General features: G+C 51.7%; 866 protein-coding genes, 4 tRNA genes, 12 pseudogenes and 2 riboswitches (2 of these 884 running past the window's edge). Of the genes and pseudogenes, 469 read left to right on the plus strand and 413 right to left on the minus strand.

Annotation, left to right across the window (positions count from 1 at the left end; all coding sequences use genetic code 11):
* From secA to trmL, 3 genes are all read left to right on the plus strand, one after another.
* A protein-coding gene (gene secA / locus ACH5Y9_RS04630; protein WP_445368686.1) for a preprotein translocase subunit SecA crosses the window boundary here: on the plus strand, positions 1 to 2,506 show its 3' portion. The gene continues 242 nt to the left of window position 1, outside the view; the window shows 2,506 of its 2,748 coding nt (coding positions 243–2,748); its start codon lies beyond the left edge, outside the window; the stop codon is at positions 2,504 to 2,506.
* Positions 2,507 to 2,643: 137 nt separating this feature from the next.
* A complete protein-coding gene (locus ACH5Y9_RS04635; RefSeq protein WP_171695783.1) occupies positions 2,644 to 5,148 on the plus strand; it encodes a glycogen/starch/alpha-glucan phosphorylase in 2,505 nt (834 codons plus the stop codon).
* 4 nt (positions 5,149 to 5,152) lie between these two features.
* Complete coding sequence (trmL, locus tag ACH5Y9_RS04640; protein WP_445368687.1) at positions 5,153 to 5,620, plus strand: tRNA (uridine(34)/cytosine(34)/5-carboxymethylaminomethyluridine(34)-2'-O)-methyltransferase TrmL; 468 nt, start codon at positions 5,153 to 5,155, stop codon at positions 5,618 to 5,620.
* Positions 5,621 to 5,646: 26 nt separating this feature from the next.
* On the opposite strand, the gene ACH5Y9_RS04645 is transcribed toward trmL, so the two are convergent.
* The gene (locus ACH5Y9_RS04645) at positions 5,647 to 6,141 is read right to left on the minus strand and encodes a YchJ family protein (RefSeq protein WP_445368688.1); all 495 of its coding nucleotides are present in this window, start codon (positions 6,139 to 6,141) and stop codon (positions 5,647 to 5,649) included.
* Positions 6,142 to 6,307: 166 nt separating this feature from the next.
* Here ACH5Y9_RS04645 and ACH5Y9_RS04650 point away from each other — a divergent pair, with 166 nt between their 5' ends.
* A complete protein-coding gene (locus ACH5Y9_RS04650) occupies positions 6,308 to 7,537 on the plus strand; it encodes a dicarboxylate/amino acid:cation symporter (RefSeq protein ID WP_445368689.1) in 1,230 nt (409 codons plus the stop codon).
* 13 nt (positions 7,538 to 7,550) lie between these two features.
* Here the strand turns inward: ACH5Y9_RS04650 and ACH5Y9_RS04655 are convergent, their stop codons facing one another.
* Positions 7,551 to 8,588, minus strand: a complete 1,038-nt coding sequence (locus tag ACH5Y9_RS04655) for a GGDEF domain-containing protein (protein WP_033155185.1) — start codon at positions 8,586 to 8,588, stop codon at positions 7,551 to 7,553.
* 476 nt (positions 8,589 to 9,064) lie between these two features.
* Between ACH5Y9_RS04655 and ACH5Y9_RS04660 the strand changes: the two genes are divergently transcribed.
* The 9 genes from ACH5Y9_RS04660 to ACH5Y9_RS04700 all read left to right on the plus strand — a co-directional run bounded on the left by ACH5Y9_RS04660 (position 9,065) and on the right by ACH5Y9_RS04700 (position 17,630).
* Positions 9,065 to 9,141: transfer RNA gene (locus tag ACH5Y9_RS04660), tRNA-Val, on the plus strand.
* A 657-nt stretch (positions 9,142 to 9,798) separates the two neighbouring features.
* The gene (locus tag ACH5Y9_RS04665; protein ID WP_445368690.1) at positions 9,799 to 11,949 is read left to right on the plus strand and encodes an adenosylcobalamin-dependent ribonucleoside-diphosphate reductase; all 2,151 of its coding nucleotides are present in this window, start codon (positions 9,799 to 9,801) and stop codon (positions 11,947 to 11,949) included.
* A gap of 146 nt (positions 11,950 to 12,095) precedes the next feature.
* Positions 12,096 to 12,785, plus strand: coding sequence for a TSCPD domain-containing protein (locus ACH5Y9_RS04670; protein ID WP_171695778.1), 690 nt, complete (start codon positions 12,096 to 12,098; stop codon positions 12,783 to 12,785).
* A gap of 1 nt (position 12,786) precedes the next feature.
* Positions 12,787 to 13,059 (plus strand): DUF4258 domain-containing protein, encoded by a 273-nt coding sequence (locus ACH5Y9_RS04675; RefSeq protein ID WP_445368691.1) that lies wholly within the window; start codon positions 12,787 to 12,789, stop codon positions 13,057 to 13,059.
* Positions 13,056 to 13,283, plus strand: a complete 228-nt coding sequence (locus ACH5Y9_RS04680; protein WP_445368692.1) for a type II toxin-antitoxin system MqsA family antitoxin — start codon at positions 13,056 to 13,058, stop codon at positions 13,281 to 13,283. The genes ACH5Y9_RS04675 and ACH5Y9_RS04680 overlap by 4 nt, the downstream gene beginning before the upstream one ends.
* Before the next feature lie 446 nt (positions 13,284 to 13,729).
* Positions 13,730 to 14,215 carry a toll/interleukin-1 receptor domain-containing protein gene (locus tag ACH5Y9_RS04685; RefSeq protein ID WP_445368693.1) on the plus strand — a complete coding sequence of 162 codons (486 nt, stop codon included), beginning with the start codon at positions 13,730 to 13,732 and terminating at the stop codon, positions 14,213 to 14,215.
* A gap of 1,040 nt (positions 14,216 to 15,255) precedes the next feature.
* Positions 15,256 to 15,519, plus strand: a complete 264-nt coding sequence (locus ACH5Y9_RS04690) for a DUF167 domain-containing protein (RefSeq protein WP_445368694.1) — start codon at positions 15,256 to 15,258, stop codon at positions 15,517 to 15,519.
* A 132-nt stretch (positions 15,520 to 15,651) separates the two neighbouring features.
* Positions 15,652 to 16,158: a DUF4410 domain-containing protein gene (locus tag ACH5Y9_RS04695; protein WP_445368695.1), complete on the plus strand. Its 507-nt coding sequence runs from the start codon at positions 15,652 to 15,654 to the stop codon at positions 16,156 to 16,158.
* A gap of 293 nt (positions 16,159 to 16,451) precedes the next feature.
* Positions 16,452 to 17,630, plus strand: a complete 1,179-nt coding sequence (locus ACH5Y9_RS04700) for a tyrosine-type recombinase/integrase (RefSeq protein WP_445368696.1) — start codon at positions 16,452 to 16,454, stop codon at positions 17,628 to 17,630.
* 3 nt (positions 17,631 to 17,633) lie between these two features.
* On the opposite strand, the gene ACH5Y9_RS04705 is transcribed toward ACH5Y9_RS04700, so the two are convergent.
* The 3 genes from ACH5Y9_RS04705 to ACH5Y9_RS04715 form a co-directional block, all read right to left on the minus strand.
* Positions 17,634 to 18,749: a Fic family protein gene (locus ACH5Y9_RS04705; RefSeq protein ID WP_445368697.1), complete on the minus strand. Its 1,116-nt coding sequence runs from the start codon at positions 18,747 to 18,749 to the stop codon at positions 17,634 to 17,636.
* 333 nt (positions 18,750 to 19,082) lie between these two features.
* Positions 19,083 to 19,568: a hypothetical protein gene (locus tag ACH5Y9_RS04710; RefSeq protein ID WP_445368698.1), complete on the minus strand. Its 486-nt coding sequence runs from the start codon at positions 19,566 to 19,568 to the stop codon at positions 19,083 to 19,085.
* 162 nt (positions 19,569 to 19,730) lie between these two features.
* Positions 19,731 to 20,393 carry a hypothetical protein gene (locus ACH5Y9_RS04715; RefSeq protein WP_445368699.1) on the minus strand — a complete coding sequence of 221 codons (663 nt, stop codon included), beginning with the start codon at positions 20,391 to 20,393 and terminating at the stop codon, positions 19,731 to 19,733.
* Positions 20,394 to 20,558: 165 nt separating this feature from the next.
* Here ACH5Y9_RS04715 and ACH5Y9_RS04720 point away from each other — a divergent pair, with 165 nt between their 5' ends.
* The gene (locus ACH5Y9_RS04720) at positions 20,559 to 20,933 is read left to right on the plus strand and encodes a hypothetical protein (protein WP_445368700.1); all 375 of its coding nucleotides are present in this window, start codon (positions 20,559 to 20,561) and stop codon (positions 20,931 to 20,933) included.
* Here the strand turns inward: ACH5Y9_RS04720 and ACH5Y9_RS04725 are convergent.
* Complete coding sequence (locus tag ACH5Y9_RS04725; protein WP_445368701.1) at positions 20,911 to 21,444, minus strand: hypothetical protein; 534 nt, start codon at positions 21,442 to 21,444, stop codon at positions 20,911 to 20,913. The two genes, ACH5Y9_RS04720 and ACH5Y9_RS04725, sit on opposite strands and share 23 nt — an antisense overlap.
* A gap of 332 nt (positions 21,445 to 21,776) precedes the next feature.
* On the opposite strand from ACH5Y9_RS04725, the gene ACH5Y9_RS04730 reads away from it, so the two are divergent.
* Entirely contained in the window at positions 21,777 to 22,034 is a 258-nt protein-coding gene (locus ACH5Y9_RS04730; RefSeq protein ID WP_445368702.1) for an AbrB/MazE/SpoVT family DNA-binding domain-containing protein, read from the plus strand.
* Positions 22,031 to 22,357, plus strand: coding sequence for a type II toxin-antitoxin system PemK/MazF family toxin (locus tag ACH5Y9_RS04735; protein WP_445368703.1), 327 nt, complete (start codon positions 22,031 to 22,033; stop codon positions 22,355 to 22,357). Before ACH5Y9_RS04730 ends, ACH5Y9_RS04735 begins: the two co-directional genes overlap by 4 nt.
* Before the next feature lie 19 nt (positions 22,358 to 22,376).
* Here ACH5Y9_RS04735 and ACH5Y9_RS04740 read toward each other — a convergent pair whose 3' ends face one another.
* The 9 genes from ACH5Y9_RS04740 to ssb all read right to left on the minus strand — a co-directional run bounded on the left by ACH5Y9_RS04740 (position 22,377) and on the right by ssb (position 31,191).
* Positions 22,377 to 24,200: a VWA domain-containing protein gene (locus ACH5Y9_RS04740; protein ID WP_445368704.1), complete on the minus strand. Its 1,824-nt coding sequence runs from the start codon at positions 24,198 to 24,200 to the stop codon at positions 22,377 to 22,379.
* 84 nt (positions 24,201 to 24,284) lie between these two features.
* Positions 24,285 to 25,490, minus strand: coding sequence for a DUF3150 domain-containing protein (locus tag ACH5Y9_RS04745; RefSeq protein ID WP_445368705.1), 1,206 nt, complete (start codon positions 25,488 to 25,490; stop codon positions 24,285 to 24,287).
* Between the two features lie 120 nt (positions 25,491 to 25,610).
* Positions 25,611 to 26,372, minus strand: a complete 762-nt coding sequence (locus ACH5Y9_RS04750; protein WP_445368706.1) for a hypothetical protein — start codon at positions 26,370 to 26,372, stop codon at positions 25,611 to 25,613.
* 2 nt (positions 26,373 to 26,374) lie between these two features.
* Positions 26,375 to 27,316 carry an AAA family ATPase gene (locus ACH5Y9_RS04755; RefSeq protein WP_445368707.1) on the minus strand — a complete coding sequence of 314 codons (942 nt, stop codon included), beginning with the start codon at positions 27,314 to 27,316 and terminating at the stop codon, positions 26,375 to 26,377.
* Positions 27,317 to 27,425: 109 nt separating this feature from the next.
* On the minus strand, positions 27,426 to 27,638 hold the full coding sequence (locus ACH5Y9_RS04760; RefSeq protein ID WP_445368708.1) for a hypothetical protein: 213 nt from the start codon (positions 27,636 to 27,638) through the stop codon (positions 27,426 to 27,428).
* 351 nt (positions 27,639 to 27,989) lie between these two features.
* Entirely contained in the window at positions 27,990 to 28,991 is a 1,002-nt protein-coding gene (locus tag ACH5Y9_RS04765; RefSeq protein WP_445368709.1) for a YqaJ viral recombinase family nuclease, read from the minus strand.
* A complete protein-coding gene (locus ACH5Y9_RS04770; protein ID WP_445368710.1) occupies positions 28,988 to 29,323 on the minus strand; it encodes a hypothetical protein in 336 nt (111 codons plus the stop codon). Before ACH5Y9_RS04770 ends, ACH5Y9_RS04765 begins: the two co-directional genes overlap by 4 nt.
* A gap of 175 nt (positions 29,324 to 29,498) precedes the next feature.
* Positions 29,499 to 30,548, minus strand: a complete 1,050-nt coding sequence (gene bet, locus ACH5Y9_RS04775; RefSeq protein WP_445368711.1) for a phage recombination protein Bet — start codon at positions 30,546 to 30,548, stop codon at positions 29,499 to 29,501.
* Between the two features lie 142 nt (positions 30,549 to 30,690).
* On the minus strand, positions 30,691 to 31,191 hold the full coding sequence (gene ssb, locus ACH5Y9_RS04780; protein WP_445369872.1) for a single-stranded DNA-binding protein: 501 nt from the start codon (positions 31,189 to 31,191) through the stop codon (positions 30,691 to 30,693).
* Positions 31,192 to 31,496: 305 nt separating this feature from the next.
* Between ssb and ACH5Y9_RS04785 the strand changes: the two genes are divergently transcribed.
* On the plus strand, positions 31,497 to 32,162 hold the full coding sequence (locus ACH5Y9_RS04785; protein ID WP_445368712.1) for a hypothetical protein: 666 nt from the start codon (positions 31,497 to 31,499) through the stop codon (positions 32,160 to 32,162).
* Between the two features lie 336 nt (positions 32,163 to 32,498).
* On the opposite strand, the gene ACH5Y9_RS04790 is transcribed toward ACH5Y9_RS04785, so the two are convergent.
* From ACH5Y9_RS04790 to ACH5Y9_RS04910, 25 genes are all read right to left on the minus strand, one after another.
* Positions 32,499 to 34,742, minus strand: coding sequence for a hypothetical protein (locus ACH5Y9_RS04790; protein WP_445368713.1), 2,244 nt, complete (start codon positions 34,740 to 34,742; stop codon positions 32,499 to 32,501).
* A gap of 54 nt (positions 34,743 to 34,796) precedes the next feature.
* Complete coding sequence (locus tag ACH5Y9_RS04795; RefSeq protein ID WP_445368714.1) at positions 34,797 to 36,122, minus strand: McrC family protein; 1,326 nt, start codon at positions 36,120 to 36,122, stop codon at positions 34,797 to 34,799.
* Positions 36,122 to 38,503, minus strand: coding sequence for an McrB family protein (locus ACH5Y9_RS04800; RefSeq protein WP_445368715.1), 2,382 nt, complete (start codon positions 38,501 to 38,503; stop codon positions 36,122 to 36,124). Before ACH5Y9_RS04800 ends, ACH5Y9_RS04795 begins: the two co-directional genes overlap by 1 nt.
* 5 nt (positions 38,504 to 38,508) lie before the next feature.
* A complete protein-coding gene (locus ACH5Y9_RS04805; RefSeq protein WP_445368716.1) occupies positions 38,509 to 39,141 on the minus strand; it encodes a M48 family metallopeptidase in 633 nt (210 codons plus the stop codon).
* 124 nt (positions 39,142 to 39,265) lie between these two features.
* Positions 39,266 to 42,583 (minus strand): type I restriction endonuclease subunit R, encoded by a 3,318-nt coding sequence (locus ACH5Y9_RS04810; protein WP_445368717.1) that lies wholly within the window; start codon positions 42,581 to 42,583, stop codon positions 39,266 to 39,268.
* Positions 42,583 to 43,641 (minus strand): PDDEXK nuclease domain-containing protein, encoded by a 1,059-nt coding sequence (locus ACH5Y9_RS04815; RefSeq protein ID WP_445368718.1) that lies wholly within the window; start codon positions 43,639 to 43,641, stop codon positions 42,583 to 42,585. The genes ACH5Y9_RS04810 and ACH5Y9_RS04815 overlap by 1 nt, the downstream gene beginning before the upstream one ends.
* Positions 43,638 to 44,951, minus strand: a complete 1,314-nt coding sequence (locus tag ACH5Y9_RS04820; protein ID WP_445368719.1) for a restriction endonuclease subunit S — start codon at positions 44,949 to 44,951, stop codon at positions 43,638 to 43,640. Before ACH5Y9_RS04820 ends, ACH5Y9_RS04815 begins: the two co-directional genes overlap by 4 nt.
* Positions 44,944 to 47,454 carry an N-6 DNA methylase gene (locus ACH5Y9_RS04825; protein ID WP_445368720.1) on the minus strand — a complete coding sequence of 837 codons (2,511 nt, stop codon included), beginning with the start codon at positions 47,452 to 47,454 and terminating at the stop codon, positions 44,944 to 44,946. Before ACH5Y9_RS04825 ends, ACH5Y9_RS04820 begins: the two co-directional genes overlap by 8 nt.
* Positions 47,455 to 47,542: 88 nt before the next feature.
* The gene (locus ACH5Y9_RS04830; RefSeq protein WP_445368721.1) at positions 47,543 to 49,696 is read right to left on the minus strand and encodes a helix-turn-helix domain-containing protein; all 2,154 of its coding nucleotides are present in this window, start codon (positions 49,694 to 49,696) and stop codon (positions 47,543 to 47,545) included.
* A 368-nt stretch (positions 49,697 to 50,064) separates the two neighbouring features.
* Entirely contained in the window at positions 50,065 to 52,848 is a 2,784-nt protein-coding gene (traN, locus tag ACH5Y9_RS04835) for a conjugal transfer mating pair stabilization protein TraN (protein WP_445368722.1), read from the minus strand.
* On the minus strand, positions 52,848 to 53,879 hold the full coding sequence (locus ACH5Y9_RS04840; RefSeq protein ID WP_445368723.1) for a TraU family protein: 1,032 nt from the start codon (positions 53,877 to 53,879) through the stop codon (positions 52,848 to 52,850). Before ACH5Y9_RS04840 ends, traN (ACH5Y9_RS04835) begins: the two co-directional genes overlap by 1 nt.
* Positions 53,876 to 55,075 (minus strand): TrbC family F-type conjugative pilus assembly protein, encoded by a 1,200-nt coding sequence (locus ACH5Y9_RS04845; protein WP_445368724.1) that lies wholly within the window; start codon positions 55,073 to 55,075, stop codon positions 53,876 to 53,878. Before ACH5Y9_RS04845 ends, ACH5Y9_RS04840 begins: the two co-directional genes overlap by 4 nt.
* A complete protein-coding gene (lepB, locus tag ACH5Y9_RS04850; RefSeq protein ID WP_445368725.1) occupies positions 55,062 to 55,532 on the minus strand; it encodes a signal peptidase I in 471 nt (156 codons plus the stop codon). The genes ACH5Y9_RS04845 and lepB overlap by 14 nt, the downstream gene beginning before the upstream one ends.
* Positions 55,533 to 55,629: 97 nt before the next feature.
* On the minus strand, positions 55,630 to 55,947 hold the full coding sequence (locus ACH5Y9_RS04855; RefSeq protein ID WP_445368726.1) for a hypothetical protein: 318 nt from the start codon (positions 55,945 to 55,947) through the stop codon (positions 55,630 to 55,632).
* Positions 55,937 to 58,351 (minus strand): type IV secretion system protein TraC, encoded by a 2,415-nt coding sequence (traC, locus tag ACH5Y9_RS04860; RefSeq protein WP_445368727.1) that lies wholly within the window; start codon positions 58,349 to 58,351, stop codon positions 55,937 to 55,939. The genes ACH5Y9_RS04855 and traC (ACH5Y9_RS04860) overlap by 11 nt, the downstream gene beginning before the upstream one ends.
* Positions 58,348 to 58,605 (minus strand): RRXRR domain-containing protein, encoded by a 258-nt coding sequence (locus ACH5Y9_RS04865; protein WP_445368728.1) that lies wholly within the window; start codon positions 58,603 to 58,605, stop codon positions 58,348 to 58,350. Before ACH5Y9_RS04865 ends, traC (ACH5Y9_RS04860) begins: the two co-directional genes overlap by 4 nt.
* Before the next feature lie 13 nt (positions 58,606 to 58,618).
* Positions 58,619 to 58,918, minus strand: coding sequence for a TraA family conjugative transfer protein (gene traA / locus ACH5Y9_RS04870; RefSeq protein WP_445368729.1), 300 nt, complete (start codon positions 58,916 to 58,918; stop codon positions 58,619 to 58,621).
* A gap of 126 nt (positions 58,919 to 59,044) precedes the next feature.
* The gene (locus ACH5Y9_RS04875) at positions 59,045 to 59,560 is read right to left on the minus strand and encodes a TraV family lipoprotein (RefSeq protein WP_445368730.1); all 516 of its coding nucleotides are present in this window, start codon (positions 59,558 to 59,560) and stop codon (positions 59,045 to 59,047) included.
* Entirely contained in the window at positions 59,557 to 60,381 is an 825-nt protein-coding gene (locus ACH5Y9_RS04880) for a DsbC family protein (RefSeq protein WP_445368731.1), read from the minus strand. The genes ACH5Y9_RS04875 and ACH5Y9_RS04880 overlap by 4 nt, the downstream gene beginning before the upstream one ends.
* 27 nt (positions 60,382 to 60,408) lie before the next feature.
* The gene (locus tag ACH5Y9_RS04885; RefSeq protein WP_445368732.1) at positions 60,409 to 61,782 is read right to left on the minus strand and encodes a TraB/VirB10 family protein; all 1,374 of its coding nucleotides are present in this window, start codon (positions 61,780 to 61,782) and stop codon (positions 60,409 to 60,411) included.
* On the minus strand, positions 61,782 to 62,756 hold the full coding sequence (locus tag ACH5Y9_RS04890; RefSeq protein WP_445368733.1) for a TraK protein: 975 nt from the start codon (positions 62,754 to 62,756) through the stop codon (positions 61,782 to 61,784). Before ACH5Y9_RS04890 ends, ACH5Y9_RS04885 begins: the two co-directional genes overlap by 1 nt.
* On the minus strand, positions 62,753 to 63,364 hold the full coding sequence (locus ACH5Y9_RS04895) for a TraE/TraK family type IV conjugative transfer system protein (protein WP_445368734.1): 612 nt from the start codon (positions 63,362 to 63,364) through the stop codon (positions 62,753 to 62,755). The genes ACH5Y9_RS04890 and ACH5Y9_RS04895 overlap by 4 nt, the downstream gene beginning before the upstream one ends.
* Positions 63,361 to 63,642, minus strand: coding sequence for a type IV conjugative transfer system protein TraL (gene traL, locus ACH5Y9_RS04900; RefSeq protein WP_064028648.1), 282 nt, complete (start codon positions 63,640 to 63,642; stop codon positions 63,361 to 63,363). Before traL (ACH5Y9_RS04900) ends, ACH5Y9_RS04895 begins: the two co-directional genes overlap by 4 nt.
* A 192-nt stretch (positions 63,643 to 63,834) precedes the next feature.
* Positions 63,835 to 64,143 (minus strand): integration host factor subunit beta, encoded by a 309-nt coding sequence (locus tag ACH5Y9_RS04905; RefSeq protein ID WP_445368735.1) that lies wholly within the window; start codon positions 64,141 to 64,143, stop codon positions 63,835 to 63,837.
* The gene (locus tag ACH5Y9_RS04910; protein WP_445368736.1) at positions 64,143 to 64,541 is read right to left on the minus strand and encodes a hypothetical protein; all 399 of its coding nucleotides are present in this window, start codon (positions 64,539 to 64,541) and stop codon (positions 64,143 to 64,145) included. The genes ACH5Y9_RS04905 and ACH5Y9_RS04910 overlap by 1 nt, the downstream gene beginning before the upstream one ends.
* A gap of 651 nt (positions 64,542 to 65,192) precedes the next feature.
* Here ACH5Y9_RS04910 and ACH5Y9_RS04915 point away from each other — a divergent pair.
* The 8 genes from ACH5Y9_RS04915 (at position 65,193) to ACH5Y9_RS04950 (ending at position 76,382) form a co-directional block, all read left to right on the plus strand.
* Positions 65,193 to 66,356, plus strand: a complete 1,164-nt coding sequence (locus tag ACH5Y9_RS04915; protein WP_445368737.1) for an AAA family ATPase — start codon at positions 65,193 to 65,195, stop codon at positions 66,354 to 66,356.
* On the plus strand, positions 66,353 to 68,572 hold the full coding sequence (locus ACH5Y9_RS04920) for a S8 family peptidase (protein ID WP_445368738.1): 2,220 nt from the start codon (positions 66,353 to 66,355) through the stop codon (positions 68,570 to 68,572). The genes ACH5Y9_RS04915 and ACH5Y9_RS04920 overlap by 4 nt, the downstream gene beginning before the upstream one ends.
* Before the next feature lie 62 nt (positions 68,573 to 68,634).
* Positions 68,635 to 69,420, plus strand: a complete 786-nt coding sequence (locus ACH5Y9_RS04925; RefSeq protein ID WP_445368739.1) for a hypothetical protein — start codon at positions 68,635 to 68,637, stop codon at positions 69,418 to 69,420.
* A complete protein-coding gene (locus ACH5Y9_RS04930; protein WP_445368740.1) occupies positions 69,417 to 70,010 on the plus strand; it encodes a hypothetical protein in 594 nt (197 codons plus the stop codon). The genes ACH5Y9_RS04925 and ACH5Y9_RS04930 overlap by 4 nt, the downstream gene beginning before the upstream one ends.
* Before the next feature lie 2 nt (positions 70,011 to 70,012).
* A complete protein-coding gene (locus tag ACH5Y9_RS04935) occupies positions 70,013 to 73,435 on the plus strand; it encodes a UvrD-helicase domain-containing protein (RefSeq protein WP_445368741.1) in 3,423 nt (1,140 codons plus the stop codon).
* Positions 73,436 to 73,522: 87 nt separating this feature from the next.
* On the plus strand, positions 73,523 to 74,656 hold the full coding sequence (locus tag ACH5Y9_RS04940) for a multiubiquitin domain-containing protein (protein WP_445368742.1): 1,134 nt from the start codon (positions 73,523 to 73,525) through the stop codon (positions 74,654 to 74,656).
* Positions 74,653 to 76,044, plus strand: a complete 1,392-nt coding sequence (locus ACH5Y9_RS04945; protein WP_445368743.1) for a ThiF family adenylyltransferase — start codon at positions 74,653 to 74,655, stop codon at positions 76,042 to 76,044. Before ACH5Y9_RS04940 ends, ACH5Y9_RS04945 begins: the two co-directional genes overlap by 4 nt.
* Positions 76,045 to 76,202: 158 nt before the next feature.
* A complete protein-coding gene (locus tag ACH5Y9_RS04950; protein ID WP_445369873.1) occupies positions 76,203 to 76,382 on the plus strand; it encodes a DUF6527 family protein in 180 nt (59 codons plus the stop codon).
* Positions 76,383 to 76,695: 313 nt separating this feature from the next.
* Here the strand turns inward: ACH5Y9_RS04950 and ACH5Y9_RS04955 are convergent, their stop codons facing one another.
* Positions 76,696 to 77,115 (minus strand): DUF4400 domain-containing protein, encoded by a 420-nt coding sequence (locus ACH5Y9_RS04955; protein WP_445368744.1) that lies wholly within the window; start codon positions 77,113 to 77,115, stop codon positions 76,696 to 76,698.
* On the opposite strand from ACH5Y9_RS04955, the gene ACH5Y9_RS04960 reads away from it, so the two are divergent.
* The gene (locus ACH5Y9_RS04960; RefSeq protein WP_445368745.1) at positions 77,114 to 77,344 is read left to right on the plus strand and encodes a hypothetical protein; all 231 of its coding nucleotides are present in this window, start codon (positions 77,114 to 77,116) and stop codon (positions 77,342 to 77,344) included. The two genes, ACH5Y9_RS04955 and ACH5Y9_RS04960, sit on opposite strands and share 2 nt — an antisense overlap.
* On the opposite strand, the gene ACH5Y9_RS04965 is transcribed toward ACH5Y9_RS04960, so the two are convergent.
* A complete protein-coding gene (locus ACH5Y9_RS04965; protein WP_445368746.1) occupies positions 77,326 to 77,649 on the minus strand; it encodes a hypothetical protein in 324 nt (107 codons plus the stop codon). The two genes, ACH5Y9_RS04960 and ACH5Y9_RS04965, sit on opposite strands and share 19 nt — an antisense overlap.
* A 48-nt stretch (positions 77,650 to 77,697) precedes the next feature.
* Positions 77,698 to 79,110, minus strand: coding sequence for an aminotransferase-like domain-containing protein (locus ACH5Y9_RS04970; RefSeq protein WP_445368747.1), 1,413 nt, complete (start codon positions 79,108 to 79,110; stop codon positions 77,698 to 77,700).
* A 148-nt stretch (positions 79,111 to 79,258) separates the two neighbouring features.
* On the opposite strand from ACH5Y9_RS04970, the gene ACH5Y9_RS04975 reads away from it, so the two are divergent.
* The 11 genes and pseudogenes from ACH5Y9_RS04975 to ACH5Y9_RS05025 form a co-directional block, all read left to right on the plus strand.
* Positions 79,259 to 80,197, plus strand: coding sequence for a DMT family transporter (locus ACH5Y9_RS04975; RefSeq protein WP_445368748.1), 939 nt, complete (start codon positions 79,259 to 79,261; stop codon positions 80,195 to 80,197).
* Positions 80,198 to 80,212: 15 nt separating this feature from the next.
* Positions 80,213 to 81,091 (plus strand): branched-chain-amino-acid transaminase, encoded by an 879-nt coding sequence (ilvE, locus tag ACH5Y9_RS04980; protein WP_445368749.1) that lies wholly within the window; start codon positions 80,213 to 80,215, stop codon positions 81,089 to 81,091.
* Positions 81,088 to 81,615, plus strand: coding sequence for a DinB family protein (locus tag ACH5Y9_RS04985; protein WP_445368750.1), 528 nt, complete (start codon positions 81,088 to 81,090; stop codon positions 81,613 to 81,615). Before ilvE ends, ACH5Y9_RS04985 begins: the two co-directional genes overlap by 4 nt.
* Positions 81,612 to 82,421 (plus strand): sulfite exporter TauE/SafE family protein, encoded by an 810-nt coding sequence (locus ACH5Y9_RS04990; RefSeq protein WP_445368751.1) that lies wholly within the window; start codon positions 81,612 to 81,614, stop codon positions 82,419 to 82,421. Before ACH5Y9_RS04985 ends, ACH5Y9_RS04990 begins: the two co-directional genes overlap by 4 nt.
* Positions 82,422 to 82,612: 191 nt before the next feature.
* Complete coding sequence (gene murI / locus ACH5Y9_RS04995; protein WP_445368752.1) at positions 82,613 to 83,425, plus strand: glutamate racemase; 813 nt, start codon at positions 82,613 to 82,615, stop codon at positions 83,423 to 83,425.
* 94 nt (positions 83,426 to 83,519) lie between these two features.
* Positions 83,520 to 84,266 carry an SAM-dependent methyltransferase gene (locus tag ACH5Y9_RS05000; RefSeq protein WP_445368753.1) on the plus strand — a complete coding sequence of 249 codons (747 nt, stop codon included), beginning with the start codon at positions 83,520 to 83,522 and terminating at the stop codon, positions 84,264 to 84,266.
* Between the two features lie 354 nt (positions 84,267 to 84,620).
* Positions 84,621 to 84,935, plus strand: a complete 315-nt coding sequence (gene tnpA / locus ACH5Y9_RS05005; protein WP_445368754.1) for an IS66 family insertion sequence element accessory protein TnpA — start codon at positions 84,621 to 84,623, stop codon at positions 84,933 to 84,935.
* Positions 84,923 to 85,273, plus strand: coding sequence for an IS66 family insertion sequence element accessory protein TnpB (tnpB, locus tag ACH5Y9_RS05010; RefSeq protein ID WP_445368755.1), 351 nt, complete (start codon positions 84,923 to 84,925; stop codon positions 85,271 to 85,273). Before tnpA (ACH5Y9_RS05005) ends, tnpB begins: the two co-directional genes overlap by 13 nt.
* Before the next feature lie 86 nt (positions 85,274 to 85,359).
* A pseudogene (gene tnpC / locus ACH5Y9_RS05015) lies at positions 85,360 to 86,832 on the plus strand (IS66 family transposase); the annotation flags it as partial.
* Between the two features lie 476 nt (positions 86,833 to 87,308).
* A complete protein-coding gene (ltrA, locus tag ACH5Y9_RS05020; protein ID WP_445368756.1) occupies positions 87,309 to 88,502 on the plus strand; it encodes a group II intron reverse transcriptase/maturase in 1,194 nt (397 codons plus the stop codon).
* Between the two features lie 125 nt (positions 88,503 to 88,627).
* A pseudogene (locus tag ACH5Y9_RS05025) lies at positions 88,628 to 88,798 on the plus strand (transposase domain-containing protein); the annotation flags it as partial.
* Here ACH5Y9_RS05025 and ACH5Y9_RS05030 read toward each other — a convergent pair.
* Positions 88,795 to 89,499, minus strand: coding sequence for a class I SAM-dependent methyltransferase (locus tag ACH5Y9_RS05030; protein ID WP_445368757.1), 705 nt, complete (start codon positions 89,497 to 89,499; stop codon positions 88,795 to 88,797). The pseudogene ACH5Y9_RS05025 and the gene ACH5Y9_RS05030 overlap by 4 nt on opposite strands.
* Entirely contained in the window at positions 89,496 to 90,278 is a 783-nt protein-coding gene (locus ACH5Y9_RS05035) for a class I SAM-dependent methyltransferase (RefSeq protein ID WP_064041232.1), read from the minus strand. Before ACH5Y9_RS05035 ends, ACH5Y9_RS05030 begins: the two co-directional genes overlap by 4 nt.
* 93 nt (positions 90,279 to 90,371) lie before the next feature.
* Between ACH5Y9_RS05035 and ACH5Y9_RS05040 the strand changes: the two genes are divergently transcribed.
* From ACH5Y9_RS05040 to ACH5Y9_RS05050, 3 genes are all read left to right on the plus strand, one after another.
* Positions 90,372 to 91,145, plus strand: coding sequence for a helix-turn-helix transcriptional regulator (locus ACH5Y9_RS05040; RefSeq protein WP_445368758.1), 774 nt, complete (start codon positions 90,372 to 90,374; stop codon positions 91,143 to 91,145).
* Positions 91,146 to 91,307: 162 nt separating this feature from the next.
* A riboswitch (FMN riboswitch) is annotated at positions 91,308 to 91,467 on the plus strand.
* A gap of 109 nt (positions 91,468 to 91,576) precedes the next feature.
* Complete coding sequence (gene ribB / locus ACH5Y9_RS05045) at positions 91,577 to 92,263, plus strand: 3,4-dihydroxy-2-butanone-4-phosphate synthase (RefSeq protein WP_445368759.1); 687 nt, start codon at positions 91,577 to 91,579, stop codon at positions 92,261 to 92,263.
* 459 nt (positions 92,264 to 92,722) lie between these two features.
* Positions 92,723 to 93,643 carry an EamA family transporter gene (locus ACH5Y9_RS05050; RefSeq protein WP_445368760.1) on the plus strand — a complete coding sequence of 307 codons (921 nt, stop codon included), beginning with the start codon at positions 92,723 to 92,725 and terminating at the stop codon, positions 93,641 to 93,643.
* A 156-nt stretch (positions 93,644 to 93,799) separates the two neighbouring features.
* Here the strand turns inward: ACH5Y9_RS05050 and ACH5Y9_RS05055 are convergent, their stop codons facing one another.
* Entirely contained in the window at positions 93,800 to 94,510 is a 711-nt protein-coding gene (locus ACH5Y9_RS05055) for an autoinducer binding domain-containing protein (protein ID WP_445368761.1), read from the minus strand.
* 236 nt (positions 94,511 to 94,746) lie between these two features.
* Between ACH5Y9_RS05055 and ACH5Y9_RS05060 the strand changes: the two genes are divergently transcribed.
* From ACH5Y9_RS05060 to ACH5Y9_RS05245, 38 genes and pseudogenes are all read left to right on the plus strand, one after another.
* On the plus strand, positions 94,747 to 95,070 hold the full coding sequence (locus tag ACH5Y9_RS05060) for a GNAT family N-acetyltransferase (RefSeq protein WP_445368762.1): 324 nt from the start codon (positions 94,747 to 94,749) through the stop codon (positions 95,068 to 95,070).
* A gap of 115 nt (positions 95,071 to 95,185) precedes the next feature.
* Positions 95,186 to 96,283: an NAD(P)H-dependent oxidoreductase gene (locus tag ACH5Y9_RS05065; protein ID WP_445368763.1), complete on the plus strand. Its 1,098-nt coding sequence runs from the start codon at positions 95,186 to 95,188 to the stop codon at positions 96,281 to 96,283.
* A 19-nt stretch (positions 96,284 to 96,302) separates the two neighbouring features.
* Entirely contained in the window at positions 96,303 to 96,884 is a 582-nt protein-coding gene (locus ACH5Y9_RS05070; RefSeq protein ID WP_445368764.1) for an LOG family protein, read from the plus strand.
* 85 nt (positions 96,885 to 96,969) lie between these two features.
* Positions 96,970 to 97,488 carry a class IV adenylate cyclase gene (locus ACH5Y9_RS05075; RefSeq protein ID WP_445368765.1) on the plus strand — a complete coding sequence of 173 codons (519 nt, stop codon included), beginning with the start codon at positions 96,970 to 96,972 and terminating at the stop codon, positions 97,486 to 97,488.
* A 48-nt stretch (positions 97,489 to 97,536) separates the two neighbouring features.
* A complete protein-coding gene (locus ACH5Y9_RS05080) occupies positions 97,537 to 97,968 on the plus strand; it encodes a PaaI family thioesterase (RefSeq protein WP_445368766.1) in 432 nt (143 codons plus the stop codon).
* A gap of 15 nt (positions 97,969 to 97,983) precedes the next feature.
* Positions 97,984 to 98,289 (plus strand): NIPSNAP family protein, encoded by a 306-nt coding sequence (locus ACH5Y9_RS05085; RefSeq protein ID WP_445368767.1) that lies wholly within the window; start codon positions 97,984 to 97,986, stop codon positions 98,287 to 98,289.
* Between the two features lie 66 nt (positions 98,290 to 98,355).
* Positions 98,356 to 98,697: a cupin domain-containing protein gene (locus ACH5Y9_RS05090; RefSeq protein ID WP_445368768.1), complete on the plus strand. Its 342-nt coding sequence runs from the start codon at positions 98,356 to 98,358 to the stop codon at positions 98,695 to 98,697.
* 70 nt (positions 98,698 to 98,767) lie between these two features.
* Positions 98,768 to 99,376 carry a GyrI-like domain-containing protein gene (locus ACH5Y9_RS05095; protein WP_445368769.1) on the plus strand — a complete coding sequence of 203 codons (609 nt, stop codon included), beginning with the start codon at positions 98,768 to 98,770 and terminating at the stop codon, positions 99,374 to 99,376.
* A 34-nt stretch (positions 99,377 to 99,410) separates the two neighbouring features.
* Complete coding sequence (locus ACH5Y9_RS05100; RefSeq protein WP_445368770.1) at positions 99,411 to 99,881, plus strand: histidine phosphatase family protein; 471 nt, start codon at positions 99,411 to 99,413, stop codon at positions 99,879 to 99,881.
* Positions 99,882 to 99,946: 65 nt separating this feature from the next.
* Positions 99,947 to 100,378, plus strand: a complete 432-nt coding sequence (gene tnpA / locus ACH5Y9_RS05105; RefSeq protein WP_445368771.1) for an IS200/IS605 family transposase — start codon at positions 99,947 to 99,949, stop codon at positions 100,376 to 100,378.
* A 402-nt stretch (positions 100,379 to 100,780) separates the two neighbouring features.
* A complete protein-coding gene (locus tag ACH5Y9_RS05110) occupies positions 100,781 to 101,191 on the plus strand; it encodes a DUF4260 domain-containing protein (protein ID WP_445368772.1) in 411 nt (136 codons plus the stop codon).
* A 216-nt stretch (positions 101,192 to 101,407) separates the two neighbouring features.
* The gene (locus ACH5Y9_RS05115; protein ID WP_445368773.1) at positions 101,408 to 101,689 is read left to right on the plus strand and encodes a GNAT family N-acetyltransferase; all 282 of its coding nucleotides are present in this window, start codon (positions 101,408 to 101,410) and stop codon (positions 101,687 to 101,689) included.
* 41 nt (positions 101,690 to 101,730) lie between these two features.
* The gene (locus ACH5Y9_RS05120) at positions 101,731 to 102,297 is read left to right on the plus strand and encodes a hypothetical protein (protein WP_445368774.1); all 567 of its coding nucleotides are present in this window, start codon (positions 101,731 to 101,733) and stop codon (positions 102,295 to 102,297) included.
* A 106-nt stretch (positions 102,298 to 102,403) separates the two neighbouring features.
* Entirely contained in the window at positions 102,404 to 103,084 is a 681-nt protein-coding gene (locus tag ACH5Y9_RS05125) for an HAD family hydrolase (protein ID WP_445368775.1), read from the plus strand.
* A 90-nt stretch (positions 103,085 to 103,174) separates the two neighbouring features.
* On the plus strand, positions 103,175 to 103,834 hold the full coding sequence (locus ACH5Y9_RS05130; protein WP_445368776.1) for an HAD-IA family hydrolase: 660 nt from the start codon (positions 103,175 to 103,177) through the stop codon (positions 103,832 to 103,834).
* A gap of 120 nt (positions 103,835 to 103,954) precedes the next feature.
* A complete protein-coding gene (locus tag ACH5Y9_RS05135) occupies positions 103,955 to 104,176 on the plus strand; it encodes a GFA family protein (RefSeq protein ID WP_445368777.1) in 222 nt (73 codons plus the stop codon).
* Positions 104,164 to 105,009, plus strand: coding sequence for an alpha/beta fold hydrolase (locus ACH5Y9_RS05140; RefSeq protein WP_445368778.1), 846 nt, complete (start codon positions 104,164 to 104,166; stop codon positions 105,007 to 105,009). Before ACH5Y9_RS05135 ends, ACH5Y9_RS05140 begins: the two co-directional genes overlap by 13 nt.
* Complete coding sequence (locus ACH5Y9_RS05145) at positions 105,006 to 105,695, plus strand: CTP synthase C-terminal region-related (seleno)protein (protein ID WP_445368779.1); 690 nt, start codon at positions 105,006 to 105,008, stop codon at positions 105,693 to 105,695. Before ACH5Y9_RS05140 ends, ACH5Y9_RS05145 begins: the two co-directional genes overlap by 4 nt.
* Positions 105,692 to 105,982 (plus strand): DUF1330 domain-containing protein, encoded by a 291-nt coding sequence (locus tag ACH5Y9_RS05150; RefSeq protein WP_445368780.1) that lies wholly within the window; start codon positions 105,692 to 105,694, stop codon positions 105,980 to 105,982. Before ACH5Y9_RS05145 ends, ACH5Y9_RS05150 begins: the two co-directional genes overlap by 4 nt.
* 42 nt (positions 105,983 to 106,024) lie before the next feature.
* Positions 106,025 to 106,414 carry a tautomerase family protein gene (locus ACH5Y9_RS05155; RefSeq protein WP_445368781.1) on the plus strand — a complete coding sequence of 130 codons (390 nt, stop codon included), beginning with the start codon at positions 106,025 to 106,027 and terminating at the stop codon, positions 106,412 to 106,414.
* A 30-nt stretch (positions 106,415 to 106,444) separates the two neighbouring features.
* Positions 106,445 to 107,077, plus strand: coding sequence for an FMN-binding negative transcriptional regulator (locus tag ACH5Y9_RS05160; protein WP_445368782.1), 633 nt, complete (start codon positions 106,445 to 106,447; stop codon positions 107,075 to 107,077).
* An 81-nt stretch (positions 107,078 to 107,158) separates the two neighbouring features.
* Entirely contained in the window at positions 107,159 to 107,764 is a 606-nt protein-coding gene (locus ACH5Y9_RS05165; protein ID WP_445368783.1) for a DUF6624 domain-containing protein, read from the plus strand.
* A gap of 65 nt (positions 107,765 to 107,829) precedes the next feature.
* Positions 107,830 to 107,961, plus strand: coding sequence for a hypothetical protein (locus ACH5Y9_RS05170; protein WP_445368784.1), 132 nt, complete (start codon positions 107,830 to 107,832; stop codon positions 107,959 to 107,961).
* A 23-nt stretch (positions 107,962 to 107,984) separates the two neighbouring features.
* On the plus strand, positions 107,985 to 108,674 hold the full coding sequence (locus ACH5Y9_RS05175; RefSeq protein ID WP_445368785.1) for a glutathione S-transferase family protein: 690 nt from the start codon (positions 107,985 to 107,987) through the stop codon (positions 108,672 to 108,674).
* Positions 108,675 to 108,767: 93 nt separating this feature from the next.
* The gene (locus tag ACH5Y9_RS05180; protein WP_445368786.1) at positions 108,768 to 109,169 is read left to right on the plus strand and encodes a GFA family protein; all 402 of its coding nucleotides are present in this window, start codon (positions 108,768 to 108,770) and stop codon (positions 109,167 to 109,169) included.
* A gap of 107 nt (positions 109,170 to 109,276) precedes the next feature.
* Positions 109,277 to 109,453 (plus strand): hypothetical protein, encoded by a 177-nt coding sequence (locus ACH5Y9_RS05185; RefSeq protein ID WP_445368787.1) that lies wholly within the window; start codon positions 109,277 to 109,279, stop codon positions 109,451 to 109,453.
* A 109-nt stretch (positions 109,454 to 109,562) separates the two neighbouring features.
* Positions 109,563 to 109,958: a tautomerase family protein gene (locus ACH5Y9_RS05190; protein ID WP_445368788.1), complete on the plus strand. Its 396-nt coding sequence runs from the start codon at positions 109,563 to 109,565 to the stop codon at positions 109,956 to 109,958.
* 83 nt (positions 109,959 to 110,041) lie between these two features.
* Positions 110,042 to 110,503: a protein tyrosine phosphatase family protein gene (locus tag ACH5Y9_RS05195; RefSeq protein WP_445368789.1), complete on the plus strand. Its 462-nt coding sequence runs from the start codon at positions 110,042 to 110,044 to the stop codon at positions 110,501 to 110,503.
* Positions 110,496 to 111,140, plus strand: coding sequence for a glutathione S-transferase family protein (locus ACH5Y9_RS05200; protein WP_445368790.1), 645 nt, complete (start codon positions 110,496 to 110,498; stop codon positions 111,138 to 111,140). The genes ACH5Y9_RS05195 and ACH5Y9_RS05200 overlap by 8 nt, the downstream gene beginning before the upstream one ends.
* 23 nt (positions 111,141 to 111,163) lie before the next feature.
* Complete coding sequence (locus ACH5Y9_RS05205; protein WP_445368791.1) at positions 111,164 to 111,454, plus strand: antibiotic biosynthesis monooxygenase family protein; 291 nt, start codon at positions 111,164 to 111,166, stop codon at positions 111,452 to 111,454.
* Between the two features lie 69 nt (positions 111,455 to 111,523).
* Positions 111,524 to 111,892 (plus strand): hypothetical protein, encoded by a 369-nt coding sequence (locus tag ACH5Y9_RS05210; RefSeq protein WP_445368792.1) that lies wholly within the window; start codon positions 111,524 to 111,526, stop codon positions 111,890 to 111,892.
* A gap of 4 nt (positions 111,893 to 111,896) precedes the next feature.
* Complete coding sequence (locus ACH5Y9_RS05215; protein WP_445368793.1) at positions 111,897 to 112,511, plus strand: hypothetical protein; 615 nt, start codon at positions 111,897 to 111,899, stop codon at positions 112,509 to 112,511.
* 205 nt (positions 112,512 to 112,716) lie between these two features.
* Positions 112,717 to 113,241 (plus strand): annotated as a pseudogene (locus ACH5Y9_RS05220) (TetR/AcrR family transcriptional regulator); the annotation flags it as partial.
* Positions 113,238 to 114,254: a methyltransferase gene (locus ACH5Y9_RS05225; RefSeq protein WP_445368794.1), complete on the plus strand. Its 1,017-nt coding sequence runs from the start codon at positions 113,238 to 113,240 to the stop codon at positions 114,252 to 114,254. The pseudogene ACH5Y9_RS05220 and the gene ACH5Y9_RS05225, both read left to right, overlap by 4 nt.
* Positions 114,255 to 115,039: 785 nt before the next feature.
* On the plus strand, positions 115,040 to 116,203 hold the full coding sequence (locus tag ACH5Y9_RS05230; protein ID WP_445368795.1) for a helix-turn-helix transcriptional regulator: 1,164 nt from the start codon (positions 115,040 to 115,042) through the stop codon (positions 116,201 to 116,203).
* Positions 116,204 to 116,408: 205 nt separating this feature from the next.
* Positions 116,409 to 117,731 (plus strand): efflux RND transporter periplasmic adaptor subunit, encoded by a 1,323-nt coding sequence (locus ACH5Y9_RS05235; RefSeq protein WP_445368796.1) that lies wholly within the window; start codon positions 116,409 to 116,411, stop codon positions 117,729 to 117,731.
* Positions 117,728 to 120,799 carry an efflux RND transporter permease subunit gene (locus ACH5Y9_RS05240; protein ID WP_445368797.1) on the plus strand — a complete coding sequence of 1,024 codons (3,072 nt, stop codon included), beginning with the start codon at positions 117,728 to 117,730 and terminating at the stop codon, positions 120,797 to 120,799. Before ACH5Y9_RS05235 ends, ACH5Y9_RS05240 begins: the two co-directional genes overlap by 4 nt.
* Positions 120,800 to 120,984: 185 nt before the next feature.
* Positions 120,985 to 122,397: an efflux transporter outer membrane subunit gene (locus ACH5Y9_RS05245; RefSeq protein WP_445368798.1), complete on the plus strand. Its 1,413-nt coding sequence runs from the start codon at positions 120,985 to 120,987 to the stop codon at positions 122,395 to 122,397.
* A 142-nt stretch (positions 122,398 to 122,539) separates the two neighbouring features.
* Here the strand turns inward: ACH5Y9_RS05245 and ACH5Y9_RS05250 are convergent, their stop codons facing one another.
* Genes ACH5Y9_RS05250 through mobH form a run of 3 tightly spaced genes read right to left on the minus strand, consistent with a single transcriptional unit; the run spans position 122,540 to position 127,436 of the window.
* Positions 122,540 to 123,172, minus strand: coding sequence for a DUF4400 domain-containing protein (locus tag ACH5Y9_RS05250; protein ID WP_445368799.1), 633 nt, complete (start codon positions 123,170 to 123,172; stop codon positions 122,540 to 122,542).
* Positions 123,169 to 125,001, minus strand: coding sequence for a conjugative transfer system coupling protein TraD (traD, locus tag ACH5Y9_RS05255; protein WP_445368800.1), 1,833 nt, complete (start codon positions 124,999 to 125,001; stop codon positions 123,169 to 123,171). Before traD ends, ACH5Y9_RS05250 begins: the two co-directional genes overlap by 4 nt.
* The gene (gene mobH, locus ACH5Y9_RS05260; RefSeq protein ID WP_445368801.1) at positions 124,998 to 127,436 is read right to left on the minus strand and encodes a MobH family relaxase; all 2,439 of its coding nucleotides are present in this window, start codon (positions 127,434 to 127,436) and stop codon (positions 124,998 to 125,000) included. Before mobH ends, traD begins: the two co-directional genes overlap by 4 nt.
* 128 nt (positions 127,437 to 127,564) lie before the next feature.
* Between mobH and ACH5Y9_RS05265 the strand changes: the two genes are divergently transcribed.
* Together ACH5Y9_RS05265 and trfA are read left to right on the plus strand one after the other, a co-directional pair.
* Positions 127,565 to 128,008: a hypothetical protein gene (locus ACH5Y9_RS05265; protein ID WP_445368802.1), complete on the plus strand. Its 444-nt coding sequence runs from the start codon at positions 127,565 to 127,567 to the stop codon at positions 128,006 to 128,008.
* Positions 128,009 to 128,015: 7 nt separating this feature from the next.
* Entirely contained in the window at positions 128,016 to 128,882 is an 867-nt protein-coding gene (gene trfA / locus ACH5Y9_RS05270) for a plasmid replication initiator TrfA (RefSeq protein WP_445368803.1), read from the plus strand.
* A gap of 373 nt (positions 128,883 to 129,255) precedes the next feature.
* On the opposite strand, the gene mobI is transcribed toward trfA, so the two are convergent.
* From mobI to ACH5Y9_RS05465, 39 genes are all read right to left on the minus strand, one after another.
* On the minus strand, positions 129,256 to 129,696 hold the full coding sequence (gene mobI, locus ACH5Y9_RS05275; protein ID WP_445368804.1) for a conjugative transfer protein MobI(A/C): 441 nt from the start codon (positions 129,694 to 129,696) through the stop codon (positions 129,256 to 129,258).
* Between the two features lie 68 nt (positions 129,697 to 129,764).
* Positions 129,765 to 130,526: a DNA adenine methylase gene (locus ACH5Y9_RS05280; protein ID WP_445368805.1), complete on the minus strand. Its 762-nt coding sequence runs from the start codon at positions 130,524 to 130,526 to the stop codon at positions 129,765 to 129,767.
* The gene (locus ACH5Y9_RS05285; RefSeq protein WP_081733727.1) at positions 130,477 to 130,683 is read right to left on the minus strand and encodes a Com family DNA-binding transcriptional regulator; all 207 of its coding nucleotides are present in this window, start codon (positions 130,681 to 130,683) and stop codon (positions 130,477 to 130,479) included. The genes ACH5Y9_RS05280 and ACH5Y9_RS05285 overlap by 50 nt, the downstream gene beginning before the upstream one ends.
* A gap of 127 nt (positions 130,684 to 130,810) precedes the next feature.
* Positions 130,811 to 131,221 carry a DUF4376 domain-containing protein gene (locus ACH5Y9_RS05290; RefSeq protein WP_445368806.1) on the minus strand — a complete coding sequence of 137 codons (411 nt, stop codon included), beginning with the start codon at positions 131,219 to 131,221 and terminating at the stop codon, positions 130,811 to 130,813.
* A 143-nt stretch (positions 131,222 to 131,364) separates the two neighbouring features.
* Entirely contained in the window at positions 131,365 to 132,204 is an 840-nt protein-coding gene (locus tag ACH5Y9_RS05295; RefSeq protein ID WP_445368807.1) for a hypothetical protein, read from the minus strand.
* Positions 132,197 to 132,772: a hypothetical protein gene (locus ACH5Y9_RS05300; RefSeq protein ID WP_205454333.1), complete on the minus strand. Its 576-nt coding sequence runs from the start codon at positions 132,770 to 132,772 to the stop codon at positions 132,197 to 132,199. The genes ACH5Y9_RS05295 and ACH5Y9_RS05300 overlap by 8 nt, the downstream gene beginning before the upstream one ends.
* Positions 132,772 to 133,818, minus strand: coding sequence for a baseplate J/gp47 family protein (locus ACH5Y9_RS05305; protein WP_205454332.1), 1,047 nt, complete (start codon positions 133,816 to 133,818; stop codon positions 132,772 to 132,774). The genes ACH5Y9_RS05300 and ACH5Y9_RS05305 overlap by 1 nt, the downstream gene beginning before the upstream one ends.
* A complete protein-coding gene (locus ACH5Y9_RS05310; protein WP_205454331.1) occupies positions 133,815 to 134,210 on the minus strand; it encodes a phage GP46 family protein in 396 nt (131 codons plus the stop codon). The genes ACH5Y9_RS05305 and ACH5Y9_RS05310 overlap by 4 nt, the downstream gene beginning before the upstream one ends.
* Positions 134,204 to 134,392: a hypothetical protein gene (locus ACH5Y9_RS05315; RefSeq protein ID WP_205454330.1), complete on the minus strand. Its 189-nt coding sequence runs from the start codon at positions 134,390 to 134,392 to the stop codon at positions 134,204 to 134,206. Before ACH5Y9_RS05315 ends, ACH5Y9_RS05310 begins: the two co-directional genes overlap by 7 nt.
* A 1-nt stretch (position 134,393) precedes the next feature.
* Entirely contained in the window at positions 134,394 to 134,894 is a 501-nt protein-coding gene (locus tag ACH5Y9_RS05320) for a phage baseplate assembly protein domain-containing protein (RefSeq protein ID WP_205454329.1), read from the minus strand.
* A 13-nt stretch (positions 134,895 to 134,907) separates the two neighbouring features.
* Entirely contained in the window at positions 134,908 to 135,924 is a 1,017-nt protein-coding gene (locus ACH5Y9_RS05325; RefSeq protein WP_445368808.1) for a phage baseplate assembly protein, read from the minus strand.
* Positions 135,917 to 137,083 (minus strand): DNA circularization N-terminal domain-containing protein, encoded by a 1,167-nt coding sequence (locus ACH5Y9_RS05330; protein WP_205454327.1) that lies wholly within the window; start codon positions 137,081 to 137,083, stop codon positions 135,917 to 135,919. Before ACH5Y9_RS05330 ends, ACH5Y9_RS05325 begins: the two co-directional genes overlap by 8 nt.
* Positions 137,083 to 139,062 carry a phage tail tape measure protein gene (locus tag ACH5Y9_RS05335; RefSeq protein ID WP_445368809.1) on the minus strand — a complete coding sequence of 660 codons (1,980 nt, stop codon included), beginning with the start codon at positions 139,060 to 139,062 and terminating at the stop codon, positions 137,083 to 137,085. Before ACH5Y9_RS05335 ends, ACH5Y9_RS05330 begins: the two co-directional genes overlap by 1 nt.
* 96 nt (positions 139,063 to 139,158) lie before the next feature.
* On the minus strand, positions 139,159 to 139,875 hold the full coding sequence (locus ACH5Y9_RS05340; protein WP_445368810.1) for a hypothetical protein: 717 nt from the start codon (positions 139,873 to 139,875) through the stop codon (positions 139,159 to 139,161).
* A gap of 266 nt (positions 139,876 to 140,141) precedes the next feature.
* Positions 140,142 to 140,447 carry a hypothetical protein gene (locus ACH5Y9_RS05345; protein WP_445368811.1) on the minus strand — a complete coding sequence of 102 codons (306 nt, stop codon included), beginning with the start codon at positions 140,445 to 140,447 and terminating at the stop codon, positions 140,142 to 140,144.
* Between the two features lies 1 nt (position 140,448).
* Positions 140,449 to 141,798, minus strand: coding sequence for a hypothetical protein (locus ACH5Y9_RS05350; RefSeq protein WP_445368812.1), 1,350 nt, complete (start codon positions 141,796 to 141,798; stop codon positions 140,449 to 140,451).
* 8 nt (positions 141,799 to 141,806) lie between these two features.
* Entirely contained in the window at positions 141,807 to 142,172 is a 366-nt protein-coding gene (locus ACH5Y9_RS05355) for a phage tail tube protein (RefSeq protein WP_445368813.1), read from the minus strand.
* 111 nt (positions 142,173 to 142,283) lie between these two features.
* Positions 142,284 to 143,747: a hypothetical protein gene (locus ACH5Y9_RS05360; RefSeq protein WP_445368814.1), complete on the minus strand. Its 1,464-nt coding sequence runs from the start codon at positions 143,745 to 143,747 to the stop codon at positions 142,284 to 142,286.
* Complete coding sequence (locus tag ACH5Y9_RS05365) at positions 143,744 to 144,232, minus strand: phage tail terminator protein (protein WP_445368815.1); 489 nt, start codon at positions 144,230 to 144,232, stop codon at positions 143,744 to 143,746. The genes ACH5Y9_RS05360 and ACH5Y9_RS05365 overlap by 4 nt, the downstream gene beginning before the upstream one ends.
* Positions 144,232 to 144,735, minus strand: coding sequence for a phage protein Gp36 family protein (locus tag ACH5Y9_RS05370; protein ID WP_445368816.1), 504 nt, complete (start codon positions 144,733 to 144,735; stop codon positions 144,232 to 144,234). The genes ACH5Y9_RS05365 and ACH5Y9_RS05370 overlap by 1 nt, the downstream gene beginning before the upstream one ends.
* A complete protein-coding gene (locus tag ACH5Y9_RS05375; protein ID WP_445368817.1) occupies positions 144,735 to 145,469 on the minus strand; it encodes a hypothetical protein in 735 nt (244 codons plus the stop codon). The genes ACH5Y9_RS05370 and ACH5Y9_RS05375 overlap by 1 nt, the downstream gene beginning before the upstream one ends.
* A gap of 29 nt (positions 145,470 to 145,498) precedes the next feature.
* Positions 145,499 to 146,416: a Mu-like prophage major head subunit gpT family protein gene (locus tag ACH5Y9_RS05380; protein WP_445368818.1), complete on the minus strand. Its 918-nt coding sequence runs from the start codon at positions 146,414 to 146,416 to the stop codon at positions 145,499 to 145,501.
* A 17-nt stretch (positions 146,417 to 146,433) separates the two neighbouring features.
* Positions 146,434 to 147,447, minus strand: coding sequence for a phage protease (locus ACH5Y9_RS05385; RefSeq protein ID WP_445368819.1), 1,014 nt, complete (start codon positions 147,445 to 147,447; stop codon positions 146,434 to 146,436).
* Between the two features lie 227 nt (positions 147,448 to 147,674).
* Positions 147,675 to 147,932, minus strand: coding sequence for a DUF3850 domain-containing protein (locus ACH5Y9_RS05390; RefSeq protein ID WP_445368820.1), 258 nt, complete (start codon positions 147,930 to 147,932; stop codon positions 147,675 to 147,677).
* 144 nt (positions 147,933 to 148,076) lie between these two features.
* Positions 148,077 to 148,793 carry a hypothetical protein gene (locus tag ACH5Y9_RS05395; protein WP_445368821.1) on the minus strand — a complete coding sequence of 239 codons (717 nt, stop codon included), beginning with the start codon at positions 148,791 to 148,793 and terminating at the stop codon, positions 148,077 to 148,079.
* 9 nt (positions 148,794 to 148,802) lie between these two features.
* Positions 148,803 to 149,255: a regulatory protein GemA gene (locus ACH5Y9_RS05400; RefSeq protein WP_445368822.1), complete on the minus strand. Its 453-nt coding sequence runs from the start codon at positions 149,253 to 149,255 to the stop codon at positions 148,803 to 148,805.
* A complete protein-coding gene (locus tag ACH5Y9_RS05405; protein WP_445368823.1) occupies positions 149,252 to 149,440 on the minus strand; it encodes a hypothetical protein in 189 nt (62 codons plus the stop codon). Before ACH5Y9_RS05405 ends, ACH5Y9_RS05400 begins: the two co-directional genes overlap by 4 nt.
* Positions 149,440 to 149,952, minus strand: coding sequence for a host-nuclease inhibitor Gam family protein (locus ACH5Y9_RS05410; RefSeq protein ID WP_445368824.1), 513 nt, complete (start codon positions 149,950 to 149,952; stop codon positions 149,440 to 149,442). The genes ACH5Y9_RS05405 and ACH5Y9_RS05410 overlap by 1 nt, the downstream gene beginning before the upstream one ends.
* 57 nt (positions 149,953 to 150,009) lie before the next feature.
* On the minus strand, positions 150,010 to 150,564 hold the full coding sequence (locus tag ACH5Y9_RS05415; RefSeq protein WP_445368825.1) for a hypothetical protein: 555 nt from the start codon (positions 150,562 to 150,564) through the stop codon (positions 150,010 to 150,012).
* Positions 150,564 to 150,821, minus strand: a complete 258-nt coding sequence (locus ACH5Y9_RS05420; RefSeq protein WP_445368826.1) for a hypothetical protein — start codon at positions 150,819 to 150,821, stop codon at positions 150,564 to 150,566. Before ACH5Y9_RS05420 ends, ACH5Y9_RS05415 begins: the two co-directional genes overlap by 1 nt.
* Positions 150,822 to 150,830: 9 nt before the next feature.
* A complete protein-coding gene (locus tag ACH5Y9_RS05425; protein ID WP_445368827.1) occupies positions 150,831 to 150,986 on the minus strand; it encodes a hypothetical protein in 156 nt (51 codons plus the stop codon).
* A gap of 9 nt (positions 150,987 to 150,995) precedes the next feature.
* Entirely contained in the window at positions 150,996 to 151,196 is a 201-nt protein-coding gene (locus ACH5Y9_RS05430; protein WP_445368828.1) for a hypothetical protein, read from the minus strand.
* Positions 151,193 to 151,408, minus strand: a complete 216-nt coding sequence (locus ACH5Y9_RS05435; RefSeq protein WP_445368829.1) for a DUF551 domain-containing protein — start codon at positions 151,406 to 151,408, stop codon at positions 151,193 to 151,195. Before ACH5Y9_RS05435 ends, ACH5Y9_RS05430 begins: the two co-directional genes overlap by 4 nt.
* A gap of 2 nt (positions 151,409 to 151,410) precedes the next feature.
* Complete coding sequence (locus ACH5Y9_RS05440) at positions 151,411 to 152,349, minus strand: AAA family ATPase (protein ID WP_445368830.1); 939 nt, start codon at positions 152,347 to 152,349, stop codon at positions 151,411 to 151,413.
* Positions 152,346 to 152,684: a hypothetical protein gene (locus ACH5Y9_RS05445; protein ID WP_445368831.1), complete on the minus strand. Its 339-nt coding sequence runs from the start codon at positions 152,682 to 152,684 to the stop codon at positions 152,346 to 152,348. Before ACH5Y9_RS05445 ends, ACH5Y9_RS05440 begins: the two co-directional genes overlap by 4 nt.
* Before the next feature lie 8 nt (positions 152,685 to 152,692).
* A complete protein-coding gene (locus ACH5Y9_RS05450) occupies positions 152,693 to 154,351 on the minus strand; it encodes a Mu transposase C-terminal domain-containing protein (RefSeq protein WP_445368832.1) in 1,659 nt (552 codons plus the stop codon).
* A gap of 12 nt (positions 154,352 to 154,363) precedes the next feature.
* The gene (locus ACH5Y9_RS05455; RefSeq protein WP_445368833.1) at positions 154,364 to 155,440 is read right to left on the minus strand and encodes a hypothetical protein; all 1,077 of its coding nucleotides are present in this window, start codon (positions 155,438 to 155,440) and stop codon (positions 154,364 to 154,366) included.
* Positions 155,433 to 155,672 (minus strand): hypothetical protein, encoded by a 240-nt coding sequence (locus ACH5Y9_RS05460; RefSeq protein WP_445368834.1) that lies wholly within the window; start codon positions 155,670 to 155,672, stop codon positions 155,433 to 155,435. The genes ACH5Y9_RS05455 and ACH5Y9_RS05460 overlap by 8 nt, the downstream gene beginning before the upstream one ends.
* Positions 155,669 to 155,851, minus strand: coding sequence for a DNA-binding protein (locus tag ACH5Y9_RS05465; protein WP_445368835.1), 183 nt, complete (start codon positions 155,849 to 155,851; stop codon positions 155,669 to 155,671). Before ACH5Y9_RS05465 ends, ACH5Y9_RS05460 begins: the two co-directional genes overlap by 4 nt.
* Positions 155,852 to 155,939: 88 nt before the next feature.
* Between ACH5Y9_RS05465 and ACH5Y9_RS05470 the strand changes: the two genes are divergently transcribed.
* The 3 genes from ACH5Y9_RS05470 to ACH5Y9_RS05480 are packed head-to-tail and all read left to right on the plus strand — an operon-like array spanning position 155,940 to position 157,248.
* A complete protein-coding gene (locus tag ACH5Y9_RS05470; protein ID WP_445368836.1) occupies positions 155,940 to 156,344 on the plus strand; it encodes a helix-turn-helix domain-containing protein in 405 nt (134 codons plus the stop codon).
* Complete coding sequence (locus ACH5Y9_RS05475) at positions 156,341 to 157,129, plus strand: hypothetical protein (RefSeq protein WP_445368837.1); 789 nt, start codon at positions 156,341 to 156,343, stop codon at positions 157,127 to 157,129. The genes ACH5Y9_RS05470 and ACH5Y9_RS05475 overlap by 4 nt, the downstream gene beginning before the upstream one ends.
* Complete coding sequence (locus ACH5Y9_RS05480) at positions 157,129 to 157,248, plus strand: DUF1660 family phage protein (RefSeq protein WP_445368838.1); 120 nt, start codon at positions 157,129 to 157,131, stop codon at positions 157,246 to 157,248. The genes ACH5Y9_RS05475 and ACH5Y9_RS05480 overlap by 1 nt, the downstream gene beginning before the upstream one ends.
* Before the next feature lie 2 nt (positions 157,249 to 157,250).
* Here the strand turns inward: ACH5Y9_RS05480 and ACH5Y9_RS05485 are convergent, their stop codons facing one another.
* The 9 genes from ACH5Y9_RS05485 to ACH5Y9_RS05525 all read right to left on the minus strand — a co-directional run bounded on the left by ACH5Y9_RS05485 (position 157,251) and on the right by ACH5Y9_RS05525 (position 160,127).
* Positions 157,251 to 157,778 (minus strand): phage virion morphogenesis protein, encoded by a 528-nt coding sequence (locus ACH5Y9_RS05485; protein WP_445368839.1) that lies wholly within the window; start codon positions 157,776 to 157,778, stop codon positions 157,251 to 157,253.
* Positions 157,779 to 157,863: 85 nt separating this feature from the next.
* The gene (locus ACH5Y9_RS05490; protein WP_445368840.1) at positions 157,864 to 158,031 is read right to left on the minus strand and encodes a hypothetical protein; all 168 of its coding nucleotides are present in this window, start codon (positions 158,029 to 158,031) and stop codon (positions 157,864 to 157,866) included.
* A gap of 21 nt (positions 158,032 to 158,052) precedes the next feature.
* Positions 158,053 to 158,454 (minus strand): single-stranded DNA-binding protein, encoded by a 402-nt coding sequence (locus tag ACH5Y9_RS05495; RefSeq protein ID WP_445368841.1) that lies wholly within the window; start codon positions 158,452 to 158,454, stop codon positions 158,053 to 158,055.
* The gene (locus tag ACH5Y9_RS05500) at positions 158,444 to 158,569 is read right to left on the minus strand and encodes a hypothetical protein (RefSeq protein WP_445368842.1); all 126 of its coding nucleotides are present in this window, start codon (positions 158,567 to 158,569) and stop codon (positions 158,444 to 158,446) included. The genes ACH5Y9_RS05495 and ACH5Y9_RS05500 overlap by 11 nt, the downstream gene beginning before the upstream one ends.
* The gene (locus ACH5Y9_RS05505) at positions 158,566 to 158,745 is read right to left on the minus strand and encodes a hypothetical protein (RefSeq protein ID WP_445368843.1); all 180 of its coding nucleotides are present in this window, start codon (positions 158,743 to 158,745) and stop codon (positions 158,566 to 158,568) included. Before ACH5Y9_RS05505 ends, ACH5Y9_RS05500 begins: the two co-directional genes overlap by 4 nt.
* Positions 158,738 to 158,932 carry a hypothetical protein gene (locus ACH5Y9_RS05510; RefSeq protein ID WP_445368844.1) on the minus strand — a complete coding sequence of 65 codons (195 nt, stop codon included), beginning with the start codon at positions 158,930 to 158,932 and terminating at the stop codon, positions 158,738 to 158,740. The genes ACH5Y9_RS05505 and ACH5Y9_RS05510 overlap by 8 nt, the downstream gene beginning before the upstream one ends.
* Entirely contained in the window at positions 158,929 to 159,225 is a 297-nt protein-coding gene (locus ACH5Y9_RS05515) for a hypothetical protein (protein ID WP_445368845.1), read from the minus strand. The genes ACH5Y9_RS05510 and ACH5Y9_RS05515 overlap by 4 nt, the downstream gene beginning before the upstream one ends.
* Positions 159,226 to 159,230: 5 nt before the next feature.
* Positions 159,231 to 159,488, minus strand: coding sequence for a hypothetical protein (locus ACH5Y9_RS05520; RefSeq protein ID WP_445368846.1), 258 nt, complete (start codon positions 159,486 to 159,488; stop codon positions 159,231 to 159,233).
* A gap of 3 nt (positions 159,489 to 159,491) precedes the next feature.
* A complete protein-coding gene (locus ACH5Y9_RS05525) occupies positions 159,492 to 160,127 on the minus strand; it encodes a DUF7338 family protein (RefSeq protein ID WP_445368847.1) in 636 nt (211 codons plus the stop codon).
* 148 nt (positions 160,128 to 160,275) lie between these two features.
* Here ACH5Y9_RS05525 and ACH5Y9_RS05530 point away from each other — a divergent pair, with 148 nt between their 5' ends.
* The 15 genes and pseudogenes from ACH5Y9_RS05530 (at position 160,276) to ACH5Y9_RS05600 (ending at position 174,613) form a co-directional block, all read left to right on the plus strand.
* The gene (locus tag ACH5Y9_RS05530) at positions 160,276 to 160,623 is read left to right on the plus strand and encodes a putative holin (protein ID WP_445368848.1); all 348 of its coding nucleotides are present in this window, start codon (positions 160,276 to 160,278) and stop codon (positions 160,621 to 160,623) included.
* A gap of 1 nt (position 160,624) precedes the next feature.
* Positions 160,625 to 160,951, plus strand: coding sequence for a DUF4406 domain-containing protein (locus tag ACH5Y9_RS05535; RefSeq protein WP_445368849.1), 327 nt, complete (start codon positions 160,625 to 160,627; stop codon positions 160,949 to 160,951).
* A complete protein-coding gene (locus ACH5Y9_RS05540; protein ID WP_445368850.1) occupies positions 160,948 to 161,283 on the plus strand; it encodes a hypothetical protein in 336 nt (111 codons plus the stop codon). Before ACH5Y9_RS05535 ends, ACH5Y9_RS05540 begins: the two co-directional genes overlap by 4 nt.
* A gap of 11 nt (positions 161,284 to 161,294) precedes the next feature.
* Positions 161,295 to 161,789 carry a DUF1804 family protein gene (locus ACH5Y9_RS05545; protein ID WP_445368851.1) on the plus strand — a complete coding sequence of 165 codons (495 nt, stop codon included), beginning with the start codon at positions 161,295 to 161,297 and terminating at the stop codon, positions 161,787 to 161,789.
* A gap of 68 nt (positions 161,790 to 161,857) precedes the next feature.
* Entirely contained in the window at positions 161,858 to 162,079 is a 222-nt protein-coding gene (locus ACH5Y9_RS05550) for a hypothetical protein (RefSeq protein ID WP_445368852.1), read from the plus strand.
* 3 nt (positions 162,080 to 162,082) lie between these two features.
* Entirely contained in the window at positions 162,083 to 163,777 is a 1,695-nt protein-coding gene (gene terL / locus ACH5Y9_RS05555) for a phage terminase large subunit (RefSeq protein WP_445368853.1), read from the plus strand.
* Complete coding sequence (locus ACH5Y9_RS05560; protein WP_445368854.1) at positions 163,767 to 164,150, plus strand: hypothetical protein; 384 nt, start codon at positions 163,767 to 163,769, stop codon at positions 164,148 to 164,150. The genes terL and ACH5Y9_RS05560 overlap by 11 nt, the downstream gene beginning before the upstream one ends.
* Positions 164,151 to 164,243: 93 nt before the next feature.
* Positions 164,244 to 165,830 (plus strand): DUF935 domain-containing protein, encoded by a 1,587-nt coding sequence (locus ACH5Y9_RS05565; RefSeq protein ID WP_445368855.1) that lies wholly within the window; start codon positions 164,244 to 164,246, stop codon positions 165,828 to 165,830.
* Positions 165,827 to 166,147, plus strand: coding sequence for a hypothetical protein (locus ACH5Y9_RS05570; protein WP_205454298.1), 321 nt, complete (start codon positions 165,827 to 165,829; stop codon positions 166,145 to 166,147). Before ACH5Y9_RS05565 ends, ACH5Y9_RS05570 begins: the two co-directional genes overlap by 4 nt.
* Positions 166,144 to 167,424: a PBECR2 nuclease fold domain-containing protein gene (locus ACH5Y9_RS05575; RefSeq protein WP_445368856.1), complete on the plus strand. Its 1,281-nt coding sequence runs from the start codon at positions 166,144 to 166,146 to the stop codon at positions 167,422 to 167,424. Before ACH5Y9_RS05570 ends, ACH5Y9_RS05575 begins: the two co-directional genes overlap by 4 nt.
* A gap of 107 nt (positions 167,425 to 167,531) precedes the next feature.
* A complete protein-coding gene (locus tag ACH5Y9_RS05580) occupies positions 167,532 to 168,125 on the plus strand; it encodes a phage virion morphogenesis protein (protein ID WP_445368857.1) in 594 nt (197 codons plus the stop codon).
* Positions 168,126 to 168,893: 768 nt separating this feature from the next.
* Positions 168,894 to 169,904, plus strand: coding sequence for a conjugal transfer protein TraF (gene traF / locus ACH5Y9_RS05585; RefSeq protein ID WP_445368858.1), 1,011 nt, complete (start codon positions 168,894 to 168,896; stop codon positions 169,902 to 169,904).
* 116 nt (positions 169,905 to 170,020) lie between these two features.
* Positions 170,021 to 170,098 (plus strand): annotated as a pseudogene (locus ACH5Y9_RS05590) (conjugal transfer protein TraH); the annotation flags it as partial.
* A gap of 1 nt (position 170,099) precedes the next feature.
* Positions 170,100 to 171,353, plus strand: a complete 1,254-nt coding sequence (locus tag ACH5Y9_RS05595) for a conjugal transfer protein TraH (protein WP_445368859.1) — start codon at positions 170,100 to 170,102, stop codon at positions 171,351 to 171,353.
* 62 nt (positions 171,354 to 171,415) lie between these two features.
* On the plus strand, positions 171,416 to 174,613 hold the full coding sequence (locus ACH5Y9_RS05600; protein WP_445368860.1) for a conjugal transfer protein TraG N-terminal domain-containing protein: 3,198 nt from the start codon (positions 171,416 to 171,418) through the stop codon (positions 174,611 to 174,613).
* Here ACH5Y9_RS05600 and ACH5Y9_RS05605 read toward each other — a convergent pair.
* From ACH5Y9_RS05605 to ACH5Y9_RS05635, 7 genes are all read right to left on the minus strand, one after another.
* Positions 174,603 to 175,223: a hypothetical protein gene (locus ACH5Y9_RS05605; RefSeq protein ID WP_445368861.1), complete on the minus strand. Its 621-nt coding sequence runs from the start codon at positions 175,221 to 175,223 to the stop codon at positions 174,603 to 174,605. The genes ACH5Y9_RS05600 and ACH5Y9_RS05605 overlap by 11 nt on opposite strands.
* Positions 175,224 to 175,533: 310 nt before the next feature.
* A complete protein-coding gene (locus ACH5Y9_RS05610; RefSeq protein ID WP_367156197.1) occupies positions 175,534 to 175,965 on the minus strand; it encodes a putative iron-sulfur cluster-binding metallochaperone in 432 nt (143 codons plus the stop codon).
* Positions 175,966 to 175,982: 17 nt separating this feature from the next.
* On the minus strand, positions 175,983 to 176,690 hold the full coding sequence (locus ACH5Y9_RS05615; protein ID WP_331725247.1) for a MerT/CopZ fusion-like heavy metal transport selenoprotein: 708 nt from the start codon (positions 176,688 to 176,690) through the stop codon (positions 175,983 to 175,985).
* A gap of 88 nt (positions 176,691 to 176,778) precedes the next feature.
* Positions 176,779 to 177,186 carry a MerR family transcriptional regulator gene (locus ACH5Y9_RS05620; protein WP_367156198.1) on the minus strand — a complete coding sequence of 136 codons (408 nt, stop codon included), beginning with the start codon at positions 177,184 to 177,186 and terminating at the stop codon, positions 176,779 to 176,781.
* A gap of 286 nt (positions 177,187 to 177,472) precedes the next feature.
* Entirely contained in the window at positions 177,473 to 178,039 is a 567-nt protein-coding gene (locus ACH5Y9_RS05625; RefSeq protein ID WP_445368862.1) for a FlhC family transcriptional regulator, read from the minus strand.
* On the minus strand, positions 178,036 to 178,350 hold the full coding sequence (locus tag ACH5Y9_RS05630; protein WP_445368863.1) for a flagellar transcriptional regulator FlhD: 315 nt from the start codon (positions 178,348 to 178,350) through the stop codon (positions 178,036 to 178,038). The genes ACH5Y9_RS05625 and ACH5Y9_RS05630 overlap by 4 nt, the downstream gene beginning before the upstream one ends.
* 1 nt (position 178,351) lies before the next feature.
* Positions 178,352 to 178,981 carry a transglycosylase SLT domain-containing protein gene (locus tag ACH5Y9_RS05635; RefSeq protein WP_445368864.1) on the minus strand — a complete coding sequence of 210 codons (630 nt, stop codon included), beginning with the start codon at positions 178,979 to 178,981 and terminating at the stop codon, positions 178,352 to 178,354.
* Positions 178,982 to 179,290: 309 nt separating this feature from the next.
* Here ACH5Y9_RS05635 and ACH5Y9_RS05640 point away from each other — a divergent pair, with 309 nt between their 5' ends.
* The 6 genes from ACH5Y9_RS05640 to ACH5Y9_RS05665 all read left to right on the plus strand — a co-directional run bounded on the left by ACH5Y9_RS05640 (position 179,291) and on the right by ACH5Y9_RS05665 (position 181,918).
* On the plus strand, positions 179,291 to 179,575 hold the full coding sequence (locus tag ACH5Y9_RS05640; RefSeq protein ID WP_445368865.1) for a hypothetical protein: 285 nt from the start codon (positions 179,291 to 179,293) through the stop codon (positions 179,573 to 179,575).
* A 40-nt stretch (positions 179,576 to 179,615) separates the two neighbouring features.
* Entirely contained in the window at positions 179,616 to 180,179 is a 564-nt protein-coding gene (locus tag ACH5Y9_RS05645) for a FlhC family transcriptional regulator (RefSeq protein ID WP_445369874.1), read from the plus strand.
* A 33-nt stretch (positions 180,180 to 180,212) separates the two neighbouring features.
* On the plus strand, positions 180,213 to 180,803 hold the full coding sequence (locus ACH5Y9_RS05650; protein ID WP_445368866.1) for an STAS-like domain-containing protein: 591 nt from the start codon (positions 180,213 to 180,215) through the stop codon (positions 180,801 to 180,803).
* Positions 180,804 to 180,816: 13 nt separating this feature from the next.
* Positions 180,817 to 181,299 (plus strand): FlhC family transcriptional regulator, encoded by a 483-nt coding sequence (locus ACH5Y9_RS05655; protein ID WP_445368867.1) that lies wholly within the window; start codon positions 180,817 to 180,819, stop codon positions 181,297 to 181,299.
* Positions 181,300 to 181,428: 129 nt separating this feature from the next.
* Complete coding sequence (locus ACH5Y9_RS05660) at positions 181,429 to 181,671, plus strand: helix-turn-helix transcriptional regulator (protein WP_196436582.1); 243 nt, start codon at positions 181,429 to 181,431, stop codon at positions 181,669 to 181,671.
* Positions 181,664 to 181,918, plus strand: a complete 255-nt coding sequence (locus tag ACH5Y9_RS05665) for a hypothetical protein (protein ID WP_445368868.1) — start codon at positions 181,664 to 181,666, stop codon at positions 181,916 to 181,918. Before ACH5Y9_RS05660 ends, ACH5Y9_RS05665 begins: the two co-directional genes overlap by 8 nt.
* A gap of 698 nt (positions 181,919 to 182,616) precedes the next feature.
* On the opposite strand, the gene ACH5Y9_RS05670 is transcribed toward ACH5Y9_RS05665, so the two are convergent.
* Together ACH5Y9_RS05670 and ACH5Y9_RS05675 are read right to left on the minus strand one after the other, a co-directional pair.
* Positions 182,617 to 183,051 (minus strand): hypothetical protein, encoded by a 435-nt coding sequence (locus tag ACH5Y9_RS05670; RefSeq protein ID WP_445368869.1) that lies wholly within the window; start codon positions 183,049 to 183,051, stop codon positions 182,617 to 182,619.
* A gap of 313 nt (positions 183,052 to 183,364) precedes the next feature.
* A tRNA-Ser gene (locus ACH5Y9_RS05675) sits at positions 183,365 to 183,454 on the minus strand.
* 108 nt (positions 183,455 to 183,562) lie between these two features.
* Between ACH5Y9_RS05675 and ACH5Y9_RS05680 the strand changes: the two genes are divergently transcribed.
* From ACH5Y9_RS05680 to fae, 5 genes are all read left to right on the plus strand, one after another.
* A complete protein-coding gene (locus ACH5Y9_RS05680) occupies positions 183,563 to 184,630 on the plus strand; it encodes an ATP-grasp domain-containing protein (RefSeq protein ID WP_445368870.1) in 1,068 nt (355 codons plus the stop codon).
* Positions 184,631 to 184,635: 5 nt separating this feature from the next.
* Positions 184,636 to 185,619: a methenyltetrahydromethanopterin cyclohydrolase gene (mch, locus tag ACH5Y9_RS05685; protein WP_415880528.1), complete on the plus strand. Its 984-nt coding sequence runs from the start codon at positions 184,636 to 184,638 to the stop codon at positions 185,617 to 185,619.
* A gap of 87 nt (positions 185,620 to 185,706) precedes the next feature.
* Positions 185,707 to 186,609, plus strand: coding sequence for an ATP-grasp domain-containing protein (locus ACH5Y9_RS05690; RefSeq protein ID WP_445368871.1), 903 nt, complete (start codon positions 185,707 to 185,709; stop codon positions 186,607 to 186,609).
* Positions 186,603 to 187,469 carry a triphosphoribosyl-dephospho-CoA synthase gene (locus ACH5Y9_RS05695; RefSeq protein WP_445368872.1) on the plus strand — a complete coding sequence of 289 codons (867 nt, stop codon included), beginning with the start codon at positions 186,603 to 186,605 and terminating at the stop codon, positions 187,467 to 187,469. Before ACH5Y9_RS05690 ends, ACH5Y9_RS05695 begins: the two co-directional genes overlap by 7 nt.
* Positions 187,470 to 187,554: 85 nt before the next feature.
* Positions 187,555 to 188,070, plus strand: coding sequence for a formaldehyde-activating enzyme (gene fae / locus ACH5Y9_RS05700; protein ID WP_033158126.1), 516 nt, complete (start codon positions 187,555 to 187,557; stop codon positions 188,068 to 188,070).
* Positions 188,071 to 188,126: 56 nt separating this feature from the next.
* On the opposite strand, the gene ACH5Y9_RS05705 is transcribed toward fae, so the two are convergent.
* Complete coding sequence (locus ACH5Y9_RS05705; RefSeq protein ID WP_445368873.1) at positions 188,127 to 188,810, minus strand: HisA/HisF-related TIM barrel protein; 684 nt, start codon at positions 188,808 to 188,810, stop codon at positions 188,127 to 188,129.
* Positions 188,811 to 188,830: 20 nt separating this feature from the next.
* Here ACH5Y9_RS05705 and ACH5Y9_RS05710 point away from each other — a divergent pair, with 20 nt between their 5' ends.
* The 5 genes from ACH5Y9_RS05710 to ACH5Y9_RS05730 all read left to right on the plus strand — a co-directional run bounded on the left by ACH5Y9_RS05710 (position 188,831) and on the right by ACH5Y9_RS05730 (position 193,550).
* Positions 188,831 to 189,826 (plus strand): ATP-grasp domain-containing protein, encoded by a 996-nt coding sequence (locus ACH5Y9_RS05710; protein WP_445368874.1) that lies wholly within the window; start codon positions 188,831 to 188,833, stop codon positions 189,824 to 189,826.
* Between the two features lie 9 nt (positions 189,827 to 189,835).
* On the plus strand, positions 189,836 to 190,882 hold the full coding sequence (locus ACH5Y9_RS05715) for a hydantoinase/oxoprolinase family protein (RefSeq protein ID WP_445368875.1): 1,047 nt from the start codon (positions 189,836 to 189,838) through the stop codon (positions 190,880 to 190,882).
* Positions 190,883 to 190,961: 79 nt separating this feature from the next.
* Positions 190,962 to 192,335, plus strand: coding sequence for an aminodeoxychorismate synthase component I (gene pabB, locus ACH5Y9_RS05720; protein WP_445368876.1), 1,374 nt, complete (start codon positions 190,962 to 190,964; stop codon positions 192,333 to 192,335).
* Positions 192,332 to 192,898 carry an amino acid kinase family protein gene (locus ACH5Y9_RS05725; protein WP_445368877.1) on the plus strand — a complete coding sequence of 189 codons (567 nt, stop codon included), beginning with the start codon at positions 192,332 to 192,334 and terminating at the stop codon, positions 192,896 to 192,898. Before pabB ends, ACH5Y9_RS05725 begins: the two co-directional genes overlap by 4 nt.
* A complete protein-coding gene (locus ACH5Y9_RS05730; protein WP_445368878.1) occupies positions 192,891 to 193,550 on the plus strand; it encodes a DUF2959 domain-containing protein in 660 nt (219 codons plus the stop codon). The genes ACH5Y9_RS05725 and ACH5Y9_RS05730 overlap by 8 nt, the downstream gene beginning before the upstream one ends.
* Position 193,551: 1 nt before the next feature.
* Here ACH5Y9_RS05730 and ACH5Y9_RS05735 read toward each other — a convergent pair whose 3' ends face one another.
* Positions 193,552 to 193,986: a DUF6694 family lipoprotein gene (locus ACH5Y9_RS05735; RefSeq protein ID WP_033158119.1), complete on the minus strand. Its 435-nt coding sequence runs from the start codon at positions 193,984 to 193,986 to the stop codon at positions 193,552 to 193,554.
* A gap of 115 nt (positions 193,987 to 194,101) precedes the next feature.
* Between ACH5Y9_RS05735 and ACH5Y9_RS05740 the strand changes: the two genes are divergently transcribed.
* Together ACH5Y9_RS05740 and ACH5Y9_RS05745 are read left to right on the plus strand one after the other, a co-directional pair.
* Complete coding sequence (locus ACH5Y9_RS05740) at positions 194,102 to 195,841, plus strand: GTPase (RefSeq protein ID WP_445368879.1); 1,740 nt, start codon at positions 194,102 to 194,104, stop codon at positions 195,839 to 195,841.
* Positions 195,822 to 197,405, plus strand: coding sequence for a GTPase (locus ACH5Y9_RS05745; protein ID WP_445368880.1), 1,584 nt, complete (start codon positions 195,822 to 195,824; stop codon positions 197,403 to 197,405). The genes ACH5Y9_RS05740 and ACH5Y9_RS05745 overlap by 20 nt, the downstream gene beginning before the upstream one ends.
* Positions 197,406 to 197,517: 112 nt before the next feature.
* Here the strand turns inward: ACH5Y9_RS05745 and ACH5Y9_RS05750 are convergent, their stop codons facing one another.
* Positions 197,518 to 199,134, minus strand: coding sequence for a methyl-accepting chemotaxis protein (locus ACH5Y9_RS05750; RefSeq protein ID WP_445368881.1), 1,617 nt, complete (start codon positions 199,132 to 199,134; stop codon positions 197,518 to 197,520).
* A 448-nt stretch (positions 199,135 to 199,582) separates the two neighbouring features.
* On the opposite strand from ACH5Y9_RS05750, the gene ACH5Y9_RS05755 reads away from it, so the two are divergent.
* A complete protein-coding gene (locus ACH5Y9_RS05755) occupies positions 199,583 to 199,777 on the plus strand; it encodes a hypothetical protein (RefSeq protein ID WP_033156621.1) in 195 nt (64 codons plus the stop codon).
* Positions 199,778 to 199,868: 91 nt separating this feature from the next.
* On the opposite strand, the gene ACH5Y9_RS05760 is transcribed toward ACH5Y9_RS05755, so the two are convergent.
* Genes ACH5Y9_RS05760 through ACH5Y9_RS05770 form a run of 3 tightly spaced genes read right to left on the minus strand, consistent with a single transcriptional unit; the run spans position 199,869 to position 202,311 of the window.
* Positions 199,869 to 201,374, minus strand: coding sequence for a cbb3-type cytochrome c oxidase subunit I (locus ACH5Y9_RS05760; protein ID WP_445368882.1), 1,506 nt, complete (start codon positions 201,372 to 201,374; stop codon positions 199,869 to 199,871).
* Positions 201,375 to 201,980, minus strand: a complete 606-nt coding sequence (locus tag ACH5Y9_RS05765) for a c-type cytochrome (protein ID WP_319962420.1) — start codon at positions 201,978 to 201,980, stop codon at positions 201,375 to 201,377.
* Positions 201,973 to 202,311, minus strand: coding sequence for a hypothetical protein (locus ACH5Y9_RS05770; protein WP_051669963.1), 339 nt, complete (start codon positions 202,309 to 202,311; stop codon positions 201,973 to 201,975). Before ACH5Y9_RS05770 ends, ACH5Y9_RS05765 begins: the two co-directional genes overlap by 8 nt.
* A gap of 111 nt (positions 202,312 to 202,422) precedes the next feature.
* On the opposite strand from ACH5Y9_RS05770, the gene ACH5Y9_RS05775 reads away from it, so the two are divergent.
* A complete protein-coding gene (locus tag ACH5Y9_RS05775) occupies positions 202,423 to 202,869 on the plus strand; it encodes an Rrf2 family transcriptional regulator (protein ID WP_445368883.1) in 447 nt (148 codons plus the stop codon).
* Positions 202,870 to 202,916: 47 nt separating this feature from the next.
* Here ACH5Y9_RS05775 and ACH5Y9_RS05780 read toward each other — a convergent pair whose 3' ends face one another.
* The 3 genes from ACH5Y9_RS05780 to ACH5Y9_RS05790 are packed head-to-tail and all read right to left on the minus strand — an operon-like array spanning position 202,917 to position 207,638.
* Complete coding sequence (locus ACH5Y9_RS05780) at positions 202,917 to 203,654, minus strand: MBL fold metallo-hydrolase (RefSeq protein WP_445368884.1); 738 nt, start codon at positions 203,652 to 203,654, stop codon at positions 202,917 to 202,919.
* Positions 203,615 to 204,805, minus strand: coding sequence for a 2-oxoglutarate dehydrogenase complex dihydrolipoyllysine-residue succinyltransferase (odhB, locus tag ACH5Y9_RS05785; RefSeq protein ID WP_445368885.1), 1,191 nt, complete (start codon positions 204,803 to 204,805; stop codon positions 203,615 to 203,617). Before odhB ends, ACH5Y9_RS05780 begins: the two co-directional genes overlap by 40 nt.
* On the minus strand, positions 204,795 to 207,638 hold the full coding sequence (locus ACH5Y9_RS05790) for a 2-oxoglutarate dehydrogenase E1 component (RefSeq protein WP_445368886.1): 2,844 nt from the start codon (positions 207,636 to 207,638) through the stop codon (positions 204,795 to 204,797). Before ACH5Y9_RS05790 ends, odhB begins: the two co-directional genes overlap by 11 nt.
* 139 nt (positions 207,639 to 207,777) lie before the next feature.
* On the opposite strand from ACH5Y9_RS05790, the gene ACH5Y9_RS05795 reads away from it, so the two are divergent.
* Together ACH5Y9_RS05795 and ACH5Y9_RS05800 are read left to right on the plus strand one after the other, a co-directional pair.
* A complete protein-coding gene (locus tag ACH5Y9_RS05795; protein ID WP_445368887.1) occupies positions 207,778 to 208,473 on the plus strand; it encodes a DUF2914 domain-containing protein in 696 nt (231 codons plus the stop codon).
* 62 nt (positions 208,474 to 208,535) lie between these two features.
* Positions 208,536 to 208,853 (plus strand): H-NS histone family protein, encoded by a 318-nt coding sequence (locus tag ACH5Y9_RS05800; protein ID WP_033156614.1) that lies wholly within the window; start codon positions 208,536 to 208,538, stop codon positions 208,851 to 208,853.
* A 9-nt stretch (positions 208,854 to 208,862) separates the two neighbouring features.
* On the opposite strand, the gene ACH5Y9_RS05805 is transcribed toward ACH5Y9_RS05800, so the two are convergent.
* The 4 genes from ACH5Y9_RS05805 to nadB all read right to left on the minus strand — a co-directional run bounded on the left by ACH5Y9_RS05805 (position 208,863) and on the right by nadB (position 214,228).
* Positions 208,863 to 209,639, minus strand: coding sequence for an alpha/beta fold hydrolase (locus ACH5Y9_RS05805; protein ID WP_445368888.1), 777 nt, complete (start codon positions 209,637 to 209,639; stop codon positions 208,863 to 208,865).
* Entirely contained in the window at positions 209,632 to 210,648 is a 1,017-nt protein-coding gene (locus ACH5Y9_RS05810; protein WP_445368889.1) for a M14 family zinc carboxypeptidase, read from the minus strand. Before ACH5Y9_RS05810 ends, ACH5Y9_RS05805 begins: the two co-directional genes overlap by 8 nt.
* 14 nt (positions 210,649 to 210,662) lie before the next feature.
* Positions 210,663 to 212,384: a lysophospholipid acyltransferase family protein gene (locus tag ACH5Y9_RS05815; RefSeq protein ID WP_445368890.1), complete on the minus strand. Its 1,722-nt coding sequence runs from the start codon at positions 212,382 to 212,384 to the stop codon at positions 210,663 to 210,665.
* A 188-nt stretch (positions 212,385 to 212,572) separates the two neighbouring features.
* Positions 212,573 to 214,228, minus strand: coding sequence for an L-aspartate oxidase (nadB, locus tag ACH5Y9_RS05820; protein ID WP_445368891.1), 1,656 nt, complete (start codon positions 214,226 to 214,228; stop codon positions 212,573 to 212,575).
* 127 nt (positions 214,229 to 214,355) lie between these two features.
* On the opposite strand from nadB, the gene rpoE reads away from it, so the two are divergent.
* From rpoE to ACH5Y9_RS05875, 11 genes are all read left to right on the plus strand, one after another.
* A complete protein-coding gene (rpoE, locus tag ACH5Y9_RS05825) occupies positions 214,356 to 214,946 on the plus strand; it encodes an RNA polymerase sigma factor RpoE (RefSeq protein WP_445368892.1) in 591 nt (196 codons plus the stop codon).
* Between the two features lie 10 nt (positions 214,947 to 214,956).
* On the plus strand, positions 214,957 to 215,463 hold the full coding sequence (locus ACH5Y9_RS05830; protein ID WP_445368893.1) for a sigma-E factor negative regulatory protein: 507 nt from the start codon (positions 214,957 to 214,959) through the stop codon (positions 215,461 to 215,463).
* 4 nt (positions 215,464 to 215,467) lie between these two features.
* Positions 215,468 to 216,412, plus strand: coding sequence for a MucB/RseB C-terminal domain-containing protein (locus tag ACH5Y9_RS05835; RefSeq protein ID WP_445368894.1), 945 nt, complete (start codon positions 215,468 to 215,470; stop codon positions 216,410 to 216,412).
* Between the two features lie 43 nt (positions 216,413 to 216,455).
* The gene (locus ACH5Y9_RS05840; protein ID WP_171695728.1) at positions 216,456 to 217,862 is read left to right on the plus strand and encodes a DegQ family serine endoprotease; all 1,407 of its coding nucleotides are present in this window, start codon (positions 216,456 to 216,458) and stop codon (positions 217,860 to 217,862) included.
* A gap of 13 nt (positions 217,863 to 217,875) precedes the next feature.
* Positions 217,876 to 218,013 (plus strand): hypothetical protein, encoded by a 138-nt coding sequence (locus ACH5Y9_RS05845; protein ID WP_445368895.1) that lies wholly within the window; start codon positions 217,876 to 217,878, stop codon positions 218,011 to 218,013.
* Positions 218,014 to 218,328: 315 nt separating this feature from the next.
* Complete coding sequence (locus tag ACH5Y9_RS05850; protein ID WP_445368896.1) at positions 218,329 to 219,582, plus strand: hypothetical protein; 1,254 nt, start codon at positions 218,329 to 218,331, stop codon at positions 219,580 to 219,582.
* Positions 219,575 to 220,639 carry a hypothetical protein gene (locus ACH5Y9_RS05855; RefSeq protein WP_445368897.1) on the plus strand — a complete coding sequence of 355 codons (1,065 nt, stop codon included), beginning with the start codon at positions 219,575 to 219,577 and terminating at the stop codon, positions 220,637 to 220,639. Before ACH5Y9_RS05850 ends, ACH5Y9_RS05855 begins: the two co-directional genes overlap by 8 nt.
* On the plus strand, positions 220,626 to 221,360 hold the full coding sequence (locus ACH5Y9_RS05860) for a hypothetical protein (protein ID WP_171695725.1): 735 nt from the start codon (positions 220,626 to 220,628) through the stop codon (positions 221,358 to 221,360). The genes ACH5Y9_RS05855 and ACH5Y9_RS05860 overlap by 14 nt, the downstream gene beginning before the upstream one ends.
* A 185-nt stretch (positions 221,361 to 221,545) precedes the next feature.
* Positions 221,546 to 222,073, plus strand: coding sequence for a hypothetical protein (locus ACH5Y9_RS05865; RefSeq protein ID WP_240617966.1), 528 nt, complete (start codon positions 221,546 to 221,548; stop codon positions 222,071 to 222,073).
* A gap of 359 nt (positions 222,074 to 222,432) precedes the next feature.
* The gene (locus tag ACH5Y9_RS05870) at positions 222,433 to 223,704 is read left to right on the plus strand and encodes an HD-GYP domain-containing protein (protein WP_171695724.1); all 1,272 of its coding nucleotides are present in this window, start codon (positions 222,433 to 222,435) and stop codon (positions 223,702 to 223,704) included.
* Positions 223,701 to 225,353: an ATP-binding protein gene (locus ACH5Y9_RS05875; protein WP_445368898.1), complete on the plus strand. Its 1,653-nt coding sequence runs from the start codon at positions 223,701 to 223,703 to the stop codon at positions 225,351 to 225,353. Before ACH5Y9_RS05870 ends, ACH5Y9_RS05875 begins: the two co-directional genes overlap by 4 nt.
* A gap of 192 nt (positions 225,354 to 225,545) precedes the next feature.
* Here ACH5Y9_RS05875 and ACH5Y9_RS05880 read toward each other — a convergent pair whose 3' ends face one another.
* The gene (locus ACH5Y9_RS05880; RefSeq protein WP_445368899.1) at positions 225,546 to 225,998 is read right to left on the minus strand and encodes a hypothetical protein; all 453 of its coding nucleotides are present in this window, start codon (positions 225,996 to 225,998) and stop codon (positions 225,546 to 225,548) included.
* 9 nt (positions 225,999 to 226,007) lie between these two features.
* Positions 226,008 to 226,193: a hypothetical protein gene (locus ACH5Y9_RS05885; protein ID WP_445368900.1), complete on the minus strand. Its 186-nt coding sequence runs from the start codon at positions 226,191 to 226,193 to the stop codon at positions 226,008 to 226,010.
* 295 nt (positions 226,194 to 226,488) lie between these two features.
* Between ACH5Y9_RS05885 and ACH5Y9_RS05890 the strand changes: the two genes are divergently transcribed.
* Positions 226,489 to 226,839 (plus strand): hypothetical protein, encoded by a 351-nt coding sequence (locus ACH5Y9_RS05890; RefSeq protein WP_445368901.1) that lies wholly within the window; start codon positions 226,489 to 226,491, stop codon positions 226,837 to 226,839.
* Here ACH5Y9_RS05890 and ACH5Y9_RS05895 read toward each other — a convergent pair.
* Positions 226,820 to 227,569, minus strand: coding sequence for an IS5 family transposase (locus tag ACH5Y9_RS05895; protein WP_445366335.1), 750 nt, complete (start codon positions 227,567 to 227,569; stop codon positions 226,820 to 226,822). The genes ACH5Y9_RS05890 and ACH5Y9_RS05895 overlap by 20 nt on opposite strands.
* Before the next feature lie 73 nt (positions 227,570 to 227,642).
* Between ACH5Y9_RS05895 and ACH5Y9_RS05900 the strand changes: the two genes are divergently transcribed.
* On the plus strand, positions 227,643 to 227,966 hold the full coding sequence (locus ACH5Y9_RS05900; RefSeq protein WP_445368902.1) for a PEP-CTERM sorting domain-containing protein: 324 nt from the start codon (positions 227,643 to 227,645) through the stop codon (positions 227,964 to 227,966).
* Positions 227,967 to 228,051: 85 nt separating this feature from the next.
* On the opposite strand, the gene pntB is transcribed toward ACH5Y9_RS05900, so the two are convergent.
* Positions 228,052 to 229,440, minus strand: a complete 1,389-nt coding sequence (gene pntB / locus ACH5Y9_RS05905; RefSeq protein ID WP_445368903.1) for a Re/Si-specific NAD(P)(+) transhydrogenase subunit beta — start codon at positions 229,438 to 229,440, stop codon at positions 228,052 to 228,054.
* A 10-nt stretch (positions 229,441 to 229,450) separates the two neighbouring features.
* Positions 229,451 to 231,004: a Re/Si-specific NAD(P)(+) transhydrogenase subunit alpha gene (locus ACH5Y9_RS05910; protein ID WP_445368904.1), complete on the minus strand. Its 1,554-nt coding sequence runs from the start codon at positions 231,002 to 231,004 to the stop codon at positions 229,451 to 229,453.
* A 158-nt stretch (positions 231,005 to 231,162) separates the two neighbouring features.
* Between ACH5Y9_RS05910 and ACH5Y9_RS05915 the strand changes: the two genes are divergently transcribed.
* Genes ACH5Y9_RS05915 through ACH5Y9_RS05930 form a run of 4 tightly spaced genes read left to right on the plus strand, consistent with a single transcriptional unit; the run spans position 231,163 to position 234,688 of the window.
* Positions 231,163 to 232,089 carry a GGDEF domain-containing response regulator gene (locus tag ACH5Y9_RS05915; protein WP_205450444.1) on the plus strand — a complete coding sequence of 309 codons (927 nt, stop codon included), beginning with the start codon at positions 231,163 to 231,165 and terminating at the stop codon, positions 232,087 to 232,089.
* 4 nt (positions 232,090 to 232,093) lie between these two features.
* Complete coding sequence (locus tag ACH5Y9_RS05920) at positions 232,094 to 233,020, plus strand: hypothetical protein (RefSeq protein WP_445368905.1); 927 nt, start codon at positions 232,094 to 232,096, stop codon at positions 233,018 to 233,020.
* Positions 233,017 to 233,694, plus strand: coding sequence for an HAD family hydrolase (locus ACH5Y9_RS05925; protein WP_445368906.1), 678 nt, complete (start codon positions 233,017 to 233,019; stop codon positions 233,692 to 233,694). Before ACH5Y9_RS05920 ends, ACH5Y9_RS05925 begins: the two co-directional genes overlap by 4 nt.
* A gap of 55 nt (positions 233,695 to 233,749) precedes the next feature.
* Positions 233,750 to 234,688 (plus strand): beta-ribofuranosylaminobenzene 5'-phosphate synthase family protein, encoded by a 939-nt coding sequence (locus tag ACH5Y9_RS05930; RefSeq protein ID WP_445368907.1) that lies wholly within the window; start codon positions 233,750 to 233,752, stop codon positions 234,686 to 234,688.
* Positions 234,689 to 234,696: 8 nt separating this feature from the next.
* Here ACH5Y9_RS05930 and soxZ read toward each other — a convergent pair whose 3' ends face one another.
* Both soxZ and ACH5Y9_RS05940 read right to left on the minus strand, forming a co-directional pair.
* A complete protein-coding gene (gene soxZ / locus ACH5Y9_RS05935; RefSeq protein ID WP_445368908.1) occupies positions 234,697 to 235,005 on the minus strand; it encodes a thiosulfate oxidation carrier complex protein SoxZ in 309 nt (102 codons plus the stop codon).
* A 1-nt stretch (position 235,006) separates the two neighbouring features.
* A complete protein-coding gene (locus ACH5Y9_RS05940) occupies positions 235,007 to 235,468 on the minus strand; it encodes a thiosulfate oxidation carrier protein SoxY (protein WP_445368909.1) in 462 nt (153 codons plus the stop codon).
* Between the two features lie 122 nt (positions 235,469 to 235,590).
* Between ACH5Y9_RS05940 and ACH5Y9_RS05945 the strand changes: the two genes are divergently transcribed.
* Entirely contained in the window at positions 235,591 to 235,785 is a 195-nt protein-coding gene (locus ACH5Y9_RS05945; RefSeq protein WP_033156590.1) for a hypothetical protein, read from the plus strand.
* Between the two features lie 94 nt (positions 235,786 to 235,879).
* Here ACH5Y9_RS05945 and ACH5Y9_RS05950 read toward each other — a convergent pair whose 3' ends face one another.
* From ACH5Y9_RS05950 to nagZ, 3 genes are read right to left on the minus strand one after another with little or no spacing between them, the layout of a single operon-like run.
* A complete protein-coding gene (locus tag ACH5Y9_RS05950) occupies positions 235,880 to 236,623 on the minus strand; it encodes an S-methyl-5'-thioinosine phosphorylase (protein ID WP_445368910.1) in 744 nt (247 codons plus the stop codon).
* The gene (locus ACH5Y9_RS05955; protein WP_174843470.1) at positions 236,620 to 237,165 is read right to left on the minus strand and encodes a hypoxanthine-guanine phosphoribosyltransferase; all 546 of its coding nucleotides are present in this window, start codon (positions 237,163 to 237,165) and stop codon (positions 236,620 to 236,622) included. Before ACH5Y9_RS05955 ends, ACH5Y9_RS05950 begins: the two co-directional genes overlap by 4 nt.
* Positions 237,158 to 238,174, minus strand: coding sequence for a beta-N-acetylhexosaminidase (nagZ, locus tag ACH5Y9_RS05960; protein ID WP_445368911.1), 1,017 nt, complete (start codon positions 238,172 to 238,174; stop codon positions 237,158 to 237,160). Before nagZ ends, ACH5Y9_RS05955 begins: the two co-directional genes overlap by 8 nt.
* 62 nt (positions 238,175 to 238,236) lie before the next feature.
* On the opposite strand from nagZ, the gene ACH5Y9_RS05965 reads away from it, so the two are divergent.
* Both ACH5Y9_RS05965 and ACH5Y9_RS05970 read left to right on the plus strand, forming a co-directional pair.
* Entirely contained in the window at positions 238,237 to 238,644 is a 408-nt protein-coding gene (locus tag ACH5Y9_RS05965; protein WP_033156742.1) for a flagellar basal body-associated FliL family protein, read from the plus strand.
* A 450-nt stretch (positions 238,645 to 239,094) separates the two neighbouring features.
* Complete coding sequence (locus ACH5Y9_RS05970; RefSeq protein WP_445368912.1) at positions 239,095 to 240,171, plus strand: PA0069 family radical SAM protein; 1,077 nt, start codon at positions 239,095 to 239,097, stop codon at positions 240,169 to 240,171.
* Between the two features lie 7 nt (positions 240,172 to 240,178).
* On the opposite strand, the gene ACH5Y9_RS05975 is transcribed toward ACH5Y9_RS05970, so the two are convergent.
* The 4 genes from ACH5Y9_RS05975 to ACH5Y9_RS05990 form a co-directional block, all read right to left on the minus strand.
* Entirely contained in the window at positions 240,179 to 240,550 is a 372-nt protein-coding gene (locus tag ACH5Y9_RS05975) for a hypothetical protein (RefSeq protein ID WP_445368913.1), read from the minus strand.
* Positions 240,547 to 240,909, minus strand: coding sequence for a NifB/NifX family molybdenum-iron cluster-binding protein (locus ACH5Y9_RS05980; protein ID WP_033156585.1), 363 nt, complete (start codon positions 240,907 to 240,909; stop codon positions 240,547 to 240,549). The genes ACH5Y9_RS05975 and ACH5Y9_RS05980 overlap by 4 nt, the downstream gene beginning before the upstream one ends.
* Before the next feature lie 157 nt (positions 240,910 to 241,066).
* A complete protein-coding gene (locus ACH5Y9_RS05985; RefSeq protein WP_445368914.1) occupies positions 241,067 to 242,461 on the minus strand; it encodes a DUF6513 domain-containing protein in 1,395 nt (464 codons plus the stop codon).
* Entirely contained in the window at positions 242,458 to 242,994 is a 537-nt protein-coding gene (locus ACH5Y9_RS05990) for a flavoprotein (RefSeq protein WP_445368915.1), read from the minus strand. Before ACH5Y9_RS05990 ends, ACH5Y9_RS05985 begins: the two co-directional genes overlap by 4 nt.
* Before the next feature lie 226 nt (positions 242,995 to 243,220).
* Between ACH5Y9_RS05990 and ACH5Y9_RS05995 the strand changes: the two genes are divergently transcribed.
* Complete coding sequence (locus ACH5Y9_RS05995; protein WP_445368916.1) at positions 243,221 to 244,822, plus strand: AAA family ATPase; 1,602 nt, start codon at positions 243,221 to 243,223, stop codon at positions 244,820 to 244,822.
* A gap of 9 nt (positions 244,823 to 244,831) precedes the next feature.
* Here the strand turns inward: ACH5Y9_RS05995 and ACH5Y9_RS06000 are convergent, their stop codons facing one another.
* Positions 244,832 to 245,533 carry a ComF family protein gene (locus tag ACH5Y9_RS06000; protein WP_445368917.1) on the minus strand — a complete coding sequence of 234 codons (702 nt, stop codon included), beginning with the start codon at positions 245,531 to 245,533 and terminating at the stop codon, positions 244,832 to 244,834.
* Between the two features lie 70 nt (positions 245,534 to 245,603).
* On the opposite strand from ACH5Y9_RS06000, the gene bioB reads away from it, so the two are divergent.
* The 10 genes from bioB (at position 245,604) to ACH5Y9_RS06050 (ending at position 255,077) form a co-directional block, all read left to right on the plus strand.
* The gene (gene bioB, locus ACH5Y9_RS06005; protein WP_445368918.1) at positions 245,604 to 246,593 is read left to right on the plus strand and encodes a biotin synthase BioB; all 990 of its coding nucleotides are present in this window, start codon (positions 245,604 to 245,606) and stop codon (positions 246,591 to 246,593) included.
* Entirely contained in the window at positions 246,593 to 247,753 is a 1,161-nt protein-coding gene (gene bioF / locus ACH5Y9_RS06010; protein WP_445368919.1) for an 8-amino-7-oxononanoate synthase, read from the plus strand. The genes bioB and bioF overlap by 1 nt, the downstream gene beginning before the upstream one ends.
* Positions 247,750 to 248,511, plus strand: a complete 762-nt coding sequence (gene bioH, locus ACH5Y9_RS06015) for a pimeloyl-ACP methyl ester esterase BioH (protein ID WP_445368920.1) — start codon at positions 247,750 to 247,752, stop codon at positions 248,509 to 248,511. The genes bioF and bioH overlap by 4 nt, the downstream gene beginning before the upstream one ends.
* Positions 248,508 to 249,296 carry a malonyl-ACP O-methyltransferase BioC gene (gene bioC / locus ACH5Y9_RS06020; RefSeq protein ID WP_445368921.1) on the plus strand — a complete coding sequence of 263 codons (789 nt, stop codon included), beginning with the start codon at positions 248,508 to 248,510 and terminating at the stop codon, positions 249,294 to 249,296. Before bioH ends, bioC begins: the two co-directional genes overlap by 4 nt.
* Positions 249,293 to 249,988, plus strand: coding sequence for a dethiobiotin synthase (gene bioD / locus ACH5Y9_RS06025; RefSeq protein ID WP_445368922.1), 696 nt, complete (start codon positions 249,293 to 249,295; stop codon positions 249,986 to 249,988). The genes bioC and bioD overlap by 4 nt, the downstream gene beginning before the upstream one ends.
* A gap of 54 nt (positions 249,989 to 250,042) precedes the next feature.
* Positions 250,043 to 250,438, plus strand: coding sequence for a bacteriohemerythrin (locus ACH5Y9_RS06030; protein ID WP_033156576.1), 396 nt, complete (start codon positions 250,043 to 250,045; stop codon positions 250,436 to 250,438).
* Positions 250,439 to 250,691: 253 nt separating this feature from the next.
* On the plus strand, positions 250,692 to 251,822 hold the full coding sequence (gene coxB, locus ACH5Y9_RS06035; RefSeq protein ID WP_445368923.1) for a cytochrome c oxidase subunit II: 1,131 nt from the start codon (positions 250,692 to 250,694) through the stop codon (positions 251,820 to 251,822).
* Positions 251,823 to 251,875: 53 nt separating this feature from the next.
* Positions 251,876 to 253,492, plus strand: a complete 1,617-nt coding sequence (gene ctaD, locus ACH5Y9_RS06040) for a cytochrome c oxidase subunit I (RefSeq protein ID WP_033156574.1) — start codon at positions 251,876 to 251,878, stop codon at positions 253,490 to 253,492.
* Positions 253,493 to 253,647: 155 nt separating this feature from the next.
* The gene (locus ACH5Y9_RS06045) at positions 253,648 to 254,190 is read left to right on the plus strand and encodes a cytochrome c oxidase assembly protein (RefSeq protein WP_205450427.1); all 543 of its coding nucleotides are present in this window, start codon (positions 253,648 to 253,650) and stop codon (positions 254,188 to 254,190) included.
* Between the two features lie 11 nt (positions 254,191 to 254,201).
* Positions 254,202 to 255,077 (plus strand): cytochrome c oxidase subunit 3, encoded by an 876-nt coding sequence (locus ACH5Y9_RS06050; protein WP_319962453.1) that lies wholly within the window; start codon positions 254,202 to 254,204, stop codon positions 255,075 to 255,077.
* Between the two features lie 63 nt (positions 255,078 to 255,140).
* Here ACH5Y9_RS06050 and ACH5Y9_RS06055 read toward each other — a convergent pair whose 3' ends face one another.
* The gene (locus tag ACH5Y9_RS06055) at positions 255,141 to 255,494 is read right to left on the minus strand and encodes a twin transmembrane helix small protein (RefSeq protein WP_445368924.1); all 354 of its coding nucleotides are present in this window, start codon (positions 255,492 to 255,494) and stop codon (positions 255,141 to 255,143) included.
* On the opposite strand from ACH5Y9_RS06055, the gene ACH5Y9_RS06060 reads away from it, so the two are divergent.
* From ACH5Y9_RS06060 to ACH5Y9_RS06085, 6 genes are read left to right on the plus strand one after another with little or no spacing between them, the layout of a single operon-like run.
* Positions 255,487 to 256,230 (plus strand): SURF1 family protein, encoded by a 744-nt coding sequence (locus tag ACH5Y9_RS06060; protein WP_319962455.1) that lies wholly within the window; start codon positions 255,487 to 255,489, stop codon positions 256,228 to 256,230. The genes ACH5Y9_RS06055 and ACH5Y9_RS06060 overlap by 8 nt on opposite strands.
* Positions 256,223 to 256,810, plus strand: a complete 588-nt coding sequence (locus ACH5Y9_RS06065; protein WP_033156570.1) for a hypothetical protein — start codon at positions 256,223 to 256,225, stop codon at positions 256,808 to 256,810. Before ACH5Y9_RS06060 ends, ACH5Y9_RS06065 begins: the two co-directional genes overlap by 8 nt.
* A gap of 4 nt (positions 256,811 to 256,814) precedes the next feature.
* Positions 256,815 to 258,782 (plus strand): signal recognition particle-docking protein FtsY, encoded by a 1,968-nt coding sequence (gene ftsY / locus ACH5Y9_RS06070; protein ID WP_445368925.1) that lies wholly within the window; start codon positions 256,815 to 256,817, stop codon positions 258,780 to 258,782.
* Positions 258,783 to 258,801: 19 nt separating this feature from the next.
* The gene (gene ftsE, locus ACH5Y9_RS06075; RefSeq protein ID WP_445368926.1) at positions 258,802 to 259,458 is read left to right on the plus strand and encodes a cell division ATP-binding protein FtsE; all 657 of its coding nucleotides are present in this window, start codon (positions 258,802 to 258,804) and stop codon (positions 259,456 to 259,458) included.
* Between the two features lie 2 nt (positions 259,459 to 259,460).
* A complete protein-coding gene (gene ftsX, locus ACH5Y9_RS06080; RefSeq protein ID WP_445368927.1) occupies positions 259,461 to 260,423 on the plus strand; it encodes a permease-like cell division protein FtsX in 963 nt (320 codons plus the stop codon).
* A gap of 4 nt (positions 260,424 to 260,427) precedes the next feature.
* Positions 260,428 to 260,859, plus strand: a complete 432-nt coding sequence (locus ACH5Y9_RS06085) for a YcgN family cysteine cluster protein (RefSeq protein WP_445368928.1) — start codon at positions 260,428 to 260,430, stop codon at positions 260,857 to 260,859.
* A gap of 93 nt (positions 260,860 to 260,952) precedes the next feature.
* Here ACH5Y9_RS06085 and ACH5Y9_RS06090 read toward each other — a convergent pair whose 3' ends face one another.
* The 3 genes from ACH5Y9_RS06090 to ACH5Y9_RS06100 are packed head-to-tail and all read right to left on the minus strand — an operon-like array spanning position 260,953 to position 261,804.
* Positions 260,953 to 261,312 carry a hypothetical protein gene (locus tag ACH5Y9_RS06090; protein ID WP_445368929.1) on the minus strand — a complete coding sequence of 120 codons (360 nt, stop codon included), beginning with the start codon at positions 261,310 to 261,312 and terminating at the stop codon, positions 260,953 to 260,955.
* A 1-nt stretch (position 261,313) separates the two neighbouring features.
* Complete coding sequence (locus tag ACH5Y9_RS06095) at positions 261,314 to 261,499, minus strand: hypothetical protein (protein WP_033156565.1); 186 nt, start codon at positions 261,497 to 261,499, stop codon at positions 261,314 to 261,316.
* Positions 261,500 to 261,510: 11 nt separating this feature from the next.
* Positions 261,511 to 261,804, minus strand: a complete 294-nt coding sequence (locus ACH5Y9_RS06100; RefSeq protein WP_445368930.1) for a hypothetical protein — start codon at positions 261,802 to 261,804, stop codon at positions 261,511 to 261,513.
* Positions 261,805 to 262,075: 271 nt separating this feature from the next.
* On the opposite strand from ACH5Y9_RS06100, the gene ACH5Y9_RS06105 reads away from it, so the two are divergent.
* Positions 262,076 to 262,615, plus strand: a complete 540-nt coding sequence (locus tag ACH5Y9_RS06105) for a copper resistance protein NlpE (protein WP_033156563.1) — start codon at positions 262,076 to 262,078, stop codon at positions 262,613 to 262,615.
* A gap of 100 nt (positions 262,616 to 262,715) precedes the next feature.
* On the opposite strand, the gene ACH5Y9_RS06110 is transcribed toward ACH5Y9_RS06105, so the two are convergent.
* Positions 262,716 to 263,252: a gamma carbonic anhydrase family protein gene (locus ACH5Y9_RS06110; RefSeq protein WP_445368931.1), complete on the minus strand. Its 537-nt coding sequence runs from the start codon at positions 263,250 to 263,252 to the stop codon at positions 262,716 to 262,718.
* A gap of 80 nt (positions 263,253 to 263,332) precedes the next feature.
* Between ACH5Y9_RS06110 and ACH5Y9_RS06115 the strand changes: the two genes are divergently transcribed.
* From ACH5Y9_RS06115 to ACH5Y9_RS06130, 4 genes are all read left to right on the plus strand, one after another.
* Positions 263,333 to 264,343 carry an SPFH domain-containing protein gene (locus tag ACH5Y9_RS06115; RefSeq protein WP_445368932.1) on the plus strand — a complete coding sequence of 337 codons (1,011 nt, stop codon included), beginning with the start codon at positions 263,333 to 263,335 and terminating at the stop codon, positions 264,341 to 264,343.
* A 1-nt stretch (position 264,344) separates the two neighbouring features.
* Complete coding sequence (locus ACH5Y9_RS06120) at positions 264,345 to 265,016, plus strand: zf-TFIIB domain-containing protein (protein ID WP_445368933.1); 672 nt, start codon at positions 264,345 to 264,347, stop codon at positions 265,014 to 265,016.
* A gap of 297 nt (positions 265,017 to 265,313) precedes the next feature.
* On the plus strand, positions 265,314 to 266,264 hold the full coding sequence (locus ACH5Y9_RS06125; protein ID WP_051669954.1) for a glycosyltransferase: 951 nt from the start codon (positions 265,314 to 265,316) through the stop codon (positions 266,262 to 266,264).
* A gap of 12 nt (positions 266,265 to 266,276) precedes the next feature.
* On the plus strand, positions 266,277 to 268,316 hold the full coding sequence (locus tag ACH5Y9_RS06130) for a GtrA family protein (protein WP_445368934.1): 2,040 nt from the start codon (positions 266,277 to 266,279) through the stop codon (positions 268,314 to 268,316).
* Positions 268,317 to 268,352: 36 nt separating this feature from the next.
* Here the strand turns inward: ACH5Y9_RS06130 and ACH5Y9_RS06135 are convergent, their stop codons facing one another.
* The 6 genes from ACH5Y9_RS06135 to ACH5Y9_RS06160 all read right to left on the minus strand — a co-directional run bounded on the left by ACH5Y9_RS06135 (position 268,353) and on the right by ACH5Y9_RS06160 (position 275,797).
* Positions 268,353 to 268,913 (minus strand): chorismate--pyruvate lyase family protein, encoded by a 561-nt coding sequence (locus ACH5Y9_RS06135; RefSeq protein ID WP_171695701.1) that lies wholly within the window; start codon positions 268,911 to 268,913, stop codon positions 268,353 to 268,355.
* Positions 268,914 to 268,916: 3 nt separating this feature from the next.
* The gene (gene recG, locus ACH5Y9_RS06140) at positions 268,917 to 271,004 is read right to left on the minus strand and encodes an ATP-dependent DNA helicase RecG (RefSeq protein ID WP_445368935.1); all 2,088 of its coding nucleotides are present in this window, start codon (positions 271,002 to 271,004) and stop codon (positions 268,917 to 268,919) included.
* A gap of 40 nt (positions 271,005 to 271,044) precedes the next feature.
* A complete protein-coding gene (locus ACH5Y9_RS06145; RefSeq protein ID WP_020482115.1) occupies positions 271,045 to 271,440 on the minus strand; it encodes a RidA family protein in 396 nt (131 codons plus the stop codon).
* Between the two features lies 1 nt (position 271,441).
* Complete coding sequence (locus tag ACH5Y9_RS06150; protein ID WP_319962465.1) at positions 271,442 to 273,625, minus strand: RelA/SpoT family protein; 2,184 nt, start codon at positions 273,623 to 273,625, stop codon at positions 271,442 to 271,444.
* A gap of 5 nt (positions 273,626 to 273,630) precedes the next feature.
* On the minus strand, positions 273,631 to 273,870 hold the full coding sequence (rpoZ, locus tag ACH5Y9_RS06155; protein ID WP_033156558.1) for a DNA-directed RNA polymerase subunit omega: 240 nt from the start codon (positions 273,868 to 273,870) through the stop codon (positions 273,631 to 273,633).
* Between the two features lie 475 nt (positions 273,871 to 274,345).
* Complete coding sequence (locus tag ACH5Y9_RS06160; RefSeq protein ID WP_445368936.1) at positions 274,346 to 275,797, minus strand: M48 family metalloprotease; 1,452 nt, start codon at positions 275,795 to 275,797, stop codon at positions 274,346 to 274,348.
* 127 nt (positions 275,798 to 275,924) lie between these two features.
* Here ACH5Y9_RS06160 and tusD point away from each other — a divergent pair, with 127 nt between their 5' ends.
* The 7 genes from tusD (at position 275,925) to ACH5Y9_RS06195 (ending at position 280,777) form a co-directional block, all read left to right on the plus strand.
* A complete protein-coding gene (gene tusD / locus ACH5Y9_RS06165) occupies positions 275,925 to 276,314 on the plus strand; it encodes a sulfurtransferase complex subunit TusD (RefSeq protein ID WP_319962467.1) in 390 nt (129 codons plus the stop codon).
* A 7-nt stretch (positions 276,315 to 276,321) separates the two neighbouring features.
* On the plus strand, positions 276,322 to 276,678 hold the full coding sequence (gene tusC / locus ACH5Y9_RS06170; protein ID WP_445368937.1) for a sulfurtransferase complex subunit TusC: 357 nt from the start codon (positions 276,322 to 276,324) through the stop codon (positions 276,676 to 276,678).
* A 91-nt stretch (positions 276,679 to 276,769) separates the two neighbouring features.
* Complete coding sequence (locus tag ACH5Y9_RS06175) at positions 276,770 to 277,354, plus strand: PilZ domain-containing protein (RefSeq protein ID WP_033156554.1); 585 nt, start codon at positions 276,770 to 276,772, stop codon at positions 277,352 to 277,354.
* Between the two features lie 41 nt (positions 277,355 to 277,395).
* Complete coding sequence (gene birA, locus ACH5Y9_RS06180) at positions 277,396 to 278,385, plus strand: bifunctional biotin--[acetyl-CoA-carboxylase] ligase/biotin operon repressor BirA (RefSeq protein ID WP_445368938.1); 990 nt, start codon at positions 277,396 to 277,398, stop codon at positions 278,383 to 278,385.
* Positions 278,382 to 279,122, plus strand: coding sequence for a type III pantothenate kinase (locus tag ACH5Y9_RS06185; protein WP_445368939.1), 741 nt, complete (start codon positions 278,382 to 278,384; stop codon positions 279,120 to 279,122). Before birA ends, ACH5Y9_RS06185 begins: the two co-directional genes overlap by 4 nt.
* Positions 279,119 to 279,874 carry a hypothetical protein gene (locus ACH5Y9_RS06190; RefSeq protein WP_445368940.1) on the plus strand — a complete coding sequence of 252 codons (756 nt, stop codon included), beginning with the start codon at positions 279,119 to 279,121 and terminating at the stop codon, positions 279,872 to 279,874. Before ACH5Y9_RS06185 ends, ACH5Y9_RS06190 begins: the two co-directional genes overlap by 4 nt.
* Positions 279,875 to 280,264: 390 nt before the next feature.
* Complete coding sequence (locus tag ACH5Y9_RS06195; protein WP_033156550.1) at positions 280,265 to 280,777, plus strand: hypothetical protein; 513 nt, start codon at positions 280,265 to 280,267, stop codon at positions 280,775 to 280,777.
* A 180-nt stretch (positions 280,778 to 280,957) separates the two neighbouring features.
* Here ACH5Y9_RS06195 and ACH5Y9_RS06200 read toward each other — a convergent pair whose 3' ends face one another.
* The 5 genes from ACH5Y9_RS06200 to ACH5Y9_RS06220 form a co-directional block, all read right to left on the minus strand.
* Positions 280,958 to 281,593 (minus strand): hypothetical protein, encoded by a 636-nt coding sequence (locus tag ACH5Y9_RS06200; protein WP_445368941.1) that lies wholly within the window; start codon positions 281,591 to 281,593, stop codon positions 280,958 to 280,960.
* Positions 281,594 to 281,831: 238 nt separating this feature from the next.
* Positions 281,832 to 283,979, minus strand: coding sequence for a hypothetical protein (locus tag ACH5Y9_RS06205; protein WP_445368942.1), 2,148 nt, complete (start codon positions 283,977 to 283,979; stop codon positions 281,832 to 281,834).
* Positions 283,980 to 284,666: 687 nt separating this feature from the next.
* Complete coding sequence (locus tag ACH5Y9_RS06210; protein ID WP_445368943.1) at positions 284,667 to 286,196, minus strand: tetratricopeptide repeat-containing sulfotransferase family protein; 1,530 nt, start codon at positions 286,194 to 286,196, stop codon at positions 284,667 to 284,669.
* Between the two features lie 219 nt (positions 286,197 to 286,415).
* Positions 286,416 to 287,231: a VPLPA-CTERM sorting domain-containing protein gene (locus ACH5Y9_RS06215; protein ID WP_445368944.1), complete on the minus strand. Its 816-nt coding sequence runs from the start codon at positions 287,229 to 287,231 to the stop codon at positions 286,416 to 286,418.
* A 62-nt stretch (positions 287,232 to 287,293) separates the two neighbouring features.
* Positions 287,294 to 288,151: a hypothetical protein gene (locus ACH5Y9_RS06220; RefSeq protein ID WP_445368945.1), complete on the minus strand. Its 858-nt coding sequence runs from the start codon at positions 288,149 to 288,151 to the stop codon at positions 287,294 to 287,296.
* 974 nt (positions 288,152 to 289,125) lie between these two features.
* Between ACH5Y9_RS06220 and ACH5Y9_RS06225 the strand changes: the two genes are divergently transcribed.
* The 9 genes from ACH5Y9_RS06225 (at position 289,126) to ACH5Y9_RS06265 (ending at position 301,640) form a co-directional block, all read left to right on the plus strand.
* Complete coding sequence (locus ACH5Y9_RS06225; protein WP_445369875.1) at positions 289,126 to 289,569, plus strand: TlpA family protein disulfide reductase; 444 nt, start codon at positions 289,126 to 289,128, stop codon at positions 289,567 to 289,569.
* A 127-nt stretch (positions 289,570 to 289,696) separates the two neighbouring features.
* Positions 289,697 to 289,810, plus strand: a complete 114-nt coding sequence (locus tag ACH5Y9_RS06230; RefSeq protein WP_230410270.1) for a DUF4266 domain-containing protein — start codon at positions 289,697 to 289,699, stop codon at positions 289,808 to 289,810.
* On the plus strand, positions 289,797 to 293,132 hold the full coding sequence (locus ACH5Y9_RS06235; protein WP_445369876.1) for a DUF3570 domain-containing protein: 3,336 nt from the start codon (positions 289,797 to 289,799) through the stop codon (positions 293,130 to 293,132). Before ACH5Y9_RS06230 ends, ACH5Y9_RS06235 begins: the two co-directional genes overlap by 14 nt.
* A gap of 421 nt (positions 293,133 to 293,553) precedes the next feature.
* Complete coding sequence (locus ACH5Y9_RS06240; protein WP_445368946.1) at positions 293,554 to 294,351, plus strand: hypothetical protein; 798 nt, start codon at positions 293,554 to 293,556, stop codon at positions 294,349 to 294,351.
* Between the two features lie 623 nt (positions 294,352 to 294,974).
* Positions 294,975 to 295,892, plus strand: coding sequence for a hypothetical protein (locus ACH5Y9_RS06245; RefSeq protein ID WP_192395884.1), 918 nt, complete (start codon positions 294,975 to 294,977; stop codon positions 295,890 to 295,892).
* 129 nt (positions 295,893 to 296,021) lie between these two features.
* Positions 296,022 to 298,280 carry a cytochrome c peroxidase gene (locus ACH5Y9_RS06250; protein WP_445368947.1) on the plus strand — a complete coding sequence of 753 codons (2,259 nt, stop codon included), beginning with the start codon at positions 296,022 to 296,024 and terminating at the stop codon, positions 298,278 to 298,280.
* Positions 298,281 to 298,376: 96 nt separating this feature from the next.
* A complete protein-coding gene (locus ACH5Y9_RS06255; RefSeq protein WP_445368948.1) occupies positions 298,377 to 299,099 on the plus strand; it encodes a hypothetical protein in 723 nt (240 codons plus the stop codon).
* Between the two features lie 490 nt (positions 299,100 to 299,589).
* Positions 299,590 to 299,787 (plus strand): hypothetical protein, encoded by a 198-nt coding sequence (locus tag ACH5Y9_RS06260; RefSeq protein WP_445368949.1) that lies wholly within the window; start codon positions 299,590 to 299,592, stop codon positions 299,785 to 299,787.
* Between the two features lie 743 nt (positions 299,788 to 300,530).
* Positions 300,531 to 301,640, plus strand: a complete 1,110-nt coding sequence (locus ACH5Y9_RS06265; protein ID WP_445368950.1) for a hypothetical protein — start codon at positions 300,531 to 300,533, stop codon at positions 301,638 to 301,640.
* 117 nt (positions 301,641 to 301,757) lie between these two features.
* Here the strand turns inward: ACH5Y9_RS06265 and ACH5Y9_RS06270 are convergent, their stop codons facing one another.
* The 4 genes from ACH5Y9_RS06270 to ACH5Y9_RS06285 form a co-directional block, all read right to left on the minus strand.
* Positions 301,758 to 302,729: a 2-hydroxyacid dehydrogenase gene (locus ACH5Y9_RS06270; protein ID WP_445368951.1), complete on the minus strand. Its 972-nt coding sequence runs from the start codon at positions 302,727 to 302,729 to the stop codon at positions 301,758 to 301,760.
* Between the two features lie 57 nt (positions 302,730 to 302,786).
* Entirely contained in the window at positions 302,787 to 303,635 is an 849-nt protein-coding gene (locus ACH5Y9_RS06275) for a hypothetical protein (RefSeq protein ID WP_445368952.1), read from the minus strand.
* 138 nt (positions 303,636 to 303,773) lie between these two features.
* A complete protein-coding gene (locus tag ACH5Y9_RS06280) occupies positions 303,774 to 304,310 on the minus strand; it encodes a hypothetical protein (RefSeq protein WP_445368953.1) in 537 nt (178 codons plus the stop codon).
* 338 nt (positions 304,311 to 304,648) lie between these two features.
* Positions 304,649 to 305,815, minus strand: coding sequence for an aminotransferase class V-fold PLP-dependent enzyme (locus tag ACH5Y9_RS06285; protein WP_445368954.1), 1,167 nt, complete (start codon positions 305,813 to 305,815; stop codon positions 304,649 to 304,651).
* A 207-nt stretch (positions 305,816 to 306,022) separates the two neighbouring features.
* Here ACH5Y9_RS06285 and ACH5Y9_RS06290 point away from each other — a divergent pair, with 207 nt between their 5' ends.
* From ACH5Y9_RS06290 to ACH5Y9_RS06305, 4 genes are all read left to right on the plus strand, one after another.
* Complete coding sequence (locus ACH5Y9_RS06290) at positions 306,023 to 306,976, plus strand: HpcH/HpaI aldolase/citrate lyase family protein (RefSeq protein WP_445368955.1); 954 nt, start codon at positions 306,023 to 306,025, stop codon at positions 306,974 to 306,976.
* Positions 306,977 to 307,086: 110 nt separating this feature from the next.
* Positions 307,087 to 308,268: a malate--CoA ligase subunit beta gene (locus ACH5Y9_RS06295; protein WP_033156533.1), complete on the plus strand. Its 1,182-nt coding sequence runs from the start codon at positions 307,087 to 307,089 to the stop codon at positions 308,266 to 308,268.
* A gap of 9 nt (positions 308,269 to 308,277) precedes the next feature.
* The gene (sucD, locus tag ACH5Y9_RS06300; protein ID WP_205450404.1) at positions 308,278 to 309,165 is read left to right on the plus strand and encodes a succinate--CoA ligase subunit alpha; all 888 of its coding nucleotides are present in this window, start codon (positions 308,278 to 308,280) and stop codon (positions 309,163 to 309,165) included.
* A gap of 189 nt (positions 309,166 to 309,354) precedes the next feature.
* Complete coding sequence (locus ACH5Y9_RS06305) at positions 309,355 to 313,506, plus strand: DEAD/DEAH box helicase (protein ID WP_445368956.1); 4,152 nt, start codon at positions 309,355 to 309,357, stop codon at positions 313,504 to 313,506.
* 142 nt (positions 313,507 to 313,648) lie between these two features.
* Here the strand turns inward: ACH5Y9_RS06305 and ACH5Y9_RS06310 are convergent, their stop codons facing one another.
* Both ACH5Y9_RS06310 and ACH5Y9_RS06315 read right to left on the minus strand, forming a co-directional pair.
* Positions 313,649 to 313,978 (minus strand): hypothetical protein, encoded by a 330-nt coding sequence (locus tag ACH5Y9_RS06310; RefSeq protein WP_445368957.1) that lies wholly within the window; start codon positions 313,976 to 313,978, stop codon positions 313,649 to 313,651.
* Between the two features lie 173 nt (positions 313,979 to 314,151).
* A complete protein-coding gene (locus ACH5Y9_RS06315) occupies positions 314,152 to 315,432 on the minus strand; it encodes an NAD(P)/FAD-dependent oxidoreductase (protein ID WP_445368958.1) in 1,281 nt (426 codons plus the stop codon).
* A 154-nt stretch (positions 315,433 to 315,586) separates the two neighbouring features.
* On the opposite strand from ACH5Y9_RS06315, the gene ACH5Y9_RS06320 reads away from it, so the two are divergent.
* Entirely contained in the window at positions 315,587 to 316,786 is a 1,200-nt protein-coding gene (locus ACH5Y9_RS06320; RefSeq protein WP_205450401.1) for a cation:proton antiporter, read from the plus strand.
* Positions 316,787 to 316,799: 13 nt separating this feature from the next.
* On the opposite strand, the gene ACH5Y9_RS06325 is transcribed toward ACH5Y9_RS06320, so the two are convergent.
* Positions 316,800 to 318,353: a phytoene desaturase family protein gene (locus ACH5Y9_RS06325; protein WP_445368959.1), complete on the minus strand. Its 1,554-nt coding sequence runs from the start codon at positions 318,351 to 318,353 to the stop codon at positions 316,800 to 316,802.
* Positions 318,354 to 318,655: 302 nt separating this feature from the next.
* Positions 318,656 to 319,189, minus strand: a complete 534-nt coding sequence (locus ACH5Y9_RS06330) for an REP-associated tyrosine transposase (protein WP_445368960.1) — start codon at positions 319,187 to 319,189, stop codon at positions 318,656 to 318,658.
* A gap of 467 nt (positions 319,190 to 319,656) precedes the next feature.
* Here ACH5Y9_RS06330 and ACH5Y9_RS06335 point away from each other — a divergent pair, with 467 nt between their 5' ends.
* Positions 319,657 to 320,034, plus strand: coding sequence for a hypothetical protein (locus tag ACH5Y9_RS06335; RefSeq protein WP_064041797.1), 378 nt, complete (start codon positions 319,657 to 319,659; stop codon positions 320,032 to 320,034).
* A 12-nt stretch (positions 320,035 to 320,046) separates the two neighbouring features.
* Complete coding sequence (locus tag ACH5Y9_RS06340) at positions 320,047 to 321,324, plus strand: phosphoribosyltransferase-like protein (protein ID WP_445368961.1); 1,278 nt, start codon at positions 320,047 to 320,049, stop codon at positions 321,322 to 321,324.
* A 147-nt stretch (positions 321,325 to 321,471) separates the two neighbouring features.
* Here ACH5Y9_RS06340 and ACH5Y9_RS06345 read toward each other — a convergent pair whose 3' ends face one another.
* The 6 genes and pseudogenes from ACH5Y9_RS06345 to ACH5Y9_RS06370 form a co-directional block, all read right to left on the minus strand.
* Complete coding sequence (locus tag ACH5Y9_RS06345) at positions 321,472 to 321,768, minus strand: type II toxin-antitoxin system RelE/ParE family toxin (RefSeq protein ID WP_445368962.1); 297 nt, start codon at positions 321,766 to 321,768, stop codon at positions 321,472 to 321,474.
* Positions 321,704 to 321,952: pseudogene (locus ACH5Y9_RS06350) on the minus strand (type II toxin-antitoxin system ParD family antitoxin); the annotation flags it as partial. The gene ACH5Y9_RS06345 and the pseudogene ACH5Y9_RS06350, both read right to left, overlap by 65 nt.
* A 340-nt stretch (positions 321,953 to 322,292) precedes the next feature.
* Positions 322,293 to 322,682, minus strand: coding sequence for a type II toxin-antitoxin system PemK/MazF family toxin (locus ACH5Y9_RS06355; RefSeq protein WP_445368963.1), 390 nt, complete (start codon positions 322,680 to 322,682; stop codon positions 322,293 to 322,295).
* Positions 322,676 to 322,930: an AbrB/MazE/SpoVT family DNA-binding domain-containing protein gene (locus ACH5Y9_RS06360; protein ID WP_064041794.1), complete on the minus strand. Its 255-nt coding sequence runs from the start codon at positions 322,928 to 322,930 to the stop codon at positions 322,676 to 322,678. Before ACH5Y9_RS06360 ends, ACH5Y9_RS06355 begins: the two co-directional genes overlap by 7 nt.
* A 132-nt stretch (positions 322,931 to 323,062) precedes the next feature.
* Complete coding sequence (locus ACH5Y9_RS06365; RefSeq protein WP_445368964.1) at positions 323,063 to 324,346, minus strand: DUF2130 domain-containing protein; 1,284 nt, start codon at positions 324,344 to 324,346, stop codon at positions 323,063 to 323,065.
* A gap of 127 nt (positions 324,347 to 324,473) precedes the next feature.
* Positions 324,474 to 326,066: a SulP family inorganic anion transporter gene (locus ACH5Y9_RS06370; protein WP_445368965.1), complete on the minus strand. Its 1,593-nt coding sequence runs from the start codon at positions 326,064 to 326,066 to the stop codon at positions 324,474 to 324,476.
* A 336-nt stretch (positions 326,067 to 326,402) separates the two neighbouring features.
* Between ACH5Y9_RS06370 and pgaB the strand changes: the two genes are divergently transcribed.
* The 10 genes from pgaB (at position 326,403) to ACH5Y9_RS06420 (ending at position 336,964) form a co-directional block, all read left to right on the plus strand.
* On the plus strand, positions 326,403 to 328,322 hold the full coding sequence (gene pgaB / locus ACH5Y9_RS06375) for a poly-beta-1,6-N-acetyl-D-glucosamine N-deacetylase PgaB (protein WP_445368966.1): 1,920 nt from the start codon (positions 326,403 to 326,405) through the stop codon (positions 328,320 to 328,322).
* Positions 328,323 to 328,329: 7 nt separating this feature from the next.
* Positions 328,330 to 329,676 carry a poly-beta-1,6-N-acetyl-D-glucosamine synthase gene (gene pgaC, locus ACH5Y9_RS06380; protein ID WP_445368967.1) on the plus strand — a complete coding sequence of 449 codons (1,347 nt, stop codon included), beginning with the start codon at positions 328,330 to 328,332 and terminating at the stop codon, positions 329,674 to 329,676.
* Positions 329,673 to 330,110 carry a poly-beta-1,6-N-acetyl-D-glucosamine biosynthesis protein PgaD gene (pgaD, locus tag ACH5Y9_RS06385; protein WP_445368968.1) on the plus strand — a complete coding sequence of 146 codons (438 nt, stop codon included), beginning with the start codon at positions 329,673 to 329,675 and terminating at the stop codon, positions 330,108 to 330,110. The genes pgaC and pgaD overlap by 4 nt, the downstream gene beginning before the upstream one ends.
* A gap of 78 nt (positions 330,111 to 330,188) precedes the next feature.
* Positions 330,189 to 330,713 (plus strand): glycine cleavage system protein R, encoded by a 525-nt coding sequence (locus ACH5Y9_RS06390; RefSeq protein ID WP_020482067.1) that lies wholly within the window; start codon positions 330,189 to 330,191, stop codon positions 330,711 to 330,713.
* A gap of 4 nt (positions 330,714 to 330,717) precedes the next feature.
* Positions 330,718 to 331,188: a peroxiredoxin gene (locus ACH5Y9_RS06395; RefSeq protein ID WP_445368969.1), complete on the plus strand. Its 471-nt coding sequence runs from the start codon at positions 330,718 to 330,720 to the stop codon at positions 331,186 to 331,188.
* A gap of 190 nt (positions 331,189 to 331,378) precedes the next feature.
* A complete protein-coding gene (locus ACH5Y9_RS06400) occupies positions 331,379 to 331,618 on the plus strand; it encodes an OadG family protein (RefSeq protein WP_445368970.1) in 240 nt (79 codons plus the stop codon).
* Between the two features lie 53 nt (positions 331,619 to 331,671).
* Positions 331,672 to 333,477, plus strand: a complete 1,806-nt coding sequence (gene oadA / locus ACH5Y9_RS06405) for a sodium-extruding oxaloacetate decarboxylase subunit alpha (protein ID WP_445368971.1) — start codon at positions 331,672 to 331,674, stop codon at positions 333,475 to 333,477.
* 144 nt (positions 333,478 to 333,621) lie between these two features.
* Complete coding sequence (locus ACH5Y9_RS06410) at positions 333,622 to 334,749, plus strand: sodium ion-translocating decarboxylase subunit beta (RefSeq protein WP_026604452.1); 1,128 nt, start codon at positions 333,622 to 333,624, stop codon at positions 334,747 to 334,749.
* Between the two features lie 14 nt (positions 334,750 to 334,763).
* A complete protein-coding gene (locus ACH5Y9_RS06415) occupies positions 334,764 to 336,005 on the plus strand; it encodes a glycosyltransferase family 4 protein (protein WP_445368972.1) in 1,242 nt (413 codons plus the stop codon).
* A complete protein-coding gene (locus ACH5Y9_RS06420) occupies positions 336,002 to 336,964 on the plus strand; it encodes a glycosyltransferase family 2 protein (RefSeq protein ID WP_445368973.1) in 963 nt (320 codons plus the stop codon). Before ACH5Y9_RS06415 ends, ACH5Y9_RS06420 begins: the two co-directional genes overlap by 4 nt.
* Before the next feature lie 44 nt (positions 336,965 to 337,008).
* Here the strand turns inward: ACH5Y9_RS06420 and ACH5Y9_RS06425 are convergent, their stop codons facing one another.
* From ACH5Y9_RS06425 to ACH5Y9_RS06485, 13 genes are all read right to left on the minus strand, one after another.
* On the minus strand, positions 337,009 to 337,899 hold the full coding sequence (locus ACH5Y9_RS06425) for a methyltransferase domain-containing protein (protein WP_445368974.1): 891 nt from the start codon (positions 337,897 to 337,899) through the stop codon (positions 337,009 to 337,011).
* A gap of 572 nt (positions 337,900 to 338,471) precedes the next feature.
* Positions 338,472 to 339,632, minus strand: coding sequence for a glycosyltransferase family 1 protein (locus tag ACH5Y9_RS06430; RefSeq protein ID WP_026604457.1), 1,161 nt, complete (start codon positions 339,630 to 339,632; stop codon positions 338,472 to 338,474).
* 271 nt (positions 339,633 to 339,903) lie between these two features.
* Positions 339,904 to 340,797 carry a hypothetical protein gene (locus ACH5Y9_RS06435; protein WP_026604458.1) on the minus strand — a complete coding sequence of 298 codons (894 nt, stop codon included), beginning with the start codon at positions 340,795 to 340,797 and terminating at the stop codon, positions 339,904 to 339,906.
* Entirely contained in the window at positions 340,787 to 342,256 is a 1,470-nt protein-coding gene (locus ACH5Y9_RS06440) for a lipopolysaccharide biosynthesis protein (protein WP_445368975.1), read from the minus strand. Before ACH5Y9_RS06440 ends, ACH5Y9_RS06435 begins: the two co-directional genes overlap by 11 nt.
* 187 nt (positions 342,257 to 342,443) lie before the next feature.
* Entirely contained in the window at positions 342,444 to 343,124 is a 681-nt protein-coding gene (locus ACH5Y9_RS06445) for a formyltransferase family protein (RefSeq protein ID WP_445368976.1), read from the minus strand.
* A complete protein-coding gene (locus ACH5Y9_RS06450; protein WP_445368977.1) occupies positions 343,121 to 343,843 on the minus strand; it encodes a WbqC family protein in 723 nt (240 codons plus the stop codon). The genes ACH5Y9_RS06445 and ACH5Y9_RS06450 overlap by 4 nt, the downstream gene beginning before the upstream one ends.
* Positions 343,840 to 344,952 (minus strand): DegT/DnrJ/EryC1/StrS family aminotransferase, encoded by a 1,113-nt coding sequence (locus ACH5Y9_RS06455; RefSeq protein ID WP_445368978.1) that lies wholly within the window; start codon positions 344,950 to 344,952, stop codon positions 343,840 to 343,842. The genes ACH5Y9_RS06450 and ACH5Y9_RS06455 overlap by 4 nt, the downstream gene beginning before the upstream one ends.
* Before the next feature lie 96 nt (positions 344,953 to 345,048).
* On the minus strand, positions 345,049 to 347,130 hold the full coding sequence (locus ACH5Y9_RS06460) for a YgiQ family radical SAM protein (protein WP_445368979.1): 2,082 nt from the start codon (positions 347,128 to 347,130) through the stop codon (positions 345,049 to 345,051).
* Positions 347,127 to 347,930 carry a spermine/spermidine synthase domain-containing protein gene (locus ACH5Y9_RS06465; RefSeq protein WP_445368980.1) on the minus strand — a complete coding sequence of 268 codons (804 nt, stop codon included), beginning with the start codon at positions 347,928 to 347,930 and terminating at the stop codon, positions 347,127 to 347,129. The genes ACH5Y9_RS06460 and ACH5Y9_RS06465 overlap by 4 nt, the downstream gene beginning before the upstream one ends.
* Before the next feature lie 209 nt (positions 347,931 to 348,139).
* A complete protein-coding gene (locus ACH5Y9_RS06470) occupies positions 348,140 to 348,760 on the minus strand; it encodes a glutathione S-transferase family protein (protein WP_445368981.1) in 621 nt (206 codons plus the stop codon).
* 26 nt (positions 348,761 to 348,786) lie between these two features.
* Entirely contained in the window at positions 348,787 to 349,248 is a 462-nt protein-coding gene (locus ACH5Y9_RS06475; RefSeq protein WP_445368982.1) for an amine oxidase, read from the minus strand.
* A gap of 16 nt (positions 349,249 to 349,264) precedes the next feature.
* The gene (locus tag ACH5Y9_RS06480; protein WP_445368983.1) at positions 349,265 to 350,377 is read right to left on the minus strand and encodes a flavin monoamine oxidase family protein; all 1,113 of its coding nucleotides are present in this window, start codon (positions 350,375 to 350,377) and stop codon (positions 349,265 to 349,267) included.
* The gene (locus ACH5Y9_RS06485; protein ID WP_445368984.1) at positions 350,353 to 351,288 is read right to left on the minus strand and encodes a hypothetical protein; all 936 of its coding nucleotides are present in this window, start codon (positions 351,286 to 351,288) and stop codon (positions 350,353 to 350,355) included. The genes ACH5Y9_RS06480 and ACH5Y9_RS06485 overlap by 25 nt, the downstream gene beginning before the upstream one ends.
* Positions 351,289 to 351,543: 255 nt before the next feature.
* Here ACH5Y9_RS06485 and ACH5Y9_RS06490 point away from each other — a divergent pair, with 255 nt between their 5' ends.
* The gene (locus ACH5Y9_RS06490) at positions 351,544 to 351,942 is read left to right on the plus strand and encodes a hypothetical protein (RefSeq protein ID WP_445368985.1); all 399 of its coding nucleotides are present in this window, start codon (positions 351,544 to 351,546) and stop codon (positions 351,940 to 351,942) included.
* A 3-nt stretch (positions 351,943 to 351,945) separates the two neighbouring features.
* On the opposite strand, the gene ACH5Y9_RS06495 is transcribed toward ACH5Y9_RS06490, so the two are convergent.
* The gene (locus tag ACH5Y9_RS06495) at positions 351,946 to 352,275 is read right to left on the minus strand and encodes a hypothetical protein (RefSeq protein WP_445368986.1); all 330 of its coding nucleotides are present in this window, start codon (positions 352,273 to 352,275) and stop codon (positions 351,946 to 351,948) included.
* On the opposite strand from ACH5Y9_RS06495, the gene ACH5Y9_RS06500 reads away from it, so the two are divergent.
* The 3 genes from ACH5Y9_RS06500 (at position 352,251) to ACH5Y9_RS06510 (ending at position 355,233) form a co-directional block, all read left to right on the plus strand.
* On the plus strand, positions 352,251 to 352,637 hold the full coding sequence (locus ACH5Y9_RS06500) for a hypothetical protein (protein ID WP_033156500.1): 387 nt from the start codon (positions 352,251 to 352,253) through the stop codon (positions 352,635 to 352,637). The genes ACH5Y9_RS06495 and ACH5Y9_RS06500 overlap by 25 nt on opposite strands.
* Positions 352,638 to 352,750: 113 nt before the next feature.
* Entirely contained in the window at positions 352,751 to 353,401 is a 651-nt protein-coding gene (locus ACH5Y9_RS06505) for a DUF2760 domain-containing protein (protein ID WP_445368987.1), read from the plus strand.
* Entirely contained in the window at positions 353,398 to 355,233 is a 1,836-nt protein-coding gene (locus tag ACH5Y9_RS06510) for an Hsp70 family protein (protein WP_445368988.1), read from the plus strand. The genes ACH5Y9_RS06505 and ACH5Y9_RS06510 overlap by 4 nt, the downstream gene beginning before the upstream one ends.
* 115 nt (positions 355,234 to 355,348) lie before the next feature.
* On the opposite strand, the gene ACH5Y9_RS06515 is transcribed toward ACH5Y9_RS06510, so the two are convergent.
* The 5 genes from ACH5Y9_RS06515 to ACH5Y9_RS06535 all read right to left on the minus strand — a co-directional run bounded on the left by ACH5Y9_RS06515 (position 355,349) and on the right by ACH5Y9_RS06535 (position 362,228).
* The gene (locus ACH5Y9_RS06515; RefSeq protein ID WP_445368989.1) at positions 355,349 to 356,299 is read right to left on the minus strand and encodes an OmpA family protein; all 951 of its coding nucleotides are present in this window, start codon (positions 356,297 to 356,299) and stop codon (positions 355,349 to 355,351) included.
* A 269-nt stretch (positions 356,300 to 356,568) separates the two neighbouring features.
* On the minus strand, positions 356,569 to 357,858 hold the full coding sequence (locus ACH5Y9_RS06520) for a PepSY-associated TM helix domain-containing protein (protein ID WP_445368990.1): 1,290 nt from the start codon (positions 357,856 to 357,858) through the stop codon (positions 356,569 to 356,571).
* 114 nt (positions 357,859 to 357,972) lie between these two features.
* Complete coding sequence (locus ACH5Y9_RS06525) at positions 357,973 to 360,366, minus strand: TonB-dependent siderophore receptor (protein ID WP_445368991.1); 2,394 nt, start codon at positions 360,364 to 360,366, stop codon at positions 357,973 to 357,975.
* 280 nt (positions 360,367 to 360,646) lie between these two features.
* The gene (locus tag ACH5Y9_RS06530) at positions 360,647 to 361,642 is read right to left on the minus strand and encodes a FecR family protein (RefSeq protein ID WP_445368992.1); all 996 of its coding nucleotides are present in this window, start codon (positions 361,640 to 361,642) and stop codon (positions 360,647 to 360,649) included.
* Positions 361,643 to 361,682: 40 nt separating this feature from the next.
* Positions 361,683 to 362,228: an RNA polymerase sigma factor gene (locus ACH5Y9_RS06535; protein ID WP_445368993.1), complete on the minus strand. Its 546-nt coding sequence runs from the start codon at positions 362,226 to 362,228 to the stop codon at positions 361,683 to 361,685.
* On the opposite strand from ACH5Y9_RS06535, the gene ACH5Y9_RS06540 reads away from it, so the two are divergent.
* Positions 362,222 to 362,437 carry a hypothetical protein gene (locus ACH5Y9_RS06540; protein ID WP_445368994.1) on the plus strand — a complete coding sequence of 72 codons (216 nt, stop codon included), beginning with the start codon at positions 362,222 to 362,224 and terminating at the stop codon, positions 362,435 to 362,437. The genes ACH5Y9_RS06535 and ACH5Y9_RS06540 overlap by 7 nt on opposite strands.
* On the opposite strand, the gene ACH5Y9_RS06545 is transcribed toward ACH5Y9_RS06540, so the two are convergent.
* The 4 genes from ACH5Y9_RS06545 to ACH5Y9_RS06560 form a co-directional block, all read right to left on the minus strand.
* A complete protein-coding gene (locus tag ACH5Y9_RS06545) occupies positions 362,421 to 363,659 on the minus strand; it encodes a PepSY-associated TM helix domain-containing protein (RefSeq protein WP_445368995.1) in 1,239 nt (412 codons plus the stop codon). The two genes, ACH5Y9_RS06540 and ACH5Y9_RS06545, sit on opposite strands and share 17 nt — an antisense overlap.
* Positions 363,660 to 363,738: 79 nt before the next feature.
* Positions 363,739 to 366,153: a TonB-dependent siderophore receptor gene (locus ACH5Y9_RS06550; protein WP_445368996.1), complete on the minus strand. Its 2,415-nt coding sequence runs from the start codon at positions 366,151 to 366,153 to the stop codon at positions 363,739 to 363,741.
* 164 nt (positions 366,154 to 366,317) lie between these two features.
* Positions 366,318 to 367,280 carry a FecR family protein gene (locus ACH5Y9_RS06555; protein WP_445368997.1) on the minus strand — a complete coding sequence of 321 codons (963 nt, stop codon included), beginning with the start codon at positions 367,278 to 367,280 and terminating at the stop codon, positions 366,318 to 366,320.
* A gap of 84 nt (positions 367,281 to 367,364) precedes the next feature.
* Positions 367,365 to 367,892, minus strand: a complete 528-nt coding sequence (locus ACH5Y9_RS06560; protein WP_445368998.1) for an RNA polymerase sigma factor — start codon at positions 367,890 to 367,892, stop codon at positions 367,365 to 367,367.
* 267 nt (positions 367,893 to 368,159) lie between these two features.
* On the opposite strand from ACH5Y9_RS06560, the gene ACH5Y9_RS06565 reads away from it, so the two are divergent.
* Complete coding sequence (locus tag ACH5Y9_RS06565) at positions 368,160 to 369,281, plus strand: DUF484 family protein (protein WP_445368999.1); 1,122 nt, start codon at positions 368,160 to 368,162, stop codon at positions 369,279 to 369,281.
* Here the strand turns inward: ACH5Y9_RS06565 and galE are convergent.
* The 5 genes from galE to ACH5Y9_RS06590 form a co-directional block, all read right to left on the minus strand.
* Positions 369,278 to 370,324 (minus strand): UDP-glucose 4-epimerase GalE, encoded by a 1,047-nt coding sequence (galE, locus tag ACH5Y9_RS06570; protein WP_445369000.1) that lies wholly within the window; start codon positions 370,322 to 370,324, stop codon positions 369,278 to 369,280. The two genes, ACH5Y9_RS06565 and galE, sit on opposite strands and share 4 nt — an antisense overlap.
* A gap of 14 nt (positions 370,325 to 370,338) precedes the next feature.
* Complete coding sequence (gene ttcA, locus ACH5Y9_RS06575; RefSeq protein ID WP_445369001.1) at positions 370,339 to 371,196, minus strand: tRNA 2-thiocytidine(32) synthetase TtcA; 858 nt, start codon at positions 371,194 to 371,196, stop codon at positions 370,339 to 370,341.
* A 45-nt stretch (positions 371,197 to 371,241) separates the two neighbouring features.
* Positions 371,242 to 372,462, minus strand: a complete 1,221-nt coding sequence (fabB, locus tag ACH5Y9_RS06580; protein ID WP_445369002.1) for a beta-ketoacyl-ACP synthase I — start codon at positions 372,460 to 372,462, stop codon at positions 371,242 to 371,244.
* A gap of 10 nt (positions 372,463 to 372,472) precedes the next feature.
* A complete protein-coding gene (gene fabA / locus ACH5Y9_RS06585) occupies positions 372,473 to 372,988 on the minus strand; it encodes a 3-hydroxyacyl-[acyl-carrier-protein] dehydratase FabA (protein WP_033156420.1) in 516 nt (171 codons plus the stop codon).
* Positions 372,989 to 373,064: 76 nt separating this feature from the next.
* The gene (locus tag ACH5Y9_RS06590) at positions 373,065 to 374,981 is read right to left on the minus strand and encodes a transglycosylase SLT domain-containing protein (RefSeq protein ID WP_445369003.1); all 1,917 of its coding nucleotides are present in this window, start codon (positions 374,979 to 374,981) and stop codon (positions 373,065 to 373,067) included.
* 103 nt (positions 374,982 to 375,084) lie between these two features.
* On the opposite strand from ACH5Y9_RS06590, the gene ACH5Y9_RS06595 reads away from it, so the two are divergent.
* Both ACH5Y9_RS06595 and ACH5Y9_RS06600 read left to right on the plus strand, forming a co-directional pair.
* Positions 375,085 to 376,881: an ABC transporter ATP-binding protein gene (locus ACH5Y9_RS06595; RefSeq protein ID WP_445369004.1), complete on the plus strand. Its 1,797-nt coding sequence runs from the start codon at positions 375,085 to 375,087 to the stop codon at positions 376,879 to 376,881.
* The gene (locus ACH5Y9_RS06600) at positions 376,881 to 377,711 is read left to right on the plus strand and encodes a PHP domain-containing protein (RefSeq protein WP_445369005.1); all 831 of its coding nucleotides are present in this window, start codon (positions 376,881 to 376,883) and stop codon (positions 377,709 to 377,711) included. The genes ACH5Y9_RS06595 and ACH5Y9_RS06600 overlap by 1 nt, the downstream gene beginning before the upstream one ends.
* Here ACH5Y9_RS06600 and ACH5Y9_RS06605 read toward each other — a convergent pair.
* The 8 genes from ACH5Y9_RS06605 to leuA all read right to left on the minus strand — a co-directional run bounded on the left by ACH5Y9_RS06605 (position 377,708) and on the right by leuA (position 393,281).
* On the minus strand, positions 377,708 to 380,548 hold the full coding sequence (locus tag ACH5Y9_RS06605) for an EAL domain-containing protein (protein WP_445369006.1): 2,841 nt from the start codon (positions 380,546 to 380,548) through the stop codon (positions 377,708 to 377,710). The two genes, ACH5Y9_RS06600 and ACH5Y9_RS06605, sit on opposite strands and share 4 nt — an antisense overlap.
* A gap of 1 nt (position 380,549) precedes the next feature.
* Positions 380,550 to 382,694, minus strand: coding sequence for a two-component system response regulator (locus ACH5Y9_RS06610; protein ID WP_445369007.1), 2,145 nt, complete (start codon positions 382,692 to 382,694; stop codon positions 380,550 to 380,552).
* Positions 382,694 to 385,438 (minus strand): response regulator, encoded by a 2,745-nt coding sequence (locus ACH5Y9_RS06615; protein WP_445369008.1) that lies wholly within the window; start codon positions 385,436 to 385,438, stop codon positions 382,694 to 382,696. The genes ACH5Y9_RS06610 and ACH5Y9_RS06615 overlap by 1 nt, the downstream gene beginning before the upstream one ends.
* A gap of 32 nt (positions 385,439 to 385,470) precedes the next feature.
* Positions 385,471 to 386,091 carry a YfiR family protein gene (locus tag ACH5Y9_RS06620; protein WP_445369009.1) on the minus strand — a complete coding sequence of 207 codons (621 nt, stop codon included), beginning with the start codon at positions 386,089 to 386,091 and terminating at the stop codon, positions 385,471 to 385,473.
* 42 nt (positions 386,092 to 386,133) lie between these two features.
* A complete protein-coding gene (locus ACH5Y9_RS06625) occupies positions 386,134 to 388,203 on the minus strand; it encodes a TonB-dependent receptor plug domain-containing protein (RefSeq protein WP_445369010.1) in 2,070 nt (689 codons plus the stop codon).
* A 15-nt stretch (positions 388,204 to 388,218) separates the two neighbouring features.
* On the minus strand, positions 388,219 to 390,186 hold the full coding sequence (locus ACH5Y9_RS06630; RefSeq protein ID WP_445369011.1) for a TonB-dependent receptor plug domain-containing protein: 1,968 nt from the start codon (positions 390,184 to 390,186) through the stop codon (positions 388,219 to 388,221).
* A 382-nt stretch (positions 390,187 to 390,568) separates the two neighbouring features.
* Positions 390,569 to 390,829 (minus strand): DUF2024 family protein, encoded by a 261-nt coding sequence (locus ACH5Y9_RS06635; RefSeq protein WP_033156411.1) that lies wholly within the window; start codon positions 390,827 to 390,829, stop codon positions 390,569 to 390,571.
* Positions 390,830 to 391,559: 730 nt separating this feature from the next.
* Entirely contained in the window at positions 391,560 to 393,281 is a 1,722-nt protein-coding gene (gene leuA, locus ACH5Y9_RS06640; RefSeq protein ID WP_445369012.1) for a 2-isopropylmalate synthase, read from the minus strand.
* 160 nt (positions 393,282 to 393,441) lie between these two features.
* Between leuA and ACH5Y9_RS06645 the strand changes: the two genes are divergently transcribed.
* Positions 393,442 to 393,915 (plus strand): Lrp/AsnC family transcriptional regulator, encoded by a 474-nt coding sequence (locus ACH5Y9_RS06645; protein WP_445369013.1) that lies wholly within the window; start codon positions 393,442 to 393,444, stop codon positions 393,913 to 393,915.
* A gap of 345 nt (positions 393,916 to 394,260) precedes the next feature.
* On the plus strand, positions 394,261 to 394,692 hold the full coding sequence (gene tnpA / locus ACH5Y9_RS06650) for an IS200/IS605 family transposase (RefSeq protein ID WP_445369014.1): 432 nt from the start codon (positions 394,261 to 394,263) through the stop codon (positions 394,690 to 394,692).
* Between the two features lie 50 nt (positions 394,693 to 394,742).
* On the opposite strand, the gene vapC (ACH5Y9_RS06655) is transcribed toward tnpA (ACH5Y9_RS06650), so the two are convergent.
* The 6 genes from vapC (ACH5Y9_RS06655) to ACH5Y9_RS06680 form a co-directional block, all read right to left on the minus strand.
* A complete protein-coding gene (vapC, locus tag ACH5Y9_RS06655; RefSeq protein WP_319960729.1) occupies positions 394,743 to 395,204 on the minus strand; it encodes a type II toxin-antitoxin system tRNA(fMet)-specific endonuclease VapC in 462 nt (153 codons plus the stop codon).
* Positions 395,204 to 395,434 carry an antitoxin gene (locus ACH5Y9_RS06660; RefSeq protein ID WP_445369015.1) on the minus strand — a complete coding sequence of 77 codons (231 nt, stop codon included), beginning with the start codon at positions 395,432 to 395,434 and terminating at the stop codon, positions 395,204 to 395,206. Before ACH5Y9_RS06660 ends, vapC (ACH5Y9_RS06655) begins: the two co-directional genes overlap by 1 nt.
* Before the next feature lie 225 nt (positions 395,435 to 395,659).
* Positions 395,660 to 396,253 (minus strand): Uma2 family endonuclease, encoded by a 594-nt coding sequence (locus ACH5Y9_RS06665; protein WP_319960731.1) that lies wholly within the window; start codon positions 396,251 to 396,253, stop codon positions 395,660 to 395,662.
* Between the two features lie 66 nt (positions 396,254 to 396,319).
* Positions 396,320 to 399,136, minus strand: coding sequence for an excinuclease ABC subunit UvrA (gene uvrA / locus ACH5Y9_RS06670; RefSeq protein WP_445369016.1), 2,817 nt, complete (start codon positions 399,134 to 399,136; stop codon positions 396,320 to 396,322).
* A gap of 101 nt (positions 399,137 to 399,237) precedes the next feature.
* On the minus strand, positions 399,238 to 399,735 hold the full coding sequence (locus ACH5Y9_RS06675) for a hypothetical protein (protein WP_445369017.1): 498 nt from the start codon (positions 399,733 to 399,735) through the stop codon (positions 399,238 to 399,240).
* A 92-nt stretch (positions 399,736 to 399,827) separates the two neighbouring features.
* Entirely contained in the window at positions 399,828 to 400,169 is a 342-nt protein-coding gene (locus ACH5Y9_RS06680; protein ID WP_445369018.1) for a coiled-coil domain-containing protein, read from the minus strand.
* Between the two features lie 152 nt (positions 400,170 to 400,321).
* On the opposite strand from ACH5Y9_RS06680, the gene ACH5Y9_RS06685 reads away from it, so the two are divergent.
* The 8 genes from ACH5Y9_RS06685 (at position 400,322) to ACH5Y9_RS06720 (ending at position 411,341) form a co-directional block, all read left to right on the plus strand.
* Entirely contained in the window at positions 400,322 to 401,707 is a 1,386-nt protein-coding gene (locus ACH5Y9_RS06685) for an MFS transporter (RefSeq protein ID WP_445369019.1), read from the plus strand.
* 36 nt (positions 401,708 to 401,743) lie between these two features.
* Positions 401,744 to 402,205 carry a single-stranded DNA-binding protein gene (locus tag ACH5Y9_RS06690; protein WP_033158801.1) on the plus strand — a complete coding sequence of 154 codons (462 nt, stop codon included), beginning with the start codon at positions 401,744 to 401,746 and terminating at the stop codon, positions 402,203 to 402,205.
* Between the two features lie 462 nt (positions 402,206 to 402,667).
* Positions 402,668 to 406,597 carry a response regulator gene (locus tag ACH5Y9_RS06695; protein WP_445369020.1) on the plus strand — a complete coding sequence of 1,310 codons (3,930 nt, stop codon included), beginning with the start codon at positions 402,668 to 402,670 and terminating at the stop codon, positions 406,595 to 406,597.
* Between the two features lie 7 nt (positions 406,598 to 406,604).
* The gene (locus ACH5Y9_RS06700; protein ID WP_445369021.1) at positions 406,605 to 407,600 is read left to right on the plus strand and encodes a response regulator; all 996 of its coding nucleotides are present in this window, start codon (positions 406,605 to 406,607) and stop codon (positions 407,598 to 407,600) included.
* Between the two features lie 171 nt (positions 407,601 to 407,771).
* The gene (locus ACH5Y9_RS06705; RefSeq protein ID WP_445369022.1) at positions 407,772 to 408,935 is read left to right on the plus strand and encodes an MlaE family ABC transporter permease; all 1,164 of its coding nucleotides are present in this window, start codon (positions 407,772 to 407,774) and stop codon (positions 408,933 to 408,935) included.
* A gap of 2 nt (positions 408,936 to 408,937) precedes the next feature.
* The gene (locus tag ACH5Y9_RS06710) at positions 408,938 to 409,729 is read left to right on the plus strand and encodes an ABC transporter ATP-binding protein (protein ID WP_445369023.1); all 792 of its coding nucleotides are present in this window, start codon (positions 408,938 to 408,940) and stop codon (positions 409,727 to 409,729) included.
* A complete protein-coding gene (locus ACH5Y9_RS06715; protein WP_445369024.1) occupies positions 409,726 to 410,718 on the plus strand; it encodes an MlaD family protein in 993 nt (330 codons plus the stop codon). The genes ACH5Y9_RS06710 and ACH5Y9_RS06715 overlap by 4 nt, the downstream gene beginning before the upstream one ends.
* 32 nt (positions 410,719 to 410,750) lie before the next feature.
* A complete protein-coding gene (locus ACH5Y9_RS06720; RefSeq protein WP_445369025.1) occupies positions 410,751 to 411,341 on the plus strand; it encodes a PqiC family protein in 591 nt (196 codons plus the stop codon).
* Between the two features lie 63 nt (positions 411,342 to 411,404).
* Here the strand turns inward: ACH5Y9_RS06720 and ACH5Y9_RS06725 are convergent, their stop codons facing one another.
* The 11 genes from ACH5Y9_RS06725 to ACH5Y9_RS06775 form a co-directional block, all read right to left on the minus strand.
* On the minus strand, positions 411,405 to 413,564 hold the full coding sequence (locus tag ACH5Y9_RS06725) for a CHASE2 domain-containing protein (RefSeq protein WP_445369026.1): 2,160 nt from the start codon (positions 413,562 to 413,564) through the stop codon (positions 411,405 to 411,407).
* A gap of 85 nt (positions 413,565 to 413,649) precedes the next feature.
* On the minus strand, positions 413,650 to 414,087 hold the full coding sequence (locus tag ACH5Y9_RS06730) for a hypothetical protein (RefSeq protein ID WP_445369027.1): 438 nt from the start codon (positions 414,085 to 414,087) through the stop codon (positions 413,650 to 413,652).
* 200 nt (positions 414,088 to 414,287) lie between these two features.
* On the minus strand, positions 414,288 to 414,725 hold the full coding sequence (locus ACH5Y9_RS06735) for a hypothetical protein (protein WP_445369028.1): 438 nt from the start codon (positions 414,723 to 414,725) through the stop codon (positions 414,288 to 414,290).
* 54 nt (positions 414,726 to 414,779) lie between these two features.
* Positions 414,780 to 415,058, minus strand: a complete 279-nt coding sequence (locus ACH5Y9_RS06740) for a hypothetical protein (protein ID WP_445369029.1) — start codon at positions 415,056 to 415,058, stop codon at positions 414,780 to 414,782.
* Between the two features lie 294 nt (positions 415,059 to 415,352).
* Entirely contained in the window at positions 415,353 to 415,790 is a 438-nt protein-coding gene (locus ACH5Y9_RS06745) for a hypothetical protein (RefSeq protein ID WP_445369030.1), read from the minus strand.
* Positions 415,791 to 415,843: 53 nt separating this feature from the next.
* On the minus strand, positions 415,844 to 416,245 hold the full coding sequence (locus ACH5Y9_RS06750; RefSeq protein WP_445369031.1) for a hypothetical protein: 402 nt from the start codon (positions 416,243 to 416,245) through the stop codon (positions 415,844 to 415,846).
* 53 nt (positions 416,246 to 416,298) lie between these two features.
* Positions 416,299 to 416,700: a hypothetical protein gene (locus tag ACH5Y9_RS06755; protein ID WP_445369032.1), complete on the minus strand. Its 402-nt coding sequence runs from the start codon at positions 416,698 to 416,700 to the stop codon at positions 416,299 to 416,301.
* A gap of 311 nt (positions 416,701 to 417,011) precedes the next feature.
* Positions 417,012 to 417,482: a hypothetical protein gene (locus ACH5Y9_RS06760; protein WP_101053309.1), complete on the minus strand. Its 471-nt coding sequence runs from the start codon at positions 417,480 to 417,482 to the stop codon at positions 417,012 to 417,014.
* Positions 417,483 to 417,521: 39 nt separating this feature from the next.
* Positions 417,522 to 420,995, minus strand: coding sequence for a FecR domain-containing protein (locus ACH5Y9_RS06765; protein WP_445369033.1), 3,474 nt, complete (start codon positions 420,993 to 420,995; stop codon positions 417,522 to 417,524).
* A gap of 154 nt (positions 420,996 to 421,149) precedes the next feature.
* A complete protein-coding gene (locus ACH5Y9_RS06770) occupies positions 421,150 to 421,815 on the minus strand; it encodes a Crp/Fnr family transcriptional regulator (protein WP_415878363.1) in 666 nt (221 codons plus the stop codon).
* 225 nt (positions 421,816 to 422,040) lie between these two features.
* Complete coding sequence (locus ACH5Y9_RS06775) at positions 422,041 to 425,358, minus strand: EAL domain-containing protein (RefSeq protein ID WP_445369034.1); 3,318 nt, start codon at positions 425,356 to 425,358, stop codon at positions 422,041 to 422,043.
* 620 nt (positions 425,359 to 425,978) lie between these two features.
* On the opposite strand from ACH5Y9_RS06775, the gene ACH5Y9_RS06780 reads away from it, so the two are divergent.
* From ACH5Y9_RS06780 to ACH5Y9_RS06805, 6 genes are all read left to right on the plus strand, one after another.
* A complete protein-coding gene (locus ACH5Y9_RS06780; RefSeq protein ID WP_171695166.1) occupies positions 425,979 to 426,161 on the plus strand; it encodes a hypothetical protein in 183 nt (60 codons plus the stop codon).
* Positions 426,162 to 426,203: 42 nt separating this feature from the next.
* Positions 426,204 to 426,497, plus strand: a complete 294-nt coding sequence (locus ACH5Y9_RS06785; protein ID WP_445369035.1) for a hypothetical protein — start codon at positions 426,204 to 426,206, stop codon at positions 426,495 to 426,497.
* A gap of 7 nt (positions 426,498 to 426,504) precedes the next feature.
* Complete coding sequence (locus tag ACH5Y9_RS06790; protein ID WP_205454196.1) at positions 426,505 to 426,939, plus strand: nitrogen fixation protein; 435 nt, start codon at positions 426,505 to 426,507, stop codon at positions 426,937 to 426,939.
* Positions 426,940 to 426,984: 45 nt separating this feature from the next.
* A complete protein-coding gene (locus tag ACH5Y9_RS06795; RefSeq protein WP_445369036.1) occupies positions 426,985 to 428,232 on the plus strand; it encodes an HlyD family secretion protein in 1,248 nt (415 codons plus the stop codon).
* Positions 428,233 to 428,234: 2 nt separating this feature from the next.
* Positions 428,235 to 430,364: a peptidase domain-containing ABC transporter gene (locus tag ACH5Y9_RS06800; protein WP_445369037.1), complete on the plus strand. Its 2,130-nt coding sequence runs from the start codon at positions 428,235 to 428,237 to the stop codon at positions 430,362 to 430,364.
* Positions 430,365 to 430,448: 84 nt separating this feature from the next.
* The gene (locus ACH5Y9_RS06805; RefSeq protein ID WP_445369038.1) at positions 430,449 to 430,793 is read left to right on the plus strand and encodes an FUN14 domain-containing protein; all 345 of its coding nucleotides are present in this window, start codon (positions 430,449 to 430,451) and stop codon (positions 430,791 to 430,793) included.
* A gap of 163 nt (positions 430,794 to 430,956) precedes the next feature.
* Here the strand turns inward: ACH5Y9_RS06805 and ACH5Y9_RS06810 are convergent, their stop codons facing one another.
* The 4 genes from ACH5Y9_RS06810 to ACH5Y9_RS06825 all read right to left on the minus strand — a co-directional run bounded on the left by ACH5Y9_RS06810 (position 430,957) and on the right by ACH5Y9_RS06825 (position 434,447).
* Complete coding sequence (locus ACH5Y9_RS06810) at positions 430,957 to 431,622, minus strand: phage tail protein (RefSeq protein WP_445369039.1); 666 nt, start codon at positions 431,620 to 431,622, stop codon at positions 430,957 to 430,959.
* Between the two features lie 27 nt (positions 431,623 to 431,649).
* On the minus strand, positions 431,650 to 432,582 hold the full coding sequence (locus ACH5Y9_RS06815) for a PEP-CTERM sorting domain-containing protein (RefSeq protein ID WP_445369040.1): 933 nt from the start codon (positions 432,580 to 432,582) through the stop codon (positions 431,650 to 431,652).
* A 635-nt stretch (positions 432,583 to 433,217) separates the two neighbouring features.
* Positions 433,218 to 434,045 (minus strand): MOSC domain-containing protein, encoded by an 828-nt coding sequence (locus ACH5Y9_RS06820; RefSeq protein WP_445369041.1) that lies wholly within the window; start codon positions 434,043 to 434,045, stop codon positions 433,218 to 433,220.
* A 12-nt stretch (positions 434,046 to 434,057) separates the two neighbouring features.
* Positions 434,058 to 434,447 carry a PilZ domain-containing protein gene (locus ACH5Y9_RS06825; protein ID WP_020481875.1) on the minus strand — a complete coding sequence of 130 codons (390 nt, stop codon included), beginning with the start codon at positions 434,445 to 434,447 and terminating at the stop codon, positions 434,058 to 434,060.
* A gap of 138 nt (positions 434,448 to 434,585) precedes the next feature.
* Between ACH5Y9_RS06825 and ACH5Y9_RS06830 the strand changes: the two genes are divergently transcribed.
* From ACH5Y9_RS06830 to ACH5Y9_RS06845, 4 genes are all read left to right on the plus strand, one after another.
* Complete coding sequence (locus tag ACH5Y9_RS06830; protein WP_445369042.1) at positions 434,586 to 435,809, plus strand: ABC transporter substrate-binding protein; 1,224 nt, start codon at positions 434,586 to 434,588, stop codon at positions 435,807 to 435,809.
* 33 nt (positions 435,810 to 435,842) lie between these two features.
* The gene (gene uvrB, locus ACH5Y9_RS06835) at positions 435,843 to 437,939 is read left to right on the plus strand and encodes an excinuclease ABC subunit UvrB (RefSeq protein ID WP_445369043.1); all 2,097 of its coding nucleotides are present in this window, start codon (positions 435,843 to 435,845) and stop codon (positions 437,937 to 437,939) included.
* A gap of 133 nt (positions 437,940 to 438,072) precedes the next feature.
* A complete protein-coding gene (locus ACH5Y9_RS06840; RefSeq protein ID WP_445369044.1) occupies positions 438,073 to 439,692 on the plus strand; it encodes a putative bifunctional diguanylate cyclase/phosphodiesterase in 1,620 nt (539 codons plus the stop codon).
* A 32-nt stretch (positions 439,693 to 439,724) separates the two neighbouring features.
* Complete coding sequence (locus tag ACH5Y9_RS06845; RefSeq protein WP_445369045.1) at positions 439,725 to 439,937, plus strand: TraR/DksA C4-type zinc finger protein; 213 nt, start codon at positions 439,725 to 439,727, stop codon at positions 439,935 to 439,937.
* A 12-nt stretch (positions 439,938 to 439,949) separates the two neighbouring features.
* On the opposite strand, the gene ACH5Y9_RS06850 is transcribed toward ACH5Y9_RS06845, so the two are convergent.
* Positions 439,950 to 441,086, minus strand: a complete 1,137-nt coding sequence (locus ACH5Y9_RS06850) for a GNAT family N-acetyltransferase (RefSeq protein WP_445369046.1) — start codon at positions 441,084 to 441,086, stop codon at positions 439,950 to 439,952.
* A gap of 50 nt (positions 441,087 to 441,136) precedes the next feature.
* On the opposite strand from ACH5Y9_RS06850, the gene ACH5Y9_RS06855 reads away from it, so the two are divergent.
* The 6 genes and pseudogenes from ACH5Y9_RS06855 to ACH5Y9_RS06880 all read left to right on the plus strand — a co-directional run bounded on the left by ACH5Y9_RS06855 (position 441,137) and on the right by ACH5Y9_RS06880 (position 445,695).
* Positions 441,137 to 441,739, plus strand: a complete 603-nt coding sequence (locus tag ACH5Y9_RS06855) for a DUF938 domain-containing protein (RefSeq protein WP_445369047.1) — start codon at positions 441,137 to 441,139, stop codon at positions 441,737 to 441,739.
* Positions 441,740 to 441,871: 132 nt separating this feature from the next.
* Positions 441,872 to 442,419: pseudogene (locus ACH5Y9_RS06860) on the plus strand (LemA family protein).
* A gap of 1 nt (position 442,420) precedes the next feature.
* Positions 442,421 to 443,281, plus strand: a complete 861-nt coding sequence (locus ACH5Y9_RS06865) for a TPM domain-containing protein (RefSeq protein ID WP_445369048.1) — start codon at positions 442,421 to 442,423, stop codon at positions 443,279 to 443,281.
* A gap of 9 nt (positions 443,282 to 443,290) precedes the next feature.
* Complete coding sequence (locus ACH5Y9_RS06870; RefSeq protein ID WP_445369049.1) at positions 443,291 to 443,788, plus strand: TPM domain-containing protein; 498 nt, start codon at positions 443,291 to 443,293, stop codon at positions 443,786 to 443,788.
* 81 nt (positions 443,789 to 443,869) lie between these two features.
* Positions 443,870 to 444,967 (plus strand): IS5 family transposase, encoded by a 1,098-nt coding sequence (locus tag ACH5Y9_RS06875; RefSeq protein WP_445369050.1) that lies wholly within the window; start codon positions 443,870 to 443,872, stop codon positions 444,965 to 444,967.
* 299 nt (positions 444,968 to 445,266) lie between these two features.
* Positions 445,267 to 445,695 carry an Hsp20/alpha crystallin family protein gene (locus ACH5Y9_RS06880; protein ID WP_101052961.1) on the plus strand — a complete coding sequence of 143 codons (429 nt, stop codon included), beginning with the start codon at positions 445,267 to 445,269 and terminating at the stop codon, positions 445,693 to 445,695.
* Between the two features lie 165 nt (positions 445,696 to 445,860).
* On the opposite strand, the gene ACH5Y9_RS06885 is transcribed toward ACH5Y9_RS06880, so the two are convergent.
* The 3 genes from ACH5Y9_RS06885 to ACH5Y9_RS06895 all read right to left on the minus strand — a co-directional run bounded on the left by ACH5Y9_RS06885 (position 445,861) and on the right by ACH5Y9_RS06895 (position 453,787).
* Complete coding sequence (locus ACH5Y9_RS06885; RefSeq protein WP_445369051.1) at positions 445,861 to 446,388, minus strand: metal-dependent hydrolase; 528 nt, start codon at positions 446,386 to 446,388, stop codon at positions 445,861 to 445,863.
* A 79-nt stretch (positions 446,389 to 446,467) separates the two neighbouring features.
* Positions 446,468 to 448,207, minus strand: coding sequence for a sulfite reductase subunit alpha (locus ACH5Y9_RS06890; RefSeq protein WP_445369052.1), 1,740 nt, complete (start codon positions 448,205 to 448,207; stop codon positions 446,468 to 446,470).
* A gap of 96 nt (positions 448,208 to 448,303) precedes the next feature.
* A complete protein-coding gene (locus ACH5Y9_RS06895) occupies positions 448,304 to 453,787 on the minus strand; it encodes a glutamate synthase-related protein (protein WP_445369053.1) in 5,484 nt (1,827 codons plus the stop codon).
* A gap of 252 nt (positions 453,788 to 454,039) precedes the next feature.
* Here ACH5Y9_RS06895 and ACH5Y9_RS06900 point away from each other — a divergent pair, with 252 nt between their 5' ends.
* Positions 454,040 to 455,260 carry an FAD-dependent monooxygenase gene (locus ACH5Y9_RS06900; protein WP_445369054.1) on the plus strand — a complete coding sequence of 407 codons (1,221 nt, stop codon included), beginning with the start codon at positions 454,040 to 454,042 and terminating at the stop codon, positions 455,258 to 455,260.
* Positions 455,261 to 455,265: 5 nt separating this feature from the next.
* Here ACH5Y9_RS06900 and glnD read toward each other — a convergent pair whose 3' ends face one another.
* Both glnD and map read right to left on the minus strand, forming a co-directional pair.
* Positions 455,266 to 457,911, minus strand: coding sequence for a [protein-PII] uridylyltransferase (glnD, locus tag ACH5Y9_RS06905; protein WP_445369055.1), 2,646 nt, complete (start codon positions 457,909 to 457,911; stop codon positions 455,266 to 455,268).
* Entirely contained in the window at positions 457,908 to 458,672 is a 765-nt protein-coding gene (map, locus tag ACH5Y9_RS06910) for a type I methionyl aminopeptidase (protein WP_033158773.1), read from the minus strand. The genes glnD and map overlap by 4 nt, the downstream gene beginning before the upstream one ends.
* 280 nt (positions 458,673 to 458,952) lie before the next feature.
* Here map and rpsB point away from each other — a divergent pair, with 280 nt between their 5' ends.
* From rpsB to ACH5Y9_RS06955, 9 genes are all read left to right on the plus strand, one after another.
* Positions 458,953 to 459,696: a 30S ribosomal protein S2 gene (gene rpsB / locus ACH5Y9_RS06915; RefSeq protein WP_020481858.1), complete on the plus strand. Its 744-nt coding sequence runs from the start codon at positions 458,953 to 458,955 to the stop codon at positions 459,694 to 459,696.
* 122 nt (positions 459,697 to 459,818) lie between these two features.
* Complete coding sequence (gene tsf / locus ACH5Y9_RS06920; protein ID WP_205454211.1) at positions 459,819 to 460,697, plus strand: translation elongation factor Ts; 879 nt, start codon at positions 459,819 to 459,821, stop codon at positions 460,695 to 460,697.
* An 83-nt stretch (positions 460,698 to 460,780) separates the two neighbouring features.
* Positions 460,781 to 461,500 carry a UMP kinase gene (gene pyrH / locus ACH5Y9_RS06925; RefSeq protein ID WP_020481856.1) on the plus strand — a complete coding sequence of 240 codons (720 nt, stop codon included), beginning with the start codon at positions 460,781 to 460,783 and terminating at the stop codon, positions 461,498 to 461,500.
* Between the two features lie 4 nt (positions 461,501 to 461,504).
* Positions 461,505 to 462,062: a ribosome recycling factor gene (gene frr, locus ACH5Y9_RS06930; protein ID WP_020481855.1), complete on the plus strand. Its 558-nt coding sequence runs from the start codon at positions 461,505 to 461,507 to the stop codon at positions 462,060 to 462,062.
* Between the two features lie 12 nt (positions 462,063 to 462,074).
* On the plus strand, positions 462,075 to 462,839 hold the full coding sequence (locus tag ACH5Y9_RS06935; RefSeq protein WP_445369056.1) for an isoprenyl transferase: 765 nt from the start codon (positions 462,075 to 462,077) through the stop codon (positions 462,837 to 462,839).
* Positions 462,840 to 462,879: 40 nt separating this feature from the next.
* Positions 462,880 to 463,803 carry a phosphatidate cytidylyltransferase gene (locus ACH5Y9_RS06940; protein WP_033158770.1) on the plus strand — a complete coding sequence of 308 codons (924 nt, stop codon included), beginning with the start codon at positions 462,880 to 462,882 and terminating at the stop codon, positions 463,801 to 463,803.
* Positions 463,800 to 464,984 carry a 1-deoxy-D-xylulose-5-phosphate reductoisomerase gene (gene ispC, locus ACH5Y9_RS06945; RefSeq protein WP_445369057.1) on the plus strand — a complete coding sequence of 395 codons (1,185 nt, stop codon included), beginning with the start codon at positions 463,800 to 463,802 and terminating at the stop codon, positions 464,982 to 464,984. The genes ACH5Y9_RS06940 and ispC overlap by 4 nt, the downstream gene beginning before the upstream one ends.
* A 4-nt stretch (positions 464,985 to 464,988) precedes the next feature.
* The gene (rseP, locus tag ACH5Y9_RS06950) at positions 464,989 to 466,353 is read left to right on the plus strand and encodes an RIP metalloprotease RseP (protein WP_445369058.1); all 1,365 of its coding nucleotides are present in this window, start codon (positions 464,989 to 464,991) and stop codon (positions 466,351 to 466,353) included.
* A 63-nt stretch (positions 466,354 to 466,416) separates the two neighbouring features.
* Positions 466,417 to 467,127, plus strand: a complete 711-nt coding sequence (locus ACH5Y9_RS06955) for a DsbC family protein (RefSeq protein WP_445369059.1) — start codon at positions 466,417 to 466,419, stop codon at positions 467,125 to 467,127.
* Positions 467,128 to 467,182: 55 nt separating this feature from the next.
* Here the strand turns inward: ACH5Y9_RS06955 and ACH5Y9_RS06960 are convergent, their stop codons facing one another.
* The 4 genes from ACH5Y9_RS06960 to mutS form a co-directional block, all read right to left on the minus strand.
* Entirely contained in the window at positions 467,183 to 467,773 is a 591-nt protein-coding gene (locus ACH5Y9_RS06960) for an OmpA family protein (protein ID WP_051670395.1), read from the minus strand.
* 14 nt (positions 467,774 to 467,787) lie between these two features.
* Complete coding sequence (locus ACH5Y9_RS06965) at positions 467,788 to 468,234, minus strand: FecR family protein (RefSeq protein ID WP_225892855.1); 447 nt, start codon at positions 468,232 to 468,234, stop codon at positions 467,788 to 467,790.
* Between the two features lie 280 nt (positions 468,235 to 468,514).
* Positions 468,515 to 470,776 carry a CHASE2 domain-containing protein gene (locus ACH5Y9_RS06970; RefSeq protein ID WP_445369060.1) on the minus strand — a complete coding sequence of 754 codons (2,262 nt, stop codon included), beginning with the start codon at positions 470,774 to 470,776 and terminating at the stop codon, positions 468,515 to 468,517.
* A 139-nt stretch (positions 470,777 to 470,915) separates the two neighbouring features.
* Positions 470,916 to 473,516 carry a DNA mismatch repair protein MutS gene (gene mutS / locus ACH5Y9_RS06975; RefSeq protein ID WP_445369061.1) on the minus strand — a complete coding sequence of 867 codons (2,601 nt, stop codon included), beginning with the start codon at positions 473,514 to 473,516 and terminating at the stop codon, positions 470,916 to 470,918.
* 448 nt (positions 473,517 to 473,964) lie between these two features.
* Between mutS and ACH5Y9_RS06980 the strand changes: the two genes are divergently transcribed.
* Positions 473,965 to 474,972, plus strand: a complete 1,008-nt coding sequence (locus tag ACH5Y9_RS06980) for a tyrosine-type recombinase/integrase (RefSeq protein ID WP_445369062.1) — start codon at positions 473,965 to 473,967, stop codon at positions 474,970 to 474,972.
* Here the strand turns inward: ACH5Y9_RS06980 and ACH5Y9_RS06985 are convergent.
* Positions 474,932 to 475,192: a helix-turn-helix transcriptional regulator gene (locus ACH5Y9_RS06985; RefSeq protein ID WP_203531396.1), complete on the minus strand. Its 261-nt coding sequence runs from the start codon at positions 475,190 to 475,192 to the stop codon at positions 474,932 to 474,934. The two genes, ACH5Y9_RS06980 and ACH5Y9_RS06985, sit on opposite strands and share 41 nt — an antisense overlap.
* A 134-nt stretch (positions 475,193 to 475,326) precedes the next feature.
* Here ACH5Y9_RS06985 and ACH5Y9_RS06990 point away from each other — a divergent pair, with 134 nt between their 5' ends.
* Positions 475,327 to 476,367, plus strand: a complete 1,041-nt coding sequence (locus ACH5Y9_RS06990) for an IS481 family transposase (RefSeq protein ID WP_445369063.1) — start codon at positions 475,327 to 475,329, stop codon at positions 476,365 to 476,367.
* Between the two features lie 112 nt (positions 476,368 to 476,479).
* Here ACH5Y9_RS06990 and ACH5Y9_RS06995 read toward each other — a convergent pair whose 3' ends face one another.
* Genes ACH5Y9_RS06995 through ACH5Y9_RS07010 form a run of 4 tightly spaced genes read right to left on the minus strand, consistent with a single transcriptional unit; the run spans position 476,480 to position 478,813 of the window.
* Positions 476,480 to 476,947, minus strand: coding sequence for a FlhC family transcriptional regulator (locus ACH5Y9_RS06995; RefSeq protein ID WP_026600434.1), 468 nt, complete (start codon positions 476,945 to 476,947; stop codon positions 476,480 to 476,482).
* A 12-nt stretch (positions 476,948 to 476,959) separates the two neighbouring features.
* The gene (locus ACH5Y9_RS07000) at positions 476,960 to 477,553 is read right to left on the minus strand and encodes an STAS-like domain-containing protein (RefSeq protein ID WP_445369064.1); all 594 of its coding nucleotides are present in this window, start codon (positions 477,551 to 477,553) and stop codon (positions 476,960 to 476,962) included.
* A 32-nt stretch (positions 477,554 to 477,585) separates the two neighbouring features.
* A complete protein-coding gene (locus tag ACH5Y9_RS07005; protein WP_445369065.1) occupies positions 477,586 to 478,152 on the minus strand; it encodes a FlhC family transcriptional regulator in 567 nt (188 codons plus the stop codon).
* 31 nt (positions 478,153 to 478,183) lie between these two features.
* Positions 478,184 to 478,813, minus strand: coding sequence for a hypothetical protein (locus tag ACH5Y9_RS07010; protein WP_445369066.1), 630 nt, complete (start codon positions 478,811 to 478,813; stop codon positions 478,184 to 478,186).
* 122 nt (positions 478,814 to 478,935) lie between these two features.
* Between ACH5Y9_RS07010 and ACH5Y9_RS07015 the strand changes: the two genes are divergently transcribed.
* From ACH5Y9_RS07015 to cysG, 16 genes are all read left to right on the plus strand, one after another.
* Positions 478,936 to 479,898 carry a hypothetical protein gene (locus ACH5Y9_RS07015; protein ID WP_445366713.1) on the plus strand — a complete coding sequence of 321 codons (963 nt, stop codon included), beginning with the start codon at positions 478,936 to 478,938 and terminating at the stop codon, positions 479,896 to 479,898.
* Positions 479,899 to 479,978: 80 nt separating this feature from the next.
* A riboswitch (cobalamin riboswitch) is annotated at positions 479,979 to 480,108 on the plus strand.
* A gap of 89 nt (positions 480,109 to 480,197) precedes the next feature.
* Positions 480,198 to 480,374 carry a CbtB domain-containing protein gene (locus ACH5Y9_RS07020; protein WP_081733726.1) on the plus strand — a complete coding sequence of 59 codons (177 nt, stop codon included), beginning with the start codon at positions 480,198 to 480,200 and terminating at the stop codon, positions 480,372 to 480,374.
* A 1-nt stretch (position 480,375) separates the two neighbouring features.
* Positions 480,376 to 481,023, plus strand: coding sequence for a CbtA family protein (locus ACH5Y9_RS07025; protein WP_445366712.1), 648 nt, complete (start codon positions 480,376 to 480,378; stop codon positions 481,021 to 481,023).
* 2 nt (positions 481,024 to 481,025) lie between these two features.
* Positions 481,026 to 482,324 carry a cobyrinate a,c-diamide synthase gene (locus ACH5Y9_RS07030; RefSeq protein WP_445369067.1) on the plus strand — a complete coding sequence of 433 codons (1,299 nt, stop codon included), beginning with the start codon at positions 481,026 to 481,028 and terminating at the stop codon, positions 482,322 to 482,324.
* Entirely contained in the window at positions 482,321 to 483,121 is an 801-nt protein-coding gene (cobM, locus tag ACH5Y9_RS07035; RefSeq protein ID WP_445366710.1) for a precorrin-4 C(11)-methyltransferase, read from the plus strand. Before ACH5Y9_RS07030 ends, cobM begins: the two co-directional genes overlap by 4 nt.
* A gap of 2 nt (positions 483,122 to 483,123) precedes the next feature.
* Positions 483,124 to 483,945 carry a sirohydrochlorin chelatase gene (locus ACH5Y9_RS07040; protein WP_020481835.1) on the plus strand — a complete coding sequence of 274 codons (822 nt, stop codon included), beginning with the start codon at positions 483,124 to 483,126 and terminating at the stop codon, positions 483,943 to 483,945.
* Between the two features lie 6 nt (positions 483,946 to 483,951).
* Positions 483,952 to 484,620: a precorrin-8X methylmutase gene (locus tag ACH5Y9_RS07045; RefSeq protein WP_445366709.1), complete on the plus strand. Its 669-nt coding sequence runs from the start codon at positions 483,952 to 483,954 to the stop codon at positions 484,618 to 484,620.
* Between the two features lie 4 nt (positions 484,621 to 484,624).
* A complete protein-coding gene (locus ACH5Y9_RS07050) occupies positions 484,625 to 485,728 on the plus strand; it encodes a cobalt-precorrin-5B (C(1))-methyltransferase (RefSeq protein WP_445369068.1) in 1,104 nt (367 codons plus the stop codon).
* A gap of 2 nt (positions 485,729 to 485,730) precedes the next feature.
* Positions 485,731 to 487,038, plus strand: coding sequence for a precorrin-6y C5,15-methyltransferase (decarboxylating) subunit CbiE (cbiE, locus tag ACH5Y9_RS07055; protein ID WP_171695201.1), 1,308 nt, complete (start codon positions 485,731 to 485,733; stop codon positions 487,036 to 487,038).
* The gene (cobI, locus tag ACH5Y9_RS07060; protein WP_033158752.1) at positions 487,028 to 487,804 is read left to right on the plus strand and encodes a precorrin-2 C(20)-methyltransferase; all 777 of its coding nucleotides are present in this window, start codon (positions 487,028 to 487,030) and stop codon (positions 487,802 to 487,804) included. The genes cbiE and cobI overlap by 11 nt, the downstream gene beginning before the upstream one ends.
* Positions 487,797 to 488,057 (plus strand): hypothetical protein, encoded by a 261-nt coding sequence (locus ACH5Y9_RS07065; protein WP_445369069.1) that lies wholly within the window; start codon positions 487,797 to 487,799, stop codon positions 488,055 to 488,057. Before cobI ends, ACH5Y9_RS07065 begins: the two co-directional genes overlap by 8 nt.
* Complete coding sequence (locus tag ACH5Y9_RS07070) at positions 488,023 to 488,535, plus strand: cobalamin biosynthesis central domain-containing protein (protein WP_445369070.1); 513 nt, start codon at positions 488,023 to 488,025, stop codon at positions 488,533 to 488,535. Before ACH5Y9_RS07065 ends, ACH5Y9_RS07070 begins: the two co-directional genes overlap by 35 nt.
* Positions 488,536 to 488,539: 4 nt before the next feature.
* A complete protein-coding gene (locus ACH5Y9_RS07075; RefSeq protein WP_171695203.1) occupies positions 488,540 to 488,932 on the plus strand; it encodes a cobalamin biosynthesis protein in 393 nt (130 codons plus the stop codon).
* The gene (gene cobJ, locus ACH5Y9_RS07080; RefSeq protein WP_445369071.1) at positions 488,929 to 490,290 is read left to right on the plus strand and encodes a precorrin-3B C(17)-methyltransferase; all 1,362 of its coding nucleotides are present in this window, start codon (positions 488,929 to 488,931) and stop codon (positions 490,288 to 490,290) included. The genes ACH5Y9_RS07075 and cobJ overlap by 4 nt, the downstream gene beginning before the upstream one ends.
* Positions 490,283 to 490,642, plus strand: coding sequence for a (2Fe-2S) ferredoxin domain-containing protein (locus ACH5Y9_RS07085; RefSeq protein WP_020481827.1), 360 nt, complete (start codon positions 490,283 to 490,285; stop codon positions 490,640 to 490,642). The genes cobJ and ACH5Y9_RS07085 overlap by 8 nt, the downstream gene beginning before the upstream one ends.
* 17 nt (positions 490,643 to 490,659) lie before the next feature.
* Positions 490,660 to 492,048: a siroheme synthase CysG gene (gene cysG / locus ACH5Y9_RS07090; RefSeq protein ID WP_445369072.1), complete on the plus strand. Its 1,389-nt coding sequence runs from the start codon at positions 490,660 to 490,662 to the stop codon at positions 492,046 to 492,048.
* Positions 492,049 to 492,252: 204 nt separating this feature from the next.
* Here cysG and ACH5Y9_RS07095 read toward each other — a convergent pair.
* Positions 492,253 to 493,065, minus strand: a pseudogene (locus tag ACH5Y9_RS07095) (IS4 family transposase); the annotation flags it as partial.
* Positions 493,066 to 493,157: 92 nt separating this feature from the next.
* On the opposite strand from ACH5Y9_RS07095, the gene ACH5Y9_RS07100 reads away from it, so the two are divergent.
* Positions 493,158 to 494,198 (plus strand): IS481 family transposase, encoded by a 1,041-nt coding sequence (locus ACH5Y9_RS07100; RefSeq protein WP_445366359.1) that lies wholly within the window; start codon positions 493,158 to 493,160, stop codon positions 494,196 to 494,198.
* 48 nt (positions 494,199 to 494,246) lie between these two features.
* Here the strand turns inward: ACH5Y9_RS07100 and ACH5Y9_RS07105 are convergent.
* The 4 genes and pseudogenes from ACH5Y9_RS07105 to ACH5Y9_RS07120 all read right to left on the minus strand — a co-directional run.
* Positions 494,247 to 494,657, minus strand: a pseudogene (locus tag ACH5Y9_RS07105) (helix-turn-helix domain-containing protein); the annotation flags it as partial.
* A gap of 106 nt (positions 494,658 to 494,763) precedes the next feature.
* Positions 494,764 to 495,399 carry a hypothetical protein gene (locus tag ACH5Y9_RS07110; protein ID WP_415878307.1) on the minus strand — a complete coding sequence of 212 codons (636 nt, stop codon included), beginning with the start codon at positions 495,397 to 495,399 and terminating at the stop codon, positions 494,764 to 494,766.
* 11 nt (positions 495,400 to 495,410) lie between these two features.
* The gene (locus ACH5Y9_RS07115; protein ID WP_445369073.1) at positions 495,411 to 497,735 is read right to left on the minus strand and encodes a Mov34/MPN/PAD-1 family protein; all 2,325 of its coding nucleotides are present in this window, start codon (positions 497,733 to 497,735) and stop codon (positions 495,411 to 495,413) included.
* Positions 497,692 to 498,867 carry a hypothetical protein gene (locus tag ACH5Y9_RS07120; protein ID WP_445369074.1) on the minus strand — a complete coding sequence of 392 codons (1,176 nt, stop codon included), beginning with the start codon at positions 498,865 to 498,867 and terminating at the stop codon, positions 497,692 to 497,694. The genes ACH5Y9_RS07115 and ACH5Y9_RS07120 overlap by 44 nt, the downstream gene beginning before the upstream one ends.
* Positions 498,868 to 499,134: 267 nt before the next feature.
* Here ACH5Y9_RS07120 and ACH5Y9_RS07125 point away from each other — a divergent pair, with 267 nt between their 5' ends.
* From ACH5Y9_RS07125 to ACH5Y9_RS07165, 9 genes are read left to right on the plus strand one after another with little or no spacing between them, the layout of a single operon-like run.
* Positions 499,135 to 499,710, plus strand: a complete 576-nt coding sequence (locus tag ACH5Y9_RS07125; protein ID WP_415878304.1) for a restriction endonuclease subunit S — start codon at positions 499,135 to 499,137, stop codon at positions 499,708 to 499,710.
* Between the two features lie 19 nt (positions 499,711 to 499,729).
* Positions 499,730 to 501,253, plus strand: a complete 1,524-nt coding sequence (locus tag ACH5Y9_RS07130) for a type I restriction-modification system subunit M (protein ID WP_445369075.1) — start codon at positions 499,730 to 499,732, stop codon at positions 501,251 to 501,253.
* Positions 501,243 to 502,307: a PDDEXK nuclease domain-containing protein gene (locus tag ACH5Y9_RS07135; protein WP_445369076.1), complete on the plus strand. Its 1,065-nt coding sequence runs from the start codon at positions 501,243 to 501,245 to the stop codon at positions 502,305 to 502,307. Before ACH5Y9_RS07130 ends, ACH5Y9_RS07135 begins: the two co-directional genes overlap by 11 nt.
* Positions 502,304 to 503,461 carry a restriction endonuclease subunit S gene (locus ACH5Y9_RS07140; RefSeq protein ID WP_445369077.1) on the plus strand — a complete coding sequence of 386 codons (1,158 nt, stop codon included), beginning with the start codon at positions 502,304 to 502,306 and terminating at the stop codon, positions 503,459 to 503,461. Before ACH5Y9_RS07135 ends, ACH5Y9_RS07140 begins: the two co-directional genes overlap by 4 nt.
* On the plus strand, positions 503,458 to 504,285 hold the full coding sequence (locus ACH5Y9_RS07145; RefSeq protein ID WP_445369078.1) for a Fic family protein: 828 nt from the start codon (positions 503,458 to 503,460) through the stop codon (positions 504,283 to 504,285). The genes ACH5Y9_RS07140 and ACH5Y9_RS07145 overlap by 4 nt, the downstream gene beginning before the upstream one ends.
* Positions 504,286 to 504,295: 10 nt before the next feature.
* Positions 504,296 to 504,667, plus strand: a complete 372-nt coding sequence (locus tag ACH5Y9_RS07150; protein WP_415878299.1) for an endonuclease domain-containing protein — start codon at positions 504,296 to 504,298, stop codon at positions 504,665 to 504,667.
* Entirely contained in the window at positions 504,664 to 507,933 is a 3,270-nt protein-coding gene (locus ACH5Y9_RS07155; protein WP_445369079.1) for a type I restriction endonuclease subunit R, read from the plus strand. The genes ACH5Y9_RS07150 and ACH5Y9_RS07155 overlap by 4 nt, the downstream gene beginning before the upstream one ends.
* On the plus strand, positions 507,930 to 508,664 hold the full coding sequence (locus ACH5Y9_RS07160) for a M48 family metallopeptidase (protein ID WP_445369080.1): 735 nt from the start codon (positions 507,930 to 507,932) through the stop codon (positions 508,662 to 508,664). The genes ACH5Y9_RS07155 and ACH5Y9_RS07160 overlap by 4 nt, the downstream gene beginning before the upstream one ends.
* 54 nt (positions 508,665 to 508,718) lie before the next feature.
* A complete protein-coding gene (locus ACH5Y9_RS07165) occupies positions 508,719 to 508,991 on the plus strand; it encodes an HU family DNA-binding protein (protein ID WP_445369081.1) in 273 nt (90 codons plus the stop codon).
* Between the two features lie 14 nt (positions 508,992 to 509,005).
* On the opposite strand, the gene traN (ACH5Y9_RS07170) is transcribed toward ACH5Y9_RS07165, so the two are convergent.
* The 16 genes from traN (ACH5Y9_RS07170) to traL (ACH5Y9_RS07245) form a co-directional block, all read right to left on the minus strand.
* The gene (gene traN, locus ACH5Y9_RS07170) at positions 509,006 to 510,895 is read right to left on the minus strand and encodes a conjugal transfer protein TraN (RefSeq protein WP_445369082.1); all 1,890 of its coding nucleotides are present in this window, start codon (positions 510,893 to 510,895) and stop codon (positions 509,006 to 509,008) included.
* On the minus strand, positions 510,888 to 511,784 hold the full coding sequence (locus ACH5Y9_RS07175; RefSeq protein WP_445369083.1) for a hypothetical protein: 897 nt from the start codon (positions 511,782 to 511,784) through the stop codon (positions 510,888 to 510,890). Before ACH5Y9_RS07175 ends, traN (ACH5Y9_RS07170) begins: the two co-directional genes overlap by 8 nt.
* A 4-nt stretch (positions 511,785 to 511,788) precedes the next feature.
* Complete coding sequence (locus tag ACH5Y9_RS07180) at positions 511,789 to 512,832, minus strand: TraU family protein (protein ID WP_445369084.1); 1,044 nt, start codon at positions 512,830 to 512,832, stop codon at positions 511,789 to 511,791.
* Entirely contained in the window at positions 512,829 to 514,061 is a 1,233-nt protein-coding gene (locus ACH5Y9_RS07185; RefSeq protein WP_445369085.1) for a TrbC family F-type conjugative pilus assembly protein, read from the minus strand. The genes ACH5Y9_RS07180 and ACH5Y9_RS07185 overlap by 4 nt, the downstream gene beginning before the upstream one ends.
* Positions 514,048 to 514,338, minus strand: coding sequence for a S26 family signal peptidase (locus tag ACH5Y9_RS07190; RefSeq protein ID WP_445369086.1), 291 nt, complete (start codon positions 514,336 to 514,338; stop codon positions 514,048 to 514,050). The genes ACH5Y9_RS07185 and ACH5Y9_RS07190 overlap by 14 nt, the downstream gene beginning before the upstream one ends.
* 3 nt (positions 514,339 to 514,341) lie before the next feature.
* Positions 514,342 to 514,596: a hypothetical protein gene (locus ACH5Y9_RS07195; RefSeq protein ID WP_445369087.1), complete on the minus strand. Its 255-nt coding sequence runs from the start codon at positions 514,594 to 514,596 to the stop codon at positions 514,342 to 514,344.
* A 4-nt stretch (positions 514,597 to 514,600) separates the two neighbouring features.
* Positions 514,601 to 514,918 (minus strand): hypothetical protein, encoded by a 318-nt coding sequence (locus ACH5Y9_RS07200; protein WP_445369088.1) that lies wholly within the window; start codon positions 514,916 to 514,918, stop codon positions 514,601 to 514,603.
* Complete coding sequence (traC, locus tag ACH5Y9_RS07205) at positions 514,908 to 517,322, minus strand: type IV secretion system protein TraC (protein ID WP_445369089.1); 2,415 nt, start codon at positions 517,320 to 517,322, stop codon at positions 514,908 to 514,910. The genes ACH5Y9_RS07200 and traC (ACH5Y9_RS07205) overlap by 11 nt, the downstream gene beginning before the upstream one ends.
* The gene (locus tag ACH5Y9_RS07210; RefSeq protein ID WP_445369090.1) at positions 517,319 to 517,576 is read right to left on the minus strand and encodes an RRXRR domain-containing protein; all 258 of its coding nucleotides are present in this window, start codon (positions 517,574 to 517,576) and stop codon (positions 517,319 to 517,321) included. The genes traC (ACH5Y9_RS07205) and ACH5Y9_RS07210 overlap by 4 nt, the downstream gene beginning before the upstream one ends.
* 13 nt (positions 517,577 to 517,589) lie before the next feature.
* A complete protein-coding gene (gene traA, locus ACH5Y9_RS07215) occupies positions 517,590 to 517,889 on the minus strand; it encodes a TraA family conjugative transfer protein (protein ID WP_064007116.1) in 300 nt (99 codons plus the stop codon).
* A gap of 130 nt (positions 517,890 to 518,019) precedes the next feature.
* The gene (locus ACH5Y9_RS07220; RefSeq protein ID WP_445369091.1) at positions 518,020 to 518,439 is read right to left on the minus strand and encodes a TraV family lipoprotein; all 420 of its coding nucleotides are present in this window, start codon (positions 518,437 to 518,439) and stop codon (positions 518,020 to 518,022) included.
* Positions 518,440 to 518,529: 90 nt separating this feature from the next.
* Positions 518,530 to 519,354 carry a DsbC family protein gene (locus ACH5Y9_RS07225; RefSeq protein WP_445369092.1) on the minus strand — a complete coding sequence of 275 codons (825 nt, stop codon included), beginning with the start codon at positions 519,352 to 519,354 and terminating at the stop codon, positions 518,530 to 518,532.
* 27 nt (positions 519,355 to 519,381) lie between these two features.
* Positions 519,382 to 520,761 carry a TraB/VirB10 family protein gene (locus tag ACH5Y9_RS07230; protein ID WP_445369093.1) on the minus strand — a complete coding sequence of 460 codons (1,380 nt, stop codon included), beginning with the start codon at positions 520,759 to 520,761 and terminating at the stop codon, positions 519,382 to 519,384.
* Positions 520,761 to 521,726 carry a TraK protein gene (locus tag ACH5Y9_RS07235; protein WP_445369094.1) on the minus strand — a complete coding sequence of 322 codons (966 nt, stop codon included), beginning with the start codon at positions 521,724 to 521,726 and terminating at the stop codon, positions 520,761 to 520,763. Before ACH5Y9_RS07235 ends, ACH5Y9_RS07230 begins: the two co-directional genes overlap by 1 nt.
* Entirely contained in the window at positions 521,723 to 522,334 is a 612-nt protein-coding gene (locus ACH5Y9_RS07240) for a TraE/TraK family type IV conjugative transfer system protein (RefSeq protein ID WP_445369095.1), read from the minus strand. The genes ACH5Y9_RS07235 and ACH5Y9_RS07240 overlap by 4 nt, the downstream gene beginning before the upstream one ends.
* Positions 522,331 to 522,612, minus strand: a complete 282-nt coding sequence (gene traL / locus ACH5Y9_RS07245; protein ID WP_445369096.1) for a type IV conjugative transfer system protein TraL — start codon at positions 522,610 to 522,612, stop codon at positions 522,331 to 522,333. Before traL (ACH5Y9_RS07245) ends, ACH5Y9_RS07240 begins: the two co-directional genes overlap by 4 nt.
* A 366-nt stretch (positions 522,613 to 522,978) precedes the next feature.
* On the opposite strand from traL (ACH5Y9_RS07245), the gene ACH5Y9_RS07250 reads away from it, so the two are divergent.
* The 7 genes from ACH5Y9_RS07250 to ACH5Y9_RS07280 all read left to right on the plus strand — a co-directional run bounded on the left by ACH5Y9_RS07250 (position 522,979) and on the right by ACH5Y9_RS07280 (position 545,677).
* Complete coding sequence (locus ACH5Y9_RS07250; protein WP_445369097.1) at positions 522,979 to 528,294, plus strand: amino acid adenylation domain-containing protein; 5,316 nt, start codon at positions 522,979 to 522,981, stop codon at positions 528,292 to 528,294.
* A gap of 82 nt (positions 528,295 to 528,376) precedes the next feature.
* Positions 528,377 to 529,975, plus strand: a complete 1,599-nt coding sequence (locus ACH5Y9_RS07255; RefSeq protein ID WP_445369098.1) for an MBL fold metallo-hydrolase — start codon at positions 528,377 to 528,379, stop codon at positions 529,973 to 529,975.
* Positions 529,976 to 530,164: 189 nt separating this feature from the next.
* Positions 530,165 to 530,731 carry an ankyrin repeat domain-containing protein gene (locus ACH5Y9_RS07260; protein WP_445369099.1) on the plus strand — a complete coding sequence of 189 codons (567 nt, stop codon included), beginning with the start codon at positions 530,165 to 530,167 and terminating at the stop codon, positions 530,729 to 530,731.
* A gap of 208 nt (positions 530,732 to 530,939) precedes the next feature.
* Positions 530,940 to 534,272 carry a non-ribosomal peptide synthetase gene (locus tag ACH5Y9_RS07265; protein WP_445369100.1) on the plus strand — a complete coding sequence of 1,111 codons (3,333 nt, stop codon included), beginning with the start codon at positions 530,940 to 530,942 and terminating at the stop codon, positions 534,270 to 534,272.
* A 91-nt stretch (positions 534,273 to 534,363) separates the two neighbouring features.
* Positions 534,364 to 537,699, plus strand: a complete 3,336-nt coding sequence (locus tag ACH5Y9_RS07270) for a non-ribosomal peptide synthetase (protein WP_445369101.1) — start codon at positions 534,364 to 534,366, stop codon at positions 537,697 to 537,699.
* Complete coding sequence (locus ACH5Y9_RS07275) at positions 537,696 to 541,118, plus strand: amino acid adenylation domain-containing protein (protein ID WP_445369102.1); 3,423 nt, start codon at positions 537,696 to 537,698, stop codon at positions 541,116 to 541,118. Before ACH5Y9_RS07270 ends, ACH5Y9_RS07275 begins: the two co-directional genes overlap by 4 nt.
* Positions 541,115 to 545,677, plus strand: coding sequence for an amino acid adenylation domain-containing protein (locus ACH5Y9_RS07280; RefSeq protein ID WP_445369103.1), 4,563 nt, complete (start codon positions 541,115 to 541,117; stop codon positions 545,675 to 545,677). Before ACH5Y9_RS07275 ends, ACH5Y9_RS07280 begins: the two co-directional genes overlap by 4 nt.
* 320 nt (positions 545,678 to 545,997) lie before the next feature.
* On the opposite strand, the pseudogene ACH5Y9_RS07285 reads toward ACH5Y9_RS07280, so the two are convergent.
* Positions 545,998 to 547,291, minus strand: a pseudogene (locus ACH5Y9_RS07285) (IS5 family transposase); the annotation flags it as partial.
* A gap of 581 nt (positions 547,292 to 547,872) precedes the next feature.
* On the opposite strand from ACH5Y9_RS07285, the gene ACH5Y9_RS07290 reads away from it, so the two are divergent.
* The 7 genes from ACH5Y9_RS07290 (at position 547,873) to ACH5Y9_RS07320 (ending at position 558,552) form a co-directional block, all read left to right on the plus strand.
* Positions 547,873 to 550,314, plus strand: coding sequence for a TonB-dependent siderophore receptor (locus ACH5Y9_RS07290; protein WP_445369104.1), 2,442 nt, complete (start codon positions 547,873 to 547,875; stop codon positions 550,312 to 550,314).
* 73 nt (positions 550,315 to 550,387) lie between these two features.
* On the plus strand, positions 550,388 to 551,563 hold the full coding sequence (locus ACH5Y9_RS07295) for a PepSY-associated TM helix domain-containing protein (RefSeq protein WP_445369105.1): 1,176 nt from the start codon (positions 550,388 to 550,390) through the stop codon (positions 551,561 to 551,563).
* Positions 551,564 to 551,633: 70 nt separating this feature from the next.
* The gene (locus ACH5Y9_RS07300; protein WP_445369106.1) at positions 551,634 to 552,974 is read left to right on the plus strand and encodes a nucleotide disphospho-sugar-binding domain-containing protein; all 1,341 of its coding nucleotides are present in this window, start codon (positions 551,634 to 551,636) and stop codon (positions 552,972 to 552,974) included.
* Between the two features lie 287 nt (positions 552,975 to 553,261).
* Positions 553,262 to 554,605, plus strand: coding sequence for a glycosyltransferase (locus tag ACH5Y9_RS07305; protein ID WP_445369107.1), 1,344 nt, complete (start codon positions 553,262 to 553,264; stop codon positions 554,603 to 554,605).
* 104 nt (positions 554,606 to 554,709) lie between these two features.
* Entirely contained in the window at positions 554,710 to 556,713 is a 2,004-nt protein-coding gene (locus tag ACH5Y9_RS07310) for a carbamoyltransferase family protein (protein ID WP_445369108.1), read from the plus strand.
* A gap of 2 nt (positions 556,714 to 556,715) precedes the next feature.
* Positions 556,716 to 557,402 (plus strand): 4'-phosphopantetheinyl transferase family protein, encoded by a 687-nt coding sequence (locus tag ACH5Y9_RS07315; RefSeq protein WP_445369109.1) that lies wholly within the window; start codon positions 556,716 to 556,718, stop codon positions 557,400 to 557,402.
* Between the two features lie 109 nt (positions 557,403 to 557,511).
* Positions 557,512 to 558,552 carry an IS481 family transposase gene (locus ACH5Y9_RS07320; RefSeq protein WP_445367679.1) on the plus strand — a complete coding sequence of 347 codons (1,041 nt, stop codon included), beginning with the start codon at positions 557,512 to 557,514 and terminating at the stop codon, positions 558,550 to 558,552.
* A 113-nt stretch (positions 558,553 to 558,665) separates the two neighbouring features.
* On the opposite strand, the gene ACH5Y9_RS07325 is transcribed toward ACH5Y9_RS07320, so the two are convergent.
* Positions 558,666 to 558,884, minus strand: a complete 219-nt coding sequence (locus ACH5Y9_RS07325) for an MbtH family protein (RefSeq protein WP_445369110.1) — start codon at positions 558,882 to 558,884, stop codon at positions 558,666 to 558,668.
* A gap of 94 nt (positions 558,885 to 558,978) precedes the next feature.
* A complete protein-coding gene (locus ACH5Y9_RS07330) occupies positions 558,979 to 559,491 on the minus strand; it encodes an RNA polymerase sigma factor (RefSeq protein ID WP_445369111.1) in 513 nt (170 codons plus the stop codon).
* A gap of 784 nt (positions 559,492 to 560,275) precedes the next feature.
* On the opposite strand from ACH5Y9_RS07330, the gene ACH5Y9_RS07335 reads away from it, so the two are divergent.
* The 4 genes from ACH5Y9_RS07335 (at position 560,276) to ACH5Y9_RS07350 (ending at position 565,401) form a co-directional block, all read left to right on the plus strand.
* On the plus strand, positions 560,276 to 561,961 hold the full coding sequence (locus ACH5Y9_RS07335) for a cyclic peptide export ABC transporter (protein ID WP_445369112.1): 1,686 nt from the start codon (positions 560,276 to 560,278) through the stop codon (positions 561,959 to 561,961).
* Between the two features lie 15 nt (positions 561,962 to 561,976).
* Positions 561,977 to 564,358 carry a penicillin acylase family protein gene (locus ACH5Y9_RS07340; RefSeq protein ID WP_445369113.1) on the plus strand — a complete coding sequence of 794 codons (2,382 nt, stop codon included), beginning with the start codon at positions 561,977 to 561,979 and terminating at the stop codon, positions 564,356 to 564,358.
* A gap of 127 nt (positions 564,359 to 564,485) precedes the next feature.
* The gene (locus ACH5Y9_RS07345; protein WP_445369877.1) at positions 564,486 to 564,572 is read left to right on the plus strand and encodes a DUF4880 domain-containing protein; all 87 of its coding nucleotides are present in this window, start codon (positions 564,486 to 564,488) and stop codon (positions 564,570 to 564,572) included.
* A 31-nt stretch (positions 564,573 to 564,603) separates the two neighbouring features.
* Positions 564,604 to 565,401 carry a FecR family protein gene (locus tag ACH5Y9_RS07350; protein ID WP_445369114.1) on the plus strand — a complete coding sequence of 266 codons (798 nt, stop codon included), beginning with the start codon at positions 564,604 to 564,606 and terminating at the stop codon, positions 565,399 to 565,401.
* 140 nt (positions 565,402 to 565,541) lie between these two features.
* On the opposite strand, the gene cysC is transcribed toward ACH5Y9_RS07350, so the two are convergent.
* Positions 565,542 to 566,165 carry an adenylyl-sulfate kinase gene (gene cysC, locus ACH5Y9_RS07355; RefSeq protein WP_445369115.1) on the minus strand — a complete coding sequence of 208 codons (624 nt, stop codon included), beginning with the start codon at positions 566,163 to 566,165 and terminating at the stop codon, positions 565,542 to 565,544.
* A 197-nt stretch (positions 566,166 to 566,362) separates the two neighbouring features.
* Here cysC and ACH5Y9_RS07360 point away from each other — a divergent pair, with 197 nt between their 5' ends.
* The 11 genes from ACH5Y9_RS07360 (at position 566,363) to ACH5Y9_RS07410 (ending at position 580,892) form a co-directional block, all read left to right on the plus strand.
* Positions 566,363 to 567,556 carry a PepSY-associated TM helix domain-containing protein gene (locus ACH5Y9_RS07360; protein WP_445369116.1) on the plus strand — a complete coding sequence of 398 codons (1,194 nt, stop codon included), beginning with the start codon at positions 566,363 to 566,365 and terminating at the stop codon, positions 567,554 to 567,556.
* A 107-nt stretch (positions 567,557 to 567,663) separates the two neighbouring features.
* Entirely contained in the window at positions 567,664 to 569,043 is a 1,380-nt protein-coding gene (locus tag ACH5Y9_RS07365) for an efflux transporter outer membrane subunit (RefSeq protein WP_445369117.1), read from the plus strand.
* 205 nt (positions 569,044 to 569,248) lie between these two features.
* A complete protein-coding gene (locus tag ACH5Y9_RS07370; RefSeq protein WP_445369118.1) occupies positions 569,249 to 570,412 on the plus strand; it encodes an efflux RND transporter periplasmic adaptor subunit in 1,164 nt (387 codons plus the stop codon).
* A complete protein-coding gene (locus ACH5Y9_RS07375; RefSeq protein ID WP_445369119.1) occupies positions 570,405 to 573,626 on the plus strand; it encodes an efflux RND transporter permease subunit in 3,222 nt (1,073 codons plus the stop codon). Before ACH5Y9_RS07370 ends, ACH5Y9_RS07375 begins: the two co-directional genes overlap by 8 nt.
* A 15-nt stretch (positions 573,627 to 573,641) precedes the next feature.
* Positions 573,642 to 573,959: a hypothetical protein gene (locus tag ACH5Y9_RS07380; protein ID WP_445369120.1), complete on the plus strand. Its 318-nt coding sequence runs from the start codon at positions 573,642 to 573,644 to the stop codon at positions 573,957 to 573,959.
* Entirely contained in the window at positions 573,956 to 574,792 is an 837-nt protein-coding gene (locus tag ACH5Y9_RS07385; RefSeq protein ID WP_445369121.1) for an energy transducer TonB, read from the plus strand. Before ACH5Y9_RS07380 ends, ACH5Y9_RS07385 begins: the two co-directional genes overlap by 4 nt.
* 186 nt (positions 574,793 to 574,978) lie before the next feature.
* Entirely contained in the window at positions 574,979 to 575,674 is a 696-nt protein-coding gene (locus tag ACH5Y9_RS07390) for a MotA/TolQ/ExbB proton channel family protein (protein WP_445369122.1), read from the plus strand.
* 2 nt (positions 575,675 to 575,676) lie between these two features.
* Positions 575,677 to 576,084, plus strand: a complete 408-nt coding sequence (locus ACH5Y9_RS07395) for an ExbD/TolR family protein (RefSeq protein WP_445369123.1) — start codon at positions 575,677 to 575,679, stop codon at positions 576,082 to 576,084.
* A 197-nt stretch (positions 576,085 to 576,281) separates the two neighbouring features.
* Positions 576,282 to 577,322: an IS481 family transposase gene (locus tag ACH5Y9_RS07400; protein ID WP_445366359.1), complete on the plus strand. Its 1,041-nt coding sequence runs from the start codon at positions 576,282 to 576,284 to the stop codon at positions 577,320 to 577,322.
* A 96-nt stretch (positions 577,323 to 577,418) separates the two neighbouring features.
* Positions 577,419 to 577,631: a hypothetical protein gene (locus ACH5Y9_RS07405; protein WP_445369124.1), complete on the plus strand. Its 213-nt coding sequence runs from the start codon at positions 577,419 to 577,421 to the stop codon at positions 577,629 to 577,631.
* A gap of 63 nt (positions 577,632 to 577,694) precedes the next feature.
* A complete protein-coding gene (locus ACH5Y9_RS07410) occupies positions 577,695 to 580,892 on the plus strand; it encodes a conjugal transfer protein TraG N-terminal domain-containing protein (RefSeq protein ID WP_445369125.1) in 3,198 nt (1,065 codons plus the stop codon).
* Between the two features lie 6 nt (positions 580,893 to 580,898).
* Here the strand turns inward: ACH5Y9_RS07410 and ACH5Y9_RS07415 are convergent, their stop codons facing one another.
* From ACH5Y9_RS07415 to ACH5Y9_RS07440, 6 genes are all read right to left on the minus strand, one after another.
* Positions 580,899 to 581,423 carry a hypothetical protein gene (locus ACH5Y9_RS07415; RefSeq protein ID WP_445369126.1) on the minus strand — a complete coding sequence of 175 codons (525 nt, stop codon included), beginning with the start codon at positions 581,421 to 581,423 and terminating at the stop codon, positions 580,899 to 580,901.
* A gap of 197 nt (positions 581,424 to 581,620) precedes the next feature.
* Positions 581,621 to 582,109 carry a DUF3368 domain-containing protein gene (locus tag ACH5Y9_RS07420; protein ID WP_445369127.1) on the minus strand — a complete coding sequence of 163 codons (489 nt, stop codon included), beginning with the start codon at positions 582,107 to 582,109 and terminating at the stop codon, positions 581,621 to 581,623.
* Positions 582,110 to 582,115: 6 nt separating this feature from the next.
* The gene (locus ACH5Y9_RS07425; RefSeq protein ID WP_415878242.1) at positions 582,116 to 582,460 is read right to left on the minus strand and encodes a UPF0175 family protein; all 345 of its coding nucleotides are present in this window, start codon (positions 582,458 to 582,460) and stop codon (positions 582,116 to 582,118) included.
* A 148-nt stretch (positions 582,461 to 582,608) separates the two neighbouring features.
* Entirely contained in the window at positions 582,609 to 583,157 is a 549-nt protein-coding gene (locus tag ACH5Y9_RS07430) for a FlhC family transcriptional regulator (protein WP_415878241.1), read from the minus strand.
* Positions 583,154 to 583,465, minus strand: a complete 312-nt coding sequence (locus ACH5Y9_RS07435) for a flagellar transcriptional regulator FlhD (protein ID WP_415878240.1) — start codon at positions 583,463 to 583,465, stop codon at positions 583,154 to 583,156. Before ACH5Y9_RS07435 ends, ACH5Y9_RS07430 begins: the two co-directional genes overlap by 4 nt.
* Before the next feature lie 18 nt (positions 583,466 to 583,483).
* Positions 583,484 to 584,140 (minus strand): transglycosylase SLT domain-containing protein, encoded by a 657-nt coding sequence (locus tag ACH5Y9_RS07440; RefSeq protein ID WP_415878239.1) that lies wholly within the window; start codon positions 584,138 to 584,140, stop codon positions 583,484 to 583,486.
* Between the two features lie 756 nt (positions 584,141 to 584,896).
* On the opposite strand from ACH5Y9_RS07440, the gene ACH5Y9_RS07445 reads away from it, so the two are divergent.
* The 4 genes from ACH5Y9_RS07445 to ACH5Y9_RS07460 all read left to right on the plus strand — a co-directional run bounded on the left by ACH5Y9_RS07445 (position 584,897) and on the right by ACH5Y9_RS07460 (position 591,642).
* Positions 584,897 to 588,229 carry an AAA domain-containing protein gene (locus ACH5Y9_RS07445; RefSeq protein WP_445369128.1) on the plus strand — a complete coding sequence of 1,111 codons (3,333 nt, stop codon included), beginning with the start codon at positions 584,897 to 584,899 and terminating at the stop codon, positions 588,227 to 588,229.
* 530 nt (positions 588,230 to 588,759) lie between these two features.
* Complete coding sequence (locus ACH5Y9_RS07450) at positions 588,760 to 589,116, plus strand: Lrp/AsnC family transcriptional regulator (protein WP_445369129.1); 357 nt, start codon at positions 588,760 to 588,762, stop codon at positions 589,114 to 589,116.
* Positions 589,117 to 589,406: 290 nt separating this feature from the next.
* Complete coding sequence (locus ACH5Y9_RS07455) at positions 589,407 to 591,182, plus strand: serine hydrolase domain-containing protein (protein WP_445369130.1); 1,776 nt, start codon at positions 589,407 to 589,409, stop codon at positions 591,180 to 591,182.
* Positions 591,183 to 591,270: 88 nt separating this feature from the next.
* Entirely contained in the window at positions 591,271 to 591,642 is a 372-nt protein-coding gene (locus ACH5Y9_RS07460) for a TfoX/Sxy family protein (RefSeq protein WP_445369131.1), read from the plus strand.
* Positions 591,643 to 591,652: 10 nt separating this feature from the next.
* Here ACH5Y9_RS07460 and ACH5Y9_RS07465 read toward each other — a convergent pair whose 3' ends face one another.
* Complete coding sequence (locus ACH5Y9_RS07465; protein ID WP_445369132.1) at positions 591,653 to 592,138, minus strand: AAA family ATPase; 486 nt, start codon at positions 592,136 to 592,138, stop codon at positions 591,653 to 591,655.
* A gap of 1 nt (position 592,139) precedes the next feature.
* The gene (locus ACH5Y9_RS07470; protein ID WP_445369133.1) at positions 592,140 to 592,538 is read right to left on the minus strand and encodes a YybH family protein; all 399 of its coding nucleotides are present in this window, start codon (positions 592,536 to 592,538) and stop codon (positions 592,140 to 592,142) included.
* Positions 592,539 to 592,796: 258 nt separating this feature from the next.
* Between ACH5Y9_RS07470 and ACH5Y9_RS07475 the strand changes: the two genes are divergently transcribed.
* The 5 genes from ACH5Y9_RS07475 to ACH5Y9_RS07495 all read left to right on the plus strand — a co-directional run bounded on the left by ACH5Y9_RS07475 (position 592,797) and on the right by ACH5Y9_RS07495 (position 597,760).
* Complete coding sequence (locus ACH5Y9_RS07475; protein ID WP_445369134.1) at positions 592,797 to 593,138, plus strand: DUF1697 domain-containing protein; 342 nt, start codon at positions 592,797 to 592,799, stop codon at positions 593,136 to 593,138.
* Positions 593,139 to 593,347: 209 nt separating this feature from the next.
* Positions 593,348 to 594,070 (plus strand): response regulator transcription factor, encoded by a 723-nt coding sequence (locus tag ACH5Y9_RS07480; protein ID WP_445369135.1) that lies wholly within the window; start codon positions 593,348 to 593,350, stop codon positions 594,068 to 594,070.
* Positions 594,067 to 595,824 (plus strand): ATP-binding protein, encoded by a 1,758-nt coding sequence (locus tag ACH5Y9_RS07485; protein WP_445369136.1) that lies wholly within the window; start codon positions 594,067 to 594,069, stop codon positions 595,822 to 595,824. Before ACH5Y9_RS07480 ends, ACH5Y9_RS07485 begins: the two co-directional genes overlap by 4 nt.
* Positions 595,825 to 595,907: 83 nt before the next feature.
* A complete protein-coding gene (locus ACH5Y9_RS07490) occupies positions 595,908 to 597,143 on the plus strand; it encodes a hypothetical protein (protein ID WP_445369137.1) in 1,236 nt (411 codons plus the stop codon).
* The gene (locus ACH5Y9_RS07495) at positions 597,113 to 597,760 is read left to right on the plus strand and encodes a methylamine utilization protein (RefSeq protein WP_445369138.1); all 648 of its coding nucleotides are present in this window, start codon (positions 597,113 to 597,115) and stop codon (positions 597,758 to 597,760) included. The genes ACH5Y9_RS07490 and ACH5Y9_RS07495 overlap by 31 nt, the downstream gene beginning before the upstream one ends.
* Positions 597,761 to 598,061: 301 nt before the next feature.
* On the opposite strand, the gene ACH5Y9_RS07500 is transcribed toward ACH5Y9_RS07495, so the two are convergent.
* Positions 598,062 to 598,889, minus strand: coding sequence for a spondin domain-containing protein (locus ACH5Y9_RS07500; RefSeq protein WP_445369139.1), 828 nt, complete (start codon positions 598,887 to 598,889; stop codon positions 598,062 to 598,064).
* A gap of 288 nt (positions 598,890 to 599,177) precedes the next feature.
* Positions 599,178 to 599,594 (minus strand): winged helix-turn-helix transcriptional regulator, encoded by a 417-nt coding sequence (locus tag ACH5Y9_RS07505; protein WP_445369140.1) that lies wholly within the window; start codon positions 599,592 to 599,594, stop codon positions 599,178 to 599,180.
* Positions 599,595 to 599,702: 108 nt separating this feature from the next.
* Between ACH5Y9_RS07505 and ACH5Y9_RS07510 the strand changes: the two genes are divergently transcribed.
* The gene (locus ACH5Y9_RS07510; RefSeq protein WP_445369141.1) at positions 599,703 to 600,251 is read left to right on the plus strand and encodes an MAPEG family protein; all 549 of its coding nucleotides are present in this window, start codon (positions 599,703 to 599,705) and stop codon (positions 600,249 to 600,251) included.
* Between the two features lie 28 nt (positions 600,252 to 600,279).
* On the opposite strand, the gene ACH5Y9_RS07515 is transcribed toward ACH5Y9_RS07510, so the two are convergent.
* Positions 600,280 to 600,990, minus strand: a complete 711-nt coding sequence (locus ACH5Y9_RS07515; RefSeq protein ID WP_101052365.1) for an autoinducer binding domain-containing protein — start codon at positions 600,988 to 600,990, stop codon at positions 600,280 to 600,282.
* Positions 600,991 to 601,227: 237 nt separating this feature from the next.
* Between ACH5Y9_RS07515 and ACH5Y9_RS07520 the strand changes: the two genes are divergently transcribed.
* The 23 genes and pseudogenes from ACH5Y9_RS07520 to ACH5Y9_RS07630 all read left to right on the plus strand — a co-directional run bounded on the left by ACH5Y9_RS07520 (position 601,228) and on the right by ACH5Y9_RS07630 (position 616,721).
* Positions 601,228 to 601,659, plus strand: a complete 432-nt coding sequence (locus ACH5Y9_RS07520; RefSeq protein WP_445369142.1) for a GNAT family N-acetyltransferase — start codon at positions 601,228 to 601,230, stop codon at positions 601,657 to 601,659.
* Positions 601,660 to 601,666: 7 nt separating this feature from the next.
* Positions 601,667 to 602,776 carry an NAD(P)H-dependent oxidoreductase gene (locus tag ACH5Y9_RS07525; RefSeq protein ID WP_445369143.1) on the plus strand — a complete coding sequence of 370 codons (1,110 nt, stop codon included), beginning with the start codon at positions 601,667 to 601,669 and terminating at the stop codon, positions 602,774 to 602,776.
* Entirely contained in the window at positions 602,773 to 603,267 is a 495-nt protein-coding gene (locus ACH5Y9_RS07530) for a GNAT family N-acetyltransferase (RefSeq protein ID WP_445369144.1), read from the plus strand. The genes ACH5Y9_RS07525 and ACH5Y9_RS07530 overlap by 4 nt, the downstream gene beginning before the upstream one ends.
* Before the next feature lie 13 nt (positions 603,268 to 603,280).
* On the plus strand, positions 603,281 to 603,841 hold the full coding sequence (locus tag ACH5Y9_RS07535; RefSeq protein ID WP_171695260.1) for a histidine phosphatase family protein: 561 nt from the start codon (positions 603,281 to 603,283) through the stop codon (positions 603,839 to 603,841).
* 36 nt (positions 603,842 to 603,877) lie between these two features.
* On the plus strand, positions 603,878 to 604,681 hold the full coding sequence (locus ACH5Y9_RS07540) for a shikimate dehydrogenase family protein (RefSeq protein ID WP_445369145.1): 804 nt from the start codon (positions 603,878 to 603,880) through the stop codon (positions 604,679 to 604,681).
* A 205-nt stretch (positions 604,682 to 604,886) separates the two neighbouring features.
* On the plus strand, positions 604,887 to 605,288 hold the full coding sequence (locus ACH5Y9_RS07545) for a DUF4260 domain-containing protein (protein WP_445369146.1): 402 nt from the start codon (positions 604,887 to 604,889) through the stop codon (positions 605,286 to 605,288).
* Between the two features lie 36 nt (positions 605,289 to 605,324).
* Positions 605,325 to 606,008 (plus strand): SAM-dependent methyltransferase, encoded by a 684-nt coding sequence (locus ACH5Y9_RS07550; RefSeq protein WP_445369147.1) that lies wholly within the window; start codon positions 605,325 to 605,327, stop codon positions 606,006 to 606,008.
* Positions 606,009 to 606,079: 71 nt separating this feature from the next.
* Positions 606,080 to 606,646 (plus strand): hypothetical protein, encoded by a 567-nt coding sequence (locus tag ACH5Y9_RS07555; RefSeq protein WP_171695264.1) that lies wholly within the window; start codon positions 606,080 to 606,082, stop codon positions 606,644 to 606,646.
* The gene (locus tag ACH5Y9_RS07560) at positions 606,647 to 607,690 is read left to right on the plus strand and encodes an alpha/beta hydrolase (protein WP_445369148.1); all 1,044 of its coding nucleotides are present in this window, start codon (positions 606,647 to 606,649) and stop codon (positions 607,688 to 607,690) included.
* Positions 607,691 to 607,771: 81 nt separating this feature from the next.
* The gene (locus ACH5Y9_RS07565; protein ID WP_445369149.1) at positions 607,772 to 608,173 is read left to right on the plus strand and encodes a GFA family protein; all 402 of its coding nucleotides are present in this window, start codon (positions 607,772 to 607,774) and stop codon (positions 608,171 to 608,173) included.
* Positions 608,174 to 608,190: 17 nt separating this feature from the next.
* The gene (lspA, locus tag ACH5Y9_RS07570; RefSeq protein ID WP_445369150.1) at positions 608,191 to 608,691 is read left to right on the plus strand and encodes a signal peptidase II; all 501 of its coding nucleotides are present in this window, start codon (positions 608,191 to 608,193) and stop codon (positions 608,689 to 608,691) included.
* Positions 608,688 to 610,184: an amidase gene (locus ACH5Y9_RS07575; protein ID WP_445369151.1), complete on the plus strand. Its 1,497-nt coding sequence runs from the start codon at positions 608,688 to 608,690 to the stop codon at positions 610,182 to 610,184. The genes lspA and ACH5Y9_RS07575 overlap by 4 nt, the downstream gene beginning before the upstream one ends.
* Complete coding sequence (locus ACH5Y9_RS07580) at positions 610,172 to 610,996, plus strand: alpha/beta fold hydrolase (RefSeq protein ID WP_445369152.1); 825 nt, start codon at positions 610,172 to 610,174, stop codon at positions 610,994 to 610,996. The genes ACH5Y9_RS07575 and ACH5Y9_RS07580 overlap by 13 nt, the downstream gene beginning before the upstream one ends.
* Positions 610,997 to 611,015: 19 nt before the next feature.
* Entirely contained in the window at positions 611,016 to 611,705 is a 690-nt protein-coding gene (locus tag ACH5Y9_RS07585; protein ID WP_445369153.1) for a CTP synthase C-terminal region-related (seleno)protein, read from the plus strand.
* 33 nt (positions 611,706 to 611,738) lie between these two features.
* Positions 611,739 to 612,128 (plus strand): tautomerase family protein, encoded by a 390-nt coding sequence (locus ACH5Y9_RS07590; RefSeq protein WP_445369154.1) that lies wholly within the window; start codon positions 611,739 to 611,741, stop codon positions 612,126 to 612,128.
* Positions 612,129 to 612,157: 29 nt separating this feature from the next.
* On the plus strand, positions 612,158 to 612,790 hold the full coding sequence (locus ACH5Y9_RS07595; RefSeq protein ID WP_445369155.1) for an FMN-binding negative transcriptional regulator: 633 nt from the start codon (positions 612,158 to 612,160) through the stop codon (positions 612,788 to 612,790).
* A gap of 24 nt (positions 612,791 to 612,814) precedes the next feature.
* Positions 612,815 to 613,288 carry a GNAT family N-acetyltransferase gene (locus ACH5Y9_RS07600; RefSeq protein WP_445369156.1) on the plus strand — a complete coding sequence of 158 codons (474 nt, stop codon included), beginning with the start codon at positions 612,815 to 612,817 and terminating at the stop codon, positions 613,286 to 613,288.
* Positions 613,289 to 613,454: 166 nt separating this feature from the next.
* The gene (locus tag ACH5Y9_RS07605) at positions 613,455 to 613,610 is read left to right on the plus strand and encodes a hypothetical protein (protein WP_171695277.1); all 156 of its coding nucleotides are present in this window, start codon (positions 613,455 to 613,457) and stop codon (positions 613,608 to 613,610) included.
* A 154-nt stretch (positions 613,611 to 613,764) separates the two neighbouring features.
* Positions 613,765 to 613,989 (plus strand): annotated as a pseudogene (locus ACH5Y9_RS07610) (hypothetical protein); the annotation flags it as partial.
* 5 nt (positions 613,990 to 613,994) lie between these two features.
* On the plus strand, positions 613,995 to 614,438 hold the full coding sequence (locus tag ACH5Y9_RS07615) for a hypothetical protein (RefSeq protein WP_445369933.1): 444 nt from the start codon (positions 613,995 to 613,997) through the stop codon (positions 614,436 to 614,438).
* 57 nt (positions 614,439 to 614,495) lie between these two features.
* The gene (locus ACH5Y9_RS07620; RefSeq protein ID WP_445369157.1) at positions 614,496 to 615,107 is read left to right on the plus strand and encodes a TetR/AcrR family transcriptional regulator; all 612 of its coding nucleotides are present in this window, start codon (positions 614,496 to 614,498) and stop codon (positions 615,105 to 615,107) included.
* Position 615,108: 1 nt separating this feature from the next.
* Positions 615,109 to 615,648 (plus strand): methyltransferase family protein, encoded by a 540-nt coding sequence (locus ACH5Y9_RS07625; protein ID WP_445369158.1) that lies wholly within the window; start codon positions 615,109 to 615,111, stop codon positions 615,646 to 615,648.
* A gap of 197 nt (positions 615,649 to 615,845) precedes the next feature.
* Positions 615,846 to 616,721 (plus strand): AraC family transcriptional regulator, encoded by an 876-nt coding sequence (locus ACH5Y9_RS07630; protein ID WP_445369159.1) that lies wholly within the window; start codon positions 615,846 to 615,848, stop codon positions 616,719 to 616,721.
* A gap of 218 nt (positions 616,722 to 616,939) precedes the next feature.
* Here ACH5Y9_RS07630 and ACH5Y9_RS07635 read toward each other — a convergent pair whose 3' ends face one another.
* Positions 616,940 to 617,086, minus strand: a complete 147-nt coding sequence (locus ACH5Y9_RS07635; RefSeq protein WP_165385956.1) for a hypothetical protein — start codon at positions 617,084 to 617,086, stop codon at positions 616,940 to 616,942.
* 550 nt (positions 617,087 to 617,636) lie between these two features.
* Positions 617,637 to 618,734 carry an IS5 family transposase gene (locus ACH5Y9_RS07640; protein WP_445369160.1) on the minus strand — a complete coding sequence of 366 codons (1,098 nt, stop codon included), beginning with the start codon at positions 618,732 to 618,734 and terminating at the stop codon, positions 617,637 to 617,639.
* A gap of 603 nt (positions 618,735 to 619,337) precedes the next feature.
* Here ACH5Y9_RS07640 and ACH5Y9_RS07645 point away from each other — a divergent pair.
* The gene (locus tag ACH5Y9_RS07645; protein ID WP_445369161.1) at positions 619,338 to 619,637 is read left to right on the plus strand and encodes a hypothetical protein; all 300 of its coding nucleotides are present in this window, start codon (positions 619,338 to 619,340) and stop codon (positions 619,635 to 619,637) included.
* 122 nt (positions 619,638 to 619,759) lie between these two features.
* Here the strand turns inward: ACH5Y9_RS07645 and ACH5Y9_RS07650 are convergent, their stop codons facing one another.
* The 8 genes from ACH5Y9_RS07650 to chrA form a co-directional block, all read right to left on the minus strand.
* Positions 619,760 to 620,608 (minus strand): EAL domain-containing protein, encoded by an 849-nt coding sequence (locus tag ACH5Y9_RS07650; RefSeq protein WP_445369162.1) that lies wholly within the window; start codon positions 620,606 to 620,608, stop codon positions 619,760 to 619,762.
* Between the two features lie 322 nt (positions 620,609 to 620,930).
* A complete protein-coding gene (locus ACH5Y9_RS07655) occupies positions 620,931 to 621,392 on the minus strand; it encodes a cytochrome c (RefSeq protein WP_445369163.1) in 462 nt (153 codons plus the stop codon).
* A gap of 37 nt (positions 621,393 to 621,429) precedes the next feature.
* On the minus strand, positions 621,430 to 622,140 hold the full coding sequence (locus tag ACH5Y9_RS07660; protein ID WP_445369164.1) for a cytochrome b/b6 domain-containing protein: 711 nt from the start codon (positions 622,138 to 622,140) through the stop codon (positions 621,430 to 621,432).
* An 18-nt stretch (positions 622,141 to 622,158) separates the two neighbouring features.
* Positions 622,159 to 623,052 carry a dienelactone hydrolase family protein gene (locus ACH5Y9_RS07665; RefSeq protein WP_445369165.1) on the minus strand — a complete coding sequence of 298 codons (894 nt, stop codon included), beginning with the start codon at positions 623,050 to 623,052 and terminating at the stop codon, positions 622,159 to 622,161.
* 158 nt (positions 623,053 to 623,210) lie between these two features.
* Entirely contained in the window at positions 623,211 to 623,621 is a 411-nt protein-coding gene (locus ACH5Y9_RS07670) for an ExbD/TolR family protein (protein WP_445369166.1), read from the minus strand.
* Entirely contained in the window at positions 623,621 to 624,397 is a 777-nt protein-coding gene (locus tag ACH5Y9_RS07675; protein ID WP_445369167.1) for a MotA/TolQ/ExbB proton channel family protein, read from the minus strand. The genes ACH5Y9_RS07670 and ACH5Y9_RS07675 overlap by 1 nt, the downstream gene beginning before the upstream one ends.
* Before the next feature lie 19 nt (positions 624,398 to 624,416).
* Complete coding sequence (locus ACH5Y9_RS07680; protein WP_445369168.1) at positions 624,417 to 625,220, minus strand: energy transducer TonB; 804 nt, start codon at positions 625,218 to 625,220, stop codon at positions 624,417 to 624,419.
* A gap of 609 nt (positions 625,221 to 625,829) precedes the next feature.
* Complete coding sequence (gene chrA, locus ACH5Y9_RS07685; protein WP_445369169.1) at positions 625,830 to 627,206, minus strand: chromate efflux transporter; 1,377 nt, start codon at positions 627,204 to 627,206, stop codon at positions 625,830 to 625,832.
* Between the two features lie 467 nt (positions 627,207 to 627,673).
* Between chrA and ACH5Y9_RS07690 the strand changes: the two genes are divergently transcribed.
* Positions 627,674 to 628,033: a hypothetical protein gene (locus ACH5Y9_RS07690; protein ID WP_445369170.1), complete on the plus strand. Its 360-nt coding sequence runs from the start codon at positions 627,674 to 627,676 to the stop codon at positions 628,031 to 628,033.
* A gap of 46 nt (positions 628,034 to 628,079) precedes the next feature.
* On the opposite strand, the gene ACH5Y9_RS07695 is transcribed toward ACH5Y9_RS07690, so the two are convergent.
* Positions 628,080 to 628,679 carry a hypothetical protein gene (locus ACH5Y9_RS07695; protein WP_033158672.1) on the minus strand — a complete coding sequence of 200 codons (600 nt, stop codon included), beginning with the start codon at positions 628,677 to 628,679 and terminating at the stop codon, positions 628,080 to 628,082.
* Positions 628,680 to 629,322: 643 nt separating this feature from the next.
* Between ACH5Y9_RS07695 and ACH5Y9_RS07700 the strand changes: the two genes are divergently transcribed.
* The 5 genes from ACH5Y9_RS07700 (at position 629,323) to ACH5Y9_RS07720 (ending at position 634,421) form a co-directional block, all read left to right on the plus strand.
* Positions 629,323 to 631,224, plus strand: coding sequence for an AAA family ATPase (locus ACH5Y9_RS07700; RefSeq protein ID WP_445369171.1), 1,902 nt, complete (start codon positions 629,323 to 629,325; stop codon positions 631,222 to 631,224).
* 169 nt (positions 631,225 to 631,393) lie between these two features.
* On the plus strand, positions 631,394 to 632,137 hold the full coding sequence (locus tag ACH5Y9_RS07705) for a hypothetical protein (RefSeq protein WP_445369172.1): 744 nt from the start codon (positions 631,394 to 631,396) through the stop codon (positions 632,135 to 632,137).
* 30 nt (positions 632,138 to 632,167) lie between these two features.
* Positions 632,168 to 633,160, plus strand: coding sequence for a helix-turn-helix transcriptional regulator (locus ACH5Y9_RS07710; protein WP_445369173.1), 993 nt, complete (start codon positions 632,168 to 632,170; stop codon positions 633,158 to 633,160).
* 47 nt (positions 633,161 to 633,207) lie between these two features.
* On the plus strand, positions 633,208 to 633,360 hold the full coding sequence (locus ACH5Y9_RS07715; RefSeq protein WP_084153422.1) for a DnaA ATPase domain-containing protein: 153 nt from the start codon (positions 633,208 to 633,210) through the stop codon (positions 633,358 to 633,360).
* A 209-nt stretch (positions 633,361 to 633,569) separates the two neighbouring features.
* The gene (locus ACH5Y9_RS07720) at positions 633,570 to 634,421 is read left to right on the plus strand and encodes an SIR2 family NAD-dependent protein deacylase (RefSeq protein ID WP_445369174.1); all 852 of its coding nucleotides are present in this window, start codon (positions 633,570 to 633,572) and stop codon (positions 634,419 to 634,421) included.
* Between the two features lie 36 nt (positions 634,422 to 634,457).
* Here the strand turns inward: ACH5Y9_RS07720 and ACH5Y9_RS07725 are convergent, their stop codons facing one another.
* From ACH5Y9_RS07725 to ACH5Y9_RS07735, 3 genes are all read right to left on the minus strand, one after another.
* Positions 634,458 to 635,318 (minus strand): carbon-nitrogen hydrolase family protein, encoded by an 861-nt coding sequence (locus ACH5Y9_RS07725; protein WP_445369175.1) that lies wholly within the window; start codon positions 635,316 to 635,318, stop codon positions 634,458 to 634,460.
* The gene (locus tag ACH5Y9_RS07730; RefSeq protein WP_445369176.1) at positions 635,311 to 635,913 is read right to left on the minus strand and encodes a GNAT family N-acetyltransferase; all 603 of its coding nucleotides are present in this window, start codon (positions 635,911 to 635,913) and stop codon (positions 635,311 to 635,313) included. The genes ACH5Y9_RS07725 and ACH5Y9_RS07730 overlap by 8 nt, the downstream gene beginning before the upstream one ends.
* A 116-nt stretch (positions 635,914 to 636,029) precedes the next feature.
* Positions 636,030 to 636,338: a DUF6156 family protein gene (locus ACH5Y9_RS07735; protein ID WP_033158667.1), complete on the minus strand. Its 309-nt coding sequence runs from the start codon at positions 636,336 to 636,338 to the stop codon at positions 636,030 to 636,032.
* 269 nt (positions 636,339 to 636,607) lie between these two features.
* Here ACH5Y9_RS07735 and ACH5Y9_RS07740 point away from each other — a divergent pair, with 269 nt between their 5' ends.
* From ACH5Y9_RS07740 to ACH5Y9_RS07750, 3 genes are all read left to right on the plus strand, one after another.
* Positions 636,608 to 637,963 carry a (Fe-S)-binding protein gene (locus ACH5Y9_RS07740; protein ID WP_445369177.1) on the plus strand — a complete coding sequence of 452 codons (1,356 nt, stop codon included), beginning with the start codon at positions 636,608 to 636,610 and terminating at the stop codon, positions 637,961 to 637,963.
* Positions 637,964 to 637,967: 4 nt separating this feature from the next.
* Positions 637,968 to 639,674 carry an AAA family ATPase gene (locus ACH5Y9_RS07745; protein ID WP_445369178.1) on the plus strand — a complete coding sequence of 569 codons (1,707 nt, stop codon included), beginning with the start codon at positions 637,968 to 637,970 and terminating at the stop codon, positions 639,672 to 639,674.
* 178 nt (positions 639,675 to 639,852) lie between these two features.
* Positions 639,853 to 640,044, plus strand: coding sequence for a hypothetical protein (locus ACH5Y9_RS07750; RefSeq protein ID WP_033158664.1), 192 nt, complete (start codon positions 639,853 to 639,855; stop codon positions 640,042 to 640,044).
* Positions 640,045 to 640,195: 151 nt separating this feature from the next.
* Here ACH5Y9_RS07750 and ACH5Y9_RS07755 read toward each other — a convergent pair whose 3' ends face one another.
* Entirely contained in the window at positions 640,196 to 640,708 is a 513-nt protein-coding gene (locus ACH5Y9_RS07755) for a GNAT family N-acetyltransferase (protein ID WP_445369179.1), read from the minus strand.
* A 288-nt stretch (positions 640,709 to 640,996) separates the two neighbouring features.
* On the opposite strand from ACH5Y9_RS07755, the gene ACH5Y9_RS07760 reads away from it, so the two are divergent.
* Positions 640,997 to 642,037: an IS481 family transposase gene (locus ACH5Y9_RS07760; protein WP_445366359.1), complete on the plus strand. Its 1,041-nt coding sequence runs from the start codon at positions 640,997 to 640,999 to the stop codon at positions 642,035 to 642,037.
* Between the two features lie 31 nt (positions 642,038 to 642,068).
* Here the strand turns inward: ACH5Y9_RS07760 and ACH5Y9_RS07765 are convergent, their stop codons facing one another.
* The 4 genes from ACH5Y9_RS07765 to ACH5Y9_RS07780 form a co-directional block, all read right to left on the minus strand.
* A complete protein-coding gene (locus ACH5Y9_RS07765; protein WP_445369180.1) occupies positions 642,069 to 642,857 on the minus strand; it encodes a hypothetical protein in 789 nt (262 codons plus the stop codon).
* 162 nt (positions 642,858 to 643,019) lie between these two features.
* Positions 643,020 to 643,301: an RnfH family protein gene (locus ACH5Y9_RS07770; RefSeq protein ID WP_445369181.1), complete on the minus strand. Its 282-nt coding sequence runs from the start codon at positions 643,299 to 643,301 to the stop codon at positions 643,020 to 643,022.
* A complete protein-coding gene (locus ACH5Y9_RS07775) occupies positions 643,291 to 643,728 on the minus strand; it encodes a type II toxin-antitoxin system RatA family toxin (protein ID WP_201798987.1) in 438 nt (145 codons plus the stop codon). Before ACH5Y9_RS07775 ends, ACH5Y9_RS07770 begins: the two co-directional genes overlap by 11 nt.
* Positions 643,729 to 645,087 carry a sodium-dependent transporter gene (locus tag ACH5Y9_RS07780; RefSeq protein WP_445369182.1) on the minus strand — a complete coding sequence of 453 codons (1,359 nt, stop codon included), beginning with the start codon at positions 645,085 to 645,087 and terminating at the stop codon, positions 643,729 to 643,731.
* A gap of 100 nt (positions 645,088 to 645,187) precedes the next feature.
* Here ACH5Y9_RS07780 and smpB point away from each other — a divergent pair, with 100 nt between their 5' ends.
* The 14 genes from smpB to ACH5Y9_RS07850 all read left to right on the plus strand — a co-directional run bounded on the left by smpB (position 645,188) and on the right by ACH5Y9_RS07850 (position 657,879).
* A complete protein-coding gene (gene smpB, locus ACH5Y9_RS07785) occupies positions 645,188 to 645,673 on the plus strand; it encodes an SsrA-binding protein SmpB (RefSeq protein WP_020481594.1) in 486 nt (161 codons plus the stop codon).
* A 5-nt stretch (positions 645,674 to 645,678) separates the two neighbouring features.
* Positions 645,679 to 646,245: a hydrolase gene (locus ACH5Y9_RS07790; protein ID WP_445369183.1), complete on the plus strand. Its 567-nt coding sequence runs from the start codon at positions 645,679 to 645,681 to the stop codon at positions 646,243 to 646,245.
* A gap of 15 nt (positions 646,246 to 646,260) precedes the next feature.
* Positions 646,261 to 647,286 carry an FAD:protein FMN transferase gene (locus ACH5Y9_RS07795; protein WP_445369184.1) on the plus strand — a complete coding sequence of 342 codons (1,026 nt, stop codon included), beginning with the start codon at positions 646,261 to 646,263 and terminating at the stop codon, positions 647,284 to 647,286.
* Between the two features lie 52 nt (positions 647,287 to 647,338).
* Complete coding sequence (locus tag ACH5Y9_RS07800) at positions 647,339 to 648,097, plus strand: DUF2231 domain-containing protein (RefSeq protein ID WP_445369185.1); 759 nt, start codon at positions 647,339 to 647,341, stop codon at positions 648,095 to 648,097.
* A 119-nt stretch (positions 648,098 to 648,216) separates the two neighbouring features.
* Positions 648,217 to 648,837 carry a phosphoribosylanthranilate isomerase gene (locus ACH5Y9_RS07805; protein ID WP_445369186.1) on the plus strand — a complete coding sequence of 207 codons (621 nt, stop codon included), beginning with the start codon at positions 648,217 to 648,219 and terminating at the stop codon, positions 648,835 to 648,837.
* A gap of 5 nt (positions 648,838 to 648,842) precedes the next feature.
* Positions 648,843 to 650,045 (plus strand): tryptophan synthase subunit beta, encoded by a 1,203-nt coding sequence (trpB, locus tag ACH5Y9_RS07810; protein WP_445369187.1) that lies wholly within the window; start codon positions 648,843 to 648,845, stop codon positions 650,043 to 650,045.
* Positions 650,042 to 650,845, plus strand: a complete 804-nt coding sequence (gene trpA, locus ACH5Y9_RS07815) for a tryptophan synthase subunit alpha (RefSeq protein WP_445369188.1) — start codon at positions 650,042 to 650,044, stop codon at positions 650,843 to 650,845. Before trpB ends, trpA begins: the two co-directional genes overlap by 4 nt.
* A 24-nt stretch (positions 650,846 to 650,869) precedes the next feature.
* On the plus strand, positions 650,870 to 651,808 hold the full coding sequence (gene accD, locus ACH5Y9_RS07820) for an acetyl-CoA carboxylase, carboxyltransferase subunit beta (protein WP_445369189.1): 939 nt from the start codon (positions 650,870 to 650,872) through the stop codon (positions 651,806 to 651,808).
* 11 nt (positions 651,809 to 651,819) lie between these two features.
* The gene (gene folC, locus ACH5Y9_RS07825) at positions 651,820 to 653,085 is read left to right on the plus strand and encodes a bifunctional tetrahydrofolate synthase/dihydrofolate synthase (protein ID WP_445369190.1); all 1,266 of its coding nucleotides are present in this window, start codon (positions 651,820 to 651,822) and stop codon (positions 653,083 to 653,085) included.
* Positions 653,086 to 653,096: 11 nt separating this feature from the next.
* On the plus strand, positions 653,097 to 653,930 hold the full coding sequence (locus tag ACH5Y9_RS07830) for an SPOR domain-containing protein (protein WP_445369191.1): 834 nt from the start codon (positions 653,097 to 653,099) through the stop codon (positions 653,928 to 653,930).
* Positions 653,931 to 653,972: 42 nt separating this feature from the next.
* Positions 653,973 to 654,491, plus strand: coding sequence for a CvpA family protein (locus tag ACH5Y9_RS07835; RefSeq protein WP_171695309.1), 519 nt, complete (start codon positions 653,973 to 653,975; stop codon positions 654,489 to 654,491).
* 12 nt (positions 654,492 to 654,503) lie between these two features.
* On the plus strand, positions 654,504 to 656,012 hold the full coding sequence (purF, locus tag ACH5Y9_RS07840) for an amidophosphoribosyltransferase (RefSeq protein WP_101052408.1): 1,509 nt from the start codon (positions 654,504 to 654,506) through the stop codon (positions 656,010 to 656,012).
* Positions 656,013 to 656,023: 11 nt separating this feature from the next.
* Complete coding sequence (locus ACH5Y9_RS07845; protein WP_445369192.1) at positions 656,024 to 657,214, plus strand: O-succinylhomoserine sulfhydrylase; 1,191 nt, start codon at positions 656,024 to 656,026, stop codon at positions 657,212 to 657,214.
* A gap of 86 nt (positions 657,215 to 657,300) precedes the next feature.
* Positions 657,301 to 657,879, plus strand: a complete 579-nt coding sequence (locus ACH5Y9_RS07850) for a PilZ domain-containing protein (protein ID WP_319960781.1) — start codon at positions 657,301 to 657,303, stop codon at positions 657,877 to 657,879.
* A gap of 150 nt (positions 657,880 to 658,029) precedes the next feature.
* Here the strand turns inward: ACH5Y9_RS07850 and grxC are convergent, their stop codons facing one another.
* Positions 658,030 to 658,284 (minus strand): glutaredoxin 3, encoded by a 255-nt coding sequence (gene grxC / locus ACH5Y9_RS07855; RefSeq protein WP_033158647.1) that lies wholly within the window; start codon positions 658,282 to 658,284, stop codon positions 658,030 to 658,032.
* Between the two features lie 37 nt (positions 658,285 to 658,321).
* Complete coding sequence (locus tag ACH5Y9_RS07860) at positions 658,322 to 658,972, minus strand: class II aldolase/adducin family protein (RefSeq protein WP_445369193.1); 651 nt, start codon at positions 658,970 to 658,972, stop codon at positions 658,322 to 658,324.
* 54 nt (positions 658,973 to 659,026) lie between these two features.
* Here ACH5Y9_RS07860 and ACH5Y9_RS07865 point away from each other — a divergent pair, with 54 nt between their 5' ends.
* The 37 genes from ACH5Y9_RS07865 to ACH5Y9_RS08045 all read left to right on the plus strand — a co-directional run bounded on the left by ACH5Y9_RS07865 (position 659,027) and on the right by ACH5Y9_RS08045 (position 692,322).
* Positions 659,027 to 662,398: a mechanosensitive ion channel domain-containing protein gene (locus tag ACH5Y9_RS07865; protein WP_445369194.1), complete on the plus strand. Its 3,372-nt coding sequence runs from the start codon at positions 659,027 to 659,029 to the stop codon at positions 662,396 to 662,398.
* An 84-nt stretch (positions 662,399 to 662,482) separates the two neighbouring features.
* Positions 662,483 to 662,941, plus strand: coding sequence for a transcriptional regulator NrdR (gene nrdR / locus ACH5Y9_RS07870; RefSeq protein WP_064037024.1), 459 nt, complete (start codon positions 662,483 to 662,485; stop codon positions 662,939 to 662,941).
* Complete coding sequence (ribD, locus tag ACH5Y9_RS07875; RefSeq protein ID WP_445369195.1) at positions 662,931 to 664,022, plus strand: bifunctional diaminohydroxyphosphoribosylaminopyrimidine deaminase/5-amino-6-(5-phosphoribosylamino)uracil reductase RibD; 1,092 nt, start codon at positions 662,931 to 662,933, stop codon at positions 664,020 to 664,022. The genes nrdR and ribD overlap by 11 nt, the downstream gene beginning before the upstream one ends.
* Positions 664,023 to 664,044: 22 nt before the next feature.
* Complete coding sequence (locus tag ACH5Y9_RS07880; protein ID WP_205454290.1) at positions 664,045 to 664,287, plus strand: hypothetical protein; 243 nt, start codon at positions 664,045 to 664,047, stop codon at positions 664,285 to 664,287.
* Positions 664,288 to 664,323: 36 nt separating this feature from the next.
* Positions 664,324 to 664,980, plus strand: a complete 657-nt coding sequence (locus ACH5Y9_RS07885) for a riboflavin synthase (protein ID WP_445369196.1) — start codon at positions 664,324 to 664,326, stop codon at positions 664,978 to 664,980.
* Positions 664,977 to 666,089, plus strand: coding sequence for a bifunctional 3,4-dihydroxy-2-butanone-4-phosphate synthase/GTP cyclohydrolase II (ribBA, locus tag ACH5Y9_RS07890; RefSeq protein WP_445369197.1), 1,113 nt, complete (start codon positions 664,977 to 664,979; stop codon positions 666,087 to 666,089). The genes ACH5Y9_RS07885 and ribBA overlap by 4 nt, the downstream gene beginning before the upstream one ends.
* 62 nt (positions 666,090 to 666,151) lie before the next feature.
* Positions 666,152 to 666,628 (plus strand): 6,7-dimethyl-8-ribityllumazine synthase, encoded by a 477-nt coding sequence (gene ribH / locus ACH5Y9_RS07895; protein WP_033158641.1) that lies wholly within the window; start codon positions 666,152 to 666,154, stop codon positions 666,626 to 666,628.
* The gene (nusB, locus tag ACH5Y9_RS07900; protein ID WP_033158640.1) at positions 666,628 to 667,071 is read left to right on the plus strand and encodes a transcription antitermination factor NusB; all 444 of its coding nucleotides are present in this window, start codon (positions 666,628 to 666,630) and stop codon (positions 667,069 to 667,071) included. The genes ribH and nusB overlap by 1 nt, the downstream gene beginning before the upstream one ends.
* Positions 667,071 to 668,003 carry a thiamine-phosphate kinase gene (gene thiL / locus ACH5Y9_RS07905; protein WP_445369198.1) on the plus strand — a complete coding sequence of 311 codons (933 nt, stop codon included), beginning with the start codon at positions 667,071 to 667,073 and terminating at the stop codon, positions 668,001 to 668,003. The genes nusB and thiL overlap by 1 nt, the downstream gene beginning before the upstream one ends.
* Positions 667,987 to 668,499 carry a phosphatidylglycerophosphatase A family protein gene (locus ACH5Y9_RS07910; RefSeq protein ID WP_445369199.1) on the plus strand — a complete coding sequence of 171 codons (513 nt, stop codon included), beginning with the start codon at positions 667,987 to 667,989 and terminating at the stop codon, positions 668,497 to 668,499. Before thiL ends, ACH5Y9_RS07910 begins: the two co-directional genes overlap by 17 nt.
* Before the next feature lie 176 nt (positions 668,500 to 668,675).
* A complete protein-coding gene (locus ACH5Y9_RS07915; protein ID WP_445369200.1) occupies positions 668,676 to 669,506 on the plus strand; it encodes a hypothetical protein in 831 nt (276 codons plus the stop codon).
* 119 nt (positions 669,507 to 669,625) lie between these two features.
* Positions 669,626 to 669,702: transfer RNA gene (locus ACH5Y9_RS07920), tRNA-Met, on the plus strand.
* Positions 669,703 to 669,847: 145 nt separating this feature from the next.
* The gene (locus ACH5Y9_RS07925) at positions 669,848 to 670,204 is read left to right on the plus strand and encodes a hypothetical protein (protein WP_084153419.1); all 357 of its coding nucleotides are present in this window, start codon (positions 669,848 to 669,850) and stop codon (positions 670,202 to 670,204) included.
* Between the two features lies 1 nt (position 670,205).
* The gene (locus ACH5Y9_RS07930; protein WP_084153417.1) at positions 670,206 to 670,748 is read left to right on the plus strand and encodes a hypothetical protein; all 543 of its coding nucleotides are present in this window, start codon (positions 670,206 to 670,208) and stop codon (positions 670,746 to 670,748) included.
* Positions 670,748 to 671,821 carry a tyrosine-type recombinase/integrase gene (locus ACH5Y9_RS07935; protein ID WP_033158635.1) on the plus strand — a complete coding sequence of 358 codons (1,074 nt, stop codon included), beginning with the start codon at positions 670,748 to 670,750 and terminating at the stop codon, positions 671,819 to 671,821. Before ACH5Y9_RS07930 ends, ACH5Y9_RS07935 begins: the two co-directional genes overlap by 1 nt.
* A gap of 2 nt (positions 671,822 to 671,823) precedes the next feature.
* On the plus strand, positions 671,824 to 672,276 hold the full coding sequence (locus tag ACH5Y9_RS07940) for a hypothetical protein (protein WP_033158634.1): 453 nt from the start codon (positions 671,824 to 671,826) through the stop codon (positions 672,274 to 672,276).
* A gap of 44 nt (positions 672,277 to 672,320) precedes the next feature.
* The gene (locus ACH5Y9_RS07945) at positions 672,321 to 672,650 is read left to right on the plus strand and encodes a type II toxin-antitoxin system RelE/ParE family toxin (protein WP_033158633.1); all 330 of its coding nucleotides are present in this window, start codon (positions 672,321 to 672,323) and stop codon (positions 672,648 to 672,650) included.
* On the plus strand, positions 672,643 to 672,957 hold the full coding sequence (locus ACH5Y9_RS07950; protein WP_033158632.1) for an addiction module antidote protein: 315 nt from the start codon (positions 672,643 to 672,645) through the stop codon (positions 672,955 to 672,957). Before ACH5Y9_RS07945 ends, ACH5Y9_RS07950 begins: the two co-directional genes overlap by 8 nt.
* A complete protein-coding gene (locus ACH5Y9_RS07955) occupies positions 672,954 to 673,253 on the plus strand; it encodes a HigA family addiction module antitoxin (RefSeq protein ID WP_033158631.1) in 300 nt (99 codons plus the stop codon). The genes ACH5Y9_RS07950 and ACH5Y9_RS07955 overlap by 4 nt, the downstream gene beginning before the upstream one ends.
* Before the next feature lie 112 nt (positions 673,254 to 673,365).
* Positions 673,366 to 674,415: a hypothetical protein gene (locus tag ACH5Y9_RS07960; RefSeq protein WP_033158630.1), complete on the plus strand. Its 1,050-nt coding sequence runs from the start codon at positions 673,366 to 673,368 to the stop codon at positions 674,413 to 674,415.
* A gap of 277 nt (positions 674,416 to 674,692) precedes the next feature.
* Complete coding sequence (locus ACH5Y9_RS07965) at positions 674,693 to 674,944, plus strand: hypothetical protein (RefSeq protein ID WP_033158629.1); 252 nt, start codon at positions 674,693 to 674,695, stop codon at positions 674,942 to 674,944.
* An 82-nt stretch (positions 674,945 to 675,026) separates the two neighbouring features.
* Complete coding sequence (locus ACH5Y9_RS07970; RefSeq protein ID WP_020485748.1) at positions 675,027 to 675,203, plus strand: hypothetical protein; 177 nt, start codon at positions 675,027 to 675,029, stop codon at positions 675,201 to 675,203.
* The gene (locus ACH5Y9_RS07975; protein ID WP_101052417.1) at positions 675,190 to 677,424 is read left to right on the plus strand and encodes a bifunctional DNA primase/polymerase; all 2,235 of its coding nucleotides are present in this window, start codon (positions 675,190 to 675,192) and stop codon (positions 677,422 to 677,424) included. The genes ACH5Y9_RS07970 and ACH5Y9_RS07975 overlap by 14 nt, the downstream gene beginning before the upstream one ends.
* Positions 677,425 to 678,167: 743 nt before the next feature.
* Positions 678,168 to 678,953, plus strand: a complete 786-nt coding sequence (locus tag ACH5Y9_RS07980; RefSeq protein ID WP_051670363.1) for a head maturation protease, ClpP-related — start codon at positions 678,168 to 678,170, stop codon at positions 678,951 to 678,953.
* Between the two features lie 26 nt (positions 678,954 to 678,979).
* Complete coding sequence (locus ACH5Y9_RS07985) at positions 678,980 to 680,326, plus strand: phage major capsid protein (protein ID WP_033158627.1); 1,347 nt, start codon at positions 678,980 to 678,982, stop codon at positions 680,324 to 680,326.
* 62 nt (positions 680,327 to 680,388) lie between these two features.
* Positions 680,389 to 680,886, plus strand: a complete 498-nt coding sequence (locus tag ACH5Y9_RS07990) for a hypothetical protein (RefSeq protein WP_033158626.1) — start codon at positions 680,389 to 680,391, stop codon at positions 680,884 to 680,886.
* Between the two features lie 213 nt (positions 680,887 to 681,099).
* The gene (locus ACH5Y9_RS07995; RefSeq protein ID WP_033158621.1) at positions 681,100 to 681,417 is read left to right on the plus strand and encodes a hypothetical protein; all 318 of its coding nucleotides are present in this window, start codon (positions 681,100 to 681,102) and stop codon (positions 681,415 to 681,417) included.
* Between the two features lie 17 nt (positions 681,418 to 681,434).
* Positions 681,435 to 683,084, plus strand: a complete 1,650-nt coding sequence (locus tag ACH5Y9_RS08000) for a phage tail tape measure protein (protein ID WP_445369201.1) — start codon at positions 681,435 to 681,437, stop codon at positions 683,082 to 683,084.
* A gap of 407 nt (positions 683,085 to 683,491) precedes the next feature.
* On the plus strand, positions 683,492 to 683,971 hold the full coding sequence (locus ACH5Y9_RS08005; RefSeq protein ID WP_445369202.1) for a flavodoxin domain-containing protein: 480 nt from the start codon (positions 683,492 to 683,494) through the stop codon (positions 683,969 to 683,971).
* 40 nt (positions 683,972 to 684,011) lie between these two features.
* Complete coding sequence (locus ACH5Y9_RS08010; protein ID WP_445369203.1) at positions 684,012 to 685,052, plus strand: alpha/beta fold hydrolase; 1,041 nt, start codon at positions 684,012 to 684,014, stop codon at positions 685,050 to 685,052.
* Positions 685,053 to 685,118: 66 nt separating this feature from the next.
* Positions 685,119 to 685,988, plus strand: a complete 870-nt coding sequence (locus ACH5Y9_RS08015; protein WP_445369204.1) for an AraC family transcriptional regulator — start codon at positions 685,119 to 685,121, stop codon at positions 685,986 to 685,988.
* A gap of 397 nt (positions 685,989 to 686,385) precedes the next feature.
* Entirely contained in the window at positions 686,386 to 687,726 is a 1,341-nt protein-coding gene (locus ACH5Y9_RS08020; RefSeq protein ID WP_445369205.1) for a DUF262 domain-containing protein, read from the plus strand.
* Positions 687,723 to 688,880, plus strand: coding sequence for an AAA family ATPase (locus ACH5Y9_RS08025; RefSeq protein ID WP_445369206.1), 1,158 nt, complete (start codon positions 687,723 to 687,725; stop codon positions 688,878 to 688,880). The genes ACH5Y9_RS08020 and ACH5Y9_RS08025 overlap by 4 nt, the downstream gene beginning before the upstream one ends.
* A gap of 12 nt (positions 688,881 to 688,892) precedes the next feature.
* Positions 688,893 to 689,657: a hypothetical protein gene (locus ACH5Y9_RS08030; protein WP_445369207.1), complete on the plus strand. Its 765-nt coding sequence runs from the start codon at positions 688,893 to 688,895 to the stop codon at positions 689,655 to 689,657.
* Between the two features lie 211 nt (positions 689,658 to 689,868).
* Positions 689,869 to 690,444 carry a hypothetical protein gene (locus tag ACH5Y9_RS08035; RefSeq protein WP_445369208.1) on the plus strand — a complete coding sequence of 192 codons (576 nt, stop codon included), beginning with the start codon at positions 689,869 to 689,871 and terminating at the stop codon, positions 690,442 to 690,444.
* Between the two features lie 113 nt (positions 690,445 to 690,557).
* Entirely contained in the window at positions 690,558 to 691,187 is a 630-nt protein-coding gene (locus tag ACH5Y9_RS08040) for a TetR/AcrR family transcriptional regulator (RefSeq protein WP_445369209.1), read from the plus strand.
* A gap of 1 nt (position 691,188) precedes the next feature.
* Entirely contained in the window at positions 691,189 to 692,322 is a 1,134-nt protein-coding gene (locus ACH5Y9_RS08045; protein ID WP_445369210.1) for a methyltransferase, read from the plus strand.
* A 193-nt stretch (positions 692,323 to 692,515) separates the two neighbouring features.
* Here the strand turns inward: ACH5Y9_RS08045 and ACH5Y9_RS08050 are convergent, their stop codons facing one another.
* Positions 692,516 to 692,836 (minus strand): hypothetical protein, encoded by a 321-nt coding sequence (locus ACH5Y9_RS08050; protein WP_445369211.1) that lies wholly within the window; start codon positions 692,834 to 692,836, stop codon positions 692,516 to 692,518.
* A gap of 230 nt (positions 692,837 to 693,066) precedes the next feature.
* On the opposite strand from ACH5Y9_RS08050, the gene ACH5Y9_RS08055 reads away from it, so the two are divergent.
* Entirely contained in the window at positions 693,067 to 693,351 is a 285-nt protein-coding gene (locus ACH5Y9_RS08055) for a hypothetical protein (protein ID WP_133120677.1), read from the plus strand.
* A gap of 94 nt (positions 693,352 to 693,445) precedes the next feature.
* On the opposite strand, the gene ACH5Y9_RS08060 is transcribed toward ACH5Y9_RS08055, so the two are convergent.
* On the minus strand, positions 693,446 to 693,685 hold the full coding sequence (locus ACH5Y9_RS08060) for a hypothetical protein (protein ID WP_033156179.1): 240 nt from the start codon (positions 693,683 to 693,685) through the stop codon (positions 693,446 to 693,448).
* A gap of 238 nt (positions 693,686 to 693,923) precedes the next feature.
* Here ACH5Y9_RS08060 and ACH5Y9_RS08065 point away from each other — a divergent pair, with 238 nt between their 5' ends.
* Entirely contained in the window at positions 693,924 to 695,315 is a 1,392-nt protein-coding gene (locus tag ACH5Y9_RS08065) for a glycoside hydrolase family 30 protein (RefSeq protein WP_445369212.1), read from the plus strand.
* 6 nt (positions 695,316 to 695,321) lie between these two features.
* Here the strand turns inward: ACH5Y9_RS08065 and ACH5Y9_RS08070 are convergent, their stop codons facing one another.
* Positions 695,322 to 698,489 (minus strand): hypothetical protein, encoded by a 3,168-nt coding sequence (locus tag ACH5Y9_RS08070; RefSeq protein ID WP_445369213.1) that lies wholly within the window; start codon positions 698,487 to 698,489, stop codon positions 695,322 to 695,324.
* Positions 698,490 to 699,003: 514 nt separating this feature from the next.
* Between ACH5Y9_RS08070 and ACH5Y9_RS08075 the strand changes: the two genes are divergently transcribed.
* Together ACH5Y9_RS08075 and ACH5Y9_RS08080 are read left to right on the plus strand one after the other, a co-directional pair.
* Positions 699,004 to 699,507 carry a sigma-70 family RNA polymerase sigma factor gene (locus ACH5Y9_RS08075; RefSeq protein ID WP_319960803.1) on the plus strand — a complete coding sequence of 168 codons (504 nt, stop codon included), beginning with the start codon at positions 699,004 to 699,006 and terminating at the stop codon, positions 699,505 to 699,507.
* A 6-nt stretch (positions 699,508 to 699,513) separates the two neighbouring features.
* The gene (locus ACH5Y9_RS08080) at positions 699,514 to 700,479 is read left to right on the plus strand and encodes a FecR domain-containing protein (protein WP_319960804.1); all 966 of its coding nucleotides are present in this window, start codon (positions 699,514 to 699,516) and stop codon (positions 700,477 to 700,479) included.
* 27 nt (positions 700,480 to 700,506) lie between these two features.
* Here ACH5Y9_RS08080 and vapC (ACH5Y9_RS08085) read toward each other — a convergent pair whose 3' ends face one another.
* The 3 genes from vapC (ACH5Y9_RS08085) to ACH5Y9_RS08095 all read right to left on the minus strand — a co-directional run bounded on the left by vapC (ACH5Y9_RS08085) (position 700,507) and on the right by ACH5Y9_RS08095 (position 701,921).
* Positions 700,507 to 700,896, minus strand: a complete 390-nt coding sequence (gene vapC, locus ACH5Y9_RS08085; RefSeq protein WP_319960805.1) for a type II toxin-antitoxin system VapC family toxin — start codon at positions 700,894 to 700,896, stop codon at positions 700,507 to 700,509.
* Complete coding sequence (locus tag ACH5Y9_RS08090; RefSeq protein ID WP_033156185.1) at positions 700,893 to 701,087, minus strand: type II toxin-antitoxin system VapB family antitoxin; 195 nt, start codon at positions 701,085 to 701,087, stop codon at positions 700,893 to 700,895. The genes vapC (ACH5Y9_RS08085) and ACH5Y9_RS08090 overlap by 4 nt, the downstream gene beginning before the upstream one ends.
* 84 nt (positions 701,088 to 701,171) lie before the next feature.
* Positions 701,172 to 701,921 (minus strand): IS5 family transposase, encoded by a 750-nt coding sequence (locus ACH5Y9_RS08095; protein ID WP_445366335.1) that lies wholly within the window; start codon positions 701,919 to 701,921, stop codon positions 701,172 to 701,174.
* 285 nt (positions 701,922 to 702,206) lie between these two features.
* On the opposite strand from ACH5Y9_RS08095, the gene ACH5Y9_RS08100 reads away from it, so the two are divergent.
* Entirely contained in the window at positions 702,207 to 704,633 is a 2,427-nt protein-coding gene (locus tag ACH5Y9_RS08100; RefSeq protein WP_445369214.1) for a TonB-dependent siderophore receptor, read from the plus strand.
* A 13-nt stretch (positions 704,634 to 704,646) separates the two neighbouring features.
* Positions 704,647 to 705,861, plus strand: a complete 1,215-nt coding sequence (locus ACH5Y9_RS08105; protein ID WP_445369215.1) for a PepSY-associated TM helix domain-containing protein — start codon at positions 704,647 to 704,649, stop codon at positions 705,859 to 705,861.
* Positions 705,862 to 706,226: 365 nt separating this feature from the next.
* Here the strand turns inward: ACH5Y9_RS08105 and ACH5Y9_RS08110 are convergent, their stop codons facing one another.
* Genes ACH5Y9_RS08110 through ACH5Y9_RS08120 form a run of 3 tightly spaced genes read right to left on the minus strand, consistent with a single transcriptional unit; the run spans position 706,227 to position 712,135 of the window.
* Entirely contained in the window at positions 706,227 to 707,696 is a 1,470-nt protein-coding gene (locus tag ACH5Y9_RS08110; protein ID WP_445369216.1) for an efflux transporter outer membrane subunit, read from the minus strand.
* A complete protein-coding gene (locus ACH5Y9_RS08115; RefSeq protein ID WP_445369217.1) occupies positions 707,693 to 710,884 on the minus strand; it encodes an efflux RND transporter permease subunit in 3,192 nt (1,063 codons plus the stop codon). Before ACH5Y9_RS08115 ends, ACH5Y9_RS08110 begins: the two co-directional genes overlap by 4 nt.
* Positions 710,885 to 710,887: 3 nt before the next feature.
* Positions 710,888 to 712,135 (minus strand): efflux RND transporter periplasmic adaptor subunit, encoded by a 1,248-nt coding sequence (locus tag ACH5Y9_RS08120; protein ID WP_445369218.1) that lies wholly within the window; start codon positions 712,133 to 712,135, stop codon positions 710,888 to 710,890.
* 107 nt (positions 712,136 to 712,242) lie between these two features.
* On the opposite strand from ACH5Y9_RS08120, the gene ACH5Y9_RS08125 reads away from it, so the two are divergent.
* On the plus strand, positions 712,243 to 712,860 hold the full coding sequence (locus ACH5Y9_RS08125) for a TetR/AcrR family transcriptional regulator (RefSeq protein ID WP_445369219.1): 618 nt from the start codon (positions 712,243 to 712,245) through the stop codon (positions 712,858 to 712,860).
* Positions 712,861 to 713,045: 185 nt separating this feature from the next.
* Here ACH5Y9_RS08125 and ACH5Y9_RS08130 read toward each other — a convergent pair.
* Positions 713,046 to 713,392 (minus strand): annotated as a pseudogene (locus ACH5Y9_RS08130) (DDE-type integrase/transposase/recombinase); the annotation flags it as partial.
* Between the two features lie 269 nt (positions 713,393 to 713,661).
* Between ACH5Y9_RS08130 and ACH5Y9_RS08135 the strand changes: the two are divergent.
* From ACH5Y9_RS08135 to ACH5Y9_RS08150, 4 genes are all read left to right on the plus strand, one after another.
* Positions 713,662 to 715,383, plus strand: a complete 1,722-nt coding sequence (locus tag ACH5Y9_RS08135; RefSeq protein WP_445369220.1) for a ShlB/FhaC/HecB family hemolysin secretion/activation protein — start codon at positions 713,662 to 713,664, stop codon at positions 715,381 to 715,383.
* Between the two features lie 47 nt (positions 715,384 to 715,430).
* Positions 715,431 to 716,159: a SapC family protein gene (locus ACH5Y9_RS08140; protein ID WP_445369221.1), complete on the plus strand. Its 729-nt coding sequence runs from the start codon at positions 715,431 to 715,433 to the stop codon at positions 716,157 to 716,159.
* A 26-nt stretch (positions 716,160 to 716,185) separates the two neighbouring features.
* On the plus strand, positions 716,186 to 726,595 hold the full coding sequence (locus ACH5Y9_RS08145; RefSeq protein ID WP_445369222.1) for a YDG domain-containing protein: 10,410 nt from the start codon (positions 716,186 to 716,188) through the stop codon (positions 726,593 to 726,595).
* A gap of 211 nt (positions 726,596 to 726,806) precedes the next feature.
* Complete coding sequence (locus tag ACH5Y9_RS08150) at positions 726,807 to 727,334, plus strand: SRPBCC family protein (RefSeq protein ID WP_033156194.1); 528 nt, start codon at positions 726,807 to 726,809, stop codon at positions 727,332 to 727,334.
* A 139-nt stretch (positions 727,335 to 727,473) separates the two neighbouring features.
* Here the strand turns inward: ACH5Y9_RS08150 and ACH5Y9_RS08155 are convergent, their stop codons facing one another.
* Both ACH5Y9_RS08155 and ACH5Y9_RS08160 read right to left on the minus strand, forming a co-directional pair.
* The gene (locus ACH5Y9_RS08155) at positions 727,474 to 729,675 is read right to left on the minus strand and encodes an Ig-like domain-containing protein (protein ID WP_445369223.1); all 2,202 of its coding nucleotides are present in this window, start codon (positions 729,673 to 729,675) and stop codon (positions 727,474 to 727,476) included.
* 439 nt (positions 729,676 to 730,114) lie between these two features.
* The gene (locus ACH5Y9_RS08160) at positions 730,115 to 730,786 is read right to left on the minus strand and encodes a response regulator (RefSeq protein ID WP_033156196.1); all 672 of its coding nucleotides are present in this window, start codon (positions 730,784 to 730,786) and stop codon (positions 730,115 to 730,117) included.
* 506 nt (positions 730,787 to 731,292) lie between these two features.
* On the opposite strand from ACH5Y9_RS08160, the gene ACH5Y9_RS08165 reads away from it, so the two are divergent.
* The 12 genes from ACH5Y9_RS08165 to ACH5Y9_RS08220 all read left to right on the plus strand — a co-directional run bounded on the left by ACH5Y9_RS08165 (position 731,293) and on the right by ACH5Y9_RS08220 (position 741,862).
* A complete protein-coding gene (locus ACH5Y9_RS08165; protein ID WP_033156197.1) occupies positions 731,293 to 733,101 on the plus strand; it encodes a methanol/ethanol family PQQ-dependent dehydrogenase in 1,809 nt (602 codons plus the stop codon).
* Positions 733,102 to 733,247: 146 nt separating this feature from the next.
* Positions 733,248 to 734,090, plus strand: a complete 843-nt coding sequence (gene moxJ / locus ACH5Y9_RS08170) for a methanol oxidation system protein MoxJ (RefSeq protein ID WP_445369224.1) — start codon at positions 733,248 to 733,250, stop codon at positions 734,088 to 734,090.
* A 14-nt stretch (positions 734,091 to 734,104) separates the two neighbouring features.
* The gene (gene moxG / locus ACH5Y9_RS08175; protein ID WP_445369225.1) at positions 734,105 to 734,581 is read left to right on the plus strand and encodes a cytochrome c(L), periplasmic; all 477 of its coding nucleotides are present in this window, start codon (positions 734,105 to 734,107) and stop codon (positions 734,579 to 734,581) included.
* Positions 734,582 to 734,739: 158 nt separating this feature from the next.
* Complete coding sequence (locus tag ACH5Y9_RS08180; protein ID WP_101052345.1) at positions 734,740 to 735,021, plus strand: methanol dehydrogenase [cytochrome c] subunit; 282 nt, start codon at positions 734,740 to 734,742, stop codon at positions 735,019 to 735,021.
* Positions 735,022 to 735,392: 371 nt separating this feature from the next.
* The gene (locus ACH5Y9_RS08185; RefSeq protein WP_445369226.1) at positions 735,393 to 736,412 is read left to right on the plus strand and encodes an AAA family ATPase; all 1,020 of its coding nucleotides are present in this window, start codon (positions 735,393 to 735,395) and stop codon (positions 736,410 to 736,412) included.
* 5 nt (positions 736,413 to 736,417) lie between these two features.
* Positions 736,418 to 737,044: an MxaP protein gene (locus tag ACH5Y9_RS08190; protein ID WP_445369227.1), complete on the plus strand. Its 627-nt coding sequence runs from the start codon at positions 736,418 to 736,420 to the stop codon at positions 737,042 to 737,044.
* 16 nt (positions 737,045 to 737,060) lie between these two features.
* Positions 737,061 to 737,915 (plus strand): DUF58 domain-containing protein, encoded by an 855-nt coding sequence (locus ACH5Y9_RS08195; RefSeq protein ID WP_445369228.1) that lies wholly within the window; start codon positions 737,061 to 737,063, stop codon positions 737,913 to 737,915.
* Complete coding sequence (locus tag ACH5Y9_RS08200) at positions 737,912 to 738,829, plus strand: nonribosomal peptide synthetase MxaA (RefSeq protein WP_445369229.1); 918 nt, start codon at positions 737,912 to 737,914, stop codon at positions 738,827 to 738,829. The genes ACH5Y9_RS08195 and ACH5Y9_RS08200 overlap by 4 nt, the downstream gene beginning before the upstream one ends.
* Entirely contained in the window at positions 738,826 to 739,809 is a 984-nt protein-coding gene (locus tag ACH5Y9_RS08205; protein ID WP_445369230.1) for a vWA domain-containing protein, read from the plus strand. Before ACH5Y9_RS08200 ends, ACH5Y9_RS08205 begins: the two co-directional genes overlap by 4 nt.
* The gene (locus tag ACH5Y9_RS08210) at positions 739,806 to 740,369 is read left to right on the plus strand and encodes an MxaK protein (RefSeq protein WP_445369231.1); all 564 of its coding nucleotides are present in this window, start codon (positions 739,806 to 739,808) and stop codon (positions 740,367 to 740,369) included. The genes ACH5Y9_RS08205 and ACH5Y9_RS08210 overlap by 4 nt, the downstream gene beginning before the upstream one ends.
* A gap of 36 nt (positions 740,370 to 740,405) precedes the next feature.
* Complete coding sequence (locus ACH5Y9_RS08215; RefSeq protein WP_445369232.1) at positions 740,406 to 741,341, plus strand: vWA domain-containing protein; 936 nt, start codon at positions 740,406 to 740,408, stop codon at positions 741,339 to 741,341.
* A 293-nt stretch (positions 741,342 to 741,634) separates the two neighbouring features.
* Positions 741,635 to 741,862: an IS110 family transposase gene (locus ACH5Y9_RS08220; protein ID WP_445369233.1), complete on the plus strand. Its 228-nt coding sequence runs from the start codon at positions 741,635 to 741,637 to the stop codon at positions 741,860 to 741,862.
* Between the two features lie 57 nt (positions 741,863 to 741,919).
* On the opposite strand, the gene ACH5Y9_RS08225 is transcribed toward ACH5Y9_RS08220, so the two are convergent.
* The 9 genes from ACH5Y9_RS08225 to ACH5Y9_RS08265 all read right to left on the minus strand — a co-directional run bounded on the left by ACH5Y9_RS08225 (position 741,920) and on the right by ACH5Y9_RS08265 (position 746,968).
* Positions 741,920 to 742,318 carry a hypothetical protein gene (locus ACH5Y9_RS08225; RefSeq protein WP_445369234.1) on the minus strand — a complete coding sequence of 133 codons (399 nt, stop codon included), beginning with the start codon at positions 742,316 to 742,318 and terminating at the stop codon, positions 741,920 to 741,922.
* Between the two features lie 1,066 nt (positions 742,319 to 743,384).
* A complete protein-coding gene (locus tag ACH5Y9_RS08230) occupies positions 743,385 to 743,858 on the minus strand; it encodes a hypothetical protein (protein WP_445369235.1) in 474 nt (157 codons plus the stop codon).
* Between the two features lie 84 nt (positions 743,859 to 743,942).
* Positions 743,943 to 744,224: a hypothetical protein gene (locus tag ACH5Y9_RS08235; RefSeq protein WP_445369236.1), complete on the minus strand. Its 282-nt coding sequence runs from the start codon at positions 744,222 to 744,224 to the stop codon at positions 743,943 to 743,945.
* 94 nt (positions 744,225 to 744,318) lie between these two features.
* Complete coding sequence (locus ACH5Y9_RS08240) at positions 744,319 to 744,567, minus strand: hypothetical protein (RefSeq protein ID WP_415878138.1); 249 nt, start codon at positions 744,565 to 744,567, stop codon at positions 744,319 to 744,321.
* Positions 744,564 to 744,800 carry a T6SS effector amidase Tae4 family protein gene (locus ACH5Y9_RS08245; protein ID WP_445369237.1) on the minus strand — a complete coding sequence of 79 codons (237 nt, stop codon included), beginning with the start codon at positions 744,798 to 744,800 and terminating at the stop codon, positions 744,564 to 744,566. Before ACH5Y9_RS08245 ends, ACH5Y9_RS08240 begins: the two co-directional genes overlap by 4 nt.
* Positions 744,721 to 745,071 (minus strand): T6SS effector amidase Tae4 family protein, encoded by a 351-nt coding sequence (locus ACH5Y9_RS08250; protein WP_445369238.1) that lies wholly within the window; start codon positions 745,069 to 745,071, stop codon positions 744,721 to 744,723. The genes ACH5Y9_RS08245 and ACH5Y9_RS08250 overlap by 80 nt, the downstream gene beginning before the upstream one ends.
* A gap of 161 nt (positions 745,072 to 745,232) precedes the next feature.
* The gene (locus tag ACH5Y9_RS08255) at positions 745,233 to 745,697 is read right to left on the minus strand and encodes a DUF2199 domain-containing protein (RefSeq protein WP_445369239.1); all 465 of its coding nucleotides are present in this window, start codon (positions 745,695 to 745,697) and stop codon (positions 745,233 to 745,235) included.
* Positions 745,698 to 745,813: 116 nt separating this feature from the next.
* Complete coding sequence (locus tag ACH5Y9_RS08260; protein ID WP_445369240.1) at positions 745,814 to 745,963, minus strand: hypothetical protein; 150 nt, start codon at positions 745,961 to 745,963, stop codon at positions 745,814 to 745,816.
* Between the two features lie 474 nt (positions 745,964 to 746,437).
* The gene (locus ACH5Y9_RS08265) at positions 746,438 to 746,968 is read right to left on the minus strand and encodes an SMI1/KNR4 family protein (protein WP_445369241.1); all 531 of its coding nucleotides are present in this window, start codon (positions 746,966 to 746,968) and stop codon (positions 746,438 to 746,440) included.
* A gap of 109 nt (positions 746,969 to 747,077) precedes the next feature.
* Between ACH5Y9_RS08265 and ACH5Y9_RS08270 the strand changes: the two genes are divergently transcribed.
* Positions 747,078 to 748,175 (plus strand): IS5 family transposase, encoded by a 1,098-nt coding sequence (locus tag ACH5Y9_RS08270; RefSeq protein ID WP_445369242.1) that lies wholly within the window; start codon positions 747,078 to 747,080, stop codon positions 748,173 to 748,175.
* 250 nt (positions 748,176 to 748,425) lie between these two features.
* Here ACH5Y9_RS08270 and ACH5Y9_RS08275 read toward each other — a convergent pair whose 3' ends face one another.
* The 4 genes from ACH5Y9_RS08275 to ACH5Y9_RS08290 all read right to left on the minus strand — a co-directional run bounded on the left by ACH5Y9_RS08275 (position 748,426) and on the right by ACH5Y9_RS08290 (position 751,147).
* Positions 748,426 to 748,911, minus strand: a complete 486-nt coding sequence (locus ACH5Y9_RS08275) for a hypothetical protein (protein WP_445369243.1) — start codon at positions 748,909 to 748,911, stop codon at positions 748,426 to 748,428.
* Between the two features lie 93 nt (positions 748,912 to 749,004).
* A complete protein-coding gene (locus ACH5Y9_RS08280; protein WP_445369244.1) occupies positions 749,005 to 749,331 on the minus strand; it encodes a hypothetical protein in 327 nt (108 codons plus the stop codon).
* 993 nt (positions 749,332 to 750,324) lie between these two features.
* Complete coding sequence (locus ACH5Y9_RS08285) at positions 750,325 to 750,732, minus strand: hypothetical protein (RefSeq protein WP_445369245.1); 408 nt, start codon at positions 750,730 to 750,732, stop codon at positions 750,325 to 750,327.
* Between the two features lie 70 nt (positions 750,733 to 750,802).
* Complete coding sequence (locus ACH5Y9_RS08290) at positions 750,803 to 751,147, minus strand: hypothetical protein (RefSeq protein WP_445369246.1); 345 nt, start codon at positions 751,145 to 751,147, stop codon at positions 750,803 to 750,805.
* Between the two features lie 199 nt (positions 751,148 to 751,346).
* Between ACH5Y9_RS08290 and ACH5Y9_RS08295 the strand changes: the two genes are divergently transcribed.
* Both ACH5Y9_RS08295 and ACH5Y9_RS08300 read left to right on the plus strand, forming a co-directional pair.
* Positions 751,347 to 751,808, plus strand: a complete 462-nt coding sequence (locus ACH5Y9_RS08295; protein ID WP_445369247.1) for a phage integrase N-terminal SAM-like domain-containing protein — start codon at positions 751,347 to 751,349, stop codon at positions 751,806 to 751,808.
* Positions 751,762 to 752,319: a tyrosine-type recombinase/integrase gene (locus ACH5Y9_RS08300; protein ID WP_445369248.1), complete on the plus strand. Its 558-nt coding sequence runs from the start codon at positions 751,762 to 751,764 to the stop codon at positions 752,317 to 752,319. Before ACH5Y9_RS08295 ends, ACH5Y9_RS08300 begins: the two co-directional genes overlap by 47 nt.
* A gap of 258 nt (positions 752,320 to 752,577) precedes the next feature.
* Here ACH5Y9_RS08300 and ACH5Y9_RS08305 read toward each other — a convergent pair whose 3' ends face one another.
* The 8 genes from ACH5Y9_RS08305 to ACH5Y9_RS08340 form a co-directional block, all read right to left on the minus strand.
* Positions 752,578 to 753,750, minus strand: coding sequence for an EAL domain-containing protein (locus tag ACH5Y9_RS08305; RefSeq protein WP_445369249.1), 1,173 nt, complete (start codon positions 753,748 to 753,750; stop codon positions 752,578 to 752,580).
* A 19-nt stretch (positions 753,751 to 753,769) separates the two neighbouring features.
* Positions 753,770 to 755,086 carry a molybdopterin dinucleotide binding domain-containing protein gene (locus tag ACH5Y9_RS08310; protein WP_445369878.1) on the minus strand — a complete coding sequence of 439 codons (1,317 nt, stop codon included), beginning with the start codon at positions 755,084 to 755,086 and terminating at the stop codon, positions 753,770 to 753,772.
* The gene (locus ACH5Y9_RS08315; protein WP_445369250.1) at positions 754,983 to 756,449 is read right to left on the minus strand and encodes a molybdopterin-dependent oxidoreductase; all 1,467 of its coding nucleotides are present in this window, start codon (positions 756,447 to 756,449) and stop codon (positions 754,983 to 754,985) included. The genes ACH5Y9_RS08310 and ACH5Y9_RS08315 overlap by 104 nt, the downstream gene beginning before the upstream one ends.
* Positions 756,450 to 756,461: 12 nt before the next feature.
* A complete protein-coding gene (locus tag ACH5Y9_RS08320; RefSeq protein ID WP_051669854.1) occupies positions 756,462 to 757,685 on the minus strand; it encodes an NAD(P)/FAD-dependent oxidoreductase in 1,224 nt (407 codons plus the stop codon).
* Between the two features lie 77 nt (positions 757,686 to 757,762).
* On the minus strand, positions 757,763 to 759,055 hold the full coding sequence (locus tag ACH5Y9_RS08325) for an alginate export family protein (RefSeq protein ID WP_445369251.1): 1,293 nt from the start codon (positions 759,053 to 759,055) through the stop codon (positions 757,763 to 757,765).
* A gap of 31 nt (positions 759,056 to 759,086) precedes the next feature.
* On the minus strand, positions 759,087 to 760,847 hold the full coding sequence (locus ACH5Y9_RS08330) for an ABC transporter ATP-binding protein (RefSeq protein ID WP_033156209.1): 1,761 nt from the start codon (positions 760,845 to 760,847) through the stop codon (positions 759,087 to 759,089).
* Between the two features lie 10 nt (positions 760,848 to 760,857).
* Entirely contained in the window at positions 760,858 to 761,871 is a 1,014-nt protein-coding gene (locus tag ACH5Y9_RS08335) for an ABC transporter permease (RefSeq protein ID WP_445369252.1), read from the minus strand.
* Positions 761,872 to 761,962: 91 nt separating this feature from the next.
* A complete protein-coding gene (locus ACH5Y9_RS08340) occupies positions 761,963 to 763,357 on the minus strand; it encodes a CmpA/NrtA family ABC transporter substrate-binding protein (protein ID WP_445369253.1) in 1,395 nt (464 codons plus the stop codon).
* A gap of 621 nt (positions 763,358 to 763,978) precedes the next feature.
* On the opposite strand from ACH5Y9_RS08340, the gene ACH5Y9_RS08345 reads away from it, so the two are divergent.
* A complete protein-coding gene (locus tag ACH5Y9_RS08345; RefSeq protein WP_445369254.1) occupies positions 763,979 to 764,521 on the plus strand; it encodes a hypothetical protein in 543 nt (180 codons plus the stop codon).
* Positions 764,522 to 764,849: 328 nt separating this feature from the next.
* Here ACH5Y9_RS08345 and ACH5Y9_RS08350 read toward each other — a convergent pair whose 3' ends face one another.
* From ACH5Y9_RS08350 to ACH5Y9_RS08365, 4 genes are all read right to left on the minus strand, one after another.
* A complete protein-coding gene (locus ACH5Y9_RS08350) occupies positions 764,850 to 765,026 on the minus strand; it encodes a hypothetical protein (protein WP_445369255.1) in 177 nt (58 codons plus the stop codon).
* 207 nt (positions 765,027 to 765,233) lie between these two features.
* Positions 765,234 to 766,214 carry a response regulator gene (locus tag ACH5Y9_RS08355; RefSeq protein ID WP_445369256.1) on the minus strand — a complete coding sequence of 327 codons (981 nt, stop codon included), beginning with the start codon at positions 766,212 to 766,214 and terminating at the stop codon, positions 765,234 to 765,236.
* A 3-nt stretch (positions 766,215 to 766,217) separates the two neighbouring features.
* Entirely contained in the window at positions 766,218 to 769,907 is a 3,690-nt protein-coding gene (locus ACH5Y9_RS08360; RefSeq protein WP_445369257.1) for a PAS domain S-box protein, read from the minus strand.
* 464 nt (positions 769,908 to 770,371) lie between these two features.
* Complete coding sequence (locus ACH5Y9_RS08365) at positions 770,372 to 771,073, minus strand: hypothetical protein (RefSeq protein ID WP_445369258.1); 702 nt, start codon at positions 771,071 to 771,073, stop codon at positions 770,372 to 770,374.
* Between the two features lie 464 nt (positions 771,074 to 771,537).
* Here ACH5Y9_RS08365 and ftsH point away from each other — a divergent pair.
* Positions 771,538 to 773,468, plus strand: a pseudogene (gene ftsH, locus ACH5Y9_RS08370) (ATP-dependent zinc metalloprotease FtsH).
* Positions 773,469 to 773,593: 125 nt separating this feature from the next.
* Here ftsH and ACH5Y9_RS08375 read toward each other — a convergent pair.
* The 8 genes from ACH5Y9_RS08375 to ACH5Y9_RS08410 form a co-directional block, all read right to left on the minus strand.
* Positions 773,594 to 774,958, minus strand: coding sequence for a lipase family protein (locus tag ACH5Y9_RS08375; protein WP_445369259.1), 1,365 nt, complete (start codon positions 774,956 to 774,958; stop codon positions 773,594 to 773,596).
* Between the two features lie 2 nt (positions 774,959 to 774,960).
* Entirely contained in the window at positions 774,961 to 776,145 is a 1,185-nt protein-coding gene (locus ACH5Y9_RS08380) for a hypothetical protein (protein WP_445369260.1), read from the minus strand.
* A 373-nt stretch (positions 776,146 to 776,518) separates the two neighbouring features.
* Positions 776,519 to 777,151 carry a glycoside hydrolase family 19 protein gene (locus ACH5Y9_RS08385; protein WP_445369261.1) on the minus strand — a complete coding sequence of 211 codons (633 nt, stop codon included), beginning with the start codon at positions 777,149 to 777,151 and terminating at the stop codon, positions 776,519 to 776,521.
* A gap of 35 nt (positions 777,152 to 777,186) precedes the next feature.
* Positions 777,187 to 778,812 (minus strand): DUF2235 domain-containing protein, encoded by a 1,626-nt coding sequence (locus ACH5Y9_RS08390; RefSeq protein ID WP_445369262.1) that lies wholly within the window; start codon positions 778,810 to 778,812, stop codon positions 777,187 to 777,189.
* 354 nt (positions 778,813 to 779,166) lie between these two features.
* A complete protein-coding gene (locus ACH5Y9_RS08395) occupies positions 779,167 to 780,033 on the minus strand; it encodes a lipase family protein (protein WP_445369263.1) in 867 nt (288 codons plus the stop codon).
* A complete protein-coding gene (locus ACH5Y9_RS08400; protein ID WP_445369264.1) occupies positions 780,033 to 780,431 on the minus strand; it encodes a hypothetical protein in 399 nt (132 codons plus the stop codon). The genes ACH5Y9_RS08395 and ACH5Y9_RS08400 overlap by 1 nt, the downstream gene beginning before the upstream one ends.
* A 71-nt stretch (positions 780,432 to 780,502) precedes the next feature.
* The gene (locus ACH5Y9_RS08405) at positions 780,503 to 780,970 is read right to left on the minus strand and encodes a M15 family metallopeptidase (protein ID WP_445369265.1); all 468 of its coding nucleotides are present in this window, start codon (positions 780,968 to 780,970) and stop codon (positions 780,503 to 780,505) included.
* Between the two features lie 32 nt (positions 780,971 to 781,002).
* Entirely contained in the window at positions 781,003 to 782,757 is a 1,755-nt protein-coding gene (locus ACH5Y9_RS08410; RefSeq protein WP_445369266.1) for a patatin-like phospholipase family protein, read from the minus strand.
* A gap of 493 nt (positions 782,758 to 783,250) precedes the next feature.
* Here ACH5Y9_RS08410 and ACH5Y9_RS08415 point away from each other — a divergent pair, with 493 nt between their 5' ends.
* The gene (locus tag ACH5Y9_RS08415) at positions 783,251 to 783,925 is read left to right on the plus strand and encodes a response regulator transcription factor (protein WP_319960843.1); all 675 of its coding nucleotides are present in this window, start codon (positions 783,251 to 783,253) and stop codon (positions 783,923 to 783,925) included.
* Between the two features lie 89 nt (positions 783,926 to 784,014).
* Here the strand turns inward: ACH5Y9_RS08415 and ACH5Y9_RS08420 are convergent, their stop codons facing one another.
* The 3 genes from ACH5Y9_RS08420 to ACH5Y9_RS08430 form a co-directional block, all read right to left on the minus strand.
* The gene (locus ACH5Y9_RS08420) at positions 784,015 to 785,862 is read right to left on the minus strand and encodes an ATP-binding response regulator (RefSeq protein WP_445369267.1); all 1,848 of its coding nucleotides are present in this window, start codon (positions 785,860 to 785,862) and stop codon (positions 784,015 to 784,017) included.
* 165 nt (positions 785,863 to 786,027) lie between these two features.
* On the minus strand, positions 786,028 to 787,323 hold the full coding sequence (locus ACH5Y9_RS08425; RefSeq protein WP_033156223.1) for an ABC transporter permease: 1,296 nt from the start codon (positions 787,321 to 787,323) through the stop codon (positions 786,028 to 786,030).
* Positions 787,320 to 788,234, minus strand: coding sequence for an ABC transporter ATP-binding protein (locus ACH5Y9_RS08430; RefSeq protein WP_033156224.1), 915 nt, complete (start codon positions 788,232 to 788,234; stop codon positions 787,320 to 787,322). Before ACH5Y9_RS08430 ends, ACH5Y9_RS08425 begins: the two co-directional genes overlap by 4 nt.
* 323 nt (positions 788,235 to 788,557) lie before the next feature.
* Here ACH5Y9_RS08430 and ACH5Y9_RS08435 point away from each other — a divergent pair, with 323 nt between their 5' ends.
* Genes ACH5Y9_RS08435 through acnB form a run of 3 tightly spaced genes read left to right on the plus strand, consistent with a single transcriptional unit; the run spans position 788,558 to position 792,782 of the window.
* Positions 788,558 to 789,568: an isocitrate/isopropylmalate dehydrogenase family protein gene (locus tag ACH5Y9_RS08435; RefSeq protein WP_033156225.1), complete on the plus strand. Its 1,011-nt coding sequence runs from the start codon at positions 788,558 to 788,560 to the stop codon at positions 789,566 to 789,568.
* Between the two features lie 22 nt (positions 789,569 to 789,590).
* Positions 789,591 to 790,205: a Uma2 family endonuclease gene (locus tag ACH5Y9_RS08440; RefSeq protein WP_033156226.1), complete on the plus strand. Its 615-nt coding sequence runs from the start codon at positions 789,591 to 789,593 to the stop codon at positions 790,203 to 790,205.
* A gap of 18 nt (positions 790,206 to 790,223) precedes the next feature.
* On the plus strand, positions 790,224 to 792,782 hold the full coding sequence (gene acnB / locus ACH5Y9_RS08445) for a bifunctional aconitate hydratase 2/2-methylisocitrate dehydratase (RefSeq protein ID WP_445369268.1): 2,559 nt from the start codon (positions 790,224 to 790,226) through the stop codon (positions 792,780 to 792,782).
* A 115-nt stretch (positions 792,783 to 792,897) separates the two neighbouring features.
* On the opposite strand, the gene ACH5Y9_RS08450 is transcribed toward acnB, so the two are convergent.
* The 5 genes from ACH5Y9_RS08450 to dbpA all read right to left on the minus strand — a co-directional run bounded on the left by ACH5Y9_RS08450 (position 792,898) and on the right by dbpA (position 797,797).
* Positions 792,898 to 793,272 (minus strand): hypothetical protein, encoded by a 375-nt coding sequence (locus ACH5Y9_RS08450; RefSeq protein ID WP_225587603.1) that lies wholly within the window; start codon positions 793,270 to 793,272, stop codon positions 792,898 to 792,900.
* 412 nt (positions 793,273 to 793,684) lie between these two features.
* Entirely contained in the window at positions 793,685 to 794,107 is a 423-nt protein-coding gene (locus tag ACH5Y9_RS08455) for an HIT domain-containing protein (protein ID WP_445369269.1), read from the minus strand.
* Positions 794,108 to 794,174: 67 nt separating this feature from the next.
* Complete coding sequence (mepA, locus tag ACH5Y9_RS08460; protein ID WP_445369270.1) at positions 794,175 to 795,032, minus strand: penicillin-insensitive murein endopeptidase; 858 nt, start codon at positions 795,030 to 795,032, stop codon at positions 794,175 to 794,177.
* A 36-nt stretch (positions 795,033 to 795,068) separates the two neighbouring features.
* Positions 795,069 to 796,205: an acyltransferase family protein gene (locus tag ACH5Y9_RS08465; RefSeq protein ID WP_445369271.1), complete on the minus strand. Its 1,137-nt coding sequence runs from the start codon at positions 796,203 to 796,205 to the stop codon at positions 795,069 to 795,071.
* Between the two features lie 203 nt (positions 796,206 to 796,408).
* Positions 796,409 to 797,797, minus strand: coding sequence for an ATP-dependent RNA helicase DbpA (dbpA, locus tag ACH5Y9_RS08470; protein WP_445369272.1), 1,389 nt, complete (start codon positions 797,795 to 797,797; stop codon positions 796,409 to 796,411).
* Between the two features lie 472 nt (positions 797,798 to 798,269).
* On the opposite strand from dbpA, the gene ACH5Y9_RS08475 reads away from it, so the two are divergent.
* Positions 798,270 to 798,479: a type II toxin-antitoxin system VapB family antitoxin gene (locus ACH5Y9_RS08475; protein WP_064041454.1), complete on the plus strand. Its 210-nt coding sequence runs from the start codon at positions 798,270 to 798,272 to the stop codon at positions 798,477 to 798,479.
* A gap of 55 nt (positions 798,480 to 798,534) precedes the next feature.
* On the plus strand, positions 798,535 to 798,858 hold the full coding sequence (locus tag ACH5Y9_RS08480) for a VapC toxin family PIN domain ribonuclease (protein WP_445369273.1): 324 nt from the start codon (positions 798,535 to 798,537) through the stop codon (positions 798,856 to 798,858).
* A 163-nt stretch (positions 798,859 to 799,021) separates the two neighbouring features.
* Here the strand turns inward: ACH5Y9_RS08480 and drt3b are convergent, their stop codons facing one another.
* The 5 genes from drt3b to ACH5Y9_RS08505 form a co-directional block, all read right to left on the minus strand.
* The gene (gene drt3b, locus ACH5Y9_RS08485) at positions 799,022 to 801,016 is read right to left on the minus strand and encodes an antiviral reverse transcriptase Drt3b (protein WP_445369274.1); all 1,995 of its coding nucleotides are present in this window, start codon (positions 801,014 to 801,016) and stop codon (positions 799,022 to 799,024) included.
* A 501-nt stretch (positions 801,017 to 801,517) separates the two neighbouring features.
* On the minus strand, positions 801,518 to 802,339 hold the full coding sequence (drt3a, locus tag ACH5Y9_RS08490; RefSeq protein ID WP_445369275.1) for an antiviral reverse transcriptase Drt3a: 822 nt from the start codon (positions 802,337 to 802,339) through the stop codon (positions 801,518 to 801,520).
* Positions 802,340 to 802,525: 186 nt separating this feature from the next.
* Positions 802,526 to 803,107: a hypothetical protein gene (locus ACH5Y9_RS08495; RefSeq protein ID WP_445369276.1), complete on the minus strand. Its 582-nt coding sequence runs from the start codon at positions 803,105 to 803,107 to the stop codon at positions 802,526 to 802,528.
* A gap of 71 nt (positions 803,108 to 803,178) precedes the next feature.
* Positions 803,179 to 805,194 (minus strand): UvrD-helicase domain-containing protein, encoded by a 2,016-nt coding sequence (locus ACH5Y9_RS08500; RefSeq protein WP_445369277.1) that lies wholly within the window; start codon positions 805,192 to 805,194, stop codon positions 803,179 to 803,181.
* 44 nt (positions 805,195 to 805,238) lie between these two features.
* Entirely contained in the window at positions 805,239 to 806,114 is an 876-nt protein-coding gene (locus tag ACH5Y9_RS08505) for a UvrD-helicase domain-containing protein (protein WP_445369278.1), read from the minus strand.
* Between the two features lie 308 nt (positions 806,115 to 806,422).
* Here ACH5Y9_RS08505 and ACH5Y9_RS08510 point away from each other — a divergent pair, with 308 nt between their 5' ends.
* Both ACH5Y9_RS08510 and ACH5Y9_RS08515 read left to right on the plus strand, forming a co-directional pair.
* Positions 806,423 to 806,596: a hypothetical protein gene (locus tag ACH5Y9_RS08510; RefSeq protein WP_445369279.1), complete on the plus strand. Its 174-nt coding sequence runs from the start codon at positions 806,423 to 806,425 to the stop codon at positions 806,594 to 806,596.
* 338 nt (positions 806,597 to 806,934) lie between these two features.
* Complete coding sequence (locus ACH5Y9_RS08515) at positions 806,935 to 807,975, plus strand: IS481 family transposase (RefSeq protein ID WP_205450216.1); 1,041 nt, start codon at positions 806,935 to 806,937, stop codon at positions 807,973 to 807,975.
* 60 nt (positions 807,976 to 808,035) lie between these two features.
* On the opposite strand, the gene ACH5Y9_RS08520 is transcribed toward ACH5Y9_RS08515, so the two are convergent.
* Entirely contained in the window at positions 808,036 to 808,587 is a 552-nt protein-coding gene (locus ACH5Y9_RS08520; RefSeq protein ID WP_445369280.1) for a hypothetical protein, read from the minus strand.
* Positions 808,588 to 808,828: 241 nt separating this feature from the next.
* On the opposite strand from ACH5Y9_RS08520, the gene ACH5Y9_RS08525 reads away from it, so the two are divergent.
* Together ACH5Y9_RS08525 and ACH5Y9_RS08530 are read left to right on the plus strand one after the other, a co-directional pair.
* Positions 808,829 to 809,062 carry a helix-turn-helix transcriptional regulator gene (locus tag ACH5Y9_RS08525; RefSeq protein ID WP_445369281.1) on the plus strand — a complete coding sequence of 78 codons (234 nt, stop codon included), beginning with the start codon at positions 808,829 to 808,831 and terminating at the stop codon, positions 809,060 to 809,062.
* Complete coding sequence (locus ACH5Y9_RS08530) at positions 809,059 to 810,321, plus strand: type II toxin-antitoxin system HipA family toxin (RefSeq protein WP_445369282.1); 1,263 nt, start codon at positions 809,059 to 809,061, stop codon at positions 810,319 to 810,321. Before ACH5Y9_RS08525 ends, ACH5Y9_RS08530 begins: the two co-directional genes overlap by 4 nt.
* 420 nt (positions 810,322 to 810,741) lie before the next feature.
* On the opposite strand, the gene ACH5Y9_RS08535 is transcribed toward ACH5Y9_RS08530, so the two are convergent.
* From ACH5Y9_RS08535 to sbcB, 3 genes are all read right to left on the minus strand, one after another.
* Positions 810,742 to 810,828, minus strand: a tRNA-Leu gene (locus ACH5Y9_RS08535).
* Positions 810,829 to 810,945: 117 nt separating this feature from the next.
* Entirely contained in the window at positions 810,946 to 812,127 is a 1,182-nt protein-coding gene (locus ACH5Y9_RS08540; protein WP_445369283.1) for a pyridoxal phosphate-dependent aminotransferase, read from the minus strand.
* A gap of 104 nt (positions 812,128 to 812,231) precedes the next feature.
* On the minus strand, positions 812,232 to 813,671 hold the full coding sequence (sbcB, locus tag ACH5Y9_RS08545) for an exodeoxyribonuclease I (RefSeq protein WP_445369284.1): 1,440 nt from the start codon (positions 813,669 to 813,671) through the stop codon (positions 812,232 to 812,234).
* Between the two features lie 127 nt (positions 813,672 to 813,798).
* Here sbcB and ACH5Y9_RS08550 point away from each other — a divergent pair, with 127 nt between their 5' ends.
* The 3 genes from ACH5Y9_RS08550 (at position 813,799) to ACH5Y9_RS08560 (ending at position 815,776) form a co-directional block, all read left to right on the plus strand.
* Positions 813,799 to 814,392 carry an SRPBCC family protein gene (locus ACH5Y9_RS08550; protein WP_445369285.1) on the plus strand — a complete coding sequence of 198 codons (594 nt, stop codon included), beginning with the start codon at positions 813,799 to 813,801 and terminating at the stop codon, positions 814,390 to 814,392.
* A 68-nt stretch (positions 814,393 to 814,460) separates the two neighbouring features.
* The gene (locus tag ACH5Y9_RS08555) at positions 814,461 to 815,414 is read left to right on the plus strand and encodes a YVTN family beta-propeller repeat protein (RefSeq protein WP_445369286.1); all 954 of its coding nucleotides are present in this window, start codon (positions 814,461 to 814,463) and stop codon (positions 815,412 to 815,414) included.
* Between the two features lie 71 nt (positions 815,415 to 815,485).
* On the plus strand, positions 815,486 to 815,776 hold the full coding sequence (locus ACH5Y9_RS08560; RefSeq protein ID WP_101052361.1) for a hypothetical protein: 291 nt from the start codon (positions 815,486 to 815,488) through the stop codon (positions 815,774 to 815,776).
* A 45-nt stretch (positions 815,777 to 815,821) separates the two neighbouring features.
* On the opposite strand, the gene ACH5Y9_RS08565 is transcribed toward ACH5Y9_RS08560, so the two are convergent.
* Genes ACH5Y9_RS08565 through ACH5Y9_RS08575 form a run of 3 tightly spaced genes read right to left on the minus strand, consistent with a single transcriptional unit; the run spans position 815,822 to position 818,585 of the window.
* Positions 815,822 to 816,043 (minus strand): FeoC-like transcriptional regulator, encoded by a 222-nt coding sequence (locus ACH5Y9_RS08565; RefSeq protein ID WP_033156247.1) that lies wholly within the window; start codon positions 816,041 to 816,043, stop codon positions 815,822 to 815,824.
* Positions 816,040 to 818,355, minus strand: a complete 2,316-nt coding sequence (gene feoB / locus ACH5Y9_RS08570; RefSeq protein ID WP_445369287.1) for a Fe(2+) transporter permease subunit FeoB — start codon at positions 818,353 to 818,355, stop codon at positions 816,040 to 816,042. Before feoB ends, ACH5Y9_RS08565 begins: the two co-directional genes overlap by 4 nt.
* A complete protein-coding gene (locus ACH5Y9_RS08575) occupies positions 818,352 to 818,585 on the minus strand; it encodes a FeoA family protein (RefSeq protein ID WP_033156249.1) in 234 nt (77 codons plus the stop codon). Before ACH5Y9_RS08575 ends, feoB begins: the two co-directional genes overlap by 4 nt.
* A 330-nt stretch (positions 818,586 to 818,915) precedes the next feature.
* On the opposite strand from ACH5Y9_RS08575, the gene ACH5Y9_RS08580 reads away from it, so the two are divergent.
* Positions 818,916 to 821,309 (plus strand): phosphoketolase family protein, encoded by a 2,394-nt coding sequence (locus tag ACH5Y9_RS08580; RefSeq protein ID WP_445369288.1) that lies wholly within the window; start codon positions 818,916 to 818,918, stop codon positions 821,307 to 821,309.
* Here the strand turns inward: ACH5Y9_RS08580 and ACH5Y9_RS08585 are convergent.
* From ACH5Y9_RS08585 to ACH5Y9_RS08640, 12 genes are all read right to left on the minus strand, one after another.
* Positions 821,306 to 822,679: a DUF4129 domain-containing protein gene (locus ACH5Y9_RS08585; RefSeq protein WP_445369289.1), complete on the minus strand. Its 1,374-nt coding sequence runs from the start codon at positions 822,677 to 822,679 to the stop codon at positions 821,306 to 821,308. The genes ACH5Y9_RS08580 and ACH5Y9_RS08585 overlap by 4 nt on opposite strands.
* Positions 822,676 to 823,932: a DUF58 domain-containing protein gene (locus ACH5Y9_RS08590; RefSeq protein WP_445369290.1), complete on the minus strand. Its 1,257-nt coding sequence runs from the start codon at positions 823,930 to 823,932 to the stop codon at positions 822,676 to 822,678. Before ACH5Y9_RS08590 ends, ACH5Y9_RS08585 begins: the two co-directional genes overlap by 4 nt.
* Before the next feature lie 13 nt (positions 823,933 to 823,945).
* A complete protein-coding gene (locus ACH5Y9_RS08595; RefSeq protein ID WP_319963065.1) occupies positions 823,946 to 824,863 on the minus strand; it encodes an AAA family ATPase in 918 nt (305 codons plus the stop codon).
* Between the two features lie 92 nt (positions 824,864 to 824,955).
* The gene (locus ACH5Y9_RS08600) at positions 824,956 to 825,801 is read right to left on the minus strand and encodes a S26 family signal peptidase (protein WP_033156254.1); all 846 of its coding nucleotides are present in this window, start codon (positions 825,799 to 825,801) and stop codon (positions 824,956 to 824,958) included.
* Positions 825,802 to 826,020: 219 nt separating this feature from the next.
* Positions 826,021 to 827,229, minus strand: a complete 1,209-nt coding sequence (locus ACH5Y9_RS08605; RefSeq protein ID WP_445369291.1) for an NAD(P)/FAD-dependent oxidoreductase — start codon at positions 827,227 to 827,229, stop codon at positions 826,021 to 826,023.
* A 15-nt stretch (positions 827,230 to 827,244) separates the two neighbouring features.
* Complete coding sequence (bamE, locus tag ACH5Y9_RS08610) at positions 827,245 to 827,655, minus strand: outer membrane protein assembly factor BamE domain-containing protein (protein ID WP_033156255.1); 411 nt, start codon at positions 827,653 to 827,655, stop codon at positions 827,245 to 827,247.
* A 46-nt stretch (positions 827,656 to 827,701) separates the two neighbouring features.
* Positions 827,702 to 828,487 (minus strand): beta-ketoacyl synthase chain length factor, encoded by a 786-nt coding sequence (locus tag ACH5Y9_RS08615; RefSeq protein ID WP_051669860.1) that lies wholly within the window; start codon positions 828,485 to 828,487, stop codon positions 827,702 to 827,704.
* A complete protein-coding gene (locus ACH5Y9_RS08620; protein WP_445369292.1) occupies positions 828,487 to 829,689 on the minus strand; it encodes a beta-ketoacyl-ACP synthase in 1,203 nt (400 codons plus the stop codon). The genes ACH5Y9_RS08615 and ACH5Y9_RS08620 overlap by 1 nt, the downstream gene beginning before the upstream one ends.
* On the minus strand, positions 829,689 to 832,019 hold the full coding sequence (locus ACH5Y9_RS08625) for an MMPL family transporter (protein ID WP_445369293.1): 2,331 nt from the start codon (positions 832,017 to 832,019) through the stop codon (positions 829,689 to 829,691). Before ACH5Y9_RS08625 ends, ACH5Y9_RS08620 begins: the two co-directional genes overlap by 1 nt.
* A gap of 3 nt (positions 832,020 to 832,022) precedes the next feature.
* A complete protein-coding gene (locus ACH5Y9_RS08630; protein ID WP_225893099.1) occupies positions 832,023 to 832,655 on the minus strand; it encodes a LolA family protein in 633 nt (210 codons plus the stop codon).
* Positions 832,652 to 833,263 carry a hypothetical protein gene (locus tag ACH5Y9_RS08635; protein ID WP_445369294.1) on the minus strand — a complete coding sequence of 204 codons (612 nt, stop codon included), beginning with the start codon at positions 833,261 to 833,263 and terminating at the stop codon, positions 832,652 to 832,654. Before ACH5Y9_RS08635 ends, ACH5Y9_RS08630 begins: the two co-directional genes overlap by 4 nt.
* A gap of 2 nt (positions 833,264 to 833,265) precedes the next feature.
* On the minus strand, positions 833,266 to 833,529 hold the full coding sequence (locus tag ACH5Y9_RS08640) for a phosphopantetheine-binding protein (RefSeq protein ID WP_101052310.1): 264 nt from the start codon (positions 833,527 to 833,529) through the stop codon (positions 833,266 to 833,268).
* Between the two features lie 142 nt (positions 833,530 to 833,671).
* Here ACH5Y9_RS08640 and ACH5Y9_RS08645 point away from each other — a divergent pair, with 142 nt between their 5' ends.
* From ACH5Y9_RS08645 to ACH5Y9_RS08675, 7 genes are all read left to right on the plus strand, one after another.
* Positions 833,672 to 834,178 (plus strand): methyltransferase family protein, encoded by a 507-nt coding sequence (locus ACH5Y9_RS08645; protein WP_445369295.1) that lies wholly within the window; start codon positions 833,672 to 833,674, stop codon positions 834,176 to 834,178.
* Between the two features lie 56 nt (positions 834,179 to 834,234).
* On the plus strand, positions 834,235 to 834,477 hold the full coding sequence (locus tag ACH5Y9_RS08650; RefSeq protein WP_192395483.1) for an acyl carrier protein: 243 nt from the start codon (positions 834,235 to 834,237) through the stop codon (positions 834,475 to 834,477).
* Positions 834,474 to 835,760 carry a hypothetical protein gene (locus tag ACH5Y9_RS08655; protein WP_445369296.1) on the plus strand — a complete coding sequence of 429 codons (1,287 nt, stop codon included), beginning with the start codon at positions 834,474 to 834,476 and terminating at the stop codon, positions 835,758 to 835,760. The genes ACH5Y9_RS08650 and ACH5Y9_RS08655 overlap by 4 nt, the downstream gene beginning before the upstream one ends.
* A 155-nt stretch (positions 835,761 to 835,915) precedes the next feature.
* Positions 835,916 to 837,343: an amino acid adenylation domain-containing protein gene (locus tag ACH5Y9_RS08660; protein ID WP_445369297.1), complete on the plus strand. Its 1,428-nt coding sequence runs from the start codon at positions 835,916 to 835,918 to the stop codon at positions 837,341 to 837,343.
* 251 nt (positions 837,344 to 837,594) lie between these two features.
* A complete protein-coding gene (locus ACH5Y9_RS08665; protein WP_445369298.1) occupies positions 837,595 to 838,248 on the plus strand; it encodes a hypothetical protein in 654 nt (217 codons plus the stop codon).
* A gap of 206 nt (positions 838,249 to 838,454) precedes the next feature.
* The gene (locus ACH5Y9_RS08670) at positions 838,455 to 838,985 is read left to right on the plus strand and encodes an REP-associated tyrosine transposase (RefSeq protein WP_445369299.1); all 531 of its coding nucleotides are present in this window, start codon (positions 838,455 to 838,457) and stop codon (positions 838,983 to 838,985) included.
* A gap of 75 nt (positions 838,986 to 839,060) precedes the next feature.
* Positions 839,061 to 839,495, plus strand: a complete 435-nt coding sequence (locus ACH5Y9_RS08675) for a GNAT family N-acetyltransferase (RefSeq protein WP_445369300.1) — start codon at positions 839,061 to 839,063, stop codon at positions 839,493 to 839,495.
* A gap of 137 nt (positions 839,496 to 839,632) precedes the next feature.
* Here ACH5Y9_RS08675 and ACH5Y9_RS08680 read toward each other — a convergent pair whose 3' ends face one another.
* The gene (locus ACH5Y9_RS08680; protein ID WP_445369301.1) at positions 839,633 to 840,376 is read right to left on the minus strand and encodes a YkgJ family cysteine cluster protein; all 744 of its coding nucleotides are present in this window, start codon (positions 840,374 to 840,376) and stop codon (positions 839,633 to 839,635) included.
* A 229-nt stretch (positions 840,377 to 840,605) separates the two neighbouring features.
* On the opposite strand from ACH5Y9_RS08680, the gene ACH5Y9_RS08685 reads away from it, so the two are divergent.
* Genes ACH5Y9_RS08685 through ACH5Y9_RS08695 form a run of 3 tightly spaced genes read left to right on the plus strand, consistent with a single transcriptional unit; the run spans position 840,606 to position 842,959 of the window.
* Positions 840,606 to 841,724: an acyl-CoA dehydrogenase family protein gene (locus ACH5Y9_RS08685; protein ID WP_445369302.1), complete on the plus strand. Its 1,119-nt coding sequence runs from the start codon at positions 840,606 to 840,608 to the stop codon at positions 841,722 to 841,724.
* Positions 841,721 to 842,551: a polysaccharide deacetylase family protein gene (locus tag ACH5Y9_RS08690; protein ID WP_445369303.1), complete on the plus strand. Its 831-nt coding sequence runs from the start codon at positions 841,721 to 841,723 to the stop codon at positions 842,549 to 842,551. The genes ACH5Y9_RS08685 and ACH5Y9_RS08690 overlap by 4 nt, the downstream gene beginning before the upstream one ends.
* A 30-nt stretch (positions 842,552 to 842,581) precedes the next feature.
* Positions 842,582 to 842,959, plus strand: a complete 378-nt coding sequence (locus ACH5Y9_RS08695; RefSeq protein ID WP_445369304.1) for a rhodanese-like domain-containing protein — start codon at positions 842,582 to 842,584, stop codon at positions 842,957 to 842,959.
* 65 nt (positions 842,960 to 843,024) lie between these two features.
* Here ACH5Y9_RS08695 and ACH5Y9_RS08700 read toward each other — a convergent pair whose 3' ends face one another.
* The 13 genes from ACH5Y9_RS08700 to ACH5Y9_RS08760 form a co-directional block, all read right to left on the minus strand.
* On the minus strand, positions 843,025 to 843,591 hold the full coding sequence (locus tag ACH5Y9_RS08700; RefSeq protein WP_445369305.1) for a hypothetical protein: 567 nt from the start codon (positions 843,589 to 843,591) through the stop codon (positions 843,025 to 843,027).
* Between the two features lie 123 nt (positions 843,592 to 843,714).
* Positions 843,715 to 844,131 (minus strand): acyl-CoA thioesterase, encoded by a 417-nt coding sequence (locus ACH5Y9_RS08705; RefSeq protein WP_415880797.1) that lies wholly within the window; start codon positions 844,129 to 844,131, stop codon positions 843,715 to 843,717.
* Position 844,132: 1 nt separating this feature from the next.
* Complete coding sequence (locus ACH5Y9_RS08710) at positions 844,133 to 845,110, minus strand: LpxL/LpxP family acyltransferase (RefSeq protein WP_445369306.1); 978 nt, start codon at positions 845,108 to 845,110, stop codon at positions 844,133 to 844,135.
* A complete protein-coding gene (locus ACH5Y9_RS08715; protein ID WP_445369307.1) occupies positions 845,107 to 845,850 on the minus strand; it encodes a glycosyltransferase family 2 protein in 744 nt (247 codons plus the stop codon). Before ACH5Y9_RS08715 ends, ACH5Y9_RS08710 begins: the two co-directional genes overlap by 4 nt.
* The gene (locus ACH5Y9_RS08720) at positions 845,834 to 846,211 is read right to left on the minus strand and encodes an ApeI family dehydratase (RefSeq protein WP_445369308.1); all 378 of its coding nucleotides are present in this window, start codon (positions 846,209 to 846,211) and stop codon (positions 845,834 to 845,836) included. Before ACH5Y9_RS08720 ends, ACH5Y9_RS08715 begins: the two co-directional genes overlap by 17 nt.
* A 2-nt stretch (positions 846,212 to 846,213) precedes the next feature.
* Positions 846,214 to 846,861 carry a hypothetical protein gene (locus ACH5Y9_RS08725; RefSeq protein WP_445369309.1) on the minus strand — a complete coding sequence of 216 codons (648 nt, stop codon included), beginning with the start codon at positions 846,859 to 846,861 and terminating at the stop codon, positions 846,214 to 846,216.
* A gap of 6 nt (positions 846,862 to 846,867) precedes the next feature.
* Complete coding sequence (locus ACH5Y9_RS08730; protein ID WP_033156272.1) at positions 846,868 to 847,116, minus strand: acyl carrier protein; 249 nt, start codon at positions 847,114 to 847,116, stop codon at positions 846,868 to 846,870.
* Positions 847,117 to 847,300: 184 nt separating this feature from the next.
* The gene (locus ACH5Y9_RS08735) at positions 847,301 to 848,089 is read right to left on the minus strand and encodes a beta-ketoacyl synthase chain length factor (RefSeq protein WP_445369310.1); all 789 of its coding nucleotides are present in this window, start codon (positions 848,087 to 848,089) and stop codon (positions 847,301 to 847,303) included.
* Position 848,090: 1 nt separating this feature from the next.
* The gene (locus tag ACH5Y9_RS08740) at positions 848,091 to 849,326 is read right to left on the minus strand and encodes a beta-ketoacyl-ACP synthase (protein WP_445369311.1); all 1,236 of its coding nucleotides are present in this window, start codon (positions 849,324 to 849,326) and stop codon (positions 848,091 to 848,093) included.
* Positions 849,320 to 850,048: a 3-oxoacyl-ACP reductase FabG gene (gene fabG, locus ACH5Y9_RS08745; protein WP_445369312.1), complete on the minus strand. Its 729-nt coding sequence runs from the start codon at positions 850,046 to 850,048 to the stop codon at positions 849,320 to 849,322. The genes ACH5Y9_RS08740 and fabG overlap by 7 nt, the downstream gene beginning before the upstream one ends.
* The gene (locus ACH5Y9_RS08750; RefSeq protein WP_445369313.1) at positions 850,045 to 850,536 is read right to left on the minus strand and encodes an ApeP family dehydratase; all 492 of its coding nucleotides are present in this window, start codon (positions 850,534 to 850,536) and stop codon (positions 850,045 to 850,047) included. Before ACH5Y9_RS08750 ends, fabG begins: the two co-directional genes overlap by 4 nt.
* On the minus strand, positions 850,508 to 851,677 hold the full coding sequence (locus ACH5Y9_RS08755; protein ID WP_445369314.1) for a beta-ketoacyl-ACP synthase: 1,170 nt from the start codon (positions 851,675 to 851,677) through the stop codon (positions 850,508 to 850,510). The genes ACH5Y9_RS08750 and ACH5Y9_RS08755 overlap by 29 nt, the downstream gene beginning before the upstream one ends.
* Before the next feature lie 10 nt (positions 851,678 to 851,687).
* Complete coding sequence (locus ACH5Y9_RS08760; protein WP_445369315.1) at positions 851,688 to 852,914, minus strand: NAD(P)/FAD-dependent oxidoreductase; 1,227 nt, start codon at positions 852,912 to 852,914, stop codon at positions 851,688 to 851,690.
* A 234-nt stretch (positions 852,915 to 853,148) separates the two neighbouring features.
* On the opposite strand from ACH5Y9_RS08760, the gene ACH5Y9_RS08765 reads away from it, so the two are divergent.
* Entirely contained in the window at positions 853,149 to 854,468 is a 1,320-nt protein-coding gene (locus ACH5Y9_RS08765) for an AMP-binding protein (RefSeq protein WP_445369316.1), read from the plus strand.
* Positions 854,469 to 854,500: 32 nt separating this feature from the next.
* Here ACH5Y9_RS08765 and truA read toward each other — a convergent pair whose 3' ends face one another.
* From truA to cysM, 4 genes are read right to left on the minus strand one after another with little or no spacing between them, the layout of a single operon-like run.
* A complete protein-coding gene (gene truA / locus ACH5Y9_RS08770) occupies positions 854,501 to 855,304 on the minus strand; it encodes a tRNA pseudouridine(38-40) synthase TruA (protein ID WP_445369317.1) in 804 nt (267 codons plus the stop codon).
* Positions 855,305 to 855,316: 12 nt separating this feature from the next.
* Complete coding sequence (locus ACH5Y9_RS08775) at positions 855,317 to 855,838, minus strand: L,D-transpeptidase family protein (RefSeq protein WP_445369318.1); 522 nt, start codon at positions 855,836 to 855,838, stop codon at positions 855,317 to 855,319.
* Positions 855,835 to 857,157 carry a 23S rRNA (uracil(1939)-C(5))-methyltransferase RlmD gene (gene rlmD, locus ACH5Y9_RS08780; RefSeq protein WP_445369319.1) on the minus strand — a complete coding sequence of 441 codons (1,323 nt, stop codon included), beginning with the start codon at positions 857,155 to 857,157 and terminating at the stop codon, positions 855,835 to 855,837. Before rlmD ends, ACH5Y9_RS08775 begins: the two co-directional genes overlap by 4 nt.
* A 58-nt stretch (positions 857,158 to 857,215) precedes the next feature.
* Entirely contained in the window at positions 857,216 to 858,106 is an 891-nt protein-coding gene (gene cysM, locus ACH5Y9_RS08785; protein WP_445369320.1) for a cysteine synthase CysM, read from the minus strand.
* A gap of 126 nt (positions 858,107 to 858,232) precedes the next feature.
* Here cysM and ppk1 point away from each other — a divergent pair, with 126 nt between their 5' ends.
* The gene (gene ppk1, locus ACH5Y9_RS08790; RefSeq protein WP_445369321.1) at positions 858,233 to 860,302 is read left to right on the plus strand and encodes a polyphosphate kinase 1; all 2,070 of its coding nucleotides are present in this window, start codon (positions 858,233 to 858,235) and stop codon (positions 860,300 to 860,302) included.
* Between the two features lie 8 nt (positions 860,303 to 860,310).
* Entirely contained in the window at positions 860,311 to 861,030 is a 720-nt protein-coding gene (gene dnaQ / locus ACH5Y9_RS08795) for a DNA polymerase III subunit epsilon (protein ID WP_319962824.1), read from the plus strand.
* Positions 861,031 to 861,058: 28 nt separating this feature from the next.
* On the opposite strand, the gene ACH5Y9_RS08800 is transcribed toward dnaQ, so the two are convergent.
* Complete coding sequence (locus tag ACH5Y9_RS08800; RefSeq protein ID WP_445369322.1) at positions 861,059 to 864,874, minus strand: DUF1631 family protein; 3,816 nt, start codon at positions 864,872 to 864,874, stop codon at positions 861,059 to 861,061.
* A 415-nt stretch (positions 864,875 to 865,289) separates the two neighbouring features.
* On the opposite strand from ACH5Y9_RS08800, the gene ACH5Y9_RS08805 reads away from it, so the two are divergent.
* On the plus strand, positions 865,290 to 865,748 hold the full coding sequence (locus ACH5Y9_RS08805; protein WP_319962822.1) for an EVE domain-containing protein: 459 nt from the start codon (positions 865,290 to 865,292) through the stop codon (positions 865,746 to 865,748).
* Positions 865,749 to 865,750: 2 nt separating this feature from the next.
* Here ACH5Y9_RS08805 and ACH5Y9_RS08810 read toward each other — a convergent pair whose 3' ends face one another.
* The 10 genes from ACH5Y9_RS08810 to prmB all read right to left on the minus strand — a co-directional run bounded on the left by ACH5Y9_RS08810 (position 865,751) and on the right by prmB (position 874,215).
* Positions 865,751 to 866,224: a GNAT family N-acetyltransferase gene (locus ACH5Y9_RS08810; protein WP_445369323.1), complete on the minus strand. Its 474-nt coding sequence runs from the start codon at positions 866,222 to 866,224 to the stop codon at positions 865,751 to 865,753.
* 776 nt (positions 866,225 to 867,000) lie between these two features.
* On the minus strand, positions 867,001 to 867,996 hold the full coding sequence (locus ACH5Y9_RS08815) for a hypothetical protein (RefSeq protein ID WP_445369324.1): 996 nt from the start codon (positions 867,994 to 867,996) through the stop codon (positions 867,001 to 867,003).
* A 20-nt stretch (positions 867,997 to 868,016) separates the two neighbouring features.
* Positions 868,017 to 868,778: a 3-deoxy-manno-octulosonate cytidylyltransferase gene (gene kdsB, locus ACH5Y9_RS08820; protein ID WP_445369325.1), complete on the minus strand. Its 762-nt coding sequence runs from the start codon at positions 868,776 to 868,778 to the stop codon at positions 868,017 to 868,019.
* Complete coding sequence (locus tag ACH5Y9_RS08825) at positions 868,775 to 868,966, minus strand: Trm112 family protein (RefSeq protein ID WP_033156289.1); 192 nt, start codon at positions 868,964 to 868,966, stop codon at positions 868,775 to 868,777. The genes kdsB and ACH5Y9_RS08825 overlap by 4 nt, the downstream gene beginning before the upstream one ends.
* Positions 868,959 to 869,960, minus strand: a complete 1,002-nt coding sequence (gene lpxK / locus ACH5Y9_RS08830; protein WP_445369326.1) for a tetraacyldisaccharide 4'-kinase — start codon at positions 869,958 to 869,960, stop codon at positions 868,959 to 868,961. Before lpxK ends, ACH5Y9_RS08825 begins: the two co-directional genes overlap by 8 nt.
* Positions 869,960 to 870,391: an ExbD/TolR family protein gene (locus ACH5Y9_RS08835; RefSeq protein WP_033156291.1), complete on the minus strand. Its 432-nt coding sequence runs from the start codon at positions 870,389 to 870,391 to the stop codon at positions 869,960 to 869,962. Before ACH5Y9_RS08835 ends, lpxK begins: the two co-directional genes overlap by 1 nt.
* Positions 870,391 to 871,005: a MotA/TolQ/ExbB proton channel family protein gene (locus tag ACH5Y9_RS08840; RefSeq protein ID WP_020481246.1), complete on the minus strand. Its 615-nt coding sequence runs from the start codon at positions 871,003 to 871,005 to the stop codon at positions 870,391 to 870,393. The genes ACH5Y9_RS08835 and ACH5Y9_RS08840 overlap by 1 nt, the downstream gene beginning before the upstream one ends.
* Positions 871,006 to 871,039: 34 nt before the next feature.
* Positions 871,040 to 872,194: an MFS transporter gene (locus ACH5Y9_RS08845; RefSeq protein WP_445369327.1), complete on the minus strand. Its 1,155-nt coding sequence runs from the start codon at positions 872,192 to 872,194 to the stop codon at positions 871,040 to 871,042.
* Positions 872,195 to 873,283: a chorismate synthase gene (aroC, locus tag ACH5Y9_RS08850; RefSeq protein WP_445369328.1), complete on the minus strand. Its 1,089-nt coding sequence runs from the start codon at positions 873,281 to 873,283 to the stop codon at positions 872,195 to 872,197. It abuts the gene before it with no gap.
* A gap of 2 nt (positions 873,284 to 873,285) precedes the next feature.
* Positions 873,286 to 874,215 carry a 50S ribosomal protein L3 N(5)-glutamine methyltransferase gene (gene prmB, locus ACH5Y9_RS08855; RefSeq protein WP_445369329.1) on the minus strand — a complete coding sequence of 310 codons (930 nt, stop codon included), beginning with the start codon at positions 874,213 to 874,215 and terminating at the stop codon, positions 873,286 to 873,288.
* Between the two features lie 88 nt (positions 874,216 to 874,303).
* On the opposite strand from prmB, the gene ACH5Y9_RS08860 reads away from it, so the two are divergent.
* The 5 genes from ACH5Y9_RS08860 to ACH5Y9_RS08880 all read left to right on the plus strand — a co-directional run bounded on the left by ACH5Y9_RS08860 (position 874,304) and on the right by ACH5Y9_RS08880 (position 879,207).
* Positions 874,304 to 875,182, plus strand: a complete 879-nt coding sequence (locus ACH5Y9_RS08860) for an HDOD domain-containing protein (protein WP_445369330.1) — start codon at positions 874,304 to 874,306, stop codon at positions 875,180 to 875,182.
* 127 nt (positions 875,183 to 875,309) lie between these two features.
* Positions 875,310 to 875,657: a hypothetical protein gene (locus tag ACH5Y9_RS08865; protein ID WP_445369331.1), complete on the plus strand. Its 348-nt coding sequence runs from the start codon at positions 875,310 to 875,312 to the stop codon at positions 875,655 to 875,657.
* A gap of 199 nt (positions 875,658 to 875,856) precedes the next feature.
* Positions 875,857 to 877,104 carry a hypothetical protein gene (locus tag ACH5Y9_RS08870; RefSeq protein WP_033156297.1) on the plus strand — a complete coding sequence of 416 codons (1,248 nt, stop codon included), beginning with the start codon at positions 875,857 to 875,859 and terminating at the stop codon, positions 877,102 to 877,104.
* 161 nt (positions 877,105 to 877,265) lie between these two features.
* Positions 877,266 to 878,630, plus strand: coding sequence for a cell envelope integrity protein CreD (gene creD / locus ACH5Y9_RS08875; RefSeq protein WP_445369332.1), 1,365 nt, complete (start codon positions 877,266 to 877,268; stop codon positions 878,628 to 878,630).
* Positions 878,631 to 878,691: 61 nt separating this feature from the next.
* A complete protein-coding gene (locus tag ACH5Y9_RS08880) occupies positions 878,692 to 879,207 on the plus strand; it encodes a metal-dependent hydrolase (protein WP_445369333.1) in 516 nt (171 codons plus the stop codon).
* A 3-nt stretch (positions 879,208 to 879,210) separates the two neighbouring features.
* On the opposite strand, the gene ACH5Y9_RS08885 is transcribed toward ACH5Y9_RS08880, so the two are convergent.
* From ACH5Y9_RS08885 to nirB, 3 genes are read right to left on the minus strand one after another with little or no spacing between them, the layout of a single operon-like run.
* The gene (locus tag ACH5Y9_RS08885) at positions 879,211 to 880,128 is read right to left on the minus strand and encodes a PhzF family phenazine biosynthesis protein (RefSeq protein ID WP_445369334.1); all 918 of its coding nucleotides are present in this window, start codon (positions 880,126 to 880,128) and stop codon (positions 879,211 to 879,213) included.
* 3 nt (positions 880,129 to 880,131) lie between these two features.
* On the minus strand, positions 880,132 to 880,512 hold the full coding sequence (gene nirD, locus ACH5Y9_RS08890; RefSeq protein WP_171695470.1) for a nitrite reductase small subunit NirD: 381 nt from the start codon (positions 880,510 to 880,512) through the stop codon (positions 880,132 to 880,134).
* Positions 880,512 to 883,052: a nitrite reductase large subunit NirB gene (nirB, locus tag ACH5Y9_RS08895; protein ID WP_445369335.1), complete on the minus strand. Its 2,541-nt coding sequence runs from the start codon at positions 883,050 to 883,052 to the stop codon at positions 880,512 to 880,514. The genes nirD and nirB overlap by 1 nt, the downstream gene beginning before the upstream one ends.
* Before the next feature lie 431 nt (positions 883,053 to 883,483).
* On the opposite strand from nirB, the gene ACH5Y9_RS08900 reads away from it, so the two are divergent.
* Together ACH5Y9_RS08900 and ACH5Y9_RS08905 are read left to right on the plus strand one after the other, a co-directional pair.
* Entirely contained in the window at positions 883,484 to 884,962 is a 1,479-nt protein-coding gene (locus ACH5Y9_RS08900; RefSeq protein WP_313734634.1) for an MFS transporter, read from the plus strand.
* Between the two features lie 2 nt (positions 884,963 to 884,964).
* The gene (locus ACH5Y9_RS08905; protein WP_026600805.1) at positions 884,965 to 885,546 is read left to right on the plus strand and encodes an ANTAR domain-containing response regulator; all 582 of its coding nucleotides are present in this window, start codon (positions 884,965 to 884,967) and stop codon (positions 885,544 to 885,546) included.
* Between the two features lie 281 nt (positions 885,547 to 885,827).
* Here the strand turns inward: ACH5Y9_RS08905 and ACH5Y9_RS08910 are convergent, their stop codons facing one another.
* Positions 885,828 to 887,762, minus strand: a complete 1,935-nt coding sequence (locus ACH5Y9_RS08910) for a hypothetical protein (RefSeq protein ID WP_445369336.1) — start codon at positions 887,760 to 887,762, stop codon at positions 885,828 to 885,830.
* Between the two features lie 293 nt (positions 887,763 to 888,055).
* Here ACH5Y9_RS08910 and fliK point away from each other — a divergent pair, with 293 nt between their 5' ends.
* The 3 genes from fliK (at position 888,056) to ACH5Y9_RS08925 (ending at position 891,516) form a co-directional block, all read left to right on the plus strand.
* Entirely contained in the window at positions 888,056 to 889,561 is a 1,506-nt protein-coding gene (fliK, locus tag ACH5Y9_RS08915; protein WP_445369337.1) for a flagellar hook-length control protein FliK, read from the plus strand.
* Between the two features lie 153 nt (positions 889,562 to 889,714).
* Positions 889,715 to 890,719 carry a class 1 fructose-bisphosphatase gene (locus ACH5Y9_RS08920; protein WP_445369338.1) on the plus strand — a complete coding sequence of 335 codons (1,005 nt, stop codon included), beginning with the start codon at positions 889,715 to 889,717 and terminating at the stop codon, positions 890,717 to 890,719.
* Between the two features lie 62 nt (positions 890,720 to 890,781).
* Positions 890,782 to 891,516, plus strand: coding sequence for a helix-turn-helix domain-containing protein (locus ACH5Y9_RS08925; protein ID WP_445369339.1), 735 nt, complete (start codon positions 890,782 to 890,784; stop codon positions 891,514 to 891,516).
* 4 nt (positions 891,517 to 891,520) lie between these two features.
* On the opposite strand, the gene ACH5Y9_RS08930 is transcribed toward ACH5Y9_RS08925, so the two are convergent.
* Together ACH5Y9_RS08930 and ACH5Y9_RS08935 are read right to left on the minus strand one after the other, a co-directional pair.
* Positions 891,521 to 892,285 carry an ABC transporter permease gene (locus ACH5Y9_RS08930; protein ID WP_020481271.1) on the minus strand — a complete coding sequence of 255 codons (765 nt, stop codon included), beginning with the start codon at positions 892,283 to 892,285 and terminating at the stop codon, positions 891,521 to 891,523.
* The gene (locus tag ACH5Y9_RS08935) at positions 892,282 to 893,187 is read right to left on the minus strand and encodes an ABC transporter ATP-binding protein (RefSeq protein ID WP_445369340.1); all 906 of its coding nucleotides are present in this window, start codon (positions 893,185 to 893,187) and stop codon (positions 892,282 to 892,284) included. Before ACH5Y9_RS08935 ends, ACH5Y9_RS08930 begins: the two co-directional genes overlap by 4 nt.
* Positions 893,188 to 893,305: 118 nt before the next feature.
* Here ACH5Y9_RS08935 and ppx point away from each other — a divergent pair, with 118 nt between their 5' ends.
* Together ppx and ACH5Y9_RS08945 are read left to right on the plus strand one after the other, a co-directional pair.
* Positions 893,306 to 894,808: an exopolyphosphatase gene (ppx, locus tag ACH5Y9_RS08940; protein WP_445369341.1), complete on the plus strand. Its 1,503-nt coding sequence runs from the start codon at positions 893,306 to 893,308 to the stop codon at positions 894,806 to 894,808.
* Positions 894,802 to 896,037, plus strand: coding sequence for a hypothetical protein (locus ACH5Y9_RS08945; protein WP_445369342.1), 1,236 nt, complete (start codon positions 894,802 to 894,804; stop codon positions 896,035 to 896,037). Before ppx ends, ACH5Y9_RS08945 begins: the two co-directional genes overlap by 7 nt.
* A 75-nt stretch (positions 896,038 to 896,112) precedes the next feature.
* Here the strand turns inward: ACH5Y9_RS08945 and rpoS are convergent, their stop codons facing one another.
* Entirely contained in the window at positions 896,113 to 897,093 is a 981-nt protein-coding gene (rpoS, locus tag ACH5Y9_RS08950) for an RNA polymerase sigma factor RpoS (RefSeq protein WP_033156312.1), read from the minus strand.
* A gap of 486 nt (positions 897,094 to 897,579) precedes the next feature.
* A complete protein-coding gene (locus ACH5Y9_RS08955) occupies positions 897,580 to 898,053 on the minus strand; it encodes a DnaJ domain-containing protein (protein WP_445369343.1) in 474 nt (157 codons plus the stop codon).
* 95 nt (positions 898,054 to 898,148) lie between these two features.
* On the opposite strand from ACH5Y9_RS08955, the gene mobB reads away from it, so the two are divergent.
* Both mobB and moeA read left to right on the plus strand, forming a co-directional pair.
* Positions 898,149 to 898,673 carry a molybdopterin-guanine dinucleotide biosynthesis protein B gene (gene mobB, locus ACH5Y9_RS08960; protein WP_445369344.1) on the plus strand — a complete coding sequence of 175 codons (525 nt, stop codon included), beginning with the start codon at positions 898,149 to 898,151 and terminating at the stop codon, positions 898,671 to 898,673.
* The gene (gene moeA, locus ACH5Y9_RS08965) at positions 898,666 to 899,910 is read left to right on the plus strand and encodes a molybdopterin molybdotransferase MoeA (protein ID WP_445369345.1); all 1,245 of its coding nucleotides are present in this window, start codon (positions 898,666 to 898,668) and stop codon (positions 899,908 to 899,910) included. Before mobB ends, moeA begins: the two co-directional genes overlap by 8 nt.
* 113 nt (positions 899,911 to 900,023) lie before the next feature.
* On the opposite strand, the gene ACH5Y9_RS08970 is transcribed toward moeA, so the two are convergent.
* The 3 genes from ACH5Y9_RS08970 to ACH5Y9_RS08980 are packed head-to-tail and all read right to left on the minus strand — an operon-like array spanning position 900,024 to position 902,245.
* Positions 900,024 to 900,752, minus strand: a complete 729-nt coding sequence (locus ACH5Y9_RS08970) for a DUF3581 domain-containing protein (protein WP_445369346.1) — start codon at positions 900,750 to 900,752, stop codon at positions 900,024 to 900,026.
* 15 nt (positions 900,753 to 900,767) lie between these two features.
* Complete coding sequence (locus ACH5Y9_RS08975; RefSeq protein WP_033156317.1) at positions 900,768 to 901,091, minus strand: rhodanese-like domain-containing protein; 324 nt, start codon at positions 901,089 to 901,091, stop codon at positions 900,768 to 900,770.
* Positions 901,082 to 902,245: a pyridoxal phosphate-dependent aminotransferase gene (locus ACH5Y9_RS08980; protein ID WP_445369347.1), complete on the minus strand. Its 1,164-nt coding sequence runs from the start codon at positions 902,243 to 902,245 to the stop codon at positions 901,082 to 901,084. Before ACH5Y9_RS08980 ends, ACH5Y9_RS08975 begins: the two co-directional genes overlap by 10 nt.
* Before the next feature lie 110 nt (positions 902,246 to 902,355).
* Here ACH5Y9_RS08980 and dksA point away from each other — a divergent pair, with 110 nt between their 5' ends.
* From dksA to ACH5Y9_RS09000, 4 genes are read left to right on the plus strand one after another with little or no spacing between them, the layout of a single operon-like run.
* Positions 902,356 to 902,787: an RNA polymerase-binding protein DksA gene (gene dksA, locus ACH5Y9_RS08985; protein ID WP_033156319.1), complete on the plus strand. Its 432-nt coding sequence runs from the start codon at positions 902,356 to 902,358 to the stop codon at positions 902,785 to 902,787.
* A 23-nt stretch (positions 902,788 to 902,810) separates the two neighbouring features.
* On the plus strand, positions 902,811 to 903,683 hold the full coding sequence (gene gluQRS / locus ACH5Y9_RS08990) for a tRNA glutamyl-Q(34) synthetase GluQRS (protein WP_445369879.1): 873 nt from the start codon (positions 902,811 to 902,813) through the stop codon (positions 903,681 to 903,683).
* A 26-nt stretch (positions 903,684 to 903,709) separates the two neighbouring features.
* Positions 903,710 to 905,650, plus strand: a complete 1,941-nt coding sequence (gene acs / locus ACH5Y9_RS08995) for an acetate--CoA ligase (RefSeq protein ID WP_445369348.1) — start codon at positions 903,710 to 903,712, stop codon at positions 905,648 to 905,650.
* A gap of 1 nt (position 905,651) precedes the next feature.
* Entirely contained in the window at positions 905,652 to 906,542 is an 891-nt protein-coding gene (locus tag ACH5Y9_RS09000) for a DMT family transporter (protein WP_445369349.1), read from the plus strand.
* Between the two features lie 22 nt (positions 906,543 to 906,564).
* On the opposite strand, the gene ACH5Y9_RS09005 is transcribed toward ACH5Y9_RS09000, so the two are convergent.
* On the minus strand, positions 906,565 to 906,852 hold the full coding sequence (locus ACH5Y9_RS09005) for a hypothetical protein (protein ID WP_445369350.1): 288 nt from the start codon (positions 906,850 to 906,852) through the stop codon (positions 906,565 to 906,567).
* 358 nt (positions 906,853 to 907,210) lie between these two features.
* Between ACH5Y9_RS09005 and ACH5Y9_RS09010 the strand changes: the two genes are divergently transcribed.
* The 4 genes from ACH5Y9_RS09010 to ACH5Y9_RS09025 all read left to right on the plus strand — a co-directional run bounded on the left by ACH5Y9_RS09010 (position 907,211) and on the right by ACH5Y9_RS09025 (position 914,800).
* Positions 907,211 to 908,734, plus strand: coding sequence for a DUF4301 family protein (locus ACH5Y9_RS09010; protein WP_445369351.1), 1,524 nt, complete (start codon positions 907,211 to 907,213; stop codon positions 908,732 to 908,734).
* Between the two features lie 333 nt (positions 908,735 to 909,067).
* On the plus strand, positions 909,068 to 910,387 hold the full coding sequence (locus tag ACH5Y9_RS09015; RefSeq protein WP_445369352.1) for a TolC family outer membrane protein: 1,320 nt from the start codon (positions 909,068 to 909,070) through the stop codon (positions 910,385 to 910,387).
* A 924-nt stretch (positions 910,388 to 911,311) separates the two neighbouring features.
* Entirely contained in the window at positions 911,312 to 913,906 is a 2,595-nt protein-coding gene (locus tag ACH5Y9_RS09020) for an ankyrin repeat domain-containing protein (RefSeq protein ID WP_445369353.1), read from the plus strand.
* 417 nt (positions 913,907 to 914,323) lie between these two features.
* Positions 914,324 to 914,800, plus strand: coding sequence for a hypothetical protein (locus ACH5Y9_RS09025; RefSeq protein ID WP_445369354.1), 477 nt, complete (start codon positions 914,324 to 914,326; stop codon positions 914,798 to 914,800).
* Between the two features lie 306 nt (positions 914,801 to 915,106).
* Here ACH5Y9_RS09025 and ACH5Y9_RS09030 read toward each other — a convergent pair whose 3' ends face one another.
* Positions 915,107 to 915,325 carry a hypothetical protein gene (locus ACH5Y9_RS09030; protein WP_445369355.1) on the minus strand — a complete coding sequence of 73 codons (219 nt, stop codon included), beginning with the start codon at positions 915,323 to 915,325 and terminating at the stop codon, positions 915,107 to 915,109.
* A 145-nt stretch (positions 915,326 to 915,470) separates the two neighbouring features.
* Positions 915,471 to 916,914: the 3' portion of an exodeoxyribonuclease V subunit alpha gene (gene recD, locus ACH5Y9_RS09035; RefSeq protein ID WP_445369356.1), read on the minus strand. The gene runs 530 nt beyond the window's last position; only the last 1,444 of its 1,974 coding nucleotides appear in the window; the start codon falls outside the window, past its right edge; it ends in the stop codon at positions 915,471 to 915,473.

A 916,914-nucleotide genomic window follows, 5' to 3' on the forward strand; every position in this document is an offset into this window, starting at 1 on the left:
GCGGCATTTCGACGTGCAGTTGATTGGCGGCATGGTCTTGCACAGCGGCAAGATAGCCGAGATGAAAACCGGTGAGGGTAAAACCCTGATGGCTACCTTGGCCGCCTATTTGAATGCCTTGCCGGGTAAAGGCGTGCATGTGGTGACCGTCAATGATTACTTGGCCCGCCGCGACGCGGAATGGATGGGCAAACTATACGGTTTCCTGGGCTTGACCACCGGCGTCATCGTCAGCGATTTGACCCATGAGCAACGCCAGGTTGCCTATGCGGCGGATATTACTTACGGCACCAACAACGAATTTGGTTTCGATTATCTGCGTGACAACATGGCTTTCAGCCTGGAACAAAAAGTCCAGCGTGATCTGAATTTTGCCATCGTCGACGAAGTTGACTCTATTCTGATCGACGAAGCCAGAACGCCTTTGATCATCTCCGGCCAGGCGGAAGGCAGTACCGATATTTACCTGAAGACCAATCAAATCATTCCCTACCTGACCAAACAGGAAAAAGCCGACGATCCGGAAAAACAGGATCAAATGCCCGGCGATTATGCGGTCGATGAAAAATCCCGGCAGATTCATCTGACCGAAGCCGGTTACGAACATGTGGAACGCTTGTTGGCGGAGCACGGCTTGATAGCCGACGGCTCCACATTATACGAAGCCGCCAACATCCGCTTGATGCACTATTTGAACGCATCGCTGCGAGCTCACGTACTGTTCCAAAAAGACGTGGATTATGTAGTGAAGGACGGTCAGGTCGTCATCGTCGACGAATTCACCGGCCGGATGATGAGCGGTCGGCGCTGGTCCGAAGGTTTGCATCAAGCGATGGAAGCCAAGGAAAACGTGACTATTCAAAACGAAAACCAAACGCTGGCTTCCATTACCTTCCAGAATTATTTCCGTCTTTACAACAAATTATCCGGTATGACCGGTACTGCGGATACCGAAGCGTTTGAGTTGAACAAAATCTACGGCCTGGAAGTGGTGGTTATTCCTACCCACAGACCTATGATCCGTAAAGATAAGGGCGATTTGGTTTATCTGTCGGCGCGGGAAAAATACAAGGCTGTCATCGAAGACATCAAAGATTGCGTGCAGCGCGGCCAACCGGTGTTGGTGGGTACGACGTCGATCGAAAATTCTGAATTAATCTCCCGGATGCTGCAACAACAAAACATCCGCCATGAAGTCTTGAATGCTAAACAGCACGAGCGCGAAGCGCACATTGTCGAAAATGCCGGTATGCCAGGCGCGGTCACGATTGCGACTAACATGGCCGGTCGCGGTACCGATATCGTGTTGGGTGGTAATCTGAATGCCGAACTGGCAGCCTTGGGACCGGATGCCAGCGAAGCCGATAAAGAGCGCGTGCGTGCTGCTTGGCAGGAAAGACATGAAAAAGTCTTGGCCAGCGGCGGTCTGCATGTCATCGGCTCGGAACGTCACGAATCGCGGCGGATCGACAACCAGTTGCGCGGCCGTTCCGGTCGGCAGGGCGATCCGGGTTCGACCCGTTTTTATCTGTCGCTGGAAGACGATTTGATGCGGATTTTCGCGTCCGAGCGCGTCGCCAGCTTGATGCAAAAACTGGGTATGGAAGAAGGTGAAGCGATTGAGCATCCATGGGTGACTCGTTCCATCGAAAGCGCGCAACGCAAAGTCGAGAATCGTAATTTCGATATTCGCAAAGAAATTCTGGCGTACGACGATGTCGCCAACGATCAACGTAAGGTTATTTACGCGCAGCGCAATGAGTTGATGGCTGCCGAAGACATCAACGACATTATCAACGCGATTCGTGCTGACGTGTTGAACGACGTCATCACCGAATACATTCCGCCGAAAACCATGGAAGAGCAATGGGATGTGCGTGGATTGGAAACCCATTTGCAGCAAGAATTTAATCTGCAGATGCCGCTAGTGGAAATGCTGGAGCACGACCGTACCCTGAATGAAGCGAAATTGCGCCGGCTGATTATCGAAAAAGCCGAGCAAGAAAGCCGCGCCCGCGAAGAGGCCGTAGGTGTGCAAGTGCTAAGGCATTTCGAGAAATCCGTGATGTTGCAAGTGCTGGATAATAGCTGGAAAGAACATCTGGCGGCGATGGACCAATTGCGCCAAGGTATTCATTTCAGAGGCTATGCGCAAAAAGATCCCAAGCAGGAATACAAGCGCGAGTCGTTCCAAATGTTTACCGGCCTGTTGACGCATATCAAGCAGGAAGTGGTGGGTATACTCGCCAAGGTGCAAGTGGCGCGTGAAGAAGACGTGCAGGCGATCGACGAACAACGCCAAGCACCGCTGGAAATGCACTACGAACACGCGGAAGCCCACTCCATTTTTGAAGAAGAGCCCGTGGCACCAGCAGCTCAGCCAGACTCAGACCCGGAGAACGCGGAGCAGCCTTTTGTCAGACTCGGCAACAAAGTGGGCCGTAACGACCCATGCCCCTGCGGTTCCGGTAAAAAGTACAAGCAATGCCACGGCAAATTGAACTAATGTTTAACCGCGGCGCCCCAAACCGGGCGTCGCGGCTGCCCGACAATTCGATTTAGAGGGCCTTTGGCATCGCTTTCAGCCTTGCAAAACCAGCGGCCCACGGCTTTTAATTTTCACTGTCCTCAAGGGTAAGTACTATGCCGCATAGAGTCTTTAATAAGAGTAATCCCGCCGCCGATATTACCAAGCTCCCCAAGTTGGGCATGGAAAAAAAGCATTTCATCGCCGACTTCAAACACTACTACAGTCATCGGCTCGGGCGCGATGAAAATTGCCGTTCTCCGCATTACGCCTACGAAGCCTTGTCTTTGGCGATCAGCGACCGTTTGGTCGAACGCTGGAAGAAAACCTACAACGTCTATCGCGACTCCGATTGTAAAAAGGCCTTCTATCTGTCGATGGAGTTTTTGATGGGGCGTTCTTTGAGCAACGCCATGTTGAATCTCGGGGTTGACGATATTGTCACGCAAGCCTTGTATGACTTGGGTTTGGAAGCCGAGGAACTCATCGAGAGTGAGCCGGACGCAGGTCTAGGTAATGGCGGCTTGGGACGCTTGGCGGCGTGTTTCATCGATAGTTGTGCCACCTTGCAACTACCGGTCACGGGCTATGGTTTGCGTTATGAATACGGCATGTTTTCGCAACAAATCGTCAACGGCGAGCAGGTCGAGAAACCCGATCACTGGCTGAGGATGGGCAATGTCTGGGAAATAGAACGTCCCGAATACATGCACCGCATCAAATTCGGCGGCCACACCCAAACCCACATCGACGAAAAAGGCAACAAGCGCACCAGCTGGCTGGATACTCATGATGTGATCGCCATGCCTTACGACACGCCGGTGCCTGGCTATAAAAACGGTACGGTCAATACTCTGCGCTTGTGGAAAGCCATCGCCACGGAAGAATTCAATTTGCAGGAATTCAATGCCGGTGATTACGCCGAAGCCGTGGCGGAGAAAAACACCGCCGAAAACATTACGATGGTGTTGTATCCCAACGATGCCAACGAAAACGGCAAAGCCTTGCGCCTGCAACAGCAATATCTGCTGGCCTCCGCGAGTTTGCAGGACGTCATCGCCAACTGGGTGGGGCGCCACGGTAATAATTTCAGTAAATTTGCCGAGAAAAACTGCTTTCAGCTCAACGACACCCATCCCAGCATCGCGGTGGCCGAGCTGATGCGCTTGCTGATGGATATTCACGGTTTACCTTGGAAAGAAGCCTGGAACATCACGCGGCAAACGATGGCCTACACCAATCATACCTTGTTGCCCGAGGCCTTGGAAAAATGGTCGGTCAATCTGATGCAGCATTTGCTGCCGCGCTTGATGGAAATTATTTTTGAAATCAACGCACACTTCATGGCTGAAGTGTCGGCGCGTTGGCCTGGCGACAATCCACGCATGGCGCGGATGTCCATCATCGAAGAGGGCTATCAAAAACAGGTGCGGATGGCATTTTTGGCTATCGTCGGCAGTTTTTCTGTCAACGGTGTCGCCGAGCTGCATTCCAAGCTGTTGCAGGAAGGCTTGTTTAAAGATTTTTATGAGCTCTGGCCGCAAAAATTTAATAACAAAACTAACGGTGTGACCCCTAGACGCTGGCTGGCCGGCTGTAATCCGGAATTGGCTGAGTTTATCACCGCAACGATTGGTGACGGCTGGATTACCGACCTGTCTCAGCTGTCCAAATTAGCGCCTTATGCCGAGGACGCGGCGTTCAGGCAAAAATGGTACGACTTGAATCGGGCCAGTAAACAACGTTTGGTTGACTACAAAAAAGAAGAACATGACATTGAAATCAATGTCGATGCTTTGTTTGATGTGCAGGTTAAACGTATCCACGAATACAAGCGGCAAATTTTGAATGTGCTGCATGTGATTCATCTTTATGATCGGATTAAACGCGGCGATACGCAAAACTGGGTGGATCGTTGCGTCTTGATCGGCGGCAAGGCGGCCCCTGGCTATGTCATGGCGAAAAAGATCATCAAGCTGATTAACAATGTCGGCAGTGTCATTAATGAAGACCCGGAAGTAGGCAACAAGCTGAGATTGGTGTTTATGCCCAATTACTGCGTATCGGCGATGGAAAAAATCTGTCCGGGCGCGGATTTGTCCGAACAAATTTCGACTGCCGGCAAGGAAGCGTCCGGTACCGGTAACATGAAGTTCATGATGAACGGCGCGCTGACCATCGGTACCTTGGACGGTGCCAACATCGAAATTCGTGAAGAGGTCGGTGCCGACAATTTCTTCCTGTTCGGCTTGACCGAAACCGAAGTGGAGGCGATGCGGCCACACTATGATCCACAATGGTTCATCAATCAGGATAGCGACTTACAAGGCGTGATGCGCTTGCTGGAATGCGGGCATTTCAATCAGTTTGAGCCGGGGATTTTCGACGACATCATTGCCTCGATTAAAAGTCCGCACGATCCTTGGATGACTATCGCCGATTTTCGCAGTTATCTGGAAGCACAGAAGCGCGTCGAGCAAACTTGGCGTGATCAAGAGCGCTGGACCAAAATGAGTATTCTCAATACCGCGGCCAGCGGTAAGTTTTCCACCGATAGAACGATTAGCGAATACAACCGCGAGATTTGGAAGCTGTCGCCGGTGGACGTGGAAAAATACTGAAACAATGCTGGATATTGTCTTGTTCGAGCCGGAAATACCGGCCAATACCGGCAATATCATCCGTTTATGCGCGAATACCGGTGCGCATCTGCATTTAATCCAGCCTTTGGGCTTTGATCTGGACGACAAACGTCTGCGTCGCGCCGGGCTGGATTATCATGAATGGGTGAACATCCGCCAGTACGGTTCCTTGCACGATTACGTCGAAAAAGCCAAGCCCCAGCGCTTATTTGCGTTAACCACCAAAGGCCACACCGGTTACAGCGAGGTGCGATACAAAGCCGGAGATGCCTTGTTATTCGGTCCGGAAACCCGTGGCTTACCGGCCGCATTTCTCAGTCAACATCCGGCCGATCTACAGTTATATTTGCCGATGCGTAAGGAAAGCCGCAGTCTTAATCTCTCCAATACCGTAGCTATAGTGCTTTACGAAGCCTGGAAGCAATTGAATTTTGTGTATGCGGCTCGTTGACTTGATGAAGCTTAGCGTGCCGGTTTTCAGCGCCCGCAGCAACGTTTAAATTTCTTGCCGCTGCCGCACGGACAAGGCGCATTTTTGCCGGTATCCGTGCTTGACGCGACTTTGCCTGCGGCTTTGATGACGCCGTCCAGATAAAACCAGCGGGAATTGGATTTAACGAAGCGACTGATTTCGTGCATGAAATAGTCTTCGCCGTCTTGTCGGTAAAAAGCCTTAAACTCGACAATGCCCTTGCTGTCTTGGGCGCTGCCTTTTTTGGTGCTGACTATCGTCAGTTTTTGCCATTGCGCGGTTTCCTTGGAAAAGTCGATGGCTGCTGGCCGTTTGCTGGTATCCCAAGTATTCAATAAATAGTCCACATCGCGCCGGGCATAGGCACTAAAACGCGAGCGCATCAAGGCTTCCGCAGTCGGCGCGTAGTGTTCGCCGCTTTGATAGCGGCCGCAGCAGTCGGCATAATCCAGGCCGGAGCCGCATAAACAAGTTTCTAGTGGGTCGGTGATTGTCGTCATAGCGGCGGATTTTACCGAAATAGACAAGCCAAAAGCCAATCTTAGCCGCTCTCGGCGGAACGTATCCGCGCACTGACAGAGACTGTTAGATGATGGGGGCCGGGCTTGTTATGATAAATCTCTAAGCTTTGGGGTTTTACGATCAGCGTATTTTCAGGAGGCCGGATTGAAAGTCGCACTAAACACACAAATTTTTCTGGGTGCCGTATTCGGCGTAGCGTTGGGCATGGGATTCGCCAAATTGGGACAGGACGCCGCGCTTAGCAAACAAGGTATCTACGTTTGCGGTCTATTGAGTACTTTATTCATGGATTTGTTGAAAATGGTCTTGGTGCCTTTGGTGTTTACTTCCATTGCGGTTGGGGTGGCAAATTTGCGTATGCACGGCCAATTGCATCGAGTCTGGCTGTATACGTTGATTTTTTTTGTGGTCTCTATGGCTCTGGCTATCCTGCTGGGCGTGGCGGCGGCAAATATATTCCAGCCCGGAAAAGGTCTGAATCTGGACTTGTTCAATAACGCTGTTCCCAACTTCGCCGCCAAGCAAATGAGCTTTGCGCAATTTGTAGCCAGCTTCCTGCATGGCTTATTCGTTAACCCGTTCGCGGCACTAGCGCAGGCCAATATCCTGGCAATCGTGATGTTTGCACTGTTGTTGGGTATTGCTTTGGTAGTGGGAGGGGATCGTTATCGCAATATCTTGCTGCTGTTGAAGGAAGGCTTGGAGTTGATGCTGCGCTTGGTCGGCTGGATTATGCGGCTGGCGCCGCTGGGCATCATGGCTTTGCTGGCGCAGTTTCTGGCGACGCAAAATCTGGCCTTGTTAAGCAGTTTGGCGGAATTTGTCGCGGTGGTCATTGGCACCACCATGCTGCATGGCTTGGTCGTGTTGCCTTTGTTGTTAGGTATAGTTGCCAAGGTTTCGCCGCTGAAGTTTTTTCTGGGCGCCAGGGAAGCCTTAATCACCGCATTTGCCACCAGTTCCAGCTCGGCGACATTGCCGGTCACCTTGCGTTGCGTTGAACAGCATTTGCACGTCAAACCCGGTATTGCCGGTTTCGTGGTGCCGCTGGGTGCCACGGTCAATATGGACGGCACCGCGCTCTACGAAGCTGCCGCTGCGTTATTTGTCGCTAATTTAGCCGGCATAGAGCTGGATTTGGCGCAACAATTGATCGTGTGTTTTACCACGATGATCGCCGCCATGGGCGCGCCGGGCATCCCCAGTGCCGGCATGGTGACCATGATGATGGTGTTGCAATCGGTTGGTCTCCCGACCGAAGCCATTGCGATACTGTTACCCATAGACCGCATACTGGATACGGTGCGGACCATGGTCAACGTCGAGGGCGATATGGTGGGTTGCTTAGTGGTACAGCGCTTGACGGATCGCTAGTTTTTTCTGCGGTTTATGAATGGATTACCCGATTGCGGCCGCTTTGCTTGGCTTTATACAAGGCGTTATCTGCGCGGACGATAAAGCTTTCCGGATTATCGCCGGATTGCAATCTGGCAACGCCTATCGACAAGGTGATTTTGCCCAGCGACTGGTTGTCGTTTTTGCGTTGCAAGCGGCTGGCTGCCATCGCGGTGCGAATATTTTCGGAGATTTCTACCGCCTTTTCGTGGCTGGTATTGGGCATGATAATCGCTAGTTCCTCACCGCCGTAACGCGCAACGTGATGATGTTCCTCGGCGTGTTTCTTCATTAAATTTGCTACATATTTAATGACATTGTCGCCGATAGTGTGGCCGTAAGTGTCATTAATGCGTTTGAAATGGTCTATGTCCAGCATCGACAGGCACGCGGTATCGGGTGCGGATTGTTCGATGATTTCGGCCAGGGTCATGTCGAACGCGCGCCGATTCAACAAGCCGGTTAAACCGTCGGTGGTGGCGATTTGTCTGGCTTGAGCCAGCTCGGTGCGCAATTGCTCCATTTCTTGGTTGGCTTCGGTCAGCTTGGTTTGCATGGCCTGACTGGTCATCGCCAGCGCTTTGGTTTCCTGAATGATTTCTTCCAAGATGGTTTTCAAGCCGTCTGAAGCGGAGAAAGTTTCCAAGATGACTGATTTTTTCTGAAAGCTGTCGTTGGTCTCTTCGGCCTTGTTGTAAGTTTCGTTGATCGCGCTAGTGGCTTGCTCGATGACTTTGTGCAGTTGCCGGTTGATTTGCTCGAAAGATTCCAAAGACGCATTACAAATGTGTGATTTGTAAAGCTCGACGCTGTTGTCGTAATCGAAGGCCTTGTTTTCGGCGAGCAACGAGTCGACTGCTTTGTTTAAGCTTGGGTTGCCGCCGGCCACATAGTCGTACCAAATAGCGTAGTTGATGGGATTGGCAGCAACGTTATGACGCATCAATAATGGCAGGATTTGTTTTAGATGGCCGGCGTTAACGCTCGGCGAGAAATCGTAAATCGGTATGTAAGTGGTGCCTTTACTCATCAGATTTTTGTCGATAAACGTATAACGGTTTAAGTACTGCTCGCGCCGGGATTGTTAACCCTGTCACTGCTTTCGATTGTTCCGTATCGATGCGCCGGGTTTAGCGCTTAGTAGAACGTGTCTTAAGGTAACTTGGATAATTGTGCTTGAAACACTATGAGCCTCCAGGCTTTCATTTTACGTAGTCATAAGCCTACATAAAGGTAACTTAAAACCGGGATTTTTCAATAGATCCGGAAAATAAGCTGACGCACACGGTGTTTGCAGTTTGCGTGTAGGGGCGGGTTTTGAGAGGGTGAGTTTTTCAGTGTAATTTTTTCTAGAAATGGTTTGCGTGTACCGGCTGTTTTTCTAATGGCTGTCCGGAGAATGCAAACTCTTGGCAACCGCACGTGTGGCACGAGTATTTGCATCGCAAAGTTAACAAAACATTTTGCAGCAGCTCCAGTTTTGGATAGAATGCGCGTCCTTTAGTCGGGTGCTTAGCTCAGTCTGGGAGAGCATCGCCCTTACAAGGCGAGGGTCGGGGGTTCGAACCCCTCAGCACCCACCAGACTATCGGAGGTTAAACATAGAATCTCCCACGATTCTTATTCGGTAATCTCAAGCGTCCCAATCAACATTCCTAAGGCAAGCGCTACGCCAATTCGTCGCAACGGATTCCTATTTTCGGCAAAATGGCAAGCTGGGTTTTGCCTTGCCATTGTTAGCTTTGCGGTTTAGCGAACTCTCCATTACTTCCAGCCCTTTGACTGGCCCAGGCCGAGCGCAACCCAGAACTGTCTGTCTTATTGACGCCATTTTCAATCCCCACGATAAACACCAAATGCAGTGGTGGTCCGCTGTTGTTAGGCGCGTCCGCATTCCGGGAATAATTGGTTGATACGGCAACCTCGACTCCTCCCGCGCCTGAGTAAACCATCCGCTCAATTCGAAATCTTATGGCTAGGCCATCTAATTAGGAAATTGAAATTAAATGCCGCCGCTAACTCCTTGAGTTAAAAAACAAAGCACGCAAGTGCGGCTATTTAGTAAAAATTTCCCGCTGACAACACAATATGTTGTGCTAGAATTTCAACATAGACACTATATGCAGTATATCGCCGGACTGTATTGTTTTCGGTTTTAATCCAATAAACATCAACATCTTAGCCGTGCCGGAGCGGCAAGATAGGCCTATAACCATTCAATTAGAAAAGGGAATCCACGAATGACCGCAAAACTTCATGTTGTGACACAAGACGCCACCGAAATCCCGCTGCAAAGTGCTTCCCTGGATATTTGGGACAGCAAATACCGCTTAAAAACCAAGGATGGCAAAGCGATTGACGAAACCATTGATGACACCTACAAGCGCGTCGCCAAGGCCCTGTCTAGTGTGGAGAAAACCAAGGCGCTGCAAGAAAAACACTACAAAGAATTTCTGTGGGCGCTGCGGAAAGGCGTGATCCCGGCCGGCCGCATCACCTCCAACGCCGGCGCTTTGGATCATAAACCGGCCACCTCCACTATCAACTGCACCGTGTCCGGCATTATCGAAGATTCGATGGACGATATTCTGCACAAGGTTCACGAAGCCGGTCTGACCCTGAAAGCCGGTTGCGGTATTGGTTACGAATTTTCGACATTACGGCCGCGAGACGCTTATGTATCAGGCGCCGGCGCCTATACCTCCGGCCCGTTGTCGTTCATGGATATTTACGACAAGATGTGTTTCACCGTATCGTCGGCCGGCGGCCGCCGTGGCGCGCAAATGGCTACCTTCGACGTCGCCCATCCGGACGTGGTGGACTTTATCCGCGCCAAACGCGAGGACGGCCGCTTGCGCCAGTTCAACCTGTCGCTGCTGATTACCAGCGAATTCGTCGAAGCCGTTAAAAGCAACGGCCAATGGCCGCTGTCTTTTCCGGTTACCGAACGCGAAGCCAATGCCGATAAACTGGATTTAACCGATACCGACAAAATCGTCTGGCGCGATCTGCCCAATAAAAAAGGCTATGTGGTCAACGACGCCGGCTTGGTAGCTTGCCGCATTACCAAAGTCATGCCGGCCCGCCGCTTGTGGGACATCATCATGTCCTCCACTTACGATTACGCTGAACCGGGATTTATCTTGATCGACAAAGTCAACGAGATGAACAACAACTGGTTTTGTGAGCACATCCGCGCTACCAACCCTTGCGGCGAACAACCTTTACCGCCTTACGGCAGTTGCTTGCTGGGCTCGATCAACCTGACCCGCTTCATCGATAAACCATTCTCCAAAGAAGCCCGCTTCGATTGGGAAGCTTATCGTAAAACTATTCGTATCTTTACCCGCATGTTGGATAACGTCGTCGAGATCAACGGCCTGCCTTTGGAAAAACAGCGCGAAGAAATCATTGGCAAACGCCGCCACGGCATGGGCTATTTAGGCTTGGGTTCCACCATCACCATGTTGGGCATGAAATACGGCAATGAAGAGTCTCTGGCATTTACCGAACAAGTGACCAAAGAGTTGGCTTTGGAAGGCTGGAAAGCCGGCCTGGAACTGGCGAAAGAAAAGGGCCCGGCACCTATCATGGACCAGCTGTTCACCGTCACCGGCGAAATGCTGCACAAACGCCCGGAAATGACGGCGGACGGTTACAAACTGGGCGACCAAGTGCCCGGTAAAGTTTTGCACGCCAAATACAGCCGCTACATGCAAAAAGTCGCGCAGGAACTGCCGGAATTGGTCGCGGAACTGGCGGAAGTTGGCTGCCGCTTTACCCACCACAGCTCGATCGCGCCGACCGGCACCATCTCACTGTCGCTGGCCAACAACGCCAGCAACGGTATTGAACCGAGCTTTGCCCATCATTATTCGCGCAACGTAATCCGCGAAGGCAAAAAGTCCAAGGAAAAAATCGACGTGTTTTCCTTTGAATTGCTGGCATACCGCGAGCTGATCAACCCGCAAGCCATGCCATACAGCCAGGATCCGGCTCAGCAATTGCCGGATTATTTCATCGCTGCCGATGACATCAGCCCCAAACAGCATGTCGATATTCAAGCCGCTGCGCAACGCTGGATCGACTCGTCCATCTCGAAAACCGCCAACGTGCCGACCGATTATCCGTACGAAGACTTCAAGTCCATCTACGAATACGCCTACGACCAAGGCCTGAAAGGCTGCACCACTTTCCGCTTCAACCCGGAAGTGTTTCAGGGCGTGTTGGTCAAGGAATCCGACCTGGAAAACACCACCTACCAGTTCACCCTGGAAGACGGCCATGTGGTGGAATTTAAAGGCAACGAAGAAGTGGAATACGATGGCGAAACCCACACCGCTGCCAACTTGTTTGATGCTTTGAAAGAAGGCTATTACGGCAAGTTTTGATTTTTAAAAAATGTAGGTTGGGTTTACCCGCAGGGCATAAAAGCCTAGCGTAACCCAACATTTGGCCATTATGAGTGTTGGGTTACGGCTAGCGCCTTTTACACCCTTTGGGTGAACCCAACTTACACAGAATATGAGATACCCCCATGACCCTACACAAAATCAACAAAAAAATCGTCGGCTACAAAGTGCTGACCAAAGAAAACCTGGAGGCAGCTGCCCAGGCGGAAGCCGAAGTGGCAAAACCTTCCCTGGAGGAAATGCACGAAAACCTGGCGCGCCCGGAGATGCTGCTCGGCTCCACTTATAAGATTAAAACCCCGCAGTCCGAGCATGCCCTGTACATCACCATCAACGACATCATCTTGAACGAAGGTACGGTGCATCAGGAACGCAGACCTTACGAAATCTTCATCAACTCCAAAAACATGGAGCATTTTCAATGGGTGCTGGCGCTGACCCGCTTGATTTCGGCGGTGTTTCGTAAAGGCGGTGACGCCACCTTTTTGGTGGAAGAAATGAAAGCCGTTTTCGACCCGCAGGGCGGCTATTTCAAAAAAGGCGGGGTCTTCATGCCGTCCCTGGTCGCCGAGATCGGCCACGCCATCGAATCGCACATGAAACACATCGGCATGATCAAGCCGGAAAAACTCAGCGATCATCACCAGCAATTGGTCGACGAAAAGCGCCGGGAGTTTGAAGCCCAGCATGGCACGACGGAGGGGCAGGCGTTCCCGGAGAAAGCGGTGTTGTGCGTGAAATGTTCGACTAAAGCGATGGTGTTGATGGATGGGTGTATGACCTGTCTCAATTGCGGTGAAAGCAAGTGCGGCTAAAATGAAGCTGATATATCGCAAGCACGCAATCATACGTATGTTTGAACGCAGAATCACTGATCAGGATATTCGGTCAGTGTTGGCCAGCGGTGAAGTGATCGCGAATTATCCCAACGACACGCCATATCCCAGCCAATTAATTTTGGGTTGGGTAAATGGAAATCCGCTTCACGTTTTAATAGCAACAGCCCAAGATGATGAGATTATTGTCATCACGGCTTATCAACCAAGCCCGATTCTTTGGGAAAACGACTTCAAGAGGAAACGTCCATGAAGTGTCCGATTTGTAAACATGGTGATACCACCAACGGTACAGCTAGCCTGACTTTGGAACGAGGCTCTGCAACCTTGGTGTTTAAAAAAGTGCCGGCGCAGATTTGTAATAACTGCGGCGAAGAATATTTTGGCGATGACGTCACTCGTTCGATTCTTGATCAAGCGGAGTCCGCTATTAATGCCGGTGTCGAGATTGATGTGCGGCAATATCGGGCGGCGTGAAGATCGTTGTATGAATTAGGACGGAAAAGCGAAGCGTCTTCCGCCGCGATGGCATTAAATCATTTGGCGCATGGCGCTATCGCCTATGCGCCCTACGGCCCTGCCGCCGGTTTGCATTTAAGCAATTAGTGTAGGGTGGAATTGCTTATACGCTCGGTGCTGTATATCCAATTTTATTGGTTGATATACAGATCGGCTTAATTCTTTGTTAGAACTACTCAATCAAGTAAGGAAGAAATGACATGGCTAGATGTACAGCACCAGTACGTGGACATAGTTCAGCGGCCGCAGCAGCGGCCTGTCCTGCATGCAGTTCCAAAAGTAGCCGCTATAGTCATTACGGCTTGTCTTACTCTTCGTATGGCAGTAGTGGGAGCAGTTACAGCATTGATGGTGTTAGGTCTCGCAGCAGCCCAAGACCTAGCTGGTCAAGGTCAAGTTCGTCAGTGTCTTACACGTCAGCTCAAATTCAGTCTCTCACTCCAATCCGAGAAGCCGTTGAGATTCGAGCGGCGGCGCAGCCTGATCTACGCGACGTTTTCCTATGCCACGCGTGGGATGACCGCAAAGGACCGGCTAAAGAGCTGCACGATTTGCTTGAAGCGGCTGGTGTCAAAGTTTGGTTTAGTGAGAAGGATCTTGGACTCGGCGTGCCAATGATGCGCGCCATCGACAAGGGCTTAGCAAATTCACGAATTGGCCTTGTGTTAGTGACCCCTGCGATGCTAGATCGCTTACCAAAGGAGAGCGTTGCTGACAAAGAGCTTTCAGCACTGTTGGCGGGTAACCAGCTCGTTCCCATCGTACACAACACTACATATGGAGCTCTACGTAATATCAGCCCCTTGCTCGCCTCCAGAACAGGCTTGGATACTGCAGAAGATTCAATGGCGGTGGTCGCGGCAAAAATCGCCGATTTAGTTACGATCTAGTCAGGGTGGGCACGGTTTTTGTATCCACGCGGGATTGCCGGTTTCGATCGACAATGATTCGCTATCGCGAGGATTGATTTAATGCCGGTTCGCGGACCGGCAACCGCGATACTTTCTTTTGCGTCGCCAAAAGAAAGTATCCAAAGAAAAGGCGGCCCGGATGCCGCTTTTATCCTGCGCCGAAGGTTTTGCCAAAGGTTTTCGGAAGGGGCTTCCTGCCCCTCCGAAAACGAGCGGCATCCCTGCCGCTCCCCTTCGGGCTATTCTAGGCAAAACCTCCGGTGCTCGGCGCGGCATACGGGATAAACCCCCGTCTCATCTCGTTGGTTTTCCTCTTTTCCATGTGCTGCGTGGGAAGATGGGCTGGTAACCAAGCTCCTGCTTGGTTACTCGGTCTTGAAAGCTCTAGCTTCCCGATTAAATCAACGAAAGCTGGAGCTTTCAAGATGGTGTTCCCAAACTGGAGTTTGGGGACCAGGGCAGCCAAGGCAATACTCGGCGTCGCATACGGAAACTTGTCTCCTTTTAGGACGTGCTGAACAACGTTGAGCGCATCGGTAGTTGTAAACAATGTATCTCCGGGTGTTCCTGGCGTATCTAATTATCCCGAGAATGCACTCTCAATGGCTTGGGAGAGGTATAAAAACTTCCCGGGCGTATGTAAAAATATCCGGAATGTGTGCTCGTCGGCTGTGGGGGCACGGACAAATGTGTTGGAGGTGCGGTCAAGGTCGCTGAATGCGCCTTCGGGATTCGCGAGGGTATGTTCGAAAGCTGGGTGGGTGCCTACGTGACATTTTTATGTGCCTTCGGCTTCATGGGGATTGCCTTCGCGTCCTTTGGAAACGCGATAAGGTGTGCGTTCCCAGACGCTCCGCGTCGTCTTGCAAAGACCGCGTTGGTTATTCATTTTTAAACACGCATTTTTCCGGAATTAATCGACAGCATGGCAAAACCTAAAAAAATCAAAGCGAAGGGCGGGGCTAAGGAAGCGGGCAAGGGATTGGTGATGGATTCGTTTTGCGGTCTGGGATGGCGACGTGCTGGTGCTGAATGTGCTCGGTACGCCATCCGCCAAGCAGGATGCAATCGGCAAACCCAAGGGGCAGCAACTCAAGATCAGCGTCACCGCCGCGCCGGTGGGCGGCAAGGCCACCGATCATATGGTGCGCTTTCTGGCCAAAGAGTTTGGGGTGGCAACGGGCGATATCGAGGTGGTGTTCGGGCGCTATAACATCAATAAACAACTGCGCATCAAGGCGCCCAAGCAATTGCCGGCGGTGATTGGCAAATCAGCTATGTAGGTAGCCGCCACGATCGCGGCACCTTTTATAATAAGCCTCAATGAAGCGTTGACGGAATCGAGGGGGCTATATTCAACGAATCTTCGATTGAATCGGGTTTATGTGATACGGATTTTAAAAACTGAGGTAAATGTGCAATTACTGTCTTTGATTCTATCGCTATTGATCTTAACCGCGTGTTCGACTCACCAACTGAAAACACTATCGTCGGAAAGTGTTTCGAGTTACGGGAAGGACATTAAGCTTGATGTAAGTGGCGAGAACGCGGAGATTGTCGATAAACTCAAGCGTTATATCCAGGCTTCTTTATTAACTGCGGGATTTAATATTGTTACCGACGAGAATGCTACGCATCTGGATGTGGCGATTTCGGCATTTGATCCGGGTAATGCCGCATTACGATTGACGGTAGGTTTCGGCGCGGGCAGGGGATCGTTGGTCTACAATGCAAAATACACAAAAAGCGGCAAGCTGTTAGTCGACTACGACGGCGCCGAGCGTTTTACCGGATTGGAATTTGCGCCCGGCACCCAATACGAGGCTTTCCGAAATTTAGGCGGCGAGGAAACATCGACGCTGATTTTGCTGGAAGAAGCGTCAAAGCATATTGTTGAACAGGCGACGATAAACGGGAAATAAACATTTCCGCTTGCTTAGTCGATTGGGTTTTGTGCCCAGTCGGGAGTCATTTGCAGAAAATGTTGGTTGTCTGAGTCTTTAAAATAAAAAAGGCCTTGATTAACAAGGCCTTTTAGTAATATGGCGGAGAGCTAGTCCGCCTAACAAAAGTCCGATATCGTTTTTTCTTGTCCTAAATTCTTGTTAAAAAACCATAATTTATAAATTTATTGTCCAGCTTGGTTCGATAAAATATACTCCAATCCGGTGCCGAAAGTAGGGTAGGAAGTAGGGTAGGATTTATGAGTCGGATTTTGAATAAGCTGAACGCACGCAAGGTTGTGACAATCAAAACTCCCGGTTATCACAGTGATGGTGGAGGTCTTTACCTACAGGTTAGTCCGACACTTTCAAAAAGCTGGATTTTCAAATTTGTCAGGAATAAAAAGGCTACCGAGATTGGTCTAGGTAGTTTTGGCGATATTTCGCTGGAAGCAGCCAGGGAGCAAGCATCTGAATACCGAAAGCTGCTCAAACAAGGTCTGAATCCTCTGGTGGAAAAACGGAAAATTGAACGCGAGCTTCACTTGTCCGTTGCCAAATCAATGACATTTGCAGAATGTGCCGCCGCTTACATTGAGATTAATCGCCATGGCTGGAAAAATCCTAAGCATGCTCAGCAATGGTCGAATACCCTAGAACAGTACGCATATCCAACCATTGGCAAACTCCCGGTCACGGAAGTCGATACGGCATTGGTTGTTAAATGTCTTGAAGGAATCTGGACGTCCAAAAATGAAACGGCCAGCAGATTACGAGGTCGTATCGAGACGGTGCTGGATTGGGCGACTGTAAGCAAATATCGTGAAGGCGAAAATCCAGCTCGATGGCGTGGTCATCTCGACAAGATTTTACCTAAACCATCCAAAGTTCAAAACGTCGAGCATCACGCTGCATTGTCTTACACGGATATAAAGGAATTTATTGTAAAGCTAAAAAATCAACAGGGGGTAGCCGCGCGATGTCTTGAATTTACTATCCTTACCGCCGCCCGAACCAATGAATCCATCGGCGCAACTTGGGATGAAATAGATGTGATCAGTCAGACATGGACAATTCCCGTTGAACGGATGAAAGCCAAAAAACCTCATCGAGTACCCTTGCCAACTCGCGCAATGGCTATCGTTCAGGAGATGAGTCTACTCAAAACTAATGAATTTGTGTTTCCTGGATTAAAAAGAGGTTTGTCTAATATGGCCATGCTGCAACTATTAAAACGCATGGGCCTCCCGGAACTGACGGTTCATGGATTTCGATCTAGTTTTAGGGATTGGGCCGCTGAAACAACCCATTATCCCAATGAAGTAGTTGAAATGGCATTAGCCCACACGATTAAAAATCAGGCGGAGGCAGCGTATCGCCGAGGGGATTTGATGGAAAAGCGATCGCAGCTTATGGCCGATTGGGCCAGGTATTGCGAGCAGGATTATTAGAATTTAAGGCAGTGGCTCGGTTAAATTCAAATAGTAGCGCGTATGTTTCCGTTCGCCTGTTCGAATCAATGCTCCTTTGGCGACTAGATCCTGCAGATCACGAGTGGCCGTTGCTGAAGGAGTTCCCGTAATACTTCGATATTTGTCCGCGCTGAGTCCACCAGTAAAGCCATCTGGACCTTCCCGAAACATTCTGGCCAAGGCTTTTTCCTGACGCGGATTCAGTTGTCCGCGTACGCGGTCGTAGAGTTTGGTTTTTTGAATTAAAAAATCGATCCATTGATGGGTGTATTCCTGAGCGGCCATCACCAATTCGGCGAAATAAAACAGCCAGTCAGTTACCTCGATCTGCTTGTTGGCCATTTCCAAGGCAGTGTAGTATGCATTGCGGTGGCGTTCGATGGTAAATGCCAGCGCGATTAATGTTGGTTGCCCCAGGCATTGGGCCAACGCCTTTTCGGCAATCGCCCGACCGATGCGACCGTTGCCGTCCTCGAACGGGTGGATGCTAACGAAATAAAGATGGGCAATCCCGGCGCGTTGTAATGCAGGCAAAGGTGTGTTTCCGTCGGGTGCCGTGCAATTGAACCAGTCAATGAACTGATCCATCTCTCGCGCCATCTGACTGGACGGCGGCGCTTCGAAATGCACTTTGGGTGCGTAAATGGGACCGGAGACAATTTGCATCGGGTCTTCGTGGCTTCGATAACGTCCTACATCCAGTAGATCGTTGCGACCGGCGGTAATCCAGGAATGCCATTGGTATAGTTGCTCGTGAGTCATAGGTGTTGCGAAGTGTTGGTACAGATCGACCATAACTTCCGCTATGCCTTGCTCGGCCGGCGGGACTTTTCGATGATCGGTGATTAAACCGAATTGGCGGCAAATGGAAGATTGCAGGCTGTCCCGGTTCAGATATTCACCTTCAATAGCTGACGTTTTTAGGGCTTCATTGCTGATCAGCTCGATAGTCAGCTGTCGTCTGTCGTCTTCGGATAAATGCTTCACCGCGCCGAATGATACGCCGGCGCCAAGCAATAAGCGCTTTTCAAAATCGTCCAGCTGCGACGCGTTATAGGTTAAGTGCGGCCAATCGGCCAGTTGCCAATTCCAGAGCATGATTAATACAAAACGATTTTATAGATCACAAATATAGCATTTTATGATCTATAAAAGACTTGTTTAAACATCACTAAAGACTGTAGTGCCACTCTGAGCAAACCCGAGCGCTGTAACTGTTGAAGTTATAGTGAAGTGAGATTTCTGGTATTACCAGTGTTACCGCCTTATCTGGCATGGACTGCAGAGGATACGGGGTAATGTTTAAATCGGTCTGTCATGGTGTGCTCCAAAGCCCCCCTGGCGACCGATTCAATCCCAGCGGGATTGAATCATCCTGCTGGGGATCTTGAAAAAACTCGGTTTAGCCGAGTGTCAGAATAAAACGGCGTTTCAGATCAACGCAAACCGCTGGCCTTGAATGAAGTCCTGGTATTGCCTGGCTTCGGTTTTTACATTGAACCGGGCATGCACGCTGCCGTCGATCCAGATTTCCCAGGGCAAGTGTTTAAGCTCGCCTCTGACCAGTTCCACCTCGCCAACCCGAAAATCGGCATGTTGGTAAAGCACCTGGCGTGGACTGTCGATACGGACAATGCAGTGGTCCAATAATGCTGGACCGCCGATTTCGCCCGGTTCGATCAACAATGGTACTTTGATCGTGCCGGTGGAGCGGCTCGATCCAGCCGATGACATCGTGTTCATCGAGCCAGGACTGGCCGGTTTGGGTATCGCCGTAATACAGCCGAATTTTGCGTCGGCTATGGCGAAGCTGCTCCAACAATTCGACCACCGGTTCCGGTGTGTCGGCGTGATAACAGGTACCGGACGGCAAGCGCTGATACTGGATGCAATGACCCGTGCCGAAGGTGTGTTCAAAGATTTGTTTCATGATGTTGTCCTCAATACAAAAACGGAAACATCACGATTCCCCAGCGGGAATAGGACATTCCCGTGTGGGTGGAGAAAATGAGCGCCGAATCGAATGACTTGGCTAACTCAGGCTTCTGCAAATTGCGCGCATAAATACCGCGCGCATTTTTAGGGTTGGATTTCCAGTGTGGGTTTTCCCAAGGCTTGTAATGCCAGAGGTATTAACTGATCCAAGTCGTTCCATTCATTACTGCCGGCATTGGCTTCGCCTTGTTGATAGGCTTCAACCAAACCGCGGCAAACTTGCATGGCCGCTTGATCTTTCTTCAATTGCCGAACCGAATGATCCGGTTCCGGCCGTTGTTCAACGGCCACGCATTCCCAGACCAGGCTTTCATCGCCCGACTCAAGGTATTCGTCGGATAATAACGGCATGGCCGCGGTGTCATCCCAAATGCTGGCATCGTTGAATGCCTGCTCGGCAATCAGTTGTGCCGCTTCGTGACTCTCCGCAGTGATACCAACCGAAACGCGGTGCACATAGTCGATTTCGTAGGAGACTACGAAGAACCGATTCATAGCCGCCGCCGTGACATTGGCTGAGGCGGGTTCTTCGACTGGGGACTCGGTTTCCGCCGATTCACCCTCGATCAATGCGCTTTCATAAGGCTCGATTTCCTTGTTGCAGTCCGGGCAGCGATCGTTACAGGCGCAATCCCATTCATCCTCCCATTCGGTTTGGCAGTAGGCACAGCGGTACTGATTCAGATACCGAACCGTGCTGTTTTCGGCAGGGGTTGTGCCAACGCTAGGTTGGTTGATTGTTTTCATGGTCATCTCCTCCAAAAAATGCAGGAACGACCACCCGACAGGATGAGGTTCCTGCAGGGTTAAAAACGCTGAATTGAGCCTAAATCTGGCTCACACAGCGGGGTTGAATTCGCGCAAAAATCGGTATATGGTGACTAAAACTCATTAAATAGCAGAGAAATAGCCATGTTTGACGATATTTTGCGCATTTTTGATTTCCTCAGTCTTGAGCAGACCGAGAGTACGCAACCAGTACGAAAACCGATGGCAATACCACTCGATCCCAGACTGAATGCGTTAAATCTTTGCAAAACAATTTTGACGAAGTTGGATGCCGCGGAAGCCGATGTGTTGCAAAATATCGACGATCCGAAGCGAGCCTGGACGTTGTTGAGCAATGTCCGGCAATTGCGACGGGAAACCTTTGAGGATCTCCAATCGCTGTTGCCGGATGGCTTTCGCTTCGACGAACCCAAGATTGACTTGGCTAAGCCAGTACGCACCGTAATGACAAAAAACGGCGCGACGCTTGCGGTATTCAATGGCGGACAGACTCACTGACCGGCGTCGATAAATCGTTGCCTTTCAATGCAGCCCGTAGCTGAGAAACCGGATGTTTCGTGTTCTGGGTTGTAGTTTCAGTGACGGCAACCGACTGCTTTTTCGAGCGCCGAGTTTTTTTGACTTCAGGCTCTGGACTGTCGATCACCGGTTTGATTTTCAACAACTCCCGCTCCAGTTTGGCGATTTGAATATCCGCCTCGTAGATCTCGATGGTTTTTAACTTGGCCTGTAATTGTGCCTCCAGTCTGACCTCCTCACGATTGACAGCGTGATTACGTGTCTGAATTTCCTGGCGCACGGAATCGGACATGGCCAACCAATCCACCTCATGACGGATTTGGGGCATGACTACCGGTAGCCGGTTACGAGCCAAACGCTGCACACGATAGCGGTGAAACGTTTGAGCTGCGTGTTGCAATGCGCTCAGCAGTTGCAACGCCGTTGCCCAAAGGACTCGCAAGGCAAGGATAAACATCGCCAAAAGGATGATGCCGAAAATAAAGTTCATTGAAGTTCTCCTATCAAAAAATAAAGAAAACACTTCGAATGAACAGCACCCGGTCGGGCGATGGACGCCCGAAGCGGGTTTTAGATTTGTAGAGGGTAATACCACTGCGATTTACATCGGGCTTAACGCACCCGACACGATCAAGGAAACACCTTGCTCGCCGCCTAATGACGGAGCGCCGACCAAAGTCGGATTCAGCATTCTTAAAAGAACGCATGAAGAGCCTGTTTTTCCGATGCAGGACTTGCAACGTCGAGCCATTGGAAAAACCCGCCTGCAGTGAGATTATTAATGTTATATTTTTATATAACAACCATCCCCGGAGAGATACTATGCACACCACCAATCTTCGAAAAGTCGGCGGCTCGGTCATGTTGGCGGTTCCTCCGGCATTGTTGGAACAATTACACTTGCAACCTGGCGCTACAGTAGGCCTAGTCATCGATCATGGCCGATTGATCGTAGAGCCATCTCCGAAGCCGCATTACACCCTCGCCGAATTACTGGCCAATTCCGATTATTCCGCACCCCTGTCCAACGAAGAGCGCGAATGGGTCGATACGCCAGCGGTGGGTAACGAACTGCTATGAAGCGTGGTGATATTTATTTGGTCTCGCTCGATCCGACCGCCGGCCATGAACAAAAAGGTAGCCGGCCGGTAGTCATCGTATCTCCGGATGAGTTCAATCAGGTCACTAAACTGCCGGTGGTATTACCCATCACTACGGGCGGTGATTTCGCTCGTCGCCTGGGATTTGCGGTCCCGTTGACCGATATCAAAACCACCGGTGTGATTCGCTGCGATCAACCTCGCGTCCTCGATTTGGCGGCTCGTCAAGCCCGATGGGTCGATAGCGTGCCGGACGCCATCATGGATGACGTACTGGCACGACTATCGACCTTGTTCGAGTAAGCGAAATCTTCCTCCGTATTTAAGCCGCCAACAACACTGCTTTCGAGAGCTCGAACAGCTGTGTTCTCAGTTCTGGAAGATCATTGATGGTGATGGCAATCGGGAACAGATGACTGACATCCAATCCCAATCCCACGCCGACCGTTTCGATTCCACTATCGCGGCAGCGCTGTAACAGTTCCAGTGTGCTCAGGGTGTCGTTGGGTTGACCATCGGTCATCACCATCAACACCTTGCGCGGCTCCCGGCAACGCAGAAGTGATGCCGCACCAAACCAAATCGCTTCGGTCATCGGTGTGCTGCCAGTGGCGGTCAGCGAAAAGGCACCGGTTCGGGCATTGACGCGTTGACCATGATCCAGCAATCGAAACACCGAATCATCCTGATGCCCAGGGAACGCAGTGACGCCGGGATTGACGCCCGGAATCCCTTCAAAAGCCAAGGTCAGAGCCAAGGTGGCTTCCAGTGCAATCGGCATCCGCGATCCCATCGGTTGCCCTTGGCTATCGGTGACCTGGTAACCCATGCTTTCCGATTTATCCAGTAGCAGATGGATCGCCGTATTGGGTGCCGCCTTGGACTGTTTGCGCTGAAACAGCTTGGTTTCACCCAGCGGCAAACGGTGTAAGCGTTTGCCATCCATCCGCCGTCCACGATACGCATGTTGCGAGCGGTTTAGGGTTTGCGATTGCACCAAGCCTTGCAAAGCGGCGCGGATTTTTCCTGATTCGCTTTGCACCTTGCGCAGTAAAAACGTACCGGCTCGCTCGTCCATGGGTGGTTCGTGGCCACTGGGCATCAGCAGTTCCGACACGTTTTCCGCCGTCAACGACAACGCCGATTTCAGTGATTCGAAAAGGTCTTGCTCTATGTCTCCATCTCCGGCGGACAACAGCGTTTGCAAGACAGCCATAGGATCGGGAATCTCCGCATTTTCTTCATCTTCGCATTGCGGCTTGGGTGAAGCACTTTCGGATGACGTCGCTTGTTCAACGTCAGGATTTTCCGGATTCGATGCATCGTTACCACCGAATTCTGAAGACGATTCGTCATCAATGTCGTTGGGTAATCGTTCATCGGACTCCGTATCATCCTTGGAATCCGGGCTTTCCGTATCATTTGAATCGGCTGATTCAGCATCCTGATCGGTCTCATCCGGTTCAGAAGGAGTGGTTTCCTCATCTGCCGTGGGCTGTGCCTGATTGCGCTGCCGCTGTTGCTCGAACTCCTGCTCAATCATGGTCAGGATTCGATCGGTCAAATGCAGGCAATCGGACTCAGAATGCAAGCCCTCCGGAACTTCGGACAGCAAGCCTTTCAGCCGCGTCACCGCGCCGATGGGAAACGTTGCCTTCAAAGCGGTTTCAGTTTCCTCGACCAACGGCCGTAACGCCGTTTGACCCAACACCCTGGCTCGCAAACTTTTCAAGATAAAGCTGTACAGAATATTGGCTGGATGTTCGTCGATACGACTGGCGACAAAGTCGCCTTTGGCAATCATCTTTTCGATGACCGTGCGTATGGTTAGTCGGGTACCCGGAAAGTCTTTGGCCAATTCGTGCTCAATGCGGACATCTTCAATCGCGTTGCAGAGCCGCCGGCGTAATACTGAATTACCGTAGCACAGCGTAAAATCTGAATAACGAATGTGAGCCGCTTCGTGGGCTAACAGGCCCCAGGCAATCTCCTGATAATCCGGATCGTCGCCTTCATAGGCCGGAAGTTGAATCGATTTTCCATCGGTATAGGCTTGATCACCACCGACACTGACTTTGACGCCAAAGCGATTGCCAATGGCCGCCGCAACGATGGGGAAGGCGTTGTGTAAGGTTCTATTTTTCATGGTGTGCTCCAAATGTTAGGGGCGCACCATGACCCCAGCGGAGCATGGTACGCCCCAGTGGGTGAAGTGTTGAATGGCGTGCGATCAGAACCAGTAATCCTGGTCGGAATCGTCCGCTTCCTCGTCGCCGCATGCCGTCACCGTTGCCGGATCTGCTGCGTGGTTCGAATCATGGTCTTCTTCGACACCATGACTGGTTTGCAGATCGGACTGATGGTTATCCAGCAAAACCTCCAGCGCCCAGTCATCCGTTGCCAATTCCGAATCGAGTTCATCGTCAAAGATACCGTCAAACAGATCGGTAAAATCAGGATCGTTTTCAGCCGTTTCAGTGATAACAGAAGCTGGATATGCTGGCAGCACGGATGGCTCGGATTCCTCTGGCTTGACGGTTTCTTCAACATCAATACCAAGATCAACGTCAGCATCGTTCTCTAATACCGGAGCTTGCGCCGCCAACAAGCCTTCGCCGTGCTGCCGGGTTTTATCCGGATCGGCCAGCAACATTGCCGTGGCGAGAATCTCCTGTAGCAAACTACCTTCGATCGTACCCCGATTCGGGATCTTGCCGAGCAGGTCGTCAATGGTGGCCACCACCGGCGCCACACGATGATCCAAAAAACTCAAACCATCGAGTTTGTCGCGGATGCGTTTGATCGGCCTGAGCGCGTTGCGGGTGACTTGTTCCTTGCCGAGTAACGATTGCTCGACCAGCAAGTTGGCATCCACCGCGATTTCATGAAACATCTGCTCGCTCAACGAACCGATTTTGCTTTCCAGGCGTTCGATCTCCTGTGTGGGCATCTGTTCGGGTAAAGCGACCGAGACCACCAGATAATCGAACGCCAAGCGGGTAGCGACCAAGGCCACCGAGTCGATGGCTTTCTCGATGATGCCGGCAAATTCCGGATGTTTGACCATCCAGTCTTGTACCGCGGCATCGTAGCCAGCCAAAAACTCGGCCCGCGCCTGAGCAAAGTCCCCGGCAATCCGGTCCAGTTCCGTCGTGACCTGCGCCGCTGCCGCGACCGGTACGATGAATCCGCCGAGAAATCGGGTGCCGACGCGTAAACAAATGCGTTCGGCTTCCTTCTTCAAACGGTTGAACACCGACAGTCGATCCGGATCGAGCAAGCGTTTCGAGCCCAAACTGGCCAAATCCTCCGGCGGCAACTTGCTACCATCAGCCAGGACCAGATCCTCTTTGTTGAGCTTCTTACGCGCCCCGTAAATCGTGGCGTCGACTTTGACCAAGACCACTTGGTCCAGAATAAGTTGGGTTTGTGTCATGTGTACCTCCTTAGGAAGAGGGCACACCGACCCCACAGGGGCAAATGGGCCCCTTCCGGGTGAATATTAAAAACCTGCATCGAGCCCGATACAGGAATAAAAGGCTTAGCCTTAAGCCAATCAAAACCAGTGATCGGTTTGATCGGCCATGGCCAACGCCAGATCGAGTCGGGGTTTCAGAAGTCCCAAGTTTTCCGCCAATGGACGTATGGTCTCGACGTCGGTATCGAATAATGCCAATACCTCGGTTTCGGCTTTTAGCTCTGCCGACACTTCGCGGCCGTTTTCGGTGGCAATACCAACCGACACGCCGGGAAATGCCGCATGCTTTAAGGCCATCAACCACAGCCAAGGCAACACCCCGTGTTCGAGGTGGATTTGCCCGCTGAGATCGAAGGCCTCATCGCCCAAGCCGGCATCGATCAACCGTTGCCAACCGGACCAGTCACTTGCAGCCAGTCCTTGAGCCTGAGACCAGGCCTTCAGATCACTCAGCCAACGCCGCAACGCGATACCCATGTCGAGCAAGGTAGCGTGTCCAGCGCGACAATCGATATGCCAATACAGCGTGTCGACCACGACTGGCGGAGACTGGATGGCTGTTGCCTCTGGAACGGATGGGGCGGTCGACGAGGATGTGTCTGGAAACCGTACGTTGCCGTTCACATCAATATCCACCAAACCAACCCATTCATAGCCCTTGGCCTGTTTTTGCCGTTCGATATCGCGTTGCTGAATCCCGTAACGGTTGCTCACGCCCGGCAATCGATTGGCCGTTTTGCCCCAGCGGGTGGTGATACTGCCATCCGAATTACTTCGGACCGCCCAGTCTTTGGAACTGCCGTCAGCATTGCGATGACGGTATAAGGTCCAGGCTGTCATGGCTACACCGCCCAATCGTCCCCGAACACATCCTTGGCGATGCGATGAATCGCTTCGCGTTCGGCGGGTTCTGCACGGAACGTCAAGGCACGATCCAGAGAATAGGCGAGGGCATTCGGCGCACTTTTGAAGGTCGCCACCAAGGTTGCCCAGCGCACCAAACCGCGCGTCGATAAGGTCACCGACAACATACCGCCGCCATCCGCGCCGCCAATAAAGACTTTACGAATCTGGTTGGCGACTTTGATCATGCTTTCCCGTACCGATTCCGGCATGGTCGGCACCACATCCGCCAACAGTTTCATTTCGTCTTCGGGCTCGGGGTAACCGACTTCCATCAAACGAAACCGGTCCAGGAAGGCCAGGTTTTGCCGTAACACCCCTTGATACAAGCCCGACTGATCGCCGTTGCCAGCACTATTGCCGGTGGCCACCAAACGAAACTTGGGATGTGGGACAATCACGTCGCCGGTCTGCGGAATCGTTAAAGGCTTGCCTTCGACGATTTCATTCAAACCGATCAACTCGGCTGGATCAATCGCGTCGATTTCGTTGATCAATAGTACGTGCCCTAAGCGAACCGCCAGAGTCAACGGGCCGTCGATCCACTTCATCGCGCCGCCGTCGACCAGCATGTATTGGCCCAGCAGATCGTTCAGTTCCAGCCGGCCGTGACCGGTGACCGAATGCACGCCCCAATGCAGACGCGCCGCGACTTGCTCCAACAACGAGGTTTTTCCTGAACCGGTCGGACCGGTCAGGTATAAGCCGTCGCCATTGTGTGCGCCTAAAAACGCCAATACATCCCGCAAGTGATCCTTGCGAAACACATAGGGCTTGATAGCCGGTACATATGGGTTATTGGCCGGGACAAAGCCTTCCACTTTCATGGAAGCCGGGGCCTGAATGCCGAAGGTGTCGGCAATGGAATAGGTTTGATACATGGTGAGCTCCTCGAGGCCTAGCCTCAGAAAACAAGGGGCGCACCGCCCCGAGGGGTGATGAGCCCCAACGGGTGATTAAAACCCTGGCTAACCAGGGCAGATAAAGAAATTAACGCAACTGCATCACGCAGTACATCGCCCATTCGGCGCGGGCCAACAGCTCCCGATCCATCAAACGCAGGATGCGAAGAATGTCGCTTCTCAAACCGGGGTCCGAGATTTGACGATGCAGTTCCAGCAACAAACGCTTTTTGGCCTGGATGTCGTTGCTATGCGCAACGTTTAGCCAGCCGTGCAAAGTTTTCCAAAAGTCTTGATTCATAGTGACCTCCTTCAATCGATAAAAGGGGTCACCGGTTCCCGCAAGGGTGATGAACCCCAACGGGACAAACTAAAAACACCAGGCTTGACGCACCTGGCACACGAGGCAAACGCTCATGCCGCTTAACAACGGAACGCCGGTCGAAACCGGATTCGGGATTCCACGAAGGGAATGCCTGAACGATGCGGGCTTTGGGTTGGACTTTTTTGAAAGCCCAGCCTAAAACCGACAGGCCAGAACTTAATGATTCGATAACATGGCCGGTGTCAATTATCTTGGCCGGCTGACGTCAATCAATGAACATCCCGTAACCACTAGGGTTACAGGATGTCTTGGAAAGACGACCAAAACTCAAAACCAAAAGTCCACACCCGCCAAGTCTTTCAAGGCTTGGGCATCGAACGGCACCTCGGCATGTTTACCGTCATCATCCCGGCAGGTCACTCGGACTCGCGTAGTCGATGGTTTTCGATAGACTTCCAGCGCCTCAGCCTGAACATCCGGTTGCAAGGCTTGCAGTGCCGCCTTGTAATCGATCGCACCCTGGCTTTGAAAGCGGCTGATACGTAACCCGGAATGCTCCGCGGCCACGTAATCGCCCATCAATGCCACCAAGGTGTCTTCAATCTGAGACTGTTCATCCTCCAGGCTTTTGAGTTGGCTTTTCAGATCCAGGATAGTCAACGCTCGTTGCCGATACGTGGCCGCCAATTGCTGCCATTGCTGTTCTGCATCACCTTTGGGCAAGTACAAATCGCGTTCGGGATCCTTGTTCGGTTCCTTTTTCGATTTGACCGCCGACCAGAAATCCATCGCGGACTCGACCAGTTCAGTGAGAAAGCGCTCATCGCGCTGAATCTCGAACTCCACGTCCTGGCCTTGGTGATAGAAAAACAAAAAACCGCGCTCAGCATCGGCGACCAGCAATTGCTGTTGCACCTGGCACCAATACAACTGATAGGCAGCCGAGGCTTCCCGGTTCAACAGCACGTCCAGAAACGTGGTCTCGTGCGGGCATTTGATTTCGACGGGTTTATTCGCTTCGGACAAACCGTCGAACGAAGCTCGCATCAAGGGATACTGTTCCGATTCACCACACAGCGGCAACAACATCAGATCGTGTTTGTCCTCGAAGCGTTGCAAAGCCTCGGGCTCTTGCTGGATGCCGGCGCGGATCAACGGGTTGTTGTCCAGGCTGGCTTCCAGCACCAGGCCGATTTTCTCGGCCCAGAGGCGCCACGGGGTTTTGTAAGGCGAACGATTCATGACAATGGCCGCTTCGCTGGCACTGACGCCTTGCAAGCGCCACTGCCGCCAGGCGTCCGAACGTTGCGAAACGTCGATGACCTTCATCGCGAGAATCCGGTCAACTGCACCTGACAACCGAAGCGCACGGTCTCAATGCCGAGCTTGTGCAACTGGGCTTGGCAACGCCGGGCCCAATGGCCATCGCCGAACAGCAACAGCAGATCGTCTTGCGCCGGCAGACACACACCGCCAAAACTCTCGGCCAGCGTCGTTAACTCCGGGCGACTCAAGGGCTGCGTATTCGGTTCGCCGGTCTGAGGTCGCCATAGGCGTTCCAGAAAACCACGGCCGTGACGGCGTAATACGGTGGGTGAATCGTAACGTTGCCAGTCGGTATGACAGGGCACGCGGTTCAATGATTGATCGATTGCATTCATGATCTTTCCTTATAAGAAAGTCAGAGCATCATGAATCCCCACACGGGCGAGTCATGACGCCCTGAATGGGTGATGGTTGAATGGGACGGCCGCGGAAAACCAGCAAACGCCAGAATGAAAAAAGCCTGGCCGATTGCCCGATTAAGCAACGGGATAGCCCCGTGCCGCAAAATGACTAACCGTTGGCACCCAAAGTCTGACGGGCTTGATTCATTGCCATCTCTTTTGGTGACAATGGCGGCATGGCAGTACTGTCGGCTTGGCCCAAAGCTTGTGCTGCTTTGGGTGCAACCTCCGATACCATATCCAGCTCGGCTAATGCAAAGGTCAGATCGATGCCTTTAAACTTCTGATTGGCATAGTCGTAGGCCGCTTTCCAGGCACCGGCCGCCGTAGTACGTCTGACTAGTTCAGCGACCGCTTTTTGCACCTTGGGATGGATTTGCGACAAGTCGATCACGCGCTGTGCATCAACGCTAGTTGCGCCAATCACATCACCGTCATTGCCAGCCGCCTCATTCACAACAGTGGCACTGCCATCGATCACGTTACCGTCAGTAATGTCATCTAACGCTTTGCCATCCATCTCCTCGGCGGCATAACCGCATTCCTCCGGAAAGGCAGCCCTGAGCGAAGCCGCTTTACCGCACTTGGCCAATTGCCCCTTGGGGCGTTTGATCCACATCGCGGTCGGCACTTGCGAGTTTTTGCCACCGGCGGTGCTATAGGCTTCTTGCCAATACACTTCCTCGGTAAAAGCACAGCGTTTGCCGCTAACGATCCGGTATACGGTGACCGCCACCCATTCGGGAAAGGTCACGGTGACACTGGATTCCTGCCATTGCTCGTTGTCGTCCTTGTAGCGACCGGTAAAGGTTTTGGTGACATCGGGACCCCAGACGGGTCTATCCATGCCAGCCCAGACGCCAGTTCTGGACGCGGTAGTCTGGATTTCCATGATGGACGGCCAGACGGTTTCGACATTGCGACCTAAAGCCGCACTCCACATCGGCACGATATGCACCGGCTTTTTGAAGATGTCGAGTTTGCGCGCCTTGCAATAATCCAATGCCATTAGAATGGCTTCCGGGGTTTTGGCCGTGGGAAAGGTCACTTCGGTCAATACTTTCCAGGATTGCTCCGACAGGCCATAGCTTTGTTGCACAACAGTCGGCATCGGCAGGTCACGAGTTTTGGGTAAGGTGTTGCGGTTGTTTTGGCTCATGGTGAGTCTCCTTCAATAAAAAAGGGAACGCCATCGCCCGCCGGGGAATGGAGTTCCCCAGGGGATTGAAATACCGAAACCTGAAACGGGTCGGATGTGTAACCGTTAAACCAACGAACGCCAATAATCGGCGCGCCGGGGCTTAATGGATGGGCATATCGCTGTAGTCGTCATCCCACTCGGCGTCCTCAGGGGCCGCAGGCGATGATGACGAACCGTTTGCGGGTGCCGATGCGTTGGGGCGATCCAGTATCTGCAATTCAAAGGCGGCGATTTCGGTACGGTACCGCTTATCGCCCGCTTGGCCCCATTGCTGGGTACGCAAACGGCCTTCGATATAGAGCTGGCTACCTTTACGCAAATACTGCTCGGCGGTATCGGCGAGTTTTTTGAAAAACACCACCCGATGCCATTCGGTCCGCTCCTGTTTGCCGCTTTTGGGATCGTTCCAGACTTCGCTGGTTGCCAAACGGATGGCGACGACTTTGCCGCCGTTGTTTGGCATGTAGCGAACCTCCGGATCGGCGCCGAGCCGGCCCAGCAAGATGACTTTGTTCACGCCGCGATTGGCCATGATGACATTCCTCCTGTCGGCCGCGCCCGACTCAACGATAACAATACCCAACGGCGCGGCGATGGGCATGCCGGCACGCCGAAACCCCTGCTGGGAATCGATACGCCCGGCAGGGTAAACACAATCAATAGTCACATCAGGCTTGACGCACCTGACACGCCGATGGAAACCACCGTCGCCGCTTAAAAACGGAACGCCGACCGAAGTCGGATCATGACGGGATAAATCACGTCATGAAATGTGATGCCATTGGAGCAGATTTTTTAGAAGAGTCGTTCGCGAAAGCTCGACAATTATCGAGATTTCGCGAACAGGCATTAGAAACAGACACCGTATGATTGGGCGATCGTTAACCCTCCCAAATAGGTGCTGACATGGCAGAAAGTCCGGTTCAACCCAAAAGCAAACGACACACGATCAGTCGCCCGATATTTGAGCGTACGTTCAACATCAACAGCGAACAAGCCATTCGCGTCATTCGTAACAGCTATCACCGGTTGATGGTGTCCTTGTACGCGATCGACGTGATCCTGCGCATCATCGGCCGGGAGGAAACCGTCGATGAAATCGAAAGCCTCGTCAGTCAGATGATTGCCGAATGTGCGGAGCAGCTGCAGCAGGAAAAACTACGTCTGGAAAAACTCAAGGCCGACAACGGCATCAGCGAAACACCCACGTACACGCATCCCAGGGAATTCGTGGCGAAGATTGCCTCGCCCCAGATTGCGCAATTCGTCGAGTTGATTCGTTTGCTGGATCAGTTGATGATCGTGATGGACACCTTGTGGTTATGCCAGGTCATCTCCAACAAGCATTGCATCGAGGCTCGCTATCAGTGGCAGCAGCGGTTGCAGAGACTAGCGAATAAAATTGTGACGATGGAACGGCATGCGCACCAGGCAGCGTATGAACAAGGACATGGGGAGGAAGTACGATTGGCCCGGCAGGAATCAGGATTATTGGATGAGCCAGCGGAGCTTTCCGAGAATGAGTATTCACTGGTCAACGAGACCGAGTCGGATAAGGCGAGTGGGCAATGAGCGTTAATCCGGGGGCAATATGATTGAGCGTGCCGCTATCGAAGAGCGGGCTTTGGCATTTTCGCATACCGGAGCATCCGACAGCCACTGAAGACTTTAGATCGGTATTGGCAACCGAGCCGAAAAATAGGTTCGTAACCACCGTAGACGTCACGCTAAATGTTGGCGTCGGACGGCTTCAGCACTCTAAACTTTGACGGTGAGTCAATCCACGAGACAGGCCTGCTGCTTGTCAGGAGTTCAGGCTCTGGGCAATGGGGCGGTATGACACTGTCTAGTCTAGTCTAGTGGCTTGCCGCTGAGCAAAAGTCCTTCTAATTTGGTGTCCCACTGACATCAGACTGTCGGCGTCGGGCGGCTAATGCCTGGTGACAGGAAGTTAGCAATTTCTTCAAGAAGCGGGCGCAATTTTTCGTGATCGGCTTGAGCAATTGCCATTTCGATCCGTGATGACCAGTGTCCCGGTCTGTATAGGTTTGCAGCTCGTTCCCTAATATCTCTGGCAGTTCGATCGCGGATTTCATGCTCCGGTGCTGCTTGACCTGCCAATCGGGAGACCACTGCGACTCTGAGTCTAGAAATCTCATCATCACCACCATTGACAGCGAATACTGTAAGAGCACAAAGTCCCGTCTCAAGCACTCCCCAGCCCGTTTGATATCTCCCACCTTTGAATGTCCAGGATACGAGGCTTTCTCCAATCTCCCTTGCGATCTCATCACAACCACGATTTCGAGCATTGACAGCGGCTTCAAACAAGGTCTCGGTCATCTGGAAATTTTCAACGAACGTAACCGTTTCCTTGTCATCAGGAATCCAGGTTAATGTTGCGATCAGCCAGTGTGCGTGTTTCCGAAGTTCATCTTGGGTGCTATGGTCACATGCGGGTGCATTTGATACTGCCAACAGGATTTCCGTCACGCCGGTGATCCAGTGAATCATGTCAAAAGTGAAATGGGACTTCACCTCTATTGCTGCAAGAAGCAACTCCTTTTCCGTCTGGTAAAGACCTTTCGCCCAACGCTCAATGTTTCGTATAACCGTTTGGGCATCTGCATTATCAGGTTGTGCTTCAGATAGCGCATTCACCAATTCCGTCAGCCGCACCTTCAAGCTTTGTGTACTTGTTGACGAATAGTACGGCCCAAGAAACGTGCTATGGCTGTTCGACAAGGGCGTATCAACCACTTTAAGAAACAACTTTGCAACCATGGCGACATCTCGGCGGACTTCGCCAACGGCGAAGTGAATGTCGCGGCTCCCAGAGCGAAGTAGATCAAGGGTGAGATTCGAAAGCTGATTCATGCCTTCCATCGTCACTGGACGATAGTCCTCTTTGGCGTAGCCAGTACACGCAATCAAAGCAATTTTTTCGCTGAGTGTTGCTATGTTATTTGGATCGCCATGGGCGAGAAGATATTGCGCAGATTGCCCCATGAGCCGCTGCCCCTCTAAAAGAACATCGGCCATGCTATGAGGAACCACGGACTGAACCGCACTTGCAAGGTATCCAGCTGCGAGCTGCGCGTGGCTTTTCGATGCATACGGGCTTGAGTAATCAATTCCGAGATAAACCCGAACCAGTGAAGCCATAGCTTGTAGTGTCTGCTCGATCTGTTGCTCATCCCTACGTGCAATCCCACTCTCCACGTTTTGCCGCAGGTGTTCCAGCGTGTCGTTGATCAAGCCATCACTGGCGAAAGGATTTTCGATGAATGGGTTGTTGGCATAGAACGTTTTACCCTTGGCATTGATGTAGGCGGCATTGATGACAACAATCGCGTTCAGCGCTACGCCTGAAACTTCATAATCCCCCTGTTCCGCATAGCGCCGAGCAAACGACATCGCATGCCGAATCGCGCGTTTTGTGCCATTGGTCCAACGATGGTTGATCTGGAAAAATGAGGTACGGGCCAAGTCGTGCGTGGAATCCATTGGTGACGACGTGGAACTTGGAGGTTCATCGCATTCAAGCAGCGGTATCGAGCGTTTGGCTCGTCGAGCCCATATCCGCAGCTCCTTACGAGTATCTTGAATGAGTATGCCTAGTTGCTGCAATGGATTGATGAGAATCAAGGCGCGGCGATAGGCGTACATGAAACAGATCAGAATGAATACGACTGCCCATGAGGCTGCGAGCAGAACCTGCGCCAGCCGGGCCTGATCGACAAAGGTCGACAAGGTTGCAACGCCTATTGCCAGAAGAAATGCCAACGCGAACGCACCGAGCAACTTCCGATCTGAACTCAGACGGCGAAATAGTCCGTGAGGCATGCGCTCGATGTTCACCTGCATGGCGAACATTACGAGCGAGGTAACGATCGCAGCGGCCCCTATAAGCGCGCTTCCTACATTCAGGATCAGGCCGCGCAGACTGTCGAGCGTTGGTCCGGTCGAGTAATAGCTGGCAAGCGCATATTGGAGAACCGGAGACAGGTAGGCGCTTGCAGATACAAGAAGGATAAGCACGGCATAAAAAGCGATATTGCCATATCGAAGCTTCCACACTCCAAGCCTGTATTGGGTTCTATAAGAGTGTTGCCATAATAATGCAATTCGTCTTTCGACCGATTTTCGCATCCGCGTTACGGCGGCGTAGATGTTAGATCGCCAGGACATCAGCAATGACTAAACTCAGGCATGATCGCTTTCCTCGGCGAAGACCGACAACAATTCACCAGAAGTTGGCAACTTAAGCCTGCGCTCTTTGAGACAAAACGGTAGTACCCAAAGGCGCATTCCACTGGTCTTCGGGAAATCAAATACGGGTAGCGGGCAGGAGAATCCATCCGTTCTGGGGTAGATCAACACAACGTCCCCCTTGCCATCCAGATAACTCAATCCATAGGCTTGCAATTGATAAAAATCACTTTGCGACAAGCCATATTTGTCCGTTCCGTTCGCCTTCAGACCTTCAAGCAACTTCCATTTGGTGTCGAGAACCAGTAAATCTCGCTCTGAATTTCGAATCAGTAGATCGGGCTTTAACCGAAACCAATTCTGTTCGAGATGGCGAACCAGGTGATGACTACGTGCCTGTGTTTTGAGAAAAAGATGTGTCGGAAGCTGTTGTGGAAGATGCTTGGCCACATAGGCTTCAAAGACTGCCTCCATCGGGAATAACAATGATGGAGCTGTATGACGCCCCGGGCCGGTTATAGGCGATTCTTCATTCAAGATGAGGCGAGCCCAACCCAGGGCATCAGCGTAGTGGCCCATACCTCGATCCAGTCTAACCTGCTGGAAATCGATCCGTGTTTGCGTAGAAGGCGGAACGTCGGCAAAAACGAAATCCAACTCTCGCGCCAGTTGTTGGTTGGCCTGCGTTCCTGTCAGAAGCAAGGCTCGCCGTAACGCTGCGTGCAGCAGTCGGTTTTCTGGTCGGTCCGTCGAAAACTCATCGTGCTCTGTGAAGAAGCGGTCTGCCCGGTAAAGGTTCTGCCGTAAATGTGGTGACATCAGGAGTTTGCCCCGCAAAGCAAACAAATTATCTTGGCGCTGGCGATAATCACTGCGGAGCCCTCGTTTAACGATTTGCTCGACAGTGCGCAAAAATTCACTAATGAAGATTTCCAATAAAGGCATTCTCGTAGCTGCAAGCTTGGCACTATCGGTGCGGACATGTCGAAAGCCATGCAGACAACACAGCATTTCAATCAGCAACTTACGCGCTTCGACGGCACCTCCGTCAATAACTTTGCCAACTTTTGGCAGTACCTCTATCTGAAACCCGTCCGGCGCACGAATGACACCGACAAAACTGGTCACCTGAATGACACGACGTCCACGACGTTGAGTCCATCGGAGCCAGGCGGCATCGCGCACGTCTGCAGCGCGCAGGCATTGTTCCTCAAGCCACCTAAATACGCTAGTCGGAACCATGTGCATGCCCTCGATACCCGGGAAATCCGCCCCAGCTGCAGCCAGGGCATCAAACTCGTAAATCGTTAAAGCATTCATCAGACTGGCGGCGTCTGATAGATACCGATGTAAGCATCCGGGTTTGTGAAAGACGCATCCTGAACCAAGTAGCGCTGCTTGGTGGCATAGGTGTCCAGTCCATGATCGCTGCCGAACAAGCGCGCCAGATCCTCTTCATGATCCTGGCTATCAATCACAAAACGCGCCGCTTCAGTCTTCTGGTTATCTGCTAGAACAAGCCGGATTTTTTGCCAATCTTCGAAGAAATATTCCTCGAGTAATGGAATGATGCGGTTACTGAACACCTGCGACAACGCCACCAGCCTTTCGTCGCCATCAGGGACTTGTGCAAGCGAAGTAAAATAAGCATGACCGATGCAGTGATCGCGGTCGTAAAGTGCCTCGACACGCTGATTGATGACAGACAGCATTCGCGGAATGTTGATAATCTGCTCACCCAGGGTCACCCGCAGGTCAAAAAGTGGCGCACCTGCCTCATCTCGCGCATCTGGCAGAACAGGCACAAAGTCGAATCTTCGACGTAGAGCGGTATCAAGCAAGGCCAGTGACCTATCCGCTGTGTTCATGGTGCCGATGAGGTCAACGTTGGGCGGAACCGAGAATGGCTCGCCAGAGTAGGGCAACGTGACCGAGATGGCGTTTTCCGCACCCTCTCTTTTGTCCGATTCGATCAACGTAATCAGCTCGCCAAATATCTTACTGATATTGCCCCGGTTGATTTCATCGATGACCATGGCAAATCGCTGGTCGGGTGCAAGACGTGCCTTGCGGCAGAGATCCTTGAACGCGCCAGATCGTATTTCGTAATTGATCGCGCCCGATTCATTATCGCCATCAAGTACCGGACGCAGGCCTTCCACGAACTCATCATAGCCATACGACTGATGGAACGTGACAAAACAGTAGTGACGAAGAATTTCAGAAGAATGGGCACCAGCCCTGTATTCTTCGATCAACGTAATGAGATCGGCACAGGCTTCTTCCCATTCGCCGGCAAGCTGCCAGATTGATTCCTCGCTCTTATCGAACACCTGTGGGCTAAAGCGTAGCTTTTGTTTGACGGTGGTGGATTCATCAACGGTGCGTTCTTGCAGCGTCGTCCAAATTGTTTGTCGCAGGTTATCCTTGCGACCTTTGGCCGTCGCAAGCGCATCGATGAAGGGGTGTTCCAACAGCTGGCTGACATTTGCTTTGCCGCCAAGGTCGACTAACGCTAGAACTGCTCCTTCCCACCATTTCAGCGGGGCAATTCTTTCAGCCACAAATTGGCCTCGCCATTCATCGGAAGACACAGAGTTCATTGCCTGTTCATAATCGCGGCGCAGTAATTTTGAGACCTCGTAAGTTTTGCCGGTGCCTGGTGGGCCGTAGTAAATGCGATTGAAGGCTTGCTTTGCAACTTCGTCCGTTGGCAACTCATCGTCATCGGATTCCTCATCGGACTCCGTCGGGTCATCTCGAAGTTGGTCCGGCCACAGGCCTGGGCGTTCGGTTTCCAAGACCAACCAGTCGTCCAAGGATTCGCGTTCTGCGATCAGGGTGGCTTCAATTTTTGCAACCAGGTCATCGGTCAGTGGCTCCCGGCTCAATTTAGGCAGCGTACCGACATCTCGTGTCCAGGATATCTTTCGGGTTCGCGTGCCACGGATCACGCCGAGAACACCGATCGCACGCTCACTACCGGGGTTTTTACGGCCGAATCGAACCTGAATGCCTTTGCCCATATGCCACCAATCCAGTCCCGCAGCATGAACAACTCTAGCTAGTCCGCAAAACGTAGCCTTATCCTGTGGAGACCAAGAAGCACGGAATGTTTTGAAGGTTGGTTTGCCGTCAAAATGTTTAAGCAAGTCTTCGTCACTCAGCATTTCCACTAAATCCAGCTTGGTTACTAATTCGTCATAGCGCATGCCGAAATCTCGAATGGCCTCTACGCTCCAATCGACCAACTCAGCAAGTGATTTTCCGAGACCAACCGTCGCTGGAAGTATTGCGACGATTGGCGAATTATTATCGTAGTTACCTCGCAGTGAAAGGTATTTGCGACGAACGGATGCGCTATCATCAAGCCCGACCGTATCGATCTTGACCACAAAACCCTCGTCGGCCCCAATCCCAACGGTATAGGCCAGATCCTTGGGTGAATTCGCTGCAGGATAGATGCGCGCCCAGTTATATGGCAGGAAGGTATTTGCCTGGCTTGTTGGACGCTTTCGTACTTTGACGACACCCACCGGAAACAGCTTTGCCTTCACTTCGTTGGCCCAAGCCTCGGTGACTTCGTAAGCCGTCTTCAAATCCGCGTAGGCTCGGTTTTGTTCGGGAATCGAATCGTCGCGTTGTTGCCCTTTCCACTTGTTCAGTAGTTTGAAATGGTCACTAGTGAAATATTCCGCCATTTTTTTTATATCCCCTCAACATCAATTCCGTGTTCGGCCAGCCAAGTCCTGCGCTGTAAATAGTCGGGCATTGCTCGCTCAACGCGCAGCCAAAAAGCTGGTGTGTGGTGTGGCTCGTGCAAATGGGCAATTTCATGTACCACCACGTATTCCGCAATGCGGGCCGGCAGCAAGATAGTCTTCCAATGGAAATACAGCCAGTCGCCCTTGCCGCAAGATCCCCAGCGATAGCCAAGGTCCTGAACCTTCAAACCGGCAGGTGCCACCTCCATGCGTGACTGATACTCGGCCACTCGGCCCGATAGCCATGCCCGAGCTCTTTCGCTATACCAGCGAATAAAATGCTCCCGTGCTCCAGTCTGCTCGTCACTGCGAAGCGCAAAGCGGCCATTCACCAGCTTCAAGGACGCATTTTGGGTCTCGACTAATTTCAGCCGATGGGTGCGCCCCAGGTACAGGAATCCCTCGCCGTTCACAAATTCCTTGCGCGGTACCTTGCGCAGTAGCCTATCTTTCTCGGCCAGCTTCGTATAAATCCAGAAGCGCTTCTCGCTGACAAATTCGCGGAGTCGGTCGATGCTGACCCCTGGCGGTGCGCTCAGAATCAGCTCCCCCGTTCGTTCCACTGTGATTTGCATAGTCCGGCGCTTGGTACTGCGCCTTATCGCGAATTGCAAGTCATCCACCTGTATGCAAGTCTCTGCCTCAGCATTAGTGCTGTCCGTCTGATGGTCGGTAGCGTTGAGGGGAACCAACATGGGTTTACACCTGCACCAGCTTGTCGTGGTTGGCGCGTGCCTGTTCCATTAGCTTATCTGCAAGCACACCCGCCTTATCGGTATCCACCAAAGGCGGCCTCAGGCGCATCAAGTGCTCAAACAGTTGGGTGTTTAAGTCTTCTTGTGCGGCGCGTTTGTGTGGGCTCCAAATATCCCGATTACTTTGAAGTTCCTGCACCAGCAGGTCCACTAACTCCACGGTCACATCCTTCAGGCGCAATAACTCAGTTGCCGTTGGTGTCTGACCAGCACAAACCACATCCAGGACGGTACGCAAAAACGGCGCACAATGCTCTGGCAAGTCGCTTGGTGCATCGGCGCTGCCTGCCTTACCGGTGCGCAGCTCGTCGATGATTTTCTGAAGTTGCGTGATCACCTCATTCCACTGTTCACCCAAGCTCTTCAGAATGTCGTTCAACCGCTCCGAGAGTTTGCGGTACAACACTGGGTCTTCATCGGTATGCTTGCGAATATGTGAGCGAATTGCGTGCTCCATTTCGGAAGCCTTGGCGCGATCGTTTGCGGCACGCGCCACGTGCACATCAAACTCCGTATCAGTTAACTGAATCGGCGGAATCTTTGGATCGATACCCAGCGAAATTACGTGATCGTCGATCAGCTTGCGCACCTTGGCGCCAACATCCTTACCTAATACAGGCGTGTCTTTATAGCGGTTACGGGCACGAGCATAGATGTAAGCCAGACGCTTAGCATCGCCAGAATACGGCAAACCTTCAGGGCGAGGCAGCACGGTATCTAACGATGCAAGAAAGGCTTTGAGTTTGACCGCGAACTCGGCGCGCAGCCTCTCGCTGCCCAAGGCCTCGACACAGGCTTCGGAGTCATCGAGCGATTCAATGCCATGCTGGCGGAACAGATCTACCACCCGCAGATGCCGGTCGCGCAGTACTGGCACTTCGTCCTTCAGACTAGCCAGCGCACCTTCCACGTCTTCATCAGCGTAAGCCGCCAACGCCTCCTTCAAATGTTGCGCCACGCCATAATAGTCCACCACGATGCCGCAACGCTTGCCAAAGCCGGTACGGTTGACGCGAGCAATGGCCTGCAGCAATTCTGCCTCGCGGATTGGCCGATCCAGATACATCACGCCTTCAATGGGCGCGTCGAACCCAGTCAACAACATCGACTTCACGACCAAAAAGGCCAGTGGGTCGGTTTTTTCCGGCTTGGCATTGAACAGTGGCTTCTTGAAGCGTTTGATCAATTGCTCATGCGCCGCGCCGTCGGTCCACTGTTTCCAGGCCGGGTCGTCATTGTTGCTGCCCGAAATGATGGGCGCAAATTCGATGAGGGCCAGCGTGTCGCGGTAGCGCCAGGCCTGTACAACCGCCTGCACCTTGGTTGGACGTTGACACAGCGCTTCATCATCCAGCGCCTTGTCTTCGGGGGATAGTGCCTGCGCTTCAGCCAGTAGCTCGTCACGTGCCTGTTTCAAGGCCTCGAAGTAGCGTATTGCCGCCAGGCGACTGTAAGCCACTACCTGCGCCTTATAGCCATTCGGCAGGATATTGGTGACGTAGTGGCGAATGATGTCGCGTGCCTTATCAGCGATCAGCGCCGGGGCATCGAAGATGTGGCCCTTGGTGGCGTATTTTTGCTTGATCGCCTCCAATTCCTCAGGCGTGTGTTGGCGAAACAAATCTTCGAACAACTCGTCCAGGCTTGCCCCGTCCTTGATCGCGCCGTTGGCTGTTCTTCCCTCATAAAGCACCGGTACCGTGGCGCCGTCAGCTTCGGCTTGCTTGATGGTGTAGCGGTCAATAAATTCGCCGAAGATCTCATGGGTACGTTTCTTCTCACCCATGATGATCGGCGTACCGGTAAAACCGATGCGCGCGCAGTTGGGAAGGCCTGCCAACAGGTTAGCATGCAAGTCGCCTGCCTGAGTGCGGTGCGCTTCATCCACCAGTACCAAGATGCTGTCATCCTCATTGAGCACTTCGAACTTTTCTTCGGCTTTATAACCGGCCTTCGGTTGTTCTCCTTTTGGCAAATCGTCTGCTGTCATTGGCGCATCGCCGACGCTGTCTGGGTCACGGTATTTCTGGATCGTGGCGAAAATGAGTCCCGGTCCTTTACGTCTTGCTAACGCTTTCACGCCTGCCGTGCTTTCGGCCACCTCTACCACTTCGCCGGTCAGCGTGGCGGTCACGGATAACTGGCCCTGCAAGTCCTTACGGTCGGTGATGACAATCACCTTGAAGCGACGCAGCTGCGCATCCGCGCGCATCTTGCGCACCAGAAACACCATGGAGAGCGACTTGCCGGAGCCCTGTGTGTGCCAGATGATGCCACCGCGCTTGTCGTGTTCGCCATGCTGTAAGCGGGTCTGCCCGGTCTTCAGTTTAGTAATCGCCTTGTTGACGGCACGGTATTGCTGGTAGCGGCACACGGTTTTGATGGTTTGCCCCCCCGCCTGCATAAACAACATGAAGTTTTGCACCACATCCAGCAGATGAGCGGGTGTCAACAGTCCGGCAATCAAACGCTCCTGCTCGGAGAGGGTGGATTTACCCAAACCCTGAGCCACCTCGATTTCCGAACCAGCACCATTCGGGCCGACCACTGTCTTCCACTGAGCGTAATGCTCGAAGGCCGCACCCACGCAGCCGACCCGAGCCTCGTCGAAGCTAGTGGCCACCAGTAACTGGTTGGTAGCGAACAAAGGCTCGTTGCCCTCGTTGTCATCCACCTCAAAGGCTGCCCTGCGCTGATTACTGTATCGTCGTAGCTGATCCACTGCTTCAGCCAGCGGCTCGGGGATAGATGGACTCTTGCACTCCACCACCACCAGCGGGATACCGTTTACCAGCAGCACCAGATCGGGCACGATGAACTGTTTGGCGCTGTTGAAGCCGGGAGGGCAATCGACGCGGTATTGGTTAATCACCGTGAAGTGGTTGTTTGCTGGGGTGTCCCAGTCGATGTAGCGTATCGTCTGGCCGCGCCCGCCATCCCAGCCGGTCAGGCCTTCAACGGTCAAGCCACGAATCAACAAGGCGGTAGCCTTTTCGTTGGCCTCCATCAACTTGTGCGTTCCCAGCCGGGTGATGGTGGCCACGGCTTCCGCCAGTCGCGCATCGTCCAGCCAAGGCGCACCGTCAGGCCCAAGGTTCAGCGCACGCAATTGCTCACGCAGTAAACCCTCCTGAATCACTTCAGCAAAGCTAGTCCGGCCAGTCACTGACGGGGCATCAATGCTGCCATCAATGTGCTGCCAACCCAGCACCTGCAACTGGGCTACGAATGGATTTTCTGTCGTCTCAAGCTCCCAGCCCATCAATCCTCCTCACTTATTTCGTCTGACAGCGCAGCTAACTCGCGCTCAATCTGTTCGATACTGGGCAGGCCGGTTTGTAATTCGGCTGGCAGCGATTCCAGCAATTTATATTCTGCAATACCCATGGGCTGGGTCTTATCGCCCAGGGCATACTCGGCCACCACTTTGTTTTTGCTTTTGCACAGCAGCAGGCCAATGGTGGGGTTGTCGTGCTCGCTTTTCACCTGGCGATCCACGGCGGTCAGGTAAAAGCCCAGTTGCCCCAGATGCTCCGGCTTGAACTTGCCGCCTTTGAGTTCAATCACCACATAGCAGCGCAGCTTGAGGTGGTAGAACAACAAATCGATGAAAAACTCATCACCGCCCACGTTGAGCAACACCTGTCGCCCGACAAAGGCAAAGCCGGCGCCCAGCTCCAGTAAAAACTGCGTCACATGCTGCACCAGCGCCTGCTCCACGGCGCGCTCCTGCGCGTCATCGTGCAGGCCCAAAAAATCGAAGCGGTAAGGATCTTTCAGCGACTCACGCGCCAAATCCGACAAGGGTGCGGGCAGGCGCTGCTCAAAGTTGGTGATGGCCTGGCCGAAACGGGCACGGGCATGGGTTTCAATCTGCATCACCAACACATTGCGCGACCAGTTGTGCTCAATGGCCTTGGCGGCATACCAGTGCCGTGCTTCGCTGTCGGTCAACTTGTCCAGCAGGGCGATCTGGTGGTACCAGGGCAATTGTGCAAGCACCGCTTGCACAAATTCAGCCTCTGGCCAGGCCTGGGCAAAACTGCGCATGTACTTGAGGTTGCGAGGGGAAAAACCCTTCATGTCCGGGAAGGCGATGCGCAAATCATACGCCAGCCGCTCGATCACCTTGGCGCCCCAGCCCTCCCGGCTTTGGCGTTCCAGAATGTCGCGGCCAATCTGCCAGTACAGCAGTACTAGCTCGCGGTTTACCGCCAGCGAGGCGCGTTGCTGGGCGGAGTGGATGCGTATTTTCAGCTCCAGCAGCCAGTCAATGTATCCGGTGGGCGGCGGGATGAGCGAGACGGGGCGTTCGGTCATGGGGCGATTCCTTCCAGCAGTGGCGTGACGCGGACTCGGCCGGTGAGGAGGTCGTCCATGAGGCCGGATTTCTGAAGCCGCAGCTTCCTGAGCAGCTGCATTTCATCCGAAATACGTTCGTTTGCACTCAATACATGTTTGGCTATTAGATTTTGTTCTGTATCACTTGGCCAAGCCAGCCAAAACTGCTCTATTCGAAACAGCGCGAGTTTAGGTACGCCGCCGCCCGTACCTTTTTCGGACGTTACCTGGTTTTGAACCATTTCAGAATTCATGTATGCGGCAACGAAATCTGAGTTGAGTTCGCTTATTGGAACAAGCCGAGTTGCGTTTTCAGTGAGAACCGTGCGCACCGGTTCGGCTCCGTTGACTCGATGCACCCCGACATGTCCAAGTGATCCAGCTATCGAAATGTAGAGATGCCCTGGCTTAATCTCGTATCGCTCCAACGCCTTGAAAGTCCGCTCATGTAGATTTTCTAATTCGTCTACCTGATACGCACGCTCGTAGAAATCAGTAACCCGTAGGTACTTAAATCCAGTAGGGTGAGCCGCATAAGAATGACCAGCAGGTAGACGTTTTCCGCCGAGAACCTCCAGCTTCTCAAAGAGATGCACACAATCCCACTCCTTCGGAATCCACCCCAACGACGATTCCTTGTAGAGATGCGGCGCCTCGGTCTGAGGCGGACGCAGTTCGCCGTTGGCGTCGATGCCGCGCGTCAGCAGGTCGTGCAGCAGGCCCTGCTTGACGGCTTTTAGCTTGGCGATGATCGCCTCGGTTTCGTGGATGGCGGTATCGAGGGTGTCGAAAATCTGAGCGATCTTTTGCTGTTGGGCAGATGGCACCTCAGGAACAAACCACTTGAGCGTCTCTTTCGGCGCCGCTCGGGTATGACTGTTAGTAGAACCGCCGGCCACACGTGCGAGTCGTGCAGAGAAGTCAGCAGACGCAAAATAGTCGGCCCAGAAATTCAAGTCTTCATTCGGTTGCTTTGGTTGGTAGCAAATAAATTCAGTCGAACAACAGGTCCGCTCCATAGGTGTCGGTACTGCCGCGACACGCGGTTTGCGAGGATTGAGCTTCGACACTAAAACTGAAGGTCTGGCGATAGCTGTCTTGTTGCTTTCAATCTGAGCGCCCAGCTCAATCGCAGGCCCCCCAGTAGCATCCCACGCAGGGATGCTGTAGTGAACGAACTCCACGCTTGGGGATGCCATCGGCACAACTTGATCCCCATTGATTCGGAATAATTCACCAAGTGGCTTTGCTGGCCATGCCACTGCCTTGGTTTTGAGAAGGTCAGACATACCGCAACCCCTTCAAGAACCCCTGCAGCGCCTTCGCTGCATCATCGCGTTTGCCTTCGATCTGGGTCAGTGTCACGCGGTACTTGTCCCACCAATTCTCGAACGCGGCGACGATAGCCTTGCGCTGTGCAGCCATGTAGCGCTCGACGATGGCCTGCATGTCATTGTGCAGGATAGTCAACAACAGCTCGGCGGACGCCTCCGGTGTTAGGCCATCCACCGCTGCATCAATGTGCTGCTTGAAGCTGTCGTTTTTAGCCTTGAGTTGTTTCTTGACGGCGCTGAGTTCCTTTTTCCAGTTCTTGAGCTGTTCTTCGCTCACGGCGTTTTCATCGTCGCCATCGTCTTCCGCTGCCTCGGTCGCTTCGCCGTTCTCACCCTCGGCATCGTTGGGACTGGCGGCCTTGATCTGACTGTCCAGTTCGGCTTTCTTGGCTTCCAATTCGGTGATGGCTTCGACGAAATCGCTCATCAGGAACTTGACCAGCTTGTGCTCCAGCGGGCTTTCCTTGCTGGCTTTGTCTTCCAGGGCGGTGACGATGCTGGTGCGCCAAGCGTCGGCCACGCCCTTGGCACCGCGCGCCATCAGGGTGAGGAAGTCGTACTTGGTCTGGTACCAGAAGCCGGCGACAATGCCACGTACCTGGAAAGGGTCGAGCAGACCAATAGCCTCCAGGCTCTGGCTAAAACTGGCCAGCAGGTCGTTCCGTAGCGCCACCAGGCTGGCGGCGTTGTCCATTTGCCCGGAAAGCGCCGTGATGCGGGCGCTGTGTTCTTGCCACCATTGTTCGAAAGCGGCGCGGATGGCGGCCTCATTGGCCACCAGACCGGCATTGTTTTCGATGGCGGGTGTAATCGCTTGCCGGGTATCGAGCGCTGACGCGAAGTCGAAATACTTTTCGTCACGCTCCACCAGTAGGTCCATCGGATTCAAGCCGTGGGCCTTGAACAATTTGGCCATGGCTTCGGCGTTTACTTCGGCCTTGGGGATGCCGCCCACTAGATGGGCACGCACGTCGTGCGGCTCGGGGGGCGGCGCGTTATCGGCATAGCGGCGGATGTTGAGGTTGTAGTGGTTCTCTTTCAGCGTGGCGTTGTCGACGATGGCCGAGAATCCGTCGATGGCGCGAAATTCGTCGAAGGTGGTGACGATTTTCTCGATGTGCTCGGGCAGCAGGTAGTTCTGCGCCCGGCCTTCGAAGAACTCGCGGTCAGCATTGATGAACAATACTTTACCCTGGCGTTCGGCAGGCTTGCCGCTGACGCGGTTGGCACCATGCTGCACTCTCTGGCGCAACACCAGAATACAGGCCGGAATGCCGGTGCCGTAGAACAGGTTGGGCGCGACGCCGATGACGGCTTCGAGCAGATCATGTTCGATGATGCCGGCGCGAATGGCTTTCTCTTCGCCGCCCCGGAACAGCACGCCATGCGGCAGAACGGTGGCCACCATGCCGCCGTCGCGGGTGACGGCCAGCATGTGCTGCAGGAACATCAGATCGGCCTTTTTGGCGCCCAGTGGCACTTGGCCATAGGGGAAGCGCTCGGCCTCGAATTTGGGCTTCCAGGCCGGCTTGCCGTCGGCATCCTTCTCGGTATTGCCCCAGTGGATGGAGAACGGTGGATTGGTGAGCACGCGGTCGAAGTGCATCAACTCGCCGCCCTCGACATGTTGCGGCTCGGCCAGCGTGTCCTCGTTCTGCAGGTTGGCGGTGCTGATGCCGTGCAGCAACATGTTCATCTTGGCGATGGACCACACCGTGCCGTTGAATTCCTGGCCGAACAAATTGGCCTTGCGGCCGTCTTCGCCGTGTTCGTCGATGAATTCCTTGGCGGCGATTAGCATACCGCCCGAACCACAGCAGGGGTCGTAGATGTCGTGTTTAAGCTCGGGTTTGATCAGTCGCACCATCATCCGCACTACCGAGCGCGGTGTATAGAACTCGCCGCCTTTCTTGCCCGCCGAATCGGCAAATTCGCCAATCAGGTATTCGTAGGCTGCGCCCAGCAGGTCGGGGAATTCAAAGTCTTCATTGCGCAGGCGGTGCAGGCTGAAATGGGTGATGAGCTGCTGCAGCTTGATATCGGGAATCTTACTCTGGCCGATCTTGCGGGTGAAGTCGATATGTTCCAGCACGTCGTAAAGGCTTACATTATCGCCTTCAATCCCTGCCAGTGCCTTACTCAGCAGGCTACCAACATTGGCTTGGCGCGAGTTATCAACCAAATACGCATAGCGCGATTCTTTGGGCACCCAAAAGTAGCCATCCTTCTTGTACCAACGTTTGTTCTCAGCAGATACCTCTGCTTCGACAGGTGTCTTGCCTGCCTCGATCTCGAGCTGGATCACTTCGGCACGCCGCTGTTCAAACACGTCGGAGCATCGCTTGAGAAACAGCATCCCGAAGATGTATTCCTTGAACTCGGAGGCATCCATCTTTCCGCGTAGGATGTCTGCGGCTTTGAAAAGGTGGCGTTCCAGCTGTGGTAAGGTTAAAGGCATTTAGCGATTCCTGCTAGTGATTGCATTAATAGTAACAATTAATCTTTGTTTTGAAGATAGTTCGGTCGATTGGCTTGCCTCTTAGCTTTTAGGTTGCCGGCTCTAGTAGCTCAGTTACGCTTTGCAAAGCGCGCAGCCATTCGCGATCAATGAGTGCTTTCAACTCAGCTTCAAGCTTTCGTCGAGCCTCATCTTCAAACCAAGTTTTGTTATGTATAGCAACGCGGTTTTTATATCCAGGAGTGCTCTTTCCCCACTCAGCGCTGCACGTCTGCCATAGTGCAGAGTCTGCTTTAAGAGCATCCTTAAAGATTGTCTGCCCCATTAATTGCACTTTGCGTAACAACTCTTCATAAGCAGCAGTGAGTACTCTTTCTGACTGTGTGATTAGATCAACCGCTTCTGCATATCTAGGGGTTGCCGCTAAAATTTTGCAGTGCCCAGTAAATTCCTCAACAGCCTTGGCTAGCATTAAAACAGCAAGACGACGTGAACCATAGCCAATATGATGCGAATAACTAAGTTGCGTCCATTCACCTTCGCGATTAATTGCTGCTCGTACCGTACTGGCGTATGAGATCTGAATTTGTGCTAGCAGGCTTTCTTGGACATGAGCCTGTACAGATGGAACATTTGAATTAAGCGTTGCCCAAGTGCGCAGACTCTCTCCAGCATCTCGCAACACGGATCGAACTCTTTCTTCACCATGATTCTGGAGCAACGCTCTGGCGCCATCTGTTGCCTCATTGATCCGTCTGCGGAATGATGCACGTGACTGATTCAGTCGCTCAATTAGGAAGGATTGAGCTTGGACAGCTGGGTCTTCAACGGCGTTGTAAAATCCAACGGCCAGATTTTGTAGGCCGAGCGGCTCTAAAGCTAGCTCTACTTGTTCAGCCTTGAGCTCGTATCCTTCGTCTACGGATTCCACCGGTGTACTAGTAGCGTCGTCTTTCATTGCTAATGCTTCGTTCGGCCTAGGTAGTACGAGCAGTGATGCATTGATCTCAAGATTTCGGATACCAGCGTCCTTGGCTCGCTCTAATAACAAGCGAGCTTCCGCCGCTGGTGCGTTGTTGAAGTTCGAACACAGCACAGCAAGCGTATGAGGATCGTCGAGGTGTATCTCGATATCTTCGCGAGCAGCTGTTCGGTCGATGCCCTTGGTATCAATAAAACGTACGACGAGGTCTGACGCATTCAGTAAATGTTCAGGAACAACAACTTCGATACGTTTGGGTAGTGTAAATTCGGAATGACGACCGTTATTGATTAATGCAAAAGTATCGCGCAACCAGGATTTTGGAGATTTTCCCGAGGCGCTGTCGTACCAAATATCCCGACGATCACGTCGATGCAATTCCATTCGACTTAGCACTTCAACAACAAATTCACGTTGTGCCGGGAATTCATCAGCAAGTGCCTTGGCTGGATCAATGGTTACTCTTTTTCCGTCAGCCCCACGCGGTCTTTGTATGGCCAAGCCAGCCATGTTACGCAATGCTCGAGCGACCTCCTTAGAGATGCCTTGTGATTCAGGTGCTCCAGGGGCATCATCTTCAACAGGTGCATTCCCTTTTAGAACATGATCTGCTAAATCTGCAACGTCTTGGCGAATCTCATCATCACTGCGGGGATCGATCAGAAGGCCATATCCAGGACCTGTTCTAAGGTGTACTTCGCAAACGGTAATCCCACCGCCGCCAGCCTCTAAAACTGGAACCACTGTCCCGTCTTCCCTAGTCACTTCTAAACCAGTCATTCTGCATATTGCAGTCGACTTCCCAACTCCAATGCTTCCGATAAATGCCACTTGGTGATCACGCTTAAGAATTAAGCCGGCGCAGCGCGTTAGTTCATCAATATATTCAGACAGCCTTCGTTCAAAGGCGTGAGGTGTGTCAGGTAGATCTCTAAGGGCGACCAATTCGGCTGCCACTTGTTCAGCATCCCAAAGCAGATCCTGATCTGGATGGTCAAGTGGCGGACGCTGCAATACTTTCCATGTTCGCTGGAGTGCTTTGGAAAACTCTATTGATTCAGGGGAATCAATTTGAGCTAAGATATCTTGTACCTCTTGGAGAGTTACCGGCCTTTCGCCGCTCTCGATTCTCGACAGAACGGCGGGACTGAGAGCGACTCGCTTTGCTAGCTCACCTTGCTTGATACCCGCCCGATCTCTGACTTGCATGAGGTGACGACCAAGCTCGGCTGGGCTAATTATGGTTTCTTGCTCGATCATTTTTATCTCCTCGGAAAGATTCCGAGGAGATAATAGCAAGATTTTTTATTTTTGTAATTAAATAGCGAAACGTTTCTTTTTTATGATGTATTTTTCAGAAATATTTCAAATTAGCGTCAGACTGATAGGATAATAGTGCTCTTCCTTCTGAAGAGATTTTGATGTGGATTGCAGCTCACTCACAAATTTGAGATTTGATTTGGCTTGTGAAGTTGCTGGTAAACCCGTAAGTTAGGTTGGCAATGCAGGGATCGAGCTTCTTATAATGAGAGTGTCTGTTCAGAGCCCTAAGCTGATTACCGATAAATCACTATCCTTCAAAGCCGACAAAGGCTTGAAAGACGCGGTTCAGTAAGATAAAGGCCGCATCATTGCGGCCCCATGCCCCAGCCTTCCTGTTCCGATTGCCGCTTGACCGTGGGTACGTCCAGATCGGTCATGCGGCCTTGGGTACGAGTTAAGGTGTCTTCACGCCCGCTGGACGCTGCTCCGTATTTCTGCGGATTGAGTCGGCTGCCAGTTCCGGTCAGTTGATCCAGATTGAGCATGGACGCGGCATTGGCGGCGGTCGGTAAATGACCGGTCTGCGCCAGAATTGCCAACCACTCGTCCAGATTGACTTGGGTCCAGTCCACGCGGTCCAGGTCAGCGACCTTTATCCCGGTACAACTGGGACTTTCAGGTGTGCCGAAATCCATGCCTAACTGCGGCTTGATCTGTTCATTGAGGATACGGGCCAGCGGTGAGTTATAGCAGCAATAACTTTCCTTCCTGACAAAACACAGCCCGGCCACTTTGCTTTCGCAATAAGTGCCTAAATCCGTGCAGACTTTCAGCTGCTTTTTGGCCGCCAGTTCATATTCGGGTTCCTCGCAGGAGTAGACGATCTGAATGATCATAATGATGATCACCACCACCGTATAGGCCGTCATCAACGTACTGAGCATTTCGCCCGCGACGGCCGCACCACCACCCAGCTCGACGCCACCGGATTCTGCTGCTGGGGTCAAATTACCCGCCGAATCGAATGCTGCCTGACCGCCGGCACTGAACAAGGCATTGCCGGCAGCTTCGCCGAAGGTATTGCCTATCCATTCCGCAACCGATTTCATCAATTCGCCTTTCAACGAGTCGAGCAAACCTTGTGAGGCAACGTCAGAGGTACTCAGCATGTCGGTGCCGACCAGGTCGTTCACGCCCGAAGCAAAATCCGCCTGAAAACTGTTCCAGGCATCACCTGCCACCGTAAACGGTGTGCGCATGGTTTCCCAGGCACCGCGGACGATCGACGTGCTATCCATGGTCATGATGGCATTGTCCATTTGACTGGTCGCCAACAGTAAATCGATATAGCGACCCAGCCCCATGGCGCCGGATGGCGTTTCACAGCAGTCGACCAAACTCAGTGCCCCGCCCACCATCTTGCAACTGGCCGGTTTTCCTTGGAATACCTGACAGGTGGTCGGATCCTTTTGTTGGAGATCGGCATTGGCGTAATCGCAATGCAAATCCATCGCCATTTGCTGAGCACTGTTGAGCAAGGCCACCGCCTTGCTGAAATCCTGGCTCTGGGTCCGATTCACGGTAACGCAGTCTTCGCCCATGCAACGAATTGGACCGGCACATTGCTGTTGGGTATTACGCTGAATGCCCGGAATGCCGATCTGTTGCCCGCAGTCGTAGGTGTCGATGCTGTCCCAACAGGTTCCGGAGGCCAATACATCCAGACACTGGCTTTTGATAAACGAGCAGCCTTGGCTTTCCAACGTCGAACAAGTCCTCGTAGACGTACCGTTGGCCGGTGGCGTTAAACAATGCGTGCCGGCCGTATCGGTCCAGCACTGACCGTACTGATTGAGATCGCATTGCCCGGCGGCGTAGATACGCATGCAGGTATTACGAATACCAGTCGAACTCGCCACCGGCGCTTGGGCTAAATCGGCCCCGCAGACCATGACCTGCGAGGTGGAATCGACATAACAGCCACTGGCATTGGCAGGGTCGTTGGTACAACTTAAATGACTGCCGGCCTGACAAATGCCGTCGGTGATCGCATTGGCCAGATTCTGGCAATTCGGGCCGCTCCAGCTCCATTGATCCTGAGTGATCAGCTTCGATAAGTCATAACGCAGTCGTATTCGCGAATAGCCCTCGCCATTACCGCCGACCATCGTATTCTGTCTAAACACTTTATGGCCGGTGCTGTTGAAGGCATAGGTGACGTCGCGATTGGGATGATCGACCCAACTGTTGCTGAGTTCGCAGGAACCGCCCCAGCCCGTGGAGCCGGTATAAATCAGATTGCCGCCGTAATAAACACGCGCATGGTCGTCGAACTCCACATCCTCCAATGTGGCACTGATAATGGCTTCTGGATGCAGGACGTTATAGGTCACTTGCCAGGTAAACACCGCGCATCCGGCCGACCAGTAGTTGTCGCCGACCCGGCCGACATACAAATCCATACAACCTGGGCCGCAACTGGACATGCCGCCGTCACCGGAGACAAAACTCAGCAACGGTACGACGTTTACCTGATGGGTGGCGGTACAACTCTGCGGCACGGTTGGTTGGCGCAGACACAATTGATAGTCGGGTACTCTTACTGACTGAGTCGTCTCGGTTTGCGTTGTGATGGTCGTACAGTCCGAGAACGACTGTGCCCACGGCGTGAAATTAGCAAACACCTGATCGCCGGCATTCCAGAGGGCATCGTTATGTAAATCCGGATGCGACTGGCGGGCATTGTCGATCAATGTGCGATAGGCTTCGCCGGTAAAGCTGGTTTCGCCGTTTAAGTCGGTTTGGGCATTCAGGCCGGCAGCAATCGTTCCGGGGTTGTTGCCGTAGAGATTAGCGAAATCATTGGTTGTCGTCGTCGAACCGTTGGTATCCGGAAACAGCGTGCCGATAGAAAGGTTACTTTCTTGAGTGGTTCCCGGATTTAAGGTCAGAGTGCCGTTACCGGAATCGACCGGAAAGGCAAAATCACCGAGGATTTGCTGGCCTAGCTGTTGGCCATTGCTCCCTGCGGTCTGAATGGCATCTGCCCACGACACACCATACGGTGTCCAGGCCATCGTCATGCATAATACGGCAGACAGACTTTGTGTTGTTAATGACTGAGGGTTAAAAAGCTGTCTCATAGGCATCAAAATCCGGCGCAACAGTCACGCCAAGACCAAAGCAGATATAGATGATCCTCGCCAGGCCCCGGATAGGTACGGCCAGCACCCCATTTGAAAGTAGTTTCGCCGATAACATGATTGGATTCCGTTTCCGCCACCGGATAAAACATGCTGAGCCGGTATTGGGATTTAGGAATGAAGGGATAAATCGTCCCACCGCACAAAGCATCATCACCCGATGTTTTCCAGGCCAGCCCGCGACGATGTAAGGATGCCGTGGCACGGGTAGCCAACAAACTGGTAATCCTGGGATCGGTGCCGTAACTGGTTGGCGAGATGCCGGATAAGGGATACATATGCCCCCAAGCCCCGGCACACCAGAACAAGGCATCCAGCGGATTGCCAGTAGCTGCCGCTGCCGCATCGGCCACACACGCGGAGATCGCTACCGGATTCGCAAACAGCGCTGTTTCAGGGCTGGTAAAAAACGCCAGCAGATCGCTGTTCCAGGTGGGATCCAGTTCCGAGACGTACAGCAAATCAAAATCCCGATAGCCATCGCTGTTGCACCGACCATCCCAGAACAGATCCAGCAAGATGGTCAGTGGAAACGCGAAATAGTGGTAATTGAAAAATGACATTTCACTGGCATCGAAGTCAGCCTTGCCGGTGGTGGCGATCAAGCGCACGTTCGAGGCACTGAATTTATGTCCGCCCAGCGCCGGCGAACACCAGGGATTGCGGACGATCTCGATCAGCCGAGCCGGATTCCAAAGCCCCAGGGTCATGCCCAATTGGGGGATACCCATCGGATCGGTACAGAAGCAAAACTTCTCGTCGGTGGCGATACTCGGTACGTTGCCGCCGCCCAACGATGCCCCGGCCGCTCGAATCGGAAACAGACAGCTCCAGCAAATATCGGTGATCAGCTTGCCGGACCACAGTTCGGCGTCCGAGCACAACGGATCGATGCTATTCGTGGTGGTCTCAGCATAGAGCGGGGTTGTCAGCGTGATCAAGCCGCCCAAAACCCAAGGAAAAACGAATCGTTTCATGGCCGCTCTCCCGTTGCGGCCGGTAGTTTCCGTTCATGAACCAGCAGACGATTGCCGGATTGTTCGACAACAGCCGGCACATGCTGTAATAGAAATCGGCTGCGGACATCCGGTGTCAGTAGATACACGGGCGACTTCAGCAGCGTTTCCAGGTTTTTCAGGCTGTCCCAGCCGGACTGACGCGGCAATTGCGTGACCAGATACATCACCCGAGCCTGTTTGTCCTGGCAGGACTGATGCTGAATCAGTTCGACTTGAGCCGGCACCGTGGCATCGAACACCATCAGACATAACCCAAACGGCATCTTGTCCAACGGATTGACGGTTTGTCCGGCTCGGACAATCCATTGACCATTGGGCGCAGCCAGATCGCGCGGTGCCGTAATGGTCAGGTCCACAGTCCGTTCCCGATCATCCAGAGCCACCGGCAACACTTCAAATTTTTGCTGTTGCCAAAACCGGGCAATGGCCTGTTGCTGTTTTTGTTTCCAGTCGATGGCCGCCATCCGGCGTTTGATTTCGTCGAGTAAGTCGATTTCGGCAATCTCGCCGACATCGCCCAAGGTGCCCAACTCTCCTTGTTTGCCGGCTTTGAGCTGTTCGTCCAGCCAGGACAGACTACTGACCCCGCGAACGTGCAAACGGGCTTTGTTGTCTTGCTCGACGATGATGTCCGGTACGGACGTTACCGACCAACGTTGAAAACGGGTGGGATCGATGACAATGTTTGGCACAGGCTCGATACTTTTCAGCAAGCGTTTGAGGTCGGCCATCAATGCCGGTAGTTTTTGGCCGGGTTTGGGACCGCGAAACACCAGCAATACATCATCCCGGCCTGCGGACTCTTCAAAGATGGCTTTCAGTGCGGACTCACCCAGTGAGAAGGACACAAACAACAGCGTTAGCGGTTTGTTCGAAGAAGTTGTCGACTGGTGGCTTTCCGATCCCATGGATAGCGCATTCCTTCGAATCGCTTGTGAGGCCACAACTACTTGTTGCGCTTGGCGCTTCACGTCCAACTGTTCGGATTGACCGTTCAACCAATCAGGTCGAGGTTGGCCTTCCAGGGCCTGCAAAATGGCCTGCGAGCGCGTTAACCAAGCCTCGTCTGCGAAAGCTGGAAAAAATGGAACCCCTAAGATCAGGCAGAATACCGATCGGATTTGCCGAACCAGAGCTTGATCAAAACAACGCATAGGCCCGTCCAATCACCTGGTGGTCGTAGACATAGCCCCAGTAACGCGAATCGAAGCTTTTGTCGGTTTGCCCCGTGACCCAATAGGCGGCCGGCGGGATGGTTTCATGACGTTTGAAAGTGGAGGGGGCTTTGTCCAGTTTCTCCGACAATGGCAAACCGTCGATGACCCGTTCGTTGTTAATCGTGGTGTGCTTCGAATCGACGTGAATGGTGTCGCCCGTGACGCCGGCGGCGATTTTGACGATGATTTGTCCGTCCTTGAAAAATGGCGCCATGCGCTCGGCACGAAACGCCATCAAATCGCCACGCCAGATATCCTTGTTGTGAGTGTCGATCAGGTATACCCATTTGTCCGGCAGACAGCGATCGACTTGATCGTCGCCGCCGATCAGAAAGCGTTGACCGATATAGCGCTCCACGGCCAGTGCCAGCAACAAAATTGGCAAAGCTTTCACGATGAACCGCAGTAATGCCGCTCGGGTTTGATAGGGTCTCTGCCTGGTTGTGGTTGTCTTGGTGGTAGCGACGTTTGAATGATTAGATTGCATAGACTCACCGGGTTTGATGCTGAACATAGACATCCGCCGGTGCTGCCACCACCGCCGTCGAATCGATGACCAGATAACCTGCGTCACTGAGCTTTTTGGCCTGCCCCTGCCAGTCATCGACGATTTTGGCCATTTGCTCCTGGCTGGCATTGGGCGGTATCGATTGAATCAGCTTGGCTCTGTCGAGGACAAACACCGGTGTCACCAGATTTAACCGAGCGATGGGTTGCTGCAGTTGCTGTTGTGCCGCTAACCAGCCGCCGATGCCGCCCAGACACAGCGAAATCAACATAGTGCTGAGCCATTGTGATTTAGCGTCCATGGCTTAACTCCCGTGGTTTGGTTTGTCGACTGTCGATGAGTTGCTGAATGGCGTCTCCCAGACTCAAGCCTTGCCGGCGTAACTGCTTCAAGGCGTTGACGTCTTCGGGCTTGGTGGAAAACAAAATGCGTTTGTAAGGATCCACGATCAGTCGGCCAATACCGGAACCCATCTCGGTGATGAAGAAAATCTCGGAATAGGCGCCGGGTAAGGTATGCACGGTTTTGAGGAGTTCATAGCCTCCGTCCGAAAGCGGCAAACGACGGTCCTGCTTCATGCCTTCGATGACTTCGGCCTTTTGGCCGAGCAAATACATATTGGCGGAGTTCTCGACGATGGCCCGGCCCGCAGCATTGCGGTACAAGTCGTTCACCGACTGGGTGATAGTGACTGCCGCACCGCCGTATTTACGAAACCGCCGGTAGCCATGTTCCATGAACTTGGCGACATCGCCTTCGGTAAGTAAGTCCCAGGCCTCGTCGATGATGACGATCTTCGGACGATTGCGTTCGCCCAGATACATTTCCTGCTGGATTTGGTAGATCAGCTGCAGCAATACGACCTGTTGCAGATGCTTGCGGCCCTTGAGCTCCTCCAATTCCAGTACGGTAAAATCGTTTGCGAATTTGGCGTTGTTCTTGCCGTTGAAGTAGCGGCCGTATTCGCCTTGGGTGGTAAACGGAAACAACTGCTCGCCGACATCCTTCAAACGTTGATCGGCTTCGGCGCAGAGCTGCTTGGCAATGTCGTCGACTGACATGGCCTGTGCCTTTTCGGTCCACAATTGTTTCAATATCCGTTTAAGACCGGCGGTTTGGAAATCGGACAATTTCTCGGTCGGTGCCGCCATCTGGCTGACCAAGCCGGCTAACATATCGGCTTCTTCCTCGAAGTTCTGTACGATCTCGAACGGGTTCATGCAGATACCGGAACCGTGGGTAAATTTGACGAAATCGCCTTCCAGCACCTCGCAGAGGTTTTCATAGGACCGGCCGACATCGATCGCCCAGATTTGCGCGCCTTCGGTCAAATAGCTGACGATGATCTCGTTGGTCAAAAACGATTTGCCTTTGCCGGATTCGGCGGCAATGCACAGGTTGTAGTTGCCGGTGGTATCGAATAGTGACACGGCCATGTGCTCGCCATTACGAGAGACGAAATTCAAGGTCGGTGTGCCGGTGCCGGCCCAATCGCCGAATAGTGGTAATAAGGGAATCGCATGGCGAGTGGCCAATGTGCGATAGCGTTTCAAATCGGCAATCGCGGAGCGTTCAGGCCCAAACGGCAAACAATTTAGGAAAAACGGCAGGCAGAAATACTTGTCTTCCAACAGCTGAAACCCCAGCTCCCGAAAATACACCCGAGCATTGGACACCGCCGCCGCTTCTTCGGCTTCGTCACAAAACAGCAGTACACCAAAATACGCTCTAATCGGTCGGTCGCCGTCACGATAGGCGTCGAACAACACGTCGAAATGGTGTTTGCGCTGTACCAGCACCGGCAAGAAGCGGGCTATCGGCGTATTAACCTGGTTGGTAATGAATTGCCGTACGCCTTCCTGTCGAGTGCGGGTTGATTCGGCATCGGGGTAATGCAGGGTCAGACTGAGCAAGGCATTTTGCCGAATCCCGCGGGTACCGGACAAAATGTCGCCCAGATAACTCTTGGCGCTGCCGAAGTAAAAATAGTCGGGGGTGCGTTTGGCGGACAAAGTCTTGACACGCTTATGACCGAGCCACAGACCTTTTTCATCGAGTTCGAGCGCGTTGTCGTAATCCAGCAATTGATCGCGGATCAACTGGGTCGGATCGCACTCGGGCACCACGCGGTCTTTCCATCCAGCATCGGGCTGCCAGTTGAGCAGCGTGTTGAGGATGCGGACATACTGATCAGCGCCTAATATTTCCGGGTACAAGCCAATGGTCGACAGCGACTGCTGGGTGGCCAATTGCAATTCGCTGGCCCGGCGGATGTCGCCTTCACTAGGACGGGGGTATGCCATGGGCAGTTTGACCGTGACCAGAATGTGGCTGCGCCGGAGGCGTGCCCCCGAAATCGCTTCCGGCGCCTTGGTTGTGCCGCGCCGCAGAAAATCGATACTGGCCTGGGTCATGGTCTTATAGGTCGGCTTTTGTTGTTTCAAACGCCGGGTCTGCATGATGGCTAGCGCTTCCTCGATGTCCGGCGAGGTCCACAGTGATACTTGCAATAGTGTTTCGGGAGGCCAGTCCTGATTCAGTAGTACATTGACCCGCGCCGACACGCTGGCATCGGCGCCGGTCATCGGCCGACACAGAAACCCAAAACCGATACTGCTATCGGCCATCAGAAACAGATGATGGTCGTATTCATAAGCCAGTACTGTGAATAACTGATCGGCACGGGGACGTTGCGACGAGGTCATAGTGCTTTATCCTCTTCATAAAGTTGCTGCAAGGCTTCGGCTGGACATTCCGGACGTATACGAATGGTGAAGGGATGCCGGCAAACGCGAACCGCACGTTTTTTGCGCGATAACTGCCGGGCCCTGGCCGGATGGCAGGGGTTGATGGGGTTGCCATTGGCGGCTTGGACCTTGACGCTGCGCATGGCCTTAGTCGGTTGACAAGGGCGGCGGTTGCCCGCCGCGTTCTCGGTATCACTACTTGAACCGGTCATAATGGTCGTACGCCTAAATCGTGGCAGTGACGATGTTGGTGATGATGGTCGGCGCCGCAAACAGGCCGACCCCGCTGGCAATCCCCAGCACAAAGCCCATGATGCTGCCGCGTACGACCCCGGCGACCAGGCCGACGATGACGAACACGATGGCGATGATACGGCCGAGCAAGCCTTCCACCCAGCCGGTCAGCAAGGTCCAGACGTTGTTGAACTCGGTGCCGCCGGCACCGGCCATGGCGTCGGATGCCATCAGCATAAAAAATAACGATGTCAGGGCTACCAAGACCCCGGTACGATGGGATGTTTTCATCAGAATGTCCTCTTAAGTTAAAAGACGGTTGCCCGTCGAATCTCGGACGCTGAGTCCGGCAGTTTTAAGCGGTTGCCCGCTCAGGCTCGCAGGGGGTGTGAGACCTGCGGTAAAAGGGTTTAAGGATCAAGGCAGCTTTTGATCCAGCCGGGTTGCAGGACCGTCATTGTCATTTGCCTGGCCGGTTGGCGGTTTCTCCGGTGGACGTTGTTCGATTTGCAACGGAATCAACGACGAACTGGCTGTCGGTGCCGCCTTGCCAATCATCCAGCGCCGGGGTTCCAGTTCGGTGTAGACGTAGTTGGACACCATCAAATCGCCCTCGGCATCTTCCCAGGGTGCGATCCAGATGCGCATGACCTGGGAGGGTGTACGAATCGGGGTGGGATCCTCGATTTTGGGGACGGGTTGCTGTAACGGCGGCGCGAATACCGGTTTCGAATTGAGTTCCGATCCCTGGCTGTTTTCCGGAGAGGCTTCCGTTATCGCCGTATTGGTGACCTGATAAGCTTGCGTGGTCGATAGGCAACTGGGTTCGTCCGGCATGCCTTTACAGCCGTAATCGGTGGTGGCGCAGCCGGTGGTTAACACCATCAGCAAGAGGGCGATGAAAGTCAGGGAATTTGCGTGCATGGGTTTCAAGGCTGCTTCTCCGGTGCGTTTGCGATTGGGGCTTTTGTAGCGGGTGTCGTTGCCAGACTGGGCGACGGTTTCTGCTTGTCGGCCAACCAATCGGCTAACACCTCGGGTGCACCACTGTGGGTGCGGCCGTCCGGGGCGATCAGAAACGGTACGCCTTTCAAATCGAACAACTTGGCGGTAACCACGGCTTTCTGCAGCGGCTCTTTGTTGCACTGAACCGGCGGTTCGGTCGGTAAGCCGGCGTAATCCTGTTTCATCAGTCGGTCACGCACCGCGTCTTTGGCTTTGGTATCGCTTTCCCCTAACTGGCAGGCCAGTTGCACGACGATGTTTTGCGATTCGGGGCCTAAGATGGGGACCATGACCAGTTTGAAGGTGTAGTGGTCTTGCAAGGCTTGCAGGTCTTTCATGACCTTGCCGCAGTATGGGCAGCGTGGATCGATGAACACCAGTACCTGGGCTTCGCCATGGCCGACGGTCACCGCGCCCAACTCATCAGCCTTGAGTTTCATTCGCGACAGGTCGATGCGGTTGGCGATTTTGTCGATATCCGGCAGTTCCTTGATCTCCTGTTGAGTCCAGATGTCCATCAATTTGCCGCCATAAAAGGCAAATCGGCCATTACTGGAGATAAACACCGTCTGATCGCCGGACTTGACCATCTTGAGGCCTGAGATCGGCAAATCCTGCATGCCGTCGATCTTGATCGACAAAAGGCCTGCAGCAATGTCCGAGACAGCAGGTTTTGGCGGATTAGCGGCCAAGGCAATCGATGTGCCGAATAGCGTGGCCAGTAATAATGAAATATGGCTTAATGTCATGGCGACCTTTGGGTTTAGATGAACGAATTAGTTTGGAGCTTTCAGCTTCAGCGCCGTGCCTTTCTGCACGATGAAGTTGACCTGACGGGTGGCATCGACTTCGATGACCGGGTAAATCTCCTCGGCCATGTCCATGTAAAAGTGCGACAGGCGTTCCATGGCGTAGCCCGCGCCTTTCAACGCGCCACCTTCCATCGACTGCGAGGAAAAGGCGCTTTGGAACGGCGTGGTTCCGGATAGCGCACCCAGACCGCCGGTCATCAGCACCGGAATCTGGTTGCGACCAAAGGCATCGGAAAAGCCGCGCAGGAAACCGGCCATCATGGATTGCGCCAATAACGCACCTTGTTTGGAGACCACGCGGCCGCGCACGCCATTTTTGCCGTCTTCGCCGGTGGCATAGGCATTCATCGGCACTTCGATCACGCCACCGTCCTGTCGAACACAGGAAAAGGTCTCGCCGCGAAAGTAGGCGCGCTCGGCACTCAGGTCGCCGAAGCCCGCGGCCAGCAGGAAGCACTCGCGGACATCGGCATGGAAGCGATTGGGCAAAATAGCTTCCTTCTTGATCCGGAACAGGACCGGCATGGGTTCTTTCTTGGCTTTTTTGCCGGTCGGGGCATCGAGACCGTTCAACAGCACCCCGGTCAGAATGCTGCCGGCCGGAATGAAAACGTCGCTGCTGGCATGGTTCGAGTGTCTGCGATCCAGAGTCGGAGTCGTGTCTTTGTCTTTACCGTTGGATTGGTCAGTACCTTCCTGGATAACCCGAATTTGCATGGCCGTCGGTGCTTGGCTATTGGCTCGTCCTCCCGATACGCCGGTATTGCCGGGTGTCGGTCCAGGAATAGCCGCTTGCTCGAAGACGCGGTTGATATCGTCCTGGCCGTTGTCGAATGGCGGATTGCTTTGGCGGCGGTTGTAAGGTCTTACCGGCATCATTGGCTCTATGGACGGTTGGCTTGTCTCGCCAGGATTGCCGGCCACTGCCGGTGTAGACGCTTTGTTCTTCAGCGACTCGACTTCACCGGTGACCGCTTGTAGCTTGGCTTCATAGGCCTCGCGCTCGGCGCTGGTCCATTGTTTGAAGCGGATTTCGTCGGATTGCTGCTCGCGGCGTTGCTGTTCTTCGATGGCCGCCAGTCGGCGAGCTTGTTCCTCATTCTTTTGCAGCAGATCGCGTAATTGCGCGGAAATGCCGTCGATGCCCAGGGAGCGCGGATCGCTGTCGGTCAGAATGTGTTGAATGGTGGCCTGTTTGCTCAGTGGCTTACTGACTTCCGGGGTGACGGTGGCCAAAGCGATGATGACGGCCAATACCACGGTACCGATGCCGCCGACGGCCAGATTGCGTTTTGCGTCCGGGCTCAAGCGTGCCCACCACGAATCGACACTGGCCATTAGGGTTGGCCTCCGCTCAGTAACGAAGGCCGCAAACTGACTGACGCCTCAGGCGCTTGTCGGACCACGACATACAACTCGGTGGCTTCCTGGGGTTTCAATACCACGTTGGGCCAGACCGAGACGGCGAGTACGTCCTGTTGCGTCGTTGCACAACTGCGTTCGTCGAATTCGAGCATGTCGCCGCCGGTATTCTTGGCAAGACCCACCAATATCAGCCGGTCCTGGCCTTCCAGAACTTGGCCGATTTTAATTTGCACGCGGTCTTGCAGGCAGCGAATTTGCTCTTGGGGTTTAGGTTCGCGCAGGGAATACCCGGCTGGGGTGGTTTGCAAACCCAAATCCCGAAACAAGGTTTTGAGCTGACTAATGTAGGCTTGTTCCTGTTGGCCAGAATTTCGATTACCGGCATCTGAGCGTTGCCATTGGTTTAGCAATTGGTAACTATCCTTGTCCAGATCGAGGTGAATTTCCCGCGCCGGAATGCGTTTGGGGATCAGGGTGAGCGATAGCGCAATGTCCTGGTTATCGCCGGGGGTGATATATAAGGTGACCGGCGTTTCGTCGGCGGTGGCGACGTAGACGATTTTGCCTTTGGTACTGGTCGTGGCCTGGCTGGTGGTCGTGACCACTGGATGTTCGAACGGCGTCACCAGGCGATTCAAGTGACCGACTGCAATCGGCATCAGTTCGTTGATGCCGGGTTTGACGGCAATATGTTGCGGACCGATTGAAGTGACTGATGCTGCGTTTGACGCCGCCGCTTGCTGTTTAGCGGCTTTCAAGATGCTGGCATCGACCGGCGGTAACTCGATATCCAAGTCGGGCTGCGACGGAACAACGGGCTGTGATGGCGATGATGACTCTTCGGCCACGATAGTGGCCGGCGGCAACACCGTCACGGGTAAGTCATCGGTGGCCCATGCCGAACCGGCCAGGGTGAGTAACAGCCAGGGATACGGCACAAGTTTCATGGTTTAGCCTCTTGAGGTTGACCCTGGGTGGATTTCAATCGCTCCAGGGTTCGAGGGGAATCCGGATACACGTCGATGTATTCCAGCCGGGGCCGATAGTTTTTGATGGCAATGATGAATTCGTAGGTGCGCGGTTTGACGTCGGGTTTGGAACTGGGGCCCTGGCTTTTCAATTCGCCGCTGACAAAGACCTTGTTGGTCTCGGCTTCGTAATCGACGTGACGCGGGGTAAAGCTGATCGCGACCCGGTCCATTTTGATGGCCTTGATTTGATCGCTCATGGCATCCAGGACACTGCGGTAAATATCGGGCGCCAATAATGGCTCGACCGCAGTTTTCAAAAAATCGGCATTGGCTGGGGTGGTGTTGCCGAGGAGTTCAGCCAGGAACAAGCCCCAGGACTCTTTGAACTCGCTAGAGGCGCTACTGCGCGTGACTTCGACTTCCTGGGTGAGGGTAGGGGGCACCAGGATGATGCTGCGCTCGGTGCGCCAGGCGGCCAGCGAGGTGATCACGCAAACGACCAGCAAACCTATGATGACGACTCGGCTAAAGCGGTTCTCGGTCTCGTGCCCGTCCCAGGTCTGCAGAAAATCCGACCATCTCATGGCAGAAACCGGCGGATATAGGGATTGGGGATGGTCTGCGCGCGACTGGGCAACAGACCCAGCCAATACAACGCGTGCAAGGTGTAGCCGTCAGGCCGGTTGTCACGGAAACGCCGGTAAAATTTGACCGCAATGAATCCAAGCGCCAAGCCGGGAATGAACTGATCGATCAACATGCCAGTGAGCATGCTGACCATGAACGGTACGATCTCGTCCGCGCTCCACAGCAAAATGTGGATCGGATCGTCTATCGATTGGGGGATGGCAACGGGTTCCATAATGACCTCCGGTTGGGATGGTCATTATTGTGAAGAGGATTTTCGGTAGGTCGTTTGCGAAAACTCGCTATTTATCGCGCTTTCGCAAGTTGGGCTATAAAAGATTGAAATTAATCTTGGCGTTGAACTAGCCAAAGCGTCCCTGAGAGAATCCCAGCCCATGCGATGCTGAACTCATGGGATAGCGGGAGGCTAGTCCTTGATCAAGGGAAATCGCTCTCTGGAAAGGGTCACGCGTTCACGTAAATCCAGTCCTGGTTTGAAGTGAGTGGCGTGCCGTATGGGCAAACTCACTTGTTCGCCAGTCTTGGGATTGCGTCCCATCCGGGCGGCTCGTTGAATCACCGAGAACCCACCGAAACCACGAATTTCAATACGCTGGCCATGTGCCAAATGATGGGTCATCACATCGATGGCGATATTAATGGCCATTTCGACATCGCGTTGCTGTAAATGGGGCAATTTAAGACTGATGTGTTCGATGAGCTGGGATTTAGTCATTATCGGGTATGCATTATCGGTAGTGTCTTTCCGCCTTGTTCGATGATCACGGCTTGTTTGAGTAAGTCGCTTGCGGTGGGATATTTGTCATAAAGGCTGCCAATGCCGCGATAGTAAGTCATCGTCTCAAACGGCTCTGCTGCTTGTTCTCGGATCAACTCAGCCAATCTTGACCTGAAATCCGGTGAGACGGTCAACATGCGCAGACCTTTGACAATTTTGGTGTTCGGTTCCACCAAGACCAGATTAAAGGGCAAGTAGGCGTCACCCTCATCAATGTCCTCATCGCCGGCAAGATGAATGGTAAACGCCAAATCTGACCAATCCAGAAAGCCCGATTTTGAATAGAAAGAAAATGAGCTCGGCTTTTGCGAACAACGCAAACGATGTATTGCCATTCAGAAAGGTCTGGATTTCTCGAGGGGACGCTGAAAAATTAAACGTCAGCATCGACGTGCCTTTGGCCAAGACGATACTCATGCCTTCCGCGGGCATGTCATGATCAAAGCGTTCCCCGCGCATAGTTTCAAACAATCCATTTCGCTTGTGTTCATGAGGCAGAGAGAGGCTTGAGCCTAGGGATAAGGGGGAGGCAATGGTTCACCTAAAAGCCGCACGTTTTCTTCAATATCGACGGCAACACATCGATTCGCTTGAATCGCGTTGGCTAAAGCGTATTCGTTTTGGCACAAGTAAACATTTTGCTCACAGGCTGAACAATAACGAACGTCCTGATTTTCCGTTTGAACCAACTCGTCCCATTTTTTATTGCATTGTTTGCCAAAGATGCAGTTTCTGATCACGCTCACTTCGAATTCATTGCTGTATAAATTTAGCTGTGCGGCCAAAGTTAGCCAATGCAGGATTATAACTTAACCGAAAAATCAGCAATTCCCTTTTCGTTTTCAATGCAATATTGACCGCAACCGTTGGGCTCCTCTTGGTATCAAGAACGTCGTTCTTCACATCTTAGTAAAAAAGTGAGAAAATAATGCTATTCCATTTTTTGTAATAGAAATAATAATTTTAATCAATAAGTTGAGGATATTTTGGGCGAAAGTTATGAAGTTAAATCTGATTTAGCCCAGTTAATCAGGCTGGCGCTTGCCGAGCAAACCGAGGATGTGCGGCTGTTCGTGGCTCGACTCGTACGAAAGTACCGAAATACCGATCCAGAGCTGGCTGAACAAATGGATCTGTATCTACGCACGAAAGCGCCTCGCTCAAACACTACCATGCGCAAGGTCTCGCAACCCGCATTGCCGACGCAAACTGTGCCGGTCGACGACGAATCGAGACTATCACTGCTGAAGGTTTTCAAGGACGACCGCAGTCGCGAGCAGCCCCTTCTCTCGCTCGACCTAGAAGAAACCTTAAGTCAACTGATCCAAGAGCGCCGTCAAACAGAGCGTCTGGCATCAATGGGCCTGAGTCCAACACGATCCGCCATCTTTGTGGGCCCGCCAGGTGTTGGCAAAACGCTGACGGCGCGTTGGTTAGCCTCGCAATTGGGTGTGCCGCTGTATGTATTGGATCTGACCGCCGTCATGAGCAGTCTGCTCGGACGTAGCGGAAGTAACCTCCGTACAGCACTTGATTTCTCGAAACGTGGTCCTTGCGTATTGCTGCTGGATGAGATTGACGCCATCGCTAAGCGCCGTAGTGACGACGCCGATATCGGTGAGTTGAAGCGACTGGTCACCGTCATCCTGCAGGAGGTAGATGAGTGGCCTGCCACGAATTTGCTGCTGGCTGCCACTAATCATGCAGAGCTGATCGATCCTGCGTTATGGCGACGCTTCGATCTTGTGATCAATTTCAAGGCACCAGAAATGCCGGCTGTCAAACAGGCGATCAAACGATTTCTGGGCCAGGACTATGCGCTGTTTGGGCGTTGGATCGATATTCTGACTTTCGTCTTTAATGGTGAGTCATTTAGCGACATTGAACGGGATCTTCAGCGTTTTCGACGTGCTGTCGCGCTGGGTACAGCCTCAGACGCCGACCTGATCGAAGAATTCGTTAAATCGCGCGCGCTAGTCCTGGAGCGTCAGGGGCGTATTGATCTGGCGGTGCTGCTGGCCAAGCAGACTCGTCTTTCGCAGCACACGATCTCAGACATCACCGGGGTGAGCCGCGACACCATTCGCAAGTACACGAGCGAGCAACCGCTTACCACTAAGAAACCATCAAAAAGGAAGCCTGACGCATGAGCCAAACCAATTTTCTGATCGGGCGCGGCGAACTGCTGACTTACGACATCAAGGGACCGAAACGCATGCCTGGCAATGCTGAGGTGTACACCTTCGCACAAGCTGCCCAGCGATTAACGCCTCAGTTCTCGGCGACCGCTACCGCGCTCGATGCTTTACCTGCGCATGCCTGTCCTGGTGACTTCGGCGTTGCGAAACTGACAATGAATCCCAGCTACATTGCCCGGTCGTTCTTCCCGGTGGCAATGCTGCGCACTGTCGGCCTGGAATCGGTTGGTAGTCGTACTGTGAAGGTGACGCCCGACGGTTGGACCAAGAAGGGTGAGCCGCAGGAATGCACAACGACCGAATTGTTCGTCGCCGGTAAGCGCCAATCGTTTCGCCACATCAATGACTGGGCTCAGCAGATCGAGCCCGACTCCGATGAGGCGCTGGATTTGGCGCACATCGAGCAGTTCTCCGCATTCACGCCCCATGAACGCATTGCCAGCTACGGCAGCATCAAGGATCGCTTCTTCGAGGTGGGTATCCATTTGCTGCCTGATGAAAGTCGCCTGTTTGTCCAGCAATCTTTCGTGAAATACGCCAAGGAGGTCAGCGTAAAGGTTCACAGCGACCTTGGCTTCACAGCGGGCAACTTATGGTTCGTGCCGGTCGAAGGCAAACATGACCACATCGAACGGCTTGCCGAATTCGTGTTCGTGCGCGTCATCCGCCCTGTGCCCAAGTTGCGCAGCATGCGACCTGTGTACCGCACTGGCGAGGTGTCTGTAGGCTGCAACTTACCGACCGAGCAGCCGCTGTCGTCGGAGCCCAAGGTTGCCATTCTTGATGGTGGCTTGCCCAAACAGCACGCAATCGGTCCATGGCTTCGCTCGTATCGCGTTCTCGATGAAGATGCGCAGGACGATCCGGCAGGCTTGGAACATGGCCTAGCCGTCAGCTCCGCATTCCTATTCGGCCCTATCCAGCCGAACGGCAATGCGGCCCGTCCCTTTGCTTATGTCGATCACTTGCGCGTGCTCGACAAGGATGCCGATACGGAAGATCCGCTGGAGTTGTACCGGACCCTGGGCTTCGTCGAACAGGTCCTGCTCTCTCGGCAATACCAGTTTATTAACCTTAGCCTCGGCCCGGACTTGCCGATTGAGGATACCGATGTACACGCCTGGACGTCGGTCATTGACGATCTACTGAGCGACGGCGATACCTTGATGACCGTGGCCATCGGCAACAACGGTCAGATGGACCGCGCCTCCGGCAATGCCCGCGTGCAGGTGCCTTCCGATTGTGTCAACGCGCTGGCGGTAGGCGCTGCCAACGACACCGAAGCGAGTTGGGCACGCGCACCCTATAGCGCAGTCGGCCCAGGCCGCAGTCCAGGTGTCGTCAAGCCGGATCTGATGGCTTTCGGCGGCAATGCCGGCAATTATTTCCATGTGCTGTCGCCGGGCAAGAAAGCTGCGCTTTCGCCCCTGTTGGGCACTAGCTTCGCTTCCCCGTATCTGCTGCGCAGTGCTGTCGGTATTCGATCCATTTTGGGTGCGGAACTGTCGCCGCTGGCGATCAAGGCGCTGCTGGTTCACGCCGCAGACACCGCAAAGCACGACAAGCTAGAAGTAGGATGGGGCAAAGTGCCCGAGGATTTGATGAGCATCATCACCTGTTCGGAGGGCGTAGCGCGTGTGGTTTATCAAGGTGAGCTGAAGCCCGGTAAATACCTCCGCGCCTCATTGCCGCTGCCCGTCGGTGGCCTGAATGGCAGCATCCGCCTCAAGGCAACCTTTTGCTATGCCTCGCCGACCGATCCACAGGATGCCGCCGCATACACACGTGCGGGCTTGGAGGTTGTATTCCGTCCCAGCGACGAGAAGATCAAAGACGGCAAGGTCAACGCTGACACCAAGAGTTTCTTCGACATGAAGAAGTACGCGACCGAGGAAGAGCGGCGCTCCGACATGGGCAAATGGGAAACAGTCTTGCACAGCGCGAAAAACATGCGCGGTAGCAGTCTGAAGAATCCCGTTTTCGATATCCACTACAACGCACGTGAAGCCGGACACAAAGCGAACGGTGCAGAGAAGATCCGCTACGCGCTAATCATCACCGTCGAAGCTCCCAAGCATGCCGATCTCTACAATGAAATTCTGCGCGCCTACGCGAAAACGCTGGTGCCGATTCAGCCGCAAGTATCGCTGCCGATTCGCATCCGGTAAGCAGCGAGCACGATGTTGAACCTTTCACTTTGAGATTGAGCGACTTGTAACGGAGGCAACGAATGCCGGAACCCCTTAAACGAAAGATGAAGAACGGTACCTCGTATGAGCGCCCTTCCGAGATTGAAGCGTGGCTCAAGAAGCTGGAGACGGTTGAGGTTCCAGAGCGGCTTCAACAATTCGAGACGCTGTCTAGGAAAAGCCCTGGCCATGTGCCGTCTGAGGCATTGGTCTACTTTATGCGAAGAGCCTGGGCGGATGGTATGCAAGGAGATTTTGAAAAGATATTCCGCATTCTTATGAAACGGATCGAGCAATCCCTATGCTCTGTTATCTCTGATTCACGTATGGCTGGTGCCCGAGGGCTCCGGGAGGAGATTATGGGTCGATTCGCGGAACGAATTGCCAAAGATTGCAGAGGACGCACTGGTCTGCTGGATTTCTATGAAATCCGCTTCGACAAAGCATTCGCGGTTTTCCGCACGTCCGCTCTACGCCAGATTGGTCCGTCGGTAGTAGACACGGTGTCTTTGGGCACGGAAGAGGGCGATGGTCTGGAGATTTCAGCCGAGGTTGAGGCCGCCGCTGCGAACTTTCTAAGCGGCGATCCCAAAAGAATTGACGATCCGGTTTTCCGGTTGGAGCTAACCGCCGCGATTGGCAGTCTGCCAGAAGATCAAAAGCAGGTCGTCGGGCTACTATTGCAAGGTTTTCAGATTGACTCAAAGGACAAAAACGTTATGACCATTGCACGCATCCTGCAGTGCGACGAAAGGACGGTTCGCAACCGCCGCGATCGTGCTTGCAAGACGCTAAAGGCCATTCTTCAAGAGGAGAATGCACAATGACTGCCGAACAACATTCAAGACTTAGTGAGGAAGAGGTTCTTCTGGCCTTTTCCGTCGAGCCGACACATGACCACAAGACATTGGAGCAATACCTGACGGAGTACCCTGAGCATGCGAAGGCACTCGTCACCTGCTCGATTGAACTGATGGTGGATGCAACCCGCAGTGACGAGGTCGAAGTGATATCGGAAGGTGCCGTAGATCGGGCTTGGCAGCGGTTTCAAATTGTCATTGGCAAATCCGACGATGTGTTGGTTACAAACCCGTTTGCCGCACTCAATCCAACCGCTTTCAGGTCGCTCGCAAAGAAACTCGATATCACCAATCTGCTGCTGATACGCCTACGTGATCGTGCGATTGTGGCTACGACGATACCGCGACTCTTCGTTCAGAAACTCGCAACCGAATTGGGCGCGACCTTTGAATCGGTTATGGACTATCTGCAAAGTCCGCCGGCGATGGTTTCCGGCCTCAGCTTTCGATCAGCCGTGAAGCCGGAGGTCACCGAACAGATTTCTTTTGCGGAGGCAATTGAGATGTCTCATCTCACGACGGCTCAACTGGACGCCCTCAAGGCACTGCAGGACTAGTCATGGACGCGACCGAGGCCGCTCGTCAAGAAGCAGAGCGTATTCATCGAGCGGCAGTCGCGGCAGGTGATGATCCTTGGAAATTGCTCGATTTGGTCCGGCAGGAAGCGGCTCGAAGAGCGCTGGATGTGTATGCCTTGCTGTCCGGCGACTCCCAACTGAAAGGCGGGCGAGCGGCCTTAGATAGTCAGGCCGGGATCATTCTGTACGAGGATACGGGGTCTGAATTCGACCGTGCTTTTCTCATTGCCCATGAACTTGGGCATGTTGTGCTGGAGGGCGGCACACAGGATGTTGTGACAGAGCAAGTTGAACCGGATCGCTCTGCCGAGGAGGCACTGGTCGGCATTGAAAAGGTGATCGACTATGGTGCGCGGGAGCGACGGGAAATCCGGATGGATCTCTTTGCCCGTGAACTTCTCCTGCCACGTTCGGTGGTCCGACATCTCCATGTGAGCGACGGACGTTCTTCGACGGACATTGCCACCCGCCTTGGTGCGCCGCTGCAGGTGGTTCAGCAGCAGCTTCTGGATGCGCTATTGCTGCCAGAGGATTTTTCGACCGAATCATTCGCGGTTCCTACCGCAGCGTTGCTCCCCGACCCGACTCAGATTGCAGCGGCAGAACATCGCAATAGTGCGTTTCAGTTGCAAGCTGGACCTGGCACTGGCAAAACGCGAACGCTTGTGCGCCGAATCGAGAGCTTGCTCGCCGAAGGAGTGGACCCGATGTCCATCCTCGTCCTCACCTTCTCCAACAAAGCAGCCAATGAATTGAGCGAGCGGCTGGTCGCGAGCAACCCCTTTGCTGCCGCAGCGATGTGGATCGGCACATTCCATGCGTTCGGTTTGGATGTTATTCGTCGCTTTCATGACAAGTTGGGACTGCCCTCTGATCCACGCTTAGTCGATCGGTCAGAAGCAATCGAATTGCTCGAAGATGAGATGCCACGGCTTCCGCTTCGCCACTATCGCAATCTGTGGGACCCGGCACTCGATCTTAGCGACATGCTCCATGCGATATCGCGCGCCAAGGACGAGGTCATTAATGCGGCAGAGTATCGAACGTTGGCGCAAGTCATGGCTGACAACGCTGGTCATGATGAAGAAGCGGCCATGCGTGCAGAGAAATGTCTGGAGGTCGCACTGTTGTTCGAAACCTATGAACGACTAATGGCAGCTGGGCAATTGATCGATTTTGGTGATTTGGTTGCGCTACCGGTGCGTCTGGTTGAAACCGATGCCGAAGTGAGAGTGGCTCTGAAGGCGCGACACCAGCATGTTCTTGTAGATGAATATCAAGATGTCAACCGTGCTTCGGTGCGTTTGTTGAAAGCCATCGTGGGGGACGGTCGAAATCTTTGGGTTGTGGGTGATGCGCGTCAGTCCATCTATCGGTTTCGTGGCGCATCGGCCACCAACATGGCGCAATTCGCTGTGGATTTCCCAGGCGCGCAGGTGCGTCAATTGGGGGTTAACTATCGCTCGGGGCAAGAGGTCATCGAGGTTTTTACAGAATTCTCCAGCACGATGAGGGCTTCGGCGGATGCTTTGCCGCTGCAACTGATTGCTGATCGGGGCGTATTGAATGCCCGGCCGGAATTCCGGGTGGTCAGATCAACTGAGGATGAAATTTCGGCTATTGCAGCCGTGATCCAAGCGCAGCAGGAGGCAGGAATTCCGTACCGCAGGCAGGCGCTACTTTGTGCGTCCAATTCTCGCCTGAGTGACATCGCCGAAGGCCTGGAGGCCAGAGGCATTCCGGTACTGCACCTGGGCAGCCTCTTTGAACGCCCGGAGATTAAAGACCTGCTTGCATTGCTTTCGATGTTAACGGACCCGTATGCAGTCGGACTGGTGAGGGCCGTCACGATGTCGGCGCACGAGATACCGTTGCAAGAGGTCATGCAAATCATCGGACATCTCAGGGAAAGCAAAGCTGCCGCTCTCGACTGGAGCCAGGCTGGCGAGATGCTACCGAGTCTTACGGCAAAAAGCCAGACTGCCTTGTCGCGCTTAGCCGACCTTTTTGCCGGACTGAGCCCGATGGGCAACCCCTGGACGATCCTGGCCACATGGGTGATCGACCGGCTCGGGCTGGCGAAGGATCTCCATTTAGCGCGCGACCCGCAAAGTCGTATGAAGGGGTTGGCGTTGTGGCAGTTCCTCAACTTCTGCCGCAGCCAGCCATCGGGGACTGGTATTCCCAGTGTGCGTCTGCTTGATCGCATTCGCCGTCTTGTCCTACTGTCAGAAGATCGCGGTCTGCGACAACTGCCGGGAGTCGCTGAAGGCATTGATGCGGTGCGGCTGATGACCATCCATGGCAGCAAAGGTCTCGAATTCGACATCGTGCATATCCCCGGTATGGTGACGTCCGGTTTGCCGCGCAATAACATGGCACCGCGCTGCGTACCGCCAGATGGATTGATTCACGGTTCCCTAGGGTTGACCGGACTGGAAGCGGTTAAGGCTGGGCACGATGAGGAAGAGGAATGTTTGTTCTTCGTCGCGCTGTCACGTGCCCGTGATCGGCTTTTTCTCTATGCATCCTCGGTTCAGTCCAATGGGAAGATACGCAACCCTTCAAAATTCATTCCGGTGATTAATCATTTGCTTGCCCGTCCCTCCAATCCCTCACTGCGGAACAGGGCGGAGAGACCGGCAACCACCGTCGGAATTATCTGGGAGGAAAAGCCGGTCTGGACCGAGAAACAGGTCAACCTGTTCGAGCGATGTCCTCGCCGGTTTCTGTATACGCACGTGCTTAAACTTGGCGGGCGACGCACGGAAACAGCTTTCATGAAGATGCATAACGTTGTCAGTGATGTGTTCGATTGGCTAAAGACCGTTCATGAGACTACAACCCCTAGCGAATCAGAACTTAGTTTGCGCTTCGAAGATGCTTGGCAAGCCAAGGGCCCGGCAGATCATGGCTATGCAGAAGACTATCGCCGTATCGGTCGAGGCTTGGTCGACTACCTAATCGAAATCCGAAACAGTGGGATTCGCTCGCCGGTTGCGCCGCTCTCACTGGGTTGGGCCGAGGGCGATATCCTCGTCAAGCCGGATAGCGTGACCAGAAGTGATCGAGGGCAGATTGTGGTGGGGCGGGTCAAGACCGGCAAGCCGCTATCGAATGCGTTTGACGATATCGAATACACGATTCTCCATCTCGCAGCCGTCCAAGCCTACGGCGGGCAGGCTCAGGTTGAAGTAAGCTATTTGACCAGCAAGACGACAGAGCCAATGTCAATCTCGGCAAAGAAGCTTGAGACCCGACGCCAGAAAGTTCAGAATATTATGCAGAGCCTCCGCTCAGGCGATTTCCCATTGAAGGAAGAGGCACGGGCCTGTCCGCGCTGCCCGAGTTTCTTCATTTGTGGTGATCTGCCGGATGGTGCCATCACTATAAAAAAGTTGTAGACAACTTTCCGGTTCTGAAATGCACTGCGATTAACTAACTGAAGGCCAAAATCTGCAATCCCGCAGGGCCAACAGAAAGGTAATCACATGCAAACTAATACTTTTGCCGGCGATAGCCGGATTCCTGCCGAAGATGTTGGTACGGTAATTTGCCGTACCATTGACATCGCCGATCAAACCTTGAACTATCGGCAGGTGAATATTGATGACTTCACTCCAACCGGTGCACAGCTCGCTATCATTGCTGGCTTCAAGTCGGTCGATGGAGTTAGTGTCCTGCAAGTTCTGACAAACGGCGATCTGGAAGACGTTCGCCCTAATGAGACGGTAGACCTGCGTAGGGAGGATGGGCGCTTCGTCATCGTCGAAAGCGATCGCTCTTATCGGTTAACGATCGATGGCCAGCGTTTCGATTGGCCGTGCCACATCGTTTCGGGTGGATTGCTGCGCAAGCTTGGCCAAGTGCCAACTGAAAAGGCGATCTACTTCGAGCGGCAGGATCAGCTCGATTGCCAAGTTGACGACCAAGATCTCGTTGACCTTGACGCGGTTGGTGTCGAGTCGTTTGTCAGTCGCAAGCTCGTGTGGAAACTTAATGTACAGGGCGTCGTGCTGGAGCTTTTCGCTCCGACCATTGTGGTGCGAGAGGCGCTAGTTGAGGCCGGGTTCAACCCCGATCAGGGCTGGCATATTTTTCTCAAAATCGTCGGCCAGCAAAAGCAGCAGGTCGAGCTCTCTACCGTGATTGATCTGCGTACGCCTGGTATCGAGAAGCTACGACTCACACCGAAGGATGTCAACAACGGGGAGGCACCTGTGGTGCCTTGTCGCACGTTCTCTCTACTCGACGTTGATGAGGCGCATCTCAATCGCCTGGGCCTGAAGTGGGAAACCCTAGTCGAAGCCGAACGCCGTTGGCTTCTCCTTCATGACTATCCGTTGCCAGTCGGCTACACCGTCTCCCACAGCAAGGTTGCGTTGGAAATTCCACCCACCTATCCCGGCGCGCAAATCTATGGGTTCTATGTTCACCCACCGCTTGCATTGTCATCCGGCCGCGTGATCGCTAGTACCCAGCTTCGAGGTACACTACTCGGCGTCGAATTCCACGGCTGGTCTCGGAACCGCGGTCCTGCGGCACCTTGGGACGCCAATACCGACAACGTGATGACTCAGCTCACGCTAGTCGATGCCGCACTTGCTAAGGAGGTTGGCGAATGATTCCTGAAACCACTTTGGCCTTTAGCGGTGCCCTGCATGCTCAAGTGAAGCGGCACCTTTTTCCGAAAGATGGTCTAGAGGCGGCCGCCATCTTGATATGCACTCGTACACTAGGTCTGCGGCAGCGCTTTCTGGTTCGAGAGGTCATTTTTGTTCCATATGCCGCCTGCAAGCGTCGAGAACGCGATGCCATCACGTGGCCAGGCGAATACCTCGAACAGGCTATTGACCTGGCCGAGTCGACCAACTCCATCATGATCCTCATCCATTCACACCCCGGTGGACTGTTTGGATTCTCCGACGCAGACGACGAAAGCGACCGTAAGGTCATACCCAGCTTGTTCCACGCCTTCGGGGCCCTACATGGTTCGGCCATAATGACGGCTGACGGCGCGATTCGCGCACGGTTATACAATCCGAGCATCCAGGCGCGTAAGGTCGATCTTGTGACGGTCGCCGGCGATGATCTGTGCTACTGGTGGGACGACAAGGCCGGCTTTTACGGGCCTGATGATTGGCCCGTTGCCTTTACCAGTGGCATGACTGCCGAACTCGGTCGCCTTTCGGCCTCGGTGATCGGAGCGTCCGGAACGGGGTCGGTCGTAGGCGAGCAACTCGCCCGTCTCGGATTTGACCGTATTTTCGTAATCGATTTCGACCGGCTCGAAGGGAAAAATCTCAACCGTATCCTCAACTCGAATCGCGCCGATGCCGATGCGAATCGCCTAAAGGTTGAAGCTTTTGCCGAAGCTGTGGCCGCTTATCGCGGCGAAGGCGTGGTCATTCCGGTGCCTGCATCGATCGCAACACGGGATGCAGTGCTTGCGGCAGCTCAGTCCGATGTTATTTTCTGCTGTGTTGATACCCTCGAAGCCCGACAAATCGCAGACCTGATCGCGGCAGCGTTTCTTCTGCCGTTGTTTGACGTCGGCGTCGTCATTCCTGTGCGTAAGAAAGGCGATGCGTTCGCAATCGCCGATGTATGCGGTCGTATCGACTATGTTCAGCCCGGAGGCTCAACCCTGCAGGATCGCGAGGTATACACGCCTGAGAGTTTGCGCGGTGAGTATCTTCGGAAGGTGGCTCCTGAAGCGCACCAGCAAGAACTCAACGCCGGCTATCTCAAAGGGCTGGCCGAAGAAGCCCCAGCGGTGATTACTCTCAATATGCGTGCGGCATCGGCCTGTGTGAATGAGTTTATATCGCGCGCTTTTCCCTTCCGCTTGGAATCCAACCGTCTCTATGCCCGCACGCAGTTCAGTCTTGCGGCATGTGAAGAAGAACACTTCTCCGAGGACGTATTCAAGCGAGGGCCGAATAAACTCTTCGCACGAGGCGATGCCGAACCACTGCTAGGCTTGCCGGCACTTAAGTCGCCTACGCTATGACGATATCGATAAAAATAATGCGGTGGTGGCGTGACGTATGGGCTCAGCTCGGCCCGCGTCGCCAGCTGCGCATCATCGAGGGTGATAGTCTGCCGCATCAACTACCCAGGCGAGATCTTGTTCTCGCACGTGATGACGGTGAGGATTGGTGTGTGGGCATGCGTTGTCCATGCGGCTGTGGGCATGTGATTGAGCTCTTAGTCGTTGCTGAAGCGAAGCCGCGATGGGATGTGTCGGTGGACGCAAAGGGCAGGCCCTCGCTTACTCCGTCGGTCTGGCTGAAGAATGGCTGTCGTTCTCATTTTTGGATTCGCAAAGGCCGCGTTCATTGGTGCTGAAAGCTACAGGAGATAGCGGTCCTATCCATGGAGGTGGACCGTCTATCAGAGCATCTTGTAACGGCAGCATGTATGAGAAAGGGATATAGCCTCGGGCCTCAACTTGTGTTGGTTGTCCGCTTACGATTTAGGTGGTATGTGCCGGAGATGTAGGGATATGATTCGAGTCCATAAAATTCATTGTACATCTATGAATTTACGAGTCAGCTTCGCAACCAATACCTGCCGTTCATGATAGCCGGAATTTGAGCGACATAAATGTCAGCAACATGGCAGAAATTAGTGGCTCAATACCAACTCACAAAATTGAAAATCAAACCCGCTTCTGAGTATTTGCTAATAAAGTATTCATCGCCCAAGCCACGATAAAGATGCCAATGGGCATAGATTGCGGTGGCACAGGAAATGGCAGCGTCAGTCCCATCAGAAAAAGGTATAACGCTCCCAGCATGGCATAGATGCTGTAACGATGCGCCATTGGACTGGGATAGTCAAAATTGGTCTGGCTGATCTTGCGCCGCACCAGTCCGTCGACGACAAACGGCAGTAAGGAAGTCGCCAGGTAGGGCAACCAAATGCAGGCGGTAGTCAGGCGCTTGATCATTTGAAAGATGGTGTCCCACAGCACGTTGAGCCGGCTTTCGATAAAAGGAAACAAATCGTTGCGTCCCACATCCTCGAAGCATTTGGACATCTGGCGTTCGCGCTCGGTCGGAATGAAGTAGCGGAACATGCATCTCTCGGATGCTGGTGCTGAAGAGCAAGCGATCAAACCAGCGCTGCGCGGTGGGGCTGATTTGAGATTCTTTATCGGCGCCAAAATAGCCAATCATCATCCAATCTTTGGTGCGCCGCAGTTCACGCGTCCAGCGGTCAGAAACAAAATTGACTACCAGGATCACTTCCAGAAGCCAGAGCATCAGGCTGAACAATGGATTGTACGTCATGAGCCTGTGCCGTGACGATCTAGTGCAGACCGCAGTATCGACAAGCGCTCTTTGACGATCCGGCCGCCGGATAACTTGGCGATGTAATGCAAGTCAGGTAGTTGTCCGAGTAACTGCGGCGCAAACAAATCGCGTTTTTCTTTCATCAAGCGTTCGCCGATATTGCCGGAAAACACGGTGGGATTGGTCGCGCTGGTGGCCACGCCTGGGGTGAGCATGATGTACTTCAACCGCATCTTTGGTAGGTTGTTGGTAATGAACTGCTGGGTTTCACTGTCTATGAGTCGCAGGGCGATCAGACTATCCTGGCGCAAAGTCATGTTCGATGCGGCCACTTTGAATTGGAAGGGAGGGCAGTAAAATCCTGGTCATTGCCCTCCGACCATCTGCCCCAATTTGACCAAGGCCTGATTGACTCGCTCGTCCCAATCCACCGCGCAATTCAGGCGGATGAAATTGCGGTATTTTTGCGTGGCCGAGAACATCGGGCCGGGCGCGATGCTGATGCCTTGCTGCAAGGCGCGCCGGCTCAGTGCCGTCGCATCGATGGTTTCCGGCAACTCCACCCAGATCACGAAGCCGCCTTCCGGCTGGGTAACGCGAGTGCCCGGCGGAAAATAAGCGCCGATGGCCGCCGTCATTCTCTCCACGGCTTGCCGGTATTGGTTGCGCGCCTGGCGCAGATGGCGTTCGTAGCCGCCCTTCGCCAGCATTTCTGCGACCGTCAATTGCGCGTGGGTCGGCGTTGCCAAGTTGCCGACGTATTTCAGGTATTCGGTTTGTTCCAGGTACGGCCCGGCTACCAGCCAACCGACCCTTAAACCAGGGCACAGCGATTTGGAAAACGACGAGCAATACAATACCCGTCCATCACTGTCCCAGCTTTTCGCCATCGACGGTCGTTGCGGGCCGAAGCCCAGGTCGCCGTAAACGTCGTCCTCGATCAGCGCGATCCGGTAGCGGCCGACCAGTTCCACCAAGGCGCGTTTGCGTGTGTCGCTCATACAGTAACCCAAGGGATTGCTGTAGTTGAGAACCGCGATACAAGCCTTGATCGGCCATTGCTCGCAAGCCAGTTGCAAGGCGTCCAGCGCGATGCCGTCGCGCGGATGAGTCGGAATTTCGATCGTACGTAGCGATAACGACTCGATGACTTGCAACAGTCCGTAAAAGGTCGGCGATTCGACGGCGACGATGTCGCCCGGCTTGGTGATCGCTTTCAAAGCCAGCGTCATCGCTTCCTGGCAACCGTTGGTGATCAGAATGTCGTTGGGGTTGACCGGGCAGCCTTGTTCCGACATGCGCCGAGCAATTTGCCGGCGCAATTCCGGCGCCCCTGGTGGAAACTCGTAATTGGCAATGCGCTGGCTGTAACGGCGGGCGACGTTGGCCGATAGCTGGGCCATTTTTTGGGTCGGCAAAAACGACGCCGCCGGTACCGCCGCGCCCAGTTGCACGATTCTCGGATCGTTGGCGGCCTTGACCAGACGCAACACCATTTCCTGACCTGTCACCAGCGTCGGTTCGCGCGGCGGCGCTGACATCGCCGGTTCCTGCAACGAACTGCGTGGGCGCTGCCTGACGTAATAGCCCGAGCGCTGCCTGGCTTCGAGATGGCCCTGGTCCTCCAGCAACCGCAAGGCGCTGACTGCCGTCGCGGTACTGACCTGATGTTGCTGACTGAGCTGGCGCACGCTGGGCAGGCGTTCCCCCGGCCGGTACAGATTCTGCGCGATGGCGTTGAGCAAATGTTCGGCGAGGTTTTCGTAACGAAGATTCATGGCGGCGAGCAATACAATTTCGGCATTTTGCGACCGATACAATTCAATTTTTGTCGAAATTGTATCGATATAATTTACAGAGTTTGCATCTGTATCGATTGCCCGATCATAGCCTAAAGTAGCGCCTCCGATCAAACAGGGCAACATTATGAAACTTCGCTTGTTGCGCCGCGCCGCGTATGCCGCTGGCGGCCGAAACCCTAGTACGACTTCCCAATCCTCCGAGCTGACGCGCGGTTATTGGTTTGGCTGCGCCGGCATTCTTGGCTTCAGCCTGACCCTGCCGGCGACCCGGCTGGCGGTGGCGGAACTCGATCCGGTATTCGTCGGTTTGGGCCGAGCGGTTGCCGCATCGTTGTTGGCGGCATTGGCGTTATGGTGGCGAGGCGGCCGCTTGCCCAAGGGCGGTCAATGGCTCAGGTTGGCCGCGACCGCCGGCGGCGTGGTGATCGGCTTTCCGCTGTTGTCGGCATTGGCCTTGCGACAAGTTTCGGCGGTGCATGGTGCCGTGGTGGTTGGCTTGACGCCGTTGTTGACCGCCGGTTTCGGCGCGTTGCTGTCGGGCGAACGGCCGGCATGGCAATTTTGGTTGGCAACGGCATCGGGTAGCGCGGCCATCCTGGTCTTCGTCTATCTGTCCGGAGCGGCGGGACTGCAGCAAGCGGATCTGTATCTGCTGGCGGCCGTTGCCTGCGCGGCCTACGGTTATGCCGAAGGCGCGCGGCTGGCGAAACAGCTGGGCGCTTGGCAAACCATCAGTTGGGCGTTGTTGATGACCGCGCCGCTGTTGTTGCCGTGGGTGGTGGAAGCCGCGCCGCCGCGCTTCGAGCTGGTCACCTGGCCTAGTTTGTTAGGGTTTGCCTACGTCAGCGTGGTCAGCATGTATCTGGCTTTTTTTGCCTGGTATTGCGGTCTGGCGCTGGGCGGCACCGCGCGGATAGGCCAACTGCAATTGCTGCAGCCGTTTCTCAGCATGGCGGCGGGTTCGGTGTTGATCGGCGAAAGCGTCGAGATTGAACAATTGGCAACCGCCTCTGTAGTCGTCGCCTGCGTCTTGGCCGGCAGAAAATCCTCATATCAACGCTAACATCAGGAGAATATTATGAGTACCCATTCGATAACCTGGCTGAACGGCCAACTGTTGCCCACCAGCCAAGCGCTTATGCCGGTGAACGACCACGGTTTGCTGTACGGTGACGGAGTCTTCGAGGGCATACGCTTTTACCGACGCAGGGCTTTTCGGCTGCAACAACATTTGCAACGCCTGGCGCTATCGGCGCGGGCGATTGCGCTGGACATACCGCTCTCCGCCGTCGAATTGACGGCGATCATCGAACGGCTGATCGATGCGTTTGCCGACGACGACGGCTATATCCGCTTGATGGTCACGCGCGGCGTCGGCCCGCTGGGTTTGAATCCCAAGAGCTGTTCGCAGCCCAATGTCATCGCCATCGCCGACCAATTGATGATGATAGACACTGGTCAACAGCAGGTCGGGGCGCGGCTGATCGTTTCGTCGGTGCGCCGCGTGCCGGCCGACGGCCTGGACCCACGCATCAAAAGCCTGAATTATTTGAACCACATTCTGGCCAAAATCGAAGCCAACCACGGCGGCGCCGACGAAGCTATACTGCTTAACGCCCAAGGCCGGGTGGCCGAAGGTACGGCGGATAATATTTTTATCGTGCGCAACGGCCGCTTGTTAACACCGCCTTGCAGCGAAGGCGCGCTGGAAGGCATCACCCGCGATTTGGTGTTGGAATTGGCGCGCGCCGACGGCATCGAAATCGGTGAACAGCCGTTGGGCGTGTACGATTTGTACGCCGCCGACGAATGTTTTTTGACCGGCACCGGCGCGGAACTGATTGCGGTGGCCAGTATCGACTGCCGATCATTGCCTAGTTGCCCAGGACCGGTATTCCAACGCTTGCAACAGGCCTTTCGGCGTACCATAGCCCAAGAATGCGGAGGTGAAAAATGAATTTGTTGGAAAATTTGCAGTTGCAGGCGCGTTACAGCCAGTGGGTCAATCAGCGTTTGTACGACGTCTGCGCCAACTTGACCGAAGATGACCCCAAACGGGATAGGGGCGTATTTTTCCATTCCATACACGGCACCTGGAATCATTTGCTGCTCGGCGATCGCGTCTGGCTGGCCCGCTTGCAAGGCCAGCCGGTGCCGTATCAATGCCTGGACTTGGAACTGTATGCCGATTTCGCCGAATTGCGGGCGGCGCAAGCCGATTGCGACCAAGCCTTGCGGGATTGGATTAAAGGTTTGCAAACCGACGATTTGCAACGGCGCATCACTTTCCGCAGCCTGTCCACCGGACAGGACAAGGAACTGAGCGTCCCAATCATGTTGACCGCCTTGCTGAACCACAAAACCCATCATCGCGGCCAAATCACCGCGTTGCTGAGTCAGTGCGGCTGCGAGTCCGGCGACATCGATTTTATTTGTGCGCCGGTTAGCATTACGTTGGGCTTTACCAGCAGGACTATATGATGTTGTTGGAAACACATTGGGTTTTATCTTTTTTAGCGCTTGGGACATTCGTCGGATTTATGGCCGGGCTCCTAGGTATTGGTGGTGGCGGGATTATGGTACCCGTCCTAACGACAATCTTTATTTATCAGGGCATTCCGGTTGAAAAAGTGATTCATTTGGCATTGGGAACATCCATGGCGTCAATCATTGTTACTTCTTTGTCAAGTATGAGAGCACATAATGCAAAAGGTGCTGTCGTTTGGAATATCGTTAAAATTATGTCGCTTGGCATCATCCTGGGGACATTTGTCGCCACATTTATAGCAGTCAATACCCGCCCACTTTATCTTGCCTTGTTTTTTTCATTATTCATGGCCTACGTTTCAAGCCAAATGTTTTTGGACAAGAAACCAAAAGCTAGTAGAAAACTCGCAGGCAATGGCGGGTTGTTATTTGCTGGTTCCGGTATTGGTGCAATATCTGCGCTGGTATCAATCGGAGGTGGTTCCTTAACCGTTCCATATCTCGTTTGGCAAAATGTCGATATCAAGAAAGCCATTGGAACATCAGCCGCAATAGGCTTCCCCATATCCATCGCTGGCACCGCAGGCTATGTCATCAATGGCTGGACGGTGACATCGGGAAGCGAATATACGTTTGGGTTTGTTTACGCTCCAGCCGTACTTCTAATTTCTGCGGCAAGCTTCATTACAGCACCTTACGGAGCTCGGCTGGCTCACAAAATACCAGTCGCGTCTTTAAAAAAAATCTTTGCATTACTGCTGATTCTGCTTAGTCTAAAGATGCTTTTTTCAGTGTTATAGAAATATGGCTTGATTATATTTACCATTGACAGGGTGTTGAAAAACAGTTGCATAGACATGAGTAAGGCTTCAAATTGACCATTTGAAGCGGGATTTAGCAATATTGATTGCTAAATATAGATCGCTTGAAGTGCCAAATATAGAAAATTAACAACCTGCCAGATATTCCGTTAACCTTCTCAGTCCACAGAATGTACAGTAGTCATGCCGTAGAACCTGCGCCTATCGGAGTCCTCGATTCCGGTGTCGGCGGGCTATCGGTTCTTCGCGCGTTGCGCGCGAGGATGCCCGAGGAATCGTTTATTTACGTTTCGGACGGTGCCAACGCTCCTTATGGCGACAAATCTTCAGAGTTCATTCTGGAGCGAACACGGCAAATAGCAGGATTTTTGTTGCGGCGAGGCGCAAAATCGCTGGTACTGGCCTGCAATACCGCCAGCGTCGTCTCCGCACAACGGCTGCGATCTCTTCATACCCTACCTATAATTGCCATGGAGCCGGCAATCAAGCCCGCCGCTCAAATAACCAAGACAAAGGCGGTTCTCGTGCTAGCCACGACCAATACGATACGAAGCGAATCCGTCACGCGACTCTGTGACACATACGCCCAAGGTGTTCGCGTGATCTTGCAGGCCTGTCCCGGGCTTGCCGATCAAGTGGAACTCGGGCGGATAAATCACGAATCGACCTATGCACTATTGGAAAATTACCTGCGGCCGGGTCTCACAGCCGGTGCGGACGTCATTGTTCTGGGTTGCACGCATTACGCGTTTTTGATGGAGTCGATTGCGCGGATATCGGGACCATCCGTCACTATCATCGAGCCGTCAGTAGCCATCGCTCGGCAGCTTCACCGGGTACTGCCGGCATCGATCGGCAGCGTGTGCAAGCCGGTGGTAACGGAATTCTACTCAACGGGTTCATTGGAGAGCCTCTCGTGCTTTTTGGCGGCCGTTGGTGAATCCTATGAACATGTAAATCGGTTTCCGTCGAGCGAGGCCTGATCCTTTGTTCAACCGAGCCCGCAACAGCGGGCCGCTTCGCGCGCGAGATAGGCTTTGCTCGAATCTATTCACGCCCGTAAGGAGATTTTCCACTGTGGATATACCACGAATATTTAACATCACCGAAAGCGCTCACCGCATCCATAACCCGATCACAGCAGAACAACTCGCTACGCTCGGCTCAGCGCTGCGTCTGGAAGCGGGGACCCGAGTGCTTGACCTCGGCAGTGGATCGGGGGAGATGCTGTGCACTTGGGCACGCGATCACGGCGTCATAGGCACCGGCATCGACATGAGCCTGTTGTTCACAGAACAAGCGAAACGCCGTGCCGATGCACTCGGCGTCACCGATCAAGTCGAGTTCATCCATGGCAATGCGGCCGGCTATATTTCCGAGGAGAAGGTCGGTGTGGCGGCTTGTGTCGGTGCCACCTGGATCGGCGGTGGCTTCGCCGGCACGATCGAGTTGCTCGTGAGGAGTTTGCGTACCGGAGGAATCATCCTTATCGGCGAGCCCTTCTGGCGGCAATTACCGCCGACGGAAGCGGTCGCTAGGGGATGTCTTGCCAACGCAATCGCCGACTTTCTCATGCTCCCGGAACTTCTCGCGTCTTTCGGCCGCCTTGGCTATGACGTCGTGGAAATGGTTCTGGCCGACCAAGATGGCTGGGACAGATACGAGGCGGCCAAATGGCTCACCATGCGCCGATGGCTTGAAGCCAATCCCGAAGACGAATTCGCGCAAGAGGTTCGGGCCCAACTGACCGCGGAACCCGTACGCTACGCCGCTTACACGCGTGAGTACCTGGGCTGGGGAGTGTTCGCGCTGATGCCAAGGTGATGTGTTGACGCATCCGTGGACCATCCACTGTTGTGGTGCGTAACCAGCTGGTGACTCCGTTGTCGCTGTGATTGGCAAGGCTAGTAGCCCCGAATATGCTTCGCTATTCGGGGCTACGGGGCTTACGTTTTGTCCGATTTATTCGCTTCGACCTCGAGCAAGACCATTGCCACATGGGCTTTGCCGTCCGCGCTCAATGGCACCTGATCCAAATAATCTGAACAAACCGTTTCGATGAACGATTCTCTCAGGTTCTCCGGAATCCGCTGTGTGTAAGGCGTAAGGCTCTATCCCAGCCACCTGTAAAAGCGAAGTTGCCTGCGGCATCCTGTGATTTTTTGATCAGGAGTAGGTATGGCCGTTACATCAAAATGGCACCAGCATATTAAAAGGTGGCAAAGCAGCGGATTGACGCAGGCCGAGTACTGCGCGCAGCAACACATCAATGTCAGAACCTTTACGGCGAGACTGAGTGAATATCGCAAGTTGTCTGCGGCCGATTCGGCTGCTTTAGTACCGGTACAACTTGAGCCGACTAAGCCGCCCTCATCTGTGACAGCACCTACGACAGCAACCATGGTCTTGACCCATGCCCACGGTCATCGACTGGAGCTTTCGCCTCCGGTGTCGGCGGCTTGGGTGGCAGAGTTGCTCCGATGTCTGGCTTGATCGATTACCCTGCGCAGATTTGGTTGGCGGTGGCGCCGGTGGACATGCGGCGTGGTCTGGATGGCTTGTCGGCCATTGTGCAGCAGAGTCTGGGGCATGCGCCGTGTGCCGGATCGGCATTTATCTTTCGTAACCGGGCCGGCAACCGTTTGCGCCTGTTGCTGTGGGATGGCAATGGCGTATGGTTATGTCAGCGCCGTTTGCATCAGGGTAGTTTTGTTTGGCCCAAGGTTGGCGATGCAGTGTTTGCGATGACTCAGGCGCAGTGGCAATGGTTAATTACCGGTGTCGATTGGCAGCGATTATCGGCTCAGCCGCAAGCGGAATGGCAGGTTTGAATGAGGGTCAAAACGGGACCGTAATAAAACCACTAAAACTCAGTCATATCAAGGCTTTCAGCGGATGATTGCGGTATAATAACCCCATGAATCTGTTGGCAAAACTTGATCAATTGAACCTGGAGCCGACCACCAAAGTCGAGGTGTCGGCGCTGATTCAATCGCTGATCGAACAGGCGGAACGGGATGCCAAAACCATCCAGACCAAAGACGCGACCCTTCACGCCAAAGACCTCAAAATTGAGGCGCTGACCTTTGAACTGGCCTATTACAAGCGCATCCGCTTCAGTCGCAAAAACGAAAGCCTGGCCCCGCTGCAGCGGGATGTGTTCGAGGAAACCTGGAATACCGATATGTCGGCCATTGAGGCCGAAGTCGAACAGTTGCAAGACGAGTCGACTGGCGAAACGGTAGCCAAGCCCAAACGTCCGCGCGCCGGTCGTCAACCGTTGCCGGATCATTTGCCGCGCATTGAACATCGCCATGAACCGGAGTCCTGCGCCTGTGGACACTGCGGTAAAAACTTAGTCAAAATCGGTGAAGACGTCACCGAGCAATTGGACGTCGAACCGGCCAAGTTTTTCGTGCATCGGCATATTCGCCCGCAATACGCCTGCCGAAATTGCGAAACGATTACCGCAGCACCGATTCCACCGGCCGTGATTGATGGCGGCCTGGCGGCGACCGGTTTATTGACCTGGGTGATGATTGGCAAATACCTGGATCATCTTCCGCTGTACCGGTTGGAACAAATCGCCGCTCGCGACGGGGTGATCTTATCCCGCTCCACCCTAGCCGATTGGGCGGGTCGACTCGGTGTCGCCTTATCGCCCTTGGCCGACCGACTGGCCTGGCATTTATTACAGCGAGCTAGCTTGCACGCCGATGAGACGCCGGTGCCGCAACTCGATCCCGGTAACGGTAAAACCAAGAAAGCCTACCTATGGGCTTATCGCAGCAATGACTTACAACCGGGTCCCAAGATCGTCGTCTTCGATTATCAAGCCAGTCGCGGTGGCCGCTATGCGCAGCAGTTTCTGAGGGATTGGCAGGGGCATCTGTTGGTGGATGACTACGGCGGCTACAAAGCCTTGTTTGCCGCTACCCGCGCCCATCCCGAAACGCAACGCCTACTCAAGCCTTGTATTGAACTGGGCTGCATGGCCCATGCGCGGCGCAAGTTTTTCGACCTGTTCCAAGCCAGTCAGAGCCCCGTTGCACAAGAAGCACTGAATCGCATCGCCAAGCTGTATGCGGTCGAAGCCGAAGCGCGAGATGTCAGCACCGACGAGCGAAAACAGCTGCGCACCGAAAACAGCCTGCCTATCCTGGCCGAACTACACGACTGGCTACAGCAAGCCCGCCTGCGCACCGCACCGAATAGCGCCACGGCCAAAGCCATCGACTACAGTCTGAAACGCTGGGTTGCTTTAACCCGTTACGCCGAAACCGGCGATCTGCCCATCGACAACAATCCGATCGAAAACAGCATTCGTCCCATTGCGCTGGGCAAAAAGAACTGGCTGTGTGTGACACGAAGGAGGACTCGTGAAATAGCATTCAAGATAGCAGCATGAGAACTCCATGCTCCAAATTGGATGGAGGAAGGCCCTCCGGTCAGGACTTACAGGAGTACTGACCAAACGACCTGGAGCTGCTCAATCCTAAGGGGTTGGGTGGTGAGCGTTCCAGGAAAAGGCAGAGAGACTACTGTCACGTAAGACTTGGAAAGTTGAACGCAAGTGAACTGATCGACGAAGCATCGAAATCTGAGCTGATGTCAAAATGGGGTTATATAGCCGCCCCCTGAAGAGCGTGGAAGTTACCTGTTTACTGGCCACGCGGCATCCGGTGTTAAGACAGCAAGAGTCCAAGTCAGGCCAGTTTGGGGAACGTGTGAACCTGCTTCCGGCACGCATTAGGAAGCAGGGACGGACATGTCCGTAGTAGTGATGAAGGGGTTGTAATGATTCCGGAGCGAAGGGGCATGGATCACTGAATTGCACATTTCACAACTCAGATAGAGGATGATGTGATGACGCAAGACAAAGCATTCGAGATACCCAAAGCGTTAGTCTGGAAATCTTACCTGGACGTACGTAAGAATCGCGGAGCCGCAGGGTGCGATGGTCAAACCATCAAGCAGTTCGATGAACACCGGGACAAAAATCTCTACAAGATTTGGAACCGCCTATGCTCAGGCTGTTACTTCCCACCGCCGGTACGGGAAAAGAAAATACCGAAAGGCGATGGCAAAGAGCGGGTGTTGGGCATTCCCACGGTATCGGACCGGATCGCGCAAGGAGCGGTTAAGCTGTTCATGGAGGAAAGGCTCGATCCTATGTTCCATCCGGACTCTTATGGATACAGACCGGGAAAATCAGCGCACCAAGCCCTAAAGCAGTGTGCGCAGCGATGCTGGCGATACAACTGGGTATTGGAAATTGATATCAGTGCCTTCTTCGACAATGTCAGGCATGATCTAGTCATCAAGGCGCTGGAACATCACCAGATGCCGAGATGGGTCATCCTGTACTGCACCCGATGGTTGGAGGCGCCGATGCAGGCCGAAGGACAGTCAGAGCTGAAGAAGCGGGACATTGGCACGCCGCAAGGTGGCGTCATCTCGCCGTTATTGGCTAATCTGTTCCTGCATTACGCCTTTGATCGCTGGATGGTACGACAGTATCGACACCGGTCTTTTGAACGGTACGCCGATGACATCGTTTGCCACTGTAGCACGATGAATGAAGCGATGCACTTGAGGGAAGCCTTAAGGAGCCGATTTCAATCGGTTGGACTGACCATCAACGAAGCGAAATCAAAGATCGTGTACATTGACACCTTCGAGCGCTTCAATGTCGAAACCAGCTTTACCTTTCTGGGTTACGATTTCAAGGTCAGAACGCTGCGCAACCGTAAGGGTCAGCTGTTCAGGAAGTGCATGCCGGGCGCATCGAAGAAAGCCATGAAGCAAATGACCCAAACCGTCAAGAGCTGGAAAATTCATCGCTCGACGACGGAATGTGCCGAGGAACTGGCGAGGCGATACAACGCGGTTCTACGCGGTCTGGATCAACTACTATGGCAAATTCTGGTATCGAAACTTCAGCTATCACTTGTGGCGGGTCTTTCAATCCAGACTCCTGAAGTGGGTGCAAGGCAGACATCGATGTTCGGTGAAGAAAGCGGAGCAAAGACTCGCGCTACTGAGAAAGGAAAAACCTGATCTCTTTGCCCACTGGTATCTACTTCGTGCAGCGAATGTGTGATCAAGAGCCGTATGACGGGAGACTGTCACGTACGGTTCTGTGAGCAACTAAGGGGTGAAACTCCCCTTGGTTGACTCGACTTGCAGGCTCAGAACGCGCCGGTCAACGTGCTGCGGTCATTCAAACCTTGCTGGGAACCGCCAAACTCAACGGCCTTGATCCAGCTGCTTGGTTAAAAGACACCCTGGAAAAACTTCCGACTTGGCCCAACAGTCGCATCGACGAATTACTACCTTTCAGTAGCATGGATTAAATCATAACGGCAACTAGCTGACGATATGGTTGGGCTGTTCGCTTACTGTAAGGCAGCCAGGTGGTTCGAATCCAGCCCGCCAAACCTGCCCGGCCCTCGTGCGCCATATCCGTGGCGATGAGTTCTAGCCGATTGACGCTAAATCCCTCGGCTTTCAGCATCGCTCGGTATTCATCGACCCCTGGAAATGTATACGGAAATTCGAAGCCTTGAAAATATTCGGACCACTGTGCCGACATGGTGACTTTGTCCATCGTGGCCTGTATCTCCGCCACATCGCCTTGGCCGCCCATGCGCAACAGCAGTTTGCCGTCCGGTTTCAATCTGCGATAGAGACCGGACAGTACCGGACGGTGGTCATCGACCCAATGCAGCACGGCGTTGGAAAACACCCGATCGAAGCACGCTTCGAAACTCAATGCGCGTGCGTCCATGACCTGAAAGCGCAGATTGGGATGGCGATCCGGCGGGTAGCGGCGGCGGGCCAATGCGATCATCGCCGGAGAATAGTCAACGCCAAGTACCGACCCGTTCGGTAGTGTGCAGGCCATTTGCGCCGCGACCCATCCGTCGCCGCAACCCAAATCCAGTACGGCTTCATTTCCGGTCAGAGTTAGGCGCTCGATCAATTCGCCGGCCCAACGCTTTTGGACATCGGAGTGTTGTGAGTAATCCCCGGCGTCCCATTCGTAGGCGTTCATGACCTATCTCTTGTGGCTTCGGCGGCGATCAGCACCGTGTCTACAGTAAAACTGCCGTCAGCCTCGATGGCGAAGTAGTCGGCCACTTCTCGCGGCGCACCCTGTTGCAAACTACGAAGCGCCGAGACGTGGGTGAACGGAGTTCCCATGCGTTCGATCCACGCGCTAAATGCCAGCGGGAGGCGAAAAGTTTGGACGCTCGCGGTTCTAAAGCCGGCCGCCGCCAACAACGCTTGCCATTCGGCCAGCGAGCGGTCGCGGACATGCGAAGGATCGCGCAGCAATTCCAGGCTTTGCAGCCATGTGTCCAGCAAAGGCGTTCCCGGACTGAGCACGTCCATCAGCAATATCAAACCGTTTGGCCGCAATACCCGGCGCATTTCAGCCACCGCGGCGGCGGCTTCGGTCCAATGGTGCGCACTGTAGCGGCTAACGACCCAATCGAAACCGGCATCGGTAAATGGTAGGGTTTCGGCAGATCCGGCTTGGATCGAGATATTGTGTAATCCGCGCCGTTTGGCCTCCGCATCGACCACAGCCAGCATCGCATCGGACAAATCGAAAGCCACCACTTGTTGCGACAGCGGCGACAAGCGAAAGGCGACATGGCCGGCACCGCAACCCAGATCCAATCCCGCGCCCGGCGAGCGGGCGCCGATGATTTCGTCCATGCGTACCAGGTCTTCGCCCTGGGCATGGGTAGTGCTGGCAAGATAATCTCGGGCGTGATCGCCGAATTGCCCGGCGACCAGAGTTCGGTGATGTTTATCGTTCGTCATAGCGAATCCTTCGTTTGTGGATGAGGGCTTATTGTTCGGCGATTGATAAACCGGTACAAGATGATGATTTATCCTGGTATAAATGCCACTACTATGAGCGAATCCTATCCCAAACGTCTGCTCGGCGCATTCATCCGCGCCCATCGCGAACGGCTGCCGCCGAAAACAGGCGGAAGGCGGCGTACACCCGGCTGGCGGCGTGAAGAATTGGCCGAGGCTGCGTTGGTCAGTATCACTTGGATCACTTGGTTGGAACAGGGGCGCGACGTGACGGCATCGCCGGCGGCTTTGTCTCGCTTGGCCGATGCATTGCGCTTGACGCCGGCGGAGCGCGCCTCGCTGTTCGATTTGGCCGGCAAACGAGATCCCTTGGCGGCGGCCGAACCTCAAACCGAACTGCCATTAGACTTGCTGGCGTTGCCTAGGCATTTCAACGGACCGGCCTATCTGCTGGATGCCGGCTGGGCGGCCAGGGCCTGGAACACGGACGCCGCCGAATTGTTCGTCGGCTGGCTGGATGTGGAAGGCCACGAACGCAATCTTTTGCGCTTCGTGTTTTTGGAATCCGCCGCCAAAAAATTGCTGGCCGACTGGCCGGAGCGCGCCCGGCGGTTGACAGCCGAGTTCCGCGCCGATTTCAGCCGCCGGCCTACGGATGCGGCGTTGCAGGCTCTAATCGACGCGTTATCGTCCGGCAGTCCGGACTTTGTACATTTTTGGCAAGAGCAAGCGGTATTGCACCGCGAGGGCGGCGAGCGGTGTTTTCACCATCCGCAACGAGGCGTGCTGCGTTTCGTGCAAACTACGTTGCTCGTTGCCGCGCAGCCGGATTGCAAGCTCGTGTGTTTGCTGCCACTATGTGAATGATGAATTGGTGGTTTGAAGCAATCGGCAATGGATATTGTTGTCGCCATATTTAGGGATTTTTGCATATCCCCTCTATCAATTACAGATGCTAATGGCAAGGACGACGCACACATTAATGACATTTACCTTGACGGTATTGGATTATTTTCTTTAAATGGCTGGGCTTGTACTCAGGGCGGGGCGGAATTCCCCACCGGCGGTATCTCGGGTTTCGCCCCGGGGAGCCCGCGAGCGCCGCAATCTCTGTTGTTGAGAATGCGGGTCAGCAGATCTGGTGAGACGCCAGAGCCGACGGTCATAGTCCGGATGAAAGAGAACGGCGCCAAGTATTCCACACGCTTTTTCGTGTCCGGAAGGCTTGTTTCTGCTCGTAAATATTATCTTTCTGCCCTGATTCTGGTGCTTCCATAACTTTATTTAGGAGTAATACCATGAATCAGACGTTATTGGCCCCATTCGGCGATGCGAACGAACGCGTGGAATGCGCGTTAGCCGCTTTGCGCCGAGGACAAGGGGTGTTGGTCACCGATGACGAGGCGCGCGAAAACGAGGGCGACCTCATATTTGCCGCCGAAACTCTTAATGTTTCGCAAATGGCTATGTTGATCCGATATTGCAGCGGCATCGTTTGCCTCTGTTTGCCGGAAGAAAAAACCCAATCTTTAGGGTTGCCGATGATGGCAGAGCACAATTCCAGCCGCTTCAGTACGGCTTTTACCGTTTCAATCGAAGCGGCTCACGGTGTTACCACCGGCGTCTCGGCGGCTGACCGGGTACGGACTGTGCACGCGGCGATTGCGGACGATGCCAAGGCGGATGATTTACGCCGACCAGGCCATGTATTTCCGTTAAAGGCTCGTCCGGGCGGTGTATTGGAGCGCGCCGGTCACACCGAAGTGACGGTGGATCTAATGCGGTTGGCGGGGCTTAAGCCTTACGGCGTGTTGTGCGAACTGGCCAATCCCGATGGCTCGATGGCGCGCTTGCCGGAAATCGTTGAGTTTGGCCGTTGCCACCAGATGCCGGTATTGACAGTCGCTGATGTGATTGCCTACCGTTTGGCACGCGAAGCGCCGGCGTTATCTTTGGTATCGGAACGTTTGACCGCTATCGCTTGATACTAATCGGCAACCCCGGTCGTCACGGCGGGGTTGCTGTTTTCAATCGGATAGCTGTGGTTTTTACCGCATCAATGTGTGTCACGGCGTGAGCCGTATCCGTTTCGGCCAGTGCTACATCCTGCCCATTATCGTTCACGATGCCAAATAACGGCATGAATCTGATTTAATCGCAAGCATCGGAGTTTTGAATATCGAAATTTAGCGCCTATTGTCTGCGATTTGATCTGGCAAGCGGGCTGTATCATTGCGACCTAACGCCGGGTTTTTCTAAAAAGTGCGCTGCTCCGCAACCCATTTTGTAGACAGGCTTCGATAACTTTTATTCGATTTTCCAACCGATAGAATGTCCCATGGCTTCAGCATCGATCATCTGCAACAAAAATTATTCGTCCTGGCCGTTACGCCATTGGCCGGCTGCGGGGCAAGCGGAAACCGGAATCATACAGGCGTTAAAAAATGAAAGCTAAGGTTTGGGCGGCATTGTTGGCCGTTTATCTGGTGTGGGGATCGACTTATTTGATGATCCGCTTTGTGGTCGAGACGCTGCCGCCGTTTTTGTCGGCCGGATTGCGTTTTGTCGTTTCCGGCGTCATTTTGCTGGCTTGGCGGCGTCTGGCTGGCGATGCCGTGCCGACCTTAAGACAGTGGCGTTCGGCCGCCATTGTCGGCATTTTGTTATTGCTCGGCGGCAACGGCTTGGTCTGTTGGGCCGAACAAACCGTCCCGTCCGGCGTCGCCGCGCTGATCATCGGCGCCGTGCCCATGTTTCTGGTGATTGCCGACGCATTCAGACCTAACGGCGTCAGACCGACGTTACGCGTACTGGTTGGTCTGATCATAGGCTTTATGGGCATTTACCTGCTGGTCGGTCCGTCGGTGTTTTCGGACGGTATGCCGTTAAACATGCCCGGTGTGGCGGCGCTATTGCTCGCCAGTTTGCTTTGGGCCGTTGGTTCAATCTACAGCAAAACCGCGGATTTGCCGAAGACGGCGCTGATGACGACGGGAGCGGAAATGCTGGCCGGCGGATTTGCCTTGTTGGTTGTCAGCGTCCTGATCGAAAAATGGAGTGTCTTCAGCCTTGCCCAGGTATCGGCCGACTCATGGCTGGCCCTGGCCTATCTGATAGTGTTTGGCTCGATGATTGGTTTCGCATCCTACGCCTGGCTCCTGCAGAACGCACCGATTTCGCTGGTAGCGACTTATGCCTACGTTAATCCGCTGGTGGCGGTGTTTTTAGGCAACTGGTTCGCGCAAGAACCGCTCACGCCGCGCATTCTGAGTGCATCGACGATCATCATTGGGGCTATCATATTCATGAACAGCGCGCACGGTTCACGGGCCAAACCGGCGGTGGAACGAGGCGTGAGCAAATGATGCACCTCAACAGGTGTGAACCCCCTCTTGAGTCTCGGCGCGGAACGCAAAAGCGGAAATAGCATGAGATTGTTTGCTCATAATCGAACAGTCGATATGGCGGTTTTTAGAGTCTTGAAGAGCCATTAACTGTAATCAAATTTGATCGCTTGGTTATTACAAAAAACCGAGCATCGCCGCTTTAACGGCCGCCGAAGTTTTATTGGTTGCATTTAATTTCGCCGCGGCATTGCTGATATGAAAATTGACGGTCCGCTCGGTTATTTTCATGATGCTGGCTATTTCCCCGGCGGTTTTACCATCGGCAGTCCAGCGCAGTACCGCAATCTCGCGGTTCGATAGTTTCGCATCCGCTTCCGGCAGCAATTTGGGCAACAAGCTGCGCGACAAGGCAATATGCGCATTTTGGGTCAACCAAGCCATTTTGAAAGCCTTGGCCGCGAGCTCGGTTTCGCTAAGCGGCTCATCGGATCGCGCCAAAGTGAGCATGCCGGTTGCGCCGTGGACATCCCGCATGGATTGCGCCCAACCATAACGCAACCCGAACGAACGCGCTTCCTCCCAAAACGCCGCCGTTGAAGCGAACAAACCATCCGTCCACAGGATGGGTAGAGGCGAGCGCAGGGCATGTTTGACGGTGGGATCGATCGCACAATAGTTTTTTGTCTGATATTGCGCTTGCCAAGCCGTTGGATAATTACTTTTCTTCACGATTTTCGGATTGCTCAGAGGCAGCGCCAACCGGAGTCCGTAGGCGCAATAATCAAAACCCAATTCCGCACTTAACGAAACAATGGTTTGGAAAAGCTGATGCTCGCTATCGCTAGTTTGCAACGCTTGAAGTTGAATTTCTTGCCAAGGTTTCATGGGACTACCGTCGTTAGAACTGTTCGAAAGCTTAACCTAAAGGGTGAAAACACCGAAACACAATGTCCGGACTATTTACTACCAACCAAGCAAAATAGCGATATGAGCTGTCAATATTGACAGTTGTTGAGCCAATGTAAATAGCGTCTAATCCGACAAAGTGGGTAGGCGTTTCAGCGATACCCTGTATTTTGTTTTAAGCCAATAGCCACCCTTGTGATTGTTAAGCCGTAGCCATGACTCCCGATATTTTCATTGCCGATACCGACGCGGAAATTCAAGCCTGTTTTCCGGTGTTCAGCGAGTTGCGCCCGCATCTCAAGCAGGAACAGTTTCTAGCCCAGGTTCGTCGCCAGCAACTTCAGTCCTACCAAATTCTGGCTGTTAGACGACAAGGCGCCGTTAAAAGCGTGGCGGGTTTTCGTTTCGCCGAGTTTTTGGCTTGGGGCAAAATAGTGTACATAGATGATTTAGCCACGCTCAGCGGCGAGACTTCGCAAGGTTTCGCCGGCGCATTGCTTGATTGGCTGATCGAGCATGCGCAAGCGCGCGGCTGTTAGGGCGTACATTTGGATTCCGGTTATCAGCGCCATCATGCACATCGGTTGTATCTTAACAACGGCTTTCAGCTCTGTGGCCATCACTTTTCCCTGACACTCTACACCTAGCTTTGCAATGAAAATACTGGCTTTATCGGGCAGCTTACGGGCGGAGTCCATTAATTCCGCCGTGTTGCGCACTGTAAGGCATTTGGCGTCGGCCTCGATCGAAGTCTGTTTGTTTTCGGGGCTTGGCGACTTGCCTTTATACAATCCGGATTTGGAAAACGCGCCTCCGGCCGTTGCCCAGCAATTGCGCAACGAAGTAGCCGTAGCGGATGCCTTGCTGATCGCCAGCCCGGAATATGCCCACGGCGTTACCGGCACCATCAAAAACGCACTGGATTGGTTGGTGGCATTCGAGGGCTTTGCCGACAAACCGGTGGCGGTATTGAACGCCACGCCGCGCGCCCATCATGCCGATGCCGCGCTCCGGGAAACCTTGATCACGATGTCTGCCACACTGATCGAGGCGGCATCGATCACCTTGCCGTTGCCGAGCGCGAACATCGGCGAAGCAGACCTGCTGGCTGCGCCGGAAATAGCCTCGTTACTGACCGGTGTGTTAGCGAAAATCGAACGCGCGGTGAAGACGTCGACGGCGATGAAACCCTACCTCGGCAGCAGCCTTTATATCGACAGCCAACATTCCTCGATCGTGGCGCAAGCCGCAAAGTTGGCGGACGGCTGCGCCGATGATGAAGAAATCGCCAAACGCTGTTTCGAATTCGTCCGCGACGAAATCAAGCATAGTTGGGACTACCGGCTGAATCCTGTGACCTGCAAAGCCTCCGAGGTGTTAACCTACGGCACCGGCTATTGTTACGCCAAAAGCCATTTGCTGGCAGCGCTGTTGCGTGCCAACGGCATTCTGGCGGGACTTTGTTACCAACGCCTGACGCTCGAAGCCGACGGTTCGTCTTATTGTCTGCACGGTTTGAATGCCGTCTATTTGAAACGCTACGGCTGGTATCGGATGGATGCCCGTGGCAATAAGCCCGGTGTGGCGGCGGAATTTTGTCCGCCGTTGGAAAAACTGGCGTTTACCCTCGTCGATCCGTTGGAACAAGATTTACCGGGCATCCTGGCCGAACCTTTACCGGCCGTCGTGAAAACTCTCACCGAAAACCAAACCGTCGAGCAGGTGTATGACCGCTTGCCCGACATCGAATAAACCCAGGATGGTCAACACTATGAAAAGTATTTGCGTGTACTGCGGCTCCAACCCCGGCCGGCAAGAAGCTTATTCCAACGCCGCCCGAAGCCTCGCCCGATCGCTGGTCGAACGAAACCTAAAGCTCGTCTATGGCGGGGCCAGTGTCGGCATCATGGGCTTGATGGCCGACACGGTATTACAACTTGGCGGCCAAGTTGTCGGCGTGATTCCGGAGGCGCTGGTGCGAAAGGAAATCGCGCATCGCAACCTGACCGAACTTCACGTCACTCAATCGATGCACGAACGTAAAACCCTGATGGCCGATCTTGCCGACGGCTTTATCGCTTTGCCAGGCGGGATAGGAACGCTTGAAGAGATTTTCGAGATTTGGACTTGGGCTCAGCTGGGATTTCACAACAAACCTTGCGGTTTGTTAAACGTCGAAGCTTACTTCGACTCGCTCACTACGTTTTTGGATCATGCCGTAGCGGAACAGTTTGTCAAAAAGCCGCACCGCTCAATGTTGATGGTCGAGCGCGATCCCGATGCGCTGCTTGAACGATTCTCTTGTTACCAACCGCCCGTTGTTCAAAAATGGGTAGGGAAGGCAGAAACATAAGCGTCGGCGTAGGCAAATTATTTCGTCGGGATGCGCAAAAAATCTGCGTAGGCTCGTAAATTCAAACATGAGGTGAAGCGCCATTATGGCCAGAAATATTGAAATCAAAGCCCGGATCGAAAGCGTAGAAGTCATATTGCCGTTGGCGGCGGTTATTGCTGATGAAGGTCCGATTGAAATATTCCAAGACGATACTTTTTTTCTTTGCTCTAACGGACGGCTGAAACTTCGCGCCTTCTCCGAACATGACGGACAGTTGATTTTCTATCAACGCCCGGATAGCCTCGGTCCCAAGGAATCTTTTTACGTCATCTCGCCAACCGGATCACCCGACACTCTCCGTCAAAGCTTGACGCTTGCTTATGGTGAAAGTGGGCGGGTGCGAAAACACCGCACACTATTCATGGTGGGACGGACTCGTGTGCATTTGGACAAAGTGGAAGGGTTGGGAGACTTTCTGGAATTGGAAGTCGTTCTTACAGAAAACGAGCTTAACGAAACCGGTGTGGCAATTGCGCATGAGCTGCTGGAAAGGCTGGGTATCTCTGATCATCAGCTTATCGAGGAGGCTTACGTAGACCTGCTTGCCAGGCTGGCGGTTTGAAAAATCGGAAATCAACCTTCACCTAAACACTAATCAAAGATCATTTCCATGGACGTTTCGCAATTGCCCTTTAATCAGCTGATCGGCTTAGAGCTAGCCAACCCGGATAGCGGTTTTTTAGTTTGCCTACCCGATAACCGTCAATACACCAATCATCTCGGCACCGTCCACGGCAGCGCCTTATTGGCGGTTGCCGAAGCAGGTTCTGGTGCATTCCTTTCGCAACACTTTGCTAACGAAACCGGAGTGGTTCCGGTCGTGAGAAAACTCGAAGCCAAGTTTCGTAAACCAGCGTCTGGTCAGGTATCCGCCCGTTGCGAAGTCTCTTCTGACGAACTTGTCCGCTGGTCGACCGAGTTTGCGTCTCGCGAGCGGGTATCAGCGTCTATTCCAGTCGAGGTTATCGATGGAACCGGCGCTGTAGTCCTGTCAGCTGCCGTCGAGTGGTTTATCGTACGCGACACGCCGAATTTACGTTAACCCTTTGGAGAATTAATGGTTACTTGCTATCTTCGCTATATCATTGACCCGTTCAAGCTCAAGGAATTTGAGCATTACGGAAAACTCTGGATTCCACTTGTTGAAAAGTTTGGCGGCAAACACCACGGTTATTTCTTACCGTCGGAGGGGGCAAACAATATTGCTTTGGCATTGTTTACGTTTCCAAGTTTGGCGCTGTACGAGGAATATAGAAACCAGTCGATGCAAGACCCGGAATGCGTGGCTGCGTTCAAATACGCCGAGGACACTCGCTGCATTGTTAGTTACGAGCGCAGCTTTTTTAGGCCTGTTTTCAATTGAAAAGAACTACGCTAATTCAAACAAGGCATTAAAGAAATATGCGTCCTAATTTTACTTTAGACTTTTATGAAAGCAATCGACCGCTCATCCGCTGAGCACTACACATGGGGCGACGGCTGCGACGGCTGGCATCTTGTAAAACGAGGCGACATGTCGGTTATCTCCGAACGCGTACCGCCCGGCGCAAGCGAAGTACGGCATTTTCATGCAAGCGCTCGCCAGTTTTTCTATATTTTGGAAGGTTGCGCCATGATGGAAATAAACGGCAAACGCATCCAATTATCCGAAGGACAAGGCATTGAAGTCGCTCCAGGGATGCCACACCAATTCATCAATGAATCCAGCGCTGACGTCCGGTTCTTGGTGATTTCTCATCCCGCCACGGTAGGTGACCGTATTGAGGTTTAACATCGCCGTTAATCGGCACGCGTTAACGCGCAGCCCTTGTGTCTTACCATAGCCGCCATCGGGAGCAGCCATGGACAAGATCGACCTCAGAAAAGAAATGAAGCACTTGTATCAAGCAAGTGCCAAAGCGGTCGTGCAGGTTGAAGTACCGCCGTTGAAATACCTGATGGTGGACGGCGAAGGCGATCCCAATACCTCGCAAGCGTATGCGCAAGCTGTCGAGGCCTTGTTTTTCGTATCCTACACGGCCAAATTTATGGTCAAGAAGGGGCCGCAAGCACTCGATTATTCGGTAATGCCGCTCGAAGGATTATGGTGGGCGGATGATATGGCTGTCTTCGCAGACAACGACAAGGCAAAATGGAAGTGGACGATGATGATCTTGCAACCCCCCTTCGTAGCAGACGATGTCATCGATGCAGCCCTTGCCGAAGCCCGAAGTAAAAAGAAGCTGCCCGGTATTGATAGGCTGCGCCTGGAAAATTTCTCGGGGGGCCTTTGCGCTCAGATTTTGCATATTGGCCCATTCTGCGAAGAAGGACCCACCATTGCGCGGCTGCATGAATTCATCGATACAAGATCCAGCCGGATTGGCATGCATCACGAAATTTATTTGAGCGATATACGGCGCGCAGACCCGAAGAACTGGAAAACCATCATTCGGCATCCCATGAAATGACGGTTAATTCCATCGCGATGTTACAAGACGACCCATGGAAATTACATTAATCAGGCACGGTAAGCCGACGTTCGAGCTGAAAGGCAAAGCCAAAGCGAGAGAGGTTGGCGAGATTATCCGCCGTTATGATTTATCCGGTATAGCGGACGAACCGCCGGAAAACGCCAAGCAGCGCGCATCGGCTTGCCATGTCGCCGTTTGTAGCGACTTTATCCGTTCTTTGGAATCGGCCAAGGCACTAGGGTTTAGCGATATTTTGCTGAGCGATCCCGTGTTTCGGGAAATTGCTATTCCTCATTTCAAACAAGGTACTTTGACGATGTCGGTCAATGCCTGGGGTATGCTGTTGCGATGTCTGTCGGTGCTCGGCTTCGCTCGGAATGGCGAGTCGCTTGCCATGGCGAAACAGCGGGCGCAAGTCGCGGCATCGATATTAATAGACATGGCGCATGAGCGTCAAAGCGTCTTGCTGGTGGGGCATGGTTTCGTTAATTTTCCATCATAAGGTTTAAACCACCGGCTTTAGCCGGTCAGCTTTAGCAGCGATAATAGCGACCTGAGAGGTGCGCTATGGAATACAGATACGGTAGTCATACGATTTTTCAGATCGAGTATCACTTTGTATGGGTGACGAAATATCGCTATAAAGTTTTGAAGGGTGAGGTTGCTGAACGAGTTCGGGAATTGGTTAGGCAGACCTGTGAAGCCTTTGAGATTCGGATCATCCGAGGGGTAGTGAGTAAAGATCATGTGCACATTTTGGTGAGTGCGCCACCTACAATGGCACCGAGCGAAATAATGAGGCCAATCAAGGGGCGAACATCGAGTTATCTGTTTGAAGAGTTTCCGCATTTGAAGAAACGTTATTGGGGGCAGCACTTTTGGGCGCGAGGGTATTTCTGCGCCACAGTAGGGCAGATGACAGAAGAAATGATCAAAGAATATTTGGAGCATCATTTTGAACCCAACCCGAACGATAATTTTAAGATGGAGCCAGATTAAGACGCGTCGTTTAGTCGACGCGTATCCGGACTTTCAGTCCGTTATTCGAACCCACCTGCTTTAGCAGGTGGTTGTTAAGTACTTCATAGCCCAGGCGTTGTTAGCCCGAAATTGGGTTGGTCCCACGAAGCCGGGCGGCGGCTATTGGGAATATGGGGTATATCGCTATCGTGCAATATGACATGCAAAGGGGCAACGCTTCACTTTTATGCGGAATCCAAAACACATGCTTGCATCGATTACCGGCGACACCAAAATACTCGGCGTAATAGCCGGTTGATAAGCGGGTTACGCGTCAAAAAGGCTATACCCTGTCAATACTGACAGTTGTTGCAAGACATCTGCCTGAGTTGTAATTAACCCAAAATAATCCGTTTCGATGCAGAAATTGCTGGAGTCCAAATGTTAGGTGAAACAACAGGAGCCGTTCGTGTTTTATTGCGACTGGAGGGACTTTGCGTATTGATTGCAGCCTGCATCGCTTACGCAAAACTCGATCTGGACTGGAGTACTTTTGCTATCTATTTCCTGGTCCCCGATATTTCTTTGTTCGGTTATTTCGCCGGAGCCAAAGTTGGCGCTATTAGCTATAACACTGCGCACTCGTATCTCGGTGCCATTGCCAGTCTGGTGATCGGTTTTACGGTTCCGTCCCTGGCCCTTCAATGTGCCGGTTTAATCTGGTGTGCCCACATTGGCTTTGATCGGGCGCTGGGTTACGGGCTCAAATACCGGGAGGGATTCAGTTTTACCCACCTTGGCCGCATCGGCCGATTTGCGGCCAAACATTCAGAAGCGCAATCACTGACTTAGGCTCCGAGATACAGGAATGAAATTGCAGTTTATACAAGCAACACCAGACCACGCAGAAATTATAGGCTCACTGGTCGTTCAACTGACGCAGGAAATCTGTGAGCGCACTCATGCGCAACATTTTGATATTGACTTGGCAGGTACGGTTCAGCGCTGTGCCGAGCTGTTATCGGTAGGCCACTACGCGGCATTGTTGGCTGGTCGGATAATATACCAGTGGCAGTTTCGACCATCACCGAAACGTATGCGTTATATGCCGGCGGCAAAATAGGCGTTATTCAGGAGTTTTACGTTATTCCCGAGTTTCGCTGTTCGGGTGTCGGCGCCCTGTTGATCGAGCAGATTAGAAGTTACGGGCAACGGCGCGGTTGGTCGTGCCTGGAGTTATGCACGCCGCCGCTCCCGGAATTTGAGCGGACATTAAGTTTTTATCAGCATAATGGTCTTATGCCGGTTGGCGGTCGGAAAATGAGACAGAATTTGGCTATCAATGGCTAAGTCATCGTGTACTTTGTGTTAGATGCCATGGAGGAAGATTGATGAAATACAGTAAATGGATAGCCGTGATTTTCCTGCTGTTGCCGATTTCAGCTTTTGCTTTTTTCAGACCGGTTCGGGCGCTGATTCCAGAAGCATTTGGCGTCCGTTGCAACGAGCAAAACCTATGCATGGACGATTTTTCTGAGCTTGCGAAAGCGGAGTCATTACTCAACGACTCGAAAAGTTATCTTGCCACGCAATGGGGCTTGTCTACCGGCGAGCCGAAGATCATCTTTTGTAGCACGGAGCAATGCCGGTCTGCATTCGGCCTATCGAACAAGGCTGGATTCACCTTAGGCAGTTTCGCTATCGTCATCGCGTCGCGAGGTTGGCAACAACACTACGTGGCGCATGAGCTCATCCATCATTGGCAGGCCGACAGTTTCGGCAGCTTGGCGCTGCTAACCGGTGAGCAGTGGCTAATCGAAGGCATGGCCTACGTCCTGAGCAACGATCCACGTATGGAACTGCATCAGCCATTTGAATCCTATCGTCAGCGGTTCAATAACTGGTACAGACTCAATGCCGATACCCCACTCCAGGAATCGCTGGGCGGGATGCTTTAAAAATGGCGTCTATTAGATTTGCGTTCCATCCAAAGAATTGGCTCGGTACGATTAGTCTTAGCCCGGTTGCTCAATACCTCAATTCATATTACTAGCTGCTATCATAATGAAATATAAAGGAATTATTTTCGATTTTAATGGTGTTTTGCTTTGGGATGCACCGTTTCACGTTCAGGCCTGGCAAGCCACGGCGCTACAACTCAGAGGTTCCCCCATAAGCGACGATGAATTTTCAATCCACGTGCATGGCCGTACCAATAGTCACATTTTGAGCTATCTCAGCGGTCGAACTCTTCAGAGACAAAAATTACTGGAGCTGATCCAGGTCAAGGAGTCCATGTACCGGGATTTATGCTTAAAAAATCCAGAAATGTTTGTCTTGTCTCCCGGTGCCGAAGCACTGCTCGACTTCGTTTCTAGCAAAGATATTCCGCGCACCATCGCGACAGCCTCCGAAAAAACCAATCTGGATTTTTTCATCCAGCACCTCGGTCTGGATAAGTGGTTCGATCTGCAACGGATTGTCTACGATGACGGCGCTCTTCCCGGTAAGCCCGCGCCGGATATGTATGCTAAGGCGGCGGGCAATATTGGTTTGCTACCGCACGAATGCGTAGTTGTCGAAGATGCCATTTCCGGTTTCAAATCCGCCCATGCCGCCAACATCGGCCATATCGTCGGTCTTGGTCCGATTGAGACGCATAACAGGCTTCTCGCCTGCCAGGGCGTCTCTACCGTGATCGAGAGTTTTGAGCAATTTCCGCACGAGTTGTTGGTCAATGCATGACTTGATAACCATGAACGGTTCAATGCAAATTCAGACCAAAAAACTGAGGGCGGCCAGCTATGGCATATCAAATCTTAGGCGACGCAGTAAATGAACAATATTTGTGTCATCTTCGATTTGGACGGCACGCTGGTTGACAGCGAGGGACTGTGCAATCAAGCCTTTCTCGATCTGCTTCCGCAATTGAATGATTCAGTGGAGACTTTGACCGAGCGCTATCGCGGCCAAAAACTAAGCTCGATTCTGATTGACCTTGAAAACCGTCTTGGCCTAAATCTGCAAGATCCGTTTGAACAGGACTATCGCCAGCGTGTTGTGGAACTCTTCGCGCGTGACTTGAAACCCATGCCAGGCGTTTTGAAAATGCTCGCAACCCTGAACTCGCCGAAATGCATTGCCTCCAGCGGACCGCTTCCGAAAATCCGTCAGGCCTTGGAAGTCAGCGGCCTTGCTGCTTATTTTGGTGACAATCTATTCAGTTCGTATGAGATCGGTTCATGGAAACCCGATCCGGGTTTGTTTCAATATGCCGCCCGTGCGATGGGCTTTGTGCCTAGTCAGTGCGCGGTGATCGAAGATAGTGAAGTGGGGATTGAGGCTGCCATAGCAGCAGGTATGACGCCGCTTTACTATGTACAAACCGGCGTGACCACTTCGTATCAGACCGCGGGCCATGTTGTATTCGATGATATGTCCCAGCTGACGCAACTGCTCGAGCAATTTGCTAATATAACCCAATCTAACCGTTAGCTATTCAAACCACAGAGGCAGTCATTGCTAAGCGCTTCAACGAACTATCCGCCAGACCTATCCACGTCGTCAACCGAATGACTACCATCATAGCGATTAACCATTGCCAGGAGAAATTGCATGAGCGAACTTAAAGGTGGTTGCATGTGCGGAGCGGTTCAATACGCATTGAAATCCGAGCCGCGTTTGTCTTTTTTATGCCAATGTAGGCAATGTCAAAGAATCACTGGAACAGGTCATTCAGCCGAATTTGTGGCATTGGAAAAAGAGACGATTATTTCGGGAGAGCTGAAGTTTTACGGACTGCCGATAGTGGCAATACGGTCGTTATGCCATCAATAGAAGTTAGCCAATTCGGCGCCGCCGACGGCCGGCCGGTGATCTATTTCCACGGTACGCCGGGTTCGCTCGACGAATGCGAAATTTTCGATGGTTATGGCAAACAACATCAGCTGAGCATCATTTGTTATGACCGCTCGACCATCGACCCTCGGTTGCAAGGCGAAGCTTATTACCAATGCATAGCCGAAGAGATTGCCAACAAGGTTGGCGATAACCCCGTCGATTTTATCGGCTTTTCGATCGGAGCATTCGTAGCCTTACAAGTCTGCCGCGCGATGAACGGCAAAGTTCGCGGTTTGCATTTGGTTTCCGCGGCCGCGCCGCTGGATGCCGGCAACTTTATCGACGCGGCAGCGGGAAAAGCCGTTTTCCGGCTTGCTCAAAACCATCCCTCGGCATTTCTGTGGCTGGCTCGCGTACAAGGGGAAATTGCGCGTAGGTTCCCCGGCCTGTTGTTGCGGATGTTATTTTCCAGTGCGCTCGGCGAAGACCAAGCGTTGCTGGCCAATCAGGAGTTTCGGACCTCTCTGATGAAAATGCTCAAAACCTGTTTCAAGGGCGATTCGCTAAGCTACGCTCGCGATGTCATCGCCTACGTTCAGCCGTGGAAAGCGACGCTGGCCGATATCGAAGTCGATGCTCATATCTGGCACGGCGCGGAAGACAACTGGTCGCCGATTGCCATGGCCGATTTTCTGGCATCGGCGTTGCCTGGCTGTTCGAAAATCACGGTACTGGACGGACTTTCCCATTATTCCTGCCTGTATCAAACCGCGCCGACGATCTGTTGGTCGATCAACACCATAGTAGCCGAGGAATTGACTCAATCATGACCAAATTTATCGCATTGCTCGGCGAATACACGCCGACTTTTCCGCCGCATCTGGCGACCAACGCCGCCATCGAACATGCCAAGGCGGCTTTGGGGTTGGAGATTAACGCCGACTGGATTTCCACCGAGGACATCGACCAAACCTTATTCCAACGCTATGCCGGTATCTGGGTAGCGCCCGGCAGTCCTTACCGGAATCTGGACAAAACCTTGGCAGCGATTCGTTACGCCCGTGAAAGCGGCATCCCGTGCTTCGGCACCTGTGGCGGATTTCAACACATGATTTTGGAATACGCTCGCAATGTACTGGGATTCAAAGATGCCCAACACGCCGAGTACGATTCCTATGCGTCCGATCTTTTCATTTCGAAACTGGCCTGTTCGCTGGCCGGACGACAGCTGCCGCTGACTTTCGAGCCCGGCTCGCGCGTCGCCGACATCTACGGAGCCTTGACCGCCACCGAGCAGTATTACTGCAATTTCGGTATCAACCCGGACTATATCGATGTCTTGAAATCAGGACCGTTGAAAATTACCGCCGCCGATGCCGAAGGCGAGATTCGGGTTATCGAATGGTCCGATCATCCGTTTTTCATCGGCACGCTGTTCGTGCCGCAAGCCCGGTCCAAACCGGAGCAGCCGCATCCTTTGGTTTCGGCATTTTTGAGGGCCGTGGCAAACCTATGAATGCTTATCTCATTTTGGATCTAACGATTCATGATTTTGATCGATTCCGGGAATACATCTTGAAAATACCGGCATTGATAGACAAACATGCCGGAAGGTACGTGGTTCGAGGAGAACAGCCTACCGTGATTGAGGGTGATTGGCAGCCTGATAGGGTTGTTGTCATCGAGTTTCCATCACGAGAACAAGCTAACGGCTTTCTTCAAGACCCCGAAGCGCAAGCGCTTTTTTTATTACGCCATCAAACGACCACCAGTAAACTCGTTTTAGTGGATGGATGTTTGTAACGCAACAGTAAAGTCCAACATATCAACGGTTAGATCATCAAAATGGCACAAATCAAAATCTACGGGATTAAAGACCATCTCAACCCCATCAAGCGGCAATTGTCCGATGTGATTCACGACTGTGTGGTGGAAGCGCTGCAGTTTCCGCAAGATAAAAGAGCGCACAGATTCTTTCCTATGGAAAAAGACGATCTGTTCGCGCCCGGCGGCAGAACCGATGCCTACACGATCATCGAGATCAGCATGATCACGGGTAGGGAAACGGCTACTAAGAAAAAGCTGATCCGCCTGCTGTTCGACCGCATACAGGAAAAAATCGGCATTGCTCACCAGGACATCGAAATTTGCATTTATGAAAGTCCTGCCTGCAATTGGGGATTCCGCGGCATGCACGGCGACGAAGTAACATTGAATTACAAAATCAATGTCTAGCGGCATTAACACTAAAACGGTAAGCATTAAATGTACATCCCCAAACATTTCGACGAACCCAGAATCGAGGTCATGCAGACCTTGATGCGCGATTATCCGCTGGCGACCTTGGTTACATTATCCGCCGACGGTCTGAACGCCAACCACATTCCGCTGCATTGGGTGGAGGCGGGCGAAACGGCTTACGGCAGCTTGCACGGCCATATTGCCCGCTCGAATCCGCTGTGGACGGACTACGACCCTAAAACCGAAGTATTGGCGGTGTTTCAATCCGAAAATGCCTACATCTCGCCGTCCTGGTATGCCAGCAAACCACAAACCGGCAAGGTGGTGCCCACCTGGAACTACGTCGCCGTGCATGCTTACGGCAAACTAAAGATAATCGACGATCCGGCCTGGATTCGTCGGCAATTAGAGACGATGACCGATGAATTCGAAGCCGATTTCCCGGAGCCTTGGTCGGTAGCAGATGCGCCGGCCGATTTTACCGAACGATTGCTCACGCAGATTGTCGGCATCGAAATCAGCGTGACGCGGCTGCAAGGCAAGTGGAAAGTCAGCCAAAACCAGCCGCCGGAAAACCAGAATAGCCTGATCGAAGCGTTGCGCAAATCCGGCCAGACGGCCATGGCTGATTTGGTCGCCGAATCAGCCAAGTTCTGAACTTAACCAATGACGGAAATCAGCACGCCACCGCTTCTCGAAAACATACTGTAAACGTTCTAATTGCAAAAAAGAGGTCGGATGCACCACTCAAACGAAACTTTAAGCCAGGAACTGGTTGCGATGGCAAAAAACGATCTGTCGGTACGCGAGGCGTTGGTCGCCGATGGTTCGCTGGGCCGTGCGCTCTATCATCCTCGCATGGAAGCCGTACACATCGGCAATGCCGCTCGTCTTGCGGACATCATCGAACAATACGGTTGGCCTGGAAACCATCTTGTCGGCGAGGAGGGGGCTTGGGCGGCCTGGTTGATCGCGCAACATGCCATCGGCAATCCTCCCTTCATGCGGCATTGCCTGTCTTTGCTGAAGCAAGCCGCCGCCAACAACGACGTGATGCCTTGGCAGGCGGCGTTTCTGGAAGACCGTATTCGCATGTACGAAGGAAAGCCGCAAATATACGGAACCCAATTCGAGCCGAATCGAAACGGGCAACTCGAACCTTATCCGATCGAGCATCCGGAATCCGTTAACGAACGACGGCTTGCGGTTGGCTTGAATACCATTGAAGAAAGAACCGTCGAATTAACCGCGCAAAGCACGCGCGAGAATATGCCGACACCGCCCGATCTGGATCAGCAATATCAAACATGGCTTTATTCTGTGGGCTGGAGGGGCGCAAGTTGAAACCCGGCAATCGTTCGCATATTGTTCGATTTGCTCATAGCGTCCAACCTTTGATTGATTGAATCATGCAGGACCAGGCCGATGAATTCGTCGGCGCGGTGCGCGACTTCGCGAAATCGTTCAATTTGAAATCGGATGGCGACCGCCAAAGCCGGTCTTCCGACGGGGTTATACCAAGTGGCAAAATCGACGTTTAAAAATCCGAGGAGATATACCGCTCATGCTTGAACTCTACATCGCCAATAAAAATTACTCGTCATGGTCGCTACGGCCCTGGATACTGATGCGTGAACTCGGCATTCCGTTTGTCGAAAAGCTCGTTGCGTTTACCGGAACGGATCAAGCCAACGCCTTCCGCCATTTCTCTCCAACTGGGAAAGTGCCTTGTCTGATCGACGGCGAAACCGTCGTTTGGGATTCGTTGGCGATTACCGAATATTTGGCGGAGCGAGCTCCGGCGGTTTGGCCGTCCGACGTAACGGCGCGTACCTGGGCGCGTTGCGCTGTCGCGGAAATGCATTCCGGGTTTCAGGCGTTGCGTGAATGTTGCACCATGAATTGCGGATTACGGATTCGCTTGGCATCGCCTTCGCCGGCCTTGGCAAAGGATCTGACGCGGCTGAATGCATTATGGCAAGAGGGCCTAACTCGCTTTGGCGGACCCTACCTGGTCGGGCCGGCATTTACCGCCGTGGACGCTTTCTTCGCGCCCGTCGCGTTTCGCGTACAAACCTACGGCTTGGACATGGCTCCGCCTGCTCGCTCATACGTCGACCATATGCTAGCCTTGCCGGCCATGCGTGACTGGTATGCCTCGGCACTCAGCGAGACATGGCGCGACGAAGAACATGAGCAGATGGCGCGAAACGCCGGAACTTGGCTGAACGACTTTCGCGCCGTTGGTCAGTAACTTCGGCTGCACGAATTTAGCAAGTTTATGAAAGACGCGAATCGGCCCAGCCGAAAGCATTAGAACCGTCAAAAAACAACCGACAACCACTATATGATCAAAAAAGTAGGCGACACCATCATCAATGCCAAACACCGCGCCACCTGCCATTGCGGTGCGGTGGAGCTGGAACTCGATCTTCCCGACGGCATCGTCGATCCGCGCCGCTGCGATTGCTCGCTATGCCGGCGCAAAGGCGCGATTATGGCGTCGGTGCCGCTTTCGGGAATCAAGGTCGTCAAAGGGCAAGAGGTGCTAAAGCTTTATCAATTCAACACCATGAGCGCCAAGCATTATTTTTGCTCCATTTGCGGCATCTATACCCACCACCAACGCCGATCCGTGCCTAGCCAGTACGGCTACAACATAGCTTGCCTGGAAGGTGTTAATCCCTTTGAACTGGGCGAGGTGCGAACCGGTGATGGTATCAATCATCCAGCTGATAGGCAGAGATAATCAAGTCTTATCGCCATGGTGTTTGAAAATGCTGAAAGCAAGGCCGCCGTAAGTCGGCTAAAAGGTTATTGTTGTTCGTTAAGCGTCATACGGAGGAGAACTAGGATATGAAACACATCATCACCGCAACAATTTTAGTGTTAGCCCTGGCGTGTTATTTGGCCGGCTATTCTGGCGTCGGCAACATCGGATTTGCGGTTGGTGCAAGCTTGGAGACCTGGTTTTGGATTCGGATTCTTATCAAGCGACCTTCCGCCAAATCGGATTCATCGTCGACGATTTGATGATGGTATTTCGTCTCGTTTTTTCGAAGGGTATCGTTACCCTTTTGATCAATCATCGCAACCAGACAAGACGTCGGTTGCCAATTCGCTGAAAGTCCAAGGAGTAGAAATGCCAAGTGTGCTGATTGAAGTCCGTCGCCAATATACGCCAGCGCAAGAAATTGCCCTGATGGAAGCCGTGCACATGGCTTTACGCGAAGCGTTCAAAATTGTCCCGGGTGATAAGAATGTTCGACTTATTGTTCATGAACCGCATCGCTTCGCCTATCCGCCTGCGAGAGAGCAAGCGGATTTTTATACCCATATCAGCATAGACGCCTTTGCAGGCCGCTCGCTTGATGCCAAGCGAAATCTGTACAAAGCCATAGTGACCAATCTGGAGCCATTTGGCATACCTCCTGATCATGTGAAGATTTTGCTGAGAGAAATTCCCAAAGAGAATTGGGGTATTCGCGGCGGGCAAGCGGGTTGCGATGTTGATCTGGGTTTTAAAGTGGACGTGTAACAAATGCTCAACGCCGATCCAAAACTCAGCGAATTACTTTAACGTGTTACGTATACAGGCGACTTTCGCTATTGAATAACCCTATGGAAGCTGAAAACGTTTATCAGGTATTCGACTGGCTTTGGTGTTCCGCACAGCTGACTGAGGCGGACATAGCCAAACTGTCGGAGCTTGGTATAGAGGCGGTGATTAACTTGGCACCGCCAACGGCCAGCAACGCATTGCTAGGCGAAGCCGAATTGGTTGCGGGCCAAGGCATTACTTATATTCAAATTCCTGTAGCGTGGGAACAACCTAGGCTTAGCCAGCTGGACCAATTCTTTGCTGTCCTCAAGGCATTCGAAAGCCATATGATTTGGGTGCATTGCGCAAAAAATAAACGGGCGTCCGCTTTCATTTATCTCTATCGCAAGTTGTGTTTGGCGGCGGAGGAGGAAGTGATTGCGTCGTATCCGATGAACGAAATCTGGACGCCGAACTCCGTCTGGCAAGCGTTCATTGACCACGCTATTCAACACATTAAAGGGCTATCGGCGCATGATTAAAGTTTGGGGAAGACGCAGTGCATACAATGTGCAAAAGGTGTTATGGACTATTGGTGAGCTAGGTTTGGCATATCAACATATCGATGCCGGCGGAAGTGCGGGCGGTCTCGATCAGCCAGATTTTCTGGCCATGAATCCGCATGGCCGTATTCCTGTGTTGGTCGATGGCGACCTGACAGTCTGGGAGTCCAACAGCATTGTTCGCTATCTGTGTGCTAATTACAGTCGCGGTCATTTGTGGGCCGAAGCGCCAGCAAAACGCTCGTTGGCGGAGCGCTGGATGGATTGGGAGCTGGCAACACTGCAACCTGATTTTCTGGATTTGTTTTGGGGATTTTACCGCACGCCGGAAGCACTACGGGATCAGCAGAAAATCCAGCATGCCTCGTTGCGCTGCCAAAAACATTTTGCCCTCTTGGATGTGCATCTTGCCGAACAGGCTTTTTTGGCGGGCGATGCCTTTAGTATGGGCGATATTCCCGTCGCCACCTCGCTTTATCGATATTTTGAAATGGGCGTTCCCACGCCGGAAATTCCGAATGTTCGCAGATGGTACCGTGCGCTTTGCGAACGTAAAGCTTTCCGCGACCATATCATGACGTCGTTCGATGAGCTCTACGCTCGACAAACGTTTTAATGGCGCTGGCAAGTAGAGAAAAAATGATTTTGGAAATTGCAATACTCAACGTCATCGCCGGACGTGAGTTGGAGTTTGAGGCCAGCTTTCGTCAGGCGTCAGACATTATCTCCTCAATGAACGGCTATGTTTCGCATCAATTACAGCGCTGCATCGAACGTCCCAACCGATATGTATTGTTGGTCAATTGGGATTCGCTGGAGGATCATACCGAAGGCTTTCGCGGTTCCGTCCAATACGACGAATGGCGTGCATTGCTGCATCACTTCTATGAGCCGTTTCCAACGGTAGAACATTACTTACTGGTAATGTAGAGCTCGTGGTAGATAACGGAAAATTATTTATTTCTTTATTCGAAGGAACACGGAGAAAGGTTTAGCCTCATGAAAGTAGTTGGTATCGACCACGTGCAGCTAGCTATACCGCCGGAAGCTGAATCAACAGCTCGTGGGTTCTACGGAGGACTTCTTGATTTGAGCGAGATTCCCAAACCTGCCCAAATTGCTTCGCGTGGAGGCGTGTGGTTTCAATGCGGAAGCATGCAGATCCACCTTGGGATCGAAAATGATTTCAGTCCCGCTAAGAAAGCACATCCAGCATTGTTGATCGAGGGTTACGAGAAACTCTTGAAAAAACTCGCAGACGCGGGTTACAAGGTGCAGGAGGATACTTCGATTCCTGACGTTACTCGCTGTTTCACGTCCGATCCATTCGGTAACAGAATTGAGCTCATTTCAACCGATACAGGCTAACTCTATGAACGTTTTCGAAAAACTCGGCGGTATCGCCGTCATCTTGGGATCGCTACTGCTCAGCGCTTATGCGGTCTTGTTCCCAATTTTGTTACCGTTAGGGACGGGAAGCTTCGACTATGCCGAGGTGGTACGCAGTCCAGCTTGGGTGCCTTTGGCGCTGGTCGCCTTCGCTGGCGTGTTAGCGTTGCTGGTGGGATTTTATGCGGTTTATGCCAAGATGCGTGACACGGCCGGCATGCAGGGCGCCGTGGGTTTTTTATTCGTCGAGGCGGCTTATTTACTGCAGGCTTGCAAGGTAACTTGGGAGCTGTTTCTTTACCCCGTGATCGCCCGCTATCCGGAAACCGCCTTTCTGTTACGAGACGCCATCATCAAAAACGATCCGGCGGTGTTGGCGTTTAGAATTTCGGCTTCCGCGACGATTTTGATCGGCATCGTACTGTTTTGTCTATCGATTTACCGTTCGGCTATCTATCCCAAACCCGCGGCGGCATTGATTTTCGTCGGTGCCGTGGTTTATGCGCTGGGGCCCATGATTTCGGTGTACGTGTCTATCGTTGGGATTTTTACCTTTGCCGTGGGTTGCATGCTGCTCGGGGTGCGCTTGTTACGCTGACTATGGACGGATGAGGTTGTTGTTCAATCAAACCCCTCATCTTGATTGGCGAAAACGCTAGGGCGGTTGTGCCGCCGGTGCTAACCTGCGGCCATCATGGCTTGCAGGAGTTTTTACGATGAACGATATTACCGACCCGGTTTACGCGCGTCTGCTCAAGGCGGCGCTGGACTGTTTCCTCGCCGACGAATAGCACGAGGTTACCCCCCGCGCCATCGCCGACCAGGCGGGCGTTAATATCTCGATGATCCGTTATTACTTCGGTAACAAGGAAGGCCTTTACGAAGAAATGATACGCGAGACGCTCAAGCCCCTCCTGGACATGCTCGACAGCGATACGCTGTCCGAGGTTGGCGGCTTTGCCGACTATCTGCGCCTGTATTACGACACGATGCGCAAGCATCCCGAATTTCCCAAGCTCATCCTCAAGGTGCTGGCCCTCAACCACGGGCCGGGCCGGCGTTTCATCCTGCAACTGCTGGAGCGCGGCCGTACCGGCGGCGCGCGGCGGCTGGAACAGCTGAAGACGAGCGGGCAGGTCAATCAGGCGCTCAATCCCGACGTGGCGCGCATCGCCTTCGTCAGCCTTGCCATGATGCCCATGCTGCTGAAGGATATTTTCGAGGAACAGATGGGCGGGCAGATGGACGACGCCTTCCTCGACGAACTCGCCGCGCTCAACGGCAAACTATTGGCGGCGGGCATGGCTGCCGCGCAACCGGGGGCATGACATGCCGTTACAAAAGAATGCCGGCGCGGTGCGTCGTTTCGCCAAACTCGCAAGGTTCGGCGCCTGGCTGCAAAATCGTACCGCCGCCGATCCGCCTGCTCCAGATCGGTTCGGCCTTCTGGCAATCGCGGGCGCTGTATGTCGCCGCGCGGCTGGACATCGCCGGCGCGCTGGCCGATGGCGAAGCGAGCGCCGAAACCCTGGCCGAACGCATCGGTGCCGACGCCGATGCGCTTTACCGCTTGCTGCGGATGTTGATGGCGATGGGCGTGTTCGAGGAAGTGGCCTCCAAACATTTCAAAAACAACCGGCTTTCGTCTTATTTACGCCCGGATCATCCCCATAGCGTAAGGGCGATGGTGCTGATGCACAATTCGCCGGAAATGAGCAGGCCGTGGTTCGAACAATTGGAACAGGGCGTGCGTGGCGGCGGCGTGCCATTCGAGTTGGCGCACGGGCAGGCGTTTTACTCGTATATGGATGGGATCCCGGAATTCGATGCGCTGTTCGCGCAGGCGATGGATAGCGTGGAAGCCTTGGCCGGCGACAGCTTCGCCACCGACTTCGACTGGTCGCGCTTCGAGCGTATCGTCGACATCGGCGGTTCCAAGGGCGCAAAATCGCTCGCCATCCTCAAACGCCATCCGCATCTCAAGGCGCTGGTGGCCGACCGCGAACAGGTCATCCAAGGCGCTGCGCATTTCTGGAAGGAAAAGGGCGAGGGCGCCGCGCTGCAACGTATGAGCTTTGTAGCCTGCGACCTGCTGCAATCCGTACCCAAGGCGCGTAGTGACAAAGATATTTACCTGCTGAGTGCGGTGCTGCATGGCTTCGACGACGAAGCCTGTATCACCGCGTTACATCATGTCGCGGAAGCAGCGGCCGAGAGCGATGCCGCCATCGCCGTGATGGAGATGGTGATGCCGGACAAACGGGCCGACATGGGCTTGGCCTCGTTCGACATGCAAATGTTCGTCAACACCCGTGGCAGGGAACGGACGCAGGCCGAATAGGGGAGGCTGTTCGCCGACAGCGGGTTGGTGCCGCAGGAGGTAGTGGGCTTGCAGACGTTCGGGAAAATACTGGTGCTGCGGGCGGCTCACTGCACCAAACCGGCCGATATGATTTTGCAAACTGACGGCGCTAGTTCGTCTACGCTCGCATTCCGATGAATCCGGACTGACGGGGTTGTTTCAAGACTGGATGGCAAAGACGATGTTCGAAGGCCCGTCTAGTACTTTTTACCGGCACGTGTTGTTGATCAATCACTATGAACAAACCGTAAAAGAGAATAAATGACACCACCCGCCCCGCCCCCCCCTCCGCCATACTTTGCCGTAATCTTTATGTCGGTTCGCACAGTAGACGACAATGGCTATGCCGAAACGGCCCAGCAAATGCTTGAACTTGCTTCTGAACAACCGGGCTTTCTTGGCTTCGAAAGCGCAAGGCAGGCGATCGGAATCTCCGTGTCCTATTGGCAAGTTTGGAGACAGTCGCCGCATGGAAGGAAAACATGGCCCATCGCTAGGCGCAGGGTAGGGTGATGGACTGGTACAAGGCGTTTCGAGTCAGGGTCTTGTCGCGCCGAGAAAGATTATGGTTTTTGAACGTCCAAGTGATCTATCGTCGATCGAACATTGCAACGATACGCGTTTTATAACCTAGGTTTGGGTAGAATGGGTTATGCTTTGGATTGGTTCAGCGGTTTGTTAAGGCATTGCCGGCCGAAAACCGAAATCCGGTAAATTAAGACGAGCAGCTCAAAACCGTAGGCGAAATAAACTGCGTCAATTCAATGATGAATGAAACCGAATACGACAATTTAATCGGAAAAATTTACGATGCCTCCCTGATGCCGGAATTATGGCCGGTTTTTTTGGAGCAGTTGTCGGATGCCTTCAAGAGTCGGGGTACGGCGCTTTACCTGGTGGATTTTGATAGCCGCAAATCTACTTGTCGCAACGATGAGATTTCCTTCATCCACACCGTCCGCACCGCGCCCGAAACCGTTGTGTCTTACGAGCTCTATTATTCCAAGGTCAACGTCTGGTTCGAAAAATCCCGGGATATGCCTGAAGGTGCGCTGGTAACATCCGACCGCTTGTTCCCCGAGCAGGAGCTTGTCAAGACCGAATGGTATAACGACTGGCTTAAACCGCAAGGTTATTTTCAAGCGATGATCGGCCACCTGCTCAAGCAGGATACGCTAGCAGTGCGCATGTCGATTTTCAGGCCCAGGCAGCAACCTTTTTCCGCCGATGAATCGGCAATGTTTGCCCGTTTAGTGCCGCATTTGCGCCGTTCGTGCACGATTCACAAAAAAATTTCCGAAGTTAAACGCGAGCAGGCCGCAAATGTTGATATTTTGAACCGTTTGCGGGTCGGCTTGGTTGTGCTCGATAAATTCGGCCAAACCGTATTCGTCAATCAGTTGGCCGAAACCTTAACCCGTCGCGCGGACGGTTTTTATCTCGATACCGCGGGCCGCTGTCGGACAAATAACGTTAGCGAAACCAGGGCTTTGCGCCGCTTAATCGCCAATGCTGCGGATTGGGGTCAAAGTGGCGCGATGAGCTTGCATCGCAACCGTTCAAACCGCCCGCTGTCGGCGATTGTCATATCGCTGCAAAACCGGCCGTTGCCTTTCTTCGATTCGGAACCGTCGGTGGCGCTGTTTCTTGGCGATCCCGATATGCCGCTGGATTTAGACGATAACCTGTTGACGCAATGTTACGGCCTGTCTCCGGCCGAAGCCAAACTTGCGGCCGCGTTGCTGCGCGGACAAGCGCCGGGCGATTATGCCCAAACGCACGGCGTCAGCAATAACACCGTAAAAACGCAGTTGAAGCAGGTGCTGGCAAAAACGGGGACGCATCGTCAATCCGAACTGATACAGTTGTTGACTACAGCTTTCGGCATGCGTGCCGCGCCGGCAAGTGCCGCTTTAACAAAAGATTGATCCTTCCTGCTTGGAGCTTCGCGAATTTATTTTCACGGGGCAAATAGGCACTTCAAAAATTTTCTTTTTTCACCCGAACGGGTGACGCGCCGTTAAATCGATTGCTTTAAATTGCTTTCCATCGAGCCGGCATTGTTTTAACCGCAATGCCGGCCGGTAAAAACCTTTGACCCACGCGTGCAGCGACAATCTTAGTGAAGTGCAAATGACTTTCGGCAAATTTATCGGCTTGGTTGTGTTATATGGTTCCCGTCTGGAGCGTGGAAGCCATAATTTGGCGTGGGCCGTAGGCCTCACTACTGTCCCACTGATAGGCTCGCTGTTTTTGCCCTTGGCAGGATGCACTAGCCAAGGCCAGGAGCGGCAAACGTCTCGCCCGGTTAACGTTATCCGCGTAATAGGCCAAACGGAGCGGGACGACAGCCCGTTTTCTGGCGAGGTCAAGGCGCGTTTTGAAACGATTTTATCGTTCCGCGTGGCGGGAAAATTGATCAATCGCGCCGTGGATATAGGCGACCGCGTGCATAAAGGCCAACTGTTGGCAAAGCTCGATCCCAGCGATTACCGATTGGCCTCGCAAAATCTCAAAGCCCAGCTGATAGCTGCCAAAGCCGACTGCGCCTACAGCAAGGACGACTTAAGCCGATACCGGGAATTGCTTGAACAGCATGTCGTCAGCCAGCCCGAGTTGGATCGCCGTCAAACTCTCTACATTAACGCGAAGCAAAAAGTGGCGGCGCTGGAAGCGCAGCTTGGTCAGGCCGACAATCAATTGGCTTATACTGATTTATTGGCCGACCGCGACGGCGTAGTGACGGCGCTTGAAGCCGAAGCCGGTCAAGTCGTCGCCCCAGGCCAGCCGGTCGTCAAGCTGGCCCGGCTCGATGAGAAGGAAATCGCTATCGACATTCCCGAGCATCGCATTGCCGGGATCGAACACCGGCAGGAAGTCGGCGTTACCTTGTGGGCCGACGGCGACAAGCGCATCAAAGCAAGTATTCGCGAGATTGCGTCGGCAGCCGACCCGGTCAGTCGCACTTACCGGGTTAAGGCGACTATCCTGAACGGAAAAGATGATGCGCGGCTAGGCATGACGGCGACAGTCTGGATACCTTCAAGTACGCCTGGCGACTTCACCGTTCCGTTGTCGGCTGTTTTTACATCCCATCATGAACCGGGACAACCCAACGTTTGGCTGGTTGACGAGCGCAGCTTAACGGTTAAAGCGGTGCCGGTGCGGATAGGCGGAGTGCATGGCGGCGAGAGGGTCGCAGTGACGGGGCTTAGCGCCGGGCAACTGATCGTCAGCGCCGGCACACACCGATTGATCGATGGGCAAGCCGTGCGCTTGCCGCAAGAATTTACCACGGCTATGAACAGTCATAGCGGCGCAAGCGGCATAACGCCTTCTGCGGCAGAGACGCAGCAGGCCGGGCAGGGCAACGGGCAGTTGGCGAACGGAGAGCGGAATACAGCAAGTGGTTTATTGGAATCGCTGTCGGCCGCGCGCGAGGAGATCGGCCGATGAGCGATTTCAACCTCAGCGCCTGGGTATTGAAGCATCGCGCTTTCACCGGCTTCATCATGGTGCTGTTGCTATTGGGCGGGCTTTTCGCTTATTTCCGTCTGGGCCAACGCGAAGATCCCGAGTTTACCTTTAGAGTCATGGTGGTCAAAACTCTATATCCCGGCGCGACGGCGCTGGAAGTTGAGCAACAGTTGACCGACCGCTTGGAAAAGAAAATCCAGGAACTGCCGAACCTGGACATTTTGCGCAGTTACTCCAAACCCGGCGAATCGGTCATTTTCGTGACCCCGCGCGAAGACACGCCGCCGAAAGAAATCCCCGGCCTTTGGTACCAGGTGCGCAAAAAAGTCGACGACATCCGCATGACCTTGCCGCCCGGCAGCATCGGCCCGTTCTTCAACGACGAATTCGGCGATACCTATAGCGTGATTTATGCGTTCTCGGGAGACGGTTTTAATTACGCCGAGCTGAAAAAAGCCGCCGACTCGGCCAGGCAACAACTGCTGCGGATCAATGACGTCGAAAAAGTCGATTTGATTGGCACGCAAGACGAAAAAATTTACATCGAGTTTTCCGACAAAAAACTGGCCGAACTCGGACTTGACGCCAACAAGGTAGCTGAAGCGCTGCAAGCGCAGAACAGCATGACCGCGGCCGGCATGGTGTGCGCTTCCCAGCGCAATCTGCCGATACGCATTACCGGTCCGTTCAACTCCGTGGACAGTATCGCCGGCCTGCCGGTGCATATTCAAGGCCGGACCTTGCGCGTCAACGATTTTGCCGAAGTCAGGCGCGGCCACATCGATCCGCCGGCGTTCAAAATGCGCGTCAACGGCAAGGAGGCCGTGGCTTTGGGCGTCACCATGAACAAGCGCGGCGACGTGCTGGAATTGGGCAAGGCGCTGGCTGAGGCCAAGATGCAAATCGAGAGCGAACTTCCTCTGGGGATGGATATAAGCCAAGTTGCCGACCAGCCGCGCGTGGTTCGAACGGCCGTTGGCGAATTCCTGTCCACATTCTTTGAAGCCTTGGCCGCGGTGCTGCTGGTCAGCTTCTTGAGCCTGGGCTTTCGTACCGGCTCTGTGGTCGCGCTAACCGTGCCGCTGGTGCTGTCGGGCACCTTGCTGTGCATGTTGCTGTTCGGCATGGAAATCCATCGCATCTCGCTGGGGGCTTTGATTTTGGCCTTAGGCTTGCTGGTCGACGACGCGATGATTGCCGTCGAGATGATGGCGCGCAAGCTGGAAGAGGGCTGGGACAGGATCCATGCTGCGACCTATGCCTATAACGCCACCGCGTTCCCGATGTTGACCGGCACCTTGATTACCATTGTCGGCTTCCTGCCGGTAGGCTTGGCCAAATCGCAAGCCGGCGAGTACACGGTGGCAATATTCCAGGTGATGGGCATCTCGCTATTGCTGTCGTGGCTAGGCGCGGTCGTGTTCACGCCGTATCTGGGCTTTCTGTTGTTGACAGTCCAGCCCGATAGCCGCCACGACCGCGATTTGTTCGATACGCCGTTTTACAATCGCTTGCGCCGATGGGTGACCTGGTGCGTGGCGCATCGCAAAAAAGTCATCGTCGCCACGGCGGTATTATTCGGCATCGGCGTGGCAACGCTAACCCAGGTTCCCGAACAGTTTTTTCCGTTGTCGAACCGGCCCGAGGTCATCATCGACCTGTGGCTGCCCGAGGGCAGTTCGTTTGCACAAACCGAAGCAACCGCCAAACGCATGGAAAACATCTTGAGCAAAGACGAGGATGTGCTGGATTACACGGCTTATATCGGCGGCGGTACGCCGCGTTTTTTCTTGTTGATCGTGCAACAACTGGCCAATACCAATCTGTCCGAATTCGTCGTGATGACCAAAGATAACACCGCCCGCGAGCGGGTCATGCAGCGTATCCGGCAGGCATTCGCGACCGATTTTCCGCAGGTGCGCGGGCGTGTGATGCGCCTTAATGTCGGCCCGCCGATGGATTATCCGCTGGTGTTCCGGGTGTTCGGCGAAGATCCTGCGATGGTCCGGGCCATAGCCGGCCGGGTGGCCGACGTCATGCGCGCCAATCCCGACACGGTCGATGTCAACGACGACTGGCACGACCGGATTCCGTCGCTACGCTTGGTGTTGGACCAGGACAAGGCTCGCGCGCTGGGCGTTTCGACCGCAAGCCTGTCGCAGGCTTTGCAGGCACATTACACCGGCATTTCCGCCGGACAGTTCAGGGAAGACGAAAAGCTGATCGACATCGTCTGGCGCGCGCAAAACGACTTGCGCACCGCCGCCGAGCGTTTGCCCGACGTGACCGTGCGCACCGGCAACGGCCAGAGCGCGTCGTTGTCGCAGTTCGTCAAATTCGAAACCGTGTTCGAGGATGGCGTGCGCTGGCGCCGTAACCGCTTTCCGGCCGTTTCGGTGCGCGCCGAGGTGGTTGATGGCAAGATGGCGCCCGACGTGGCCTCCGAAATTATCCCCAAACTCAAACCGATACAGGACCAATTGCCGGCCGGTTATTTCATCGAAACCGGCGGTTCCAAGGAAGATGCCTGGATTTCGCAAAAATCGATTTTTATCTGGATTCCGCTGGTCCTGGTCGTGACGCTGGTTTTGCTGATGGTGCAATTGCACAACCTGTCCCGGACTTTTTTGGTATTCGTCACCGCGCCGTTGGGCGTGATCGGAGCCGCTTTCGCGCTGCTGCTGTTCCGGGCGCCGTTCGGTTTCGTGGCTTTGCTGGGCATCATCGCCTTGTCCGGCATGATCATGCGTAACTCGGTGATCCTGGTGGACCAGATCGACCAAGATCATAAAGCCGGGCTGGATACCTGGACCGCGATCGTCGAATCGACGGTGCGGCGCTTCAGGCCCATCCTGCTGACCGCAGCGGCGGCCATATTGGCGATGATCCCGTTGTCGCGCAACGATTTTTTCGGGCCGCAGGCGATTGCGATCATGGGCGGACTGACGATTGCCACGGTGTTGACGGTTTTTTTCCTGCCGGCGCTTTATGCGGCTTGGTTCAGGGTGAAACGCGTGGATTCATTCGGTGACGGAGTTGCCCAATGAAAGCGTTAATTTGTCCTCAAAAGCCGCGAAGAGCACGAAAATATCTCGACAGAGTCCGGAATGCGGATTATGACTTGGCTCCTGTTCCGAGCGCCGGAGTACAAGCTTTGCTTGCACAGGCAGGCGAAGCTTTCGCTTCTCGCCTACATCCTGCAGGCGAAACCTGCACTCCAGCCGTTTTAATCATGGCGCTGCTTGTGAGCGCCTGCACCCCGACCCGAGTCGATCCCCCCATCAACAGCATAGAGCCGCCCAAGGATTGGCATCATGCCCCTCAGGATGCCGCGAATGTTACCCCGGCCAATTTGAAAGCCTGGTGGCAAGGTTTCCGGGACCCGAAGCTGAACGCCCTGATCGACCAGGCCTTGGCGAACAACCACGACCTCAGGATTGCCGTAGCGCGCGTACGCGAAGCCAACGCCATCGGCGCCGTTGCCGAATCGGCGCTTTATCCCAGCATCGGCCTGGCCGTATCAGGCGGCCGGGAAAAAAGGATCGACCGGGTCATAAGCGTGCCGACCGATCGAGGCCTTGGGCTGTTTATCCCCACCGCCGATATGATCGGCGGCGGACTGGCCGCGCGTTGGGAAATCGACTTGTTCGGAGCCAGGCACCTGGAAGCGGAGGCCGCTGCCGCCCAGGCCGATGGCGCCGGTGAAGCGCTTCATGCCGTCCAAGCGGGATTGCTGGCGCAAGTGGCGACGAATTACCTTGAACTGCGCGGCGTGCAGCGGCGCACCGTCATCCTGCGGGACAACATCGACATCCAGCGGGAGCGATTGAGAACGCTACAGGCGTTTGAGCACACCGGCTTGAGTAACCAAGCGGACATCGCCAGCCAGGAAACCTTGCTGCACAGCACCGAAGCCGAGTTGCCTATGCTTACGAGCGCGGCATCCAGCCTGGTCCATCGCCTTGCCGTGTTGCTGGGCGAGCCGCCGGAAAGCCTGGACAGCCGCTTGGCCGATGCCGGGCCGTTGCCAGGCAAAGCCCCGGACATTCCCAAGCTGCTGCCTGCGGACTTACTGGCGCAACGGCCGGATCTGCGCCAAGCGCGGACCGAAGTCAGCGCAATGGCGGCCAACCTCGGCGCGGCACGGGCCGATTTATTGCCGAGGTTGGTGCTGTCGGCCAACTGCGGTCTCGGGGCGCTGGCCGTGGGCGGAATGCCTAGCCTTGCCGAGAGTGTTTATACGCTAGGTTCGGGATTGACCGCGCCGATATTCAGCGGCGGGCGCATCCAAGCCAATATTGCCGCCGTGGACGCCCGCCTGGACCAAGTTGCGGCGAACTACGAAAAGATTTTTCTGCTCGCGTTGGAAGACGTGGAAAACGCTTTCGTCACGCACACCTCTGCCAAAGAGCGCAGCAACCGGATGGCCGAGGCGGAAACGGCGGCGGAGCAAGCTTATCGGCTTGCCGATGCGTTATACCGGCGCGGAGCGAGCGATTATTTATCGGTGTTGGACGCCCAGCGCGGCAAACTCGCCGTTGCCGATGAACGAGCCAAGGCCGAAACGGCGGCGAGTGTTGCCGTCGTGTCGTTGTACCGGGCTTTTGGCGGCGGATGGACAAGCGAATTGGCGCAACTGCCGTGATCCTGGAATTTGTCCTCGACCGTTCTACCGGCTTATGGGGTGCTATTCAAACTGAGGAGGGAAACAAACACAGATGAAATCGCTAAGCGGAAAGCTGTCGCGCATTTTTCTCAGGAGTATCTAAGGGCCTTGGTGAGAGGCGTTATACTCGTTTTTGCGTATTAGCCAACAACACGTTGACGGCGTAGGCGATGAGAAAGACACCCTCCGGGACGGCTTGCGGTGGAATCGGGAACGGCAAGGTCAAACTGACCAGTAGCAAATACAATGCGCCCAGGATCAGGTAAAGGCTGTAGCGATGAGCCATAGGGCTGGGGTAATCGAAATTGGTCTGGCTGATCTTGCGCCGCACCAGTCCGTCGACGACAAACGGCAGCAAGGAAGACGCCAGATACGGCAACCAAATACAGGCGGTGGTCAGGCGCTTGATCATTTGAAAGATCGTGTCCCACAGCACGTTGAGCCGGCTTTCGATAAACGGAAACAAATCGTGCCGTCCCACATCCTCGAAGCCTTTGGACATTTGGCGTTCGCGCTCGGTCGGGATGAAGTAGCGGAACACGCTGTCTCGGATGCCGGTAGTGACGAACAAACGATCAAACCAGCGTTGCGCCGTATGGCTGATCTGAGATTCTTTATCGGCGCCAAAATAGCCGATCATCATCCGGTCTTCGGCGCGCTGCAGTTCGCGCGTCCAGCGGTCCGACACGAAACTGGCCACCAGGATCACTTCCAGTAGCCAAAGCATTAGACTGAACAACAGATTGCGCGTCATGTGTTTGCGCCTTGGCGATCTTGTGTAGACCGCAGTATTGGCAAGCGGCCTTTGACGATCCGGCCGCCGGATAACTTGGCGATATAATGCAAGTCAGGCAGTTGACCCAACAATTGCGGCGCAAATAAATCGCCTTCTTCTTCCATTAGGCGTTCGCCGACATTGCCGGAAAACACGGAGGGATTGGTCGCACTGGTGGCAACGCCCTGGGTGCGCATGATGTATTTCAATCGCGTCTTCGGCAGATTGTCGGTAATGTACTGCTGGGTCTCGCTGTCCATGATCCTGAGCGCGATCAGGTTGTTGACGTTGCCCAGTACTTGGCGGGCTTTGTCCTGGGAACCCGTGCGGGCTGCAAAATCGGCAAAGGTTTGCGTGGCGATGAAAAGACGAATCTTGGCGCCGCGGCCTTTGTTCAACACCTGGATGAAGGGATCGTTGATGACTTCCGCCGCTTCATCGACGAACACATTCACCGGTCGGTCCGAGACACCGTAGTTGTAACGATCGCCGGCGACGGCAGCCAAATCGGCCAACAGAATCGAACCGATCGCACTGCCCACCATGCCATCCGATAACGAATCCAGGCCGATGTAAGCCACATGGGCCTTTTCAATGATGTGGCCGGTATTGGTGATCGGCCTAAGATCGTCTATATCATGAGGGTTAGGGGAGAGCAGGGGGCCTAAAGAGCCCGAGGTCAGCATGTTCATGATCGGAATCAAGGAGGCGACCATCTTGCTGAAGTGCGCCCGGTCGTGTTCGAACAAGGACAACAGGCCTTCCAAATCCAAATTGGGCAATTGATACTGCACGACCTCCCGGTAAAAACGCACCAATCCCACCGCTTTGGAATCGATGTCCTTGGCGTTTTTCAGGTAAGGTCGTGCCTCTTGCCGCCAATGTCCCAGGTTATTGTCGAAATAGCGTTCCAAGGCCTGAATCACCAGCGTCGAAGGACCGCCTTCCAGGTAACGGCGCAGCTTGACCAGGGTTGGCCGTTCCTCGATCACCATCAAACCCTGAATCACGTTATCCAGCGATTTTTGGCCAAAGGCCTTGAACGGATCGTTGCTGCTTTCGCTGGGCGAAATGGCGCTGATGCGGCTGGCGATTTCCGAAGGTCTGTTAAAATTGTGCAAGGGATCAAGTCGCACGCTGTCTTCCGGAAACGCCGGGTGGAAATACACGAAACGATCCGGGCGCTGGGCCAAGGTGCAGGCGCGTTTGGCGCAGGCCATCAAATCCTTGTCGCCTTTGGGATCGATGATGATCACCGCCTCGCCACGCAACACGGCTTGTGTGACCAATACGTCAAAGGCACGCGTTTTACCGGCGCCGGTGGTACCAACCAGCAGTGTATGGCCGGCGGTATGCTGCAAAGGCTGACGAATGTCGCTTTCGGACACTTCCAGGCCGTGTATCCAGGCTGAGCCCATGCGCTGATGATCGCTCGGAATCAGCGTCGAGACATCCCGTTTCAGAATTTCATACGCCAATTGTGCGTGCTTTTGCGCCCAATCGAAGCCCCAGCCGAACCACAAAGCCTCGGGGTTGCGCTTCACCAGGGTGACAAGCTTCTCGGTATCCAGATATTGGAACCGAAACTGACGCAACCGGCGTTTGCGATACCAGAGACTCAATGCCGGTGACAGCCGCCAACACGCCATCACGGCGCACGCCGTCATCAACCAATCGAAGGGTTCGCGGGGCAGGCCCGACCAGCGGCTGGTGAAATATGCCAATCCGGCACCGCCCAACCAACCCGAGATGGCATACACCTCGAAGATGGGTCGCCAGGGAAACTGGTAGTCGTAATCGGATTTCATGGTCTACGCCGCATTTGCAAAACGGTACCGATACTTCGAAAATCGGCATGGCTACCCAGTGCCCGCATCAACTGCGTGCGGGTCAAGCCGGGTGTGTTTCGCAGCAAGGCCTCAATCGACCGATCCTCGACATCGAGCCATGCCGAGTCGGTTCCGTCTGCGGACGGCGGCGGGGCGGCTTGCGCCAGCTCGTCCATCCAGTGTTCGATGACTTTTCTGAGGTTCTGCTTTTGGAGCGCGCTGGATTCCGATCGTGACGACAATGGTTCGGGTTGAATAGCCTGCCGTCTATTGGTGGACCGAGACGGAGGCATTGGCTTTATGTTATCCAGCGATGCAACGACTACTGCCGCCGCTTCAGTAGCAGGCGCATTCTCAACGACTGCCTGACACTGCGGCAATGATGATTGCTCGGTCTGCTGTACCGTTGTCATCGGTCTATGTGTTATTTTGGGGACGCTGCTCTGGCCAGCGGCTGCCGATGGAACGAGTGGCTCTGACGCCAAACTTGCGGTTGACACCGGCGTGCTCGCCAACAGCCGTTTGAACATAGCACTCGGTTCGCTGGCGAGTAACACGCCGCGAATTTTGTCGATCTCTCGAATTTTGCGCATGGGCGAGAGCACATCGGTCACTAACCAGCCTTTCTCGTCCAGGCATTTGATGAACTGATTGGCTTCGAGTTGCAGGGCATCCGCTGTTCGGGGAAAAGCGAGCAGGCATTGGTCCTTATGTTCCAGAAGATCAGTGCCCCAGCGCCATTGTTCAGACAAGACGATTCCGGCCAGTTGAATCAGCCAGTGCCCTGCTTGACCTTGCGATTCCAGCCATTGTCTGGCAACGTCACTTTGATCCGGCGCAGGATTTTGAGGCAAGACCGATGCCGCCTCTGCTTCAATCGTGCCGTCCGAACCGCTATTTGAAGAGTTCTGCGTGGTATCGTTTGGGTGTTGATCACTTCTATCGTCCAAGACTTGACCGGAATGTTCGTGTAGATCGCGGTCTCTGTCAGCGTCGGCATCCATCGCCAAAATGGCGGCTAAATCGTCCGGGATGACCGACTCAGCCAATTGCACAGCATTGGATTCAGAGCTCGCTGTCTCGATTTCACGGTCAGGTGTCTTCGCTTTTCGCCGTTTGCCTCCACTGTTGTCGGAAGCCGATTTGCTGGTGGCTTGGGACTGGGCGGCGGCGGGGTTGGTAGACGTTGATTCCGGTTCATCACTGACTTCGATGCCATCCACTGCCACCGGCGGCTCGCCGCTGTATACCAGTTCGATCGAGGCCAGGCGCAACATGAACAAGCTGCCATTCAGGGTTTCGGTTTGCATGCGCCAATAGCGAAACCGCCCGCCGTTCGGTAGGGTTTTGGGAATAGCTAGCCCACGTTCGATCAAAATATCGGCCAGGGTGTCTTCATCGCGGGGAATGCCGGGGATGTGATCCTTGTCCAGCAGAGCCAGCATGTCTTTGACGGCGCTGCGCCAGACGATATGGAGGCCGTCCTGGAAACGCCAGATGCGGGCACCTTTTTCATTGGCCAGCCATTGACCGGATTTGACCAATCGACGCATCGCATCGCACAGGTAGCGTTCGACCGGCATGCCCATGGCCGATTCCAGGCCATGGTAGTGGGCTTTCAAATCCCGTTCCACACTTATGCAATCGGCCGCCGTGACCAGTGCGTAGCATTTCGAGCCGCGATCCAGACCGTGGATGGTTTCCAGCATGGCCTGCATGATGTCGGGACCGGGTGCCAGAATGTAGGCACGTGCCTCACGGGTCAATACCCGTTCGATGACCAGGGCCGAAAACTGCTCATGGCGCTTGTGACGATGCTCTCGCCAGCGTAAGAAATAACGATCGATGTGATGCTGCGCTGCCCAATCGGTCAGGTTTTCATCGCAAGGATTCCAGGTATGTTGCCCCAGTCTATCCGTCACGGCTATGTCCGATACCGGTTTGCCGATGTCATGCAGCAAGCCGGCGAAACAGACGGCCAGTCGCCAACGCGGTTCCAACGCTTTACGCGCCTTCGGCGTGACATCGGTAGCAAACAGACAGTCCTGGGAGGCCAACGTCGCCCAGTGCGCGACTTCCAATCCATGCCGAAACAAACCGCCGGCACCGCGATGGTGATGCGATTCCGATGCCGGCAGCAGATGGCTGAAGGCCGCATAACGTGCGATCACCGGCAGTACGATGCTTTGAAACAGGGATTCCGGACAAGCCAAGGCCTGTTCGATGGACTGGATCAACTCGGTTTGTGTGCCGAGAATACGAGCCACCGGTGCAGCCGGTAACCCTTTCATGAATGGCGGATACCGCGGTATCTCTTCCTCCTGGCTGGCCGGGCCTGACTCAGGCGCAGGCTTGCCGGCAACGAAGAAACGTTGCAGCCAAGGGATCGAGAACGGTAAACGTGTGGTTTTCATGACTCGCTATCATGCCAGTCATTGTTTTGAGTCAATCTGCGAAAAACGCATAATTATCGAGTTTTCGCAAACGAGCCTGGAAAAATAGTGCTTACTGTGTCGAGTCTTCTTAGTGTTTTGGAGACGACATGAACATGCGAATCGCCCCGTTTGCCGCTATCTTGCCCACCTTGATCAGCGTGGGTTGCAGCACCTTACCAACGCCGTCTGATCAAGTCGGCGAAACCGTCATCGAATCCCTGATTCCCGCCACCGCATCCGAGGCGTGGCGTCTGGACGTCACCCGACAACCCAGTCGCTTGGGTGGCTCGGTCTGGTGTGGGTCGTCCATCGAACATGTGGTCAGGCTGAAGGATCCGGTCTGGTCAATGGTCACCAAGGCCGCCGTCGAGGCGGCGAGCCACGATGACCCGCCAGTTACACCCGACCCGCTGGTGCTAGAGCGCGCCTGGCGCAAATACTGCCATCACCAGCTCGATCTGACTGAAGCCGAACGCGAATGGATTGAGAAAACCCCACTGCCGCCGACCGATCCAACTCGGCATTGTGATCCGCGTAGCTTGAAAAAGTGAGGTACGTATGATTCAACAAACAGCGACCTCACTGACCAATCTGACCGAACGTTTCCAATTGCTGACGGAGCGCAAGAAAGCCCAACCACGACGTGTTGAGCCGTTAGACACCCTGCCCAGTTGGCCTGCCGGCATGCGCGGCACGCCGAATGCCTGTTTGCGCAGTGCCTTGTTTGCCGGTGTGCAGGGCAATGAACGGATAGCGTACAAAAAGCGCACCTTACTGGCGGCTGTCGATGGCATCGAAGTCCGTTATCTGGGGGTTCAACTGAATCAGTCCGACTTGGACGTCTGGATGCAGATCGTGCACCTGTCCAGAACGCAATTGCCCGGCTTTAGCGTAACCTTCAGTGCCCATGCCTTGCTGACGGCGCTGGGCCGCTCGACTGGCAAAAGTCAGCACGAATGGCTAAAAGAATCCATGGCGCGTTTGGGCGGAGCCTTCGTTGAAATCACCTATCACGGTCGGCAGACCTTTGGTGAAAAGGGCTTTTTGCGCTATCACCGCGATGAGTCGACTCAACGCTATGTGGTGGAACTGACCGAGTCGATGTTACGACTGTTCGAAGACGGTTACACCCATATCGAATTCGAACAGCGGCAGCAATTGCGTAAGCATCCTCTGGCGTTATGGCTGCATGGCTTTCTGTCGTCGCATGCGGCACCGTATCCGTTGAAGATCAGCACGATCCATCGTTTGAGCGGAAGTAGCGCTAGGACGCTGCGCGATTTCAAATACCGATTGCGTAAAGCACTGGATGCTTTGGTGGGGATTGGCTGTTTGGAAAGCTATGTTCTTTCCGAAGATACCGTCAAAATCAAAAAAAATCCTACCCCCAGTCAGCAGCGTTATCTGCACAACAACATCGGCTAAAAAGCACGGCATTCGACCGACGCCTATTTGGTCCGGTCGAAGCCCCCTGACACGGCATTCGGCCGACGCACTAACGGCATTCGACCGACGGAGGCACGGCATTCGGCCGACAGTGGCACGGCATTCGACCGACGGACACGGCATTCGACCGACAGAAAGCACGGCATTCGGCCGACAAAACACACGGCATTCGACCGACGCTTAGTTCTTTTTTACGAATCGCCGCAGGCCTTGTCCAGCGTGGTCTGCAGCGATTTTTAACGACACGAAAAAGCGGGTGCTAATCTATTTATAATCTTTTTTTAATCTATATAAGGGGCTACGCCTCTGTGGATAACTTCGGGCCAACATGGCATTCGAAACAGACTACCGATCAATTCAGGCTTTCACGCAGTCCACGCCGACAGCGATGAAAGGCATCTCGGAACTTGCCCAATAAATCGACTTGTTTGCGTAGGTCGGCAAACTCGTTCTCGAATTCCTCTACCAGTGAGGCTTCCCAATCCGGCTCTTTTTTCAGCACGTGCTGCAAAGGATAGCGGTAGCCTTTGCCCTTTTTGAGGTATTGCGTCACCGGTTTGGTTTGTCCATCGATCGACAGCGAGGCAATCAAAAACCACTCGATGGTGAAAGAATAAGCGCTCTCCCGGCGCCGGATTCGGACACCCAGTCGGCCGCGTTGAGAGGCCGGATATTTTTTGCGTTCCTGGCTGACTCGCCGCCAATAATCATCGACCAGCATACGCGCCTGACCATGCAGACCTTCAACGTTGGCTGTCAGCCACTCAGTAAAGCGCGTTTGAATTCCGGACAAAAAGCGTTTGAATTCCGGACGGGGAATAAACGCATATTTGGCTTGAATTCAGGACAGGCAATAAACACTCAATAATTCCTAATTATCAGCTCGCGAGCGGGCTTTCTCCGGCCGCCGCCACCGACGGTATAATCGATGTCGACAGACTCGATCATCAGCTCGCGAAACACCTCGCGCATTTCCGGAATATCATTGACCGAGACAATCATCTTGCCCTTGATAGACTTAGCCAGACCGGCCATCTTTTCATACTCATCAAACGCAAACCCAACACCATAACCCTCTGTCTCCCAATAGGGTGGATCAAGGTAAAAAAGGGTATGAGGCCGATCATAACGCCTAATGCAATCATCCCAGGTCACGTGCTCAATATAGGCCCGCGACAACCGCAAGTGCGCAGCCGACAACTCCTCTTCAATCCGCAGCAAATTCAACCGAGGAGCACTGGTAGTTGCGGTGCCAAAGGTTTGATTAGCCACCTTACCGCCAAAGGCTAGCTTTTGCAGATAGTAAAACCTCGCGGCACGCTGAATGTCTGTCAACGTTTCAGGCGGAGACTCACGCAACCAAGCATAAATCTGTCGACTAACCAAAGCCCATTTAAACTGCCTTACAAACTCCTCCAAATGATGTTTAACCACCCTGTAAAGGTTCACCAATTCGCCGTTGATGTCATTCAATACTTCGACATCGGACGGTTGTTTCATAAAAAACAAAGCCGCGCCGCCGGCAAACGGCTCGACGTAGCATTCGTGATCGGGAAACAAAGGCAGAATAGCCTTAGCCAGGCGGCGTTTTCCGCCCACCCATGGAATAATTGGTTTTGACATGAGGCACCTCATTACATGGCGCTCGAGGCGCGCTAGTGAGAGGCTCGACGGCCTTCAAATCATTCAGCGTTCCGCACCGGGAACATTTAATAGCCAAGCGAATAAACTCTGCCTCAGCCAATTTTCTACCGCAACAACCGCAACGTACAATTTCCATAAAAAGCCACTTTGAACTAGGCTTGACACGCTGTGTACACGGCGCGGTGCCAAGGCCAGAAGCAGCTCGCTCTGCGGATGGTGGCCGGCGATGGTGTTAGCGCACCATCGCCGGTCGCACCGTTTAATCACTCACCGAACACAGCTGGCCAGTTGGACAATACGTCATAATTCGATAAATCGGCAGCCGTTTGGATAGCGGCCTTATGCGCCTGACTAGCTGCAAACACCATGGCCTGTTGCAGCCCCGCGCTACTCACCAAATCAAACGCCACTTGCACGGTAATCGTCACGGACGATCCATCCATGGTGGACCACTGCACTGGTTGTCCACCAATCGTGATGTCATCGTTCATAGTGCCGCCGGCCGACAACACATCACGCGCTTTGTCTTTCAGGCCTAAATGCTGAGTCAGACTAAATTCATCCGAATGAAACCACTTGGCAACACCGCCAATTTGCACCGGAAACCCGGACCGCCAAAGTCGTGCCCGTTCGATGTCTACAGACGCAAACAATTGATCTCGTATAATCGACATTGACAACGGCTGCGGCAAAAACAGCCCACCAACAAACTGATCGCCAATATTTGCCGTATTGGATTCCACAAATCCGCCAATAGCGGCCTCGGATTCCACGACGTTAACTACCACCCCATTATTAATTTCAGCCAGCCTCATTGCTACTCCACCCATTCCGCTATAAACAATCCCGCCGAACCATTGCCACCGCCGCTGCCTAGCCCTATGCCGGCACCGCCGCCAGCGCCAAACCCGCTTGCATCGCTGCCCACTCCGACGCCTGTTTGCCCGCCGATACCCGCAACACCAAATGGCGTTGAACCACCATTTGGACCCACACCAATTGACACCGATGACACCGCAAAACCAAGGGCAGGAGCAATCTGAAATATATTTTTATGAGGCAGCGCCAGCGCAGCTGCATTCGCCACGCCTTGGAGCTGCCCGCCGTTGATCACTGCTGTTGTCGTGCCTAGGCCGCCAATGCCACCGCCAGCTGAATAAACTACACCGTTTATTGTTATCGTGGTGGCAATACCGGTGCCACCATTGGCCCCAGGTCCGCCGCCTGCGCCAGCCGCACCAATCACCACCGCGTAATTGGTACTAGGCTGTAGGCCGGCGATTAGGAACTCGATAGCAGCACCCGCACCGCCGCTCTGAGCCAAGGTAAATGCGGCATCCGATCCGCCACCGCCACCGCCACCACCAACCAGAGTCAGTTTAAAAACCGTTGAGGGGGTAATGTTGGCTGACGTTAAAAAATTGCCGCTGCTAGTAATCTTAATCAGCTTTGGTTGCTTAAGTATTTTGATGGCTTGCCGCAATTGAGTATTGTCCACTTTAGACAATACCAAGCCGGCGGACAGCACCACCTCAACAATCTCCCCTTGCACCGCATTAAGCCAATCATCTGTCAATTCGGTCGGTGCGCGATTTATCAACGCATCTTCGGAAACAAACTGGTTGCCGATATGCCCCGCGCCGTCAATCTTATGCATAACTCACCTCTCCACCGCTGCCGGTGATGTCTTCAAACCATAAAAATACGTGCGCCTGCTTAAACTCGGCCAACGCATCCCACAATACTTTCGGATCGACCACCGACCGGTAGTAACGCACCCGCAAAATGTACCGCCCGCGATGGCTCCAGCATCCATCACCTACATGGCTACCCACGCGCAGCGGCCGGGTAACTAAATGATCTACCTGCACCAATTCCACATGGAACGTCGTAGCCGGGCCAGCTGCGCTCCAACAGCGGTCGCCAACGTGACTGCCAACCGCCAGCATTTTTCGCGGCATCGTCTCGCTCACGCCGGCAATGGCCTCATTCGCTACGCGTCGATATTCGCTGATATGCCAACTGCTGATCTTAGGCCGGTGGGTTTCGATGGCGTTGTCCAAAACCAACTGAGTCGCCGCTTCGACACGAGCCAACTCAGGGGCCATGCCAACCAACAGGTCATGGCCCAACCCACCCACCGGCCAGCGCCACGCCGCGCCAGGCGGCAATAGGCCCTGTTCCGCAGCGGCAAATTCGCTATCCGTATGCAGAGTAATTTGCATTACGCCCACACCACCGGTTGCAATACAAACACCTCACCGGCGCCGATGGCGATATCCGCGAGCGGTGCGATGCGGGTGTACTGGGTTGTCACAGTGGCAATAGCCGCATCGATCTCCGCCATCGCTAACAACGACGTCTCGCTAGACTCTGCCAGCACCAATGCCGACAGCGCCGCCGTGATGGCGTTACGGTTATCTACCGTGTCGTAGCCGGGCAACAAATCAATCGTAATAGTCACGGCACGCACCAATGGCGCAACCACAGACCAATCCGCCGTCGCCGGGGCAATGTCGGTTAAATACGCAGATACCGCAGCCAGCACAGCCGGAGACGGCAGACGATTTAATAAACCGTTACAAATCGGCCGCACAATCACCGTGCCCAGACCAAGCGCCTGTGGCTGAACCAATGCGGTCGTAATAGAAGGATGGGCTGACTTGGCCCAATAGCGATAATCATCCGGCTTGCCGGACCGCGCGCCGCGAGTCACCATCGTGCGCCATTCATCCGCGACCCGTGCCCGCCAACTCTCCAAGGTTTCTTGTTCAGCGCCGCCGGTTAAGCCACCAATAGCAACAGTCAATGTTCCGGATATGCCAGGAACCGGGTCGACCAAGGTTAAAGTCTGTGCGGCCAACATATTGCCGGCGCTGCCGGCCGTATTACAGCGCGCCGATACCGGCGTGGAGCCGGCGCCCAGCGTTACCGCAGCCAACACTGTGTAATCCAGGCCATTCTGGCCGCGCAGCACGGTCTCGGCCAGCAAACTGGTACCGACGGTACCGGTCGCTAACACATTACCGGTTGCCGCAGTGGCACCCAGGCGATCCACGCCGTATAGCGCAGCCCAATCGTATAAGCGCTCCAGCTCGCAGGTCAGCGGGCTGCACTGCTTATCGATCCACTCCAAATTGCCATGCTGAGCGTGACACGCCCGCGCCCACATCGCCGCCAACGGCCCACGCAGCACCGCCGGCACGGCTGCCAGATCGGTTTCGATGCGGGCTTTTAATTCGACATAGGACGGGCGGACGTAATCGGTCACAGGGGTACACTCATATTAAAAATGCGACCATTATGCAAACCGGTGATGATCATAAACACACTGGAAACGTTTCCAGCGCCGGCCTGTTCGCTTACAGATACTTCGGTCAGGCCATGATCGAGCAAGGCTTGTTCAACCATCGATAACGCCTCGCGCCTGGCCGCATCGCTTAGCCCTTGCCGACGCACATGCCAAATGCCGGTACCCGCTTCCGGATCGGCCCACCAGCCGCGCCGCTCATAACGATCCGGCACGCGGCTGGCGGGCGCTTCCGCGTCGGTAAACAACACGGCATACACCAGCGTTTCAATCGCCGCCTGCGTGTCGTTTAGCGCAGGATCATCGAATTGCAGGTCGAATACGCCGATGTCGATTTGGACTAGTTTCAACATTCATCAGCCTCGATTTTGTTTATCACCGCTTCAAGTTCCAATGCGGCGTTCGCATAACAATAGGCTATGCGCTCAAAGGCTAAGCGCTCTTCTTCATCCTCTTCTAACTTCGCACAATCCAATCGCTTCTTGGCACGCAACTTCCATTTATTCACTAATTGGTTCAGTTCTTCTTTCAACATATCAATTCACCGCGCTAGTAGGAGTGCCGGGAGTACTGCTGTTATGGGTATGAGCGTCGCTGACGTCCTTGCCGTTGACATCCAGACCGCCGGTAATCGTCACCCCGTTACCAACCTCCAGAGCGCCGGCTATTTTGACGGTAGGGGTATTGTTGATAATCAAATCGTGCCCACCGCCCTCGATCACAATGCCATCGCGGCCCAGCTTGATGCTATGCCCCAACTCGTCGTCGTGAATAGCCACTTCGCCTTCCTGCAAATCCATTTGATAGCGCTTGTCGCCAATCAGAATGGCCACGCCATAACTGCGGTCGCCGCCGGGGAACAACAAATATGCTTGCGCACCGGGTTTTGGCCGATAACTAAAACCGTACATTTCCACCCTAGCCAAGTTATCCAACACCTCGCCATCCAGGACTTTAGCTTGAACCCGATCAGGCCCAATCAACGTCGCCACGCCATGCGCAAACAGCAACTGCAACCTAGCCCAAATCTGTTGCATAAATCACCTTATCCTAGGCTTTGTTAGCTTTATGTTTGGCGCCTTTCTTAGCCTTGCCGCCAGTCTTTTCTTCGCCGATAAACGCCTCGCGCTTCATCACGGTCAAGCGCGTCATGCTGCCGCGCTGGTCGTCCAAGGTAAACGCCCGCTCACCGATCAAATAGACGCCGTCGATCTCTTCATCCGGAATAATTACCCGCACCTGGGTGTTGATGTCCCACACGCCACCGGCATGGGTCCAACCGTATACGTCCAGATCGATGCGATGCGCGCGGGCTAGCCGGCGATTACGTTCCAACGTCGCCCGGCGGTCGCAGCCGCCGAGGCCTTGGCCGGTTTTGTCTGCCAGAATATGCAAGGGCCGGAAATAGCCGATACCGCCATCTTTTACCGCGCCTTTCAGCGCCTGGTCGCTCGCGTAGTCGTAACCTTTCACCAAGTAATCGCTAAAGCGCAGCTTATATTCGTCCACCACGGTAAAGCTCTCAACCTGCTCGCCGTACACGAGTGTGGCCACCGGCGCCGTCTCGGTCGGTTTGGTCAGCAATAAGCCGCCGTCCGGCGTCGGATACAACAACAGATTGGCGGCGCGGGCGGCATTGATCAGCGCGTTGCTCGGCGACTCGCATTGCATGGCAAAATCGGGCACTACGGCGGTGTCGGCGTCGATCTTTACAGGCACGTTAAACGTGCTGCAAAGCTGCTTCACAATATCGCCCAGCTTCAGGCCAGACAACGTTTTGGAATACTGGCAATCGATCAGCTCACGCCCCAATGAGCGGGCGTCAATCGCTATGCCGTGGCTGTTGGCATCCACATGCCGGTTAATCACATCCGGGCGGATCGTGGCGACGACAGTATCGGCAATCAACACCTCGATCACCGTATTGGCATCCACGCCCAAGCGCTCACCCGTGCCGGGACGGGTTACCGCCAGATTAACCGAGGCGGCCAGATCGTCAACCGAGGCGCTGATATGCACATTCTGCCAATAGGCATAGCGCTGGCCGTTGAAGCGGATCTCAACCATACACCCGCCCACGCACAAATAGCGGATGCCGCACACCGTTGCGCGCTAAAAACACATCCTCATCAATCTGTAGCCGATGCGCCAACACGGTAGATGGCAAATACCCGACCAAGTCGCGCACTTGCTGCGGCCGTAAGTCCTGCGCCATCACCGCTTCCACCAGCGCAGTGCGGGCTGTGACAGCCGCTTGAAACACCGCATCCGGCAAGGTGGGTAGCAAGGTATCGTAAGCCGTATCGATCGCCGTCAGCGCTGCCGTGCGGTCCGCTTCGGCCCGATAATCCACCAGCGCCACCCGCATTGCAGCGGCCAAAAACAAACGACTTTGCAAGGCGGCATCGCGGGCCAGATTGCCGCGCACCGCGCTATCGGTCGCAGCCACGCCGCTAACATTGTTGTAAGCCGTATTGGCCGACAGCGAGACTAATCGGGCGACTAATCGGGGTCTGTCGGTATCGGCCAGACCGGCATCGTCGGCGCCCACACCAATGGCATTGGTTAAGCTCCGCAACGCATTGGCATAATTTCCGGGGATAGCAGCCAGCGTACCCAGATCGCCTTTGATGCCGGATACCAAGCCCAGCAGCTGGCTAGACCACGTCAATGGCAAGGTGGCAAAGCTGATCGCTTGCCGCACAAATTCCAGCTTGCCTTGCACTTGCGCCACAAACGCCGATAAGCCGCCGGCACTCATCGCCGACAAATCAAAATCGCCCACCGCCGCATCCGCAAAACCGTCAATGCTGCTGACGGCGATATCGACTTGATCGGGCGTCGCTTCCTGGGGTTGTTCGCCGCCCACTACCCAGCTTATCGACACCGTACAAAAGCCGTTGGCATCATTGCTATCCCGCCGCGACCAACTAACAGGCACCACCCAAATCCGGCCTAACCAGGGATGCAACAACCAATCAGCACCGGGTTGGTTCAACGCCTTTATCAGTTCAACCGCTTCCCGGTCGTAATCGTTGCCGATGAAATAGGCGTTCAGCTGAAAATCGCCAGCCTTGCCGCCCATGTCTTCCACCACCGGCTCTTCCGCGCCGGGAAATTCATGCACGGCTTTTCTGCGGCCGCCCTTGGCTTCATGGCTATCAGTCAAAAACTCAATGTCACGCCAGCGGGCATTGCTCCAGCGGTCGCGGTAGGATTCGGCCATCAGGGCGCTCCATTAAACAGGTTGCCGGTATTGCCCTTAGTGGTGACGCTGACCCGGTCCGACTTGGATTTTTGCTTAACCATAAAGCCGGGCGTGATGGATTCCACGGTTAAATGCACCTCGGATTTTTGACCGGGCTTATTAAAGTAATCAGCCAACGCGGTGCCGAGCGTGGCGTTTTTATCGCCGGTGCCCCATTGGGTTAATTTATCAATGCCGGGCCTCACTAACATATCACCCACCAGATAACCGCCTGCTCCAGCACCGGCCACGGCCAAGCCGGAACCGGCCGCCGCCAAAGCACCACCGCCAAACTTAGTGGCCAACTCGGCAAACCGGCCACCCTTGCCGCCGCCCAAGGTCACCGCCGATACGCCAGCGGCCACACCCAGCGCCACAATGGGCGGCGTGGCACCCACCACAGCCGTGCTTAACGCCGGATACTTTTGCGACAGATCCACAAAGATTTCCGCCGCTTTGCTAATCGTTGGAATCAACTGCTCCATCGCCGCTTTTTGCTTGATGGCCATTTCCTGCTCGGCATTGCGCATAGCGGCAGCGCCGGTGCCGGCCAGGGTTTGGTAGTTGACGTCGTTAGCGCCAAACTCGGTATTATTTTGGTTGATAAATGCGCCGACGCGATTGGTCAGGCCTTTATTACGCATGCCAAACAACGCACCGCGCGCCTGCATGTCTTGGAAGAACTTGCCAATCACGCCGCCTTCCGACAATTGCGAGATAGACTCGATGGCCGCTTGCTGATCGGCTTTATTGCCGGACTTTTCTAACTTGCGCAGCGCCGCTTTCATCTGCGGATCGCGCTCGGCAATCTTGTCGATCAAATTCAGCCAGGCGTCAATCGCATCGACACCCTTGATGCGCTGATCGATCAGGAACTTATTCAAATCGCCGCCGCCCGCCTTTTCAAAATCCTTGGCGGTATCACTCGAATTCAGCTTGGCTAACAAATTAATAACATTGCGACCAGCCTCATCAGTGCTACCCGCAGTCATAACCGCGGCCTGATTCATCGTCAGAATCTTTTGCAAGCCTGGGAGACCGACCAGCCCTGTCTTTTGCGATAGTTGAGCTGGCAAATACTTCGCCAGGTCCTTGATCTCGAACCCACCGGCCTGCCCAGAGGCCGTGACCATATTCAAGGCCCGCTTAAGCTCACCCTCGTTCGATGCGATGCCATTCGCAACTAAAGCGCTCGTCAAATTCGCGATGTCAATCGGTGCCGCGCCTGACCCATAGGCAGTGCGCATAATCGTCGGCAAAAAAGCCATTGCCTTATTTGTACTACCCAGCCCATCTTTACCAATTAACGCATCCAGCGCTTCTGCGGCCTGATCGCGCGTACCACCGCCGCCTTTCTTCAAATCGACTGACTGATTGATGACACCCTCAAGCTGCTTTGCGCCTATCAATCGCCCAGTAACGTCACGCTCTCGAAACGCCGTATTCGCCATGCTGGCCAGCCGCTCATCAAACGACATCGCCTGCATCACCGGCGCTTTTAAGGCATAGCCAGCCGCCGCGACGCCAGCGCCCACAGCAACGCCGGTACGAATCCGCCCCTGTGCCGTTTCAAAGTCCTTCGCGGCTTTGGCAGCGCGTTGTTGCTCCGCTGTCAGCTTGCCCATTTCGTTGGTCAGCTTGGTGATTTTTTGCCGGGTCTTTTCGGCGGCGCGGGTCAGTTCGTCCTGGCTGAGTTTGCCGGAGGCGGCGAGACGCTTGTAAGCGCTTTCGGTGCGGGATATTTCCAGCTGGATTTTCTTTTCGGAACGCATGCCCAGGGTTTCGCGGGCCAGGGATAGGCGCTCGAAGGAGCTGCGTTGCCGGCTATTGGAGCGGTCGACAGCGTTTTCGGTATGTTTGGTAACTCTATCGACGTGGGCGGTGAATTTGTCCAGCCCGGCCGTTGCGCCTTTATCGACGAATCGTAGCCTTAACTCAGCTTCAGCAGCGGTGGACATAAAAAACTCCGGTCACGGGATGTAACCGAAGTTTAAAGTGGTAAAGCCAAGCGGGTCAGGCTGGAAATGTTTCCAGGGATAACTTAGCAGTTATAGTTAGCTGGGCAGCAGCTGACTTGATGAAGTCTGAACCTCGAAGGCTATTTGACGAACAATTGCACGAACTAAGAGTAGACCTGCTTTTGCACGCTCAACTTCAATAATTCGTTCTGGCGAGATTGGCTCATCAGGATTGGATATAGCGTCGCCAAGAATAAGGCATTGGCGAAAACCATATGAACTTTCCCGTGTCAATCGAAAATATTCTTGATCTAGTGCAGGATCGACATGTGCTCCACCATCCTGATCACATAACCAATCGACTAGGCATTTACGACTAAATGCTACACCATGCGTGTCATGGAAAAGCGTTTTAGTCCACCATGTATCGAATGTTGTATAAAAAGGTGTACCTGATGGCTGATAAGCCGGTTTCCACACTTCATAAAGCTTTAAGCCGTCTTGACTAACCCCGACAGAAGCCATTCCAGAAACGGGCGCAATATGTATATTTGGATTGCCTTGTTTTTTAGTTTCTACAGTGTCAAATAAACTGGGATTCCAATTGTTCAACTGACCTAATAAAGACTTTGAATTCCCTTTTTGCCTAAACAGTTTTCTAAGAACAGTCGCAATATCGGCTGCAAAATGGTCTTTGCCTTGATCGTAAAGAGCAGATAGCTCATCCAATTTGTCGAGTTGAATTTGCAGCTCTTCACGTATCTCTTCAGCAGACCGTTCTATTTTAATTGTTTTGGGTTCCTTATTTGCCATCGTGCTCTTCTCCAGTAGTTTTGATGAATAAGGAATTTTGCTATAAAAAATAAATTCTATATATATTCTTCGAGAATCAGTCTTAAGGCAGGATAAGCAATAATTCTATATGAATTAGAAAATGATCCTTTTGCCCACCACAATTTACTCAAATTTCCGCCCATCCATCACCGCTGCCACCTTGGCCCACATAAACAGCTCGGCCAGCGGCAAGGCTTTGGCGATGGGCAGCGGCTGATTCAACACCTTGGTCACCAGCGCCACGGCTATGACGATGCGTCCGACTTTTTTTCCTGGGCGCTCTCCGCACCGTCAACCGGCTTGGGGAACGCCTCCAGCTCATCAGCCAACATCATGTCGGTCGCAATCTTCTCGGCCCGTAAATAGTCAGGCCCGCGCAGCTGCTCGATTAACACCTCGTCGGTGCCGGTCAAACTAGCAATCAACGCCACCCGCTGCGCCACGCCGCCGCGCTTGTCGTATGACAGATAGTCGGCGGCGGTGGTGTAATCGCGGAATTTCAGTTCGGTGATTTGGGTTTTGCCGATTGTTAAAGGATTTAATAGCTTCATGTTAAATGCCGGCAAGTGTTTTAATAAAATCTGCGGCGAACGGGGCAACCACATCGTTACCCAATTGACTCATATGGCTGTTATCACTGATTGACTTATATTCAGGCAAAAACCGCCATGGCGCAGACGGATCGGCAACAATGGCGCTCGTATCTAACGCGGCAACTCCAATGTTGCGTAGATTCATCACTCTGGTTATAAGCCCTTGCCTATATACATCAGCAGCTACCGAGCCTAGCGTATGGGGAAAACCGGTGGTGATTCCCGGAATAACGCGATTTTCGAAACACCAATCCAAAAACTGTAATGCGTAGAAAAAGTGCTTATCCGCAATATCTTGGGACGCCACCGGCTCGTTAACGCTAGTTACCTGGTATATGGCAATACGAGGCTTGTTTGCATTCATTGCCGCAATTGAACGCGGATAATACATATGCGGCCATGATCCCCCTATCCCCAAGATATTAGGCACGACGGGCAGTTTCGGCGTTGATATTGATTTGCAGGCTAAATAACCCCACGGCGTCATATCATTGGCTGTGTTCGTACCGGAAACCAACGAATCGCCGATAATTGCCACGGGCAAACAATCTTGATCCGTCAACCAACTGATACCACGCAGAACGATATTGCCGCTCTGTGAAGCATTAGTAAATGAGGCAGGGTTTGCAATGCCATCTACGGCCTGCCCAGACGCCAGCCATTTAATATTTCCGGCATCGTTCCATGCCTGGTGCGCCGCGCGAAATGTATAGCTATAGCCGGAACCGGTACCGACCCCAGAGGTCTGCGCGCCGTCCGGAGACTGAAAAACTGTCCTGGCAATAGCCCATTGATGCTCGCCACCGTCAACTCTAGGTTTAGATCCAATCTGTATCCAGTCTGAATCTAATAATCCTGGGTTTTTCGTGCCGACCTGGATCGGGATTTCTCCTTTAGCCGCTCCGCCGAACGTGCCATTGACCAAAGCACCGACAAACCCAGGATGCGCCACGGACCCATCGTTAACACCACAAGCCACTTTTGTGATGATTGTTTTTTCGATCGGTGCTTGCAGTACCGATTCGTAATGCAACTTCAATGCAAAAAACTTCTGGCACGGTAGCTCTATGGAGTCGCTCCAGGTATAACCTCCAGGGGTACCGGCGGCTGTGTTGAGGTCGCCGCCCAGATTGCGATGCAATACAGCCCGACGTCGATACCTATTTAGTACTAATATCCCGTTTTCGATGTAATGTCGCCTGCCATTTATGATTAATTCGCCGTCACCATATGCGGCCACCCCGCCGTCGGCCTCAAAATCTGCCACGGTGTCATATTCAAACACTGCACGCGCCACTCGCTTACCCATACCGCCCCCTACGCAATCCGCTCGGATGTATTGCTCATGATGGTGATCTTGCTTTCACCGTCACCCCAACTGACCGGATCGCCGGAGCGGAACGCTTGCGACATCATGTACACCTGGCCGCTGGTCAGGCGGATGGTGACGTCCTCGTTTTTGATGGCGTTGATCGCGTCCAGATCTACGCCGGCCTGGATGTTGATGTTCAACTCCAGTACAGCCGGCTTATTGCTGGTCAAAAAGCCGCCGTCTTCGGCCAGGCGGCCGGCTTTGTGTTCGCGCGATTCGCCGGCCGGGGTAAACGTGCCCGCCTGCGCGGCCAGCGGCAGTTTGCCGATGGAGGGCACCGAGACGGTGCGGATGTTATTTAATTCAGCCATGGTTTAAATCTCCCATAAAGTGCGTTTAACCTGTTTGTAAATCCCCCTTGATCCCCCTTTGTTAAAGGGGGCGTAATTCCCCTCTTTGCCAAAGAGGGGGCAGGGGGAGATTTAAACCCGCTTAACAAACTGCGCGCGGCCAGCCAATATTTTGAACGGCGACAACGGTACCGGCGTATCGCGGAAGTTGAAGCGACTGGGGTTGTTAGGGTCTTGCTCGACAAATAAATTAGCTTTGTAGTAAGCGTACTTTTGGCACCAGCCATATTCGCGCACCAACACGTTTTGGTAATGGCTCAACAACAGCGACGTGACCGAGTCTATGGTGGTAATGCGCAGCCCCGGCTTATAGCCCTCGTTGGTTTCCGCCGCCGCCGTGCCGGTAAAGGCTTTTTTAGCCGCCGCGATTTGCGTTTCGCGGATGCGGTCCATCACCTCCGGCGTATTGATGTCCAGATAGGCGTCGTCCGGGCTGCCGTCAGGCTTGTATTGGTGCATCGTGATTAAGCTCTTGATGTAGCAATTACCGTCCGGCGCCACCCTCATCACCGACATGCCTTTAAATAAAAGGCTGTTTGCGGTGGGGAAGTCGTCGAAATACGTCACGCCAATGGCGCCAGGCAGAGGTACATCTTCCAACGATCTGACCGGATTGGTATACAAAAACGGCCCCGCTGCGGCAGCCAAAATTGCCGCCATCTCCCAGGTCGACGTGGGGTTAATCTCCAACGCCAGGTCGGATAAGTGCTCATAGTTTTTGGTTTCGCCAAACGCCATGGCCGCCGCCGCGTCGCCACGATACGTGGTAAACGCGCGAAAGCCTGCTTGCACGGGCGGTTGGTAACGGCGTTGGCTTTCGGTGTGCCAGGCGGCCAGCGTGGCTGCATCGTTGATACCTAAAGCTATGTAGCGATAGCGGCGGTTGCTGCCGAGCAGCGCCGGCAGGTTGCCGGGTGCCGGATCTCCAGAGCCACCGGCCATCGCCGCCAGGGTCAAACCCAGGCCGGTCGGTTTGATTTCGCCGTATAAATTGAGGCGAATATCGATGTTGTTGCCGCAGGTGCCTTTATGGCGAGCGGTTAGCGTGACAACGCTGGCAACCGCCGCCGCCGTCACTGGAATGTCTAAATCGGTAAATGCCGCCGCAATGGCTGTGGCGATTTGCGCAGTGGTCATCGTGCTGGTAATGCCGACGCTGATCAATTTGCCGGCCACATATAATGATAGTGTGCCGTCAACCGTCGCCGCAGCGGTGACAGTAATGGTGCCGGTTGCGGCCACGCCCGCGCCGTTGTCGGCATACGGTAGGACATAAACATCGAAAAACTCGTCGATAGCCCGATAACGGGCGGCCATTTGCGCCAGCATGGAGCCGACGCCAAATTTTTGCTGGGCATCAAATACCGAGGTAATGCGCACCACTTCGCCCGCCGGCGCCGTGCCGGCCGCCAGTTTTTGCCCCACCAGCAGCGCCGCCGGGATATTATCGCCCAGGCTGGCCTGGCTGCCGTCGACCTCGATATAAACGCCGTTATAGCGCAGCGAGGCCGGGATAAAATCAAATGCCATGCTCATAATGCAGGTGCTCCTGTGTAGACCAGCTCGCTGTAGGGGCCGGGGTCGGGTAAATAGTTGGTAATCAGGGCGTCGAACTCGTAGCGGTCGCGCCAGTAAATATCGCCGTCGGTGTATTCCAGCACATGGCCGCCCTTGAATTTAATCGGAGTCACTTCCGGCTCGATCTCCCAGCCTTGCAACAACTTGCGAACGGCATGGCGATAAGTCAGCAGCACGTCATCGGTTTCGCCAGCGCGTTGGGTGCGGATATTTTCGATAGCAATCACCGCGTAGAATGCCAGCTTCATGTCCTCCGCACGGCCTTCGTTGTCGGCGGCGTCGGATTTGTCCGAAACGCGGATCACCCAACAAGCTGGCAGCGGTAACGCCTCCGGACGCACTTGGGCAAACTCGGCTGCGCCGGCCACTTGCCTAAACCAAAGCTCAGTAAAATCGGCGGGCTTGGCTGTCAGGTGCGCAATCAAGGGCGTCAGCGAGATCATTACCAGTCCTCAATCACGGTCGACGATGACCCATAACGCCGCGCAGAGCTTTCAAACTGCACCAAGTCTTCCGAGACAACCGGATCACCGGGCAGCGGCGGCTCGGGCGGGATTAAATTCAACCTGCCATCGGCGTGAGCCTTTAGCGTATCGACCACGCCTTGGTAGGCTTTCGCCACGTCGTCCGTCATCCGCTCCGCGCCCTGCAGGTAATACAGCGCCACGGTCGAAGACAACCGCGCGACCAAGGTGGTTTGCAGCGTGTCCGGCAGGCCGTAACTCAGCAACAAGGCATCGGCATCGGTCAAGGCTGTATCAATCGCATCCAGCGCCAAGGCCAGCGCAACTTGTTCATCAGCGGTGTAGCCGGTCAAGTCGCCACCGCCGATGGCAACCCGCAGCGCTGCTTCCGGCGGCATGGCTTTATCGGCCGGCACCGCCAGTTGCGCTAGCCGGCGCGCATTGCTGCGGGCCAACAGATCGGCGCGGGTGGCGAAGGGCATTAGCCGGCGCTCCGGGCGGCTTGGATTTGCGCCCAAGCTTCATCGCGGTCTTCGGCGGATACCGGATAACCTAACAGGACGGTTAGCATGGCGGCTTTAGGTTTGCCGTCGGCTACCCAGTTATCGGGGTTAGCAACATCAAGAGTGTTGATAGATGCTTTGATAACGTCGATCTTTAACTGATGTTCGGTTTTTTCGCCGCCAACCACTTCAGCTACCGAGGCTTGCGTCGTTTCGGCAGCGGATAACTCGGTTTTGGTTTCATCCTGGCCGACCTGGGTTTCCTGCTGGCTGGTCTGGATTTCTTCTGAATCACCACCACTTGCGGTGATCTGCGACTCAGAGACGAAAGCGGTGTGGCCATTAATAGCGCCGTCAAGGCCAGCATCTTTAACATCATTGCTCTCCGTCGATTGCTCATCAGCAGCGGACGCCGTGCCTGCTTGCTCACTCTCTCCCTGTGCGGCGTCCGCCGAGTCCTGCTGCGCTGTGCTCTCGGTGGGTTGTATGGGGTTGCCGCTGGCTTCCGGCGCAGCGGATTGGACGGCGGCGGCCACCTCAACCAACACGGTCGGGGTTTCGCTCACTTCCAGATAGGGGTCTTCTTCCAGCGCGGCGCGGGTGGCGGCGTCGATGTCTTCCAGTTCTTTCCAGACATCGGTAAAGCCCATGCCGCAACGGTGGCGGGTTTTCAGGCCGGTTTTGGGTTGGGTACGTACGTAAATTTTTGGCATTGCTTGCTCCTAGTCGGTTACAGGGCCAATTACAGGGCCAGCCAAGGCGTGGCGATCACTTCCACCTTGCCGTAGTTGGTGTTGCTGGCACCGTTGGCGTTGGTTAGCGCCTTGATCAATGCCTCAGCCGCCGAGAGATTGTCCGGGCCGACCAGCAGCGTATCCGGCACGATGCCCAACTTGCGGTTGCCATCGCCCTTGAACTTCATCATGGCTTTGTAGTTGGCGTTAAAGTTGGTCGCGTCCAGCGTGGCTTTGGAGCCAAACGCCAATTGCCAGAAACCGTAGACAGCATCACCGCGCCATCTGCCGCCGTAGGTAAACACGTCGTTTTCAAACACGCCGTCAGAGTTCACCGCGTTGGTTTTCGACACAAACTCCGGTGCGATGCGTTCTTGCAGGTAAAACGGTTTAGGGGCTTTTTTAGTGCATAACAACACCCAAGGTTCGCCAGCGCCGGCCTGCACATTGCTGACTGTCGTCGCCACGCCGCTGCCGTCCTCATTGGGATAGACCGGGTGATCGGTGTCGAAAAAGAACTGGCCGTCGTAACAGATCGAGCTAAACCCAGCCACAACTGCGCCGAAAATCAAATCGTTCATCAAATCATCGACAGAGATGCCGTAGCTCAGCGCCAAGCCGGCATACATGCCGTAGTTGTCGTCCTCGATGTCTTCGCGGGGGATATCCAGGGTATTCTCAAACTTGCGATTGATGACCTGGTAAGCCTGCTCTTTCACGGCTTTATGTAGACGAGAGCCCACCCACTCCCTGAACGCCGGAAATTGACTAATCCAGGCGTAGGTATTGGATGCGGAATTACTCATCACCTTGCTGGCGATCTTCATCCAGCTATTATCGCCTTCCTTCAGCCCTTTATTAAATTGGGCTTGCAGAGCGGTCTTTAGCGCATCAATTGCCGCTTGATTTAAAACATTAGTAGTCATGTAGTTCTCCTATGACGTTAGGCGGTAGCGCCGGCTTTCGCGGCTTTTTGTTGCAGAAACTCTTCCTGACTAACGCCGGTGCGCGCGCAAACAGCCAACTCTTCCTTGGTCAATGCAGCAGTGTTGGTGGTATGGCCGTCGCCGGCTTGGCGCTGGGTGATGGGCAGCGGTCCGGTGGTTTCGAAATACTCGGTCAGCGCGGCGATGGTTTGTTTTTCAGCCCAGGGCTTTAAGGCCGGCGCCAAACGACCATCGGTCAAAGCAGCGGTGATCAGGTCGGTTTTTTTCTGCTCTTCGGCAGCGGCCTTGTCATCGTTGATTTGCTTGGTCAACGCAGCCAGTTCGCCGACCACCGCGTCGTGCTCGGCGGTCAATGCGGCCAGCTGGGTTTTCAGCGTGTTGCGTTCGGCGGTTAATGACGCCAGGGCGGTTTCGGTGTTGGCGTGCGTCACGCGCAGCGCCGCTAACTCTTCTTGCGGGGTAGGCATATCGGTAGTCTCCAGGTCGGGGTCGGGTAGGGAAAAACGTTTGGTCAAAGCCGCCATGCCGTCTTCGCCTAGATCGTCCAGGCCATCGACAGCAGGGGTGTTGGTCAGGGCCACGGAAATCACGTCCAGCACTTCGCCGGTAGTGGCCAAATACAAAAATACGGTGCTGATGTAGCGATACTCTTTGTCGGCAATGCGTTGCCTGGCAGTGCCGGTCCAGTCCACGCCAACGGCGTACAATCCCTTGGTTTCGCGCCACTCCATGTCATGGAACCAGCCGGCGGCGATAACCGGTTGGCCGTTATGTTCAGTGCGCAGGGATTGATGCTCGTAGTCGATCAGCGTGTCGTTTGCACGGTCGCGCAAACGCAAGATGACATTGGCGGCAATGGAGGCATCCAATTGCCAGGCTTCGCAGTCGTAGGGACGGCCATCGGTGGCGCGAAATGGACCGACCGGTAGCAGATGCGCTGTAGTAGGCGCAGCAGCATCGGCAGCAATCTCAAAAGCCAGAGCGACAACTTTGACGGCAGGTTTGGACATGACGACCTCAACAATTCAGTTGCGGTCAGTATCCGGATTTGGGCGAGTGGAAACGAGGCTGGAAATGTTTCCAGGGGGACGGTGTTAGTATTCGATGAGATACCGTCTGATAACGCAAACGGAACCGCGTTCAAAACACGTTTAAAAACCCGTAGAAACGTTCAAAGACTTTTGGGATAGATAACGATGGCGGGATTGGTTGTATTGTGGCTTAGAGGGGCTGTATTTCAATTAGGCAGGTTGTCGATTATCGAAATCCCAAACACTACCCAATCCGGCTTCTGCGCAAAATTCAGTACGTAGGTGATTTTGGCCATGATTTCCCGGCCTGTCACTCTATCGTTGATTTGATCATATTCGTAAAGTATCACGGTGTCGCCTTTCTGAAAGCCTCTGTCGCGATTATTGCGTATTTCAAAAAGCTTTTCATGGCGCGCGGTTGCTTCAAAAAATGCGGGAAAGGTTTTTAGGTGATGAATCATCATAGATCTCCGTTAATAAAACAAAGCCCCGTAACATGGGGCCAATCGGCCGATTCGCCAGACGGAGGTAAGGAAATCCGGGTCGACTGCGGGTGTTTTTTGAGGTAGCTCACCGCCCGCTGGAGCCGTTGCCGCCGAGCGGCTTGTTCATAAGTCAAATATGCTCATATTCCAGTCGTCGGCGTCGCGGCGGATGTTTTGGATTTGCTTTGAGCACAGGTTGTACATTCGCGCCTGCTGGGCAATGCTTTCTTTGTGCATATTGGCGGTGATGGCATGGTTGCGGTGCACTCTCAATAGCTTATCGGCCTTCGGACAGGTAACACGTCCGTTTTCGTCCATGTGCGCTTTCAACTTATGACGCAGACGCATAAACTCATCTTCTGACAGTCCTAGTGCTGACGATTTGTGCCTGGGCAAATGGATATTGACGCCGCCATAGTCGCGCAGCCACTCCTGGGCGCGAATAAATCCGAGTGCCAGCACCACCGCTCGCAACACGGGCGGCAGCGTGGATAACAGTTCGGGGGCGACGTCCGGGAAGTCCGCATTTACAGTGTCATCATTGCTTATGGCGCTATTACCAATTAACAAATGATTTAACTTTTTTGCTGACGGCAATTGCACATAACGATTGTCTGAGCATAACGACTCTAACGCGTCGATCAGACGTAATGCATCATCCTCACATAACGAAACCCTAAGACCTGCTTTAGGGTCGTCGCGTTCTGGGATATACACCCAGCTGCCGCCAAATTCGGCCACCCACTGCCGAGCTTTCGATGCCCCAAGCGCCTTCACCACCGCCTGCAAGACGGGCGGCAGTGTGGCTAATAGCGATTGGTCGACGTCCGGAAAGTCCATGGCTTTAACTCAGCGCCCCAGCCAGCCTTTCATGGCTTCGATAATGGCCTGGCATTCCTCGGTGCTCAGGCTGTCCAGGTCCGGCACGTTGTGCGCGGTTTGCCGGGCACAAAAGGCCAGCAGCGCCTGGCGGCTGGCGTTGCTGACTTTGCCAGCCTGGCCCAGCTTGCCCCACAGCTTGACGATGTGGCCGATCTGCGGCGACACGGTTTTGGGCGTGGCGGTTTTGTTGCCGGTCCACTCTTTGCGACGCGGCCACCCACGGGCAACGTAATCGTCCAACGCTTTTGCCAGCTGCGGCACGTTCATGCTCTTGGCAGATATACGGCCCTCGATCATGGTCGCACCGTGGCGCTGCAACAGTGCGCGATGCATGTCGTCATCCCAACCGGGCAGCGTCTTTTCTGCCCAGCTTTTAGCGATGCCGACCTGTTTGAGGAAGTGTTTGACCAAGTCGCTCACGGCTGCGCGTCCTGCAATTGCGCCGCTAACTCGTCCGCTTCGTTGTCGGCTTTGGCAGCGGCGGCCATGTCCTCGTTATACGCAGCGCGGCTGTCGGCACGGTTAGCGGCATTGCGCAACAGCGTGGCGCGCTCCCGCAGCATCTGTATATGGCTTTGCAAGCCAGCCCGTTCTAAGCTCGTCATCACACCACCTCCTGCTCAAACGGCATGACGGCGAAATCTTCCACGCCGGTATTGATGGTGACGCCGGCAATGCCTTGCACGGTTTTCGGATCGGCCAGCATGGCCTCTTTGTTGGGCTCTTCTTTGGTACGGATGAAACGGTCCAGTCCGAGCGCCCGCAAGGTTTCCAACACCTTGTCCACGGCGCGGATGCTGACGCTAGGCGGGCGTTGCCGCCAGCTGACTTCGCCGGTGATCAAGTTGGCGGTTTTGCCGCCGTCTTTGCACAGCTCGGCGCGATGAGCTTCACACCAGGTTTGAATGCCTTTTAACAACGCTTCGGAGCGCATTTTTAGCGCCTCGATCTGTACCTTGCGGCTATCGGTGATGGCGGCGATCTGGTCGTTAATTTCGGTTTCCACGCGGGTTAACTCGCGTTGCACCAGGCCCAGTTCGCAGATGGCGGATTGGGTGTCTTCTTTGGTTTGGCAGGCGTAGGCCAGTGCCGGGGCTTTTTGTCGTTTAGTTGCCATGATGTTTCCTTGTCATTTCGTAGGTTGTCTGGTGGGTTACGCTAGCGCTAACCCACCCTACGAGCTGTCCTGTACTGGAACAGCGCCTTTCCAACCGGCCGGCGGTTTGCTCTTGGTTTTCTTCTGCGCCTGCTCGGCCAACGCCGCCACCGATATCGGCGCGCCGCCGACATTGCTGCGGTTGCGTTGCTGCTCGATCTTCTCTTGCTCCAGCTTGGCCGCTGCGCGCTCACCTCGACCGGCAATCATGCTCAGCAGGTAACCGTTGCTTTTCAGCGGCAGCACTAACGATTCGGGACGGTTGACCACGAGCTTCATCATCTCCGCTTCCCAAACGGGCAGCGGGGCGGCGTACGCAATGCCGTTGCGCTTAACCTGCGCGGCAGTCATCATCGGTACCAACTCTTGAGTCAGAACCAGACGGCGCGACCAGCGCAGTTCTTGCTTGAGCGGTTTAAACAGCTCCAGATAGCGCAGCAAAGCACCGATCACACTGTTAGGGAGGGGTTGTAGGAGCGCGGTCCATTGTTGACCGGCTAGCACTTCCATTCCCTGGATGATGTCGACGTCCTTGGCGCAATACGGGCAAGGGATGACGCAGGCGTTAGACATTACAGGCTCTCCAGGGCCGGAGCCATCAGCCATTGGTACAGGATGACGGCTGTCGTTAGTAGTGATATGACGGCGGTGGCGCGGGCGGTAAATAATGCCCAGTCCTTTGCCAAAATCTCGGCATGCTGTTGGGTGATGATCCGATTCAGCGCCGTCAACTGCTGCTTGTAATCGGTCGCGCGGCGTTGCATATAAGCTGACTTGATATTGGCTTTTACGTCATCTGAGATGCGGCGTTTAGGGATAAACTCGGTCATGGTCTGCTCCTAATAAATGGCCCAGTCGGATTGCACGCGGACGCGCAGCCGATTGGCGGGTTTGTGGCATTGCCGGGCCACCAGCCTCTTAAACTGACTGGCTTGGCGCTGGGTTTTGCCGGTTAACTCGCCGCGTAGAAAGCGGCTGGCTAAAAAGTTGTTCACGGTGCGCTCCTAATGCTGGGTGTGGCTATGCGGCGCATGCACTTGCACGCCGGGGACGCCATGCGCGGCCAGGTATTGGTTCAAGGTATCGATCAGAAAGCTACCCATGCCGTAAGCCACGGTTTGCCCATCGTCTGGATGGCGCATATCGTGGGCCTTAATGCAGACGCCTTTGGCGTTGTCTTCGATAGTGATAATGAATGTGCTCATAGATCCCCCTCCGGGCCGGCTGGCATTTCTGCCCAATGGGTGACAGCGCCGTTCGGATGCTGATCGCCCATGACGTCGTAGAAAAAGTGTTGATTGAAATAACCCAGCCAAACCGGTTCGTTCAGCGTGGGGTGGTAGAGCAGCACGGTCATTTCGTCGTCGGGTAACGACTCGTTCACGTCCAGCCATTCGATGCCTTCCATCACGATCATGGCTAGGCCACCGATTGCAGGCACAACGCCTGTTTAGCCACCGCATCCACCAGGGCCACGTTCAACTCGCGGCCGTTGCGGAATTGAGTGATGGCGGCCACCAAGCCCTCGATCAGCATCCGCGCCGAGCCTTTGCAGTAAGCAAACAAGCGGGCAATTACCTCGTCGCTGATGTCTTCATCGCCAAACGCGGCCTGTACCAGGGCGGCGGCATCGTCGGCGGTGATGCCGCGTATCGTTTCCGGCCAAAAGCCGGCGCGGCTGCGGATTTGGTCAAACTGGCCGTGGGCTGGGCGAATCAGGCCGGTCAGGTGCTCGGTGCCGCAGAGCACGATGCCGACATTAGCCAGGTCGCGCAGCCGGCGCAGGGTATGCAGCACATGCGGGGTCAGCGTGTCGGCCTCATCCACAATCAACAGACTGTCGGTGTTGACCAGGCTATCGACGATGGCGCGAAACTTGTCGTCTATGCTGCCTTTGCCATCAAAGCCGGCCACAGTGCGGGCCAGCAGCTTGATCAGGCTTTGCACGGTCATAGTGGGCGTGGCCTCAATCAAGTACGTGTTGGGCGTGGTCCGTTGGTAATGCTTGGCGGCAAAGGTTTTGCCGGTGCCAACAAAGGCCGACACCACCGCAAAGTTGCGGTAGCGGCGGGCCATTTGAAATGCGGTATTAGCCACGCGAAACACGCTGGTTTCCACGGCAGCAACGGTATCGCTGGCGGTGTCGTCGGCATGCTTCATGGCGTTGGCGACGTTGACCAACAGCTTGCCGGGCGCGGTGGCGTAGGTGCCGCCCAGGATTTGGCTTAACGAGCTGGACGACACGCGGGCCAGGCGGGCCAATGCGGCTTGCTTGTAATTGCGCTCGGCCATCCAAGTTTTGATCTGCTCGACCTGCCGGATGTCGTCCGGGGTGTAGTGTTCGGGGTAGTTGCTCATAGGAATACCCGACCTTCCTCGTCGCGGATGGTAGCGATGTAGCTATACGCGTCATGGTAAAAATCGGTGAGGTTAGTCACATTGGTTTTCGTCAGAAATTCGCGGTCAAGTTTGCTTACGAAACGCTCGATCCGGCCTTTATGTAACGGCTTGGATGGCTCGGCACGTAAACATGCAGTCCTTGAACATTCGTCAAAAGCGTTTTGGTAATCCAGCGATACTAGCTCGCCGTTATCGACATTCATCGTGACGACAATCCAAAGGCAATCGGTTGCCAGTTGGTGCTCCAGCTCAGGCTTGACGCGGAAGGCGTCGGTTATGGTGTTTGTGCTCATGGGGTTACCTACTCAAAGTTAAAAATATCAATCTCAATGGTTTCCGGCAGGGCCGGGGTTTGGTCCAACAGGGTTTGCGCGTCGCTGGCGACGGCGTCGGCGTCTATCACCAGGCCAGCGCGGGCGTTGAGTTCGTCCACTTTGCGCTGCAAGCGTTTTCGCTGATCGTCCACACGCTTGTCGCGGCGTTCTTCCAGGCGGCTCTTGTCGACGGCATCTATGGCGTTGATCAAATGTGCGTCGCAGATCCAGCGGCCGTCCTGGGTGCGGATCACGGCCACGCGGTTGTCCATCAAGTCGTACTCCAGCACCACCGGCATGTGGTTGTAGGCATGCAGGTCCGGATGGCCGTACTGGCGTTTGTTGTGGGTAATGCTGGCCCGCTTGACGGTCAGCACCACCGCTTGCCGCTTCATCTCCAGCAAATCGGCATGCGGCGGCAGCGGCGATAGTTCGCCCCAAATCTGCTGTCGCGTGACGTGCTTGTTCTCCGGATGCTGGCGTTGCACGTAGCGGTCTATCCAGGCGTTAAACGCGTCAGCAAACTCCATCAGGGTGGGCGCTTGCAGCTGGCCGGCCTTAACGGCCTTGATGGTTTCCGCGCGGGCCTCGTCGCACATGTCGTCGCCGCAGTAAAACGCGGGACGCCAAGCCTTTAGAAAGTCACGCTTTACTTCCACAAAGAAGCGTTCTATCCAGCCCTTGCCATGCGGGTTGCCCGGTATGGCGTGAATCACCTCGATGTTGTGGCGGGCATAAAAACCGGTCATCTCATCGCTCATCAGCTTGTTTTTATGGCCGGAGCCGTTATCCACATACAAAAACAGCGGCACGTGGTTCCAGCGGGCGAAAGTCTCCGCCCACAAGTTCTGCACGGCGGTGGTGCCTTCGTGCTCGTCGGCCCGCCAACCCACAATAAAGCGGCTGCGCATGTCCATGGCCACCGTCAGCTCCGGACGCCAGGGGAACTTGCCGTCGATAGGGTTGACCAGGTAAATATCGGCCATGTAACCGTCGGCCACGTAGACGTCGCCCGGCAGCGCGCGCTCGGTACAGCGGCGGATGTAAGCCTTCTCGGTCAACCGATACAGCTTGCGACCGATCCGCGCCGGGCTGTGACGGCCCAGCATGGCCGGTACGCTTTTCAGGTAGTTTTTGACCTGGTCGTAAGTGCAAGCAAAGCCGTCCACCTCCGCCAGTTGCCGCCACACCACCGACATTTCCGGGTTGCTGGGCTGGTTGTAATACTCCAGCGCCGGCCCCCACCAAGCGGGCTGCTCTTTAACCACTTTGCCTTTGTGAGCCTCCAACAGATCGACTCTACCGCCACCGTCTTTAACGACCTTTAGCCATTCGAAGATTGCGCTGCGGCTGGGCGAGATTCGGCCGGCCTTGGCGGCGCGCTGCATGGCGTTTTGTACATACGGGTGCAGACTGCCAACTTCGGCACGGGCCAGCAGGGTTTCCACCGCCTTGTTAGCGCTAAAGCCATCGCGCTCCATCTCGTGTATCGCGTGAACAATGTCCAACCGGGCGGTTGCCACGGCGCGCTGACTGTCGCTGGCCTCTTTCCAGGGATCGCGCTGACGTAGCGCGATAACCTGGGCAGTGGTGCGAACGGCAGGCGACTGCTTATCCACGCGTTGAACTAATGGGTTGCTGCGCATGACACATGCCCCTTATTGGCCCTTCTTCGGCCGGCCTGGGCCTTTGGGCCTGGCGTCTTCGCGCTTAGCCTTGGCGGCTTCGTGCTTGCGCTCGATCAATGGGTAATCCAGCAACCAATGCTCAGCCTCGTCATCGGTCAACATGTGCTTGCTGGCAATGGTGTCCGGCAAGTCGATCATGCTTTTTTCGCGGATGCGTTCGATCAAGGCCGTAGCGCGGGCGGCAATCACGTTGGCGGTGATGTAGATTTGCTCGATACGCAAATCCCGCTCGGTGATTTGTTCGCCGAATAACTCGCCGTTAAACACCGCTTGCAGGCTGTTTAAAGCCACTTCGCACTCGGCTTGGTAGGCCAAGCACTCTTCGCGGACGATGTGGGTTTGCGGCAGAAACACGTAGTCGCGGTTGTCGCGGTTTTTGAATTTTTCGATCATGGTGTCGCGGTGTTCCAATTCCGCTTCAAGGCGTTTGATTTGTTTTCCCTTTGCGTTTTCCATGTCATCGAGTCGCGCATCCTTATCGGCGATTTCTTTCTGCAGCGTTTCCTTTTCTTTGGCATGTCGCTCGATGATCGATTCAGCCATGTCCAAGAATTGATCTTTATCACCAGCCTTTGCCGCTTCGATCAGCGCAGTACGCTCTTCATCCGGAAGCCTGCGATATTGCTGCATGTCGCGGTAGCCGATGCCTATACGGGACATACTTTCCAAGGCTTCTTCGCCGAAAGCGTTAAGATTGGCAATATCATGGTCGGCTTTATCGACAGAAATACCCTGCAAAGCACAGAACTCATCCCAAGTTCCCTTGAAAAATTCCGAACAGTTCGGTTTTTTTGTGCCCTTCAGCGCCTTATAAAGCTTGGTTTCTTTGACATACGCCAGCTTAGAAACTCCGAGCGTTCGGGAAATTTGTTGAATCGCCTGGGCGGCTTGGGCTTGACCAAGGATTTGATTTAACAAATCACGGTCAGCGTTGCCTTGGGCGCCCCGATCACTTAAAACTGGCAATACACTAGTTGACAGATTACTTACATCCAATTCGGCCAACGGCAAAGAGCCAATCCCCAAATCGATATCTGGCTCAGTCATCAGACACCTCGCTTGTGAGCACCGCGCCAAGACTCACAGCCAAGCAAATTAATGAGACGCCCGCTCCATTGCGTTTCATAGTGTCAATCAGGCCATCAATATCCTCGTCAATCATCAACCATTTTTTAGCTTTATTGCGCACGTAAGCTTCTGACATAACCACAAGACGTGTTGCAGCCTCTGCGCAAAGCGTTGGTCTTTTTTCACTCGCTGTTTCTAATAATTTGTTCATGCTGCCTCCTGCTTCAATCCAAGAGCGACAGCCACTTTATGCGCCTCGCCGTAGTTGCCTTTGTTGGTACCGTTCATCACGGCTAGTACCGTGCGGTAATTCAGATTGTGTTGTTTCGCGAACTGCTTCTGGGTCACACCCTTCCTCCGCAAATCCGCTTTGACTTCTTCTAGTGTCATGGCCTAAGCTCCTTTGAAATGTTAAGACGTGACTTAATATAGTGAAAGTTTCTTCACGTGTCAATTATAAAAACAGGAAATTTATTTCATGAGCGCAGGTAGTCGATTAAAAGAAGAACGTGAGCGTTTGAAGCTCACGCAAAAATCAATGGCAGAAGCAGCTGGCACTACAACGCGCACGCAAATCTCATATGAAGGAAATGCAACCCCTCCAAAATCCGCTTACCTTGCTAAGGTTGCTGTGTTTGGTATAGATGTCGGATATGTGATTACTGGTAAACGCTTTGAAAACGTCGCCTGCACACCTACGGAATTGGCCTACCTACGCCAATGCCGAGCATTAGCTACCAAAGGGTTGGCGCAACAAGGCCTAGACGGCTTAAACTTCTTGAGGATTTCAAGCGGAATTGAATGGTCGGATATGCCAGCCGTCTATCAAGCCATGCAAACCGGCGAAGAAACCGAACCCACCAACGAAGGAGATAAGGAATGAGCGAAACGCCGCCTTGCGATAGCGGGGATACGTTAAGTAGTTTTAAAAAACACTTGGAGAGTTTGAAGGAAACAAAGGATAAACACGTCAAAATCCAAGGCTTTAAAGACGTAAAAGAAAAGTCTGTTGATCAGGTGACTGGCGTCCGAGATTGTGTGGCTACCGTTATCACATCATCGGGTGACAACCAAATCGATTATCAGGTTAACCCCAATCCAATTCAGCCAGAACACACAACACGCGATTTTTCTGTAGCCTGGGGATATTTAGGGGTTGCCCTAGTTTTTTATGGCAGCTGGGTATGGGTAATGCGCAGGGCTGGTCAATCGAAAATCATTCAATGGGCTGGCGGCTTTTTAGCCACAATAATGCTTGCTGCCAGCATACCGACGATGATAGATCGCCAAGAACAATTACAGCCACCTACCAGCATCGAATCTGCTAAATCGAAAATGCTCGGCACCTGGACGTACACCCAGCCACTTTACACGACAGGGGCATTCCCCTTTGAGTGGGTGAAATGGGAAATTAGAGACGACGGCACCATGACGGCGTGGCACGCAGCCCCAACGGACAACGATTGGGGGAAAGGAGAAACAAAGCGTTATGAGGTTATTACCGATAAGTTTTCAAACACTGGTGAGCGCTGGTACGGCATTGAAGATACCAATTACCACACTGTTGGTATTTATCAGAACGGACACATCGTGTTGTATTTTCGCTCTCAGATGAACGGCTCTGTCGGCATCATGGAGCGAGGCGAAAAAATCCCGTTTTCAAGATAATGATCAAATCCCTAATCTGCCGCCTAATCGGCCACAAATGGCGATTTGTAATGAGAAGCCTGGAAGGCGACAAAATATTTATTTGCCGCCGGTGTGGGAGACGCTTTCAGACGTATTAAATCTATTTGGCTCTAGCGCGCTGCAAAATTTTTGTTAAATGATCTGTCATGACATTTTCAACTAGCGTCCTATCCGAATCCGGAAAGCCAATCAGCTCACGCTTAGGAAGGCCTGGATGGTGGACACGCTTGGTTACAATGCCGGCAAAGGCCAATACCTGCGCGTGCTTTGGCACGATGTCATAAGGATTGGTACCAAAATGATGAAAGCCTGCCAGCTTGGCATCTCGCGCACCATCAAACCATAAGTGAAGCTCATCGTTATTAGTTTGATAGAGCAGGCTCATAAGCATCCGTCCTGTTTTTTTCAGCGGTCCGCCTTTGCGATTCCCCTCTGCCAATGTCAAATCGGACAGCTGTTTCCACTCCTTGCCTTCCGGATCGACGCCTTTTTCATGGCGTTTCCGATTAACCCGCAATAAAGATTCGCCGATGCTGTTCAACATCGCTTCGGGTTGATCTATTTCCTGTCTGGCAGCACGTAAGATATAGCTCAAATGACTGGTATCGAATTCAAGATCGAACTGCATAGATTCCTCCAGAAAAAAAGGGGCTCAAAGGCCCTCTGAGGTTAGGCGCTCTTGGCGCTCTAATTGGGGCTCATGGCCCTCGTTTTTAATCCTTAACCCCCACACCCAACCCACCCGCCACGGCGGATGCCACCGACAGCAGTTGGTTGACGTCATGAGTGCCCCAGCTGTAATAAATGCCAATGATGCCGGCGATTAGCCAGATCGCGCCGCGTTTGGTGGAGTTTTGGCTCCAGTCTATGCCTAGTTTCATGGTGTGCTCCTTTGGTAGCAATCAAAATGGAATGTCATCGTCAAAATCATCCGCCGCAGCCGGCGGGATGTTAGGGTTTTGCGCCGGGCTGTCTTTTTTGCCGGACAGCATTTTCATATCGGCGGCGATAATCTCGGTGGTGTAGCGCTCCTGGTTGTCGTGGCCTTGCCATTTGCGGGTCTTCAAACGGCCTTCGACGTAGATTTGCGCGCCTTTTGCCAGGTATTGTTTGGCGATATCGGCCAGGCCGCTGAAGAACACCACGCGGTGCCACTCGGTTTCTTCCTTGCGTTCCTGGGTGTTGCGGTCTTTCCAGCGCCGGGTGGTCGCCAGGTTGATGGTGGCGGTGGCCGTGCCGTCCGGCAGGTAGCGCACGTCCGGGTCGCCGCCCAGGCGGCCTATCAGCTGGACTTTAAAGAGCATGCAACCTCCCAGCCACTACCCTGCAACCTTCGCCGGCCAGCATGGCGATACAGATAAGCACGGCCACCACGGCGGCGCTGCCAGTAAATAGCGGTCTATCAAAAAAGGCTTTCATCGATACTCCTTGGGTGGTGGGTTATCGCCCTTGGGTAGCCGCAACAGGTTGCGCCATACCCGGTTAAAGAAACGAGGATCGGCGGTGACATCCTGCCAACGGGTGCCGCCGCGACTTTCGTAATACGTTTTGATGCGTTGGTAGTTGCTGTCGACACGGGCTTGCCAATTACTCATTGCCTGGCGGTGTGGGTGTATCGCTATCGGCTGCGGGTTGATAGCCAGCTGAATGACTAATTTTCCGGCATTCAAACACCTCGTTACCGACGTAAAACTTGCCTAACTTTTTGCATTCTGTGGCTACTGTTCTGTGCGCCGCTTCCCAGCCGATTACAAAGGCTAAAATGATTGCCAACCAGCTCATGGCGCATTGCCTCCAGGTAGAACAACCCATAAAGTCAGGCACGGCAAAGGATTGATACACAGCCGTTTGTTATACGGCGACCAATGTACGCCGATCCACAGACTGCTTAAACGAAACAGCCAGTCGCTTTCGATTTCATAAAGCCGCTTCAAAGGGAAGTTAAACAGTGTCCAGTCGAATATCACGCCGCCAAACGCAAGCATACGAGTCATAAGCAGCGCTAAATAAAATCCGCCCAATGCGAATAAGCAGATGTCCAAATAAATCAGAAATGCCGTCATTGCGGGACTCATATCTATTAACCTTCACCAAAGTGATTGGCCAGGCTTTCTTTGATTCCCTCAACGACCTCCATCGCCTTTTGTTCATCAATACCAGCAAACGCCGCCTCGGCTCTATCCCAGGCGTCATCGGCGTCGTCTTTAAATATCAATGCCGAGGAGCAGATACCCAGGCCGGCGGGCTTGAAATAAAACCGCACTTCCGGTCCTTCATCGCCTTCGTCCAGCTTGACTAATACTTGGTGGTCATCGGGTCCATAGAGCTTTGCAAACATGGGCTACTCCGGCTTTGCATCTTTAAAACGAATGGTCAACGTGAATTTGCAGCGGCCGTCTATCTCGCCGAACAACGACCAACCCAAAAATAGATTCAGATATTTTTCGCGCCAGGGGATGTACGCTCTCACCAGCCAATAGCCGTCCGGGCGCACCCACAGCCAATGCTCGTTCTGTATAGCCAGGTTGAACAACGTCCATACATCATCGCTTTTGCAGCCCAATATCCAGTGGTTAAGCCAATTAAAGCCGTTGCGGCGCATCCAGTCGGTGCGGTTTTCGTCGCTCAACGGGTCGGAGCCGGGCGGGATGTGTTCGGTTTGCCAGCCTTCATCGCCGCTCAATGGGTTATCTATGGTCATAAACCAAAACAGCCAGGGCTGTAGACCGAGTTTGTCTTTGGTACTGAACCATTTCACCGCTACCCAGGCCAGCCAGGGCCGCACCAATACCACCAGAAACACATGGATAGGCGCGTAGAGCAACCATTGGACGATGCGGAGCGGTATCCAAATATTGAATAGCTCCCGCGTTCGGCAGCGGTCTATCAATTTGCCGACCATGGGTAATACGGTGTGTACCAGCAGCAGGAACAGCCCCGCCGCGTGAGTGAGTAAAAACGCTAGTGCCTTTTTCATGTGTGTGCCTATGGGTTGAAGTGGCCTCGCACTCTACGCCGGGCACTGCTCGCCGCCAGCGCTGGAAACGTTTCCAGCCTAAGAAAACCTTACGCGCGCGCGTAACCTGCAATCTCCCGAGTGCTTAACCGACCTTTTGGAGATGACGATGAAATTGACCGGCCCAACCCTGTGGCTGCTAGCAGGTTTGCTGTTAGCAGTATTTGTTTTGACCTGGCTGCTTAACCCCGAGCAAGCCGCACCCACGATCCTGCACTTTGCCTTGCTGTTTAGCGGCGGCGTATCCGGCTATTACCTGGATTTGTTGCTGTTTCCGTATGCGCGGCCCAGTGGTTATTTGGCATTGGGTGAAAATCGATTGGAACCACGCCGGCCCAAGTTTGATGATGCCGATTACCCCATCAACGCCGGCTATCGGCGCGTGTTTATCGCCGCCACGCTGCGCCGAGCCGTGATTGTGGTGGTGTGTGTTTTGGCGATTGGATTGGGTGTCTGACATGCCGCGCCTGTATCTGGCCGGGCCTATGACCGGCATCGCCGATTACAACTATCCGCTGTTCAATGCAACCGCCGAGCAGCTGCGTGCCAAAGGCTTTGTGGTGGAAAACCCCGCCGAGAACCAGGCACCGGCCTGCGGCACCTGGGCGGGCTATATGCGCCTGGCATTACGCCAGGTGCTGGCCTGCGAGGTGGTGGCGTTTTTGCCGGGCTGGGAAGGCTCGCGCGGCGCGCGGCTGGAACACCAGGTAGCCACCGAGCTGGGCTTAAAAATATGTTTGGCGGCGGATTTACTCAACCCCTCATTACTCAAGGATGCACCATGAGCGACCAGAACAATAACGATACCGCCGTCGCCCAGGCCTTGGGCCAATTGACCGGCGAACTGCGGGTGATGCATCAAAGTTTAATGGTGCAAATTGAAGTGATCCGCAAAGATCTGCACCGGATAGAAGATGCTTCCAAAGAGCAAATGAACGCGATGGAAAGCCGGTTGATGAAGCATATCGACACCATGGGCGGTCGCATCACCGCGCTGGAAGCGGAAGACAAGCGCCAGGCGGTGGACATTGCCAAAAGCGGTGCGATAGGTGGCTTGGTCAGTGGCGTGATGACAGCAGCGGCGATAGAGCTTATCAAACGCCAGATGCACTTATAACAGGGGCACACGTGGCACATTCCCAAGAAACCCGCGATAACGTCCGCCGCAGTTACATCGAAGGCATGCCGCTTAACGGCGCGGCGATTTGTTGCGGCGTGAGCTACGACACCGCGCGCAGCTGGAAACAGCTGGCAAAAGAACGCGGCGACGACTGGGACACGGCGCGGGCGGCCTACCGAATCAGCGAGCAAGGCATCGATGACCTGAATAAGCAGCTGGTGGAGGATTTTGCCCGCCAGGTGATTACCACCACCCGGGAGCTGGAAACCGCACCGATTCCGGCAGCGGAAAAGGCTCAGTTGTTGGCGCAGTTGGCGGATGCGTATGCCAAGTTTAGTAAGGCGTTCAGCCGCATCAATCCGCAGTTTAGCGGCTTGTCGGTGGCGCTGGATACGCTGCGGATTATCGCCGATGAATTGCGCCAGCGCGATCCGCCGGCGCTTAGGGCCTTGCAGCCTTATCTTGAAGATATTGGGGCGGTGTTGGGGAAAAGGTATGGGTGATTCGAACAATGTAGGGTGGGTTAGCGACAGCGTAACCCACCGAACCGTTAAAAAATTGGAGCATATCAATGGCTGATGAAATTGGGCATATTGTTATCGTTGGACCTGTCGGAATAGGCAAATCGTTGGTATTGGCCAGGATTGAACAGGTTCTGCGCGATGAATTCGGCGCAGCCGTTGAAAATCTGGAATCTGACAGCCGTAGCTACCTAACCACTCCTCCGCAGGACTGGGAAAACGAGATGGTGGCAAAAACCACATGGGTGCTAAGCGAGCACGTGCAGCGCTAAACCATGTCTGACTCTCTCGACATCCAAGAAGTCAAAAATTGGAAAGAGTTCGAACGCGAGCTGGCCCTGCTCGGCGAGCAAATCCGTCAGCAGATCGAGCTGGAGTGCGAGGCGTTTGCGACCGATCCGGCGGCGAGTAAGGAGCGGCGGGAACGTGCCTGGCACGACTATGGCTATTTCTGCAAAACCTATTTCCCGCACTACGTCCCCACGCCGCATTTTAGCCAGTTTCACGAGTTTATCTTCCTGCGCTTCCCGCAAGTGATCGACGGCGCCGCCGATGGCCGCGAAGTGCACCAAGCGCCACGCGGCGAGGCTAAATCCACTTACGAAACCCAACTGGGGTCGCTGTGGTGCATCGTCACCGGCCGCAAGCACATGATCGGCATCATCATGAACACCGAGGAACAGGCAGCGGAGATGCTGGAAAGCATCAAGGCCGAGCTGGATACCAATCCGCGCCTGATGATGGACTTTCCGGACGCCTGCGGCCGGGGGCGGGTGTGGCAGGCGACGACCGCCATCACCGCCAACAACATCAAGATTCGCATCGGCGGTACCGGCAAGAAAATCCGGGGTATGAAGCACGGCCCACACCGGCCTGACCTGATCTTTCTGGACGACTTGGAGAACGACGAGAACGTCAAGGACAAGGGCCAGCGCGACAAGGTGCAAAAGTACGTATTAAGCGCGGTGCTGGGTTTGGCCGGACCGGGCGGCGGCATGGATGTGTTTTGGGTGGGCACCAGTTTGCATTACGACGCGGCAATCAACCGCGTCAGCCGTGCGCCGGGCTGGCGGCGCAAGGTGTTTCGGTCGATTCTGAAATGGCCGGACCGCATGGACCTTTGGGACCAGTGGGAAGCGCTGTATACCCGCAGCGGCGAGGATGACGAAAAGGAACGGTTCGAGGCCGAGGCGCTGGCGTTTTATATAAAGAATAAGGTCGCCATGGACGCCGGCGCGGTGGTCAGCTGGCCGGACGTGCGTCCTTTGTACCGGCTGATGTGCATGCGGGCGATTAATCACGACGCCTTTAGCCAGGAGCAGCAAAACGAAGCGGGCAATGATGAAAACGCGCCATTTAAATATATTCAATTCTGGGTTAATCGGCTTTCAGACTGGGTTTATTTTGGCTCCATAGACCCTTCATTGGGTAAGAAAGGCACGGTTAAAGGCGACCCGTCGGCGATTTTGGTGGGCGGTTTGGACCGCAAAAAGATGGTGCTGGATGTGGTGGAAGCCGATATCGCCCGCCGCGTACCGGATTTGATCATTAGCCGAGCGATTGATCTGCAAGCCGAGTACGGTTGTTTGGCCTGGGCGGTTGAAACGGTGCAGTTCCAGGCGTTTTTGCATAGCGAGTTGATCAAACGCGCGGCGCTGTTGGGTATTGCGTTTCCGGGCATTCCGGTAGTGCCGGATACCGACAAGGCGCTGCGCATCATCAGCCTGCAACCGCATATCAACAACGGGCTGATTCGCTTGCACCGCAGCCAGTCCACGCTGATCGAGCAATTAAAGTTCTGGCCGGAAGCCGATCACGACGACGGCCCGGACGCGCTGGAAATGCTGTGGCAGATCGCCAAACAGTTTGGCGGTGAATTTGAATACACGCCGGCGGGCGGTGGGCGCGGCAAACGCCGGTCTACCAGCCGCCGGAGTGCTGATTATGATGAGGATTGGGATGATGATTGATACAGCGTTTGATCTAAGCGAGTTCACCGACGACGAGCAGCTCCAGATATTGAATCGAGTGAATGAAGAAAAAGCCGATATTTTGAAGCAGCGTGAATTAGCCAAATGGAAGCACACAGCGCATTTGAATAATGTCGCGTTGTTGCGGATCGCGGCGGATTATCTTGATTGGCTTTATATCAATGAGCGAGGTTCGAGTTTATCGACGTTTGTTAACCAGTTTTGTTATGACTCTAAGTTAGCAAGCGCTGTTTTTAATCAGGTTGGAAAGCTATACGGCGAAATGAACACGATGGTATTTCCAAGTGATGCATTGTTCGGCGATGTCGATTACGCAAAGCCGCCGTATTCAGTGGAGGTAGAGGATGTTTGAATTAATTATTGGTGTAATCGTTGGCGTAATTGTTGGTGGGGTTATCTGCTTTGTTTGGTTTGCTAAGAGCCTTTGGGGATCTGGAGGTTGGCGATGATTAAACAAGCCAAAGCCGCCCTAGCCAAACTCACCCAGGTCAGCAAAAAAGGCCTGGAAACCCTGCAAGCCGGCGCTCGATCCACGCAAAGCCACATGCTCAATTACATGAGCGTCAACACGCTGGACCCGACCCGCCTGGCCGCCGCCTTCGCCCAGGCCGACCAGGGCTATATCACCGACCAGGCCACGCTGTTTGAGCTGGTGGAAGAACAAGACCCGCATATTTTCGCGGAACTTGCCAAGCGGCGCCGGGCTGTGACCGGGTTAGATTGGGATTTGCATCCAAAGGACGATGCGACCCAAGCCGAGATCGACCGCACCCAGGAATTAAAGGACATGCTGTGTCAGATCAAAGGAGTTGACGATGCCGCGCAGCGAAAATACCAAAGCTTTTCTGACGTCTTATTCGATTTAACGGACGCGATTGGTAAAGGGTTGGCCGCTCAAGAGATCCAGTGGCGGACCGGCGCGGAATGGGTGCCGGAAGCCTTGCACTGGGTACCGCAGCGCGAGTTTCAGATCGAACTTAAAACCGGTGAGCTGATGTATCGCAAAAACGGCATACCGGAGTCACTGCGGCAGTGGGGGTGGGTCATTCATGAGCACCGGGCTAAGAGTGGCTACATTGAGCAAGCGGCGCTGTTCCGGGTGTTGGCCTGGACGTATGCGTACAAGGCCTACAACGTGCGCGACATGCAGCGGTTTTTGGAGGTGTACGGCATGCCGCTACGCCTGGGTAAATATCCGAGCGGCATCGGTAAGGCCGAACGCGACCAGCTGCTGAAGGCTGTGCGCAATATCGGCAACGACGGCGCCGGCATCGTGCCCAGCACGATGACGATTGATTTTGTCACGCAAACATCAACAGGCAACGTCACCGATTTTTTAAACGCGATCCAGTATTGGGAGCGCAAGCAGTCGATGGCGATCCTAGGCGGTACGTTGACCAGCCAGGCGGACGGTAAAACGTCGACCAATGCGCTGGGCAAAGTGCATGACAAAGTAAGGCGGGAGATCATGCTGCACGACGTCCAACAGATTCAACCGACCGTTAACCGCGATATCGTCCGTCCTATTGTGCTGTTAAATGGCATGTTTGCCAAAGACCGCGCGCCAGAATTCCGCTACGACACCGCCGACGAGGTGGATCAAAAAGCAATGGCGGAAGTGTTGGATTTAGCGGCGGCGATGGGGATGGAGATTGAAGTGGATTGGGCGCATAAGGCCTTGCAAATCCCGAAGGCCGGTAAGGATGCGAAGATTTTATCGGCATCCGGCAAAGCGGCGGCGCCATCACCGGCTAATGCGGCTTTGACGCGGCTGGCTGCACTGGCAAAGCAACAGGCGTCCGGCGATATCGTCGGCAATTACAGTCAGCAGTTGGCGGCGCTATGCATGCCGCACGAAGAGGCGGCGATTCAGCAGATTGCGGCGGTGGTGGCAGCGGCCGGTTCGTTTGATGAGGCGATTGCCGGGATCGAGGCGTTGAATTTAAGCGGTTCCGCCTGGGCGGACTCGTTGCAGTTGGGTATGGCGGCGGCGCATTTGGCGGGGCGCGATGAAATTGGCGGTGGTCGATGAGCAATGTGCATATTGAGATTAAGCAAGCGACCGTGCGCCGGTTTGAGGATGGCAAATCGTTTGAAAACGCCGACCCGTTTAATTTAATTACCACGCTAGATTTTATCGGCCGTGGCGAAGTGCAGATGGGTGGCGACCTGGCGTTTCCGGAAGCGCCGATCACCCGTGCCGATTTGCGCGAATTGAAGCGCCAATTGATTGGGGGCTATAGCGTCAGGCGCTTGTATTGCTGGCGTGCAAAAGGTCACAAACCGCCGTTTCCGGGTCGACCGATCCGCGAAGACGGCAATTTAGTGTATTGGGAGATGGTGTTTTGAGCGATACGCCCGCTAAATTGCCGTTTAGCCAGGCGATTGATTTTTATAAGGCCAAAATCCAGCTGCCGACATCCGGCTGGACCGATATTTGGCAGGAGCAGCATAGCCACGCGTTTGTGGTGGCCGGCGCCGCGCAGGATGCGCTGGTGGAGGATTTTTATAATGCGCTGTTCGACGCCAAACAAAACGGCGATGGTTATGAGGATTTTCGGCAGCGGTTTGATGAGATCGTTGGCAAGCACGGCTGGAGTTACAACGGTTCTGCGGGTTGGCGTAGCAAGATTATCTACGATACCAATATTAACCAGTCTTATAACGCGGGGCGCTATCAACAAATGGTGGCGGTCAAGCATTTGCGGCCTTATTGGGAATATGACCACACCTCAATCGAGCATCCGCGCCTGGAGCATAAAGCCTGGGATGGTTTGATTTTATCGGCAGACGATGTTTGGTGGGATACGCATATGCCACAGAACGGTTGGGGCTGTCGGTGTCGCGTCAATTCACTGTCCAATTACGAAGCGGAACAGGCATGGCAGGCCAAAGGTAAATCCGGGCCAGATGCCGCGCCGCCTATCGAGTGGGAAGATAAGGTCGTTGGCGCTAAAGGCAGCAATCCGCGCACGGTGCGGGTGCCGAAAGGGATCGATCCGGGGTTTGCGTACAATCCGGGTAAAGCCTATCTGGAACCGTTGACTGTGCCGCCGTTGACGGGTTACGACGCTGTATTGAAGCAGCGCGATAAGCCATGGCCGACTGGGTTTAAAGTACCGGACATGCCGAAACCGACCAAGGTTTCATCGAATATTTTGTTGCCAGCCGATATCGCCCCGGCAGCGGCGGTGACTGAGTTTTTGGATATTTTCGGCGCTACCTTGGAGCAAGGCGCGGCGTTTACCGATGCGGCGGGCAGTACGCTGGCGATTACCAAGGCTTTATTTGAGGATGGTAAAGGCGATTTTAAGTGGCTGGCTGATTCAGATAAAGAACACCGGCTGCAATATCTCAATTTGTTGGCGATGACGCTGATCGAACCGGATGAAATCTGGTGGGTTTGGGTACAGGATACCAAAGAAAAAGGTCGTTGGCGGTTAAAACGTCGGTATTTGCGGGCTTTGGAAATTGACGGCAAAAATGAATTTGCGTATGCGGTTTTCGAGTGGGGACAGACGGGTTGGACTGGCTCGACGGTGTTTATGGGGTCGCAAAAATCGGAAAAGGCGCGCGAGGGTTACTTTGATCGGCAGCGGGCCGGCAGGATGGTCTTCAAGAAATAAAAAACGCGACCTTTTAAGGGTCGCGTTTATGGATCGGATACTGTGCAGTAGCGCGCGAGGCGCAGTCTGACCGATTCACACCTTTATTATATAGGCGGCGGTGGATTATGCAATTTGAGATAGAGTTTGAGGCCAGTCATTTAGATCGGATGATGGAGGCAATCCGCCGGGAAATTGCAACGCCTGAAGAGATGCTTGGCAGCATCGGCGAATCGTTGTTACGTGTGAATAGGCGGCGGCATGAGGCAGGGGTTGATCCAGAAGGTAAGGATTGGAAGGCGTTGTCGCCTTTGACTTTGGGCAGCGCTGTTTGGAAAAATCAGGATGAATCATTCCGAAAATCTAAATCTTTAAGCATCGAAGCAGCCAGAAAAATCCGCTCAAAACGGGGCGGTGTTTTGAAGGACTCTGGTAGGATGCTGGCTAGTTTCAATTATCAAGTTTCGAGCGATACGCTAGTTTTGGGGTTTGATGGCCCCAGAGATGCAAAGTTGGCTGGGTGGCATCATGGCGGAACCGATCCTTATACGATCCTTCCAAAGGATAAAAAAGCGCTGTCGTTCGCCGGCATTATCACCAAACGGGTTAATCATCCTGGGTTGCCAAAACGGGAGCTGGTCGGCTTTCCTGATAGCGATAAAAACTTGGTCGAGAATGTGACTGCTGATCATTTATTGCGTGTTTTACAACGCGTTCGATGACGGAATAAATGGCGTTTAAACGGTATTTATTCCGCAACTGTTGGGGCTATTTTTCTGATATTCATCGGGATATTTCCGCACTTTCATCCCTAAACTGTCCGGAATTCAAGATTTTTTGTTTTTAGCCTGAATCCCGCGAATTTCGTGGTTTTCTGGGCGAAATTTGGTGTTGTGATTCGTCCGTTTTTCATCACCTCCCTTCTCACTCAACGACGCATTCATCGGCATACGTCATTCGATCGTTCGATTCGGTAATCGGATTCATGTCAAAAACCTATTCTTAACCACAGGTTTTTTCGCTGCAAAAACCTAGTGACTTTTTTGGGAAAAAATTACGGGTTCAAGGCAAGTCAAAATCCGAGTCAAAAACCTAACAAGTTTTTTTTACGAAACGCCTCATAGAATCAACGACTTGCCTAGTCTTTATGGGCGTCTAAGCGTCAATCATTTCCCTGTATGAACATTGCACGAAAAAACCTGTATAGGGCGGCCATGCTCTCGCTGATCCCCCCAGTCAACCTCGTCAGCCTAGGCACTTCGAGACGATCGTCACGCAAATGTCCCTAGGTTTTTTCATCGTAATCTTGCGCCTGCGCGATGAATTTTAATCGGCTGCGTTTGACGGCCTTCCGTGAGAAGTCGATGTTTTCGCGGTTTTCGTTGATTCAGGCGTGTAAGGCACAATTTTTTTGACCCAACTTGCGAAAACTCAAAAATTAGCGAGTTTTCGCAAACAGCCGGGGCAGGGGAGTGCTGGACAATTCGGCTATGAGCTCCAAAAACGTCCTGCTTCCATTCCTGATCGTTCTGTCGCTGCCGACCTCGATGGTCTGCGGGGATGAGGCGTTGCCGGCGCCTGCTTTGTCGTATTTCGAAGACAAACAGCGCGGCTGGTTTTGGTATGAGGTGTTGCCGGAGTCGGTCAAGAACATCCCTGCTGAAAAACCACTTGAACCTCTTCCGCGATTGCCCAAGCCTGAAGCCAATGCTTCGGAAAAATCGGCTTCAGAACCGAAAGCCAAACCTTCTACAGAACCCCAACCGCTGTCTTCCGCCTGGCTGAAGCAAAACCTGGAGCATTACCTGAACCAGGCGATCGACGAACCGAGTTCCGAGAATGTCGCAGCGTTTTATTACCTGCAGCGGGTGATGATGGACAAAGCCGAGCGTTTTACCAACGCCGCGCGCTACGTGGTGATGTCCGATCCGCAACTCGATGAAACGGTGCGCCGGCCGGTGGCGACTTATGCGGCCAATGAAGCCAATCATCAGGCCAGCGTGGTGGCCGAGCGGGCCTTGAAGGCGATTGCCGCTCAAGCCGGTATTTTGTTTTTCTTTCGGTCCGATTGTCCTTATTGCCATGTGCAAGCACCGATTCTGGCGATGCTGGAAAACGCCTACGGTTTCAAAATCTATCCCGTGTCGCTGGATGGTTTACCGATGCCGAATGGTTTTTTCAGTCAGTTCAAACGGGATAACGGTCAGGCGGCGATGTTAGGCGTTGAACAAACCCCGGCGCTGTTTCTGATGAAACCGCCCAAGCAAATTGTGCCGTTGGCGCAAGGCGCGTTGTCGTTGGAGGAAGTCACCGGACGGATTCTGCTGGCTGCTAAGGAAGCCGGTTGGATCGATGCCACGCAATACCAAACCACCCAGGGCATTCGGAATACGCCGATGCTGTTGCCGACAGCCGGTAGCATCAGTCCGGCAGTAGCCCAAGATCCACTGTCACTGATCCAGGCATTGCAACGCAGTGCACATTTGGGGAGCACGCCATGACGTCGTTTACGGGTCGAATACGCTATCGTCAGATCGTAGTGTTGATTTTGTTGGTCGAGAGTTCCGTTCCAGCCTATGCCGACCTGCAACAGGAAATGGACAGCATGTTCGGTACCATGACCAACTTCACAGCCCCGACCGCGCATTTAGGCCAACGTCGGGGCGTGATTACCGGTGGCAGTTTGGTGGCGAGGAATGGCATCACCAACACCAACCTGGTGTCGTTCGTGCCGCCGTCGTTCAGCGCCGGCTGCCGGCGGTATCGATTTGTTCGCCGGCAGCTTCAGTTTCATCAACTTCAACCAGTTCGTGCAATTGCTGCGCAATGTCGCCGCCAATGCTTCAGGCTATGCGTTTCAACTGGCCGTCGGTGCCATGTGCCCCTGGTGCGCCTCGGTGATGACCGACCTACAAAAGAAAGTCCAGGAAATGAACCAGATGTTCAGCAATTCCTGCCGCTTGGCTCAGGGTTTGGTCAACGATACGGTCAAAGCCTTCGATCTGCAAAGTAAGACCAATCTGTCCAATGCCTCGTTTACCCAAGGCATTTCGGATGTGTTTTCTAGCTGGACCAATACCAGTACCTTGGGTGATCCGGTACAGCAGATCAAGCAGAACGACCCGACCGACATGACCAAGATCATTCAGGGCAATCTGGTCTGGCGGGCCTTGGTCAATCAAAACGCCGGCGGCTGGTTTCGGTTTGGCGGCAACAGTTTGCTGGAAGCGACTATGAGTATTTCCGGTACCGTAATCGTCGACGTCCCACAAGCCGCACCTGACGGTAAAGGCGAGAATAACGCCATCAGCGCGCCGCCGCCAGTATTGCGGATCAAGGATTTGATTTACGGCAACGATGCCGGTAACAGTTATCAAACCGTGCGCATGTACACCTGCAGCGACGGTCACGATGCCGATCAGTGTCTGAAACCCATTGTCCAGAACGTCAATCTGGTGGGCTTGAAGCAACGGGTGATGGAGATCCTGTTGGGTTCCGCGAATTCCGGTAACGGACTAATCTACAAATTCTCGACCAATGCCGGCCAAATCACCGACAGCGAAAAAGCCTTCATGCAAACCGTACCCGATGCCATCGGCGGCATGATTCATAACCTGGCAAGGGAAGATGTTGGGATTGCCAAACTCTGGGCCGAAGAAGCCGCACCGGTGATTGCCCTGGAACTGGCGCAACTGATCGTCAACGATTTGCTCAATGCCGTGCAAACCGCCGCGCACATGAACGACCATGCCTATGCCAAGTTGCTGATGGATGCCTTGAAAGATGCCCGCGAGCAGATTCAAGATGAATACGTCACCATAGCCGGTCGCTACGGCAATCCGCAAACCCTGATGGCGTTTTATCAGCAGCTGATGACCACCGTGAAGCCCAAACACTACGGCACCGTGGCGCAGTTACCGGCTTCCGGGATGGCTTGGCCAAGTCCTTAAACGCTCGTTCTCCCGTCCCCCATGATGTTTTTCTCCCTCGTTGTTTAAAAGACAGGTCGCCCATGTTTGAAATCTTCTCCGTGGGCGATTCCGCCTATTTGCAAGCCTTGCTCAATGCGATTGCGATGATTTCCGGGACCGGAGATTACCGGACCGCGGCCGCAGTCGGTGGTCTGATAGGCGTCATCATCGTCATGCTGCGGGCGTTGTTGCAATGGGATGGTCGAGGTATTCGTTATCAGGATTTATTGCTGGCCTACGTGTTGTGGTTGATGCTGTACGCACCGTCGGTACGGGTGTCGATCGAGGATGCCTATACCGGCAGCGTGGTGGTGGTCGACAACGTACCGTTGGGACCGGCGGTGGTCGGTAGCGTGATGTCGAACATGGGTTACCGCACCACACGGTTGTTCGAACAGGGCTTTGGCACGCCATCGATGACCGGCAATGGCTTTGCCGACAGTTTGCAGACCTTGACGGCGGTGCGGAAGAATCTGTTGTCACGGGTGAATTTAGGCGCGGCCAATGTGCCGAATGCCGGCAGCGATATGGAAACCTCGTTTGCCAATTACGTGCGGGAATGCACCTTGACCGGTGTCGATCTGAATCAGAAATCGGTCGATGCCATCTTGCGTGATGCGGATCCGTTGAATGCCATCCGCTTCGATTCCGACATCTACATGACCCAAATCTATGTCGGCGGCCAACCGCAGACCAAAACCTGCACAGATGCCTGGGCCGATTTAAGTGGGGTGGCTAACGGCAATTTCGCGACGGCGTTGGAAGGCTTGTTGCAACCGACCTTGGGGGTGCCGGCGGCAGGCGATACGGTGCGGAAAATCCAGGATGCCTTCGATGCGCTGGCAGGGCCCGGAGTAGTGGATGCCGCCGATTACATGCTGATGTCGGCGATCATGCCGATGTTCGAGAAAGGCGTGATCGGCCGGCATGAAGACGGTTTGCATTGGAACAAAGCCGCGATGGTCGAACAAGCCATTCAGCAACGCAATACCCAATGGGCGGCCGAACAAACCCTGTTTGCGAAGATCGTCCGGCCGATGATGGCGTTTATCGAAGGCTTGAGTTATGCCATTGCGCCGATCATGGCCTTCGTGGTGATGCTGGGTAATGTCGGCATCCAGATGAATATCGGCTACTTTTCAATGCTACTGTGGATCCAATTGTGGATGCCGATACTGGCGGTGATCAATCTGTTCATCCAGATGTCGGCCGCCGGCAAGATGGCGGCACTAACCACGGCCACCTTCAATCTACCGTCGATGATGGGTATTTATCAGTTGGACATGGAGTTGCAGCAATGGCTGTCGATCGGCGGCATGCTGGCGGCGTCGACACCTGCCATTACCTTAATGCTGATCTACCGCGGTGCGGTGACAGCCACCCATTTCCTGGGAAGGATGGACGGCGGCGATTACGTGAACGAGAAAATCGCGACGCCCGATGTGATCAGCCCGGCGCCGGTCTTGAATACTCAGGCGCAACACCAATACAGTCCATTGTCGGCGGTCACGCAAACCGGCGTCGACAAGGTACTGCCCACCTTTACCGCCGGCAAGGATATGAGTGCGGCGGTGACGTCGGCTTACAGTGCATCCGAACAAGCCACCAGCAGTTTTATGCACAGTCTGTCGTCCACGGCCTCGAAGTCGGCCAGCATCACTAACGATGCCTTTGATAGCCGTTCGCTGGGTAATCAGATTGCCAGCAGTTCCAGTTATACCGACGCCTATAATAGTCAGTTCGGCGAGGCCTTTGCCAAGAAACACGCCGATACCGGCATATCTGCCGATCAGTTCTCGGCCTTGGTGGCCGGTAGTGCTAACGCTGGTGCCAAACTCGGTAGTGACCAATTGAGCGGTGCAATCTCTGGTCGCTTGCAAAACGACTTCAAAGTCAGTCAAGACAAGTCCGACGCCATTGCCGCCGACATCAGTCAAACCGTCAATGACAGTCAGGGCTATCAGGCCGGACTGGCCAAAAGCCTGGCGCTGGATGCGCAAACCGGAATTCGGAACGTCGCGTCGATGGGACTGCAAAATCAATCGTTGTCCTCGTTGCAACACAGCGCGACCGACGCGGTATCGGCCAGCGAATCCTATCAACAAACCCTCTCGGCCCAACAACGATTCGGGGCGCAAGCCAGTTTCGGTGCGGCGGAGACGGGTTACAAAATCGCGCATGATCCTGGCTTGATGGAGCGTCTGGATCGCACGCTGGATCAATACGGCTTGCGTGGCGATACGCAACGATTGGCATCGCAGTGGAAAGCGTCGGGTTGGATTAGCGATGCCGATCAAGCCTATGCGGCCGCTGGCATGTCGTTATTGACCGGATTCTCGTCACCCAGTTACCGCATGATGAATAATCAGCAATCGCGCCAGGCACAAATCTCGGGTTATCAACTGCTGGGCGATGCCTTTAATGCACCACAGGCCGATCAAAGCTGGGATGCCAGCCGGAATGAATCGCTGAAAGCCAGCGCACCGGAAGCTGGCAGGGCTCAATCCGTCGTCGAACAGGCTCAGCTCAAAGACCCACGCGCTGAAACCGAATCGCTGGATCAACGTGCGCAGGTACAGATTCGTTCAGCCACGGGAAAAATTGCTGGAGGCGAAGCTCGTGTCGAAGCCCAACATGATCGTAATTTGGCAGAGCGTGAACGAAATTCAAGAGAAGGATTTGGCCAATTGGCAAACGTCAAAGCGGAGCACTTTAGACAATCAATTGCGGCAGCGGCCAACGACACGCCTTCAGTGGCGGAGGCTTCATACAATTATATTGGTGGGAGTCTTTATAATTCGGCCAAAAATATCGAGGCAGTGGGCGCCGGTAGTCAACAATTCATCAAAGAGTTCATGTCTCATGCTGATGAAGCCTATTCTAAGGGTGCTAATTATTGGGAAGCCATAAAATATGGTGCTTCACAATCCTATTCGGGATTTAAAGAAGCGACAAAAAACTGGGCCAACCAAAGAGTGAATGAAGTAGCCGATAAGCTAACTCCAAGCCAGCAAGCCTATTACAGAGCGGCTATGATTGACGCCTTCTCTGGAATTGCTGTCTATGGTGAAAATGCTGGAGATTTAGGCAATGCAAAGCGGAAACTCATAGATGAGGAGGGTTCGAACGATGGTAATAATATCGCCGAACTACTGAAAAGTGCGGCGGGACAAAATAGAAATGACCTGATCAATCAGCTTGCTAACTATAATCGTGCCCGCGGATTGATTAATTATTGAGATATGTTTTGCTTGATGTATTCCGGAACTGAGCTAAACCAGAAATTAGCCCGCGAATTAACATCACAAGGAAAAACATTACAATGTAACCAGTAACATCATGAACTTGATTAGCAAGGATGATGGCCAATAGGACTATAGCGGCCCAATAATAGTTACTTTCGTGAGAGAACTTGACTGCTAGACGTTCAATGCATTGAAAAATCAGTTCTGCCAAGGCTAATGGCGCAAAGATAATGGTACCGAATATCGCAAGACGCCCCAAACTACGCGGCAGAACTTCCAAAGAACTCAAAGAGCCTATTACAGCAAAACCTAAAACTATAATTAAAAGACGAAAAAAAACAGTAAACGATAGCGTCCGAGTATGAAATCGCTGTAAAAAACGCTGCAACCCGCTTGGAAACTTCGCAAAGGTAGCACCACAAAATGGGCAGATTGATCTCAGAGGTTGGCCATAATACGTCACAACTCTTGGCACCATGGTGCGATTACATTCAAGGCAATTGACCGTGGCATGATGCCCGGCAAATACTGACTTCGAGGGCTCAGTTTGGTGATTCTTGGTTGCCAGTCGTAAGCGAGGTGATTGTGATGAAAACGATGACATTAATGATCTCCAGCCTTTCGCTACCGTATTATCGTACTGCGAACGGACTGAGTTGCCAAGTTAGCTTTAACCCATTTGGATTGCCAACCATTGCCTTTGAAGTTCTTTGGCACATCCCCCACTTCAATCATCATGACGCAATCAAGCTTCTAACGACGAAACGGGATATTTTTAAACGAATTTAATCGCCATAGCCGCCGTTCAAATTTCTTAAATTTTTAGGAAATGGCAGACAAGGTTCGGCCATAAGCGGTCTTTGAAAAAAAACAAAAATTAGTTTTCTCAATGGCCGGTTTATAGCGGTTAGTAGTCAGTTGTTTTGCCCAGTTTCTAAATGCTTGAAATTCGCTAAACAGCACTGGCCTGATGGATTCCTGATTTCGCAGGCGCATTCGCCGGCTTTGGTACGTTGCATGACGAAAGCTTTGATTGGTTCTGCCCGTTGATCTTTTAGCGCCGATAAATATTGCTCGGCGTCTATGTCAAAGCAGTAACAAAGCTCGTCGTTCTGAATCGCTTTATGGCTTCGTAAATGCTGTTTGGGAATGGTGTTGCCTGCGTTGGAAAAGTAAGCAATCCGGCATGTTTTTGCCGGACAAAAATAATAGCTGTCAGTGACGATTGATTGATTTTCGGGAAACCTTACCTGATGGTACAGCGTCGGCATGCCGACGCTTTTGCACGTGGAACCGCATTCAGGACAAATCTGTTTGGTATTAGTGGAGCTGCAGCAATCAGACATAGACGCTATCCTCGGCCTTATTGGGTAATAGGTGTGGTCAGGGACCCCGGATAACCGGCATCCGTCGTGGCTTTAATCAAGGCGGCGCTATTGGTTTTGTGGCTGTCGAAAGTAACCACGGCCGTTTTAGCATCGTAATCGACAGCCACTTTTTGTACGCCTTCGACTTTCTGTAAGGCTTTCTTAATGGTGACTGTACACATAGCGCAGGTCATGTTTTCTATATTCAACGTCACCGTTTGCTGTTGGTTTGGCTGTTCAACAGTAGTTTCAGCATGTGCTGCCGGTATCCACAGGATGCTTGATAACAAGCTTATAACTAACAAACTGGATTTAATTGTCATGTCGAAACCCTCTCAAGCCATGAAAAAAGGCGCTAACCAGGGAAAGGCCAGCAGTATCAAAATGAATGCGGAACCCAGCCAAAACAGTAGGCGCTGTCGGCTTTGGTTGTCGGATGTGGCACAGATTTCACATGCCTCACAGCGTTCAGGCGTTAGATAGAGTTTTCGATAGCCGAGTCCTATAAAAATCAGGGCCAGGATAATAAAAAATGGCCGGGCCGGTTCCAGTGCCGTCAACGTGCTAATCCATGCGCCGCCAATACCCAACGACAACAGCAAAAAAGGCCCAACACAACAGGCCGAAGCCCCTACAGCGGCCAAAATGGCGCCGATACCCAACCATGACGGGGTTTTTATGGGTGTTTCAGGGTCTGTATTCATACCAATCTCCTAATGCTCAATGTTGGCAAGGAGTCTAAAGCCTGTTGTTTAGAACAGAGTCAAGTGGGCAGTGATGTCTGATTTAAAATCAGGGTTTGGTTGATGCATCATCGCTAAACGCATCGAGAATAGCGCAACGCGCGGATGAAGCTGTCTGCTGACAGTCGTTGACCAGAGTTCCCAATGCCTGACGGAGAGCTGTTAAATCCTTAATTTGCTGATCGATCTGCCGGCATTTTTGCTCGGCGACTTGTCGAACATCAGCACAGCGTGCCCCATCAAGCGATAGCAAGGTGGCAATTTCTTTCAAGGTAAATCCAGCCTGTTGAGCGCGTTTGATAAAACGTATTCGGGCAATCGCATCAGCTGAATAAACTCGATAACCGCCATCGGGTTTCGCTGGCTCTGTCAGTAAACCAATGCGTTGATAGTGACGGATGGTTTCAATGGTGACTTCGGTTTGTTTGGCAAGTTTGCCGATGGTTAAAGGCGACATTTCATTGAACCAAATGTTAAAGGGATTTTATTGTCCCTCAGTTTTGCCACTTATCAGCTATTAACAAATAACTATGAATATTATCTTGAATGGCGGCTAATTGTCAGATGCCTGCCTATGAGGTAATTGGAGTCGCATCGACAGCTTAGGGTCGTTAGTGACTGAAATCCTCTTGTTGAATTACAACTTTTGAATGTCTGGTATGGAGACGACCCTATCGATGATAGTCCTTGAGATCACCAGACCATACAGACTGGTTTGCTGAAATGCAATTCCAAAACTCGATTTACTTCAACGTTGGTACCATGTGAGCGGAACCATGGTTTTTTGCTTCTTCTAGGTCGCATAACTGGCAAATGGGCAGAAATTTGCTTTGGTAGATAATCAAATAGTTATGCCGACAACGGGGGCAATATTTCAAGGCAACCTCACCCTTGCGCATACCTTGCGCCAATATCCAGGCCTCATTGAAAGTGGCCGGTCGAATTTTGCCATAGGGTCTTTCGACGGCGATATGTTCTTTGAAGGTTTTCTGGAAATAGTCCCAGGCAAATAGGATGGCTTGCACATCAAATTGCAATTGGGTGTTGACTTGACTGGCAGCCTGGTAGATCGACAGGAATACAGCCAGGTATAGGAACGATTCGCGGGATGATGGGATGGTTGAAACTATCGGTAGTTGCCCAGATGGTGGTCGATGCAGATGGATAGCATAGTGGATATTCTTGAGTTCGTGCTGGCTAATGGTTTTGATCTGCTCTTTGACGAACGACGTTCTCAGATTGCGTTTCAGCAATTGATAGGCAAGATAATGATCCCTGAGCCGGTCTTCATAGGTGTACCAAGCGCTCATACGGCATTCCCAGAACCGGTGATTAATATGAGCAGGTCACGCGCCTGGTATTCACACGCCAGTTTGTCATCCGCCGGTTGTTCGCTGAGCAGATAGCAACTCCAATAGCTGGCATTGAAACGCGGGGTAAAAGCTACGCATTCTCGCTGGGCGATTTCCCTGACCTTCTGGGCGGGTAACTTTTTCAGGATGGCCACGGCTTCTGGTGTCAAACCCAAGCTAAACATGGCTTTTTGTTCCTGCCCGCCCAGCACCATTTCCCGTGCCAACATCAAATAATCCAATTGCAGTTGATAAAGACTTTCTTCCATATCAAATCATCTGCCTGACTTGGTCGGCTATGGCCATGACGCTTTGCCCATAGGCGACAGCGGCTTCCACATTGGTCCAACTATAGTATCGACCAATGCCTAAGGCCAAATCGTGCGGAGCCGATCGAATCGCTGCGGCCAACAGTTCGGCGCCGATTTGCACATTGGTCATCGGCTCCAGCAATTGCGCCGGTGTGCTCACTCGGTGACCATGCCAGCGCAGATTTATTTGCATCAACCCCACATCGATCAGCCGATTGCCTTCGTCTAGCGATCGTTTGAGCAAAGCCTGGGCTTCTTGCCGGGATGTTGGCATCAAGGCTTTTCCTGATTTATTCAGCGCCCAGGGCCAGGGTTTAACCGATGCTGGATCGGCATCGTTTGCGGATTCTTTTAATGCCACCGCATACAGTATGTAGGGGTCCAATTGGTGTTGTTTGGCAATTCGCCACCAAAGGGTGTTTTGTAGTTTCTGCGAAGAGACAACGGCATGTGCCTGCTTGCTGCCGCCATTGGCTAAACAAGCGGTACTGACGAATAGAAGGCTCAGCAAAATCGGCAGCGAACAGAGACGTTTCCGATTGGCGGCGCAAAGCCATCGGAAACCGGATTTCAAATCGACATTGTGCATGGCAGCGTTGACTCGTAAGGTTGAACCGAGTCTACTGAAAAATTCAATGCTGTACCTGTTCGAAAAAGGCCCATTTTGAGCCTAATTACTGAAGTTTATTCCCGCTAAAAAATAATTCATCGGCAATACAGTCGGTTACGGATTGTCAATCACTTTTTATCGCTCAATTAGGCCCTGCCACCTTGCCAAGCCACGTCCTACAAGGCTTTGCGCGGAAAGTGACCCAAAAACACCCACTTTGCGCGCGTGACGCTTACAAAGCTAACCTCGTAGCATGACCCCATGTCGTTATCAACCAGGGAGCATTACATGGCTACGTTAGAAGAAGATCTGACCCATCTGAATTTTCAGTATTTGCTGCTATTCAGAGAATGTGCCCGCAGCAACGCCATGGAAGCCGCTTGGCGGTTTGGTGTTGATCCAGAAGTGGTCAGCCAAGTGGCAGACCTATCACTGGAGATCATCAAAGAACAGGCCGCGATCAACCGCGCCGTCATCAGTTTGCTGCCACTGGGCAGCCACCCGGTATCTGCCGCCGCTTATGCGGCCTTGCTCGTCCACGATTCACTGAATCAGGCTGGCCAACATGAATAACGGTGGCTTCGTCAACTTGTCGCATTTTGGTGCCGAACTAATGTTGGCTAAAACGTTGTTCAAGCTGGGCGCCCGAACGCCAATCGTTTGCTCTCTCTGCGGTATCAAACGGAAAACGGCGAACCGCATTTACTGGCTCGCGCAAAAACAAGCGCCCATCAAAGGCATGCTGCCATGGGATCCGCAGTGGATTGAGCGAGCGACTGTCAACAATCTGCATGCTTCGATTTTCTTGGGGCTGATTCAGAATTATGTGCCTGGGCATGGTAATGGCATCGAGTTTGGCCAGCGGTTTTGCACGGCATACGATTTGTACTGCCGTATCGTCGCCCATAATCCAAAGCCCAGCCATCGAGAGTCGGAAGCCGTACACCATAGAGTGCTGGATATCAATCGGGCATGGCAACTGACCCAACAATTCCGTGTCTCCAGCTTGGGTTTTGTGACGTGCCTGACGTGTCATGCCCGGTATCTGTGCCTTCATCAAGTTATTCAACGGCCTAACCATTGTCCAGTTTGTCAAACCCAAACAGGATTTATGAGCCGACAATTTCGTATTTCGCGGACCTTTTCACAAAATGCGCGCAAATCTTCGGCGGTATAACTTGGCCGTTACTAACGACCATGGAGAGTCATAATGTACTTACTCGTTCAATCTATCAATGCTCAAACAATACTGGATGCGGCGGAAGGGAAAAATTTAGCCCGTCTGGCACGAGAATGCTTCTTCAATCATCAATCCTTAACCCTCGACTTTGTGAATGTTGGTCAAGTGACACAGGCGTTTTGCCAGTCATTATTGTGCTCTTTAACGAATGAATTCGGCGCCGACTTTTTGAATCAATGGTTGCAGCTAAAAAACCTGTCTGCCGAAGTCAGCGGAGTCATGCAGTCTGCCCTGAGTGAACTGGATGACTATTTCGATTGTTTGGAGCATGCACAGGCCAAGTTCACTGATCAGGAAATAGTGTCATTGAACAGTTTATGGCTTATCAAAGCCCGGGAGATTTGCCGCGATAAGCCATTGTTCGCCAGATTCATGCTGGGCATTACTGATCAGGATTTGCGCCAAGCCATCGGATGCTTGTCATTGGAAGATATTGAGCATATTGCCCAGTCTGGCTGGTTATGCTTTGCGCCAAGACTTTCGAATCATTTGTTTGCGCACATCAATGCCAAACAGCGTAGCGGGATTGATGTTTTGCTGACTTTAAGTGGTGACGAGTAGTGGAGGCAAAAGGATGATCAAAAGGCTAAAACAGTATGAATTGGCTGTTGGATTGATTCAACGCCAAGCTAGAATTGCAGTCATTATCAGGGAAACCGCCATTTCTAAAGATGTGATAAAAGCAACTTATAAAGAGTTACTCGGCCGCCCTGGCAGTCCCGGTCCGATCAAGGAGTCGATTCGTGGATTGACACACAACGTGAGGTGTTACAAGGAGGCCACGCTCTTCGGCAAGCTATTTCGATCGATTGAAATCGAAAATGTTCAGGGTGGCATCGATAACGTCATTCAGGCATTCGACTTTTTCAAAATATCCTTGCCCAATAGCAGCCTGGATTTCACCACAGCGTGGTTGGTGGCGCGAGATCTGAGAAATAAGCAGTTGCGGTTGATTTCATGCCATCAGTGCAGTTCGCCCGTGTTGATAATCGTGGGCAGTGAAAAATCATTAGAGCGGTGTTGTGTCTGTAAGACCAGTTTGAAAACCGATCCTTAGATTCTGTATTTATAACATTCTATGTTCAGAGTCGACCAATCACCTTTTTAAAATAAAGAATTGGTCGGCTGGCTGACTTGAAATAAGGACTATCGCCCCATTTTTCCAATGATTATGAGGTTAATAAGCATGAGTAAATTGCCCGAAACTGGTTTTCTGCGTTTGAAACAAATTATTGGTGATCCAAAGGCCAATCCACCCATTTATGGATTGCTGCCCATGAGTAAATCATCCTGGTGGGATGGCATCAAAAAAGGCATCTTTCCTAAGCCGATCAAAATGGGCCCCAATATGACCGCCTGGCGGGTCGAGGATATTGCCCAGCTCATTGCGCGTTTAGGCGCTCAATGCACCGGCAACGCTGATGCCTGATCAACGATTGCCGTTGCCGCCGTTTGGCAGAGAGCTGATCGTCAGGCCGCAATCCGCTTCGCCGCCTTGGCCGAGTGTGATCTGCTTTGGTCGTGATGCCTGGCAGAGCGCCCGGCAGTGGCAAGGCAATCCCACCGTATGGGCACTGATATGTCCTTCTAACTCGGCACCGATCCAGTATCGTTGGCCTGTGCTGGGACTGATGTTAATCGTCGACTGGCAACCTGGATCAGGCTGCCGGTCATGATGACGTGATGGGCACTGGTCAAGGTGCTGCTCGGTTACGGCGCATAACGGGTTGCCGTCTGGCCAAGCGATGTGGATTTCAGTCAACCCGCGTTTGAGTACGATTCTGGTCGGTCTCGTGGGCCAGCGATGGGCGCAGGTGCGTGACGAGATTGTGGTGTATCGACTGGAGGATGGTAGGGATGGCTAACGTAAATACTGATTCCTAATTCATTCTGGAGGAAGCGGTCGATGAGGGTTTTGCTTTGGTATCCAGCATAGAACGATTTCTGCTCGCACAGTTGTCGTCCGCCGATTTGGCCGAGATCCAGAAAGCGCGTCAGGCAACCGGTGCTGCCAAATTTGATGTAGATATGGCATCGTCATTCCCCGACGCCGACAGTCGCCCGTGTTACCGCGTGTATGAACACACCTGTGGTCCAGATCATGACACACCTCCAGATAACTTTTCTGTTGAGTGTACGCTTGTTTGCCAAGCTTTTTTGGGATGAGCGGAAAATGATTGCTAATCAAGATTTCATTTATCAAACCTGATGATCCCCGTTCACATGAAAATTAGGCTCTCACCAAGCCACTGGTGGACCGGAGCTATCTTCTAAGCGGGGCCAGCCAAATCCAGGGTTTACCAAGAACGAACTGACAATACGGTATAAGAATCAGATTGGTTTGCCGATCAAGTCATCTATTTGCAACACTGGCTTATGGCCGACATTCGCAAGCATGTACCGTGATTTCTAAGGTCCAAACGTCCATCTTTGCAATATTGGTTTCTGTCACCAAACTTAGTCTGTAAATTCCTGATGGCAGCAGCTTTGCTGGAGTCGACGCGTCCATATTTCCAATTCGATTAATCTTGGCTTTGGTGTTGCGAGTGCGTTGCAATGTACGATTACGATCAGCATACTTTGGATGAGATTCACGGTATTGATGCCAATAATCGGGATTGCGCTCTATCCAGGATTGTTGGGCCCGTTGTTGGTTCTCTTGATAATCAGGGTCTGTTTTCAGTTTGTTAAGGCGCCATTGTCGTTTACGATGCTGTTGGCACGAAGGCGCTGAGCAATAGGTTTGGAGTGGAACTTGTTGACGTGGTTGAAAAGACTGGCCGCAAGCGAGGCATTGTTTAATCGCCATTGAAGGCTCCCTACACAAAAATGCTGAGCCCAATCAAAGGAGTTAAAAGATTGATATGAGGCCGTGTTGTGACTGATTTATTTCTGAGGCCGTAGCTGTGATTTTGTTACGGCAGGGATGCTCTTCGCTTTTCGAGGTTTGACTCATATCATGAGTGGAGTCAACAAACAGGAGATAATGGTCTTGTAACAAATAAAGCTGACTTACAAGAAATCAGTGACAGTTGTTAGAATCAGAAGTAGGGTAGGGAGTAGGGTAGAAAAAGCAAAGGCCTTGATAAATCGTTATTTATCAAGGCCTTAACTTAATATAATGGCGGAGAGCTAGGGATTCGAACCCCAGGAAGGGATAAACCTTCAACGGTTTTCAAGACCGCCGCTTTCGACCGCTCAGCCAGCTCTCCAACAGCCGCGTATTATTACAGAAAATATTTTAAAATCCAGCGTTTTTTGCGGGTCCACTTTCATGCTGCAACCGAATGCAATCTGCTTTAATACCTAAGTGTTTGTTAGTGATTGCCAAATCGGCACGGATGATGGTGCAAATGTGTGTCGATTCCGGATGCGAGGTGGTGGCTATCGATTGCTTTGCCGATAGCGATACTCGGCAAATGGCAAAGCAGACATATCAGGTGCCGTCATTGGCTTGGGATGATATTCAAGCTACTGTGGCTGCGGTTCGTGAGGTTCATGGCTTGACCGAATTGGTATATGGCAGTGGTTTAGAAACTTACCCGGAAACCTTGAGCGGTCTGGAGAAGGATTGGCGGATTATCGGGAATTCGGCGGCTATTTTTCAACGGGTCCAAGATAAGCGTGATTTTTTTGCCCAACTCGATTCCTTGTCAATTCGGCATCCGCCGGTGGTGTTTACGAAGCCTGAGGATGGTTTTGACTGGTTGTTAAAGCCTTGGCGTGGCGAGGGCGGCTTGGGGATTAGATTCTGTAATAATGACGAGCTTACCGACGGCTATTGGCAGCGTTATATCGAAGGCCGTTCGATGTCTGTGTTGTTTGCAGCGAGTCGCGATGGGGTTGAGCTGATCGGTTTTAACGAGCAATGGACGGTAAAGTCGGAGGGCGGGCAATCGTTTCTGTTTGCGGGGATAGCCAGTCATGCTAAGGTTTCTAGGTCTGTTCAGTCTGAAATTGCCGACTGGTTGGATAGGCTTGTTAATGACTATGGATTGCGCGGTTTAAACAGCATGGATTTTATGCTGCGTGCCGGCAAATGTTATGTGTTGGAAATCAATGCGCGGATTTCCGCTAGTGCCCAGCTTTACGGCAAATCGCTGCTATTGAAACATCTACAAGCTTGCCAAAACAGCCGGGACAATAGTGGCGAATTATCGGCGGAGCCGAGTGCTTATCAGATTGTTTATGCGCAAAAAACAGTAACGATCCCCGAGCGGCTGATATGGCCGTCATGGACTGCGGATAGGCCGAATCCCGGCTCAATTGTTGCCACAGGCGAGCCGATATGCAGTATTATTGCCACCGGAAAAAATTCGGGGCAGGTGCTGGATAATCTGCATCGCCAACAACGCATCCTTGCAAATCTTTTGGAAACAGGTCTTTAAACATCATGCAATACCAGGCAAGCGTCAATAAATTTTCCCAGCCCTTGGTTCAACAACTGTTGGATAACGCGGATAAATTACGGTTGGGTATCGAAAAGCTGGAAAACGGCTGCACCATTATCGATGCGGGTATTAAGGTACCTGGTGGACTGGAGGCCGGACGAATTATCACCGAAATCTGCATGGGCGGCTTGGGTACCGCGACGATCTCGCAAAGCCCGTACACCAGTAATTGGCCGCTGACCATTAATGTACATGCGAGCAATCCGGTGTTGTCTTGCTTGGGTAGCCAATATGCGGGTTGGAGTTTGTCGCACGGTAAATATTATGCCCTAGGTTCCGGACCCGCGCGGGCACTGGCAACTAAGTTGAAAGACGGTGCAGTAGAGCCGGTGGAAGAGCTTTATAAAGAACTGGAATACCGCGATAGTGCAGAGCAAACCGCGCTGGTCATAGAAAACGACGCCTTGCCGCCAATCGAAATCGTCGAAAAAGTCGCGGCGGCTTGCGGCGTATCGCCGGCCAATTTGACCATCATTGTCACACCCACCAGCAGTTTGGCTGGCGGCGTACAAGTAGTCGGCCGAGTATTGGAAGTGGCTATGCACAAAGCTCACGCATTGCACTTTCCGCTGGAAAACATCGTCGATGGTTCCGGTAGCGCGCCGATTTGCCCGCCGCATCCGAATTTCGTCAAAGCGATGGGTAGAACCAATGACGCGATTTTGTTTGCCGGCCAAGTGCATTTGTTCGTCAAAGGCAGCGACGAAGCGGCGGAAAAATTGGCCAAGGAATTGCCAAGCTCAACGTCCAAGGATTACGGCAAACCATTTGCCGATATTTTCAAAGCCTACGAATACGATTTCTTCAAAGTCGATGCGATGTTGTTTAGCCCGGCCAGCGTCATCGTTACCGCCGTCGAATCCGGTAAAAGTTTCCGGGCCGGCAAATTGGATAATGCCTTACTGGACCTTTCATTCGGGGCTTAACCCGCTCTAACTCTCTGTAAAAGCTGACTGGCCTTGCTGGACAAGGTCGGTTAGCTTGCATCGCTAACTTCTTCGACACACATCCCTTTGCGCCGAATTGCAATTATTACCGACGATCCCGGTTGGCATGGCAAGCAGCTGTGCTTGGCTTTTGCCGAACGTGGCTATGCCGCCGAATATGTCTCGCTGACAGCCTGCAAATTGCAGTTAACGGTCTCGGATTTGCCGATTGTTATTCCCGGTTTTGAGCAAGAATTACCGGCGGCGGTTTTCGTGCGCGGCGTGCCCGGCGGTTCGCTGGAAGAGGTGGTGTTTTATCTGGATGTTTTGCACGGCTTAAAAATACTGGGCATACCGGTTTATAACGATGCCGGCGCTATCGAGCGTAGCGTCGATAAAGGCATGACCAGTTTTTTGTTGCAACATGGCGGTTTGCCGACGGCAATGACTTGGGTATTGCGGGATCGCGATGCAGCATTGGCGATTGCCGAACAACAGTTGTGCGCCGGCTATTATCTAATCAGCAAGCCATTGTTCGGTTCGCAAGGCGAGGGCATTCGGCGTATCGAAAAATCTACCGATTTGCTCTGGCTAACCAGTAGTCACGGTATTTATTATTTGCAGCGCTTTGTCGAATGCGCCGGTGATGGCTATTCCGATGTGCGGGTGTTTGTGATTAACGGTAGGGCCGTTGCAGCCATGCGGCGGCGCGGCATTTCCTGGCTGAATAATGTGGCTAGAGGCGCGTCTTGTGAATGTATCGAACTGGAACCGGCTTTAGCAGGATTGGCGATTGCCGCCGTTGTTGTGCTAAACATGGATTATGCCGGGGTGGATCTAATTCAGGATGCCGACGGTGGTTACCGGATTATCGAAGTGAATAGTGTGCCGGCCTGGAAAGGCTTGCAAAGTGTTTGCGATATTAACATCGCCGAATGTTTGGTTGCTGATTTACTTGATCGATATTGTCTGCCAGAAAAAGTATGTTGAACAGGCAGCAATTGATGGACGCTTACCTACAAGCTTGCGAAATCGAGTTGCAAGCGTTCAAGCCTGGAAATGTTAGTGTTTATAGTGCTGCCGACGATATGACCGTTGAGGATTTTCGTGTCAGCGTTCGGGTTAGCAGCGAGCCGATTACCAATCCGCAATATAGTTTGGGTGAAAAGATTTATTACGCAGTCAAGGCAACCCGCGAGGCGGTGGCTTGCAATACCAATCTCGGTATTATTTTGCTTTGCGCGCCATTGTTGCAAGTGGTTGCCGGTTTAAAAAAGGGCGAAAACTTGCGGGATGGTTTACGGCTATTGCTGGAAAATACGACCCGTGAGGATGCAGATTGGGTTTTCAAAGCGGTCACCTTAGCTGCTCCGGCCGGTTTAGGTGAATCCGAGCAGCACGACGTCCAAAAACCGGCGGATGTGACGCTGACCGAGGCCATGGTTTTTGCTGCTGACAAGGACCGAATTGCATTGCAATACGCAACAATTTTTAAAGACGTTTTTGATTTCGGCGTTTTAAGATATAATCGTGCTTTCGTTTTGTCTGGCGATTGTGCTTGGGCGGCGTTAGCGGTTTTTACCGCAATGCTGGCTCAATATCCCGATAGTCATATTGAGCGGAAGTATGGAGAGCGGTATTCAGAGTGGATCAAGGCTGAGATGCATAAACTCGATAGAGCGATGCAAACAGCTTGTGAGCCTGAAGAGCTTTTGCCAGTTTTGTACGATCTGGACAAAGCTTTTAAGGCACAAAGGATCAATCCGGGTACAACAGCTGACATAACTGTAGCGACAGTACTGGTGGTGCTTCTGGAACAACTTATCGGTGAAGGAACCGGTGGGTTATAGAGGGAACTAAGCAGAAACTACAATCTTGAGACACGAAAGTGTCTATTTTTTTGGTTCAATCTTATCTTTAGGGGATAAATTTAAAATGGCAAAAATCAATAACTTGCGCGTTGGCGAATCTTTGGTTGGTGAAGGCAACGAAATTGCTCACATCGATTTGATCATCGGCCCACGCGGCTCAGCAGCTGAAACTGCTTTCGCAAATGCTTTGACAAACAACAAAGACGGTTTCTCTACTCTGTTGGCTGTTGTTGCTCCTAACCTGTTGGTTAAACCAGCAACCATCCTGTTCAACAAAGTAACCATCAAAGGCGCAAAACAAGCTGTTCAAATGTTTGGACCAGCTCAACGCGCTGTTGCTATGGCTGTTGCTGATTCCGTTGAAGACGGCACTATCCCTGCTGACGAAGCTGACGATTTGTTCATTTCTGTTGGTGTTTTCATCCACTGGTTGGCTGAAGACGATGCAAAAATCGAAGAATTCAACTACAAAGCCACCAAAGAAGCTATCGCTCGCGCGGTTGCCGGCACTCCAACTGCTAAAGAAGTTGTTGCTGCTAAATCTGGTGCAAAACACCCATTTGCTACTAACAACGTTTAAGTTTTTAGTTTCAAAGGCTGTCGAAGATACCCCGGCTTGCCGGGGTATTTTTTTGCCTAAAATTTTTCCAGTGTAGCGGCGTCGATACTGCCGTTATGCAGGGCGCTAGCCAATAACACAGCAGCAATACCGATAGTTTTCAGGCGCATGAGATCGTTCACATCCCGAACCCCGCCAGCCGCGACAAAATGTTTGTCGGGATGATCCTGGCAAAGTCGGCTGAGTTTTGCAAAATCCGGACCCTGATTGCTGCCGACCAAATCCAAGGTCATCACCACATTAGTTTCCGGCCACAGTTCAGGGCTTTCCAGCCACCCCGGATGACCCAAAACTTGGTTATGTTTAAAATCCAGCGATAGGATCAGATCGGTGTTTTTTAACGATACGGGTAGACGTTGCGATTCGGTACCGATGACCGGCTTACAGTTTATTCCGCGATTCGTTGCAGCAAGTGCTTGGTAGCTACTGCCCTTATCCAGCCAAAATTCCTTGTTTGGATATTGGCGAAACAAGTTGTCGATGATTTCGTCGTGATTACCTTGGCCGCCGATTGCGTCTAAGTCTGCGATATAAAACTTTGGAAATGGATACAGCTTTAATAAACTCGTCACGACTTGATTTATTTCGCTGCTCTCGCATATTGACGAGGTGTAATGTATAGGTTGATAACGGCTGCGGTCGCCTCCTGCGGCGTGGACCACCAGGCCGTCTTTCAAATCGATGACGGGAATAATCTGCATAAGCCAAGCGAGTTTTAGAATTGAGAATTCTGGTATTTGAATTTATTACCGGCGGCGGTTTGGTCGGGCAGGCATTGCCTGCTTCGTTGGCGACGGAAGGCCGCTTGATGTTACAGGCTTTAATCGCCGAACTGAAGTGTCTGGACGATCTTCAGCTATGTGTGCCCTTGGATGAGCGCTGCGCCAGACCGGATATGCTGTTGCCAGGCGAAATTGTGACGGTAAGCGCCGCTTGCGACATCTTTGCATTGTTGCGGGATCTACTGACACAAGCCGACTTGTTTTGGCCCATCGCACCGGAAAGCGACGGTATGTTGCAGAGCTTGGCTGAGCTGGCTCTTGCCGCGAATGTCGAAGTCTTATTATCCAATCCGGCGGCCTTGAGCGTATGCGCCAATAAGTATGCGACTTATCAAGCTTTGAAGAAACGGATGATTCCGGCGGTGGCAACGGATCTGCTCAGCGAAGCGGAGGAGGGTATCGGTTTAGCGGATAAGCTGGTCGTCAAAATTGCCGACGGCGTCGGGTGCCTTGATAGTTTGCAAATCGATGCCGAGCAATTGCCGGCCGCTATTGCCGAATTAACCGATCCGCACCGCTATGTGTTACAGCCTTATATTCACGGACAGGCTGCCAGTTTGTCTTGTTTGTTCAAGCATGGTCAGGCTTGGCTTATCTGTTATAACCATCAGCAAATCGTTTTGCAGCTAGGTCGGTTTAGTTTGCAAGGCTGCTTAGTGAATGTACAAACCGATAAGCTGAATTTTTATCGAAACCTGATAAATGAAATTGCCGAAGCGCTACCTGGCTTGTGGGGCTATGTAGGGATTGATGTTATCGAAAGCGCTGAGTTAGGTCCGCTGGTGCTGGAAATTAATCCGCGTCTGACCAGTTCTTACGTCGGCATCCGCCAAGCGACCGGGATCAATGTCGCTGAACAGGTATTGCGCTTGCGCCATGCCGAGCCGGTGTTATTGGCGAATCGAAATGAAACGGTTCAGATCCATATCAATTAAAAAGGCGAAATGAATAAACAGATTGCAGGTTGGGATATTGGTGGCGCACACGTCAAGTTGGCGTTGCTGGATGAGTCCGGATACGTTCAGGCGGTTGCTCAGCAGGCATGTCCATTATGGAAGGGGATAGAGTATCTGCATGGCACTTTGGCCGATATGGCCGGCCAATTCGATTTGCAAAATTGCCGGCATGCCGTGACGATGACCGGTGAACTGGTGGATTGCTTTACCAGTCGCGAGCAAGGTGTCAACGCCATCGTCCGGGTTGTTTGTGAACAATTCAATGCCGAGCAGGTATCGGTATTTGCCGGCTTGCGTGGCTTTTTGCCGGCAGCACAGATTCAACCTGCCGATTGCATGGATATCGCTTCGGCAAACTGGCTGGCTAGTCTGATGTGGGTGACCAAGCGCCTGCCAAATGCCTTATTTGTGGATATAGGCAGCACCACGACCGATATTTTGTTGATCGAAAATCACCAGCTTAAGGTGCAAGGCTTTACCGACTATCAACGCTTGGTCTCCGGCGAGTTGGTGTATACCGGTATTGTCCGCACGGCAGTGATGGCGATTGCCCAAGATGCCGAATTCAACGGCCAAACAATGGGTTTAATGGCGGAGTATTTCGCAACAATGGCTGATGTGTATCGATTGACCGGTGACTTGAATGAAGTCCATGATCAAACTGACACGGCGGACGGCGCGGAAAAATCAGTTTCGGCTAGCGCCCTCCGCTTATCGCGCCTGACCGGTTACGAGTTCAGTGAGAGCGATCAGGCGCTTTGGTTGGCATTTGCTGAGCAGCTCAAAACCAAGCAAACACAGAAAATCAGCCAGGCTTGTGTCAGACAATTGCAAAGGGCTGAAACCGGCTCGGCGATAAAATTAATCGGTGCCGGTGTTGGCCGCTTCCTTGCGCGCGATATGGCTGCGGATCTGGGCTTGGAGTATCTGGACTTTACCGATTTGCTGCCATCAACTGCTAAAACCCATGAGATTGATGCCGCCGATTGTGCGCCAGCCGCCGCCGTGGCTTATCTTGCCGGCGGGTTTGGTTAAAGCCGGCTGCTGGGGTAAAATCGGTATATTGCAAATCATGTCCTTGCGGCACATTCCGGCCGCTTAACAGCACTTCTTAATGCCTTTAGCCAAACCCATCAAACAACCGCTGCCTTATTTTCAAGACAGTGCAGCATTATTTGCCCCGCTGGCGCAGCAGCCTTGGGCGGTATTTCTGGATAGCGCGCAGCCGCACAGCCACCAGGATAGGTTCGATGTTATCGCTTATGCCCCAGTCGTAACCCTGCAAACACGCGGTGATATGACGTTTATCGAACGCGATGGCGTGATTAGCGAAAGTACCGATGATCCTTTTGAGTTGTTGAAACAACACTTAGGTAGGTCCTTAGCTAGTGTTGACGGACTGCCGTTCAACGGCGGCGCCATTGGTTATTTTGCTTATGATTTGGCCAGACGCATCGAGCGTTTACCGGCGATGGCCGACGATGCGGAAAATCTGCCTGAGATGGCGGTGGGCATTTACCGCTGGGCGGTGATTGTCGATCACCAGCATCGGCAAAGCTGGTTGGTCAGTGTGGATTTACCGGAAAGCGAGCAGCAAAGACTAATCGCGGAATTCAGCAGGATTACTACTCCGGCCGTGGCAGAGGAGTTTAAAGTACTGCAAGCGCCGCGCGCCAATATGGACAAACAAGCTTACGCCGCCGCTTTTCAGCGCATCAAACATTATTTGAAAGAGGGTGATTGCTATCAAATCAATTTGACCCAGCGCTTCGAAAGCCCTTGCGAAGGCCGGCCATGGCAAGCCTATCAAATATTACGGCAGATCAACGCTGCGCCATTCAGCGCTTATCTGAATTTTCCGGACGTGCAGGTCTTAAGTTCGTCGCCGGAACGCTTTTTAAAAGTCACCAACGGCGCCGTTGAAACCAAACCCATCAAAGGGACTCGTCCGCGTCGGAATGATTGGGAAGCCGATCAGGCACAGATCGAAGACTTGGTATCCAGTACTAAGGATCGGGCCGAAAACGTGATGATCGTCGATCTACTCCGCAATGATTTGGGCAAGAGTTGCAAAAAAGGTTCGGTGTGGGTGCCTAGCTTATTCTCGGTAGAAAGCTATACCACCGTACATCACTTAGTCAGTACCGTGACGGGGGTGCTAGCGGAAGGCCAGCATGCCATCGATTTATTGCGCAGTTGCTTTCCAGGCGGCTCGATTACCGGCGCGCCGAAAATCCGGGCGATGGAAATCATCGAGGAACTGGAACCGCATCGGCGTGGCATTTATTGCGGAGCGATAGGGTATATCGGTTTCGACGGCAATATGGACACCAATATCGCGATACGAACGCTGGTACACAATCACGGCTCGATACGTTTTTGGGCGGGCGGCGGCATCGTCAATGACTCGGTGCTGGACGAGGAATATCAGGAATGTTTCGATAAGGCCGCCGCCTTATTGCAGTTGCTCAAACAATTTAGCGCATGACTTGTTTGATTAAGCTGGGCGGCAGCTTGCTGGAAACAGCCGCCTTGCCGGCTTGCCTGGCGGCAATCGCCAATCGCGCCGGCCCGATTGTTATTGTGCCCGGCGGTGGGCCGTTTGCCGAGCAAGTGCGCATCGCGCAAAGTCAGTGGGGTTTTGATGATGTTGCGGCGCACCGGATGGCAATTCTGGCGATGCAGCAAATGGCCTGGTTGATGAATAGCCTGATGCCCGAATTTGCTGTAATAGCTGACGCGGCAAGATTAGCTTGCGGAGAGCAAGCCAATTCTATAGTGATCTGGTCGCCGCAAGTTGAGCAATTGGATAAAGCCAATATCGCCGCCAGTTGGGATGTTACCTCCGACAGTTTGGCGGCCTGGTTGGCTGGTTATATCAATGCCGATGAGCTAATCATCGTGAAATCGGCTCAGATTCCTGAGCACCCGAATTTGCCAGACTTACATCAACAAGGCGTCCTTGATGCTGCTTTCCTGCGCTTCACCGCTCAGACACACTACAAAATAACCGTGATGAATAAAGACCGCTTCCTGTCCCACCATGATTAATTTTATCAAAGCCATACTGAACAAGCGCTTGCGCAAGGCTTATTATCAAAGCCGGGAATCCTTACTGGGCCATCAAAAACGCGACATCGTGGTGATGCAGGTCGGGCAGGCTTGCGAGAGTTTGAAGGACAGCCGCGATCAATTCGTTGATGCGCTGGATAAATTCAAAAGTATCGTCAACGTGAAGGATAGTTCACTGGAACAACGCTATCAGCAACTCAAACGCCGCTACGATCTTTGCAAGGGCAAGGCCGAGCAAGTCAGTCAAAGAATTCAGGCGGTGGAAGAGATTAGCGAAGCGTTGTTCAACGAATGGGAAGCCGAGCTGGCCTTATACAGCAATCGGGCTTTGAAGGCGCGCAGCCAGCAGCAACTTAAAAAATCCCGGCAACAATATGCCCGCTTGTTAAAAGCCTTGCAGACCGCGGAAACCCGGATGCATCCGGTATTGGCGGCGTTTCAGGATCAGGTGCTGTTTTTAAAGCATAACTTGAATGCCCATGCTATCGCGGCATTGCGGCACGAGTTCATGGAAATTGGTGTGGATATTTCGCGGTTGATCGAGGTGATGGAAAAAACCATCAGCGAGGCCAGTCAGTTTGTCGCGGTTCTAGTGGAACAGAAACAACTGCCGGCCCCGGTGCGTAAGTAACTTACATGGCGTGCATTTTGTAATCGACTCGTGCCGGTGGGTTTTTGTCACGTTGGTCAGGGGTTTTCTTGCGGTTTTGGTCGATACGTTCTTGCGAGTATTGGGAAATCATTTGGTCCCAGTTGTCGTATTTCTCATAGTCTTTGCTGCCGGCCGCTTTGCGTTTGGCAAACAGTTCTTTACCGGCTTCTACCAATTGTTCCGGTGTCTTGCCATCGATAGCGTCCAAAAACTCCTTGTTATTGCGGATTTCATCGCGTAAGGTCCAGAAAGACACTTCAAACTCGATGCGTTGGTCTAACGGCAACTTTTCCTTGATTTGACTGATTGATCGATTGACCGTTTTTAAACTGCTGCCGTTGATTTGGTTGCTTTTATTGCAACCGGCTAAAAATGCGCAGATTAAAAAAACCAAAACAGTAGACGCTTTTTTCATGATGTAGCCCCCCAGTGGCTAAATAAACAAACCCGAATTTTGTATTTATAATGGTTGCAACGCGGGTTACCAAACAAACCAAATTACTCGGTAATTAAAAATACAAGCTTACCACATGCTGGAATTTATCCAACTTCTCAAACAGCGTTACCAAACTGTGCTACAGCAGCTGGATAAAAAAAATCCCCAGTACCTGGATTATCAGCAACGTATCGAACAATTGTTACACGGCGAAGCCTTTATTCGCAAAGGCGAGCTCCTTGACAACAATCCCGGTTTTCCGCTGCAAATCGCCGTCATCGGGCCGACGCAGGCCGGTAAAAGTTCTGTGGTCAATCTGCTGTTAAATGCCAACGCCGCGGGCGTAAGTCCGCTGGCCGGTTACACGGTACAGGCCCAGGGTTTTTGCCACAGCCTGTCTCCGGACGACTGCGACGGAATGCAGCATTATTTCGGCCGCTTTCAGCGTTTGGAGCAAAATCAATTACGCCCTGGACGATACGATTGCTATTCGCTTAGTGCTAGCCCCGGTGCTTCAGCTTTGTTGCCTGCCTGTGTCTGCTGGGATACGCCGGATTTCGATTCGATAGATGCCGCCGATTATAGGGAAGGCGTGATCCGTACCATTGCCCTGGCCGACATCGTGGTATTGGTAGTAAGTAAAGAAAAATACGCCGATCAATCGGTGTGGGAAATGATGAAAGCCATCGAGGTTTTCCAGCAGCCAACCCTGATTTGCATCAATAAACTCAATGAGGGCAGCGAGCAGGTGATTTTGGATTCGTTGCGGCAAAAGTGGCTGCAGACCCGTCACGATCCTTTACCTACTCTGGTGCCCTTGTTATTCCAAAAAGCCCCGGCGGTGCCGAACTGGCCGCAATCGGCCTCGCAAGCCTTTAACGAACTGGCGAAAAAAGTCACCCGTCACAAACATGTTGCTCGCCAGCAGCAATTACTCAGCCGCTATTGGCTGGACTGGCTAGAACCGGTGTTTGCCGAACACCATGCCCAGCATCATTGGCAAACCCTGGTCGATCAAGCGTTGGCGCAAGCGCTTAAGGAGTACCAGCGGGATTATCTCAACCATCCGCATCATTACGAAACCTTCCAAAACGCTTTATTAAATTTGCTCACCTTGCTGGAAATCCCCGGCATCGCCAAAGCGCTAGGCAAGACCCGGCGGGCCATGACCTGGCCGTTTCGTAAATTATTCGCGTGGGGCGGCGGCACGCCTATCAATCCCAATCAGGAACTCGGGGTGCTGAATCAGTTAGGCGAACATCTCTTGATCCAGATCGCCGACCGCTTGCTGGAAAAGACCGAAACCGAGCCGGCCGATAGCCGCTGGTGGAAAGAAACCGCGATGGCGCTGAGACAGAAACGCGGCGATTTATTACAGATTTACAGACAAGCAGTGATGGACTATCACAGCGATTTTCAACAAGATGTGGAAGCCTCGGCGCAACGTTTATACGTAAAGCTGCAGGAACAACCGATGATTTTGAACAGCCTGCGCGCCACCCGGGTTACCACCGATGCCGGCGCCTTATTGCTGGCGATTCAGGCCGGTGGCATCGGCGTCCACGATTTGGTGCTCACGCCCTTGATGCTGACCATGACTTCCTTGTTGGCGGAAAGCGCCATCGGTAGCTATATGCATAAGGTCGAAGCCGAACTAAAGCAGCATCAGCTCAACACAGTGAAAACCGCGTTGTTTGAGACCTGCCTGAAACAGCGGCTGTATTTGTTGCCGCAAGGCGTGCTGTCGCCGACCCGTTTTAATATCTCCGAACAACAATGCCACGCCGCGGAGCAGGCGCTGAAAGAGAAGAAACATGGCTTACGATTACTCTGAATTGCTGACCCAAGCCCAGCAATGGGCCGCAGCCGCGCAAGCCGAAGGCCGATTGAGCGCGGAGCGGGCGCAATTATTGACCACTATAGATACGCGCAGTACGGAAGCTCTATTTGCGGCGAGTCAAACCGATCCGCAGACCAGACCTTTGATTGTGGCGTTCATGGGTGGTACCGGCGTCGGCAAAAGCAGCTTATTGAATCGTTTGGCGGGGCAGGCGATTGCCCGGGCCGGCATTGAGCGGCCCACCTCTCGGGAAGTGACTCTGTATCACCACCAAAGCCTGACGATTAACAAACTGCCGGCCGGTTTGCCGCTGGACAGCATCAAGATCAGCCAGCACAACGATGCTGCCAATAGCCATATCGTCTGGATTGATATGCCGGATTTCGACAGCGTCGAACTCGGCAACAAGCGCCTGGTATTGGAGTGGCTGCCGCATATCGACGTTTTACTGTATGTCGTCAGTCCGGAACGCTACCGCGACAACAAAGCCTGGCAGTTGCTGCTGGCGGAAGGTGTGAAACACGCCTGGCTATTTGTGATGAATCAGTGGGATCGTGGTCAGCCGGTGCAATACGACGATTTTAAACAGCAGCTGGGTAAGGCCGGTTTTACCGATCCTTTGATTTTTCGCACCAGTTGCAGCGAACCGGACGGCGATGAGTTTGCCGGGTTGCTGGAGCAGTTGCGGCAACTGTCCGGAAAGCATAGCGTTGCGCAACTGGAACAGCGCGGCGAGCAATTGCGCCGCCAACATTTAAAGCAGACCTTGCAGCAACTGGCTGACGATTTTTCCGGCCAAGACTATGCACAATGTCAGCAGAATTTCGATGTGCTATGGCAGCACACGGAAGCCAGCTTGCAGCAAGGTCTGGCCTGGCCGATTAAACAGCTCGCGCAATTCTGGGCGGAGAACCTGGGCCAACCAGCCGACATCAAGCTTTGGGACGACTGGGCGCAGAACCGTCTGAACGATTTGCTGGACGAATTGGTGTTACAAGCCGCACAAGCCAACATCCCCAGCAAACCCTTGAAAGTTGCGTTGCAAGGGGTCCGCGATAACACCGAGAAAAACCTGACTGCCCAAACCGAATTGGCCGGTCGACAGGCTTTATTGCAGCCCGGCAACGGTGCTCAGCGTTTTCTGCTGACATTGACGGCGATTTGCGAAACGGTCTTACCGCTGGCGGCGATGGGCGCCGTCGGTTATCAGGTATTCTCCGGCTATTACCATAGCGCCGCTGATGCTACTGCTTACTTGGGTGCCGATTTTGCAATTCATAGTGTGTTATTGATCGGTTTGAGCTGGCTGATTCCGTTTTTCCTGCACAAAAAAATTCAGCCGTCTTTACAGAAAGCGGCGTTGAAAGGCTTGCAAAAAGGTTTGCAGCAGGCCTTGGCGGCGGTGATGGCGGAGATCAAGCAGGTGTTGTTGAGCGAGCAGCAACGGAACGAAATGCTGTGTCAGCAGTTGACGCGGTTGATCGAGCGTTGCGGTGCTGAATCAGCGATGGTTGTCGAAAATGGCAGCCTTCTGGGTCGGGTATTATTGGCTAAGTGAGATTATTCAGCTTAAGGTTTGAGTGCTGACATTACCGTAAACTCACGTGACCCAAGCCTGGAAATCGTTAAGTTTGTGCCTAAGTAACGCAGCCGCATTCTGCGCTGAATGCTTATAATTTGAAGCGTGCAGCCAACTTATCGAGGCTAGCGGCCTGTTGCGCCAATTGTTCTGCGCTCTGCTTGGTTTTCTCTACGGTTTTAGCCAGCGAGTTGGCATTTTGCGAGATCTGTTCCACCCGATTAGCCATATCGCGTGTAGCAGCCGATTGCTGGCCCAGTGCGCCGCTAATCCCGTCTACCGACAGTGTCACGCGGTATTGGGCGTCGAGAATTTCGTTGACCGATTGGCCTGCCTGGCTGGACAGCGCTACGCCGGATTCAACGCCGGTTACCCCGCTTTCCATAGCCTGCACAGCGGCTTTGGAGGCTTGACGAATTTTTTCCACCATTAATTTAATTTCACCGCTGGACGTGCTGGTGCGCTCGGCAAGCGTTCTGACTTCGTCTGCAACCACCGCAAAACCTCGGCCGTACTCGCCGGCGCGGGCGGCCTCAATCGCGGCGTTTAGAGCAAGCAGATTGGTTTGTTCGGCGACACCGTGAATTACGTCGACAATACTGGTTATTTCCGAGCTGATTGATTCCAGATTGCGAATGTAGTCAGCCGCATTCACGACAATGGCTGAAATTTTTTGCATCTCTATGGCGGTGGAGCTAATTACCTTGGTGGATAACTGCGCGCGCTGTCCTGATTCGAATGCAACCTGCTTGGCGTCCAGCGCATTACCGTTGACTTGTTCGAGCGATACCGACAGCTGTTCGATAGTGGCCGCCATACTGCAAGCTGCCTCGTAACCGTTATTGGCGATAATCGATTCTTGCGCGGCGGCCTCCAACAGGTCCGCAGAATATCGATTAAGCTGGAATACGCCGTTGTGCATATCGGAGATTAGATTGTGTAAGTTCTTGCGCATCTGCGCTAACTTTCTGAGAAGTTGTCCGATTTCATCGTCGCCTGCATCGGGGATGATTACCGTCAGGTCGCCGGCGGCGATAGCCCCCGTGACTTTTTCCGCTTGATCAAGGCTGTAGCGGATTTGTTGAATAATCACGTAGGCCATTATCACGAATGCGATTGCCCCCAACAAGGCCACTCCAACCAGATACCAGGTTGTGCTACCGACGGTTTGGTTAAGGTTTGCCAAGGTCTCATTGGAATATCGGTTGGAAATTTTGACGGTTTCTGCCAATGCTTCGCGATGCCGTTCGTACTGTTCATCCAGGCGTTCCATAGCCAGATCCATTGTTTTTACATCACCTTCCTTGATTGCTGGAATATAGCGTTCCTCCAATTCTTTCCACCACTGATCGGCTTGTTCGCGTTGCGTGCCCAATATGGCTTGTTTTAGTTGGGCTGGAATCTCCTGTGCGGACTCCCAATAGCGATTGCGGGTGTCGTACTCGATTTTCAATTCTTTTAACCTCGCATACTTAGGGTCTTTATCTTTGTCGTGGTATAGCTGCTCGGCCATCAACTGAGCTTCAACCAGAAATAAGGGGGGCGGTAGAATGTCGGCGAGGATGTCTTTACTTTTTCCCATGCGGTGAGCTGCATCGCCGACATAATCTAAGGCGTGATAGCCAAGTAAAGCCAGGCCGGCCAGCAGTAGCGACGCAAACCAAGACATCAGTTGAAGTTTGGCGGCTATCGAAAAACGATTCAGCATACGCATTCCCCCTGTATTAATAACGTGAAAGCTGAGTAGAAATTGTAGAAGAAATTTTCAATGCAACAATCAGTCACTTAGATAGAGCTGGAATAACGGAAAGGCAGTGGGTCAGTCTGCGATCAAGTGAGTATCAACAGATGCTTGGATTACCCTCGATTGTGTGGCATTGACGGTAAGCAAGCTTATTATTTGTCGGGTACTTTATGTTGTTTAACAAATGCCCAAACAAGGTGTTGCTTAACGCGGAATGAGTAGGGCTGATGTACCGGTGATTCTGGTTTATTTCTTGCTGTCAGTTAGCTGAGCCGCAAAATGGCCTGAATTAGCGGTTATTCATGTCGTTTTCATAACATCTCTCAGGCCGAATGTTCGATGGCCTACAGAGTTTCGATCATTCAAGCGGTTCGACCTGTATTTATAAAACCTATATCAAGAGGAATAGACAATGGCAGAGTTTTTTATTGAGATAAGCGCGCAGGAAAATGGCGACCACCTGATTCATAAATCCAGCTGCTCTTTGCTGCCGGCTAAAGAGGCGATTTATTATCTGGGTTCAATCAGTAACGTGGTCAGTGCGGCGAAGAAGGCCAGTGAGAGATTTGCCAAGCCAACCGCTTGTTCGCAATGTTCTCCGGTTTGAGATAAAACCTTTATAAGGCGAATACGGCAGCGTATTCGCCTTAAGCGTTTGAAAAATCGGTGGATGCCCAAGCGGTAAGCACACCCTTGGTTTATTCGGCTACTGCTTCGCTGTCAATCACTGCCGCGGGCCGTTGCTCACCCTTGCCGATTTCCAATAAATCCCAGAACAACAAACCGCCGCCCGCCGCCGTCATCAAGCCAAATACCATGCGCCAGACCATTGCTTGCATGAACCAGGGATGATTTTGTGCGGCAAAATAGCCGGCCCAAGTTGAGCCTTCCACCGCGCGTTCGATAAACGATTGTTCGTAGCCGGCGATCAATAAAGCCACCGTCATGCCCATCACGCCCAGATTCAATAACACTGCGGCGGTTTTCCAGCGCCAGCCATTGACCAACTCGCCGCCCATCCAGACATTACCGCGCGCTTGCTGTGCGGCCAGATAGAAGAAGGCGATGTTGATGGTGGCATAAGCCCCGAAGAACGCTAAATGACCGTGCGAAGCAGACCATTGGGTACCATGAGTATATAGATTGATTTGCGGCAGGGTGTGCATGAAGCCCCAGACGCCGGCGCCGAGAAAATTGCCGAAGGCATGGGCGATGATCCAGGCCAGGGCGGGGTGGTTGCTGTTTTTGAAGCGGTGCGCGCCGGCGTCGTAGATGGAATGTACTACCATCGCCACCAAGGGGATGGGTTCTAGCGCCGAAAAGAAGCCGCCGATGGTGAACCAGTATTCAGGTGTGCCTATCCAGAAGTAGTGATGGCCCAAGCCCAAGATGCCGGAGCCGAACATCAAGGCCACCTCAATATACAGCCAGGTTTGTACGACTTTGCGGCGCACGCCCAGCAACTTCATCAAACTCCAGGCCATGATGCAGCCCACCAGAACTTCCCAAGTTGCTTCCACCCACAAGTGAATCACCCACCACCACCAGTATTGGTCGACGGAAATGTTGGTCACATAAAACATGCCGGCCAAATACAAACCGGCCAGAGCGACCAGATCCAAAGTCAACACGCCGGCGATGCCCGACCATTTGCCCTTGGCAAAGGTGGCGGCGACGTTGTAGAAAAAGGTCAATACCACCACGACGATGCCGATGTCGGCCCAGCGCGGCGCTTCGATGTATTCGCGGCCTTCGTTGATCAACCAGAGTGAGGTATCGGTACCGCTGCCGATTTGAATCAGCAAGTACACCAAGACCACGACGGTGACGGCGCCGGTCAATACCCAGAACGCCAATTGTCCCCATTTCAGGCCGACGATTTCGACGCCGCTTTCATCTTCCAGAAACCAGTACACCGAGCCGAGGAAACCGTACAGCATCCATACCACCATGGCGTTGATGTGCACCATGCGGTTGACGTTGAAATCCAGGATTTCGTAGAGAAAGCTGGGGAAGATGAATTGCAGACCGGCCAACAGGCCGAACAGCAATTGCGCCATAAACAACACCATCGCCACGGTAAAATAATGTACCGCCAGTTTTTGGCCGCCGCTCAGATGGGGATTGGCCATGAGTTTGGTATGGCGTTGCTTGCAACCGGCCCAGCAGTTCGCCGCTTTTTCTTGATAAGCTTGTAAGGTCATTTATTGTTCCTCTTCGCCCAGCGCGATGAAATTATGCGGGAAGCCGTTGGTGTCGATAGACGACATCCATTTCAGGAAAGCAACGATGGCTTCAGCTTCTTGTGGCGTGATGTCCAGATTGGGCATCTTGCGGTTGGAGCCGTAGGTGCGGGCATTTTTTTCCGGATCGAGCAGGAAGTTCACCATCATTTGTTCGCGCGATTCCTTGGCTCCCCAGCCTTGATCTAGCCAGGCTTTGGTCAAGTCCGGCGCGTAGTAGGCGCCGTTGCCGAGCAGGGTGTGGCAATTCATGCAGTTCTTGGCTTGTACGGTTTTTTTGCCGTGATCGATCAGTTTTTCGGCATCTTCTTCGCTCAAAGTTTTGCCGAACAACGGTGCGTCCTCGCCTATGGTGGGTTGGTAGCGCTGCTTGGCTTTGTCGAAGCGATAACTAATGTCCTTGTTTATCACGCTGTAGGCGGGCACGCGCGGACCGCCGGCACTGATTTGTTTCATCGAATCGAAGCTTAAAATAACCAGCAGTACAAAAGATCCGCCGGTCACCCAGATCGCGGTTTTTTTCCAGAATGTTTCCGACGCCCAGCGGGGCGGACTTTGCTCAGTCATGATGATCTCCAGATTGATGAGAGTGGTGAGTATCTGCATCGTGCGTCGCGGCGCACAACTTCCAGATAAAACGCGGCATCCAGCCGTAGCCGAGTACCATTAACAAGGACAGCAGCAGCCAATAATCGTTAAAATGATTGACGTAGCTGAACACGCCAACGCAAATCAGCAATGCGGCGTAGATTAACCAGGCGGCGAGCTCGAATTTGCGGCGGCCGCTGATCTTGGACCAGGCATACAACGCCGCATACACGGTAGCCAGCAAGATGATCAACGCCGCACTGAAAAAGCTCAGGAAAAAATCGGATAGGGCAACGGGTTCGATCAACATTAAATTTTACCGCCGGACAGTTTTATAACATGCGTTTAAAATGCAACTTTCCGGCAAGTGTAAGCGTCATTAACATTTATTTCAAATACGGCTTTTACCAAATTCACCGACATGCAATTGACTGCACATACCGATTACGCGCTGCGCGTACTGATTTATCTGGCTATCAACACTGAAAAACGGGTAACAATTACTGAATTAGCCGATTTTTTCGGCATCTCCAGAAACCACTTGGTCAAGGTGGTACACAAACTGGGCGTAAAAGGTTTTGTGCTGACGGTACGCGGCAAAGGGGGGGGTATTTGTTTGTCGCGGCCGGCGCGGGAGATCAGTGTCGGCAATGTGGTAAGGGAAGTGGAGGGGCACTTTCAGATGGCCGAATGTTTTAATCCCAAAAAGCAGGGTAGTTGTGCGCTGGAGAAAGGGTGCGGGCTGATAGGGCTGTTAGGCGGCGCTGTCGAGCAGTTTTTACAGACTTTGGATAAGGCGGTTTTGAGCGATTTGGTGAGTCAGCCTTCGGCACAACAACTCGTCAGCCTGACCAAATTGGAGCGCTAGTAGTGATGATGAACGCTCCGTATGCCTTTTGATTGTTGAGGAGGCCGTTAACGGTAGGCTCCGACATAAGGATTGCTGCGCATTTCCGCACCAAACGTCGACATCGGCCCGTGACCGGGGATGAATTTCACGTCCTCTCCTAAGGGCCAGAGTTTTAATTCAATGGAATTGATCAAAGTTTGATGGTCGCCTTTGGGAAAATCGGTACGACCTATCGAGCCTTTGAACAACACATCGCCAACCAGAGCCAGACGCTGTGCCTCGCTGAAAAACACCACATGGCCAGGTGTGTGTCCGGGGCAATGGATCACCAGTAACACTTCATTACCCACCTTAACCGTATCGCCGTCGTTCAGCCAACGCTGTGGGGTAAAACTGGCCGATTCCGGAAAACCGAACATCCGGCATTGCTGTGACAAGGCCTCGATCCAGAAGTTATCTTCAATTTGCGGGCCGATGATCGGCAACGAGAGTTTTTCCGCCAACTCCGCCACGCCACCAACATGATCGAGATGGCCGTGGGTGACCAGAATCGATTCCAGCTCCACGCCTTGCTTTTTGACTTCCTTCAGCAATACATCAAGGTCGCCGCCAGGGTCGACCAGCGCGGCTTTATTGGTTTGTCCGCAGACCAGCAAGGTGCAATTTTGTTGGTAGGCGGTGACGGGAATAATGGTGTAGCGCATGAAATAGATGATGGCAGGCAGGTGGACTCCCGCTTGCGCGGGAGCGATGTAAAAGTAAGTTAGATATTCAGTAATAGATGCGCCGGCGCTTCCAAACATTCCTTGATGATGCCCAAAAACTGTACCGCTTCCTTGCCGTCCACTAAACGATGGTCGTAGGACAGGGCCAGGTACATGATAGGACGGATGACGATTTCGCCGTTTTCTACCACTGGTCGGTCTTTAATCGCATGCATACCCAAAATTGCACATTGCGGCGGATTCAGAATGGGCGTGGATAACATGGAACCGAAGATGCCGCCGTTGGTGATGGTAAAGGTGCCGCCGCTGAGGTCTTCGACGCTGATCGAGCCGTTGCGGGCTTTATTGCCGAAATCGTGTATGCCTTTTTCGATGCCGGCGAAATCCAGTTGGTCAGCATCGCGCAAAATTGGCACGATTAAGCCGCGCGGCGTGGTGACGGCGATACCGATATCGTAGTAGCCGTGGTAAATGATGTCGCTGCCGTCAATGGAAGCGTTAATCGCCGGGAAGCGTTTTAAGCCTTCAATCGATGCTTTGACGAAGAACGACATGAAGCCCAGCTTGATGCTGTGTTTGGTTTCGAAACGATCTTTGTAGTGATTGCGCAGATCGATGACGGCACTGAGATTGACTTCGTTAAAGGTGGTCAGCATCGCCGCGTTTTGCTGGGCTTGCAGCAAGCGTTCGGCTACTTTGGCACGTAAGCGAGTCATCGGCACTCGCTGTTCCGGCCTCAGGCTGGCGACGGCTGTGGCGGACAACGGCGAGTGGGTTTCCGTAGCCGGCGCGGGCGCGGGAGTAGGCGCAGGTGGCGCATCTTTCGTTTGCGTGTTCAAGAAATCCAAGACGTCGGTTTTCAGAATCCTGCCATGTTTGCCGGAGCCGGCGATGGCTTGTGGATCAAGATCCTTTTCGGCAACCAGTTTGCGAACGGAAGGGCTAAGCACGGCTTCTTCGGTTTTTTCGGCTGCTTGGGCTGGTTTGGCTTGCTGGGCGTCCAGTTTGGCGAGTAGTTGGCCGCCAACCACGGTTTCGCCGTCTTGTACCACCAGTTCCAGAAGAGTTCCGGATTTGGGTGCCGGTACTTCCAGGATGACTTTATCTGTTTCGAGATCAGCCAGATTGTCGCCTTCGTTGACCCATTCGCCCGCCTGTTTGTGCCAAGCGACTAAGGTGGCATCGGATACGGATTCGGGAAGGCTGGGGACAAGTATTTCAAAGCTCATGTGTGTTTCCTTCGTTGCTGCCATAGAGCGCGGCGTTTACCACGGCGCGTTGTTCATTGAGATGGGTTTTGTAATTGCCGACCGCCGGAGAAGCCGACGCGACCCGGCCGGCATAACTGATCGGGATATTCTTGTCTAGCAAATCGAAAAAATGGTGCTTGCTTTGGTACCAGGCGCCTTGGTTTTTCGGCTCTTCCTGACACCAGACAATATGCTCGACATTGGGATATTTGTCGATTTCGCGTTTGAATTGCTCGTTCGGAAACGGGTAGAGCTGCTCGATACGAATAATCGCGACATGTCGCAGTTGCTCCTGATCCAGGCGGCGGGCTTCCAACAAATCGAAATAAACTTTGCCGGCGCACAATACTATGCGTGTGACATGGTAGGGATCGATATCGTCTTGTTCGCCTATCACGTTCAAAAATTCGCCGTCGGTTAAATCGCTGAGTGTCGATACCGCCAGCTTGTGTCGTAGCAGGCTTTTCGGGCTCATGACGATCAGCGGCTTACGATATTGGCGTAACATTTGCCGGCGCAGCAAATGAAAAATTTGCGCCGGGGTGGTGGGTACGCAGACTTGGATATTGTGGTCGGCACACAACTGTAAATAGCGCTCCAGGCGAGCCGAGGAATGTTCCGGGCCTTGGCCTTCAAAACCGTGCGGCAGCAGCATGACCAAACCGCTGAGTTTGCCCCATTTGGTTTCACCGGAGGAAATGAATTGGTCGATGACCACTTGCGCGCCGTTGGCGAAATCACCGAATTGCGCTTCCCAGATCACCAATTTATTGGGTTCGGTGGAGCTGTAGCCGTATTCGAAACCCAAGACGCCGGCTTCCGAGAGCAGCGAGTTAAAGATTTGGGCGCGGCCCTGATTTTCGCTCAAATGTTTCAGCGGGATGTAGTTTTCACCGTTGGCCTGATTCAGCAAAATGGCATGGCGATGCGAGAAAGTGCCGCGGCCGATATCCTGGCCGGTCAAACGCATGTCATATTTTTCCAGTAGCAGCGACGCATAAGCCAAATTTTCCGCGAAACCCCAATCCATCGGAATGTCGCCGGCCGCCATTTTATTGCGGTCATCCATGACTTTGGCGACTCTGGGGTGCAACTCAAAACCCTCCGGCAAGCTTTGCAAGCGTTGGTTGCAGAATTGGAGATACTCCAAGCTTATCGAGGTGTCGGCCGGCGTGTCCCAATGTTTGTTTTGATAGGGCACCCAGCGCGCTGAGTATGAGTAAACATTGTTTTCAATAATCGGCCGTGATACCGGTTGCCCCTCGTTGAGCAGTTGTTGGTAATCCTGCTCCATTTTCTGCACCATGTCTTCAGTGACGACACCTTCCGTCATTAATTTTTGAGCATAGATTTGTGGCGGTGTTTGGTGGTCGCGGATGGATTTGTACATCATCGGCTGGGTAGCCGCCGGTTCGTCCGCTTCGTTGTGGCCGTGGCGGCGGTAGCAAATCAAGTCGATCACCACATCTTTATGAAAGGTGTTGCGATAATCCAGTGCCAATTGCGTAATGAAAATCACCGCTTCCGGATCGTCGCCGTTGACGTGAAATACCGGCGCCTGAATCATATTCGCAACGTCGGTGCAATACAGGGTGGAGCGCGCGTCGAACGGGTTGCTGGTGGTAAAGCCGATTTGGTTATTAATGACGATATGTACCGTTCCGCCCGTTGAAAACGCCCGCGTTTCCGACATATTCAAGGTTTCCATCACAATACCCTGGCCGGCAAAGGCGGCGTCGCCGTGAATCAATATCGGCAGGATCGCGTCAAAACCATCAGGGCCATGTCGATCTTGGCGGGCTTTTACCGAACCTTCCACCACCGGATTGATGATTTCCAAATGCGAGGGGTTGAAGGCCAGCGTCAAGTGGATCGGGCCACCCGGTGTGGCGATATTGGACGAAAAGCCTTGGTGGTATTTGACGTCGCCGGTCAATACGCCGGGCGAGGACGTGTGAGTGCCCTCGAATTCGCCGAACAATACCGCCGGGCTTTTGCCCAATATATTAATGAGTACGTTCAATCGGCCGCGATGGGCCATGCCGATGACGATTTCCTTGCCTTTGTGTTCGCCGGCGCGCTGGATTAATTCGTCCAGTATCGGAATCAAAGACTCACCACCTTCCAGCGAAAAGCGTTTTTGGCCGACATATTTGCGGTGCAGGAAGCGCTCCAAGCCTTCGGCCGCGATCAACAACTTTAAAAGCCATTGGCGTTTTTCCGGATGGCTGCTGAAATCCGGTTTTGCGCCTTCCAGTTTATCCTTGATCCAACGCTTCTTCTCGTCATCGACGATGTGCATGTATTCGCTGCCGATGCTGCCGCAGTAAATCTCGTTAAGCGTTTGAATAATGGCTTTCAAGGGCAAGCGGTCCACGCCGCACAAACCGCCGGTGTCGAACAGCGTGCTCATGTCCGCATCCGTCAAACCATAATATATGGGTTCTAAGTCGGCTGGAATGCTTTGCGATTGGCCAAGCGGGTTGTTGGAAGCTATCTGGTGGCCCTTGACCCGGTAATGATTGATCAAGCGGGCTACCGCCGATTGCTTCTTGACGCTTTGCTCGGTAAAGCCCTGCATTCTGGCCAGTCTGCCTGGTTCTGCAATCGCCAATTTTTCGAAGCGTTCCACAATCACGCTGTGCGGCGTGTCTTCGGTGGCGCCACTGCGAATGTGGTCGAAGCGCTGTCGCCAGCTTGGGCTAATGGATTCCGGATTGCTCAAGTACTGTTCGTACAAGTACTCGATGAAATGGGCGTTGCCTCCGTACAATGAGGAGGACTCTTCAAATTGTTTAAGCAGGCTACTCATGCAAACATCCAGGTTTTCGGCAAGTTCAGCCGATTATGTTAGAACTAAAATGTTATATTACCAAGGACAATGTGTTGTAACGGGCTAGTGCATCAAGTCATTCCAGTTTCATTTGGTTGATTCAATATCGGGAAAAAACATGGCTGATAATAAAGTAGTTATCAAAATTAATTATGATAGGAAGCACCCAAGCATAAACGCGGAGCCGCAAACGGTAACGGTTTGGCATATTCGCAGGATACTGGTTGCGGTTCTGGTGTTAGTTTTGATGCTAATAGTATTATTTTCATGGTTTGGTGGCGGCGATGAAGATACCGATACTCAGATCGATACCACGGAAAAAGTTCAAAAATTAAATACACCGGATGTTGAAATGGTTGAACGGCAGGAGCCTGCGCTATTGGAAAAGCCAGTGCCGCCGATAGTGCGGCAGGCATCAGTTAACTCAGAAAGTGTTAAAAAAATAGACAGTGTTAAAAAGCCGGCGGCGATTATATTGGACCGCAAGGTTATCAGAGCATCTTTAAATACCGAGCCGAAGGATGATGAGCCCGGCGAACCGATTAAGTCGCCGCTGAGAGTTATTCCTAACCAATCCCGGGAAGTTTTTTATTTTAGTGAGATAAAAAACATGAAGGGTAGATCTTTGTTTCATCGATGGTCGCGTAACGGTCAAATCGTGCATCAAAAACAATTGGATATGAAAGATAAAATAACCAAGGTATGGTCTAGTAAAATCTTGTCTGCCAAAGATAAAGGCGAATGGCAAGTACAGTTGACGGATAAGAAAGGTAAGGTATATTCCGAGGTCAATTTTTCAGTTAACCCTGAATAATAGTTTTATTTATAAACGCCGGGTGATAGAATTGCTTGCGTTTTTTGATTAACGAGGAAAATATGACTGACTTTAATAAACTATCCGAAGCCGAATTACAGGCTGTTATTGATAATGCCGAAAAAGCATTAAAAGAAAGACAATCCAGTAAACGTAAGGAAGTTATAGCGCAAATTAAGGAATTAGCGGCTTCTATCGGTGTAACGGTCGATATTCAAGACGGCGAAAAAAAATCCGAAAGAAAAACCGGCAAAGTGGCGGCTAGATACCGTAGTCCTAACGATGCGTCCTTAACTTGGTCTGGCCGTGGATTGGCGCCGAAATGGATGCAGGAACTGCTGGCCTCCGGTCGCAATAAAGCCGAGTTCGAAATTAAATAATCTTCGGATTTAAACCGTACTCTGGTTTATCCAGTCTTTTAAACGGTTTGCTACCCAGGCTCCATCGTCCAAACATAGATCATGGCCCGCCCACGGGTGCTTGAAGATGTCGATTTGCCATTTACTATGAATGGCGTCGGAACAAGCCGGTGCGACTAATCGGTCGCCCCGGCCGTTCAATATCAGCAACGGTGTCTCGGGTTTTTTCTGACTAGGCCGATAGCGTGCCGCTGCTTTTAGCTGTCTGATTCCATTAGCGAGGCTGATAGGCCGAACTTGCTGTATGGCGGTCCAGGCCTTGGCCGTTTCCGCGTAGATATTTTGCCGGTTACTAACCAGCTGAAGAATTGCCAGTTCCCTGTGATACAAATCCCTTTCCAGTAATAACTGAAAAAACTGCGGATAACTCTGCCAACGCATGCGCCGATAAAACGGGCTTAAGCCTGCAAAGCTGGTGTTGACCAGGGCGGCAGCGGCGATGTCGTGCGGATAGCGCTGTAACCACTCCCAGGCTACCATGCCGCCGAGCGACAGTGCGAGTAACGTTACCGGCTTTGCCAACAAACCATAGTCTAAAGCCTGGCGGCGGACTTGTGCCGTTATCGCTTCGATGTTGTCCGGGCTAGGTTCTTGGTAATATCGGCCGGTGCCTGGCAAATCGATAGTTGTGACGGTCGATTCCGGAAAAGCCTGCCGCAACACATCCGGAAAATTTCCCCAATGTGCAGCCTCTCTGCATAGACCACGCAGTAATAACCAATGTTGCCCGGCTGCTGCTTCAGGCATACCAGAAATCCATCGCTTGTTGCCGATTATGTTCTTGCTGTTGGCTGGTCAATGTCGCCCATTTTTGCGGATAGAGCAGGCTGCGATACAGGAAATCGAATAAGGTCAGATGCCGACGCATGATGCGCTGTTGGCGATGCGGCAACAAGGGGTGAAACAAGCCGTGACGTTGAAACAAATGTGTCGGGCTTTTGCGCAGCCATAGCCAAGAGCCCATCTCCAGCGTCAACGGCAGAAACACGCGCTGTCTACCGTGCCGGTCGATAAAGTCGTCATATAGATAATCCCATAAATCGCCGCTGATGACGTATTCCTGGCTCATGGGCTCTATTTTATAAAAATGATGCGGGTAGCAGCGATCAAACAGTTGTTTTAAGCCGTATGCTTCGGCGATGCCTGGAAACGGCGTCTGGCAGGAGGCATAGGGAAACCATAACCTATCGTGTATCCCAAACCCCGAATGCAGATCGATAGCAATCGATAACGGTGCATTGAACAGATGTTTATGCACCACCCGGCATAGGGCTTGGGCTTCCTTTTCCATTTTCGATTCATCGCCGCGATACCAGGGCAGTTTGGCGCTGAAACGCTGACCGCTGTATAGCCGGGTATTACCGCTACTTTCGATGGGTGAATTGCGCATCAAATCCACGCCATGGCCGTTGCAGCGCGTGCCTCGGTAGACGCCTACCGGGTTGATGATGGGCACAAATACCAGTCGCGAATTCTGCAAACGAGCGTTAAATTCTTGATCCCAATCCAATAATTGCAGGATGGTTTGCAAGTAGGCCAATATGACTTCCGAGCCGATTTTCTCCAGACCATGTACGCCGCCGAAAAAAGCCAATACTGGGACGTCCGGGCTATTTGAACCCAGGCTGAGGCAATGGATGGGAAATTGCGTGTCTTTGTAGCTTATTTGCTCGACGATCTCGCAATGGGCGCGGTCGCCGAATTGCCGGATCAGTGCTTCCAGCTGATCCAGCTCCGGGAATGAACGATTTTCCATGAATTCGCGCCAATCTACCCCGCCAGTGATTTTTCGATGTAGCGCTGTCTTTTTTTGGGTGCGATTTTATCGACCTCCACCATGATCAGGCCGTCGATACAATTGTTAAAGTCCGGGTCGATATTGAAGGCGACGAAATGGCAGCCTTTATCGACACATAATTCCACGTATTGTTTATAAAGCGTAGGGACTTTGACGCCCAGTTTTTTTAGTTCGCTATTCAATATTTTGAAACTGGTGGAGTAGTCGGCACTGAATTCGGTGGCGGCAAATGCCTTGCCTTGTTGCGAAATTACGAACGGTGTTCTGGCCTTGGTGTGCTGTAAATCGGAGGCAAATTGCTGTTGATAAAAGCCGATAATCAGTTCTTTGGCGGCTTGCGGATAAGCATTGCTGAGACTGACCGGGCCGAATAGGTATTTGATGTCCGGCCGTTCGCGCAAATACGCACCTATGCCGTACCAAAGGTAATCCAGGCTGTGTTGCCCCCAATAACGTGGTTGCACAAAGCTACGCCCCAATTCAATGCTGTAGGGCAGATAAGCTTCAAATTCGCTGCGCAAATCGAACAGCGTTTGCGTATAAAAGCCGTCCACGCCGTGGCTGGCCATAATAGCCGAGCCTTCGCCGACTCGGTAGGCGCCGACGATTTCCAGATCGTTGTCGTCCCACAGCACGATATGGCTGTAGTAAATATCAAATTTATCCAGATCCAATGCCAGGCCGGTGCCTTCCTCGACCGTTCTGAAGGTCAACTCGCGCAAGCGGGCGATCTCCCGCATCACCGGGCAATCGTCTTGAAACTGGTATAAAAAGATCTTTTTGCCGTCGCGAGTTTCGCCAAGCAGACGCGATTGGTACAAGGCCTTCTTCACCGCTTTGGTGTCGGAAGGATGCACTACGGTAGCGACGGTCTCAAATAGCGCCGGTTTGTTTTTTTTGCCCAGGTTTTGTACGTGCTTACGAAAGCGCTGACTCAGCTGTTTGTTGCTTTCCTCGCTATCGGCAATAACTTGGTAAGGTACGGGTGCGCCGACCATGAATTTAATTTCCTGGCCCTTTTTGTTGAACATCTCCTTGACTAGCAGCATCGTGCCCAGCGGTTTGTATAGCGTCGAGGCGCTATAGAACAAGGCGGAGTTCTTGGCTTTAATAAAGATCGGCAAGATTGGACATTGCGCCCTACGGGCTAGCTTGATAAAACCGGATTGCCAGGCACCGTCGCGAATGCCTTTTGGGGTGATGCGCGACACTTCGCCGGCGGGAAAGAAAATGATCGCTTCTTCATGCTCCAGTGCATCCAGCATGACTTTATAAACGTCTTTCAGTTTTTTCTTGTCGGATAACACATCGACCGGTAAGAAGATCGATTGCAAGGGCTCCATGTGCGATAAAACCCGGTTGGCGACGATGCGCACGTCGGGTCGTACTGATCGAATCAGTTTCACCAGGGCTAAGCCATCCAATGTGCCGATCGGGTGATTGGCGACGATCAGCAAGCGACCTTCGGAGGGGATATTGTTGTAACAATCGTTGCTGACTTGATAATTGAACTTGAAATAATTCAGTAGTTTGTCGAGAAAGGCGAAGCCGCGTAGATGTTGGTTTTTACGGATAACGTCGTTGAAATCGTCTTCGTGGATCAGTTTTTTTAAAGCTTGTACGACCAGCTTATTGTCTTTGCCAAATTTAAAGTCGGGATAGGTTTCTTGCAGAATGCGTTCAGCATCGATCATCGCTCAGTGTCCTGGAAAAAGGAGTATGGCGGGGGATTCTAGTGAGCGAATATGTCAGAAATATGTCAGTCCGCAGGTTGAAGAAGAATGGCAGGCAATGGTGGATTATGCGTGATGAAGTACTCTTGGCAGTCACCAAAAACCCCTCTCCCGGTCTAGAGGGGGCATGGTGGGTTCGATGGCGACAATCAATGAACTTTTTGAGCGGGTTTTTCCGGTGTCAATACGGTGTTTTGCGGCGGCTGACTGTGGTCCAGATCCGGATAATCTTTTGTGTAATGCAAGCCCCGGCTTTCCTTGCGCTGTTGCGCGCAACGGATAATTAGCTCGGCGACGATTACTAGATTGCGCAGCTCCAGCAGGTCGCTGGTAATGCGGAACTGGCCGTAGTATTCGGCAATTTCATCTTTCAGCAACACCAGGCGGTTCATGGCGCGTTCCAGGCGTTTATTGGTGCGAACGATGCCGACGTAATCCCACATGAAACGGCGTAATTCATCCCAATTGTGAGCGATTACCACTTCCTCATCCGAGTCCCCGACTTTGGATTCGTCCCAATCCGGCAGCGGCAGAGGTTCCGGCAATTGTGCGAAATTGCGGCGAATGTCCTGATTGGCCTGCTCGGCGAACACCAAACATTCCAACAGAGAATTGCTGGCCATGCGGTTGGCGCCGTGCAGCCCGGTGCAGGCGACTTCGCCGATGGCATACAAGCCGGGGATGTCGGTGCGGGCGTTGGCGTCGGTTAATACGCCACCGCAGGTATAATGCGCGGCCGGTACCACGGGGATCGGTTGCTGACTGATGTCGATATCCAGTTCCAGGCACTGCATATATATGGTGGGAAAGTGCTTTTGAATGAACTCCCGCGATTTGTGGCTGATGTCCAAATACACGCATTCGATACCGTGTTTCTTGATTTCGCTATCGATGGCGCGAGCAACGATGTCGCGCGGCGCCAGTTCCATGCGCTCGTCGTAACGGCGCATGAAACGCTCGCCGTCGGGCAGAATCAAATGCGCGCCTTCGCCGCGCACCGCTTCGCTGATTAAAAACGAACGCGCGGTCGGATGATAAAGGCAGGTCGGATGGAACTGCATGAATTCCATATTGCTGATTCGGCAGCCGGCCCGCCAGGCCAACGCAATGCCGTCGCCGCTGGAAATGTGCGGATTCGTTGAGTATAGATAAACCTTGTTGGCGCCGCCGGTCGCGAGCACAACTACTTTCGCGGCTATCGATTTGATGCTGCCTGATTTGCTGTCCAAAACATAGGCGCCGCATATGCGTTGTTCGCTTGCCCCCAACTTGGTGGCGGTGATCAGTTCGACGACATTGTGGTATTCCAGGAGGGTGATGTTCGGGTGCGCCTGGGCGCGTTCGATCAACGACAGCGAGACGGCTTTGCCGGTGGCATCGTCGGTATGGACGATGCGGCGGTGCGAGTGGCCGCCCTCGCGGTTTAAATGCAATTGTTTGGCGCCGTCGGCGTTGCGCTCTTCGGTAAAATTCACGCCTTGTTGACGTAGCCATTCGATGCTTTGCCGGCCCTGTGCGACGGTGAGTCTGACGATCTCCGGATCGCACAAGCCGGCGCCGGCGATCAAGGTGTCTTCGATATGCGATTCTATCGAATCGTATTCTTCGTCAAATACCGCAGAGATACCGCCTTGGGCGTAATAGGTGCTGCATTCGGTCAATGCAAATTTGGCGAGCACTGCCACCTTATAGGTGTCGGCAAGATGCAGCGCAAGACTCAGCCCGGCGCCGCCACTGCCGGCGATAAGGATGTCGTAATGGGAGTCAGCGGTATGGTTGGGTTGGTTTGCTGTCAGTGTGGTCAACTTTGCGGCCGGATGAATAGTTTTAGCGTTTTCGAATAATATCTGGTTTTAATCTTGCGGTAATTTTTTTTGTGTTGCCAGAACTAATGAGGTTTAATTCTGTCCACTTCAATACCAAAATAGCGCAGTGAACGAACAAGAAACGAATACCGAAGATCTGGATCAAGAGTTGGTGCGTCGTGTACAGCAAGGCGATAAATCCGCCTTCGATCTTTTGGTGATGAAATACCAGCACAAGATCGTCCACTTGGTGAACCGGTACGTCAAGGATCCGAGCGAAGCTCAAGATGTGGCGCAGGATACCTTTATCAAGGCTTACCGGGCTTTGGGAGATTTTCGCGGTGACAGCGCCTTTTACACTTGGTTGTATCGTATAGCGATTAACACCGCCAAAAACTATTTGTTGTCGCGCTCGCGCCGTCATTTTGATTACGAGATCGATGTTCAAGATGCCGAACAAGTAGAAAACGCGCCACAACTAAAAGATATAGAAACGCCGGAAAATTTGTTGATGAACGAACAAATTGTGGCGGTCATTAAATCAGCTATCGAGAGGTTACCAGAAGAGATGCGGATTGCAATTACGCTCAGGGAGTTTGAAGGGATGAGTTACGAAGAAATTGCGGAAGCAATGGATTGCCCCATCGGGACGGTACGCTCGCGGATTTTTAGGGCTCGCGAAGCCATAGACCAAAAATTAAACCCATTGCTCGACTAAAGGTGTATCGATGCAAGAACAACTTAACGAAAAACTTTCTCAACTGATAGACGACGAACTGGATAGCCAACAGGCACTGTCGCTATTGCAGACTTTGCAGAACGACGGCTTGCTGAAAGACAAGTTGCGCCGCTATCAAATTGCCAGTCAAGTCATGAAGACTGGCGAATATTCTCACGTTACCAGCGATTTTGTAGACAAGATTCACGAACAGATTCGGCAGGAACCTACCTACTTTTTACCCCAAAAAAAGTCGGCGGTAAATTGGCAAAAAGCGGCGTTGGCGATTGCTGCGTCGGTGGCGTTGGCCGTGGTGTGGGTCAGCAGTAAAGTGGATAAACAAATGCATAACCCGCTCGGTTCGGTCGAGATGGTGGCTCAGGGTAAAGACGTATCAGCCGAGGAAATGCATGCTCGATTCAAGGATTATCTGGAAGCCCATGACAACGCGATGTATGTCAATAGCGTGCAAGCGGGACAACCCTACGCACGGGTGGTGGGCTATCGGCAGGAATAAGCGCGTGAGAGTTTTAAAAGCTTTTTTGCTGTGCGTTGTTTGTCAAAGCGCTTTTGCCGATAAGGATCAAGTTACGGCTAGACAATGGCTGGATAATATGAACCGGGCGATGAAAACCCTCAACTACCGGGGTACCGTGATCTTCATGAAAAACGGTCAGCTCGATACGATGAAATATCAGCATAGTGTTGAAAACGGCGTCGAACAGGAGCGTTTGGCGTCTTTGAATTCGCCGATGCGGGAAGTGACACGTAAATCCAACGAAGTGACCTGCACGTTCAAGGAAACCGGTCAAAAAGTGGTGAATCATCATCCGTTGGATAGTTCGTTTATCGTCAATTTGCCGCAGAACACCGCTAACCTGGAAAAAAATTATCAATTAGTTTTGTCGGGTCAGGAATCCATTGCGATGTTGCCGACGCAAATCGTCAGTGTCGAGCCTACCGATGCGCTGCGCTACCCGAGAAAAATCTGGGTGGATACCCAACATTTTTTGCCGCTGAAAGTCGAAGTTTACAATTTGGACGGCAGTATCCTTGAGCAAGTAGTTTTCACCGATTTAATGACCGATTCATTAGCCGAGCCCCACGCCGGCAATGTCGACGACAACAGCTTTCATGTCAAACATATCCACGCTACTCAAGCCGAACCGTTTGAAAACGCTACATTCGTATTGAAGAATTGGCCGTCTGGGTTTGAGCCGGTATTTTTTATTCGCAATTCCATCCAGCAATCTCAGAAAGCCGTAGATCATTTATTGATTAGTGACGGTTTCTCTACAGTGTCGGTGTATCTGGAAGCCAAAGAATCGCAAGGTATGAATGGTTTGCATAGCCTGGGTTCTGTCAATTCGTTCAGTAAGGTGATTGGCGATACCCAATTCACCGTATTGGGTGAAGTACCCGCCAAAACAGTCGAGCTAATTGCTGACGGCATAGCGCTACGTTAGCGTGTCCTTTTTGTAACAAATCAAATGTATGAGTGGAGATTACATGCTTAATAAGCTGTTTTATGGAGTTTTGATATTTTTAACGGCGATTGATGCAAGCTATGCGCAATTGCCCGATTTTACCGAAATGGTTAAAACCAATGGGGATGCGGTGGTCAATATCAGCACGACCCAAAAGGCTGCAGATCCGCAAGCGGGCGTCGATCAGCAGCAAATGCCTGAGGATATGCCGCCGGAAATGGAAGAGTTTTTTCGGCGGTTTTTCCAGGGGCCTGGGCGTGGAGGTAATTCACCACGAGAAACCAACTCCTTGGGCTCAGGGTTTGTGATTTCCAAGGACGGATACGTCTTGACCAACCACCATGTGGTGAACAATGCCTCCGAGATTGTTGTTAAATTGAAAGATCGCCGGGAGTTGATTGCCAAATTGATCGGCTCCGACGAAAGCACCGATGTGGCCCTATTAAAAGTAGAAGCTAAGGACCTGCCGGTAGTGGAAGTCGGTTCGCCGGAGCAATTGCAAGTGGGCGAGTGGGTGCTGGCTATCGGTACGCCGTTCGGTTTCGACCAATCGGTCACCGCCGGTATCGTCAGTGCTAAAGGGCGCAGTCTGCCGGACGGTAACTATGTGCCGTTCATCCAAACCGACGTCGCCATCAATCCGGGCAATTCAGGCGGCCCCTTATTCAATATGCAAGGCAAGGTGGTCGGAATTAACTCGCAAATCTACAGCCGTTCCGGCGGCTATATGGGCTTATCGTTTGCCATACCTATCGATGTGGCGATGAACGTAGTCGACCAAATTAAAAGTAAAGGTAAAGTCTCGCGGGGCTGGTTGGGTGTACAAATCCAGGATGTAACCCGGCAGTTGGCGGAGTCGTTTGGTATGGACCGGCCGCACGGTGCCTTGGTCTCAAAAGTGATACCCGGCGGACCCGCCGAAAAAGCCGGGATTCAAATTGGCGACATTATTGTTGAGTTTAACGGCCAAGTCATCGAAACGTCCGGTGAATTGCCGCCTAGAGTGGGTATGACGCCTATCGACGAAAAAGCCAAGGTTAAAATTATTCGCCAGGGTGATAAGCAGGATCTCAGCGTGAAAATTGGCTTGTTGCCTGCGCAACCGTCCTCTTTGGCAAACGCGCCCGCCGCTGCGCCTGAAGTCGCTGTGAATCGGCTGGGATTAGCTGTTGCCGATTTAACCACCGAGCAACGCCAGCAATCGCAGGTTGAGAAAAACGGCGTAATAGTACAAAAAGTTAACAAAGGCATAGCAATGGACGCCGGCATTCAGCCAGGAGATATTATTTTGCGCATTCAAAACAATGTGGTGCGTGATGCCGCCGAGTTTAACTCTATCGTCGCGAAATTACCGGTTGAAAAATCGATAGCACTTTTGGTACAACGTAATGGCAGCCCGGTGTTTTTAGCGTTTAAAATCGAGAAATAATAGGGGTAACTCAATGCCTGTTGCCAGCGATGTAATGCACTTGATCGGCAATACCCCGGTAGTGAAATTACATAAAGTCGTGTTGGAAAACTCCGCGACTGTGCTGGCAAAGTTGGCATCGCAAAACCCCAGCAGCTCGGTTATGGACTGAATCGGTGTGGCTATGATTCAAGTCGCGGAGAAAGCGGGGCGCTTGCTAAATAGGGCCTTTTGTCAAGGCCCAGCAAATCGTCAGGCAGTCCTGGGCGCTATGTCCAGGGTTGCCGACATGATCAAAAACCGTAAGCTTCGGATTTTGATTTGGCGGTGGAGCTAGCCGAAACTCCGGTCATCTCGGACGGCGCGAGCACGGCACTGATGGGCGTGGAGAAAGCCGTGGTGACCATTGTTCATGACACCGGCGAGCGCTTTTAAGTATGAGCTGACGCCGTTTTATCCCGCATTCTGCTGGAGCAAAAAAATAATAATGACAAATCCCAGCATCAAAATCCGTTCTACCGGACTCGGTTATTTTATTAACCGCATTCAGACCCTGTTCGTCAGCATGTTGCGTATCTGGACGATACCCATCGTCCTAATGCTCAGCCTGTCCTCCGGCTTTACGACCTATTACGGTTTATCGCATTTCATCACGCCCTGGATTGCGTTGGTGATTACCGTCGCCATTCAATCCATCATCGTTATCTGTTCTTTGGAAATGGCCGGCATTCATTGGAAGGCCAACAGGATGCGCTACTTTACCGTGGTGGCGTCTTTGGCGGTGGCGATTGCGGCTTCAGTGACTTTTTCCTATTTCAAGTTTTACGAAATATCCGAGCAGGAAACGCTGCATATTAATAGGCTGAACGAGTTAAGACAGCAGACCAAAAATTATCTGGACAGTATTCTGCAAGTTAAAAGCCAGATGCTGCACCAACAAAAACAGGATCTGGAAAAAGCCTCGCTGGATGCACGCCAAGCCTATTTCGGCACGCATAATGAAATCGGCCCCGGCTATAAAAATCAGGTAGGCGAGGGGCCGTTCTGGCGCCATTACAACCAAATTTACCAAGAAAAGAAGCAGGCCTTGCAACAGCAGGAACAAGCGTTTCAGACCTTGGACAGCAATATCCGACTGTTGCAAAGCAATCTGAACCAATTGGATGTGACTAACGACAAGGAAGCCACCTATACACAATTCTTAAAAAATTATCAGGATATACAGCTTGGGGTGAACCAACTTGCCAGCAGCATGGGTATGTCTTTACCCGATGCACCCTTGCTGATGACCTATAAACAGTTTGTTGAGGAAGTTAAACCCTCGTTTGCGATGTGGCGCGGGTTTTCCTGGTTTGCATTTGCCTGCGCGGCGATGGTGGATTTTTTCACCGTGTTACTGTCGTATCGCTTGGAATTTACAGCACCGGGACCGTTGACGATCCAGGAAGAAGAACTGGTGTTTGAATGCCTGCGACAATTCACCGAGTTTCGGATCAACGAGAACGATGAACTGGAAATGGTCATCGAAAAATCCGACTTGGAAAAAGCCCGCCGTTACTCGGATTGGTCGCGAATGTTCGTGGTCGGCTTGCTGCTCAGCCGCGGTTTCTTGCGTAAAGTAGACGATAGAACCGTGGAGTTTGCGCCGAATCTTTACCCGCTGATTGCCGAAAAAATGTCCGACAAAATCGCCACGCTTAAACAAAAAGCCGCTGCCGCCGGTGTGGTTAGCCATGAATAGCGCCGGCACCGAATTGGAAGTCTGGCTGGCCGGCGGCGATTTATTCGAAGAGTCGCTTGCCGATGCGGCGGAGCAATGGATCGCTGGTTTCGACGCCGACCGGCAAGTGGTGCAGCTAAAACTCGGGCCGTATAAAAAACTCTTTTTACGGCCAAAAAAGTTCGTCAAACGCTTCTATCATCATATACACCCACTGACGATAGAAAGCTGGCAATACCGGCGGCAGCTGAGTATGTTCGACGATTTTTGCACTGTGGACTTGGCGCTGGATTTGCGCTTTCAGGCCACCCTGGCTTATGTGCTGAAAAACAGCGAAATGCTGCCAACGATTAACCAACACATCAAGCAGTTGTATGCCGATATTATTGATGATGTGGTCAATCTTGAGTTGCAAACGCTGGCTGATGGCAACTGGATTCAAACCGGTCTAATTGACACCGAGAAACGCATTGCGCTGGCTATTAACCAAGTATTAATGCAGCAGCACATTCAATCGCAAGCCCTATGTAGCCTTACCGCCAGCTTTAACGAATTTCCGAATGTGCAGTTGGGCCGCGACAGCGTTTATCTGAACGTGTTGAAAAAGACTTTTGAGTTGAATGAAGAACGCACCCGCGAACTCTCCCGGCAGCAGCGGTTGCTGGAGGAAGAAGAAATACACGAAAAACGCCTGCAACTGGAGCATTTGCGCCGCGTATCCGAGTTGGAATTGCAGATGCAGGCTCAGGAGGCCGAAAAACAGCGGCGCTTGCTGGAAGACAAACAAGAGCAGCTTAGACAGCAACTGGAACTTGAGAAGCGTTTGTATGCCGAACAGCTAAGCCACGAAAACGAGTTAAAGGCGATGCGTCTGGAAGCGGAGTTGCTGGCCCAGGAAACCCAGCAGGCCAGGCAAAGGCTTGCGGAAAGTCAGCAGCTCTCGGAACAATTGACCCACCAGGCGGAATTGCACGATAAAAAGGTACTTGCCGATATTCGCTTGCAGCAACGCACGCAAAGCTTATGGCAAGAGAACAGTTCAACGAATGAAACAGGGAGTGACTATGCGCAGCAATAAATTGATAGGTGTAAGTTATCGGGTGTTGATTTTGTTAATGACTGCATTATTGGCGGCTTGTAGCACTACACCGCGTCCGCTGCAATTCCGCACGGAAATCGATTCGCTAGTCGCCGTTAGCGCTCCGCAAAGCAATATGCGATTCGTAGTATTGCCGGGCAATGCCGGTGCAAACGAACAGGATTTGCAGTTTATCGAGTTTAAAACCTATATCGAAAAAGTCCTGGCCAATCGCGGCTACAGCAAGGCCGGTAGTTTGCAAGACAGCAATTTGGTGATGTTCTTAAGTTACGGCGTCGGTGCGCCCGAAGTCCACCAGTATAGCTACGAAGTACCATTGTGGAACGACATGGGTTATTACTATCCGTACCGCATGTCCCGATTTTACAATGGCTATTATCCCGGTTTTGGTTGGGGTTACGGCGGCTATTCGCAACGCACCGAATCCTACACGACGTTCCGGCGCTATCTGGTGTTGGAAGCCTGTGATAAAGAAGCCTATTTGCAACAGCAGCAACGCAAACAGTTATGGAAAACCAGCGTACAAAGTAACGGTTCCAGTAACGACTTACGTCTGGTGTTCCCGTATATGGCAGCAGCAATGCAGCCCTATCTAGGCACTAACACCGGGCATATGATCACTGTGGATATAGACGAAACCAATACCTTGGTACGTAGTCTGCTGGGTCCATATCAACCCAGCACACCGCAGCCGCGATAAAGATGGGATTGGGTTATCCGCCTGCTGCTGAACTGCATTGTAGGCAACATATTGACAACGCTTGGTGGCGGATACAGACTGAGGGTACAACCGCCAAGCTGGGGAACGAATTTGATCTCCAGTATCCGGTTGGCCGAGCCGAAAGTTTAGGGATGAAAGTAAACAATAATTATCAGGAGAGCAGCATGAAAACAATCGTTTTGGGATTTGTCTTGGCTTTCAACAGCCTGACTGCACACGCTGCAAAATACGGTCTGGAGCCGGGCGATGCGGTACTGACCAATTGCCACGAAATTTATACCCGGGGGGTGGTTAAAGCCAAAGTCGATGACGGCTATACCGTGCACTTTCCCAAGAACGCCGGGCCTATCCAGTGTCCGCCGTTTCGTTGGCATGCAGAGTTCGTGTTGCCGTTTCAATCGGTTTCGGAGTATAGCCTGAAGTTTTTGGGCGGCTTAAAACGCGACATCCTGTTTCAAGTAGGCGAACCGGTGACTTTTCGGGTCGATACCGACAGGCGCGTCGTTAAAACCAAAGCCAGCATTGATATTGACGCACAGATTACCGACATCAGCAGCAACGGCGCGATAGCCGTGAAGTTAATCAGCACTGATCCGGAAGCGGCGGCGACATTTTGGCAATGGATAGGCGGCAATTATGTCGATTTGCGGCATAAATATTTGGAACTGGAACGGGATAAAAGATCTCGCTAAGCTAAACACCTTCAGGTAATTGCCAACGCAAGCACCGGCACTCTTAGCTATCTTCTAATGGATCATCGTCCGGATGCAGAAGAAGGGAAACACATGGCTCAATTGCTAAGGGGGTATGAGGAGAATGACTTGCTATTCAGTTCCCAAGCTTTTGATTGGCATGGGGTCCAACTGGATTTGACTCCTGGTTTGCTTATTTTCCTTATTTCCCCTACGCTTCCGGTCAAACTCACTGAAGCAGCGTCTTCCGTATGAAGATGATCGCAAAACCGGGAGTGGTCTGGGGCGGCGTATGGGTAGAGACGGTATGAATTCGACATTTTTCCATCTGACAAAAGTTGATCGAACTGCCAATCCCTATGCAAGATGACCTCAACATCACCATGGATCAGCTTCGGGTCGGGTTGTATATCCACCTCGATCTCAAGTGGTTTGATCACCCATTCTCGTTCAGCCATTTCAAGATTAAAAACGAGGCGCAGATCAAGACCCTGCAGGGTCTTGGGCTGAAATCGATTCGTTACGATCCGGCCCTCAGCGATGTCAATCCGCTGCCTAAAAAAACACAGCAGGTAGAGCAACCACAGCTTGCCGCCAAGCCGGATATTTCGCCGGCGTTGGCAGCCAAACTGGCGCTGGTCGAGCGGATCCAGCAGCAGCGAGAGGTGGCGGCGCGGATTGAAAATGCCTTTATCGATACCGCTAAAACGATACACGGCATTGAGAAAAGCCTGTTTACCATGCCGGCGGAAACCGTGCGCAAGGCTGGGCAATTGGTGGACCAAATTGTCGACTCGCTGCTTTGCGCACCGGAACTTGCTATACATGTCATGATCGGCAAAGCGGGTGCAGAGGAAATGTATTACCACTCTTTGAATGTCACCATGCTTTCCCTAATGATGGCGCGCGACATCCAGTTGCCCCAAGAACTGGTCGGCAGCCTGGGTATAGGCGCGCTGTTTCACGATATTGGCCATAAGGAAATTCCGACAAAAATTCTGATGAAAAAGGAGCCGCTCAATCAGGCTGAGCGGCATTTGTTTGAAATGCATTGCCAGTACGGCGCGGATATTGGCCAGCGGCTGGGATTAGCGCCGGCCGTGGTGGCCATCATCCGCGAACACCACGAATGGTTCGATGGGACTGGCTACCCTAATAAACTAAAGGGTGAGGCTATCAGTTTACTTTCCCGGATTGTTGTCATTGCCAACCACTACGATGAATTATGCAATCCGGTGAATATTAACGATGCGCTGACGCCCCACGAGGCGCTGTCGACCATGTTCGCCAAGTTGCGCAACAAATTCGATCAGAAGTTGCTTCAGGTCTTCATCCATTGTCTTGGTGTGTATCCGCCCGGCACCATCGTGCAGTTTTCCAATGGCGTGATCGGCATGGTCGTCACCGTCAATACGGCCAAGCCGATGAAACCGCTGGTGCTGATTTACGATGCGGATATTCCCAGGGATGAAGCGATCCTGGTGGACATGGCGTGCGAAGCGGATGCGAATATCGCAAAGGCGATCAGGCCGGCGCAGGTCCCGAGGGAGATATACAACTATCTCAGTCCGCGCAAACGGGTCAATTACTATTTCGATCCGAATACGCCTGGGCAGGAGCGAGCCGGATGATCAGCCTCGAACATCTGATGCTTAATTACAGCCGGTATATGATGTTGTTGGTTGAACCCGGTGAGTTGCGGATCATCGTTGCCAACAAGATTGTCGAGAAAATGCTGGGCTATTCGGAAGCCGAATTGCTGGCCATGCCGATCACCAACATCGAAAGTTCATTGCAAGACGTGTTTTATTGGGAGGACGTCCGTAACGGCCAATACCAGGATATCGAGACCCAGGACGGACTTTACCAATGCGCCGACGGTTCGATGCTGACGGTGACCAAATCCGTCAAAGTCATTGATCACGAAGGAAGCCCTTTGATTCTGGTGCAGGCCAGGGATGTACAGAACGAGCACAAGGCCGAGGATGCCCTGGCTCAGATATTGTCTCAATTGCGGGCGACGTTGGAATCGACAGGCAATGGCATTCTAGTCATCGATTGGCATGGCAAGATCGCCAACATGAATCGCCAGTTCAGCAGCATGTGGGGCATTTCCGACGAGTTGCTGCTGGAGGGGGAGGAAACGGATATTCTCGAGTTCATCGCTGGGCTGGTTGCCGAGCCGGAAATATTTCGTATGCGCCTACAGGAGCTCGTCGGCAACAGCGAAACCGAAGATATTCTGAGCCTCAATGATGGCCGGATTTTCGAATGTAGATCCCGGCCGCAATATCTAGGCGAGCACATCATCGGCCGCGTCTTCGGCTTTAACGATATTACCGAACGCAAACGGGCCGAGGAAGCATTGCGCGATTCCCGAGACGAGCTCGAAGAACAGGTGCGAAAGCGCACTGAATCCCTGCAAATGGCGAATACGCAATTGCTGGCCGAGAAGGCGCGTCAAGAGGAACTGATCAGGCAGCTTGAAGAAACCCAGATGCAACTGCTGCAATCCGAAAAAATGGCTTCGATTGGTCAGCTCGCGGCCGGTGTGGCTCACGAAATCAATAATCCCATTGGCTTCGTCAACTCCAATTTGAGCACCTTGCAAGAGTATGTCGATGGCATGCTGGCACTGCTGGCGGCTTACGAACGGATTGAAGGGTCGTTGGTAAATGAGGCCTTGCAAAATATCACGCATCTGAAGCAGGAAATCAATATCGGCTATCTACGCGAAGATATTGGCGATCTTCTGGCGGAATCCCTCGACGGCCTGCAGCGAGTGCGGCGCATCGTTAAGGATCTGAAGGATTTCTCTCACGTCGGCGAACTGGAACAGCAATCGGCGAATCTTGAGGCTGGTCTCGACAGTACGCTTAACGTGGTGTGGAACGAGATCAAGTACAAGGCCGACGTCGTCAAGGAATACGGCGGAATCCCCGAGATTAATTGCATCGCGTCCCAGCTCAACCAAGTGTTTATGAACCTTTTAATCAACGCCGTGCAAGCCATCGAGGATCACGGCCGAATTACGCTTCGCACCGCGTATGACGAGCAAAATGTTTGGGTTGAGGTGGAGGACACCGGCAAGGGCATCAAGCCCGAACAGCTTGGAAAAATCTTCGATCCGTTTTTTACCACCAAATCAGTTGGCATGGGCACAGGCCTGGGTCTGTCTTTATCCTATGGGATCGTTAAAAAGCACAATGGGCGGATAGAGGTAAAAAGCGAACTTGGTAAGGGTACGTGCTTTCGCGTATGTTTGCCGCGGGCTGGCTGACAGGCGCTTCAGCATTTTGCCGTTATGAGGGTGTAAATATTTTTGCCAATTCCCCCCGGTAAATAGCGGTGCCCATGCTACCAGACTGATTTAAGTGATAGATCAGAAGCAAGGCCGCTTTCAGAGCAATAACAGACCTTGGTGCTAAAGGTCGTGGAAGGCAGGTCTTTATCGCTTTTGTCTCAACTAGTCCTAACTAAAGCTAGAAGAATTCGGGTCAGCGTTACGGCAAAGCCCTGACCATGCGTGAGCTATCGCATAATATTCGCCGCCTTCCCAGGCCAGGGTAACCAAGCTAACCGCCTTGCTATCGGTATCATTCGTTGGATCGGTAATGAGCGATTGTTGTGTTTGCCAGTACCAATTGACCGACTCGACCGATTTGGTGCAATCGCCGAACGGCGATACCACATCACCGAATAAGGTTTCGGCTTTTGCCCGCAGCGATTTCAGCAATTCCGAGAGTTCTTCTCGCTTTAAATTACTTTTTAACACCATGCCGTCTCGGGTCATATCTTGAGCATCGGTAAAGGCATTCAGCCAAGTTTCCGCATCGGCTTTATTCGGTGCTTTAAACGATAAATAGTTGTCAGCATAGGTGGGGGCACAAAAGGCCAGCGTTGATCCCAATAGCAGTCTTTTCATAATGTCTCTTCAATAGCTTGATGATTTAGTTTGGGTTGCCGTTTGCATTTGGTTGAAAACCTCTAACAGCTGAGCAATCTCTTCTTCCGTTGAGCGAGAGCCGATTTGTGGCTTGCCCTGGATTTTTGCTTCGGTCCAGTCGACGGCTTCGCCTGATCCCCAGGATAGCAGCGAGGCCAAGGTAAATACCAGCAAACTGGTGTCGTGCCATGGGACAAACCTTGCTTATCCAGCAAAGTTTGGGCACGCTTGGCTAACCGGATGAATACGAGGGTGGTAATGATCAGGTTCCAGATGGATGGTAAAATAAATAAATTAACTTCAATTTTTTAATTTGTGGCAAAACCAGCCTCTGCTCTATTTAGTCAGGGTTTAGGCTAATAGCGCTTATTACTAGCGGAGGCGTGGTCATAATGCTTTTGGGCAATATGATCGATAACCACCAAGTGATAACCTTACGCTACTCACATAACTTAAAGGTATCTGAAAAATGAAAAAACTGACTTCGGCTCTTATCCTGGCTGGTTCAATATCAGGCGCGCAAGCATCTACTTTACTGACCAGCGTTTTTACTGCCGATAATGCCTTTGAAGCGTACGTCAGCTCCAGCGCAACCTCGATTAGTAGCCCTGCTATCCTAAGCGGCAACGATTGGGGCATCACGTATTCTTCGGTCGACAACCTAAGCACCACGTCTGTTTCCTATCTGATTTTAAAAGTCACCAATCAAGGTGGCCCGGGTGCAGCATTGGGTACTTTTACGCTGTCGAATAACGACTATTTATTCGGCAATGGCGCAAATACTAGGGGCTGTTGCCGTTTTACATGGGTAACCAAATAAAAGCGCAGGCCAAAGCGACAACGCCTTCAAAATTGCGTTTCAATTTGTCATATCGCGTCGCGATGGCTCTGAAATGTTTCAATCGCGCAAAGACATTTTCAACGAGGTGGCGATATTGGTAGAGGCACCAATCCATTCCGTCATTCCCGACGATTGAATTTTGTTTTCTAGGAATGATAGGGACACTCCCTTTCTCTCGAATTTGAATCCGTAGAGGTTCACTGTCATAGCCTTTGTCAGCGACCGTGTAGTCAGCCAAAGGCAGTTTAGCCACTAATTCCGGCGCTTCTTTGCAGTCATGGACTTCACCACCGGTGATCGAGAAATGAATAGGCAGCCCACAGGCATCAACGGCCATATGGATTTTCGTGGTGTGACCCGCAACGGATTTCCCAATCGCGGCATCCTGTTCATGAGCCGCACCACTACTATGCTGATGCGCTTTCACGATACTGCCGTCAATAAAGGTCCATTCCAAATCCGGTGCCACAACCAGGCCTCGAAAGATGCCCATCAGTTTTTCTTGCAGTGACCACGCATTAAACCGTTTGTAGACTGCATTCCACTTACCAAACGTGGCAGGCAGGTCTCGCCAGGGGCAGCCGACTCGCATGCGATAAAAAATCCCTTCTACCGTTTGCCTGAGCGAAGGCTTGTCATAAATCCCCAGGCTTAACAGGATGGCTTTGAATTTATTCCAGTATGCATCCGTAAACATTTGTCGCGGCATAGCTCACTTGTCTTCTGATTGAAAAATCAATCAATGAGGCAGAGCCGTTCGATTTCAAGGCTATCGTTTCAAAATGGCAACAGCCCCTATTTCAACTGGCGGTACCGGTTGGAGTATGTATGTAGATTCGCTGGCGAATCCGGCATCCCCGATTGTCGCAGAGGGTGCCAATGGAATATCGCCCTGGGGCTTCCACTCCGGTATCGATTCCAGCGCGCAATGGGTCTGGTACTATAACAGTATCAATACCAATGGCGCAGGAGCATGGGGCAGTGATAATAGTACCGTTTATTTGGTCACTTCAATTACGCCAGCCGCTGTACCAGTGCCTGGTGCGATCTGGTTTATGGGTACCGGATTACTGGGTTTCCTGGGCCTGAAACGTAAACAGGCCTGATATTCTTCGTCCTTTGCGGCTGCCCCGTTTGAGGTGGCCGCCAATTAACTTCGTTGGCGGTCACCGATCAGGGCATATTACTAGGTCACCCCTGCAAAGCCTTCAACAAGCCCTGCAATTTATCATTAGCGTCGCCGAACAGCATGCGCGTGTTGTCATGCACGAACAGCGGGTTGCCGACGCCGGCGTAACCCGATGCCATCGAGCGTTTCAAGACGATAGTGGCAGCACCTTTCCAGCATTCCAGCACCGGCATGCCGGCTATCGGGCTGTTGGGGTCGTCCAAAGCAGAGGGGTTGACGATGTCGTTGGCGCCAATGACGATGGAGACATCCACATGTGGAAAGTCTTCGTTGATTTCATCCATTTCAAACACGATGTCATACGGCACTTTCGCTTCAGCCAACAAGACGTTCATATGCCCCGGCATGCGGCCAGCCACTGGATGGATGGCAAACCGGACTTTTTTGCCGCGACCGGTCAGCAATTTGGTGATTTCGTTAACCGTGTGCTGTGCTTGCGCTACGGCCATGCCATAGCCGGGAATGATCACGATGTCTTTGGCATCCAGCAATAATTGGGCTGTTTCTTCCACTTCAATGGGTTGTACCTCACCGACCACTTCTGCCGCTTCACCACCCGCGCTACCGAAACCGCCGGCAATCACGCTGAGAAAGTGTCGATTCATCGCCCGGCACATGATGTAACTCAAAATCGCACCGCTGGAGCCGACCAAGGCGCCGGTGACGATCAGTAAGTCATTGCTAAGCATGAAGCCGGTAGCCGCAGCCGCCCAACCGGAATAGCTGTTGAGCATCGATACCACCACCGGCATATCCGCGCCGCCGATGGCCATCACCATGTGTACGCCAAATACCAAAGCAATCACCGTCATAATCGCCAGCGGCAGCATACCGCCACCGCTTTCTGCCGCGCTCAGAAAGCTGCCGCCCAAAATCACGGTAACGACCAGCATGGCCAGGTTTAGCCAATGCCGTGCCGGCAACAACACCGGCTTGCCGCTGATGCGACCGCAGAGCTTGCCGAAGGCGATCACCGAACCGGAAAAGGTCACCGCACCAATAAATATACCGATGTAGGTTTCCACTTCGTGGATGGTTTTTTCGGCGCCGACCAAACTGTTGGAGTGATCCATCGCATTCGCGTAACCAACCAGCACTGCGGCCATACCGACCAAGCTGTGCATCAATGCCACCAGCTCCGGCATTTGCGTCATTTCCACTTTGGCGGCGGCCTTGGTGCCGATGAAACAACCGATCAGCAAGGCAATCGTCAGTATCACGTAGGCGGTCACACTGCCGCCGAATACCGTGGCGACAATCGCAATCGCCATCCCGGTCATCCCGTAATAGTTGCCGCGTCGCGCCGTGTCCTGCTTACTTAGACCGCTGAGGCTGAGAATGAATAGAATCGAGGCCGCGATGTACGCCATCGTAACTAGACCGTTTGACATGTAGCTCTCCTTATTTTCTAAACATTTCAAGCATGCGGCGTGTCACGAGAAAGCCGCCGGCAATATTGATGGATGCGATCAGAATGGCCACCGCCGACAAAATACCGATTATCGAGTCAGACGACGACACCTGCACCAGTGCACCGATGACAATAATGCCGCTGATGGCGTTGGTCACACTCATTAACGGTGTGTGCAGTGACGGTGAGACATTCCAAATAACTTGGTAACCGACGAAACAAGCCAGTACAAATACCGTGAAGTGCGATAAAAACGACGTAGGTGCCGTCGCGCCGACCGCAAAGAACACCAGAGCAGCCAAGGCAATCGGCAACCATTGCTTTATCGGTTCAGGTACCAAAGATTTGGTTTCCACTGCGGCGGCTTCGGTTGCTGCCGCTTGTTTGGGGGCAGCGGACAGTTTGGGCGGTGGTGGAGGCCAGGTGATATTGCCTTCCTTAATCACTGTCGCGCCGCGTATGACCTCGTCTTCCATGTTGATGACAGTGTTGCCGTCTTTGCCAGGGGTAAGGTCGGTGAGCAGATGCCGCAGATTGGTGGCGTAAAGCTGGCTGGATTGATTAGCCAAGCGGCTGGGCAAATTGGTGTAACCGATAATGGTCACGTCGTGTTTTACCACCACCTGGTTTTTCTCGGTCAAGGCGCAGTTACCGCCTTGTTCGGCAGCCAAATCCACGATGACGCTGCCGGGTTTCATAGACGCCACCATTTCGGCGGTAATCAGCTCGGGGGCGGGTTTGCCGGGGATCAAGGCGGTGGTGACGATGATGTCCACTTCCTTGGCTTGCTGGGCAAACAAAGCCATCTCGGCTTCGATGAATTCTTTGGACATGGTTTTGGCGTAACCGCCGGTGCCGGAGCCGTCTTCCTGAAAATCCAGCATCAGAAACTCGGCGTCCATACTTTCAATTTGTTCTTTCACTTCCGGGCGGGTGTCGAAAGCGCGGACGATGGCGCCCATGCCTTTTGCGGCGCCGATGGCAGCCAGACCGGCGACGCCGGCACCGATCACTAACACTTTGGCGGGCGGGATTTTTCCGGCAGCGGTAATTTGACCGGTGAAGAACCTGCCAAAATGTTGCGCGGCTTCCACGATGGCCCGATAACCGGCGATATTGGCCATGGAACTCAGGGCGTCCATTTTTTGGGCGCGGGACATACGCGGCACGCTGTCCATGGCCAACACAGAGACTTTTTTGGCGGCCAATTTTTGCATTAGTGCTTCGTTTTGCGCCGGCCAGATAAAGCTGATCAATTGCTGGCCTTCGCGCAGCAAGTCGGCTTCGTCGATAGCCAGTTGCGGATGAAATTCGGGAGCGCGGACTTTCATGACAATATCGCTGTGTTGCCATAATTCCTGCGCTGTGGCGACCACTTGCACGCCGGCCGCACGATAAGCGTCATCGGAAATATTGGCATTGTCGCCGGCGCCGCTTTCCACCAGTACTTCAAAACCTAGTTTGATGATTTTTTCAGCGGCCTCGGGCGTGGTAGCGACGCGCTTTTCGCCGTCGTGAACTTCTTTTGGAACACCGATCTTCATGGTTTCTCCTAAGGTTTGGAGGGGAATAACGGATTGTTGGTAGGCTTAAAAGCCAGCGGGCGAGGATAGGGGATTGACTCGGTTTTATCAATTGTTTTCTGTGAGTTCAATTAATTACGCTAGAATCCTAGAGTCTGCTTAAGCCAACTAAAAGAACAATGAAAATATTGGTGGTCGATGATAGTAAAGTGATCAGGCAGCTGGTTGCGGAATGCCTGAAAGAAATGGGGCATGCGGTGTCCTATGCGGAAAACGGTTCCGAAGCCTTGCAATATGTCGCCGACCAAGACGTGGATTTAATTTTGATGGATGTGGAAATGCCCTTGCTGAGCGGTTTCGAGGCCACGAAAGCCATCCGCGAGTTAAAAAAGGCCGATTGGTTTCCCATCATTTTTTTTACGATGCACGACGATGATGAGTCGTTCGTTAACGGGATTTTGGCCGGCGGCGACGCCTATCTGCCTAAGCCGCTGAATCCTACCCGTTTGCGATTGACAGTGATCGCGATGGAGCGGATTTATGTGATGCGGCAAAAGCTGCAAACCACTCAGCGGGAATTGCAGGCCGCCAATCGGGAATTGGAGCGTTTATCATTGCGCGATCAATTAACCGGCTTGGGCAATCGCCGCCATTTCGATAGCAATCTTGCCATGCAGTTTGCGCTGTCTCGCCGCAATAAAGCGCCGTTGTCTTTGATTATTTGCGATATCGATCACTTTAAGAAATATAACGACACCTTAGGGCACCCGCAAGGCGATGGCTGTTTGATTGCGGTGGCGAAAGTTCTCACGGAGCAATTGGAGCGTAGCAGTGATCTCATTTGTCGCTACGGTGGCGAGGAGTTCGTGGCGATCCTGCCCGATACGGCTTTGCAAGATGCCCTTAAGCTTGCTGAAAATATTCGCCGGCAAGTTTTTGAAAAAAACATCGTTTACGGCGACACCGAGACTCAGTGTGTTAGCCTGAGTTTGGGCGTGGCAACCTATGTTGGCCAATATAGAACCGCGCTGGAGATGCTGGAGGCGGCAGACGCCGCTTTGTACAAGGCCAAGCAAAGCGGCCGTAACCGGGTGGAGTTCAATTAAAACCGTGTATCGAGCCAAAGATTTTATAGAAACCGCGGAAGGATTGATTTTCGCGGTCGTTGTGCAGGGCCAGGAAAATGGGAAGGTCCTATGTTTTCTGCGTTACCTCTGCCTGGAGGGCGTTTGGCGCAAGGTCGACACCGCAGTGGCGAACCAATATCTTGAGCAATATTGCCCGCAGTATCTGCATTATTCAGTGCTGCTCGATGCACATTTACATGCCGTGCCCAGCGCGGCTATTGTTCGGCATTATCAGCCTCAAAAAATATTGCAAAGTTTGTTGGCTGACGAGCCCGGTGACCCGGTATTGGCCGATTTGCACAAACTATGCGGTTTGTTGCGGGACAATGGCTTGGTACTTAGCCGTTTCGGCGTGACCGGCTCGCTGCTGGTGAGTATGCAAAAACACAGTTCCGATATTGATCTGGTGTGCTACGAGCGTGGCGAGTTTCACCGTGCGCGCAATATCGTCCAAGCCTTGATTGCCGAAGATCGTTGCCAGGCATTAAACGATGAAGATTGGTTGGAGGCTTATCAGCGGCGAGCCTGCGATTTTGCCTTTGACGAATATGTCTGGCATGAGCAGCGCAAGTACAACAAGGGCATGATCAATGAGCGCAAATTCGATTTGTCGCTGGTGGTTGCCGATCCGGAAGCACAAGACAGAAGCTATCGGAAACTGGGTTTTATCACTATCGAAGCCGAAGTGACTGAAGACCAATTCAGTTTCGATTATCCCGCTCGGTTTGCCATCAAGCATCCCCAAGTTGATAGCGTGGTGTGTTTTACCGCCACATACAACGGCCAGGCGCAAACCGGCGAATGGATTCGTGTGGCCGGACAATTGGAAGTTGATCAAGATGGTTTGCGGCGCGTAGTAGTCGGTTCGAATCGGGAAGCCATCGGCGAGTTTATCAGGGTCATCCGGTGACAGATCGCTGCTGGCGGGCGGTCATTTTTGATATGGACGGTCTGGTTTTGGATAGCGAACCGACTTATGTTCAAGCTTGGCGGGCCGCCGCCGATGAGCTTGGCTTTGCGATGCCGGCCGAATTTTGGGATAGTTTGTCTGGTTGCTCCGGAAAAATAGTGACTCAGCGTTTGCAGGTGCAGTGTGGGCCTGGTTTCAATCTGGACAAGTTTCAGCAATCAAGTAGCGATTATTGGCTAGCGCATGTGCAGCAACACGGTATCGCCGTAAAACCGGGGTTTTTCGCCGTCTTGGAGGTATTGGTTCAGTACCGTTTGCCGTTCTGTCTGGCCACTAATAGCGCGCTGGCGGCGGCGCAACAATGCCTGGCCTGGGCCGGATTGATGGATGTTTTTTCTTATATCGTTGCCGGCGATATGGTCGCCGCGGCAAAGCCGGCCCCGGATATTTTTTTGCGCGCTGCCGCAGAACTGGCTCAACCGGTTGAGGACTGTTTGGTGCTGGAAGATTCGCCGACAGGCGTCAGTGCTGCTCTGGCCGCTGGCGCGTCTTGCGTTTTCGTGCCGTCATTACATCCGCCGGATGCCTGGGCTGCCGAACACGCCGATTTTCTCATGGCCGATCTACACCAAGTGGCCGATTTTATCTCGGCCCGTCAACATCATCCGCTATAATGCCGGCTCCTTAGTATTTGACGGAATCCAGGTGGTGAAAGCGCGGTACCAATCAGTGACGGTCATAGCACCGGCTCGCTTGCATATGGGCTTTATCGATTTGAGCGGGGCTTTGGGGCGGCATTTCGGTAGCATCGGTTTGGCGCTGAACGAAATCAATACCCAGCTCACCATAACTGCCGCGGATACCCTGCAAGTCAGCGGTCCGTCCGCCGAGCGCGCGCTGAAATGTACCCGGCAATTTTCTCAGCTGCTGGGCGTTTCCGATGCACTTAATATCACTATAGCTCATGCCATTCCTGAACACATTGGCTTAGGATCGGGTACGCAAATGGCTCTGGCTGTTGGTGCGGCGTTGAATGCTTTTTACGGTTTGGATCTGTCGGTGCGGGAAATAGCGCAACTTTCTGATCGCGGCGCGCGTTCAGGTATTGGTATCGGTATCTTCGAAACAGGCGGTTTGGTGGTGGATGGCGGTCGCGGACCGGACACCAAAACCCCGCCCATGATCGCGCAAATGGCGGTGCCGGAAGACTGGCGCTTTATTTTGGTGTTTGATCAACGCGGCCAAGGTTTGCATGGCGAACAGGAGGTCAATGCTTTTCAGCAATTACCGCCGTTTCCGCAAGTTCAGGCCGAGCGCTTGTGTTATTTGCTATTGATGCAGGGCTTGCCGGCGTTGGCTGAACGTAATCTTAATAAATTCGGCGAAGTGATTACTGCGCTGCAGCAGGCGGTGGGCGAACACTTCGCGCCGGTGCAGGGTGGGGTGTTTACCAGTCCGGATGTTGCGGCAGCGATGGCTAGTCTGGCTGAGCACGGCGCGGTGGCGATAGGTCAAACGTCGTGGGGTCCGACCGGATTTTGCGCGGTTGCCGATCCGCAACGCGCGGCAGATTTGTTGGCGCAGTTGGAACGGCAATTTGCTGCATCGCCGTTGAGTTTTCTGGTGGCTAGCGCCCGAAATCAGACAGCGGAAATTATAGTCAATTAGCGCGTGCTTTAGTCGAGCGTGTGCTCCGCGTGATCTTTGTTTTGTCTATTGTCAGTCCATTCGGCGTTGAACCTATCTCCGCTATTTGCTATTAATCTAAATGTAAAAAACGGATTCTTGGAGATGCTGCCGGCCATATTGGTGGTTAGAATAAGTTTACCGTTTAATTTAACCAGCAATTGCTCGATAAAATGCGCTGGAACTAATTCACCGTTAGCATCGCGGTTACGGCCATTTTCCATCGGATGCGTGATCAGCAATTTAACTTCCGTGTAGCCGTCACGCCGTTGGCTTCTGATTTTAATACTGTTAGCCATATCAACCTGTTCCGCAACCGCCGCGCATTACATTGACCCAGCGACTGGTGCGCAGTAATTCACCGTTGTGTTCGGCAAGCAAAATCACGTTGCAAGATTCGGCTAATTTAATCCGCGCGGTAAGAAAGGGTGCTATCAGTGGCGTGAGTTCGAATTCCATCAGCAACGGCGTAGGATTTTTATCGGCGAATAGATACAGTTTCTCGATGCCTTCCAGCTCGCTAGCGACGCTAATCGGCACTACCGCACCGTCTTCGGCAATTTCCGGCAGGATCAAATTGATTTTATCGCTATCGATCACGGTGCGCTGATTGACGAGTGTCGAGTAGGTTTTGGCGAAATCGTCGGCGGCAAAAAGCTTGGGCAGTCTCTCAGCAAGTGCGTTTGCTGATTTGCTTGCCAGTAACGCTCCCCCAATCAGAATACCGGCATGCTTTAAAAATAGGCGGCGGGCGCTAGGCATGGAATTTAATAACCATAAAAAGTTTGATGTATATCAAAAAATATAAGCTTCCGTTTGTTATCTTTTGCCCCGTTGAAATTTTTTCAGCACCACCATCACAAACAACAAAAGGAAGGTACAAAATGAGTGAAGTACAAGAAAAAGATAATTTCTGGCTCTATATCGTCATTGCTGTCGTACTGGCGGCTGGCGCCGTACTGATGGTAAAAAATGCCGAGCATGATAAATATGCTACTGCGGCAAAAAATATCGCCGAAGACTCCGCCAACTCAGCTTACCGCAATGATGTACTTCACAGCGGTGGCACGAAAAGATAAGCGCTTTGCAAAGGTTCGGGAAATGTAATCTACGTTTCCCAAATTCGCGGATTTTGGCGGGGCATCCGGGCCTCGTCAAAATCCGTTTCCGTTTCTAATAGTCGTTGAATAATACGGTTGCTTTCAACAAGGCGATGGCATTGGCCATGCCAACTTCCAAGTTTTTCTCGATCTCGGCCATGGTGATTTCACCCTCCACCACACCAGCCGCCCAATTCGCAACCACCGAGATGTTGGCATAAGCCAAACCCAATTCCCGCGCCAGTGAGGCTTCCGGCATGCCGGTCATGCCCACCAAGTCGCAACCGTCGTTAGCCATGCGTTTGATTTCGGCAACCGTTTCCAGCCTTGGCCCTTGGGTGCAGCCGTAAGTGCCTGATGGGGTGAGGGAAATGTTTGCCTGTTGCGCGGCTTGAATAATTCTGGCGCGTAATGAAGGCGTATAGGGCTCGGTGAAATCGATATGCGTGACATGCTCCAAATCGTCAGCAAAAAACGTATGCTCCCGCCCGTAGCTGTAGTCGATTAATTGATCCGGAATGGCAATAACGGCCGGTGCCATTTTCGCGCCGATACCGCCGACCGCGGCGACACCGATAATCTCGGTAACCCCTAACTGCTTTAAGCCCCAGATATTGGCTCGGTAGTTGATCTTGTGCGGCGGGATTCGATGCGGATTGCCGTGTCTGGCCAGGAACACCAATTTTTTGCCGTTTAGCTCGCCAAGCAAATAAGGCGCAGAAGGTTCGCCGAAAGGCGTGGTCAGGCGTTCTTCACCAGTGATGGTGAGTGCTTCGATTTGGGTGAGGCCGGTGCCGCCGATGATTGCCAATGTCATAACACTTCCTTGCAGGCAAATACGCCTGGCGCATTTCTAAGATAACCCTTGTAATCCATACCGTAACCGAACAAGTAATGATTGGCGACAGTGAGGCCGATAAAGTCGGGCTTGATAGGTTTGGTGATTTGCAGGTCTTTGTCGAACAGCGCAGCGGTATAAACGGTGCTGGCGCCTTCTTCCCGGCAATATTCGACTATCGCTTGTAAGGTATGGCCTTCGTCGAGAATATCGTCCACTACCAATACCGTGCGGCCGGCCAATGGCGTAGTCGGTTTGAACAGCCAATGTATGTCGCTGCCCGAGGTGGCGTTGCGGTAACGGCTGGCGTGGACGCTATCCAGATTCAACGGAAAGTCCAGACGCGGCAGTAACTTGCCGGTGGCGATGATGCCGCCGTTGATGACGCATAACACCAAGGGATTACTGTCTTGCAGTTTGTCGGTGATCGCCGCCGCCATGCTATCCAACGCCGCTTCGACTTCGTCGGCGCTGTGCAGCAAAAGTGCTTGCTGTTTAACAATGCCGATTTCTTCAAGCATGGGATTCATAAAACTCCGTGATTTGTTTGGAAATGGTTTGCCATTTGTCGCTTTTTGCCAGGGCGTCTTTATCGAGCTGGCATTTGCCGCGCATCGCTTGCAGGCGTTGCTCGCGTTTGCTGTTTTGGCTGACAGGCAGTTTATCCAGCACTTGTTCGGCGGCTGCCGAATTATTGCAAACCAGCAGCATATCGCAGCCGGCTTGCCGGGCAAGGCCGGCGCGTTCGGTGAAATCGCCTATGCTGGCCGCGCCTTCCATACTTAAATCGTCGCTGAAGATCGCGCCATCGAAACCCAGTTCGCCGCGCAAAATGGTCTGTAACCAGAAGCTGGAAAAACCGGCCGGATAGCGGTCTGCTTGCGGATAAACCACATGAGCCGGCATGATGGCCTCCAGGCCTTGCGCTATCAATTGTTTGAACGGCAGTAAATCTTGTTGGCGGATGGTTTCCAGATCGCGTTCGTCGACGGGTAGCGTCAAATGCGAATCCAGTGCCACCGCGCCGTGACCAGGGAAGTGTTTGCCGGTGGCAGCCATGCCGGCGCTGCGCATGCCTTGCCGAAATGCGCCGGCCAGTTCTGCGGCTAATTTTGCGTCTTGGGAAAACGAGCGGTTACCGATGATCTCGCTAACCCCGCAATCCACATCCAATACCGGCGCGAAGCTGAAATCCACATCCACGGCCAGCAGTTCGCTGGCCATCAGCCAGCCGGCAGCTTCTGCCAACTCAGGTTGCTCGGCGTAAAAAGCCGCGGCCGGCAGGCGGGTAAAGCCATTTTGAAAGCGTTGCACGCGGCCGCCTTCCTGATCGACGGCGATCAGGATGTCACCGTTGCGTGCAGCGCGGATCTGTTTGATTAAGTCAGCGACTTGTCGAGGATTGTCGTAGTTTCGGGAAAATAGGATTAAGGCGCCGGTATTGGGATGAGCGATTTTTTCTTTGTCCAGCGCACTGAGGCTGTGGGCCTCGATGTCGATCATGACCGGGCCGATAGCTTGTGGTTTCATGGTGTCAAATGGCGAAATTGGAATATACTTTTGGTGTAGTCACTACATTATATGAGGAATCCGTGCGAACATTTATTTTGTTGATCAGTTTGATGCTGTTGCCGGCGATGACCTGGGCTAACTCCGGCGAGAAAAAAGCCGACGAAAGCGCCGGGCCGGTCATAGAGTATCTGGAGATGAAACCCAAGTTTACCGTCAATCTGGCCGAGCCCAAAAAATACCTGATGTTGAACGTGCAGTTACTGGTGGAAGGTGCCGATCATTTGGAAGTCATTAAAAAGCACATGCCGGTTCTGCGTCATGAAATGATAATGATGCTTAGCGGTATGAAAAGTGCCGACCTGCAAAGCATGGAACAGCGCGAAGCCTTACGCTTGAAAACCAAACAAGTGATAACTGATCTGTTGAGCAAAATTCAAAATAGCGACGGTTTTCGCGATGTGTTTTTCTCGGAGTTTTTAATTAACTAGACGCCGCGGTCATTATTGTTCCAAACAAAACTAAGGCTTGCAGCGATGCGAGCTTTTTTTTGCGCTGTGATTTTCCCGTTGTTTAAATACCGTTCGCCTTTGTGTTCTTGACGGTTATGAGGCTTGGATTTTTCTCGCGGTCGGCGCTCCCATTTCAATAGATAGCTCCCTGCCAGAATGAGTGTGCCAGTGAGGCCGTTTTGATAGCAACCGCCGTTACCGTCGATTTGGCAGCAGATAAATTTAGTTTAACCCGGTGGTATATTTAATCAGCGGCTTTTTCATCGTTTGTCTGGTCTTCGTCTGATGAGCGTTCAAGAGCGGATGTAAGATTAGACGCTGAACCGGTAAAGCCAATGTCGGGTGGCAAAATCTGTGCGACTATCTGGAGATTGGCGCGTGCTGGGTATAATCCCTTTGCCCAGTTATCAATTGCTTGAAGATGATGCTATGCCTAAGCCATTAATTTACAAAGGTCGCGCCAGTATCAGTAATGCAGTCGGTCGGTTTGAAAAATTGAACAGGCAGGCTGAAGACGACGGCTGGGGCTGTTTGGATGCAGCGTTGCCGCCGTTGCCCACCGAAGTCATTATCGATAGCAGCAAATCGGTGATTACCTATAACGATTCACCGGATATTCCGTTTGATCGGTCGATAAACCCGTATCGCGGTTGCGAGCATGCTTGTATTTATTGCTTTGCCAGGCCGACCCATGCCTATTTGGGTTATTCCGCCGGTCTGGATTTCGAGAGCAAAATTCTGGTTAAACCCGACGCGGCCCGGTTGTTGCGCGAAGAGCTGGCCAGACGCAATTATCGTTGCGCGCCGCTGGCTTTGGGTACCAATACCGATCCTTATCAACCGCTGGAACGGCAGCAGCGCATCATGCGGCAAATTTTGGAAGTGCTATCAGAGACCCGGCATCCAGTCAGTATCGTCACCAAATCGGCCTTGATCGAACGCGACATCGATCTTTTAGCGCCGATGGCGGGGCAAGGTTTGGTCTCGGTTTATCTTTCGATTACGACGCTGGACAGAACGCTTGCTAGGACACTGGAGCCGCGCGCCGCTGCGCCGCAACGTCGTTTGGAGGCAGTAGCGCGCTTACGGGAAGCCGGGATTCCGGTTGGCGTGATGCTGGCGCCTTTAATCCCTGTTCTCACCGATTACGAACTGGAAAGCATCGTCAGCGCGGCTCATACGGCCGGCGCGCAAAGCGTGCAATACATACTGCTGCGCCTGCCCTTGGAAACGGCGGATTTATTTGCAGAATGGTTGCAACAAAATTACCCGTTGAAAGCTGAACATGTGATGAACCGGGTGCGGGATAGCCGGGGCGGCAAAGCCTATGATGCGGCTTTTCATCAACGCCAAACGGGCAGCGGCAGTTACGCCGATTTGCTGGCGCAGCGTTTCAAGTTAATCAGCAGAAAGCTGGATTTAACCGGTTCGCTACCGGCGTTGCGTAGCGATTTATTTCGTCCACCAAGCTTGGGCGGACAGATGAGCTTCGATTTTTTCGATTGAAGGCGACTTAGGCTTCCGTTTCTTCTACATCCCGGTGCTCCAGCAAGCCTTGCTCGCGGATCATGGCTTTAAAGCCTTTCATCACCGGCCGGGAAATCGCGGTTTCCGCCATCAGACGTTTTTCGTAAATCAGATTTTTCAGGGCTTCGTAGTCTTCGCGAGTGCGGGCGGTTGCAATCAAGCGATGTAGATCGGCTTGCAGCAGTTGCCCGGGCAAGTGTTTGACGCAGTCGTACAGCAGCGCCATCACTACTTTTTCGGTCGGGCGCATTTTGCATTTGCCATCGATGATTTTCAGCATCACCGTCACCGCGCAATCGACGTGAATCGGACTGAGGGGGTGATCTTTTACCCATTGCTGCACATGCTCAGGGGTCATCCGATCTCCTCGCCGGCTGCGGTGCGCTTGGCATAGTCCAGCAAGGATTCTTCAACCGCCGCATAGGCGTATTCAGAAACCGCGCGCACGCCGATGGCATGGACTTTGGCGGTGGGACCGTCGCCGATACGCGCCACGAACACAGCGTAACAGTCTTTAATGGTTGCCAAAATGCCGGGCATTGCGGACTCGTCGGCATGCTGGCCCAGGCAGTAATTGGCCACTTCGCGGGTTTCTAATAATTCGCAACTGGCTTCGGAGACGCTATACACGGAAAACTTCGTGGCATGGCCGAAATGTTCGTTGATGGAAATGTTGTCCTTGGTGGCGACCGCCAGTTTTAACGGAAACTCGGGCATGTGCGAGGGTCTCGTTCGGGTGATTGGGATTTAGCCAAGAAACAAGCAAGACCAATACCAAATGAACTGAGGCCGAAATAGCGGGGGTTTGGCGAGACTAACGCAAAGCCGGATTGAGGCTTTGTCGAGTTTACGACAAGTGCAGCCGACAAACGGCTTAGTCTTCGTGCTTTTTTAAGGTGTTGCCGGCGGGTTTGAAGGTATGTAAATCCACCGCCGGCTCGGTGCCTTGCGCGGCACAGCCCCAACTCAATTGCTGATCCTGGGTGAAGCGCTTGCCCAACTGCCAGGCTATCTCGGCTCGGGCCAGTTCCACACCCAAATAAAAGGCGTGGCCGCCGTCGGTTTCGACGTGCAGTTTGGGGTATAAATCAAATGGGTCTTGTGCGGTGTGCAGGCCATCGCGGTTAAATACATGAATGCCGTCTCTGCTGACCTGAATGCGGTAGCTGGGGTCTTTAATTTCCGCGGCCAAACTTTCGATTTCCTCGCGGCTGTTCAAAAACGGCGAGCTGTCATGCACGGTCAGCAAATCCGGCGCGATATGCTTGGGCAGGGTATTGTGCTGCTTGGCGGTGTACATGATGCGGCGGGCGCTGTCGGCTTCCTTGATCGCGCGGCGCGCGTGTTTGCTTACTTCCGTCGCCAAAATATGGTTGATGTTCAGCTCCGAGCATATTCCTAGCAGCATTGCGTTGATGCCGGAGGTGTCGGCGTGGGTCAGTTCGGTGAGATTGCCGACGCCCATCATCATTTCCAGGTCCGGGTAACGGCGGCGGAATTCGTGATTGCGGACGATGGAGTCGGTGAAACCAAAGTGGATTGGATCGAGGATAGGATCGACGATGAAGGCGCGGTTTTTCGCACTCAAGATTTCGATGGCTTTATCCAGCGTGCTCAAGTCGCCGTGGGTTTCCGGAATCAGAATCGGCGTGGTCGCTACCTCGTCGGCAATCCATAGACTCTTGGCGGTCAAGCTCAGCATGTAATCGGCGCCGGCTTGGCCGCCGGCCAGCAGATCGGCGTCTTCCAGCGAGTCGATGCTGACGGTAAAGCCTTCTTGTTTCAAGGTGAGGATGCACTCAGCCAGATGTGGAAACGGCGTGCCGGGCAGGCAGCCGATGTCGATCACATCCGCGCCGTTGGCTTGGTAGTAATAAGCGCGCTCGACGACTGCCTCGACGCTGATGCTGGGCGCGTCGGTAATTTCCGCGAAAATTTTGGTTTGGTATTGGCTGAGGTCGTAATGCTGGGCAGCCATGCCAAAATGCTGGGGTAGGTCTTTAATTTCTTCCGGACCGCGCTCGAAGGGCACGCCGAAATGTCGGGCTAGAGCATCCAGGTCGCCGCGGCAGCGGCCCGGTAAAATCACCCGATCTGCGCCTTGCGCGTCAGGCATGCGACGGATGATCATGTCGCTGGTAATCAACGCCGCCACCGTGACGCCCATCACATACACCTTGTATTGAAAGTCCGGCTGCATTTTTTCCAATACTTGCCGGACTTGTTTCTCCGCCAGTCGGCCGGTGATGAACAGGATGCGTTCGGTCATAGATTGGCTAATCGCGTGTTGACGGCGACGATTAGCTGCTCGACATCATCAACCACTTGGGTGTAAGGAAAGCTGCGGATTTTGTCGGTGGCTTCCAGGTCGATTGGGCGCGGATAGACCATGAATTTTTTCTTGCCGGGCGCGGTGGTTTCAATCTCCGGCTGGGTGTCGCAAGGGTAAACGATGCTGGGCACGCGGCATTTGCCGGCCTGGGAATACAGGTTAGTGACCAACGAATCGGCGATGCCCAACACGCATTTGGCGATGGTATTGGAGGTGGTGGGGGCCATGACAAAGGTGTGGTAATAACCTTTGTAGAACAAACCAACCGGTGGCGCCGAGGCGGCTTTGTCGCGATATACCGGTATCTTGGCGCGGATGTCGTCCAGGCGAATACCGTACATTTTCAAGACTTCTTCGCCGGCCTGACTCAAATACAAATCAACATTATCCAGCGTCAGCATGTATTCAAGACATTCTTCTATATAGTGTCCGGAGCCGGTAATAGCCCAGGCGAGACGCGGTGTGGTCATGGCATGTGTAGTCGTTTTGTGGACAGAGCATTATACGTGAAGAAGGTGGCTAATCGACCATTCGCCGGCGATACGGTCCGGGCTGTCGCTTATGTGCCGACATTTACAATTTGGTTTGTTGTATGAATTCATGAATTTATAAGATTGGGCTTACAATATTGCTCGAATTCGGCTGGTTTGGTTTGCCGATCTATACGCGACCTAAACAGCCTATTTCATTGCCATCATGGACAGTTTATATATCTCAGAACAGGGCCCATCAAAACCGCACATTATCGTGTTTGCCGGAGCTAAGAGCGGCGTCGGTAAAACCAGTGTGGTGGCTAACGTAGCGGCGGCAATGGCTTTGCGCGGCAAGCGGGTCTGCGTAGTCGATGTCGATACCGGCTTGTCCAATATCATTACTTTGCTCGGGCTGCGGCCGGCACATCGCTTGGAGCAGGTGTTACGCGGTGAAAAGGCCATTGCTGAGGTGTTGCTGAAAACCGGCGACGGTGTGGGCGTCGTGTCAGCTGCGCATCTAATGGGGGGTGCGCCGGTCTCCGCCGAGCAGACACAAAGGCTGGCCGCTGCGTTGGCGGATCTGGAAACGCAATTCGATTATTTTTTGATCGACACGGCTGCGACGCATACCGAAACGCTGTTGCGCTTTATCGAATTGGCGCAATCAACTTTTTTAGTGGTCAGCGGTGATCCTGCGGCGCTAACCGATGCCTTTGCGCTGCTGAAGTCTTTGAATACCCGCCAGTATACGGGCAGCCTGCGCGTCGTGGTCAATCAGGCCGTGGATTACCCGGCTGCGACCGATACCTATCGGCGGTTTGCCGCCGTGGCGGAAAAATGCTTGAAATTGAAAGTGGAGTACGGCGGCTTTGTGATTCGCGACGAGAATCTGCCCAAAGCCGTGGCTTTGCAGATGTCGGTAGTGGATTTGGCCGTCAACTCCCCGGCCAGTCGCTGTTTGTTGGCCTTGGCGGATAATATTATCAAGCACATCGGGTGCGAAACCGCAGGTACCGGGTTGGTGGAGTACTGGCAAAGGCTGTTAAGCGCTACGCCGACCAGGCAAATTGTGGGTGATGATGCCGATGCTGAGCCGGTTAACTCGCTAAGTCCTGCTGATAGAGCGGAAATGAGTATCAGTGAGTTGAGTCGGAGGTTGTTGTTGGCGATGAAGCAGCAACTGCTCGACCAACCGGCGCTGGAACGCTTTATCGGCGAATTTGTAGAAACCTACTGCGAGCAATTCGGCCGTTTTCCGAATGCCTTCAAGCCGCTGTTTTATCGTTGGCTGGAAACCGAAAATTATGCCGAGCCCAGATTGATTGAATTGGTAGCGACGCTGGAGGCTTTGCATGCGATGCGTTATCAACGGCCAATGTTCAGCCTGGAAGAAAATGCGGCGCGATTGGTGGCGCAGCTACAAGGACAGCAAGAACAGCATAAAAACTTGGTGGAACAATTATGCACGGCTTATCGGCAGGCTTTTCACGCCGAGGTATTCGACGCCGAACAGGTGTTGCTGGAACGCATGCAGGCCGAGGATTTCACCGAACAGCATTTCGAAGAATTGCTGCAAAAATTGCGGGATGGCTTTCAGACCCGCTTTAAACGGCCTTACCAAAGTCGGCACGAGTTGGCGCTGGCGTCGACGGTCGAGGCTTTAAATGTCATGGGCGTCGATCAACACAATTTGCAGGATGAGATCACGATGCTGATGCACGGTTTTCAACTGCTGGGCTCACGGCGTGAAAAGTTGCTGACTGCTCTTAATGCCTTGCAAAATTCCGATTTACCGCTGGCGGCCTCGGCCGTCCGGGATAATTGAGACGGTATTTTAGGCTCGCGCGCAAACCCAGACATCGACCTTGCCAACTCCGGCTTGTTTTAGCGTAGCGGCCAGCGCCGAGGCTGTAGCGCCGGTAGTCATGACATCATCAATGATTGCAATATGATGAAACTTCAGTGGCTTAACAATCTTGAAAGCCAGGCGCATGTTTTTCCGGCGTTGCTTGGCAGGTAAGCCGGTTTGGTGGCCGGTATCGCGCTGGCGAACGCAGCTATGCAAATCCAGCGGAATGCGGAGCTGCCGGGATAAATGCCGGGCAATGTCTATCGACTGATTAAAGCCACGTTCGAGGTAGCGCTTGGGATGCAACGGTACGGGTAACAGACAATCCGGCAGTTCCGCGCTATCGGCAATATGCTCGGCCAGCAGGGCCGCGATTAAGCGGGCGTTTTTATAATCGTTGGCAAACTTTAATTGGCCGATCAAATAGCGCATCTGGCTTTGGTATAAAAACGGCGCATAGGTCTCGTCGAAGGCCGGCGATTTCTTCAGACAACGGCCGCAGAGTTGCGGTATATCAATCGCGGTCTCGAAATGTTCTCCGCAACGGTAGCAGCACGAAAGATTGCGCGGCAGGTCGGTCAAGCAGCCCAGGCACAAATCCAAATCGCCGTATCCCGGGCTTGCGCATAACACACAACGTGGCGGCAGCAATTTCTTCTGTATAATGTTCAGCCAGTTGTTTACCATAATTTTAAATACAGGTTGATGAGTCGGTGTCCGACGCCGGTTTTGTCCTCACTTTTCGGAGATTATCAGAATGTCTGCAAGCCAGAAACCCTTGGAATCAACGGCCACCATCCGTCACGATTGGCAATTACACGAAGTCGAAGCTTTGCTGGCGCTACCGTTTAACGATTTGATTTTTCAGGCGCAAAGCGTGCACAGGGTGTATTTCGATCCCAATGAGATCCAGGTGAGCAGTTTGTTAAGCATCAAGACCGGTTCCTGCTCCGAGGATTGCGGCTATTGCCCGCAAAGTGCGCGCTACGACTCCGATTTAAATCCGGAAGCTTTGATGCCTGTTGACGCCGTCTTAAAAGCCGCGAAGCAAGCCAAGGAGCAGGGCGCGTCGCGGTTTTGCATGGGTGCGGCTTGGCGTAGTCCGAAGGACAGAGACATCGAAAGAGTCGTGGAAATGGTGCAGGGCGTGAAAGCGCTGGGTATGGAAACTTGCGTAACGCTAGGTATGCTCAGCGATAAGCAGACCCAAGCCTTGAAGGACGGCGGCCTGGATTATTACAACCACAATCTGGATACTTCGGAAGATTACTATTCGGAAATCATCACCACCCGCACTTATCAAGACCGTTTGGATACGCTGGAACGGGTACGTGATGCCGGCATCAATGTATGCTGCGGAGGGATAGTTGGAATGGGCGAATCGCAAACTGACCGCGCCAAATTGTTGTTGCAACTGGCGAATATGCCCAAGCATCCGGAAAGCGTCCCAATCAATATGTTGGTGCAGGTGGAAGGTACGCCATTGCACGGCACCGAAGCGCTGGATCCTATCGTGTTTGTGCGTACCATCGCTGTGGCCAGAATTCTAATGCCGCAGTCGCGGGTACGCCTGTCGGCTGGCCGCAAAGCAATGAGCGACGAGATGCAGGCTTTGTGTTTCCTGGCCGGCGCCAACTCGATTTTCTATGGCGATAAACTGCTGACCACCGATAACCCGATGACTAACCACGACCAGCAATTGTTCGAACGTTTGGGCGTTAAAATGGGCGGTTCCAGCTACGCCTAATGGCCAATAATTTCTACGACTTTGCCGGCCAGCTGCGGCAGCTGGAGCGCGATAACCTATATCGGCGCCGCAGGGTAGTCGATGGTCCGCAAGGCATTACGCTGAATGTCGATGGCCGGCAGCTAATCAATTTTTGCAGTAACGACTATCTGGGGCTGGCTAATCATCCTGAGGTTGCTGCAGCGTTTAAAGCTGGTGTCGATCGCTTCGGAGTTGGCGGCGGTTCTGCGCATCTGATTTGCGGTCACAGTAGCGCGCATCATGCTTTGGAAGAAGAATTGGCGGCCTTTACCGGTCGGGAGCGAGCCTTGCTATTTTCGACCGGTTATATGGCCAATCTCGGCGTGATTTCGGCATTGTTGGGTCGCGGCGATACAGTGCTGGAGGACCGTTTGAATCACGCTTCTCTGTTGGACGGCGGTCTGTTGTCACGGGCGCGTTTTCAGCGCTATCGACACGTGGAGGTCGAGGACTTACGAGCCAAGTTGTCTACTGCCGCCGGCAAGGCTTTGGTGGTCAGCGACGGTGTATTCAGTATGGACGGCGATTTGGCGCCGCTGCCGGCGATGGTCGAGTTGGCCGAACAACATCATGCCGGTTTACTGATCGACGATGCCCATGGTTTTGGCGTACTCGGTAAAAACGGCGGCGGCGTTGTCGAGCATTTTGGTTTGAGTCAGGATGACGTACCCATTCTAATCGGGACTTTGGGCAAGGCATTTGGGACCTTCGGCGCCTTCGTGGCCGGTTCCGAGGATTTGATCGAGATGTTGATTCAAAAAGCCAGGAGTTATGTGTTCACGACAGCCTTGCCGGCGGCTCTGGCCGAGGCGACTCGCGCCAGTTTGCGGGTGTTGCAAAGTGAGTCCTGGCGCCGCGAACAATTGCAAAATCTAATCCGCCGTTTCCGGCAAGGTGCGCAACAGCAAGGTTTGCAACTGATGGATTCTTTTACCTCGATCCAACCCATTCTGATCGGCGAAAGCGGCCAAGCCTTGGCGGCTAGTCAGTGCTTGCTGGAACAAGGGTTTTGGGTAAGCGCGATTCGGCCGCCGACCGTACCGCCCGGCAGTGCGCGCTTGCGGATCACTTTTTCCGCCAATCACACCGAACAGCAGGTCGATGCGTTGCTGGATGCATTGGCCAAGGCTTTGCCATGACCGGTATTCATAGAGAAATATACGGCCGGGGATTACCGTTGGTCATGCTGCACGGTTGGGCGATGCATAGCGGTATTTGGCGCGAGTTTGCCAGGCAACTGGCTCGGCATCGCCAGGTGATTTGCCTGGATTTACCCGGTCATGGTCGCAGTGCCGGTTTGGATGCATATGACCTGTCGGCTATTACGTCCGCTTTATTCGATGCGATTCCGGTCAATCGCTTTAGCGTGTTAGGTTGGTCGCTGGGCGCGACGGTGGCTTTGGATATGGCGGCGCGCTGTTCGGACCGCGTGCAGTCGCTGTTCTTGTTATCAGGCAATCCGAAGTTTGTTAAGACTGCCGATTGGCCGGGAGTGAGGCCGGAGGTGTTGGATGGTTTTGTCGCCCAACTTAGCGATGACACGAAATTGACCTTGCAACGCTTTTTGAGTTTGCAAGTGCAGGGCTTGCCTGAGAGCCGGCAGTTATTGCAGCAATTGCGCTTGGCAGTACATGAGTGCGATGCGCCGGCGCGCGATGCGTTGCAGGGTGGTTTGCAAATTCTGAAAAATAGCGATTTGCGCAAGTCCGTGGTGGGCTTGCACTGTCCGATCACGGTCATGCAAGGCGATAAAGATACTTTGATTCCGGTACAAACCGGGCAAGCTGTAAAAACTTTAAATACGCGCGTCAAACTACATCTCCTCGCAAATGCCGGACATGTGCCGTTTTTATCGCACGCTCAGCAGTTATGCGACATCGTTGCTGCGGCTGAATGAGTTTTGCCGTGTTGGATAAAGCCAAAATTAGGCATTCGTTTGCGGCGGCGGCTGGGAGTTATGATTCGGCGGCGATGTTGCAACGCCAGGTGGGATTAGCCCTGCTGCAAAAATATCCGTTGCAATCCGCACCGGGCTGGGTGTTGGATATTGGCTGCGGCACCGGTTTTTTGACGCGATGTTTGCCGTTAGATGGTCTGAATCAGGCTTGTTTGGCATTGGATATTGCATTGCCCATGCTGCAAGCGTCGCGACGGAACAACGGTGCTGTATCGGTAGAATATGTTTGTGCCGATGCCGAAAAACTACCTTTTGCGGATAACAGTCTGCAACAAGTTTATTCGAATCTGGCCGTGCAGTGGTGTCAGGACTTGCCGGCGGTATTTGCTGATGTGCGGCGATTATTGCGTCAGGATGGGCAGCTGGTATTTTCAACCTTCGGTCCGGAAACCTTAAAAGAATTGAAAGCCGCTTGGACCGGTGTCGACGACTTTGTTCATGTTAACGATTTTTATAGTGCGGGGCAGATTGGCGGTTTTTTAAGGGCTGCTGATTTTGGGCGGGTGGATGTGGATACTGTGATGTATCGTTTATCTTACCCCACGGTACTGGCCTTGATGCATGAGCTAAAAGACCTGGGGGCGCATAATGTTAGCGATGCCAGAAATCGGCGACCCACCACCCGTTCGCAATTGCAGCGCATGATACGGCGCTACGAGAACAGTATGGTAGGCGGTGAAATAGTAGCCAGCTATGAAATTATTGTCGTGCGGGCCAGCTTATGACATCCGCGTTTTTCATTACCGGTACGGATACGAACGTCGGCAAAACCTGGACGACGATTGCCTTGATGCGTTACCTGCAAATGCAAGGCTTGAGTACGGTGGGGATGAAGCCGGTGGCCGCCGGCTGTGAATGGCATAACGGGATGCTGAAAAATTCCGATGCGCTACTGATGCAGCAATACGCTTCGGTGTCACTGGAATACCGGGAAATCAATCCCTACGCTTTTGAAGCGGCAATATCCCCGCATTTGGCTTGCGGTGGTGTAGATGTTTCAGTGGATGTTGTTTCAGATGGATTTACCCGCTTACAACAACGGGCTGATGTGGTGCTGGTAGAAGGCGCAGGCGGTTGGTATTCGCCAATGAGCGGGGTTTTGGACAACGCCGGTCTGGCGCAAGCCTTGCGTTTGCCGGTGATTCTGGTGGTGGGTGTCAGGCTGGGTTGTATCAATCATGCGCGCTTGACTATGTCGGCCATACGCCAGGCCGGCTTGTCTTGTGCCGGTTGGGTGGTGGTGCAAATTGATCAGGCTATGCCGGGTTTTGACGGTAATTTAACGTATTTACGTGAGCGTCTGGATGCTCCTCTATTAGGGGTTTTGCCGTTTTCGGCTGCCGGCGATTTTGAGTTGTTGGCGGCTAAATTGAGTTTGCCAAACTGGCAAAAAGTTGATGTAAATCAAAAAAAATGAAGAGCAGATGTTCAAAATGACGACTCCATTACAAAAACAACCAGGAGACGTTATATGGCTTTAATTACTTGGACTGCGGCTCAATATGGCACTAATGTCGGATTTGCCGACCAAGAGCACCAAACCTTGTTCGGTTTGCTGAATAAACTGTACGATGAAGCCACGGGCGGCGCCGCGCGCGCAACCGTTGGCGCTTCGCTGGATGCACTGATTGCCTATGTGGTTGATCACTTTGCTCACGAAGAAAAGGAAATGGTGGCAAAGGGCTTTGCTGGTTATGATAGGCACAAAGCCGAGCACGAAGCGTTGATCGGTATCTGCGCGGATTTACAGAAAAAATTTCATGCTGGCGAAGCCGAAGTCACCGAAGACGTGGGGCAATTGGTCAAAAGCTGGTTGGATAGCCATATTCCTAAATTCGACATGGCGTATTCTGAAGCATTGAAGTAATGACAGCATAAATCTGTCTCTATTACGCAACAAAAGGCTTGCGAGCAGTGATGCTCTCAAGCCTTTTTTATGTGTATTTTTAACAAACGGGAAAACCTCTTCTGGTTTGTGGGTGAGTCATGGGTTAAAATTGCCCAGTTAATTTATGATAATTATCAGTAAATGGAATTGTTCACCGGCTTTGAGGGTTGGCGACGATATTACGAAGATATAACGCATACAAGTTTATAACTACCAATGGGGAGGCTGCTCCGTGAAGAAAACAAAGCAACTGCTCGCTTGTCTGGTCTTGATGGCTTTCGGCCTGGGGACCGCGCATGCGGACTACACACTCAACCTGATGAAGGGCGTGACGCAACTCAGCAACGAGCTGTACGATTTGCACATGCTGATTCTGTGGATCTGCGTGTTTATTGGGATCGCGGTGTTCGGCACGATGTTTTATTCGATCTACCATCATCGTAAATCAAAAGGTCATAAAGCTGAGCAGTTCCATGAGAATACGACTGTTGAGATCATCTGGACCATCATTCCTACCCTGATTCTGGTGGGTATGGCGATTCCTGCCACCAAAGCCGTAATCGATTTGGACAAGGTGCAGGACTCAGAGATGAGCATTAAAGTCACCGGTAAACAATGGTATTGGGAGTATGAATACTTGGATAGCGGCGTGCATTTCGAAAGCCATTTAGACGAGGCCAGCGAAAAAACTCATAGGGTCAGTTCCATGGATCCGCGTAACGTCCCCAATTACTTGTTGAACGTGGACAAGCCGCTGGTGGTGCCGGTCGGTAAGAAAATCCGCTTTCTGTTTACTGCTGGCGACGTGATTCACTCCTGGTGGGTGCCTGATCTGGGCTGGAAAAAAGACGCCAACCCCGGTTTTATCAACGAAGCTTGGACTTCAGTTGATAAACCAGGCACTTACCGCGGCCAATGTACCGAGCTATGCGGTCGAGACCATGGCTTCATGCCTGTGGTGGTGGTGGCGATGGAACAGGATCAATACGACGCCTGGGTGAAAGCAACTCTGGAGAAACAGAACCAAGCACCTGATTTGAGCGACCAAACCCGCAACACGCTGATGGCAAAAGGTGAATCTGTTTATCTGAAAAACTGCGTTGCTTGCCACCAGATCGATGGTAACGGCATCTCCGGTTGGTTCCCCGCTTTGCGAGGCAGCGCGAAAGTCACCGGCAATATGGATCAGTTGATTGGTTTTATTCAGGCAGGTACGAGCAAAATGCCGGCCTTCAAAAAATTGCCGGATGACGAATTGGCCGAACTGATCACTTACATCAGAAACGCGCCGGCATTGGGTAACAACGTGGGTGATGAGATTCAGCCTAATAAAATCACACCTAAATGGGACGATGATGAGTAATTCACTGATTTTCGCAATGAACTCATTTTCTAATTTTTGCTGAGGTATAAAGTATGACTGCTGTCGTAGCTGAACATGATGATCATCACGATCACCACGATCACGGCCCTGAGAAGGGCGTTTTACGGTGGATATTTACCACCAACCACAAAGATATAGGCACCTTGTATCTGGTATTCGGCCTGGCAATGTTTTTTGTCGGTGGTGCCATGGCATTGGTTATACGCTCTGAATTATTCGAGCCAGGCCTGCAATTTGTCGATCCAAACTTCTTTAACTCCATGACCACCATGCATGCTTTGGTGATGGTGTTCGGCGCCGTCATGCCGGCGTTCGTTGGCTTGGCAAACTGGATGATTCCGATGATGATCGGTGCGCCGGATATGGCCTTGCCACGGATGAACAACATGAGCTTCTGGATGTTGGTGGCAGGCGTATTGTTGTTGGCCAGCACTTTGTTCATGGAAGGTGGCGCGCCATCGGGTGGTTGGACTTTTTATCCGCCCTTGGTTTTCCAAAACGGTAAATCCTTCCCGTTCGCTATTTTCTCTGTGCATTTGTTGGGTATCTCATCCATCATGGGTGCTATCAATGTGATCGCCACCATTTTTAATATGCGCGCGCCTGGCATGACCTTGATGAAAATGCCATTGTTCGTCTGGACTTGGTTGATCACTGCGTTTTTGTTGATCGCTATCATGCCGGTGTTTGCCGGTGCGGTAACCATGCTGTTGACCGACAAATTCTTCGACACCAGCTTCTTCGATGCAGCCGGCGGTGGTGACCCAGTGTTGTACCAACACATCTTCTGGTTCTTCGGACACCCTGAAGTGTATGTCATGATTCTGCCGACCTTCGGTGTGGCGTCGACCATCATTCCGGTATTTGCCCGTAAGCCGCTGTTTGGATATGCCTCTATGGTGTATGCGACCGGTGCGATTGCCTTCTTGTCTTTCATCGTTTGGGCTCACCACATGTTTACCGTGGGTATGCCAGTCGCCGGTGAGTTGTACTTTATGTACGCCACCATGCTGATTGCGATTCCGACCGGCGTAAAAGTGTTCAACTGGACCGCTACGATGTGGAAGGGCTCTATGACCTTTGAAACGCCGATGCTGTTTTCGATTGCGTTTGTGGTGCTGTTCACGATGGGTGGTTTCACCGGTTTGATGATGTCGGTAGCGCCGGTAGATTTTCAATACCACGATACCTATTTCATCGTTGCCCACTTCCACTACACCTTGGTGCCTGCGTCTATTTTCATTCTGATGGCTGCCGGATATTTTTGGTTGCCTAAATGGACCGGCAATATGTACAACGAGAAAATCGGCAAGCTGCATTTTTGGTTGTCAGCGGTATCGGTAAACATCTTGTTCTTCCCGCAACATTTCCTGGGTTTGGCTGGCATGCCGCGTCGTATCCCCGATTATGCGATTCAATTCGCCGATTGGAATATGGTGTCCAGTATTGGTGCGTTTATCTACGGTTTTAGCCAGCTGTTGTTTGTGTACATCGTCATCGACACCATCCGCGGTGGAACCGGCGAAAAAGTGAGTGACGAGGTTTGGGAAGATGCCAGCAAACACAGTCTGGAATGGACCGTACCTTCGCCTGCGCCTTATCACACCTTCAGCACACCGCCGGCGAGAATCCCTACCGAGCATTTTTAAGGCTTGAAATGAGTGACTGAAATAAGCCATGTCATTTGACATGGCTTATTGGGTAATGAAATGGATACAAAAAAGAAAAACATTTTGACCGCTTTGGTGTTGTTTGCGGTGGCCTTTACGATATACGTATTTGCGGTTATTAAGGCTATCTCGCAATGAGCGACGATATTGGGCAAAAAAATATCAAGTTGGTCCGTAAGCTGGCGCTTGTCGCAATTGCCATGTTTGGTTTTGGTTATGCTCTGGTGCCACTTTACGATGTGCTTTGCGATTTAACCGGTTTGAACGGTAAAGTTGAAGGTCAAGCGGTTCAGGAGGCGGCGTATCAGGTGGATAAAAATAGGGAGGTGACTGTCGAGTTTCTCACGTCCTTAAACGAGTCCACTCCGATGTTGTTCCGTTCAGAAGTGAAAAGCATGAAAGTGCATCCCGGTGAATACTACACCGTTAATTTTTATGCCAAAAATACCACTAACAAGCCGATGATTGCCCAAGCGATACCTAGTATTACTCCCGGCTTGGCGGCAGAGTTTTTTAAAAAGACTCAGTGTTTTTGCTTTTCTGAACAAACTTTTGCAGCAAACGAAGAAAAAACCATGCCGGTCCGTTTCGTTGTAGAGCCGGCGTTACCCGAACGCTATAAGACCGTCACGCTTGCATACACTTTTTTTGATAACACTAACATCAGTAAAAAATAGAGGGGAAGGATATGTCTACACACGATAGTTATTACATACCGCATAAAGCCGTATGGCCGGTTTTGGCTACCGGCGGTTTGATGATGACGCTGGCGGGGTTTGCTAATCATCTGAACGGTTCGTCGATTGGTTCCGGCATGATGTTGACCGGTTTCGTAATTTTTTTGGTGATGCTGGGGTTGTGGTTTGCCTTGCAATCCACCGAGAGCGAATCCGGTATGTACAACCACGGCGTCGGTATTTCTTATCGGATGGGCATGATGTGGTTCATTTTTTCCGAAGTCATGTTTTTTGCCGTTTTCTTTGGTGCACTTTGGTACACACGTAATTTGTCCGTGTCTTGGCTGGGTGAAACCGGCTTTCCAAGCGGGCCGGGCCGTTCGACACACGATACTTTGTGGCCGGCTTTTCAATCGGTTTGGCCTACCAACGGTCCCGGTAAAGTAGGTGGTGATTTCGAACCGATGGGTGCGTTTGGTTTACCGTTTCTGAATACCTTGTTGCTGTTGTCCAGCGGTGTAACTTGTACTTGGGCGCATCACGGTTTGTTAGCAAAAAATCGCGATCAACTGATCAAAGGTTTGATCGCTACTGTTGGTTTGGGCTTTTTGTTCGTGGGATTTCAAGCAACTGAGTATTACGAAGCCTACCATGAAATGGGTTTGACTCTGGGTTCGGGCATCTACGGTTCAACCTTTTTTATGTTGACCGGTTTTCACGGTTTCCATGTCTGTGTCGGCGCAATTATTTTATCGGTCGTGTTGTTCAGAAGCTGGAAAGGTCATTTCACGCCGGAAAACCACTTTGCCTTTGAAGCAGCCGCTTGGTACTGGCATTTTGTCGACGTGGTCTGGTTGGGTCTGTTTGTGTTTGTTTACATGATGTAACAGCTGTTAATCAAACCGGAAAAAGCGCGGTCTTTGCGGATCGCGCTTTTTTTTTGCCGATTTTTAAGGGTTTGACGTTGCAGTTGCTGGATTTTGGTTGGCATGCATGCGGGCACCGATGCCGTGGGGTTGAACCATGCCTGTGGCGTACGCGATGAAAAGTAGGACGAATAAGGTCAGCGAGAGACCGATACGCATGGTTAATGCCCTGGCGGTCTTGGCCGAATCGCTGTCTTCCTTGTGTTTGACAATATGAAACAGCGCGGACCCGAGGCTGATGACGATGGCCAGGAATGCGACGATAGTGAGCGTTTTGATGAGCATGGCGGCAATAATAAATAAAAACCTGCATTCTCGGCGATTCAGGTACGCTTGCCAATAGCACATATCCACCCAGGAGCAGTCACCGATGATCAAATTTAGTATGCGGGGTATCGAATTCCGTTGTTCATTACTCGCACTAAGCGGATACCTGCTGTTATTCGGTTTGTTGTGCGGTTTGGGGGTTTGGCAACTGGGACGCGGCGAACAGAAGGCGGTTTTACTGGCGCAACAGCAAGATGTTGCCAACGCGGAAGCCTTGGATTTAACGCCTCAAACCGGAATAGATAAGGATGTTTTGCGCTATCGACCGGTTTTAGTGACTGGGCACTACGATATTAACCATCAGGTTTTGATCGATAACCAAACGCTAAACGGCAAACCCGGCTACCTGGTTTTAACGCCGTTTTTGCCCGATAGCGGTCAGCCTGGCATATTAGTGAACCGTGGTTGGATTCCGTTAGGCGCTTCCCGCGAAGTTTTGCCGGACATTGGTATCAGCACTGTGACGCAGCAAGTACGTGGCAGAATTAACCGTTTTCCTGAGCCAGGTCTGAAATTAAAAGGCGCGGAAATTCCGGGGGAAACTTGGCCGGTCAGAGTACAAGTAATAGATAGCCAACTCTTGGCGGATAGGTTGGGATATGCGTTGGCCGATTATCAGATCGAACTCGACTCGGCGCAGCCCGATGGCTATCAACGGCAATGGAAGATTGCTGTGGCAATCCCACCTGAAAAACATAGGGCCTATGCAGTACAATGGTTCGGTTTAGCGCTGACCTTAACAGCCCTATTTATTTGGATTAGTAGTCGAAAAATACACCGTGGATAATCAATATAAAAAAAACCGCATCACCATCGTAGTGATATTCGCCATGTCCATCGTGCCCTTTGGGTTTGCGTGGTTTTTGGCGAAAAATCCGGACATCGTTAGGCTAGGCACCAACAATGGCGTGCTGATCACTCCACCGCAAGTAACCTCGGCTGATGAGTTTTCCGGTTACGACACATTTTCTGCGCAAAATATGCAGGAGTTGAAAGGCCATTGGGTGTTGGTCAATCCTGTGCCGAGGGACTGCGGGGAAACCTGTCGCGATGCCCTGTATAAAACCCATCAACTGACATTGATGATGGGTAAAGATATTGCCCGGATTCGTCGCTTGGCGGTGTTGTTTGAAAAAACTTATCAGCTGCCGGCGGAATGGCGCGATGACGGACGCTTATTAAAAGCCTTGCCAGCCGTCTCCTTAAAGGAAAAGTTAACCCAATTAAACGCGCAGCCCTTGCCGGAAGGCATGCTGATCATTATGGACCCACTAGGAAATCTGATGATGCAATATGCCCCAGGCTACGATCCTTACCAAGTCAAAAGCGACTTAAGCAAGTTACTCAGAATTTCACAAATCGGTTAGAAATATGTTCAGAAAATTAACTCTGTGCTGCGCGTTGTTGGCGCTGCTCGTCATACTGGTCGGCGCCTATGTTCGCCTTACCCACGCCGGCTTGGGTTGCCCGGACTGGCCTGGTTGTTACGGCAAGGCTTTCGTCAGCGATAGCGCGGAATTTAAAGTCGATGCGGCTGCTGGATTTCCGCAGTATGCCTTGGATACCGCAAAAGCTTGGAAAGAAATGGCTCATCGCTACTTGGCTGGCGGCTTGGCGCTATTAGCGTTGGTTTGGTTTGGATTGGCGTGGAGGGAAAAACCGCGTTCGCCTGCAGTCATGCTGACCACTCTGGTATTGCTGTTGATAGCCGGGCAAGCCGGTTTGGGCATGTGGACGGTGACATCCGGCACGCGACCCGGCGTCGTAACCGCGCATCTGTTGTTGGGTTTTTTTACGTTTTGGACTTTAGGTTGGAGCTATTTGCGGCTTAATCCGGCTGCCGAAGCAAGGCCGGTTCGTTCCGGCCCCATCCTATTTACCGGTTTGGCGATACTGGTCTTGCTGGCGCAGATTGTGCTGGGCGGGTGGGTCAGTAGCAACTATGCCGGCCTAGCGTGTAGCGATTTTCCGCGCTGTAACGGCGAATGGTTACCGGGCGGCGATTATCTGAGTATTTTGGATCTGTTCAGGGACAGCGGTCTTTCCGCCGATGCGAAAATGGCGATACAGGCATTGCATCGCGTTTTGGCTGCTTTCACTTTCCTGGTACTCAGCGCTTTGATGTTGTCCGCAACTTCGGAACGCCATCCAAAACCGGTGCGGTTGGCGGGAAATATCCTCAGTATGCTGTTATTGCTGCAGATCGCACTAGGGATTTTTAGCGTCAAGTACCAGCTGCCACTGGCGTTGGCCGTTGCGCATAATGCGGTCGCTGCGTTGCTGATGTTGCCGTTGCTGGGGATTTTGTTTTACAGCCGTTATAGCACGGGAACAGAGGACGAAAGTGTAGCCTTCGAAGCCATGGAGCCTGTTCCGGCTGAACCGGCCCCGGCGGAAGAACCGCAGATAATCAGCGAAGATTCTTTATATTTGCGTTTAACCACTCAGCTGAAAAAAACCAGAACCGGCCTGGGCGGGGTACTGAGCAGCTTGGCATTCGGGCAAAAGGCGCTGACCAAGGAGTTATTGGCCGACATTGAAGCCCAATTATTGATGGCCGACTTGGGCATCGAAACCACCACGCAATTGATTAAACAGCTGACCGATAGTTTGGAGCGCGATCAACTCAGCGACGGCCAATTATTGAGCCAAACTTTGAAGCAAAATTTGTTAGCGATGCTGGAACCTTGCAGCCTGCCGTTGCAAATTCCCAAACAAGATGGGCCGTTCGTAATTTTGGTGGTGGGTGTTAACGGTGCCGGCAAGACAACTTCGATCGGTAAACTGGCCAAACGCTTGCAGCAACAAGGCCATAGCGTCATGTTGGCGGCGGGCGATACTTTCAGGGCCGCCGCAGTCGAGCAATTGCAAACCTGGGGCGAGCGCAACGATATTCAAGTCGTGGCGCAGCATACCGGCGCCGATTCCGCATCGGTGATTTTCGATGCCTTACAGTCAGCCAAAGCCAAAGGCGTTGATGTATTGATCGCCGATACCGCCGGACGTTTGCATACCAAGTCCAACTTGATGGACGAATTGAAAAAAATCAAACGGATCATGGGCAAACTGGACGAGTCAGCCCCGCACGAGGTATTGCTGATACTGGATGCGGGCACCGGGCAAAATGCCTTGTCGCAAGCTAAACTATTCAACGAAGCGGTAGAGCTGACCGGCATTGCCTTGACCAAGCTGGACGGCACCGCCAAGGGTGGCATTATATTCGCGCTGGCTAATCAACTGCATATTCCGATTCGTTTTATCGGTGTGGGCGAGCAAATTGACGATTTGCAGGATTTCAATGCGCAAACTTTCGTCGATGCCCTGTTTGTTCAAGAGTGATGCGCAGTAGCCAGATACCATGTTGAGATTCGAACACGTAAGCAAACGTTATCCCGATGCCGGCGAAGCCTTGACCGATGTCAGCTTTCATTTGCAACGCGGCGAAATGGCATTTTTAACCGGCCGTTCCGGTGCCGGTAAAAGTACCTTGCTGAAGTTAATCGCGATGATGGAGCAATGCACGCGCGGCAGCGTGTTGCTGGATGGCCAGGATATTACGCGCATCGGCGAACGGAAGATCCCCTACATGCGTCGTAATCTGGGCCTGATTTTTCAGGATTACAAACTGCTGAACGATAGAACGGTATTCGATAACGTGGCCCTGCCATTGGTGGTCTCGGGTTATAACCATCAGGAAGTGGCGCGGCGGGTGCGGGCATCCTTGGATAAAGTGGGTCTGTTAGGCAAGGAAAGGAAACATCCCTTGGCCCTGTCCGGTGGGGAGCAACAGCGCGTAGGTATCGCCCGAGCCATTGTCAATAAACCTAAATTAATTCTGGCCGACGAGCCGACGGGCAACTTGGACCCGGATCTGTCTGCCGAAGTGATGTTCATGTTCGAGCAATTCAAACAAGTCGGGGTGACGGTGTTGATAGCCAGCCACGATATAGAGTTGATTAATCATCTCGGCCATAGAGTATTGACGCTCGATAAAGGCCATTTGATAGCGAGTTGACGATGAAACGCAATCACCGCAGACAAACCGGTAGCAGGCTGGTGGAATTATTCCATGCCTATATGCTCAACCATGCCCATGGGCTGTTCTCCAGTCTAGGCCGGCTGAGCCGGACGCCTTTTACGTCTACCATGACTATCTTGGTGTTGGCTATCGCCATTTCCTTGGCCAGCAGTTTTTATATCGTGGTCGCCAATATCCAGCAATTGACCGGCAATCTGGAGTCCAGCAATCAGATGTCCTTGTTTTTACACGACAACATTACCGACGCGGCCGGCCAGAAGCTCGCCGAGCAAATCCAGCAAAACGGTAGCGTCATGGAAGTTAAATTTATCAGCAAGAAACAGGCGCTGGAGGAGTTCAAAGCCAATAGCGGCTTCAGCGATGCGTTGAATGCGCTGGAACGCAATCCCTTGCCGAGCGTGATTCAAGTAGTGCCGAAAAATGCGCTGGAAAGCAACGAAGACATCGAGAAACTGATGTCCGATTTTAAACAATTCCCGCAAGTCGATTTCGTGCAGGTGGATATGCAATGGGTGGCGCGCTTGCAAACCATCATGCTGATTGCCAGCCGTGGTGTGATGTTGGTCAGTCTGTTACTCGGTTTTGCGGTAACGTTCATTACCGGCAATACCATTCGTCTGGAGTTGCAGAATCGCCAGGACGAAGTGTTTATTTCTAAACTGGTCGGCGCTACCCATGCTTTTATTCAACGGCCGTTTTTGTACACCGGTTTCTGGCTGGGTTTTATCTCGGGTTTTCTCGGTTGGTTGATCATGACTATCATGCTGTTGATCCTGGAAACGCCGGTGGAGAAACTATCGACCTTGTATAACAGTTCATTCGACTTACTGTTTTTGAGTTTCTCGGAGTTTATTTTGCTATTGATGATTTCGTCCATGCTGGCGGTACTTGGTTCCTGGGCGGTGTTGCACTATCAGTTGCGGCAACTAAAACCGCAATAAGCCTATGAATTTTTGGGAAACCAAGACCCTGGCGCAAATGAGCACGGAAGAGTGGGAGTCGCTGTGCGATAACTGCGGCAAGTGTTGTTTGAACAAGCTGGAAGACGAAGATACCGGCGAAATTGCATTTACCAGCGTGGCGTGCGATTTGATCGATTTAGAAACCTGTCGTTGCACTCGTTATAGCGAGCGTTGCACGCTGGTGCCGGAATGCATCGACTTGAAGCAACATGACTTTGCCGAATACAACTGGTTGCCGTCAACCTGTGCATACCGCTTGTTAACAGACGGTGAAGCGTTGCCTAGCTGGCATCCCTTGATCACCGGGACTCGCGAGTCGGTGAAAGAGGCGGGGGTGTCTATCAGCAGTTATGCGGTTAAAGAGTCGCAGGTTACCGATCTGGAAGATCATATTATCGAATGGTTGCAGCCCTGATTCAGGCTGGCTGGGCCGCCGGTCAACTTCGTTTTCCGGCGGCTTCAGGTGTGGAAAAGCCGGGATTACCGATCCCTTGGGTGGGCTTTTAGCTTATCCTTTGCCGGGCAACATACCTACCGTACCCGGTTTAATCCGTTTGCAACTCACTACGACATCTTCCTGACGGCATTTTGCTTCCTGTGGGTTGCTACAGGTGTCGCAAACTGTGTTACCAGTGCTTTTTACCTCATCGACGTGCCAGCCGTAACCTTGGGACTGGCAGAATTTTTTGCTGAATCTGTCGATATTGTAGTTTTTGGCAGCATTTTCCTTGGCTTTGCTCTCAACTTGGCAGTGCTCGGGGGCCAGAGTGTTCGCCATGATGTCTCGATAAATATATTCGGTAGCCTGGATGGGGCTAGCTAACAATAAAGAGGCTAACAGGGTGCCGATAAAAGTGGTTTTCATCATATTAATCCTCGCGGTTGCCGATGACTCGGATGTTCATTAAGCGATTCTCTTCGGCAATTTGGTCTTTGATAGGCGCAAATTTTTCGTTTTCGCTCATTTTTACCGCCAGGATGGCGCCAACAACAACTGCGGTAGCCAGCACCAAATACAACACGAAGTTATCTTTTTCTTGTTTTACTTCTGTCATGGTTTTACCTCTTATAATAATAAATCGGCCAGTGCCGAACCGAATTTGTATTGAAAAACCTGTTCGCCCTTTAACGGGGCCGGCACTGATTTGACGTCAACCTTAGCGATTTCTCCGATACCTATAGCATGCTCGCGCCGTCGAGCCAGATCGAATATTTCGCTGAAAGCATTGAATGCATCAGCCAGGAATTGCGTTACACCTCCATGTAAGCAGCTACGGATTGAAAACACCTGATTAAGGCATTTCTGAGCTGCTTCATGGTAGCGAATCGAAACAATAAAAGAAATGCGCGGGCTTGTCAAACAAATATCGTATCAACATTATACGTTTGCCGTTGTTTTCGCAAAGACTGTCTGCAAGTGGTGTTTGGGTTTTGCACTATTATCTGCTCTCCCCAATCTGATCAGGCGCGATTTGGCGTAAAAAGCCGACGGCGCTTTATTTGAACAGTCTGAAAAAAGCAGCATCTATCGGCGATAAAATATTCGCGAAGTTGAAATTGGCGATTATCCTGGTAGTCTTCGGTGCTGTTCTTGTCTAATTACTTTACTCACAGAAATAGAAAAATCTCATATGCAAACATTGACTAGAAAAATTAAAAAATATGTGACGGTGATTTTTTTAGGTGCATTGCTTCCGGCGCTAAACCCGGCTTGGGCGGAATCCGATAAGCAACTCCAGGAAAAAACGCTTAAAGCGCGGGAATTGATTCATCAGAAAGACATGGATCATTCCGCCCATGCGGAACTCGCGGACAAAACCGAGGGATTTCGCGGCGTGTTTTACGGTTATTTGCCCTGCAAGGAAAAAGATTGTGATGGTTTCAAAATGACCTTGTCTTTGAAACAAAAGAACAATTACTTATTGGTCACTCAATACGCAAAAGCCTCTTCCAGAGAGTTTTACGAGAAAGGCAAGTACGACTGGGATGACAAAACTCACATACTGTCGTTAACCTCCAATAAAGGCGATCTGAATCGCAAATTCAGCATCAAAGACGAAGGAACGTTGATACACCTGAATAGCGACGGTACGCCCATGCTCGGCGACCAGGACGATTACACGCTGGCAAGAAGCGATAAATCCAAATCTCGGGAAGTGCATATTCATTAAGCTCTTCCCTGAAGGGTCTAGCCGGTTTTAGATGACGCCGGCTATTTACACGATAGGCTGTGGGATGCAAAGCGCCGATACAGCCTAGAGAGTATGAAATTTACTCTAATTCAGCTAAATAGTCGTTTTTCAACTTCACATAATGTTTGGCTGAATATTCCAGAAAAGCTTTTTCGTCATCGGTCAAAGCCCGGATTTGTTTGGCGGGTGTACCGACATATAAATAACCGCCTTCCAGCTTCTTGCCGGGCGGCACTAAAGCACCGGCACCCAGCATCACATAATCTCCCAGTTCGGCATCATCCATCACAATTGCACCTATGCCGATGAGACAATAATCGCCTATCGTACAGGCATGCACCACGGCGCGATGACCGATAGTGACGCCTTTGCCGATTGTCAACGGATGGCCTTGCGGCGAATAGTCGCCAGCGTGGGAAACATGCAACACCGAGCCATCCTGAACGTTGGTGCCTTCGCCTATGGTAATAGCTTCGACGTCTCCGCGTATTACCGTGCTTGGCCACACCGATACATCGTCGCCGATTGTCACATCGCCGATCACGACCGCTGCTTCGTCGATGTACACGTTTTTGCCGACCTTGGGTTGTTTGCCTTTATATATTCTGATTGCCACCGCAACTCCCATTTTTTGCCATACTTAAACCGCGATGTTACGCAATTAATCGATTCTTCTCCAGTCCAGCGAGGCTAGTAATGGCATTTATAGACGGTATCAAACGGCAACTACGTTCGGTGATCGAATGGGAAAACCCCGATCCAGATCTGTTGTTGGCACAATGGACTGAAAACGGCGACGAAATCAAAAATGCCTCCAAATTAATCGTCGGTCCGGGGCAGGGCTGTATTTTCGTGTATCACGGTCAGGTCAAAGCGATTATTGAAGAGCAGTGCATGATCAATCTGGAAACGGATAACGTACCGTTTTGGACTACGATCAAGAAATTCATGCAGTTTTTCGAGAGTGAATATAAGGTGGGGATTTATTTCTTCCGTAAAACCAAGATTCTCGATCAGAAATGGGGTACCACCTCGCCAATCAAATATCAGGACCCGAAATATCATTTCCCGGTCGCTTTAAAAGCTTACGGCAACTACAGCTACCAAATAGCCGACGCCAACGATTTTTTCGTCAATATCGTCGGCAGCCATAACCAGATGCGCATTGACGATTTCCGCAACATTCTTTCGGCGCGGATCATTAATCCCATTTCCGATTATCTGGCGGAATGTCAGTATAGCTTTGCCGACATCGACGCCAACCGCGACGAAATAGTTCGCGGCATAGCCATTAAGCTGGCCATCGTGTTTCGCAAGCTGGGTTTTAGCATTAGCGATTTTCGCATCGAAGGTACCGATTTTGATGAAGACACCTTGCGCCGTATCAATCGTATCGCCGACCTGACCGCTGAAGCGCAAGCCGCGCAAGCGGTGGGTTTGGATTACGCCAAGGTGCAGCAGTTGGACGCTTTGCGCGATGCAACCCGTAACGAAGGCGGCGGCGCCGGGCTTGGGATGGGGATGGGCGCGGGCATCGGCTTGGGGCAAGGTATGGCCCAGTCGCTGGGCGCGACGACTAATCAGGTTGCTGCCGATAGCAATCAAACCGTCGCCAAGTTGACCGAATTGAAGCAGCTATTCGAAGCGCAGCTGATAACCGAAGCGGAATACGCCGCCAAGAAACAACAAATATTGGATAAGTTTTAGCATGGCCAACTGCACGAGTTGTTCCGCACCCTTGCCTGCCAACACACAGTATTGCAGTTATTGTGGGGTCCGCAACGATATCGATTTGCTAGGCAAGCACGACTATCAAGTCATCGATGCCACCAGCGAGCGAGTTTGTCCGGAATGTGAACAAAGCCTGCAAACCATTAGTCTCGATGCCGCCGGTTCCCTACATATCGAGCGATGCGCCAATTGCTATGGCTTATTTTTCGATCCCGGTGAAATAGAAACCTTGCTGGATAGCGCGGTGGCGCCTGTGGTTACCGTCAACCTGGAACTACTGAGCAATATTAATAAGGACCGCTACCCGAAAAATGCCACCGTGAAATATCTTAAATGTCCGGCGTGCCAAGTGTTAATGAATCGTGTGATCTACGGCTATCGCAGCGGTGTGATTATCGACCAATGCAGAAGCCATGGGATTTGGCTGGATGGTGGACAGATCAGTCACCTGCTGGAATGGAAAAAAGCCGGCGGCCAGATGTTGAATCAACAAAAAATCGCTGCCAAACAAGAAAAAGCCAGTTCCGAGCAATTCAAAAAGGCCTTTCGGAAAGACTATTCCCGCCCGCAACAAAGCTATGGCGAACAAAGCATCGACGGCGACTTAGTGGCGTCGGTCGCCGAAGTGATATTCAAGATTTTTGAGTAACTTTAGTGTCGCCGGTTGTGCTTGGGCTGTGATTTTTTTGAATAACGCCGAAGCAGGTCGGTTTTGCGCTATTTTCAATCGGGATTTCTGTGTGAGTGCTTTGCCTTGCTAAAATCGCCGTGCCGCCATATTCTTATTCGATAAGTCGGGCCCTAAAATGCCTCGATTGAGGTTGGGTTTCGAATTCGCGTTAAAAAACCAAAAGACACCCATCCGCGGTGTTGCAATAACAAAAATGTCCGGCTCTGACAGCTCGGAAAATGCCCAAGAACAATATTTAGCGAGTAAGGATGGTTGATGAATAGTTATGCTCAGGACGGTTCCAAAATCGGCAAAATTGCCGTACTTTTGCCTTGTTATAACGAGGGGCTGTCGATCAGAAAAGTGGTTGACGATTTTCGTAAAGAGCTTCCAGATGCTACCGTCTACGTTTACGACAATCGTTCTTCCGATAACACAATTGCAGAGGCCACTTTAGCGGGCGCGGTGGTGAGATCAGAACCGTGGCCGGGGAAAGGCAACGTCGTCAGGCGCATGTTTTCGGATGTCGATGCCGATATCTACATCATGGCCGACGGCGACGGCACTTACGATTCTAAAGTAGCCGGGCAAATGATACAGCGTTTGGTGGACGAACATTTGGATATGGTTGTAGGTACCCGGCGTAACGTATTCGAAAATGCCCATAGGGCCGGCCATGGTTTTGGCAATCGGCTGTTTAATGCGATGTACCGCAGTCTTTTCGGGCCGCTGTTTACGGACATTTTTTCCGGCTATCGAGTTTTTTCGCGGCGCTTCGTAAAAAGTTTTCCGGCGATATCCAGCGGTTTCGAGATAGAAACCGAAATGTCCGTTCATGCCAGTCAATTGCGCATGCCCATCGCGGAAATGCCCACCGATTACGGCGCGCGCCTAGAGGGCTCCGCCAGCAAACTGCGTACGGTTCGGGATGCGTTCAGAATACTGTTTACCTTTCTGATATTGTTCAAAGAAATTCGTCCGGCGCGTTTTTTTGGCGTGCTTGCGATGGGCCTGATTCTGATTGCGCTGGTTCTGGCTCTGCCGCTATTGCTGACATATTTAGATACCGGCTTGGTACCGAGATTTCCCACCGCTATTCTGGCAACAGGCATAGTGCTATTGGCTGGCATATTCACTGTTTGCGGTTTGATTCTGGATAGCGTCGCCCGCGGCCGCCTCGAACAAAAGCGCATGTGGTATATGACAAACAGCAGAAGTCAGGCATAGGTTGTAATCCCGATGTTTATTCGCTTCCTGCTCGTCGGCGGAGCCGGCTTTTGTATCGATGCCGGTCTGACTTTTTTGCTGATACAGCTTAATTTGGCGCCGTGGCTGGCGCGTATTCCGGCTATTTTTTCCGCAATGCTATTTACGTGGTTGGCCAATCGGTGTTTTACCTACCAAGTCGAACATTCCCGTTCTATCCGCGAAGGCGGGCGCTATATGCTGGTGGCATTGAGCATGGCTTTAATCAACTATCTGATTTACTTGGTTTTGGTCCGTTATGGCTTGTGGCCGATGTTGGCGGTGACCTTGGCAACCGCTTGTCAGACCATTCTCAGTTTTCACGCCTATCGTTATTTCGTATTCAGTGATGCCGCCGCCGGTAATACAAACAGCGATTTGCGGCAGAAATTATCTAGCGGAACAACGTTGGAGGGCTTTGTTAGGGCAAGCTCTTGGTATCCGGATTTGGCTGTATTTGGTATTGCCACCGCGATTCTCGCGGCAGCAATGATAGTTTTGCGCGGCTTGGACAGTGGCTTGACCGGCAGCGACGAGGGGTCTCATTTTTTGAATGCGTATCTGATCTGGTCGTATGTCACCACAGCATTCGGGCAGAATCCCATGCAGTACGCCACCGATTTTTACGTGCATTACCCCAAGATTTCGATTGGGCATTGGCCGCCGCTGTACTATGCGTTTCTGTCATTATTCTTCTTCATCCTGCCGCATGCTACCTTTCCGTTCATGCTGGTCAATTTGCTGGTAGGGGCGCTACCAGCTTTATTGGTGGCACGTATTACCAGGCAAGTTATGGGTATGCCTTGGGCGCTTTTGGCGGCGATTGCTTATGTCTGCATGCCCGTCACCATTAATAACACCTTGCGATTAATGTTGGACCAGGCTTTGGTTGGCTTGTGCGTGTTGGCGGCCATGCAGTGGAGTGGTTACACCCAACAGCCCTCCTTACGCAGAGGTTTGACCTACGCGGCTTTAACGTCAGCCGCTATCCTGGTAAAAGGTAACGGCTGGTTACTGGGCGTATTCCCATTTTTCCATATTGCTCTGACGGGACGTTGGCAGATACTGCTGAATTGGCGTACATACGTATCGGGTTTCGCGGCGTTGGCTGTCGTGGGGGCATGGACGGTAGTCACCTACAAAATATCCAGCGATGGTTTCAATTACGCTTGGGGTATGGATTACTTTGTTTTGGCTTTATCGGCGTTCCTTCCCGCCATATACGCCAATATCGGGCCGATAGGGACAATCGCGGCGCTAGTCGGGGTAGTCGTCAGTGTGAGCGGCAGGGCGGATCCGGCTTTAAGGGAAGCGGGGCGCACCGGTCTGGCCATGGTGCTTGCCACTATTATCTTTCATGCCATCGTGCCGGTAGACTTGGATCAACGGTATATGTCGTCCGCCATGCCTTATTTGGCGATTTTTATCAGCATGGGTGCCGCAGCCGCAGTACGGCGTTGGCAGTGGGCATTTGCTAGGCCTTGGCTGGTGGCAACAGTCTTGATCTTTGTGTTTTGTGCTCCCGGCTGGTTTTTTCTTGTCGACCGCGCGCCAAGGTTTGATTTGCGCATGGATTTGGTAGCCGAACAAATTATCAGCCAGGCGCCGGGTACGGTGACGATTGTCGACGGGCATGCGGGCACCGAGGGTGCGTTCGCGGCCGAACTGGCGTTACGGGACAAGCTTTTGCAGTGCTACGTGGTGCGCAGTTCGCAGTTGTTGGCAAAATCGGACTTCATGGGTAAACGCTACGCCCTAAAAACGGAGTCGCCGCAAGCCGTGTTGGATTTGCTGGATCAGGTTTCGGCAAGTGCTGTGGTAGTTGCTGAAGGCCCTTTAATAGAACCGCATTTTGCCCACTCCGATTTGTTGCTTTCGGCATTGAAACAGCCGAATTCGCCGTTTCGATTAGCGCAAACTTATCAGCACTACCGGCACGATGGCCGAACCTATTTGTATCTGCGCGACACGCCGATACGATTGGATCGGGAAGCGGTCAAGCGTGTCAATTTTCCCGAAAAAGCGCCACTATGACGCATGGTAGAAAAGGCGGCTTGAGCCGGTTCTCGATTACACATTCAGCACCCCCGGCAGAAAAAACTCCGCGACCAACAACGGTTGCCGATGGATCGCATAAACCGTTCGCCGCCCCCAAATAGCATCGTCTACACCAACCGCCGTTTGCAAACCTGGCGACCAAATGCCTGTATCAGCCCGACTGAACTGTCTCTGGCGGCGCTCCAAATCCGGATAGGCGAAAATCACTTCACCCAAGGGCCTGGTGCCGAGATGGGACAAATTGCGGTGGGCGATTTCTATGGTCGGCTCCGGCAGGATGGTGCGGGCCAGCACCAAGGGCTCGCCGTCGGCATGCAGCAGCACTTCGCGGATCAATTGATAGCGGCAGGGCGGCAAGCCCAATAGTCGGCATTCGTCTATGAAAGCCGGTTTCCAGCGGTGGAATAACACTTTTACGCCGAAGCGATTGCCGTGGATGCCGCGCAGACGTTTGGTCAGCGAGCCGGTTTCGTTGAGCCAGGATTGCAGATCGTTCGGCAGTTGCCGTTGGCTGCTCTGTTCGTGGCTTTTCCAGATGGGTGGGCGGCTGAATAGAAAACTTTTGTCGGGCAAGCGTTAAACCTCGGCGTAATGGCGGCTATGGCCGATCCAGCGTTGGATCAGCGGTTGAATGGCGTTGGGGTGTTGGCTGTGGATCAATTGCGCGGCGGCTGGGATCAGTTCCAGCAGGTCTCTGTCGCGCTCTAGGTCGGCGATTTTGAACTGTATCTGCCCGGTTTGGCGGGTGCCCATCACTTCGCCAGGGCCGCGCAATTCCAAGTCTTTCTCGGCTATGACGAAGCCGTCGTTGCTTTCTTTCAGGATAGCCAGGCGTTGCTTGCCGGCTTGAGAGAGCGGTGATTGATACAGCAGCAGGCAATAGCTGTCCTGATTGCCGCGGCCGACGCGGCCGCGCAATTGGTGGAGCTGCGACAAGCCCAAACGTTCCGGGTTTTCGATGATCATCAGACCGGCGTTGGGTACGTCCACGCCTACTTCGATGACGGTGGTGGCGACTAATAAATCGCAATCGCGATTTTTAAAAGCTTGCATCACCGCGTCTTTTTCCGCGGCTTTCATCCGGCCATGCACCAGACCGACATGTACGTTGGGCAGGGCTTGGCATAGATAGGCGGCGGTTTTCTCGGCAGCCTCGCATTGTAGAACCTCGGATTCCTCGATCAAGGTGCAGACCCAATACGCTTGGCGTTGCTGCGCCACCCAATGTTCGATACGGCCGATGACTTCTTCGCGGCGTTCCGAGGAAATTACGCTGGTGGCGATGGGTTTACGGCCGGGCGGCAGCTCGTCGATGATGGAAATGTCCAGGTCGGAATATTGCAGCATCGCCAAGGTGCGCGGGATGGGCGTGGCAGTCATGATTAATTGATGCGGCCTCAAGCCGCCATGCTGGCCTTTTTCGCGCAGGGCCATGCGCTGATGAACCCCGAAGCGATGCTGTTCGTCGATCACGATCAAGCCCAGCTTATGAAAATGCACGCTGTCTTGAAACAGCGCGTGCGTGCCGATCACGATGTTGGCCGTGCCGTCGGCGAGCGCATCCAAAGTGGCTTGCCGGGCTTTACCTTTCAATTGGCCGGTTAGAAACAGCACCTGATAGCCTGTTTCGGCGAACCATAGGTTGAAGTTACGAAAGTGTTGTTCGGCTAATAATTCGGTGGGTGCCATGATGGCGACTTGATACCCCGAGTTCAGCGCCAGCAAACTTGCCAGAGCTGCCACTACGGTTTTGCCGGAGCCAACGTCGCCTTGCACGAGGCGTAGCATCGGTTGCGCTTGGCGGCAATCGCTTTCGATTTCGGCGGTCACTCGCTGTTGCGCACCTGTCAGTTGAAACGGCAAGCCTGCCAGAAAGGCTTGTTTGGCAGCCTGGTTTATGTCAAACACCGGCGACTGCCAGCTTTTATAAGCTAATTTGCCTTGCAGCAGCGCCAAATGGTGGGCCAAAAACTCTTCGAACACCAAGCGTTTTAACGCGGGCAAGCCACCGCCGCTGATGATTTCCGCCGACAAATGCGGCGGTGGATTATGCAGGGTTTGTAGCGCTTCGTTCAGCGAAGGGTAACCATGCTCGGTCAACAAATTAGCCGGTAGCCAGTCCGTGATGGCGCTGTTGCTGGTTAAACATAGGGTTAACGCCTGCTTGATAGCTTTACGCAATGCGGATTGGGAAATGCCTTCGGTCAGCGGGTAAACCGGCGTCAGCGTTGCTTCCAACAGCTGCTCGGCGGCAGAGACGATTTTGTATTCCGGATGCACCATTTCCAAGCCGCTATAACCGTAACGAATTTCGCCGAAACAGCCGAGTAGGGTGCCGGGTTTAAGTTGTTGGCTTTGTTGGACGCTGAAATGGAAAAAACGGATCGACAAGCTGCCGCTGTCGTCGGCGATGCGACAAATCACACTGGGGCGGCCGCGCTGGATGCTATCGGTAAATTCGACGGTGCCGCAGACCAAAGTGGTCATGCCCGGTAATAAGTGGGATATGGGCACGATCCGGCTGCGATCCTGGTAGCGTAGGGGCAGGTGAAACAGCAGGTCTTGGAGGGTATGGATGCCCAGTTTTTCCAGGCGTGCGGCGGATTGGGAACCGATGCCTGTCAAGGTGGTGACAGGCTGTTTATGCGGTTCCGGATGACTCATGAATCAATAAATAAGGCGAAAAAACGCCCCGTCGTTTTGATCAGTAGTATTCGTTGCGCAATACCATCACGCCGTCCATTTCCACACCAACGCCTTTGGGTAATGCTGCCACGCCTATTGCTGCGCGGGCGGGGTAGGGTTGGCTGAAGTATTCGGCCATGATTTCGTTGACGATAGGGAAATTGCTTAAGTCGGTCAGAAAGACATTGAGTTTGACGATGTCGTTGAAGTCGCCGCCAGCGGCTTCGGCGACGGCTTTCAGGTTATCGAATACCCGGCGGATATGCACGGCGATGTCGCCGTCCACGACTTGCATGGTTTCGGGGTCAAGCGGGATTTGTCCGGATAAATAAACCGTCTCGCCGACTTTGACGGCTTGCGAATAGGTGCCGATGGCTTGCGGGGCCAGAGGTGTGGAGATGATTTCCTTGTTCATGCTATGCCTTGATGCGGGTGATCTTTAAAACGATGGAGAGTTTTTTCAGCTTACGGATGATATTGGCCAAATGCACGCGGTCCTTCACGGCCAGGGTTAATAGATCCACCGAGACGCGGTCGTCCTGGCTGACGACGGTAATGTTTTCGATATTGGAATCCATGCTGGAGATGGTCGAGGCGATGGTAGCCAACGAGCCGCGTTGATTCAGCAACTCGATGCGAATTTCGGCGGGGAATTCGCCGCTGGCTTCCGGGCTCCATTCCACATCCAGCCAGGTAGTCTGTTTTTTTCTGACTTCGTTGCTGTTACGGCATTCGTGATGATGAACGACGATGCCCTTGCCGGGGTTGAAGAAGCCGATAATCGAGTCGCCCGGAATCGGCCGGCAGCATTTGGCAAGGCTGACGACAATGCCTTCGGTGCCTTTGATAATTAAAGGCGTTTTATGCGTCGATTCGTTGTCGTCGAGTTTGACAGCCGCGTTAACGTCGGTTTGGCTGATGCGTTTGGCCACCAGGAAGGGCATGCGATTACCCAAGCCGATGTCTTCCAGCAACTCGTTCATCGAGTGTTTTTTCAACACCTGCAACACCTGGATGATGCGGGTGTTATCGACATTTTCCAGTTGAATACCCAGGCTCTGCAATTCTTTTTCCAGCAGGCGGCGGCCCAGATTGATCGCTTCCTGTTGGTTGAAGTTTTTCAAATAGGCGCGGATGCAGCTGCGGGCCTTGGCGGTGGTGACGTAGTTCAGCCAAAGGGGATTCGGTCTGGCCCAAGTGGCGGTAATGACTTCTACCGTCATGCCGTTTTCCAGCTTGGTTTGTAGCGGTACCAGTTTCTTGTCGATGCGTGCCGAAATGCAGGCGTTGCCGACGTCGGTATGCACCAAGTAGGCGAAATCGACGATGGTCGCGCCGCGCGGCAGCTTGATGATTTTGCCTTTGGGGGTAAATACAAAAACTTCTTGCGGGAACAGATCGACTTTTAAGTTATCGATGAATTCCAGCGAATCGCCGGCGGACTTTTGGATCTCCAGTAAATCGCGCAGCCACTCGTTAGCGCGGGCCTGGATGGTTTCACTTTTATCGTTGTCGGATTTGTATAGCCAGTGCGCGGCAATCCCCGATTCTGACAGGCGATGCATTTCGTGGGTACGAATCTGAATTTCGATAGGTACGCCGTAAGGGCCTATCAATATCGTGTGCAGCGACTGATAGCCGTTGGCTTTGGGCAACGCGATGTAGTCCTTGAAGCGGCCGGGAACAGGTTTATATAAATTGTGCACGCAGCCTAAAGCCCGGTAACAGTCGTCGACCTGATGGCAATAAATGCGGAAAGCGTAGACATCAAAAACGTCGGTAAAGGAAATCCGTTTACTGAGCATTTTTTGATAAATGCTGGCGATGTTTTTTTCGCGGCCCGCGACAGCACCGTCCAAGTTGGATTCGTTTAGACGATTTTGGATGGCATTTTGAATGGTGTCGATGATTTCCTTGCGGTTGCCGCGCGATTTTTTCACGGCATTATTGATGGCCGTGTAACGGTTGGGGTAGAGCGCTTTAAAGCCCAGCGATTCCAGCTGATGTCTGACATCGTTCATGCCCAGCCGATTGGCTATAGGGGCGTATATTTCCAGCGTTTCCTTGGCGATGCGGCGTTTTTTATCGACCGGCATATTGCCCATGGTTTGCATGTTGTGCAAACGGTCGGCGAGTTTTACCACGATTACGCGCAGATCTTGCGCCATGGCCAGGAACATTTTTCTGACGTTTTCCGCTTGCGCTTCGGCGCGGGAACGGCTGTCGATTTTGGAGAGTTTGGTTACGCCATCAACCAGTTCGGCCACTTCGACGCCAAACTGCTCGGCTAGTTGTTCCTTGCTGATAGGGGTGTCTTCGATGACATCGTGCAGAATAGCCGCCATGATGCCATGGTGATCCATGTGCATGCTGGCCAGTGTGATTGCCACGGATACCGGATGGCAGATATAGGCTTCTCCGCTCCTGCGGAATTGCCCGGAATGCGCGGCCGCGCCGAAATGGTAGGCGCGGACCACATCGTTGATTTGTTCTTGGTCGAGATAGCTGCGCAGGATCTCGCAGAGCTGGTGAAGAAGTTTTTCTTCAGGATGCTCGATAGCAGGTAGCGCTGGTGCGGGTTTGACAGCTATCTCGGGCATGGGTGTTAGATTTCCAGATGGGTTTCCGAAACGTAACCTGCACGATGCAAACGGTCGATATTTTCTTCGTTGACAAAGCCTGCGGCTATTTCACGAAGTGCCAGCACAGTGTCTTTATCTTTGCCGCGTGGAACGAATTCATCGGCGCCTTTTTCCAACTGCCGTGCTCTTTTGCTGGCGAGTAACACCAATTTGAAACGGTTTTCAACATTTTCCAAACAATCTTCAACGGTAACGCGTGCCATTATTAAACCTTATCTGAGTTTGCGGGGGATCTTCGCCCGATAGACTTTAACAGTACTGAGCGGACAGGGTTGAATTATAAGATAAACGGCGCACTTAGGCCAATCGAGGCTGCAAGCGGCTAGGTGGAGAAAGTAAAACGACAGGCAATAAAAAGCCCGCTATACGCGGGCCCGTCCTGTTTGTTGTAATTATTATTGTTATTGTGTTGGACGCCTGCCTTAGGGCAGTTTAGTCAAGCAATTACTATTTTATAGTTATTATTATCAGCCGTTTTACCGGCTGTTTCCCTCCCCCCTCAAAGATGCAACCCGTTAAGGTTGAATGCACTCCGTATTCAAGGTGGGCGCAGTGTATTTTAAAAAAAACCGGGTGTCCAACAAAAAAATCAGTTTTATTTCGGGAAATGGTTTTGCCCCGAAATTAATTTTCTTAAACAAAAACTTAGCTAGCATCAGGTTTATCTAATGTTTGAAATTAGCGTTCCATTCGGCGCGATTCTTCCTCGCTGAGAAAGAAATTTAGCCGTTCGTTGAGGATGGCTTGTAGCTGAAAGCTGAGATCAGTCTGTTGTTTTGCCAATCTAATTTGCATGATTGCCGCTTCGGTTTCGCCGCTGGCGTAATAGTACTCGGCCATGTAGCGATGCGATTCCCCGGGCTGTTTGAGGTCGGCGAAAATCTGTGCGAGTAGTTCGTAATAATACGGCTGGTCTTTCTCGCTATCCGACAAGCTTTGTAACACTTGTTTTGCGCGTTGCGGTTGAGCGTTCTTGACCAGGCTACGGGTATATTGAATTTTTAGGGCGTCATTGCTGGGGAAGGTGTTAATTGCTTTCTCAAATAATTTGCCGGCTTTTTCGTAGTCGTGCGCATCCATCGCCGTGCGGGCCAGCGCGGAGATATATTGCGGTTGCGACGGATATTGCTCGGTGAGTTTTTGAAAAATTTCGCTGGCTGCGGCGTATTGTTGATTTTCCAAATATACCAAGCCCATGCCATAGCGGGCGACAGCTCTTTGTTCCGGCGTGCCTTGCATTTCGAGCGTGGTGAAATGCTGTAGCGGGGTGCGTTTGTCCTGCGCAGTCAGCACGGTAAGCTTGGCCTTGGTCAACAAATACGCTAATGAATCCGGATATTGCCGGTAGGGATAGATTTCCGCTCTGCCGCGGGTGTCGGCCACCCGATTTTCCGATACCGGGTGGGTTCTTAAAAATTCAGGTACGCCTTTGCCGTAATAACGGGTGGATTGCTGTAAGCGTTCGAAAAAAGTCGGCATGCTGCGCGGGTCGTAATTGGCACCGGCTAGGGTTTGCATACCCACCCGGTCTGCTTCTTTTTCGTGGTCGCGGGTAAAATCGATTTGAAACTGAATGTTGCCGGCTTGGATGGCCATTAAAGCTGCTTGGCCCATATTGGGGGACTGGGTGCCGATCAAAATCGCCGCCAACGTGGCGGCGACGGTCGGGATCGACAATTTGCTGGCTTTTTCAATCGATCTGTATAAATGACGTTGGGTAACGTGAGCAATCTCGTGAGCCATTACCGATGCCAGTTCGCTCTCCGCTTCGGTCAAAAGGATCAAGCCGGAATTGACCCCGATATATCCTCCTGGGCCGGCAAAGGCGTTGATATTGGGATCCATCACGACAAAAAAGTGGAAGGGATTGGACGGCGTGTCGCTGTGGGACGCTAATTGCCTACCTATGTTTTGGATGTATTGTTGGATTTCCACATCCTGATTAATTTCGGCTTGTTGATGCAAATTACGAAAAAAAGCTTCGCCGAACTCCTTTTCCTGAGCGGGTGAAATGATGGCGCCTGCTGAATCGCCCATGTCCGGCAGTTGGATTTTTTCGATGTCCAAGGCTCGCGGCGACGGACAGAACAGGATCAGGCCAAGGCTGAAAAAAAGAGGCTTAATTGTCATGGAAGCTCGGACTGGAAGCAGTAAGTTTGGTTCAATGGCGAAACAATGCGCGGCAAAAACGGGCAGCTTGAACGTGCTCGTATTAAAATAGGCCGAATATTGAATTTAACGATTATTTTACAGCGCGATGAAATATGCCGTACAAGTTAATGCCAGTCCTTACGCCAGCAATGCCGGCCTGAACGCCTATCGGTTCATTCAAGCGGCGTTGGCGGCCGAGCACCAAATTCTGCGAGTATTTTTTTACAAGGAGGGTATCTATCATGCTTTCCGTTATGCCCAGCCGCCTGAGGATGAATTTTCGATTACTCGACATTGGTCGGCTTTGGCTGAGCAATATGGCGTGGATTTAGTGGTATGCATCTCGGCGGCGCAGCGCCGGGGTTTATTGTGCCTTGATGAGGCTGCACGGCAGGGTAAGCAGGATGACGATACGGCGCCAGGGTTTCGGATAGCCGGTTTAGGACAGTGGCTGGAGGCGACTCTGCTGGCTGACCGCAGTATTGTCTTTGGTTAACTGTGCCATGAAACGCTATCTATTTATTATGCGCCGCTTGCCTTACAGCGGTGGTCATCTGCAAGAAACTCTGGACGCGATTTTGACTGCCGCGGCCTTTGATCAGCACGTCGCCTTGCTTTTTGTCGACGATGCCGTGTGGCAATTAAAAAATCAGCAGCATCCTGGCGGATTAGATTTAAAGGATACCTCGGCAATTTTTCAGGCCTTGCAAATTTACGACGTTAACGATTTGTACGTAGAAGAAGAATCTTTGCAACTGGCCGGACTCACATCCAGCGATTTAATCTTGCCTGTCGTCAGTCTGCCGCGTGTCGAAGTTAGCCGCTTGATGCATCGTTACGATCTTATTATTTCCGATTGACGCTGCGGAGTTAAACAGTTGAAGCCGCTTAAGCTAAAATTCTTTATTCGTAATATTTACCCCACTTAAGTAGACCGAGGACGAGCACACCATGGCGGATGAAATTGAAGAAAAAAGGCGTTATTTTCGAGTCAACGACACGATAAATCTGCTGCACAAAGTCATCGACAAAAAAAATGTCGACGCCTTGAGTCATGTCTCTAATGATGTATTGGGCAATTGTTCATTGACCTCCGCGTTAGACGTATTGGCGCAGGAAGCGCGCATGTTGTCGCCGCGCCTGGAAAGGCGCGATCCGGAAATGTTTGAATATCTGAAGATCATCGACACCAAAATCAACCTGATCGCCCAGGCGATTAGCGCACAGAGCGAAGAGTTTTCTGAACACGATACTCGGGATGTCAGTCTCAGCGCCACTGGATTAGCTTTTAGCAACGAAACACCTATAGCGGTTGGCGAACTGCTGGAATTGCGGATGCTGCTGACCTCATGTATGGCGGTGATCGTGGCCTATGCAAATGTCGTCCAGTGCAAGGATATTTCCGGTGAAAGCCCGGAGCGGCCGTTTTTTATCTGTGTTGAGTACGTCAATCTCAAAGAAGACGATAGAGAGCTGTTAATCAAGCATGTCGTCAAGAAACAATTGCAACAATTGCGTGATAAAAACGAGTTTTAGCTGCGTAGTCCGGCTTTACTGCGCGTTCGACAGGTTGGCGATTGATCTCTCCTAAACTTAAACAACTTTTACATCTCCTGGCGGACGGCCAATTTCACTCGGGAACCGAATTGGCGGGCTTGCTGGGCGTGAGTCGTTCGGCGGTATGGAAACACTTAAGTGCATTGTCCGAATTCGGTATCGAGTTACTAGCGGTATCAGGCAAAGGTTACCGCTTGCAAAGCCCTTTACAGTTGTTGGACGCGCAACAGATTGATCAGCACTTGGGTGGCCATGCTCGATCCTTGCTGGGTGAACTGGAAATTCACGACGAGATTCACTCTACCAACACTTATTTAATGGACAGGGCGCGGCAGGGCGTTGGTATCGGCTCGGTCTGCCTGGCTGAACGGCAAACCGCGGGGAAAGGGCGGCGCGGTAGGTATTGGGTTTCGCCGTTTGGCCACAATATTTATTTATCAATTTTGTGGCGTTTCCAGGGTGGGCCAGCTGCGATCAGCGGATTGAGTCTGGCGGTTGGGGTAGCGGTAATCCGGGCGTTGCGAGGTTTCGGGATTGTTGATGTGGGTTTGAAATGGCCGAACGATATTTATTGGCGACAACGTAAATTGGCGGGGATTTTGATTGAGGTGTCCGGGGAAAGTAGCGGGCCTTGCCATGCGGTGATAGGTTTGGGTTTAAATGTGTATTTGCCGGTGCATGAAGGTCAGGCCATCGAACAGGATTGGGTCGATTTGCACGGTATTTTGGCGGAGTCGGTTCATGGTCAACGCAATCGGCTGGTGGGCGAGTTATTAAATCAGTTGTTACCGGTGCTGGCGGAGTACGAGATCCGTGCGTTGGCGCATTATCTCGACGAATGGCGTGGCTACGATTGCATGCAAGGCAAACAGGTCGATATTTTTATGCACGAGCAGAGCTTTAGCGGCGTGGTGGCGGGCATCGACGATCAAGGCCTGTTGTTGCTGGAACTCGCCGACGGCGAAACCCGGGTGTTTGCGTCCGGCGAAGTCAGTTTTCGGCGCATATGATTTTACTGGTCGATATTGGCAACTCACGTCTGAAATGGACCCAGGCAGAGGCCGGTGTGCTGAAACCGACGATGTTTATGGATTATCGCCTAGCGGATTTTCAGGAACGTTTGCGTGAGTTTTGGCTGAGTATCCCCGCACCCAAGCAAGTGGCTATGGCGTCGGTATCGGAAAATGCTCTGACCGTTTTATTGGGCGACATGGCGCGGGGACTGTGGCCTGGTGTAGAGCTGATCATGCCGCAGTCTTCGCAGACAGCTTTTAACGTCAAAAATGCATACGCTGAGCCGGAGAAGTTGGGGGTGGACCGCTGGTTGGCATTGCAGGCTGCGCATCGTTATTATCCTGGGGATACCTGTGTTGTCGATTGTGGCACCGCCATCACAATAGATTTCATCGAGAGCGATGGCAGGCATCTGGGCGGCTTAATCAGTCCGGGGTTGTTGCTGATGAAAAAATCCTTGGCAAACAATACCGCTGCGCTGCCGTTTAGCGAAGACCAGGCAGAAACAAGTTTGGCGGTTGTCACGGCGGCGGCTATCAATAACGGTACCTTGTTAGCCGCGGCTGGTCTGGTAGAGGCGGCCTTGGCGCGTCAGCCCAAAGCCTATCAGTTAGTGTTGAGTGGCGGCGATGGGGAGATGTTAGCGCGGCATCTGGCCGTTCCAAGCATTGTAGACGGCGACTTGGTCTTTAAAGGCTTGCTCAATTATTGCCAAAACGACAAAGCCTTATGAAGGTGCTGTTTTTTTTGTTATGTCTGCTGAATGTGTTGTTTTTTTTCTGGAAGCTACATTTTGGTGCGCTGACGCCATCGGTCGAGCCGGTCACTAATATTCCGGCCTTGCTAACGGTCAGAGAGAGACAATTGGCACGGCGTGGAGCACAAATTTCTGCTTATCTGGACAATGCTGCCGCTGAATTGCAAGCCAAGCAAGTAACGGATATTCTGCAGCGCTTAAACCCGCCCCAAGTTGCTTTAATCTTCAAAGCAAGCCCTCATACGCTTAAGCCAACTGGTTCAGACAGGCAGAAAACCGCGATCCATCACTGCTATGAGGCCGGGCCGTTCAGCGATCAGGAGGCGTTGCGGCGATGGGCCAGCACTGAGCATTTAACTGTGTTTAAAGTCGCAAACAAATCAACTATGGTTTCTTCGGACTTTCAGGTTTATTACCCGGCTGGAAAAGATGCCGAACAAACCCGTATCAATAAAATGATGTTAAAAGCCAAAGGATTAAACGATGTCTGGCCAATCTCGGATGGTGATATCAAAGGGGCAATATCGCTCGGTGTTTTCAATGATCGGCAGCGCGCCATGCTATTTAAAAACCAGTTGGCCGAGCAAGGCGTCAAAGCGGAAATTAGGCTGCGCAATAAACTCCGGGATGAATTGTTTATTCGGTTCGTCGGGGGGCAGAACGCTATTTTCAAGAATGTTGGCTATACACGAGTGGCCGATATAGACTGTGGCAATGCGTTGAAATAAGTACCCGACGCTGGTCGCATTTGTTCGATGCTATGGCGGTCGTTGAGCCGGATGAGGCTAATTTAGTTTCATCCGGCTTTTTTATGTTCGAAAAATTACTTTGACGCAGTTCAAAACGTGTAATGCACCGATTTGGTGACTTTTTTAGGCAAAAGGCAAAAATCACTCGTAACGTGTCGGTAATATTTACACTTTGCAATTTGTGCTCTGATAACTTTTTGAAAAAAAACATAATTAATTATGGCATTATATTTGCTTTATTCTGTATGGGTGGGTGTTGGTATATATCCACCCCCCTTCTTAGTTGGAATTGAGGAACAATTTTGACTAAGGAGTAAGGTGGTCAAAAGGATGACCAATTGTTAACGTTAATTTAAATGGGGAATATCCATGAAAACGCTTTTATCTTTAAAACTTTGGCTTGCTGTTTGCCTATTTGCGGTTTCGACTGTAAGTTCGGCAGGCATCATTTGGGAATCTACTGACGGCGATAGCAATTTTATCTCCTTCGGTTCTAGTTCATTCCCATTTACTTCAAGTGACACCTTCGGTATCTTTTCTGCTACCGCTGATCTGGCTATTGATGCACCTGTTTACACTTTTAACGGTGTAGGCACGTTTGCTTCTGCTAGCCCTTTCAAATTGGGTCTGTTGACAGCGAGCGGTTGGGTTAGCGAAGCTGGTAACTATGAATTGGGTGCCCCTAATACGTTCTTGTTGACCTTTGTAAAACCAGGCGTAGTCACCAGCAACTTGAGCTTTCTGTTTGGATTCGATCTGAAAGCTGCTGCGAATCAAAACCCTGTCACTAGTGTACCTCTCCCTGCATCGGTATGGTTTATGACAAGTGCTTTGATGGGCTTCCTGTATACCGGTCGTCGTAAAGCGGCCGTTCAAGCTTAAAATTTTTGAGCTTTTTAAACCGGATGGAGTCGTTCTCCATCCGGTTTTTTTACGTCTGTTGAAAATCACCGAGGACCTTTAGATTCCCGCATGGCGAGAGCTTTTAAATCGCTTAGTGGATCATTGTGGCCGTTGGGCTCCCGCTTTCCCGGGAGCGACGATTGATAAACAAGTGAGCAATTAATGGTCTTTCTTCACTGCTTTTCTGCTTAAGAACACGCCGACAGCGCTACCGAATAACCAAATTGGTGCGGGCAGCGGAACTGGCTGAACAGAGCCTGACACGGGTTTAAACGACACTAATTTCAACAAATCGCCATTCAGAAAATCGTTGTTCGCCGCCAAGGTAAAGTAGCCGGAGCTGGTCGGCGCGGAGGAGCCGGCTTTGGCGTAAAGGTTAAACTCACCCGCGCCGCCGTCCCATCTAGCGCTTTTCCCCCAACCGCCACCTTGCGTCCACTGGCCTATCAATTGTTGGTTAAAGTCCAGTGTTTCGCCTGCGCTATCCCAGGTGGCAAAATCGAAATCCGTCATCTGAAATGTGCCGTTTCCCAAGCCTCCCGTGGCGTTGGACACGGTTAATGTGAAAGCCTTGATTGCGTCATTGTTGCTGAAATCGAGAAAAGCCGAGCCTGGATTGGGAATGAGTTGCTCATCCAGGCTGATAAGGCCTTGCGCAGTGGCGGCGTTTCCGAATGCTAAGCCGCTGTAATCGAGACTAAAAGTAACTATTGCGGCGTGAGCGTTGCCGGCCGCACATAATGGGATAAGTACGGTCAGGCCGGTTTTTAAAAATCTGTTGAGTTGCTTATTCATCGTTGTTCTGGTTCATATTGAAAAGGAGACTACGCAGGCCCGGCGGGTAGGGCGTTGCCGGGCGAGTGGGTTTTGCTAATACAGCCTTTAAATTCCCTGGCGTTGCTACGCCCGTAAAAACGGGAATCCGTTTCCTCTCCTGTGCGTCCGCTAGCGCAGGAGAGGCTTTGTTTAAAGCTTAGGCGAACAGCTTGCCGTATTGCCGGGACTGGAACATGTCCGTCCCGGCCCGCAGATGCTAACCGCCGCTGACTATCATGCTTCGTGCCTGATTCTTTAGGTTTATCGCGTTTTGCATGAGCGTTGTGCGGTTTGGATAAAGCTTGTTCGTTGCCTGTGTTTCGTAATAGAGCGCTTGCTGCAGTTTGTCTAACGCATCCGGATAGGGATTAATGACAGCTTCCTTGAGTACGTCGATAGCGTCCTGAGTATCGGCAATTGCCAGTTTTAAGGTTTTGACGCTTTGGTCACCGTTCAACGTAATCGCTTTTTGATCCAAAAGATTGGAGCTGCGGATATTTTCCAGCACGTTGATGGAGCGCAGGAACAAGGCAACGGCAATCACTTGCGACGAATCCAGTTTGCCTTGGCGGTTGGCTTTGCTTGAGGTAAATGCACCCGGCGAACTGTTAAATGCATCCGAGCTGTAAAACGCTACGGTCTCTTCCAGAGTGGTCACGCTGTTGTTGTGGAAGAACGGCGCGGTATCGGCAGCTTCTATCAGCGATGGCGTGTTAAAACGATTCAATCCCTGATGTCCCGCTGGGCGTGTCGTGGTGCCGGCTGGCGCCAAGCTGCCGTCGCTGTAACAGGTTTCGTTAAAGTTTGGGCCGCAATCGGTTTGTAGCGTTTGCCCGAAACCGCCATCGTAGGCCAGATTTGGATCGGCTAGATGATGCAACTGGTCGCGCATGCGCTCGACGCCGGTGTCGCGGGTTGGGTTGGCGTTGGTGGTGGAGCTGATGCCGCCGGCGTTGGAGTGGCAGCCGTTGCAGTTGCCGGTAGTGCCGAATAACACCGTACCATCCGCAAGTTTGGGATTGTTTTTGGTGTTGAACAACAGCAAGCCGTTTTGCACCAGCGGCGACTTGAAATACATATTGGCAAGATTGATTTCCTCACTGCGGCCCAGAGACAGCATATAAGCTTCCAACGCATCCAGTTCGGCTTCGGTAGGCAATCTAAAGTCGATGTTTTCAGCGCGAATCAGGGTTTTTGGCAAATGCTGTTTAATGGCCCCCTTGGCGAAATCTCGCAGCGACCCGCCGTCGGGGGCGCCGTCTCCAGACCAACCGATAGCATGCGTATGCGTACCGGATTGCTGCGCTTCGGGGTCGTGAGCGTTGAAATAATCCGTATCCTGAGTAAATTCGCCGTTACCGTAACCTGGGTTGATGGTTTTTTCGAAGGTCAGGGTGTTGGCAATACCTAGCAGATGCGAGGAGCTACGCATGACCGGTGGCCTATCGAAGCCATCGACATTGGCCACGAATAAGCCAAACTGCCTGAGCAACGCAGGTTTTTCCAGATCGGCCAATACCGGATTGGTCTCGGCTACAAACAGCGGATCGGTTTTCGGCAGCTTGGCGATGTAGCTGGGATCGATGGTATGGTTGTTGTCCGGCCTGTGGCAGGTGGCGCAGGTACGACCGTTGCCGTTAAAGGTTTGTTCGGTAAACAGCTGTTGCCCGGTGGCGATCAGTTGCGTCAGTTGTTCGGGCGAGGTGGCAGCCGAGGCAGTTACCCCAGCTTGCGCGGTTTTGGGTAATAAAAATTCGAACGCCGCTTGTGCGGGGCGGGCGTTCTCTTCTGTCGTTACGGAGCCTACCGTTGCCGCCGGCCAATAGCGCTCGGTGTAATACAGCCGTTGCAGCAAGCTTGGCGAGCCGAATAACAGGCCGCCGGTTTGCGGTGTCTCTCCGGCTTTGGCAATCGCGACGGCATCCATCGTAAAGCCGGTGAGGCGGTCGCGGTCCAGTTGGGTTGTCAGTAAATGTTTATCTTCATGGGCTGACAGTGGGCCAATTTTGATTGCTTTATCGTTTAGGTTGCCGGATTTGTGATTATCCAGCAGCCAAACATCGTATTGTTCTTGATTGGATAAGCCGCTGACCGCCACGCTTAATTGGCCATTCAGCAGATTCAATGCCGCTTCACCATTGGCAGCGGTAAATTGCCGAGATTGTGCTCGCGAAAACCCCAAGCCGACACGCAAAACCTCCAGGTTTCCTTGTTGTTCGTGTGCGGTTTTCCAGCGTTCGTATACTTTACTTAAGGCATCGACATTGCCGTGGCCGGTGAAGGGGGCTTCCGGTTTGGGGGTAAGAGCATAGCCCAAGGCGATGGCGGCGACAAAAGCCAAGGGAATTTTTAATTGTTTTTTCATGCTTATAATCCTGGGTTGAGCTAAATAAGGCTGATGCGGCGGACAACGACGGGATTTGATAGAAAGCACGGTTCCGGATGTTTCTGATCATGGTAACCAATTAAATTGTGTTCCAGCGCGGCATCCCCCAGGCCAAAGCAATAGCCGTGCCCGAATGTGTTTTATCGTAATCTTGTTGAAAAAACTTATATAAATCAATGATAAGAATTTATTTGATGCTGATTTTTTTCAGCTGAGAACAAGCTTCTTCGGGTCGCTAGATGATTTTTTCGATATGTCAAATTTCTAGCTTTTGGATAAGTGTGTCATATGCCCTATCTATGCGTTATATGACACAGTCATTTAGATTGCCGGCGCTAAAAGTGCTGTAAGTTTTCGCTAGAGGGTATGTTTTAGAGGCTTTTGTTGGGAAATATTTTTTTGTTCTGCAAATTCCGGCATTATTTATCCGGTTTTGGGGGGGATCTCTTCCGGTGGACGAGTTTTGGCTATTTGGCGTGTCGGAAATTGGGTTATTTACCTTAAATTGCAGACTATCGAGGCCTTGCGGTCGGACTGAGTGGCTTGCGACGTAACTGTGTTCAGTTGATGTGGATCGGCTGTTCTAGGTTAATGGCTGGCAAAACCAATCGCTTTGAGTAGGCCGGGTTCCGGGATATGAATCCCGTCCCCAGTCCTCAATTAAAACTAATTTTCGTAGCCAAACTCGTTTATAAAGGGTTGCAGTTCAGGCAGGATGGAAGTGTATTCCGCCCGATAATGCTGCCAACGGCCAACTGATGATGAATATAAAGGTTGCGCGACCTGGCTAAAACTAGGGCTGGCGATGTACTTGCCGGCTGCTTTTTTATGGAATTCGGCGACCGCCGGATCCCACTCCAAACCAATGAAATCAAATACCTTTCGGAATGCCAGTTCGAAATCAAATACCGCATCTTCGTAGCGGAACTCGATATAATCCATCGTTAGTTTGGGTTTGATAGTTAGCCACCAGTCCATGACTTGCGTATAAAACCGGGCAGTGCTTTCCCAGCTCAGCAATTGCACCGTTGACGGCGTCGGCAACATGGTTTGCATGAAGCAACTCAAGCAAACGTCACGCGGGTCGCGCAGCAAAAATACCAGTTTGGCGTCTGGAAAGATGCAGTTGATCAAGCCCAGATCGATGGTGTTCATCGTGGTTTTATCCAGCAATAATCGGGTGCCGATCTTATCGCCATACAAGGCGCGGGCCCGGTGCCAGTAAAACGCACGTAAGTGCAGCACGCCTGCTAAATCGAGCTTGCGTAGTTGCTCGGCGACGCTTCCTTGTTCATTCGATATTCGCTTAAGTTCCTTCGCCATCGAGATAACCAAGTCGGTTTCGTCAGCGACAAAAATTTCCGGATGGGAGGCCAGCACTTCCTGGGTCAGCGTAGTGCCGGTGCGCATAAAGCCCAACAGAAAAACCGGTGCGGGTTGGTCGGCGGGGAATTCGGTATTGGCCCAGCGACCGAGTAGTTCGCTATCAAATTCCGTCTTATGCGTTGCCAGCATTTTTGGCACTAAACCGGCGTCTTGGCGTTTTACTTCCGCCAGATGCGGTGCCTGTTCGGCGGCCGCATGCAAATGCGGGAAAACCCGTTCATATTCTCCAAGCTTGTCCAGGATGCGGGCCAACTCTTTATGGGCTCGGAACCTTTCTTCGGTGGTCAATAAGGCATTTTGCAATACCTTTTCCAAGCGTTGTTTGGCTTCTTGGTGTAGGCCATCAGCAGCTTCCAGAGTGGCGAGTAATATCGCCAATACTGCGCTGTTTGGTGCCAATTTCAATGCTTGTCTACCGGCTGCGAGGGCGAGTTTTTTCTGATTTAAACGAGAATAAGTCAAGGCCAGCAATTGATAGCCGCGCAATTGCCCCGGATTGATTTGCACGGCTTGTTTGCATAGCGCCAGTGCACCGGGAAAATCGTTCCAATACTGCAATTGGTCGACCATATCCAGAGCCAGGCCAATGTCGCGGCTTTTACGGGATTTTTTTAACAGCAGCTGCCCGGACTGATGAAGGTGCGCCAAGCCTTCCTCGCGCTGCCCGAGCCAGCATAGCGATTGTCCCAAGCAGGCCTTGATTTGCGGATCTTTAGGGCTTTCCGCCGCTGCCTTGGTAAACCATACCACCGCTTCGCTGAAATTTTTTTGTTGGACGGCGGCCTGGCCGAGTTGCATGAATGGGGTCATGGTGTTTATCGCTATAAAATCGAATGACAGTTGTCTGAGGGGGCGTTTTTATTGTTAAGCGAAGTTGCAAAACTCGCTTAAATCAATTACGTGAGGTGCTTTAGGGGATTGCGGTTTGCTGTAATTTGTCTTGGCCTCCTGCCGCTGGGGTTTCAATACGTTATTGACGCTGATTATATCTTAGCCGCGCCAGCTATTATCACCTGGTTGTGAGCATACTTAGCGTGATGTTGGCTGCCGGTTTTTTCTGGCAATCGAAATCAAGCCTAACAGTCCGCTGCCGAGTATCCAACTCGCGGCGGGAAGGGGGACTGCTGTTGGTGTATCTACGGCAATATCGTCAATTTGCACTTTGAATTCCGCGCCGATTTCGATTATATCCTCAACGCTTTGCGCGCCATGGAAATGTATCCAGACCGCCGCGACATTCGCAAAGTCTTGATTCAGTGCCAGCGTTCCGGAAAAGCCATTTTCAACTGTCTGATAGGCTACTCGGTTGCTATAGTGGGTGCCGTCGCCATTGGTCAAATCCGGGTTCAAGGCGCTGCTTAGCCCTATGATTTCGTAAAAATGAATTGCCGGATCAAAATTTTCCGGTATTGGCGTTCCGCCGGCATAAGGATTTCCTTCAGCGGCGTAAGGTGCTTTGAATTGTATGCTGTGCAGACTAAACGCGGTCGAGTCTAGGGCTCTTATATAGATACCCGGTGCATCAGCATGGTAAGACACCTCGGAATCCGTCACGGAATTCAGTGCATGTAGATGCCCCCCGGTATTGATTGCTTCCGACAATGTGCCGACGACAAGACCATTCTGATAAATGCATGCCGTGGTATTGCAAGTGCCATCGGCGCCGGGGGCGGTGTTGGCGTGGCCGTAATAGGCGCCAACCGGTAGTACCGGGTTCGGCGAAGCTCTATCGGGTTTTACGCCGAAGTCGACGAAGGTTGGGGCGGTAATCGCCGCGTCGGCATGGCTACTTGCTGCAAGCATTGCTAACCAAATTACCGCTAAAGCCGGTTTTGCTTTATTCATAAATATCTCCAGGTTGGGGGAAGAGGGAGTTGTAAAAGATTTCACAAATGCCGATAGCCAAATTAAGCCTCACCTCGGTCACGGAATTTTCCGGCTGCAGTCCACATGCCTGCGAGGCCGGTGATAAATAGCCAAGCTGCGCTTGGAATCGGCACTGCCGTGGAAATATTGACATTGTCTAATTGCATGCCGAAGCTGATTCCGATGTCCGGAACGCGGGGAAAGCCGTGGTAATGGATCCAGAAGGCATTGATATTTCGAAAGTCTTCGTTGAGCAGCAAATTGCCTTGGAAGCCATTAGCGACAGTTTGATACGCCACGCGCGTCGAGTAATTGGTGCCGTCGCTGGTCGCGCCGGCAAGGCCTGGATTCGCAGCGCTATTAAAACCCAGAATTTCCCAATATTCGTTGTCGCCTAGCAAGGCTGTGTCGTCGGGGCTAGAAGAAACTGGCTCGGGTACCAAGTACTGTCCGCCATTGCCGTCATCGTAGGCGGTATAAGTTGGATTATCGCCGTAAATAGGGTTGCCGGCATTAATCGGGGCAAAGAAGTCCATGCTATCTAGGCTAAAGGCGGAACTGTCTTTAGCCCTGATATATATGCCGGTGGAATCGGCATGATATTGAGCGCGTTTGTTCCCGCTAACTGTCGCGCTATGAATATGTTCGCCGCCTCCCTCGTAAACCACTCCCACCAGAAAACCGTCCTCCTGGTAGCATGTGCCGTAAATAGCCGAGGGGCCTGGGCAGCCGCCTGTTGCAGGGTTTGCCGGAAGATCGGGTTTGCCGGCAGTTGCAGTACCTAAGGCGCTGAATCCAATCACGGTTGGTAAGGTGGGCGGCGCAATTGCTGCCAAGGACTGCGAACTCGCCAGAATAAGGCTGCTGGTAGTCAGGCAGCGAAATATCGATTTCTGCATAGTGATTTTTTCCTTGAAAAGTTTTAGAGGCATGAAAATCAAAGAACATGCCTGTCCTTGATGTGTTTTAAGGCTAGAGCTCAGTGGAATCAAACAGTGGGTCATAGGTCGCAACGTAGGATAGGCAATACGTCAAAAGCTGCCGCAATATCCGTACCATGTTCGTTAGACATTTCGTCGGCCACAATCTTATAAACGGCTGAATCAGGGGTCGGCTGAGGGCGTGAGTTGATTCAGTCAGCAAAGGTTTGAAAGGATAATAATTAAACTATGTTATATAACTACGTATCGACGTAATTGCAGGTGATTACTAGTATTTTTGGCTTTTTGTCTAACGTATAAACCAGTATGCCAGGCAAGTTTAAACTTGAACCCAAATAATCCATTCGCCAGAAATACACCGAATTCTGACGATTTCTAATGGATGCCATTAGAGTAACTTGTTGATATTAGGGCGATTCAGCCTCTAATGGACAATCAGGGTTGAATGCAGAGCTCAATGTCTGCAAATGAACGTTATTCGAATTACTGATTGCGCATATTCGAACGTATTAAAACCGTACAGCATCTAGGAGGTGGTTCCGATAGGAACACCGCAACGCTTTGATTTTGCTGGTTTACTGGGCAGATTGTTACGGTTTTTAACGAACTTCGATATGCGTATTTGTAACATGTTCACGTGCCGCAACCGGACCGGTTGCCTGGTTTTTAGAGTTTTATAATGCGCAATATTATTTGTGGCATATTACTTGCTGTAAATTGGGTGTAGCAGCAAGCATGAGCTTGGCTTATCTTGAAAGATGTCGATTGTGTATTGCTTGCAAAAGTAGTCCGTAGTCTTTTCCTGGGCCGGGAGGCGTTGGTTGTGACTGCAGGTTCAAAAAACTAAACGGCAATAACAGCAACATTATAGACATACCCAGACCATGAAATTAAAAGTCGTAGCAGCGTTTTGCCTCATAGCCCATTGCAGTATGGTGTTGTCCGCAGAGATAGGAAGTTCGGTGCCGAGTTGCCCCGCAACTAGGGCAGATGGGACTAATCGGCTAGATATTTCCGCTTACAAGGGCAAAGTGTTATTGATAGATTTTTGGGCGACCTGGTGCGGCCCGTGCCGAAAAGCGATGCCATTTTTGAACGGATTACGTAATGAACAACTCAAGGACGGCTTTGAAGTGCTAGGAATTAATGTCGATGAAGACATCGAGACTGCGCAAGAATACTTGAAGTCCGCCGCAGTCGACTATCCGATGTCGTTTAATCCAGAAGGCGACTGTCCGCGCATTTTCGGAGTAACAGCCATGCCGTCATCATTTATCGTCGATAAACAAGGCAAAATTCGGATGATTCATTTGGGCTTTCGCGACGAAGACAAAGAAGGGTTGCGCAAGCAGATTACCCAGTTATTGAGCGAATAAGATGTTGTTGGATAACAATCGGATTGTTTCGCTTATATGCAAAGGGCTAGCTCTGATTGTATTGACTCAATGTGTTGGCTGTAGCGCCGTGTCTCCTTGGGAAAGAGGTAATCTTGCCAAAGACGAAATGGCGATCACGCCGTATCCAAACAGGGAAGCTTTTCGAGATCATATTTTTACCAGCAAGGAAGCCTCGCAGGGTGGACACGGCGGTTCGGGAGGCGGCTGTGGCTGCAACTAAGCTCGAAAAAAACAAGGTTTTAGCTGCGCTGACATCTGCAGCGTTAGGATTGCCCGGGCTGGATAGTCATGCGGCAACGCCGACGACTCAGTCCGAGGCCAATGCGCAGTACGGCTATTATCAGGAAAGCGATAACCGAATGCGCGTAGAGGTATATCACGGCGATTTTGTGATTCCAATGTCGGATCGCCTGGAGTTTACCTTTAGCGTGGATCGGGATACATACAGTGGCGCGACACCGTCGTTCAGTATGCCCGAGGTGATGGCAAACCAAGCGAAAATAGATCAAAACCAGAATCGTGCCGATGTGATTTCGGCTGCCTCGGGCGGAGTAGATCCGACCAAGTTGGCCGGATATCAAGGTGTAATGTCATTTAAAGAACCATTCGAAGCCTATACAGCCATAGGATCCCAAAGCCAACAGCTCGAATTGAATTTAATCCAGCAGGGTACCGCTGCTATAACGGCGAATACCGATCAACTGCTTACCCAGTATCAAGCTGCTAATCCAGCACCCGGTTTTCCGGCGGGTTGGGGGCAGACTATTTCCAGCGCAGTTACTATCGATTTTCAGGGAGTAAACGCGGCTGTTTACGGTAAGGCTGATACCAATACTGGGGGGTTCTGCCCGGGTGGAGCGGGGTGTTATCAACAAAATGGCATTGTAGTCGGCACAATTACCGATCCTCTAAACCCCGACGGGCATCTCCATCGACAAGGCACAATTGCAGATCGTGAAATCCAATACCATGCCGACTCATCGGGCATTTATATCCGCGAATTGGATGGTAAGGCTTTTCGCGCTGCAAATATGTTTTTTAACAGTCTGCAAGCAAATGGCTCAGGCGTTAATGATGTCTGGGAAATCCTCGGTTTTAATTCGGCAGTGAATCACAACTTGAGCACGGGTGATGGCGCAAATTACGCGAATCGAGTGGCTTATCAACAAGTTGCCACCAACCATACCGGCATTTTGGCTCTTGATTCATCGTTCTCGAATATTAATGCGCTGTGGATTCATTACAAGGGTTATATACAAGATGTGACAAATTCAGGCGCTGATTTTGAGCTGAGGGTTGACGACATCAATCTTGCGCCAGCGCAATTTGCCAACGCAACACCGGAACAAATTGCATGGCTGCAGGCCTATAGTGCATATCAGAGCAGTCTTGAAACGGCGTCTGCATCTCAGCGACAAGCTATTATTGATAATGCGGCTGCACAAAAGGCGGCATTCGAAAAGAACGCCTTAATCAGTATATACCGCAATTTTCTGAACCAAGTTGTCCCGCCCAACACTCGGGTCAAGCAAACGTTCCAGACTCAGCCGCAAGAAACCCGCACGCAACCCGTATTCGGCGCCAAATATTATTTCGATGACGCTACTTTGGGGGTTTCCGGCGGTCAATCGAACGAACCCGATTTCAACTCAAACTTCGGTTCGGTTAATTTCTCGCAGGAGTTCAATAACAAACTTACCACTGTTTCGGCTGGTTATAGTTACACCCATAATGATGTTACGCGAAGCAGTGGTGGACACAGCGATCATCATTCACAAGATCCGGGCCACAATCCGGCGATTTATCCTGAGCTTGATGAGTCTAGTGAGTCCAATGGGTTCAATCTTGGTCTGTCCCAAGTGCTTAATAAGAATGCATTATTGCAACTTTCGGCCAACTACACCCGGCAAAGCGGATACCTTAGCAACCCTTATAAATATGTGTACGTACGTGGCGAAGTTACTGCCGAAGAATATTATGAGATGTTTAATTCGCCGGAAACCGTAAACTGGAGTGGCATTACAAATCTGGAAATTGTCGGTATCGATTTATTCCGCGAAGTTCGTCCAAATCTGAGGAATCAATTTTCTTTCTCTACCCGGCTGAATCAATATATCCCGGCGGTCGACGCCGCTTTGCACATGGATTATCGTTATTTTCGGGATGACTGGGGCATTGATTCCCACACTATGGAAATGAAGTGGCTGCAAAAACTGCCTTTCGGTCTCACCGTTACGCCTAGTCTGCGCTATTACTCGCAATCCCAGGCCGATTTTTTCGCGCCGTATTTTTTGGCACCGCGCGCCGACGGGATGTATTCCAGCGATTTCCGCCTTTCCGGCTATGGAGCCCTGAGCGGCGGTGTTACCGTAGCCAAGCAGTTTAATCGTGGTATCAAACTGGAATTGGGCATGGAGTATTACACCCATCAAGGTAATCTGAAATTGGGTGGGGGTGGCGAAAGTGATTACGCCGATTTTAGTTATTGGATGGCGCATGCAGGACTCAATATCGCGCTATCGGCACCGGGACAAATTTTCGGCGGTGGCGCCGGCGATCACCATCATCACCATAATCACGGCGTATCGGCCCCGGCTGGCGTGATGTTCGCGCATATGATGAATAGTGCGGACGACATCATGGTAGGTTACCGATACATGTACGCCAATCAGTCCGGTGGTATGTATCAAGGCTCGCATGCCGCCGGTGACAGCGCTGTGTTGAATTATGCTTGCGGTACAACCAGCTGTATCTCGAGGCCGACCGAAATGGGTATGCACATGCATATGCTTGATTTGATGTACGCACCTACTGATTGGCTGAATCTGATGCTGATGCCGCAGTTGATGGATATGAACATGAGCCTGGAACAATTGCCGGGGGCGGTTGCAGAGACTGCACACGGGTCCGGGCACGAAAGTCACGGTTTAGGTGACACGCTGATGGTGGCGATGGTCAAGGTGTTCGATGCGCCCGGTCATCATGTGCATGCCGGCGTGGGCGTTAGTGCGCCTAGCGGCGATGTGGGCGTGACGCTGGATGGTAGAGACGAGCCGGACAGCGAGTTACAAGATTACGGCATGCAACTTGGCAGCGGTACCTGGGACTTCAAGCCCAGTTTAACTTATACCGGTCAAATTGGCGATTGGAGTTGGGGTGCTCAACTTAGCGGTACCAAGCGTTTACAGGACCGAAATCCATCGGGTTACGCCTTGGGTGACATGTTTCAGGCCACGGCTTGGGGTGGCTATAGCGTGTCCACTTGGCTCTCGGCCACGTTGCGCGGTATTTATACCGACCAGGGCAAAATACGCGGTGCGTTTAATCGAATAAGCTCTTCGGGTGCGACGGTTGACAGTCCAGCCAACTACGGCGGTAAATTCTGGGATGTTGGCTTCGGTCTAAATCTGAACGTGCCGGATGGTGCGATGGCAGGTCACAACTTTAGTGTGGAATGGCAGCAGCCTGTCGCCGACAAATTTAACGGTTTCCAGCTGGAGCGCGAAGGTGTGTTGTCGGCTACTTGGAATTATGCGTTTTAGAAAGGCCTGGTATTTAGCCACTCAGCAAATATGTAAGTGCTTTGCCTCGGTTTTTCAGAAAATAAGTGATATGGCTCAATTATTCGATTTTTTCGCCAGAGCGAAAGCCGTGGAGCCCGCAGAACATATGATTTCCTAAGGATGGCATGATAACTGCTGTAGCTTTGTCGGGAAATCTGTTGGCTAAGCCCGCTTTCTAGGCGGAATTCCCTGATGCAAGTGCTGAACAAATCGTCGTACACCTCAAAAATTCGGTAAGCCAGGTTTTAGCCTCCCATGGATTGCCGTTGGTGGAGTGGAAAATAGATTTGACCAGCGCTTTTGAATGTAAATGTCCAATCCCCCGAAATCCGGACATTCAAACTGAATGACAGGCCATCGGTCTGTTGCGTAATGATTTTATCTGATGGAGATTTTATCGATGATGAACAAAGCTTTTACACTCAAGACCTTGGGTGGTTTATTTTTGGTTGGCACGGCGGCTTTAGCGACTAATGCTGAAGCGGCGACTGTCGATTTCCAAGGAATGACAGCGGCTACTTATGGTAACGCCAATGAAACAACTGGCGCTTTTATCGGTGGCTGTCCAGATTCCAATTGCTTCGCTCAAAACGGTATCGTAGTGGGTACTGTGGGCGATCCTACTGATTCCGGCGCTCATTATCATCGTCAAGGTACTTCAGGTGATCGCGAAGCGCAGTACCATCCGGATTCCACCGGCCTATATGTGCGTATGGCCGATCTTTCCAACTTCAGCTTGCAAAATATCTACCTGAACGTAACCAATGGCGAGGCGGGTGGCAATTTCGTGCTGTACGGTTACAGCAATGCTATCAACAACGGTCTGCCGACTGTTGCCGGTGGAACTAGTGGCGGTGCCGGTTCAAGCAGTGACCCGGAAGGCGGTAATACTGCACCTATCGCTAGCTATGTCGTAGCTAACGATGGTACTTTCGATCAGAACGTCACTTTAAGTGACCTGTTGGCTGCCGATTCCGATTGGGGTGATATAGGTGCGTTCTGGCTGACTTTCCAGGGCTTTAATCATAGCCCAACTGTAAACTATGCTTTGGGCAGTTATCCGGACTGGGATATTCGTATTGACGATATCACTCTGGATGCGCCTGTTTCAAGTGTGCCGGTGCCTGGCGCGGTATGGTTGTTCGGTTCCGCTTTGTTGGGCATGATTGCGCAAGGCCGCAGAAAAGCCATGATTTAAGCTGGTTATTTGAAATTCTGCTTGAACTGAAGGGCAAGGCGAGTTCGTCTTGCCCTTCTTTGTTTGTAGCGGAATGGAAGTGGTGGCTATAAATTAGTCCCTGAAAATGGCTTGCTCGCCATTACCTGAATAGCTCGAAAATAGGGTAAATGCCTGTAAATCTATGTTGTATATAACATAGATTAATTTATGGAACATTTGCGACCAACAAGGCGCTTGTTGGTAAAAAGTAAATTAGACCAAAGTCTTATAATTGTCGCGTTGACTGTGAAAAATATGAAGTCTAATTTGCAAAGGACGTTTTTTGGTCCGCTATTGATCTAACCAAAAACGGAATTATTTTGTTCACAAGTGACTGACCATACTTTTGGTGTTGGTCTTGCATTCCCACCGGCGCTCTTTAGCGCCAATTCCCATATTTAAATAAGTGATTTAACCTGTTTTTTCTTCCTGGGGTCTGATTATTGTTGGTTAAGGCTAGGCTTTATAAGGCTTTTCGCTATGGCATCGTTTTTGCTAATTCTCGGTTGATGCTTAGCGTAAGGGATCAACAATGGCCTTTTTGTCATTAGCAGTCTAGTTCAGTAGTAACTTTTTAGGACATATTTTTTAGGATAAATCTGATGATAAGAAACACACTTGCCAAAGCTATTTCTTTAGCTATCGCTGGCGGCGCAATAACCCTCGCTGGCGTATCAAATGCTTCAGCCTCCACCACGATGTATAACACCAATAAGCCCATTACCAACGGTAATCCTACCGATGCAGCGGCCTTATCTACCGACGGCTGGACTCGCAATAACAATGGTACTAATACCGGAACCCCTTTGCCTTGGTTGGGAACAGTTGGTGCGGTAAGGCCGTTTGGCTACGAAGGCTTGTCGATTGCGAACTGGGCGGCGCATGTCACGGCTGCGGGAGATTCTTTGGAGATTTCGCAAGCCGATGCCGCGACGCGCTACGGCACTGCATGGGGTCCAGTGGCGGGTACAACGTACTTGGCCAATATCGATACTGCTAAAGGTGCTTGGTTCGATGGCTCTACCGGTTGGGCGCACAATACCGATATAGGCTTGTTCAAATCCGACGTTACCACCGAAGTATCCATCAGGTTAACGCCACTGTTTAATGTTTCCGAGCCCGATAAGTCGTGGAGCAATTTTGGTGTTACGGTTTTTACCGGCATGGATACGGATACATCCAAGGCTACAACCCCCAACTATAGCCACCATGCGGGTTGGAACGAGACCAGTTTTACCGCGGACAACCCCATGGGCACCACCGGCCTAACCTATTTGACGCATGACGCGACCGTAGATGCTACGAACGCATTGGTGTTTACCGCAGTTGCCGGACAGGTTTATTCAATATATCTGGGTGGTAACTCGGGAGAAGGTAACTTTAACCCGCACGCTGGGTATCGATTGAATCTTAGCACTGCGGCTCCAGTCCCGTTGCCTGGTGCTGTTTGGCTATTTGGTAGTGCCTTGGTCGGTTTGTTGGGCTTTGGTAAGCGCAATTCGAGTAAGTTTTCACGGTAAACGCTACTGTTGCAAGAGTGAATTCGCCGCTCTTGCAACGAGACTTGGCGACTTGGCGAGTTGGCTGTTGGTGGCAATGTTGCGGCATACTTGATCAAGCGACGGATAGGATTAATTTAGAGGCAAAAAATGAGATTAACCGATATTGTTATTATGTGTTGTTTGGTCGTGTCGCAGGCAGCAGTTGCCCATGGGCCTATGCCTATGCCGCTGCAACGTGTGCCGGTTCCGCCCGTGCCGGGACTTACCGATGGTCCAAATCCAATTGTTGTGGACAAGAATAAAGCGATCGCTTTAGGTAAAGCGTTATTTTGGGATGTCAATGTCGGCAGCGATGGCATGGCTTGCGGTTCTTGTCATTTCCATGCCGGCGCGGATAGCCGCGTCAAAAATCAAATCAATCCTGGTCAAAAAAGTACTCAGCCCAGCGGGCAGACCTTCGAAGCGTTGCCGACCGGCTTGGGTGGTCCCAATCACGAACTCAGCGTTGCCGACTTTCCGCTACGTCGATATAGCGATCCGCTAAATTCAGCGAGTCAGGTCACCTTTAATTCCGACGATGTAGTGTCTTCGGCAGGTACTTTTAGCGGAACCTTCATTAGTGCATCACAGTTTAGTGGCAATAACGATCAATGCGGCAGAGGCGCTGATCCGGTGTTTCACGTGAATGGTATTGGGACGCGGCGGGTTGAGCCGCGTAACGCGCCAACCGTGATCAACGCGGTTTTTAATCATCGCAATTTTTGGGACGGCAGAGCCAATAACGTGTTTAACGGCAGTAGTCCATGGGGCGACCGTGACCCGACGGCCGGTGTCTGGGAGAAAGTCAATGCGCGTAATGTTCAAAAATCACGCTTACATTTGGTCAATTCTTCATTGGCCTCTCTAGCGGTTGCTCCGCCTCTGAGTGATTCGGAAATGGGATGCAGGCAGCGAGTTTGGCCCGATATCGGAAGAAAACTATTGTTAAGGCAGCCGCTGCAGAACCAAAAGGTTCACAACGAAGATAGCGTGCTTGGTCCGTATAGTTTAAGCAGCGCTGGAAATTTGCGGCCCGGCCTAAATACCACTTATAAAGCACTAATCAAGCAAGCTTTTAATCAGAAATACTGGTCCTATAGCGGTATCGGTCCTTTCGGGGGGCGTCAGGGACAAGCCCCTTACGACCAAATGGAAGCCAATTTTTCGATGTTTTTCGGTATCGCATTACAGTTATACCAAGGCACGTTAATTTCGGACCAGGCCCCAATCGATTTGACCGCACGCGATCCCGATAGCTTGGAGCCTATTTGGACTAACTTAGGGTACGATCAGGAAAAAATTGATACCCTGACACGCGGGTTTGAGGCTTTTACCGGCAACCATTGTCAACTGTGCCATGGTGGGCCGACCTTAAGCATTGCAGCGGTAGCTACCAATGCCAGTTTGGTGACGCCTACGCCGGGCATGAATTATGGACCGCTTAGTCAACCTATTCCTTACGGTCCGAATGCTATCGGTGACGGTGACGGCGGCAGAATCGGCGGTATCACACCAGCCGCGAATGTTGTGACTCGGGACACTACTCGAAATGGCGCTACCAGCTATTACAAATTGATGGACTTAGGTTTTGCCAACACTGGCGTAGCGGACCCGGACTCTGATGTCGGTGTTGATGGCGCGGACGATTTTGGCAATCCTTTGTCATTTACCAAGCAATATGTCCAATACTTGCTCGATAATCCAGCTGGTGTGCTGGATTCGGGAGTCTCGACTTTGCAAGCCTGTGACTTCATTAAAGCTTTGGCGGATAACGCGATACCGTTTTCTCGTTGGTTTGGTGTAGCTGACGGAATTATCGCAGATGGTAGCAAAGAAGGGCTGCTACGAAACCAAAACTGTACCGTTGCCAGCTCGGCTTACATTCCCACAGCCGCTGCGGCTTTAGCGAACTTGACGACAGAGAAAATGAGTATTGCCACCAAGGCTGCGTTTAAAGTCCCAACTTTACGTAACATTGAATTGACTGGGCCCTATATGCACAACGGCAGCATGTCTACTTTGGAGCAAGTCCTTGAGTTTTATTCCAGAAAGGGTAACTTCAACAATGATAACAAGCATATCGTTGTCAATCAGATCGCTCTGTCCGGCCAGCCCGCATCGATACGAGCCGATTTGATTGAGTTTCTGAAAACGCTCACCGATGAACGAGTTCGCTACGACAAGGCACCGTTCGATCATCCGGAAATTGTCGTACCGCACGGACATGCCGGGGACAATGTCGCCGTGACTCCAGGTAATCCATTGAACAGCAATCTGGCGATAGAAGAAACCATGACCATACCCGCAGTGGGGGCGAATGGTTTGCAAGACCCGATTCGGCCTTTCGATACTTACTTGGCACCTTAGCTGTATGTAAACAAGGTGTTAAAGATGTGGGCTGGGGCGATCAGATTTTGCGCTAGCCCACATTCAATTTGAACTTTAGATTTTAGGATTCTCAACATGGGATTTGCAAATAACGGAAGCGCTAGATTTTTTTACCCGACGGTCGTCGCAATATTGTCGGTGTTTTACGGGCAGCAGGCCCATGCGGTAAGCGTATTTAGTAATTATGCCACGCTCACTTACAGTCTTTCTTCGAGCGCTGACGGACTCGATATCGACGGATCTTTTGAAATGTTGGGTAGTCCGGACTCTTTCTTGATTGCCGACAATGGTACGGTAACGCCAAGCCACGGTGCCGGTTTGTTTCCTTTAACTCTGGACACACCCTTAAGTTTTTCTGTGAGCGGTCAAGACAATGCCGGTGAGTTTAAGTCGCAGCATTACGGTGTATTCAGTTTGAATTTTTTTAATTCCAGCACGGCTGTAATCAATGTGGATTTAACGCTGAACTATATACTTCATGCTGCAGTTGCCGGTGAAACTGCCGACAGCGATGTCTATCTTGATTATTACAGCTCAGACTACACTTTTAGCGGTTTCGATAGTCTTAACGCCACGCTTTCAGTGCCTTTTTCCGAGCAGTTCACTGTCAATGGCAGTTCCGGAGTATTTAGTTTTTCACTCAATCCCGGTGCATCGGAAACGCTTTCGGCTGACGTTAAAATTGCGAGTACTATGCTGGCTGCACCAGTGCCATTACCCGCTGCGGTTTGGTCGTTTCTAGTAGGCTTGCTGGGAATTTTGGGTTTTAAAAAACGTAAACAGCCCACCATTGCTTAAAGCGTTAGGGATAAGCCGGTTCATGGTTTGTTGTGCCGGACTAGATCACTCTATCCGGAAGTTCCTCGCCTGAAAAATAAGCCTGCAAATTCGCCAATACTTTTTCCCCCATCGCGGTGCACGTTGCAATCGTGGCGCTGCCCAGATGGGGCAGGAGTTGACGCATTGTCCAGTGTCAATTAGCCGGTATCAAGGGCTGCCTGGATGTGCCTGCATTGAGCACTTCGATCTGGCGATTTCGTCGCATGACGCCGGTATTCCCGAGATGTGGGGCAATCCCTAGGCCTCGCAACACTTTACCAAGGTATTAAACCGACGCTGTCGATGCCAATACCCTGATGAAATATGTGGAGCGCATGGGTTTTGTCGCTCGGGCACGACCATCAATCAACGCCTGACTTTACGCGGGTTTGTTGGTCGCATTGATGCTCTGCCCGGTCAGAAAAAACATCTGCACGCGCTGAGTGCGACGCAAAAAAAACCGAAGGCGTTGCTGCGCGATGCCAAGCTGGCGATCAGTCAATTGGAAAAACGCATTACTGCGTTGGCTACGGAAGCGATGATTGGGGGCAAGGCTCACTCGGAGCTGTCGCGTATTTTGAATTTGTTACCAGCAACAGGCATTAACCAAACCAGCGCCATTGCTTTGATGGGCGAGCTGTTGTTACTACCGGCCAACCTGTCCTAGCGCGAGTGGGTCAGTTTGCCGGGCTAGATCCCAAGGCCTTTGAACCGGGCAAAAGTATGCACAAGAAAATGCCGCCATCCAAAGTGGGTAACAGGCATATTGGTTAGGCATTGCATATGCCGGCTCTGAGCGCCAAACAAGATGATCCCTAGGTCAAGCTTATTTCCAGCACTTGGTCGACAATGGCAGGAAGCCGTTACAAGTCGCCTGCGCTATCATGCGTAAACTACTGCATGCGATTTCACGGCATTTTAAAATACGATCAGTCATTCAATAACACACGGTTTTTACGCCACTCCGATACCGATCATCAGTGAGTAAAAAGCGATGGAATTTTGTTGACCTGGAATTGAGTATTTACACCGCTAGTAACCCTTTCTATCTCTAAGGCATTTGCCGCACTTTGGGGCATTACCCACACCTAAAGTTGATGATGTTGTCTTGCATTTGGATGGCAACGCTCTCTAAGTATGTTTGAAGGAAGCAAGTTTGCACAGCCAAGAACTTATAACGGAATAGGCCTGAATATTGCCTTAACTTAGTGGCAAACTTCTGCTGACCAGTTGTATCTGCGTCTTATTCATTTATCAAGTTTGTAGCAAAGAAAAAAGTTTCGTTGCGAAATCCAACAATACCTAAATTTCACAAGCCTTTAAATTGCCACTGTAAGTGGATGCACATTTAGTCATAACTATGCATCCCCCATCAAGAGCTGAGCTTAATCAATAAATAAGGAAAATTTAATGAAAAAATCAAAACATTTAAATGACAATATAAAATCAATGCTAATAATTGCGAATTTAATATTGTCCGGCAGCCAAGCTCTTGCATCACCGTATACTATTGAAGCCAATCAAACTATAACTGGTTTATCAAGCCCAGGCTTTGATAATATAATAAATCGTGGACTAGTGCTTGGTGAAACTGATGATTACTTACCTTTATTACTAGAAAACTATGGAAGTATTTATTTGCCGTCAAAAATAACTTGTCCTGGGCAAAAATTGGTCAACTATGCCAAGGGATATATTGCTATCGGCGGATATTTTGATTGTTACAAACAGGGAGCCCAAGCGCAGATCGAAAACTCCGGTACCATTGCTGTAAATAACGCTGTTGGTGAAAATATCGCCTTAGATCCACGAACAATTGGTGGACAACTTCGCCCAGCAAAGGACTATATGCCTTGGACATATATATTCTGGGGCAAAATTGATAACAAGGTTACCGGCAAATTCATAATAGACCGCAATAATGGAGTAAATCTATGCCAATCGCAGGGTTCTGAGGCGCCTGAGATAGAAAATCGTGGATATTTTGAGATTGCTCAGGGTAGTACATGCAATTTCATATCTACCAAATCTGGCAGTTACAAGCAATTTGAAGGCGAAACTAAGGTAAACGGTACTTTCGGATCACGTTTACTTGACTTCCAGGGAGGAATTCTGACCGGAACAGGTACGATATTGAAGTTTCCTGAACAATTATGGAACGCCAGTTTTAGTATATCGCCCGGCAATTCCACATCACCTTTCGGTGAATTGACGCTAACTCCTGAAATGGGTTATTCAGTATTCGGTGATGGTACACTGAACTTTGTAATTGGTGGCTTGAACAATAACAGCAAGCTGCACGTTAACGGCGAGGCTTATATTGTTGGTAGCGCCAAAATCGCCATCAGCCTGAAAAATGGCTTTATGCCTAATATAGGCAACAGTTTCACCATAATCACCGCTAACGACATTCGCACGGATGATTTTAACCAAGCCAACCTGATTTTGCCTCAACTACCAACAGGTCGGCAATGGCATTTTGATAATGATGGCACCAGCCTAAAATTGAGTGTGATTTGATGGTTTCATATACTCACGAGGGAAACCTACCTGTGAGCACCGCTTTGAGCCGTTCACAACAGCCCCACGGGCGCTTTCCCGGAGGATACTTTACTTTCGAGAATAAATAATTTGATTCTAAGCTATACGATCCGGTATGTCTTTGCCGGAGAAATAAGCCTTAAGATTTTCCAGCACCTTTTCCCCCATCGCGGTGCGCGTTGCAATCGTGGCGCTGCCCAAGTGGGGGAGCAGTGTGGCGTTGTCCAGCGTCAAAAAACCCGGATCTATGTTGGGCTCACCTTCGTAAACATCCAGGCCGGCGCCGGCGATGCGTTTTTCTTGCAAGGCTTTGATCAAGGCCTTGCTATCTACCACGTCGCCGCGCGCAGTATTGATCAAATGCGCGGTAGGCTTCATTAAATTCAAGGTTTTTTCATTGATTAAATGCCGAGTCTCGTTGCCGCCCGGACAATGTAGCGACACGTAATCGCATCGCGGTAATAGTGCTTCCAGCGTATCGCAACGCTCCGCGTTTAGTTCGTCAACGACGGCGGGGTCTGCCGGACTGGGCTTGAGATACAAGATTTTCATACCAAAGCCGTGATGGGCTTTGCGCGCCATGGCTTGAGCGATGCGGCCGAAGCCGACTAGTCCGAGCGTGGCGCCGGTCACGTCACTGCTCATCATATGCGTTGGGCACCAGCCGGCCCATGCGCCGGCACGTACTAACCTGTCTCCCTCCGCGCCGCGCCGTGCGGACATCAGTAACAAAGTCATCGCAATATCAGCCGTGCTTTGCGTCAACACGCCCGGGGTATTGGTGACGATCAGCCCCTGTTGTTTGGCGGCGGCAATATCGATATGGTTATAACCCACGCCGAAATTACCCAGGATTTTGCAGCGCTTGTTCGCGACATTCAGCACCTCGGCCGGCAGGGAATCGCAAACGCTGGGGCACACCGCATCGTAATTTTGCAATGCCGCCTTAAATTCGTCAGCACTCAAGGGATGGTCGTCGATATTCAGCGTGACGTCATAAAGGCTTTGCATTTTGGCTTCAACACTTGCCGGCCACCGGCGGCTAAGCAGGACTTTGGGTTTGTTCATGGGATTTCCTATCGTAAAACGTCAGGTACTTTCAGGTTAGAATCGGTCGTGAGGTGGTCAAGGATCGACGGCCGGGTTGGAGGTGCTTATGCCGCCATTGCCGTGATCACGGTCGTAGGCTTTCAAGCGCGCCGCCCGCAGACTATTGATGCTGGCGATGTTTTCATCGTGTTGCTTTAGGGATCTTTGCCGCTGCAGGGCCAAATGTTGGTCTTTTTGCTCTTGCAAGGCCATCGCCATCGCCGGTTTTTGGTATTGCAGTTCGGCTTGGCGTTCGGCGATGTTTTGTTCTTGCGCGCGCGCGTCCGTGTTCAGACGTTTTTCCATTAAATCCAGGCCGCGAGCTTGGTTTTGCAGCTGTTGCTCGGTCAGTATTCTGGCGTCATCCAGCTGCTGTTGCCTGAGCCTTAATTCCATTTCCGCGCGTTTGGCTGCCTGTTCGTCTTGGTATTGAGCGCTAATCTGTTGATTTTCGCGTAACGCTTGCTCCCGCTGGTTTTTTAGCAATTCGGCAGCCGCAATAGCTTTGTCATTTTGGATGCGCTCTAGTTCGGCTTGTTGTTTGGTTTGCTGATGATCGTGATAAAGCCAAGAGCCAATTGGAAATAGCAGCAGGGCGGCAATCGCAACTCGTTGCAACCATGTTGATGCAGGATGGTGGTTGATAGCGGCGGGCGGCGATAGATCCTGCGGCAAGCGGCTGGCTGCCAATTTACGATCATAGGCGATGCGCCGATTGGCGTCGGACAGGATTACAAATGCTTCTCGGGTTCGGTTCAGTGTATCGATGCCGGCGTCGTCTTCGCGTTTTAGCAAATGGCGTTCAATATCCTTGAATGCGCGATGGATTTGTTGGTCGTCGGCGGACTCGGGTATGTTTAATAGTTGATATAGAGTTTTTGCCATATTCGCATCTCCCAACGCTTTGTCGACTGATGATCGGGAGATAGCGGACTAGCCCCAGAGAATGCCGGTGCTGAACAAAGCACCGGCAGATGGGACTATAAAGAATTGAAATTAGCAGTGCAAACGTCCGCTAAAAATTTAATCGGTGACGATTGCCAGCTTTTCTTGGTTCCTACGCAGCAATGCTAAAGAACCCAGCATGCAGCCCAATACGAACCAAGTTAGCGTGGCGAGGGGCATAGATGACAAGGATTTTTCACTAAGCACCGCAACGGCTGGCTGGCCGGGTTGGCCATCTGCGGTTTTCTCCATTAGAAACTGGTAACCAATGTCGGGGATAAATGACCAGGCTCCGCTACTGATGGCGGGATAGTTCATCACGGACCAGTTCATTGCGCCAATTTCGCGAGCTTCTATGGTATTGCCGCGATTTAATCCTGAGGTGTAAATGGCTTCCATAACGCAAGTGTTGATCTGGTCGACGCTATGGTTGCCGGTTAAGCTGCCGGGTAGCCAGCATAGACCGGGTGCTAAAAAGTCGGAATTTGGCGCCAAGCTATTTTGAGTGGCGTTTTTTAGCAATCCTTGATGGTGAATTTCAGTGGGCTCATGTTCATGAAGTTCCGCATGAGCAGGAGCGATCAGTGCTGCTAACAACAATAGGCGGTGTCTCATGATTTTCTCCTTTGGCGTTGGAGTCAGAAGATAACTCAAGAAAATATCAGCAATAGTAATGCCTTTATTTAAAAAGTCTTTTATTTTAAGTAATTACTGATGTTTTAATTGTTTTCGATGTGAAAAATCAGGTGTCGTTTGGTGTGGAATGGTGCAAAAGATGGTTAGTTTTGGTGCTTAAAGCACAAAACACAGCTGCTTGTCTCGTGTTCTAAAGTACAGGGAAGCGGTATATCCGCCTGTTTTGGGCAGTGATGGGGGCTAGGGCGGAGGGAATAACTAGCTGATCGAATGACGGGTGGCTGGTTAAGCAGGCCACCCGTCAAATCTAAGGGATGTTATTTAGCCGTTGAGCGGTAATACTCGATGGCTGCTGCTACGCCGCTGCCGGCTTTGATGTCAAAGCCATGGTCCAGCATAGCCATTTCCACGCCGGCAATCGCACCCAACAAGGAAACATCGTTCATATCGCCAACGTGGCCGATGCGGAACACTTTACCCGCTACTTCGCTAAGGCCTGCGCCCAATGAAATGTTGTATTTGTTGTAAGCGGTGCTGATGACGTGGCGGGCATCCTTATCGGCCGGTACCACGATGGCAGTGACGGTGTCGGAGTCCCAACCTGCTTGCGCGCAAGTTTGCAAGCCCCAGGCCGCGACCGCACGGCGCACGCCTTCACCCAAGCGGTGATGACGGGCGTAGACGTTTTCCATGCCTTCTTCCAGCAGCAATTCCAGCGCTTTGCGCAAGCCGTAAAGCATTGGGGTGGACGGGGTGTATGGGGTGTAGCCATCTTTATTGGAGGCTGCCATGTCTTTCAATGAGAAGAAAGACCGCGGGAAGTTGCTGTTATCAATCGCGGCCAGGGCTTTCTGGCTGAAGCCCAGAATTGCCAGGCCGGCAGGTAACATAAAGCCTTTTTGCGAGCCGGCGATGCTGGCGTCCACGCCCCATTCGTCTTGACGGAAATCCAGGCTGCCTATCGAGCTGACGCCGTCGACGAACAGCAACGCAGGGTGGCTTGCCGTATCCAGCGCTTTACGTACGCCAGGAATGTCGCTCGTGACACCGGTAGACGTTTCGTTATGTGTCGCCAGTATGGCTTTGATTTCGTGATTTTTATCTTCGTTAAGACGCGCCTGCAAATGATCCAAAGGAATACCTTTGCCCCATTCAACTTGATGAATTTCCACGTCAAAGCCTAATTTTCTGGAGGCTTCCGCCCACAAGTGGCCGAACTGACCGAAGCGGTAAATCAAGACTTTATCGCCCTGGTTCAAGCAGTTGGTCATCGCCACTTCCCAGCCGGCGGTGCCGGTCGCGGGAAACACGAAGCATTGGCCGGTTTCGGTGCGGAACACTTTTTTCAGGTCTTCCAAAATCGGCGTCAGCAATTTAGGGAAAATCGGCGAACGGTGATCTTCCATCGGCACATGCATCGCGCTCAGAATTTCATGTGGGGTATTGGTTGGCCCTGGAACAAATAGGTGATTGCGACCTGCCATCTGGTGTCTCCTTGGAATTTTGGAAGCTTAGAAAATCGCGGGATGTTGCCACAGAAGCCGTGATTCGGCAAGTCGTTTACTGGCGCAAACCTGCACCGAAGCTGACAAGCGCAATTGACATTGCAGGCCCTGAAAGTAAAATGTCACGTTCTTCAATCCATACATGGCGCGGTTTTTTAGCCGGCCAACCAACCGTAGGAAACATACATGAGTCACACTCTTTACGAAGCTAATGCCCAGCGCGTACAACGTTGCGAATTGGCGGTACCGGGTTCCAGTCCGGAAATGTTTGAAAAAGCCTTAAAAAGCGGTGTGGACTTTGTGTTTCTCGATCTGGAAGACGCCGTTGCGCCGGACGATAAACTGCAAGCGCGGAAAAACGTCATCCAGGCCATCAACGATTTGGATTGGAAAGGTAACGGCATCACGCTGTCCGTACGTATCAACGGTCTGGATACGCAATATATGGTGCGCGACGTGGTTGACTTGGTCGAGCAAGCTGGCGCAAAAATCGACACGTTGCTGATTCCTAAAGTCGGCGTCTACGGCGATGTCTATATGGTTGATGCGATGCTGTCGCAGCTGGAAATGCAGGAAGGCCTGAAAAACAAAATCGGCATCGAATGTCTTATTGAAACCGCTCTGGGTATGGCCAACGTCGAAGATATTGCCAAACAAGGTGCGCTTAGCGGCCGGGTGGAAGCCCTGCATTTTGGCGTTGCTGATTATGCCGCGAGCAACCGTGCCCGCACTGTGAATATCGGCGGCTTGAACCCTGATTACCCAGGCGACCAATGGCACGCAGCGATCAGCCGAATGACGGTAGCCTGCCGAGCCTATGGCTTGCGTCCTATCGACGGCCCATTCGGCGACATCAAAGACCCGGAAGGCTACAAAGCCGGTGCCCGCCGCGCTGCTGCTTTGGGTTGCGAGGGCAAGTGGGCCATTCACCCTTCACAAATCGCGTTGGCTAACGAAGTATTCACGCCGCCCGCTGCGGAAGTGGAAAAAGCCAAGCGTATCCTGGCGGCCTTGCAAGAAGCGGCCGCACAAGGCAAAGGCGCTGCGGCGCTGGACGGTCGTTTGATCGATGCTGCTTCCGAACGGATGGCCAATAACATCGTCCGTGCCGCCGACGCGATTGCCGCCAAAACCAAATAAGCCAAGCGTAGGCTGGGTTGAATGCAATGAAACCCAGCTTGAAGGTGCTTGCTGGGTTTTGCCAATACTCAACCCAGCCTACGAGATTTCCATTCATTTAGAGAGAGTCCATGGACATTCATGAATACCAAGCAAAGCAGCTATTAGCCGACTATGGCGTGAAAATAGCTGACGGCGGTTTGGCCTATAGCCCGGAAGATGCCGTGCAACGCGCCCGCGACATCGGCGGCCACGTTTGGGTGGTCAAAGCCCAAATTCATTCCGGCGCCCGTGGCAAGGCCGGCGGTATCAAAGTCTGCAAAACCCACGACGAAGTCAGCGATGCCGCCGAATCCTTGTTGGGTAAAAAACTGGTGACCCATCAAACCGGTCCGGCCGGCAAACAATGCTTGCGTCTCTATGTCGAAGCCGGCACCGATATTGCCAAGGAACTATATTTCAGCCTGCTGATTGATCGCGCCCAGGAACGGATCGTCATGGTTGGCTCCGCACAAGGCGGCATGGAGATCGAGGAACTGGCGGAAAACAATCCGGATGCGATCAAAAAAATCTACATCGAGCCAGCCGTTGGTTTGCAGGATTTCCAGGCGCGGGAAATGGCCTTTGCGCTGGGCTTGAACGCCGATCTGATTCCGCAAGCAGTGAAATTGATTCAAGGCTGCTACCGGGCGATGCGTGAGCTGGACGCCAATATGGTGGAAATCAATCCTTTGGTCATTACCGGCCACGACGAATTGATCGCCCTAGATGCCAAAATGGGCTTCGACGACAACGCCTTGTTCCGTCGGCAAAAAATCTCCGAATTGCGCGACAAAACGCAAGAAGACCCACGGGAAATGGCTGCGGCTGATAGAGGTTTGAGCTACGTCGGTCTGGACGGCGACATCGGCTGCATGATCAACGGTGCCGGCTTGGCGATGGCGACGATGGACATGATCAAACTGGCGGGCGGCGAGCCGGCGAATTTCCTGGACGTCGGCGGTGGCGCCTCGGCCGAACGCACCGAAAAAGCCTTTCGTATGGTGTTGCAGGATAAAAACGTCAAAGCCATGCTGGTCAACATTTTTGCCGGTATCAACCGTTGCGACTGGATTGCCGAAGGCGTGGTGCATGCGGTGAAAAAAATCGACATGCAGGTGCCGCTGGTGGTCCGTCTGTCCGGTACCAACGTCGAGGAAGGCCGCAGAATCATCGAAGAAAGCGGTTTGCCGATCATCACGGCAAATACCTTGGCGGAAGCCGCCGAGAAAGCGGTCGAAGCCCGTAACAAAGTTGTAGCCGCGCAAGCTTAAGGAACAGACATGGCAATTTTTATCGATCAAAACACTCGCATCATCGTTCAAGGCTTTACCGGTAAGATTGGTACTTTTCATGCCCAGGAGATGATCGAATACGGCTCTAACGTGGTCGGGGGCGTCACGCCGGGTAAGGGTGGGCAAAAACATCTGGACCGCCCGGTGTTCAACACCGTGAAGGACGCCGTGGAGCAAGCCGGCGCCGAAGCCAGTATCGTGTTCGTGCCGCCGGCTTATGCCGCCGATTCGATCATGGAAGCAGCCGAAGCCGGCATCAAATACTGCGTATCGATTACCGACGGCATCCCGACTCAGGACATGATGAAAGTCAAAATCTTTCTGAGCAAATTTCCCAAGGAAAAACGCATGGTGCTGACCGGCCCTAACTGTGCCGGCACCATCAGTCCAGGTAAAGCCATGCTGGGCATTATGCCGGGGCATATTTATATACCTGGTAACGTCGGCATCGTTGGTCGTTCCGGTACCCTGGGTTACGAAGCGGCCGATCAAATGAAAGCGCTGGGCATCGGCGTGTCGACTTCAGTCGGCATCGGCGGCGACCCGATCAACGGCAGCTCGCACCGCGATATTCTGGAAAAATTCGAGCAAGACCCGGAAACCAAAGTCGTGGTGATGATCGGCGAAATCGGCGGACCGCAAGAAGTGGAAGCCGGTATGTTTGCCAAAGAACATATGACCAAGCCCGTTGTGGCCTACATTGCCGGTTTAACCGCTCCGAAAGGCCGCCGCATGGGCCACGCTGGAGCGATTATCTCCTCGGTTGGCGAGTCGGCGGCGGAGAAAGTTGAGATGCTCAAAGAGTTGGGCGTGATTATTGCTCCAACTCCTGCGGCGATGGGTGAGACAGTGGCTAAGGTATTGGCAAAGCTGTAAGTTCCCCACCGCTAAAATAAAGCCCGCTTCGGCGGGCTTTTTTGTTTGTGTTGACTTGAGGTTCTTTAGCTTGCCCTGCCAAGCTGGTAACATCCCCTCTTTTGCCGTTTTGCCGGAATCATGCAATCTTCTCGTTTAGTCGAACGCCTTAAAACTTTTCGAACATTAACCCCAGAGCAACAGGTTATTATGAAGTTGCTGGCGGTTTATTACGGCTATAGTTCGCTGATCAATTTGGCGAAATGCCTGGGCAGTTTGGGTATCAGGGAGGGTGAGAAAACGCTTAAGTCGGAAGCTGTCAAAGCCCGGTTAAAGCCGCTGATCAAAGCCGGCTTGCTGGAAGAAAACCTCAAATCCGGCGGTACCCGGTGCTGCCGAACCCTAGCGGAAGTGTTGACCCGCCAAGCGGTCGAAGACAAAGAGTTTGATTTGTTTGCCGGCGCCGTACAAATGAACAATCCGCCCGGCCATGGCTACTATCGTTACAGTACCGTGGACGACTGCATTCGCGAAGCGCGGATCCAGTTTTATCGCGGCGATTACGCCAAAGTTGACGAGTGCCTGGAATCCGGCGCCCACTACTTGGGCAAACTGCCGCCGGTTAACGAACTTTATCTGTCCTGGTTTTTAAACCCGTTGGATGTCGCTTGGTTTACTACGCATCATCCGCAATTATTGCTGGGGCTGGCCGGGTTTTCGGGCTTACATCAACTGCTGTATCTGTATGCCGACGAAAAACTGGATGGTTTTTTAGAGCAGTTGTTGTTCGTTAGCCAGGGTGTGCAGCAAGAATTGTTGAACCGCGTCGCCTTGGAGTTACGCTTGCTGCGGGGTGACTGGGATGCAGTCGAGCAACGGGTCGCAGATCAAAATGATCCTGAGCTGCAAGCGCTTGCGGCGACATTGATTTTTCTGCGCGGCGATTACGCGGCAGCGGTCAACCGTTTTGAGGGCGCTTTGGCACAGCTACGCAAGATTTCCGGACAACGCACTGCTTATTTTTACGGTTTGGCAGGGGTGTTTTACCCCCTGGCCATCCTGAAAAATAATGACGCCAAACAACGCGCCAAACTCAGCACACTGATCAATCAAGCGATCAAAGCCGACAATTATTGGTTGGGCATTTATCATCAGTTGGCCTTGTTTCAGCGTTTTTTACAAGGCGATTTGTCATTGCGGGAGCAACTGTTAAACACCGATTTGACCTATAAAATCAGTAGCGGCTATCGGGAAAGCGGCTACCCGGATACCTTGCTTACCCCGCCATTACTGCTGCATGTGTTTTTAACCCTGATCAAATTTTGGGTTAAAGCCGATCAATTCAATCATGTCACGCCACTGAGTCAAAAGCTGTACCGGCATCTGCTGGACAACGGTTATCGTTGGCCGGCCGCCGAATTAGCCAAGATCTTTACCCATATAGAGCCGCCGCGTTCCCTGCAATGGGATGGCAGCTTTTTCGATGCCAGGCCGGCGTTGGCGGATTTATTTGCCAGCCGCCCGGATTGGGACTTGGCACTGGATGCCTTATTAAATTTGCCCAAGGCCGAAAAAAAAGCCGATACCGCCGCGCTTATCGACAAGCCAACGCGCTTGGTCTGGTTGTTGAGTTACGATGACATTAGCCATCATCTGGACATCGAGCCGCGCGAACAAAAACAACAAGCCAAAGGCGGCTGGAGTAAGGGCAGGGCGATTGCCTTAAAACGGTTGGCGCACGAAACCAACAAGTTTGACTATTTAACCGAACAGGATATTAAGCTGTGCGCGCATATCAAGGAATACCGCGATAGCGGCTGGTACGGCAGCGGCACTTATTTTGAGTTCGACAATAGCATGCCGCAGGCCTTGCTGGGACACCCGCTGTTGTTTTGGGCCGATGCGCCAGAAGTGCGGGTGGATGTGGTCAAGGGCGAAGCCGAACTGCGGGTGAAAAAACTGGCAGGCAGCGACAAAATCAAAATCAGCCTGGAACCCGTGCCCGGACACGAACAAAAATTCTATGTCGCCAAGGAAACACCCACGCGCATGCGCGTGCTGGAGTTCACCGCCGACCATCATAAAATCCTTGCGGTATTGGGCGCCAAGGGCCTGGAGGTGCCGGTCTCCGCGCAAGACCGGGTCTTGCAAACTCTGACCAGTATTTCCGGCTTGTTGACCGTACATTCGGATATAGGCGGCAGTTCCAGCAGCGCCGAGCAAGTCCAGGCCGACGCCACCCCGCGCGTGCATTTATTACCCTGGGGCGAAGGTCTGCGCGTGGCGATGCTGATCCGGCCGTTCGCCAGCGGCGGCGCCTATTATCAACCTGGGCATGGCGGCGAAAGTGTGTTGGCCGAAATCGACGGCCGCCATTGCCAGACCAAACGCGATCTGGCTTTGGAAAAACAGCGCGCGCAAGCCGTTTTGCAGGCTTGCGATGTGTTGGAGCAGGCGGAACGCGACGGCGCCGGTGATTATTTGCTGGATCAGCCGGAGCAATGTCTGGAGCTGCTGTTGCAATTACAGGCGTTGCCCGCCGAACAAGCCGTATTGGAATGGCCGGAAGGCGTCCGATTTCGGTTGTTGGGGCAAACCAACGGCAGCGGCTTTAGCATGCAAATCAAGCGCGACAACGATTGGTTTGCCCTGCAGGGCGAGTTGCAGGTCAATGAAGATACCGTTATCGAAATTCAGCAATTGCTGGGTTTATTGAACAACCGTGAAGGCCGCTTCTTGAAATTGCAGGACGGTCAATTCATTGCTTTGACCGAAGAGTTTCGCCGCCGCCTCGACGATTTACGCGCCTACGCGGATCTGCACGGCAAGAAAGTCCGGATCAATCCGTTGGCTGCCCTGACGCTGGAAGACTGGCAGGACGAGGCCGGCTTCAAAGCCGATAAACATTGGCAAGCGCACATGCAGCGTCTGAAGGATTCGCGAGACTATCAGCCTAAAGTACCGTCTACTTTTCAAGCCGAATTGCGCGACTATCAAATGGACGGTTATCGCTGGTTGGCGCGCCTGGCTCGCTGGGGTGTCGGCGCGTGTCTGGCGGATGATATGGGCTTGGGTAAGACGGTGCAAGGTTTGGCTTTATTGGTGGACCGTGCGCCGAATGGTCCCAGTTTGATCGTCGCGCCGACCTCAGTGTGCATGAATTGGGAAAACGAAGCCAGCCGCTTTGCGCCGACACTGCATCCGCAAATTCTCGGTAGCGGTGATCGGCAGCGCTTGCTGGATAATCTGGGGCCGTATGATTTACTAATTTGCAGTTACGGCTTGCTGCAACAGGAACAAGTCGCCGAGATGCTGGCGAAAATCCAGTTCCAGACTGTGATTCTCGACGAAGCGCAATGGATTAAAAATATCGCCACCCGCCGCTCGCAGGGGGCGATGAATCTGCAAGCCGAGTTTAAATTGATCATGACCGGCACGCCCTTAGAAAACCATCTGGGCGAGCTGTGGAATTTGTTCAGGTTTATCAATCCCGGTTTATTGGGATCTTTGGAGCAGTTCAATCAACGCTTCGCCGGCCCTATCGAACGCGACCGCAGTGCCGAGGCCCGTTTCCAACTGAAGAAATTGATCCAGCCTTTTATTCTGCGCCGCACCAAAACCCAGGTATTGCAGGAGTTGCCGCCGCGTACCGAAATCCCGATCTATGTCGAGCTGAGTAACGAGGAAATGGCCTTCTACGAAGCCTTGCGCCGGGATAGTCTGGCGGCATTGACTAGCGCCGATGCACCGGCCGGGCAAAAACAATTACAGATTCTGGCGGCCATCAGCAAATTGCGCCGTAGTTGCTGCAATACCTTGTTGGCCAACGCCGCGGTGGCTTTGCCCAGCAGCAAGCTGGCGGCGTTCGGTGACATCGTCGACGAATTGCTGGATAACAAGCACAAGGCTCTGGTGTTCAGCCAGTTTGTCGACCATTTGCAATTGATTAAAAACTACATTGAACAGCGCGGCATTCGTTATCAATATCTGGACGGCAGTACGCCGGCCAAAGAGCGCCAGCAACGGGTAGACGCCTTTCAGCGCGGCGACGGCGAATTGTTCCTGATCAGCTTGAAGGCCGGCGGCGTGGGGTTAAATTTAACCGCCGCCGACTATGTGATTCATATGGACCCTTGGTGGAATCCGGCGGTGGAAGACCAAGCCTCAGACCGCGCGCACCGCATGGGCCAACAGCGGCCGGTGACGATCTATAGGATGATTGCAAAAAATACCATAGAAGAAAAAATCGTCGCACTGCACAGCCATAAACGCGATTTGGCCGACAGCTTGCTGGATGGCGCGGATATTAGCGGCAAAGTGTCGGCTGATGAACTGCTGAATTTGATGAAAGGCGAAGCTTAAACAGGCGACGAATCCGGCCACTAGGTGTGGTTTTTACTGTAGGTCCATTTTAAAGTGCACCCGAGATGCGGGGTTCCTGGTTTTTGATTTTACTGCGCTCCCGCATTCGCGGGAACGCCAAACCGGGCTGAATTGCGCTAGGTTAATCCCGTCTTAAATTATGCTTTTTACGAGCGATATTGCGGCTGGCTTTGTTTTGTTGATGGGTCAATCGGGCTCGTTCGCCGGCAGTGACCACGCCATCAGCTTTCGCTGCGGCTTCTTGGTGTTCTATGCGCATTTGTTGGTGTTCCAAACGGTTGGCTTCGCGGTCGGTCAAGGCGCCGGAAGCCTCGCCCTGCTCAATGCGTCTTTCCTGATTTTCCTGGCGCTGGTCGATGCGCGGGGTTTCGATGCCGGCGAAGCAGGGTTGCGTCAAGCCAAAAAATGCCAGCAACGCGCCCGATAGTAAAAATGTGTTGATGTTGTTCATGTGTGCCTCGGTAGTGTCGTTATTAGGTTGCCAACATTTTAAAACCGTTGGCGAAGTCATTTTAGCCGGCAATATTAAGATCGCCTTAACGTTACGCGGCTAGCCGTCCGGAGCTTAGTAAGCTTTGGATATTTCAGCGTTTAATCATTGGCTGACTTAAACGCCAATCAAGTTCAAGAAATCAAATACGTAGAACTCGGTTCCTGACCGGCCTCCAGAATTTGTTTCATGCTGACCATGTCATAACCACCGGACAGCAAGACAATAAAGCGTTCGCGCAGCATGGGGCTTTGCCGGGAACGCAGGATGATATTGTTGGCGTCTTTTTGTTCCAGAATTCGGTACCAGTTGTAGATCATTTGAAAGATCCGCCCCATCGGTTCGCGGATGCGGGCTTCGTAATGACTGAAACGCGCGGCACTGAAATCGTCGCCGTTGGCAAAACCCTCCAGCGCCGCGTCGGCCGCGTAAACCCCGCTACGCATCGCCAGCGTCACCCCGGCGGAAAATACCGGATCGACAAACATCGACGCATCGCCCACCAGCATAAAGCCGTCGCCGTGAAAACGTTCGTTCATATAGCCAATGGATGAAATGGTTTTGATGTCCATGGCTTGCTCCGCGTCTACCAGCCACTCTTGCACGCACTCGCAGCTTTGAATGGCGGCCTCAAAGCGCTGTTGCGGCGAATCGCCCAAGTTTTTCGCAAAGCGGGTATCCAACACCGCACCGACGCTGACGATGTCGTCACGTAACGGAATGTACCAAATCCAGCCGCCATCAATGGTATGAATGTCGGTGGTGACCGAACCGTCTATCACGTCTCCAAAATTGATAAAACCGTGCGGGTCGCGGCGAAAGCCGCCTTTGAAATGGGCAAAATGGGCGATTTTATTCAGTTCCGGTAAGGGGCGTCGCCAGTTTAACTTGCGGGCGATCAGGGACTCACGCCCTGAAGCGTCGATGACGACTGAAGCATGAATGGGCGCGGGGTCAGAATCATTCGGGCCGGCGCTCACGCCAATCGCTTGTTTGCCGTCGAATAATACGTCGGCTACCGCCCACTCCCGCCGCACATCAACGCCGCATTCGGCGGCATGCTCCAGCAAAATTTCATCGAAGCGGGCGCGCTCCACGTGGTAGGTATACGGTCGTTCGAAATACCCAGGATATTCCGCTGTCAGCAGCAATACATCGGGTTTTTGATTGAACATGCCGAAGTTTGCGCCTTGCTTGACGGTAAAACCTTCGGCTTCGATTTTTTCCGTCACGCCCAGCCGCCGCCAAAGCTCCCAGCAAGCCGGCAACAAGGATTCGCCGATTTGAAAGCGTGGAAAGCATGAGCGCTCGAACAGCACCACGTGCTTGCCCGCTTTGGCCAAGATGATCGCCGCGCTGGTACCGGCGGGACCGCCGCCGATGACGGCGGCATCGAAACGTTCAGATTGTGACATGCTGTTTTGCCTGTGTAAGAAAAATCGGGACTAAGGGCGGGGTGGATTTAATTTTGTTGAAGCCACTGTACTAAGCAATGGCTTGCATCGGTTCATCGGCGGTAAATTTGCCATAATACCCGCCTTACGCGACTGACTCCAAACGATTGGCACTATGAACACGACTGAAATATTTCTGATCGCCCTAACCATTATCTACAGCTTGCCGTACCTCATTTGGCGAATCGGCCGGACCGATTACTTCGCGCCCTTGGTGGTAGTGCAAATCATAACCGGGATTTTGTTGGGGCCGGGTATCTTGGGCAGCGCATTTCCCGATTACTATGCTTTTGTTTTCAATACCCAGGTCATACAGGCACTGAACGGCATCGCCTGGTGGTCGGTGATGCTGTTTGTCTGGGTGGCCGGCATTGAGTTGGATTTGCGCCAAGCCTGGCAACACCGTCTGGAAACCAGTATTACGGCTGGTTTAGCCTTGGGTGTGCCCTTGGGTTTGGGTTGTGTTGCGGCGTTGGGGATGCTGCTATTTCCGGGTTGGATGGGTGCCAAGGCCATGCCTTGGCAATTCGTACTGGGGATGGGCATGTCTTGCGCGGTAACGGCGTTGCCGATCTTGATTTTGCTGATGGAAAAATTGGCAGTGCTGCGGCAGCCCATCGGCCAGCGTATCTTGCGTTACGCCAGCATGGACGATATTGCAATTTGGGCTGTGCTGGCTTTGATTCTGTTGGATTGGGACCGGGTAGGCCGGCAGGGTGCGTTTTTGTTAGGTTTTGCGATCAGCGCTTACGGGATTCGCAAACTGATGGCCTGGCTCCCTGAGCGTGACCGCTGGTATGTCGGCATCATCGCCTTGGCGGCGACAGGCTTTGCCGCCGACTGGGCCGGACTGCATTTCATGGTGGGGGCGTTTTTGGCCGGCGCCATCTTGGATGGCCATTGGTTCAATCAAGCGCAGATGGACTTGTTGCGTCACCATTTATTGCTGACCGTGATGCCGGTGTATTTTATTAGTGCCGGCTTGAAAACCAATTGGGCGATGGGTGGGGCTGCGGTGTTGGTGGTTGCCGGCTTATTGCTATTGGTGTCAGTGTTCGGCAAATTGCTGGGTATTCATCTGGCTGGAAAAATCCTGAAATGGCAGCGCGGCGAGGCGTCTTTGATTGGGTGGTTGCTGCAAACCAAAGCCTTGATCATGATTATTTTTGCCAATGTGTTGCTGGATAAACAAATCATTAGCAGTGAAACTTTTACCGCGCTGTTGCTAATGGCCGTCCTCAGTACGATGCTGACGGTGCCGGTGGTATCGCCGAAACTGGCGAAGATGCAGGCGCTTATTTCCCGTGCAGAATAAATGCCTTAAGCCCTTAGTCGTCAATCCTTAAGGTTTTCCAAAAATCTGCTTGCTTAGCGATACCCAGTACCGCCTGCGCGGCGAGTAAGGCGGAGACGCTGACCCCGGCTACCCCACCACCTGGCCGGGTCCAATGGCCGGTGTGGAACAAGCCGGGCAGGGCGCCGACTACACTTGGCCGGTTCGGGCCAATCTGATCCGGGGTGGGCGCAAAACCATAGGCGGCGCCGTGGCGGTTCAGGGTGTAGCGCTCCAGGGTGCGCGGCGAGCCGGACTCCACAACCAACAAATGGTCGTTCAGGCCGGGAAAATGCCGTTCAGCTTTTTCCAGCAAGCGCTGCTGAAAGCCGCTTTTGGCAATGCGCCAGGATTCGCCCACGTCAAATGGACACAAGGTGGTCAGCATCATGATGCTTTGTCCGGGCGGCGCCAAGGAGGAGTCCGCGAAGGAGGGCAGGGTTGCGGAAAACCAATTGCTCCGGCCGGATTGGCTGCAGGCATAGCTGGCTTCGTGGTCGAACGTTTCAAAGAAAAAGCCCTCATGGGCATGATCTTGCTCAGAGATCGGCAGGTCGGTGGCGATATAGCAGGCGAAGATCGACAAGGACGGCGAAAGCTTTGCCAAGCCTTCGCAATAGCCGTTTGGCAAGTGCTCCGGGCCGATCAGCAAGTCGGCGGTTTGCTGGATGTCGATATTGGAAACCACCGTTTCGGCCCGGATTACCTGGCCGTTTTCCAAAACAATGCCGCAAGCTTTACCGGCTTCGACGCAAATCCGCCGCACGCTGGCATTCAGCAAAACTTCGCCGCCTTGATTTTCAATGGCGGCGGCTAGTTGATTGGCGTAAACCTGGAAGCTGCCGCGACAATAATAGCCGCCTTCGTAGGTGTAACCGGCCATCATCGAAGCCCAATACAGAAAAGACAGCTGCGACGGCGGCAAACCCAAGTAAGGCCAGAGCATCGCGCAAGCGCTTTTCAGGCGGGCATCCACCAAAAACTCGTCCAGCGCTTCGGCCAACGTGGTGCGGCGATAGCGGAACAAATTGCCCAGCGTTTGCATCGGCGAAGCCCGCGTTACCTTACTTTGGGCCAACACTTCCTCGGCCAGCATGGCTTCTTCCGCAAGGACTTTGCATAGCCGGATTAGAGCCAGCAAACGATCTTTTTCCTGCGGAAAATGTTCGGTCAAGCCTTCTACAAAAGCGGCCTCCCCGGTCCGCAAAGGAATTTCAAAATCCGGAAACACCGCGCGCGCATAAGCTGGAACAGGAATGAAAAGCGGCTCGGGATCAATGCCCACCGCGCGGCAGATTTTATTGATGGTGCTGCCGTTGCTATAGCCGTCCCGGTTGCAACCGCTGACCAGATGCACGCCGGCATCGAAATGAAAGTGGCGGCGCTTGAAGCCATGCGCGTAGCCGCCCGGCCTGTCATGTCTTTCCACCAGCAACACCGATTTACCGGATTTCGCCAGCAATGCGCCGGTACTCAGCCCGCCGATGCCCGCGCCTATGACGACGACGTCGTAAACTTCTTTTTTCGATTCCGTGTGTATGCCGCGCATTGGCTGTCTTCTATGCAGATAAATAGCCGGCTAGCTTAGGAATAAACCAAATGGAACACAAGTGCTTGGTTTTACCTCAGCCGTTGCGCCATCGCGCAGAAGCTCTCGACCACTGACACTGGCTGGTCTCCAGAGCGTGCTACTCATGGCTCGAATACTGTAGTTTTGTTGCTTTAAACTGCTGAATGTAATCCGATCCTCAGGCTGAGGGTGTTTATAAAGCGTCCCAAAACCGGCTTTACTCTGGTTCCCAAGCTCCAGCTTGGGAACCCACACCTCGGAAGCTCCAGCTTCCCAAATCCTCACCAGTCTTTAACCACCTCGATCAAGCCCGTCATTCCCGCATAATTCCGTGCACTGGAATAACGCCAATGCTCAGGCAAATCCACATAACCGCGCTTGACCGGATTAAGGTGGATATAATTCAGCTTCTGCCGCATCGCTGCCTCGGATTCGATCAGCTGCGGATGGCTACCTTCCTCCCAAACCTGGTACTCACTCTCCGTCTTATGCGGCCGCTTCAACAACGCCAATAACTCCAGCACCCGCGCCGAACCACTTTGTTGCAAATGACCAATGATTTGCTTGGCGGTATAAGCCTTAAACCGTTGCATGTCCCGGCTCAAATCCGCCGGCGCGGCGATCAGATGCAAATGATTTTCCAGAATCACGTAACCGTACAGCTGAAACCCGCTGTCGCGCTGCAAAAACCGCCAGGAATCCAGGACGATATTCACCGTCGCCGGACGGGTAAACAGAGGCAGCCAATGGTTGATCGTCGCGGTCAGAAAGTGCGGGCTGGGGTTTTGCTGGAATTGGTAGCGGCTGCGGGTCATAGTTTATGGAAAGTTGTATGGAGCGGGGCTGGTTGAAATCTTACCGAAGCATTCTTGTAGTTCACTTCTTTTTGCTACAAACTTTGATTTGCGACAGAAGAGCGTTTTTTGTATAGTAATGTACGTGTGGTTGTGTACCTCTAGAGTGGCGATGGTATGAGCATTGTTTAAAAAATGATGCTATAGCTCCATAAAACATATTTGTTTTATGTGTCATTTGAGATGCATTCAGGCAAATCTATAAAGGTATTATCGATACTGAGTCGGAAAAAACCGACATAAGTTAGTATAAAAAATAGATCAATCAGAAACGGATCCGCTAGCCTGGTCACTTCCGTTGCTCCGAGAAGGAAATGAGGTTCAAATTGAATGGAATAAAAAATTTATATTAAAGCCGAAACTTAGGCTTTTAAATAATTAAATTTACAAGCCTCTGTTTTTTAAACAGAGGCTTACAATCAAAATATATGCAAAATACAATTGCTGCTTTAAGAGAAGCTCTAAAGGCCGAATATCCAACAGAAAAACTAGAGCTTGGCTCAACGCTTGCGCCTATAATAAATAAGCACTTACCAGAAGACAAAAATTTAAAGTCATTGTTTGGTGGGCTAAAGAATCTAATTCAGACCCACTTTGAAAAAGAAATCACATTTCACGCTAAGAAGGGAAAAGATATTCAGTACAAGATTTCTTTTAACCATGAAAACACACTACCCGCCCCCCTCCTTGAAATCTCATCAAGAGAAATCCTAAAACATTCCATTGATTATCTTTCCGACGAACAAATAGATCAGATTCAATTGCCAATAAACATAATAACCAAGGTTTTATCAAAAATTCGATAGAAAGAATCATGAATGAACCAGATAGTTATCATTATTGTTTCTGCTGGCGCAAAAGATGGATTATGCAAAAAGCTAGATGAATACGCTGGATTCAACTGGCAAAAATCAAATCAATTGGCATTAATTGAACTCCCAAGAGGAATAAAAAAAGCTGCAACTTATGATTTCATCGATACTGAAATCAAAAGATTATTTCCTCTCCAACATTCAAAAACAACCTTTGATTTATGGGTGCCTGATGACGTTTTCATCAACACAGCCTTACTCGATAAAAAAGGCAAGTATTCAATTAGCCCCTTGGTTTCAACAAAAAACCTACGAAAATCGGACTCCTTAAACAAAAAATTAAAAGCGTCCCGCCTTGATTGGCTCTCCAGAGCCACATCCGTTCTAAAAAGATATAATTACGACACTATAAATGAAGAGCAAGTTGAGCATTGGCTGGATCAATTCAAGATCTTAAATGCTTACCAAATTGGAAAAAACTTAATTGGCTTATTCATTATTCCAGAAACAAATGAAATATTTAGTTTTTTTCAAGAAAAACTAGGAAAAAATAATCGCATACTTGCTTTTCACGAAGATAAAAGCCTAGGAAAAAGCGGGGCATTTATTAGCACATTATTAAGTAAGATTGACGACAATTCCCTAAGAAAAGCTCATGAAGCAATCGATGACAACATAGCATCACAACCAATATTCATTGTTGAAGATGGTCTATTTTCCGGCACTGAAACATGCAGCATATTGGAGTCATTACAAAACAAAAAAGTCCCCCCAAAAGTACCGCCACTCAAAAACATAGAAAACATAAACTCAAAGCAAATTACATTACATTTTGCCGCCGTTTGCGACCTTGGCTTAAGGAATGTAATGAGTTATTTAAGCGCCAATAACCTCACCAATATTAAAATAGAGGAAGGCTACATTAATTTCAATGTATCTAACAATACGCCTGAAATCGATCCTTATATTTTTCAAGAATTACACAACTGGAAACCAGAGCAAAAACAAAAAGCTCAAGAGTTATGTAAAGACATTGGAAAACAACTATGGCGCTTATATATTTCTCAAAAATTTGGCAACGACTTTGACCAAAACAAATGGCCAACAGCGCGGATTGAACTTTGTTCACTTGGAAAGGACGGCATAGGCCTAGCATTTGCTTTCACTCACTCAGTCCCAAAAGCAACTTTGCCAATATTTTGGGCTAGAGGAGAAGTCTTTCTAAACGTGAATGGCCATAACAAAAAAATATATTGGGAACCTTTATTTAAAAAAATATCGTAAATATTAGATAGCCCGCATCGATCCGGCTGGTCCCGCTTGTTTCACTAGCCCCCAAGCTTCAGTTTGGGGGAATGCTATCTCGTAAGCTCTAGTTTACTATCCACATCCGGACTGGAAGCTTGGGCTTCCGAGGCCAGATCTAACCCTTCAAGCCAAGTGATTCACAACATCCATGCTCCAATGCAAAATCCCGATTACATCGATACCCGTTTCGCTGTTCAGATAAAAGATTAGATGCCGTCCTTCCGGGAAGCAGAAATAGCCGAGCTTGATGTCGTCGCGCGGCTTACCTAATTGCGGATGCTCGGCCAGCCAAGTAAAGCGGTCAAAGAGGTTGCGCAAGTAATGGTCGGCTTGTTCGGCACCCGATTGGCGGTGGCTATAAGCCCAGATTTGTTCCAAATCGTCCGCAGCCCGTTGCCGAAGACGATATTGCGGCTTCATTGGCCGTATTTTTATGCATCGCTTGCATAAATTGCTCGCCGTCGAATGCTTCGATAACCGGGCTGTCTTCCCCTGCTTGCAACTTGGCCCGTATGGCTTCGAGCTTTTGGTCGTCTTCTTCCAGTCGCCGCAGACCGGCGCGCACGACTTCGCTGACCGACAGAAAACGACCTTGCCGTATCTTTTCTCGAACATACTAATCTAAATGTTCGCCTAATATGACGGATGTGTTTCTTGGCATCGCTTAGCTCCATATTGTTGGTATTAGATGCTAATACATTCTGCCCGATGCGGCAAAATGTTCAGGCCACTGGCATAAAACTGGAAATCTTAGCTGCCAAGGCGGGGATGCCCAATTTGGAGCTTCTCTTGTTTCCAAGCTCCAGCTTGGAAACACTCTATCTCGGAAGCTCTAGCTTCCTATCCACATCCAGACTTGAAGCAGGAGCTTCCAAGGCCGGGGTTCCCAAGCCGGAGCTTGGGAACCAGAGCCCTAGCCCGGATCGACAAGGCTCATCGCTAAATCAGCCCGCACCGATTTGAATAATCTGATTCAACCGCTCGCAAACCTGAGTGAACAAATCGCTCGGCAAGACCTTGAGCGGATGAGGTTTGGCTTTGCGTAAACGCCAGTCGAAGGATTTGGGTTGGTGGCAGAGCACATAGCTGGTTTGCTCGGCTTTGCGGCCGCCGGCTTTACCGACCGCTACGGCAAACGGATTGTCGGCGTTGTAGGCGGCGGTGGTCATCGGCAGGCCTATCACCAGCGAGGTTTTTTCGTTGAAGATACGTGGGGAGAGCACCAAAAACGGATGGATGTCGCGCATTTCCTGGCCGACTTGCGGATTGCAATCGATCCAGATGATGTCTTGCCTTTCTGGTATCCAGGCCGCTGTTTGCTTGTGGCTTACCAACGTTCGGCACCGATTGCTTCTGCGGTTGCCATGGCTTCGCCGCCGTGCCGCTCGGGATCGAAACGGGCCAAACGTTGTTCCAACGTTAAAGCTTCGTCGGCTAACGGGGTGATAATCACCTTGTCATCTTCAACGGATACCCGTACTCGTTGATGGTTGTGCAAATGGGCTGCTTTGGCAATGGCCGCCGGTAGGCGCACGCCCAGGTTATTACCCCATTGTTTGATGTCGAGTATGGCTTCGGTCATGATGTTTCTCTGGAATGTTTAAACGTGAGTATAAACATGGTTATATATTCGGGTCAATTTTGTGAATTTCTCTAATCCTCTGGGGTTCCCAATCCGGAGCTTGGAAACCAGATCGACCGGCTGGTCGATAGGTCACTCCAATTCCCCATCCATCTCTAACGCCCGCATCTCCAAGCCTTCGATTTCTTGTAACGATTTGCCGGCAATCCCTTGCAAGTCGCCGTACATGCCGACTGTGGCGTTCATCACCCGCTCAATTTGCGCTTCGCGTTTGGCCCATTGTTTCAGGATGGCTTTGCGCTCTTTGTCCAAGTCTTCCTGCATGGTGGAGAAGGCTTCGACGATGGCTTCGACCCGCTGCCTAAAGCGCGGGCCGGTCAGGTATTGGTAGACCATCTCTGTCTTGCCGTGCTGGCCTTCGGCGGCCAGGCGGGCCAGGCCGATTTCCAGCAGGGTGTGGCGCAGGATGGTGGCGACCGGCAGGGCGGCACGGGGGCTTGTGACCCAAACGCCGTCGATGACGTCGAAGGTTTCCACGTCCTTCGGCAAAGCCTGGCTGACGATGACCGCCAGTTCGGCCTTGGCGGCGCGCTGGTCTTCGCGCAGTTTCACCAGCCAGCCGTCGCTCCAATTTTTGGTGCGCTTGGATTCCCACAAGATGTTGCCGGCCGGGGTGCCGTTCGGGCCGTTGACCCGTTGCAACACGTCGCCGCCGAATTCGCCCTTGGCGACCGGTTCGATACTGTCGAACGGAAACTTGCCGCGCAACAGGTTTTCCAGTTCCAGTTCCTGGACTTCGCCTTGCAGTTGCTGCGAGCCTTGTTCGGCTTTTTGTTTCAGTTCCTCGATTTTTTGCTGCATAGAGGCGATGGTTTGGTCCTTTTCCATCACCCGCAGTTTCAGGCCTTCCTCGGCTTCGCGTTTAGCTTGGCTGCGCACCTCAGCCAGATTGGTTTGCACGCGCTTTTCGATGGTCAGTTCCAGCTCGCGTTTGGCGTCATCCAGTTCGCGCTGCTTTTTGATCAACTCGGCTTGGGCTTGTTGGGCTTCGGCCAGTTTGGCGTCGCGGACTTTCAACACTTCGTTCAAGTCGGCTAATTCGCGGTTCTTGTGTTCCAGTTCGGCGGCAGCGGCTTGCTTGGCTTTACGGGTTTCTTCCTCAATGACCCGCTGGCGCTCGGCTTGCAGTTGCTTGGCAACTTGCTCTGCGACTTGATCGTCCAGGCCGCGCTTGGCTTCGGCCAGTTGTTTTTCCTGATCTTTGATACCCTGCTCGCGCAAGGCAATCGCTTGGTCTTTTTGTTGTAGCTGTTGCTCAAACTGTTTACGGGTGGCAGCAATTAGCGGCGCGGCCAGCGATTCGGTCAACGGTACTTGCGTGCTGCAATTGGGGCAGGTGATGGTGGCTTCGGTCATGTTTAGGGGCTTTATATAGAGATTCGGAATACGCAGGTATTGGCGCCGGACACACTTGGCATTTTGACCCCAGCATCCGTGCCGGGTCAGGATTTACTGCGTTTGATGGATAGGCACAAGCCGATATTTATCTACGCTGTCTAGCGGCTAAAGCATGGTCGCCCAAGGATTCCAGGTCGGCCAGCCCATGAATTTCGCAGCGTCCGCCGCGAGCGATATAGTCTTCCCGGTAATGGGCGATAAACTCCATCACGGTGTGGTCGATCAAGTCGGCGGCGCTTAAATCGAAGATCACGGTTTGGCCGTCGGCCAGGCTGGCTACCTGGCTTTTTAGCGCCAGAAAATTGGAGAACAAAGCTGCGCCGCTGACTTTAACAATCCAGCTGTTTGGTCCGTTGGCTTGCAGTTTAAAAGATATAGACAGCAAGTTGCCCAAGGGTACGCCGCGGCCGATGTGCAGCAACAATTTGGCGGCGATGCCGATCAGCACGCCGACTAACAGATTGCTGGCCAGGATCGCGCTTATGGTAATCACGAACAAAGCCAGTTGCTCCTTGCCCAAGTCCATGCTTTTGGCAAAGGCTTGCGGCGAAGCCAAGCGATAGCCGGTATAAACCAGCAGCGCGGCCAAAGAGGCTAAGGGTATTGTCGAGATCAAGTCCGGAAACAACACCACAAATAGCAAGACGAAGCCGCCGTGAAAAAAATTAGCCCAGCTGCTACGGCCGCCGGCGTCTATGTTGGCTGAGCTGCGGACGATTTCCGCAATCATCGGTAAACCGCCGATCATGCCGGACACCACGTTGCCGATACCTACCGCGCGCAATTCCTTGTTTAAGTCGGAGTAGCGTTTTTCCGGGTCGAGCTTGTCGACGGCGGCGGCGCTGAGCAGGCTTTCCAGGCTGCCCACCAGGCAGATTGAAATCACACTTTCCCAAAACGCCAAGGCGCTCAGTTTGCCAAAATCCGGCAGGTAAAAACTGGCCAACAGACTGTCCGGGAATGTCACCAGAAAGTGCGATGCAAACAAAACATCTTTAGGAACGATGAACGCTTCGCCCGGCTGCAATTGGTCGAGCTGGAATAGATGGCCCAGCAGGATGCCGGAGGCGATGACGATAATCGGCGCCGGAATCTTGCGCAGCAAAGGCTGGTGAATCTGCGGCCAGCCGACCAGCACCACGATACCGGCTAGCGCGATCAAGCCGATTTGCGGCATGAAGTAAATCAGGCTGTGCGGCAAAGCCACGATGCCGGACAGGATACTGGCACCTTGGCTTTGCACGCCGGCCATCACCGGTAATTGTTTGCTGATGATGATAATGCCAATCGCCGCCAGCATGCCGTGTACCACCGAAGCCGGAAAAAATGCCGCCAAGCGGCCGGCTTTGAAGTAACCCAGCACGCTTTGCAAGGCGCCGGCAATGACGATTGCCGCCAAGGTGTAGCGGTAGCCGGCCATTGCATCGCCGTCGCCGAGGGTTTGCACTGAGGTTAGTATCACCACGATCAAGCCGGCCGCCGGGCCGGTAATAGTGAGTTGCGCGCCGCCGATGCGCGATACCAGCAACCCACCGACGATGGCGGAAATGATGCCGGCCATCGGTGGAAAGCCGGAGGCGACGGCGATACCCAGGCACAAGGGCAAGGCGATCAGGAATACCAAAAAGCCGGCGGTAAGGTCTTGCCGCCAATGATTTGCTAGCGAGGGTTTTTGCATGAATTCTCCGGGTAGGTCGCATGGCCCGATACGCACGCAGTTAAACGGGCAATGAATTGGATGAGGTTTTTATTCAATCATAACCAGTTTTTTCCGAACGTTATGAAGTTTGTGGGCGGATGCCCGTTCCGGCTTTTTGTTACGGGTATGGCTAAGCGGGTGTTGAAGGTCGCACCCGCAGGTTGGTTTTAACGTTTGCCTAGGCCTGCGACAGTGCGTCGCAGGCACAAATAAAACGGGCCTAGCCTGATGATTCGGGTAAAATGCGCCGGCCAATTCTGGTCTTTTTTAACACTGAGAACCAGCTGTTTCCAGTTTCTTTTCCCGCTTAAATTAATGAATATGCACATTGTTGCTCGCGTAATTTTTGTCTTTTTCTGTTTGTTGTCAGGGCCCTTGCTGGCCGCCGATTCGGGTAACTCCAGCTTTCTGGTATTAAATTATCACGACATTCTCGAAGAAGAAGAGCGGGTGCCGCCATTTGATCGGATAGCGGTCAATAAAGACCATTTGGCCGATCATTTTGCCTGGTTGAAACAGAACAACTATCACGTGATCAGCGTCCAGGATTTACTGGATTGCATGAAGGGTGACAAGGTGTTGCCGACTAAAGCCGTGATGTTGACCTTTGACGACGGCTACCTGAGTTTTTATACCCGGGCCATGCCTTTGCTGAAAAAGTACAAATATCCTGCGACCTTGGCGGTAGTCGGGTCTTGGTTGGAGCAGCAAAATGTGCCCGGTGTTAAACCGTTGATGACGCCGGCGCAGATTCGCGAAGTGGCGGACAGCGGTCTGGTCGAGATTGCGTCGCACACCTATGATTTACATCACGGCATCGTCGCCAATCCGCAAGGCAATCAACAAAGCGCGGTTACTTCGCGTTTGTACAGCAACGAATACGACGAATACGAGAAAGACGAGGACTATCGCAAACGGATTTTCCAGGAAGTGGATAAAAGCTCCGAGCGTTTGTTTCAGATATTGGGCAAGCGGCCGCGGGTGATGGTGTGGCCTTACGGCGAATATAACGCCATCGCGCTGGAAGCAACGAAATTGGCCGGCATGCGTCTGACCATGGGCCTGAACGACGGCGCCAATACCCTGGCTGATGCGTACGTGATGAAGCGGATGATGATCACCGACGACGTCAATGCCAAGCAGTTCGGCGAAATCGTCAAAAACCAGCGGGTTGGCCAGGAATTGCGGGTCGCGCACGTGGATATGGATTACATATACGACGATGACGAAGAGCAGACTGAGAAGAATTTGGCCTTGGTGGTGGAGCGAATTAAAGCCAGCGGCGCTAATACCGTTTATCTGCAAGCCTATTCTGACCCGGACGGCGACGGTAATGCCGACAAGCTGTATTTCCCGAATCGGCATTTGCCGGTACGCCGGGATATGTTTAATCATGTGACCTTGCAATTGCGCACGCGGGCCGGTGTGCGTGTGTATGCCTGGATGCCGATCATGGCGTATAAAGCCGATGTGCCGCTGAAATGGTACGTGAAAGAATGGCGCGACGGCGAGCCGCAGCTATCCCGGCATATCTACACGCGGTTGTCGCCGTTTAACCCGGAAGCACGGCAGTTTGTCGGCGAGATTTATGAAGACCTGGCCAAACATTGCGACTTTAACGGCATTCTGTTTCACGACGACGGGATTTTGTCGGATTTTGAAGACGTCTCGCCGTTGGCGATGGACTTCAGTCGTAACGTCTGGGGCATGCCGGCCGAGTTCGACAAGATCCACGCATCCAGCGAGTTACGCCTGCGCTGGGCGCAGCACAAAACCGAGTTGATCGGCCAGTTCACCGATTATTTGACCGACAAGGTCCGGTTTTATCGGCCTTATATCAAAACCGCCCGCAATTTTTACTCCTTGCCGCTGCTAAAGCCTTATAGCGAAGAATGGTATGCGCAGTCTTTCCCGGCGTTTTTAAAGCACTATGATTATGTGGCGGTGGAAGCGATGCCTTTCATGGAAGAGGCGGAAAATCCCAAGCAGTGGTTGATAGAGTTGGTGGAAAAGACCGCGCAATATCCGGGCGGTCTGGACAAGATGGTGTTCGAATTGCAGGCGGTCAATTGGAAAACCAAGCAGGATATTGCGATGCCGGTGTTTACCGAGCAATTCGAGTTATTGAAAAAACACGGCGCTAAGCATATTGGTTATTACCCGGATAATGTTTTTAACGATCAGCCAAAGTTGGCCGAGCTGAAAAAATTCTTCCCGGTTTCGAGAAAGGATTAAACGATAAATGGAGAACTTGTTAGGTCAAGCCTGGGTGCAGCAATTTATCGACTGGTGGTTGATCACCCTGGAATATCTGCAGGAAGTGCCATGGTGGCAGTTCAACGAATGGCTGTCGCGCTTTGTGTTTTATTATCCGTTGCTGATGGCTTACGTTTGGATGTTGGGCGGCATGATTTATTACGTGCGCTGGGAGCGGAATCGCGGCAATGTGTTGTCCGATCTGCCGCAGTTACCCGAATATCCGTCCGTGTCGATTCTGATCCCTTGCTATAACGAGGGCGAGAATGTCCGGGAGACCATTGAATATCTGCTGCATCAGGAATATCCCAACTACGAAATTATTGCGATCAATGACGGCAGCAAAGACAACACGCTGGAAATTTTGCACGAGCTGGCCGACCAGCACCCACAAATTCGAGTGGTCAATTTAGCCAGCAATCAAGGCAAGGCGGTGGGTTTGCGCACCGCGGCTTTGTTGGCCAATAGCGAGATTTTGATCGGCATTGACGGCGATGCCTTGCTGGCGCCGAATGCGACGGCCTGGATCGTTCGGCATTTTCTGGAAGATCCGCATGTCGGCGCGGTGACCGGTAATCCGCGTATCCGCAACCGTTCCACTTTGCTGGGCAAAATTCAGGTTGGGGAGTTTTCCGCCATCGTCGGCATGATTAAACGTGCGCAGCGTTCTTATGGGCATGTATTTACCATTTCCGGAGTGATTGCCGGTTTCCGGAAAACCGCCTTGCACGATGTGGGCTATTGGAGTCCGGACATGGTCACCGAGGACATCGATATTAGTTGGAAATTACAACTGGCCGGCTGGGCGATACGGTTTGAGCCGAATGCCTTGTGTTGGGTATTGATGCCGGAGACGCTCAATGGCTTGTGGAAACAGCGCAGTCGCTGGGCGCAGGGCGGGGTCGAGGTATTGTTACGCTATTTCCGGCCACTGTTTAGCTGGCGTTCCCGTGGCATGTGGCTATTGTATCTGGAATGTTGTATCAGTTTGACCTGGGCGTTTTTGGTGGTGGCGATGCTGGCGCTGGTGCCGTTCGAGTGGCTTAGCAGTGAACCTCAGGAGGCTTTGGAGGATTTGTCGCCGCATTGGACCAGTATGTTGTTGTGCGTCACCTGTTTGATTCAGTTTGCCGTAAGTTTGACTATCGATTCCAGTTACGAACGCAAGAGCGGCGGCTCCGCGCAGCATTACTACTGGATGATCTGGTATCCGATTATCTACTGGCTGATCAACGTTGGCACCACTATTAACGGCTGCATCAAGGCGTTACGCAAAAAGCGCGGCCAGCGCGCGGTTTGGGTGACCTTGGATAGAGGCCTGAGGCAAAAATGAAAGACATCATCATCAACCAACCGCATTTGCAAAGTTTCCAACAAAAATGCGGTTCGGCGTTTATGTCGCTATTAAGCTGGATACTTTGGCTGTACTTTTTGTGGCCCTTGTTTACGCTCGGTGCCTGGCTGATGGGTTTGAAAAGCTTGTCCGACGAGATTCGTTGGTTTGGCGGGTATAAAACGCTGTTGGAATTATTGCAGTTGTACGGCGAGATTGTGGTGATCATTGCCGCTATTTGGTTGTTTTGGACTTTGTATTTGTCCTGGCTGCATTCCAGCGTCGCCCCGAAGCGCACCGCACCGGTGACCGACCAACAATTGGCGGTGGCGTTTAAAGTCGATGAGACCCTGGTAACGGCGGCGCGAGCCAGCAAGAAAATAACGGTACACTTCGATAATCACGCGGTGATTACCGATATAGATTCGCAGTAGTCGGGATTGCTTGGTCGCGGTTCTGCTTTTCGCAGTGTTGATGTTACACTGCGCTAGGCGTAATCAAGGACTTATTTTATGCAACTTGCAATCACAGTGTTGGGCAACAAGTCCAACGGTTTTATCGCGGAAATCCTGTCGGCGCTGAGTGCCTGTCAATGCAGCGTGGTGGAGCTGCGCACGTCCAATCTGACTCAAATCACTGCGGCTTACGTGCTGATTGCCGGCAATTGGAATCATATTGCCAAGCTGGAAGGCATGCTGGAAGCGATAAAAATTCGCTTCGAAATTCAGATGAGTTTTTTACGGCCGGATGAAATGCCGCCGGTATTGGAGGGGGTTCCTTATACTCTGGAAACCATTTCCATGGATAAGAACGACGTGCTGTTTGCGGTCACATCGTTTTTGTTGGAAAGAGGCATTTGTATCGAAGAAGTCACGGCCAGCCGCCATCAAGCGGCATTTTTTAACACACCGGTGTTTTCCACAAAATATGTATTGCTGGTGCCGCCGGAAGTACGAATTTTATCGCTGCGTGAAGAATTTCTGGATTTTTGCGACAGCTTGAATATCGACGCTATTCTTGAACCCATCAAAAGGTGATCTGATGACTTTAGCCACTCTCGGCTCCGCCGTTCCCGATTTCGAAATTGCCGCTACCGGTGAAAAAACCGTCAAACTGAGCGATTATCGCGGCAAAAAAGTCGTTTTATATTTTTATCCCAAGGACAATACCCCCGGCTGTACCCAGGAAGGTCAAGGCTTTAGGGATAATATCGAACAGTTCAAGCAATTAAATGCCCTTATTCTCGGTGTATCGCGCGACAGCGTGAAAATGCACGAAGGCTTTAAGTGCAAACAGGAGTTTCCGTTCGATTTGCTATCTGACCAGGATGAGAGCCTTTGCAATTTATTTGATGTCATCAAAATGAAAAGCATGTACGGCAAGCAAGTGCGAGGCATAGAGCGCAGCACTTTCGTAATCGACGAAGACGGCGTGTTGGTCAAGGAATGGCGCAAGGTCCAAGTTAAAACCCACATCGCCGAAGTGTTGGATTATTTGCAATCGGCCGTTTAATAGACCGGTGCCAGTCCATTCCTATTGATCATGCTCTTCACTTAGCGTCAGACTAAGCAAACGACAGTCTAAGAATCCTGTTTTGCCTTACACTGGCTAAGGCAATTAAACCCTTCGCCCCGCTCAGGATTGTTTAATCCGGCGGTTTTGGCGATAATGAACTCAGTTTTTAATCATTTGGACGAAACACATGAACGAAATGCTGTCTTCAGGGATTGAGCTGATGCTGATAGGCATGGGTATGGTCTACGCATTTTTGGCCATGTTGATAGTAGCTATAAACGTGATGTCCAAGGTGGTTCGCCGCTATTTTCCGGAAATACCTGCTAAGTTTTCAGACCAACCTCTCGTGGCAGGAAATGATAAGGCAGTTATTGCCGCTATCACCGCCGCTGTTCATCAATACCGCAAAAAACACAAGCACGGATAATCATACCCACAAGGTAGCAGTACTCGGCCCAAAAACGTCATTAGGAGAAAAGAGTGGAAAAGGTAAATAAGCCCCTAGGAATTACTGAGGTGGTTCTACGCGACGCCCATCAGTCAATTCTGGCGACCCGGCTACGTATCGAAGACATGCTGCCGATTTGCGAGCAGCTTGATCAAATCGGTTACTGGTCTATCGAATCCTGGGGAGGCGCAACCTTTGATGCCTGTATTCGCTATTTGGGCGAAGATCCTTGGGAGCGTTTGCGTTTGTTGAAAAAAGCCATGCCCAACACGCCCCAGCAAATGCTGTTCCGCGGCCAAAATATTTTGGGTTACCGGCACTATGCCGACGATGTGGTCGATAAATTTGTCGAGCGTTGCGTGGTCAACGGTATAGACGTATTTCGGATTTTCGATGCGATGAACGATATGCGTAATATCGAACGTGCGATTAAAGCCGTGCTACATACCGATGCCCATGCTCAAGGTACCATTTCGTACACCACCAGCCCGGTGCACACGATCAAGAAATGGGTCGAGCAAGGCAAGCAAATCGAGGACATGGGGGCGCATTCTATCTGCATCAAAGACATGGCCGGATTGCTGACGCCTTACGATGCTTATGAGCTGATCAGCAAGCTGAAAAAAGCTGTGGCGATTCCGATTCATATGCAATGCCATGCCACCACGGGTTTGAGTGTGGGTACGTATATCAAGGCCATCGAAGCAGGTGTAGATAATCTCGATACGGCGATCTCGTCGCTGAGTATGACCTACGGCCACAGCCCCACCGAAACAATCGTGGCGGCCATGGCCGGCCAAAAGCGCGAAACCGGTTTGGATTTAATCAAACTGGAAAAAATCGCCGCTTATTTCCGTGAAGTGCGCAAAAAATATGCGCAATTCGAAGGCAGCTTGAAAGGCGTCGATGGCCGGATTTTGGTCTCGCAAGTGCCGGGCGGCATGCTCACCAACATGGAAAGTCAATTGCGCGAGCAGGGCGCCGCTGATCGTTTCGATGCGGTGATGCAGGAAATTCCGTTGGTGCGTAAAGACCTGGGTTATATCCCGCTGGTGACGCCCACTTCGCAAATTGTCGGCACCCAGGCGGTGTTGAACGTACTGGCCGGCGAGCGTTATAAAACTATCAGTAAAGAAACGGCAGGCGTACTGAAAGGCGAATACGGCGCTACCCCAGCACCAGTTGATAAAGATTTACAGGCCCGCGTTTTGAATGGCGCTGAGCCGATTACGTGCCGACCGGCGGATTTACTGGAAGCCGAGATGGACAAACTGGTTGCCGAAGTAAAAGCCAAAGCCGAGGCAGAAGGTGTGAAGCTGGCAGATAGTGTTGAAGAAGATGCTCTTATCGATGGCTTGTTTGCACAAATTGGCTGGAAGTTCATTCAAAACCGCGGTAACCCGGCGGCTTTTGAACCAGTGCCGGGGATAGAGAGCGCGGCAGCGCCGTTGCCGGCAGTTGCCCAGAAATCCGGCGTCGCTGAGACTTACACCGTTAATGTCGATGGAAAAAACTATCACGTAGCCGTGGCGCCGGGCGGTGCCGACTTAGTCGTCAAACCGGTTACAGTGCAGTCCGTTTTGGACAGCGGCCCCATGTTGGCAGCGACCGCGCCTATCGTTAGCGGCAGTGGCTTTGTGGAATCGCCACTGGCCGGGGTGGTGCTCAAAGTCAATGTCAATGTCGGCTCCCACCTCTCCGAGGGCGATGTGGTTTTGATTATGGAAGCGATGAAAATGGAAACCGAGATCCGCGCCAAAGTCGCCGGTATCGTCAGCGCGGTAAACGTCCGTCAGGGCGATTCTGTAGCGGTCGGCGACGTATTGGTCACCTTGTAATAATTCTTATCGTTAAAAAGTAGTCTTGGTCTTATAGCTTGGGACCGAGATCTAAGTAATCCTCTGATCAGCTATTCGCGCCACGCTGCTGGCTGGCGCGGGTATCAGTGATTCTGATCAAACAACCGATTTAATACATACTCCATGGAAAATCTTAGACTGTTGTGGGAAAGCACGGGTATTTATAACGTTACCGGGCCGCAAGTAATTATGATGGCGGTGGGTTTTTTATTGTTGTATCTGGCTATCAAGAAAGGCTTTGAGCCTTTACTGTTATTACCCATAGGCTTTGGTGCGGTGCTGAGTAATATCCCGGTTGCCGGCATGATAGACGAGGGCGGTATCCTCTACTATATGTATGGCGGTATCAAGGCCGGCATATTCCCGCTGCTGATTTTTATGGGTGTCGGAGCGATGACCGATTTCGGACCGATGCTTGCCAATCCCAAAACCCTGTTTTTGGGCGCCGCTGCGCAATTCGGTATTTTTGCGACTCTATTCGGCGCTCTGGCGTTAAATGCGGTTCCGGGCATGGATTTCACGCTTAAGCAAGCCGCAGCCATTGCCATCATCGGCGGTGCCGACGGCCCGACAGCGATCTATGTAGCGTCCAAATTGGCCCCTGAATTGTTGGGGGCGATTGCCGTGGCGGCTTACTCTTACATGGCATTGGTGCCCTTGATTCAACCGCCCATCATGCGCGCATTGACTAGCGAGCAAGAACGGCGGATAGAAATGCAGCAGCTCAGAGTAGTCAGCAAGGCGGAGAAAATCGTTTTTCCATTAATGCTGCTGGTTTTGACCGCTATGTTGCTGCCGTCGGCGGCACCGCTGGTCGGCATGTTTTGCTTGGGTAATCTGATGAATGCCAGCGGCGTGGTGGACAGGTTGAGCAAAACCGCGCAGAACGAATTGATCAATATCGTCACGATCTTTCTGGGTTTGTCGGTTGGCTCCAAGCTGAGCGCCGAGGCGTTTTTAAAAATGGAGACACTGGGTATTTTAGGCCTGGGCGCAGTCGCTTTTTCTATCGGTACCGCCAGTGGCGTAATAATGGCAAAAATTATGAATCGTTTCAGCAGTACGCCGATTAATCCTTTAATTGGCGCTGCCGGTGTTTCCGCCGTGCCGATGGCAGCCAGGGTAGCCAATAAAATAGGCTTGGAAAGCAACCCGCATAACTTTTTGTTAATGCACGCCATGGGACCCAACGTAGCGGGTGTGATCGGTTCCGCCGTGGCCGCGGGCGTGTTGTTGAGTTTGGTGCGTTAACACTAAGACTCTGTATGAGTGCTCAGTCAGCCAAGGATAAGCCTATCAAGGTACTTTGGCTGACATCAAGTTATCCTCGCAGTAAAGACGACAGTGCTTCGGTTTTCTTGCGCTATTTAGCGGAAGCCCTGGCCAACCAGAAAGTTAGTCTTCATATCCTTTCCCCTGATCATCCGGAAGTCCAAGCCACTACGCAACCTGACGGTATAGTCTGCCAGCATTTTCGCTATTTTTGGCCGCGTAAGCTACAAATGTTAGCCTACGGTTCGGGGATTTTACCCAACTTGCGGGCGGCGCCATGCCTGTTTTTGCAGGTGCCTTTTTTCATTATGTCCATGACTGTGACTGCGGCCTGGATTATGGTTGTCCAGCGGCCGTCGTTGATACACGCCCACTGGATTTTTCCGCAAGGCACAGTGGCGGTATTTCTAGGCAAGCTGCTCAGAATCCCGGTGTTGGTTACTGCCCACGGCGGTGATGCCTTTGGATTGAAGGGGGTTTTTGTCAGAGTTATAAAAAATTGGACCATCAAAAATTGCTCGGCATGGACCAGCAATACTAGTGCAACTTCCGCTGCTGTAGGTTCTGATCTACCCAAACCACAGATAATTCCGATGGGCATTGACTGCAAGAAATTTGCAGGCGCAGATTGCGAAAGAACGCTAATGGGAAAGGGCCCGAAAAAACTAGTGCTGTTGTTTGTCGGACGTTTAGTGGAAAAAAAGGGTGTAGCCGATTTACTGAGAGCCTATGTCTTGCTACCAGAGATATTACGAAAACAAACTGAATTGTGGATTATCGGTGACGGATATGAGCGTAAAAAACTCGAAAGCTTGGCGAGGAACATTCAACACGTAAATTCGATTCGTTTTTTGGGGCGTATTCCGAACCAGCAGTTGCCTGGGTACTACGCTGCTGCCGATATGTTCATTGCACCGTCCATTATCGATATCCAAGGCGATACTGAAGGTCAAGGGGTAATGTTATTGGAAGCGATGGCGAGCGGTTTACCGATCATTACAACTAATGTCGGCGGAATTAGCTCTGTCATAGCTCATGGAGAAACTGGGCTGTTGGTAAATCCAGGCAAACCTATTGAAATTGCCGCCGCCATTGAAAAACTACTTAACGATAAAAATTTCCGAGAGACCTTGAGCATAAAGGCATGCAAAGCTGCACAAGATTACGATTGGCTAACAATCTCTAGTAAATTCGTTAATTTATACAGAGAGTCAAATTCGATACGAGACAAATGAGTTTTGAAGTTAAGGAAAGTGTCAAAGCTGAGATAGCTTGCGTAATAGTCACATACAATCCAGATAGAAATATATTTTATTCGGTGATTTCACAATTGTTGAAGTCGCATGTATCTATATATATTGTAGATAATTGGTATTCCAATGAGTCGACTGGTTATGTAAGGGAATTGGCTAAACAGCACTCTGATCGGATTAGGTTGATTTGTTTGGAAACAAACTGCGGTATTGCCAAAGCCTTAAATATTGGGGTCGATCAAGCGATAAAGGATAGTCATAAATACGCGCTTTTGTTAGATCAGGATAGTATCCCACAGGATGGTTTGCTTGAGGAAATGCTAGGCACAGCAAATCTGCTTTCGAAGACTGAGCCGCAAACAGCGGCGGTTGGTCCACGCTTGTACGACCCTAGATCAAATAGTTATGCCAAGTTTGCTTTGCTTAAATGGGGTGTTTGGAAAAAAATTGGGTGTGAAACTAATTTAGGAAATCTAATTAAATGTGAATTTCTTAATTCGTCGGGTAGTCTTATTTTTTTAAGGCACTGGGAAACTATCGGCTCTTTTTATGAAGATTTTTTTATAGACCACGTGGAAACAGAGTGGTATATGAGGGTTAGATATTTAGGATTTAAATGCTACGGTTTATGTAGCAAAAGCCATCTGATACATTATATGGGTGATAAAGTATGTCGTTATTGGTTTTTCGGTTGGCGCAATATGCCGCATAGGTCCCCGGAAAGACACTATACAATAGTAAGAAACGCCATTTGGCTATGGAAGTTTGAACATGTGCCATTTTCTTGGATTCTTAATGCTTCATTGAAAATTATATTTACATTTTTATATTTTTGTATTTTTGATGGAAATGGAAAAATGCAAGCAAAATATATATTGACTGGGATTAGGGATGGACTGAAAAAAAACTCTCGTTTTTTTGATAATACGCACGATTTATGAGTAATTTTTAGTATGCCCTATAAATTTACTGCTTAATAGCATGCTCAATTTATTGAATGGTCAGTTTTAAATGGGCTGTTTTTAAAGTAATGGGCTGAGTCGGAAGTGAACGCAGAATTGTCAATTAAATCGCCTTGACTAGTTTTTTGAGCTACAACCAAAATATGTAACGGTTCAATAGCTTCAGCCGCTATAATCTTTAATTGCATGTAGTCAATGAGTTTAACGGCAAGATGGGTGTCAAAAACATGGTGATGAAAACAGCGATTCTCAAAGTTTCGTTCAGAACGGGCCTTAAAGCAGTCTATGTCGCCAGCTTGCTGGTCACGCTCTAAGTCATGTAATGCAAGAATTTCTGGCATATGTGTAAGGTCATCTTCTCCAGTATTCGCCATAAAGTCAGAAATAAGATGTTCCATTGTGGTCACCGGTCGGCGATGATCGAAAGTGCCATCTTTGTGCGGAAGCAATACTACTAATAAGCTATTATCTTTCAATATTCTGATCCACTCAGATAATGCTAGAATTGGGTTTGCGGAATGTTCGAGCATGTGTGATGATAATAGAAAATCATAAGAATTCGATGCAATATTCGTCAAGTTGGTTGCTTCAAAAAAGAATTGCCAGCCTGGCTTTTTCTTGGGATTAAAATAAAATGTTTGTCCGTTTTCAATAGTACCTTCCCAAGTCGTCTCGTTCATATAATTGCAATTATCAATTCGAGATGCAACAGAATAAACTGGGAAAACTTCTTTTTTCATAAATACTGAGCTCGGTCCCCCAATTTCTATGCCTATTTTACCTTTAAACGAATGCCGTAATTCTGGAAAGCACTTGGCTTGATATAGTGATATATTAAGAAAATAAAGATAGATGGATCTTGCTAATCCAAAAAATCCTTTTTTAAGTAAAATAGCTTTAGCTTTTTTAATCATATTTAGGGAATATCTCTAAAGATTTAAAAATCGTCAATGCCTGGACGTAACGTTGATTTTAACCAAGGAATTGATGCCTAGTTATACTTCTTGTAAAACGATAGCTTGTGTTGCATGGGGGATGACGTTCAGTAGTTGTCATTTGGCCAAGATTAGTCATGATACTAGTGTATTGGAGATTAAATTCGTAAATATTGTTTCGGTTAAGTCGTTCGGTGCCCAGAGAGGGTGGAGGTCGCCAAACAATAAGCGATTTGAATGTTTGTTAGAAAGAGATCCCTGCGTGTTCACTCTGCTGACGATTTATATAGCTTGGTGTGGGCCTGGTTCAAAAGCTGACGGACAATTCCCCAGTTGATATAGCCAGAAACGGATTAACTGAATAGATCAAAGCGTTGGCCGCAGCGTTCAAAAATGGAATCTAAAAGGTCGTTTTGTTGGCTAGTCATGACTTATTATAGGATTTGCTTGGAGGAGGGGCAGTACTTCACCTGTTATGCCTGGGTGATTGCTCAAGTTGGCTGAGGCCTATGGGTAATCCTGTTGGATTTTAGCAGAATTATTTTTAGGTGCTAATTTTTTATTTTAGAGAATATCTTATATAATATTAGTACTTTATCAATTAGATTATAATAAATAGTCAAAAAAGCACGCGCGGGTGGCGGAGAGGGTGATCTTTTTAGGGGGGGGGCAATATTTAAAATAGTTTGAAAGGGGTGTGAATATATGTCTATAGAATTGTCAATTGAATATTTATAGAAAACTTCCTCTTGTGCATGTTCTATCATTGTAGTTGTTTTTATCTTGCCAAGAAGGATATTCTCAATTGCTAAAAACCAAGATTTAGGGTTGTTTTCCACTAGAATACCATTTAGGCCGTTATTAATACATGAGCAATATGGTGTAATGTCGCTATAAATTCCGAGAATGCCAGCGGCAGAATATTCGAGCCATTTAATATTGCTTTTACATTGATTAAACTTTGTGTCTTTTAGTGGTACTAACGCAATATGTATATCCAATTCCTTAAGACAAGAAGCATAGTCTTTGTAGTTTGGTTTGAAGTCGATGCTTCTAACTGATGGATGGTTACGAAAGGCCTTTGGGGCATCCCCGAAGAAAACTACATTAACTCGATCCTTATATTTTTTTAATATTTCGAAAACAGGTTCCTTTATGATCGCCCAGTCTTCTTGGTGTGTGGCTGTTCCTGATACCAGTATATTAAACTTATCGTGGTGCGGGCTTGCTTTGCTGAGGAATAAGTTATAGTTTACGAGGTTTTTTATTACATGAATGGGTCGGTCAGTGTATGGAGTTAATTCATTTTTTAATGGTGCTGTTGAAACAGTAGTTAAGTCAGCTTCTTTTATTAGCCATTTAATATATGGTGAAACTGTCTTAAAATAAAAAATACGAGGGTGTTCCGGTTGATTATCGAGAAGTAAATCATCTAAATCGTAAACAACGGGAATCCCTATGTTTAATAAATATAATAATAGCTCTGCGGTTTTTTTGCTTGGAAAATCTCGTTGAATAATGATTAAATCTGCATTTTTAGTTGGGTTGATGTCAAAGTTTTTCTTTAGGCAATTTTTTCTAGTATTCCAAATGATATTCCAGTTAAGTGATGATATAGGATAAAGAAGTCTGATAACAGAGCATGCATCCGTTGTGCAACCTTTTGAATAGACAGATACTGTTACGGCTTTTTTTAATTGAATTTCTTTCATTTGGCGATGCATATTTCTTAAATGTTACCAATTATTTCAAATGGAAAAACTATCCAAAAACTTAGTTTCAACAATAAAGCTCTTTATGTATGATATATCGAGTTGTTATAGTAGTATGGAGGGAGCCAAGTTTTGAGTATTTATGCGTCAATCATGATTTTATAAATAAAAACTGCTGTGATTTATTAGTTTTCTTTGGGAGCCTTTGGTTGATGCGCAAATCATTGAGTTGACTGGCGCTTAAATTCGATACAGCTAATTAATCAGAGATTCATTTGAAGTGTTTTTTACATTTGATTATAAAGTCTTTCACCATTCTTCTTGAAATGTTTTCTTGTTCTATGAGGGTTGGCAATAGATGCTGTCTGGTATTTTTTGCGTAATCGATGTCATCAAATCCGTATGCAATGCCATAACGTTTGCTTTCCTCTGATCTCCATCGGTCTTTGCTTAATCCCTCTTCGGGAATAACAATGCTTGTGCATCCACATAACGCAGCATACTCAGAATACATGGTATGCAAATCATACGAAATACACATTTCAACGGAGTTGAAAATATCTGCGATTTCCTTGTGCGGCAAGTCGTCAATTAATATTGAATTAGTGAGGTCATGTACTATTTTTTTGCCACGACCTTTTCTCAGGATGTAACAGGTACCTTTTCTTTCCCCAAAATTACTTTGGTAATAAATGTCGTTGCGTAAGAAAATTATTTGCAATAAATTATCTCCATCTTTATTAAGATTTTTGTCATTGAACGCTTGTTGATAAAAAAAATACAACTCGTTTTCGAGATAATCTACTGTTCCGGTATGAAAGCCTGGTTTGTGTAAAAACCAGCGGACAATTTTTTTTGCAAACAGGGGGTTTCCGCCAATTATTTCTGGGTAAATTATAATAGCGTCTTTTAAATCGGAGTAATTTGCTATTGGCGTAATAAGGTTTCGGGATATCTTATATTCTAGTCTGCCGTATTTTAGGCTATGCCATAATGCGCAAATACTTTTTATCGGCTGTGGATATATCCACTCCGGCTTGTCAAAAGGCCATATTAACGCAGTCTCGCCCTCCAGATTTAGAAAATGGCAAAGTCGGTGTAATGCAATGGAACCTCCTATGTTTTCATTAAATTCAGGTGAGTAAATAATGAATCTATTTTTCATTCTCGTGTATTTTTAACATGAATAACAATTTTTTTAAATATATATAAGCGTCAGTTTTAATTGAGCTGTTGGCGGAAAGATATAGAATGGTAAAAATCAATAGCTTGATTATAAAAAAATGTGTGAGGTTTTCTGTAATTATTCTTGACGAAAATATAGCAAATGCCACAGATATAATTGAAATTAGCATTTGGATTATAATTGGTTTCGCAATGCTCATATAAGGAACTCTTATTTCATTGGATGTAAATAAAATATTTAATAGAAGCATGGATAGAGAGTTTATGATCATGCAGTATAGGTATGCTTGAACTCCCGAAAGGTATAGAGTGGCAATGTTTATGCTTAATATTGCCGCCTTATATATTTCTAGGCGAAGGAATGATCTTGAATTACCACGACAACTCAAGGCACTTACCAAAATAGCGCTAATAGGATAACTATATCCAGTTATGACAAATAATTTAAAGAATTCAATAGACGGTGACCATTTTTCTGAGAGCAGTATAATTATTATTTCATCTGAAATTAAGAATAAGCTTCCGGTGAAAAAAAATGAAAAAAAACTAGTTATTCCGATCATTTTTAGAATGATACCTTGAAACTTTGGCAAATCGTTTTGAATTTTACTTAAAGCTGGAAACAATATTTCTATGAGGCTCCCGGATGAGTATTGAACTAACATGGCATTTAGAGACTTGGCGCGTTCAAAGTAACCTAGTGTCGCCGATGTAACTATCTTTCCAATGGCTAGTATATCTATTCTTTCAAATATTGAAGCAATTATTGCCGATAAAAACATCCTAAAGCCGAAACCCCATAATTGAGTAAGTGCTTTCCACGAAAAGTTCAAAATAGGTGTCCATTTGGCGACCTTCCAAATAATAATATTGTAAAAGAATGCCATTGATAACGCTTGGGCTACTAGGCTCCATACGCCTACGTTATGTAAGGCTAGCGTTATGCCCAGACTGCCACTTAGTAAAGTAGCTAATAAGTTGGATTTTGTTAGTGCTGAAAAGCTTAATTCTTTGCGAAGTCTTATTGTGCTAACGTTACCAAAAGCATTTATAATGAATAATAGGGACATTGCTTTCGTTATTGGAGTTAGCGTTTCATTAGCGTAAAATAACCCAATCAAGTTGGCCGATAAAAATGTTACCGATGTTAGTAATAGACCTATTGTTATATTAAAATAGAAAACAGAAGAATAATGTATTTGTAGTGTTTTTCTTTTCTGAATAAGTGCACTGCTCAGCCCGAAATCGTTAAATATATTTGTTATGCCAATAATTACTATAACTAGTGCTATTAAGCCAAAATCCTTTGGTTCTAATGTGCGTGTGAGGATAATTGATGTAATAAATCCAATTATTTGTCTGATGGTTTTTCCCGAGAAATCCCAAAGAAATGCTTTTATCCCTTTTGATTCTAAATTTTGCAATTCTTTTAAGCTCAAGTTTGGTTGGATATGTTTTTAATTATATATTTATTGGCTGCGTTACGATAGTTACCTGTTCTATTTAGACTAGCACTTTAGAGCAAGTCATCTCATCTTATTCTGATTTTTGTTGCATTTAATGATCACAGTAAAGTTAATTAGAAGTCGGATGTGCTGGTGGTATTGGGTTAATATGACTTTGAATTTAGGTTGTTTGAGCTAGAGTGTTCGGTATTATTGCATCGAATTTCATGGCCTCATCGAAATCTAGATTTGGTGAAAATTCTCCAACGTGATAAGAGCAATTAATTATTTTTGGATACCCTTCGTCACTAAATTGTATGCGATTCTCCTCCCACCACCTCAATACTTGCAATAACATTTTACATTGCTGAATGAAGATACGGTGTCTATTTTCTGCAATGCTTTTTTCTGGATTAAATGGCGTTGCCGATTGAATCAAAGGATAACCTGTGTCTATCCCTTCATTAACAAAATGAATCGTTGCGCCAATAAACTTTGATCCTGATTTTATTGTGTCACCAAAGCCGTCTAGTCCTCGGCATGCTGGTAGAATCGATGGGTGGAGATTAATTAGCCTGTTTCTTGAGGCTGATAGAAATTCACCTTTAAAAAGCTTAGTATAAAAAGATATATATAGGTCAGGTTGATTTGATTTATATTCTTCTAACAAAGAGTTAGAAAAATTACTTGCACTTTTTGATTCAAAAACCTTTGTTGGTATACCAAAATTCTTTGCTATTTCAATAGCCCCACATCTGCGATCTGAGACGACATGTCTGATGCGTTCTCTAAAATAAGTGTTTTCCAAAAGGTTGCTAAGAACCCCTCCATTGGTGGAGGAAATAATAACAATATTTATCATTGCAATATTTTTTTTTCGTTAGATATTAAATGGACAGCATTTAAGTGGTTTTTAGTATCAACTGGTCCAACCTCCATCAGTACATCAATGATGGAAAGAGAGGGAGTAAAGCCTATTGATCTCTGTTTGTAAGTGAAAGGTTTCATCACAATAATTCGTAGGTCAATATCTGCAGCGCGAAAGGCTTTAATATCATATAAATCTTGACCACCTTGCAGGTTAATATAAGTTGTGACGCCTTCGCGCTTGCATATATCTAAGATTCGCTCTTGGCCTGATAATGCACTGTTTTTATGGGATAAACTAGACAATCGAAATTCAGTTTTAATTGATAAAAAAGACGCAAGTGTTTCTAGTTGGTTTCGCAGATAATCTGATAGGCTATCTGTTTTATAGCAAATTATTCTGTCTATTATTGGGAATACTTCCCAATAAAATGGAGACTTTCTATAGGTTATCTCAATAGATTTCAATATTTTATTTCGCCAGTTTGATGATAGCATCTGTATTTCGCAAATATGTTTATTTTGCGACGCCCTATTTAAAGGCACTGTAATATAATTAGGTTTTCCGTTAATTAATAGGCGATTACGATTGATCCATCCTCGAGTAATGTAATTTACATCGTCATAGATAACAAAGCGATCTACTGCATGCATCAGCTGCCAATAGCCAATATAGGGAAAAAAATATGGCTGCATGACGGCCAAGCTTTTCATTCATTTTCCTTGGTGATTACTTCGAGAATAAAATCAATCTGATCGTGGTGCAAATCTGGATAAATTGGTAAACAAATTACTTCAGTTGCAACTTTGCTTGCAATTGGCAAATTTGATTGATTAGCAGAGGATAAGCCTCTATACATTGGAAATTCGCTAATTAGCGGATGGAAGTAGCGGCGAGCATAAACGCCTTTGTTTCTTAGTTTTTGGAACAACTCATCACGGCTAAGCCGATACTCTGAGCTCACTAGAATAGGGAAATAGGCATAGTTGGCTGTTTTTTCTTGGGAATTCGATAAGCAATATATACCTTTTATAAATGCCAATCCTTTTCGGTAACGAGCGTCAAGAGCTTTACGTTTATTTAATGCTTGATCAATACTTTTGAGCTGTAAAAGTCCAAGAGCAGCATTAAACTCACTCATTTTGCCATTAATACCTGGCGCAACTACAGTCACTTCATCTACGAAGCCAAAATTTTTGAGGTGATCGATACGCTGTTTGGTTTTTGCATCTGGACAGACGATAGCTCCGCCTTCAAAAGTATTAAATACTTTGGTGGCATGGAAACTCAGCACAGATAAGTCGCCATGTCTTAGAATGCTACCTCCATTATCTTTTACTCCGAAAGCGTGAGCAGCATCATAGATAACCTTGAGGTTGTAATTGTCGGCAATATTTTGAATAGCATCGACGTCGCAAGGGTGGCCGTAGCAATGTACTGGCATTATCGCTGTTGTTTGCGGAGTGATTGCCGACTCTATTTTTGTAGGATCGAGATTAAGTGTATCGGGAGCAATGTCAACAAATACCGGCTTTATTCCATTCCATAGTAGGGAGTGCGAGGTTGCCACGAACGAATACGGCGTTGTGATAACCTCTCCAGTAATACGTAACGATTGCAATGCGGTAACTAGAGCTATAGTGCCATTAGCGAATAATGAAATATATTTAATGCCTAAATAATCGCAAAGTGCTTGTTCAAATTGTTGATGAAAAGGCCCGCCATTGGTCAGTATTTTACTGTCCCAAATTTGTTGTAAGTATGGAATAAATTCATCAAGGGGTGGTAATGACGGTTGTGTTACATATATTTGATTGTTCACATGTGACCTTTTCAATTGGATCGTAAAAACATGCTTCCAAGTGTAGTCATGTACTAACCATTCTCATAGCCTAAGCAGAGTCTAAATTTAATACGATCAGCGCTTCGTTCTAAACTGCTTTGTTCTAGATTCGTTTTTGAACGGTATAACATCAGTTTTCGGCTGAAAACTCGGTACCAAATGCTGCTTACCATTACCAATCAAATCCGCGCGCCCCATATCTTTCAAGGCCTCCCGCAGCAACGGCCAGTTTTTCGGATCGTGATAGCGCAAAAATGCCTTGTGCAAGCGCCGCTGCTTAATGGTCTTTGGAATCGCTATTTCAGGGCTGTTGCGAGCTACTTTATGCAAGGTGTCTTTGCCGGAGTGATACATGGCAGTGGCGATGGACATAGGTGAGGGCAAAAAGGCTTGGACCTGGTCGGCGCGGAAGCCGTTGCGTTTCAGCCATAGTGCCAAGTTCAGCATATCTTTGTCTTCGGTGCCTGGGTGGGCGGCGATGAAGTAGGGGATTAGATACTGCTCCTTACCCGCTTCCTTCGAATACTTATCAAACATCTGCTTGAAGCGGTCGTAGGTGCCCATGCCGGGTTTCATCATTTTCGACAGCGGGCCTTGCTCGGTGTGTTCCGGGGCAATTTTCAGGTAGCCGCCCACATGGTGGGTCACCAGTTCCTTGACATATTCTGGCGTTTCCACGGCGATGTCGTAGCGCAAGCCCGATGCAATGAAGATTTTTTTAATGCCGGGTAGCTTGCGGGCGCGTCGGTAAAGTTTGACAAGCGGTGTTTGATCGGTATTCAGATTGTGACAAATGCCTGGGTAGACGCAAGACGGTTTGCGGCAGGATGCTTCAATGGCCGGGTCTTTGCAGGCTAGGCGCCACATATTGGCGGTCGGTCCGCCCAGGTCGGAAATATGTCCGGTAAAATTCGGCGAAGTATCGCGGATGGCTTCAATCTCGCGAATGATCGAATCTTCCGAACGGTTTTGGATGATGCGGCCTTCATGTTCGGTAATCGAACAAAAGCTGCAACCGCCGAAGCAACCGCGCATGATCAGCACGGAATGCTGGATCATTTCAAAGGCGGGGATATTCGCTTTGCCGTATTGCGTATGCGGTAGCCGGGAGTAGGGCAGGTCGAAGACGCCATCCATTTCCGGTGTGGTGAGGGGTAATGGTGGGGGATTGATCCACACCTCGCGGTTGCCGTGGCGTTGAATCAAGGCGCGGGCGTTGCCGGGGTTGGTTTCGCCGTGCATCACTCGCGAAGCGTGAGCGTACAGAATCGGATCGTCTTTTACTGCTTCGTAATCCGGCAAGCGGATCACTGTTTGCGTGCGCTGCTTGTTGGCGATGGGTTTGAATTGGATAACCTTTTCATCTGCGGCAAGTTCAGGCTTATCGTCACATGCCGGCATTTCCTGATAGGGATTGACGTGCGAAATCACCGCACCCGGCTTATCGATGTCGGTGGAGTCTTTCTCCATCCAGCCCTGCGGCACCTGCTTCACAAAATGCACGGTGCCGCGGATACCTTTCAGGTCGGCAATGGTTTCGCCTTTTGCCAAGCGTTGGGCAATTTCCACCACTTGCCGTTCGGCGTTGCCGTAGACCAGTAAATCGGCTTTGGAATCCAGCAAGATGGATTTACGCACTTTGTCCGACCAATAATCGTAATGGGCGATACGGCGTAAACTGGCTTCGATACCGCCGATCACGATAGGTACGTTTTTATAGGCTTCGCGGCAGCGGTGGGCATAAACATTCACGGCGCGGTCCGGGCGTTTGCCGGCCGCCCCATCGGCGGTATAAGCGTCGTTGGAGCGGATTTTCTTATCCGAAGTATAGCGATTGACCATCGAATCCATGTTGCCGCCGGTCACCCCAAAAAACAGTTTGGGTTGGCCCAGTCGTCTAAAGTCCTCGGCGCTGTGCCAGTCCGGTTGCGAGATGATGCCGACCCGGAAGCCCTGCGCTTCCAACACTCGGCCAATTACGGCCATACCAAAACTGGGATGATCGACATAGGCATCGCCGGTCACCAAGATGACGTCGCAGGCGTCCCAGCCCAGCGCTTCCATTTCTGCGCGGCTCATCGGTAATTCCGGCGCCGGACCGAAGCGGTGCGCCCAGTATTTTTTGTAGCCGAAGATGTTGGGAGCGTTGTGTATCACGATTTTATAATCCGGTTGAAGACGTTGGGGTTGTGGCGTTTTAAGTCCAGCAGATAGGTGGGGAACTCCAGTTGATACATCTGTTCCAGCCGCTTAGCCTTGTCGATCAATTGTTTGATGCCTGGCTTTGCCATGGCTTCACCGAAGGCAAAGCCGATCACATTACCGCGATTGCGTACCGGCAAAAACAGCATGCGCCTTTCAAACACGCGGCCCAGGTTCCAGGCCACTTGCTGGAACATGTCCTTATCAGTGCCCCATAAATTGATCACCAGCAGACCGTTCTTGGTCAGTAAGGTTCGGCAGTTGTCGAAGAAAGTTTCGCTACTCACTTCCGGGGCCATGCCGTCGTGGTCGTAAGCGTCTATGACGATCAAGTCGTGCTGTTCGCTCTGCACCTGGCTGGCTTGGCGTACATGTTGCGCGCCGCAGCCAATCTTGATTTTCAGGCGCGGATCGAATGGCAGGCCAAAATGGCTGCGTGCGACTTTTAACACACTGCTACGAAATTCCACGACCTTGAGCCGGCAATCGGCAAACTGGCGCAGCATGAATTTGGCGATAGTGCCACCGCCCAAACCTATCATCAGGATTTCGTTAGGAGTGTCGTGGAACAGCAGGCCGGCCATCATTGCCCTGGCATACAACGAATGTAGCCGGTCGGGTTCCATCAGCAGCATGCTGCTTTGCCGGGCATGCGAGCCAAAGTGCAAGGCCCTCACCCCTTCCTTATCAACGATTTCTATGACGCCTTCGTCGTCGTGGCTTTGGTGTACCACCAGGCCTTCATATTTGTACATGCGCTGTAGCGAATGGTAAAGATGACGCTATTTTCCTTGAAAATCCAGCGCTTGTCTTGTGAATAGTGTGCTGATGACGATTTAGTCACCTTGTAAATGTGAAGGGATATTGGCTTAACTCGGGTGATTGATGGATATGAGTGTGAATGGCTTCACATCGCGAATCTCCGGACAGGAGAAGGCAACAACAGATAGTGCGGCGATAAAAGTCACTCCACGCGATAACCTTCCTCCCTCAGTACCCGTTTAACAATCGGCCGCGACAGCATCAAACGATAGTGTTTCAAGCAGTTGTCCGGCAGGGTTACGCCGGTTTTATCCGCCCAAAACTCCACGTAAAACAACGCAGCATCGGCGATGCTGAATGCACCCAAAGCGTAGCCTTCGGCAGGTAGCTGTTCCTTCAATATTGCAAAACCTTTATTAACAATATCCAGTCCTTGCGCTTTAACCGCCTCGTGATCGGCAGGATTAGGCGTGAATTTCTCCGTGGTAAAAATTCTCGCAAAGCCCTGGCCATGAAGCGTACCGACCGCATAGTCCATCAACTCGATAGCTTTTGCGTCGCCATCCGCGTCGCCCGGCAACAGTTTGGCTTTGGGATAACTGCGTGCCAGCCAGTAGGCGATGGCTTGGAATTCGGTCAAGGCGGTACCGTCATTTCGGACCAGGGTGGGAATGGTGGCTTTAGGGTTAAGTGCCAGATAATCGGTTTGATGCTGATCGCCAGCCATTAAATTTACCAGATGAGCTTCAAAAACCAGATCCAGCTCTTCCAGTAAAATATGGATTCCGGTGGTGCAGGAGCCGGGTGTCATGTAGAGTTTCATAAATTATCCTGTCGGAAAAGTTTTGCTTAACGGCAGTCCAGAAAGTAAGCATTAATGTCCAAGGCAAAGTTCCGCCACAGTAAGGCGATATCGCTACGCACCGCGCTCAGGTAAACCTGATCGGGTTTGTGTTCATCGGGGAAATTGGATAAGGCGCAGGAAGTGCGATGTTTATCCACAACGATCAACAGAAATTCGTCGATGAAGCCGTCGAATACCGTCAATACAGATTTGGTAAGATCCGCCAAGCCCTGATTGACCGTGCTGCCGGCGTGATCGAACGGTAAGGTCTGCAATTTAGCCAGGGCGTCTTGATAGGTTTTTTCCAAGACGATCAGTACATTGCGTTGAAAACAGCCGTCCCATTGTTGATGCGATAGGTCATGGGCCAATAATTGATCGTATTGCTTCTTCATATTGGCTTTCTGCTCGATTATAAATCGGCTAAATTCGCCGATGCTTTTAGCGTTAAGCGTTGGATTGTTCATGACAAAGTCCTTTAGGTTAGAGTGATAATGCGGTAAAAACCCGATCACAGGCTTCTAATGCGCCTTCCAAATAGCCCCCAGACCTACTGGCTGTTTCGGTTCCACAGAAATACAGTTTGTCTTGCCAATGGTCCAATTGCAGAGCGCGGTGGCGGTAGACGGGATGTTCGAACACTGGCATACGATCTTTAGACGTCGCGGTAAAAGCTTCCTGGCTCCAGTCCTGAATCACCACACTTAACGGTTTGGCGGCAGCAGGACCGAATAGGCCGACCATTTGCCGAACGATCAGCGCCGGCAGACTCTCTTGATACTGTTCGCGAATCTCGGCTGGCAGGCCAAAGAAACCGAATAGAGCTGCTGTACCATCATTGTCTGAACACGCGTCATAGACTTCAGCCAACACGGCACTGGGATAGGGTGAAATGGCGTTGCCGGAATTACCTTGTTGGCGCCAGAAAGCTTGTTCATAAACCAGCACCGCCTTGGCGTGTCCGGCCATCCAGGTAGGCGTGGCTTGCATCAGTGATAACAAACCAGGCGCTAATGCCGGTTGGAAGGTAATGTTGCTTGCCAGCAATCGCGGTGGCGCGGCCAGCACGACTTGGCGAGCCTGGATGGTAATGACAGCGCCATCGGTGGCGAATGTTAAGTCGACATGACTGCCTTGATCGCTCAGCGTCAGTAAACGGTGCCCAAGGTGCAGAACGCGTTCAGGTATGTGTTGCAATAGGCCGTTGATCAATTGTTGGCAACCGCCGGCAATCCGTCTGGCTTCCGCATGAGTCTGGGTATCGATATACACTGCTGGCGGGGTGTCGGCTTGCACTTGATACAAGCTTTGGCCGCGGTCCCACTGCGGAAATAGCGTTAATCCCAAGCGTTCTGCTAATGCCGTAATGAGCGGTTGATCCGTTGGCCACAGCCAAGTCGGGCCCAGGTCTGCGGTAAAAACCTGGGCAGGAGCGGATGCGGATAAAATTCTGCCGCCGCAGCGTTCGCGCGCTTCAAACACGCCGATGTTGGATTTTTTCGGAAGCAGTTTTTCAGCCAAGGACAAGCCGGACAGGCCGGCACCAATGATTGCCACGTCCAGCATCGGCATCATGCCGTCTGCGTCGTTTGGCATAGTAAGGAGTTGCTCTGCCATAAGGGTAGTTTCTGCGCTTCGGTTGAGGCGCTGGGCATGATCAATTTCTTGCGAAAAATATCCCAAACGCCGTCATAGCGTTGTTGTACCCGGATGCTCCATCCCCAAACGATAGGTAAATGTACGGGCACCCAAATATAAAGATCCGGCCTGCCCGGTCCGGCGTTTTGCATGAAGTACACGGTGTATTTTTCCAAAACGCTCATCGACGCAACGGTATTGCCGGCGATTTCAGATGGAATGGCTTGCGTCACGGCCTGGCTGAACAGCAGTTTTTGTTGCTGGCCTTGCTGTTGAAACCCGCCAAGCGGTATGACCGGCACAGGCCTGTCTTTCTCAGATAGATACAAAACCGGGTCGCCTTCTTCACTTTCGGTATCCAATAAAGTCATCGTTTTGCCGTCGGCGAAGTGTGCTGTTCGAGTAGACTCCAGCAACTGCAAGACGCCCAATTGGCTGCAAAAACCGGCGGTGTCCCATGCCAGTTCAAAATGAGGTGAGATACTTAGGGTTGGCATATCGTCCGCCAAGCTTACGGTCGGCGCGGCCATGCCGGCGTCAAGCAAGGTCAAACGATTCTGCTTGGGTTGTTGCGGGTGAGCTGTGGTAAGGGCTAAGCAGCTTTTGAGCTGCGGGCTTAGTAAATCGCTGTTCCACACGAATGCGTGCATGGGTGTACGTTTCGTATCCACGGGCACTACCGCAGCCCGTTCGATGCTTAACGAGTAATCGCCGAGTAAGCCGTTTTGCAGATCATGCTCCACCTCACCGAGTGGGTTGTCCGCTAATTTTTGGGTGTCGATGCTGTAGCGATGGCCTGCTTGCAGCACTGGATGCTTGGGTTTGGGCGGTGCAGGCATCGGGCGGGGCAGAGGGAAAATGTGTTCCATCGTTGGGCTGCTGATGACGAAAGCCATCAAGCAATCAAGAATGATGCCAATTGAGCAAACCGCCGCATGCGTGTGTAGGTTGTAGATTGATAGGGATTATCGCTTTGAGGCAGCTTAGCAAACGATGTCGTGGATGCGACAAAATCGGCGATCCTGTCACGACAACACCATTAAGTCGGCGTTATCGCCAGCGCTTGCTATCCACGTAGAACACTTCTACAGTTCCCAGGTATGTTCATTATTTTGAGGAAAGTCATGCGAAATTTATTGATAACCATGCTGTTACTACTCCCCATCACCGCTGCCGCTGAAAACGATGCGTTTAAAAATATGGATAAAGCGCAAATGCAGCAAGTGATGCAGAAAATGAAAGCCATGCAAGACTGCGTGAAGCACATTGATAAGACCGACATGCAAGCTTTTCAAGCGCAGGCCAAACAAATGACTGCCGAGGTGGAGCGCTTATGCGCGGCGGGAAAACGCGATGAAGCGATGGCCAGAGCGATGGAGTTTGGTAAGGACGTATCGTCCAATAAAGCTATGCAGCAAATGAAACAATGCGGCGACGGAATAACGGAAGCCCTGCCTTTATTGCCTGATACCACTCAAGGCCAAAATCAGGCCGGTTCGTCTCGGCATGTTTGCGATCACTAAGTTTTAGAGCACCAATTCGGTTGGTTTTTTCGATACGGTCATTTCCAAGAAACCCGCGCCAGCCCTTATATGAGCAGCGCGTTCCTGCCGCCTTGGCGTCGCTTTTAGCTCACTGCCTGGTATCTTAGTGCTCTGGCGTTGAAACGCGAGTTTGTCCTGAGCCTCGGTGAGTTTACAGCTGGCCGCAGTGAGCTGGCTGATCAGGCTAGGCCTGTTCTGACCGCCTGCCGCTGCCGACTGATTGTTCATTTCAGCCAGCATCGCGTAAAATCGCCAGCCATTATCACGCCCCCATTGGAGAGCAAAACATGACATACCGTTTAGTAGTTGCATTGATGATGGTCGCAGGTTTGGCCTGTGCCGAGGAAGCCAAGGAAGAATGGAACGAAACCACTCTGAAAGATGAGACCATCCAGAAAATTCAGCAAGCTCAGTACACCTATAAAAAATGTGTAGTGGATACTATGCAAAAACCCGAGTTTGCCAAGATGGAAAGCCGCAACGCCACCGATGTGATTATTAAATCTTGCGAGCCGACCTTGGCCGAAATGCGCAAAGTTTATACCGACGCCGAAGTGCCGGGCGTGGTGGCTGACCGGCATTTGAAGAAAATGCGTATCCAGGTAACGCGCAATTTGCTGCAGCAATTAATGTACGCGGAAGCCGCGAAGAAAGCCGGCATGCCTGGTAACTGACTCCCACTGTCCGCAATGGCATTGGCGTAAAAATTTAGCGTTATCTGTTGCGGCATGCTTGAAGATTAGACGCTATAGCCCTTGTTTCAATTAACAACCATCACTCGTTTTTCATGAATACTTACACCATCGATTTATCCTTGCGCCCGACCACCTTCGATTTGTGGCACGTGTGTTTGGCCGGTACCGCCGCACTGTCGGCTTTGATTCTGATTGTGGTTTTAGTCTCGGTATTGCTGGGCATGCGCCGCTGCAAATCCGCAGCTCCGGCAGTAGTCGCTCCCACTCCTGCGCCGCAACCGGAAGTCAAAATCGTTGAGAAGATCGTCGAAGTGGAAAAAATCGTCCAGGCCCCGGCGCCTGAGCCCGTGGTATTAAAGGAAGCGACTCCGGATGCCGCCTTGCAACTATTGAGTTTGCTGCAAAAAGAAGCCCGCTTTATCGACTTTATTAAAGAAGACGTAAGTGCTTTTTCCGATGCCGAAATCGGCGCGGCGGCGCGGGTGGTGCATCAAGGTTGCAGCAAAGCGGTCAGCGAGCATTTCACCCTGGCCCCTGTCAGCAAAGATCCCGAAGGCAACCGGGTCACCTTAAATAAAGGCTTCGATGCCGCATCATTTCGTTTGACCGGCAATATCGTCGGCGAGGCGCCGTTTACCGGTACTTTGGTACATAAAGGTTGGCAAGTCACGGATCTGCGTTTGCCGAAATTGACCGAAGGCCATAACGCCAAAATCGTCGCGCCGGCCGAGGTGGAATTATGACCGCGCGTTATTCGGTCGGTATCGATTTAGGTACCACGCATTGCGTATTGTCTTATGTCGATTTGGAAGCCGGCGAGGATGAAGTGGTCCTGGGTGTGTTGGCGATACCGCAGTTGACCGGCCCCGGCACGATAGAAGACAAGGCGCAATTGCCGTCCTTCACCTATTTGGCTCATTCGGCCGAGATTGCCGAGGGCGCGACTGCGTTGCCGTGGACAGCTAAACCGGAATATCTGGTCGGCGAAATCGCCCGTAATCTGGGCAGCAAAACCCCTATCAGATTGGTGTCCAGCGCCAAGAGCTGGTTGTGCCATGCCGGTGTCGATTGCAAACAAGCGATTTTGCCGGTCGAGGCGCCGGAGGATGTGGAGCGGATTTCCCCGTTTGCGGCAACCAAAGCCTATCTGCAACATTTGCGCGATGCCTGGAATCACCGATTCCCGGAGCACAATTTACAAGATCAAGATGTCACCATCACTGTGCCGGCGTCGTTTGACCCGGCAGCGCGCGAATTGACGGTCGAAGCGGCCCGCGCGGTGGGATTAGGGCAGGCCGTGTTGTTGGAAGAGCCGCAAGCTGCCCTGTACAGCTGGATCGAAAACAGCGAAGGCGATTGGCGCAACCATGTGCAAATCGGCGACGTGATTTTGGTCGCCGACATCGGTGGCGGCACCACCGACTTATCCTTGATTGCGGTGACCGAACAAGACGGCAACCTACAATTGACCCGGGTGGCGGTCGGCGACCATATCTTGTTAGGCGGCGATAACATGGATTTGGCCTTGGCCTATACCGTTAAAGCCAAATTGGAACAAGACGGCGGTAAGCGCCTGGAATCCTGGCAACTACAAGCCTTGACCCACGCCTGTCGGGAAGCCAAAGAAAAGCTGTTCAATCAGCCCGAGTTGGGCAGCATGCCTTTAGTCGTAGCGAGTCGCGGCTCATCCCTGATCGGCGGCACCTTGCGCACCGAACTAACCCGCGACGAACTGAACCGCGTGTTGGTCGAAGGCTTTTTACCGTGGGTGCCGGTCGAAGAAAGGCCTGTGGTCAGACCGCGCAGCGGTTTGCGTACCGCGGGTTTGCCTTATGCGCAGGATGCCGGCATTACCCGCCATCTGGCTGCATTTTTGTCGCGGCAAAAAGAAGCGACCGGCGAGCTAGCCGATCATGTCTTGCCCGAACACGCCAGTTTCCTGCATCCCACTGCGGTATTGTTCAACGGCGGGGTGTTAAAAGCCGGCGTGATGGCTGAGCGTTTGATGCAAATATTAAATAGCTGGCTGCAAGCCGAACAAGCCGCGCCGGCCAGACTGTTACAAGGCGCAGACTTGGATTTGGCGGTCGCGCGTGGCGCGGCATATTACGGCTTTGTCCGCAAAGGCAAGGGCGTCAGAATCAAGGGCGGCACGGCGGCGGCTTATTATGTCGGCATTGAGAGCGCCATGCCGGCGGTTCCCGGATTGCCGGCAGAAATCGAAGCCTTGTGCATCGCGCCGTTTGGGATGGAAGAGGGCAGCGAACAGGAATTGCCTAATGACGAATTCGGTTTGATCATCGGAGAACCGGTACGCTTCCGCTTTTTTGGCTCGAAAACCCGCCGCGACGATGCGGTAGGGGTAAGGCTGGAATATTGGCAGGACGACGAATTGGAAGAACTGGACGAAATTGAAATCACCTTACCGGAAGAGGGGCGTCATGCCGGCGACATCGTCCCCGTGCATTTGTCCGTGGCTGTGACTGAAGTGGGGACTTTAGAGTTAAAAGCGGTTTCCAAACGCGATCAACAGCGCTGGAAAATTGAGTTTGATGTCAGGGCTGGCGACGCTTGATATTAACAATAGCTAGTGGCTAAACCAGAGCCGAATTTCCAAGGGCTTAACTGAAACCCGCTTCTTTCTCGGAAAGAAGCGGGTTTTTTATGATGGCTGGCTTGTATCTAAAGCTTTATTGTTGTTGGTAATAAGGCTGTGGATACTGCTGCTGATATTGCTGGTTCTGTTGTGGGTAACCCTGTTGCGGATAAGTTTGCTGTGGATACCCCTGTTGCTGTGGGTAACCTTGGTATTGCTGATTCTGCTGAGGGTAACTTTGCTGTTGCGGGTAACCCTGCTGATACGGTTGGTTTTGCTGCGGATAACCTTGCTGCGGGTAGTTCTGCTGCGGATAACCGCCTTGTTGCTGGTAAGGCTGGGTTTGCTGCTGCGGGTAGCCTTGCGGCGGCTGTTGGTTGGCGCCGGCATTTTGATTGGCGTTGATCGCCAGTTCCACCCGGCGATTGATTGCCCGATTGGCATCGCTACTGTTCGGTACTTTCGGCGAACTTTCGCCCATGCCCTGCTGGGAGATACGCATCCGGTTCACACCGCGTTGCGCCAAGAAGTTGGCCACGCTGGTAGCCCGTGCTTCAGATAAACGTTGATTGTCGGCATCGGAACCCACGTCATCGGTGTGGCCGGTTACGGAAATCGTCGACTCCGGGTAATTGGTCAACACTCTGGCGATGGGGTCCAGCGCGTGCTGGGCTTCCGGCGTCAAGTCGGCCTTGCCGAACGCAAACGTCACATCACTGGTGCTGGGCATGTTCAAGGTCAGCTGGTTTTGCGCGGTGCGCTGGACTTCAATCCCGGTGCCTTGCAGCGACTGCTGCATCTCTTCTTGTTGTTTGTCCATGTAATAACCGACCCCGGCGCCAACCGCGGCACCGGCTAATGCGCCCAGACCGGCGTTTTTCCAGTCGTTTCCGCCGAATAAAGTACCGGCGCCTGCTCCCACTGCCGCGCCGACACCGGCGCCCTTGCCTAGGTTGCTCATGCTGGACTGGCCGGTATAGGGGTTAGTGGTACAGGCTGTTAACAAGCTGGTACCGATGGCGATAGCAAGTAATTTTTTAGTCATTATTTTTCATCCTGGATGCTGTTCATAAATACGTTGAGTCGGGAGGCGTATAAATTCTATGGGTATTATTGCCAATAGAAGCCGGTCCCGGACCGCGTGGCGATTAAAACCTTAAAGGCTTAACTCGCACTTAAAATGGACCGGCAGGCGGGGGAATGGTTTCCTGAATGGCTTATTAACCCTGCCCTATTTGTCCCGGATATGCCGCGGGCTAAGCGCATCGCAGCCCAAACGAGCGCGCCCTTCGACAGACCAAGCGCGAACGGGATTTAAGGGCGGGGGCAATAAATTGATTCAGCGGCCTGTGGCGGTTGTTTTTGGCTAAGTGACTTTAGAGGTTGTTTCGCCCGCCGTTTTTGCAGCCAACGCACGACGCCGGTGATATACAACACCGGGCAAGCCAAACCTGCCAGCAACACCAGAATCCGCCCCGGCCAACCGAATGCATGGCCACTATGCAAAGGCCATTGCCAATCGTAGAAAACGTCGGCGTTGGAGCCTGTGCCGGAATCGTAGACTTGCAGAATTTCGCCGCTGTATTGATCGACGGCAATCTCCCGATAGCCGACAAAACGGCTCAATTCGTCGACATCGCGCTTCATGACCCGGAACACGTCGGTTCTGTCTTTAGGGGCATTCAGCATCCACAGCCGGCCGCCGGGGTAGTTTTTTTGCGCAATTTCTTCCACCCGCGACAAGCTTATCGCCGCTTGTCCCTCGGTCGGATTGGCGCTATCGATTGTTTCCGGAATACCGCTATAGGCATTGGGCCTGGTCATCGTCGAGAACGGCTTGACTAGTACGTCTACTCGCTCCGGCAGCGTCATATAGATCCCGGAAAACAATACCGGCAATAACACGATGCCGGAATAGAATCCGACGGTTTTATGCAGATCGAAGTTAAACCTGACCGGTCCCGCGTTGGCTTTAAACGTCAACGCTTGCCTGAATTTACCGGTCAGCGGCCACCAGACGATCAAGCCGGTCAATACCGAAATAATCGAAAATGCGCCGAGAATCCCGACGATGGTGCCGCCGGTTTTACCGAGCAGCAAACACCAATGCAGTTGCATGATGAAACTAACCAAGGGTCGTCCCCAGTATTGATCTTTCGGATGCCAGAGTTGCAAGCCCTGAACTCGCGCGGTGTAAGGATCGACGAAAATGTAATAGCCGTCGCCCTTGCCGGGCGTGTTTTGTTCCCGGACAAAATATAAAAATTTATAGGCAATGTCGGCTTTTCGCGGGTAGTACACCTTAAAAAAGTAGCTGCCGGGCGGTTTGGCGGTCTCCGCTGCGGCGACGATGTCGTCTAACGACCGCAAGTGTCGTTGTTCCACGGCGGGTAAGGAAACGACGGATAACTCGGGGTTCAATATTTCCTGCATTTCCAGATAAAACACCAGTATGCCGCCGGTCAGACCGACGACCGCCAACAGCAATCCGGCACTCAAACCTAAATAAAGGTGAACAGCCAGCCACCTTTTACGACGGGATTTCAGCTTCGTTAACCGTCTAGCACTGGCATTGGGTGCGGGAGGCTTTGCGCTGCGGGACATTGAATTCTCAAGAGCTGGTTTCATAAAGATTTTTAAAAATGACTTCGGCTAATGAACACAAGGTGGTTTGCTCGCAAAGCACGGGAAGGACTCCCGCTGTTTGCGACTTGCCGGTCAAAATTCAACCTTGACCGAACCCATGAAAGACCGTGGCGTACCCCAGGTAGCGCGGGTTTGGTATGGCATCGCAAAGCCGTCGTGGACGTATTCCTTGTCAAGTAAATTGGTAACGTTGAGCTGTAACGTGACGTTGGTTTTCGCCACCTTCCGCGTGTAGGCCGCCAATAGATCGATGACGCCGTAGCCGGCAAAACTAAAGTCGTGATTGTCGAAAGTAGCTTTCTTATCACTGACCAACTCCAGACCCGCCCCAAGCTTGAGTCCGCGTAGATAATCCTGCTGAAAATCGTATGTCGTCCATAACGTGGAGGTGTGTTTGGGAACGCCGCGAAAGCCGCCGCCAACCCTTATGTTATCTGGGTTGTTTTCTTTAAGGACTTCGGTTTCGGTATACGCATAGGTGGCTATGGTGTTCCACCCCGGCAATATTTCGCCTTTGACATCCACTTCAACGCCCCGGCTTTGGGCTTCGCCAGTCGCTACATTGAAGTTTGGGTTGAGTAAATCGGTGGTCGCAATGTTTTGCTTAGTCAATTGGTAATAGGCGACGGTGCTGGTCAACCTATCCTCAAAAAACGCGGTTTTAAACCCGACCTCCCACTGTTCCGCTGTTTCCGGCGGCAAAAAGGATCTATCGCTAGTCAAATTTCCGTTGGTGACGCCAAAGTTTTCGACGTAGTTACCATATAGACTCAGCCAGTGAATCGGCTGCCAGAGAACGCCCACTTGCGGCGTCACCGCATCGGCCTTCTGGCCGATTGTTCCGGCCAGCACATCGTATTGCTCGACATTTTGATAGCGAAAGCCGCCTAGGACGTGGACGTTATAAGGCAGCTTGATTTGGTCCTGCAGATAAATGCCGTAAAAATCAGTTTTTGTATGAAACGACTGGCTGGCGCGCGTCGTTGGATCAATGGGCGGATTGCCGGTATGAATAGGATTGTAAATGTCGATAGTGCTCGCGGCCGTGCTGCTGTATCCAACCGAATTGGTGTCTTGCAGGTAATAATCACCGCCTATCAACAAGGTGTGTTTTAGAAATCCGGTGTCGAAATGGCCGGTCAAATTGGTGGTCGTGAAATAACTGTCGTTTGTGAAAAAGTCGCTGGTGAGTATGCGTCTGTTCAATGTGCGCTGGTCGGCTTGCAGCGTGCCGGGTAACATCACCAAGCGGTCCCGGTCCAACAGCTGGATATTCAACTGTTCGGTCAATACCCAATCGTCGTTAAACTTATGGGTAAGATTCAAGCCGATCAGCTTGTCTTCGACGTGATTGCGGTTGTCTTCCATTAAATTCCGTTCGCGGGGAATATCCGCCAGGCGCGGATTGATCCAGGAGCCGTCCGCCCTGGTGCCGTCGATAATCAACGGCCGGGCGTGCAGATCGTACACGTTGTTTTCCTTGCGGTACTCCAGCTCCAACAGTGCGGTGGTGGCTGGACTGATATTCCATTGCAGCACCGGCGCGACGAACAGTTTGTCGTAATCCACGTTTTCCCGGAACGAACCGCTTTTTTCGAAGGCAAGATTCATTCGGTACAGCAAATCCTTATTGTCGGTGATCGGTCCCGTAGCATCCAGCGTGGTGCGAAAAAGATCGAACGAACCGAATTGCTGTTGCAAAGCATAATAGGCAGTATCCAGCGGTTTTTTAGTGACGATATTGAGCATACCGCCGGGTTCGACGCGGCCGTATAGCATCGCGGCGGGACCTTTCAGCACTTCCAGACTTTGCACGTTCGCCATGTTCCGGGTGCCTTCCGGGCCGGATGCGTCGATACGAAAGCCGTTGCGAAACAAGTTGTAGTTATAGAAGCCGCGTATGGTCACTTGGTCCGTCAAACCACCCGCCGCCTGACCGGTCGTTACACCGCTAACGTATTTGACGGCCTGATCGATTTTTATAGCTTGATTGTCATCCAACACCGCTTTCGGAATCACCTGCACGTTTAACGGCGTCTCCATAATGGGCGTATCGGTTTTAGTGGCGAAACTGGTGTTGGGAACCGAGTAATCCTTGTTATAGGGATCAGTGGGGTCGTAAGTGCGTTGTCCAGAGACGGTGACCGCCGGTAAACTGTTCACTTCTAGCGGCTTAATCGATACGGCATTATCAGCGGTGAAGGTGTAACTCAAGCTGGCGCCGCCGACCAGAATCGCTACCGCCTGCTTGGCGCTGTATGTGCCTTGCAGCGCGGTACTGGTTTTACCGGCTAGGGTTTGCTCCGCGTAGAACAGATGCAGGCCGGTCTGCTGTTTGAGCGTTTCCAGCGCGCCGGACAAGGCTTGCGCCGGAATGTTCAATTGATAGCTTTGTTCCTGAGCCGCGGCAACCAGTGCGGTGCCGGTCAGCAGGCCGCCGACTAGCGTTCTCGAAAGTGAATACATTTGCCCTCCCGTGGTGTGTGGTGATTTCACTACCCAGTAAGAGCGGTTTTCGAAGGCGGAGGCGCCACTTTTTTTTCGAGGGGTTAAAAATATTGTTCGGTAACGATTTCGCGCGCAGCGCAAATTCACTTATTTCCGTCACCGGCGCCATGCGGGAATGTTGCCATGGCCAGCGCTTGTGCCAAGGAAGCCAAGGGGGTGTGACGAACCGGCTTCCGACCTGAGCCCGCCAAGCGTTTTATGCGTTTTTCGATGTGTTGCTGAACCGGCCCTCTCTCGCTTAGCGTTCGAATTCGATCAGTCGCTCGTTTTTTCGAACCGCCTTGATCGGCAGCGCGGCGCCGATGGCATTGAGGGCAAGGTTTAAGTCGTCGGTGGGAAAGTCGCCGCTGACTTTAAGGTTTTGCAATTGCGGGTCGGCGACGCGGAGTTCGACGTCGTGATAGCGGCTTAGTTGTTCCAGAACTTCGGCCAGCGCGGTCTTTTTAAATACCAGCATGCCTTCCCGCCAAGCGGCGACAGTAGTGGCGTCGAAACGGGTCGGCGCGGACGCCAGGCCCTGCGCATCGTATTTAATTTGCTGGCCCGCCAAAAGATTTTGCGGGTCGGGCCGGCGCTCAGTGGCAACGGCGACTTCGCCTTCCAGGACGCTGACGGTGGCAGCGTTATTCAGCATGCACACGTTGAAGCGGGTGCCGATGTCGTGGATTTTGCCTTGGCCGGCGACGACGTCGAAGGGTTTGGTTTCATCGTGCGCCACGCTGAATAACGCTTCGCCGCGATCCAGCACCGCTTCGCGGCCGCGCCAGCCGTAGTGGACTCGCACCTGGCTGTTGCTGTTGAGTTCTATCGTCGAACCATCGCGGAGCGCGATGTGTTGCCGTTGGCCTTTTAGTGTCGAGTAACAGTCGGTGTTTATCCAGTCCCAGGCTAGCGGCATGCCTATTGCGGCAATTAGTAACGAGGCGGCTATCGACAACCGTAGGCCGCGGCGTGCCCGGCGGCGCACGATTTGCGCGCGGCGTAAACTGTCCCTGGCCGCCATCAGCCGCGGGTCGGGTTGTACGTCGGCGCCGCTAAATTCCCGCCAAATCGCTTCGGCGTTTTGATAGCTCTGGCGATGGCGAGGGCTTAACGCCAGCCAATCCTGAAACGCCCGGCGTTCGCTAGCCGAACAATCGGGCGCACTCAGTCTGACCACCCAATGACTGGCTTGTTCGTGCAACGACGATGGAATTGGCGGGGTAGTTCGGTTCATGGCTTTAGTGTATCGCATCCACAACCGGCTACGCTGGCCGGCGGAGAATTTGGCGGTATTAATGGATGTCCTGGCTGACGGATTTGCTACAGTGGGCCAAGGCCTTGATGCAATAGCGCTCGACGGTGCGCGGCGGGATCGCGAAAGCCTTGGCGATTTCGGGATAGGTCAGACCGTCGACGCGGTGTAACAGAAATACGGTACGAACAATTTCCGGCAGGCTGTCCAGCGCTTGCAGGCATATTCGCAGGCGTTCCCGGCTTTCGGCGACGGCATCGGGTTGCGGCATCGGGCAGGCTACAGCGTCCGTTTCCGATTCTTCGTCGTTGACAAAAGGGACGATTTGCTCGCGTCTGTGTAGGTCGCCGCTCAGGTTGGCGGTAATGCGATACAGGTAGGCGCGGTGGTTGTCGATGGCGTCGGTGTTGCCGTGCTGTAAGAGTCTGAGATAAGCATCCTGAACCAGATCCTCGGCATGTTGGCGGCCGGCCCGTTGTTCGGCGAACACCAGCAGTTCCTTGTTGTGTCTTTGGAATAGAAAGTCCAATAGGCGAATATGGCGATTGGGCATGTCGGCGTGAAGTTCAATGGTGCGCAATGGCAAGCCGAAATCGTGCCCAATTTGCAGCCGATGCGATTATTCAAGGGCTTAAGAAATTTGATGAAGGGTGGGGGACGGCCGATTTAATTGAACTGTGTTATATGCCATTGGCAAGCATCGGGAAATCGCCGACATTTCAAGCCGAAGGGCGTATCCGCCGCCAATGCTCCGGCAGCGGTGACTTAGCAGCGGACTTTACCGGGCCTGAATAACGGCGGCGGCCGATTTTGCGCGCCGTTTTTGCAGCCAACGAATCACGCCCGTTACATACAAAACCGGGCAAGCCAAGCCAGAGAAAAATACCAACATTCTCCCCGGCCAACCGAAAGCGTAACCACTGTGCAAAGGCCATTGCCAATCAAGAAATATATCGCCGCTACTGCCGGTGCTTTTATCGTAAACCTTAACTATTTCACCGCTATATTGGTCTAGGGCAATATCACGATAACCGATAAAGCCGCTTAACTCGGTCACGTCCTTCTTCATGACCTTATAGACGCCTTCAGGGCTTTTCGGCCCATCAAGCATCCATAAGTGGCCGGAGGGGTAGCGCTCTTGCACAATGGTTTCCACTGTCGACAAACTTAAGGCCTGTTGTCCGGCTTGCGGCGGTTTGCTGCGAATTTCCGCCGGGATAGTGTTGAAAGCGGTCGGACGGTTGACCGGCGAAAACAAATTGACCAGTACGTTGACCTGCTGCGGCAGATTAAAATAAACGCCGGAAAATAATACCGGCAGCAGCACGATAGCCGAATAGAAGCCGAATGTTTTATGCAGGTCGAAATTAAATCTCACCACACTGGCATTGCGTTTGACGGTCAAAGCTTGTTTGAATTTTCCGGTCAACGGCCACCAGAGTATCAATCCCGTCAATACGGAAACGATGGAAATCGCGGCCAAAATACCGTTAATGTCGGCACCGGTTCTGCCTTGCAGCAAGCACCAGTGCAATTGCATGATGAAGCCGACGATAGGCCGCCCCCAATATCGATCCTTAAGATAATACAGTTGCGTGCCGTTGACCTTTGCCGTGTAAGGGTCGACAAAAATGTAATAGCCGTCGCCGTTTTTCGCTTGTTTGTCATCCCTGATAAAGTACAAAAACTTGTAGGCGATATCGGGCCTGCGCGGGTAATAGAGCTTGAAAAAACGGCTGCCCAGCGGCTTGACGGATTCCGCCGCGGCAACCATCTCATCCAAGGAACGCAACTTTTTTCGATCCTCAACCGGCGTGGAAACTAAAGCAAGCTCCGGGTTTAAAATCTCCTGCAATTCCACAAAGAAAACAGCAAAGCTGCCGGTCAAGCCAACTACAGTCAATACCGCACCGGCAATTAGGCCGAGATATAAATGCACATTCAGCCACAGTTTGCGGCGGGCTTTGAGTTTGGTCAGACGGGTGTCGGCTTTCGCTATGGTTATCGAGCTAAGCATTGAAAATCCTCACAAGGTTGTTGTGTGATTTGCTTCTTTAAGGCGGCTACTGACAAGTCAGAGCTCTTATTTCGGAGCATTAATATTCCACCCGAATCGATCCCATGAAGGTGCGCGGAGCGCCGTAAAATATTTGGTTGCCGGTATTGGACGCCGCGAAATACTGTTTGTCCAAAAGATTATCAGCGTTAACTTGGGCAGTTAATTTCGCCGAATTGATCGCCATGGAATAGCTCGCCATCAGATTTAACGTGGCATAGCCGGGCAGTTGGTAAGTATTGGCGGTATCGCCCTGTCTCTGACCGACCGCCGTGACACCGGCACCTAATTTGAGCCCCTGTAAACCGCTGCTCTGAAATTCATAGGTATTCCACAAGCTGCCGAAATGACGCGGGTCGAGCACCAGCCGCTTACCGGTATTGCCAATTCCTCCGCTTGCGTCGACATCTTTGGTGATCTTCGCGAAAGGCAGATACGAATAAGCGCCGATGATTCGCCAACCCGGCAAAATTTCGCCCGATAGGTCGAATTCCAGGCCGCGGCTTTCGGCTTCGCCCGCCGCTTTGGGAACCAGGGGATTTAAAGGGTCGAAAACGGGCAAGTTTTGTTTGGTCAAGTCGAAATACGCCAAGGTCGCCGATAAACGTCCGTCCCAAAATTCGGTTTTTACCCCGGTTTCCCATTGCTGCGCCGTTTGTGGGGGAAGAATCTGGCCGTCAGTCCTGAACTCGCTATTCGATGGGCCGAAGTTCTCCGTATAGCTCCCGTAAAGCGACAACCAGTTCAGCGGGCGCCAGAGTATTCCGCCGCGCGGACTGACTCGGTCGTCGTCAGAAACGGTGCGACCCAGCAGATTGTTATCAACCGTTGCGCTGTCGTAGCGAAGTCCTCCCAAAAGGTGGACGTTGAACGGCAGTTCGATCTGATCCTGAAGAAAAAGGCCGTACCAAGCGGTGGTTTTGTCGCCGAAAGTAGGTGCGGGCAGCGACGGCAGCGGACTATGGACAGGATTGTAGATATTGATGGCTGGAGCGGCGACGCCAATTTGAGTAATCAGATCATCGGCGCGAAAATAATCGCCGCCGAGAAGTAAGGTATGTTTGAGTCCGAATGTCTCGAACTTTCCGGTGAGGTCTAGGTTGTTGAAATAGCGCTGTGACGGGAAGTTGTCGACAAAAAAACGGCGGTTGATCGTGCCGTTCGCGGCGACATTGCCGAGAAAGAACAATCCGGTCTGCTGACTTTCGAGATTTTCGTAGCTGAAGCGATGCCGCAAGGTCCAATTGTCATTGAACTCATGCGACCAGTTCATGCTGGCCAGCATGAACTCATTGCTGCGTTTTGTATAAGGTTCCGATAAATTACGCTCGCGTGGTAATGGTGCCGGACGGTTGCCTATATTGGGAATGCCTGGTTCCAGAGAAAAATCGTCCTTTAAATATTCAAATTCGAAAGTGACTTGCGTGCGGGGATCGATATTCCAGCGCAGCACGGGTGCCACAAACACTCGCTCGTCCCCAACGAACTCCCGAAACGATTTCGAATCCTGATAAGCAAGGTTGAATCTATAGAGCAAAGTGTCATCTTTGGTGATGGGGCCGGTGGCATCGAGCGTGGTACGATAAAAATCGAACGAGCCGAATTGCTGCTGTAGTGAGTAATAAGGATTCGCCAACGGTTTTTTGGTCACGACGTTCATGATGCCGCCCGGCTCCGCTCGTCCGTAAAGAATCGATCCCGGACCTTTCAACACCTCGACGCTTTCCAGATTCGCCGTTTCTCGGCGATTGTTGCCGATTCTCTGAGTAAGCATCGGAGATAAAACACCGTTTCGATAGATCGTGTTATTTCTAAAACCGCGAATGATAAATTCGTCGCTACGGCCTTGCTCGCCTCCCGGCATTACGCCGCTGACGTTCTTCAGCGCGTCTTTCAAACGAACGGCCTGTTGATCCTCTAAAACCTGCTTCGGCACGATTTGCACCGAAAACGGCGTTTCCATGATCGGCGTGTCGGTTTTGGTGGCCGTGCTGGCGCGAGTACGGTTGTAATCGGGGTTGTAAGGATCGGTCGAATCGTAAACCGCCTTTCCAGTCACCGTCACCGCTGGCATAGTCGTTGCTGATTGCGGTTCACTAACGGCCACCTTTTCCAGCGTTGCTTTGTTCTCGCCGGTCATGCGGTAGTTGAGGCCGGTGCCTTGCAGCAAGATGTGTAGGGCTTGCTGCGGGGTGTAGTTGCCGTTGAGGTTGCTGGATAGGCAGTTTTTGGCTAGCTCAGCGGGATAGCCTACTTGCCAGTCGCTGCTACTGATAAAGGCGTTAATGGCATCAGCCAACGGTTGGGCCGGGATGTTAAAGCGTTGACTGCCTGGTTGGCTGGTGACGGTCTCGGCGGCTTGCGCGGGGATGCTTATCAGGCCGGGCAAACTCAGGGCTATGGCGATGCTGAGTTTGCGTAATGCACAAGGCGGGGACAGGTGTGGGGGCTTCATATGTACTCCTTGTCTGGGTTGTTGTCGGTTAGCGCGTTGCAACGCACATGGCTACCGAGACGTTTCAGAAATTGAAGTACACACTTGAGGGGAAAAGTTTTTACGAGTTGCGGTTGCGCACGCTGATTATTGCCGTATCGTTTTGGCAGTTGATGGATGAAAATTCAGGACTTTAACACCGTCAAATAAGGCGAAATACCCAGCACTTTGGCGCCGACGATATTGGCAAGGGTCTGAATCAGTGCCGAAGTATCGTCCAATTTGTAATTGCCGGTGATGCGGGTTTGCGCCAGCTTAGCGTCGGTAATGACGATGGCGCCTGGATGGTAGCGATCCAGTTCCGTTATCACGTCTGCCAAAGTTCGATCTTGAAAGATCAGGCGGCCTTTTAGCCAGGCAAAGGTCTTACCGGTATCTATGTTGCTGATTTCCGCAACGCTGTGGGTATCGATCTCGGTATGTTGGCCGACGCTTAATTGTCGGTTTTGGCCTTGTTCGGCGCTACAAATCACCAAGCCGCTTTCGACATTCACTTGGGTAGTATCGCCGGTTTTGACGCTGAAACGGGTGCCGACCACCCGCACGGTTCCCTGTGCTGTCGTCACAATAAATGGCCGGTGTTTGTCGGCTTGCACCTCAAAATACGCTTCGCCGCTTAATAAGATTACGCCGCGCTGTTGGTCGGCGTAATCCAGTTTTACCGCGCTATCGGTATTGAGAACCAGCGCGGAACCGTCTGCCAGTATTACTCGGCGCTGTTCGCCGGTGGCGGTGGTAATGTCTGCTTGCCAGCGTTGCAACCAGCCGCTTGAAGCGAGGAACCAGCCGCTAATCAAGGTAATGCTGGCGGCTACAGCCCAGCGCCGAATTGTCGATTTACGCTGTGCGGGCGGCCGAAGTGGGATGCTGGCGTATTGGCTTAGGGCCGTGTTCAATGCCGGCGATTGCCAGAGTTGTACTACTTTGTCGTAAGCGGTTTGATGCGTGGGGTCGGCGGCTAACCAGCAGGCAAACTCGGCTTGATCGGCCGCACCGCTTTTATGGTCTTGTAAGCGGGCAAACCAGGCAAGTGCTTGATCTTGGACATTACCCGGCGATGGAACTTCCTGATCAAAACGTAAAGGCATGGCGGTTGGCGGATTAGGTAATGGGGCGAATTTTATCAGTATTGGTGCTGTGTTCAGGAAAATCAGTATGGCCTAAGTTAATGGCTAGTCTTGCCGGCTGGCTAATAAATGAGTTAGAGCTAACTGTACATTCTTCTCTACCGCGCTACGCGATATGCCGTAATAGGCGGCGATCCGCTCGTAATTCCAATGGTGAAATTTGTGCAACACCAGAATTTGCCTGCGCCGTTCGGGTAATTGCTCTAGCGCTGCCAGCATCAATGCCAGTTCTTGTTGATCGGACGCTTGCTGCTCGGGCGTCGGGGTATCGTCCGGCAAATTGTCCAGCAGCGATATATCGTCGTCTGTATCGGCCGTTTTTGAGTCGTCGGCGCGTTGGCGAATACGTTCTTTACGCAGATGATCCAGTGCCAGGTTTTTTGCGATTTGGTATAGAAACGGCCGCGGGTAACTGATGTCTTGGATTTCCAGGGCGTGCAGCATTTTTATGTAAGCTTCATGCGCCAAGTCTTCGGCGGTTTGCGGGCAGCCGACGATGCCGAAAATAGTGTGAATCAACGAATCGCGATGGCTCAAAAATAAATCGTCGATGTTGAAGGTGAGGCTGTTCATGGCGAAGACGTGTTTGGCGTGCTTGGAACCCGATAGAGCCGATTTACAGCAATATTTGAACCAATAAACAAGTGTGTTGATTTTGAAAGATAAAATCACATGGCACCCGGCGGCAGGGTATGGCATATGCCGTTTTAATAGGTGAAATGCCTGATTTATTTGCAATCAGAGTGGACGGGAGATGAGTGCTGGAAGTGCCCACAACTACACACTTTTTCTGCGAAAACTGCTAGTCTTATCACCTCGATTAAGCGGGTGGGGCCGAGCTTGGAACAGGATATAACAACAGATCTGCGGGTGTTGGAAAGTCATTTGGACGGTATGCTCAACCGCGTCCAGCATAACAGCCTGACCTTGAAACGATTGCAAAGCTTTGAAATGCGTTTACTGGGGCTTAGTTCGCTGGCGGAAATGATCGAGTTTATTCTCGGTGAAGCCAAGGCCCTGTTCGATTTGGACGTAATCAGCTTGTGTTTGATCGACCCTAAAAACGAAATCGCCGGTTACCTGGAAGTGGATAATTATAATTATCGGGACCGGGAAGGGCTGTTTTTAGCGAGTAGCGAATGGCAATTGCGGCATAGTTTTGGTCTCTCCGATCAGCCGTTTCTGGGCAGCTATCAAACCACGATTTGCGAGAAGTTTTTCTCCGAATCCAATCAACAAAAACCGGCGTCGGTGGTGATTGCGCCGCTGATTCGTCGGGATCGGTATTTGGGCTCGTTGAATCTGGGCAGTTATCACAACGAGCGTTTCATGCAGGGCATGGCGACCGATTTTGTCGAGCACATCGCCTCGGTCATCAGTATTTGCCTGGAAAACAATCTTAATGTCGAAACCATGCGGCGCACCAGTTTGGTCGATCCCTTGACCGGCGTGAACAATCGGCGGTTTTTGGAGCAGCGTATCGAGGAAGAGCTGGATCGCAGCCAACGCAATCGCGAACCTTTGTCCTGTCTATTTCTGGATATCGATTTTTTCAAACGCATCAACGACGGTTTTGGACACCAGGCCGGCGATCATGTACTGGCTGTCGTGGCCGGCATCATCAAGAAATTGCTGCGCAATAACGATGTGCTGGCGCGTTACGGCGGCGAGGAGTTTGTGGCTTTGCTGTCGCAATCCGATGAAAGTACGGCCTCAGAAATTGCCGAGCGGATTCGTTTGAGTATTGCTAATTTGCAGGTGGAGTATGGCGACCAAGCCATCCCGGTGACTATTTCGATTGGTGTGGCCACTTACCAACCCAGTCGTTCGCAGAAAAAGCCGGTCGCCGAGATTGCCTTGCAATTGGTGCAAACCGCCGATGCTGCCTTGTACGAAGCCAAACGTAAAGGCAGAAACCGTATTGAAAATGGCGGGTTGGTGTTAGTAACCGAGCCTGCTTAGTGGTAACCGTTGGGATTGTTTTTCTGCCAGCGCCAGGTGTCGGTCATCATTTGTTTTAAATCCCGCTCGGCTTTCCAACCTATTTTTGCTTCGGCCAGGCTGGGATCAGCGTAGCAGGCCGCGACATCGCCGGCTCTGCGTGGTGCGATTTTGTAGGGTACCGCTTGGCCCGTCACCTCAATGAAGCTATTGACCATTTCCAATACGCTGTAGCCGTTGCCGGTTCCTAGATTAACCGCGTCGCAAATCGCGGTATCGGCTGTTTTACCAAGCAGGTATTGCAAGGCTTTGATATGGCCTTGCGCTAGATCTACCACATGAATGTAATCGCGCACGCCGGTGCCGTCCTTGGTGGGGTAGTCGTTGCCGAACACCGACAGGACCGGTAATTTGCCGATGGCAACTTGCGATAAAAATGGCATCAGATTATTGGGTATACCGTTGGGATCCTCACCGATCAAACCGCTACTATGCGCGCCGATGGGGTTGAAATAGCGCAGTATTGCAAATTGCCAGGGCTGGCTGATGCCGTTCAGGCTGTCGGCATTGCTGACATCGCGCAGGATCTCCTCGATAAACAGTTTGGTACGGCCGTAAGGATTGGTGGCTTGCAGCGGGAAGCTTTCCAGAATCGGTACGCTGTGTGGATCGCCGTAAACGGTCGCCGACGAGCTGAATACCAATCTTTTCACTGCAAACTCGTCCATCGTTTCCAGCAACACTTGGGTGCCGTAGATGTTGTTGCGGTAATAGCTCAGGGGTTGCTGGCAGGATTCGCCGACGGCTTTCAGGCCGGCGAAATGAACCACCGCATCGATTTTATGTGCTTTAAAAATCTCGCGTAGCGCGGCTTGGTCGGTAATGTCGGCTTGATAGAAACCGGGTTTTTGTCCGGTAATGGTTTCGATACGTTTCAGCGATTCGATTTTGCTGTTACTCAGGTTGTCGACCACGATGACCTCGAAACCGTTATTCAGCAGTTCCACGCAGGTATGGCTGCCGATATAGCCGGCGCCGCCCGTCACTAAGATGGTGTGTGTCATCGTTTCATTCCCTATTAGCGTTCTAGGATGTCCAGTCCGGCTTCATCGGATACGACGCGCGGAATAGTGGATTCGGGGTCGCGGCGCAGGCCGGCAAAATCGAACAAGCTGGTATCGGCCATTTGCGACGGCGCGATATTTTGCAGGCTGGCGAAAATGGTCTCGATACGGCCGGGGAATTGTTTATCCCAACCATTGAGCATTTGTTTCATGGCCTTGCGTTGCAGGTTTTCTTGCGAACCGCACAGATTGCAAGGAATGATAGGAAACTGTTTGAATGCCGCGAAGCGGTTGATGTCTTTTTCCCGGCAATAAGCCAGCGGCCGTATGACGATGTTTTGTTTATCGTCACTCAGCAGCTTCGGCGGCATGGCTTTCAGCTTGCCGGCATAGAACATGTTCAGGAAGAAAGTCTCGATAATGTCGTCACGGTGATGGCCGAGGGCGATCTTGGTGATCTTATGTTCCTTGGCAAATCCGTACAGCGTGCCGCGACGTAGCCGAGAGCATAGGCTGCAAGTGGTTTGGCCTTCCGGGATGATGCGTTTGACGATGCTGTAAGTGTCGTGCTCGATGATGTGGTAGGGCACGCCTATCGATTGTAGATATTCCGGCAGCACATGTTCCGGAAAGCCTGGCTGCTTCTGATCCAGATTGACGGCAATAATCTCAAAATTGATTGGCGCGGTTTTCTGCAAGTTCAGCAGAATGTCCAACATGGTGTAAGAATCTTTGCCGCCGGACAGACACACCATGACCTTATCATCGGGCTCTATCATGTTGAAATCGGCGATGGCTTCGCCGACGCAACGTCTCAGGCGTTTTTGCAGCTTGTTAAACTGGGTACGGGATTTGTGTTCTGGATCGGACATGGATGTTGGAAAAGGCGGCTAAATGGATGTTTAGCCGCGCTTAATTTAGCCGTTATAGCGTTGGAAAATCAGCGTGGCGTTGGTGCCGCCAAAGCCGAAGCTGTTGGACATAATGGTGTTCAGCGTGACGTTATCCCGATATTCTCTAACGATAGGAATGCCGGCCGCGCCTGGATCGAGTTGGTTGATATTGGCGGAGGCGCTCAAGAAGTTTTCCTGCATCATCAGCAAGGAATAAATGGCTTCGTTGACGCCGGCCGCACCCAAGGCATGTCCGGTTAAAGATTTGGTTGAGCTGACTGCCGGTACGCCGTCAACACCAAACACTTCGCGCATCGCTTCCAATTCTCGGGTGTCACCCACCGAGGTGCTGGTGCCATGCGCGTTGATATAGTCGATTTTTTCATTAACGGTAGCCAAGGCTTGTTGCATGCAGCGCACCGCGCCTTCGCCGGAGGGTTGTACCATATCGTAGCCGTCAGATGTGGCGCCGTAGCCGACCAGTTCGGCATAGATTTTGGCGCCGCGGGTTTTGGCATGTTCCAGTTCCTCGATCACCAAAACACCTCCGCCGCCCGAGATGACGAAGCCGTCGCGGGTTTCGTCGTAAGGACGAGAGGCCGTTTCTGGCGTGTCGTTATATTTTGAGGACAAGGCGCCCATCGCGTCGAACATCACCGACATGGTCCAGTGCAGTTCTTCACCGCCGCCGGCGAACACAACGTCTTGTTTGCCTAATTGAATCAATTCCATCGCGTGGCCGATGCAGTGGGCGCTGGTCGCGCAAGCGGAACTGATGGAGTAGTTGACACCTTTGATTTTGAAAGGCGTCGCCAGACAGGCCGTGTTGGTACTGGACATGGCGCGTGTCACCATGTACGGACCGACTTTTTTCACGCCTTTCGAGCGCAGAATGTCGGCGGAATCGACCAGATTGGACGTTGACGGCCCGCCTGAGCCCATCACTAAGCCGGTGCGGATATTGGACACTTGCGACTCTTCCAGGCCGGAGTCGGCAATAGCCTGCTCCATAGCCAGGTAGTTGTATGCGGCACCGTCGCCCATAAAGCGTTTAACTTTACGGTCTATCGCTTCATCCAGATCAATATTAACCGGGCCGTGTACATGGCTGCGAAAGCCCATTTCGGCATAGACCGGTGCGTGAACGATACCGGAACGGCCGGCGCGTAAAGAATCAACCACTTCGTCCCGGTTGTTGCCGATGCTGGAAACTATCCCTAAACCTGTTACAACGACGCGCTTCATGATGGTTTCCTTAGAAATCTTGGGTGGAAGTGAATAAACCGACTCGTAAATCGGTCGCCTCGTAGATTTGTTTGCCATCGACTTCCATCGTCGCATCGGCGATGCCCATGACCAATTTACGTAGAATCACGCGCTTCAAGTCGATTTTATAAGTCACTTTTTTGGCTGTCGGCAGCACTTGGCCGGTGAATTTAACTTCGCCGCAACCCAGCGCGCGGCCTTTGCCAGGGCCGCCCAGCCAGCATAAATAAAAACCGACCAATTGCCACATCGCGTCCAAACCCAGACAGCCCGGCATGACCGGGTCGCCTTGAAAGTGGCAATCAAAAAACCATAATTCGGGGGTAATATCCAACTCGGCGATGATTTCGCCCTTGCCGTATTTGCCGCCTTCATCGGAAATATGGACGATGCGGTCCATCATCAGCATATTGGGAAGCGGTAGCTGCGCGTTGGTCGGACCGTATAATTCACCTCGGCCGGACATTAATAATTCTTCGCGCGTGAAACTGTGCTGCTTCTCCATCTTGATTTTTACCTGGTTGGTGGGTTCAAAAACTGCGGCATTATCTAATAATCGGCTTAAAAAATCAGCTCAATTTTTAGCCGGGCATGACCTCGCGCATTAGATCGTCGATCTTTAAGCTGTCGCGTTGCAGCCGTTGTTGGTAGATCAAGCTATACATTAACACCGATGCAACATACCCCCGAGTCTCCTTGTAAGGGATGTTTTCAATCCAGATGTCGGCCGGCAAAGCTCGGTTTTCCGGTAGCCAGCGCTTCACTTTATTGGCGCCGGCGTTATAGGCGGCCGTGGCTAGTGCGACGTGGCCATTGAATTGACGCAAGAGTTTTTTGAAATAAAACGTCCCGTATTTGACATTGAGTTCCGGTTTAAACAGGCTGTAATCGCTATCCCAACTATCGCGCATTTCGGCGGCAATTTGCCGGCCGGTGTTTGGCATGATCTGCATCAAACCTTTAGCGCCAGCCGGCGAATCGGCCAATTCATCGAACGCGCTTTCCTGGCGGATCAAGCCCAAAATTAAACCCGGGTCCAATTGTTGTGCGGCGGCGTTACTTTGGATGGGCTGGATATAGGTCAGCGGAAAGCGTAGATTGACGTCGTCCCATTGATTAGCTTTGGCTATAGTGGCAATCGCCAAAGCCGGACAATTGGCTTGTTGGGCCAGTTTTGCGGCGACGGGTAGCTGGCGACTATCCAGTTTGGCTATCGCGTACCACCATTGGCGTTTGGCTTCCGGTTTTCTGTCGATAGCGAGTAGTTCGGAAAATACCTGGAAATCCGGTCGATTTTGTAAAGTCTCGAGGTCGCTGCTTGATATCGTCAAAGGCCTGTCCACCAGTTCAATGGCTTGCCTTAATCTGCCGGCGGCCAGAAAACCGTAGAAACTGCGATTTTTTGCCAATTGTTGGAACAAGGCATTGGCTGCTGCGCTCTGGCCGGTTTCCGCCAAGCCGCGAGCTTGCCAGTACTGCCATTTTTCCTGAGATTTTTCATCGTCGTTAAGGCCGGTAATCGCCACAGCGACGTCTTGCCAGTTCTGCATATTCAATGCGGCTCTGACTCGCCATTCCCGGGCCGATTCGTCGCTGTTTTCAAGTTGCGACAAGCGGGCGTAAGCGCGGCTGTCGTGTTTTAAGGCCAAGGCGATAGCGATACGTTTTTCGATAAAAGCGGCGATTGCCGGCGTAATGGCGATTTGCGATTTATGACTGTCCCAAGTCGTCATGGCCGTTTCGACATTGGTTTCCAGCCAGCGGTCAATCGCATGGGCAAACAGTTCTCCGGCTTGCTCAGGGTTCTCGCGCCAGCCTGTATCAGCAATAACGGTTTCCGGCTGTCGGTGCAGTTTTAACCAGGTATTGGCCAGCTTGAGTTCCGTGCCACTGAAAAATCGGGTCAAGTAGCTGGCCAGGCTTTGGTTGTCACGTTTGAGGGCGGCGTGAAATCGTTGGTTGATCAGTTCCTTATTAAAATACGGCGATGATTTATAAGCTTCGAACAGGACTTCGCAATTATCCGGCTGCGATTTACCGCTTAACCATAAAGTGCGGGCTTGATTGAAGGCTTCCACGGCTTGGCCGGTTTGCAATTGAGCCAGGCCGGCGTAGCATTGCGCCTCGGGATCGTCACTGCCTTGATAATTATTCAACAGCACTAGCCACTGCTGCTTTTTACCCAAAGCCAGCAACCACTTTTGCCGCAGCCCGGCCGCGTAACGGCTGGCGGCGTGCTCGTTTAAAAACTGCTTGATGTCGGCGTCGGCGTCCAAATGATTTTTTAACCATTGGTATTGCAGATAAGGATATAGCGGGTAGCCTTTTAGGTTTGAAGCCAGCGCGAAATATTCGGCATCGCGATTCTGGTCAAGTGCTTGCTCGGCACGCAAAAATAGCTGACGTTGGCTCGCCAAAGAGATTTCATCCGCCTGGGCACTGTTCGGTAAAACGCCGGTCAGAGCGGCAAGCAGTAAAAAACACGGGATAACATGCATATCAATTTCCACGACAGCCGAGACTAAACACCAAGCAAGAAGTTTTTGCAAAGTGGGTCGGACCATTATAATCGTTAAACTTCATCGAATTTGTTTCATTACCTTGAAAACCTTACAGCGCGCGGCGCAAGCCGAATATTCCTGGCAGTATATTTACAGCATCGCTAAGCAGCATAAAAAACAACTGATCAACGGGCATTTGGTCGCCATCTTGGCAACAGTTGCCAGCGTACCGGTACCCTTATTGATGCCCTTATTGGTAGACGAGGTTTTGCTGAACCATCCGGGCGTGGTGCTGAACAGCCTCAACCCGTGGCTGCCCGGCGAGTGGCAGCAACCTGCCATTTACATTGCCATTATTTTGCTACTGAGCTTGCTGTTGCGCTTGTTTGCCTTGGTGCTAAACATTATGCAGACTCGGCAGTTTTCCAATATTGCCAAGGATGTGATTTTTCGCATTCGCGAAAGTTTGGTGAAACATTTGCAACACATCTCGATGTCCGAGTATGAAAGCCTGGGCAGCGGTACGGTCAGTTCGCACATGGTGACCGACCTCGATACGCTGGATAATTTTATCGGCACCACGATCAGTAAATTATTGGTGGCAGTTCTGACCGTGTTCGGTACCGCTTTAATTCTGCTGTGGATGCACTGGCAATTGGGTTTATTCATTATCTTTTTGAACCCGCTGGTAATTTACCTGGCGAGGGCCGTTGGTTCCAGGGTGAAGGAACTCAAAGCCAATGAAAACAAAGCCTACGCGATATTCCAGCAAGCTTTGAGCGAAACGCTGGAGGCGATTCATCAAATCCGCGCCAGCAACCGCGAGGAGCACTATTGCCGGCAGTTGATCGGCAGCGCACTGGCGGTTAAAAACCACTCGACCATCTATGCCTGGAAAAGCGATGCCACGGTACGTTTAAGCTTTTTGACCTTTCTATTTGGCTTCGATATTTTCCGCGCAACAGCGATGCTGATGGTGCTGTATTCCAATCTGACCATAGGCGAAATGCTGGCGGTATTCGGTTATCTGTGGTTCATGATGGCGCCGGTGCAGGAGATATTAAGCATTCAGCAGTCTTTTTATGCCGCCAAAGCCGCGTTGGCCCGCGTCAACCAGCTGACCCTGTTGCAGCGCGAACCGTATTATCCGCATTTGCAAAACCCGTTTATCGGGCGTAAAACCGTGTCGGTCAGCGTCAAGAATTTGCATTTTAGTTACAAGGACGAACCGGTACTGAACGGTATTAATTTGACTATACCGGCCGGTGAGAAAATTGCCCTGGTCGGTGCCAGTGGCGGTGGCAAATCGACGCTGGCGCAAACTTTGATCGGTTTATATCCGCCGGGCAGCGGTATGATTTATTTCGACGGCGTGCCGCTGAACCGGATAGGCTTGGATGTGGTGCGCGAACATGTCGCGACCGTTTTACAGCATCCCGCTTTGCTAAACGATACGATACGCGCCAATCTGACCTTGGGCCGGGAGATTGCCGATGCTGAATTGTGGCGAGCTTTGGAGATTGCGCAAATGAAGTCGACCGTGGAAGAACAGCCGCAGGGTTTAGATACCGTGGTGGGCAGGCAGGGTATGCGCTTATCCGGCGGCCAACGGCAACGGCTGGCCATCGCCCGGATGATAGTCAGCCAGCCGGCAGTGGTGATTCTCGACGAAGCCACATCGGCGCTGGACAGCGAAACCGAGTATAAACTGCACCAAGCCTTGAGCACCTTTCTGGAAGGCCGTACTACCATCATCATTGCGCATAGGCTCAGTGCGGTGAAACAGGCTGATCATGTGTATGTCTTTGAACAAGGCCAGATTTGCGAACAAGGCAAACACGATTCCCTGATTCAACAAAACGGTTTGTACGCCAAACTTTACGGTGATTATCAATAGTGTCGGAATTATACGATTTACACAGTCATTCCACCGCGTCCGACGGCGCGTTGTCGCCCACCGAACTGGTGTTGCGTGCTCAACAGCAGGGCGTTACTGCGCTGGCTTTGACCGACCACGATACAACTGCCGGCTTACAAGAAGCGACCGAAGCCGCCGCACAAGCGGGCATCCGCTTGATTCCCGGCATCGAACTGTCGGCCAGTTTTGAAAGCCATTGTCTGCACATCGTCGGTTTAAATATCGATCCACAGCATCCGGGCTTACTCGACGGTATTGCCAAGCAACAATGGATTCGCGACCAACGCGCACAAAAAATTGCCGAAAAACTGGCTAAGAAGGGCATAGCCGATGCCTATCCCACGTTAAGGCAAATCGCCGGTAACGGCGAAATCACCCGCCTGCATTTTGCCGATTTTCTGGTTAATCAAGGTGTGGTCGAAACCCAGCAGGATGCCTTTGATCGTTATTTGAGCAAGGGCAAGCCGGCTTATGTACCAACGGTTTGGGCCGGTCTGGCCGATTGTGTCGGCTGGATTCGGGCCGCCGGCGGTGTGGCGGTGTTGGCGCATCCCTTGCGTTACAAACTCAGTAGCAAATGGATTAACAAAGCATTGGTGGCATTCAAGGCGGCAGGCGGGCAGGGCATCGAAGTGGTGACGGGTCGGGCCAGCGTCGACGATATTCGCTTAAGTTATCTGCATGCCAGCAAACATCAATTGCATGCGTCGATGGGCTCGGATTTTCATGCGCCGGGCAATCAATGGCTGGAGCTGGGGCGTCTGGCGGCCTTGCCGGACGGCGCGGCGCCGATTTGGCAGTTATTTTAACCAGGCGTAAACAACCGGGCGAATTCGTCGGCGGGCAAGGGTTGATTCCAATAAAAACCCTGCGCTTTGCGGCAGCCGAGTTGGTGCAGTTGCTCGGCTTGCTCCTTGGTTTCCACGCCTTCGGCCAAGGTCAGCAGGCCCAGCGTATCACCCAATTGCAAGATGGCTTTGACGATAGCGGTGTCTTCGGCTTTGCCTGAGGTTAAATCCCGGATAAATGATTGATCGATTTTTAGTTTGTTCACCGCAAAGCGCTTCAAATAACTCAGTGAGGAATAACCGGTGCCGAAATCGTCGATGGCAAAGCTCACCCCCAAGGCGCGCAACTGGGCAATCGTATTGATGACGGCATTGGTATCGAACATCAGGACCGATTCGGTTAACTCCAGCTCTAAATAATGCGGTTCCAGTCCGGATTCCGCCAATGCGCTTTGCACCGACTCCAGTAAGTTGCCGCGCTTGAACTGTAGGGCCGAGATGTTGACGGTAACCAGCAGTTTCATACCGGCGTCGTGCCAAAGCTTGTTTTGCTTACAGGCTTCGCGTAACACCCAGTCGCCTATCGGTACGATCATGCCGTTGTCTTCGGCGATAGGAATGAACTTGGCCGGCGGGATCATCGGGCTGTTTTCCGGTTGCCAGCGCAGCAAGGCTTCCGCGCCGATCACCGTGTTGTTGTGTATGGAATATTGCGGCTGATAATGCAAGCGAAGTTCTTTGCGCTTCAAAGCCATGCGCAGACCGTTCTCGATATTCATCCGCTCGATAGACGCCAGGTTCATATCGTTGGAAAAGAAGCGGAAGGTATTGCGGCCTTCGTTTTTCGCCGAATACATTGCCGTGTCGGCTTTGTTGAGTAAACCGTGAAAATTCAGGCCGTCATTGGGATACAAACTGACGCCTATGCTGAAGGAGGTGCAAAGGGTGACGCCTTCGATGACAAAGGGTTGCGTCAGTTGATCGAGAATTTTCAGCACAATTTGCGTGATTGCGTCGATGTCGGGAATGTCGGTGAGGATAATGATGAATTCATCGCCGCCTTGCCGGCAAACCGTATCCACCTCGCGCACGCATTGCACCAGACGCTCGGCGATGCCTTGCAGTAAGCGGTCGCCGACGTCGTGCCCCATCGTGTCGTTAATATTCTTAAAATGATCCAGGTCCAGAAACAGTAAGCCGACCAGGGTGTTGTTACGCACGGCATGGGCCATGGCCTGGTCGAAGCGGTCGCGCAACAAGGTGCGATTGGGCAGGTTGGTGAGCGGATCGTGACGTGCCAGATATTCGATTTGGGCTTCGGCGGCCTTGCGCTCGGTAATGTCCGAAAAAATGCCGATGTAATGGCTGATGGCGCCATGGGTGTTATACATCGCGGAAATACCTAGCCACGCGGGATAAGATTCGCCGTTCTTGCGGGTATCCCAAATTTCGCCTTGCCAGTAGCCGTTTTCGCGCAAGGCCTGCCAGATACGTTGATAGTGGTTGAGGTCAAGATGACGCGCATCGAGAATGGAGGGCGTTTGCTGTAGCACCTCTTCGGCTCTGTAACCGGTAATCGTCGTGTAGGCCTGATTGCTGGACACGATGCGGGTATCCGGATCGCACAGGAAAATAGCCTCGCCGCTGTTTTCGAACACTTTGGCCAGCAAATTCAGGCGTTCGGCTGCCGTTTTACTGTCGGTGATGTCGGTGTGGGTGCCCAGCATGCGCACTGGCTGATGATTGGCATCGCGTTCGACGATACTGCCTATCGATAATATCCATTTCCAGCTATCGTCGGCGCAACGCTGCCGATATTCCAGGCGATATTCTGCCAGTTCCCCGGCGATGTACTGCCGGTAGGCGTCGGAAACGCGCTGCCGGTCATCGGGATGCAAGCGCATGATCCAGCTGTCGATAGTGGCGTCGAAATCGGCTGGGTTGTAGCCGAGCATGCTGGCATATTCGGCGTTGATGATCATGGCCCCGGTTTGCGGATTGATGTCATAAAAACCTTGTTTGGCTGCCTGCATGGATAGCCGCAAGCGTTCCTCGCTATCGGCAAGGGCTTGCTGCGTGCTGCGCATTTCGGTGATGTCGTGCGCCAGGCCGTTCACCGCAACCACTCGGCCATGGTCGTCGAACATGGGCGACTCATTGAGGCTGAGTACACGCAGACTGCCATCCTTGCTGCGTACTTCCACTTCGTAGTTCGGTGGTTTGATGCCCGCCAGGCATTGCTCGGTGTAGGTCCTGGCAAGCCGATTGATCGGGTTGTTGGTCGTTATATCGAAGCAGTCGCAATGTAGTTCGTCGGGTTTGTAGCCGAGGATATGCTCCACCGAAGGACCTAGGTAAGTAAAAATACGCTCGGTATTGTGAGAATACAGGAAGTATTCGTTACCGATGCTTTCCACCAAATCCCGAAAGCGTTGCTCGCTTTGCTTGAGTAGCGTTTGTTGCTCTATAAGACGTTGTGTAGTGCGGTGCGAGCGCAGCACATAGCTGATGCGATGCGGCAACAGCGGCCATTGGATGGGTTTGCCGATAAAGTCGGTAGCCCCCAGCCGAAAGGCGTCTTCCACCGCTTGCGTATCCTCGATAGCCGTCATCATGACAATCGGCACCGATTTGTCGCTGGCGGCACGCATGCCTTGTAAACAACTGAAACCATCCATCTCCGGCATCATCACGTCCAGCAGCACCAAATCCGGCTCGGCGGCGATAAATTGTTCCAATCCGGTTCGGCCGTTGTCGGTTTCGATCAGTTCGTAGCCGTCGGCTTGCAAGATTTGCCTGACCAGCAGACGGACCATCGGATCGTCGTCGACTAACAGGATGCGCGGCTTGGCGGACATGTCAGACTTTGTCGGCTAACAAGCGTTGCGCATTGAATGCACGGACAAATGCGGCAAATTCATTGGCGGGCATGGGCTTGTTGTACAAAAAGCCTTGCACTACCTCGCAACCGCTATCCAGCAGGAAGTTGGCTTGATCTTCATTCTCCACGCCCTCCGCGACCACTTCCAGCGACAGCGCGTCGGCCAAAGCCAATATTGCCGCGGTAATCGCCATGTCGTCTTCATTGTGCGGAAGATCGCGGACAAAGCAATGATCGACTTTCAATTCCGAGATAGGCAGTTTTTTCAAATAAGACAAGGATGAATAACCGGTGCCGAAATCGTCGATACTGATTTTGACGCCCAGGGCTTGTAATTCCCGCAAGGTTATTAAAGCGTCGTCGATATGGTCGAGCAAGATGGTTTCGGTCAGTTCCAGCTTAAGGTAGCGAGGTTCCAGGCCGATGCCGGTCAATACGTCGCGGACGTGATTACCAAAGCCGTATTGTCGGAATTGAGTCGCCGATACATTCACCGCCATGATCAGCCCTTGGCTCAGTCCTGATTGTTGCCAATCCAAAGTTTGCCGGCTGGCATTTTCCAGCACCCAATCGCTGATTTGGGCAATCAAGCCGGAATCTTCGGCAATGGGAATAAATTGCGACGGGCCGATCAAACCCAGTTCCGGGTGCTGCCAGCGAATCAAGGCCTCGCAGCCGACGACTTGCTGGCGGCGGATATTAATTTTGGCTTGATAGTAAAGCTGCAATTCATGGCGTTCTATGGCGCGGCGCAGACTGTTTTCCATCGCCAGTTTATGAAACGCGGCAACATTTAGCGATTTACTGAAAAACTGATAATTATTATGGCCGTGTTCGCTGGCATGGTTCATCGCAAACTCGCCGTTTTTGATGAAGCTGTCTTCATCCTGACCGTCGCCCGGATAGACCGCGATACCGATATTGATACCCAGAAACAGTTCGGTGTTCTCCACCGTAAAAGCGTGCTGCATCGCCTGAAAAATCCGCTTAGCCACTTTGACGCTATCGCGCGTGTCCTCGATACGATTCAGCAACACGGTAAATTCGTTACCGCCCAGCCGGGAGACCGTCATGTCCGCCAAATCGTAATCGGCGTTGATGGAAATGTAGTCGCAATCCCGCACTTCGGCCAGCAAGCGCTCTGCGAACAATTTCAACACCTGGTCGCCGATTTTGGGGCCCAGGGTTTCGTTGATGCGTTTGAAACGATCAATACTGATAAATAAAGTGGAAATGACCGTACCGTAGCGCGTGCAATAGGCCATTGCTTGCGCCAGAACTTCTTTGAACAGCGTCCGGTTGGGCAGGCCGGTTAGCGGGTCGTAGTAAGATAAAAGCCTTACCCGTTCTTCTATGTGCCGGCGTTCGGTAATATCTTGCAGCGTACCGTGAATATGACTTACCTGCCCATCGGCGATCACGGGTTTGCCTTGAATATGAATCACTTGGTTGGCGCCATCGCGACGAGTAATCGATAATTCCAGGCGAAAACTGCGTCGGTTTTTGACGCAAAGATCAATGGCTTGTTGCAGTTTGCCGACTTCCGATGGCTGCATGGATTTGTATAAGTCGCGGCATTTATGTTCGAACGATGAGCGATTCGTGCCGAGGATATTAAAGACTTCTTCCGACCATTGCATGTTGTCGTCGGCAATAGACCAGTACCAACTGCCCAGTTGCGCAATTTTTTGCGCTTGGCGCAGTGCCGCTTCGCTTCGGGCCAGTTCTTCTAACGTGGCGACCGAGCGCAGCAAGTAACGTAAGCGGTGCGGTAAGGTCGGCCAATTGAGCGGTTTGGAGATAAAGTCGGTCGCGCCCAATTGAAAGGCGCGATTGACCGATTCCAGGTCGTCCATGCCGGTCAGCATCACGACGGGCAGCAGGCTGTTGCCGGGCATGTTTTTGATGGCTTGCAGGCAGTCGAAGCCGTTGAGGTCCGGCAACATGACATCCAGCAATACCAGATTGGGCCGTTCGCTGGCTGCTAATGCCAAGCCTTGCTTGCCGCTAGCCGCGCAAATGACATCAAACGCTTCTCTTTGCAGAATTTCTTGCAACATCAGACGCACCATATCGTCGTCGTCTATCGCTAAAATCAGGCTGCGGGCAGGTAATCGTTGCATTATGAGGGTTTGAGTTGCGAAAGCCGCTGGAGAATTTCTTTATATTCTGTTTGCAGGCTTTCGGCAACCCGGCTATCGAATTGCAAAGTGTTGTGCCGCGCTGCATGTTCAAGCGTACGGGCCAGTTCCGACAGGTTTAGTGCGCCGATGTTGGCCGCGGCCGATTTTAGACTATGCGCGGCATGCCGCACTGTTTCCGTATTGCGTTCCAACAGGCCGGAGCGGAGTGTGGCGATATGTTGCTCGGCATTCGTCCTAAACAAGGCCAAGACGTCGTCGACCAGCGCGCTGCCACCAATTTCCCGCAAGGTATTCAGTGCGGCCGGGTCTAGAGTAGCGGCAGTGGCTTTGATCTCGGGAGCGGCTGTATTGAGGGCGGTTGTGGGCAGCGGGGCTGCCAACGCCTGGATTTTGTCTTGCAAGGTTTTTTGTAAAAACGGTTTACTCAGATAATCATCCATACCGGCCTGCAAACAGCGTTCGCGATCACCTTCCATGGCGTTGGCGGTGAGGGCGATAATGGGGATTCGAGGCAAATTGCGGCTGCTTTCCCGATTGCGGATGTATTGGGTTGCAGTGTAACCGTCCATGACCGGCATCATGCAATCCATCAGGATGAGATCGACCGGCTCGCGGTCGATAATATCCAGCACTTCCCGGCCGTTATTCGCCAGAGACAGGGTGTAGCCCAACTGGCGCAACATGGCGCTGCAAACTTTCTGGTTGACCGGATTGTCTTCGGCCAACAGTATTCGAATGGCGCCGGCAGCAGAAGCCGGCGCACTGAACGATTGCGGTTTTTGCGAAATCAGCCCGAGCAGCGCATCGTGCAGGGTGCGTCTGTGCAGGGGCTTGTGAAGGTACAGATCGCAGGCGCTGCCGCGAATTTTGGCTAATACGTCCTCATCGTTGCTGGACGTAATGATGACGATGCGGATATTGGCAAATCGCCGGTCTATACGAATCCGTTGGGTTAATTCGACGCCGTTCATGCCCAGCATTTTCATGTCCAGCACGGCAATATCGAAGAACAGGCCCAAGTGTGCCGACTGATCGAGAATTTCCAAGGCGTGAGCGCCATTTTTGGCGACGCGGGTAAACATGCCAAAAACAGTCAAATGATTTTCCAGGATTTTTGCATTGGTGGGGTTATCTTCCACCAATAAGACCTGCTTGCCTTGCAGATCGTTGCCCGGCAAGCTTGCAGGCAGGGCTTGGCTAGCTTGGCGGAGCGGGATATGCAGGGTAAATACCGAGCCGCTGTTCGCACGGCTTTGCACTTGGATATTGCCGCCCATCAATTCGCTTAGTTCCTTGCTGATGGCCAATCCCAGACCGGTGCCGCCGTATTTGCGGGTGGTGGAGCCGTCGGCTTGACTAAAAGATTTGAATAGCCTGGCTTGAGTGTCCGGGCCGATGCCGATGCCGGTGTCGCTGATACAAAACTCCAGGCACATGCCATCAGCGGATGGGCAGCGATCCGATTCGGCCACATTCACTTGCATTTTCACCGAGCCGGCTTCGGTAAATTTGATGGCGTTGGATAACAAGTTGGTGAGTATTTGCCGTAAGCGATAAGGATCGCCTCTGACGTCGCGCGGCACCCGCTTATCGACGGTGCACACCAGTTCGATGTTTTTGCTGCTGGCGCGTTCGAAGAACAAGGCAGCGAGTTGGTCGGTAAGATTGATCAAATTAAAATCGATTTCTTCCAATTCAAGCTTGCCCGCTTCGATTTTGGAAAAGTCCAGAATATCGTTAATCACGGTCAGCAAAGAATCGGCGGAACTGAACACGGTTTCGGCGTATTGGCGTTGCGTGGTGTCCAGGTCGGTGCCCAACAGCAATTCGGTCATGCCCAGCACGCCGTTCATGGGGGTGCGGATTTCGTGGCTCATAGTTGCCAGGAATTGCGACTTGGCGATATTGGCGGCTTGGGCGTCGACGACGGCCTGCCGCAGGTCGGCGGTACGCAGATCGACTTGTTTTTCCAGGTTGCCGCGCTGATTTTCCAGTTCGGCATCGCGTTGTTGTACCCGCTCTATCATCTGGTTGAAGCTTCTTACCAGTTGGCCGATTTCATCTTCGCCTTCACCTTGGGCGCGCACCATGTAGTTGTTGTCCCTGGATACCTGTTTGGCCAGGGACGACAGCCTGATCAGCGGTGCGGCGATCGATTCCGCCAAGCGCCGGCCGAAAAAAACCGCCAGAATAAACGACACCACCATCACCAAAAAAATTTGGCCCAGACTGATAATCACCATACGCCACATGGGCTTTAAGTCGAGCTGCAAGCGTAAGGTGCCGATCACGTCGCCGTTATCGTCGGGTAAGGGGTTTAAAATGACTTGGCTCAATATCCGCAAACCCTGGTTGCGTTGTTGTTGTTCCGCATCGCTCAAGGTGGCGGGGAAACTGTCCGGTGCAGCCTTGGCCGGGTAATGGGCGAAAATTTCGCCGTCATTTTTGTAGAGTTGCGCGGAGATGACTTCGGATTTGCCGCGTAAGGTGGCCAGGATCTCGGTGCCGGTTTTGGTGTCGCCAAACAGCAGCGCAGCGTTGGCGTTAAAACCGATCATTTTGCCGAGCGAACGCACTTCCATTGACAGTTCGCGCCGCTCCTGCCAGATATGCGTCATGCTGGTAATTAACAAGGTAAACAGCAGAGCCAATGCCAAAGTGATGGCTTGCAAGCGTTGCAGCTTGTAGGTCATCGGCAGATTGGCCAGTTTGTCGCGAATCATGGGTGGCGTCGAGATGTCATCTGCATGCGGGTTTATTTACCGGCCAAAATGTTTTTAGCCAGTTTCAGCAGCTGGGCGCTGATGCGCGTGTTGCCGGCGTTGGCGGTTTCCAAGTTAATTTCGAAGCTGAGCCGGTTGCCGTCCTGGATCAAACCTATGGTGCCGCCCTGGTTGATAAACCCGGCTTTGTCGCTGACGCTGACTACCGGCGAGCCTTTTAATTCGCGGGCGTAATCGCCCGGATTATCGGCGGTATCGATAAAGATCAGATGGCAGGATTTTATATCTTTGGGTGATATATTGCGGGCGATATCCAAGGGCTTGCCGTTCACCGTTTTGCCTTCCAACATCAATAAATGGTCGCCGAAATCGGTATGACTGCTCAGGCACAAGGTATAACGATTCGGTGTGGTTGCCGACTCCGGCCATTCGATAAACTTAAAGAAATTGTATAAAAATGCCACTTTTACCGCTGCTTCGCTGGCCGCTTCGGCGTGGCATAGATGGCCGCTAAACAGCAAAGGCAGCAACAGCATTTTGCTGACTAGCGTGATGGCTGCGAATCTTGGTTTTTCCGGGGCGCACAGGCACGACGCATCGCAACTGCGATTTCGGCACAATCTTGCATAGCGATGGCGCAAGATTCGACTCATGTTCGACACCGGTTCTTCGCTCTATGCATAGTGTCGGGCCGCTTAGAAGTCCCAGCGCAAGGTGCCGTATACCTCGCGTTGCACGGCTGTGGCGGTGGAAAACATATCCGAGCCGTATTCGAAATGACTGCTGTTCAGCAAATTCCGGCCCACCAGCGCCAGTTCCACGCCCGCGCCCAAGTCCCATCCCAAACGTGCATCCAGGTCTTGATAGGCTCTGGATTGCGCGCCGTTAAGGCCGGTTGCATCCGAATAACGCCAGTTCAGATCCAGCTTGAGTTGCGGGGAGAATTGGTACATAGACCAGAGCATGGCTTTATGGGCCGGGTAGCTGTCTCCGGAGATCAGCGTGGTGTTGGCAGGTGCCAGCGGCGACAGGCGGAAGCGTTCTTCTTCGTGGCTATAAGTGGCACGCAATTTCCAATTTTCAGTCGCTTGCCAATCGACACTGATTTCCCCGCCGTAGACTTGTACATGCCCGTAGTTGTTATAATCCAGCGTCTGCAACATATAGCCGGCGAAGCGTTGGGTATTGGGGGTCAAGCTGGCGTAATCGTCGTAGCTGTAATGATACAAGGCTACATCAGTACTGAGTTGGCGACTCAGTTGGCCGCGCCAGCCCAGTTCGAAGCCGAGCATTTTTTCGGCGGTCAAGTCGGGGTTGCCGGTTAGGTTGCGCAGCACAGGCACGGTATTGCCGCGTATCGTGTATGGCTGGGTTTGCAAGCCGTAGGAAATATTTTGCTCCACCCAATTGGGCGTGCGCACCGAGCGGGATACCGAGCCCCAAAACGAATGTTGGTCGTCGGGCGTCCACAGCAAGCGTGCGTTGGGTTGCACTTCGAATTGCGTGACCGGGTTGTGCTCCAGCTTGCTGCCCAAGGTCAAATGCCAACGATCAGGCACCAAGGTAATATCGTCCTGTCCGAACAGGCTGTAGATACGGTCGGTGCGATTGTTGGCGCTCATGGAGATTTGCGCGCTGTCCTCAAAATTATTCAGATTGAAACGCACGCCGCTGCCCCACACCAACATGTGGCTATCGTTCAGCTTGTAGTTATGCTGAAAATCGACATCGATATTGTCTATTTGATATTCCGAATCCAAGTAAGGCGATTTCCGGCTGTGCCTGTCCCAATACATGCGTAACACGGTATTCGAGTCCGAGCTTTGATGTTGTTCCCAGCGTGCTTGGATGTAATGGCCGGAGAACAATTGGTCCGTCGGTAATTCCCGAGAAAAGGGCGGCGCCAGCACTGGCGTCTGTTGGGATGTTAATGATGGGAAGTGTTGCAGGGCGCCATTGCTCTCGCCGAGGAATGCATCGCCTTGCAAACTGAGTTTGTTGGTAAAGTCGATGGCTTTGTCGTAACGAAAACCGATTTTGCTCATCTCGCCTTCATCGCCGGCCTTAGCGCTGCTGCCCAGGGTTTTTGAGTCGCCGTAGTTAGTGTGGCGGCCGTAGACTTTTAGATAGGCGTCGCCGCCTAAATCGGCGCCATAGCGCAGACCGCCGCCGTAGCGTTGGCTGCCGACATGACTGGATAGCAAACCGCCTTGCGTGTCTTTGGCTGATTTAGTGATGATGTTGATGACGCCGTTGACCGCATTGGCGCCCCACAAGCTGGCGCCGGGGCCGCGGATGACCTCGATGCGTTCGATGTCTTCCATCATCACATCTTGTTGATCCCACCATACTCCGGAAAACAGCGGGTTATAGACGCTGCGGCCGTCCACTAACACCAACAATTTATTGACAAACTGGCTGCTGAAGCCGCGCATCGATACAGCCCATTTGTTGCCGTCCACTTTAGCAACGTGCATACCCGGCACCACCCGCAAGGCTTCCGGGATGGTTGTAGCCCCGGTTCGGCGGATTTCTTCGTTGCTCAATACAAACAGGGCGGCGGGAACGTGTTTAATGTCTGTGGGCACCTTCATAACCGAGGTCACATCGAGATTCATCAATTGCTCGACACTGAGGCCGGTCAAATCCGGTAAATTATCGCGTTCAGGCTCTTGATTGGCGGCGTGCGAGGTGGATTGTCCCAAATACAAAAGCGCTCCCAGGCCGATAGCCCAAGATTTCCGTCGATGAAACGCCTTTTTCATATGATCGGCCCTTTTTTAAAACGTCAACTGTAGTTTCAAACGAAATTCCCTGCCGTTCATCTGTAACAGGTCGAAGCGGTCGCTGTTTATCAGCATTTCATAGTGGCTGTCGAACAGGTTATAAACCCCAAAAGATACATCCAGGCCACGCATCAATCGATCCGTGCTCACATTCAGATTGACCAGATTGTAGGCATCGGCTTTGCCGCTCTGAAATGTCTTGCGGTCGCCGATGTATATATTTTCGATGCCGAGCCGGACAAAATCGTCGAACAAAGGCTCAGCATAGTGTAATTTGAAAATATTTTGCGGCGAACCGTAAGCCCACACTCCTTGTCTGGCTTCGTTGGTAAACAAGCTGTAGGTGTAAGATGCTTTGAACATTCTGCCGCTGTCCCAGCGTTTTTCCGCTTCCCATTCCGCACCGTAGGCGTGGTATTTTCCAACATTGTCCAGCAGCGCCGTATCGGGGTTGGCTTTTAATAACTCGGTGATGTCGTTGTAAAACAAGGAAACCAGCAGTTTCAGCCCGGCATGGGAATGCCATTCGGCAATCGCTTCGTAGCTTCTGATTTGCTCTTCTCTAAGTTCGGGGCTGACGCCATAATAGTAGTTGTTGTAATCCAGATTCCAGGCATGCGGGGCGCGAAATGTCGAGCTGTACAGCAGCTTGAAGGTGGTACTCTCCAAAGGGTTCCATATCAAGCCCAGACGCGGATTGAGTTGCAGGCGTTTGAGCATGTGGGTCTGATCCAGGCGCAGCCCGGCGCTGAAAACCAGATTGTCCAGTAACTGGATGTCGTCTTGAGCGTAGAGTTCGACGCGGTGGCCGCTGAGGTCGCTATCCTGATAAATCTGATAAGGGTCGGTAACATAGCCGAATTGGCGCTGGGTTTGGTCGTATTGATATTCCAAGCCGAAAAGTAGTCTATGTCCGTCGAATACGCTAGTCGTGAGTTGTGCTTCGCCGCCCCACCAGCGGCCGCTGGTTTGGTCGTGATAAACGTAATTACCGAAGTCATTAAACGGGTCCTCGGCCATGTAATCGTAGCCCTGATAAAAACCCTTAGCCATGAACGAGGTCTTCGCGTTCAAGGCTTTTTCATATTTCAGATTGGTGAAAAATTGTCTGTCGTAAGTATGCGAGGTGGGATCGTTGAAAACGGCACCGAAAGCCGCGGTCGGCACCCGCTTGTAACGATCAACAAAACCGCCGCTGAGGGTGAATTCTTCGAATTGCATGCGCCCGAACAAGCGGTCCGCGCGTTCGGTATCCATGTTATGCGCGATACCGTTGTTGGTACTTGGGTCGTCGAAAGCCGGGAAATATAAATCTTCCACGCCCTGGGTATCGAAATGCGATGCCGACACCAGCACATCGGCGCCGTTATCGAATTGCTTGCCGTAGCTGACGCGGCCTTTGTAGGTGTCAAAACTACCCACTTCACCGGCTATTTGCGCCCCGTTCAAGGCTTTGCCTTTTTTGGTGACCACGTTAATCAAGCCCAAAAACGCATTGGCGCCGTAAATGGTGGAACCGGAACCGGGAATAAATTCGATACGTTCCACCAAGTCCATGTCCAGCATGAATTCCTGGCCGATATTGCCGGAGTCGAAGATGTTCTCGTTCATGCGCTGGCCGTCGATCATGAACAGCACACGGGAATTGTAGTCGCCGGACTGAATAAAGCCGCGCACGCCGACAAAGCTATAGTTGCGGTCGTTGCTGGTGAACAAGCCGCGCATGCTGTTCAGCGCGTCCGCCAGCGCGCGCCAGCCGAAAGTGCGTATGTCGTTTGCCGTTAAAATCGAAACCGAGCTGGGGGCTTGACTGGCTTTTTGACCCAGCCTGGAAGCGCTGATGATTTCCACATTCAGCAATTGCTCAATGGACAGTTCAGTTAAATCTTCGGATGCCTTACCGGCCGCTTGCGCGGTAGCCAAAGGCATCAACAGCATACCTAGGACGATCAGCGCGCGCATTGAAAGTCTTGTCTAGTGGGGAGCGGGGACATGGATAATGATAAGACTCAGCTTAGTGCGCACAAACTGTCGATTAACGCGATATATAAAAACGATTATTTTACAATAGATTATTGTCGTTCAAGCTAGTTAGATTTTAATTCTGGTATTTTTAGGCAGGGATTGGTTGGAGATGCTGGAAAAGGCCGACGTATCGTTTTGAGATAGTCTGATTGGTTTTGTTTGGGTGAACGCCATCGTTCTCCCGGGGCCGCATGGCACGACAACCCTATTAGCTGAGGTCGTTACTGACGCTTTTCGGAAAACAGGTGTTTCCTCCTACTTACGTTAAGGCCTTGCAAGGCAAGGCCTGGAATTCCTTGGCTTGATAGCAATATTGCTATCAAGCCGGACAACCTTCCATTTTGTATATGAAGTAACCTTGGCGATTGATCGTGTCAATCACATTAGCCGGTGCTTGTTGAGTATGGCAAAACCGACATTCCTTGCTGGAGACCACCGCATCGCTTTCCCCGATTGAAGATAGCCACTGTTTGGCATACTGAATGGCTTGCTCACTGTCCTTGCTGGCGGTAAATACATCAAAGTGCATGACATGGTTGTCGTGTGCTTTTACATAGGTATCGTAAACGTGGATTTCCATCAAAAACTCCCGGATGAATAAAGTAAAAATTGCTCGATGCCATTAACAAAATGGCCAGATAAAAAACGTCCAATGCGGTTTTTCGGTTCGGCGTTGGTCAGGCATTCCCTAAAGGTTTGGTGTTCGGAATTCTTTGACAACGTCATGAGAAAGATGCCGAGATGACGGATTTACATCCGTCATCGGCAGAGATCCGCAAAAACGTTCCCCTTGGGGTGAAAACGCTTCAACGGATTCACTAAAATTCTATAACAATATCGAATCGATATAAAAAGGTTTTTCATTATCCCGATTTCAGCCATGTATTCATACCATCGCGAATGCAGTAACTGTCCATGTTCGCTGATGATATGCCTCAATATCGCCAATAATTACGGAACTGGATGTACCTATACATGCGGCGCGAATGGTCGTCGAATGACTAGCGGTTTTACTTGAACTGAAACCGCAGCGTATTGCGCGCAGCCTGCTAATGGCAAAGGCAGCGCGACTTGAAACCGACTAATTGACGTTAAGCAGACTGTTCGACAGCTAACGATGTTGGGTTTTTAAAACAGTCCCCAATCCCTGTCCGCCCAAATTAATTCATTCCGGCTCGTCATAAATCTCCGATATTTTACGGGGCGGAGCGTCATAGTGCGCCGCGCTTCGAAACCGGCCGTTTAGTAATCGGGTACGCCGATTAGCAGCTAACGCGAGGAAATTGGCTTTGACGACCTGGAACGACAGATTAGGATGCGGAGTTTGCGGGTATCGGCGCTGGGGACGTGTTCAATTTTGTTAAATTGCATAAGCCCATATCGTCGGCCAAGCGATTGCAGGCGCTGATCAACGCCTTGATCGATGCGCTGACGATATTGGCGTCCATGCCGACGCCATACGCCGTGGTTCCGTTCGCTGTCGCCAGTTCGACGAAGGCGCAGGCCTGGGCATCGCCGCCGCCGCCGACCGAGCGTTCTTCGTAACTGCGCACCGACACTGTGCAGCCATGGCAATGCAAAGCCTGGACGGCGGCGGCTATCGGGCCGTTACCCACGCCGGTTAATGTGCGCGGTTCGCCGTCCGATTCGATTTGCAGCTGTATGCCTTGGCCTTGCGCGTGCTCGAACAATTGATGGCTCCGGTAGCTCAGCGGCTTTGCCAAATCCAGATAGGTCTGGGCAAATAACTGCCACAACGCTTCCGCACCGATTTCGCCGCCGTGGCAGTCGGCGTGCTGTTGGACCTCCCGCGAAAATTCGATCTGCAAACGGCGCGGCAGCACCACGCCGTAATGGCTTTCCAGCAAATGGGCGATGCCGCCCTTGCCGGATTGGCTGTTGATGCGGATCACCGCGTCGTAGCCGCGGCCGACGTCGGCCGGATCGAACGGCAGGTACGGCACGTTCCAGACGCTATCGGGCTGCCGGGCGGCAAAGCCTTTCTTGATGGCGTCCTGGTGCGAGCCAGAAAATGCGGTGAAAACCAACTCGCCGGCATAGGGTTGGCGCGGCGGCACGCTCAAGCCGGTGCATGTCTCGAAATCGCCCACCACCTTGTCGATGTCGGAAAAATCCAGGCCCGGCGCCACTCCCTGGGTGTACAGATTCATCGCCAGCGTCACCAAATCCACGTTGCCGGTGCGTTCGCCGTTGCCGAACAAGCAACCCTCGACGCGCTCGGCGCCGGCCATCAACGCCAGTTCGGCGGCGGCCACCGCCGTGCCACGGTCGTTGTGCGGGTGCACGCTGAGGATGACGCTGTCGCGGCGGGCGATATGCCGATGCATCCATTCGATCTGGTCGGCGTAAACGTTCGGCGTTGCCGTTTCCACCGACGACGGCAAGTTGAGGATGATCTTGTTATCCGGCGTCGCGCCCCAGGCGGCGCTGACCGCATCGCAAACCTCGACGGCGAAATCCGGCTCGGTGGCGGTGAATGTTTCCAGGCTATATTGCAAGCGCCACTGGGTTTGCGGCTGGTCGGCGGTCAATTGCTTGACCAATCGCACCGCATTAACGGCCATCGCCAATACCTCGGCCCGGCTCATGCCCAACACCTGCTCGCGAAACGCTTGGGAGGTGGCGTTGACGATATGAACGATGGCCGAGCGCGCGCCGTGCAAGGCTTCGACGGTTCGGCGCAACAGCGGTTCGCGGGCGTGGCTGAGCACTTCGATGGTGACGTCGTCGGGTATCAACGCCTGGTCTATCAAGCAGCGCACGAAGTCGAAATCGGTTTGCGAGGCCGACGGAAACGCCACTTCGATTTCCTTGAAACCGATGCCGCACAAGGTGCGGAACAGACGCAGCTTGCGTTTGGCGTTCATCGGTTCGAACAAGGCTTGGTTGCCGTCGCGCAAGTCGGTGCTCATCCAGATCGGCGCTTGGCGGATCGTGCGATTGGGCCATTGGCGGTCGGCAAGCGCTATCGGCGGGAATGGACGGTATTTGCGGGATGGGTCGGTCAACATGGCTTTTAACTCCTCAAAACGGTAGCCGATAAGATAAGCCAAACCTTCCGCTAGGCGATTGCGTTTATAATTTTTAACAGGCCAGGTATTGATAGAATATTGCTGTATTAATTGATAATGTTTTATTTAATTGTTTTAGTGAGTAGATAAAGGGCATTTTATGGAGCTGGATAGATACGACAGGCAAATCTTGAACATCCTGCAAACCGACGGCCGCATCAGCAACCAGGAATTGGCCGACCGCATCGGACTGTCGCCGTCACCGTGTTTGCGGCGGGTTAGAGCGCTGGAGGAGGGCGGCCTGATCGTCGGCTACCGGGCGCTGCTGGATGCCAAAGCCTTGGGTTTGACGCTGATGGCCTTGATTCACATCTCGATGGACCAACACACGCCGGAACGTTTCAGCACCTTCGAAGCGGCGATCGCCGGCATTCCGGAAGTCCTGGAATGTCTGCTGATCACCGGCCAAACCGCCGACTACCAGCTCAAGGTGGTGGTCAAGGACTTAGATGCCTACCAGGAGTTACTGCTGAAGCGCATCACCGGTATTGCCGGTGTCAGCGGGGTACATACCAGCTTTGTGTTGCGGCGGGTGGTGGATAAGACGGCGTTTTCGGTTGGGGAAGGGCTTTGACTATTCAGAACGGGTAGGCCGCTTCGTATAAACTGCGCCTAAACACGGCGACTGACAGCGGACCAGCTGTCTACACTTCGATAACTTTCAAGCAATTTTCCTACCGTTAGGCTTTCGCATGGTACAAACCTCAATCAGCGGCAACAAAAAGTATTCGCCCCGACCGTTACGCCCGTGGGTGGCAGGGGCGCAAGTAGCAGCCGAAATTATGAATCCGGCCGTATTTAACCAAAAATGAGAAATCCCCCTGCTCTGCCGGGGAGACAGCAGAAGTTTGACATTTAGAGGAGTCCATCCGGAAACTCGAGAGCGTGAGCCGCCAAGCCAACGCAAGAGGAGAACCTGATGGACGAGAACGAAAGCTTAATCCACTCGAAATGGGTGTCCAAATATCACGTTGTGTTTATTCCGAAGTGCCGTCGCCGGACCCTGTATAGTGTGTTGCGCAAGCATTTGGGCGAGGTGTTCCGAAGGCTAGCAAGCCAGAAAGAAAGCCGAATATTGGAAGGGCACTGGATGCCGGATCATGTGCATATGTTGATCTCTATCCCGCCGAAATATGCGGTGTCGCAGGTGATTGGCTATATCAAAGGGAAGAGTGCGATTCACTTGGCCCGTATTTATGGTGAAAAGAAGCGTAACTTTGTCGGTCAACATTTCTGGGCGCGAGTGTATTTTGTTTCGACAGTGGGCCGGGACGAAACGATGATACGGGAGTATATCCGCCATCAAGAACAGGAAGACCAGCGGATCGAACAAATGAACCTTTGGCAATGAGTCGCCGCTTGTTGGCGGCTAATGGCAACGGGCCGCGTTAGCGACCCTTTTTACCGCTTTGAGCGGTTCACAACATAAAGCCCCCGGCTTTGCCGGGGGATATTTACCTTTACCCAGTTTTCAACCCGCAAGCCCGGCACTCTAAGATATTCCCGTTCGTTGTTGGTTATCAAAATCCAGTCTTGTGATCGCGCATGGGCGGCCAGGCATAAGTCGTTATTGCCGATTGGTTGGCCGATTTTCTGGAGCTCGGCGCGGATCTGTCCGTAATGGTCGCCGGCTGGTTCGGGTAACTCGCAGACTGGAATCAGGCCGGTCAATTCGGCTAGTGTGGCAATCGCGTGCTCGCGTACCTGGCTTTTCTCAGCGCCGACGCGCAATTCGCCCAAGGTGATCACCGACATGGCGAGTTCGCTGGCGGAGTGGCGGGCGAATCGCTCGCGTACGGCTGGCGGCCGATGTTTGGCGATGTAGATGCAAATGTTGGTGTCCAGCAGATAACGCACTGGCATCAAAATGCCTCGCGTTCCTGCGGCGGGCTGTCTTCCCGGCCTTCGGCCATGAAGTCTTCCGGCAACGTACTGAGCGCGTCGAATATGGCTGTGGCGTTGGTTGGGGTTTCTCGTAACACGATTTTGTCGCCGCGGCGGAATATTTCCACACGGTCGGCGTTAAAGCGAAATTCCTTGGGTAAGCGCACAGCTTGGCTGTTGCCGGATTGAAAAATACGGGCGTAGGTCATGGTCTTACTCCGTAAAATGTAAATACTGTCAGTATATACTTGTTTGTCTGGAGGAATCCAGAAACGAGAAGAGTTGCCTACTCTTGGCAGTTATCCAAGCTCCTGCTTAGATACCGAATCCAGTGAGCTAGTGCTTCCCGAATTATTTGAGAAAGCTAGAACTTTCAAGGCTTAGTGACCAAGCAGGAGCTTGGTCACCAGAGAATCTCGGCAGGCGATTAATTTTCAATAATCCTTAGGTAGCCGCGCCACCAACTCGCCCCAACCAATCACGATGTCCGGCAGAATGCCGACTTGGGTTTCACCTTCCAATGGATAAAGTTCGGGCTTACCGTATTCGCCGTTTTGCAGGCGGTAGATGGTCAGCAGGCGGTCGATGGGGTGGACCAACCAATATTCGCGGACGCCGGCGCGCTGATACAGGTCGCGCTTTTTGATCTGGTCGTGGCTGGCGGTAGACGGCGACAAGACTTCCACGATCCAATCCGGTGCGCCGCGCACGCCGCGTTTGTCCAGTTTGTTAGCGTCGCAGACCACCAGCACGTCGGGTTGCACGACGTTGGCTATCAGCTCGTCTGCCTCGTCGCGTTTGGGTAGGCGCACGTCCACCGGCGCGATGAAGGCGCGGCAGGATTTGCCTTGCAGTGCCTGGCGGGCTTGAAAATAGATTTCGCCGGCAACGTCCTGATGCGGCAGGTCAGGTGCAGGGGACATTAAAAATGCATCGCCGTCGATCAATTCGTAGCGCAAGTCGTCCGGCCATTGCAAATAGTCGCCGTAGGTGTGCTGTTGCCGGTCTTTTAAGGCTAAACCCATCATCGTTCTCCTGCTATTTCTCTGTTAGTCAAGCATCCTAATGAGTCCGCCGTTTGTCGGCAAGCGGCGCTACTCGAAAAATCGCTTCAGATAAGTCCCGGTATGTGAGCTCTTATGCTTGGCGATTTGTTTGGGCGTGCCTTCCGCCACCAGCACGCCGCCGCCACTGCCGCCTTCCGGGCCCATGTCCACAATCCAGTCGGCGGTTTTGATCACGTCCAGATTGTGTTCGATGATGATTACGGTGTTGCCGTGGTCGCGTAGGGTGTGCAGTACGGTAAGCAATTGCTTGATGTCGTGGAAGTGCAGGCCTGTGGTGGGTTCGTCCAAAATATACAGCGTGGTGCCGGTGTCGCGTTTGGATAGTTCCTTCGCCAATTTCACCCGTTGCGCCTCGCCGCCGGACAGCGTCACGGCGTTCTGGCCCAGCGTGATGTAACTCAAGCCCACGTCGATCAATGTTTGTAGTTTGCGGGCCAGACTGGGTATCGCGGAGAAGAATTGGGTGGCGTCTTCCACGGTCATTTCCAGCACTTCGTGGATGGTCTTGCCTTTGTAGCGGATTTCCAGGGTTTCGCGGTTGTAGCGCTTGCCGTGGCAGATGTCGCAGGGTACGAAGATGTCCGGCAGAAAGTGCATTTCTACCTTGATCACGCCGTCGCCGGCGCAGGCTTCACAGCGGCCGCCCTTGACGTTAAAACTGAAGCGGCCGGGATTGTAGCCGCGCGAACGGGCTTCCGGCACCGCCGAAAACAGCTCTCTGATCGGCGTGAAAATCCCGGTGTAGGTGGCGGGGTTCGATCTTGGCGTGCGGCCGATCGGGCTTTGGTCGATGTCGACCACTTTGTCGAACTGCTCCAGGCCTTCGATGGCCGCGCACGGCGCCGGAATACAACTGGCGCCGTTGATGACGCGGGCGGCATGGCTGTATAGCGTGTCGTTAATCAACGTCGATTTGCCGGAACCGGAAACGCCGGTGACGCAGGTCAGTAAACCGACCGGGAAACTGGCCGTGACGTTTTTCAGGTTGTTGCCCGATGCACCCTTAATCGTCAATTGTCGGGCCGGATCATTGGGCGTGGTTTTCTTCGGCACGGCGATGATTTCCGCACCGGATAAATAGCGGCCGGTCAGCGAATTGGCGTCGGACAGAATTTGCGCGGGTGTGCCTTGCGACACAATCTGCCCGCCGTGCACACCGGCACCGGGGCCAATGTCGACCACATGATCGGCGGCGCGGATCGCGTCTTCATCGTGTTCGACCACGATGACGGTGTTACCCAAATCGCGCAAACGATACAAGGTATTCAGCAAGCGTTCGTTATCGCGCTGGTGCAATCCTATCGACGGTTCATCCAGCACATACATCACGCCCACCAGGCCGGCGCCGATCTGGCTGGCCAGGCGGATGCGCTGGGCTTCGCCGCCCGACAGCGTGTCGGCGCTACGGTCCAGGGTCAGATAATCCAAACCGACGTTAACCAAAAACTCCAGCCGCTCCTGGATTTCCTTATTGATCTTGGCGGCGATTTCGCCACGGTGTCCGGGAATGTTCAAGCCCTGAAAAAAGCCCAAGGTTTGTTTGATGGGTAAGCGGGTGACGTGATGCAAAGGTTGCTCTTCGACAAACACGTTGCGGGCACCAATATTCAGCCGTGCACCGTCGCATACCGAGCAAGTCTGTTGCGCGAGGTATTTGGACAATTCATCGCGGACCATTTGCGAATCGCTCTCGTGGTAACGGCGTTGCATATTGGGAATGATGCCTTCGAAGGCATGGCGGCTGGTTTTCGGTTTGCCGTTGCCCATCTGGAAGGTAAAGCTGATTTTTTCCTCGCCGCTACCGTACAGAATGGCCCCCTGTACATCCTTAGGGATATGCGAAAACGGCGCTTCCGGATCGAAATGGTAATGCTCCGCCAATGCGCAGATGATTTGGTAGTAATAGGCGTTGCGCCGGTCCCAGCCGCGCACTGCGCCGCCAGCCAGACTGATCTCCGGATTGTGCACCACCAGTTGCGGATCGAAGTGCTGGCGCACGCCCAGACCGTCGCAACTGGGACAGGCGCCTTTCGGGTTGTTAAACGAGAAAATACGCGGTTCCAGTTCGCTGAGACTGTAGCCGCAGTGCGGGCAGGCATAACGCTCGGAGAACAACAGTTGCTGATCGTTTTCCATCGACGCGGCAATTGCCAAGCCTTCCGACAAACGTAGCGCAGTTTCGAAGGATTCGGCCAAACGCAACTGGATGTCGTCCCTAATTTTGAATCGGTCGACGATCACTTCGATGGTGTGCTTTTTCTTTAAATCCAGGGCAGGGGGCTCGTCCAGCTCGTAGACTTCGCCGTCGATGCGGGCGCGTAAAAAACCCTGGGCTTTCAAATCTTCCAGTAGCAATACATGCTCACCCTTGCGGTCATTGATCACCGGCGCCAACAGCATCCAGCGTTCGCCCTCCGGTTGCGCCAGAACCTGATCGACCATCTGGCTGACGGTCTGCGCTTCGAGCGACACGCCGTGTTCCGGACAGCGCGGAATGCCGACCCGCGCGTACAACAGCCGCAAGTAATCGTAAATCTCGGTGATGGTGCCGACCGTGGAACGCGGATTGTGCGAGGTGGATTTTTGTTCGATGGAAATCGCCGGCGACAAGCCTTCGATATGGTCTACATCGGGTTTTTCCATCATCGACAAAAATTGCCGGGCGTAAGCGGACAAGGATTCGACGTAGCGGCGCTGGCCCTCGGCGTAAATGGTGTCGAAGGCCAGCGATGATTTGCCGGAGCCGGACAGGCCGGTGATGACGATCAACTTGTCACGCGGCAAGTCCAGATCGATGTTTTTCAGATTATGAGTGCGGGCGCCGCGTATGCTGATGGTGTCCACTGTTGTGCATTCCTGTTTTTTTGATCAACTCCATACTATACGGGGAACGGTGGGCGTTGGGCAAAGAGCTATTTGCTTATGCAGGTTCGTAAGGGGGATGCTCAAGGCGATACATAGATCCATTCCTGGGTCTTAAAGTTATAGCTCCACCAGTCCATGTAATCGTAGGTTACATCGTATATCAGCGCTGGCCGGCCGCCGTGGGCATCGAAATACACGCCGCAGCAATCGTGCGCTGCTCGGGAATCAATTCCCATATCTTCAAGCTTATTGGGGTATCGCTGGTGTTTTAAATAAAACATTTCGATACTTTTTGCGATTTGATCGCTTTTGGCTCTGACGCCGTAGTGTCGATAGATGTGGAAAACGAGTACGCCGCTTAGTGATGTTATGACAACGGCAATCGCCGTCAGGCGTGTGGCGAGTTGCCGGGGCGAACGCCAGCAACGCAGGATTTGGATAACTTGGTAGAGCAGTGCTGCTATGGCAATCGGTATGATGATGTAGGCAGTGAGTCGCTCACTACATAAAAAGGTTGCAATGGCAAATAGGATTACGGTGCTCTGATTTGCTTTAAGCAAGGGTAATATTTTATTCACGGCATCCTACGTGCTAAGACCGGTTTCCCGGTGCATATTTAGTAAGTTGCATCAATCCTTGCAGATGCTTCAGCATGTCCCGTTTGCTAGCGTCAACCCAATGCGCTCAACTTAAGTAGCAACGCCGAAATCAAGGCAGTTTGCAACAAGCCCACGCTGACTATCCAGCGGATCAATTCGCTTTTGGTTTCTGCCAATTTGGCGTCTTGCTTCAGCTCCAGCTCCTTAATGTCGCGCTTAAGGCCGGTTTCCAGTTCCTTTAAGTCGCGCTTGGTCGATAAATCATCCAAATCGTAATCGTGTTTCGCTTGTTCCAAGGTTGCGGAAATGGCGGTTTTTTGCAACTTGGTGATGATTTCCGCTTGCTCTTCGCTAAATCCCGCTCCTTTCAGTTCTTTCACAAATTCATGGGTGTCGAACATGATCGCAGTCATTTTGGTTTCCTAGATGGAGATTTTTTGCTGCATTCTAACACGCGAAAATCCTTGGCAAATACTCTTCAGGCTTCATTCCGGCGCTGGAGTCTCGCCTTGATAAACTGGTACTATAGCCACCTTTAACGATGCAAGGCAAAGGGGAGTTTGGTTTGACACAGGTTCAGGATATTACCAGTCCGATGACGGCCATGGAGAAGCGGGCTACCGTATCGCTGGCCAGTATCTATGCGCTCAGAATGTTGGGTTTGTTCATGCTGCTGCCGGTGTTATCGCTGTTCACCGAACAAATGCCCGGGTCGACGCCCAAGCTGGTAGGTTTGACGATGGGTATCTATGGCCTGACGCAAGCCATCCTGCAAATACCGTTCGGTTTGTTGTCGGACAGGTTTAGCCGCAAGACGGTCATCGTGATTGGCCTGATTTTATTTGTCGCCGGCAGCGTCTGGGCGGCGCTGGCGACCGACATTTACGGCGTGCTGATCGGCCGCGCGCTGCAAGGTTGCGGGGCGATTTCCGCAGCGGTTATGGCCTTGCTGGCCGATTTGACTCAGGAAGTGCATCGTACCAAAGCCATGGCGACCATAGGTGCCAGCATCGGCGTGTCGTTCGGGGTGGCTATCACTCTGGGACCTATCATCGCCCATCATTTCGGCATTGCCGGTATTTTCTGGATGATTGCCGCACTGGCGGCGCTGGCCATTTTGGTGATTCTGTTTGTCGTGCCTAACCCGGAAAAAATTACCACCCACCGCGATGCCGAGTACATCCCTTCGGAGCTGGGTTCGGTCATCAAGAATGCCGATCTGTTGCGCTTGAACTACGGTATTTTTGCGCTGCATTTGATTTTGATGGCCAGTTTCGTAGTGGTACCGCTACTGATGCGCGATGCTGGTTTGCAAGGTGGGAATCACTGGATGGTTTATCTGCCGGTGTTGGTGACATCGATGGCGATGATTATCCCCTTCGTGATCATTGCCGAGAAAAAACGGCAGATGAAGAAGGTGTTTATCGGCGCGATTTTTACGTTGGTGATTGCCAATGTCGGTTTTGTGCTGTTACACGGCGAGTTGATCGGTTTGATCGCCTGCTTGTGGATATTCTTCTGCGGTTTTAATCTGTTGGAAGCGACCTTGCCCTCATTGATTTCCAAAACCGCGCCCGGTGATCTCAAAGGTACGGCCATGGGCATCTATTCCAGCGCCCAATTCCTCGGCGCGTTTTTAGGCGGTGGCGCTGGTGGCTGGTTGTACGGCGAATTCGGCGCCGCGGCGGTGTTTATGTTTTCGGCGGGCGTGGCCGCCAGCTGGATAGTCATCGCGCTGTTCATGTCGCCGCCGCGCTACTGGGCCAACCTGCTGTTGCCATTGCAGGCGATCAAACCCGAACGCGGAGCGGAATTTTCCAAAGCTTTGTTGGCGATTAACGGCATTGAAGAGGTACGGCTGCATTTTGAAGAAAATGCCGCGTATCTGAAAGTCGATAACCAGCAACTCGATAAAAATCAATTAGGTATTTTTTTGAAGCAGTGGCAGTAAGCCGCTGTTACTCGCAATTTTTACACGGAGAACACCATGCTGAATAAAGTTATGCTGATCGGCCGCCTCGGCGCCGATCCGGAAGTGCGCTATATGCCGAGCGGCGATGCTATTACCACGATACGGTTGGCCACCGATAGACGCTGGAAAGATAGGCAAACCGGCGAGCGCAAGCAAGAAACAGAATGGCACCGGGTAGTGTTTTTCAGTGGTTTGGCGAAAATCGCTGGCGAATATCTGAAAAAAGGTAGCCAATGTTATGTCGAAGGCCGTATCCGTACCCAAAAATGGCAAGGCCAGGACGGTCAAGATAGGTACACCACCGAAATCGTTGCCGACAATATGCACATGCTGGACAGTAAAAGCGGCGGCACTGCCAGCTACTCGGACAATAATACTCCGCCGGCCAGTAGCTATGACAATCGCTCTTCCGGACCTTCAGGCCCACAAGCTGCGCCGGCTTCCTATGACGATTTCGACGATGATATTCCGTTTTGACCCTTACCTTAGAAGACGCAAAAAGCCCCTACTCAGGGGCTTTTTTATAGCGCGCGAAATCTGTTTGTTCTGCGCCGTCTAAAACGCCACTTTACATATTATCCGCTGTCTATAGATGCTAGAGCCCCTCGATATTTGCCGCAATAAACTCATCTGGTAAGCTAGCGTTCTAGAGGGCTACCTAAAGCACGGGGGGCATATGTTTTTCGGTTTGCGTAACATTTTCATAGCGGCTGACAAAACGTGCCGGTTGATACTTGCCGAGCAGCGTTGGCAATACACCGGGTCTCACGCTGCGACTGTCACCGATTCAGTACGTTCGTTAGTTGTTTTTAGACTGGCAGCTACACACCTGAATTGCAGCGGCATTGCTAATAAAGTGGCGGCCGGCATTGTTTTGCATGGATAACTTTTGCATTTTTATGCGTTGCGCAACCGCTGAATGTTGCAGGGTTTATCGCGGTGATTAAGGACACGCTGATTAAGTTCTTCGACCCGCTCAGGGTTAACCAGCAGCGCAATCGGCGTGCTGAGCGTTTTCTGCAGATCCGCTTCCAACGAATTCCCATCCACTTGACTTCAGTTCTATCTGTGGCGATACCTATTGCTGCCGGCTTGCTGCAATGGTCGCTACGGTCCGCGCTGTCGCCCCTGACCTGGAGTTTGTTCTACCCGGCGGTATTTTTAAGTGCCTACTTGGGAGGAGTGCTTAGCGGCCTGCTTGCTACCGCAATGGCCGTTTCAATGGGTATCTATTTTTTTATCCCGCCTGAGGGAAGTTTTAACATTGCGGACGTGCGCTATTACTATTCCACGGCGATTTTTGCCTTTATGGGACTGTCGTTTAATCTGGCTTTCGAACAATTGCGCCGCTCCAAAGCCGAGTTGCAGCGCATTGCCAGTTTGGAATCGGAGGTTAACCACCGGCGTTTGAACCAAGCGCTTCGTGCTGCCAACGCCGGTATCTGGGAGTGGAATATACAGACCAACGAAAATCAATGGGATGAAGGTTTGTGGCGCCTGTATGGCTTGGAGCCGTTTGCTTGCCAAGCAAGCTACGACGTCTGGCTGTCCACTGTGCATCCGGATGATCGCGCCATCGCACAAGCGGCAATTCACCAAGCGGTACAGCAAAATATCGAGTTGAACGTGGAATGGCGGCTTGCCGCACTAGTCGACGGCCGGGAGCGTTGGCTGATGTCGCGTGGTCAACCAGAGTTGGATGAGAAAGGTCGGCCTCTACTCTATCGAGGTATTGTCTTAGACATCACCGAACGCCGGCAAATCGAGCAAAGCCTGATAGAAAAAGAACGGCTGCTGGCAGATTCTCAGGCCGTGGCTCATATTGGTTCTTGGGTTCGCTACCTACCTGGCGGCCAAGCGATGTGGAGCGAAGAAACCTTTCGGGTATTTGGCCTATCACCCGAAACCGATCAAGCTTTATCCATGGAGCAGTTGTTGGAAACGGTGCATCCCGATGACCGTGCCGCCAGGCGAGCCTGGCATCAGGACTGTTTGGCGGGTAACAGCGGTAACGGTTTGGAATACCGTATTTGTACCCCGCAAGGACAGCAGCGTTGGGTGTTGTCCAAAGCCAAACTGGAAACCAAGGCCGATGGTCAACCCTGGCGCTTGATTGGGACCGTGCAAGACATCACCGAAGCTAAGCTCGCGGCCGCGGAAAAGCAGCGTTGGATCGATGCTTTCCGCTATTGCGGGCACGGCATAGCCATAGGCAACCCCGAGACCGGCCGCCTGGTAACCTGCAATCCGGCGTTTGCCGAGATGCTGGGTTACGACAACGCCGATCAGTTTGAAGGCCAACTCATTCTGTCCCTGTACGCGCCGGAATACGTCGAATCGGCTGCACAGCGTCTGCATGAAGCCGACCAATTCGGCAAAATACGTTACGAATCGGTTTATCGGCGCCAGGATGGTTCTAAGTTTGACGTGGCGGTGGATTTGGTCAGCGTCAAAAATGCCGAGCAAAAGGTGATGTATCGGGTGGCCACGGTACAGGACATCAGCGTGCGGAAAAAACAGGAAATGGAATTGCTGCAATATCGGGATCATTTGCAGAACCTGGTCGAACAACGGACGGAACAGCTCAACCAAGCCTTGCAACGCGCAGAACATTTGACGCAGGTAAAAAGCAGTTTTGTGGCGAATATGAGCCACGAAATCCGCACGCCGATGAACGCGGTGCTGGGGTTTTGTTATTTGCTGGAACAACACACGCTGAACGAGGAAGAACGCAGTTTGGTGCGGAAAATTCGTGATGCCGGGCGTTCTTTGTTGGCGATTATTAACGATATTCTGGATTTTTCCAAAATCGAGGCCGGGCGCCTGGAGATCGAAAACCTGCCGTTCCGGCTCAGCGATATGTTCGATCACCTTGCGGCCTTGATGGCGGCGGCAGCCGACCACAAAAATCTGGAATTGATTATTATCCCGCCGGCCGGTGTCGATGCTCTGGTCGGCGATGGCCTGCGCATTCAACAAGTCTTGATTAATTTACTCGGCAACTCGATTAAATTTACCGAAAAAGGCGAAGTCGTGTTGCGCGTGACTGTCGATGATTGGCAAAGCGGCGATACGGTGGCGGTGCGCTTTGCCGTCAGCGATACCGGTATCGGTATTTCCGAACCGCAATTGGACGATGTGTTTGCCGCCTTTACCCAGGCAGATAATACAATCAGCCGCCGCTTTGGCGGCTCCGGCCTTGGCTTGGCAATTTGTCGCCAGCTGGTGAATTTGATGGGTGGCGAGTTACGGGTAAACAGTGTAGCCGGCCAAGGCAGCGAATTTTGGTTTGTCCTGCGGTTGCAGCGGCATCTTGACTGCAATCCGGCGCAGTCTCTCCCGCATTTGCACCATTTGAAATTGCTGGTGGTCGATGATTGTGAGACTACGCGCGAAGCCGTCAATACCTCGGCGCGAAGTCTTGATTGGCATGCCAACGCCGTCGACTCGGGTGAGGCGGCAATCGTCGAACTGCTCGCCAGTCTGGAACGCGCCGAGCCTTATGACGTGCTGCTGCTGGATTGGCCTATGGCGGATGTCTACGGTACGAGTATAGCCGAAGCTATCCGCGCTTCATTGGCGGCGGTTAACGCAGATCAGCCGCGTATAGCCATTATCTTGATGATCAGCTCGTCTTATTCCCGGGAACTGCTGGCGGTTGATGCCGACATGAAGTATGTCGAGGGGATATTGAGCAAACCGGTAACCCCTTCCGCATTGTATAACGCCGTCGCGGCGGTATTGTCGAAATCCCCGCCGCTGCCAGTTTTGCCGGATAAGTCGTCCAATTTGGCAGGCACTCGTATGCAAGGTCTGCGGATATTGGTGGTGGACGATAGCGACATCAATCGCGAAGTGGCCAGGCGCATTTTGGAGTCGGAGGGCGCGCAAGTCAGCTTGGCGTGCGACGGCCAAGACGCGGTGGATTGGTTGTTTAAAAACCCTGGTGCTGTGGATTTGGTGTTGATGGATGTGCAAATGCCGCGCATGGACGGTTATGCCGCCACTCGGCGGATACGCAAAAATCCGGCGTGGTCTGATTTACCCATCCTGGCACTCACGGCCGGCGCCTTTAAAAACTTGCAGGAAGCAGCGCTGGAAGCCGGTATGAACGATTTTATCGCCAAGCCCTTTAACGTACCGCAAATGCTGGCTTTGATCAGGCGTTGGACCGGAAACAATTCGCCACTCGGAGTGACAGGGCTGGCATCCGGCGATCTGGATGACGGGTTGATTCCCCGCGGCCAATCCGCCCCACGCATTGTGCCGACAACTCCAGACCCAGACGATTGGCCGGGAATCGATGTTAACGCCGGCCTAAAAATGTGGCATAAGCGCGATCTTTACCAGGCCTATCTGGCACGCTTTGTCGAGCAGTATCGCACAGCCGGACGGGACATTAGTGTCGCTGCCGAGCAAGGTCAACTTGCCGAGCTTGCCACCCTGACGCACAAGTTAAAAGGCGCGGCTTACGGTTTGGCTCTGACCGAGGTAGCCAAACGCAGCGTCGAACTGGAAACGGCCTTGCATCACAGTCAGCCGTTGGGCGCGGCCGCCGCAGCGCTGCAACAGGCGCTTGACGTGGTGATCATCAGCATCGGTAACTTAAGCGCAAACTCCCTGTCACCGCTTGATCACAGTGCTCAAAGCGAGGCGCCCGATGGTATCAAACCCTTGTTAAGCGAATTGTTAACGGCGCTGGATGAAGATAACCCCGGTCATGCCGAGCGCCTATTGCTGAAATTGGTGGGCTTGGTAGATACCGAGTTATTGGCGCCGCTCGCGACAGAAATTCGCGACTATAATTTTCGGCAAGCTGAAAGCTTAGTTCTGGCGTTAATAAGCCAGCTCGATATACCAAAACAGTAAGATACCCATGCCTAATAATCCGATTTTGATCGTGGATGACGAACCCGCGAATTTGGCGATACTTCGTGAAATTCTGGAGCCTACCTATCGTTTGGTGTTTGCGCGTAACGGTGAGGAAACCCTGCTGGCAGTTGCCAAACACCGGCCAAGTTTAATTTTGCTAGATATTCAGATGCCGGATATGAACGGCTACCAAGTTTGTCGGGCTTTGAAAGCCGATCCGGTCACCGAAACCATCCCGGTCATATTCGTCACTGCTTTATCCGACTTGGGCGATGAAGAGCAAGGGTTTGCGGTGGGTTGTGTGGATTACTTGAGTAAGCCTGTTGTACCCAGTCTGGTGCGGGCGCGAGTAAAAACCCATTTATCATTGGTAAGAGCGACGCAGTTGGAAAAAAGCCACCGCGACGCCATCTATATGTTGGGCGAAGCCGGCCACTATAACGACAACGATACCGGGGTGCATATTTGGCGGATGGCCGCTTATGCTAAAGCCTTGGCCTTAAACGTCGGTTGGACGTGTGCCGATGCCGAATTACTGGAGTTTGCCGCGACGATGCATGATACCGGCAAAATCGGCGTGCCCGATGCGGTACTGAGTAAACCGGGTGCGCTGGATGAAGACGAATGGCGCATCATGCGCCGGCATTGCCAGATTGGTTACGATATTCTGTCAAAAAGCGATGCACCGATTTTTAAACTGGCGGCCGAAGTGGCCTTGTCGCATCACGAAAAATGGGACGGCACCGGCTACCCGAATGGGCTGGCTAACCTCAATATTCCCGAATCGGTGCGTATTGTCGGGGTGGCCGACGTGTTCGACGCGCTGACCATGCGCCGGCCTTATAAAGAAGCATGGCCGGTCGATAAGGCGGTCGCGACTATCCGCGAAGGCGCCGGGCAGCATTTCGATCCGGCGATGGTGACCTGTTTTCTAGATATTCAACCGCAAATTTTGCAAATCAAGGCCGACTGGGAAACGCGCGAATTGGCGAAAACTTGATAGTTACTGATAAGCTTTTTGCTGCCGACATGCCAATTTTGATGATGCAGGGCTATTCAGTCAGAGCAGTTGCTCCCGGCTATTTTTAGGAAAAATACTTCTCAGTCGGCTATTGCCATGCGTCGGTGTTCTGCGCATACTTGCGGCTAAGTTTTATCAGTATCAACAGGGATGAAAACGTCAAAAATCCTACCGCCAGCCATCAATAGTGCTCCAAGCTGCGCCATCAGCGCGATTCGCCAGGCAAAGACTTTGGAAATCTCGCTGTCCGGAGACTGGGTGCTGGATGCGCAATTACCCGCTTTGGAACCCATACTCGCGCAGATTGAAACCCAGGCTATCGAAAAAATTGTCGTGTCTACGGCGGCGCTTGGCCGTTGGGACAGCATGTTGGTGACTGAATTAATTAAGCTAATTGATTACGCCGAGCAAAAACAGGTGGCTGTGGATAAGACCAGCTTGCCGGCATCGATTCAAGGCTTGCTGGCTCTGGTTGCCGCCGTGCCGGAGCGCGTCGATGCGCACCGCGAGCAAACCCAGAGGTCGTGGTCGCAGGCTTTGGCGGTCAGCACCGGCAAAGCCATTCAGCATGGCAAAGAGATGCTGATTTTTGTCGGGGAAATGATGATCAGCACCTTCGCTACGCTGCGCGGACAAGCCCACTTTCGCCGCCAGGATTTATGGCTGTATATTCAAGAGTGCGGGCCGTCGGCGCTGCCTATCGTCACCTTGATCAGCTTGTTGGTAGGGTTGATTCTGGCCTTCGTCGGCGCGGTGCAGCTGTCTTTGTTCGGTGCGCAAATTTACATTGCTAACCTGGTTAGTCTGGGCATGACCCGGGAAATGGGCGGTTTGATGACGGCAATCATCATGTCCGGCCGCACCGGCGCCGCGTATGCCGCGCAGATTGGTACGATGCACGTCAACAGCGAAATCGATGCGTTAAAAACCATGAACCTGGACCCGATGGCTTTTCTGGTGTTGCCGCGCATGTTGGCCTTGATCATCATCATGCCGCTTTTATGTCTTTATGCCGATTTGATGGGCATCATCGGTGGCGGCTTTGTGACGGTGAATTTTTTTGACGTGTCGCTGACCGAATATCTGGACCGCACTGCCCATGCCGTGAAGATGAAGGATTTTATAATCGGCTTCGTGAAGTGCTCGGTGTTCGGCATTTTGATTGCGCTATCGGGTTGCATGCGCGGCATGCAATGCGGCCGCAGTGCCTCGGCGGTCGGCGATGCCGGCACCTCGGCGGTGGTCACGGCCATCGTGTTTATCGTCGTTGCCGACTCGGTGATGACTATCATCTGCAACCGGCTGGGGATTTAACGATGGTCGAGGCCTGCATTACAGTAAAAAATCTAACCATGACTTACGGCGATTTCGTGATTCAGCGCGATCTGAATTTTACGATCAATCGCGGCGACGTGTTTATCATCATGGGCGGCAATGGCTGCGGCAAAACCACCTTGTTACGGCATATGATAGGCTTAAAGTCCCCGGCAAAAGGCGATGTCTGTTATGGCGATCAAGGCCTCTGGCAAGCCAATCCTAAAGCCCGCCAGCAAATTCTGGCGCGCACCGGCGTGTTGTTTCAAAGCGGTGCTTTGCTCAGCTCGATGACCTTAGCCGAAAACGTCGCGCTGCCGATTACCGAAGCCACCCAGTTGCCAGCTAAAAAGGTGCGGGAGATTGTCTCCTATAAACTGGCGCTGGTCGGCTTGGCCGGATTTGAAGATTATTATCCCTCCGAACTCAGCGGCGGCATGCAAAAGCGCGCCGGCTTAGCGCGGGCGATGGCCCTGGACCCGGAGATTCTGTTTTTCGACGAACCGTCCGCCGGCTTGGACCCGATCACCGCCAAATTGCTGGACGATCTGATTCTAAGTTTGAGCAGCGCTTTGTCGGCCACCATCGTCGTGGTCACTCACGATCTGGACAGTATTTTCGCGATCGGCAACAATTCGGTGTTTCTGGATGCGGAAACCCGTACCAATATCGACGGCGGTTCCCCGCAAAAACTGCTGCACGAATCCAAACACCCCAACGTGATTCGATTTTTAAATCGCGGCGACCAAACCGAGCAAAATAGCAATCATCGACACATGAGGAGTCCGGCGTGAGCAAACAAGCCAATCCACTCGCCATCGGCGCGTTTTTGGTCGGCGCGTTGATCCTGCTGACGGCGGGCGTGATGATCTTTGGCGGCAGCGATTTTTTTAAGGACAAAAAACGCTTCGTGATTTTTTTCGACTCGGCTTTGAACGGTTTGAATGTCGGAGCACCGGTTAAATTACAGGGCGTGCAGATCGGCAATGTCAACGAAATTTCCTTGGTGATGGATTCTGCAACCGGCCGGATTTTCAAGCCGGTGGTGATCGAAATCGATCCGGCCTTGCTGCAAGATTTGTCGGTACAGCAATCCGGCGGCCACAGTAAAAAACAACGTATGCAGGATGCGCAACGGCTGATTGATGCCGGTTTGAAGGGGCGGTTGGAGACGCAGAGCTTGCTGACCGGCTTGTTATATGTCGATCTTAATTTTTATAGCGATAAACCGGTCAACCTGATTAAGCTGGATTACAAAAACCTGCCGGAACTGCCCAGTGTGCCAACCACCGTTGACGAAATCCGCAATACCGCCGATGAAATTCTCAATCGAGCACGTCAACTGCCGGTCGAGGAGATGATGAAGAATTTGGCGGATACGCTCAGCGAAATGCGTAGCTTGCTGCAATCCGACGACACCAAAAAATCGCTGGCTGCTTTAGCCAAATCCTTGCAGGAAACTCAACGTTTGATGGGGACGTTAAACAATCAGATCGAACCGTTGATGAGCAATGCCAATGGTGCTTTAAGCGATACCCGCACCACCTTGCACGATTTCAACCAGGAATTATTGCCGGTGTTGAAAGCCGCCGAACAGAGTCTGAACGCAGCTACCAAGATGATGGAAGGTTCGCAAAATGCCCTTAATGCCGTCGAAACCTTGGCCGCCCCTGATGCGCAACTCGGGCAAGCCTTGGTGGAAATGCGTAATGCCTCGCGCTCCTTAAAAGATTTGACCGAGTCGCTGGAAAGGCGGCCGGAGTCGTTGATATACGGCAAATAGATTGGGTTGTTAACAGGTTTAACCGGATGAATATGAAACACATCATTTATTTACCGATGCTACTTTCAGTGCTGCTGCTGGCCGCTTGCAGCAGTCAGCCGATACAGTTTTATATGCTCAGCGCCGAAACCGGCGCGCCGTCGGCTGTCGTGTTACCGCCCGATACGGTGTTGGGATTGGGCCCGATTCATTTGCCGGCGTATTTGGACCGGCCGCAGCTAATTACTGCGCTGAGCGAGCATCAGTATGAATTGGACGACCAACATCGCTGGGCCGAACGTCTGGATGACAATATTGCTCGGGTTTTGCGGCTTTCTCTAGCCAAACAACTGGGCATAGACCAAGTGGTTCGCTATCCATGGGCACCGCGTCAGGCTATCGATTACCAAATTAGCTTTGATATTCTCGAGTTACATCAAACCGCTAGCGGCCAAAGCCGCTTCTCCGTGCAATGGCAATTGAAAAAAGCCGAACAAGTCTTACTTGGCAAACGCTTCGAATGCAGCGAAGCGGCAGGTAAGGGCGCCGAAGCCAGTGTCGCTGCGCAAAGCCGTTGCTTGACGCGCTTGAGTATCGAATTGGCTAATGAAATAGCCGGACTGGGCTCAATCCATGGCCGTTGAAAGCGGCTAAGGCGCTCTGATTGTTCTGCTGGAACGCCATTTTTTAGGTGTCGCTGCTACGGCTTATTTGCCATCCAACACCACGATTCCGTCCCATGCCAAAGGCGGCATTTCACTATAGTGTAAAGCTTTTTGCAGATAAAAACGGCTGGGTCCGTCGTTGGCGTCGACAACGAGTGCTGCTTGGAATAGGCGAGTGGCCTCCGGCCACCGGCCTTCCTGGAATGCGGCCAAACCGTCGGCAAACAGAGCGTGCATTTTGTTCGATGGGGGATCGCCGCTGATTTTTCCGACGACTTCCACTAGATTCAATGGCTCCGCACGGCCGACGACGCGAAACGTACCTACCGGTCGGGTAACGATGCCCTCTAAGTCGGTTGCGATGCTCTGCGCTGCCAGAATCCGCGTACCTAAATACTTGTTCACCCCCTGAATCCGCGACGCAATGTTGACCGTATCACCAATAGCCCGGTAATGACTGGAGCTGCCGGCGTCCAGGCTGCCCAGCGTTAGATCCCCTTCATGCAAGCCGATGCGGGTGGCGAGTGGTTCCTGGCTGGAGGAGAGGTTGAAAGACGCCACCGCCGTGGCCATTTCCAGCGCGGCCAAGCAGGCGCTGCGGCGTTGTTGCGTTGCCGGCGCATCGAACCACACCGCCATCATCGCGTCGCCGGTCACATCGGCTATGACACCGTCGTGGGACACTACCGGATGCCCCAACACCTGGTAATAGGTATTCAACAGCGTCCACATTTCCCGGGGTGAATGTTGGGCGGCGATGGCGGTGTAGTCTTCGATGTCGGTGGCTAGACACAAACCGGAAACATCTTTTTCGCTTTTAGCGATGCCGGCGTTAGCGCTTTCGGTCCATTGTCCCGGCGCCGCCGGCAACATGCCGACCCATTGCGGAAACACTCTACTGACGAATTCAAGTATGCGCCCACGTTCGCGCATTAAGTCGTAGCGCGACCAGGCCAAGCTCAGCAGCCAGGATAGCGGCAATTGAATTAACAACGGCCCGGCGACAGGCACCCACCAATAGCGCTGCCCGAACAACCAGACAGACGAGCCGGCGTAAGCCGAGGCAAACACCAGGCTGAGGACGATGCCGGGCCAGCCGGCAAATCCGACCAGCAACAGGGCGATAAGTAAGCCGAATAAGCTCGAAATTAGCCAACCCGGCGCAGGTATTTCGATAAAACGATCTTCCAGCAAGTTGGCAAATTGCGTGGCCATGATCTCCACGCCGGCCATTTTGCCGGTGCGCGAATCGGAATAAGGGGTTGGGAAAAAGTCCGATTTGCCGGGCGAAAATTGGCGGTTGGCGCGGCCGACGAATATCACTTTACCTTGTAAGTCTTCAACCTTACCTTCGTAAACATCGGCGTACGATTCCATTCTCAGCGTGCGCGGCGGGCCGTAGTAATTGAGATAGCGGCTGTCGCCTGCACAGATCAATTGCTTGGCGCGCTGGTCCAGATTAGGTGAGTTTGCACACGCTCGGCGCTGCGCAGTCAACCAAGCCGACAAGGGTTGTTCATTCGGATAGTCGCTGCTCGCTTGTTGGTAATAAAACCAGGCCAAGACCGGCAGGCTAGGTGCTTCGGCGAGCGCATCGTAAAAGGTCCAGGACTCGCGGATAGGGTCATCTTCCGAGTCGTTAATCAGATAAAACGGCGAGCTATCTAACGCCGCCTGAGCAATTGCTGGCGTTGGCGACAGTTTGCGCATGACTACCAGCCGCTCGGATAAGGTTGTCGCTGGTTCGCCTTCGCGGGAAATAGCGGGCATTTTATTGCGGTCCGAACATTCTTCCCGCCCGTAAAAGTCCTCGACACCTCGGCGAAATTTTTGCACGCACTCATTGATCAAGACCTTGCCGGCAGCGCGCATTGCATCAGCTAGAATAGGGTCTACTCTGTGATTGGGGGCGATAAATTGCAGATCGAATACGATCAAACTCGCGCCTTGGCGATTCAATTGGTCAAGCAGCTTTGCATGAAACTCGCGCCAGCGGGTCAAGTCTTGACCCACGCCAAAGTGAGTCTCGGACGCTTCATCCATCGCGACAATTACCATCTGTTCGGGTGTTGCTTGCGGGCCGCGGATTTTGAATAAGGTGTCCAAACCCAGTGTGCTTTCCGTATCGAACGCTAAATCTACCAGCGTGCTTAGCAAAAACCCCAGAACGGTGATAACGGCGATGCGTAACGAACGGGGCATAAGGAATGCCAGTCTGGACAATAGATATGACGGCGGACTGCACGCGCGATCCACCGTCATCAATTTAGAGGCTTATATACAGAAATTAATTGAATGCTTCGTCGATTTCTTCTTGTGTATAACAGATTTCATATTGGTAGCCACTTAAGTAATAAGTATTGCAATATGATGCTATTTGTTGAGTGGGTGATGAGTTTGATGGCTGAGAAAATCCTGGTTCATCCATAACGCTTAATGAGTTTTGCGATGGAATATTATATTTAACTATTGAGGGAGAGCAAAGTTTTCCGTTTTCAGAAGGGGAAATTGTCGAGTTTAATGGCCTAGCGTTATAAATAGCTGAGTTACTTTGTGATTTATTGCATCTCTGTTCTTCTTTGTTGTTTATATCACGTAAATCGGTTATCGCCTGTGTTCTTAAGGTGTTTTCTGTTTGATTGGTATTGCTTTGTGAATTTTGACTATATATTGACAGCAATGTGCTAATAAAGATAGAAATAATATAACTTGTTTTATTATTCATTTTGTTAGTCCAGGTAGGGTGGTAATAGTTAAATAACAAGCTTTTCGCAACAACTCAGAATACTGAATACCGGAAATTATTTAAAATTTTCTAGCAAATAAAATAAGCCGTATTAAGAGCTATTTTGTCTAATACCTTAGTAAATTTCTAATTGTTAACTCCAATATTATGGGGGCGCAAGTTTCTGCCAAAAACTCATATTACTCAAGCGCTTCGTCGATTTCTTCTTGTGTGTAGCAGAATTCGTATTGCTCTCCATTCAAGAAAAAAGTGTTGCAGTATGATGCTATTTGTTGAGCGGGTGATGAATTCGATAATTGAGAAAATACTGGTTCATCCATATCATTTAATGAGTTTTGCGATGGAATATCATATTTAACCATTGAGGGAGAGCAAAGTTTTCCATTTTGAGGCGTGCCGTTTACCGGGTTTAATGTGCTAGCATTATAAATGTCTGAGTTACCTTGTGATTGAATGCAACCCTGTGCTTCTTTGTGGTTGATAGTACTTAAATCAGTTGTTGCCGGGCTTATTAAGGTACGTTCTGTTTGGTCGGTATTACTTTGTGAATTTTGGCTATAGATTGACAGCAAGGCGCTAATACACATCGAAGTAACATAATATGTGTTATTTTTCATGTCGGTAGTCCTGGTATAGGTTTATTGGATAAGTAATAAGCTTATTGCGCAAACTCAGCGCTCATAGTCGAAGCAATACTCGTATTGGTTTCCTCCGACCAACACGACGTTGCAATCAGAAGCTAAATAAAGTGGCGTCGGCGTTGCCTGAGTCGCATCGATCTTTTGAACGTCAGGTTTAACTATTTTATGGCTTATAGTACTTAAATCAGTTGTTGCCGGGGTTATTAAGGTGTTTTCAGTTTGGTTGGTATTACTTTGCGAATTTTGGCTATAGATTGACAGCAAGGCGCTAATAAACATAGACGTAATATAAGATGTGTTATTTTTCATGTCGGTAGTCCGGGTATATGTTATTGGATAAGTAATCAGATTATTGCGCAAACTCAGCATGCCAATATTGAGATACGGTTTGAATTTGTCTAGCAGATAAGATGAGTTAAATTTAGGGGCGCCCTACCTGTTTGTCAAGTGTTTTTCGATAAATTTTATGAATAAATTTCAATCCGCCTATATTAACTTGAATATAAAGAAAAAGAAGGCAGAGATACACTTATTCAGTAAACTTAGATTAATAAAAGCACACAAAGGCTCCAGGAAGTTCCGAAGCCTTTGTGTAAGATTCGATTACTCTAAAAGGTCGGCGAGTTCTTCATCGCTTATACATTGTTTATATTCATAGCCGTTAGCATAAATAGTAGTGCAGTATTCTGCTATTTGTTGAGCTGGTGATGAATTAGATAACTGAGAAAATACTGGTTCATCCATATCATTTAATGAGTTTTTCGATGGAATATCATATTTAACTATTGAGGAAGAGCAAAGTTTTCCGTTTTGAGGATTGCCGTCTGCCGGGCTTAATGTACTGGTATTGTAAATAGCTGAGTTACCTTGTGATTGAATGCAGCCCTGTGCTTCTTTATGGCTTATAGTACTTAAATCAGTTGTTGCCGGGCTTATTAAGGTACGTTCTGTTTGGTCGGTATTACTTTGTGAATTTTGGCTATAGATTGACAGCAAGGCGCTAATACACATCGAAGTAACATAATATGTGTTATTTTTCATGTCAGTAGTCCTGGTATAGGTTATTGGATAAGTAATAAGCTTATTGCGCAAACTCAACGCTCATTGTCGATACAATTTTCGTACTGATTTCCGCCGGAGTACACGACGTTGCAATCAGAAGCTAAATAGAGTGGCGCCGGTGCTGCCTGCTCCGATATGGTTTGGGCATTATCGATCTTTGAAATATTAAATTTAACCATTGAGGGAGAGCAAAGTTTTCCGTTTTGAGGATTGCCGTCTGCCGGGCTTAATGTGCGGGTATTATAAATAGCTGATTTACCTTGTGATTGAATGCAGCCCTGTGCTTCTTTGTGGCTTATAGTTCTTAAATCAGTTGTTGCCGGGGGTATGAAGGTATTTTCGGTTTGGTTGGTATTACTTTGTGAGTTTTGGCTATATATTGACAGCAAGACGCTAATAAACATAGACGTAATATAATGTGTGTTATTTTTCATGTCGGTAGTCCGGGTATGGGTTATTGAAAAAGTAATTAGCTTATTGCGCAAACTCAACGCTCATTGTCGATACAATTTTCGTACTGATCTCCGCCGGAGTACACGACGTTGCAATCAGAAGCTAAATAGAGTGGCGCCGGTGCTGCCTGCGCCGATATGGTTTGGGCAGAATCGGTCTTTGAAATGTCATATTTAACCATTGAGGGAGAGCAAAGTTTTCCGTTTTGAGGATTGCCGTCTGCCGGGCTTAATGTGCGGGTATTATAAATAGCTGAGTTACCTTGTGATTGAATGCAGCCCTGTGCTTCTTTGTGGCTTATAGTTCTTAAATCAGTTGTTGCCTGGGGTATGAAGGTATTTTCGGTTTGGTTGGTATTACTTTGTGAGTTTTGGCTATATATTGACAGCAAGGCGCTAATAAACATCGAAGTAACATAATATGTGTTATTTTTCATGTCGGTAGTCCGGATATAGGTTATTGGATAAGTAATAAGCTTATTGCGCAAACTCAGAATGCTGCTTAGCGGTAATTGAAGTTGTCTAGTAAATAAACTGAGTCAACTCTAAGGGTGTGCTACCTGTTTGTCAAGTATTTTTCAATAAATTTTATGAAATAAAGTTGAATACAATGCTTATAAAGATAATTTTATAAATTAGTTTTTACGGCTCCCACTTGCGCGGGAGCATTATGTTGTTTTCGGTAGAGTAACTAGCTAATTTGCCGCGTAAGTTGCTTTGCCACTGATCCCTGTTTTTTATAGTAAATTTAACGTTGCCTGCCGCAATTCTCGTATTGGTCGCCGCCGGATGAAAGGACGTTGCAATGCGAGCCTTTATAAAGGGTGGTAATTGAAATAACAATCCGGGCAGGCTTCACTTCGCCGTCTTTTTTTATTTCACCTTGTATGGTTTGCTTGCTGAGTTCCAATGCTGCTTTAAGTGCCGGATTATCGTCAATAAGCAAAGTGGCTTTACAGTTTTCGGCTGCGTCTTTGGTGGACGACTGTACTTTTTCGGCGTTGCGACGAGGATCGGATTTATTTTGAATACAAGCCGATAGTTCCTGACCTGTCTCCGGATCTAGTACTGCTATTTTTGCAGTGTCAAAATTGACGCCACTTGCTAAGGCGACCCTTTGATCAACTAGTGTTTCAATACTTTCATTCGATCCGCATCCAAAAATAGAAAAACTGCTAAGTACTATTAGAATAGGGGTTTGACCGATAACTTTTTTCATTATACTTCTCCTGATTTTTTAAAAAGCCCTTATAACAAATTAATAAAACAAGCTGAGTTTTACAAATAATTGCCGTTCAGGGGTAAATGGGCTGATTTGCGGGCCGCTAGCATCGAAATTACTTTGATAGTTGAATTTATTGTCAAATAAATTCCTAACTTCAAAATTAATCGAGCCGAGTCTTTTTGGCAAACGGTAGCCGGCAGCAGTATCAAACGTCCAAAAGCCTTCGCTTTGGTATTCTAACGGATTGGCGATAAAGTCAGTCGCAGTTGCAACGTGTTGATTAACATAGGTGCCACTTACTCTTGCAAAAAAGCCGACCGGATGAAAGAAGTTGACAGAAACGGGTATTTGATGAGTTGCGATGCTTTGTGGGAGATTGAGGGCGCCGTTGCCCGCCCTATAGGCTCTATCTTGTTTATCAAATTGATACTCCGTTTTGAAAGCTAGCCATTCTTTAGGCGCCCAGTAAATATAAGCTAAATGCGACAATTCGTTACGATCTTGAAGTGTCAATACGCCGTTGCTGGTAAAGGGGTGTCGGCTATCTCGCCAGCTAAGTTCGCCGCCGACGAATACGGTTTTTAATGGATGGTAATCGAGTCCCACGCCATATCGCCAAGCTCTAGCATTGTTATTATCATCAAAAAACTGGTTAAATCCGGCTATTTGCGTTGGCTCAATTGTTTGATTTGCGGCTAGGCGTCGATTCAACGTTTTAAATGCAGCTCCTCTCAAAGTTAAATTCTCTATCGGATTCCAAGTAATACCAAACTTAGGGTTAAGTTGTTGCCGTTTAATAAGGTCTGGATTCTGTGTGGAGACGGTGGATGAACCATCCGAATAAAGGGTCGCTGAATTCACATCGATTAATTCATTGTCCAAATAATCAAAGCTGAGTCCCAAGGTTGTCGTTAGGTTTTTCGGTAAATATTGTTTCGAGTATATATAGCCATTGAAATGGTGCGTTTGGCTGGCTGTTTTTGACGTATCCGTGAGGGGGTCTGGGTCGCCATTGATAAAGACATTTGTATTATCAAAGTTTATATCGTTCCTTAACTCCAGATGGCCCAACCCGGTTATTAATTCAAAGGAGTGCGGGCGGTAAAGATATTGTATTTCTGTTTGATAGCCTTCGTTTTTGTTTAACCTGGATGTATCGTCAAGGTTGTCGAAGTCAGGATCGTCGGTGAAGGCATGTAGGAAGTTATTATGGGTGAGTTCCTTTCTCCTGGTATAAAAAAATGAACCGATCACATCCTGTTCAGGATCGATTTTATAGTGGCCGCCAATTCTTGCCGTGTCTTGCTTGATAGTCTGTCTAAGCGTTTCATCGTGAAATCCGTTCAAACGCATCGGGACGTCGCCAGCTCTGACGTTTTCCGATTTCAACTCGACTTGCAGGCTAAAATCCGGCGTGAAGGCGTATTGTGCAAAGGCGTCGTAGATATTTTGCTGATAATCGTCGTTTTGCCGAAAGCCGTCGGTTCGGTAATGGAACTGGCCCAGACTCATCGATAGTTTGTCGTACACGCCGGAGACTATGGCGTTATCGGTTTTGGTGTTATTGCTGCCGTAGGCGCCGTTCAGAACCATATGCGCGCCGTTGCCGGTGTACAAGGAATCGTACTCGTTGACCGATAAGCTGCCCGGCCCGGTATTATTCAGAATGCCGATATTTTCCCCGGTTAGCTGTGGTTGCACCGGGGTGATATTAATCGGTTGTAGCAACTGCGCCTGCAACAGTTCGCTGGCGCGGGCAACGCGGTAGCGCGGTTGACCGACGTAAGCATCAGAGAGAAAACGATGCGCCGACGGGTCGGTGGCATCGTGACCCAAGGACTTCCAGGCTTCTTTCAACGCGACCCGGCCAAAGCCCAAGTCGTTATAAATGCGCGCCAGATTGGCGGTGCGGGCTGCGGCGTCTTCGTCCAGCAGCAGTTTCGAGCGGTACACGCCACGGTTTTCGTTAAGTTCTATGGACTGCTGCATGTCGCGCAGGGCTTCGACTGGGCGATTGGAGGCTTGCTTGAGCAATGCATCGTAAAAATAAGGTGTTGGATCTTTTGGATCGCGTTGTTTTGCCAGGTCGAATTGATCACCAGCCAAGTCGGGGCGTTTTTTTTCGTAATAGGCTTTGCCCAAATAACTACGCAGCAAGGAATTATTCGGGTCGAGAATGGCGGCAATTTCCAGGTCGCGGCGGCCAGCTTCAAGGTCGCCGCTGCGGATTTTCGTTAGACCTAAACCCAGTCTCGGTAGTGGTGCGGTAGAATCCAACTGTACGGCAGATTCGAAATGCCGTAAGGCTAGGGCGGTATCCACTCGGAACAATTGCGAAAAGCCCTGCGCGGTTTGAGTTCTTTCCAGATTGGGGTCTAGCATAAATGCCTTGGTTGCCGATTCTGCACTTTCCGAGCGTAAGCCCAGGGCCAATTGCAGTTCGGACAGTCGCGCCCAAGTCATCGCATCGTTAGCTGCTAGCTGACTGGCATGCTGTGCCGCTACCAAGGCTTTTTCCAGTTCGAATCCGGCTTGTTGGCTATACGATAAAGCTGAATAAGCAGTAGCCGATTGCGGATTTGCCGTCACCGCGCGCTCGGCCAGATTCAGTGCGTCGGCTTTGCGATTTTGGGTTAGCGCCACAATACTTTCCAGCGCCAAAGCGTCCGCGTCATTCGTATTGCCGGCGCGTAAGGCTTGAATGTCCTGCATCGCCAACTGGCTTTGCCCGGCTGTTAGTCTGATTGCCGCGCGGGTTTTCAAAAACTCTGTGGACTGTTCAGCCGGCGGTGTCCGGTCCAGAGTTGTTAGCGCCAAATCGATCCGGCCTTGCCGATAATTCTGTATCGCGGCGCGTAGAGCAGGGGCTATAGCGGGATCGGACGCGGAATAGGGCAATAGTGGCGGGTAATACAAGGCCCAGTTCACCGCATCGGCGGGTTTGAGGTCGATTTGCGCACGTGGGGCCTGGCCCAACAAGGTCTGACCCGCTTCGCCGGCTTTCAGGTGAATGTCGCCGTAGGTATTGAAAAAGCGCACGGCACCTTCGTAGACCCACAATTCGGCGCTGGCATCATCGGCGCGTAGCGCAAATTCGGTGCCTTCCGGGCCGGCGTTGGCGATGGGTGTGGTGATTTGTAACTGCTTGGGTGTGCGGCTGATGAAATGCACAAAGCCCTTCAGCAAATCGACTAAACTGGGCTGGCTGGGGGCTATGCCGTTTAAGGTCAAGACGGTGCCTTCGGCCAAACGCAGCGTGATGCCGTTCGGAAGTAACAAAGACGCACGGCTGTACGCTTCGACTTTAACTCTGCTGCCTTCGCAAAGAGTTTGTTCCAATTGTGCCGGTTGCCATTGGCCTTGCGCGCCGGCGTCGTAATATAAACTGCCTTGCAGCGAAACCAGTCTGGCGGCTTTTTCCACGCTACAGCTTGTCGCGGTCGCATCGGTTTCCGCCAAACACATTGGCGCAAATAAAACCATGAAGCAAATCACAAGGCAGCGCATTTTATCTCCGAAAGATGTTTTTTTTTCGGATGATAAAGTCTGAAACCCTAACTGATCAAGGTAATAATTAACTTTGCTCGGGATTTTCTTATTTTTGTCAATTGGCCCAAGGTGCAGTTGCGATCATGCGTTGCCGATAATCGCTACAGGCAGCTCACCATGCGGCCGGTGGGGTGGTTTCGATGCGGAGCGTTTTTTCGTCGACGCTGATGTAACCGCCTTTGGTTAGCTCTTTCATCACTTTGTTAATCATTTCCCGAGATGAACCCACCATGGTCGCCAGCTCTTGCTGAGTGGGGCGGTTATGAATCACGTAGACGTCGCCTTCTTTTTCCGCCATGTCTTGCAGCACTTTAATGGTGCGTTCGTAAACATTCGACAAGGCCATTTGTTTGACTTTCTCGGTCAGGAATCTGACTTTTTCCGACAATACTTTAAGTAAGGCAATCGCCGCATCGGGGTGTAGTTTCAACCAGTGGATGAAATCGGTTTTGGCGATGACCGCACACACGGTTTTTTCCTGCGCTTCGACAGCCGCGGAACGGGGTTCGTCGCTGAGCAAGGCCAGTTCGCCGAAATACGAGCCGGCCTCCTGAATCAATAAGGTGACCTCCTTGTCTTTGTCGTTACTGCCGAACACCCGCACCTTGCCGGACAAAATAATGTAAAGCGAACTGGTCTGGTCGCCCTCGGCGATGATCATCGCCTTTTTCGGAAATTTAATGACCTTGGCCCTGGATGCCAAAGCTTCCAAAGCCTCCTCGGGCAGATCGGCGAGAAAGGGGATGTGGTTCAGACTGGCGATGACTTCTGCTTGCATGATGAGGCTATAACCGCTTGGTTTAGTAGAGTGCCGCTTTTGATAACGGTCTGGTTTGTATGTGACGCCTAGCTTACTAAGTTTGCGTCATGATAGTGAAGTATTTCACAGATTGTCGGCCAATTAAATCACAGACATACCCCTTTTACGGCGGCAGCGGGAATAGAGCTCGGCGCATTGGCGAACTTCAACTTTGCAAATGCCAGCCCGCCAAGCGCCTGCCGTTTATACCCAGCTTTTGCCGTTACGCAGCAAGACCTCGAATGCTGATGCCGGTAATGGCTTGCTGAAGTAATAGCCCTGTATCTCGTCACAGTGGTGTTCGCGCAGAAACTGGCAGTGTTGTTCGGTTTCCACGCCTTCGGCGATCACCTTGAACGCCAGGTTGTGCGCCAGTGCAATCACCGCCAATACAATAGTGGCATCTTCCGGATCGGTGAGCATGTCACGCACGAAGGATTGATCAATTTTCAGGGTATCTACGCGAAATCGTTTCAGATAGCTGAGGCTGGAATAGCCGGTACCGAAATCGTCTATGGACAGCTTCACCCCGGCGGTCCGGAGCTGGCTAAAAGTGGCGATGACCTTCTCGACATCCTGAGCGATCAAACTCTCGGTCAGTTCCAGTTCGAGTTGAGAGGCCGGTAGACCGGTGTCTTCGAGCGTATTCATCACCCAACTGATCACATCCTGCTGTAGAAACTGGCGTGCGGATATGTTCACCGCCACACAGACCGGCGGCAAACCGGCGTCTGTCCAGGCTTTTGCCTGAGCGCAAGCTGCGCGCAGCACCCAATCGCCAATGGGCACGATGAGCCCGGAGTCCTCGGCGATTGGAATGAACTGGGCGGGAGATACCGCACCCATTTCGGGATGTTGCCAGCGCAATAAGGCTTCGCAGCCGGAAATTTGGCCGTTTTTCAAGTTGACCTTGGGTTGGTAGGCCAGCTGAAACTGTCCCAATGCCAACGCTTCCCGCAAGCGCGTCTCTATATTGACGCGGCGCAGGGTTTCCTCGCTCATCTCGCGGGTGAAGAATTGACAGGTGTTGCGGCCTAGGTCCTTGGCGCGGTACATCGCCACGTCAGCGTTGTCGATCAGCGCCTCGGCGGTTTCGCCGTCCTGCGGGAATACGCTGACGCCAATGCTCACGGACAAATGGATATTACGCCCCTGAACCAGAAGCGGACAATCAAGATGCCGGACCACTTTTTGGGCGAGGAAATAGGCATCGCTATCTTTATTTAAATCAGTCAGCAAAATTAGAAATTCGTCACCACCCAGGCGAGACACGGTATCACCGTCCCTGACCAGGCTGCCTAGCCGCTCGGCGGCGACCTTCAGCACCGCATCGCCGAATGGATGGCCGTAGCCGTCGTTAACTATCTTGAAGCGATCCAGATCCAGATAGAGCAGTGCCAGCTGATTGCCGGCGCGGCGCGCGTGGGCGATGGCTTGGGCAATGCGGTCCTGGATCAGGTCGCGGTTGGGCAGGCCGGTGAGGCCGTCGTAGGTGGCCAGATAGCGAATCTGCAGCTCGGCCTGTTTGCGCGCGGTGATGTCCTGAATGGCACCTATCATCCGCACGCCGCGTCCCGTGTCGTCACAGAGCAATTGGCCGCGATCAAACAAGTCGGCATAGCTGCCGTCCTTGCGCCGAAAACGGTATTCCTCGGACCAGGTGTTCTCGCTGCCGGCTACGGTGGCTTGAAGGTGTGCAACCACGCGGTCGCGGTCGTCGGGGTGGATGCGGCGGGCCCAGAAGTCGAATGAAGGCAAAATTTCGTCAGTGGTGTAGCCGAACACAATTTGAAAGTTCTCGCTCCACCAAATGTTGTTGCTGGCGAAGTCCCAGTCCCACACGACATCGCCGGTCGCACGGGTGGCGGCGTGGAAGCGGGCCAAGCTTTCCCGCAACGCGGCATCCGCGCGTTGTCGTTCCGAGATGTCGTTTAGAAACAGCGTGCGGACTTCCAAACCGTTGCGTTTAAAAGCCGCCACTCGCAATTCCGCGTCGAACACGCCTTGGGTGCCGACAAATTGAAAAGCGCCGGAATCGGTGGTGCTGAGAATCTCGGCCCAATCAGCGTGGCCGTCGGGCGCAAGCACAGCATCGGTGATGGCCTTACCCAGAATGTATTCACGCGCCAGGCCAAACAAACGTTCTGCGGCGGCGTTCCATTCTATAACGGTCAATTGGTGATCCAGGCTAAAGATTGCGGTGTGAGTGGAGTCGAAAATTGCGCCTTTTAAGGCCAGCGAAGCGGCTTGCTGTTCCTTGGCTTCCAGCAGTTGTTTAACGGCCACGGCCATGTGGTCGAGGGCTTCACCCAGAATTTGGGTTTCCCGGAACTCGTTCGTGGCGAAAGTGGCGGCCGCCGGGGGTTCCAATTCGGTATGACCGATGCCGGCGACCCGGCGCTCCAGCGCCGCCAGCGGTTTGCCGAAGCGCCGGGCCATGCGCATCGAAACCAGCACCAGTCCTGCGGTAATTGCCAAGCCCATACCGCCCACCTGATACAACTGGCGACGCAGCATGTCTTCGATAAACGATACTTTACGCGAAGTAATGACCAACCAAGACATACCGCCTTTCAGCGGCATGCGGCGGGCGGCAACCCAGCGTTGCTCACCCTCCAATAGCATGCGGTCTAGGAATAATTCGCCGGTGAAATTCAGCAAAGGGCTCAAATCGGCAGGCAAGGGCAACGGCGCTCGGCCTACTTGCAACGGATCGCCGATTAGGCGGGGAGCGGCTCCCAACTCCAGGACCTGAAACCGGGAGTGATATTCCGTACCTATGGCGCTTAGAAAGCTATTCAATGCCGGGATGTCGAAGTCAGCATCCAGAACGCCGATCAAACGACCGCCCGTATCTTTCAGGACTTTGCCGTAGCTGAAGCCCCACAAAGGCTCGTTGCCTGTAAATGGCTCCGCCCAGCGGTAAGCCGGAACCCAGGTGTCGCCGCTCGGGCTGCGCAAAGCGGCTGCGTAGAACGCATCGCTGCGGGGATCGTAGTGTTGGTTAAACAGCTGTTGATGGAGCACGAATCCCTGCTCGGTCAATATGAACTTTCGCGCAGGCGGGCCTTCCGTGCGGTCACCCGGGAATAGCCAAAGTAAAATCTCGCCATTTGCAGTCCGTTCCAACGCGCCGTATTCGCCTGAAGCTGCCAAGGAAATGCCCAGATAACTTAATTCCGGGCGTTGTTCGAATGCCGCCAGCGAATATTCCAGTGTCGATTGTAAAGTGGCGCCCGTTACCTCCGGGGCTATCGCGGCACGTTCAGCGGATTCGGCTGTCATCTCCGCCGCGCGAATCAAAATCTGCAGGCGCTCGGTCGCGCGGTCCAGGGTTTCTTTTACCTCCCGCCGGGTAGTTTCTTCAGTGCTGGCGACGCTTTGCCAAGTCATGCCTATTAACAGCGCCAGACCAAGCAACATCACTAAACCCACGATATTGGAAATTAAAACTCGGGTAAATGAAGGAGCAACTGCTTCGGATAACGTTGTCTGTTTCGCGGGTGAAGGCGCGTTATTCATGGTTGTTTGGTCAATGGCTATCGCTGTGAAGTGATCTTTTTAGCGCATCTTGGGCAGTACGCTGCAAAGCTGGAATCGTGTCGAGTTCGGGTAATTGTGTAAGCGGCAGCTCCCGATCAGTTTGGCTATGGAAAGCCGCCAAATTCTATAAATGCCGTCATTTGTATCAAAGACATTGCCATGCAAATCGGCCCAATTTATCGCTGCCGCCCCGTTTGGGCTGCGCTCGTCGAAGCCTGAGGCGGTTTAAGCCTTCGATAGACACTGTACTCTCAAGGCATTTAGGCCAACGGTATTTTAGGGCCGTGATAATAATTGTAGATGCTGAAGACGATCTTTAAATTTAGCCGGTAAAAAAGTTTCGCAAATTACGCATCCAGCCAAGCTCCGCTTTTAGCGTAGCCGCCATAGCGGCACGAATCCTTGTCGAATGAAAAACTACCGCCATTCGCAGTGGAATTTTTCACAGCTTTCCAGGGTGGCGAACACCTAAAGTATCAATACCCGCTCAAGTTCACAAACCGGTAGATGGGGATGTGGTTCGGCAAGCAATGCTGCCGGTATCGCAGTCGTTGGGCCAGCTATGAGCCGGCCTCATCACTTTTTTAAGGAGAAAGACAATGTCTCAAAAATCCAAATTAGATCAAGGTCTGAAGGTGTTGCAACCTGAGGAAATCAGCCAAGTTTCCGGCGGTTTAGTCGATGTCGGAACCGATTTAAGTCAGTTTCCCCGCAAATTCTGGCCGGTCATCAATCCAGGGTCGTTCGTGATTAAAGCCAATGCTGGCTTGGTTGTGCGCTAAATCACTTCCCTGAAGTCATCTTTTATTTTTTGGAGAGCTGTCATGTCAAACAAAACCACTCGAATTTCTGCCGATGAGTTATCCGCCTTTGCCGCGCAAGGCATAGAACGCGCTTTGCAAGCCCGCGAGGCTGCCGGCGTGGAATTAAATCAGGAACAACTGGATCAAGTTAGCGGCGGAGCCTCGTTAAGCTTGGTGCTGAATAAAGGCATTATCGCTGGCGGCCCCTGGTTCGATCAGTTTAGAGGATTAAATAATGTGATTACCAATCAGGGTGCCGGCGGTTTGGCCGGTGGCTTAGCGGGCGGCCTGCAAGGAGCAACCCAGCTGGGTTGATAAGGCCATGACCTCGGAAAACCCAGTGTTATGCCCCAGCGCGCAGCCGGAATGGGAGGGCGCTCAAGTCATCGGCGTAATGACCGGCACCGCGGATAAGCCTGAAATGGCTTATTTGACTGCCCCGCAACCGGTGACCGAGCAATTGCTCGAACTGGCGGGTCCTGTCAGTCCGGCGGAAGTGTTCCGCTTTTCCGCGCCGTGCGCCTGCACCGGTTGCGGGCACTACGCGGAAGCGGAGTCCAAATGCCGGCTGGCTGAAAAAGTCGTGCGTTTTACGCCGACGGTCACCGAGCAATTGCCGGTGTGCGCGATTCGTGCCGACTGTCGTTGGTGGCTACAGGAAGGCCGCTCGGCATGTTTTAGATGTCCGCAAGTGGTGACCAATAACCTCAAGCCGACCGAAGACATGCGGCGGGCAGCCGACTACGGCGTTCTCTGAGGGGTTTGGTCGCAATGTCAAAATGGGTGAGAAGGAAACGGCGCTATGAAACATGAGTTATTTCGACAACAAGCCTTGGACTTTAAAAAAGACAAGCCCTTAGGGGAGGTTATTCACGTGGAATCCTTGTCGTTTGCCTTTCTCACCGCTTTAGCCGTCAGCAGCGCTTTGCTGCTGATCGCCTTTGCCTTTTGGGGCGAATACACCCGCAAATCGCATGTGAATGGTTATTTGTCGCCGAGCATGGGATTAATCAAAGTGTATGCGCCGCAGGCCGGCACCTTGATCGAGAAACACGTTCGCGAGGGGCAAGCGGTTAAAGCCGGCGATACGCTGTTCGTGTTATCCACTGAGAGTAGTTCGCGGGAAACCCCGCAAGCTCAGGCGGCGGCGATTGAACAACTGAAACAACGCCGGGAGAGTCTGGAGACCGAACTGGTCAAACAAGAGCAAATCGATCAGATTCAATACCGTTCCGTGTTGGATAGACTGCAGGGCATGCAACGCGAGTTGCAACAAGTCAATAGCGAATTAGCCACCCAGCAACAGCGTCTGGCTGGTGCTGCGGCAACTTCGCAACGCTATCAGCAGTTGCTAAGCACAAAATTCGTTTCGGCCGTGCAAGCGCAGCAAAAACAAGATGAATGGTTGGATCACCAAGCCAAGCTGCAAGCCCTGCAACGGGTACAGATGACCTTACAACGCGACATCCGCTCCACGCAGTTGGAAGCGGACAGTAGCCAAATGAAATTTAAAAACCAGCGCGCGGCCATCGAACGCAATATTTCGAGTTTGGCGCAAAACATCACCGAATCCGAATCGCGCCGTAATATTGTGATTACCGCGCCGCACGACGGCACCGTCACCACGATCCTGGCGGAGCAGGGGCAAAACGCCACGACCGCCAATCCCTTGCTGTCCATCTTGCCGCAAGGTGCCAAATTGCAAGCCCAATTATTGGTGCCGTCCAGCGCGGTGGGCTTTGTCGAACAGGGGCAGACCGTGTCGGTGCGTTATCAAGCTTTTCCTTATCAACGCTTCGGTAGTCATCAAGGCCGCATCGTCGAAATTGCCAAAACCTTGATTACCCCCAAGGAAGCCGACTTGCCGGTGACGTTGCAAGAGCCGGTGTACCGGGTAACGGTAGAGATCGACAAACAAGCGGTGCAAGCCTATCGCCAGGATATTCCTCTGCAATCCGGCATGCTGCTGGACGCGGACATCTGGCTGGATCATCGCCGCTTGATCGAATGGGTATTCGATCCCCTTTACAGCATTCTAGGACGGGTTTAATCATGGCTATGCAACACATTCTCGATTTTTCCGGTCGCAGAAAAACCCCGCTGATTCTGCAAACCGAAGCGGCCGAATGCGGCTTGGCCTGTCTGGCGATGGTCGCCAATTTTCATGGGCACCGGGTGGATTTGGCCAGCCTGCGGCAGAAGTTTTCCCTGTCCTTGAAAGGCTCGACTTTGAATCATCTGATCCAGATCGCCAACCAATTGCATCTGGGCTCGCGCCCGGTAAGGGTGGATTTAAACGAATTGAGCAAACTTAGCTTGCCAGCGATCTTGCATTGGGATTTCAATCATTTCGTAGTTTTGACCCAGGTCAAACGCGGCGTGGCGACGATACACGATCCGGCCAAAGGTACCGTGCATTTGCCCTATACCGAGGTCTCCAAACATTTCACCGGTATTGCTTTGGAGTTGCAGCCCACCCAAGCTTTTACCGCCAAAACCGAACGTCAACAAATCAAACTTTCCCGCCTCATCGGCCGATTGAACGGTGCCTCCAGCGCTACCTTGCAAATCATTTTATTGGCTGCAGCCATCGAAGTGTTTGCCATCGTAGCGCCTTTTTTTATGCAACTGGTGGTGGATAACGCGGTGGTGGCCCGTGATACCAATCTATTGACGGTACTGGGTTTGGGATTTTTATTGCTGGCCTTGATTCAGATAGGCATTACCGCGCTGCGTTCCTGGGTGGTGTTGGTACTCAGTACCTCGGTGAATTTGCAGATGATGAGCAATCTGTTCGGGCATTTATTGCAGTTGCCGATGAATTTCTTCGAGAAGCGGCATCTGGGCGACATTGTCTCGCGCTTCGAATCGTTGAATGTGATTCAAAGAACCCTGACCACCAGCTTTCTGGAAGCCATCATTGATGGTGTGATGGCGTTGGTGACACTGGGTATGATGCTGGTATACAGCTGGAAACTGGCGGCTATTGTCAGCCTGGCCGCGCTACTGTATGGCCTGTTGCGTTTGGCATCGTTCGCGCCTTTGCGGGCAGCCAGCGAAGAGCAAATCCTGCGCGCCGCCAAGCAGCAAACCAATCTGCTGGAAACGGTGCGTGGCATGCAAAGCGTGAAGTTATTTAATCGCCAGTTGCAACGCCGGCACGGGTATCAAAATTTGATGGTCGATCATTTCAACGCCGGCATCCGCGTGCAAAAGCTCAATATCATTTACCGCGCCCTGAACAGCTTGTTGTTTGGGGTGGAAAACATCGCGGTGATCTGGCTAGGCGCCTTGTTTATTCTGGACGGCGGCTTTTCGGTGGGGATGCTGTTTGCGTTTATGTCCTTTAAAGACCAGTTCACTCATCGGGCGGGCAGCTTCATCGAAAAAGGCATCGAATTCAAAATGCTGGGCTTACACACCGAACGGGTCGCCGATATTGCGTTGGCGGAAGTCGAAGATGAGCATGTTAGTGGTGCCCGTCACGAGCAACTGGCGGCATCGATCCAAATCCGCAATCTGGATTTCAGTTACGCACCTTCCGAGCCGCCGGTGCTGAAAAATTTGAATCTGGATTTTGCCGAAGGCGAGTCGGTGGCGATCATTGGTCCGTCCGGTTACGGCAAAACCACGCTGGCCAAACTGATCTTGGGTTTGTTACAGCCCAGCGCAGGCGAAATCCTCATCGGTGGCGTGCGCCTAAACCGCATCGACAGCCACGATTACCGCAATATGGTGGCGGCGGTGATGCAGGAAGATCAATTGTTCGCCGGCTCGATTGCCGACAACATCTGTTTTTTCGATCCGGAACCGGATCAAGCCTGGATAGAAACCTGCGCGCAACTGGCGGCGGTGCATCAGGATGTGATGACCATGCCTATGGGCTACAACACTCTGATAGGCGATATGGGCACGGTGTTGTCCGGTGGTCAGAAACAACGGGTGCTGCTGGCCCGCGCTTTATACAAACGCCCAAAAATTCTGGTGTTGGACGAAGCCACCAGCCACTTGGACGTGGCCCGCGAAAAGCTGGTGAACGGTGCGGTGCAGCAACTGAAATTGACTCGCATCATCATCGCCCATCGCCCGGAGACTATCGCCTCGGTGGATAGGGTGATTGACTTACAAGCCATAGCGGCGGATGCGCTTGCCGGACCGTGTTATGCGTCGCAGGCGGCTTAGATGTTGCTGAGCAGTAAATGCTCTATGTTGCCGGATTCGTTATAAAATCCTCGAAAATTTTTAAACATTTTACGACTGGATTTTATGAATAACGCCATTGAAACACACGCATCCAACGATATTTTTTCCGAAGCCTTTTTGCTGGGCAATTTAGGCGCACCGTTTATTTTGGGAATGGCGGTCGGCTATTTCGCCAAAAAAATGCTGCGCACGGCCTTGTTTGTCGGTGGGGCGATTGTGTCGATTTTGTTCGTTGCCGAATATTACGATCTTATCAACATCAACAACATGGCGTTGGAAAATGCGGCTAGCTCAGCCGCAGAGGCTGCCAAGGAATCCGGCAGTTTCTTGCTGGATCGGCTGGCGGTGTTTACCAGTCGGGGTGTTAGCGGTGCAGGCGGTTTTTTTGTGGGATTTAAACTCGGGTAAATCGGTTATTGCTTACCCGGCTGCGGGTTGATCATGTGGCTCAGTCAGCAGGGTGCTTTGTCTAGCCACATAGTGCCCACTTTTTTTGCGTGGGCACTATGTGTCGTGAATATCACTTCAGACTATTTGCGTTTAACAGGGCAGATTTAGAAGATTCCAGCCGTTAATTTCGGCCAGGAAAAATACCTTGTGTGGCTACACAGTAAGTGATACCCAAAGCAGGTGAACGGTTATCAAAAGGCACGCTTTGTCCGGCGGGCTGAACGGAAGTGGTTGGTCTACCCGTAAATTTTATGATGTTTGCCTTTAGGGAAGCGTTGGGGGCGTCGCTTGAATAGATATTATCTCTCGATGTCGATGCCGCTAATACATTGCCGGAGGGCGTACTCTTATTGCCGGCTGTACTTACTGCGTCCATCGTAGCAGAAACGTTATCTAAAAAAGTTTGCGCACCATGGGCGTGTATAGGCATTTGGTCTTGTCTTAGGGTTACAAAGTCTATGCCGATTTCTTGGCCAATCGATATGGGCGATAGCCCCGGACCTTGCCCGACCCCGATTGGCGAACGGCCGCGCAGATCCGGTAGCATAAATGTTGTTTGTCCATCACCGCCATACTGCGTACCCAACAGCGAAAACAAGGCTGTGTTTTGCGCAATGCTCAGCGTCTGTCCGGCGGCTTCCAAATAACCGCGCGGGCAAAAATTAAAGCTAAATGTGCAAATCTCGCCGAGAAAGGGGTCGGAACCGCAAGCCGAGGCTGATACAGGTAAGCCGGTGATAGCGATCATGGCCAGTTTCAAGAGTGGTTTGTTGAATGATTTTGACATGTTGAGTACCTTTAAATTGAGCTGAAATTAATTGAAAGCGTAGTGACGGCGTTTGCTGGTAAGGACTGAGATCAAGCCGATAGCCAGCAACCACAGGGTTTCCGGCTCCGGCACTGTGTTGTTGGTTTGCTTGGTGACCGAATCGACTGTAATCAGGCTGGACGCATTTATCGAAAATCTGCCGGAGTCCGCGCCGCCGAATATGAATAGATCGGGGTTGCTATCGCCAAAGCTGATCAAATCGCCTGGGTTTAATAGAAACGACAACAGCAGAGTGCCGACGTCGGATACCAGGCCGCCTTTACCGGTAGCGATATTGGTATTCGGATTACTGGGTATGAATTTTTCGTTACCGCGAACGGGATCCGAAATAATTTTAGAAAACGCCAGTTCCTTGCCATCGGCTTTGTAAAAGCCAATTATGGACTGTGCGAATTCGCCGTCATTGTTCAGCGGCGGTGTGTCGGTGGCTTCGACTTGATGGCTGTATTGGAATTGCAAGTTCACCACAAAACTATCCACGGCAGACTTGTTCTCAATCGAAAAGGTATAGTCGCCGAACAGCGGGCTGATGCTTGAGGGCTCGGCGCCGCCAGTGCCGCTAGCGTTTAAATTGATACCAAAACCATCGCCGATCTGGCTTAAGGTGCCTGACAAGGGGTCAGGACCTGTGACCGTGGAACCCACCAGCGTGGTGGTGGAAGTAGAGCCCGCGATAATGCTGGTCAGCGAGCCTGTCTGGATGGCGTTTATGGGATCGGCTGGGGAACCGAGGCTATCAAACTCGGCCGAACCGCGAATTACAATATTGCTGTCAAAAGCTGCGGCCGACACCCATCCGGAATGTGCGCCGAGCAGCAATGTGATAGCCAATGCGACATTGCGAATCCGGCAACCGTGGTTTGTAGGTAGCTTCTTAAAATCGCTACCGATACTCTTTTTAAATTTAATTGATTCCATCTTGATACCTCTTTATTTGATTAGATTTGGCGGTAATATATTTATATTAATGACTTGTTGCGTGCAAAATGCAGGCGTCTAGTAAGTATTTAAATGCAGTCGATTAAAACAATTTCTCATGCTGCTAAATTGCCATATAAATTGAATTAACTTACTTCTGTTTTATTCAAAAAATTGTATTACGGCAATTAATAGCCAATTCTTATGCCAGTTATTAATTTTGTGCGGGAAAATAATTTATCTTTATGTTTTTAAAGATATTTTATGGCTGTGCTTGGCAGGAGGAGTCAGCATGCATAATTGCTGTGGAAGCGTTTTGGCACGATATGTCGCATGAAGTACGAAATATCGTTTTTATTTCGAGGTGGGGTTTGATTTATTGCTTAGCTCGATAGAGCGGGTAATTGAAAGTAGGCTTTTTAGCTTAGAAATACCCGTTACTAAATAAGCAGAGGAAGGCTTTGTCAAACTGATGTAAAACTGCAAAAGCCCCGATTAGCCAGGCGAACAGCTTCGACAAACAAGTAATCAAAGCATCTACATGGGAAGCACCCAAATGCGCGGATACCACCATTGACAGCGTGACTCGCGAACCGGCAATCGCCAGACGATGAGTGATTGAAGTGCGGGATTTTCTAAGTTGGGGATAGCGGAGGCTGCGGTTCGCCGATTTCGTCGATCAGCACTGTCTGGCCGACTGACAAGCTGCCGGGTTTATCGTGCAAGGCGTTTTGCCCAAAATAGACTTTGTTTTGCCATTTGCGCAGACGATTCAGCGTCGTCAACGGCTCTTTGCCGGTTTCGGCGGTTAGCGGGTCTATGGTGGGTACCGAACAGCGCGAGCAGGGTTTGGGCAATCTAAAACCAATATCGTTGATGCTAAGCCGTCGCCAAGTATCTTCGGCATAGCTATCGCAATCGGTGACGACCAGGTTCGGCCGAAAGCGAATCATGTCAATTGTCACCGGCATGGCTTGGTTAAGGGCGTTTAAGGAATTCTCCGACACGATCAAAAACGGAAAGCCGTCGGAAAAAGACGTTTGGTCGCTGTCCAACGCATAGTTAGGATCGACCTTGCGAATATCGTTATCGGTTTGGTAAACCAGCCGGCAATCGGTTTGTAAAAAATCGCTTAACCAAGCATCGGCGTCATCGCCGCAGGTCTTAGCTATACAACGGTCGTGCCAGACCACCACTTCAATGTCGTCGCCGTCGTTTGATTGCAATGGCAGCGCTAGATCCGCTTTGTTGGGTGCCGACAAAATCAGTTGTTGATCTGCAATGCGGGTTGTAATCAACGCCATTTTCGGTAAACGGCGTTGGCTGAGGAACTGTCTATCGCTGTCTATCAGCATCCATTTTCTATCGTACAGCAAGCCCTTCTGATCAACCGGCCAGTGTGCCACCCGAATTCCGGCCAGCGATTTGACCGGGTATATATAAATTTCACTGAGTATCGGCATGTTATTTCGTTGTTAGCTGAATAGCAGATCGGTTTGGGTATGCAGTAAATGCTCTGCTAAATGTTTTTCAATGTTGTCGAACTTGATGCCGTAACGGCCATTTTCCCGGTCGCAATGTACAACAAGTGCGGAGATATCAAAACGCTTGCCGTCGGCGAATAGTAAATACAGGAATATGCGCTTATTCTTGCCGAGTTTTTTCTCGCTGAATATCGCCGCGCCACGGCTACTGACATCCCGCAACACGACCGGAAACAAGCGTGGAAACCAGATGCTTTTGACTTTAACGGCGGCACGGATGTCGTTGCGTCGATAGCGAACCGCACTACGCTTGTTAGACCATGAGCTATCAATCGTGACCTCTTGATCGAGAAAATCTAAAGAGAAATCTGGCTCAGACATGGCAAACGCGGCGAATGTAAAGGTGGCTAAGTATTGATGTTAAACCACTAAAATTCAATAGAGCGGGACGATTATTGACCGAGCCCGGCCGAACCGAATCCGTTAAAATAACGCTTTTATGTCGTTCCGTATCGGATTATGAAAAAAATCGCGCTTATTTCAGTTTGTTTTTGTTGGCTTGTCGCGTTGCCAAGCAGCGGCGCAATTGCCGCGACTGCCAAGAAAGCCGTTCCGGCCAAATCGCAGGTCACCAAGCCCGCCGAGCCTGCCAAGCAGATAGTCAAAATCGGCTATTTCAGTCAGGAGCGGGCAGCGCCGGCAGCCTTGTCCAACCTTGATCCGTTTATCCAGAACAAAGGCCAGATCGGTGCCGAATTGGCGATTGCCGACAATAATACCACCGGGCAATTTACCGGCCAGCACTACGAGTTAAAGAAAGTGGTGGTGCCGGTTGGCGGCGATTTACAGCAGGCCTTCAATCAATTAGGCGACGATGTTGGTTTGGTGGTGTTGAACGTGCAGTCTGACCAACTAAACAAGCTCGCCGACTCGCCGGTGGCGAAAAACAAATTGCTGTTCGATGCCGCTACCAGCGACGACGAATTACGTAATACGGATTGCCGCCATCAGATTTTGCACCTATTACCCAGCCGGGCCATGCGTGCCGATGCGCTGGCGCAATATATGCTGAAAAAACGCTGGCAAAACTGGTTTTTGGTGATAGGCCCCACGCCGGAAGACAAGTTATATGCAGCGGCCATTAAACGCGCGGCCAAGAAGTTTGGCATCAAACTGGTCGCGGAAAAAGCCTGGACCAACGATTACGATGCCCGCCGTACCGCCCAATCCGACGTGCCGGTTTTTACCCAAGTGGACGATTACGATGTGTTGGTGGTGGCAGACGAACAGGGCTTGTTTGGCGAATATCTGGATTACCGGACCTGGAAACCACGGCCGGTGATCGGTACCCAGGGTTTAATCGCCACCGCCTGGCATAGAACTCATGAACAATGGGGCGCGGTGCAATTGCAAAATCGCTTCAAGGACACGGCCGGTCGCTGGATGGAAGAGGAGGATTATGCGGCCTATCTGGCGGTGCGGGCGATAGGCGAGGCCAGCGTCCGCAGTAAATCGAATCAAACCCAAGCCATCAAGGAATATATGTTCTCCACGGCGTTTGCATTGCAGGGTTATAAAGGCGTGCCCTTGTCGTTTCGTCCTTGGGACGGTCAATTACGGCAACCGGTATTATTGGCCGCACCGCGTTCTTTAGTCAGTGTGGCGCCGGTCGAAGGGTTTTTGCATCCGAAGACCGAGTTGGATACTTTGGGATACGACCAGCCGGAAACGGCTTGTAAATAAGCCGGTGTTGAACCAAATTTCGGAGGGTGGGGCATGAGCGATAAACGGCGCATGGAGATTAGCCAGTCGGCGATCACGGGTGTTCTGGGCGTGGAAGAAGCGCGGCCGCAAAAAAAGGGGCCGGCGCATAAACCGTTCAAAATACAAAGCCGCTATCAACCGGCCGGCGATCAGCCCACCGCCATCGCGGCGCTGGTGGAAGGTATCAACGATGGTGAAGTGCATCAAACCTTGCTGGGCGTGACCGGCTCCGGCAAGACTTTTACCGTTGCCAATGTGATACAGCAAACCCAGCGGCCGGCGATGATCATGGCACCCAACAAAACCTTGGCGGCCCAGCTGTACGGCGAAATGAAGGAGTTTTTTCCGGAAAACAGCGTCGAGTATTTTGTCTCTTATTACGACTACTACCAACCCGAGGCCTATATTCCGGCCTCCGATACCTTCATCGACAAGGATGCTTCGCTGAACGAGCACATCGAGCAAATGCGCTTGTCGGCCACCAAAGCTTTGCTCGAACGGCGCGATACCATCGTGGTGGCTACCGTTTCGGCGATTTACGGCTTGGGCGAACCGGAATCTTATTTCCAGATGGTCTTGCATCTGGTGCGCGGGGATATGATCAAGCAACGTGACATATTGCGACGCTTGGCGGAAATGCAATACACCCGCAACGACACTGAATTGCGCCGGGCGACATATCGGGTGCGCGGCGAGGTGATCGACGTGTTTCCAGCCGAGTCGGAAGAACAAGCCCTGCGTATCGAGTTGTTTGACGACGAGATCGAAAGGTTGTCGATGTTCGACCCGCTGACCGGTGAAGTCACGCAGCGTCTGGCGCGCTTTACGCTTTATCCAAAAAGCCATTATGTGACGCCGCGCGACCAATTACTCAGCGCGGTCGAAAAGATCAAAATCGAATTGGCCGAACGCCTGGAACAATTGCGCGACAACCATAAACTGGTGGAAGCGCAACGACTGGAGCAGCGCACGCTGTTCGACATCGAAATGATCATGGAAGTGGGCTATTGCTCCGGCATCGAAAATTACTCCCGCCACCTGTCCAATCGCGCAGACGGTGAATCGCCGCCGACCATGTTCGATTATTTGCCCAACGATGCACTGGTGATCATCGACGAAAGCCATGTCACGGTACCGCAGATTGGCGCGATGTATAAAGGCGACCGCTCGCGCAAGGAAACTTTGGTGGAATATGGGTTTCGATTGCCTTCGGCCTTGGACAACCGGCCGCTGAGGTTCGAGGAATTCGAGCAAATTTGCGGCCAGCGTATCTATGTGTCCGCCACGCCGAGCACTTATGAAAAAGAACACTCCGGCGCGGTGGTCGAGCAGGTGGTGCGCCCGACCGGCTTAGTCGATCCAATCGTCGAAGTGCGCCCGGCGACCAGTCAGGTGGACGATTTGTTGTCGGAAATCACTAAACGCACTGCCATCCAGGAGCGGGTGTTAGTCACCACCTTAACCAAACGCATGTCGGAAGATTTGACCGATTATCTGATGGAACACGGCGTCAAAGTGCGATATCTGCATTCGGACATCGAAACAGTGGAGCGGGTGGAAATCATCCGCGACTTGCGGCTGGGTGTGTTCGATGTGCTAGTCGGGATCAACTTGTTACGGGAAGGTTTGGATATACCGGAAGTCTCGCTGGTAGCGATTTTGGATGCGGATAAGGAAGGTTTCCTGCGTTCGCTGACCTCGTTAATCCAAACCATAGGCCGTGCCGCGCGCAATGCCAATGGCAAGGTAATCCTTTACGGGGACAAGATTACTCGTTCGATGCAACTGGCTATTGAAGAAACCGAGCGCCGCCGCGATAAGCAGGAAGCGTTCAATAAAGAGCACAATATCCAGCCTAAAACCATATTCAAATCGGTTACCGATATTTTGGAGTTATCGATACCCGGTTCCGGCGGTTCCATTTCCAACGCCAGAGCGAAAGTCGCCGAACCGGCCGGCAATTACAAGGCTATGACGCCCAAGCAAGCCGCCAAGGCCTTGAAGCAACTGGAAGAAAAAATGTATCAGCACGCCAAAAACCTGGAATTTGAAGATGCGGCGCGGATCAGGGATCAGATTAAATTGCTGCAAGCCGAGATGGTGGTTTAAGAGGCTTAGGTTTGTAATTAACGTTTTGGCTAACTATATTTAGTGAATTTTGTCGAGGTTCGCAGCTTGCAATGCTTGGTCGGCAGAAGCTAAACGACGATAGCAAATTCATGAAACAGACGCCGAGAAACAGATGATACCCGCCAAAAACATACTGAACGAAAATGTTCGCGTGCTGAAAAGCGAGGTATCTAAAACCACTTATCAAGGTGTGGCTATCGCGATTGCCAGCATTCTCAGTGCGTTGTTGGCCTTGAGTTATTACTACGTCGGCGAAATTTCCTTAAACGGCATCATCAAAGCCCAGACCGAAAATTACGGTCTGTGGATGCTTGAAGCACTGCCGTTCATTTTCGGATTTTGGGGTCAATATTCCAGCTCTGTCATCGCTTATCAAGCCGGGGCGATGATTTTGGACCAGACCCAGGAACTGCGCTCTCGCGCCGAATCATTGGAAAAACAAGTCAGTTATTCCACCACCCACGATTCGGTAACGGACCTACCTAACCGGGTATTGTTCTACGACCGGGTGGAGCAAGCGATGTTAGCCGCCGGCAATCAAAACAAAATGCTGTCTATCTTGTTGGTGGAAGTCGCCAATTTTAAGGAAGTTTACGACACACTGGGTCGTAACAGCAGCGACTTGATTTTGAAACAGATAGCGACCCGTTTGCAAAGCGTGGTGTTGGGCACCGATAGCGTTGCCCGTATCGACGGCAATATTTTCAGCGTGTTGTTGTCGGCGGTGGATAACGAAACTGCCGGCCTGACATTGGCCAAAAATATCCAGGCGGCCCTGGATCCGGCCTTTAAAGTCGAGCGTCTGAGTTTGGTGATTCACAGCAATATTGGTATCGTCAATTTTCCCGAGCATGGCGACGATGTCGATACCTTGGTGCAAAAAGCCGGCGTGGCATTATTCGTAGCCGGCCAATCGCACGAAGGCTACACCACTTACGCGCCGTCTTACGACGATCACAGCCCGCGCCGTTTAACGCTGATGAGCGAGCTGCGCCAGGCTATCGAAAAAGAGCAATTACATGTTTATTACCAACCCAAGGTGTCGGTGCAAACCGGGCAGGTTTACGGTGCGGAGGCTTTAGTACGTTGGCAACACCCTAAGCATGGTTTTATCGCGCCGGATGAATTTATACCCATGGCCGAAAGAACCCGGGTGATCAAGCATTTGACTGCCTGGATGCTGAAACAATCGTTCAAACACTGCGCGGAATGGCGCAAGCGCGGCTGGGAACTGATTATCTCCGTCAATTTGTCCGCCAAGGATTTACACGATCCTGAGCTGCCGGATGTGATGGCCGGTGTGGCGGCGGCAGCCAATATCAAACCCGGCTGGATGATGTTGGAGATTACCGAGAGCTCCATCATGACCGATCCGGAGCGGGCCATGGAAGTGATTCAGCGCCTGAATGAAATGGGCTACAAATTGTCGATTGACGACTTTGGCACCGGTTATTCGTCACTGGCTTATTTAAAACGCATGCCGTTAACGGAATTAAAAATCGATAAATCCTTTGTCGTCGATTTGTTGCACAGCGAAAACGATGCGGTTATTGTCAAAGCCACCATCAATTTGGCGCACAACTTGGGGCTGCAGGTGACTGCCGAAGGTGTGGAAACTCAGGAAATCATGGACAAACTCAGCACTTACCAGTGCGACTTGGCGCAGGGTTACTTGTTCAGTAAGCCGATGCCCTTCGAGGATTTTGGTGCGTGGGTCGAAGCCCATCGTTAAAGCAAAACTATGCATATTCAGGAGCCCCAATAATGTCAACGGCCTGGGCGGGTGGTACCGACGCCATTCTGGAAAGAATGGACAAGATGACTGAGCTGTTCGTCGCCGAGACGCGCAAAGCCATCTACACCGGCGAATCTGCCAGCCATTGCCAGGAATGCGGGGAGCCGATTCCGGAAGCGCGGCGTATGGCGATTGCCTGTCAGTATTGTTTGCCTTGTCAAACCGAGCTGGAAAAAAGCTGACGCAGCACTGTTTTATTGGGCTCGTTTAAACGGCAGGTAATTCGCCGCGTCTTGTTTGTAATGCGCAATCGCATTTTTCTCGCGGTCCACAAATTGCGCGACGGCCTTGGCAAAGCCGGCATCTTTTAACCAATGCGTGGAGTAGGTAGTGACCGGCTCGAAGCCGCGCGAGATTTTGTGCTCACCTTGCGCGCCGGAATCAAAACGCGCCAAGCCGTGTTCTATACAGTAGTCCAAGCCCTGGTAATAGCAGGCTTCGAAATGCAGGGCGTTGTATTCTGCATCGCATCCCCAATACCGGCCATAAAGCGTATCCGTACCGATAAAACTCAAGGCTGCGCCGACGTATCTATCGTCTTTCACTGCCAGAATCAGCAATAACTGCTCGGGCATGGTTTGCGCGATTTGTTTAAAAAACGCTAGATTGAGATAAGGTTCCGAACTGCGTTTTAAGTAGGTCAGTGCGTAAAAGCGGAAAAACACCTGCCATTGGGTCTCGGTAACCTCCGTCCCCGGAACACGCAATAGCTCAATACCTTGTTCCGCTACCCGGCGTCGTTCACGCTTAATCATCTTGCGTTTGTCGGCGCTTAGGGTTTGTAAAAAATCTGAAAATGTCAGGTAGTTTCGATTAAACCACTGAAACTGCACACCCTCGCGGACGCTTAAACCTAAGGATTGCAGTAACTCAAGCTGAGCGTGATTGGGAAATAAACAATGCCAGGAAGAAATGCCGTGTCGTTCGGCGAGTTGTTGGATAAAACTGAATAACAAAGCGCAGATTGCTGTTTGGTCCGCATCCGGTGCGAATAACAGTCGCTGTCCCTGGCAAGGGGTAAACGGGATCGCGCTGATGAATTTCGGGTAATAGGCCAGACCATGCTGCTGGTAAGCTTGAGCCCATTGCTGATCGAACACATACTCGCCCCAGGAATGGGTTTTCAAATACAGCGGCAATGCCGCCAACAATTTCTGATTGTCGAAAACCAATAAATGTGCGGCTTCCCAGCCGGTCTGCGGGCAAACGGCGGCGCTTTGTTCCAGTGCGGCTAAAAACTCGTGGCGTAAAAAAGGATAGTCGGGTCCGCACAGTCGATTCCATGCCGTGGCTTCGATTTGCGCCATGCTGGCGATTTGTTTTACTTCCATTTTTAATCTTAGTAGAGTTAAAGCCCCAACATACCATCAAATCATTGCCCATGACGACAGAGAAGCCGTTTTCTCAAGCCTGCGAGAACAACAAGGAACCGATTTTACAGATTCTCAAAACGGTCTTTGACCAACCGATGACAGTTTGGGAAATCGGCAGCGGTACCGGCCAACACGCCTGCCATTTTGCCGAGAACCTGCCGCATCTAACCTGGCAGCCTACCGATAGGCCGGAGAATCTGCCGGGGATCCATTTATGGCGGAACGAGGCGCAACTGGCGAATCTACTGCCGCCGCTAAGCTTGGATGTGGGGGATTTGCAGTGGCCGTGCGCGCAAATCGATGCGGTATTTACCGCGAATACTTTGCACATCATGAGCAGCGATGAAGTGAGGCTCTTATTCGCGCGGTTGGCGATCTATTTGGGTGCCGAAGCGACGATGTGTATCTACGGCCCGTTTAATTATGCCGGTGCATATACCAGCGAGAGCAATGCCCGTTTCGACCTATGGTTGAAAGAACGGGATACGCGCAGCGGTATCAAGGACTTCGAGGCGATCATGGCCTTGGCCGAACACATCGGTTTGACCTTACAGGCCGACCACGCCATGCCGGCCAATAATCGGCTATTGGTGTTGCGGAAGCGGGCATAAGGATCAAAGTCTGACGTTTGGCGTGACGTAAGTGCCTGCGTGTTATGCTGCTGTGAATAATTAAAAATTTTTCTATTCACGGAGTGGACGATGCAAAGCATACTAACGGTTTTTCTTCTAATCGCGACATTGATGCTGCCCGGTTGCGGTTACAACACCTTTCAAACGCAAGATGAGCAAATCAATGCCGGTTGGGCGGAAGTGCTGAATCAATATCAGCGGCGGGCCGATTTGGTGCCGAATCTGGTTAATACGGTGAAAGGCTACGCCGGACATGAAAAGGACGTATTGGAAGCCGTGACGGCTTCGCGCGCCAAAGTGGGCAGCATGCAAGTGACGCCGGAATTGGTGAACGACGAACAGGCTTTTGCCAAATTTCAAGCGGCGAAGGGCGAATTGAGTTCGGCTTTGTCGCGGTTGATGGTGGTGTCGGAGAGTTATCCGCAACTGAAGGCCGATGCCAATTCCGCGATCTGCAAGCGCAACTGGAAGGTACCGAAAACCGCATCACCGTGGCGCGCAATCGATACATCGCCGCGATCAAGGAGTACAACATCACCGTGCGCTCGTTTCCCAGCAATCTGACTGCGATACTGTTTGGCTATAAAACCAAGCCATCGTTTACCGTTGAAAATGAGAAAGCCATTTCGACTGCGCCAGTGGTTGATTTTGGTAAATAAGATGTGGAAGACAGCTGATTTTTCAGGGTTTTGGGTCGCCTTATTCCTGGCGGTTTGTCTGTTTGCGGCGGCCGTAAATGCCGAGCAAGTAGTGCCCAATCTTGAACAGCGTGTCACCGATCTGACCGGCACCTTCTCCGCACAGCAAAGAACCGCGCTGGAACAACGCTTACAGGCTTTTGAGCAACAAAAAGGCAGCCAGATTGCGGTATTGATCGTCGCCAGTACCCAGCCGGAAGACATTGCGCAATATGCTATTCGCGTGGTCGAACAATGGCGTCTGGGCCGCAAGGGCGTCGATGACGGCATACTGATATTACTGGCTAAGGACGACCGCGTCACGCGCATCGAAGTGGATTACGGCTTGGAGGGTGTGGTGCCGGACGTATTGGCTAAGCGGATTATTGACGACATTATGATTCCGTATTTTCGGCGAGGAGATTACGCGGGGGGCATAAATGCCGGTGTCGATAGCCTGATCGGAATATTTGATGGTGTGCCTCTGCCTGCCCCTCAAGCATCGTTTGTCGATGGGCGGGTGCAACGTTTACTGCCCCTCTTGGTGTTTCTAGCGGTGGCCGGCGCTTGGATTTTACGGACTCTGTTTGGAAGCTTTCTCGGGGGGATAATCAACGGCAGCGTGGTTGGTATTATCGCTTGGCTATTGAACGCGGGTTGGCTGGTTGTATGCCTTGCGGCATTGTTTGCGTTCATGGTTTCGCTTAGCAATGGCAGACGTGCGTTTCGAGGTCGGCAAAACGATAATTTTTACGACGATGACGATTTTGGCGGCGGGTCGGGAGGCGGATTCTCCGGCGGAGGCGGCGGTTTTGGCGGCGGCGGTGCGTCGGGGAGATGGTAGGGCGTGCAAGTGATTAGATTCCTAAAGCATATTTTTAGTGGTCCCTGGCGTGTGCGTCTGGCATTTTCCAAACGCAGTTTGCAAGCCATCGAGGCGGCAATCACTGCAAGCGAAACATCGCACTTGGGTGAAATTCGTTTTGTGGTGGAAAGTGCGCTGGAGATTGGCGAGTTATTGCAGGGGGTTACGCCGAGACAACGCGCGCTTGAGGTATTTTCACAATGCCGAATCTGGGATACGGAACACAATACCGGCGTGCTGATTTATTTGCTGTTCGCTGACCGTGATGTAGAGATTGTCGCTGATCGCGGTATACATGCCAGAGTTGGCGAAGCGGTTTGGGCCCGGATTTGCGAACAGATGGAAGCGCAGTTGAGGGCAGGCCGATTCGAAGTAGGCGTGATTGAGGGGATTGCCCTTATCTCGGCGCAATTGCAACAGCATTTTCCGGCGTTAAATAAAGAAAATCCCGACGAAATAACTAATGCGCCTTTAGCAGGCTGGTGAAAAACTCGAAAAGCCAAGTAAGCTAAGGCATAGATGAGCGGCCAACTGTTAAAATAGGCTACCTAAATTTGGAGCCTTTCAATGCGCGGACACGATGCCATTCAAAACAGCTGGTTCAGCTATGTTAGCCTGGAAGACCGTATTCCCAAACAGCATCCGTTGCGTCGTTTACGGCTACTGGTTGATGGCGTATTGGCCTCTATGGATGCCGTCTTTGCCGAGCGTTACTCGCACACAGGCCGTCCCTCGATGGCCCCTGAAAAACTGCTGCGCGCCTTGCTGTTACAAGTCCTGTATACGGTCCGTAGCGAGCGTCAGTTGATGGAACAACTGGACTACAACCTGTTGTTTCGCTGGTTTGTCGGTCTGGGCATCGACGACGCCGTGTGGGAACGCACAGTGTTCAGTGCCAACCGCGAACGCCTGCTGTCCGAAGCCCTGAGTCGCGAATTTTTTGAGCGGGTACTGGCCATAGCCGAATGGCAAAATCTGGTGTCCGACGAACACTTCAGCGTCGACGGTAGCCTCATTGAAGCCTGGGCCTCGCACAAAAGCTTCGTCAAAAAAGATGGTAGTGGTCCCGATAAACCCGCCGGCCGCAATCCCGAGATCGACTTCAGCGGCGAAAAGCGCAGCAACGCCACCCACCACAGTACGACCGATCCCGAAGCCCGGCTTTACAAGAAAGGCGAATACACCGAGGCCAAACTGCGTTACATCACCCATGCCTTGTCCGAGAATCGCAACGGCCTGATTGTCGATGTCGAAACCACTCAAGCCACCGGCACCGCCGAAATCGAAGCCGCGCAAAAAATGATCAAACGCCGCGTGCCCCAAGGTGGCAGCGTCGGTGCCGACAAAGGCTATGACCAACCGGCGTTCGTCAACGGACTCGAGTCCCGTGATATCAAAGCCCATGTGGCCCGCAAAAAGATTGGCAGTGCCGTCGACGGCCGCACCGCGCGCGGCAAAGGTTACGCCCAAAGTCTCAAGCGCCGCAAAATCGTCGAAGAAGCCTTTGGCTGGGTCAAAACGGTCGGCGGCCTGCGCAAAACCCGTCACATCGGCTTAGCCAAAGTCGCGGGTCAGGCCTTGTTTTGCTTTGCCGCCTACAACCTGACGCGCATGCTCAACCTATTGGTGTTCACGCCGAAACCGGCGTGGAGTGCACCCGCCTAGGGTGAAGTTCGCCTGAAAACCGTCCACAGACGGCTTCAGGCGAATAAAAAGCCCTTGAAACCGGGGCAAAACGCTTGAAACTCGATGTCATGACCGATTTCAACTCGAAAAAATCACGAACATCGTGGGTAAGGGGAAATATCGGCGGGTTTTTCACCAGCCTGTTAGTCCTTTAAGCCATTTTTTGCGACGATTGTCTGCTGTTTTTTAAGTGTCTTTCTCTTGAATTTCTTGTGGTCTAACACCATATTGGCATAGAACCATTCAGGTTTTTACATGCAACAAAGAGGAGAATCGACATGAGTAACTTAAGCCCATTTGTTAGTCGCGGTCTGTTTGACGAACTGTTTCGCGATGTCAACCCAGGTTATTACATTAAGCCGCTGCACGGTGACGGTTTGCCGGCACAAATCAAAGTGGATGTGAAGGAAAATCCGTCGGAGTTTATCGTCCAAGCTGAAATTCCGGGTGCGGGTAAAGAGAATATCCATGTGGATATAGACGGCAACGTGGTTGCCATCCGCGCGCAAATCAGCCAGTTGGATACCGAAAACAAAGACGATAAATTGCTGCGCAGCGAGCGCTATTTCGGTGAAGTGTCGCGCAGCTTTCAACTATCCGCCGAGATTGACGAGGAAGCCAGCAAAGCCCGTTACGAGAACGGCATATTGACGCTGAATCTAGCGAAAAAGCTGAAAAAAAGCGGACAACGGATGACTATCGATTAAGCCCTTGCTAAGGGCCAGCCGATCCCTAAGATACTAATCGCCCGGAGTCTGTGGAAAGGTAGTACAAGCCTGGCTTCCAACATGCTCCGAGCGAACGGAATATTTGCGGGGGCCGGCTTAATATAGTTAGTACCCACTGTCGGGCTAGATGCAGTATATCGATGATCAAACGTCGATGGACCACTTGCGCCACGCCCAAACCAGAAAAATAGTAAAACCCCCAAAAACGCCTAAAAACACGCAAAGAAGGTGCAGGAAGCCAAGCGGTAAAAAGTCTAACAGTCCGTTGTTACTACTGAATGGTGCAAACGGCTGCATGTCCGCATGCATCATGCTGTCCAAAAGCACATGAGAAAACGTGCCGATAAACGCGCCCGCAATGGCGGGTGCCCACGGAATGTCGGCTTGGATTCTTAGCCAGCACAGATATTTTGTGCCAAGCCCGGCATTCCAAAAACGTAATAAGAAAGCACAAAACGGTTTGCCAGCCAGAGCGGAAAGCGCGCCGATACAGATGGCGCCAAGATAGGTGTGAGTTACGCCGTGTAAAATATTATCGCCGCGAACCATGCGCATCAATGGTTCTATGTCCATTATCACCTGTGCGAATCCGAACACAGTCAAGCTGAAATATCTGCCGCAAACCGCTTTGATTGCCGTGCCGGGTCCCATGTGAAAAGGCGTGAAAGGCATGGGGCTTCAGAGGATTGCGATGGGAGAAAACTTACGGGTACGTCGAGACGTAGATGTACCCGTAAATATCAATGCCGGATCAATAAACGTCTCTGACGTAGCGTTTATCTTTTTTCAATTGGTTGACGTAATCAACCGCCTCGATTAGGGATTTTTTGCCGTGCTCGCGGATCACATCGTGCAGGGCTTGATCGACGTCTTTGGCCATCCGGTAAGCATCGCCGCACACGAAGAAGTAACCGCCTTGTTCCAGCCAGGCGTAGAGTTCGGCACCATGCTCTTTCATGCGATCCTGCACATAAATTTTTTCCGCTTGGTCGCGTGAGAACGCTAAATCCAGCTTGGTCAGCAAGCCGCTGGATTGCATCGCTTCGATTTCCTCACGGTAGATAAAATCGGTCGAAGCGTTGCGGTCGCCGAAAAACAGCCAGTTTTTGCCGGAGGCTTTACGGAATTCGCGCTCTTGCAGGAAGGCGCGGAACGGGGCGATACCAGTGCCTGGCCCAACCATAATCATGGGCAGGCTATCATCGGCCGGCACGCGGAAGTTGTTGTTGGGGGTGAAGAATATCCGTACATCGGTTTCTTCATTCACCAAATCCGCCAGATAAGTGGAGCAAACGCCTTTGTGCTGGCGGCCATGCGCGTCGTAGCGCACGCTGGCGACTGTCAGATGCACGCTGTCCGGATGTTTCTTGCCGCTGGAGGAGATGGAGTAAGCGCGATGTTGCAACGGTTTTAATAAACGCAAAAATTCGGCGGCCGAAAATTCCACGCCGGGGAATTGCAACAGCAGATCGAGTATGTCGCGGCCCCACAGGTAATCGGACAGTTTTTCCTTGTCGCCGGACAGCAATAAGGCGTTTAACTCTTGATCGCCGGAACGGCTGGCGATTTCTTCAATCAGTTCTTTGCTGGGTAATTTGATCTCGAAATGTGTGCGCAACGCATCCGACAGCTTCATTAATTCGCCATTGATCGGTTCGTCTTCCGCGCCGGTGCAGCCGATGGCTTTGACGATTTGCGCTACCAAGTCCGGGCAGTTGGTCGGGATCACGCACAATGCGTCGCCGGCTTCGTAACTGAGGCCGGAGCCATTGATAGAAATTTCGTAATGCCGAGTTTCTTTCGACGAATCCAATGCCGTGACAATGCGGTTGACGCACATTTTGGCTGGGAATGGGTTTTTGCGGTTGTAAACCGATTTAGCAGCCTGGGTTTCGGTATCGACTACCGCAACCGTGCTGGCACCTTCCGCCATCAACGGAATCACTTCGCTGAGCCATTTTTCCGCCGGCGCTTCGAAATCCACATCGCAATCTACGCGGTCGAATAAACGTTTGGCACCCAGAGCCGCCAGTTTATTATCCCAGTCTATACCGGCTTGGCAGAATAGGTCATAGCTGGTATCGCCCAAAGCCAGAACCGAATAATTTACGTTATCCAAACGTGGTGCGGCGTCGCTATTGGCCGCTTCCCAAAGCATTTCGGCGTTGTCCGGCATAGCGCCTTCGCCGTATGTGCTGGTAACGATCAGCAAATATTGCATTTGCGGCAATTGGCCTATTTCGACTTCATCCATGCTTTTGACGACCGGTTGCAAGCCATGTTTTTTGGCTGCATTGGCGGCGTCGTTAGCCAGCGACTCTGAGTTGCCGGTCTGAGTACCGTAAAGAATGTGCAAGGTGCGAGCGTTCGCTTGATTGACACTACCGGCGCTTTGCAACATATGGCTGTGCATGCCGGCGAAAAAACCGCCAAGCCAGGCGCGTTGAGTATCACTAAAAGGGGCGTTTTGCGGGATAAAAGGTGCTTTCATTTCATTACCATCTGTGGACAGGTGTCAGGTTGTCCAGTCACTGTATTTGGTTCTTGCCAAGTGGCGCGAAGGGTGCGTGAAGCACCCTCCCTCAGCTCAGGCAGACTCGCTTTCCAGCATGTCTTTCACAATCGACAGGCTTTCCAAGCTCGCCAGATTTTTATCGATAGACGGCAGGCCGGCCAACGCTAAACGGTTGAATCTATCTTGTTCGATGATCCAGGCCGTGGAGCCTATCGAGTAAATGCTTTGCACGTCGCGCAGCATCAGCGTGGTTTTGTAGTCGTTCAGGCGTTTTTCCGCCATCAACGCGGCTAACTGACCATCATCGTATTGGCTGTAAGCTTCGCGGATATTTTTAATCAGCGCATCTTGCAGCTTGCGCGGACGTTCCATCACGAGCTTGTAGGCATGTTGATCAACTAAGGCTTCAGTAGCCGGTTGGCCGGCTTTAGTTAACTGATCGCGGGCAATTTGCTGGGCTTTATCGATCACCGCATAGCTGTTGATCAATTTCAAAGTCAGTTCGGTGTCGGTTTCGCCGTAACCCGGAATGGCTCCATCGAACAACGGTGTATTGTGTTTGTAAGCCTGTTTGATTTGCTCGATTTGTTTTTGCGCAAATGCCACCGACAACTCTTCGATCATCGCTTTGCGATCCAGCGCTTTGCTTAGGTATTCCGCGGTTTGCGTGCGATTTAGCCAGAGCGGCAAGGCAAATTTGAAGTGCCGACGCTCGTTGGCCCAATTAGCCAGGATAGCCTTGGCTTTTTCCGAGTCGGTATGTTCAACATGTTGTTCCAGCATGTACAAAATAAATTGCTCATGGCTGCTTGCTAGGTCGTTGTCATCGGTCAAACTGTGTATGGATACCGAGGTATCGTCATACAGATCATTTAAACGATTGTCTGGATCGTATTGGTAGGCGTTGCCGCCCGACATGCCGGTGCAGAAGCCTTTACCAAAGCCGCCCAGATTCAATACCGCGCCGTTAATCATGTATTCGCAGGCAAAATCACCGACGCCTTCGACAACCGCCATCGCGCCGGAGTTACGCACGGCAAACCGGTCGCCGGCTTCGCCATTGATAAAGGTTTTGCCGCCGGAAGCGCCGAACAGCGCGAAGTTACCGATCAACACGTTCTCGCCGGGTAACTGGGAGCCGCCACCGGGTGATTTAATCACGATGGTGCCGCCGCAAGCGGTTTTTCCGACACCGTCGTTGCAAGTGCCGGTGTGTTCCATGCGCATGCCGTCGTTGTTGAACGCGGCATAACTTTGGCCCGCCGAGCCATGGGTGCGAACGATAATTGTATCGTCGGCTAAATAGCGGCGACCATGTTGGTTGGTATAGATGATGTTCGATTTAGCGACTTGCTCAGGGCTGAGTTCATAAGCCAACAAGCGTTCCAGATCGACTGCGGTTTGACCGCCGACGGTTTTGTTACGGTTGTTCAGTTTGAATTCGTCGCCTTCGACAAGCACTTGCTTTTGACCTTTTTCGAACAAGGCCGATTTAACGCGGGCAAAGATCAAATCGTCGATGGCGAAATCTTTTTCCAGATAAATCGGTTTCTCAATTTTGACAACCGGTACTTCCGCCAGTAGTTTTTGCAAATGGATTTGGCCGACCATGCTCGGATGGTCGATCAGATGCAGCAATTCGGTTTTACCGCGAATTTCCTGCAAACTGGTGTAGCCTAAGTCAGCCAGGATTTCGCGCACTTCGTGGGCCAGGTTCATAAAGAACTGTGCCAACACGCGCGGGTCGCCTTTGAATTCCTCGTGGGCAGTGGTCAAACCGGCGGGGCAGCGGATGTTACAGTTTTTCGCCATCACGCAGCGCAACATCATCAAGGCGGTGGTGCCGAATTCAAAGGAATCGCCACCTAAAATAGCGGATTTGACGACGTCGGCACCGTTCTGGTGGGCCGCGCTGCAACGTATAATCACTTTATCGCGCAAACCGTTGGCCGCCAGTGCTTGATGCACTTCGGCTATGCCAATTTCCGGTGAGCGGCCGGTATTTTTCAAGCTGGTCACCGCCGCCGCGCCGGTACCGCCGGTGTTGCCGGCCACGTTAATTACATCGGCACCGGCCTTGGCGACACCGACCGCGATAGTGCCGATACCTTCCGAAGATACCAGCTTGACCACCACGCGAACGCGCGCGGCTTTGGCATCGTGGATCAATTGGCCCAGGTCTTCGATGGAATAAGTGTCGTGATGCGGTGGTGGGCTGACCAGTTCTACTTTGGGTGTGCCGCCACGTAATGCAGCGATTTCCACTGATACTTTCGGTGCAGGCAGTTGGCCGCCTTCGCCGGGCTTGGCGCCTTGGCCGATTTTGATTTCAATTTCTTCCAGATTCGGATCGGCCAGATAGCCGGCCCAGACGCCGAAGCGGCCGGACGCGAACTGTTTGATTTTACTGGAGCGAATCGTGCCAAAGCGGTTGGAGTGCTCGCCGCCTTCACCGGAGTTACTCATGCCACCGGCGATGTTGGTGCCTTGTGCCACAGCTTCGTGAGCTTCGGCCAGCAGCGCGCCGTGACTCATCGCGCCGGACGCGAAAGTCGGGGTGATTTGATGGGCTGGTTGCACCTGATCCAGTGCTATCCGCGAGCGGGCAGGGCGCACGTTGCTCAAATAGTGGTAAATCAGGCTGTCGCTGTCGTTCGCCCGCAGACTGATACTGTCGTTTTCCAGGTTTAAACCAAAATCGTTGCCGGCAAAACGAGCTTTCAAATGTTCTGCTAGTTGTTCCAGGCGCGCTTTGCTTGAGTTCTCGGTAAACCGAATGCTGAACACCACGCCGTTATTTTTCTCGACTTGTAAGCCGCGGATCAGGTAGTTATTGTTACCGTGTAAATCCTGGCTGCCCAGCAGGCGATCAAAATCGGCTTTGCTGTTAGCGGCGCTGACATCGGCTGGGAACTCCATCACATCGCGTAAAGCAGCAGGACGGTTCGCGCGCTCCTGAGCCAGATTGTGGGTAAAGCTGCGATAAGCCGGGGTAATGCCAAAAGCGTCGATTTGCTCGGGTGTGCGTTTTTCGTAGCCGAAATCCAAATAGGCGGTATCACTGGCTTCCGGCGCTTGTTGTGGCGCTATATACATGATCGCTTCATCGGTCATGTTGATATATTCACGCACCGCCGTATTGCCAAACGTGTGGCCGGCGCCTTCATTCCGCTCTTTGAATAATCCAAGGAATGGAATGTCGCTTTCGCTGGTTACGGTTAGCGCCTTATGGTGCCATTCCGTTGCGCTGGCGGCTATGTCGCTGTAGCGAACACCGCCCACCGAGGCATTGATGTTGGGGAAATACGGTTTTAGTTTAGGTTCGTCGGTGTCCAGATAATTGGATTCAAAAAACTCGCCACCAATATAGCTTTCCGCTGTACACAAGCCGAATTTTCCCATGGTTTTCATCAGCGATTTTTCGACGCCTTTTTGAAAACTGTACAGGGCCTTTTGTTGCGCGGTCACATCGGCATATTCGGTAATTACCCGGTTATGCACGCTGAGCGGGCAGATCGCGGAGGCACCGAAGCCCAGAATGGTGGCGACGTCGTGTGGGCTGGCTGCCTGGCCGGTTTCCATGATCAACGAACTGTTAAAGCGCAGACCATGTTTGACCAGATGCTGGTTGGCCGCGGCAATGGCGAGCAGCGCCGGGAGAGCCGCCTGGGCTTTGCTGATGTTGGCATCGCTTAAAATGATAATGCCGGTATTGTCGCGCGCAGCTTGTTCGACTTGTATGCATACCGCTTGCAAGGCTTGTTCTAAAGCCAGTTCGTTTTGCGCGGCGTTTTCAAAGTTTGGAGTGTATAGCGCCTCAATAGTCGCGGTTTTTACCTGGCTTTGTCTGCGAATCTGCTCCAGTTGGGTGCGTTGCAGAATCGGCGATTCGATCATCAGCTGTTTGCTGCTTTGCGGCGCAAAAGTGGGTTTGGCGCCCAGTGCCACGCGCAAAGTCATGCCGTCGCTTTCCCGCAAGGAGTCCAGCGGCGGATTGGTCACTTGCGCAAAGCGTTGGCTGAAATAACGCGACATACCGCCTTCAGATGCGCTCAAAGCATTCGGCGTCAGGCCGTAACCCATCGCGGAGACTTTTTCCAAGCCGGTTTGCAGGATAGGGTCCAACAAAAATTTAAAGCTTTCCTGGTTCAGCGAATAAGCAGTGTGACGTTGGTCGATATTCAGTTCATGCTCGTTACTGAGTTCCGAAAGCTCTACTTTGGGCAATTCGCTGATATGAACGCAGCTTTGTTTCAGCAGCGCTTTGTAGTCTCTTTCCTTAGCCAAACGTTCCATCACTTGATGGCTGTTGTAAGATTCGCCGGTGCTATGGTCGAAATACAGCATGCCGCCTGCTTCGATGCGGCCGCGTTTGAGCACTTTTTCCGGTGGAAAATCGATCTGGCCCGCTTCGGACATCACCGCCAGATACTCTGCGGTTTCGACCGAGCGCAATGGTCTTAAGCCCAGGCGGTCCAGGCGCGCACCGACGCGAATGCCGTCATTGAAGATTAACGCGGCCGGGCCGTCGTTTTTCTCTTCGTACAGGCTGAAATATTCCAGCATCGCGCGTACATCTTCCGATAGGGTGCTATCGTTTTCCCAAGCCGGTGGCATCATCGCCAAAATAGCGGTGACAATGTCCAGTTGATCTTCGTTGATGCGGCGGGTCAGGGTTTGATCCAGGCGGCCGGAATCGGATTGGCCGCAAGGAAACACCACATGTTTGTTGTTTTGCCGAGCAATGGCGTTTTCGCTGAGGCGGTTTTTCTTGTCGGTGTTCAGCTCGCCGTTGTGTGCCATATACCGAAAAGGCTGCGCCATCATCGTCGCCGGTGCGGTATTAGTGGAAAAACGGGTATGGAAAAACAGCGTACTGATTTCGTGGTCCGCGTCGTACAAATCGACAAAGTAGGGGATGACTTCGAATGAGTTCAGGCGGCCTTTGTAAACTTGGGTGCGGGAACTCATGGATAACGGGTAAAAGCCATTCAGTTCCGGGCGAGTAAAGCCATGGGCTTCAATAGTTAGCAGCGCAGACTGAATATGTCGTTCAAAAGCCTCGTGACTGGCATCTTTCAGGGATTTTGGGCGACCGAAAATGACCTGCTTGATCGGTAATTGCGCGCGCAACGCCGCCGCATTTAACACCGAGCTGTCAACAGGCACTTCCCGCCATTTGATAATGGGTAGATCGAATTCCAGAAATTGTTCTTCGACCAGCTTTTGTGCTTCAGAATCGTAATGGGCGTGATCTTCCGGGAAGAAAAAGTTGGCTACGCCGAATTGCCCCAGTTCCAGGTCCGCATTCCCTGTGGCCTTACGGAAAAACTTCAGAGACAAATCGATATTAACGCCGGCGCCGTCGCCTATGCCTTCCGCGCTCATGCCGCCGCGATGAGGAATAGTACACAAGGCTTCGTGTGACTTGACTAGGAGCTCGTGAGTCTGTTTGCTGTCTTTGCGAGTGATAAATCCAACACCGCAGCTGTCCTGGGAAAGATCAGCGTCGTAAAGCATGTGTATTGCGTTAATTTTCTGGGCGTTTTTAATCATTGCTATCCAGATCCTCTCATACTGAATAAATGCGCTAGCCGGTATTTTCCTTACCGGTAGTGCTGTTTATGGTTTTTCTGCCTGCTGCGTGTTAGAGTCGTCCCATGCGGCGAGAATCCCTGATTAACTTCGGAATTTCAGTTGGCGAAACTTTGTAATTCTACCATGTGGCGCGGCCTCTGTCATTCCGTAAAGCCAATGGCGGCGTCGTTCTCTCGTCCGGTCTCTAGTTTTAAAACTTTGTGAAGAAATATGAAAGAACAATTTGATGTGGTGATCGTCGGCGGAGGGATGGTGGGTGCCGCCGTGGCTTGTTGTCTGGGTGGTAGCGAGTTAAAAGTCGCTGTGATAGAAGCGCAGGTTCCAGAAGCTTTTTCCAGCGAACAGCCACATGATTTAAGGGTTTCGGCACTCAGTATCGCCTCGAAAAATATTCTGGAAGCCGTCGGCGCTTGGGAAGGCGTGACGTCACGCCGTTATTGCCCGTTCAAGCGCATGCGGGTTTGGGAAACAGCCGGTGATACGACTTTTAATAGCGATGACATTCGCTATCCCGAGCTGGGCTATATCGTCGAAAATCGCATCACCCAGCTGGCGTTACTGGATAGGTTGCCCCATTTCGACAATATCGAATTGCTGATGCCGCAAACCATCAGCAAGATCAATTACGATGGTCACGAATCGGAGTTGATATTAGCGGACGGTCGTATACTCCAGGCAAAATTGCTGGTGGCGGCGGACGGTGGACAGTCCCGAGTCAGGCAGGCGGTAGGTTTGGGTGTGACCAGTTGGGACTACAATCAACACGCTTTGGTCATTTATATAGAGACCGCCTATCCGCAGCAAGACATCACCTGGCAGCGCTTTGTGTCCAGTGGTCCGCAAGCCTTTTTGCCGTTGACAGGTAATTATGGCTCCATCGTATGGTATCAGTCCCCCGATGAAGTTCGGCGTTTACAAGCCTTGTCTTATGAGCAATTGCGGGATGAACTGGTTGCGGCTTTCCCTGATTGCCTGGGTGAGGTCAAGCAGGTGTTAGGTGTGGCGAGTTTCCCGCTGAAGCGGCAGCATGCGCAACGCTATGTGAAACACGGTGTGGCTTTGGTGGGCGATGCGGCGCACATGATTAACCCATTGGCCGGGCAGGGTGTTAATATCGGCTTGCTGGACGCTGCGGCGTTGGCGGAGATTCTGGTAGATGCCCGAAAACGCGGTAAAGACATTGCTGATCTGGCAGTGTTAGAACGTTACGAAGCGATGCGCCGCAACGAAAATCTGAAAATGATGACCCTGATGGATGTGTTTTATAAATCGTTTAGTAACGATATTTTGCCTATCAAGCTGTTAAGAAATCTTGGACTGGGTTTGGCGCAACGCATCACCCCAGCGCGCAATAAAGCTATGAAGGCGGCGATGGGGCTGGAAGGTCGTCTGCCGAAATTGGCGCGCGGTGAGCGCCTGTTGGCAAGATAGCGTCTCTAACCTTTAAGGCTCAAATATCTCAACATCGTGGTGCGTATCTGGGCCTTCTTATCTTCATCGCTGATCGGTAGCGACTGCTGGTCGCTGATGTAGAACATGTCTTCCGCGCGACTGCCTATCGTCGTGATTTTTGCGTCGTGCAGTTGAATATCCAGCTCCGTAAACGCCTTACCTATGGTCGATAGCAAGCCGGCGCGGTCCGTCGTCACTAATTCGATGACGGTGTGTTTATGCGACGGATCTTCCAGAAAGGTGATGCTGGTTTCTATCGGAAAGTGTCGGGCCTGGCGGGACTGCTTGTGGATATTCTTTGACGCTTTCACTTTTTTGGCGATTAAGCCTTGGCGTAGCGAGGTGCAGATATGTACTTCGCGATACAAGTCGTTAATGGCTTCGCCGGATTGTTCCAAAACCTGAAAACTGTTCAGTACGTATTGATCGGCAGTCGTGATGATTCTGGCATCCAGAATTGTCAGGCCCAAATGGTCCAGAGTCGCGGTCGAAATCGAAAAAATCTGCGCTTCGTTGCGGGTGTAAACGAAAATCTCCGCACTGCCGCGCTGGGTTTGCGGGCGCAGTAATACCAACGGCAGTTCGCTTTCCTGACAGGCCGCGATGGCGATGGTGTGCCAGGCGATTTCGTCCGCAGAATAGCGCAGAAAATAGTCGTCGCTGAGATGCTGCCACGACTGCGTGATATTGGTTTTGGATATACCCAGTTTCAAAAGCTCGTCGCCCGCTTCTTTTTTGTTTTCCTGTACCCGTTCCGAGCGGGCCACCGGATTTTGCAGGCCGCGGTGCAAGGCTTGGTGGGTGGAAATATACAAGTCTTTAAGCAATACGTCTTTCCAGGCATTCCATAAGCTAGGGTTAGTGGCGCGAATGTCCGCCACAGTCAGTAAATATAAATAATTTAGCCGCTCTATACTGCCGACTTCCTGGGCGAAGGTGTGGATCACGTCCGGATCGCTAATATCCTTGCGTTGTGCGGTCATTGACATCAACAGGTGCTGACGAACCAGCCAAGTGATCAACTTGGTATCGTGGCTTGATAATTCGTGTTGCTGGCAAAAGTTGTTGGCAATGGTTTCGCCGAGCGTGGAATGATCGCCGCCTCTGCCTTTGGCTATGTCGTGAAACATGGCGGCGATGTACAAAATGTCAGGCTTTGAAATCAGTAAAAAAATATTATTGCAAAACGGTAATTCCTTGTTGTGTTTGGCCAGCGAGAAGCGTCGCAAATTACGGATAACAAACAGAGTGTGCTCGTCCACGGTATAGATGTGGAATAGGTCGTATTGCATGCGCGCCACGATATTGGCGAAATCCGGCAAATAGGCGGCAAGTACACCGTAGCGGTTCATGCGCTTGAGTTGGCTGGTAATGCCGCGCGGCTGCCTGAGAATATCCATGAATAGGCGGTTGGCCTGTTTGTTGGTGCGGAATTCGGCATTGATCAGGTGTAGGTTTTTGCGAATCAAGCGGATGGTGCTGGCGCGAATGCCCTTCAAAGAGGGCGATTGTTGCAAAATTAAAAAAATTTCCAGCAAAGCCAGCGGTTGTTTTTGAAATACGTCTTTGTGGCTGACTTCCAGATAGCCGTCAATCGATGAAAAATTGGCGGTGATAGGGATGGGAGTTAGGCTTTCCTTGTTGCTGATCAGTCTCTCGTTCAGCAGTTGCAAGAGCATTTCATTCAGGCGTTCAATGTCCACGACAGTTTTGAAGTAAAACTGCATGAATTGCTCGACGTCGGGTTGTTCGTTTTTATCAATGTAACCGAACTGGCTGGCTAGCTCGCGTTGGTAATCGAACACCAGTCGGTCTTCGCAGCGGTTGGTCAGATTGTGCAGTGCAAAGCGCAGGCGCCAGAGGATGTCGCGAGCGGTAATAAGATTATCGTATTCGGATTTCGGTAAAAAACCGTACTTGATCAACTCGCGGAGAGAGGATGCGTTGTAATGGCGCTTGAATACCCAGCTTATGACCTGTAAGTCGCGAAGTCCACCAGGGCCTTCCTTGATGTTGGGCTCCAGGTTATAAGCGGTGTCGTGGTACTTGCTGTAGCGCTTTTGCTGTTCAGCCATTTTGGCTGGAAAAAATTGTTCCGATGGCCAGAGTGTTTCAGAATTTATCTGGTGTTTTAGATCGCTAAATAGTTCGGAGTTGCCGGTAATCAGGCGCATCTCGAGCAGGTTGGTAAAGACGGTTTGGTCGTCCGCGGCAACCGCCAGGCACTCTGCTACAGAGCGTGTACTGAGTCCTGGTTTTAAGCCAATGTCCCAAAGAAAATTACAAAAACTGGATACCGGCTGTTGATAGTCTATCGGGTTGGCGGCGTCGAGCAGCACCAAGATATCGATATCCGAGTAGGGAAACAATTCGCTTCTGCCATATCCGCCGGTCGCAATCAGACTATGGCGGTTGGCGGCTGCGTCGAGGAAATGTAGCCAGCAGGCGGTCAATAGATTGTCGATGAACCGAGCTTTCTCGGTCAGCAAGCCGACGGTCGCCTGGTCTGGGTTAAAGCGCATTTTTAACTGCGCATTTTCTTCGTTAATCGCATTTTTGAATTTGGCGACCGGATTTTCGCCTGCAAAGCAGTCGAGAAAATCGTTTTCGGTGAACAGCGCTTGGCTCACAGTTCTTCCTGTCTCAGCGTCAAAATCTCGTAGCCGGTGTCGGTCACCAAAATCGTGTGCTCCCATTGTGCTGACAAGCTGCGGTCCTTGGTCACTGCCGTCCAGCCGTCGGCAAGGATCTTCATATGGCGTTTGCCTTGATTGAGCATGGGCTCTATCGTAAAAATCATGCCTGGCTCGATTATCTCGCCTTCACCGCGTTTGCCGAAATGCATCACGTGTGGATCTTCGTGAAATTTTTTGCCTATGCCGTGACCGCAGAACTCTCTGACGATAGAGTAGCGATTACTCTCCGCATGTTTTTGAATCGCATGGCCTATGTCGCCCAGGCGGGCGCCGGGTTTGACTTCTGCTATACCCAAAAACAGGCATTCACGGGTGATGTCTACCAAGCGCTTGGCGTGTGGGCTGACTTCGCCGATGCAAAACATCTTGCTGGTGTCGCCGTGGTAACCGTCTTTAATCACCGTGATATCGATGTTGACGATGTCGCCGTTCTTTAGCTTTTTCTCGCTGGGAATACCGTGGCAAATCTGTTGATTAATGGATGTGCAAATCGACTTAGGGAAGCCGCGATAATTTAAGGGCGCGGGAATGGCTTGTTGCACATCGACGATGTAGTCGTGGCAGATTTGGTCAAGCTCTTCGGTGGATATGCCGGCAACGACGTAGGGGGCGATCATTTCAAGTACTTCGGCGGCCAGTTTTCCGGCAACGCGCATCTTGTCGATTTCTTCAGCGGTTTTTATGGTAATGGTCATCGGCAGGTGGCTAATTATTAGGACAAAAGCGGGTGCGGGCCTGGTTTTGCTATTCAATCAAGATGCTCTCGCAGGCAGGCGCCGACAGGAGTCTATCAGACTTGAAGTTGTTGTGAAATTCTAATCATGGTATAAAGGTAAGTTCACTATGTAACCAATACTCACACTTGTCGACACGGTCGGTGGGGTGCTGAAAGTCTATTGCAGATTTTCGGTCACTGATCGGGGCGAGTGGAGGCGTAACCCAACGCCGAATTTTCGGCAATATTAGGAGAAGTAAATGGCAGCAGTGTCAATGCGTCAAATGCTGGAAGCGGGTGTTCACTTTGGACATCAAACCCGTTACTGGAACCCAAAAATGGCTTCATATTTGTTTGGAGCGCGTAATAAAATTCATATCATCGACTTGGAACAAACACTTCCATTGTTTAACGATGCGATGAACTATCTTGGTCAAATGACCGCCAACAAAGGCACCATCCTGTTTGTCGGTACCAAAAAAGCGGCGCGTAAAGTCGTGGCGGAAGAAGCAAAACGTTGTGGCATGCCTTACGTCAACCATCGTTGGTTGGGCGGCATGTTGACCAACTTCAAAACCATCAAAAAGTCCATCAACCGTTTGAAAGAACTGGAAGCGATGAAAGCCGATGGCACCTTGTACCAACGTTTCAGCAAAAAAGAAGCTTTGGGCATGGAACGCGAATTGGAAAAGCTTGAGCGTAGCTTGGGCGGTATCAAAGATATGCGCGGCACTCCTGACGCTATCTTCGTGTTGGACGTAGGTTACGAGAAAAATGCCATTATGGAAGCCAAAAAATTGGGCATCCCAGTGGTCGGCGTGGTTGACTCCAATAACTCGCCCGAAAAAATTGATTACGTTATCCCAGGTAATGACGATTCTATCCGCGCAGTGACTTTGTATTGCCAAAGTGCTTCGGCCTCCGTGCTGGAAGCAAAAGCCTTGCGTATGGATGCTTCAGCCAAAGCCGACGATTTTGTCGAAGAAGTCGTAACGGAAGCGTAAGTTTTAAACGCGCTCGGCCAAGGTGGTCGAGCGCCGCTGAATCTGGTATTCAGAACAGACTGTCTTTTAAACGCCTCCTTTGTGAGGCGTTTTTTTAGTTAATAAAATTTGAGGAAAAAACGATGAGTATTAGTGCGGCGATGGTCAAGGAATTGCGTGAGCGTACCGGCTCAGGCATGATGGAGTGTAAGAAAGCCCTGGTTGAAGCCAATGGCGATATGGAACTGGCCATTGAAAACATGCGTAAAGCCGGTTTGGCAAAAGCCGATAAAAAATCCGGCCGTATCGCGGCGGAAGGCATCATAGGTGTTAAAGTTTCCGACGACGCTAAAACCGTTGTTATGGTAGACGTTAACTGCGAAACCGATTTCGTCGCCAAAGGCGATGATTTTATTGGTTTTGCTAATGATGTCGTCAATAGTTTGTTGACCAGCAATGTCAACAGCGACGAAGAATTGCAAGCAATGGTACTGAGCACCGGCGTCAGCGTTGACGATACCCGTCGTGCGTTGATTGCTAAAATCGGCGAAAACATTACTGTGCGCCGTTTCGTTAAATTCACCACCACTGAAGGTGGTCAGGCGGCTTACCTGCACGGCAGTAAAATTGGCGTTATCGTTGAGTTAAGCAAAAACGATCCCGCTTTGGGTAAGGACGTGGCGATGCATGTTGCCGCTGCTAAACCTGAATATGTATCGGATGATCAAGTATCAGCCGATGTCATCGCCAAGGAAAAAGAAATTTTTGCCGCGCAAGCACTGGAAAGTGGCAAGCCTGCCGAGATCGTTGAAAAAATGATTGGTGGTCGTATCAATAAATTCCTGGCGGAAGTGACTTTGTTGGGTCAGCCTTTCATCAAGGACGACAGCGTTACCGTTGGTAAATTGCTGGCATCCAAAGGCAACGCTGTCGTGCGTTTTGCTCGCTTCGAAGTGGGCGAAGGCATTGAGAAAAAAGAAGAAGATTTTGCCGCCGAAGTAATGGCACAAGTTAGAGGCTAAACGCCTCAGAATAAACCCGGTTCGCCGGGTTTATTTATATCAGTTCGTTGCTTTTAACCCATGTTTACGGTGGATATTTGATTATGAGTCAATTGATTTGTCAGAGAATTTTACTTAAATTGAGCGGCGAAGCACTGGCGAGCGAACGCGGTGGCAGTATCGATCCGGATATAGTGCAACGCTTGGCTCAAGAAGTGAAAGACTTGTGCGATGCAGGTATCCAGGTCGGCTTGGTGATTGGCGGCGGCAATATTTTGCGCGGCGGCGAGAAAGCATCGGAAGGCCTGAATCGGGTTACCGGCGACCAAATGGGTATGTTGGCTACTGTGATTAATGCCTTGGCCATGCAGGACGCGCTGGAGTATCTCGGGCAGCCCGTTCGAGTAATGACTGCTCTGAAAATCAATCAGGTGTGCGAAGATTACATCCGTCGCCGGGCTGTCAGACATTTGGAAAAAGGTAGAGTGGCTATTTTCGCTGCCGGCACCGGTAATCCGTTTTTTACTACCGATACCGCCGCCAGTTTGCGTGCTATTGAAATTGACGCCGAGTTGATGATTAAGGCGACCAAAGTCAAAGGCGTTTATTCCGCGGACCCGAATAAAGTGGCTGATGCCGTATTTTATCCCCGCTTGACCTATGACGAAGCCATCGATCAGCGCTTGAATGTCATGGACACCACGGCCTTGGTTTTGTGTCGGGATAACAACCTGCCCATGCGGGTAATGAATGTATTTGAGCCGGGAGCGATTATGCGCTTAATGCGCGGTGAAGATATAGGCTCCCTAATCGAGAGGAACTAACAGAATGATCAGCGATATTCAACAAGATGCCGCCAGCCGTATGGTAAAAAGCATCGAGTCCCTACAAAAAGCATTTACCAAAATTAGAACCGGGCGCGCGCATCCCAGCTTGCTGGACCAAATCAGCGTCACGTATTACGGTAACGAATCGCCCTTGTCGCAGGTAGCCAACGTCTCTGTCGAGGACGCGCGCACCTTGAAAGTCGTGCCTTGGGAAAAGAGCATGATCCAGGCTATCGAGAAAGCCATCATGTCGTCCGGCTTGGGCTTAAATCCCGCCACGCAAGGTACCGTCATCAGACTGCCGTTGCCGGCGCTGACCGAAGAGCGGCGTCGCGATTTGGTTAAAATCGTCAAAAACGAAGCTGAACAGGGCCGCGTAGCGATACGTAATATTCGCCGCGATGCCAATGCCGCGATCAAAGATGCTTTGAAAGAAAAATTAATTTCTGAGGACGATGCCCGTCAAGCCGAAGAAAAGATCCAGAAGCTCACCGATCAATACATCAAGGAAGTAGAGAAGCATCTTGAAGAAAAAGAAGCCGATTTGCTTTCCATGTAATCGAGAGGCGTGATGACAGTTGCTGACAACGATAAACCGGCGATAAATAACGGCAACCCACGGCATATTGCCATCATCATGGATGGCAATGGACGCTGGGCGCAAAAGCGCTTGATGCCCAGAATTATGGGGCATTACGCTGGTGTGAAGGCGGTCAGGAAGATCGTCGAGTATTGTGCCAAAGAGAACATTGAAGTGCTGTCATTGTTCGCTTTCAGCAGCGAAAACTGGCGCAGGCCGCAAGATGAAGTGAGTTTGTTGATGGAGCTGTTCATGAACACGCTGCAATCCGAGGTCGATAAACTCGACAAAAACAACATCAGACTGAAAATCATCGGCGATAAAAGCGCGTTTCCGGAAAAACTGCGGGAAAAAATCGCCGCGGCCGAAGGGCAGACCGCACAAAATGACGGATTAACCTTGCTGATAGCCGCCAATTACGGCGGACGTTGGGACATCACCCAAGCTTTGCGGCAAATCGTCGCCGGGGTGAAATCGGGTGATATCGACGAGCAAGCCATTTCCGAACAACTCGTCAATCAATATCTGGTGACCGCTGAGTTACCCGAGCCTGATTTGTTTATTCGTTCCGGCGGAGAGGAACGGATCAGTAATTTTCTTCTGTGGCAACTGGCCTATACCGAATTTTATTTTACCGATGCGCTTTGGCCGGATTTCGATCAGCAAGCATTGGAAAAAGCTATCGGCAGCTTCAAAGGCCGGCAAAGACGTTTTGGGCACACTGGCGAACAAGTCATCGATAACAGAGTTCTCTAGGGATTTTTTCTATAACCATAATAATTAAAAAACCACACACATGTTATTAAAACGCATCTTAACCGCGCTAGTACTGGCTACCGTGGTCATCACGGCAGTTATGCTGCTGCCAGCCCTTTATTTCTCCCTATTTATCGCTGTGGTTACACTGATCGCCGCCTTCGAATGGATGGCCTTGACTGACGTAAACACGCTTATCCGCAAAATACTTTTCCTCTTGTTTTTAATTGTGCCGATGTTGGGCGTTACTTATTGGACGGTATTGCTGGAGTTGCTTAGCGAGGCGATGGAATGGCCGGAAATCAAAGACTATTCGGATGCTTTAGAGTGGTTTGTTATCGCTCCGGTGCTGTTCTGGGTGCTAACGATGGTTTTGATCAGAAAAGCCGGTCCGCAGTTGTTGAATATCGAATTCAAGGCACGGCTCAAGACTTTCAGCGGTTGGTTGGTATTGCTCTCTGCCTGGATGTTTCTCAGCAAATTAAGAGCGTATTACGGTCCTGGCATGGTGATCTACTTTTTGCTGTTGATTTGGGCCGCGGATATTTCCGCCTTTTTTGCCGGTAAAACTTGGGGTAAAGATAAACTCGCGCCAGAAATAAGTCCGGGTAAAACCATTCAAGGCATGTATGGTGCTTTAATTTCCGCGGCTGTCTGCGGCATAGGTTTTACTATTTATGGTTGGATTACCGCTACTCAGCCGGAAGATGTTGACTCCGGAACGTTGCGTTTCCTCAATGGATTGGTGTGGACCGATATGTTGATATTGTCGGTTATGACCGTATTGATCTCAATTTACGGCGATTTGTTTTTCAGTCTGATAAAACGCAAAAAAGGTGTTAAAGATAGCGGTAACTTGTTACCCGGTCACGGTGGCATTTTGGACAGAGTGGATAGCATCATTGCTGCCGCGCCTTTTTTCTATGCAGGGATTTTATTGATTGGTAGGGTGTTTTACGCATGAAAGGTCTTTGCATACTCGGAGCGACCGGCTCGATTGGCGTCAGCACCTTAGATGTGGTTGCGCGTCACCCTGACCAATATAAAGTGGTAGCGTTAACCGCCAACGGTAATATTGACGCCTTGTACGAACAATGTTTGGCCCATCGTCCGGAATATGCGGTGGTCGCCAATCCGGATAACGCTCAAGCATTCAAGGACAAAATCGCCGGTTCGCCTATTGCCGATATTAAGGTGTTAGCCGGCGCGGACGCCTTGACGCAAGTAGCAACTTTGGACAATGTTGACGCAGTGATGGCCGCTATTGTTGGGGCGGCAGGTTTGCTGCCAACCTTGGCCGCAGCGAAAGCCGGTAAAACGGTATTGCTGGCTAACAAGGAAGCCTTGGTCATGTCCGGGCAAATTTTTATGCAAGCCGTCACCGAAAGCGGCGCGACGCTACTGCCCATCGATAGCGAGCACAACGCAATATTTCAGTGCATGCCGGCTGGCTATACGACTGGGCATACTGCCAAACAGGCCAGACGTATTTTGTTGACCGCATCCGGCGGTCCGTTTCGGCAAACGCCGATTGCCGATTTGGATACTGTGACCCCCGAACAAGCGGTCGCGCATCCGAAATGGGATATGGGCCGGAAAATTTCGGTGGATTCGGCGACGATGATGAACAAAGGTTTGGAGTTAATCGAAGCCTGCCTGTTGTTCAACATGGACCCCGATGCCATCCAAGTAGTGATTCATCCGCAAAGTATCATTCATTCCATGGTCGATTATGTCGATGGCTCTGTGTTAGCGCAAATGGGCAACCCAGACATGCGCACACCTATCGCGCACGCCATGGCTTGGCCGGAGCGCTTTGACTCCGGTGTGGTGCCGCTGAATATTTTCGAAGTCAAGCATATGGATTTCGAACAACCTGATTTGCAACGTTTCCCGTGTTTGCGGCTGGCCTACGAAGCTATCAAAGCTGGCGGCATCATGCCGACCGTTTTGAACGCTGCCAATGAGATTGCCGTGGAAGCCTTTTTGAACGAGCAGGTACGCTTTACCGATATTGCCCGCATCATAGAGCGAAGCATGGCCCAATTTACTGCCGATTGCGCCGATACGCTCGAACATGTCTTAGCAGCCGACCAGCAGGCCAGAGACGTTGCGAATAAAGTGATTGCCGAACTCAAACACTAGTTAGATGGATACTTTGCACACCTTGTTTTATTTCATCGTCGCCATCGCGATACTGGTGGCGTTTCATGAGTACGGCCATTTTTGGGCGGCACGCAAGGTTGGCATCAAAGTTATCCGTTTTTCCATCGGTTTCGGCAAGCCGTTAATCAGCTGGCAAAAAAGCCCTGCCGATACTCAATTCGTCGTCGCTGCCATCCCGTTGGGCGGCTATGTGAAAATGGTCGACGAACGCGAAGAAGCCGTTAAGGCGGAAGATTTACCTTACGCATTTAACCGACAGCCGCTATTAGCCCGAACCGCCGTCGTCGCAGCCGGACCGATTGCCAATTTACTGCTGGCCGTGGTTTTATTTTGGTTGGTGTTGGTCATCGGTGAAGCGGGCGTTAGACCGGTTATCGGTGGAGTGGAGGCCGGATCTCTGGCCGAGCAGGCCGGTTTTGCGGCAGGGGACGAAATAATCAGCGTTGATGAGACTGCCACGCCTACCTGGATAGAAGCTCTGGACACCTTGTTGACCTCGGCGATTGACGGTAAAACCGAAATCAGCGTAGTGACTAAAGCGATAGACGATAGTCAACAAGTACGCTTGATTCACTTGACCGAACAAGACGTACAAACCCCGGAAACGCTACATAAGCGGTTGGGTTTGAAACCTTGGGTGCCCACTATTAAACCGGTTATAGGTAAGGTGCTTGAGGATGGGGTTGCCAAACAAGCCGGTTTACAAAGCGGTGATTTAATTATCAGCGCAGACGGCACCGCCATTACCGACTGGCAACAATGGGTAGATTATGTGCAGGCCCGGCCGGATGTTGAAATTAAGTTATTGCTGGAGCGTAGCGGCGCGCCATTATCCTTAAGCATCACGCCGCGTAGCGAACAGCAGGGTGAGGGCAAGGCTGTCGGCAAAATCGGCGCCGGTGTGGATACGCCGAAAGACTTGCTGGACTCCATGATGGTGACCCATGCCTTGTCTCCCTGGGACGCGGTTCCGGTCGCCGGAAAGCGAGTTTGGTTTTACGCGGTGACCACATTAAAAATGATGGGAAAAATGGTGGTAGGTTCGGCTTCCGTCGAGAATTTGAGCGGTCCCATCAGTATCGCCCAATATGCCGGTCAATCGGCTGAAATGGGATTTACGGCGTTTCTGAAGTTTCTAGGCTTGGTTAGCGTCAGTCTCGGTGTGTTGAATTTGCTGCCTGTCCCGGTGTTGGATGGTGGTCATTTGCTGTTTTTCGCCGTTGAGGCCGTTAAAGGCAGCCCGATTCCGGAAAGAATACAACTGTATTTTCAACAGGCCGGCATGTTGCTGTTGATGCTGCTGATGGGTCTGGCGATGTTTCTGGATATAGGCAGATTATTTCAATAACGCTGAACAAAGCAGCCGCGTTGTGGTCAACCACATTCCTTTCTAATCTTCCCTGGTAATGACATGAAAAAAATCACACACACGCTGGCTCTGACGCTACTGGCTTTGACTAGTCCAGCATTATTTGCCGACGAAGCTGCGATAAAAAAAGCCTTGAGTAACTTTATGCCGGGCGGGCAGGTTGACTCGGTGAAACCATCGGAAGTCAAAGGTCTGTACGAAGTGTCTATGGGCGGCAATATCTTTTATTCATCCGAAGACGGTAAATATTTACTGCAAGGGCAATTATTTGACGCCGAAGCAAAGAAAAATATCACCGAATCTAAGCTGGCTGAGGTGCGTAAAGCCTCGCTGGATAAAGTCGGCGAACAAAAAATGATTATTTTCAAACCGGAAAACAGCAAACATGTCGTGTCTATCTTTACCGACATCGATTGCGGTTATTGCCGTAAGTTGCACTCTGAAATCGATCAATACATGGCGCAGGGCATTACGATACGCTACATGTTCTTCCCTAGAGCCGGCAAAGGGTCGGATTCCTATAAAAAAGCAGTGTCAGTCTGGTGTGCCGCCGACAAAAACAAAGCATTAACCACCGCGAAGAAGGGTGAACATCTGGACGCGAAAACCTGTGAAAATCCAGTGGATGAACATATGGCCTTGGGTGAAGCGTTCGGTATGAATGGCACACCGATGATAGTCACGCAAAAAGGTAATATCCTGCCCGGCTATGTGCCTGCCGCGCAGTTGGCAAAAGTGCTGGCCAGCGAATAAGCAAATACAAAAAACCGCCAGCTTTCGAGTTGGCGGTTTGATATGGGTTAGAAAGTTATCGGATCGTCACTTCTACCCGACGGTTTCGCGGTTCGGACGTTTCATCGCCGGTCTTGATCAACAAATTCTTTTCGCCGTGCGATGTCACGGCGACCTCTTTGACATCCATTTTGCCGGCATCGAATAACTTGCTGACCTGAACGGCGCGCTCATTAGCCAGCTTTTCGTTTTTGCCGGCATCGCCCACGGTGTCGGTGTGGCCTATCACTGAAATATCGGCGGCCGGATGTTTGCTGGCGGCTTCGATGATCTTCGGAATCAAGGCCGCAGAATCCGCGGTCAGCTTGGTGCCGCCGGTTTCAAAATACAATAAAAATGTTTCCGGTAATACCGGCTCGGACGCCAAGGCTCGGCCAAAGTCCTTATTGATCTTCTCTTGTTCTACTTTGAATACGGTTTTAGAGTTATCCAGAGCCGCACCAAAACCGGCTTGTTCAACTACGGTTTCGCTACCGGCACCGCTGAAAATCACTTTTCCGGTTGAGCCGTCGTGATCTTCCAGTAAGACCAAATAAGATTTGGCGCAACCGCTTAAAGCCAGCGCGACTGCGAATGTTAAGGTTTTGGGTATGGAAATTGTCGTCATGGCAAATACTCAGTTTAATCTTCAACTTTGACTAAAAAACGTGTGCCTCTTACCGCAATCACGCCGGTGGGGGTTTTTACCGTTACCGCTTCCGGTTTGAGTTTGGCGATGACGCCGGAAATATAGTGCAGGGTGCCTTTTAATAAGCTGGCGTTTAATTGCAATTTGTCCTGTTGTGGTTCGAATTGATATGCTTCTATTTTGAATTCGGTATTCGGGCCGATCGACAAAATGGTATTGTCTTTCAGCGTTACCCCGGCTGCGCCGTTTTGGTCGGTTTTGATAACGTTGCCCACATGAATCGGCGAACCAAGGCTGGCTTTGATCGGGCCGCTACTCTCGTCAATAGTCGTTTGATCGTTGATGGTTTTGATGTAGCCGATGACTGTTTCATCGGCCGATGCCGCATTCGGCATGCAAAGGGCTAACCCCAGGCTACAACAGGCGAAAAGACGTTTCATAATGGCCTCTACAAACGGTGTTTTGGGACATCAATAGCCGCGCGGGCGGTATCGAAATTCAGCGTGTAAGTATAGACAGCATTTAATTGTTGTCAGATTCAAGAGCTTATTTGTTTTAGGGCTATTCCTACGCCGCTTTTATAGTTCGTCTCACCGGCGAAGGCGGGAGCCTGGTGGCTATGTGGGATTCGATTCGTGGTCTGGCTTTCGGGCGCGCGCTCACTATCGGAAACTAGTGCTTATGGAAGGGTTATTTGCACTAGAAAAAAGCCTAAGCGGCTTAACGGATCAGCAATTCCACCCAGAACGTGCTGCCCACACCCGGTGTGCTGCTAACCCCGACGGTACCGTTCATCAATTCCGCCAGTTGTTTGGTAATTGCCAATCCAATACCGGTGCCTTCTATTTCGGTATTATCCGCACCCAGGCGCTGAAACGATTGGAATAACAATTGTTGTTGTTGCTCCGCCAGACCGTTGCCGGTATCGGTGATAGAAATTCTCACCCGGTTATCGTCCACCCGTCTGCTGCTCAAGTTGATGGAACCGCTGGGGCGATTGTATTTCACGGCGTTGGACAAAAAATTTAATAAAATTTGTTTGGCGCGTTTCGGGTCTGCTTGCAATTCAATGTTCTCGGGTAAGCAATTATCGACAATCAACACCAGACCTTTATTTTGCGCCAAGGGTGTGATCAGGGTTTGGCAATCCTTGATCAGCTCCGCCAAATTGATGCTGCCGATATTCACGCTGATTTTGCCGGACTCGATTTTAGCCAGATCCAAAAGCTCGTTAATCAGCCCGAGCAAGTGCAGACCGGCCTTGAGTATTTCATTCACTGAATCCAAGTGGGTTTCAGCCAAAGGATGTTCCTGGTCGTCCATTTGCATCAGCTGGGCAAAACCGATAATGGCATTTAGCGGGGTGCGTAATTCGTGGCTCATTTGCGACAGAAATTGGCTTTTGGCCAAGCTGACTTGTTCGGTCCGGTTAATCAATTCTCGCATTACCGTTTGTTCTTCGGCTTTTTTCAGCAGCATTTTCGCCATGAGCATCCGCTCGCCAATATCGTTGATGGTCAACACCGTGCCCATCAGTGCGCCCCGACTGCCTATCAAAGGAGCGATGGTCAGATTCGCGTTCATCGCATAATGGTCGGAAATGGATAAGCGGGTATTGCTGATTTTCAACGGTCCTTGATTGATGACGCTTTGTTGTATCAATTCTGCGATTCGATGCGGTTTGCCGTCTATTTCCAAATTAAAAATGTCGTCGATATTTTGACTGCTAGTCTTGGGACGTTTGCTGCCGATGATGTCCAGAGCGGCGGCATTCATGTATTCAATCGAGCCTTTGTTATCGGTGGTGATTACCCCATCGACGATAGCGTTTAAGGTGATATAGGCGCGCTTTCGTTCTGCGAATAAGGATTGGATCAGTTTCTCAAAATGCCGCCAGCTGCGCAGTGGATAGCTGATTATTAACACCAGTAATGCCACGGACGGTGCAAACCAATAGTGGCTGGTATGCAGTAAGACTAAGCAAAACAGTAAAATTGCCATGGACAGCATAGAAACCGCCAGCGCCAGCCAGCGCAGTGAAAAACAGGTGCTGATCTTGATGGCGATCCCGGCTATGACCAGGCTTAACAGAAATTGCCAATGGCCCGGCAGCGGTTGCCAAAGCGTTTGCTTAATCAGGCCATCCAAGCCGGCTGCGACGAAATCCACGCCGCTCATGGGCCGACTACCGATAGCCAGAGGTGCCGGCAGGTCACGTTCTATACCGCTGGCGGTGAGCCCGACCAATACGTATTTATCGGTGAATAATTGTCCGGACACATTACCTGATAATACGTCCAAATAAGAAACCCTAATGAAATCACTGTCCGGCGCAAAGAACGGCAACCACACCCGATAATCGCCATGTATGCTTTCTGGCGTTGTTTCGATCCGTAAGCCCGGTAAATCGGCAAGTATCTCCGGATGACTCAACGCATAAATAGCCAGCGGCATCGCCGACCACTGCGAGTCTCCCAAGGACAATCGCAATAAAATGCTTCTACTGATGCCGTCTTTGTCTAAATCGACATTGGCGTGCCCCAAGACTGCATGTTTGGCATAGTCCGGCAAGGGCAGCGTTTCCACCATCTTGTTATCGTTTTGTTCGATAATTACCGGCAGTACGACCTGTCCATTATTGGCTAGAGCACGGCTTAAGTGCGCGTCCAACTCAGGATGTTGCCGATCCGCTTCGGAAAAAATAAAATCCAGCCCAATTGCCTTGGGTTTTGCCGGCGTCAGCGTCTCCAGTAGGCGAGCGTGAATATCTCTGGGCCAAGGCCAGCGCCCCAGTTTTTGCAGGCTTTTTTGATCGACTTCGATAATGACAATATCTTTTGAAGCCGGTGTAGCCAACAGCTTTAGTTGGGCATCATAAATCCACCGATCAAAGCGCCACAGTGCATCCGTATAGCTTAAGCCGACTGTAAACAGTATCAGCAGCAAGACGATCAATGATTTTTCGAAGCGGCAAGTCGCCATGGAATTTACTGTGAAAGTGGAAATACTAGGAAAAGTATACTAGTTGCAACCGCAAACAGTTAATGTAAAACAAGGCTTTCCGCTGTTAACGGCCTGACAGCAGGGCGCAAATTGTCTTGAATCCGCAAACCCGCCACTATCAACGCTTGTTAGCTTTTAGCAGCGCTTTCAATCGATATAAGGCGTCCAATGCTTGCCGAGGACTTAAATGATCGGGATCGAGTTCTTCCAGCAGCACGACCGCCGGATGGCATTCCTGACTGGTGAATAAATCAAATTGGTTGATTTCGCTATGATTTTGCAGCTCGATATAGGCGGTGTTTTCCAGTTGCGCCAACTTGTGTTTGGCGTTGGCAATCACAATCTGCGGCACGCCGGCCAGCGCCGCCACTTGTAAACCGTAGCTTTGACTGGCCGGACCGTCTTTCACGGCATGTAAAAATACGATCTTGTCGCCGTGTTCCATCGCGTCCAAATGGATGTTATGGATATTGCCTTGTTCTTCGGCCAACGTGGTTAATTCGAAATAATGGGTCGCGAATAGCGTGAATGCCTGCGTGTGGCGAGCCAAATAATCGGCGCAAGCCCAAGCCAACGATAAGCCGTCGAAGGTGCTGGTACCGCGGCCGATTTCATCCATCAATATCAAGCTGTTGCTGGTGGCGTTATGCAGAATATTGGCGGTTTCCGACATTTCCACCATAAAAGTCGAGCGGCCGCTGGCCAAATCGTCGGAAGCACCGATGCGGGTGAATATCTTGTCTATCGGTCCGCAGCGCAGTGCTTGCGCCGGCACATAACAGCCGATGTGAGCCATCAGCACAATCAATGCCGCTTGGCGCATATAAGTCGATTTACCGCCCATGTTCGGACCGGTGATCACCAGCATCCGCCGCTCTGTTGAGAAATTAAGATCGTTGGCGACGAAGGGAATACTGGATAGCGTTTCCACCACCAGATGCCGGCCGGCGATAATGTCGATGCCCGGCTGTTGGTCCAATATCGGTTGGGACAAGTTTAAGGTTTCGGCACGTTCGGCAAAATTGACCAGCACATCCAGTTCGGCCAAGGCATTGGCGCACTGCTGCAGATCGAGTAACGCATTGCCTAGCGTTTCCAGCAACTGATCGTATAAGGCTTTCTCGAAGGACAGGGATTTTTCGCGGGCACTTAGCACCTTGTCTTCAAAAGATTTAAGCTCCGGCGTGATGTAGCGCTCCGCACCTTTCAGCGTTTGTTTGCGGGTGTAATGCACCGGCACCTTGTCTGCCTGGGCATTGGAAATCTCGATGTAATAACCGTGCACTCGGTTGTAATTGACCTTGAGTGTGGCGATACCTGTAGCCGCTCGTTCGCGCAGTTCCATATCGATCAGGAACTGGTCGGCGTTCTGACTGAGATTACGTAACTCGTCCAGCTCGGGATGATAACCGGGGGCAATCACGCCGCCGTCGCGAATCAGCACCGGCGGATTGTCGATGATGGCGCGTTGCAACAGGGCCAGTAATTCCGGTTGCTCACGCAATTGCGTGCGCAGGCTTTCCAGATGCGGATTGTCGCTATCTGCCAGCTGGCTTTGCAGTTGCGGCAAAACCGCCAAGGTCTGTCGCAGTACCAGCAAATCACGTGGTCGCGCGGATTTCAGAGCGATACGTGAACTAATCCGTTCTATGTCGCCCACCTGACGCAGGCAGCCTTGTAGATCTTCGTATAAATGATTCAGCAATAGACTGGCGATGCAGGAATAACGGCCATTGACAATCGCATGATCGCGCAGCGGTCGGTGTATCCAACGCCGTAGGCAACGGCTGCCCATCGCGGTGGCGGTTTTGTCCAACACCCCCAACAAGGTGTATTGCAGTTGACCGCTGGGATGGCTGTCCAGCTCCAGATTACGGCGGCTGGCGGCGTCCAGGCTAATGCTGTCATCGCTGTTCTCGACGCGGATGCCTTGAATATGGGGCAGGGCGCTTTGTTGGGTGTCGCGGATGTATTGCAGCAAACAACCTGCCGCGCAAATGGCCGCCGGTAAATGTTCGCAGCCGTAGCCTTTCAAATCGTGGCTGTTGAACTGTTTTAAAATCAATAGCCGACAACTATCCAAGTCAAAATGCCAGGGCGGCCGTTTGCATAAGCCCCGGCGTTCCTTGATAGCCGACGGCAGTTTAATATCCTCGCTATACAACAATTCAGCGGGGTTCAAACGCTCGATCTCGCTCAGCAGCTGGGTTTCGTTGTCTACCTGCTGCAGCGTGAATTTACCACTCCCTAAGTCCAAGCAAGCCAGTCCGAACAACTTGTCGAATACGGCTAAAGCCACCAGCAGATTATCCTTGCGATCCTCCAATAAAGCTTCGTCGGTGACAGTGCCGGGCGTGACGATGCGCACCACCTTGCGTTCCACCGGCCCTTTGGATTTGGCCGGGTCGCCAATTTGCTCGCATATGGCGATCGATTCGCCTTGTTTCAGCAGGCGGGCGATGTAGTTTTCCGCCGCATGATAAGGAATGCCGGCCATAGGAATGGGTTGCCCGCCGGACTGGCCGCGAGCGGTCAGCGTAATATCCAATAACTGCGCGGCCTTTTTCGCATCATCGAAAAACAGCTCGTAGAAATCTCCCATTCGGTAAAACAACAGCGTGTCAGGCTGGCCGGATTTGATGCGCATATATTGTTGCATCATCGGGGTGTGCTGTGTTTCGTTGCCTTGCCTGCTGTCTTGTTTTGTTTGGATATTCATTCGTAAGTTAATGAAATAACAGATAATAGCTCTATGTTGTGAGCCGGGTTCACTCCAGCTACACTTTTCAAAACTTCCCTGCACTTTGCTGTTTAGTATAGGTTTTAGTATAGGTTTTTTCGAGTTATACTCGCGTCATCGATCAACATAAAAAACCTACACTAAAATGCAATTCGATGCCCGCACCGCTAAAGCTTTGCAGCCAGGACAGCATATGGCTTTTGACGATTACCCAGGACTGCGTTTGTCTGCCATGGCAAAAGTGAGAACTTGGTTTTATCGGTATAGAAGCACTGTTGATGGACGCCTTAGGCAGGTGTCAATTGGTCATTGGCCATCTATGTCATTTCCAGTGGCTATTGTCGCTTGGGAAGCTTTGAAAAACTAGCGTGATTCTGGTAATGATCCTGTATTAGAGGCAAAGCAAGCTAAATTAGAGGCAAAAGCTTTGATATTAAAACAAGAGGCGGCAAATTCTGAAAACGCTTATACAGTTAGAGTGCTGTGTGATGAATATTTAGCTGGACATGTTTGTCGCCACAGAGCCAAAAAAGGTTCTACTGAAATTACTAGGATGTTTAACACAATGCTGGGTGATATGGCGGATTTACCATCCACTGCAATTACCCGCTCAATGGCTTTTGATTTGATTCAAAAGTACGCCGCAATATCGCCCGTGCAGGCCGGAAAATTACGATGTGAGTTAGGAGCAGTATGGGATTATGCAATGGATGCCGGCAGACTACCTGAAGCTGCAGTAAATTGGTGGCGCTTAATTTTACGTGGAAAAATTGGATCAAAAGGAAAGACCATAGAAGGTAAGAACATCGGCGTGGTCAAACGCGTACTCACTGAAGACGAAATCGGTGAATTGATAGCTTGGCTTCCAAATTTCGCACCGATAATTACTGACGTTCTAATGTTATATCTCTGGACCGGAACTCGCGGCTCAGAAATTGTCGGCATGTCAGGAACTGAAATTAGTGAAGAGGGCGGTCAAGTTTGGTGGACGATACCGAAAATTAGAACGAAAAATGCTCGACATGAAACTGCTACAGATCAAAGGGTGCCCTTATTCGGTAGGGGTTTGGCAGTGGTGTTACGGCGGAAAAAATTGTATGGAGACGGTTTTCTATTTCCATCCCGTCATAAAGTGGGGCACATCGAACAAAAATACGTCACTGAACAGGTGTTTTATAGACAGCCCTATAGTCAGATACGCCCTGAGCAGGTGAGGCCTCGATTAACGGTGACTCATTGGGCACCGCATGATTTGCGACGGACTTCACGCACCTTGCTTGCAAAATTAGGATGTCCAGATTCCGTAGGTGAAACGATTCTCGGTCATATGTTACCCGGTGTGGTAGGAACTTATAATCGGCATCAATATGACGATGAAAAACGCCTATGGCTCTTTAATCTGTCAGAGCATCTTGAGTCATTGGCAAATTTCTAGATTTAGGTTTGCCGTTGCGTCCGCCTATTGCCGTATTAGGAGGGGGTAATAAATCGGAAACAGGACGCGACTCAGCCCATTCTTCAATTTCGCGTAGTAACCAGCAGGAACGGCGTGCAGATGCTTTACGAGGCTTAGGGAACTCATCGGCACGAATCAATGATTGGATGGTAGATTCAGAAAGCCCTGTGACTTCTGAAACCGCCTCAAGATCAATCATGATGGGTCTCAATACCGACTGACGTTTATGTGTATTAGTCACGACTTGATCTGACACATCGACTTGAAAAGATGAGAGTTACCGGTTTTGATAGGGGTGTCGAATCCTTACACAAAACACAAAAGGTAACTCTCATGATCCATACAAACAATCCGATCATTAAACACAAAGCGGGGCTGTTAAATTTAGCCCAAGAACTGAATAACGTCTCCAGAGCCTGCAAGGTGATGGGTGTCTCGCGCGATACGTTTTATCGTTATCAAGAGCTGGTAGCCGAAGGTGGCATTGATGCCTTAATCGACAAAAACCGCCGGTCTCCGAATCTGAAGAATCGCGTCGATGAAAGCATTGAGCTGGCAGTGAAAGCCTATGCGGTTGAGTGGCCAGCGCATGGACAGCATCGAACCAGTAATGAACTGCGTAAACAAGGAGTATTCGTATCCGGCAGCGGCGTTCGCTCCATCTGGTTACGGCATGACCTGGAGAACTTTAAAAAGAGGCTTAAAGCACTGGAAGCCAAGGTAGCCGCCGAAGGGTTAATGCTGAGCGATGCGCAGATTGCGGCGTTGGAGAAAAAGCAGCAGGATGATCAAGCCTGCGGCGAAATCGAAACAGCCCATCCCGGTTACCTGGGTTCGCAGGATACTTTTTACGTCGGCAACCTCAAAGGGGTTGGGCGGATATACCAGCAGACTTACGTGGACACTTATAGCAAAGTCGCACACTGCAAGTTGTATACAACCAAAACGCCCATTACCGCAGCGGATATCCTGAATGACAAAGTATTGCCGTTCTACGAAGCCAACGCATTACCCGTTCTACGCATTCTGACGGATCGCGGCACAGAATATTGTGGCAAGGTCGAACAGCATGATTATCAGCTATACCTGGCGATCAACGACATCGACCATACCAAAACCAAGGCCATGTCACCGCAAACCAATGGGATTTGCGAACGCTTCCATAAGACCATCTTGCAGGAGTTCTATCAGGTCACGTTCCGCAAAAAGCTCTATAGCGACCTGGATCAACTCCAAAAAGATCTGGACGAATGGCTGGTTTATTACAACAATGACCGAACTCATCAGGGCAGAATGTGCAACGGCAGAACGCCGATGGATACCTTGCTGGATGGAAAACAGATTTGGGCTCAAAAAAATCTGAACCAAATCTAATCTGACAGACACCCCGCAAAAACGGTAACTGTCAGATCAGGTCTGAGCTAATACAACCGGATTGGTTGCCATTTTATCTTACTCAGGATTCAAATATTTTTGGTTAACCTTCTCATAAATGTATTTTGCAGATGCTGCAGCGATCAGTGAGATCTTCACGGGCTTTTAACAAAACCCAAGATTGACATTGTGGACACTTCGAAAGTTGAACTCGTTTATCTTTGATGTCCTGTGCCACCACCCAAGCATCGGAAAACTCGAGTTGTCCCAAGGGATATGATTTTTTATACGCATTAAAGGCAGTAATTAGCGTCTGGATTTGGCCTTCTTTCGATTTGGCCGTGGCAACCTGAAAACACACGGCGAAGATGGTTACATCTTTATACTTACGGCGACTACCGGTCAAACCTCGGGTTGAAAACTTGATCGATCCACGACTGGGCGATTGGCCATGTAATTGACGGTATGTCTGCCTCAGTAACTTTATTGGTACTCCCGTTGCTTGATGCACGATTTTGACTTTCGCATGGAGATTGAGCAGTTCTATCGCCAAGGTTTGTTGTTGATATTTCTTGAGCATTAGCTGCCTCCCTTAATCAATAGTGCCGCTTAATCCAAGCATGGCTTCCAGCATCGGAGGCGATTCTCTATTGATGTTTTGAATAAACTGACTCGAAAATCGAGGGGTAAAACATAGCCAGTTTGAGCGGGAAATTAAGTCAATGTCTTCTAAAGATAAACGACCAACTGCCAAGCGCATGGCCTCATCGGTAATCCCCAAGATTAATTCGGTCAGCACCGGGTTCTCCCGTGCGATTTCTCTGGCTTTGATGAGCCATGCCTGATTCATGGAATAGATCTCTTCATCGCAACCCAGTTGATCTATCGCCGTCAGTTTGTCAAAGTAGGCCTCAAGATTTTTGAATGCTGACTGCATCATGTTGTCGACGTGCTCCGCCATATTGACTATTTTCAGTTTCGATTTCAGATAATCGGATCCGAATTCGGCAACCAGTGGCAAAAACAATTCCTGAAAGAAACTCTGCGTGATGGTTTTGACGTCCTTAAAATCAATCGTCAGCGATTGCTGATTGGCAAAGCACTCCCGTGCCAGTCGCGCGAAATTTTTGCCATGGATTGCCTGGGGTATTTGGGAATGGGGGGCTGTAACGACAACGATATGCATGCGACTTCTCCTTAGTAGCTCATTGATTGCCTCTAACGAGTGCTTGGTTTGTTCAAAGATTGACTTTTTGATTTTGCGGAAACCCAACGCCGCCGCCCCGACCGATCAGTCCACACCTCGCAGATAGGGCATTGGCTAAATGCGGCATCAGGGTGAATCATGCCCAGGTAGCGGGCGCGGCAACGACCGCAAACCATGAATACCAAATCACCCGCAGAGAGCAGGCTGGTCAAATACCAAGCCCTGTTGATGTCTAACGGATAAAGTTGACTGGAGCGTGGTTGGATAAATTGCCTATCGGCTAAAATTCTGGAAGCAACCTTGGTGTATATCTCATAGGTCGCAACCAGTAAGGTCGCGCTTAGGCTTGGGGTAGAAAGCCGGCTCCTAATGTCTTCAATAATGCTTAAAAATAAAGAAGCATGAATATTGTTGAATGCTGAGCGAATGGCCCATTGATGATCATGTGGCAGCATGCCTTGTTTGGGCGATTTTCCTTGTATAGCTTTAAAAAATGTGATGCTTTGCTTTCGGGTTAGATGGCAGAGTTGGCTGACAATTGGCGGACGGGTGCCGAGTTGAATTAGCCTTTCCGCCAAGACCTAGTCTGCGCCTATATTTGACCTGCTTTTAAACGGCATTGGTTTCATCCGCAGTTCTAGTGATACAAGGTTGGAGGAGATCCACATAGGCAACCAGGGGCAAGTTGCTTGGGGTATAGACAGGCAATAACTGAATCACAGCGCGACTGCTTTCGGCGTGTTCACGAAGTTGCTCCTGTGTCATGCCGGCGAGACGGTCTATGCCAACTCGATCTAATCCAAATCGCCAGGCCGCTTCTTCAGGATTACTGCGCGCGCACTCTCTAGCAAGCATGAGATATTCGAAATTTAACCGGGCAAGATCTTCGTCCAGTGTTGACATAAACGCCTCTGAGTTGATTAACGACTGTTGTCGATATGCTAGGAGAGCAACGCGCAAATGTCCCGGTCGCAAAGTGACCTGATTTGGGTCACAAACCTCCGGAACCCCCGATAGATATGATTTGGCTTTGTTGAAAATAATTGTCCTATTGCGCTGGCGACGCTTTTTTCGGCAAATAACGGACGGCCAATTTGATAACGCCAGGCTAATTGCAGGGTCCAATGAATTGAATGATCCTGAAATTCTTCTAATCTCGTTCTGCTTACCAGGGACTTTGCCTACAAGAAGTAGAGCCTTAATTGGTGTTTGACCTGAATAATTGCATTCCAAAATCATTTTTATATTGCTTATCTTGAATTTGTTATGGAGGAAATTGTTATGAATCGGCTATTCGCTAACCAGACAACTACTGCTGGTTACCTGGTTTGGGGTGGTTTATGCGCGAGGTAATTCAATGCTTGATCGATTGGTTGGATAGCGAGCCAAGCGATGAAAAAGGGCACCGCATATTGCGCGCGTTAGCCCAGGAATCGTTGAAGAAGTCAGAATTCGAAGAGTCGAAGCGCCGGTTCACGGCTGATGAAATCGTCGCCGCAGTCGGTGAATCTATAGGAATTTCCGATCCTAAAAAGTGGATCGATTGGCCGGGTTCGTTGAAGAAATATTGCGAAACCCGAGAGCCGCAAATCTTAGAGTTTGCTCGTAAACGTGGGTTGTCTTGTTATCCAAAACCTGACCGTAAAAGCACAAAGGGCGGTCCGGGACAACTCACGACGTTCTATATCAAGGCAGAACCGATACCGGAAATAACGGAAGAAGACCAAACGATTGACGGCGTCCTTGGCAGGAACAATGCAGCCGATTTGCAAGCCAGCTATCAAATGACTGAACTAGGTGAAGTCAAACCCAGTTGGATCGCGAGTCGGTTATTTCGGCGTGGACAAATCGAATTAAGACAATGGCATGTCTGGGTTATAGCGGGTTGGCTAGCAATCATAGCTGGGTTCTCGGTGTTAATTGCTTATGCTGGATGGCTATCGTTATCCGTACCCAGATCCGTGACAACGCAAGATTTGACATTACTGGTCAGTATTTTCGCGATTCCCTATGGTTCCTGGGTCACGATCATCAAGCCTTGGATATTATTGTTGGATGATCGAATCGTCGTAGCTCATGAACTGTTTACAAATTTTCATGAACAGTCTGCCCAGTTCGAACTGCTACGAGACGGGGATTTAAGAGTAATTCGGTTAGTTCGGTATTCGGCGGCATGTCCCATTTGTGGCGCCACTATTTATCTCGAAAAAGGCGAGCCGGATTACAGACGAAGATTGGTGGGGCGTTGTTATGAAAGCCCGAGAGAGCATGTGTTTAGTTTTGATAGAATCACTCGTTGCGGGCGATTACTGGTTGATCGATAACTTGTCGAGAGGAACTGCTGCCGCACAGTTTATTCTTATTTCAATACATTTCATTTGCCCTACGACTAGCTGCGGCATACAATCGCCGCTGGTTTTAAGGTTCCCGTCATTCACGGGTGAAACTGGAAGTCGGTTAAATGCCGACGCTGCCCCCGCAACGGTAGGTGATTCGTCACGAGCCCGGAGACAGGCCTAAAACGGATACACCACAGTATTGCGGAGGGCGATCTGTCAAATCGGTTTTTTTTGGTTTGTCTTTCCCTCTGTTATTCCGTCCACCTTATTCGGAACAGACAACCATGAAAACACTCGCGGTATCTACCACCCTTTCTTCCTCAAAAATCCTGCCCGGCCTGAGTGCTATTGTTTTGGGCCTGACCGTCGTTTTAGGTTTGGGTTTCTTGCAGGACGCCAACAACTACCTGCATAACGCCGCCCACGACGGACGCCATAGCGCTGCGTTTCCCTGCCATTAACATGGCGGATTTTCGTAGGCTGATCGCCATCTCGCTACTGGCGGGACTATTGGGCGGCTTGTTACTCAGCGTGCTACAACACTATCAAACCTTGCCCTTGATTTTGGCCGCCGAACAATTCGAAACACCATCGGCTGAGCATGTGCATGACTGGCAACCGACGGACGGCTGGCAACGCAATGGCTTTACTTTGCTGTTCAATGGCCTGACCGGCTTCGGCTTTGCCTTGTTGATCAGTGCCGCCCTGTACTGGCGGGATCAACGCGGTTACCTGTGCGGACTCGGCTGGGGTTTGGCCGGTTATTGGGTATTTTTTGTCGCGCCATCATTGGGCTTGCCGCCGGAGTTGCCCGGCACCGACAGCGCCGAATTGCACAGTCGCCAAGCGTGGTGGCTTTTTACGGCCGCCGCTACCGCGATTGGCTTGTTTGGTCTTTTTTTGACCAAACAGCGCTGGCTGCAAATCGGCGGCGCTGGCTTACTGGCCTTACCGCATCTGATCGGCGCACCGCATCCGGAGGTTGCCCAGGCTTTAGCGCCCGAAGCCTTACAACAACATTTTGTGGTGTTAACATCCATCAACAACGCTATTTTCTGGCTGACCTTAGGCGCCATATCGGGCCGATTGTTGCGTAAAGTAACGTTTTAGTGATGAATGCTACTGCAACACGCCATTGCCCGGCGATATTGATCAGCGCCCCTGCCTCCGGGCAAGGCAAAACCACCATTACTGCGGCTTTGGCCTATTACCATCGCCAGCAAAACCGCAAGGTACGCGTGTTCAAAACCGGCCCGGATTTTATCGATCCGAAAATATTGAGCTTTGCTTGCGAACAACCGGTTTATCAGCTGGATTTATGGATGATGGGCGAAGCGCATTGCCGTGAGATGCTTTATAACGCCGCCGCCGACGCTGACATCGTCTTGATTGAAGGTGTCATGGGCTTGTTCGACGGCGATAGCAGCAGCGCCGATTTGGCACAAACACTAGACGTGCCTGTGGCCGTTGTCATCGATGCGGGCGGCATGGCACAAACTTTTGCCGCTGTGGCTTATGGCTTAGCCCATTACAGAGCCAACTTGCCGTTTGCCGGCGTCATCGCCAACAAAGTAGGCAGTCCGGGTCATGCTAAATTGCTGGAAGAAGCCTTGCCGGACAGCATGCCGCTACTGGCGGCGATGGCGAAAGACGACGCGGTCGGCTTACCTTCGCGGCATCTGGGTTTGTTGCAGGCCGACGAAATCGGCGATCTCGATCTTCGCCTGGCGCGAGCCGCCGAATTGCTCAGCAACCTTGCGCCGTGCCGATTGCCGCAGCCGGTCGCCTTCGCGCCGATTACTACCGATCCGCCGCCGAAATTGCTGACTGGTAAGCGTATCGCGGTAGCTCGCGATGCCGCATTTTCGTTTATCTATCAAGCAAATCTGGATTGTTTGCAAGCCATGGGCGCTGAACTGACGTTTTTCTCGCCGCTCGCAGACCAGGCATTACCCAAGGCAGACAGTATCTACCTGCCCGGCGGTTACCCGGAACTACATCTCCAAACATTGGCCGACAATGTCGCCATGAAACAAGCCTTGCAGCAACATCATCAAGCCGGTAAACCGATTTACGCCGAATGCGGCGGTTTTTTATATTTGCTGGAACGTTTGGCCGATAAAGACGGCAATGCGGCAGCGATGGCAGGATTACTACCCGCTAGCGCGCAGATGCAAAAACGGCTGGTCAATCTTGGCATGCACAGCGTGCAGTTGGAACAAGGTGAAATTCGCGGGCATAGCTTTCATCACTCGCAACTGGAAACCACACTGCAGCCGTTCACCGAATCGAAGCCCCAACGCAATCGTCGCCGTAACGAAAACTTTTATCAGCTGGGTTCGTTGCAAGCGTCTTATCTGCACACCTACTTTCCGTTCAACCCCCAGGTCGCGGCTGGATTTTTTCTATGAGCATTCAACCTAAAGTGTGGTTTGTCGGCGCAGGTCCGGGTGACCCCGATCTAATCACCGTCAAAGGCCGCGACTTAATCGCCAAAGCGGATGCCATTTTGTTCGCAGGCTCGCTGGTACAGGCCGCAGCGACGCAATGGGCCCCAAGCGCTTGCGTGATCAAAGATTCCAAAGACATGACTTTGGAGCAGATTACCAACTGGCTAACCGAACAAGCCGGTCCTGGCAAAACCGTCATTCGCCTGCAAACCGGCGACCCTGGCTTGTATGGCGCATTAATCGAAATGGTGCAACCGCTGGATGCGGCCAATATTGCCGTCGAAGTAGTGCCGGGCGTCTCGTCGGCATTCGCCGCGATGGCTTGCGCGGTGGAAAGCCTGACCTTGCCCGAAGTCACGCAAACCGTGATTTTAACCCGTGTTGAAGGCCGCACGCCGATGCCGGACGGTGAATCCTTGCAAGAACTGGCCAGCCATCACACCACGCTGTGCCTGTTTTTATCGATCACCTTGTTGCCCTTGATCGAGCGCGAATTAAAAGCCGCCAACTGGGCTGATGATTCCCCGGTATTGGTGGTTCATAAGGCCAGCTGGCCGGGTGAACAACAGATTATTCGCGGCACCCTGGCTGATATTCGCGAACGCTGCCGGGCCGCCAAAATCAACAGTCAGGCCATGATCGTCATCAGCCCCGCCTTGGGCGCGCGGCACTGGCCATCGTTAAAAAAATCCAAACTTTATGATGCCGGTTTTACCCATCGTTTTCGCCGCGCCGAGCGGCCTCAGCCTAAGGAATAAGCATGACAACCACAGTTCTCTTGGTCGGCCACGGTTCGCGCAATCAGGCCGGCAATGATGAAATTCGCGAATTTCAACAACAATGGCAGGCGCAACACCCTGACTGGCGCATTGAGTTGTGCTATATCGAACTCGCCGAGGTGCTGTTGGAAGAAGGATTGAGCCGCGCCGCGCAAGGATCTAGCCGCGTGATAGTCGTGCCGCTGATCATCAGCGCCGCCGGGCATGTGAAGATGGAAATTCCCGAGCATATCGAGGAGGCCCGCGAAAATTTTCCGGCGGTCGAATTCATCTACGCGCCGCATCTAGGAAGCAACGAAACCTTGCTGGCCATTCTGCAAAAACAGCTCAAAACGGCACTCAAATCTTTGGCCATGCCAGACCCGAAAACTACCGGCGTGATCATTTTAGGCCGCGGCTCCTCCGACAAAGTCGCCAACGGCGAACTAGCAAAACTGGGGCGTTGGCTGTTTGAAGCTACCGAGCATGAACTCGTCGACATTGCCTTCACCGGTATTACCCATCCGCGTTTGGAAACCGCTGTGCAACGTCAAGTACGACTGGGCATGACGCAGATTGCGATTTTGCCCTATTACCTGTTTACCGGCTTGCTGATCGAGCGCATCGGCAAACAAATCGAACGCTTGCAAAGCCAATATCCGCAGATTGTCTTCGGTGCCGGTACGTATTTTGGTTTTGATCCGGCCATTTTTAAATTGCTGGATCAACGGGTTACCGAAGCCTGGGACCCGCTCGCGCCGAAAATGCTGGAATGCGACGGCTGTCAGTATCGCGAGCAAGCCGAACATCACCACCATCATTGATTAGCCATGAGCCACAACATTCAAACCGAACAACTGACCCAGGCTGGGCAACAAATCGAACACGATTCCTTTGCCATCGTCGACCGCGAAGTCGGCGAGCACCATTATTCCGATGGGCAATGGCAAGTGGTGCGTCGCATGATCCACGCCACTGCGGATTTTGAATTCAATGGCCTGACCGAGTTTTCCGCGCATGCAATCGAAGATGGTATTCAAGCCATTTTAAATGGTGCGCCTATCGTTGCCGACGTGGAAATGATTTGCGTCGGCTTATCGCAGCCGCGCCTGGCGCATTTTGGCATCAGCGCCCGCCAGTTCATCGCCGATGCGGATGTCATAGCCGCCGCCAAACAGGTCAATAGTACCCGCGCGGTACAAGCCATGCGTAAAGCGCAGCGCCTTGGTTTAATCGCCGGCGGTATCGTCTCAGTTGGCAACGCACCGACCGCGCTGTTGGAAGTGTTGCGGATGATCAAAGAAGAAGGCGTCAAGCCGGCACTGATCGTCGGGATGCCAGTCGGTTTTGTCTCTGCAGCGGAATCCAAGGATTTACTCGCCGAATTAGCCGATGTGCCATGGATCATCACCCGTGGACGTAAGGGCGGCTCGACATTGGTCGTCGCGGCGATTCATGCCTTGTTGAGCTTGGCGGAAACCCGGCAGAAAAACGGCTGATAACATGGCAATGCCGGAACGCAAACCCAAAGGTACCCGCAAGGGTTACACCACCGGCGCCTGTTCGGCGGCAGCTGCACGGGCGGCAGTGCAGGGTTTGCTGAATGGGCACGTGCCGGACACTATCGACTGCGTGCTGCCCAATGGGCAAGACGTGGCATTCAAAGTCGAAGAAAGCTTCGTACAGAACGACCGAGCACATGCTGTCATCGAAAAAGACGCCGGCGACGATCCGGACTGCACCCATCGCGCTCGGCTGACGGCGGATGTGATGTGGATAGAACAACCGGACACTATCGTATTGCAAGGCGGCGCGGGCATAGGCCTGATCACTCGGCCCGGTTTGGGGCTGGCGGTCGGCGGTCCGGCCATCAATCCGGTTCCGCGCAAAAATATCGAGGATAACATCCGTCTGATCGCCGCCGAAGCGCTAAAAACCCGAGGTCTACAGGTAACGATCTCGGTGCCGGGCGGCGAAGAGATGGCGAAAAAAACCCTGAATTATCGTTTGGGCATTATCGGCGGTATTTCGATTCTAGGTACGACCGGAATCGTGCATCCGTATTCCACGGCGGCGTTTCGGGCTAGCGTGGTGCAAGGCGTGGAAGTTGCGGCCAATCAGGGGCAGGCTAGCGTGGTGCTGACCACCGGCGGCCGCACCGAGAAATTCGTGATGCGCGAATTGCCCGACCTGGATGAAAGCTGTTTCGTGCAAATGGGTGACTTTCTGACACCGGCACTGGACACCGCCGCTCGTTGCGGCATTCAAAACATCATCATTGGCGGTATGGTCGGCAAGCTGACCAAAATGGCTCAGGGTGAAACCATTACGCATGCCGGTCGCGCCCCGGTCGACGTGGAACTGGTCGCTGATATTGCCCGTAGCATCGGTGCGCCGGACGATGTGTGCGACGCCATCTCTGCTCAAGAAACCGCTCGCTACGCCTCCGAATGCATGGCCGAGTTGGGGTTGGAATACGAATTTCATGTCGAACTGGCTAACCGAGTCATCGCCACCTTGGAAAACCGTTATCCCGGCGGTTTTCACATCAGTGTTCTGGTGTGCGATTTCGATGGCAACAAACTGGCCGAAGCCGGCAGGAATTGATCATGCAAGCGATGTGCAGTTTTATCGGCGTACTAGACAACGGCGTCACCAGCCTGAGCCAGGAGGCCTTGCAGGCATTGCGCGAAGCAAAGCATGTCATCGCCGGCAGCCGTCTGCTGGCAACGCTGGCTAAAGACATTACTCAGGCCAAACACTACGACTTAACAGGGCAACTCAAACAAGTGCCGGACTGGATCAATGTCGCGTTGGCACAAAATGAAGCAGTAGCTGTACTAGCGACTGGTGATCCCTTGTGCCACGGCATCGCCGGTTTCCTGGCCGGCAAGCTGGAGTCCAGAAGGGTACGCATCTTGCCCAATCTAAGTACGATACAACTAGCCTTTGCCGAGTTGAAATTGTCTTGGCAAACCGCCGCTATCGTTTCGATCCACAGCAAGGATGCCGGTGAATGGCTGGGCGGGGCCACGCCGGAGCATGGCTTGTACGAATTAGCTCAGCGCTGCCGCAAACACGATTTGCTGGCGATATTGACCAGCCCGGACAACACCCCGGCACGTATCGCCCGCTTATTGCAAATCGAAGGCTTGGCTGATGCGTTCGAAATGGCGATTGCTGAAGCTCTAAAGCAGCCGCAACAGCGAGTCAACGCCTGGCTGAGTATCGCGGAGGTCGCTCAAAGCCGTTATCTCGATCCCAACGTCGTCATTCTAAAACGCAAAACGGCTTTGTCCGCACCGGTATTGTTTGGCGTCAGCGACGACAGCTTTCAGCAGCGCAAGCCGGAAAAAGGCCTGATCACTAAACGCGAAGTGCGTGCGGTATCGTTGGCGAGGATGCAATTGGCGCGTCGAAGTATTGTCTGGGACATCGGCGCCGGCTCCGGATCGGTGGGTTTGGAGGCGGCGCGGCTGTGTTCGGAGGGTCATGTCTTTGCCATCGAAAAAAACGCCGATGACATGGCTAATGTCGAACAGAATCAGGCTGCCTGGGGTATCAGCAATTACAGCTTAGTGCATGGCAAGGCGCCGCAATTTCTCGACACCTGGCCCGATCCGGATGCAGTATTCATCGGCGGTTCCGGTGGCGAATTGGCGGAATTGATAGCCTTGTGTTTAGGGCGTTTGCGCCCGGCGGGTTGGCTGGTGATGAACTTCGTCACGCTGGAAAACCTGTCCACCGCCGTCGATACCCTGAAACAACTCGGCGCAGACTGGGACGTCTGTCAGATTCAAGCCTCGCGTAGTAGCCCGATTCTCAATATGCATCGCATGCAGGCCGAAAATCCAGTGTGGATCGTATCTGCCACCCATTCTTTACAGCCCATATTATTCGGTCACGATGAACACTAAACTCGGCACACTCTACGGCGTCTCACTCGGCCCCGGCGACCCTGGCCTGATTACCCGCCGTGCCTGGGACTTACTATCGGGGTCCCGGCACTGGACCTATCCGGTACGCAAGAAAAATAGCGACAGTTATGCCTTGAATATAGCCTTGCGCGCCGGCCTGAAACTGCCTGTCGAACATAGCGAGCTGCATTTTCCAATGACTCACGATGCCGAGATTCTGGCCCGTTACTGGCTGGCAGCAGCACAAACCGTGTTGGCACTATTACAACGCGGCGAGGATGTGTTGTTTCTGGTGGAGGGCGACGCCTCGACCTATTCCACTTTCGGCCATTTGCAACGCAGCGTGCGTGCTTTGCAAGCCGATGTCACCGTGGAAGTCGTGCCGGGGGTGTCGTCGTTTCATGCCGCTGCGGCGCGTAGTGGCGAACCGCTGGCTGATGTTGATGACACTATCGCCATCATCCCCGCCGGATACGGCATTGATCAGATTGAACGCCTGCTCGAGGATTTCGACACCTTGGTGCTGCTTAAGGTCAAACCTTTGCTGGACGATGTAATCGATTTGCTGCGCCGCCGTGATTTGCTCGGTCAAGGCTGGTTTATCGAAAAAGCCGGGGCGCCGGAAGAACGCATGGTGCACGACATCGCCAGCCTCGAGGGGCAAAAGGTCAATTATCTGTCGTTACTTATCATCAAAAACCCAGGCCGTCAGCGCAGCGAAATGCAGCGCGGTTGCCGCAAGAAAAAGGACTCAATCGATGAATGAAGTGCGTGTCGCCCTGGTGGCGATTACCAAACACGGCGCCGGGATTGCCACTCGCCTGGCACCACAACTCCCCGAAGCGGAGGTGGTGGTGTCGGAGAAGCAATCCGAACATTTGGGTGATTTTGCCAATCCGCGCCGCGTGTATCAGGGGGCGTTGAGCGCGCAACTCGGCGAGTTGTTCGCAGCCTACGACCAAATTATTTTTCTGGTGTCGCTCGGTGCGGTGGTACGGTCTGATTGCGCCGCATCTTAAATCCAAGGATGTGGATCCCGGTGTGCTGGTGATCGACGATGCCGCCGAATTCGTGATCCCGGTGCTATCCGGCCATGTCGGCGGTGCCAATGCTTATGCCGAAAAGGTCGCCGCGTTGCTAAATGCCACGCCGGTACTGACCACCGCATCGGACGTGGGCAAAACCATTCCGGTGGATATCTTGGGCCGTGAACTGGGCTGGCAAGTGGAAGCCCCTAAGGTCAACATCACGCGTGTGTCGGCGGACGTGGTCAATCAACTGCCAATTGCCTTCGTGCAGGAAGCCGGCAGCTCAAATTGGTGGACGCGGCCCTCGCCGTTACCGGCCAATATTCATCTGTTCCAGCGCTTTGAGGACGTCAACACCGAACAATACCGGTCAATTCTATGGGTCACACACCGGGCAATCGATCCGGCTGTTTGGCAACAACTGGCTGAGCGATTGGTGGTGTATCGGCCGCCCAGGGATCAAGCGTAAGCGTATGAAAGTCATGATTGGCATGGGTTGCGACCGCAATGCCAGCCTGGAAACCTTACGGCAAGCCTTGGCTCAGGCTTTGTGGCAATGCGGGCTAGGCGTGTCAGCGGTAGCCGGTTTGGCCAGCATCGACAAAAAAAACGACGAAGCGGCCCTGTTACAACTGGCCCAACTACACCGTTGGCCGTTGTTTTTTTACCCGGCAGAAGTCTTGGCCGCCATCCCGGTACCGAATCCATCCGAGGTGGTCATGAAATACATGGGTACTCCGGCGGTGGCGGAAGCGGCCGCTTTGAGAGCGGCCAATGCCGAATTGTCGGATTTACTGGTCGAGAAACATAAATATTGCGGCACGGACGGCAAGAACGCCACCGTTTCGATAGCGAGAATCAAATGAAAAAAGCAGGCAAAATTTTACTGGTGGGCATCGGCCCCGGCGCGCATGAGCACATGACTGCCCGCGCTCGTCAAGCGATTGCGGAAGCGGACGTGGTGATTGGTTACAGCACCTACATCAAACTGGTGCAAGACTTGCTCGATGGCAAGGAAGTCATCAAAAAAGGTATGACCGAAGAACTCGATCGCAGTATCGAAGCGTATGAACATGCCAAGCAGGGCAAAATCGTCGCTATGGTGTCGTCCGGCGATATCGGTGTTTACGGCATGGCCGGGCCTACTTACGAACTGCTGCTGGACAGTGGTTGGACGCCGGATGATCCAATTCAGGTGGAAGTGGTCCCCGGTAGTACCGCGTTGTCGAGTTGCGCATCCCTGGTCGGAGCGCCGCTGACCCATGATTTTTGTTCGATCTCGCTGTCCGACTTGTTGACGCCTTGGCCGGTGATCGCCCGCCGCCTGGAAAGCGCGGCGCGCGGGGATTTCGTGGTAGCTTTGTATAACCCGAAAAGCGGTCGCCGCACGCAGCATATCGTCGAAGCGCAAACTATATTGCTGCGTCATCGGAGCCCGGACACGCCGGTTGCCATCGTTAAATCCGGTTATCGTGCTCGGCAACACATCCAGCTCGTACGCTTAGCGGAGATGGCCGATTGCGACATCGGCATGTTGACCACGGTGTTGGTCGGCAATAGCAGTACCTTCGTCCGCGCAGGGTTGATGGTGACGCCGCGCGGCTATGCCAATAAATATGACGCCATGACCGGCGAAACCCGCGCAGGCGAGCAGGCGGGGCGTTCGCTGAGCATGGGTTTGGAGGGCTGGAAAGCTTGTGTGCGGCAATATTTGCGCGACACGCCCAAGGTGACATTGCAACAGGCGGCAGCATACTTCGCGCAACCGCTGGCGGAGATTCTCGATGCCGTCAGCCAGTCCACGCCGGGCGATCAAGCCGGCCTGTTCTGCGCGCAACGGGCAATCCCGGACAGCCATGATCGTTTGCTGGAATCATGCCAGGCTTGGGGCAAATTACGCGCTGTGGTGCGCAGCGAAGCGGGCGCCGTGGCGGAATTGTTGATCAAGGCCGCTGATTTGCAAAACAAAAACGGCTGGATGAGTATCGTCAACGACGCCTTTCATTTGCACATCGACTGGCGCAAAACGCAGCAGATTTGGTTTGTCAGCCGTGATGATCAAACCTATGGCATTCAGGTACTCGATCAACACGGCGACGCCTTATTCAACTTATGGTTAGTCGCTGACGAAGCAGGCTTCGACAGCACAGCCCTACAACATTACCGCGATGACCGAGCGCAATTTAGCGCCCCAACTGTTTTGGAACCAACCCACCATGACTGATAACACCATCCCCATGCCGGAAAAACCCAAAATGGGTGACTACAAACGCCACTTGCTGGTGTGTACCGGCCCCCGCTGCACCGAAAATGGCGAAGCGCAGGCCTTATTCGAAACCCTGGGCGAGAAGTTCAAAGCGGCCGGCATCGACAAAGGCGAACTCAGGGTTAAGCGCACCCGCACCCACTGTTTTGCCACCTGTAAATCCGGTCCCATCATGTGTGTACAGCCCGATGGCGTCTGGTATTACAACGTCAATGAAACCAATTTACAGCGCATCATTGACGAGCATTTGGTGGGCGGTCGACCTGTCGAAGCGCTGATTTATCATCAAAGTACTTGCTCGGTTCCATAGCAGTAAAACAAAGCGTTATGGATTATTTTCCTCTTTTCTTAAAAGTTAAAGGCCAAACGTGTTTGGTGGTAGGCGCTGGCGAAATTGCGGCGCGAAAAATTGAATTACTGGTCGGAGCTGGAGCAAACATCGTCGTCGTTGCTTTGGAAATTGGTAACACGGTAGCTGCTATGAATCATTCGAATCAAATCGTTATCCGTCAAAAAGCATTTACGCATGAGGATATCGACGGTATGGGACTCGTGGTTTCCGCTACCAATTGCCGCTCCACGAATATAGAGGTCTCCAAGTTGGCGAATCAGCGGAAAATCCCCGTTAATGTGGTTGATGATCCGGCGTTATGTTCCTTTATATTCCCGGCCATTATTGATCGTTCGCCCCTACTTATCGCCATATCCTCAAGTGGTGTATCTCCCGTATTAACGCGACTTTTACGCGCCAGGGTGGAAAGTGCCATTCCGGCATCGTTTGGCCTGTTGGTGCAATTGGCTGAAAAATTCAAATTATTGGTCAAACAACGCATTGTACAACCGAGTCTGCGTAGAGTTTTCTGGGAAAAGATTTTACAAGGGCCTGTGGCTGAATTAGTTTTTGTAGGCAAGCAGAGCGAAGCGGAAGAATTGCTGCGGTCGCAACTGCAGCAGGCTGACCCTACAGCAAATCAGGGTGAAGTGTATTTAATAGGCGCCGGTCCTGGCGACCCCGATTTATTAACGTTTAAAGCCTTGCGTCTGCTGCAGCAGGCAGACGTTATTGTTTATGACCGGCTGGTTTCTATAGAAGTGCTCGATATGGCCCGACGAGACGCCGAGAAAATCTATGTCGGCAAACAGAGGGATAACCATAGCCTACCGCAGGAGTCGATTAATCAACTGTTAATTGATTTAGCCCTGGCCGGCAAACGGGTAGCCCGATTAAAGGGGGGCGATCCTTTTATCTTTGGTCGTGGGGGTGAAGAAATCGAGTCCTTTATACAACTAGGGATCAGCTTTCAGGTTGTGTCTGGCATTACTGCAGCGGCAGGCTGTGCCAGCTATGCGGGCATTCCGCTGACCCATCGCGATCATGCTCAATCCTGCACATTTGTCGCCGGCCACTTAAAAGACGGCAGTATCAATCTCGACTGGCAGCAATTATCTCGTCCCAATCAAACCATTGTGATTTATATGGGACTGGCTGGATTGGGAATCATCTGCCAATCTCTGATCGAGTACGGTTGTCCGGCCAATCACCCCATTGCCGTCATTCAGGAAGGCACGACCCGAAACCAGCGGGTTTTAACCGGAACACTAGCAGATATGCCCAGTCGTGTGGAACAGGCCGAGATGACGCCGCCGACGCTGATTATTGTCGGTTCGGTAGTTACACTCCATCAACAATTGGATTGGTTTCAGCGTTCGGACTAAATCACAAGTGGAGGTTAGCATTACCCGAAACTGAGGCTTTTTGGTAAACGGTCTCATTAGGAACAATATGAGATTCTTAAAAACGAGCCAATCAACAGACGATAGCGAGTTTATGTTCAAGAACTGATGAAATTTAGCCTCGGATGTCAACCCTCGGATAAGGATAGAATGCGTTATCACCACCAAGATATCACTAGTGTCCGGTTAAGAATCGAATAGATTCAATTGGTTAGAATAGGTATTTTGATCGGATATGTATTCGATGCCCTGTAAGGCCTGTTGAATGGGGATTTCCTCGAACAAAGTGACCAATAAAAGCTGTAACAAAGTGTAGAGAGAAGCATCCAGATTGAGTTGTTTTTTGATGATGGCGACCAGGACATAAACCGAGACGGCGATCCAGATTTGGGATTTGACGGCATTTTCCGAGGTGTCATAGAAACACTTGATACGAAGATGTTGTTTGATCCATTTGAAGAATAATTCGACCCGCCATCGACTTTTATAGAGCGTGCAAATCGTTAGCGATGGCAAGGTAAAGTTGTTGGTTAGAAAGACTAGCGTCTTGCCGGTTTCCGGGTCTTTAAATCGAATACGGCGCAAGTGTTGAGGATAGTCTTTTTGGGTATAGAAGCCATCGAGTGCGATAGTTTGGTCGCAGATGATACCGAGGTGACGGTCGGTTGGGGTTGAATAAATGCGATGAGCATCCAGATTGGATTTGGCTCGCGTTACGAAGAACGCACCGGTCAAATGCAAGATATACAATCTGGCGAAATCGACATAGCCGCGATCCATCACATAAATAGCTCCCGGTTCGGGTATCAGCAAGTCGAGCGTCTTGACGTCATGCATTTTGCCGTCGGAGGTATGGATTAAGCTTGGAATACTGCCGCGCAAATCCAGCAAGGTGTGCAATTTGACTGCTGCCTTGGTGGTGCGAAACTGGGCCCAGGGAAACACGGACAGACACAGATCAATCGTGGTCGAATCCAGTGCATAAACTGTATTAGTCACGACTTGATCTGACACATCGACTTGAAAAGATGAGAGTTACCGGTTTTGATAGGGGTGTCGAATCCTTACACAAAACACAAAAGGTAACTCTCATGATCCATACAAACAATCCGATCATTAAACACAAAGCGGGGCTGTTAAATTTAGCCCAAGAACTGAATAACGTCTCCAGAGCCTGCAAGGTGATGGGTGTCTCGCGCGATACGTTTTATCGTTATCAAGAGCTGGTAGCCGAAGGTGGCATTGATGCCTTAATCGACAAAAACCGCCGGTCTCCGAATCTGAAGAATCGCGTCGATGAAAGCATTGAGCTGGCAGTGAAAGCCTATGCGGTTGAGTGGCCAGCGCATGGACAGCATCGAACCAGTAATGAACTGCGTAAACAAGGAGTATTCGTATCCGGCAGCGGCGTTCGCTCCATCTGGTTACGGCATGACCTGGAGAACTTTAAAAAGAGGCTTAAAGCACTGGAAGCCAAGGTAGCCGCCGAAGGGTTAATGCTGAGCGATGCGCAGATTGCGGCGTTGGAGAAAAAGCAGCAGGATGATCAAGCCTGCGGCGAAATCGAAACAGCCCATCCCGGTTACCTGGGTTCGCAGGATACCTTTTACGTTGGCAACCTCAAAGGGGTTGGGCGGATTTACCAGCAGACTTACGTGGACACCTACAGCAAAGTCGCACACTGCAAGTTGTATACAACCAAAACGCCCATTACCGCAGCGGATATCCTGAATGACAAAGTATTGCCGTTCTACGAAGCCAACGCATTACCCGTTCTACGCATTCTGACGGATCGCGGCACAGAATATTGTGGCAAGGTCGAACAGCATGATTATCAGCTATACCTGGCGATCAACGACATCGACCATACCAAAACCAAGGCCATGTCACCGCAAACCAATGGGATTTGCGAACGCTTCCATAAGACCATCTTGCAGGAGTTCTATCAGGTCACGTTCCGCAAAAAGCTCTATAGCGACCTGGATCAACTCCAAAAAGATCTGGACGAATGGCTGGTTTATTACAACAATGACCGAACTCATCAGGGCAAAATGTGCAACGGCAGAACGCCGATGGATACCTTGCTGGATGGAAAACAGATTTGGGCTCAAAAAAATCTGAACCAAATCTAATCTGACAGACACCCCGCAAAAACGGTAACTGTCAGATCAGGTCTGAGCTAATACAAACCCTTCGGCGGCTACCTTGGCTTCCAGTGCTTTAAGCCTCTTTTTAAAGTTCTCCAGGTCATGCCGTAACCAGATGGAGCGAACGCCGCTGCCGGATACGAATACTCCTTGTTTACGCAGTTCATTACTGGTTCGATGCTGTCCATGCGCTGGCCACTCAACCGCATAGGCTTTCACTGCCAGCTCAATGCTTTCATCGACGCGATTCTTCAGATTCGGAGACCGGCGGTTTTTGTCGATTAAGGCATCAATGCCACCTTCGGCTACCAGCTCTTGATAACGATAAAACGTATCGCGCGAGACACCCATCACCTTGCAGGCTCTGGAGACGTTATTCAGTTCTTGGGCTAAATTTAACAGCCCCGCTTTGTGTTTAATGATCGGATTGTTTGTATGGATCATGAGAGTTACCTTTTGTGTTTTGTGTAAGGATTCGACACCCCTATCAAAACCGGTAACTCTCATCTTTTCAAGTCGATGTGTCAGATCAAGTCGTGACTAATACACTTTATTGTGTTGACGCCGATGCCAAAACGTTGCAAATAAGTTGGCCGCCTGAATTCCTGGCCGCGCTCCAAAAAACCATTAGTTCCGTCAGAACAATACTCCAATAAAATGCCCAGTTGACATCAGGTTTGAAGTACAGACCAGCAATAATAAATGCCCCGAGGAATAGATAAGCTAATGATGTCAGATCTCTGAACATTAACCACATGCGATGCGCATGGGAAACCGCTGGGACTTTTTCGTGTTTCTTAAATATTCGATACCAAACCTTGTTTTCAATTTCTGGCGTTAAAGACAATTGATCTTGCAACTCAGGGATTTCTGCTTTTAATCGATCATAATCTACTCGCATGTCGCGTTGGGCATAGATTGAAAATGCCCGGTAACCTGGCGCTGCGTAGGGCCAGCGTAAATAAACCAGTGCATCTTTAACCTGTCTTGGAAGCATTAGGCTCAATGCTCCGATGACTGCTGTCGATCCAGCTGCGGCAAGTCCGGAAAGTTTCCAATTGGTCAGAAATGAAGCAACGATTTGAGTATCTATTTCGACTCCCTGTGAGAAGAAATACAACAGCCCTGAGTTAATCAATGCAACAGGAACGATGCTTGGCATGTTGAGCGTTTTTAACGATGGCATTCGATATTCTCCTATGGATTTGTGACTGGACCCTGTACTGCTATAAACCCGTTTGGCCGATAAATTAAACAGACGCTTGGAACGTTGCCTCGTTCTCTCGTCAGTTCCGCCAATGTGCCTCGGTCTTTTCCCGACGCGCCGCCACCATTCGGATGGCTATGCCATGTCCCCAAATAGGTGAGCGTATGGCTTGTATTTTTTTCAATGGTGCTGATTTGCTTTTTTAGGCCCTGAATACCAAGCATGAATTCGTCCGTTCGAAATTCGCTATCCGTAGGAGGCGGAAGAAGGCCGGTTACATAAATAGTCCGTCTACCCCAATTGATGTGTCCGATTAAGACGCCTCCTGTTTCCAGCGGTCTGCGCTGCTCAGTCTCCATGCGCATCTGATCTTTTAAGGCAACAGGAATCCTTAGCTCCCATTTTGATTGGTCACCAATAGAGAGAATTTCGATTTTGGTTGTAGGTTGGCGCAGCCAATTCACTCCTAAACCGTCTTCAGTAAGCAAGCCAACCAGAAGCTCCCCGTTCACGGGAATGTCAGCATCGAGTATTTGTGATGTGCGTTCTGAAATACCTGCTGAGAACAATGAGATTTTTGCGTCAGACATTTTCATCGAAAACGATGCGCACCCTTGGCCGGTGTTGATGCGATCAAAATTAGTGGCTTGATATAACGCGTTTCCAACGAGGCTGGAATCCAAGCCTATTTGATAAAGTTGGGCAACCAAATCGTCGACTCTGGGATTTCGATCCTTTCCCTCCAGACCAAAGAATCCAATTGTTCCACGGCCATACAGCGCAACTTGCAGCAGTGGTGCGCCGAATTGCTTTGGGCGAACCATGCAAAGAGCATCTTGGACAGAACTAGAAGCCGTCGCGTCGATAATTAGCCCGTTACATTTTGCAAATAGATCGGGCTTGTTTTGCAAAAGGGAAATAACATCTTCAAGAGGATTTTTGACTTGAGTAATTTGGGCTCCAACTTGCGTTAGAAGGGTTTCAGTTAACCAAACCTTGGGGAGCATGAATTCGGCGGCGGCCAGATTCGCCACAGCATGTCTCGCAACGTTATGTGGCGAAAAACAATCCTTATCATAAAGCCTAAATGGGCCATGCCCAGAGCGAGCGAGATGTATGGCAATTTTTGAGCCTAGACTGCCACAGCCGATCATGGCAATTTCCTTGCGGCGGTCGGCTTCATCAAAATTACGATCTGACGTTTCGGCTAGTAACTGTTGGCTCACTTTCTGAATCAGCACTAATGGGAATACCAATGTTCGAGTCAATTGCAATCGGTGGTTTTCGTCCGAGGTAAAAGCAATTCCATAGGGAATGATTTCAATGTCACTGTCTTCGCCTATCAGATTACAGGGGCGTTTCACGGCGAATAGGACTGTTACTTCCAGAGTTTGCTCTATCTGAGGTAGGGTAATGTTTTCGGTAATCTCCTTCAGGCGGTTTTCCAATCCTAATCGACAGCCATAGCTTTCGGCTCTGAGTAGCAGCTGCTCGAGGTTGTCAACATCATCCGGCTGGTAAACATCAATCGTTTTCTTGGTACCGCCTGAAATAACGATTGCTAGCGAAAAATAGCTTCTAAACGGCGAGTGCCCATTGTTTCCTATCCTAAACTTTCGAATGGCTTCTCCGATGTTGGCGTATAAGGTGTTTTCATCAATGATCCGCCCCGAATGACCGACTATGGACTGCCAATATTCATATCTAAGATATTGACTTATCGGGGTCTTGGCGTTGGCCATACACTCGCGAATGATAGCGATATTGGTAACAATCGTTCCTTCGACGCTATCCCTTCGAATGGGCTCCCACCCCTGGCCAGAGCAATCCAGCAACTCGCCAGTGGCCGCCTTACTTAACCAGTCGGCGAGTTGATTGATAATGCCGTTTATCCAGTCCGGCTCATGCAATAAGTCGTCAAGCCTGCCTTCATAAATGCAAGGCGAAACTAATTCCCCTGGTCTGCCCGGATTGATATGCGGGTGAGCGCGCTTGAAATCGGCGCGTAAGAAAAGCCAGGGTGCATGGGCGGGAAAAGATGTTGAAAACACAATTTTTACCCATTCCGTTGCCTTGACGCCTGTTGCCGTTATGCCTTTATCCCTTGCGTCGCGAGGCAATGGAACGTCCATGTTGATTTCGATTGCCCAGTTATCCTGGTTATCCTTGCTGGGAGTGGTGGTTACACCGTTGACAGAAGGATGAACTGAAATTTGGTCAATCGCTGCTTTCACAGCGATTGGTAGTTCCTGTGACAGAAATCCCATGCGATCAACCGTGGGGTTTGGGTTTTGCGCTTGAGATAATTCCGGCACCCAAAGTGATGTTGCTTGCCCGTTTAGGGCTTTTTTGGGGGCCTTCAGGGGTTAGTGCGATTTCAATAACCTCTTGGTCTTTGGTGCCAGTGCAGACAAATTCGCCGTCGACATTGCTGGCGATGTTTTCGTACTGTTTTTTGGCGCCCCAGCACGGTGGATCGATATCATCGTCTTTGATGACATTGCTGCTAGCGACTAGCGTAGCGTGAGGCTCGGCCTGAGACAGTGCTGATTTTGCCTCCTCGTCCACTTTAGGGTTCTTTGAACGGCTCCAACTGTCTTCCGACAGAGTATGCCAGGAACAATGATGCGGGGTTAGTAAGATGTCGTAGCTTAAACAGTGCGGCGCGTTTTGGTGTTTGCGCCATAGTTCGCGCCAGATTGCGACTTCGGCGTCGCCTCCACACAAAAATAGGTTGGTTTTAGAGCCGTAAGGCCGTGCGGCAATTTTAAATTGCAAGATGACGCTCGAGTGATTTTTTGATAGCCGATCTTCGTCTTCTACATCCTTAGCCTGCAACGGGCCAAGGACATAGACTTCGATCATTTGAGTTTCCCGTTCATTAATCTTGGTAAAGGTTTTATCAACCTCAGTCAAGATCGCTTCCAGACCATCAGTTTTGCCGTTTTCATCCTTGCCGATAATGCGGATGCGATCGCCAGCTTCGCCAATTTTTTTGGCGTTTTTATACAAGTTGACACGGCGTTTCGCTTCGGTATTAAAGTCTTTTGCATCCTGGCATAAGGTGTGTCCAGTGCGTTTGTCTGCGCGCCGCCAAACGATCGGGGACGACCAAATTTCTTGAATGATGATTTTTGCTTGTTCGCCTTCCTTGGGCTCCTTGTAGTCATCAACAGCGCCAAGATGGAAATGCTTGGCCAAACCTCTCACATGATCTTGGTCAGGATGTGTTTGCAGGAAAACATCTATGTAGGGGCGTCCTTTCGAATCGTTTTTAAGGCGACTTCTCAGCTCGCTGCCGACGTCGAAATAATCTTCATTGGCCTCGTCGTCAGCGCTATCGCGGATGTTCATGTCAATCAAAATCTTGGTTTGGCTGGTGTCATCAAGCTCAATCAGCGTCATATCGCCGTTACCAACCGGAAAAAATGTAATTTGTGTACTCAAGCTGAGTCTCCTAAAAAGGATGAACAAACACTGCATGTTCTAATAATTTAACAAAGAAATCACAATATGTAGTGGCTAGTGTCAATATAGGGTTGCCTAATTTCATTTCAAGTCCCTTCTTAAAAATAATTTATTGCATCAATGCAATTGACGCTTTTTAGCCTATCACTATTTTTCTTATCGTCAAGTATATTTTTGCATCAACTTGTGTGATGCAAAAAATAAGACTAAGATATGCGTCAATACACTCAAAGTTGTAAGCAAGACATGAAGCTCCTAAAACAAATCGCCACCATCCGAGTTGGCCATCCATTTCGGGGTAAGATCGAAGAAGATCACAATGGAAATGCGCGCGTCATTCAGATGAAAGATGTTGATGCCGAGCGTGGTGTTAACTGGGACAGCTTGGTGGTAACCGATTTGCCGGGGAAGAAACAACCGGATTGGTTGAAGCCTGGCGATTTGCTGTTCGCAGCCAGAGGCAACCGCAACTTTGCGCTGTTATTGGAGGAAGTGCCGTTCGACACGGTGTTGTCCCCGCATTTTTTTCACCTTACTGTGAAACGCGAGGCCAAGGTTCTGCCTGGCTTCTTGGCTTGGCAGATCAATCAGGAACCGATCCAGCAATATTTGCAAAAATCGTCGCACGGCAGCCAAGTACAAGCCATTGGCCGGCAAGAACTGGAAAACATGGCACTGGCGATACCGCCGCTTGAAAAGCAACATGCCATCGTGGCGTTGAACAAAACTTGGCAGCAACAGCTGCGGGTGATGGCCGCCTTAACCGACAATATGCAGCGTACGATGACCGGTATTACTCGCCAGTTGCTGCGTGATAACTAGAAAAACCAGAGAACCCGCTATGAACGAAACCATGGATCCAATCAAACAGGACGACATCAATAAAGCCGTCTGGGCCGCTTGCGACAGCTTTCGCGGCACCGTCGATCCCAGTATTTACAAGGATTACGTCCTGACCATGCTATTTCTGAAATACATCTCGGATGTCTGGCAGGATCACTACGACCAATACCAAAAAGAGCACGGCGATGAGCCGGAATTGATCGAAGAGCTGATGAAAAGCGAGCGCTTTGTATTGCCCAAATTTGCCAGCTTTTACAATCTCTTCGAACGCCGACATGAACCCGGCAACGGAGAGCGCATCGACCAAGCCTTGCACGCCATCGAAGAAGCCAACATCACCAAGCTGCGCGACGTATTTCAGGACATCAGCTTCAACTCCAACAAGCTGGGCGACGACAAACAAAAAAACAATATCCTGCGTCATCTACTGGAAGACTTTAATAAATCCACCCTGGATCTGCGCCCATCGCGGATCGGCAAGCTGGACATCATTGGCGGCGCTTACGAGTTTTTAATCAAAAACTTTGCCGCCAGTGCCGGCAAAAAAGCAGGCGAGTTTTACACCCCACCGGAAGTCTCCGACCTGATCGCCGAAATTCTGGAGCCGCGCGAAGGCGACGAAATTGGCGATCCAGCTTGTGGTTCCGGCTCTTTGTTAATGAAATGCGGCCGTAAAATTCGGGAAAACTTCAACGGCTCCAAAAAATACGCACTGTTCGGCCAGGAAGCCATTGGCTCCACCTGGGCGCTGGCCAAAATGAACATGTTTTTGCACGGCGAAGACAATCACCGCATCGAATGGGGCGACACCTTGCGCAACCCCAAGTTGCTCAATCCGGATGAGACGCTCAAACATTTCGACATCGTGACCGCCAATCCGCCGTTCTCGCTGGAAAAATGGGGTTACGAAGAAGCGCAGCATGATCGATTTGGTCGTTACCGTCGCGGCTTTCCGCCCAAAACCAAGGGCGACTATGCCTTTATTCTGCACATGATCGAAACCCTCAAGCCGGGCACCGGTCGGATGGGCGTGGTCGTACCGCACGGCGTGTTATTCCGTGGCGCAGCCGAAGGTCAGATTCGTAAAAAACTGATCGAGGAAAACCTGCTGGATGCCGTCATCGGCCTGCCGGAAAAACTGTTTTACGGAACAGGCATTCCCGCCGCCATCTTGATATTCAAAAAGCGCAAAACCGACGACAAAGTATTGTTCATCGACGCCAGTCGCGACTACCGCGACGGCAAAAACCAGAACTTCCTGCGTCCGGAAGACATACAGAACATCGTCGCTACCTATCGCCAGCGCATATCGGTGAATAAATACGCCTACCTGGCCAGCCTGGAAGACATTCAGGAAAACGATTTCAACCTGAACATTCCGCGCTATGTCGATACCTTCGAGGAAGAGGCGGAAATCGACTTGCTGGCGGTGCGTAGGGAGCGTGAGCAGTTGAAGGCGCAATTGGCTGATTTGGAAATCGAAATGAACCACTATTTGAAAGAGTTGGGTTATGACGCTTGATGCCACAAACCATCAACTGCTGTCGGATATTCGGCAAATCATTGAGCAGGCCCGGCAGCGGGTGCATCAAACCGTCAACAGCGAGATGGTGCAGGCCTATTGGCATATCGGCCGCTTGATCGTCGAAGATGAGCAGCAAGGCCAGCAGCGCGCCGCTTACGGCAAACAACAGTTGCAACAACTGTCGGAACAGCTGACGCGGGAGTTTGGTAAAGGCTTCGATGCCAGCAACCTGCGCAACATGCGCAGCTTTTACCTAGGCTTTCCAAATCGTGACGCACTGCGTCACAAATTAAGCTGGACACATTACCGGCTATTGATCCGTGTCGAAAATCCAAAGGCGCGGGAATGGTACCTGCAGGAAGCTATTGATCAAAACTGGAGTGCGCGGGCGCTGGAGCGGCAAATCGGCGTGTTGTATTACGAACGCCTGCTGGCCAGCCAGGATCGGGCCGCCGTCGAGCAGGAAGCTCAGGCAAACACCACGGAATTGCGCACCAGGCCGGAAGATTATCTGCGCGATCCCTATGTGCTGGATTTTTTGAATCTGCCGTCTCAAACCTTTCTGGAAAGCGAGCTGGAACAAGGCCTAATCGATAACTTGCAGCAATTCCTGCTGGAGCTGGGCAAGGGCTTTGCCTTTGTCGCCCGGCAACAACGCCTCAGCACCGACGACCAGGATTTTTACATCGATCTGGTGTTTTACAACTTCAAGCTCAAATGCTTTTTACTGATCGACCTGAAACTCGGCAAGCTGACCCATCAGGATGTTGGGCAAATGGATAGCTATGTGCGGATTTACGACCGGCATAAAAAAGGCGAGGACGACAACCCGACCATAGGCCTGATCTTGTGCAGCCAAAAAAGCGAAACCATCGCCAAATACTCGGTATTGGCCGACAACCAGCAATTGTTTGCCGCCAAATATCTGCCTTATTTGCCGACTGAGGACGAACTGAGATTGGAGCTGGAGCGGGAACGGCAAGCGGTACAGCAGCGATTGGTGCTAAAAGGGGATAATTCTGAAGGTCGATCAGATGGAGTTGAAAAATGATTTATCAAGGTAACCATAAGCTTGGGGATTTTTTTATCAGCCGTCGGGAACGCGGAACGCCAGGCCTGCCGATGCTTTCGGTCACCATGAATAATGGGGTGGTGACGCGGGAGTCGCTGGATAGAAAAATGGAAACCAACCTATCCGACGAAGATCACTTGTTAGTGCGCAAAGACGATATTGTCTACAACATGATGCGCATGTGGCAGGGTGCATCCGGTTTGGCTGATCGGGATGGATTATTAAGTCCGGCCTATGTCGTACTGGCGCCCAAGAAAGGCATCGATCCTTTATACGCTTCCTATTTATTTAAAAGTTCTCGGCTCATTTATTTGCTTTGGGCGTATTCCTACGGATTAACCTCCGATAGGTTGCGTCTGTATTTCAACGATTTTAAGCGTATCCCGGTCAATATCCCGTCGTTACCCGAACAAAGAAAAATTGGAAAAATTCTCTCAACTTGGGACAAGGCAATTGAAATTACCGAAAAACTTATTGATAACAGCAAAGCTCAGAAAACCGCTTTGATGCAACAGTTGCTTGCTGGACGAGTACGCATTTCAGGGTTTAATGATGAGTGGAAAGCGCATGAGTTTTCTAATATCGCTTCGTTATCTAATAAAAAGTTTAATCCCAAACATGCTTCGGAATCACTTCCATGCTTGGAGCTGGAGCACTTGTCGCAGCTAACTGGAGAACTATTGGGTTCGATTGATTCAACACTCCAGCAAAGCATTAAAAACCTGTTCGAACCAGGCAATGTTTTATTTGGAAAGCTTCGTCCTTATCTAAGAAAATTTTGGTTTTCAAATATTAAGGGTGTTTGTTCAACTGAAATCTGGGTCTTGAAATCGAATAATGATATATGTTTGCCTGAGTATTTATTTTATTTAGTTCAGAGCGATCATTTTATAGCTTCTTGTCATGTGACATCTGGCTCTAAAATGCCAAGAGCGGATTGGGACTATGTTTCCGCTACCCCATTTTATTTGCCGACTCTCGAAGAACAAAAAACTATCATTGATTTATTAAGATCGTCATCAAATGCAATAAACATATTAATTGAAAACTTAAATAATCTTAAACAAGAGAAGATAGTATTAATGGAACAACTACTCACCGGCAAACGCCGCGTGAAGGTCGATGAGTCATGAACGCTATCGCCCGCTTTGCCGAAATCGACCGCCTTAAATCCCGCCTGGATAGCCTACGGCCGTTGCCGGAACACACCGTTCGTACTCTACACGAACAGCAAGTGCTGGAATGGACTTACCATTCCAATGCCATCGAGGGTAACACCTTAACCCTGAAGGAAACCAAGGTAGTGCTGGAAGGCATCACCATCGGCGGCAAACCGTTGCGCGAGCATTTCGAGGTCATCAACCACAAGGAAGCTATCGATTACGTCGAAGCCATCGTGCAAAACCAGGAAGCCTTGAGCGAGTGGCAAATCAAATCGATTCACCATCTGGTGCTGAAAAACATCGACGACCGCAACGCCGGCCAATACCGGCAGGAAAACGTGGTGATCGCCGGCGCCGAGCATCTGCCGCCGGATTACATCAAGGTGTCGGAGGCGATGGCGGGGCTGATGGATTGGTATCGGGAAGCGACTGGTTTTGATTCCCCTCACCCTAGCCCTCTCCCGGAGGGAGAGGGAACTGTGTCGATGCATCCGGTGGAATGCGCCGCCCGGCTGCACGTCGATTTCGTTGGCATCCATCCGTTTGTTGACGGCAACGGCCGTACCTCACGCTTGTTGATGAACTTTGAATTGATGCGGCGCGGCTTTTTGCCGGTGATCATTCCGGTCGAAAATCGCTTGGCTTATTACGATGCCCTGGATACCGCGCATACCCGCGGCGATTACAGCCTGTTTATCGAGTTGGTAGCCAGCCTGGAGCAAGCCACCTTGGAACGTTATCTGCGGATCGTGCAAGGTTCAGTTCCCTCTCCCTCCGGGAGAGGGCTAGGGTGAGGGAGTCAGCATGAAACAACTCGCCCGAGCATTAAGAATAAATCAAACCGATGCGGAAAAACTGTTGTGGTATCGGCTTAGAAATCGGCAATTGGCTGATTGCAAATTTCGCAGACAACAAGTTATCGGCCCTTATATTGCCGATTTTCTGTGTTTGGAGCCAAAGTTAATCATCGAATTGGATGGCGGTCAGCATGCCGATCAACAAAAGCAGGATGAACAGCGCAGCCAATTTTTGGAATCTTTGGGGTATCGGGTGTTGCGGTTTTGGAATCATGATGTAATCAGGGATATTGAGTCGGTGTTGGAAGCGATTCGATTGGTTGTCATTCGATTCCCTCACCCCGGCCCTCCCCCTAGGGGAGAGGGAGTAATGCAATGACTGTCATCCCTGAAACCAAGGAAGTCTTCAGTTCGCAAATACCGGCTTTGCAGGTGTTGATAGCGATGGGCTATGAGTACCTGTCGCCGGCCCAAGCCTTTGCCTATCGTGGCGGACAAACCTCCGAAGTGTTGTTGCGGTCAGTGCTGATCGCTGAACTGCGTAAACGCCGGTTTAACTGGAAAGGTCAGGACTATCCACTCTCCAATAATGCCATCGACGACATCGTGCGGCAGTTGGCCTCGCCCGGTTTGGGCGAAGGCTTGCTGTCCGCCAACGAGCGGCTGTATGACCACTTGACCTTAGGGCTGACCGTTACCGAATTCATCGACGGCAAAAAAGCCCAACCTACCATCGCCCTCATTGATTGGGAAAACCCGGCCAATAATTGCTTTCAGGTCACCGACGAAATTGAGGTGTTGAATGCCGGCGGAACCGGCACTCGACGGCCCGACATCGTTTGTTTCGTGAATGGTATTCCGTTGGTATGTATCGAAGCCAAGCGGCCCGATCCACACAATCCGCATAAGGACATGCTCAAGGAGGGCATCTCGCAGCACCTCAGAAATCAAGGCGTCGCCGAGATTCCGCATTTGTTTGCCTACAACCAATTATTGCTGTCGGTGAATGGTCTGGATGGCCGGTATGGGACTACCCGGACACCGGCCAAGTTTTGGGCGTTATGGCGGGAAGAATTGCTAAATGACGACAGCTTCGACGCGATCAAGAACACAGCGTTATCGGAGAGTCAGGCTGCGCAGTTGTTCGGACACCGGCCGGCTTGGATGCGGCAGTATTTCGATAGCCAAACCGCGCAAGGCAAGCTGTTAGTGACTGGCCAGGACAAATTGATAGTCAGCTTGCTGCAGCCTGACCGGTTACTGGAATTCATACGCTTTTTTATCCTGTTCGATAAAAAAAGCGGCAAGATTGCCGCGCGCTATCAGCAGTATTTTGGCATCAAGAAGCTGGTCGATCAGGTCACGCGCAAGGACAGCCGCGATGCCCGCCAGGGTGGGGTGATTTGGCATACCACCGGTTCCGGCAAGTCATTTACGATGGTGTTCATGGCCAAGGCTTTGATCCTGCATGAGCAGCTAAAACCCTGCCGTTTTTTCGTGGTGACGGACCGACTTGATCTGGAAACGCAGTTGAGCAAGGTATTTGCCAATGCCGGCGCCTTGGCGTCACCGAGGGACGTCGAAAAAGCCAAGGCCACGTCGGGTAAGGATTTGGCGCAGCGCATCAGCCAGGGTAACGAGCGAATTCTTTTCTCGATCATCAATAAGTTTGCCACCGCCTCCAAACAGCCCGAGTGTCATAACCCAAGCTCCGACATTATCGTATTGGTCGATGAAGGCCATCGCAGCCACGGCGGCGAAACCCACGAACGTATGCGTCAGGCCTTGCCGAACGCGGCTTACATTGCCTTTACCGGTACTCCGCTGCTGAAAAACGATAAAACCACCAACAAATTTGGCCCTATCATCCATGCCTACACCATGCAGCGCGCGGTGGAAGATGGCACGGTCACGCCCTTGCTGTACGAAGAACGGGTGCCGGAACTGGGTACCAATGCCAAGGCCATCGATAATTGGTTCGAGCGCATTACCGAAGGCTTGACCGACAAGCAGCGCGCCGATTTGAAAAAGAAATTTGCGCAGAAAGGCCAAATTTACCAATCCGAAAGCCGCATCGAACTGATCGCTCACGATATTGCCGACCACTTCGTAAAAAACGTGGCCGATGGCTTGAAGGCGCAATTAGCAACCGACAGCAAGCTGTCGGCAATTCGCTATAAGAAATATCTCGATGAAACCAGTCTGGTGACCAGTGCCATCATCATGTCTCCGCCCGACACCCGCGAAGGTCACAATGAGGTGGATGAAAGCAATTTGCCGGAAGTGCAACAGTGGTGGTTAGAGCATGTCGGCAACCAAAGCGAAGAGGTTTATACCAAGGAAGTGATTCGTCGATTCGCCGACGAAGACGATCCGCAAATTCTGATTGTGGTGGATAAGTTGCTGACGGGTTTCGACGAGCCGCGCAACGCGGTGTTGTATATCGACAAACCGCTTAAACAGCACAACCTGATCCAGGCCATTGCCCGCGTCAATCGCCTGCACGAATTAAAGAAGTTTGGTTTGTTGATCGATTACCGGGGAATATTGAAAGAGCTGGATACGACCCTGGAGGCCTATCAAAATTTGGCCGAACGCACCCAAGACGGTTACGACATTGATGATCTGATTGGTTTGTATCATCAGGTGAACACCGAATATAAAAAACTGCCGGTTTTGCACGACGCCTTATGGGCGATCTTCAAAGATGTTAAAAATCGCGCCGACTTAGAGCAGTTCCGTCAGGTGTTGATTCCGCATTATCAGGTCGACGACGCTGGTGATAGTTACGATGCCAAACAAAAGGTGCGGGAAGACTTTTACGAGGCCTTGACGGCGTTTAGTTTGTGTCTGGAAGTTGCGTTGGGTTCGAGCAGTTTTTACGAAGACCGCAGCTTTTCCGAGGACGATATTCGCACCTATAAGCGCGATGTTCGGTTTTTTAGCCAGCTTAGGCAAATAGCCCGCCAGGATGCCGGCGAAACCATTGATTATTCCAATTACGCCGCGCGCATCAAAAAGCTGATCGACAAGCATGTGGTCGGTGAAGGCATTCGCGAGCCGGAAGGCGTATTCATCGTCAATGAACTGGGCAAGCAAAAACCCGAAGATTGGACCGATGAAAAAACCCGGAACGAAACCGACATTATTCGCACCCGACTGAAGAAAACCATCGAGCAGGATTTGCAAGATGATCCTTACGCGCAAAAAGTGTTTTCGGAATTGCTGGATCAGGCCATTCGGGATGCGGAAGCGATGTTCGAGCATCCATTCAAACAATACGTGCTGTTTAGGGACTTGGAAGAAAAACTGGCCGAGCGCGAGGTGCCGGATACGCCGGATCCACTGGCCACCAATCCGCATGCCAAGGCGTACTTTGGAGTATTCAAATTGGTGTTTGGTGACGAATCGTTCAACGCTTTGTCGGAGGCGGACAGGCACAGCTATGTCGAACAAGCGTTGGCTATAGATGAATTGGTGGATAAGGCGGTTGCGGAAAATTCCGTCAATCCGCAAAACATCGAAGCTGAAATCCGTAAAGGTTTGTTGCCGCGCTTGTTCAAGTTAATCGGCATGGATAAAGCTAAAGAAGTCATCGAGCATATCGTGCAAATCACCCGAGTCGGTTTGTCCAAAAAACCATGACCCAACAATCTATTCGCTACGGCGACGAGGAAATTAGCTACAAAGTTAGTTTTCTAAACAGCAAATCGACCAAAATTGCTATTCATATCCATCCCGATGGAGTCGTCCAGGTGGATGCGCCAGACGGTATTGAACTGTCGAAGATCAAGCAAGCCGTGCAGAAACGTGCGCGCTGGTTATTGCAGAATCTGAGCCGTATCCGGGAAGCGCAAGCCGAGGTGCTGCCCAGGCAGTACATCAGTGGCGAAAGTCATTTCTATTTGGGGAAGCGCTACCCGCTAAAAGTTCTGGATTTAACCAACAGCCATCGCCCGACCGTCAAACTGTTGCACGGGCAATTACAGGTTGTCACGGCTGATCGTTCCACAGAAAAAATCTGTCAGTTATTGAAAGACTGGTACTCATCCCATGCCCATCAAGTTTTTCATCGCCGATTGCGAGCATTGGCTCCTGGTGTGTTATGGCTGAATGAGTCGCTGCCAACGATTAAGCTTTTGACCATGCAAAAGCAATGGGGTAGTTGCTCACCGCAGGGGCATATTTTGCTAAATCCGCATTTGGTCAAGGCACCCAGAGAATGTATCGACTATGTGATCATCCATGAGCTTTGTCACTTGAAGGAACATAATCACAGTCCGGAGTTTTATCGATTATTGAGCCTGCAAATGCCGGACTGGAAACAGGTCAAGGCTAAGCTGGATGGGATGGCGGAGTTGTTGCTGAATTTTTAGTTGTTTAAATGGAAAATCCGGATAATCTTTAGGTTTTTCAAAAAGGACATAAACATGAATAAATCCGACCTCATCGACGCCATCGCCAAACACGCTAACCTGACCAAAGCCGATGCCGGCCGCGCATTGGATGGCATTACTCAATCCATTCAGTCGGCATTGAAAGCGGGTGATTCCGTAGCCTTGGTGGGTTTCGGTACGTTTGAAGTGAAAGAGCGCGCAGAGCGTTCTGGCCGCAATCCGCAAACCGGCGAAGCCATTACGATTGCTGCCGCCAAATTACCTTCGTTCAAAGCTGGCAAAGGCCTGAAAGACGCAGTTCAGTAAGTTTTAGGCCGCCTTTATTGCGGCCCCATGCCCCAGCCTTCCAGCTCAGACTGCCGTTTGACCGTAGGCACATCCAAATCAGTCATCCGGCCTTGGCTGCGGGTTAAGGTGTCTTGCCGACCACTGGAGGCCGCGCCGTATTTCTGAGGATTGAGTCGGCTTCCCGTCCCGGTGAGTTGATCGAGATTAAGCATGGATGCGGCATTTGCGGCGGTCGGCAAATGCCCGGTCTGTGCCAGGATCGCCAACCACTCGTCCAGATTGACTTGGGTCCAGTCCACGCGATCCAGGTCCGCGACTTTGATGCCGGTACAGCTCGGACTTTCCGGTGTGCCAAAATCCATGCCCAGTTGCGGTTTGATCTGTTCATTGAGGATACGTGCCAGTGGCGAGTTATAACAGCAGTAACTTTCCTTGCGCACCCAACACACGCCAGCCACCTTGCTTTCGCAATAGGTGCCCAGATCCGTACAGACTTTGAGCTGTTTCTTGGCGGCGAGTTCGTATTCCGGTTCCTCGCAGGAATAGACGATCTGGATGATCATGATGATGATCATTATCACGGTATAGGCTGTCATCAACGTGCTGAGCAGTTCGCCTGCAACAGCGGCGCCACCACCCAACTCGACACCGCCCGATTGGGCCGCCGGTGTGAGATTGCCCGCTGAATCGAACGCCGCCTGACCACCCGCGCTGAATAACGCATTACCGGCCGCTTCGCCAAAGGTTTGGCCGATCCATTCTGCCACCGATTTCATCAATTCGCCTTTGAGAGAATCGAGCAAGCCTTGCGAGGCAATGTCGCTGGTACTGAGCATGTCGGTGCCGACCAAGTCATTTACCGTTGAGGCAAAATCCGCCTGAAAACTGTTCCAGGCATCGCCGGCCAAGGTAAACGGGGTGCGCATGGTTTCCCAGGCGCCTCGAATGGCTGAGGTGCTGTCCATGGCCATCACTGCACTGTCCATCTGACTGGTCGCGATCAATAAATCAATGTAACGTCCCAGTCCCATCGCGCCCGAAGGCGTTTCACAGCAATCGACCAGGCTGAGTGCGCCACCGACCATCTTGCAACTGGCGGATTTACCTTGAAATACCTGGCAGGTAGTCGGGTCCTTTTGCTGCAGATCGGCATTGGCGTAGTCGCAATGTAAATCCATCGCCATTTGCTGGGCGCTATTCAATAACGCAACAGCCTTGCTGAAATCCTGACTCTGGGTGCGATTCACCGTGATGCAATCTTCGCCCATGCAGCGAATCGGTCCGGCGCATTGCTGTTGGGTATTGCTTTGAATGCCGGGAATGCCGACGGTTTGTCCGCAGTCGTAGGTGTCGACGCTGTCCCAACACGTGCCGGAGGCCAATACACTGGTACATTGGCTTTTGATGAACGAGCAGCCTTGGGTTTCCAGTGTCGAACAACTCCTCGTAGGCGTACTGTTGGCGGGTGGCTCTAAGCAATGGGTACCGGCGGTATCGGCCCAGCACTGGCCGTATTGATTCAAATCGCATTGTCCGGCGGCCTGGATACTCATGCAGGTATTTCGTATCCCACTTGAACTCGCCACCGGCGCTTGGGCCAAATCTGAGCCGCAGACCATGACTTGCGAAGTCGGATCGACGTAACAGCCCGAAGCATTGGCGGGATCGTTTGTGCAACTCAATTGACTGCCAGCCTGACAAATGCGGTCGGTGATTGCGTTGACCAAGTTTTGGCAATTCGGCCCACTCCAGTTCCATTGATCTTGGGTAATCAGTTTTGATAGATCGTAACGAAGCCGGATTCGGGAATAGCCTTCGCCATTACCGCCGACCATCGTGTCTTGTTTGAAGACCTTATGGCCGGTACTGTTGAAGGCGTAGGTGACATCACGGTTGGGATGATCGACCCAGCTATTACTCAACTCGCATGAGCCGCCCCAGACCCGTGGAGCCGGTATAAATCAGGTTGCCGCCGTAATAAACACGCGCATGGTCGTCGAACTCCACATCCTCCAGTGTCGCACTGATGATCGCTTCCGGATGCAACACGTTATAAGTCACTTGCCAAGTAAACACCCCGCATCCGGCCGACCAGTAGTTGTCGCCGACCCGGCCGACATACAAGTCCATGCAACCCGACCCGCAACTCGATATGCCGCCGTCGCCACTGACGAAGCGGATCAAAGGCTCGACATTGACTTGATGGGTGGCGGTGCAGTTTTGCGGTACGGTCGGTTGCCTGAGGCAAAGCTGATAGTCCAGTACCCGAACCGATTGCTGGGTTTCGGTTTGAGTCGTGGTGGTCGTGCAGTCCGCGAAAGACTGTGCCCACGGCGTGAAGTTACTGAATACCTGATCACCGTTTTGCCAGATTGGATCCGCGTGTAAGTCCGGGTGTGACTGATGAGCATTGTCGATCAGGGTGCGGTAGGCTTCGCCGGTGAAGCTGGTTTCGCCGTTCAAGGTGGTCTGTGCATCCAGACCCGCCGCCAGTGTGCCGGGGTTGCTACCATAGAGATCGGCAAAGTCCTGGGCCGTGGTCGTAGCGCTGTTAGTATCCGGAAACAAGGTGCCAATCGATATGGCACTTTCCTGAGCAGTCCCCGGATTCAAGGTTAGCGTGCCGTTGCCGGTATCGAGCGGAAATGCAAAACCATCCAGAACTTGCCGACCCAATTGTTGGCCATCACGCCCGGCCGCCTGAATGGCATCCGCCCAGGAAACGCCAAACGGCGTCCAAGCCAGCGTGACGCACAGCACCGCAGACAAGCTTTGAGTGACGAATGCTTGGGGTTCAAAGAATTGTCTCATCGCCTCATAAACCGACGCAGCAATCTTGCCACCTAAATAGGATGTATAGATGATCTTCACCCGGCCCCGGATACGTGCGGCCCGCACCCCATTTAAACGTGGTCTCGCCAATGGCGTGATTGGACTCGGTTTCGGCGACCGGATAAAACATCGATAGCCGGTATTGCGACTTGGGGATGAAGGGATAGATATAGCCGCCGCATAAAGCATCGTTACCGGAGGTTTTCCAGGCCAGCCCGCGTCGATGCAAGGACGCCGTCGCTCGCGTGGCTAACAGACTGGTGATGCGCGGGTCGGTGCCGTAACTGGTCGGCGAAATGCCGGATAAGGGATACATATGCCCCCAAGCGCCGGCACACCAGAACAAGGCATCCAAGGGATTGCCGGTGGCCGCCGCCGCGGCATCGGCCACACACGCTGAAATGGCCACCGGATTGGCAAACAACGCCGTTTCCGGACTGGTAAAAAACGCCAGCAAGTCACTGTTCCAGGTGGGATCGAGCTCGGAGACATACAGCAAATCAAAATCCCGGTAGCCGTCACTGTTACAGCGACCATCCCAGAATAGATCCATCAGGATGGTCAGCGGAAAGGCGAAATAGTGGTAATTGAAAAATGACATCTCGCTGGCATCGAAGTCGGCCTTGCCGGTGGTGGCGATCAGACGTACATTTGAGGCACTAAATTTATGGCCACCCAAAGCCGGCGAACACCAGGGATTGCGGACGATTTCAATCAATCGGGCCGGATTCCACAACCCCATGGTCATGCCTAGCTCCGGGATGCCCATCGGGTCAGTGCAAAAACAGAACTTCTCGTCGGTCGCGATGCTCGGTACATTGCCGCCACCCAGCGACGCACCGGCCGCTCGAATCGGAAATAGGCAGCTCCAGCAAATATCGGTAATCAGTTTGCCCGACCACAGTTCGGCATCCGCGCATAAGGGATCGGTAGCGGTGGTCGTTGTGTCGGCATGTGGATTGGTAGCCAGACTCATGAGCAAACAAAACAGCCAAGAGATCAACCAAGGAAAAATCAAACAATTCATGACGGATTTCCTGTCGTTGAGATCGACACTTTGCGTTCATGAACTGCTATTCGATTTCCCGTTTGCTCGACAATAGCCGGTACCCGTTGCAATTGAAAACGACTACGCACATCCGGTGTCAGTAAATACACTGGGGCGTGTAACGCGGTTTCCAATGCCTTCAGGCTCTCCCAGCCATCCTGACGCGGCAAAGCTGAGGCCAAATACATCACGCGCGCCTGCTTGTCCTGACAAGACAGTTGCCGGGCAAAGGAGACCTGGGTGAGATCCGTGGCATCAAACACCACCAAGCATAAGCCAAACGGCATTTTGTCCAAAGGGTTGAGGGCCTGTCCGGCGCGGATAATCAACTGACCATTGGGTGCGGTCAGATCCCGTGGCGCAGTGATGGTTAGATCTAGGGTCCGATCACCATCTTCCTGAACGGTTGGCAGATGTTCGAACTTTTGTTGTTCCCAGAACCGGGCTATGGCCTGTTGCTGTTTTTGCCGCCAGTCGATGGCCGCCATGCGGCGTTTGATTTCGTCGAGCAGATCGATTTCGGCAATGTCGTAGACTTCGCCCAACCGGCCCAAATCGCCGCTCGCACCAGCTTTGAGTTTGTCGTTCAGCCAAGTCACGCTGCTGACCCCTCTGGATTGCAGCAAGGCCTTGTCACCGGACTCGACGACGATGGCGGGTACCGACGACACCCCCCATTTTTGAAAGCGGGTGGGGTCGATGACAATGTTCGGTAAGGGATCGATGCCGTTCAGTAACCGCTTGAGCTCGGCGAACAAGGCCGGTAATTTTTGGCCGGGTTTTGGCCCACGAAAGACCAACAACACATCGTCTTGCCCTGAAGCGTCTTCGAAAATGCCCTTGAGCACCGATTCGCCCAGTGAAAACGAGATGAACAGGATCTTGAGTGGTTGGCAGTTTTTACTCAAAGGTGACGGGTCTGCTCCCAAACTCAAATCAGTCAGGGGTTTGGAAGCCTTGAATACTTCCAGTGCCTGCTGCCTGGCTTCAAGCTGATGCGGATTGTTTTCCAACCAAGCGGGTTTGGGTTGGCTCTCCAAAGCTTTGAGAATTTGTTGCGACCTGGTTAGCCAGGCATCGTCTGCGTGCACCGGAAAACTAATTGGCGCGAAGGCGATAACTGAAACGACAACTGCCAAGCCATGCCTGGAACGGTGCTTTATCGTAGGTATCCCTTTTGCTTGTAAGGCGGTATCAAAACAACGCATAAGCCCGCCCAATGACTTGGTGATCGTAGACATACCCCCAGTACCGAGAATCAAAACTTTTCGGTGTCTGGCCTGTGACCCAATAGGCGGCCGGTGGAATGGTTTCATAGCGTTTGAAATGGGCCGCCGGCTTCTTTAGTTTCTCCGTCAAAGGCAACCCGTCGATGATCCGTTCACCGTTAATTGTGGTGCGCTGCGGATCGACGTGTATGGTGTCGCCGGTGACGCCGGCGGCGATTTTGACGATGACTTGCCCGTCTTTGAAATACGGCGCCATGCGCTAGGCGCGGAACGCCATCAAATCGCCGCGCCAAATGTCCTTGTTGTAGGTATCGATCAGGTAAATCCACTTATCCGGCAAACAGCGATCGACTTGATCGTCGCCGCCGATTAGAAAGCGTTGGCCAACATAGCGCTCAACCGCCAACACCAATATTAAGATCGGTAAGGCCTTCAGTAAAAACCAACCCAAGGCGGCTTTGGTTTGAAACGGACGTGGCTGGGTGCGTTTCGATTGTATGTAGGCGCGGTTCATTGGTTCACCGCCCTGTGTTTTGGATATAAACATCATGGGGTGCCGAAACCACGGCCGTTGAATCAATCACCAGATAACCGGCATCGCTGAGTTTGCGCGCCTGGCTTTGCCAGTCATCGACGAATTTGGCCATTTGCTCCTGATTGGCATTGGGCGGTATCACCTGAATCAGCTTGGCCCGATCGAGCACGAACACCGGCGTGACCAAGTTCAAACGTGCCAAAGGCTGCTGAAGTTGCTGGTGAGCGGCGAACCAGCCGCCTACGGTGCCTAAACTGGCCGAGATCAAAATCACGCTCAGCCATTGCGATTTAACGTCCATGACTGATCTCCCGAGTTTTAGTTTTGCGACTGTCGAGCAGCTGTTGAATGGCATCACCCAGGCTCAAGCCTTGCCGACGCAGTTGCTTTAAGGCATTAACGTCTTCGGGTTTGGTCGAGAAAAGAATGCGTTTGAACGGATCGACGATCAGTCGGCCAATGCCGGAACCCATCTCGGTGATGAAGAAGATTTCCGAATAGGCGCCGGGCAAGGTGTGTACGGTTTTTAAGAGTTCGTAGCCACCATCGGATAACGGCAAGCGCCGATCCTGCTTCATGCCTTCGATGACTTCGGCTTTCTGGCCAAGCAGATACATATTCGCCGAGTTCTCGACAATGGCTCGGCCTGCGGCATTGCGGTATAAATCGTTGACAGACTGCGTGATGGTCACTGCCGCGCCACCGTATTTACGAAACCGGCGGTAGCCGTGTTCCATAAACTTGGCGACATCGCCTTCGGTGAGCAGATCCCAGGCTTCATCAATAATGACGATCTTGGGCCGGTTGCGCTCGCCCAGATACATTTCCTGCTGGATTTGGTAGATCAGTTGCAGCAACACGACCTGTTGCAGATGCTTGCGACCCTTGAGGTCCTCCAGTTCCAGCACGGTAAAGTCGCTGGCGAATTTGGCGTTGTTCTTACCGTTAAAATAGCGGCCATATTCGCCTTTAGTGGTGAATGGAAATAACTGCTCGCCGACATCCTTCAACCGTTGATCGGTTTCGGCACACAGGCATTTTGCAATGTCGTCGACCGACATAGCCTGAGCCTTTTCGGTCCACAGTTGCTTCAATATCCGCTTGAGACCGGCGGTTTGAAAGTCGGTCAACTTCTCGGTCGGTGCCGCCATCTGACTGACCAATCCGGCCAGCATGTCGGCTTCTTCCTCGAAGTTTTGCACGATTTCAAACGGGTTCATGCAGATGCCTGAACCGTGGGTGAACTTGACGAAATCGCCTTCCAGCACTTCGCAGAGGTTTTCGTAAGAGCGACCGACATCGATCGCCCAGATTTGCGCGCCTTCGGTTAAATAGCTGACGATGATTTCGTTGGTCAGAAAGGATTTGCCTTTGCCGGATTCGGCGGCGATACACAGGTTGTAGTTGCCGGTGGTATCGAACAACGATACCGCCATATGCTCGCCGTTACGCGACACGAAATTCAAGGTAGGGGTTCCGGTGCCGGCCCAGTCGCCGAATAGCGGCAACAACGGTATGGCATGTCGGGTGGCCAGAGTGCGATAGCGTTTCAGATCGGCAATCGCTGAACGTTCCGGCCCAAAGGGTAAACAGTTCAGGAAAAACGGCATGCAGAAATACTTGTCTTCCAAAAGCTGAAAGCCCAATTCCCGAAAATACACCCGCGCATTGGAAACCGCTGCGGCTTCTTCCTGTTCGTCGCAAAACAGCAGTACACCGAAATACGCCCGGATCGGTCGATCACCGTCACGGTAGGCGTCAAACAACACGTCGAAATGGTGTTTGCGTTGTACCAGCACCGGCAAAAACCGGGCAATCGGCGTATTGACCTGATTGGTGATGAATTGTCGAACACCTTCATGGTGGGTACGGGTCGATTCAGCGTCCGGGTAATGCAGGGTCAAACTGAGCAAGGTGTTTTGACGAATGCCGCGGGTGCCGGACAAAATGTCGCCCAGATAACTCTTGGCGCTGCCGAAGTAAAAATGATCCGGTGTGCGTTTGGCGGATAAGGTCTTAACGCGTTTTTGTCCTAGCCAAATGCCTTTTTCGTCGGTCCGAATGGCGTTGTCGAAATCCAGCAATTGATCCCGTATCAATTGGGTAGGATCGCACTCGGGTACCACCCGGTCTTTCCAGCCGGCATCGGGCTGCCAGTTGAGTAGTGTGTTCAGGATGCGCACATATTGATCGGCCCCCAATATCTCCGGATACAAGCCAATGGTCGACAACGACTGTTGTGTAGCGAGTTGCAATTCAGTTGCCCGACGGATGTCACTTTCACTGGGTCGGGGATGCCCCATGGGCAATTTCACGGTCACGAAAATGTGACTGCGCCGCAAGCGAGCCCCCGATATCGATTCCGGCGGTTTGGTGGTGCCTTGTCGCAGAAACTCGATACTGGCTTGAGTCATGGTTTTATAGGTTGGCTTTTGCTGTTTCAAGCGGCGGGTCTGCATGATGGCCAGCGATTCTTCGATGTCAGGCGAAGTCCAAAGGCTCACCTGCAACAAGGTGTCAGTCGGCCAGTCCTGGTTTAGCAACACGTTGACCCTCGAGGAGACGCTGGCATCGGCGCCGGTCAGCGGTCGGCACAGAAAACCAAAGCCAATGCTGCTATCGGCCATCAAGAACAGATGATGGTCATATTCATAAGCCAGTATCGTGAATAACTGATCGGCACGTTGGCGTTGCGCGGTGGTCATGGGGTCTGATCCTCGAAATACAGGTGTTGCATGGCTTCGGTTTGATGCTCGGTACGCAGGCGAATCGTAAAGGGATGTCGACAAACGCGAACTGCACGCTTTTTGCGTTTCAACTGCCGGGCTCTAGCCGGATGACAGGGGTTGATCGGTTTGCCATTGGCGGCCTGGACCTTGACGCTGCACGAGGCCTTCGTTGCTTGGCAAGGGCGGCGGTTGCCCGCCGCGTTCTCGGTATCAATAGTTGAACCGGTCATCGTTGTTCCAGGCCTAAATCGTGGCGGTGACGATGTTGGTGATAATGGTCGGTGCCGCAAACAGGCCGACCCCGCTGGCAATTCCCAGTACGAAGCCCATGATGCTGCCGCGCACGACACCGGCGACCAGGCCGACGATGACGAACACGATGGCGATGATGCGACCGAGCAAGCCTTCTACCCAGCCGGTCAGCAAGGTCCAGACGTTGTTGAACTCGGTGCCGCCGGCACCGGCCATGGCGTCGGATGCCATCAACATAAAAAATAACGATGCCAGGGTCACCAGTACCCCGGTTCGATGCGATGTTTTCATCAAAAATATCCTCTATGTAGTTAAAAGACGGTTGCCCGTCGAATCTCGGACGTTCAGTCCGGCAGGTTTTAAGCGGTTGCCCGCTCGCTCTCGCAGGGGGTGTGGTACCTGCGATGAAATGGTTTAAGGATCAAGGCAATTTGTGATCCAGCCGGGTTGCTGGACCGTCATCGTCATTCGCGTCGACGGGCGGCCGTTTCTCAGGCGGGCGTTGCTCGACTTGTAAAGGAATCAACGACGAACTGGCTGTCGGTGCCGCCTTGCCGATCATCCAGCGCCTGGGTTCCAGTTCGGTGTAGACGTAGTTGGACACCATCAAATCGCCCTCTGCATCTTCCCAAGGCGCGATCCAGATGCGCATCACCTGGGATGGCGTTCGAATCGGCGTGGGATCCTCTATTTTGGGCACGGGTTGTTGTAACGGAGGTGCGAGTGCCGGTTTTGACATTGGCTCTGATTCCTGGCTGGTTTCGGGAGGCGCTTCCTTTATCGCCGTATTGGTCACCTGGTAGGCCTGCGTAGTCGACAGACAGCTGGGTTCGTCCGGCATGCCTTTGCAGCTCGTAGTCGGTGGCGCAACCGGTGGTGATGGCGATCAGCAGTACACTGAGGCTATAAATAGAAAACTGATGAAAGCGTTTCATGGCTTTTTCTCCGTGGCGTTTGTGTTTTGTGCGTTTGTATCGGGTGTCGTTGCCAGACTGGGCGATGGTTTAGGTTTGTCCGCCAACCAATCCGCTAACACCTCGGGTGCGCCACTGTGGGTACGACCGTCCGGAGCGATCAGAAACGGCACGCCTTTCAAATCGAACAACTTGGCGGTGACCACGGCTTTCTGAAGTGGCTCTTTGTTGCACTGAGTGGGCGGTTCGGTCGGCAAGCCCGCGTAATCCTGTTTCAACAAGCGCTCGCGCACGGCGTCTTGGGCTTTGGTCTCGTTGGTTCCCAACTGACACGCCAGTTGCACGACGAGGTTTTGCGATTCGGGGCCGAGGATGGGGACCATCACCAGTTTGAAGGTGTATTGGTCTTGCAAGGCTTGCAGGTCTTTCATGACCTTGCCGCAGTATGGGCAACGCGGATCGATGAATACCAGCACCTGGCCTTTGCCGTGGCCAACCGTTACGGCGCCAAGGTCGTCCGCCTTGAGTTTCATCCGCGACAGGTCGATGCGGTTGGCGATTTTGTCGATATCGGCCAAATCCTTGATCTCCTGCTGGGTCCAGATGTCCATCAATTTGCCGCCGTAAAAGGCAAAGCGGCCATTGCTGGAAATAAACACGGTTTGATCGCCGGTTTTGACCATCTTCAGGCCCGAGATTGGCAAGTCTTGCATGCCGTCGATTTTGATCGACAGCAAGCCGGCGGCAATGTCCGAGACCGGCTGCTTTTGCGGATTGGCAGCCAAGGCCATGGAGGCACTGAATAGCGTGGCTATCAATAAAGAAATTTGGCGTAGCGTCATAACGACCTTTGGAGTTGGGTTAAAGAATCAGCTCGGCGACTTCAGCTTCAGCGCCGTGCCTTTTTGCACGATGAAGTTGACTTGGCGGGTGGCATCGACTTCGATGACCGGGTAAATCTCTTCAGCCATGTCCATGTAAAAATGCGACAGTCGCTCCATGGCATAACCGGCGCCTTTCAGGGCACCGCCTTCCATCGACTGCGAGGAAAACGCGCTTTGAAACGGTGTAGTACCGGAAAGAGCCCCCAGTCCGCCGGTCATCAGCATCGGAATCTGGTTACGACCAAAGGCATCGGAAAAGCCGCGTAAAAAACCCGCCATCATGGATTGGGCGAGTAGCGCGCCTTGTTTGGAAACGACGCGGCCACGTACACCGTTTTTGCCGTCTTCGCCGGTGGCGTAGGCATTCATCGGGACTTCGATTACGCCACCGTCCTGGCGTACGCAGGAAAAGGTCTCGCCGCGAAAATAGGCGCGCTCGGCACTCAAGTCGCCGAAGCCCGCGGCCAACAAAAAGCACTCACGGACATCGGCGTGGAAACGATTGGGCAAGATGGCTTCCTTCTTGATCCGAAACAGTACCGGCATCGGTTCTTTCTTGGCTTTTTTACCGGTCGGGGCATCGAGGCCGTTCAGCAACACGCCGGTCAAAATGCTGCCGGCGGGGATGAAGACATCACTGCTGGCATGATCACGGTTCGAGCGGCCTCGACCCTTGCTAGGGGCTGCGTCTTTGTCTTTACCATTGGACTGCTCAGCGCCTTCCTGGATGACGCGAATTTGCATCGCCGCCGGCGCTTGGTTATTGGCTCGTGCTCCTGAGACGCCGGTATTGCTAGCAGTCGGTGCGGGAATAGCGGCTTGCTCGAACACGCGGTTGAGATCGTCTTGCCCGTTGTCGAAGGGCGGATTGCTCGGGCGGCGGTATAACGGTCTTCCCGGTGCCGTTGGCTCCACAGCAGGTTGATTGGCGTCGCCAGGGTTGCCAGACACTGCCGTTGTAGACGCTTTGTTCTTCAACGTCTCAACTTCACCGGTGACCGCTTGAAGCTTGGCTTCATAGGCGTCTCGCTCAGCGCTGGTCCATTGTTTGAAACGGATTTCGTCGGATTGCTGTTCGCGCTTTTGTTGTTCCTCGATCGCAGCCAGACGACGGGCTTGTTCCTCGTTCTTCTGCAGCAGATCGCGCAATTGCGCGGAAATGCCGTCGATCCCCAGCGAGCGAGGATCGCTATCGGTCAGGATGTGTTGGATGGTGGCCTGTTTACTCAGCGGCTTGCTGACTTCCGGGGTCACGGTGGCCAGCGCGATGATGACGGCCAATACCACGGTACCGATGCCACCGACAGCCAGATTGCGTTTGGCTGCCGGACTCAAGCGTGTCCACCAATTATCGACGCTGGCCATTAGGGTTGACCTCCGCCCAGTAATGAAGGCCGCAAACTGGATGACGCCTCTGGCGACTGTCTGACCACGACATACAATTCGGTGGCTTCCTGCGGTTTCAAGACCACGTTGGGCCAGACCGACACGGCCAGTACGTCCTGTTGCGTCGTCGCGCAACTGCGTTCGTCGAAGTCGAGCATCTCGCTGCCGGTATTCTTTGCAAGCCCCACCAAAATCAATCGATCCTGGCCTTCCAGAACTTGGCCGGTTTTAATCTGCACGCGGTCTTGCAAGCAGCGAATCTGTTCCTGCGGCTTGGGTTCTCGGAGTGAAAACCCAGGCGGGGTCTTTTGCAAACCCAAATCCCGAAACAAGGTTTTCAGTTGGCTGATGTAGGCTTGTTCCTGTTGGCTCGAGGTTCGGCCTGTGGTGTCGGCGCGTTGCCATTGGTTCAGCAATTGGTAGCTGTCCTTATCCAGATCGAGGTGGATTTCCCGCGCCGGAATGCGTTTGGGGATCAGGGTTAGGGATAGTGCGATGTCCTGGTTGTCGCCGGGCGTGATGTATAACGTGACCGGCGTTTCGTCGGCGGTGGCGACATAAACGATTTTGCCTTTGGTACTGGTCGTGGCTTGGCTGGTGGTCGTGACCACCGGATGTTCGAATGGCGTGACCAGGCGATTCAAGTGACCGACGGCAATCGGCATCAATTCGTTGATGCCGGGTTTAACCGCGATGTGCTGCGGGCCGATTGAAGTGGCGGTCGTTGATGCCGAAGCCTGTTGCTTGGCAGCTTTCAAGACGCTGGCATCGACTGGGGGTAATTCAATGCCAAAATCTGGCTGCGATGGGACAACTGGCTGCGATGAGGAAGAATCTTCGGCCACAATGGTTATCGGTGGTAACACAGTCACGGGTAATTCATCCGCAGACAAGGCAGTGCTAACGGTCAGGAATAACAAAATTAGCGGGAATGAGCGATTCATGGTCGAGCCTCGCGGGTTTGGCCTTGCATTGCTTTCAGACGATCCAAGGTTCTGGGGGAATCCGGATACACGTCGATGTATTCCAGCCGGGGGCGATAGTTTTTAATGGCGATGATGAATTCGTAAGTGCGGGGCTTAACGTCCGGTTTGGAACTGGGACCTTGGCTTTTCAGTTCGCCGCTGACAAAGACCTTGTTGGTCTCGGCTTCGTAATCGACGTGACGCGGCGTAAAACTGATCGCGACCCGGTCCATTTTGATGGCCTTGATTTGATCGCTCATGGCATCCAGGACACTGCGGTAAATATCCGGCGCCAATAGCGGTTCGACCGCGGTTTTCAGAAAGTCGGCATTGGCTGGGGTGGTGTTGCCGAGGAGTTCGGCCAGGAACAAGCCCCAGGATTCCTTGAACTCGCTGGAAGCTTGGCTGCGGGTGACTTCGACTTCCTGCGTCAAGCTCGGTGGCACCAGAATGATGCTGCGTTCGGTGCGCCAGGCGGCCAGCGAGGTAATCACGCAAATGACCAGCAGGCCGATGATGACGACGCGGCTAAACCGGTTCTCGGTCTCGTGCCCATCCCAGGTTTGCAAAAAATCCGACCATCTCATGGCAGAAACCGGCGGATGTAGGGATTGGGGATCGTCTGCGCGCGACTCGGCAACAGGCCCAGCCAGTACAGCGCGTGTAAGGTGTAGCCGTCAGGCCTGTTATCGCGGAAACGCCGGTAAAACTTGACCGCGATGAAGCCAAGCGCCAAGCCGGGGATGAACCGATCGATCAACATGCCGGTGAGCATGCTGACCACGAAGGGTACGATCTCGTCCGCGCTCCACAACAGAATGTGGATCGGATCGTCGATTGATTGGGGAATGGCAACGGGTTCCATAATGACCTCCGGTTGGGATGGTCATTATTGTGAATGGATATTTGAATAGATCTTTTGCAGACTGACGACGAATTTGCGCTCAGCTGCAGCACTTGGCCGAATACCAATTAACTTCAAAGGGGTTTGGGGCTGTTGCTGGGCCAACATTTTGGTGGGGAAATTATTTCCGTTAGTCGTCTTCTTTATACACAAGGGGTCTTGGTCGTTTGGGTTTGCTTTGTTATTAAGCTCAAAACGCTATCGGCAAAACATTCAGACTCTATCTGGCATTAGCAAAAGCAGTAAGCAGATATATGAGTTACCTGCACTTGAAAATTAGAGATGGCAATTTAAAGACGAAACGCACACCGCAAAGGGTTGGATAGAATGGAGGGTTATGTGTTAAGCGAGCGACACGATTTAGATAGTTCCAGCGATGATGCTCTAGTGCTTGAAAGCGCAACATCTCTGACTGATGTGTTGCAGCGACGCGCAGCATGTCACCCCCACCGAATTGCGTATACATTTTTGGAGCATGGGGCATCAGGCCAACATTCGTTGACCTACGACGAACTTAATATAAAAACTAGGCAATTAGCAGCATCGTTGCAGCAGATGGGCATGCAAGGTGAACGAGCCCTATTACTCTATCCACCGGGTCTGGATTACATCGTAGCTTTTTTTGCTTGCCTGTATGCACGAGTGATTGCCGTTCCCGCCTATCCGCCCAGCAATAATCGGCATATGCCCAGGTTGCAGGCCATTCTTGACGACAGCAATGCGAAAATCATTCTGAGTACTGGCCAAGTTGCCAACAACATTCGTAATTTTCCCGGCACCACGGGTGATTTGTTAGACAGAAATTGGCTGAAAACCGATGTCGTTAAATACCCTAATGATGCCAACTCATGGACGCCCCCTAGATTGCAAACCAAGGACTTGGCTTTTTTGCAATACACTTCCGGCTCTACCGGCGACGCAAAGGGGGTGATGATTAGCCACGGTAATTTGATGGCGAATCAACAGTTAATTAAACGCCGATTTGGCCACGACGAACGGTCAACTGTGGTTGGTTGGTTGCCGCTTTATCACGACATGGGCCTGATCGGTAATGTCATGCAACCCTTGTATTGCGGGGCTAGCGCCGTTTTGATGTCCCCGATGGCCTTTTTGGAAAAACCGCTACGCTGGTTGCAAGCCATTAGCGATTACCGTGCGCATACCAGTGGCGGTCCTAACTTTGCTTACGATTTGTGTGTCGAAAAAATCAGTCGTGATGAATTGGCTGGAATTGATCTCAATAGTTGGCAACTGGCATTCAATGGTGCCGAACCTATTAATCCGCTGACCTTGCAACGATTCAGCGACGCATTTAAGGCATGTGGATTCCAACGGCGTTCATTTTATCCCTGTTATGGCCTGGCCGAAGCAACATTACTAGCGACTGGAATCGGTAAACAATCCCTCCCAAGGATTGCGGCGTTTAATAAAACCGCCTTAGAGCAAGGTGTAGTCGATTTGATTGACGAGAACCAATTGAATGCCAGAAGCCTTGTAGGATGCGGCACTATCGATATTCATGATGGACAAGAGTTGCGTATTGTCCATCATGATGCCGGCACCTGCTGCGCGAATGATCAAATCGGAGAAATCTGGCTGAGCGGTCCCAGCGTCGCCCAGGGCTATTGGCAAAACCCCGAGATGACCGGTAAAGCTTTTGTCAAAGATTTCAAAGGCCAGTTCTGGCTACGCACGGGTGATTTGGGTTTTATTGATGATGGTGAATTGTTCGTTTCCGGGCGCCTGAAAGACCTAATCATTATTCGCGGTCGCAATTATTATCCGCACGATCTCGAGTATGCTGTCGAAGCAGCAACCGATGCTTTGAACCCTGCCTCAACAGTAACATTTTCGGTTGATGAAGGCGATGGCGAAAAGCTGATTGTGTTAGCCGAATTAAAGCGCAATCGGGTCAGACAAGGTGATTATCGAAGCGAGTTCTGGTCTATTCGTGCCCGGTTGACCGAAGAATGCGGTATACAGGCCGACCAGATTTTGTTTCTAAAACCCGGCACTATTTTAAAAACCAGCAGTGGAAAACTTCGGCGAAATGCTTGCCGTGAGCTTTTTATCCAGCAGGGGTTTGAATTTATCGCCATCGACAGCTTACAAGTGATGAGTGATATATCGCGGTCTTTAGTGAATGTTGATTCGGGGGCTAGCGAACGCCGCTTATTGCGCCAAGCTTTACTGGCGATGGATAGCGGCAACGCCGCCGATTTATTGGCGGGACATCTTGCGCTGAAAGCCTCGGCGTTATCCGGATTGGCCTCAGGTGCTGTCGAATCAAACCATACGCTATCGCAACTGGGCTTGGATTCGTTGAAAGCCGTGGAAATGAAATATTTCATTGACGAGTTGCTAGGCATCGATCTACCCATCACTTGCTTACTCGGCTGCTCAACTTTATCTGATTGCGCTGCAACTGCGCTAAGATTGGCCAAACGTGCCGCCAACGCGCCTGTTTCGCTTGCCAACGCTGACATAGATGGGGCTTTGAACTCCGAGATGTCATACAACCAACAGGCATTGTGGACACGCGCGCAAATAGCGCCCAACAATGCATCGCATCACATGTTCATTGCATTGCAAATCAGGGACGAATTAAACCGCGAAGCGCTGGGTCGCGCACTGATTGAATTGCATCAGCGACATTCGCAATTGCGTGTTGGGTTTAAGCTGGGCACCGATCAACATCCGGTTTGTCTATCTCGTGATCGACTAGAGCCATGGCTGGAACAGGTTGACTGCCGTGATCATTCACAGCAAATGAAGAATCTGCAAATTTTCTTCAACAAGCCGTTTGACCTAGAGCATGGACCGCTACTGAGATGCGGGGTATTCAGTTGTGATGATGACTATCCTGTTCTGGCATTTTGTGCGCATCATTTGATCGTCGATTTTCGTTCTCTGCAAGTATTGCTGACGGAGTTACAAACACTCTATTTAGCTCAAAGCGCCGGTCAGACATCTCTATTGCCATCCTCTACGTCGGTTTACTCGGATTATGTCGCATGGCAACGGAATTATCTGGACAGCGCTGCCGCTGAACAAGACTTGAACTATTGGCGGCAGCAGCTGGCTGGTGAGCTATCAAGGCTGGAGCTGCCAGGTGAACGTTCGTCAACCGGTGCCGAGTCATACCAAAGTGCTGCGGAAACGCTACGTATTTCGACTGAAACGTTGAATAAACTTAAGCGCTTGGCCGCAACCCATCACACCACGTTGTATACGCTGTTATTGAGTGTCTTTAAGACCCTGCTGTACCGCTATAGCGGTCAAACCGATCTAATCATCGGGAGTCCGACCTTAGGACGACCCAGACGTGAATTTGCTGATTTAGTGGGTTATTTTGTCAATCCAGTCGCATTGCGTAGCCGACCTCATGGCGAACAGCCGTTTTGTGATTACTTGGCCCATGTCAATACCATCGTGCTGGAAGCGCTCGAACATCAGCATTATCCCTATGCTTTGTTGGTGGAGAAAGTATTGCATCGCGCAGCCAACGATATAGCGCCATTTCGGACTTGGTTTGTGTTGCAGTCCGCGGATGATCCAGTGGCGGCGGCGCTGGCCTTGGGGCAATCCGGTATTGCCGGCCAGTGGGGCGATGTTGCGGTTGCAACGGTTGCCTTGCCGGAAAGATCGGAAGAGTTCGATTTGGCCTTGCTATGCGCGGAAATTGATCAGGGTTTGAAGGTCGTGTTTAGCTATCGTTGTGACGTCATGAGCCGATTGACAGTGCTGCGTATGCTGGGACATTTTCAATGTCTGCTGAACGGCATATTGGCGGAACCCACCACCCGGTTGAGTCAATTAGCGTTTTTGACTGTGCCGGAAAAACAGCAGCTGGCTGCCTGGAATACCACAACGATTTGTTACTCAGAATACCGGAGTATCGTTGATCTATTTGAAGCGGTTGTAGATCGTCAACCCCAGGCAACGGCTTTGATATTTGGCGAGCAGCGAATTTCCTATGTCGAGTTAAATCAGCGAGCCAACCGGTTGGCGCATTATCTGATCGCACAAGGTGCCGGTCCGGAGCGTCGCATCGCATTAAGCATGCCCCGTTGCTCTGCCTTATTGATCGGCATGTTGGCCATTTTGAAAGCAGGGGCAGTGTATGTACCTGTTGATCCAAACTATCCCCAAGAACGGCAGACTTATTTGTTTCAGGATGCTGGGGCTGATTGGTTATTAACTGTGATGTCCTTGGCACCGGCTTTGGATTCCGGCCACTTAGTGAAAATCTGCGTCGACGAACCGCATGAGTTCGGCGCATACAGTGCGACTAACCCATCTGTTAAGCGATTTCCGACATCCGCTGCCTACCTGATTTACACCTCCGGATCGACCGGGCACCCCAAAGGGGTGGTGGTCAGCCATGCCAATCTGTTGCATTCAACATTGGCGAGAAGCGCTTACTATCGCAAACCGCTTGATTGTTACCTGCTCTTACCGTCGTTTGCATTCGATAGCTCGGTTGCTGGCATTTTCTGGAGTTTAAGCCAGGGAGCCGCGCTGTGTTTGCCTGACGACAAGCTGCTGAAAGAACCGCTGGGTTTGGGGGCCTTGATCGAGCGTAATCAGGCCACACACCTTTTAACCCTGCCATCGTTATATCAACTCTTGCTGGAACATGTGCCCAGCGTTGCTTTGCAAAGCCTGCGTACCGCCATTGTCGCTGGTGAAGCCTGCCCAGGTGTCTTGACTGAGCTTCACCACACACGTTTACCGAGCGTCGAGTTATTCAACGAATACGGTCCGACCGAAGCCACTGTATGGTGCAGTGTTTATCGCGTTCAAGCGACCGATTGCGATGCAACGCTACCGATAGGCACCCCCATTGCCAATATGCGCATCCACATCGTCGATGCTGCTATGCAACCCGTTGCAATCGGTGTGGCTGGTGAATTACTGGTTGGCGGTGAAGGTATTAGTCGTGGGTATATCGGCCAACCCGGTTTGACCGCAGAACGCTTTGTACCGGATCCGTTCTCGCACAACGGCGCGCGTTTATACCGAACCGGCGATCGGGTGAGGTATCGCGCGGACGGAAATATCGAATTTTTAGGGCGTTTCGATCAGCAAGTCAAAATCAGAGGCTATCGCATTGAACTCGGTGAAATCGAAGCCTGCTTATTGCGTCATCCCGGCGTGAATGCCGCCGCCGTCATCGTCCGAGAAGACGCACCGGGTATGAAGCGTCTGGTCGCCTATTGGAGCGGTGATGCTTCGGTTCAGGATGAGTTGAAGTCTCTGCTTAAGGATGGATTGCCCGACTACATGCTGCCATCGACATTTGTATGGCTTGAGTCCATGCCATTGAATGCCAATGGCAAGCTGGATCGCAAAGCCCTGCCAATGCCGGAAATTCGGACCGACGATCAAGACACCTTTGTGGCGCCGCGCGACGAGGCCGAGGAAGCGGTAGCGTCTATTTGGTGTGAAGTGTTAGGTATTGATCGCTTGAGCATTCACGACGACTTTTTCGAGCTGGGAGGTCATTCACTCGCAGGCGTGCAAGTGATGGCAAAAATACAGGACATGTTTTCAATCGATCTGCCCGTCAACGTGTTGTTCGAGGCAACGACGCTAGCCAAATTCGTTGATCGCATGGCTGAGTGCCAGAGCGAGGAATGATGACGAATTGCATAGGCTTTTGGGGCGAATTAGATAGTTTCCAATGGCTTGATAACGAATTAATGAACAGGAAACGGACACTATGAACGACAAAGCGCTATACCGACTTGCCGATTCCACTGCAGTAGAAGCGCTGGTTGATTACTGGGTTGCCTGGCCGCACACTTTTTCGCCGGTACCCTACAGCTTGCATATGCTGAATTATCAGAAGAAAAATCTGACCTCGTATCTGCAAAACCCCGAAATTCATCTTAAATCCAGCGCTAATCCAAAGCTGCTGGGTGGCCCTTTTGTCAACGTGCCGATCGACAGGGTGACTGACATCGCGCAAATGTTGGAACGTATGGGCGGTGAGCATGCGGAAAGTCTACAAATGGCCGAAGATCTCATCGCTTTTCAGAATTTGCTGGATCGAGAGGCTATCGGGCAAAGTCTGGAAGTTTATTACTCTCAGCTACCTCAGTCATTACGCGGTTATGTCGAACTTCTCTATGACTATAACAACCGCCCCATTGTTCGCTGTATCGAGAGCCTGTTTTACAAAAGCCGGCATTATAAAAAGCACTTGCAGTCGTTACGACTCTTCACCCAAACCCACGACAGAGCCCGTGCGTACTATATGAGTACGCCACGTCTGCCCGATGACGATAGCGTGTCTTGGCAGATCCCGTTTGCCGAGTCGGCTGTCGACGAATTATTCAAGCTGGATAGTCAACCTCAATCCCTGGGCTATATCCGGGAGGTTCTGGGTTTGGATGCTTGCGACGAAGATAAACTGATCCGTTTATTAACCGAGCAATCGGCTCGCACTGCCGAACCCTGGCAGGGTCCAGGTGCGCGCGTCCGATACCTTGGTCACGCCGGCGTATTAATCGAAGCCGCTGGTATTGCCGTGCTGATTGATCCCTTCATTGCTGTAAAACCCAGTCAGGGTGGAATAGATCGTTATAGTTTTCAAGATTTGCCGGCACATATCGATTACGTGCTAATTACTCATGTTCATCACGACCATTATGTCTTCGAAACCCTATTACGGTTACGGCACAAAATTGGTTGCCTGGTTGTACCTAAAAGTTCGGGCATTTTTTATGCCGATATCTCGATGAAACTGTTGGCTAGGGAATTAGGTTTTCAGCAGGTGGTTGAAGTCGATCCGTTAGACAGTATTTCGTTTACCGGTGGTGAGATCGTCGCTATACCTTTCCTGGGCGAACACAATGATTTGCCGTTTGCCAAAAGCGCCTATTTAGTTCGCGCCGGGAACCGGAAATTGTTGTTTGCTGCCGATTCGAACTGCCTGGATAAGCACATGTACCAGAATCTATGTGCTGAATATGGATCTATCGACACCGTGTTTTTGGGGATGGAGTGCATTGGCGCACCGCTCTCCTGGGTTTACGGCGCTTTATTACCTAAGCTGCCGGATCACAAGCACTGTCAGGCCAGACGCTCCAACGGTAGCAATGCCGAAGGCGCATTGCAGCTGCTGGATGCCGTCGGCGCCAGCCGCGTCTACATCTACGCCATTGGTCGCGAGCCCTGGCTGCAATATTTCATGGCGCTGGAGCCGGAAGACGACGATGCCTACATTCGCGAAATCAACAAAATGTTAGCGGTTTGTCATGAGCGTGGCTTTAGCGATGCCCGGCGTTTGTATGGGCGCGACGAAATTTTTATGTAAGAGATATCCAACTGATAAGCAAAGAAAGTGCAATAAATCAATGAGGAAAAAATGATAAACAACCGTCCTAATTAGCAATGAATCCAAGACCAGATAAATGATTCCATGAAACTATTCGGCATCCTATAAAAGCTGATTTATTGCCAGCTCGTAACCAATTCCAATCATTCTCTATTAAGGAAACGATCTATGAACAAACCACAACTGATTGAAGCGACTGAGGCCGGTGACATTAAACGAGTACAAGCCTTGATTAAAAATGGCGAAGACTTGGAACAAAAAGACGACTATGGCTGGACGGCATTAAATTGGGCTGCCGGCCGCGGCTACACAGAATTAGTGAAGTTATTACTCGAAACGGGAGCCAATCCAATCAATAGCGGTCGCGATCTGAGGACACCTTATCAAATCGCCTTGGCAGCTGCGCGAGTGGAAACCGCCGCTCTACTGCAAAAGGCGGAACAGAAAGGTGGATTTGCTTTGGAAAAAACTGCAAGGCCCTTTTGCAAGGCCTATCCCGTCAACGCATTCTGTGAATTTCCAGAGTGGCAGATTGAACAATCATTGCCTGACGACGCCGTGGTCTACTTACACCAGGATTTTAGCGTTACTGCATCAATGTGGCCCAATGAGAATGTAGTGTTTGATTCAGACTCAGATGATTGGCGAGATTACTGTCGAAACCAGTTAGGGTTTCATGTACCAACAGACTTAGAACTGGCGTCTGATTATGCGTCAAGATGTCAGAAAGCCTAATTGTGGCAGCAAGTCAAAAGCCAATCTTGTTGGGAGCCAGCTCAATATAACCTTAACAGTTGTTAGGCGAGGGTTTGTCCGTCCCGAGAAAACCATAAATAACAAAGTCGGACATACTTTTGCTGCTCCATTTAACACAGCTGCTGTTGATAACCTGGATGGATATAGCTGTATGTAAGGCTATGTACCACTTCACTATGGAAAAATCATGATCAAGACTAAAGAATCGGATAAACAACAGTCAGCCAGTCACACACAACTGATAACCAGACTCAACAAAACCAATACTCCGGCTAAAAGCGCTATTTCAAAACGTAATAAGGACCAACCAGTTCCCTTGTCGTATTCGCAGGAACGCTTGTGGATCATGTCGCAATTAGAACCGGAGAATCCGATTTACAACGTTGCCGGAGCCGTGCAATTCGACGGCTTTCTGAATGTACAAGCCTTGCAACAAAGTCTGAGCGAAGTGGTCAGGCGGCACGAAGTTCTGCGCAGCTTGTTTGTCGCCGAGGGTCAGCAAGTCTTGCCTGACAGCCGGTTGCCGCTGGCGTACCTGGACTTTACATGCTTTAGCCACGATAGTTCGATGGAATTATTCCAGCAACGCGCCGACGATTTTATCCATCAACCGTTTTTACTTACCGGCCAGCTGCCGTTACGGGCGTTGCTAGCGGTGTTGAGCGAACAGCGGCATATTTTGCTGTTGGCACTACATCACATCGTTTCCGATCGCTGGTCGGTCGGTGTGTTTATGCAAGAAGTCGCCGCGCTGTACGGAGAATTCGGCCACGGCAAGCCGTCGTCCTTGCCGGAATTGCCAATCCAATACGGAGATTTTTGCGTATGGCAACACCAGCAGCAGGAAAATTGGGCCAAGCATTTGGAATATTGGCGGCAGAAACTAACCGGCGCACCGCCTCTGCTGGAGTTGCCTACGGACCGGCCACGGCCGCCGCGCTCTAGCTACCGCGGCAATATATACAGGTTTGAACTTTCCGCCGAGTTGAGTGGTGCGGTCAAGGAACTGGGTAAACAATACCATGCCACGTTGTTCATGGTCATGGCCGCCGCCTTCAATACGCTACTGTATCGCTATACAGGCAATAAGGATCTGTGTATTGGTTATCCGGTGGCTGGACGCAATAAAACTCAAACCGCGGCTTTAATCGGTTTTTTTGTAAATACGCTGGTGCTACGGTGCCAGCTGGAACCGAATATGCCGTTCTCCGAACTGCTGTTGCAACTGCGTGAGCAGGCCTTGCAGGATCAAAGCCACCAGGAAATTTCCTTTGGTCAAGTGCTGGATGCGCTAAATCCGGTTCGTAATGCCGGCCATACGCCATTGTTTCAGGTAATGCTGACAGTGCTGAATGTGCCGATGCATGATTTCCGGATGCAGGATTTGTCGGTCGTGCCGTTGGCAATGAATAACCGTATGGCCCAATTCGACCTGACTTTACTTATCAATGAACGTGACGGCAAGCTGTTCGGAAACTTCGAATACAGCACCGATTTATTCGACGCTACGACCATCGACAGAATGTCTGGACATTTGCAAATGCTGCTGGCGGGCATAGTCAGCAGCCCCGAATTACCGCTGAAACAATTACCGCTACTGACTAAAGCGGAAACCAGGCTGTTGCTTGACGAATGGAGTGGTGTGGCGCGCTCGGCGTGCTCTACGGCGGATAAACTTTTAATTCACCAGCTTTTTGAAGCGCAGGCGCAAATGACGCCGGATAAAACAGCTCTGGTTTTCGCTGGTCAAAGTATCGGTTACGGTGAACTTAACAGCCGCGCGGAATTATGGGCCGAACAATTACTGGATTTGGGAATCGGCCCGGAATGCCGGGTTGGCGTCTGTGCCGAGCGTTCCATAGAACTGATTGTCGGATTGCTGGCCGTGCTCAAGGCCAGCGCCGCTTATGTCCCATTGGATCCCAGTTATCCCGAAGAACGCTTGGAATATATGATGGACGATGCCGGTATCGACTTATTGCTGACGCAAAGCGCGTTGGCCGACAAGTTTCAGCATCGCGCGATCAAGATACTTTGCTTAGATGAAGATTCGGCTGAAGGCAAAACAACGCACACGTCGTATTGCCCCGTTTCACTGGGCAATACCGCCTATATCATTTATACCTCCGGTTCCACCGGAAAGCCTAAAGGCGTAGCGGTCAGCCATCGCAATTTGCTGAACTCGACATTGGTCAGGGCTGATTATTACCGCGAGCCGCTGGAGTGCTTTCTACTGCTGTCCTCGTTTGCATTCGACAGCTCGGTTGCTGGGATATTTTGGACCTTAAGCCAAGGTGGATGCCTGTGTCTGCCGCAACAGGAAGAGTTAACCGATGCCGCAGCCTTGACCGGACTGGTTAAGCAACACCGGGTTAGTCATCTGCTGGCCCTCCCTTCATTTTACACAGCCATTATCAATGACAGGAATCTTGCCCAATTAAAAACCCTACGAGCGGTTATCGTTGCCGGAGAGGCTTGTTCGGTCTTCATCGCCGAGGAACATCACCGCAAGCTGCCCAAGGTTTCTTTTTACAACGAATACGGCCCTACGGAAGGCACTGTTTGGAGCAGCGTTTATCGCAGCAAAAAAACTGATTCCGGGGTCACGCTGCCGATAGGCCGGGCCATTGATAATGTGTGGATTTATATTCTGGATCGGCAATGCCAACCGGTGCCGATAGGTGTTAACGGCGAATTGTGCATAGGCGGGGCCGGTTTGGCGCAAGGCTATGTGAATCAAGCTGCGCTGACTGCGGAAAAATTTATTCCCAATCCGTTCAGTTCAAATGGCGAACGGCTCTACAAAACCGGCGATCTGACGCGCTTTAGCGCCGATGGCGAAATTGAATTTCTGGGCCGCATAGACAACCAAGTCAAAATTCGCGGCTATCGGATCGAGTTGGGCGAAATCGAAGAGCGCTTACAACAGCATCCCGCCATTAAGGATGCAGCCGTTCTGGTAAGAGACGAAGCATCTGGCAGTAAAAGACTGGTTGCTTATTTGGTTGGGCAGCCATCGACCGCTGTACCTGAACCACCTGTTTTGCAGGCTTATCTTAAACAAATGCTCCCGGATTATATGCTGCCGTCGAACTATATAGGATTGGATGAATTGCCGTTAATGCCTAATGGGAAACGGGATCGATTGGCGCTGTTGACTATCAGGGAACCGGCTTTGCAATCCCAAGAATTGAAACTAGCATCAAATTCGATTGAGGCGACGCTGGCGGATATTTGGCGGGAAGTGCTGGGTCTCGAAACGGTTAGCGTAGACACGGATTTTTTTGAGCAAGGCGGTCATTCGTTGGCGGCCATTCAGGTTCTGTCCCGTATTCAATACGCTTTCAATGTAGATGTTCCGACAGAGATGTTATTTGAATCGTCGACTATCGAATTGCTGGCTGCCGATATTGCCCAGCTGCAAATTCAGCAGCAAGATAGCCGTTCTTTGGACGAGTTACTGCATGAACTCGATCAGCTTTCAGACGAAGAAGCCGGTCATTTGCTTACGATACTGTAGGAGCTGACCATGCCAGCGATATACCCGCGATGATGGTAGCCGTCGCGGGCATGGCTTTCTCCTACTTACTAAAGAACAGGATTTATTAAACATGCCCAGTCACACCGCCCGAATCGCCGATCTTTCCAAAGAAAAACAAGCGTTGCTGTTAAAACGCATCAAGGACAGATCGGCTTTAGTTAACCAGACCATCTGTAAACGAGCGAATTTCTCGCTGTGCCCGTTATCGTTTGCACAAGAAAGGCTATGGTTTTTAGCGCAAATGGAACCGGATAGCCCTTTTTACAACATAGCCGGGCTGGTGCAATTGCAAGGCAACCTGAACATATCGATATTGGAACAAGCGTTGAATGAAGTCGTTCGTCGGCATGAAGCGTTAAGAACTTCGTTTGTCACAATCGAAAACGAAGTTCGGCAAGCCGTAGAGGTAAATAGCGCAATAACCATTAACCATATCGATTTAACCGGGATGGACGAATTGCAACAGAAAAGCATCGTCAAAATCCTTGAAGTGCAGGAAGCGCATCGTGTTTTCGATCTTAAGCAGCCGCCGCTGTTAAGAACTACTTTGCTAAAACTGGACGGCGAACGTTATGTATTATTGATGACCTTGCATCATATCGTTGCTGACGAATGGTCGCTAAGGTTGCTTATCAAGGAGATTGGGACGTATTACCAGACCTTTAAAAGCGGCAATCCGTCATCCGAACCGGAGTTGATGATTCAATATGCAGATTTTGCCGACTGGCAACGTAATCGCCTCCAAGGTGAGCTATACGCCAAACAAATCGCTTATTGGCGGCAATACCTGGAGAATGCGCCTAGAGCGTTGGAGTTGCCGATCGACCGGCCCAGACCGTTGGTAATGTCATATCACGGTGCGAGCCATGAGTTCGAGTTGAATGACGAAACAACCGCCGCATTGATCCGATTAAGCCGTCAAGCCGATACGACTTTGTTTGTGGTGATGATGGCGACATTCACTATTTTGTTGTCGCGTTATTCCGGCCAGAGCACTATCTGTGTCGGTTATCCGATTGCCAATCGCAACCGTCGGGATATCGAAAGCCTGATCGGGTTTTTCGTCAATACTCTGGTGCTGAAAAGCGATTTATCCGGTAATCCGACCTTTATCGAATTGCTGAATAATGTCAGGAAAAATAGCCTGGATGCACAAAACAACCAAGATTTGCCATTCGAGCGATTAGTCGAAGAATTGAAACTGGAACGAGAGCCAAACCGGACTCCTTTGTTCCAGGCGATGCTGGTTTACCAGAATGCGCCAATGGATACGCTAAGTGTTCCGGAATTGAAGCTTAATATAGCCGATGCGGAAATGAATTCGGCCAAGTTCGATTTGACTTTGAGGATATCTAAATTAGAGAAAAATATACGTTGTACTTTTAAATATAGTACAGAATTATTCGACGAATCGACTATATATAGAATGACTAATAATCTAAAAAAGTTATTGGGAAGTGTACTAGATTTTCCGGATACTCAAATTTCTGATTTGCCTCTGCTGACAGCTGATGAAAATAGATTAATATTGGAAGACTGGAATCAAACCAGGGTTGTACTTGAAGAAAATAAATGTATTTTTCAATTGTTTGAAGAACAGGTTGAAAAAACTCCAAACGCTATCGCAGTTATTTTTGAAGACCGCTCTTTAACCTATAAAGAACTCAATATTAGGGCTAATCAGGTAGCCCATTATTTGCGTTCAAAAGGCGTAGGAGCAGAGATGCTTGTGGGTCTTTGCGTTGACCGTTCGTTGGAAATGATTATTGGGTTGTTGGGTATTTTAAAAGCGGGCGGAGCTTATGTTCCCATAGATCCATACTTTCCTTCGAAACGTTTGGAGTTGTTATTAAATGAAACTAAGGTATCTATTCTTTTAACTCAAGAAGAAATTCTTTCAAAGCTCACGGGCTGGAAAGGCGATGCTATCTGCTTGGATAATGATTCGTTACTTTATAATATAAACTGGATAGATAATTTAAACGCTAATAATTATAATGGTTGTTTGGTGTATGTTATTTTTACTTCTGGATCGACCGGTAAACCTAAAGGGGTGTCAATAACTAATCACGGTTTAGTAAATTACGTTTTCTCAATGATAAGAAAACTTGCTGTAAAACCAGGGTTACGTTTTGCGATTGTTTCGACCATAAGCGCTGATTTAGGCAATACTTCAATATTTATTTCATTATTATCAGGGGGGTGTCTTAACATCTTAAGCTATGAAAATGTAATGGATAGTAGTAAGTTTTATCAGTCCCTATCAGATACAAAGATTGATATTATTAAAATGGTTCCATCTCATTTAAATGCTTTGCTATATGGATCGAATAAAATAAATATGCCGATTGGCGATTGCCTTGTTGTGGGTGGTGAAACTATGTCCGTAGGGCTGTCTGAAAAGATTATCAATGGTATTGGATGCTGTAAACTAATAAATCATTATGGTCCAACTGAAGCCACAATCGGTTCGTTGACGCTTGATGTAAAGGAATATATTGATAATCATACTAGAATCCATTCAATACCTATTGGCAGACCTATTGACAATGTGTATGTATACGTTCTAGATAAACAGTCATTACCTGTTCCAATAGGAGTTATAGGGGAACTTTATATCGGTGGTTTTGGATTGGCGCGTGGTTATATAAATAGGCCCGATTTAACAGCCGATAAGTTTGTTCCTAATCCATTCAGAGGTGATGGTAGTCGTTTATATAGAACGGGTGACTGGGTTCGTTATCGACCTGATGGGAATATAGAGTTCTTGGGTCGATTTGATGATCAATTAAAAATCCGTGGATTCAGAATCGAATTAGAAGAAATAAGAATGCAACTGTTAAAGTATCATAAGGTTGTAGATTCCGTAGTAGTGGCAAAAGAAGATATGACTGGAGATAGGCGGCTTGTAGGTTATATAGTTACTAAAGAAAAAGATGATTTTAATATTGCTGATTTGATGGATTTTATGAGAACCGAGTTGCCTGACTATATGTGTCCGAGTTTGTATATTTTTCTTGAAAAACTGCCATTAACAGCAAATGGAAAGCTTGATCGGGAAGCTTTACCAGCCCCCGATTTTTGTAATCATTCCAAAATACGATACATTGCGCCTTTGTCAGAAACCGAAAAGGTTTTGGTAAGAATATTTGAGGAAGTTCTGAAAGTTAATAAGATAAGTGTGGAAGATAGCTTTTTTGACTTAGGAGGGCATTCTTTATTAGCGACTCAGTTGATGTCAAAGATATGTAATTATTTTAATATAAGTTTGCCGCTAAAAACCATATTTGAAGCTAAGTCGGTCAGAAAAATAGCTCAGGAAATTGACTTGGCCGTATGGATTCTGGATAACAATAATAAACCAGGGACAGTTAATAATGTTGAGTACAAGGAAATTAAACTATGAGTGTCGCTGACTTTCTCAAGAAACTGAAAGATTTGGATATTTATATTTATGTAGACGATGGGGATTTAAAATGCAAAGCACCTGAAAGTGTATTAAATTCAGAGATAATAGATCAACTTCGCTATAGAAAGAATGAATTAGTTGAATTATTAGCTAAAGAGAGAAAGGTTGACAATTCACATCTAGCACCGGTCAGCCGGACAGATTTAATTCCGCTATCTTACGCTCAGCAACGATTATGGTTTCTGAATCAATTAGAGCCGGATAGTTCGTTTTATAATATACCAATAATGTTGAGATTGGTGGGTAATTTAAATACCATTGCCTTGGAACAAAGCTTTAATGAAATAATTCGTCGACATGAAATATTGCGAACTAGTTTTGTGACAGAAAATGAGCAAGTACATCAGCTAATTTCAGACAAATCTACGTTTTCTGTTGCCTATGTTAATTTTGACGAATTACCAAGTATTACACGTCAACAAGCAATGGATAATTTGATTGTTAAGGAAAAATTGAGGGTTTTTGATTTAACAGAAGCGCCTTTGGCACGGGCTACAATAATAAATCTATCTCAGGATTCAAGTAAAAGAGAAGCTATTTTGCTTATTGTGTTACATCATATTATTTCTGATGGATGGTCTTCCGGAATCTTAATTCGCGAATTCATTGCACTTTATAGGACATTCAGCCAGGGGGGCGTTTCCTCTTTACCGGAATTACCTATTCAATATGCGGATTTTGCTTGTTGGCAACAGAAATGGTTGGCAGGAAACAATCTGAAAAATCAAATTGATTATTGGCGTAAAGAGTTAGAAGGCGCTTCAAACGTTATTGAACTACCTACGGATCGACCTAGACCTGCAGTAATGCGATATTGTGGTGGAAGCTTTTGTTTTTCAATACCTCTATTATTGGTCAGAAAGATCCAGATATTATGCAGGACATATGACGTTACTTTATACGTTTATTTAATGACTGTATTTAACCTATTATTATTCCGTCACAGTCATCAAACAGATTTATGTGTTGGATCACCCGTGGCTAACCGGAATCGAATGGAAATTGAAAGTTTGATAGGTTTTTTTGTAAACACCCTTGTTATTCGTTCAGATTTGTCAAACAATCCTCGATTCAGCGCCTTGCTTGCCCAAATTAAACATACCGTACTCAATGCTCAAAGCTATCAAGATTTACCTTTTGATAAATTGATCGAGGTTTTGAATCCTCAACGAAATACAAGTTACAATTTACTTTTTCAGGTAATGTTTGTTTTACAAAACAAAGCGCAGTATCTTTTAAAACTACCGGATTTAAATATAAGTTCTGTAGAAAATGAAAGTGCTACTTCAAAATTTGATTTGACATTAAATATTGAAGAAGATGAATCAGGAGTGTTAAATGGAACTTTTGAATATAATATAGACTTATATGATTCAACTACTATTGTTCGATTTGCAGAACACTATCTGACCTTATTGCAAGGCATTGTTGATACTCCCGAAAGTCGCTTATCCGAATTGCCCCTACTTACGCAGAGGGAAAATCAACAAATCCTGATTGACTGGAATGCAACTGAAGTTGATTATCCTGCAAACCGATGTATCCATCACCTTTTCGAAGCCCAGGCGGAAAAATTGCCGAATGCGGTTGCTGTGGTGTTCGAAGGGCAATCATTAACCTATGCCGAACTAAATAGCAAAGCCAACCAATTAGCTCATTATCTGGGCGCGCATGGCGTTGGGCCGGATGCGCTGGTAAGCATTTGTCTTGAGCGTTCGCTAGAGATGGTGATTGGTTTGTTGGGCATACTCAAAGCCGGAGGAACTTATGTGCCGCTTGACCCCGGCTATCCGCAAGAACGATTGGATTTCATGCTGCGCGATGTTGGCGCGGCGGTCGTGCTGACCCAAACAGCCTGCCGGAAGAAACTCACGGCCTCTATGGCGGCTGTGCTGTGTTTGGATGGTGATTGGGACAGGATCGCGCAAGTTAAGGATGACAACCCCGGCATCCAACTCATGCCTGAAAACCTGGCTTATTGCATCTACACTTCCGGTTCCACCGGACAACCTAAAGCTGCCTGCATACCGCATCAAGGCATCCTCAACCGGCTGCAATGGATGCAGCAACAATATCGGCTGAATGGCCGTGACCGCGTATTGCAAAAGACTCCGTACAGCTTTGATGTGTCGGTCTGGGAATTTTTCTGGCCGCTAATGACGGGAGCGCAATTAGTTGTCGCCAAGCCTGACGAACACAAGGACAGCGGAGCATTGGTCGATACTCTCATCAGAGAGCAAATCACCACGATCCATTTCGTGCCGTCGATGCTGAAAGCCTTTATCGATACTCCTGGCGTGGAATCCTGCACGTCGTTAAAACGCGTTATTTGCAGCGGTGAAGCTTTACCGGCGGATTTGGTGGCACGCTTCCAGAAAAAATTGCAGACCGAATTGCATAACCTTTACGGCCCCACCGAAGCTTCGGTAGATGTCAGTTATTGGGCCTGTTTGCCGGACTGCCCTGAGACCGAGATTCCGATTGGCCGCCCGATAGCCAACATTAGGCTTTATATTCTGGATCGGCAGCTTAATCCGGTGCCGCTCGGAACCCCGGGCGAGTTGCATATCGGCGGTATCGGTTTGGGGCGCGGTTATCTCAACCGTCCCGAACTCACAGCGGAAAAATTTATCCCCAGTCCGTTCGGACCGGGGGGTGACCGGCTTTACAAAACCGGCGATTTGGCGCGTTACAGGATTGATGGCAATATCGATTATCTAGGACGTATCGACTATCAGGTCAAAATCAGGGGATTCAGGATCGAGTTAGGCGAGATCGAGGCCAGGCTGCTGAAACACACTAACATCAAAGAAGCCGCTGTCCTTGCCCGTGAAGACACGCCGGGCGACAAGCGGCTGGCGGCTTATCTGGTTGTTGTCAACAAGGCGGCGGTCGATGCCGAACAGCTAAAACGTCACCTTAAGGAAACTTTGCCGGACTATATGCTTCCCAGCGCTTTTGTCTTGCTGGATAGTATGCCGCTCAGCGCCAATGGCAAGCTGGATCGTAAGCGTTTACGGCAGCCGGACAACAACCTGACGAATGCTAAACAGTATGTCGCGCCGCGTAGCGCAACCGAGGAAATCTTGTCCGGAATCTGGGCGGATGTGCTGGGTGTCGAAAATGTCGGCGCCGAGGATAACTTTTTTGAATTGGGCGGGCATTCCCTGTTGGCGACCCAATTGGTATCCCGGATTTGCATGAGATTCAAGATCGAGTTGCAGTTAAAGGCTCTGTTTGATACGACCAGCCTCGTCCAACTGGCCGCTAAAGTCGACCTGCTGGTTTGGGCCAAAGATCAGCGAAAAGCTGCAGGAAGCGGCGCCGAAATCGAGTTTGAGGACATTGAGCTATGATGTTGGAGCAGTTGCTCGCGACACTACGCGATTTGCATGTGCATCTTTATGTCGAACAAGGCAACTTAAAATGCAAAGCGCCGAAACATGCACTGAGCGAAGACATTAAATCCCAGCTCAAATCCAAGAAAGCGGAGTTAATCGAAGCGCTTTCCCAAGCCGGGCAAGAATCCGTATCGATAATGCCCGGCCGCCGCATGGAACCGCTACCGCTATCTTACGCCCAGCAGCGCTTATGGTTTTTGGACCGGTTGGAGCCGGACAGTTCTCTGTATAACATGCCGTATGCGTTCAGTTTGACCGGGTCTTTGAATGAAGCGGCGTTGGCGCAAAGTTTTAATGAGATCGTGCGGCGGCATGAAAATTTGCGCACCGTTTTCGTTACTGACATTGTACCGGCACAAGCTGTTTCACCGGAATGCGCGCTTTCTGTCGCCGATGTCGATTTAAAGGGTTTGCCTGAACCGCTCTGCCGGACTGTAGCGGCGGATCTGTCCCGGCAGGAGGCGGCAAAGCCTTTTTGTCTGGAGTCCGGGCCTTTGTTTCGGATAACGCTGCTCGCCTTGTCCTGCACTGGCGGGAGACAGGAAAAAATATTGTTGGTTACTTTGCACCATATCGTTTTCGACGGTTGGTCGGCGGCGATATTGATGCGCGAATTCGTAACGCTTTATCAATCATTTAGCCGCGGTGAATACTCGCCGTTAGCGGCGTTGCAGGTTCAATACGCCGATTTTGCCTGTTGGCAGCGACGAAAGCTTTACGGAAATGTGTTGCAGGAACATATCGATTATTGGCGAAATACATTGGATGGCGCGCCCGGCTTGCTGGAGTTGCCGACCGACCGGCCAAGGCCTGCGGTGATGAGTCATTGCGGAGCCTCGCATCGCTTTGAAGTTCCGGAGGCTCTGGCGGAGCAAGTCCATCAACTAAGCCGCCGATACGGTGCGACTTTATTCATGCTGTTACTGACGGCGTTCAAAATCCTGCTATTCCGCTATTGCCGTCAACAGGATATTTGCGTCGGCGTACCGATTGCCAATCGCAATCGCTTGGAAATAGAAGGTTTGATCGGTTTCTTCGTCAATACTTTGATAGTGCGTTCCGATCTGTCAGGCAATCCGCAATTCGATGAGTTGTTGGTTCAAGTCAGAAATACTGTTTTAGATGCTCAAAATCATCAGGATTTGCCGTTCGAACAGTTGGTTGAAGCACTGCATCCCGAACGTAATTTGAGTTACAGCCCTTTGTTCCAGGTTATGTTCGTTTTGCAAAATCAAACGGGGCAGATACTGAAATTGCCGGATTTGGCAATCGATGCTATCGACGATGAAAACAAGGTGTCTAAATTCGATTTAACTTTACATATCCGCGAAGACACCGGGGCACTTTGCGCCAGTCTGGAATACAACACCAACCTATTCGACCCGGCTACGATAGCGCGGCTGGCACAGCAGTATGTGATGTTGCTGCAAGGTGTTGCCGATGCTCCGCAAAGCCGTCTTTACCAATTGCCGCTGCTGACTTTGGCGGAACGCAAGCAAATCCTGTTCGATTGGAATACCACGCAAGCCGCTTATCCGGCGGATAGCTGCCTTCACCAGCTGTTTGAAATGCAAGCCCAAAAAGCGCCGCGCGCAGATGCGCTGGCATTCGCAGGATTGACTTTAAGCTATGCAGGACTCAACGGCAAAGCCAATCAAGTGGCTCATTATTTGCGCTCCATAGGCGTCGGGCCCGATGTGGCAGTGGGCCTTTGCGTCGATCGCTCGCCGGAAATGGCGGTCGGCATGTTGGGCATCATCAAGGCCGGCGGGGCTTATGTACCTATCGATCCACAGTATCCGGAACAGCGAATCGCCTACATGCTTAACGATGCCCGGATTGACGTGCTGCTGACCCGGCAAGCGCTGGCGGAGGCATTGCCGCACAACGCGAAATACAAGATTTGCTTGGATAGCGATTGGCGAACGATTGGGCAATGGCCGGACGTTAATCCGGCGCTATGCAATCATCCGCTCGATCTTGCTTATATCATTTATACCTCAGGTACCACGGGTTTGCCCAAAGGTGTGATGGTCTCGCATCGCAATGCCGTGCATTCGACAACAGCGCGCTTTGACAGCTATCGGGTGCCGGTGGACGCCTATTTATTGTTATCGTCGTTTGCGTTCGACAGTTCGGTGGCTGGGTTGTTTTGGACGCTGGGACAGGGCGGTTGCCTGTGCTTGCCGACGGATGACGCCGCCAAAGATCCGGCGGCGCTGGCCGACATCATCGCCAAGCGGCGGGTATCGCATCTGTTGGCGCTGCCGTCTTTTTACGCGTTGCTACTGAAACAAGAGCGAACTAAGCTGCAAACTTTGAAAACAGCTATCGTTGCCGGAGAGACGTGTTCAACCGAGGTCGTCAAGCGACACTATGCGATATTGCCGGACGTACCTCTATACAATGAATACGGCCCTACCGAAGGTTCGGTGTGGAGCAGCGTTTATTTGGCTGATCGGGACGATTTGGACAGGCCGTTATCGATAGGCGGACCTATCGATAACGTACGGCTTTATATCCTGGACCGCAGCGGCAACCCGGTTCCGGTCGGTGTGCCGGGCGAACTGTATATTGGCGGCGAAGGCACGGTGCGCGGCTATTGGCGGCGCCCCGAACTGACAGCGGAAAAGTTCATCCCCGATCCTTTCCGTAACGACGGAGGCAGGCTGTATAAAACCGGAGACTTGGCGCGTTACCGCCCGGACGGCAATATCGAATTTTCGGGCCGTATCGACGACCAAGTGAAAATACGCGGCTTCAGGATTGAGTTGGGAGAAATCGAGGCAAGGCTTTTAGAGCATCCCGATGTCGATGAGGCTGTCGTTTTGGTCAGAGAAAACTTGCCCGGCAATAAGTTGTTGATCGCTTATGTTGTCGGTGGCGATCAGCTTACGGCGGAGACGCTGCAGGAGAGCCTTAGAGCCTCATTGCCGGGCTATATGTTACCGGGAGCCGTAATATTTTTGGCGCGGATGCCGTTGACCGCAAACGGCAAAATCGACCGCAAGGCGTTGCCGGCGCCCGATATGGCAAATGTTGTAAGCCGCCGCTACGTGGAACCTGAGACCCGGACCGAAAAAGCCTTAGCGGCGATTTGGTGCGGAATACTCGGTATTGGGCGAGCCGGAAGATATGACGATTTTTTCAGGCTGGGTGGGCACTCTTTGCTGGCGGCGCAGTTACCGGTTGCAGTGCGAAAACAATTCAATATTCAATTGCCGCTGAAAAGCTTTTTCGAGATGACGACTGTCGCAGCGCAAGCGCGGTTAATCGATACTGGTGAAAGCGAAGCCGCCAAAGTCGATTTTGAAGCCGAAGCAGAACTCGATCCTACCATTATTCCGTTACCGTTAGTACCTATCAATGTAGCGGCAGCTCAAACGCTGTTTTTGACCGGCGCAACCGGTTTTTTGGGTGCGTTTTTGCTGGCTGAGTTACTTCAGCAAACGGATGCCAAAATCTATTGCTTGGTCAGGGCGGTTGATGAGCAACAAGCTTTAGCCCGATTGCAACGCCAAATCGTCCATTACGAACTGCAAGACGGTATCGATTGGCGTCGGATCGTTGCTGTGTGCGGGGACTTGGCTGAGCCTCGATTTGGCCTATCCGAACTGCGGTACAAAGAAATTGCCGAGGAGGCCGAAGTCATTTATCACAACGGCGCACTGGTTAACTTTATTCAACCTTATCATGCGTTAAAACCGGCCAATGTTTTGGGTACCGAAGCTGCGTTGCGTCTTGCTTGTTATCGTAAAGCCAAAGCGCTTCATTATGTTTCGACCTTATCGGTGTTTAACGAAGTATCCACCAATCCGAAAGGGCATCGGGAATGCGATGAACCGATGCTCTGTACAGCTTTAGCCAATGGCTATGCCCAGAGTAAATGGGTTGCGGAAAAATTTCTTCGATTAGCCGCGGGGAGGGGCTTTCAGGTGACGGTATACCGGCCTGCTACCGTTGCCGGCGACAACCGTACCGGTAATTGGAATACTGAGGATTTTCTGTGCCGGGTGATCAAGGCTTGCATACAAATGGGCTGCGCGCCTGCTGAACGCGTCCGCATGGATATGGCCCCAGTCGATTATATAAGCCGGTCTATTGTTGCGTTATCATTACAGCCTGATTCTGCCGGTGCGTATTTTCATTTAAATCATCCTAGCCCACCTTATTCCGATGAATTAATCAACAGTTTTAACCGATTAGGTTATCGCCTGGATCGTATGCCTTATCAAGACTGGGTGAAAAAAGTCCTTGAGATTGCCGAAGCGGGCAAGATAACGGACTTTGCTTTGTCGCCGTTGCTGTCGCTGTTTTCCGATCAAAGTCGGGGTGATGGTACGGAATCATTGGAAGAAAACAGTGTTCGTTACGATTGCCACGAGACACAAAGTTTCTTGTCGAAGATAGGAATCGAGTGTGTCTTGTTGGACAGCGAGTTATTGACACGCTATCAAGCTTATTTTAAACGGAGCGGCTTTATTTCTGAGCCGGAGCATTACCACAAGAAATGACTTTTCAGGTGGGTTGGATAAGTTTGTTTGTGTGCGGTCTGTAAGCATTGGATTTAAAGTGGAGCCCTGCAGCTGCTTTGACCGGTGGCGACAGGTCGCTATAAACTGTAATGGTCAACAAAAACCGGACACCTATTTTGGCAGCGTTGCTATAAAATTCCCTCTCGAATTCGAGAAGGGACTGATAGTCAAATGTTGAGTGTGACCGGCGGCCACGACAAAAAACTAAATAGTCGTCCCTGAAAAAACCGAAGTTTTTCAGGAGAGACGCCCTCATGCGAACGATAAAAATTGCTCGGATGAAAATGCGCCCCAAAGCCGAGCAGCGGTTGCCAAAAATGAGGCAAAAAAAGCCTCAACCGCCTGAGGATCATACGGATGTTGTGGCCCACCACAGAGGATGGCATGCAACGCATCGCCCACTTCGCCTTCCAGGTAGTTGCGCCCCAATAACCCATCGTTCTTCAGGTGACCAATGATCGGTTCGATGGCGTTGCGACGTTTGAGTGCGCGTTTGAGACGTCGTGTATCCACGCCGCGTTTTTGCCGGGCTTTGTAAATCGTGACCCCGGGCACCTTGACACCCCGATACCCCAAGTCCACAAACGCTTCTTAGGCGCGGGTACCGCTCAGTATTTCTGCTTGTTCCAGACAGGATTCCAGGGTGTGTCCATCATAGGGATTACCGGGAAAGCTACGAGCGCCCGGTACGAAATTGCTTTTATTGGTCACCGTGATGCCTACTTTGACGCCGAATTCATATTTCTTGTGGACTTTGCCTTTGGCAATACATTCCACTTCCGTCGCGTGAAAACTGTAGAGTTTGTTTTTATCCTGCGGTTGTTGATTCAAAATCCGTTGGGTTTTCGCCAGCGTCTCTTTAAACGCACCTTTGACGAAATCGGATTGATTGTCCAATTGACGCTCGATGTCTCGATATACTCGGACCACCAGGGTTTTCAATTGTTTGAGCATTTTACGTTTCCGTTTCCGTTTCATTTGCTTGGCATGACTGTAGCGGTTTGCCATTAGTAGCAAATACGGGGCCTTGCGATTATAGTTCTGCCTTAGCGGTATCTCATGCTGCTCGGCCAAGCGCACCAGGTGTTGGCGGCAACGCTCATACAATTTACCATCGGTCGGATAGGTGACGGCTTTTTCTTGCACCGTGCTATCCACTGTCACCGATTCAAAATCCTGTTTCTTCACGGTCTTGCTGTCTACGCCCGCCTGGATCGTCACCGATAACATCCATTCACAGCCTGCTTCGCCGATCCGTTTCCGCCAATACGTCAGCGAGGTGGGGTGCCAAGGCATCTGGTGTTGGAAATACGCTTCGCCGCAAAAGTATTGCCAGTACGGATTTTCCAGACATTGCGCCACGACCGCTTCGTCGGAACGTGCAAGCGCATGTTTGAGGTAATCGAGCCCGACAACCAGTCGCGTAGGCAAGGCGGGCGCCTCTTGATTCTCCGTGATAAACTCACCAAAGGCATCGTCCAGGACCTTACAATCGATCAGATTGGCCAGTTGGTAAAGTGTATTTAACAGGTCGGCCAATGGCGTGTTGAATAGATCAATTTGACCGCTGTTTTCTAGATATTTTGGCTTCATTTTGAATAAAAATTTGCAAGAAATTAATAACTATTTTACCCATTTCTTGCAATTATTACCCGACTTGTTATTTTAATATTTGTTGTAATTCAATGGGTTGCTAGTTTATTTGAGGCTTTTCAGGGGCGACTAAATAATCGATCACGCTCAGTTTTGCCGCGATTTGGGTTTTGAATTTTTCGTAGTTGAGTTGCTCATGCTTCAAACTGCGAAAAATTCGTTCGGTCGGCGAATTTTCCCAGCAATCCCCCCCGTACTTTACCGGTCGCCATAGGCGCTAGACAATGGCATTCTCTTGCCAAGTGTTTCTGCCCCTGCTCAGCTTGCGACAGTACTTCCAATACCGTGTCGACAGTGAGTGGGGAAAATACGTCAAGCAATCGTCTTCTTAGCTGAGAAGAGTATCGTTTAACGTTATTTTTCAAATATTCCCCCAGTTCTATTAATACAGTCTTGTTAAGGTTTTAAATTCCTTTCGTCCTTGTTAGCTATATAAACCGGTGCGAAGGGTTCAAAAATTAACTTGTCGAATTAATATTTAAGACACTGGACATTCAATATCAATTATTAAGAGGGCCAGCATGCGTCATATAAAGAACCACAACTATCTCGATTTGGGTAAGTTAGTAAGATATGACCAACCATATGCCTTAAAAACGGTCGCGTTGCTGTGCATATTAGCAAATTCACCAGTGTTTGCAGATAGCGCCGGCAACGGTGAAATCTACGAATTCAACATTTCTGCCGGCGACATATCCACGGCACTGAATAAATTGGCAGAAACTGCCAATGTGGAGCTCAGCTATCCGGCTGCGATAGCAAGCGATGTGAAATCGAACGGTTTGAAAGGCAGCTATACGGCGGAGCAAGCGTTGCAACAATTGTTGAAAGGAAGTGGGTTGAGCTATCGTGTGTCTGGGGGGAATTCGATTACGGTGGAAAAAGTGCCTACTTTAAAGGAGAGAGATGCTACGGCTATGCCGGCGGTACAGGTGGTCGGCAAGGCGGTTTATGATTCAACGGATCCGTATAACTCGGATTACCGTTTGCCCAACGCCACTACCGGCACCAAGACTGATACACCGATTATGGAAACGCCGTTCTCGGTGCAGGTAGTGACCAAGCAAGTGCTGCAAGACCAACAAGTGACACGTATCGACAAAGCGGTGCAAAACGTTAGCGGGGTAACACTTGGAGCAATTAATCAAGGCGCGACAGATGGCTACCAAATCAGAGGTTTCCAAAATAATATTACTTACCGGGACGGAGTTTTAATTCCTACCATTGTCGGCGGTAGCGCCGGAACTAAGCGAGACACAACCAATATAGAGCGAGTGGAAGTTCTCAAAGGGCCGGGATCTATATTGTTTGGTCGAGCAGAGCCGGGGGGGATTGTAAATATCGTCACTAAACAGCCTCTCACAACTCCGTACTATGCCCTACAGCAACAGTTTGGGTCATATGATTTCTACCGAACCACCTTGGATGCGACTGCACCAATCACAAAGGACGACACGCTGCTCTATAGACTTAATATGTCCTATGAAAACGCAGGCTCTTTCCGAGATTTTATTGAAGGGGAGCGGGTTTTTGTGGCCCCAGTTGTGAGATGGAATATCAGCGAGAGAACACAAGCGACCCTTGAACTTGAATATCAACATTACAACGATCAGCCTGATCCGGGTATCACTCGAATAGGTAATCGTCCTGCGAATGTTCCATTAGATACGGCGCTACACGAGCCATTAAACAATAAGAATGTCGGCGATAGAGTTCTGGTTGGATTTAATTGGTCACATGAGTTCAATGATAGCTGGAAATTAACTCATCGGTTTACATCCGAATTCATGGAAAATGAAAGCAAAACTTTAAACTTTGGCGCAGCCAATGCTAATGGTTTGCTTACTCGCAATTTCAACAATGCAACACCTGCATCGCAACGATATTTTACGTCGCTTAATTTGATAGGAAACATTTCAACCGGTGCGCTTAAGCATAAATTATTGTGGGGCTACGATTATTTTGTTATCGATGACCAGATAACGAATAGATATGGTGGATCGGTTTCGGGATTTAATATTTTCAACCCGGTCTATTTAACAGCATCCCCTGCTTTAACGAAACGGGATGATCAAGGATATACCCAGTCCTGGCACGGTTTGTATTTTCAAGACCAAATTGAGCTTCCCTACCATTTTCATGCACTTGGTGGACTTCGTTACGACAATGCCGAAGGGATAAACAATATTCTTGGACGCGTTACCGAATCAGTTGATCATATTAGTCCTCGTGGTGGTTTATTATGGCAGCCAGTCAATTGGCTTTCACTTTATGGAAGCTATACCGAAAACTTTGGTGGCACCAATAGTTTATTTAATACGGATGGAACTTCGCTCCCACCAGAAAGTGCTCAACAATGGGAAACAGGTTTTAAAACCGAATTTTGGGATGGAAGGTTAAGAACGACAGTATCTTATTTCGAATTAACTAAACAGAATCTTTTTACTGCAATTCCAGGAGACCCCAATGGAAATGGCCGTGCAATTGGCGAAGCTATAAGCAAGGGGATAGAGTTTGATACTACGGGAGAAATCATTCCCGGTTGGAATGTTATCGCAACTTACGCTTACACACCCTTTGCAAAAATAACTAAAGATGTTGATCCTACAGGAGGAATTGGTAACCAGGGAAATAGATTATTTTTAGCTCCAAAACATTCCGGAAGCTTCTGGAGTACTTACGAATTTCAAACCAGTGCTTTGCGAGGACTTAAGTTCGGTGCGGGAGCCATCGCGCAGGGTCAAAAAGAAGGCAACGCAGGAAATACTTATGAGTTGCCTGGCTTTGTTACAGCAAACCTAATGGCGAGCTACCAAATGAAAGTTGGGAATACAAAAGTAACGACCCAATTCAATGTTGATAACTTGCTGGATAAAAACTACTACGCAGGCACTAATAGTGGAAGTTTTATCACCATCGGAACACCCCGAACTTTTATGGGATCGGTTCGAGTAGAGTTTTAACCAACCAATTGCCAATACAATCATGCCTTAAATAGAAGGGAAATTTTCAGGCTTAATCTGTGAATTTAGTTAAATGGCTGCAATGGAACTGACACGCAAAAGTCGCCGCAAACTCTGGCTAAAACTACATTTGTATCTTGGCCTATTTGCGGGGGCGATCTTCGTAATTATTGGCTTAACTGGAAGTTTGTTAGCATTTGAACTTCCATTAGACGAGTGGCTCAATTCTAAACTTATGACCGTTTCCGTTGAAACCGGGCGTGAAAGTTACCAGCCAATCGATAAGATTGTCGCATCGGGTATTGGTGCCTTGCCGAGCGTTGGCAAAGCGATAAGCCTTGATTTCCCGCGACGCGACGGACTTGCGTTTGCACTGTGGTTTGAACAACCATCACCCAATGCAAGCTATCTGGAAAGGCATCAAATTTTTATCAATCCCTATACGGCAGAAGTAACTGGGCAGCGTCTACTAATCGATTTTGAACGGATATGGCGTGATCCGTTTAAGGATTTTATTTTGCGCTTGCATTATTCATTGGGTCTGGCGAAAGCAGGGATGAATATCGTGGGTTTTATAGGCTTGGGTTTATTGTTTTCTGTTTTGACAGGCTTAATTTTGTGGTGGCCCACCCCCGGTAAATTTAGAAACGCACTGACAATCAAGAAAAACGCGAGCGTTGAACGATTAACTTTCGATTTGCATAAGACTTTTGGTTTTTATAGCGTAATTGTTCTTCTCTTTTTGATTTTATCGGGTGTGTATTTAATTTTTCCGGAATACGGTCGTATGTTGATTAACGTATTTTCCCCCGTCTCTCAGCCTTGGCCCGTTTTTCTTAGCGTTGTACCAAATCATAATAAAGAGTCGATTAGATTTTCTCAGATTATGGCCATTACTGATACTCAATTTCCAGATGGGGAGTATCGACGGATTGACTTTCCGCAAAACGAGCAAGATGTTTATCTTGTGCATAAACGGGAAATTGATGATCCTAACCAAAAACATTCTTATCGCCGACTTTGGATAGATCAATATAGTGGAAAAATCGTTCATGTTCAGGATAGAAATACGCAAAGCGTGGGCGATATTTTAGTTAAATGGCTTTATCCATTACACACTGGCGAGGCTGTCGGAGTTACGGGGCAAGTCATCATTTTAATAGCAGGACTAGTTCCATTATCCCTTTATGTCACTGGTGTTGTCAGGTGGCGTCAGAAGAGTAAAAGGAACAGGAAGCCCACTATGTAATGATAATGCATAATGTTGGTTTTTAGTCTAATAAACAGTAAGTTAAGTTAATATGCAATCGGAGGCGTTGATGGCTGCAATTATATTTTTTGTTCACCCCATAGCAGGATCTGTCAATGCAAGCTTAAAAACAGCTAGAGAATTAAAATTACTAGGACATGATATTTATTTCTTGGGATTAAGCCGCTGTAAAAGATTTATACCGATCAGCGACTTTAACTTTATTCCTTTATTTGAGAGCTGGTTTCCTGACGGAGAGCAAATCAAAGAAAAAGAATCACTTTTTTTTTGGCATAAAATAGGTCAGCGTAGAAGAAATATAAAACATATTGAGACATTCCTTGACGCTCTTATCGCCGGCGAGGACAAAGAGTTTTATGATGCTATTCAGAAATTAAACCCAAAAATAATGGTGGTGGTTGCTACACATTACGACTCTTTTATTTGGGCGTTACTTTCATACACGACTGGCATAAATACAATTTACTTGCATGATACATTGTGCGGAACTCAGTCAATTCGGGTGCCACCAATTACCACAGATATTATTCCTGGTGAGTCAATTGTTGAGAAATTAAAAATAATTCTGGCATGGAAAAAATATTTATTTAAGAGGCTTGCAACGGATTTTATTTACTCATCAGTTTTAAAGTCACAATTAAGCGTTAAAACAGGCCTGGCAAAGCTTTGTAAGCATTATAAATATCCAATTAAATTAATTGACATATCTACAGACATGTTGGCGCCAAAATTAAAACTGCCCGAAATAGTGCTATGTCCAAAAGAATTCGATTTTTATGATATAGAACGAGTTGGGCGCTATTATGCTGGCGCATCTATTGATTTGCATCGTAAACAACCGTCTTTTTCCTGGGAACGGGTTGATACAGGTAAACCTCTAATTTACTGTGCATTAGGGTCGTTAAACTGTCTCAGTAAGCCAGAACGAATAGCTTTCTTTCAGATAATCCTTGATACTGCAAAGCAACATCAGGAATGGAGTTGGATTGTGGCTGTGGGAGATCAGTTGGATGATAAAAATTTCTTTGATATATCAAAGAATGTTGTTTTGGTCAAAACTGCGCCGCAGTTAAAAGTGTTAGAAAAAACGGCAATCATGATTAATCATGGTGGTACAAACACTATTAAGGAGTGTATTTGGTTTGGCGTCCCGATGATAGTTTTTCCTTTAGCTTTTGACAATTATGGGAATGCCGCAAGGGTCGCATATCAAGGGTTGGGTTTAAAGGGAAGTATGAATAAGTTAACTACTTCTATATTAGCTTTTATGATTATGCAAATACAAGAAAATCCATATTACAGAATGCAAATAAAAATTATGCAAAAAAAATTCGAAGAAGCTGAGAGATTAAAAGCAGGAAGTAGTATAATCAATACATTCTGTTTTTAAATTATAGACTGCATTTTTCTTTGGTTAGTAAGGCAGTTGATTGATTTGCTCCAATGATCAAGATTAATCGATTGATGGTTGACATCTTGTGTCACGACGAGTATGCCTGAAATATTAATATACTGAACCGGTAAGCAATTGATCTAATAAATTATGGTCTAATTATTCTGCTGCTAATATTTTAACTCCTATTTATCCCAGTCTTTCTTTTTTATTATTTAAAATAAAAAATTAAACTGTCTGAACTTGAAATAAATATTGACTATACAATTTTATTGTAATTTTACATGGCCAACATTGTTTTTTGCTATCCACCGATAGTGAGTACTATTAACTCGAGCTTGCTACTAGCCCGGAATCTGAGAGATAAAGGTCATATCATCAGTTATCTTGGCATTGCAGATTGCAAGCCTACTATATATGCAAATGGGTTTAAATTTTTTTCAGTTTATGAGCGATGGTTTCCCAAGGGCTGGTTTGATAATGTCTTTTTAAAAGCGACATCTCAAGATTTTAATCTTGAATCTGCAAAAGAGCTTGCCAATCATTTCCATAATTTCATCAATTATCTCGTTGCGGGGGGAGGGGGCGAGCTTGAAATGACTGTGCGGGAAATAAATCCTGATATAGTTTTAATATCCACCTCGGGAGTTGATTCAATTATATGGGCGCTAATGTTTCATAAAATGAAGATTAAGTCAATTTATTCTTTTAGTGTACTGGGAGGGAGGGTTAACTGTATAACACCTCCTGTCCAATGTGACTTATCTCCAAACCAATCACCGTGGTCGCCAATCAAAATAATTTTTTCATGGCTAATATATAGATACAAGCGGATTCAACACGAAACCTATTTGACTCGGAATGGTTTAAATATACTACCACCAAGTCAAATAAAAAAAATCGCTAAATATTGTAATTATTCGTACACTGATATTTGTTTTTGGACTGACATGCCTAACCCTCAACTGAAGCTGCCGGAGTTAGTTCTTTGTCCTCCTAGTTTTGAATATCCTATCTCTAAAAAAGAAGGAAGATATTATGTAGAAGCCTCAGTTGATTTACATAGAGAACAATCGCATTTTCCTTGGAATAGAGTTGCTGAGTCACGACCTATAGTGTATGTGGCGCTTGGCACTCTCCCTCTACTGGCAAAAAACGATTGTGAAAAATTTTTTCGCACAGTTATAGAAGTGTCAAATAATTGGCCAACATGGAACTGGATACTATCAATTGGAAATAATTCTGATACAAAATATTTTAATAACGTCGCCTCTAATGTAATTATTGTTAATCATGCGCCACAATTAGAAATATTAAAAAAAGCATCATTAATGATTACCCATGGTGGACCTAACTCTATTAAGGAGTGTATATTTTTTGGTGTTCCAATGATAGTTTTTCCTTTATGGTTTGACCAGCCGGGCAATGTAGCAAGAATAACCTATCACGGTTTAGGCTTAAAAGGTGACTTTAAGACAATCAATGTTAATAATCTCCAGGAACTCATAACCGAAGTAACCACTAATACTAAATATATCGAACAAGTACGTTTGATGCAAAAATCCTTTATAAAAACTGAAGAAGAGAGGCCTAGTCTTAAGTTAATAGAAGAATTTATAGATCAATAAAATATTCCAGAGTTATCGGGCTTACTTGGCAAGTATATACTTTCTATTTTTTATCACGAACCCAAAAAAATTGAGCTGTTTTATATATTATTTATGGAGGTCTAATGCTTATTCTAGGTTTAAACGGCGGCGCCGATTCGGTATTTGATTCGAGCTTTGGGCTTTCTAAAAATGCATACCATGATACGGCATCGGTAATAATTCAAGACGGAACTGTTATTGCCGGCATTGAAGAGGAGAGATTAATTCGTATAAAGCATACCAATAAAATTTGGGTATTATCTGTACAGTTTTGCTTAGAGGAAGCAAATAAAAGCTTAGCAGATATTGACCGCATTGTTGTCTATTTTAATCAGGATGTTTTGAACAGAATATTAAAGCAAGAACAATTAAATAATCCATCATTGATTGAGATAGGAAGCCCTCACAAGCTTTTCGAGCATTTATTTTTTCGTGAGTTTGAGTTTTGCTTAAAAGAAAACCAGCTTGTGTTCGTAGATCACCACACTACGCATGCTGCCACAGCTTATTATATGTCAGGATTCAGTGATAGTTTAGTGTTGACCATAGACGGACTCGGAGATGAAGTGGCAACTAATGTCATTGATGTTAGAAATAAAAGATTTGATTATTTATTGAGTAAGCCGGCGAGTGATTCATTAGGGCTTCTCTACTGGGAAGTTATACGATTTCTTGGTTATAGCCACTTTGATGAATATAAGGTCATGGGCTTGTCTCCTTATGGGGCCAGCGAGACTTACAAAGAGGAATTCAAACGATTATATACTTTGTTACCTAGTGGCGATTATTCGCTGCATAGAGAAAGAATAACGGAGCTGTTTAATATACTTAATCCTCGTAGTAAAGATGCACCATTTACCCAAATTCACATGGATATAGCGGCGGCATTACAAGATACACTGGAGGCTATTGTTTTCCACGTGCTCCGTCATTATCAAAAATTGACCGGCCACACCCGCTTGGTAATTAGTGGTGGCGTCGGTCAAAACAGTAGCATGAACGGAAAGATTCTTTATTCAGGTTTATTCGAAGAGGTTTTTGTACCTTCGTTTGCCGGCGATTCAGGATGTGCCTATGGAGCGGCCGCGTATGTTGCACACCAGCTGCAACCTAATCTGCCCTATAAAAATATCACTCATGCGTATTGGGGAACACTGATTGACGATATTGAAGTGCCGGATATTCTTACCCCCTGGCAAGGGTTTGTATCGATTGAAAAAATGGAGCAACGTTCCGAACAGGTGTCGAATTTGATTATCGGCGGCGCGGTAATCGGATGGGTGCAAGGTCGTTCGGAATTTGGGCCTAGAGCATTGGGTAACCGCAGTATTATTGCTGATCCTCGTGTTGGATCACATAAAGAAACCATCAATGCGATGATCAAAATGCGCGAAAGTTACCGGCCGTTCGCGCCTTCGGTGTTGGTCGAACGGGTACGGGACTTTTTCGAGGTGCCCGGCAAACAAGACGTGTTTCCGTTTATGTCCTTCGTGTTGAATGTCAGGCCGGAATGGCGAGAGCAATTGCCGGCTATCACTCATGTGGACGGCAGTGCCCGCTTGCAGACGGTCAACAAGAACGATAATCCACGGTATTGGGAGCTGATAGAGACTTTCGGCCGCAAGACCGGTATTCCAATTCTGCTGAATACGTCGTTCAATAACAACGCCGAGCCGATTGTCGATAGTATTGATGATGCTATAGTTTGTTATTTGACTTCGGGTCTGAATTATCTTGTCGTTGGCGATTACTTAGTCACTAAGAAAGACTGGAGCAATGAGCAATTAGCAACGCTTATAGTCAGTTTGCCGAAAGCGGCAGTTTTAAAGCGGGAAGACCGATATATTAGTTATACCGAGCGTGGCTTTAGCCATTTCCTAACGTGGAATTATGACGCTTCTCGGTGCTACCCGCTTTCTGATGTTTGGTACCAAGTTTTGCAACAGTCTGACGGTTTGCGTACGCTTCAGCAGTTGATGACTGATCTCGGACTTGGGGATGAACAGCAAAATCAGGTTTTTGAAGAGTTGTTGAGTTTGTGGTCTGACCGGTTGATTATATTATATCCAGGGAACTTAGTGGCTTAAAGGTGTGTTTTGTTGATATTTGGTTTGAGCCGTTGCACAATTGCGAATATTGTTTTTCCAATTTCTGGGATAGTCTGGGTTTCGACGAGCGAGCGAGGGCTCAGCGATTTGTTAAAAGAGTTGATCGCAAGCGCTTTATAATCAGCCACGGTATGCTTCGACTGATTTTGGCAAGTTATCTGCATCTTCCGCCAGACAAAATCGTGTTTGCCACACAATCTCAAGGAAAGCCTTTTGTGGTCGCCGATAGGTCTGATAACCTAAAATTTAATTTGTCCCATTCCGATAGTTATATGCTGTTAGGCGTCAGTAGCGATGTTGAGATCGGTGTTGATGTCGAGAAATGGGCGTATAATGTCGATTATGAAGGTGTGCTTGATTTATGCTTTTCTGAATCTGAGCGACGGTTTTGGCAAGAGTTGTCAGTGGATAAAAGGCAGGCATTTTTTTATCGACAATGGGTCAGGAAAGAGAGCTTCACAAAAGCTGTCGGCCTAGGCCTAGGGCTAGATGTTTCGCTCGTAGAGACTTCGTTGAAAGGAGCTAGTCGATTCCGATCTCTACCAGTCGGATTTGGTTTGCCGGGAAGTTGGAGCTTGACCGATCTAGAATTGCCTCACGGCTTGAGTGGGGCTATAACGGCCCAATCTCGGAATACACCTGCAATAAATTACAAACGCCTCTTCTAATAAGGTGTATTAGTCACGACTTGATCTGACACATCGACTTGAAAAGATGAGAGTTACCGGTTTTGATAGGGGTGTCGAATCCTTACACAAAACACAAAAGGTAACTCTCATGATCCATACAAACAATCCGATCATTAAACACAAAGCGGGGCTGTTAAATTTAGCCCAAGAACTGAATAACGTCTCCAGAGCCTGCAAGGTGATGGGTGTCTCGCGCGATACGTTTTATCGTTATCAAGAGCTGGTAGCTGAAGGTGGTATCGATGCCTTAATCGACAAAAACCGCCGGTCTCCGAATCTGAAGAATCGCGTCGATGAAAGCATTGAGCTGGCAGTGAAAGCCTATGCGGTTGAGTGGCCAGCGCATGGACAGCATCGAACCAGTAATGAACTGCGTAAACAAGGAGTATTCGTATCCGGCAGCGGCGTTCGCTCCATCTGGTTACGGCATGACCTGGAGAACTTTAAAAAGAGGCTTAAAGCACTGGAAGCCAAGGTAGCCGCCGAAGGGTTAATGCTGAGCGATGCGCAGATTGCGGCGTTGGAGAAAAAGCAGCAGGATGATCAAGCCTGCGGCGAAATCGAAACAGCCCATCCCGGTTACCTGGGTTCGCAGGATACTTTTTACGTCGGCAACCTCAAAGGGGTTGGGCGGATATACCAGCAGACTTACGTGGACACTTATAGCAAAGTCGCACACTGCAAGTTGTATACAACCAAAACGCCCATTACCGCAGCGGATATCCTGAATGACAAAGTATTGCCGTTCTACGAAGCCAACGCATTACCCGTTCTACGCATTCTGACGGATCGCGGCACAGAATATTGTGGCAAGGTCGAACAGCATGATTATCAGCTATACCTGGCGATCAACGACATCGACCATACCAAAACCAAGGCCATGTCGCCGCAAACCAATGGGATTTGCGAACGCTTCCACAAGACCATCTTGCAGGAGTTCTATCAGGTCACGTTCCGCAAAAAGCTCTATAGCGACCTGGATGAACTCCAAAAAGATCTGGACGAATGGCTGGTTTATTACAACAATGACCGAACTCATCAGGGCAAAATGTGCAACGGCAGAACGCCGATGGATACCTTGCTGGATGGAAAACAGATTTGGGCTCAAAAAAATCTGAACCAAATCTAATCTGACAGACACCCCGCAAAAACGGTAACTGTCAGATCAGGTCTGAGCTAATACAAATAAGGAAATGCATTATCTCAAGTCGCGGCACGTCCATTTACCGCTTTTAAAAAAAATTAATTCAATCCGGCTTGCTGCATATGTTTCCGTAAGCTTAGCGGGCGCATATCCGTCCAGACCTCTTTGATATAGTCCAAGCATTCTTGTTTAGGGCCTTTCGGGCCAATGGCCCGCCAGCCACCGGGAATGTCTTTATAGTCCGGCCAGATGGAGTACTGCTCTTCGTCGTTGACAACGACCTGATAAATCGTGGTGTCTTCCTCGTCCCAACTCATCTCTTTCTCCGTGGTTCAGGTGCAAAAAAGTAAAGCTGCGTGCTTTACATATTAAAATCTTCAATTAAGAAGACGAACTAAAGCTTATTTATCCTCAGTCGTTGCTGAATTCAGCCTGATGAATTTTGAATTGTTTCCGACAATGCAATAGCGCCCTAGCTAAAAGTTTTTCGACGGCGCTATCGGAAATATTCATTTCAATGGCAATTTCGGCATATGTCATGCCGTAGACGCGATTCAGAATAAAGGCTTCTCTGGCACGATCTGGTAGTTCGTCAACGATATTGGAAAAAATCGACAGTTTTTCATTGACGATTGCCAAGTGCTCTGTTGAAGGTAGTTCGTCACAAACAGTCTGTGTAGGGTCTGTGTTGTTTAGGTGTTTCTCAATGACTTTACGGTGTTTGATATGGTCATAAGCTAGGTTTTTAGCTGTTTGAAATAGGAAGCCTCGGGGGTGTTCGATAATCTGCTTGCGAGCTTCCCTGGAAAATATAATGAAACATTCTTGAACAAGTTCTGCGGCGATATCCGGGCAATCAACAATACGTGATAAATGAAGTTGTAGCTCCGATTGATGGTTGATGTACACAGACTCAAAATTCATGTTCAATTTCCTATTGGTTATTTTGCAACTTAGTCAACTGCATTGACATGGGCTGCAAAGGGTGACATGGCTAGATTGTTAGGCCTAAGCGTATGTGAATTTCATAATGTTCCAGGGTTAACAGCGGTAATCTTTTAAGTGGAAGCTTTGCATCAAAATGAAAAAAATAGTCTATTGATAGCAGCAATAATTAGGCCCATTGTTAATATTAATGAGTATCAATAATTTGCATATATATGCATGATAAGTTTGGCGAGCGGATAAGTGTAATGCCCGATTCATGCGAGGCATATAACACAGTTTAGTTATTACCATTAACTTGCTTCTCTAGGTTTAACCCAGATAAGCCGCATTCAACTTTCAGTGCTAATAAAAGCTTTGGACCCTAAGAGTGAGTGGGTTATTACGGCTACTAAGTAGCGCCACCGCGCATAGCATAGATTGCTTGATTTGATATATTTTGAGGGCATTGCGTAATATGCTGAATTCAAAAGCCATATTGTCAACAGCGTATCTGATCAACGAATATGGCTGGGGTTTTTTCACGCTCACGGCGTCTTCTAAATGGTATGTATGCGAAAATCCAATCATGGAAACAAGTTCTTATTATTCAACTTGGTTACTGTAACCATGACGGAATGATCGGAACCTACTGTCTGCTATAAACTGAGCATTTATTTTAGGCAATGCAAAACTGCTTGGCAGTTCGTCGTATTCAATATTAGTAGGTGTTTTTGTAACAATTACGCTCTGTCAACTGATTTAGCTATATAACGGAGTCACTATGCTGCTTTTTTTATGGCGCTCTTCATGGATCACTATTGCTGGTGTGTTACTGACAGGTGTTATCAGCGGCCTGAGTAACGCTGCATTAATTGCGTTTATCAATACCAGTTTAGTTGGACAAATAAACATAGCACATGCAATTTGGTGGTTCTCCGGATTAGCATTTACGGTATTGGTCAGTCGAACGGTATCGCACTATTTGTTGAATCAATTCAGCACGCAGTTGGTCCGGGACCTGCGGCTGCGTATTAGCCGGCTAATTTTGAATGCGCCGTATCCCAATTTGCAAAAATTGGGAAAATCGGTGTTGCTTAGCCATCTGACTGAAGATGTTACTGCTATAGCAAGCGCCAGTGAACTTTTTCCCGTGCTCTGTATTAATATTGCCATCCTAATTGGCTGCATGACTTATTTGAGCTGGCTGTCTTGGCAATTGGCTCTGGTTCTTGCCGGAATCATTTTGTTTGGCGTGACGACCTTTAATTTTTTCAATGAAATTCCCATGAGGTCTGTCCGCAATGCACGCGACGAATACGATGTGCTCAGCCGAGGATTCACTGCGTTGACCGAAGGAGTTCGCGAGTTAAAGCTTCATCGCCGTAGAAGCGAAGCGTTTGTGTCCCAATCGCTTTCCAATAGTGCTGAAGCCTACAGACAGCATGCTTTTCGTGCGACGGTCGCCTACTTGTGGATAAATCAATGGGTGCAATTACTCTATTATCTGACCATTGGGGCGATTTTGTACGCCTTTCCAATTTGGCAAACCCTGACGCAAGAAATCATCAGCGGCTATGTTTTAGTGTTTTTATTCATGATGTCCCCGCTTACTATTGTGACGGGTAGCTTACCTGCTTTCAGTCGAGCGAAGGTTTCGTTAGATAGCCTCCTGAAATTAGATGAAAAACTGGTTGAACACAGCCCTGCTCAACGTCTGTCCAAATTAGCAGTACAGAAGAGCTTTACGTCGTTGACCCTTACCGGCGTTACCCATAGCTTTCATCGTGAAAAGGAAAACCGGAATTTCACATTAGGCCCAATAGATCTTGAATTTCATCCGGGGGAGTTGGTCTTTCTCGTGGGTGGCAATGGCAGCGGCAAAACGACATTGGCAATGTTGTTGATCGGTCTTTATCATCCTGAGCGCGGCATGATTTCCTGGAACAGCTGCCCTGTTGATGCGGGCAATCGTGATGCTTATATGCAAAACTTTTCAGTCATTTTTTCTGACTTTTATCTATTTGACGAGTTGTATGGTGTTGATGCGGAACAGCATCGCAGTGCCATGGATGATTATTTACAGCGTTTACATCTTAATCATAAGGTCGAGATCGTCAATGGTCAGTTTTCTTCAGTGAGCCTATCCCAGGGGCAACGTAAACGTCTGGCATTGCTGGTGGCTTATTTGGAGGACCGGCCCTTTTACGTGTTTGACGAATGGGCTGCCGATCAAGATCCGGAATTCAAACATTTGTTCTACACCGAGCTGTTGCCTGCGCTAAAAGCACGCGGCAAAACGGTTTTGGCGATTACCCACGATGAAAAGTATTTCTATTTGGCTGATCGATGTATCAAGCTCGATGAAGGCAATATTGCGGCGATTGAATACCCTCAGGGGCTCCCCGAACACGCAGCAATAAGCGCTGACTGGCTGCGTTCGGCTCAAACTGAAACCTCAATTTCGTGATGCGGGTGAGCGACCATGGCTAAACCTAAAAAATGGCTGAGTATTGGGCTTGGCTCAATTGTATTATTCGTTGTTGCTGGTGGCTTTGGTTATCGCTGGTGCTTGCAATCACTGCCAGCGCTGGACGGCGAATTCAAATTGACCAAGCTGTCTTCATCAGTCAGTGTTGACACGGATTCTTACGGTATTCCGCTAATTAGTGCTAGTAGCCGACTCGATGCTGCGCGCGCTTTAGGTTATGTCACAGCTCGTGATCGGCTATTTCAAATGGATTTGATGCGGCGTAAAAGCGCTGGACGTTTGGCGGAGCTATTCGGCGAAATGGCACTAAAGAGAGACATACAATCGAGAACCTATGGTTTCAACGCCAGGGCTCAGCAAATTTTATCCAAGCAGGCTGCAATACATCGTCAATATTTAGAGGCATATGCGGAGGGCATCAACAGCTATCTGCAGCAAAACCCTGCTCTACCCTTCGAATTTAAAGTGCTGGGTTACCAGCCTGAGCCATGGCAGGCTGAAGATTGCTTACTGGTTGTATTAGGGATGTTTGAAAACTTGACCGCTTGGGCTGAGCATAGCGAACGGACGCTTAGTATTATGGATCAGACCTTACCACCTGATGTCTTGGCATTCTTGACACCGGATAGTGACCGGTTTACAGACGACTTGATGGGATACACCAAATCCCTCAGGCCGCCGCGAAGCATTCCCGTGCCTGCCATGCAAACACTGCTGGCAGGAAATACACCTAGTTTGCGAAGCTTAGCTAAGGCTCCCGATGAAAAGCTAGCAGGCTCCAATGCCTGGGCAGTTAGTGGCAGCAAAACAAGCGATGGTCGGGCGATACTGGCAAATGATATGCATCTGGGGATTAGTGTTCCGAACATTTGGTACCGCGTTGAGCTTCAATATCCCGAGGTACGGGCAGTTGGGCTGAATTTGCCTGGCACTCCCTTTCTTGTTTCAGGCAGTAACCAGCATGTGGCTTGGGGAGTAACCAATCTCAGCGGAGACTTTTTGGATTTGGTCAAACTAGAAATTAATCCTGACAACGCCGGGCAATACCGAGTTGGCGATCATTGGCAAGACTTCCAAGAACGGCATGAAACGATACAGATCAAAAACGCAGAGCCCAAAGCACTGACGATTAGAGAAACGCAATGGGGGCCGGTCGCGGCGCAACCGTTATTGGGGCAGCCGGTTGCTATTCATTGGGTGGCTTTAGATACGGATGCGGTAAATATCGGTATTGCGGATTTGGAAGGAAGCACATCCCTTGAGGAGTCGTTGGCTATTGCTAAACGCGCTGGCGGACCACAGTTGAACGTGTTATTGGCAGACGAGCGTGGGCACATTGCCTGGACATTGACAGGTAAGATTCCTCGTCGTTTTGGTGGTGATGGGGCAATCAGTCATTCATGGGCCGATGGTAAAACGGGTTGGCAGGAGTATGTTCGACCCGATGAAATACCGCAATCCGTTGATCCCACGGAAGGCTTTTTAGTGTCGGCCAATGATCGGCGATTCGCTGCAGACTTTCCATTCGTCATTGGTCATCAATTCGTTAATGGTTACCGAGCCTACCGTATCAATCAACGACTCAAGCAAGCGGCAGCCCATAGTGAATGGTCATTGTTCAATCTTCAACAAGATACCCAAACTGAATTTTATGAGTATTACCAACAACTAGCATTGAAAGCATTGTCTCCAGACGTTTTAGCGCAACAGCCCGAATTAATCGCGTTACGGGATTATTTGATAAGTTGGAACGGTAGAGCTGATATTGCAAGTTTGGGATTACCAATATTGATTGAATTTCGCAAGCAACTGATTGATTCAGTCTTCACGCCATTTTTAACTGCAAGCAAGCAAGCCGACAAAAATTTTGTTTATAACTGGAATTATGTCGACACACCTTTGCAAGCATTGTTAAAGGAAAAGCCGGCGCAATTGTTGCCGGAAGCAGCTCAGCATAAAACGTGGGATCAATTTATTCTGGCGCAATTGGCGATTAGCGCGTCAACGGTAATGTCTCGTCATCCCGATGTCAGCCTGACTGATCTAACCTGGGGCAAACAGAACATCGTCGGTCACACTCACCCTTTCTCAAAGGCAGTGCCTTTACTGTCCTCTGTGTTAGATATGCCTCATCAATCGTTAGCTGGATGCGGTGGATTCTGTGTGAGGGTAACGGGCCCTGATTTTGGGGCGAGCGAACGATTGGTGGTATCCCCTGGTCACCTTTCTGAAGGCATTTTACATATGCCGGGCGGACAATCCGGGCATCCACTATCTGGTTATTACAAGGATCAGCAATCTTTTTGGGTAGAAGGCTTACCAATGCCATTAATGACTGGCAAATCCCAACATAAATTGGTGTTAAAACCGGAATAACCTGGCAGACGATGATATAACTGAATCAATGAAATTAGAATTCGTTAAAATGATAAACCGTTTTTTAACTCACTATCTGTAGAATATTTTGGACTCCGATCTGAACGACAATATAGACGAGCAGGCCGTGGCATGGTTTATCCGTTTGCGCGCCGATAACGTAAATAACGAGGATAGGACATCTTTCGAACATTGGCTTAATCTAGCGGTCTGAGCACCGTGACGCCTTTAATGAAGTGTGCGCCATGTGGGGCGATACGGATCTGTTAAAAAGCCTAAGCATCAGCGCTAAAGTACATGGCATTGCCCCCAAGCACTCTAAAAAGCGTTATATCAATACCAGAATGCCATTGGCTCTTGCCGCGTGCTTGGTACTGGCAGTATCGCTTAGTGGTCAAATGCGGATTTTATTCAAAGCGGATTATTCGTCGGCCATCGGGGAACGTAAAACTGTTCTATTAGAGGATGGCTCCACGGCCATGCTTAACACAGACAGCGCGATCGCCGTCAATATGAAAGACGGCAAACGATCTGTTGAGTTATTTAAGGGGGAGGTTTTTTTTGATGTAAAGCCCGACCCCAGCCGCCCGTTTTTAGTCCATGCGGATCATTCAACGACGCGCGTATTGGGCACCCGCTTTTTTGTTAACCATCGAAAAGAGCGGGACGAGATTAAAGTACTTTCCGGTCGCGTCGAAGTCTCTGACAATCAAATTTGGAAAGATCCTGTTGTGTTGGGCGAGGATGAAATGGTAGCCGTTTACGACACCAAGATCGGTCAACCTAAAAAATTGGATTCAAAACTGGCTACTTCTTGGATTAACGGATTTTTGGCGTACGAAAATGAAACCTTGGAATCGGTTATTGATGCTATCAATCGGTATCATCCAGGAATGGTTTTCTTTAGAGATGATTCATTGCGGCAACTAAAAGTCAACGGTCGCCTAAGTATTAGAGACTCCCACGATATGCTAAAAGTATTGCAAAGAACCATGGATCTCAAAATGACTTATGTTACCGACTGGGTAGTTATTGTGGGTTAAGCCATTCTCTTTTTGATTCAGAGTGCACCTAAGTCTTCGCCACCTTAGTTTTCAGTATGGGGTAATGTGTTGACAGCGAAAACGCCAGGTCAATAGTGTACATCGGTATTCCCCGCTTAGTCATTTTGTCGATGACCGTTTTAAGGCTTTTGATAAGACTGGAATGGGAGACAAAATGCCCATTTTTTGCAAGTGATTATGTGGGCTAAACATTCCTCAATGCTCATCTGATCGGTATCAACCACTATCTCCGGGTTTTCTGGTGGCTCGTAGGGGGATGAAATACCGGTGAAGTGCGCTATTTCACCGAGTCTTGCCTTTCGATAGAGCCCTTTGACGTCTCGTTGTTCACAAACAGTCAAATCACAGTTGCAGTAAATTTCTATAAAATCCCCTTCCGCCACGGTACATCGGGCCAGTTCTCTTTCTAATCTGAAAGGCGAAATGAACGCCGTTAGGGTGATATTTCCTGCTTCAAGCATTAACTTGGCCACCTCCGCAATGCGGCGGATATTTTCTCGTCTATCAGCGTCTTCAAAGCCTAAATCTTTCGAAAGACCGTGGCGGATGTTATCCCCATCCAATACAAACGTGCGGCAACTTCGCTGATGCAACCGAGCCTCTACAGCGTGCGCTAGGGTTGACTTCCCTGCTCCAGACAACCCCGTGAACCACAAAATGACCGACCGATGCCCGTTCAGGGCTTCCCGGTGTGATCGTGATATTTGAGAATGATGCCAGACAATGTTTTTGCCATATTCCATGCTCAGAAATCCAAACAATAGTGTTGTGAGAAATGATGTAAGCCGCTAACGCTGTGCTTTATAACGGAGACGATTATTGCCCTAAAGTTACTCAGCATTGAATTTATAAAGTCAGTAGGCGGTATTTTCATGACTAAATCGTCTTCTCTTTAATATGGATTACAGCTTATTTAACAGATAAAGATTTTGGAGTTTTTATGAAGATCCGCCCAGTATGGGTGCTTGTTCATCGCTATACCGGTTTAGCGATGACCATTTTCTTAGTCGTTGTAGGATTGACCGGTAGTTTGCTGACGTTTTACAAAGAACTGGATGGCGCTTTCAACCCCCATTTGTATGTTTCAGCTACCGGTCGCACGCCTCTCCCATTTGACGCCCTCATCGACAACGCTAATGAATACATTGAGCCACAGGCAAGTGTGCAATCATTATGGATGAGTGCGTCTGCCGTACAATTTTCGGTATCACCGTTACAAAATGAGCTAACTGGTCAATCTTTCGAGCTGAATTACGATCAACTGATTCTTGATCCTTACACTGGATATGAATTGGGTCGGCGTCGTTGGGGAGCGATTTCTGAGGGTATGACCAATCTCCTGCCTTTTCTCTATAAGCTGCACTTCAACCTGGCATTGGATGAGGTCGGCATGTGGATTTTAGGCATCACCGCCTTGGTTTGGACAATCGACTGTTTTGTTGGTTTTTACCTAACTTTACCGGCCAAAGTGTTTGTCGTTCAAAACAGTACGTCCACTGCCTCATCGTTTTCGCAACGCTGGGGGCGTGCTTGGCTGATCAAATGGCGTGGTTCATCTGTTCGAATCAATTACGATTTGCACCGCGCTGGCGGACTGTGGCTATGGTTGGCTTTATTAGTATTTGCTTGGTCAAGCGTCTACATGAACTTGGGTGACACTGTTTATCAAAAGGTCATGCAATCAGTTAGTGATTATCACCAACCCTGGACTGAAATTGAAGATTTACCTAAACCCTTAGTTCATCCTGCAATCGATTTACGCGAGGCCTATCGCTTGGGTCATCAAGCCCTAAGCCGCGCCGCTGCGGAACACGATTTCCAAATCGAAGTGCCTGTGGCCCTTTGGCTCAACCCTGCCAAAGGGTTCTACGTCTATTGCGTACGCAGCAGCCTTGATATTCAAGATCATGAAGGTCAAACGCGAGTGGTGATCGATGCGAATAGTGGACAACAAAAAATGTTGCTGCTCCCCTCCGGCCAATATAACGGCAACACCATCACGTCCTGGCTAATGGCTTTGCATATGGCTAACGTTTTTGGCCTACCGTATAGACTGTTTGTTTGTTTCTTGGGCTTGGTGATTGTGATGTTATCGGTGACAGGCGTCGTCATCTGGTCGAAGAAACGCCGTTAATGTCGATACCACAATTACCCACACCAAAATCGCGCCCTCAGTCTTCGCTGTCAATCAGCGACTGGGCACAGTGCACCGCAAAAAAAAATCAGGCATCATGCTTAGCGATGTTTTCCCTGTTGGCGTTTTTTGTGCTGCCTGCTTGCAATTCCATGCCAAAGCGCGACCCGACTAGTTTGGACATTGCTTTGCCAGCACAATGGCAAAGTCCGGTAGATGACCCCCGTGATCAATCAGTCACCCATTGGCTGACCACCTTCAACGACCCTACGTTAAGCTCTTTGATAGAGGATGGTTTAAGCCATAACTTTGATTTGCAAGCCGCCGCCGTGCGGGTCGATGCCGCCAAGGAACAAGCCGTGATTGCCGGCGCAGGACGTTTGCCGCAACTGAATGTCGCACCCGACTACCAACGTGGCAAAGATGCTTTGAACAGCGAGTCCGGTCAGTTTCTGGCCTTGTTCAACTTAAGCTGGGAGCTGGATGTTTGGGACCGCATCAAAGCCTCGCGGCAGGCGGCGGTTGAAGATGCAGTGGCAATTGGTGAAGATTATCAGGCAGCCCGTTTATCTTTAGCGGCGCGTATCGCTCAGGTGTACTTTCAATGGCTAGAGGCTCGGTTGCAGGCTCAAGTGGCGGGGCAATCGGTCAAAGACCGCAGCGTGATTGTCGAACTGGTCCGCGGTCGGTTCAATAAAGGCCTGACCCGTGGCCTGGATTTGCGGCTGGCGTTGACTGACTTGGCGAATGCAGAAGCACAATCGGCGCAGATGTACAATGATGTACAGTTGCTGCATAAGCAGTTGCAGACCTTGGTGGGGCGTTATCCGGTTGAAGCATCTACCTCGGTGTCCGGCGCGGAGGCAATGGCTTCATCCTTGGCTCGGGACTTACCTCAACCACCCGTCTCGCTGACGGCAGGTTTGCCGTCCGACCTGCTCAACCGCCGCCCGGATGTTATTTCTGCTTTTAAACGCTTACAAGCTGCTGATCAGCGCTTGGCTAGTAGCGAAAAGGCGCTTTTGCCGCGCATCACCTTAACCGCTGCCGGTGGTAGCGTGGGTGCTGCTCTTGCAGACATTGTCGATCCGCGCGCCGCCGCTTGGAACTTGGCAGCTGGCTTGGCGCAGCCCTTGTTTACCGGGGACCGTTTACAAGCCGATATTCGTTTGAAGCAAGCCAATGTCGAAGACGCCTATAACCAATACCAAAGCGTAGCCCTGAACGCCTTCCGCGAAGTCGAGCAAGCTTTGGCCGCCGAAAGCAGGTTACGTGAACAGGAACAAGCCCTGCGCGAAGCCGTTTCACAAACCGAAGCCAGTCGTAAACTGGCGGTGTATTCCTACCGGCAGGGTTTGATCGAAATTTTGACTTTGTTGGATAGCTATCGAAGCACACTCAATGCACAAAGTGCGCATCTGGCGGTGCAGCGGCAATTGCTAAGCAACCGGATTAGTTTATATCTGGCATTGGGGGGCAGCGTATGAATAAAAATGTAGATTGGGGCGAGGTAACAAACCCCTACGTATCGGCTTTTATGCAACCAGCACACGTTTATTCACGCGACCGACAAGTTGTTGGTCGTGCAAAGGTTGTGGTGTTGGGGTTCCTATCGTCTCGGCAATTGCTCCCGGCATGGCCCTACCTCCTTCATCCATGCAGTCTACCCCAACCTACGCTGGGTGATAAGGTATGAAGCAAGCCCATCGTGCCTTGAAAGTGATATTACCGCTCGCCGTGTTGCTGACAACTGCCGTTGCCAGTTGGGCGGTATTTGCCTTGCGTCCCAAGACTGAATCTCAAGCGACTGTTGCGACCATTCCCGAAGTCAGCGTAATGCGCGTTGAGCCGCAAACCCTGCGCCTGAATGTGGTGTCGCAAGGCGTCGTCACGCCGCGCGAGGAAATCGATCTGGTCAGCGAAGTGGCGGGCAAAGTGGTGCAGATGCATCCGGCCTTGGTCGCGGGTGGCTTCTTCAAAGCCGGTGAGTTACTGCTGACCATCGATCCTCGCGATTACGACTACGCCATTACCGCAGCCCAAGCCCGCGTTGCCGAAGCTAAGCGGGTGTTGATCGCCGAACAGGCACAAGTGGAACAAGCCCACAGTGAATGGCAGGCCCTGGGCGAAGGCGATGCCAGCGAACTGGCCTTGCACAAACCGCAATTGGCCGAAGCCCACGCCAAACTGCTAGCTGCGCAAGCCGATCTAGCGAAAGCCCAACTCAATCGCAGCCGCTGCGAGCTACGCGCACCGTTTGCCGGTCGCATTCTGACTAAACAGGCTGGCGTTGGCCAGTTTTTAGCATCGGGTGCGGTAGTGGCGCGGATTTACGCCACCGACGCGGCCGAAGTACGTTTACCGATCAGCAGTGACCAACTGGCGTTTTTGAATTTGCCATTCGCCTTGCCGCATAGTGATGCCAGTCTATGGCCTAAGGTGACCTTGACTGCCGAACTGGGTGGCAGCCAGCGCCAGTGGCTGGGCCAAATTGTCCGCAGCGAAGCGGCCGTGTCCGAAGACAGTGGCCAATGGTACCTAGTTGCGCAGGTCAACCAACCTTTTCAAGCCATCGCCGATCGACCGCCGTTGGTAAAAGGCCTGTTTGTACATGCCGAGATTGAAGGCGCGGAACGGGCCGGTGTTTATCGCTTACCGCGCAACGCCATTAGTCCGACGCAGACCGTCAAACTGGTCAATATCGATCAAAAGCTGGAGATTCGCTCTGTTGAGATAGTCCGCAGCGAAACAAATGCGGTGGTGATTCAAGCCGGCTTAAATCCGGGTGATCGGGTGATTGTTTCTGAATTGCCGATCGCCATTGCCGGCACAACACTCAAGGTGCTGAATGACTAAACGCCTGCGCTCCGGAAATTTACTGGCTTGGTTTGCCGCCAATCCTGTTGCAGCCAATTTGCTGATGCTTTTGATCATGAGCGGCGGCTTGCTGGGCATTGCCGATGTGGATAAGGAAGTGTTTCCGCGCTTTAGTCCGCATCAGATTGTGGTCAACACCCAATACCCTGGCGCCGGTACCTCAGAAGTTGAAGAATCGGTATGTGTGCCGATTGAAGAAGCGATTCACGACATCCCCGGCGTCAAGCATTTGCACAGCGAGATACGCGGCGATTACTGCAAGATCGACGTCGAGATATTTCCCGAGGTATCGCGCGAACAAGTCATGGCCAGTGTGCAAAGTAAGGTGCAAGCCATCCCCAAATTACCCAAGCAACTGGAAAAAATTCAGGTGCTGCCAGCCAACCGCAATGACGATGACGGTGTGATCTGGGTGGCTTTGCACGGCAACACTGATGCCTTCACTCTACAAAGCTTCGGTGAACACATCCAACAACAACTAGCCGCCATACCCGGCGTCAGCAAAGCTCGCAATTATGGGGAAATGGCTTACGAGCTGGCGATTGAAATCTCACCCGACAAACTGCGCCAATACCAACTGACATTGGATGAAGTCGCGCAAGCGGTGCGCAAAGCTTCGGTGGATTTACCCGGCGGATTGGTCAAGAACCCCGATGGCGAGTTGCTGTTACGGGTCAATCAACGGGCTAAAGATACCGATGCGGTCGGTGCGTTAATTATCAAAACGTTACCGGACGGTAATCGGGTCAGACTCGACCAAATCGCCACTATTAAAGATGGCCTGGAAGAACGCTTGTCCGAGTGGCATCACAACGGTGAAATCGCTCAGGGTTGGGAAGTGCATACCACGCAAGACAGCGTGGCCGTGGCAAGAAATGTCAAAGCAACCGTTGAGCGGCTTCGTCAGCAGTTACCACCCGGTTTGCGGCTAATTACCTGGTGGGATGACTCGCAAGCCTATGACGAGCGCATCGACACCCTGCTGGAAGACGGTTTGAGCGGTTTTTTGCTGGTGTGTCTGGTGTTGTCGCTGTTCTTGCGGGTACGGGTGGCGCTGTGGGCGGGCGTGGGGATTTTTACTTCCGTGCTGGGTGCGTTCTGGTTGATGCCTGCACTGGACGTATCGCTGAACATGCTGTCACTGTTCGGCTTTCTGCTGGCGATGGGCATTTTGGTGGATGACGCCATCATCATTGGTGAAAGCGTCCATCAGCGTCAATGCCAAAGTCCGGAGCCAGGAAAAAAAACACTTTCGCCACTGCAAGCCACCATTCAAGGTGTGCAGGACGTTGCCTTACCGGTCATTCTCTCGGTGTTGATCGTGCTGGTCGCCTTTCTGCCCGGTTTGTTCCTGCCCGGCTGGGGTGGGCAAATGATGAAGCCGATTTGCTTGGTGATGATTTTGACCTTGGTATTTTCCTTGGTCGAAGCCTTGCTAATTTTGCCGTCGCATCTGGTTAGTGATCTGGAATCGACCGTTCAGCCCAATCGCCTGCACCGTATCCGGCAACGTATGAACAACCAGCTGGATCGCTTTGTCGAGCAGGTCTACCGTCCATTCCTCGAAACCGCCATTGCTTGGCGCTATTTAACGGCGTCTTTGTTTTTGGGGTTGATCGTGTTTTGTGCGGCACTGGTTGCCAGCGATACGGTACGGCAATCCATCAATCCCGATGTCACCAAAGACAGTTTTTGGGTATCCATGCAGTTGCCGCAAAGTGCGCCGTATAGCGAAGCCAAAGCCTTAGCGACCAAGGTGGAACAAGCCTTGTTCAATTTACGGGATGAGTTGGATGGTCTGCAGCAGAACGACCTACCAACAAGTCCCACAGTGAATGCCGCTCACACCGATGAAAGCAGTGTCATCGTTGGCGTCGAAACCATCATCTGGGAACACGGTGCCGGCATTTGGCTGGAGTTCTCGCCGGCAGGTCGGCAACGCATCAAAGTCGAAGACTTTATCCGCCAATGGCGCGAGCGCATCGGCGACATTGGCCGCGGCAAGGTGGATTTTATCTACAAGGAAGGCGATGTGCCGTATGACATCGAATTGCTGCTGGGCGCCACCGATTCTGAGCTGCTGCCCACTGCCGCTGCACACCTCAAACAACAATTGCAAGTGCTACCCGGCGTTTACGATGTGGTCGATTCCAGCGAACCCGGCAAACCGGAAATTAAACTCAGCCTCAAGCCTAATGCCGAACGCTTGGGGCTGCGCCTGGAACAACTGGCCGAACAAGTCCATCACGGCTACTACGGCGATGAAGTGCATCGGTTTTTGCGTGGCCGCAGCGAAGTCAAAGTCATGGTGCGTTATCCATTGGATCAACGGCAATCGCTGGATACCCTGAAACAGCAACCCATCCGCTTGCCGAATGGGTCGACTGCGCCACTGGGTGAACTAGCGGATATTCAACTGGCGCCGGGTTATTCACGTTTGGTGCGGGAGGATCGGCAACGGGTGCTTAAAGTTCAAGCCCGCGTTAATCCGGCGTTGGCCGATGCCAATGCCTTGTATGCGCAACTTGAAACAAACCAGATACCGGCTTTGCAGCAAGCCTTGCCCGGCCTGACCGTCCAAATTGGTCAACAACGTCAGGAACAGAAGGCCATGTTGGCAGCCTTTGCCAAAAACACCTTGATTGCCTTGCTGGTGATTTATGCGCTCATTGCCGTACCGTTTAAATCGTATTCAAAACCCTTGATCTTTTTGTTGGCTGCGCCGGTGGCGTGGTGCGGGGCGGTGTTGGCACATTGGGCGTTTAGCTTGCCGCTGTCGATGGAATCCATGGTCGGCATGATCGCTGCCAGCGGTGTGGTGGTCAACGACAGCCTGGTGCTGCTGGATTACATCCGCCAGCATGGCGAGGACGACCAACCGCTTGAACACCTGATCATCGATGCGTGTCGTTCGCGATTTCGGGCCATTTTGCTGGCATTTCTGACAAACTTTGCCGGCTTCCTACCCACCTTGCTGGAAACCAGCCCGCAAGCACAGTTCCTGATTCCGATGACCTTGTCGCTGTCAGCCGGTTTGCTGATCGGCATGACGGCCAGTCTGATTTTGACGCCGGTCTGTTACGCGATTATAGCCCGCCGCGATCCCAAGCAACATGCCAGGAATATCACTGATTCCAGTCCGTCGGTTGCTCAGCCAGCGGAGTGCCATGCCCAATACCCTAAAAAGTACTAAGGAAGGAGACGTTGCATGTTAAGTAAACCCCGCAAGAAATCCAGACTCGACCCGCCGACGGTGGTACCGGCTGACAAAGCCGCCGATGTGTTTCCGTCCGTGCGTTATTTCCAGATTCATTTTGAATTTCTGCAAGAGCAGCTCCAGTTGATCTTGCGTAACCAGGAATCCTTGCAACAACAGATGCAGCAACTAGAAAGTCAGCTGTCTCGATCGGCTCAAGGTATTCGTCTGAATGGCAAAGCCTTAAGTCCTATTGAGCGCCTGACCGCCAATCGCAAGGCCACGCAGGACACCGACACGCCCAATCTTAATGTGACGGAGAGACGGTGAAGTTGGCACTGTGGCATTCGATCACGCAAACGGCAGGTCTGTCGGTTACCCAGCGTTCGTTTATCCAAACGGCGCAGGGCTTACCGGACCCGCATCAGTTTTTGGTGTCGGGCCCGATACCCAGCAACCGCTATCGGCGTTCCTTGGCTGTGACGTCAGCCGTACTGGTCGCCGCCTTACTGCACGGCGGTTTGTGGTTTTGGTATGTCACGCGGCCTGCGCCATTGCCGTTTACGGCGGCAGCACCGTTGCCGATGATTGCGATGGAGTTGTCGGCACCGCCGTCGCCGGTGGTCAATCAACCGATTGCGCCGCCGCAACCACCGAAACCCATAACTCCGCCCAAGCTGGATAAGCCCAAGGTCAAACCCAAGCCTAAGCCCAAACCCAAACCCAAACCCAAACCCAAACCCAAACCGTCGGAACGTCCGGTCAAGCAGGTTGAAGAGCGCAAATCCGTGGAACCGGAACCGGTTGCACCGGCGATGCCTGCTGCGGCTGCGCTACAAACACTGAACCACAACGCCTTGGCAGCACCGCGTAACGACACCTATATGCCGGCGGATAGCAATGCTGCGTATTTGAACAACCCTAAACCTGAATACCCGATGACCGCACGACAACGGCATTGGCAAGGCACGGTATTGTTACGGGTGTATGTCGGCGCAGATGGCAAAGCCCTGCAAGTCAACATTCAGCGTTCCAGTGGTCACGATACGCTGGATGAATCCGCGTTGGACGCAGTGAAGCAATGGCGCTTTGTACCGGCCAAGCGCGGCGATAGCGCTGAAGCCAGTTGGGCAACGGTACCGATTGTGTTTGAGCTGGATTAAGAGGCTATTCCGCCACCCTAAATCTTAACGAAATACTTTTCCTCCCCCAAGAGGTACGCAGCCCGACCCGCCTACCTGGGTCGGACAACACGGACGTTGATAGACCTGGATTAAGGATGATTCAGGTGCCGCACGGATGTTTGGCCAAGCCAAGATGTTAAAAAATAAAACAATAACGAGAATCTTATGGACCACCTATTTAGCTTTTCCGAAACCGCCATCGTCGACGGCACCCTGTGTATGTTGGGCTGCTTTTCACTGGTCACCTGGAGCGTAATTTTGCTTAAGGCCGGTGAAATCGCTTGGCACCGTTACCGTAACCATAAGCTGTTGCAACGTTTGAGTGGTGCTGTATCCCTGGAAACCTTGGATGCGATCGACAACCACCCGGAAAACCCCTTGGCAGTCCAAGCTGGGCGGGTGTTAAGCGTGGGTCGGCAAACCTATGCCCGTGCCCAAAGCCTGCCGCATGACCGCCAAACCCAACACGCGGCCTGGCACGAACTCATCGAACGCGCGTTGCGTCAGCAATTACAAAAAGAAAAGGCCTTGCTAGATTCTGGCCTGGGCTGGTTAGCCAGCATAGGTAGTACTTCTCCATTTATTGGTTTGTTCGGCACCGTCTGGGGCATCATGCACGCCCTGAAAGACATCGGTGCGCAAGGCACGGCCAGTCTGGAAGTGGTCGCCGGTCCCATAGGCGAAGCCTTGATCGCCACTGCATTGGGCATTGCCGTTGCTATCCCTGCGGTAATTGCCTACAACTTCTTCCTGCGCCAAAACCGCCAAGTCCTAGCCAGCCTGGAGCATATCGCTACCGACTTTCTGCGCAGTTGTATCGAAAACGACTTAAGCCAACAACCACAACCTCAGGAGATCTGATCATGGCCATGCAATTTCCCAGCGAAGATGAAGGCGGCGAAATGAGTGAAATCAACGTCACGCCGTTAGTGGATGTGATGTTGGTGTTGCTGGTGGTGTTTATCGTCACCGCGCCGTTACTGACGCAAGTCGTTAAAGTCAAACTACCGAAAACCGAACAGACTGAGCCGACGCCGGATAAACACGTCGCCATTCTGGCGGTCGCCGCCAGCGGTGAAGCGCTGTTGGATGACAAACCAATCCCCCTCACGAATCTGGAAGCCGAACTGAAAGCCCTGCAAGAGCGCGATCCCGACATCAGCGTGCAGCTGCAAGCCGACAAGGCCGCAGTGTTTGAGTCGGTGGCTAAGGTGATGGCCAGTGCGCAACGTTCGGGAGTCAGTAAGTTGTCGTTTGTGACAATTGAGTAAAAGCAGTGGTATTTATTCAGAGTAACTTAAATAAGAGTGACTATTCATGCCGGCTTTTAATGCTGCTGGACGTCGAATAGTGATGGACTAATTTGTATTAGTCACGACTTGATCTGACACATCGACTTGAAAAGATGAGAGTTACCGGTTTTGATAGGGGTGTCGAATCCTTACACAAAACACAAAAGGTAACTCTCATGATCCATACAAACAATCCGATCATTAAACACAAAGCGGGGCTGTTAAATTTAGCCCAAGAACTGAATAACGTCTCCAGAGCCTGCAAGGTGATGGGTGTCTCGCGCGATACGTTTTATCGTTATCAAGAGCTGGTAGCTGAAGGTGGTATCGATGCCTTAATCGACAAAAACCGCCGGTCTCCGAATCTGAAGAATCGCGTCGATGAAAGCATTGAGCTGGCAGTGAAAGCCTATGCGGTTGAGTGGCCAGCGCATGGACAGCATCGAACCAGTAATGAACTGCGTAAACAAGGAGTATTCGTATCCGGCAGCGGCGTTCGCTCCATCTGGTTACGGCATGACCTGGAGAACTTTAAAAAGAGGCTTAAAGCACTGGAAGCCAAGGTAGCCGCCGAAGGGTTAATGCTGAGCGATGCGCAGATTGCGGCGTTGGAGAAAAAGCAGCAGGATGATCAAGCCTGCGGCGAAATCGAAACAGCCCATCCCGGTTACCTGGGTTCGCAGGATACTTTTTACGTCGGCAACCTCAAAGGGGTTGGGCGGATATACCAGCAGACTTACGTGGACACCTACAGCAAAGTCGCACACTGCAAGTTGTATACAACCAAAACGCCCATTACCGCAGCGGATATCCTGAATGACAAAGTATTGCCGTTCTACGAAGCCAACGCATTACCCGTTCTACGCATTCTGACGGATCGCGGCACAGAATATTGTGGCAAGGTCGAACAGCATGATTATCAGCTATACCTGGCGATCAACGACATCGACCATACCAAAACCAAGGCCATGTCACCGCAAACCAATGGGATTTGCGAACGCTTCCATAAGACCATCTTGCAGGAGTTCTATCAGGTCACGTTCCGCAAAAAGCTCTATAGCGACCTGGATCAACTCCAAAAAGATCTGGACGAATGGCTGGTTTATTACAACAATGACCGAACTCATCAGGGCAAAATGTGCAACGGCAGAACGCCGATGGATACCTTGCTGGATGGAAAACAGATTTGGGCTCAAAAAAATCTGAACCAAATCTAATCTGACAGACACCCCGCAAAAACGGTAACTGTCAGATCAGGTCTGAGCTAATACATCGTCAACGATTTGCTCAATGCCGTGCAAACCGCCGCGCACATGAATGACCATGCCTACGCCAAATTGCTGATGGATGCCTTGAAGGATGCCAGAGAACAAATCCAGGATGAATACGTCACCATTGCCGGCCGTTATGATAATCCACAAACATTGATGGCGTTTTACCAGCAATTGATGACCACCGTGAAGCCCAGACACTACGGCACGGTGGCGCAGTTGCCGGCATCGGGGATGGCTTGGCCAAGTCCTTAATATCTCGTTCCCTCATCCTCCCATGATGGTTTTCTCCCTCGTAGTTTAAAAGGCAGGTCGTCCATGTTTGAAATCTTCTCCGTGGGCGATTCCGCCTATCTGCAAGCCGTACTGAATGCCATCGCGATGATTTCCGGAACCGGCGATTACCGTACCGCGGCCGCCGTTGGCGGCCTGATCGGTGTCATCATCATCATGATTCGGGCGTTGCTGCAATGGGATGGCCGCGGTATTCGGTATCAGGATTTATTGCTGGCCTATGTGTTGTGGCTGATGTTGTATGCGCCGTCGGTGCGGGTGTCGATTGAGGATGCCTATACGGGCAGCGTGGTGGTGGTCGACAACGTACCCTTGGGTCCAGCCGTGGTGGGTAGTGTGATGTCGAACATGGGTTATCGCACTACACGGCTGTTCGAACAAGGCTTTGGCACGCCGTCGATGACCGGAAACGGTTTTGCCGATAGTTTGCAAACGTTGACGGCGGTGCGGAAGAATCTGTTGTCGCGGGTGAATTTAGGCGCGGCCAATGTGCCGAATGCTGGCAGCGATATGGAAACCTCATTTGCTAATTACGTGCGCGAATGCACCTTAACAGGTGTCGATCTGAACCAGAAATCAGTAGATGCCATTTTGCGCGATGCCGATCCCTTGAATGCCATCCGCTTCGATTCCGACATCTATATGACCCAAATCTATGTCGGAGGGCAACCACAAACCAAAACCTGTACGGATGCCTGGGCCGATTTGAGCGTGGTGGCCAATGGCAATTTTGCGACAGCGCTGGAAGGGTTGTTGCAACCGACCTTGGGCGTACCGGCGGCGGCCGACACCGTGCCGAAAATCCAGGATGCCTTCGATGCGTTGGCCGGTCCCGGCGTTATCGATGCGGCCGATTACATGCTGATGTCAGCTATCATGCCGATGTTCGAGAAAGGCGTGATCGGCCGGCACGAAGACGGCTTGCACTGGAGCAAGGCGGCGATGGTCGAACAAGCCATTCAGCAACGCAATACCCAATGGGCCGCCGAACAAACCCTGTTTGCCAAGATCGTGCGGCCGATGATGGTGTTTATCGAAGGCTTGAGTTATGCCATCGCACCGATCATGGCCTTCGTGGTGATGCTGGGCAACGTCGGCATCCGGATGAATATCGGCTACTTCTCCATGCTGCTGTGGATCCAGTTGTGGATGCCGATACTGGCGGTGATCAACCTGTTCATCCAGATGTCGGCCGCAGGCAAAATGGCGGCACTGATCACGGCCACCTACAATTTGCCGTCGATGATGGGCATTTACCAGTTGGATATGGAGTTGCAGCAATGGTTGTCGATAGGCGGCATGTTGGCGGCGTCGACACCGGCCATTACCTTGATGCTGATCTACCGCGGTGCCGTGACCGCCACCCATTTCCTGGGGCGGATGGACGGCGGCGATTACGTGAACGAGAAAATTGCCACGCCCGATGTCATCAGCCCTGCGCCGGTGTTGAATGCTCAAGCGCAACATCAATACAGTCCCCTGTCTGCAGTGACTCAAACCGGCGTCGACAAGGTGCTGCCGACATTCACAGCCGGCAAGGACATGAGTGTTGCGGTATCGTCGGCGTACAGCGCTTCGGAACAGGCGACCAGCAGTTTCATGAACAGCGTGTCATCCACTGCCTCGAAATCGGCCAGTATCACCAGTGATGCCTTCGACAGCCGCTCCTTGGGCAATCAAATTGCCAGCAGTTCCAGTTATACCGACGCTTACAATCGCCAATTCGGCGAAGCGTTTGCCAAGAAGCATGCTGATACCGGCATATCGGCGGATCAGTTTTCTGCACTGGTGGCTGGTAGTGCCAATGCCGGTGGCAAACTCGGTAGTGACCAATTGAGCGGCGCAATCTCTGGCCGCTTGCAAAACGACTTCAAAGTTAGTCAGGACAAGTCCGACGCCATTGCCGCCGACATCAGTCAAACCGTTAACGACAGCCAGGGTTATCAAGCCGGGTTGGCCAAAAGCCTGGCGCTGGATGCGCAAACCGGCACCCGAAATGTGGCGTCCATGGGTTTACAAAATCAATCGCTTTCCTCGTTGCAACACAGCGCAACCGATGCGATATCCGCCAGCGAATCTTATCAACAAACGTTATCGGCTCAACAACGATTTGGCACACAAGCCAGTTTCGGCGCGGCGGAAACCGGTTTCAAAATCGCCCGTGATCCCGGTTTGATGGAGCGGCTGGATCGCACGCTAGACCAATACGGCCTGCGTGGCGATACGCAGCGACTGGCCTCGCAGTGGAAAGCGGCGGGTTGGATCAGCGATGCCGACCAAGCCTACGCGGCCGCTGGTATGTCGTTATTGACCGGCTTCTCGTCACCCAGTTACCGTACGCTGGATGATCAACAATCGCATCAGACGCACATCTCGGGTTACCAACTGCTGGGCGACGCGTTCAATGCTCCGCAAGCGGATCAAACCTGGAATGCCAACCGAAACGAATCCCTGAAAGCCTATGCACCAGAAACTGGCAAAGTTCAAGCCTCCGTCGAACGGGCCCATCTCAACGATCCAAGCGACGAAACCGAATTGCTGAATCAACGTGCACAGTCGCAGATTCGTTCAGCGACGGGAAACATTGCCGGTGGCGAGGCCCGTGTCGAAGCGCAACATGATCGAAATCTGGCTGAACGTGAACAAAACTCAAGAGATGGCTTCGGTCAATTGGCGAATGTCAAAGAGGAGCATTTTAGGCAGTCGATTGCGGCAGCGGCCAATGAAACGCCTTCAGTTGCTGAGGCGACTTACGATTACTTAGGCGGGAGTATTTACAGCACTGCTAAAACCCTTGAAGCCGTTGGCAAGGTAGCTAATGAACATGTGAGTCAATTTATTGATTATATGAGTAGTGCCTATGCCAAGGATGATAATGCTTGGGAGGCCGTTAAATCCGCTGCGGCTCAGTCATATCCTGGGTTTATGGCTGTGGCGCAAGTTTGGGCTGATCAGAGGGTAAGTGAAGTGGCTGATAAGTTGACACCAAGCCAACAGGCTTACTATAAAGCCTCGATGTTTGAGGCTTTTGCCGGAATTGCCGTAGGTGGAAGAGATGATGGAAGCCTAGGCTTGGCGAAACAAGGAATTCTAGATGAAGAAGCGCCGGCTGACGCAGAGAATATTGCTGTATTATTGAGACAAGTGGCGGGGCAAAACCGATCAGATTTGATCGATCAAATTGCTAACTTTAATCGAGCACGGGGTCGAATCAATTATTAGTTACGATCATTTTACACCGAAAGCTCGTAATGCGCTTACGGCAATCCAGCGTAACAGCATTACTCCTGAAAACAAAAGCGTATAGTCGATTAAATCTGGATTCTGACTCAACAAAACCGAGAGAATCAGAACCAATCCTGCCCAGTAATAATTGCTTTCATGCGAGAGTTTTGCAGCTAAATGTTCTATCAGCTGAACAGTTAACTCTGCTGCCGCGATGATTAGCAAGGTAAGTGAGCCGATTGTTCCAATAAGGTTGAGCGTTTTAGGTAACTCAATCCATTGACTGATCAACCAAATCAAGCCAAAGCATGATGCGAAAATTATTAATTTCTTAAATGCATCAAATGAAAGGGTTCTTGGGTGTATACGTTCGAAAAATCGTTGTAAACCGGAGGAAAACTTGGCAAACGTCGCACCACAAAAAGGACAAATCGATTTTGTTGGTTGCCCGTAATAGGTAATGACGCGCGGCACCATGATTCGATGGCATTCGGGACAATCGACAGTTGCATGGTGGCCATTAAACATTGAGTGATTTGATCGGGTTTGAATCGACCGGCTGGGCCGTTTGAACCGATTTGAGAGTGATGACTGTGTCGGCATAGCATTCTCCATACTTAAGCGGTTGGGCAATCCTACCGCGATTGAGCTAACGTTCCAAGTCGGTTTTTTAAATCAGAACTATTTCAACAAGGCAAAGAAAGATGACCTGCATATCGAACGGTTTATTCGCCGACACTTGCCAGAATTTTGTTGATCACGGTAGCCGAAATCCGAAAATCCGATCGATGCAAAATTTCAAAAGTGGCTCGAGCAGACGAAATCAAACCTTGCTTTTTGGCCTGTCCGATGACGGCGGCAGTACCGACGACCTGGAGTTGATATTCTTTGGCCACAGCCCGGCCGGCACGTTCGTCCATGATCAGCAAATAGTTTTCGGGTGACGATAGCGCGATGTTGATGCAATCCGTTTCACCAGCGTCCAGATCAATGTCTAAACAAGGTGTGATGGATTCATACCATACCGTTAGCCAACCCGAATCGAATGCGTGAGCTAGGGCTTGTTCACCCGGTGCCGATTTGCCTGGTAACACTTCTTGTTTAACCGATTCGGGCACGAAAACCTGGCCAAATAACTGGGGCAGCCAGATTAAACCCTCCACCAACGCCAGTCCGATCAATGGACTGGCATCGACAATTACTTTTTTGGTCATCCGCGATCAGGCTTGGTTAAGCCACTGGTCCAGAGTGTCCAAATCATCCCCAACTTCGTCGGCCGTTTGATCGATGACGGAAATACCCAGGCGCGAGACGTGCGCAATAAAGTTTGCCAACGGCATATCGGCCAGTTTAGCGGAGCGGGCAAGGGACAGGTTACCGTCCTTGAAAAGTGCCGTTGCCAAGGCTTTACGCACGCCCGGCATTCCAATGATTTTGGCGGCTTTGAGGCCGACCATCACCGCGTCCGGTTCGTTTCGATTCATGACCAGAACCAGATCCTTGTGGGCCATGCGCAAGGCTTCGCTGGGATTGTTCTTTAGACCACTGACATTGACAGTTTTCATAGCCTGATTACATAGGAAGATTGGATGGGTGGATTATAGTCCTCTGAATTGAAATGGGTGCATAAAGTTATCTCCCTGGATGATGAGCTGCCCGGATAATGAATCGCCCCCAATGCGGCCACGACAACGCTGTTTTTAGGATCAATTCTTAGGTAATCATTCTGGTCTTAGGGGTTTGGTTTAGCACGCACATTTGACAGACCTGCTGGTATTTGCAACCATGAATGATCAGATAGGGCGTATGGCAGGTCGTACAGTAAGGTAATTCAGCGAGTCCGTCTCTCAGGGCTTCGACGATAATCCAGGCTTCATCGAAATTTGCTGGCCGTATGCGGCCAAACGGTCGGCGTTCTTGAATATGGTTTGGATAGAGTGTGCAAAATGTATCCCAGGCAAACACCATGGCATTAAGATCGATTTCTGCTCTGATAGCGCCTGAGCAAGCGCTTCGATAGATTGAAGCAAATAGGGCCATGTAAAGAAACGACTCGCGTGACTGCGGCATTGATGTAATGCTAGGGACCAGTCCCGCCACTGGGCTTTCGCGGTGCAGCGAAAAGTAAAGATTACACAATTCTTTAGGGCGCAAGGTTTTGATGACCCGGCTGGCCAATTTTGTACGCAACTTTCGTTTTATTAATTGATAGGCCCAATACTGATCTTTGATCCGAGCAGAAAAGGCGCAATGACTGCTCATGACCCTGGAGGGGGTGCGGACAAAAGCATCAGGAGTTCGATGGCTCGTGCGTTGATTACATCCGGCACTTCGGTTTTTTGGACGTCTAGGAATTTGCTCCATTTGTGGGTGTTGAAACGGGGAACAAAGGTTAGGCAATCACTTCGAGCCAGGCTCTTCAACTGTTCGAGCGGCATCTTTCTGATCAACGACACCGCTTCGGTTGTTAAACCTAGGCAGTACATGGCTTTCTGTTCACTTTCGGAAAAAATTAAGGATTGAGCGACGATGAGGTAGTCGAGATTGAGTTTGTAGAGATTCTCATCCATTCTGCAATCCTTGATGGACTAAAGAATCGCGCGGATTTGATCGGCTAAGGCAATAACTTTTCGTCCGTACTGGATGGCTACTGGCTCGTTTTGCCAACTGTAATATCGGCCGATTCCGTGAGCGAGATTGTCTGGCGCCGATTGGATGGCCTCGTTGAGAAGGCTGGCGCCGATTTCGATATTGATGCTCGGGATCAAGAGTTGTTCGGGTTTCGCAACGCGGTGGCCATGCCACCGCAGATTCACTTGCATGATGCCGACGTCGATATTGCGCTTGCCTTGGTCCAGCATTTGATTGAGTAAAGCTTCTGCCTCCTGCTGACTGTTAGGAATAAAGGAGTTGCCAGCGTTATTGATGGCCCAGGGCCAGGGCATGACACGATTCTGTTCACCGTTTTTCCGCGACTCCATGAGCGCAACGGCATACAGAATATAGGGATCAATGCGATGTCTACGGGCAACTTGTCCCCACTGCGTGTTTTGTAATTTGGTGTTTAATGCCAGGGACTGTTGGCTGTTGCCATTCGCTTGAATGGAATCAGCAGCCATCGATTCCATGGGTTGACTGATGAGGTAAAGGCCGCCGATCATGCCAATCCAAAGGTGCTTAACACGGTTTTGGATTGAAATGCCAGGGAACTTAAATTCTTGAATCTTTGAATGAATAATCGACATCGCAAGTTCACTGTGTTGGTCTCGAAGCGAGTTTACGATTTTGTCAAAAATTCTATATGTTCGAAAAACCTCTCTTTTAGCTGTTTTTCGCCGATGCACTGAGTTTTGCCCTGCTTTTTTACTTGATCTTATGATCGGAAGGAATCCTTGTTACCCGGAGCGCCACTATCATACTGACTGTCCAATAGGTGAAAGACAACCCATCGTTCTACAGGGCCTGCGCGAAAAACCGCTCTGGCTGACGAATTCAGATGATAGAACATGGGAAAATCGCCTGCATGCCGACCGGCAAATTGTGCTCGACAAGGTGAATGCGGGGTTTACCGCTACGAATCGCGTCTATCCTTGCCGTCTTGATTAGGTTTCTTGTCGAGTATCATCTGTCTGACACCGTTCGGGCCGATTTATATCGGCGGCTAGGTGACTACGGAACAAGCTAGTGCTTAATTTCACAAATAAGCGATATAAAAGCCAATCATAACTGCATGATTATAAAATGCTTTTAGTTTTCATTGATTAACGCAATTAAGCACTAGACAACCCCAGCAAGCCTCGATATTGACCAGACAGGAATAGGAACGGCGGTTTTTGGCGGGTAGGATGCGGGAGATGGTTAGGTTGAATGATAATAAAACGCAGCTTCGAAAGTGGTAAATTTTGTAATCCATAACGCATTTAAATGCAAAAAACTCGGATATTTCAAATCATCTGTTGGGCTTCGCGTTGCTCTATCCAGCCTAAGGTCCTGAACAGAATTTGCATCTGCCCAAAGGGAACGAATATGAAGGGAAAGAAATCTTGATGGGACAAGAGAATATCGTCCGGTATTGGCATGCAGTCGAGTTGCTTCAACCTCAATCGGCGCCCAAGCTAAAGAAACGCAGCAACTCATATGGTGCGTTCATTCACGACACTTCAATCCAGCATCCTGTTCCTCCCTGGGCACCTGAAAGTGTCGTTGGCAGACAGGCTTTGCCTAAGAAGCGCGTCTGGAGCCACACGCTCTATGCCCACCTGTATGACAGTCGGCTCGTTGCCGAAAACCTCAAGGAAGCCTTCGGAGCCGATCAAGGTTATCGAGAGCCTCAGTATCGAGAATCGGCGCTGTTTGCCGCTAAGTTCACCATGGCCGGCCAAATGGTCGATAACAGTTTCGTACTCTCTAGTGAGGCCTGGTTCTTGGGGCGTGTGCTGACTGAAAAAGACTGGACAAGGGGATTCGAGGACGATCAAAATGCTGCCGGCGATCAGGCGAATGCATTGCTTGCAGGCTATGTATCCGGCGACGCTCTGCGGGAGTTGACCCATTGGATTCTCCAATTCCTTGGGGTGGCGGATTTTTTCGGCCATGTGGATCGCCATCTGTTCCGTTTCCGCTCTCAGCCAATCAAGGTCAATAAACCCGAATCGGAAGATGATCCGCTCAACAGTTTCTTGCTCGACGATCTTGCCGATGTCGCTGACAGCATCAGTAAAGACGTGAAAAGTGCTCCCCTGGATCAATACCTCCGCCAGTACGACCCTCAGCTGCGTCTGCACGTTGACGACGACCGCGCATCTCTTCCGCTGATTGAGCGACTGATGCCGGATGCCTACGCGAATAGCTGCTGGCCCTCCGAGCGGCATTTTGGCCTGGTGCATTCTCAACAGCTAGCCGTCAATACGATTCTGTCCACCCTCGCTGACGGCCAGGGACTGCTGGGCATCAACGGCCCGCCAGGCACGGGTAAAACGACGCTACTGCGCGACTTGATTGCCGCCATTGTCACCAGCAGAGCCGATGAGCTTGCCAAGTTGCGCCGAGCCTCCGATGGGTTCGCGAGCAGCGGGCGTGAAGAGGCCAATGACGGCGGTAAGCCGCAGGCCTGCTTCAAGCTCAACCCGGCGCTATATGGCTTCGAAATCGTGGTCGCTTCGTCCAATAACGGCGCCGTGGAGAACGTCACGCTCGAATTGCCCCAGCGGGACAAGATCGACGAGAGCTGGCTGCCTGAAGCCGAGTATTTCGCCGAATTGGGGGAACTGACCAGCGGCAAGCCTGCGTGGGGACTGATTTCCGGCGCACTGGGCAGCAAGGCTCGGCGAAAAAGCTTCGTGGATTGCTATTTCTATGGTCAGCGTCCTTTTGGCGGCAAAGACAAGGCGGACTCGGAGGCTGAAGAAGATGCAGATGTCGGGTCAGACGAGGAAATAGAGAACGCCGTAAATACCCAGCCCTCCGCCCCCTCCACGATGGAGGGGAGTGATGGTGACAACGGTGATCACGACGATGCTCCATCCAAAAAAGATAAAGGCCCCCAGGGTTTCATGGGTTGGCTCAGCGCCCATGCCGAGATCAACTCGGCCCGCTCCTCGGAACAACGCCAAGCATTGTGGCGGCAAGCGGTCGCCGATTACGAAGCGGTCAAGACAGAGGCGCGTAAAGCGTGCGCCGATGCTATTCGCATTCGCGAGTTGATCCAGTCTATCTGCCAGACCAGAAAGAAGATCGCCGACGGGTCCGAAATGCTTGGCACCCTCGAACAGAAACTAGCCGACGCGGTAGCGCAGCTCGCACACCTGGATGCCAATGAAAGCCGCCCAGCCAACTTGGCTCTCAAGCAGTGCCTGGACGCACTCAAACAACACCAAGCCCTCAGGCCGGGTTTTTGGGCAAAATTATTCAGTCTGTGGAAGGCTCAGCGCGAATGGAATGCAACACAGGAATTGCTGGAGGGCGAACGTGATTTAGCGTCCGCGGAATTCGCTCTAATATTACGCCTTACCAAGCGACTCGATACATCAAGGGAGGCCTTGGAAAAACAGACAGCCGAGGCGCGCCGGACACTGCAGCAATTGCAGAACCAAGACAAAGTTCTGACGCGAGACGCTAATGGGCTGGCCAGCGCCTGCCAAGCCGAACATCTGGTCGCTTGGCTGCAAAGCGGCACCATTGGTCGCGGCGACGCCATTGAACTGGCCGAGCCTTGGCGTATTGAAGGCTGGAGACAAGCACGCGCACGTATCTTTATCCAAGCGCTCAAGCTCCATCGGACGTTTTTCGAGTTGGAGGCATCCCGGATGCGCTCCAACCTGTTCCTTATCAACGGTTTGTTGACTGGCTCTCGCTTCCAAGGTCTTTCGCGCGACGCCATCCGGTCGGCCTGGGCTTCGCTGTTCATGGTCGTTCCGGTACTAAGCAGCACCTTCGCGTCGTTTGCCCGTTCGTTCGGCTCGTTGGGGGCCGGTGAAATTGGCTGGCTGCTGGTGGATGAGGCCGGCCAAGCTCCCCCGCAAGCTGCGGTGGGGGCGTTATGGCGGTCTCGGCGAGCATTACTGGTGGGTGATCCTCTGCAACTCAAGCCTATCATTACCGTGTCCGATGCCGTGTTGGAACACATGCGCACGCGCTACCGCATCGATGCGCATTGGCTTCCCAACCGACAATCTGCGCAGACGCTGGCTGACGCGGCTACCCCGTGGGGACGCATGGCTGGCCCGGCCGGTAGCAAGACTTGGGTGGGACTCCCGCTAGCGGTACACCGCCGCTGCGACAGACCAATGCATAGGCTCGCCAATCGCATTGCCTATGACGGTACCATGGTGTACGGAACGATTGCACCAAGCTCTGAAAAGGAGACGCGCGCCAGTTTGTCGACTGGCTGGATACATGCTAGTGGCACGTCTCAAGGGAATTGGGTGCCAGCCGAAGGTAAAGCTTTGCAGGAACTGCTGACGCTATTGCGTGAGGATGGCGTGGAGGCCAAAGACATATCCGTCATCACACCCTTCACAGACGTTCGGAACAATCTCAAGCGAATAGTGGGCAACAAAATGGTGTTCGGTACGATTCACACCATGCAGGGCAAGGAAGCACCGGTTGTCATCATGGTGCTAGGTGGCAACACGTCTGGTTCAGGAGCCCGCAACTGGGCTGTTTCGGAACCCAATCTCCTGAACGTAGCTGCGACGCGGGCCAAGCGACGTTTTTATGTGATCGGCGACAGAAACGACTGGAAGAACCGCTCGCTATTCTGTGATGTCATGGATCTTCTGCCAGGCCAGAAAATCCCGACACGCGAACAGGAACAGATGTCGCTTTCTGAGTAACCGCAAAGACCAGATTTTTGGCAATGGATAGGAAAAAGTTACGCCCCAGCCCGGTGATCTTCCGGACAAAGGCGACACCATCTAAGGAAACAGGGTATGACAGCCTCATTATGCCTGATGTGAAAATTTGAAACGGCGCGATTATCTCGTCGCGTTCCGTAGTCGTTACCGATGTGCCTCCCTATTCCATAGTCGGTGGCAATCCGGCAAAGCTAATCAAGGAGCGTTTCTCGCCGGAGATTGTGGCAGAGCTCGAAGCGATTGCCTAGTGGGACTGGCCAATTGAGAAGATTTCCTTGCATTTTCCTATTATCGTGGCGGCTGATATCCATGCACTTCGGAACTATGCCGATTAGTGTGGAAGAATAAGACGTCCGATCATTTGTTTACCTAATTTCTGGCGCCAAATTCTGCAAAACCATTGGTGCTACAGCTAATGAAATTGCAGAGATGAGCAAAGTCGTTGATATTGTCCGTCGCTAACCGAAAACCGTAGTGACGGGGGCTGTTTTTAGTCGACCGATAAGCGATTGACGCCGCTAAACATTGCGCCGAGCGACGCGGTCAGACTGCAAGCCGACGGCCGCATCAGCAAACAGGAACTGGCCGACCGCATAGGCCTGTCGGCATCACCCTGCCTGCGGCGGGTGCGAGCGGTGGAGGAGGGCGGCCTGATCGTCGGCTATCGGGCCTTGTTGGATGCCAAAGCCTTGGGTCTGACACTGATGGCCTTGAGCCACATTCCGATAGACCGACATACGCCGGAATGTTTCAACACATTCGAGGCGGCGGTTGCCGGCATTCCCGGCGCGACCGCAGTGCATTCCAGCTTCTTGTTACGGCGGGTCGTGGATAAGACGGCGTTTCCGGTGGGGGTAGGGCCATGATCATTCCGAATCCACTGCTGGGCAGAGTTTGCAAACATGGCAAATCACTGACTCAAACCGTTACACAAAAAATGAACGCCGCAATTATCATTCAACGCGCAACTACTTCCAATGCAAGAGTCTGCCTTCGCGTAGGCTCAAGGCAGCTCTGTCAAAACGTTTGACTGCAATCGGCTCGCCTAATACCATCCACCCACTAGAATCAGCTCCGGTAACAGCCTCAAAGCAGCAAACACACGGCTTGTAATCTTGCTGGCCGACTAATTGATGACCACCCCTTCAAGGATCAGATGAAAACCTATTTGACTTGTTTAAGCGCGATATTGCTTTTGCTCAGCGCTTGCGCCGGTTCGCCGCCGCTAAAACCGAATAACGTAGCACGCGGCGATTACAGCTACCTCAAGACTCATCTAACATGGTTGATTGAACAGGAAATGTCCGAACAGGACGTGGAAGGTTTGAGTATTGCCGTGGTCGACGATCAGCAGGTCGTTTGGGCGCAAGGTTTTGGTTATGCCGATCAAGACAACGGGATTGCCGCGACACCGGAAACGGTTTATCGAACCGGCTCCATCTCCAAGCTCTTTACCGATACGCTGGTCATGCAACTGGCGGAGCAGGGCAAGCTGGATATTGATCAGCCGCTACAAACCTATCTGCCGAATTTTGCGATCAAAAGTCGCTTCCCGGATGCCGGACCGATAACGCCGCGCAACATCATGACCCATCATTCCGGTTTGCCGGGTGATAGAGGCAATGGCATGTGGACTAACAACCCGGCGCCGTTCAGTCAACTGGTCGACCCACTGAAAGACGAATACGCCGCCTATCCGCCCAATCGCATCTGGGCCTATTCGAATCTGGGCATCACCTTATTAGGGACGATGTTGGAACGGCTGACCGGCGAGGATTTCAGCACTTATGCCGACCGGCAGCTATTAAAACCACTGGGTATGACGCATGCGGCATTTTCGCCGGGCATATCGGGAGAACTGACTTCCAAAGCCTATAAGAATGATCAGGAAAAGGCCGAAGTGGCACTGCGCGATATGCCGGCCGGCGGCTTAAATGCCAATGTTTTGGATTTAAGCCGTTTTATCGCCATGGTCTTGGCGGACGGCAAAGCCAATGGCCGGCAACTATTGAAGCCGGAAACCCTACATGAAATGCTGCGCCAGCAAAACCGGGACGTGGCGCTGGATGTGGGCAACAAAACCGGTTTGGGCTGGTTCCTGACCAGCAAGCCCGGTATCGGCGATGTGGCCGCACACGGCGGAGCAACGCTTTTTCACCGTAGCCTGTTGACGGTGTTGCCGGAACACAAATTGGGTGTAGTGGTGTTGGCGAACTCCCCACCCACCGGCGATTTGATCGACAAAGTCACCGATAAGGCATTAAAAATGGCGGTTGCGATAAAAACCGGCCAGCCTCTGCCGGATGACATCGAAACGCCTGAAATCGAAACCCGCGGTTTAACCGCGCAAGAGCAACAATTGGGGGCAGGGCAGTATTCAACCGCGCTAGGCTACATCAAGTTAACAGCCGATGGCGACACCCTGGTCACCGAACTGAACGGCAAAAGCCTGGATTTGGTTGGTAGGGAAGATGGCAAATTCGGCATTCGCTACAAGCTGCTGGGTTTGATTCCGCTACAACCCAAGCAACTGGCCGAAGTGGGCGTGTCGGTGCGCCATGTCGACGTCCATGACCTCGCGCTGGCCCATTGGCAAGGGCAAACCTTTGTGTTGGGAGAAAAAATTCAACCGGTAGCGATTCCCGACTCCATGCTTAGCCGCTTGGGCGACTACGAGATTGTGAATCTTGCCGAAGGCGAGGCGATGGTTCCGGAAAAATGCGCGCTGCGCGAGCGGGACGGTTTTTTGATGCTGGAGTATTCCATTCCCGCATTCGACCTGAATAACCTTATCCTCCCGATTGCACCGGTATCGGAAAACGCCGCCGTCATTCTTGGGTTGGGACGCGGCATGCAGGAAACCGTGCGGCTGGAGACGATTAATGGTCAAGAGTTTGTGGCTTATTCCGGGTATTTATTGCGGAAGAAATGAGCAAAGCCTTTAGGATTAGCGGCCACGAGTCAAAACAGGTTTTACAAATGTTCCCAATCTTGCCATCGTTGATCAATACGGTAAGCCGATGAGTGAGTTTATCGCCTATCTGCCCGACATGTTCGAACTGTTCGGCACCATTCAGATCCGTAAGATGGTTGGGGGCTATGGTGTCTACCACGATGGCTTGATGTTTTCCTTGGTGGCGGACGATACGTTGTATCTGAAGGCGGATTCTGAAAATGCCAAGTTTTTCGAGGAACAGGGGCTTGCGCCATTCGAATATCAGCGGGAAGGGAAGATAATGAAAATGTCGTATTACCAAGCGCCGGCCGAGTTTATGGAAGACCGCGAGCAGGCCGATCTCTGGGCGCGGCGCTCGTACGATGCCGCGCGTAGAGCCCAACGTAAAAAACGCAAAAGCAAAACGGACACGGCAGTGATACGTCATTTAGACTGATCCAGAACACCTAATATCGAATAATGTTGAAACCTTCTTCCTGCTGAGGCGCTACGAAGTAACTCGTGATTAGGTCAAATTCGGTATCAGCTACTACAAAAGCGTGAGCGCCAGACGTGTTTCTCGCACGTAAACGTGTCAAGCATTTGTCATCCGGCACATCAAGAAAATGCAACACATGGCTTGATTCGGCTCTGTCGATAATAGACCTCATCCATTTTCTATCTCCCACGGTGTTGGCTGGAAAATCCAATACCACAGAGACACCTATACGAAGTAAATCGGTCACATGCGGCCCGATCACTCCACGTAAATTCGAAGCATGCCTAACATAGTCTGAAACAGACTTGATGTTGTCTGGATAAAGATGTGCAAGCCATACATCCTCGCTAATAATAACCGTGCCTGGTGTCTTGGCCAGTTTTTTTGCCAATGTCGATTTACCGGAGGCGATTTTTCCGCAGAGCAGATGCAATGTTGGCAGTAGCTTTGGCATTTTATATGGCTCCAAGTAAGTCAGTGCCATACGAATTATCAATAACGCAAAACCACTTGCCGGGAGGGTCCTCCCGGAATACATAGGTGGCACGCCGTGACATGCAACTCGTCACACCGGCAGCATCCGCTGTTTCCAGAACGGTTTCCATGATCACTAGAGCCGTACTCCCGCTCTGAATGACATGCATCGCGCCTTGTTTGACCACAAGACTATGGTTGAAATATTCGGTGATCGCGAGGAACGCCTTATGGATTTGTTCCTTGCCTGTAGCAATCAAGCCTGGCTTGATGACGAGCGTTGCATCGTCTGCGTAGAAAGCCATCAAGGTATCGAAGTCCTCTTCAGTGATTGCTTTGTCAGCAGCTTCGATAATTTGTTTAAGTGGATGGTAAGCCATATCGATCTCCTTGGTAGGTTAAGTCACCAAGAGACAGGCAATATTGAACCCGCCTCAGGGCGGGTTGCAGTAGAAAGTAAACGCGCTAACCCACCATTGTTGAAATGGTGGTAATAATAGCCAGCAGGGTTGGGAGCACGTTAATCATGACGGGATGCTAACAGAAGCTATAGTGCCGATCAAACGATAAACTAGCTGAGCACTTTTAGTAATTCGGATCTGCGTGCAATAAAACAACGCTAACGGATCGAGCCGCAGTTGGTATTGCTGGAACTAGCGGAACTGGAACAAGCCGTGCGGGCCTATCCCTTTCCCGACGCGGAAACCCAGCCCGATACCTTGCACCTGAATTTTTTGCTGTCCGCACCGGCCAACCCCGACCTGGCCGCGCTGGCTGCCATCCAGAAAGACAACGAACGGTTTAGTCTGATCGATCAAGTTTTCTACCTGCATGCACCGGAAGGAATCGGCCGCTCGAAACTGGCGGCCCAGGCCGAAAAGCGCCTTGGTGTGGCGATGATCGGCCGCAATTGGCGAACGGTTTGCAAGCTCGTCGAACTGGCGAGAAGCATGACACTCCCAAACGCCGCGGATCGATAAGCCAAGTGCGAGACGGCATTTGGTTTACCCGCGCATTCGTCATGTGCTTGCCCAGTGCATGCGGCCGCTCGGGCTCGTTCCCATTTCTTAACGTTTGGTTGGCAAATTCGGCGAATTTGTCGAGAACTGATGCCGCCGTGATAATTTCGTGATTAGATTTACACGCCCGGTTGACTGATAATCGGCATTTTTCCAAACCCCAGCCGCCGATGCCCCCCACCAAACACCTGCTCCTGGTCGAAGACGATCCCGACATTGCCGGCCTGCTGGCCGCCAATTTGCGCGAGGAAGGCTACGGCGTGGATTGGGCGGCCGACGGCGAGGCCGCGCTGACGGCGATTGCCGGCAATCGTTACGACTTGTTGCTGCTGGACGTCATGCTGCCCGGTGTGGACGGCTTGGAAATTTGCCGGCGGGTGCGGGCCGGGCCGGTTTATACCCCCATCATCATCGTCAGTTCCAAATCCAGCGACGTGCAACGGGTGGTAGGTTTGGAAATGGGCGCCGATGATTACATCATCAAGCCGTTTGCATTGGCCGAGGTGGTCGCTAGAGTACGCGCGCTGTTGCGGCGGGTAGCGGCGTTGAGCGAACCCGTTGCTGTTCAAGCCGATGCCGTTCTGGTCGCCTACGGTTTACGGATAGATGCCCAAAGCCGTACGGTAGCGTTGGACGGCCAGCCGGTGGCCTTGACCGCCCGCGAATTCGACTTGCTGCACTTCTTCGCCCGCCATCCCGGCCGCATGTTCACCCGGTTGGAACTGCTGAATCAGGTTTGGGGTTACAACCACGACGGCTACGAACACACCGTTAACTCCCACATCAATCGCCTGCGGGCCAAAATCGAAGCCGATCCGGCCAAACCGGCGCGGATATTGACGGTGTGGGGAGTTGGTTACAAGTTCGCCGAAGCGGACAGCGCCGACGCATGACACTGAGTTTCCAAAGCCGCATCGCGCTATTGTTCGCCGCGCTGTTCGTCGCGGTGCAGGCGCTGACGGTGGTGTGCATTTACGTGGCGGTGCGCGACAACCTGTTGCACCAACTCGACCAGGACTTGCGCTACGCCGAGCAAGCCTTCCGGCAACTGCTGGTCGAACGCGCCGAACGAGTCGCCGGCGAGGCCGGCTTGCTGGTCGCCGATTTTGGGTTTCGCAGCACCGTCACCGGCGGCGACCCGGCCACCATCGCCTCGGCCTTGGAAAACCTGCTGCTGCGCATCCACGCCCAACGCGGCTTGTTTATCGATCCACAATTTCAGGTGCTCGCCGATAGCGCCGGCCAGTGGCAAGGCCAGCCGTTTCCGTATGCGCAAGCCTTGGCAAACACCGACGCCACCCGCTCACTGGTCTGGTTCGGCGTGTTGGACGGCCGCTTGCAGGAATGGGCGCTGGTGCCGGTGTCGGCGCCGCTGCCGGTGGGCTGGGTGGCGGTGGCGCAGGCTGTCGACGAGCAGCGTATCGCCCGATTTCGGCAAAACTCGCTATTGCCGCTGCACATCGGTTTGGCCGAACTCAGTGCCGACGGCGGCCGCCTGCTGGCCGCGTCGGCACCGGACGCGGCCCTGGCCTTGCTGCACAGCTCGACCAACCGGGCGCTGGCAGCCACGGTCGATACCGCGCAAGGCCGCTACCTCGGCCGCATACTGACGTTGCCGGCGGCCGGCGGCGATCAAGGCGTCGCCGCATTGCTGCAAATCAAGTTCACCGATGCCTTCGCCGGCTACCGCCATATGCTGTTACTGGCGGCCGGGGTGTTGCTGCTCGGCCTGTTGACGACGCTGGCTGGCAGCGTGGTCATCGCCCGCAATCTGTCGCGGCCGCTACGGGCCTTGGCCGGTGCCGGCGAACGAGCGGTCAACGGCGATTTCGCTGCCTCGCCGCTGACCGGCCGCAACGACGAATTGGGCAGACTGGCCGATACCTTCGTTCGCGCCGCCCAACTGGCCGGCCAACTGGGCGAACTGCGCCAAAAAGACCAGGAACGCCGCGAACTGGTGGCTTCGATGTCGCACGATTTACGCACGCCGTTGGCTGCGTTACGCGCTTTTCTCGAAACCATGCAGCGCAAGGCCGAGACCTTGCCGGCCACCGAACAACAGCATTTTCTGGATACCGCGTTGCGCCAGACCGAAAAAGTCAGTCGGCTGGCGCAGGAACTGTTCGAACTGGCCAAACTGGAATGCGACGATGCCAGCCTGAATCCGGAGCTCTTCAATCTGGCCGAATTGCTGCAAGACGTCGCCCAAAAATACCGGCTGCAGGCCGAGCAGCGCGGCGTCAGCTTGCAAGCCGAACTGCGCCCGGATTTGCCTATCGTCAGCGCCGACATCGGCCTGATCGAGCGCCTGCTGACCAATCTGATCGACAACGCCTTGCGCCACACGCCGAAAGGCGGCCGAGTCCGGCTGGACGCTTGGCCGGCGCGCGGCCGGATAGCGGTGGCCGTCCGCGATACCGGCATCGGCATCGCCCCGGAATATCTACCGACCTTGTGCGATTGGGACTCGCCACTGGCCCGCCGCGCCCGCGCCGACGGCGGCGGTTTCGGCTTGATTGTGGTCGGCAAGATCGCCCAGTTGCACGGCGGCCGCTTGCAAGTGGAGAGCACTCTCGGCGTCGGCAGCGAATTTCGTTTCGACTTGCCGCTGGCTGATTCCTCACGCGCCACCACAGGCCAATCGTAAACATGGTGTTATTGGCCGCTCGATTCCCGGCACCGCCAAACTCATTCCCGCAGCAGCGGAAAACCGGGAAGTCATCCCGCCGAATGCTGTCGGTTGTGTTGTTGACGCTTTTCGGTTTGATGATGCGGATTTGCCGAGCCGACGACGGCCAATTTCCGGCAGTAACCTGGCACGGCCTGCTGGACCTGCGCTACCAACACAGCGACGCCGCGCCGGGCGAGCTGGAGCACGGTCTTGGCAAGTTGCGCGCCGGCGACGAGCGCGACCGCTGGCGGGTTAACGAAGCCGCCGCGACGTTGCAGGTGCGCTTGGACTGGGATTGGATGGTCAACGCCACCGTCAAATACGCCGACCGTCAATCGACGCCGCTGGACTTGACCGAAGCCTATCTAGCTTACCGGCCGGTCGGCGCCGCCGGTTGGCGTTTGGCCGGGCGCCTGGGCATGTTCTTTCCGCCGATTTCTTTAGAAAACACCGGCACCGCCTGGAGCAGCCCGTACACCTTGAGCTCGTCGACGATCAACGCCTGGGTCGGCGAAGAATTGCGCGCTTTCGGCGGCGAGCTGCGGGTGGATTACCAAACCGAAGCCGGCGATAAATTCGGCGTGTTCGGCGCCGGTTTGGCCAATAACGATACCGCCGGCCTGATGCTGGCCTGGCGCGGTTGGAGTTTGCACGACTTCGAATCGACCTTGACTGGCCGTCTGCGCCTGCCGGACGGCATAGCCATACCGGCACTGTTTCCGAAGCAGGCCAACGCTAGCCAGAGCTTCGTCGAAGTGGACGGCCGACCCGGCTTTTACGCCGGCATCGCCGCCGAACGGCCCCAGCGTTACACGCTGCGCGCACTGTATTACGACAACAACGCCGATCCGGCCGCGCTGTCCGCCGGCCAATACGGCTGGCACACCCGCTTCTGGAGTTTGGGCGCCAAAGCCGAATTGCCCTGGGAAACCACGCTGATTTCGCAAGCGATGACCGGGCGAACCAGCATGGGCGAATTGCTCGGCGACTTGCGCGCGGTCGACGTCGGCTTTTGGTCGGCAAGCTGGCTGTTGAGCCGGCCGCTGGGCGACGGCCGTTTCAGCGTGCGCTACGAACGTTTCGGCAGCGACGAACGCGATTACCTGCCGCAAGACCGCAACGGCGAACACGGCCAAGCCTGGACCGTCAATTACAATCTGACCTTTGCCCAGCACCATCAATTGAATGTCGAATTCAGCCGCATTTTCAGCGCCCGCCCGGCGCGGCAGGAACGCGGCGAAGCCGCTTATCAGGAGGACACGCTGTGGCAAGTCGCTTACCGGCTGTTTTTTTAACGGCTTGGGCCACGGTCGCGCCGGCAGGAGAATTGGCGGGTAAGGCCACAGCCGGCGGCAGGCCGTTGGCCGATCTGGTGGTCGCCGCCCAAGCCTTGGATGCCACCGGGCGGATCAAAGCGCCGCCGGCACCGGCGGCGATGGCGCTGGACCAGAAAAGCCGCGAATTCGTCCCGCACGTGTTGGCGGTGCGCAGCGGCACGCCGGTGTATTTCCCGAACAGCGACGCGATCAAGCACCACGTCTATTCGTTTTCCGCAGCCAAGCGTTTCGAGATCAAACTCTATAGCGGCGTGCCGCGCGAACCAGTGCGCTTCGACCAGCCCGGCATCGTGGCGCTGGGTTGTAACATTCACGATTGGATGCTGGGTTATGTCTATATCAGCGATGCGGACTATCTGGCGGTTTCCGACACAGAGGGCCGCTGGACGTTGGATTTGCCGGACGGCCGCTACCGCTTGAGCTTTTGGCATCCGAATGCGGCCGAGCAAGCCCCCGAGCAGATCGTCAGCGTACCGGCCGGTGAACTCGCGGTGACAGTGGAATTGAAAGCCCGCTTCCCCACCGGCAAGCCGCCGGCCAGCTTGCAAAATCAGGGTTACGGCGACGGGTTTTGATGCGGTGCATCGCCAAGCCGGAGTGCAAACCCGATTTGTGCTCCGAATCTCCGGGGAATAACTCCCCTCTTTGGCAAAGAGGGGCTGGGGGAGATTTTTAAATAAATCCCCCTCTATCCCCCTTTTTCAAAGGGGGAAGTTCTGGGTAACGAAATTCTCAATAGAGTACAAAGCAAGATTTATACTCCAAGCCGGGGCTAGTCGGCGGCGAAAAGCCGTACCGAAAAATAGCTATTCCACCGCCAACTCCGTCAGCCCGAACCTGAACTTATTGTCGCAACGGAACAACAATCCGCCAGCCTTAAGCCGGCAAAGCCGACGCAGGCGCCCGCCGCCGCAAACAGCCGAACAACGGCAACACGCTGCCGAACAACCAAGCCGCCGCCGGTACCGGCACTTGCGACACCGCGCTGATTTGCAGCAGTGGCGTATTGGCGCCGGGCAGATCGGTAAAGTTGTAACCGGCCGGCGTTCCTAATCCGGCATAAACCGCGAAGTCATGGTTAGCCTGGATGGTGCCGTTTTGCGCCGGGCTATCCGCCGCGTTAGACCCAACCAGAAACGCCGCGCCGGTGGTGCCGTCCAGTTCGGTGCCGGCGTCCCAGATGCTGCTGCCGTTCTCGACGAAGGTGCCGCCGGTGAAATGACCTTGGGCGTCGAACAATTCGATTTCGGTCGGCGAGTCGTTGCCGACGAAGCGGTCGTTGGACGGCACTACCATCGCGAAATAACTCAGGTAACGGTTTTTCACCGGGTCCAGGTCCAGGGTGACGCTGCCTTTAGCGCCGGGCAGGAAAATGCCGGGGCCGAAGGCATTAACCGCCGCCGTCACCGTCGCGCTGGTGCCGCCGGCCGCTGCCGCGCTGCTGGCCGAGAATGCAGAGGACAAGCCGGCGCCGCTACCCATCTCGGCAATTGCTTCGATTGCCGACGAAGCCGTGGTGCCTAAGTCGAAGGCATCGAAGGTACCGTCATGCAAGGCGATGAAAAACGGACTCAAGGCCGGCCCGTTGGCAGCAGACAAATTGCTGAAACTCAGCGTGACCTGCGCGGCCTCTGCCGAACTTAAAGGTGCCGCACTGGCCGCTAACAACAGCGCCGACAGCGTAAAAGCATGGTTTTTTTGCATCGTGATTCTCCTTAATATGAATGCCAAATGGCGCGGCCATTGTGCAATCGGAAAAGTCACGAAATCTTCACGGGGAGGTCAAATGCACGTGAGATGTGAGCTGTCATTGGGTCAAATGCCAGAAGGTATCAGTTCGGTCAAAAACAGCCAGACGGAACAGAATTACCAGTCTTAGATGGAAGGCATTGGGAGCGTTGAATTCATGAACCACACCGATCACGAACGATGTGCTTCACGCTGTTCAGATTATCCATGGCCCTCCGGATTTTCGTTTTTGTTGCAAAACGATCAGGTTTGCCGAATTCGTGCCGCTTCCTGCAAATTTGCTATCAGCTGCAGCGGCTCTTCTTGATAGCGGCGCATGAGTTCCGGAGGGGCTGCGGTATGCTTGTCGTAAATGACGCTCCAGCGGCTAATTTCGAGTAACACAGGTATCAGATCGAGCGCTTTTTCCGTTAGTTCATAAAACACTTGGCGTTTGTCTTCGGGCTTGTGTTTACGGATAACGAGTCCGTCCGCTTCCATTTTCTTCAGTCGCGAAGCCAGAATATTGGTTGCGATTCCTTCTTTTGAAGTCATCAACTCCCGGTAATGCCGTTTGCCGCTTAGCATCAGATCGCGAAGTACGATCAGCGTCCATCGGTCTCCGAACACTTCGAGGGCATAATCAATTGGGCATCTATTTTTGAGCTTCGAGTCGGGCATCTGGCTTATTTACTTGCGTTTTGCAATTGAAATGGGATAATTAGTTGCATATTGCAAGTATATCAATCCAAGCTTATTCCGCAAACCACGTTCATCAGGAGATCGTAAATGTCGACGATAAATTCTACTGCCACCAATATCTCGTTGCTGCGGATCTACACAGCTCCTTGCATCATTGTCGGATCGGTCGTAGCTTGGCTATTCTGGCTATTAGCCGGTGAACATCGGGCTTTCCCACCGGAGCGGCTTATTTCTCCAATGGCCGCGCTCTTTATGCTGACGGCTTTGGTATGGCTGATGATGGTCGTCGCACGCAATGTTGCCGTTATTCGAGGGCATGCGTCGATCAGGTATTTCGCGGATTACAAGGCGGATATTCCTGCCGACGATCGATTCGAGCGTCCGGCTCGAACCTTCAATAATCTAATGCAAGTACCCGCGCTTTTTTATGTTATTTGTCTATTGATGCTTGTCGAGAAAAATGCCGACAACGTTCAAATCGCGCTTGCCTGGGCTTTTGTTGTACTCAGGTATGGCCATGCGATTATCTATATGGCCGTAAATTGGGTGCCGTATCGCTTCGCGACTTGGGCTTCAAGCTGCATCGTTCTGGGCACGCTTTGGTTTCGCTTTGTGACGGCGGTTGGGTTGGGATAAGCTTGAATGGACTCCAGTTGGATGGTTGTTACAAAAAACCGAGCAGCGCCGCTTTAACGGCCGCTGCGGTTTTGTTGCTGGCATTTAATTTCGCCGCAGCATTGCTGATATGAAAATTAACAGTCCGCTCGGTAATTTTCATGATATTGGCAATTTCTCCGGCGGTTTTGCCATCCGCCGTCCAGCGTAGTACCGCAATCTCGCGGTTTGATAGTTTCGTATCCGCTTCCGGCAGCAATTTGGGCAATAATCTGCGCGACAAGGCGATATGCGCAGTTTGGGTCAACCAAGCCATTTTAAAAGCCTTGTCCGCCAGCTCGGCTTCGCTCAGCGGCTCATCGGATCGCGCCAACGTCAGCATGCCGGTGGCGCCGGGGACATCCCGCATGGATTGCGCCCAACCGTAACGCAAGCCGAACGAGCGGGCTTCTTCCCAAAACGCCGCCGTTGAAGCGAACAAACCGTCCGTCCACAGAATGGGCTGCGGCGAGCGCAGGGCGTGTTTGACAGTGGGATCGATCGCACAATAGTTTTTGGCCTGATATTGCGCTTGCCAAGCCGACGGATAATTGCTTACTTTCACGATCTTCGGATTGCTCAGCGGCAGCGCCAACCGGAGTCCGTAGGTGCAATATTCAAAACCCAATTCCGCACCGAACGCTGCAATGGCTTGAAAAAGCTGATGCTCGCTATCGCTGGTCTGCAATGCTTGAAGTTGAATTTCTTGCCAGGCTTTCATGGGCTTATTGTCGTTAAATCTGTTCGACAGCTTATCCTAAAGGCTGAGTTCACGGAAACCCCATGTCCGGTAATCCTTACCGGTAAACCAGAATGGCGGTATAAGCTGTCAATGTTGACAGTTGTTAGACCGTTGTAAATAGCGTCTAATCCGGCAAAGCGGGTAGGCGTTTAAACTGCACCTGGTATTATGTTCCAAGCCAACAGCCACCCTTTTTTTGATTATTAAGCCGTAGCCATGACTTTCGATATTTTCATTGCCGATACCGACGCGGAAATTCAAGCCTGTTATCCGGTGTTCAGCGAGTTGCGCCCGCACCTCAAGCAAGAACAGTTTCTAGCCCAGGTTCGCCGCCAGCGACTGCAGTCCTACCAAATTCTGGCTGTTAGACAGCAGGGCGCCGTTAAAAGCGTGGCGGGTTTTCGTTTCGCCGAGTTTTTGGCATGGGGCAAAATACTGTACGTCGACGATTTAGCCACGCTCAGCGGCGAGACATCGCAAGGTTTCGCTGGCGCTTTGCTCGACTGGCTGATCGAACATGCGCAAACGCACGGCTGCCAGGGCGTGCATCTGGACTCCGGCCATCAGCGCTTTACCGCCCATCGCTTGTATCTTAACAAGGGCTTTCGACTGAGCAGCCATCATTTTTCCCTGACATTCAACACTTAGCTTTGCCATGAAAATACTGGCTTTATCCGGTAGTTTGCGGGCGGCGTCCATCAATTCCGCCGTACTGCGCACTGTGAGGCATTTGGCGCCGTCCTCTATCGAAGTCTATTTGTTTTCTGGGCTTGGCGACTTGCCTTTATACAATCCGGATTTGGAAAACGCGCCGCCGGCCGCCGCACTGCAATTGCGCAACGAAGTGGCCTCGGCGGATGCCTTGCTGATCGCCAGCCCGGAATATGCCCACGGCGTTACCGGCACCATCAAAAACGCGCTGGATTGGTTGGTAGCCTTCGAGGGCTTTGCAGACAAACCGGTGGCGGTATTGAACGCCACGCCGCGCGCCCATCATGCCGATGCCTCGCTCCGGGAAACCTTGGTCACCATGTCGGCGACACTGATCGAAGCCGCATCGATCACCTTGCCGTTGCCAAGCGCACACATCGGCGAAGCGGAGCTATTGGCGATGCCGGAAATCGTTTCATTACTGACCGGCGTATTAGCGAAAACCGAACGCACGGTAAAGCTGCTGCCGGAAATGAAGCCCTTCCTCAGCAGAAGTCTTTATATCGATAGCCAACATCCGGCCATCGTCGACCAAGCCGCCAAGCTGGCGGAGGGTTGCGCCGATGAGGAAGTAATCGCCAAACGCTGTTTCGAATTCGTGCGCGACGAAATCAAGCATAGCTGGGATTACCGGCTGAACCCCGTGACCTGTAAAGCATCCGAGGTGTTAATCCATGGCACCGGCTATTGTTACGCCAAAAGCCATTTGCTGGCGGCACTGCTGCGCGCCAACGCCATTCCCGCCGGTCTGTGTTACCAGCGCTTGACGCTAGACGGGGAGCAGCCCCCTTATTGCCTGCACGGTTTGAACGCGGTTTACCTGCCGCAACACGGTTGGTACCGGATTGATGCGCGCGGCAATAAGCCCGGCGTGAACGCGGACTTTTGCCCGCCACTGGAGAAATTGGCGTTTCCGATTGTGAATCCCTTGGAACACGACTTGCCCGGTATCGATTCAGAACCCTTGCCGGCGGTCATTAAAGCATTAACCGAACACCAAACCGTCGAGCAGGTTTATCACAACTTGCCGGACCTTGCCGTTACTGAGCCATGACGACAAACTCGCCGTTGATCATTCGTCCCGCCGTAGCGACCGATGCTGAGTGCGTTAGCCAACTGATTGGCAGTGTTGCCAACCGTTGTACGATTTCCCCTACTGGCGACGGTGCCGAGTTGTTTTATTCGAGCATCAGCCCGCAAGCGATTGCTAGCTACATCGCTAATGCAAATTTCCTTTATCTGGTGGGTTTGCTAAACGGTAAGCTGGCCGGTGTGGTTGCAGTTCGCGATGCCCGGCATCTTTTTCATCTGTTTGTGGCGCCTGACTGCCAATACCAAGGTATCGGCACGGCATTGGCATTACGTGCCATCGAGTTATCATTGGCCGCATGCCCGTCGGAGACCTTCACGGTGAATGCCTCGCTGCCCTCTGTGCCGTTTTATGCACGGCTGGGCTTTCGGCCGCAGGAGTCAAAGATCGAGGATAAAGGTGTGGCATTTGTAACCATGCAGTTGCTAATCTTAGCACTAAACACCGTTTCGTAGCTTAGATCCGCTGATGGAAATTACTTTAATCCGGCACGGTAAACCGGCGTTCGAACTGAAAGGCAAAGTCAAAGCGCGGGACATCGGCGAAATTGTCAGCTGTTATGATTTATCCGGCATAGCTGACGAACCGCCGGAACACGCCAAGCAACGCGCTTCGGCATGCCATGTCGCCGTTTGTAGCGACTTTATCCGTTCTCTGGAATCGGCCAAGGCATTGGGATTTGCTGATATTTTGCTGAGTGACCCGGTGTTTCGGGAAATTGCTGTCCCTCATTTCAAACAGGGTGGGTTGACGATGTCGGTTGGTGCCTGGGGCTTATTGTTACGCTGTCTGTCGACGATGGGATTCTCGCGAAACGGCGAGTCGCTCGCCATGGCAAAACTGCGGGCGCAAGTCGCGGCATCGTTATTAATAGACCTGGCGCATGAGCATCAAAGCGTCTTGTTGGTGGGGCATGGTTTCGTTAATTACTTCATAGCCCAGGCGTTGTTAGCCCGAAATTGGGTTGGTCCCGCGAAGCCGGGCGGCGGCTATTGGGAATATGGGGTATATCGCTATCGTGCAACATGACCCGCAAAGGGAACAATTTAAGCCACATTCAACAATATGCTCGCATCGATTACCGGCAACACCAAAATATTCGGCGTCATCGCCGACCCGGTCAGCCAGGCCAGAACACCGGCTATGGCAAACGCATTATTGGGTGAACGGGGGCGCTGGGGTGACTTTGTCATGCTCCCCATGCAAGTATCGGCGCAAGGCTTTCCCGCCTTTATTACCGGCCTGCGCGCCTTGAAAAACTTCGGGGGCGCCGTCGTTTCCATGCCACACAAAGTCGTTGCCGCCAGCTTGGTTGATGAACTGACGCCGGAGGCACGCCTGGTTGGTGCCGTGAATGTCATTCGCCGGAACGGTGACGGCCGCCTGATTGGTACCATGCTGGACGGCGAAGGTTTTGTTGCCGGATTAGCCGGCGCCAGCTACAGCGTGAAAGGCACGCACATCCTTCTGGTCGGAGCCGGAGGCGCTGCATCGGCAATTGCTTTTGCCCTTGCCAAACACGGCTGCGCTTCACTTTGCATACAAAATCGAACACCGGAAAGAGCCAGTGCGCTGTCAGCGAGAGTCCGCCATGCCTACCCACAATTGAACGTATCGACAGAGCTACGTTCGAATGCCCACTACGATATTGCCATCAACGCCACTTCTCTCGGCATGAAGCCGAATGATGAGTTACCGATAACCAAGCCTTTGATGCGGCAATGCGACCTGGTCGCCGAATGCGTCATCGCACCGGAAATGACGCCGTTACTCCAGGAAGCGTCCGCTCAAGGGAAGGTCATTCACACCGGCGTTCCGATGTTGGCCGCGCAAATGAATCTGATGTTGGCGTTCATGGGGGCCGAGTGAGAGGCAATAGGCCAAGAGCGCTGGTCGATATAGAACAAATCCTAGACTGCGGTTGCAGTGATAGCGGATCATAAGCGAGCTGTATGCCACAGATTACAACTTTCAAACCATACCCTGTCAATACTGACAGTTGTTGCAAGGCCTGATCCTGAGTTGTAATTAACCCAAAATAATCCGTTTCTATTTAGAAACTGCCGGAGTCCAAATGCTAGGTGAAACCACAGGTGCCGTTCGGGTGTTATTGCGACTGGAGGGATTGTGCGTGCTACTTGCCGCCTGCATCGCTTACGCAAAACTCGATCTGAACTGGAGCACTTTCGCACTCTACTTCCTGGTGCCCGATATTTCGTTACTCGGTTATTTCGCCGGCGCTAAGGTTGGCGCTATTAGCTATAACACTGCGCACTCATACCTAGGTGCCGTTGCCAGTCTGGTGATCGGCTTCACGGTTCCGTCGTCGGCCCTGCAATGTGCCGGTTTGATCTGGTGCGCCCATATCGGTTTTGACCGGGCGCTGGGTTACGGCCTCAAATATCCGGCGGGATTCGGTTTTACCCACCTTGGCCGCATCGGGCGATTTGCTGCCAAACATTCGGAAACGCAATAAGCGGGTTTAAGGCCCGAAACAAGTAAGGATCAAAAGATGGCTTTTACACTCGACAAGGTCGTACCCTGGGGACGTTCATACGCTGAATATGTCAGCATGTTTAGCCTGACCGAAGCTGATCTGGGCAGGTATATTTTGGGGTGCGGTGACGGGCCCGCCGGATTCAACGCTGAACTGACCCAACGTGGTGGGCATATCGTTTCAGTAGACCCTGTCTACATGTTTGATGTCGAGCAGATCAAAAGCCGCATCGCCGAAACCTATGAAACTGTCATGGCTCAGACGCTTGAAAACCAACGCGACTTTATCTGGGATGTCATTCCTTCGATAGAGGCGCTAGGAGAAATCCGTATGACGGCCATGGACACTTTCCTTGCCGATTTCGAGTTGGGTAAACAACAAGGCCGATACCTAGCGGGAGAGTTACCTGCACTGCCTTTTGAAGACAGACAATTCGATATGGCCTTGTCGTCGCATTTTTTGTTTTTGTACAGTGCACACTTGTCGGCGGAGTTTCATCTTCAGGCAGTACAGGAAATGTTGCGGGTAGCCCGAGAGGTACGGATATTTCCGCTGCTTGCGCTGGATAGGGTTCTGTCGCCATATCTTTCCATGGTCTGCGAAGAATTTGCCAGCCGAGGATTTGACGTACAGATCGTTAAGGTTGATTACGAATTTCAACGCGGCGGCAATCAAATGCTGGTCATTAAGCCTCAATAACGAACAGGGATCCAGTTCATAAACTCCGCGCTTTACCGAAACGTATGCGTTAGTTGCCATGAGAAAGCTTGATGAAATACAGTAGATGGGTAGCCGTGATTTTCCTGTTAGTGCCGATTTCCGCGTGGGCTTTTTTCAAACCGGTTCGGGTACTGATCCCTGAAGTATTCGGCGTCCATTGCAACCCACAAAACCTATGCGTGGATGATGTCTCTCAGCTTGCAACCGCTGAGTCATTGCTCAACGACTCGAAAATTTATCTTGCTACTCAATGGGGCTTGTCCATCGGCGAGCCGAAGATCGTGTTTTGCAGCACGGAGCAATGCCGGTCCGTATTCGGCCTATCAAACAAGGCAGGATTCACCTTGGGCAGTTTTGCTATCGCCATCGCGCCGCGAGGTTGGCAGCCACACTACGTGGCGCATGAGCTCATCCATCATTGGCAGGCCGACCAATTCGGCAGCCTGGCGCTGCTAACCGGTGAGCACTGGCTAATCGAAGGCATGGCCTACGCGCTAAGCAACGATCCGCGAGGGGAGCTGCATCAGCCTTTTGAATCTTATCGTCAGCGATTCAATGACTGGTACAGACTCCATGCCGATATGCCACTCAAGGAATCGCTGGCCGGAGCACTCTAAATGGCAACCAATATTCTTACGCTATTGCGCACCGTTTGGCGCTGGATATATCGGGCCATAAAAGCTGGGCTGGTATTGTTAACCGTATTGCTACTGACCGGGGCCGTTTATCAACACTTCGCGGTAAAGGCCGACTTGGAAAAATACCCGCCACCTGGCCGGATGGTCGACGTGGACGGCCATCTATTTCATATTAATTGCACGGGTGCAGGTCCATTGACTGTGATTCTCGAAGGCGGCGCAGGCGCTTCCTCACTGGCCTGGGCCTGGATACAGCCGGAAGTGGCAAAAAGCGCGAAGGTCTGTTCTTATGACAGAGCCGGATACAGTTGGAGCGCGCCAAGCGCGCTCCCCATGGATGCCATTAACACCAGCCGGCAACTTCACGACCTATTGACGGCTGCGAATATTCCCGGGCCCTACATTTTGGTTGGCCACTCTATCGGCGGTGCGTATGCGCGCATGTTCGCCGCGAATTATCCTCAGGATGTGGCGGGATTGGTTCTGGTCGATGCGACCAACCCGTCGGTGCTGGAAACCTATGCCGAAGTCGATTTGCCGAAGGTCGAAGACTGGACGCCGCCTACCGTCCAGGTATTTCCCTATCTGGCTTCTGTCGGGGCAATGCGCGCGGTTCTCGGTTTGGGGCTTTTCAATCTTGCCGCCGGACTGCCCGCCGATACGGAAGCGCCCGCCAATGCCTTCCTTGCCCAGACCGATTACCTGAAAACTGTCGTTTGGGAATACCGTTTTTTACCGGACACACTGAAGCAAATTCGCTCCTTGCAGCCCTTAAACGATCTGCCGGTAGCGGTAATCGTAGCGGGCCGGTTTATCGGGCTGGATACGGAAACCGCGGCAAAATTCATTAATTGGCATCGGAAACAACAGCGTAATTGGCTGAATTTATCCAGAAACAGCTCATTGCGAACCATTGAAGAAGCCGATCATATATCCCTGATGACCAATTACCGTCATGCCCACGAAGTGGCGAAGACGATTATTGAAATGGTTAATAATGAGGGTTTAAAGCTGATGCGCTAAATCACGCTATCAATGCCATTAATAAAGAGCTACTCATTCTCTTTTTAATATCTATGGCTTACTAATTTCAGGAGCAATGCTATGAGCCAATTTAAAGGCGGCTGTATGTGCGGAGCGGTTCAATATTCGGTGAAATCCGAGCCGCGTTTGTCTTTTTTATGCCAATGCAGGCAATGCCAACGAATTACCGGCACAGGCCATTCGGCCGAGTTTGTGGCGTTGGAAAATGGTACAACTATTTCAGGAGAACTGAAGTTCTACGAAATGACGGCCGATAGCGGCAATACCGTCACTAGCGGGTTTTGTCCGACTTGCGGCAATCCGATCTTAAAGAAATCATCGGGTTATACGGGCATGCTGTTTTTTCATGCCGCCACTTTGGACAACCCCGATTTGTTTAAGCCACAAGCCGTTTTTTGGCATGCAAGTCATCAACCCTGGGACTTTGTGGACCCAAGTCTTGAATTAAAAGAGCACGTATAACCTGAGGAAAAACCGAAATGAGCATGATGAAACGCGCACTCCTGATCCTTGTTGTGTTGGTGTCCTGCGTCGGTTGCGACCAGGCCACCAAGTCCATAGCCCAATCGTTTTTATCCGACACCGAAGTCTGGTCGTTTTGGGGCGATACCGTGCGCTTGCAGTTGGCCCACAACCACGGCGCATTTTTGGGTTTGGGTTCGTCGCTTCCGGGCACTCTGCGCGACGGCTTGTTTTCGGGTGGCGTTGCCTTGGCGTTATTGGCTTTGCTGGGTTACATCCTGTTTTCGAAATCGGCCTCACCGTCCTCGATCCTGGCCTATGCGTTGTTATTGGCGGGTGGCTTGGGCAATCTGATCGATAGGTTAATGTACGGCGGCTATGTTGTGGATTTCGTCAATATCGGCATCGGGCCAATTCGTACCGGCGTTTTCAATGTCGCCGATGTGGTCGTGGTCGTTGGCGCGTTGATGTTGTTTACCGGCATGCCCCGAGCTAACCAACGGCCGTCCGAGCGATGAATCCTTTCAGCGAATATCCGCAATACGATGCCTTGAGTCTGGCGCAGTTGGTGCGATCCGGCGACGTGTCGGCAGGTGAATTGCTGAAGGCAGCTCAGGCGCGCTTGGCTGAATTCAATCCGTTACTGAATGCCGTCGTCACGCCGATGGATGAATTGGCGGAATCGCTGGTGAAAAACCTAGGCAAGCGTGGACCGTTTACCGGCGTGCCGTTTCTGGTCAAGGATTTGATGTTGCGTTTCGCCGGCGTCCCGATGTCGAACGGCAGCGTGGCGATGAAGGATTACCGTCCCGCCGCCGATAACGAGATGGCCGCCCGGCTCAATGCCGCCGGTTTGATTACCTTCGGCAAGACCAATACCTCGGAGCTCGGCGCATCGGCGCTAACCAACAACGCCGTGTTCGGCAGCACCCGCAACCCCTGGGATTTAAACCTCAATTCGGGCGGCTCCAGCGGTGGCAGTGCCGCGGTCGTGGCCGCCCGAATCGTGCCTATGGCCTATGCCAGCGACGGCGGCGGTTCGATCAGATTGCCGACGTCCTATTGCGGCATCTTCGGTTTCAAACCGTCCCGAGGCTTGAACCGCTTCGAAGATTTATCGAAGGCTTGGGGTGGGGCGGTTGTCAGCCATGTCTGCACGATCAGCGTGCGCGACAGCGCTGCCTATCTGGATTTAGTGGCCGGCAACACCGATCAGGCTTACTCCGCGACCAAGCCGCCGCCCCAGTCTTATCTATATGCCGCCACCCAGCCACCAAAACGGCTGAAAATCGCGCTGATCAACCGGGCACCTGTCGACACCCCAATACATCGCGACTGCCTCGCCGCCGCCGTCAAAGCCGCCAAACACTGCGAAGCGCGCGGCCACGATGTCGAGGAGGCTGCCTGGAATTTCGACGACCGCGAATTGATGCGCGCCTTTCTGACCGTGATTTTTTACTATACCGCGCGGGATGTCGCCAACATGGCGCAGTGGCTGGAACTGACCGAGCCTGAGCTGGCCATCGAGTTGAACACCCGGCTGATGGCCGGCATCGGCAAAGGCGTGAGCGACGAACAGCTGCAGCAGGCCTTGGCTGTCTGGCAGCGGATCGCCGAACGGTTGGCGGATTTTCATAGCCGCTACGACGTGATCCTGACACCGACGGTCGCCACGCCGCCGTTGGCGTCCGACGCCCTCGATCCCAATGTTGTGGAACGATGGCTGATGCACGGACTGCTGGTGAGCGGATTGGCCGACAAATTATTCTCCAACCGCTTGCTGGATGCGATTATCAGCAAGGCCGTGCAGCAAACGCCGTTCACCCCGCTTGCCAACATCACCGGCCAACCGGCCATGTCGGTGCCGCTGTATTGGAGCGACGACGGCTTGCCGCACGGCGTGCAGTTCATGGCCGCAACCGGTAACGACCGGCTGTTGTTCCAACTGGCCGCCCAGCTCGAACAAGCCGATCCTTGGAAACACAGGATGCCGCCGTTATGCCATCAGTAAAATTCAGCCAATTCGGCGCCGCCGACGGCCAGCCGGTGATCTATTTCCACGGTACGCCGGGCTCGCCCGATGAATGCGAAATTTTCGATGCTTATGCCAAACAACATCAACTGGCCATCATTTGTTACGACCGCTCGACCATAGCCCCTAGCTTGCAAGGCGACGCTTATTACCAATGCATCGCCGAAGAGATTGCCAACAAGGTTGGCGATAGCCCCGTTGATGTTATTGGCTTTTCGATCGGTGCTTTCATTGCCTTGCAAGTTAGCCGGGCGATGAACGGCAAGGTTCGCAGCCTGCATTTGGTTTCCGCCGCTGCGCCGTTGGATGCCTGCGACTTCATCGACGCGGCGGCGGGAAAGGCCGTTTTCCAGCTGGCTCAAAATCGTCCGTCGACATTTCTGCGGCTGGCTCGGGTACAAGGATGGTTGGCGAGTCGATTTCCCGGCCTGTTGTTGCGGATGTTATTTGCCAGCGTAGCCGGCGAAGACCGAGCGTTGCTGGCCGATCAGGGGTTTCGGATCACGATGATGAAAACGCTCAAAACCTGCTTCAAGCGCGATTCCCTAGGCTATGCTCGCGACGTCATCGCCTACGTCCAGCCCTGGAAAGCAACGCTGGCCGATATCAACGTCGATACTCAGATCTGGCACGGCGCGGAAGACAACTGGTCGCCGGTTGCCATGGCCGATTTTCTAGCATCGGCGTTGCCAGGCTGTTCGAAAATTACGGTACTGGACGGACTTTCCCATTATTCCTGTCTGTATCGAACCTCGCCGGCGATTTGTCGGTTGATCGAAACCCTAAATTAACCAAGAAACTGACCCAGCCATGACCCCATCAATTGCATTGCTCGGCGAATACACGCCGACATTTCAGCCTCATCTCTCGACCAACGCCGCCATCGAACATGCCAAGACGGCTTTGGGGTTGGAGATTAACGCCGACTGGATTTCAACCGAGGACATCGATCAAATGCTGTTCCAACGCTATGCCGGCATCTGGGTAGCGCCTGGCAGCCCATATAAGAACATGGACAAGACACTGGCAGCGATTCGGTATGCCCGCGAAAACGGCGTCCCGTGTTTCGGCACTTGCGGCGGATTTCAGCATATGATTTTGGAATACGCCCGCAACCTGTTGGGATTCAAAGACGCGCAACACGCCGAGTACGATCCTTATGCCTCCGATTTGTTCATTTCGAAGCTGGCCTGTTCGCTGGCCGGGCGGCAGCTACCGCTGACTTTCGAACCGGGCTCGCGTGTTGCCGACATCTACGGCGCCTTGACCGCCACCGAACAGTATTATTGCAATTTCGGCATCAACCCGGACTGTATCGATGTCTTGAAACAAGGGCCGTTGCGCATCACCGGCGCCGATACCGAAGGCGAGATTCGGGTCATCGAATGGCCGGGTCATCCCTTTTTCATCGGTACGCTGTTCGTGCCGCAAGCCCGATCCACGCCGGAGCAGCCGCATCCTTTGGTTTCGGCATTTTTGCGCGCGGTTAGCGCAAGCTGATGGCTACAGTTCCTTATTTCAAGAGACTTTAAAATGGCACAAATCAAAATCTACGGGATTAAAGACCATCTCAACCCCATCAAGCGGCAATTGTCCGATGTGATTCATGAATGCGTGGTGGAAGCGCTGCAGTTTCCGCAAGACAAGAGGGCGCACAGATTCTTCCCGCTGGAAAAAGACGACCTGTTCGCGCCCAGCGGCAGAACCGATTCCTATACGATCATCGAAATCACCATGATTAGCGGCCGGGAAACGGCTACCAAGAAAAAGCTGATTCGTTTGCTGTTCGACCGCATCCAAGAAAAGATCGGAATTACCCACCAGGATATAGAAATTTGCATATATGAAAGTCCTGCCTGCAATTGGGGATTCCGTGGCATGCACGGCGACGAAGTAACCTTGAATTACAAAATCAATGTCTAGCGGCATCGACATTTAAACGGTAAGCATCAATGTATATCCCCAAACATTTCGACGAACCAAGAATCGAGGTCATGCAGGCCTTGATGCGCGAATATCCCCTGGCGACCTTGGTTACCTTATCCTTTGACGGTTTGAACGCCAACCATATTCCGCTGCATTGGCTGGAAGACGGCGATACGCCATACGGCTGCTTGCGCGGCCACATCGCCCGCACGAACCCGCTGTGGAGCGATTTCGATCCGCAAACCGAAGTGCTGGCGGTGTTTCAATCCGAAAATGCCTACATCTCGCCGTCCTGGTACGCCAGCAAACCGCAAACAGGCAAGGTGGTGCCGACCTGGAACTACACCGCCGTGCATGCATACGGCAAACTAAGGATAATCGACGACCCGGCCTGGATTCGTGGGCAATTGCAGGCCATGACGGATGAATTCGAAGCCGGTTTCCCAGAGCCTTGGGCAATAGCGGACGCGCCCGCCAATTTTACCGAGCGCTTGCTCACGCAAATTGTCGGCATCGAAATCAGCGTGACCCGACTGCAAGGCAAGTGGAAGGTCAGCCAAAACCAGCCGCCGGAAAACCGCAGCAGCGTGATCGAAGCGTTGCGCGCATCGGGCCAGGTGGTCATGGCAGATTTGGTTGCCGACGTAGCTAAACCCTAACGCCAACCATTGATGGAAGCCGTCATGAAGCCATTTTCCGTTCGTCAAGCCACGCTGTCCGACCTGGATGCACTCGTTCCGTTATTCGACGATTACCGCCGGTTTTACGGTAAATCCAGTGATCCGCATGCGGCGAAATCGTTTTTGCGGGATCGATTCGAACACGGCGAATCGGTACTATTCCTGGCCGAGCAGGACAATAACGCCACCGGCTTTGTTCAGCTTTACCCCAGCTTTTCGTCAGTCTCGCTGGCTCGAACCTATATTCTCAACGATCTATTTGTCGATGCCGGATTTCGTAGACAAGGCATTGCCGGCCGGCTCATAGCGGCGGCAGTCGAATATGCGGCAACCTTAGGCGCAGTCCGCCTGACCTTGTCGACGGCAGTAATCAACACCGAGGCGCAGGCACTTTATCGAACAACCGGTTGGACACGTGACGAACAGTTTTATGTCTACTATTTGCCTATCCCGGCCATTGAACCTTTAAACGACTAAGCCGTGGATGGTTTATATGATGGGTATGGTTTGAATCGGGAAGTTTTTATCCTGGTCAGTTGCTGGCGCGGTCCCTCCATCGATCCATTGATGCGGATTGCTACAGAATTAGCCGGGATGTTGGTTAATGTTGTTCCTTAACTTTATTACGTAGGAGAAGAGTTCTATGAAACATCACATCATCACCGTCATGATTTTAGCGGTAGCCGTGGCGTGTTATCTGGTCGGTTATTCCGGTATCGGTAACGCCGCTTTCATCGTTGGTGCGGGCTTCGAGACATGGTTTTGGATTCGGCTCTTGATCAAACGTCCGTCCGCTTAAAGCAGATTAGCGTTCGACGCTGATTGGCAGCCGGGTACGTGGCGCGCGGCAGATCGTTCACCGGTCGGCACAAGCTGAAGCGCCTCTTACTAATTGCCAAAACAGAGCCCCGATGCACCATTCAAACGAAATGTTAAGCCAGGAACTGGTAGCGATGGCAAAAAACGACCTTTCAGTACGGGAGGCGTTGGTCGCCGATGGCTCTCTAGGCCACGCTCTCTATCACCCGTATATGGAAGCCGTACATATCAGCAATGCCGCTCGCCTTGCAGCCATCATCGAGCAATACGGTTGGCCTGTACACAGTCTTGTGGGCGAGGAGGGGGCTTGGGCCGCCTGGTTGGTCGCGCAACATGCCATCGGCAATCCGCCATTCATGCGTAATTGTCTGTTTTTGCTAAAGCAGGCCGCCGCCAGCAACGAGGTTATCCGGAAACCGCCTTTCTGTTACGAGACGCCGTCATCAAAAACGATCCGGCGGTGTTGGCGTTTAGAATTTCGGCTTCCGCGACGATATTGATCGGCATCGTGCTGTTTTGCCTGGCTATCTACCGTTCGGCGATCTATCCCAAGCCGGCGGCATTATTGATCTTCGCCGGCGCCGTGGTTTATGCGCTGGGGCCTATGATTTCGGTGTATGTGTCTACTGTTGGGATTTTCACCTTTGCCGTGGGCTGTATGCTGCTTGGGGTTCGTTTATTGCGCTGGCCGCGAAGGGATGTCGTTGGCCGTCCAGCAGAAAATGCGATGCGAGGCGGTGACAGGGGGATCGGCTTTCTTCTATTGCACTTCAATCAAACCCATCATCTTGATTGGCGAAAACGCTAGAGCCCCTGAGCCGCCGGTGCTAACCTGCCGCTGTCATGGTTTGCAGGAGTTTTTACGATGAACGATATTCGCGACCCGGTTTATGCGCGTCTGCTCAAGGCGGCGCTGGAATGTTTTCTCGCCGACGAATACCACAAAGTCACCACCCGCGCCATCGCCGACCAGGCGGGCGTCAATATCTCGATGATCCGCTATTACTTCGGCAACAAGGAAGGCCTCTACGAAGAAATGATCCGCGAGACGCTCAAGCCCCTCTTGGACATGCTCGACAGCGATACGCTGTCCGAGGCCGGTGGTTTCGCTGAATATCTACGCCTCTATTATGACACCATGCTCAAGCATCCCGAGTTTCCCAAGCTTATTCTCAAGGTGCTGGCCCTCAACCACGGGCCGGGCCGGCGTTTCATCCTGCAATTGCTGGAGCGCGGCCGCAGCGGCGGCGCACGGCGGCTAGAACAGCTGAAGGCAAGCGGTCAGGTCGATAAGGCGATCAATCCCGACGTGGCGCGGATGGCCTTCGTCAGCCTTGCGATGATGCCGATGCTGCTGAAAGACATCTTCGAGGAACAGATGGGAGGGCAGATGGACGAAGCCTTCCTCGACGAACTCGCCGCTTTCAACGGCAAGCTGTTGGCGGCGGGCATGGCCGCCTCCCAAGCGGGAGCGTGACATGACATTGCAAAAAAATGTCGGCGCGGTGCGCCGTTTTGCCAAACTCGCCAGATTCGGCGCCTGGTTGCAACATTTGCCCAACAAAATCGTGCCGGCGCCGTTCCGCCTGATCCAGATCGGTTCGGCCTTTTGGCAATCGAGGGCGCTGTATGTCGCCGCGCGGCTGGACATCGCCGGCGCGCTGGCCGATGGCGACGCTAGCGCCGAAACCCTGGCCGAACGTATCGGCGCCGACGCCGATGCCCTCTACCGTTTGCTGCGCATGCTGGCGGCTATCGGCGTGTTCGAGGAAGTCTCGCAACGTCGCTTCCGCAATAACAAACTATCGACTTATCTGCGTCTGGACCATCCCAACAGCCTGCGGGCAATGGTGCTGATGCACAACTCGCCGGCAATGAGCCGGCCGTGGTTCGAACGGTTGGAGCAGGGTGTGCGTAGCGGCAGCCTGCCGTTCGAATCGGCGCACGGACAGGCTTTTTACGACTACATGGACAGCCACTCGCAGCGGACAGCAGGCCATTGTGTCGCCGAAACTTGAGTGGCGATACTTCTGTCACGCTTGCATCCCTGGCAGGCCCCGCCTCCCGGGTGGTCGGCAAAACGGGGGCGTCCGACGATCTGCCGCACTCGCGCCAGTGCATTCCATTTGTTCTACGCATTTCCGGTATCAATTGAGCACGTTGAGTAAGGCGCGAAGATTAGGCGCTTGTTACAGTAGCGCTCGATTGAGGAGGTATGAAAGTCGACGATAAAACGGCCAGCGCGGCCTATGCCATGCGTTTCGATAGGGTTTTCGATTACATAGACCAACATCTGTTCAAGCCGTTGTCGGTCGACGAACTGAGCAAACAGGCCAATTTTTCCCGATTTCACTTTCAACGCCAGTTCTCCGCTTACACCGGGTTGAGCACGACGCGCTACATTCGGTTATTGCGCTTACGCAAGGCGTCTTACCAACTGGTATTTCAGGAGCGGCGCAGCATTACCGATATTGGCCTGGACGCCGGTTTCGAGAATGCGGAATCGTTTTCCCGCGCGTTCAAAAAATGCATTGGACAAACGCCTACTCAATTTCGAAAGCACCCGGCATGGCAGCCATGGAATGAGCGCATGCTATTACCCAAACGCCTAAGGAGTCCCCGGATGAACGTTACCATCGTCGATTTTTCAGAAACCCTAGTCGCAGCGCTGGAGCACCGTGCATCACCCAGCCTGCTTATGGACACGGTCAGAAAATTCATAACCTGGCGTAAGCAAAGCGGCTTGTCGCCGATCATCAGCAGTCGGACGTTCGGTATCGCGTATGACGACCCGACTAACACGCCCACGGACTCATTCCGATTCGATGTCTGCGGGGAGGTCAAGCAACCCGTGCCGGCCAATTCGCACGGCGTGGTCAACAAGCAGATTCCGGAAGGGCGATACGCCGTGGTGCGCCATATCGGTTCAACCGACCGTATCAGCGACAGTGTTTATTACCTCTACCGGGAGTGGCTGCCGGAAAGTGGTGAGGAATTGCGGGAATTTCCGGTATTTTTTCATTACATCAAACGCGTGTCTGAAACGGCCGAACACGAACAGGTTACCGATGTTTACCTGCCTTTGGTGTAAGCGGAAAGCGGTCGAACTGCCGAGCTAGGGTAAAACTCGGGGTGCGTGGAGGGCAGGGCCGGGTGACGATAATCTTTGCCATCCCTTGTGAAAAAGCGGAAGACTAAGATTTAGCTTTTCCGATGGCCTCCAGGGAGAAGAGTGAGTAAGCAGGCGTGTCATCGGTGTAAAAAAATCAGAACTGTGATCGCCTTGGTAAACACCTGCGCTTGGTCGACCTACGCCGATTTCTTCCGCAATAAATAGCCGGAATAAGCCACGTGTTCCCGGCCGGCGACATCGACTAGAAAGCCGGTAGTAACGAACAAGCGATCGATCAAACCAGCGTTGTGTGGTGTAGCGGATTTGAGATTCCAAAAAGCCAATCATCACTATCCAATAACCAGAGAATCAAGTTAAACAACTGCTTTCCGTGGCGATGAACGGGTGAATCTTGGCGCCTCGGCCTTTGTTCAAAACCTGAATGAAGAGATCATTGATGAGACTTACGTCGCCTCGTGGACAAAGACAGCCACGGGCCATTCCGAGACGCCATAGTTGTAGCGATTGCTAACGACGGCGGCCAGATCCGTCAACAGAATCGAATCAATGGTGCTGCCAACCATGCCATCCGATAATGAGTCAAAGCCAATGTGAGCGACTTGGACTTTAGTGGCGAGCCACAGGGATGCGGAGTCAGCAGAAAAACATCATAATTTCAGTGTGAAATTTTCTGATAACAAAGAGTGTGTTGTGAAGATCTGGCACCTAACAGGCTGGTTAAAAACCCACTGATATTTCCCCTTACCCACGGTTGCCGTGATTTTTTCGAGTTGAAATCGGTCATGACATCGAGTTTCAAGCGTTTTGCCCCGGTTTCAAGGGCTTTTTATTCGCCTGAAGCCGTCTGTGGACGGTTTTCAGGCGAACTTCACCCTAGGCGGGCGCACTCCACGCCGGTTTCGGCGTGAACATCAATAGGTTGAGCATGCGCGTCAGGTTGTATGCGGCAAAGCAAAACAAGGCCTGACCCGCGACTTTGGCTAAGCCGATGTGACGGGTTTTGCGCAGGCCGCCGACCGTTTTGACCCAGCCAAAGGCTTCTTCGACGATTTTGCGGCGCTTGAGACTTTGGGCGTAACCTTTGCCGCGAGCGGTCCGGCCATCGACGGCACTGCCGGTCTTTTTGCGGGCCACATGGGCTTTGATGTCACGGGACTCGAGTCCGTTGACGAACGCCGCTTGGTCATAGCCTTTGTCGGCACCGACGCTGCCGCCTTTGGGCTCGCGGCGTTTGATCATTTTTTGCGCGGCTTCGATTTCGGCGGTGCCGGTGGCTTGAGTGGTTTCGACATCGACAATCAGGCCGTTGCGATTCTCGGACAAGGCATGGGTGATGTAACGCAGTTTGGCCTCGGTGTATTCGCCTTTCTTGTAAAGCCGGGCTTCGGGATCGGTCGTACTGTGGTGGGTGGCGTTGCTGCGCTTTTCGCCGCTGAAGTCGATCTCGGGATTGCGGCCGGCGGGTTTATCGGGACCACTACCATCTTTTTTGACGAAGCTTTTGTGCGAGGCCCAGGCTTCAATGAGGCTACCGTCGACGCTGAAGTGTTCGTCGGACACCAGATTTTGCCATTCGGCTATGGCCAGTACCCGCTCAAAAAATTCGCGACTCAGGGCTTCGGACAGCAGGCGTTCGCGGTTGGCACTGAACACTGTGCGTTCCCACACGGCGTCGTCGATGCCCAGACCGACAAACCAGCGAAACAACAGGTTGTAGTCCAGTTGTTCCATCAACTGACGCTCGCTACGGACCGTATACAGGACTTGTAACAGCAAGGCGCGCAGCAGTTTTTCAGGGGCCATCGAGGGACGGCCTGTGTGCGAGTAACGCTCGGCAAAGACGGCATCCATAGAGGCCAATACGCCATCAACCAGTAGCCGTAAACGACGCAACGGATGCTGTTTGGGAATACGGTCTTCCAGGCTAACATAGCTGAACCAGCTGTTTTGAATGGCATCGTGTCCGCGCATTGAAAGGCTCCAAATTTAGGTAGCCTATTTTAACCTCTTGTAACCGCCACGATCCTTAGTGACGCTCGATAGCTCAGTTTTTCACCAGCCTGCTAAAAGCCAAGGAATTGAGACGATGAGGCGTTTCATTAGTGACAGTATAGGTTTTAGTATAGTAAATTAAGTTTAATATAAAAAAATCCTTATATTTCATGGGTAATACACTGCTGCATCATCGGCGTGTGTTGCATTTTCTCGTCTTGCTTGGTGCCTTGTGTTTTCTGATTGTTCATTTTTAAATATTTGATATATAAGTAATATTTTTTATTAAAATATTATCGACACTTATAAAAATTTATCTGCACTTTAGCGGGTAGTGTAAGTTTCAGTATGGGTTTCTTCAGGTTGTGGACATGCCTTCATTCGTTAAAAAAACCTATACCAAATGCAATTCTACGCCTGCACCGCAACAGCTTTGCAACCTGGGCGGGAATGGCTTTTGATGGTTACCCTGGAATATGTTTGTCTGCGAAGGTGAGAATCTGATTTTGTCGCTATAGGAGCTGTATTGATGGATGTCTTCGGCAGGTATCGATTGGTCATTGGCCGGCTGTGTCGTTTCTATTGGCTATTGTCGCCTGGGAGACTTTGAAAAACCAGCGTGATTCTCGCAGTGATCCAGTATTAGAAGCCAACTGGACATATTTACCGCCAAAGGCTTCAGCTGAAATTGCGAGGATGTTTTACACGATGCTAAGCGACATGGCGGATTTACGATCCACTTTAATGAGCCGAGCAATGGCTTTTGATTTGATTCAAAAGTACGCTGCAGTATCGCTCGTGCAGGCTGGAATATTACGATGCGAGCTGGCGCTGCGTTGGATTATGCAATGGATGCTGGCAGACTGCCTGAAGCCGCGGTAGATTGGTGGCGCTTAATTTTGGCGTCTGCGACAAGATTTATGAGCGCAAATAGCTCATTTACCAAGCCGTGTCTAAAAGCTAAGCCCACTTTACGCGGGCTTTTTTGTGCGGATTGCTTTGAATTAGCCGTTGGCCGCAGAGAGCTCGACGCTTCGTTCGAAATAGTCTCCCTGTACCAGATCAAAGCCGGTATTGCGAGCCAATGCGGCTGTGCGTTTGTCATCGATTTGCAGTATGAAGCTTCGGCTGTTGATCGAGCTTGCCAAACTGCTTAATTGTTGGAGTTTTTCCAGGAGTTTATTGTCGCGGATGCGGTCCAATTCCAGCGCCGAGATACCGACAAAGTTGGGCGCCGCACGGGTGATGAGCTCGAAGGCCGATTTTTCCAGCGAGTGATAATCAAACTTCAACGCCAATTGGTAGCCGCGGCGTTGATAGTTGTTCAGGCCTTTTAGCAGCAATTGGTAAAAACCGGCATAGGCGTTGTTTGCAGTCAATGTGATGGCGACATTGGCAGTTTGCAGGCCGCAAGCTACTATCACTTCTTCAAAATAAGCGCCATGATCCTCTTTGACCCCGAGTATATGCCGCGGGTCGACTTCCAGAAACAATAATTCGTCCAGATGTGCTTGCGGCAAATAGTTCAGCATGTGTACGGCTCGTGACATCCGGTCGAAATTGATGATGGATTCGACATTGGCTTGTTCGGCCTGGGGCAGGGCCAGGTATTGTTCCAGTTCGCTGCTTTCAATGGTCTGTTTGTTGATAGTGGATACGTTCAGTTGCGCAATGTGACCGATAACATTTGCTGTGCGCAAAGTCTGGCGCAGGGGCGACAATCTGCTACCGATGCAGATCGGGCCGAATATCCCGTGCACCGCGCCGTTGTCCAGCACAAATGGCCGTAAGCCGTTATTGTGTTCTTGCTCCAGTCTATCGTTAAAATATTCGACTAATTGTTGTAAAGGCATGAGTATCTGTCCAGTAAGTCCCTAGTAACTGATGGTTTGCTGATAAACGCAAAGGTTAGCGAAACTAACTCATTAAATAAAACGATAATATTTGAAATTAATATGCCTAAATTAGAAGAGCAGCCGCAAAGCCAGGCATGCCGATTTTTAGGAAAGTGGTCAAACGCGATATGACGTGTAGGTCGATCTGAACGAGCGGGTGTTTCTATTAGTGGTTTAGAAACGGAACTCGTCCGAATAGGGTTCGGACAAGCTCCGGCAAGCCGAGTTGCTGGCTGGAAATGCCTTAACGCTGGATTTTTAGCGTTTGGAGCAGATGGAATTATTCGCGAACCCGAATCAAATCGTGGCAGCTTTTGCAGGTAGCGCCGACTTTGCCGAATTGGGCTTTAACTTCCGCCGCATCGCCATTGGCCGCCACTTTTTGCAACTCGTTGGCTTCCTTAATGAAAGTCGCTTCGATTTCTTTCACTTCGTCCTGTTTTTCGAAGAATTCGGGCTTCAGACGGGTTGGTTTCCAGCCGGTACCTTTATCGGTGCCTGGGCCGTAAAGGCTGAGCAGGCCGGAATTAGCGACCGCGGCAACGGCATTCGCGGCAGCGATTACCTGATCCTTGTTAAAGGTTTCCGGATGATCGGCTGCCTGCGCTTTGATTTTCGCGGTATTCCAGCCCAGGAACGAGTACGCGGATTGGCGGAAGCGGATTTGGTCTTCCACGTCGCCGGCCACGGCCGCCGTCGTGGCAGCGCCCAGCGCCAGTGCGACTATCAGTTTCAATTTCATGGGTTAACTCCTTGTGGTGTGGTAAAAAAACTAAGGTTTAGGTTTTAGGATTGGCCGTAGCTGTTTGGAAACTGGCCAACGGCGCCAGATAATTTACAAAGCCGCCGCTCCAAACGCCCCAGACCACCGTCACCGCGATCAACAAGGTGATCACGAAACGGAACGGTCCGACCGGTTTGATCGGGGAGGGCGCCAGGGATCTGGGTAATTGCTTTTTGCCGGTCAGCATCGCGCCGACCAGATTGGTTTTTTTCAGGCGCTGGTACAGGACAATCGCGCTGACATGCACGGCTACCAAACCCAGTAGGATATTCACCGCATAAAGATGCCAGCCGCTCAGTTTGTCGCTGAGCTCTTTATCGATGCTATGAAACAGCGGGCCTTCGAAAGCAATATCGTCGTTGGCGAACAAGCCGGTGACGGCCAGAAAGCTCAAGACTGCCAGCAAAGCAATAATCGCTATCGCACCGGCCGGATTGTGGCCCACGCCTTGCCATTCGCCTTTCACGTATTCCACTAGTCTGGAAAAGGTCGGAAAGAAACTGGCGAAACGGGCATGGGTGGTGCCGATGAAGCCCCAGATCAATCTAAATATCAGCAAGCCCAGAATCAAACTGCCGAAGCGGGCATGCCAGTCGGTTAGGTTGCCGCCCAGTTTGCCGGTGGCGTAAGCGCCAACCACGGCTATGACCAGCAACCAGTGAAACAGGCGTAATGGCCAATCCCAAATATGCACTTCCACTTTCATTGAAATCCTCCCGGTGGTTTAGCTATCGCGCAGATAAGCGTTGAAAAAACTGATGGTTCTATCCCAGGCCAGCTTGGCGGTGGCGGCGTCGTAGCGTGGGGTGGTGTCGTTGTTAAAGCCGTGCTGCACGCCTGGATAGGTGTGGGCTTCGTAATTGACGCCGGCTTTTTGCAAGGCCGCTTCATAGGCTGGCCAGCCGGCATTGATGCGGTCGTCGACGCCGGCGTAATGAATCAGTAACGGCGCCTTGATTTTTGCGGCCTGATCGGCGGCGGGTTGGGCGCCGTAGAACGGTACGCCGGCGCCTAGATCCGGTAAACGGGTGGCCAGGAAGTTGACGATGCCGCCGCCATAGCAAAAGCCCACCGCGCCGAGCTTGCCGTTACTTTGCGGCAGTTTCTTAATGGCTTGCGCCGCCGCCAGGAAATCGGCCTGGGTTTTCTCTTTATCCAGTTTTTGGAACAATTCGCGGGCCTTATCTTCATCGCCCGGATAACCGCCCAAGGTAAACAGCGCGTCCGGTGCGAAGGCAATGAAATTATCCAGCGCCAGGCGCCGTGCGATGTCTTGAATATGCGGATTCAACCCTCGGTTTTCGTGGATAACCAATACCACGGGGAGTTTGCCGGCGGCTTTGGCCGGCTGCACCAAGTAGCCGCGTATTTTGCCGTTACCATGCGGGGAAGGGTACTCCACATACGTGGCTTTGATGCGCGGATCGTTGTCGGCGACTTGTTTCGCTTCAGCGAAACGCGGATTTAGCGCTTCCAGCAACGCTTCGGCGGTCAGGCCGAGCAGAGCGTATTTAGGTACCGACGATAAAAAATCCCGTCGGGAAATATCGCCGTGCACATATTTGTCAAAAGCTTGTAAGGCTTCCGGGTGAAAGTCTTGAGCGGTCTTGCGCGCCATCCTACAGTTCTCCTAAAAGTTTGTGCCTAAACGCAAGGAAACCCTGGACGCAGCGGCTGCATCCTTGGTTTTGGCGTGGTTCGGATTGTGTTTGTGCCACGGCGTTTGCCGCCGCGATTAATCAGCCGGGCAAACCTGTTACCCGGCCGGTTCATGATTTATTGCGGAACCGTCAGAACCGACAGCTTGGTGACGCCGGCTCGTTCGATGGATGACATCACCTTGGCGACGATGCCGTATTGCACCGCGTCATCGGCATTTAGATTTAACGCAAACTCCGGATTGGCCGCCAGGCGGTTTCTTAGTTCGCCTTCGATGATTTCCAATGGAAACTCCTGTTTGTCGATGTAGATTTTGCCTTGGGCATCGACACTCAAGTAAGACGCCTGTTTGTCATCCGGCGGCGCGGTTTCCGCGGTTTTCGGCAGGTTGACGTGTACCGCCTGGGTTAACAGGGGCGCGGTGACGATAAACACCACCAGCAGTACCAACATCACATCCACCAGGGGGGTGACGTTGATTTCACCCATTACCTCATCGCCGCCGTCGTCTTTCGTATTAAATGCCATTATGCGTGCGCCTCTTTCGCGATTAAGTCTTCATGGGTATCTTTGATATTGGATTTTTTGCCGCCGCTAACATCGGTCAAACGTGCGGACGCTGCCGCCGCTGCCGGTTTGCTGCCGGCGCGTTCGATGATGAACGAGCTTTTCAAGGCCAAGTGCACAAAGTCGATGGCAAAATCGTCCAGGAATGCCCAAACCACTTTATTGCGGCGGATGAAAAAGTTGTAACCCACAACCGCTGGCACCGCGACCGCGATACCGACTGCTGTGGCGATCAAGGCTTCCCCGATAGGGCCGGCGACCACTTCCAAGCTGGCAGAACCGGTTTTGCTGATATTGGTCAACGCCCCCATGATGCCCCAAACGGTACCGAACAGACCGACGAACGGCGAGATACTGCCGATGGTGGCCAGCACCGCCAGACCGCTTTCCAACGAGCCGCGTTCTTTCTGCATTTGTTGACGCAGGCGTCTGTCCAGCAACTCCTGCCTGTCCCAGGTGTGTTCCAGGTCGTGAGTAGAGGCGCCGCCGTCAGTTTCGATCAGCGTGGAGAAACCAATGCCGGCGACTCGGGCGGCCGGACCATCCTGATTTTCTAGATGCGCCGCGGCCTGGATATTAGGCGCGCTCCAAAATTCCTTGTTATAGCGGCGGTTGTGATAGGAAATGCGGAGGTGTTGTACGCCTTTGATCAGGATTAAGCCCCAGGTGACTACCGAGGCTGCGATTAATGTGTTCAGGGTGCCATCGACGATGACGTTGGTTGCTATCTCAGACATTTTTGATCCTCAAAAATAATTACAATTTAAAAGTGAATGGAACCGTGGTGTAGCGGGCAATCGCTGTATCGCCGCGTTTGGCCGGCACGAAAGACCACTTGAGAACGGCTTTAACCGCAGCATCGTCCAGCACTTTCTGGCCGCTGGATTTGCTGACGGTCACGCTATCGGTAGTGCCGTCGGGCAGCACGTGTACTTTCATCACCACTTTGCCTTCCCAGCCGCGTTCTTGCGCAACTTCCGGGTATTCCGGCAGCGGGTTGTGCAGGTAGGCCGCGTCGGCTACCGGCTCGGTGATTTTTTCTTCAACCACCGGCGCGGGAGGCGCTGGCGGAGCCGGTGGGGCGTTGTCTACCACCGGCCCTTCAACAGGCGCCGGCGCTTCCTCAACGACTTTGGGCACGGGTTGGATTTTTGGCGGCTTTAGCGGTACGACCTTGGGTTTGGGCGGTTGCGGTTTAACTTTTGGCGGCGGTGGCGGCACCGGTTTGGGTTGCGGCCTGGTCAAAGTGATTTGTACTTTGGTCTCGGGCTTGATCGACTCCACAATTTCTTGTTCAAACGCCGCGCCGCTGAAGTGATCGACTACCGTGTTGTGGATAAAGATTGTTAGTGCGCCGATTAATAGAAAATCGACCCATTTGTGATCGCGGGTTTCGGTGACGTATTTAAAGTCTCCCAAGGCCACCGCAACCCGTGAATGCGTCAAACCTTCCGGCAACTGAGTGACAGGCGATTTTAATGAAACCACCTCTGCCGCGTCCCAATCCGCGGGGGCTCCCGCCGGTACCAGTTTATTAAAAGTTGCTAAAGGACTACTCATGCCAATGTTCCCCATTTCTTAAATATAAAGGCCATATTCCCCGTTGTGCCGCGTAAAGTAAGCGATTGTTTAAAATGGTGAATAGGCTTTGATCGCTGCTATTGATTTCTAATGGAGCACGAGCTGTGCCAGATTGTCGGATGGCTTCGCTATATCTGGCTTGGATGGCGAGTTAGAACGCTAAGTGGTTTATTTATCGATTGTTTTTCAGGGAAAACGCCGGGCGGTGCGCGAGCGGATTGCTAGGCGTTTCAGCGGGTATTCAATCCCGCATTGCTTGCTGAGCACCAATTTTCCGGAGCTTGTGTTTAAAGGGTGTTTGCAGGGCAACAGTTGTTGAGTGGCAGAGTTGCCTCAGCCGCAAACGACAACTTGCGTTGAGTGTGGAGTGGGCCTAAGTAAGCCGGCGAGGACGCGCTGCTGTCGGCTTGGGTCGCCAATGCCGACAGCTACAGAAAACCTTTGGGTTTGGTCGGAGCTTTTGTCCGCCAGCATTTCCAATACCTGCCGCAAGCTTTGTTAGGCGGTTTGGGATTGCAATTGTTGCCGTTCCGCAAAAGGCATAAAGGCTAACGGTATGTAAGGGCGGGGTTAATAGTTTGCCGGCAGCTATAAGTTTATGCCGTGTTGACTTAGCCATGGCTTTAGAAAGCTCCATAACAATCCGGCTGTACCGCTACCGACAATAACCGGAATAACCCCGGCTTTGTAACGAAACAAAGCCAGTATAGTGGCCAACCCGATAGCTAGAGCGACCTTATCCGCCACGCCTTCAAATCCTTGGGGCCAGAAGACGTGATAGGCAAAGAATACAGCCAGATTTAGAATGACACCTACCACGGCGGCGGTAACGCCGGTCAATGGTGCGGTGAATTTCAAATTGTTGTGAGTTGATTCCACGAGCGGTCCGCCGGCCAAAATGAACAGAAAGCTGGGCAGGAAGGTGAAGTAAGTCACCACGGTAGCGGCTAGTGCGCCCGCTAAAAATAAATGCTCGCCGCCGAATAGTGTCTGGTTCCAGCCGGCGACGAAGCCGACGAAGGTGACGACCATGATCAGTGGACCGGGCGTGGTTTCGCCCAAGGCCAGACCGTCAATCATTTGCGTTGGTGTCAGCCAGTGGTAATGTTCCACCGCGCCCTGGTACACATAAGGCAGCACCGCATAGGCGCCGCCGAACGTGAGCAGGGCCGCTTTGGTAAAAAACCACCCCATCTGCGTTAATGTGCCGTCCCAGCCGTACTGAGTGCAAAGCCAACCGAGCGCACCGCCCCATAATCCCAAAGCGATAAAGGCCAGCCTGACCAGCTTACCGGTATTGAAGCGGGTGTGCTCGGGTGGGGGCGTGTTGTCGTCTATCAATGCCGGGCCGAAATGTGGGTTAGATTTGCCGTGACCGCCGCCTAAATTAAAATATTGGGGGGCCCATTTACCGCCGAGCGCACCAAGCAACCCGGCGACGAACACGATTAGCGGAAACGGTATTCGCAACGCAAAAATAGCCAGAAACGCTAGGGCGGCGATTGCCCATAACCAAGCGTTTTTCAAGGTCCGGGAGCCAATTCGATACGCGGCAAACAGCACAATCGCGGTCACGGCGGGTTTTATGCCATACAGTACCCCGGCCACGGCTGGTAAATGCCCGTAAGCCATATAAACCCAACCCAAACCGATTAGAATCAACAAGGATGGCAATACAAACAAGCCGCCGGCCATGATGCCGCCCCAGCTTCGATGCATCAGCCAGCCGATATAGGTTGCTAATTGTTGGGCTTCCGGGCCGGGCAGCAGCATGCAGTAATTCAAGGCATGCAGGTAACGGCGCTCGGAGATCCAGCGCTTATTTTCTACCAGATCCTGATGCATGATGGCGATCTGTCCGGCGGGACCGCCGAAGCTGATAAAGCCCAGTTTCAGCCAATACCCAAAAGCCTGTTTCAAACTCACGGGCGGCGGTGGATTGCTGGATGCCTGATTGTTGTTCATCTGTTTGTTCCTGAGAGGGCCTTACAAAAAGTGTCGAAAATATTTCCCGGTTTCGATCTGCGAAGCAAACGCGGCTTGCCATGACTTTGCCTGGTTTGGTGCGTGTCTTTGTTGTTTGGCATCAATTATGCTAGAAAAATTATGAGATTTGTTCGTCAACTAATTGACTATCATAAGAAAAATTTTGCAACTAAGCGTTTTAAAATTCGCCACGCAACGGGTATCGGACTATTATTAGTCCTGTCTCCAGGAATGCTTTTGCGGCCTGGTTCGCAGTACGGAATTAAAAATGTGTTTAGCGATCAATGCTTAGATAGGGACGCATTTGCCATAGCGGATTGTTAATCGTCAGGGTAATTTTGGCCGCTACCGGCAGATAGCTTAGACCGAGCGGGTTGGACAAGCGTCTTTAACAGGAGGATTTGTTCGCCGAGCTCATAATGCCAACTTTGGAACAGGAGGAAATCATGAAAGCCCATGATTTTTCGTTTCTGAAGCAGTCCAAACCCATTTCCGCCGTCATTGGCGGCTGGCTGGTTATTTGTGCGCTAAATGTCCTCGCAGATGCGCCGCCGGTAAGTTTTGAAACGCCTTCCGCGTTAATTCTGACTCCTTCGGATCAAGCACTGACAGCCGATGCCACTGATAGCTCGAATCTTTTGTTAAGTAATGCCGGGCGAAGCACGGCAAATCCTAATCCGATTGAAAAACGCAAAAGCCGACCAGTAAACTTGGGTTGCGGTGTCGATGTAAACCAATTCGCCAGTGAAGACAATTCCCTGTCCAGTCGATTGGTTGGGGCATGCGATTTGAAGTTTCGTTACTGAAATAAGGTATCTGTTGGTTGGACAAGATTCAAGTCTGGAAATGCGCTTAGCCGACCAAATGTTGGATTTGCTGACTGGTAATCGCGACGGTATTTAATTTGCGGATTTGCGGTTCGATGCCGTCGAAATTGCCACGAAATTCCATCAGACGCAGTTCGGCTTCAATATCGGCTACTTCCAGCAGATTTTTCAGCAGTCTATCCTGCATTTCTCGCAAGCCGCGCTGCCGGCCGAAATAACCCTCCAGGCACTCGCCCACCAGCATGAATGCTGCCGCAAACACCGTCAATACTGCAAAAGCCAATACCAATTTTGGGACACCCTGGGTTAATGCCGCTATCAATGCGCCCGCCGACAGGGTGGCGATGGTGCTGCCGATCAAACGCAAGCGCACCGAGCCTCGCAAACGTGTGCTCAGCAAATTATAGATACTCAAACACTCCTGTCTGACCAGGCCTTTGGTGCTCATGGCTAAATCGACCAGTAACTGGGATTGCGACGAATTGTCTTGCCCGATTAATTTTCCGGGCCTAAGGGTTTCGGTGTAACCGGGATGCTTCGCGCAAATTTGATCCAGCAATTCCGGTCTTAACCTACTGAGCAGATTGACCAGAGCCTGAATATCAAGAGCGATTGAGTCAAGCATGCATATCTCCACCGGGGCGTGTAAATGGACAACGGCCAATAATAACCGGGCTTTGGCTATTGCGGGCACTGATTTTTCGGCACTGCGCAAGTTTAGGAGAATTGGCGCAAAAACCAAGGAGGTAAGCGTTGTTAAAGTAACTGGCTTCAGTTTTAAACGATTTTAGATTGGGCTGAGACATGTTGATGAAGCGCGATTAAGTCCTTCGACAGGCTCAGTGCCCGCAGGTTGATTGATTCCGTTCGTGGTGTGCATTTTGAGGAAGATTCGTCACAATAGCGACCGTATTTGTCGCTTATGCCCCTATTCTAGCTCCAATCAAAATGTTGTCGCTTTGGAGTCAGTCATGATTAAAAATTCTTTCCCTACATTTATGCGGCCTACACGCAGCACTCGCAGGCGCAGTGCTAAACGCCAACAATTCGACACTTATCAACGTTTGGCGGCAATCTACCTATTGCGGCTTGTATTAAATATGCCGGGAAGCCTGAAACAAATCCGTTCATTGCGTTTTATTATGAACGACATATTCAGTCTTATAGAATTATCTGAATGTCAAATAAGTGAAGGTGATTTTGAAGACAATGAAGGCGATAAAAAGAATACCCTAGCGCATAGTTCTACAGCGGGCTTACGAAAGCGCATGCGCCGCCATCTGGACTATTTATTGGCAGAGGGTATTGATGCCAATATGCCATTATTCGCGAACATCAAGCTGATCGGCCAGACTTTAAAATTAAATAACGCGGAGCAGGAAATACTAATCCTGCGTCTTTTGATGCTCTTGATAGAACCTTTCCGGGATAAGGTCACTGATCTTTGCGTAGGTTGCACCTTGCAGTCCATGGTGGAGTATCTTAGCGTAATGACGGTACGTTCCGCCGGGGAAATCCGTAAGGCCTTGCAGCCTGCTAGCCCATTATTGCAAATGGGTTGGCTCACTATTCAGCCGGGATTTAATGACCTGGAAGACAAATTGATCCCGGCCGATGGCTTGTTGGACATCTTGCTCCGCGACCATGCCAGTACGGATGAATTGTTTGCCAACTTTTATCAATTGGTCAATCGAACCCAACTGGAGATGGACGATTATGCTCATTTGCAGCACGACATTGATGTGCTGCTGCCTTATCTGACAACGGCACTCCAAGAAAAGCAAGTAGGAGTCAACATCCTCATCTACGGCCCGCCCGGCGTCGGCAAAACCGAGCTTGCCAAGCTGTTGGCGCAAACATTGGACACACCGTTGTATGAAGTCCTGTGTGCTGACCAGGAAGGTAACGCCTTGCGCGGCAATGCCCGCTTTACGGCGTGCAATGTCAGTCAAAAGTTATTGAGCAAAAGCCGTAAGCCCGGCTTGCTATTGTTTGATGAAGCCGAAGATGTCTTCCCCGGCAGGCATAGCGTCTTTTTCGATGATGCAGACGACGGGCAAACTAACGGTCATGGCGACAAGGCCTGGATCAACAAGCAACTTGAAACCAACCCTGTACCGGTCATCTGGATTTCCAACCGTGTTGCAACAATGAACAAAGCCTATTTGCGCCGCTTTAGCTATTCGGTGGAAATCGACAAAATGCCCACCAACATCCGCCGTCGTATCGTCAACAAATACAGCAAAGGCTTAAAGGTCAGTGCGCAGTGGCGGGATAATCTGGTTAATTTCGACCAACTAACTCCCGCTCAAATCGAAAAGGCAACGCGGGTTGCGCGGAACACCCAAAAGCATGCGCCGGATCAGACCGAGCAGATTGCTGAGCGAGTGTTGAAAGCCAGTATGCGCTTGCTCAAGCAAAAGTACAGCTCTCAATCAGCGACAGTTTGGACGCAGTTTGACAGGATATTTACCAATACCGACCTGGATTTGGATATCTTAATCGCCGGGCTTAAACGCAATGCGCGCGGCAACTTCTGTTTTTACGGTGCGCCGGGTACGGGCAAAACCGCATTGGCACTGCATATCGCCGACATAACCGGGCTGCCATTGCATATTAAACGCGCTTCCGACCTGCTCGACAAATATGTCGGCGAAAGCGAGAAAAACATTGCCAAGATGTTTGAAGAAGCCGAAGCCCAGGGCGGTATCCTGTTATTGGACGAAGCCGATAGCTTGCTAAGCGACCGCAGCTATGCCCAAAGAAGCTGGGAAATTACCCAGGTTAACGAAATGCTCATCCAGATGGAAACCTTCTCCGGTATTTTCATTTGCACCACTAACCTGATGGATAAACTGGATGTGGCATCCTTACGCCGCTTCGATTTTAAGGTGAAATTCGATTACCTCACTCCCGATCAGCGTTGGTCGTTGTTTCGGCAAGAATGTCAACGACTTGGCGGACAATTACCGTCCAACCCAGAAAACGTGGCTATACTCAAACAGCAAGTCCAGCGGCTTTCCAAGCTTACACCGGGTGATTTTGCCGTGGTCAGTCGGCAAGTCGCGGTGTTAGGGGTAATTCCACAGCCGGAAAGAATGATTCAAGTGCTGGAGCAGGAGTGTAAGGCGAAGGGGGAGACGTTTACGCAGATTGGGTTTGTGCGTTAACAGGTTGTTGAAAAATAAAATTTGGTGGAACAAACTTTCCAAAAAATATCTTTTCCGCCCTTACTAATTTTTTTAATGGCTTACGACCTCGGCCTTATCGTAAATAGCGTTTTTTCGACTCAAAGTGGGGAAGAATTTTATTTTTCAACAGCCTTTTAAGGGAAATGATATGGAACAAAATAAAATATATTACAGCAATGAAGAAGGCAAAGGCTCAAGAGTCACTAGAGATTTAGTTACAAAATTATTTATTGCACTTTCAGAAAACTTATCGTCCAAAAGCTTCCTTAGTTTTCTATCAAGAAGCAGAGTACCAAATGAAAGAGAGTTGTATGGGCTTTTTATTAAATCTTTAATCGATTCTTGTGGAAATGAGCTTGGTCACATTGCTACCGAATTTCAAGTTGTGAGAGCAAGTGATGATACAGAAAGCGAAGGAACAAAAGGTCGTGTTGATCTAATATTTGATTTTCGGTCAGTTAGTTTTTTAGTAGAACTTAAAGTGGGTCGTATTAATGCGTTTAATGACGACAGAGAGCCGAAGATTCGTGCTAGAGAAATATGGTACAAAGCTATTGAGCAATTAGATGAGTTGAGTAATGATTCGGTACATTCCTTACTTCAAAATAAAGTGGTCAAGCTTCCTATCGTTTTGTATTTTTTAGAATCAAGAGATAAAAATAAATCTGCTCAAGATGTAGATCATGAGAAAAAACATCAAACTATTTTTGATTTTTTAAATGATAAAAAGTCCAAATTTAAACCTGACTTCGAGTTATATTCTGATATACCACCCACTTGGACTAGGTTAAGAAAGACTGGGTTAAAAAATGATGAAACTGGTGATGTTGAAGATCACAATAATTGTATCTATGGATTTAGCGTCTTTGCTAAACAAATGAATGACGAGTAGCCATCGTTGATTTACACAATTTAGGCTTCAATGGACACCATCCTCCGCTACTTCGAAATGCTCAGATTCATCCCCAAAGAACCGGAGTCCATTACCACTCCGGATTTGCTGAAAAAACTGCAAGACTTAGGTTACGAGGTGGACATCAGGACGGTGCAGCGGGATTTAAATAAGCTGTCTTCATCAGGCTTGTTTCCCTTCACCAGTTCGGATGAAACCAAGCCCTTATGCTGGTTCTGGCCGAAGCAATCCGCGCGTATGCAATTTCCGTTGATGTCGGCGGATGAGGCGCTGACATTCAAGCTAGTTGAGCAGTTTTTGATTCCGTTGTTGCCGTTATCCGTCAGAGTGCATTTGGCCGATTATTTCGCGTTGGCCGATGGTACGCTGAAACATTCTCCCTTGGCCCATTGGCCGGATAAAGTTAGAACGATTCCCGCCAATCAAACCTTGTTGCCACCGCAAATCGACGTCGAGGTATTGAAGGTAGTGTACGAAGCGCTGTTGAAAAACCGGCGTTTTTCAGCAGGCTATCTGCGGCGGGACGAAGCCGCCAAACAGTACGAAGTCAACCCCTTGGGCTTGATGTTCCGGGGCAATGTGGCTTACCTGCTGGCGACGTTGTGGGATTATCAGGATGTAAAACAATTGGCGTTGCATCGTTTCGAACAGGCTATATTGCTGGATAAGGCGGTTACCGTACCCGTGGATTACGATCCGGATGTTTACATAGCCTCAGGCGAGTTCGACTACCCAACTGCGCCTGACGCCGACATTCAACTGGTAGTGAAAATTTCTCCCTGGGTGCGTAAGCACTTGTCGGAAACCCCACTGAGCCCTGATCAGCAGATTACGGCGCTCCAGGACGGTTATTTCCGGTTGCAGGCTTCGGTAAAAGACACCTTGCAACTGCGGTGGTGGTTGCGAGGATTCGGTGCGGATATTGAGGTGCTGGAGCCAGATTCGCTAAGGCAAATGTTTGCCGAAACCGTTCGATTGCTGGGCAAAATATACGGTATGTAGGCTTCCAGTATGAACAACCTCTCGATAGCCTATCCGTGGAAATCGTCATGCCAGACTATGGTGCTCGAATTGAAATGCTGCGCGGTAAGGCTATGAACGCCGGTTTCGAGTTGGACATGGACATCGCGTGCTTTATCGCTAGGCGGATTTGCTCGGATGTCAGGGAGTTGGAGATTACATTGCATAAGTCGCAAGCCTAACCAATATGTTTGGAGAAAAAGTGACGCTTGCGCAAGTGGAAGCTTTGTTGTTTTTAAACTAAGGCGCGCAATGCGAAAACGCCGAGATTAAACGACCGGTTTTGTCGCATGGTTCCCGTAGATTGTCTATTTGCAATCACTGGAGCTAATAAGATGTCAGATAATCGTTACTTGCGCCGCAAGAGGCCACAGCAAGCGGGAAATGCTGCGTGAACCAACAAAACGCGATTTTGCGTGCCGCCCAAGCCATTGCCGATGCGGACACTCTGTTGATTACCGCCGGTGCCGGCATGGGTGTCGATTCTGGCTTGCCGGATTTTCGCGGCAAGCAAGGCTTCTGGCGCGCACATCCAAGCTATGCCGCCGAAGGCTTGACGTTTCAGGATCTAGCGAATCCGCAATGGTTTTTTAACGAACCGAGACGCGCCTGGGGCTTTTACGGTTCTCGCTACCATTCATATGGAAATACGCAGCCGCATGCCGGTTTTAAACTGTTGAAAAGTTGGTTAGACAGCAAGCCCAATCCGGGTTTTGTGTACACCAGCAATGTGGACGGACATTTTCAAAAGGCGGGGTTTGCCGAAGAGAGCATTTACGAATGTCACGGTTCAATCCATTACTTGCAATGTTGCATGCCTTGTAACCAAAGGATTTGGCCTATTAAAACACTCCAGCTAACGGTGGACAGCCACAGTATGATAGCCCAGGGCTCCTTGCCTTTTTGCCCCGATTGCGGCGGATTTGCCCGTCCCAATATTTTGATGTTTGACGATGCCTTTTGGTTAGAGCATCGTGCCCGGCAACAACAAAAGCGATATCTGGATTGGCGTTTACAGGCCGTGCATCAACAAGTTGTGATCATTGAATTGGGTGTCGGCTCGGCAATGGGCCCAATTCGCTGGGTCGGAGAAAGTTTTCCTGGTACGTTGCTTCGTATCAACCCGAGCGAATCGAAGGCCCCCAAAGGTAGTATTTCGCTTGCCATGTCGGCATTGGCGGCGCTGGCTGCTATCGAGCGGATTCTCTCCGCTGGGCACGGACCGCAAGACCGAGAACTGTAAGACAGGTAAGCCAAGAGTTTGACTGCCAAGAAACGATTATTGGCAATCGAACTGCTTAGGCCAATCCCGATAATTGAACACCTGACCTTCTTGGCGCACAGTATCCACCGCCGCTAAATCCAGGTCTGCATACACCCATTGCGCCTGATTGTATTCACCAATCGCCAGAATCCCGTTGTTCGGAAAACCACGATCCACCGGCGTGTAAATCGCCGCCGCGCCGCAGTTGACGTCCACCGCTTCCGACCAATCGGCGTTGCCAACCAAGGAGGCTTGTACGACATAGCATTGATTTTCCAGCGCACGGGCTTGGCAACCGATGCGCACTCGATAATAACCGGCCTCGGTATCGGTGCAGCTAGGCACCAGAATCAAGGTGGCGCCGCGTTCCGCTTGTTGGCGGGCGTAATGCGGAAATTCGCTGTCGTAGCAGATATTGATGGCGACTTTGCCGAATACGGTATCGAATAACTTGATGTCCATGCCACGGAAAATATGCCATTGCTCGTTTTCAAAGCGCGTCATCGTCAGTTTTTCCTGATAGTCCACATCGCCTTGCGGGGTAAAGAAATAGGCGTGATTGCGGAATTCGCCGTTGGCGTGTTTGACCGGGTAAGTCCCTGCTTGAATGTAGACCCGGTATTCGGCGGCCAGCGCTTTAAATAGGTCCAGATAGCCGGGCAGCAAGGTTTGCAAAGCATCTAACTGGCCGTTCAATGAAGAATAAACCTCCTTCGGAAACAATGATGCCAATTCCATGCAGGCATATTCCGGGAACAGCAGAATCTCGGCTTTGTTCTCGGCGGCTTCTTTGACCCAACGGCGGGCCTTGATTTCAAAGTTTTCCCAGGTTTCCAGGAAGCTGATGTCGTATTGGGCGCTGGCAATTTTAGGCACGGTCTTCTCTCAACCAAAAAGTCATCGGTTTGGCGGTTTCGGCGACGTCGTCGAGATCCTTCCAGGTGTAGGTGGTTTTCAACTCGGGATGTTTGAAGTAGCCGCGCTTGTTCCAGAACGCATCCAGTGGCACGTAATCGGCTGGCCGGCGCGGGTGGTCAAGCGGGCGCTCGACGCAGCAAAAGGTGATGTGTCTGAAACCGCCCAAATCTTCGGCATGGGCTTCGCGTTGTTCGAAAAACTTTATGCCAATGCCGAGGCCGCGGTAGGCCTTGTTCAACACCGATTCACCACAATAAAACACTTGATTCGGATCGTAGCAATGTTCGATGAACGGCTTTTTGACCTCGTCGGTTTCGTATTTCAATGGGATCGCCGTCGACGCGCCGATGATGGCGTCGCCATCGAACGCCAGCACGATGACGCTTTCCGGGCAATTTATATAAGTTTGCAGGTATTTCTTCTCGTACTCGTAATCGCCGTCATACAGATACGGAAAATCCCGGAACACCTCAATGCGCAGGCGCGCCAGTTCCGGAATGTATTGAATCAAGGCGTCGCCGCTGAGGCGCTGGATGCGGATGTCTTTGCTCATGCTGGTTTGCGGTTGAATGAAAACAAAATGTCGGTCGCCAAGCTTAAGGCGCGAGAGACATATTGTATTGTAGGCGGTGGCGAATTGCCTATGGCAAAGGTTTATGAACCAGCCAGCTAATCAAATTTCAATGCAGCTCCCGTTTCGTCAAAGCGTAACAGGTCGATCTCGCCGTCCGCATCCGTTATTTCCGCCTCGGCTAGAACCCCGTTAGCATGATAGGTATAGACATGACGTAATTCCACTTCGCCATAGACCAGTTTTTCCAGCAACATTAGACGTTCATCGGCAGCGTAGCAGCCGCGGAAGTAGGTGTTGCGGTTTTCCAGATGGCTTTCGTCTGCCAGTTCGTTGACCAGTTTCAAGGGTAGTTTTACGCCGCTATAGCTAATGAAATAGCGGGTATCGCAGTTTTCTAATTCCACTTCAATTTTCCCAAGTCAAAGAAACTAATTTCCGCAATATTTGTGCCGGAATAAGCGGGCCGAATTGTCTGGGTTTCTTGCCGGTCTAAGTGGATAACGCTGTGGTAAATCGTCCGCTACGGGTTTTGATTGTCGGATTTGCTACATGGCGGGTTAGCTTGGAAATGTCACAACTGCACCTATGACAGGGCCGATACGCATAGCGCATCAATCAAGCACAGTCTGGCTTCGTTTTTGCTTGACCCAGGTTTTTATTCAGCCTGGTGCCTATGAAACTGTTTCTGGATTGGTCGTCTTATGAAAACGCCGGGATGGGCGACGCCTATGCCGATATTCCCAAGCATGGCGCCGATTTCGCCAAGGCCGTGGCGGTGTGCATCGGCAGCAAGCAATGCGAACGGGATGCTAAAGGGGTGATGTGCCCTAGCTATAGGGTGACGCAAAATGCCGGTTTATCGCCGGGCGGACGAGTAAGGGCGTTGAAGGCAGCTTTGAACGCCGATAATGATGCGGCCTTTTTCAATCCGGAACTGGTCGAAACCATGGCCTTGTGTATCAGTTGCAAGGGTTGTAAGCGCGAGTGCGAAAACGAAGTGGATATGGCCTTGATCAAGGCTGAGTTTCTGGCGCAGCAAGTGCAGCGCAATGGCTTGACGCTGCGGCGGCGCCTGTGGGCGGAGTTACCGAAAATACTGCGTTGGCGCGCGCTCCGGCCTTTGATTCAGTGGCGCAATCGGATGCCGCTGCTGGCGCGTTTAGGCGAAGCCGGGCTGGGCATCAGCGCCAAAGTTCACTTGCCGGAACCTGCCGCGCAAGCATTTCAGGTGCCGGCCCAATCCGAATTAAGTTTGCATCCGGAGTTAGCTGACAAACAAGTCGTGTTACTGGTCGATACCTTTAACTATTACTTCAACCCGGCTGCTGCAGAAGCCGCTAAAAAGCTGCTGAATAGCGCCGGCTATCAAGTACACATCGCCACGCCCTTGGCCGATGATGAATCGGATCGGCCCTTATGCTGTGGCCGCACCTATTTTTCCAATGGTCTGATCGATAAAGCCCGTATCGAAGCGCAGCGCATGCTGGAGGCTCTCGCCGAGCATGTCGCTGCGGGGCGCACCATCATTGGCTTGGAACCGTCCTGCATTCTCAGTTTACGCGACGAATATTTAAAGTTGGGCTTGGGCGAACCGGCGCAAAAACTGGCGGAAAAGGTCTTGTTACTGGAAGAGTTTATCGTCCGTGAGCAAGCCGGCAAACGCTGGCCTATTACCTTTCAAGCCATCCCCGGCGTTAACAGCTTGTTATTGCACGGCCACTGTCATCAAAAAGCCGTTGGTGCGATCAAGTCGGTGCGCAAACTTCTCAAGCAACTGCCGGATTTGAAATTCGAGCTGATCGAGTCGTCTTGCTGCGGCATGGCCGGCAATTTTGGTGTCGAAGCCGAGCATTACGAGCAAGCCCAAGCTATGGCCGAGCTGGCCTTATTTCCAGCGCTGCGCGCCGAACCTGACGCATTGCTGGTCAGCAACGGTTTCTCTTGTCAGCAGCAGATCGGTAATGGCGGTTTCGCCAAGCCGCTGCATTTAGCCGAAGTACTTTGTTTAGCCTTACCGTCACAGGATTGATGCCATGAAATTAACCATCGACAAACGTCATCTCGAACAACTGCTTAACGATCACCCCCGCTTACGAAGCATCAACGAGCAATTGCGTTTTGGCACCAAGGCGCAAGTGCCTTACGATTTACTCAGTGAGGCCGAATTAGCCAGTCTGGCCGGCATCTACTTGCAACACGGTGAAGCCCTGCAACAGCAAGCGGCTTTATTGATAGCCTTGCAAGCGGCGCTGGCCGACGACAGTCATCGCTACAACGTCGATCAATTGGAAATGTTGTTGCCGGCTATTGCCAATTATTTATTGGAGGGCGGGCTGCGTGGTTGGCTATTTCATGTGCAGCCTTCCGGCAGAACCTTGGCTTATCTGATCACTCGCCTGGATTACACCCCACCGGGAGAAGAAGAAGCCGGGCGGATTCTGATCGAATTGAAGGCCAACACCAAGGGTAAAATCATGGTTGAGAGCCTCATCATTCGGAGCAAAGATCTGGCGAACAAAACCATCCCGGAGATTTTTGCCACCAAAGGTTATTTAAAAGAAACCCCAGAATTAATCGCTAGTTACGATGAGGCTACCGCTCGGTATTTTGATTGGCGCGCTCGGTATGGTGAACAGTTTTCCGGGTGGGGCACCGGCGAATATGCCGAGGATCCAACCGCCAGCCATCGCAGCAGCGACTGGACGCGCAAGAATACGGTAGTCATGTCCTCGGGTGGCGGGATCTGCCGCTTGGTCAACGACGAAAATATCCTCAGCGAACGGGCTTTGAGTCTGGACGCATCCGGCGACATTCTGGGCACCTATCTGCGTAAAGCCGGCAAAAGCATGCGCTACGACAGCAAAACCGAAAGCGCCATGGAAGCCGCCAAAGCCGATGTGCCCAAGGGTATGTTCACGGAAATGCCAGTGCATGGTTATATCCTGATGTTTCATTTGGAGTTACATCACCATGTCTGGGTACACGTCGACGATACCCAGCCTTATGTTTATCAGCCGGAGTTGAAACAAAAGCTGATCCTGCCGCCCGAACAAACCGATCTGATCGACATTCTGACCGCGGAAATGGACATGCTGATGGACGACATCGTCGCCGGCAAATCCGGCGGCACCACGGTGCTGTGTGCCGGTCCGGCTGGCGTGGGCAAAACGCTGACCGCCGAAGTGTATTCGGAAATCATCAAGCGGCCTTTGTACAGGGTGCATTCCGGGCAGCTGGGTTTGAACGTGGCTGAGATGGAAAAAACCTTGAAAGATACCTTGATCCGAGCTCAGCGCTGGGGGGCGGTGATGTTGATCGACGAAGCCGACGTTTACATTAAAAGCCGCGCTGATAACCTGGCTTCTAATGCGGTGGTGGGGGTGTTCTTGCGGGTGCTGGAGTATTTCAACGGCCTATTGTTTTTAACCACCAACCGGGTCGATGACATCGATGAAGCCATTATTTCCCGCTGCATCGCCATGCTGCGCTACCACGCTCCGGACCACGCGGATAGATGCAAAATCTGGCGGGTGATGACTGAGCAATTTAGCTTGCCGGTCAAAGAAGAATTGATCGATGAGTTGGCAGCCATCTTTCCCGGGGCGACCGGCCGCGACATCAAGGGCCTGACCAAATTGGTCGCCAAGTTCTGTCAGCAAAAGAAATTGGCGCCGGAGTTGGAGGTGTTCAAGCGCTGTTCGGTGTTTAGAGGGCTGGAGTTGCTGGACGAAGCCGCCTAATTGAAAAATCGGGTGGCTGTTTGCATCGATTAAGGGTGAATCACAAATACACTTAGTATTGTTACTGTTTTATTAAGTAAAACAATAAATTACCGCTTGCGTGTATTGTTGAATTTAAATAAGCCGATATAGTGAATGCGAGATTTCGTTTCGACCGATAAACGGTCCGGGAGGCCAAATGAAGATCGCTAAGATAGGAAATACCGGCATAGCTATGTTGATCGTTGTCATTGCCGGTTTGCTCGGCATATTACCGATGGGGTTGGTCTTTTCCATATTGCTCTTTGCCGCATTGATGCGTGGTAGCGTGATGTTGATTGATAAAGCCATTGATAGCGGGGCACAAGCGAAGGAAATTGATCGGCATTAATTCCGGTTGGCATATTTGCCAATTGCTTGAAGTTTAGGAAAACTAATGGGTAGCGATGCCCGGCTTTACGGCTTTTATGCTGGGATTCGGGTTGTTCTTTCCTGCCTATGGAGCTGTTGGCGTGGCATCGGCGCTTCGGTTGAACGATCAGTTAGGCGGGATTTGTGCGGCCCCTTACGAGCGCCCAGCGTTCATGGTCTCGCCAGCGGCCTCCGATCTTGAGGTATGCCGGCGAGTAGCCCTCTTTGCTGAAGCCGCACGAGCGAACCAGCGCAATTGACGAAAAATTGCCTGGTTGAATGTTGGCTTCCAAACGGTGCAGCCGTAGCTTGCGGAAGGCATACTGGACGACCAGTGAGAGTCCGCGCTTCATGTGGCCACGACCCTCATATCCGCTGAACGCGAAATAGCCCAGATAGCCACTGCGAAACGCGCCGTAGACGACGTTGGTGAGGTTGATGGCGCCTACTAGTTCACCGGTGCCTTTGAGGACGACAACAAACCCAAAGTGGTTGAGATTGTCAAAGCGAGCCAGGTAGCGAGTGAAGGCTGCCTCGTCGCAGGGAGCAGTAGCCCAGGGATGATGAAGTCGACGGCTGCGGTTAGCGGCAGAGACAAAGTCGTCCGCGTCTTGGGCAGAAAGGGGCCGGATAGTGATTGGCATGCCGCCTAACGTAGAGCTAACCGGGCGCGGCCCGGAAAGCAGAAAAAACAAAACCGCATTATAACCGCGCTCCGGTTGAGCGCCATGTTAGGTTTTGTTTGAGTGAAAATGATTTACCAAGCACTTCGATAACACAAGGGCATAGCTGAGCATGATATTCAGAAGGTCATCATGTCTATTTATGTGTATTAGTCACGACTTGATCTGACACATCGACTTGAAAAGATGAGAGTTACCGGTTTTGATAGGGGTGTCGAATCCTTACACAAAACACAAAAGGTAACTCTCATGATCCATACAAACAATCCGATCATTAAACACAAAGCGGGGCTGTTAAATTTAGCCCAAGAACTGAATAACGTCTCCAGAGCCTGCAAGGTGATGGGTGTCTCGCGCGATACGTTTTATCGTTATCAAGAGCTGGTAGCCGAAGGTGGCATTGATGCCTTAATCGACAAAAACCGCCGGTCTCCGAATCTGAAGAATCGCGTCGATGAAAGCATTGAGCTGGCAGTGAAAGCCTATGCGGTTGAGTGGCCAGCGCATGGACAGCATCGAACCAGTAATGAACTGCGTAAACAAGGAGTATTCGTATCCGGCAGCGGCGTTCGCTCCATCTGGTTACGGCATGACCTGGAGAACTTTAAAAAGAGGCTTAAAGCACTGGAAGCCAAGGTAGCCGCCGAAGGGTTAATGCTGAGCGATGCGCAGATTGCGGCGTTGGAGAAAAAGCAGCAGGATGATCAAGCCTGCGGCGAAATCGAAACAGCCCATCCCGGTTACCTGGGTTCGCAGGATACTTTTTACGTCGGCAACCTCAAAGGGGTTGGGCGGATATACCAGCAGACTTACGTGGACACTTATAGCAAAGTCGCACACTGCAAGTTGTATACAACCAAAACGCCCATTACCGCAGCGGATATCCTGAATGACAAAGTATTGCCGTTCTACGAAGCCAACGCATTACCCGTTCTACGCATTCTGACGGATCGCGGCACAGAATATTGTGGCAAGGTCGAACAGCATGATTATCAGCTATACCTGGCGATCAACGACATCGACCATACCAAAACCAAGGCCATGTCACCGCAAACCAATGGGATTTGCGAACGCTTCCATAAGACCATCTTGCAGGAGTTCTATCAGGTCACGTTCCGCAAAAAGCTCTATAGCGACCTGGATCAACTCCAAAAAGATCTGGACGAATGGCTGGTTTATTACAACAATGACCGAACTCATCAGGGCAAAATGTGCAACGGCAGAACGCCGATGGATACCTTGCTGGATGGAAAACAGATTTGGGCTCAAAAAAATCTGAACCAAATCTAATCTGACAGACACCCCGCAAAAACGGTAACTGTCAGATCAGGTCTGAGCTAATACAATTTATGTGCATTGATATTCCGCCATAATTAAAGACTGGTTTTTCAACCAAGACTATCACCCCCTCATTGTCCTCAGCGCCAAAGTAGTCGTTAATTACCGCTCTTGCATCAGGTTCTCTTGCCTTATCACTAAGCAGGCAAGATGTTTTTAGTATTTGATCCGTTACCAACGGTACATTAGATGTCTTTCCGTTTTTGTGAACAATAATGTGCCTGAATTTTTCAATGATATTAAGATAGAGCCTCAGATTCTTCTGGATTTTATTATCCTGCTCAATTGTTTTCAGTCCTGCAATTTTCTCTCTAAATCGACTGAGAATCAGATGTACTTTCCGCTTGAGGTCTTTGGACAATAATTCTTTGTTACTATCTTTGCTCAGCCTAAATTCAGGGTTGTCCTCCCGAATTAGCTCATATGTTGAAACAATGAAATCCTCGAATAACTCATATGCTTCCACCAGAAGCCATTGATACTGCCTGTTCTTGTGAAGATGAACTAGTTTTGCTGTGTCCTTGATAGTTGACTTCTTTACAGAATACGGTCGATTTTCTCCAGTATATGGACTGTAGATGCTAAATACATCAAGGCTAGAGTCAAAAACTTCTCTATGTTCCGGGGTGAGTGTCGCAAGCTGTTTGTCTTTTTCGTAGAGGTCTTGAATTGTCTGTTTGGTAATCCTCTCCGAGAGTCTTTGATAATGCTGAATCGTCGCGATTTGATCAAAGAAATGTTGGAGCCTTGTTTCGATTTGCTGAGTTTCCATCGAAAAACCTAACCACAATTAGACAACCTAAATGACGCAAAACATTGCGCTAAAACGATGTTAAAACGTTTTAAAAAATATAAATATCTTTTCATTTCAACTGTGTATCTGCATTTAGCACTGCCTAAATCAAATTGGTTAACCATCAAAAGATTACCCAGACTACTTCTGCAACCGCCCCCGCCGCGCATCCATCGGATTCTGTTTTAAATGCCGGTAAATCTCAACGCGATCTTCCGCACTGAGATTCTTGTCCAAATTACAAACCTGTCCAAAAATCCCCACCTTCTGCTGACTCAAATCAATTTCCGGAAACTCCTGCAAGATGCCGGAAGTTTCTATGGCTTGTTTGGCGGTGGAATTCGCCGCCAGGCTGATCGGAATAAGCACTTGCCGATCCGGCGTGGCATAAGCCACTTCCACCGCTATCAAATCATCCGCCATACAAGGCTTTGGCACGTTGGGTGAAGGAGGTGACCATGGTGTTGCAGATTTGGTTGAACACCGGACCAAAGGCCAAATTGGCCAGCATGCCGGAGATTTCAAACTCCAGGTCCAGCGAGATTTTGCTGGCGTCTTCGCGCAGCGGCATGAAACTCCAAAAGCCCTCTAGCGAGGAAAACGGCCCGTCCAGCAAACTGATTTGGATTCTGCCGCCTTGATCGATTTTGTTACGTGTAGTGAAGGATTTATGAAAGCCGGCCTTGGCGATGTCGATTTGGCCTTCGACGATATTGCCTTCACGCTTCAGTATTTTGCTGCCGGAGCACCAAGGTAAAAATTTGGGATACGACTCGATATCATCCACTAGGTCAAACATTTGTTTGGCGGAGAATTTGACCAAGGCGCTTTTTTGTACAACCGTGATCATTTACAGCACCCCGAGCACATGTAGGAAGACGATGAATACTGCCGCCGGCGCCACGTATTTAATCAAAAATTGCCAGGCTTGAAAGCCTTGCGCAGGCAACTCCAATTCTTGTTCGGCATGTGCTTGTTTCATCATCCAGCCGGCAAACACCGCGATGCACAAACCGCCCAAGGGCAGCATCAAGTTGGCGGTCAGATAGTCCAGCAGTTCGAACAGATTTTTATCGAAGATTTTAAAGTCGGACCAAATATTAAACGAAAACACCACGGCCACGCCCAAGCCCCAGCAGGCAGCGCCTGCCCAGATACAGGCTTTTTGCCTATCAATATTTTTGTTTTCCACCAGCCAGGCTACGGTCGGTTCGATCAAGGAAATGGACGAGGTGAGGGCGGCGAAAAACAGCAGTACAAAAAACAGTACGCCGAATAACCAACCGCCACTCATGTGCCCAAAGGCCAGGGGTAGGGTTTGAAAGATCAGGCCCGGTCCGGTAGCAACTTCCAGTTGGTTGGCAAACACCAAGGGGAAGATGGCGATACCGGCTAACAAGGCTACCGCCGTGTCGGCGCCCGCGATGAAAAACGTGGTTTTGGCAATCGAGACATGACCGGGCAGGTAAGAGCCATACACCATAATGGCACCCATGCCCAAGCTCAGCGTAAAGAAGGCGTGGCCCATGGCGGTAAGCACCGCATCAGCGGTGATTTTGCTGAAATCGGGGCTGAATAAAAAGTGGATGCCTTGCGCGTAATAGCCTGATGCCATTGCATAAGCCACTAAAATGATCAGGATCACGAACAAGGCAGGCATCAAAAAGCGTACGGCTTTTTCCAGGCCGCCTTTTACACCGCGCATTACGACTTGCATGGTGATGAATATGAACACCGTGTGCCAGAAAATTTGCTGGATAGGGCTGGCCATCAAATTGTCGAACATCTCTTTAACTTCGCCGCCGTCGGTACCAAAAAAGCCACCGAAAAAGGCTTTAAAAATGTAAGCCATAGCCCAGCCGGCAATCACGCTGTAATAGGCCAGGATTAAGAAACCGGCGATCATGCCCATCCAGCCTAAATAGCCCCAGCGCGGATCGACTCTGGCTTCGGCAGCTAGGGTTTGCATGGTGTTGATCGGGCTTTGCCGGCCGCGGCGGCCAAGCATGATTTCCGCGATCATGATGGGTATGCCGATGGCTGCCACGCAGATTAAATACACCATCACAAAAGCGCCGCCACCGTTTTGGCCGGTGATGTAAGGAAATTTCCAGATATTACCCAAACCGACCGCCGAACCGGTGGCAGCCAGAATAAAGGCGAAGCGGGAGGACCATTCGCCGTGGATGGATGGGGTTTTATCGGTCATGTTGGAGAGCCCTTGTGTTTTTATGTCGTTATTTAACGGGTGTGTGAGTAAAATATCAAAATTCACGTTTTCAGTCAGTTTAAAAAATCTTCGCTACGCAATGGCAGCCAAAAAATCCAAGAAGGACAACAAAGCCACCGATAACACCATCGCGGTTAATCGCCAGGCCTCCCACGAGTACACCATAGACGAGACTTTCGAAGCCGGTTTGGTATTGGAAGGCTGGGAAGTCAAAAGCCTGCGCGACGGTCGGATTCAACTCAAGGAAAGCTATGTCGAGATCAGGCGCGGCGAAGCCTGGTTGAGCGGTGCGCACGTGTCGGCGCTGCTGTCGGCATCTACCCATGTCAATCCCGACGCAGTGCGCAAGAAAAAATTATTGTTACACAGACGTGAATTGAACAAATTAATCGGCTCCGTGGAGCGCAAGGGTTATACCTTGATTCCATTGTCCATGTATTGGATTAAGGGCCGTGCCAAGTTGAAAATCGGATTGGCGAAAGGTAAAAAATTGCACGACAAACGCGCCGCATCCAAAGATAAGGATTGGCAACGCGACCGCGCCCGCATCATGAAACACGGCTAATCTCGATGGCGACGCATCCCAATTTACTGGAGGCAGACAACAGCGTGTTGCTGGTGGTGGACATTCAACAGCGTTTGTCGGCGGCGATGCCCGTTACAGACTTGCAGCAGATGCTCAGGCATAGCCAGCGTTTATTGCAAGCCGCCGGGCTGCTAGATGTGCCGGTGTTGTTGACCGAGCAGTATCCGCAAGGGCTAGGGCCTACTCAAGCGGATATTGGCGAGTGTTTGCCCGGCAGTGCCAGTATTTTCAGTAAAACCGGTTTTTCTTGTTGCGCCGCGGACGGTTTCAAGCAAGCCCTGGCTGACACCGGTCGGCAGCAAGTGGTGATCATCGGTCAGGAAGCGCATGTGTGCGTGTTGCAAACCGCGCTTGAGTTGTTAAGTGCAAACTATCAGGTGCATGTGTTGGCGGATGTAGTTTGCTCGCGCCAAGTCCAGCACAAAGATTACGCCTTGCAGCGCATGCAGCAGCAAGGTGTTACGTTGAGTTGTCACGAATCCGTGTTGTTCGAATGGTTGCGGGATGCTCGGCATAGTCATTTCAAAACTATTTCGGCGCTTTTGCGTTAGTGCTACGGGGGGTTAATGCTAAGTAAGGGATGGAACGCGGTCTTACTGGGACTGTTGCTGATACAAGGTTGTGCGGAGCCGCTGCCGCCGTTGCATACGTTTAGCGGTTTTGCGCAAGGGACCACTTACCATATTAGCTATTGGGCGCCGCAAGCCCTGGACGAAGCGCAAATCACCGCTGAAGTTGAAAAGGTTTTCCTGGATTTGGATAAAACCTTATCCAACTACCGTCCTGATTCGCTAATCGAGCAGTTCAATGCCAACGCATCGACGAATGCTCAGCCAGTCGGCGAGGAAATCGTGGCTTTGGTTAAAATCGCGCAGAACGTCAGCGCCCTGAGCCAGGGGTGTTACGATTTGACGATCAAACCTTTGTTCGAGCTGTGGGGCTTCATGGGTGATGATTTGACTATTCCCGACGATGCAACGTTACAGGCCGCTTTGGCGAATGTCGGCATGGACAAATTGCAGCTGGTGGACGATAGCCATATATCAAAAAAACTGCCGAGGTTGCGTGTCGATGTGTCGTCGATAGCTCAGGGTTACAGCGTAGAGAAAATCAGCAATGCGCTGCAGGCGATGGGTATCCAAAACTACTTGGTGGAAATAGGCGGCGAGTTGAAAGCGCTGGGTAGCAAACCGGACGGCAAGGCCTGGCGGATTGCGGTGGAAAAACCGCTGCCGGGCGAACAAAAAATGCATAAGGTCGTGACCTTGCCCAAAGACAGCCCCATGTCGGTGATGACTTCCGGCACGTATCGGCATTATTTTGATGTCAAAGGTAAACGTTACAGCCACATCCTTGATGCCCGCAACGGTGCGCCGGTTAGTCACGATTTAGTGGCGGTCAGTGTATTTAATGAAAGTCCGACTATCGCCGATGCCTGGTCTACCGCTTTGTTATGCCTGGGGCAAGAGGAGGGGATGAAACTTGCCGATGCCGAGAAATTGCAGGTGATGTTTATTCAGCAGCAAGGCACCGAGTTTTTGGAAAGTAAAACTAGAGCCTTGACCATGTCCACCCAAGTGACGATTAACTAGGCTTAGTTCTATCGTGGTAGTATCCGCGCAAAACTAAATCGGGGGAGATTTTATGTGGGGTCTAAACGATCACTTGACGTTCGCCGTGCATGGTGGCGGCGACAACGGCGGCGGAGTGGCCGGCGGGGTGGAGAGCTTATTGTCCTTCCTGGAAGTCCTGGTGCGGCAATCTCCGGCGGAAAGCTTTAATAGTGTGTTGCCAGGCATTGCCGCGCTTCAGAATATTCATCCCTTGCTGGTGCATTTTCCGATTGCGTTGCTGACCTTGTTCTTTACATTGGATTTGATCGGCAGCTTGGCGAAGCGCACCGAGTGGCGGCAGATAGCCGGGGCGTTTTTGTATCTGGGTACTGTGTTCGCCGCGCTTACCGTGGCGGCGGGTTTGGCGGCGGCAGGGAGTGTCGCGCATGGTGGTGATGTTCACGAGATCATGGAGCATCACGAACATCTGGGTATCTCGGTATTGAGTCTGGCCGCGCTGCTGTCAGCTTGGCGCTTGCTGAGTAAAGGGCTGATAGCCGGATCGGCAAACACGCTGTATTTATTACTGGCGGCGATTTTATCGGCTTTGCTGGCTTTTACAGCCGATCTGGGTGGGCTGATGGTTTATAAGCATGGTGTGTCCGTGCAAGCGGCAGATCAGGTCAATCGCGCGGCAGCACTGGCCCATGAACACGAGGGCGTTACGCCGCAGAATTTGCCTGCAACGCCTGACGAAACCGAAGTTGAAGATTTGAATCCGGAAGATAGCCATCAGGATGAAACGCCGCATGCTGAAGGTCATCATCACGACCATCATCATGCGCATTGACGCCCACCTGAGGAGCCACCGGACGAAGGCTGACAAGGGTCAGCCTTTTTTTATTGGCGCGGACATGACATATCGGATACCTGTGTTATTCTACGCCGCCATTTTTTATGAGGCTTTCGATGCGTACCCGCGTTAAAATTTGCGGCTTTACCCAGGTGGAGGATGCGCTTTGTGCGGCCAATTTGGGCGTCGACGCGATTGGTTTGGTGTTTTATCCGCCCAGTCCAAGAAACGTCAGTATTGAACAAGCCGCAAGCATCAGTAGAGCGTTGCCAGCTTTTGTTAACGTGGTAGCCTTGTTCGTTGATGCTGAGCCGGCTTTGATCCGCGAAGTATTGAATAAAGTAAGGGTGGATTGCCTGCAATTTCATGGCGACGAGCCTGCTGAGGATTGCCGGATTTACGATAAATCGTATATCAAAGCCATTCGCATGCAATCCGATACCGACGTCGTAGGATTGCAACAGCAGTACCACGATGCGGCCGGGTTACTGTTGGATGCTTATCATCCGGGCGTGCAGGGCGGCAGCGGTAGCAGTTTTGACTGGGATTTGATTCCAAAGGCCCGCAGTTTGCCGATCATTCTCGCGGGTGGATTGATGCCGGAAAATGCCGGGGAAGCGATTAAAGCGGTAAAACCGTATGCGCTGGATGTCAGCAGCGGTGTTGAGGCCGGGAAAGGCATCAAGGATGCGGCGAAAATGGCTGCTTTCATAAGAATAACTAATCAAGCGACTTGAGAACTATGACAGATAGATACGATATGCCGGATACCCGGGGCCATTTCGGGCCTTACGGCGGTATTTTTGTTGCGGAAACGCTGATGCCGGCCATAACCGAACTGAACGAAGCCTACCAGCGCTATATGCTGGATCCGGAGTTTATTGCCGAGTTGGATGCGGATCTGCGCGATTATGTTGGCCGGCCGTCGCCGCTGTATCACGCCAAACGCTGGAGCCAGCATCTGGGCGGTGCGCAGATTTATCTGAAGCGTGAAGATCTCAATCACACCGGCGCGCACAAGGTAAATAACACTGTTGGGCAAGCTCTGCTGGCGAAGCGCATGGGCAAGACTCGTATCATCGCCGAAACCGGCGCTGGTCAGCACGGCGTTGCTACTGCCACTGTAGCCGCGCGCCTGGGTTTGGAATGCGTGGTTTACATGGGCGCTGTCGATGTCGCGCGCCAAGCCTTGAATGTTTATAGGATGAAGTTGCTTGGCGCTACCGTGGTGCCGGTCGAGTCAGGTTCCAAAACCCTGAAAGACGCGCTGAACGAAGCCTTGCGCGACTGGGTCACCAATATCGACAATACTTTTTACATTATCGGTACGGTTGCTGGTCCGCATCCTTATCCTGCCATGGTCCGTGACTTCCAGGCCGTGATAGGCCGAGAAGCTCGCCAACAATGCCTGGATCAAGCCGGCAAATTGCCCGATGCGTTGGTTGCTTGCGTTGGTGGCGGTTCCAATGCCATCGGTTTGTTCTATCCGTTTATCGACGATGCCGGCGTGAAGATGTATGGTGTCGAGGCTGCCGGCGACGGTATTGAAACCGGTCGTCATTCCGCGCCGTTATCGGCCGGCAGACCCGGCGTATTGCACGGCAATCGCACCTATCTGATGGCCGACGACGACGGTGAGATTATTGAAACCCATTCGATTTCCGCCGGTCTGGATTATCCCGGTGTCGGCCCGGAGCACGCCTGGTTGAAAGATACCGGCCGCGCTCAATATCCGAATATTACCGACGATGAGGCGCTGCAAGGCTTCCATGCTCTGACCAAAATGGAAGGCATTATCCCGGCGTTGGAGTCCAGCCACGCGATGGCTTACACGATGAAACTGGCGCCCACCATGCGCAAGGATCAAATTATTATCGTCAACCTGTCCGGACGCGGCGACAAAGACATGCACACCATTATGCAACGCGAGGGCATCAGTCTATGAGCCGTTTAGCCAACAAATTTGCTGAATTAAAAGCCTCCGGGCGCAAAGCCTTGATCCCTTTTATTACAGCCGGCGATCCTTATCCGGAGTTTACCGTGCCCTTGCTGCATGAAATGGTGGCAACCGGTGCCGATTTGATCGAGCTAGGCGTACCTTTCTCCGATCCAATGGCTGATGGACCAGTGATACAACGCGCAAGCGAGCGGGCTTTATCTCATCATGTCGGCTTGCGGAAAGTATTGAGCATGGCCATGGAGTTTCGTAAAACCGATCAGGACACCCCATTGGTGTTGATGGGCTATTTAAATCCTATTGAAATCATGGGTTACGAAGACTTTGCGAATGCCGTACAGCGCGCTGAGGTTGATGGTGTATTGACGGTGGATTTACCGCCGGAAGAGTCCGAGTCTTGTGTTCGCATGCTGCGCGAGCGTGGCATTGATCAGATCTTTTTGCTGGCGCCTAACACCAATGCTGAACGGATCCAGAAAATGGATGCGGTGGGCAGCGGTTACTTGTATTACGTGTCTCTGAAAGGCGTCACGGGTGCGGGTCATTTGGATACCGCCGATGTAGAAGAAAAGTTGCAACTCATTCGCCAGAATACTGAATTGCCGGTGGGTGTTGGTTTTGGTGTTAAAGATGCCGATACGGCGAAAACCATTGCCGCGATTGCCGACGGCGTCGTGGTGGGTAGCGCGTTGATCAGTAAAATAGAAGCGAATCTCGATGATCCTCAGCAAGCCAAGCATGAGATCATCACTTTATTGAAATCCATGCGTGCAGCCATGGATGTTTAAGCTTTCAAGCGGAGACTACACCGAATGAGTTGGTTTGAAAAACTGGTTCCCTCTGCCATCAGAACCGAATCCTCGCAGAAGAAAACCACCGTGCCGGAAGGCTTGTGGAATAAATGTCCGCGTTGCGATGCGATTTTGTTTAACGCCGAGCTGGAGAAAAACTTAAGCGTTTGCCCAAAATGCGATCACCATTTACGCATTTCGGCGCGTAAACGCCTGAATATGTTTTTGGATGAAGATGGACGTCAAGAGATCGGTGCTGGATTAAAGCCCAGCGATCCTTTGAAGTTTAAGGACAGCAAGCGCTATAAAGACCGGATTAGTCAGGCGCAAAAACAAAGCAACGAAAACGATGCGTTGGTGGTGATGAAGGGCACACTAAAAGGTGTCGGTATCGTTGCGGCGGCGTTTGATTTTGGTTTCATGGGCGGCTCGATGGGTTCGGTGGTTGGTGAGCGATTCGTGCGCGGTGTCAACGAAAGTTTGCGTTCGGGTGTGCCCTTCATCGTCTTTACTGCCAGCGGCGGTGCCAGAATGCAGGAGTCTTTGTTCTCGCTGTTTCAAATGACTAAAACCAGCGCAGCCTTAACCAAACTAGCCGAAGCCGGAATTCCTTATATTTCCTTCATGACCGACCCCACCATGGGCGGTGTGTCCGCCAGTTTGGCGATGTTGGGCGATATTAACGTCGCGGAACCGGACGCCTTGATCGGCTTTGCCGGCCCGCGAGTCATCGAGCAAACCGTGCGCGAGAAGCTGCCGGAAGGTTTCCAACGTAGCGAATTTCTGCAGGAACACGGGGCCATAGACATGATCGTTGATCGCCGCGAGATGCGCGATAAAATAGCCAGCATCCTGGCTATTATGTGCGCCGGCAGCGGCGCCGACGTGGTTGGAGTGATTGCCACCAGCGAGCCATTAAGCAATCAGGGTGAGAGCGATAATCTGCAGTCTCAGGAATAAATACGGTCGAAATGACACGTTTTGATTCGCTGCAAGCCTGGTTGGATTGGCAGGAAAAACTACATCCTCGGCCTATCGATTTAGGATTGGGAAGAGTTGCCGGCGTATACCGGCAGCTTAATCCCGAACAAAAAAAACCGCTAACCATCACCGTTGCCGGTACCAACGGCAAGGGTTCTTGCGTGGCGTTTCTGGAAGCGATCTATCGGGCCGCGGGCTACCGGGTTGGCGCTTACACATCGCCGCATATTTTGCGCTATAACGAACGTATTCGTATTGATGGTGTGCCGGTCGAGGATGCTTTGATTTGCGATGCTTTTACCCGCATTGATGGGGCGCGCGGCGAGACCAGTTTGAGCTATTTCGAGTTTGGCACGTTGGCAGCCTTGGGTATTTTCGCCGAGGCAGATCTGGATATACAGTTACTGGAAGTCGGTTTAGGCGGCAGACTTGATGCGGTGAATATTATTGACCCCGATGCAGCGATTGTGACGACGATAGCACTTGATCATGTGGATTGGCTGGGGCATACCGAAGAAGCCATCGGTCGGGAAAAAGCCGGCATTTTTAGAGCCGGTGTGGCGGCTATAATCGGCGATGCGCAAGCGCCACGCTCAGTAGTCGAAGTAGCCGAGCAAGTCGGAGCCATTGCGCTGCAAATGGACAGCGAATTCAGTTATCAAAAACAGCGCGATAGCTGGGAATGGCGCTCTGCGGATAAGCAAATAGATCGCTTGCCGGCGCCGGCGTTTAAGGGCGAACACCAATATCGAAATGCTTCCGCGGCGATTATGGCTATAAACACCCTACAGCCTTTATTAGCGGTCAGTGACGATGCAATTCGGCAAGGCTTGGAAAGTGCCCGGCTAGCAGGACGTTTTCAGTTGATTGCCGGCGCGCCGCGCATTTTGCTTGATGTCGGGCACAACCCGCAGGCTGTGCAAACATTAATCAACTATTTGTCTGAATACTTCCCCGAGATCAGAATGCATGCAGTTTTTGCGATGATGCGGGATAAAGATATTGCCGGCGTATTGAACATGATGCGCGACAGAGTGACCACGTGGTATTTAGCGCCACTTGCTAATCCTCGCGCTGCAACTCCGGATATGTTAGAAACCATTTTTCAGCAACAAGGCCTGGATAATGTCCGTAGCGGTTTTACCGATTTTACCGAGGCATTTCAAACCGCCCGGCAAAATACCGGACAGGACGACTTGCTTTTGATTTTTGGTTCTTTTTTTCTAGTATCCGAATATTTATCGAAATTTTCTTAGAGGTGATCAGAATGGATCAAGAGTTAAAGCAGCGATTGATTGGTGCGGCGGTCATTACCGCGTTGGCGGCGATTTTCGTGCCGATGTTATTTGACGACCCGATTGACGAAACCGGCAAAAGCATCAATGAATTGAAAATTCCCGAGCTGCCTGCCAAGGCTCAGGACGTGGAAATCATGCCTTTGCCGGAAAAAGTTGAAGAGGTAGCGGAAACTCTGCCGGCCGAGACTGCGCCCAAACAAACGATGAAAGTGCTGGAAGAAGGCGAATCGGAAGCCGAGTTGGAAGCGCCCAAGCCGCAAGTTAAATTGACTGCCAAAGAGACCGCGCCGGCGCCGCGCAGTCTGCCGGCCACCAAACCCGCTGCACAGGCGGCGGTCGCGCAAGTCGATGAGGAACCTGCTGAAGCGGAAGACGTGCCGCCGGCAGTCCTCAGAAAGCCCAGCAAATCGCCGGCGCCTGCCGTCCAGCCTTTACAAGCGGTGAGTCCGACTCCGAAAGTGCTTAAACCGGTTAACAAATTACCTGAACCCAAAGCAGAGGTAGCGGCAGTTGCGGCCCCTGCACAGGTGGCTACACCGGCCAGCAAAGCGCCGGCGGCGGCCGAGGACAGCAATCGCTGGTATTTGCAAGTGGGTACGTTCAGTCAAAAACCTAACGCCGTCAGTTTGCAGGATAATCTGAAGCAACAAGGTTTCGCCGCATCGGTCAGAGAGGTTGCCAGCGATAAAGGTACCGTTTTTAAAGTGCGCATAGGGCCTATCGTTGATAAAGCCAAGGCCCAGGCGGTTAAGGCCAAACTGGCGCAAATTAACGTCAACAGCTTTGTTTCGGCGGACGAATAACCCTTTGCCAACGTCGTTTTGTTTGATTTAGCCGGCTAGACCATGTTGGATTTTGTACCCTGGGCCAAGTTGCTGTGGGTGGATTACGTCGTCATCTCCATTATCTTGATTTCGGCGATAATGGGCCTACTGCGCGGATTTGTTAAAGAAGCGTTTGCATTGGTGCTTTGGATAGTGGCGGTATGGGTGGCAACGCAGTACTGCCGCGATGTTTCGGTATTGTTGCAATCGACCATCAGCTATCCTTCGGCCAGAATCGCCGCCGCGTTCGCGTTGCTTTTTTTCGCCACCTTAATTTTGGGTAGTTTAATCAGTTTTTTGCTGAGTCAGCTTATCGAGAAGACCGGCTTGACCGGTAGTGATCGTCTGCTGGGTATGTTATTCGGTATTGCCCGGGGGGCGGTACTGGTTTCCTTGTTGGTGATGCTGGCCGGGCTAACGCCGTTGCCGGAAGATCCCTGGTGGAAACAATCCCTTCTCATTCCTCCGTTCCAAGCCTTGGCGATGTGGTTGAAAACCCACATGCCGACCGGTTTGGCGGATTACATCCATTATCGATAACTTGGGTCTGCTATGTGTGGTATTGCCGCTATTGTTTCCAATCAAAGTGTTAATCAGGATTTATACGACGCCCTGACGGTACTTCAGCACCGGGGTCAGGATGCCGCCGGTATTGTCACGTGCGACGGTAGCCGTTTGCATTTGCGTAAGGATAACGGTTTGGCGCGGGATGTATTTTCCAGCAAACAAATGATGAAGCTGAAAGGCAATATGGGCATTGCCCATGTGCGCTATCCGACCGCCGGTTGCACCAGTTCGGCGGAAGCTCAGCCATTTTACGTGAACTCGCCGTTTGGTTTGACCTTGGCGCACAATGGCAATCTGACCAATACCGAAGAACTGAAATACCAGGTGTTCATGGATGACCAACGTCACATCAATACCGATTCAGATTCCGAAGTATTGTTGAACGTATTCGCGCATGAATTGGCGCAATTCGGCAAACTCAAATTGACCGTGGACGATGTGTTTCAGGCCGTCAGTGCCGTGCATAAGCGGATTCGCGGCGCTTATGCGGTAGTGGTGATGATTGCCGGTTTCGGCGTATTGGGCTTCCGCGACCCGCACGGTATTCGGCCCATCGTGTTCGGCAAACGCAAAACCGAGGATGGCACTGATTACATGATCGCTTCCGAAAGCGTGGCGCTGGACGTGCTGGATTTTCAATTGATACGCGACATAGAGCCAGGCGAGGCCGTGTTTATCGAAGCGGATGGTCAGTTACATACCCGGCAATGTACCGAATTAGTCGATCATTGCCCGTGTATTTTCGAATATGTGTATTTCGCCCGGCCGGATTCGATCATCGACAATATTTCGGTGTACAAAGCCCGAATGCGGATGGGCAGAAAACTGGCGGAAAAAATTCAGCGGGAATGGCCGGACCACGACATCGACGTGGTCATTCCGATTCCGGATACCAGCCGCACCGCTGCGTCCCAGATTGCCCACGACCTGGGCGTGAAGTTTCGCGAAGGCTTTATGAAAAACCGCTATATCGGCCGGACTTTCATCATGCCTGGGCAAAAAATGCGTAAAAAATCGGTCAAACAAAAGCTGAATGCGATTTCGCTGGAATTCGACGGCAAGAATGTATTGCTGGTGGATGATTCCATCGTGCGCGGCACGACTTCCGAGCAGATCATCCAGATGGCCCGCGATGCCGGTGCCAAGAAAGTATATTTTGCGTCTGCGGCGCCGCCGGTTCGTTATCCCAATGTTTATGGCATCGATATGCCGGCCGCGCATGAGTTAATAGCGCACGACCGTACCGAGGAGGAAATTTGCCAGGCCTTGGGCGCGGATAAGCTGATTTATCAAAGCTTGGACGATCTGATCGAAGCGGTCGGTAGAGGTAATCCGGACATCAAGCATTTCGATACCTCATGCTTCAGCCACGATTACATTACCGGCGATATCGACGATGCTTATCTGGCGCGCATCGAAGCCTTGCGCAATGACAATGCGCAAGAATTGCGCAACAGCAGCAGCTTTATCATAGAGATGCAGGTTGCAAAGTAACAGGACCCGAAATGAGTGAATTTGATTGGCAAGATTATGCCCCAGAAACTCAGGCCATCCGCACTGGGCACAAGCGTACTCACGAAGACGAACATAGCATTCCTATATTTGCAACCTCCAGCTATGTGTTCAAATCGGCTGAGGAAGCGGCGCTGCGCTTTACCGGAAAGCAACCCGGCAATATCTACTCGCGTTTCACCAATCCGACCGTCAGCGCGTTTCAAGAGCGTTTAGCGTATCTGGAAAAAGGCGAGCGTTGCCTGGCGTTTGCGTCGGGCATGGCCGCGATCATGGCGGTGGGCATGGCTCTGCTGAAGGCTGGCGACCATGTAGTCTGTTCGCGCAGTGTGTTCGGCAACACGGTACTGACTTTCCAAAACTATTTCGGCAAATTTGGCGTCGAGACCGATTTCGTCAGCTTGACCGATCCGGCGGCTTGGGAAGCGGCGATTAAGCCTAATACCCGGTTTCTGTTTCTGGAAACGCCGTCCAATCCTTTAATTGAAATCGCCGATATTCCGGCCATAGCGGACATCGCTCATCGGCATGGTGCACTGTTGGTGGTTGATAACGTGTTCTGCACGCCAATTTTGCAACAGCCATTGACCTTAGGCGCAGATTTGGTGGTGCATTCCACGACGAAATACATCGATGGCCAAGGGCGTTGCGTCGGCGGCGCGGTGGTAGCCAACGAAGAATTGATCGAAAAATACGTATATCCCTATCTGCGTACCGGCGGGGCGACGATGAGTCCGTTCAATGCCTGGGTGTTTCTGGGCGGGTTGGAAACGCTGGCTTTGCGCATGAAAGCGCATTGCGACAATGCTTTTGAACTGGCCAAATGGCTGGAGCAACAACCGGCCGTAGCCAAGGTGCATCACCCCGGATTGGAATCGCATGCCCAGCACGAGTTGGCTAAGCGCCAACAGACGCATTTCGGCGCAGTGGTCAGTTTCGAATTGCAAGGTGGCAAAGATCACGCCTGGCAATTGATTGATTCGACACGCATGTTGTCGATTACGGCGAATCTAGGCGATGTTAAAACCACCATCACCCACCCAGCGACCACTACACATGGCCGCTTGAGCCCGGAGGCCAGAGCCGAAGCGGGAATCAAAGACAGCTTGGTGAGAATTTCGGTGGGTTTGGAAAATGTCGATGACATCAAGGCCGATTTGCTTAACGGACTGACAAGTTACTGATGGTGCGGGTCGGTCAAGCGTGCTGTCGCGCCACGCAAATCCAAAATTAAGCTATCTTTGACCGACGTTATAGAGAGATTGCGATTATGTTTCAGGATAGAAAAGAGTACCGAAAAAACTTTAACGCGGAAGGCCAACTGTTTGTGGGTGGCGAAACCTTGCAACTGAATTGCTACGATGTGTCGCTGAAAGGCGCGATGGTCGAAGTCAGTCCTGGCGATTTGCTCACCACTATCCAGGATTTCGAAGCGTTGCTGAACGAAGACCGGCAAGCTGAAATATTTGTCGCCGAATTAATGTTGGCCGGCGAGGTGGATATTGTTTGGGTTAAAAGGGAACGCAACCGCATCATGATGGGCCTGGAGTTTCGGGATGTCGTGCATAACGCCCACAAACTCTGGCGAAAGCGGTGCGGTTACCGCAAACTCGAAGCGTTTAAAGCCGAATTGTTTATCGACAAGGAGCGCTTCAACGTGGAAGGTGTGAATCGTTCGGTACAGGGTATGTGCCTGAAATTAACCGGTCATCATTCCTGTATTAAGGTCAACGCTCCGGTTAAGTTGTTGGCTGCTGAACTGGGATTGAGCGCTTTGGGCAAAGTGGTTTGGGTAGAGAGCAACGAGCTGACCACTCGCCTTGGTCTGCAATTGGTCATCGTTAAATAAAGTCAGGTTAACCCGCTTGCGCCGGTTCATTCGCTTTGGGGAGTTTTGAGCCAGACGTTAACGTACGCAATAAGAATATGTATATCGCAGTTGGACTCATTTAGTTAGGAACGAATCCAAAATTTCATGTCAAAACCCGTGCTGACCTGCTTAAGCGTTTAATAGCGGATCCAGTTCGTGGCTCATATCCAGCGCATGCAAATCATCAAACCCCCCAATATGCCGCTCACCGATATAGATTTGCGGTACCGTGCGACGTTTGGTTTTTTCCATCATTTGCTGGCGTAGTCCAGGTTCGGCATCCACATTGATTTCCGTATAGCCGACGCCTTTGCGATCAAAAAGTTTTTTTGCCATCGTGCAATACGGGCAGAGTTTCGCGGTGTAAATGATAATTTCCGGCATGAGAAAAAATTAATAAATGCTAATTAATGAAGGTATTCTAAAGCGACGGCTGCTTTTGCTCAATAGGCATGGCCTTGGCGAGTTCCTTGATTAATAAGCAGGACGCTGCGGGTAAGGTCGCGCCAAACGCCACAATCCCGTCAGCGTGACCAAGCATGCTGAATAATCCAGTTTGTTGCAGTCTACCTGAGGTAAATAACTCGGCAACGGCGTTGGCCATTTCCGGGGTGCCGTAGGGCACGTCTGCCGCAGTAAAAGCCAGATTCAGCCGGTCGGTCTGCAACCACAACTCCGGGCAGTGCACATGTATCACGGCACCAATCGCCGGGTGTTGACGATAAACGCTGGCGTGGGTGAGTGCTTCCGAGGACGGTTGAGATAAGCCGCGCGACTTGATGGTATTACGCTCCGGCGATGCGCTTTCGATTAGCGCATAGTGTTGCTTGTTAAGAACCGGCAAGTGTCCGGTTTGTGTGCCGGAGATCAAAAACGCCTGACCACCGGGAGCCAAGCGTCGACTGATATTGCCAAATCCCAGCCCAGCGTATTTTTCGGCGATTTGCCCAATCAGCCGCAAGCGATAAAACAGGCTGCGCCAGGCGTTGAGTTCGCTGATATCAATGTCTGCCGAGAACTCGCCATGCTGATGATCAAGGCGATATTTAATAACACCTTCCAGTTCGCTCAATCCGTTTTCCATTCTTATAATGTGTTTTAAGATTTATTTTTATCCAACCAACGCATGAAACCAAATTTTTTAAGACCCGGCTTTACCTTTTGTTTGCTGTTTTTGTTGATCAGTTTAAACCTTGCCCACGCCGCAAATCAAAATACAGCGATTAAAGTGCTATCGCTTGCCGACATACAACAACGTATTCAGACCGTCAAAGACAAGCAAAATCTGCCTGAAGAACAAAAAAAACGGATTCTGGCCGCTTATCAGGAGAGCGAAGATAACCTCAATGAACTGGAGGCCCAGGATAAACAGGCTGAGTCGTTCAAGCAGGCATTAAACAGCTTGCCCCTAGAAGTGAAGCAATTGGCAAGACAAATAGCCGAGGCCGAAAGCAATTTGAAAACTCGTAAGCCGGAAAAGCTCACGATTTTTCCGACGGATGAGTTGGAGCAACGTCTGCTTATCGAAAAAACCCGGCTTAGCGATATGGATGCGGAGATCAGCCGTATCGAAGCCACGTTGGGCGAACTGAGCGGCCGCCCGCAATTGATCAGGGAAAAAGTATCCGAAATCAAAAGCAAGCAGGCTGCGAGTCAGCATGAACAACAAGTCTTGGCGTCTGAGTCCGGCGATAATCTCTATCAAAAAGAAGCCAGACAGGTACAGTTGGATAGCCGGATTCGCTTGTTAAACAGCACGCTGAAAACGCTGGAGCTGGAAAATCTTAGCAATCCTCTGCAATTACAAACCAATAAAGATCGTGTCCATCTGTTGACCTTGCAGCGCGAGCAGCAGAGCTTGGTGATTGCCGACCTCGATAATTTCCTGCTTGAGCGGCGTCAGCAGGAAACCGACAAAGAACAGGCGGCGTTATTGCAAGCTGAAAAAGAAGCCGAGGGCAAGCATCCGTTAATTCGCGCTGCCACGAAAGAGAACATGCAGTTCAACCGTAGTTTGCAGGAAATCAATAAAAACATGGAGCAATACTCGCTCCAAAAAAATGAAATAGACGTTCATTATAAACAGCTGGAAAAAGATTTCCAAAGTGCCGAGCAAAAAATCAGTCTGGCGGGTTTAAGCCCGGCCTTGGGTAATTTACTGCGGGAACAGCGCCGCAATTTGCCGCAACGCAAACAATACAGCAGCTTGGGCGATGAGATTCAAAATCAGATCGCGCTGGCGAGCCTGGAAATGTTCAAGCTGGATGAAACCAAAAAAGGCCTGGTCGATATAAATCAGCTGTTGTTGGCGCGGATGGCGCAGTTGCCGGAAGCCACACCTGAGTCGGACAAACTGCGGGTGCGCACCGAATTGCGAATGTTGCTGAACGATCAGAAAGATCTGGTGGCAAGATTGGCTAACGGTTACAACGAATATGGCCGCGTGCTGGGCGATGTCGATTTTAGTTTGCAGCAAATGCTGGGTATAGCCGACAAATTTAGCGCTTACTTGGATCAACGCTTGCTTTGGGTGCCCAGCGCTCGGGTGATCGACAAATATTTCCTGCAAGATATTTTCTCCTCCTTGCTGTGGTTTATGAGTCCTGGCAACTGGTTGGGAGTGCTCAGTGGCTTTTGGGACGGTATCAGTCATTTCCCGTTGCTGGCTCTCGGTGGCTTGAGTGTCGTGATATTTCACTGGCGTTTTCGCGCCGGCGTCAAACAGCGCTTGACGGAGCTGTTAGGAAAAAAAGCCGCCAATCGAGAGTTTGCGGACATTTTATCCAGCTTGCTTTATCTGTTAATGCTCTCCTTGTCCGGTCCGTTGCTGATGGCTTGGATGGCCGGGGTGTTGATCCTGAATGTCCGGGCCGATCTGTTTAGCCATGCTTTTGCCGAAGGCCTTACCGCTACGGCCGTGTCCTTGTGCATGGTGCAATTTGTGTTTCGTTTGTTTAAACCGGGCGGCGTCGCGGACACCTTGTTGCAATGGCCGCAACATGCGGTTCGATTACTTTACGCGCAGATGAAATGGGCGCGATTCGTTCTCGTACCTTGCGTGTTTATCACTGCGATGACCGGTAGCGATTTGTTTTCGGAACACAGTCATGCCTTGGGTAGAACGGCAATGATCGTGATGATGTTGATGATGAGCTATGTGTTGCATCGCCTTACGCAACCCTTGACCGGTTTAGGCAAGAACTTCTATCAACAATCCGCCGGCTGGCTCAGCAGTATGCGTTATCTCTGGTATGGTATCGCCGTGTTGACGCCGTTGGTCATCATCGGCTTTGCGGTGGCGGGCTATTACCAAAGCGCATTGGAGTTACAGGCTAAGCTACTACTGACCCTACGTTTGATTTTTATCACCGTATTGTTCCAGGGCCTGGTATTGCGTTGGTTGCGCAATACCGAGCGGCAATTAGCCTTAAAAAACGCGAGGCAGAAACGCAAACAAGTTGAGCAAGCCGCTGTGAGTAGCGCCAATCTGGAAGGTGGGTATGCGATCGAGGAGCAATTACTGGATATTTCCAAAATCAACCAGCAAAGCCATAAGCTTTTGACCACAGTGGTGATGGTGATCATGTTGATGGGTTTCTGGATGATCTGGAGCGATATTTTGCCGGCCTTGACCGTTTTCGACCAGGTCGTGCTGTGGCAGCACAGCGAAATGGTAGAAGGTAAGGAAACATTGCAACCCATCACACTGATCAATTTGTTGATTTGCTTGGTGTATAGCGCTCTGGCTTTTGTGTTTGCCAGCAACTTTCCGGCCTTGGTGGATTTGGTAACCGCCGGCAAGTTTGCGATGACTGCCGGCAGTCGTTACGCATTAATCCAATTGGTGCGTTATTCCCTGATAACGGTGGCCTTTTTGGCGGTGGCCAACGAGCTGGGTGGCAGTTGGTCGCAAGTGCAATGGTTGGTGGCGGCGTTGTCGGTGGGTTTAGGTTTTGGCTTGCAGGAGATTTTCGCGAACATGGTATCGGGTATTATTTTGCTGTTCGAACGGCCGATTCGGGTCGGAGACACCGTGACCGTCGGCGATGTCACGGGTCGGGTTAGCAAAATACAAATGCGGGCCACGCATATTGTCGATTGGGATAGAAAAGAGTTGGTAGTGCCGAATAAAACCTTTATTACCGATCAATTGATCAACTGGACATTGTCGGATACCGTCACCCGAGTGGTGGTGCCGGTCAGCGTAGCCTACGGCACCAGCGTGGAGATGGTGGAGGAAATTCTGGCGGATGCGGTAAAAAGCGTAGAGCAAGTGCTGAGCGATCCGGAACCGGTGGTAATCTTTATTGGTTTTGGTGATAGCGCCCTGCAGTTCAAAATTAACGTATTCGTCCGCGAACTCAGCGATAGGACGGTGGTTACCCATCGCCTGCACACGAAAATTTACGAAGCCTTGCTGGCCCATCATATCGAGATACCTTTTCCGCAGCGCGATGTACACATCCGATCTGTCGCGAAAGGCATATTGAACGAATGAGGTGCGGTTTATTAGCCGATTTCAATATAAAGCCATTCTGTAATAAAATGGCCGCCCTTTGAACCTGGCTTTGGCTCTTTAACTATGCGTTGTCCGTTTTGCTCAGCACAAGATACTCGGGTAATCGATACCCGCTTGGCCGACGATGGCGATCAAGTCAAACGCCGCCGGGAATGCGTGGCCTGCAAAGAGCGGTTTACCACCTTTGAAGTGGTTGAATTGACCCTGCCGCGCATCATCAAACGCAACGGCGCCCGGCAGAGCTTTGACGAAGCCAAACTGCGGGCTGGTATGCAGCGAGCTCTGGAAAAGCGCCCGGTACAAGTAGACGCTGTCGAGGCAGCACTCAGCCGGATCAAGAAAGCCCTGACGGCAAAAGGCGAGCGCGAGATTCCGGCTCGCGAATTGGGCGAACTGGTGATGCAAGAATTGCAAACACTCGATCATGTCGCTTTCGTGCGTTTCGCCTCGGTGTATCGCAGCTTCCAGGATGTCTCCGAATTCACCGCGATGATCGAAAATCTGCAAAAGCATGACGCCTAGCCAAGACGCGGCCTATATGGCGCGAGCCGTCAAATTGGCGCAGAACGGTAAATACACGACCGACCCCAACCCGCATGTGGGCTGTGTGTTGGTCAAGGACGAAAAGGTGATTGCCGAGGGTTGGACACAACGCGCAGGCTTTGCCCATGCCGAAGTCGATGCGCTGGCCAAAACAGACAACGCACGAGGCGCGACCGCTTATGTGACGTTGGAGCCTTGCAGCCATCATGGTAAAACCGGCCCGTGTAGCGAGGCATTAATAGCTGCCGGCATCAGCCGAGTCGTCGTGGCGATGCAGGACCCCAATCCCCTGGTGGCTGGCCGCGGTTTGCAAAAACTCCGCGAAGCCGGCATCGAGGTGCTAGTCGGCGTCTTGCAGCAAGAAGCCGAAAAGCTAAACCAAGGCTTTTTTAAACGTATGCGGCAGGGTTTGCCGTGGATACGCAGCAAGCTGGCCATGAGCCTGGACGGCCGTACGGCGTTGGCATCCGGCGAGAGCCAATGGATTACGTCCGTCCACGCCAGGCAAGACGTGCAGATCTGGCGGGCGGCCAGCAGCGCGATTGTCACCGGCATCGATACGGTGCTGTACGACGATCCGCAATTGAATGCGCGTGTGGATTTTGATGCTGTGCAGCCGGTCAAAGTGGTGCTGGATTCGCAATTACGCATGCCTTTATCCGCCAGACTGTTGGACAATGCGGTAGACGTCTGGATCATGACCTGTAGTGACGACGCGCTAAAACAGCAGAAATTACGCGACGTGGGCTGCAAAGTCTTTCAAGTCGATGCGCGGAATGGGCGTGCAGACTTGGCGCAGATTTTTAAATTGCTGGCCGAGTTACAAATCAATACGGTTTGGGTGGAGGCAGGTGCCACGCTGAACGGTGCGCTGCTCGATAGCGGACTGGTCGATGAATGGTTGATTTACATGGCGCCCTGTGTGCTGGGAGATCAAGCGCGCGGCTTGTTTAGTCTGTCGGGCATGCTGACCATGCAGGATAAAAAAACACTGCGCCTGATCGAAGCCCGGCAAATTGGACCGGATTTGAGATTGCGTTATCAAGCAAAAACTGATTGAAACGATGAAAAGTATTGTTGTAATGACATTGTTAATTAGCCTGCTGCCTGCTTGGGCGACGGCGGATGAGGACGATAAACCGGAAACCAGCACCTTGCAGATTCAAGGCGGCAAAGTGATCGGCGAAAAGCACGAAATCGAAGTCTACGATTATCATAGCGGCACCTATCAAACCTTTGATGTTTATCGTAAGCCGGCCAAGTCGCCAAATAAAGACACGGCCCCCCAAACCCCAAAGCCATCCACCGAGACCGCTCCGCGCTGATCGTAACGGACATTTTTACTTTTTTGAGTGATAACCATGTTTACCGGGATTATTTTAGCCATCGGCAAAATCAAGGCCATCCAGCCTAAAGGCGGCGATTGCCAGTTGATTATCGATACCGGCAAGTTATCGCTGCGCGAATGCGCGTTGGGCGACAGCATTGCGGTGAACGGTGTTTGCCTGACCGCCGTGGAGTTGGGCGAACATTATTTTTGCGCCGACGTTTCCAATGAGACCTTGTCGCGTACCACTTTAAAGACCGCAAGTACCGGTACGCCGGTGAATCTGGAGTTGGCGATGACACCTTCCAGTCGGTTGGGCGGGCATATTGTCAGTGGTCATGTCGATGGTATTGGTAAAGTGGTCGAGAAACAGGCCGATGGCCGCTCGATTCGCTTCAAATTCAAGGCGCCGGATTCGCTGGCCAAATACATCGCCGAAAAAGGCTCGATTTGCATTAACGGCATCAGCCTGACTGTCAACACAGTTGATGGCGCTTATTTTTCCGTGAATATCGTGCCGCATACCTTACAAGAAACCACCTTGGGTCAAACCGAAGCCGGCAGCGAGGTAAATCTGGAAGTCGATTTGCTGGCCCGCTACTTGGAACGTCTGATGCAAGGGGAAGCTGCTGCTTACAGTCAAGGCGGCGTCACCGAGGCCTTATTACAAAACGCAGGCTTTATTAAATGAATAGCATAGAAGAAATCATAGCCGACCTTCGTCAAGGCAAGATGGTCATCATCATGGACGACGAAGATCGGGAAAACGAAGGCGATTTGTTGATGGCGGCGGCTTTTGCCCGGCCGGAAGACATCAATTTTATGGCCAAATACGGACGCGGCCTGATTTGTCTTACCTTGACCCGCGAACGCTGTCAACAGTTGCGTTTACCTTTGATGGTCAGCGACAACAATACGCCGTACACCACCAATTTCACTGTGTCGATTGAAGCGGCTACCGGCGTGACCACCGGTATTTCCGCCGCCGACCGCGCGTTGACCGTGCAGGCGGCGGTAGCAAAAAACGCCCAGCCGAGTGATCTGGTGCAACCGGGGCATATTTTCCCGTTGATGGCACAAGCCGGCGGCGTACTGAATCGGGCCGGTCACACGGAAGCCGGGTGCGATCTGGCCAGGTTGGCAGGCGTGGAACCCGCGGCGGTGATTGTGGAAATTCTGAACGATGATGGTTCGATGGCACGGCGGCCGGATTTGGAAGTCTTCGCCGAACAGCACAATCTGAAAATCGGCACGATTGCCGATTTGATCCACTACCGCATCAAACACGAAAACACCCTGGAACGGATCAGCGAATGCGTCTATCCGACCGAATTCGGTGACTTTAGGTTATATGCTTACCAGGATTGCAACGACGATAATGTGCATCTGGCCTTGGTGATGGGCAATGTCGCTGGCGACGAACCGGTGCTGGTGCGGGTTCATGCTCGCAACCTGATCGACGATTTATTGTTTTCCAAACGCAGCGATTGCAGTTTGCCGGTGCGGGAAGCCTTGAAAAATATCGCCGAAGCCGGGCGCGGGGTTTTGGTGATCATTCGCCAAAAAGAAAACAACAAGGATTTGGTTGAACTGATACATGCCTATCAAATGCAGGATCATGGCGTCAAAAACAGTCAGGATTTAAGTGCCGATTCGGATTGGCGCACCACGGGAGCCGGCTCACGCATCTTGTCGGATTTGGGCGTGCGGCGCCTGAAGGTGATGGGGGCTCAGAAAAAATACATCGGTCTGTCCGGCTTCGATTTGGAAGTCGTCGAACATATCGATTCAACGCATTAAGGCTGGGTCGATTCATTCGACTCGTTTTACAGCATTTTAATCATTCAACAACAGGTAAACACATGGCAGCAGTCACTACTCTGGAAGGCAACTTTTCCGCGCAAGGCGGCAAGTTTTGCCTGGTTTCTTCACGCTTCAACAGCTTTATCGTCGAACAATTGGAAGGTGGTGCGATCGATGCCTTGGTGCGCCATGGCGCGGATAAAAACGACATCACTCTGGTTAAGGCGCCGGGCGCTTTCGAGTTGCCGATGGTGGTGCAACGTATTGCGGCTACTAAAAAATACGATGCGATTATCGCTTTGGGTGCAGTCATTCGCGGTGGTACACCGCATTTTGAATATGTAGCCGGCGAATGCGTGAAAGGTATTGCTCAGGTGGCTTTGCAATACGACGTACCGGTGGCGTTTGGGGTGTTGACCGTAGACAGCATCGAGCAGGCTATCGAACGTGCCGGCACCAAAGCGGGTAATAAAGGCGCGGAAGCTGCCTTGTCGGCGATCGAAATGGTCAGTCTGTTCAACAACCTGGGTCGTTAATGAGTCAAGCAAAAACCAACGCTAGAAAGTGCGCGGTACAGGCGCTGTATCAATGGCAAATGTCCGGCGAGAGCCTGATCCGTATCGAAACGTATTTTCTGGAAGAAGAGCATCTGAAAGGCGCGCAAAAAACCTATTTCAGCGAATTGTTTCATGGCGTACCGAAACAATTGGCTGTGATCGACGCGGCCCTGGCCGAATTTGTCGATAGGCCGGTGGAAAAAATCGATCCGGTGGAGCGGGCGATTCTGCGCATCGGCGCTTACGAACTGATGAACCGCTTGGAAACGCCGTATAAAGTCATCATCAACGAAGGCGTCAATCTGGCTAAGGATTTCGGCGCCGACGGCAGTCATAAATACGTCAACGGCATTCTAGATAAAGTCGCGCAGAAACAGCGTGCCGTCGAGATTGCCGCCAAGCAGGCGAAATCTCAAAACTGATGGCAGTCGCCGAATTCGATTTGATCCGCCGCTATTTTGCGGTGCATGCCCCTAGGCATCCGTTCAATCAATTGGGCATAGGCGATGACTGCGCGTTACTGAACCTGCCGGCCGGCCATCAATTGGCGGTCACCGCCGATACGATGGTCGAGAATGTGCATTTCTTTGCCGATGCCGATCCTGAATTGCTGGGGCATAAATTACTGGCGGTGAATCTTAGTGACTTGGCGGCCATGGGTGCCGAGCCTTTCGCGGTCACCTTGGCTTTGACTTTGCCTAAAGTCGATGAAAGCTGGCTGGAAGCGTTCTCGCGAGGTTTTATCAATCTGGCGCGTCAGCACAATGTCGACCTGATTGGCGGCGATACGACGTCCGGACCGTTGACTTTGACGGTGCAGGCGATGGGCGCGGTGCCGCAGGGTAGGGCGCTATTGCGTTCCGGTGCCCAGGTTGGCGATTTGGTATACGTTACCGGTCAGCTTGGTAATGCCGGCTTGGGGTTAAAAATTAAACAGGGTTATGTCTGCGCAGATCCGGAGTTGGCTTTGCGTTGCTTTAACCAGCCAAAACCGCGAGTCTCGGAAGGTTTGGCGTTGCGTAGCATCGCTAATGCCTGTATCGATATTTCTGACGGATTAGCCGCCGATTTGGGACACATTTTGCAGCAAAGCGGCGTCGGTGCGTGTTTGCAATGGGACAACTTGCCGCTATCCGCTTCAGTGGCAGAGTTCATCAATCACAGCGGCGATTGGCATATGCCCTTGATTGCCGGCGACGATTACGAATTGTGTTTTACGGTGCCGGCAGATTGTTCTCACGCATTACCGGGGGCTACTTGCGTGGGGATTATCGAAGCCGAGCCGGGTTTGCGGATGCGTAAGGCTGGGCGCGTGGAGGCATTCGAGGTGAAGGGTTTTGAGCATTTTTCTTAGAGAGCATTACGGCAACGCACGTTTGACTGCGTTACAAATCGTCAAAGATCCCACCTTGTTTCTGGCGTTTGGTTTCGGCTCCGGTTTGGCTAAGAAAATGCCCGGTACGATGGGCACGCTCGCCGCAATTCCGCTATACCTTGCTTTACTGCAAACCAATGAGTGGATTTATCTGTCGGTGACGCTGATCAGCGTTTGCATCGGCATCTGGATTTGCGGTCAAGCGGCTAAAAAATTGGAAGTCCATGACTTCGGCGGTATTGTTTGGGATGAAGTCGCCGGATTTTTGATTACGATGATCGGCGTGAGCTATTCCTGGCAGAGTCTATTGGCCGGTTTTGTCCTGTTCCGCTTGTTCGACATCGTCAAGCCTTGGCCGATCAAATGGCTTGATAAGCACGTGCATGGTGGTTTCGGCATTATGCTGGACGACGTGGTGGCAGGGGTTTTTGCCGGCTTGATTATGCACTTCTGGTTTGATTTTCCGGCTAACTGAGTGAGCGTTGTTTTCGTTCAACAAGCCAGTGGTTTTGGGGCATTGTTCTCATTTGACCCATGATAATTCATGCGACTAAAATCCATGCCGGTTTGGGGGATTAGTTGCGTGCAGCGATTGCCGCAAATATTAAGCTTCAAACCTAATAACTATACAAACAATTAGGAGGACTTTTTATGAATACAAGATTGTTATTCGCTGCTTCACTTGTGATGCTGACCAGCGCTGGCGCGGCAATCGCCGATAAAGATAACAATAAAGGGGTGGGGCAGGCCTGTAGGGGCTTACCCAATCACGCCACATTGAAAGCAGCACTTGACGATGCAGTGAGCGCGGAGGAAAGCGGGCTTAATTTGCATATGTGGGCCACTTTAGTCAACCGTGACGGCGTGGTTTGTGCCGTAGCGTTTTCCGGCACCAATCGGGGTGCACAGTGGCCGGCCAGTCGCGTTATCTCGGCGCAAAAAGCCAATACCGCCAATTCGCTAAGTCTTGATTCTTCCTCAGATTCCGCGGGTTCCGGCAAACCTAATGGTTTGGCGTTATCGACAGCGAATTTATATTCAGCCGTGCAACCTGGTGGTAGTTTGTTCGGACTTCAAGAGAGCAATCCCGTTGAAACGGGCGCTGCTTACGGCGGAAACCCAGGCTTAAACGGTACTCCTCAAGATCCTATGGTAGGGTCGAAAATTGGTGGTGTTAATGTATTCGGTGGTGGCCTGGGCTTGTACTCAGTCGGAAAAACGCTGGTCGGTGGCGTCGGTTTAAGCGGCGACACCTCTTGTGCCGATCATAATATCGCTTGGAGAGTCAGACATAATCTGGGGCTTGACCACATCGTCGGCGTCGGGGGAGTGAGTGGCGATCCACAGCGTCCTGATAATATCATTTTCGACATTGCCGCCAATCCGAACGGTGGTACCGGAATTAGTGCAGGAGGTTTCGGCCATCCCACCTGTTTAAATACCGATCTGAATACAGCGGATTTGCCTGCCGGCCAACCTTAATCATCCGCTTTAAAAGCAACGGCAAGCAGATAAGGAACTTATCTGGTGACATTATTTAACAAATAGCATGTTTATTGCTTGCTAAATAATTTAAGGTCTGTATAATAAGTCAAATCAATCGCGGGGTGGAGCAGCTTGGTAGCTCGTCGGGCTCATAACCCGAAGGTCGTAGGTTCAAATCCTGCCCCCGCTACCAGATAACTGATTGATTCTTAAGGATAAGAATCATAAAGCCATCGGTTTAACACGTTGAAAAAAACGCCACAGGGCACCGTTTAGGGCACATGTGGATTTTTTCAAAAAGGTTCCAGAGAACCTGTGTTACATCGAGGGCTTTTTTTATGTCCGCAATAAATTCAAAACAAACCCCATCAACATCACGACCAGAACCTGGTGCTGATGTCCAAACGTTCAAACAAACAATCACTCAAATCGATCAAACTTCGCAAGAAGCGTTTGATTTAATCGAATTAATTTCAGACTTGCTTATTTGCGCGTCTGAAAGTACAAAATTTCATACCAACCCACGCCTTTTACGTAATGCGCTCCAGGCAATACACTCAATTGCCGTTGATGCACAGAACACCATCAATTGTTTGGCTGAGGATGTTGGCTGCAATTATTCGGAAAGCAGCCACTTGGTCTTCGATAGGTTTCCACAGGCCGTGGAGCCGTTAACTGGCCGCGGGGTGGAATGACATGACCACTATTCCTAAAAGTCAACACAACGCGGGTCCGGTCGTTACTTGTGTCATTTCAGATTATTTTCTATTTGACCGGTTTGCGCATTGTCCTTCATGCGGTGATCCTGAAGGGTTTTTCTTGCCTGCTGAGGTTTATCCGTATTTTCCCGACGGCGGCAGCGTGCAGTGCACGACATGCGGCGCCTACGACCACCCAGTCATTCGACTTTGGACTGTTCATCATCCTGACAATCATTTGTTGGCCTCTCCCGGCTTTCCCACAGAGGGTGAGGCGCGGCGCTTTGGCAACGTTTTTGGCCTGACAGGGTATTGCCTTCAAGATCTGCGCTGTTTTTATGTTGGCGAGGGTGATGACGATCCACGAAAAGGCATACTTTATTCCCTGTCACGGGGCCGAGACGTATATGAGCGATTGCTTGAATCGTTACCGGTAGACTCTGATCCGGAAACATTGCGGCAGCTTGCGTTATCACTCGACCTGAGAGACTACGCTTTGCCGCAATTTTCGGCAGCTTTCAGCGACGAGAGGCCCGCCTAATGGCCACCATCCGAAAAATTGAACGCCAGTCAGGTGTCGTCTATAAAGCGATCATCACCCAGCGCGGCATTGCAATAAAATCCAAAACCTTCACCCGCAAAGGCGATGCGCAAACCTGGGTAAAGCGCATCGAGTCAGACCATGAAATGATGGAGGCCTTGGGCTCGCGCGGTGCTGGTTTGCGGTTTGCTGATCTGGTCGACGAATACATGCGGCAATGGCAAGGCAAAGACGCAGTCAACCAAGCCAGGCGGGCCCAGTATTGGCAAACCTGCCTGGGCGATTATAAGTTGGTCGACATCAGCGCAGATATGATTCGCCAAAGGCTAAAAGCTTTTGAGGCTGGCAAGGTGCTGCGTGGCGATGGCGCCGGCAAGACCAAAGCAATTAATCGCGACCGCTCGCCGTCCACCGTCAATCGTTATCGCACCGTGCTGTCGGCGATTTTCAGATATGCGATTTTCGAGGGCTATGTTGTTGCCAACCCGGTCGCCCGGGTGGCCGCTCGCAAGGTGAACAACCAGATTAATCGATTCCTGGATGAAGGCGAACGGGTACGGCTGCTGGCTGCGTGTCAAAAATCAGACTGGGATAAGCTGCATTTGTTGGTGTTGATGGCGCTGACCTCCGGCATGCGTAAAGCCGAGCTGCTTAACCTCCGCTGGAGTGACATCGACTTCGAGAACAATCTGGCGAGGTTGGCAACCAGCAAAAACGGCGAACCCCGCTGGTGTCCGTTGCCGGATTTTGTAGTGGATCATCTACGCCCGCAGCGCCGGGTGGGTGCCGGCTTACTCTTTGCCAGCGAGAACAAGCCCGAACGACCGTTCGAGTTCAAAAAACATTGGGATAAGGCGTTGCGAGAAGCGGGAATAGAAAACTTCCGGTTCCACGATTTACGCCACAGTGCAGCCAGTTTACTGGCGATGGCCGGCGCTTCGTTATACGAAGTCGGCGAAGTGTTAGGCCACAAATCCACTCAAACCACCAAACGCTACGCGCATCTATCCACCGAGCACAAATCGAAGTTAGTCGAGCGTGTTATGACTGCCGCCATTCGGCAAGGGAGCTAATTATGAAAACCAATAAACCACTTTTTTCACACAGGTTCGCCTCAAATGCTGCCGATATTGAATCGGCAAGTGTCGAAGCCATTGGGCTTATCGTGGAGCGATCCAAGGCGATATCCAGTCTGTTGGCCCCCGAAATATCAGGCCATAAAATCTGTTCCACGTTACTGGCCAGCGTGATCGATGATTTGTCTATGATCGATGAGGTTGTTGGCCACTTTTATCAGCGCGCCGCCGCCGAAAAGGGTGCTGAAGCAACGATGGCCGATCAGGTAACACGCTTAGTGCAGCGCTCCAACGCTGTGTTGTGGGCCATGGATGGTGAATTTGAAACCCGGCCTCTAACGTCGGTGATATTCCAAGCGATCGTGTCGGATTTACAAGACATTGCCGATATTCTCGATGTTTACATGCAAAGCATTGCGGCGGAGTTGTCTAGCAGCGAAGCCAGCGCATAACGGTAAATTCCTTGCGGTTGCCTGTTTGTAACTTATAATTCACAATGTATCATGTTGAAGACTACCAGGCCGCCGATGGGCGCCTACCCTTCAAGGATTGGCTGTCAACCTTGGCGGATAGACAAGCGAAAGCCCGGGTATTAACCAGGGTGCAACGCATGGCCGCCGGTAATCTTGGCGACTGCAAGCCCATACAAGATGGCGTATGGGAACTGCGCATTGATTACGGTCCCGGCTATCGCGTGTATTACGCGCAGGCCGGTGCCAAGCTGCTGCTGTTACTGGTCGGTGGCGACAAGCGCAAACAGCAGGGCGACATCGACAAAGCCGTTGCCTATTGGAAAGACTGGAAGCAGAGAACAGACCATGAGTGAAGCATCAAAACCACACGACCAAACGGTTATCGAGCTATTACGCGAAGATCCTGATTTTGCCAATGAATATCTAGCGGCAGCGTTAGAAGAGGTGGACCAGCCCGGCGGCCGCGAAGCGTTATTGGCAGCACTACGCCAGATTGCGGAAGCGCAAGGTATGGCGGAAGTTGCCGAGCGCGCCGGTATTAAACGCGAAAGCTTATACCGGGCCTTGTCCCCCAAAGGCAACCCCACCATCAAAACCCTGCTGGCTGTTACTAAGGCGGTCGGGCTGAAACTGTCGGTACATCGGCAGGTGGCAGCATGACCGCCCAATTTAACCCGCCCCATCCAGGCAGTATTTTGAAAGAGGACATTTTGCCCGAGCTGGGTATAGGCGTTACCGAGGCGGCCGCGCAATTGGGCGTGTCGCGCGTGGCATTGTCGCGGGTCATTAACGGCAAGGCTGCGATCAGTGCGGAAATGGCGATTCGATTGGAAGCCTGGACCAGTGGCCCTGCTGCCGAAACCTGGGTGCGTATGCAGGCCGAGTATGACCTATGGCAGGCCCGCCAGAAACCACGCCCCAATGTCACGCCGGCAGCTCGACCAGAGGCGGCTTAACCTGTTTTACCAAGCCTAGCCCGACGGGGCGAAAAGCGGATTTCTCACCCGCCTGGCTTGGTATCTTTTTTGAGAATCACACTAGAGAGGTGTTGATGTGGTCATAGTTAGTATGACTGAGCGCGAGATCGATAGATGGGTCGCTAGCCAAAATTTGCCGCCTAGGGCGGGGTATTTGTTTCGGTATCCGTTTCTTGGTTTCGAAAATCCTCATTTTCAGGATTTCAAAAAAGCTCACGATATCATTCGTACATTCACTGTTTATGCTGCGCACGAAGGTGGCCACCTTGAAATAATCAGTCAGTTTATTGCCTCAAAAAATCACTGTGTCGAGTCGTTGCGAAAGATTTGTGAGCTTTTAGAAAGTGACGAACACATGATGATTTTTTGTTTCTGTTTACATAGAGCTTGGATGATTTGGGGAATCGGAAAAGAAAAAAGTGCGTGTGAATTAGGCTTATCACCCCTAGCAAAGGGCTGTTCACGGAGTAAAAAAGCTGATGAGATCAGGGGGCAAATCAAACAAAAAACGGAGGAAATTGTTGGGTTAGTCAATGGTTTGGCTGAAATTGGTGGCGTTCATTGGATTAGTGGCCCTCAATCCTCGATTTATGCTGCATTGCTACAACGCGCGGTCGATATTCAATCAAACTCGCTGCCTGAGCCTATTCGACAGTGGGCAGATTGGGTCGCTTATGACGCATCCGACGGTGTCTTGGCGCAAAAATTCCAGAAATTTAGTGGTGATATTGGGGCTTTTTATGGCACGGATTTTCCTATGCCGACATTTGAAAGCTTGATGCTTGCCTATGGGCAACAAGTTGCTGAAGATTTTGGTCGTAACTCGCCTTATCGGGATGCGCTGAAGGCTTCAAAACGAAAGGAGTTTAACCCTGCATTTTTTGCCAGGGGGTTTCTCGGGTTGCTTAGCCGTATGGTTGATGATGGGCTGTTGCCGGAGAAAATCAAAACTCTCCGCCGGGTTGACTTCGATAGGTTGTTCAATCCTCCTTTTCCAGTGGTTGAATTTAAGAGATATGTCGATTCGGATTGGCGGAAAGATATAGATACAACTGCTGAAGAACATGAACGCAAGCAGAAAAAGGAAGATAAACGCAAAAATAAGGCAATAAATACCGCAAAATCTCCAGCAAATATCTGATAAATAAGGGGAAAGATAATATGTAAAAACAGACATATTATCTTTCTTACATCGCTCCAAACCATTCGCATAATGTCCGTAATGCTGCGAAACGCGGCAGAACTTCACACGCTAGAGGCGGCATTGATGCAAACAAATCAAAACCATTTGATTTTCCCTCGCTTGGACCCTGAAACTCCTTGACTGCCTTTGTATTCTTTGATCTGCGCGACAATATGTCCAGGCGCTTTGAGTCGCTTTCAAATTTCAACACCATGAATATTAATGAGGAATAACTATGGAAAAACAACAAGGCAACTTTGCCGGCGCTTGCGCCGGTTTGAATGATGTTTCTCTAGGGGAGATTATTATTCTTGAAAAATTCCAGGAAAAGTACGCTGACAAGTTCACACCCGGTCAATTGACTTGGTTCATGCGTAATCGCGCGCGCAATGGATTGTCAAAGTCCGGCGCGGTGATTTTGTCGGCCAGAAAGTTTTACATCAACGAGCGATTATTTACGAAGTGGTTTGCTAGTCAAAAAGCCTAATTCTCTTTCAGACGACTTATCAACGTGGCCGCGCGGATTGCGGTCGAGTCGGACCGATGGCAAATGAGAATGGGTGATTTTGATGACGAAGTTTAAAAACTGTTACAAAAAGCAGGAACCTATGTGGCAATGCCGGCTATGCGGCGGCACCTGCAAAAAGCGCTTAATGCGTGAGGGCTATTGCGTGACGTGCTTGCGGGGTAACCGGGTGGCATTCGTTACCGAGCATTACAAGAAGGCGCTCAATGCCAGCAATTGAATCCCGATTTGAGTACGCATTGAAGTATGCGGCGCTGGGCTGGCCAGTGTTGCCGTTGCACTGGATTACCGAGCGGGGTATATGCAGCTGCGGCAAAACTGATTGCCGGTCTGCTGGCAAACATCCGCTATTGCAGAAAGGGCTGCTTGATGCCGCTACGGATACAAAGACATTAAATGCCTGGTTTAAAAAATGGCCTAAGGCGAATATCGGTATTCGAACCGGCGCGGCCTCTGGTTTTTTTGTACTCGATGTTGATCCTCGCCATGGTGGCGATGATGCGCTGGAGCAGATGAAGCGTGAACTCGGCCCAATCCCGGATGATGTGGTACAGGTGACCGGTTCAGGTGGTAGTCATATTTGTTTCAAATATGCCGGTCAAGAGTGTGTGTCGACAACCAACTTTTACCCGGGGATCGATCTTCGCGGGGATGGTGGGTTTATTGTTGTCGAACCATCCAATCATGTGACGGGTGGCAAATATTATTGGGATGGTGATTCGCCTTTGGAAGGTGCATCTTTGCCGGATATGCCAAGTAACCTTCTAGCAAAGTTACGCGCTAAAAAGCGGGCGATCCTGCCGCAATCTGAACCAGCGGTCGCAAATCCTTTAGCGGCGGTTGAAGTTAAGAAAATCCGCGCGGCACTGGGGTTTATTCCAGACTTTGACGACAGAGACCAATGGCGCACCATAGGCATGGCGTTACACTCAACCGGGGCAGGTGATCAGGCTTTTGGGTTGTGGGGTGAGTGGTCGCAGCAGTCGGACAAGTTCAACCTGGCTGATCAGCGGCGAGTTTGGAATTCATTCAAGCCGGGTGGCGGGGTAAACCTGGCTACCTTGTTTGGTATTGCCAAAGGCAACGGTTATTCGCCGCCGGAAGTATCTCGACCACCTGAGCCGCCTTTGTCGGTTTATGCGACTGAAGCCACTCAGACAGAAACATCAAAACCAGCGCAGGCAAATAAATCAAAGCGTAAACCCAATGCGGCCCCGCCAGGCAATACTGAGCAATTTCAGCGCTTTGTATTTCTGAAAAATCACAATCGGATATTCGATACCGTGACGCGCAACGAGTTGAGTCGAGACGGTTTCGACGGTGCGTTTCTGCATGTCTTTCCTGATCACAAACCATCGGCTGTTTTTCTAAAAAATCCAGCCACTATCAAGGTTGACGGTCTGATTTATCTGCCTGGCGAAACGGATAACCCGGTTCATCGTGACGGTGCGGTGCTTTGGAATATTTGGCGCGATCCTGGCGTCAGTTTACCTGATGAGGCTACGCGGGAGGACGTGGAGCTGTGGCTTGAGCACCTAAATTATCTGTATCCGAATCGGGAGGAACAGAATCATTTGCTAGATTGGATGGCTTGCACGTTGCAGCGTCCGTCGACCAAGATTAATCATGCGATTTTAATCGCTGGGAACATGGGAGTGGGTAAGGATATGTTGTTAAACCCGCTGCGGTACGGGCTTGGGGAAGCCAATATCTGTGAGCCGCCGGCGGGGGAATTGAAAGAGACATTCACCGATTATTTACACCATTCCAAGTTGGTTATTTTTCAAGAAATTCAGATTTTCGAGGGGTTGAACCTTGAAAACAAATTAAAGCCCATGCTGGCATCGCCGCCCGAAATGTTGAGGGTTCGGTTGTTTGGTCGTGGTTTTTACGAAACACCAAACATCGTTCAGGCCATCTTTATGAGCAACTACAAAGATGCTCTGCATATATCTGAAAACGATAGGCGATACTTTGCGGTGTGGACTGACGCGAAACCAATGCCAAAAGACTATTACGATCAATTAGGAGTCTGGCTTGATGGTGGTGGCAATGGTCTGGTGGTCCGTTGGTTGCTGGATCGAGACCTTAGCGACTTCAATCCCAAGCAACCAGCACCATTGACCCGGTTCAAATCAGAGCTGATCGGCACAAGCAAGTCACCGCTCAAACACCAGATTGAGGACATGATTGCTGCGGGCGATTATCCGTTCAACGTTGATTGTGTGCGGTCTATCGATGTGGCCAAAGCCATGCGCGATAAATACAGCGCCAAATCTATCGGGGTGGTGATGGCTGAGTTGGGGTGTTTGCCGATGATGTGTAAGCGCTCGACCGGCAAACGCGAGAAGGTTGCCTTATTTGCGGTGCGGGATGTTGAGGAGTGGCGGCAGCAGTCGGCCATCAAGTGGCTGGATGAGTATGACGCACGAAGAGATTAGTCACCATGTGCCCCTATTTATTATTGTCAACGGGACAGATAACGGGACGCGCTAAGACCTTGCTATCCGTGGGCTGAGGGGCCATGTGTCCCCTTGTCCCCTTATTTTTCACACATGTTAGAGATATAGAGAGTAACGGTAATAACAGGACACTTATGCAAACACACGAAAGAAAGCAGTATCAAAAAAACCAGGGGACAAGGGGACGGATTGCCGCCAAAGCCACGCACGACGCGGCTTGTAGCCGTCCCCTTGTTGAAAAAATACGGGTGATCCGTCCCGTTATCTTGGGCTGCTGTCCAAGGGGGCGGGTGGAAAGTCAAACGCAACCCCAGGCTAGACCGATAGCAATTAGTTTCTTGCAGGCGCGCGAGTTTTGGGATGGGGGTATAGCAATGGGGGGGGGTGAAAAGTCATGAGGTTCGTTACCCGTGACCCGTTAGCCAGCTAAATTTTTATTTAGGATTTTTTGAATAGAAAAAGCCCATTATGTTATTGATATTATTAAGGAAAGATAATCGTGCATATTTTGCCTATATCTTTCTGTTATCGGCAATCCTGCGTGTTAGATTGGCATCAACCTCTACCGGAGTGATTCCGGTAAGGCTAGCGAACCAGTGAGATGCTGGCCGCGATCAGACAAACCTTCTGCTGCGAGATGCAGCAACAGCACATGTCAATCGTATTGTTTAAACCACGATTTTAATCGACGGCTTTCTGTCGTCTTTTGTGCGAGACAACCAATGAAAAACTGGTATCAAATTAAAAACCTAACGGCAGCTATCGCCAAAATCAGCATCTTTAACGAGATTGGGCTTGGTGGCATTACGGCGGCAGAATTCATTGCCGAATTACGGGCGCTGGGTAACGTTACCACGCTAGAGCTTAACATTCATTCACCTGGCGGCAGCCTGTTGGATGGCTTGGCGATTTATAACGCGCTGAAAAACCATCCGGCCAAAATATTGGGACATGTCGACGGCCTGGCGGCCAGCGCGGCCTCGATCATACTGATGGCCGCTGACCGGATCAGCATGCCGGAAGATGCTTTCCTGATGATCCACAACGCCCAAGGCGGGGCTTATGGCGATGCGGCAGAGCTGCGCGATATGGCGGACCTGATGGATAAGATCCAAAGCAGCGCCGCCGACATCTATGTGCGGCGTACCGGCTTAGACCGCCAAGCGATTGTCGACATGATGAGCAAAGAGACCTGGATGTCAGCGGCGGAAGCCAAGGCGTTAGGGTTTTGCGATGAGGTTATAGGTCGTGTTGGCTTGGCAGCCAAATCCCGGCCCTTTGACCACCGCTTCAAGATGTCGCCCATGAGTGAGCCGGACTTCGATGAAGTGGAGAACGAGCGAGACTTTGAGCGACTGCTTCGAGACTTGCATTTCACTAAGCGTGAAGCAACCGCCTTTGTGAGCAGATTGAAAAACGTGGTCAATCGGCCCGCAGTCGACAACGCCGACGACGAAATTATGGAACGATTGGAAAATTTAAAAATACCCAAATCGATCCTCAACTAAACACATTTTTTACAGGAATTATATTTATGAAGACTTTTAAATTTATCGGCCTTTGCATGGCTTCCTTTGGGCTGCTGGTCCTGGCTTTCAATGTTGGCGCCGCACCTCATGAGGTCGCCGCCGGACTGTCCGGACTGTCCGGACTGGCCGCACTGGATCACAGTCAGTTATTCACTGGCCTGCTGATGGCGGGCACGGTTGGCAGCTCCGACGCGGTTATGAAACTGCTGGACGGCGTGGAAAAATCACTGGCCGACTTCCAAATGAAAGCCCAGAGAGAGCTTCAGGAGTCTAATCGGGTCTCTACCGAAACCAGCAACGCATTGGAAGCAGTTCAATTGAAACAGCGCGAATTGGCTGACACAGTTTTGTTACTGCAACAAAAAGCGGTCGCTGGTGGCGATGGCGGCAGTTTTAGCGGGCTTTCTAAAGGTTGGGGTGGTCAAATCGTTAACAACGCGGCCTTCAACGAGATGATGCGCGGGGGCCGGGCGCGGGCGAAATTCGATATTCAGAATAATACGTTAACCGGTAGCGGTAATATTGGCGGCGTCGACCGTCGCCCCGGTATCGTGCCGGGGGCCTTTTCGCCGCTGCGCGTTGAGGATTTATTCCAGCATTTTCCGACCGATTCGCCGTTGATTGAATACAGCCGTGAGAACGTGTTTACCAATGCTGCTGCAGAGACCGCGGAAGGGGGATCTTCGAGTGAATCCAGCTTAACTGTCACCCTGGTTCAACAACCCGTATCGATCGTCACGCACTTTATGAAGGTCAGCAAACAACTGGCGGCGGATAACGCCCTCATGGCCGCGTACATCAACGCCCGCCTGATGTACGGCGTTCAACGCCGTGTTGATGCACAAATTGTGAACGGTAACGGTGTGGCGCCGAATATGAGCGGGTTGCTGCAAACCGGGAATTTCAGCGCGCACGGCTACACCGCCGCACAGGTCGGCACGCCGTTGCCAAAGCATCGCTTAATCCGCAAGGTGATAGCAGATTTGCGCTCAGCGGGCTATACGCCGGGCGCCATATTGCTTAATCCGGCGGACTGGTTAGCGTTTGATTTAGATCTGTTGTCCTCCACGCCGGCGGCTGTCAGTTCAAGTGATATCGCCAATGGCTTCCAGCAGATTTTGTTCGGCGTGCCGGTCGTCGAGACAAGCTCGGTGACAATCGATACCTTCGCGGTTCTCGATGCCTTAGCCGCTGCGTCGATCTTTGATCGGCAGGATGTAGGGATTGAAGTGTCAGATAGCGATGGCGACAACTTCACCAAGGGCTTGCTTACTGTGAAAGCCGAGCGCCGCCTGGCGCTTGCTATCGAGCAAACAGGGGCAATTCGCGGCGGTGATTTAACCCCAGCGTAATCAACTCGCAACCGGGTTATGGCTTAGGTCGTAGCCCGGCCATTAATGGATGGAGAGCTAGTATGAAATTCTTAGAAAGTATCCTGAAAAAATCGCGAATTATCGATGAGCTGTTTCAGAACGATTTGCAAGAACGCTCGGACGACAGACAGGCTTGTGCTGAAAAAATCCAGAGTTTATCCAAAGCGTTGCGCGATTTGCCAACCGATCAGCTTGCACAAGCCGAGAAAGAGGTTGCCGACTCGACGCTTAAGCTAGCGCAAGCCCAGCGCAAATATAGCGAGCTGGCCACGGAGATCGAAGGCAGACGGCGCAAATTGTTGTCAGCTATTCAAGCCGAGGAACAAAAACTACAGCAGTTGAAACCGTTAATCATTCAGCAGGCCGTCAATAATCTGCATGAACGGGTACAGTCTGCCGGTCCGTTAACGCCCAATAAAACGGGCCTGCTCAACGGCATATATGAAGAATTGCGCGCCTTGCCCCTGGTTGTCGATGACAAACGATTGCTTTCATGTATTGCCGATATTGACGGCCGCATCCAAGCGATTTTTAGCTAAATGCGCCAGTCCAACAAACTCGCTGGCGATCATATCAAAAGCGAGCTAATTCACTTTGGCGTTATTGACAGGCCACCCTGGCAGCGAGCCGGATTCTTTACCTATGGCGACTATTGGCTGAGCAGACAAATGCTAAAGACATTAAATCACGCGCAAGGGCGGGCATGTCAGCCACGCTTAGCCAATGGTTAAGCGTTAACCGAGGATTATGTTATGAAAAAAATGGGATTTTCCATTACCACCGCCGAAGGGCATTTTTTGACACGCTGCGAGCTTAAGCAAGAAGGCCAAGGCATCTATCTGGACACATCCTTTGAAAAGAATGTTGTGAAAAGCGTAACCGTGCCAAAGCTAAAACAGTTAGCTGAAATTAAGCAGAAACTTGAAGCCGCTCATCCCGAAGTAAAACTTTGGGCGGTCGAGTTATTTAAAGATCAAGGCAAAGCGTTCTGCCGGTCGGCAACGAGCGACGCGCCACCTTGGTTTAAAACCCAACACGAACGGAACGGCCGCTTGTATTCCGTCCAGTAGCTGACAGGAGAATTATCATGTCAAAAGACTTCGATTTAAAAGCCGTGATAAGTATGGTTGACCGTATGTCGCCAGGCTTGAAGCAAATCACCAAAAACCTAAACATATTGCATAGACAATTAAGAACTGTCGGCAATGGTGCGCCGATGCTTGGCGCCGGTTTTGTCGCGTCGATGGCGGTACCAGCCAAAGCGTTTATGGATTTAGAGAATTCCGCAGTCTACCTGCAAAACACCTTGATGGATAAGAACGGGAATATCCCGGCGGTATTCCAGAAAATCAGCGAGGAAGCGATAAAGCTGGGAACTCAGTTACCCGGAACAACAGCCGACTTTAACGCGATGTCGTCAACACTAAAAGCCTTTGGCGTGAATGCGGACTCTATTGCCAATGGCGTATTGAGGGCCACTGCATACCTTGGCGTCGTTGGCAAAGACATCTATGTGACTTATGACAGTGCGGCGGAATCAATGGGTAAGCTCAGCCGGGCGTTTAACATTGCCGACAGTGATATGGTGCCGTTTGCCGATTCTATCCAAAGGGTGTTGTTCAACGGCACCAAGCTGGATGAATTGCAAAATGCTATGTCCCGTGTCTCTGGCCCGTTGAAAGTCGCTGGTGAAGAAGGCCTAAAGGCGGCAAACCAAATGCTGCCGTTGGTCTCGGTCTTTACCAGCACGGGTATTTCAGGTGAAGAGGCCGGTACCGGCATTCGTGAGATTATCAACCAGGCCACCAAGCTGAATAAATTCTCCGGCATTCCAAAGCTGATTGCCGACCTGGACAAAATAAACCACCTACCGAGCAAGCTACGCTTTACGAAATTGGAAAACCTGTTCGGCAAGGAGCACGCCAGCAAAGCCGCGCTGATCACCCTGGAAAGCTATAACCGGCAAGTGCAGGCGATGGCCAACCAAGGCAGTCTGCTGGACAAAATCGCCAACTCCGCCGGCACGCTCACTAACAAGGTGGAGACAGCCGGCGGCACCTGGTCAAATTTCATGGCGAAATTCGGCAGCCAGTACGCGCCGGAACTTAAAGCGGCTGCCGACTCCGTCAACCGTATATCGGAAAATCTCACCGGCTTTATTGATCAAAATGGGCCGGCGGTGATGACAGCGGCGAAGATGGCCGGCGCCTTTGTCGGCTTGAAAGTTGCGGCCTGGGGTTTGGCTGGCGGTATCGGCGCAATAACGGCGGCCATGAAGTTAAACCCACTGATGTTGCTGGCACAAGCGGCCATCGTCGCGGCACCGTTGATCATTGATAACTGGGATAGCATCGTCAACCGGCTTAAGGAAGGATTCAGCAGGATCAAGGATTTTTTCCAGCCGCTAATCGATATGTTCAAATATATCGGTAACTGGGTTTCGAACGATCCACTGTTAAAACTGGTTGGCAGCGTGCCCATGTTCTTGGGTAAATCGGTTGCCTCGTTGTTGCCTGATTTCTCGGGGGTTCAATTACCCAGCGGCGAAGGCATGCGGGCACCGGGCTACCAAAAAAATATTGTTGGATCGGTGAAAGGCGGGGTTGACGTCAATGTCCGGTTCGACAATTCACCCGCAACGATGCGAGTGGCTCCGAGTAAAACCCGTGGGCCGGTTCGGTCGAATGTGGATGTGGGCTATGGGTTTACCCATGCTATGTATCTAGGCATGCCGTAACTTGATCGGTTCGCCGGATCAAAAGCCGCCTGGCAGTAATGCAGGCGGCTTTTTTTGGCACTATAGACCATCGGTTTTTTTGCCCGAGGGCGCAAGGCAGGGCACATATTAGGGCACATTCAGACACAAACCAAACGCATCGAAACACGCTTGACCTTCGGGCAATTTCTGTTATCCTCTTGATCCATAGGACGTTTCAGCGTGTCCCGATGTGTTCGCCTGTTATTGGTTGGCGCTCATAACCCGAAGGTCGTAGGTTCAAATCCTGCCCCCGCTACCAGACAAATCGAAGGCTTAGGTTTAACGACCTAGGCCTTTTTTGTTTCTGGTAAGCGGATAGTAAGCGAATTTATGGAATACAAATCAGCGCCATTTACTTTTCCCCACGCCTAACATCGAGAGACTGCATGAGCGAATTTAAAGGCGGCTGCATGTGCGGAGGGGTTCAATACGCAGTGAAATCCGAGCCGCGTCTGTCTTTTTATGCCAATGCAGGCCGTGTCAACGAATCACCGGCACAGGTCATTCGGCCGAATTTGTTGCATCGGCAAAAGGCACAATACGAATGGGTGCGCCGAAATTTAGCGATCCTGATCAACAAACCCAGCGCGTTTTTTTCGGTCAATCTGACGGCGCGAATGCCTGATAAAAATCGACCTGAAACTAATCCTTATATCAGGAGGTTTCTGAAAAAATCCGCTTGGCAGCCTTGTGAGTTGGCGGTCTTTGCCGGAAAAATTGACTATCCAAGTTGTCGTTTCTTAGATAGACATATCATCCGTTGCATTATGTGGATGACTAACGGGCCTACCAATCCCAATCTCGTGATTGAGTTTACCGATTGGGAGAGCGTGAATGCATTCGCAAAACGTATCTGTCATATGTAGGTGGTTCCATTGTTCACAATCCATTATCTCGTTGGCTGACATGACATTCGTTTTATTGCGGCGTATGCGTTACTTGCTCTTCAGTTTGACCATCGGCAGTCTCGCCGCGCTCACGGGCACCGTTTATCAAGCCAAAAGAACCTCAGCCGACCTGGCCGCATTCCCGCCGCCCGGGCAGATGATTGCGGTGAACGGCGCGAATCTTCATCTGTATTGCATGGGCTCCGGTTCGCCAACGTTGGTTCTCGAAGCGGGCCTTGGCGAAAACGTGTTGAGCTGGTATCCGGTTCACGCCAAGCTTGCCCAGACCATGCGCGTTTGCGCCTACGACCGCCCAGGCTTGGGCTGGAGCGATCCCATAGCCGCTGCTATCCAGCCGGAAGAAGTGGCTGAAAACCTGCAGGCCTTATTGCACAACGCCGGCATTGCCCCGCCGTTTGTACTGGTTGGCCATTCGCGGGGCGGAATCTACGTGCGTGCTTTCTATCAGCGGTTTCCCGAACAGACACAGGGTATCGTCTTGGTCGATTCGACGCACGAACAAGGCCCCATGCACGATTATCCTTATGCCGCTTGGGATTATCGGAATCAAGCCCTGCAAATCGCAATTGCCGAACCGTTGTCGCGGCTCGGTATCGTCAGGCTACTGGGCATCGCCGATGCCGACCGCAGGCCATCTCCGCTACCGGCTGAAATCCTGGCCGCGAAAACCGCGATACAAAATCGCACCGATACCGCTGATGCGGTGGTCAATGAAATCGCCGTCATGCGCCAAGGACTTGATCCGACGACACCGCCACCACGCAGCTTAGGCAATCTCCCGTTATTGGTGCTAACCGCCGGCAATCTGGTGGATTTGGCTATAGTCGAGCGCGAAGCAAAGAGGGCGGGCAAAGATGTTGAAACGGAAAAGGTGCTCGCCAAGATTAAAATGGCCGAGCAAGACGATCTGGCCCATTTGTCCGGCCATTCTCGGCATATTACCGTCAGTCATAGCGGCCATTTCATCATGCAGGACCAAGCCGATGCATTCGTCGCCGCAGTGCGTGAATTTGTTTTAGATATGCCTCTGGTCAATTGAGCACGTTGAGTCAGGCGAGATGATTCGGCGCTTGTTACAGTAGCGCTCGATTGAGGAGGTATGAAAGTGGACGATAAAACGGCCAGCGCGGCCTATGCCATGCGCTTCGATAGGATTTTCGATTACATAGACAAGCATCTGTTCGAGCCGGTGTCGGTCAATGAACTGAGCAAACAGGCCAATTTTTCCCGATTTCACTTTCAACGGCAATTCTCCGCTTACACCGGGCTGAGCACGACGCGCTACATCCAGTTATTGCGTTTGCGTAAGGCTTCTTACCAACTAGTGTTTCAGGAGCAGCGCAGCATTACCGATATTGGCTTGGAGGCCGGTTTCTTAAATGCGGAATCGTTTTCCCGCGCATTCAAAAAATGCTTCGGACAAACGCCTACTCAATTTCGAAAGCACCCAGCATGGCAGCCTTGGAACGAGCGCATGCTATTACCCCAACGCATAAGGAGTCCGCAGATGAACGTCAACATCGTCGATTTTTCAGAAACCATGATCGCAGCATTGGAGCACCGAGGGTCGCCCAACCTGGTAATGGAGTCAGTCAGAGGCTTCATAGACTGGCGCAAGCAGAGCGGCTTGTCGCCGATCGCCAGCAGTCGGACGTTTGGTATCGCGTATGACGACCCGGCTGTCACGCCCGCTGAATCATTCCGATTCGATGTATGCGGCGAGGTCAAGCAACCCGTGCCGGAAAACTCGCAAGGGGTGATTAACAAATTGATTCCGGGAGGACGTTGCGCCGTGGTGCGCCATATCGGTTCGACCGACCGGATTAGCGACAGTGTTTATTACCTTTACCGGGAGTGGCTGCCGGAAAGCGGAGAGGAATTGCGGGAATTTCCACTGTTTTTTCATTACATCAAACGGGTGCCTGAAACGCCCGAACACGAACAGATTACGGATGTATATCTGCCTTTGGTGTAAACGAAAGCGGTCGAATAGTTGATCCATGGTAAAACTCAGCCGCGCAGGGCGCATTAGCTTTAGAGTAGTGCGCCGAAACGTTAATGACCAACATGCGGCGCAATGCGGCAACGCCTATTGAAGCCCTACGATTGCGCCTTATGGTCTTGGAGCCGGTGTGAACTTGGCTGGATAGTTCTGTAGTTGTAGGTCCAAAACCGCCTAAAATGTGTCAGACGAAAACTGGCAAATATCCAGCCAAAAGCAGGTGTAGATTGAGGTGAGTTACGGTCGCCCTCGCACCTCATCGCGAGATGTGGTGCATTTTGTTTTACTGCTTCCTATCGCCCTATAGCCTTTGGTGTATAAAATGTAGCTCAATATGACGGACGATGCTTTTTCTAAAACTTTATAGACTATGACCGACGAATCTAAATTAAATACAGTTGTTGTAGATGGAGAAGCCGCCATTCTTATGCGTGCCCTTCGTAATCACACGTCGCTGAACTATGAGGAATTAAAGAGTTTAGTCGAACACAAGTTGGAATCAGATGAATACTTTGATCTAGTTTTGGATTATGTTAAAGAAAAAATTTGGATTGAAAATCTAAATAACAGACTAAGTTTGACTGAACAAGGAGCATCTTGGTTAGATATTCAAGGTAATGAGTTGGATGTAGAAGCAGAAGATACTAGCAGTGCAGACAAACCTAAGCACCCTTATGATGTTGCAAAACTAAAAATGGAGACTAAGTACCTCAGTATATTCCAAGCTCTACGTAAAATTGAAAAAAATGAAATAATATTAAATCCTGATTTTCAAAGGGCATTTGTTTGGGATGTTACAAAGCAAAGTAGATTGGTTGAATCAATTTTGATTAGAATCCCATTGCCAGCATTTTATATTGATGCGACTGATCAAGTTTCCTGGAATGTCGTTGATGGGCTACAGCGCTTAACGACAATGTATAAATATTGTCGAAAACAGGATTTTGCCCTAATAGGACTTCAGTTTTTAACTGAGCTCGAAGGACTAAAATTTGAAGAGTTACCCCCTCAGTATAGAATTTTAATAGAAGATGACACTCCCCTGTTATTTTATAACTTAATGCCCGGCACCCCTGTACAAGCCAAATATACTATTTTCTCCAGGGTGAATACCGGAGGAATGCAATTAACACCCCAAGAAATTCGGCATGCGTTAAGCCAAGGTAAATCAACAAAATTACTTCAACGTTTGGCGGTAGGCAATGATTTTCGATCGGCAACAGATGGTGTTGTTGAGAGTGTTCGCATGAGTGATCGTGAGCTGATTTTGCGTTCGCTGGCCTTTATGAGCTTGGGCGTTGATGCCTATAAAAACTTTAACGAATTAGATAAATTTTTATTGCATGCAATGGATAAATTTAATGGGTTATCAGATTCTGAATTAAAAAAGATTGAGCGTGATTTTGTTGAATCCTTGAAGAAGGTAAGGGCTGTATTTGGTCGTTATGCGTTTCGAAAATTTACACAGCGAAATGGACGGCGTTCGCCTTTAAACAAGGCGTTATTTGAAGTGTGGACAGTGAGTGTTCGCAATTATACTCAAGATCAATTGATATTAAACAAAGATCGGATCATTGACGGCTTCATAGAATTAATTTCTTCTTGGGATAATAGTTTTTCAAGATCAATTAGTTCGGGAACAAGTAGTTCTTGGGCAGTTATTACACGCTTTGGTGCAATTGACAAATTACTTAAGGAAAGCTGCCAATGATTGAGCGAATTTCAATAGATGGTTATAAATGCTTAAAAGATGTGGATATTGAAACAGGTCTTTTGAATGTTTTAGTTGGCCCTAACGCATCAGGTAAATCTAGCGTATTACAAGCCATGTTGTTGTTAAGGCAGTCCGCAGATAAAGATGGTAAGGTCGATAATTTGCATTTATCTGGTTTGCTTTATGAGGCCGGCACGGCCCTAGATGTTTTACATCCAGCCGCAGAGTATCGAATCAAGCTTCAGTTTCAAAATAATGGCGAAAATACCGATTTATTATTTTTTCATAGTGATGAAGATAGGGGGTCTCAAACCCCAATTCGTTTATTACGAGCAAATAACTCAAAGCAATTGCCGATTGAAATTTATGATCGTGAGAATAGCTTTGCTTATTTGAATGCTGAACGAATTGGCCCTCGAGTGAGTTACTTTTTGCCACCCGATGAGTTGCATTTAGGTGGCTTGGTTGGCAAGCATGGTGAATATACAGCAGCTATTTTGGATAGGGCGTCAAACGACATAATGATTGACGACGGTGATGAAATGTTTCTAACTAATCTCGCTGATGCTGTAAACAAACTGGACGGGCGTGACCTTTTGCGAGAATTAATTGATACGGAAGGGCGGCTCGATTTGGTCTGTAATCTGATGCTATCCTGGATATTGCCTGGCAGTACATTTGAAGCTAAGGAACACGATCAAACAGACTCGGCAACACTGCGATTTATTCGTAATCCAAAAACAAAAACATCTGTTCGAGCAACGCATATAGGCTTCGGTTTAACTTATACATTACCTATTATTACTGCGGCTTTAGCTTTGCGAAGGAACGGCTTGTTGCTGGTAGAAAATCCAGAAGCGCATTTGCATCCATTTAGTCAATCAAGGATCGGCGTCTTTCTTGCCGTGATGGCGGCCACAGGAAGGCAAATTTTTCTGGAAACGCATAGTGATCACGTTATCAACGGTATACGTCTGGCTGTTAAATATGGTTTTATCCAACCAGAAGAAGTTTATATTAATTTCTTCAAACCACCGATTGACGGTGATTCTGCAACCGTTATTCCAATTCGCATTCAAGAAAATGGTCGTTTAGATAGATGGCCCGAAGGATTTTTCGATCAAATTGAAGATGATCTTTCTAAACTTTAGGCAAAGTGGCGTATGAACAATTTTTACATCAATCCTTTGTCAGTCAATGAGCAGTGTCATACATCGAATGACGTTTTGGATTTAATGATCGCTTTGGTGGAATGTTTTAAATATTTACAGCCTGCTATAAAAAAGGAAAGAATAAAATTACTTTATGATTCCAGCATTGAAAGCAGACAGTTTATTTGTCATGAGTTTTTTGAGGCATCAATTAGCAAGTTGCCAAAAGAGGAACATGATGTAAAGACATTATGGTTTCGATATACAAGAAATAATGCAGAAGATGTTTTACAGAATCCAGTTCAGACGACTGTCAGTTCAGCGCATTGCCCTGAGCTTGTTGAAGGTGATATTAGTGGAAATTCACTTCTTCAAGACGCCCATTGGATTAGCTTTGGAAAACATCTATTAAATGAAGCTAAAGTATATAACGTATCACAAAATGGAAATACCCCATTCACCGTAAAAAATGCTTATCATCAGGCATCATTGAAGCAGCTATTACCAAGCTACGAACCCTCAAACAAACATCGCAAAGAGTCCTATTTTGACTCTACTAGAGGAGAACAGGTTGCAGCTATGCCACTTGACACTAAGCAAGCTCAAGAACTTTTGTTGATCTCAGTAGAAGACCGTAATGACCGAATTGCTTATCATCAAGGGAGCAAAAAATTTTATCGCTTCAAATTAACGCACACCGATAAAAATATTTATCATGGATTTCAAATTGAAAGGGATGAGATTTCGGAGGAAATGGCAAATAACTGCATGGCATAAAGTTTGATCTATCTTTCAATCACGGACCGATTTATATCCGATCAAAATATTAAAATGAATGTCGGATTTGTGCTGATTGCAACAATTATCCATTTCCAAAAATCGTTATACCCAATTGCCCTATTCCTCTCGGAATCGGTGGCGGACAATCAATCGAAGCATAAAGAGAAACATACACATTTTCTAAAAACTCGGCGGCATCGCCATCATCGTGGGATCGTCATTGTTCAGCGCCTATGCGGTCTTGTTCCCGATCGTGTTGCCGCTAGGGACGGGAAGTTTCGACTATGCCGGGGTGGTGCGCAGCCCCGGTTGGGTGCCTTTAGCCCTGATCGCCTTCGTTGGCTTGTTAGCCTTGCTGGTGGCGTTTTATGCGGTTTATGCCAGGATGCGCGACACGGCCGGCGTACAGGGCGCCGTGGGTTTTTTATTCGTCGAGACGGCTTATTTACTGCAGGCTTGCAAGGTCACTTGGGCGCTGTTTCTTTACCCCGTCATCGCCCGCTATCCCGAAACCGCCTTTCTGTTGCGCGACGCCATCATCAAAAACGATCCGGCGGTGTTGGCGTTTAGAATCTCGGCTTCCGCGACGATATTAATCGGCATCGTGCTGTTTTGCCTGGCTATCTACCGTTCGGCGATCTATCCCAAGCCGGCGGCATTATTGATCTTCGCCGGCGCCGTGGTTTATGCACTGCGGCCTATGATTTCGGTGTACGTGTCTACTGTTGGGATTTTCACCTTTGCCGTGGGCTGTATGCTGCTCGGGGTTCGTTTGTTACGCTGACTGCGGACGGCTTGCCGTTCAATCAAACCCCGCATCTTGATTAGCAAAACTGCTAGGGCGGTTGTACCGCCGATGCTAACCTGCCGCCATCATAGCTTGCAGGAGTTTTTACGATGAACGATATTCCCGATCCGGTTTACGCGCGTCTGCTCAAGGCGGCGCTGGACTGTTTCCTCGCCGACGAATACCACAAGGTCACCACCCGCGCCATTGCCGACCAGGCGGGCGTCAATATCTCGATGATCCGCTATTACTTCGGCAACAAGGAAGGCCTTTACGAAGAAATGATCCGCGAGACGCTCAAGCCCCTCTTGGACATGCTCGACAGCGATACGCTGTCCGAGGTAGGCGGTTTCACCGAATACCTGCGGCTGTATTACGACACCATGCGCCGGCATCCCGAGTTTCCCAAGCTTATTCTCAAGGTGCTTGCCCTCAACCACGGGCCGGGTCGGCGCTTCATCCTGCAATTGTTGGAACGCGGCCGCAGTGGCGGCGTGCGGAGGCTGGAACAACTCAAGGCAAGCGGGCAGGTCGATCAGGCGATCAATCCCGACGTGGCACGCATGGCCTTCGTCAGTCTGGCGATGATGCCGATGCTGCTGAAAGACATCTTCGAGGAACAGATGGGCGGGCAGATGGACGAAGCCTTCCTCGACGAACTCGCTGCATTCAACGGTAAGCTGTTGGCGGCTGGCATGGCTGCGGCGCAAGCGGGAGCGGGAGCGGGAGCGGGAGTGTGACATGACATTGCAAAAAAATGCCGGCGCGGTGCGCCGTTTTGCCAAACTCGCCAGGTTCGGCGCCCGGCTGCAAAATCTGCCCAACAAACTCGTGCCGCCGCCGTTCCGCCTGATCCAGATCGGTTCGGCCTTTTGGCAATCGCGGGCGTTGTATGTCGCGGCGCGGCTGGACATCGCCGGCGCGCTGGCTGATGATGAAGCGAGCATCGAAACCCTGGCCGAGCGCGTCGCCGCCGACGCCGATGCCCTCTACCGCTTGCTGCTTATGTTGGTGGCGATGGGCGTGTTCGAAGAAGTCTCACCGCGTTGCTTCCGCAACAACAAGCTTTCGTCTTGTTTGCGTCAGGATTATGCCGACAGCGTGCGGGCGATGGTGCTGATGCACAACTCGCCGGAAATGAGCCGGCCGTGGTTTGAACAACTGGAACAGGGCGTGCGCAGCGGTGGCGTGCCGTTCGAATCGGCGTACGGGCAGGCGTTTTACGATTACCTGGACGGAAACCCGGAATTCGATGCGCTGTTCGCGCAGGCGATGGATAGCGTGGAAGCTGTGGCCGGCGACAGTTTCGCTACCGACTTCGACTGGTCGCGCTTTGAGCGCATCATCGACGTCGGCGGCTCCAAGGGGGCAAAATCGCTTGCCATCCTCAAACTTCATCCGCAGCTTACGGCGTTGGTGGCCGACCGCGAACAGGTTATACGAGGTGCGGCGCAGTTCTGGCAGGAAAAAGGCGAGGGCGCTGCACTGCAACGCATGCGCTTCGAAGCCTGCGACCTGCTGCAAGCCGTGCCCAAGGCGCACAGCGACAAGGATATTTACCTGCTGAGCGCGGTGCTGCATGGCTTCGATGACGACACCTGCGTCACCGTGCTGCGCAATGTCGCGCAAGCTAGTGCAGATAGCCGCGCTACCATCGCCGTGATGGAGATGGTGATGCCGGACAAGCGGGCCGACACGGGCACGGCCTCGTTCGACATGCAAATGTTCGTCAACACCCACGGCCGGGAGCGAACGCTGGCCGAATGGCGGCGACTGTTCGATGCCAGTGGATTGGTACTTCAAGAGGTGGTGAGCTTGCGAACGTTCGGGAAAATATTGGTGCTGCGGGCGGTTCACAGCACCGGCAAGGCCTGATTCCGGAATTCGAATGGCGTGAGTTCGCCTACGGATGAATTTCGGCAGGCTTGGTCATTTCACGGCCGGACGGCCAACAGCATGTCCGGCGGATGGTTGCCGTGGACCTTACCGGCAAGTCTGAAGGCAATCGACGCAGGGAAGGAAAACCTGAATCGCAGTTCAAGCGTTTCTGCTTGATAGGGCTTGTTGCCTAAAAACCTTTTTCCTGATTTTCTTCTTGGGTTTCGGTTGCCGTTGGCTCGGGAGCATAGTCTTTGGAATCGACTTCAGTTTGTTCGCATTTACCCTTCAATAATTCGATAGCGCCGGGCCAGCAGGATGCTTCGACGTAAAATTTGGCATACCAAAGAAAGGCGACGCCGGAGCAGTCCTCATGGACAATCTTTGGCTGTACGCTGACATCGTCTTCATAAACTCTTTGCACTTTGCAAAAGTGAACAGGTTCGGACCAGGCGGTATTCGTTGTTAGAGCTAAAAGAGCTAGGGCAGATATTTTTTTAAGAAACGTCATCTTTTTATCCAAAAATGCTAAAGAGTAGTTTCAATATTCGGCTTTACCATGTTCAAAGTCAAAATTTACATCTGATTTTTTCCGCAAAATACCAAAAACTCAGGGAAGGGAGCTTCTAAAAACCAAAGGAAACGCTATGCTCCGAGACAGGCAGAAGGTTAGAGACTTCCGGGAGACAAGGCGATAATTCAGCAGCGATGGCTTTTCGTCGCAACAAACAGGAAATACAAATGTATTCGTCAGATGATGAAATCGGCATTATCACTGCCTTTGTGGAGCAATTGGAAGAACAGTCCATTCCGCGCGCGTTGGCCGTTAAAAAAAGAGTGGAAGAGGGCGATACGCTGAACGAGATTGAAATCATGCATTTTGAACAAATGCTTTCAGAGGCCAGCACTATGATGCCGCTATTGAAGCACCACCCTGAATATCAAAAGTTGATCGCTGAATTAGCCAATTTGTACAACGATATTTCGGAACGCGCTTTGAGTAACCAGTTAAACGGAAAAACCTAAAAAGCCGATGCTCTGAATATTGATAAGCTTTGATTTAGGCGCACAAAAAAGCCGGGCTTACCCGGCTTTATGGAACTGCAACGCTACACGGCTGCTATTCGAAAGAAACTTCTTCCAGGCTGGCTAAGCAGCCTAGGCCTCTGGCAAATTCTTGCAATTCGCTCGCCATATGAAAATTAATGATGGAGTTCGTCTTTAGATCCACGACGGCGTATTCGACAATCGTATCGTTGTTCTGCAACCTCGGCTTGTACTTCAATAACTTCTTCGACTCCTTGGCCAGCTTACGATTTAGCCGAGTGGTTAGCGCGCGAATTGAAACCAATTTTTTCATATCCGATCTCCATACGTTAAAACGGAAATCGCAGTATAAGTGATTTTGACGGTTTTATGACATTGCCTAACAAAAAGCCTGAGACCCTGAACACAATGTGTGGATTGTGCAGTTTTCACGATGGCATTAAACAGGCGGGAAAATTAACTGGCTAGCCTGAGCAAAGTCGATAATATAGCGCCATGCTGTTTGTATTAAATCCGGCGGAACCGCTTCCGCACTAACCATGAGGGCTTTCATGTCTAAGCAAACCAACGCTTTTCAATCACTATCTTCCGAAAGCGAGGGGCGCGAGCCTATAGAGATTTGGCTGACGACTGCCGACCAGCAAGCCTTGTTACAACCACAGACCAGTGGTTTTGGTTTTAACAACCCTCTCGGTGATGTGCCGGTAATAGCGGTCGATACCGGCGATGTTTATCAAACCGTGGAAGCTTTTGGCTTCTCCTTGACCGGCGGCAGCGCCATGCTGATTGCTGCACTGCCCAACGTCGAACGGCAAGCTTTGTTGCAGGAACTATTTTTGCCTGATGGTGACGGGATCGGCGTCAGTTGTTTGCGGCTCAGCATCGGTGCTTCCGATTTAAGCGAGCGGTGCTTTAGCTATGACGACATGCCTGATGGTCAGAGCGATTTGGAACTTGCCCGGTTTAACCTGAACGCCGGCGATACGGACGTTATTCCGCTACTGCAAGACATTCTGGCGCTCAATCCTACGCTGAAAATTATCGCCACCGCCTGGTCGGCACCACGCTGGATGAAAACCAACCAGGCGTTTATCGGCGGTAAACTGAAGCCGGAATACTATGCGGTCTACGCGACGTACTTGATCAAATACCTGCAAACCATGCGTGAGCAGGGCATCGTGATCCACGCCATCACCCCGCAGAACGAACCGCTCAATCAAAAAAATGAGCCCAGCATGGTGATGGAAGCGCCGGAACAGGCCGAATTTATCAAGCATCATCTGGGGCCGGCCTTGCGCGAAGCGGGATTAACCGACGTGGAAGTGTTTTGCTGGGACCACAATTGCGATGTCAAAGAGTACCCGTTGACGGTATTCGCCGACGCCGAGGCTCGCCAGTATCTCAGCGGCTCCGCTTGGCATCTGTATAGCGGTGATATTTCGGTATTATCGGAAGCGCATCAAGCTTACCCCGATATGAAACTGTATTTCACCGAACAATGGGTGGGTTCGGACGGCGAGTTTGGTGGCGATTTAATGTGGCACGCCCGCCACGTGCTGATCGGTTCGTTGCGGCACTGGAGTAGGGCGGCGTTGGAATGGAATTTGGCCTCCGATCCGTTTTGCGGGCCGCACACGCCGGGTGGGGAAGCCCGCTGCGTGGGCGCGTTGACGATAGACGGCGATCAGGTCACACGCAATGTTGCTTATTACGTGATTGCCCACGCGGCCAAATTTGTCAGGCCCGGATCCGTGCGGATTGCTTCCGGCGTGCAAAACGACTATTTACCTAACGTGGCCTTCCGCACGCCGGCGGGTTCTATCGTATTGATCGTGTTAAACGACGCAGCCGAGCCGCAAGCCTTTGCTATCCACTATCAAGGCAAAAACGCGCTTGTTGAGATACCGGGCAGAGCAGTGGCTACCTATGTGTGGGCAGCCTAGCGGCATTTAGCCCAGTAGTACATCGACCCGGCGAAATTGCCCTAACCGCAAGGCTTCTGCTGCCGGGCCGGAGACACTGGCTGCGGTTAGGGTCTGTGTCGTGCTGTCTCGACCATACAACCGGTACTCAATCGGTTTGACCGCCTCCTGACCAAAAGTATTCCGGCGCTGCGGATTGAGGTAAACCAGTAGCGTCGAACCGAAGAGCGTGCAGGTCGCACTAGCGGTCGGCAAGGTTTCATGCTCGACAAACGGCGTGGCAATTTGTGCTTCAGCGGTAAAAAACGCGGCAGCCAACACCGGTGTCGATTTAAACGCCAATAGGCCATCCACAAACACAAACGGTGTCGGCCCGACGAATAGATGCGTCCACAAATGCAAAAACTCCACGGTAGCGCCGGATAATCGGGCCACGCAGCCGCGTCCGTGTTGCCGGACATCGACCGTAAAGCCACTGCTGACCAGAAAACTGGAGGCTTCGATGGGATTGCGTTTGTATGTGTCCGGATCGTGAAACGGTAGCAAGAGCGTTTCAATGTGGGCGTAAAACTCTTCGACCAAGCCGGCACGCACCATCTCCAGTACAAACTTGTAATGCATGTGTAAAAAGATCGAGCCGTTCTCTAGCCAACCGTAGTTAAAAACCCCGATGCGCCCTAGGTCCAGTGCTTTGTCACCCAAGGGTTCATTGACTCGGTACATACCCAGTTTGGCATCGTATAAATCCGAATTGTGCACGGCTTGATAGAGGGTCTGCGCTTGCATCGGACCGGCGATCCGTAAGGCGTGCACAAAACCTTCCAGGAATAACGGCAGTGGCTTTTGCTGGAAGCGCGTCACGGCAATGCCCTCGGTGTCCAGTTCGTGATAGTGCTCTGCCTCGTACGCAAAATAGGTGACTATGCCTTGGGGTGTGCGGGCTTTGTCGATGGCGGCGTCCAGGTAACGGGTTGCCAAGCGCAAGAAGGCTTGGATGTCGCTCAGCGCCAGAGCCTGTTCGGCACCCGCAAAGCCCATGAATACCTGTTGCCGATACGCTTCTTTTAGCGCGCCGCTTGCCTGCCAGAACAGCTCCGGCGTCAAATCAGTGCGGATTAACACCTTATGCAACGCCGTCACAAAGTCGGCCAATTCAACGGGTACGGCGCACGCTTCCTCCAATTGGTTCAGAGCGCTAAAGGTAAAATCCACCAGGCGCTTCAACTCGATGGTTTCGTTGACCGACGAACCCAAAATGCCGGGCAAGCCGTTTAGCGCATCGCACCAACCGGGCCTATCGGCTTCCATCTCGATACCTACGCCGGCAGGGTCGAGCGTCGCCAGCTTGTTGGCGACCAGCGTCAGTATCTTCCCCAATAAACTGGTGTAGACAATGTCGCCGTGACCGGCTTGCGAACGCACTTGATAGCGGCGCTGCTGTCGCGCATCGATCAATGCCTTTTTCTCCGGGCAATAGCGCACGGCATTGTATTGGCGTACACCGTTTGCGGTGACCACATACTTTTGCGCGCGTGGCACCACTTGATGGGGCGGGTCGAAAAAGCTGTAGGTTTTGTCCTGAAATAAACCGGCCAAGCGATCCGGAAAAATCGCCGCGTAACTGATCAATAAATCCACCAAATAGGTCCAGTGATCCGACCAATAGCCGCGGTCGAATTCAGCATCTTCCACTTCTTGGGCGTGGGACAAAACAGTAGTCAGGATGTTTTCCGCATCGTCCGCGGTGCCCAGAGTTTCCACCAGTTCCGCGTACTTAAATTCCTTGTGTAATAAGGGTTCCAATGCAGGGAAACGGGTGTAATACGGCGCAAAATTTGCCGGTGCATCCACGACAAACCGCGAGTTGCGCAAAGCGCAAGGGTTATAGCCATCCGGCTGAATTAGGTTGAAAAAGTAACGAATGTTCTTGGCATCCAAGCCCGAATCGAAGAACAAGTCCATGCGCCGGTTTTGCAGCACGTCGCGAAAATCGCCATTGCCTTCGGAATAGGGCGTGTCCTGCAATAAAAAATCGTTGTAATCGCGTTCCAGATCGCCGTGCTTGCGGCCAAACAGATATAAATGCGCGCCGCCCGGCACCGGCATGGAAAAGCCGCCGCGCAAGCCGTTGTCCAGATAACATTGCCGGGCGTGAGCATCGAATAGCGGCTGGGCGGTGGCGGTGAACGCGCGTTGGCTGATGTCGTTCACCAAGCGCCGGTTGGCTGCGCGTTTGCTCTCAAAATAGTTCGGTTGAGCGGCTTCAATCAGAAATTGATCGAAAATCTCGAGGGAACCGGCATGCCCGTAAACCCCGTAAAACACCCGGCTTTCACCGGGCTGCAAAGACAGCTTAAGATGTTGAAACGCCGCCGGCGTTTGATTGCCGCAGACTTGCTCGGCAAAGTCCAAGGGCTGGTCTGAAAAAAATCGCTCCGCTTGCGAAAAATCGCCGGCCAAACCGAAAATCCGCTCCGGATCGACAATAGCTTGATTGAACTGCCCATCCAAAACGCCTACAAAGAAATTGCAGGCAACCACTTCTTCCACCTGCGGGCTGTCGGTGGGCCAGACTTTCAGCCGGTAAAACGGCCGATTTTCCGCCACGTCCTCCACCCGCATAAAGGCCTCGGAGGTACGGCTCATGAATTTGAGGATCCATTGGTTCATCGCATACGGCAGCACTTGCGGCAAGCCATCGACGATCTCGAGGTGTAGGGCTTTATCCGTGGTGTTGGCAATTTCCACCCGCCGCAGCAACCCGGCAACCGGCGCTTCGGCGAGCGTGAACACGTCGGCGCGCAAGCGTAAACCCAGTGGGGGATTGACTTCCTCCACGCCTACTTCATGCGGAGTCACGTAAAGACGTTGCTTCACCTCCAGCCCGGCGCCACGTTGAAACGGCTCGTAAGTACGAGTTTGCTGACCATCGCCAACTTTAAGAAAAGTGCGAAAACCGCGCGACGGCGTCAGTTGATACGCTTTATCAGCCGGGAAAAACTCTAAAAACGCACCGTCTTTATTCCGCACCCCAAAACTGGCAATCGCCTGGCCGCGATTGACATAAAACACCCACTCTGGACGTCCATGCATGCCGGCAATCCCCGGCAGAAAGCTGGCGAAGGGGGCGCAGTCGTTATACCGTTCGATGACAAAGCATTGGTCACCGGCGAAGAAATAGCGGGGCTGATTCATGGGGATACCGTTGTTTTCGGGATTGAAAGTACTACAACTCTAGCAAGCGTTTTACTAAGTGCCAGCATGGTTCCTACGCGGTGACAGTTCGCTTTAAAAAAGAAGGCTGATGTGTGCAGACTGCATGGTTTAACAGCCTGCTGAGCGCTTAAACAATTAAACTGCGTCATATACCATAAACCAATTCGGTCAAATCCCCGCCTAAGCAGTCTTTTCTCGTCGTATTTATCCAGGAAAATCGCTGAACTACAGTTAGTTCCCAGTTAATACTTCGGAAAAACTTCCTGTAAGCCTTTGAAATAAAATAATAAGCTCGCAAGCGACGCACAGGGGCAGTCAAAGCCCTATATTCGGCCCTAAATTTGCTTTGTTTATAGGTTTTTATAAGAAATCGCGCGTCTGAATTGGCCCTTACCCTGATTGTGGCAACCTCCATGAGCACACAACACACTGTCCGCCCCTGTTTATTCTTGATTGGATTCACACTCATTTTGCACGCTGAAGGACATAAATCATGACAGCCACAATAATGCCCGACAAAGGGTTGGCTGAGTTCTACCAAGAGCATCATTCCTGGCTGCTCGGTTGGCTAAACCGCCGCGTTCAATGCCGCTTGCAGGCCGAAGACCACGCGCACGATACCTTCATGCGCGTCCTTACCGCACAGGATATGCAAGCCATTCGCGAGCCGCGCGCCTACCTGACGACGATTGCCAAAGGCTTGTTGATCAATCAGTGGCGCCGTTCTGCTATCGAACAAGCCTACTGGGATTCCGTGGCGGCGTATCCGGAGCCCTTGGCGCCATCGCCCGAAGAGCATGCCATCATCCTCGCCACCCTACAGGAAATCGATGCCTTGCTGGACGAACTACCCGCCAAAGTCCGTAGCGCATTCTTGCTGTCGCAACTGGATGGCTTAACTTATGTACAGATAGGGCAACGCTTGGGGGTTTCCGATAGGATGGTGAAAAAATACATGGCCCGAGCGATGTTGCATTGCCTGACCGCCACACTATAAACAATCATGGCCAAACGACATCATCCAGACATTCACCCCCGCATCCTGGCAGAGGCAGCGGAATGGTTTGCGGTATTGGAATCAGGCGCTACCAGTCAAACTGAACAGCAACAATGGCAGGCTTGGCTGGCGTCGCATCCTGCGCATCGGGCGGCTTGGTCTCGGGTGGAATTTTTTACCCATAAATTCGATGGCCTGCCCACGCAAACCGCAGCGGCGGCCTTAGGCTCGCCGGATATGCAGCGCCGTCAGGCTCTTAAAAACTTGGTGATTTTGGCTGCGGTAGGCTTGTCCGGCTTTGAGTTGTGGCGGTCCGATTATCTGAGAGGGTGGCGAGCTGATTACCGAACCGGCATAGGCGCCACGCGCAGCCTTAGCTTGGCGGATGGCAGCCGCATCGAGATGGATGCGGCCAGTGCTATCGACGTTGACTTTTCAACTGACTTGCGCAGAATCCGCCTGCTAAGCGGCGAAATTTATATTGAAACCGCACCGGACAGCAACGGCCAGCATCGCCCGTTCGTCGTAGATAGTGCGGAAGGTCGGGTTAGGGCAATTGGTACCCGCTTCAGTGTTCACCAACAACATGAAGAAAGCCAAACCAGTGTCTACGCCGGTGCCGTGGAGATCACCCCAAGCGGCCCCGGCGCCAGTCGCCAGACCTTAAGCGCCGGACAGCAAGCCCAGTTTAACGCCCAAGCCATCGCCCCCATTCAACCCACCGAACTCGATCAACCGGCCTGGACCCAAGGCTTTTTGTTGGCGGACAATCAGCCACTCGGCGAATTTGTGGTGCAACTCAATCGCTATCGCCATGGCTACATCACCTGTGCGCCGGAGATTGCCGAACTGCGCATCGTTGGTGCCTACCCCATTCACGACACCGACCGGATTCTAGCCGAGCTGGAAAAAACCTTGCCGGTCAAAGTCTCGCAAGTGTCGCCGTTGTGGGTGAGGATTGAGCGGCGTTGAGTTTTGCGCTGGCGGCCCATGGCAGGCTCAAATAACCTGCAAGCCCAAAAGCTGTTGGAATGGCAGAAAATCCTTATCCGAATGCAACAATGGCATCTGCTTTTCAATACAGAAAGTAGCAATCAGGGTGTCGATGGTTTTGCGAATGGTGATACCTTGCTTGCGTAGACTTCTAAAATTTTCCGCACTCTTTAAACTAATCTCCCTACCGAGCATTGTGTGTATGGGCAAAGCACATAACATCGCTTTTGCGGTTTGGTAATCCTGATCGTTGCGAAAACCCTGCAACACTTCCATCAAAATCAAATCACCCGTGCAGACAGGCTTTGCACCTAGCAAACCGTCCAGTTTTTGGGTAGCGATGGTTTCCGTGCCGTTGAAATAATCGATCCAAACACTGGAATCGACCAAAATCACCGCTCAGCCCGCATTTGATCTAAATCGCCTTCCCACTTTAATTGACCTTTCATTTTTTTGATGGCTTCCTGCTGCTTTAGCATCAATAAAGTTTTTAAGCCCTGTTCGACCGCTTCGCGCTTGGTTTTAATGCCTGTCACGCTTAAAACATCGGCCATTAGCGCTTCATCAATCATGATATTGGTCCGCATCGGAATCTCCGTGTGTATGATTTTTGAAAATCATACATCACAACTAGCGATTTGTCTCCGCCCATACTAGGGGCTGTTGCCGTTTTACATGGGTAACCAAATAAAAGCGCAGGCCAAAGCGACAACGCCTTCAAAATTGCGTTTCAATTTGTCATATCGCGTCGCGATGGCTCTGAAATGTTTCAATCGCGCAAAGACATTTTCAACGAGGTGGCGATATTGGTAGAGGCACCAATCCATTCCGTCATTCCCGACGATTGAATTTTGTTTTCTAGGAATGATAGGGACACTCCCTTTCTCTCGAATTTGAATCCGTAGAGGTTCACTGTCATAGCCTTTGTCAGCGACCGTGTAGTCAGCCAAAGGCAGTTTAGCCACTAATTCCGGCGCTTCTTTGCAGTCATGGACTTCACCACCGGTGATCGAGAAATGAATAGGCAGCCCACAGGCATCAACGGCCATATGGATTTTCGTGGTGTGACCCGCAACGGATTTCCCAATCGCGGCATCCTGTTCATGAGCCGCACCACTACTATGCTGATGCGCTTTCACGATACTGCCGTCAATAAAGGTCCATTCCAAATCCGGTGCCACAACCAGGCCTCGAAAGATGCCCATCAGTTTTTCTTGCAGTGACCACGCATTAAACCGTTTGTAGACTGCATTCCACTTACCAAACGTGGCAGGCAGGTCTCGCCAGGGGCAGCCGACTCGCATGCGATAAAAAATCCCTTCTACCGTTTGCCTGAGCGAAGGCTTGTCATAAATCCCCAGGCTTAACAGGATGGCTTTGAATTTATTCCAGTATGCATCCGTAAACATTTGTCGCGGCATAGCTCACTTGTCTTCTGATTGAAAAATCAATCAATGAGGCAGAGCCGTTCGATTTCAAGGCTATCGTTTCAAAATGGCAACAGCCCCTATTTACCAGGCAAACCGCGCAGTTGAACAATGATGCACGGAGAAGCCTATAAAAAGCATAGGTTAGTAACTATTTGATTATTAAAAACATAAAAAAATAATTGCAAATAATCGAAAAAAATTCACCTTTGCGGTTCCCTTTTTTCCGTTTCGATTGGCAAGTGAATTGAAACCTAAACAAACCAAGGGAGTGACCCCATGTCCAAGCGAAAACCCAAGTACCGCATCGACAAAACCAGCAGCAGCGTGCAACAGGCCATGACCGGGTTGGTGCTGGCAACCTCGCTGGCGGCCATGCCCGCGCTTGCCGCCGAACCCGCCGGTACCGAGCGCAGCTATCACATCAGCCGCGGCACCTTGAGCCATGCGCTAAGCCAGTTCGCCGGCAACGCCGGGATTATGCTTTCGGCAGATGCCCGATTGACCGACGGCAAAACTAGCCAGGGTCTGGACGGCGAATTTACCGTGGAGCAGGGCTTGCGGAAGTTGTTGGTGGGAACTGGCTTGACCTACACGTTTACGGCGGGTGATGCGGTGGCGATTAAAGTGGCGGAAGCGCCTGCTGACGTATCGACATTGCCGGCGGTGAAGGTGGAGGGAAAGGCGGTTTATGATTCGGCTGATCCTTATAACCCGGATTACAATCGGAGAAACGCTTCAACTGCAACTAAAATCGACACGGCACTGATGGAAACTCCGATGTCCGTACAGGTGATTCCGCAAGCAGTCATTCGCGATCAACAAGCCTTCCGTTTGCAGGATGCCTTGAAAAACGTTAGCGGCGTGCAGCAAAAGTCTTCGAATGGCGGCACCACCGGTGGTGCCGATGCGTACGTGGTGCGCGGCTTTGAATTGGGCTTTAGAAGCAACTACTATCGCAACGGCATCCGCATGCAAAAAAGCAGCGCCGACTTTGCCAACCTGGACCGGGTTGAAGTCGTCAAAGGTCCGGCTTCCGGCTTGTACGGTCGTATCGAAGCCGGCGGTTTGATCAACGTGGTGACCAAAAAGCCCTTGGCCGACCCTTACTATTCGATCGAACAACGCTTTGGTTCCTACGATTATTACCGCACCGAAGCCACCGCCACTGGTCCGGTCACTGACGACAAATCGCTGGCCTACCGCTTGGACATGTCGTATCTCGATAGCAATTCGTTTCGGGACAACGTCTTTAACGACCGGATATTTTTCGCCCCCAGTCTGAGCTGGAAGCCTACGGATCGCACCGAGCTGAATCTTTCGGTGGAATACCTGGACGACGAAAAAACGTACGACTCGGGATTGCCGGTGACCGGCAACCGGGTCGCGCCGGCGCCGATTTCTCGAACCTTCGCCCAGCAGGGGCTGGCGGACAAGGACTCCTACTGGTTGGTCGATTTCAATTGGTCGCACAGCTTCAACGATAACTGGAAGATCAGAAACGGTATGGTCATTGTCGAAGGTGACGCCAATTTGCAAGAAACCTATGCCGACGGTAAGGCGGCGGTAAACGGCGATACGCCGCGCGGCGCCTGGTTTGGCGGTTTGGGGTACGATACTCAAACCGTGTATCTGGATTTGACCGGCAAATTCAATACCTTTGGCATAGACCACAACATGCTGATCGGTGGCGATTATTACCATCAGCGCACGCGCGACCAAGCGACGGCGCGTGCTCTGGATACGGTCAACATTTTCCAGAGCATGCCCTTGTTTGATGTACAAGCCGCCATGCAGCCACCATTTGGTTATAGCGCTATCGAAGACAATGAGTGGTTTGGGGTTTATGGTCAGGACGAGATCACGTTGGGGGATAAACTCCATGTCATGGGCGGTTTGCGTTACGACATCTCGACTTACGGCTACGGCTATTCCGATCAGGATTTGGCGTTGGCCGGTGCCGCATACGACGATATTGAGGAAAACAATTTAAGCCCGCGCGTCGGCATTCTCTACGAGGCGAGCGACTGGTTGTCGTTGTACGGCCATTATGTCGAGTCCTTCGGTGCCAACAACGGCCGGCAGGCGTCCGGCAAGCCGTTTGCGCCGCAGACTTCCGAGGAATTCGAGGGCGGTATCAAGACCTCGTTCTTCGACGGCAATTTAACCAGCACTCTGGCTTACTACCATTTGACCAAGCAAAACGTGCTGACGCCCGACCCGGTGACGCCAAACCTCAGCGTTGCCATCGGCGAAGCGCGCAGCCAGGGCTTGGAATGGGATGTCAGCGGCCAGTTGACGAATGCACTGAGCGTGATCGGTACCTACGCCTATACCGATACCGAAATTACCAAGGACAACTCCGGCGTTCAGGGCAACCGTTTACCTTACGCGCCACTACATTCCGGTAGTTTGTGGATGAAGTACGATTTTCAACAGGATTTCCTAAAGGGCTTCAGCGTCGGCGCCGGTATCTATGCCGCCGGTTTGCGCTACGGCGACCGGGACAACAGCTTTTATGACGACGCATATGCCCGCCTGGATTTAATGGCGGCTTATCGTATGAATATCGGCAAGACCCGCCTGACTGCCCAGGTCAACATCAACAACGTGTCTTCGACCCAGTATTACATCCAACGCGCAACCTGGTCCAACAACCCGGCGGAACCGCTGATGGCTTTTGGTTCGATTCGTTTGGAATATTGAGACGGGGCAGGGGATGGGCAACGCTGAACCGGTACTTTCCCACTCCGCCCGGCGCTTAACTGAGCTAAAACGCCGCCGCAAATTCTGGCTGCAAATTCATTTGTGGCTGGGCTTGCTGGCCGGGTCGGTTTTATTGATCGCCGGCCTGACCGGTAGCATCATTACCTTCTGGCAGGAGCTGGATGCGGTGTTGAACCCGGCCTTGCATCAGGTTTCGGCGGCGGCAGGGGGCGTAGCGTCTTACCGTCCGCTGGACGAGATTGTCGCGGCCGCCGATGCGGCGATGCCGGCCGACGCCAAACGCGGCTACATTTATTACCCGCGCCACGCCGAACAAGCCTTCTGGCTGTTTTACGAGCAGCCGGCCGGCGGCGAGGCACGTCAGCATACCTGGAACGCCTTCGTCGACCCTTACACGGCCCGAGTCACGGGCATCCACTTGTGGGAGCATGCGGACGATTTATTAGCCGGCAGTCTGATCGGTTTTGTATTCAAGCTGCATTATGCCTTACTGCTGGATTGGGACGACGGCAGCTGGATCGTCGGTAGCGCCGCCATTTTAAGTGCCATATCAGTACTGACCGGTTTGATTTTGTGGTGGCCGCTGACCGGGCGCTGGCGCAGCGCGTTGACGATCAAACCGCGGGCCAGTGTCGAGCGTTTCAACCACGATCTGCACAAAACCCTGGGTTTTTACAGCGGCTTGATTCTGTTCGGGGTGATGCTGTCCGGGGTGTATTTTAATTTCGGCGAGCCATTTCGCTGGCTGGTCGATTGCTTCTCGCCAACCAAGCCGTTGGAACAGTTCCAGTCCGTCGCTCGCCCTGGCACTAAGCCCCTCTCGGCAGAACAAGCCTTGACTCTGGCCGACCAAGCCACGCCGGCCGGCCAGTGGTATTGGCTGAAACTGCCCGATGCTGCCGATGGGACGTTCATTTTTACCAAACACGTCGATTTTGGCGGTGTGTTTCGCGGCCGTTGGCAAATAGTCTTAGACCAATCCGACGGGAAAATTCTGCATGTTGCCACGCCCTTGTCCGGCGGGGCCGGCAACGTGTTTTTACAGTGGCAGTGGCCGTTGCATTCCGGCCAGTTCCTGCGCCTACCGGGCCGTGTGCTGGTATTGGCCTGTGGGCTGGTTTGCGCGGCGCTGTTCGTCACCGGTTTGATTCGCTGGCTACAAAAGCGAAGGGCTGCAAAACAAGTGCGTATTCGAAAGCCTAACTAAACTTGTCGCAGGGCCGTAGGGGTGAGGCAAGAACCCCAACATGATGGCCTATCCCAATATTGATGGTCTAAAAGTGATCAATCACTTTATTGTTGGGTTGCCGATGGTTTGCGGGTGGTTTTATGGTTGTCGTGTTGCGGTTGGTGCCTCACCCCAACGATAAACTCAGGGCGAACGGTTTTTGATACGGATCAGCGCTAATTGGCATGCGTAGGTTTGGACAGCGTTACACAAAGTAGCCGGCTAATTGCTTAGTCTCTCGTATTTGGATTGGCTCGGCGGGTGGGGGCGGGATAAAAAAACGCCCCTGCCAACAAACTTGGTAGAGGCGGCGCGACAATCGCTTGAGGGTTAATCGTAAAAGCCTATTGGATAAGACTCGTCTCCAGCTTACCCGCTGTCTCGGGCGACTCCGCCCAACCGCCGCCCAAAGCCTTGTAAACCGCAGTCAACGCGGTAGCGGTGGCGGTTTCGCTTTGCGCCAACTGGCTTTGATCCTGCAACAACCTTAATTCGCTATCCAGCACCGTCAAAAAATCCGCTATGCCTTCCTGATAGCGCAGATGCGCCAATTCAGCGGCTTTTTCGCTGGCTTGCGCCGCAGCCAGTAACGAGCTGCGGCGGGCGCGTTCTTGCCTGTAGCTGACCAGGGCGTTTTCGGTTTCTTCCAAGGCATTTAGTACGGTTTGTTCATACTGCGCCAAACTCGCTTCGGCGCGGGCGTCGGCGGCTTTGATGCGGGCGTAAACTCGGCCTAAATCAAATGCTGCCCAGCTGATTTTCGGGCCAACTGAATAAGATTCCGAGCCCGGAGCGACCAAGCCGGACAGGGTGCTGGCTTCCAACGACAGACTCCCAACAAACGTCACGCGCGGGAATAAGTCGGCCGTGGCCACGCCGATGCGGGCAGTGGCGGCGGCCAAGCTGCGTTCGGCAACCCGAATATCCGGCCGGCGGCGCAGGAGTTGCTCCGGGTTGCCGATTTGGATGGTATCGGGGGCTTTTGGTAGAGGCGCCGACTGCGAAAGGGTAGCTGTCAAGGCGTCCGGCATTTGCCCAGTCAATACGCTGAGCCTATGGATGGCTTGGGCGATGGCGCTTTCCAGGCGCGGTATGCCTGCTTTGGTACTTTCCAATTGCGCCAGCGCTCTTGAAGTGTCCAGCTCGGTGCCGCGGCCGTTTTCCAATTTGACGCGGGTTAGCTCCAGGGTTTGCGCCTGATTGTCGGCATTTTTGCGGGCGACCGCTAATTGGTTTTGTAGACCGCGCAATTCAAAATAGTTACGAGCCGCTTCGGCAATTAAGCTGACGCCGATGTCGCGCAGACTGGCTTCTTGCGCTTCGACTTCGTCGTTGCTGGCCTCGACGTTGCGCCGCACCCGGCCGAAGAAATCGATTTCCCAGGAGGCATCGAAACCGGTGTTGTACAACTTCAATTCGCGCGGAAAAACCCCGGTGCGGTTATTGAATGAGCCGGTACTACGCTTTTGCTCGGTGTAATTGGCATGCGAGGTCACGGTGGGCAACAGGTTCAGGCCGGTTTCCAGATACAAGGCGCGGGCCTCGGCCAGATTGGCACGGGCGATTTTTAGTTCGTAGTTGTGGCTGATGGTGTTGTCGATCAATGCGCTCAATTGGGGATCTTTGAACAGCTGCCACCACTGCTCTTCGATGCCGCGATCAGAAAACTCTTGGGCGTTGGCAAAACTGGCGGGTAAATCCGCAGTGGCCGGCAATTCATAATCCGGTCCGACCGCGCAGCCGCTGAGCAGCAAGCCGAGCAGGCCGGCAGCACTCAGGGCCTGATGCCGGCGTTTGGAGGGGCGCAGACTCATTTGTGGGCCTCAATTACAGGTTGATGACTGGTTAAATCGGTGGCTGTGGGGCGCAAGCGTTGGGCAATGGCTTGTACCACTACATAAAACACCGGCGTCAGTAACAAGCCGAACACCGTCACGCCGATCATGCCGCTGAACACCGCGGTGCCCAGCAGACGCCGGGATTCAGCGCCGGCGCCTTGGGCAATCACCAAAGGAAACACGCCCATGATGAAGGCAAACGAGGTCATCAGAATGGGCCGTAAGCGGATGCGCGAGGCTTCCACGGCGGCTTCGAAGCGGTTCAGGCCGCTTTCCTGGCGCTGCTTGGCAAACTCGACGATCAAAATCGCATTCTTACTCGCCAGCCCCACCAGTACGATGAAGCCGATTTGCGTGAAGATATTGTTATCCATATGGCTCAACCACACCCCGGTCATCGACGACAAAATACACATGGGCACAATCAAAATCACTGCAAACGGCAGCGACCAGCTTTCGTATTGCGCGGCCAGGGCCAGGAAGACGAAGATCACACTGAGCGGAAATACCAGCATCGCCACATTGCCGGCCAAGACCTGCTGCAAGCTCAGTTCGGTCCATTCAAAATCAAAGCCGGGCGGCAACTCGGCGGACAGCAGTTTGCTCATGGTGTCGATGGCCTGGCCGGAGCTGATGCCGGGCAGGGTGCCGCCGTTGATTTCCGCCGCCGGATACATGTTGTAACGGGTGATTTTGTCCGGGCCGGCGATTTCTTTGACCTCGCTGACAGCACCCAAGGGCACCATGCCGCCTTGGCGGTTTTTGGTTTTTAATTGGTCAATATCGCCCGGCAACATCCTGAATGGGGCGTCGGATTGTGCGGTGACTTGGTAGGTGCGGCCGAAGGCGTTGAAGTCGTTGACGTATAGGGAGCCCAGATAAATTTGCAAGGTATCGAACACGTCTTTCAACGGTACGTCCATCGCCTTCACCCGGGTTCTATCCACGTCCACAAACAATTGCGGCACGCCGGATCTAAACGTGCTGAACAAACCCACCAAACCGGGCTGTTGATTGCCCTTGCCCAACATTTCATTGGTGACGCGCTGCAATTCGTCCACGCCGGCGTTGTTTCTGTCCTCAATTTGCAGCTTAAAACCGCCGACCGAACTCATGCCGCGAATCGGCGGCGGCGCGAACACGGCGATGCGGGCGTTGGGAATGACACTCAGGCGCTGTGTAAGGCTTTTGACGATCTCGTCGGCATGCAATTCGGGGTGACCGGCCCGGTCGGTAAATTCGCCTAAGCGGGCGAACATGGTGGCCACATTGGACTGATTCGCCCCGCTGAGCACTGACCAGCCGGCGTAGGCGTTGACGTGTTGCACGCCCTGGGTATCCAGAATGATCTTGCTGGCCTGCTGCACCACGTCCTGGGTGCGGGCCAGCGATGCGGCGTCCGGCAATTGCGCGTACAACACCAGATAGCCTTGGTCTTGCTGCGGAATAAAACCGGTCGGTACTTTCTCAAATGCCAGGAAGTTCAAGCCGTTCAGGCCGACATATAGCACCAGAACGAGAGCGGTGACGCGGATCAAACGGCCGACCAAACGCGAATAGCCCAGGCTGAAACGCTCGAAAAACCGGTTAAACGCGCCGAAAAACCAACCGAACAGTTTGTCGAAGACTTTGGTGAACGCGTCCTTGTTGTCGTGAGCGCGGTCCAGCAGCAAAGCGCACAAGGCCGGGCTCAGTGTCAACGAGTTAAACGCCGAAATCACGGTGGACACCGCAATGGTCAAGGCAAACTGTTTGTAAAACGCGCCGGATACGCCAGTGATGAAAGCCGTGGGCACGAATACCGCCACCAGCACCAAGGCCGTGGCGACCACCGGGCCCACCACTTCGGACATGGCCAGGCGCGTGGCTTCCCGAGCATGCAGGCCTTCGGCGATATGCCGTTCGACGTTTTCCACCACCACGATGGCGTCGTCCACCACGATGCCGATAGCCAGCACCAAGCCAAATAGCGACAGGGTGTTTAAGGAAATCCCCAAAGCCGACATCACCGCAAAGGTGCCGATCAACGAAACCGGCACCGCCAGCAACGGAATCACCGCTGCTCGCCAGTTTTGCAGGAACACGATCACCACCAAGACCACCAACAGCAAGGCTTCGAACAGGGTCTCGACCACCGCGTCTATCGATTGCTCGACGAAGACCACGGTGTCGTAAACTAGCTTGTAATCCAGGCCTTCCGGGAAACGGGTTTTCAGCTTCTCCATTGCTGCCATCACCGCCTTTTTGGTATCGATGGCGTTGGAGCCGGGCAGTTGGAAAATCGCCAGACCGACCGTTTCGTCGCCGTCCAGATACAAGCCGGAGTTGTAATCCTTGGCGCCCAGTTCGATGCGCGCCACGTCTTTGAGGCGCGTCACTTGGCCGTTGTCGCCTTGCTTGATGACGATCTCGCCAAATTGCTCGGGGGTGCTGAGGCGGCCCAGGGTGCTGACGGTATATTGGTATTCGGCGCTGTTTGGTGAGGGTTGCTGACCCACCACCCCGGCCGCCACTTGCACGTTTTGTTCGCGCACCGCATTCACTACCTCGGCGGCGGTCAGGTTGCGGGCGGCGATGGTTTGCGGATTTAGCCACAGGCGCATGCTGTAATCGCGGGCGCCGAACAACAGAATATCGCCCACGCCGGGCAAGCGCGCCAAGGTGTCGCGGATTTGCAGCAGCGCGTAGTTACTCATATAAACGCTGTCGTAGCGTTTATCCGGCGAAACCAGATTAACCACTAGACTTAAATCCGGGCTGCGCTTTTTCACGCTCAAACCTTGGCGGCGCACTTCTTCCGGCAACTTAGGTTCGGCCAGCGCCACTCGGTTTTGCACCAAAACCTGGGCTTTATCCAGATTGGCGCCGGGTTTGAAGGTGACGGTCAAAGACATCGCGCCGCTGTTGGTGGACTGCGACGACATATACAACATGTCTTCCACGCCGTTCACTTCCTGCTCGATTGGCGTTGCCACCGTTTCCGCAACGACTTTGGCATTGGCACCGGGATAGTTGGTGCTGACCACGACCGTGGGCGGAGCGATTTCCGGGTATTGGGCAATCGGCAGGCCGATTAATGCCAGACTGCCGACCAACACGATCACAATCGACAACACCGCCGCGAATATCGGCCGGTCGATAAAAAAATGACTGAATTTATCCATAGCTTATTGCGCTCCCGGCACAGCGAGAGTGATGCGCTCCGGATTGACTTTGGCGCCGGGTTTGAGTTTTTGCACGCCTTCCACTACCACCCAATCACCGGCTTGCACGCCGCTGCGGATCACTCGCAACTCGCCGATGCGCGAGCCTGGGGTAACTTGACGGTACTCGGCTTGGTTGTCCTGGTTGATGACCCAGACAAACCGCTGCGCCTGATCGGTGCCGACGGCGCGGTCGGGCACTAACAGGGCCGGGTACGATGCCGAGGCTTGCACCCGCAACCGCGCAAAAAAGCCGGGGCTGAGCAATTCGTCCGGATTGGCGAACACGCCGCGCAAGCTCAGCGTGCCGGTAGCGGCATCCTCGCGCGGGGCGATGTAATCCAGTTTGCCTTGATGCGGAAAATCGGTTTCGTCGGCAACCGCCAGTTGCACCAGCGTACCTTTCAAATCGGCGGCACTTTGGCCGTGTTGCTGGGCATGCCGACGATAACGCAATACCGATTGTTCGTCGGCATCGACGTAAACGTATACCGGATCGATGGAAACAATATTGGTCAGCATAGTGTCGTCGGCTTTGACTAAGTTGCCGGCGGTGATCATCTCGCGGCCGACTCGTCCGCCGATTGGCGCGCGGATTTCGGTGTATTCCAGATTTAATTTTGCGGTGTAGACGTTGGCTTCCGCAGATTCGACCGCAGCCGCCGCTTCGCGCAAGCCTTTGGTGCGCATGTCGTATTCTTCCGCGGAAATCGCTTTGGCTTTGAACAGGTTTTCGGCGCGGCTCAAATCGTTTTTCGCTAGCTCGCGTTTGGTTTTGGCGCGCTCCAGTTCCGCTTGCGCGTAATTAAGCTGGGCTTTCAGCGGTTTAGGGTCTATCTGAAACAGCAAGTCGCCTTTCTTGACTTTGGCACCGGCGGTGAAATTGACGGAGTCTAAATAACCGCCGACTCGGGCGCGAATGTCCACCGAGTTGATCGCTTCGATCCGGCCAGTGTATTCGTCCCATTCGGTGGTTTCCCGGCTCAGGGGCTGCGCGATTTTCACATTGGGCGGCGGTGGCGCGGCTATTGGGTCGGCAGGGGTTACAGCATCACCACAGCCAGCCACAGCCAGTTGCAGGATGACGCCGGCCACGCCGAGTTTTAACCCACTCCGCAACGCTTGGCGATGCATTTGCCCTGGAAAATTAGCCGCAACCGGCGATGAATGGGTCTGTTTGTCTGCAAGCGTCATGCGCGCGTTTTTTGCCATTGCCGTACTGCCTAAATCGTCGGTTAACTAAAAATGGTAATATCTATTACCGTTTAGTCTAGGTTATCATCTTCACCCAAGTCAATTCATTTCGCGAATCACACAGCATGGTCAAATGTGGACGTCCCTGTAAGGGCGATGAGCAGCAAAGTCGGGATCGATTACTCGATGCGGCGTTGCAACTTTTCTTGGAAAACGGTTACGGCAACCTGAGTATGGAAACTATCGCCCGCGATGCGCAGGTATCGTTGCGTACGATCTATAGCCAATTCGGTGGCAAGGCCGGTTTGTTCGGCGCATTGATCAGGCGTTGCAGCGATCAATTTATCGGTAGCCTGTCCGACGATTGCGAATTGGAAGAGGCGTTGACGAATTTTGCCCGGCAGTTTTTGTTTCGTATTACCCGTCCGGATGTATTGCGGATGCGGGCGATATTGATCGGCGAATCGCCGCGTTTCCCTGATCTGGCGACACAGTTTTATGAACAAGGACCACGCCGAACTCTGGGATTGTTAGCGCAGTTTTTTATGCGTCAGCAACAGGCCGGCTTAATCACCAAAATGGACCCGTATTTCCTTGCCGACCAATTCATCAGCGCCGTACGTGGCGAACGCTTGCAGCGGTTACAGTTGGGTTTGGAGCCGACTCCCGACGAAACGGAGATAGACGTTTGGGTGCGTCAGTCTGTTGGCTTGTTTTTGCAGGGGTGTCAGGTAGCCCGTTAACGCATTTCATGTGCTAGGCAAGCGGCATCCGTCAGAACTCGCCGTCAATCCATTCCGGCAACGGGGTTCCCACTTTCCCTGCGGTGACGATCATTTAGGCCAGGTTGTAGTGGTCTACTTTGTTCGGACACCGAGATAGGTTGTTGGTCTGCCATTTTCATCTCATAGCCATTCAGCGGCAAGGAGCCCGATGACGCATGCAAGCGCCGATTGTTGTAGAAATTAAGGATATAGTCGGTCACGTCGCGGATGGCATCGGCGTGGTTGGCATATTGGCTACCTCGGTCGGAATGCACGATCACGCCCGGCGGTGGTCTGCGCTGAGCGATGGCAATCCGGAAGGCCGTGTAAACCGATTCCGCCGGCATGTTGGGCGCCATAGCCGAGCCGACGATTTTGCGCGAATACAAGTCCAACACGACCGCCAGCTTATACCCAAGTGCATAAGCAGCCAACCGCTCCGGCTCCGCAGGTAAGTGATGTCCGAGACCCAGGCCCGGTTAGCGCCGGTCTGCTCAAACCGGCGATCCAACTGACGCGCCCGAATTAAAGTTTGAGATTTTTTGCGTTCGACTAATTTTTTTTATCGACTATATTATTTCCATACCGTTTTTGGGGTCTGATCGGATTCGATACTCTCCGGCCCCTGAGCCAAACGGTTATGACCGAACGGCTATATTGTACGGGCACACCAATCCGCATCGGGTAACCAAAGATAGGCCAGGGCAGTCGTTATTTGCCTCGCGGCCTAAATAAAGCGGACAGGCGACCATTTCCATTCATGTCAGCAATTGAAATCGTATGCAACCGACCCTAAGAAATCGCAAACTCATCCGGATTCGGCTCAGTGCCGCTGCCTTAGCTTTCCTAATCAGTTGTCTGGCTGCCGGACAAGCGGCTGAAGTGGTTCCCGAGGCGGGGTCGATTCTACGAAATATCAAACCCGAACCGATTTTGCCTGGCGACTCGAAAGTCCCGTTCGAAATTTCGGAGCAACCGGCGCCTGCCGGTGAAGGCGACATCCGTATCCAAGTCAAGGGTTGGAAAATCAGCGGCACCGAGTTGATTGGCGAAGCTGAACTCCAGGCATTTCTGAAAGACCAGATCGGCAAGGACTTGAGCTTGGCCGAACTGCGCAAAATCACTCGCGATATTGCGGAGTATTACCAGCAACGTGGCTTTTTCGCCCGCGCGGTATTGCCCGCTCAGCAAATTCGCGACGGCATCGTCGAAATTCTGATCCGCGAAGCCAAATTAGGCAAAGTCGAGGTCGACGACCCGGCCGCCACCTACCGAAACGACATTCCGCGACAAACCATGTTGGCGGCTCAGCCGGCAGGGGACGCTTTGCGATTGGCCGATATGCAACGCGGCATCCTCCTGCTGAACGATCTGACCGGCGGCACCATTTCTTCCACCTTGAAGGCCGGCGAAAGAGCCGGCGAATCCGACCTGCTGCTGAAAATCGACCCCAGCAATTTAATCAGCGGCTCTGTAGATTACAGCAATACCGGCGTGCGCTCGGTCGGCATGAACCAATTCGGCGGATCGCTAAACCTGAATAATCCCTTGCGCCTCGGCGATCTGGCCTCGTTACGGGTTCAAGGCGGCAGCGGTAACGTTTACGGCAGAATTGCCTATTCGTTGCCGGTAGGCTACTCCGGGCTGCGGATTGGTCTGGCCGCGTCCGCGCTGGACTACACCCTGGGAGAACCCTTTCAGTCGTTGGACGCCCAAGGCTCGGCGTGGACCGGCGGCACCTTCGCAACCTATCCGTTGCTTCGCGGTGTGAGCACGAATCTTTACGTTGTCAGCGGTTTCGATGATCGCCACTACTACAATACCAGCCTTGGTAGCGTGGTCAGCGACAAGGAAGTGCAAAGCGGTTACCTCGGCCTGAGCGGCGATCATCAGGACGACTGGCTAGGCAGCGCGGTAACGCTATTTGGCGCAACATTGGTGGCCGGCAACCTGGATTTGTCGGGAAGCCCGGTCGACCAAACTCAAAACCGGGCCACAGCCCGCGCCGGTGGTGCCTATCAAAAGTTCTCACTTAACGCCTCCCGTCTACAAAGCCTGACCGACAAATTACGCTTCTATGCCGGCGTCAGCGGACAACTGGCCACTAAAAATCTGGATTCTTCCGAAAAGTTCAGTCTGGGTGGCCCCTTTGGCATCAGAGCTTATCCAGTCAACGAGGCCCTGGGCGACGAAGGCTATCTGATGAATTTCGAACTACGGTACGAGGTTTACGAGCATGTTGAGTTGGTCGGCTTCATCGACCATGGCGGTATAACGCTGCACAACGATCTATGGCGGAATGCCACCGAAGGCGGCCCTAACCATTACACGCTCAGCGGCGGCGGCGTCGGAATCAACTGGGTGGTACCCGGTAATTTCATCATCCGCGGCAGCGTCGCCCAACGCATAGGCGCCAACCCAGCCCGCTCGGGAGACGGCAACGATTCTGACGGTACTTACAAAGCGCCTCATTTTTGGGTCAGCTTGAGCAAAGCGTTTTAAACGTCTTCAGTTTCCATTTTTCCTCCAACTCAACCGGCGACACCACTGTGGATAACCAATTGCTATTTTACAAACGCATCGTCAGCCTGAACCCCGCCGCTCACGGCCGGTTGCATATCGCACCATCCGAAGACGTCGGTTACGCGCGAGTCAGTAACTCGGTGCCGCTGATTGGTCCGGAATTCAGCGAAGCCGGCAAGGAATATCCGATCGCTTTCGCCAAAGCCGGCGACGGCCAATTCGTTCCGGTCGCGGTGCTGGGCTTGAACGACGGTGAAAACCTGTTCGTCAACGGCGCCGGTCGCTGGATCGGACATTACATACCAGCCTTCGTCCGCCGATACCCGTTCGTACCTGCCGAACAGGCCGAAGACAAGCAATTGGTCGTCTGTTTTGACGACACTTGCCCGCGTTTTAACGAAACGGCCGGCGAGCCTTTGCTGGTCGACGGCGCACCGTCAGCTTACCTGCAACAAATCATCGCCTTTTTGCGGGAGTTCCACGCCGAATCGCAGCGGACCGCGCAATTCGCCGCCACCTTACACGAATTGGACCTCTTAACTGAGCGTCGCGCCGATGCGGTATCACCGAGCGGTGAGCGTTACTCCTTATCTGGCCTTTGGATCGTGGACGAGGCGCGCTTCCAAAAAATCGGCCGCGATGCGTTGGACAGCCTGTTCCAAGCCGGCTGGTTAGGATTGATCTATCTGCACTTGGCGTCGTTGAGCAATTTTGCCCGCCTATTGGAGCGTAAAGCCGCCGTAAGCACCGAATAACCGCACTGATTCGAGAGGACAGTCTTATGAACCGATATGCTAACCAAAGTCGCACGCCGCACTTCAACCGTCATCCGCTGGTGCTGGCGATACAGATCGCCTTGGCTGGTGCTTGGCAGCCGGCCTTGGCCGAATTGGCCGGCAATGCGCTGCCTAGCGGCGGCCAGGTGGCGTCGGGACAGGCCCAAATCCACCAATATGGCGCACGGATGGATGTCGTCCAAGGCAGTGATAAAGCCATCATCAACTGGCAGAGCTACAACATCGGTGCCAATGCCCACGTGGATTATCAACAGCCCAACGCCAGCGCGATCGCGCTGAACCGCGTAGCAGCCGGCGAAGCATCGGTCATTGCCGGCCGATTGACCGCCAACGGTCAGGTGTTTCTGGTGAATCCCAACGGCGTGCTGTTTGCCAAGGGCGCTCAAGTCGATGTTGGCGCGATGGCGGCGTCGACGATGAACATCAGCGATGCGGATTTCCGTGCCGGCAACTACCATTTCAAGCGCGACGGCAGCGACGCCGGCGTCGTCAATCAGGGCGACATCCGTGCCAAGGACGGCGGATACGTGGCCTTGCTGGCCCCCAACGTCAGCAACGAAGGTTTGGTCCAGGCCCGTTTGGGCACGGTGGCGCTGGCCGGCGGCGATGGCGTCAAACTGGAATTAGATGAAGGTAAACTGGTCAACGTTCAGGTCGATCCAGCCACCGTCAATTCGCTGATCGAGAACAAACAGTTGATCCGCGCCGATGACGGCCGGGTCATCATGACTGCCAGCGCCGCCGACCAATTGCGCGGCGCCGCGATTAACAACAGCGGCGTGGTCGAGGCCAAATCCCTGGTTAATCGCGGCGGTTCGATAGAGTTAATCGGCGACGAAGTGCGTAATAGCGGCACACTGGACGTGTCCGCCGCCGAGACTACTCAAGGCGGCAATGTCGTCGAGCACGGCCGGCTGGTCGTCGACACCGGTACCGTCCGCGCCGACGGTGATAGCGGCGGGGATATTCGCCTGACTGGCGACCGCGTGCTGCAAACCGGAACGCTCAGCGCCGAAGGTACCGTCTCCGACGGCGGCCGAATTACGATTGCCGCCGATAGTCGAGTCATCCAGACTGTATCCGCCAAACTGTCTACTAAGGGAAGTCAAAACGGCGGCGACATCGCCGTGACCGCCGGGAGCCAAGGTGGCGTATTCAGTTCTGCCACCCTGGATGCCGGCGGCGTTGCCGGACGCGGTGGCAATATCACCGTCACCGGCGGCAAAGACGTCACGTTGGCTGCTGCGACGATCACCGCCAACGGTGCCAAGGGTGGCGGCAAAATCAGTATCGGCGGCGGTTTTCACGGCAATGACGCGGCGGTTCGCAATGCCGCGATAACCCGAATCAATCCCTTCACCCAACTGCACGCCGGCGCCACTGAAAAAGGCAACGGCGGCGAGGTCGTGGTTTGGTCGGATCAGCAAACCGATTTTTACGGCACGATCTCCGCCAAGGGTGGTTCGGCGGGCGGCGACGGCGGTACCGTGGAAGTCTCGTCTCACGAGGCCCTGCTGTTTGGCGGAACTGTTACCACCTTGGCCAGTCAGGGTCGCAACGGCAGTCTATTACTCGACCCGCGCAACATCACCATCGACAGCAGCGGCCAGTACCCGCAATTCGATTTCGAAGACCCCAATCCGACCAACACACTGGGCGTCACATCCGGCTTCGGCACCGGCACGTCGGTACTGTGGAGCACCAACGTGGCGGTTACGAATCCCTATGACGACTTCGGTGGCCAGGATGCCGGCGCGGTTTATTTGTACAACGGCTGGTCCGGGGCGCTGATCGCGACCGTCACCGGTAGCCACGCCGATGATCGCCTCGGCAGTGGTGGAATCACCCAGTTGGTTAGCCAAAACACCAATACCAACGTCAACGTCTCGTTCAGTTCGCTGGGCAACTTTTTAATTTCCAGTCCGCATTGGGACGGCGGCAAGGGGGCGGTGACCTGGTCCAGCGGTACCACGGGATTAAGCGGCACCGTATCGTCAGCCAACAGTTTGGTCGGCAGCTCGGCAAGCGATGCCGTGGGCAGCGGCAGTATCGTGTTGGTCGATAATTATTACGGCGCGACCGGTCACACTTGGAGCAACGACAACGGCTACCTGAAATATTTAGTCCTGAACCCGCAATGGAATGGCAATACCGGTGCGGTCACGATGGGCAGTGCATTGAGCGGTATATCCGGTGTCATTTCATCTTCCAACAGCCTGGTCGGTGCGGCGTCCGGAGACCGAATCGGCAGCAGCGGCATTACGCAATTCGTCACCGAGTTTCATGATTACAACAGTAGCGGCGCGTTGATTACTGCCACCGAGTATTACCGCAATTATTTCGCGATAGCCAGCCCGCACTGGCAGAACGGCGCCAGCGCGGACGCCGGTGCGGTCACGTGGGCCAGCGGTTTGGCCGCATTGACCGGCACCGTTTCTTCGTCGAATAGTTTGGTCGGCAGCAATGCCAACGACCAGATCGGTAGCGGCGACATCAAAGTGCTTTATTACAGCAACAGTACCAACTACACCAGTCAACCCAGCGATACCCCGCCGCACGGCCACGTCAACACTTACCGTACCGACGCTGCGTATGTAGTCGCCAGCCCGCATTGGGACGGCGATAAAGGTGCGGTCACCTGGCTCAATGCCGCAACCGGTTATGCGTCAGGCGGGGCGACGACCGGTTTCGCGGTATCGTCGGCCAACAGTCTGGTCGGCGCGACCGCCGGCGATTTGGTCGGCAGTGGCGGCATCCAGTTACTCAGCCACTACACCAGCCGCAATCCGAACACTGGCTACACCTCGACTCATCCCTATTACCTGATTCTCAGCCCGCACTTCAATAATGGCGGTTCAACCGCCGATGCCGGCGCGATCACCTGGGGGGACGGGCGTACTATCACCTTTGGAACGACCAGCACGACCGATTACCTGGGCAATCCGTTAAACAACATTCCCACTGAAACCAGTACCAATAACGGCGGAATTTCCGGCGTCATTGGTAGCGGTAATAGCTTGGTCGGCAGTCATGCCGGCGACCAAGTTGGCAGCGGTGGCGTCACCAACCTTGGGCAAGACCCCGGCTACGTGGTCCTTAGCCCGCTCTGGAACAGTAGCGCCGGCGCGGTCACCTTCTGGGACGCCACCGCCACCAAGACCGGGACCTTGGGCTCGGCCAATAGTCTGGTTGGCTCGACCGCAAACGATCATGTCGGCGGCGGTGGGATTTTGCTGAAAAGCGGTTATTACTTAGTGTTGAGCCCGGATTGGGATAACGGTGGAGCCACCGATGCCGGCGCGGTCACTTGGGGTAGCAAAACGAGCGGCGTCAGCGGCGCGGTCGGCGCCGGAAACAGCCTGGTCGGCAGTACCGCCAACGACGGTGTCGGCAGCGATGCGGATAATGTTATCGATGTGGGCGTGGCCGATTACGTGGTTCTAACCCCTACCTGGGATAACGGCGGTAATGCCGATGCCGGCGCTGCCAGTTGGGGTAGTTTCGGTAGCGGCGTCAGCGGCGCGATCAGCAGCAGCAACAGCTTGATCGGCAGCCATGCCAATGACAGGGTCGGCAGCGGCGGGGTCGTGGCAACTTATAACGGTGTCGACACCGCGGATAGCTGGTCCTATACCTACTACTACAGTGTGATTAGTCCGCATTGGGACAGCGACCGCGGGGCAGTCACGATGGGCGCCGAAGCTAGCGGCATTCAAGGCACTGTCAGTTCCGGCAACAGCTTGGTCGGCGATACCGCCGGCGACCAAGTCGGCAGCGGAGGTGTCAAGGCCGGCCAATACACGACGCTGACCTACAACGGTAGCTCCTGGTCCGGCACCCGCACAGCGTATTATTTGGTCGCCAGCCCCAATTGGAGCGACGGCGGCAATACGAACGTTGGGGCTGTCACCAAAACTGCCGCGGCCACCGGTATCACCGGCAGTATTAGCTCAGCCAACAGCTTGATCGGCGGCAGCGCAGGCGATCAAATCGGTAGCGGCGGCGTCACGCTGTTGCCGTACGACTGGACCACGGGTAGCGGAGTAGGTCAGAAACAATACCATCTGGATTATTACTCGATCGCTAGTCCCTATTGGGACAACGGCGCAACCGCTGACGCCGGTGCGGTGACCTGGGGCAGCGTCACCACGACTGCCGGCGCTGCCTCGCCGTTGACCGGTAACGCCAGCGCGGCCAACAGTTTGGTCGGCACGCACGCCAACGACCGGGTCGGCAGCGGCGGCGTGGTCGCACTGCCGGCGGAATATAACAACGCGACACGGGTCGGCTACGTGGTCATCAGCCCGAACTGGGGTAACGGCACCGACACGCAGTTGGGTGCTGTGACCTGGGGCAGCCGCCTGACCGGCGTTTTAGGGGCGGTGAGTGGCAGTAACAGCTTGATAGGCGGCACGTCCGGCGACCAGATCGGCAGCGGCGGCGTCACGGTTCTGACCAACGGTTACGACCCCATCAACAGCGTCTGGAGTTACAACTATCTGGTGCTAAGTCCGCATTGGCACAGCGGCGCTAATGCCGATGCCGGCGCGGTAACCTGGGTCGCGGAAAAAACCGGTTTCGCTTATGGCGAGAGCAGCAAAGGCGCGGTGGTCGGGATCGGTAACAGCTTGGTCGGCAGCCAGGCTGGCGACCAGGTCGGCAGCGACGGGATCATAGACTTGGGCGTATCTTATTTAGTCGGTAGCCGGCACTGGCATAACGGTTCCGCTGCGGATGCCGGGGCGTTATCCTGGGCGCGCGCCAGCATCGGCGTCGCCGGCGCGGTGTCGGCCAGCAACAGCTTGATCGGTAGTTACAGCAATCAGGACGTCGGCCTGAACCAAGTTAGATTAACCGTTAACTACAATACCTATTACTACGACTATCTGGTCATGGATACCGATTGGCGCAACGGCGCATTGGCGAACGCCGGCGCCGTGACCTACGGCGATGCTTTCTACGGTATCTTCGGTGAGGTTTCGGACGCGAACAGCGTTGTCGGCACCACGGCGAACAGCGGCATCAGCTTCGATACCGGTGGCCCTTGGGTGGATTACTATCAATATGCAGGCACCAACTATTTTAGCCTGCTGCCCGGCTTTGCCTACGATCACGGCGATACCTTTGTGGTCAGCTTCGCCAACGAAAATACCGGCCGGGTAACCTCGGGCGCCACCGATCCGAGTCGCATTACTTATGGGATGGCGGTCGGCAAAGACATGGCCATAGCCCCGGACGTTTTGACCAATCTACTCGGCTGGGGCACCAACGTCACGCTACAAGCCAGCAACGACATCACCGTTAACAGTGCGCTCAATGTCGCCGGGCTTTTTAGTTCGTCAGCGACCCTGAAATTGGAGGCGGGACGCAGCATTTACCTCAATGCCGACATCACCACCGACGGCGGCAACTTAGTGCTGCACGCCAACGATTTGGCCGCCAACGGCGTGGTCGACGCTGATCGTGCGGCCGGTAATGCCGTCATCGAAGTTGCCAACGGTGTTACGATCAACGCCGGCACCGGTTCCATCACCATGGAATTGCGCGACGGCACCGGCAACACCGAAGACGACAGCGGCAATATCACGTTGGCGGGACAATTATTGGCCGATACGATCAGCATTATCCATCGCGGCACCGGCGGCGCGAGCGGCAGCAAAAATATCGTTTTGAACAGCGGTGCAGGCTTGACCGCCAACGGCAGCGGGGATGCGCTGGTTTTGGCGGCCGCCAGCGGCGGCGAGCTGATCAACAATGTGGGTAGCAATGTACTCTCTGCAGGCAACGGACGCTGGTTGGTGTATATGCACAGCCCGTCAGGCTCGACCGAGGGCGGCCTGACCGGGGCGGCGGGTTCGGCGCTCCCCAGGCTATACAACAAAACTTACGACGGCAACGCGCCGGCAACAATCGTCGCAGGCAATCACCTGATCTACGACTACCAGCCGAGCTTGAGCGTCGACGTCGGCAACATCAGTAAAACCTACGGCGACGCCGACCCTAGCGCGAGCAGCGCATTTTCGGGCTACGTCAACGACGACGGCGTGACGGACTCGGCTACCGTTGCGGGTTTAAGCGGCACGCCGAGTTTTAGCATTGTCGGCGGCACGGCCGGCACCGGCCGTGCGGTCGGCAGCTATAACGTCAACGGCGCGGTGGGTTCGGCTGCGATCAGCGGCGGGGCCGGTTATTCGACAACGATAGGCACCGGAGGCGCCAGCGGAACCTTAACGGTCAACAAAAAAACGCTGACCGTGACCGCCAGTGACGACAGCCGCGCCTACAACGGCTTGGGCTATAGCGGTGGCCATGGCGTCAATATTACCGGCTTCGTTAACAGCGAAACATCAAGCGTATTGGGCGGCAGCGTCAGTTACGGCGGCACCTCGCAAGGCGCCACCAACGTGGGTAGCTACACCTTCACCGCGAGCGGCTATACCGCGAGCAACTACGATTTCAGCTACGTCAACGGCACTTTGACCATCACACCTTATGTCGTCAGCCTGACCGGCAACCGGGCCTATAACGGTTCGAGCAACGTGGCGGCGGGCATATTCTCGACCGGCAGCTTGGTTGGCAGCGAAACCCTGAGTGTGAGCGGCACCGGCACGGTCGCCGATAAAAACGTCGGCACCGGCAAAGCGGTGACCTTGGGGACTTTGGCCCTGGCCGACGGCAGCAACGGCGGTTTGGCCAGTAACTACACGCTGACCGGTGGCACGCATACCGCCGATATTTCAGCAGCCAGCTTGACCGTCAGCACCAGCGACGTCAGCAAGGCTTACGATGGTGGCACCAGCGCAGCCGGCACCGCCACGCTGACCGGCGGCACACTGTACGGCAGCGATAGTCTGAGTGGCGGCACATTCGCTTTCACCAACAAAAACGTCGGCAGCGGCAATAAAACGGTGAGCGTCAGCGGCGTGACGGTGAGCGACGGCAACAGCGGCGCCAACTATTCGATCAGTTACGCCAATAACACCAGCAGCACCATCACGCCCTTCGTGGTCAGCCTGACCGGCAACCGGGCCTATAACGGTTCGAGCAACGTGGCGGCGGGCATATTCTCCACCGGCAGCTTGGTTGGTAGCGAAACCCTGAGTGTGAGCGGCACCGGCACGGTCGCCGATAAAAACGTCGGCACCGGCAAAGCGGTGACCTTGGGGACTTTGGCCCTGGCCGACGGCAGCAACGGCGGTTTGGCCAGTAACTACACGCTGACCGGTGGCACGCATACCGCCGATATTTCAGCAGCCGGCTTGACCGTCAGCACCAGCGACGTCAGCAAGGCATACGACGGCGGCACCAGTGCGGCCGGCACCGCCACGCTGACCGGCGGTACGCTGTACGGCAGCGATAGTCTGAGCGGTGGGACATTCGCTTTCACCGACAAAAACGTCGGCAGCGGCAATAAAACGGTAAGCGTCAGCGGCGTGGCGGTGAGCGACGGCAACAGCGGCGCCAACTATTCGATCAGTTACGCCAATAACACCAGCAGCACCATCACACCTTATGTCGTGAGCCTGACCGGCAACCGGACCTATAACGGTTCGAGCAACGTGGCGGCGGGCATTTTCTCGACCGGCAGCTTGGTTGGTAGCGAAACCCTGAGTGTGAGCGGCACCGGCACGGTCGCCGATAAAAACGTCGGCACCGGCAAAGCGGTGACCTTGGGGACTTTGGCCCTGGCCGACGGCAGCAACGGCGGTTTGGCCAGCAACTACACGCTGACGGGCGGCACGCATAGCGCCGATATTTCAGCCGCCGGCTTGACCGTCAGCACCAGCGACGTCAGCAAGGCATACGACGGCGGCACCAGTGCGGCCGGCACCGCCACGCTGACCGGCGGTACGCTGTACGGCAGCGATAGTCTGAGCGGTGGGACATTCGCTTTCACCGACAAAAACGTCGGCAGCGGCAATAAAACAGTAAGCGTCAGCGGCGTTTCGGTGAGCGACGGCAACAGCGGCGCCAACTATTCGATCAGTTACGCCAATAACACCAGCAGCACCATCACACCTTATGTCGTGAGCCTGACCGGCAACCGGGCCTATAACGGCAGCACCAACGTGGCGGCGGGCATTTTCTCGACCGGCAGCTTGGTCGGTAGCGAAACCCTGAGCCTGAGCGGCACCGGCACCGTTGCCAGCAAAAACGTTGGCACCGGCAAAACCGTGACGCTGGGGACTTTGGCGCTGGCCGACGGCAGCAACGGCGGTTTGGCCAGTAACTACACGCTGACCGGCGGCACGCATGCTGCCGATATTACGGCCTACGTCGTCGACCTGACCGGCAGTCGTACCTACGACGGCACCACCGCCATCACTGCCGCTAGTTTGGCGACCCCTACCCTGGTAGGTAGCGAAACCCTGGGCCTGAGCGGTGCCGGAACGGTCGCGGATAAAAATGTCGGCACCGGTAAAACGCTTTCGCTAGGCTCTTTGGCCTTGAATGATGGCGGCAACGGCGGTCTGGCCAGCAATTACACCTTGGTTGGCGGTACGCTTAGTGCCGATATTACGGCTTACACAGTCAGTTTGACAGGCAATCGCAGCTACGACGGCAGTGCCGATGTGGCTGCCAATATTTTTGCCATGAGTGCGCTGCTTGGAACCGAAACCTTGAACCTAAGCGGTACCGGTACGGTGGCGGATAAACACGTAGGGGTCGGTAAATCCGTGACGCTCGGCAGCCTAGCGCTGGCCGACGGCAGCAACGGTGGTTTGGCTAGCAATTACACGCTGACGGGCGGCACACATAACGCGACCCTCACTGCGGCAAGTTTGACCGTCAGTACTGGAAACGTCAGTAAAACCTACGATGGCAGTACGTCGGCGATCGGCACCGCCATGGTCTCAAGCGGCACACTCTATGGTAGCGACAGCCTGATTGGCGGCACGTTTGCCTTCACCGATAAAAATGTCGGTATCGGCACCAAGACCGTCACGGTTGCCGGGGTCACCGTGAACGATGGCAATGCCGGCAATAATTATTCGGTGTCCTATCTGAACAACACAACCAGCACTATCAGCCCGTTTGTTGTGAACCTGAGTGGCGGCAGGAGCTATGACGGCACCACAGCCGTCGCCGCTACGGATTTGCACATCGGAAGTCTGGTCGGTAGCGAGACTTTAACCCTATCAGGTGCGGGCTCCATCGCTGATAAAAACGTTGGCATCGGCAAAAGCGTGAGCTTGGGCTCTTTGATGTTGGCCGACGGCAGCAACGGCGGCTTGGCCAGCAATTACACCTTGATAGGAGGAGATCTTAGAGCGGACATCAGCCAAGCTAATCTGATTTTGACCACCAGCGACATCATCAAAACGTACGACGGTACCACGTCCGCCTCGGGCACGCCAATCGTCAAAGCCGGCAGCGCTAGCCAACTGTTCGGCTCGGACAGTTTATCCGGCGGTGTGTACACGTTCATCGATAAGAATGCCAGCGGCGGTAGCACCGTGAGAGTTAGCGGTATTAGCGTTTCCGACGGCAATGGTGGCAACAACTACTCAATCAGTTACAGCGATAACACGACCAGCACAATTTTGCCTTACGTCATCCATTTAACCGGTTCGAGGGCGTTCGACGGCAGCAACCTTGTGAACGCTAATGTATTCAATTTAGGCACTTTGGTTGGCAATGAAACTCTGCTGCTGAGCGGGGCTGGCCAAATGTTAGATAGCAGCGCCGGTATCGATAAACCGGTCGATCTTGGAACCTTGGCCTTGAGCGACGGCGGAAATGGCGGCTTGGCCGGCAATTACACGCTAGCCGGCGGCAATCCAGTCGTCACTATCCTACAAAGCTCCGCCGGCAATACGCCAACCGATACCGTCGACGCCGGTACCGTAGTACCGGACAGCGGCGGAAACGGCGGCGTGGGCAACAACGGTTCCAACAGCGGCGCCAAAACCGGCGGCTTAGCGCTTTCCGCGTTACGCGGTGCCGATAGCAACCGGACCGTACAATTCAATATCGCCGACTCGGGGATCAATGGCGGTGGTAGTAGCGCCACCGGCTTGACGACGGGTGGTTCCGGGCCTACGCAATCAGGCAATACCGTGCATTTATTGGCGTCCCAAACCTTGGTGGCGGGAGGGCAGATGCAGATCGTTGCCAACGTTGAGGTTAATGATTATTCAAGTGGCTTCAGTTTTGCGCTGCCTGCCGGAGCACTGCCTGCAACGGCCGGAGACAGCACGGTCTCGGCGAAAATGGGTAACGGCGAGCCGTTACCGGCTTGGCTGAGTTTTAATAGTCAGTCGTTAAGCTTCAGTACCGACAGCGCCGGTGCGGCGCAGTTACCGCTGCAAGTCGTAATCACTCAGACCAGCGCGAGCGGCCAACAAAAATCGATTGTGGTGACTATCGAAAAACAAGACCAAGCAATCTGAATCTGCGGCGATAAAAGCTGATCGACCGGGCGAACCTTTGCTCGGTTTAACCGCGTCGGCTTCGCGATGCACTTACCTTTTCGCTCCTTTCGGCAGTTGCCGGAAGCAGGCTAAATGAAGTTTCCCCGGATCAATTCGGGGTTTATTCCCGATGAACGCTGGCGGTGCGCCCGGATAATACCGGGTTTTTCACCACCCTTCGGGATTGCTTATGCGACACATCATGCTTTCATTCAGCTTTTTGCTCCTTTCCTGGCAAGTTCACGCTCACGGCCCGACGCCGCAAAAAGCCAAGGAGTCTGTGACCATCCAAGCGCCTATCGCCAAGGTATGGGCAGAGCTGAAAAATTTCGACGACATTGCCAATTGGCATAGCGACTTGAAAAAGAGTGCGGGTGACCGCAAGAATCAGTCCGGTGGTTTACGCACGTTAACCTTTCAAAACGACGAAACCCTCACTGAAGAATTGGATTATTACAACGAAGCCGAACACGAATACAGCTACCGGCTGAAAACCGAAAACACCAAAGCGCTTCCGACCAGTTCGCATACGGTGGATGTGAAAGTCGCGGCAGGTGAGACCGCCGACAGCAGCGTGGTCACCATCAAAAGCCGCTTCTACCGCGGTGATACCGGCAACACGCCACCGGAGAATTTGAGTGACGAAGCGGCGGTTAAAGCGATGACCCAGTTTTTCAAGAACGGCTTGAACGGCTTGAAGGCCAAGCTGGAGAAGTAAATTTTATGTCGTCATTCCTGCTTACGTGGGAGTGACAAAGCCTGGGACCTTTGTATGTGATTTTCAATCGTCTCCTGTAGTGAGCGGAGTCAACCCACAAAAAAATCGCCCCTTGCGGGGCGATCTGTTGTCTGAGGTTTTACGGATTGGGTCCGTTGTGGCAGCTAAAACAACTCACTTGATAACCCGCCGGCCAATTCTTGATACCAAACTCATCGGCATCAATGGTTTTCGCAACTTTTACCGCACTCAAGGGAGTGCCGGCGCTGGTCGTACCGTGGCAATAGCTACAGCTTGGCGTAGTGGCTGTGCCGTTTTTATTGGCGTCTTCGTGTTGCTTAACCCAGGCGTCACCGGTGGTATGCATGCCGTGAGGGCCGCCGTTTACCGTGTTCGGGACTGTAGTATGGCAAGCCTTACATTCGGCTACCGTACCGGCGTGTCCTTGCACGGCGATGCTTTGCAGGTTTTCGTCAGCATGTGTGGAGGGATACTCCGCGTGTGTCGAACCGTGACAAGCCTCGCATTGCAAGCCGCCGTGTCCTTTACTGAAGCGGTACAAGTTCAATCCGGGAACCGGCGTATTGGCATTGGTGGCAAAGGTACGATCTGTTGGCACAATCGCTTTGCCGGTGGCGTCGATGCCTGAAATCGCGCGTTTGCCGGGCGCGGCGCTATTGTGGCAAGACTCGCAGGTCGGCTCGTTGAACCAGCCTTGCCGAGTGGCACTACCCACCGCCTTCATATTGCCGTGACAGCTTTGGCAACTGATAGCAGGGTCGCCGCTGGCATCCGTAGCGGTGGACATCGCGCCACGCAGACATTGCGTTACCGATCCCGGATGACATTGGTAACAAGCGCTACGGTTGTCCAGACTATCCAGGGTTAACTGGGTGGCAGGGTCTTTTACATCGGCATGTTTTAAATGCAAGGACTGGGTGAATGGCGCAATGCCGGTCATGCCGCCCATCACCGTGGTCTTGTTTTCCTTATCGAAATAGGCATTGCTGGCATGGCACGCCACGCAAAGAACCGGTTGCCCAGCATCGGCCGTCGCCAGTAAGCCTGCTGATTTGTAGCCTTTGCTATTCAATGTGGTCAGTGCATCGTTGAATAATTTACTCCCCGCCTGTTTTTCATCATGCAGACGCAGAATGTTACGCTTCCAGTCTTTGTCAGGGTCGGCATCGAACACCCAGCCCGTCACCGGTTTGGCGGCAGTTTGTGCGGCATTGTTATTGGTGTCAGTGGATGCGTGGCAGCCTTTGCAAGTCATCTCGTCGCTGACCGGCAACACGGTGGTGGCGCTAGCCAGAACCTTACCGCTCAGCGCATCCTTAGCCACGACCTTAACGGTGGGATAGAAGTTCTTGTTACCTTTGTCGTCGAAGGGCGTCACCGGAATACCCTCGGCCTCGAACCAGCCGAACGCTGTGTTGTAGGTCATCGGCGCGGGTGTTAGGGATGGCGTTTTATTGCCGGGCATGGGGTTTCCGCTGGCGAGTCCATCCAGGTTAACCCCGACATCCGGTGCCGGATTCAAGCCTACCAACTCACCGACCCAAGACCAGAAATTGGTTTTGTTGGCGCTGCTGGTATTGATAGAGCCGCTACTGTCGACGACCGCTTCATAAGTCAGCAACACGTTGCTGCTGACCAGCTTGCCGTTTTTGTCTTTCAATTGCGCATGCAAAGTGTTGTAGGGCGGCAAGATGGCGAACACGGAAAAATCCAGGCCGTCCATGCAATGCATGCCTAAATCATTCCAGGCCAGCAGGGTGTATTCGCCGACAGCCGTGGTATTTAACACCGTCACTGCGACCGTTTTGGAGGTCTTGCTGTCGCGGATGGTCACCGTGGCCGAGCCGGCTTTAAGACCTTTTATGGTAGCGAGATTATTGGCATAGCCGACGCTGGCAATTGAGTTGTCCGACGATTGAACGTTTACTGTGCCGGAGGCGTTGGTGACCGTGACGGTGGCAGTGCCGCCCACATTGACCGCCAATACGGCCGGCGAAATCGTCAAGACGGGAGAAGGGGCGCTGATGACTTTGACTTCCACACGCTTCGAGCTCTTACGATCTTTTACCGTGACCGTCGCCGAACCGGCTTTTACACCCTTGATGCTAGCGATACCGCTGGCGTAAGTGACTGTCGCCACACTGGTATTACTGGATTTTACACTGATGCTTCCGGATGATTTTGTGACCGCAATCTTGGCTAGTTCATCCACGACGATTTCGACGGAATTGGGTTTGAGTTCAAGCGCCTGGACGCTACCAAATTCGCATACACCCAGAAAAATCAGCAAAAGCTGAAATATAAATAGACGTGCATTCATAATATCTCCCATGAATACGTTTTGATCGGATGGGTAATCGTTAATGAATTGCCCATATGAATGGAAGCAAACGGCCAACATCCGATACCGCGTCGCTTCTCGATGATGCTTTATTACTTTTTTTAATAAGGTTATTCAGTCGGCACAATAACCATTCAACATGAATTGAAGATGAAAATACAATGAAGTAATGATTAAGACTGGCGCAGCTTTTAGACCGGAAAGACTTGAATCGGGCGTCTTGAGCCAGTTGCTTGGGAGGGGGATTTGCGGGCTTACAACCGGGAGTTCCGGTCGCAAGCGCCCATTAACAGCGTTGTTAAACCGGTTAGCTCTGAGTCTATCGAAGCGCACACAGGCCTAGGCTTCGACTCGCTCAGCCCGAACGGCATGCCAGGGATAAATAGGGCCTGGTTAATAGGGAAGGGGGTGTTCCGCGCTAGCTGTGCTCATACAGTTCGCTGCCGGTATTGATAATACCTTGGCGACCAGCCAGCAGTGTCAATTCCGACATGGTTTTGACGTTTAATTTTTCTTTGATCGCCGTACTGTGGTTGCAGACGGTTTTGTAGCTCAAACATAATTTTTCCGCCGCTTGACGGGTGCTCAAACCATTGGCCAGCAGGCAAAAAATGTCGAATTCGCGCGGCGACAGCGATTTAACCTTATATGCCTCATCCTGGCCGATAGCCATATTGACCGCCAATTGCTGCGCCAAAGCCGGTTCGATATACGTGCCGCCTTCCGCTAGCGTGCAGACTGCGGTCACCAGCGTGTCCGGCTCATTATTTTTGGTGATGTAACCTTTGGCGCCGGCCTTGATGGCGCGGGTGACGTAGACCAGTTCGTTATGAATCGAAAATACCAATATCTTGCAACTGGGGTAGCGAACCAATAAGCGCCGCACTGATTCCAAACCGCCCAGACCGGGCATGGATAAATCCATCACCACCACATCCGGCGTTTGCTTGTCATACACCTGGCAAGCGGTCTCGCCCCTATCGGCTTCATAGACGGCGCCTATTCGTTCAGACAAGGATAAATAAGTCTTGTAACCGGCTCTGACCACTGCATGGTCGTCTACTAATAAAACGCTGATTTTATTCGCCACTAACTACGTGTCCTGATTGGTTTTTGGTGTGGATGAGCAAGAAACGCCTCCGGCAGAACCGGTGCTATCCCTAGCTGGCGCTTCTTGCCCCGCCATGATGCCGATTTTTATGCCGGGAAACCATGGGAGCTTTTCCCGTTTTGCCGCGGCGTGCGGCTGCGTGCGACCGGGAAAACTTCCATGACTTTTTTCGCGGAATTCCCAGGCTATTTATGGATTATTCCGTAACGCCCGATAGGCCGCCTTCTTTACCATTTGCGCCAGCATGGCCCGGTAGGTCTAAGTCAATATTGTGTGCGACTTGATTGAGATTGCTGATGTGAAAAGTGAAGGAGATTTCTGCCGCAAAGCAAAATCTCGCGTCACGGATGGACGCCAAAATTAAGCGCAGCGTGTGATTGATTTTGCCCGGAAATGCCGATGGCGTTATCCGCTTTTAACGGAAGGCTCCCCTAACCAACCGATTTGCCGGGCCATGCAACCTAATAAACAACATAGGAGGATTCATGCAAATTTCACGGTTTGCCAAGCAGGTATCGACCACGGCCTTAGTCACGGCTGCGGCCTTGGCCGTGTCGTCATCGGCGCAAGCGAATAAAGAACTGGAACAACTAGCCAAGCAAAACACCAACTGGGTGATGCAGACCAAAGATTATGGCTCGACTCATTTCAGCGAGATGATCGACATCAACGCCAACAACGTCAAAAATCTGAAAGTGGCGTGGTCGTTTTCCACGGGCGTGCTCAACGGTCATGAAGGTGGGCCTCTGGTTGTTGATGGCATCATGTACGTGCACACCCCTTACCCTAACAACGTCTTCGCCATCAGCCTGGATGAGCCCGATAAAATCCTTTGGCAGTTCAAACCCAAGCAAAATCCAGCGGCGCGCGCCGTCGCTTGTTGCGACGTGGTCAACCGGGGCTTGGCCTATGCGCCGGCCGGCAAAGATTATCCGGCTACCATTTTCTTAAACCAGCTGGATGGTCATGTGGTGGCGATTAACGCCAAGACCGGCGAAGTACTGTGGAAAATGGAAAACTCCGACATCGCCATGGGTTCGACGTTGACCGTCGCACCGTTCGTGGTGAAGGATAAAGTCATCGTCGGTACCTCCGGTGCCGAGTTGGGGGTGCGTGGTTATGCCACCGCTTACAACATTAAGGATGGTAAGCAAGCCTGGCGCGTTTACGCCACCGGTCCGGATGAAGACATCAAATTATCCAAAGACTTCAACAGCGCCAATCCGCATTACGGTCAGTTCGGTTTGGGTCTGAAAACCTGGGAAGGCGATGCCTGGAAAATTGGCGGCGGCACCAACTGGGGTTGGTATGCTTACGACAGCGACTTAGAAATGTTGTATTACGGCTCCGGTAACCCGGCACCGTGGAACGAAACCATGCGTCCCGGCGACAACAAATGGACCATGACTATCTGGGGCCGCGATGTAAACACCGGCGAAGCCAAGTTCGGTTACCAAAAAACCCCGCATGACGAATGGGACTACGCCGGCGTCAACTACATGGGTCTGTCCGAGCAAATGGTCGACGGCAAAATGACCAAACTGCTGACGCACCCGGACCGTAACGGCTTGGTGTATACCTTGAACCGCGAAAACGGCAGCTTGGTCAATGCCTTCAAAATCGACGACACCGTCAACTGGGTGAAAAAAGTCGATCTGAAAACCGGTCTGCCGATCCGCGATCCGGAATATTCGACACACATGGACCACCAAGCCACTGGTATCTGCCCGTCGGCGATGGGTTACCACAACCAAGGTATCGAGTCTTACGATCCGAATAAGAAACTGTTCTTCATGGGTACCAACCATATCTGCATGGACTGGGAACCGTTCATGCTGCCTTACCGGGCCGGCCAGTTCTTCGTCGGCGCTACCTTGAACATGTATCCGGGTCCGAAAGGCACTTTGGGTCAAGTCAAAGCCATGAATGCCGTCACCGGCAAAATGGAATGGGAAGTTCAGGAGAAATTCGCGGTCTGGGGTGGTACCACCGCAACAGCGGGCGACCTGGTGTTCTACGGCACCCTGGACGGCTACATCAAGGCACGCCACTCCAAAACCGGCGAAGAGTTGTGGAAGTTTAAATTGCCTTCCGGCGTCATTGGCCACCCGATTACCTATAAACACAACAACAAGCAGTATGTGGCGATTTATTACGGTGTCGGCGGCTGGCCTGGCGTAGGTCTGGTATTTGACTTGGCCGATCCGACTGCCGGTCTGGGTGCAGTGGGTGCGTTTAAAGAGTTGGCGCACTACACCCAAATGGGTGGCGGCGTGATGGTGTTCGCGTTGTAGAAAGCTTTCCTGGTTCCCACGCGCTGCGTGGGAATTCAGGTTAACCGCGCTGCGGTGGCGATGATGTGCCGCAGCGCGGCTACTAAGGCGTTCCCGCGCAGCGCGTGGGAACGAGGCAACGAGTCTACTTAATTCCTAGAATCACTATGAAAACAAGCACACGCATTGTGGCTGCGTTGGCATTGGGCTTTGGTTTTTCCACAGTTCAAGCCGAACAGCCGGTTTTAAAAGTCTGCACGGCTGAAAACGAAATGCCTTACTCCAATAAAAACGGCGAAGGCTTTGAAAACAAATTGGCGCAGTATGTGGCCGAACAACTGGGCCGCAAATTGGAAACCGTCAGCTGGACAGATCCGCGCTACTTTATCCGCGATTACCTGGATAAAGGCTTGTGCGACGTGGTAATGGGCGTCGATGCCGGTGATCCGCGTTTATTAACCACGGCACCGTACTACCGTTCCGGCTACGTGTTTATCAGCCGCGAAAAAGACGGGTTGGACTTGCAGAACTGGGATAGCCCGGCCTTGAAGCAAGCCCAGCGGATTGCTTTCGCACCGGGCTCTCCGGCCGAAACCATGCTGCGGGCCATCGGCCGTTACAACGATATGTTCAATTACCAACAAGAGTTGGCCGGCTTCAAGTCCAAACGTAACCAGTACGTCAAGTACGACAATGACAAACTGGTCAACGAAGTGGCTTCCGGCAAAGCGGAAATCGCCATCTTGTGGGGACCCGCCGCGGCCCGCTACGTGAAGGCATCGGCCACGCCGCTGACGATGACGGTCATTCCGGACAACGCCAAGCGCGCCGACGGCGAAAAAGTGGGTTTGCATTACAGCACTTCCATTGGCGTGCGTAAGAACGACAGCGCTTTGCTGGGGCAATTGAACAAAATCATCAAAGACGGGCAGGACAATATCGAAGCGTTGCTGGAAGCGGAAGGCATTCCGTTGCTGGATCAACCCGAAACCGCCGTGTCCATGAACTAAACAGGAAACCTTGAATGAAATTGAAAACATTTTTGACTGGCGCCGTGCTGTCGATGTCAGCGGTGGCGGCAAGTGCTGTCCAGGCCGACATCACCCTGCGCCATGCCTTGACCGGGGAAGCGCTGGATTTGAGTTTTGCCAAAAAAGGCGGTAACACCGACAAATTCAAGCAGTTCATGCAAACCGGCAAAAACCCGTATAACGGCGATGCCGAAGCGGCAAAAAAAGGCGAGAGCTTGTACATGACCGGTTGCTCGGGCTGCCACGGCCATGAAGCCGAAGGCAAGCTCGGCCCCGGTCTTGCCGACGACTACTGGACTTATCCGCGCGGCCTGACCGACCAGGGCTTGTTCGAAATCCTATTCGGTGGCGCCAATGGCATGATGGGGCCGCAGTACGTCAATTTCAGCACCGACGACATGCTGCACATCATGTCCTTCTTGCGCAGCATTTACAAAGGCGATCCGAAGAAAGCCGAGTGGTTGAAATAAACGCTCTCACCCTAGCTCTTTCCCGGAGGGAGAGGTAGCTCAAGCCACTTAGCAAACTCCAGGCGGCTTAAGTTTGCCTTGGAAGTAGGAATTGAACCCTCTCCCCAGGGGAGAGGGCAGGGTGAGGGTTATCCAACAAATTACTTTAGGAGATCAACATGAACAAATTAGTAATGTTAGGCGCGGTACTGCTGGCTTTTGGCCTGTCCGGCGCGGCAAAAGCCTACGACGGCACCAAATGCAAAGAAGCCGGCAACTGCTGGGAACCGAAGCCGGGGTATCCGGCACAAGTGGCGGGCAGCAAATACGACCCGAAACACGATCCCAACGAGCTGAACAAACAAGCCCAGTCGATCAAAGAAATGGAAGCCCGCAACGCCAAACGTACTGAATTGCTGGCGAAAACTGGCAAGTTCGTTTACGACGTCGAAGGCCAATAAACAACGGGTGGGTCGGGATGCGCAGTGCGCACGCCGACAGTGATCACGAGGATAGAACCCTTAGGACGCCGCCAGGGACGGCGGTAACTAATGATGCGGAGGGAATCGAAGATTATTCTGCCGAAGCGAAGACCAGGGAATGCCCAAGGCAACGGCGCGCTCAACCCATGCAAGCCGTTTAAGAACTTCGCGAGTGCAGTAGTCTTTAAACAGCTTCTAAACGAAACCTCACGGCTCCGGGCCGTTGCTATGCCGCTTAGATCACGACGGCCCGTTATCAGCGGCGCGTATGTCTGCAATCGGCGGCATGGCAACCCAGCACCGGAGTTCTTTTTGCGGTATTGGCTTTAATCAACAGCGCTCAATTAGCTATGACAAGCAAGCAAACCCTCAGCGACTGGCGCGCCAGTGCGTTGCAGTTGGAACAACAAATCAACCATGTCGTCGTCGGCCAGCAGGCGGCGGTACGCAATCTTTTGATAGCCATATTCGCTCGCGGCCATGTGTTGCTGGAAGGCCAGGTCGGCGTCGGCAAAACCACCTTATTGCGGGCCATCGCCCAAGGGCTAGGAGGTCACTACCAGCGTATCGAAGGCACCATCGACTTAATGCCGGCCGACTTGATCTATTACACCTATTTAAATCAAGAAGGCCGGCCCTGCGTCGATCCCGGCCCTTTGTTGAAGCAGGGCGAACAGTTGTCGGTGTTCTTTTTTAACGAAATCAACCGGGCCCGGCCGCAAGTGCATTCGCTGCTGTTGCGGGTGATGGCCGAGCGCAGTATCGGCGCGTTCAACCGCGAATACCGGATGCCGCACATTCAGGTATTTGCCGACCGCAATCGGGTGGAAAAAGAAGAGACCTTTGAATTGCCGGCGGCCGCTCGCGACCGGTTTTTCATGGAAATCAACATCACCGCACCCAGTGACGACAAGGTGTTGGACGATTTGCTGTTCAATCCGCGTTACCACGATGTCGATGCTTTGATTGGGGAAATGGCCGCCAGCCAAATACCTTATTACCAGCTCAACGACTGGGCGGCGGCGATTCAAGACAGCATCCAGCCCAGCGCGGCGTTGCGCCAATACGCCTTGGATTTATGGAAAGCCACCGCCGATCCTGGCGCATTCGGCATCGCTTTAGCCGATGTGGACATGGACAACCTGTTGCAGGCCGGCGCCAGTCCGCGCGGCGTCAGCTACATGATACGCGCCGCCAAAGTCCGGGCTTGGCTGGAAAATCGCGACAGCCTGTTACCGGAAGATTTGCAGGCGGTTTTCGCCGTCACCATGTCGCACCGGATATTCCTGAACCCGATGTACAGCTATCGCCAAGACGATATTGTTCCCACCTTGATAGACAGCATACTCAACCAAATCGCCGCACCGTAACAGTCATGAACATTAAATCGATTTTGCACGCCATGCTGCCGCATGCCGGCCTTGGCCATTTATTAGACACCTATTTAACCTGGTCCGGCGTCGGATTTATTTGCTCGTTTATCGCCAGTAGTCTGGATAAACATGCCGACGTCCCTTACGCCGCATATTACACCAGCGCCTTGAACGACGCGGTGGGTTTTAAATTCTGGATTTTACTGGCGGTGGTCGGCACCTTGCTGTTTTGCCTGAGTCTGCCGGTGTTATATCTATCGCTGCATTTTCCGGCGCTAAGTGATTTCAGCCGGCGCTTACGGCGGTTTACCTACACGTTTTTCTTGGTGGCCTTTGATGAGGGCGGCCTGATGATAGGAGTTTTGACCGCCAATTTTATCGATACTAGCGAGCGCATCTCGCTGTTGGCGAACAAATCGTTCTTGTTCAGCGATGTCGGTTTCTTCACGATCCTGGCTTTATGCCTGCTCAACTCTCTGCTGTGGCTGTTCGGCGAAGCCATTCATAGCCGCAATGCGCAAACGTACTCAGGCGTGGTGGCCTTATTGATGAGGGTGCCGCTGAGATTTTCCCTGCCCGGATACCTGGTCGTGACGGCCGTGCTGGCGAATTTGGTTGTCAGCCAATAAGGTACTCGCTAAAACGATGTCGGCCACGATAAAGCCTTTCCAATACCGCCTGCCACGCCCGGCAGTCGGTGTGTTTCCTGGCGCGCACCCCGGACAGATGGTCGGCAACGGCCAGTTGTTCAAGCGCCATGACACCTTGATCGCCCGTCCGGACCCCAGACGCATCGATCTGCGGGCCAGCCTGCTCGACCCGTTCGGAAATTATCAAGTGCGGGTGCAGCAACAACACAGTGCTATCGACGTGTATTTGCTGGCCGATTTATCCGCTTCCATGGGTTTCGGCGGCGGCTATGACAAGCGCCGTGTAATGGCCGATATGTTGTTATCGATTGCCGCATCGGCCCTGGAATACGGCGACAACATCGGCTTTATTGCGGCTAACCAGCAGGTGTTCACCGATGGCTATTTGCCAGCCGGTAAACACCTGGGCCGGATTCAAGCCATGGCAAAACGCCTGGAAACACTCGACCTGCAACCTGGTTCGGCGGGCTTGCAGCAAGCGCAACGCTATTTACCCAAGCATAGGGCCTTGGTGTTTTTAGCGTCGGATTTTCATTTTCCGTTGCCGCGTTTGCAAGCCATTTTACAAAACTTGCGCCGCCACGACGTGATACCGCTGGTGCTGTGGGACCCAGCCGAATACAGCCGCTTACCGGATTGGGGGTTGTTTCAACTCCAGGATCTGGAATCCGGCAAGCGCCGTACCCTTTGGCTACGTCCCGGTTTGAAGCGCAAGATAGAACAGGCATTTGTCCAGCGCAGTGCGCAATTGCAACAGCAGTTTCGGGCCTCGGGCTGTGAGCCGCTGTTTATCGACAACGGCTACCGCGCCGAGCAGCTGGGGCAATATTTTTTAAGGAGAGCAGGGTGACGTTGGCGGCAAAGCGGCTTGGTTGTGCTTGGGTATGGGTATGCGTCACGCTGCTGGAGGCGTGCTCCGGCACGTCTAACCAAGCACTCCGCGACTTTCAACTGCAAACACCTCGGCCGTTCGGCTATGTGATCGGCGATACCATCCCGCAGCGGATTGTGCTGGAAACGCGCGCCGGTATGGTCTTGGAGCGCAACAGTCTGCCGGCGCCGGGCCGTTTGAATCGCTGGTTACAACTGAACGCGGTGACTGTGCAGGAAACGGCCGGCAATGACGGCAAGCGCTATCAAATCGACCTGCAATATCAGCAATTTTACGCACCGTTGGAAGTGAAAGCCTTGAGCATACCCGGTTTCACCTTGCGCTTTCAGCAGCACGGGCAAACTCTGGAACAGCCGGTCGCGGCCTGGACCTTTACGACCGCGCCACTGCGGGAACTGGTGGTCAGGCAGGATGAACACGGCGAATACATGCGCCCGGACCAAGCGCCGAGCTTGTTGGATGACGCGGCAATTGTCCGGCGCTTATGCGTGGCGTTGACGGTGGCGCTGGGCATCGCATTACGTTTGGCTTGGCTTTACGGTTATTTACCGGGACTACCGAAACGCAGCGTATTCAAGCGCGCGCAGCGGCAACTGCAAACCCTTGGCTTGTCACAGTTGCCGCAAGGGCTGGGCGCTGTACATGCGGCATTTAACGGTCTTCACGGTAAGCCGGTGTTTTTGCACAAACTGGCCGAGTTTTATCAGGACCACCCGGAATATCGCAGCATCGCTGACGAATTGACTTGGTTTTTCGATTATTCCAATCGTTACTTTTTCGGTGACGCTTCGATAATGCTGCAAGAACACGATCTGCAAAAACTCAAAACCCTGTGCCTGCATTGCCGGGAAATCGAGCGAGGCAGCCGATGAGTTTGGGCTTTGAGTATCCTTGGGTCTTGCTCGGTTTGGGCTTATGCCTGTTGCCGATGTTGAGAATGGGAGTGGTCGCCAACCCCTATCCCTGGCTGGCGATATTGCCTGTCGACCCACTATCGCTGGCTATCAGCGCCTTGATCCGCTTGCTGGGCGTGCTGGCGATAGGCGGGTTGATTCTGGGCTTGGCCGGTGCCTATCTGCAAGAACAGCAAGTGGAGCGCATCGGCCACGGCGCACACATCGTCATGCTGTTGGATCGCAGTAACAGCATGGACAACACCTTCGCCGGCAAGACGCCGGAAACCCAAGGCGAGGAATCCAAAGCCAACGCCGCCCGCCGCTTGTTGAATCAGTTTGTCGATCACCGAGCGCACGATTTGATCGGCATCGCCGAATACAGTACTTCGCCGCTATTCGTGCTACCGCTCACTGAAAACAAAGCCGCGATTCATGCTGCGATAGACGCTACCGCCTTGCCGGCCTTGGCTTATACCAACGTCAGCAAGGGCTTGAGCATGGCTTTGGAGTTCTTCGATAGCCGGCCGGTGACCGGTTCGCGCATCGTGCTGCTGGTGTCGGACGGCGCGGCGGTGATCGATCCGGACAGCGAAGCGGCTTTGCGAGAGTTGTTCAAACAACGCCAAGTCAGTTTGTATTGGGTGTTTCTGCGCACCGCCAACAGCCCCGGTTTGTTTGAAGTGCCCGACGACCCGCGCGACGACAATGCTCAGGCCATGCCGGAACGTTATCTGCATCTGTTTTTTAATAGCCTGCATATTCCCTATCAAGCCTACGAAGCCGAAACGCCCGGTGCCTTGCAACAGGCGGTAGACGACATCAACCGCCTGGAAAACCGGCCCCTGCATTATTTCGAGCGGATTCCGAAACAGGATTTATCCACGCGCTGTTATGCCTTTGCGGCGGCGCTGATGTTGTTATTGCTGGGCGTGAAACTCTGCGAGGCCAGACTGTGATCCGTAAGTTAAAACACTGGGCGCTGTGGGCCATATTGGCAGCAACTTTATTAGTGACTCTGACGCAATTGCTGCAACTGTATGGCCTAGCCGGCCAAAATCGGCTGATCGGCCAATCACTGGCCGATCAGGATGTCGGCGCAGACGAATTGGCAACCTCGGCGCCGGAAGTACGCATGGCCAGAGCGGTGTATCTCAGCCGGCACCAACGCTACGACGAAGCCTTGGCGACGCTGAACCTGTTATTGCAGCAAGCCAGTGCCGAAGCGCAAGCGCAAACCCGTTATAACTTGGGCAATCTGTATCTGCGCCAAGCCATGGAGAAAGCCCAGGCCGGCAATGTTAACGAGGCGATGCCCTTGCTGGGTCTGGCCAAGCAAGCCTATCGGGAAGCATTAACGTTAGACAGCGGCTTTTGGGATGCCAAGTACAATCTGGAAGTGGCGATGCGGCTGTTGCCGGAGATGGACAGAATCAGCAGCGGCGACGAGCAGGACGATCTTAATCAACAGACCCAACTATGGACCACCTTGCCGGGCTTTCCGCGTGGCTTGCCCTAACTTGGTGCTTATCTTCCCGACCGATAATTTCGCTATATGACTATCGCCCCCAATCTTAGGGATTACCGTTTCTGGCTGTTGACCGCGGCCTTGCTGTCCTTGTTGGTGGTGTTTTTCCATCCGCAAACCAGCGCGCAAGTGTCACTGTACCGGCTGGTGTTTGTTGTTGACATTACCCGCAGCATGAACACCGAAGATTATCAGCTGGATAAACAGCCGGTCAGCCGATTGCAGTTTGTGAAACAAGCGCTACGCCAGGAGTTGTTAAAATTGCCTTGCGGTTCGCAAGTGGGTTTGGGGGTGTTTAGCGAACGCCGCTCGACGCTGTTGTTCGAACCGATAGATGTGTGTTCGGGATTTGCCGAGATAGACGCAGCGATTGCGGCGCTGGATTGGCGCATGGCCTGGGCTGCCGACAGCCGCATCGCCAGTGGCTTGCTGAGTACGCTGGAGCTGTTAAAAGACAAAGATCAGACCCTGGTGTTTCTCAGCGACGGCCAGGAGGCACCCCCGCCCAATCCGCGTTACAAACCCGATCTGTCGCCAGTTAAAGATAAGGTAAAAGGTGTGATCGTCGGCGTCGGCGGCGAGCAACTGTCGCCCATCCCCAAGTTCGACGCAAAGGGCCAACGCCAGGGCTTTTACAAACCCGAAGACGTGCCGCATCGTTCGTCCTTTGGTGAATCGGATCTAAATCCCGAGAAGATCCAGGGCTACAACGCCCGTAACGCACCTTTCGGCAGCGAGGCGGCAACCGGCGACGAGCATATGAGCCGGCTGCACGAAAGCTATCTCCGTCAGCTCGCTGCTGAGAGTGGTTTACAATATCGACGCCTGAGCGATACCGACAGTCTGGATCAAGCGCTGCAACAAGCCGAGTTTGCCAAGCCTGGCAAACAGAATGTCGATACCGGTTGGCGTTATGCCGGCCTAACCTTATTGTTGTTCGCGGCGGTGTATGTTAGGCCGTAGGTCCGTTTAGTGAAACGTAATCGGACGAATTTAAAGCCTTCATTCCTCCGAATACGCTTCGCTATTCGGAGCTTGTATTATCCAAGCGTGCTTTTCAAAGGATAATAAACCATGAAAACACACCTGAGGGGCACCTCAGGTTTGGGTCGCTGGATGCCGTATCGGAGCTTGGATTTCGAAATCCCCGGCGTAGATCTTTGCAGCAGCGACCCACCCTCGATCAACGATCGAACAGTCTCTTCGGCCCGGTTTCCGGCAGCCTGCATTCACAAGGTAGATCATTTGAGGTTTTCATGTCCCATTTTTATCTCGGTATCGATGTTGCTAAAGCCAAGCTGGACTGCGCGTTGCGCTTGCCCAGCGGTAAGTTTCGCGCCAAAGTCATTCCCAATACTCTCGACGGCTTCGCGACGTTGTTGACGTGGTTGGCCGCTCAAAAGGCCCAATCGCCTCATGTCTGCATGGAAGCGACCGGCATTTATTGGGAAGACGTTGCTCAGCGGTGGTCTCCTGAAACATAACGTTTGACATGAGCTGCGTGACCCGGCTTGCCGGGGCACGTCAGCTCGATGGAAGGGTTAGGCTTCTGTGCGCAACGCATAGAGACCCTTCTCAGGATTTGACTTGGCACAAGCTGCTACCTCTTCAGGTTTCCATAGGGTTCCAGAATCGTTGTCGAGAAGCGATGGCCCCAAACTTGACATGAGGGAACTGACGACTTGGATTGCAAACCTCGCGTCTTGACCGTGGCGACTAGCGACCTGGAATGCGCTTTTGATCTCGCCGCCGAGCGCGGCGCGGATAGCCTTAAGTTCATTTGGCTCGAAATCTGCGTGCAAACTTTCTTCGACATAGCGCCAAAGGTAGAACTGCTCTGAACTCTTGCTGACGGTTCCTGCTACGAAGCCGAGGAGCGATGCTTCTTGCTCCACCATTTCAGATGTCGTTCGGCCAAAGAAGACGATCATGCTGTCCATGATGTTCTTTCAGACGCCTAACGTCGAGCTAAGGGGCGCGTAGCGAAGCGGAGCGTCCCTTTGAGCGACTCGTTAGGCCATTTTTTGTGCGGCAACATCTGAAAACCTCGTTGCTGGTTGAAAACGAACCTCACGTCCGCCACCGATTGAAGGGACTGCAATGTAAGTAACCGACTCAGGTAAATCAGGAACACTAGCGGGTTAGCAAGCATGTCCTTAAGCTTGATTTCCTGGATGAATTTCCAAGCTCCGTAACGTGGATCATGTAAATTGCGTGAATCGCCCATAGAGGCCCAACGTGAAGCTAAGGGGAGGCGCCGCTTTTGCGCAGGGTTAGAAGCTATGTACATGTGGTATCACTAAGTTTTAGCATGTTGTTCACTGATAGATGAGATGACTCGCTGACCACAACGCTTGCATTTTCCCTCGACTAGGATTTTCCCGTTCTCTTCGTATTCGACCGGATCAGTAAGCCCTAAGTCAGCCTCGGCGCAATGGTCGCACCACGTATTCGCGGCTAACCACTGCTGATCTTGAGTGTTACGGCCGCTGAAATTCCGTTCAATACGTGCCATAGAGATTGGTACCTTCTAAAGTAGAGCTAAACCGACCGCTGGAGCGTAGCGGAAGCGGGTCGGCTTGAGCATATTGTTAGCCGAAAGGATGCCTCTCAACTGCTGAAAATAAATATGAAATGACTATTTGCTGCACGTGTCATAGCACTTCTTTTGTTCCGTGGAGCAAACTATTTCAGATTTTCCACTTTGCTTGCAAGAATCATATTTACTGTCACATCGACTCATACAGTTCGAGTCATCATAAGCCAGCTCAATTCGCGGCGCCTCTGAGGATACGATAGCTTTTTGTGGTAAAACCGAGGCAGCAATGGAACTTGTTTCAGTTGCAAATGCATGGATTGAGAGCAATGCAACGACACAAAGGATATTTTTGCTTAACTTCATTTGCTTCTCCTGCTTAACGTGGTTGGGATGAAAAGATTTTCATTGGCTAACGTTGGAGGGAACCCCAACAGCGCAGCTGTTGGGGCGTCCGGTTGACCGAAGGGTTAGGCAACACCTTGTGCCAAAACTTCGCGGTGTAGTTGGTTGATGTGTTCGACAGCCAGATTTCCACGAGCAATATGCGGCAAAACAATTTCGCGGGTTTTTGTGAACCTGTGCCCGATGCGGACTGTGTAGGACTTTAGCGCCCAACTCAAGAAACCAGTGAAGTAAACAGCGTCTTCTAGGTCTCGCCACTTAACACCGTTAGTACCTTTTGACCAAGGGAGAATGCCGCTATAAACCCAAACACCATCTTCGTTCGTGTAGAGGATGACGCTACGAATGCTGAGAACTTGAAATGCTGCCAGTGCTAAAGCAACAAGGCACACGATGACGCCAGCCGTTTTGTAACCGTTAGCGAACAGAGCCGTACCAATTGAGGACATAACAAGAAAAACTATTACCGGGCGAACGTAAGCGGTCCATGCCATAGCAAAACTGGCATAGACGTTTTGTGGTTCTTGCGATGACTCCATTTACATCTCCCCTGGTTGGTAAATGCCCAACGCCCAGCTCAGCCGAGGAGGCGCGACAGCGCCGACGTCGGCTGGAGCGCCGTGTTATGTTGCCGAACGGATAGATTCATATTTAATGGCATGATTGTGATTCATTAATTTTGCTGCATTTATGAGATGAGTCCAAAACTCCTTGCCGGGGCTCGGATTATCTTCAATTACCCCATCAAGTTCCTCCATTGCAAGGAGCAGTTCATTGGCTTCAATATAGGACAAGAAATCATTTTCTCTGTACCCATTATCGGATTCGATGACGTCCTCAGGGAGCAACTGATATGCAGCCATCAATTCTTGCTCAATGCTTTTCCATTTTTCCTGCAAACCCATTGCTCACCTTGCAACATAACGTTGCGATAAACGGTGGTTTTTAAGTTGCACTTTTGCCATAAAATGGAGCGAAGCGGAATGGCAAAAGAGCAACTTAAAAATCCATCCGTTTGATTGCTTTGTTATGCATTTTTTTAGTTAGCAAGCGCTGAACTAAAAAAAATAGAATTGAGCTAAAAATAAAAGCTAAAAGAACATAGCTAAATATGTGCGGTGCATTTTCCATGCGCTGGGCTTCATGGAGGTAAGGGAAGGCCAATTTTTTGTAAGCGTATAAAAAAATGCCAAAATTGGTACAAACACTAAATAAAACAATGGCAGCGGACAGAACGATATTTTTCATTTGATCTCCCAAAACCAGACTTCTTTGCTTTTATTTAAATCTGATACAACACCAAAAAACTCATATACTGACCGCGTGAACATGCCACCTCCAGTCAATTCATTCTTATTCCAAAGATCAATGTGGTCACCGCTACGATTTTGAAATGATTCATTACCCCTTTGCCAAGTAATCCTTAAAAAATATAATTCCAGTCTTTTCTTTAAGTGTTGTTTGGAAATTTCCTGGAACAATTTTCTGACGCACAGAAAGGCCGAGTAATGGACGTTCCGCAAGAGCGATAGCAAATTCCTCAGCAAGAAGAATATGCTTTTTACCAGAATGTGACCAGCAACGTTTTGCCTTTAGAAGGCTAATATCTACACCTGACCTTATTAAACATTCACTCAATAAGATGGCACAATAATCTGAAAAAGGACTGCTGCTAGTGGGTTGCTTATTATAACAATCCTTTTTTAATTTTTCCTGATCAGGAAAATTTTTCCATAGCGTTTCAAATTTCATTTGGACGTTCCCAGTTTGAGTGATTTTAATAATTAGGTGATGCATAACGTTCGAGGTAACGCGGGGCCGGCGGTGGACCGCTAGGCCCGCCGGAAGGATGATAGACAACTCCTGGAGGCGGGCCTGGTGGACCACCGCTGGGCCTCGCGTTGACCGAGAGGTTAGGCCGCACTGGAGGCGCAGAGGCTGCTGTACTCGGCTGCTCGATGGGCGGTGATGCCGCGAGTCTGCTCACCAACCAGAGGGTGTTCAGCTGGACCGAGCGTGAGCACAGGCCTCGTTTTGGGGCCAGTGAGCGCGAGGGACGCGGCCAAACCGCACGTGGACGGGTGATTCGGGATGTCGTTCGCAAGGGTCGCGGCGAAGGCAGGCTCTTGGGCCTGATCTTCCTCGTCCCAAAGCTCATAGACACGCTCGAAGTCTGACTGAGAGACCTGGACCCAGATTCCAAGGTTGTACGGTGCTTCTCTCTCATCGACTGGAAGTGGTAGCAGCGCTCTTATGAAGAACTGCTCCCCATCTAGCACGCTCAAGTCCGCGTTTTCTTGAACTCGCTGTTCCCGTTCGTTCTTCGGCTTGAAGCCCTGCGACGACGTCGGGCCTGCGAAAGGTGAGTTCGATCTCATTGGGCGGATGTTCGTGCCCGCATTCAGCGCAGATGGGCATACGTGTCTCTTGTGCGGCCTAACGCTAAATCTAACCCGCGTAGCGAAGCGGAGTCGGGTTGAGCGATGGGTTATGTTTAATAGAGGTTTTGGTTTCTCTCATTTTCTTCATTTAATCGATTCACTAATTTTTGTTCCTCAAGGAGCGCACTATGATTTTTCTCGGACAATATAGCTTCAAGGGCGCTTCTAGCGCTCTCGGATTCTTTCACTTGCTCTTTGAACATGTGCTTCTCCTTTTCCGATATTTCCTTCTCACCTTCCAGAACAGATACCTTCGCCTTGAGTGCCGAGTTCTCAGATTTAACAGGCTGTTGAAATTTAAAAATCCTCTCCACTTTTGTCCCTAAAAACGCATTTCTGGCAAAATTGAAATTTGTAAGTCATTGATTGTTCGTTGCGACCAAATGACTTTTAACAGCAAATTGGAGAATTTTGAGGAATTTTTTCCACCGATTTTCTTTTTTCAACAACCTGTTAAGCTTAAAAAGAGCCAGTATAGAGTTTCCGAACTCTATACTCGGCTTGGTATAGTTAACCAGCAACTCTATCCACGCCATTTTGATACTCCCTCCGCTACTACGGAACATAACGCCGCGATAAACGGTGGTTTTTAAGTTGCACTTTTGCCATAAAATGAAGCGACGCGGAATGGCAAAAATGCAACTTAAAAACCATCCGTTTGATTGCTTTGTTAGGCTTTATTCATTAACACTAAAGTCTTCAAGACCAAGAATAAATTGTTCAAAACTGTCTGCGACATGAGTGATTTTATAGTCAAACTCTTGATCAACATGAACCACTTTAGGCTCTTTACCTTCTATACAATTACGATAATCCAAGCAAAGCATGTCATGACCAGCCGAAGGGCAATCAGCAAAATACACCCCGATGTTTGGATATCCCCAGTGCTCGATCCAGAATTTGCTGCCTTTTTCACCGCACAAAGAATACGATTTTTTATTTCCTATGCCAAAGATTCCGTGAATAGCAATATGGTCATAAGCCCAAGAGGTTTCCTCAGTTGTTTTATGATCAGTATAGAAGGGAATACCACCATTTTGCTTTTTCATAAATTCAACATAAGAATTAGGTAATTTATACCTGAGCTGAGATTCAATTAAAGCTAACAAGTCATTATCCAGAGCCTCGCTAATATAGGAACTTTTAGCGTATTCGGTGTTATTCCAGAACTCGTTTATATCAATGTCGGAAATTGATTTAGTATTCAAGTAAATTTTCCTTCTAGCAGGCTGGTGAAAAACTCGAAAAGCCAAGTAAGCTAAGGCATAGATGAGCGGCCAACTGTTAAAATAGGCTACCTAAATTTGGAGCCTTTCAATGCGCGGACACGATGCCATTCAAAACAGCTGGTTCAGCTATGTTAGCCTGGAAGACCGTATTCCCAAACAGCATCCGTTGCGTCGTTTACGGCTACTGGTTGATGGCGTATTGGCCTCTATGGATGCCGTCTTTGCCGAGCGTTACTCGCACACAGGCCGTCCCTCGATGGCCCCTGAAAAACTGCTGCGCGCCTTGCTGTTACAAGTCCTGTATACGGTCCGTAGCGAGCGTCAGTTGATGGAACAACTGGACTACAACCTGTTGTTTCGCTGGTTTGTCGGTCTGGGCATCGACGACGCCGTGTGGGAACGCACAGTGTTCAGTGCCAACCGCGAACGCCTGCTGTCCGAAGCCCTGAGTCGCGAATTTTTTGAGCGGGTACTGGCCATAGCCGAATGGCAAAATCTGGTGTCCGACGAACACTTCAGCGTCGACGGTAGCCTCATTGAAGCCTGGGCCTCGCATAAAAGCTTCGTTAAAAAAGACGGCAGCGGCCCGGACAAACCCGCCGGCCGCAATCCCGAGGTCGACTTCAGCGGCGAAAAGCGCAGCAACGCCACCCATCAAAGTACAACCGATCCCGAAGCCCGGCTTTACAAAAAAGGCGAATACACCGAGGCCAAACTGCGTTACATCACCCACGCCCTGTCTGAGAACCGCAACGGCCTGATTGTCGATGTCGAAACCACTCAAGCCACCGGCACCGCCGAAATCGAAGCCGCGCAAAAAATGATCAAACGCCGCGAGCCCAAAGGCGGCAGCGTCGGTGCCGACAAAGGCTATGACCAAGCGGCGTTCGTCAACGGACTCGAGTCCCGTGACATCAAAGCCCATGTGGCCCGCAAAAAGACCGGCAGTGCCGTCGATGGCCGGACCGCTCGCGGCAAAGGTTACGCCCAAAGTCTCAAGCGCCGCAAAATCGTCGAAGAAGCCTTTGGCTGGGTCAAAACGGTCGGCGGCCTGCGCAAAACCCGTCACATCGGCTTAGCCAAAGTCGCGGGTCAGGCCTTGTTTTGCTTTGCCGCCTACAACCTGACGCGCATGCTCAACCTATTGGTGTTCACGCCGAAACCGGCGTGGAGTGCACCCGCCTAGGGTGAAGTTCGCCTGAAAACCGTCCACAGACGGCTTCAGGCGAATAAAAAGCCCTTGAAACCGGGGCAAAACGCTTGAAACTCGATGTCATGACCGATTTCAACTCGAAAAAATCACGAACATCGTGGGTAAGGGGAAATATCGGCGGGTTTTTCACCAGCCTGCTAGTGCAGCCTAACGTAAAAGTGAGGGGCGCGAGCGGCTTTGCCGCGAAACGTCCCTCTCGACTGACGGGTTGGGCGGCAACACGTTACTTACTCACCAATTGTTTATCCAGCACCTGTGCCTGCTCTACATGCCGGAGAGATGGCTTTGGCTGGAGGGATGGATTTGACGGATACCTATGCCCGTCAAATTGTATCAGCACTTTCCCTGTTCGTCCGGAATTTACAACCAGCGTACGCCAGCCGTGTTTGGATTCCGGTAAAACCATCAAGGGCTCTTGTGTGATCGTGCTTTCGGAAACAAAGCTGAAGCCTGCCTCTGTGCCCCGAAACACGAGCATGTTGCAACCACCAGCCCCACACCATGCATTCCCGGTCAAGAGGACTATGCCGTCGGCGCGGCCGTCTCCATTCAGATCGATCGAGAATGTGCGAAGCGATGGATAGCTTTTGTCGCCGCGCGCGGCAAGGTGGGCATAAGCGGCAGAGGCGAGTCTGTCGTCCCCTTGCGCACTTGCGCTAGGGGAAAGAAGTACGAAAAGTAACGCGAAAGCAAAGCGCTGCACCTTCATGCCTCCCTTATTGACGCCCAACGTAGAGCTAAGGGGCGGGCGCGATAGCGACCGTCCCACTTGAGCGCCATGTTAGGCGTGATATACATAGGACTAGAACATATCTATGTAATCGACAGTGCTGCGACCTTTTGCCGAAGGCCACTCTTTAAGAAGACTGTCGAAGATGCTTTGCATGAAACTCTGATCTGCTGCCGCGCTTGTACCAACATATTTGTTGCCCTGTACAAATGTTTCATAGCGCATTTGCATTTGAGTCGTTGCCTCTTCGAAGCCAACCGGGGTTAAATGTTCTGGTACCACACTCAACATAACGTCGCCATTTTTCTGAACCCACAATAAATGATGCCCCGCATCGTCATCACATGCGGCAAAGATATCTTTCAGTTCATCTATCGTTGGATTATTGTTCATATTCACAAAAAATTTCTCCTTGTTGTTTAACGCCTAACGTAAAAGTAAGGGGCGTGCCGGTTGCAGGACTTTAGCAAAACCGACGAACCCGAAAAAAAACAGCAACCTCCAAAAGCACCTGCGTCCGGCGCGTCCCTTTGACTGCCATGTTAGGCCGGAAAACAATTGGGGGAAGTGCTTTTGTATTTACAAGCATTATGCACGTGATATGTGTATGTAACCTATTTTGGACGAGATTTAACTTTTTTAATTGACCAATAAATAATGGAAGTTACTAACATTAAAGAACTTAAAAATGTTCTTATCACAAAAACACCGATAGATAACCCTTTGTAGGGATCAATATTTTCTGAAAGCTCCAAATACATTGTTCCGGTTAGGATTATTACGCTTAAACAAAAATATATGGCCAGTAACTTATACGTATTTAGAGGTATTAGGCAAATAAAAAGCATTAAAAAAGGAATGCTTGTCAGGATGATATAACTTTTATAAACACCAGGTTTGCAATCACTAACATATCGGTTGGCCCATTCAACCCCCATTTCTTTAATATGAAATCCACACATTTCAGAAGAATGATTTAGATTGGTATTTATGCTTGTCAAGAGAAAAAAATCACTAAAACTAGATAACTGACTATTTTTAATGAAGCCATAAAAAGCGTTCGGGTACCGAACTCCTGAGGATTTCCCAATAACCCAACCATTACGATAGTATACAGCTCGCTCAGCTCATCTATGTCCAAGCAGTCAATTGAGTCGAATAGTTCTGTGTTCTCGTCATGCGCTAACGGTCGCTCCTCCCTCAGAAGAGCGATATTCATAGTGTGCTTGAATGTAGAGAGCGTCAACTTAGTTAAGACCACCGAGATTTTCCATTTAACGTTTGAGCTGAGCGGCCTCCACCGGCAAGGCACCTTGGCCGCGAGACAGCCAGGCCTATCATCCGTCTCGCGGCCAAGGTGCCTTGCCGGTGGAGGTCCGCTCGAGCGAAGGGTTAGGCGTCAACTCTCGTGTGATAGCTATGACGCTCGACGAGCTTGCCCTGGTACCGGCGTTCGTCAGTGGCCAGTACGGAGTGGCATTCGAAGTCGAATGAAACGATCTTCTTTCTGTCCGTCTTGATGCGGTCGGTCCGGTGCTGGACGTCAAGCGTTGCCTCGACAAGCTTCATTTGGTCGATGTTCTCGGCGGCCAGGCGTGCGGTGAGCCAAGCGGCCAGTTCGCCGGTTATCCATAGTTCCGGCGATACACCGGAACTATGTGTTGCTGATTTCTTCAGCAAGTCAAAGGAAAGTGTCCCATCTGGAAGCTGCGCGATTCGTTCGAAGTCGTCGCCCATGCGCCAGCCGACCACCATGTGGCAGAGGGTGTTTGCGAGGTCTTGGAGTGCCTTGCGACGCATGCTTGACGCCTAACGACGAGCTCACCCGACGAAAACCGCATCGCGGTTTTTGGTCGGGTGAAGCGTATTGTTAAATGCGTTTTTGCATTGACTCATTGAATACCTTCGTTATCCTTCCCATACCCACAAGGCGACCACCTTCTTGGACGGTAAATTCCATGCCCATGAATAAACGCCCCTCTTGATATTCTGGAGCTAAAAACCATAAATTCGCTTTCCCTTTTTCTCCTGGGGCTATTGATCCATTTTGTGGATATTCATGCATTGCATCGTTAAGCATCCCCTCTATGCCAAAATCATGATTTGGTCGATATCCTGAAAACATAGAAGATTTCCTTCCGCCCTCGGCAGTGGGTCGAGCAGTGATTTCTGCTTCAATATCTGGTTCTCTTGGTGGGCGTTTGAATTCAGGCATGTCCATACCGAGAGCATTTAACTATTGATTATCAGGCAAATCTGCCTGATAAGTTGATATTGCCGGCCTTTTCAGGCGTTTTTGCCCTGATAACTCCCGAACCGGGCAAATGTGCCTTGATAATCTGATATTAGCCATAAATTCAGGCAAATTTGCCTATATAATACTTTTTCGCCTGACTATAGCTGTTAACACTTTTATGTCAAGTTCAAAATCGCCGACCTTGCTGGAAGATGTGCGCCGCGTCATGCGGCTCAAGCATTATTCGCTGCATACCGAACGTACGTATTCCGAGTGGATCAAGCAGTTCGTGAAGTTTCATCAACTGAATGAGCGAGCTGGGCTGTTTGAAAACAGCGAGGCCAAGATAGAAGCGTTTTTAAGCTATCTGGCGACAGAGCGCAAGGTGGCATCGGCCACCCAAAATCAGGCGATGAATGCTTTGGTGTTTTTATACAAACAGGTGCTGAATAGGCCGCTGCCCCAGCGCATCGAGGCTATCCGTTCCAAAACCAGTCGCCATGTACCGGTGGTGTTGACGATAGACGAGGTCAAGCTGGTTTTGCCGCGTGTGGAAGGCGTGGCGCAGTTGGTGGTCAAGCTTTTATACGGCAGTGGTTTGCGGATTACCGAGGCTGTCCGGTTGCGGGTACAGGTATAAGCAGATTACCGTACGTTCCGGCAAAGGCGACAAGGATAGGGTCACCACGTTTTCTGCAAGCCTGATGCCTTTATTACAAAATCATTTGGAAAAGGTCAAGGCGATTCACGAACAGGATTTGGCTGATGGTTTCGGCGCGGTGTATTTGCCGTACGCCTTGGCTAAAAAGTATCCTAATGCCGAGCGAGAGTGGGGCTGGCAATATGTGTTTCCAGCACGTTCCTTATCGGTCGATCCCTTGTCCGGCGAGACTCGACGCCATCATATCGATCAATCGTTGGTGAATAAGGCTATCAAGGCTGCGGTTCGGCAAGCCGGTATTGCCAAACGGGTTTCCGCGCACACCTTTCGGCATTCTTTTGCCACACATCTGTTGCAACGTGGTACGGATATTCGAACCATTCAGGCGTTACTGGGGCATAGTGAGCTGGAAACGACGATGATTTATACCCATGTTTTGAATCAGGGTGGGCAGGGCGTCATCAGTCCGCTGGATGATTTGGCTATTTGATTGGTCAGTGTGACGATTTAGGAGAAAACTTGAACACTATTTTCGATTTAGCCGAGCGCTGCTTGTTCGGAGAGGAGAATAGGGTCAGATCTTGCAATCATGCAACTATGAAAGACCTTGGTATATTTTAAGACCTGTCCCATTGGATTCAAAAAATTGGGAAGTTCTAAATCAGTTCAAAGCCACGCCAGTAATGGCGTTGAAAAAACGCCTGTGGGACTTTTGCGGTTTGTTTGAATGTACCCGATGTAAGGTAAATCAATCGCCCGCCACGGTATCCACCAACAAAATCCGCTCGCTATCTAGGCGTAAAGACAGGGTTTTGCAAAGCAAGCTGGTTTCAAAATCCATGTAGCGCTCGGAAGTGACGATGCGGTTGCGGTCGCCGCAGTTTTCCAAGGCCAGTAATTGAAAGAAGTAGGGGCGCCAGGACCAGTTAAAGCCTATTTTGCGCGGATCGGTGAACCATTGGTTTTCCTTGAAATTAAAATCCGGGGAAATTTGGTCGCCGTGGTTGTTGCACAAATAAAAACGAATCACGCCGCTATCGGTAAAATTCCAGCTGACCAGTTCATTCAAGTTAAAGTCGTCCTGCAAGGTTTCGGCCAGCTTATAAATCAAGGTTTTGGTGGTGTTAATGGCGCTGACCTTCTTTTGCACCTTCACCAATGTGTTTTTCAAAAATTTAGTGCGCAATGAGGCGATGTGTTGTTCATAAAGCTCGGCATGCTGAAAATCGGCTTCGGCTTTGGCAAACAAAAACCCCTGCATGAATTGCGCGCCGCAGTTCAAACTAAATAAAAATGCTTCGTCGGATTCCACGCCTTCGCAAATGATCCGGCAGCCGGTGCGTTTACCCAGACGGGAAATCATATGAATGATGTCGCCGGCGATGCCGCCCTTGGTGGCCAGCTTGAACAGCCGCATATCGATTTTGATGATGTCGGGTTGAATGGCGATCACCCGTTCCAGTTGCGAGGCGCCGGCGCCGAAATCGCCGATAGCCACACTCAAGCCGTGTTTGCGGTAGCGCTGCACGATCTGTTTTAACTTTTGCGGATCGACATGCGCATTGGAAATTTCCACGATGATGCGTCGCCGGTCGATATTCAACTCGTCCAACATCCGTAGCGTGGGCAGCGTGTTTAATTGGCGCAGATTTTCTATCCAGGCCGCGGAAATATTCAGCGCCAGATAGCTTTGCGTATCGGCCAATTCCGAAAACTTTTCCAGAGCTTGCCAACGTACCTGCCTGTCCAGTTCTATCCGGGTTTTGGCATCCACCTCGGCGGAAGAGAAGAGGGCGCCGGCAGACACGACTTTGCCTTTGCCGTCGTATTGGCGGGCCAGGGCTTCGTAGCCGACGATTTTGCCGCTGGCCACCGAAATAATGGGTTGGAAATACGGAAATAACTGTGTTTTAGCTTGCATCGTCCCTTGGGCTATTAATTTAACTGGGTTTGGTTAAAAACTCCTTCAACTCCGCGACGCAGGAACCGCAACCGCTACCGGCGCTCAAACAGGCGCTGATGTCGGCGACGCTTTGCAATTGCTGGGCTTGCACCGCGTGTCGGATAGTTTTTTCGCCCACATTGAAACACGAACAGACGATTCGGCCAATATCGGCTTCACCTTTTGGCGGCAGTCCGCTTAGCAAGCTCAGGCGCTCGGCGCGGCTCAGCTCAATTTTAGCGAATAAACTGCCCAGCCAGCCAGGCTCGGGCAGCTCGCAATCCGGTCCGACGAACAAACAGGCTTGTAATTCGCGATCCGGTAAATAAGCGGTACGGTAATAGCCGGCTTGTTGGTCGCTGTATTCCAGCCAGCAGTTATCATCATCAATATGTCTAGTGTCAGCGAGCAGCGCGCGGCTCCAGGCCCGCCAGTCCTTGCCGGGTTCAGTAGACGCTAACTCGTAACGAAAATAGCGGTCGCCGCGCACACTGACTTGATATTCGGCCCCGCCAATTTGCAAGGGACGGCGCGACAAAATAGTGGCATACCAACGTGCCGGCCAGGCATGGATTGTGGCCGGTGTTTGCTTGCTTTCCGGTTGCCCGGAATAGGGATCGACCACCGGATTGACCACGGCACCCATGCGGCCGTGGCTGCTGAGTTGTTCGGTCCAGTGCATAGGTACGAACAGACTGCCGATTTGTTGCCCCGGATTGAGATCGACGCGGGCCAGCATAGAGCCCCAACGGCTTTCTATCTGCGCCAGACTGCGCGCGCTTAAGCCGAGGCGTTCAGCGTCGGCGGGGTTTATCTCGACGAAAGGTTCCGGGCGGTGCGCGTTTAATTTGGCGGCCAGACTGGTGCGGGTCATCGTGTGCCATTGGTCGCGCAGGCGGCCGGTATTCAGCGTAAACGGATAATCGTTATCCGGCGCGTTAACAGGCGGACGCGGGGTAATCGGGATGAAGCGGGCTTTACGATTGCTTGTGTAGTACTGGCCGTCAGTAAACATTCTGGCTGCGCCTGCGCTTTGCTGGTGGGTGACCGGCCATTGCACCGGTTGCAGCGCGTCATAACCTTGCCCGTCCAAGTGGACAAAGGCCGATAAATTGAAATCGCGTAATTCATGCTCTGTATCGTTTTCGAAGGCCGACAGCGCGGCGTGTTCACGAAAAATATCGGCGCTGGATTGGTAATTAAACGCATCGCTAAACCCCATGCGTTGCGCGACTTGGCTGATGATCCACCAGTCGTGTTTGGCTTCGCCGGATGCCGGAAACAAGGGCCGTTGCCGGGAGATGCGCCGCTCCAGATTGGTGACGGTGCCGTCTTTCTCGCTCCAGACCGGTGGCCGGCAGCAGCACATGGGCCAACTTGGCGGTATCGGTGTTGGCGATGCAATCGGAAACCACCACCAATTCGCATTGCTGCAAGGCACGTTTCACTTTGTCGGCGTCAGGCATCGACACCACCGGATTGGTCGCCATGATCCACACGGCCTTGATTTGACCGGCGGCAATGGCGTCGAACATCGCTACGGCCTTCAAACCTTGTTTGTCGGCGACTTTGTCACTACCCCAAAAGCGGCCGACTCTATCGACGTGTTCCGGGTTTTCCAGGTCCATATGCGCAGCCAGGGTGTTGGCTAAACCGCCCACTTCGCGGCCGCCCATCGCGTTAGGTTGGCCGGTAAACGAGAACGGTCCCATGCCCGGCTTGCCGATGCGGCCGCTGGCGAGGTGGCAGTTGATGATGGCGTTGCATTTATCCGAACCGGAGCTGGACTGGTTGATGCCTTGCGAATAAACCGTGACGGTTTTCTCGGTGCCGGCAAACCAGTCGAACAGTGTGGCGACTGCTTCGCTAGGCAAGCCACAGCCTGCGGCGACCTGCTTGATACTGCCGGCGGTTCTCACAGCTTCTTGCAATGCGGCTTCGAAACCTTCGGTATGCGTGTCTATATAAGTCTGATCGATCCGGCCGTTTTGCGCTAAATAAGCCAGAATGCCGTTGAATAATAGTGCATCCATGCCCGGTTTAACGGGCAAATGCAAATCGGCGATGTCGCAACTGGCCGTGCTGCGCGGATCGATCACCACAATCTTTAGATTTGGGTTGTTTTCCTTAGCCTTGCGGATGCGTTGAAAGGCAATCGGGTGGCACCAGGCGGCATTGGAGCCTACCAGTAAAATCAATTCGGCCAGTTCCAGGTCTTCGTAATTGCAAGGCACGGTGTCGGCGCCGAACGCGCGTTTGTAGCCCACTACCGCCGAGGACATGCACAAACGGGAATTGGTATCGATATTAGCGGTGCCGATGAAGCCTTTCATCAATTTGTTGGCGACGTAGTAATCCTCGGTCAGCAATTGGCCTGAGACATAAAACGCCACCGCTTCGGGGCCGTGCTGCGCAATAATGGTGTTGAAGCGTTCCGCGACATGATCTAAAGCTGACGCCCAATCGACTTGTTTCCCTTGAATGCTGGGGTAGAGCAGGCGGTTTTCCAGCGACACGGTATCGCCCAGCGTCGCGCCTTTGGAGCAAAGTCTGCCGAAATTGGCCGGGTGCTTACTGTCGCCTTTGATGCTGACCCGGTGTGTCGCGTGGTCTTCTATCGTGGCTTCGATGCCGCAGCCGACGCCGCAATAAGGACAAGTGGTTTTGATGGTGTTCATGGGTAAAGGAATTTAAGCCGCGCGCGCGAGCGGGATTCTGCCGAACATCAAGCGGTCGCGGATCGCGGCAATCGGCGTGCTTTCTTTAACCAAATTCAGATACCAGGCACTGTCGCTGGTGTCGCCGTACAAAATAACGCCGACGACGACGTCGCCGCGTAGCACGATTTTTTTATAGATGCCCAGGCCGTGGTCAATCAACTGCAAAATCTGGCATTCGCTGTCGCCTTCGAAATCGCCCACCGAGAATAAATCGATACCGGTGACTTTCAACATCGTCGCGGACGATAAGGTTTTAAATTGGCTATCGACTTTACCTGCCAGTTGTTGCGCGCAGACTTTGGCCTGTTCGTAGACCGGCGCGACCAAACCGAACAGTTCGCCCCGATGCTGCACGCATTCGCCGACCGAGAATATCGCCGGGTCGCTAGTCTGCATGCCGTCGTCGACTACGATGCCGTGCTGACACGCCAGACCGATGCGTTTAGCCAGACTGATATTGGGCTTAATGCCGGTGGACATGATCAGCATGTCGGCCGGTAATACGCTGCCGTTACTCAAAGTCACCGCGCTGATATGCCCGTCCTGACTGTCTATGCGTTGGATGGTGGTACCCAGATGAAACTGAATGCCTTTATCCGCCAATTGTCGTTGTAAAAACGCCGCAGCTTTACCATCCAATTGCCGGTTCAACAAATGGTCGGCACGGTTGATGACGCTGACTTGCATACCGCGTTGCAATAAGCCGTTGGCGGCTTCCAGACCCAGTAAACCACCGCCCAGAATGACCGCATGGCGTTTGCTGGCGGATTTTTCGATCATGGTTTCCACGTCGGCGATGTCTCTAAAGCCCAATACGCCTTCGACGTCGCGGCCCGGTATGTCCAGCATCAGCGGCAAGGAACCGGTGGCGATCAACAGTTTGTCGTAAAACGCGCAGGTGCCGTCGTGGGCGATGACACAGCGGCGTTCGCGATCCACATCGACAACCGCTTTGTCCGGTCCGCAATACAAGGTCACGCGGTTTTTTAGATACCAATCGAAATCGTGAATCATGATGTCGGCAACGCTTTTGGCGCCGAACAACACAGGTGTCAGCATGATGCGATTGTAGTTGCCGTGCGGCTCGGCGCCGAACACGGTAATGTCGTAGCGATCCGGTACGGTTTGAATCAATTCGTCAACGGTGCGCATGCCGGCCATGCCATTGCCTATCACTACCAATTTGAGTTTCATGATGTTGTCGGTACTATTTGCGAAGATCGGTGGGAAATCGGGCGCAAACTGTGCAAAACAGTTTGCGCCGCTGCTGCCTAGAAGCTGACGTTGCCTTGCATCCAAATCACTTGGGTGTCCGGGAACGCCGGGTTATCGCTGTTAAAGTTCGCGTACTTGGCTAACAGCGAGTAATGTTTGCCAAACTTTTTCAGGGCCTGAAAATCCCATTCCTTACCGTATTCAATTTTGCCGGTATCGTCTTTAAAGTCGTGATAGACGCCGGTAATGATCAAGCTGTCGTTCATTGCTTTGTAGCTGGCGGTGGCGAAGACGTCGCGGATACCATTAGCCGGTGTAGTCAAAAATAAATCCGCCCACCCCTGGAAAGCGTGATTGGTGCCCAGCGGGGTTTGGAAAGATTTGCCGGCTCCGTAGCCGTTTAGCTGCTCCACGGCACCTGATACGGTCAGATTGTAAGCACTGGCCCCCGCCATCAGGTTAATGCGGTCGGCCTGATAGTGGTTGGGGTTGTCGCCGTAGTCCGATTGTTTGCTCCATTCGGCCGTGTAGATGGCATTGACAGTGTCAAAAAACTGCGGCGATTTGCCGTCGAAGCGCAAGCCGTAGGTTTGCGAGGAGTTAGCGTAGTTAGCGCGTTCGCGGTAATCCAGCCAGTATCCGTAACCGATCAGGTTGCCCCAGTCATTAATCTTGTAATTCAGGTTTAAAAACGGCGCGTTTATCGAATGCGTTTCGCCGAATATGTTTTGGATGTGGTCGATATAGCCGACGTTTGCTGTCAGCCCGAACAAGGTCTGATTATTGTGGGTGATCAGAATCGAGTCATAGGTCATCTCCATCTGCCGCCAGCCGACGTTGCCGATGAAGCGGTCGTCGTCCAATTTGATGCGTTGCCGGCCGACTTTGATCAGGGTGTCGGCGATGCCTTTGTAGCTGATCCAGAATTGATTCAGCTCGTTACGGGCAGGATCGGCAATCACGGCATAGTTGCGGTCACGGTTCGAGGTAGTACCGCCGCGGTCGTAGTCGGCTTGCGCCGCGTAGAGGCCTTCGTATTCCGCGTAACCTTGGAAATCGTGAAAAACCGGCGTCAGGAAACCCAGCCGCAGGCGCACCGTATTGGCGTTGGCGGTTTCCACCGGCTGGCCGCCCATATTGGCGGGTTTACGAACAGAGTTGTCTTTATCGACATTCTCCCAGCGGTAATTCAAATCCATTTTTACTGCGCCGTTACTGCCATAATGGTAGAAATTTAAGGCGTCTTCCACCTCTTTGGTAATGTCGGCGGCGGCCGGCAGGCTGACGAAGGTGAGTGATAATAGTGTCGCCGGTAACTTGCCGGTTGGACGTTTGAGTGTTTGCGGCATAAGGCCCCCTAGGGAAACAAGCGGTTATAAATTAATGGGTGTGATCGCATTCGGACAGGAAGGTCAGCAAGCTCTCCCGGTACTTGTAGTAATCCGGATGCTCCAGCAGGGCCTTGCGAGTACGCGGCCGAGGCAGGTCGATTTCTTGAATTTTGCCGATTTTGGCGTGCGGGCCGTTGGTCATCATCACCACTCTGTCAGCCAATAGAATGGCTTCGTCGACGTCGTGGGTCACGACGATCGCGGTGACGTGGGTGCGTTCCCAGACTTCCATCAATACTTCCTGCAATTCCCAACGGGTCAACGAATCCAGCATACCGAACGGTTCGTCCAATAGCAGTAATTTTGGCGACAAGGCAAAGGCGCGGGCAATACCGACGCGCTGGCGCATGCCGTTGGACATGTCCCCGGCTTTTTTAAACATCGCATCGGCCAGACCGACCCGGGTCAGGTAGTATTCGACGATATCCTCGCGTTCGTCTTGCGACGCATGTGGGTAGACTTTATCCACGCCCAGCATCACGTTTTCGAAGGCGGTCAGCCAGGGAAACAGGCTAGGAGCCTGAAACACCACGCCGCGATCCGGACCGGCGCCGCTGATTTCCCGGTTATCCAAAATAATGCCGCCTTCGGAAATTTCGTTCAGGCCGGCGGTCATCGACAACACCGTGGATTTACCGCAACCGGAGTGGCCGATGATGGAAATGAATTCGCCTTTCTTCATTTTTAAATCGAAGCCGTCGACCACTTTCACGGTACTGTTGCCGTCCGGGGTAGGGTAGATTTTGGACAGATTGGAGAATTCCAGATAGCGGGCCTTGCCCAGATCGCGGGCGCTGGGTTTTAGCGCCGAGGTATCCAGCTTCCAGTCGTTACTGGTATTGGGGCGGACATCCGGCAGTTTGAGCTTGTCGCCAGCGTCGGCTTGGGCTTTTTCCATGCCGATATTCATCAAATAGCGGGTGATTTCCGCGCGCAGGCGTTTGAATTCATCGTTATGGTTTAAAGCGGTGCGGTCGCGCGGCCGCTCCAGGTTGACCGTAAAGGACGGGCCAAAGCTGGCATCCGGGCCGGGATTGAGTGGAATGACCCGGTCGGCCATGTAAATGGCTTCATCGACGTCGTTGGTAATCAAGATGACAGTCTTTTTATCCTGTTCCCAAATTTGCAGAATTTCGTCTTGCAAGTTGCCGCGGGTCAGCGCATCCAGGGCGCTGAGCGGTTCGTCCAGCAGCAAAATATCCGGGTTGGCGGCCAGCGCCCGGGCCACGTTAACACGCTGGCGCATACCGCCTGACAACTCGGCGGGTTTTTTGTCCATCGCCCGGCCGAGGTTCACCATTTTGACGTACTTCTCGGTATGGGCGCGGCGTTGTTCCGGCGTCCAGTCCTTGAAGATCGCATCCACCGCCAGCGCCACGTTTTCGTAAACGGTTAGCCAGGGCATCAAGGAATAGTTTTGAAACACCACCCCGCGATCCGGGCCGGGTTCGGTGATGGGCTGGCCTTGTTTCAATAGTTCGCCGCTGTCGGCATGGATTAAACCGGCAATCATCGATACCAAGGTCGTTTTGCCGCTGCCGGAAAAACCGACAATGGCGATAAACTCGCCTTCGCGAATATCCAGATTAATGTCTCTGAGGATGGAGGTTTTGTCTTTGCCTTCTCCATAGGATTTACAGACATTTTTTAACTCTACTAGCGGCTTATACGCATCGTTGGCGGGAACGGAAGACATGGCGGATTGTTTGTGCATGGAAAGTTCGATGATTTTGGCTTGGGCGGCGCTCATGACGGTATCCTCAGATTTTTTGGAACGAGAACAGGTTTTGTAACGAGTGCATTACCCGGTCGAGAATGAAACCGATAATACCGATGGTAAATACCGCTACCATGATCCTGCTCAAGGAATTGGAACTGCCGTTTTGGAATTCATCCCAGACGAATTTGCCCAGTCCTGGGTTTTGCGCCAGCATCTCGGCAGCGATCAAAACCATCCAGCCCACGCCCAAGGATAGGCGCATCCCGGTAAAGATATAAGGCAATGCCGATGGCAGAATGATGCGTTTGATTTGCGTGGCCCAATCCAGTCTTAACACTTTGCCGACGTTGACCAGGTCGCGGTCGATGGAGGATACGCCCACCGCGGTGTTGATCAGCGTTGGCCATAAAGAGCATAAAGTCACGGTGATGGCCGAAGTGACGAACGATTTGGCGAACCAGGAATCGTCGTCAGTGACATAGATGGCGCTCACCACCAAGGTGACGATGGGCAACCAGGCCAGCGGCGATACCGGTTTGAAGATTTGAATCAATGGGTTAAACGCGGTATTCAACACCGGACTCATGCCGCAGATGATGCCTAGAGGCACGGCAATCAGCGTGGCGATGATAAAGCCGGCGAATACGGTGCGCAGGCTGGTAAATATTTGGTCCAGATAAGTCGGTTTGCCGGTGTAGGGGCGGGGCTTGATTTCCGCTTTGGGGTCTTCGGCCAACTTTTCTTTATTCCGCAATTCCTGGCGTTCGTAAAACTCGGCCATTTTGGTTTTTTCCGCATAGTGTTCAGTCACCAAACCGCTGACTTCCGACCAGACTGCGACCGGGCCGGGAATGGCGCCCAAACTGGTGTTGATGCGTGCGGCAGTGACGCTCCAAAATCCTAAAAACAAGATGAAAGCGATGATGGGCACGCCCATGACCAGCCATAACTGGCGCATTTGCTGGGCAGGATTTTCACCGGCGGCGATTTTGACCAAGGGTACGAACCAAGTCAGGCCGGTGATGTTAAAGAATTTGATCAATGTACTAGTCATGTCTTTGCTCGCTTGTCTTAATGGTGTCGGTAAAAAGGATGCGTCCATGCATCAACATACGATCCTTGTGTAGAGCACCCACCAGAGTTTCTTAGTCGACAATCTTGCCGCCGGAGACGGTTTGTTTGCCTTTCAAGCCAATCGGAAATTTGGCTAGATAATCGTTAGGTTTGTTGGCATCGAACGGAATTTTGTCGATGAAAAAGTTTTGTGAAGGCTTGATGCCGGTGTCGGCCGGAAAATCTTCCGCTTTGGCTTTACCCTCCGCCACCAATTCTTTCGCCGCAGCCAAATAGATATCGGGGCGATAAACTTTTTTCGCGGTGTCGAGATACCAGTTATCCGGTTTTTGCTCGGCGATCATGCCCCAGCGCCGTAATTGCGTCAGGTACCAAACCGCACTGCTGTAAGACGGATAGCTGGCGCCGTGACGAAAGAAGGTGTTGAAGTCGGGCAGGGAGCGTTTGTCGCCTTTTTCGTATTCAAAGGTGCCGTTCATGCTGGCCGCTAGTACTTCAACGTCGGCGCCCACATATTGTTTTTGCGACAGCATCTCAATCGCTTCCTTACGGTTTTTGTTGCTTTCGGCATCCAGCCAGATCGAAGCGCGGATCAAGGCTTTAGTGACTGCCAGATAGGTGTTGGGATATTTCTCGGCCCAGGCCTTGGTGACGCCAAACACTTTTTCCGGGGTGTCTTTCCACAATTCCTCGTCGGTGATCACCGGCACACCGATGCCTTTAAATACCGCTTGCTGGTTCCACGGCTCGCCGACGCAATAGCCGAAGATGGTGCCGGATTCCAGCGTAGCCGGCATTTGCGGCGGCGGCGTGACCGACAACAAAGCATCGGCGCTGATCTGGCCGGATATGTCTTGCGGTGGCGCATAGTAGCCGGGATTAATCCCGCCCGCCGCCAGCCAATAGCGCAGTTTCAGGTTGTGGGAACCGGCCGGAAAAGTCATCGCCATATTGAATGGCTTGCCTTCGGCTTTATATTTGTCCACTACCGGTTTCAGATAATCAGCCTTAATCGGATGCACCGGTTTGCCGCCCTCCATTGGCACATTGGCTTTCATTTGTTTCCAGATGTCGTTGGATACGGTGATGGCATTGCCGTTGAAGCCCATGCTGAAAGGCACCTCAATATCGGCCTTGGTGCCGAAGCCGATGCTGGCTGCTAACGGTGCCGGCGCCAGCATGTGCGAACCGTCCAGCTCGCCGTTCACAACCCGGTCCATCACCACTTTCCAATTGGCTTGTGCTTCCAGTTGCACGAACAGGCCTTCATCTTCAAAAAAACCTTTTTCCGCAGCCACCGCCAGCGGGGCCATGTCGGTCAATTTGATAAAACCGAACTTCAAATCTTCTTTTTCCAGTTTCCCGGCGGCGAAGCTGTGGTTGGAAAAGCCTAATATGCCCAGCGCAACCACCGAGCTGAAAGCGGCGGCAAGTGTCTTCGGGGTGAAAATGCGGTTCTGTTTCATGTCGGTTCCTGTCAATTGAGAAAAACGGGCCAAAAAAAAGGCGTCTATGCCCGACTTGTTTGCAAGCCTGACAGTAGACGCCTTTGTCTTTAGTGCTCAACAGTGAGCGGGGTTTGGGTTTACCACTCCTACACTGGAGTATTGCTGCTTACTAAGCAATGCTGATGCCAGTTTAATGAGTCTCGTGATAGCTATATGTAAAAAACCTTTATAAACAGTGTGTTACATATGTTTTAGGTGAATCTGTTTTTTGAGAAATTAGCGGGTGCATCTTGGCATGCAGAAAAATCATGCACTCTATTGATTCGGAAGTGGTTTTTTTGCACATGCGTGGTGCGCACCGTAATGGGGAGGCTCGCCGAGACATGCGGAAAAATTAGCGGTATTGCTAAGGTCGCGGGTCTGCGATGCAGGATTGGCCGGGCCGATATGAGCTTCCCGGTGGCTGGATAGGCATTTTGTTAGGTGTAAACCTGCCGGATAATGGCAATATTTCATTTAGGTGCACCAGCGAAGCAAATTGATACAATCCGTAGCAATGATGCTCGCCGTCAATGAAACAGAATAGGATGCAGCGAGTTTTAGGTAGACGAGTCAATCGAATTTAAGCCGGGGCGGATTATGAAATACATCGTAAAACAAATTGCCGATGACTTTATCTTTGAAGAAATGGAGCAGGCCAGGAAGCAGTTTGTCGAGGCGCTGAATTACACCATGGAAAGCGCTACGATATTTTTCGATAAAAATCCTACCAATCCGCTGGATTTTTTTATTGCCTACGATTTTCAGCAAAAGCACGGCGACCCGGTGGTGTATGGGTTTAATTTGCGGGATGAAATGATCCGAATTTTTAGTTTGGACGACAACAAAACCCATTCATCTCAATCAGCCCTGGCAATCAGCCAACAGCTAAAAAAATTGGCTGAGGAACTTGAAGAGCGTTACGACCCGGAACCGACCAAGACCATCGCCGAAACCCAAGAGAAAAAAGACACGCAATATGCCAGCAGCATCAATCGGTCTTACCGCGATGTACTCAGAGAAGCACTAGAACACGACCGAGCCGAGCAATTGCGGAAAGCCGAGGCTGAGACTGCAGCGGCAGACGACGGCTATCAGAGACATACGATTTTACTGGGCAGTAAGAGTGCGGCTAAATTCTAAGCCCGGGCCCGTAAATATCGTCGCTCCCGCGAAGTCCGACATTCACGGGGCAGCGCTTAGCTGCCACATCACACTGCTAAGCCAATTTCCGGTTAACAAGACCAAAACGGTATTTTGAAAACACCAGACAAGCTCACTGCGGATGCCTTGATTAGAGAGGGATCCGCAGCAGGGTTAATGCCACCATTGAAACGTGTTTAAGCAAGTGCTTAGCGCTTTGGAGTACCCAATACCCCCATCAAACCAGAGAGGAACAGCCAATTCGCTGACTGTGCGTGGACTTGTCCTCACCGGTTCGAGCGTTGTGTTTGGCTAGCATGTTCTGCATTTACACCGACAACATCCAGCCGTTTGCATAAAAAATCTCAAACTCCCGGAACAGCACGAAGAATCTGCCGAATTTGATTTTGCCTGTCCCGGCTTCATTCAGATCGGCGACGGTGCCGTCGCCATACCAGTTACTGTGGATGACATCGCCGATTTGTATTTTTTCGTAGGCTTTCATGACGCGCCCCTGGTTATTTAATGACAAGCAGTACGCAGCATAAAAAATGCCAAAACTATCGAATTAAACGGGGTTTGGGGTAGCGGGCGGCCAAGCCTTGCCGGCTGTGGCCTGAGTGCGAAGAGCTTGATAGGGCCTGATACAGAAAAGCCGGCTTCCCGCCTGCAATCATTACGGAAAATCGTCACCGATACGATATTTAGTAGCTTATTGGCCCCATGCCGCTTTCAGGCGTAAGATTTCCGGCATTATCTCCAAAAACAAGGCCAGAAGGCGCGGATCGAAATGGCTGCCGGCCATGCTTTGCATCGATTTTAAAGTCTCTTCCAGCGGCCACGGTTCTTTGTAAGGACGTTTAGTGGTCAAGGCATCGAACACGTCGGCAATCGCCACGATTCTGGCGGATTCCGGTATTGCCTCACCGGCCAAGCCCAACGGGTAGCCGCTGCCGTCCCATTTTTCGTGGTGATGGCGGGCGATTTCCGCGGCCATTTTGAAGACCGGATTGTCGCTTTTGTTCAGAATGTCGTAGCCGATTTGTGAATGCGACTGCATGATCGGCCACTCTTCTTCATTAAGCGCCCGTGCCGCTTTTAGTATGCCGTGCGGAATGCCGATTTTGCCGGTGTCGTGGGTGGGGGCGGCCAATTCCATCATCGCCACTTGCGATGGCGACCAGCCGGCAGCGCGGGCCAGTGCCGCCGAATAGGCCGCCATGCGCCAGATGTGGTCGCCGGTGTACGGATCGTTATAGTGGCCGGCGTCACCGAGCATTTCGATGGCAGCACGAGCGAGTTGGTTCAGTTCATCTACTCGCACCAGCGATAGATGAGTTTGCACCCGCCGCAGCACGATGGGGCCGGAGACCGGTTTTTGGATGTAATCGACCGCGCCGACATCGAAACCGCGCGCTTCGTTTTCCATTTCTCCCATCGCGGTAACGAAAATCACCGGGATTTTCGCGGTCAGCGGATCGGCTTTTAACTGCGTACACACTTGGTAGCCGTCCATATTCGGCATCATGATGTCCAGCAGAATAATGTCGGGTTGATGTTCCCGGGCGGCCGCCAGGGCTTTTTCGCCGTTGATAGCAAACAGCAGTTGAAAGCGGTCCTTGAGTATTTGCTGAAGCACTTTCAAATTGTTCGGTTCGTCGTCGACCAGCAATACTTTGTAGCTGTCTTTCATGGCTTATTCCTTAAACGTGATCGCTAATTTATCCGCCAAGCGATTAACTTGGATTTTCGCGGCGTCGAAATCGAAACTATCCACTTCGAAGCGGATGGCTTTCAGCTCGGTTTCGGCGAGAAACGCGCCAAGCCTTTGTAAAACCGGTTCGACGTGGTCAGGATTCAAACTGTCCAGTGCGGTGTTCAATTGCTGTAAAAGGCTGCCGACCTGTTCCGCATCGAAGGCTGTTGCGGCGACCGCTGCCGGTTTGCTCGGCAGTTTTAGTTGGTGTACGGCTTCAATAGCGGCGTTTAGCGCGACGTCCAGCGTCTTGATCAATTCCTTGATGTTTTGCAGGTCGCCGGTTTTGAATTGCGCGTCAACCTCAGTGGCCAGGCCGGCGATAACGGGTAAGGCCAGATTGCCGGCCACGCCTTTTAAAGCATGGGCGATGCGCCGGACCGCTTCGAGATTCTCCGGGTGCTCTTGTAGATTACGTAGTAATTTGGCACCGTCTGCGCCATGTTGCTCGGCAAAATTTAATAAGGCATCGGCGTAAATCAATGGATCCAGCCAGGTGGTCAAGCCTTTTTCGTAATCCGCGACGCCGGCCAACGGCGTGAAGTCCACGGCAACTTTCGGCGGTTCGGCGATGCTGAGGCCGGTATTGGCAATGCCTTGGCCTTTGGGCACCAGTCTTTCCATTTGCGTCAATAAGTCATCGACATCGATAGGTTTGCCCACTATGGTGTCTATGCCGGCATCCAGCGATTCGCGGCGTTCATGGCTCAACACGCTGGCGGTCAAGGCCAGAATCGGGATATGGCTGCCGCCGGGTTTTTCCAGTTCGCGTATTTGTCGGGTCGCCGCGATACCGTCCAGCACCGGCATTTGCAGGTCCATCAGAATCAAGTCGTAGTCGCCGCTTTGAAAGGCGTCCACCGCTTCCTGGCCGTTTTTAACCCAACTGACTTGATGGCCCTGCTGCTCCAGGCGCAAGCGCGCCAGCGTGGCGTTGGCTTCTATGTCCTCGGCCAGTAAGACCTTGAAGCGGCGTGGGGAGAAATAAGCCACGTTATGCACAGAGCTGACATCGTACAGGCAGTTTTCCGCGTTGGCCGATTCCGGCATATGTACGGTGAAATGAAACACCGAGCCGACACCCGCCTGGCTTTCTACCCAAATCCGGCCGCCCATCATCTCGACAATTTGTTTGCTGATGGTGGTGCCCAGGCCGGTCCCGCCGAAACGGCGGCTGGTGGTGGCATCGGCTTGCGAGAAGGATTCGAAGATATGTTCGGTTTGTTCCGGGGTCATGCCGATGCCGGTGTCGCTAATGGCAAAATGCAACATTTCGACGCCTTCCGCGCGGGTGATGGTAACGCCTATGCTGCCGGTATCGGTGAACTTTACCGAGTTGCCGACCAGATTCAAAATCACCTGCCGCAAGCGGTTCGGGTCGCCGACGAAATGCGTGGGCAAGCCGGCTTCTATCGCCAAATCGATGCGCAAGCCTTTTTCGGCGGCGCGCAAACCCATGATCTGCAATGCCTCTTGCACCGCAAACGGCAGATTGAAACAGACCGACTCCAGCTCCACCTTACCGGCTTCTATTTTGGAAAAGTCCAGAATGTCGTTAATCACGCTCAACAGATGCCGGCCGGAACTGAGGATGGTTTTTATATGGCCGCGAGTATCAACGGCCAGGTTTTGATCTTGTAAGGCAACTTCGGCAAAGCCGATGACGGTATTCATCGGCGTGCGGATTTCGTGGCTCATGTTAGCCAGGAAATTGGCCTTGGCTTTGGCGGTTGCCTCGGCGGCTTCCTTAGCAAGTCTCAATTCCTGCTCGGCTTGTTTTTGCAGGCTGATGTCGGAAATAAAGCCGACAAATAGATGCCGACCTTCCGAGATAATGCCGTGACCAACTGCCAAATTGGCGGGAAAGCGGCTGCCGTCTTTACGTTGGGCGATGACTTCCCGCTCGATGCCGAGGATTTTGGCCTGATGGGTCGCCAAGAAATGTTGAATGTAACTGTCGTGCGCGGACGCATCGGGTTCCGGCATTAGTAGCGAGACATTTTTACCGACGATTTCGGCGCTGCTCCAGCCGAACAGTTTTTCGGCGGCGGGATTGAACATCCGAATCAGCCCGCTACTGTCGATGGAAATCACGCCATTGACTGCGGTTTGGACGATGGCTTTAACTTCCGTAGTAGCCATCGCCACCAGTTCTTCCAGATGTTCGCGGTATTTCAACAACTCCTCTTCCGCCGCCTTGCGTTCGGTGATGTCGGTGATGGAACCGACCATCCGCACCGGCCGGCCCTCGGTATCGCGTAACGCATCCCCCCGATCCAGCACCCAACGGTAGCTGCCGTCCTTGTGTCGTAAACGCAGTTCGGTGGTGTAACGCTCGTTATGTTCCAAGTGTTTGCGAAACGCTTCGCTCGCGCGGGCTTTATCGTCGGGATGGATTAATTCGAAGAAAATCGATTCCACGTTAGGCAATTCACCGTCGGCATACCCGAGAATCTTGTTCCAGCGCGGCGATAAGTAGTATTCGTGATGCACAATGTCCCAGTCCCAGATACCGTCGTTAACAGCCCGCTCGGCAAGCATATAGCGTTCCTCGCTGGTGCGCAGTGCCTGAGTGCGCTCGGCGATTTTCGCTTCCAGATTATGCTGGGCATCGGCCAGCGCATCGGTCATGTGATTGAAGGAACTGGCCAGTTCGGCGATTTCATCAAGACCGCTGACTGCGGCGCGCACCGACAAATCGCCGTCGCGGATGCGTCTGGCGGTGCTGGTCAGCCGTGATATAGGCCGGACGATACGCCTGGCCAGGGCGTTGGCGATTATCGTCGTCAAGCCGACAAATACCAGCACGGTGATCAGCATCTGTTTTTCCAGGCGCTGAATCGGGGCCAGCGCCTCGGCCTGTTCGATATGCGCCATGATGCAACCGCCGCCGGTTTCTGGAATAGTGCGGAAACCATGAATAACCGCACGCTCACGGTAATCGCTGTCCATCATTTCCGCATTTTGCCGGGCCAGGCAGCTTTGCATCGCTTGCGCAGCGATGGGGTGGCTGTTGCCTTGTCGGCTGGCATAGCGCGGTTTGGTAACAAAAAAACCGCTGCTGTCGGCCAAGAAAGATTCGCCGGATTTACCCAGGTCGGGGTGAGCCGCAAAAATATTTTGAATCAGGCTAACCGGATAGCTGACCAACAATTGCCAGGGCAGTTTGGCATCTTTGGCAATCACATAATAAAAACGTGGCTGTTCCTGAACAGGTTTGCTGAAGTCGGCCAGTTGTCCTGGTTGAAAATCGTTTAAATCGGCAAGTGCGACGGGTTGCTCGCCGACGCTGACCGTGCCGGAATGGGTGTCGCGGCGAAAAAAAACCGCGCCGGCGGCACCTTCGGTGAGTAAATAGTCGTTCAAGAAATTAGCGGCGCAGGCGCGATTCAATTGCTCCGCCGCCACGCATTTCATTAGCACTTCGGCCAGGAAGGCGTGGGCACGGGTGTCGGCACGTGCCAGTACCAGTTTGAGTTGTTCATGGCGGTTATCCGCGACGCGGCTGACAATATTAAAACGATCCGTGCGGATATTGTTGATGGCAAACCGATAGGCCATGTAACCGACCGATAAAGTCGGCAACAGGATCAGCAGCAACAGCAGAGCAATCAGGCGTTTTTGCAGCATGTTGGGCCTCCATGTCGGCAAGCAGGTTAGCCGACTTTATGCCATGGATGGTGGCGATGCGGCAATATCTTACGCCAGTCGACACTCTCATAACGCTAAGATTCCTCGGGGTAGGGAATTGTCAAACTGTGGTGGGAAGGGCGTCTCGGAACTGTAGAGCCCATTTTGTGATTGATCCATACCTAAAAGTCACCGTTCCCGCGCAGGCGGGAGCAAAACAATCGTTAAACCACTTCACAAAGCGGTCGGCGTGTTCGGCGCTGCCGATCGGATATTGACATATCTTCCAGCGATTGCGGGCCGAGTCGTTACGATAGATGCCGCCGGCGTTGTAAGCGGTGCCGGCTTGAAGCGAATTGCTGGGGATTAAGGTCTCTAACTAGACTTGCCCGGCGCATGATATACCCGCCGTATTTGCCGATCTGGTATTTACGCTCCGCGACTGGTCGGCGTTCTTGAGTTTTTTAGTCTACAGTCTCGGGCTCGCGCGGTTGCGTTCGCGGTTTGTTGATGCTCATCATCGGCGAGGTCCATATCGGGTGACGGCGCTCCTGGCGGTAATAGGTTTCGTAAAGTGCTTGATAAACCATTTCGGACGCGGCCCAACGTTCCTTGCAAAAACTGGAAAGCATTAATCCTGAAACGCCGCCGCATACCCATCCCAGTAATAGCAACTTCTCAATAAACAAGACCACAGTAAAAATGGCCAATATCAAAGTCAGGCTGCGCGCCAATTTGGATTGCAATTGCAGCGCCTCCACCTTGGCCACCACGGGGTTGTCGTTGTCCCTAAGTCTATCCAAGGCTTCGTGATATTGACTCAACAACGGGTCGTTGGTGGTTAAAGCCAGATTTTGCGCGCGCCGATACCAACTATCCGTTTTTTGGCGTTTGCGGTTTCGATATAAATAATCGTAAGTGGTATTGAGTATGTCGTGCGACAAGCGTTTGACGATAAGGGAGATCGCCAGTGTCAGCAGCATAAAAATTAACGCGCCCGCCGTGCTGGCGGCAAACGGGTCAGGCAAACGCTGCAATGCAGGGTGAATTTGTTCGCGGTAGTTAAAGAATACTGCTACCAACGTAGCGGACGGCAAAGCGATGCCGACTTGTTCGACCGGGTCTGTGAAAAGTTTGCCGATCAGCGTATTGAGTGGGTTTGACATTTTGTCCCTCCTTCTAAGTTGGGAAAAATGAGTTGCGGGACGCGCTGCGCCCGGTTGCTTTGACAGTTGGTCATTAGATAGCAAACGCGGCGAAACAGCAACTCAATTGATGAACCCATTATGCCGACATTGGCTTGTATGAGGATGTACGTAAATACCCAAGCTTTGGATGCATTTTTCACTTTGCTAACGGCAAAAAACAGTGCATTGGACCTTAAATCATTAACCCGCGTCTCAAATGCCGGCGTTCGCTTGAAGCTGGGGCTAGAGGTAGTTGATAACCGGATTTCCGTATATTTAAGAAAATATTTCCGGCTCAGTACATTTGCTTACTCGTTAAAAACCGGTAAAACTGGCGTACAGTGAACGAACAAAGAGGCCTAAAACAGGTATCCCCATTTTGGCTGGAATGGCGGATTAGGGACCCTGCAATGGCCTCGATAACTACAAGAGGGGAGTGCGTCATGATAGACCAGCAAAAACTAACCGAGCTTTATCAGACTTTTGTTAAATGGTTATGCGTGTTTTGGGCGTGGCTCAAATCGACGTGGCAAAGCCTATCCAAACCTAAACCGGGTACCGACCAGCCCGACGGCAGTGAGCCTAAGCGTTCGCCGATATGGTTATACGTGCTGTTGGGGATTTTTTAATGTCGCTATTCGCCGGCGGCGAGCGCATCCAGGGCCAGGAAATACCGTACAGCCAGTTCTTAACTTTGGTTAATGACAATAAAGTCGAAAACGCCGTGGTTACTCAGCGTTTCATCAACGGCACATTAAAAGAAGAAGATAAGAAAATCGGCAAGCATTTCTTCACCGTGCCGCTATGGGACGAGTCACTGGTTAAAAATCTGCAAGAGCATAAAGTGGAATACGTAGTCAGAAGCGGTGACAACTGGTTAAACAATTTGCTGTTTAACTGGGTGATTCCACTGGCGATTTTTGCCGGAATCTGGATGTGGCTATTGCCGAAAATGACCGGCGGAGCAGGGCGCGGCTTTTTGAACTTGGGCAATAAAATCCGCATCCAGCAGGAAACCTCTAAAACCACTTTCGATGACGTGGCCGGCGCGGAAAGCGCGAAGCAGGAATTAAAAGAAACCATTGAGTTTTTAAAATCCCCGGAAAAACTGCAAAAGTTGGGCGGTCGTATGCCGAAAGGCGTGTTGTTGGTCGGCTCGCCGGGTACCGGCAAAACCCTGTTAGCCCGCGCGGTGTCCGGCGAAGCGGGCGTACCGTTCTTTAATATCAGCGCCTCCGAGTTTATCGAAATGTTTGTCGGTATCGGCGCGGCGCGGGTGCGGGACTTATTCGAACAGGCCCGGCAAAAAGCCCCGTGCATCATCTTTATCGACGAACTGGATGCGATTGGCCGCTCGCGCGGCGGCCCGGCGATGCTGGGCGGCAACGACGAACGGGAACAAACCTTGAATCAATTGTTAACTGAGATGGACGGCTTCGACGCCACCTCCGGCGTCGTGGTGATGGCTGCCACCAACAGGCCGGAAATCCTGGATAGAGCTTTGCTGCGTGCCGGCCGCTTCGACAGGCAAATTGTGGTGGATAAACCCGACCTGATCGACCGGGTGGCTATCCTGAAATTGCACAGCAAAGCCATGCAATTGGACAAAGATATCGACTTAAACACGGTTGCTAAACGCACACCCGGTTTCGTCGGCGCCGATCTGTCCAACATCGCCAACGAAGCGGCGATATTGGCTGCGCGCGGCGGCCGCGACACCGTCAACATGGCGGATTTCGAAGCCGCCATCGATAGAGTGATGGCCGGACCGGAAAAGAAAAACCGCATTCTCGGCCCGGACGAAAAGCGCCGAGTGGCTTATCACGAAGCCGGTCACGCGCTCGTCGCAGAAAACGTGCCCACCGGCCAGCCGGTACATAAAATCTCCATCATCCCGCGCGGTGTCTCAGCGCTGGGTTTTACGTTGCAGTTGCCGGTCGAGGAAAAATATCTTTCCACTGAAAACGAACTGAAAGACCAATTAGCCATCCTGCTCGGCGGCCGGGTGGCAGAACAATTGGCGCTGCAGAGCGTTTCAACCGGTGCCCAGAACGACCTGGAAAAGGCCAGTGAAATTGCCCGCAACATGGTTTGCTACCTGGGCATGAGTAAAAAACTGGGGCCGCTAATCTACGGACAACGCCAGCAACTGCAATTCCTGCCCGGCGACGTCAACGAGCAACGCAACTACAGCGAAGAAACCGCTCGCTTAGTGGATGCCGAAATCAAAGCCTTAATTGAGGAGGCCGAGCGTCGCGCCCACAAAATACTCAGCGAAAAACGCGGCTACCTGGACAAACTGGCCGAACTGCTGCAAGACAAAGAAGTCATTCAGCGGGAGGAGATGCAGACCTTGTTTAGCAGTAAAAATTAAAGAAAACGGACTATCTGCTCAAAACATGCTGAGATACAGCCCTGTTTGCGTGCATCCAGCAGGGCAGTGAGGGATTCCGATCACCGTTTTATTTAGGAGATGAATGGGTTTAGCCTATTTCTGAATTACGGGTTATTCGGGTTTCCGCAGCGGCTGTCCCGACGTAACAACTGAGCATTAATCAGCTTTCGATAGCTAGTGGCGTGGTGCTGCAACAGAATGTCAGGCTGTTTACCGATTGTGTAGCAGTCGCCGCCTTCCTTGACACCGAAAACCGGTATCAATTGTCCGGCCAGCGTGTAATTCAGTGATTTGGCGTGGATTTCCGGATTGTTGGCCGGCGCGTTGCCAAAATATTTGGCTACGCTGGCTTTTACACCGGTGTTTTCAAAGTCGTCGGCAACGTGCCCGGTAAATAACTCTGCTATTGAGCCCCGCACGGCTTCCTTGGCGTCACCAAAGAAATCGGACACATGATTCAAAATCCCGCCGACGCTGACATTATCTTCCGTCACGAAACGGGTGACTTCGGATACGGTTTCCAAGCTTAAAGGTACTTGCGGCACTGGGTCGCGGTCGTTGTTGACCACAAAAGCGGTAGAACCGGCGATTCTTGCAAAGTCTTGGGCAAACTGTAAGTTGCCGGGTTTGGGCTGTGCAAATAGGTAGGATTTGAGTATCGGTTTACTCTTGAGCGGCAATTGATAGGGGTTCTGCTGATCGACGGTGGCGTAGTATAAAAAGGCGTGGATTAGCGTTGCGACCGCTGCACCTTGGCTGTGCCCGGTTACTGTAATTCGGTTTATCGGCTGCGTTGCCAAGCGCTGTTGCAGTTGCTCGAGAATGCCTCGCTGCTGATCGAATAGCAGCGAGAATGCGGCGTAGGCAAATCCTAAATGTACTTCCGCACTCGGTGTGGCGGCAAAGGCGATGGGCAGCGAGCGGTTTTTAGGGAGTTCAATGCCGCCGAATGCTGGGATGGTGCTGGCATAGGCATCAGCCAGGATGCTGGTCCATTCGGCCACTGTGCCGCGAATCGCTATCGCAATGTGTCCTGGATTTTGCTTGGATTCTGCCATGATCCAGGCATTATTCAGTGGTTTGAGACCGTTGGTTTTGATGTCGTTGGGATTCTCCCCTTCACCATTCCAAGACCAAACTTTGTTCCAATCGGCGTTGCCTGGGTGGCGACTGTCATAGACTAGCCGCCAATCATCGGGCTTGGCCTGAAATTGGCCCTCAGGATCTTTAAACTTGGGATTGTTGCGGTCGTCCTGGTTGTTCAGTTCGATGCATAGCTCCAATAACGAAGCAGCTTCCGCCGCCGAGAACTCGGCTGGAATGATATTGGAAACGACAGCCTGATCGCGTAAGTTTTGATAGGGTGCCAAGGAATGAGGCGTAGGTGCTGTAGCACAACCCGAGGCGAGCAAGGACAGGCCAAGACAAGTTAAAGGTAGCTGCGGGTGTGGATAGGTAAACCATTTCATCACTAGCCCCCTTGTTGCGCTTTTAAGCACCATTGACCGCGTTCCGTTATGTGGCGGGCGACGACGCCGGCGGCAGTTTCCGCCAGTTTGGCGACCGCTTCGTTGTTCAACGCACCCCACGCCCCCCCGCGGATGGCCTTGCCAACTGCCCCGGCGACACTGGCTTCAGCTTTACGGGCCTGGGCTTCGATCGCTTGGAAGCCGGCTTCGTCGATGGTAATAGTGGCAGAGGCACCGTCGCGGCGGTCGTAAACCCAGTGCACCGGTTTGTTGAAATCTATGACGTAATCTTTCAAGCTGGCGGCGGCGTTGGTATTCGGCAGAACCGGCAACGGCGCGTAATGGTCGCGGAAGGCTTCCAAGGTGATACGCAAGGTGTCGGCGGCGATTTGGCTGTGGTCGATGCTGACTTGGTTGCTGGTTTCGACGATGCCGGGATAGCCGTATTGGGTACCGTCGCGGCCGACGAAGCCGAGGCTTTTTTGCGCCAGTTTGCCGGTGGCTTTGCTGAGTTGCTTGTCGAACAAGGCCAGAACTTTCTCCAGCTTGGGATCATCAGGGTTCAGCTTTAAAACTGACGCGGCTTGTTGCCGCAGCTCGGTTTGTTCGGCGGGGTTTTTAATGGCTTGGGACAACAATTGCGCGCCGCCTTTTATGAAATAGGCCTTTAGATAGTCTTCTTCGAGTTTCAGAACTTGCTCGGTGTCAGCGGCGAGCAGGGCGGTTTCGGTTTTCAGACGCTCATGAAGCTGTTTGCGGTGCTCTGTCAGACCGGTTTTGATTTTGTCGGCCAGGCCGGCAGGGCCGTCGAAGTGCGGCGAGGTGGTCAAGTTGTCCAACAGATCGGAAATCAGCGATGGCTTGCCAAGCAGATTGGCATCGTCCAAGTCTTGCAGTTTGTCGAGTTCGGCTTTTAGATTGCCTAGTGCCTTGACCAATCCGGGTTCGAGGCGCGAAGTTAAAGGCGCCATGCAGCCGACGAATCCGGCGGCGTCGATATGGGTTACCGGTTTGGGTAGCGTCAGATTCAACGCCTGTAGTTTGTCTTTAATTTTCTCGAAGGCCGGTAGGTGGCTTACCGTGGCCACTGGCGCTTTCGGCGTCTCGGCGCAGCCGACGACCAGACCGGTCGAGGCTGCCAGTAGCCAGGGTAACAGGCGTTGAGCGGTGAAAAATGCGTTGTCCATGGTTTGTCCTCATTGCATGAGTCATTATTATTTCGACAACCGATAAGGCCGTTGCCGAATCCGTTCCGACGCGGCGCCATTCATGATGGCATCCCGCCGCGTTTAGGTTGCGCGGATCGAGTATAGAAGCACTATTGAAAACTGTCGGCTGGCTTACATTTAAATTGGTGCGCCAGCCTGGGTTGCCTGGCCTCCCAACCCTTGGGATTGCAATCCCAGGTTTGTACTTCTACGCAATCGATAAAGGCGCACCGCCTAGTCTAGCTTCTGGGTAGGGCGCGCCAGGTGCGTTTTAGACACGCCTATCGCGATCCGCGGCAACCTGTTCTAGTGATCGCTCAGTTGGCTAGCCAATGCCCGATCACTTTTCCGCTTACTTCACTAAGAGTTTGATCGATCGATACAAAGCCAGGCGATCTTGTAAGCCGGCGGTGCCACCGTTGATTTTCTTCGTGATGGAAGTGAAGTCCTCGATATCGTTATCGTTGGTTTCATCGTCTGCCAATGCGTTCAAGCCGTGGCCGAACCAAAAGTAGGCCGCGCTCAACGCTGCCCATTTGGGTTCGATCAGCAATTCTGGCTGAGCGATCAAATCGACGCCCAGGGCCTTGCCAACATCCGCGTAGTTGCTGCGGCCGGTGATTTGAATCAAGCCCCGGCCGCGAAACCGGTAGCCGTCGCCCGAACTTTCCGGGCCGTTGCCGATGCGGTTGGCGTAGATGTAATTTGCTAATTTCTCTTCGTTGGCGACATAGGGAGCGGCGACGGCTTCGGTCGGAAAACGCTTGGGCCAGACCGCCACCAACCGGGCTGCCGTTTTGTAGTAAAGGCCTTCGGTCAAGCGGTTGAACTGGCTGGATTCGTGGCCGGTTTGCGCTAGAAAGCAGGCGATGCGGCCGGGATTGTTGATTTGAAATTGCTCCATGGCCGGGTTCAACGCCGCCGCCCAGGTATCGGGCGACTTACATTGCGGCAGCGCGGATTTGATTAGGTTGGCATCTATCATGGGTCACCTCCGTACGAGTATTCTTGGCTGGGACTTCACGGTTGAGCGCTGTTTTTTTGCGCCGTGAGGACGAGTTTTATCAAGGTCGCCATGTCCTGGCAGGTTTGATCCAGTTTATTGAGCAAGGAATTGCGCCGGTAATACAGCGCCGCCAACGTGCCGAGCATCAGCAGAGAAATCCAGCCGTGGACTTCCACCACGTAGCGGATAAAGTTTTCGAAGAATACCGGTGTCAGATAACGCAGCAAATCCGAAATCGAGCCGCTGAAGCCGCCGCTGGTCAGGTTGGTTACCGAATCGGGCGGATAGACCCACATAAACCACGACGCTAGGATGATCGCCATCGTCAGTTCCGAGAACCAGACGTACAAGTGTTTCCTGGCGTTAATGACGGCGTCGGCCTCGGCGCTAAGTTGCTGCCAAGCGGCGGATTTTGCCGAGGTATCCACGGTCAGTACCACCTTGGAGGCGGCCGCCGCAGGCGGATTGTTTGCGTCGAACACGTGGTCTACCACATTGAATTTAGGCGGTAGGCCATCGGGTGCATAGGCCTCGCTGACTTCCAGGATTTTTCGGAACGCACTGCGGTGAATGGCGATGTCGGCGTCGTTTTTAAGCAGCCACTTGCCGGTTTTGGAATCTTTGGATAACTCGGCCAAGTTGCGCGGTCCGTAGCGGTAGTACATCGCCGCGCCGTCGCGCGAGTCGTAGAGTTTGTCGTAAACGTTGGCACTTTCCCGGTAGGAGGTCAGTGCGTCGTCGTAAACGACCAGTCCATGGGCCATGGCCTTTTCCAGCATCCAGACCAAGGCCACGTCGGACATGCCGGTACGCGGGTAGCCGCCGCCGACGTTGGAATGCACTCCGGCAAACCAGACTTGCTCGACGTAATGGTCGTAGTCGCGCTCGTCCCAAACCAAGGGATGAAAGGTTTCCCGATCGTCGTCGATGGCGATCGCGTGATAGGCATTTTGGATGGCGTTATTCAGTTTGTAATCGTAAAAACTATGCTTCCACCACGGGCTATGATCGGTTAACCAGTCCATGCTTCGACCGAAGCCTTGCAGCAGAACGCTGAAGTCCTTGGGAAAGCCCAGCGCCGACACGGTATCCCAAACGCCGACGAAATGGATCTTCAGGTTACCGTCGGGTGCGTGGTTTGGATCTTGGAAAGCGAATTGTTTTTTGAACTGCTGGTGTTGGTTCGGATTACCGGTGCCGTAGCAGGTCATGGCTTGCTTGACCAAGCCCGATAGCACCGCGGAATCGATCGAGCCGTCGGTCTTTAAGAAGTGTTTGGGATCGATCAAGCCGCAAGCGTTTAAAAATCCGGTAAAGGCGCGCACGGTCGCCGCGCCGCGGCTGAAACCGAATAAAAAGATGTTGTCGCCGGGTACGTAGCATCTGGCCAGGAAGTGGTACAGATGGAGCACGTTTTTTTGAAAACCGAAACCGAATGCGCCGGACATCGCGGTCCAGTATTTGTTTTTGCTGGTGTCGCTCTTGTCGGTGCCGACCCCTTGGTCGTAAAACGTGAATTGATGAGCATTGCCGCTGGTGACGTCCACGGCCTTATAGGTTTTGTAAACGTTGCTGTCGCTACCATACCCGCCTTTGTTGCCGGTGCCGTCCGAGCACAGCACGATATTTTTATTGCTCATGGAATACCTCTCTTGAAATTGGCGAAGAGTTTGTTCTTATTATGTAAACACCGAGATAAATGGTTCTTGGTCCTAACGCTTGTTACCTCGGCAGTTTAGTTCAGCGCGGAAAAAACGCCTTGTCGGGCCGATGATCGAATGCCGATTTTTGATTCGGCTCGCAACACAGGCCAACGGCTATTTTTAAGTTCAAGGTTTATTTATGGTTATTAACCCGGCCCTTGAATACCATTCGCCCCGAGTCCTTCGGCTGCGCTCAGGAGAGCCCTGTCGAAGGACATGCCAGCCGAACTCCGCCCGAACGGCATACCAGTGATAAATAGGGCCGGGTTAATAACGCCGACCGGCCCCGCCTTATAAATTCTTCTCGATGTTTTGAATATAGTGATCGATAAAATGATGCTCGATAAAGGATGGAATTAAATCCAGTTTCTGGTTTAGCGAGCCTTTAATCCGCTCCATGAATTTAAACCAGTAACCGACATCCTCGTGTAATTTGCCTTCCGAATCGAAGAAGCAAATGCTGCCGCCTTCCTGGTATTGGTTGAGCCGGTCCGGCACGCGCGGCACGATGTCGTTGTCGTTGACGAAACGGAAATAACGCGGTTTCAGGGCTTGGTCGAGTTCGGAGACGAAGCGGCGGTCGCCGACCCGAGGCTGGCCGAAGGTGTATAAGCCGTTGATGGATTTGTAGATGCGCCGGTCGATGTCCAGCGTCAGACGCGCCGCCGCCAGCACCGCCAACGCGCCGCCCAGGCTATGGCCGGTCAGCCATAGCGATTGGCCGTATTGATGGACGCTTTCCAGGGTATCGACCAAGGTATCCCAAATGGCGTCCAGGGCGTCGTCGAAGCCGGTGTGGATGTTACCGTGCGGCGTGGTGCGGAATGCCATCTTGGCGTCGGCGCACCAGTCTTCCGGTACTTTTTCGGTGCCGCGAAAGGCAATCACGATGACACTGCCGCTGTGGGCAATAAAGGCCTGGGTATCCTGGCTGGAGCCGGCGATTTTGCTGGCGTCGATAAATCGGCCGTTAAAGCCTTGCACCGACAGTTTGTTCAAAACTTCGGCTTCCTTGGCATACGCCAATTTGGAAGCCAAAGCCAACGCATAGGCATTCGGCAGCGAAAACTGGGTGTTGTTGGGTTCTATAGTGAGTTGTTTCATTTTGAGCACCAAAGTCTGGAGTGTTGGCGTATCGCGATAGTCAAATTCAATCACTAGGCAGTTCGCCGAATGTCCACCAACATTGGCGCATCGTGAACTCGGTAGTTATTGCAGTAAAACAGCCACAAGTCGTTGGCAAATAGACTGAGCTTGCCGTTCGCTGTCATCGTGACTTCGGCTGATGCGCCTATCGGAAAATTGTTCTTTTCATTCTCGTCGATTGCACCGCACAAGTAAAACAAGTCGTAGTCCGGTAAACGGCTAAATCGTGCCACATACCGAGTCCAGTCTTCTCGCCATCCTGTGGGGCCGCAAATATGCGAAGCATCCCGCCAACTGCCGGACGCAGTAAATTGATATTTCTCACCAACAGCAACGTCCAAGCCGGTGGGGTAATAGCGTTGACGAGGATCAATGTCTACTTGATGGGTGTGGTTGGGTTCTAATTTCATGTTTGCTTAGGGTTTAATGTTCAAAAGTCAGTGGATGGTATGTAAATGTCGGTAGCCGTGCAGCCAAGGCGTTACGGATATTTTGCTTTTGGCAACTCGAAATGCGGACCGTCAATGAAGGCCTTTTTCCCTGCCTTTTTACGTAATGCCGTGTAATCGGCAACCAAGTCTTCAGGCGCTTCGTCGGTATTGGTTAAAGTGACATCCCAGGCACCACCCCAGCGGATCGGCACATTCAGTTCTTTCCCGGCGGTGCGTACCGCGTCGGCAATTTTGTAAATCGGCTCCCACTCCCAACGCAGTTTGCCGTTGATATACGGTACCAAATCGACCGCATGGCCGGTGATGTGTCGGGAATCCAATGTCTGAGAAGCACCGGATTGAACCAATTTTTGCTGTTCGGCCAGTGTCCTAATGCCGTCGTGAACGGAGAAGTCCTGGCTGGTGAGTTCTATGGCCCGTTTGACGACGGCCACCAAATCGGCATGGACGCCGTTAAGTTCTTTAAGGGATTTTTCACCCAATTTAAATCCGCTCATGATGGCTCCTTGAAAGTTGTTAAATGATGAATTTACAGCCCCCACTCTCGCAAAGCCGTTTTTAACCAATCGTTGATTTTGGTTTGTAAACCGTCCTTGGAATTTTCGAACAAAGGGGCCAGATAGAGCTGGGGAAATACACCGTGCGGACTAATGCGGCCTTTGGCTTTTTCAATCAAACGGGCGATACGTTTTGCCAAGGGGGCTTGAAAATCGGCGGCATCCAAGTCAAATTCGTCTTTTGGATAAGGCTCTGTCTGCTCGGGAAACTGGCTGCTACCGCAAATAGGAATTAAGCTAATTTTACCGTTTGAAATTAATGAGCTGGCAGTATGAGCGTTTGCCCAGTCTTTGACCAATAAATTGGAAACCGGCAAATTGAAGGTGCTAATCAGAAAGTCCTGGCAGTTTTTACGGCCCAACAAGAAATCGTGACGGCGGAAACGCTCACTTAAAAAGCCACCAAAAGCAGAAGCACATGCCGTGGCGATGGACTTACCCCCTGCGACCTCGCCGTCGCGTTTGGCGGTAATCATAAAACGGCTGAAAATGTTGCTGTCCGCAGCCAGCATCAGATCGCGGCTATCGTAGCGGACCTGATTTTTCCAAGCACTCAGCAGGGGGGGAATCGATTTCAATAGCTCGGGCTGATCCTTTGGACCCAGCGAAGCCTGGTCGGCAAAGGGATCAATCAAAATCAAGGCGCGATGTGCATCATCGCCGCCACGAGGGTTGGAATTTAAAAAACCTGCCAGTGCGGATCGGCACAATTCGATAGGTTCGTTGTTGGTCATGCCGCCGTCGGCGGCGGCAAAATGGTACTCATCAGCGACGACGTCGGCGACCATGCCCTGAGAAGTAGTGATCGGCTCAACAGCCAATTCGGTCCAGATCGGGTCGATATGGCGAATGGGATCATTCGAATTAGGCAAGATAATGGCGCGGTAGCGATAATGCGTGATCGGTCGTGACAAAGCGCGCAACGGAAATCCGAGCGGGAAAGCAGAGGTACCCAAAGCATATTGCACGGCCTGATCCCATGGAATGGCGTTTTTTGTGTTGCCGCCTACCGTAAACTCATCCGGGCGAACCTGATAATTAGGATTCAGCCCTTGACTAAAAACTGCCATCCGCACATGGTCGGCATGATTGACGTATTCCTGCTGCAGGCCATTATCGCCCATGTCGATCCGGTAAGGGATGCCGCGCAAGTTGGTCAGGGTCAGATAAATTGGTAGCGGATTTTCGATAAACTCGCGGGTTTTGGCTTTGAGCGTCAGGCTGGGGAAGGCCTTGTCAAAATTGGCGATCATCCAAGCGCAGTTATCGAGCACACGTGCATTCAACAAGGAAACCGTCGGCTCCGGGCCTTCGATATCAGCGGTATCCAGCATTTTATGAATATCGACTTCCTTGACCCAGATTCGGTAGAAAGGGTTAGCTTCTTGATCGCTAGGGCTTGACGCTTTACGAACCGGCGGAAAATCGAAGGACAATGCTCGCGCTAACAACGCAACCGTGACCCCACCACCGGAAGTGCCGGTCACCACTTTGAGTTTGACCTTCCAGTCCGGTACGTCTTCACCGTTTTCTTTAGCGGTTTGCCAGTTGTCCAACGCTTCGATCAGGAAATCGATTACGCCTGCGGTATAGGCGCCTGACGACACCGTACCGCCCATGACCAACCCAATTTCGAAGGTTTTCGAGGCGGGGTCGTATTTGACAACATTGGGGAAGCATTGGTCGAAATCTGTTGGTTTTCCTTGCAGATCTTTGAAATTGGCCATGGTACCGTTGCCCTGTTAATGTCCGCGTAGAAATTAATATTAAATGAAAAAGATCGAAACTTTGTTTGCCAATAAACTCGAAATTACACGATAAAACCCAGTCGGGTAAGGTCTTGATTGCTTTGCCGCCTCTTTTATTAACCCGGTCCTTAGATTCCCTGGTTCCCTCATTCCCGCGGAAGCGGGAACCCACCTTGAAAATTGGGCCCCGCATACGCGGGGCGGCTATATTTGAGCGCCGGTTTAATAATAGCTTTTGAGTGCTTGCTCAGCCAGATGTGATAGCCGTGAGCACAGGCTAAGTCGAGCCGGCAGCCAAGTTGGCGATGGATACTTGCCATGTCGGTGCCTCTTTGGTTTTGCCTATAAGGATTCTGGCCCAACGCAATTCCCACTGCCACTTGTTTTCCGTACTAGTACAAGTGTACTGGGTCTATTGCGGGCTGTACGGGGTTACAATCCGCCAATCAGGCTTGCTACGGGGATGAAGACTGTGAATATTTTGTTAATCGACGACCACTTTTGCGCGCGCGAAGGGGTGGCCTGTTTGTTGAAACAGATTTACCCGGACGCGCAGGTGTTCGAGGCGGAGAGTTTCGCCGCCGGTCTGGCGATTGCGCGGGTTCAGACTTTGCATTTGGTATTGCTGGACTTGCAGCTGCCGGATCGAAGTGGTCTGGACGGTTTAACCGAGCTGAAACAGGTGTTTCCGGATTTGTGCGTGGTGATGTTCTCCGGGGTGGAAGACCGGGACGTGGTATTTCAAGCCCTGAAATCCGGAGCGATGGGGTTTGTGGTCAAGACTGTGTCGCGGCAGGCCTTTGTCGAGGCTTTGCGCGACGTGTTGTCCGGCAAGGTGTATTTGCCGGCGGCTATGGCTGGTAAGCCGTCGGTAGCCGCAAGCAGTGACGACTCAATGTCCGGCATTCAGCCAAAAACCAGTCCGACCAGCTTGGGACTGACGCCGCGCGAATTTGAGATTCTGCGTTGGATTGCCTGCGGGCATACCAATAAGTCGATTGCCAAGCGGTTAAACATTCAGGAGCAGACGGTCAGGAATCATTTGCGGCCTATTTTCCAGAAATTCGGGGTGTCACGGCGGACCGAATTGCTGGTGAAGTTGTTCGAGCAAGGGATTGTGTTTGGGTTGACCGGAGCAGGATTGTAGAAAATCTCCCCCTTTTCCCTATTTTTATAAATGGGGGGGAATTGGCAGCGTTTTTGCGGTCGCGTAGAGACGTAGGCGCGATGGCAGGCTCAAATAAGTTGTGCATTCTCCGTCTCGCGCTCTAACGCCTTAACTATCGTCGCCATTAGCACATTGGACTTCGCCGGCTTGCGCAACAACTGAGTACCGGCCGGCCAGTGGGCTTTGTCCTCTTCGCAGATGCCTTCCGCCGACAGCACCAAGATCGGCACCGGACCGCAATCGGCGTGGACGGCGGCGATAATGTTGTGGGCGGTTTCGGTGTTACCCAGGTAAAAATCGGTAATCAGTAAGTCCGGCACTTGTAGAGTGTCGGCCAGAGCCAGTCGGGTTTCGACAAGCGAAGTCGCGGTTTGTACGTCGCAGCCCCAGGCTTGTAGTCGGCAGCTCAGAGCTTCGAGTGTTTCGGCGTCATCGTCCACAACCAGGATCAGACGGCCGGCAAAGTCGCCGATAGGCGCCGGTGATTCGAAATTGGTCAAACTGGGTTGAGCGATGGGTACGCTCAGTTTAAAGTCGCAGCCGCGTCCCGGTTTGGAATGCAATGCCAGTTCGTGATCGGGTAGATGTTGGACGGCGGTGGATACATAAGCCAGACCAATCCCCAAACCATGCGCGCTGGGGTCGTTATTGCGGCGCTGGCCGCGGACAAATTCCTTGAAGATGTCGCCGCGTATGTCCGTCGAGATACCGGGGCCACTATCGCGCACATGGATTTGCAAGCAGTCCGGGCCGATTTTGACGGCCGTCAGTATGATCCAGCCGCTATTGGTGTATTTGATCGCGTTATCCAGCAGGTTGCCGATGATCTGGCTCAAAATGCTGGCGTCGCTGTGGACGTTATAAGGTGGGCTTCGACGGAGATGCACGATCAAATTCAGGCCGCGTTTGGCGGCTTGTGGGGCAAACTGGTTTTCTAATGCGGCCAGCAACAAATTGATGTCGACGGTAGTCAGCAACGGACGTTGCGTGCCGTTTTCCAGGTTGCCAATGTCCAAAATATGGTTGACGGCGCGGTTCAGTTCATCAATCGCAAAGCCCATACGCCCGGCGATATGTTGCAATGATTGAGTGGCAGGTTCCATACAGGCTGCCTCCATGACGGAGGAATAGCAACTCAGGGCCTGCAGTGGTTGCCGCAAATTGTGGCTGAGCTGCCGCAAGAAGCGGCTCTTACGCTCGGCGACCAGTTCCACTTTGCGCTTTTCACTGAAGGATTTGCGGGCGTAAGCTTCCAGTTGGCAGCGGGTGCAGACGCCGAAGATATTGACGATGCAAAGGTTAAGGACAGACGGGATCAAGTCAATCACGGTCAGCCCAAGCCAATAGCCGGCCAGCGGCATGGTCAGCGCAGTACTCCAGCCAAAACTTATTGTCGCCCGCAACGACATGAACATTTGCCCGTAACTGAAAAAATACATGGGCAATAGGGCCGGCCAGGTTTCGGCGTAGTAGCGGGGATTACCGTCGTACAGCAAGGTGGCGATTAAATTGGCTGCGGACAGTCCGGCGCTGAGTTTGGCGATGGTGTTGATTTTTGCCGCCGCTTCTACGCAGACATTTAGGTATCTGAATAAGCCCAAAAGTACCAGGACTATGGGAAGTCTTAAGATGGCTTCTGCGGTTGAGGTATTACCAGTATGTAGATCCAGCAGGATATAGACCAGGAATGCGACGGCTCCCAAGCCTAACGCCCATTTGAGGGGGCTTAGTAATACTAGGTAACGTTCTTCCCAAAATTGCCGTTCGGTGTCTTCATCGAATTGCGGAATGGAAAACAGTTTGGCGGGGCTGAGCGACAGTTTGGTATCGAGAAAACGTCGGAGCGGGTGGTGGGTGGGGGCGCGAAAAAAAGCCTTGCCGGCAAGATGTTCGATGAATGGATTTGGTATGCGCATGCCGCCGGTCCCGGTCGCAACCATCGTACTCGGTGCGGCGCAAAGGGCGCATCAGTGTTTCCGATAGCCAAGTTATTGTTGTTTTTGTAGCTGGGCTTTATTTTCTCTATTCCGGTAGGCCTAAGCAAGAAAAGTTAGCTAACGCACCAACAAATTCTATTGGCCTTAAACACTTTGCCGCCAGCGTTGATAAAGTAGGCGTAAAATCAGCGCACATTGCAGCGCGGCAAAAGCTAACGCCGAGAATGCGGAATCCGCCCATAGTGGAAAGAATAACGCTGAAACGCTGGTCATGCCGACTGCGCCGAACAGGCCGGGGAGAATGCCGTACAGCAGCGCAGCGGACAGTAAACTCAGGCTAAACGCGCGTTGCGGATTTTTGCCGTAGCAAAAAAACAGGTAAACGGCGCAATCGCGTAGTACTAATAGTGCGACAGCCAGTGGGTAGGCATGCAGGGAGATGTCCAGCCAGGCAAAGCGTTGCTCTTGGAAGCTCAGAAATATCGCAAACGGCAGGCTTAGCGCAAAACTCAATGCGCTCAAGGGTAGTTCCTCACCCACTCGGCGCCAGTTGCCTTGTTGCCAATAATCCAGTAAACGTTTGATGCGCATCGGCTCGTGCCGTTCGACGATGACGCCAATGTAAGTTAAAGCGCTGCAAACGGCTAAAGCAGCCAGGGAAAAGGAATAGTGGGTATTGGGAATAAAGCCGCCCAAATAGACAATCAAAAACAGCGTAAAACCCAGCCAGGCCCAGGGTAAATTTCGCAAACTCAAGTCTTGCGCCAGCAAGCGATAATTGCCCATGACGCACCAGAATAAGGCGAAAAGCAGGCTTATTTGGTGCAAAGTCTGTGGGTTAACGGTCAGGTTATACCAGGTGTTGCTTTGAAAATGACCGGGCAAATAATTTGCCGTTTCGGTTAAATCAGTCAAAGACGGCATGAAAACGAGGAAGCCCACCAATACCAAAATGAGTATCGAACCGGTTTTTAGCTGGCCGCGTTGCACTGCCAGCAAACCGAGTAAAAGACCGGCGCTTTGTACCAGTAACGCGGTGCCGATGGCGTAAAAAAACAGCAAGGGTAGGGCGGCCGGATTGTCGGTCGCCAGCGCATGGACTAGCAAGCAGATACCAGCGCAGTACCAAACCATACTGGTGCTGCCCAGCAGTTTACCCCAGGTCATTTCCCACGGCCCGAGAGCTGACAGGCGTTGCGTATCCCAGGTCCGGTCGCGGTATTCTTCGACGATGCTGTCCAGGCTTTGCCGGGTGCCCCATAGCAGCGTGATCAGCATGAATAGCGTCAGCGCGGCTTGCGCCGTTATGTTGCCCAGCCGGTAGTCGTCCAAAAAATAGCTTAAGGTAAACACCGTGCCCAGCACGATTGGCGCACCTACCATCCGAGCTGGCGAGCATTCCAAAATCAGCTGGCGTTCAAATTCGGGATTCAGATTCATGAGCTGTGGCGGATAGTTTGTAGGTAAGCGTCTTGCAGATTGCTGGCGACCGGGGCGAATTCGCAGACCGGTAAATCCAAAGCGATGAGGGCTTTCAATACTTGGTGTTGTTGAGCCGCGTCGCCGTTCAGCTGCAATACGGCTTGTTGTTTATCGTCGCTGTTCAACACCTTAACATCGGGTAGCGATTGCAGGCGTTGCAGCAGGTTTTCTACTGGATGTGCCAGCAGTAATTTAAAGGGTTTTAGCAAGGACGGCGCTTTCACCGCAACTTGTTCGACGATTTTGCCGTGACGCAGCACCAGCATATCGGTGCAATAGGCTTCCAGTTCGGCGAGGATATGCGAGGACACCAGCAGTGTCATGCCTTGGGCTTGCAGGTCTAAAAATAGCTCGGCCAGTTCATGGCGAGCTTCCGGGTCCAAGCCGGATGCCGGTTCGTCCAGCAACACCACCGGCGGTTTGTGGATGATGGCTTGGGCGATGGCTACCCGTTGACGTAGGCCGCGCGATAGCTCGGCTGGGCTGTTTTCCAATCTATCTTGAATATGTAAACGCCGGCTGACAGCTTCGATGGCGGCGGGGCAATCAGTTGCAAAAATGCCCTGGGCGCGGGCCACGAAATGCAGGCATTGCCGCACCGTCAAGCGTTGATAAAGCCCAAAAAAATCCGATAAGTAGCCGATGATGCGATGGCACTCGCGCGGTTGTTCCAATACGTCGATGCCGGCGATGTTGATCGCACCGCTGACCGGTTGATCCAGCGCCGCCATGCAGCGCAGCAGCGTGGTTTTGCCGGCGCCGTTGGGGCCGACCAGCGCGGTGATGCTGCCGGCAGCGATGTCGAACGACACATTGTCCAATGCGCGCAGGCCAGGGTATTCGAAAATCAGCTTATCGACGGAGACCATGTTTAGTTTTGATGAAGGCTTGGGTAAAAAATGATGCGGGTTCGATGATACCGCTTTTTCGTTTGCCGGACGCCGATTATCGGCTTAGGCTGCTTGGGTATGAATTTTGCTGCATTTCTGGGGTGAGTTTGGCTGATAAACTCCGAGTACGCCCGAAATTAAGGCCTACACCAATCCCGCTTGACCATGCGGCGGGGCGCGAAACTGTGTATTATTACTCGCAATAACGGTGCTTTATCAGGCGAATGAGTAACGACTCAATCGCGATACAGATGAGTGCACGCAAAGACTGGTTATTTTTAAACATCAAGTAGGAGAAATGAATGCATAACGTCACGTTGATTAAAGGTGATGGTATTGGCCCTTCGATCATGGACGCCGCCGTGGCGGTGATCAACGCTTCGGGTGCGAAAATTCATTGGCATGAGGCGGACGCCGGCATGTCGGCTTATGAAAGAACCGGCACGCCGCTGCCGGATGCGACGATGGAATCTATCGCCCAGACTCGGGTGGCGTTTAAAGGACCATTGACCACGATGGTGGGCGAGGGGTTTAGAAGCATCAACGTGGAACTGCGTAAACAATACGATCTCTACGCCAACGTACGGCCGGCGAAAAGCTGGAAAGGCGTAAAAACCCGTTACGACGACGTCGATATTGTCATCGTGCGTGAGAACACCGAAGGCCTCTATGTCGGTTTGGAACATTATCTAACCCCGGCTAAAGACATTGCCGAAAGCTTGGCCGTGGTCACCAAGGCCGGTTCCGAACGTATCGTGGAATACGCCTTTAAGTATGCTATCGATAACAATCGTAAGAAAGTGACGGTCTGCCACAAAGCCAATATTTTGAAATACACCCAGGGCTTGTTCCTCAGAGCGGCACGGGAAGTGGCGGCCAAATATCCGGGCATCGAATTCGACGAAAAAATCGTCGATGCCGCTTGCATGCATATGGTGATGAAGCCGGAACAGTTTGACGTGGTTGTTACCACCAATATGTTTGGTGACATTTTGTCGGATTTGACTGCGGGTTTGGTAGGCGGCTTGGGCTTGATCCCTGGTGCGAACATAGGTGCGGACGCCGCGCTGTTCGAAGCGGTACATGGCAGTGCGCCGGACATAGTCGGCAAAAATATTGCCAACCCTACAGCGGTGATGATGGGTGGCGTGATGATGCTGAACCATTTGGGCGAACACGACGCGGCTACCCGAATGCTGAACGCGATTGAAAAAGTCGTGAACGGCGGTGTCTATGTCACCCCGGATTTGAACCCGGACACCAAATACGGCACCCAGGAAATGGGTCAAGCCATCGTCGATGCGATGGAGTGATTAACCAGCGGCGGAGGCGGTTATGAGTGCGCAACCTAAATTCGATAAGCCTTGGATGTCTGTTGAGGATTATCTGGCAGCGGAATTGCTCAGCGACATAAAGCATGAGTATGACGCCGGCGAGCTGGTGGCCATGTCGAGTGCCAGCAAGAATCATGAGCGCATCAAGATGAGTTTGGCTCGACTGTTGGGTAATCATTTACAAGGCAAGCCTTGTGAACCCTTCAGTTCCGATGTCAAAGTTAAGATCGGCCAGTATCTGTTCTACCCCGATGCGATGGTGGTTTGCGAAGATACCTCGACCCACGACTATTATGCCGAAGCGCCAGTCTTGATCGTCGAAGTGCTGTCCAAATCCACTCGCCGCCGCGACGAAACCATCAAGCGCCGCTTGTACCAAACCATTCCCAGCTTGCTGGAATATGTGCTGATCGAGCAGGACATCGTCGATTTCGAGGTCTGCCGGCGTAGCGAAGGCTGGGTCTCCAATCATTACTTTCTCGGTGATCAAGCCCGCTTCGAGTCAGTGGATTTAACGCTGGATGTTGCCGAGATTTATCAGCGGGTTGATAACGACGACATGCGTACTTTTATCGCCGAACAGGCCGCCGCAGACCAAGCGTCCCAAGTCCAATAATTTTTACCGGAAATCATCATGCTAGAACAATACCGAAAACATGTCGCCGAACGCGCTGCCGAAGGCATCGTTCCCAAACCACTGGACGCCGAACAAGTCGCCGCGCTGGTTGAATTATTGAAACAGCCGCCTGCCGGCGAAGAAGCGTTTCTGCTGGATTTGTTGGAAAACCGCATACCAGCCGGCGTCGACGAAGCGGCGTATGTCAAAGCCGGTTTTTTGACCGCCATTGCTAAAGGTGAGGCGACATCGCCACTATTAACAGCTGAAAAAGCCACCGAATTGCTCGGCACGATGCTGGGTGGTTACAACGTCGCACCGTTGATCGAATTGCTGGACAACGCCACGTTGGCGCCGATTGCCGCGAAAGCGCTGTCGCAAATCTTGCTGATCTTCGACGCCTTCCACGATGTGCAGGAAAAAGCCGAAGCCGGCAACGCTTACGCCAAACAGGTACTGCAATCCTGGGCTGATGCCGAATGGTTTACCGCCAAGCCGGAAGTGCCGGAAAAACTCACCGTGACAGTGTTCAAAGTCACCGGTGAAACCAATACCGACGATTTGTCACCGGCACCGGATGCCTGGTCCAGACCGGATATTCCATTGCACGCCAAGGCGATGCTGAAGATGCCGCGCGACGGCATCACCAATGCAGAGCAACAAATCACCGAACTGAAAGCCAAGGGCTTCCCGGTGGCCTATGTCGGCGACGTGGTCGGCACCGGCTCGTCGCGCAAATCCGCTACCAACTCGGTGTTGTGGTTCATGGGCGACGATATTCCGTATATCCCCAACAAGCGCGGCGGCGGTGTTTGTATCGGCGGTAAGATCGCGCCGATTTTCTTCAATACCATGGAAGATTCCGGCGCACTGCCGATCGAATGCGACGTCACTGGCATGGCGATGGGCGACGTGATCGATATTTATCCTTATCAAGGTATCGTCAAACGGCATGATACGGACGAAGTCGTCTGCGAGTTTGCTTTGAAAACCGAAGTGATCTTCGACGAAGTCCGCGCCGGTGGCCGGATTCCGTTGATCATTGGTCGCGGCTTGACCGACCGTGCCCGCCAATTCTTGGGCTTGCCAGCTTCTACGGTATTTCGCCGCTTGGGCGAAGCCGCCGATACCGGCAAAGGTTTTACCCTGGCGCAAAAAATCGTCGGCAAGGCTTGCGGCGTGGCCGGCGTGCGGCCTGGCAGCTATTGCGAACCGAAAATGACCACCGTAGGTTCGCAAGACACCACCGGGCCGATGACCCGCGACGAGCTGAAAGACCTGGCTTGCTTAGGCTTCTCTGCGGATCTGGTGATGCAATCGTTTTGTCATACTGCGGCCTATCCCAAGCCAGTCGATGTGCAAATGCAGCACACCTTGCCGGACTTTATCATGACCCGTGGCGGCGTATCTCTGCGTCCCGGTGACGGCGTGATTCACTCCTGGCTGAATCGCATGCTCCTGCCGGATACTGTCGGCACCGGCGGCGACTCGCATACCCGTTTCCCGATTGGTATTTCCTTTCCGGCCGGTTCCGGGCTGGTGGCCTTTGCCGCCGCCACCGGCGTGATGCCGCTGGACATGCCTGAGTCGGTTTTAGTGCGTTTCAAAGGCCAAATGCAACCCGGCATCACCTTGCGCGATTTGGTGAATGCTATTCCTTATGCGGCATTGAAAAGCGGCTCATTGACCGTCGCCAAGCAAGGCAAGAAGAACGTGTTTTCCGGCCGGATTTTGGAAATCGAAGGCTTACCGGATTTAAAAGTCGAGCAAGCGTTCGAGTTGTCCGATGCCTCCGCCGAACGCTCCGCCGGTGGTTGCACGATCAAACTCAACGAAGCGCCGATTCGCGAGTATTTGAACTCCAACATCACCTTGCTGAAATGGATGATCGCCGAAGGTTACGGCGATGCCAGAACCATTCAGCGCCGCATCAAAGCGATGCAGGATTGGTTAGCCAATCCGGTATTGATGGAAGCGGATAAAGACGCGGAATATGCGGAAATCATTGAAATTGACCTAAATGAAATCACCGAGCCATTGTTAGCTTGCCCAAACGACCCGGATGACATCAAGCCTTTGTCGGAAGTGGCGGGCACCAAGATCGACGAGGTGTTCATCGGTTCCTGCATGACCAACATCGGCCACTTCCGCGCCGCCGGCAAGTTGCTGGAAAAAGCCGGGGCCTTACCCACACGCTTGTGGGTAGCACCACCGACCAAAATGGATCAAAACCAGTTGATCGAAGAAGGCTATTACGGCACCTTCGGCAAGGTCGGAGCGCGCACCGAAATGCCGGGCTGCTCCTTGTGCATGGGCAATCAGGCGCGAGTGGCGGAAGGTTCGACCGTGGTATCGACATCGACCCGCAACTTCCCCAACCGTTTGGGCAATGGCGCGAACGTCTATCTGTCCTCAGCGGAATTGGCAGCGGTGTGCTCGCTATTGGGCAAGATTCCGACGGTTGCCGAGTATATGCAATATGCCGCCAGCATCGAACAAACCAGCGCGGATACCTACCGTTATCTTAACTTCGATCAAATTGATAGTTATCAGGATAAGGCCAAGGAAGTCGCTTAGCCCGGCGTATTTTAGGCATCGTGCCGTAGCAGGCGTGGTAACCCGGTTTTAGCTGGGCTACCGCGCCGCATCAGGTGGGAAGATATGGCGCGGAAGGGTAAGCAATGAAAAAAAATTACAGGCTATCAATAATCTCCAGGCAGCGCTGAAAAGCACTACGGACGATGAAAAAGGTCATTGCAAGCGGGTAGGATAGATAGTGCTCAGGTAGTGCCAGACAAATGAGCACCAATACCGCAACGGCGCAGGAATCGAAGCGGGCCAAATATTTTTGCATATAGCGCAAGGATTCTTGGGATTCCCAATCAAACTGCGGACTTTTGTTGATTAAACCCAGCAGCATCCAACTGCTGAGCAAAGCAAAATAAACCGGAAACACGCTGAATTGCGGTGAGCCGTCGCTGAATTGCGGGCTCCAGTAACCGTACCAAGTCCATAAGCCTGCGGAGGCAAAACCATCGTGCCATATTTTGCTGGGTACTAATTTCAAACAACCACTCAATAGAAAAAGCACCGCAAGGCACGCTCCCGCACCCCATACGGCCTCTATATTGAGTAAGGGTAAAAATGCATTTTGGGTTAAGGTTAGGGGAGTTAAGATTAGACAGCAGACGATGAAAATAGGCATGGTAGTAACAATGGCTTTTTTAAGTTTTACACAGTCTGCCATAAGCTCGACGGATTTGAGCAATCGATATAAGCGGCTTACCTGGCTCGAAATTTCCTGAGCTTCTGATGCGGGCTCAAACTGGAGTCACGATATTTGCAAGCGCCTGTCCTTACGTTGCGACCTTTTTGATTGTGACGTGCTTTTGCACCGAGCGTCAATCACACAATAATTGGGTTATTTCAGTTATTGCATATTCTCGCTTGCTATCCCTGGCTAAAGATTCAATCAATTTTCAATTGATTAAATGCATCTGCAAAGCGGAACGGAGTTGGGTAATCCTTTGTTCGGCCTGGTCGCCTGCATAGGGCAGGCTGGCAAACTTTCCCCATACCGGCGCCGGCCAGGCTTTGTCGGTTTGATAGCGTACTACATGGTGCAGATGCAATTGCGGGACGAGATTGCCAATTGCGGCAATATTGAGTTTGTCGGGGCGATAAATACTCGCAACTGCCTCGGCAAGCAGGCAGGACTCGCTTTGCAGAGCCTGTCTATCCGCCGGTCCAAGCTGATAAATCTCTCTGATATTGTGGCGCCTGGGCACCAGGATGAACCATGGGTATTGGCTATCGTTCATCATTAACAATTCCGATAGCGCAAAGCTCCCTACGTTAAAACAATCTTGCGCCAGTTGTTGATGAAGTACGAAATCGGGCATGGTTATCTCAAATGACGAATAAAATATTTAGCTGACTGGTTCTGTAAAAGCCGATGTGCCAAAACCATCAGGGACGACGCAACAGCTGCTCGCACAATGCCGGTAACGGTGGCGGTGGTAGCGGCACGCTTTTCGACGGGGCTTTGGCTTCCGCGGAAAACCACCACGCCAAGCTGGCGTCGCAACCGTCGCCGGCAGGTAACGGCTCTTGCGAGTCGCAATGCGGACTATGCGCGGGGCATTTCAAGCGCACATGAAAATGATCGTCGTGTTTCCACCATGGGCGAATCTTCCGCAACCATTCACCGGCTCCGGCACTTTTGGTGGTGCACAATTCTTGTTTGATGCTGGGGTTTACAAAAATCCTGTCGACCTCCGGTTGGCGTGCGGCGGCTTCCAGTAGCTTTGCCAGATCCGGCGACCAATGCCGGTAATCCATGGTATCGTTTTGCATGTTCACGACCGACGGTGCGCTCCAGGTTTCGCGTTCGTTGGCCGTCAATTGCCGGTTACTGGCTGGTTCGGATAACAAAAACCATATATCCACATCCAAGCCTGACTGATGGCTGCGATGTCCGCTTAAAGTGGGGCCGCCGCGTGGTTGGCCTAAATCGCCGATCAACAACGAGCCCAATTTATGCTCGGCGCTGAACTGGCCTAGATGCTGGATAAAGCCGATTAAATTGGGGTGGCCGTAATAGCGGTGGCGCGATAAGCGCATCACTTGATAACCTTGGCCGTCCAGGGGCAGGGTAGCCGCGCCACTGAGGCAACCGCTGGTATAGGTGCCTATGCTTTCGCTGGGTTCCTGGGTCGGCGTGGTGATCTTGGCCCAGTCTTGAGCGGTCGAGCCGGCCGTAGCGTCGATGTTAACGCTCAACGCGGCAACGCTTAATAAGATGGATGAAATGCTAGCTAGGCGCATGGTTAATTGGCAAGGAAATGGAATAACTGGCCACAATTATACCGTTGGCTTGCCTATAGCGGCTATCGCATCGGTCACCCGCCGCCCCAAACTCATGCTGGGGATTTCCAGCCAATGATAAAACAACAAAGAAACCCCTTGCACGCAGCCGATAGTGATAAGCCAGCCGCCAAACCAAAGTGCCAGCCGGTTTTCGGTAAACCCTTCCAAAAATTTTAAAACCAGCGGCGTCAGACAAATCAGAATCGCCATGTGGCTGAGATAGGCGCTGTAAGACACTTTGCCGATTTGCCGTAACATCGGTTGCGATAGCACCTGCTGTGCATCTTTAGAACCTAGTACGAACATCAAAATCAAGCCGGCTCCCAAACCGGAACCCAGCCAGACTGCGGTATCGCCAAATATGTCGGACGGCACAAAAGTGCCGCAGGTATAAAACGCTAGGCCGGTCAACAGCAACAGACGCCGTTGCCAGCGGCGGCCGGACAGGTAATGGGTCAGATCGGTGTAGTGTCTGGCAATGGTCATGCCCAATAGAAAATGCAGCAAGAAAATCGACACACCCAATAGGCTGGTCGCCAGCAAGCCAAAAAATACCAGCCAAGAACTGCCGCGTCCCGCCAGCAATAAGCCTACCGGTAGCAGCAAAGACAGTACCAATTCGATACTTAAAGTCCAAGCTTGCGGCAGTAGTACGATCAAGGCGGGCAATTTCAATAAAAAACTCTCGCGTAGCATATCAGAGGGCGTTAACGGAAATTTATGCCACATGCCTGTTATCCAGTCAGTTGCCGGCAGACTGGTCTTCAGTATCGCGCTGTCGAAGGTGTTCACAAACAGGCCGGCGCTAATCAGCAAAACCAATAAGTACGGCAACCAGATCCGAAACATCCGATTGATCAAGAAACGCGCCAAATGAAATTCGCTGAGATCGGGTATATGTCCCGTGCGAAAATAGCGCAAAGACAGCACCACCCCACTGAGCACGAAAAACATCGATACCGCCGCAGAGCCGTCCCACCAAATGTGTAGCGGTGAGAAATCCAACAACTGTTGGCAAAGCGGGGTTTCGCAGGGTAGGCCATACGCGATGACGAAATGTTCGCTGATAACGGCCAAGGCCGCCAGGCCGCGAATGGTGTCGAGGTAACTGATATGCGTTTTAGGTGCCACGGGCAGAATCTTATTTTGGAGTAGTCAGTGTCGGCTGGCATAGGTATAGCAGGCTTTGGCGATTCGGCTATCGAGCGCTGTTATATTTGCTGGGTTGCGAAAGCAGATGCTGATCATCCGTCTTCAGTCGTCATCCCCGCGTCGGCAGGGATGCGGGAATGCCGTCAGAAAAACCAAGCAAAACCGCTGCGCAAGGCTTTAAACTAATTCCATTGCGACTTGCGTACGTTGAAATTGCGGCCCTTGATTTTGCCGGCCCGCAAGCAAGTCAAAGCCCTATCCGCACTGCCGCGTTTCACGGCAACATAAGCGTGTTTATCGAAGATGTCGATTTTGCCCACTTCGCCGCCGGCTATGCCGTTAGCGCCGGTGAGTGCGCCCAAAATATCGCCCGGCCGCATCTTGTCTTTGCGGCCGCCGTCTATCCATAGCGTGACCATCGGCGGCTCGAAGCGGTGTTCGCTGCTCAGTTTAAACGGGGCGATTTCGTCCCATTTCACGGAACCTGCCATATAGTCTTCGATGGCTTTGACTCTGTTCAACTCCGCTTCGCTGACTAAACTCAGTGCCAAGCCTTTCGCGCCGGCACGGCCGGTACGACCAATTCTGTGCACGTACACTTCCGGGTCCCAAGGCAGTTCGTAATTGATCACTGCCTGCATGTCTTTGATGTCCAGCCCCCGAGCGGCAACATCGGTGGCGACCAGAATCGAACAGCTTTTATTGGCAAAACGCACTAACACTTGATCGCGGTCTTTTTGTTCCAGATCACCGTGCAGCGCCTGCACGGAAAAGCCGCAATTGGTCAAGGTATCTGCCACGTCCTGGCATTCGCGCTTGGTATTGCAAAACACCACCGTCGATTCCGGGCGATGATAAGCCAGCAAATAACCGAGCGCATTCAGGCGTTTGGCTTTGTCTACCTGATGAAAACGTTGTTCGATAGGGTTGTCCAGATGGCTGGTTTCGACGCTGACCGAGATCGGTTTGAATTGAAACTTTTGGCTTAGGGCGCGAATCGGCTCGGCGTAAGTCGCCGAGAACAGTAGGGTTTGCCGATGTGTCGGCGCGTAGGAAATCACGTCGGAGATGATGTCGGCAAAGCCCATGTCCAGCATGCGGTCGGCCTCGTCCAGTACCAATACTTTTAAATGATCCAGGCGCAAGCTGGCTTTCTGCAGATGTTCCTGCAAGCGGCCCGGCGTCCCCACTACTACATGCACGCCGTGCTCCAGCGAACTGCGCTGCGGCGCGAACGGCGTGCCGCCGCACAAGGCCAGCACTTTAATATTTTGCGTGAAGCGGGCCAATTGACGGATTTCCTTGCAAACCTGATCGGCCAGTTCGCGGGTAGGGCAAATCACCATGGCTTGCACTTTAAAGCTGCTCAAATCCAGCCGCGATAGCAAGCCAATGCCAAACGCCGCCGTCTTGCCGCTGCCGGTCTTGGCTTGGGCGATCACATCCTTGCCCTCCAGAATATGCGGCAGACTTTCGGCCTGGATTGGTGTCAGGTGGGTGTAACCCAGCGATTCGATGTTTTCCAGTAGGGCGGGTTTTAAGGGCAAGGACGAAAATTCGGGTGTATTCACAAAAGCTCTAATCGATATGATGCGGCGCGCTTGCCGACATGCGGGAGGCCATGATACCAGAGTTGCACATAGGGTCCTTGCCGAATCAACGGGCTGCCAGCTTGCCATTCGCGGTCGATTTTTGCACTTATCGGCTGATAAACAAAATTGTCCGCCGTTCAAACACTAAAAATATCGATCATTCGCTTGAAGCCGAAGGCAGATAAGCGGCAGTGAAAGCTTGGATCCAAACGACGATGAAAAACACGATTGAATTGATGTGGCAAAGGCGGGGGAGGCGAAGGTTGTTTGACTTGGAGATGAGAACCGTTCAACACCCGATCACATTCGAGCGGGAATTTCGAGAGACGCTGGCTAAACAAATGACCGGTTTTTGTTGACTATTAGATTGGCGTTTGGTGCATGTTTTAGCACAATCCCTTGACCTCATTTTTTGATACAGTAGATCATCAAGTGATGCCTGGAAAACCCTATGAGAACCACTGTAACCATAGACGATGCGTTGTACCAAAAGGCCCTGGAAATGGCTGATCCAGATATGGATAAGACCGAAATTTTCCGGGAAGCGATGAAAACCTTCGTGCGGATTCAGGCCGCCAAGCGCTTGGCTGCGTTGGGCGGAACAATGCCGGAGATGGCGGATATTCCCCGAGATCGCCGACAAACCGAACCGTCTGCATGATATTGTCGATACCTCGGTTTCGGTTGACCATTTCAAAAATCGTAACGAAGACTTGGTGCGTTTGCTCGTTTCCGATTCGGCGTTGATTCACTCGCTGATCATTGCCGAATTAGCCTGTGGTACGCCGCCCGCGTCGAGAGCCCAAACCCTGAACAACCTCCGCCAATTAAGGTATTGCAATCAAGCCGGTTTGCAGGAAGTTGAAGATTTCATCGAGCGGGAAGCGCTATATGGCTTGGGTTGCGGACTTATCGATTTGCAGTTGCTGGCCTCGGTTTTGATCACACCCGGCGCAAAGCTTTGGACGTTGGACAAGCGCTTGGCGAGATTGGCCGAGCGCTTTGGCGTGGCTTATCGAACTTCCCCGACTACGAATTGATTTACATGTTCCGTGCGGTTCGTTACCTCGCAGCACGCTACGGCTGCTGCCTGACAAGAAGGTGAAGCACCCCGCCCCTGATGCTTCTTTATATTTCGCAATTGATATGAGATATATAAACCGCTTGTGTGTGGGTAATGCATTTTAGACGGTTGCGGTAAGGCTAATATACCTCCTTACTTCGTTTGGCGTCCAATTCTTTATGGAAATCAAAGTTTTTCCAACAAGTAAACCATTGTTTCCTCATGTTTATAACATCTTGTTGCAAGGATATTTCGAAAACACCATATAATTTTAGTAGTTCGCTTTTTAAACTGGCTGAAACGTATGGGCAAACCAGTGTGTCTAATAAAAGTAAAATAAGCTCTGTATCCTTCCATATTAACTTTTTGTTTTTCAGAAATTTTTCTTGAATTTTTTGCTCTATAAAACCCATTAAATCCGAATAGCGCTTTTTGTCTTTCATATAAAAAATCAACACAGTAATTGAAAAATAGTTGAAAGACTTCGATGAAGTATATTTGGATTGTTCGTCTTTGGAGATGTCAAAAAAACTTGATAAAACAGATTCATCAAGCCTATATTCTTTTCCCAATTCTGCCAGTGTAATCAATAGATACAGGGTTTCCACTTGTGTATTTTCTGTATGTTTGTTTTTCTGTAAAATAAAACAAGAATTGTCAAATATGGATTTGAAAACCAAGTGCTTAAAATCATTCTTCACTTCATTTTTTATGAACGGTATAAACGTCGCCAATATCCTGCAAAGCTTAATAGTAGTGTTTACGCGAGGTGAGACAGAATATATAAAAAATATAAATTCGATGATTTCTAGTATAGCCTTGATTAACTGTTCTTCATTTTTATCGGAGCGAAGATAGTTTTTTAAAATTGACTCACTATTTTTCTCTATAATCGACAGTGCATAATTTAAAATATCTCTGTACTCAACGCTGCACTCTTTGATTATAGTTTTAAATTCTGTGATTAATGGGTTTGCTCTTATTTTTATTACGCCTTTAAATTTTTTTTCCTCAACAAGGTTATCTGTTTCAGTTAGTGTAAAAACTAGTTTCTCGTTAAGAAGGGATTTAATCCGTTTTTTTGCAATTGTAATTTCTGTGATGATCGGCTTTTCGTAAACAATTTGCTTGCTTACATTCAAAGATAGCTTGTAGTCTTTAAGGTGTATCTGAAGAGATTCTAAGATATGTTGTTTTGTTTTTTCATCGTTATAAAAAACAAAATAATCATCGACGTACCTAAATATCTCATAATGTTCTTTATTTCTGATTTGATATGAATTATTCAGTGTGTCTTCTAAAGAACAATCAACGGATTGCAGTATCAATTCAGAAAAAATTCGGGAAAACTCAGGCCCAATAATGATGCCATTGGTCTCATTATAATTTAGCTGTTGCATAAGTGAATCAAAAATACCAGCAAACGTGTTTTTTGATTGGCCTAAGTTTTCTTTAATGCCTTCTTTGTTAAATATTGCCCAAGCTAATGAATGGGTGTATATGCTATTAAAGCACTTCGTAATATCAAGTTTTAGTAACTTATTGTATTTCTTTTCGCATCTATGAAACTTGTAGGACTCGTAAAACTTATAGACGTTACTGTAGTCTTTATAGACAAAGAAAGACCTTAAATTCTTGTATTCTTTTTTACTTTCTTCTACTTGGCAGTTTTCTCTAGATAAGTTTTCTAAGTGGGTTTTGTCATTATGATATACGAACTTTGCCACTCTTTGTGGTTTTCGAATAGAGTAAGGGCTAATGCTGCAATAATAGAGAATTAATTCTTTGAATCGATCGTAGAATTCGATCATTTGCAATTGATTGCGAGGGTGGCAAACCGCTAATTCTCTGAACTCATTTTCTTTATGACTTATTCTGTATTCGAATGGTATGGATACAAATTCTCTTTTATTATTGGGTTCTGGTTCAGGGCCAAAAATAATAGTGATAAGAGTGTCGAGTATATTGTCACCTTTTTTCCATTCAATATCTTGATTTAAGTAGTTAATTTTATTTGATACTAAAAAATCATAAAAATGACGATTAGAAAATGTTAAAGGTACTTCATAAGGTAGTACTTCGGACAAAACAACCCGTGGCTTTTTAAACTGTAGCTTTGTCTTTTTAGTTGTCATTTTTCCATACCTTAACGATTTCTTTTAGCTCTTTTGGTGAGAAATTGTAATATTTTTTTTCTTTCCACCCTACTTCAAAAGACATTCTGGTGAGTCGATCTTTTAACTTTTCAGAAGTAACTTTTGAAAATTTTATTTTGGCATAACAATCCAGCGCTTTAAGAGATGAGCTATCGCAAATCAAACTGTTGGAAAAATAAATACCTACTAGAGCATTGTCTTTATTGTTTGATAAACGCGTGTTGCCTGTAAGAAATCGTATTCTTTTTATAAGAATTTCCCTTGCAAACTTTTCATTCGTTATTGCTTCTTCTTGGTAAGAAGTTAATGCAATGTCAAGCCTGTTTTTGTAGCGTTTTATTTTGTTTTTACTAACTGAAAGATGTATCCGGTCACCTTTAGCGCAGAAGTCATAACCAAGATAATCAAAATTTCCATTTTTATTTATAGTTAAATCTATGTTTTGCGTTTTTTCTGTATTTAGATTTAATTTTGACTGATCTATTTTATCTTGGAAGTTTCTAAAAAAAACTCAGTGTTTGAATTTGGCTTTGGTGCATAGATGGCAATAATATCATCAACGTATCGTGCATAATAAACAAGCTCAGGATGGTTTTTAATTGCATGGTCAAAATCACGCATATAGAGTTCAGCCATATAAGCACTTATACCTATGCCGCGAGGAATGCCAACCGGACTTCCTGATAATTTTCCATATTGATTCAAAATTACTTTTATGAAGGTTCTTGATGATAGCGATAGAAGTCCATCTTTGTTGATTTTATTGAGCAATCTTTCTCGTGAAATGCTTTCATAAAATTCCTTAATATCGGCGCGAATTATATATTTTGGGAATCCGTCATTTAATAGACTGCGTAACTGGCAAATAATATTGTAGCGGTTGCTTTGCTGAACTTTGTATAGTTTTTTAATGTTGTACTGAATTTGCTTTATTATGAAATATGAGTAAACATCAAATTCATCTATCTTATATATTGGCTTTCCAGTTGGTGTGTCTACTTTAATTAGATTAAAACTGAAATCATTTCTAGAGACAATATGACATATTTTTTCAAGCTCTATGTTAAGGAGTTTTTCTTTTTTATCTTTTAATATCTCTTTTTCGCTATTTAACGCTAGTTTTAATTCTTCATAATTTGGTAATTCAACTTTGAGTTTCTTGATTTTTCCTACACAGGTTTTTAGTTGTTTTGTAACTTCTTCAATTTCTGGAAAATATCTCCCTTCTAAATAACTTCCTTTTCGATTTTCGTAGTCAAAAATCTTTCGAAAATTTTCGACGCTGAACGACTGATCTAGCATTGTTATTTGACCTCATCTATTTTCAAAGCTTTCATCCCGAAGCAGGCCTCGATGTATTAAAAGTGTTGAAGGCCAATATACTTCCGTTATGTTATATTAGCTTTATGATTTGAAACCTGACACCGTCGACTCTGCTGGCGCCGCATGAGGCTACTCGTTGTCCAACAATAAACTCAAATTCTGTAATCAATACGCCTGCACCCCAAACCTCAGCAACAACCTCGGCAAAATATCATCCAGATTCAACACATCCTTATCGGTCAATTCAATCAGATTGAAATTATATTTCTGGTAAATGGCGAGTTTTTCCTGTTTTCGGGCTTGGTATTTGGCGTCGTTTTCGTAGCCCCAGAATTCGATATACACCTTGCCGGTGGGGATGTAAAAATCGCAGTACATTTCTTCTTCGATCGGCAGTTTGCGTTCGTAGGCGTGGACGATTTCCGCCATGTACAGCCAATTGTCGATCAGCATTTCCGCCTTGGAGCGGACGAAGTGGCCGTCGGTGGTGCGGTGGGTGGCTTCGAATTTGTGGCGGAAGCTGTCCATTTTGTCGGTGTCGGTCTTGGGTTTATCGACGCCTTTCATGTTATCGACATTGTCTTTCAGCGCCCGGTTGCGGGTGATTTTTTCCGGCCAGCGCACGTAGGGAATACCGGAGCGGTTGTCTTCGCCTTGCTCGGCGCCCATCGCCAAGCCTTGTTCGGTGACTAGCCAGCCTTTCAAACCTTTTTTAATCCAGCCTAGTTCCGACAAGATGTAGTTCATTTTGTTGGCCGGCAGTCTCTGTAGTTCTCTAGTTAGACCGGATTAAGTTTAGACCATGCCCGGAGCTGCTCTTAAGCGGCGTTGACGGTAGATTTGATCTTGGCGACCTGTAGATCGATAAATTGCTCGGTATGCGAACAGGAAAACGCCGCGTTTTTACGGTAATGCGAGCAGCCCCAAAATGGGCCATGCGGTCCTTTGCGCAGCACCATGGCGCCTTGGCAGCGTGGGCAAATGGGTTCGACGAAGTCGCAACGGCGATTTTCACAAACGCGAAAGCGGCCTTGGGTTTTCAAGTCGCCGCCACACCATTGGCAAGCCCGTTGCGTGTGATTGCACAATGGATATTGATTGCAGCCGAAAAAGCTGCCGTACTGGCTATCTCGGGGTACCATCCAGCCGGTTTTGCATGCTGGACAGGGAATATCGGCAATTTGGTCTTGAAAGCCGGGGCCGGTAAATTCGTCGACCGTAACGGCGTAGTCGCCGTCGATTAATTCTCTGACAAACGGCGACGGGTTAAGGCCGTTGGTGACCAAATAGACGTGATGCCTTGCCCGAGTCAGAGCCACGTAGAACAGGCGACGCTCTTCGGCGTGTGCGAAGGCTTCGGCTTGAGGCAACAACAGCTCCAGCAAGGGATGGGTGGCCTTTTCCGACGGAAAGCCGTGTTCGCCTTTTTCCAAGCCAAACACGATGACGTAATCGGCTTCTTTGCCCTTGGAGGCATGTACCGTCATGAATTGCAGTGACAGCTGCGGATAGCGGCGCTTTAAGGCGGCGACATCGGGCCGTTTGAAGTTGAAGCGCGCTAACAGCAAAACACTCGCGGATGGCTTGGCTTTACCGGCGATGGCGTCGAGCGCCGCATGAATACCGGTTAAATCCTGATCGGTTTTGATGAGGGATACAGCCGGCTGCTCGACAAGACGTAGACTGCGGATCTGTTTGTCGATCTGGCTGGGGTTTTGGATGACGAAGCGCGACGCCACTTCGCCGATTTTGTTATTGAAACGAAAGGTTTGATCCAGCACGCTGGTCGCCGTATCGCCAAAGTGGCTTTGAAAGTCTTTGGTCAGTGCAACGTCGCTGCCGGTAAATCGGTAGATGGATTGCCAATCATCACCCACGCTGAACAGGCTGGCTTCCGGTTGCTGGGCCATCAAGGCTTTCAGTAAGCGCGCCCGGCTGGCGGAAATATCCTGAAACTCGTCCACCAATACGTATTGATACGGAGACTTAAAACGTCCGGATTCGACGTACTCGATGGCTCTGCCAATCATATCGTCAAAATCGATGGTGGCGTTGTCGCGTAACCGTTGTTGGTAGGCTTGGTAGATGGGTTCGAACAAATGCGCGGCGGCGCGCATGCGTTCCTGGTCTTCATGCTTGTCCGCCTTTTCGACCAGTTGTTTGATGCTGAGATAAGCGGCTTTGAACAAGCTGAGAATTTGCGCCATCAGTTTGCTGAATTCCGATACCCGGCCTAGCTGATTGAGTTGGTTCAATAATTCATTTTGCGGCAAAGGTTGGAACTGAACGCCGGCAGCCCGTAATTTTTCGCTGAGTACCTCGGTCAATCGACCTTGTTGTTTCAGGTAGCTGTAGGTTTCGATCAACGGGGTTTGATATTTTTCATGCAATGCCCGTTTCCAGGTCATGCCGGCCAAGTAGTTTTCTTGATTGATAAACGGTGGCGTTTGATTGTGTTCGTTAACGGCAAAGTGTTCGATATAAATCCCGTAGGCCGGCAGAAAGAAATCCGGTTGGTAGACGCGGTAGTCCGGGCCAGAGGTGTTGACCTGATAATTGGCTTCGTATTGGTAGGCAATGCCTTGTCGATACAAGAAATTGGCAATCTCGCATTCCTCGTAGCTTTTGACGAGTTCGCCTTGCAGCGTACGAATATCGTTTTCAAGGATATACGCATTGTAGGCGCCCAAACTCTTGAAATTGAATTGGCTTTTGTAGGGATAGGCAAAGCGCAAAAAATAGGTCAGCAGCCGCGAGCGATAACGTTCATCCTCCAGCAAACATTGAATTTGACTATCGACAAACGCGGCGCGCAAGGCCTCGTCCTCGGCCATTTTGTCGATGGCTGGCCTGGTACCTTCAACCTGGCTGATGATGTCTAAACCCAGGCATGAAAGGTTTTAACCGTCAGGTTGTGAATCCCCAGTTTGGACTGGATGCGCTCTTCCATTTCTTGCGCCGCTTTGCGGGCATACGCCAGCATCAAAATCTGTTCGGGTTTTGCCAGACCGGCGTTGATCAGGTAACCCGCGCGGCCAATCATGGTGCTGGTCTTGCCGGTACCCGCGCCGGCCAGCACCAAGTTATGCTGCTCGTCGATGATGCAAGCGTTACGTTGCGCTTCGGTCAGCGGATTGGTTTCGACCTGGTCAAAGAAATCTTTAAATTGCTGAGCCTGTCGAGCGATAAAGGTTTGATTGAGTTTCGCAACCTGCTGGTGTGCGTCGTCCAATAGAGGCCGAATAGCGAGATAATCCTGATGAAGCTCGGCTGGCAAACGCTGCAGACAATCCGTTCTTTTAAGTCCCGCCGCCAACCACAAATGATTGCCTATCCACTGTTCAGCTATGGATCGGCGAATGTATTTTTTATTGGAAAGCAGCAATCTGGCTTCTTGGGATGCTTGTATCAGTGCAGGTACTAACTGCTGGTAAAACCGTTGAATGCGTTGATTAACATAGCGTTTCATCGAGACCTGCAACAACGCCGACTGTTCTTTATTGACGCCGCCAAAGCGTAGCGTTTGGCCATCATTTAATGTAAACAACAAAGTGTCCCAAAACCAACCGGAGTCGATGCCAATTCCAGGCTGAAGGTTCAAGATCTGTAGGTTGAGTTGCTTTTGGTGCTCATCGATTAACGCCAAAGTTTCTTGCTCGAGGGCAAGGGCGTGAAAGCGGCGATCTTTAGCAAACCACTTGGCCCAACGACTGAGTTGATAACGTGGTAGCGGCGTGGGGGTTGGTGTCTGCATATGTCCTTACTAAATCAAAATCCTAATGTCGAATCATGACTACCAAGTAAATCGAGTGGCCAAAACATGGAAATTAACATTTTTAGGCCGAAGCAAGCAAAGTAAAAGCCGTCGCGAACGGATTTTGCCGGACTTTGTTGATAGTGGTTTTAGTCATCTGTGCCGTCTGAAATTGTTTTGACTATTCACATCGGTTTGGGTGGCTGCCCCGGTTTGTCCGTCCATTCCCAAATTACGCATAACGCCAACCAATAGGCATGCGCGGTTTTCGGCGCCAGGTCGCGATGGGCTTTCCAGAAGGCGATGACATGACGCTTGCCGATTTCGTGCAGGTTGTGCGGTCGCTCGCTCTGCTCGATGAATTCGACGAACTTGATCATCCGGCCGACCTGCAAGCTGCGATGGGCGTTGGCGCCCTGGCGGGCTTACTGGTCGGCCAGGGCCTGGATGTGTTGACACGCACCACCTCCAGACGCTCGTGAGACAGGATGCTGCAGGCGTGTTGATCTAATACTTCATCGGCTTTCAGGCTAATGTTGAGTTGTGTTGGGAAACAAGCGATCGTACGAAGTCAGTTTCAATTGCCGAGTGCGGGAGCAGGTATCGGATCTATTTTTGGTGGAAGCCTTGGCGGTAACCTCCACTCGATGTTATGTGCTTCGAAAAGCAATCAGCCTTGCGTTTTTAGTTTGAAGATCGGCTAAAAGCGCATTACTTGTATTAGTCACGACTTGATCTGACACATCGACTTGAAAAGATGAGAGTTACCGGTTTTGATAGGGGTGTCGAATCCTTACACAAAACACAAAAGGTAACTCTCATGATCCATACAAACAATCCGATCATTAAACACAAAGCGGGGCTGTTAAATTTAGCCCAAGAACTGAATAACGTCTCCAGAGCCTGCAAGGTGATGGGTGTCTCGCGCGATACGTTTTATCGTTATCAAGAGCTGGTAGCTGAAGGTGGTATCGATGCCTTAATCGACAAAAACCGCCGGTCTCCGAATCTGAAGAATCGCGTCGATGAAAGCATTGAGCTGGCAGTGAAAGCCTATGCGGTTGAGTGGCCAGCGCATGGACAGCATCGAACCAGTAATGAACTGCGTAAACAAGGGGTATTCGTATCCGGCAGCGGCGTTCGCTCCATCTGGTTACGGCATGACCTGGAGAACTTTAAAAAGAGGCTTAAAGCACTGGAAGCCAAGGTAGCCGCCGAAGGGTTAATGCTGAGCGATGCGCAGATTGCGGCGTTGGAGAAAAAGCAGCAGGATGATCAAGCCTGCGGCGAAATCGAAACAGCCCATCCCGGTTACCTGGGTTCGCAGGATACTTTTTACGTCGGCAACCTCAAAGGGGTTGGGCGGATATACCAGCAGACTTACGTGGACACCTACAGCAAAGTCGCACACTGCAAGTTGTATACAACCAAAACGCCCATTACCGCAGCGGATATCCTGAATGACAAAGTATTGCCGTTCTACGAAGCCAACGCATTACCCGTTCTACGCATTCTGACGGATCGCGGCACAGAATATTGTGGCAAGGTCGAACAGCATGATTATCAGCTATACCTGGCGATCAACGACATCGACCATACCAAAACCAAGGCCATGTCGCCGCAAACCAATGGGATTTGCGAACGCTTCCACAAGACCATCTTGCAGGAGTTCTATCAGGTCACGTTCCGCAAAAAGCTCTATAGCGACCTGGATGAACTCCAAAAAGATCTGGACGAATGGCTGGTTTATTACAACAATGACCGAACTCATCAGGGCAGAATGTGCAACGGCAGAACGCCGATGGATACCTTGCTGGATGGAAAACAGATTTGGGCTCAAAAAAATCTGAACCAAATCTAATCTGACAGACACCCCGCAAAAACGGTAACTGTCAGATCAGGTCTGAGCTAATACACATTACTAGTCATCAATGTCATATTCGGATAACAATATTGCCATATCTTCGCCAACACCCCAGCCGACGTTCCGGCCTTGCAGCGCAACTTGCTCGAGTCTGTCTATAAACGCTGGGCGTTTGGCTTCCGGCAATGCCATGACATATTTCAACGCTTGTTCGAACATTCGCACCAAGGCATCAAAATACCCTTCATCGTCCATGCCGCAGTAGCCCAGGAAAACAAATACTTCTTCGCAATAGAAAATTGACAGTTCGGCCAGTCCTTCAGTTTGACCGACTGCTTTTTTGTAATCGGTAATCGCTTTCTTCGCTTTGGCCACTGAAATAGGTTGATTACGCATGACATCCGGGCAAATCCAGCGGGAAATCGTGTCCTTATAGGGCTTGAAAATATCCTCGCCCAACCCGAATCGGGCATGCAGAAACGTTTGATTATCTTTATTGGCTGCGTATAGGTCTTGTATCAGACCGATCAGACCAACGCGATCAACGTCAGCCAATTTGGATTTAACGTCGCTCCAGCTTGCTTTGGATTTTTTCTGTTTGCTAGTCATTTGCTGTCGGTTATTGTTTGGTTCGTACTTGCAGTTAGCCAAAGTTATATCATCAGCATTCAGCGCTAACCATCACAGCCAGACTGAACTGAATAGAGCTGACACTGAAAGGGGTTATTTTTCCCGAACGGGAACTTCAATGCTTGTCTATCGTAAATTCTAAATTAAATTTCCCGTTCGGGAAATTAAACTTGTATGTTGGTTGTTTTCGCCTAATAATTTCCCGAACGGGAAAAACCTCATGATCAACATCCAATCTACACAGCAACTTGGCCAAGCGCTACGCTCTGCCCGCAAACAACTCGGATTAACGCAGTCCGAATTGGCATTGGCGGCGGGCGTTGGCGTTCGCTTTATTGTTGACCTCGAAGCCGGCAAGCCGACTCTACGTCTGGAAACGGTGATGCGCGTGATTGAAGCACTGGGTGGGCAGGTCATGCTCGATGGCCTGCCGGATATAACCCAAACATCATGAGCTATTTGCTTGCTGTCTATTTATTTGATCGTCGAGTAGGGGATTTGGCCTTGGTTGAAGGCAGACTGCAATTTAGCTACAGCGCCGACTGGCTGCAACATGCCGACGCCGTCCCGCTGTCCTGCTCGTTACCGTTGCAAGTAGAGGTTTTCAACGACCAACAGACGCGGCCTTTCTTTGCTGGATTGTTACCGGAAGGCAAATTACGGCAATTGATTGCCCGCCAGTTTCAGGTCTCGAAGCAGAACGACTTTGCCTTGCTCGACCATATTGGTGGCGAATGCGCCGGTGCGGTTTCGCTGTTGTCGCCAGACCGATTACCCTCTGTATCTGAACAAGCGAACGAGATCGACTGGTTATCCGACTCTGACGTAGTGGCCTTGCTGGATGAATTGCCGCAGCGGCCGATGCTGGCCGGTCGAGATAGCTTGCGCCTGTCGTTGGCGGGCGCTCAGGATAAGTTGCCGGTGGTGTTCGATGGTCAACGAATCGGTCTGCCCCGCAATGGCGCACCCAGTAGCCATATTCTCAAACCGGCCATCGCTGCCGTTGAAGACAGTGTAATCAACGAAGGTTTCTGTCTGGCATTAGCGGGTGCGATGCAATTCCAGACCGCACAAGCGAGGATTTGTGGCATTCGCGACCGCTCATTTCTGCTGGTTGAGCGTTATGACAGAACTCGAGCTGCAAATGGCCAATGCGTGCGTCTGCATCAGGAAGATTTCTGCCAGGCACTGGGCGTGGTACCGGAACTGAAATATCAGAACGAGGGTGGGCCGGGTTTGGAACGGTGCTTCGATTTGGTCCGCCGCCTGACCCGACCGAGTGCGCCGCAGGTGTTGCGTCTGCTGGATGCGGTGATTTTCAATGCCTTGATCGGTAACCACGACGCCCATGCCAAGAACTTTTCTATCTTATATGCCGACAAGGGTGCCGTTCTGGCGCCGCTCTACGACGTATTGTCAACCGCCGTTTATCCCAGTCTGACGCCCAAGATGGCGATGCAGTTGGGCGGCAAATACAAATTCAGCGAAGTGCAGGCCAGACATTGGGATCGCTTTGCCCAAGCGGTGGGCTTATCGGTGGCGCAAACCCGAAAACGTATCCTCGGCTTGTGCCAACGGCTACCGCTTGTCGCGCGCACTTTGCAAGCATCGGCGGATTATGACTTTGTCGGAAATCCGGTGGTTGAACAAATCGTACAACTGATCGAACAACGTGCGGCACTGACAGTCAGGCGGTTCGCCGGGTTTGATTAAACTCCAAAGCTCTTGGATGCGCGAGACAGACTATAGCAAGACCGGTGACTATCACTTATTGAAATGCTTGGGGTGATCTAATTGATATTTGGAAAAATAGGATAGCTCGCTTTCCTCTGGTGATACAGAGGGCAGATGAGAATAGAGCTTGTTGACCACATTTTTGAACCACAGTGGTCTGTAGATTAAGACAAATATCAGGATTGAGTCGGTGACCGGGACCGGGAGTATTTCCAAGCAGCCGATGGTGACTAAAACTAGAAACCACTTGAGACGCCATAGCAGCGGCGGATTTCTGCGTTTAAAGTGAAATATTTTCTTCATGCTCAACCAGTTTTACCGAGGCGTTATTCAAAGGGAACGTGGCAATCATTAGGCATAAAAAAAGGACCGGGTGTTAACCAAAGTCCTTTATTTTTATGGTGCCTCAGACCGGAATCGAACCGGTACGACCTTTCGGTCGCGAGATTTTAAGTCTCGTGCGTCTACCTATTTCGCCACCGAGGCCTTCTTACTGATGAAGTGCGAAGGCCGCGAATTCTATAGCATTGATTAAATTTGTCAATTGAAAAATGGCAAATTAATGTCGGTTTATTCGTTCGCGATGGCAAATCCTAATAGGCCTTAAACCGCTTGTTTGATTCTGAGTAAGGCATTTTCCAGATTGGTCATGCTGGTGGCAATAGAGATTCTAATGTGGCCAGGGCAGCCGAATGCTGAGCCTGGCACTAGGGCCACGCCGGCTTTTTCGATTAAGTATTCGGCAAATTCCAGATCGTCGTTGATACCGTCCAGTCTGCTCAGCAGTTTTTCCACATTGGGGAACACGTAAAAGGTGCCGTCGGTGGGCAAGCATTCAATGCCATCAATGCTGTTGAGTTCGGCGACCACATAATCGTGACGCTTTTTAAATTCCACCATCATCGTGTCTATGCAGCCTTGATCACCATTCAGGGCTTCTTCGGCGGCTACTTGCGAGATCGATGTGGGGTTGGAGGTGCTTTGTGACTGAATGATGCACATCGCTTCGATCAACGGTGCTGGCCCTGCTGCATAGCCGATCCGCCAGCCCGTCATCGAATAAGCTTTGGATACGCCGTTTAAGACGATGGTGCGATCATAAAAGCCGGGGTGGGCGTTAAGGATGTTGACGAATTCCCCTTTGTTCCAGAGAATCAACTCGTACATGTCGTCGGTAGCGATCAACACCTCTGGAAAATCCATTAACACGTCGCCCAGCGCTTTTAATTCCGCCAGGCTATAAGCCGCTCCGGTGGGGTTGGACGGACTGTTAATGACCAATAGGCGGGTTTTGGGGGTGATGGCTGCGCGCAGTTGTGCCGGGGTGATTTTAAAATTTTGCGCTTGACCGGCTTCTATTATCACGGGGACGCCATCCGCCAGAAGTACCATATCCGGGTAGGATACCCAGTATGGGGCAGGGATGATCACTTCGTCGCCGGGATTCAGTAGTGCCTGGGCCAGATTGAAAAAACTTTGTTTGCCGCCGCAGGACACCAGGATTTGGTTGGCTTGGTAATCCAGGCCATTGTCGCGTTTGAACTTAGCGATAACGGCTTTTTTTAAGCCGGCGGTACCGTCTACTGCGGTGTATTTGGTAAACCCGGAGTGAATGGCTTTAATGGCGGCGGCTTTAATATGGTCCGGCGTATCAAAGTCCGGCTCGCCGGCACCCAGACCGATAATATCTTTGCCGGCAGCACGCATCGCGGCAGCACGGGCGGTAATAGCCAGGGTAGGGGACGGTTTGACCGCTTTTACGCGGTTAGACAGGGTAATGCTCATGATGCCTCGGTCGAAATTTACTCAAATGGTTTGCATTATACGGCATAACGCTAAAAGCGCCTTATTCCTGAAACAATCTGCCGGCTTTTAAATCGGCAAAAACCTCAATTCGAAAATTTTAAGCGTCGATCTTCCGCGTAGACCGCCAGCTCGTTCAGTATCGCTTGATTTGCATTGGGCTCCTCCCGCATCAGCGCAATTTTGGCAGTGAACTGATCCAGCGTCAGCCCGCCATTCCCAAGTACACCGTTTAGTTTGTCGCGACAATATTGCTGCCAGAGCTGGGCGTCTTCTCTGGATAGGGTAATCGGATAATTCCGAGCGCGATAGCGAAACAGCATTTCTGGTAAACGGACATCATCGAAATCGGCAGCAAAGTCAGATAGTTTCTCGGGTTTTGCTTGCCTGATTCGCGTCATCATCGCTTTGTCGCTGTTGCTGAAAAATCCGCCGCTGTAAATCATCAAATCAGGATCCTTAGGTGAATCTTGATATTGACGGGTAAATACTTGCGACAGCTTTTCCGCTAAAGGTGGCGCAGTCTGAATCCGCTGCAAATTTGCTTCGCATCTGCCTAAATCCAGTTGCAACCGTTCGGCATCGGCTGGGCGTATCACCGACAAAGGTGCCAATACCGGGGCTTTGTTGATATGTACGGTTTTTAAGGGGATTCTGGCAACGCCTTCCGGCAGCGCGTCGCTGGCAACAAATAGCCGCTGCTGAATTTCTTCTGCACTTAATTCAAGCAAGGGGGCCGGATCGACCGAAAGGTCGTAAACGATGATTTCGTTGTTATTGCTAGGATGCTGCGCCAGAGGCAAGATCACCGCCAAGCTATTATTCCGCGCCGAAAATCGACCGGAGACATGAACTAAGGGAGTAAAGCTGCCGAGTTGCAATAGGTTTAGCGCAGTGTTTTTATAACGATTGTTCAGTAAATAGTTGAATAGTTTTGGCTGCCGCTCCCTGATTAATTTAGCCATTGCGATGGTTGCATACACATCCGATAACGCATCATGGGCAGCTTCATGGGCGATACCGTTAGCCTTGGTGAGTTCTTCCAATTTAAAGCAGGCAACACCGTCGGCATTAACCGGCCACTCGATGCCTTCCGGTCTCAAGGCTTTGGCGGCGCGCACTAAGTCGATAATATCCCAGCGCGAGTTGCCGTTTTGCCATTCGCGCGCATAGGGATCGTAAAAATTCCGGTAAAGCAGGTTGCGAGTCACTTCATCGTCGAAACGGATGCTGTTGTAACCGACGCCGCAGGTACCGGGTTCGGCGAGTTGCTGAGTGATAATGGCGGCAAACGCCGCTTCGCAAACGCCTTTGTCGGCGGCCAATTGCGGAGTAATACCGGTAATCAGGCAGGCTTCGGGGTGTGGCAAGTAATCGTCGGCGGGCTGGCAGTAGGCCATGACGGGCTGGCCGATGATATTGAAATCCATGTCCGTGCGGATGCCGGCAAATTGGCAGGGCTGATCACGTTGCGGGTCGATGCCGAAGGTCTCGTAATCGTGCCAGAAAAAAGTAGCTGTAGTCATTAAATACGTGCGGGTAGGATGGCAGAGTCGGGAAAATTTCCGCAAACATGCTTTTGCGAATACTTGCGGACGGATTTTATTTTATAATCGCCCGCTCCATTTTATGTGTCCATCATAGGAAAGTGTTATGAAAAAAACCTCGTTGCTCGTTTCAACCGTTTTATTTTTGTTCGCCGGTTTTGCCCATGCTCATGGTCCGGTCAGAGCAAAAATGACAGCCACCATCACTGTTGATGCCCCAGCGGCCAAAGTGTGGGATTTGATCAAGAACTACGATGATATGTCTTGGCACCCAGGCATTAAAAGCGTGAAAGGCGACGGCACCAATAATAAAGGCGCTATCCGCGTGTTGACTTTGGCGAACGGTACCATCACAGAAGAATTAAAAGCCTATGACGCAGCGAAATTCTCTTACAAGTACAAAATCACCGATATGAGCTCAACCGGCACCATTAAACACGCCGGTCAAGACGAGCCGCTGCCAGTATTGCCAGTGGGTAACTATGCGGCAGAATTGTCCGTGAACGACAAAGGCGGAAAAGCCGAAATCGAGTGGGTGGCCACTTATTACCGTGCCTATGTCAACAACAACCCACCAGCCGAATTGAACGAAGAAACTGCCGATAAAGCGGTTAGCAATGTTCTTAAAACCGGTCTGGAAGCGATTGCCAAAAAAGTAGGCTCAGTTTCCGCCGCGGTTGAGATCGACATTAAACGCTAAGTTGTTCTTATCTGGTTCTCGGTCATTCGCGCCGAGAACCCTCGCCCCCCATTCCTGTCATTCTCACCATGCGCATCAGATATTCGTTGTTGGTTTTTTCATTGCTCGGTGCATTCTCATCTGGCGTTAGCGCTGATTCACGCGCTTTTATTACCAATCAGTTGGATAATTCGGTATCGGTTATCGATACCAAAAGCCAACAGGTCATTGAAACGATCAAAGTGGAAGGTAAGCCGGCAGGCGTTGCGCTGAATCAGACGAAGAAACAGGTATATATCAGCACCCCGGAAGGTGGCGGTTTTGCGGTTTTGGATAGCGAAAAACTTACTAAATTAACCAAGGTTAAGGTCGGCGGCGCTTCGCTGGGAATCACCGCGGACAGAAAGGGCGAGCAGGTATTTGTCGCCGATTGGTATGAAAACTCGGTGACGGTTTTCGATACCAAAAATTTTGCGAAGATCAAAACCATTACCGTCGGCAAATCGCCGTCTGGCATGACGGTCAGTCCGGACAATCGCTGGCTGTATGTTGCCAATCGTATCGACGATTCGATTTCGCAAATCGATTTAAGCAAACTGACTATCCGTAATACCACCAAAGTCGGCGCGCATCCGTTTGGCATAGCGGTGGATAGTCAGGGTAAGCGTTTGTATTCCGCTAATGTGGAAAGTGACAATGTGACTGTTTTGGACGCCCGCAGTCTAAAGCGTTTGGCTACCATCAAGGTTGGCGCCAGGCCGTATGCGGTTGCACTGGCGTTGAACGATAGCCTGCTGTTTGTTACTAATCAGGACGATAGTACCGTATCGGTCGTTGATACCACCACATATAAGCAAATTGACGTGGTCGCAGTCGGCGATAAGCCGGAAGGCATCAGCACGCATCCGGACGACCAGAACGTCTATGTTGCCAACTGGTTTGACAATAATGTGTCCGTCATCGACGCTAAAACCCTGAAAGTGGTAAACACGATTAAAACGGGGGAGGGCAGTCGTGCTTTTGGCGAGTTCATTGCGCGCTAGGTGATTCGGCATTTTGATGGTCGCGCATGTATGGTAGACTGCGCGCCGTTGCTAACCTCATTGAGAAATATATGGCTGAAACCGTTGAAGATTTAACCATTAGTTACGAAGACGGCGGCGTTGAAACTGTCAAAGAACTGGACAAAAAAATCCTGAGCAAGGGCGCTTGGGCGACGGTCATTTACCGTTATCAGGATTGGGAACCGGCTAAAAATCAATATAGCCAGGATAGATTTAGCATTCGCCGCTATCAAAAACGCAACGGCGAATATCAGCAAAAATCCAAATTCAATATTTCCAGCGAAAAACAAGCGCAAGAGTTAATCGACGCGCTACAGGGTTGGTTGGCGGAAGCCAAATAAACCGCTTCAGTTTAGCGAGGCGTTTGTTTAATAAGCCTCGCTATACTAATCCACCCATTCATATATCTCTGTCAAAGCCGGATCACATTTGCAGCAGCTGGTGCCGCAGGAAGCGCCGACTGGGCTTAATCGTACTTTGCCTTTGTTGATCCACTTACCCAGCATGCCGCGCAAGGCATCGGCATCCATATGAAAATGCAACACAAGATCGCTCAAGGTTACCCGGCGTTTTTCCTGCAAATAGCTGCGTAAGTCGGACAATATCATTGCGTGACTCCGCTGGTTTGGCGCACGCCGTAAAATCGCAACAGGAATAGTACTCCGGCAAAGATAAGCGTTAATGCCAATATCCAGCCAATAGCGGAATGCGGATGTTGTGCATAGGTCATGCCTTGATAGAAGAGGGTGGCGGTCAAGTAAGCCACAAAAGTCGTCCAGCACACCACGAATAAAGCCCAGCTGCCGTTGGTTTCTTTGTATATTGCCGCAGTGGCGGCTACGCAGGGCGCATACAATAATATAAACAGCAAATAGGCGAAGGCACCGATCTGACCATCAAAATGGGCTTGCATGACGCCGAAAGTATCGAGTTTGACTTGCTGCTGTTCCGCTGCCGCAGCCTGATCGGATATGTTGGCTATGCTCAATCCCAATGGGTCCAGCAGCTTGTCGGCAATGGCCGTCAGGTTGTCCGGTACCGTTTGACAAGCCTCTAACAGGGCTTGCTGTAAATCAAAGCTTTTTTCTTCTGCGGTATGATCGGAAACGGCCATTTGACTGTACAACGCATCCAACGTCCCGACTACGGCTTCCTTAGCCAACACGCCGGTAAAGATGCCGACGGTCGCCGGCCAGTTATCGTGGGCGATACCCATGGGGTGGAATACAGGTGTCAATGCGCGGCCGATTTCGCTTAGTACTGATTTATCGCTATTTTCCTGTCCGAAACTACCGTCCGTACCCAAAGAATTTAATACATTTAACACCAGTACCATAGGCACGATGACTTTGCCTGCGTTGAAGATAAAGGTTTTCAAGCGTTCCCAGGTTTTGGTGTAGACACCTTGCAAAGTGGGCAAATGGTAAGCGGGTAGTTCCATCAAAAAAGGAGTAGGGGAGCCGCGCAGCAAGGTGTGACGCATGATTAAACCGGTCAACACCGCCACCACAATCCCGAATAAATACAAACCAAACACCAGATTCTGGCCGCCAACCGGGAAAAAGGCCGCAGCAAACAAGGCATAAACGGGCAGGCGGGCGCCGCAGGACATGAACGGATTCATCAAATTGGTCAATACCCGGTCACGCTGATTATCCAGCGTCCGGGTCGCGATAATGGCCGGTACATTGCAGCCAAAACCGACGATCATCGGCACAAACGATTTGCCGGGCAGGCCGATGATGCACATGAACCGGTCCATTACAAATGCAGCTCTGGACATGTAGCCGGAATCTTCCAGCATCGATAAAAATATGAATAAAAAGCCGACAATGGGGATAAAGGTAGACACCACTTGAATACCGCCGCCGATGCCGCTGCTGATCAACACCACCAGCCAAGCAGGCCAATTCATGCCAGTTAATAGTTCGCTTAAACCGTCCACCAGTAACGCACCGACCGCTTTGTCGAAAAAGTCAACGAAAGCACTGCCGATGTTGATGGTAAACATGAACATGGCATACATCACCAACAAGAAAATCGGAATACCCAAAAATCGATTTAACACCACACTGTCGATTTTATCGGTGGCGCTGCGGGAAACCTCGTTAAGTTTGCAGACGCTGGTTTGTACCAGTTGATTAACCAAACCGTAGCGCGCGTCGGCCGCGAGTATGTCGATTTCATCTTGAGTTTGCGCTTCGATATCCGCGCGCAATTGTTCTGCAATTTTTTGTAGTTCAGGGCCGGCAAGTTGTTTTGCCAAGGTATCATTTTCAAGTAAGCGCAAGGCAAGCCAGCGGCTGTCACAAACTAAATCGACAGATTGCTGAGCCAATAGAGGCTGCAATTGACTGACAGCTTTTTCTATAGCTGGATGGTAATTGACTTGTAATGCGGGAATGGGCTTGCTGAGGCTAGCTTTATTGATAAGGTCGCGTAATTCCTTAATACCAGAGCCCGTAGCAGCGGTAACCGGTACTACCGGGCAAGCCATTTGCTTGGCAAGCAGTTCGATATCGATTTTTATGCCGCGCTTTTTTACCGCATCCATCATGTTCAGGACCAATATCATCGGTACCCGCATTTCTATCAATTGCGAGGTTAGATATAGGTTTCGTTCTATATTGGAGGCATCGACGATGTTAATGATTAAATCAGCTTGGCGGGAAGCGACGTAATCGCGCGCGACTTTTTCGTCCAGGGAGATACTGTCGTCATCGGCTTCTAGTGAATAAGTGCCGGGTAGATCGACCAGACTTATCTGTTTGCCTTGGTGCGCGTATTCGCCGGTTTTTTGTTCAACAGTCACACCAGGCCAATTGCCGACGTGTTGCCTGGAGCCGGTCAGTGCATTGAACAGTGTGGTTTTTCCGCAATTTGGGTTACCAACCACGCCAACAGTAAAATCCATACTCATATTTTTTCTATAAGTAAGACGGAGGCCTCGTTTTTACGCAGCGACAACGAAAAGCCGCGAATTTTGATTTCAACCGGATCGCCCATCGGTGCAAATCGCGTAATTGTAAATTCAGTGCCTGGCGTTAAACCCATGGCCAACAACTTCTTGCGATAAACGCCACCCGATTGATCGAATCCAACTATACGGCCTGTATCGCCAGTCGCCAGCGCTTTAAGATATGTCGACATGCAAACTAATTAATAATTGTTCTCATTAAGTTGCAATATAGCACATCATCCCATAGGCATCACAATATTAGTTTACCGAATAACTACAGATGGCAATAAATTCGCATAATGTATATTATGTCAAATTATATGGATTGCGAAAATACGCTTTTCGATCATTGGCGAGCATTGTTCCGGTTTAAGTGCTGTATCCGACCAATGCCACGATGCCAAATTTTATCGGTAATTCGCTATTTTTGAATTGCACAAGCATACACTACACTAATCCAGGAATTTCCACGCCGTTCTGGTAGCGCGGAAACACGTTCTGGTCAACAAAGGAGTTAGCGCATGACGACACTGGAAACAGCTTTACCAGCGGTTATCTCACCACTGAGCAAAGAAGAACTAAAAGGCATCAACGCCTATTGGCGAGCCTGCAATTATTTAGCGGCCGGCATGATTTATCTGCGCGATAACCCTTTATTAAAAGAACCGCTGAAACCGGACCACATCAAAAACCGGCTGCTCGGCCACTGGGGTTCCAGTCCCGGCTTGAGCTTTATCTACATCCATCTCAACCGGCTGATCAAACAATACGACCTTAACGCGATATTTCTGGCTGGCCCTGGCCACGGTGCGCCGGGGGTGTTGGCGCCAGTGTATTTGGAAGGCACTTACGCGGAAATCTACCCAAACAAAGGCGAAGACGAAGAAGGCCTATTGCAGTTTTTTAAAGAATTTTCGTTCCCAGGTGGCATCGGCAGCCACTGCACCCCGGAGACGCCGGGCTCTATCCATGAAGGCGGCGAGTTGGGTTACAGCATTTCCCATGCTTATGGCGCCGCTTACGACAATCCGGATTTGCTGGTGGCGGTGGTGGTCGGCGACGGCGAAGCCGAAACCGGGCCGCTCGCTACATCCTGGCATTCGAATAAATTCCTGAATCCGATCCGCGACGGCGCGGTGCTGCCCATCCTGCATCTAAACGGTTACAAGATCAACAATCCGACCTTATTATCACGGATTCCTCATGAAGAGCTGGAACAACTGTTTCGCGGCTACGGCTACACGCCGTATTTCGTGGAAGGCAGCGATCCGGACACCGTGCATCAACTGATGGCTGGCGTACTGGAAACTTGCGTGCTGGAGATTCGGCGGATCCAGCAAGATGCCCGCACAAGCGGCATCCCTACCCGGCCGCATTGGCCGATGATTATCTTACGCAGCCCGAAAGGCTGGACCGGGCCGAAAGACGTGGATGGGCATAAAGTGGAAGCCTTTTGGCGCTCCCATCAAGTACCGCTGGCCGGCGTGAAAGACAACCCGGCGCATATGCAATTATTGTCTGACTGGCTGCACAGTTACAAACCGGAAGAATTGTTCGATGAGAATGGCAAGCTGATTCCCGAATTAAAAGCCCTGGCTCCACAAGGCAGCCGGCGGATGAGCGCGAACCCACATGCCAACGGTGGTCTGTTGCGTAAGGCTTTACGGATGCCGGATTTTCAAGATTATGCCTTGGCGTTGAACGGCCACGGTAAAGTGTCGGCGGAAAATACCCGGCCGCTGGGCAAGTTTTTGCGCGACATCATGAACGCCAATATGCACAACTTTCGGGTATTCGGTCCCGACGAAAACAGCTCCAACAAACTGGATGATGTTTACAAAGCCAGCAAGAAAACCTGGCTGGCGGATTATCTGCCGGAAGATGCCGACGGCGGCGAACTGGCGACCGATGGCCGGGTGATGGAAATGCTCTCTGAACATACCCTGGAAGGTTGGCTGGAAGGCTATTTATTAACCGGTCGCCACGGCTTTTTTTCGTCGTACGAAGCCTTTGTACACGTCATCGATTCCATGTTCAATCAACACGCCAAGTGGCTGGCGATGTCCAAGGCCGTGTCCTGGCGGGCGCCGGTGTCATCATTGAATTTGCTGATTACTTCCACGGTCTGGCGGCAGGATCACAATGGCTTTACGCATCAAGACCCCGGCTTTTTGGACTTGGTCGTCAACAAAAGCCCGTCGGTAACGCGCATCTATTTACCGCCCGATGTTAACTGCCTGCTGTCTGTTGCCAGCCATTGTTTGCAAAGCACCGACTACATCAACGTGATCGTTTGCGACAAACAAAAACATCTGCAGTATCTGGATATGGACGCGGCTATCAAACATTGCACCAAAGGCATCGGTATTTGGGAATGGGCCAGTAATGACGATGGTGCCGAGCCCGATCTGGTGATGGCCAGCGCCGGCGACATTCCCACCAAGGAAGCCTTGGCTGCAGTGGTCTTGTTGCGCGAGCACTTTCCCCAATTGAAAATTCGTTTTATCAACGTGGTGGATTTGTACAAGCTAGTGCCCGCCAGCGAGCATCCGCACGGTCTGTCGGATCGGGATTTCGATAGCCTGTTTACCGTCGACAAACCGGTAATATTTAACTTCCATGGCTATCCTTGGCTGATCCATAGACTGGCCTATCGGCGCCATAACCATAGTAATCTGCATGTGCGCGGCTACAAGGAAAAAGGCAGCATCAACACCCCGCTGGAACTAGCCATTCAAAACGAAACCGACCGTTTCAGCCTGGCAATCGATGCGATAGATCGGATTCCGGCTTTGCAAGTATCCGGTGCCCACGTCAAGGAAAAACTGCGTGACCGGCAAATCGATTGCCGCAACTACGCTTACGAGCACGGCATAGACCGGCCGGAAGACGATCAATGGCACTGGCCGTATTAAAGTTGACGATAAATTGTGCGGTACAACTGCCGCATGCGCCGAATATGCGCGTCCGCTAACGGTTTATCGCCGTAACGGGCCGCTTCGAACAAACCGGTGATTTCCGCCGCACTGCGCCGCGCATCGCGATGCCGACGACTGATTTGCGCCAGATATTCGCGGGTGTTGGCGGTATCGGCGCGCGGCACGTCGTGCAATGCAAACAAGCGAGACATCGCCCGGTAATACTGGCGGGCAGCGGTTTCGCCCCCAGTATGGCGACCGATCACACCCAAACGTAGATAGTCCCATTGCGTTATTAGCCAAAGTATCCATGGGATTTCCCGCAACAAAGCTCCGAACGCCAGGAAAATAGCCAATAGAATCAATGCCAGCAAACCCAATAACGCCGCCAGCCAGTGCTCGCGCAGCCATTGTTTCAACCACTCCCACCAGTCGAAAATCACCGCCACAGCCGGTACCAAAGCTTGTTGCGCCGATTCGCTAAGGTCGGCAATGCGGTTGATCGCCGCCGCCTGCCAGGCCGGCATATTGACTCGCTTAGCGGCCGTACGCATGTCCGCCGGGCTCGGCCAGCGGTTGCCGGCCTGCCATTGTTGGCCCGTGCCCTCTCCTCCACCCGCAGCTTGTTGTTGCTCGCCACCCGCTTTTTCGGCTGGTTGACCGGAACCGGTTTGGCCGCCGCTGCCGGCTTGTTCTATATCACCGCCGGGATTTTGCAAGCTGACCTGGCCGAAACGCCACTCCAGATAAGGCCAGTTGATTTGCGGCGTTATCAGATAAAGCCCGCCACCGATCAGCACGATGGCGGCGGTGGCCGCCAAAATGGCCGCGCCCTGCCCTTGGCTGCTGGGCCGACCCAGACTCAAACGCTGCAAGTCCGCGCCGCGCCGCTGGACTTGCTCGGCAACCAGACAAAACACCACCGACACGATATAAGGCGCTAGATAAAACAACATGGTCCAGTCGGCGCGGTAATGCGAGGCGGCAAACAATACTATCGCCAGCGACACCAACAACCCCAGATTCATCTCGCGCCGGCCGGTGGTTACGCAATTGTAGGAAGCCTGCAACATCGCCAATAGATACAACCCGGCGCGCGGCATACCCCAAATCGGCATAAATACCAATACGAACAGCAAGAAACCGATAAACAACACCGCCTTTTGCCAAACCTTGCCTGCTCCCGAAAGCCAGTGGATTTGCCGCCAGCCGACAATGGACGTGCCGCCGAAGACAATAGCCCAGAACAGCATTTCCCGCGCAAAGCTGCCGTATTCAATATCCAAAAACGCATTGCAGGCGACGGCCAGCCATTGCGCTAGAAACAATCCCACATAGACTGGAAAACTCAGCGGCGAGGCGGTCATCGGTTAAACAGCGCCGTTAAGTCATCGCCTCGCCGAACCGTAACGCAATGCGCACCCAATTCCAGTAAACCGGCGTTCAATGTCCGGTCGCTAGTGTCGCGACGGGTCCAACTGGCTGCGTTTAGAAAGCTGTCACGTTCAAACAATACCGCGAACAAATTCACGCCTTTGGCCCGCAGCAAAGCCAGCGCCTGCAGGGTTTCGGCATGGCGGTGCGGCGGCTCCGCCAATAACAGCACGACCGTTTCGCCGCGTATGCAATTCAACGCAATTTCGGTCAGCAATTTGGCATACGGCGTGTCGCCGTCGGCCTCCGCGACAGCCAGCGCATCCAGGATGGCTTGAAAATGAAAATCGCCCTTGCCGGACAAAATCCGCAAAGGCTGTGCGGCATCAGCCAACACGCGGCTGTGCATATTCTGGCTACAGGCATAAGCCGCCACGGAGGCGGCGATGCGTATCGCGTATTCCAGGGTACTGTGCTTGCCGCGGCCGATATTGGCGTCCTTGGCCAAATCCAGGGCGATGCAGATGCAGGCCGACGCCAAAGGTTCGAACTCCTTGACCATCAACTCATTCAAGCGCGCCGTAGTCGGCCAATGGATATGCCGAGGATTGTCGCCGCGCCGGTATTCGCGCAGGCCGGAGAATTCCGCCGCACCGGCGCCTTCCGGCAGACAATAACCACCGCGGTGAATTTGGCTGGGTGCGCCGAACAGCGGCAGTGATAGGATGGGAAAAACCTTCGGATAAATGGTCAGGGTTTGCCGGGAACGATCGGCGCGGCTGCGCGCCTCAGCCAAGCCCAATGGAAAGCTGGACGCCAAGCCCATCGGCCCCAGTTTATAAAAACCGCGCTTTTCGCACAGCAAGGGTACGTCGAAACTACGCGCGCCGCGGCCCGGCACGTAAGCGACGCTGCCCAGCAATTTGTCACCGTCGTTGGCGCCCTGTTCTGCGGCATTGACGAAAGGCAAGCGGTCGACCAACTCCACCATGAAGCGCGGCAGCCAGCCGCGATTTTGTACGTCGACCCGAAACACGATGGTTTCACCTTCCAACGCCCGTTGCGGTCCGACCCGCCGCACCGATAAGCGTTGCAGCAACCAATGCGGCCAGAGCATGCCGGTCAACAAGGCGGCGCTGAGCAATGCAGCCAGCAGCCAAGGCAGACTCTGTTCGCGGCTGATCGCCGCCAGATACGCGGCCAGCGTAAAGCCGCACAAGATTAAAAATTTCAGCCTGAGCGCCATTGCAGTCTAGCGATCAAACTACCGGCGGTGGCAGTCGGTCGAGAATTTCCGCGAGAATCTCGCCGGCATTGCGCCCCAATACCGCGGCCTGCGGTTTGACGATCAGGCGGTGCTCCAGAATCGCCGGCGCGATGCTTTTCACCAAATCCGGCGACACGAAATCCCGGCCGCGTAAATAAGCCAAGCCTTGTGCACCGCGCGCCAGGGCCAAGGTGCCGCGCGGGCTGATACCCAAGCGCAAATCGCTATGCTGGCGGCTGGCGGCGCTGATACCGACCATATACTTAGCTACGTCCATACTGATATGCACCGCCTTGACCTGTGCCCGCGCCGCTAGAATATCGGCTTCGGACGTGACGGCCGGCAAGCTGTCGATAGGATGAGTCTGGGTTTGCGCCGCCAGTATCCGCATTTCCTGTTCGATATTGGGGTACTCCATCCGCAAGCGCATGAAAAACCGGTCCAGCTGTGCTTCCGGCAAGGCGTGGGTGCCGGCCATATCGATTGGGTTCTGGGTAGCCAGCACCATAAACAGCTTGGGCAGTTCATGTGTATACCCGTCGACGCTGACATGAAATTCTTCCATGCATTCCAACAACGCCGATTGCGCGCGCGGTGTGGCTCGGTTGATTTCGTCGGCTAGCAGCAGATGGGTAAATACCGGCCCCGGCCGGAATTCAAAATCGGCGGTTTTTTGATTGTAGATAGCGACACCGGTAATGTCCGACGGTAATAAATCCGAGGTGCATTGCAGGCGTTTCATGTCCACCGCCACCGAACGGGCCAATGCCCTGGCCAACATGGTCTTGCCGGTCCCCGGCACATCCTCCAGCAACACATGGCCGCGGCACAGTATCGCGACCACGGCCAATTCGATGACCGGCCGTTTGCCGATAATGACTTTTTCGACGTTTTCAATTAAAGAAAGCATGGCATCCATTAGCTGAGGATTGTCCTGTTAAAGATGTGAGCGGGAAATGGGAGAGCCAAGCTTAGCAGAGCCTGGCCGTTTGTCATTCCGGACTACGAGTTAAGGCGCTTGGCAGCAAATTCGGTATCGGAAAATAGGGCCAACACCGCGAATATCACAATCGCCACCAGCGTCGTGCCCGCAGCGGCGACAGATAAGCCAAAAAACGTCAACCAGGAAACAAAAGCATAATAAATGGCCGGCATGACAGCGTTATAACCAAGCGATAGGCCTATGACTCCGAGCAATAACCAGATCGCAAAATTCAAACCAACGCTAATTCGCGCCAAGTAATAAACCGGTTTAACGATACGCTCCTTACGCTTGCCCAGTCCGAAAAATACCAGGCCATAGAGCACGATCAAAACCGAACCGTAAACGAACAGTTCCGGGTGCTGGGCCGCCGACGTCGCTTGATCGAATACATAAAGCACGCTTGCATTTATGTTGCTATGCGCCAGCAGATGGTTTGCCAATGTCCCGGGATTCGCGGACTCCGCAGTGTCGGGAATAAAATCCGGGAAAAAGAAAACGGCTTGTTGCGGCACGATTAGCGTCGAGTTGGGCAAGGTATTCCGCGGATATTCTGCGGCCGGTTTGCCGTTAACCGACAATACACCGGCTGTAAAACCGATTTCATCACCTGGCATCCCGACGATTCTGCTGATCTGCAGTTTGCCGGCCGCATCGTCAAAGCTGATCAAGCGTCCGGCTGCCAAATCCACTTTAGCGGACATTACCATAAAAGCGTTCTTGGACAACTCCTTGTATAAGGGATTGGCCGATGCCATGCGGCTGATCGGGTGGTACATAACAGTGTAAATAATCGGACAGCCGAAAACGACCACCGCCAGCAGGCTGAGCAGCGTTGGCACCAATGAAGATCGATTAACGCGCATAGTGATTCGTCCGAGTCAAAAGCCCTAAAGACTAGCACAGCCTCAAAACCGTGCATGTTGGCGACGCGGACAGATGGATGGTCGGGTTAGGATATGCCCAATGTTTGGCATTGCCTCAACTGCGCCGAGTAAAATTTGATGTTTTAGTGATGGGTTTAGATGGTTTGGGGAGGTAAAAAATGCTGCTTAGCCGGCAAAGGCTGGAAATTTCCGGAAAAACTAACTTACACTGCGGCGACCAGCTAGCAGGCTTTGTTGCAGTTTGTTGTCGTCTACCCATAAATCGCCGGCCAGCAGTTGCGCGATCTGAGCTTTCAAATCCGGATCGCGGTCGGCTTCGAAAAACAAGTTATGGACAATATTGGATTGATAAAAGCGTTCGACGAATAATCGCATCGTATTAAAACCCAGCAAGTAATGGTCATCGTCCTCGGTATGCAGCTCCGGATCGGCTTCCAGCCCGTCGCTTAGCCCGACATGGACGCGGTCGGCAACTCGGGCGGCGCTGGTGAAGGCTAAAAATACGCCGGACGAAAACACCGGATCGAGGAAGCCAGCCGCATCGCCGCAGCAGGCATAGCGGACGCCGTAGCGGCTTTGGTTGGTGTAACTGAAATCCGCTTCGACCCGTACCGGCGCGAATTGCGCCGCTCCTGTTATCAAACGACTCAGGAGCGGCGATGCAGCCAGATAACGGCGCAACAATTCTTCCGCATCGCAGTCCTTAGGGCGCTCTTTCTGTACCACCAAGCCCACACTGAGGCGCCGCTCGGCCAGCGGAATGATCCAGATCCAGCCGATGTCCACGACCGGCACGTATATATTGCCGGAACGGAACAATTCATCGGCCTCCTCGCCCGGTTGAATGTTCTCGAAGTGGGTGTATACCGCAAATTTGCCCAAATTGTCGATACGTCTGATAGCTTTGTCTTTCCTGCCCATTAACGCGCTACGGCCCGTGGCATCGATCAAATAGCGGCAGTGGTATTGGCCTTTATCGGACACGATGTCCACCCCTGCCGGTTGGCAGGCAACGTCCAGTACTTTTTCGTCCTGATGGGTATCTACGCCGTGTTTGCCGGCGTTTTCAAACAGCATTTGATCGAATGGGGCGCGTTCGATCTGGTAGGTCTTGCGATTGATTGCCAACGGAAAATACATGCGTTGTTCGGTCGCTTCGTCGATGAACACCGCTCCGCTTTTCGATAGGTTGCCAGCGCTCCAATCTATCCCCAAGCGTTGGATGACCGGTTCGCTGAACGGCAGCATGGATTCGCCAATGTGAAAACGCGGATGCCTGCCGCTCTCCAACAGCAAAACCTTGTGGCCATATAGCGCCAATAAGGTCGCGGCCGTCGAGCCGGCCGGACCGCCACCGACGACCGCAACATCATAGTCAAAACCGTTTTGCTTATTGTCGAGCATCATTCAGAGATATATTGATTAATCGTTCGGATAACCGTCTTCGGCTGCATTGTAAATGGCCCGAAACACAGTCCAATGCACGCCGCCGATGCCGGCGCCGGTGTAAGTAATGATGCCCACACCTTTGTAAAACTCATCGGTGCGCATCACGTCCGGGCCGAAATAAAACGGAATCCAGGCTTTACCGGTTTGGTAAGACTTGGTGTCGGTGGGTTGACCCAGAATTTCGTGGACTTGGCCCTGGGTCATGCCCAGCTTGAGTTTGGCGAATGGGCTATTGGCCGGAAAATTACCGTCAATCCGCGATTCCGGGGCGGTGCTTGATTGAGAGGTCGGTGCGCCTGCTTGCGCGGGCGCCTTATTGCTGGATGCGCAGCCGGCGGCCAGCGCTAAAGCGGCGAAGAATGCAAATGTTTTATAGTGCTTCACAGAGATACCTTCCGGTTAGTTTTGTCAGCGGTCAATAGTAGTTCAGTTACCGCCATTTTTCACCATCGCCCGTTTTCGGATAAGCAGAGGCCACTCCTGCATGAACTTGCCAACCCGGCATATGCGGGCTTAATGCTATGGCTTGCGGTACTCTTCCGGTTAAAGCCGCTTCAAGCAAAGGAATGGCGGCCAAAATGGGCATGCTATTAACCGAATCAGTCCAGTCCGCCGGAAAAATGCTTTCGCCAACTTGCGGTCTGCTAATCTGCATCAGTCGTCCGTCCACTGTTCCAGCCGCCAATAGCAAGGCGTAGGCAAATGCCGGATTACCGCAACCGGGAACCAGATAGCCCGGCCATGCCTCATCGTAACAAACCAATAGCAGCTCACCTCCCTGGCAAGCCAACTGGCACCAGGCTTCCAACAACGCCATTGCCAAGGTATCTGATCCTGCCGCCAGAGCGGTGGCTGGCTGGGTACATTGCTGAGCGATACTCCAATAACCCGCCGCGGTATTTTGCACGGAATTGTGAAAAGCGCTGGGCGACATCACCCCGTCCGTTTTGACCAGTTGGTTACAAATCTGGTCGGTGGTGTTTATTTCTCCGGCCACGCTGGCAAATATCGCCGGTAAGCTGGATGGCGAACGCTGGGCTTGCTCGCAGGCAGCGCTTGCCGCGCTGAAGGCCATCTGCATCGCCTGGCTGCTACGCCGGCGCAACAGCGGCGGGATGGTCTCGCGATTGATAGCAAAAGCCGGAAACGGCAGGTTAGCCCGAAAATCGGGGTCCGGCGCACAAACGCCCACGCCAAGCAGGCTCATGCAATCCATTATGCAGCCTCCAGCAGGACACTGGCATTGTTACCGCCGAAGCCAAACGCATTGCTCAATATCAGTCGGGGGCTGACGTTCAGTTCCGGCGCTGTTACCAGCGGAAACCGGCATTCGGGGTCGGGCATTTGCAAACCGCAGGTGCCGGGCAAAAATCCGCGCTCCAAAGCCAGTAGGCTCACCACGACTTCCAAGGCACCGGCCGCCCCCAAAGTATGACCCAGCAAACCTTTCACGCCACTGCAGGGCGGCGGATTGGCAAACACGCTGGCTACCGCTCTGGCCTCGGCCAGATCGTTTAAAGTGCTGGCGGTGGCATGCAAATTAATGTAATCGACCTCGCTCACGTCGCGTCCAGCCAAACGTAAAGCCTGCGCCATTGCCGAAGCAGCCCCAAGCCCCTCCGGGTGCGGGGCGCTCATATGGTGGGCATCCGACGATTCCCCCACCGCCAACAGTCGGGGCCGATCGGTATTGTCAGCGCTGGGTTTTTCCAACAACAGTAAAGCCGCGCCCTCCCCTATGTTAATCCCTTGGCGCCCGGCATCCATCGGCCGGCAAGCGTCCGCCGAGATCAGTTGCAAACTGTTGAAGCCGCGCAGGGTCAGGCGGCACAAACTGTCTACGCCGGCCACCAATACCGCGTCACAGCACTCTGTGACGATCAATCTTTGTGCGGCGGCCAAGGCTTTGGCGCTGGATGAGCAGGCGGTGGAGATGGCGTAGCAAGGCCCTTGCAAGCCCATTTCCAAGCGTAAAAACTCGGCCGTGGCTTGGGCGGTTTGCACCTTGGTGAAATAAAAGTCGCCAGGCATCACGCCGTCTTGCTGAAAGCTCGCATAGGCATTCTCTGAGTCGTATATACCGGAGGTACTGGTGCCGAGTATTAAACCGACGCGGGCCGCACCGTAACAGGCGACCGACCTCTCCATCTCGGCGCGAAAACCGCCCTGCTCCAAAGCTTTTAATGCCAAGCGGGCATTGCGGGAATTGTAGGTTTGCAAATCACGCCGAATGTCCGGTAAAGCTGAAGTCACCTCACCCACTACCGTATCAAAAGGAATGTCGAACAAGCTTAGCGGTTTCAGGCAAGGACGATTGGCTAGCAGACTGGCGTACAAAGCGTCCACATCGTCACCGCCGGCGCTGACGCATTGGTAGGCCGTGACGGCGACTGGAGAAATCAGTGGGGAAATAGGCATTAATTCTTTGGCTTTTGGATCAGTAAGGGACAAAGTAAAAAACCCAAGCTCACGCCCAAGCTTACCGACAGTGCCAGAATTGGCAAGGTGGGCGTCTTGCCCAAGCCCATGGCACCGAAAGAGGCAATCGTAGTCAGAGTGGATGAGGCAATCGCGTGGTAAGTCACATCGGCATCTTGGCCGCGGTTGTCGATAAAAAAGATGCCGTAATCCACACATAACGACACCGATAACAACAAGCCGACCACATGCAGAAAACTGACTTCCTCGCCCATCAGCGCCCACGTGGCAAAAATGAACAGCACGCCAGCCAGCGAAGGCAGCAAGGTCAAACACACTTTGCGCAGGTCGCGTTGTTGCAGCCAAATAAACAAGGCCATTATGCCTATGCCTATGCCCAGCATCATTAAAGACCGGTCCCGATATTTCCCCGCCAACTGATCCAGTTGATCTTTTTGGCTGAAGTACCGCGTACCGGCCAATCCGGCCAAACCGGCTGTCAATTTGGCGGGATCGTGTTCGCCCAACCACAGCGACAACATCACCCCGGTTTGCCCGGTGACTATTTGTCCGGACAGAATATGCCTGACCGGCGAGTCGATCACCGACTCTGGCTGCAGCGCTGCGTGGGACGCAGGGGCTAACGTCCCTAACTTCTCGACCGATAAGCCCGCCTGAGCTAAGCCGGCTTGCCAAGCTTGCTGAAATTCCGGCGTCAGGCCACGTTGGTAAACCTGGCTGTTCTCGGTTTGCAACTGCTTGGATACCAACCACGGAAACAGGCCGTGATATTCGCTAATGACTCCCGCTTGCTTTAAAGACTGCAACCGGCGCTCGGCGGCTTCGGACCGTTGCAGCGCAGTTTCCCAGTCGTCGGCTTGTATCAACACAAAACGGCCCGGTTCGATACTGGAAAAATGCGCGCGCACTGCCGCATCCTGCTGTTTTAAGCTATCCATATTGACCGCCAGTTGCTGCATATCGCTCATCCAACGAATCTGCGGCAGACAGAGCACAGCCATGACGACGCTGGCGGCGAACAGACCCAGCATGATTTTCCGGTGCAGGCCGCAGAAGTCCACCCAAGCGCCGATGCCGGGTAAATGCGCGGCGTGCAGCGATGAATTGACCAGCAAAGCCGGCAATACCCAGCGGGTCAAGCCCAGCGAGCCGACCACGCTGGCCAAGGCAAACACGGCAATTTGCTCGAAGCCTGGAAAGCCGGTAAAGCCCAAAGCGCCGTAGCCGATCACCGTGGTCAAGCCGCCCATCAACAGGCTGGGCCACAACAGCTTGGCCGCTGATAGTGGGGTGTTGCGATGCTTGGCGCAATGCACCATCACATGAATCGGGTAATCCGAGGAGATGCCGATCAAACTGGCGCCCAAGGCCAGCGTCAAACTGTGGACTTGCGGAAAGACTAAAGCCGTTGCCAGGGTGCCGATTACAAACGACGCGCCCTGCACCATCATCACCCAATGCAAAGCCGAGAACGAGTGAAACAGGAATAAAAATACCAGCGCCACCGCCAAACTGGACACCACCGACACCAGCGTCACATCCTGACTAATCTCGCTTTGCGCGGCCACGCTGAACACCGGCACCCCGGCCATCGACAACTTGAAACTCTCCCCCGCCGCAGCGTTTAACGCCGCAAAATTGGCTTGGATCGCCGCTTGCAGGCGCGTCTGCGCTGCCGAATCCAGCGCCGCCGGCCGGCTTTGCATGATTAACGCGCCACCCTGACTGCGTTTGGCTTGCTGCTGAAATTGTCCCTGTAACGCCTTGAAGCCATTGAGTGACAGCAACAACGGATCTTGCTTGGCAATGGTTTTTACAAAGCTACCTTGCGGCGACAGCAAGGCCTGCTTCAATCCTGCGGCTTTGGTCGGCAACTGGCTGGGATCGAACAATGCCGGCGCGTCTTGTTCAGGGTTTAGACTGAACAACCGGGCGTGGTATGGCGCATACGAAGCTACGGCATCGACCCAGTCGCGGGGCGGCTGATCGGCCGGCCACACTTGCTCCACGTCATCCAGCTTAGCTAACTGACTAAGCAGTCTGGCACTGAATGCGGCCACGGACATTGGGGTTTCGCCGCCATTCGTGGCGTCTGTCACTGGGGGGTGATCGGACTTTTCCACCACCAGCAAATAGCGCCGCGACAGTTCGCCTGACTTCAACAAGCCGGCCAACAGCCGGGAGTCTTCATCGTCGGTCGCGGTAAAAAAAGCATTCAGGTCTGTCTCGACCTTGATGTGCCAGAACGTGATTGCCAACAATAAAGGAAACAGCAGCACAAACCAGCGCTTTCGCCAGACAAAAGACACGCCCTATTCTCCGCTGGCTTCCCGCAACAAACTTGGGAGCGAATAGCCCTGTTGTTGTGCTGCCGTGGCTTTGTGCATGCGGTATTCGGTGGATTCGCCGTCCGGCTGTTTGATTAAAATCCGCCGTTGCTGGTCTTGGTCATCGCCGGCTATTTCAATAGACGGGAGATCATCACCGCTCAGCTCCGGTTTCGGCGTCAGCCGCAACGTCCATTGCGGGCCTTGCTTGTCGGCGGCGATGGCATAGTTAAGCTGCAATTCTTCCGTGCGGCCTTGCAGGATGCTGCGAAACACTTTGATTTGCTCGCCCGCCGGCCCCGCCGAATCCAGAGCCGCGCTGTGGCGCTGGTTTTGCTGCGGGTCCCAGTAAAGCATGCGCTGTTCGGCGATAGCCATAATCACCCGCGCCGGTTGCAGTTGCAATTTGACCAGGCTGCCGTCGGTGCCGGACAGCATGACACCTTGTCCGTGCCATGGCGCGTCTGCCAGTTCCAGCACGCGGGTTTCCTCATACTGAAACTGCGCCTGACCTGTTTGGCGGATTCGAGTCAATAACTCGCTCAGCACTGCGTCATCAGCCCATCCAAACATGGGCAACACGGCCAAAAGCAAAAACAGCGTGCGTTTAATCGTCATCCCTTGAATACCTTATGGCCGTTCATGGCGATGCATTTGAAGGTTTCCAGAGCCGGTGGAATTTCCAAATTGGGAAAGCGCCGATGCCGGTAAAACCATTCTCCGGTTCCCAGTAGGCCCATCAATAGATACACCACCACACCGGTGTAAAGCGCCCAAGCGGTTTGTCCGGCAAGCGCCGGCAGTGCAGCGCAAATAACAATATTGGCAGCAAAAAAACCTGTCCAAATCCAGGTTAGTTGCCGGCAATACTTGGCAATGCCCGGCACCAATTCGGGAAACTGCAAACGCACCAAGCGTTCGATAAAAGAAGGCGGCGACCACAAGGTATGCCCGAACAAAAATGTCAGCCACAAATAGGCAAACGACGGCACCAGCCAGACAAAATAGGTCGTGGCAAAATAGGCACCGGCCAGCAACACCGCTGCCAGTAAAAAACTAATTAAACGCGCGACTAACCCGGACGAGGTAAAACCGCGCCACAAGGTCAGCGCAGCGAAGACGATGAGTTCGAAGCTGGCAAAACCGAGACCAGCCAGGTAGGCACTCAAAAAAGGATAAACAACGACGATACCGGCGATAATCAGCGGTTTAACGACCTGCCCCATGGTTAACGGGTGCGATTAGCGGCGACGAAGTCTGCGAGCGAGCGGAGAGAGAGAAAGATCTGATTATTGCGTTCGTCGCCGGAGGTGATCTTGATGCCGTATTGGCGGTCCAGCATCACGCCGATTTCCAGCGCGTCGATAGAGTCCAAGCCCAATCCACCGCCGAACAAAGCATCATCCGGTGACAGGTCATCCGGGACGATGTCTTCCAGGAGCAAGCCCTCGATAAGCATGGTTTTCAATTGGCTGATCAAGTCTTCTGACATGGCTGTTCAAGTTCCATTAACAAACGCCGGATTCTACACAAATTCCCGCAGCGGTTCAAAATCACTTGGATTGCGGCACGGGTAATGCCAAAATTGCCGCAAGCTTAGCCCATCCGAACTTCCAAACCCGACAGACCGATACGTGCGTCCTTTCCTGGCCTTCAAAATCCTGCTATTCACACTGCTCGTTCCCGGCGCGGTGTTGGTTTACATGCCTTACTGGGTACTTTCCGACTCAGCCGGTAACTTGCTGCCGGCCAACCTGGCCTGGGCTCCGCCCGCCGGCTTTTGTATTATCCTGGGTTTGGCTAGTTATCTGCGCTGCGCCTGGGATTTTGCCGTCGCGGGCATGGGTACACCCGCGCCTATCGATCCACCCCAAAAACTGGTAGTGAGCGGTCTGTATCGGCGGACCCGCAATCCAATGTTTCAAGGCGTATTGCTGGTGTTGCTGGCGGAATGTTTGCTGTATGCCGATCCGGGCCTGATAGTCTATGCCGGCTCGATTGCGCTGTTTTTTCATATTACCGTGGTATTTCGCGAAGAACCGGATTTGACCCGCCGGTTTGGCGCGTCTTACAGCCACTATTGTCGGCAGGTGCCGTGCTGGGGTTTTGCGTCAAAAGCCTTTTCCCCGGAGCCGATTTAACGCGCGTGCTGCGCTTTGACTAGGATTTGCTTTTAACTCACCCACCTTTTGCTGCTATGAAGGAAATACTCAAACATTTCATCTTTGCCGAACTGATTTACCACGAAGACCCGGCCGCATTCGGCGATGACGACAACCTGTTGGATGCCGGCCTGGACAGCATGGGCATCATGCGTTTAATCATGTTCGCCGAGAAAGAATTCGGCGTGACGCTGCCTGACACCGAAATCGAACCGGATAACGTCGGCAGCCTCAACTCGCTGGCAAACTGGATTCGCCGCAGCGGTTACGCCGGATGACAAACCCCCAAGAACAGCTCTTCAATCCCGGCGATTATTTTACCTACGTACTCGACCAGGAAATCCGCAACGCCGGCATGCCAGGCGGCTATTGCGGCTTTGCCTTGCAACTAGCCCAAACGCCGGATTTGACCGACTTGCAAAAGCGCTTGGATTTGTTGGTGACACGCTTTCCGCAAGCATCCGCCAGAATCGAGCCGCGCGGCAAGCGTTTCTCTTGGGTCGCCACCGGCAACCCAATCCCGCTGGAACGTCATCAGTGCCAGCCGGGTGCGAGCGAGGCGGACGAATCGCAACGCCTACTCTTGGACATTTTCAATCGCCCTGAATCCCGGCCGCTGACCGTGCACTGGATAGCTGGCGCGGAAGGCGGCACTTTGCTGCTGATTTGGTTGCATCCTCTATTGGATGCGCGCGGCTGCAAGATATTGCTGGATTTTCTGTCGTCCGAACGGCCGGAAAGCTTCAAGGAATCTTCGTCCTTAATCGAAGCCAAACTGGCGCAATGGAGCTTCTGGAAAAAACTACAGTTGTTTTTCAAAGCCAAACGCCACAATACCGCCGCCAATAGCCTGGATAGTTGCCTGCCCACACAAATTGAACAAGGCCCGCAGCGCCTGCACTTAAAAATACAGCGCTTCGATGCTGACCAATCGCAACGCATCGCCAAGTTGGCGCAACAAGCCACTGGCTTGACCGGGCGTACCTTATACTATCTCGGCTGCTTCATGCGGGCGATGGAACTGGTCGGCCCGCCGGCCGCTAAAGACGGTTATTGCATCCCTTATGCGTTTAACCTGCGCCGCCAGAACGCTCCGACGCCGGTATTCGGCAATCATATCGGCTGCCTGTTCGCCCGCGCCACTCGCGAGCAAGTGCGGGATAGAACAGGTTTGTTTGCGCATCTAGTCAGCGAACATAAGCAAGTGGTCCGCGATGAACTGGACCTGGCCTACCTGCCGCTGATGTGGCTGGGCCAATGGCTATCGCCCGACAAATACGCGAAAGTGCTGCGCAAACAGCACAGCGGCGGTGAGTTGAGCTCGTTGTGGTTTTCCGACATTGGCGAATTGTCCTGGAGCAAGAAAGGCTTTCTCGGCGCTCAGGTTACTGATCTATCGCTGATGTGCTGGATGACCTTGCCGCCCGGTTTGGCGCTGCTGGCCTGCCAACTCGACGGCAAGCTGGTTTTGTCCTATAGCTACTTGTCGCCGGCGATCGACGAAGCGTGGCTGGATGCGGTGATCGCGCGGATGAATGTCGAGTTATTGGATAGCCCATGATACTCGCTCATCTCCACCTATCGTTCCCACGCTCCAGCGTGGGAATGCAGTTAGAACCGCTCCAGCGGTTCTGGACGCTGGAGCGTCCCTGACCGGGTTCCCACGCGGGAGCGTGGGAACCATAAAATCGTCATTTTTTAGCGAAACCTAAACCGATGTTGCTAGCGCCATTTCTACACCAATGCCAACACCAACCGGACGCCCTGGCCTTGCAAGAGCAAGACCGGCAAGTCAGCTACCGGCAATTGCTGCAACAGGCCCAATCCATCGCCGTTGCCTTGCAAGCAAAGGGCGTCCGGCCAGGCCAGCCGGTCGCGGTGCATCTGGATCGCGGTATCGATGCCGCCTGCGCGCTGTTCGGCGTGCTGCTGGCGGGAGCCTGCTATGTGCCTTTAGATCTGAAGAATCCGGCACCGAGACTGAGCTTTATCGTCGCCGATGCTCGGGTTTGCGTAGTAGTAGGATCGGATTCGGCGCCTGACTGGCTAGATGAAAACTTGTGGCTGGACATCGCCAACTGTAAGGAAGGTGTTCCAGCTCCAGTTGAAATTCCCGCGGAATCGCTGGCGGCGATTTTGTATACCTCCGGCTCCACCGGTCAGCCGCGCGGCGTAGCGCTCAGCCATAGAACGGTATCAGCATTCGCATCGTGGGCCGCCGATTTGCTGACTTTAACGCCTGCCGACCGCATCGCCAGCAGCGCACCGTTTTTCTTCGATCTATCCACCTTCGATCTTTACGCCGTGTTAGGTAGCGGTGCCAGCCTGCATTTCATCCCGGCCGGCTTGAGCATGGCCCCGGCTCGCTTGAGCGCCTGGCTGAGCGAACAGGCCATCACCGGCTGGTATACCGTGCCCTCCTTGCTGGCCTTCCTCACTTACAAAGGCAATTTGGCACAAACCCCGCTGGCGGCTTTGCGTTTCATTATTTTCGCCGGCGAGGTGTTCCCCACCCCGGCCCTGATCGATTTGACCACCAGTTTGCCGCGGACGACCTTGTACAATTTCTTCGGCCCCACCGAAACCAATGTCTGCTGCTATTGGCCAGTGCAACGCGAGCGCTTGGTCGCCGAGCAAACCATCCCCATCGGCCTCCCCGCTGCCGGCTGCGAACTGCACATAGCCGCCGACACCGGCGAGTTATGGGTACGCGGACCGACGCTAGCCAGCGGCTACTGGCGCGACGGCCAGGTAGAGTCTTTTCTGAATGCCGACGATTGGTATCCCACCGGCGACCGAGCCAGCCTGGAGCAAGGCGAATACCGCTTTCACGGTCGCTTGGGACGCATGCTGAAATGCTCCGGCTACCGCGTCGAGCCGGCGGAAATTGAGGCAGTCGTCAATGCGATTGTCGGTGTCAAAGGCTGCGCCGTGGTCGGTGTAGACGACCCAACCGCCGGCCAGCGTCCTGCCTTGGCGGTGGTTTTAGCAGATGAGCTGACTATCGGCGAAGTCCGCAAGGTGCTGAGCCGGCAATTGCCGGCTTACATGCAGCCTAGTCGTTATCTGGTTGTGGAGGAGTTACCGCGATTGGCTAATGGGAAGATGGATTACATCTACTTAGCAATTATGCTTTCGGCATAAAGTTCGGGCGTAAATCAAACGGATTGCTTCTGTTACTAGGGCTTTTGCCATTGCTGATGATAGACGGACCAACGATAGTCGCGACGCTGGAGCGTCTAGAGCGGCGTTCCCACGCTGAAGCGTGGGAACGATGGAAGGATGAAACTAGAATTAAGTTGTAGCGGGAAAACAGGTTTCGTATATGAATAATTGCAGTTAGAGATGATATACAAAAACTTTATAACTACTTATTAGAGGAGTAGCGGTATCTGATGGCTACACCAGAAACTATCTTCGGACTGACGAGCGCCGACATATCGCTTGTCAGTGCTTTCATTTCGCTCGTGTCTGTCTACGTGGCTATCCGCCTTGCTTGGAACACGAGGTTCAGCCCGCCGTCATTAGTAGGGGCATTCCCTTACGCCATACTTTGGACCTTCTTTGAAAAAACCAATGGAGAGCCCAATGGTTTTTTTCTCGTTCCTTTCTTTTGGCTCTCGAATACCGGCGTACGGTCTATGTTAGTCGCAGACTTACGATTGATCGTTTCGCCTCTCAATGGTGAAACATTCACGCTTTTTCCAATTCACTCGATACCGACGGAGGCGGTTGAATCGCCAAACACGTTCTCCGACCATGAACTATTGAGAATTGGAGACGCACCATTCGGTGGATTTGCTATCTCAAATTCCGAAAAATGGACAAATCACCATGCTCTCTCTCTTTCCCCTGAGCAACGTGCATCCCTAAAAGGCAAAGTCAAATTCACGGTTCAGATCAAGCGAGTTGGAGCTAAGCGTTTCGAGAAAGCCATTTCTCAAAAAATTGGCTTTGATGTCTCGTCCTTCGACTGGCTTACCTGGGCTGGTGTTGGGGGGCCTTCGGCCCATTATTACTATTCCGAAGAGCTACGCCAACGCAAATGACAAGTAAGCACTTAACCTCTCATTCCAGCTATCTGCAGCGAATTGCCTGGCAGGCCGGTGACTAGCACGATCTATCGCTCCCTCTCTCCATGTGGGAAGGATAACAAACCGGCCATCACGGATTCGCCATGTAATATTCATCGTTCCCACGCTCCGCGTGGGAACGCAGCCTCGGACGCTCCAGCGTCCTGAAAAACAACTATCCAATGGGCCGAAGTCGTTACGCCATCACTGAACCCCAGCAAGCACATTTCATGACCTGCACGGTTGTGGAATGGCTGCCGGTCTTTACCCGGCCGGAAACCGTGCAAATCCTGCTCGACTGCTGGCAATTTCAGCGGCAACAAGTCGGCTTGAAACTGTATGGCTACGTGATTCTGGAAAACCATCTGCATTTCATCGCTCAGAGCACCGCGCTGGATAAATGCGTTGCCAGCTTCAAAGCCTATACCGCGCGGCGGATCATCGATCATTTGCAGGCAAAACAAGCCGAACATTTATTGCAAAGATTACGGTTTGCCAAATGCGCTCACAAGCATGATCGGGAGTTTCAGTTCTGGCAGGAAGGCGTGCATGCTGAGCTGATTCTTAATGAAGCGATGATGCGGGAAAAGTTGGATTATATTCATGCCAATCCGGTGAAGCGGGGTTATGTAAATTTGCCCGAGCATTGGCGCTATTCCAGTGCTGCGAACTATGCGGGATTAGGCGGCTTGATCGAAATCGATACTTGGTAGCCGTGACGCTGGAGCGTCTGGGGCGGCATTCCCACGCTGGAGCGTGGGAACGATACACAACATTTGGCTTACTTTATGACCGCCTTTACCCTGATCGACGCAGCAGAGCATGACAAACATTTCATATTTAATGCGTTCAAGCTATCGATGCGCGATTACATCGATTGGGCATGGGGCTGGGACGACGAGTTTCAACATACCGGTTTCTGGAGAAACCTACAGGTGCAAAACTTCAAACTGATTTGCATCGGCAAAGAACCTGCCGGCGCTATCTATGTGCAGGAGAGCGAGCAAAGTCATTGGGTTCGCACCCTGTTTCTGCTACCTGAATTTCAAAGACGGGGAATAGGCTCCACTTTGCTGGCACAAGAAGCTTTGCGGGCCAAAAACCTGAATAAGAAATTGGTACTGGACGTGATAAAGATCAACCCGGCAAAGCGTCTCTACGACCGGATGGGCTTCAGAGTAATTGGTGAAGACCGGGCGCTATATCACATGGAATTAGGCTGATACTTGTAATTGTGCTGGGCTGGGCTGGATGGTTGCACTTTGGTAGCCGTGATGCTGGAGCGTCCGGGGCTTCGTTCCCACGCTGGAGCGTGGGAACGATAAGCTAATTCCATCGTTTCCAGCGGCATCAAGTAACGTCACGGATTCGCCATATAGTCAAAAAACTCCCGCAGCCAAGCCTCGCCACGCTTTTTTGGAAATTGGTTGGGGTGTTTCTTGACCCATTGCAAGGCGTAAATCATCGGCACCGAATCCAGATCTTTGATGTGGCTGGTGCGCCAAAGTTTGCGGACAATTTTGGACACCTGAAATTTTAACTCGATGTGCCTGACATGTTCCGGTGTCGGGTTTTGGCAATGTTCGGCCGGGGATGTCACCAGATATTCTCGGCAAGCCAAGGGCCGGACCGGATGAATGGAGCAGCTTTCCGCTTCCAAAAACGGACAGGGCACCCCTTGCTGAAAATAAGTCAGCGCGTGTTGCTCTACCGCTTCGTGGCTGGTGCCTTCAGCCAGCATCTGTTCGAGCCGGCTCAGCCACTGGATAGCATCCAATTTTTCGCAAGCATCGGCAAAGCGTTGCTTGACTGCGGAACGTCTGGGCTCGGGCAATTGTTCGACCACACCGGCGATTTGATAGGCTTCGAATTCCGCCAACGGCACCACTTGTCGGCAGCAGGCGCCGCAGCCGGCTTGGCAGGAGATGGTCTCTTGGTCCGCAACAAAGGCAGCCACTGCGGTTTCGACAAATGTGTTGTTGATGCGATGCAGTGCCGGCAGCATCGCTACCGGCGTCACTTTTTCCGTTGGCGCGCTGAATTTCAGCTCGATAGGCTTACCGTAAAGCGTTAGTTTGACGTTGGCGGGTGTGGTTTTGCTCATGCGTGCTTTTAAGTTATTGATAATCGTCTAGCCAGGCTTACTCTGGTTGATAAATCGCAAGTGGCGATGCCTGGCGTTTCAAGCCTAACCAGCATAGAAGCTTTTGCGAAAAAACAGAAACCTTGTCTTTGCAAGCTTACCTCGGCGCTGCATGCCTTCGTTCCCACGCAGGAGCTTGGGAACGATACAATACAATGCAAATTCATTGAGTTTGCTCAAATCCTAAACCATGACTATAGCCACTGACTTTTCCGAGATACTTGTTTACGCAGGCCGACCGAATGAAACCGAAATCAAAGTTCGTTTGCGTGCCGTCGCCGAACTTGGTGTGTTTCGACATGCCCTGCCCTCTGCCGTCGGCGGTTTTGGCGATAACTTTGCCTCGTTAGTCGAAACCCATCGCCGCCTTGGCGAAACCTGTCGCGATCCCGGTCTGATGCTGGCGATCAACGCCCATCTTTGGGGTTCGGTTTACCCTATCCTGTTGTACGGCAGCGAGGCGCAGCAAGAAAAATTTCTGCCGGCGTTGTTGAGCGGAGACTGGCTGGGCGGGCATGCCATCACCGAGCCGTCTTGCGGCTCCGACGTGCAAGCGATGACTACTCATGCCAAACAAACGGGCGACGGTTATCTACTAAACGGCGAAAAGCGTTATATCACTAACGTGCCATTGGCCGACTGGTTGGTGATTTACGCCAAGCTGGACGGCAAGATTTCCGCTTTCCTGGTGTCCCGTGAAGATGACGGCTGCCATTTCAGCAATGAAAGTGCATTGGATGCCTGCAGGGGCAGCGCCACCGGTAGTGTGATTTTGCAAGATTGCCGGCTCGGTGCAGACCGCCTGCTCGGAAAAATCGGCGCCGGCACCCAAATGATCCAAAAGGCTTTGGAATACGAACGGGCCTTCGTGTTCGCCGGCATCGCCGGGATTATGGATTGGCAACTGGCGGAAGTGGTTCGTTATAGCCGGGAGCGGCGCTCCGGCGGCGTGCATTTGGGTAAGCATCAGGCCGTCAGCCATCGCATCGCCGAGATGAAATTACGGCTGGACACTGTCGATTTATGGCTGGGGAAATGCGCGCGATTATGCGACGCCGGCCAACGCCTGACGATGGCGTCGGCGCAAACCAAGCTTTATGCGGCCGAGGCTTTCCTGCAATCCAGCATGGATGCAGTGCAGATCATGGGCGCGGCCGGCTTGGAATCGGGGGGCGCTATGGCGGAATTGGTGCAGGATGCAATGGCCGGCCGCTTGTTTTCCGGCAGTTCGGAAGTGCAGAAAAACCTGATCGCCGCCCTGCTCGGTACCGGCGACGCTTACCGGTTAAACACGCAACCCCATTCATGATGAATTTTTCCGCTTACCGCAACTGGCAGCCTACGCCGCTAATGAAGGTTTCATTGGTAATAACAATAGCCGCTCCGCTGGCGATAGTTATTCAACCAAGCATTTGGCCTTGGGCCTTGATGATTTTTATTGCCGATCAGTTGGTTTTAACCTTTGCCGGGCTTTGGCCGCGTTGCTCTTGGGTAGGCTCGAACTGGACCTCGCTGCCGCCTGCCGCCGCCGCGCGGGGCGACATTGCCATTACCATCGACGATGGCCCCGATCCCGAAATCACCCCCGCCGTGCTGGACCTGCTTGATCGTTTCGGCGCCAAAGCCACGTTTTTCTGCATCGCCGCTAAAGCCCAACGCTACCCGGATTTGTGTCGGGACATAGTCAAACGCGGACATGCGGTGGAAAATCACAGCATGCACCACCAATACCATTTGCCGTTTTTGTTGCTGAATGGCTGGATGGCCGAACTAAACGCGGCCCAGGATGCTCTGACTGAGGTGACCGGCATTCGCCCCCGGTTTTTTCGGCCGCCGGTCGGTTTGCGCAATCCTTTGCTTGATCCGGTGCTCAGCCGCCTGGGTTTGCAATTGGCTAGTTGGACCAAGCGCGGCTTCGATACGATTGAAGGCAATCCGCAAGTCGTCTTTGCGAAATTGTTGAAAGACTTGAAAGCTGGCGACATTCTGTTGCTGCATGACAGTAACTCGGCGCGTACCAATAGCGGCCAGCCGGTGATTCTGGCGGTATTACCGGCCTTGCTGGAGGCCATTACCGCCGCGAATTTGCAACCGGTCACGCTGAGTGAAAGCTTGGATCGTTGCCAAAATCCCTAACGCATCTATCTGATTTCGGAGAATTAAGCCATGAACAAAACCATTGCCAGTGCAGCGTTAAGCCTGTTTCTGAGCGGTTGCGCGTTTCAAGCACCCGATTATGTACAAATGGTCACCGCGCCGGAGTTAAATCAGCTGATGCAAAAACAGGATATTTTTCTGGTGGACGTGCATACCCCAGAGCAGCGGCATATCAAAGGCACCGATGCGTTTATTCCTTACAACAACGTCGAGAAATACCTGGATAAACTGCCGCAAGATAAAGCCACGCCGATTTATCTGTACTGCGAAGGCGGGCCGATGGGCAATGCCGCAGCTAGAACGCTACACGCATTGGGTTACGAGCATTTGCGCAATTTGGAAGGAGGAACCAAAGCCTGGGCTAAAGCCGGATTTGGGTTTGAATAGGCCAATGATCGCTACTGGAGCCGGCACTGCAACTGCCGGCTCCACTAAATCAAAAGCCCCTGTGCTTATTCGGCAATACTATCGACCTTGCCGTTTTTAAATTTCACCACAAAACGGTTGAATAGATTCGACCAATAAGTCCAGTCGTCGCTATCGAGCGAAGGCGTGACATGCTGCGGCGGGTAGCCGATGGCTGCCAGCACGGCTTTCTTGCTCATGCCTGTCTTCACCTGCCCTGCCAAAATACTTTCGCGCTCAGTTGGGGTAAATTGATTTAGGTCTACCTTGCTGGTGCCGGCGATTTTACTGAAAGCAATCGGCATATCGTCCTTGGTAAATTTTTGCACGTTTTCGACTGTAATCAATTGTCCGCTGGATTCCACTCTAAGTACCGCCTCATCGGAGGTCAGCTTCAGCAGCGCTACTGGCGTATTGATCGGAATCAACTGGCCTTTACGGTAATTGGTGGTGCGGAACCGGTTCTGCTCTTGGAACAGGCTGAACTGCGTATAGTAAACCTGCGCGGGCTGGACAACCGCTGCCGCGCCTTCACCTGGCTTAAGCTCCTTCTTGCAGCCCACCGCCAACACAGCCAAGCAGAGCAACATCACAATGTAGTTTTTTCTGAACATAATCAAAATCCCTCGAGCAAAAGGTTAAGAACAGGCTGACGCTAGGCAACAGGCGACGCGACAGTACAACAAAGACGACAAACCGGAACAGCCCAAAACACAAACGCTACAGTAAGCGCCTAGCTAGGGCGAATCAGATTTAATCCCGAGCTTTTCCAAAAACACCGCAGGCGAAGCGAAGCACATTTCACGGCTATCCGCATCCACGGCTGCCTGGATGGTATGGCCCTTGGCCAAGACTTCGCCGGTTTCGGCATCGGCAACCTGGTATTTAATCTTCATCCGGTATTCCCATTCCACCAACTCCGCTGATACCTTGATCCGTTGTTCGAATTGGGCGGGACGCACATAACGCAATTGCAAATCCACAATCGGCCAGACGTAACCGGTTTCTTTCATGGCCATATAACCGTAGCCGATTTTATCCAGCATCGCGCAACGGGCAATCTCGATGTATTTGCAATAGTGGCCGTGCCAGGCAATATTCAATAGATCGATGTCATGAAAAGGCACGGTCAATTCCACTTCGGCGCGCAACATATTAGTTGTCCTCGACGGCTATCTGACTGGTATCGCCCGCAGTTGTCTTGCTCCAATACGGGTAAAAATTAAACCATTGTAGCGGCGCTATCCGGCAGTAGGCTTCCAGTCGTTCGGCATATTGTCGCGCCAGATTTTTCAGCATGTCATGCCTTTTGGGTTCACCGCGCGGGATGCGAATAGATTCCGCGAAGGGTTCCAGATGGATTTTGAATCGACCGTTCACCGGAAAGCAAAACAAGGTATATACCGGGCAACGCAACAGCGAAGCCAACAGATACGGGCCTTGCGGAAATTCGGCGTCCTCGCCCAGAAAGCTGGCCGACACCGTGCGGCCGCCTTGCACCGGAATCCGGTCGCCGACCATCACCAGAAATTCGCCGCGCTCGATCTTTTCCTGCAAGGTAATCGCTATCGCCGGGCTTAACTCGGTCACTTGAATTAATTGGATGGTGGCGCTGCCGCGACTGCCGAGCAGGCGGTTGAATTTCTCGGCATGTTTGGTATGCACCAAGATGTTGAGATGGATGTGGCCGCGCATCGTGGCGATGGCTTGGCAAATTTCCAGGTTACCGATATGTCCGGACAGCAGCATGGCGCCGCGTTTTTGTTCGATCAAATCCAAAAGGAGCTGGCGATTGGGAAAATCCACTTGCTCGGGCGTGATATTGCCGGTCCACACCACGATTTTATCCAGCAAGGTTTCGCCGAAGCTTAAGAAATGCAGGTAACTTTGCCAGAGTCCGCTCCCCAAACCCAACGCCGGGTAAAAATCGGCCAAATGGCGCAAATATTCCCTGGAAGACTCGCGGGCAAGACGCCCGGCCAGAAAGTAGTAACTGACCACCGGCCGCAAAAATAGCCTAAACACCCAGCGTCCGAATTGCCGATACACCCATACCAAAGCCTGTATGCCCCAAAGCAGGCTGTTTTCCTCCACGGCGGCCCAATGCCGGGCGGCGGTGTTCGCGGGCTTCATTGAAAATGCCTCAGTAGCAGTTTGGGCCAGCGTAACAACATACCGAAAAATAAACGGGCATGAGTCTGACTTAGCAGCAGATTGTCCTCCAAAGCCCGGAAATGCGATAAGCCGTCCAGCGGGTAGCGCACCTGAGTGGGAATGGAGATGACTGTCACGCCTTGCCAATAAAGCCGCACCAAAATCTCCGTATCAAAACCCATGCGATTTTCCATGGCTTGACTTTGAATCAACTTTGCGCAAGACGCCAGCGGGTAAACCCGGTAGCCGCACATCGAGTCGGGGATGGCGAAAGACTGTGTGTTGATATGTACCCAAATATGGGTCAGGTAGCGGGCGTAGTAGCGCAGTTTAGGAATCGATGCGTCGAACAGCGCTCGACCGATGACCACCGCTGCCGGCGCTTGTTTGGCGGCGTTTAGAAATTTATTCACATCGTTTAAATCGTGCTGGCCGTCGGCATCGATTTGCAGCGCGTGCGAATACCCTTGGGTTTGAGCTGCCAGAATGCCGGCTTTGACCGCCGCGCCCTTCCCTTGGTTAATCTCCAGCCTGACACTTTGCACCCAGGCATATTGCTCGGCTAAGCCGCGAATCACCTCGGCGCAGGCCGCATCGCTACCGTCATCCACCAGCAGACAAGGCAGCTCATGCGCCGCCAAACGCTCAATAATGCCGGGTAGCGGCTTTTCATGGTTATAAACCGGAATCAAGATGCAGGGATTAAAGGTGGTGCTCATGAAAGTAAATTCTACCCGAGCTGTATTCGCAGGCTGCCGAACGGTAACAAAAAGTGAGTTTCCCGGCTTGTTGCAGATAGTGCAATGCCAATTCCAGCTCTTGTCCAGGTAACAATAGCTCTTTGAATTTTACCGATTCCATATGACTGAAGTCGCGGCTTAAACCCAGGTATTGCCGCGCATAATGCGCCGCCCATTGGATTTGCACGACGCCGGGTACCACCGCAATTTCGTCGAAATGACCGTTAAAATAAGTCAGATCTTTGGGGATGCGTAACACCAGCACCACGCCGTCGGCCTGAATTTGTTTGGTTAGCGTTTCCGGAAACAAAACGCCTGCTTCGCTTCGCTGATTTTCCATACTCAAAAGCTGGCCTTCACTTTGCGGCGTACCGCCATTTCTGCTGCCATCAACAAACCCATCAGCACATACGAGATACAACCATTGTAAAGGCTCCACAACCAGCGGTCGCCATACCAAATAGTCAGCAAGGAAATTGCTGCGTTGCCGAGAAAAAAACAGCTCCAAACCAGGGTGACTCTGCGGGTATACAGCACGCCATGAGCCGGCAGATCCGGAAATTCCAGCCTGGCTAGCCGTTCCACTACCGTCGGCGGATGGATCAAACTGAAAGCAAATACCGCAAAAAACAGCAGGCTGACGAACACCGGATAAGCCAGCAGCCAACCGGAATCGTTAACCAGTGCGCCCAGCAATAGAAATAGCGCGCAGGCCAATATCAACCTAGACTCGGCTACCGCCACCGATTTGCGCTGCTTTTGCAGCCAGTAACGCAGCAAGAATAATCCGGCCAGCCCTAAAGCCATGGAACGGGGTTGAAAATAATCGGCGGAAAACCAAATCAGAAAGGGATAGCTGACCGTCGCGGCCCCGATAATCACATTGAGGATGATTTGCCGAGGCTCTGCTGGAGGTTTTGGCCAAATGCGGGTGTTTGAGTTTGCCTGAATCTTGGTCGGGACCCGATTGGTGAAAAAACCCTTAAACATCCAGGCTTATTCAGCACTGATGCGATGCACAGTATCGACCACATCCTGGATGGTGCGGGCATTTTTGAAATCCTCGGGATTGATGCGTTTGCCGGTAATCTCGCGCAGCCTGACCATCAAATCCACCGCATCAATGCTGTCGATGTCCAAATCCTGCCGCAAGTTAGCCTCCAAGGTGATGTCCTCGGGCGTTAACTCGAACATTTCCGACATCAACTCTCTTAAGGTGGCAAATACGTCTTCTTGGGTCTTCATACGGGTGTTGTTTCCTGTTGCGATACTCGATTCGGCCAGACATTCACGCTGCAATAAATGCGCAACGGGCTCGATTTAGCGAGTATCGGTTGCTATTGTTTTCTTCCGGCACCACTCCAAGCGCCAAAGTATCTGTGCCAAACGCGCGATAAATTACTACGCCAAACAGGGATTATACCCTGGGTTACGGCAGATCGCTTAGGCCGCTGGCAATCGAGTTATGAAACTCGTCCAAACGCCAATGCCAGATCGCCCTGTCCTGCCGACAAGATCCGCTTTGCCGCCCTGATATGACTGCTTGCACGAAATTGGGCAAGCCCTTTTCCGGGATTGCCGGGCCATTTACCGGCTCGCGCGCCAGTTGCAATTGCGGCCCCGCGCCGCCAGGCCTTGCCAGCGTCATCGCCAAAGCCCAGGTGGTTTGGCTGCCGGGCAGATAAGACAAATAAGCCTCCGGCAAAGGCTGTTCATAACAGACGAGCAAAACCTGGGGAACATCCAGCAACATGCCGCCTGCTTCCATAAAAGCCGCATACAGCCCTTCCGTACCGCCGGCCAAGGCTACATACGGTAAATAGCTTGTAATATGGAAACTGGACAAGCCGGCGATGGCATTATGCACGCACTGGCTGAAGCGGCTGGGCGAAACATGCTCGCCCTTTGCCAACTCTTCAAGCATCTCGAAGTAATACTGACTTTCGCCATGGTTTGAAAAAAATACCGAGGGCATATCGCCGTTTTCACTGCGACTGCGCCAAGCCACAGCGCAGGCGGCTCTGGCTAATGGCGATAATCTGCGCCTTTGCATCGCCGGTAAAAACCCCACATCGGCCTTACCTTGGTTATGCGGCAATATTTCCCCATTAGGCCAGCTAGTGGTTTGGGGTTCCGGTGCGGATTGCCAGAAACACCAGTGCTTTACTGTGAAAGCCAAACGGCTTTCCCTGCCGGACTCGGCCATGTTCTCGGTCAACTCAGCTATCCCAGCGCTGTAAAACCAAAGATGTGTTGATGCCGCCAAACGCAAAATTATTACTAACGATGTAGTCGGCGTGGATATGACGGCCGTAGCCGGTCAGATAATCCAGTTCGGCACAACGCGGATCGAGATTATCCAGATTTAGGTTGGGATGAAACCAACCTTCGCGCAGCATCTGAATCGCCACCATGGCTTCCAAGGCCCCGCAAGCACCCAATGTATGACCGGTGAAACTTTTCAAACTGCTGATTGGCGTATTACCGCCAAACACCGCGGCCGTTGCATGGCTTTCGGCGATGTCGCCCTGCTCAGTGGCGGTGCCGTGCGCACTGATATAAGCAATCTGATTGGCTTCCAGCTGGGCATCCTGTAAGGCCAGACGCATGACTACCTGCATGGTATCGGCATTGGGTTGCGTGGCGTGTACACCGTCGGCATTGGTGGCAAACCCGGCAATTTCGGCGTAGATCCGCGCGCCGCGCGCCAAAGCCCGTTCCAGTTCCTCCAATACCAAGGTACAAGCACCCTCGCCGATTACCAAGCCGTCGCGTTCGCGGTCGAAAGGCCGGGGAGTCAGATTAGGTTCGCTGTTACGGGTACTGGTGGCGTACAGCGCATCGAATAACGCCGCTTCGGTCGGGCAAAGTTCTTCCGCGCCGCCCGCCAGCATCACGTCCTGCAAACCGTATTTGATCGCCTCGTAGGCGTAACCGATGCCCTGGCTGCCAGAAGTACAGGCACTGACAGAAGGTATAACCCGGCCGCGCACCTGAAAAAACAAAGCCACGTTGGCGCAGGTGGTGTGGCCCATCATTTTCAGATAAGTGGTAGCATTCAGATTGCCAATGTCGTGATTAATCAGCATTCTACCGAAGTCGGCGATAGCCGGCGTCGATCCGACTGACGAACCGTAAGCTACACCGGTGCGGCCGCTGCTGATAATCGGATCACCCAGCAAACCGGCATCAAGCATAGCCAGTTCCGTAGCCCGAGTTGCCATTAACGAGACTCGGCCCATGCTGCGGGTGTTTTTGCGGGTGTAATGGCCCGGCAGCGTGAAATTTTCCACTGCCCCCGCTAAACGGGTCAGCAGACCGTTATAAATTTCCCATTCCGGAATGTAGCGAATGCCGGATTGCTTGGCTAAAAGGCTGCCGCGTATTTCCTGCCAATCGTTGCCAATCGGCGAAAAACCGGCCATGCCGGTCACGACGACGCGGCGGGTCAACACAAACCTCCATTCACCGAAATCACTTGCCGGGTAATGTAAGCGGCGTCTTCGGACATCAAAAACGCCACCAACGCCGCGACTTCTTCCGGCGTGCCTAAGCGTTTGGCCGGTACGGCGGCCAGCGCTTCTTCTAGGGGCAAACCTTCCAGCATCTCGGTTTCGATTAAACCAGGGGCCACACAGTTGACGGTGATTTTGCGCTTCGCCAACTCCACCGCCAGCGCTTTCGTCGCGCCGATAATGCCGGCTTTGGCTGCGCTGTAATTGACTTGGCCGCGGTTGCCGACTAAACCGGACACGGAAGACAGCGTGACGATGCGTCCCGGTTTACGGCGTTGTATCATCGGCATCACCAGCGGATAAAGCACGTTGTAAAAACCATCCAGATTACTGCGCAATACTTGATCCCAATCCTCGCCGCTCAGCGCTGGAAAGGCATTGTCTCGGGAAAGGCCAGCATTGCAGACCACGCCATAGTAGGCGCCATGGGTTTGAATATCGTTTTCTAAACTGTCTTTGGCCGCATGGCGGTCGGCCAAATCAAAGCTCAGCACGCGCGCTTGGCGGCCCATCTCGACAATCTGCTGTTTGACTTGCTCGGCTTCATCCAGCCGGCTGCGGCAATGCAGCACAATATCGTAGCCCTCGCGAGCAAGGCGCAGGGCGATGGCTTTGCCGATGCCTCGGCTGGATCCTGTGACCAGGATGGTGGGTTGGCTCATATTCCTTTTCCGGCGAGAAATTTTTGCGAATCCTGTGGCAGCAACACATTTAACTTCGAGCTGGCCTTGATATTTTGCCCGGTTATCGTGCAGTCGAACACCGACATATCGTTGGCGGCCTCGATAATTTTTTCCGCCTCGACGATCAGTTTGGCGCCACAGGGAAAACTGCCGACCGAGCATTCGAAGTAGCGCGTGCCTAATAAAAACCCCAAACCAATCGCTTCGCCTCGGCACTTGCGGTGATACCCGGAGTAGGCGGCAATAGTTTGCGCCATGTATTCCAAACCTACCCAGGCCGGCACGCTGTGATCGCCACACGAAAACAGGCCGTCGTCGCGCACCTGCAATTCGACCACGATATGGCTGTCACTGACTTCCAGGACCCGGTCCAACAGCACCATACGCCCGGACTGAGGTACTAGGTTTTCGATGGCATAGGGAAAAGCCGCTGGACTGTCAGGGATGTCCAATGAGCAGGGACACATTGTTTCCGCCGAATGAAAAAGAGTTGCTAAGGCAGTATTGTAGCGGCTTTGGCTGCTGGTTTTCCAGCCCGACCAAGTTTATCCGAACCATGTCCGGGTCAGGTTCGCCATCCCACAGATGCGCAGGTAAACGCCTTTCTTGATGTAAATCAGACACTAGCAACCAGCATAAACCGGCTTCCAGCGCACCTGCCGCACCTAAACAATGGCCGGTGGACGGTTTGCTGGAACTGCATGCCGTATCGCTACCGAACAACTGCGCAACCGCCCGATTTTCCATCGCATCGTTTTGCCAGGTGGCCGTGCCGTGCAGATTGATGTAATCGATTTGCTCGGGCCTCAGCTGTGCATCAGCCAATGCCGCCTGCATTGCCAGTAAAGCGCAGCTACCGTCAGGGCGTGGCGCGGAAATATGATAGGCATCGGCACTGGCCCCAACACCCAGCAACGCGATGTCTCCAGGCTCGCGCGTCATCAGAAATAAAGCCGCGCCTTCGCCTATCGTCGTGCCGTCGCGATTTTTACTGAACGGATTGCAAGTGGTTTTGCTAAGAGCACCCAACGCAAAAAAGCCTTCCAGCGTGGTGCGGCATAAACTATCAGCACCGCCCACTACGACCGCATCGCAGACGCCCAAGCGCAGCAGGCGACGGGCCGACGCCATGGCGTTGGCACTCGATGAACAGGTGGTGGAGACGGTATAGGCCGGGCCACGAACGTCCAGGTAAGCCGCCAGAAACTCCGCTACGCCACCCAATTCCTGCTGCTTGTAGTGATAGTGACCAGGCATGCTCCCGCTTGCCCGCAACACTTGCACCGCACTTTCACCCTCGGCAATCCCCGAGGTACTAGTGCCTACCACTATGCCAACGCGATCTGCGCCGTAACGAGCGATTGCGGTGCTGACAGAGGACTCGATCTGGCAAAGCGCCGACAACAGTAAACGGTTGTTGCGGCAATCGTATTGTTTAAGCTTGGCCGGAATGACCGGTAATTCAGTTAGCACGCCGAATGCGGGAATCGCCGCATCCAGACAGGCCGGCGGAACGGGCTCAACGGAACGACCGGCAAGCCATGCGGCTAAAATATCGGCCTTGCTGTCGCCCAAGGCGCAGACCATGCCTAAGTCATGTAAATACAAATTACACCGCTCAGGCAGTTTGATACGTTGCCAAGATGGCCTCGATTTTCTTAGCGCTGCGCTGCGTCATCGGGTTTTCCTCGTCCCAGGCATAGCCGGCAAGAATGGAACAAATCATGGCCTTGACGCTGGCCAACTGATTTTCTTCGAAAATAATTTGCTGGAAACGGCCATCGTACCAAGCCTCCACATAAGCCCGAAATACCTCAATGCCCTTGCGCAAAGCCTGTTCGTATTCGACAGACCAGTTTACCGGCTCACCGCGTAATTGCCGGTCAACCAAGGGTACGGCCAACGCGGCGGATTTCATCGCAATCGTCACGCCGGATGAAAACACCGGATCGAGAAACTCCCCGGCATTGCCAAGCAAGGCAAAGCCCTGACCGTACAGTTGCTTGACGTTGGCCGAGTAGCCGCCGATGGTATTAGCCGGGGTATCGAAATCGGCGTCCGTCAACAGCTCGGCGAGACGTGGTTCTTCGAAGGCAATTTCCTTTAACACTTCGAGCGGCTCGCCGTTACGCTGATCCAGGAAACCCGCTGGCGTCACGACACCCAGCGAGCTTCTGCCGTTACTGAATGGAATCAGCCAGTACCAGATTTCATGAAACTCAGGATGAATGGCAATTAATATTTTATTGCGGTCGTAATCGGGTACAGTAATCCGATCCTCGATATGCGTGAACAGCGCGCGCCGCGGTGGCAACGAAGAAGGCGTTTCCAGATCCAATAATCTTGGCAATACCCTACCAAAACCGCTGGCATCCAATACCATCTTTGCGCGCCACTGCTTGTGCACGCCGTTGGCATCCACGCTGGTCAGACTGGCTTGCTCAGGATTACTAAAATCGGCTGCCAGGATGGTTTGTTGATAATGAATAGGCACGCCGGCCGCCTCGGCGCTGTCGGCCAACACCTTATCGAAATGGGCGCGCGGTACTTGAAAGGTGGTGCCCCAGCCTGGGCTGAATTTTTGGGTGAAATCGAATTCGGTCAGTTTGCCGGCTCTAGAAAATGCCGCGCCGTTTTTGAATTGAAAACCTTCCGCCGTCACCGCCGGTAGCATATCCGCGGCTTCCATAAAGGCCATGCATTGCGGCAGCAGGCTTTCGCCAATCGAGAACCGCGGGAACTGCTCTTTTTCCAGGATCACCACCTGGTGTCCAAGTTGTTTCAGCATCTTGGCCGCGACGCTGCCGGAGGGGCCGGCCCCGATAATCAATACATCTGCATCCATTTACTTACCAACCCTCTTATCCGGTTAAAATACGTCCAGCAAAAATTCAGAAACAACGGCAATGCCGCTAAGTTAACGTTCTTCCCCCGTTGGAAAAGTACCCATATGGGCATGAAGGGGCTCGAGGGGGATTTATTTATGAAATCTCCCCTGCCCCTCTTTTTCAAAGAGGGGAATTAACAACGCCAAAGCATAACTTAACGGCATTGCACCGAATAGAATAAAGCCCATTCCATGCAGGAATCCCACAAAATCCCCGCCCCACAGACACCAATCGATTCCAGCCACACAGCGCCGTTTGCCCTCTACAACGGCCAGGTGGTAGACCGCGGCAAATTATGGTCTGACGTGGCGGCCCTGGCCGCGCAATTGCCGGACCAGCCCTATCAATTTAATTTATGCGAAAACCGCTACCTGTTTTGCCTCTGCCTGTTAGCGGCGGCAGTACGCGGACAGATTTGCTTGTTGCCGCCCGCCGGGCAAATGGCGGTAATCCTGGAAATTCTGCGCGACTATCCCGGCGCGTATATCGCCAGAGAACACGCGCCGCAGCAAACAGGTTTGGATTGGTTCGAAGTCGTCGCGCCAAACGCTGCAAGCGCAGCATCGCCACCCGATTTCGACTGGCAGCGCACCGCCGTGATTGCTTTCACCTCCGGCAGCACCGGCAAACCTAAGCCGTGTCCGCATAGCCTGCATACCTTTAAAACCTCCGCCGAAATGGCGGCCAGCAGCCTGGGGTTAGCGGAGCAGCGCCTATTAATGCTGTCCACCACGCCGCCGCAACATATGTACGGTCTGGAAACCTCGGTATTTTGGCCGCTGTTTTCTCAGTTGGTGCTGCACGACGACCGACCGTTTTTCGCCGAAGACATCCGGCAAACGATTAACACCGCGCCTTGGCCTGTTGTGCTGGCGTCAACACCCACCCATTTGCGTTCCTTAATCAAAACCACCGGCGCTTGGGACAATCTGGCCGGCATTATTTCCGCTACCGATACCTTATCTGAAAAGCTGGCCGGCGAAACCGCGGCAATTTTAGGGCAATCCCCGCGCGAAATCTATGGCAGCACCGAAACCCTGTCGTTTGCCAGCCGCGAGACCTTACACGAAAACCCTTGGCGACCTTACGCCGGCTGCCGATTGCGTCAAGATGAAAGCGGGCAAAGCTGTCTGCAAGCCGCGCATTTGCCGGCCAGAGTGCCTTTGCAAGACACTGTGCAGATCCAAGCCGACGGCTGTTTTACCGTATTGGGCCGGGATCAGGATATGGTGAAAATCGGTGGCAAGCGTGCGTCCTTGACCGAACTGAATCGTCGCTTGCAGGATATAGACGGCGTAGACGATGGTGTTTGTTTTATCCAGGATAATGGGCGATTGGCGGCTGTCGTGATCAGCAGACTAGACAATCAAGCCATTCGGCTGGGTTTACAGCCTTATTTGGACGAGGTGTTTCTACCGCGAAAAATTCATTTTGTTACTAAAATTCCGCGCAACGCGACAGGTAAACTTGCAAAATTCGAGCTGGAAAAGCTGTTAAAAGGTTTGAGTTAGACGATTTGCCAGACTGCGAAGTGCGGGCGAGATTAATCATGCCGCTTTGCGTCTGCCGGCAGCTTATCGAACAAGGGGTTTTTGGCGATCGCATAATGCTCCGGGTAATACACAGCCGCGAGATGTAAACCATGCGGGGGGGCGGTCATCGCGGCTTGGGAGCGGTCTTTAGTCTCCAGAAGTTCGGCAGTCCAATCCACTGGCCGCCGGCCCATGCCGATTTCCATCAATACCCCGGCGATATTCCTGACCATATGATGCAAAAAGGCATTGGCGCAGAGATCGATGATCACCCGCTGTTCGTCGCGATACACATCAACAAAATGCATTAAGCGATTGGGACTGAGTGACTGACAACTCTGTGCGCGAAACGAGGAAAAATCGTGTTCACCTAGTAGCACCTGCGCGGCTTGATGCATGGCTCGCTCGTTCAGCGGCTGATAACACCAGGTTGCCTGAGTTCTTAACAAAGCCGACTTCATCGGCCGGTTCAGTATCACATACCGATAAGCGCGGGCGATGGCGCTGTAGCGAGCATGAAAGTCGTCCAGCGCCGTTTGTGCCCAGATAATACGGATGTCATCCGGCAAATGGCTGTTGCCGCCCATCAACCAGCCGCGCATATCGCGCTCTGTGTCGCAATCAAAATGCACCACTTGTTCCAGCGCATGCACGCCAGCATCGGTGCGGCCCGCGCAAAGTACGGTAATCGGTTGATTGGCGATTTTACTCAAGGCTTTTTCCAACTGGCCTTGCACGGTCGCTTTACCGTCCTGCCATTGCCAGCCGGCGTAAGCACTGCCGTCGTATTCGACGCCTAAAACGATGCGCGGCATATCGGTTGCTGTTTATTCATGAATCCACACCCGGCAACCCACGGCAATCTGCTCGAATAAGTTGATCAGATCGGCGTTGAGCATGCGAATACAGCCGTGCGACTCCGGTTTACCTTGCGTCAATTCGTCTGGTGTGCCGTGGATATAGATATAACGCCATGTGGTGTCCACATCGCCGTAGCGATTTTTGCCCGGTTCCAACCCACCCAACCAGAGGATGCGGCTGAGGATCCAGTCGCGTTGCGGATGCTGCGCGGCCAGCTCCGGCGTGTAGATTTCGCCGGTTGGCCGCCGGCCTGCCAGTACGCTGTTGATCGGCAGGCCGGCGCCGATTTTGGCGCGGATTTTATGCCAGCCGGTCGGCGTGCAGTAGCTGCCTTTTTTTTCGCCGGGGCCGTTTTTAGCGGTAGAGACCGGATACTCGGCCAACACCTCGCTGCCGTGTACTAAGCGCAGGCGCTGCTTGGCAATGGCGATGTCCAAATAAGGCACTGCGAAGTGATAGTGCTGGGTTGCCGCAGAACCCGGAATCATTTCACAAACAAGGCGATCGATTCGACATGCGCGGTTTGCGGGAACATGTCCATCACCCCGGCCTTAACCAACTTGTAACCGAGTTCGTTCACCAAAATTCCGGCATCGCGGGCCAAGGTGGATGGGTTGCAGGATACGTAAACAATCCGCTCCGGTTGCCAGTGTTTCAAGTTGTCTAACACTTCCGATGCGCCGGCCCGCGAGGGGTCTAGTAATACCTTGGTAAATTTTTGCTTGGACCAGGGTTGGTCTTTCAAATCCTTAGTCAGATCGGCGACATGAAATTCAACATTATCCAGGTTATTCAACTTGGCATTTTCCCGAGCGTGCTTGACCAGCGGCAAGTCGCCTTCCACACCGACGACCTGACCCGCCTGGGTCGCCAGCGGCAAGGTGAAATTGCCCAGTCCGCAAAACAAATCCAGCACCCTGTCGTCCTTGGTCAACTCCAGCGCTGCCAAGGCCCGGGTCACCATTTTTTGATTGATCTGATAATTGACCTGGGTAAACATCGCCGGGCGGAAATTGAACTTAACGCCTTGTTCGGCTAGCGCATAACTCGGAATGACTTCCGGCTCGCCGTCCAAAGGCACGATGGTATCCGGACCTTTCGGCTGCAAGCAAATGCTGACCTGATGCTGATGGGCAAATTCGCGCAGCCTCTGTTTATCGGCGTCGGTGGGCGGTTCCAGTACTCGAAACGCCAGCACGCATTCGTTGTCGCCAATAGCGACTTCGATTTGCGGAATTTTATCTTTCACTGTTAGACCAGCGATCATCTCCCCCAAGGCAATCAGCTTTTCGCCGACGATGGGATTCATCACTTTGCAGCTATCGATTTCCGCTAAAAACGGATTCCGTCGTTCTCGAAAGCCCACTAGCACCCGATTCTTTTTCGCCACCCACTTCACACCCATCCGAGCTTTACTGCGGTATCCCCAATGCGGGCCGGTCAGCGCTTCCCAGATTTGCGGAATCTCAACTTTGCCGATGCGGCGGAACTGATCGCGGAGCAAGTCTTCTTTAAAGTTGATCTGTTCGGCATCGTCGACGTGTTGAAAACTGCAACCGCCGCAACTGCCGAAATGCGGACAAGCCGGTTCGACCCGATGCTCAGACCGGCTTATCAGATTGACCACTTTGCCTTCCGCATAGTCCTTGCGGCTGTCGGTGTAGACAAATTCCAGCGTTTCGCCAGGCAAGGCTTCATCGATGAACACGACTTTGCCGTTGACGTGGCTGACACCACGGCCATCGTGAGACAAAGATTCTATGGTAACGGTGACGGGGTCTAACGGGAGTTTTTTCTTGTGGGCCATTATGCTCGATTGGGTAGCTTGGGTTAGCGTGGTGTAACCCAATATGAAGCTGTCTTGTTTAGGTTGGAAAAATGCCGGTGGATAAATAGCGGTCGCCCCGGTCGCAAACTATCGCCACGATCAAGGCATTTTCAATTTGTTGGGATAATTGCAAGGCCGCGTAAACCGCGCCGCCTGAGGATACGCCGGCAAAGATGCCCTCTTGTGCAGCCAAAGCGCGCGTGGTGTTTTCCGCGTTCAGCTGATTGACTTCGATGATGCTATCCACCCGCACAGCGTCGTATATTTTAGGTAAATATTCCTTAGGCCAGCGGCGAATACCCGGGATTTTCGATTCGCCTTCCGGCTGCACGCCGATGATTTGAATGGCTGGATTTTGTTCTTTCAAATACCGGGAGGTCCCCATGATGGTGCCGGTGGTGCCCATGGAGCTGACGAAGTGGGTAATTTTACCGTGCGTGTCGCGCCAGATTTCCGGACCGGTGCCCTCGTAATGCGCCAACGGATTATCGGGATTGGCGAATTGATCCAGAATCCGTCCCTCGCCGCGCGCTTCCATGGCCCGTGCCAGATCAATCGCTGCTTCCATGCTGCCTTTGGACGGCGTCAGGATAATCTCCGCGCCGTAGGCTTTCATCGACGCAATGCGTTCGGCGCTCATATTGTCCGGCATGATCAAGGTCATCTTATAACCCTTGATCGCCGCCGCCATCGCCAAGGCAATACCGGTATTGCCGCTAGTGGCTTCGATCAAGCGATCGCCGGGTTTGATCTCGCCGCGCGCTTCGGCGTGTTGAATCATGCTTAAGGCTGGCCGATCTTTCACCGAACCAGCCGGATTGTTACCTTCCAGCTTCACCAAAATAATATTGCCGCCTGCGACCGGCAGGCGTTGCAAACGCACCAATGGCGTATTTCCGACAAAAGATTCTATGGTTGGGAAGTTCATGACTTTAACGTCCGGTTAAGTTTACGGCGGCGATTATAGCAAGTTCCAGACCTCAAGCGCCGCTGTAACCCAAGGCGAAAAAATTTCATTTATAATCGACTGACCCCAATCAAACCAGCAGCCGACATGGAATCCATCGATTTAAATAGTCCCGAGCTTTATATCAACCGCGAACACAGCTTATTGGAGTTCAACTTTCGGGTGCTCGCGCAAGCCCTGGACGAAACGCTGCCGCTATTGGAACGGCTGAATTACTTATGCATTTCTTGTTCCAATCTGGATGAGTTTTACGAAGTACGTGTCGCCAGCTTGATACAAATGGCGGAAATGGACCCCAATCTGGTCAGTTCCGACGGCTTAACCATTAACGAGCAATTCGACAAAATCTCGATCAAAGCCCACGAACTGGTCGCAGAGCAATATCGGGTACTCAACGAGGTACTGATCCCTTGCATGGAGGCCGAGAATATCCGCTTCTTGCGGCGCGACCGTTGGAGCCCGGCACAAAAAGCCTGGCTGGAAAAATATTTCAACGAAGAGCTGTTGCCGATTCTGACCCCGGTCGGGCTGGATTCCGCCCACCCATTTCCGCGGATTCTAAATAAAAGTTTAAATTTCATCATCTCCCTAACCGGCAAGGACGCATTTGGACGTAACAGCGGCCGGGCGGTTTTGCAGGCACCGCGCGCCCTACCCCGCATCGTGCAATTACCTGTTACCGAGACCGATAGCGGGCCTTACGATTTTGTGTTTCTGTCCTCCATCATTCATGCGTTCGTCAACGAGTTGTTCAACGGCATGATGGTCAAGGGCTGTTATCAATTCCGGGTCACCCGCAACAGCGATTTTTTCGTCGACGACGACGCGATCGACGACTTGATGCTGGCCGTGGAAGGCGAACTGGCGATGCGCAATTACGGCGATGAAGTACGCCTGGAAATCGACGGCAATTGTCCCGAAGAGACCGTGAATTTCTTGTTGGCGCGCTTTGATTTAAAACCGGACCGCTTATTTTTAGCCAACGGTCCGGTCAATTTAAGCCGGATGCAAACCATCTTGAGCATGGTCGAACGCCCCGACCTGAAATTTACGCCGTTCAAATCCAGCGTGCCGCCAGCGCTAGGGCGCAATAAGGATATTTTTGCCAGCATCCGCAAACAGGATATTTTGTTGCACCATCCTTACGAGTCGTTCTCGCCGGTGGTGGATTTCATTCGCCAGGCCGCTGCCGATCCGGATGTACTAGCCATCAAACAAACCTTGTACCGCACCGGCGTGGACTCGCCCATCGTCGCGGCCTTGATCAAAGCCGCCCGCGCCGGTAAGGAAGTCACGGTTGTCATCGAGTTGCGGGCGCGTTTCGATGAAAAGGACAACATTGGTTTGGCCGCGAAACTGCAAGAAGCCGCGGCTCACGTGGTGTACGGCGTGGTGGGGTATAAAACCCACGCCAAAATGTGCATGGTTTTGCGCAAAGAAGGCAGCACATTACGCAATTATGTGCATCTGGGCACCGGTAACTACCATCCTAAAACTGCTCGGCTATATACCGACTACGGCTTGTTTACCTGCGAAAAGGAACTGGGTGAAGACGTGCGCCGGGTGTTCATGCAACTGACCAGTTTGGGCAAGGTCAGCAAACTGAATAAACTGCTGCAATCGCCGTTCACTTTGCACCACGGCATCCTGAAGATGATTGATAGAGAAATCGAGCATGCCAAAAAAGGCAAGCCGGCCAGGATTATCATCAAGGTCAATGCCGTAGTCGAGGAGCAGGCGATTCAAGCCCTGTACCGCGCATCACAAGCCGGCGTGGAAATCAAAATGATCGTGCGTGGCGTCTGTTGCTTGCGGCCGGGCGTGCCGGGGGTTTCCGAGAATATCGAAGTACGCTCCATCGTCGGCCGCTTCCTGGAACACACCCGCATCTATGCGTTTTGTAACGGCGGCGATTGGGCGGTTTACGCATCCAGCGCCGACTTGATGAACCGCAACATGTTCCGCCGGGTGGAGGTCTGTTTCCCTATCGCCGACAAACGGATTGCCGAACGAATTCTTAACGACCTGGATGCGTATCTCAGAGATAACGCCCAAGCCTGGCAATTGCAAAGCGACGGCCAGTACCGGCATTTGCGCGCCGACGATCAAGCCATTTATCAAGTGCAGAACGAACTGCTCAAAGCGTTTTGCGGATAGGATAAGCCATGAGTCAAAAACCCCGCCAAATCCGGCAAGTGGTGCTGGATACCGAAACCACCGGCATCAACCCCAAGGAAGGCCATAAGATTATCGAAATCGGCTGCGTGGAACTGATTAACCGCCGTTTGACCCGTAATCATTTCCACGTTTATCTGAATCCAGACCGGGAAATTGATGCCGGCGCCATCGAAGTGCATGGCATCACCAACGAATTTTTAAAAGATAAGCCGCGCTTCGCCAATGTCGTCGAAGACTTTATGCGCTTTACTCAGGGTGCGGAGCTGATCATTCACAACGCACCGTTTGACGTCGGCTTTTTGAATCACGAATTGGCTCTGTTAGCCGGGGAAGAGCGCCGCGTCGAAACCAACAGCACCGTGTTCGACACCCTGGCTTACGCCCGGAAAAAACACCCCGGCGCACGAAACAGTTTGGATGCCTTATGTAAACGCTACGGCATAGACAACAGTCACCGCGAATTGCATGGCGCTTTACTCGACGCGGAAATCCTGGCGGATGTCTATTTATTGATGACCGGAGGCCAGGCTTCCTTGCTGGATGAAGGCGATCACACCGGCAATGGCGGCGAACAGGCTATCGTTAGACTATCGGCTGACAGAGCGCCGTTAAAAATCATTGCTTGCAGTAGCGAGGAAGAACTGGCGCACCAACAACGCTTGGCAAAAATCGCCAAAGTCAGCGGCAATTGTTTGTGGCAACAGTAGTGTGGCTGATTTTTTAGACACCCTGCTTTCAAAACCCCCAAAACTCAGTGTCTTCAAATGAAAAAAGCGGTGCGCTCGGCGGTGGTTCGATGACCAACTCGCTGAGCGGCATTGGTTTATGCACGCCGTAGCCTTGGGCATAGTCGACGCCTATGGTTTTTAAAACCTCTCTGATCTCGCTGCTTTCGACGTATTCAGCAATGGTCGTCAAGCCCAGGGAATGAGCGATTTCATTCATGGATTTAACGATGGCAACATCGGCTTTGTCGTTTAATATGTCTTTGACAAAGGCCCCGTCTATTTTCAGATAATCGATATTCAAGTTCTTCAGATAGGAATACGACGAATAGCCTGACCCGAAATCATCCAATGAAAACTTACAATTAAACTGCTTGATGGCTTTGATGAAACTATTTGTTAAATAAAAACTTTCCGCTGCAACCGTTTCCGTGACTTCGAACGTCAGTTTATTTGTGGGCACGCTGGTTGATTCCAATATTCCTTTAAGAAACCCTAAAAATTCTTCGCTGTTAATAGATTGTCCGGACAAATTGATCGCAAAGCCATCAATATGATCGAAATAATGTCTATTATTTTCAATCCACATAAGCACATTGGTAATGACCCATTGATCAATTTCCGGCATACGCTTACAGCGTTCCACAGCAGGTATGAAATGATCGGGTGGAATAATATTATCGTTTTCGTCTTTAATACCCAGCAAAATTTCGTAATGTTGATGACTGGCACTGGTTTCATCGACCGCGGCAATCATTTGGCAACGTAAAAACAACCTGTTCTCGGAAAATACCTTGTCAATATTGCCTATCCATTCGTATATTTTATTTTGACGTTTTAAATTCTCGTCATCATGCGTAAAAAGCAAAACATTATTCGGACCGGAACGCTCTGCCGACATGCTGGCGGTATCGGCATTTTGTAACAACTCGTTAACGTCAAAATTGTTCTGTTCGAACGGCACCAAACCGATACTCACACCGATGGTATAGCTTTTATCTTGCCATTGAAACCGCGATTCACTAATGACTTTTAACAGTTTTTTGGATAACTCATAAGCAGTTTGCGCGCCGCAATCTTTTAGCAGCACTGCGAAAGATTTATCGCCGATTCGCGCGAATAAATCGCCATCACGCAACTGCTCGCTGATTAAATGCGTGAGCGTTTTCAAGAATTGTTTGCCGCCAGTGACTCCGCAAACATTAGTAATGACGCGAAAATCCAAAACCTCTATATGACCCAAGATATGGCCGGTACTATCGAGTTTAACGAGCTCGATTTTTAGCTGTTTAACAAACTCGTCTTTGGTGAGTAAATCGGTTTCCGCGTCATGCGTAGCGTTATAAATCAATTTGCTATGCATGTTTTGCAACATTTGGTTAGTCGCGCGATCCATTAAAGGCACATCCAGGCTTTCTATTCTATTCGCTCCGCCATTTTCCAAAAGTAATGCCAATTCGGTTTTATTAAGCTCTAACTTAGTCAGTCCATCGCGATTAACAAAAACGCAAATTGGTAAAATATCGCCTATCCAAACCAGTTTCATCGGTTCAAAACCTTCGGAGCCTCTATAGATTATCAGCCATTCGCCCACCTGTAATTGTGAAACTTGCGCTGCCCATTCAGATTCTATAATGTCTTGCATGGATCTAGGCGCGGGAATTCTGACGGTATCCATCGGCTTCCTAACTTTTGGCACACCGCTACCCACCAGTAAAGCAAACAATTCTTCAATAACATTATCGCGTTTGAATAAGTTAGGACAAACTGTGCCTAGATTCTCTTCGATAAATTTGAGTGTGGTATGAATGCTGACCGATTGCATATTCAGAAACGAATCCTGTTCGTAGAGCCAAAATAGTAAATCGTCAATTACTTTGATATAAGAGGCTTTTTCCTCAGGCTTAGCTTCCTTATTTAATTCGGCAATCACTAACAGGTCTTGCCATCCAGCGCCAAGTAGCGTGGGAATAATCGATGGTACAGAGCGGCCGGCTATACGCTTATCAACTTCCTGCTGAATAGTTAGCCTTGCCGCCTCCAATTTTTGTTGGCCTTCGTAAGGCTCTATTATGCGTTTGACGTTGGTTTCATTGGATTTTGTCCACTGCTTAGTGACGCTATCCAATTCATGCTCGACTTCAGTGAAAACATTAGGATTGCTAATGGACTCAGCGGAAATCCGCGCTATTGCTTTTTCTACAGTATTTTTTATATTGGTATTTTTGATTACCCGATTACTTTTAATCGCAGGTTCCAGAACAGCCAGTTGATTCAGTATTTTTCGGGCAGGGTGCGACTCGGAATCCAGAAAATCATTACCTTGCATGGGCAATGACAATAGAGGTAAATGAATACTTTCCAAATAATCTTTAATATCTTTAGAAAACTCAAGCTCACCGAACAAGGCGTCAAAAAACCTGCCATACAGTTCAAGGCGCTGAACATCGTTTGCGGCCAACGATTTTGCCTCCGGATTATCAGCTTGTAATTTATCGGCAAGGCTTTTTTGCAGTGTTGTGGTATCTAAATGAAGGCCCGATTTAGCGGTAATATCCTTTTGGATTTTCGCAATAGCCGATAAAACTTCCGCTGGGTCAAATACTTGCTGGACATTATTGACCGGCAGGGTATTTTCCTTGCGCTGGGTATCGGTAGATACGGCCATTGTTTCAGTTAACAGGTTCAGTAATTTGCCTGTAACCTGGCTTAAAGGTTGAATAGCTTTGTGAACGACCAGCGGTTCGGCATCCAAATAGTCATTGAAATAAACTTGCTGTTTATCGCTATTTTTTGTATCAAAAGCGGAGCCGCTCTGCTTACTATGAACGGGCATTTGCAATCGCGCGGATTCAAACTTAGCTAAAGTCGCAGCTGCTTGCTTATAAAACCCCGGTAATTCAATAATTAAGATTTTTTCGAAGCAGTTATAAATTGCCTTTTTTATATTACTCCCGAGCTCTAACTGCAAAAATATTTCCCTAAAACTATCACATAAAACCGCCGGACCAATTGGATTATTAACTGCATTATCAAATATACCAAACACCCTGCATAATTCTCTAACTAACAGATTAAGCTCGTCGTCAAAATAGTTTTTAAGCTTTCTGATAGTAGCCGACATATTCAACCAGTCTTCAAAGTCGTCTTTTTCGATTAATGAAAGCGAATCATGATATAAAGCATCTGAGTTTTTTTCGTTGTTACTGGAAATATAATCAACCTGATATATAACAGAACAACAAAATTCGCTACTAATAATCTCTCTATTCAGCTTTAACGTGGTAATTAAGTCGTCAAAAGCCGATGGATTGGAAAAAAACTCAGCATGCGTGTTCGCAGCTTCCATGCAATCGCTCAGCGAGTCAAAAAACCTATCGATTAATAAAGGCAAGCTTTCTATTAGAAATTGTTTAAATGTGTTTTTATAATTTTCTTGATTTAAATTGTCTGGTGAAGTATCTAAATTGTCATTCGTTGAGGAAAGCGATCCAACATTTGCTATTTTTCTTAACGCATTAAACGTGGTGGCGGGCATCTGTTCAGTGACAAGGCCTACTCCCGTCGAACCAATATGCGTTATTTGCGCATCTACTTCAAAAGTTTTTAGCTCGAACTCCAATTGAATAGAAAAGCGAATTTTTATATTTTTATGCAATGCAATCTGCGGATGACTTTTATCAAAAACCAGATAAAATCCACCGCTACAAAAATCCAGAATACGGCATTCCAGTGTATCAGTTTGGTCGATTATCAATAAAGCGTTTAGATCAATCGCATATCTAATATAGCGACGTCTTTTGCTTTTTTTAATACTAGCAGACATAAATCAGATGAAATAGGAAAAAACTACCGTAATAATAGACGCCGACCGTGTTGTTTAAACCAAGCCAGTGTAAACTCCGTAAATAGACTAATTGACATTATTTAACGAAGCGGAAATGTATTTATTTAAGCACTATCTATCTAACGACAATACTGGTGTGGATACTATACCACGATAGGCTTGAGTGCGGTCCCGGCTGGTTGTCAAGTTTAGACCAGTTCAGGCGAATATTTAGCGCACAAAAAGCGTGGTTTCAACGGTTACTTGAGTCTCGCCAAGGTTTATAGTTCAACAGCTTCAAGCACTCACGACACTACCGGTGTTTCGGCCAATTTCTTGCGCGATTTTGCTTGCCGATTGCGTCTGAGTTTGGGATAAATAAAAAACCTGACAACAACCCCCAAAGTGGACATCTATGAATTACTGGCTGATGAAATCAGAACCCGACACCTTCGGCATTGACGACTTGTTTAATCGACCCGGCCAAACCGAGCATTGGGACGGTGTCCGCAACTACCAAGCCCGAAACATGATGCGTGACGACATGAAAATCGGCGATCAGGTGTTTTTTTACCATTCCAACTGCGACGAACCGGGCATCGTCGGCATCATGCAAGTGGTGCGCGAAGCCTATCCGGACTTTACCGCGTTCGACCCGGACGATAAGCATTTTGACCCGAAAAGTAATCCTGACAAACCGACCTGGTACATGGTCGATGTAAAGTTCGTCAGAAAGCTATCACGCAATATCAGTCTGCGCGAATTGAAACTGAAAACCGAACTAGGCGATCTGGCCTTGCTGCGCCGCGGCAACCGTCTGTCGATCATGCCGGTGAATGCCGAGCAATGGGCATTTATTCTCGGTTTGGAGTAAGTCTAAACATTCGGATCTTTTAGAATCACGCTCATAACCGTCACGCAGTGGTCGCGATAATATTCCTCCGCCATTGCAGTCCAGCCAAGTTTTGCATAGAAATTGGCCTGATCCGGCGTGAACAGATAGAGCGTGGCAACGCCGGCTGCCTTAGCTTGCAACATGACATGTTTTACCAACTCTGAGCCGATGCCCTGCCGGCGAAATTCGGGGGCCACGTAAACACTGGCCAACCATGGCGTCAGTTCCGGGCGGGTATCCATATCGCTTTCTATGATGGCTGCCGAGCCGGCTAGCTGGTCTTCATGTTTGTATATGAAGGTGCTCGGAATTAGTTTGTTGCTTAAATAAGCCTGCATTTTTTGGATGCGGTGTTCCAGGGTTTGGCCGGGATTCAGGTTTGACCATTCGGCTTGGTGCCATTGGGCTAGGGTGGGGATTTGGTGGGGTTCTTGGGAGAGGTTGATGATGGTCATATTTTTTAGTGTCGCTATCGCGACGGTTTGGTTTAATCGGGTTCTCGCACCCGAAAGCGAGATACTTTCTTTTGCTCCGCCAAAAGAAAGTATCCAAAGAAAAGGCGGCCCGGATTTCGCCCTGATCCTGCGCTTCACAGTTTTTTGCAGGGGTTGGCGAAAGGGGCTTCCTGCCCCTTCGCCAACGAGCGGCATCCCTGCCGCTCCCCTCCGGGCTGATCCTGCAAAAAACTGCGATGCTCGGGGTCGAAATACGGGACCAAAACCCTCCCGATGACAAAATCCTCCTGTCTAGCAATCTGCTTAAGCTAAACCAAAAAATCCGTCATGCCCGCCGGGAGCGGGCATGCAGTGCCATGGATGGCAAGCTTCGAGCTATCCATGCAGTCTGGAATTCGGCATTCCCTGCCGAAATGACGATCTTGAGGTGCGCGAACAATTCAGCATCGGTTTGATGCTCAAGAGGAATTTCATAAATAATCAAACATCTGCTACACAGCAAGGGTGTTTCCCCGTATGCCGCGCCGAGCACCGGAGCTTTTATCGAGATCAGCCCGAAGGGGTGCGGCAAGGATGCCGCACGGCGGCGGAGGGGCTGGGAAGCCCCTTCTGCCGACCCTCGATAAAAGCTCCGGCGCGCAGGATCAAAGCGGCATCCGGGCCGCCTTTTCTTTGGATACTTTCTTTTGGCGGAGCAAAAGAAAGTATCTCGCTTTCGGGTGCGAGAACCCGATTAAAGTAGGCTTCGCGATAGCGAAACATCAATATTCAATAAATTATCCCAAACGAGACAACACCCAAGAAGGACAAAGCATATTATGCAGCCTAGTTAATCGATCATCCTTATATCTTTCATTTAGTAAAGCATAAGCTGTATCCAACTTTTCCTCGTAAATCGCCAATCCATTTGGTGTTATGCAGAGACTTAAATCAGGCTGAGCTATGCAATTCTCTTTCAAATGTCGTTGAATTTGACCTTCCTGATTTTCGGCAAGCAAAGCAACTTGCTTAATCCAATAACGTATTCGATCAACTCCATCAAGTACTCGTAGAGATGTAGCAGACATCGTGTAGCCAAGGCCAGGACCAATGTAGGCTTTTCCATTCAAAGTAATCGGCACAGCCATACCAGCTCGCCTCAGTGATGAAAGTTGCTCTGAGCTAGGATTAGTCTTTGATGGAAGGATACCTTTCATCAATAACTGTTCCATGAAAGTAGGCCAGCTAATTTCGATTATTTTGATCAACTCAAAATTTGTGAAAACATTGCCTTCGTTGTGTTCTCTAATATCGATTACCGCAAAAGTAGAGTTACCCGCAAGACAAAAAAGTAACCAACATTCCCCGTCACTGCATTTTCTTTCGGAATAGAACTCCCCTTTTTGTAATGGGACATCCGTGATATGTAAATGAAATAAGCCCCAATCGGCCCACAATAAATCAGTGCGTTCAGCCTTCCTTTTTTTGCTGGTATCGTGGACACGAGAAATAAATTTTGACTGATATGGGTTTATATCTGCCCCGGAACGAATCAAGTTCATTAGACTTTGAAAACCGGCTTCAACAGTTTTCGGAAGTTTTTTGGGGAAAGCATTGGAAAAGACTATTTGTCGTGGAACTGGATCTATATAGCGAAACCGGAAATCTAACCATCTCGTCAGCGGACAACTTAAGGCATCAATTTCTTTCTCAAACTTAAGGTCATAGAGCGAAATCAAAGTTTCAGCTATGCCATCGAGATTAGATTGAAAAATCCTATTTAGCTCTTCCATTCATTCCGGCCTACTTGGCGTTAAACAAACTTTTGAGTTACCCTCACCAAATCCTCCTCCGTATCCACCCCCGCCTCGGGCGTCAGATCAACAATCTTCACCAACACCCGCTCCCCATGCCAAAGAATCCGAAGCTGCTCCAAAGACTCGACACTTTCTAACGGCGACGCAGCCCAACCGCAATACCGCTGCAAAAAACCCACCGTATAAGCATACATACCAATATGCCTGAGATGCGGCAAACCAGATGAAGCTGGATCGTGCTTATTAGGAAACGTCGCCCGATTCCAAGGAATCGCCGCCCGGCTGAAATATAAGGCATAGCCATCTTTATCCAAGACCACCTTCACCGCATTCGGATTGAAGATTTCCTCCACATCCAATATTTTCGCAGCCAACGTAGCGATGCCAGCTTGGTCTTGACCCGCCAGCGCCAGAGCAGTATCGCGAATATAAGCCGGTGGAATCAACGGTTCATCCCCTTGCAGATTGACCACGATTTGCTCATCGGCCCACCCCATAATCCGGGCCACTTCGGCAAGCCGTTCGGTGCCGGACTGGTGGTTTGGATCGGTCATTACCGCTTGCAAACCTAAGTCGCTGACCGCATCGAAGATGCGTTGGTGGTCGGTGGCCACCACCACTTGCTCGGCATCGGCTTCCAATGCGCGTTCGCACACATGCACGATCATCGGCTTGCCGGCAATGTCCAACAAGGGCTTACCCGGCAAGCGGGTGGAACCGTAGCGGGCCGGAATGACGACTTTGAAACCGCCGCTCATTTACGCAGAGCGTCCGCTTCTTCGAAGCTCAGTTCGCGGGCTTCATCTTCCAACATCACCGGAATATCATCGCGGATCGGGAAGGCTAAATTGTCGGCTTTGCAAATCAATTCCTGTTTGTCTTTGTCGTAAATCAGGGAGCTTTTGCACAGCGGGCAGGCCAGAATCTCGAGCAGTTTTTTATCCATGAGCTTTGTCTTTGAGTAGTTTTAACAGTTGTTGGGAAAATGCCTCGGGCAGTTCGGCATCGATAGGTAAATACCAGTGCTGGTTGGTCGCGAAGCGGGCGCATTTCACGGCGTCTTTTTCGGTCATAATCACCGGGCGCGGCTCTTTAAATTGCAAATCTTCGGCAGTAAACGGATGGTGGTCCGGCAAGGCGTGGGTTTGACAATCCAGTCCCGCAGCCGCCAATTTCTCAAAGAAGCGTGCCGGGTTGCCTATCGCCGCGACGGCGTGGCAAGCCGTGCCTTTGAATTCGACCAGCGGTTTTCGTTCGCCGGTTTTCATGTTGATCAGTTGCTGGCCCTTGCAATGCATCGGCAATTCGTCTTCCAGCAGTTCATCCGGGCCGTTGACGACCACCAAATCCACTTGTTTGACTCGTTCCTGCGGCTCGCGCAGCGGGCCAACCGGCAGACAATAACCGTTACCAAAGCGGCGCTGACCGTCTATCACGACGATTTCGATGTCGCGCTCCAATGCATAATGCTGCAATCCGTCGTCGGAAATCAGTACGTCGCAGGCGTTGCTTGACAGTAATTGCCGGCCGGCCGCGACTCGATCGGCGCCAACCACAATCGGACAAGCACAGCGCTTGGCTAACAACACCGCCTCGTCACCCACTTGCGCCGGGTCGCTATCGGCGGTTACCGCTTGCGGACTGGTGTTGGCCGTGCCGGCATAACCGCGGCTGATGACGCCGGGTTTATAGCCGTTTTGTTTCAAGAATTCGACCATCCATATCACCAACGGCGTCTTACCGGTGCCGCCTACGGTGATGTTGCCGACTATAATCACCGGTACCGGCAATTTAGTCTTTTTCAATACGCCGATGCGGTATAAAAAACGCCGCAAGCGGATGGCATCGACATACAACATCGACCAGGGCATCAGCCAAGCTGAGATGTACATCTCCTTGTACCAGGCATCCTCAAACCATTTCACTAATTTCGGGTTCATTATTTTTCCGGGCGGTTGATAGCAAAAGTGATGTGGTGAAAGCCTAATTGATTGGCAACATCCAATGCGCTGACCACGGCTTGATGCGGGGCTTTGCCGTCGGCGCTGATGATGAACGGCAACAATCTGGACTCGCCGGCAGTTTGTGCCAAAGCCGCTTTCAAGCCGTCCAGGTTTTGATTCACCAGCTCATGAAACTGGTTATCGTCACCGGCCAAGGCATAAGTGCCTTTGGCATCGACGTATAAATTGATGGTCTTAGCCTGCTCCGTGGCGTCGCTGCCTTGGGCTTCCGGCAGGTTGATCTTCAATTCGGAGTGATGACGAAACGTGGTGGCGACCATGAAGAAAAACAGTAAAACCAGCAACACGTCTATCATTGGGATTAAGCCGATATCGACCTGCGTACGGCGTTTGCGGCGGAATTGCATTAAATGTCCTCGCGCGCGCCTTGCATGATGTCGATCAGGCGCAGCGATTCTTCTTCCATCCGCACCACATGATCGTCAACCAGACGCTCGAAATAACGGTGGAAAAACAAGCTGGGAATCGCCACGGTCAAACCGGAGGCAGTACAAATCAAGGCTTCGGAAATGCCGCCGCTCAGTACCGCCGGATCGCCCATCCCGCCTATCGCAATGTCTGAAAACACCCGGATAATGCCGTCTACTGTGCCGAGCAATCCGAGTAAGGGCGTGATAGAAGCGATACTGCCCAGCGCATTTAAATAACGCTCCAGCTCGTGAGTCACCTGCCGGCCGACTTCTTCGATACTGGATTTCATGATTTCCCGGCCATGTTTGCGATTCAGCAAGCCGGCGGCCAGAATTCTGCCCAAGGGCGAGCTGAGTTTGATGCGCCTGATCGTCGGTTCGTCTAGCTTCTTGTCCCGATGCAATTGCCAGATGTAAGGCACCAAATCGACGGGAATGATGCGTTTACGCTGCAAGGACCAAAAGCGTTCGCCGATGATCGCCATCGCCACGATGGAACACAAGATGATTGGCGCCATCATCCAGCCGCCGTTTTTGATTACTTCAAACACGTTGTCTATCCCTCTTTCCTGAAACCTGTCAATTTTAACCCAATCCGAGGCGAGATTGCCGAGCCACACCGATATAGGTAATCAGCAAAGCCACGCAACACACCAGAGCGGCGATGATATACACCAGTCGGCCGCCCAGCATGTCCCAGAAGTAACCGCTGTAAAGACTGCCTATCATGCCGCCCAAGCCAAAACTGATACTGCTGTAAAGCGCCTGCCCTTTGCTTTGATGGCGTTCGCCGAAATACTGAAATAGCAATTGCATAGCCACGACATGCGCGACCCCAAACGTGGCTGCGTGCAGAATTTGCGCGATGATCGTCAATGCCAGCGAATCCACCCCATCAGCGATTAACAGCCAACGCACTACGCTGAGTGATACCGCAAAAAGCAATAGCGTGCGCGGCGAGAGCCATTTCAACAATTGGCGCATCGCCATGAACAACAACACCTCTGCCGCTACGCCGCTGGCCCACAATAAACCGGTTTCGGTCGCCGAATAGCCGTGCTGCTTTAAGTAAACCGAATAAAACACATAGTAAGGGCCATGCGCGACTTGCAGCAGCATATAAACCAGCAAAAATGCCAGCAGCTCAGGTTTCATTAGAATTTGCCAGATGCCGCCAGTATTGCTGTGGGTCAGGCGCGGCTTTGCCTCCGGCGTCACCAAGGCCATCAGCCAATTCAGCAGCATCAAGCTGCCGATAATCCACGGCAAATAGGCAATGCTAAATTGATCCAGAAACCGGCCTATGCCCAGAACTGCGGCAATAAAGCCGATAGATCCCCACAGCCGAATTTGGCTGTAGCGCTGTGGTTCGGCTTGCAGATGAAACAAGGTCGCCGCTTCAAACTGCGGCAAGGTAGCGTTCCAGAAAAAACTGAAAATCACTGTCACCGCGGCAAACCAAAGATAATCGCTGCGGTACAAAAAACCGGCAAAGCACAGCACCGACAGCAGCGAGGTGATGCGAATCAGACGTAAACTACGACCGGTTTTGTCGGCCAGCCAGCCCCAGTAATTCGGCGCGATGATCTTGGTAGCTACCAAAAACGCCGTCAGCTCGCCGATTTCGGTGGCGGCGAAACCGACTTGTTTAAGGTATAAACTCCAAAACGGCAGGAATGCGCCCAGCGTGGCGAAATAGCAAAAGTAAAAGCCGGATAAGCGCCAGTAAGGTACGCTCATTCAGCGCAGAATCGGCAATCCTGAATTTACATGCAGGTTTTGCGCGCGATGCCGTAATAAATGATCCATCAACACTATAGCCACCATCGCTTCGGCGATAGGCGTGGCGCGGATGCCGACGCAAGGATCGTGGCGGCCTTCGGTGACCACTTCAATCACTTCACCTTTGCTGTTGATGCTACGGCCCGGCAAACGTAGGCTGGAGGTGGGCTTCAACGCAATCCGGGCCACGATGTCCTGGCCACTGGAAATCCCACCTAAAATGCCGCCGGCATGGTTGCTTAAAAAGCCTTCCGGGGTGATTTCGTCACGGAATTTTGTGCCTTTGGTGTCGATGCAATCGAAGCCGTCACCAATCTCCACGCCTTTAACCGCGTTGATGCTCATCAAGGCATAAGCCAATTCGGCATCCAGACGATCGAAAATCGGCTCGCCCAAGCCTGGCGGCACATTGCTGGCGATCACTTCAATCTTCGCGCCTATCGACTCGCCTTCCTTGCGCAGTGCATCCATGTATTTTTCCATTTCTTCAACTTTGCCGGCATCGGGGCAGAAGAACGGATTGTTAGGAATTTCGTTCCAGTCGAATGCGTCAATTTTGATCGGACCCAGTTGCGACAAGTAGCCGCGCACCAAGACGCCATGTTCTTGGAACAGATATTTCTTGGCAATCGCGCCGGCGGCAACGCGCATTGCGGTTTCCCGTGCCGAGGAACGTCCGCCGCCGCGATAATCTCTAAACCCGTATTTGTGCTGGTAGGTGTAATCGGCGTGGCCGGGTCGGAAGCTCTCGGCAATTTTCGAATAATCCTTGGAGCGTTGATCGGTGTTTTCGATCATCAGCCCAATCGGGCAGCCGGTGGTTTTGCCTTCGAACACGCCGGACAGGATTTTTACTTCATCGGCTTCGCGGCGTTGGGTGGTGTGCCTAGACGTGCCAGGTTTGCGTCTATCCAAATCGATCTGCAAATCCGCTTCCGACAGTTCCAAACCGGGAGGGCAGCCGTCGACGATAGCCAACAAGGCCGGGCCGTGGCTCTCGCCGGAGGTGGTGACGGTAAATAATTTTCCTATGCTGTTTCCGGACATGGTTATAAAGCGCTAACAAAGTGTGAGTGATAAAGAGAGACTTGTGCTGCGGTGAGCAGAAATACGCCGTCGCCGCCGCGCTCGAATTCCAACCATTGGAACGGCACGTCCGGGAACATTTCCTGCAAGGTTTCGGCGCTGCTACCGACCTCGATAATCAGGATGCCCTGCTCTGCCAGATAGCGTTTGGCGTCAACCAAAATCCGCAACACCAGATCCAGGCCGTGCTCGCCGCCGGTAAAGCCCATTTCCGGTTCGGCGTGAAATTCCGGTGGCAAACTTTCCCATTCGGCGATGGCGACATAAGGCGGATTGCTGACGATGATGTCGTAAGGCTTGGCCGGCAAGTCGTTGAATAAATCGGATTGATAAAGTTGGACTTGGCCATCCAGTTCATGTTTTTCAATGTTGATCTGGGCCACCGCCAAAGCATCGTCCGACAGTTCTACTGCATCCACTTGCGCATCCGGGAAGGCATAAGCGCAGGCGATAGCGATGCAGGCGCTACCGGTACATAAATCCAGGATGTTGAACACTTGGGTTTCTTCCACCCAAGGCTCGAAGCGTTCGGCGATGAGTTCGGCGATGGGCGAGCGCGGCACCAAGACCCGTTCATCGACATAAAAAGACAAACCGGCAAATATCGCTTCGTGGGTTAAATACGCGGACGGTTTACGCTCGACGATACGGCGTTCGATCAACGCCACCACCGCCTGGCGTTCGGCCATGGTCAGTACCGAATCCAGATAGCCGTGATCCAAATCGTATGGCTGATGCAAGGTATGCAACACAATCGCCGCGGCTTCATCCAAAGGCGTGACCGTGCCGTGACCCAGAAAAACCTGATGCTCGGCAAACCGGCTGGCAGCCCAGCGAATATAGTCTCTGATGCTGCTGAGGGTTGTGATAACATCCGGGCCTGTTATGTTCATAGCGTGTCTATACTTAAAAATACGTTTAAAAATGCAGCGGCGGATTTTAAACCAATCCCCCGCCGCTTGCCCGAATAAAGCACAGTAAATGACCGAGGCCCATTCTCAAGCGCTATCCGCCAAACTGGCAAAAAATCGTCTGTATCAGGATTGTTTCAAGTATATGCAATCCGATTCATTGGCGTTACCGACCATCCCGGATGTCTCGGTAAAAATCCGCCGGGCAATTAACGAACCCAACGCCAACAGCAATAAAATCGCCCGAGTCGTGCAAATCGACCCCAGTATTACTGCGCGCTTGGTCAAAATCTCCAATAGTCCGCTATACCGGGGCCGGCGCAAGATCGAAAGCTGTCCGGAAGCCTTGACCCGTTTGGGCTTGAAAGCCGCGCAGGACATTATTACCGCCTTCGCGTTAAAAGCGGTGTTCAACGCCAAATCACCGGTGATTCGCCGTAAGATGCAAGAGCTTTGGGCGCATAGCAGTTACGTGGCGGCGATCAGCGCGGTATTTGCCCATAAAACCCCCGGCTTCGATCCGGACCGGGCCATGTTGGCCGGCTTGATTCATGACATTGGCGTGGTGCCGATTCTGGCTTACGCCGACCGGCAACCGGAGATTGTGGCTAATCCCGGCGACTTGGCTGAAGCAGTACGCGAATTGCGCAGCCCGATTGGCGTGCAAATTATCCGCAAATGGGATTTTCCCAGCGACTTTGAAGACGTGATCATTCATGCCGAGAACTGGCACCGCGACAGCGGCGAAACCGCCAGTTACAGCGACATAGTCATGATTTCGCAATTGCACAGCTTCATCGGCAAGATAGACATCAAACAAATGCCCAAGCTGGACGAATTGCCGGCTTATAAAAAATTGGCAAAAGGCAATCTGGATGCGGATTTAAGTATCAATATACTCGACCAGGCTAAAGATGAGATCGAACATATCCGGCAGATGTTGAGTTAAACCGCTCAGCGCCAGCGTTGGCAATCTACTCAGGTTGCGGAATAATTCGGCCCTGATTGAATTGCGCAAATTGTAATTCGTAACCCTGAGTATTCTTGGATTTTTTCTTACCAAAGGAGTTAGCTAGATGAAACATACATTAACAATAGCCGCCTTGCTGCCCATCCTATTTGCAAACCCCGCGCAAGCCGGCAGCCTGACCAACGGCAGTTGGCAACCCAGCGGTTGCGGCGCCGTGCCCGAGTCACCTACTATCGATGCCGGCAATATCGATGCCTACAATAAAAGCATTGCGGCGATCAACGCCTGGCAACAAAAATCCCGCGATTATTTCGAATGCTTGATCAAAGAAGCCAACACCGATAACGGCATCATTGCTGACCACGCCAATCAGGCTCAGGCCAAATATCGGGAAACAGTCGAAAAAATCGGCGCACAAGCCGAGGCAGCCAAGAAAAAACTCGATAAAGAATAAGCTGGCGCGCACTGCAAGCTGCAGTTGCTGCGGCCGACACGTTATTTTTACCAGCGTTTACAATTCGCGCCCCCGATTAAGCCTCCCGAGCAACTGGGATTTATCATAAAATCTCCGCATGACATGCAGCAGCCATTCGCTTAACGCGGGGGCTGCGCTCCCAGACCACCACTCTCTAGCAATAAACACTACCCAAGCCATGAAAAAAATCGACATCAAGCTGCTGATACTGGCGATCAGCGTGCTGTTAAACGGTTGCGCCAGTCTCGGCAAAGGGATTACCGAAGCCATTCTGGAAAAGCAGGAAGCGGAAGACACCCGCATTTGCGAAATCAAAGGCGATAAATTCGAAGGCATCAAACCGCAACTGGAAGTGCATGACCGGAAAATGAAGCTGCTGATGGTGCACGGAGTCGGCAACCACTTGCCGGGTTACTCCACCCAGTTCATGGAAAAGCTGGCCAAGGAACTTGATCTGACCGTCACCAGCAAAAATGTCAAAAATATCCGCTTGGCCGATGCAAAAGGCCTTGAGAGACCACTGGGCAATTTGCGTATCCACCGTTATCTGGATGCTAATAAGTCGCAGGAAATGCTGTTTTACGAGCTAACCTGGTCGGAGATTAGTGCCAAGGAAAAAGAAGTATTGTCTTACGATAACTCCGGAGAGCAATCGTTTCGCCGCGCCGAAGTCAACGATTTGTTAAAAAAATTCTCTAACGATACCGGACCGGACCCTATCATTTATCTGGGCGAGAAACGCGAGGATATTTTGTCGGCATTCGCGCAATCCTTCTGCTGGATGATCCACGGCGACTGGAACAACCTGCCGGACGACGTCAAACAAACCTGCTCCACCAAGAACGTCACACCGTTTTACAACGACAGCTACGCCTTCATCTCCCACAGTTTGGGTAGCCGCATCACTATCGACGGCTTGCAACAAATTGCCTCGAAACTGGGTAACGGCGAAACGGCCAGTTACTACACCGCATTAACCAATGTTTTAAAGAATAAAGAGATACCTATTTACATGATGTCCAACCAATTGCCCATGCTGCAATTGGGACGGGCACTACCGGAAGTCGCGAATCATGCCGACACTTATTGCCAAGCCGACGGCGCCAAATACAATGAACGGATCATGGCAAAAACTTCGGTGATCGCGTTTAGCGACCCCAACGATTTACTCAGCTATGCTATCCCGCACGATTTCGTGAATAAATATCTGGATTCGCGATTATGCGTGAATGTCACCAATATCAATATTAACGTCGCCAGAGTTTATGATGCGTTTGGCTTGGGTAAACTGGCGAATCCGATGGATGCCCATATCGGCTACGATACGGACGACCGGGTGATTGCCTTGATCGCCAAAGGCATCGCTAACGAACACACCGCACCTATCGTCAAAGAGCGCTGTCACTGGGTGGAAACCATTGATTAAGCTTTTTAGGGTATGGCTGAAGGCTTAGCCATACCCTTCCCCTCGCATTACCCCTCAAGGCAGTCTCGCCCACTTCACCCTCGCTTCACATTCCCACCATCATCCGCTCACCTTGCCGGTGCATGCTTTTCATCGTCTTTTAACTTCACGGAATAAACGCGATGCAAAAAAAACTCTGGCAAAAGATCTGCATAATGTTCGGTCTGACTTTGGTGCTGCTGATACCGATAGGCATGATAAAAAATCTGGTGGGCGAACGCGCCGAACGCCAACAACAGGCGGTGAGCGACATTGCCGCCAGTTCCGCCGGCACCCAGCAATTGTTCGGTCCGCTGTTAATAGTACCTTACACCGAGCGCTGGACCGAGATTATCGAAACCAAACAGGACGGACTGCCCAAGCGTGAACAAATCGAACGTGTCGATAATCGGCTGCTGTATTTTCTTCCCGAGCACCTGAATATAGCCGGCGAGCTTGCTACGGAAACCAAGCAGCGCGGCCTGTTCAAAGTGCGCTCTTATGTACTGAATGTCAGCATCAAAGGCGATATGAAACTGCCCGGTGCTTACGGCAATCCCAAGCCGCTACATAACGGCCAGATCAGTTTCGGCACCCCTTACGCCAGCGTCGTGCTGGCAGATATGCGCGGGGTACTGGAAGCGCCGGGCATGGAATGGGGCGGCAAGCAATATGCCTTCGAACAAGGCGCGGAGTTACCCATGCACCAAGCCAACGGCATGCACGTGTCATTGGATGCACCGCCGGTCGAGTTCGGCGCCATCAACATACCGTTTGCTTTCACGCTAAAAATACGCGGCATCGAATCGCTGGATTTTATTCCGGCCGGCAAGCAAACCCGCGTGGAATTATCCTCAGCCTGGCAGCACCCCAGCTTTTACGGCCGATTTTTGCCTGATCCGCAAACCCAGCAAGTCGGCGAGGCCGGTTTTCATGCGTTATGGTCGGTTGATGCGCTGGCGTCGAACGTCGCCGAAAGTCTTGGTAAGTGCCAGGCTATCAGTTGTTACGACAGCTTTGGCATCCGCTTGATGGAACCTATCAATGTCTATTCCTTGTCTGACAGAGCCAGTAAATACGGCTTCCTGTTCGTCTGTCTGACTTTTGCAGCCATCTTTCTGTTCGAAATTCTGAAAAACCTGGCGATTCATCCGGCGCAATACGCCTTGGTGGGTTTGGGTTTGGCGATGTTTTTTCTGCTGCTATTGAGTTTGTCGGAGCATTTGGACTTTGTGCTGGCGTATGTAATCGCCAGTGCTGCCTGCGTAATATTGATCGGCTTCTATCTCAGTGCAGTGTTGCGCAGCGCCAAACGCGGTATTAGCGCCGGCGCCTTACTGAGCGGCTTGTTCGGCAGTTTGTATGGCTTGTTGGAGTCAGAGGATAACGCGCTGATGCTCGGGGCTTTACTGATGTTTGTCTTGTTGGCCCTGGCCATGGTAATCACGCGACGCTTGGATTGGTACGGACTGAGTCAATCCGATACCGATAATTCGGCAATCATTTAAATCCCACCGGCTCGGGGCGTTGGCTGTCAGCAGCGTTCCGAGCAACAAAATCGAGGTAGTTATGATTGTTGCTCATCTTCCGGCCGGCTATATCGTATCGACGCTGCTGTTTAGGCGATTTGCAAAATATGGGGTCAGCGGGATAAATTTTCTGCGCGCCGGCTTGCTCGGCAGCATCGCGCCCGATCTGGATATGATTTATTTTTATGGTTTCGACCACCGCGCTCATCCACATCACAGTTATTTCAGTCACTTCCCCAGCGTTTGGCTGCTGTTATTAACGCTGGCAATCCTGTGTTTTCAGCATTGCCGGCACAAGAAGCTGCCGGTGTTGGCGCTGATTTTTACCGGCAACGGTATGTTGCATATGGTGCTGGATTATATTTCGACCAATATCTACTGGTTAGCACCCTTCGTAAACAAGCCTTTTGCCTTGATTAAGGTGCCCAGTGTCTACCAGGATTGGTGGCTGAATTTTCTGCTGCACAGATCCTTTGTGCTGGAAATTTTGCTGGTAATTTGGGCTACCGGTTTATGGTTTAGGCGTCGGTTAAATAGGCTCGAATTGGTCGAATAAACCTTAATCCGGAAGATGGATCGTTCCCTCGGCAAACAACACGGCTTGACCACCGACCCTGATGGTCAAGTTCTCCAGGCCTTTGTTATCCATTTCCAAGTGGATCAAGCTGCGGCGAGTGCTTAGATCACCGCGTTCCACCGCAAAAGTGTGGGTGCCTTTCTGAGTGTGTTCAAACGAGCACAGGTAACAACAAAACGCCGGTATCGCGCTGCCGACCGGCGGATCGGCATGGATGCCGATATTGGGTCCCAGCAAGCGGGCATTGAAGTCCGCTTCCGGGCTCGATGATTTCGGGCAAAACAGCAAGATTTCCTGCGCCGCGGTTTGCGGTGCCGTGGATTGCGCCCAAGCCGCGTAATTAAAGCGGGCTTTGCGCACCGATTCGACATTCCAAACCGGCACTATTAAATAAGGAAACCCGCAAGACACCAGGCGTGGCGAGTATTTTTTATGATCCAGCTCCGCAAGCTGCAAGCCTAAGAAACTGCAAATTTCATCGTCGCTGGGCGCAAAGCGGTCGACTATCGAATCGACGCTACGGCTAAATTGCACCAAGCTTGGTTGGCCATCCTGACTGGACAGATTAACTTGAATAACACCGATATTTTGTTCGAACTCGAGTTTAGTCAGCGGTTCGGTTAACGCTACACCGCCGGACATAGCCAACACGTAGGCTGCGGCAATAATCGGATGCCCGGCAAAATTGATTTCGCCTAAAGGGGAAAATATGCGCATCCGCCGGTGCTTATTGCCATCGGCTTTGTGAAAAAGAAATACCGTTTCCGACAGATTCAATTCTTTGGCAATCTTGGCCATTTGCTCGGCATTCAAGCCGTCGGCCTTCGGTAATACCGCTATCTGCGCACCGTTGAAAATCTGGTCGGTAAAGACATCAGCGATATAATATTGGTAGTTCACACCTTACTCCATTTCACAGACAGCCAAAGACGGCGATTTTTGTTGCGCAGGCGACGACGCCGGCATCACGGCGACTCTGCCGTTTTCCAGGCGTACTTGATAGGCCGGTACACTGACGCCGGCATCTTCAAAGCACACACCTGTACGTAGATGGAAGTGCTGTTTATACATCGGCGACGCGACCATCGGTTCGCCGCCTATGTCGCCTATCATACCGCGCGACAGAACGTTGGCGTGGCTAAACGGATCGAAGTTACCGATGGCATAGACTTCCTGCCGGCGTTGCAGGTAAAAAATCGCGATTTGTTTGCCTTTTACTAAGGCACACACCCCAGAATCGGCTTGCAAATCGTCGATGCCGCACACATCTATCCACGTACTCATTATGCCGCCTCCTCGATCAATTTGAAATGTTTACGTTCTTGGGCGTTGGCTGGCCTAACTTGGCCGCGTTCCTCGACAAACACCACGTTGTCGTCGGCTTGATCGCTGTTGACGAAATGCCGGAAGCGCTTCAGGCGTTGCTCGTCCGCCAGCGTGGTTTTCCATTCACACTGATAGGTATCGATAACGTGCTGCATCTGCCCTTCCAATTGTGCGCCTATACCCAGCCGATCCTCGATAACCACCGATTTCAAATAGTCCAAACCGCCTTCCATATTTTCCATCCATACCGAGGTCCGTTGCATACGATTGGCGGTACGGACGTAAAAAATCAACACCCGGTCGATGTATTTAATTAGCGTCTCTTTATCCAGATTGGTGGCAAACAAATCGGCATGACGCGGTTTCATGCCGCCGTTGCCGCACACATATAAATTCCAGCCGTTCTCGGTCGCAATCACGCCGATGTCCTTACCTTGCGCTTCCGCGCATTCTCGGGTGCAGCCCGACACGCCGAATTTGATTTTATGCGGCGCGCGCAAGCCTTTGTAGCGATTTTCCAATTCAATTGCCAAACCGACGCTGTCATCGACACCGAACCGGCACCATGTACTGCCGACGCAGGATTTGACGGTACGCAAGGATTTGCCGTAAGCATGGCCGGACTCGAAACCGGCGTCGATCAGCTCTTGCCAAATCGCTGGTAATTGCTCCACGCGGGCACCAAACAAATCCACGCGCTGGCCGCCGGTGATTTTAGTGTAAAGCTGATATTTTTTGCCGACTTGGCCTATGGCGATCAACATATCCGGCGTGATCTCGCCGCCGGCGACGCGCGGCACCACCGAATAGGTACCATCTTTTTGCATATTAGCCAGGAAAATATCGTTGGTATCCTGCAAACCGATATGCTGTTTTTCTAAGATGTAGTCGTTCCAGTGTGAAGCCAGGATGGAACCAACCGCTTGCTTACAGACTTCGCAACCCAAACCCTTGCCGTGTTTGTCCAGCAATTCGTCGAAGGTTTTGATTTCTTCCACCATCACCAGGTTATACAAATCCTGGCGAGTGTGCGGAAAATGCTCGCAAATATCAGTACTGACTTCCACGCCCAGCTTGGTCAATTCGCAATCCAATACCGACTTCAGCAGCGCGGAGCACCCGCCGCAACCGGTGCCGGCCTTGGTCTCGGCTTTCAGGCCGCCGAGCGTGGTGCAACCAGCTTCGATTGCGCCGCAAATCTGGCCTTTGCTGACATCGTAACAGGAACAAATCTGAGCCGAGGCGGGTAAGGCATCCGGCCCCAGTCCAACTGATTCGCCGGAAAGTTTGGGCAGAATCAAAGAATCCGGATGCTCCGGCAGTTCTATGCCGTTCAAACAATATTGCAACAAAGTACTGTAAGCGGAAGCTTCCCCAACCAAAACCGCACCCAACAGCCGTTTCTGGTCTGGGCTGACCACCAGACGTTTATAGATTTCGCTGGCACCGTTTTGATAGGTATACACCATGGCGCCTTGGGTCTTGGCGTGCGCGTCGCCGATACTGGCCACATCGACGCCCATCAGTTTTAGCTTGGTGCTCATATCGGCACCGGTAAAACTGCCTGCTTCGCCTGCCAAATCAGCAACCACGGTACGCGCCATCGCGTAACCCGGCGCTACCAAACCGAAAATCTGCCCGTTCCACAGTGCGCATTCGCCTATCGCATAAATATCCGCGTCGGAGGTGCGGCATTGATTGTCGATGACGATACCGCCGCGCGGCCCCACTTCCAAGCCGCAACCGCGCGCGATGTCGTCGCGCGGTCTGATGCCAGCCGAGAACAGCACGATGTCTGTTTCCAGCGTTTCGCCGTCGGCAAAATTCATTTTATGCAGGCATTCGGTGCCGTCGTCGATCAGTGTGGTGTTTTTGTTTAAATGTACTTTCACATCCAGCGCTTCGATCTTGCGCTTCAACATCGCCCCGCCGCCTTCGTCGAGCTGTACCGCCATCAAGCGCGGCGCAAATTCAACCACGTGCGTATCCAGCCCTAAGTCTTTCAACGCCTTGGCCGCTTCCAAACCCAACAAACCGCCGCCAATCACCACGCCGACTTTGGATTTGGCTGCCGCGGTTTTCATCGCTTCCAAATCTTCAATGGTCCGATACACCAGGCACTGCGGTCTTTCATGCCCCGGCACCGGCGGTACGAAAGGATAAGAGCCGGTTGCCAATACCAGTTTGTCATAATCGACTATTACACCTTTGGCAGAGGTGACTTGCTTACGCTCCCGGTCGATACTGGCCGCCTTGTCGCCTAAATAAATCTCGATACCGTGCTCGGCAAAGAAACCGTCTTCTACTAAAGACAAATCAGCCGCGGTTTTCCCGGAAAAATACTCGGACAAATGCACCCTGTCGTAAGCCGCTCTGGGCTCTTCGCAGAATGTGACAATCCGATAGCGATCTCTCGCATTGCTAGCGACCAATCCAGCCAGAAAATTCTGGCCTACCATACCGTTGCCGATAACAACCAGGGTTTGTTTCATATTCATCAGGGGCCTCTGTTTACTCAGAATTTATGCAAACGCGCTACACGGCCTAGTGGCGGTAAGGCGATTCAAGGAGCTACTGTCTGGTCGCTACCGCCCTTTTTCGCAGCCAAAAAAAAAGGCATCCTGTTCGAATGAATGACTCATTCAAGCAGGACGCCTTTGTCCAGGTTTAATACGGGGGCAAGTCTAACGACAAGACTTGACAAATCTCTAACAAAATTGATGCCAACATTCAAAAGCCTTTAAAAATGCCGGCTCCCGCTGCTAGGTAACATTTTTTCCCGCAAATTTCGCACCCAAATAAGGCAAAGAAACCGGTCTGTTGCACCACTATGGAGCCATGTAGCCGCGAATTGACGGATTTGCCGCTACTGAATCGTTGGCATATAAGCTGCTTATAAAAACCAAGGAACGACAACCACGGATCATCCATGTCTTTTACGCCTTTTAAATTATTATCCATGCGCGGCAAGTCCAAAGTGCTGCACATGAGCTGGATCGCGTTTTTCATCAGCTTTGTTATTTGGTTCAATCATGCGTCTTTATTAGTACTGATCCAGCAAGATCTGGGAATCAGCGAAACCCAAATCGAAATTCTGTTATTGCTGAACGTGGCCCTAACCATTCCGGCTCGGGTCATTACCGGTATGCTGGTGGATAGATTCGGTGCAAAAATCAGCTACAGCGTGTTACTGGCGGTATGCAGCATCCCCTGCTTCATGTTCGCGATGGCAGAAAATTTTACCGAACTGGCCTGGTCGCGATTTTTATTGGGCTTTATCGGCGCCGGCTTCGTAGTGGGCGTACGCATCATCGGCGACTGGTTTCCGGCCAGCCAGGTCGGTACCGCCGAGGGTATTTACGCCGGCTGGGGCAATTTCGGTTCGGCCGTTGCAGCGATTTTCCTGCCGGGCCTGGCGTTTTATTTCGGCGCCGAACACGGCTGGCGTTCGGCGATTGCCTTGACCGGTGTGATCGCGCTGATTTATTCAGTCATCTATTACTTCAGCGTGGAAAACCTGCCGCCGGAAATTGCCGCACTAAAAACCCGCCGGCCAATGGCAATGGAAGTCACCAGCATCCGCGATTTGTTTTTATATATGCTGAGTCTGGTACCCTTGTACGCGACCATCTCCTTGTTGGCGTGGAAACTGTCTACGCCGGCCACACCCGTCCTCACCGAAGGCTGGAATCTGGCTATTCATGCCGTTGTCTGGCTACTGTTCCTAATCCACGTCTTTCAATTGGTCAACAACAACGCCGACCGCCTCAGCCAACCGATTGCCAGCATCCATCATTATCAGTACCGTCAGGTATTCATTCTGGCGATAGCCTATCTGGTTACCTTCGGCTCCAAACTGGCCGTTTTATCGATGCTGCCGATGTTTTTCTTTAAGACATTCAACGAAACCCAAGGCACCAGTATGTTGGATGCCGGGTTCCTGGCTTCCAGTTTCGTGGTGACCAATGTCATCGCCCGGCCGGCCGGGGGCTGGCTTAGCGACAAGATTGGCCGCAAACTGTCCCTATATTTATTCGTGGCCGGCCTGGCCGGCGGCTATTGTTTGATGGCGATGATTTCCGCGCAATGGACTATCCTCGCCACAGTGGCGGTTACCTTGCTTTGTTCGATATTCATGCAAGCGGCGGAAGGCGCGATATTCGCGTTCGTCCCCTTGATCAAACGCGCCATCACCGGCGAAGTGGCCGGCATCGTCGGCGCTTACGGCAACGCCGGCGCCATCGTCTATTTGATTTTGCTGACCTTCGTCTCCACCGGACAATTTTTCTTAATCTTGGGCCTGTCCTGTTTCCTGTTGTTGGGTTTGATTTACTATCTGGAAGAGCCGAAAAACTACATCACCGAAATCATGCCTGACGGCTCTTTGCTGAAAATCGCCCTGGATTGAACATGGCAGCGCTTAATGTCTTGGTCGTCGATGAATTCGACAGCGAACCCTTGCTGGAAACCAGCTTGCGCCAGCACGGCTGTGAAGTGGTAACCTTGAAACTTAAAGAACTGGACATGATGCAAATTGTCCAGACCCTGAACCCCGACGTGGTGGTCTTGAATTTGTACGCCCCTAACGAGGCTGTCTTGCGGACCATCGTCGATATCAACCAAAACTGCTCACTGCCGGTTGTCATTTTCGCCGAAGATCAGCAAACCGAGACCATCAACAAGGTTATCAAAGCCGGCGTCAGCGCCTATATAGTCGATGGCCTGGATCCGAAACGCATCAAGGCCATCATCGACATCGCCATAGCGCGTTTCAAGGAGCAACAAGCCTTAAAAGACGAATTGAAAAAAACCAAGACTCAACTGGAAGACCGCAAGCTAGTGGATCGTGCCAAGGCGATTTTAATCAAGTCGCAAGGTTACACGGAAGACCAGGCCTATCACGCCTTGCGCAAACTGGCGATGGACCGCAACATCGCCATCGGCGAAATGGCCAAGAACGTCATATCAATGGCGGAGTTGTTCAACAAATGACGATTTGCGGAGCGGTCGCGGCAGCTATACATCACGTCATTATTTATTACCCGGCCCTCGAGAGTACTGGGCCTGTTGAATGATGCACAAGCCTCGGCTCTTCGACACGCTCAGCCCGAAAGGAATACCCACGACAGATAACTGCGGGTTAATAGTCCGGCATCGCAGCTTGATATGCGATGCCGTCGATACCAAATTTTACCGCTGCGTCTGCAAACACCCTATTTTGGTGAAGATGATGCCGAAATGTGCTTGAGTCGCTGAAAAAATCGTCTCCATTATTACTTCAAGCCGTACACCTTCAACTGACTGCAAACCGGCAATTGATTGTCCGGCACGGTGCAGTCGGAAGTACCGACTCGATAAATCATCACGTAGACCCGGCCATTCGCCACCACCGGCGGAACCATCCGCGACATCTTGCCTAAGCCGCCGCTATTGTCGTCACCCGTGCGAAATAGGCGTTTCAACTTATTACCGGGCTCTATCGTGGTCGCGTCGTACGCAATCAGCTGACCTTCGGCGAATTCCTTGTTGGCGTCGCCGAATTTGGAAAATACCGCCCAGACGATAGCCGAATCGAAATCGATGGCGTGCGCAAAATTATTAGTTGTGGACGGTTTGCCGGATACCATCAACAAGCCGCCGGGCATACCGCCAGGCGATTCAACGCCCACCGATGCCATCTCCTCTGCTTCCGCGCGGAAGCTTGGCAAATTGCCATCTACAGTGGAAAAATTGTAGGACTTCAAGCGGGAGTTTTCACCCCAGACATAGACGATGCCGCCGCTCTGATCGCGTTGCGCCAAGGCCAGCGAATGGATATGGTGCATTTTGTTGTTTTCCGGGTCGCCGCATGGCACGAACCAGCCGTGATCGCTATGCCCGGATGCCGGGCACGGTAGGCTACGATTCAGATGCTGGGCCCGATCCCAGTTTTCCTGAACGCCGCCCGCAAAGTAGGTTGCTACTAATGGTGGTTTGGACATTAATTGATTGAAGCGGTCGTTCCGGCCCAAATTCAGTTTATCCAAGGAATAAATGATGCCGTCTTTGGTGCCTTGCAACAGCAGCCTTGAGCCAGGCACCAGCATCGGCCCGGCCGCACCGAAATCCCAGTCGGCGCCAGCAGCATGCGCTTCTGCCCTGCCGCAGGACACTTCGGAGTTATTGTCGCCCCAGAGACACTTATCAGCGGGAACGCGCTCATCCAAAAACGCTTTGTAAAAATCCACCTTTTCCAGTTCGGGCCGCGCACCACCGACGCTGGGTTTGAAGCGGAGTTTGATCATGCTTTCAGCCAGATCGACTTCGCCGTTATTTGAAGTGCCGTTGGAGGTGGCGACATAAATCATGTCGTCTTCGGTGACCGGCGCACCGCCGGCATGCCAAATGCCTGCGCCCCAAGAATTGAATGACGTGGCGCAAAAGATGGCAGCTTGTTTGGAAAAGCCGCTTTGCCCGAGCAAGGCTCTGGTGTCGTAAGCCACTACGAAACCATGCGGATTTTTCCGGCCGCCCATCAGCGATTCGCCGTTGGCGGCGAATGCCATGACCAAGCCGTTGTTCTCTGTCAACGCCAGTCCGGCCCGTAGTTTGGGATAGACATATTGCTTGGTTTGATTATTTTGCTTATACGTCGCACCGGCGTCGTTGAACCAGCAGCCGTTGCCTTCCTGAGACTTGCCGAAGATACGCACCGGTTTACTTTTTTGGCTGCCGTTTAGCGGATTTAAGGCATACACCCAGTAATCGCGGAACCGGTTGTCGTTGTTCTTCTTTTGCCAGGAAGCGACAAACAGTGTGTTAGTGGCTGGATCGATTATCGGCGTGGCGGAAATGCCCCAGGTGGGCGTGTGCTTCCACATATCCATGTCTTGCGAGCTGATTTCCGGGCCTAGTTTGACCTTATAAACGGTTTCGTTGGTGCGGACATTAATGCCGATGACGTCATTCTTCATCGTGGTGATGATCACTAAATCATCGGCGCCGGCGCCCTTTTCGATCACCAAGGGCTGGGTTTCGACTTTGGCATTGAAATCGTAAGTGCGCAGCAGCCCGAATTGCTCGGTATTCACGTTAATTTTATTCAGCGTGAACTCTTGATTATTGGCCGCGGTACGAAAATTATTGCCGGCGCGTTGCGTCACGCTAACCGCCAGCGCGGCATTAACCCAAAAAACCGTAAAGATAAAACCCAATTGCAGCGTTTTCATGGCTCACTCCCCCAGTTGAATGTCAACTGAGCCTAGAGTGAGCGCAAGTGGCTTGTCAAGTTCTTTAAAAATAAAAGTATTTACAGACTCTGGCCTAACACATGGCTTATTTTCTGATACATGTATGCTTACCTGAGCGGTGGCATCAGGTTTTTATGGGCGAACACCGAAAAAGTTTGCCAAAACGCTTACCACAGCGAATCGTAAGGGTGAGTTTTTTATAGTACTCTAGCCACACCGCGAACATTGCGCGGAACAAGCGTAAATCCCGGTTGCGGCGAGGTGAGAATGTCATGGATATAAAGCTGCCTTTAGATGCCAAACTGGTCATGGCCTTGAGCAAATCGAGCGCTTCGATTTCAGAGCTAAAACTGAATCAAGTGCTGGACGCCAAAATCATCACCAATCAAGTCATGCTGAATACCTTGACGGTCAGCGTTGCCGATAAAACCATGACTTTGCAGAGCCAACAGGCATTGGCTTTGCAACCCGGCCAGACCTTGCAGTTGCAAGTGGTGAAACTTTTGCCGACACCGGAGTTAAAAATTATCGCTCCGCCACTATCGCAAGCGCCGAATACGTCAAGCTTAGCAGCGCCCGAAGCACAACTATTTAAATTACTGCCCTCCCCGACCACTCCAGCGACTGCAACACCACCTCTACTCAGCAATCCGCTGGCGACATTAAACCCCGGTGACCATGTGCAGGCGCAGATTTTGAATATCGGCAAACATACGCTAACGGTGCAACTGACGCCAACGCAGAGTGATGCCAAGCAAACCCAAAGCACAGCGTTGCCTGGCGGAGAACATCGAGTGGTGCTGGATAACAAACAGTTGCAATGGAGCGATCCGCTGGCCAAATCCGCGTTAACCGTCGGCAGTCGCGTTGATTTACAAATGCTGAAGAGTGGCGAGACCCCAGTGCTTAGCGCGTCTTTACCTACGCCTTCTATTGACGAACACATCGCGACGGTGTTTAAACAGTTACTGCCCATTCAAGTGCCGTCACAGCAATTGCTGGAGCATCTGGCGCCTTTGATACAGCCTGCCGAAAGCGATAAAACCGTAGGCGAATTACTCAAGCAACTGGCCCGCGAAATATTGCAGCATGTTCCGGACAAAACAAAGTTGTTCGAACCGGCCACCCTCAAGCAAGCCATCGCCCAGTCCGGTTTGTTTATGGAGCGCAATTTGGTCGACGCGGAGGCAAATCCGCAATCGCAAATGTTGCAAGACGACTTTAAATTAAAACTGAGCAAGCTGATTGCACAGCTAGGCTTGGAACTGGCTGTGCCTAAGGACGACAGTTCGGCGCAGCAGACTGCAAGCGAATTACTGAAAGAAACCTTGCAAAAAGCCCAAGGCAATCTGGCCAAATTGACCTTGGATCAACTCAATTCGCTGCCCAGGGACGATTCGCCCAAACAGGTTTGGATACTGGAGTTACCGTTCTTTAATAAAGCCGAACCGGAAACGCTGCAACTGATGGTGGAACAAGACAAACAAGCCAACAGTGAGAACGGCCAAAAGAACTGGGTAGTGAGCATTACCATTACCCCTCCCGAACTTGCTACAATACATTGCAAGGTCTCCTGTTACGACGGCACTATTAATACCCGTTTCTGGAGCGAGTCCACCAGCACCGTGGATAAAATTAATGCACGTCTGGACTATTTAAGACAACAGTTCGAACAAAAAGGATTAAAACCCGGATTTATGGATGTTCAACAAGGGAAACCCTCGCAAACCAATCCACAAACGCTCCCGCCGCAAAGTCTGTTGAGCGAAAAAGTCTGATACCGGGACCGGAATACAGCAATTGGATAAACAAATCTGCCGCGAACGGGCAAACACTTTTACCGCAACTATTTACTCGCCCAACCAGGGATTACGCTGCCGTGGTTGCCGAAACAACTTCTTACGCTAGCCGACGCTATGGAGAATTAACGCATGTCCCACCAAGTTACCCTGACCCAGTTCATCATCGAGCAGCAGCGCGGGTTGCCGGATGCTTCCGGTACGTTCACGCTGCTGCTGAATAACATCGTGACTGCGTGCAAACAGATCTCTCACCGGGTCAATTGCGGCGCCCTGATTGGCGTATTGGGCAGTGCAGAATCTGAAAACGTGCAGGGCGAAGTACAAAAAAAGTTGGATATTATTACCAACGACATCATGGTCAAAGCTTTGGACTGGAGTGGTTCGCTGGGCGGTATGGCATCGGAGGAAATCAACGATCCGATCAAAATCCCAAAACAATATCCAAAGGGCAAATATCTGGTGTTGTTCGATCCGCTGGATGGCTCGTCGAATATCGATATTAATCTGACTGTGGGTACGATTTTTTCGATTCTGCGCTGCCGGGAAGGCGTCGAACCGGAAACCGAGGATTTTTTGCGCAAAGGCACCGAGCAAGTCTGCGCCGGTTTTGTGTTGTATGGCCCATCCACCATGTTGGTGCTAACCACAGGCAACGGGGTGAATGCTTTTACGCTGGATCAGGATATCGGCGAGTTCATCCTGACCCATTGCAATATGAAAATTCCCGAGGAAAGCAGCGAGTTTGCCATCAACATGTCCAACCAGCGTTTCTGGGAGCGGCCGGTGAAGCGTTATATTGACGAATGCGTGGCCGGCGTCGACGGGCCGCGCGGCAAAGATTTCAATATGCGCTGGGTGGCTTCGCTGGTCGCTGAAGTCTATCGCATCCTCACGCGCGGCGGCGTATTCCTGTATCCGCACGATTTACGCGATCCGTCCAAGCCTGGCAAACTACGGCTGATGTATGAGGCCAACCCGATGGCATTCATTATCGAACAAGCCGGTGGACTATGTTCGACCGGCCGTGAACGGATTTTGGACCTGAAACCCAGCAGCATTCACCAACGGGTGCCGTTGATTTTGGGTTCCAAATCCGAAGTAGAACGCATAGTTGCTTATCACCAGCAGGATTAACCAACAAACCGTCGCAAACTCGCTGTTTCCTGTTGAAGCGGCAAACTATCAAGCCCAAAACTATGCTTTCATCGAAACCCCAAGCCACTGAGCCGCTTAAAAATCAAGTCAGTTGCGTTAATTGCAGTCTGGATAATATTTGTTTACCGCGCGGCCTGTCGCAAGCCGAAATTAATAACATCAGCCAAGTCGTCAAGGCCCGCAAAACCTTGCAGCGCGGCGATTTTATCTACCGCGAAGGCGACAATTTCCGCGGCATTCTGGCGATAAAGTCCGGTAGCGCTAAGTTGGTGGCTAACGATAGCCATGGCAACGAGCACATATTGAATATTCTGTTGCCCGGCGAATTACTGGGCTTCGACGGTCTGTCCGCCGAAAAGCACGGCTGCGCGGCTATTGCTTTGGAAACCATGAGTTTCTGCATCCTGCCGGCTGACAATATGGAAGACTTGTTCAAGAACATGCCCAGCCTGACGCGCGAATTGTTTCGGCATACCGGCGAGAAAATGCTGGAGGATAAAAATCAGCTGGTATTGAGCAAACGGCCGGCCGAAGAGCGCTTGGCTTACTTTTTGATCAGTTTATCCGAAAGGTTGAAACGGCGCGGATTTTCATCATCTGAATTTAAATTGTCACTCACCCGCCAAGAAATCGGCAATCACCTGGGCTTGGCCTTGGAAACGGTGAGCCGGCTGCTGAAAAAGTTCCAGGACGATAATTTGATTGTGGTGCAAAACCGCTTTATCGCGATCAAAGATCTTAACGCCTTGCGCAATATGTTAGTGCCGTTGGAGTAATGGACTAATTTTTAATACCGATACCTTTATGCAACAGCAACAAGCTTAGTGCGGTTAAAAACACGATAAAGCCGCCCGTCATCGCGAAAGCCAGTTCAATCTCTACATCACTGACCCCGATCATGCCGTAACGAAAGGCGTTGATCATGTATAAAATCGGATTGGCTTGGGCGATTTTTTGCCAGATTCCAGGCAACATCGCTACCGAATAGAACACGCCGCCCAGATAACTCAAGGGCGTCAAGACAAAGTTCGGAATGATGGAAATATCATCAAAGCTATCGGCAAACACCGCGTTGATGAAACCGGCCAGTGCGAACAAGGTCGCCGTCAGCACAAACACTGCGGCGGCAATGTCCCAATGCAGAATTGTGGTGTGGGTAAACATCATCGAAATACCCGCTACCACGACCCCGACCAACACCCCGCGGGCGATGCCACCGCAGACGTAACCGGCCAAAATCACATAATTCGGCACCGGCGCCACCAAAAGCTCTTCGATATGGCGCTGGAATTTGGTGGAATAAAACGAGGACACCACATTGGAGTAAGAATGGCTGATCACCGACATCAGAATAATGCCGGGCACGATGTAGTCCATATAGCTGACGCCATGTACCAAGCCTATGCGGTCACCGATCAACTTGCCGAAGATAAGGAAATACAGCGCCGTGGTAATGGCCGGTGGCAATAGCGTTTGCGGCCAAATCCGGGTGAAACGGCGGATTTCTTTGAATAAAATCGTAAAAAAAGCGACCGAGTAGTTCATTGCACCAAATCCAAAAATAATTGTTCCAGACGATTGGACTTGTTGCGCAGGCTCAGGACCTCGATATGTTGCTCAGATAGGGCCTGAAATAAACGGTTTAGACCGTGGCTTTTCGGCACCGCCACATCCAATACGGTATCGGCGCTCAACACAATTTCACAGCCATCGATTGCCGGTGCTTGAGTTAATGGGCGAGATATATCCAATACGAAATGATCGGTGTGCAAGCGGCTCAACAAACTGCTCATCGCCGATTTCTCGATGATTTGTCCGTTATTGATGATGGCGATATTCCGGCATAGGCTTTCGGCTTCTTCCAGATAATGGGTAGTCAAAATGATGGTGGTGCCTTGTTTGTTGACGTCCTGCATCATCTCCCACATCGAGCGGCGGATTTCGATGTCCACGCCGGCGGTGGGTTCGTCCAATATTAACAAGCGTGGCGAATGCACCATGGCTCTGGCTATCATCAACCGCCGCTTCATGCCGCCGGACAAGCGCCGGGACACCACATCACGCTTATCCCACAGCTCCATTTGCCGCAAGCATTGTTCGGTGCGCTGCAAGGCTTGCTTGCGCGGAATGCCGTAATAACCGGCCTGGTTCATCACCACGTTCATGCTGGTTTCGAACTGATTGAAGTTGACTTCCTGCGGTACCACGCCAATGCAGGTTTTGGCGGCGACATTGTCTTTATCCAAGTCGTGACCGAAGATGCTGACCGATCCGCTGGATTTGTTGACCAGCGAACTGATGATGCCGATCAAGGTCGATTTGCCGGCGCCATTGGGACCCAACAACGCGAAAAAGTCGCCGCGCTGGACATCGAGATCCACGCCTTTCAAGGCTACGAAGCCATTGTTGTAGGTCTTTTTTAGGTTTTGGATGGATAAAGCCGTCATGCTCTAATGTTATAATCTCGGGCAAAGGAATTGACGCGATCTTTAAAAATGCGTCAATAAAGCTTTCCGATTCTATCAGAATTCGCCAACCCTCAGCAGCCTGAACAGGAATAGACTCTTGCCACATCAAATACCGACCAGTGTTGCTGCCGTCGATCTGGGTTCCAACAGTTTTCACATGATCATATGCAGCTTGCATAACGGCAAATTGCAAACCATCGACCGCTTGAAAGAAATGGTGCGTCTGGCTGCGGGACTGGATCAACATAAAAATCTCGACCAGATCACGCAAGAGCGTGCCCTAGCCTGCCTGGAACGCTTCGGTCAGCGCATCCGGGATTTCGCACCCAACAGCGTCGCAATAGTTGGCACCAACACGCTACGCATCGCCAGAAACTCGCAACAATTCATCAACAAGGCCGAAAAAGCCCTGGGGCATCCGATTCATATCATTTCGGGTATCGAAGAAGCGCGGTTAATCTACCAAGGCGTAGCCCACAGTCTGGGCAGCAATGCCAACAACCGTTTTGTGATGGACATCGGCGGCAGTAGCACAGAGTATATTATTGGCCGTGATGATATTGCCCACACCAAAGAAAGCCTGAACATGGGCTGCGTCACCGTCAGCCAGAATTTTTTCAAAAACGGCGAACTGACCAAAAAGGCCTTTCGCAAGGCGATGCTGTTTGCCGAGCAACATCTCGAACCCTTTCAAAACACGTTCAATTCCCAAAACTGGGAGGAAGCCATCGGCGCCTCCGGCAGCCTGAAAGCCATCAGCAATGTGCTGCAAACCATGGGCTGGAGTAATAACGGTATTACCAATGAAGGGTTGGAACAGTTGGTCGCTCACCTATTGAAACTTAATCGGATCGACGAGATCAGCTTTCCGGCCTTGAGTATCGAGCGGCGGCCAGTATTTATCGGCGCAGTCGCTATTGTGTATGCGACGTTCAAGACCTTGAATATTCAGCAAATGACGGTTTCGGATGGCGCATTGCGCGAAGGTCTGGTACAGGATCTACTGGGCAGAATTTACAACGATGACGTTCGTTCACAGACCAGTCAAACCATTGCCGCGCGTTACCACACCGACACTTCACACAGTCAACAGCTCAAAGAAACCCTACGTTACATCGTTCAGCAATTAGACAATCACCCTTGCTTTAACGACAATCCCGCCAGTTTACAGTTTTTAGAATGGGCTGCGGAACTCCATGAAATCGGCTTTGAGATCGCCCACAGTCAGTATCACAAGCACAGCGCCTATATTATCGAAAATGGCGATTTGGCGGGTTTTTCCAAACAAGATCAGCTGTTGCTGTCCAAGCTGGTGCGCAGTCACCGCAAAAAGCTTAATTTAAGCCGTTTTGAGGATTTGCCATTTCCTTGGCGGCAACATGCGCCGATCATGGCAGTCGTATTTCGGCTGGCTGCTTTGCTGCACCGCAACCGTAATAGCAAACGTCCGGACTTTAGCATCACCATTAATCGCCACGATATAAAAATTGATTTTCCGGAAAATTGGCTGGAACAAGCGCCTCTGACACATGCCGATCTCAAACAAGAAATGTACTACCTCAAGGAGGCGCGTTTTAATCTGATCTTCGATCAATGCTGAAATTCCTGCTGTATATCCTACTTTCACTGGGAATATTGTTCGTAGGCTTACTGTTTTTCGCAATCGACGATACGCCGTTGATAAAAATCCATCAGGGTTTGAACCGCGAAGACATACAGCGCGCGAAGCAGTTATTGCATGTGGCACCAGAGGAAAGAGGCCAAATTAAAACCGTTAGTTTGGACCAGAAGGACTTGAATATCGCGGTGAGTTATCTATTAAACCATTTTGCGGAAAATACGACGCAAATTCAGATTGTAGATGACAGATTGATAATTCAGATAGCGATATTTGTCCCTAAAAGCCCCTGGGGCAGATATTTGGACTTTAGTTTTAATCTACGACAGGTAGATGACGCCATTTTTATCAAGTCTTTGAAAATTGGTGAAATTTCCATTCCCGATCCCGCTGCAAATCTCCTGATTCCCGCTATCGTGCATAACACGCCGCTAGAGCAGCATTGGCAATTGTTGAGCCTATACGTCAAGAAAGTCCGCATTAGCCCGCAAGCTTTGGAAATCAGTTATCTAGGATCCATCGTCGACGCGGCAAAGCAATTGGCTATCCAAAAGCATCGGGATTACCCAAACCTGCATCGTTATCAACAGCAAATCAACGAAATCGTCAGCCAACATGATCCTAGCTGGCGCTTATCTATTACTGATTTGTTGCAACCTTTATTTTTGACGGCGTATCAACAAACACCGACGGAGGACGCCGTTCAGGAAAATCGCGCGATCATCATTGCTGTCGGCAGCTATATCTATAAACAGGACTTACGCCGCTATCTGCCGCTTGGCTTGGTTTACAGCAAGGAATATCCTGTATTTGCTTATAAGCGAGTGGATATACCTCAGCATTTTATTGCTTCGGCATTATTGGCAATTCTTGATTCCTCATTACTCGGCGAGCAAATAGGCATAGATAAAGAACTGGGAGATGCGCAAAAAGGTAGCGGCTTCAGCTTCATTGATCTGACCGCGGATCGAGCCGGGACTAGATTCGGTCAAATAGCCGTGGCATCAACCGAAAAAGCGAGGGCATTACAAAGAACAATGTCTAGCACTAAAGATTATTCGTCTATTATCCCGGAATTACAGGACTTACCGGAACATATGGACGAAGCGACATTTGTTGGCAAGTTTCATTCGGTAGGAAGTTCTGCATACAACGAACTGATCCAACTAATCGACGACAGGATTAACGGCTTGCCGGTGTATCGATTATAAGTACCTACAGAAGGCACCCAAACCAGATCTGACAAAGTCGCACTACTCTGGTTTGCCGCCTGTTAAATTTTAGTATTAGCTAAAAATCGATTCGAACGAATAGCCACTACTTTCAAGAATTTCTTTGAGACGCTTCAAACCGTCCATTTGTATCTGCCTAACTCTTTCCCGAGTGACACCCAATTCTAGCGCCACCTGTTCCAAAGTGGCGTTTTCGAAGCCGCAAAGACCATATCTGCGGCATATGACTTCGCGCTGTTTTTCGGCAAGCTGATAGACCCAGTAGGTGACGTTATTTTGGATAAAGTCGTCTTGCAAGATTTCAGCAGGATTACGGCTTTCTTCTTCGGAAATTGTCTCAAGTAGGGGTTTGTCAAAATCCTTACCGAATGACACATCAACAGATGTGACGCGCTCGTTGAGTTTCAGCATTTTACTGACGGTTTTAGCCGGTTTATCAAGATGCCGCGCAATCTCGTCGACAGTCGGCTCGTGATCAAGCTGTTGCGCTAAATTCCGCTGCGCTTTCAAATAAATGTTCATTTCTTTAACAATATGAATCGGCAGGCGAATAGTTCTAGTCTGATTCATGATTGCACGCTCTATGGTCTGCCTGATCCACCAGGTTGCGTAGGTTGAAAATCTGAAGCCACGATCAGGATCAAACTTTTCCACTGCGCGGATCAACCCCAAATTGCCTTCTTCGATTAAATCGAGTAAAGGGAGCCCGCGATTTAAATAACGCCTGGAAATTTTCACAACCAGACGTAAATTGCTTTCGATCATAATTTTTCGGGCTTGTGGATCGCCCTGTTGAGTTCGTCTGCCGTAGATTTTTTCTTCATCCGCAGTTAACAGTTGGGATTTACTGAGTTCATTCAGATACGCTCGGGTAGCATCGAAAGTACTCTCATTTTGCGATTCGTTACTTTCTATTTCGGCCAGCTTAAAGGTTTCGTTCGGATCGATTTCGACAACTTCTTCATCGACATCATCAAAAGAAATGAAATCTGGAATATCCATATCTTTAATTACATCTATCGTTTCTTCCATCATGATTAATCTCCCAGGTATTTTGGCTTGCTGAATCGTTTATTTTTATTGGTACGTGTCTCGCCAGATAACTATTAATCCCTTAAAACTATTTAAATGCAGATAAGATTGAAACCCAACAACGGAACCGATATTGCTCACTGCCAAAACCAATTAAGTCAATAGTTCATTCTTAACAACATCATGCCTCTTCGTGTATTTCCGATCCGATCTAATCGAGGGCACTAACCTTAACGGCGAGTGCCAGTATAACTTTAAAAGATTTATCTTATAAATTGAATTTACTGATATTTTTGTGGTCCACATCTCTTTTTTGATTTTTATTCACAACGACCTCTCAGGTCATTTTTGCGACTAAAATCAGCAAGATCAAACTAAAATCCGAACCACTTCTAAATTATGAAAATAAGAAAGTGATGCGCATCACATATATTTAAAAGAACTGCAAGAACATACAATTCTGAAAGGAGCTTTTTCTGATCGTGCTTCTCAACGACCTAACAATGTTTTTTTGGCTTGATTAATTTGGGCCGCCAAATAATCTGAACCGCCTCGATCAGGATGAAAGCGCGAAATGAGTTTACGGTGGGCCTGAATAATTTCTTCTTCCGTGGCGCCGGGATTAAGCCCCAAAACCTCAAAAGCTTCCGTTGTTGTCATACCCGCTTGTCGAGATGGCCCAGGACCAGGCTTACCATATTGCGGATTGCCGGCTTTGAACCGCAACCAAATGCGATGAAGTTGTGGTGCGTATCTTAATATTAGCGGCATCGAACGCACTAATAACACGAATATTACGCCGAATATAGCCAGCAAACCGCTAAGTTTTCCACTCAGCATCAGCACAAGCAAAATCAGCGCAATCGCAACCCAGGCCAGTTGTTTAAGTCGTTTGCTGCGCAATTCGGCTGGTAGCTTCATAAATCCCGGCAGCATTAAAACTGCCAATACCAATGCCAACAATATCAATATTCGTATCACCCGCACTCCAAACGCTTCAACCGACGAGCGCCATAATAACTTAGAATACGGCCAGTTCGACAAATGTAGAGAAGTCCATGTCCACCCCTTCAGTCCTCGGCTTCGCGGCCGCCAGCGGCACCGGCAAAACCAGTTTATTGACAAAACTTATCCCGATACTGAAAGCACATAATCTGCAAATCGGTGTAATCAAACACAGTCATCACGACTTCGAGATTGATCAACCCGGCAAAGATAGCTTTCGGCTACGCGAAGCCGGTGCCACTCCGGTTATGCTGGTTTCCCGACATCGGCGTGCGGTAATTAGCGAATTGTCGGCAAACGCCGATATTTCGCTGACTGAACAGCTTGCCTTGTTTCCCAATGCAGGCCTGGATTTGATTTTAGTGGAAGGATTCAGGCACGAGAGCTACCCCAAAATAGAGCTGTGCAGACCAAGCCTAGGCAAACCGGTGCTTTACCCTGAAGACCCGTCGATTATCGCAATAGCAAGCGATCAACCCCTCTTAACACCACCCGGCTTAACGTGCCTTGATCTAAACGATGCAGAGGCCGTAGCCAAATTCATTATCGAAATCTTTTTGAAGCGCCCACGTGACTAATATCTGCTACCCCAACAAACACGAGTTATTGAGCGTCGAACAGGCGCTATTGGAAATCCGCAAAACGATTGAGACCGTCAACGAACGCGAGCATATCGATTTGCTGCAGGCACTGGGCCGGGTACTTTCCGACAGCGTGGTGTCTCCTATAGACATTCCACCTAAACGCACGGCGGCCATGGACGGTTACGCATTTGCTGCTGGCGATGTAGCTGCCGGGCAAGCGGCTAAATTGCAAGTAATCGGCATCGCATGGGCCGGACGGCCGTTCTTGGCGCAGCAGAGGCCGGGCCAATGCGTCAGAATATTCACCGGAGCGGTAGTCCCGGAATTTGCGGACAGCGTTATTGCCCAAGAACAAATTGAAATCGATGGTGACACTGTATCACTTCCCCTCGACTGGCAGCCGTATAAAAATATTCGTGCAGCCGGCAGCGACGTTAAACAGCATGAGGAATTAATTGCCGCACCGAAAAAGCTGACAGCTCGCGATCTAAGTCTATTGGCCGCCGCCGGCATCGAAAAAATCAGCGTAAAACGCAAACTCAACATTGGCTATTTTTCGACTGGTGATGAATTGGTCGCACTCGGAGGACCGCTAGCTGTTGGCCAGTTCTATGACAGCAACCGCTATTTATTAGCCGGACTGCTATCCGACCCAAACCACACAGTCTCGGACTTGGGCATCGTCGCAGACGATCCCTTGAAACTCGAACAAACTTTCAAGGACGCAGCCAATCACTATGACGTCATCATTTCCACCGGCGGAGCATCGGTTGGCGATGCGGATTTTGTTAAACAAACGTTGGAAAAATGCGGGCAGGTGAACTTCTGGAAACTGGCACTCAAACCCGGCAAACCGCTGGCTTTTGGCAAAATCGGCCGCTGCTGGTTTTTCGGCTTGCCCGGCAATCCAGTTGCCGTATTGGTCACTTACGAGAAATTCGTAAAGCCGGGTTTGGAACAGCTTGCCGGCTTACCAGCCAGACAAGCATTGCGCTTGCGAGTCCGATGCGACAGCCGGTTAAAAAAATCGCCAGGGCGGCAGGAATATCAACGCGGCATCCTGTACCAGCAGGCTGGAGGAGAATTAGCCGTCCGTCTTGCCGGTCAACAAGATTCTCATCAACTAAAAGTAGCCAGTCAGTCCAACTGTTTTATTGTGCTGAATGCCGATAGTACGGGTATAGATGCTGGAGAAATGGTGACAGTAGAGCCATTTTCTGCGGAGTTATAAACAGCTGAATTCCCCCACCCAGGTAACAGCCGGAGTGCTCTGTGCGCTCCGGTTGGAAAACTCGAAACTCAAACAAATTGCCAGCCCATGCATGCGAACGGCAGAATATCTGATTACGCGGTGGCTTCCGCAAGATTACCTAAATAGCCATGTTTTCTAGCCAGATACTCGTCTACAAAGGCTTGCATCGGTTCGGCTTCATATTCGCGTAAACCGCTGACCGCTAGCTTCTTGAATCCGGAACCAACCACTTCGTCACCGCATTTAATTTGGAAATAAAGATACGCAGTGGCGCGCTTGCCGTTGACTTCCATTTTCGGTTCCAGCATTTCCAGACGCGGTTCGTGAAAGTCCATCCGGTTTAAGCTCAAGGTCATGCTTTCATAGATCACCAAAGGCCGGTCTATATTGAACATGACTTGCTCTTTGGCCAATAAAGGTACCAGCACATAAGGAAAGTTCTGCCCGGAAAATGCCACGTAGTCACGAATTAACGCTTCGATTAAAGCCGGATCGCGGATCACATCGCCGGAGCGCTCGATCTGCAAATAAGTCTTGCCTTGGTTGTCGGTCACATCGATTTTTTCGGCGTCGCCATCAGGAAAGTTCAACAACACACCGTGCCCAACCATCCCGGAAAAAATGAAGTGCATGTTCTGGCTAAGGCCATATTTGTCCAAAACCAGCGAGAATAATAAATCGCCCGGTACACAAAAGCGTTTTGCGTCCTCGTCGTGTAGGGGGTTGAAGTCGTGGGCAACTTCCTTGGCAAACATGCTGGCCTGCGCGGCGCTAATAGCCACACTGCCATCCTGAATGGCATAGTATTCTTTTAGGAACATAGCTTTATTTTTTGTTTAGTAACGTGGAACAGACGGATCACAAATCACGGACCAGGCGTCGATGCCGCCCTTTAAATTGAACAGCCTTTGTAGCCCGGAATGCTGCAAAAAATGGCAGGCTTGCTGGCTGCGCATACCGTGATGACAAATCACCACCACGTCTCGGTCAGCCGGCACTTCGTCGAAGCGCGCGGGTATTTGTTGCAGAGGTATTAACACGCTACCGGCTATCTTGGCATAGGCAAATTCGTGGGGCTCCCTGACGTCCAGTAAAAATACCGACGGATCGTCTTGCAAATGTTGTTTTAGCTGCTCTGGCGTGTATTGGTTTATGGGCATATGAATCTTTCCAGTCTTTGAAGCGCGGCGGCCATTCTATCGATTGAGGCGGTATATGCAAATCGAATGTGCTTGTGGGCCAAATACTGGCCAAAGTCTTTGCCTGGTGTTACCGCCACCCCTTCCTGTTCGAGCAGCTGCTTGGCAAACTCAAAACTATCGTCGGTAAACGCACTGCAATCCGCGTAAATGTAAAAGGCCCCTTGTGGTTTGCAGGCAATTTTAAAACCCAGCCGTAACAGGTTTTCGTAAAGAAAATCCCGGCGTTTCTCAAACTCGTCACGACGGCGATGCAATTCCGCCATATTTTCAGCGCTGAAACAGGCCAAAGCCGCGTATTGTGAATGGGTAGGTGTGGAGATAAAAATGTTTTGCGCCAGTTTTTCCACCGCATCGATAAAATCTTCCGGCACAATCAACCAACCGATACGCCAGCCGGTCATGCCAAAGAACTTGGAAAAGCTGTTGATGATAAATACGTCATCGCTGAACGCCAAAGCGCTGCTGACGGTTTCGCCGTAAACCAAGCCGTGGTAAATCTCGTCCGAGTAAAAACAGCCCCCTAAAGCATGCGTCTGCTGAATAGCAGCTCGCAGCGCATCGTTACCGATGACGGTGCCGGTAGGATTGGAAGGCGAAGCGACTAATACGCCTTTGCTGGCTGGCTGCCAGTGCTGTCGAATCAATTCGGCGTTGAGTTGATAAGCTGTTTCGGCGCCAACATTCACGAACTGAGTCTTACCGTCGAACAATTGCACGAAATTATCGTTACAGGGATAACACGGATCGGCCATCAAGATTTGTTCGCCCGGATTTAAACTAATCCCAAACGCCAGCAAAAACGCGCCGGACGCGCCGGGGGTAATGAAAACCCGTTTCGGATCCAGATTTACTCCATATTGCGCTTGGTAATAATCGGCGATGCTTTGACGCAATTCCGGCAATCCGGCTGCAGCGGTGTACTTGACTTCCCTACCCTGCATAAACGCATTTCCAGCCGCTAATATTGCCGGTGGTGTTTCGAAATCCGGCTCGCCGATTTCCATGTGAATAATATCCCGGCCTTCTTGTTCCAGTTGCTTGGCGCGCTGTAATAATTCCATCACATAAAATGAGCTGATGCCGCGCATTCGCTCGGCGACGTGGTGTTTCATGTCCAAATTCCGTTAGTAGAAAGCACCTTCATAATAACAAACTTCTTGCTTGGCCCCGGCTATTCTGTTAAAAAGCCCCGATTTTTTTATAGACCGCCAGGAGTCATTGGATGAACAATACTAACCCTGCCGCATCGGAATTTACTTTTAAGCCTTATGAGGAAAAAGAAGGCGAAGAGTACATGAACGAGGCGCAGTTGAGCCATTTTTCCGCCATTTTAAACAAATGGAAATCCGAGTTAATGATGGAAGTGGATCGCACCGTCCACCACATGCAGGACGAAGCGGCCAACTTCCCGGATCCCAACGACCGGGCCACGCAGGAATCAGAATTCAGCCTGGAGCTGCGCACCCGCGACCGCGAACGTAAGCTGATCAAGAAGATCGACGAATCATTGAAGGAAATTGAGTCTGGAAACTACGGCTATTGCGAAACGTGCGGTATCGAGATTGGTATTCGCCGTCTGGAAGCCCGTCCAACTGCTACCCTGTGCATCGATTGCAAGACACTCGATGAAATCAGGGAAAAACAATTGGGTTAACTCTGCCCACAGCAACATCTTATATCGGCCGGTTTGCGCCCTCGCCTACCGGCCCACTTCACCTCGGTTCTCTATACACCGCACTTGCCAGCTATCTGGATGCCCGTCAGCATAAAGGGCTATGGCTGTTACGCATCGATGATCTCGATACGCCACGCAATATGCCGGGAGCCAGTGCCGAGATTCTGAATTGCCTGCAAAGCTTCGGCTTGTATTGGGACAGCGAGGTGGATTATCAAAGCCATCATCTTGAGCAATACGAGCAGGCCATTGTCGAATTGCAAAAGCAGCAGGCACTTTACCCTTGCACCTGTAGCCGCAGCTTATTGGCGAATTCGCCTTTGATTTATCCGGGCTATTGCCGGACAAACCCGCAATCGACTAATGCACCCCATGCGCTACGAGTAAAAGCGGCCGATATTTCACTGCGCTTTGTTGATGACTTACAGGGGGAAATCAGCCAAAATCTGGCAGGCGAGCACGGCGATTTTATCGTCAAGCGTAAGGACGGCATCATTGCTTACCAATTAGCTTGTGTTGTTGACGACCAACGGCAAAAGGTCAATCGAGTGGTGAGAGGTTACGATTTATTGGATTCGACCCCTAAACAGCTGTATTTACAGCATTTGCTGGGTTACCCGGTGCCGCAATACATGCATATTCCGCTGATTGTCGACCGAGAAGGGAATAAGCTGAGTAAGCAAACCCGAGCGCAAGCCGTCAATCCCAATCAAGCCGGACCAACCTTGTTTCTGCTGCTAACCTTACTCAAGCAAAATCCACCACCCGATTTGCGGCTGGCCGCAATCGACAGTATCCTGGAATGGGCCATCGAACACTGGCAAGCCGAGCGTTTGACGAGCACCCAAGCCGTTTCTGCCTTACAACACAGTTAATAACGTTCAAAGAAGGAGGTTACGTTATGTCAGACCAAAAAGTTTATCCGGTTAATCCGCAGATTGCCGCCAACGCGCATATCGACAGTGCCGAGTACCAGCGTCTATATCAGCAGTCGATAAACGAACCGGAAACTTTTTGGGCTGAACAGGCCGCCGAATTTTTGGACTGGCATCAGTCTTGGCAGCAGGTACTGCAATACGACTACCCCAAGGGCGAAATACAGTGGTTTCTGGGCGGCAAACTCAATGTCACCGTCAACTGCCTGGACCGACACCTGGAAAAACGCGGCGACCAGGTAGCGATCATTTGGGAAGGCGACGACCCGGCGCATGATCGTCAACTGACCTACCGCGAATTACACACCCAAGTTTGCCAATTCGCCAACGTCCTGAAAGCCCATGGCGTACAAAAGGGCGACAGAGTCTGTATCTATCTGCCAATGATCGCGGAAGCGGCGGTAGTTATTTTAGCCTGCGCGCGCATCGGCGCGGTGCATTCGATTGTTTTCGGCGGCTTTTCCGCCGATGCCTTACGTGATCGCGTCATCGACGCCGATTGCCGGGTCTTGATCTGCGCCGACGAGAGCTTTCGCGGCGGCAAAATTGTGCATTCTAAATTGAATGTCGATAAAGCCGCCAAGCAATGCCCAAATTTGCATACCGTGATAGTGATCAAGCATACCGGCCACGACATCCCCTGGACCGCAGGCCGCGATATTGATTATCGCGAAGCGATGCAATCCGCATCAACCGATTGCGAACCGGTGATGATGGACGCCGAAGATCCGTTATTTATCCTGTATACCTCCGGTTCCACCGGCCAACCGAAGGGTGTGCTGCACACCACCGGCGGTTATTTGCTGTATGCGGCCATGACCCATAAATACGTGTTCGATTACCAGGAAGGCGATGTTTACTGGTGCACGGCCGACATCGGCTGGATTACCGGCCATTCCTACGTGCTGTACGGGCCATTATGCAATGGCGCCACCAGCTTGATGTTTGAGGGGGTGCCGACTTATCCGCACCCGGACCGCTTCTGGCAAGTCATCGACAAACATCAGGTTAATATTTTTTACACTGCGCCAACGGCCATTAGAGCACTGATGGCCCAGGGCGACGATTTTGTCACCCGCACCAACCGCAGTTCGCTCCGCATCCTTGGCAGCGTTGGCGAACCGATCAATCCGGAAGCCTGGGAATGGTATTACCAAGTGGTCGGCAACAAACGCTGCCCGCTGGTGGACACTTGGTGGCAAACCGAAACCGGCGGCATTCTCATCACCCCCTTACCTGGCGCGACGCCGTTAAAACCCGGCTCGGCCACACTACCATTTTTCGGCGTGAAGCCGGCGATACTCGACCCGGATGGCAATATTTTGGAAGGTGAAGCGGAAGGCGTGTTGGTGTTGACCTATCCCTGGCCAGGACAAGCACGCACCGTTTATGGCGACCATGCGCGCTTCATCGACACTTATTTCGCCAAGTTCCCCGGCTACTATTTCGCCGGCGACGGTGCCCGCCGCGACAAAGACGGCTATTACTGGATTACCGGCCGCATCGACGACGTGTTGAACGTCTGCGGCCACCGCTTGGGTACGGCCGAAATCGAAAGCGCGCTGGTGCTGCATGACTTAGTAGCCGAAGCCGCCGTGGTGGGTTTTCCGCATCCGATCAAAGGCCAAGGCATCTATGCGTATGTGACACTGAACGTCGGCATCGAAGGCAACAGCAGCCTGAAAGGCGAATTGAAGGACTTGGTACGCGAAGAAATCAGCGCTATCGCCCTACCCGATCTGATTCAATGGGCACCCGGCCTACCCAAGACCCGTTCCGGCAAAATCATGCGCCGCATCTTGCGCAAAATCGCCGCCAATGAATTTCACGATCTTGGTGATACCTCAACCTTGGCCGATCCTTCGGTCGTTGAGCAATTGATCGCCAACCGTCTGAAATTGCCTTAAGGTGAAAACACGGCTGGCTTTAGCCTATTTCGGTGTCATTCTGGTCTGGACTACCACACCGCTGGCAATCAAATGGAGCAGCATCGGCGTCAGCTTCGTCTTCGGGGCGATGGCAAGAATGAGCACCGGACTGGCTTGCCTGCTGCTGTTATTGTTGCTTTTGCGCCGGCGTTTGCCTCTCAACCGCCCTGCTTTGATCACTTATCTGGCAGTGGCGATACAGCTTTACGGCAGCATGTTGATCACCTATTGGTCCGCGCAATTCGTACCATCCGGCTGGATTTCGGTGATTTTCGGATTAAGCCCGTTCATGACCGCTTTCATGGCGGCGGCATATTTGCAGGAACGCAGCCTGGGTTGGGGCAAGTTATTCGCTTATAGTTTGGGTATGGGTGGGCTGGTGGTCATGTTCAGCTCGGCACTGGAATTGGATGAACTCGCTCTGCAAGGCCTGATCGGCGTGCTGGTGGCTACCTTTATCCATGCGGCTAGCGCGGTGTGGGTCAAACAGATTGACGCACGTCTACCGGCTTTGCAATTGGTTACGGGCGGATTGTTAATCGCGGTGCCCTTGTATTTCGGCACCTGGTATTGGTTGGATGGCGGCTTATTGCCGGAAAATATTCCACAGCAAACCCTGTATTCCATTGCTTATCTTGGCGTGATTGCCACCACCCTGGGTTTTGCTTTGTATTATTTTGTGTTGGCCAACATGCAAGCCACCAACGTGGCGATGATGAATCTGATGACACCGATAATGTCCCTGGTGCTGGGTTATAGCGTCAACCAGGAACCGTTAACGGTAAAAACCATGGCCGGCACCGCACTGATCATGTGCGCACTATTGATTTACGAAATCGTCAATCGCCGGCAACAACGGAATGGAGGGTAATCGCCACTCCGCCGTCTGCGAACTAAATTTTGCTAACGCGCTGCTGCAGGTACGCGGCAAATTCTGATTTAATTTCCAGGTGCAGCAAACCATAGTCAACATTAGCCAACAAGAAACCGAATTTTGATCCGCAATCGTAGCGATTACCTGCAAATTCGTAAGACAGCACTCGCTCGTCTTTCATCAACTCGGCAATCGCATCGGTCAATTGAATTTCGCCGCCTGTGCAACGGCCGGTATTTTCGATTTTTTCAAAAATCGCCGGGGTCAGAATATAACGACCAACAACAGTGATGTTAGACGGCGCCACTTCATTTTGTTTAGTTCCAAAGCTGATGCATTGTTACCATATGATTATAATAAAGAGTTATGCCGAACGGTAACTCATACGGGAATCAATCGGGTATCAGTGTTTTCTAACCTGGGGACGATTTTGGTAAAGGCTACGGAGTCGGATACCACAACCACAATCCCCACTATGGACAGATCAATGCCCTGCTTCAGCGGAAAAGAGGATTTCTTTGATCATGGCGGTTATCTGCAGCATTGGCTTGCCGCTATTTTCTCATCTGATGATTTGTTCGAGGCACCCAAATGTAGCTGTACTTTTGTCCTATAATTAACTGCGCAGATAAATATTACAAAACTTTCAACATCAAAATTACAATATGATGCTATCAAATAACGATTTACAGCAAATTAGCGAAAAATGTATTTCAGAATCACAAATTGTTTATCAGCTTAAAAGTTTTGAAACGGGTTTCCCGTTTTTGAAAATTATTAATGCTGCATCACCAGAGCAGGGTATTACCATTGCTTCGGATGCACAAATTAATGAGTTGTTGGAAATATGGGATGCTTATTTAAAAACCGATGCTTCAATACTCAAATTTGTTCCGGCATCGGGTGCGGCTAGTCGTATGTTTAAAGATTTATATGAGTTTTTGGATGCCGATTATGCCGAACCAACAAAACCTGCTGAAATTAAATTTATTACTGAAATTAAAAACTTCGCGTTTTACAATGCTTTGAACGAATGTTGTTTGAAAAATAATAATAAAAGTATTGATGATTTGATTGAAAATGGAGAGACGAAAGCTATTGTATATAATTTATTAACCAGTAATGGTTTGAATTATGGTGCATTGCCTAAAGGCTTACTTTTATTTCACACATATAACAACGAAAAACGTACTTCGCTACAGGAGCATTTGGTGGAAGGTGCATTGTATGCTTCTAATGCATCGAATGAAGTCAATATTCATTTCACAGTTTCAGCTGAACACCGGCAACTGTTTGAAAAACATGTAAATGATACGCTTCCTGAATACGAAAATGTACTGGGTAAAAAATTCAACATCAGTTTCTCAGGACAAAAGCCATCGACTGACACTATAGCTGTCAACGAACAAAATCAACCCTTTCGCGAAAATGGAAAATTAGTTTTTCGTCCCGGAGGACATGGCGCTCTTATTGAAAATCTGAACGATTTGAATGCAGATGTGATTTTTATTAAGAATATTGATAATGTGGTTCCTGATTCGCTCAAAAGCCAAACAGTTAAATATAAGAAAGCTATTGCAGGTTTATTGATTAAACTTCAACAAAAAGCGTTTGAAAATCTTCAATTATTGGATAAAGAGAATATTTCTATTTCAAGCTTACATGAAATTTCTCTGTTTTGCGAAAAGGAACTTAATAATATTCACCCTGAAATTAACAAATTGAATGAAAGTGAATTAAAACAGTATCTAAAGTCAAAACTAAATCGTCCGATTAGGGTTTGTGGCATGGTTAAAAATACCGGAGAGCCTGGTGGCGGTCCTTTTCTTACTGTAAATGCAGATGGAACCGTATCTACTCAAATTCTCGAAAGCTCGCAAATTGATTTATCAAATCCTGCTGAAAAAGCTAAAATGATGAATTCAACACATTTTAATCCTGTTGATTTGGTATGTGGAGTGAAAAACTATAAAGGCGAAAAATTCAATCTTTTACAATACGTTGATAACCAAACCGGATTTATTTCATCGAAATCGAAGGGTGGTAAAGAATTGAAAGCTTTAGAGTTGCCCGGACTTTGGAATGGAGCCATGAGCGATTGGAATACAATTTTTGTTGAAGTTCCTATCGAAACATTTAATCCGGTAAAAACAGTGAACGATTTGCTTCGTCCTGAACATCAAAAATAAGATAATTTGTTTTAAATTAAAATTATTGAATCATATTTATTCAAAAGGTTTATCACATTTTTTGTAATGAGCTTTGTTATCTGCATACTTATTTTCTCGATGCAGTTTCTTTGGAAACATGGCGAATTTAAAAGTGATGTGCGCGATCTTTCTTTAACCTGCAGTTGCTATTTTCTACTCCGTATAGGTTAGGATGATCAGTTCCTTAAGGTTTTACTTTGACGAACGGGTGATGTGTGCCTAACCTTATGGCAAAATTAAATAAGCACTGTAAGGTCTTTATTTTAGGCGATAATGTAAGTTTATTCCCAACTCTCAGCACGAGATATAGCAATGATAAGACTGTTATGCACCTTTTTGGTAGCATTGATACCGGCAAAACTGGCTTTTAGTCAGGATTTGCTGGAAACCTATCAGCTAGCGAAAGCCAATGACCCGGAGTTTAAAAGCTCGGATATCAATAAGCTTGCTACTGCCGAGATCAAATCGCAAAGCATCGCGCAGATGTTGCCGAATCTTTCCTTCAGCGCCAACAGCAGCCGCAATCGCCTGGAAAGTACCAGCTTTCTGGGAACCACATTGCAGCATTACTGGGACAGCAAATTGGGCATCAATTTGAAACAACCGGTGTTTCATTGGGACCATTGGGTGCAGCTCGATCAAGCCGATAACAAAATTGCTCAGGCGGAAGCGCAATTCCAGGCCAAACAACAAAGCCTGATCCGCAGAACCGCCGAAGCGTACTTCAATATATTGGCCGCGCAAGATAATCTGGAATTCGCCAACTCGGAAAAGAAAGCCATTGAAAAACAATTGGAACAGGCCAAACAGCGGTTCGATGTCGGTATCATCGCCATCACTGATGTTTACGAAGCCCAAGCCGGTTATGACAGGGCTCTGGCCAGCGAGATCGAAGCACAAAACCTTTTGGATAACAGCAAGGAAGCCTTGCGGGAAATCATAGGCGAGAATGCCGCCGATCTGAACAGTTTGCAAGCGCAAATTCCGCTCAGCCCGCCCGCACCCGAGGACTTGGCGTCCTGGTCGAATACGGCGGAGAACAATAATTTCTCTATCGTCGCCCAAATTAATCAAGCCGAATACGTCCGCAAAAACATCGAATTACAACAATCCAAACATCTGCCCACCCTCGACATCGTCGCCCAATACAGCGAAATGGACACCGGCAACCGCTACGGTTTACGCGGCGACAATGAAAGTTTCGGATTACAACTCAACCTGCCTTTATACGAAGGCGGCGGCACCTCTTCCCGCAGCCGGCAAGCGGCCTACGAGTACGAAGCCGCCAAGGAAGATTTGACTAAAGTAAAACGCAGCATCAATCGCGGCGTCAAAGACGCATTTCGCGGCGTGGTGTCCAGCATCAGCAGAGTCAAAGCACTCGATGCGACCAGCAAATCCGCCGAAATGGCCGTGGAAGCCGCCGAAGCCGGCTTTGAAGTGGGCACCCGCACCATGGTCGACGTACTCACCGAGCAACGCAATTTATACAAAGCCAAGAGCGATTACGCCAGAAGTCGCTACGACTATTTGATCAACGGCATCAAACTCAAGGAAGCGGCCGGCAGCCTGAATGAACAGGATCTGGAACAGATCAATCAATATCTGCAGGGAACATTGAGTAAGAATTAGCCTACCCGTTGAGTGCTCGAGGCCGCTCGTTAACATTACCGGTTTCGCCCCCCCAATGCGGGCCGTTATTGGCACAACCCGGCGAGTCGCTATTTTTGCCGAAAGATTTTTTCGGGCATCCTGCTGGAAAAAATCGGCAAAAATTACGCGACCGTTTATGCCTGCGGCGCCCCGATCCGTCCGCGTCACCTCGTTCCGACCCAACAAGGGGTCGAAACTTAGGTTCTCGCATGACTTAACGCCGTGTCGCGATGCCTTGCAGGTTTTCTCCGCTTCGCTGCGAAAACCCGCCCGGCGCTACGGCTATAGGGGACTAAAAATCTTCACTTCGCTCACGCTCCGTTTCCAAGATTTTCAGCGAATGTGCTGACCATTCAGGTTTCGGCCATAACCGGTAAATATCCACACGAAAACAGGCTGAGGATGTAGTGAGTGTCCAAACCTTTGCTATAGCGGGAAACATACGCTTTACTTCGTTTACCGCATCCTCAACGGCTAAGGCCGCATGCAGCCAAGATCCGGCGGCAAGCAGCCTACCTGGGCCTTAATCGATTCATGCAAGCCTCGGAATCATCCCGTTATCGCTTTCAGCCTTGCGCGCCAGGTTACTAAGCTTGCGCACAAGCTATTTTGCTATCCTCGCAACGCTTTTGGGTTTGCCCGCAACCCACCAAGCCTTGCAGGCAAAGCAAATTGATTTGCTCGCCCGGCAAACTGCCTTAAGCGCAAGGCAGTTTGGTTTGCACGCAAGAGAATTTGGCTTTCGCGACTAGCAAAATGCGATTCTCGTTTGGCTCCAAGGCTTGCGAACGGAGAGCAGCCAATCGCATTTGAACATCTTCAACGCAATGCTAACGCGATAGTTCGTGAGCTAAATCTTTGCTACTCTCAGTATCTTTGACAATTAGATTTGGATATCTGCATATGTTCAGGATTTTGTTGCTGTTGGTGTTATCAAGTTTTTCTAACGTTTCTTTGTCGGCCAGCTTTGATTGCAGTAAAGCTAAAACGAATATTGAAAAGCTCATATGCGGAACTCAGCAGCTTTCGGAGTTAGATTCAAAGCTAGAAGAAACCTATTCTAATCAGCGGAAACGATTTAAGCCGGTTGAAGAAAACAGTCAAAAACCAAGCAATGCCGACGAAGACCGTTTGGTTGCCGAACAAAAGCATTGGTTAAAACATACTCGAAATGCATGCTCGGACGAAGCCTGCTTAAAACAAGCCTACACCGACAGAATCGATGCGCTGGATCCTTTTGCCGATGGCATTATAAGCTGTGAAAACATGCGCAAATTTCCAGAAAAGATTTTTATCGAAGGCATCGATTTGGGTTCCGGGCACAACTCGCCAATTGAGGTCGATTACGGCTGCCCTGAAAGCTTAGCATCATTGCCATTTATGAAAAACCTACTCGATTTGACTGAATCGATACGCCAGGAGGCGTTTGGCCACGGACACTGTTCCGGTTCGATCATTCATGCGCATTGGCGTTACTACCATTTTGATTTGGCAAAGGCCGGCTTCGCTCCGTTGCTTTTCCTTGAGCAAGCAAAAATTGATCAAGATCCGGACGACGAGCGTTCGTTTGCCAGCCTAAGGCCCGCTATTCTCCATAAAAACCTGCTGGGTTATTTCCAGCAGTGGTCAGAAAAAAGCCTCTATAACTCTCAGATGCACAAACAGTTTTTTTCCGAATTTGACAAGGCATTACCTAAGCTAGCCACGCATTATAAAAGTTCTTTAAACATGACGGAAACGCAAGCCACAGAGGCTGCCAGGCATGCGCTTATGCGCCTTGTCGGCAGAGCCGCCGGAAGTTTTCCAAGCGAAGCCTATACCCCGGAATCCAAACTCGTTCAGCTAGTTAGGGAGTCGCAGACGACCCTTGAAGACTTGAAGACCGAACTGGCTGAAACCACCGATAATGGTCAGCCCATCCCCAAACAACAAATATACCAAGCGTTGAAAGCGGCCTTGCTGCATGATCGGCCAAAAGCTTTTATCGCGACTTTGATCGATAAACTCAGTTCCTCGGATTTGGCAGGTTTCGAGAACGGCGCGGAACCCTTGCTGTCATTTTCTATTGGTAATCACGAAAGTCTGCGTTTTTTATTGGAAAAGCAAATATCGGTGAATGTGCCGAACGACTTTGGCAAGACCGCGTTGTTTTACGCCATTGGCGAAAACGATCACGAAGCGACAGAACTTCTATTAGCTCATAAGGCCGACGTAAACCATTCCTATAAATCGGCGGCAGAACTCCGAAACGGCGATGAATGCGTCTATCCCAACCTTGGTCACACCAAAAGAACCCCGTTGATGCATGCCGCGCAGCACGCCGATGTCGACATGCTGAAATTGCTAATCAAGCATGGCGCCAACTTGAACGCTGCCGATGAACGCGGTTTCAATGCTTTGGATTTTGCCGTCGTCATGGCAAAGAACAAGGAAAACGAAGCCTACTTAAAGTCGCTCGGTTTAGAGCAAAACTTACCTGCGTATACTCTGGAAGCCACGAGTAATGAACTGAAACCGTCTTCGACCGTTCCCGTTGACGGCTACATCAATAAATTAGCCATAGCCCCTTTGCGACCTGATATTTTATTGGCTTCCGTTACTCCGTGGGACAAACTGGTTCCCGATGATGTGCATGGCGTTTATTTGTTTTCGCTTGCCGATCCAGATAAGCCGAAAGTTATTTCGCATTTTCCAGCAATCAAAGCTGACGATTTTGCTGTGAGCCCGGATGGCAAAACGGTGTATTTAATCAGCCTATGGTATGACGGAGCACCAGCCGACAAAAAATATGGTCTATTTATTGTCGATATTTCTAATGCACAACAGCCTAAACTCATCGAGAGAATCGATGGTTCGTTCATGACCCTGCATTTATCACACGACGGTGAATACTTATTTCTCCAAGAACGTAATCGTCTTCCGGATAGTTTAGATCGCGGAACCTTGGTGTATAAAGTTGGAAAAGACACTACGAAATTAATTTGTAGTAACCCATTTAAACCTGAGGGTGGCCCTCCAATATTCGCTTATTCATTCACTGAGTTTGACGATGCTCATCAAATCGCAATTGTTTCCAGCTATGGGGGCTTTTATTATTATGATATTAAAGATCCCTGTAAGCCCACTACAATATTCAACAACGCTTCGTCCGAGGAATTTGGCCCTAATCTCCTCGGCCTATCCGATAAAAATGTAATGAGCGGAGTTGGTGGACTTTACAAATATCGTGTTGCCGAACCACCGACTAAACTTTTCGGCTACTCATGGTCATCGGGTTCTCAACATTTCACTGCCAATGAGAGGCTAAATTTACTAACCGCGGTTTTCGACAGGAATGTTGCAGTATTTAAAAACAAACCAAACGGGCGGTTTACACTGATTGGGCAATATCGATCAGATAAAGAAGCGCTTGGCGACGTACATATTTCAGATGCTGGTCGGATATATATCGGCGGGAAGGGTAATTTGAGAGTCGTAAGCGCACTGCCGTTGCTTTAATTCAACACAAGGAATGTCAAAACAGCTATAGTAAAAAGAGGCTGGAGAACTTTTGACAGAATTCATCAGTTCAAAGAAACGATCCCGCTACGGTGCTTAGCAGAATGTCCAAATATCGCTTTTCCGGCAAGCAATAATCAAGTAGCACATATCGAGCGCTTTGGCATCAAGGTTCATGCCTATCAAAATCCTTGGGGGTGGATTAGCGAAATGGGCACTTATCTAGTTTCGAGAAAATGCCAAGAGAATTTTATAATCATGAGCTTGGTTTTTATCCAAAGCGAATTCTGATGATAGAAATACGTTATGAAGAATCTAACAATTAGCTCCATCGGGCAAAATACTCGCTGCGCTCGAATTTTCCGGTGAGATAAGCGTTATGGTGCCATGGATGTTGCGTCAATTAATGAGGTAAAAATGAATCAATTTAAAACGATGGATGATCTGAGAGTATACCTCAATGAAATGAATAGATGGTTTGCTAGGCCAATTGTTAAAGGTGAACACCCTACATTATACGATAATCCCAATAGCAGTAACAAAGAGCTAATTTGTGGTATACAAAGGGATGACTATATCTTTTCCGTCTGTGGTAATTGGATACTTCCTTCTCGTGAGCACGGATTATCATTTTCCTCTCATTGGCAACACTTAAAGGGTATTTATAGGATGAAGTCAAAGAGAAATCCGGGGAAGGCAGTTGACGTTTATTGGGTCCTTGAAAATGCTGACATTCCAGAAGGATTGGAGTTTGTTGTTGATCCAACTGACCGGAAAAATCAGCATTACCATCTGTGCGCTACGAGGAGAATGCTAGCGACTGAGTTGAGGTCAAAGCTTGAATGGGTAGCTGATAGAATGTCAGTAATTTATGATGCACAGAGGGCGCTATGATCCACTTTAGTAACAATGAAGCTCGAGAATTCCTGTTGAGCTACGCTAAAAGTAATTCTGACCAGAGAACGGTTGATCTTGTTCGTGATGGTGTAAAAAATAGTGATGACGTTGTACATCTGGCAAAAGTCTATTGGGACATTGTTGATTCAACAAAGGACCAAGATATAGAGCGACTTCTAGAAAGAATGTATACATCGCTTCATATTCACTGTGGCAATGAAGGATTCGACGAGGTTTGGGATAACGCAATACCCTAACAATCAGGTTAGAATGCGCCAACCGACGGGCAGCGCATCTTTCGAGTTATTCAATACCTTCAATATCCAACAGCATAACACTGCCCCAGCTTTCGGGATAAATGCCTTGTTTGACGTAATTCTGAAAACTCGAATAAGGGCCGTAGGGTGGATAAGCGAAGCGCCATCCACCATAGGAACGCAAATAGGTGGATGGCGCTTCGCTTATCCACCCTACAACTTTTATTATTTGAATGGCTGATTTAAATTTTAAACCGACATTCAAGGTAAATACACGAACTTCCGCCTTGGGTCGGTTTCAAAAATTTTCCATTTCCAAAAACCATCATTCGGCAGTGGCGTAAGCCTATCTGAATCCATGACCCAAAGTGTTACCGATACACCCAACAACACGGGCTTTTGCTTTACTACTACTTACGGCAGGTCAAAATAGCTTTAGCAAACACCCCATCACTGCATTCCAATAGGCTAAAGTGTTGTTTGGCGCGGGTGATGCCGGTGTAAATTAATTCGCGCGTGAGTACCGGGCTGATGTTTTCCGGTAAGACCAAGGCCACGTGATTAAACTCCGAGCCTTGTGATTTATGCACGGTGATGGCGAAAGCGGTTTCCAAGTCCGGCAGGCGCATTGGCGAGATCCAGCGTATTTTCAGATTGGCCGTTGGCTCGTTACTGTTGTCGGCACTGGGAAATGCCACTTTAAGCTTGCCGCTACTGTCTCGCAGCGCAATCCCAATATCGCCGTTCATTAAGCCCAGGTTGTAGTCGTTGCGGGTGATCATCACCGGCCGGCCTTCGTACCACAGGGCCTGCTTGGCTTTGGCAAACAACCATTCTTCGATGCGCTGATTAAGGCCTTCCACGCCCCACGGCCCTTTCCGCAATGCCGACAACACCTGAAACGCATCGAAGGCGGTCAACACTTGCATGGCCCATGCGTCGTATCGTTCCGCATTGTCCGGCCGGCCATTATTGATTTGCGCTAAATAATAGCCATAACCTCGGCGGACGGCGTCCCCGCTATTCATCACCAGCTTTCTTAACAAGCTATTGGCGGCATCCGCAGTTGGGTGTTGGCGTAAGGCGATATATTCTGCGCGCGGTTCGGGTAGCAAATCGGGGTACTGTGCCGTGTCAGCTAAGATGGCCTGAGCCTGCAAAGCATCGCCCTGATTCACGGCTTTAGCCAATTGACCAATACCGCTGTGGGCATCGAAACGATGACTGTGCCGCAACATAACGGTTTGTTGATTAATCGCAGAACCTGGCGCAGTGGCTGGTTTGAGCGGTTCGCCGGCATAAGCAGCGATCCAAGCCAGCGTTTCCGCATCATAAGCCGCGTGTTCGGCACCGCGACATAAATCTCCCATCACAGAACCGGCCTCGACGGAAGCTAATTGATCCTTGTCGCCTAGCAAGATCAACTGGGCGTTTACCGGCAAGGCTTCCAATAGCGACGCCATCATTTCCAGATCGATCATCGACGCCTCATCGACGATCACGATGTCGGCGACGATAGGATTGTGACGATCATGTAGAAAGCGCCGCGAGTCATGCCGGCTACCCAGCAAACGGTGCAAGGTGCTGGCCTTTCGGGGAATAGTTTGTTTAATGCTGTCGTCGATAGCCAAGTTATCGAGTGCCTTGGCAATCGATTCGCTGACCCTGGCCGCCGCTTTGCCGGTCGGTGCCGCCAGCAAGATATTCAGATTTTTGGGTTTATCGCTTTCCTGTTGCGCCAGTTCAATCAACAAGGCCAACAGTTTGGTCAAGGTAGTGGTTTTACCGGTACCCGGCCCGCCGGTGATGATGGCAAAGCGCGCGCGCAAGGCCAGGACGCAAGCGATTTTTTGC

Source organism: Methylomonas sp. BW4-1 (assembly GCF_052474385.1).

What these genes read in the sequence shown, in the direction of transcription:
- ACH5Y9_RS04635 (WP_171695783.1), top strand. Translation starts at nt 2,644, where the DNA reads ATGCCGCATAGAGTCTTTAATAAGAGTAATCCCGCCGCCGATATTACC.
- trmL (WP_445368687.1), top strand. Translation starts at nt 5,153, where the DNA reads ATGCTGGATATTGTCTTGTTCGAGCCGGAAATACCGGCCAATACCGGC.
- ACH5Y9_RS04645 (WP_445368688.1), bottom strand. Translation starts at nt 6,141, where the DNA reads ATGACGACAATCACCGACCCACTAGAAACTTGTTTATGCGGCTCCGGC.
- ACH5Y9_RS04655 (WP_033155185.1), bottom strand. Translation starts at nt 8,588, where the DNA reads ATGAGTAAAGGCACCACTTACATACCGATTTACGATTTCTCGCCGAGC.
- ACH5Y9_RS04665 (WP_445368690.1), top strand. Translation starts at nt 9,799, where the DNA reads ATGACCGCAAAACTTCATGTTGTGACACAAGACGCCACCGAAATCCCG.
- ACH5Y9_RS04670 (WP_171695778.1), top strand. Translation starts at nt 12,096, where the DNA reads ATGACCCTACACAAAATCAACAAAAAAATCGTCGGCTACAAAGTGCTG.
- ACH5Y9_RS04675 (WP_445368691.1), top strand. Translation starts at nt 12,787, where the DNA reads ATGAAGCTGATATATCGCAAGCACGCAATCATACGTATGTTTGAACGC.
- ACH5Y9_RS04680 (WP_445368692.1), top strand. Translation starts at nt 13,056, where the DNA reads ATGAAGTGTCCGATTTGTAAACATGGTGATACCACCAACGGTACAGCT.
- ACH5Y9_RS04705 (WP_445368697.1), bottom strand. Translation starts at nt 18,749, where the DNA reads ATGCTCTGGAATTGGCAACTGGCCGATTGGCCGCACTTAACCTATAAC.
- ACH5Y9_RS04715 (WP_445368699.1), bottom strand. Translation starts at nt 20,393, where the DNA reads ATGAAAACAATCAACCAACCTAGCGTTGGCACAACCCCTGCCGAAAAC.
- ACH5Y9_RS04720 (WP_445368700.1), top strand. Translation starts at nt 20,559, where the DNA reads ATGTTTGACGATATTTTGCGCATTTTTGATTTCCTCAGTCTTGAGCAG.
- ACH5Y9_RS04725 (WP_445368701.1), bottom strand. Translation starts at nt 21,444, where the DNA reads ATGAACTTTATTTTCGGCATCATCCTTTTGGCGATGTTTATCCTTGCC.
- ACH5Y9_RS04730 (WP_445368702.1), top strand. Translation starts at nt 21,777, where the DNA reads ATGCACACCACCAATCTTCGAAAAGTCGGCGGCTCGGTCATGTTGGCG.
- ACH5Y9_RS04735 (WP_445368703.1), top strand. Translation starts at nt 22,031, where the DNA reads ATGAAGCGTGGTGATATTTATTTGGTCTCGCTCGATCCGACCGCCGGC.
- ACH5Y9_RS04740 (WP_445368704.1), bottom strand. Translation starts at nt 24,200, where the DNA reads ATGAAAAATAGAACCTTACACAACGCCTTCCCCATCGTTGCGGCGGCC.
- ACH5Y9_RS04745 (WP_445368705.1), bottom strand. Translation starts at nt 25,490, where the DNA reads ATGACACAAACCCAACTTATTCTGGACCAAGTGGTCTTGGTCAAAGTC.
- ACH5Y9_RS04750 (WP_445368706.1), bottom strand. Translation starts at nt 26,372, where the DNA reads ATGACAGCCTGGACCTTATACCGTCATCGCAATGCTGACGGCAGTTCC.
- ACH5Y9_RS04755 (WP_445368707.1), bottom strand. Translation starts at nt 27,316, where the DNA reads ATGTATCAAACCTATTCCATTGCCGACACCTTCGGCATTCAGGCCCCG.
- ACH5Y9_RS04760 (WP_445368708.1), bottom strand. Translation starts at nt 27,638, where the DNA reads ATGAATCAAGACTTTTGGAAAACTTTGCACGGCTGGCTAAACGTTGCG.
- ACH5Y9_RS04765 (WP_445368709.1), bottom strand. Translation starts at nt 28,991, where the DNA reads ATGAAGGTCATCGACGTTTCGCAACGTTCGGACGCCTGGCGGCAGTGG.
- ACH5Y9_RS04770 (WP_445368710.1), bottom strand. Translation starts at nt 29,323, where the DNA reads ATGAATGCAATCGATCAATCATTGAACCGCGTGCCCTGTCATACCGAC.
- bet (WP_445368711.1), bottom strand. Translation starts at nt 30,548, where the DNA reads ATGAGCCAAAACAACCGCAACACCTTACCCAAAACTCGTGACCTGCCG.
- ssb (WP_445369872.1), bottom strand. Translation starts at nt 31,191, where the DNA reads ATGCCCATCGCCGCGCCGTTGGGTATTGTTATCGTTGAGTCGGGCGCG.
- ACH5Y9_RS04785 (WP_445368712.1), top strand. Translation starts at nt 31,497, where the DNA reads ATGGCAGAAAGTCCGGTTCAACCCAAAAGCAAACGACACACGATCAGT.
- ACH5Y9_RS04790 (WP_445368713.1), bottom strand. Translation starts at nt 34,742, where the DNA reads ATGCGAAAATCGGTCGAAAGACGAATTGCATTATTATGGCAACACTCT.
- ACH5Y9_RS04795 (WP_445368714.1), bottom strand. Translation starts at nt 36,122, where the DNA reads ATGAATGCTTTAACGATTTACGAGTTTGATGCCCTGGCTGCAGCTGGG.
- ACH5Y9_RS04800 (WP_445368715.1), bottom strand. Translation starts at nt 38,503, where the DNA reads ATGGCGGAATATTTCACTAGTGACCATTTCAAACTACTGAACAAGTGG.
- ACH5Y9_RS04805 (WP_445368716.1), bottom strand. Translation starts at nt 39,141, where the DNA reads ATGCAAATCACAGTGGAACGAACGGGGGAGCTGATTCTGAGCGCACCG.
- ACH5Y9_RS04810 (WP_445368717.1), bottom strand. Translation starts at nt 42,583, where the DNA reads ATGGGCTGGGAGCTTGAGACGACAGAAAATCCATTCGTAGCCCAGTTG.
- ACH5Y9_RS04815 (WP_445368718.1), bottom strand. Translation starts at nt 43,641, where the DNA reads ATGACCGAACGCCCCGTCTCGCTCATCCCGCCGCCCACCGGATACATT.
- ACH5Y9_RS04820 (WP_445368719.1), bottom strand. Translation starts at nt 44,951, where the DNA reads ATGTCTGACCTTCTCAAAACCAAGGCAGTGGCATGGCCAGCAAAGCCA.
- ACH5Y9_RS04825 (WP_445368720.1), bottom strand. Translation starts at nt 47,454, where the DNA reads ATGCCTTTAACCTTACCACAGCTGGAACGCCACCTTTTCAAAGCCGCA.
- ACH5Y9_RS04830 (WP_445368721.1), bottom strand. Translation starts at nt 49,696, where the DNA reads ATGATCGAGCAAGAAACCATAATTAGCCCAGCCGAGCTTGGTCGTCAC.
- traN (WP_445368722.1), bottom strand. Translation starts at nt 52,848, where the DNA reads ATGCCTATGAGACAGCTTTTTAACCCTCAGTCATTAACAACACAAAGT.
- ACH5Y9_RS04840 (WP_445368723.1), bottom strand. Translation starts at nt 53,879, where the DNA reads ATGAAACGATTCGTTTTTCCTTGGGTTTTGGGCGGCTTGATCACGCTG.
- ACH5Y9_RS04845 (WP_445368724.1), bottom strand. Translation starts at nt 55,075, where the DNA reads ATGCGTTGTTTTGATCAAGCTCTGGTTCGGCAAATCCGATCGGTATTC.
- ACH5Y9_RS04855 (WP_445368726.1), bottom strand. Translation starts at nt 55,947, where the DNA reads ATGGACGCTAAATCACAATGGCTCAGCACTATGTTGATTTCGCTGTGT.
- traC (WP_445368727.1), bottom strand. Translation starts at nt 58,351, where the DNA reads ATGACCTCGTCGCAACGTCCCCGTGCCGATCAGTTATTCACAGTACTG.
- ACH5Y9_RS04865 (WP_445368728.1), bottom strand. Translation starts at nt 58,605, where the DNA reads ATGACCGGTTCAAGTAGTGATACCGAGAACGCGGCGGGCAACCGCCGC.
- traA (WP_445368729.1), bottom strand. Translation starts at nt 58,918, where the DNA reads ATGAAAACATCCCATCGTACCGGGGTCTTGGTAGCCCTGACATCGTTA.
- ACH5Y9_RS04880 (WP_445368731.1), bottom strand. Translation starts at nt 60,381, where the DNA reads ATGACATTAAGCCATATTTCATTATTACTGGCCACGCTATTCGGCACA.
- ACH5Y9_RS04885 (WP_445368732.1), bottom strand. Translation starts at nt 61,782, where the DNA reads ATGGCCAGTGTCGATTCGTGGTGGGCACGCTTGAGCCCGGACGCAAAA.
- ACH5Y9_RS04890 (WP_445368733.1), bottom strand. Translation starts at nt 62,756, where the DNA reads ATGAAACTTGTGCCGTATCCCTGGCTGTTACTCACCCTGGCCGGTTCG.
- ACH5Y9_RS04895 (WP_445368734.1), bottom strand. Translation starts at nt 63,364, where the DNA reads ATGAGATGGTCGGATTTTCTGCAGACCTGGGACGGGCACGAGACCGAG.
- traL (WP_064028648.1), bottom strand. Translation starts at nt 63,642, where the DNA reads ATGGAACCCGTTGCCATCCCCCAATCGATAGACGATCCGATCCACATT.
- ACH5Y9_RS04905 (WP_445368735.1), bottom strand. Translation starts at nt 64,143, where the DNA reads ATGACTAAATCCCAGCTCATCGAACACATCAGTCTTAAATTGCCCCAT.
- ACH5Y9_RS04910 (WP_445368736.1), bottom strand. Translation starts at nt 64,541, where the DNA reads ATGGCAATACATCGTTTGCGTTGTTCGCAAAAGCCGAGCTCATTTTCT.
- ACH5Y9_RS04920 (WP_445368738.1), top strand. Translation starts at nt 66,353, where the DNA reads ATGAGCCAAACCAATTTTCTGATCGGGCGCGGCGAACTGCTGACTTAC.
- ACH5Y9_RS04925 (WP_445368739.1), top strand. Translation starts at nt 68,635, where the DNA reads ATGCCGGAACCCCTTAAACGAAAGATGAAGAACGGTACCTCGTATGAG.
- ACH5Y9_RS04930 (WP_445368740.1), top strand. Translation starts at nt 69,417, where the DNA reads ATGACTGCCGAACAACATTCAAGACTTAGTGAGGAAGAGGTTCTTCTG.
- ACH5Y9_RS04935 (WP_445368741.1), top strand. Translation starts at nt 70,013, where the DNA reads ATGGACGCGACCGAGGCCGCTCGTCAAGAAGCAGAGCGTATTCATCGA.
- ACH5Y9_RS04940 (WP_445368742.1), top strand. Translation starts at nt 73,523, where the DNA reads ATGCAAACTAATACTTTTGCCGGCGATAGCCGGATTCCTGCCGAAGAT.
- ACH5Y9_RS04945 (WP_445368743.1), top strand. Translation starts at nt 74,653, where the DNA reads ATGATTCCTGAAACCACTTTGGCCTTTAGCGGTGCCCTGCATGCTCAA.
- ACH5Y9_RS04950 (WP_445369873.1), top strand. Translation starts at nt 76,203, where the DNA reads ATGCGTTGTCCATGCGGCTGTGGGCATGTGATTGAGCTCTTAGTCGTT.
- ACH5Y9_RS04960 (WP_445368745.1), top strand. Translation starts at nt 77,114, where the DNA reads ATGCATCTCTCGGATGCTGGTGCTGAAGAGCAAGCGATCAAACCAGCG.
- ACH5Y9_RS04955 (WP_445368744.1), bottom strand. Translation starts at nt 77,115, where the DNA reads ATGTTCCGCTACTTCATTCCGACCGAGCGCGAACGCCAGATGTCCAAA.
- ACH5Y9_RS04965 (WP_445368746.1), bottom strand. Translation starts at nt 77,649, where the DNA reads ATGACTTTGCGCCAGGATAGTCTGATCGCCCTGCGACTCATAGACAGT.
- ACH5Y9_RS04970 (WP_445368747.1), bottom strand. Translation starts at nt 79,110, where the DNA reads ATGAATCTTCGTTACGAAAACCTCGCCGAACATTTGCTCAACGCCATC.
- ACH5Y9_RS04975 (WP_445368748.1), top strand. Translation starts at nt 79,259, where the DNA reads ATGAAACTTCGCTTGTTGCGCCGCGCCGCGTATGCCGCTGGCGGCCGA.
- ilvE (WP_445368749.1), top strand. Translation starts at nt 80,213, where the DNA reads ATGAGTACCCATTCGATAACCTGGCTGAACGGCCAACTGTTGCCCACC.
- ACH5Y9_RS04985 (WP_445368750.1), top strand. Translation starts at nt 81,088, where the DNA reads ATGAATTTGTTGGAAAATTTGCAGTTGCAGGCGCGTTACAGCCAGTGG.
- ACH5Y9_RS04990 (WP_445368751.1), top strand. Translation starts at nt 81,612, where the DNA reads ATGATGTTGTTGGAAACACATTGGGTTTTATCTTTTTTAGCGCTTGGG.
- murI (WP_445368752.1), top strand. Translation starts at nt 82,613, where the DNA reads ATGTACAGTAGTCATGCCGTAGAACCTGCGCCTATCGGAGTCCTCGAT.
- tnpA (WP_445368754.1), top strand. Translation starts at nt 84,621, where the DNA reads ATGGCCGTTACATCAAAATGGCACCAGCATATTAAAAGGTGGCAAAGC.
- tnpB (WP_445368755.1), top strand. Translation starts at nt 84,923, where the DNA reads ATGTCTGGCTTGATCGATTACCCTGCGCAGATTTGGTTGGCGGTGGCG.
- ltrA (WP_445368756.1), top strand. Translation starts at nt 87,309, where the DNA reads ATGACGCAAGACAAAGCATTCGAGATACCCAAAGCGTTAGTCTGGAAA.
- ACH5Y9_RS05030 (WP_445368757.1), bottom strand. Translation starts at nt 89,499, where the DNA reads ATGAACGCCTACGAATGGGACGCCGGGGATTACTCACAACACTCCGAT.
- ACH5Y9_RS05035 (WP_064041232.1), bottom strand. Translation starts at nt 90,278, where the DNA reads ATGACGAACGATAAACATCACCGAACTCTGGTCGCCGGGCAATTCGGC.
- ACH5Y9_RS05040 (WP_445368758.1), top strand. Translation starts at nt 90,372, where the DNA reads ATGAGCGAATCCTATCCCAAACGTCTGCTCGGCGCATTCATCCGCGCC.
- ribB (WP_445368759.1), top strand. Translation starts at nt 91,577, where the DNA reads ATGAATCAGACGTTATTGGCCCCATTCGGCGATGCGAACGAACGCGTG.
- ACH5Y9_RS05050 (WP_445368760.1), top strand. Translation starts at nt 92,723, where the DNA reads ATGAAAGCTAAGGTTTGGGCGGCATTGTTGGCCGTTTATCTGGTGTGG.
- ACH5Y9_RS05055 (WP_445368761.1), bottom strand. Translation starts at nt 94,510, where the DNA reads ATGAAACCTTGGCAAGAAATTCAACTTCAAGCGTTGCAAACTAGCGAT.
- ACH5Y9_RS05060 (WP_445368762.1), top strand. Translation starts at nt 94,747, where the DNA reads ATGACTCCCGATATTTTCATTGCCGATACCGACGCGGAAATTCAAGCC.
- ACH5Y9_RS05065 (WP_445368763.1), top strand. Translation starts at nt 95,186, where the DNA reads ATGAAAATACTGGCTTTATCGGGCAGCTTACGGGCGGAGTCCATTAAT.
- ACH5Y9_RS05070 (WP_445368764.1), top strand. Translation starts at nt 96,303, where the DNA reads ATGAAAAGTATTTGCGTGTACTGCGGCTCCAACCCCGGCCGGCAAGAA.
- ACH5Y9_RS05075 (WP_445368765.1), top strand. Translation starts at nt 96,970, where the DNA reads ATGGCCAGAAATATTGAAATCAAAGCCCGGATCGAAAGCGTAGAAGTC.
- ACH5Y9_RS05080 (WP_445368766.1), top strand. Translation starts at nt 97,537, where the DNA reads ATGGACGTTTCGCAATTGCCCTTTAATCAGCTGATCGGCTTAGAGCTA.
- ACH5Y9_RS05085 (WP_445368767.1), top strand. Translation starts at nt 97,984, where the DNA reads ATGGTTACTTGCTATCTTCGCTATATCATTGACCCGTTCAAGCTCAAG.
- ACH5Y9_RS05090 (WP_445368768.1), top strand. Translation starts at nt 98,356, where the DNA reads ATGAAAGCAATCGACCGCTCATCCGCTGAGCACTACACATGGGGCGAC.
- ACH5Y9_RS05095 (WP_445368769.1), top strand. Translation starts at nt 98,768, where the DNA reads ATGGACAAGATCGACCTCAGAAAAGAAATGAAGCACTTGTATCAAGCA.
- ACH5Y9_RS05100 (WP_445368770.1), top strand. Translation starts at nt 99,411, where the DNA reads ATGGAAATTACATTAATCAGGCACGGTAAGCCGACGTTCGAGCTGAAA.
- tnpA (WP_445368771.1), top strand. Translation starts at nt 99,947, where the DNA reads ATGGAATACAGATACGGTAGTCATACGATTTTTCAGATCGAGTATCAC.
- ACH5Y9_RS05110 (WP_445368772.1), top strand. Translation starts at nt 100,781, where the DNA reads ATGTTAGGTGAAACAACAGGAGCCGTTCGTGTTTTATTGCGACTGGAG.
- ACH5Y9_RS05120 (WP_445368774.1), top strand. Translation starts at nt 101,731, where the DNA reads ATGAAATACAGTAAATGGATAGCCGTGATTTTCCTGCTGTTGCCGATT.
- ACH5Y9_RS05125 (WP_445368775.1), top strand. Translation starts at nt 102,404, where the DNA reads ATGAAATATAAAGGAATTATTTTCGATTTTAATGGTGTTTTGCTTTGG.
- ACH5Y9_RS05130 (WP_445368776.1), top strand. Translation starts at nt 103,175, where the DNA reads ATGAACAATATTTGTGTCATCTTCGATTTGGACGGCACGCTGGTTGAC.
- ACH5Y9_RS05135 (WP_445368777.1), top strand. Translation starts at nt 103,955, where the DNA reads ATGAGCGAACTTAAAGGTGGTTGCATGTGCGGAGCGGTTCAATACGCA.
- ACH5Y9_RS05140 (WP_445368778.1), top strand. Translation starts at nt 104,164, where the DNA reads ATGCCATCAATAGAAGTTAGCCAATTCGGCGCCGCCGACGGCCGGCCG.
- ACH5Y9_RS05145 (WP_445368779.1), top strand. Translation starts at nt 105,006, where the DNA reads ATGACCAAATTTATCGCATTGCTCGGCGAATACACGCCGACTTTTCCG.
- ACH5Y9_RS05150 (WP_445368780.1), top strand. Translation starts at nt 105,692, where the DNA reads ATGAATGCTTATCTCATTTTGGATCTAACGATTCATGATTTTGATCGA.
- ACH5Y9_RS05155 (WP_445368781.1), top strand. Translation starts at nt 106,025, where the DNA reads ATGGCACAAATCAAAATCTACGGGATTAAAGACCATCTCAACCCCATC.
- ACH5Y9_RS05160 (WP_445368782.1), top strand. Translation starts at nt 106,445, where the DNA reads ATGTACATCCCCAAACATTTCGACGAACCCAGAATCGAGGTCATGCAG.
- ACH5Y9_RS05165 (WP_445368783.1), top strand. Translation starts at nt 107,159, where the DNA reads ATGCACCACTCAAACGAAACTTTAAGCCAGGAACTGGTTGCGATGGCA.
- ACH5Y9_RS05170 (WP_445368784.1), top strand. Translation starts at nt 107,830, where the DNA reads ATGCAGGACCAGGCCGATGAATTCGTCGGCGCGGTGCGCGACTTCGCG.
- ACH5Y9_RS05175 (WP_445368785.1), top strand. Translation starts at nt 107,985, where the DNA reads ATGCTTGAACTCTACATCGCCAATAAAAATTACTCGTCATGGTCGCTA.
- ACH5Y9_RS05180 (WP_445368786.1), top strand. Translation starts at nt 108,768, where the DNA reads ATGATCAAAAAAGTAGGCGACACCATCATCAATGCCAAACACCGCGCC.
- ACH5Y9_RS05185 (WP_445368787.1), top strand. Translation starts at nt 109,277, where the DNA reads ATGAAACACATCATCACCGCAACAATTTTAGTGTTAGCCCTGGCGTGT.
- ACH5Y9_RS05190 (WP_445368788.1), top strand. Translation starts at nt 109,563, where the DNA reads ATGCCAAGTGTGCTGATTGAAGTCCGTCGCCAATATACGCCAGCGCAA.
- ACH5Y9_RS05195 (WP_445368789.1), top strand. Translation starts at nt 110,042, where the DNA reads ATGGAAGCTGAAAACGTTTATCAGGTATTCGACTGGCTTTGGTGTTCC.
- ACH5Y9_RS05200 (WP_445368790.1), top strand. Translation starts at nt 110,496, where the DNA reads ATGATTAAAGTTTGGGGAAGACGCAGTGCATACAATGTGCAAAAGGTG.
- ACH5Y9_RS05205 (WP_445368791.1), top strand. Translation starts at nt 111,164, where the DNA reads ATGATTTTGGAAATTGCAATACTCAACGTCATCGCCGGACGTGAGTTG.
- ACH5Y9_RS05210 (WP_445368792.1), top strand. Translation starts at nt 111,524, where the DNA reads ATGAAAGTAGTTGGTATCGACCACGTGCAGCTAGCTATACCGCCGGAA.
- ACH5Y9_RS05215 (WP_445368793.1), top strand. Translation starts at nt 111,897, where the DNA reads ATGAACGTTTTCGAAAAACTCGGCGGTATCGCCGTCATCTTGGGATCG.
- ACH5Y9_RS05225 (WP_445368794.1), top strand. Translation starts at nt 113,238, where the DNA reads ATGACATGCCGTTACAAAAGAATGCCGGCGCGGTGCGTCGTTTCGCCA.
- ACH5Y9_RS05230 (WP_445368795.1), top strand. Translation starts at nt 115,040, where the DNA reads ATGATGAATGAAACCGAATACGACAATTTAATCGGAAAAATTTACGAT.
- ACH5Y9_RS05235 (WP_445368796.1), top strand. Translation starts at nt 116,409, where the DNA reads ATGACTTTCGGCAAATTTATCGGCTTGGTTGTGTTATATGGTTCCCGT.
- ACH5Y9_RS05240 (WP_445368797.1), top strand. Translation starts at nt 117,728, where the DNA reads ATGAGCGATTTCAACCTCAGCGCCTGGGTATTGAAGCATCGCGCTTTC.
- ACH5Y9_RS05245 (WP_445368798.1), top strand. Translation starts at nt 120,985, where the DNA reads ATGGCGCTGCTTGTGAGCGCCTGCACCCCGACCCGAGTCGATCCCCCC.
- ACH5Y9_RS05250 (WP_445368799.1), bottom strand. Translation starts at nt 123,172, where the DNA reads ATGACGCGCAATCTGTTGTTCAGTCTAATGCTTTGGCTACTGGAAGTG.
- traD (WP_445368800.1), bottom strand. Translation starts at nt 125,001, where the DNA reads ATGAAATCCGATTACGACTACCAGTTTCCCTGGCGACCCATCTTCGAG.
- mobH (WP_445368801.1), bottom strand. Translation starts at nt 127,436, where the DNA reads ATGAAAACCACACGTTTACCGTTCTCGATCCCTTGGCTGCAACGTTTC.
- ACH5Y9_RS05265 (WP_445368802.1), top strand. Translation starts at nt 127,565, where the DNA reads ATGAACATGCGAATCGCCCCGTTTGCCGCTATCTTGCCCACCTTGATC.
- trfA (WP_445368803.1), top strand. Translation starts at nt 128,016, where the DNA reads ATGATTCAACAAACAGCGACCTCACTGACCAATCTGACCGAACGTTTC.
- ACH5Y9_RS05280 (WP_445368805.1), bottom strand. Translation starts at nt 130,526, where the DNA reads ATGTCAAAACCAATTATTCCATGGGTGGGCGGAAAACGCCGCCTGGCT.
- ACH5Y9_RS05285 (WP_081733727.1), bottom strand. Translation starts at nt 130,683, where the DNA reads ATGGAAATTGTACGTTGCGGTTGTTGCGGTAGAAAATTGGCTGAGGCA.
- ACH5Y9_RS05290 (WP_445368806.1), bottom strand. Translation starts at nt 131,221, where the DNA reads ATGTCGATTATACGAGATCAATTGTTTGCGTCTGTAGACATCGAACGG.
- ACH5Y9_RS05295 (WP_445368807.1), bottom strand. Translation starts at nt 132,204, where the DNA reads ATGCATAAGATTGACGGCGCGGGGCATATCGGCAACCAGTTTGTTTCC.
- ACH5Y9_RS05300 (WP_205454333.1), bottom strand. Translation starts at nt 132,772, where the DNA reads ATGCAAATTACTCTGCATACGGATAGCGAATTTGCCGCTGCGGAACAG.
- ACH5Y9_RS05310 (WP_205454331.1), bottom strand. Translation starts at nt 134,210, where the DNA reads ATGTTGAAACTAGTCCAAATCGACATCGGCGTATTCGACCTGCAATTC.
- ACH5Y9_RS05315 (WP_205454330.1), bottom strand. Translation starts at nt 134,392, where the DNA reads ATGTTGAAAGAAGAACTGAACCAATTAGTGAATAAATGGAAGTTGCGT.
- ACH5Y9_RS05320 (WP_205454329.1), bottom strand. Translation starts at nt 134,894, where the DNA reads ATGCAACAGATTTGGGCTAGGTTGCAGTTGCTGTTTGCGCATGGCGTG.
- ACH5Y9_RS05325 (WP_445368808.1), bottom strand. Translation starts at nt 135,924, where the DNA reads ATGGTTGAGATCCGCTTCAACGGCCAGCGCTATGCCTATTGGCAGAAT.
- ACH5Y9_RS05330 (WP_205454327.1), bottom strand. Translation starts at nt 137,083, where the DNA reads ATGGCCGAATCCTACCGCGACCGCTGGAGCAATGCCCGCTGGCGTGAC.
- ACH5Y9_RS05335 (WP_445368809.1), bottom strand. Translation starts at nt 139,062, where the DNA reads ATGTCCACCGCTGCTGAAGCTGAGTTAAGGCTACGATTCGTCGATAAA.
- ACH5Y9_RS05340 (WP_445368810.1), bottom strand. Translation starts at nt 139,875, where the DNA reads ATGGCAAATAAGGAACCCAAAACAATTAAAATAGAACGGTCTGCTGAA.
- ACH5Y9_RS05345 (WP_445368811.1), bottom strand. Translation starts at nt 140,447, where the DNA reads ATGAAGCTATTAAATCCTTTAACAATCGGCAAAACCCAAATCACCGAA.
- ACH5Y9_RS05350 (WP_445368812.1), bottom strand. Translation starts at nt 141,798, where the DNA reads ATGGGTAAGCGAGTGGCGCGTGCAGTGTTTGAATATGACACCGTGGCA.
- ACH5Y9_RS05355 (WP_445368813.1), bottom strand. Translation starts at nt 142,172, where the DNA reads ATGGCTGAATTAAATAACATCCGCACCGTCTCGGTGCCCTCCATCGGC.
- ACH5Y9_RS05360 (WP_445368814.1), bottom strand. Translation starts at nt 143,747, where the DNA reads ATGAGCATGGCATTTGATTTTATCCCGGCCTCGCTGCGCTATAACGGC.
- ACH5Y9_RS05365 (WP_445368815.1), bottom strand. Translation starts at nt 144,232, where the DNA reads ATGATCTCGCTGACGCCCTTGATTGCGCACCTGACAGCCAAGCCCGCC.
- ACH5Y9_RS05370 (WP_445368816.1), bottom strand. Translation starts at nt 144,735, where the DNA reads ATGCCCTTCGCCACCCGCGCCGATCTGTTGGCCCGCAGCAATGCGCGC.
- ACH5Y9_RS05375 (WP_445368817.1), bottom strand. Translation starts at nt 145,469, where the DNA reads ATGCCAAAAATTTACGTACGTACCCAACCCAAAACCGGCCTGAAAACC.
- ACH5Y9_RS05380 (WP_445368818.1), bottom strand. Translation starts at nt 146,416, where the DNA reads ATGACTACTAATGTTTTAAATCAAGCGGCAATTGATGCGCTAAAGACC.
- ACH5Y9_RS05385 (WP_445368819.1), bottom strand. Translation starts at nt 147,447, where the DNA reads ATGTCCAAACCTGCCGTCAAAGTTGTCGCTCTGGCTTTTGAGATTGCT.
- ACH5Y9_RS05390 (WP_445368820.1), bottom strand. Translation starts at nt 147,932, where the DNA reads ATGATGATTCATCACCTAAAAACCTTTCCCGCATTTTTTGAAGCAACC.
- ACH5Y9_RS05395 (WP_445368821.1), bottom strand. Translation starts at nt 148,793, where the DNA reads ATGGACTTTCCGGACGTCGACCAATCGCTATTAGCCACACTGCCGCCC.
- ACH5Y9_RS05405 (WP_445368823.1), bottom strand. Translation starts at nt 149,440, where the DNA reads ATGACGAGCTTAGAACGGGCTGGCTTGCAAAGCCATATACAGATGCTG.
- ACH5Y9_RS05410 (WP_445368824.1), bottom strand. Translation starts at nt 149,952, where the DNA reads ATGGCAACTAAACGACAAAAAGCCCCGGCACTGGCCTACGCCTGCCAA.
- ACH5Y9_RS05415 (WP_445368825.1), bottom strand. Translation starts at nt 150,564, where the DNA reads ATGTCTAACGCCTGCGTCATCCCTTGCCCGTATTGCGCCAAGGACGTC.
- ACH5Y9_RS05420 (WP_445368826.1), bottom strand. Translation starts at nt 150,821, where the DNA reads ATGACCGAGTTTATCCCTAAACGCCGCATCTCAGATGACGTAAAAGCC.
- ACH5Y9_RS05430 (WP_445368828.1), bottom strand. Translation starts at nt 151,196, where the DNA reads ATGAGCACATTCATTATCACTATCGAAGACAACGCCAAAGGCGTCTGC.
- ACH5Y9_RS05435 (WP_445368829.1), bottom strand. Translation starts at nt 151,408, where the DNA reads ATGATCGTGATGGAAGGCATCGAATGGCTGGACGTGAACGAGTCGTTA.
- ACH5Y9_RS05440 (WP_445368830.1), bottom strand. Translation starts at nt 152,349, where the DNA reads ATGAGCAACTACCCCGAACACTACACCCCGGACGACATCCGGCAGGTC.
- ACH5Y9_RS05445 (WP_445368831.1), bottom strand. Translation starts at nt 152,684, where the DNA reads ATGAGCACAAACACCATAACCGACGCCTTCCGCGTCAAGCCTGAGCTG.
- ACH5Y9_RS05450 (WP_445368832.1), bottom strand. Translation starts at nt 154,351, where the DNA reads ATGCGCAGCAACCCATTAGTTCAACGCGTGGATAAGCAGTCGCCTGCC.
- ACH5Y9_RS05455 (WP_445368833.1), bottom strand. Translation starts at nt 155,440, where the DNA reads ATGACTGAGCCAGATATCGATTTGGGGATTGGCTCTTTGCCGTTGGCC.
- ACH5Y9_RS05460 (WP_445368834.1), bottom strand. Translation starts at nt 155,672, where the DNA reads ATGAACAAATTATTAGAAACAGCGAGTGAAAAAAGACCAACGCTTTGC.
- ACH5Y9_RS05465 (WP_445368835.1), bottom strand. Translation starts at nt 155,851, where the DNA reads ATGACACTAGAAGAAGTCAAAGCGGATTTGCGGAGGAAGGGTGTGACC.
- ACH5Y9_RS05470 (WP_445368836.1), top strand. Translation starts at nt 155,940, where the DNA reads ATGAGCGCAGGTAGTCGATTAAAAGAAGAACGTGAGCGTTTGAAGCTC.
- ACH5Y9_RS05475 (WP_445368837.1), top strand. Translation starts at nt 156,341, where the DNA reads ATGAGCGAAACGCCGCCTTGCGATAGCGGGGATACGTTAAGTAGTTTT.
- ACH5Y9_RS05480 (WP_445368838.1), top strand. Translation starts at nt 157,129, where the DNA reads ATGATCAAATCCCTAATCTGCCGCCTAATCGGCCACAAATGGCGATTT.
- ACH5Y9_RS05485 (WP_445368839.1), bottom strand. Translation starts at nt 157,778, where the DNA reads ATGCAGTTCGATCTTGAATTCGATACCAGTCATTTGAGCTATATCTTA.
- ACH5Y9_RS05490 (WP_445368840.1), bottom strand. Translation starts at nt 158,031, where the DNA reads ATGAAACTAGGCATAGACTGGAGCCAAAACTCCACCAAACGCGGCGCG.
- ACH5Y9_RS05495 (WP_445368841.1), bottom strand. Translation starts at nt 158,454, where the DNA reads ATGCTCTTTAAAGTCCAGCTGATAGGCCGCCTGGGCGGCGACCCGGAC.
- ACH5Y9_RS05500 (WP_445368842.1), bottom strand. Translation starts at nt 158,569, where the DNA reads ATGAAAGCCTTTTTTGATAGACCGCTATTTACTGGCAGCGCCGCCGTG.
- ACH5Y9_RS05505 (WP_445368843.1), bottom strand. Translation starts at nt 158,745, where the DNA reads ATGAGTAATTGGCAAGCCCGTGTCGACAGCAACTACCAACGCATCAAA.
- ACH5Y9_RS05510 (WP_445368844.1), bottom strand. Translation starts at nt 158,932, where the DNA reads ATGAGCTGGTTGGCAATCATTTTAGCCTTTGTAATCGGCTGGGAAGCG.
- ACH5Y9_RS05515 (WP_445368845.1), bottom strand. Translation starts at nt 159,225, where the DNA reads ATGAGTCCCGCAATGACGGCATTTCTGATTTATTTGGACATCTGCTTA.
- ACH5Y9_RS05520 (WP_445368846.1), bottom strand. Translation starts at nt 159,488, where the DNA reads ATGTTTGCAAAGCTCTATGGACCCGATGACCACCAAGTATTAGTCAAG.
- ACH5Y9_RS05525 (WP_445368847.1), bottom strand. Translation starts at nt 160,127, where the DNA reads ATGAAAAAGGCACTAGCGTTTTTACTCACTCACGCGGCGGGGCTGTTC.
- ACH5Y9_RS05530 (WP_445368848.1), top strand. Translation starts at nt 160,276, where the DNA reads ATGAAATTGACCGGCCCAACCCTGTGGCTGCTAGCAGGTTTGCTGTTA.
- ACH5Y9_RS05535 (WP_445368849.1), top strand. Translation starts at nt 160,625, where the DNA reads ATGCCGCGCCTGTATCTGGCCGGGCCTATGACCGGCATCGCCGATTAC.
- ACH5Y9_RS05540 (WP_445368850.1), top strand. Translation starts at nt 160,948, where the DNA reads ATGAGCGACCAGAACAATAACGATACCGCCGTCGCCCAGGCCTTGGGC.
- ACH5Y9_RS05550 (WP_445368852.1), top strand. Translation starts at nt 161,858, where the DNA reads ATGGCTGATGAAATTGGGCATATTGTTATCGTTGGACCTGTCGGAATA.
- terL (WP_445368853.1), top strand. Translation starts at nt 162,083, where the DNA reads ATGTCTGACTCTCTCGACATCCAAGAAGTCAAAAATTGGAAAGAGTTC.
- ACH5Y9_RS05560 (WP_445368854.1), top strand. Translation starts at nt 163,767, where the DNA reads ATGATGATTGATACAGCGTTTGATCTAAGCGAGTTCACCGACGACGAG.
- ACH5Y9_RS05565 (WP_445368855.1), top strand. Translation starts at nt 164,244, where the DNA reads ATGATTAAACAAGCCAAAGCCGCCCTAGCCAAACTCACCCAGGTCAGC.
- ACH5Y9_RS05570 (WP_205454298.1), top strand. Translation starts at nt 165,827, where the DNA reads ATGAGCAATGTGCATATTGAGATTAAGCAAGCGACCGTGCGCCGGTTT.
- ACH5Y9_RS05580 (WP_445368857.1), top strand. Translation starts at nt 167,532, where the DNA reads ATGCAATTTGAGATAGAGTTTGAGGCCAGTCATTTAGATCGGATGATG.
- traF (WP_445368858.1), top strand. Translation starts at nt 168,894, where the DNA reads ATGAGCTCCAAAAACGTCCTGCTTCCATTCCTGATCGTTCTGTCGCTG.
- ACH5Y9_RS05595 (WP_445368859.1), top strand. Translation starts at nt 170,100, where the DNA reads ATGGCATCACCAACACCAACCTGGTGTCGTTCGTGCCGCCGTCGTTCA.
- ACH5Y9_RS05600 (WP_445368860.1), top strand. Translation starts at nt 171,416, where the DNA reads ATGTTTGAAATCTTCTCCGTGGGCGATTCCGCCTATTTGCAAGCCTTG.
- ACH5Y9_RS05605 (WP_445368861.1), bottom strand. Translation starts at nt 175,223, where the DNA reads ATGTCATCGTTTTCATCACAATCACCTCGCTTACGACTGGCAACCAAG.
- ACH5Y9_RS05610 (WP_367156197.1), bottom strand. Translation starts at nt 175,965, where the DNA reads ATGTCTGATTGCTGCAGCTCCACTAATACCAAACAGATTTGTCCTGAA.
- ACH5Y9_RS05620 (WP_367156198.1), bottom strand. Translation starts at nt 177,186, where the DNA reads ATGTCGCCTTTAACCATCGGCAAACTTGCCAAACAAACCGAAGTCACC.
- ACH5Y9_RS05625 (WP_445368862.1), bottom strand. Translation starts at nt 178,039, where the DNA reads ATGAGCGCTTGGTACACCTATGAAGACCGGCTCAGGGATCATTATCTT.
- ACH5Y9_RS05630 (WP_445368863.1), bottom strand. Translation starts at nt 178,350, where the DNA reads ATGGAAGAAAGTCTTTATCAACTGCAATTGGATTATTTGATGTTGGCA.
- ACH5Y9_RS05635 (WP_445368864.1), bottom strand. Translation starts at nt 178,981, where the DNA reads ATGCACAATGTCGATTTGAAATCCGGTTTCCGATGGCTTTGCGCCGCC.
- ACH5Y9_RS05640 (WP_445368865.1), top strand. Translation starts at nt 179,291, where the DNA reads ATGGCTACGTTAGAAGAAGATCTGACCCATCTGAATTTTCAGTATTTG.
- ACH5Y9_RS05645 (WP_445369874.1), top strand. Translation starts at nt 179,616, where the DNA reads ATGTTGGCTAAAACGTTGTTCAAGCTGGGCGCCCGAACGCCAATCGTT.
- ACH5Y9_RS05650 (WP_445368866.1), top strand. Translation starts at nt 180,213, where the DNA reads ATGTACTTACTCGTTCAATCTATCAATGCTCAAACAATACTGGATGCG.
- ACH5Y9_RS05655 (WP_445368867.1), top strand. Translation starts at nt 180,817, where the DNA reads ATGATCAAAAGGCTAAAACAGTATGAATTGGCTGTTGGATTGATTCAA.
- ACH5Y9_RS05660 (WP_196436582.1), top strand. Translation starts at nt 181,429, where the DNA reads ATGAGTAAATTGCCCGAAACTGGTTTTCTGCGTTTGAAACAAATTATT.
- ACH5Y9_RS05665 (WP_445368868.1), top strand. Translation starts at nt 181,664, where the DNA reads ATGCCTGATCAACGATTGCCGTTGCCGCCGTTTGGCAGAGAGCTGATC.
- ACH5Y9_RS05670 (WP_445368869.1), bottom strand. Translation starts at nt 183,051, where the DNA reads ATGGCGATTAAACAATGCCTCGCTTGCGGCCAGTCTTTTCAACCACGT.
- mch (WP_415880528.1), top strand. Translation starts at nt 184,636, where the DNA reads ATGCAATACCAGGCAAGCGTCAATAAATTTTCCCAGCCCTTGGTTCAA.
- ACH5Y9_RS05695 (WP_445368872.1), top strand. Translation starts at nt 186,603, where the DNA reads ATGTTGAACAGGCAGCAATTGATGGACGCTTACCTACAAGCTTGCGAA.
- fae (WP_033158126.1), top strand. Translation starts at nt 187,555, where the DNA reads ATGGCAAAAATCAATAACTTGCGCGTTGGCGAATCTTTGGTTGGTGAA.
- ACH5Y9_RS05705 (WP_445368873.1), bottom strand. Translation starts at nt 188,810, where the DNA reads ATGCAGATTATTCCCGTCATCGATTTGAAAGACGGCCTGGTGGTCCAC.
- ACH5Y9_RS05715 (WP_445368875.1), top strand. Translation starts at nt 189,836, where the DNA reads ATGAATAAACAGATTGCAGGTTGGGATATTGGTGGCGCACACGTCAAG.
- pabB (WP_445368876.1), top strand. Translation starts at nt 190,962, where the DNA reads ATGCCTTTAGCCAAACCCATCAAACAACCGCTGCCTTATTTTCAAGAC.
- ACH5Y9_RS05725 (WP_445368877.1), top strand. Translation starts at nt 192,332, where the DNA reads ATGACTTGTTTGATTAAGCTGGGCGGCAGCTTGCTGGAAACAGCCGCC.
- ACH5Y9_RS05730 (WP_445368878.1), top strand. Translation starts at nt 192,891, where the DNA reads ATGATTAATTTTATCAAAGCCATACTGAACAAGCGCTTGCGCAAGGCT.
- ACH5Y9_RS05735 (WP_033158119.1), bottom strand. Translation starts at nt 193,986, where the DNA reads ATGAAAAAAGCGTCTACTGTTTTGGTTTTTTTAATCTGCGCATTTTTA.
- ACH5Y9_RS05740 (WP_445368879.1), top strand. Translation starts at nt 194,102, where the DNA reads ATGCTGGAATTTATCCAACTTCTCAAACAGCGTTACCAAACTGTGCTA.
- ACH5Y9_RS05745 (WP_445368880.1), top strand. Translation starts at nt 195,822, where the DNA reads ATGGCTTACGATTACTCTGAATTGCTGACCCAAGCCCAGCAATGGGCC.
- ACH5Y9_RS05750 (WP_445368881.1), bottom strand. Translation starts at nt 199,134, where the DNA reads ATGCTGAATCGTTTTTCGATAGCCGCCAAACTTCAACTGATGTCTTGG.
- ACH5Y9_RS05755 (WP_033156621.1), top strand. Translation starts at nt 199,583, where the DNA reads ATGGCAGAGTTTTTTATTGAGATAAGCGCGCAGGAAAATGGCGACCAC.
- ACH5Y9_RS05760 (WP_445368882.1), bottom strand. Translation starts at nt 201,374, where the DNA reads ATGACCTTACAAGCTTATCAAGAAAAAGCGGCGAACTGCTGGGCCGGT.
- ACH5Y9_RS05765 (WP_319962420.1), bottom strand. Translation starts at nt 201,980, where the DNA reads ATGACTGAGCAAAGTCCGCCCCGCTGGGCGTCGGAAACATTCTGGAAA.
- ACH5Y9_RS05770 (WP_051669963.1), bottom strand. Translation starts at nt 202,311, where the DNA reads ATGTTGATCGAACCCGTTGCCCTATCCGATTTTTTCCTGAGCTTTTTC.
- ACH5Y9_RS05775 (WP_445368883.1), top strand. Translation starts at nt 202,423, where the DNA reads ATGCAATTGACTGCACATACCGATTACGCGCTGCGCGTACTGATTTAT.
- ACH5Y9_RS05780 (WP_445368884.1), bottom strand. Translation starts at nt 203,654, where the DNA reads ATGTTTGGAAGCGCCGGCGCATCTATTACTGAATATCTAACTTACTTT.
- odhB (WP_445368885.1), bottom strand. Translation starts at nt 204,805, where the DNA reads ATGAGCTTTGAAATACTTGTCCCCAGCCTTCCCGAATCCGTATCCGAT.
- ACH5Y9_RS05790 (WP_445368886.1), bottom strand. Translation starts at nt 207,638, where the DNA reads ATGAGTAGCCTGCTTAAACAATTTGAAGAGTCCTCCTCATTGTACGGA.
- ACH5Y9_RS05795 (WP_445368887.1), top strand. Translation starts at nt 207,778, where the DNA reads ATGGCTGATAATAAAGTAGTTATCAAAATTAATTATGATAGGAAGCAC.
- ACH5Y9_RS05800 (WP_033156614.1), top strand. Translation starts at nt 208,536, where the DNA reads ATGACTGACTTTAATAAACTATCCGAAGCCGAATTACAGGCTGTTATT.
- ACH5Y9_RS05805 (WP_445368888.1), bottom strand. Translation starts at nt 209,639, where the DNA reads ATGCCTGAAGCAGCAGCCGGGCAACATTGGTTATTACTGCGTGGTCTA.
- ACH5Y9_RS05810 (WP_445368889.1), bottom strand. Translation starts at nt 210,648, where the DNA reads ATGGAAAATCGTTCATTCCCGGAGCTGGATCAGCTGGAAGCACTGATC.
- ACH5Y9_RS05815 (WP_445368890.1), bottom strand. Translation starts at nt 212,384, where the DNA reads ATGATCGATGCTGAACGCATTCTGCAAGAAACCTATCCCGACTTTAAA.
- ACH5Y9_RS05830 (WP_445368893.1), top strand. Translation starts at nt 214,957, where the DNA reads ATGCAAGAACAACTTAACGAAAAACTTTCTCAACTGATAGACGACGAA.
- ACH5Y9_RS05840 (WP_171695728.1), top strand. Translation starts at nt 216,456, where the DNA reads ATGCTTAATAAGCTGTTTTATGGAGTTTTGATATTTTTAACGGCGATT.
- ACH5Y9_RS05845 (WP_445368895.1), top strand. Translation starts at nt 217,876, where the DNA reads ATGCCTGTTGCCAGCGATGTAATGCACTTGATCGGCAATACCCCGGTA.
- ACH5Y9_RS05850 (WP_445368896.1), top strand. Translation starts at nt 218,329, where the DNA reads ATGACAAATCCCAGCATCAAAATCCGTTCTACCGGACTCGGTTATTTT.
- ACH5Y9_RS05855 (WP_445368897.1), top strand. Translation starts at nt 219,575, where the DNA reads ATGAATAGCGCCGGCACCGAATTGGAAGTCTGGCTGGCCGGCGGCGAT.
- ACH5Y9_RS05860 (WP_171695725.1), top strand. Translation starts at nt 220,626, where the DNA reads ATGCGCAGCAATAAATTGATAGGTGTAAGTTATCGGGTGTTGATTTTG.
- ACH5Y9_RS05865 (WP_240617966.1), top strand. Translation starts at nt 221,546, where the DNA reads ATGAAAACAATCGTTTTGGGATTTGTCTTGGCTTTCAACAGCCTGACT.
- ACH5Y9_RS05870 (WP_171695724.1), top strand. Translation starts at nt 222,433, where the DNA reads ATGCAAGATGACCTCAACATCACCATGGATCAGCTTCGGGTCGGGTTG.
- ACH5Y9_RS05875 (WP_445368898.1), top strand. Translation starts at nt 223,701, where the DNA reads ATGATCAGCCTCGAACATCTGATGCTTAATTACAGCCGGTATATGATG.
- ACH5Y9_RS05880 (WP_445368899.1), bottom strand. Translation starts at nt 225,998, where the DNA reads ATGAAAAGACTGCTATTGGGATCAACGCTGGCCTTTTGTGCCCCCACC.
- ACH5Y9_RS05890 (WP_445368901.1), top strand. Translation starts at nt 226,489, where the DNA reads ATGAAAAAACTGACTTCGGCTCTTATCCTGGCTGGTTCAATATCAGGC.
- ACH5Y9_RS05895 (WP_445366335.1), bottom strand. Translation starts at nt 227,569, where the DNA reads ATGCCGCGACAAATGTTTACGGATGCATACTGGAATAAATTCAAAGCC.
- ACH5Y9_RS05900 (WP_445368902.1), top strand. Translation starts at nt 227,643, where the DNA reads ATGGCAACAGCCCCTATTTCAACTGGCGGTACCGGTTGGAGTATGTAT.
- pntB (WP_445368903.1), bottom strand. Translation starts at nt 229,440, where the DNA reads ATGTCAAACGGTCTAGTTACGATGGCGTACATCGCGGCCTCGATTCTA.
- ACH5Y9_RS05910 (WP_445368904.1), bottom strand. Translation starts at nt 231,004, where the DNA reads ATGAAGATCGGTGTTCCAAAAGAAGTTCACGACGGCGAAAAGCGCGTC.
- ACH5Y9_RS05915 (WP_205450444.1), top strand. Translation starts at nt 231,163, where the DNA reads ATGAAAATATTGGTGGTCGATGATAGTAAAGTGATCAGGCAGCTGGTT.
- soxZ (WP_445368908.1), bottom strand. Translation starts at nt 235,005, where the DNA reads ATGGCTAACAGTATTAAAATCAGAAGCCAACGGCGTGACGGCTACACG.
- ACH5Y9_RS05940 (WP_445368909.1), bottom strand. Translation starts at nt 235,468, where the DNA reads ATGCCTAGCGCCCGCCGCCTATTTTTAAAGCATGCCGGTATTCTGATT.
- ACH5Y9_RS05945 (WP_033156590.1), top strand. Translation starts at nt 235,591, where the DNA reads ATGAGTGAAGTACAAGAAAAAGATAATTTCTGGCTCTATATCGTCATT.
- ACH5Y9_RS05950 (WP_445368910.1), bottom strand. Translation starts at nt 236,623, where the DNA reads ATGACATTGGCAATCATCGGCGGCACCGGCCTCACCCAAATCGAAGCA.
- ACH5Y9_RS05955 (WP_174843470.1), bottom strand. Translation starts at nt 237,165, where the DNA reads ATGCTTGAAGAAATCGGCATTGTTAAACAGCAAGCACTTTTGCTGCAC.
- nagZ (WP_445368911.1), bottom strand. Translation starts at nt 238,174, where the DNA reads ATGAAACCACAAGCTATCGGCCCGGTCATGATCGACATCGAGGCCCAC.
- ACH5Y9_RS05970 (WP_445368912.1), top strand. Translation starts at nt 239,095, where the DNA reads ATGCCTAAGCCATTAATTTACAAAGGTCGCGCCAGTATCAGTAATGCA.
- ACH5Y9_RS05975 (WP_445368913.1), bottom strand. Translation starts at nt 240,550, where the DNA reads ATGACCCCTGAGCATGTGCAGCAATGGGTAAAAGATCACCCCCTCAGT.
- ACH5Y9_RS05980 (WP_033156585.1), bottom strand. Translation starts at nt 240,909, where the DNA reads ATGCCCGAGTTTCCGTTAAAACTGGCGGTCGCCACCAAGGACAACATT.
- ACH5Y9_RS05985 (WP_445368914.1), bottom strand. Translation starts at nt 242,461, where the DNA reads ATGACCGAACGCATCCTGTTCATCACCGGCCGACTGGCGGAGAAACAA.
- ACH5Y9_RS05990 (WP_445368915.1), bottom strand. Translation starts at nt 242,994, where the DNA reads ATGACCACACCGCGTCTCGCCTGGGCTATTACCGGCTCCGGACACTAT.
- ACH5Y9_RS05995 (WP_445368916.1), top strand. Translation starts at nt 243,221, where the DNA reads ATGGACAGTTTATATATCTCAGAACAGGGCCCATCAAAACCGCACATT.
- ACH5Y9_RS06000 (WP_445368917.1), bottom strand. Translation starts at nt 245,533, where the DNA reads ATGGTAAACAACTGGCTGAACATTATACAGAAGAAATTGCTGCCGCCA.
- bioB (WP_445368918.1), top strand. Translation starts at nt 245,604, where the DNA reads ATGTCTGCAAGCCAGAAACCCTTGGAATCAACGGCCACCATCCGTCAC.
- bioF (WP_445368919.1), top strand. Translation starts at nt 246,593, where the DNA reads ATGGCCAATAATTTCTACGACTTTGCCGGCCAGCTGCGGCAGCTGGAG.
- bioH (WP_445368920.1), top strand. Translation starts at nt 247,750, where the DNA reads ATGACCGGTATTCATAGAGAAATATACGGCCGGGGATTACCGTTGGTC.
- bioC (WP_445368921.1), top strand. Translation starts at nt 248,508, where the DNA reads ATGAGTTTTGCCGTGTTGGATAAAGCCAAAATTAGGCATTCGTTTGCG.
- bioD (WP_445368922.1), top strand. Translation starts at nt 249,293, where the DNA reads ATGACATCCGCGTTTTTCATTACCGGTACGGATACGAACGTCGGCAAA.
- ACH5Y9_RS06030 (WP_033156576.1), top strand. Translation starts at nt 250,043, where the DNA reads ATGGCTTTAATTACTTGGACTGCGGCTCAATATGGCACTAATGTCGGA.
- ctaD (WP_033156574.1), top strand. Translation starts at nt 251,876, where the DNA reads ATGACTGCTGTCGTAGCTGAACATGATGATCATCACGATCACCACGAT.
- ACH5Y9_RS06045 (WP_205450427.1), top strand. Translation starts at nt 253,648, where the DNA reads ATGAGCGACGATATTGGGCAAAAAAATATCAAGTTGGTCCGTAAGCTG.
- ACH5Y9_RS06050 (WP_319962453.1), top strand. Translation starts at nt 254,202, where the DNA reads ATGTCTACACACGATAGTTATTACATACCGCATAAAGCCGTATGGCCG.
- ACH5Y9_RS06060 (WP_319962455.1), top strand. Translation starts at nt 255,487, where the DNA reads ATGATCAAATTTAGTATGCGGGGTATCGAATTCCGTTGTTCATTACTC.
- ftsY (WP_445368925.1), top strand. Translation starts at nt 256,815, where the DNA reads ATGTTCAGAAAATTAACTCTGTGCTGCGCGTTGTTGGCGCTGCTCGTC.
- ftsE (WP_445368926.1), top strand. Translation starts at nt 258,802, where the DNA reads ATGTTGAGATTCGAACACGTAAGCAAACGTTATCCCGATGCCGGCGAA.
- ftsX (WP_445368927.1), top strand. Translation starts at nt 259,461, where the DNA reads ATGAAACGCAATCACCGCAGACAAACCGGTAGCAGGCTGGTGGAATTA.
- ACH5Y9_RS06085 (WP_445368928.1), top strand. Translation starts at nt 260,428, where the DNA reads ATGAATTTTTGGGAAACCAAGACCCTGGCGCAAATGAGCACGGAAGAG.
- ACH5Y9_RS06090 (WP_445368929.1), bottom strand. Translation starts at nt 261,312, where the DNA reads ATGATGAAAACCACTTTTATCGGCACCCTGTTAGCCTCTTTATTGTTA.
- ACH5Y9_RS06095 (WP_033156565.1), bottom strand. Translation starts at nt 261,499, where the DNA reads ATGACAGAAGTAAAACAAGAAAAAGATAACTTCGTGTTGTATTTGGTG.
- ACH5Y9_RS06105 (WP_033156563.1), top strand. Translation starts at nt 262,076, where the DNA reads ATGCAAACATTGACTAGAAAAATTAAAAAATATGTGACGGTGATTTTT.
- ACH5Y9_RS06115 (WP_445368932.1), top strand. Translation starts at nt 263,333, where the DNA reads ATGGCATTTATAGACGGTATCAAACGGCAACTACGTTCGGTGATCGAA.
- ACH5Y9_RS06120 (WP_445368933.1), top strand. Translation starts at nt 264,345, where the DNA reads ATGGCCAACTGCACGAGTTGTTCCGCACCCTTGCCTGCCAACACACAG.
- ACH5Y9_RS06125 (WP_051669954.1), top strand. Translation starts at nt 265,314, where the DNA reads ATGAATAGTTATGCTCAGGACGGTTCCAAAATCGGCAAAATTGCCGTA.
- ACH5Y9_RS06130 (WP_445368934.1), top strand. Translation starts at nt 266,277, where the DNA reads ATGTTTATTCGCTTCCTGCTCGTCGGCGGAGCCGGCTTTTGTATCGAT.
- recG (WP_445368935.1), bottom strand. Translation starts at nt 271,004, where the DNA reads ATGAGTCATCCGGAACCGCATAAACAGCCTGTCACCACCTTGACAGGC.
- ACH5Y9_RS06145 (WP_020482115.1), bottom strand. Translation starts at nt 271,440, where the DNA reads ATGAACAAGGAAATCATCTCCACACCTCTGGCCCCGCAAGCCATCGGC.
- ACH5Y9_RS06150 (WP_319962465.1), bottom strand. Translation starts at nt 273,625, where the DNA reads ATGCCCGAGATAGCTGTCAAACCCGCACCAGCGCTACCTGCTATCGAG.
- rpoZ (WP_033156558.1), bottom strand. Translation starts at nt 273,870, where the DNA reads ATGGCACGCGTTACCGTTGAAGATTGTTTGGAAAATGTTGAAAACCGT.
- ACH5Y9_RS06160 (WP_445368936.1), bottom strand. Translation starts at nt 275,797, where the DNA reads ATGACAATTAAGCCTCTTTTTTTCAGCCTTGGCCTGATCCTGTTCTGT.
- tusD (WP_319962467.1), top strand. Translation starts at nt 275,925, where the DNA reads ATGAAATATGCCGTACAAGTTAATGCCAGTCCTTACGCCAGCAATGCC.
- tusC (WP_445368937.1), top strand. Translation starts at nt 276,322, where the DNA reads ATGAAACGCTATCTATTTATTATGCGCCGCTTGCCTTACAGCGGTGGT.
- ACH5Y9_RS06175 (WP_033156554.1), top strand. Translation starts at nt 276,770, where the DNA reads ATGGCGGATGAAATTGAAGAAAAAAGGCGTTATTTTCGAGTCAACGAC.
- ACH5Y9_RS06185 (WP_445368939.1), top strand. Translation starts at nt 278,382, where the DNA reads ATGATTTTACTGGTCGATATTGGCAACTCACGTCTGAAATGGACCCAG.
- ACH5Y9_RS06190 (WP_445368940.1), top strand. Translation starts at nt 279,119, where the DNA reads ATGAAGGTGCTGTTTTTTTTGTTATGTCTGCTGAATGTGTTGTTTTTT.
- ACH5Y9_RS06195 (WP_033156550.1), top strand. Translation starts at nt 280,265, where the DNA reads ATGAAAACGCTTTTATCTTTAAAACTTTGGCTTGCTGTTTGCCTATTT.
- ACH5Y9_RS06200 (WP_445368941.1), bottom strand. Translation starts at nt 281,593, where the DNA reads ATGAATAAGCAACTCAACAGATTTTTAAAAACCGGCCTGACCGTACTT.
- ACH5Y9_RS06205 (WP_445368942.1), bottom strand. Translation starts at nt 283,979, where the DNA reads ATGAAAAAACAATTAAAAATTCCCTTGGCTTTTGTCGCCGCCATCGCC.
- ACH5Y9_RS06210 (WP_445368943.1), bottom strand. Translation starts at nt 286,196, where the DNA reads ATGACCCCATTCATGCAACTCGGCCAGGCCGCCGTCCAACAAAAAAAT.
- ACH5Y9_RS06215 (WP_445368944.1), bottom strand. Translation starts at nt 287,231, where the DNA reads ATGAATAAAGCAAAACCGGCTTTAGCGGTAATTTGGTTAGCAATGCTT.
- ACH5Y9_RS06220 (WP_445368945.1), bottom strand. Translation starts at nt 288,151, where the DNA reads ATGCAGAAATCGATATTTCGCTGCCTGACTACCAGCAGCCTTATTCTG.
- ACH5Y9_RS06225 (WP_445369875.1), top strand. Translation starts at nt 289,126, where the DNA reads ATGGTGTTGTCCGCAGAGATAGGAAGTTCGGTGCCGAGTTGCCCCGCA.
- ACH5Y9_RS06230 (WP_230410270.1), top strand. Translation starts at nt 289,697, where the DNA reads ATGGCGATCACGCCGTATCCAAACAGGGAAGCTTTTCGAGATCATATT.
- ACH5Y9_RS06240 (WP_445368946.1), top strand. Translation starts at nt 293,554, where the DNA reads ATGATGAACAAAGCTTTTACACTCAAGACCTTGGGTGGTTTATTTTTG.
- ACH5Y9_RS06245 (WP_192395884.1), top strand. Translation starts at nt 294,975, where the DNA reads ATGATAAGAAACACACTTGCCAAAGCTATTTCTTTAGCTATCGCTGGC.
- ACH5Y9_RS06250 (WP_445368947.1), top strand. Translation starts at nt 296,022, where the DNA reads ATGAGATTAACCGATATTGTTATTATGTGTTGTTTGGTCGTGTCGCAG.
- ACH5Y9_RS06255 (WP_445368948.1), top strand. Translation starts at nt 298,377, where the DNA reads ATGGGATTTGCAAATAACGGAAGCGCTAGATTTTTTTACCCGACGGTC.
- ACH5Y9_RS06265 (WP_445368950.1), top strand. Translation starts at nt 300,531, where the DNA reads ATGAAAAAATCAAAACATTTAAATGACAATATAAAATCAATGCTAATA.
- ACH5Y9_RS06270 (WP_445368951.1), bottom strand. Translation starts at nt 302,729, where the DNA reads ATGAACAAACCCAAAGTCCTGCTTAGCCGCCGGTGGCCGGCAAGTGTT.
- ACH5Y9_RS06275 (WP_445368952.1), bottom strand. Translation starts at nt 303,635, where the DNA reads ATGGCAAAAACTCTATATCAACTATTAAACATACCCGAGTCCGCCGAC.
- ACH5Y9_RS06280 (WP_445368953.1), bottom strand. Translation starts at nt 304,310, where the DNA reads ATGAGACACCGCCTATTGTTGTTAGCAGCACTGATCGCTCCTGCTCAT.
- ACH5Y9_RS06285 (WP_445368954.1), bottom strand. Translation starts at nt 305,815, where the DNA reads ATGGCAGGTCGCAATCACCTATTTGTTCCAGGGCCAACCAATACCCCA.
- ACH5Y9_RS06290 (WP_445368955.1), top strand. Translation starts at nt 306,023, where the DNA reads ATGAGTCACACTCTTTACGAAGCTAATGCCCAGCGCGTACAACGTTGC.
- ACH5Y9_RS06295 (WP_033156533.1), top strand. Translation starts at nt 307,087, where the DNA reads ATGGACATTCATGAATACCAAGCAAAGCAGCTATTAGCCGACTATGGC.
- sucD (WP_205450404.1), top strand. Translation starts at nt 308,278, where the DNA reads ATGGCAATTTTTATCGATCAAAACACTCGCATCATCGTTCAAGGCTTT.
- ACH5Y9_RS06305 (WP_445368956.1), top strand. Translation starts at nt 309,355, where the DNA reads ATGAAGTTGCTGGCGGTTTATTACGGCTATAGTTCGCTGATCAATTTG.
- ACH5Y9_RS06310 (WP_445368957.1), bottom strand. Translation starts at nt 313,978, where the DNA reads ATGAACAACATCAACACATTTTTACTATCGGGCGCGTTGCTGGCATTT.
- ACH5Y9_RS06315 (WP_445368958.1), bottom strand. Translation starts at nt 315,432, where the DNA reads ATGTCACAATCTGAACGTTTCGATGCCGCCGTCATCGGCGGCGGTCCC.
- ACH5Y9_RS06320 (WP_205450401.1), top strand. Translation starts at nt 315,587, where the DNA reads ATGAACACGACTGAAATATTTCTGATCGCCCTAACCATTATCTACAGC.
- ACH5Y9_RS06325 (WP_445368959.1), bottom strand. Translation starts at nt 318,353, where the DNA reads ATGCGCGGCATACACACGGAATCGAAAAAAGAAGTTTACGACGTCGTC.
- ACH5Y9_RS06330 (WP_445368960.1), bottom strand. Translation starts at nt 319,189, where the DNA reads ATGACCCGCAGCCGCTACCAATTCCAGCAAAACCCCAGCCCGCACTTT.
- ACH5Y9_RS06335 (WP_064041797.1), top strand. Translation starts at nt 319,657, where the DNA reads ATGCAAAATACAATTGCTGCTTTAAGAGAAGCTCTAAAGGCCGAATAT.
- ACH5Y9_RS06340 (WP_445368961.1), top strand. Translation starts at nt 320,047, where the DNA reads ATGAACCAGATAGTTATCATTATTGTTTCTGCTGGCGCAAAAGATGGA.
- ACH5Y9_RS06345 (WP_445368962.1), bottom strand. Translation starts at nt 321,768, where the DNA reads ATGAAGCCGCAATATCGTCTTCGGCAACGGGCTGCGGACGATTTGGAA.
- ACH5Y9_RS06360 (WP_064041794.1), bottom strand. Translation starts at nt 322,930, where the DNA reads ATGACCGAAGCCATACTCGACATCAAACAATGGGGTAATAACCTGGGC.
- ACH5Y9_RS06365 (WP_445368964.1), bottom strand. Translation starts at nt 324,346, where the DNA reads ATGACCGAAGCCACCATCACCTGCCCCAATTGCAGCACGCAAGTACCG.
- ACH5Y9_RS06370 (WP_445368965.1), bottom strand. Translation starts at nt 326,066, where the DNA reads ATGCAAAAACCCTCGCTAGCAAATCATTGGCGGCAAGACCTTACCGCC.
- pgaB (WP_445368966.1), top strand. Translation starts at nt 326,403, where the DNA reads ATGAATATGCACATTGTTGCTCGCGTAATTTTTGTCTTTTTCTGTTTG.
- pgaC (WP_445368967.1), top strand. Translation starts at nt 328,330, where the DNA reads ATGGAGAACTTGTTAGGTCAAGCCTGGGTGCAGCAATTTATCGACTGG.
- pgaD (WP_445368968.1), top strand. Translation starts at nt 329,673, where the DNA reads ATGAAAGACATCATCATCAACCAACCGCATTTGCAAAGTTTCCAACAA.
- ACH5Y9_RS06390 (WP_020482067.1), top strand. Translation starts at nt 330,189, where the DNA reads ATGCAACTTGCAATCACAGTGTTGGGCAACAAGTCCAACGGTTTTATC.
- ACH5Y9_RS06395 (WP_445368969.1), top strand. Translation starts at nt 330,718, where the DNA reads ATGACTTTAGCCACTCTCGGCTCCGCCGTTCCCGATTTCGAAATTGCC.
- ACH5Y9_RS06400 (WP_445368970.1), top strand. Translation starts at nt 331,379, where the DNA reads ATGAACGAAATGCTGTCTTCAGGGATTGAGCTGATGCTGATAGGCATG.
- ACH5Y9_RS06410 (WP_026604452.1), top strand. Translation starts at nt 333,622, where the DNA reads ATGGAAAATCTTAGACTGTTGTGGGAAAGCACGGGTATTTATAACGTT.
- ACH5Y9_RS06415 (WP_445368972.1), top strand. Translation starts at nt 334,764, where the DNA reads ATGAGTGCTCAGTCAGCCAAGGATAAGCCTATCAAGGTACTTTGGCTG.
- ACH5Y9_RS06420 (WP_445368973.1), top strand. Translation starts at nt 336,002, where the DNA reads ATGAGTTTTGAAGTTAAGGAAAGTGTCAAAGCTGAGATAGCTTGCGTA.
- ACH5Y9_RS06425 (WP_445368974.1), bottom strand. Translation starts at nt 337,899, where the DNA reads ATGATTAAAAAAGCTAAAGCTATTTTACTTAAAAAAGGATTTTTTGGA.
- ACH5Y9_RS06430 (WP_026604457.1), bottom strand. Translation starts at nt 339,632, where the DNA reads ATGAAAGAAATTCAATTAAAAAAAGCCGTAACAGTATCTGTCTATTCA.
- ACH5Y9_RS06435 (WP_026604458.1), bottom strand. Translation starts at nt 340,797, where the DNA reads ATGAAAAATAGATTCATTATTTACTCACCTGAATTTAATGAAAACATA.
- ACH5Y9_RS06445 (WP_445368976.1), bottom strand. Translation starts at nt 343,124, where the DNA reads ATGATAAATATTGTTATTATTTCCTCCACCAATGGAGGGGTTCTTAGC.
- ACH5Y9_RS06450 (WP_445368977.1), bottom strand. Translation starts at nt 343,843, where the DNA reads ATGAAAAGCTTGGCCGTCATGCAGCCATATTTTTTTCCCTATATTGGC.
- ACH5Y9_RS06465 (WP_445368980.1), bottom strand. Translation starts at nt 347,930, where the DNA reads ATGTACAAATATGAAGGCCTGGTGGTACACCAAAGCCACGACGACGAA.
- ACH5Y9_RS06470 (WP_445368981.1), bottom strand. Translation starts at nt 348,760, where the DNA reads ATGAAACTCTACATGACACCCGGCTCCTGCACCACCGGAATCCATATT.
- ACH5Y9_RS06475 (WP_445368982.1), bottom strand. Translation starts at nt 349,248, where the DNA reads ATGAACAATCCAACGCTTAACGCTAAAAGCATCGGCGAATTTAGCCGA.
- ACH5Y9_RS06480 (WP_445368983.1), bottom strand. Translation starts at nt 350,377, where the DNA reads ATGCCAAACGACGCAGACGGCATGATGCCGATGCTGGACGTGGCAATC.
- ACH5Y9_RS06485 (WP_445368984.1), bottom strand. Translation starts at nt 351,288, where the DNA reads ATGGAACACATTTTCCCTCTGCCCCGCCCGATGCCTGCACCGCCCAAA.
- ACH5Y9_RS06490 (WP_445368985.1), top strand. Translation starts at nt 351,544, where the DNA reads ATGCGAAATTTATTGATAACCATGCTGTTACTACTCCCCATCACCGCT.
- ACH5Y9_RS06500 (WP_033156500.1), top strand. Translation starts at nt 352,251, where the DNA reads ATGACATACCGTTTAGTAGTTGCATTGATGATGGTCGCAGGTTTGGCC.
- ACH5Y9_RS06495 (WP_445368986.1), bottom strand. Translation starts at nt 352,275, where the DNA reads ATGCAACTACTAAACGGTATGTCATGTTTTGCTCTCCAATGGGGGCGT.
- ACH5Y9_RS06505 (WP_445368987.1), top strand. Translation starts at nt 352,751, where the DNA reads ATGAATACTTACACCATCGATTTATCCTTGCGCCCGACCACCTTCGAT.
- ACH5Y9_RS06510 (WP_445368988.1), top strand. Translation starts at nt 353,398, where the DNA reads ATGACCGCGCGTTATTCGGTCGGTATCGATTTAGGTACCACGCATTGC.
- ACH5Y9_RS06515 (WP_445368989.1), bottom strand. Translation starts at nt 356,299, where the DNA reads ATGACTAAAAAATTACTTGCTATCGCCATCGGTACCAGCTTGTTAACA.
- ACH5Y9_RS06520 (WP_445368990.1), bottom strand. Translation starts at nt 357,858, where the DNA reads ATGTCCCGCAGCGCAAAGCCTCCCGCACCCAATGCCAGTGCTAGACGG.
- ACH5Y9_RS06525 (WP_445368991.1), bottom strand. Translation starts at nt 360,366, where the DNA reads ATGTATTCACTTTCGAGAACGCTAGTCGGCGGCCTGCTGACCGGCACC.
- ACH5Y9_RS06530 (WP_445368992.1), bottom strand. Translation starts at nt 361,642, where the DNA reads ATGCGATACACTAAAGCCATGAACCGAACTACCCCGCCAATTCCATCG.
- ACH5Y9_RS06540 (WP_445368994.1), top strand. Translation starts at nt 362,222, where the DNA reads ATGGCAAGCCGAAATCGTGCCCAATTTGCAGCCGATGCGATTATTCAA.
- ACH5Y9_RS06545 (WP_445368995.1), bottom strand. Translation starts at nt 363,659, where the DNA reads ATGCTTAGCTCGATAACCATAGCGAAAGCCGACACCCGTCTGACCAAA.
- ACH5Y9_RS06550 (WP_445368996.1), bottom strand. Translation starts at nt 366,153, where the DNA reads ATGAAGCCCCCACACCTGTCCCCGCCTTGTGCATTACGCAAACTCAGC.
- ACH5Y9_RS06555 (WP_445368997.1), bottom strand. Translation starts at nt 367,280, where the DNA reads ATGCCTTTACGTTTTGATCAGGAAGTTCCATCGCCGGGTAATGTCCAA.
- ACH5Y9_RS06560 (WP_445368998.1), bottom strand. Translation starts at nt 367,892, where the DNA reads ATGAACAGCCTCACCTTCAACATCGACGATTTATTTTTGAGCCATCGC.
- galE (WP_445369000.1), bottom strand. Translation starts at nt 370,324, where the DNA reads ATGACACACACCATCTTAGTGACGGGCGGCGCCGGCTATATCGGCAGC.
- ttcA (WP_445369001.1), bottom strand. Translation starts at nt 371,196, where the DNA reads ATGTCCGATCCAGAACACAAATCCCGTACCCAGTTTAACAAGCTGCAA.
- fabB (WP_445369002.1), bottom strand. Translation starts at nt 372,462, where the DNA reads ATGAAGCGCGTCGTTGTAACAGGTTTAGGGATAGTTTCCAGCATCGGC.
- fabA (WP_033156420.1), bottom strand. Translation starts at nt 372,988, where the DNA reads ATGGAGAAGCAGCACAGTTTCACGCGCGAAGAATTATTAATGTCCGGC.
- ACH5Y9_RS06590 (WP_445369003.1), bottom strand. Translation starts at nt 374,981, where the DNA reads ATGCATGTTATCCCGTGTTTTTTACTGCTTGCCGCTCTGACCGGCGTT.
- ACH5Y9_RS06605 (WP_445369006.1), bottom strand. Translation starts at nt 380,548, where the DNA reads ATGTCCGCCAAGCCGCGCATCCTGTTAGTCGACGACGATCCGATGGTC.
- ACH5Y9_RS06610 (WP_445369007.1), bottom strand. Translation starts at nt 382,694, where the DNA reads ATGCAACGATTACCTGCCCGCAGCCTGATTTTAGCGATAGACGACGAC.
- ACH5Y9_RS06615 (WP_445369008.1), bottom strand. Translation starts at nt 385,438, where the DNA reads ATGATTCGCGACAAACTGGCCAATCTGCCGATGACCTACAAGCTGCAA.
- ACH5Y9_RS06620 (WP_445369009.1), bottom strand. Translation starts at nt 386,091, where the DNA reads ATGAGTCGAATCTTGCGCCATCGCTATGCAAGATTGTGCCGAAATCGC.
- ACH5Y9_RS06625 (WP_445369010.1), bottom strand. Translation starts at nt 388,203, where the DNA reads ATGAAAAAGGCGTTTCATCGACGGAAATCTTGGGCTATCGGCCTGGGA.
- ACH5Y9_RS06630 (WP_445369011.1), bottom strand. Translation starts at nt 390,186, where the DNA reads ATGCGCGCGCTGATCGTCCTAGGTATGCTGTTGATGCCTTTGGCTACC.
- ACH5Y9_RS06635 (WP_033156411.1), bottom strand. Translation starts at nt 390,829, where the DNA reads ATGGAAATCCACGTTTACGATACCTATGTAAAAGCACACGACAACCAT.
- leuA (WP_445369012.1), bottom strand. Translation starts at nt 393,281, where the DNA reads ATGTTGACCGACCCATCCCGCAAATACCGTCCATTCCCGCCGATAGCG.
- ACH5Y9_RS06645 (WP_445369013.1), top strand. Translation starts at nt 393,442, where the DNA reads ATGGAGCTGGATAGATACGACAGGCAAATCTTGAACATCCTGCAAACC.
- tnpA (WP_445369014.1), top strand. Translation starts at nt 394,261, where the DNA reads ATGGACGAGAACGAAAGCTTAATCCACTCGAAATGGGTGTCCAAATAT.
- vapC (WP_319960729.1), bottom strand. Translation starts at nt 395,204, where the DNA reads ATGCCAGTGCGTTATCTGCTGGACACCAACATTTGCATCTACATCGCC.
- ACH5Y9_RS06660 (WP_445369015.1), bottom strand. Translation starts at nt 395,434, where the DNA reads ATGACCTACGCCCGTATTTTTCAATCCGGCAACAGCCAAGCTGTGCGC.
- ACH5Y9_RS06665 (WP_319960731.1), bottom strand. Translation starts at nt 396,253, where the DNA reads ATGATGGGTTTAGCCTTAAAAGACCGGCAACAGCACACCTACGGCGAC.
- ACH5Y9_RS06680 (WP_445369018.1), bottom strand. Translation starts at nt 400,169, where the DNA reads ATGACTGCGATCATGTTCGACACCCATGAATTTGTGAAAGAACTGAAA.
- ACH5Y9_RS06690 (WP_033158801.1), top strand. Translation starts at nt 401,744, where the DNA reads ATGCTGAATAAAGTTATGCTGATCGGCCGCCTCGGCGCCGATCCGGAA.
- ACH5Y9_RS06700 (WP_445369021.1), top strand. Translation starts at nt 406,605, where the DNA reads ATGCCTAATAATCCGATTTTGATCGTGGATGACGAACCCGCGAATTTG.
- ACH5Y9_RS06705 (WP_445369022.1), top strand. Translation starts at nt 407,772, where the DNA reads ATGAAAACGTCAAAAATCCTACCGCCAGCCATCAATAGTGCTCCAAGC.
- ACH5Y9_RS06710 (WP_445369023.1), top strand. Translation starts at nt 408,938, where the DNA reads ATGGTCGAGGCCTGCATTACAGTAAAAAATCTAACCATGACTTACGGC.
- ACH5Y9_RS06720 (WP_445369025.1), top strand. Translation starts at nt 410,751, where the DNA reads ATGAAACACATCATTTATTTACCGATGCTACTTTCAGTGCTGCTGCTG.
- ACH5Y9_RS06725 (WP_445369026.1), bottom strand. Translation starts at nt 413,564, where the DNA reads ATGCCCCGTTCGTTACGCATCGCCGTTATCACCGTTCTGGGGTTTTTG.
- ACH5Y9_RS06730 (WP_445369027.1), bottom strand. Translation starts at nt 414,087, where the DNA reads ATGAATAATAAAACAAGTTATATTATTTCTATCTTTATTAGCACATTG.
- ACH5Y9_RS06735 (WP_445369028.1), bottom strand. Translation starts at nt 414,725, where the DNA reads ATGAAAAATAACACATATTATGTTACTTCGATGTGTATTAGCGCCTTG.
- ACH5Y9_RS06740 (WP_445369029.1), bottom strand. Translation starts at nt 415,058, where the DNA reads ATGAAAAATAACACATCTTATATTACGTCTATGTTTATTAGCGCCTTG.
- ACH5Y9_RS06745 (WP_445369030.1), bottom strand. Translation starts at nt 415,790, where the DNA reads ATGAAAAATAACACATATTATGTTACTTCGATGTGTATTAGCGCCTTG.
- ACH5Y9_RS06750 (WP_445369031.1), bottom strand. Translation starts at nt 416,245, where the DNA reads ATGAAAAATAACACACATTATATTACGTCTATGTTTATTAGCGTCTTG.
- ACH5Y9_RS06755 (WP_445369032.1), bottom strand. Translation starts at nt 416,700, where the DNA reads ATGAAAAATAACACATATTATGTTACTTCGATGTTTATTAGCGCCTTG.
- ACH5Y9_RS06760 (WP_101053309.1), bottom strand. Translation starts at nt 417,482, where the DNA reads ATGAAAAAAGTTATCGGTCAAACCCCTATTCTAATAGTACTTAGCAGT.
- ACH5Y9_RS06765 (WP_445369033.1), bottom strand. Translation starts at nt 420,995, where the DNA reads ATGCGCTGCCTTGTGATTTGCTTCATGGTTTTATTTGCGCCAATGTGT.
- ACH5Y9_RS06770 (WP_415878363.1), bottom strand. Translation starts at nt 421,815, where the DNA reads ATGCAAGCAGAAGTCATCGCCAGTCTGAACCACATCCCCTTTCTCGCC.
- ACH5Y9_RS06775 (WP_445369034.1), bottom strand. Translation starts at nt 425,358, where the DNA reads ATGAATAACGCGCCTTCACCCGCGAAACAGACAACGTTATCCGAAGCA.
- ACH5Y9_RS06780 (WP_171695166.1), top strand. Translation starts at nt 425,979, where the DNA reads ATGTCTCAAAAATCCAAATTAGATCAAGGTCTGAAGGTGTTGCAACCT.
- ACH5Y9_RS06785 (WP_445369035.1), top strand. Translation starts at nt 426,204, where the DNA reads ATGTCAAACAAAACCACTCGAATTTCTGCCGATGAGTTATCCGCCTTT.
- ACH5Y9_RS06790 (WP_205454196.1), top strand. Translation starts at nt 426,505, where the DNA reads ATGACCTCGGAAAACCCAGTGTTATGCCCCAGCGCGCAGCCGGAATGG.
- ACH5Y9_RS06795 (WP_445369036.1), top strand. Translation starts at nt 426,985, where the DNA reads ATGAAACATGAGTTATTTCGACAACAAGCCTTGGACTTTAAAAAAGAC.
- ACH5Y9_RS06800 (WP_445369037.1), top strand. Translation starts at nt 428,235, where the DNA reads ATGGCTATGCAACACATTCTCGATTTTTCCGGTCGCAGAAAAACCCCG.
- ACH5Y9_RS06805 (WP_445369038.1), top strand. Translation starts at nt 430,449, where the DNA reads ATGAATAACGCCATTGAAACACACGCATCCAACGATATTTTTTCCGAA.
- ACH5Y9_RS06810 (WP_445369039.1), bottom strand. Translation starts at nt 431,622, where the DNA reads ATGTCAAAATCATTCAACAAACCACTCTTGAAACTGGCCATGATCGCT.
- ACH5Y9_RS06815 (WP_445369040.1), bottom strand. Translation starts at nt 432,582, where the DNA reads ATGGAATCAATTAAATTTAAAAAGAGTATCGGTAGCGATTTTAAGAAG.
- ACH5Y9_RS06820 (WP_445369041.1), bottom strand. Translation starts at nt 434,045, where the DNA reads ATGCCGATACTCAGTGAAATTTATATATACCCGGTCAAATCGCTGGCC.
- ACH5Y9_RS06825 (WP_020481875.1), bottom strand. Translation starts at nt 434,447, where the DNA reads ATGTCTGAGCCAGATTTCTCTTTAGATTTTCTCGATCAAGAGGTCACG.
- ACH5Y9_RS06830 (WP_445369042.1), top strand. Translation starts at nt 434,586, where the DNA reads ATGAAAAAAATCGCGCTTATTTCAGTTTGTTTTTGTTGGCTTGTCGCG.
- uvrB (WP_445369043.1), top strand. Translation starts at nt 435,843, where the DNA reads ATGAGCGATAAACGGCGCATGGAGATTAGCCAGTCGGCGATCACGGGT.
- ACH5Y9_RS06840 (WP_445369044.1), top strand. Translation starts at nt 438,073, where the DNA reads ATGATACCCGCCAAAAACATACTGAACGAAAATGTTCGCGTGCTGAAA.
- ACH5Y9_RS06845 (WP_445369045.1), top strand. Translation starts at nt 439,725, where the DNA reads ATGTCAACGGCCTGGGCGGGTGGTACCGACGCCATTCTGGAAAGAATG.
- ACH5Y9_RS06850 (WP_445369046.1), bottom strand. Translation starts at nt 441,086, where the DNA reads ATGGAAGTAAAACAAATCGCCAGCATGGCGCAAATCGAAGCCACGGCA.
- ACH5Y9_RS06855 (WP_445369047.1), top strand. Translation starts at nt 441,137, where the DNA reads ATGACGACAGAGAAGCCGTTTTCTCAAGCCTGCGAGAACAACAAGGAA.
- ACH5Y9_RS06865 (WP_445369048.1), top strand. Translation starts at nt 442,421, where the DNA reads ATGTGGAAGACAGCTGATTTTTCAGGGTTTTGGGTCGCCTTATTCCTG.
- ACH5Y9_RS06875 (WP_445369050.1), top strand. Translation starts at nt 443,870, where the DNA reads ATGCGCGGACACGATGCCATTCAAAACAGCTGGTTCAGCTATGTTAGC.
- ACH5Y9_RS06880 (WP_101052961.1), top strand. Translation starts at nt 445,267, where the DNA reads ATGAGTAACTTAAGCCCATTTGTTAGTCGCGGTCTGTTTGACGAACTG.
- ACH5Y9_RS06885 (WP_445369051.1), bottom strand. Translation starts at nt 446,388, where the DNA reads ATGCCTTTCACGCCTTTTCACATGGGACCCGGCACGGCAATCAAAGCG.
- ACH5Y9_RS06890 (WP_445369052.1), bottom strand. Translation starts at nt 448,207, where the DNA reads ATGAAAGCACCTTTTATCCCGCAAAACGCCCCTTTTAGTGATACTCAA.
- ACH5Y9_RS06895 (WP_445369053.1), bottom strand. Translation starts at nt 453,787, where the DNA reads ATGATTAAAAACGCCCAGAAAATTAACGCAATACACATGCTTTACGAC.
- ACH5Y9_RS06900 (WP_445369054.1), top strand. Translation starts at nt 454,040, where the DNA reads ATGAAAGAACAATTTGATGTGGTGATCGTCGGCGGAGGGATGGTGGGT.
- map (WP_033158773.1), bottom strand. Translation starts at nt 458,672, where the DNA reads ATGACCATTACCATAAAAACCGCTGAAGAAATCGACAAGATGCGCGTT.
- rpsB (WP_020481858.1), top strand. Translation starts at nt 458,953, where the DNA reads ATGGCAGCAGTGTCAATGCGTCAAATGCTGGAAGCGGGTGTTCACTTT.
- tsf (WP_205454211.1), top strand. Translation starts at nt 459,819, where the DNA reads ATGAGTATTAGTGCGGCGATGGTCAAGGAATTGCGTGAGCGTACCGGC.
- pyrH (WP_020481856.1), top strand. Translation starts at nt 460,781, where the DNA reads ATGAGTCAATTGATTTGTCAGAGAATTTTACTTAAATTGAGCGGCGAA.
- frr (WP_020481855.1), top strand. Translation starts at nt 461,505, where the DNA reads ATGATCAGCGATATTCAACAAGATGCCGCCAGCCGTATGGTAAAAAGC.
- ACH5Y9_RS06935 (WP_445369056.1), top strand. Translation starts at nt 462,075, where the DNA reads ATGACAGTTGCTGACAACGATAAACCGGCGATAAATAACGGCAACCCA.
- ACH5Y9_RS06940 (WP_033158770.1), top strand. Translation starts at nt 462,880, where the DNA reads ATGTTATTAAAACGCATCTTAACCGCGCTAGTACTGGCTACCGTGGTC.
- ispC (WP_445369057.1), top strand. Translation starts at nt 463,800, where the DNA reads ATGAAAGGTCTTTGCATACTCGGAGCGACCGGCTCGATTGGCGTCAGC.
- rseP (WP_445369058.1), top strand. Translation starts at nt 464,989, where the DNA reads ATGGATACTTTGCACACCTTGTTTTATTTCATCGTCGCCATCGCGATA.
- ACH5Y9_RS06955 (WP_445369059.1), top strand. Translation starts at nt 466,417, where the DNA reads ATGAAAAAAATCACACACACGCTGGCTCTGACGCTACTGGCTTTGACT.
- ACH5Y9_RS06960 (WP_051670395.1), bottom strand. Translation starts at nt 467,773, where the DNA reads ATGACGACAATTTCCATACCCAAAACCTTAACATTCGCAGTCGCGCTG.
- ACH5Y9_RS06965 (WP_225892855.1), bottom strand. Translation starts at nt 468,234, where the DNA reads ATGAAACGTCTTTTCGCCTGTTGTAGCCTGGGGTTAGCCCTTTGCATG.
- ACH5Y9_RS06970 (WP_445369060.1), bottom strand. Translation starts at nt 470,776, where the DNA reads ATGGCGACTTGCCGCTTCGAAAAATCATTGATCGTCTTGCTGCTGATA.
- mutS (WP_445369061.1), bottom strand. Translation starts at nt 473,516, where the DNA reads ATGAATATCCAAACAAAACAAGACAGCAGGCAAGGCAACGAAACACAG.
- ACH5Y9_RS06985 (WP_203531396.1), bottom strand. Translation starts at nt 475,192, where the DNA reads ATGATTGATCTTGAGGCGGTTTCAGAAGTCACAGGGCTTTCTGAATCT.
- ACH5Y9_RS06990 (WP_445369063.1), top strand. Translation starts at nt 475,327, where the DNA reads ATGATCCATACAAACAATCCGATCATTAAACACAAAGCGGGGCTGTTA.
- ACH5Y9_RS06995 (WP_026600434.1), bottom strand. Translation starts at nt 476,947, where the DNA reads ATGCTCAAGAAATATCAACAACAAACCTTGGCGATAGAACTGCTCAAT.
- ACH5Y9_RS07000 (WP_445369064.1), bottom strand. Translation starts at nt 477,553, where the DNA reads ATGCATATCGTTGTCGTTACAGCCCCCCATTCCCAAATACCCCAGGCA.
- ACH5Y9_RS07010 (WP_445369066.1), bottom strand. Translation starts at nt 478,813, where the DNA reads ATGATTTTGGAATGCAATTATTCAGGTCAAACACCAATTAAGGCTCTA.
- ACH5Y9_RS07020 (WP_081733726.1), top strand. Translation starts at nt 480,198, where the DNA reads ATGAAAACACTCGCGGTATCTACCACCCTTTCTTCCTCAAAAATCCTG.
- ACH5Y9_RS07025 (WP_445366712.1), top strand. Translation starts at nt 480,376, where the DNA reads ATGGCGGATTTTCGTAGGCTGATCGCCATCTCGCTACTGGCGGGACTA.
- ACH5Y9_RS07030 (WP_445369067.1), top strand. Translation starts at nt 481,026, where the DNA reads ATGAATGCTACTGCAACACGCCATTGCCCGGCGATATTGATCAGCGCC.
- cobM (WP_445366710.1), top strand. Translation starts at nt 482,321, where the DNA reads ATGAGCATTCAACCTAAAGTGTGGTTTGTCGGCGCAGGTCCGGGTGAC.
- ACH5Y9_RS07040 (WP_020481835.1), top strand. Translation starts at nt 483,124, where the DNA reads ATGACAACCACAGTTCTCTTGGTCGGCCACGGTTCGCGCAATCAGGCC.
- ACH5Y9_RS07045 (WP_445366709.1), top strand. Translation starts at nt 483,952, where the DNA reads ATGAGCCACAACATTCAAACCGAACAACTGACCCAGGCTGGGCAACAA.
- ACH5Y9_RS07050 (WP_445369068.1), top strand. Translation starts at nt 484,625, where the DNA reads ATGGCAATGCCGGAACGCAAACCCAAAGGTACCCGCAAGGGTTACACC.
- cbiE (WP_171695201.1), top strand. Translation starts at nt 485,731, where the DNA reads ATGCAAGCGATGTGCAGTTTTATCGGCGTACTAGACAACGGCGTCACC.
- cobI (WP_033158752.1), top strand. Translation starts at nt 487,028, where the DNA reads ATGAACACTAAACTCGGCACACTCTACGGCGTCTCACTCGGCCCCGGC.
- ACH5Y9_RS07065 (WP_445369069.1), top strand. Translation starts at nt 487,797, where the DNA reads ATGAATGAAGTGCGTGTCGCCCTGGTGGCGATTACCAAACACGGCGCC.
- ACH5Y9_RS07075 (WP_171695203.1), top strand. Translation starts at nt 488,540, where the DNA reads ATGAAAGTCATGATTGGCATGGGTTGCGACCGCAATGCCAGCCTGGAA.
- cobJ (WP_445369071.1), top strand. Translation starts at nt 488,929, where the DNA reads ATGAAAAAAGCAGGCAAAATTTTACTGGTGGGCATCGGCCCCGGCGCG.
- ACH5Y9_RS07085 (WP_020481827.1), top strand. Translation starts at nt 490,283, where the DNA reads ATGACTGATAACACCATCCCCATGCCGGAAAAACCCAAAATGGGTGAC.
- cysG (WP_445369072.1), top strand. Translation starts at nt 490,660, where the DNA reads ATGGATTATTTTCCTCTTTTCTTAAAAGTTAAAGGCCAAACGTGTTTG.
- ACH5Y9_RS07100 (WP_445366359.1), top strand. Translation starts at nt 493,158, where the DNA reads ATGATCCATACAAACAATCCGATCATTAAACACAAAGCGGGGCTGTTA.
- ACH5Y9_RS07110 (WP_415878307.1), bottom strand. Translation starts at nt 495,399, where the DNA reads ATGCCATCGTTAAAAACGCTCAACATGCCAAGCATCGTTCCTGTTGCA.
- ACH5Y9_RS07125 (WP_415878304.1), top strand. Translation starts at nt 499,135, where the DNA reads ATGAAGCTCCTAAAACAAATCGCCACCATCCGAGTTGGCCATCCATTT.
- ACH5Y9_RS07130 (WP_445369075.1), top strand. Translation starts at nt 499,730, where the DNA reads ATGAACGAAACCATGGATCCAATCAAACAGGACGACATCAATAAAGCC.
- ACH5Y9_RS07135 (WP_445369076.1), top strand. Translation starts at nt 501,243, where the DNA reads ATGACGCTTGATGCCACAAACCATCAACTGCTGTCGGATATTCGGCAA.
- ACH5Y9_RS07140 (WP_445369077.1), top strand. Translation starts at nt 502,304, where the DNA reads ATGATTTATCAAGGTAACCATAAGCTTGGGGATTTTTTTATCAGCCGT.
- ACH5Y9_RS07145 (WP_445369078.1), top strand. Translation starts at nt 503,458, where the DNA reads ATGAACGCTATCGCCCGCTTTGCCGAAATCGACCGCCTTAAATCCCGC.
- ACH5Y9_RS07150 (WP_415878299.1), top strand. Translation starts at nt 504,296, where the DNA reads ATGAAACAACTCGCCCGAGCATTAAGAATAAATCAAACCGATGCGGAA.
- ACH5Y9_RS07155 (WP_445369079.1), top strand. Translation starts at nt 504,664, where the DNA reads ATGACTGTCATCCCTGAAACCAAGGAAGTCTTCAGTTCGCAAATACCG.
- ACH5Y9_RS07160 (WP_445369080.1), top strand. Translation starts at nt 507,930, where the DNA reads ATGACCCAACAATCTATTCGCTACGGCGACGAGGAAATTAGCTACAAA.
- ACH5Y9_RS07165 (WP_445369081.1), top strand. Translation starts at nt 508,719, where the DNA reads ATGAATAAATCCGACCTCATCGACGCCATCGCCAAACACGCTAACCTG.
- ACH5Y9_RS07175 (WP_445369083.1), bottom strand. Translation starts at nt 511,784, where the DNA reads ATGAGACAATTCTTTGAACCCCAAGCATTCGTCACTCAAAGCTTGTCT.
- ACH5Y9_RS07180 (WP_445369084.1), bottom strand. Translation starts at nt 512,832, where the DNA reads ATGAATTGTTTGATTTTTCCTTGGTTGATCTCTTGGCTGTTTTGTTTG.
- ACH5Y9_RS07185 (WP_445369085.1), bottom strand. Translation starts at nt 514,061, where the DNA reads ATGCGTTGTTTTGATACCGCCTTACAAGCAAAAGGGATACCTACGATA.
- ACH5Y9_RS07190 (WP_445369086.1), bottom strand. Translation starts at nt 514,338, where the DNA reads ATGGCGCCGTATTTCAAAGACGGGCAAGTCATCGTCAAAATCGCCGCC.
- ACH5Y9_RS07195 (WP_445369087.1), bottom strand. Translation starts at nt 514,596, where the DNA reads ATGAACCGCGCCTACATACAATCGAAACGCACCCAGCCACGTCCGTTT.
- ACH5Y9_RS07200 (WP_445369088.1), bottom strand. Translation starts at nt 514,918, where the DNA reads ATGGACGTTAAATCGCAATGGCTGAGCGTGATTTTGATCTCGGCCAGT.
- traC (WP_445369089.1), bottom strand. Translation starts at nt 517,322, where the DNA reads ATGACCACCGCGCAACGCCAACGTGCCGATCAGTTATTCACGATACTG.
- ACH5Y9_RS07210 (WP_445369090.1), bottom strand. Translation starts at nt 517,576, where the DNA reads ATGACCGGTTCAACTATTGATACCGAGAACGCGGCGGGCAACCGCCGC.
- traA (WP_064007116.1), bottom strand. Translation starts at nt 517,889, where the DNA reads ATGAAAACATCGCATCGAACCGGGGTACTGGTGACCCTGGCATCGTTA.
- ACH5Y9_RS07220 (WP_445369091.1), bottom strand. Translation starts at nt 518,439, where the DNA reads ATGCCGGACGAACCCAGCTGTCTGTCGACTACGCAGGCCTACCAGGTG.
- ACH5Y9_RS07225 (WP_445369092.1), bottom strand. Translation starts at nt 519,354, where the DNA reads ATGACGCTACGCCAAATTTCTTTATTGATAGCCACGCTATTCAGTGCC.
- ACH5Y9_RS07230 (WP_445369093.1), bottom strand. Translation starts at nt 520,761, where the DNA reads ATGGCCAGCGTCGATAATTGGTGGACACGCTTGAGTCCGGCAGCCAAA.
- ACH5Y9_RS07235 (WP_445369094.1), bottom strand. Translation starts at nt 521,726, where the DNA reads ATGAATCGCTCATTCCCGCTAATTTTGTTATTCCTGACCGTTAGCACT.
- ACH5Y9_RS07240 (WP_445369095.1), bottom strand. Translation starts at nt 522,334, where the DNA reads ATGAGATGGTCGGATTTTTTGCAAACCTGGGATGGGCACGAGACCGAG.
- traL (WP_445369096.1), bottom strand. Translation starts at nt 522,612, where the DNA reads ATGGAACCCGTTGCCATTCCCCAATCAATCGACGATCCGATCCACATT.
- ACH5Y9_RS07250 (WP_445369097.1), top strand. Translation starts at nt 522,979, where the DNA reads ATGGAGGGTTATGTGTTAAGCGAGCGACACGATTTAGATAGTTCCAGC.
- ACH5Y9_RS07255 (WP_445369098.1), top strand. Translation starts at nt 528,377, where the DNA reads ATGAACGACAAAGCGCTATACCGACTTGCCGATTCCACTGCAGTAGAA.
- ACH5Y9_RS07260 (WP_445369099.1), top strand. Translation starts at nt 530,165, where the DNA reads ATGAACAAACCACAACTGATTGAAGCGACTGAGGCCGGTGACATTAAA.
- ACH5Y9_RS07265 (WP_445369100.1), top strand. Translation starts at nt 530,940, where the DNA reads ATGATCAAGACTAAAGAATCGGATAAACAACAGTCAGCCAGTCACACA.
- ACH5Y9_RS07270 (WP_445369101.1), top strand. Translation starts at nt 534,364, where the DNA reads ATGCCCAGTCACACCGCCCGAATCGCCGATCTTTCCAAAGAAAAACAA.
- ACH5Y9_RS07275 (WP_445369102.1), top strand. Translation starts at nt 537,696, where the DNA reads ATGAGTGTCGCTGACTTTCTCAAGAAACTGAAAGATTTGGATATTTAT.
- ACH5Y9_RS07280 (WP_445369103.1), top strand. Translation starts at nt 541,115, where the DNA reads ATGATGTTGGAGCAGTTGCTCGCGACACTACGCGATTTGCATGTGCAT.
- ACH5Y9_RS07290 (WP_445369104.1), top strand. Translation starts at nt 547,873, where the DNA reads ATGCGTCATATAAAGAACCACAACTATCTCGATTTGGGTAAGTTAGTA.
- ACH5Y9_RS07295 (WP_445369105.1), top strand. Translation starts at nt 550,388, where the DNA reads ATGGCTGCAATGGAACTGACACGCAAAAGTCGCCGCAAACTCTGGCTA.
- ACH5Y9_RS07300 (WP_445369106.1), top strand. Translation starts at nt 551,634, where the DNA reads ATGGCTGCAATTATATTTTTTGTTCACCCCATAGCAGGATCTGTCAAT.
- ACH5Y9_RS07305 (WP_445369107.1), top strand. Translation starts at nt 553,262, where the DNA reads ATGGCCAACATTGTTTTTTGCTATCCACCGATAGTGAGTACTATTAAC.
- ACH5Y9_RS07310 (WP_445369108.1), top strand. Translation starts at nt 554,710, where the DNA reads ATGCTTATTCTAGGTTTAAACGGCGGCGCCGATTCGGTATTTGATTCG.
- ACH5Y9_RS07320 (WP_445367679.1), top strand. Translation starts at nt 557,512, where the DNA reads ATGATCCATACAAACAATCCGATCATTAAACACAAAGCGGGGCTGTTA.
- ACH5Y9_RS07325 (WP_445369110.1), bottom strand. Translation starts at nt 558,884, where the DNA reads ATGAGTTGGGACGAGGAAGACACCACGATTTATCAGGTCGTTGTCAAC.
- ACH5Y9_RS07330 (WP_445369111.1), bottom strand. Translation starts at nt 559,491, where the DNA reads ATGAATTTTGAGTCTGTGTACATCAACCATCAATCGGAGCTACAACTT.
- ACH5Y9_RS07335 (WP_445369112.1), top strand. Translation starts at nt 560,276, where the DNA reads ATGCTGCTTTTTTTATGGCGCTCTTCATGGATCACTATTGCTGGTGTG.
- ACH5Y9_RS07340 (WP_445369113.1), top strand. Translation starts at nt 561,977, where the DNA reads ATGGCTAAACCTAAAAAATGGCTGAGTATTGGGCTTGGCTCAATTGTA.
- ACH5Y9_RS07350 (WP_445369114.1), top strand. Translation starts at nt 564,604, where the DNA reads ATGTGGGGCGATACGGATCTGTTAAAAAGCCTAAGCATCAGCGCTAAA.
- cysC (WP_445369115.1), bottom strand. Translation starts at nt 566,165, where the DNA reads ATGGAATATGGCAAAAACATTGTCTGGCATCATTCTCAAATATCACGA.
- ACH5Y9_RS07360 (WP_445369116.1), top strand. Translation starts at nt 566,363, where the DNA reads ATGAAGATCCGCCCAGTATGGGTGCTTGTTCATCGCTATACCGGTTTA.
- ACH5Y9_RS07365 (WP_445369117.1), top strand. Translation starts at nt 567,664, where the DNA reads ATGTTTTCCCTGTTGGCGTTTTTTGTGCTGCCTGCTTGCAATTCCATG.
- ACH5Y9_RS07370 (WP_445369118.1), top strand. Translation starts at nt 569,249, where the DNA reads ATGAAGCAAGCCCATCGTGCCTTGAAAGTGATATTACCGCTCGCCGTG.
- ACH5Y9_RS07375 (WP_445369119.1), top strand. Translation starts at nt 570,405, where the DNA reads ATGACTAAACGCCTGCGCTCCGGAAATTTACTGGCTTGGTTTGCCGCC.
- ACH5Y9_RS07380 (WP_445369120.1), top strand. Translation starts at nt 573,642, where the DNA reads ATGTTAAGTAAACCCCGCAAGAAATCCAGACTCGACCCGCCGACGGTG.
- ACH5Y9_RS07390 (WP_445369122.1), top strand. Translation starts at nt 574,979, where the DNA reads ATGGACCACCTATTTAGCTTTTCCGAAACCGCCATCGTCGACGGCACC.
- ACH5Y9_RS07395 (WP_445369123.1), top strand. Translation starts at nt 575,677, where the DNA reads ATGGCCATGCAATTTCCCAGCGAAGATGAAGGCGGCGAAATGAGTGAA.
- ACH5Y9_RS07400 (WP_445366359.1), top strand. Translation starts at nt 576,282, where the DNA reads ATGATCCATACAAACAATCCGATCATTAAACACAAAGCGGGGCTGTTA.
- ACH5Y9_RS07405 (WP_445369124.1), top strand. Translation starts at nt 577,419, where the DNA reads ATGAATGACCATGCCTACGCCAAATTGCTGATGGATGCCTTGAAGGAT.
- ACH5Y9_RS07410 (WP_445369125.1), top strand. Translation starts at nt 577,695, where the DNA reads ATGTTTGAAATCTTCTCCGTGGGCGATTCCGCCTATCTGCAAGCCGTA.
- ACH5Y9_RS07415 (WP_445369126.1), bottom strand. Translation starts at nt 581,423, where the DNA reads ATGTTTAATGGCCACCATGCAACTGTCGATTGTCCCGAATGCCATCGA.
- ACH5Y9_RS07420 (WP_445369127.1), bottom strand. Translation starts at nt 582,109, where the DNA reads ATGACCAAAAAAGTAATTGTCGATGCCAGTCCATTGATCGGACTGGCG.
- ACH5Y9_RS07425 (WP_415878242.1), bottom strand. Translation starts at nt 582,460, where the DNA reads ATGAAAACTGTCAATGTCAGTGGTCTAAAGAACAATCCCAGCGAAGCC.
- ACH5Y9_RS07430 (WP_415878241.1), bottom strand. Translation starts at nt 583,157, where the DNA reads ATGAGCAGTCATTGCGCCTTTTCTGCTCGGATCAAAGATCAGTATTGG.
- ACH5Y9_RS07435 (WP_415878240.1), bottom strand. Translation starts at nt 583,465, where the DNA reads ATGGATGAGAATCTCTACAAACTCAATCTCGACTACCTCATCGTCGCT.
- ACH5Y9_RS07440 (WP_415878239.1), bottom strand. Translation starts at nt 584,140, where the DNA reads ATGTCGATTATTCATTCAAAGATTCAAGAATTTAAGTTCCCTGGCATT.
- ACH5Y9_RS07455 (WP_445369130.1), top strand. Translation starts at nt 589,407, where the DNA reads ATGAAAACCTATTTGACTTGTTTAAGCGCGATATTGCTTTTGCTCAGC.
- ACH5Y9_RS07460 (WP_445369131.1), top strand. Translation starts at nt 591,271, where the DNA reads ATGAGTGAGTTTATCGCCTATCTGCCCGACATGTTCGAACTGTTCGGC.
- ACH5Y9_RS07465 (WP_445369132.1), bottom strand. Translation starts at nt 592,138, where the DNA reads ATGCCAAAGCTACTGCCAACATTGCATCTGCTCTGCGGAAAAATCGCC.
- ACH5Y9_RS07470 (WP_445369133.1), bottom strand. Translation starts at nt 592,538, where the DNA reads ATGGCTTACCATCCACTTAAACAAATTATCGAAGCTGCTGACAAAGCA.
- ACH5Y9_RS07480 (WP_445369135.1), top strand. Translation starts at nt 593,348, where the DNA reads ATGCCCCCCACCAAACACCTGCTCCTGGTCGAAGACGATCCCGACATT.
- ACH5Y9_RS07485 (WP_445369136.1), top strand. Translation starts at nt 594,067, where the DNA reads ATGACACTGAGTTTCCAAAGCCGCATCGCGCTATTGTTCGCCGCGCTG.
- ACH5Y9_RS07490 (WP_445369137.1), top strand. Translation starts at nt 595,908, where the DNA reads ATGCTGTCGGTTGTGTTGTTGACGCTTTTCGGTTTGATGATGCGGATT.
- ACH5Y9_RS07500 (WP_445369139.1), bottom strand. Translation starts at nt 598,889, where the DNA reads ATGCAAAAAAACCATGCTTTTACGCTGTCGGCGCTGTTGTTAGCGGCC.
- ACH5Y9_RS07505 (WP_445369140.1), bottom strand. Translation starts at nt 599,594, where the DNA reads ATGCCCGACTCGAAGCTCAAAAATAGATGCCCAATTGATTATGCCCTC.
- ACH5Y9_RS07510 (WP_445369141.1), top strand. Translation starts at nt 599,703, where the DNA reads ATGTCGACGATAAATTCTACTGCCACCAATATCTCGTTGCTGCGGATC.
- ACH5Y9_RS07515 (WP_101052365.1), bottom strand. Translation starts at nt 600,990, where the DNA reads ATGAAAGCCTGGCAAGAAATTCAACTTCAAGCATTGCAGACCAGCGAT.
- ACH5Y9_RS07520 (WP_445369142.1), top strand. Translation starts at nt 601,228, where the DNA reads ATGACTTTCGATATTTTCATTGCCGATACCGACGCGGAAATTCAAGCC.
- ACH5Y9_RS07525 (WP_445369143.1), top strand. Translation starts at nt 601,667, where the DNA reads ATGAAAATACTGGCTTTATCCGGTAGTTTGCGGGCGGCGTCCATCAAT.
- ACH5Y9_RS07530 (WP_445369144.1), top strand. Translation starts at nt 602,773, where the DNA reads ATGACGACAAACTCGCCGTTGATCATTCGTCCCGCCGTAGCGACCGAT.
- ACH5Y9_RS07535 (WP_171695260.1), top strand. Translation starts at nt 603,281, where the DNA reads ATGGAAATTACTTTAATCCGGCACGGTAAACCGGCGTTCGAACTGAAA.
- ACH5Y9_RS07540 (WP_445369145.1), top strand. Translation starts at nt 603,878, where the DNA reads ATGCTCGCATCGATTACCGGCAACACCAAAATATTCGGCGTCATCGCC.
- ACH5Y9_RS07545 (WP_445369146.1), top strand. Translation starts at nt 604,887, where the DNA reads ATGCTAGGTGAAACCACAGGTGCCGTTCGGGTGTTATTGCGACTGGAG.
- ACH5Y9_RS07550 (WP_445369147.1), top strand. Translation starts at nt 605,325, where the DNA reads ATGGCTTTTACACTCGACAAGGTCGTACCCTGGGGACGTTCATACGCT.
- ACH5Y9_RS07555 (WP_171695264.1), top strand. Translation starts at nt 606,080, where the DNA reads ATGAAATACAGTAGATGGGTAGCCGTGATTTTCCTGTTAGTGCCGATT.
- ACH5Y9_RS07560 (WP_445369148.1), top strand. Translation starts at nt 606,647, where the DNA reads ATGGCAACCAATATTCTTACGCTATTGCGCACCGTTTGGCGCTGGATA.
- ACH5Y9_RS07565 (WP_445369149.1), top strand. Translation starts at nt 607,772, where the DNA reads ATGAGCCAATTTAAAGGCGGCTGTATGTGCGGAGCGGTTCAATATTCG.
- lspA (WP_445369150.1), top strand. Translation starts at nt 608,191, where the DNA reads ATGAGCATGATGAAACGCGCACTCCTGATCCTTGTTGTGTTGGTGTCC.
- ACH5Y9_RS07575 (WP_445369151.1), top strand. Translation starts at nt 608,688, where the DNA reads ATGAATCCTTTCAGCGAATATCCGCAATACGATGCCTTGAGTCTGGCG.
- ACH5Y9_RS07580 (WP_445369152.1), top strand. Translation starts at nt 610,172, where the DNA reads ATGCCATCAGTAAAATTCAGCCAATTCGGCGCCGCCGACGGCCAGCCG.
- ACH5Y9_RS07585 (WP_445369153.1), top strand. Translation starts at nt 611,016, where the DNA reads ATGACCCCATCAATTGCATTGCTCGGCGAATACACGCCGACATTTCAG.
- ACH5Y9_RS07590 (WP_445369154.1), top strand. Translation starts at nt 611,739, where the DNA reads ATGGCACAAATCAAAATCTACGGGATTAAAGACCATCTCAACCCCATC.
- ACH5Y9_RS07595 (WP_445369155.1), top strand. Translation starts at nt 612,158, where the DNA reads ATGTATATCCCCAAACATTTCGACGAACCAAGAATCGAGGTCATGCAG.
- ACH5Y9_RS07600 (WP_445369156.1), top strand. Translation starts at nt 612,815, where the DNA reads ATGAAGCCATTTTCCGTTCGTCAAGCCACGCTGTCCGACCTGGATGCA.
- ACH5Y9_RS07605 (WP_171695277.1), top strand. Translation starts at nt 613,455, where the DNA reads ATGAAACATCACATCATCACCGTCATGATTTTAGCGGTAGCCGTGGCG.
- ACH5Y9_RS07620 (WP_445369157.1), top strand. Translation starts at nt 614,496, where the DNA reads ATGAACGATATTCGCGACCCGGTTTATGCGCGTCTGCTCAAGGCGGCG.
- ACH5Y9_RS07625 (WP_445369158.1), top strand. Translation starts at nt 615,109, where the DNA reads ATGACATTGCAAAAAAATGTCGGCGCGGTGCGCCGTTTTGCCAAACTC.
- ACH5Y9_RS07630 (WP_445369159.1), top strand. Translation starts at nt 615,846, where the DNA reads ATGAAAGTCGACGATAAAACGGCCAGCGCGGCCTATGCCATGCGTTTC.
- ACH5Y9_RS07640 (WP_445369160.1), bottom strand. Translation starts at nt 618,734, where the DNA reads ATGCGCGGACACGATGCCATTCAAAACAGCTGGTTCAGCTATGTTAGC.
- ACH5Y9_RS07650 (WP_445369162.1), bottom strand. Translation starts at nt 620,608, where the DNA reads ATGCCTTTACAACAATTAGTCGAATATTTTAACGATAGACTGGAGCAA.
- ACH5Y9_RS07655 (WP_445369163.1), bottom strand. Translation starts at nt 621,392, where the DNA reads ATGAAATTGAAACTGATAGTCGCACTGGCGCTGGGCGCTGCCACGACG.
- ACH5Y9_RS07660 (WP_445369164.1), bottom strand. Translation starts at nt 622,140, where the DNA reads ATGAAAGTGGAAGTGCATATTTGGGATTGGCCATTACGCCTGTTTCAC.
- ACH5Y9_RS07665 (WP_445369165.1), bottom strand. Translation starts at nt 623,052, where the DNA reads ATGGCGCGCAAGACCGCTCAAGACTTTCACCCGGAAGCCTTACAAGCT.
- ACH5Y9_RS07670 (WP_445369166.1), bottom strand. Translation starts at nt 623,621, where the DNA reads ATGGCATTTAATACGAAAGACGACGGCGGCGATGAGGTAATGGGTGAA.
- ACH5Y9_RS07675 (WP_445369167.1), bottom strand. Translation starts at nt 624,397, where the DNA reads ATGTCTGAGATAGCAACCAACGTCATCGTCGATGGCACCCTGAACACA.
- ACH5Y9_RS07680 (WP_445369168.1), bottom strand. Translation starts at nt 625,220, where the DNA reads ATGAGTAGTCCTTTAGCAACTTTTAATAAACTGGTACCGGCGGGAGCC.
- chrA (WP_445369169.1), bottom strand. Translation starts at nt 627,206, where the DNA reads ATGAACAACAATCAGGCATCCAGCAATCCACCGCCGCCCGTGAGTTTG.
- ACH5Y9_RS07690 (WP_445369170.1), top strand. Translation starts at nt 627,674, where the DNA reads ATGAAAGCCCATGATTTTTCGTTTCTGAAGCAGTCCAAACCCATTTCC.
- ACH5Y9_RS07695 (WP_033158672.1), bottom strand. Translation starts at nt 628,679, where the DNA reads ATGCTTGACTCAATCGCTCTTGATATTCAGGCTCTGGTCAATCTGCTC.
- ACH5Y9_RS07700 (WP_445369171.1), top strand. Translation starts at nt 629,323, where the DNA reads ATGCGCCGCCATCTGGACTATTTATTGGCAGAGGGTATTGATGCCAAT.
- ACH5Y9_RS07705 (WP_445369172.1), top strand. Translation starts at nt 631,394, where the DNA reads ATGGAACAAAATAAAATATATTACAGCAATGAAGAAGGCAAAGGCTCA.
- ACH5Y9_RS07710 (WP_445369173.1), top strand. Translation starts at nt 632,168, where the DNA reads ATGGACACCATCCTCCGCTACTTCGAAATGCTCAGATTCATCCCCAAA.
- ACH5Y9_RS07715 (WP_084153422.1), top strand. Translation starts at nt 633,208, where the DNA reads ATGCCAGACTATGGTGCTCGAATTGAAATGCTGCGCGGTAAGGCTATG.
- ACH5Y9_RS07730 (WP_445369176.1), bottom strand. Translation starts at nt 635,913, where the DNA reads ATGAGCAAAGACATCCGCATCCAGCGCCTCAGCGGCGACGCCTTGATT.
- ACH5Y9_RS07740 (WP_445369177.1), top strand. Translation starts at nt 636,608, where the DNA reads ATGAAACTGTTTCTGGATTGGTCGTCTTATGAAAACGCCGGGATGGGC.
- ACH5Y9_RS07745 (WP_445369178.1), top strand. Translation starts at nt 637,968, where the DNA reads ATGAAATTAACCATCGACAAACGTCATCTCGAACAACTGCTTAACGAT.
- ACH5Y9_RS07750 (WP_033158664.1), top strand. Translation starts at nt 639,853, where the DNA reads ATGAAGATCGCTAAGATAGGAAATACCGGCATAGCTATGTTGATCGTT.
- ACH5Y9_RS07755 (WP_445369179.1), bottom strand. Translation starts at nt 640,708, where the DNA reads ATGCCAATCACTATCCGGCCCCTTTCTGCCCAAGACGCGGACGACTTT.
- ACH5Y9_RS07760 (WP_445366359.1), top strand. Translation starts at nt 640,997, where the DNA reads ATGATCCATACAAACAATCCGATCATTAAACACAAAGCGGGGCTGTTA.
- ACH5Y9_RS07765 (WP_445369180.1), bottom strand. Translation starts at nt 642,857, where the DNA reads ATGGAAACTCAGCAAATCGAAACAAGGCTCCAACATTTCTTTGATCAA.
- ACH5Y9_RS07770 (WP_445369181.1), bottom strand. Translation starts at nt 643,301, where the DNA reads ATGGCGGATGATTTGATAGCGGTGGAAGTGGCTTATGCCACGCCGGAT.
- ACH5Y9_RS07775 (WP_201798987.1), bottom strand. Translation starts at nt 643,728, where the DNA reads ATGATCACGGTTGTACAAAAAAGCGCCTTGGTCAAATTCTCCGCCAAA.
- ACH5Y9_RS07780 (WP_445369182.1), bottom strand. Translation starts at nt 645,087, where the DNA reads ATGACCGATAAAACCCCATCCATCCACGGCGAATGGTCCTCCCGCTTC.
- smpB (WP_020481594.1), top strand. Translation starts at nt 645,188, where the DNA reads ATGGCAGCCAAAAAATCCAAGAAGGACAACAAAGCCACCGATAACACC.
- ACH5Y9_RS07790 (WP_445369183.1), top strand. Translation starts at nt 645,679, where the DNA reads ATGGCGACGCATCCCAATTTACTGGAGGCAGACAACAGCGTGTTGCTG.
- ACH5Y9_RS07795 (WP_445369184.1), top strand. Translation starts at nt 646,261, where the DNA reads ATGCTAAGTAAGGGATGGAACGCGGTCTTACTGGGACTGTTGCTGATA.
- ACH5Y9_RS07800 (WP_445369185.1), top strand. Translation starts at nt 647,339, where the DNA reads ATGTGGGGTCTAAACGATCACTTGACGTTCGCCGTGCATGGTGGCGGC.
- ACH5Y9_RS07805 (WP_445369186.1), top strand. Translation starts at nt 648,217, where the DNA reads ATGCGTACCCGCGTTAAAATTTGCGGCTTTACCCAGGTGGAGGATGCG.
- trpB (WP_445369187.1), top strand. Translation starts at nt 648,843, where the DNA reads ATGACAGATAGATACGATATGCCGGATACCCGGGGCCATTTCGGGCCT.
- trpA (WP_445369188.1), top strand. Translation starts at nt 650,042, where the DNA reads ATGAGCCGTTTAGCCAACAAATTTGCTGAATTAAAAGCCTCCGGGCGC.
- accD (WP_445369189.1), top strand. Translation starts at nt 650,870, where the DNA reads ATGAGTTGGTTTGAAAAACTGGTTCCCTCTGCCATCAGAACCGAATCC.
- folC (WP_445369190.1), top strand. Translation starts at nt 651,820, where the DNA reads ATGACACGTTTTGATTCGCTGCAAGCCTGGTTGGATTGGCAGGAAAAA.
- ACH5Y9_RS07830 (WP_445369191.1), top strand. Translation starts at nt 653,097, where the DNA reads ATGGATCAAGAGTTAAAGCAGCGATTGATTGGTGCGGCGGTCATTACC.
- ACH5Y9_RS07835 (WP_171695309.1), top strand. Translation starts at nt 653,973, where the DNA reads ATGTTGGATTTTGTACCCTGGGCCAAGTTGCTGTGGGTGGATTACGTC.
- purF (WP_101052408.1), top strand. Translation starts at nt 654,504, where the DNA reads ATGTGTGGTATTGCCGCTATTGTTTCCAATCAAAGTGTTAATCAGGAT.
- ACH5Y9_RS07845 (WP_445369192.1), top strand. Translation starts at nt 656,024, where the DNA reads ATGAGTGAATTTGATTGGCAAGATTATGCCCCAGAAACTCAGGCCATC.
- ACH5Y9_RS07850 (WP_319960781.1), top strand. Translation starts at nt 657,301, where the DNA reads ATGTTTCAGGATAGAAAAGAGTACCGAAAAAACTTTAACGCGGAAGGC.
- grxC (WP_033158647.1), bottom strand. Translation starts at nt 658,284, where the DNA reads ATGCCGGAAATTATCATTTACACCGCGAAACTCTGCCCGTATTGCACG.
- ACH5Y9_RS07865 (WP_445369194.1), top strand. Translation starts at nt 659,027, where the DNA reads ATGAAACCAAATTTTTTAAGACCCGGCTTTACCTTTTGTTTGCTGTTT.
- nrdR (WP_064037024.1), top strand. Translation starts at nt 662,483, where the DNA reads ATGCGTTGTCCGTTTTGCTCAGCACAAGATACTCGGGTAATCGATACC.
- ribD (WP_445369195.1), top strand. Translation starts at nt 662,931, where the DNA reads ATGACGCCTAGCCAAGACGCGGCCTATATGGCGCGAGCCGTCAAATTG.
- ACH5Y9_RS07880 (WP_205454290.1), top strand. Translation starts at nt 664,045, where the DNA reads ATGACATTGTTAATTAGCCTGCTGCCTGCTTGGGCGACGGCGGATGAG.
- ACH5Y9_RS07885 (WP_445369196.1), top strand. Translation starts at nt 664,324, where the DNA reads ATGTTTACCGGGATTATTTTAGCCATCGGCAAAATCAAGGCCATCCAG.
- ribBA (WP_445369197.1), top strand. Translation starts at nt 664,977, where the DNA reads ATGAATAGCATAGAAGAAATCATAGCCGACCTTCGTCAAGGCAAGATG.
- ribH (WP_033158641.1), top strand. Translation starts at nt 666,152, where the DNA reads ATGGCAGCAGTCACTACTCTGGAAGGCAACTTTTCCGCGCAAGGCGGC.
- nusB (WP_033158640.1), top strand. Translation starts at nt 666,628, where the DNA reads ATGAGTCAAGCAAAAACCAACGCTAGAAAGTGCGCGGTACAGGCGCTG.
- thiL (WP_445369198.1), top strand. Translation starts at nt 667,071, where the DNA reads ATGGCAGTCGCCGAATTCGATTTGATCCGCCGCTATTTTGCGGTGCAT.
- ACH5Y9_RS07915 (WP_445369200.1), top strand. Translation starts at nt 668,676, where the DNA reads ATGAATACAAGATTGTTATTCGCTGCTTCACTTGTGATGCTGACCAGC.
- ACH5Y9_RS07925 (WP_084153419.1), top strand. Translation starts at nt 669,848, where the DNA reads ATGTCCGCAATAAATTCAAAACAAACCCCATCAACATCACGACCAGAA.
- ACH5Y9_RS07930 (WP_084153417.1), top strand. Translation starts at nt 670,206, where the DNA reads ATGACCACTATTCCTAAAAGTCAACACAACGCGGGTCCGGTCGTTACT.
- ACH5Y9_RS07935 (WP_033158635.1), top strand. Translation starts at nt 670,748, where the DNA reads ATGGCCACCATCCGAAAAATTGAACGCCAGTCAGGTGTCGTCTATAAA.
- ACH5Y9_RS07940 (WP_033158634.1), top strand. Translation starts at nt 671,824, where the DNA reads ATGAAAACCAATAAACCACTTTTTTCACACAGGTTCGCCTCAAATGCT.
- ACH5Y9_RS07945 (WP_033158633.1), top strand. Translation starts at nt 672,321, where the DNA reads ATGTATCATGTTGAAGACTACCAGGCCGCCGATGGGCGCCTACCCTTC.
- ACH5Y9_RS07950 (WP_033158632.1), top strand. Translation starts at nt 672,643, where the DNA reads ATGAGTGAAGCATCAAAACCACACGACCAAACGGTTATCGAGCTATTA.
- ACH5Y9_RS07955 (WP_033158631.1), top strand. Translation starts at nt 672,954, where the DNA reads ATGACCGCCCAATTTAACCCGCCCCATCCAGGCAGTATTTTGAAAGAG.
- ACH5Y9_RS07960 (WP_033158630.1), top strand. Translation starts at nt 673,366, where the DNA reads ATGACTGAGCGCGAGATCGATAGATGGGTCGCTAGCCAAAATTTGCCG.
- ACH5Y9_RS07965 (WP_033158629.1), top strand. Translation starts at nt 674,693, where the DNA reads ATGGAAAAACAACAAGGCAACTTTGCCGGCGCTTGCGCCGGTTTGAAT.
- ACH5Y9_RS07970 (WP_020485748.1), top strand. Translation starts at nt 675,027, where the DNA reads ATGACGAAGTTTAAAAACTGTTACAAAAAGCAGGAACCTATGTGGCAA.
- ACH5Y9_RS07975 (WP_101052417.1), top strand. Translation starts at nt 675,190, where the DNA reads ATGCCAGCAATTGAATCCCGATTTGAGTACGCATTGAAGTATGCGGCG.
- ACH5Y9_RS07980 (WP_051670363.1), top strand. Translation starts at nt 678,168, where the DNA reads ATGAAAAACTGGTATCAAATTAAAAACCTAACGGCAGCTATCGCCAAA.
- ACH5Y9_RS07985 (WP_033158627.1), top strand. Translation starts at nt 678,980, where the DNA reads ATGAAGACTTTTAAATTTATCGGCCTTTGCATGGCTTCCTTTGGGCTG.
- ACH5Y9_RS07990 (WP_033158626.1), top strand. Translation starts at nt 680,389, where the DNA reads ATGAAATTCTTAGAAAGTATCCTGAAAAAATCGCGAATTATCGATGAG.
- ACH5Y9_RS07995 (WP_033158621.1), top strand. Translation starts at nt 681,100, where the DNA reads ATGAAAAAAATGGGATTTTCCATTACCACCGCCGAAGGGCATTTTTTG.
- ACH5Y9_RS08000 (WP_445369201.1), top strand. Translation starts at nt 681,435, where the DNA reads ATGTCAAAAGACTTCGATTTAAAAGCCGTGATAAGTATGGTTGACCGT.
- ACH5Y9_RS08005 (WP_445369202.1), top strand. Translation starts at nt 683,492, where the DNA reads ATGAGCGAATTTAAAGGCGGCTGCATGTGCGGAGGGGTTCAATACGCA.
- ACH5Y9_RS08010 (WP_445369203.1), top strand. Translation starts at nt 684,012, where the DNA reads ATGACATTCGTTTTATTGCGGCGTATGCGTTACTTGCTCTTCAGTTTG.
- ACH5Y9_RS08020 (WP_445369205.1), top strand. Translation starts at nt 686,386, where the DNA reads ATGACCGACGAATCTAAATTAAATACAGTTGTTGTAGATGGAGAAGCC.
- ACH5Y9_RS08025 (WP_445369206.1), top strand. Translation starts at nt 687,723, where the DNA reads ATGATTGAGCGAATTTCAATAGATGGTTATAAATGCTTAAAAGATGTG.
- ACH5Y9_RS08030 (WP_445369207.1), top strand. Translation starts at nt 688,893, where the DNA reads ATGAACAATTTTTACATCAATCCTTTGTCAGTCAATGAGCAGTGTCAT.
- ACH5Y9_RS08040 (WP_445369209.1), top strand. Translation starts at nt 690,558, where the DNA reads ATGAACGATATTCCCGATCCGGTTTACGCGCGTCTGCTCAAGGCGGCG.
- ACH5Y9_RS08045 (WP_445369210.1), top strand. Translation starts at nt 691,189, where the DNA reads ATGACATTGCAAAAAAATGCCGGCGCGGTGCGCCGTTTTGCCAAACTC.
- ACH5Y9_RS08050 (WP_445369211.1), bottom strand. Translation starts at nt 692,836, where the DNA reads ATGACGTTTCTTAAAAAAATATCTGCCCTAGCTCTTTTAGCTCTAACA.
- ACH5Y9_RS08055 (WP_133120677.1), top strand. Translation starts at nt 693,067, where the DNA reads ATGTATTCGTCAGATGATGAAATCGGCATTATCACTGCCTTTGTGGAG.
- ACH5Y9_RS08060 (WP_033156179.1), bottom strand. Translation starts at nt 693,685, where the DNA reads ATGAAAAAATTGGTTTCAATTCGCGCGCTAACCACTCGGCTAAATCGT.
- ACH5Y9_RS08065 (WP_445369212.1), top strand. Translation starts at nt 693,924, where the DNA reads ATGTCTAAGCAAACCAACGCTTTTCAATCACTATCTTCCGAAAGCGAG.
- ACH5Y9_RS08070 (WP_445369213.1), bottom strand. Translation starts at nt 698,489, where the DNA reads ATGAATCAGCCCCGCTATTTCTTCGCCGGTGACCAATGCTTTGTCATC.
- ACH5Y9_RS08075 (WP_319960803.1), top strand. Translation starts at nt 699,004, where the DNA reads ATGACAGCCACAATAATGCCCGACAAAGGGTTGGCTGAGTTCTACCAA.
- ACH5Y9_RS08080 (WP_319960804.1), top strand. Translation starts at nt 699,514, where the DNA reads ATGGCCAAACGACATCATCCAGACATTCACCCCCGCATCCTGGCAGAG.
- ACH5Y9_RS08090 (WP_033156185.1), bottom strand. Translation starts at nt 701,087, where the DNA reads ATGCGGACCAATATCATGATTGATGAAGCGCTAATGGCCGATGTTTTA.
- ACH5Y9_RS08095 (WP_445366335.1), bottom strand. Translation starts at nt 701,921, where the DNA reads ATGCCGCGACAAATGTTTACGGATGCATACTGGAATAAATTCAAAGCC.
- ACH5Y9_RS08100 (WP_445369214.1), top strand. Translation starts at nt 702,207, where the DNA reads ATGTCCAAGCGAAAACCCAAGTACCGCATCGACAAAACCAGCAGCAGC.
- ACH5Y9_RS08105 (WP_445369215.1), top strand. Translation starts at nt 704,647, where the DNA reads ATGGGCAACGCTGAACCGGTACTTTCCCACTCCGCCCGGCGCTTAACT.
- ACH5Y9_RS08110 (WP_445369216.1), bottom strand. Translation starts at nt 707,696, where the DNA reads ATGAGTCTGCGCCCCTCCAAACGCCGGCATCAGGCCCTGAGTGCTGCC.
- ACH5Y9_RS08115 (WP_445369217.1), bottom strand. Translation starts at nt 710,884, where the DNA reads ATGGATAAATTCAGTCATTTTTTTATCGACCGGCCGATATTCGCGGCG.
- ACH5Y9_RS08120 (WP_445369218.1), bottom strand. Translation starts at nt 712,135, where the DNA reads ATGGCAAAAAACGCGCGCATGACGCTTGCAGACAAACAGACCCATTCA.
- ACH5Y9_RS08125 (WP_445369219.1), top strand. Translation starts at nt 712,243, where the DNA reads ATGGTCAAATGTGGACGTCCCTGTAAGGGCGATGAGCAGCAAAGTCGG.
- ACH5Y9_RS08135 (WP_445369220.1), top strand. Translation starts at nt 713,662, where the DNA reads ATGCAACCGACCCTAAGAAATCGCAAACTCATCCGGATTCGGCTCAGT.
- ACH5Y9_RS08145 (WP_445369222.1), top strand. Translation starts at nt 716,186, where the DNA reads ATGAACCGATATGCTAACCAAAGTCGCACGCCGCACTTCAACCGTCAT.
- ACH5Y9_RS08150 (WP_033156194.1), top strand. Translation starts at nt 726,807, where the DNA reads ATGCGACACATCATGCTTTCATTCAGCTTTTTGCTCCTTTCCTGGCAA.
- ACH5Y9_RS08155 (WP_445369223.1), bottom strand. Translation starts at nt 729,675, where the DNA reads ATGAATGCACGTCTATTTATATTTCAGCTTTTGCTGATTTTTCTGGGT.
- ACH5Y9_RS08165 (WP_033156197.1), top strand. Translation starts at nt 731,293, where the DNA reads ATGCAAATTTCACGGTTTGCCAAGCAGGTATCGACCACGGCCTTAGTC.
- moxJ (WP_445369224.1), top strand. Translation starts at nt 733,248, where the DNA reads ATGAAAACAAGCACACGCATTGTGGCTGCGTTGGCATTGGGCTTTGGT.
- moxG (WP_445369225.1), top strand. Translation starts at nt 734,105, where the DNA reads ATGAAATTGAAAACATTTTTGACTGGCGCCGTGCTGTCGATGTCAGCG.
- ACH5Y9_RS08180 (WP_101052345.1), top strand. Translation starts at nt 734,740, where the DNA reads ATGAACAAATTAGTAATGTTAGGCGCGGTACTGCTGGCTTTTGGCCTG.
- ACH5Y9_RS08185 (WP_445369226.1), top strand. Translation starts at nt 735,393, where the DNA reads ATGACAAGCAAGCAAACCCTCAGCGACTGGCGCGCCAGTGCGTTGCAG.
- ACH5Y9_RS08190 (WP_445369227.1), top strand. Translation starts at nt 736,418, where the DNA reads ATGAACATTAAATCGATTTTGCACGCCATGCTGCCGCATGCCGGCCTT.
- ACH5Y9_RS08195 (WP_445369228.1), top strand. Translation starts at nt 737,061, where the DNA reads ATGTCGGCCACGATAAAGCCTTTCCAATACCGCCTGCCACGCCCGGCA.
- ACH5Y9_RS08205 (WP_445369230.1), top strand. Translation starts at nt 738,826, where the DNA reads ATGAGTTTGGGCTTTGAGTATCCTTGGGTCTTGCTCGGTTTGGGCTTA.
- ACH5Y9_RS08215 (WP_445369232.1), top strand. Translation starts at nt 740,406, where the DNA reads ATGACTATCGCCCCCAATCTTAGGGATTACCGTTTCTGGCTGTTGACC.
- ACH5Y9_RS08220 (WP_445369233.1), top strand. Translation starts at nt 741,635, where the DNA reads ATGTCCCATTTTTATCTCGGTATCGATGTTGCTAAAGCCAAGCTGGAC.
- ACH5Y9_RS08225 (WP_445369234.1), bottom strand. Translation starts at nt 742,318, where the DNA reads ATGGACAGCATGATCGTCTTCTTTGGCCGAACGACATCTGAAATGGTG.
- ACH5Y9_RS08230 (WP_445369235.1), bottom strand. Translation starts at nt 743,858, where the DNA reads ATGGAGTCATCGCAAGAACCACAAAACGTCTATGCCAGTTTTGCTATG.
- ACH5Y9_RS08235 (WP_445369236.1), bottom strand. Translation starts at nt 744,224, where the DNA reads ATGGGTTTGCAGGAAAAATGGAAAAGCATTGAGCAAGAATTGATGGCT.
- ACH5Y9_RS08240 (WP_415878138.1), bottom strand. Translation starts at nt 744,567, where the DNA reads ATGAAAAATATCGTTCTGTCCGCTGCCATTGTTTTATTTAGTGTTTGT.
- ACH5Y9_RS08250 (WP_445369238.1), bottom strand. Translation starts at nt 745,071, where the DNA reads ATGAAATTTGAAACGCTATGGAAAAATTTTCCTGATCAGGAAAAATTA.
- ACH5Y9_RS08255 (WP_445369239.1), bottom strand. Translation starts at nt 745,697, where the DNA reads ATGAGATCGAACTCACCTTTCGCAGGCCCGACGTCGTCGCAGGGCTTC.
- ACH5Y9_RS08260 (WP_445369240.1), bottom strand. Translation starts at nt 745,963, where the DNA reads ATGTTCAAAGAGCAAGTGAAAGAATCCGAGAGCGCTAGAAGCGCCCTT.
- ACH5Y9_RS08270 (WP_445369242.1), top strand. Translation starts at nt 747,078, where the DNA reads ATGCGCGGACACGATGCCATTCAAAACAGCTGGTTCAGCTATGTTAGC.
- ACH5Y9_RS08275 (WP_445369243.1), bottom strand. Translation starts at nt 748,911, where the DNA reads ATGAAGGTGCAGCGCTTTGCTTTCGCGTTACTTTTCGTACTTCTTTCC.
- ACH5Y9_RS08285 (WP_445369245.1), bottom strand. Translation starts at nt 750,732, where the DNA reads ATGCGTCGCAAGGCACTCCAAGACCTCGCAAACACCCTCTGCCACATG.
- ACH5Y9_RS08290 (WP_445369246.1), bottom strand. Translation starts at nt 751,147, where the DNA reads ATGCCTGAATTCAAACGCCCACCAAGAGAACCAGATATTGAAGCAGAA.
- ACH5Y9_RS08295 (WP_445369247.1), top strand. Translation starts at nt 751,347, where the DNA reads ATGTCAAGTTCAAAATCGCCGACCTTGCTGGAAGATGTGCGCCGCGTC.
- ACH5Y9_RS08305 (WP_445369249.1), bottom strand. Translation starts at nt 753,750, where the DNA reads ATGCAAGCTAAAACACAGTTATTTCCGTATTTCCAACCCATTATTTCG.
- ACH5Y9_RS08315 (WP_445369250.1), bottom strand. Translation starts at nt 756,449, where the DNA reads ATGAACACCATCAAAACCACTTGTCCTTATTGCGGCGTCGGCTGCGGC.
- ACH5Y9_RS08320 (WP_051669854.1), bottom strand. Translation starts at nt 757,685, where the DNA reads ATGAAACTCAAATTGGTAGTGATAGGCAATGGCATGGCCGGCATGCGC.
- ACH5Y9_RS08325 (WP_445369251.1), bottom strand. Translation starts at nt 759,055, where the DNA reads ATGCCGCAAACACTCAAACGTCCAACCGGCAAGTTACCGGCGACACTA.
- ACH5Y9_RS08330 (WP_033156209.1), bottom strand. Translation starts at nt 760,847, where the DNA reads ATGAGCGCCGCCCAAGCCAAAATCATCGAACTTTCCATGCACAAACAA.
- ACH5Y9_RS08335 (WP_445369252.1), bottom strand. Translation starts at nt 761,871, where the DNA reads ATGACTAGTACATTGATCAAATTCTTTAACATCACCGGCCTGACTTGG.
- ACH5Y9_RS08340 (WP_445369253.1), bottom strand. Translation starts at nt 763,357, where the DNA reads ATGAAACAGAACCGCATTTTCACCCCGAAGACACTTGCCGCCGCTTTC.
- ACH5Y9_RS08345 (WP_445369254.1), top strand. Translation starts at nt 763,979, where the DNA reads ATGAAATACATCGTAAAACAAATTGCCGATGACTTTATCTTTGAAGAA.
- ACH5Y9_RS08350 (WP_445369255.1), bottom strand. Translation starts at nt 765,026, where the DNA reads ATGAAAGCCTACGAAAAAATACAAATCGGCGATGTCATCCACAGTAAC.
- ACH5Y9_RS08355 (WP_445369256.1), bottom strand. Translation starts at nt 766,214, where the DNA reads ATGAAAGACAGCTACAAAGTATTGCTGGTCGACGACGAACCGAACAAT.
- ACH5Y9_RS08360 (WP_445369257.1), bottom strand. Translation starts at nt 769,907, where the DNA reads ATGCTGCAAAAACGCCTGATTGCTCTGCTGTTGCTGCTGATCCTGTTG.
- ACH5Y9_RS08365 (WP_445369258.1), bottom strand. Translation starts at nt 771,073, where the DNA reads ATGTCAAACCCACTCAATACGCTGATCGGCAAACTTTTCACAGACCCG.
- ACH5Y9_RS08375 (WP_445369259.1), bottom strand. Translation starts at nt 774,958, where the DNA reads ATGAAATGGTTTACCTATCCACACCCGCAGCTACCTTTAACTTGTCTT.
- ACH5Y9_RS08380 (WP_445369260.1), bottom strand. Translation starts at nt 776,145, where the DNA reads ATGGACAACGCATTTTTCACCGCTCAACGCCTGTTACCCTGGCTACTG.
- ACH5Y9_RS08385 (WP_445369261.1), bottom strand. Translation starts at nt 777,151, where the DNA reads ATGATAGATGCCAACCTAATCAAATCCGCGCTGCCGCAATGTAAGTCG.
- ACH5Y9_RS08390 (WP_445369262.1), bottom strand. Translation starts at nt 778,812, where the DNA reads ATGAGCAATAAAAATATCGTGCTGTGCTCGGACGGCACCGGCAACAAA.
- ACH5Y9_RS08400 (WP_445369264.1), bottom strand. Translation starts at nt 780,431, where the DNA reads ATGAAATTAGAACCCAACCACACCCATCAAGTAGACATTGATCCTCGT.
- ACH5Y9_RS08405 (WP_445369265.1), bottom strand. Translation starts at nt 780,970, where the DNA reads ATGAGCGGATTTAAATTGGGTGAAAAATCCCTTAAAGAACTTAACGGC.
- ACH5Y9_RS08410 (WP_445369266.1), bottom strand. Translation starts at nt 782,757, where the DNA reads ATGGCCAATTTCAAAGATCTGCAAGGAAAACCAACAGATTTCGACCAA.
- ACH5Y9_RS08420 (WP_445369267.1), bottom strand. Translation starts at nt 785,862, where the DNA reads ATGCGCATACCAAATCCATTCATCGAACATCTTGCCGGCAAGGCTTTT.
- ACH5Y9_RS08425 (WP_033156223.1), bottom strand. Translation starts at nt 787,323, where the DNA reads ATGAATCTGAATCCCGAATTTGAACGCCAGCTGATTTTGGAATGCTCG.
- ACH5Y9_RS08430 (WP_033156224.1), bottom strand. Translation starts at nt 788,234, where the DNA reads ATGGTCTCCGTCGATAAGCTGATTTTCGAATACCCTGGCCTGCGCGCA.
- ACH5Y9_RS08435 (WP_033156225.1), top strand. Translation starts at nt 788,558, where the DNA reads ATGCATAACGTCACGTTGATTAAAGGTGATGGTATTGGCCCTTCGATC.
- ACH5Y9_RS08440 (WP_033156226.1), top strand. Translation starts at nt 789,591, where the DNA reads ATGAGTGCGCAACCTAAATTCGATAAGCCTTGGATGTCTGTTGAGGAT.
- acnB (WP_445369268.1), top strand. Translation starts at nt 790,224, where the DNA reads ATGCTAGAACAATACCGAAAACATGTCGCCGAACGCGCTGCCGAAGGC.
- ACH5Y9_RS08455 (WP_445369269.1), bottom strand. Translation starts at nt 794,107, where the DNA reads ATGCCCGATTTCGTACTTCATCAACAACTGGCGCAAGATTGTTTTAAC.
- mepA (WP_445369270.1), bottom strand. Translation starts at nt 795,032, where the DNA reads ATGCGCCTAGCTAGCATTTCATCCATCTTATTAAGCGTTGCCGCGTTG.
- ACH5Y9_RS08475 (WP_064041454.1), top strand. Translation starts at nt 798,270, where the DNA reads ATGAGAACCACTGTAACCATAGACGATGCGTTGTACCAAAAGGCCCTG.
- drt3b (WP_445369274.1), bottom strand. Translation starts at nt 801,016, where the DNA reads ATGACAACTAAAAAGACAAAGCTACAGTTTAAAAAGCCACGGGTTGTT.
- drt3a (WP_445369275.1), bottom strand. Translation starts at nt 802,339, where the DNA reads ATGCTAGATCAGTCGTTCAGCGTCGAAAATTTTCGAAAGATTTTTGAC.
- ACH5Y9_RS08495 (WP_445369276.1), bottom strand. Translation starts at nt 803,107, where the DNA reads ATGAACTACATCTTGTCGGAACTAGGCTGGATTAAAAAAGGTTTGAAA.
- ACH5Y9_RS08500 (WP_445369277.1), bottom strand. Translation starts at nt 805,194, where the DNA reads ATGGCCGAGGACGAGGCCTTGCGCGCCGCGTTTGTCGATAGTCAAATT.
- ACH5Y9_RS08505 (WP_445369278.1), bottom strand. Translation starts at nt 806,114, where the DNA reads ATGCAGACACCAACCCCCACGCCGCTACCACGTTATCAACTCAGTCGT.
- ACH5Y9_RS08510 (WP_445369279.1), top strand. Translation starts at nt 806,423, where the DNA reads ATGACGCTTGCCGATTTCGTGCAGGTTGTGCGGTCGCTCGCTCTGCTC.
- ACH5Y9_RS08515 (WP_205450216.1), top strand. Translation starts at nt 806,935, where the DNA reads ATGATCCATACAAACAATCCGATCATTAAACACAAAGCGGGGCTGTTA.
- ACH5Y9_RS08520 (WP_445369280.1), bottom strand. Translation starts at nt 808,587, where the DNA reads ATGACTAGCAAACAGAAAAAATCCAAAGCAAGCTGGAGCGACGTTAAA.
- ACH5Y9_RS08525 (WP_445369281.1), top strand. Translation starts at nt 808,829, where the DNA reads ATGATCAACATCCAATCTACACAGCAACTTGGCCAAGCGCTACGCTCT.
- ACH5Y9_RS08530 (WP_445369282.1), top strand. Translation starts at nt 809,059, where the DNA reads ATGAGCTATTTGCTTGCTGTCTATTTATTTGATCGTCGAGTAGGGGAT.
- ACH5Y9_RS08540 (WP_445369283.1), bottom strand. Translation starts at nt 812,127, where the DNA reads ATGAGCATTACCCTGTCTAACCGCGTAAAAGCGGTCAAACCGTCCCCT.
- sbcB (WP_445369284.1), bottom strand. Translation starts at nt 813,671, where the DNA reads ATGACTACAGCTACTTTTTTCTGGCACGATTACGAGACCTTCGGCATC.
- ACH5Y9_RS08550 (WP_445369285.1), top strand. Translation starts at nt 813,799, where the DNA reads ATGAAAAAAACCTCGTTGCTCGTTTCAACCGTTTTATTTTTGTTCGCC.
- ACH5Y9_RS08555 (WP_445369286.1), top strand. Translation starts at nt 814,461, where the DNA reads ATGCGCATCAGATATTCGTTGTTGGTTTTTTCATTGCTCGGTGCATTC.
- ACH5Y9_RS08560 (WP_101052361.1), top strand. Translation starts at nt 815,486, where the DNA reads ATGGCTGAAACCGTTGAAGATTTAACCATTAGTTACGAAGACGGCGGC.
- ACH5Y9_RS08565 (WP_033156247.1), bottom strand. Translation starts at nt 816,043, where the DNA reads ATGATATTGTCCGACTTACGCAGCTATTTGCAGGAAAAACGCCGGGTA.
- feoB (WP_445369287.1), bottom strand. Translation starts at nt 818,355, where the DNA reads ATGAGTATGGATTTTACTGTTGGCGTGGTTGGTAACCCAAATTGCGGA.
- ACH5Y9_RS08575 (WP_033156249.1), bottom strand. Translation starts at nt 818,585, where the DNA reads ATGTCGACATATCTTAAAGCGCTGGCGACTGGCGATACAGGCCGTATA.
- ACH5Y9_RS08580 (WP_445369288.1), top strand. Translation starts at nt 818,916, where the DNA reads ATGACGACACTGGAAACAGCTTTACCAGCGGTTATCTCACCACTGAGC.
- ACH5Y9_RS08585 (WP_445369289.1), bottom strand. Translation starts at nt 822,679, where the DNA reads ATGACCGCCTCGCCGCTGAGTTTTCCAGTCTATGTGGGATTGTTTCTA.
- ACH5Y9_RS08590 (WP_445369290.1), bottom strand. Translation starts at nt 823,932, where the DNA reads ATGGCGCTCAGGCTGAAATTTTTAATCTTGTGCGGCTTTACGCTGGCC.
- ACH5Y9_RS08595 (WP_319963065.1), bottom strand. Translation starts at nt 824,863, where the DNA reads ATGCTTTCTTTAATTGAAAACGTCGAAAAAGTCATTATCGGCAAACGG.
- ACH5Y9_RS08600 (WP_033156254.1), bottom strand. Translation starts at nt 825,801, where the DNA reads ATGCGCGTTAATCGATCTTCATTGGTGCCAACGCTGCTCAGCCTGCTG.
- ACH5Y9_RS08605 (WP_445369291.1), bottom strand. Translation starts at nt 827,229, where the DNA reads ATGATGCTCGACAATAAGCAAAACGGTTTTGACTATGATGTTGCGGTC.
- ACH5Y9_RS08615 (WP_051669860.1), bottom strand. Translation starts at nt 828,487, where the DNA reads ATGGATTGCATGAGCCTGCTTGGCGTGGGCGTTTGTGCGCCGGACCCC.
- ACH5Y9_RS08620 (WP_445369292.1), bottom strand. Translation starts at nt 829,689, where the DNA reads ATGCCTATTTCCCCACTGATTTCTCCAGTCGCCGTCACGGCCTACCAA.
- ACH5Y9_RS08630 (WP_225893099.1), bottom strand. Translation starts at nt 832,655, where the DNA reads ATGACGATTAAACGCACGCTGTTTTTGCTTTTGGCCGTGTTGCCCATG.
- ACH5Y9_RS08635 (WP_445369294.1), bottom strand. Translation starts at nt 833,263, where the DNA reads ATGGGGCAGGTCGTTAAACCGCTGATTATCGCCGGTATCGTCGTTGTT.
- ACH5Y9_RS08640 (WP_101052310.1), bottom strand. Translation starts at nt 833,529, where the DNA reads ATGTCAGAAGACTTGATCAGCCAATTGAAAACCATGCTTATCGAGGGC.
- ACH5Y9_RS08650 (WP_192395483.1), top strand. Translation starts at nt 834,235, where the DNA reads ATGAAGGAAATACTCAAACATTTCATCTTTGCCGAACTGATTTACCAC.
- ACH5Y9_RS08655 (WP_445369296.1), top strand. Translation starts at nt 834,474, where the DNA reads ATGACAAACCCCCAAGAACAGCTCTTCAATCCCGGCGATTATTTTACC.
- ACH5Y9_RS08660 (WP_445369297.1), top strand. Translation starts at nt 835,916, where the DNA reads ATGTTGCTAGCGCCATTTCTACACCAATGCCAACACCAACCGGACGCC.
- ACH5Y9_RS08665 (WP_445369298.1), top strand. Translation starts at nt 837,595, where the DNA reads ATGGCTACACCAGAAACTATCTTCGGACTGACGAGCGCCGACATATCG.
- ACH5Y9_RS08670 (WP_445369299.1), top strand. Translation starts at nt 838,455, where the DNA reads ATGGGCCGAAGTCGTTACGCCATCACTGAACCCCAGCAAGCACATTTC.
- ACH5Y9_RS08675 (WP_445369300.1), top strand. Translation starts at nt 839,061, where the DNA reads ATGACCGCCTTTACCCTGATCGACGCAGCAGAGCATGACAAACATTTC.
- ACH5Y9_RS08680 (WP_445369301.1), bottom strand. Translation starts at nt 840,376, where the DNA reads ATGAGCAAAACCACACCCGCCAACGTCAAACTAACGCTTTACGGTAAG.
- ACH5Y9_RS08685 (WP_445369302.1), top strand. Translation starts at nt 840,606, where the DNA reads ATGACTATAGCCACTGACTTTTCCGAGATACTTGTTTACGCAGGCCGA.
- ACH5Y9_RS08690 (WP_445369303.1), top strand. Translation starts at nt 841,721, where the DNA reads ATGATGAATTTTTCCGCTTACCGCAACTGGCAGCCTACGCCGCTAATG.
- ACH5Y9_RS08695 (WP_445369304.1), top strand. Translation starts at nt 842,582, where the DNA reads ATGAACAAAACCATTGCCAGTGCAGCGTTAAGCCTGTTTCTGAGCGGT.
- ACH5Y9_RS08700 (WP_445369305.1), bottom strand. Translation starts at nt 843,591, where the DNA reads ATGTTCAGAAAAAACTACATTGTGATGTTGCTCTGCTTGGCTGTGTTG.
- ACH5Y9_RS08705 (WP_415880797.1), bottom strand. Translation starts at nt 844,131, where the DNA reads ATGTTGCGCGCCGAAGTGGAATTGACCGTGCCTTTTCATGACATCGAT.
- ACH5Y9_RS08710 (WP_445369306.1), bottom strand. Translation starts at nt 845,110, where the DNA reads ATGAAGCCCGCGAACACCGCCGCCCGGCATTGGGCCGCCGTGGAGGAA.
- ACH5Y9_RS08715 (WP_445369307.1), bottom strand. Translation starts at nt 845,850, where the DNA reads ATGAGCACCACCTTTAATCCCTGCATCTTGATTCCGGTTTATAACCAT.
- ACH5Y9_RS08720 (WP_445369308.1), bottom strand. Translation starts at nt 846,211, where the DNA reads ATGGAAAATCAGCGAAGCGAAGCAGGCGTTTTGTTTCCGGAAACGCTA.
- ACH5Y9_RS08725 (WP_445369309.1), bottom strand. Translation starts at nt 846,861, where the DNA reads ATGTTTAAGGGTTTTTTCACCAATCGGGTCCCGACCAAGATTCAGGCA.
- ACH5Y9_RS08730 (WP_033156272.1), bottom strand. Translation starts at nt 847,116, where the DNA reads ATGAAGACCCAAGAAGACGTATTTGCCACCTTAAGAGAGTTGATGTCG.
- fabG (WP_445369312.1), bottom strand. Translation starts at nt 850,048, where the DNA reads ATGAGCCAACCCACCATCCTGGTCACAGGATCCAGCCGAGGCATCGGC.
- ACH5Y9_RS08750 (WP_445369313.1), bottom strand. Translation starts at nt 850,536, where the DNA reads ATGTGTCCCTGCTCATTGGACATCCCTGACAGTCCAGCGGCTTTTCCC.
- ACH5Y9_RS08760 (WP_445369315.1), bottom strand. Translation starts at nt 852,914, where the DNA reads ATGGATGCAGATGTATTGATTATCGGGGCCGGCCCCTCCGGCAGCGTC.
- ACH5Y9_RS08765 (WP_445369316.1), top strand. Translation starts at nt 853,149, where the DNA reads ATGCAGGAATCCCACAAAATCCCCGCCCCACAGACACCAATCGATTCC.
- truA (WP_445369317.1), bottom strand. Translation starts at nt 855,304, where the DNA reads ATGCCGCGCATCGTTTTAGGCGTCGAATACGACGGCAGTGCTTACGCC.
- ACH5Y9_RS08775 (WP_445369318.1), bottom strand. Translation starts at nt 855,838, where the DNA reads ATGATTCCGGGTTCTGCGGCAACCCAGCACTATCACTTCGCAGTGCCT.
- rlmD (WP_445369319.1), bottom strand. Translation starts at nt 857,157, where the DNA reads ATGGCCCACAAGAAAAAACTCCCGTTAGACCCCGTCACCGTTACCATA.
- cysM (WP_445369320.1), bottom strand. Translation starts at nt 858,106, where the DNA reads ATGAACTTCCCAACCATAGAATCTTTTGTCGGAAATACGCCATTGGTG.
- ppk1 (WP_445369321.1), top strand. Translation starts at nt 858,233, where the DNA reads ATGGAATCCATCGATTTAAATAGTCCCGAGCTTTATATCAACCGCGAA.
- dnaQ (WP_319962824.1), top strand. Translation starts at nt 860,311, where the DNA reads ATGAGTCAAAAACCCCGCCAAATCCGGCAAGTGGTGCTGGATACCGAA.
- ACH5Y9_RS08800 (WP_445369322.1), bottom strand. Translation starts at nt 864,874, where the DNA reads ATGTCTGCTAGTATTAAAAAAAGCAAAAGACGTCGCTATATTAGATAT.
- ACH5Y9_RS08805 (WP_319962822.1), top strand. Translation starts at nt 865,290, where the DNA reads ATGAATTACTGGCTGATGAAATCAGAACCCGACACCTTCGGCATTGAC.
- ACH5Y9_RS08810 (WP_445369323.1), bottom strand. Translation starts at nt 866,224, where the DNA reads ATGACCATCATCAACCTCTCCCAAGAACCCCACCAAATCCCCACCCTA.
- ACH5Y9_RS08815 (WP_445369324.1), bottom strand. Translation starts at nt 867,996, where the DNA reads ATGGAAGAGCTAAATAGGATTTTTCAATCTAATCTCGATGGCATAGCT.
- kdsB (WP_445369325.1), bottom strand. Translation starts at nt 868,778, where the DNA reads ATGAGCGGCGGTTTCAAAGTCGTCATTCCGGCCCGCTACGGTTCCACC.
- ACH5Y9_RS08825 (WP_033156289.1), bottom strand. Translation starts at nt 868,966, where the DNA reads ATGGATAAAAAACTGCTCGAGATTCTGGCCTGCCCGCTGTGCAAAAGC.
- lpxK (WP_445369326.1), bottom strand. Translation starts at nt 869,960, where the DNA reads ATGAACCCGAAATTAGTGAAATGGTTTGAGGATGCCTGGTACAAGGAG.
- ACH5Y9_RS08835 (WP_033156291.1), bottom strand. Translation starts at nt 870,391, where the DNA reads ATGCAATTCCGCCGCAAACGCCGTACGCAGGTCGATATCGGCTTAATC.
- ACH5Y9_RS08845 (WP_445369327.1), bottom strand. Translation starts at nt 872,194, where the DNA reads ATGAGCGTACCTTACTGGCGCTTATCCGGCTTTTACTTTTGCTATTTC.
- aroC (WP_445369328.1), bottom strand. Translation starts at nt 873,283, where the DNA reads ATGTCCGGAAACAGCATAGGAAAATTATTTACCGTCACCACCTCCGGC.
- prmB (WP_445369329.1), bottom strand. Translation starts at nt 874,215, where the DNA reads ATGAACATAACAGGCCCGGATGTTATCACAACCCTCAGCAGCATCAGA.
- ACH5Y9_RS08860 (WP_445369330.1), top strand. Translation starts at nt 874,304, where the DNA reads ATGACCGAGGCCCATTCTCAAGCGCTATCCGCCAAACTGGCAAAAAAT.
- ACH5Y9_RS08865 (WP_445369331.1), top strand. Translation starts at nt 875,310, where the DNA reads ATGAAACATACATTAACAATAGCCGCCTTGCTGCCCATCCTATTTGCA.
- ACH5Y9_RS08870 (WP_033156297.1), top strand. Translation starts at nt 875,857, where the DNA reads ATGAAAAAAATCGACATCAAGCTGCTGATACTGGCGATCAGCGTGCTG.
- creD (WP_445369332.1), top strand. Translation starts at nt 877,266, where the DNA reads ATGCAAAAAAAACTCTGGCAAAAGATCTGCATAATGTTCGGTCTGACT.
- ACH5Y9_RS08880 (WP_445369333.1), top strand. Translation starts at nt 878,692, where the DNA reads ATGATTGTTGCTCATCTTCCGGCCGGCTATATCGTATCGACGCTGCTG.
- nirD (WP_171695470.1), bottom strand. Translation starts at nt 880,512, where the DNA reads ATGAGTACGTGGATAGATGTGTGCGGCATCGACGATTTGCAAGCCGAT.
- nirB (WP_445369335.1), bottom strand. Translation starts at nt 883,052, where the DNA reads ATGAATATGAAACAAACCCTGGTTGTTATCGGCAACGGTATGGTAGGC.
- ACH5Y9_RS08900 (WP_313734634.1), top strand. Translation starts at nt 883,484, where the DNA reads ATGTCTTTTACGCCTTTTAAATTATTATCCATGCGCGGCAAGTCCAAA.
- ACH5Y9_RS08905 (WP_026600805.1), top strand. Translation starts at nt 884,965, where the DNA reads ATGGCAGCGCTTAATGTCTTGGTCGTCGATGAATTCGACAGCGAACCC.
- ACH5Y9_RS08910 (WP_445369336.1), bottom strand. Translation starts at nt 887,762, where the DNA reads ATGAAAACGCTGCAATTGGGTTTTATCTTTACGGTTTTTTGGGTTAAT.
- fliK (WP_445369337.1), top strand. Translation starts at nt 888,056, where the DNA reads ATGGATATAAAGCTGCCTTTAGATGCCAAACTGGTCATGGCCTTGAGC.
- ACH5Y9_RS08920 (WP_445369338.1), top strand. Translation starts at nt 889,715, where the DNA reads ATGTCCCACCAAGTTACCCTGACCCAGTTCATCATCGAGCAGCAGCGC.
- ACH5Y9_RS08925 (WP_445369339.1), top strand. Translation starts at nt 890,782, where the DNA reads ATGCTTTCATCGAAACCCCAAGCCACTGAGCCGCTTAAAAATCAAGTC.
- ACH5Y9_RS08930 (WP_020481271.1), bottom strand. Translation starts at nt 892,285, where the DNA reads ATGAACTACTCGGTCGCTTTTTTTACGATTTTATTCAAAGAAATCCGC.
- ACH5Y9_RS08935 (WP_445369340.1), bottom strand. Translation starts at nt 893,187, where the DNA reads ATGACGGCTTTATCCATCCAAAACCTAAAAAAGACCTACAACAATGGC.
- ACH5Y9_RS08945 (WP_445369342.1), top strand. Translation starts at nt 894,802, where the DNA reads ATGCTGAAATTCCTGCTGTATATCCTACTTTCACTGGGAATATTGTTC.
- rpoS (WP_033156312.1), bottom strand. Translation starts at nt 897,093, where the DNA reads ATGATGGAAGAAACGATAGATGTAATTAAAGATATGGATATTCCAGAT.
- mobB (WP_445369344.1), top strand. Translation starts at nt 898,149, where the DNA reads ATGTCCACCCCTTCAGTCCTCGGCTTCGCGGCCGCCAGCGGCACCGGC.
- ACH5Y9_RS08970 (WP_445369346.1), bottom strand. Translation starts at nt 900,752, where the DNA reads ATGTTCCTAAAAGAATACTATGCCATTCAGGATGGCAGTGTGGCTATT.
- ACH5Y9_RS08975 (WP_033156317.1), bottom strand. Translation starts at nt 901,091, where the DNA reads ATGCCCATAAACCAATACACGCCAGAGCAGCTAAAACAACATTTGCAA.
- ACH5Y9_RS08980 (WP_445369347.1), bottom strand. Translation starts at nt 902,245, where the DNA reads ATGAAACACCACGTCGCCGAGCGAATGCGCGGCATCAGCTCATTTTAT.
- dksA (WP_033156319.1), top strand. Translation starts at nt 902,356, where the DNA reads ATGAACAATACTAACCCTGCCGCATCGGAATTTACTTTTAAGCCTTAT.
- acs (WP_445369348.1), top strand. Translation starts at nt 903,710, where the DNA reads ATGTCAGACCAAAAAGTTTATCCGGTTAATCCGCAGATTGCCGCCAAC.
- ACH5Y9_RS09010 (WP_445369351.1), top strand. Translation starts at nt 907,211, where the DNA reads ATGATGCTATCAAATAACGATTTACAGCAAATTAGCGAAAAATGTATT.
- ACH5Y9_RS09015 (WP_445369352.1), top strand. Translation starts at nt 909,068, where the DNA reads ATGATAAGACTGTTATGCACCTTTTTGGTAGCATTGATACCGGCAAAA.
- ACH5Y9_RS09020 (WP_445369353.1), top strand. Translation starts at nt 911,312, where the DNA reads ATGTTCAGGATTTTGTTGCTGTTGGTGTTATCAAGTTTTTCTAACGTT.
- ACH5Y9_RS09025 (WP_445369354.1), top strand. Translation starts at nt 914,324, where the DNA reads ATGAATCAATTTAAAACGATGGATGATCTGAGAGTATACCTCAATGAA.